Here is a 721,743-nt window from a genome sequence, read left to right as displayed (position 1 = left end):
ATTGTGAATTATGAATTATGAAATACTTTCATAACTCCTCAACTCTAGAATTTCTTCTTTTTTATTTAAGTGTTAAATAGTTGTCTCGGACAGACTCGAACTGTCGACCCCTACATTATCAGTGTAGTACTCTAACCAGCTGAGCTACGAGACACTCTTATTCTTAAATGGTATTATATAAATTAACAGCAAGAGTAATAAAATGTTGAAACTTGTTTCCAACTTGAACTTTCGTCTTCTTTCCCTAGCGTGTATTACTACTAACACTAAGGCTCTAGAAAGGAGGTGTTCCAGCCGCACCTTCCGGTACGGCTACCTTGTTACGACTTAGCCCTAGTTACCAGTTTTACCCTAGGCAGCTCCTTGCGGTCACCGACTTCAGGCACCCCCAGCTTCCATGGCTTGACGGGCGGTGTGTACAAGGCCCGGGAACGTATTCACCGGATCATGGCTGATATCCGATTACTAGCGATTCCAGCTTCACGGAGTCGAGTTGCAGACTCCGATCCGAACTGTGACCGGTTTTATAGATTCGCTCCTGGTCGCCCAGTGGCTGCTCTCTGTACCGGCCATTGTAGCACGTGTGTAGCCCAAGGCGTAAGGGCCGTGATGATTTGACGTCATCCCCACCTTCCTCACAGTTTGCACTGGCAGTCTTGTTAGAGTTCCCGACTTGACTCGCTGGCAACTAACAACAGGGGTTGCGCTCGTTATAGGACTTAACCTGACACCTCACGGCACGAGCTGACGACAACCATGCAGCACCTTGTAAATTGTCTTGCGAAAAGTCTGTTTCCAAACCGGTCAATCTACATTTAAGCCTTGGTAAGGTTCCTCGCGTATCATCGAATTAAACCACATGCTCCACCGCTTGTGCGGGCCCCCGTCAATTCCTTTGAGTTTCATTCTTGCGAACGTACTCCCCAGGTGGGATACTTATCACTTTCGCTTAGCCACTGAGATTGCTCCCAACAGCTAGTATCCATCGTTTACGGCGTGGACTACCAGGGTATCTAATCCTGTTCGCTACCCACGCTTTCGTCCATCAGCGTCAATCAATTAGTAGTAACCTGCCTTCGCAATTGGTATTCCATGTAATCTCTAAGCATTTCACCGCTACACTACATATTCTAGTTACTTCCTAATAATTCAAGTCAGACAGTATCAATGGCCGTTCCACCGTTGAGCGATGGGCTTTCACCACTGACTTATCTGACCGCCTACGGACCCTTTAAACCCAATGATTCCGGATAACGCTTGGATCCTCCGTATTACCGCGGCTGCTGGCACGGAGTTAGCCGATCCTTATTCTTACGATACCGTCAAGTCTCTACTCGTAGAGGTGTTTCTTCTCGTATAAAAGCAGTTTACAATCCATAGGACCGTCATCCTGCACGCGGCATGGCTGGATCAGGCTTGCGCCCATTGTCCAATATTCCTCACTGCTGCCTCCCGTAGGAGTCTGGTCCGTGTCTCAGTACCAGTGTGGGGGATCTCCCTCTCAGGACCCCTACCCATCGTTGCCTTGGTAAGCCGTTACCTTACCAACTAGCTAATGGGACGCATGCTCATCTTTCACCGTTGTGACTTTAATATCATGTTGATGCCAACTCGATATACTATGAGGTATTAATCCAAATTTCTCTGGGCTATCCCTCTGTGAAAGGTAGATTGCATACGCGTTACGCACCCGTGCGCCGGTCTCTAATTCCGAAGAACTATACCCCTCGACTTGCATGTGTTAAGCCTGCCGCTAGCGTTCATCCTGAGCCAGGATCAAACTCTTCATCGTATATTGTACGCTTGATTGCTCAAGCTATTGTTATTCGACTAAATTCTAGTGGTTTTTTCAAATCTCTCGATTCTATTACTCTTATTCTTGTGTCTTGTTCTTGCGAACGAGACGGCTGTCAATTCAATATGTCTAGGAACGTGTTCTTATCTTGTTTTTAACTCCTTTTAACACTTGTTATAGTGTTTCTCGAAGCGGGTGCAAAAGTACAACTTTCTTTTTAACTGGCAAGAAAAATTTGAAGTTTTTTTTAAGATAAATTTTATCTCGTTTGCTTCTCTTTTCTTATCAATCTATCAAGGAACTTTGCGCGTCTTGCGGGGTGCAAATGTAACATCCGTTTTCTAATCTCACAAGCCTTTTTAATCTTTTTTAGAAAATAAATTTTCTCTTTTGATTCACTTTACTTGCCAGTATTTGAAAGAACGTCTGCGTCATTGCGGGTGCAAAACTAACACCTTTATACCGTTATTCAAGCTTTTTTAAACCTTTTTTTTACCCTTTTTTTAACATTATCTTTAACTTGCTGAAAACATGCTTTTTGAAGCGTGAAGTTTTTTAAACAAAATAGCAATCTATTAGCCGATACACGCCATTTCAATCCAAAATTACCTATTTCAGTACCATTGCACGGCTATCGACTACCCTTCTTTATTTACTAAAGCTTTAGAAATTCAATCTTTGTTCATGCTTTAACAGCTCTTCACTAAACTCTAATCCTTCAAAACAGCCGACCTTGACAGTATTTGAACAAAAAAACTACTTTAGACCAATAAAATGACTTTATCCTATACCTTATATAATAACAAAAATCCCTTTTCCATTCGCTACTATATATATAAGGTTAGAAATAGGCCTAACCCGACCTAAAAAAAACGATACGTTATTAAAACGTTGATTGATGTAATAAACAATTGTTTCATTGCTAAACGAATAATTCTTTATTGCGTAGAAATAAAAATAATTAAAAAAGAGTCGTAAAAGCGAAACTTAAAATAATTGAAGAAGCAATAATTAATAGAACAATAATAACTACAGTTCATATTATGTCAAAATTACGGATGTAAATACGCTAAATAGATTGAGAAACTAGGTGATTGATAATTACGACAACAAATCTGAAGAAACTATTTGAGCTAGACTAGGCAGAAACAATATTATAAATCTAATAAAGCAATATTTACTAATATTTTAAAACTAAATAACGAAAAACACAACATTACTATTTTTCACTGAAAACTACTCCACAGTAATATACCTCAACTGCTGCAAATCTCCATTATAAATATTCACATCGACATTTCCTTTAATACCAGCGACGGTTGCTTTCTCTGTGAATTGCCAAAACAACCAGTCTTCGTCGATTTGCTCCCGATAAAAATTATAATTGGCAATCCAAAAAAGATAATCACCGAATTCTTCTTTCAAAAAATCATCATAATAACGCTCGCCAGTGTAAATAATTGGTTTAACACCATAATGAGATTCAACCGCTTGCAACCATCGCTTAAGTCCTAATTTAAGATTGGCAACAGACTGATTTTTCGGAAGTTTTTCTATATCCAAAACAGGTGGCAAATCGCCTTTTTCCAACGTCACCGTTTTAATAAAAAGTTCGGCTTGTTCCAATGAATTTTCGTTAGGTCGGTAATAATGATAGGCACCCCGAATCATTTTATTTTCTTTCGCGCCAAGCCAGTTCCGTTCAAATTTTCGATCTTTTCTGTCTTTTCCAACCGTAGCGCGGATAAAAACATAATGTAAAGGATATTTTTGTTCTAAAGTATCCACATACGACCAACTAATTTTTCCTTGATATTCTGAAACGTCAATACCAATACTTTTGCCCTCATGTTTTTCTAAAACCTTAAAATTCCGAACGCCCGAAATGCGCTTCGCTTCTCGATCAGCTCTTATGATTTTATCCGATTTAAAACCAAAATAATAAGACAAACCATTTCGATAATGAAAACCGACTCCAAGTAACACTACAATCAAAAAAGTGACAATCAAATAGCGCAATAGCTTCCCAGAGAAAAAAGTAACTTTCTTTTTGGGTTTACGAACTGTGTTTGACTTTCTTCGAACAGTTTGTTTTCTCATCCAAAAAACTACTTTTTAAGTACTTTATTATTCAGAACCGATAGTAAAACATAAAATAGTATCAATAATGGAATTCCTAAATAGCGAAAGAAGACCAATAACAAAAGTGAACAAGTCAAAAAGATAACTTGAAGTGTATTCTCTTTAAAACTAAACTTCTTGATTTTCAAAGAGAACAATGGAATTTCAGCATTCAGCATATATGCACTCAAAACCGTCAGCACCAAAAGAAACCAAGGATTAGTAAGGAGTTCGATAATAATTAATGAATCTGTGTATTTTAAAACCAAGGGCAGACTAAGAATAAACAGCGCATTGGCAGGTGTTGGCAAACCAATGAAAGAATCCGTTTGACGCGTATCAATATTAAAATTAGCCAAACGGTAACAAGACCCCAGCGCAATTATAAAACCCAAATACGGGAAGAACTGCAAATGACCGGCCGCTGCTGTTGAGGAATTGCTAATCATCATTTGAAACATTACCAAACCTGGAACCACGCCACTGGTTACCATATCTGCCAAAGAGTCCAATTGCAGCCCCAGCGGACTTGAAACGTTGAACAAGCGGGCAAAAAAACCATCAAAAAAATCCAGAAATATACCCAGACAAACAAAATAAAAGGCCATTTCAAAATCTTGATTGAAAGCAAATACCAATGCGATACAGCCGCAAAAAAGATTCAGAAGTGTAATTAAATTCGGGATATGTTTTTTAATAGTCATCATAATACAGTTTAAAGAATCAAAGTCGCAAATTTAGCATAATAAGTCAATGAACAGTTCGTTTTTTAGTAGAGATTTTTAACAGGATTAGCAATCCTTGTATCACAGCGAATTCGCAAGTTAATACCTTCCATTATAAGCAAGAAATTAGCAAATTAGCGGTAAAACCTAAACTCGAAAACTTTCAATTTTAAACAAATCAGTAAAAATACTTTACATCCGTAGCATCCGCGTTCCATTTTTTACTGAAGTAATACTCTGTTAAATCTAAACCACATGACCAACACACTAAATTAAACAGCAAAATGAAGTAACCTCAATTTAAAATTATATTTTTGATAAAAATTAAACAGACTTTCCGTTTGTAAAAATGACACCCTTGAAAAAAAGCTTTTTAATAGTAACACTTTTGATAAGTATACTGATGCACAGTCAGGCCGTTAGGAAATACTCGAATGAGTTTATGAATATCGGCGTGGATGCAGCAGCATTAGGTATGTCAAATACTGTAGTGGCTTCTACCAATGATGTCAATTCCGGATATTGGAATCCTGCGGGACTTATTCATATGGAAGACCACCAGGTATCTTTTATGCACGCCAGTTATTTTGCTAATATTGCCCAATACGATTATTTAGCCTATGCCAGTCCTATCGATGATCGCAGTGCTTGGGGAATTTCTCTAATCCGTTTTGGAGTTGATGACATTTTGAATACTACAGAACTAATCGACAGTCAAGGTAATATTGACTACAACCGAATCAGTTTGTTCTCAACTGCTGATTACGGATTTACTTTTTCCTATGCGCGAAAATTACCGGTTCCCGGATTTCAATATGGTGTAAACGCAAAAATCATCCGACGCATTATCGGTAAATTTGCGAATTCCTGGGGATTTGGTTTTGATGCCGGAATCCAATTCGAAAAAAATAACTGGCAATTTGGATTAATGCTCCGCGACATTACCACTACCTATAATGTTTGGAATATTGACGAGAACGAATATCAGAAAATTGCAAATGCGATACCCGGAGAAAATCAGGAATTGCCGGAAAGCACTGAGATTACGGCTCCAAAAGCACAACTGGGAATCGCTAAAAAGTTTATTATCCGTTATGATTATAGCATTCAGGCTGCAGCCAATGTCAACATGCGCTTTGCCAGAACCAATGATGTAATTACTACTGATTTTGTCGGCATCGATCCGGCTTTGGGACTGGAATTTGGTTATACTAATTTGGTTTTTGTTCGTGCCGGAGTAGGAAATTTTCAGAATGTACAGCAGTTGGATAGTACGGAAAAAGTAGGTTTTCAACCGAATATTGGTCTGGGATTCAAATACAAAGGCATTCAGATTGACTATGCATTGACCGATTTAGGGAATCAAAGCGCTGCTTTATATTCCAATATTTTTTCAGTAAAAGTAGATTTAGGAATGTTTAGAAATTAATTTCGAAGAATATTTAGAATCAAATTGCGCCATTCAATCTTCTATAGTTTTTCTAATTTCCTTCTAGGTTGCACAAACCCGTTTCAATAACAACCCTTTCTTTTACAGAAAAACTTTGTACGCCTTTTTCTTTCTTTGAGTATCTTTGTCAGACAAATTCAATCAATGAAATCGTAAATGAGTTTTTTTAAACAAAATTACATTTTGTACACTTTTAACAGCAAACGAATGCATACATCATTTTTCAAAAAAATAGCGCTACTCCTCTTCGTCTTATCAGCGGTACATTTTAGTTTCGGGCAAAATATTCTACTATCAAAAAATACGCACGTCAGCGTAATCACTTGTGGAACAGGCAATGAATCATATTCGCTTTTTGGACACACAGCCATTCGAGTGCAGGATACGACCAACGCCATTGATGTAGTATTTAATTATGGCGCATTTGACTTTAACACGCCAAATTTTGTGATGAAATTCATAAAAGGAGACTTGGAATACTTTGCTGTAGCACATTCCTACGCTGATTTTATCAGTCAATATCAGTATGAAAAAAGATCGGTTTATGAGCAAGAACTAAACATTCCGGTCGATTTAAAACAACAACTGTTTGACAACCTGAATACCTCTTTGGCTTCCGGTGAAAGTCATTATACCTATAAATTCATTGACAAAAATTGCACCTCGATGGTGGTTGACATCATCAATAAAACACTGGACACGATTGCAATTGTAAAAAATACAGATACTGATATCACCTATAGAACCATATTATACCCGTATTTTGACGGTCATTTTTATGAAAAATTAGGCACCAGCATTATCTTCGGTAAAAAAGTAGATCAATTTGGAACCAAAATATTTCTACCGTTTGAATTACAAAAAAGTCTCGAGAAAGTTTCCTTTCAAAATCGTCCCCTGGCACTGGGAAACAAAACTATAATCGAATTCAGAAATGAGGTTCCTATGTCTTGGTGGAATAATCCCTATACGTACTTCGTAGTGCTTAGTTTCATCGTTTTTATAAACAAGAAAAGCATCGATTTGTTTTACCTCAGCATCATGGCCATAATTGGAATATTCTTTGCGTTTGCAGGGTTTTATTCGTTACACCTGGAGTTAGGATATAACTACAATATATTATTATTCAATCCAACCTTAATAGGCCTACTCTATTTTTATTGGATGAAAAACAAAAAAATAATTTACAATCTGGCGCTATTAAATATCGCATTATTGGTGATTTATTTCTTTTTGATAATCAACAAAGTACATTTGGTGTTGGTAATGCCACTGGTAGTTTGCAGCGGAGTTGTTTTAGTGAGACTGGCCATGCAAAACATAAAACGAATTCCAATTATAATATAAGGAATTCTTCTATTAATTTACTTGAATTGTATATGACATCTAATCTTTTAGCCGCTAATGCGCTAATTTTTTAAAGATATAAATTAGTGTAATTCGTGTATTAAATAGTTATAGGTTAGTCGCTGCAGAAAGTCCTACATTAGAAAAAAAATACCTCTATAATTTATATAAATCTTTGAAATCTGTTTTAGAAAAAGATCGGTATAATGAATAAGAATAGCTACTGCCCCCTATAAAACAATACGGTCGTTATCGTTTTGAAAGCAATATTCAAATCAAGGTAAATACTGCGATGCTTGATGTAATACAAGTCATATTGGAGTTTGATTAAACTATCATCAATCGTTTCTCCGTAGGAATAATTGACTTGTGCCCAACCAGTAAGTCCCGGTTTAATTATGTGTCTAGTTTCATAAAAAGGCATTATTTCAGCAATTTCTTTTACAAAAACAGGGCGTTCCGGACGTGGACCGATAACGGCCATATCTCCTTTTAAAATATTAATAAACTGAGGAAATTCGTCCATTCTGGTTTTGCGCATAAACTTCCCAAAGACAGTTATTCGTGAATCATTCGTTGCAGTAAAAACCGCGCCGTTCGATTCGGCATTCTTCACCATCGTACGGAATTTCAAAATTTCAAAAACAACACCATCCTTACCAACCCGCTCCTGTGAATAAAACAAACGCCCCCTGTTACCTATTGCATTTCCAACCAATATAAGCGGAAAAAGAACCAAACCGACAACAAGACCAAATAAGGAAACTACAATTTCAAAAATACGGATGGTCAACAAGTATAATTTATTTTGATTGCTTCGGCTAAAAGGGAAAAAGCGATAAAAATCACGAGACATATACTGTACAGGAATACGCTGTGTTTTACTTTCATATACCTGCGTATATTCTCTTATAATATTTCCCGATTCTAATAAATGTAACAATTGTTGGTATAAATCAGCGGTGATTCCTTCTGTTTTTTGGGAAGCAATGACAATTTCAGAAATCCCATTTTCTTTGACAAAAGAAAACAAATCATCTCTTTTTATTAGTTTCACATAATGGTAATCCAAAACCGTATCTTCTGCAATATCAGTATTAACAAATCCAACTATTTTATAATGTGGATCAATGTTTTCTAATCCTAAAATCAGCTCTTGAACTTGCTCTTTATCACATATCAATATGGCTTTCTGAACAAATCGATTGGACGCTAAAAAGAGCACATAAAACATTCGCCATAAGAACAGCACAACAAACATTACTAAAAAAAACAATACAACTTGAAGTCTGTTAGCCGGTAACTCTGGCGAAAAAAAAGGGGTGAAAAGATAAACAAAAACAGTTGTCGAAACCGTGAGTAATATGTTTTGCAAAACTAAAAGCTGATTACTGGCGACTTGTAGGTTATACATTTCGAAAATCGATGCAAAAAAAATAAGATAAACAACTAGGAGAATGGTCCAGGAAGGTCTACTGGCAGCTACCGTCAAATATTCTTGATCAAAAAAAGTCCCAAAAAGATACAAACCCAAAAGAACAAAAAAAACATCAAAAAAACGAAGAATGATTTTTCGCTCAGAAATTTCAAAATGTATTTTCCTTTTAGTAGACATGCTTTGTTTTTGGTATTTTGGCAATTTAGCAATTTTGCCTTCAAATAAATAGAAAGATGCAAATTAATCCGATAAAACCCTTACTTATTCTATTCGTTCCTAAATTGATAAAGCTTCAAACTACGAAACGTTTAGTATAAAATACTATTCTAATCACGATCCTAATTTACTTCTTTTGAAGATTTTTCAAAACGAATAATTAGCAGCGATAAGGCATAAACAAATGCTGGCGCAGCCGTACGCATAGCGGCATGGTTAATTGTCAAAAACCAAAAGATAACAAAACACAATAAGAAAACATTAAACTTATATTCTAGATACAGAACAAAAGGGGTGACAATAAGAATCAATAATCCAATTACTCCCAACATCCCATGTTCTGCTAACATGCGGGTAATTTCGTTGTGGGACGCCGTAGTTTCTCCCGTTTCGGATTGCCTGATTTCGATTACTTTCCCAACACCGGCACCAAAAAAAGGATTGTCTAAAAAAATATCAATTTCTTCATCTGCTAAATTCTCCCTTCCAGTAAACTGACTCGTTTTTACTCGTCCAGAAGCATCTTGATTGGCATACCGCTTATTGATAAGCCCTCCAGTTTGAAAAGAAGTGTACATCCACACTCCTACAATTGCAAGAACAATAAGTATTAAACTATAATTTAATTTAACTCTTCCTGTTTCATTCGAATTAAAATACAGAAATGTTAAAAGAATAATAATCATCACGATACCTGTTATCATACCTCCTCTGGAAAAAGTAATAAAACCCCTGTAACTAATATTCAAGGCAAGGAATAAATTGAAAAAAACAATCAATTTTGTTTTGGATGCTAACAATACCCGTGAGAAAAAAATAAACATACCAAGCCCTAAAGCGGTTGATACTTGATTGGGTCCAAAACCTCCTGAAGTCTGAAAATTAGATTCTGTTCCTGTAATTACATCTTTTATAATGGGTGTATAAACAGTCAAATAGACCATGCAAGTAACAATAGGCAAACCCATATTGAGCAAGACACGATTCATCTGTTCTAAGGAAATACTTCGCCTAAAAGTGTATATGGAAGCAATCCCTAAACATAGCGGTCCCGAAATATTAAAGGCTATCCTAGTTCTAATATTGGTATCTAGATCTAAAGCAAAAGTAGCAATGACAAGGCCAGGGATTAATAAAAACAAAAACAGCCAGTACGAAATGGCTCCCCTTGAAAACCCACTGAAATACATTCCTAGGAGCAAAAAAAACAGCACTCCATATTTAGATATTTCATAAAGAGGATTTCCGCCAGTCATTCTCAAAAAAACCTCACTTCCTACTACATAAGCTGCAACAAGAAGGGCTTCATTATTTTTATTTCTGCTTTTAATGACAAAAATAGTCCCAAAAATAAAAATGGAATATCCGTATATCTTAGCGGTAAATGGCAATGCATACACCAAAAGTCCAATCAAAACATGAACAAGTAACAAACAGATATAGGAGATTTCCTCTTTTTTCATTTTAAATAGTTTCTAACCAATTTAAATAGTGTTTAATAATGATATTTTCTGAATTTCCCTCAACAACACTAGCATACAATGCATGACCAAAATTAACTTTAAGAGTATCATTTTGTACTAAAGTTAGCAGTGCGGTATAAAACAGGTCGACATTCTGGGCTGGAACTATAAAACCGTTTTTACCGTCGTGGACCAAAGCAGCTATTTCTCCGACGTTTGTAACGACTATTGGTTTCTTATGCCAGCCATATTCTAAAAGTGCAACGGGTAATCCTTCTGATTTTGAAGTTAGGACTGCAACTGTCGACTGATCCAAAATATTTTTTATATCATGTTTCGAGCCGTAAAGAAACACATTTTTTTCTAAATCAAACGCAACAATTAAATCCCTGATTCCCTTGGAATAATCATCTCCAAAATCCTTACCAATAAGATGAAAAGTCCAATTAGCATCATACCCTTTTAATTTCTTAGCAACTCTTAATAATGTGAAATGATCTTTCTGCTCTCTTAAATTAGCAACACAAACAATCCGTTTTCCTTCAATTCCCCTTAAAATTGTTTGCTCGAAAACAGTATTCTCTTCCGAAGGGAAGTTAGGCAGATAAATAGCATTCCTAATGTTGAGCCGCTCATCAGCCCAGTCTTTTAATTTTTGGTTCACGGCAATTATTCCACTAAAAAACGGAAGGATTATTCGTAAAATCCCTGATGGTCTTTTTGACAAAAACTCACTGTTTCCGTAATGGTCATGCCAAATTAACTTCAAAGAAGGCAACGTTAACTTTAGTAAAAAAGCAAGAAAAAAGGAAGAACTATGCGCATGAACAACCGTTACCTTATGCTGCAGCACATAATTTCTCAAGGCAAAAAGAGCTTTAAAATCAATTATTTTTTTCTTTTTGAGGTACAAATAGGATACTTTAGTATGAATCTGGGAACATAGCGCACCTTCTTTTCTAGTTACCACTAAACCTGAAAATGCTATATATTTACTCAAAGCGTTGGCATAATGTACTGCCATGCGCTCTGCACCTCCTGTCTCTAAACTATCTATTAATTGAATAATTCTCATGATTGAAGGAGTTTTTCAATTTCATTCTCAAATACATCTAAAGTATAGGTTCTGGACCAATCACTGCCCTTTTTAGACATCATTTGAAAACAACTTTCATCATCCAAAACCTTTTCCAATTGTCTGATATCATTTTCCAAATTCATTTCCAGCAGAATACCACTATTCCCATTATCCAACATAAACGGAACACAAGACACCGATGTTGCGACTGGCACACAACCCCAAAACATGCCTTCGGCAATTGCTTTGGCCGAACCTTCGCTTTCAGATGGCAAAACCACAAAATGACTGTTTTGATAGGCTTTTTTTATAATTTCCTGATTTTGATTGCCTTCCAATACAATTATTCCTTCTAATTTATGCTTCAAAATATAAGATTCCAATTGGGCTCGCTGAACCCCTTCTCCATAAATCCTTAACACAACATCGTATCCTTTTTGAAATAATTCTGCAACCAATTGAACTGCATACAACGGGTTTTTTCCTTGTACCAAAGTCCCAACAAAAACAAAAGTAATAGTGCCTTTTAATACTTTTGGCAGTAACGGCAATATATCGTGATTCGGATAAGTAGCCGTAAAAAAAGACTTTATATTTTTAGTCTGATTGGGCCATTCTCCATACACTAAAACCTGCATATTTCTGGTCAGGAAGGAATTACTTAAAATCCATTTCTGCAAACGATAACTCCAAGGCTGTTTTGATTTTGGATCCCAATTGCCGGCATATTTGGCGGTTTTCGGTGTACTCGGAAATAGCATTTGAATAAAACAACCCAATAAACCTATATTTCCTGGGCATCGCAAATGAATGTGATCTGCGGCTTTCATGGCTTTAAAAATTTGCCATAATACAAAAGGCGACTTAAGAACTGTCTTTATTACTCCTGACAAACCATTGATATTGAAACTGGAAACTTCTCGAAAATCAATTTTTTGTGTTACATAAGTTGAATCAATTGCGCTTAGTATTGAGTTATGTAATGGCGCTACAATTATTACCTCATCAACATATTTCAACCAAATATTCATTTCGCGCACATAGGGCGTATAAGCATAGTATTTCTGCTGTTCAAAAATGTGAGGAACATGTGTGATGATAACAAAAGTCATTGCTTTTTTATTTTGGGGCATTAAAAAATAAACTCCACCAACCTATTGTTCTACCAAAGGCTTCAGTAAAGGCTTCCTTCCGTTTTTTTGTTGTAAATATATTGCTAAATCGAATCAATGTCAAAAGTACCGTAATGGAATGCCACTTCATTTTAGCATCAAATGAAGGCTTCCTGTTTTTCATCCTCCAAACATACCAACCATTTCGTACCACCATTTTACCATATTGATATTGATTGGGTCTTCCTGATGGATCATGATAATGATTTAATTTTGCACTCGTGTTCAAATATAATTTACCCATTGTGGCTACTCGTATCGAAAAATCGGCGTCTTCATACAATCCATAACCCTCAAAATAGGTCGAAAACTGAAAGGACTCAAACACTTTTTTTCTAAAAGAGGAAACACCTCCCATCAATTGCTCCACTTGATAAACCTTTTCGCTTGGTGGCAAAAAGCCAACACTCCTTCCATGAGAAAACAAGGGAGAAAAACCAGGCAAACAATCACTGTCTAATCCTAATTTTTTTCTTAAAACAAATCGGCTACTGTCTTTTCTTTTCCATCCATCAAAATAAAACTCATTTATTTTAGGCTCATAATTCAGTCCGATATATTCCCATTTCGTCTCATTATGAATGTAACCGCCAACTCCTAACGCATTTGGATATACTTTGTAAGTATTGAATAATTGCTCAAAATAATCTTTTTCTAAAACGGTATCGTCATCTAAAAAACAGACTATTTCTATATCAGTCGCAACTCGCTCTATTCCATAATTTCTTTGCTTCGTCAATCCACGACATTCTTTTGGAACAAGGAAATAATTTAAATTTTTAAAAGTATTTTCTTCCAGAATAACTTCCGTTTCATCATTGGTAGAACCATCCACAATTAAAATTTCATCTGGATATAAAGTTTGACCCTGTACAGATTGCAATAACCGCAACAACGGATTTGGGCGCATATAAGTGCAAATGATTAGAGAAAACTTCATGGTTGCTTTTTTAATTTATTAGCCCAATATTCACTTTGTTCCCATTGCTTTCTATAATTTACAAAATATCGAAATGGATTTTTAATCCTTTGAAGTTGGTAAAATTTAAAAAATAAAGTCATTTTATAACCTAAAATTTGCTCTTTTGTTTGGTACAGCAACTTACATAATAAAACAGTTGGCGATGGTTTGGGCTGAATTAAATCATCCTGCCATTGCAACTTTGGTTTCGTACGAAAACCACCCATTGGGGCTTTAAAATGCAAAATTTCTGGAGAAGGCAAATACAGAATATCAATACCCTGATTACGGAGTTGCATTCCAAAATCAGCATCTTCTCCAAAACCAAATTCGTATTTTACATTGAATTTCATATTCTGAACTTCCCTTGCATTAATAATACTGCAACCCGAACCAAAAGTTGACCATTGAATTATTTTCTCGTAAACCTTTTTTTCATTTTCTTGTAAGCAACTAAAAGTAAACGCATTATTTTTATACTTAGAAATACCATCAAGCGCATTTCTAATAAAATAATTAGCAATACAAATATCATCATCAGCCATAAATACCCACTCACTTTCCACTTGGCTTAAAGCCAAATTCCTTGCATTACACGCCCCTGCCTGATGGATAAAACTATGCTTGATTATAAATGGCCATTTCTCGGTATGCAAATAATCTAATTCTGAAACACTACCTTCTTCTGGATTTTGCTCCACAATTATCACGTTTATAGGCAAATGCATCTGCTCAGACAAGTTTAATAATACGTCATACAAATACTTCTTTCTGCCAATCGTTGGAATAATAACATCAATTGTTGCCTTTTGCACCACATTCCGATTGGATTGAACGAGAATACTATCCAAAGAAATCAACAGTTTATTCCTGCTTTTAAAAAACAAAGCATAAATAAAAGCTACAACCGGAAATCGAAATTCATATACAACCAAGTTCAGTAACAGTAAAAACAACCAACGGGTTTTATAATGTTGTTTTACAAATTTAAAAAGATCAAAAACAGAAGCTTTTGAACTTTTTTCAATTGCTGTCTCAGTCAATAATTTGGGTTCTGAATAGCATAACAAGCCTAATGGCATACAAACCTTAGCAACCGAATTAAGATAGTAATCAAAATCATTGTCAGATTTGATTCTACCCTCTATTTTTAAAAGCAAAGAAGCATGGACCACTCCTACTAAACTACTCATTTGCCAGGTTGGATACGATACTTTTTTATTGATAGCAATGAATGGAGATTCTTCTATATAGCCAATTTTTCGTCCAAAATAAGCGCTGTCGCCCAGAGAATAAGATAGCATTATTTTATCATGATGAAAAAGGAATTCAATATGTTTTAAATTAATATACTCTTGACAAACCTCATCACACCAAACTATTTTTGATTTTGGAAATGCTGATGCCAGTTGTAATAGTCCGCTTGCAATAGCCCCACTCTTATCAAAAGATATCTTTTTATTCTCCGCAGAAACTACTTTAGAAATTCGATTATTTTTATGGTATACAACTATCAAAATTAAACTATTAGAGATTTATAAAATGCAATGTTTTCTATTGCTATTTTCTCAATATCAAATTTCGCCTTAATTCTTTCTCGGGCGTTTTTCCCTATTTGTATCATCAAATCTGTATTCTCAAAAACAGAATTTATTCTATTGGCAAACAACTGATGGTCTTTTGGATGAACCAAATAACCACTTTCACCATTAACAATCATTTCTTTTGCCCAGCCAATATTACTATTGACTACTGTTTTTTGCATCGCCATAGCTTCAATAGTGACCATCCCCAACGTTTCAGCAAAGGTGGGAAATACACAAACATGGGCTTTTTTTAGATGCTCAAGTACTGCTTGGTATGGAATTTTGCCTAAGTAAGAAACTTTTTCAAAATCATTGTCTTTGAATTCTTTATGCATTAATTCCCAAGTAGATTTAGACTGCGTTGCAATGTCAAACGAATCACTTCCAACTAAAACTAGAGAGGCTTCAGGATGTTTTTGCCTTACTAAATTAAAAATAGCGGGCAATTCGAGAACTCCTTTTTTCCGAATAATTGTCCCTATATAAAGAATTACCGTTTTGTCGAAGTTTTCAGGATTGGAGTTCTGGAAATAATGCAAATCCAATCCGTTATGGATGGTTTGTATGGTTTTATTTTTAATGTTAAATATTTTTTGGGAAAGCTGACCAGCAAAAGTAGTCGGGACTATAAATGCCTTCGCTTTTTGAATAGCTAATTTCTCAAACCAATAGTTTTTTAATTTCTGTTTTCTATTTTCTAGATGACAAAAATAAGCATCACTCCCGTGAAAACGAATCACCAACGGCACTTTCAGATTCATAAAAGCGGTAATTCCAGTCCAATCGGGTGCTTCAACCAAATCAATGTGCTCCGAAATAATTAATGCATTAAGATGATTTTGAATGTATTTTCGATGCAAATACCAACCCAATATTTTATATTTCTGTGCTTTTATCAAATGAAGTTTTACTCCTTCCTCTTCAAAATCAACAGTTTCATTTTGACCATAAACAAAAACGGATACCTTCACTCCTTTTTGAGTTAAAGCAATAGCCAAGTTTTTAATACTTGTACCAATACCGGCTGAATGAAGCACACGCAAAAGAGGGTATTCAGGAGTCAGAAAAGCAATGTGCATAATTATTTATTAAAAAAGTCTTTTATAATTCGGGCAGTAAACAATCGAGCGCCTGTGTCATTCATGTGTCCGCAAGACGAAAAATAGCGATCTTCTAACACCACGTTTTCATAATTGTGAATTTCAGGATACAGTTTTTTTACTTTATCAAAATAATCCAATCCTTTGGTATTGGTGCACATCGGTGTCATGATCGCAATAAAATTAATATTATTGGCTGCACAAATTTGCTTGATTTCTTGATAATACTTATTGGGTATGGGTTTCAAAGCGCGTATATCATTTTTCATATTCCCTTTTTTATTCCCTAAAGGATAATACCCTAGATTATCTAAATACTTAGTTGGTTGCTTTCTTGCTGTTTCATACATCTCCCTAAAACCTATTTTAGAGTCAAAAGCAACATAGCGGTAGAAAGGGATATAATACAATTGATTGAAATTTTTCTCCTTATAAAAATGCTCCCTAATAAGGTCAGATTGATGAATGTAAGGCAAAAATTTGGCCGCTATTCCATCTGCTTGATGCTCATTGGACAGATTCAAATCTGTTTCCAATATCAGGTTTTTTACAACATACTTCCGCTCTACCATCAGTTTCAGCATTAGCGAAGCTTCAAATAAATGGGAACCGCTCATGCCAAAATTAAAGGTTTTCAATCCTTTTTCCTCAAACATCGGAGCAACAAAATGATTGTTCGCTCTGGAGGAACCTAAAATCACCACATCATATTTTCTGGCTTTAGAATTATAAATGTAGTCTATTTTACCTCTGTTGGAAGAATTCAAATAAACAGCAGTGTATGTAAAGTCTAAGACAACAGCAATTAATACCGTTACTATTAGTGTTTTGAAAGCGAATACTATAAATTTTTTCATGCGTAACTTTATAATTATTGTTGTTTGTGAAATTGTAACAAAAGCATCATATTACAACTCCTACTGTCACTTCGTGCGCAGTAGAGACGATTTAACTTTTAAATGAGACTCAACTGCGCTTGATTAAACAATTCAAAACTGAAAATAAATAAATTCCTTATAATCGGAGTACGTTCCTAAAGCAACTACGGCCGCAATGCATAACGCTAATTTCAAACTACTGTATTTTCCTGAAATAGGCTCTACTTGTGTTCGGCTCTTCCATTCGACCAATACAAAGCCCAGAATCAAGAGAATTATTTCATAATTATAGCGTTCATTTTCTAGGTATTGAGACTGAAAACTTTGATTGGTAAAAATCCGGCCAATATAATCAAAAGCTTCCCCTATCGATTTTGCTCGGAAAAATATCCAAGCCAAACAGGTTAAAAGAAAAGTGCTGACCATGCTTAAAAAAACTTTGAACGAATCAAAATTCCAATACAATTGCACTGTTTCCATATTAGACCGATTCCTCTTTAAAAGCAATAGCGGTAAAAAATACAACGCATTGATAAACCCCCAAGCAATAAAAGTCCAGTTGGCCCCATGCCAAAATCCGCTCACTAGAAAAATGATAAAAGTATTGCGAATTTTCATACCCATACCTCCACTGCTTCCCCCTAGAGGAATATATAAATAATCCCGGAACCAGGACGAGAGTGAGATGTGCCAACGCCGCCAAAACTCAGCGATATCTCTGGAAAAATAAGGATAATTAAAATTACGCAGTAAATCAATTCCAAATAGCTTGGACATTCCCAAAGCCATGTCAGAATAACCCGAAAAATCACCATAAATCTGGAAAGCGAAATAGAAAGCACCCAACAGCAACGACAACGAATTCATCGATTCATAATTATCAAAAATCGCATTGGCATAGGTCGCACAAGTATCTGCAATTACCACTTTTTTGACCAATCCCCAAACAAACTGATACACCCCTTCTTTGGCTTTATCAAAATCAAACGTGCGTTTTACTTTTACCTGAGGCAATAAATGGGTCGCTCTTTCTATAGGTCCGGCAACCAGCAATGGAAAATAACTGACAAACAGAGAATAATCCACAAAGTTATATTCGGCTTTTATTCTTTTAAGATAAATATCAATCACATAGGACAATCCGTGAAACGTATAAAAGGAAATACCCACCGGCAGAATAACGTTAAGTAGTAAAGGACTTGTTTGTAATCCAAGGCCGTTCAATAACTCGGAAAAGGAATCCGCAAAAAAATTATAGTATTTAAAGACGCCTAAGAAACCTAAATTTATGGTAATAGTAAACCAAAACCATAATTTTCGACCCATTGCTGTCTTGGCTTTTTCAATGCGAATACCGGTATAATAATCTAAAAAAGTAGAGAAAACAAGCAAGAACAAAAAACGCCAATCCCAACAGGAATAAAAATAATAACTCGCGATAATAAGCACTGCATTTTGAGTGCTTTTGGTTTTATTAAAAACAAACCAATACAACACAAATACAATAGGCAGGAAAATGGCAAAGGAGAACGAATTAAAAAACATAATTGATTGTAAAAAATTGTAATCTATTTTATGCTGCAAAGAAAAGGATTATTCTTTATAAATAATGGTTTTAATCGACTTCCAGATTCGGGACGATGCTTCTTCCGGGGGATGTTGATTAATAATTTCGAACCATTGCTTTGCACTTTTAATGGACGATTGATCGCCCTTAATCACGTTTTCAATTATTCCAGCTATGGATTCAGGTTTATCAATCCAAAAAACAGCAGTTTCATTGGGCATTGAGCGAAAGTGGATGTAATTGTATATTTTTTCAACAGACCAATTTGGAAGTAGTGCGTTAGGAATATTATAATTAATAAAAGCACATGATTTATGATGAGCCACATAATCAAAAACCATGGAAGATCCTAAATTGATTACCATTTCAGTATGGGCGATAGTATTCATTTGCAAATCAATATCAGCTTGAGCAGGAAAAACAGTATTCCATTCCTTACCTACTTTTTCCCAAAGTGGTACAATAGCGGTGATCACGTCTTGATAATCATCTAATACTTTATCGAAACGGCTAGAAAAGTCAACAGGGCAACGTCGGAAAATAACGCCCAACAGATACCCTTTTTTATTCAATTCCCGTATGGTTATTGCAATATCTTCAAGGTATTTTGGGTCATTAGGACTTGTAGTAACATCATCCCCAGAATAACAAATGTATTTTTTATCTAAATCCAGTCTGTTTTGCTCAAAAAAAGCATCTCTGGAAAGCAATTTGCTTTGATCAAAATGAGATTCGAACTGTGGCGTTCCTGTAATAAAAATTTGTTCTTGCTTAAGATACGGATAATACAAAAGTAATTCCTGTTTCATGTGATCACTCCATACAAAGTAATAATCAGTTTCCACAACCATCGTCGCTTTGGGTATATTGTCCCATGAAAAAATGAATGTAGCCGTAGGAATCCCTAAATCCTGTGCTGCCAATAATGGTGCAATAGCAGTCATAGGGCGTTGATTCGTACAAAAAACAAATGCAGGTTGTTCCTTTTGCAAGGTTTCCATGCTTTGATGATAATACAAAGTCTTGCGTTCCTGGTTTTTTATTTGATTCCGAATGCGCTGCAAACCACTTTCGGTAGAATGGCTTACAACTAGGAATCGGGTAAATCCGCTTTTTAGTGCTTTCTTTATACCTTTATATTCAAACGGAAAGCGATACGAATCATATACAGAATCTTTCGTTCTAGTAATGCTTCTGTTTAACTCAATGTGCTTACGTGCATTTTTATATATTTCAGTAAGCGGATGTGATTTTGAATTTTGAATTTTTATTTCATCAAATCTCAAATCCTTTAAATCAAAAGGGGTAGCATTCCAATACTTAATAACAAAACCTGCATCAATGCCTAATTTATAAAAATCAGAGAAGGCAAAATTTTTCAATCCAATTCCATCTGGAAGCAATACAAAAATCTTTTTATTTGTCATTAAAATCTCTAAACTGTTTTTGGTGGTTCAGATTCCAAATATCGCTTTTTTTCAAAGAATCTAAAAACAAATGGGCACTATTTCCAATTCCAAAATCAGGATTCACATGTTTAATTTTATTTGTCTTGATAGAACGTAGCGCTTTAACGATGCTTTCTTTGTTATAATCTACATTGATTATAGCAGCATCAACGGTTCGATTAAGTTGACGCGTTCCAATATTAATAATAGGGATTCCATAATAAGGGGCTTCCCGAATTCCGGCACTGCTATTTCCTATTATAAATTGTGCATTCTTGAGTAACGTTAAAAAATATTCAAAGCGCAAAGAAGGAATGATTCGAAATCGAGAGCTCCCTTTTAACTGTTCATAGGCACTTAAAACCAATCGACTTCCTAAATCATTGTTGGGATAAACCACTACATAATTATGATTATCTTCTAATAATGCCGTTACAAATTGAATAGCATGCTGCTCCATCTGGTCTATTTCTGTAGTAACTGGATGAAACATAACAATAGCAAACACATCAAAATCTATTTGATAGTAACTTTTTGCCACAGCTAGTTCCGGTAATGTATCCGAGAACATAATATCAACATCTGGTGAACCAATAGTAAAAATAGATTCTTGAACCTCTCCCATTTGCAACAACCGTTTGGCCGCATCTGCATTAGAAACAAAATGTATATGACTCAGCTTACTCACACTATGCCGAATCAATTCATCTACCGTTCCGGAGAGTTCACCGCCTTCAATATGGGCAACCAAAATGTTATTTAAGGAACCCACAATAGCACCAGCCAAAGTTTCAACCCGGTCACCGTGAACCACAATCAAATCAGGGCTTACTTCTTTGCAATAGCTTGATAAGCCTTCAATGGTTTTAGCCAAGGTTAAATCCATCGTGGTTTCATGCGTATGATTCTCAAAAGTAGAAACATTCTTAAAATGACACCGTTCAATTTCTATCAGGGTGTATCCATAGGTTTCTTGCAAATGCATCCCGGTTACAAATACAAATACTTCAAAATCATCCTGATTTTCAAGAATGGTAATCAGTGATTTTATTTTACCAAAATCAGCTCGGGTTCCCGTCAGGAATACTATTTTTTTCATTATTATGCTGTCATGTCGAGCGCAGTCGAGATATTTTTAGTAATCCGTATTATTTATTAATGTGTATCCGTTGGGTGCAATTATCCAGAACTCAGTTCCAGTGTTTTTTTGTTTAGTAAAACGAAACAAAAAATGTATCGAGAACCACTTTTAATAGTAAGTACCCCCAATGGGTTAATGCGTTTTAATTTTTATTCAAATAAACTAGGACAAAGTCACCGTTACGCAAAATCGATCCAATCTAATTGTTCGTCATTAGCAATGGTTCGGGTAGCCACTTTACCGATTAAATCATTATAATGTTCTGCCAGAATCTTTCCGGTTCCAGGACGTTTAACCCAAATATTTTCTTTGGTAAGCTTGTCTCCTTTTTGTATTGGTTTAATCGCACAAACGGTAGCAAAAGCAAAATCTATAGTTACCTGTTCTTCTAAAGCGGGTTCCTTGACTCCACCGCGCATTTGCCACATTTCAGTGGAACTTAATAGTAAATCCTTTGTAGCTTGTTCATCCATACTGCATACAATATCTGGACCTGTCCGCTGCATGTGGTCTGTAAAATGGCGTTCCAGAATACTGGCACCCAAAGCTACTGCTCCCAAACAAGCATTGTTATTCAATGTATGATCCGATAAACCAAAAACTTTATCCGGAAAAGCGTGATGCATTTCCATCATGGCTCCAAATCGAACCAAATGAATTGGTGTGGGATATAAATTAGTAGTATGCAATAATGCAACAGGAATTTTATGTTTATCAAAAATAGCTATTGCTTTGCCAATACTTGCAATGGTGTTCATCCCGGTACTCAAAATAACCGGTTTACCAAATGATGCGATATGCTCTAATAATGGGTAGTTATTGCATTCGCCTGAGCCTATTTTATAAGCAGGAACATTAAATTTTTCCAATCTATTTGCTGCCGCTCGAGAAAAAGGAGTTGAAATAAAGATCATCCCTTTACTTTCCACATACTTTTTTAAGTCCAATTCGTCAGCTTCGTTCAACGAACAACGTTCCATAATTTCGTAAATAGAAACATCCGCATTACCCGGAATTACTTTTTTGGCAGCTCCAGACATTTCGTCTGCTACAATATGGGTTTGGTGCTTGACCACCTCAACACCCGCACTTTTTGCAGCATCAACCATTTCTTTGGCAACAGCCAATGAGCCCTCGTGATTAATTCCTATTTCAGCAATAACCAAGGGGGGATAATCAGGGCGTATTTTTCGTCCGGCAATTTCTATATAGGGGTTCATGAAATAAATTAGGAGTTAGGAGTTGTAAATTTTTGATAGAGATAGGCTGCATATTCCATATCTTCTTTCGTATCAATATCTACATGGGCAAAAATATGATTTACAAGATATGGAAATGCATTTTCAGTAATTATTTTATTTTCAATAATGGACTTTGCCTTTGTGATATACAGCAATCCGTTTTCAAAATAAAGCGGTTCTAAATCCTGGCTGCGTTGCCCAATTTCGTAATTAAATGGAACAAAGGTACCAGATGTAATTTTTCCGAATTTCTGATGGTTTTCAGTAACGGTAAACAAACTATCGACTTTTTCATTTTGGAATTTTTCAAGGCAATCTTTCAGCAAATTTGGCGGGCGCAACGGATTGGTGGGTTGCAACAATATCACATTTTCAACTTCAAAACCTATATTTCCTAGAACATGCTGAACAGCAGTAAGGGTAGGCTCTAGATCTCCCGAAAGATGATCCGGTCTATCAATGACTTTAGCCCCATAGGCCAATGCTATTTCTTTTATGGCGGGATCATCTGTAGAAACATAAACAGCATCAATAAAGGCATTATTCGCAACTGCATACTGTATCGAATGCACCAATAAAGGCAATCCTCCAAACAATTGAATGTTCTTTTCCGGGATCCGTTTTGATCCTCCACGGGCAGGAATGATGGCTATGTTTTTCATTTATTGCATCCTATTTTTTGCATTTTCAATAATTGTATTCATGCCTGAATTCCAGCTTTGAGTGGAATATAAAGTTTTTGGTATAACAATATCATTACCTTTTTTTTGATTTAAAAAATCTAAAATAGCCTCTTCCCATTCTTGTTGAAAATGAGGATTTTCAATCAACTTCCCTAACTTTCCGTGTTGCAAAACTTCTGGAATACCACCCAAGGCAGATGCAATACAATAACAGCCAGAATGTAATGCTTCGATTAAAGTTAAACCAAAACCTTCATGACATAAGGTGGGAAACAAATAACAATCTGCCATTTGATAATACTTCGGGAGTTCCTGGTTTTGAATTTTACCCAAAAAACGAACACCATCAATTGGGTTGCTGCGAGTTACTCCCACAACCAACAGAACTGTGTTTTGATCTGTTTTATGAATTTTTTTCCAAACATCTAAAATAAAATCTAATCCTTTTTTAGGAAAATCTTTAGAGCACCAAATAAATACTTTTTTATCTTTTAATTCTAATTCTTCTTTTAGAATTTGTTTTTGTTCGTTAGTTACTTTTTGAAATTTTGAAGTATCAATTCCATTATGCAATACAGAAAATCGTGTTGGCAAAACGGTATAATAATCTTTGTGCACCTTGTAACTATCATGGGTGAGTACTACCATTTCATCTATAGATTCAAAAAAACCTCTTCCTCTAAAATTTTCATGAAAAGGAGGAAATCCGTGATAAAAAAACTGAATTTGACAATTGTGTCGCAATCCGTTTTGCAGCAAAAATTTCTGTAATGGTTTTATAATCCCAAAATGATCAACAACTTGAATGATATACTTCTGATTCGTTTTTACGATTTTTTTTAAAGCGTCTAAATAGGCTAGGTACGGTTGTCTTAAAAATTTCTGCTTTATTTTTAAAATCTTACTATGCGAAAGAACCTCGTATTTTACGGTTTCAATACGTGATTCTGGCTCTTTGCAAATAATATAATCTATTTGATGATTTGCTTTCAAATAATTAAAGTACATCGTGGTCCAGCTTCCTGTATGAGCATACGGAAGAGGAAATTGTGATAAGAGAACTACTTTCGGCATTTGTTTTTTTGTAAAAATAGTATTTTCTAGACCGATTGCTTTTTTATTTTGAAAGAGATACTTTTTAAATCAGCACTAATTTTAAAAGTGTACGGCAATTGATGATAAAAAGAAATAATGTGCAACAACAGCATGTCATTTATTTCTTTTAAACTATAATAGTTTGGTACTTTTTTACCTATTGTTTTTTTTATTTTATACCTTATCGAATTTTGAAATGAATCTGCTACAAAACGAACTGATAAAATTCCGTTTTGAAATTGTGGTAATTCAACAAATAAAAAATGAGTTACACTTTCCTTTGTATTGTTTATAACAATGTGGTTATCGAAATCATTTAATTCATTAAAATCAGTTCCTGAAATGGTTTCTCCCCAGGTTTTAAAATTGGGTATTGTTACGCCCATATTTTGGTGGGTAATTAAATGTTGGTGGTTTAACTGAACAACCCCCTTCAATTGCAACTCCTTACTCAACACATCCGTTTCACCTTTTCGATAGCTTTTATGCCATTGGTGTAACAGTAAAATTTGATTATTGTAAAAGAGGCTTTCAATTCCAGTTCTAGTCAATCTGTTATGAATATCGATATCTTCGGCTCCCCAGAAATGAAAAAACTCATCAAATCCATGAATTCCCTTAACGGCTTGTAATGGAAATAATGAAAGTCCTTGAGCACCTATTTCACTAGAAAATGAAATTTGATATTCAGAAAACTTTTTTGTCACACTAGTTTCTGGTTCACTCAAAAAACCAACTTTAAAATAATAGCATCTAGCTGAATTGGCTAGATTGTTTAGAATAGCAATAAAATCATTTCTAAAAATAACATCAATATCTGCGACAAATACATACGGTGTTTGAACCCATTTCAAACCAATATTGATGGCTTTAGACCTAGACCAAGGTTGATGAAGAGTGTAACTATACTGATATGTTGCAAAACTATAACTCAAAACTAAGTTCTTAACCTCATCAGCAAACGGAATAGAAGAACCATAATCAACAAATAAAACTCTGAAATTTAGATTGTCTTGATGCACTAAGGAATCTAAAGATCGCTTAATTCTAGATAATTCTCTGTTGCGATAAGGGTAAACAATGGTTATCATTTCAAATAGTTTTTAGATTCTTCTTTGCTTAATCCTTTGCAGATTAAAAAATACGACATCATTTTTTTATTTAAAATAAATTTTCCAAAAAGTTTCGTTTTTAAATAATAAACCCACTTTGCATCAGGTTGATAAGGTACTAATTTAAAATCAAGAATCTGCTCTTGTTTTTCTAATTTTGAAACTTCATCATACATCCAATCTTCGATACTGTTCCCCATGTGGTACGTATAATTATCAAGAGTAGACAAACGCCAAAAACCTTTTTTTACCACAGGTAGATCTAAAATTTCGTCCTCACTATCCCCTCCCAATTTGTATTTTGAAAATCTACTTTCTAAATTATCGAAGACTTCCCCTCTGTAAGTGGCTATAAAATGTCCCGCTCCTACTACTGCTTTACTATCATTATGTGAAACCGTCAAATACTTTTGTAATTGAATCTCATTATAAAACGCTGCGTTCCCAACACTATCAGCAAACATTTTTAAGGCATCTCGATTTTCAACTTTAGAGAAATGTAGTCTTTTTGAAAAAAACAAATCCCAATATATATTTGCCGTATAGGTTCGTAAAGATCTTGAAGATGGTGTTGGACAAACAACACCTGTTTTAGGAAAAGCCTCAAAAACAGCATAAGTTGCTTTTTGCCAATCCTTTAAAAATAACACATCAGCATCTGTAACCGTAACCAAAGAAAAATCATGCCCCACAATTCCTTTTACAATTGCATTTAATTTGCCAATATTACTGGTATTGATAATTTCTTGAATTTCCCCATCTAAAAATAACTTGTTTAGATAAGCAATAACTACATCACAACTGCCATTATTTACAATAGTAATATATGTTTTTTTATGAATAGTTTTAAATAGTGAATCAATACATAATTTGAATATTTCAAAACTATCTTTAAAATAACCTTCTTCATTAGGTATATAAACAGGAACAACAACCTGATGAAAACAATCAGATTCTTGCTGAGGTTCGTCTTTATGTGGATTGAAGCCTACTCGCATCCTTAATTTACTATTTCCTCTCTAATATTCAAATTTCCTTTAAGTAAAGTATATCCTTTGCCTAAAAACAGGAGCAAAACAAAGCCAATACATAATCTCATTCTAGACATAATTTCGATTTTTTTTTGAAAAATTAAATCTAAAATATTTTTTTTATTTTGTTTTAGAATTTCAAATCTAGGATTGAATACACATAATTCATAAATAGTATCCGATATTCTAAAAGTCAAATATTCATTTATCAAATCTCTATCTTCGAAATATCTTTTATTATTAATTAATTTTCTGGCTTTAGAAAAAAAAATAATTTTTGAATCTAAACTTGATTTTTTATTTTGAAAATTTTGGGTAATGCTTTGATTTCCTCTTCTTACTGAAAAAAGAAAATCATCTGTATAAATGTATCTTGGATAATAAAGCAACATACGAAAATGAAAATCAGATTCGTGCGAATCTGCTAATGTCTCGTCAAACAAGTCTTTATTCAACAAATATTCTTTTCTCCATAAAGGAGCTCCTGTTAAAAAGTAATGATTTTTGACAAGATAACTTAATATTAAATTGCAACTCGGATTTCTATTAGCTTCATTTTTAGTAATTATTTCTAAATTTTCATAAAAAATCAAAGACTGGCAAACGCAAAAGTCCAATTTTATTTCTATTTTTAAAATTGTAACCTGTTTTTCTAAAAATTCAGGATGCATAATATCATCACTGTCAAACCATTTTATATACTCGCCTTTACTTAGTTCAAAACCATAATTTCTACAGGAATTAGCACCTTTGATTTTATCAATTGGTCTTTGATGGTATTGAAATCTATTATCTATTTTTATGTAATCAGTAATTATGGTAGCAGTATTATCATTGCTTCCATCATCAACAACGATACATTCCCAATTGGTGTAGGTTTGCGCTAAAACACTATCTAATGTTTCTCCAATTAAATATGCTCGATTGTAGGTTGGAATTATTATAGATACCAAAGGTTTATTCATTCTGTAAATATTTCACACCTAATTCCTTGTTCATATTTCTACTTTGGTTAATTAACCTTATTTTTTCCTTCAATACTTTTATTTGTTTTAAATACCCATAAGCATTAGTAAAGTTTAAACTTAATAAACTTTTAACAATCATTTTACTATTCTTTCTTATTTCTATTTTAATATTTTTCTGATCAAATTCTTTATTAATATCGGCATATTTAAAATATATACCTCTTAAATAATCAGAAAAATATCTTTCCGAGAACAATATAGGAATTGATTTTTTTGGTTTATGACTATCATGTCTAATATAAACAGAAGAAACAACTCCTATTTTAAAACCATGAAATTTAACCCTTTGACAATAATTATCATCTTCACCATAATGATAAAATAATGGATCAAACCCTCCCACTTTTTTTATTGTTTCAATAGGCAACAGCCAAGAAGCCGCTTGAACAAATGGAATTTCATAAATGTCTTTTTTAGCTACTTGAAGTAACAAATCCGTAACAAATTCTCTACTAAACCCTCCTATTAAAAATTTATAAAAATAATATTCTAATAACTTTCCTGAGTAATCTAACTGAATTGGGCTTAATATCGCGTAATCAGGATTTAGCTCAGAAACTTTTATCAATCCTTCTATTGTATCATAATCTAAAAAGGCATCTTGGTTTAATAAAAAAACATAATCAGCATTTTGCTCAAGAGCATAAGCCATCCCAATATTATTAGCTTTTCCAAATCCTAAATTCTCAGTTTGTTTAAACAATGTAATTTCGGGAAAATGTAGCTCAATGTATTCAACTGTCTCATCACTACTATTATTATCTATTATAACAATTTCTAAATTGGAAAGATTAGTTAAAACACTTTCTAAGCATTCATTTATCCATTTCATTCCATTGTAGGTAACAATTATTACAAAAACATTTTTCATTTCATTTTTACCTTTAAAAACCTAATAATATCACCTAACTCACTTACACTTTTAAATAATTTCCATTGCCTGTAAGGATGTAGTTGCCAAAATACATTTTTATACATAGATTTATATAAAATATTGATTTCATTTTCGAATTTAAATTGATTTATAAAAGTTGCTTGCTCTGAATGTAATCTAAAAGAAACTAAATCTTCTTCTATAAATCCAATTTTAAAATATTTCATTAGTCTATACCAATATTCAAAATCCAAAGTTTGTTTAAGTTCTTTATTAAAAAACCCAACTTTATCAAAACATTCTTTTTTTAATAATACAGCAGTTGGTTCTCCAATTTTATTTAATGGTTCCCGCATCAAATTATAATCTTTTAAGTATTCCTTCCCTTCAATTACAAATTTATTCACTTTTAACTTGTACCACTTATTATGCAAATTTTGATTTCTTGAAAGCCATTTCAAATGAACATCATTATTTGAGTCATAAATAATTTTTCTTTTGCAATAAACTAAACCAATGTTACTGTCTAAAACACTTAAATTAACCATTTTTTCGATACAGCCGCTTTCTAATACATCATCTTGAAAAAGAAATTTTATAAATTCACCATTCGCCTTTCTAACACAATTATTCCAATTTTCACCAATCCCTTGCGGTTTATGATTATAAATAATGTATGGAACATTAGTATCTGACATTAAAAATTTAATAATATCCAAAGTGTCATCTTTAGAGTTATCATCGGATATGATAATCTCAATATTTTTATACGTTTGAGATACAGCAGATACTATTGCCTCTTTAATATACTTACTACCATTGTAAGTTGGAATACATATTGAAACAAGTGGAAGGTTTTTAATCATTTGAATTATTATGTAATTTAAGTTTATTGCAGGCTTTTACCTTTAATATAATATGATCATCCATTAGTAGTACCTCAAAATTAGAATAGGTTTGATTAAAATGCTATGCAAACGTTGTACTAAATATTTCTCGTGGTTGTTACTGGGGACGATTACAGAAATTATAGGTTTAAAATTCATCTAGGTCATTTTTTAAATAAACGATTTAAAACTTGCATCAATTTATTTTTTTTTAATATTTCCAATAACTTATAACCTCTCGTATTTTTATATTTTAAAAATCTAGTTTCCATATTCGAGATTTGCATCGTCTTTTTAATAATTATACTTTTTAAAAGTAGTTGATAATCTTCCGTTGATAAAATATTCAAACCAATAAAATCTAAAGCTTTGACATAATTTTCCAACATAAACTCTTCGTCTCTAGTCATTCCGCTAGCATTCATTCTATAAAACACTAGAGCCTCATTAATAAATATAATTTGCGGATTGCATTTTAAAATACTAAGCCACATTATCCAATCTTCCTTTCCTTTTAATGTTTCTGGAAAAGCAAAATTTTCGAAATTTTGTTTGGAAAAAATGCCACAATGTATAGGAATAGTGAACTCAAAATCCCAATTATTTAAAACATTTGTAAAAGATATACTTGAAGAATCATAATAGTTTTTCAGCTCACAAAACTGTTTTACATCTTTTTCAAAGGTCTTAAAAGCGGTTACAATCAAAAAATTAGAATTTAACCGATCTTGTATTTTGATTTGTTGTATAGATTTTTGTAATTTTTCTTTATCTAAAACATCATCCGAATCTAAAAACTGTATACAATCACCTTTTGCAATATTTAAACCCGCATTCCTAGCACTACTCAGTCCACCGTTTTCTTTTTTTATATAAATAAATCGGGGATCTTTTGAAATCCATTTTTGGGCAACTTCTTCTGTGTTATCTGGGCTGCCATCATTGACAATAATACATTCCCAATTCGCATGAGTTTGCTCCAATACAGACTGCAAAGCCTCGTCCAAGTATTTCGCTTGGTTGTAACAGGGAACGATAATGGAAACTAATTCTTCCTGAATAACCATACTTGGTAAATTTCTAATTCTTCGCTATTGTTGGATTGTTGCATGCCGATCCGTTCCAATCCAATTGATTTAAAATTAGATTCTAAAAATAGATTTTCTAAATCATTTTCACTAATCCAATCTTCTATAGGTTGTCCTAGTTTTGAATTTTCTATCCATTTTAATTGTGCTTCTTTTCTAGGCGTAGTAATAATTACAAATCCGTTTTTAGTTAATAGTTTTGAAATATCCGCAACAAAATCTTTTTTTAATTCATCTATTATATGTTCTATTACTTCCGAAGAAACTATTAAATCAAATTCACCTTTACTAGCTTTTAATAAATCTTTAGATGTTCCTATAAAAAATTTGATGTTTGGAAAAATTTTTCTTGCATGTTCTATAACTTTTCCGACAGGTTCTATTCCTACTATTTCTCCAAATTGACTTAATAGATTGGTTAACCAACCTCTACCACAACCTAAATCTAATATTTTTGGGTTTTCAATTCCTTCAAAAACTTTATTGGTGCTAATTATTTTTTTAATGCTTTCCCATCTTTTATTTTCATCGTAATTTGGATTAACATTATTCCACTTTTCATTTTTCACAAAAAGATTTTCATAATATTCTTCTTCAGATAATTCCTCCTCTTTTGTAGGTTTGCTTTTATCGAATATATTTTTGATTATTCTTAAAAATTTAAAAACTAGTTTTGAATATTCCATTTTACTTTATTAAAAATTATTTTATTCATATTTTTATTTATTTTATAAAATTGTTGATTTGAGCTTTTTAAATCTACTTTGAAAAATATTTTTTCTTCTATTTTTTCTTTGTCAACATAGCCATCGCCTATAAATACATCTAATTTATAATCTCCAGGAAATAGATTAAAATTTTCTATTTCAACGGAAACAATACCTTTTTTAATCTCATCTTTATTAATTCTAGAATCTAAATAATGTTTATTATTTACCGCCATTATTGGAGTATTTTCTTTGTTATTAATTAAAAGGCCAACTACTAAGTCTTGAAAAGGAAATTCAGTGTCAAACTTTATAAAAACTTTAAAACTAGAATTCCATTCAATTTCAGTATTTGAAAAATATACTTCTTTAATAATTCCGTTTCCTTTGTAAAAAGGTTGCAAGTCTTCATTTAGGTCTATGTAATATAAATTTATAGCTGTTTCAATATCTCCAACATAGTTTACTTTCCCATGCTCAAGCACAATCCCCCTAGTACACAAACTCTTTACCGCCGCCATATTATGACTCACAAACAACACCGTTCTACCGCCTTGTCTTGAAATATCCTGCATTTTCCCCAAAGCTTTCTTCTGAAACTCAGCATCGCCCACAGCCAAAACCTCATCAATGATAAGAATTTCAGGTTCTAAAAATGCCGCTACGGCAAAAGCCAATCGCACTGTCATTCCGGAACTGTAGCGTTTTACCGGCGTGTCAATATAGCGTTCGCATCCCGAAAAATCAATGATTTCATCCAATTTTGCAGTAATCTCTTTCTTGGTCATTCCCAGAATGGCACCGTTCAAAAAAATATTTTCCCGTCCCGTCAACTCGGGATGAAAACCCGTTCCCACTTCAAGCAAAGAAGCAATCCTCCCTCTTGATTTAATACTTCCCGTGGTAGGCGCTGCCACTTTAGACAGAATTTTAAGCAAAGTCGATTTTCCAGCCCCGTTTTTCCCTATAATGCCAATGACCTCTCCGCGCTCCACTTCAAAGTTGATATCCTGCAAAGCCCAGACATAATCACTCTCCCCCTTGGTACTGCGGTCATTAGTATCGCCTATTTTAAGGTAAGGATCCTCCTTCCCTCTCAGTTTATGCCACCATCGGTTCAAATCATGACTGATGGTACCAGTACCTACCTGCCCCAAACGATATTGTTTGGAGATATTTTCAGCTTTTAAAATAATGTCTTTCATAATAGGTGAGTGGTGAATCGTAAGAAGTGAAAAGGTGTTAGCGAGATGAAATTCGTTAGCATTGAAATGATATTAGTTAGTAGTTTTTAGTGAGATGTAAAACGATAGTATTGAAAAACGGGATTTTGTTACCCAGTTCTATTCACTTTTTACTACTCATACTTCTCTTCTGACTTTTCACTCTTTTACTTTTCACTCTTTCTTTCTAAATAATTTCTAAATCCTAAAAGTAATTTTTTAACATCATTAATTTGATTCTCAATATTTTCCTCTTTACTAGTATAATTTATTCTCACAGCTATTGTATATTGTGTGTCTAACTCTGAAAGTGAGCCCAAGGCAATATGAAGGAAATGAATTAATTCCTTATCTCCTTTTCTTGCGGACCCTTCAGCAATATTAGATGGAATTGAAACTGCAGATCTTCGCATTTGACTCGTCAAACCAAATTTTTCCGAATCTGGAAATGTTTGAGTCAACTTATAAATAGTCTCCACCAAATCCATGCTTTTCTTCCAAACCTCCAAATCTTTATGATCCATATCTTTTTATATTTAATGAATTTTTTCGCAAACAGTCCGTATAAACTATCCATTCACTTCCTCACCCTTCACTTCTCACTTCCTTACTTTCTCACCTCCTCACCTCCTCACTTCCTCACCTTCTCACCCTTCACTTCTCACTTTCTCACCCTTCACTTCTCACTTCTCACTTCCTCACTTCTCACTTTCTCACTTCTAACTTCCTCACCTTCTCACCCTTCACTTCTCACTTCTCACTTCTCACTTTCTCACTTCCTTACTAAACCGTATCTATAAATGTTTTTTCTGTTTTATTAAAAATCAGCAATCCTATAAAAAAAACGGCTATGGTTACAACACCAACATATAGAAAAGAACCAACCGAAAAACTTCCGGTGTTCAACAACATATATCGGGATATTTCAATAACATACGCCATCGGATTATAGTCAATAATCCACGAATAATCAGGCATCTTTTCTTGTATCAATGCCAATGGGTAATTCACTGCCGAAATATACATCAGCAATTGTATCCCAAAAGTCACTAAATACGTCAAGTCCCTGTATTTAGTGACCATCGAAGAAATAATCATTCCAAGACCCAATCCCAACAAACCCATCAAGACTACTAAAACCGGAAAAAAAAGGAGCGTAAAATTGGGCGATAAGGACTCGCCCGATACTATAAAATAAATATAAAAGGCTATAAAAATAAGCAGCTGCAATCCAAACTTAATCAGGTTGGAGAGCACTATAGATAATGGCATGATAATTCTTGGAAAATAAACTTTTCCAAACAACCCGGCATTGGCTTTAAAAGTGTCTGAGGTAGCCAACAAACAGGAGGAAAAATAATTCCAAACAGTAATACTGGCCAAATTAAACAAAAATGGAGGAACACTACCAGTAGCTATACCTGCAACCGTGTTAAAAATAATCGTAAAAATAATGGATGTAAACAGCGGTTGGATAAAATACCAGAGCGGCCCTAAAACGGTTTGTTTGTAAACCGTTACAATATCTCTTTTAACAAAAAGTAGCAACAAGTCCCTATACTGCCATACCTCAGTAAGATTCAGGGAAAAGAATTTATTTTTAGGTGTTATTTCAAACAACCAAGGCGCAGCGCCATTTTTTGAATTATTCATTGTTTCAGGATGCTTATGTAGAAATAAAAATGTCGCAAGCCGACCCTAATTTTCTTTCTACAACGGTGGTATTATCAAACAAATATAGCAATTTGCTATAGAATTAAGCCATAGTATATAATTATTAAAATGTATAATAAAATGCATTTTAATAATAGGATAGAAAAGAAAACAGATCTAAATCCGTTACAACCATCAGGTCAATAAGAAAGTTATTCCAAAGTAAAAATACTGATTACAGATTACAGACTTGATGCTAATCCTTAAAAAATGAAATCTGTAAAAACAGTCCACCACTGAAATCGTAAAAATAACTTTTACTATTTTTTTTATTTATCTATCAAAACCGGAAAAACAACATAATCACATATAAAAACATCTTTAAAGCCTGTACACCATGCAATGACCCATTCTTCACAGCGTCCTTTTGCTTTCAACACAAAAAAAGTTTAATAACGGAGAGATGTGAATAAAAAAAATAATTTTAACAGCAAATTATCCCAGTTTAATAAGCAAACTTTTTACTTTTGCCTTTTAATTTAATTCATTAGTATCATGAAAGATTTATTAGCAAAAATTAACACCGAAATCGAAACGTTCAAAACAGAATCTGAATTACACGTCGAGAAAGGGAACAAAGCTGCTGGAACAAGAGCAAGAAAATCAACGTTAGACTTGGAAAAACTTTTAAAAGAATTTAGAAAAGTTTCTGTAGAAGAATCAAAAAAATAAATCTACAATCAATTATAAGCCCTTTGGAATTTCTAAAGGGCTTTTTTTTACTTATCCATTCAGCTACTTGTAAAACTAGACCTAGCCTATGTATAATTTAAGTTCAAAAACAAAGAATACTTCTATACTTTATTTTTTAATATCCTTTCCATAAGCAGCAAGAAAGACGTCTTGTGGCAGCTATTAAAAAAAAATCTGCCACAGATTACTATTTTTAAAAGATTTCTACCCTCCACCACGAATTAATCTGTGTGAATCTGTGAAATTCTACGAAAAAGGAGGAAGCGCTTTATTCAAATCTGACATTAAATTATAGCCCTTACTTAAATACAAAAAAGCCCATCAAACAAAACTGTTCCATGGGCCTCTGATATAATAACTGTATTAATCTGCTATTTATCCAGCACCTCAAATGTTGAGTTCATACTTTTAAACTCAGGTACTATTTTTTTCATTTTCGCAACAACAGCATCATTTTGATATTGATTAGCAATACTAATTAATTCATCGATATCAATATGAAAATTTTCAAACTCATCCTGAATTTCCTGCGCGATCATGATTTTTTCATGATGTGTGGCTAAGGTCTTAGAAGTATCATTCAGTAGTTCCTCAAATAACTTTTCTCCAGGTCGCAAACCTACAATTTGTATTTTAATGTCTTTTTCAGGAATAAATCCGGCAAGCTTAATCATTTTTCTGGCTAAATCGATAATTTTAACTGGTTTTCCCATATCAAAAATATAGATTTCGCCACCGTTACCCATGGCACCAGCTTCCAACACCAGTTGACAAGCCTCAGGTATTGTCATAAAGTACCTAATAATATCAGGATGTGTAATCGTTAATGGTCCTCCTTCTGCTATTTGTTTAGTAAATAAAGGAACTACTGATCCATTAGAACCCAAGACGTTTCCAAAACGGGTCGTGATAAATTTTGTGGCATTGGAATGACTTTCCTTTTGACTTCTTAAATGAAGGGATTGAACATATTTCTCGGCTATTCGTTTACTGGCTCCCATCACATTACTTGGATTAACCGCTTTATCGGTTGACACCATTACAAACTTCTTTACATTGTACTTACAAGATAAATCCGCTAAGTTTTTAGTCCCCTGAATATTGGTTAGAATGGCTTGAGAAGGATTTTCCTCCATCAGTGGAACGTGTTTGTAAGCAGCGGCATGAAAAACCACCTGTGGACTATAGGCACTGAAAAGATGTTCTAAAGCCTCTAGATTCCGTATGTCACCAATTACAGTTTTGATTTTTGAATTTGAAATTAAAGCTTGAGTTTCTAAGGATAAGTGATGCAGAGGAGTTTCTGCCTGGTCCAAAATAATAATTTTTTTCGGATGAAAACTTAATACCTGACGTACAATTTCACTGCCTATCGATCCTGCGGCTCCAGTAATAAGAACAGTCTTGTCTTTAAGCTGTTTCGTAATAGATTTATTGTCTAATACAATAGGCTGTCTTTCTAACAAATCCTCAATTTCAATGTTCTTTACTTTTTGAGAGATTTCTTTTTGATTTTCCCAGTTGGATATCAAAGGTACATTATATACCTTAAAATTGTATTCTAAACATTGGTCTACAATAATCGATTGCTCTTCTTTTGTCAAACTTTTGTCTGCTATAATTATACCCTCAGCACCCACAGAGCGCATTAAAGTAGGCATCTTTTTCTTTTGTACTAAAATAGGCAAATCCAGCATTCTTTTAGAAGCATTTTGATTATTCTTGTCAACAAATCCCACAATTTTAAAACGGGAAGGAGTTTCAAATTTTAATGCATTCGCTACAGATATCGCATTTGCATCTGTGCCATATATAATGGTTCTAATAAGCTTATTATTTCCTTTTTCCGAAAAATAGAGTTCAAAAGTCTGTTTCACTACTACACGATACAAAAACAAACCACAAAAAGAAAGCACTACATTTATAAACATAGCAGTATTCAAAAAGGCCTTCTCACCAACCAGCAATTCATAGGAAAAATTAAAAAAAAGAAATAACACCAAAACCGCCATTTGTGAAAACAAAAGTTTGACTGCATCTATATAGGAAGAGTGCCTGATGATTCCCGAGTACGTTCTAAAAATCCAAAAAAAGAAAAGATTAACCCCAAAATAAGAACTTATAAAAAGAAAATGATCTGGCGTAATAATATAGTCCAAACCAGTTCCTCTGAAAATCAGATAAGTAAAAAAGAAAGCAACAATCAGAACGGTAACATCCATCATCACAATAATCCAGCGCGGCAGATAACTAAGATTATGAATGTTAAATCGCAGATTAGCTCTCGAAAAATATTTTGAAACAAACCCATCTGGATTCTTATTATTATTTCTATTCAATTGATATAGATTTAAAATTATTCTTTAATACGTTAACAAAACTACAAATAATTGATGTTAAAGTAATACGTTTCGTCATTACATTTCGGTTTTTATACCGAATAAAATAAAAAGCAAGCGAGCTTTGGGTTCAGATGGGATTGTTTTAAGAACGCCGTTTCTTCAAATAAACAAGCTTCCTAGGTTAAACCTCAGCATGTTAATTGCAAGAAAACTCCTTTAATTTTGTTTAATGCTGCCGCGCTAAGATTTGAACCCGACGGCAAACAAAGTCCATGCTCAAATAAAGTTGCGGCTACTTCATGACCGTAATATGCATTTTCCTTAAAAAAAGGTTGCAAATGCATCGGTTTCCAAAGCGGACGTGATTCAATGTTTTCCTCTGAAAGTGCCTGCATCACTTGATCCCTTGTCAATTGATAAGGATTATTGGGGTCTATTAAGATTGTCGTCAACCAATAATTAGAAAAATAGCGGTCATCAGATACAGCATGCACTGTAATTCCGTCGATGCTTTCAAATAATACCGTATAAAATTGATGTACCCTCCTTCTTGATTCTATATGTTTTTGAAGCACTTCCATTTGTCCCCGACCGATACCGGCACATACATTACTCATTCTATAAGTATATCCGATCTGACTGTGCTGATAATGAATCGCATTCTCCCTAGATTGCGTGGCATAAAAAATAGCTTTCTTCTTTAAAGCCTCGGAATTTGTCACAATCGCACCTCCTCCAGAGGTAGTTATGATTTTACTACCATTAAAAGAGAATATTCCAATATCTCCAAAAGTACCACATTTACGTCCTTTGTAACTACTTCCTAGTGCCTCAGCGCTGTCTTCCAAAATTGGAATTCCATAAATATCAGCAAGCACACGAATAGCATCAATTTTATAAGGGATCCCATATAAATGAACGGCAATAATAGCTTTAGGCTTTTTCCCTTTTTTTATCTGGTCAATGATAGCTTCTTCAAGTGCAATAGGACATAGATTCCAGGTTTCGGCTTCACTGTCTATGAAAATAGGGATTGCCCCTTGATACAAAATAGGATTAGCTGAAGCTGAAAAGGTCATGCTCTGACAAAGTACGGTATCATCTGACTGAACCCCTAAAAGAATCAATCCCAAATGAATGGCCGCGGTACCCGAGTTCAATGCGGCAACATACCCTGAACCCAGAAAATGCTCCAAACTTTGTTCAAAAAAATCAATATTGGGTCCTATCGGAGCAATCCAGTTGGTATCAAAGGCCTCCTGAATATAGTGCTGTTCGTTTCCACCCATATGAGGAGGTGATAGCCAAATTTTGTTTTTTTCCATCTTCTAGAAATAAAATCCATAGGGGTTTATTCTGCTAAAGTAATAAAAAACACCTCCATGATTCTGATTGCAGTACTATATTCTTTTTAGTATTTGTTATGGTATTTTTTAAAAAAAGTAAACCAAACAGTCTTCAAAATAAGTAGCATATCCCCACTAAAACTTCGATTGTAATAATACGCTAGATTCATTCGTACTTTATCCGGAAAAATAACACTATCATTATAAACTAAAGGCAACTCCTGCTTCTGCAACATGAATTCCTCTTTATTATATTTTATGGAAGCTAAACTAGTTAATCCTGGCTTCAATTCTAGTATTTTACGATTTTCTCCTGTTAACAAATTATAATAACCCGGCACATCGGGTCTTGCCCCCACAATACTCATTTCTCCTTTGAGAACATTAAAAAACTGTGGCATCTCATCCAATTTAAAGCGTCTCAGGAACTGGCGTATTCTCGAAATGTACTTTTCACCGGTGTGAGATTCAGTCCGAATCGTCCGCAGTTTATATATTTTAAATGGCACACCAAATTGACCAATGCGTTCTTGGAGGAAGATGCCATTCGTATGTGTATCCATAGCAGCAAGCAACCATGACATCAATAGAACCCAAAAAAACAGGAGAAGTGTGAAGAGAGAGAAAACAATATCAAAAAGACGTTTTGTCATACCTTTCGAAGTATTTTATTCGGGATAAAAATACAAGCAAAAAACGGATTAAGAATTCCTGAGGACCATTTTACGAGTGACAAAATTTCGAACAAGTAAATAGATGAATGTCAGTAGCAGTAAAAATCCGCCCATAAAAAGCAGGGTCAAATCCCCATTGGCATCCAAATAAATAACCAATCCGTTTATACCCAATTGAAATCCTGCATAAATAAAAGCGACTAAAATATGGGAATAGCCCATTTCATTAGCCAGATATTGGTACAAATGAGAGCGGTGCGGCTGAAATATATTTTCTTTTTTAAGCAATCTACTGATGATGGTGATAATAGCATCAATTCCATATACCGAAAAGAAAAGAATATACCCGAGTTGCCCTGAATCAATAATGGTCTTTATCATAAAATAGCCCAAAAAGAGTGCCATACTAATACTACCAACATCTCCTGCAAAGGTTTTAGCTTTTTTTCGAACATTAAATATCCCAAAAGCCAAACAAGACAATCCCATTGTAATGAGTAATGGCAAGCTGGCTTGGTTGATTGGTAAAAAAGAAAAAGTAGCTATGGCCGCTAAAGCATACAAGACGGTGATCCCATTGATACCATCCATAAAATTAAAGGCGTTTACCCAACCTATAAGAAGTACAAACACAACAGGAAGCAACCACAAAGGTTCATAAAACAAATGCAACTCATAAAAAACCAAACCCACAGCTATGACATGTGAAATAAATCGAGGCAATTGAGACAGTGGTTTGATATCATCAATAAAACTTACTATAGCCACTAATACTACAGCAAGCGTAACAGCCCAAGAAACATAGCCCAGTAAAAAAGCGATACCTATGGCTATTGGAAAAATAATGCCACCACCTCTTAATGTAATAGAAGTATGGGATGATCTACTATTGGGTTTATCAATGATATTGTAGGTATCCGCTATTTTAAAATAAATAAGTTCAATACCAACCAATAAAATAATTAATGCAAAATATGTCATGTTTTAAACTATGTCTATGCTTTTAAATAAATAATAATAATAATAATAATAATAATAATAATAATAATAATAATGGTAAATAAGAACTAATCCCTGATCACTCCTCACTATTCACCTCTCACTTCTCACTTCTCACTTCTCACTATTCACTTCTCACTACTAACTTACAACTTATGCTTCAACAATCCCAAAAGATACTCCCCGTACCCAGACTTTTTTAAAGGTTCAGCCAGATCTTTCAATTGTTGGTCACTAATGAAACCTTGTCTCCATGCAATTTCTTCGATACAACCTACTTTAAGTCCCTGACGTTCCTCAATCACCTGAACAAATTGTCCTGCTTGCATCAAACTATTAAAAGTTCCGGTGTCCAACCAAGCGGTACCTCTGCTTAGAATACCTACTTTCAAAGCTCCTTTTTCCAAGTACACTTTATTCACATCGGTTATTTCATATTCTCCACGAGCACTTGGCTTGATATTTTTGGCAATTTCGACTACTGAATTATCATAAAAATACAATCCTGGTACTGCATAATTTGATTTGGGTTCCAAGGGTTTTTCTTCAATCGAAAGTGCTTTGAATGTGGCATCAAACTCCACCACACCATAGCGTTCCGGATCAGAAACATGATACGCAAAAACAACTCCGCCTTCAGGATTAGTGTTAGATTGCAATAATTCATGCATATTAGCACCAAAGAAAATATTATCCCCTAAAACCAATGCGACACTATCTTTTCCTATGAATTCTTCTCCAATAACAAAAGCTTGCGCCAGACCATTCGGAATAGCCTGTTCCGCATAACTGAATTGACAGCCTATCGAAGACCCATCGCCTAGTAATTTTTTAAAATGAGGTAAATCATGAGGCGTAGAAATAATCAATATTTCATGGATCCCAGCCATCATTAGAGTAGACAACGGATAATAAATCATCGGCTTATCATACACAGGCATCATTTGTTTGCTCATAGCAAGCGTTAACGGATGCAAACGGGTTCCGGATCCTCCGGCTAATATAATTCCTTTCATAAATTTTAAATTTATTTATTATTGGTCATTTATGGAATCGCTTTTTATTTTTTGGTGTTTGCTTAGGCAAAAATTTTTAATGGCGATTTCATAATTGTACTAATTTTACGAATTAATTCGAATTTTTTAAATTAATTATTTTTTTATAAGGTAAGTAAGGCCTGCCGAAATTAATCAACATACTCAAGTAATGACTTTAATCTAATGTCATAATTAATTAAAATATATTTTTTTTACCACAAATTTCACAAATTACCACTAATTAAATTAATTTATATTGTAACAAATCTTTTTAATACTTCTAATCTGAGACAAAAATGTCTTTAATAATTAAGACAATATATTTTTCATACTTCGTAATTAATAATAATATAAACGCTCTCACACCACTCCTCTCCCCGCCCTTAAATTAAAAACGTCAAAAAACAACGAAAAAACGAAGTGGCAGCAGTCCGCGAGTTGAGCCTGAAAGGCGAACGGCTCGGGCTGCGGAACGTAGTTTTGAGGTAGTTTTTAAGTTTTTAATTTTCAGGCTTGATCTTTTGTTTCTTTTGCATCAAGGCAAATCGAAGATTCAGACACCCGAGCGAAGCGAACAGGCGAAGCAAATACCAGTTAAAATAAAATTTTAGTGAGCTAAAAGAAAATTAATAAGCCATAATTTCTAACTTTAAACAAAATCTCATTGCTAGCATCCATTCCTGAAATTCGGATTAATTAGTTTTAATTCGAGTAAGAAAAGTTTTTGTTACTGTTGATTTCATATTTTTAGATTTTTCATCTTCCTACCTTACACTTTTTTGACTAATTCATCACTAAACGAAATACTGAAAACTTCTCATTCCTCACTATTCACTTCTCACTAACTATACTGTTTTTCGTAATAGGTTGCATACTCTCCAGAAGTAATATTATTCAACCAGGTTTGATTTTCCAAATACCAGTTAACGGTTTTTTCCAATCCTTGCTCAAAAGTAACGGATGGTTTCCAGCCTAATTCCTTATTAATCTTACTAGCATCAATGGCATAGCGCAAATCATGTCCTGGACGGTCTTTTACATAGGAAATCAGCTGTTCAGAGGTTCCCGCTGTTCTTCCCAATTTCTCATCCATTATTTTGCAAAGCAATTTAACCAAATCGATATTCTGCCATTCATTAAAACCGCCAATATTATAGGTATCGTGGTTTTTTCCCTCGTGGAAAACCAAATCAATCGCTACAGCATGATCTTCTACAAAAAGCCAGTCACGAGTATATTTTCCATCGCCATATACAGGTAACGGTTTGTTTTGAATGATATTATTGATAAACAATGGAATCAGTTTTTCAGGAAAATGAAAAGGACCGTAATTATTAGAACAGTTCGTCAATACATAAGGCAAACCGTATGTTTCTCCATACGCTCGAACAAAATGATCCGAACTCGCTTTAGAAGCAGAGTAAGGAGAGTTAGGATCGTAGGCCGTTGTTTCAGTAAACAATCCTTCGGCACCCAAACTTCCATAAACCTCATCTGTGCTAATGTGATAAAAACGTTTCCCTTCATAATTTCCGTTCCAAATTGTTTTGGCGGCATTCAATAAATTCATAGTTCCTATCACATTTGTTTTCACAAAAGATAACGGATCCGTTATGGAACGATCCACATGCGATTCAGCAGCTAAATGCAAAACCCCATCAAACTGATGCTCCGCAAATAATTGATCTATAAATGTAGCATCAACAATATCGCCCTTAATAAATGTGTAATTAGGTTCCTTTTCTATATCAACTATATTCTCCAGATTCCCTGCATACGTCAGCGCATCCAAATTAAAAATTTGATACTGTGGATACTTGTTTACAAACAGTCGCACTACATGAGACCCAATAAAACCGGCACCACCGGTGATAAGTATATTTTTCATTTTGTTTTTATATATTTTAATTAGTTGCAAAAAGTCCCTAACTATTTTTGTTTACTCTTTAATGGCAATAATAGAAAAACCCTCTATTTTCGGCTTCCTCTAGGTCTGAGGCGAAACGAAAATTGCAAGCCTCTTCTCACTATTCAATTCTCACCTCTCACTATTCACTCCTCATTCCTCACTTCTCACCTCTCACTATGCACTATTCACTTCTCAATACTCTTTGCCCCGCCCTTAAATAAAAAGCATAAAAAAACAACGAAAAAGTAAAGTGGCAGCAGTCCGCGAGTTGAGCATGAAAGACGAACGGCTCGGGCTGTGGAACGGCACTTTGAGGTAGTTTTTAAGCTTTTTATTTTCAGGTAGTGATTTTTTTGTTTCTTTTTTGATCAAGCAAAAAAGAAAATTAGTAACCCCTACTTTTTTACTTTCAATAAAAAGGTATTGGTAACATATTTCAAAACCTCTTTATAGTCTCGAAACAAAATCATGCTCTAAATATTCGACTCCCTTTATATCTATGGCAAAACGAAAATTGCAAACCACTTCTCACTCCTCACTATTCACCTCTCACTATTCATTTCCCAACAACTTCATGCACGCAATCAAACTTTCTTTATACTCCGGAACCTCAACTCCAAATGTATCTTTTATTTTAGTTTTATCCAATAAAGAATATTGCGGACGCTTTGCAGGTGTCGGATAATTAGAAGCTGGAATTCCACTGATTTCACAATCAAAATTGCCTAATTCTTTAATTGCCAAAGCAAACTCATACCAACTGATTTCTCCCTCATTAGAAAAATTATAAATACCTGCCTGCCAATGAGCATTTACCAATATTGTCATGATAGCCTGAGCCAAATCAGCGGCATAAGTTGGGCTTCCTATCTGATCATTTACAACATTTAAGCTGTCTCTTTCTTGCATTAATCGGGACATCGTTTTTACAAAATTATTTCCAAAACTAGAGTACACCCAAGAAGTCCTGATTATAATTGAATTTGGATTTTCTTGCAAACAAGCCTTTTCTCCTGCCAATTTAGTCATACCATAAACATTAATAGGATTCGTCGGAGCCGCTTCAGTCAATGCAGTAGCTGCAGTACCGTCAAAAACATAATCGGTAGAAATATGGATTAATTTTACGGAATGATCTTTAGCATATTGGGCAATAATACCTAGAGCCAAATCATTAATAATGTTTGCTAATTCCTGTTCGGTTTCAGCTTTGTCTACAGCAGTATAAGCACCACAGTTCAAAATTATATTTGGAGATAGTACTTCTAATTGTTTTTTTAAGACATCCAAATTATCCAAAGATACTTGCGTCCTATCGGCAAAAATCCATTCATATTGCGCATAATTCTCAGATAACACTTTCAGTTCTGAACCCAATTGTCCGGTGGCTCCTGTTACTACTATTTTTTGCATAATTATTTTTTATCAAACAAACTCTCAATCTTACCGACAACTTTAAACTTTAAACCTTAAACTTTTTTTAATCTTCTTTGCGAACTTTGCGGTTAAATTTTAAGACTCCCAGTCAAACAACTTTGAGTCCTTCGCGCCTCCTTTGCGAACTTTGCGGTTAAACCCAATTCTCATTCTCACCAGTGACAACTTTAAACCTTAAACTTTAAACTTTTTTTTCGCGAACTTTGCGGTTAAGTATTAAAACTCCCAATCTATTTCATTAAAACTAGGCAAAATCAGATCCTTTTCTGAAACAATAATCTCTTTAGAATCTAATTGCCAATCTATGGCAAGAGTCGGGTCATCATAACGAATTCCTCTCTCACTATCCTTATGGTAAAGTTGATCTACTTTATACAGTACTGAGGCAGTTTCACTCAAAACCGAAAAACCATGAGCAAAGCCATGAGGTACCATTAATTGTTTTTTATTATCCGCACTCAAAACCACACTAAAATGTTGCCCATAAGTAGGTGAATTTTTTCGTAAGTCTACAGCTACATCAAGGATTTCACCTTGTAGCACCCGTACTAATTTGGCCTGTGCAAAAGGATTGATTTGCAAATGCAATCCTCGAATCACCCCTCTTGTAGAGAAGGACTGATTGTCTTGAATAAATTGATATTTTATTCCATTTTCATGAAATTGAGCTTGGTTGTAGGCTTCAAAGAAATAGCCACGCGAATCTTCAAAAACCGTTGGGTTAATGATTACTAAATCTTTTATTGGTGTTTTTTCAATGGTCATTTTTGTGTATTTAACATTTTATATTTTATAACGCTGTGTTTTACAGCTTATTTAATCCAAGAAAATTGAATACTAATAATAACCCGATAGAAGTAATTAGTTTTTGATGATAATTTTTCGTCAGTTCATGTAATTTACTCCCGAAGCCTCGGGAAGAAATTTGTATCGAGAGCAAGAACAATTTCAATAAAAACGGTTCTGGTTACATTTTTTGTTCTGTTTTACTACATAAAAACAATCGAACTTACGTTTTAAATAATTACATCCACCGAGACAGTAATAATAACTTAGTTTTTTTCCTAAACGAAAAAACCTACTATCTCCCAAAATCATCCTGTACCCGTACAATATCATCTTCATCAGATGGGTTTTCTGCGTCGGTATGTTGCCAGATTTCAGCAACAACACCCCAAGCTTCAAGGCCTACTAAACGGTGACGTTCTCCTTGCTGTAAAGTAATCGTATCGCCTTTTTTTAATACTTCAAGTTCTCCTTGTACATCATCTTTACTGCGGATAACACCTGCTTCCCCATCGATGAGTCGCCATATCTCAGCCCTACGGTGATGGTATTGCCAAGATAATCGTTGATGAGGCGCTACTAACAATATTTTTGGACTAAGTTTTCCGGATATCTTCAGTGATGCTACATCCAATCCTTCAAAATAGTGGTTGGCAAATTGCTGTGCTTGATTTTCATCTATAACAAAAAAACCGCCCCAGGGGCGATGGTCATCATAGGATGCTATTGTAAATCCCTCTTGTTGTAAGGATTCATTTATTTGATTAAATATAGTAGTTTTCATTTACAGTATTATGTTATCAATTATCACCTTTTTTACTGAAAATCAACACCAAAATCTTCACTCATTTGTATCGATACTTGTTTGATTTCTTGTTCTTTGTCTTTAGGGTAAATTAGTAATACATTGGCATCATCAACAATAATGTAATTTTCAAGCCCGTCTATAACTACCCCTTTCCCTTTTGGCACTTGTATCAAGCAATTCGCAGTGTTGCTGAGGTGCTTTTGAGAAACGGTAACCGAGTTATTAAAAGCATCTTTCTCAGCTACTTCATGCAAAGAGGCCCAAGTGCCCAGATCGGACCAACCGATATCAGCAGGAATGGTATAAACATTGGTTGCCTTTTCTAAAATAGCATAATCTATAGAGATGTTAGGGCTTTTAGGATAGTTTTCCGCTATAAATGCTACTTCTGAATTGGTATTATAGACATCATTTCCTTGAATGAATAACTCATGTATTGCAGTTGCATGTTGTTTAAAAGCATTTTGAATACTTTGAGCACGCCAAATAAAAATTCCTGCATTCCACAAATATGCTTCGCTAGCGAGATATTCTTGTGCTTTTTTAAGAATAGGCTTTTCAAGAAAACAAGCTACTTTATGAACGCCATCAATACCCTCTTTCTGGAAATTGACATACCCATAACCCGTATCCGGTCGTGTTGGAGTAATTCCCAACGTAACCAATGCGTCGTTGGTTGCGGTATAATCTAGGGCTTGTGAAATTTTATCCAAAAATTCCATTTCCTTCAAAATCAAATGATCTGAAGGAGCCACTACTATATTGGCATCTGGATTCTGTTTAAGGATTTTATAAGAAGCATAAGCAATACAAGGAGCTGTGTTATTGCGGCTCGGCTCCAGTAGAATGTTAGCTATCAAAATACCTGCCAACTGTTCCTGGATTAAACCCAAATACTGTTCATTGCTCAGTATATAAATATTTTCTTTGGGACAAATTTTCTCAAATCGCTCATAAGTAAGTTGCAGTAATGATTTGCCTATACCCAAAAAATCAATAAACTGCTTGGGAAAGTGGTTGCGGCTCTTACGCCAAAACCGACTGCCCACGCCACCAGCCATGATTAAAACATAGTTGTTGTTTTTAGTTCCAGTCATTATATTTTTTTGTCTTTTATTTCTTAAAGGATTCAAAAGTCATCATCAGACCTTGCTCAGTAGAAACAGGCAATGTTTTCCCGATCGCCTTTATAATCTTTCTATTGCTAACCACATAATTCTCCGTTAGCTTTTGTAACCGTTCTGAATTTAAAGGTAAATGTAAATGATCTCCTAATTTAGCAATAGAGCTTATCATATTTTGTGATAAGTTGAGTATTCTGCTTTTTTTATCCAAACTCTTTCCAAGCAACTGAATTAATTGGTTTGTAGACAAAGGTTCGTCATCTGCTACTTGATAAACCCCCGACGGAATTGCTGTGTTTTCTAATAATTCTTTAATAACAAAACAAAGATTTTCGATACTCAGAAAAGAACGTTGGTTCTCAAAAGCGCCCAAAGGCCAAGGAAATCCTTTGGCAACCAATTGATACAATAAATTTAAATTGCCTTTATTTCCAGGACCGTGAATCATACAGGGACGCAAAATATACACTCTCTTTTCTTCTGGTAGTGATTGACTCAGAATATACTGTTCGGCCTGTTGTTTTGCAATACCATAATGGGTTTTAGGGCAAAGAAAGTCATTTTCTTTCAGTACGCCATTCACCTCATCGGTGGCAGCTTTTACCGTACTCATAAACACAAAAACTTTGGCATCTGAACGCAAAAAAGCATCAAACAATTGTTTGGTCAGCTCAAAATTAGCTTCATAATATTCTGATGGCTTAGACACTTTCATTAAATCGTGAGCTTTCCCTGCTAGATGAATTAGGACATCCGTTTTCAAATCAAATTTCTGATTTTTGATATAGCGAACACTCAAAGTTTCTATTTCGTGTGAAGTCTTCAAATAGCAGCGAAGATTCGTCCCTACAAATCCTGTGGCCCCGGTAATTACGATCGATTTTAACATTATAATTGATAGATTTCCTTGTATGCTTCCGCCATTTTTTCTCGTGAAAATATTTTTACTCTTTCTAACGAATTGGATGAATAGGACTCATACAAATCTTTATTATAAATTATTTTTTCAATTGCGGCTGTTAACGCATCAACATCGTTAGGTTCGACTGTAAGTCCTGAATAATCATTCAAAGACACAAAAGGAACACCTGATTCTAAATTGGTATTTACAACCGGTAGTCCATTAGCCATAGCTTCTAATTGGACAACTCCAAAAGCTTCTGCCTCATTAATTGAAGGCAGCACAAATAAATCAGCATTTCTGTAAAATACTGCTAACTGTTTATCATCAGCATCAGAAACAAAAGTTACCTTATGCCCAATATGTAGCTCTTCTACTAATGATTTTAGGTTTTGAAGTTCTTCCCCATTTCCAACTATTTTCAACTTAACCTCTAAATTTTTAACAGCTTTTATTAAATATTCTACCCCCTTATATTTTCTAAGTTTCCCTACAAAGAGTAATTCAAAGCATCTATCCGACGGATATTTTTTAGAAGTAATTGATAAATATTTAGGATCAAAACTTAAAGGTATTGTTTTGACTTTTTTACTATACTTTTGAAGTATAATTGAAGCCTCAAAAAGTTGTGGTGAAGTTACAATTATAGCATCTGCTCTATCGAGAAGTTTTTCAATCATTGGATTATAAATCCGTTCAATCCAACTCCATCTGGAATTTTTTATATTAGCATGCCATGTAATGATAAATTTTTTATTAGACATTTGTTTAAAATATCGTAGCAAAGCAAATTCCATCGTTGGAAAAGGATAATGATGATGGACAACATCATTATCTATTATTAACTTTTTTAATGATGGATATCTTAAATTTAGGGGTTGGCTCTTAAAATGGGCAGGTGTAATTTCTTTTATAATTCTTTCCCTGTTTTTCTCTTTAACAGACTTAACAAAATTTTGACTGTGATTATTAGAATAGACTGTAAAACTTATATCATCAGAGTAATCAATAACACCTTCAACTACATTCTTCACTACCGACTCCATACCTCCTTGGCAAGGATCGTAATATTTAACCAACTGTAGTATTTTCATATTTACAACTTAATATCTTTAATTAAATTATGGACTTTTTCTCCAGAATCCTTCCAATTGAAAAATTTTGAACGTAAACGTCCTTTTCTTTTTAATTCTTCTTTTAAAACTGAATCCCCAATTATTTTTAAAATCCCATTTTTAATAGTTTCAGTATCAAACGGATTAACATAAAGAGCTGCATCAGAACAAACTTCTTTTAGACTTGGAATCTCAGAAACAATAACTGCACAATCATTTTTCATAGCTTCTAAAGGAGGGATCCCAAAACCTTCGTACAATGACGGATATATAAAAAATTCACATTTTTTGTACAAGCTAGACAACTCAAAATCAGACACAAATCCAGTAAAAATTACATTTTTTGAGTCAGCGCTTAATTTTACATTAAAATGATTCGAAGTTTTTCCAACCAAAACAAGCATGTAATTTTCTAAATTCAATTCTAAAAAAGAATCTATTAAGCGTTGCAAATTTTTTCTCGGATCTATTGAAGATACAGCTAAAACATATTTATTATTCAAAATAGAGTTTACAATTGGACTAACTTCCGTATTACGAATACTGTTTTCACCTTCATCAGTAGCTGCATTGTAAATAACTTCTATTTTATTCTCATCAATCTTAAGGTATTTTATAATCTCAGTTTTAGAAAAATTACTAACTGTAAGAATTTTAAAGGCATTATTAGCTAAAATTGGAGTTGCTATACTATAAAAAAGAGTATACGATTTAGAAAACCATTTCTTGTTTTCATAAAACGACAAATCATGGATTGTAATAATTTGATTATTATAAAACAAAGGCCCTAATCCAGATAGATTTAGAAGCAATGGATTTCCATTAATTTTAAGAAATCTTAATAAGTCAATTTGTTCCCAAAAATGAGATTTTAAGCTGCCAAATCTAAGTATTTCAAAACTCTCTTCGTTTTCATATTCTAGCCATTTAGGAATTACAATCCTAAAATCTAATCCTAATCTTTTTAATTGTTTGCAAATCTCCAATGAAAATCTGCTGATACCGTCCATTTTATTACAAAGAAAACGACCGTTTATATATATAGTTTTATCAGTTTCCAAATTATTGTTATTGTATTTATAGAACACCTTGAACTAAAGATAAAAACGACTCTTTAATAATATTTGAGTGAAACTTATCTAAGTTAGGCAAATCCGAAAAATTATTATTTTCTAATATTTCTAAAACACCTGTCATAAATTCCTTTTGGTTATGCGAATCTATTATTATTTTTTGTTTTACTCCGTTTAAAACCTCAATAGCTCCTTTATTCATTATAGTTACTACTGGCACTTTTAATGCTAATGCCTCAACATAAACCAAAGGCATTGCTTCCGAAAAAGATGTATGAACCAATGCTTTAGCTCTTTTCATGATAGGCAATGGATTTGAAACTGCCCCTACCAGATGAACATGTTCTTGAACACCCAATTCCTTAATTTGGGTTTCTATATTCTTCCTTTCTGTTCCATCACCTAAAATCACCAAATCATAATTGAAATTTGGGATTTCAGATTTCATCTTTGCATATACATCTATTAAAAACGGATAATTTTTTACGATTTCCAATCGGCCTACAGCCACTAAAAAGTTTTTTGCTGAAATCTTGTTAAAAATAGATTCTTCTATTGAATCGTTCGATTTCTTAAAAAAAGAATCATTTATCACAGCGTTATAAATTACTCGTATCTTGCTGGGGTTGATACCATAATTAATCATCAAATCGGTTTTAACACCCTGAGAAACAGCCACAACTTTATCCGCGTGATTATAAGTCAGTTTAATAAGATATGGAGCTAATTTACCTACCAATCCTAAATTGTCCATCTCTACATCTTGATAACTATGCTGAGTAACAACGACTTTAAGTTTCCTAAATGCAACGAGATTACAAATAACGGCTATTATGTTTGGGTAAGTAGGCCCTGTTATTAATAAGTCGGCAGTTGATTTTTTTATATAACTATATACCTTAATAAAAGAACCACGCAATTTACTACATCCTAAATCAACAATATTAACATTACCATTTAACTCGTCTTTTAATATTCCTTCATTTAAGCTGACAATAAAATCTACTTTGTGTCCATCTTCCACAAAACTATTGGCAAGGGTAACAAATGCCCTCTCAACACCCCCCAAATTAAAACTTGAAACAAAAAAAGCAATATGCTTAGCCATAAAATATTATTTTAACAATTCTGCTATCCAATTAGAAATCTCTAATCTTTCGATGTTATTGTAATCTTCTTTAAACTCGAAAAAATCATTTTCCAAAACAATATTTTCTCTATCAATAACTTGAATCATTTTATCATTGTAAAATGGTTCTTGCTTTATATATGAATTTGTAGTTATTAATTTTTTCCCACTACCAATTGTTTCAATGGTTCTCATTGTCAAACCTGATTGCCATGGATGATTGATGTCAACTATACATTTTGATCTTTGATAATAATTAGTCATAACATCAAATGGAACCGTCTTAAAAATAAAAAAATCCGAGGGCAACAAAAACCTCTTAACATAAACCAGATAAAAATACATATAACGAGGATAGTAAACCTTGAAACAATATTTTAAATTATTTTTGTTTGCATATTCCGCAATCTTATCTAAAATTGTAATTCGATCACTATGCCAAATACCAATAAATAATAAGTCAATATCTTCTTCTGAAACCGAATTTGATTCTTTATTGTAAAACAATGGCAAATACGGTATTCCTAGTTCCTGTGCATCTGCACTGTCAAAAGTTTTAACCACATCAAAAAAAGGAATCATCCCTCTGAAATCAAAATTTTTGAAGGAATCCCATTGATACAAGATTTTTTTAAGATTAAAATTATTCTTTACATACTTCCAAAACTCAACATCTAACGTTTTTCCCCCAACAACAATCATTAAGTCATAATTACCATTCTGTAATTTTAACAAAACTTCATTTTGATACTTTGCTTTATATTTTTTTAGCAAATAATTTGACTTGGAAGAAAGTGTATACAAAAATCCCGAGTTTTTATCTTCCAAAAAATCTACCAAATAACCTTTTTTTTCCAGCGTTTTAATTATAAGATCATGGTAATTAAAGTAAACTGGAGCTATTAAAATAATATTGTTTTTCATCTAATAATTTAAATTTAATTGTTCTTGCTTTTTCCTTTCAACACCAAAAACAAAAAAAATCATTACTAATTTGAAATTTAATGCAGAACCTGGAAAAACATCATATTTTATTTGGACAACAAATAGTGTAATTGCAACAAAAAACAATAAATAATTAATTCCTTCACTTTTCTTGAATAATCTAGCGGTTCTGTTAAAAACAAAAATCCAAAAAACATAAACTGCTAAGCTACCTATTATTCCATAAACATATAAATTCCTCAAGTAACCCGAGTCTGTAAAAGTCCCCATGTAATGAACTCCATTTACAAACGTTCTATTGGGATCACCTATTAGGATTGTCTGCCAATCTGAGGGAATAACTGACAAATGGTTATTTAACAAATCATCTAAAGACTCACTTTTTGCAGAACCGTCATTACTCAAATTAATAAATATTTCGAATGCCCAATCAAAAGCCAAATCAATTTCATCCTTAATTTCAGAAAAAAATAAATTTATAATTATTGGTATTGAAAAAAAAATTACAAACATAATACTTAAAACATTTTTAGAATATTTTTTCAACCTTAAAGAGTTTTTGGGATAACGATTAATGAGTACAAAGAAAAAGATTAATCCAAATGACAACCCAACAAAAAAAGTACGTGCCGCTAAAATTCCACCACAAAATATTAACAAAAAAAATAAAACGTATTTAAAATATTTTACTTTGTTTCTTTCATTTAATATATATAGAAATATTAACATTATTGCAAATGAAAAGAATACAGACATTCCTAAAGTTCTATCGCTAGCTAAGGTTAGTCCTCTAAAAGAATCCTTTATTGTATCAGCCTTACTAAACAGTGCGAATTGTGGATTAGCTTCCATTACAGCAACAACAAAACTTTTCAAAGGCGGTATAAACAAAGACCCCACCATGATAAATGCTTGAATAATTGAGATAATAATAATATTTTTAATTAATTCATTTAATGAATACATTTTAAACAATACTATTATAAAATATGACCCCAACAAATACTCTATTACATAAAAAACTAAAACAGTTAAATAATAATCATCCTGAGTATTGTAAATTATTTTTAAAAGTATAAAAGTGATAATGTAAACAATAATAACTCCGAAGATATAATACAAATATTCTTTTGACAATTTTATCTTATCTACTTTTTTTAATAACAAAATTGTGATCAAATAAATTATTGCCGCAATAGAAATCAACTTACCTGATGAGAAAGGTATTTTAAAAAAATGCAATGGTATATTAAAAAAAAACAAAAATAAAACTAACTGAATACATAAAGTATTAATTAGATTACCCTTAATTCCTAAAAGAAATGATTTATTTTGCAATGTCTTTATTTTACATATTTTTATTTAAACAATCCTTTTTCTTTCATTTCAGCTATTGACTCTTCGTACCTACTTTCCTTTACTTCTTGAGTCAGTACCCAATCGGTAAATTCCTTAATTCCTGATTCAAAATTGTATTTTGGAGTAAAACCCAACAACGATCTAATTTTTGTCAAATCAGCATAATTGTGCCGTATATCTCCCAAACGATAATTCGCTGTAATGTTTACTTTGGTATTACTGCCGTAGTTTTTAATCAATTCATCGGCCACTGTAATCACATCAATCGCTTCTCCTGTCCCTACATTAAAAACTTCTCCATTGGCTTCTTCTTTTTCTAATCCCAAAATAGTGGCTGCAACAACATCTTCTATAAATACAAAATCACGGCTTTCTTTTCCATCTTCAAAAATATTGATCTCTTTTCCATTTTTGATTAAGGTTGAAAAAATTGACAATATTCCTGTATATGGATTTGACAACGATTGTCCAGGTCCATATACATTCTGATACCTAAACGCAACTGCTGCAATCCCAATAGTAGGGCAAACCGTCATAATCATTTGTTCCTGATTCTGTTTGGTAATGCCATAAACGGAAGATGGATGAATTTTTGATTCTTCATCGGTAGCAACCAATTGCAATGGTTTTGACAAACCAACATATTTAACATCAAAATCATTTAACGCCATATATTCATCGGTACGGTGCTTTGGATAAACCGCAGTATTCCACTCTTCCGACCAATATTTCCCTTCTCCATAAATAGATCGCGAGGATGCAACAACTACTTTTTTTATGTTATGATCATTATTAGCTAATAAATCTAGCATGATAGCTGTACCTCCAATGTTTACAGTAACATATTTTTCTATTTCATACATTGATTGACCTGTACCTGTTTCAGCAGCTAAGTGAACAATCACGTCTTGATTAAGAATCGCATTTTTCCAATCTTCTTTTGAAGTAACACAACCTTTAATAAATTTAACTTTATTTTTAATTTTTGAAAATAAAAAAGAATTTTCTTCAGGATTTTCGCCATGAATTTGTACTGATAAATTATCTAAAACAGTTATTTTATATCCTTTTTCAATAAGCTTTAGAGCCAAATTTGAGCCAATAAAACCGGCTCCTCCTGTTATTAATATATTTTTCATTATTGTTCTTTTATAAAATTTCCATTTTTATCTGTTTTTATCCATTTGTTATTTTCAAAACAGTAGCGTTTTATTATTTTGGCAGGAGTACCTACGGCTACGCAATAATCAGGAATATCTTTTGTTAACACAGAATTAGCTCCAATAACGCAATTCTTCCCAATTTTAGCACCAATCACACAGACATTTTCACCCAACCAAGATCCATCTCCTATAACCACAGTTCCAATTTGTTTTATTGGTTGGTGTATTATTGGTAAAGTTATATCTTCGTAACCATGCAGATTATCTGAAATATATACTTTATCAGCCGTTAATACATTTTTACCTATAACAATAGATTTTGTCGCATAAATATGATTAAAGTTCCCTATACAAGTACCCTCTCCAATTATTAATTCGCAATTTGGTTCCCCAGTATGGGGTACAGCTGCCAACCAAGTTTTATATGCTACATTAACACGGCTACCTATACTGATGTTTTCGATTCCGTTTAAATTTAATGGAAAAAGAACACTTGATTTATCCCCAAAATGTTTGAATTTAGACTTGTAAAACAATCTAAAAAAACGAATATATAATGATTTTAATAATCTTACCGAAAACATAATTTACAAATTAGAATGTTTCAATATAAAGGCATCTATGTTGTAAAATAAATTCAAATTTTCTTTTATTTTACTTTCTTCCCAATCCCACCATCTTATCTCCAAAAGTTTCTTTATTTGTTCTTCGGTGAAACGATAACGTATATGTCTTGCAGGCATCCCACCTACTATAGAATATGGTTTTACGTCTGAAGTAACTACAGAACCGGCTGCAACAACTGCTCCGTCCCCAATAACTATACCCCTCATAATAATCGCATTCATTCCAATCCAAACATCATTTCCTATTATGGGTATCGTTTTTTGAGGTTCACTAACATCATTTTCAACAAATCCATATTCTTTACTAGTAATAATTGGGCTAGTTGTAACCCATTCATAATTATGTCCAGAAACGCCTATAACCACTTGCCTAGCAATAGAACAAAACTTACCAATTATTGCTTCTTCTACATAACTCCTAGGTCCACTTATATATGAATAATCACCAAGACTTATGTTCCCTACTTCAGTTCCACTCCGAACCATTGTCTTTTTACCTAATTTAGTACTTGGTGACAAATTATAATTAAACACCTTCAAACCTTCAGTAAAATTCCTGTATTTCCAGTAGAAATAAAGCAATTTAATTTTAATAAAAGATTTCACATAACTAACAATATTTGTCATCATTATTTTTATTTTATTCTTATTTTAAAGTAAACAGATAGGAGGTAAAAAAATTTAAAAGAAAAATATATGTTAAAACATATCACAAAATTATTTAAGGAAAATGATTTGAATAAAAATATAAATGAAATAGATGCAATGTAAACGATTAAAGCTAAGATGTCACTCCAAAAAATCGGCTTCAATCGCACTATACTATTCAAATACAACGAAATAGGATCGCTTAACGTCCTGAAAATCAAACCAGGAAGAGCTAAAACTACCAAATGGACATAGGGAAGATGCTTTGGAAAGACCAGTCCTACGATTGGAGATGCCAAAATAATGATTATCATAGATACACTTAAACAATATCCTAAAGTTATTCTTGAATTCAATTTGATTACTTTATCAAAATTTGGTAAATCATTTTCAGAATAAAACTTAATTGCTTTAGGAAAAAACAAATTCAAAATAGAAGAAGGAACTAATACCCATAATGTTATTGTCAAAAAGACTAAGTACATCTTCCCTAAAGCTTCAGATCCCAAAAAAGCATTGACACTCCATCTTTCAATTTGCATATAAAGCAAAAAGAAAATCCCAGACAAAAAAGGAATGAATCCAAAACTCAGTATATATTTTATATATTTAATATCTAAATCAAATTTATTCGGAATTTCTTTATTGTCTGATGTAAAGACCACAAATACAAAAATTATTGGTTGTATAAGCAAACTTAACAATGCGCCATATAGTCCAAAATAATAGGCTAAAAGCAAACATAATAAACTCGCTAATGCACTAATACTGTTTGCAATGTTTAATCTTTTAAATTCACTTGCTCCAATCAAAGTATTTGTCAGCCAATTCGTTATCAGCATACAAACACCCATTATGTTTATTATTATAAGTAAAAACCAGTTTGTATAAAAACCTAAAAGGAATACAATTACAGAAAAGGCTGCTAACAAAATTGACAAAATCCCAAAGTAAGAAAATATAACGTTATTAACTTTCACATTTGAATCCGACTCTCGCAAAGCAATAATCCTATATCCACCATTAATCAACCCTATTTGAAACATTCCAATTAAAGATGCAGCAGTGCTAACTAAAGTAATAATCCCTAACTCATGAAAATCGAAGAATTTCATAAATGCAAAAGAACGCACAAAACCTAAAAAAGCAACGAAAATATTAATAGCTATAAAAACAAAAGATTGGTTGTTTTTAATATTTGCTTTAATATTCATTAATTTCTTTTTTACCATAAAAGACCTGTTCCTCTTTATTCATAAAATTTTCATATTTATTAAAAAACAAGGCAAGTCCTTTAGCCACATTTTCAGTATTCATTATCATATCTAATTCGATCTCATTTGCGACATTCCCATAAAAATCAGTAAACCCAACTTTATGCGAATCAAGGTAAGATAAAACAAACTTATTTAATTCATCGTCGTCCTCGTAATTAATACCTTTCAAATCATAAATCACAGTTCTAAAATCTTTAATATTACGAACATAGCTAACACGACTTGACACGTTATAAAATGCAGAGCCAAATGATATAATTTGTTTATTTAGTAATAAAGCTTCCAACCCAGCCGTCCCATTTAAGGTTATAACTCCTTTAGAATCATTTACGATTTTCTTTCCTGGCAAATGAGGTGCTAACAATTTTACGTTAGGAATATCTTGGATACGTTTATAGTCGGAAACATCCCTATATCCATACAGATGAGGATGATCTTTAACATACAACATTATGCCTGGTGGTAATTGTGAAGCAATATTCTCAATAAGTTTTACTTGATTTGAATAAATACCATCTGCCCAGTATAATACTACCGCTTCAGGTTCTAGGTGCAAAGGATAAAAATAAAAATCTGCATCAGACACGTATTCATCATATTTTATCTTTCTATATTCAATAAAATTTTTAATCCTTTTTGAATTTAGCCTACTATTATTTAAGAAATATTCAACATTATTTATAGCTCTGTCAATTTTTTTTCTCGAAATAAAACGCGACAATTGTTCTTTAATCGCAGATTTAAATATTTTAAAGTAAAAACTTAAACTTGGTTTTCCAGATCCTATAACATCAAAAAAAACATTATAATTAGACCTAAAATTTTCTAAAAACAACTGTATCCGTTCCTTATTCAACTCAATATCTTCATCCGTGATGCTATTGAATTTATTGATAAACTCAGTAGGGTATCCATTATCATGATCAACCATTATAAAATTATAATCAGCCTCTCCTTGAACCATTATATGGGTGGAATAAACCCCACCCTGCTGCTTACATAATACGGAAGCCATATGATTAAGCATTAACGATGTTGGTTCGTGTATAAAAAAATCTATTTTTAATTTTGAAAATATATTTTGCCATACTTTATGATAAATTGCAGTTATTTCTAATGCTTTATCATAATCCATGTTTAAGAAAGTTCTGTCACTTTGAATAGATCCATTGAGATTAAAACGACCATCCGTTTGATTAATAAAAAGACGGTCTATTTCTTCAATTAATGTATTACTCAGTTTAAACTTTTCTTTTTCAACTATGAATTCATTTTTTAAAATCCAAATGTTTGAAAGTCCGTAGTCATTAACTAGCACAGTTGCCTCCTCTTCCGAATAGGCGACATGTACAATATTATAATCAGTGATTAAATATTTATGAAGTTTTCCGTACAGATGAACTAATTCACATCTACTGAAAAATAAAATTGTTTTTTTTTGCATTTCAACTAGTTGATCTAAAATAATTTAGTTAGATATTAATCTTCTAAACCTTTACCCGCGACATTGTGTCTTAATTTCCAGTTTCCTTCTTCATCTTTACCCCATAAATGTGGAGATCTGAATTTATCACATAAATCATGAAACTCTTCAGCAGTCATACCTATATATTCCATAATATCATTAAAATATCGATCCGGAAACTCCCCATCAAATCGATTAACTAGCGCAACCCCTTCCTCTCTTGTCAAGTGCCTGTTTCTAATTTCCTGTGCAGCATCATAGGTAGCACGACCTATTCCAAATTTAATAAATGTGGTATAAAAATGTAAATCATCAATTTTGTCATCGATACCGCTATACTTACTGAAGGTGCCCTGAGTTCTATGAGGTCTTGCCTTGAAACCAGTGTTTTCAACAGCGTAGTAATATACCTCTTGTGGCGTCCACCTTAGATAATAACCCAAGTAATGCACTTCTATATTTGCTTTTTCTAGATCTTCTAGTTTTGGTGGTAGAAATGACATCAAATCACTTAATCGTACTTCATATTTTTCCATCAATTCTTTAATGGAAACACCTGCTAAATACACTTCGTCTAAATGCTCAAAACTAAAATAAGATTTATCACGTAATGAAGTGGTATTATCAGCTAAAGGGTTTCCGTATTCTGCCTCATTCTCTCCATAGAATATAAGATTGATCCCATGCTGAGCTGCAATCTTTGGAGCTAAATTCTTCTGCCCAAGAATAAATGTTTGAAATGGGTGCAACAAATTTTCAATAGACAATTTAGTCAACAACTTCATTACCTTACCATTACGATAAAAAGAAATATTATCAAAACCAGAATCTAACCAGTTTTTCCAGTTTTTCAGACCATAATCCGTATATAAAATAGGAGGCCGATGTAACTGTTAATGGATTCATATTGTACTTATATTTCAACACATGAGCCTGATATGCACTGTCTTTACCGCCACTTCCTGGAACAAGACAATCGTAAGAACCATCATTTTTTCTGTATTTATCAAGAAGAGCTACTAGCTCTTCTTCACGCATACCCCAATCGATATTATCCTTAATTTCGGCAGTTCTACAAGCATCGCAAACACCATGCTCATCAAAATTCATGGTAGTTTTTTTACTGTCTTTGGTGTGCTTAAATTCTACCGCCGATGTTGGACGCTGATTAGACATTACACATTTAGTACAAAACGTAACTTCTTCTGGCAATCCGTAATACGCCTCTAATTTTTTCTTTTCTGACATTACAATAAATTATTAATTAAAGCCCAATTTTTATAAATAGATATTCCTTTACTTGCACTTTTTTCTGGGTGAAATTGAGTGGCAAAAATATTGTTTTTAATAATGGACGAACAAAACTCGATTCCATCATAATTTGTTTTGGTTAAAATACAAGATTCATCAGAAGGCTTTACATAATAAGAATGTATAAAATACATAAAATCATTATTTTCTAATGCAGACAAAGCTGATTTGTCCCAATCTTGATTGGACTTATAGATAGTATTCCAAGCGATGTGGGGTACCTTAATTTTTCTATCCTCTAATTTTTCTGGAAATCTTTTAATTATCCCAGGAATTAAGTCCAAACCGTTTCCAGCACCAAACTCTTCACTTTCTGTAAAAAGCAATTGTTGACCCAAACAAATTCCAAATAAAGGAGTCCCATTATTTACTTTATCTTTAATTGCAGTATCTAATCCTAATTTTTTTAAATTATTCATAGCCTCAATAAAAGCACCTACTCCCGGTAAAATTAGAGCATCCGCTTTCAAGATATCTTCTCTTTCAGAACTAATTCTCGCATTTATTCCTACAGTATCACAGGCTTGCTTTACACTAAAAAGATTACCTAATTGATAATCGATAATAACTACATTTTTTTTTAAATTATCCATTATAATCTACATTCTATTTTATTATCAATCAACAACTTTTTTAAATCAGTTATAGTACACGGTTCAAAAGTATGAAAATTCCTTTTTTGGTTTAAAAATTCAACGTTCCCTTCCAATGAGGATGCTTTCGAATCATTTTCTTTTATAAAATGATAATGAAATAAGGAGGATATCATTACTGCATCCGCATTTCCTCCGTTCAGCAAATCTAACACCTGCTGCTGTTTTCCTGCTCCACCATGCGCTATTACGGGAATACTCACAAGGCTACTGATTTTAGAAATTAAATCCAAATCAAACCCTTGTCCTGTACCTTCATTATCAACAGAAGTAATAACTATTTCACCTGCACCTAATTCATCTACTTTTTGAGCCCATTCAAAAACATCAATACCTGTGTATTCACGACCATTATCTGTATAGGCAAAGTATTTACCATTACTTTCTTTGATTGCCTCAATAGCAACTACAATTGTAGAAGATCCAAACATTCTAGATGCATCTCTAATCAATTGAGGATTCTTAATAGCTGCTGTGTTTAAGCAAACTTTATCTGCGCCTACACGCAAGACTTCTTTTATATCCGAGATAGATCTTAAACCTCCACCAACCGTAATTGGAATAAATATTTTTTTAGCCGTTTCTGAAATAATATCATGAAGACTGTTGCGCTCGTACAACGAAGCTACAACATCCATAAACATCAATTCATCAGCGCCTTGTTCATAATAATATTTAGCAAAATCAGATGGCTTACCTAAAACTCGTAACCCTTCCAAATGGATACCTTTAACTAAGTTTGGCCCCTTAATATCTAACCTTGGTATAATTCTTACTGTTTTCATTGTTTATTTAAATAAAATTCTGCCAAAATCCAGTCAGCCATTGTATCTATATCAATACTCCTTTCTTCAGGCATTACTATTTTTTTTATTTTCTTAAATTCATTAATTGACCTATTCTTTAAAGCACTTACTTTTAACAAATACATAGAACCATTAAAAGCAAAAACATCAGGACAATCTTGTCGTCTTTGAAAATCTCCTTTTTTACTTTTATCTAAAAATCCAGATTCATTTTCTTCAAAAAGAGTAAAATAAGGGTTCTCTTTTGCTTTTTTAACACTAACCACCATTTCAACTTCATCATCATAACTTTGAATTAAAGTATCAAAATCATCTTGAGACCTAAAAGGAGATGTGGGTTGCAAAAGTAATACTAAGTCAAAACATTTGTTATTATCTTCATAATATTTAATTGCATGCATAATAACATCATAAGAATTGGCAGTATCAGAGGCTAACTCCTCTGGTCGAACGAATGGTACATCTATACGTAGACTTTTTGCTATATCTAAAACTTCTGCATCATTTGATGAAATACATAACTCATCCTCTTCTTTAATGTTTTTTAAAGCAAAATCAATAGTATGCGCAATCAACGGCTTATCTCCCAGAATTTTTACATTCTTACCTGGCAATCCTTTTGAACCTGCTCTTGCCGGTATTAAATAGAGTATTTTCATTACATTTTTATATGCTTAATATCAATTTGTGCTTTTTCAAAATCCTCGTGTTTGCCCACATCCAACCAATAACCCGAAAAAGGAAAAGAGATAACTTTCAGTTTATTCTTAATTAATTCTTCCATTAAATCAGTCGCATTGAAAAAAGTATCATGAGGAATATACCTCAACATTTCTTTTTTCATCAAGTAAATTCCGCCATTAGAATAATAGGTATAGGTTGGTTTTTCCTTAAAACTTCGTACTTCGCCGTTATTCGTTTCCAAAACGGCATAAGGAATATTCACTTGGTAGGGAATTGTCAACACTGCTAAATCAGCATCTTGATTAATAAACTCCAGGAAAAACTGTTCGTAATCGATATTGGTTAATAAATCGGAATTGGTTACCAATATATAATCGTGTTCAAAATTTTTAATTTGAGAAACTGCTCCAATAGTTCCTAGCGGTTCGTTTTCCCAAACATATTCTATTTTTACATTTTTTTCTATTCCTTGACCAAAGTGATTTTCAATTTGCTCACCTAAATATTTAACAGAAATCCAAAAATCATCTATCCCAAATAAAGCCAATCGGTCCAGATTATGCTCCATAATCGCCTTATTTCCTACTTTTAAAAGTGGCTTTGGAACAGTATCCGTCAAAGGCTGCAAACGTTGCCCTCTACCTCCTGCCATGATTACGGCATCGATAGGTAAATAAGACTTTATTTTTCTAAAATTGATAACATTGACAATGCTATGATTTTCATCAACTACAGGTACAATTCTGAAATCACCTTCGCGGTATTCAATAATTTTTTCCAGATTATTTTCTCCTTTGGTAATATATCGTGGATCATCCTGAATAATTTCATCAACAAAACTATCTATTGTAAAACCTTTAAGTAATCCCCGTCTTACATCTCCATCCGTTAATGCACCTATTAATTTAGCTTCTGCATCAACAACAAATAATATAGCGTCAGGAGCCAATTCATTAAATTGAAGTAATGCTTCTTTTATACTACTCCCTAAAAGAATTAAATGGTCTTTGTACATTCTCATAAAAATTCTTTTACAATTTTAATTATATTATCAACAACTCCAACTTTGAAATAAACATTTTTCCCATTGTATTTTTCAAAACTCATGGCTTTTGCAGCACCTGTAACCATAGCCGTTGCTTCAAATTCACAATTCAAAACATTATCACTTTGAACCCTTCCTTTTTGTCGATCTCCCACATTTACCACATACTTCCCAAATGAAGCCGCTTCCAAAATTCCGCTTGAGGTATTCCCAATCAAAATTTTGGCATAATGCATCGCTGAGAAATAATTAACTTTACCAAAGTTTTCAATCAACAAAAATCGCTTAGGAAATTCCTCCTTCAATTGTTCAATGACTTCTCTGTAAACCGACCCCTGTGTGTCAGCATTTGGCATTGTGATAATTACAAATATTTTTTTTGAAATCGATACCAAGGCATTTTTCATTTCTTGGGCATATCTACCATTATCCTGTAAAGACATTGTTTCTGGATGAAAAGTCGCTAAAGCAAATTCTTCATTGGGTATAGTAAACTTTTCGAAGAAAACAACTCGATCTATAGGGACAAAGGATTTAATATCATTTAAACTCAACGATCCAACATAATAAACACCTTCCGAAGAACCTAACAAATCGATTACTTTTTCTCTAAAAACTTCAGTAGCAGTAAAATGCAACTGTGCTGCTAAAGTAATTTGATGGCGGTAAACATTGTCTATTGCTCCCAATGTGGTTTCTCCTCCGTGTATATGAGCAAATTTTACTCCACAAGGAATTCCTGCCTGCACAGCAGCACTCATTTCAAAACGATCTCCCAAACAAAACACCAAATCATAGGTATGACTCGCCCAAAAGTCCGCAAACTTCAATACGGTCAAACCATAAGATGACGCAATAGATTGTTCATCATCATTTGAAATCAATGAAGAAATGGTATGAATACAAGTATATTTATCCTTCTCTATATCCTTTACCGTATATCCGTGGCTTTTTGACAAATGAGTCCCGAAAGCAATAATCTCCATTTCAAAAAAAGAATCACTTTTCATTTTTTGAAGCAATGGAAGATATATCCCATAATCGGCTCTTGAACTGGTTAATATTCCTATTCTCATATAAAATCTGATACTAATAATTTATCAAATTCGTTTTTGTCGACATTTAACTTTTTGCCTATAATATTTTCCCATTCCATTGGAGAAATTCCGTCTCCTGGTCGTAATGAAATAATATCATCATCGGTAATAGTATGTCCTTTTGATAAACTCTTATTAATATGAATACTTTTTCTGGCTATCGCTATGTTCTTTGTTTCACTTTCGCTTGGTTTTTTTTCACCATCACCACTCATTGCCAATTCTATGTTGCGTATTGCGGTAACCATCTCCTTTAATTCCGTCGGTTCTAATGAGGCCACATGATCTGGACCTGGTAAAGTTCTATCCAAAGTAAAATGTTTCTCAATTATTGTTGCTCCCAATGCAACTGCTGCAATAGGTACCTCGATACCAAGTGTGTGGTCTGAATATCCTATTTGTACCCCAAAAGTTTTTTGAATAGCCAACATTGCTTTCAAATTGACATCTTTCATAGGCGTTGGATACTCGGTATTGCAATGTAAAATGGAAATAGCCTCTTTTTTTAAACCAAATTTCACTAAAACATCTAGCGCCTGTTTGATTTCAATTTCAGAACACATCCCTGTTGACATAACAACTGGTTTACCGCATAAAGCAACCGCTTTCAAGTAGGGATAATTGGTTATTTCGCCACTTGGAATTTTAAAAAACGAAAGCCCCAAATCATTTAGATAATTCACCCCTTCGACATCAAATGCCGTAGAGAAAAATTGAATTTTTCTTTCTGCGCAATAAGACATTAACTCCAAATGATTTTCATGACTCAACTCCAAATTTTTCAACATAGCATATTGAGAGTCATCACCGTCATTGATATTAACAGTCTGATATTCCGCTTTTTTAGCCGATTTACTTACTAAACTATCTGCTTTAAAAGTCTGAAATTTAACATAATCTACGCCAGCATCTACCGCCACATCAATTAGCTTTTTAGCTACTTGAATGTCTCCGTTATGATTTACGCCAGCTTCGGCTATAATAATTACTTTGTTCATATTTAGATTATTCTACCTGGATTACCGACTACTATTTTACCATCAGGTATATTACTAATAATGACGGTTCCAGATCCTATTACAACATCTTTTCCAACAAAAATACCTTGTTTTATTACCGCATTAGCACCCACAAATGTTCTTTCTCCAATACTAACACTTCCTGCTAAAACTGCTCCTGGTGCGATATGAACCGCATCCGCTAAAACACATTCGTGCTCGATGATACAGCCGGTATTTAAGATTACATTTTTTCCAACTACTGCAAGAGCATTGACAACAACATTTTTATTAATAAAACTACCATTCCCAACAACAACACTCTTTGAAATGTTAGCCGTTTTATGAATAATCGTTTCGACTGTCTTTCCTTTGATTTCAATTAAATTGGCAATATTTTGTCTCAACGTATTATCCCCTATTCCAAGAACAAAAGAAACATCCTTCTGCCATCCAATAAAATCGTCATCTTTTTCAAATCCTAAATAAGTTAAATTATAAGGGTCTGCATCCGATTTCTCTTTATCAGAATAACCGATAATATCAAAGCCATTATCCAAAGCCGTTTCAGCAACCACATATGCATGCCCTGAATAACCGATAACAATTACTTCCCTATCTAACACTACTCGGTATATTTACAATTCGTTCTTCTAAGAATTCCGCATTTACATTCTTATCTCTCTGACAATGGGCATACATCGGCAAACGATACATCAACTGCCATATTGGTCGGGTCATCACTCCATTTGCATTAGTTGTTTCCAAAAACAAATCACGTTCAGACTTATTTTCCAACTCCACACACATTAACCAATAGTTTGCCTTGGTTTCAGGTGTTTCGGTTCTGAATTGTATGCCTTTTGTTGCAAAGAAAGATTGATACTCTTTGACTAATGTTCTTTTATTTTCTAAAAAACCATCCAACTGTTCCAATTGTGCACATGCCAAAGCGGCATTCAAATTGGGCATTCTAAAATTATATCCCATTTCATCATGAACATATTCATAAGGATGAGGAACTTTTGCTGTAGTTGTTAAATATTTACCCTTTTCTCCTATTGAAATATCATTGGTAACAATTGCACCACCACCACCACAAGTCACAATTTTATTTCCATTGAAAGAAAAAACCCCCACTTTTCCTAAACTGCCTGTTGGTTTTCCTTTATATTCGCTACCTAATGATTCTGCAGCGTCTTCTACAACTGGTATTTTCCAAGCATTACAAACGGTAAGCAGTTCATCTAAATGAACCGGAAAACCAAAAGTATGCATCGGAACACAGGCACTTATTTTTTTACCGGTTTTTTTATTATAACAACCGTCTTCCCGCAAATCACCATACTCTTCTAAAAATGTAGCAACTGCTCTTGGAGACAATCCCATGGTATCTAAATCAACATCTAAAAAAACAGGAGTCGCGTTTTGGTAAGCTATAGCATTGGCAGTAGCCACAAATGTTAACGCTTGCGTTATTACCTCATCACCCTGTTTTACCCCCACTAAACGCAAGGCCACTTGAATTCCAGCAGTGCCATTGACAACAGCAACAGCTTTTTGAGTTTCGGTAATGGTTTGCATCATCGACTCAAATTGATCTACATAAGCACCTACAGAGGATACAAAAGTAGAATCAATCGTTTCCATTAAATATTTTTTTTCGTTACCTCCAAAATGAGGAACGTGTAACGGTATAAAAATTTCGGTCTTATATTGATTCTTTATAAACGAAATAACTGAATTGAAATCTGCCATAATTACATTTTTGAATCTAAATATTTACCCGCTTCTCTATGTCCAAAATTAGGAATCATACCATGAAATAAAGAGACAATTCCCTCTTTACTCCATGTTTTATCTATTTTCATCTGAGCAATTTTGGAGGTGAAATTTTCTAATTTAGATGGGTCAAAATTAGCTTCGTTTTTAATAACACCTAAATTTTCAAATCGTTCCATATCCAAAACCTCACTATCGGTAAAAAACTCTTCAAAATCTTTTTCTCCTGTGGTGTCACTGGCTGTAAACAGACAAGGCCATTTTTTTTGTGCGATCAAATCATCAACACTATTTCTAGCTTCCTCTTCCGATTCACACAAATAGTATTCGTACCCAATTTCAGCAAGATATTTTACTGCAATATCGGCAAAGGAAATCAAATGCAAATTCTCACTCAACTTTGGAAAAAAAATATCCCTGTTTTCTCCAAAAATACAGGACATAAGACATAATTCACCTGATTCTTTTGGAGTTACAAAATAACGTTTAATATCATTGGGAGCCACTATAGGCTGTTTTTTCAAAATACGTTGATTGAATCCATGTAATAAAGAACCATCCGAAAAAGCTACATTGGCAAAACGGGCAGTGGAAATTTTTATTTGTTGGCTCTTACGCATCAAATACATTTCCATAATGCGTTTGGAAGCCCCCATCATATTTACAGGATTGGCTGCCTTATCTGTCGAAACACAGAAATACTTTTTGGTTCCATTTTCGATGGATTGCTGTAAAGTTTTCTCTGTATTGAAAACATTTACGTCTATCATTCGCATCAAAGTAAATGGATCTTTTTCGCTTCGTACATGCTTTAAAGCTGAAAGATTTAAAACATAATCGTATTTACCATCCGCTTTGATAAAAGCATCGTATTCAATAGATCCAATATCCAGGGCAAAGGTTTGAAAATCCCCATCAATATAACCATACGAACTTCTCAAATCACGAACCAATTCCACCATATTGTTTTCGCTGATATCGACAACATGCAACTTAGATGGGTTACGTTTGAATATTTCTCTAGTTACCGCTTGACCTATGGATCCCGCTCCACCAATTACCAAAAAGGAAGAACTACTAACAATTGCAGATAATTCATTTTCATAAGTTGAAATATCTTTTTCAAACATTTCTTCTTCTCTACCTATTAATTTGAGGATATTCATTTGTATTTACTTAAAGTATATTCACTATTTAAAAACATTATTGAGTTATCGATTTCAGCAACCTTCTCACTATCAATCCCAACACTACCAAAAAACCCGCTAAAACTCCTCCCATCACAATTCCTTTCGCCTTCCCAAACTTTTCTTTCTTCAAAGGTAAAATGGGTTGATCAATAACTTGAATTAAAGGCGTTTCTTTACGCAACGTTACTTTGGCTAATTCCGTTTGTTTGACCAATTCAGTCAATATCGCCGTATTCGCCTGCACATCCACCTGTCTTCGGGCAGATGGAGCACGACGTACATTCATAGCAGGATTCAATCCAAATGTATTGTCATTAGCCACGGCTACACCAGTAATGGCACCATTGAGTGCCCCACGAATAGAATCCGTTTGACGTTCCAAAATAGCCATATTCATTCGCGCTTTCTTACTTTTGGTATCAATATAAAAATCGGATACTTCTTTTACCAAAGATTCAGTAAAATATTTAGAGAACAATTCATTGGTAGAAGAAACATCAATTGTAATGATTGCTATTTTCTTATCTTTTTGACCGACGACTAAACCATTTGTAGACAAATTTTGATACATAACCCCTAAAATACTGTCATGGACTCGGGTGAAGTACTTTCTCTTGGTATCGGGCAAAAACTGGATAGCTTTGTATTTTGGTGTATCGTTCCATTGGTCTCTCCATCCATTATTCTGAATATACATTTCCGCCAAAGATATAGCCTTTCCATCAACTAAAACGGGACTCAACAACGTTTTCTCTACTATAGCACGGGATTTGAACAATTCCGTCAAATTAGAGCCGGTAAAAATACTTCCGCCGCCGCCGCCAAGATCTAAGCCAAGCGAACTAGCCAAACCAAGTGCGCCACCTAAACCACCACCTTTTTCATCTTCCAAAGCAAAAGACAAACTGGCCGTGTACACTGGTTTTTTACTAAAAGAATAGGCAAGACCCAATCCAGCGCCTACAATCCCCGCCAAAACAATAACCTTCCATTGCGAAAGCAAATAAGAAAACCATTCCTTTCCTTTTTCTATTAATTCCTTTAACGATATTTCGTCGTTAATATGTTGTTCGTTCATATATTTTTATTATTCGATGGTCGATTTCGGTTTGGTATTTTTCGATGTTCGTTATCACTTTTCTCTAGACGATAGATAGAGTACAATAGACGAAAACTCCTTCTTATTGAACCCTCACTGAAAACTGATTACTATCTCAATATCGCTATAATAACTCCAGCCAAACTGGCCAAAACTCCCGCTATACTTACAAATTCTCCCGTACTCATCTTTTTGGTCTCTGGTTTTTCAGGAACAATAATCTGCGACCCTGGAGTCACCTTTGGGTAATTTTTGAAAAACAAGAAAGAACTCGCTACATCCGCTTTTCCATTTGGATAAATAATATACGCTTTCTTCTTCCACCCTTTAGCATCAATACCACCGGCAGCATTGATATAGTAACGGAATCCTTTTTTCTGGTCATACGGAATCTCCGAAGTCAACAACACATTTCCAGTCACTTTAACTCCTTCATTGAAGGCAACCACTTCTATTTCATCTCCTGGAAACAAAGTGACATTAGTATGGGTTTTAGGATTTTTGATAATCGACTTCCAATCCACGGGAATAGTCGCATATTTCAAATCTTCTTTTAATTTTTTCTCTAATTTATTTTGAATGCTGTCCTTCTCACCTAGGTTTAGGTTTATATTTTCCAAGGCTTCAATTTGTTTCGCTTGAATGGGTCTTTTGATGCGGACTCCTTCTACATTAGCAACCGAAGTTAATCCGCCGGCTCTTTGAATCACATCATACACACGGTCTTTTTTACCGGCCAATACATATTTGCCAGCATAATGTACTGCTCCACTAACCACAACAATCTCAGGTTTTTCATATACCGCCATTTTTCGGATATTGACCACATCAAAAGGAAGCAACGCAAAATTTTTAGCCTGCTCATTATTGGTGGCTGAAATCTCGATATTAAACAATTCTACTTTATTCGGATTCGAATCATCGATCTCCTCTGATTGTATCATTCGGGCAATCTCCACCCTTTTAGAGGCCGAACCACTTAAACCGCCTGCTTGCACCAACAAATCATTTAAGGTCAAATTCTCATAATAATCATAAATACCCGGTTTTTTTATTTCTCCGTCAATGGTTATTTTAAACTCTTCCACAAAGTCCAATATAGAATAGACCGTTACTACATCTTCTTTTTTCAACGCTACATCTGCTTCCAAGTCTCCGGATAAGGCTTTCGCCAAATTAACGTTGACGATTTCAGTGGTAAGATCCGATTGCAAACGAATAATTCGGGCTCTGTTGTTGTAAGCATCTTCCTTTAAACCATCGGCTTTGCTGATTAGGTCAGAAATACGCATGCCCTCATAAAAGGAGTATGTATCCGGTCTAAACACGGCACCCTCAATTTTAATTCGGTTTTCAAAACGGCTTAAAATTTTAGAAACGCGAAACACATCGCCTGACAGCGGTTTATAGGTATTAAATTCAGAATCCTTAATATCTGTTACTTTGAATTCCTTATTCGTTTTTTGCAACACATTTACAGAGGCCGTGTAAGCAAATTCATTAAACCCGGAAGCGAAAGACACTAAAGTACTGAAAGTCTCGCCTTTCTTCATTTCAAAAATTCCAGGACGCTTGACCTGACCCTCTACTGTTACCCTTTGACTGTACGCTGGAATGCGAATGACATCATTATCCTTCAGACCTACATTGTCAGACTGGTCTCCATTAACCAAAAAACGATAAATATCTATATTTTTATATACCTTATTGTCTCGCAACAATTCAATATTTCTGTAACTACCGTTCTTTCCCGGACCTCCACCTAAAAACAAGGCATTGTAAACGGTTGCTAAAGAGGAAATAGAATAATTTCCCGGCTGCTTACTGCCTATTATCGTTACTCGGATTGTTCTAATTCTGCTAAGACTCACACCCACCTGTGACTGACCGGACGCAACTGTGCTATACACCCGCGCAATGGCACCTTTGATCTTTTGAGTAGCCGCTTCAATAGTCATTCCCGAAACGGAAATCTGACCTACATATTGAATAACAACTTTACCTTCTGTAGTAACCGGCACCGATGCATTAAATTCCTGAACACCATAAACGCTGATTTGCAATTCATCACCAGGTCCTAGGACATAATTCATTGGGGTCGCTAATTTCAAATTAGGCTCGAAATTTAGAGTAGGATTATCAAAAAGCTCTGAACCAAAGATTAACGCATTGACAGTATCTTTTACCTTCTTATTGACAATTTTTTCCTGTTTTCTGCTAAGCTCTTTGGTAGCTGCTTCATTCTCTGAATCATCACTTATTCCAGAAGTTGCTCCATTGGTTTGCTGCAAACGAATTTTCAATTTAGCAAATTCAGCTGCGGGCATTCCTTTTGCTAAAGACATAGGCTCAGCTTGCTCAATAGTCAAATTATTAGACTGCAACTGCATTTTTATTTTTGAAATATCACCATCGGATAAATTATCCACTTTAAGTGTACTTAAGTCAGCACTTTTTAATAAATCTTGAGCTACCACAGTAGTCGAGTAGAAAAAAGCGATAAAAAGGATAAGAACAGTAATTATTTTTTTCATAAAATGGTGTGTGTGTAAATTTATGCTGTGCAACTGTTGGCAATTAATACTAGGGAAGCAATGTGAGGTCCAGAATAAAAAAGAGAGTAAAAATGTACTAGAACGATACAATTACTTTTCTGGTTCTAATTTCTTCAAAAGCACTTAAAGCGAAATAATCATTGCTAGAAATTCCTAGTACGCATTTTTCATCTTTATATTGTTGTCAAAAATCACCACATGATATGGCTTCGCCATTGCAAGTCCCAATTAGGAATTTGCGCTAGACATAAAACGGCAAATTTATAGTAAATAATTAGACTATTATAAATTTTGTTTACAAAATTCACAGTTTTAATTAAAAAATACCACTTCATTTTAAAGTGATTTTTCTTGCATATTATTAAATAAAAGATATACTAAAAAAATTCAATTGATACGAATTCACTTATAAAGCTAACAAAAATAGTACTTCGCGATACATCGACCGTATTAGTAATTAATGATTTGTTGGATACAATTACTAAAAATTGAAAACAGCAATAAATTAAAAAAAACGAAACATAGTAGAGATACTAAAAAAAACTGAAGAGACCTGTTTTTGGGATGAAAAAGCCATTTTTTTTCTAAAATAAAAAAACTTTCCCTATTAATGAACCTATCCTTATCGCCTTCTGAACAGCGCATAGTCGATGTGGTCAAGCTATAAAATCTTATGAATACAAAGCGCTTGTAACTCATCTATACAAACGCAAAACATAGCAAGAAGCTTTTACAATTGTTTTTTTTCTACTTTAAGCACGCAGCCCAAAGATTCCAACACCAGCAGGTAATGGCTCTGCTTGACTTCTTGTACAATAGCCTCTTGGTCAATAAATGGTCCCGACTCCAAAACAATTTTATCCCCTTTGCGCCAAGTTTCTATAGCAATTTCAAATGTTTCCGGTACCGAAAGCCAATTCTGAATGGCTTCAATTTCAATATCTTTAACTTCTGCCGGTTTACCTAACCAAAACAAATAGCGAATAGCCCCAGGTATGTCAAAAACCTGACTCCGATCTTTATCCGCTATCTGAACAAAAATATAAGAATTAAACAAAGGCACCATGACCTTTTTTTACGGTCGGACCATTGACTAATTTTTGCAATCAAAGGACAATAGGCAACGACTCCCATTTCAGTCAATCGCTCCGCCACTTTTTTCTCCCATTTGGGTTTGGTGTATACAACGTACCAACTCATATTTTTCCAGTATTGGTTATTCTTTTATTATTTCAATGGAACTGCAGTCCAATGCCTTCAGTACAATTTTTAAACGCCCTAAAAAAATCAAAAACCACAAAAAACCACGGTGAGCAATTTTATAAAATAGCGACAGCGGCTTTATAAAAACGTATCGAGAACCATCTGTAATCAAAACTTCTCGAGAACCCACGACCGTCAGTTCGAGTGTTTTTATAAAATAGCGACAGCGGCTTTATAAAAACGTATCGAGAACCATCTGTAATCAAAACTTCTCGAGAACCCACGACCGTCAGTTCGAGTGTTTTTATAAAAGAGCGACAGCGGCTTTATAAAACGTATCGAGAACCCGTCAGTTCGAGTGTTTTTATAAAAGAGCGACAGCGGCTTTATAAAACGTATCGAGAACCCGTCAGTTCGAGTGTTTTTATAAAAGAGCGACAGCGGCTTTATAAAAATGTATCGAGAACAGCTGTGAATCCAAAACTTCTCGAGAACCCACGACCCGTCAGTTCGAGTGTTTTTATAAAATAGCGACAGCGGCTTTATAAAAATGTATCGAGAACAGCTGTACATCCAAAACTTCTCGAGAACCAACGACCCGTCAGTTCGAGTGTTTTTATAAAAGAGCGACAGCGGCTTTATAAAAATGTATCGAGAACCATCTGTAATCAAAACTTCTCGAGAACCAACGACCCGTCAGTTCGAGTGTTTTTATAAAATAGCGACAGCGGCTTTATAAAAATGTATCGAGAACAGCTGTGAATCCAAAACTTCTCGATACATTTTGGCTAATGTAACTATCCTATTCAAACAACTTCCTCCAGCCAAAACACTCGAAGTGACGTACGGGGTAGTAATTGAGAACCCACGACCGTCAGTTCGAGTGTTTTTATAAAATAGCGACAGCGGCTTTATAAAAACGTATCGAGAACCATCTGTAATCAAAACTTCTCGAGAACCCACGACCGTCAGTTCGAGTGTTTTTATAAAATAGCGACAGCGGCTTTATAAAACGTATCGAGAACCATCTGTAATCAAAACTTCTCGAGAACCCAAGACCCGTCAGTTCGAGTGTTTTTATAAAATAGCGACAGCGGCTTTATAAAAATGTATCGAGAACCATCTGTAATCAAAACTTCTCGAGAACCCACGATCGTCAGTTCGAGTGTTTTTATAAAATAGCGACAGCGGCTTTATAAAAATGTATCGAGAACAGCTGTAATCAAAACTTCTCGAGAACCCACGACCGTCAGTTCGAGTGTTTTTATAAAATAGCGACAGCGGCTTTATAAAAATGTATCGAGAACCATCTGTAATCAAAACTTCTCGAGAACCAACGACCCGTCAGTTCGCGTGTTTTTATAAAATAGCGAAAGCGGCTTTATAAAAATGTATCGAGAACAGCTGTGAATCCAAAACTTCTCGAGAAACCACGACCCGTCAGTTCGAGTGTTTTTATAAAATAGCGACAGCGGCTTTATAAAAATGTATCGAGAACAGCTGTGAATCCAAAACTTCTCGATACATTTTGGCTAACATACTATTTTATATAAACAACTTCCTCCAGCCAAAACACTCGAAGTGACGTACGGGGTAGTAATTGAGAACCCACGACCGTCAGTTCGAGTGTTTTTATAAAATAGCGACAGCGGCTTTATAAAAATGTATCGAGAACAGTTGTGCATCCAAAACTTCTCGAGAACCCACGACCGTCAGTTCGAGTGTTTTTGTAAAATAGCGACAGCGGCTTTATAAAAATGTATCGAGAACCAACTGTAATCAAAACTTCTCGAGAACCCACGACCCGTCAGTTCGAGTGTTTTTATAAAATAGCGAAAGCGGCTTTATAAAAATGTATCGAGAACAGTTGTGCATCCAAAACTTCTCGAGAACCCATGACCGTCAGTTCGAGTGTTTTTATAAAATAGCGACAGCGGCTTTATAAAAATGTATCGAGAACCATCTGTAATCAAAACTTCTCGAGAACCCACGACCGTCAGTTCGAGTGTTTTCATAAAATAGCGACAGCGGCTTTATAAAAATATATCGAGAACAGCTGTGAATCCAAAACTTCTCGATACATTTTGGCTAATGTAACTATCCTATTCAAACAACTTCCTCCAGCCAAAACACTCGAAGTGACGAACGGGGGTAGTAATTGAGAACCCATGACCGTCAGTTCGAGTGTTTTTATAAAATAGCGACAGCGGCTTTATAAAAATGTATCGAAAACCATCTGTAATCAAAACTTCTCGATACATTTTGGCTAATGTAACTATCCTATTCAAACAACTTCCTCCAGCCAAAACACTCGAAGTGACGAACGGGGTAGTAATTGAGAACCCAAGACCCGTCAGTTCGAGTGTTTTTATAAAATAGCGACAGCGGCTTTATAAAAATGTATCGAGAACAGCTGTACATCCAAAACTTCTCGATACATTTTGGCTAATGTAACTATCCTATTCAAACAACTTCCTCCAGCCAAAACACTCGAAGTGACGAATATACTACGATTGAGAATTCATCATTTATGAAATCTCTTTTTAGCTAAGTTAATTAATGACTCAAATTCACCATTAATTAAAGCTTCTTTCTTAATTTTCGACCACTTCTTGATTTGCTTTTCTTTTTCTATAGCTATGTTTATATCTGTAAACTCACAATAGAAAACTAATTCTAATGGTCTTCTATTAAAAGTATAGCAATCAGGATAGCATCCAGAATTATGTTTGTATAATCTACTAGATAAATTACTTGTAACACCTGTGTAATAACTACCACCTGAGCATTTTATAATGTACACATAGGACTGCTTCATTTTATTTTTTGTTAAGTACAAATTATAAAATTTTAACGTACAATCAGAGTTTCTCGAACCAAAAGTAACGTCAGTTCAACTATTTTTTCAAAACTGCAACAACACTTGTATAAAAAGACATTAAGAACAACCAACGGATTTAGGATTAAGAAACCTAATAATCGCTTTGATTTAATCCAATAAATTAGATTTCTTTCTTTCTAATTCGTTATAAACATTCTTGACTTCCTGTGAACTTTCTTTCTGCAAAATTAAATTAGCTGACTCGGTAGAAACAAAGATTGTATTCTTTAGCCCTACAAAAGCAGTATAAACAGCTGTCCCAATAACCATGTTTCCATGCGTATCTACAGCATGACCTTTTGATACTAAATAATCATAAACCGATTCAAAAGACCCCAAATCAGACCATTTGAATTCTGAAGAAACTACTTTTATCTTCTTACTTCGTTCCATCACAGCATAATCAACACTTATAGAAGGAATGGCAAGTGATAAGTCCAAATCCAATTTTCCATCTATATTAGCATCCCAAGCAATTTTCGATTTTTCATATACTTCGGCGTTTAACAACTGAAGTTCTTTTAAAAAAACGGATGCTTTAAAACAAAACATACCACTGTTCCACAAAAAATTACCTTTTTCAATAAAGTCTCTAGCTGATACTTTATTTGGTTTTTCTCTGAAAGAAATTACATCATCGCCCAATCTTTCGATATAACCGTAACCTGTTTCAGGCTTGGTAGGAACAATTCCAAAAGTAACAATATAACCTTGTTCTGCTTTTTCTATTGCTTCATTGATCGATTGTTCGTAGGCTTTAGTGCCATCAATAATATGATCAGAAGGTGTGACAATCAAAATTGTATCAGGATCTGAGGCGAAGGCCGCAAATGCTATTGCTGCAGCGGTATTTCTTGGAGTAGCTTCAATAATATCAACATAAGCAGCAGCTGATTTATCCATAGCCATCCTACTCAAATGGCAATTATCGGTATTGCCCACAACCATAACAGTATCCACCAAATTGCGATTTCTTTCAACAGTCATTTCAAACAAAGATTTGCCGTCAAACAAATCCAAATATTGTTTCGGTTGGCTTTTGCGTGATAAAGGCCACAACCTGCTTCCAACTCCTCCCGTAAGTATTACGTGTGTAACTGCATTTGTTTTTTTCATAATTACGCTTTATATAATTTGCAAACTTTTTTTTATTACTATAAAAGACCAAAACTTCTTAACCACAACTAAACGAATAAGCCTACTAAAATGGATCCGAACGGCAAGCATGGCGCTACAAACGTCCATCCGCTCGATCTCCTAAAATTCCTTTAACATCATACAACAAACTTTTTTCATGTTGCAATAATGAGAAATCCAAATCTAGAAATACAGTGTGAGACACCCCTAAAACAACCGCATCAAAAGATTCAATAGGAAGCGTTGTTGTGGTAATCAAATTGTACTCCCGTTGTACCTCAACTGGATTGGCCCAAGGATCATATATTGTAATTTGAATACCATAATCAGCCAAAGCTTTAATGACATCAACTATTTTAGTGTTGCGTACATCTGGACAATTTTCTTTAAAAGTGATACCCAGCATCAACAAACTGGCACCATTAACGATTACACCTTTTTTTATCATTAATTTCACTACTTGAGACGCTACATATTCTCCCATGCTATCATTCAAACGGCGTCCTGCAAGTATAATTTCAGGATGATATCCTTTTTCTTGGGCTTTTTGAGCCAAATAATAAGGATCAACACCAATACAATGGCCACCGACTAAACCCGGTTTAAAAGGGAGGAAATTCCATTTCGTTCCCGCAGCCTCCAAAACCGCATGGGTGTCAATTTCTAAAAGATTAAATATTTTTGCCAATTCATTCACAAAAGCAATATTAATGTCTCGTTGTGAATTCTCAATTACTTTGGCTGCTTCGGCTACTTTTATTGATGGGGCTAAGTACGTCCCGGCTGTAATTACCGATTGATACAGCTGATCTACTTTATGCCCTGTTTCCGGAGTGGATCCGGAAGTGACTTTCAAAATTTTCTCTACGGTATGTTCCTTGTCTCCCGGATTGATACGCTCTGGCGAATAGCCGGCATAAAAATCAACATTGAATTTTAATCCCGAATATCTTTCCAGAACAGGAACACATTCCTCTTCAGTAACACCAGGATAAACAGTAGATTCATAAATAACAATATCCCCTTTCTTTAAAACAGAAGCTACGCTTTCACTGGACTTAAACAAAGGAGTCAAATCTGGACGATTGTTCTTATCTACCGGCGTTGGAACTGTAACGATATAATAATTACAATCGGCAATGTCAGCTAAAGTAGCAGTGCAATAAAGCCCAACTTCATTACTTGGTGCAGGGCGTAAAACACGCTGCAAGGTTGCATCATCAATTTCAAGTGTGGTATCATTTCCAGCAGCAAGCGCTGCTATTCTCGACTGATTAACATCAAATCCTACTACAGCATACTTGGTCGCGAAAAGCCTTGCCAAAGGCAGACCTACGTAACCCAGCCCTATAACTGCTATTTTTATATTTGTTTTCAACTTTATAAATGGAATTGGTTAAAAATTACAAAACCTATTTGGCTTGTACCTATATTATTTAAAAATCACAAAAATCACCCCTTAATTTGACAAGCAAAGATACTTTAAATAGTGATATTTCTCTCTCCACTTTGCAGCGCATGAAACGAACAGCATAATCTACTGGAGTGGCAACAGCTAAAATACATACTCCAAATCAATAAGCAAAAAAAAGATTGAAAATTATCTTGATCAGGGCGACCTAATTACTTAAACTAGGAAAGTAACAATACCCTAAATGTCGCGAGCACTTCTTTTTCCTTGCTAAGATCCTATAGCATGATAAACAAAGCCAATTGTTTTCATTTTAGAGGCGTTTAAAACATTTCTACCATCAAAAACAAAGGCAGGTTTTTGCATGGAATCATATATTTTTTGCCAGTCATATGCAACAAACTCATCCCACTCAGTGAGTACTGCAATGGCATGTGAATCCCTGCAGGCAAGGTAAGGATCGTCATAGGAGGTTACTCCTGCTATATTTTCTTCGGAAGTTCTTGTCTCTAGATAATCCAAATCTGCCAGTACTTTTTTAGGACTCACTTTTGGATCAAAGACTGCGATCTTTGCCTGCTCATTAAGTAAATGATCAGCTACATAAATGGCAGCCGACTCTCTGGTATCGTTCGTGTCTTTTTTGAATGCCCATCCTAAAAATGTGATTTTTTTTCCCGCTACAGTATTGTATAACGTTTGTACAATACTATTTGAAAAACGTCTCTTTTGATGATCATTCATGATGATTACTTGCTCCCAATAATCAGCAACTTCATTCAGGCCATACGATTTAGCTATATATACTAAATTCAAAATGTCTTTTTGAAAACAAGACCCACCAAAACCAACGGAAGCTTTTAGAAACTTCGAACCTATCCGACTGTCCATTCCGATGGCTTTTGCAACTTCATTAACATCAGCTCCCGTTTTTTCACAAAGTTCGGACATCGCATTGATGGAAGAGATTCGTTGTGCCAAAAACGCATTGGCGGTAAGCTTAGACAATTCAGAAGACCAAACATTAGTCGTTAAAATTTTATTAGCAGGAACCCAATTTGCATATACGTCAACTAAAGCTTGTATGGCTTTTTGACCCTCTCCTGAAGAATCTCCTCCAATTAAAATACGATCGGGATGCAATAAATCTTGAACAGCAGTTCCTTCAGCAAGAAACTCCGGATTAGAAAGAATTTGAAATTGAACACCATTACCGGTATGATCCAAAATACTTTTAATTGCTTCTGCGGTGCGAACCGGAAGAGTTGATTTTTCAACAACAATTTTATTGCCTTTAGCAACTCTGGCAATTTGTCTGGCACAAAGTTCTATATACTTCAAATCAGCTGCCATTCCTTTGCCTTTACCATACGTTTTGGTAGGCGTATTTACTGATATAAAAATAATTTGTGCTTCATCAATCGCTTTTTCAACGTCTGTAGAAAAAAATAAATTTCTTCCTCTGGCCTCCGCTACAATTACATCAAGACCTGGTTCATAAATAGGAATATTCGCAACATCATCATCGTTCCAAGCTGCAATTCGATCTTCATTCACATCAACAACCGTTACTTGTAAAGCAGGACATTTCTGCGCAATAACCGCCATAGTTGGCCCTCCTACATATCCTGCCCCGATGCAACAAATTTTTGTAATTTTCATTCTTTACTTTTTTCTATTCGCTAATTTAACTTCTCACCTCTCACTTTTCCCTTCTCACCTCTCACTCACTCTTCACTTCTCACGCAAATTCTCCCAATACCATTCTACAGCTTCTTTTAATCCTTCTTGCATAGAATATTTAGGATTATATCCCAGTAAGGTTTTTGCTTTATCAATACTAGCCAATGAATGCGGAATGTCACCCGCTCTGTTCGCACCATATTCAACAGCAACATCAGCTATTTTTGGATCATATTTTGCTAAAAATTCTTTCAAATAATCCACTAAATTGTTCAACGTATTTCTATCGCCATACGCCGTATTAAAAACGGTATTAATAGCAGCTGGATTTTGTGTCAACATCGCCAACTCATTCATTTGAATGACATTATCGATATAAGTAAAATCACGGGAATAATTTCCATCCCCATTTATTTTTGGACTCTCGTGTTGCATGAACTGCATGACAAACTTAGGAATCACTGCAGCATAAGAGCCATTAGGATCTTGCTTTCTTCCAAAAACATTAAAATATCGCAACCCTATCGTCTCTAGACCATATGTTTTGCTGAAAATTTCAGCATACAATTCATTCACATATTTTGTAATTGCATACGGAGAAAGTGGTTTCCCAATCACATCTTCCACTTTTGGCAAAGCTTCTGAATTTCCATACGTAGAAGAACTCGCGGCATACACAAATCGTTTAACTTTAGCATCTCGAGAGGCTACCAGCATATTCAAAAATCCGGATACATTAACATCATTTGTGGTTATAGGATCATTTATAGAACGCGGCACAGAACCTAAAGCAGCTTGATGCAACACATAATCCACCCCTTGAACGGCACGCTGACAGTCGACTAAGTTTCGAATATCACCTTCTATTAATTGAAAATTAACATTATTAACAAGATCTTTAAGATTATGCCGATGTCCCGTAGCAAAATTATCCAAGCAAATTACTTTATACTTTTTGTCTAAAAAATATTCACAGAGATTAGACCCTATGAAACCGGCACCTCCGGTAATCAAAATCGTTTTTTCTTTCATTTTTATCGCTGCTTAACAGATTATAATCTGTTTTTTTTCTTTAATAATTTATGCGCTACTCTTTCATAAATGCTTTTTGGTTTTTCCTCATCATGATATCCATCAGAATAGGGCGCATTTCCGTAACCATATCCATATCCGTAACCTGTTCCATACTTAGCTTTATTTGCAAACCCATTCAAAATAATACTTGCATGATCTAATTCTCCTCTTTTCACTCTGTTGTTCAATAATGTAATCATATCCTTTTTAGTGAAATTTTGCCTTACAATATACAACGTTACATCACAAAATTGAGCTAACTCTAAAGCATCAGACACCAGACCAACAGGAGGTGTATCCAGAATAATATAATCGTATTTTTTCTTTAATTCTGTGATTAACTCCCCCATACTTTCACTCAAAATCATCTCTGATGGATTTGGCGGAATTGGTCCAGAAAGGATAACATCCAAAAAAGGAATTTGAGTATGATTTATTATTTCATCCACAGTTTTCTGCTTAATCAGATAATTCACAACACCCACTTCATTGGGCAAATTAAATTCATCAAATAATTTAGGCTTTCTTAAATCAAGTCCAATGATAACCGTCTTTTTTTCGCTGAGAGCAAATACTGTTGCAATGTTTATAGAACAAAATGTTTTTCCCTCACCACTCACTGAAGATGTAATCATTAGTGTTTTTGCTCCATCCACGTTTTGTTTCTTGTATAAAAATTGCAACGAGGAACGAATCGCCCTAAATGATTCTGATAATGCAGATTTTGGCTTCTCATATACTGCCAAACTTGATTCCTCTCTATTTATACCCACCACTCCAATGATTGGAATTTTAGTCAACCTACTAATATCCTCTACATTTTGAATAGAATTATTTATAAAGAAAATTCCAAAAACAAATAATAAGGGAATCAAAATTCCTAAAAATAAAGCCAACACATAATTAACTGAAGTTTTAGGCCCAATTAATCCTCCTCCAACATCCTTAGCTGGATCAATAAAATGAATATCTGATAAATTTGCAGCTTTAACAATATCGGCTTCACTACGTTTTTGAAGAAATGTGCTGTAAATATTATCACTTAAATCATATTTCCTTTTTATTTTAATAAGCTCTTGCTGATCTTCAGGCAACTTTTTTATTGCACTTTCAGTCTGATTGATTTTGCTGTTCACCATAGCGAGATCTTCTTGTAAAGAAGCTTTAGCCGATGCAATATTTTCTATTAAGACTTTTTTTACAGCCTCCATCTGATTGTCAAAATCTTTGAATATCTTATCACTTTTTACCGCATAAGCCATTTCCGATCTTTGTGTGGAAAGCGCAATCAATTTTGAAACATTAACCACTATATTAGGATCTTCGATTCCAGCAACCGTTGGAGCGGGAAGCTTAGAATAATCAACACTATTTTTCAAATAAGACTTCAAAGAGTTGTAATACGTTATTTTACGAATAACTTCATCTCTTTTAACATCAAATTCCAGAGCTTTGTCAGAAAATTTTGTCCCTCCTTCCTCTATATCAAAAATGTTTTTATCCTTCCTAAATGATTTTAATTCATCCCCAGTTTCTTTCAATTGAGATTCCATAGCCACAAGTGTACTATCTATAAATGCAATTGTATTGGTCGCAAATTGATTCTTACTATCTAGTTGTCTTTTGATAAGCATTTTAACAGTTGAATTCAAATACTCAACCATTCTTGCTTTATTGGTCCCTTGCATCCCAAGAGTAATGATAGAACCACCCTTATCATCTGACCTGACGCTTATTCCTTTGTAGCTGGATACAGTTTCATCAAAACCATTAAACTGTACAAAATATTCATTTCCTTTGTAAAAACCGGGATTATCTTTTATTTGTAATTTCCAGTTTAAAAAAGGTAAAGACACTTGTTCTCCAACCTTATATTTTTTTACAAAATCCCCAGTTTCAACATTTGTATTGCTATAAGAATTATTGGAATACGTTAGTAATGAAACACTTTGATTCTCAAATGGAACCCTGATTTCATATTCATTTTCGCTTAGAAACTTAATCCCTATCAGGTTTCCTGCCAATTGACCTTTAGATTTATCAATATTTACATAAAAGGGTACGGCGCCATAAGCATCTACAACATTATATTTCCCCTGAACTAAGTAATTAATATAATATTGCAATTTGTCTACTACTAGCTCATTATGAGATCTGGATTGTAACGTTGTTGAAATCGTTTGAACTTGATCTGAAGTACCTCCCCAATTAAAAACCAAGCTGGTGTTTGAAGTAAAAAGAGGATTACTTTCTTCTTTCACTGCTATTAACGTTTCCATTCCGTAAATTTTTTCTTTACGAATATTCACTTGGTAGGCAATAGTGAAAGAAATTAATAAACTAATTAGAAACCACCTCCAGTAACTTCCGATTTTAATTAAAAAATCTTTAAAGTCGAAACTGGTTTGATTTTCAAAAACCGAAAAATCTTTTATATCTAACATTTTTTGAAATCTATTTTATTTTTTTAAAAGTAAAAAAGTAGTTGTTGCCAATGACAATAGCGTAATAATTGTTCCCAAAGATTCGATTCCTGTCTTACCGGTTCCCCAGGATTTTTGTTTGAGTGGTTTTACATAGATATAATCATTCGGTTGCAAATAATAGTAGGGTGATTTCATCACATTCCTATCGGTAAGATCAAGGTCCTGCATTTGAACTCCTGTAGGTGACTGCCGAATAATTGTAACAGCTTTTCTATTACCGGTAATTGTAATGTCTCCGGCATTTGCAATTGCTTCCATTACATTTACATGTTGTTGAAAAAGTGTTTTCGTACCTGTACTACCTACTTCACCATTTATTGTATATCTAAACCCAGCTAATTTTACAATAACAAATATATTTGCCGCTTCGTTGAAATATTCGGATAATAATTGCTTTTCAATTTTGATTCGTACTTCTTCGAGAGTATAGCCAATTACGTTTATTTCCCCTAAAACTGGAAATCGTATTGCTCCGTGATCGTCTACTGTATACCCATCAAAATACAAACCGGATTCTGATTTATTTCCTATTTCAGATTGATTTGAAGTACTAAAAATTGAAACTAATTTTGGATCATTTGCATTAATAGTAATACTCAAAACATCATTAGTTTGCAATCGATACGGTTTTGACTCTATGGCAACTACAGTACTTTGAGCTTCATTTCCATCCTTTTTTTGCAAATAAACCAAATCTTGCGTAGGAATACAAGAAGAAAAAAACACGCTAATAATTAGTAACAAACAGAAAATGGACTTACTCATTTTTATATTTTTAATAACAAATATAGGCTTTTCATTTACCATATTAAAAAGCACCTTGATTCATTAAAATGAATTAATTATTTTTAAAAGATTTTTCGAATGGAACTCGATGTAAAATACTCCTTCCCAAGGTAACTTCATCCGCATATTCCAGCTCATCACCTACCGAGATTCCTCTGGCTATTGTTGAGATTATTATTTCACAATCGGCAATTTGTTTGTAGATGTAAAAATTAGTAGTATCCCCTTCCATTGTTGAACTTAAAGCAAAAATGATTTCGTTTACACTTCCTGATTTCACTTTTTCGACTAACGTAGTAATGTTTAATTGACTGGGACCAACACCATCAATGGGAGAAATTTTACCTCCCAAAACATGATAAATCCCTCTAAATTGACCTGTGTTTTCAATTGCCATCACATCACGAATATCCTCGACGATGCAAATAATCTGGTGATTCCTGCTTTGATTAGCACAAATTTCGCACATCATACTATCCGAAATATTATGACAACTTGCACAATACTTAATATCTTCACGCATAGCGACCAAGGCTTGTGATAAAAAACCAGTTTGTTCTTTGGGCTGTTTTAATAAATGAAGCACCAATCGCAGTGCGGTTCGTTTGCCAATTCCTGGCAGCTGAGACATTTCGTTAACTGCTTTTTCTATTAATTTCGAAGAAAATTCCATAACTGCAAATGTAGCTAATTTGTCCCAATCGTTCGGGATAGATATTTTGAAAATTTGAAGATTATTTATGTAATTTGGCCAAATACAATATTCACACAATATGACTCCATTCGCCATTCTATCACTAATTGTAATCTACTTCGGAATTCTTTTTTTGATTTCGCATTTTGTAAGCAGAAAAGACAGTGGCAATGATGCTTTTTTTAAAGCCAATAAAAATTCCAAATGGTATTTAGTAGCTTTTGGAATGATTGGAACGGCACTTTCCGGTGTGACTTTTATTTCTGTTCCGGGAGAAGTTGGTTCTCCAAATGGGGAGCAATTCAAATACTTTCAGTTTGTCCTGGGGAATGCTATTGGCTTCATCATAATTGCAAAAGTTTTGCTTCCGCTGTATTATCGGATGAATTTGACTTCGATTTACGGTTACATCGAACACCGATTAGGTGTGTATTCTTATAAAACTGCCGCAACTATTTTCCTGATTAGCAGAACTATTGGATCGGCATTCCGATTGTATCTTGTTGTGATAGTTTTGCAACGCTTTGTTTTTGACTTTTACGGAATCCCATTTGCGGTTACTGTTTTAATTTCACTGGCTTTGATATTTGCTTACACCTATCGAGGCGGATTGAAAACCATTATAATTACAGACACTTTACAAACTTTTTTCTTAGTAACGTCTGTTTTTATGACGATTTTCTTTATTTGCAGAAGTTTAAACTTGAATGCTTTTGAAGCCTTTGAAGCTGTAAAAAACAGCAATTATTCTAAAGTATTTTTCTTTGAGGATTTCGTGTCGAGTAAGTTTCATTTTGTAAAACAAATTCTGGGAGGAATCTTTGTAACTATTGCCATGGTAGGTTTGGATCAGGATTTAATGCAAAAAAACCTAAGTTGCAAAAACATTGGCGAAGCCCAAAAAAATATGTTTACGTTCACTGCAATATTTGTAGGTATTAATATCTTTTTCCTCAGCGTGGGTGCTTTACTGTACATCTATGCGACTAAAAACGGAATTGAAGTTCCCACCGATTTAGTTACAGGAAAACCAAGAACCGATTTACTGTTTCCCGAAATTGCATTTAACCATTTGACATTAATTCCTTCGGTTATTTTCTTGTTAGGATTAACAGCAGCTACCTTTGCTACGACGGATTCCGCTTTGACAGCGTTAACAACTTCGTTTTGTGTGGATTTTTTAGGAATGGATAAAACAGAAAATCTAAACAAGCCAAACGTAGTCCGAAACAGGCATCTTGTGCATATTGTCTTTTCGTTTTTAATGTTTCTGGTGATTATTTTCTTTAATGCTATTAATGACAGTTCTGTAGTGGGAATGATTTTTAGGGTTGCTTCCTACACGTATGGCCCGCTTTTGGGATTGTATTGTTTTGGTTTGTTTGTAAAATCAAAAGCGGTAAAAGACAAATTTGTTCCTTTCATTTGTTTATTATCTCCTGCTGTAACGTACTTGATCAGCGAAAATTCGAAGACTTTATTTTTTGGATACGTTTTCGATAACGAATTAATTATCGTAAACGGGCTAATCACTTTTCTAGGGTTGTTGTTGATTAGCAAAAATGCCACTTCTGAAACGCGATTCTAATTTTTAGCCCAGATAGCAGCGACATCCTTTTCTTGTTCCGTTTTTTTTTAACGGAACAAGAAAAGATATAGCGTATAGCTGGAAATAGCTCCTAAAAAATTTAATATTGATTGGTAGCTAACAAAACTAACGTACAAGCTACTTCTACTTTAATATCATTCAATTTCAACAACTGATAGAATTCTGGATTTTCAGTACCCGGATTAAAAATAACACGTTTTGGTTTTGCTTCGACGATATAATTGTAATAATCGCGTTGACGTGTGGGATTTAAATATAGGGTAACAGTATCGATATTTTTTAACGGAATGGCTTTGGTCTGGATTTTTACACCGGCCACTTCACCTGCATTTTGGCCTAATGCAAGAACGGAATGTCCTTTATCTACTAACATATTCACAGCTTTGAAGGCGTAGCGCTCTGGTTTAGTTGTTGCTCCCAGAACCAATGTTTTCTTATTCTTTATCATTTTCTTTAATTGTATTTGGCAAAAGTAATCAAAAAGGTTTACCTGTTTAATAATTTTAAGATTTACTTACAACTACAATAAAAAACATTCCCCTAACATTAAAAAACAAAAAAAGAGTATTTTTACACCCTTAAAAATAAAATATGGATCTGTTTATTTACTTGTTTGTTGCCCTGTTTTCAGTTTTAAACCCCATTGGTACCGTCCCTATTTTTGTGGGACTTACACAACATGATACTAAAAAAGAGCGTTCCAGAATTTCTTTATGGACGGCGATAAATGTATTTATCATTCTGATTGTCTCGTTTTTTATCGGGCAATATGTATTGCTTTTTTTTGGAATCAGTATTGATGCACTCCGAATTGCGGGTGGAATTATTATTGTAAGTTCTGGTTTTTCATTACTTTCTGGAAAATTCACTAAGAAACGAGGTATTAACAAAAAAGCAGAAACTGACGCACAACAAAGGAATGACATTGCTTTGACACCGCTTGCAATCCCAATGCTTGCCGGACCTGGTTCTATTTCTCTACTTATTGCTTTTTATCAGGAACATAATACGACTATGGAGATAATCATTTCTTCCATTGCTATTCTTGCCATTGCAGTAACCATTTTTCTTATTTTAAAGAGTGCTCATTATTTGGCCAAAATACTTGGAGCTTCAGGAATTGTAGCGATATCCAGAATTGTAGGTTTCATTGTAATTGCGATTGGAATTCAATATATCGTAAGTGCCATTATCAATATTATTAAAGGTAATCTTTCCTAAACTTAAATTACAAACATAAAAAAACCGGATATGATTTAGAATCGTATCCGGTTTACTTTTTTTAATTTCTTGGCAAGAAAATCTCTGCCATCATACATCTGGCGCTTCCTCCGCCACAAGCTTCAATCGTGTCCAGACTTGAACTCAAAATTTCAGCATGTTTTTCCAATTGCTCTATTTGTTTTGGAGTCAGGCTTTGATGAGCTGCAGCACTCATAACCAAATATCGTTTATCATTTGCTCCACGAATTTCAAGCATATTTCCAGCAAAATTGTTCATTTGGGCTTCGGTAATCAAAATGATTTCTTTTCCATTATCTTTCAAATTGTCCAAAACCATTTTGCGTTCTTTTTTATCATCGATACAATCCGCGCAAATTACTGCAAAGGTTTCTCCCAAACACATCATTACATTGGTATGATAGATTAGTTTTCGCTCCGAATCAACCGTTTGAAAAGCCTCAAAAATTATTGGTGCATAATCAAAATCCTCACAGAATTCGATGAATAATTCTTCATCTGCTCTTGGTGATAATGCGCAATACGCTTTAGCATTTGCTCTGTCCAAAAGTAAACTTCCTGTTCCTTCCAAGAAAAATCCATCTTCTTCAGCGGAAGTGTAATCTATAATATTATGAATCACGAAACCTTTTTCTTCGAGTAGATCTAAAATCTCTTCACGGCGTTCGTGTCGACGATTTTCAGCAAACATTGGATATAAAGCTACGTCACCATTCTCGTGAAAAGAAATCCAGTTGTTTGGAAAAATACTATCTGGAGTGTCTGGATTTAATGTATCATCAACTACTGTAACATCAACACCAACTGCTGTCAATTTTTCGACAAAAGCATCAAATTCTTGTTGCGCTTTGGCATTTACCGTTGCCGGCAAAAGTCCGTCTAAAACTTTTTGGTAATAATTATTTACTGCCGTTTGTTCGTTCATTCTAAACGCAACCGGGCGAATCATCAATATGGAATTTGTGGTTTGTTTCATGTAATTTTAGTTTAAAGTTTAATAGTTTAAAGTTTAATGTTGAGCATCATAAAACTTTAAACCTTAAACAAATATTTAATCTCTAATTAAAGGCAAGGTAGAACATCGCAATAATCCTTCTTGTTTTGCAATTTCTGAATATGGAATTTCTTCTACGATAAAACCGTTCGAACGCAACCAATTGTTAAGTCGGGTAAAATTCCTTTCTGAAACGACAACATTTGTATCAATAGAAAAAACATTGGAATTCATATTGTACATTTCGTCTCTGGTAATATGGAATAGGTTTTCTTTTCCAAAAAGATTTACCAAAAACAAATAATCTGCTTCTTCACGGAATCCGTTTTTGTAAATAATCCCTTTATCGTTTCCAACAGGTTGAAAACAACAATCCAGATGCAACGCATTGTCACGGGCTTCAATTTTAGATTTTACCAAATCAAATTCTTTGACTATTTTATTTGGAAATAAATCTTTTATGTATTGCACTCCTTGTACATTCGTTCTTGCCGTAATATAGTCTTTGTAGTCACTTCCTTTATAGGTTCCAATGAAAATATAATCGTTCCACAACATCACATCACCACCTTCTATGTGAACTTCCTCTGGAGGACGAACTACTTTTTCAGGATTAATTTGGTCAATTATATATTGGATTGCATCCAGTTCCCGTTCTCTATCCGGCAAGATATTCGATTTTACAAAAACATCATCAATCACGAAACCAATGTCTCTGGTGAATATCTGATTGTAATTTTCAATCATTTCGGGACGATAAACGGTCACATCATATTTTTTTAGTACAATATTAAATGCTTCCATTTCATTAACCATATCATGCTCCAGAGGATAAGTTCCTGCTAAAATATGTTCTAATGATTTAGGATCATACGCTTCTTCAACCTTCGGTGTGGGCCCATTATTAACTGCTGAACCCACAACTACAACTCGGAGTCTGGAAGTTTCATTCTTTATATTTAACTCTAACATGTATTTTTAGCTTTTGACAAATATAAAAAAAGCTTCACAAATTAGTGAAGCTTTTTAAACTGATTTTATCTTTTATCTGTTGGCACAAAATCCCTCAAAGGATGACCTGTATAGACTTGTCTTGGCCTTCCGATAGGCTCCTTGTTTTCACGCATTTCTTTCCATTGTGCGATCCAACCCGGCAAACGTCCTATGGCGAACATTACTGTAAACATGTCGGTAGGAATTCCTAAAGCTCTATAAATAATTCCAGAATAGAAATCTACATTAGGATATAAGTTTCTTGATTTGAAATATTCATCTTCCAAGGCTGCTTCCTCCAGTTTTTTAGCAATTGCAAGAATTGGATCTTCAAGTCCTAAAGTTGCTAAAACTTCATTGGCTGCTTTTTTGATGATTTTTGCTCTTGGATCAAAATTTTTGTAAACTCTATGACCAAATCCCATTAATCGGAAAGGATCATTTTTATCTTTGGCTTTAGCCATATATTTATCAGCATCTCCGCCATTTCTGTGGATTTCTTCTAACATTTCAAGAACGGCTTGATTTGCTCCTCCGTGTAATGGTCCCCAAAGTGCAGAAACTCCAGCAGATATTGAAGCAAATAATCCTGCGTGAGAAGAACCCACCATTCTCACAGTAGAAGTTGAACAGTTTTGCTCATGATCTCCGTGAAGAATAAACAATTTATCTAATGCATCGATAACTACAGGGTTTGCCGTGTAAGGTTCTGTAGGTAATTCAAACATTAAACGCATGAAGTTTTCTACATATCCTTTTGTATTATCGTAGTAATTCAAAGGATAACCCATGCTTTTTCTATACGTCCAAGTTGCAATAACCATGAATTTACCCATAGTTTTACACACCGCCTCGTACATTTCTTTTTCATTGTCAACATTCACTGATTTAGGGTTAAATGCTGTTAATGCACTTGTCAAAGCTGCTAAAACGCCCATTGGATGCGCTGTTTTAGGGAAACCATCAATGATGTTTTTCATTTCTTCATTGACCAAAGTGTATTTTCTAATATCCGTTTCAAATTGCGCTAACTGCTTAACAGTTGGCAATTCTCCAAAAATTAAAAGGTAAGATACTTCCAGAAAATCTGCTTTGTCCGCTAAATCTTCAATCGAATATCCTCTGTAACGAAGAATTCCTAATTCTCCATCTAAAAAAGTGATGTCACTTTTACAAGAACCTGAATTTTTATAACCAGGATCCAATGTTATTATACCGGATAAATCACGTAATTTGTTAATATCGATGGCAACTTCATTTTCACTTCCTACAATTATAGGCAGTTCAATTTTCTTCCCATCAATTTCTAATGTTGCTGTTTTTGACATAATATGTTTGAAAATAAACTTTTAAAATAATAATTTCTCAAATCTAAGGAATTAAACACTAATTAAAAAGAGAATAACACAATGAAATTGTTAAATATTATACAAAAAAGCCACTCACACAAGGTGAATGGCTTTAGATAAAAATATCGTAAGAATTTATTTTATTTTAAAAGCAGCCTTACCAGGGAAATACGCTGAATTCCCTAATTCCTCTTCAATTCTCAATAATTGATTGTATTTAGCCATACGATCAGAACGAGAAGCGGAACCCGTTTTAATTTGACCACAGTTTAACGCTACTGCTAAATCAGCAATCGTATTATCTTCTGTCTCTCCTGAACGGTGTGACATTACTGAAGTATACCCCGCATTTTTAGCCATATTAACTGCTGCAATAGTTTCAGTCAATGTTCCAATTTGGTTCACTTTGATAAGAATTGAATTTGCAATTCCTTTTTCAATACCAGTAGACAAACGTTCAACATTAGTCACGAATAAATCATCACCAACTAATTGAACTTTATCCCCAATTCTTTCTGTAAGCAATTTCCATCCGTCCCAATCATTTTCATCCATTCCATCTTCAATAGAAATAATAGGATATTTAGCTGCTAATTCTGCTAAATATTCTACTTGCTCTTCAGAAGATCTAATTTTACCTGTTTCTCCTTCAAATTTAGTATAATCGTATTTTCCGTTTACATAAAATTCTGCAGCAGCACAATCTAAAGCGATCATGATTTCGTCTCCAAAAGTATAACCAGCAGTTTCAACCGCTTTTTTGATTGTATCCAAAGCATCTTCCGTTCCTCCAGGTAGGTTTGGTGCAAAACCTCCTTCGTCACCTACAGCAGTAGAAAGTCCTCTGTCATGCAACACTTTTTTCAAACTGTGAAAAATTTCAGTTCCCATTTGCATTGCATGTGAAAACGAAGTTGCTTTCACCGGGAAAATCATAAATTCCTGAAACGCGATAGGCGCATCAGAATGCGAACCTCCGTTAATAATATTCATCATTGGTACCGGCAACGTATTTGCCGAAACACCACCTACGTATCTGTATAAAGGCAATCCTAATTCGTTTGCAGCCGCTTTGGCTACAGCCAATGAAACTCCTAAAATTGCATTGGCTCCTAAGTTTGATTTATTTGGGGTACCATCTAAATCGATCATCGTTTGGTCAATAAGATTTTGTTCGAAAACAGAAACTCCTACAAGTTCTTCAGAAATAATGGTATTCACATTTTTCACTGCATTCAAAACTCCTTTTCCAAGAAATGCTTTTCCACCATCACGTAATTCAACCGCTTCGTGCTCTCCAGTTGACGCACCTGATGGTACTGCCGCTCTCCCTAAAACTCCATTGTCTGTAATTACATCTACTTCTATTGTAGGATTTCCTCTTGAATCAAAAATTTGTCTTGCGTGAATTTTGATAATTATACTCATAATTTCTAATTTAAATTTTATAATACAAATATATTCTATCTTTTGTAATGAGTTTATGAAAATAATGAATGTTATTAACGAAAACGTTATAATTTTTTTACAAACAGAACATTTAAGCTTTTTAAGGAATTTATTTTTACACTATGTGTTATTTTTCTGTTTTTTTTTTAAGATAAAATCAAAAAAATTTACCGCACAGATGCTAAAATTAACCAAAGTGATTAAAATTAAATTTAACATTTCTAAAATACTGATTTTCAATTATTTAAACTAATTTTATATAATCCTCTAAAAAAGATATAGAACTTTTTCACACCCTGCTTTCTAAAGAATATTTAAAGTCTTAATTTTTAAATTAAAATCTGATGGAAACTTTCAAAACGACTAACAACAACATTAATTATGATGCGATTATATCATTATTAAAAAGAACTTCTTTACCTCTAGAAAACCCTACCGATTTAGATCCGTTAATGAATTACATTGGAGACGCAAAATATGTACTTTTAGGAGAAGCTTCACATGGAACACATGAATATTATACTTGGAGAGCAAAAATTTCACAACGTTTACTTCAAGAAAAAGGATTTTGTTTTATAGCTGTCGAAGGTGATTGGCCAGATTGCTATCGTTTAAATCGTTTAAATCGTTTTGCAAAAGGATATTTAGATTCTGGCAAAGATATATTAAACGTACTCACTGAATTTAAAAGATGGCCGACTTGGATGTGGGCAAATTGGGAAATTGCAGCATTTATTGACTGGCTCAAGATTTATAATGAAAGCTTTCCTGTTGATGAAAGAATAGGTTTTTATGGTCTGGATGTATACAGTTTTAGAGAATCCATGAATTCCATAATTCAATATTTAGAAAAAAATGATCCAAAAGCATTAGCAATAGCAAAAACTGCAATGAAATGTTTTGAACCTTACGACAAAGATGAAGGACAATCTTATGCAAGAGCTTCTTCTTTTATCCCAGAATTATGCGAGAAAGAAATCATACACATGCTTACCGAAATTCTCAGAAACGTTCCTAATTACAATCATGATTTAGAGAATGTTTTAAGCATAGAACAAAATGCTTTCGTGACCAGAAATGCGGAAAAATACTATCGGGCAATGATAAGAAGAGGCTCGGCTTCTTGGAATATTCGTGACGAACATATGGTTTCCACTATAGAAAGGCTAATGAAATCCCATGGAAAGGATACTAAAATTATCATTTGGGAACATAATACTCACATTGGTGATGCACGCGCTACAGATATGGCATCTGAAGGAATGGTGAATGTGGGACAATTGCTAAGGGAACAACATGCTACAGACGGTGTTGTTGCAGTAGGATTTGGATCATATAAAGGCAGTGTGATTGCAGGAAGAGAATGGGAAGATTCTATGCGAAAAATAAAAGTTCCAGAAGCAGTTGAAGGAAGCTGGGAACATGCTTTTCATATTGCAAACAATGGAAAAAATAGATTATTATTAATGAATAAAGTAAAGGATGAAAAATGTCTTTCCTCACTCATAGGACATCGTGCAATAGGTGTTGTTTATAATCCTGAACACGAAAGATTTGGAAATTATGTCCCTACAATACTTCCAAAAAGATATGATGCTTTTATATTTATTGATGAAACTAACGCTTTACATCCCATAAATATTGAAGTTAATGGAAATCAAATCCCTGAAACTTATCCTTTCGGTATGTAAACTATTAAATAAAAAAAAGGTTTGACTTATTTAAAAGTCAAACCCTTTTTTATACCTAATATTGGAAAAAATCCAAATATTAACCTTTTATGTTCTCAATGAATTGATCAAATAGGTAGGAAGAATCGTGAGGACCAGGACTTGCTTCTGGATGATATTGAACGGAAAAACAGTTTTTATTTTTCACGCGCATTCCTGCAACCGTACCATCATTTAGATGAAGATGAGTAATCTCTAAATCAGAATGATTATCTAATTCTTCTTTATTAACGGCAAAACCATGATTTTGAGAAGTGATTTCCCCTTTTCCGGTAATCAAATTTTTCACCGGGTGGTTGATTCCTCTGTGCCCGTTGAACATTTTATATGTAGAAATTCCATTGGCTAAACCAATCACTTGATGTCCCAAACAAATTCCAAATAAAGGCTTATCATTTTTAAGAATTTCTTTGGCTACTTGAATCGCTCCAGAAAGTGGCTCTGGATCACCAGGTCCATTGGATAAAAAATATCCATCCGGATTAAAAGCGGCTAAATCCTGATAAGAAGAATCAAAAGGAAATACTTTGATGTAACAATCTCTTTTAGCAAGATTACGAAGGATATTCATTTTAATTCCTAAATCAAGTGCTGCTATTTTATAGGTAGCATTTTCATCACCAAAAAAGTAAGGTTCTGTTGTTGAAACTTTAGAAGCTAACTCTAAACCTTTCATGTCTGGAACCTTTGATAATGCACTTTTAAGTTCTTCAATAGGAGTTTCATCGGTACAGATTACAGCATTCATAGCTCCGTTATCACGAATGTAACTTACAAGCGCACGTGTATCTACATCAGAAATACATATTAAGTTTTGTTTGATAAAATAATCTTCTAAACTCCCTGAAGCATCTTCACGAGAATAATTGAAGCTGAAATTTTTACAAACTAAGCCAGATATTTTAATGCTTTGTGATTCAACTTCTGAATCGTTTACCCCATAATTACCAATATGTGCATTAGTAGCTACCATTAGTTGACCAAAGTAAGAAGGATCTGTAAAGATTTCTTGGTAACCTGTCATTCCTGTATTAAAACAAACTTCTCCAAAAGTAGTACCGCTAATTCCAATAGATTTACCATGGAATATAGTTCCGTCACTTAATAGAAGAATTGCTTTTTGTCGTGTTGTGTATTTCATTTGTAGTTAAATATTTTGCAAATTTAAATTTTTAAAACAGTGAATACAATGTTTTTTAAAAAATTTATGTTTTTCAGGTTTTCCTAGTTGAAGGAAAAAGTTTTAAACTAGCCCCGAATACTTCACTTAGTTGTTATTTTTATAGTAGTTCAGTGAACTTTGTTTAAAGTGGAAATCCTCTTTCTATTTTTTTTTAAAAGAAAGATTACTTCACTTAATATTCATTTTAAGCAGAGTTCAGTGAACTTCGTTTGCAACTGAAAGCCGGAAAACTAGTTCTTAAAAATTTCAGATATCTTGCTCGTAAAAAATCAAAAAAAAAGGATAAACTATAAATAGCTTATCCTTATTTTTTATTGAATGATTATTTTCATAATTACTCTGCAGTCTCAGTAGTTGTTTCAGTTTCAGCAGCTGGAGCTTCAGTAGCTTCATCTTTCTTAGCTTTACCACCACGACGGCTTTTTGCTTTCTTAACTTCTTTTTTACCACCATTGTAAAGTTCATTGAAATCTACTAATTCGATCATTGCCATATCAGCATTATCTCCTAAACGATTTCCAACTTTAATGATACGAGTGTATCCACCTGGACGGTCTCCTACTTTAGCAGCTACGTCTCTGAACAAGTCAGTTACGGCATATTTGCTACGTAAGTAAGCAAAAACGATACGACGATTGTGAGTTGTATCAGCTTTAGATTTTGTTATTAAGGGCTCAACGAATTGTTTAAGCGCTTTTGCTTTAGCAACAGTAGTGTTAATACGTTTGTGCTCGATAAGAGAACAAGCCATATTAGCTAACATAGATTTTCTATGTGCAGTCTGTCTGCTTAAGTGATTGAATTTTTTTCCGTGTCTCATTGCTATGTAAATTTAAACCTTGCGGCTTAGATTATTCTTTATCTAGTTTGTATTTTGCTAAATCCATACCGAAATTCAAATTTTTAACTGCAACAAGTTCATCAAGTTCAGTTAAAGATTTTTTACCAAAATTACGGAATTTCATTAGGTCATTTTTATTAAACGATACTAAATCACCAAGTGTATCAACTTCAGCCGCTTTCAAACAATTTAATGCTCTAACAGAAAGATCCATATCAACAAGCTTAGTTTTAAGCAATTGTCTCATGTGTAATGATTCCTCATCATATGATTCTGTTTGTGCAATTTCGTCAGCCTCGAGTGTAATTCTTTCGTCAGAAAACAACATGAAATGGTGAATTAAAACTTTTGCAGCTTCAGTAAGTGCATCTTTTGGATTGATAGATCCATCAGTTTTTATTTCAAAAACTAATTTTTCATAATCTGTTTTTTGCTCTACACGGAAGTTTTCAATCGCATATTTTACATTTTTTACCGGAGTAAAAATTGAGTCTGTAAAAATAGTTCCAATTGCAGCATTCTGTTTTTTGTTCTCTTCAGCAGGAACATATCCTCTACCTTTTTCGATGCTTAAATCGAAATTAAGTTTGATTTTGCTGTCTAAATTACAGATCACTAGTTCTGGATTCAAAACTTGGAAACCTGAAATAAATTTTTGAAAATCACCTGCTGTTAACTGATCTTTACCTGAAACAGAAATAGTAACTGATTCATTATCTATATCTTCAATTTGACGTTTGAAACGCACTTGTTTAAGATTAAGGATAATTTCGGTAACGTCTTCAACAACTCCTGAAATAGTAGAAAACTCATGATCTACACCTTCAATACGAACAGATGTAATTGCATAACCTTCTAATGCTGAAAGCAAAACTCTTCTAAGTGCATTACCAACGGTCAATCCGTAACCAGGTTCTAAAGGTCTGAATTCAAATTTACCTTCAAAATCGGTTGAATCGATCATGATAACTTTATCGGGCTTCTGAAAATTAAATATTGCCATAAATTTCGACTAAGTCAATTATTATTTGTTGTACAACTCTACGATTAATTGTTCTTTAATGTTTTCTGGGATTTGAAGTCTCGCAGGTACAGAAACAAAAGTACCTTCTTTAACATCATTATTCCAAGTAATCCATTCATAAACATGACTTGAATTAGATAAAGAACGTTCGATAGCTTCTAAAGATTTAGATTTTTCACGAACTGCAACTTTATCACCAGGTTTAAGGTGGTAAGAAGCAATATTTACAACATCACCATTGACAGTGATATGTCTGTGAGAAACAAGCTGTCTGGCACCTCTTCTTGAAGGAGCTATACCCATTCTAAAAACAACGTTATCTAGTCTTGCTTCACATAATTGTAAAAGGATTTCACCTGTCACACCTTTGGAAGCTGCTGCTTTTTTAAATAAACCTCTAAATTGTTTTTCTAAAATTCCGTATGAATATTTAGCTTTTTGTTTCTCCATTAACTGGATAGCAAACTCAGATTTTTTACCTCTTTTTTTAGCCATCCCGTGTTGTCCAGGTGGATAATTTCTTTTTTCGAAAGCCTTATCGTCTCCGAAGATTGCCTCGCCGAATTTACGGGCGATTCTTGTACTTGGACCAGTATATCTTGCCATTTTAAATTGTTTAAGATTGAGGTTATGAATTCAGGTCTTATCCTTCAATAACCGATATTCAATCTAGGTTATACTATAAATATTTTTGAGTATTAAACTCTACGTCTTTTTGGAGGACGACATCCGTTGTGCGGCATTGGGGTAACATCGATAATCTCTGTAACCTCAATTCCACCATTATGCAGGGAACGGATAGCAGACTCACGTCCGTTTCCTGGTCCTTTCACATATACCTTTACTTTTTTAAGTCCAGCTTCAAGAGCTACTTTACTACAATCCTCTGCTGCCATTTGGGCTGCGTATGGAGTATTCTTTTTAGAACCTCTAAAACCCATTTTACCAGCTGAGGACCACGAAATAACTTCACCTTTTTTGTTAGTCAAAGAAATAATGATGTTATTGAAGGTAGCAGAAATATGAGCTTCTCCCGTTGATTCAACGATAACTTTACGTTTTTTTGCAGTTGCTTTAGCCATATTACTTATTATTTAGTTGCTTTTTTCTTGTTAGCAACAGTTTTTCTTTTACCTTTTCTTGTTCTAGAGTTGTTTTTAGTTCTTTGTCCTCTTAAAGGAAGACCAGATCTATGACGGATACCTCTATAACACCCAATATCCATTAAACGTTTGATGTTTAAAGAAACTTCAGAACGTAATTCTCCTTCAATTTTAAAAGTTGATACCGCCTCACGAATTGCTCCGATCTCGTCATCATTCCAATCTTGAACTTTTTTATCTTGGCTAACTTGAGCTTTTTCTAAAATCTCAACAGCTCTACTTTTTCCTAATCCAAAGATGTAGGTAAGTGCTATAACACCTCTCTTATTTTTTGGGATATCTACCCCTGCTATTCTTGCCATAATTATCCTTGTCTTTGTTTAAATCTAGGATTCTTTTTGTTTATTACGTACAATCTCCCTTTTCTTCGCACAATTTTGCACTCGGGACTTCTCTTTTTTACTGAAGCTCTAACTTTCATTTTGAATATCCTTTAATATCTATAAGTAATTCTTGCTTTTGACAAATCATAAGGGCTCATTTCTAGTTTCACTTTATCACCAGGTAATAACTTGATATAATGCATACGCATTTTTCCAGATATGTGTGCGATTACAATATGTCCATTTTCTAATTCTACACGGAACATCGCATTTGATAATGCTTCGATGATTGAACCGTCTTGTTCTATTGCTGATTGTTTTGCCATAAAATTAAGCTACTGCTTTCCTATTTTTACCACTTTTCATTAAACCGTCATAATGTTTATTCAACAAATATGAGTTGATTTGCTGCATTGTGTCTATGGCAACTCCAACCATAATTATTAATGAAGTACCTCCAAAAAACATTGCCCAAGATTGTTGAACATCCATAACGCTTACAATTATTGCCGGGAACACAGCGATTAGAGCAAGAAATAAAGACCCTGGAAAAGTTATTAAAGACATCACTTTGTCAAGATAATCAGAAGTTTCAACTCCCGGCCTAACACCTGGAATAAAACCGCCGCTTCTCTTTAAATCATCAGACATTTTGTTAGTAGGCACCGTAATGGCAGTATAAAAGAAAGTAAATACAATTATTAAAGTTGCAAATACTAAATTATACCAAAAACCGAACATATTACTAAAAGCGCCAACGATAGACTGTGATGCATCAGATTTAGACAAACCTGCTAAAGCAGCTGGAATAAACATAATTGCTTGTGCAAATATAATTGGCATAACCCCTGAAGCATTAAGCTTTAATGGAATCCACTGTCTATTTCCACTTAACATGTCTTGTTCAAAATCACCCGAAGTTGTCCGACGAGCATATTGAACAGGAATTCTTCTGACCGCCATAACTAAGAGTACACAACAAATAATAACTAATAGCCAAATGATGATTTCAATAACCAACAACATCGGACCACCATTATTATTGGTAACCCTAGTCGTAAACTCTTGTATAAAAGCTTGAGGAAATCTAGCCAATATACCAACCATTATCAACAATGAAATACCATTTCCTATTCCTTTATCAGTAATTTTTTCACCTAACCACATGGCAAATATTGTACCTGTAACTAGGATAACTACTGAAGAAAATAAGAACTCAAAAGAATTAAATCCCAATAAGAACGCATTACTAGGCAATGTTCTGTATAGATTGTAGATATAAGTTGGACCTTGAACTAAAGTAATACCTATTGTCAACCAACGAGTAATTTGATTAATCTTTTTTCTACCACTCTCTCCATCACTTTGAAGCTTTTGTAAATATGGAATCGCAATTCCCATCAACTGAACCACAATAGAGGCAGAAATATAAGGCATAATACCTAAGGCAAAAACGGAAGCTTGTGAAAAAGCGCCTCCAGTAAACATGTCGAGAATTGAACCAATCCCTTCTTTTGTTTGCCCAGCTAAATTACCTAATTGAGTAGCATCAATACCTGGCAGGGTCACTTGCGCCCCAAAACGATAAACCAAAAGTAAACCCAATGTTATTAGGATCCTATTTTTCAGTTCTTCGATTTTCCAAACATTACTTATTGATTCAATAAATTTCTTCATCTTAATTGAAAAATTACATTGTTACAGCTTCTCCACCAGCAGCTTCAATAGCAGCTTTTGCAGTAGCAGTAAATTTGTGAGCGGTTACTTTTAATTTTGCTTTCAATTCACCTCTACCTAAAATCTTAACGATTTCATTTTTAGTAGCTAAACGATTAGCAACATAAACTGTCATATCAACAGTATCTTTAATAACACCGTTATCAACTAAAAGTTGTAGTGTATCAAGATTTACACCTTCGTAATCTTTACGATTGATGTTTGTAAAACCAAACTTAGGCACACGTCTTTGAAGTGGCATTTGCCCACCTTCAAAACCAATCTTTTTAGAATAACCAGAACGAGATTTTGCTCCTTTGTGACCTCTTGCAGAAGTACCACCTTTTCCAGAACCTTCTCCTCTACCTAATCTTTTATTTTGATTGTGTGTAGAACCTTCAGCAGGTTGTAAGTTACTTAAATTCATAACAGTATTTGTTATTTAGCTTCTTCAACAGAAACTAAGTGTTTAACTTTATTTATCATCCCAAGGATTGTAGGGTTTGAATCATGCTCTACAACTTGTCCCATTTTACGTAGACCTAAAGCTTCTAATCCTCTCTTTTGAGTAAGAGGACAGTTGATTTTGCTTCTAACTTGTTTTACTAATAATTTAGCCATAATTTCCTTGAATTAACCTTTAAAAACTTTTTCTAAAGAAACACCTCTTTGTTTTGCAACAGTGTAAGCGCTTCTCATTTGTAATAAAGCATCAAAAGTCGCTTTTACTACGTTGTGAGGATTTGAAGATCCTTGAGATTTAGATAATACATCATGAATTCCAACTGATTCAAGAACTGAACGAACAGCTCCACCAGCAATAACTCCGGTACCATGAGAGGCAGGAATTAAGAATACACGTGCACCACCAAATTTACCTTTTTGTTCGTGAGGAACTGACTGACCATTCAAAGGAATTTTTACTAAATTTTTCTTAGCATCTTCTACTGCTTTCGCAATTGCTTCAGAAACATCTTTAGATTTTCCTAATCCGTGACCAACCACCCCGTTTTCATCACCTACAACTACAATAGCAGAAAAACCGAAAGCTCTACCACCTTTTGTAACCTTAGTAACACGATTAACACTTACCAAACGATCTTTTAATTCAAGACCACTTGGTTTTACTAACTCTACATTCTTGTATTTACTATTAGACATACTATATTAGAATTTAAGTCCAGCCGCTCTTGCGCCTTCCGCTAATGATTTAATACGTCCGTGATACAGATAACCTCCTCTATCGAAAGTTACTACTTCTATCCCAGCCTTTAAAGCTTTTTCAGCAACTAGTTTCCCAACCGCTGTAGCAACTTCAATGTTCGTACCGTTACCTATTTCTTTTTCTCTTGAAGAAGCCGCCAACAATGTAACTCCGTTTACGTCATCAATAAGTTGAGCGTAAATTTCTTTGTTACTTCTAAATACAGATAGCCTTGGATTAGTAGCAGTACCACTAATTGTTTTTCTAATTCTGAATCTAATTCGTTGTCTTCTTTCAGGTTTTGTTAATGACATAATCTTATTTTTTAAGCTGATTTACCTGCTTTTCTTCTTAATACTTCACCTACAAATTTAACACCTTTTCCTTTATACGGCTCAGGCTTACGGAAACCTCTGATTTTCGCAGCAACCTGACCTAAAAGTTGTTTGTCAAATGATGTTAATTTTACGATTGGGTTTTTACCTTTTTCAGATATAGTCTCTAAAGTTACTTCTGGAGCAATTTCTAAAACAATATTATGAGAGTAACCAAGTGCTAAATCTAACTTTTGTCCTTGGTTTGAAGCTCTATAACCAACTCCGACCAACTCTAATGACTTAGTAAAACCATCTGTTACACCTATAATCATGTTATTGATTAAAGATCTGTACAAACCGTGTTTTGCTCTTTGGTCTTTGTGATCAGATGATCTGTCTACTTGAACTTGACCATCTTCAACTGTAACAGTAACGTCCGAAAACTCCTGAGTTAGTTGACCATTTTTTCCTTTTACTGTAATAATACCATTTGCAACTTCAACAGTTACACCTGCTGGTATTGTTACTGGGCTTTTACCTATTCTTGACATCTTATATAGTCTTTAAATTAGTATACGTAACAAATTACTTCACCACCTACGTTCAATTGCTTCGCTTTTTTTCCTGTCATCAACCCTTTTGAAGTTGATACAATAGCGATGCCTAATCCGTTAAGGATTCTAGGAATATTTGAAGAACTTGAATATTTACGTAAACCTGGTTTACTAATTCTTTGGATATCTTTAATTACTGACTCTTTAGTATCTTTATCATACTTCAAAGCGATCTTGATTGAACCCTGAACGGCGTTGTCTTCAAATTTGTAACTCAAGATATAACCTTGATCAAATAAGATCTTAGTTATTTCTTTTTTTAGATTAGATGCAGGAATTTCGACAACTTTGTGGTTTGCAGCCACAGCATTACGAACTCTTGTCAAATAATCTGCAATAGGATCTGTATACATATGTATTAATTTGCGGTTTTGGTTTTCAACAAACGATTTGCCGAACCTGAAACCAATTTATAAATGTTTATGATACAGACAAAACTTACGTTAAGTCTGTATCAGGACGCAATAAATTACGTCTTACCAAGATGCCTTTTTAACACCAGGTATCAATCCATTATTTGCCATTTCACGAAATGTAACACGTGATAGACCGAATTGACGCATATAACCCCTTGGTCTACCCGTTAATTTACAACGATTGTGTAAACGAACTGGTGAAGCATTTTTTGGTAACTTTTGCAAACCTACGAAATCTCCAGCTTCTAACAAAGCTTTTCTTTTCTCAGCATACTTAGCTACTGTTTTTTCTCTCTTAACCTCGCGGGCTTTCATTGATTCTTTAGCCATGTCTTAATTCTTTTTAAAAGGTAATCCTAATTCTGTCAATAGAGACTTCGCTTCTTTATCAGTTTTTGCAGTAGTCACAAAAGTGATATCCATACCTGAAATTTTGTTTACTTTATCAATATCAATTTCCGGGAAAATGATTTGTTCCAAAACTCCAAGGTTGTAATTTCCTCTTCCGTCAAATCCAGTAGCTTTAATACCACTAAAATCTCTTACACGTGGCAAAGCTGAAGTAATAAGTCTATCTAAAAACTCATACATTCTTTCTCCGCGTAAAGTAACTTTTGCTCCAATAGGCATCCCTTTTCTCAATTTGAATGACGCAACGTCTTTCTTTGAAATGGTAGATACTGCTTTCTGTCCAGTGATCTTTGTTAACTCATCAACTGCATAGTCAATTAGTTTTTTATCAGATACAGCTGCACCAACTCCTTTACTTAAAACGATTTTGTCCAATTTTGGAACTTGCATTACGTTTACGTATCCGAATTCCTCTTTAAGAGCAGCAATTACTCTGCTCTTATATTCTTCTTTTAGTCTAGGTATATACGCCATTACTATAGTACTTGATTAGATTTTTTCGAAAATCTTACTTTCTTATCTCCTTCTACTCTAACACCAACTCTAGTTGTTTCCTTAGTTTTAGGATCAATTAGAGAAATATTAGATATTTGTATCGAAGCTTCTTTCTTTACGATACCACCTTGAGGGCTTTTTGCACTAGGTTTCGTATGTTTTGAAACCATGTTTACACCTTCAACAATCGCTTTGTTTTTCTCACGGTAAACACGTAATACTTTACCTTCAGCACCTTTATGGTCTCCAGCAATTACTCTTACAATGTCACCTGATTTTATTTTTAGCTTTATCATCTTAAAAACGAATTAAAGCACTTCTGGTGCTAATGATACAATTTTCATGAATTGTTTTTCACGAAGTTCTCTTGCTACCGGACCAAAAACACGAGTTCCTCTCATTTCACCAGCAGCATTCAATAACACACATGCGTTGTCATCAAATCTAATGTATGAACCATCGGCTCTTCTTACTTCTTTTTTGGTACGTACAACAACTGCAGTTGAAACAGCTCCTTTTTTAACGCTTCCGTTTGGAGCAGTATCTTTGATAGAAACTACAATCTTGTCACCAACAGAGGCATACCTTCTTTTGGTACCTCCTAAAACACGGATAGTTAAAACTTCCTTTGCTCCAGTGTTATCTGCTACTTTTAGTCTTGATTCTTGTTGTACCATAATTATTTAGCTCTTTCTAAGATTTCAACTAACCTCCAACATTTTGTTTTACTTAAAGGACGCGTTTCGCTAATCCTTACAGTATCTCCAACGTTACAGTCGTTCATTTCGTCGTGTGCGTGATACTTTTTAGTTTTCAACACGAACTTACCGTATAATGGGTGCTTTACCTTACGCACTTCAGCAACAACAATAGATTTATCCATTTTGTCAGAAGTAACAACACCAACTCTTTCTTTTCTTAAATTTCTTTTTTCTTCCATCTTTCAGCAGACTACAGTTATTGTCTTTTAGTAAGTTCGGTAGCCAATCTTGCAACTGTTCTTCTCACACTTCTAATTTGAAGAGGATTCTCAATTGGCGAAATAGCGTGAGCCATTTTTAGATCAGCATATGTTTTCTTAGTCTGGCTAAGCTTTTCTTGCAACTCCGCTGCAGAAAGATCTTTTATTTCTGATTGTTTCATAATATAATATAGATTATGCTTCGAAATCTCTAGCAACGACGAATTTAGTTTTTACTGGAAGCTTTTGAGCCGCAAGACGTAACGCCTCTTTTGCAACTGATAAAGGTACTCCTCCAACTTCAAACATAATTCTTCCGGGTTTAACAACGGCAGCCCAATACTCAACTGCTCCTTTACCTTTACCCATACGCACCTCAAGAGGCTTCTTGGTAATTGGTTTGTCTGGAAATATTTTGATCCATAATTGTCCTTCTCTCTTCATAAAACGAGTTGCAGCAATACGCGCAGCTTCAATTTGACGAGAGGTTAAGAACATTCCATCTTCATGTACAGATTTAATACCAAACATTCCATTAGAAAGTTCATGTCCTCTTTGAGAATTCCCTTTCATTTTACCTTTTTGTACCTTACGGTATTTTGTTCTTTTAGGCTGTAACATTTTTTTTTAGTTTAAAAATTTACTTTCGTTTACGAGCGTCTGGTTTACCACCTTTATTAAAAGGTTTTCTGTCTCCTCTTGGAGAATCACCACCTTTACCACCAGCACCAGATTGTTTTTTGTCCATTCCGGCAAGTGGTGAAAGATCTCTCTTTCCATAAACTTCGCCTTTCATGATCCATACTTTGATCCCCATTCTACCATAAGTAGTGTGAGCTTCAGCCAAAGCATAATCAATGTCAGCTCTGAAAGTTGATAGAGGAATTCTACCTTCTTTGAAACCCTCTGAACGAGCCATCTCTGCACCATTCAAACGACCAGAAATCAAAACTTTGATACCCTCTGCGTTCATACGCATAGATGCAGCAATAGCCATTTTGATTGCACGTCTGTAAGAAATTCTGCTTTCGATTTGACGACAGATGCTTGTAGCAACTAGATACGCGTCAAGCTCAGGTCTCTTGATTTCAAAGATGTTGATTTGAACCTCTTTATCAGTAATTTTCTTAAGTTCTTCTTTCAACTTGTCTACCTCTTGCCCGCCTTTTCCGATAATGATACCAGGTCTAGCAGTAGTGATAGTAACGGTTACAAGTTTCAAAGTTCTCTCGATGATTACTTTTGATACACTAGCTTTTGATAAACGAGCATGGATATACTTTCTGATTTTATAATCTTCGGCAAGCTTATCACCGTAATCATTTCCACCATACCAGTTTGAGTCCCATCCTCTGATGATACCAAGTCTATTTCCAATTGGATTTGTCTTTTGTCCCATCTTGTATTAAATTGCTTGTGTGTTATTAATAGATCCAAGCACGATTGTTACGTGATTAGAACGTTTTCTAATTCTGTGAGCACGACCTTGTGGAGCGGGACGAAGTCTTTTCAACATCATTCCACCGTCTACACGGATTTCCTTAACAAATAACCCAGCTTCTTCCATATTAGCGTCAGGGTTTTTTGCTTGCCAGTTGGCAATTACAGATAAAACCAATTTTTCTAATTTTCTTGAAGCTTCTTTAGAACTAAATCTTAAGATGTTAAGTGCTCTCTCTACCTTCTGACCTCTTACCAAGTCCGCTACTAAGCGCATTTTTCTAGGTGAAGTAGGGCAGTTATTCAATTTTGCGAAAGCTATAGACTTATTAGCCTCTTTTCTCGCATCTGCTGTTTCTCTTTTACGAACTCCCATTGCTTCTTATTTTTTACCTTTATTTTTTGCTCCAGCATGACCTCTAAAAGATCTAGTTGGTGAAAATTCTCCTAATTTGTGACCTACCATGTTTTCTGTTACGTAAACTGGTACAAATTGACGACCGTTATGAACTGCGATAGTTTGTCCAACAAAGTCTGGAGTAATCATAGAAGCTCTAGACCAAGTCTTTACAACTCCTTTGTTTCCACCTGCAATGTTTTCTTGAACTTTCTTGTCTAACTTATAATGAACAAAAGGTCCTTTTTTTAATGAACGTGCCATATCTTACTTATTTCTTTCTACGTTCTACGATATACTTGTTACTCGGGTTTTTCTTAGAACGAGTTCTATAACCTTTAGCTGGTATTCCATTTCTTGAACGTGGATGTCCACCAGAAGAACGTCCTTCACCACCACCCATTGGGTGATCGACAGGGTTCATTGCAACAGGTCTTGTTCTAGGTCTTCTTCCTAACCATCTTGTTCTACCTGCTTTACCAGATACAACTAATTGGTGGTCTGAATTAGAAACCGCTCCAATTGTAGCCGAACAAGTCAACAAGATTAATCTTGTTTCACCAGAAGGCATTTTAATTGTAGCATATTTTCCATCTCTTGCCATTAATTGAGCAAATGTTCCAGCAGAACGAGCAATTACAGCTCCTTGTCCTGGCCTCAATTCGATACAAGAAATTACAGTTCCAAGCGGAACTCTACTTAAAGGTAAAGTATTACCAATTTCAGGTTGCGATTCTGGACCAGAAACTAATTTCTGACCAACTTTCAATCCGTTTTGAGCAATAACATACGTTTTCTCTCCATCAGCATAAGCTAACAAAGCAATAAAAGCTGTACGATTTGGATCATATTCAATAGACTTAACCGTAGCAGGAATTCCTTCTTTTGTACGTTTAAAATCAATAATACGATATCTCTGCTTGTGACCACCACCCGTATAACGCATGGTCATCTTTCCTTGACTATTTCTACCACCAGAGTTTTTTATCGGCGCTATCAAAGAGCGTTCCGGCTTATCAGTCGTAATGGCGTCATAACCATTCACAACTCTAAATCGCTGACCTGGGGTAATAGGTTTTAATTTTCTTACTGACATTTTATCTTAGATATTGTTGTAAAAATCAATTGTTTCTCCTTCTTGTACTTGAACAATTGCTTTTTTAATTGCATTCGTCTTTCCACTGATTAAACCACTTTTAGTGTATTTTGTAGTTCTATCCGGCCTTACGTTCATCGTGTTAACACTCAAAATAGTTACTCCATAAGCAGCTTCAACAGCTTTCTTAATTTGTACTTTGTTTGCTTTTTTATCAACAACGAATCCGAAGCGATTTAAAACTTCACTTTCTTTGGTTACTTTTTCCGTTACTATAGGCTTAATAATGATGCTCATATCCTATTATTTACTTAAATTTTCTTCAATTATCTCCAAAGAACTCTCTAAAAGCACTAAATTATTAGCGTTTAATATAGCGTAAGTACTTAATTCTAAGCTACTTACTACGCTAGAACCCTTTAAATTGCGTGAGGACAAATATACATTTTTATTTACATCACCCAAAACAAACAAGGATTTTTTATTTTCTAACTCTAAAGCTTTCAAAACGTTAATGAAATTTTTAGTGCTTGGCGCCTCAAATTCAAAGTCTGCAAGAACGATAATATTCGATTCTTTAGCTTTAATTGAGAAAGCAGATTTTCTCGCCAAACGTTTCAAGCTTTTATTCAATTTGAATGAATAACTTCTTGGTCTTGGTCCAAAAACCGTTCCACCACCTTTAAACAATGGATTCTTTGCACTACCCGCACGAGCAGTACCAGTTCCTTTTTGTTTTTTAATCTTACGTGTACTTCCCGCTACTTCAGCTCTTTCTTTAGCTTTGTGCGTCCCTTGTCTTTGATTAGCAAGATATTGCTTAACATCAAGGTATACTGCATGATTGTTTGGTTCTATACCAAATACTGAATCAGAAAGTTGAACTTTTCTTCCAGTATCTTTTCCGTTGAAATCTAATACTTTTGCTTCCATTACTTCTGAATGATTACATAAGAGTTGTTATGACCAGGAACGCATCCTTTTATAACAAGTAGGTTCTTTTCAGCAACTACTTTTAAAACTCTAAGGTTTTGAACTTTTACATTGTCTCCTCCCATACGTCCAGCCATACGCATTCCTTTGAATACTCTAGATGGATAAGAAGAAGCTCCTACAGAACCCGGCGCTCTTAAACGGTTGTGTTGACCGTGAGTTGCTTGACCAACACCACCAAAACCGTGACGTTTTACAACCCCTTGAAAACCTTTACCTTTAGACACACCCTGTACATCTACAAATTCTCCTTCAGAAAAAATAGAAACATCAATAAGATCTCCTAATTTTTGCTCTGTTGCGAAATCTTGGAATTCAACGACTTTTTTCTTAGCTACAGTTCCTGCTTTTTTAAAGTGACCTAAAGCCGCTTTTGTGGAATGTTTCTCGTTTTTGTCATCGAAACCAAGTTGCAACGCTTCGTACCCGTCAACACCTTTGGTTCTGACTTGGGTAACAACACATGGTCCAGCTTCGATTACTGTACAAGGAATATTTTTCCCGTTCTCGTCGAAAATGCTAGTCATGCCGATTTTTCTACCAATTAACCCAGACATAAATATTAATTATTAATTATTAAATATAAATATAGAACGCAGCTTTTAACCGAATCCTATTTTTTAAGTGGGTGCAAATGTATAACTTATTTACACACAAACCAAAAAAATATTTTTCGCTTAAAAACAGCGTTCCTTTTTACTCTTAAACTATTTAAACTTTGATCTCTACTTCAACACCACTAGGTAATTCAAGTTTCATCAAAGCATCAATAGTTTTTGATGAAGATGAGTAAATGTCAATTAATCTCTTGTATGACATTACTTCAAATTGCTCTCTCGCTTTTTTGTTAACGTGCGGAGAACGAAGAACAGTGAAAAGTTTTTTGTGAGTTGGTAATGGAATTGGTCCCGTAACAACTGCACCGGTACTTTTTACCGTTTTTACAATCTTCTCAGCAGACTTGTCTACCAACATATGATCGTAAGATTTCAATTTTATTCTGATTTTTTGACTCATTTTCTTAAAGATTATGCGTTTCCTTTTGCTTTTTTGATAACTGCTTCTGAAATATTAGAAGGCGTTTCAGAGTAATGTGAAAATTCCATAGTAGATGTTGCTCTACCTGATGAAAGTGTTCTTAACGTAGTAACGTATCCAAACATTTCAGATAATGGCACATCTGCTTTAATAGTTTTTGCACCAGCTCTGTCACCCATATCATTCACCTGACCTCTACGACGGTTAATATCACCTACGATATCACCCATGTTTTCTTCTGGTGTAATCACTTCCATTTTCATGATCGGCTCTAATATAACAGCACCAGCCGCCTTAGCTACCTCTCTATAACCCATTCTTGCTGCAAGCTCAAAAGAAAGTGCATCAGAATCCACCGGGTGGAAAGATCCGTCTAATAAAGTTACCTTTAAACTATCTACTTGGTATCCTGCTAAAGGACCTGTTTTCATAGCTTCTCTGAAACCTTTTTCTACAGATGGGATATATTCTTTAGGAACGTTACCACCTTTAACAGCATTAACAAACTGTAATCCTACAGGAGCTTTACCATCAACTTCATCAGCAGGTTCTAGTCTAAATACGATATCACCGAATTTACCACGACCACCAGATTGTTTTTTGTAAGTTTCTCTGTGTTGTGCTTTCTTAGTAAATGCTTCTTTGTATTCGACTTGAGGTTCACCTTGGTTTACTTCAACTTTGAATTCACGTTTCATTCTATCAACTAAGATATCTAAGTGAAGCTCACCCATACCAGAAATAATAGTCTGACCTGAAGCTTCATCAGTTCTAACAGTAAACGTAGGATCTTCTTCAGCTAATTTAGCCAAAGCCATACCCATTTTATCTACGTCAGCCTTAGTCTTAGGCTCAATAGCAATACCAATAACTGGTGCCGGGAATTTCATACTTTCTAAGATGATTGGGTGTTTTTCATCACACAATGTATCTCCAGTTTTAATATCTTTAAACCCAACTGCCGCTCCAATATCACCTGCTTCGATATAATCGATTGGGTTTTGCTTGTTAGCATGCATTTGGTAGATACGAGAAATTCTTTCTTTGTTTCCTGAACGTGTGTTCAAAACATAAGAACCTGCATCCAAGCGTCCTGAATAAGCACGGAAAAAAGCTAAACGTCCTACGAATGGATCGGTAGCAATTTTAAATGCTAAAGCAGCGAAAGGCTCTTTAACATCTGGCTTACGCAATATCTTAGTTTGATCTTCTTCTAATAATTCAGCATCATCAGGATGAATACCTTCGATACCTTCTTTATCCATTGGAGATGGTAAATATTTACATACTGCATCTAACATGAATTGAACTCCTTTATTTTTAAAAGAAGAACCAGCAATCATAGGAATAATAGCCATATCCATTACAGCTGCTCTTAATGCAATGTTGATTTCTTCCTCTGTAATAGAGTTTTCATCTTCCATGAATTTTTCAAGCAAAGTCTCATCATAATCAGCAACTGCTTCAATAAGAATCGATCTATATTCTTTAACTTCTTCAAGCATATCCTCTGGAATTGGCACAATCTCGTAAGTTGCTCCCAAACCTTCTTCATGCCATACTATAGCTTGATTTTTAACCAAATCCACAACACCCTTGAAATCATTTTCTTCTCCAATCGGCAAAGTGATCGCAACCGCATTTGATTTTAACATATCTCTTACTTGTTGACAAACCATCAAAAAGTTAGAACCTTGTCTATCCATTTTATTAACGAAACCAATACGTGGTACTCTATATTGATCTGCTAATCTCCAGTTAGTTTCTGATTGTGGCTCAACACCATCAACAGCACTAAATAAGAAAACCAAACCATCAAGCACACGCAATGAACGGTTTACTTCAACTGTAAAGTCAACGTGTCCCGGTGTATCGATAATATTAAAGTGGTAAGGCAATGTTTCAGGTAAAACTTTACCTTGAGTAGTTGGAAAATTCCATTCGCAAGTTGTAGCGGCAGAAGTAATTGTAATACCTCTTTCTTGCTCTTGCGCCATCCAGTCCATTGTTGCAGCACCATCGTGCACTTCACCAATTTTATGTGATTTTCCCGTATAGAACAATATGCGCTCCGTTGTTGTTGTTTTACCAGCATCAATATGAGCAGCAATTCCTATGTTTCTTGTATATTTAAGTTCTCTAGCCATTTCTTAAGAATTAAAATCTAAAGTGAGAGAATGCTTTATTAGCTTCTGCCATTTTGTGAGTATCCATTCTTTTCTTTACAGCAGCTCCTTCTTCTTTAGCCGCAGCTAAACATTCTGAAGCTAACCTTTGAGCCATAGATTTTTCGTTTCTTCTTCTAGAATAAAGAATTAACCACTTCATCGCCATAGAAATTTTTCTATCCGGACGAATTTGCATTGGAATTTGAAATGTAGCTCCACCTACTCTACGACTACGTACTTCAACGTGAGGCATAACATTGGTTAACGCATCTTTCCAAATTTCTAATGATGGTTTCTCTGCATCTTGTTTTTTAGACTCAATGATGTCAATTGCATCATAAAATACTTTAAACGCTGTCGATTTTTTTCCATCCCACATTAGGTTGTTCACAAAACGTGTTACCAGTTGGTCATTAAACCTTGGATCTGGTAAAAGTGGTCTTTTCTTTGCCGCTCTTTTTCTCATGTCTTTTTTTTAATAAAATGTCATAATTATACAGTTGTAATGAATTACATCTCTACAAGAAATAACTTTTTAAATTACTTTTTTGCTTCTTTTGGGCGTTTAGCTCCGTACTTAGATCTTCTTTGCGTTCTTCCTGCTACTCCTGACGTATCAAGCGCACCACGAACGATGTGATATCTAACTCCTGGTAAATCCTTTACCCTTCCACCCCTAACTAATACTATCGAGTGCTCTTGTAAATTGTGTCCTTCACCAGGGATGTAAGCATTCACTTCATTACCATTTGTCAAACGTACACGCGCTACTTTACGCATTGCAGAGTTTGGTTTTTTTGGTGTTGTAGTGTAAACACGCGTACAAACCCCTCTTCTTTGAGGACAAGAATCTAAAGCAACCGATTTACTCTTCTTAGTTATCTGAGTTCTTCCTGTTCTTACTAATTGTTGAATTGTTGGCATAATTAATACTAAAAATTTCTTATTATATTAAATTCCCGCTTTTTACGGGGTTGCAAATGTAGAAAATATTTTTTACTCTACAAACGTTAATCTATTAATTTTCAATAAGATTATTTTATCATTTGATTTTTATCACAAACATTAGATATTTGCGTTACATTTATTTAAATAAATATTCCTTTGAAAACAGCTTTCCTTTTTCTTTTATTTTTGATTTTTGGATGCAATTCTTCTGCTCAAAATTTACACTTACAAATAACTGGAGGCTCTACATCCGAAACAAGAACAATCGACTCGATATCTTACCTTAGAAAACACAAAAAAACAAAATCGGTTCAGGACGAAATAAGTGAAATATCGCGCAAACTTTCGAAAATAGGATACATTGAGAACAGCCTTACTGATTTTCAAAAAGCAAACGACTCTAGTTACGTCACAAAACTAAATTTAGGCAAACAAATAAAATCTATACACATATATATAGGTAGCGACGAATTATTAAATAACACAATTACCTTAACCAAAAAAAACAACAACATTGAATTACCGTATTTTGATACAGATTCCTTTCTAAAAGAAACCATACAAAAATTAGAACAAAAAGGGTACGCTTTAGCCGTACTAAAACTAATAAATATAAAGAGAGACAAAAACACTCTTCATGCTGAATTAATATTAGAATCCAACAAAAAAAGAAAACTCAATTCTATTCTGATACAATATTCAGATAAAACGCAATCCAATAAATTTCCTAAGGGACATTTGACACAAATTAATAAAAAATACAATAATTACATTTTTAACCAAAAAACAGTAGAAGAAATTTATAGTGACTTCAATACATTTGGTTTTGTAAACCAAATCAAATACCCTGAAATCCTATTTACAAAAGACACAACAAAAGTCTACGTATATCTCGAAAAAAAGAATTCTAATACATTTGATGGTTTCTTTGGTTTTTCAAACGACAACAACAGCAAATTAACCCTAAATGGATATTTAGATGTGAAGCTAGAAAATATTTTAGCTGCCGGCGAACAACTGTCAGTATTTTGGAAAAGTGACGGCAACGATCAGAAAACTTTTAATGCCCAGATTGAAATTCCCTATTTACTGAAAACCCCCATAGGATTAAAGGCGCAAATTCAATTATTCAGACAAGACACAACTTTCCAAAATACAAAAACCGCCTTTGATTTGAGCTACTCTGCCACTTATAACACACGGATTTATTTGGGATACCAATCTACGGAATCAAGTGATATACAAAACTCAAACAACGCCTCGATTAGTGATTTTAACAATTCTTACATAACATCCAGTTTTGAATATACAAAACTAGACAACGACAAAACTATTTTTCCAATAAAATCAAAATTTTTCACATCCGTAGGAATAGGAAAGAGAGATCGTAACTTATTAATTGAAAATTCAAAAAACAAGCAATTTTTCGCAAATATTCAAGCTATGCATAACATCTACTTGAATAAAAAGAATTCAATAAACTTAAACAGCCAAAATTACTATCTGAGAAGCAACAATTACATTATTAATGAATTGTTTCGTTTTGGAGGATTCAAAAGCGTGAGAGGTTTTACTGAAAACAGCTTACAGGCTTATTTTACAACATCGATTCTTACAGAATACAGATATATTCTTTCCTCCAATTTATACATTCATTCCATTCTTGACTACTGCCTTTATAAAAATAAAACAGGTTTAGATATAAGTGATAAAACCCAAAACTTAATTGGCGCAGGCTTTGGAATAGGATTACAAACAAAAAATGGATTGCTAAAATTAGCTGTCGCAAATGGCAGTGCTAAAAATCAACAATTCAAAATTTCCAACTCAATTATTCATATTAGCTATAATGTTAAATTTTAATTTTAAAAAAGAAATAGACTTTTTTATATTAGGAAAGTTAACATATTATTAAGAAGTTTGCGAGACTAATTCAAAATATTAAAAAATGAAACTAAAGTTTAATGGATTCTTAGTACTATTAATAGTACTTGTGGCGCAAATTACCTTTGCGCAAGAAAGAGCTGTTTCAGGTGTCGTTTCTGACAATGCAGGAATGCCTTTACCAGGCGTGAGTGTATTAGTGAAAGGAACGCAAACTGGAACACAAACTGATTTTGATGGAAAATACTCTATCAGGGCAACTCCAAGTCAGGTCTTGGTATTTAGCTACATTGGGATGAAAACTCAAGAAATGTCAGCTGGGTCTTCAACTGTGAATATAAAATTAGCAGATGATGCAATGGAACTTGAAGGAGTTGTAGTTACAGCCTTAGGTATCAAAAGAGAGAAAAAAGCTTTAGGCTATGCGACACAACAAGTTGGTGGAGAAGAGGTTTCTAATGTAAAAAGCCAGAATTTTGTGAATTCACTTTCTGGAAAAGTGGCTGGTTTAAACATCAAAACATCAGGAAATTTTGGTGGTTCAACTCAAGTAGTAGTAAGAGGTAACAGTTCTATTACGGGTAATAACCAAGCATTATTTGTTGTTGACGGAGTTCCAATAGATAACGGCAACTCAAATCTTGGCACCCAGCAAGCTGGAGGAGGTGGTTATGACTACGGAAACGCAGCATCAGATATCAACCCAGATGACATTGAGTCTATCAACGTTCTTAAAGGAGCAGCTGCAACAGCACTTTACGGGTCTCGTGCTTCTAAAGGTGTTGTGATGATTGTTACTAAAAAAGGAAAAAAACGTAAGGGTCTTGGTGTTACTGTTTCTTCTAGTATGACTTTAGGAAATGCTGATAAAGAAACATTACCTAAATATCAAAACAAATATGGTGCTGGTTATGGTCCTTTTTATGGACCAAACGAAGACGCATATTTTAATCAAGCAGATATCAATGGAGATGGAATTCCTGATTTAACTACACCATTTACAGAAGATGCTTCATATGGAGCTGCATTTGATCCAAGTTTGTTGATTTACCAATGGAATTCCCTGTATCCGCAATTGACAGATACATACCAAAAAGCAACACCATGGGTAGCTGGAAAAAATAATCCAAATTCCGTTTGGGGAACAAGCAGCACAGCTGTCAACTCAGTTTCATTAGACGGAGGTACTGATAGCAGTACTTTCAGATTAGGTTTTACTAACTTGCTTTCAGAAGGAAACTTACCAAACAGTAACCTAAGAAGAAATACAATCACTTTTTCAGGATCCCAAGAACTTTCGGATAAATTAACAGTATCTACAAGTCTAAATTTTGTAAAAGCAGATGGTAAAGGAAGAAATGGTACTGGGTACTCTTCTGGGAACGTTATGCAACAATTTAGACAATGGAATCAAATGAATGTTGATTTCGGAGAACAAAAAGATGCTTACTTTGCAACAGGAGATAATATTTCTTGGAATCCAAATAGTGCTACAAATCTAAGACCTATCTATTCTGACAATCCATATTGGACTTTTTACGAGAATTATCAAAATGATACTAGATCAAGATACTTTGGTAACGTTGCTTTAGATCACAAAATAAATGACTGGTTGAGCGTAATGGGAAGATTCTCATTTGACACTTTCGGAGAGATCCAAGAAGAAAGAATCAATGTAGGAAGTGCTGATGTATCTAAATATACTAGACGAAATAGAAATGTTTCTGAATATAATTATGACGCAATGCTAAACTTCAATAAAGATTTAACTGAAAAATTAAATTTAGAAGGAAACATCGGTTTCAACTTAAGAAACAATACTATCAACAGTATATCTGCTGAAACAAACGGAGGTTTAAACCTAAGAGGTTTATATTCTCTTTCAAATAGTGTGAATCCTATTAATGCTCCTATTGAATATGCTTCAAGTAGCTTAGTTGATGGGGAATACATTAGAGCAAGTTTAGGGTACGATGGATATGCTTACTTAGAAGGTTCATTTAGATCTGACCGCTCTTCTACATTACCTAAAGAGAATAACAGATTTAATTATTATTCAGTATCAGGAAGTTTAATTTTCTCTGAGTTGATTAATGCGCCATGGTTATCATTTGGTAAAGTTCGTGCTAATTATGCAGAAGTTGGTAGTGACACCAATCCTTACAATGTATTTAATACATTTGGTATTGGAACTCCATTCAACGGAAATGGTATTGCATCAAATCCAGGAGCACAAGCTAACCTGAATTTATTACCTGAAAGACAAAATAGTTATGAACTTGGTTTAGAAATGTCATTTTTTAAAAAACGCGTTGGTTTTGACATATCCTATTACAACAACCAAAATATTAACCAAATAACACCTATTCCATTATCTACTTCAACTGGATACTCTCAAGCGCTATTGAACGCGGGAACCATCGAAAACAAAGGTATTGAAGTTCAATTGAATGCTACACCTTTTAAAACTGCTGATTTTAAATGGGATTTAAACCTAAACTGGTCTCAAAATAAAAGTTTAGTTGTTGAATTATTAAACGGAATTGAAAACCTACAAATTGCAAGTTTACAGGGTGGTATATCTATCAATGCTACGCCAGGTCAACCTTATGGGACTATTAGAGGTAGCGACTTTATTTATGCTGCAAATGGACAACCTATCGTTAACCAAACTGGGTCAGCAACAAGAATCGGTTCATACCAAAGAACTAGCACAAATAATAGTGTGATTGGTGATATCAATCCTGACTGGAAGGCTGGTCTTAATAACAGTTTTACTTACAAAAATGTAAATTTAAGTTTCTTAATTGACATGCAAAAAGGTGGAGATGTTTTCTCACTTGATACATGGTATGGTTATGCTACAGGTATGTATGATTTCTCTGCTGGAAACAACGATTTAGGCAATCCAGTAAGAGATGCAGTAGTAGGAACGCCTGGGAATTACGGCGCAAACTCTGGTGGTGTAATATTACCTGGTGTTGCTCCTGATGGCACACCTAACACAGTAAGAGCGAATGCTGATACTTATCAAAACCCATGGGGTTACGCAAGAGCTCCTAATAAATTACACGTTTACGATGCTGGTTATATCAAATTACGTGAAGCTAGTTTAACGTATATTTTCAGTGGTAAAACATTAGATAGATTACCTTTTACTAACGCTTCATTCTCAATCATTGGTAGAAACTTATGGATTATTGACAAAAATACTCCATATGCTGATCCTGAAGCTGGGTTAAGTTCTGGAAACGTTCAGGGTTACCAATCTGGTGCTTACCCTTCTATTAGAGAAATTGGAGTAAGTTTTAAATTACAGTTTTAAAAAATTAAATTATGAAAAAGATAATAATAACAGCATTATCTATTTTAGCTCTAGTATCGTGCCAATCTGATGATGCATATGAAGACTTAAATAGAGACCCAAAGAATCCGACTCAGGTTAACGCATCATTTTTATTCAATAGTGCAACTAAGAGTTTAGTGGATCAAATGACAAGTACAAATGTGAACACTAATATCTTTAGGATGTTAGGGCAACACTGGACTGAAACAACGTATGTAGATGAGGCCAATTACGACTTCAATACGCGTAATATTACTAATGCTCACTGGTCTGAAATGTACAGAGATGTTATTTTAGATTTAAATACAGCAAAAAATAATACTGAAGCAACTCCTATAAGCCCTACTTTTTCTCAACAAACTAAGGATTCAAGAAAAGCTCAAATTGAAATATTGAGTATTTATGCTTGGGCTAACTTAGTCGAGACTTTCGGAGACATACCTTATTCTCAATCATTAGATCCTGGTACATTTATTTTACCTAAATATGATGATGCAGCTACTATTTATGCAGACTTACTTACACGCTTAAATGTTGCAATTCCAAATTTAACTAATAGTGGATTTGCCGCTGTGGATCCAATTTATTCTGGAAACGTTGCTTCTTGGAAAAAATTCGGTAATTCTTTAAAGCTAAGAATGGGTATTCGTATTGCTGATGTTACTGCCTTATCAACAGTTGCTCAGACAGCAATCACAACTGCTATCAGCGGAGGTGTGTTTACTTCAAATGCGGATAATGCATCTTTACATTATGAAAGTTCTTCTCCAAATACAAATCCGGTGTGGGTTGATCTAGTTCAATCTGGAAGATCTGATTTCGTTGTAGCTAATACATTAGTAGATTTCATGAATAATCTTAATGACCCGAGAAGAGAAGTTTATTTTAAACAAAATTTAGGTGTAGGAGTTTATGAAGGTGGACCTTACGGCGCAAATAATAGTTTTTCGTCTTATACACAAATTGGTGACATAGTAGCAAATCCAACTAATCCAGCCTCTTTATTAGATTACTCAGAAGTAAGCTTTTATTTAGCTGATGCCGCTGAACGTTCTATTTCAGGAACTCCAACTCTAGCAGCAGGATTTTACAACAGAGGTATAACAGCTTCATTTGAACAATGGGGTGCATCAGGTATTACAAATTACTTACTTAACCCTAATGTAGCCTATGCAACTGCACCAGGATCATGGAGAGTAAAAATAGGTAATCAACTTTGGTTGGCTATGTACAACAGAGGCTTTGAAGCATGGACTGCTTGGAGAACTTATGACATTCCAGGTTTCAACATACCAGCAGTTTCTGAATTGCCAGTTCCTACGAGATATACATATCCTATCAGCGAACAAAATTTAAACAAAACTAACTACACTGCAGCTTCTGCAGCCATAGGAGGAGATGAACAAACTACAAAACTTTTTTGGGACGTAAACTAGAAATTACAGTTAAAGTAATTAAAGGCTGCCCTTAAATAGACTGCACCCAAAAGTTTAGACAAATTTATAATTAATTTTGATAATAATGAGCCCGATATTGTGTCGGGCTCATTCCGTTTAAATTCAGTTTTATTCTTTCATTATTGTAATATTTGATATACTCTTTAATTTCATTTTTCAAATGATTGATGTCTTTGAATTTCATAATATAAAACAGTTCTGATTTTAATATTCCAAAGAAGTTTTCAATAATTGCATTATCTAAACAGTTCCCTTTTCGAGACATACTTTGTATTAATCCTTTTTCTTTCAAAAGCATTTGATATTGTTTCATTTGATATTGCCAGCCTTGGTCTGAGTGCAATATTAGATTAGAATTATTAGGTATACATTTAAAAGACTTTTTAAGCATATTGCTTATTTGATTAAAATTGGGTCTTTCCGATAATTCATAACTTATTATTTCTCCGTTAAATAAATCAATAATAGGCGAGAGATACAATTTATTGCCAGAGATATTAAACTCCGTTATATCGGTTGCCCACTTTTGGTTGGGTGCTGTTGCCTTAAAATTTCGCTGTAATATATTAGGAGCTATCTTCCCTTGTTCTCCTTTATATGATTTATATTTTTTTAATCGTATTAAACTTTTTAATCCTAGAACCTTCATTAATCGCAATACCGTTTTGTGATTAATTACAATTCCTTTTTGTTTGATTGCCAAAGTAATACGACGGTAACCCAATCGGCCTTTATGGTGGTTGTAAATCTGCTTAATCAATTCTTTAATGTCTTTGTATTTGTCGATTAATTGACTTCTTTTTTCATGGTAATAATAACTACTTCTGACCATTTTCATGCAATTGAGAAGAACCTCTAAATTATATTTATGCCTTAATTCCATTATGGTTTGAGCCTTTTGTTTTGATTGGCTTGTTCGGCTTGAATTAAGGTATTGAACTTTTTTAAAATTTCGTTCTCTGCTCGCAAATATGCCAGTTCCTTTAAAAGTTCTTCTTCCCTGGTTAATGGTTTGTCTGTTTTTCGTTGTTTTCTCTTAAAATTCATAGATGCTGGTCTTCCTTTGAGTTTAGGTTTTAAACCTGCCGAACCTTCTTTTGCATATTCCCTTTGCCAACGTCTTATTATCGAACTTGTCGGAATATTAAGTATTAAACAGGCTTGACTCAAAGATAATGACTTGCTTTCAATACTTTGTAGAACTTTTAACTTAAAGCTTATAATATAATTTGCGTTTTTTTGGACAGGCAAAAGACCTTCGTTTCCAAATTTAAGATACCACCTAATCCAATCTTTAAGGCTGGTTGTGCCTATGTTATTCTCTTTAGTGATGACACTTAGTGATTGACGATTTTTTAAAACTTCATTTACACATCGAAGTTTAAAATCATAATTGTAACTGACTTTTCTTTCCATAAAAATACCCCCAGATAATGTCTAATTATTTGGGGGCAGTTCAATTAATACTACCTTTTTTTATCATTAGATTACTCAGAAAAAAAGGAACAATTAGCCACAAAACTAAAAAAAAATTGACTTAAAAATCTATTCAAATAATAGCACCTATAAAAATAAACAAGAGATACAGTTTAATTTTATCACTCAAACTAAATCTTTAAAACACTCCCATTTATTAGGATGGTTTTTTTTATATATTTGCACCATGGAAAAAGAACATCAAATATTTGGGATTAGAGCTATAATTGAAGCAATACAAGCAGGCGCGACAGTTGATAAAGTTTATATTCAAAAGGAAGCGAGCAGCGAACTAATGAAAGACTTAATGAAAGTAATGAAGCGCGGAAACATCAACTTCTCATATGTTCCTGTTGAAAAACTAAACAGACTGACCCCTAATAACCATCAAGGTGCTGTGGCTACTATCTCTCCTATTTCGTTTTTTGATTTAGAATCTTTGATAGAATCAGTAATTGAAAACGGAAAAAAACCTTTGTTTTTAATTTTGGATCAAATATCTGACGCGCGCAATTTTGGTGCTATCATCAGAACAGCAGAGTGTACAGGAGTAAATGGTATTATTGTTCAAAAAGCAGGTTCAGCACCAGTGAATGGCGATACGGTAAAAACATCTGCGGGAGCAGTTTTCAACATTCCTATTTGTAAAGTAGAGCATATTAAAGATGCTATTTTTCTTTTGCAAGCCAGTGGTATCAAAACTGTGGCTGCTACCGAGAAAACAGATCAAAATATATATGATATTTCTTTAAACGAACCTGTTGCTATCATTATGGGATCTGAAGATCGAGGTGTAAACCCGTCAGTTCTTAAGATTGTTGATGAGAAGGCTAAACTTCCTATGTTTGGAACTATCGGATCATTAAATGTATCTGTAGCGTGTGGTGCCTTTTTATACGAAGCAGTAAGACAACGATCTTAGATTGTTATACTTCTTAGATTATTAGAATCTAACTCTAAACTCTTCGATGAAAAAAATGAATCAAGACTGCGGTTTTGATTCATTTTTTTTATTTGTGACAATTTCATAATCTACAAGAAAATTGGAAGTATAATATGATAAAATTTTCTGCTTATCTTCATGTTCTTTGATTTCTGGCAGGTTGACAAAATTCCCATCGACATCGAAACGCTGCATAAATTTATCTTCAGAGGGATCAAAATCCGGAAGCTCCCAATCATATTTAATTACCTTTTTATACTCTGGAGTTTTATAAACCAATGAAAGAAAAAATCCTGTCAGTAATCCTCCCAAATGACCTTCCCAAGAAATAGATTTGTTTCCTGTTATTTCAGGACTTGGAAAAACATACCAAACCAAACCACCGTAAATGACTATTACCGCAAGCGACAAGGCTACTAATCGATTGTATCTAGTTTGTAATCCTTTAAAGAAAACAAAACTAAAGAGAACATAAATTAATCCACTTGCCCCTATGTGATAATTCTCTCTCCCAATAACCCAAGTAATACACCCCGAAACTAAAATACCACATCCAATAACTCTTATCGATTGCTCCGCATAAAAAAATCGTAAAGCCGCCAATAATACTAGTAATGGAATCGAATTATTATAAAGGTGTTCCATATCAGCATGAATGAATGGACTAAACAAAACCCCTTGTAAACCTGAAAATGTCCGAGGATAAATACCGTTTTGAACAAAGTCAAAGTCAAATCGGATTTCGAGCCAAAAGACAAACCATAGTACTACCACAAAAAAAAGAGGTAGTCCTATAACTGAATTGGTAAATTTAAAATCCTTTTCCATTAATTATTTAAAGTTTTACTCTCTGGTTATAATTCAAAAACTTATCCAAAAGTAATTTAATGCTATTTTGTCATATTTAAACTTCAACTGCATTTTTAGTGTACTTCCCTAGCCCAGATGGAAATAGCTCCAAAATACTAAATTTGCCAATCGCAAACGAGCTCAGATTAAAAAAAACAGTAATTTTGTAAAATGGAAGCACCACTTGCAGAACGTATACGGCCGCAAAAACTTGAAGAATATATTAGTCAGGCCCACTTGGTTGGACCTAATGGATCTTTAACACAACAAATTGCGAAAGGAATAATTCCTTCATTAATTTTTTGGGGACCACCAGGAACAGGAAAAACCACATTGGCACAAATTATCGCACAAGAATCAAAAAGACCATTCTATATCTTGAGTGCGATCAATTCAGGGGTTAAAGATATTCGAGAGGTTATTGAAAAAGCAAAGCAAAGTGGCGGTTTGTTTACCGCCAAAAATCCTATTTTGTTCATTGACGAGATTCATCGTTTCAGTAAGTCACAACAAGATTCCCTATTGGCTGCAGTCGAAAAAGGATGGATTACTCTAATAGGAGCCACCACAGAAAACCCAAGTTTTGAGGTTATCCCAGCATTACTATCCCGTTGTCAAGTTTATGTTTTAAACGCTTTTACAAAAAAAGATTTAGAGTCTCTACTTGAACGAGCGATGAAAACAGATACTTATTTGTCTACAAAAAATATTATTTTAGGAGAAACCGAGGCCTTGTTAAGACTTTCCGGTGGTGATGGACGCAAACTATTAAATATTTTTGAACTTGTTGTAAATGCGTCTAATGAAGACGAAATTTTTATCACAAATGATCTCGTTTTCTCTTTGGTACAACAAAATACCGTTTTGTATGACAAAACTGGTGAACAACATTATGACATTGTTTCTGCTTTTATAAAATCAATTCGAGGAAGTGATCCTAATGGCGCTGTATATTGGCTCGCCCGAATGATTGAAGGCGGTGAAGATGTTAAATTTATTGCACGCCGAATGCTAATACTTAGCAGTGAAGACATAGGAAATGCGAATCCGACTGCTTTTATTATGGCTAATAATACTTTTCAAGCTGTGGCTACCATTGGATATCCAGAAAGTAGAATTATTTTGAGTCAATGCGCTGTTTATTTAGCTACCTCCCCAAAAAGTAACGCTTCATACCTTGCTATTGGAACCGCTCAACAGCTTGTAAAACAAACCGGAGATTTACCCGTGCCTATTCATTTGCGTAATGCACCAACAAAATTAATGAAAGAATTAGGTTATGGTGAGGAATATAAATATTCGCACGATTACACCAATAATTTTGCTGACCAAGAATTTTTACCGCATGCTTTAAGCAAAACCCCAATCTATGTACCTGGAAACAATTCCAGAGAAAACAGTATCCGAGAATTTCTTAAAAACCGATGGAAGGACAAATACGGCTATTAGTTTCATAAACAGATTTTTTATGACTAAAACTTAACAGCTACTTTTTCAGACATTAAGCTATCGTTTTGATAGTATTCAAAATACCATTGATTGTCTTTTAAAATTAATGATCCCTGAACAGTGTCTTTTATAGCTATAAAAGAATTCGCCTGAGAAGTCTTATATAACTTCATAACTACTTTTGGCGTACTATCTATCAACTGAAATCCAGTAGGAGTAGCTTGCGCATAAAGCAAATTAGAATCTTTACCTTCAATATTTCCCTTCGCCCCGGCAACAATAGCTTTTTCCAATACTACTGGAGTTGAATGCGTTTGCACAACAATAGGTTCCGTTTTTGCAACGGCTCCACTATACTTATATTGCAAATTATAAACGGATTGAAATGCTTCATTAAGCGCTTCATTATAGGCCTTTTGATACTCTTTTTCTTTACTTTTACCAACAATGGACTGAAATACAATTTGGTCATTGCAATCCTTCATCATAATATAGAGTTTTGTAGTCAAAAAACCGCTTTCTTCAACCACATCTAAGTACAACAAATCACAGCGGTTACTGTATTCAACAGGAAAAGTTTCTCGATTATAAAAAGCAACAAAACCCGCTTTATTCAAATTAAATTTAGTCAATGTGTTCAAGCGATATTGGTTCTCACCTTTAAGGAAATCGTATTTTAAAGGAACAATAACTGCCTTGTAATCGTTTACGGACTGAGCATAAGAATAGCTAACGAAGAAGATTAGCAAAAACAGGAAGGATTTTTTCATCTTTATAAATATTTTTTAAGTTCTAATAAATGATTAATCTGTTTGATATTATCTTCAACAATCATTTTTCTTTCATTAAAATAAATGGCATCTAAACCAGCATTAAGTGCTCCTTGAACGTCTGCGTCTAAGCTATCTCCAATCATGATGCTATATTCTTTTTTGGCTTTGGCCAAATCTAAAGCATAATCAAAAATAATAGGGTTTGGTTTTTTTACTCCAGCCATTTCTGAATTAGTAATAGTCTGAAAATAAGAACCAATTTTTGAATTATTTAATTTCTTATATTGAACATCTGCAAAACCATTGGTTATAATATGCAAATTATATTTAGGTTTCAAATACTCCAAAAGTTCCATTGTCCCATCAAAAAGATGATTGTTCTCTGGCAAAAACTTGATATAATCATTTGCAATTGCATCAATTTGCTCATCCGAAACTGAGTAATTTAAAGCATCAAAAGAATGCTTGAGTCTATTGTAACGCAATTCTTCGTGCGTAATTTTATCATATTGATATAACTTCCAACATTCTTGATTTATTGGCACATACTTTTCAATAAATTCTTTAGTTATTACTGATGGATGATTTCTATTGAAAATCGTCTCAAAAGTAAGCTCTGAATTTTTGTCAAAGTCCCAAAGTGTATGATCTAAATCAAAAAAAACGTCCTTTATGTGTATTTGTTTCATTTTATATTTTTAAAATATTCCTTCATCTGCAAAGCTGTAATAACTGGTTTCAGTTACAATGAGATGATCCAATACTTTTATTTCTAAACTATCGCCTGCTAATTTTAATTTCCTTGTGATTTGCTTGTCTGCCTCACTTGGAATCAAAGTTCCCGAAGGATGATTGTGACACAATATCAACGCTGTAGCTCCCATTTCTAGCGCTGTTTTAAAAACAATTCGCACGTCAACCAAGGTTCCCGTGATTCCGCCTTTACTCAACTGAGACTTGGCAATTACTTTATTCGAATTATTCATGTAAATAATCCAAAACTCCTCGTGTGGCAATTCGCCAATAATGGGCTGCATGATTTCGAAAATGATTTTACTCGAAGTGATTTTCTTCAACTCCACTGCATCCTCTCCTCTTCGGCGTCTTCCTAATTCTAAAGCTGCAATGATAGAAATTGCTTTCGCCTCCCCTATTCCCCTGAATTGCATGAGCTGCGATAACGATAATTTCCCTAAGGCGTTCAAATTATTATCAACACCAGCCAAAATGCGTTTGCTTAAATCTACCGCTGACTCGCTTCTGCTTCCTGAACCAATCAAAATTGCAATTAATTCGGCATCACTCAAAACACTTTTGCCTTTAAGCATCAGTTTCTCACGTGGCTTATCGTCTTCGGACCAATTAGTAATAGGAAAAAAGGAATTTTCAGCCATTTATATAATGTTTAAATTTGTTTCTGCATGCAAATACTATTTTTTAAACCCACATAAGGTTCGTAATTATCAACTATGGTATATCCAGTTTTTTGATATAAAGCAATCGCTTCTTTTTGTTTGTATAAAGTTTCCAAAACAGAAAAAGAATATCCTAAATCACCTGCCCAACCCTCTAATTCAAGTAAAATAGTTTGTGCCAAACCCATTCCTCGAACTTGAGATGAAACAAACATACGTTTAATTTCTATTGCATCTTTATCGTATTTTTTGAAACAACCACAACCAACAGCTTTGTCTTCTACATACAGAATAATAACATTTGGATTTATTTCCAAAATATTATTTCCCCAATAATCAGATTTCAATTCCAGATAACGTTCCCATAAACTTTTATCCAAATCGGCAATTAAATTGACAAAATCTTGATTTTCACTGGTAGTTTTAACAATTCTAACTTTGTCTTTCATACTATTTTTACTTTACCAATTCCTTTACTTCATCAAAGTTTAATCCTCCATAATTACCAGAACTCATCAGCAGCAATGCAGAATTTTCAAGATTTAAGTTGAACAAATAGTCTTTGAAATCTTTTGGATTGGTATAAATAATCAAATCCTTTCTATTAAAAGCACTTGCTATTTGGTCATAAGTCACTTCCTCCAGCTGTTTGATTTTAACTGCATCTGGCGAATAAAAAACAACTGCTTTATCAGCATATTCCAGTGCGCCTTCGTATTCTTTTAGGAATTCAGCATTTAAACTACTGTAGGTATGTAATTCTAAACAAGCCACTAAAGTTCGGTTTGGATATTGTTCTTTCACCGCTTTTGTAGTTGCTGCCACTTTACTTGGTGAATGAGCAAAATCTTTATAGGCTACTTTTGTTTTGCTTTCGGCAATTTTTTCCAATCGTTTTGAAGCACCTTTAAAACTGGCAATGGCTTCATAAAAATCAGCTTCATCAACGCCCATATTTTGGCAAATCCATTTGGCTCCAGCCAAATTATTAAGATTATGCGCTCCAAAAACTTCAATTGGCATATCGCCTTCTGGAGTTTCGAGCAGTGTTACGCCATCATTTACAGCATATTGTGGGGTATGATATGCTAATTTTCGAATTGGGTTTGTTGCGGCCTCTGAAACACGTTTTACTTCAGCATCATCTTCATTGTAAACGAGAATCCCACCGTTTGTAATTTTGCCAATAAAAATTTCAAACTGTTCAACGTAATTCTCGTACGTAGGAAACACATTAATATGATCCCAAGCAATTCCTGAAATTAAAGCTATGTTAGGCTGATACAAATGAAATTTAGGTCTGCGATCAATTGGCGAAGACAAATATTCGTCTCCTTCCAAAACAATAAAATCATTCTCCTCCGTTAGATGCACCATCGTATCGAAACCTTCCAGTTGTGCACCCACCATGTAATCGACAGCAATATCATGGTAATGCATTACATGCAAAATCATTGAAGTAATTGTTGTTTTTCCATGGGAACCACCTATAACAACGCGCGTTTTATTTTTAGATTGTTCGAAAAGAAATTCCGGATAAGAGTATATTTTTAGTCCTAATTCCTGAGCTTTTAATAATTCAGGATTATCTGCTTTTGCATGCATACCAAGAATGACTGCTTCAATATCTGGCGTTATTTTCTCGGGAAACCAGCCTAATTCTGGAGGCAAAATCCCCTTTTTGTCTAATCTTGATTTTGATGGTTCAAAAATCGCATCGTCACTTCCGGTAACTAGATATCCTTTATTGTGTAATGCTAAAGCCAGATTGTGCATGGCACTTCCCCCGATAGCTATAAAATGTGTACGCATTCTAATTTTGGTTTATAGATTTTGGATTCAGGAGCAATTATAATCAATCCTGATTTTTTTTATTATACGTTTCTAATATTATTTTTGCCTTTTCAGGATCACGCATTTTGTTCTTGTACAAGCTGGCTAACTTTTGGTAACTTGTCTTGGAACCTCCTACAAGAATTGCTTTTTTATATTGTTGTTCTGCAACAGTATATCTTTTAAAATATTCGTCGATATGACCTCTTGACAAATAACCGTCAACGGGTGACAATCGCAATAATTCATTGGAATATTTTAATGCTTTAGATTCGCTTCCGCCAACAATTCCCGGTAATTGAATGTATATTTCTATCAAAGCCCATCGTGATTCAATGTGTTTTGGGTTCAAACTAATCGCTTTTTCAAAAGAAGCTTTCACTTCATCAATCATACCAAGGGCTTTAAACTTGTTTGAATCTTTGGCTTTCATTCCTAACGCACCACCATATTTATAGTGATAATTAGCTTCGGAAGGTTTGAGTTGCTTGAGTTTTTTATAGTACCCAATTGCTTTATCCCAAGATTTACCATGACCTGCAATATCTCCCAGATACTCAATCGTTTTTAAATCCGATGGATTGGATCTTAAAACAGAATCAAAAACTAACTCGGCTTGATCCATTTTATTCGCCTTATATAGCTTTTCCGCTTTATCAAAATCAGATTGAGCCCACATCATCATAGGTAGGAATACAAATAAATAAATAATATGTTTCATTCATCAAAAATAGGGAAATATGATACGTAAGATTTGATTTTAAGTAAAAATTAGTAATTTAGTAAGAAATATTTTCTAATATTAATTTCACTTAATTTAAGAATATTTCCACATTATTTTAAAATCAACCTATGAAAAATATTTTCTTAATCATTATTTTATTATCTACTTCAATTTTTGCACAAAATTATGACAAAAACTGGCTTAAAGTAATTGAATATGAAAATCTGGGAAAAATTAAATCTGCCAATGAAATAGTTTCTAGAATACATCAAAAAGCTTCTCGAGATAAAAACGAAGTACAAATAATCAAATGCTTTTTTTATGAATCGAAATATTTGCAAGTGCTGGATGAAGATGCACAAACCAAAATCATAAACAATTTAAAAACTGAAATCAGTAAAGCTTCAATTCCATCGAAAGCGATTTTGAATTTAGTATATGCGAAGTGTTTAAATGATTATCAAAAGAAAAACTACTATTTTCTGTTCAGCAGAACTAGTACTTTAAGTTTTGATGATCAATTTTTAACTTGGACTTCAAAAGACATTTCGGAACAGATCGATCGTGCTTTAGAAAAAACACTTCTTGAAGAGGCGATATTAAAGCAGACTTCCTTGAGTAATTACCTTTCTATTTTATATTATAATAATGAAGATATAACTAAAAAAGAAAATCTGTTTGACTATTTATTAAAAGAAAACATTGCGATACTTACTCCGCTGATTCCTCATTGGGAAGTTCAAAAAAAGGAATTTTTATCGTATGAAAAGGAACTTTTAGGAAATTCAGCATCTTTTTTACAACTTAATTTTGCTTTTGTAAAAAATAAAAAACTAAAAAAAGTGCTTGATTTGTATCAAAAACAAGAGAAAAATGATCCTGATTTAGAAAATCTCTTCGAAAGAATTCACTTTTGTAATCGCGTTTTGCTAGATTCTGATGAAACATTTATGAAGTCCTTAAATACAATTCAAAAAGAATCCAAAGACCTAATTCTGACTCAAAAAATTCAGTTAGAAAAAGCAACTATTCTCTACAATCTAGCTTCTAAAGAAATACATCCTGATTATAATATTCGAGCCGTTGCAACTCTTGACAGCATTATCAGCCTTAATAATCGTTCAAATGCTCACAAACTGGCGCTACAAAAGAAACAAAATATTAGTTCCAAATCATTGAAAATTGAACTTCAAAAATTCAGTTATACTGATGAAAACACAAGAGCTTTTGTTCGGTATAAAAACCTAAATCGTCTTTCGATTTCTTTCTTTAAAATCGACCAAAATACGAATAAAGACTTCCTAAACTCCCCTTATAAAAAAGACAGTTTAGTAGCTGCAATCATTAAAAACAAAAAAGCAATTGCATCTAAAAACTATGAACTTGAAAAAAAGAATAATTATTTCGAATACAGCACTGAAGTACTTTTACCGCCATTAAAAACAGGAAGTTATTTGGTTTATTTTGAAAGTGATTCTGACATCAAGAATACAAAAGCATTTGCTTACGAAACCATTACAATTTCAAACATTACAGTTTTCACTTCACAAAACGATAAGAAAGAAGTATATCAAGTATTAGACAGAAAAACTGGGAAACCTTTAGAAAATGTTTCGATAGCATTATTAAATCAAACTATTAAAACCGACAAAAACGGTATAGCAACGCACCTAAAAAAAATTAAAGAGCGTGATTATAGGCTTACAGAATTTACAACAGAAAACGATTCGCTGTTATTGAACAATTACACTCGATATAACAATGATTATGCAACCCATGAAAACGAGAAAGCAAAAGGCAAAGTTGAATTCTATTTGGACCGCGCCATTTATCGTCCGGGCCAAACGGTTTACTATAAAGGAGTTGCTTTTCGAAAAGAAAAAGACAAAACAACTATTGTTGGAAAAACAGCTTTCAAAATTACCATTCAAGACCCAAATCGTGCTGTTTTCAAAGAATTCAATGTGACTACAAATGAATACGGATCTTTCTCCGGAGAATTTATAGTGCCAAAAAATGGACTGACAGGAAATTTCCGAATGACAGCTAACAAGCCCGATACTAATAAAAATTTTGTTTTTGTTCAAACAAATGATCAACATCAGTTTTGGGATACTATAAATTTTGTAGATTCTGAAATATTTCTCAGAGTTGAAGAATACAAGCGCCCGAAATTTGAAGTTACTTTCGAGCCTTTTAAAAACACCTATCAAGTCAATCAAAAAGTAAGCGTAGAAGGACTTGCCAAAGCTTTTGCCGGAAGTAACATTTCCGATGCAAAAGTAACCTACAACGTCAAACTTATTCCGTATACCCTAAGTAACGGTTACTATTACAACCTAAATGGGAAGTCCGAAACTATTTTAGTTGGAGAAACTAAAACAGATGCTTCAGGAAAATTTGAAATAAATTTTATCGCCAAACCATTTGAAAATGCAACAAAAGAACAGTTACCCATTTTTGAATATTACATAACAGCATCTGTTACTGATAATAATGGAGAAACCCACCAAACCCAGACAACCGTAAGGGTTGGCTACCATTCTTTGACACTTGCTGCAACTATCCCAAACCGAATTGAAACCAAAAATAAAAATGAAATTGAACTAACGAGCACCAATCTCAATGGAGAATTTTTAGCTGCCAAAGGCGAAATCAGACTCTATTATGTAAGTCCATTTTCAAGCAAATTCAAACCCAGAGTTTTTCCGAAACCTGAAATTGAAACCATTTCGAAAGAAGATTTTGAACGATTATTTCCTTTTGAAAATAACGAAAACCAAAAAACTGTAAAACCAAACGAAACTTTAGTGTATTCAAAAAAAATAGACACTGAAAAAGACAAAAAATTAGCATTAGATTTTATTTCTAATTACAAATCTGGGAATTATAAAGTAGTTTTTTCGGCTAAAGATGCTTTTGAAAATCCAATTGAAACCAGTTCTAATTTCCAATTGATACAAAGCAAAGACAAAGTCGATTCAAGTAAATTATTTGTCGCTGAACAAATTAATACTGATGCTAAAAAAGATGGTTTTGTTTTAGTAAAATTAACGTCGGTTATTCCGGAACTGTATATTAACACCACCGGAAATTACCAAAGTTCCCTTTATTTTAAAAATACTTTTCACTTACAAAATAATGAAATCATTATAAAAATTCCACTAAAAAAGGAATTTGAAAGAAGCATCAAAATAGGTTTTCAAAGCGTCTTCGAAAATCAAAATTTTACCGACCAATTAGAAGTATTTCTCAAAGAAGAGATATCCAAATTAGAATTCACAGTTGAAAGTTTCAGAAACAAATTACAACCTGGAAGCATTGAAAATTGGTCGTTTCAACTGAAAACATTTAAAAGTCCAAAAGAAGCTGAAGTTTTGGCCTCAATGTATGACAGCTCGTTAGATCAGTTTGCTAAAAGTGACTGGAATGGTTTGAAATTTAATGACTATAACTACAACTCTGCTAACTTTAGAATGAGTTTAGGATTTGATAGGACATCGAGTTACATTCGGAATCTGAACCCTATTTTAAATCGCTTAGACCTGAATTACGAAACTACCAAACTAATGTGGTTTGGTTTTAACATCAACGATTCTTTCACAACACAGCAACTCAAAGAATATCAAAAACAGCTAAACAGTAAAAGTAAAAAACCCCTAAATGCAAAAATTATTTCAGGAATTGTTTCCGACGATCAAGGACCATTAGCGGGCGTAAATATTGTTATTAATGGGCTTCAACGAGGCACATCAACTGATTTTGATGGATTTTACGAAATAGAGGCCGCGACTGGCGAAGAACTAACGTTCTCTTACATTGGGTTCGAATCTCAAAAAATAAAAATTGACTCAAACATAATTGATGTTAAGTTAGAGGAATCCGGTAATAGTTTAGAAGAGTTAGTTGTTGTTGGTTACGGAATAAACAGAAGTAAAAAATCATTGGCTTATTCTCCTCAAGTAGTAGAAGAAGCAGACAATCAAATTTACAATAGTGCAGGAATCGAAATAAAATTAGAAGGAAAAGCTAGTGGAGTAACAATTATAGGAAACTCCAGTATTTCAGGTAACTACAAAAATGCCTTGTATATTGTTGATGGCGAACCAGCAACTGAAGAACAATTCAGATTAATTTCTCCAAGCGATATTATTTCTATTGATGTTTTAAAAGGAGAGAAAGCCGCTGCATTATACGGAAACAAAGGAGCTAACGGCGTTATTATTATCACTACCAAGAAAGCTTTGGAAGCCTTGACTCAAGTAAAAGCCCGAAAAAACCTCTCGGAAACTGCTTTCTTTTATCCGAATTTAAAAACAGATGCGAAAGGAAAAGTAAGTTTCAATTTTACTTCGCCTGAGGCTTTGACCGCTTGGAAACTCCGATTATTAGCACACAACAAAGAGGCTGTTTCTGGTTATTTAGAAAAAAGTGTCATAACTCAAAAAGAGTTAATGGTCACGCCAAATTTCCCTCGTTTTTTCAGAGAAAAAGACTCGATAGTCATCACGGCAAAGGTGGCAAACATTACTAATGAAGCCAAAACTGGAATTGCTCTATTGCAACTCTTTGATGCTACCACAATGCAGCCAATTGATGCTAAAATGGGAAACGCAAATACAGTAAAAAACTTCAAAATTGCTCCTTTTGGAAATACAACTGTGAGTTGGAAAATCTATATTCCAGCGGGCCTGCAAGGTGTTCAGTATAAAATTTTGGCGAAAGCAGGAAAATTTTCGGATGGCGAAGAAAACATACTTCCCGTTTTGACTAATAATATGCTGGTTACAGAAAGTATTCCTATTTGGGTTCGAGAGAATTCCAAGAAAGAATACACCTTCGAAAACCTAAAAAACAACAATTCGACCACTTTACGAAACCATCAATTTACGTTAGAATACACATCAAATCCATCTTGGATTGCCATTCAATCGTTGCCCTATTTGATGGAATACGAACACGAAAGCGCGGAGCAAACTTTTGCCCGATTTTATGCTAATGCTCTGGCTTCTGAAATTATTTCCAGCAATCCGAAAATCGCTAATCTGTTTGAAACTTGGAGAAAGAACGGAAAATTGAATTCAAAACTGGAAGAAAACGAAGAATCGAAAGCAATTATTATTGCTGAAACGCCATGGTTGAATGATTCCCAAAACGAGGAAGAGAAAAAGAAAAATCTTGCTTTACTTTTCGATTTAGAAAAAATGAAAAATGCACAAGAAACAACTTTTGATAAGCTGAAGCAAAAGCAAAATTCGTCTGGAGGTTTTGCATGGTTTGAAGGAAGCACCGAAAATGAATATATAACCAGACATATTTTGGCAGGTTTGGGACATCTTTCGAAACTAAGTAATAATGAAAATACCACTTCAAAAATCAAACAAATTGTCGCAACCGGAATTCCATTTTTGGACCAAAAGTTTTTGCAATACCATAAAGCCAGAACGGAAAAATTAAAAACAACGGAAAAATTGATTTGGTTGAATCCACATTCCGATTTACATTATTTATACACCCGAAGTTTCTACCTTGAAAATTATCCACTTTCGGATACTTTAAAAAAAGCGACTAAATTGTATCTCGAAACGGCTAAAAAAGATTGGTTGACTTATTCTTTATACGAAAAAGGATTGGCGGCCTTAACCTTAAATCGTTTTGGCGAAAAAGAAACTGCCAAAAAAATTCTAGAAAGTTTAAAAGAAACCGCTTCTAACAACGACGATTGGGGAATGTATTGGATTGCTAACAAATCAGGCTGGTATTGGTATCAGGCCCCGATAGAAACCCAAGCACTCTTAATTGAGGCTTTCACCGAAATTAGTAATGACACGAAATCGGTGGATGCCATGAAGGTTTGGTTATTAAAAAACAAACAAACTAAAAACTGGCCGACCACAAAATCCACTACCGAAGCAATCTATGCTTTATTGATGCAAGGATCGGATTGGTTGAGCATCAAAGACAACACAATTTTCAAAATTGGGACGGAAAAGATTCTAAGCAAAAAATTAGCTGAAAACGAAAAAGAAGCAGAAACAGGTTACGTAAAACTCAATTGGAAAGCAGAAGAAATCAAAAAAGATATTGCAACTATTTCCATCGACAACAAATCTAAAGTTCCGGGATTTGGAGGTATTTATTGGCAATACTTTGAAGAATTAGATAAAATAAAAACCAATTCTGCAACTGCGTTATCAGTTTCCAAAGAATTGTATGTAAAGAAAAATACTGAGAAAGGCGAAATATTGGAACCAATCAATTCAAATAATCCATTAAAAATCGGTGATTTAGTAACCGTGAGACTAGTAATTTATGCTAAAGAAGATATGGAATTTGTGCATTTAAAAGATATGCGTGCTTCTTGTTTTGAACCCGTAGATGTACTTTCGGCTTACCAATACAAAGGCGGATTAGGTTTCTATAAAAGCACAAAAGATGCTGCAACTCATTACTTTTTTGACCAAATAAACAAAGGAACTTATGTTTTAGAGTATGATATTCGTGTAAACAATAGTGGTGATTTCTCTAATGGAATTACAACTATTCAAAGTATGTATGCTCCTGAATTTAGCAGTCACACCACGGGAATCAGGATAAAAACTATTGAGAAATAGCAATAAAAAAACCGTCTCGCAATATATACGAGACGGTTTAGATTATATATATAAAATCAAGAATTAGTCATTCAACATTTTCCACAATTTATCTTTCAATTCTGTCAAACCTTGTTGCGCAACAGATGAAATAAACATATAAGGAACATCCTTGAAAGCAACATCTAATTCAGTTTTCAATTCTGCTTTTAACTCATCGTCCAGCATATCGCATTTAGAAATCACCAATAAACGCTCTTTATCAAGCATTTCAGGATTGTATTTCGTCAATTCGTTTACTAAAATATCGTATTCAGCTTTGATGTCCGGAGTATCCACTGGAACTAAAAATAGCAAAGTCGAATTACGCTCAATGTGACGCAAGAAATAATGCCCCAGCCCTTTTCCTTCGGCAGCACCTTCAATAATTCCAGGAATATCAGCAATTACAAAAGACTGAAAATCTCTGTACGCTACAATTCCAAGATTAGGTTTTAGAGTTGTAAACGGATAATCCGCAATTTTTGGTTTAGCGGATGTCAACACGGATAACAACGTTGATTTTCCTGCATTAGGAAAACCTACCAAACCTACATCAGCCAATACTTTTAGTTCTAGAATCACATCCATTTCAGCTCCGGGCAAACCAGGTTGTGAATATCTTGGAGTTTGATTTGTTGAACTTCTAAAATGCCAGTTACCTAAACCACCTTTTCCACCGCGAGATAGAATTTGCTTTTCACCATCATCGGTAATTTCAAATAATATTTCTCCTGTTTCTTTATCTTTTACAACGGTTCCTAATGGCACTTCAATAAATTTATCATCACCATCAGCACCAGTACTTCTGTCGCCACTTCCATCTCCACCGTTTCCAGCTTTGATATGTCTGGCAAATTTTAGGTGAAACAATGTCCAAAGACCTTTATTCCCCACTAAATATACATGCCCTCCGCGGCCACCATCACCACCGTCAGGACCACCTTTTTCAATAAATTTTTCTCTGTGCAAGTGCGTAGATCCTTTTCCTCCTTTACCGGATGAAACATATATTTTAACATAATCTACAAAATTCCCTTCTGTCATTTTTTTTAATTTCAGATTTCAGATTTCAGCTTGAACAAATTCAAACTTCTAACTTAAGTCTATTTTTATATTTTAATCGCTTTCACCATCACTTTATCAATCTTCACGCCGTCCATATCGATAACTTCTAACTCAAATTTCTGCCAAATTAATTTCTCTCCTTGTTTTGGAATATGAGAGAGTTCGGTCATGATTAATCCGCTAACGGTTGTCACTTCATAATCATTGATTAACTCATCTAATTCAAAATATGTCAAGAAATCGTGTAGCGAATAATGTCCGTCAACTAACCACGATCCGTCTTCTCTTTCAATCAACTGAAAATCATCTTTATAAAAATCAGAAGCATCACCAACAAGTGCTTCCAGAATGTCATTCAGTGTAATAATTCCTTGAAAAACTCCATATTCATCAGAGACAAAAGCATAATGAATTCCTGATTTTTTAAAATTTTCTAAAGCGACATAAGCCGTAGTTTGCTCCATCATGAAAGGAGCTTCGGTCATGATATCCGCCAAATTGAAATTTTCATTTTCAAAATGGGCAAAAATATTTTTTAGGTTTACAACCCCAACAATATCATCATAATTTTCACTGTAAACCGGATAAATAGAATGTAGTTCCTTGAGCATAAACTCCCTAACCTGTTCTTTATCAGAGTGCAAAGGTAAAAAAACCACTGATTTTCTGTGAGTCATTAAAGAGTTTATTTTTCTATCGCCAATATGAAAAACGCGCTCTACAATATCTTGTTCTATTTCCTGAACTTCACCACCTTCAGTTCCTTCTTTGATAATCGCTTTTATTTCTTCTTCGGTTACTTTACCGTCAGCGGTGGGTTTTATCTGTAAAATATCCAGTAAAAAATCAGTAGAATGCGTTAACAACCAAATAAATGGCGCCGTAACAATTGAAACTATTTTCATCGGAAGAGCCACTGCTTTTGCAATAGCCTCCGGATGATTTAGTCCAATTCTTTTTGGTAACAATTCACCTAAAACAAGAGAGAAAAAAGTCAAAGTAACAACTACTACACCTACAGCAACAGGATGCGCGTAAGGTACCAAAGCTTCAAATCCTTTTATAAAAGTTTCAACATCTTTCGTTATTTTGTCTCCACTATAAATACCGGTAAGAATTCCTATCAAGGTAATTCCTATTTGCACGGTTGATAAAAACTTATTAGGAGAATTTGCCAAATCTAAAGCGATTTTCGCACTTTTGTTTCCTTTTTTAGCTGCGGTTTCCAGTCTATTTTTTCGTGCTGAAATTAATGCGATTTCCGACATCGAGAAAACACCATTTAGCAGTATTAGAAAAAATATTATTAATATTTCCAATTTTTTTAATTGATTCGTTTATATCTTAAAATGTGATTCCTAAATTTTTGAAATCGGTTTTTTGTATGCGTAATAGTATAGCGTAGATGGCAGTGAAAAGCCCGGAGATAAAAAAACTAATTTTTCTTGTCAAAAAAGAGCGACCAAAGGAAGCTCCTTTTATGACTTAGAAAAATATTTTTTTTATCGAGGACTTGTAACGTACAGCTGGAATTGCTGCTATAAATTATCAATCACGTTACTTACTCTTTCCGTAATTTCAGCGATGGAACCAATTCCATTTACGGAATGAAATTTTCCTTGCTCCTCGTAATAATTCATCAAAGGCGCTGTTTTTTCGTTGTATTCCTGGTAGCGATTTCTGATTTTTTCTTCATCTTGATCGTCAATTCTACCGCTTGTTTTTCCTCTTTCTAACAATCGTTGCACTAAAATCTCATCATCGGCTTCAAGCGCAATTGTTGCAGCAACAGTCGAACCAATTGAAGTAAGAAATGCGTCTAAAGCTTCGGCTTGCGAGATTGTTCTTGGATATCCGTCAAACAAAATACCGTTTGTGTCCGGATGATTATTAACCTCATCAATCAACATTTTTGTAGTCAATTCATCCGGCACTAAATCTCCGGCATCCATATATACTCTTGCTTGTTTGCCTAATTCTGTGTCGTTTTTTAAATTAAAACGGAACACATCACCGGTCGAAATATGCGTTAATTTATATTTTTCTTTCAAAAACTCTGCCTGAGTTCCTTTACCAGCTCCTGGTTTTCCAAATAAAACAATGTTAGTCATGTTGATATGTAGTTATTCTTTTAGTTTATATACTTCGGGTAAATTTCTTCCTAATCCATTGTAATCTAAGCCAAAACCAACAATAAATTTGTTTGGAATTCGGATTCCAATGTAATCTATTTTGATATCTTTTGTATACGCTTCAGGTTTGAAAAAAAGCGTCGCTATCTTAAAATGCTTTACGTTTTGTTGTTTGAACAACTCTTTCAATTCCACCAAAGTATTTCCGGTATCTACAATATCCTCAATTATAACGACAGTGCGTCCCGTTAAATCCTGGTTCAATCCTATTAGCTGCTTCACTTGGTTTGTTGAAGAAGTTCCCTCGTACGAAGCCATTTTGATGAAAGACACTTCACACGGTTTTTTGTAAAGCTTCATAAAATCAGAAACTACCATAAAAGCACCGTTCAAAACACCTACAAATACTGGTATTTCATCAGCAAAATCATCTTCGATCTGCGCTACCATTTTTGTCAAGGCAAATTCTATTTCTTTGGCAGAAATAAACGGAACAAATTGTTTATCGTGAAGTTGTATCATTATTTTCGTATTTAAAATAATGCGCAAAGATACAGAATTCGGATTTGTGAATTGAGAAATGAACATTAATTTGTATTTTTAAGTAAATTTCATAAAAAAGCATCTTAAAATGTATTGAAAATAATAAAGGAAGGAGCAGAAATTCCGAAGAAAATAAAATAGCATTTTCCAATTCAATCATTATAAAGTATCTTTGCGTAAACATACAACTACACCATGAATTATTTTTCTTCTGATTTTAAATTGGGGATTCTCGGCGGCGGACAACTGGGCAAAATGCTGTTGTTTGACACCCGAAAATTTGATATTCAAACATATGTTCTGGATCCAAGCGATGAAGCGCCCTGCAAAATAGCCTGTGACCAATTCTTCAAAGGGGATTTAATGGACTTTGAAACGGTTTACAATTTTGGTAAAAAAGTAGACGTTTTGACTTTCGAAATTGAGCTGGTCAATCTGGAAGCTTTGGTAAAACTCGAAGAAGAAGGATTAAAAGTATACCCTTCGCCAAAAACGTTGAAACTGATTCAAAACAAAGGAATTCAGAAAGATTTCTACATCCAACATGCCATCCCAACAGCAAATTATAAACGTTTTAATAATATAAAAAGTCTTATTGTTGACATTCTAGATTCAAAAACAAAACTGCCGTTTGTATGGAAATGCACGGAATTTGGTTATGATGGAAATGGCGTAAAAGTGATTCGACATATTTCAGATTTGGATAATTTAGCCAATGTACAATGCATTGCCGAAGAAATAGTTCCGTTCAAAAATGAGTTGGCCGTTATCGTTTGTCGCAATCCATCTGGCGAAATAAAAACATATCCTGTCGTGGAAATGGAATTTCATCCTGAAGCCAACCAAGTAGAATACGTAATTTGTCCCGCTCGAATAGACAATAAAGTTGCCGAAAAAGCCAGAGCAATCGCACTAAATGTTTCCGAAAAATTCAATCACGTGGGATTATTGGCTGTAGAAATGTTTCAAACTGAAGATGATGAAATCCTTGTAAACGAAGTGGCTCCACGCCCGCACAATTCCGGTCACTATTCTATTGAAGCCAGTTATACGTCCCAATTTGAAAATCATTTGCGTGCTATTCTTGATTTGCCTTTAGGAAATACGGACAGTAAAGTAGCTGGAATTATGGTAAATCTAGTAGGTGCCGAAGGTTTTTCCGGAAATGTAGTCTATGAAAATATAGAAAAAATATTAGGCTGGAATGGTGTTACACCTCACATTTACGGAAAGAAACAAACGCGCCCATTTAGAAAAATGGGACATGTAACGATCGTAAATGAAGATATCATCGAAGCACGAAGAATTGCTGAAGAGGTGAAGAATACGATAAGAGTAATAAGTTAATTGAAAGATTGAAAAAATTAAAGATTGAAAAATTCAGAACGCCAACTAAATTAAATTTCTCAAAAATCTTTAAATACTTAAATCTTTAAATCTTTAAATAAAATACAATGAAAGTAGCCGTAATAATGGGAAGCATCTCCGATATGCCAATCATGCAAGAAGCCATAGATATCCTAAAAGCGTTTGAAATAGAAATTGAAGTCGATATAGTTTCGGCACACAGAACGCCGGAAAAATTGTTTGATTTTAGTCAAAATGCTCATACTCGTGGCATTTCGGTAGTGATTGCTGGTGCTGGCGGTGCTGCACATTTACCTGGAATGGTCGCTTCAATGTCGCCGCTTCCCGTAATTGGCGTTCCCATAAAATCAAGCAATTCAATTGATGGTTGGGATAGTGTTTTATCCATTCTTCAAATGCCAGGCGGAGTTCCCGTTGCAACCGTTGCCTTAAACGGAGCAAAAAATGCAGGAATCCTTGCCGCTCAAATCATAGGAAGTCACAATAAAAGTATACTAGAGAAAGTAATTAAATACAAAACCGGACTTAAAGAAGCCGTTATTATCGCTTCTGAAAGTTTACAAAAATAGAAAAAGCTCCTTGATGGAGCTTTTTTCATTTATTTAAACCTTGAAACAGTTATGCAGCATCAACCACGATTTCAAGAACTCCTTCAAATTCTGATGCAATGATATCGTCCTTGCTCAACCAATATTCAGAAGTCATAATCGTATAATTCATATTATCCGTAGTCTTAACATCCCATAATATATCTTCCGCTTCTAAGAAAGGCGCGTTTTGAGTCATTTGGCTGTCAAATAATCTTTTGATCAAATTACTTCCTGACAATCCGTTGTTTAATAATTTTAAAATATTTTCTTTAGTTAATTCGTTTTCATTTTCACCCTCTGCTGGCGCCAAACTACATTCTATAATCGTCGCTTTTGCATTAGGAAAAGTACCGTTATAGGCTTTAAAAAGCAATTGATTAATATGAAACAAAGTCGAATGCAATCCTATTTCCGGATATTCTTCACATACTTTATCCAAAAACATATCATTTGAAATTTGTTGAATTTGACCTTCATTCAAATCTTCTGACAATTTATATTCCAGAACAATTGCAGCAGCCTCTCTGGCTTCAAAATCAGAAATTGCCATAAACAACAATTCTCTCAAACTCGCAGGTTCCGCCTCAGCTGCATCCGGGTAATCAAACTTTTCCAAGAGTTTTATATAATCCTCATTTGTCCAATATTCTTCAACCTCATCAACAGTATTCGCTCTATTTATTGTAATTTGATAATTCATCTTTTCTTTTAGTTTATTATATTTTTTTTGATTCGTCTTTTATAAAACCAATCATTTTTTTACAATCTAAGGCTTTATTACCGCCAAACGAAATAAATAACATTTAAATAACACTATTGCTTCCGCTATTTTAGTCCAAATCAATTGCTTGGACAACCCCATTTTTTTTATTAAATCCGTACCTTTGATATCTTTAAACATGGAATTATTTTATCAAAAATACAAATGAGCATCTTAACCCACCATTTCAATACAAAATACAATACAGCACCTTTTTCGAAAATTAAAAACGAAGATTTTCTTCCAGCTTTCCAGAGAGGAATCGAATTGGCAAAAGCCGAAATCGATGCAATTGTACGAAATCCAATAAAACCTACTTTCGAAAATACGATTGAAGCTTTAGCATTCAGTGGAGATGTTTTGGATAGAATTTCAAGCATTTTTTTCAACTTGAATTCTGCAGAAACTAATGATGAAATTCAGAAAATAGCCCAGGAAGTTTCGCCTTTACTTTCTGAATTCGGAAACGATGTACGCCTTAATCCTGATTTATTCGCTAGAGTAAAAACGGTCTATGAGCAACGAGGAAAACTGAATCTTAATCCAGAGCAAACCACGCTTTTGGACAAAAAATACAAAAGCTTTTCCAGAAACGGAGCCAATTTATCGGAAGACAAAAAGAATCAACTACGGGAAATCGACAAAGAATTATCGAAATTGAGTTTGCAGTTTGGCGAAAATGTTTTGGCCGAGACCCAAGCCTATGAATTGCATATTACAAATGAATCCGATTTAGCTGGTTTACCCGAAGGAACCATAGAAGCCGCTCATTCTTTAGCTAAAAGCCTAGAAAAAGAAGGCTGGATTTTCACATTAGACTATCCTAGTTATGTTCCGTTTGTGACGTATGCTGATAATCGCGAATTACGCAAGAAAATGGCGATTGCTTTTGGCGCCAAAGGTTTTCAAAACAATGAATTTGACAACCAAGAAATCGTTCTAAAAATTGCAAAATTACGTTTTGACAGAGCGCAAGTTTTAGGTTACGCTACCCATGCTCATTTTGTGCTTGAAGAACGCATGGCCGAAAGCCCGGAGAAAGTAAAAACATTTTCGAATGATTTATTAGACAAAGCTAAACCGGCCGCTTTGAAAGAATTTGCACAACTGACTGCTTTCGCAAAAGAGCAACACGGAATTGACCAATTAGAGAAATGGGATGGTGCTTACTATTCCGAAAAATTGAAGCAGCAATTATTCAATTTAGATGATGAAATATTAAAACCGTATTTTCAATTAGAGAAAGTTCTGAACGGTGCTTTTGCAGTAGCGCAAAAATTATTCGGAATCACCTTCGAAGAAATTTTTGAAGTGGACAAATACCACGAAGAAGTAAAAACATACGCCGTAAAAGATGAAGATGACCAACTTGTTGCTGTTTTTTATGCTGATTTCTTTCCAAGAAAAGGCAAACGCAACGGTGCTTGGATGACGTCTTTTAAATCACAATACATCAAAAAAGGAAGTAATGAAAGACCGCATATTTCCATTGTGTGCAATTTTACGAAACCTACCGAGACCAAACCATCACTGTTAACTTTCAACGAAGTGACAACTTTGTTTCATGAATTTGGTCACGCCTTACATGGGATGTTAGCCAACACCACATATCCAAGTTTATCAGGAACTTCAGTATATTGGGACTTTGTGGAATTACCAAGCCAGATTTTAGAAAATTGGTGCTACGAACCGGAAGCATTGGCTTTGTTCGCTTATCATTATGAAACCGGGGAAATGATTCCGATGGAATTAGTGCATAAAATTAAAGAAAGCGCGAGTTTCCAAGAAGGAATGGCAACGATGCGCCAATTGAGTTTTGGATTATTAGATATGGGTTGGCATGCGCAAGATCCTTCCAATATCAAAGACATCAAAACTTTTGAAACCGAACAATTTGCAGCCACGCAATTATATCCTGATGTAAAGGAGAATGCAATGAGCACTTCGTTTTCACACATATTTCAAGGCGGTTATTCATCTGGATATTACAGCTACAAATGGGCCGAAGTGCTGGATGCAGATGCTTTTGAATATTTTCAGGAAAAAGGCATTTTCAATAAAGAAGTTGCAACCAAATTCAAAGAAAATGTGCTCTCTAAAGGTGGAACAGAACATCCAATGATTTTGTACAAACGTTTTAGAGGACAGGAACCAAAGCCAGAAGCTTTGTTACGAAGAGCAGGATTAGTTTAGAAACATAATTTTTGAAAACCCGAAGTAACAGACTTCGGGTTTTTTAATAGCATGACAACACACCCAAAAATTAAAACCAACAAAAGATGAGTTTTTTAAAAGCCGAATGGAACAATTTAGCAATGATTAATTATGTGGTCAATCCCGAAATTCTGCAAAGGTATGTTCCTGCAGGAACGGAAATAGATTTCTGGAACGGCAAATGTTATGTTAGTTTTATTGGATTCCTATTTGAAAATGTTCGCGTTTTGGGAATAAAAATACCATTTCATTCTGATTTTGAAGAGGTCAATCTTCGGTTTTACGTGAGACGATTTGAAAACGGAGTGTGGAAAAGAGGCGCGGTTTTCATCAGCGAAATTGTTCCGAAATATGCCATTTCGTTTGTTGCAAATACATTTTACAATGAGCATTACCGAACCTTGCCAATGAAACATACGTTGAAAGTAAATGAAAACTCCAGAGAATTTATATACCAATGGAAGGTAAATAATAATTGGAATAGTATTAATATAGAAACCGGTAGAAACCCTGTTGCAATTGAACCCGATTCTGAAGCTGAGTTTATCACGGAGCATTATTTTGGTTATACCAAAATCAATGAAAACGAAACTTTTGAATACCAAGTCACCCATCCGAGATGGCAACAATATGAAGTAACAAAAAACGAATCTGTTATTGATTTTGAAGGAGTTTACGGACAGGAATTTGCTTTTATTAAAGACTTAAAAGCCACTTCTGTATTTCTGGCCGTTGGCTCGAAAATTACAATTGAAGATAAACGAAAAATAAAACTTTAATGACCAGAATAAAAATTCGGACCAAAATAAATGCACCCATTCAAACTGTTTTTGACATTTCCAGAGATATTGACGTTCATCAAAAATCTGCCAGTCCCACAAAAGAAACCGCTATTGACGGAGTCACTTCAGGACTGATCAATTACAACGAAACGGTAACCTGGCGCGGGAAACATTTTGGTTTTTATCTAACACACAAAAGTCGAATAACCGCGATGAATCTCTACGATTATTTTGTAGATGAAATGGAGGAAGGAAAATTCAAATCTTTTCGGCATGAACATATTTTTTACGAAAAAAATGGATTAACCGTTATGAAAGACAAAATACATTACGAAGTACCCTATGGTTTTTTTGGAGAATTATTTGATTTCTTGTTTTTGAAAAATCACATGATTAATTTTATTCTCGAAAGAAATAAAACACTGAAAGCTTTATCAGAAAATGAGAAGCAATAACCACCAAAAAATCGGCACACTCTCTACCCAAAAAGAAGTGTAATATTTTGTCCGTTTTTCATTAGCAAAAAGGATAAAACACGAAATGACAATCACTAAAATCAAGTTGATTATTAACTGATTTTTATCCAAAACACTTTTGAAAAACTCCAGAAAATAAAATGGAATCAAAAGTAAAATCCCTAATATTTTGGTACGGTTTACTCCTATTTGCTGCGGAACGGTTTTAAGATGCGGATCATCATTTGCCAAATCAATGATTTCAAAAATAAGGACCAATACAAAAATCAATACAAAGCGTTGCATACATTTTAGATAGAAATCCAGGTTTATTGATATGCCCGCATCTAAAATTGGCAATCCCAACGTCACACCGACCCAACACAACGCCACGATATAAATTTTGACACCAGCCCAATTCCTTGCATTTTTTTTATTTGGAAAAAAGGGAAGTGTGTATAATAAGGTAATGCTCAAAAAAATCACTGCCGTTATTTGTGTTACGCGTTCCAACTGAAAAAAATAAAAGCCAACCAAAATAAACGAACAAAAACTGAATAAAATAATTACTTTAAGTTCCTTCCGCATTTGTATTTTTTTGGCTCGAGCCAAAGCATCGTATTTCACAAAATTATAGCCGACAATCGTTCCGAAAAAAGCAAACTGAGCAACTGCATCGCCTTCCGGAATGTGGAACATGTGTTGCGTCATTCTGACCAAGGCATAACACGAAAAAGCCACGTGAATACTACTATTTATATAAAAATTGAATATTTGTTTAAAAAACCTCATTAGACAAAATTAATCAAAGTGTTAACAACAACGGCTTTTAGTTGAAAAATTCACAGAAAATCAAGTTAAAAAAGGCAATTAATAGCATATTAATATTTAATTTTACAGCCTTTAAAACAAGAAACACACAACCCATTTTATATACAATGAAAACAGACGCTTTTGCATTAAGACACATTGGCCCAAGAGAAAATGATCTAGAACACATGTTGAAGACGATTGGGGCAGGAACACTGGAACAATTGATTCAAGAAACGATTCCAAGTGATATTCGTTTAAAATCTGATTTAGATTTAGAACCTGCAATGACCGAATATGAGTTTGCAAATCACATTCAGAAATTAGGGAATAAAAATAAAGTTTTTCAATCCTACATTGGTTTAGGTTACAATGCCGCCATTATTCCTGCGGTTATCCAAAGAAATGTTTTTGAAAACCCAGGCTGGTACACTGCTTACACACCTTATCAAGCCGAAATCGCGCAAGGTCGTCTGGAAGCAATTCTGAATTTCCAAACCATGGTTATCGAATTGACCGGAATGGAAATCGCTAATGCTTCGTTATTGGATGAAGGAACTGCCGCTGCAGAAGCAATGGCATTACTTTTTGACGTTCGTTCTCGTGATCAAAAGAAAGCCAACGTTTGTAAATTCTTTGTTTCAGAAGAAATATTACCTCAAACTTTATCCGTTTTACAGACACGTTCTACGCCAATCGGAGTTGAATTAGTAGTTGGAAATCATGAAACATTCGATTTTTCTTCGGAATATTATGGCGCAATTCTACAATATCCAGGGAAATTTGGACAAGTTCATGATTATGCCGCTTTTATAGCGAAAGCTGCTGAAAACGAAATAAAAGTAGCAGTTGCCGCCGATATTTTAAGTTTAGTAAAATTGACTCCTCCAGGAGAAATGGGCGCAGCAGTTGTACTGGGAACTACACAGCGTTTCGGAATTCCGTTGGGTTACGGCGGACCGCATGCCGCTTATTTTGCTACAAAAGAAGAATACAAAAGAAGTATGCCGGGAAGAATCATAGGCGTAACTGTTGATACTGATGGGAATCGGGCTTTGCGAATGGCGTTACAAACCCGCGAACAACACATTAAACGTGATAAGGCAACATCAAATATTTGTACGGCGCAGGTTTTATTGTCTGTTATGGCAGGAATGTATTCCGTATATCATGGTCCAAAAGGATTGCAATACATCGCAGATAAAGTACATGCATCTGCAGCTACATTAGCAAATACATTAGAAAAATTAGGCTATCAGCAAACCAATACTGCTTTCTTTGATACGATCGTTATAAAGGCTGATGCCAAAAAAGTAAAATTGATTGCTGAAGAAAACGAACTTAATTTCTATTATATCGATGACAACACGATTTCAATTTCATTAAATGAAACGACGAGTATTGCTGATTTAAATAAAATTGTTGGTGTTTTCGCTTCTGCAAATGGTACTCCGGTAAACACCATTGAAAGTTTATCCGAAACCAATCATTTTCCTGAAAATATAAATAGAACATCAACGTTTCTGCAACATGATGTTTTCAACAAATATCATTCAGAAACAGCTTTGATGCGTTACATCAAAATGCTGGAAAGAAAAGATTTAGCATTGAATCACTCGATGATTTCACTTGGTTCTTGTACCATGAAACTGAATGCTGCTTCAGAAATGTTGCCATTGAGTATGGCACAATGGAACAACATTCACCCATTCGCACCGCTGGATCAAGCACAAGGATACCAAGAAATGTTGACTAAATTAGAACAGCAGTTAAATGTGATTACTGGTTTTGCTGGAACAACATTGCAACCTAATTCAGGAGCACAAGGAGAATATGCGGGCTTAATGGTAATTCGTGCGTACCACCAATCCAGAGGAGATCACCACAGAAATATTGCTTTAATTCCATCATCTGCTCACGGAACAAATCCGGCTTCAGCAGCGATGGCAGGAATGAAAGTTGTGGTTACGAAAACATTGGAAAATGGAAATATAGACGTGGAAGATTTACGTGAAAAAGCACTTTTGCACAAGGACAATCTTTCTTGTTTGATGGTTACATATCCATCAACTCATGGTGTTTTTGAAAGTGCAATTAAAGAAATTACACAATTGATTCACGATAACGGTGGACAAGTTTACATGGATGGTGCAAATATGAATGCCCAAGTTGGATTAACAAATCCTGCAACAATTGGCGCTGACGTTTGTCACTTGAACTTACATAAAACATTCGCTATTCCTCACGGAGGTGGTGGACCTGGTGTAGGACCTATTTGTGTTGCACCACAATTAGTGCCTTTTTTACCCACTAATCCAATAATTCCAACAGGTGGAGAAAATGCTATTACGGCAATTTCTGCAGCGCCATGGGGTTCCGCGTTGGTTTGTTTAATATCATACGGATATATTTGTATGCTTGGTGCTGAAGGATTGAAACAATCTACTGAATATGCAATTTTAAACGCAAACTATATTAAAGAGAAATTAAACGGTCATTATGATACGTTGTATTCCGGAGAAATGGGTCGTGCAGCACACGAAATGATTTTAGAATGTCGCCCTTTCAAACAGAAAGGAATTGAAGTGACAGATATCGCTAAACGTTTGATGGATTATGGGTTCCATGCTCCAACAGTTTCATTCCCTGTTGCCGGAACTTTAATGATTGAGCCAACCGAAAGTGAAAATCTTGAAGAGTTAGACCGTTTTTGCGATGCTATGATTGCGATCCGAAAAGAAATTGAAGCCGCTACTTTAGAAAACCCAAATAATGTATTAAAAAATGCGCCACATACTCTAATGATGATTACTACTGATAACTGGAATTTCCCATACACTCGTGAAGCAGCAGCGTTTCCATTAGATTATATTGCCGAAAATAAATTCTGGCCGACCGTCCGTAGAGCAGATGAAGCATACGGCGATAGAAATTTAGTTTGTTCTTGTGCACCGATTGAAGCATACATGGAAAGCTAATTTTACATATTTAAAAAAACAAAAATGCCTCGACAAATTCGAGGCTTTTTTTTTATAAGAATATTCTAAATTTAGTATTTATATCCTAAACCCGTTTTTATTGCTTGTGTCCCACCAAATTGATTGGAATTTGCTCCAACAGTTGTCTTGTCAGAAGTCATTAATATAAATGGACAACCTAAAATAGCAGCTGCCATTTTAAGCTTTTTTTCTGCTTTTTTGTCACCAGTATTACCTGTTTGCAAGTTGATCATTCCTGTTTTACCTCTAACCTCACCTACTTTTTTCAAACCGGAAATATATGATTTCTCTTCAAGGATAACTACTTTTTCCCAATCAGCTTCTCCTGCAAGAACGATTTTTTCAGTAACATCTTCAACTCTACCACTTTTACCATAAACAATTTTTTCAATTGCATATTTCCCTATAGAGTTTTCAGCATCCTCACCATCGTATTTAAAAACAACAGTATACTCATCAACACGCATAACTTTCCCGTTTACAACCTCTCCGCTATGTTTTGAAATTACATCGGTTTGAGCTGCTACACATGTTGTAGCCAAAATCACAGAAAATAATAAAATAATTTTTTTCATTTTTTTTTAAATTAGGTTTTTTGTATTTCTCAAAAATATAAAAAACTTACAAAAAATAACTATACTTTAAGTAAAGAAATTAAATTCTTACCAAAGTTATAATAATAACACACAATCTTAAACTATAAATCAGCTACAAATGAAATCAATCTTTGAAAAGCTATTAAACAGCTTCCATAACAACTGCATTTTCACTTACGAGATTAAAGAAATAAAAATCACATCAAATCTTTCAATTTGTAATAAAATAATCAATATTTTTGCCAATAAATTATTATTTCACAATTATATGCATGCATAGTAAATTTTGTGAGTGTAATAATTTATTAATGATTAAATTAGCATCAAATTTGGAAAATTAACGCAATGAAAATAAAAATAGCTGGAATAGGAAGTTATATTCCTGAGAAAAAAGTAAGTAATACTGACTTTGGCGAACATGTTTTTTTGAATGAAGATGGAACCGCCTTTGGTTATCCTAATGAGGTAGTGATTAGAAAATTTAAGGGTATCACTGGAATTGAACATAGGCGATATGCTGAAGACCATTTAAATTCATCTGATTTGGCTTTCTTTGCTTCTCAAAAAGCCATAGAAAATGCTGGTATTGATCCCGAAACTATAGACTACATTATATTTGCACACAACTTTGGCGATGTAAAACACGGAGCAATTCAATCGGATATGCTTCCGAGTTTCGCAGCTCGCGTCAAAAATAAATTACAGATCAAAAATCCAAAATGTGTCGCTTACGACATTCTTTTTGGTTGTCCTGGTTGGATTGAAGGTGTACTTCAAGCCAATGCGTTCATCAAATCAGGAATGGCGAAACGCTGTTTGGTTATTGGTTCCGAAACGCTATCTAGAGTGGTAGATGCGCATGACAGAGATTCTATGATCTATTCTGATGGAGCTGGAGCTTCTATTATTGAGGCTTCCGATGATGAAACTGGAATGCTGTCTTATGAAAGTGCAACGTATGCTAACGACGAAGCTAATTATTTATATTTTGGAAATTCATACAATCCGGATTTAGACCCAGACACCCGTTACATCAAAATGTACGGACGTAAAATTTATGAATTTGCATTAAACAATGTTCCTACAGCAATGAAAAGTTGCTTAGACAAAAGCGGACTTGGAATTGACGATGTAAAAAAGATTCTCATTCATCAAGCCAACGAGAAGATGGATGAAGCAATAATTCAACGTTTTTACAAATTATACGACAGGCCTGTTCCTAAAGACATTATGCCTATGAGCATCCACGAGCTGGGAAACAGCAGTGTTGCAACAGTTCCTACGCTTTTTGATTTGCTAATTCGTGGTGAAATCGAAAACCAAGAAATCCATAAAGGCGATGTTATGATTTTTGCTTCTGTAGGAGCTGGAATGAACATCAACGCCTTTGTTTATCGATATTAATCCATTCAGGAATATGGCATTCAGGAGCTGATCCGGCTGTACACTAAAATTCCTCACTACAAAACTTGTTTTTCTAAGGTGCAAGAAAGCTTCTTTCAGTCGCTTTATGCACCTTGAAAAACTACATTTTCAAGCTCCGGGATTTTCATTTCCATCCGGGCTAAAAAACAATGCCCAAAAACACATTTATTACTATATTTGTGCCTTCGTGCCCCAGCGGCAAAATCAAAAAAACATGTACGAAAAAACGTTTCCCAATAAAAGATTCAAACATACTTTAGAATTTCTAAAAAAACACGTCTCAGCATCAGAGACCATATTAGATTTAGGAGTTGAAAACCCTTTTTCTAAAATAATGAAATCCAAAGGGTTTTCAGTTACAAATACAACAGGAGAAGACTTAGACAAAGACCAATCAGTATTTTCAAATGAAAAACAGGAAGTGACAACCGCTTTCGAAATCTTTGAGCATTTACTAAATCCTTACACGATATTAAGTGAAATAAAATCAGATAAACTTATTATTTCCATTCCATTACGATTGTGGTTTTCACCTGCTTATCGCAGCAAAACAGACATGTGGGACAGACATTACCATGAATTTGAAGATTGGCAACTCGATTGGCTTTTAGAAAAAACAGGTTGGAAAATAATCGACAGAGAAAAATGGACCAATCCTGTAAAGAAATTTGGTATTCGACCATTACTGCGCAAATTCACGCCTAGATATTACATCGTTTACGCCGAAAAAATAAAATAATGAACTATTACATCGTCATTCCGGCGCATAACGAAGAAGCATTTATTGCTCTGACTTTAGATTCATTGATTTCGCAAACCGTTTTACCAAAAAAAGTTGTAGTTGTCAATGACAATTCTACGGATAAAACTGCCGAAATAGTAACAGCGTTCGCTAATAATAATACTTTTATTACTTTAGTAAATAAAACCTCTGAAGCGATACATTTGCCAGGAAGCAAAGTGATTCAGGCTTTCCATAAAGGTTTTGAAACACTAGACGAAAATTATGAAGTGATTGTAAAACTAGATGCCGACTTGATTTTACCCAACAATTATTTTGAAACTATATTAAACATTTTCGAAAAAGATCCTTCGATAGGAATGGCAGGCGGATTCGCTTACATCGAAAAAAATGGCGAATGGATTTTGGAAAATCTTACTGATAAAGACCATATTCGTGGTGCATTCAAAGCGTACAGAAAACAATGTTTCCAACAAATAGGAAATTTAAAACCTGCTATGGGTTGGGACACGGTTGATGAATTGCTATCAAAATTCTATGGTTGGAAAGTGGTTACTGATGCTTCATTAATTGTAAAACATTTGAAGCCAACCGGCGCAAACTACAACAAAACAGCCCGATACAAACAAGGAGAAGCATTTTATACTTTAGGTTACGGGTTCCTTATCACTTCTATCGCTTCTGCAAAACTGGCGATGATGAAGAAAAAACCGCTATTGTTTATAGATTACATTAAAGGATTCTGGAAAGCTAAAGCGGCCAAAACGCCTTTGTTGGTAACAGAAGAACAAGCAAAATTCATTCGGAAATATCGTTTGAAAAAAATGAAAGAAAAGCTTTTTTAGCCAACAAAATCAAAAAACAGCTAAATCAAAAGGGATAACTCCTAACATTTTTTGTAATTTAGCCCATATTCGCAAAACTTATGATGCTCATTCGCTATATAACGCAAATCGGAAGATACTTCCTAATGCTAAAAGAAATTTTCAACAAACAGACGAAATGGTCTGTAATGAAAAATCTGATTTTTAAAGAAATTGATGATCTAGTTATCGGTTCATTAGGTATTGTTGCCTTCATTTCCTTCTTCGTTGGAGGGGTTGTTGCCATTCAAACGGCTTTGAATTTAACTAATCCTTTAATTCCAAAATACCTTATTGGTTTTGCTACGCGACAATCCGTAGTATTAGAGTTTGCTCCTACTTTTATCTCTGTGATTATGGCGGGAAAAATGGGATCATTTATCACTTCAAGTATTGGAACAATGCGGGTTACGGAACAAATCGATGCCTTGGAAGTGATGGGAGTAAATTCGTTAAACTACCTTGTATTCCCTAAAATAATAGCCTTGTTATTGTACCCGTTTCTGATAGGAATCGCAATGTTCCTGGGAGTTCTAGGAGGTTGGATGGCTGGTGTTTATGGCGGATTTATCTCTAGCGCAGAGTTTATCAATGGAACACAAATGGATTTTATTCCGTTTCATATTGTTTATGCTTTTATCAAAACATTAATTTTCGCGATGCTATTAGCAACTATCCCTTCTTTTCATGGCTATTATATGAAAGGTGGCGCACTCGAAGTAGGTAAAGCCAGTACTGTATCCTTTGTTTGGACATCAGTTTCAATAATACTTTTCAATTATATATTAACGCAATTGTTATTAGGATCATGATAGAAGTAAAAAACATAGAAAAATCATTTAACGGAAATAAAATTCTTAAAGGTATTTCGACGATTTTTGAAACCGGAAAAACGAATTTGATCATTGGACAAAGTGGATCCGGAAAAACGGTCTTACTTAAAAGTCTTTTGGGTATTCATACTCCAGAATCCGGGACTATTTCATTTGATGGCCGAATTTACTCCGAATTAAATCCAGATGAAAAACGAGAATTAAGAACTGAAATCGGAATGGTTTTTCAAGGAAGTGCTTTGTTTGATTCCATGACTGTGGCTGAAAATATTGGATTTCCGTTACGAATGTTCACCAAAGACAATAACAAAAAAATTCAGGAGCGTGTAGACTTTGTTTTAAAAAGGGTTGATCTAACAGAAGCGCACAAAAAATTACCTTCGGAAATTTCTGGCGGAATGCAAAAACGGGTGGCGATTGCTCGCGCAATTGTAAACAATCCAAAATACTTATTTTGTGATGAACCAAACTCTGGTTTAGATCCAAATACGGCTATTTTGATTGATAATCTTATCAAAGAAATTACGGAAGAGTACAACATTACAACGGTTATAAATACCCATGACATGAACTCTGTGATGGAAATTGGAGAGAAAATTCTATTCCTGAAAGATGGTTTAAAGGCCTGGGAAGGAAACAAAGAAGAAATTTTCAGAACCGATAATGAGGCTGTTGTCGCCTTTGTTTATTCTTCTAATTTATTCAAAAAAGTTAGAGAAGCATATTTGAAAGAGTAAAACTAACTGGACTTCAATAACTCTACCTCAGCATTTGGATTAAAAAGATAAGTCTTTCCAGAACTCATTTCGAGACATTCAAAACGCTTGGTTCTTATCGCTATTTTTTTGAAAATCTTTCCGTTTTGGATTCGAAAAACACTGCCGTACGGAATTTCAAACACATAATTCTTATCATTTTGTTGGTCAAATTGTTTCAATGCCAAAGCCAAAGTAGCATCAGTATCGCTGCTTGCTGTTGGATTTTTGAAATGACTCGCTAATAAAGGCAACAAATGATTCGGGAAAATCTCTGGCCGAATGTAAGGAATCATCAACCGCTGAAAAGAATATTTCCACTCATTTCCATGAGGTTTAATGTTTCTTCCAAATTTTTCAAACGCAACCAAATGTGAAATTTCATGAATCAGCGTAATCAAAAACTTGTATTTATTGAGATTTGAATTGACCGTGATTTCATGCTTTCCGTTCAAGCCTTTTCGATAATCCCCATGACGCGTCTGACGCTCGTTCACAATCTTAAGGTGCACTTGATTGGCAACAATAAGTTCGAAAACGGGTTTTACCGCATGCTCTGGAATGTATCTGGCTAAGGTTTCGCTCAAAACAGTTATAAGTTATAAATTATGAGTTATGAATTTTTCTTAGAGGTTATTATAATACTCCGTATTATTTTCAAAACTTCAATATTCTGTTGGTAAATCGATTCAAATTCTATCGCAGAAATATAATTGGTTTCTTTTAAAAGTTCTAGCCAATAAAGAGATTCATCACATTCTTTCTGGGCTATTGACAACTTATGAATAAAGTCAGGCTTGCTTTGGGCATTTACTGCTTCACGTACGTTTGCTCCAACAGAGGTAACTGAACGTAAAAATTGTTTGCTCATAATATATTCTTTCTTTTCAGCGACCAAGTACTTGTAAAAATTTACACCTCTAATTGCCAACTCAAAACTCTTTGTTTTTACAATACTTTCACTCATAATTCATAACTTAAAATTTATAACTCTAAGTTAAGGATTGGTAGAAGAAACTTGCAACACTTTACCATTGAAATATTTATTACCGTTCAAAGTAAAATCATAAATATAATTGGCCATTTCGCCCGCTGTTATTGGTGCTTGATAGCCTGGGAAAGCTTCAGCCAGCATTTCTGTTTGAACAGAACCCAAAGCTAATACATTGAAAGAAATTCCACGCTCTTTGTATTCTTCTGCCAGCAATTCTGATAATGTAATAACGGCTCCTTTACTGGAACTATACGCTGCTAATCCGGCAAATTTTAAACTTCCCTGAATTCCGCCCATAGAACTTATTGTTACTACGTGACTTCCTTTTTGTAGATAAGGAAGGCAAATTCGAGTCAGATTAGCTACTCCAAAAACATTGACCTTATAAATATTTTCAAAATCTTCCTGAGTAGTTTCTGAAAAGGGTTTCAACAATAAACTTCCAGCGTTATGTATGATTGCATCTATTTGTTTCCAAGACTTGGAAAGAAAATCAGTTACTTTCACTAATTCAGATTCATTGGATAAATCAACAGAAAGACAAGTGATGTTTTGGTTCCCTAATAAAGCTTCTGGAATTTTTCTGGAAATGGCTAATACTTGGTGTCCCGCATTAGCAAATTGCAATGCCAACTCAAATCCTATTCCCCTACTTGTTCCTGTGATGATAATATTTTTCATAGAGCAAAAATAAACAAAAACGGTAAAAAAAAGATGCTTTACGCAAAGGATTGTTACTGCAATAAAAATTAAAGATTCCTATAATTTTACTTATTTTTGACAAAGTAAATTAACACCTGAATTTTCATAAAATGATAGAAAGCATACAATTCGAAATTGCAACAATAACTGATATTGATGGCGTATTGGCACTACAGGAATTGTATCTTGTTGCTAATTTATCCGAAGATGAGAAAGCTTCCGGATTTGTTACCACGCCATTTACAATTGAGCAACTAACCGAAGTCATCACTGAAAACAACTTATTTGTTGCCAAAGACCAAAACAAAATCATTGCATATATTTTTGCTGGAAGCTGGGATTTTTTCAAACAATGGCCCATTTTTAATTACATGAGTTCGTTGTTTCCAAAACTTACCTTTTTAGATTTTGACATCACCACTACCAATAGTTTTCAATACGGCCCCATTTGCATTCACAAGGAATATAGAGGAAAAGGATTGATAACCCCACTTTTTGAGTTCATGAGAAAACACGTTGTCAAAAAATACCCATTGGCTTTGACATTTATCAACAAAATTAATATTCCGTCAATGAAAGCGCATACCGAAAAACTAAAATGGACTATTATTGGAGATTTTCAATTCAACAATAATGAATACTTCATTTTGGCGTATGATATGAAAAAGGCAGTTTCTTCAACTATTTGAGCATTATGATTTCTTGTGTCGGGGAGTTTGCCATTTGCGTTACAGCAGGTAATAATTCCTGAATAAATGAAGTCATGTGCGGAATATCCATAGCACTGAAATCATCAGAAACATGATGGTAAAATTCAAAATTCTCGAAATCAAACGTACTCACAGATTGGCAAGGCACTTTGAAAAGATCATAAAAAGAGTAGTTATCTGATCTGTAAAATAATTTATATTCGGCTTCTTTTGGAAGAAAACCAATTGTGTTTTTTCCAGTATATCCATTGATTTTACCCGCCATGTTCGACTTATCAAAACCAGTAATATAAGCTAGATAATCTCTTTTCATTGGCACACCAATCATTTCAATATTGAATTGAGCATACAATTTAAAATCTTGTGCTTTCAATTTTTTAGCTAAATGTTTAGAACCTAACAAGCCTTTTTCTTCTCCTGCAAAAAACACAAAAAGAATACTGCGTTTATTATTTTTGATAGTACTGAAATACTTTGCCATCTCAGCAACTGCAGTTGTTCCTGAAGCATCATCATTTGCACCGTTATTTATAAAATCGCCATTTACCCCATTTTTATCCAAACCAATATGATCGTAATGTGCGCTTAAAATTATAAATTCATTCTTTAGAACCGGATCATTTCCTTCTACAACACCCACAACATTAAAGGCCGCCTCCTTAAAAGTTGATAACGTATCACGATACGATTTAAAATAAGGCTTTACATTGTTATCCTTGAAAAACTGTTCTAAATAATCCGCAGCTTTTACCATTCCCGCTTTTCCGGTTTCTCTGCCTTCTAATTCATCCGAAGCTAAATATTTCAATGTTTTAGCGACATCATTTTCTTTTACTCTGTAAGCAATTGACAGCGGTTCACTTGTTGCGGCCTCAGTTACAACCGATGAAATTGGTTTGCAGCACAAGAAAAGAAATGGAAGTAACAGAAAAACTTTTTTCATAATTAAAGTGGATTTTTAGTTAGTAAAGATGATATGATTTAGCATTAACCTTTTTTGCTCAGACTCTTTCTCGATAATATTTTTTGTACACTTTAACTATTTGAAAAAAAGCTAAAACCACAAAAAATGATGGAATTACAATTGGAATTATATATTTAGAAAAGCTTGCTGTGTTTTGAGCTAAAATATTCAATATCAGAACCAAACTCAACATTCCCGCGAATGTACCTATTAAAGTCCCTGCAATATAATACAGTTTGAGTTTATTTACAATCGAAATATAATTCCCATTGATCAGATACAGATTCCAACCGGTCCAAAATGGTACCTGCAGAAAATTAATAGCACTCAAAAAAACACCTATCAAAAATGGAGAATACATTGCATATTTTTCTAAAACACCTTGCTGTTCCATCGTTTGATTCGCACTGGCATAAAAAGAATAGGCTATAATCAACAGGAAGAAAACGGCAAAAAAATCAATAAACTTCATTAATTTTTTATTGTTCACCAATTGCTTTGTAAAAATTAAAGTAAAATAAATCACAAACATTTCCACGAAAATTACTCCCAATAAAAAGAACACCAAGCTGTTCATTCCTAACCTTGAATAAATTTCAAAACCTATAACATTCAAATATCCTAATGGTATGGAACCAATAAAGCTCACTAAAAAACCAACAAAAATGTTTTTTAATAATTTCATGATATTAGAAATTTACAATTTTATTGCTTTGTTGCAAGTGCATCCTGTATTCCTTCATACCATGTTTATGCAGTAAATATGGAGCCCCATTTTTATGGTTTGCGACACTTATTTCATACATATACGTAATGTGTCGTGCAAGTTCTTTCCATGCAAAAAACAAAGAGTGCTTTGGATCATAAATGTGGGTGGGTTCACTTGCAGCTCCATTCAGTTCCACGACTGAAAAATTCAATCCTTGTTCTAATTCTTCAATTGTAGTATACATTACATCCAATCTACCAAAGTAGAAACCTGGAATTTGCAGACACATTTCGTTAATGGTTTGTGCCAATTTTGGTGTTATCCAATGACTTCCATCAATGAATTTCGCGCCTCGTGCATGATTCCCATAAGGCACCAAATTCAATTTGTCTCCTTTTGGAAGAATATCGAGTAGTTTTTTACCGTATTCCTGTTTCAAAACCTTTAATTGCAATTCGTATCGCGGATTCTCTTTGATTAATTCTTCTACATTGGAGAACCCGTTTCCGGTGACAATCAGAAATTCTTTGGAAACTATCCCTGTTATTCTGCCGGTTTTTTGATGAGGATAACGCACATAAAAAATCCCAACTTCGTTTTCGTAATGAATTAAATCTTGCACTACATAATCAAAATTTGCTTTTTCAGCATATTCTTTTAAATCTTTAACCGTATTAATTTTTTTGACACCAGATCCACGTAGACCAATATCCGGTTTTGCAATTAAAGGATATTTTATTTTCACTGCTTCAATCACATTTAAAACATCTTCAAGAGCAGTTCCTTCTTTTATTAATTCCGTTTTTGGATAATACTGTTGTGGAATCAAATTGTAGATTTCTTTTTTGGACTCCATCATAAAACCGCCATTTTTAATGGTAGGATTTGAAGCACTAAAGAAAAAAATCGATTTTGTCTTAATGGAATAGTAGGACCATAAAAAATAAATAGGAATATAAACAATCTGGAAAGGCCAGTATTCCCAATGCGTAATTTTATGAAGAAATAGTTTCACAGTATTTTTTTTAAACGGTGATAAATGAGGTCGAAAAATCCTGTTGCGGAATTAAATCGTAATGTAATATTGCTACTATATTTTTTTCAATAACCGCTTGTGTGATACTCAACGTTTTCATCTCGTCATTTCTATTGATGACCAAACCATTTTCTTCATTTTCTTCTTCGGTGTAGCGATGAAAATCGTGCATTTTTGATTCGGAAATTTCGGGATTTGTATCCATAAAAGTATGAAACCAGTCGGCACGTTTTTCACGAATCGATGAGGAATACAAAGTCGATGAAGACCAAATATGATTTTGATGAATATTCAAAGGAGTTGTTCGCTTTTCTCTTCCGTTCCAACGAAATTGAAAAAGAGCGTTGTTTTGGAATAAAACTAACGTAAAAGGTTCTATGTTGTTCAAATCAATTTCGTTCCAGAAATCCTTTGGCGATAAGCTGCTGATCATGTCTAAAACAATTAAACCACGGCTTTTTCGATATGGAAGTTCCACTTCATGTTTTTCATCGGCACCATTTAAAAGCACCAAAATTACTCCATCAGCATTAGCTACAAACCAAGTCCCTCCTGCTTTTGGATCCTTTGGAAAAATAAGATTTTTTCCGTTTACGGTGTAATTCCGTGGTGGTATTGCACTCGGTCTTGCTGTTTTTTCATCCCGATTCGATGTAATGATAATTTTATCATTTGTTGTTACAAAACTTACTGTGCACATCGATTTCTATATTCTATGGTAGATCGGGCAACACCAAAATTAGGATTTATTGTGACTGTTTCACATTGTAAAATAGCCACTTTAATTAGCGCCTGATGATGAATGCAATGTTCTAAATTATACAATAATTCTCTAAAATAGTTACTTTCAATTCGGATCTCTTCACCATCAATGATTTGTAACAACTCGATCTTCTTATTTTTTTTTTATGTAGATTTTGTTGAATCAATAATATATTTTCAATGGCAAAAGCAGTGTCTGTTTGAATACGAGTGTTTCGTTCTCTTTTATCATAATTCACAACACCTGAATCATATTGATTCTCCAAGCATTGAAACATCTCAATAATATGTCTGGTATGCTCGCCAATAGTAGCATTACTTAACTCTAAACAAGAATTTGAATATTCTTTTTGAGACAATTGATTCAGTAAATCAATTAATTCATTTAAACTATTATTAATGGAAGGTATAAGCATATTAAAGTTTTAATTCAACAGATTCATTAGTTTAGTTCTATCTTTAAAGACCAAAATAAGACAACAAAGAAAGGTAATTAGTGCCAAAATAAAAAGTGCGCCACCATCATTTTGCTGCAATACCAAGTATGAATATGTGAGCAAAAATCGCACCAACCAAAATGTCACTGAATAGATTAGTAACAAATAAAAAAGTTTTTGGAATAAAACCTAAGATTACTGCAGTTTCAGATTTCTTTTGATAACGACATTTCAATAAGAATATAAAAAAACAAAACCCTTTCTAACCGAAATTAGAAAGGGCTCAAACAACTATTTTTAGTTTATTTACTAAACCAATCCTCTAGAAATTACAATTCGTTGTATTTCAGAAGTACCTTCATAAATTTGAGTGATTTTAGAGTCGCGCATCATACGCTCCACATGATATTCCGCTACATAACCGTTTCCACCATGAATTTGCACTGCTTCATTAGCCACTTCTAAAGCAATTTCAGAAGCGTATAATTTTGCCATTGCTCCAGAATGCGCAATATCTTTACCTTCATCTTTTTCGCAAGCTGCTTTCATCACCAATAATTTTGCTGCAGTTACTTTCACATACATATCAGCCAGTTTGAATGCGATGGCTTGATGATTGAAAATTTCTTTTCCAAATGCTTTTCTCTCATGCGAATATTTCAAAGCAATTTCATAAGCACCAGTTGCTATTCCTAGCGCTTGTGATGCAATACCTATTCTTCCGCCGTTTAAAACATTCATTGCAAAAGCAAATCCAAATCCATCTTCGCCAATTCTATTTTCTTTAGGAACTTTTACATCGGTGAACATCAAGGAGTGCGTATCGCTTCCACGAATTCCCATTTTTCTTTCTTTTGGTCCAATATCAAATCCTGCCCAATCTTTCTCAACAATAAAAGCATTAATTCCTTTATGTCCTTTTTCAATATCAGTTTGAGCAATAACTAAATAAGTGGATGCAGTTGATCCGTTTGTAATCCAGTTTTTTGTACCGTTTAATAAATAATGGTCGCCTTTATCTATTGCTGTTGTTTTTTGCGAAGTAGCGTCACTTCCTGCTTCAGGCTCTGACAAACAAAAAGCACCAATCACTTCCCCTTTTGCAAGCGGAACTAAATATTTCATTTTTTGCTCTTCATTGCAATATTTCTCAAGACCAGCACAAACTAAAGAGTTGTTCACGGACATGATCACAGCCGCCGAAGCATCAACTTTAGCAATTTCTGTCATTGCCAAAACATAAGAGATGCTGTCCAAACCAGACCCACCATATTTAGGATCTACCATCATTCCCATAAAACCTAAATCGGCCATCATTTTCACCTGCTCAGTCGGGAATTTTGAATGTTCATCACGTTCAATAACACCCGGTAATAATTCTGCTATTGCAAAATCTTTAGCAGCTTGCTGAATCATCAAATGCTCTTCAGTTAGATTAAAATCCATATTTTTATTGTAAATTAAATGTTCTTAAATTTGTCCTCAAAAGTAATTATTAAATATCAGATTTCAAACGATTTCGTAAATTTAGCCTATGTTTAAAGAAAAAATGTAAAGTTGAATAAAAACACAACGAAAACATTCCCTTCGGAACACACTTATTATCTTAATTATTTATTGTAGTATGTAAATACAAAATCTTTCTGCAGTTTATTAAGGTCTTGAACATAATAGGTACACAACTAGTTTATACTACAGTTTGCATTTTTTTTCAGAAAAGATGACCGTCAGTTTCAAGATAACGATACTAAACAAAATAACTTATTTCTGTATTCTGTTCTACCTTTAATGCGCAAGGTGAAATTAACATGTTAAACAATATCAAAAGCATAAGAGAACTACTCCTACAAATTAATTTTACTCATAACTCTTTTATAATCAAAGCAATATTGTAATAAAAACAAAAACAGAATCAGACAATCTCTACTTAAATAAGTATTTTTTGACTTCTAAAAAAATAAATGATAGTTTTGCTGAAATATATATCAGTTATACTATGAAAAATCTATTATTACTTTTCTTGTTTGTACTATCTGTGCAGGTAAGTCACGTATCCGCACAAAAACAAATTGAAGTTGAGGGAGTTGTTTTGCCTAGAACTATTGAGTTCAAACAAAGACAGTTGATGCTAAACGGCGTTGGTATAAGATCTAAAATGTGGGTTGACGTATATGTTCAAGCGCTATACTTATCTGAACTTTCACAAGATGCAGAAAGAATTATTGAAAGTACTTCAGAGATGGCAATAAGATTACAAATTACATCTTCAATGGTTACTTCAGAAAAACTGTCAAAATCCCTTAACAAGGGTTTGATAAAATCAATTGGTGATGGTAACCTTGCAAACTTCAAATCTCAAATAGCAATGCTTGAATCACTTCTCAATAAGGAAAAAACGGTTAAGGACGATGCTTTTAACCTCATATATAATTCTGCAGATGAATCCCTTTGGGTGTTTAAAAACGACCGATATGAAGGAAAAATTCCTGGATTTGAATTCAAAAAATTATTTTTCGGGATTTGGCTTTCTAACAAACCAGTTGACGAAAAACTTAAAAATGACTTATTGGGTAAATCTTGATAGCTTTTTTTTGACTAAAACGCATCTGATAAATAATACCTAAAAAAATCAAATTCACATTATTCTATTTTTTATATTTGCCAAAATTAAACATATCGCAACAAATGAAAGATTTATTAAAGAAATTCGAAAATAAAGAACCTGAGATAGTTTTCCATTGGAAAGATGCTGAAACAGAAGCCGAAGGATGGACAGTCATCAATTCGTTACGTGGTGGTGCTGCCGGTGGTGGAACTCGTATGAGAAAAGGGTTGGATATGAATGAAGTTTTGTCTTTGGCAAAAACTATGGAAGTGAAATTTTCGGTTTCTGGACCTGCTATTGGCGGCGCTAAATCTGGAATTAATTTTGATCCAAATGATCCAAGAAAAAAAGGCGTTTTACAGCGTTGGTATAAAGCAGTTTCTCCATTATTGAAAAGTTACTACGGAACTGGCGGTGATTTGAATGTTGATGAAATTCACGAAGTGATTCCAATGACAGAGGAATGTGGTGTTTGGCATCCGCAAGAAGGAGTTTTTAACGGTCACTTCAAACCTACCGAAGCAGACAAGATCAACAGAATTGGACAACTTCGTCAAGGAGTGGTAAAAGTGATTGAAAATCCTAAATTCTCACCGGATGTCTCCAAAAAATATACAATTGCTGATATGATTACCGGTTACGGAGTTGCCGAAGCCGTTCGTAATTATTACACGATTTATGGTGGAGACGTAAAAGGAAAGAAAGCAATCGTACAAGGTTTTGGAAATGTAGGTTCTGCCGCAGCATTTTACTTAGCTGAAATGGGCGCTAAAGTTATTGGTATTATCGACAGAGACGGCGGATTAATCAATGAAGAAGGATTCTCTTTTGAAGAAATAAGAGCTTTATTTCTTGCCAAAGACGGAAACAAACTGGTTGCCGAAAACATGATTTCTTTTGAAGAAATCAATCAAAAAATATGGACCATCGGTGCTGAAATATTTACTCCCTGTGCTGCTTCACGATTGGTAACTCAATCTCAAATTGACAGTTTAATCACCAATGGTCTTGAAGTAATTTCATGCGGTGCGAATGTTCCTTTTGCTGACAAGGAAATCTTTTTTGGTCCAATTATGGAAGATGTAGACCACAAAGTAAGTTTGATTCCTGACTTTATTTCTAATTGTGGTATGGCAAGAGTTTTTGCTTACTTCATGGAAAAGAAAGTACAAATGACGGATGAAGCTATTTTCCATGACACATCAGAAATCATCAAAAAAGCTATTGAAAAAGCACATGCTTTAAATCCAAGTAAAACAAATATAAGTGCCACTGCTTTTGAAATTGCACTGAAGCAATTAACTTAAGATTCACTTGTTTGTAAAAAACAATTTTATTTTACAATTTTAATTCTAAAAGTCAGTTTGATGCATGATGTTCCTAACAAATGCATTAAACTGACTTTTTAAATGGTTTAAAAGTAACACCCTAAACAAAACCTTCCCATTCATATTTTAAACTAACAGAATAGCAATTTTTATAATATATTAGCGTTTTTATACCAAATAAAATTTTTATGAGTCTATTGTTACAAGCGGATAGCTTATCCGTCGCACAAGAAAGTGTAGTCGATGCAGTTCCTGTTGAAAAAACTTTATCAATTATTGAACTATTAACTAGCGGAGGATTAGCAGGTCAAATAATAATGATTTCATTATTTCTGATGTTTTTTATCGCTTTATATCTCTATTTCGAACGTTTAATGGCCATCAACGCAGCTTCAAAAGTTGACACGAACTTCATGGGGCAAATTAAAGATAACATCAAGAACGGCCGAATTGATAACGCAAAAATTATTTGTGCACACTATAAATCTCCAGTTGCACGACTAATCGAGAAAGGTATTTCACGAATAGGAAAACCACTTGATGACATTAATACTGCTATTGAAAATGCAGGAAAACTTGAAATTTACAAACTCGAAAAAAATGTAAGCATGCTTGCTACTATTTCGGGAGCAGGACCTATGACAGGTTTTCTTGGAACGGTCGTAGGAATGATTCAAGCGTTCCACAAAATGGCTAGTTCTGGCGGGCAAATTGAAGTAGGCGCACTTTCTGAAGGAATTTATACCGCTATGACAACAACCGTTGTTGGCTTGGTTGTTGGTATTATTGCATACGTGGGTTACAACCACCTGGTAGTAAAAACAGACAAGATAGTTCATCAAATGGAAGCCAATGCAGTTGACTTCTTAGACTTATTAAACGACCCAGCATAATCATGAATTTAAGAGGAAGAAATAAAGTTAGCGCAGAATTCAATATGTCATCCATGACGGATATTGTTTTTCTATTACTGATATTTTTTATGCTGACATCTACAATGGTGACAACCAATGCTCTGAATTTAGTTTTACCAAAAGCAAAAGGAAAAACAGACAGTAACAAAAATATTTCAGTAAGTATTAATAAGAAATTAGAATTTTTTATTGACAAGGAACACGTTTTAGAAACTGAATTAGAATCTAAATTACTATCTCTATTTACTGCTGACAAAGAAAAAGCTATTATTTTAAGAGCTGAAGAAGGAGTGCCAATTGAAAAAGCAGTGAATGTTTTAGACATTGCAAACCGAAACCAAATCAAGGTAGTCTTAGCAGTTAGACCCAAATAATTTTAGTCCGTATAAAGATTTATTCTAAATGAAATATATAGAAACAGCAGAAGAAAAAAAATCATTTGCAATCACATCAATTATTTTTGTGGTTCTATTTATTTTGTTCTTCTATTTAGGATTAACATCTTTAGACCCACCTCCCGAAAATGGTGTTACCATCAACTTTGGAACTACCGAATTTGGATCAGGAAACATACAACCTACCGAAGCCATAGAATCAGCTCCTAAAGCGACCGCAGAAGAAGAAACAGCTTCAAGCAACGACGATGTGTTATCACAAAATATTGAAGAGGCTGTGGTTATCAAAGAAACCAAAAAAATTCAATCTACAAAGGAAACCGCCAAAGAAATTGTCAAACCAAAGCCTAAAGAGAATCCAAAACCGTCACAAAGTACATCAGATGCTTTATCAAGTATTTTAAACGGTCCTAAATCGGAGGGAAAAGCTCAGGAGAGGCCAAGGAAATGACAATACAACAGGAGATAAAGGAAGCCCAAACGGCAATCCTTACGCAAACACGTACTACGGTTCAGGAAGTGGAAGTGGCAACGGAAGCGGCTGGGGTTTAAATGGCAGAAGCATCAGCTCAAGAGGAAAAGAAGTGCAAAAATGCAACGAATTTGGCACTGTAGTGGTTCAAATTACAGTAAATAGAAATGGAAACGTAATTGCCGCCAAATATACTAAAGGTACAACAAATACCAATCCTTGTTTAGTAGAACCAGCATTAGCAACAGCCCGCAAATACAAATGGCAAGCAGACCCAAAAGCACCCGAAACGCAAGTTGGTTTCATAACCGTTAATTTTAAAATAAGCGAATAATCCGCACGATAAACAATAAAAACTCAAGTACCTTTGAGTTTTTATTATTTATAGACCTCATGAATTATCAGGAAACCATAAATTGGATGTTTAATCAACTCCCGATGTACCAACTTCAGGGTGCCTCGGCGTACAAGAAAGATTTAACCAATACGCATTTACTTATATCTCATCTTGATAATCCACAAGAAAAAATAAAGTGCATTCATGTTGCGGGAACCAACGGAAAAGGATCTACTTCGCACATGTTGGCATCAATTCTTCAAGAAGCGGGTTACAAAGTTGGATTGTACACTTCTCCTCATTTAAAGGATTTCCGGGAACGTATAAAAATTGATGGAAAGGATATATCTGAAGAATTTGTTACTGATTTTATCAATAAACACAAAAGTTTTTTTGAGTCCAATGACATGAGTTTTTTCGAAATGACCGTAGGTTTAGCCTTTGATTATTTTGCCAAAGAAAAAGTAGATATTGCCGTTATTGAAGTGGGAATGGGAGGAAGATTGGACGCCACCAATATCATCACTCCATTAGTTTCGGTGATTACCAATATAGGATGGGATCATACACAATTTTTAGGCAACACAGTTGAAGCTATCGCTTCAGAGAAAGCAGGAATTATAAAGCCAAATATTCCCGTAATTATTGGCGAATACACTCCTGAAACAAAACCTGTTTTTTTGATTAAAGCCAAAGAATGCAATTCGGAAATCTATTTTGCTGCTGATTTGATTTCAGAAACCTATTCTTCTGACTTAATTGGTGATTATCAAATTCATAATAAAAAAACTGTTTTACAAACTGTCAAAGTTTTAAACAAACAGAACGAATTTATAATCACTACTGAGAATATAAAATCCGGCTTATTGAATGTAGTAAAAAATACCTTACTTCAAGGAAGATGGCAGCAATTAAGAGAATTTCCAAAAGTTATTTGCGACACGGCCCATAACAAAAACGGACTGGAAATTGTTTTGAATCAAATCCAAAAAGAAGATTTTGATACTTTACACATCGTTTTGGGAGTGGTAAATGATAAAGATTTAGATGAAATTTTACCTTTATTTCCTAAAAAAGCCATCTATTATTTCTGTAAACCAAATATTCCTCGCGGACTCGATGTTCTAATTTTAAAACAAAAAGCATTAACTTTCGAACTAAAAGGACAAGTATACGATTCTGTTTCAGAAGCTTATCAAAAAGCACTGAAAAATGCAGGCACCACTGACTTCATATTCATTGGCGGAAGTACATTTGTGGTCGCAGAAATTTTATAATTTTTTTATTTTTTTACTTGCAAATACCAATTCTAGTCGTATATTTGCACACGCAATAACGGAAACGAAAGTAACCAAATTGTTTAGGGCGATTAGCTCAGCTGGTTCAGAGCACCTCGTTTACACCGAGGGGGTCGGGGGTTCGAACCCCTCATCGCCCACAAAAAACTCCATTAGAAATAATGGGGTTTTTTCATGTCTAATTGACCCGTCTTTAAATATAATTAAGTTCAAAATTTGAAGCTGTACAAAAAGGATTAAATAACTTGAACTAAAAAACAAGACACAAAAAACTCCTTAATTCCTTAACGAGTTTTCTATGTTTATTGTTCAGATTACCATCCCTGAGTCAATCCATTCTTAACGACTTCCTCATATTTTTCTTTATCAAAACTATACAAATTTGGAGCTTTATGCGCGACATTACTTTTCTTCTCATCCAACTTTGTTAAAATCCCGATTGCCGTTATTTTACGTAAAAAATTTCTACGGTCAAGTTTCCTGCCTAGAATGGTTTCATATAATTTTTGTAATTCCGGAATAGTAAATTTTTCGGGAAGCAAATTATAGCCTACCGGCATTAAATTCAACTCCTTCCGAAGGGTTTCTAGTGCTTTGTCTAGAATTTCCTCATGATCTAAAACTAATTCTGGCACCGCATTGTGATCAATCCACTCTACAATTTCATTTTTGCCGTCAGGTTGCGGAACCGTTTGTAAAAAATCCACTAAAGCATAATAACCAACTGTTACAAAACGGCTTGCAAACCATTTCCCCTCGTCTAAAGGTATTTCGTAAAAATTCAGAACACCATTGCTCACTTCAACATCGCATCTATTTGCTGCTCCAAAAGTAGCAAACTGCCTCAGAAAAATTCCTTTTAATCCTGTTCTACCATGCAAAACCGTGACAGCTGCCTGATCAATACCCTCGTTTACCGGCACAAAACCGCCTGGCAAAGCCCATTTATCGCTGTATCTTGTTTTTATCAACAAAACTTTAAGCTGATTATCATGAAACCCGAAAATCACACAATCTATTGACAAACCCGGTTGATAATCTTCCTTGTTATCTAAAATGGTTTTTAACATGTGATTTATTCTACTTATTAATTTATATACTTTTTGAAAGGCGCAATTTAATTCATTTTTTATAAGAAAATAAGAGAACCCCTCATTTTGAAAACGAGCCAATCTTTACTTCTGGTTAAAATCAAAAAATAATGTGACAAAGAAACAAATCCATTTGACATGAAAACAGATTTGTACAAAAAAACACTTAAAAAAAACCGTAAACAAAAAAAATTTGTGAAATTTTAAATCGAATGCATTGCCAATCATAAATTTATGTACATTGCGTCAAAATAACACATATTATTATTTGTTAAAATAGTCACCAAAAAACAACCACAAATAACCATGAAAAAATTAATTTTAATACTTATCGGACTTATATTTACGTCCCAATCGAATGCGCAAGAAGTAGATTATCGTGCAAAAGCAAAAAAATTAGTTTCACAAATGACATTAGAAGAAAAAGCTTCTTTGTGTTCCGGTGAAACAGCTTGGTCTACAAAAGCCATAACCAGACTTGGTATTCCTTCAATTTTTATGACTGACGGACCGCATGGTTTGCGTAAAGCTGAAGGTTTCGACTTTACGAATAGCGTTCCTTCCACTTGTTTTCCAACAGCATCTGCACTTGCTTCGTCTTGGAATCCAGCATTGGCACAAAAAATGGGTGAAGCCTTAGGAATTGAAGCTCAAGCTAACGATGTTCAAATACTATTAGGACCTGGAGTAAATATGAAGCGTTCGCCTCTTGGCGGGAGAAACTTCGAATATTTTTCTGAAGATCCAGTTTTAGCTGGAAAAATGGCTATTGGTTACATCAATGGAGTTCAAAGTCAAGGAATAGGAACTTCCATGAAACACTTTGCAGCAAATAGTCAAGAAGCAGAACGAATGTCTAACAGTTCTAATGTTGACGAACGTACCCTGAACGAAATCTATTTCCCTGCCTTTGAAATCGCCGTAAAAGAAGCACAACCTTGGACAGTTATGTGTTCGTATAATAAACTTAACGGAACATATGCTTCTGAAAATTCTTATTTATTAAATCAAATGCTAAAAGAAAAATGGGGTTTACAAGGCTTTGTGGTTTCTGATTGGGGTGCAGTAAATGAAAGAGCGATAGGTGTTGGTGCCGGATTGCATTTAGAAATGCCCGCCAGCAATGGTATCAATGATAAAAAAATTATTGAAGCAGTAAAAAAAGGAACTTTGGTGGAAGCCAGATTAGATGAAATTGTAACAGATTTACTGGCCATTACCTTAAAAGCAAAAGACAATCACAAAAAAGGAATTGTTGTCGACAAAGTAAAACACAACGAATTAGCCAGACAAGTAAGTAGCGAATGTATTGTTTTATTAAAAAACGACAATGCGATATTACCGTTGCAATCAGTTTTAAAAAAGATAGCTATTATTGGTGATTTTGCAAAAAATCCACGTTATCAAGGAGCAGGAAGTTCACAAGTGAGACCTACCCAAATTCTAAATGCCCTTGATGAATTACAAAAAATGGCAAAAGGAACTCAATTTTCATTTTCAACTGGGTACAATACTGCAGGTGAAACGGATGATGCTAAAATTGCAGAAGCAGTTCAAAATGCAAAAAATTCAGAATTAGTTATTGTTTTCGCAGGTTTACCAGACAGTTATGAGTCTGAAGGTTTTGACAGAAACAATATGGATCTACCTGCCGGTCACAACAAATTGATTTCAGAAGTAGCAAAAGTGAACAAAAACATTGTGGTGGTATTGATGAATGGCGCTGCTGTTTCTATGCCATGGAAAAATGATGTTGCTGCAATCGTTGAAGCGTATCTTGGTGGTCAAGCCGGTGGTGGTGCAATTGCTGACGTGCTGACTGGAAAAGTAAATCCTTCAGGAAAATTATCTGAAACTTTTCCTGTTCGCTTGGAAGACACTCCGACTGCACTGGATTTCCCTTCCAGAGATGGAAATGCAAATTATGGTGAAGGCGTTTTTATAGGCTACCGTTATTATGACAAAAAGAAAATCGAACCTAACTTTCCTTTTGGTTACGGCTTGAGTTATACCTCTTTTTCGTATTCTGATATTAAAGCCAGTACTACATCCGCTAAAGATTCCGATGCAATCAACATATCTATAAAAGTAAAAAATACTGGCAAAATTGCAGGTAAAGAAGTAGTTCAATTGTATGTTCATGAACAAGAAAGCGAGGTCGCAAGACCTGAAAATGAACTGAAACATTTTGAAAAAGTAGCATTACAAGCCGGTGAAGAAAAAACAGTTGGTTTTCAAATGACTTCTCGTGACTTTGCTTATTTTAATTCAAAATCTCATGATTGGGCAATAAAATCTGGAAAATTTGACATCCTTATTGGAAGTTCCTCTCGTGATTTGCCTTTAAAACAAACCATAGCTATTGAATCGACAAAAGCTGCAAAAATAGTGCTGACACGTGAATCATTATTTAAGGAATTCAAAAATTCTCCAAACAGTCAGGCGATATACGAACAACTAGTTCAAAGTTTTACTGGTGCCAATAAAAAACCAGAAACAGAAGATGAGAAAAAAGCAGCTTCATTTTTAGAAGCAATGTTAGCCGATATGCCAATAAATAAATTCCTTTTATTATCTGGAGGGAAATTTACAGAAGAAAATCTGGATGGTATATTGAAAGCCGTAAACCAGAATTAAAGATTGTTATTAATTGTTGTTGGAAAAAGTATTGAAAAAGAATGTAATTGAAACATTTGTGAGCGTCTTCAGCTAATTCCCTCAATCCAATTTATTCTCCAAATAAACAGCATAACTTGTAGTTTATTAGAAACTAAATATTGAGTCAAAACTTTTTTATTTAAAAAAAACGCAGTCAAAAGTATACTTTAGCTACTGTCGATTGCGTTTTTTTAATGCTTACTAATCTTTGGTGCCAAACCACAAAAAAAGAAATTGATTATAAAGATCTTTGAGTTCGATCTATTTACTGGATTTTTTAAATTCTAAAAAGTTCAAATTAAAATTCCCTTTTTCAAAACGGACTTTGACTTTATTTGTTCCTTGTTTTAAAATCACATTTTTTAAAATCACCATTTTCCATTTATCATATCCTCCCGAAGATGGAATTGTTATGGTTTCAGAAATTATTCCATATTCATCTTCTAAATACAGTTTTCCGCCAGCAACACTACTCGCAAAACGAACAGCAATATCAAAACTAGTTTTGGTTTTTACCTCAACCGTATATTGCAGCCATTCACCATCTTCAATAAAGCCAACATGAAATCCGTTTGTCATTGTATCACTGCAAGACTCAATATCAACACCATCATTTCTCATCATTCCGCCTTTGTTCCATTTGGTAAACTTTGTCCCGTCAAAATTCGCGATATCTTTATCCAAATAAGCGTATCCGCTTTGTCCCAAATCATATTCGGTTGCGAATACTCTCCCGGGCAAAGCATGATTTTTAAATTTCTTGGTTTCCGTAGTTTGGATTTGTCTGAACATCGCATCAATCACATCATATCTGATGGTCAGATTTTCAATTTTGAAGTTTTCGGCAATTTGCATCAATGCTTTTTTTCCAAAATTAACCGAAGGTTTAGCTCCTTTGTTATTCCAATATTGCAACAATTGCTCGTATTCCGCAGTTTTTGTAACCGAAGTAACTGCCGCTAAATTCTCAATTTTTTTCATTGGCCAAAAAGCCCAACCAATGTTATTCGACTCCATCAAAGAAATAGCTTCCTTAAACCAAACATTAGAATTTTCTCCACTTTCTCCCAACCAAATTGGCACATTGTATTGCGTTCTGTAATCCAACATTTTTTGTATCGAACCGATATCGTTTTGATTCCAATATTTATGAAAACTCAACGCGATATTTTCATCCCAAAGCGGAAACATTCCGTTGTAATTATTCCCCCAACAGTTCCCTTCAATGAAAATTAAATGATTTTTATCTATGGCTCGAATGGCATTTGTGACTCTAACTTGCAAAGCTCGTAAAGGCGCATTGGAGGTTTCATCACAACCATTTTGGTTCGTTCCCGTAAAATTCCAATTGGGTTCATTGATGATATCATAACCTCCTATCCAAGGATTGTCCTTGTAACGTTCTGCTAATTTTTCCCAAAGAGCGACCATTTTATCTTGGTTGGCGGTACTTTCCCAAAGTGATGGTTTTGCAGGATTATAATCCGAGATATTGGCATCTTTTCCTTGTCCACCCGGTGCTGCATGCAAATCCAAAATCAAATATATTTTATTCGCAGCACACCATTTCAATAACTCATCGGTCATTTTGAAACCTTCCTCTAGCCACGTATTCTCACCAGAAACCGCTTCTTGTTCAAGAGGCAATGTGTATAAATTGTAATGCATTGGCAAACGAACAGAGTTGAAACCCCAAGCCGCTAATGAATCAATATCTCTCTTTGTTATTCCATTTGCTTTATAGGCATCATAAAATTCTTCGGTGTTTTTGGCACCAATTAAATTGGTTATTTTTTGCTTAATCTCATGTTGCGGACCTGCAAACGAACCGGTTTGAAGCATATATCCTTCTTGAACCATCCATCCACCCAATCCCAAACCGCGCAATACAATGTTTTTTCCATTTCCATCGACAATTTCTTGTCCATTTCTATGCAAAAAACCCTGTCCAAACGAGGCAATTGAAAAAGAAATAAAGGCTATTAAAACTATTTTTTTCATACAATTGGTTTTAAAATAAAACAGTTTTAAAATTAATACACTAATGTTTGAATCCCGTGAGGCGGAATTACGACAACCGTTTTATCTGTAGCAATTATTAAATTATACGTCACACTTTTGTCACTTTGATTCATCACTACCGTAACCATTTTCCCGTCTTTATTAAGGAATGATGTACTTATCAAACTGCTTCGGCTTACCGCTGTACTAACTCTTTTAGCATCTGGTCGAATGAATTTTGAGAAATGTCCAATATAATAATACGACGGCGTATAAATTAATTCTCCCGAATTAGTATCTGCATGAATGGGTGCAAAACAAAAATTCCCTACGTGATTCGGCCCGCCGTTTTGGTCCAAAAGAATGTTCCAATCTGTCCAACCCACAGTTCCATTATTAAAATCATTAATCATAGAAGTTCCATAGCGTTCTCCGTTTGCCCAGAATTGGTATTTTTTAGCATCGAATTTTTCGACACAACCTTCTGTAAACAATAAATTTTTAGACGGATAGGCTTCGTGTACTTTTCGAACATTATCAAACATTGGTGCTCCTCCTGCCCAAGTTTCGTACCAATGAAATCCCATTCCCCAAGCATATTTTGAAGCTTTCGGATCTGAGAAAATAACATTCGCTCTTTGGTTCATCAAATCACGATTGTGATCCCAAACTACAATTTTTTTGTCTCCTAAACCTTCTTTTTTCATTGTTGGGCCAAGGAAATTCTTCAAAAAATCTCTTTCGGCTTCCGCAGAATATACACAGGATTCCCAAGTTTGCGTTGCCATAGGTTCGTTTTGAACGGTTAATCCCCAAATTGGCATTCCCTCCTTCTCATACGCTTTGATAAATTTAGTGTAATAATTTGCCCAAGACTGGTAATATTCCGGAAGTAAAGTTCCTCCTTTTAGCATGCTACCGTTGCTTTTCATAAAAGCGGGAGGACTCCATGGCGAAACATAAAGCAATAATTTTCCACCTGCTGTTTTTATGGCCTCTTTAAGCATTGGAATGCGATATTGTCTGTCATGCTCAATGTTGAATGTATTTAAATCCTTATCTCCGTCTTTGATATACGTGTAACTCCCACTCGAAAAATCAGAACTGTGAATGGTGGTTCTCAATAAAGAATAGCCAATTCCTTTCTCTTTATCATAGTAGGCGTTTAAAAGTTCTTGCTGTTTCTCTTTGCTCAATTTTGCAAAAACCTCAGCACTCGCATCCGTGATTGCTCCGCCAATTCCCATAAAATTTTGGAATGTTTTAGTTGGTTCCACAAAAACAGAAATCTCTGTTTCCAAAGGTTGTTTTGAACTACTAAAACTTAATTTATCAGTTTGAGTCAATCGCAACTTCGTGTTTTCTGCTGTTGTGTAAACGGTAATCGTTTTATCTTTAGTAGAAAAAGAGCGTTGTTTCGTTTTATTTTTTTGCTGTGAAAAAGCCAAAAAAGTCACTGCCAGTAATGCAATTGTTGTTATTCTTTTCATGATGTAAGTATTATTATACTATTTTATATTACCAAATGTATGTTCCTACTGAACCTGCTTCCAGTGAAGTTGTTATCCATTTTCCATTCTGTTTAATATTAAAAATTTCGGAAGTATTCCCATCATTTTCAACAATTAAAACTTTTTTCCCGCCAGGTGTTTTAAAAGCCACAGAATTCAAATTACCGCTAATAGTACTTGAAATTCTCACCGAACCTGCAGGAACAAATTTAGAGGCGTGGGCAATGATATAATACCCTACATTTCTGGTAAAACTATCACTGCTGTTAATAGTCAATGCGCCTTTGCAAGTGGTACAACCGCCGGGAGTATTTGGTCCAAAAGAAGCGTTATTTGCTAGGTTCCATTCCAATGCTGTTTTGCTCCAATTTCGCATCGAACCGATGATTACATTTTTGACATGCCATTTTAAATCGCCATCAAAACTGCCCGTAGACGAGGTGTATTGCTCTGTAAAATAGATATTTTTATTTGGGAAGGCATTATGAACTGTAGACAACGCGCTGATATCACCTTCATACAAATGAAAAGCAGAACCGTCAACGTAAGGATTTGCTTCTGGATCATTTAGTACTTCAATAGGATATTCGGGTTTGTTGCAATTATGGTCGTATGCCACGATTTTGGTCGACAAATTTGCCGCTTTAAAAGCTGGACCTAAATGATTTTTTATAAACTCAGCCTGTTGCAATGCGAGCATCAACATACTTGGATTATTACCCGGATGAAGCGGTTCGTTTTGAGGCGTAACAGCATCAATGGTTATTCCTTCAGCTTTCATTGTTTGGATGTATTTCACAAAATATTTTGCGTAAACAGCATAATATTCCGGTTTCAAGCTTCCGCCAATAAAACTAGAATTATCTTTCATCCAAACCGGTGGGGACCATGGCGTTGCCATAATTTTAATATTTGGATTGATTGCCACAATTTCTTTTAGCATTGGAATCAAATCCGCTTTATCTGGTGCCAAACTGAAATTGTCCAGATTTACATCTATTTGTCCGCTTGGTAAATCGTCATATGTAAAAGGCGCAGCATTCAAATCTGATGCACCAATACTGATTCTTAAATAACTTATGGCAATAGAATTAGCATCAGAACCAAACAATTCTTTTAATAATTCTTGTCGCTTTTGCGAATTTAACTGATTGATAACCTGAGCGCTTCCTCCCGTTAAAGTATATCCGAAACCATCGATTGTTTGAAACGTTTTTGCATCATCAACCTCAATATTTGCGTAGTTATTTACCGTGGTTCCAAACGCTAAAACTGAAATTTGCTTTTGAAGCATCACACTTTGATTGCCTTTGGTCAACCAAAAATCCACTTCATTTGTAACTGCTGCTGGCGGATTGGGAGTTGGCGCTGGAGCCGGATCCACTGTATCTCCAGACGGAGAACATTTTGACATAAGCAACGTAAGGGTTAGTACAACTAAAAACTTCATAGTATTTTTTATAGTGTTCATAATTTATTTCAAGTTTATTTCAATATAAACCGGTAAATGATCTGATGGGTATTTCAAGTCTTTTGAATCGCTCAAAACGGCATATTTTTTAACTTTAAAAACACTATTTTTAGAAATAAAAATATAGTCAATCAATTTAGTTACGGGTTCGTTGTGTTTAAAATTGTTAAATGTTCCTGAAGGCCAAAAGGCTTTTCTATCGAAACTTCTCTGGTGTCATCCATTGCTTTTTTAAGCAGTAGTATTCTGTCTTCTTGAGGTTCTGAGTTTAAATCTCCCATCAGAATTACAGGATAATTTTTAGTGTTCACTTCCTTTATTTTCGAAAGAATTAATTCAATTCCTTTGGTTCTGGCTTGTTCACCAATGTGGTCCAAATGGGTATTAAAAAGCCAAAAGAGTTTTTTTGTTTTCAAATCCTTGAACAGTGCGTACGTACAAACTCTATTGTAGGCAGCGTCCCAACCTTTTGAAATTGTATTTGGCGTTGCAGAAAGCCAGAATGTATTGCTTTCTTTGACCGTAAATTTTTCTTTTTTATAAAAAATATTAGACGATTCTCCTTGTCCAATTCCGTCTCTTCCAACACCTACATTATTGTATTCTAAAAGTGCTTTTGAAATATCAATAACCTGATTGGGTTTTGCTTCTTGGACTCCAAAAATATCAGGATTGTAAAATTGAATTTGAGAAATGAAATAATCTTTCCTCAAAGGCCAAGCATTAGTTCCATCACTATCAACATCTAAGCGAATATTATAGGTTATCACTTTCAATGTTTGAGCATTGGAAAAAACTCCCATTAGCAGAAAAACTACTGAAACAATTATTTTTTTTACCTGATTCATAATGCTATTTTAAATTAATATTCTCCATCTGAGCTTCTATCCAACTTACAAACAGAAGCTCTCAATGAAGACCTAACTAAACAAAAACCATATTATTTAGAAACCCTAATATAATCTACCTCAAAAGTGGAAGACGTAAAATTAGGATCTATTGCTCCACCAAAATTTCCTCCCATTGCATTGTTTATGATCAAGAAAAAATTCTGATTAAAAGGAAGACTAGCCAAATTTATAAAGGTATAAAATAACTGACTGTCAACATAAAACTTAATGGATGTTGCTGACCAATCTATCGAATAAACATGAAACTCAGCTGAAGCATTAGGAACCATAACCGTACTTGTATCAGGCGTGTTTCCTGAACGTCCCGGAGAATGCAAGGAACCATGAACCCTGTTTTGGCTGTTGCCAACATGTTCCATAATATCTACTTCTCCACATGCAGGCCATCCAGCTGTACTTATGTTACTTCCTAACATCCATAAAGCAGACCAAGTTCCGGCACCCAAAGCCAGTTTTGCTCTAATTTCCACTCTTCCGTATTTAAACGAAAATTTATCTTTTGAAAGAATTCGAGCCGAAGTATAATTGCTTCCACTGAAACTTTCTTTTAGCGTTTTAATTTTTAATAAACCATCTTGAACAATTACGTTTTCCGGCCTGTTTGTGTAATATTGGGATTCGTTATTTCCCCAGCCACCTGCGCCTAAATCATAACCCCATTTTGAACTATCGGGAGCACCATTTATATTAAACTCATCTGACCAAACTAAAGCAGAACCTACGAAAACCGTTACTGAAATAGTGGAAGAAACAAATTGTCCTGAATTATATGCTGACACATATATAACATAGGTATTTGTACCCGCTGTCGTATAAGTGTAAGTAAAACTTCCATTTGTTAACTCTTTAGTTTCTCCATTACCAAGTGAAATTTTATAGGAAGTGGCATTAGTCGCACTGAGGTGAAAATTCACTGTTCCGCTTCCATAGCCGTTTGGATTTTGTGTTGTTACTCCAACTACTGTCGCTACAACCGAAAGATTTGAAGGTGCAGTTAGTGTTCCATCTTCACTATTATTGCTACCACTGCATGAAAACAACATGAAAAAATTAGCCAAAGCCAATAAAAACATATAATTCTTATTTTTCGAAAATTGAAGCACCCGATTATTCCTCATCTTTTAAAAGCTATTTATATTTAATGCTTAAAATAAAGCTCAGAACTTTTAATTATTCTGAGCTTTATTTTATGATTTATTATAGTGCCGGTTTCAATTTTAGATACCAAGCATTTCCAGTTTCAGTTCCTTGTACACGAACATATAGATAAGTTGGTGTTATGACCAAAATTTCATATTCTTTTTGAACTGCTCCATAACCAATGAAAGTATCAACACCAGACAGTAATATACTGGTTTGAGTCGAAGTCGAATTATTAGCATTAGCCATTACTACCGGTGCACCCGACGATGCTGGTATAAAACTAAAAGCAGAAGTTCCGCCGCCATAATTATAACATTCTTCACCTCCTGAACCCGGAATACCCGGAAGAGTTGTTAGTGAACCTGTTTTTGTAAATGCACCGTCCGGAGTAGCAACTTGCAAGGAGTATGTTCCCGAAGAAGCAACTTTAGCAAAAGTAAAAGTGGCCGTGTAAAAACAATTTGCAGAAGCTACTTTTTCATTAACACCTCCAGCCCACCATTCAGGTCTGATCGAAGCAACGTTCCAAGGACCTACGCCAATATGCCCTGCTACACTTTTATCTACTATCCACTTTTTTGAAGCATTATTAGTTAATGCAGTAGCAATTTCCGGAGCAACGGTAAAATCACTTCTTACGGTAACTTCTTTAGTAACATTGGTAGAAGATCCACCTTTGCCATAAGCTACAACAGTTATTCTATAGGCGTTTATACCAAGAGAAGTGTATTTTTTAGTGGTCATACCCATTGATAAATGCACCAAATCCAATGGAGTATTGGCGTCATAATCAATTTTATATGAAAGAACATTGTCTCCTGTTACTGAAATTTTTACGTTTCCTGACCCGTCACCATTTGGATGGGTTGCATCTACTCCGACAACCTCAGTATTTATTACAACATTTGCAGGTGCCGATAACTCCCCCAAACTATATTCTTCTTCGTTACAGCTTATAAATGTTAGTGCTACTATGAAAAGCCCTAAAATATATTTGATATTTGTTTTCATATTTTTTTTTAATTAGTTAATCTAATATTGTCTATATAAATTACTTCTCCTAATCCTTTTGATGAATCATTGTATCTAAATACAAGTTGAGTAAATTTGGCATTAGCCGGAATTGCTGCAATTGTACTGAAATCAAAGACTAATTCATGCCAAGAATTGGCTACAGTATTGGCTACTTTTAAAACCGCAACACCATTAGCGGGTTTTCCGCCTACAGCCCATTCTAATTCTAAATTTAGACTTTTACCAACTTCTGTTGTATACATCAATAATTTGATTTTTTTTCCTGTTGCAAAATCTATTGGAGATTCTAAAGGAGAATAGGTTCCGCTCCAGGTTTCTGCTCCGGTAGTTTTTGTGTACATCCAAACAGTTGCGCTAGTGTTTAATCCTGATGGAAAAGGATTTGCCACTACTGCTGTTGAAATTCCGCCAAAAGTTCCGCCAACTCCGTAATTTTGAGTCGCTAATTCATAGGTGATTGGCAACCCGTAAGCATTGTAAATAATTGTTGATGTCGTTTTTTCAGTTTTGGCTACGCCACCGCTTAATGCAACAACTTTTACATTATAAGTTCCGGCTACTGCATAATCATGAGAAACTTCTCCACCAGTAGCTAGTGGCGTACCTACTTCATTAGTAACATCCCCAAAATAAACTAAATACGATTTTGCATAATCTGCTTTGGCTTTTACTTTTAAATTGTGAACGCTTTTATTTAAAGTAACAACTAAGTTTTCAGGTGCTCTATATACAACACCTAACGGGAATGTTTGTTCAGTTGTCGCTCCAGAAATTGATGTCGCAGTGATTTTTACTGTATATTCCCCTTCTGGATAAACATGGGTTGTACTAGCGCCGGGTTTCACTGCAACTGACGATGCGGTTCCGTGACCATATTCTACTTTGAAAGAAACAGCACCATCAGCTGTTGGGGTTATTATTACTTTTCCTGAATTATCAGTGCTAACATCAAATATCTTATTGAGATTAGCAGATGATTCTGTTCCCAAAAGAGCCGTATCGTCGCTAATTCCCTCCACGTTACAACTTATAGCTACAAGCTGTACTAGTATAAAGCTGAAAATTAATTTTATCTTTTTCATAATTTTATCTTTTATTAATTATAGCCTAGGTTTTGTTTTAATTTGGTTCCTTGAAGTTCTCTTATTGGTATAGGGAAAATTTCATCTTTACCGGCAACAAAACCTCTGTTTGATAACTTTGTAGCTGCATCACCCCATCGAACAAGATCGAAAAATCGGTGCCCTTCACCAGCAAGTTCCATTCTTCTTTCATTTTTAATGGCTGCAAGTGTAACCGGAACAGAAGGCAAACCAACTCTTGATCTAACTGCGTCAAGTAATGCTTGAGCCCTTGCTCCTGAGCCTAATGCTTCTGCTTCCATCAAATACGTATCAGCTAATCTAATGATGTACGAATTTTGTCTGTAATTCAATTCTGCGGCTCCACCACCGGTTCTTACATCTTCTTTTCGAGGAAGAAATTTGTTTAAGAAATAACCAGTATCTTGATATCCGCCAATATAATTTGCTTTACCGGCAGCTTTCAGAGCTTTCAAATCTAATATTGTAGCTCCAAATCTTGGATCTAACTTAATCGCATCATATAAATCTTGTGTGATTATACCAAAACTCCATCCTGATGGTAAATCAGGCGCTGTAGAACCTGCTGGTCTTGAATAACTTCTTGGTCCTACCATAACGTTCAAGGAATTCCCTTCGTCTCTTCCAGAACCCCAGAAACCCCAATCCGAATTACCGGCACTGGTATGAGAAACTTCAATAAGTGACTCGGTATTAAACTTATTAGAAACTACCCATAAATCATTAAAATTGGTCAATAATTTATTACCATATTGATTTGTTACTCCCGGCGTACCATTTACTAAGGCTAGAATAGCAGCTGCTTCGACTTTTTTACCTTCTTGTAAATACACTTTTCCAAGCAAAGCTTGTGCAGCACCTTTTGTAAGACGTCCAGATTCCGTATCAGGAGGAACAGTTGTTGGTAAAGTGGCTATTGCATCAATCAAATCTTTCTCTATTTGAGCATAGACGGCTTCTGATGTCGCTTGTTCAACTTCATACATATTAGTAGCTGTCAAAGGATCCAATAACAATGGAACATTCTTAAACAACCTAACCAAGTTGAAATAATACATCGCTCTCAATGCTTTTGATTCTCCTGAAAATCGCGCTTTCACATTATCTGGCATTACAACACCCGGTAATTTCAACAACAAAGTGTTCGCTCTAAAAATACCTTGATAATAATCGTTCCAAAAACTTCCCGGGATAATGGTTGGCGTCAGTGTATGCGTTGAAAAACCTTGGATTCCAGCTCCATCAGTTGGACCACCGCCACCAGCAAAATGATCATCTGAACCAGAATTCATCATCGCAATCATGTTTTCAAAACCACTAGAATTTTTTCTGATTGGATCATAAACTCCCACAAGAGCGGCCGTAGCCTGATCTTGATTTGCATAATAATTTTCTGAAAGAAAAGAACCTTGTGGTTTTACTTCGACAAATTCTTCAGAACAAGAACCGAATGAAACCACAGCTGCTGCAATAAATAAATATTTGAATTGTATCGTTTTCATAATTGTTGATTGTATTAAAATTGTACGTTAGCTCCAAGCATAAATGTTCTTGCTTGTGGATAAATTCCTTTATCTATTCCGAATACACCGCCACCAATTTCAGGATCGTAACCCGTATATTTAGTTATAGTCAATAAGTTCTCGGCAGTTAAATAAAAGCGTACTTTATTTGCCCCAATTTTACTCACTACATTACTGGGCAATGAATATCCAAGTTGAACTAACTTCAATCTAAGGTAATCTCCATCCTCTAAATAAAAATTCGACATTTTTCCGAAATTACCATTGGCATCATCATTAGTAAGCCTAGGATAATCATTTGAAGTCCCTTCACCTGTCCATCTGCTTAAAGCAATTGTTTGATAGTTTGCATTTCCTACATCAAGTCTACGCAAACCTTGGAAAATTTTATTTCCTGCAGCTCCCTGAGCAAATGCCATCAAATCGAAGTTTTTATAATCTAAATTTAATGTCAAACCAAAAGTGTATTTTGGAATATTACTTCCTAAAAATTGTTTGTCATCATCTCCAATTGAACCATTACCATCTGTATCCACCCAACGGAAATCTCCTGGACGTGCACTTGGCTGAATTAACCCACCTGATGAATTTGTATAAGCATTAATTTCTGCTTGGTTTTGAAAAATACCAGCCGTTCTGAATCCGTAAAATGAATTATACGATTGTCCGACTTGCGTTCTTGTCACAGCTCCCATAGATTGAAAAGAAGCATCACCCACTAAATAATTAGAATCTGCTGCCACATAAGTAACTTTATTTTCTAAGTAAGCAACATTTCCATTTACAGAAAAATTAAAATCTCCAAAAGTTTTTTTATACCCTAATTCAACCTCGATTCCTCTATTATCCATATCAGCTACATTTCCAATTGGGCTTGAAGTAACACCAACATAACCTGGTATGTTTATAGGACGTAAAATCCCTTTAGTAGATTTTTTGTACAAGTCTACAGTAAGACTGATGTCATTAAAAAATTTCGATTCGAAACCAACATTTGCTTGAGAAGTTTCCTCCCATCTCAAATCTGGATTGTCAAGTGTAAGGTTAGCATAACCAGTAGTAATTGCTCCTGAGTTACCAAAAGAATAATTATAACCCCCTTCAACTAGAGAAAGATATCTAAAATCCGGTATGGCATCATTTCCAACAACTCCATATCCACCTCGTATTTTAAAGGTATTAAGTACTGTGCTTTCTTTCCAAAAATCTTCTTTGGTCAAAACCCAACCTAAATTAAACGATGGAAATACACCAAATTTATTATTTCCTCCAAAACGACTCGAACCATCGCGACGAATAATCCCTGTAAATAAATATTTTTCTTTGTAATCATAATTCACACGTGAGAATAAAGACGTCAATTTGTGCTCTGTAGCATCATAAGTATAACTACTTCTGTCAGATTGCGGAATATCAAAATTGAAAGATGCGTCGCGGTAATTAGTCACTGGTAAACCAAATAATGTAGCACCAAGACCTCCACCAATATTATCAACATAAGAACCTTGGCCTAATAAAACAGTAACATTATGATTCCCAAACTGGTTATTGTAAGTCAATATATTTTCAATATTCCATGCAAAACTCTTATTTTCATTTTTACTGTAGTTATTTTTAAGCACATTTGAAGTCGCACTCAAATAGAACACTGGCGTAAATCCCTGTCCACCCCAAGTAGACAATTTTGCTCCGAGAGTTGATCTTACTTTGATGTGTTTGGTAATAGCTGCTTCTAAATAAGTATTTCCTACGATATCATCTGCAGTGCTATAACTTCCTAATCTAGTTTTGGCATACGCCAAAGGATTCGTCATTTCTTGACCTACTAAACTCGAAATTCCATAAGGATTTCCATTTGAAGCACGAATGACAGGATTAGTACTGTAAGGTGCATTATTCGCTTTTACAGGGTCTGTTTCTATCAAAGGAGTAGTTGGATCTAAGTTAATTACTGAACTTAACGGCCCCCCAAATTCACTGTTTGTATTTCCAATACCAATTGTTTTTTGTCTAGAAAAACCCAAAGTTTGACCGAAAGTAAATATTTTAGATATTTTATGTGTGGAGTTCAAACGGAAATTCTTTTTAGTAAAGTTTGATATTTCTGTAGAAACAATCCCTTCTTGGTCTTGAAGTCCAAAAGAAGCGTAAAAATTAGAAACATCATTTCCTCCACTAATACTTAACTCATGAGAGTAACGAAAAGCACTATTGTTAAAAATCGCTTTTTGCCAGTCTGTACCAACACCTAAAGTAGATAAGTTAGGAAATATGGCTGGTCCGCCGGCAGCAACTGATTTTTCATTTAACAAAGCGCCATATTGTGTGGCATTCAATAAATTTAAAGTTTTTTCTGGTGCAGAAAAACCTGAAAACCCATTGTAGTTAACAGAAATTTTTCCTGATTTTCCTTTTTTGGTTGTCACCAAAATTACTCCTGTTGCAGCACGCGTACCATAAATTGCAGCAGAAGCAGCATCTTTAAGAACCTCAATCGACTCTATGTCTGATTGATTAAGGAATCCTATTCCACCGCCATCTACGACAACACCGTCAACAACCCAAAGTGGATTATTACCGCCATCGCCAAAAGTAGTTACCCCCCTCACGCGTATTGTAGATGCGGAACCTGGCTGACCTGAACTGGCAGCGATAGTAACACCAGAAACTCTTCCCTGTAAAGCTTGCTCGATACGACCATTTGGTACTTTCTCTAGATCTTTTGCTTTTACACTGGAAATTGCTCCAGTAACAACACTTTTCTTTTGAGTTCCGTAACCTACTACGACAACTTCTTGTAAGCTTTCAGTTGAACGTTTAAGTCTAACATCAACTCGGCTTCTTCCGTTAATAGCTTCTTTTGAGGTGATGTAGCCTAAATAGCTAAACTCTAAAGTACCTTTTGAATCAGCCTTAATTTGATAATTTCCATCAAAATCTGTTGCTACAGCTTTAGATGTTCCTTTAATTAAAATAGAGACTCCAGGGATTGGAAGTCCGTTTTCATCGTATACTTTTCCGTTTACCGTAACATCTTGTGCTTGTGCGTAAACTGAGAATAGAATAGATAAAAGACAAAAAACAAACAGTTTTGTAAATTTCATATTTCTAAAAATTTTGGTTAATTAATTAGTAATTTGAAGCAATAGTAGCACTATTTTTTCTATATTCATTTTAATTATTTACTACAAAAACACATCAAACACTTTTTTATTACTTAACAAAAACACATCAAATAAATTATAAACACTTGCTAATTAACAGTTTAAATATTTTTTATAATTGTTATTTAAATGTTAATTTAAATTAAAACCACTACATTTATAAAATAAATAAATATTGCACTTTATTTATAGAATTAATTAAAATACAACTCAATAGCTGTGCATTTATAAATACTACACATCATCCTTTTACAAACAATTATCAACGCAGTATATACAGGCTCCAATCATGAAATTTTCTAAACTTCACACCCTAATTTTTCTGATTCTATCTTCTTTTGCTACTTATGGCCAAATAAAAAATATTGGTTTACCAGAAATCAGAAATTACAAAAGGACAGATTACAAAGGAGGCACCCAAAACTGGAATATTGACCAAGACAAAAACGGCAATATGTACTTTGCAAATAATAATGGCTTGTTTCAATTTGACGGTTCTACTTGGCGAAAATATACTTTACCGAATTTTTCCGCTATTAGATGTTTAAAAATTGGTGACTCCGGGAAAATATTTGTTGGCGGTTACGATGAATTTGGTTACTTCGAATCCGATTCAAAAGGAAAACTAATTTATTTTTCCATTTCAAAATTGGTAAACCGTGAAAACATTAAAACAATTGACTTCATCTGGAAAATACACATTGAAGGCAATGAAGTTATTTTCCAATCTTTTGCAAGAGCCTATATTTTCAAAAAAAATAATCTCACATTACTTGAAGCACCTGATAGATTCCAATTTTCATTTCAAATTAAAAAACAACTTTATTTTCAGGATGTTTCTAAAGGCATAATGAAATATGAAAACGGACAATTACAACCTTTGAAAGGTTCAACAACATTAAACAATACCGAGATTTGGGGAATGTTTCCTTTGCCTGAAAATAAAATACTCATTACGACTTTAGATAAAGGATTGTATTTGTATGACGGAGAAAAAATGACATCATGGAATACGGAAGCTAATATTTTCATTAAAAAGAATAGTTCTCTGGGCGGAGTCACAATAAAGGATAAGTTCATCGTGCTGAATTCTGTTTTAGACGGTGTTATTATTTGCGATTTAAACGGTAAAATAATTCAACACATCAATCATCAAAAAGGACTTCAAAACAACACGGTTCTTACCTCTTTCATTGACAATAAGAACAATCTATGGCTGGGATTGGACAACGGAATTGCCTTTATAAATGAAAATTCTCCGTTTACCTATTTTGGGTTTAGTTTTGGTTTGAGCACCGTTTACGCCTCTGTTATTTACAAAGGAAATCTTTATGTGGCGACGAATCAGGGTCTTTTCTATCATTCTTGGAACAACACTATAAAAGAAAACAAATTCACACTTGTCGAAGGAACTACTGGACAAGCATGGAACATCCAAGTAATTGATGACCAATTAATATGCGCACACAATAGAGGTGCGTTACTAATACTGGGCGAAAAAGTGGTTAAAACCTTAAACAATAAAGGTCATTTTGGGTTTCAGTCAATCCCAAATCGTCCAAGTTACATAATTGGCTCTAGTTATAACGGTTTTACTGTATTTGAAAAAACGGCAAATAGCTTGGAATATAAAAACCAAATTGATGGTTTTGATAAATCAGCCAACACATTTGAAATAGATGAAAATAATTTATGGCTAAAAAAAGATGAATTAATCTACCAAATGAGAATTACAGAAGATTTAAAAAAAATTCAAATCAATTAAAACACATAAGAATTTATCAAATTCAGTTTCAGGAATTGGAAGTATCCAGCGCATAAAAAACACTATTTACTTTCAGACAAAAAATCGTTTTTATAAATACTCCCAAGAACAAGACTTGTTTTTTGAGGATAAAAAAATGAGCACATTATTTAAGGAAATTCCAAAAATCTATTCCTTATCAGAGGATAATTACGGTAATATTTGGTACCTGTTTAATGAATCATTGGGTGTATTAATGAAAAGCCCGAATGGAAGATATAAAAACAACTTGACTCCATTTTCAAATTTAACGGGTAATTTGGTTAATAATTACTTATCTATAAACACACTAGATCCCGAGAACATATTCATAGGTTTAAATGATGGTTTAGCGCACTATAACACTAAACTATCTAATTATCTAGTTACAAAACCCAAGGCGTTTATCCGGAGTTTTTCCTATCCTGGAGATACTATACTTTTAGGAAATGGAAAAATCAAGATTGAAAAACTTAAAATTCCATACGCTTCAAATCAAGTAAAATTCACATTCTCCTCCCCGACTTATGAAAATCTGGAAAATATAGAATTTTCCTATCAGCTGGAAGGATTTGATGACCGATGGAGCAATTGGTCCACAGCTGCCATAAAAGAATATACTAATCTTAAAGAAGGTGATTACACCATGAAATTGAAGGTTAGAAACAGTTACGGAATCCAATCTGAGGAAACTCTTGCCACTTTTACCGTTTCACCCCCCTTTTACCGGCATTTTTTAGCCTATTTATTTTACGTTTTGATTATTGTTGCTTCAATATTCTTCATTAGAAACAGAATAAAAATAAAAATTCGAAAAAATAAATACTACGAAACTATCGAACAACGAAGATTATACCTAGAAAAAGAATCCAAAATAAGACAAGAACAATATGAATTAGAGAAAGAAATTGAAAAATTAAAAAATGACAAATTGCAAATTAAGATTTTAGCAAAGGATAAAGAATTAGTCAATAACTCGTTGCAAGTAGTTAAGAAGAACAAAATCCTGAACGGAATAATTTATAAATTAAAAGATATCAATGTCGAATCCTTTGATGATTCCACTAAATTCCAATTTACAAAGTTGAACAAAAGCATCACGAAGGAGGTAAATGCAGACAAAAGCTGGAAAGACTTGGAAAAACACATAAAAAATGTCCATTTTGATTTCCTAAAAAGACTAAAAGAAAAGTATCCAACAATATCTCCACGAGAACTGGATTTATCAACTTATTTATTGATGAACATGTCTACTAAAGAAATTGCCGAAATCATGAATATTTCCAGTGGCGGAGTAGAGTTAGCCCGTTACCGATTAAGAAAAAAACTAGAATTAAACAAAAAAGAAAATCTTATAGGATTTCTAATGAGTATTTAATAGAACTAAAAATGCCATCAAAATAAATCGTGATGGCATTTTTTCTAGTTGAATTGTTTCTTAACTACTTTATAAATTCCAAGGTTCGCTCCAACGCCATTCCACGAGATCCTTTAATTAAAATAGTACTATTATCAAATTTCATTTCAGATAAATCATTTGAAAAACTTTCAAAAGTATTGTAAAACCAAAAATTATCCTTCTCAATTTTACTTTCATAAAATGCGGATCCAACAAAATAACACTTTACATTTTCATCCTTTGACAAAATGGCAACAATTGCCTTATGTTCTTGTAAACTTTCGTCACCAAGCTCAAACATGTCCCCTAAAATCATAACCTTATTAGCGTTGTCTAATTGTAGAAAATTCTCAATTGCTACTGACATACTGCTGGGGTTTGCATTATAAGCATCCAGAATAATCTGATTTGTACCTTTTTGCACTAATTGTGATCTGTTATTTTCAGGTATATAACTTTCCAAAGCATCTTTTATTTCACTGTCCGTGACTCCAAAATACTTCCCTATAGTCAGCGCTGCGTTGATGTTATTGGCATTATACAATCCAATTAAATGAGATTTAATGACCGAATCCGAATAGCCGATTGTCACAAACGGATTCGCTTTAATCGAAGTGATATTGACATCAGCATTTGTTTTGTTAATCCCGAAAGAATATGACTTTAGCAACTTTGACTTCTCAACTTGAATTGGGTCTTCCAAATTAATAAAGACAAGTTTATCATTTGCCGAAAGGTATTTATACATTTCGCTTTTGCCTTCAATCACACCCTCAACACCACCAAAACCTTCTAAATGAGCTTTCCCAAAATTAGTAATATACCCATAATCCGGCGTTGCCAATTCACATAGAAATTCAATTTCTTTTTTGTGATTCGCTCCCATTTCAACTATCCCTATTTCAGTTTCTGAAGTAAAAGAAAGCAATGTCAAAGGAACTCCGATATGGTTGTTTAGGTTGCCTACTGTTGCTTTTGTTTTAAATTTTCTTGAAAGCACAGCGTGAATAAGCTCTTTGGTAGTCGTTTTACCGTTGCTTCCCGTAAGCGCAATTATAGGCAATTTTAGATAATCCCGATGGAATTTTGCCAATTCCTGCAGTGCAATCAAACTATCTTCAACTAGTATTGTTCTTTGATCAATACAGTATAATTCATTATCAATTATAACATACGCAGCGCCTTTTTCTAATGCTTCTTTTGCAAAAGTATTAGCATCAAAACGTTCTCCCTTTATGGCTACAAATAAAGAGTTTGTCTCAATTTTACGGGTATCAATCGAAACTGAGCTACATTTTAAAAACAAACTATGAATGTACTTAATATCCATTTGAAATGATTTTAAAAAAAAAAGCCCTAATCAAAGGGCTTTTTTTGTATTATATCTTAAACATTTAATTTCTCGGCGATCTTTTCTTATCAGATTTTGGCCCTACTCTAGACATTGCACATCTAAAACCAATATAATCTGTAGCCATATCTTGTGGAAAATACCTTCTTTGTGCAGGGTCAAGCCAATAAGCTCTATCTCTCCATGAACCACCTTTGTAAACTCTAACCTGATCATTAATCAACGTTGACCTTTTATTTGAAGAATCATATTTACGAACCATTTTCCCTAAACTGTCTGTTGTAACATTATGTTTAGGAGAATTATACATGGACTTTTCATTTTTTGATTTTTCATCATCAGAGTCCGAACCTCCAAAATTATAATATTTACTAGACTGCTTGTCTCCATCCCTGTAATTGATGTTATTACTTTTATCGAAATTTTGTCTCAAATAAGTTTCTTGCTCATCTACTGGAACTTGTGCAATCTCTCCTGGTAAGTTCCTAGCAATGATTCTACCATTACTTAGAGTATCATACTTAATATTATCTTTAGTGACAATTTCAATTTTACCATCTGCACCAATTTTATTTTTAGTATAAAGATTCCCTCTAAAATAATTGAAATCATTTGCTTCATTGTCTACGATAGGTCTGTATACATCCGCAACCCACTCAGCAACGTTTCCAGCCATATCATACAATCCAAAATCATTTGCCGGATACTTTTTGACCTCATTGGTAATATCAGCTCCGTCATCAGACCAACCTGCAATTCCGCCATAATCACCATTTCCTTGCTTAAAATTCGCCAACTGATTCCCTTTATTTTGTCTTTTCCCTGAGCGAGTATAGCCACCAGACCAAGGGTATTTTTTTTGACCTTTATATGAATTATACTCTCTTTGACCTACATCTGCAGCGGCTGCATATTCCCATTCAGCCTCTGTTGGTAATCTATATTCTGGTAAAACTATCCCGGAAGATCTTTGTGCATATACATTTTTTTCTTCAGTAATATTGCCGTCTTTATCCGCTTTTGGAGATTTAGCTTTTTTAGAGCCTCTCCCACCTTTTAATACAATCTCCTCATTTCCTCCAAAAGTACTTGTAGGAGATTTTAAATACGTCTCTGTGCTAAAAGAGCTTTCTGCACTAACTTCTGTGTTTTTAGCATTCTTTTTGAGATACCCATTTTTTTCTAAAACTGCTTCGTTTACACGATCAGTTCTCCATTTACTAAATTCAACTGCTTGAATCCAATTCACACCTACAACAGGATATTCTGCATAAGAAGGATGTCTCAAGTAATTATTAGTCATAGTTTCATTATAACCTAACCTATTTCTCCAAACTAAAGTGTCAGGCGACGCACCTTCGTATATGTTTTTATAATTTTCTTCACTTGGCGGAAACACCATTTTCAACCAATCTAAATATTCTAAATACATAAAATTAGTTACTTCAGTTTCATCCATGTAAAACGACTGAACATGTTGCTGAGTTGGCGCATTATTCCAATCATGCATTACATCATCCTGCACTTTTCCCATTGTAAAAGTTCCACCTTCTACAAAAACCAAACCAGGCCCTGCTTCTTGCTTCTTATTACCCGAACCTGCTTTTTTACCATCAACGTTCCAACCTGTTGCTCTTGATGAATTTTTGGAGCTAGATTTTTTACTGCAACTAGCCAAACCGACAATCAATATAATTGATAAAATCAATCGTACGACCATAATTTTCTTTACTTTCATACTCTTTAGTAGGTAATAATTTTTGAAGCCGCAATATAATAATTATGATTTAATCTGCAACGTCCTTTTTTTAATAAATAATTATAACTCAATTCCATTTTATATTTGTATAAAACAAAACGCAAATTTATAATATTTATTATTTATAATAACGTTAAATGATTTATTTTTACTTAATAATTATTCCTTAAGTTGCACCGAGATTTACAAAACAATGAGAAAAACATTTCTGTTATATTGGACATTACTACCTTTTTTTTCATTTTCTCAAATAAAAGAGGATGTTGTAATTGAATGGTTGGGCACAAAAGAAATGTCATATGGTAATTTCACCATTAATATACCCAAATTTTCAGGTAATAGTTTTCATTATGATGCTTCCAAAAAAAACATCACTTACACCGCTATATTAAAAGATACGCCATATTTTGACGATAATAAAATTCAAATTACTAACGTAATTTTTGAAAATATTGCACTTTCGGATCTAGGCGATTTAGCCTCTGAAAATATCCCAGAAATTATTAATCCTTCGATAACCATTTCTACTTCAAGAGACATAAGAGAGGCTTTCGTCTCACTTTCGCCTATAATCAAGGATGATTTTGGATTCAAACGAATCAAATCTTTTTCATATGAAATTGGCAATAGCAATAATACCTCTAGAATCCAGCAATCTGGAAAAATTGTAAATACCTTTTCAAATTCTGTTTTAGCAACTGGCAATTGGTTTCAATTTTATATCGAAAAATCTGGAGTTTATAAAATATCTAAAAGCTTTCTACAACAACTGGGAATTGACGTAAATGTTATTGACCCTAGAAAAATAAAAATTTATGGAAATGGTGGTCGAATGCTACCATTGTCAAACAATATTTATTATCCGAATGACTTAATTGAAAATGCCATTCAAATCAACGGTGAAAGTGACGGCGTTTTTAACAATGAAGATTATATCCTCTTTTATGGCGAAGGAGTTGACACTTGGAATCAAGAAAGCAGAACGCATTTAAATTTGTATGACAAAAAATCCTATTACTATATTACTGTACAAGGCGCTGATGGAAAAAGAATTGCTCCTTTAGCACAGCCTGCAGGAAACAGCACTTTAACTATAACTTCTTTTGATGATTATCAATTCCACGAACAGGATCTTGTCAATATTGCCCGTTTGGGTCGTCAATGGTTTGGCGAATCATTTGACGTAAAGAATGAGCAGGAATTTGATTTTGTTTTCCCAAATCTAGACAGTTCAGTTCCTGTGAAAATTATGCTGACAGCTGCTTCAGCTGCATTTACGCCAACCTCTTTCAATGTAACAGCAAACGGAAATGCCGCAGGAACCATTTCATTCCCTGCATTAAGCAACAATTCTGGAACTGAGTTTATCGTTGGTTTTTTGCCAAACAATACTGCTTTCAACGGGACAGAAAACATCAAAATAAAATTAAAATACAACAACAATGGCGTTCCAGGCTCCAAAGGTTTTCTCGACAATATAAGGCTTACCGCCAAAAGAAAACTTTTAGGCTACGGAAAACAATTTCATTTTCAATACGATCAATCCGTTTCTAATCTTGCAATTGTAAATTATGAAATTTCAAATGCTACAGGAATTTCTCAAATTTGGGATGTTACCGATATTTATGCTATTAGCAAAATCGAAAATACGAGTCAAAGTTCCCTAAGTTTCAAAGCAAATTTGGGTGAACTGAGAAAATACATCGCATTAGATCCAGCTGATTATTACACCCCATTAAAAGACAGCAAATCAAAAATTGTGAATCAAAACCTAAAAGGCTCACTTTTTAAAAATAGCCAAGGTCAGTTTCAAGATATTGATTACGTAATTATTTCACCCTCGTTTCTAGTTTCACAAGCGGAAAAACTAGCCCGTTTTCATCGTACGTATTCTAATTTAAATGTAAAAGTTATTCCATTAGAATTGATCTACCAAGAATTTTCTTCTGGAAAACAAGATGTTGCCGCCATAAGAAACTGCATTAAATACATTTATGAAAATGCTTCGACACCGGATAAAAGACTAAAATTCATCAATCTTTTTGGAGATGCCTCCTACGATTTTAAAAACCGAATCATAAATAACACGAATGTTGTTCCTATTTACCATTCTTTAAACAGCAACACGATTGGAGAATCCTCTTTTGCATCTGATGATTTTTTTGGATTAATGGACCCATCGGAAGGAAATGTCACTTCTTTTTTTGGCGGAATCGACATTGCAGTAGGAAGAATGCTTGTCAATGACACTAAACAGGCTGATGAAATGGTAAATAAAGTTATTGAATATCATGATTTAAAATCTTACGGCAACTGGAGAAATAATTTCGTTCTTATTTCTGATGATTCTGACATCCCTGCAGATGCCAGTTTGCAAAACAGACAAAATAGCCTTGCGAATACAATAGCTTTAGAGAAACCTTTCTTGAATGTGAATAAAATTTTATTAGACTCTTATGCTCAAGAAGCCTCAGCGGGGGGTTCCAGATATCCAAAAGCGAGAACAGATTTTTTTAATGCTTTCGAAAAAGGGGCTTTAGTATTTAATTATTTGGGACATGGTGGTGAAGACGGTCTATCAGCAGAAAGGATTTGGGAAAAATCAGACGGACAAAACTTGAGTAATCAATTCAAATATCCTTTATTTATAACTATTACATGCGAATTCTCTAGGTTCGACAATCCGTTTAGACCTACGGCAGGAGAATATACCTATTGGAATCCAAAAGGCGGAGCAATTGCAATGATTACCACAATACGCTCTATTGGCCAGTTTAGCGCCGAAAACTTCAACGATGCTTTGACAAAAAACTTACTATCATTCGGTTCAAACCAATACACATCAATTGCAGAAGCCCTGAGAATTTCAAAAAACAGCAATCCAAATTCTGCAACCAATGTAGTTTTTTACATTGGCGACCCAGCCATAATGCTCGCAGTAGCCAAACCAAAAATCAGATTGACAAAAGTAAACGACATATCCGTCACCCAAACCATAGATGACTTCAAATCATTGGCAAAAATGAAACTTACAGGAGAAGTTACGGATGAAAACAACAATCCATTGACAAATTACAACGGAGAAGTTTCTACCACTATTTTTGACAAAACAGTCTCAAGAGTAACCTATAATAATGACGGAAATAGTCCACCTATTAATTTTAATGTTTTAGGAGAAACAATTTTCAGAGGAAATGCATCTGTTACTAATGGGCAATTTGAATTTAGTTTTGTTGTACCAAGAGACATCAGAATTCCATTGGCAAATGGAAGAATCAGTTTTTATGCTAAAAAAAATGAAGTATTACAAAATGAAACCGGATACGATTCGAATATAAAAATAGGCGGAATAAACGAAAACGCAATAACAGACAATATTAGTCCAAGAGTTAAGTTATATATGAACGATGAGACTTTTGTTTCCGGAGGTATAACAAATGAATCTCCCTTTCTGGTTGCACATCTCGAAGATGAAAACGGAATCAATACAGCCAGCGGAATAGGTCATGACATTGTTGCGATTTTAGATGGAGATGTGAGCAATCCTTTTGTTTTAAATGATTATTACCAAACAAATCTGGATGATTTTACAAGTGGAACACTTCGATTTCCGTTGCGCAATTTAGCACCTGGCTTGCACACTATAACATTCAAAGCATGGGATGTGTACAACAATCCTATAACAGCGGAAATACAATTTATTGTAGTGGGCGATGAAACAATAACATTGACACATGTGTTGAACTATCCTAATCCGTTCGTAAATTATACTGAGTTTTGGTTTACACACAACAGACCTTACGAGCCGCTCGAAGTTCAGGTTCAAGTTATGACAATAACTGGTAAAATAGTTTGGACAAAAAACCAAATCATAACAACGGAAGGCTTTTTATCTAAAGAAATAACTTGGGATGGTAAAGATGATTTTGGTGACCGAATAGGAAAAGGGGTTTATGTGTACAAGCTCACAGTAAAATCAAGCTTGACAAATAAGAAATCTGAAAAATTTGAAAAACTTGTAATACTTTAATATTATACTATATTTGTTTAATAAATATTTGCATCAAAATGAGAAAAATAATACCACTTTTTATCCTTTTAATTATAGCATCTTCTGCTAACGCACAAGATCGAGTTATAAATCCAGGAGTTCCTTTTTTATTAGTCACTGCTGATGCAAGAGCAGCAGGTATGGGTGACATTGGTGTTGCAACTTCTGCCGATGCTTTTTCTCAACAATGGAATCCAGCAAAATATGCTTTTGCAACTGATGCACAAGGATTTTCCATCAGCTACACGCCATACCTTACTGATTTAGTAAATGACATTTCATTAGGACAATTAACCTATTATAATCGAATTAATGAGAAAAGCGCCTTTGCTGGAAGTCTTCGCTATTTTGGTTTAGGTGAAATTGAATTACGCGAAAATGCAAATGATGAACCTAGATTAGTTTCTCCAAATGAATTTGCCATAGACGGATCATATTCGTTAAAATTGAGCGAAAAATTTTCGATGGCTGTTGCGGGACGTTTCATTAATTCCAATCTAAAAGTAGCATCAGACAATAACGATGCCTCATCAGCAAGTACATTTGCGGTTGATGTAGCCGGTTTTTACCAATCTGAAGAAATAGCGTATAACGAATTCAACGGAAGATGGAGAGCGGGGTTTAACATTCAAAATTTAGGTCCAAAAATTAGTTATGACAATGATGATTTTAACAATAATTTCATTCCTGCCAATTTAAAAATAGGAACAGGTTTTGATTTTATTTTAGACGACTACAATAAGGTTGCTGTTAATGTTGAATTTAATAAATTATTGGTTCCAACACCACAAGATCCAGATTTAAACGGCGACGGAACTGTAACCTCCGAAGAGCGCAATCAAAATAATGACAATTACCGTTCCATAGGCTGGACATCTGGTGTTTTTAAATCTTTTGGAGATGCTCCTGATGGTTTTGGTGAAGAGATAAAAGAAGTTACGTATGCTGTAGGTGCCGAATATTTGTATCAAGATTCCTTTGCAATGCGTCTGGGTTACTTTCACGAAAGTCCTATAAAAGGCGCTCGACAATTTTTCTCACTTGGAGCAGGTTTTAAATACAATGTAGTTAAAGTAGATGTTTCTTACTTATTCTCAGCATCTAAAGTAAAAAACCCGCTAGAGAACACCCTTCGCTTTTCACTCACCTTCAATTTTGGTGAGAAATATGACGAATATTAAACTTAAATTAATTCATAAATAACGATCCAAATTTCAATCCCGATACTTCGGAGATGAAATTTGGATTTTTTTTCCTAAAAAAAGCATGAAAGAAATAACAATTACCACACAATTTAAAGTATTCGAATCCCTTCAGGAATTGCCAAATGACATTCAGGATCTAATGACACAAGCCGTTGAAGTACGAAAAAACGCGTATGCACCTTATTCCAAATTCAGAGTTGGTGTTGCAATTTTTTTAGACAACGGCAAAATTGTACTTGGTTCCAACCAAGAAAATGCAGCTTATCCTTCCGGACTTTGTGCGGAACGTGTCTCTATTTTTTATGCCGGAGCAGTTTACCCGGAAGCTAAAATTTTAAAAATGGCAATTACAGCTGCTTCTGACTCTAATCAAACCACAGCTCCAATTCCCCCTTGTGGATCTTGCAGACAATCAATCGCAGAATATGAAATCAGACAAGAGACCCCAATAGAAATCTATTTCATGGGCGAAATTGGCGCAATTTATAAATCGGAATCACTGAAAAATTTACTTCCATTTATGTTCGATAAAAAATTCTTGTAAAAAATCCAAAAATTGCCTATTAAATTTTAGTTCTTACTTGGAATGTCTTATTTTTGCATTTCGCAAATTTGTGGGAGGAAACTATTTTGCGTTATAGGTACAGATTGATGATACAATAACACTTTAGCAAAAGAAAAATTCAGATGAAAGAAGTTACAAAAGAAGTATATTTAAAGTGGTATGAGGATATGCTGCTTTGGAGAAAGTTTGAGGACAAACTTGCGGCATTATACATCCAACAAAAAGTTAGAGGTTTTCTACATTTATACAATGGTCAAGAAGCAGTATTAGCTGGTGCATTGCACGCTATGGACTTGACAAAAGATAAAATGATTACTGCTTACAGAAATCACGTTCAGCCAATAGGTATGGGAGTTGATCCTAGACGTGTGATGGCAGAACTTTTAGGAAAAGTTACCGGAACTTCAAAAGGTATGGGTGGTTCCATGCATATCTTTTCAAAAGAGCACCGTTTTTATGGTGGTCACGGAATTGTAGGAGGGCAAATTCCTGTAGGTGCAGGATTAGCTTTTGCAGACAAATATTTTGAAACCGGTGGTGTTACTATGACCTATTTTGGTGATGGTGCTGCACGTCAAGGGTCTTTACACGAAGCTTTTAACATGGCTATGCTATGGAAACTTCCAGTTGTATTTATTGTTGAAAACAATGGATATGCCATGGGAACTTCTGTAGAAAGAACAGCCAATCATACCGATATCTGGAAATTAGGTTTAGGATACGAAATGCCTTGCGGACCTGTAGATGGAATGAACCCTGTAAAAGTTGCTGAAGCAATGACCGAAGCAATAGACAGAGCACGTCGTGGAGATGGGCCAACTTTCTTGGAAATGAAAACATACCGTTATAGAGGTCATTCTATGTCGGATGCACAATTATACCGTTCGAAAGATGAAGTAGAGGAATACAAAAAAATTGATCCAATTACTCAAGTTTTAGATGTAATTAAAGATCAAAAATATGCTACAGAAGAAGAAATCGAAGCAATTGATCAAAGAGTAAAAGATTTAGTGGAAGAATGTGTAACATTTGCTGAAGAATCTGAATACCCACCCATTCAACAACTGTATGACGTGGTCTACGAACAAGAAAACTATCCATTTATACCTCATAAACTATAAATCAATTATGGCAACAATAATTACAATGCCTCGTTTGAGCGATACGATGACGGAAGGAACGGTAGCGACTTGGCTAAAAAAAGTTGGTGATAAAGTAAGCGAAGGTGATATCCTTGCAGAAATTGAAACTGACAAAGCAACAATGGAATTTGAATCTTTTAACGAAGGGACGCTTTTGCATATAGGAATACCAGAAGGTGAAACTGCACCAGTAGATTCATTATTAGCAATTATAGGAAAAGAAGGCGAAGATATTTCAGCTTTAATAGCTGCAAAACCAACAGACGCAGCTCCAGTAAAAGAAGAAACAAAAGTTACTGAGGAAACAAAAGTTACTGAAAAAACAGCTTCTACTCCTGAAGCTACAAAATCCGCTGCACCTGCAGCAACTTCACTTCCAAAAGGAGTTGTAGTTATCACCATGCCTCGCTTGAGCGATACTATGACCGAAGGTACTGTAGCAACTTGGTTAAAAAAAGTAGGTGACACTGTTGCTGAAGGCGACATTCTTGCTGAAATTGAAACTGATAAAGCAACAATGGAATTCGAATCTTTCAATGAAGGAACTCTATTATTCATAGGAATCGAAGAAGGCAATACTGCACCTGTTGATAGCCTTTTGGCAATCATTGGACCAGCAGGAACTGACATTAGTGGAATTGCTGAAAACTATAAAACTGGCGGAGCGCCACAAGCAGCTCCTGCAATGGCAGAAGAAAAAGAAGTTGCTTCAACAGAAAAAGCTTCGGAGCCAATCGTTCAAGAACCATCAACGGACGGTCAAAGAATTTTAGCATCACCATTAGCAAAGAAAATTGCAAGTGACAAAGGAATTCAATTGACACAAGTAAAAGGTTCTGGTGAAAACGGACGTATTGTAAAAAGCGATATCGAAAACTTTACGCCACAAACTGCAGCTGCTACGGCACCGACAACTGAAACTGCAGCAACAGAAACTGTAGCTGCCGCAAAACCATTTATTCCAGCAGGAGAAGTTGTCACAGAAGAAATCAAGAATTCGCAAATGCGAAAAATCATAGCGAAGCGTTTAGCAGAATCTTTATTCACAGCTCCACATTACAATTTAGTAATTGAGGTAGCAATGGATGAGGCTATGAAATCTAGAACTATCATCAACAGCGTTCCTGACACAAAAGTATCGTTTAACGATATGGTGATAAAAGCGTGCGCAATGGCTTTGAAAAAACACCCAAAAGTGAATTCACAATGGAGAGAAGATTCGATTCTTATCAATCACCATGTGAACATAGGAGTTGCTGTAGCTGTTGAAGACGGATTAGTAGTTCCAGTATTACGTTTTACAGATGCTATGAGTTTATCTCAAATTGGCGGAAGTGTAAGAGATCTTGCAGGAAGAGCTAAAAACAAAAAATTATTACCTACCGAAATGGAAGGCAGTACTTTTACAGTTTCGAATCTTGGAATGTTTGGTATTACTGAATTCAATTCTATCATCAACCAACCAAATTCTGCTATCTTATCCGTAGGAGCTATTGTAGAAAAACCAGTGGTAAAAAATGGCCAAATTGTTGTAGGAAATACTATGATGTTATCTTTAGCTTGCGACCACAGAACAATTGATGGCGCAACAGGAGCTCAATTTTTACAAACATTAAAACAATTTATAGAAAACCCAGTTACGATGCTTGCGTAATAACTCGGTTTTTAAAATAGTAATCCCGTCTTGTTTCTAAAACTTGACGGGATTTTTTATTTATTTTTCTCCTCAATCCAGCGCGACATATATTTCGTGCTTTTTAAAGTATGGTGTTGTAACATGGAACCCATAAAATTATTCAATCGATGCTGCGGTAAATTAGAGCTTAAAAATTCTATTTTAGTTCTAAAGTCAGTTTCGAACAAACCTTTAGAATATCGTTGATTGATAATTTTCAATCCATTTTTCTGGGCTTTATGCCAAATTGTTTTGTCTTGATACAATTGTACTGCCGCATCGACAAAATCAGCTACATCATCCGTAATAAAACCATTCCAAGGCAAATCCCCGTGCATGGATTCTGAACCAATAGTAGTTGTTACGCTTGGTGTCCCACATTGCATCGCTTCTAATAACTTCCCTTTAATACCTGCACCAAAACGCAAAGGAGCTAAAACCACTCGCGCTTCCTGAACTACTTCTTTAGCATCGATAGCTCGTCCCATGATTAAAAAGGCTTCCTTCTTGTTATGTAATTGCATTACTTTTTGTGAAGGATAAGCGCCATAAACATTCAAAACAGCTTCAGGCAGACTTATTTTAATTAAAGGCCAAATTGTATCTTTCAAATATTGAACCGCATTCCAATTAGGCTCATGAAGAAAATTTCCGATAAAAACAAAATCTCTTCTTTCTTCAAAAACAGGTAATTCCTGAATTTCGGCAGCGTCAATTGGCTTTAATAAAAAAGGTAGATAATATAATATAGAAATATCTATTTTAAATGTAGATTCTAATAATTCCATCTCAAATTCGGAAATCATCAGAGACAAATCACAACGTAAAATACTGGCGATTTCCCGTTTGGAAACCTCTTCAACAAATAAATCGGTTGAAATAAAAGAATGGTTTTCTTTGAATGCTTTCTGACGAGCCAAACGCAAACAATGCAAATCTTCAGTATCTAACAATCGTAACGCATTCGGACAATTTTCGGAAACACGCCAACCAAATTGTTCCTCCATCATAAAACGGTCAAACAAAACCACATCCGGATTCAGTTCTTTTATAAAAACATCAAAACTGGAATTGTTCAGTTCAATTGATTTTTTATCCACTTCATATTCTTGCAAATCAACCATGAAATCACTGTCTTGCGCTGGACTAGCAAACGAAATACTAAAACCTTGCGCTTTGAAAAGTGAAATCAGTTGCATCATCCTACCTCCTGCTGCGGACGAATTTGGCTCCGGCCAAACAAAACCAATAATTAAAAGCTTTTGAACCTGATTCATATTATTATAAATTTCAATTGCAAAATAATGCTATTTTGTGTTCAATCCGGTCATTTGAACCAAAAATAGATTAGAAAACACTAATTTTGTAGCAAATAAATTTCATCATCATGTTAGGATTAAAATTAGCCACAGACCCGCGTTGGGTAAATATAGTTGAATCAAATATAGAAGAAATCCTGACGGATCACGCTTGGTGCGAGCAAAAGGCAGCTTCCAATGCGATAAGTTTAGTTACTTATAATTCCGAATTAGAAGAATTAGTAACCGAAATGCTGATTATTGCAAAAGAAGAATTAGATCATTTGCAATTGGTTCATAATTTAATAAAAAGCAAAGGACTAACTTTAGGCAGAGAAAGGAAAGATCATTATGTAAATGAACTTTTTAAATTCATGAAAAAAGATGGCAGCCGAAAAGATGCACTTTGTGACCGATTGTTGTTTTCGGCAATGATTGAAGCCAGAAGTTGTGAACGATTCAAAGTTTTATCAGAAAACATAAAAGATGTTGAACTGGCTACTTTTTACAGAGATCTGATGATTTCTGAGGCGGGCCATTACACCACTTTTTTGGGTTTCGCACGAAAATACGCTGACAATATTAACGTGGACAAACGCTGGAAAGAATGGATCGAATTTGAAACCTCGATTATCACAAACTATGGTAAACAAGAAACTATCCACGGTTAAGTAAAAGCAGGTATTATTTTATGTATTCCACAATAATCTATTTATAAAAACACTGATTTTTGTACCTAATTTTTGGATTTTCATAATTCTTAAAGGTTTATGTCAAGTCCTGAAAAAGTGATACAGGATTAATAATAAGTAAAAGCAAAGTTTTTGAACAGTAGTAAGCATCTATTTGATACTGTTTTTGCTTTATAGGTTCTCATTTTAATTTGATTTTTTTCATGCATTTTATTGGTAATAAGCATAATAATTTTAAATAATGTGGCCGTTGCGTATTTTGAATATCAATCGATTCGTTGATAATTTATTTCATAACTTGTAAATCATGATTGTATTTATCATTCATAAACTCTTGTTTTAATATACGTTTATTCTTTTCGAACGGCATTTTCAAAAGGTTCAGAATTTTGAGTCATACTAATAAGTATTCCGTTTTTATTTAAAATACTTTGAAAGTCATTAGCACAATACTGCAATCCAGTATCAGAGTGACATTTAATGGATTTTTTTTCTTAGTTTAATGCCATTTTAGAGCAACAATACTGCTTTCGACAATCATATTATCAGCAACATTATACCCCATAAGCTTTTTAGAATAGGTATCTGTTACAATACCAAGATAGCAAGCTTTTCTCTTTTCCAATATAAATTATGTCGGAGAACCAAACTTGCTCAGGCCTGTTACTATCTAATCTAATAATTTGATTTTGATGTTTTCTAAATCGTTGATAAAAATTAGGATTCATATGGTAAGACCGTTTTGGCTGAATTAATAAATGATTAGCTCTGAGAATATCGAATAACTTATCCCTTCCAATCTTCATCAATTGAAGTTCTTCCACTAAAATATGCTAACTTTTTTGAGTTCTAACCCTAGGCATCGATTTCTTTACATCAAGATCCGTAGAAATTACTTTGGTAGCTTTAGCTTGTTGACTGACTTTTCTTTTAATTTTTCGATAATAAACCTGTCTGTTTACCCCGAACAAATAACAGGCAAACATTAATGTTTGTTGTTCTTTTTGTCTAAAATGATTCCTTTTTTATCTGCAGCAAAAGCTTATTGTTCCAAAAATGACTTCTCCTTCTCAAGAGGTTTTCCCTTGGATCCAAGCTCCATTTTCTTTTGTTCTTGTGATTTCGGTACGGTAGAAGGGATTTGGTTTTCCCACTGAAGATACCAAATATCGTAACAGTTCTACAACACTTTTATACATTCAATACCAAACTTCTTAATAGCTTGAGTAGCTAAAAGCTGTACTATTTATATTTCCTGACCAATTGCAACTTAAAAGACATAAAGTAGTCCTTCTGAGTACGCTATACATATTTAATATTTTCTTCCATAACAATCTGTTTTGTGTATCGCTATTTCTAGACGAGAAATAATAAAACAAAAAAAATCCTCATCAAATGAATGATGAGGATTCTTCAAAGAAAGGCGACGACATACTCTCCCACATAACTGCAGTACCATCTGCGCAGGCGGGCTTAACTACTCTGTTCGGGATGGGAAGAGGTGAGCCCCGCCGCAATAACCACCTTAAGAGGTTATAATTGCTTTGGGCAATTACTTGCAAGTCGTAATTCGTAATTATGAATTCGTAATTGCAATAATATCTTAACATACTGAGATAAAGAAAAGTTTTTTTGTTAGAAAGTTTCTTCTCTCCCGATTTGCATCGGGAGGAAAAGCGTACATAAGCTTACGGGTTATTAGTACTACTCGACTATGACATTACTGCCTTTACATCTATAGCCTATCAACGTGGTCATCTCCCACGACCCTTAAAAGAAATCTCATCTTGTGGTGGGTTTCGCGCTTATATGCTTTCAGCGCTTATCCCTTCCAAACGTAGCTACTCTGCGATGCCACTGGCGTGACAACAGATACACTAGAGGTTTGTCCAATTCGGTCCTCTCGTACTAGAATCAGATCCACTCAAATTTCTTGCGCCCACAGTAGATAGAGACCGAACTGTCTCACGACGTTCTGAACCCAGCTCGCGTGCCACTTTAATGGGCGAACAGCCCAACCCTTGGGACCTTCTCCAGCCCCAGGATGTGACGAGCCGACATCGAGGTGCCAAACCCCCCCGTCGATATGAGCTCTTGGGGGAGATCAGCCTGTTATCCCCGGCGTACCTTTTATCCTTTGAGCGATGGCCCTTCCATGCGGAACCACCGGATCACTATGCTCTACTTTCGTACCTGATCGACCTGTATGTCTCTCAGTCAAGCTCCCTTATGCCATTGCACTCTACGCACGGTTACCAAGCGTACTGAGGGAACCTTTAGAAGCCTCCGTTACTCTTTTGGAGGCGACCACCCCAGTCAAACTACCCACCAAGCAATGTCCCCCGCATAACGGGGTTAGGCCTCAGATAAACAAAGGGTTGTATTTCAACAATGACTCCACAACGCCTAGCGACGCCACTTCACAGTCTCCAACCTATCCTACACATCATTTATCCAAGGTCAATACTAAGCTATAGTAAAGGTGCACAGGGTCTTTTCGTCCCACTGCGGGTAAGCGGCATCTTCACCGCTACTACAATTTCACCGAGCTCATGGCTGAGACAGTGTCCAGATCGTTACACCATTCGTGCAGGTCGGAACTTACCCGACAAGGAATTTCGCTACCTTAGGACCGTTATAGTTACGGCCGCCGTTTACTGGGGCTTCATTTCAATGCTTCTCCGAAGATAACATCTCCACTTAACCTTCCAGCACCGGGCAGGTGTCAGGCCCTATACTTCATCTTACGATTTTGCAGAGCCCTGTGTTTTTGATAAACAGTCGCCTGGACCTCTTCACTGCGGCCAGCATTGCTGCTGGCGACCCTTCTCCCGAAGTTACGGGTCTATTTTGCCTAATTCCTTAGCCATGAATCTCTCGAGCACCTTAGGATTCTCTCCTCGACTACCTGTGTCGGTTTGCGGTACGGGTACTTATTACCTGAAGTTTAGAGGTTTTTCTTGGAAGCCCTTAGGCGCACTATCTCTTTGTCCGAAGACTCCGAGTACTATCGTATTTCCCCAAAACCCGTGGATTTGCCTGCGGGTCTTATAGGTAGGTACTTCAACGAACTATTCCGTCAGTTCGCGGCGCTTTCATCACTCCGTCACCCCATCACAGTAATAACTAGTACGGGAATATTAACCCGTTGTCCATCGACTGTCCCTTTCGGGTTCGCCTTAGGTCCCGACTAACCCACAGCTGATTAGCATAGCTGTGGAAACCTTAGTCTTTCGGTGTGCGGGTTTCTCGCCCGCATTATCGTTACTTATGCCTACATTTTCTTTTCTAACCAGTCCAGCAGGCCTTACGACTCACCTTCAACCCTGTTAGAATGCTCCCCTACCACTTAGAGTAAACTCTAAATCCATAGCTTCGGTAATATACTTATGCCCGATTATTATCCATGCTCGTCCGCTCGACTAGTGAGCTGTTACGCACTCTTTAAATGAATGGCTGCTTCCAAGCCAACATCCTAGCTGTCTGGGCAGACAAACCTCGTTCTTTCAACTTAGTATATATTTGGGGACCTTAGCTGATGGTCTGGGTTCTTTCCCTCTCGGACTTGGACCTTAGCACCCAAGCCCTCACTGTTATGAAACATTATATAGCATTCGGAGTTTGTCAGGAATTGGTAGGCGGTGAAGCCCCCGCATCCAATCAGTAGCTCTACCTCTATATAACTTTACGCATAACGCTGCACCTAAATGCATTTCGGGGAGTACGAGCTATTTCCGAGTTTGATTGGCCTTTCACCCCTACCCACAGGTCATCCGAAGACTTTTCAACGTCAACCGGTTCGGTCCTCCACTGTGTGTTACCACAGCTTCAACCTGCCCATGGGTAGATCACACGGTTTCGCGTCTAACACTACTGACTAAAGCGCCCTATTCAGACTCGCTTTCGCTACGGATCCGTGGCTTAACCACTTATCCTTGCCAGCAACGTTAACTCGTAGGCTCATTATGCAAAAGGCACGCCGTCACCCCACGAAAGGGCTCCGACCGCTTGTAAGCGTATGGTTTCAGGATCTATTTCACTCCGTTATTCACGGTTCTTTTCACCTTTCCCTCACGGTACTGGTTCACTATCGGTCTCTCAGGAGTATTTAGCCTTAGCGGATGGTCCCGCCAAATTCAGACAGGATTTCTCGTGTCCCGCCCTACTCAGGATACCACTATCGTTATCTTCTTTTACTTATACAGGGCTATCACCTTCTTTGGCTCTACTTTCCAGTAGATTCTAATTCAATCCGCAACAAATAACGTGGTCCTACAACCCCAATATTGCCGTAACAACATTGGTTTGGGCTAATCCGCGTTCGCTCGCCACTACTTACGGAATCACTTTTGTTTTCTTCTCCTCCGCCTACTTAGATGTTTCAGTTCAGCGGGTTTGCCCACCTATCGGTGTACTATGTCTTCAACATAGTGGGTTGCCCCATTCGGGTATCTACGGATCAATTCGTGTGTGCCAATCCCCGTAGCTTTTCGCAGCTTATCACGCCCTTCATCGCCTCTGAGAGCCAAGGCATCCCCCATACGCCCTTATTTTGCTTATTGTACCAACCTTAAAATTAATTAAGACCGTTTCTTTTACTTGTCTAATGATAAACAAACAAAAAATGCTTTCTACTTTTTATTATTTTCTTATCTCAATATGTCAATGAACTTTTTCTTTTTGAATAAAGAACATAGAGAATAGATAATAGACTTAATCTATATTCTTTTTTCTATATTCTATCTTCTCGAAGATAGTGGAGAATAACGGAGTCGAACCGTTGACCTCCTGCGTGCAAGGCAGGCGCTCTAGCCAGCTGAGCTAATCCCCCAATCTTTTTTAATTATGAATTGTGAATTATGAATTATGAATTATTGTAATTCGTAATCTTTCAACCCTAGAATTTCCTTTCAATCTGTTTCTATGAACGTTTTTGTATAAATACTTAATAATAAGTACTTAATGCTTTTTTTGTTGTCTCGGACAGACTCGAACTGTCGACCCCTACATTATCAGTGTAGTACTCTAACCAGCTGAGCTACGAGACACTCTTTTTTTTGAGTAAAGAATAAAGACTTAAGATTATAGACTAAATCTATGCTCTATATTCTATTTTCTTTTCTCTCTTTTTTTTATAAATTAACAGCAAGAGTAATAAAATGTTGAAACTTGTTTCCAACTTGAACTTTCGTCTTCTTTCCCTAGCGTGTATTACTACTAACACTAAGGCTCTAGAAAGGAGGTGTTCCAGCCGCACCTTCCGGTACGGCTACCTTGTTACGACTTAGCCCTAGTTACCAGTTTTACCCTAGGCAGCTCCTTGCGGTCACCGACTTCAGGCACCCCCAGCTTCCATGGCTTGACGGGCGGTGTGTACAAGGCCCGGGAACGTATTCACCGGATCATGGCTGATATCCGATTACTAGCGATTCCAGCTTCACGGAGTCGAGTTGCAGACTCCGATCCGAACTGTGACCGGTTTTATAGATTCGCTCCTGGTCGCCCAGTGGCTGCTCTCTGTACCGGCCATTGTAGCACGTGTGTAGCCCAAGGCGTAAGGGCCGTGATGATTTGACGTCATCCCCACCTTCCTCACAGTTTGCACTGGCAGTCTTGTTAGAGTTCCCGACTTGACTCGCTGGCAACTAACAACAGGGGTTGCGCTCGTTATAGGACTTAACCTGACACCTCACGGCACGAGCTGACGACAACCATGCAGCACCTTGTAAATTGTCTTGCGAAAAGTCTGTTTCCAAACCGGTCAATCTACATTTAAGCCTTGGTAAGGTTCCTCGCGTATCATCGAATTAAACCACATGCTCCACCGCTTGTGCGGGCCCCCGTCAATTCCTTTGAGTTTCATTCTTGCGAACGTACTCCCCAGGTGGGATACTTATCACTTTCGCTTAGCCACTGAGATTGCTCCCAACAGCTAGTATCCATCGTTTACGGCGTGGACTACCAGGGTATCTAATCCTGTTCGCTACCCACGCTTTCGTCCATCAGCGTCAATCAATTAGTAGTAACCTGCCTTCGCAATTGGTATTCCATGTAATCTCTAAGCATTTCACCGCTACACTACATATTCTAGTTACTTCCTAATAATTCAAGTCAGACAGTATCAATGGCCGTTCCACCGTTGAGCGATGGGCTTTCACCACTGACTTATCTGACCGCCTACGGACCCTTTAAACCCAATGATTCCGGATAACGCTTGGATCCTCCGTATTACCGCGGCTGCTGGCACGGAGTTAGCCGATCCTTATTCTTACGATACCGTCAAGTCTCTACTCGTAGAGGTGTTTCTTCTCGTATAAAAGCAGTTTACAATCCATAGGACCGTCATCCTGCACGCGGCATGGCTGGATCAGGCTTGCGCCCATTGTCCAATATTCCTCACTGCTGCCTCCCGTAGGAGTCTGGTCCGTGTCTCAGTACCAGTGTGGGGGATCTCCCTCTCAGGACCCCTACCCATCGTTGCCTTGGTAAGCCGTTACCTTACCAACTAGCTAATGGGACGCATGCTCATCTTTCACCGTTGTGACTTTAATATCATGTTGATGCCAACTCGATATACTATGAGGTATTAATCCAAATTTCTCTGGGCTATCCCTCTGTGAAAGGTAGATTGCATACGCGTTACGCACCCGTGCGCCGGTCTCTAATTCCGAAGAACTATACCCCTCGACTTGCATGTGTTAAGCCTGCCGCTAGCGTTCATCCTGAGCCAGGATCAAACTCTTCATCGTATATTGTACGCTTGATTGCTCAAGCTATTGTTATTCGACTAAATTCTAGTGGTTTTTTCAAATCTCTCGATTCTATTACTCTTATTCTTGTGTCTTGTTCTTGCGAACGAGACGGCTGTCAATTCAATATGTCTAGGAACGTGTTCTTATCTTGTTTTTAACTCCTTTTAACACTTGTTATAGTGTTTCTCGAAGCGGGTGCAAAAGTACAACTTTCTTTTTAACTGGCAAGAAAAATTTGAAGTTTTTTTTAAGATAAATTTTATCTCGTTTGCTTCTCTTTTCTTATCAATCTATCAAGGAACTTTGCGCGTCTTGCGGGGTGCAAATGTAACATCCGTTTTCTAATCTCACAAGCCTTTTTAATCTTTTTTAGAAAATAAATTTTCTCTTTTGATTCACTTTACTTGCCAGTATTTGAAAGAACGTCTGCGTCATTGCGGGTGCAAAACTAACACCTTTATACCGTTATTCAAGCTTTTTTAAACCTTTTTTTTACCCTTTTTTTAACATTATCTTTAACTTGCTGAAAACATGCTTTTTGAAGCGTGAAGTTTTTTAAACAAAATAGCAATCTATTAGCCGATACACGCCATTTCAATCCAAAATTACCTATTTCAGTACCATTGCACGGCTATCGACTACCCTTCTTTATTTACTAAAGCTTTAGAAATTCAATCTTTGTTCATGCTTTAACAGCTCTTCACTAAACTCTAATCCTTCAAAACAGCCGACCTTGACAGTATTTGAACAAAAAAACTACTTTAGACCAATAAAATGACTTTATCCTATACCTTATATAATAACAAAAATCCCTTTTCCATTCGCTACTATATATATAAGGTGACCAGATTTATTGTATTAATATGAGTTCTTCTACTCTTAATTAAACTGGATATCTTAATTATTGCGGGCTTCGCGTTAGGGATAGCAGCGAATAGCCCACAGTCTCGTTGAGTCTCAAACTCAACGAGACGAGGACTTGCAGCGAATAGCCCGACCGTTTATAAAAAAGAGAGGCTATTACCTTTTTTTGATAATAGCCTCTCTTTTTTACAAACGGTAACGCCCAAATGAAAATCTAATCGAAACGGATGGCTTTGACAGGTGAAATTTTGGTTATGATATAGGAAGGAATTAGTAATACCAAGAAACAAACGGTCACGGTGAGCAGATTCAACAACAGTATGTATCCCCAATTCAAATATACTGGCGCTTGATTTACGTAATAATTCTCAGGTGGAAGTTGAATTATACCAAATTGTTGTTGTATTAATAATAACGAGACACCGATTAGGTTTCCCCAGAAGAGCCCTCTTATTATAAGATAGAAGGCATTGTACAGAAATATTTTTCGGACTGACCAATTATTGGCGCCTAACGCTTTTAGAATTCCTATCATTTGTGTTCGCTCAAGAATCAATACTAATAAAGCTACTACCATGTTGATTGTAGCGACAAGAATCATAACTACTAATATAACGATAATGTTGAAATCGAATAGTTGAAGCCATTCGAATATATAGCTGTATTTCTCGACTATAGTTTTCGTATCAAGTGTAGACGACGTTTGTGCATAGACTTGTTCACCTGTAGATTCGATAGTATTAAAGTCATCTACAAAAACCTCAAAAGCGCCTATTTGATCTGGAGACCATTTATTGATACGCTGCATGTGACGAATATCTCCTATTATATAAGTAGCGTCGAATTCTTGAAAGCCAGAATTGAAAATCCCTGTAATTTTAAATCTTCGAATATTAGGCAACTGATTTTGATCCTCTTTGATGAAGAATGTATTAAAAAGGTCACCTACTTTCAAATTCAATCTGTTTGCAAGGAATTGCGATATTAATACTTCTTGATTGACATTTTTTGAATAATCCGGTAATTTTCCAGAGACGAGATACTCCTTTATATTGTCCCACTTATAATCAGTCCCCACTCCTTTGAAGATAATTCCTTCGAAAGCGGTTTCGGTTCTAATGATTCCAGCTTTACTGGCGATGGCCTGAATATGATCCACTCCGGGAACTGATGTAAACTTTGGATAAAAATCCTGTTTTTTAGAAATTGGAATTAAGGTAACTTCGGATTGGTTGTTGTCATAATTCGATATAATGATATGTCCATTGAAAGCCGAAACTTTCTCCCGGATTTTTTGCTGCAGTCCAATTCCGGTTGCTACTGAAATAATCATCATAATCATACCAATGGCAATTGCCGAAATAGCAATTTTTATAATTGGCGCAGATATGCTACTTTTATAATCTTTTGCAGTAATGAGACGTTTGGCTATAAAATATTCTAAATTCAATTTATTTTTTTTTCTAATTTGGATTTGCTTCGCCAGTTTGCGTTGCTAAAGCCAAAAATACGGCTAAAACACGAATTACACTAATTGACTATAATTTTATTTGAATCTACATATGACTCCCTTTCTTAAAATACCGCTTCATTTTATATTTTTCACCATTATTTCAACATCCTGTTCTGCGAGGAAAACAGTTGTCATGGAAAATGTAAAATCAGTTTTAGAAAAAACTAATGATAATTTAAAAACAGAAATAAAAACTGGAGCTGATAATTATAGCAACTACTTACCATTATTACTAGATAAGAAAATTGGAATTGTAACCAATCAAACTGGTATTCTCTCTAATAAAATTCATCTAGTCGATTTTCTTTTAGAAAAAAACATGGCCATCCAGAAAATCTTTGCGCCTGAACACGGTTTTCGCGGCACGGCTGATGCGGGAGAACATGTCGTTGATGGAAAAGATTCTAAAACTGGGCTGTCTATTATTTCTCTTTATGGTGACAATAAAAAACCAAAATCAGAGCAACTCGAAGGGATCGACATTATGGTTTTTGACTTGCAAGATGTAGGCGCACGATTTTATACTTATATCTCTTCCTTACATTATATAATGGAAGCCTGTGCCGAAAATAAGATTCCACTTTTAATTCTTGACCGACCAAATCCTAACGGAAGTATTATCGACGGTCCAATTCTTGAACCAGCATTTAGTAGCTTTGTAGGAATGCATCCAATTCCTTTGCTTCATGGAATGACTATTGGAGAATATGCAAAAATGATTAATGGTGAGAAATGGCTAAAGAATAAAATTCAATGCAAATTGACCGTTATTCCCTGTCTTAATTACAATCGAAAAATGAATTATAGTTTATCGGTAAAGCCATCCCCAAATCTTCCAAACGATCAATCAGTGAATCTTTATGCGAGTCTATGCCTTTTTGAAGGTACGAATGTAAGTGTGGGGCGAGGAACTGAGAAACAATTTCAAATTTATGGCTCTCCTTATTTACCGAAAAGCGATTTTAGTTTTACACCTAAACCAAATCTTGGTGCACAAAATCCAGTTTATAATGGAGCACTTTGCTACGGCGAAGATTTATCAACATATTCAGGACTGAATCAACTCGAATTGAAATGGATAATTAAGGCGTACCAAACAACAACAGACAAATCAAAATTCTTCAATCCTTTTTTTACCAAACTTGCAGGAAACAAAAAATTGCAACAACAAATAGAAGCAGGAACTTCAGAAGAAAAAATCAGAGAAAGCTGGAAGAAAGAATTAATTGAGTTCCAGGAAATGAGAAAGAAGTATTTGATATATTAATCCCCACCCCTCCCGATCCCGAAGCGTCGGGACGGGACTCTCCAAAAGAGAGGGAGACGAGACCGAATATGATTCGTTTATTTTGATAAAAATATTTTTTAAAGAGGGAGTTTCTTCTTCATTTCCTCAACAATATTAAAAGCTGCAGGACAAATAGCTAGGTTTTTCAACGTTAAATCAGTGATTTGTTGAAATTTTTTTCTATCCGTATGGGGAAATTCTCTACATGCTTTTGGACGAACATCATAAATGATACACGCATTTTCATTATCCAGAAAAGTACATGGCACACTTTGTAACACATAATCTCTATCTTCATCGATACGGAGATATTGCTCAATAAATTGTTGTGGTTTTTGTCTAAGATATTTTGAAACACGCTCAATATCGGCATCTGTAAATAAAGGACCAGTAGTTTTACAGCAATTGGCACATTTTAAGCAATCCGTTTTCTTAAATTCAGCATCGTGCAAATCTTGCATCACATAATCCAAATTCTTAGGAGTCTTCTTTTTCAACTTATCGAAATACTTTTTATTTTCGATATGCTTATCTTTGGCTTCTTTAGGAAGATTGTTTATAATATGTTTCAAGTTTAAAGTTTAAAGTTGGAACCACAAAAGTAACAAACTTCAATACTGAAACCTTAAACTTTAAACAAAAAAGATGAAAGACCTTTTTGGCAAAGCCATATTTGATTTTCAAACCAATAATTCTCCAGAAGATTTAATTACTGAAACCTCCATTTCTGAAGAAGATGAAATGAGCGTTGAATATTTATTTCGCTCCTATGACGAAATGCCAAAACTAGAGCAGAAAGCTTTAGAACTTGCTAAAGGAAAAATTTTGGATGTAGGTTGTGGCGCAGGAAGCCATAGTTTGTATTTACAAAACGAAAGAAATCTTGATGTTTACTCTATCGATATTTCTCAAAATGCAATTGAAGCCTGTAAACTTCGTGGGTTGAAAAATGTTCAAGTTCAAAATATTCTTGAAATAGACTCTGACAATCCTGAAAATAAATTTGATACCATTTTATTATTAATGAATGGAACCGGTATTTTTGGAACACTAAAAGAAACGACTACATTTTTACAGAAACTAAGAAGCTTGCTAAATCCAAACGGGCAAATTCTCATTGATTCTTCGGATATCATTTATATGTTTGATAATGATGAAGACGGTGGAAAATGGATTCCGAGTAATGGTTACTATGGCGAATTGAGTTTTACTATCCGTTATAAAAATGAAAAAGAAGACGAATTCCCTTGGCTATACTTGGATTATAACACTTTACAGAATGCGGCTTTTGCCAATGGATTACAAAGCAAATTAATTCTTGAAGGAGAACATTATGATTATTTGGCGAAGCTTTCGATTTAACAGAACACATTTTAGCATGGAAAATACAGCATTAGAAAAATTACGCTATCCTATTGGGAAATTTATCACCCCCGAAATATATTCAAATGATTATCTCAATATTAAAATAACAGAAATCTCCAGTTTCCCTGAACGATTAAAAAAGGAAGTAGTTTCGCTAAGCGAAGAACAACTCGACACACCATACCGAGAAAATGGATGGACTATTCGTCAAGTAATTCATCATTGCGCCGATAGCCACATGAATTGTTTCATCAGAATCAAATGGGCACTGACCGAAAATAAACCAGTAATAAAATTCTATCACGAAGAACTTTGGTCAGAATTACATGATAATTTAACAATGCCAATTCAACCTACTCTTTCTTTCTTGGAAGGTTTACATTTTCGCTTGGCCTATTTAATGAATAGTCTATCAGAATCTGATTTAGAGAAATCCTTTATTCATCCTGAAAATAAAAGGGAATTTAAAATTAAAGAGGTAATAGGAACTTATGGCTGGCATGGAAACCATCACTTAGCACATATCACAGAATTGAAAAAACGAAAAGGTTGGTAATTGAGCTCACAAACAATCTTCTCTAAATGTAGAAAATGCCAAATACAGATCGTATTTGGCATTTTTTTAAGGAATATTCAAATATTTATGGGTTTGTAAAGAAACACGCCATTTAGGATTGTTCATGACATAATCAACAATTAGTGGTGTCATTTCTTCTTTTTTACTCCATTCTGGCTGAAGGAATAAAATAGCATTTGGATTTACTTTTTCAACTTGTTCTTCGGCAAAAATAAAATCATGCTTATTATAAATGATTACTTTCAACTCGTGCGCATTATCATAAACCGTTTGAGTTGGAAGCTTATTTTTCTTTGGAGACAGACAAATCCAATCCCAAATCCCTGTCAACGGATACGCTCCAGATGTTTCAATATGGATCTTTCTATTATTAGCCTTTAACTTTTGGGTAAGTAAAGACATATCCCACATTAATGGCTCACCGCCAGTAACCACAACTGTTTCTGAAAACTTACTAGCATTAGTAACAATTTGCTCAACACTGGTTGGTGGGTGCAATTCAGCATTCCAACTTTCTTTAACATCGCACCAGTGACAACCCACATCACATCCACCAATTCTTATGAAGTAAGCGGCAGTACCTGTATGAAATCCTTCTCCTTGAATGGTATAAAATTCTTCCATCAATGGAAGCATGGCGCCTTTATTAACTTCTAACTGTATTTCTTTTGATAACATTCTATATTTTTAAAGTGCAAAGATAGTTAATTTGAAAAGGAGATGAATTCAAAACAGTTACTAATGTGATAAACTTTGAATGAATCGAATTGCTTTGAATACGTTTCTGAGAAGGTTCAGAAGAAAATATATCAACGTAAACATTAAAAATTTTAAACAAAAAAAAACCGATAACCCTAAGGATATCGGTTTTTGATATTACAAAAAAATATTATTTTAAAATTTTCAAAGATTCTGTAGCATAACTATTTGATGGGTCTAATGCTAATGTTTTTTTGAAATACTCGATAGCTTTTGCCTTATCTGTATTTGCAAAACTTGCCGCCATATTGTTATACGATTCAATGAATTTAGTCTTAACTGCAGGCTTAGCTAATTCTTCAGCTCCTAATGCGGTAGTTCTTGAAACATAATCTTCATAGTTCTTAACCATTACATCATCTTTCTCAAGTAATCTATTAGTTCTTGCTTTGTATAAGTATGCCTCTAAATAAGTAGGAGATGCAACTAACACCTTGTCAAACGCAGCATCTGCTTTTTGTAAAGCTAAAGCGTCAACCTTTGCTTCTTTTTCTTTATTAATATTAGCATAATAATTTGCTAAACCATAATACACATTATCATCAAGAAAGCTTGTGGAATCCGGTGTATTTGCACCAAATTCAAAAATGGCAGCGGATTCGATGTATAATTTTTGAGTGAATAACTTCTTCCCGACTTCACTTAATTCCTGAACTGCCAAAGGCTCCATCTCAATTGCCTTTTTGACATCAACAAGACCGGAACTAAAAGCTGTTGGATCAATCGACGAACCATCAGCACTTGTTCCTTTTTTAATTTTAGTTAGACCAAGATACAAATAATCTAATGCTATTGCTTTGTTTCCTGGAGAGGTAATAAAAGTTTCTAATGACTTAATAGCAACATCTACATTACCATTTTTGTAAGCAGCATATCCTAAATAACGGTAAATTCTTGGATTAACTTTATCCAATTCAATCATTTTATTGGCTTCGGCTTCAAGAGCCACATAATCCTCTATTAGGATTAGGAAATCAGCACGACGCATTCTAGAGTTAATTGAATAATCCGTTAATGACATATATTTGTCATAATATCCTATTGCCGTTTTATAATTTTCTGCCGCTTGAGATGGCTTATTACGTGCTATTTTATAGTAGGTTTCAGCTAATTCTCTGTAGACAGGACCGTAATTAGGATTGATAGCAATTACTTCATTGTAAGCTTTTGAAGCTTCATCATACGATTTAGCACCTTTCAATAAAACACCTAGTTGCATTTTAGCCCTCAACAAAGAATTATCCAACTGAAAAGCACTTCTATAAGCTACATAAGCTTCATTTTGTTTCCCGTCACCATAATAGGCATCACCTAATGCTAGCTGCAATTGTGCATCTTGAGAATTATTTATTGCTGCACGAGTTAAAATTGCAATAGCTCCTTTATAATCTGGCTTGTTTGCATTCATAAATGCTCTAGCGATATAAACAAATTCTTGCACATCTTTCTTCTTCATGTCTTTTGACGCCAATGCAAACTTAGCTTGTGCTCCAGTTACATCGTTTTTATCTAAATCCATTTGACCTAAACCAATGTAATTCAGTTTAGCACCATCAGAAGCATTTAATCCTTGTTGGAAATAAATCGTAGCAGAATCTACTACACTTTGAGTAAGATAAACATTCCCTAAAGTGAAATAAGCAGCACCATTTGATGGTTTGGCTTTTATAATTGACTTTAAAATAGTTTTGGCACTTTCAAACTGTTCTGCATCGATTGCTTTTCTAGCTTGATTGATGTCTTGTGCTTGAGCTGTAAAAGCAGTAGCTAATATGGCCACGCTAAAAGTTGTTAGTTTAATCATTTTCATTGTAGTTAATTTATTTTTCATTATTTTTTGTCCCGGAAATAATAAATTTTCTTCCAGGAATACGTATTGGTAAAAGCCCTGATTTTAGTATTATTCGTTGTCCCACATCTCCAGCGACAAATGAAGCAAACCCCATTCCTAATCCTTGAAAACCTTGACAATTTACTATATACAAATCGCGTGCCAAAGGGTATTTTTTTTCGGCAATATCATTTTGAGAAGGAAGATAATAAGAGTCGCCTGTTAGTCCTTTGACATGCAAAACATTTAGATCTTTAACATATTTTTGCATATCCGGTGAAGCTTGAGAAAGCCAATTAACCCCTACAACGCCGATCAACCCATCATTTTTAGAAACATGTTTTATAACTTCCTCATTTGTTTTAAACGAAAAAATACTTTTATTACGAACTTCTGTAATGCCTGCCAAATCATTCAAATAACGTAATGTACTAGAATTTAAATTATCAAAAACAAGACCTTTTATTGATGGAACATCCTTGCCTTGCATGAAATCAACAACATCTTTCAAAGCTACCAACGTATCATTGTTTCTTTTATTAGATACAAAGGCTATAGCGTCAGTTGCGAAAGGAGTTATCTTAGGTGTAATCTTTCTTTTCTTAAAAACATTTAGTTCTTCATCAGTCAAATTTCTAGATAAAATAGCTACTCCTCCTTTATCATTAAAAAGTGAATTAATAGTCTCCGACTCTGATTTTGCTATCAGCGTAATTTCAGCATCATATTTACTTTCAAAAACTGCCACTTGGTCATCAATGATTGGTTTTAAAGTTTCATCTACGTAAATAGATATAGCTCCTTTTAAAATAGTTTCTTCTTCCTTGTTACCTTTCTTTTCTTTACAAGAAAAAAGTAGTAGTACTGAAATTAATATTAACAAAACTGGTAGTTTAAACGTAATTTTCATAATTTAATAATAATTATCATTGATAATTCTAAAGAATCGAAAGGATGCATAAACGATCAAAATGACCCCTAAAGCAACTCTATAGACCTGTCCCATTTCCAAGGGAAAATTCTTCATGAATATTATAAAAAGACCTAAAACGAAATATAATAAAAAAAAGAAAATTCCTAAAACAAGAAGAAATCGCTCTTTAAGCGATTTCTTCTTAATATTGTTAAGTACGTTTTTCAACATTACTCAGCAGATTGAATAGTAATTGGTAAAGAATAAAGAACCCTTACTGGTTTACCATTTTGAATACCAGGTGACCATTTTGGTGATTTTTTCAAAACTCGTATAGCTTCTTTTCCACTTCCGTAACCAATATCTCTAATTACTTTTATATCGGTCAGTGAACCATCTTTTTCAACTACAAAAGTAACATAAACTTTACCTTTAAGTCCTTCTTCTTCTGGTGTAACATAATTATTACCCACAAATTTGTAAAACTTATCAATACCACCTGGAAAATCAGGCTTCACCTCAATACCAGCGGTGTTGTAGATTTGGTTATCAGGAGCTTCTTCAATAACTGCTGCCTTTCCAGTCCCTACAGGCTCTACTGTCAAAATAGCGTCCGGATCTCCTTTTATAGTCTCAGCACCAACCTTTTTGTCTTTAATTTCAACAATTTTTGGTGGCTCTTCGGTCACTTCCTCTGCTTTGGCAACGACCGGCTTCACAAACTTAACTTGATCCACTTTTGGCGGTGGAGGTGGTGGTGGTGGAACATTCAATTTAGGCTTTTCTTCCTTTGGAGGTAATTTTATCGCAGTGATTTTAATATCTCTATCAATATCCTGCTCTTCACCTTCAGGCAATAAGTTTATGATAAGTGGAGTTGCTACAGCAAGACTAAAAAATACACCACCAATTATAAGTGCTTTAATAGTAGTTTTTCTGTTTGACTGTCTTAATTCATAAGCTCCATAAACCTTATTACGCCCCTCGAATACGATATCAAGCCATTGGTTTTTTAATATGTCTAATTTCATTTTTCTTAATTATTAGGTTATTAGGAAACAAGATTATTACTGCTTTCCTTCTAACAATTTTTGTTCTTCAGGAGAATATTCAGGAACGATGGCGTAATTACCAAAATCTCCTACCCCAACAATTGCCATTTCATCAAGTATGTCAACTAAATTCTTGTAATTAGATTTTTTACTAGGCTTGATGATTACAATTAAACCATTCTTAGGCTTTCCTAATGCTGCAGAATAAGCTAAAACTGATTTTTGCCTAGACAAAAGTTCTTTACGTATACCATCTTTCCCGAAAGCAATATCTTTCGGACCTGCAATTGGCGCATTTAACAATCCGACATAATAAACCAACTTATCATCTTTACCTAACATAATTGTCATAGTACGATTTTCGTCAACTTTCATGTCAACATTGTCCTTGTTTGGGTCTTTATCTGGCAACGCCAAACTCATCGATTGAGGTTTAGACAAAGTGGTAGTCAACATAAAAAATGTAATCAATAAAAAAGCTAAATCAACCATAGCAGTCAAATCTACCTTAGCATTTGATTTTTTACTTCTTACTTTCCCACCTTTTTTGCCTCCACCGTCACCGGTATTTAATTCAGCCATTTTAGTGTATTTTTTTTATTAAAAATCTTTTCCTCTCAAACCAGTAACCAAACTAAAGCTATTGATTTTTTGCTCTTGTAAAACATCCATCACTTTTTTAATAGCTGGATACTCTTCTTTTGCATCTCCTTTAATAGCGACTTGCAATTCCTTGTCATTGATTTCTATATTCGCTATACGCGCATTATAGATCCACTCTTTTAATTGATTGTCAAGCGAATCGATTGGAATACCAGGCTGACCTGCTTTACTTCTATCGGCTGCTTTCATATCAATGATTTGTTTCAAATTAAGAAGTGGCACACCAAAATCATCCATCATTGAAAAAGTTGCCTTATCACTATCTGAAAAATTCACATTGTATTTCTCACCCATTAACTCTAACGTTCTCATACGAACTTCTCTGCCTTTCAAATCAAAAAACACTTTTCCTTTACCTACAGTTAAAGTAGCTAAATCCGTTTCAGGTAATTTAGTCTGAACTGTTGATGTAGGTGTATCTACAGGAAGTGCTTCCGGTATCTTGGCTGTTGAAGTCATTACAAAGAAAGTAAGCAAAAGGAATGCGACATCACACATAGCGGTCATATCTGTAGAGCCCGGATTTTTATTTATTTTTATTTTAGCCATTCTTTTTGTTTTTTATTTGATAATAACATCAACAAGATTACTGCTTCAAACTCCCTCTAAATCTTCTGTAAGAGTTCACAATTGAAACCGCAGCCTCATCGATTGAGTATGTCAAATCATCTATTTTAGAAGTAAAGAAATTATAAGAGATAATTGCTACTGCTGAAGTTCCAATACCAGTTGCAGTATTAATCAATGCTTCAGAAATACCAGCTGCAAGTGCCGCTTGATCAGGAGTACCAGCAGCTGCTAATGCACCAAACGCTTTAATCATACCCGCTACTGTTCCTAATAATCCAACAAGAGTTCCTAAAGACACTAATGAAGAGATGATAGTCATGTTTTTTTGCAACATTGGCATTTCAAGTGATGTTGCCTCTTCAATTTCTTTGTGAATAGTCTCTGCCGCTTCCTCACTATTAAATCCTTCTTTTTTCACTGCTTGGTATTTTACCAATGCAGATTTAATTGCATTTGCAACAGATCCTTGTTGTTTGTCACATGAAACGATAGCTTCATCAATCTCTCCTGCTTTGATGCTCGCTTGTATCTTAGCCATAAATACGTCTAACTTAGTTTTTCCAGCTGCTTTAGATATTACAAAATATCTTTCAATTGAAAAAACAAGAACCATTAACAACATTCCTAGTAATACGGGGACAACTGCTCCACCATGATAAACTTGACCTAATGTGTTTATCGGAGTCCCTGTTTCAATGTTACCTCCCTCAAAGTTTGCAGGATTCCCCATCACGAATTTCCAAATCACCACACCAACACCAATACAGGCAGCAATAATCAATCCTGAAACCATTCCTCCTCCGTTTGCTGTTTTTTCTTTTTTAACGTTTGCCATTTTTTTTTAATTTTAATAGTTTTAAATAAATTATCTTAGTTATATTAAACTTGTAGTGGAGCAAATTTATATTTTTAGTTCAAATAAAAAAACTTTTTTTTATTTAATTATTATTAAATTAATTTTAAAAACATATTTATCATTTTTTAGTTTCCATTTATGTCAATAAACGTAAACAAATAGGCCTTCTTATATAAAATACCGTATTTTTTTAAGAATAATTAACACAATATTTCAACAACATGTCATTTAGCTGGAAAACTATTATTTTGTGATATTAACAATAAAAAAGCAGGAAAACTGTAGTATGCACTAAAATTGTTGATTTTAGAAAAATATAATATCTTGCATGACATTCAAATCTAACCGTATTATGAGCAAAAAAGAAGATTTCATTAAGCATATTTCTGAAGGATACAGTTCTAAAGGAGAAAGTATTATTCTGGGAGGTGCAATATTAGACGGAGAGGCTTTGTCAGATACCTTCATAAAAGTACCTTTAAAAACATTAAACCGTCATGGTTTGATCGCCGGAGCTACCGGAACCGGGAAAACAAAAACCATTCAAGTTCTTTCTGAACAATTATCAAGTTTTGGCATTCCAGTCTTAATGATGGATATTAAAGGTGATTTTAGCGGCATCGCAAAAGAAGGCGAGGAAAAACCATTTATAACGGAACGTCACGCTAAAATCAACATCCCTTACACAACAGCTGGTTTTCCAGTCGAAATCTTGACTTTGTCTGAACAAAATGGAGTCCGACTTCGTGCAACAATATCAGAGTTTGGACCCGTATTATTCTCCAGAATTCTCAATTTAAACGATACTCAATCCGGAGTAGTTTCTGTTATTTTTAAATATTGTGATGACAATAAAATGCCTTTGTTGGATTTAAAGGACATTAAAAAGGTAATCAATTATATTACTGAAGAAGGAAAAGACGAAATAGAAGAACATTATGGAAAAATTTCTACTTCGACAACTGGAACTATTCTCAGAAAAATAATTGAATTAGAGCAACAAGGAGCTGATTTATTTTTTGGAGAAATGTCTTTTGATGTAGAGGATTTAATGCGCATCGATGAGAACGGAAAAGGATACATTAACATCCTACGATTGACAGACATTCAAGACAAACCTAAGTTATTCTCGACCTTTATGTTGAGTTTATTAGCTGAAATTTACCAGCAGATGCCCGAAAAAGGAGATTCTGACCAACCAGAATTAGTCATTTTTATTGATGAAGCTCATTTAATATTCAACGAAGCAAGTAAAACCTTATTAGAACAAATTGAAACCATTGTAAAATTAATTCGCTCTAAAGGGATTGGTATTTATTTCATCACACAAAACCCGATGGATATTCCAAGTGGCGTATTGGCACAATTAGGTTTAAAAATACAACATGCTTTAAGAGCTTTTACAGCCAATGACCGAAAAGCCATTAAACAAACCGCTGATAATTACCCAACGTCCGATTATTACAAAACGGATGAAATCCTGACCAGCCTTGGAATTGGAGAAGCTCTCGTTACAGCATTGAACGAAAAAGGAATCCCAACACCACTTGCAGCAACAATGATGCGTGCCCCAATGAGTCGAATGGATATATTGACGGAAAGCGAAATTCAGGAAATTAATAACAAATCAAAACTCGTAAAAAAATACAGTGAACTGATTGATCGCGAAAGCGCTTACGAGATGCTAAATAAAAAAATCGCGGTTGTCGAAGAGGAAATAAACGAACAAGAGCAAAAACAGGAATCTCAAAAGCAACAAAACCAAGGACCAAGTACTGCTAGCGTAGTGGGGAAATCAGTTCTCAAAGTACTGACGAGCGCTACGTTTATCAGAGGCGCCTTTGGTGTATTATCAAAAATGTTTAAAAAATAAAATCAGTTATGAAAAAGTATTTTATTCAAAATAGTCCCTTCGTTGTTCCCACTACCGATGGTAAATTAATCGAAGAACATCACGGTAAGGCGTCTACAAATAATGCAGAAATTTCCATAGCGCACATGATAGCACCACCTAAATGGAGTGAACCATTTCAAACTCCTGAATTTGAAGAGTACACCTATATAATTAAAGGGAAAAAGCAATTTATCATTGACGATGAAATTATCGTACTGGAAGCGGGGCAATCAATAAAAATCGAGAAGAATACGCGTGTACAATACTCCAACCCTTTTGAAGAACCTTGTGAATACATTGCGATTTGCAAACCTGCCTTCGATTTTACTAAAGTACATCGCGAGGAATAAACAACAATACTCGGAAAACATTATTGATATATAAAGCCAGCAACTTCTGAAAGACTATCGCAGCAGCTCTAGAATTTTATTTTCAACAACTTCTGAATCCCATATTTCGTTAATGTTTTCCATTTTCAAAACTTCTTCCATTATGGCGTTTTGATAATCTCCTATGGCTAAGGCTTCCGCGTAAGGACGATCACTAAAAGTAACCCGACTGTACAATGGAATCCATTTTTCAGGATGCTTGTCCGAGAACGACTTTTCAATCTTCTTTTGCAAAAGGAAATTTTCATCAGCGGTTTTCGAACTCATCTCTAAAAAATTACGATACGAAAGTTCAGCAATCGCATCCGCGTTTGGTTTACGAGATTTTTGGTATTCCGAGAAAATCGATTTCCAATCGTCACCATACTTTTCCATCATTTCATTAAGAACTGAAATATCTTCAAAACCGGCATTCATTCCTTGTCCATAAAAAGGAACAATTGCGTGACTGGCATCTCCAATAAGTGCTATTTTATCTTCGTAAGTCCATGGATAACATTTCATCGTCACTAATGTACTGGTAGGATTCTTGAAGAAATCTTCTGCTAATTTTGGAATTACATCAATGGTATCCGGTAAGTTTTTTTCGAAAAAAGCCTCCACTAATTTTATATCTTTTAAGGATGCAAAAGAATTTTCTCCTTCAAAAGGCATAAACAAAGTACAGGTAAAACTTCCGTCTAAATTAGGCAAGGCAATTAGCATATATTCTCCGCGAGGCCAAATATGAAAAGAATTTTTATCTAATTTATGTGTTCCATCAGCATTTGCAGGAATGTTTAATTCCTTGTAACCTATTGGCAAAAATTCTTGTGAATAATCAAACATACTTTGGCGTTGCATGCGGTGACGAATCCTTGAAAAAGCACCGTCAGCACCAAAAACCATATCGTATTTTTTATCTTCCCAAGCGCCACGCTCCGTTTCACCAATATGAAGTGTTGCATCATCAAGGGTTACATCCCATATTTTATGCTCAAAAAAGAATTCCGCTCCTGCGGCTTCCGCCAAATCGATCATTTTCCTATTCAAAATCCCTCTTGAAATGGAATAAATCGACTCTCCTTCTTGACCGTAATTTTGGAAATTAAGTTTATCAACTAAGTGAATCGCTCGTTTTTCCATAGGAATGGCAATTTTACGAACCTCGTTTCCTATTTCTACTCCATCCAAAGCTTTCCAGCCGCGGTTTGACATCGCTAAATTGATGGAACGACCAGAAAATTCTATTTTTCGGATATCAGGACTTCTATCGTAAACGTGAACTGTATGACCTGCTTTACGAAGATAAATAGCTACTAAAGATCCTACTAATCCAGAACCTACAACCGCTATTTTTATGGGAGTTTGCATTATATTTTTATAAAAAGTTAGGCAAAATTAATGATTTATTATTTTAGGCCCTTTAAAAATAATCATTTTTTACGGGGAATAAAAACCAATTTTGTTGAAGTTCTAACAATCTCTTCCTTGTTCAGCATCATTCGCCTGAATTTCCCGGCATTATACAACTCTGCCTGATCGCTATAATGCGCGCTCAACGGATTCCCGGATTGTCCCGTTGGCAGGATACTCCAGCTGTTTTCAATATCGGAAAAATCAATAATTCTTCTGGTTGACGGACCTCCTTTTACAAGATAATTTCCATCATTCGTAAAATCAAAAAACAAATTATTAATAACTTCAGTAGAACCTGAAACTTCAAAAGGCCCTACATTAAAGATACTTCTTAAAGCAGCCACTTTTCCCAAAGGATGCTGATGTTCTAAAGTGTGTACTTTATTCCAAGTCCAGTCCGAAACTGTACTTCCCAATTGGTTTTCTAGAGCTGCAACGGATTCTTTGAATGATTTTGATACAATCTGACTTCTTGTTTCTTTTTCCTTTTTGGTGTTAACATTATCCCACCAAAGCGATTTTTCATTCGTGATTTGTCTTGCTATAATTTGCTTCATGATGTGCGTTCCTAAAAACATTTTAAAATTTTCAGGACCTAGTTCGTCTTCAAAAGTATTTTTTAAGTAATTAAAAATCCATTTGTTATAAATTGTAGGAGCCACATCGCTCAGATTATTAGTTCCTTTCCAATTTTTCAAGATGCTGAGAGCTTGTTTTTCATTTTCAGAAAGGGATTCCTGATCTATATTTGAAATTAAATCCTTCACGACTTTTGGAGCTACGGAAGAAGTGTTATCAAAAATCATTTTCCCAACAGAAACCATATCCCAATCTGATTTTGGGTTCAATAATTGTGTGATTCGTTTGGCTCGATCTTCAGGAAGATAATATCCCGGATACAAAAATCCATCAATTGCTTCTGGTTGATTGTTGGCAGAATATACATAATTCCATCTAGGATTAACCGCTGAAGGATTTTTGGAGAAATCCAAAAATTCTTTAATATCATCCTTGCCGCTGGATCCATCCAAAATAAAATTAGGATTCACTCCTTCATTATGCTTGTATAATTTTCCAGTTGCCCACCAAGCGACATTTCCTTTGGCATCGCCATACATGACATTGAGTCCTGGCGCTGCGATTAGCGATACTCCTTTCTGAAAATCTCCTTTGCTTTTAGCATGAGAAAGCGCATACACCGCATCAAGAATTTGAATCGGTTGCTGTATATAAATCCAAGACATCGCAACAGGTTTGTCTTGCTGTAAACCATCTATCAAATCGTTCATTACAGGACCGTGGCGAGTAGTTTTCACATTCAAAACAACGTTAGATGAATCTTTTACTTTGATTGTTTTTTCCCGAATTTCATACGCATTGAAACCAGTTGGAATCTTATATTCATTAGCATTAGCAGGGTTATTCTCTTCTTGGTACAAATCAATATCATCGTTTTCAAACATGGTCAAACCATACGCATATTCTCTGTTGTGTCCCAATAACGGATACGGAGTTCCCGCTAAATAACAGCCGTACAATTCGTAATCCGGAGTAACAATATGCGCTTCATACCAAGTTCCCGGTTGTGAAAATCCAATATGTGGATCATTTGCAAAAATAACTTTTCCGTTTTTAGTTTTCTTTGGAGCAATAACCCAACTGTTACTTCCTATAAAAGGCGAAATTGGCGATTGCTCTAAAAGCGATACTACAGATTTAGAAATAGCAGCGTATTCTTGAGGTCTGTCTTTAGCATTTTTAATTTTTGTAGTATTAAAGGAACCATCAATTCCAAAATCCTTCAAATATTCCATTCCATATTTGTTTCGAATATCAGTCAACAATGGATCTGATTTTTGAGCCATCGCAAAACTAAAAGACATATATCCAAAAATATTATAAACGTCTTTAATCGTAAATTTTTCTTTTTTAACACCTACTAAACTGAACTCTATTGGTGTAGTCCCTTCATCCATGAATTGATTAATACCTTCCAAATAAGCCATCGTCAATTGGTAACTGGGACTGTTTCTATCCAAACCTGCGATCGCTTTTGCAGAAGCTTCTTCGATTCCCAATCCAGCAAAGAATTTATCATTTTTCAATGCCACTGAACCAAAAATTTCCGATAATCTTCCTGGCGCAATACGACGCATCAATTCCATTTGCCACAATCTATCTTGCGCGTGAACATATCCCAAAGCCACCATGGCATCTTGAGAATTTGTCGCATAAATATGAGGAACACCAAATTCATCGAAATAAACGGTGGTTTCCTTCTTAATGTTTTTCAAGCGTAACTTGCCTTCGTATTTTGGTTTTAAGTAATAACCATAAACAAGCATCGTCACCGCTAAAATAATTACTAACGAAAGTAAAACGAGAAGGACTTTTCTAAGTATTTTCATCATTGGATAAATTGAAAAACAAATATATAGGATTTGTAAGTTATTTAAAAACTATTTGTTCCAATGTGTTTATTTGAAACCCAAACCTCAAAATCATTACTCAATTTAAAATATTTTGTTTAATTTATTTCTTATTTAATTAAACAAAAAGTATATTTGTTTCAAATATTACTAAACATGAAACACATTTCAAGAGATGATATTTCTCAAATGGAAAAAATCGAAAGATTAAACTTAATCAATTCCTGCACTGGCTATAAATCGGCTAATTTGCTCGCCACGAAATCCCTTGACGGAAAGTCAAATGTTGCTATTTTCAGTAGCGTAACGCATCTGGGAAGCAATCCTGCTATGATTGGATTCATAATGCGTCCTACAACTGTTCCAAGAGACACGTACAAAAACATCAAAGACATTGGATATTTTACAGTAAATCACATTACTGTTGATATGATTGAAGATGCGCACCATACGTCTGCAAACTACGAACTGGGAATTTCCGAATTTGATAAAACCAATCTAGAAGAAGAGTATAAAAATGACATTGAAATTCCATTTGTAAAAGGAAGTCCGGTGCAATTGTATTGCAAATACGTAAACGAATATTACATTAAGGAAAATGATACGATTCATGTAATTGCGTCAATCGAAAATTTATTTTTTGAGGAAGAATTAGAACATAAAGATGGCTGGTTACAAATTGACCGAGGTAATGTTGTGGCATTAAATGGTCTTGATGGGTATTGTTTACCCAAATTAGTGGATCGTTTTCAATATGCCCGAAAGGAAATTCCAACCACTTCCTTTTTTAAAAAATAACAAATGAAAAAACTGCGCTTAATCCTTGGTGATCAGCTCAATTCAAAGCATTCTTGGCTTCAGGAAAGTGATGACAACACAATGTATGTCTTGGCCGAAATGCGTCAGGAAACGGATTATGTCAAACATCACATCCAAAAAGTGGTGGCCTTTTTCTGTCGATGAGGAATTTTTACACAGCGATAAAAGAAAATGGACATCAAGCAGTCTATTTTCAAATTACCGATACTGAGAATCCACAGGACTTAGAAAAAATCATTGCCATTTGTATTGAAAAATATAACATAGAAAAATTTGAATATCAATTACCAGACGAATACCGACTGGACCAACAATTAAAAACGATTTGTTCCTATCTAAAAATCGAATCTGAAGCTTTTGACTCCGAACATTTCTATACCACGCGTACCGAACTTTCTGACTTTTTTGAGGGAAAGAAGTTGTTACTAATGGAGAATTTTTATCGGAACATGAGAAAAAAACATCATGTTTTGATGGATGGCGCAACACCTTTGGGCAACCAATGGAATTTTGATGCTGATAATCGCAAAAAATATAAAGGTGAAGTTCCGGTTCCTTCAGAAAAGAATTTTCATGCCAATGTTTCACAAGTCGCTGCACAAATAGTAGAAGCAGGAATTGTGACTTTTGGAAACATTAATCCAGATAATTTCAGTTGGCCTACTTCCCGTGAACAATCTTTAGAGGTTCTAGCATATTTCTGTAAAAATCTGTTGAAGCATTTTGGAGATTATGAAGATGCAATGCACACCGACGAAAAATTCCTTTTCCATTCTCGCTTGTCTTTTGCTATGAATAGTAAAATGCTTTCGCCAAAAGAGGTAATCGAGACTGTTATTTCTTTTTATCATGCTAATGAAACTGATATATCTATCTCACAAGTAGAAGGTTTTGTCCGACAGATTTTAGGTTGGCGCGAATACATCCGAGGAATATATTGGAAAGAAATGCCCAATTATGCTCAAATGAATGTTTTACAAAATACAAATAAGTTACCTGATTTTTTCTGGACGGGTAAAACCAAAATGAATTGTATGAGCCACGCCATTAATCAAAGTTTAGATGAAGCTTATGCCCATCATATTCAGCGTCTCATGGTGATAGGGAATTTTACATTATTAACGCAAATTCATCCTGATGAAGTAGATGCATGGTATTTGGGCGTATACATTGATGCCATTGAATGGGTCGAAATGCCCAACACACGAGGCATGTCACAATATGCAGATGGCGGAATAATTGCCACCAAGCCCTATGTTTCCTCTGGCAGTTATATCAACAAAATGAGTAATAATTGTGCCAAATGCCATTACAATGTGAAAGAAAAATTTGGTGATAAAGCCTGTCCTTTCAATACGCTTTATTGGAATTTCCTCGATGAGAAAAAAGAGTATTTCAAAGGAAATCAACGCATGGGAATGATGCTGAATTTACTAAAAAAAATAAATCCTGAAGAATTGTATAAAATCAAAGTAAAAGCAAATGAAATTATTGCCAATATGGATTCGTATTAAACCCAAATTTTCCCATAAAAAAAGAGTGTTTAAATTCTATTATGAACTTAAACACTCTTGTTTATTTACGGATAAATCTAATTTTTTTTGCTTCCGTCTATAATTGCTCCGGTTCCTGCACCTACTCCAGCACCAGCTACACCACCAATAATAGCACCTTGTACTTTTTTCTTACTGATAATAGCACCAGTTGCAGCACCTACACCAGCGCCTATTACAGCACCTTTTGCAGTACTACTCCAGCCTTTTCTTTGCGTGGTAGTATTTGTTGTAGTCGTTGTAGTCGAAGGTGATTGCTTGTTTACAACAACAACTTCTTTTTGCGTTTCAATTCTAGCAGCTTCAATTTTGACCATTTCTTGTTTCATAGAGTCAATTACTCTTTCCTTTTCTATTTCAACTTTCATGGAATCTACTGTTGCTACTTTAGCCTTTTCAATTTCCATTTTTCCTTGGTTCTGACAAGAAACAACAAGTAAAGCTACTAATATAAAATATAATGCTTTCATAATTTGATTTTTTTCAATTTGTAATACTACAAAGAAACGTTTAAACCTGTAAATCATACTTATGCAATTCAGGTTATTATTTATATAATTTAAAGATTCGCTTTGCCCAGAATACCTGCTTTCAGAATCTGACCAAACTCATACATGTCTTCAAAAGAAGTATACAATGGCACCGGCGCTAAACGGATAACGTTAGGTTCGCGCCAATCCGTTATGACGCCGTTTTTCATCAAATAATCGAATAAACTCCGCCCTTCCCCATGCAATAACACAGATAATTGAGACGCTCTTTCGGATGGATTCGAAGGTGTAATAATCTCAAAACTACTGTCAACTTCTTTGTCTATTTCATGTAGAATAAATTCTAAATAAGAAGTTATTAAATCTCTTTTGTGGATTAAAGCGTCCATTCCTATTTCGTCAAACATGTCGACTGATGCTAAATAAGGTGCCAAAGATAGTACCGGTAAATTGCTGATTTGCCAACCGTCAGCTCCATGAATAGGATCAAAAGTTTGTTCCATCTTGAAACGACGTTCTTTATTATGTCCCCACCAACCCGCGAATCTCGGTAACTCCGAATTATTATGATGCTTTTCATGAATAAAACATCCTGATGCATTTCCAGGTCCTGAATTCATGTATTTGTAACTGCACCAAGATGCGAAATCAACATTCCAATCATGCAATTCCAGTTTTACATTTCCTGCAGCATGCGCTAAATCCCAACCTACATAAGCTCCCGCTTTATGACCGGCTGCTGTTATGGTTTTCATGTCAAAAACTTGTCCGGTATAATAATTGACCCCACCAATTAAAACTAAAGCTAACTTGTCACCAACTTCTTCAATTTTTGCCAGAACATCTTCTAAGCGAATGTTGTGTTCGCCTTCGCGACGTTTGATTTCGACAATCGCATCTTCTGGTTTGTATCCATGAAAATGAACCTGACTTTGAAACATGTATTGATCAGACGGAAATGCTTTTTCCTCGCAAATAATTTTATATCTGGTCTTTGTTGGTCGGTAAAAAGAAACCATCAACAAATGCAGATTCACAGTCAAGGTATTCATCACGGTAACTTCGCTTGGAAGTGCACCCACAATTTTACTCAACGGATTTGCAAATCTTTCGTGGTAATCCCACCATGGTTTTTTACTGTAAAAATGTCCCTCAACAGCGAGGTTTGCCCAGTCATTCATCACCTCATCTACATATGCTCTAGTACGTTTAGGCTGTAATCCCAGTGAATTTCCTGTGAAATAAATCACCTTTTTTCCATTTACCTTTGGAAAAATAAACTCGTCTTGGTATTTATGTAATTGATCTTGTGAATCGAATTTTTTAGCAAATTCAAGGGTATTTTCGAATATCATGATTTGTATTTTGATTTGTAAAAGTAGTAAAAATGAACGAATGACAATATAGTTAACATTGATTGGAAAGCTATACAATAGTTAAATTTTCGAGTGAGAAAAAATAGTTCCCAATTCCTATACGGAATTAAGAAACTACTCGTTTTTAAATTATATTTGATTGAATTTAAAATTCTTAGATCTGCTTAAAAACAGTTTGAACGTTATTATTATTGCCGTTGCGGTGGTGATTTCTTCATATTTATTTTCGAATGCTTTTCAGAATCGAAATAAAAGTAACGATACCATAAGTGTTACCGGCTCGGGTAAGAAGGATTTCGTTTCGGATTTGATTGTTTGGAGCGGATTGTTTTCTAAAAAAAGTATGACTTTGAAGGATGCTTATGCCGCATTAGATGCTGACAGAGAAAAAATAAAAAGTTATTTATCAGGCAAAGGAATTGCACCGAATGAAATGGTTTTCTCAGCGGTGAATTTCAATAAGGATTTTGAAACTACTTACAACGAAAACGGAACCACAAGACAGCAAATTTTCACAGGATTTACGCTGACTCAAAGTGTAAGCATTCAATCTAAGGAAGTAAATAAAATTGAGGAATTATCAAGACAATCCAGTGAATTGATCAACTCAGGCGTAGAATTTTATTCGTCTCCACCAGAATATTATTACACAAAACTGGCCGAGTTAAAAATAAAAATGATTGCCGAAGCCACCAAAGACGCTAGTATCAGAGCTAAAAGTATCGCTGAAAACGCTGATGCGAGTTTAGGGAATTTAAAGAAATCGGATATGGGAGTTTTTCAAATTACGGGTCAAAACTCATCGGAAGATTTTTCGTATGGCGGTTCGTTTAATACGCAATCGAAAAACAAAACGGCTAATATCACGGATCGACTGGTGTATCAAGTGAATTAGGAATACAAATCTCTTTTATGCACAGAACGTCGTGTGAGGGATGGAAGCGGCATCCTTTATTTTCTTTCTTTAAGAAAATAAAGATACAGCGTAGAGCCCGACCCGCTTTTTCAGCGGGACACACCTTTATAAAACAAAAAAAATCTCGCCATTGCTGACGAGATTTTAGCCTCACCCCAACCCTCTCCAAAGGAAAGGGAGGAGAAAAAATGTTTTTTAAATGATCAGCATTGCATCACCGTAAGAATAGAATTTGTATCCTTCTTCGATTGCTTCTGCGTATGCTTTTTTCATTAAATCATGACCACAAAATGCGGAAACCATCATTAATAAAGTTGATTTTGGCGTGTGGAAATTAGTAATCATACACGTTGGAATCGTGAAATCATGAGGAGGAAAAACAAATTTATTTGTCCATCCATCAAAAGGATTCAAGGTGTTTTGTGACGACACTGAGCTTTCAACGGCACGCATAGAAGTAGTTCCTACGGTACAAATACGTTTCTTTTTAGCTTTGGCTTCGTTCACAATATCACAGGCTTCTTGAGTAATTTTTAATTCCTCAGAATCCATTTTGTGTTTTGATAAATCTTCAACCTCAACTGGGTTGAAAGTTCCCAAACCTACGTGAAGTGTAACTTCGGCAAATTTAATTCCTTTGATTTCGAGTTTTTTCAATAAATGTTTCGAGAAGTGCAATCCTGCAGTTGGTGCTGCAACAGCTCCTTCTTCTTTAGCATAAATAGTTTGGTAACGTTCCGCGTCTTCAGGAGTTACGTCTCTAGAAATGTATTTTGGGATTGGAGTTTCTCCAAGTTCTGTTAATTTATTTCTGAATTCTTCATAGGAACCGTCGTAAAGAAAACGTAATGTTCTTCCACGAGAGGTCGTATTATCGATAACCTCAGCTACTAACGAATCGTCATCTCCAAAATATAGTTTGTTACCAATTCTGATTTTACGTGCCGGATCAACTAAAACGTCCCAAAGTCTTTGCTCAGAATTTAATTCTCTAAGTAAAAAAACTTCGATTCTTGCTCCAGTTTTTTCTTTATTTCCATACAAACGTGCAGGAAAAACTTTAGTGTTATTCAGAATTAAAACATCTCCGTCATCAAAATAATCGATAACATCTTTGAACATTTTATGTTCTATAGTTCCTTTCTTACGATCAATAACCATCAGACGTGCTTCGTCTCTGTTTTCAGCTGGATATTCGGCAAGAAGTTCTTTTGGTAAATCGAATTGAAAATGTGATAATTTCATCTGATATATTTATGAGTTATGAATTATAAGTTACGTCCTTCGTCTGCGCTCAGGATGACAACTTTAATCCTAGTTTGCAAATATACGATTGTGAGATAGGCGTTGTCAAGTGTTTTGCTGTTTATTTTTCCTCACCCCAGCCCTCTCCGAAGGAGAGGGAGAAGAAAAACATCTTTTCGCCCAATGAATTGAGGGTGTGCTATGAAATTTCGAAACCTAAACTTTTTAAATCATTCCAAAAATCAGGGTATGATTTTGAAACGACTTCCGCGTTTTCGATGATAATTGGCACTTTTATAGCTAATGGTGCAAATGCCATCGCCATGCGGTGATCGTTATAAGTCGCAATTTTAACATTAGGATTGATTTGGTTCGAAGCCAGAAGCGTCAAACTATCATTGGTCACGGCTATATTCGCTCCCAATTTTGTTAACTCAATTCTAAGTGCTTCGAGTCGGTCCGTTTCTTTTATTTTTAAGGTATGAAGTCCTGTAAGATGGCAACCAATTCCTAATCCAAGACAAGTAACTACTATTGTTTGTGCGATATCTGGCGTATTATTTAGTTCTAAGTTTAAAGTTTCCGGTTTGAAATCAGACTGTTTTACCAGAGTCATTTTGTTCCCTTCAAAATGTGTTTCAACACCCATTTGTTTGTAGATTTCAACCAAAGCCGAATCGCCTTGCAAACTCGTTTCTGTATAACTCGTTAATGAAATAGTCGCATTTTCGGCCAAAGCAGCTAAACTAAAAAAGTACGAAGCAGAACTCCAATCGGATTCTACGGTCATTACTTTCGATGCTACTTCTTGTTTTGGATAAACGGTAATTACATTTCCTTCAAAACTGGTTTTGATGTCCAAATCATTTAACAAAGCCAAAGTCATTTTGATATAAGGAACCGAAGTGATTTCGCCAACCAAAGTGATTTCAATACCATTTTCCAATTTTGGCGCCACTAATAACAATGCCGATATGTATTGACTGCTTACATTGGCAGGAATATTCACTTTAGAAGCTGTGATTTTTTGTGCTTTGATTCGAATTGGCGGATATCCAATTTCTTTCTCGTAGGAGATTTTAGCCCCTAATTGCTCCAAGGCTTCCACCAAAACTTTTATGGGACGCTCCGTCATTCGTTGAGAGCCGGTCAACACTACTTCACGACCTTCGTTTACTGCAAAATATGCCGTTAAGAAACGCATCGCCGTTCCCGCATGATGAATATCAACTATTTCCTCGTTTCCTTTCAATGCTTTTTGCATTACTTCACTGTCATCAGAATTAGAAGTATTGGCTAAAGTAATATTAGGAAATAAAGCTTGTAGCAATAATAGTCTGTTAGTTTCGCTTTTTGAGCCGGTAATATTTAATTGTGAATTATCAATTGTGAATTGTGAATTCGTACTTAATTTTAAATTCATGTAGCTAATTATGAGTTTTGAATTATGAATTATGAGTGGTATAATTCAAGTTCGCAATTTACCACTCCGCGTTTATAATTCATAATTTATACTTCACAAATTATTTGAGTTTTTCATTGTTTTTGTGACGGTCTTTGTCTCGGATAGATTTCAAATCCATCTTTTTATCGAAAGCAGCCTGTAAATCGATTCCGGTTTGATTTGCCAAACACAATACGACAAAAACTACATCGGCTAATTCTTCGCCAAGGTCTTTGTTTTTATCGCTTTCTTTTTCGGATTGTTCACCGTAACGACGGGCAATGATTCGGGCTACTTCGCCTACTTCTTCGGTAAGTTGTGCCATATTAGTCAATTCGTTAAAGTAACGAACGCCGTGTTCTTTGATCCAAGTATCTACGTCTAGTTGGGAATTTTTTAGGTTCATTTTATTTTAGTTTTTTTATTTCTTTATCAAAATCAGAAATTATTTTCTGTGTTTTATTAAAAGTCTCATAGGCAGCGATTGCTTTTTTATCAGCTTGTATTTTAGAAATTTTTCCTTTACCGTCCAAAACCTTATAATCATTAAAGTTTAGAAATTTATTCACACTTTCAGCCAATTGACTCATCGTAAAAGTATTCTCCCGCTCTATCAATCCTTCTATGTAATCAAAATAACCCGTTACGGTACGCTCTAATTGTTTAATTTCTTTTTCTTGCAAATAATTTTTGGCAACAATCACATCCGATTTCAAAACCCTTCCACTTGGACTGTTTTTCCAAGTTGTCAAGCCCATATTTTCCTTTTTGGCGTCGGCAGTTTTAGCAATTATTTCAGCAGCAGTATTACCAGTAATAGCAAAATGAAATTTATTTTGAACTGTGGCATAGAAATTTTTAGTTATTTCGGCATGGCTGTCATAATCAATACTGCATTCGGCAAAAATATCAGTTACTTGTTGGTAAATTCTCCTTTCACTCGCTCGAATAGAACGAACTCTTTGTAGTAATTCTTTAAAGTAATCTTTACCAAAAATAGCCAGACCTTGTTTTAAACGATTGTCGTCTAGAACAAAACCTTTTATAATATATTCCTTTAAAGTTTGGGTTGCCCAAATACGAAATTGTGTTGCTTTAGTAGAGTTTACACGATATCCAATAGAAATTATAGCATCGAGATTATAAAATTTAGTTGGATAAATTTTACCGTCGTCGGCAGTATGTTCCAAAATGGAACTAACTGAATTTTCTTCGAGTTCACCAGCATCAAAAATATTGCCTAAATGTTTCGTTATTGCTGGTCTTTGCACGCCAAACAACTCAGCTATTGCTTTTTGAGTTAACCATACTGTTTCATTTTGTAACAAAACATCAACACGGATTTCTCCACTAGGTGTTTTATATAAAATAAACTTTTTTAAATCTTCATCCATAGCTACTCTATTTCAATTTTATCAATTTCCTTCATCAATCGATCCGTTTCAGTTAGAGCAACGATTATTTTTTGATAATGGGCAATATCGTCAAATTCCAGTTTACGTTCCTTGCGGTCTTTGAGCCATTTTTGTGCGGGTTGATAGCCGCCAATGTAGAAATTCCAAGCTACTTCAGGAACATTTTCGAAATATTGGATTTCGTTGATGAATACATTTCCATGCGTTTTCTCGACTGCGCTCGAAATGACAAAGCTTGGTTTTGTAACCACACAATCGCCGTCAATATTAAATTCAGTAATAAATTCTTCTACTGTTGCGCTTTCCAGCAAATGAATTTCTCGTATTTGCGAACCTAATGCAACCAATTTCCAGAAGGTTTTTGTGTCTTTTGGAAACGGGATTTTTGGAAAATCTATTTTCAGAAATTCTTTGTATTTCTCTCTGTACGTTGGTGAATGCAACACCGCATAAATATAATCGAGAATATCGATTGGCGCGAAATCCTCCCCAACCCCTATGGAGGAGGGGCTTTTCTCCGCAACAAAAGTCATTCCTAATTGTTTCGCGATTTGACTGATGATTTCAGCGTTAAGATTGGGGATTCTTTTTAAAATCTCGGTAGGTTTGTTCAACCCTGTCCGGGATTGTTGTTGCCTATTGGTAGGTTCGTGCAACCCTGTCAGGGTTTCGAACCCTGACAGGGATTGTTGTTGTCCGTTCGTTTCGGGATAGAGATATAATGGAAAAACAAAACCATTATCTAAAGTAGACACTACAGATTTATCAATAATTAGTTTAGTTATACCAACTTTACTTGTCAAATCATTTCTTACTCCTTTTAGACTAACTAAACCTAAATTATCTAAATCAATAAAATGCATCATTAATTTTTCACGTCCTCTATCAATTAATTTTAAATTATAGTTTACATATCGAATATCAAATAAGCGATAATTAACTTTTCTAATATTATTTAAAGGGAATCTATCTTCTAAATGATTAGGATTAAAATCAATTAATTCTTTATCGTTTCCAGTTGTAATTCCCATTCCATAAATCTTAAACAACATATCAATTTTAAATCCTTGTTCATAATCCTGTTGAGCATCAAAATTTTTATTTACAAAGAAATAATTTGGAGCAACATTTAATATTTTTTTGAAATCAATACTTTTCAAAGAATTCTCTGAAAGAAAATCATATTTAAAATCTCGTTTCCCGAATAAATCACAATGAAAAACTTGTCCCAATTCGTTTACTTTTTTCTTTCCTGTTTTTACAAAAATATTGATTGAAACGCCTTGCATTATATCAAATACATTGACATCAGCAGAACCATCAGAAGCCGTTTCTTTCTTCTTGCTATTTCCGTGCAAATCGATTGTGTAAATCTTGTCGTAGGTTTTCAATAAATTCCAACGCATTCCTCTGTAAGTGACATTATCCAAAAATCCGTGTGGGTTGATGAATGCCAAAACACCGCTACCATTTTTCTCAATATAATGCTGTCCGTAGCGCAGGAATTTCACATAATCATCATTTATTGCTTTTGGATTTCGTTCTTTCAGTTTTTCCTTTCCGCCTGGTTCTTTTTTGTAATCTTCCATCAATTTCATAATCCACTCGCCTTTGTTGTTGCTCTCGCCACTATACGGAGGATTTCCAATAATGCACATTACGGGAGTGTCGCGCTTGATGAAATTAGCTTCGTTGGCTTCGGAACTCAACCAATTGGCAAACAACGTTCCGGTGTCAGGATGACTTTTTTCGAGAGAATTGGTGAGATAAATTTTTAGACGTTGGTCTTTTGTAGGTTTATAGCCGGTTTCCGTCAGCAGTAAATCCATTTGTAAATGCGCCATCGCGTAACTTGCCATCAAAAGTTCGAAACCGTTTAATCTTGGTAGCAAATGCGTTTCTACATAATTGCTCCAAACGCCTTGTTGTCCTTTGAATTTTTTGTGAACGTGTTTGACTACTTCAGCCAAAAATGTTCCGGTTCCCGTTGCCGGATCCAGAATTTGAACACGATGCACTTCTTGTTCTACTTTTTTGCCTTGAAGGTCAATTTTTATTTTCGTTTTGCTATTATCTGCTAGACCTTGCGGCAAATCGAATTCTGTTTTCAAGATGTCGTCCACCGCACGAACAATAAAATTCACGACTGGTTTTGGCGTGTACCAAACGCCACGTGCTTTTCTAAGCTTTGGGTCGTATTCACTCAGGAACGTTTCATAAAAATGGATGATTGGATCTTCCATTTTGGTTGACTTTCCGTAATTTTTTAATATTTCAGCAACGTTACACGCCAAGAAAATATCAACCAAAGAATCCACAATCCATTTGATGCGATCGTCTAAATCAGGCCCGGCGATGTAACCAAATAATTTTCGTAGAAACGGATTGGATTTCGGAATTAATTCGGCTGCTTCTTGTCGGGAAAAAGTAGGCAAAGTTGGGTCGTGTAGTCGTGCAGCAAACATTCCGTAGGCAATGGTTTGTGCATAGACATCGGCAAAACCTTTGGGCGTTATATCGTGAATTAAGATTTCTTTGAAAGCGTTCATTTGGTCTTTCAACGTACTGTCATCGTTCTGCGTTTCATCACTGGTCAACGCTTGTTCAATCACATCGGATAACAATCTGGCTTTTCCCGCCATCATTTCGGCCAGTTTCTTAGAACTTTTTATAGACTGACTGATGTGAACACAAAAATCTTTAATAAGGTTTGTAAAAGTGGCGAAATTAGCAGGCAACGGTATAACTGCTCCGTTTTGTATCTCTGCAATGGCGATTTTTGTAATAAAAACGCCATCGATAAAAAGATGAAAATCTAAATAATCGGTAAAAATTAAGTTGTTGAGCGAGTTTTTATAACGGTCAAATTGTTCTTTGTTCCCCGTTTTCTTTACACCCGATAAATCTTTATCGCCAATATCTTTGGCTTCAATAAAACCAATGGGAATATCTTTCTTTGTGATAATATAATCCGGCGCTCCGCACTGTTGTCGCTTGGGTTCATTGGTTGCGGCAACATCAGGAACAATACTTTCGATAAGTTGCTTCAAATCGCCACGATAGGTGTGTTCTGTTGCATTGCCTCTTTTGTATGCGGAATTTATATTTTGAATGTATTGTTCTAAAGTCATCTGAATTGTATTTGAACAAATGTAAAGAATTGGAACATAAAAAAACACCTTGAGTGAGGTGTTTCTTATAATAATTTCCGGTATTTGCTTTTAAGGTTTGGAGAATTGCGCCAAAAATTACTCTTTATTTTTACTATCTATGATAATCGTTACGGGCCCATCATTCAACAAAAGCACTTTCATATCCGCACCAAAGATTCCCGTTTGTACTTTTTTACCAAACTCTATTTCCAGACGTTTTACAAAATTTTCATACAATGGAATGGCAACCTCAGGTTTTGAAGCTTTAATATAGGAAGGGCGATTGCCTTTTTTGGTTGCGGCATGCAATGTAAATTGACTTACCACAATTATATCGCCGTCGATATCTTTGACAGATAAATTCATCACTTCATTTTCATCCCCAAAAATGCGGATGTTGGTTATTTTTGAAGCTAACCAATTAATATCATCTTGATTATCTAAATCTTCAATACCAACTAAAACCAATAATCCTTTTTGGATATCGGCTACAATTTTATTGTCTATAGTTACGGAGGCGGAGGAAACCCTTTGAAGGACGATTTTCATTTTTGAAATTGAAATTGATTTTTGAAATTGCTATTGTTATTCCCGTGTTTTATCACTAATTATTCTATCCTCGTTATGAATATCCGTACGGTAATTTTCATCGTCGCCTTCCAGAATTTTAAGATAACTTCTGTAACGGGACCAAGCTATTTCATCTCTTTCTAATGCAGCTTTAATTGCACATTGCGGCTCGTCCTTATGCAAACAATTATTGAATTTACATTGCTCTTTCAATTTGAAAAATTCAGGAAAATAGCCACTGATTTCCTCTTTTTCCATGTCCACAATTCCAAAACCTTTGATACCTGGCGTGTCAATAATTTTAGCATCAAAAGACAAATCATACATCTCAGCAAATGTCGTAGTATGTTGTCCTTGTTTACTTGCTTCAGAAATTGTTTTTGTTTTTAAATGCAAAGAAGGCTCCATGGCATTTACCAAAGTGGATTTCCCAACACCTGAATGTCCGGAGAACATGCTCACTTTACCAATCATCATTGCTTTCAACTCCTCGATCCCTTTCATTTCAGTTGAAGAAACGCGCAAACATTTGTATCCTATTTCTTGATACACATGCTGCATATACAATTGCTCATCAAGTGTGGCGTCATCAAAAGTATCAATTTTATTAAAAACTAAAATGGTTTCGATTCCATATGCTTCGGCTGTAACCAGAAAACGATCAATAAAATTAAAAGTCGTTGGCGGATTATTAATGGTGACTAACAAGAAAACCCGATCAATATTAGACGCTATAATATGCATCTGATGTGATAAATTCACAGATTTCCGAACGATATAATTCTTTCTGTCGTGAATCTTGTGAATCGTTCCAGTAACAGTGTCAGATGATTCTTCGAGTTCATAATCCACAACATCGCCTACAGCAATAGGATTGGTACTTTTGATTCCTTTTAGCCGGAATTTCCCTTTCATACGGCATTCGATAAAATCACCTTGCTCGGATTTTACGGTGTACCAACTTCCTGTAGATTTGTATACGAGTCCTGTCATTGAGGATTATTTGATTGAAGATTAACGATTTTAGATTTCTGTTTTAAAATCTAAGACTTTGCAAAGATAATTCTTTGTTTTAGGTTTATCCCGAAGCTTCGGGATAAAGTTTGAAGTTTTTCACTTTGAACAACTTTATATACAATTAAAAATAAAAAATCCCCACAACTTTTTTTTTACAAAAGCGGTAGGAATTTTTTTAAAAATCTAAATTAATGGCTCACGAAATCAAAAATCAGAAATCGTTAATCCTCAATCTTAAATCTTAAATCATTTTATGCGTTCAACACTTTTTCTTGGTGACCAATACTTTCTTGGTGAATCGCTTTGAACATTTTCAGTACAAACTCTTCCGTCAATCCTTTTTTCTCACCATCCAAAATCATTTTTCCAAGGATTTCATTCCAACGATTGTTTTGCAATACAGCAACGTTAGCATCTTTTTTCACTTGACCTATTTCATCCGCTACTTTCATTCTTTTACCCAAAAGCTCTAACAACGTAGCATCTAAAACATCGATATTAGCTCTTAATTTAGCCATTTTTTGAGTAAATTCTTCCGATACATCATTTACTTTTCTTACTTTCAAATCTATAAAAATTTGTTTCAAAGCATCCGGCGTCACTTGTTGAGCAGCATCACTCCAGGCATTGTCCGGATCATAATGCGTTTCGATAATCATTCCGTCATAATTCAAATCTAAAGCTTGTTGAGTAACTTCAAGAATCATTTTTCGATCTCCTGTAATGTGAGACGGGTCAATGATTAAAGGCAAATCAGGGAATTTATTTTGCAGTTCAATAGGAATCTGCCATTCTGGAATGTTTCTGTATTTTGTTTTTTCGTATGTAGAGAAACCTCTGTGAATCACCCCTAATTTTTCAATTCCAGCATTGTACAAGCGCTCAACGCCGCCCAACCATAAAGACAAATCTGGATTCACCGGATTCTTAACCAATACGATTTTTTTAGTTCCTGCTAAAGCATCTGCTATTTCCTGCATTGCAAATGGATTTACTGTCGTTCTGGCTCCAATCCACAAAACATCAATATCATATTCCAAAGCTAATTTTACGTGTGCCGCATTTGCCACTTCCGTTCCCATTAGCAATCCGGTTTGTTCTTTTGCCTTTTTCAACCATTTCAACCCTATTTCTCCTACGCCTTCGAATCCTCCCGGACGTGTTCTAGGTTTCCAGATTCCTGCTCTAAAAACGCTTACGTCTGAATCTTTCAATTCATGTGCAATCTTTAATACTTGTTCTTCAGTTTCAGCACTACAAGGTCCTGCGATTACAAATGGATGAGTCAAATTAAATTCATTCAACCAATTTCTCATCTCTTTCTTATTTTCCATCTTTTCTAATTTTATTTTTTTTTAGTTTTTGTGTTGTTCTATTTAATTGTAAATTTCTCCTGAAGTTTGAGGATGAACACTGATTACTTTTTTACATTAATTCCGTTTAATATCTCTTTTATTTTATTGACACTTTGCATTTCATTGTAAATTGCATCGTAATCTTCATTTTCTAATAATTCTTTAAACTTTGATAAATTCGAAATGTATTCGTCCAGTGTTTTTACAACCTGTTTCCTGTTTTGTTTAAAAATCGGTGTCCACATTGCTGGGGAACTTTTGGCTAAACGGACGGTACTTTCAAAACCGGAACCTGCCATGTCGAAAATATCCTGTTCGTGTTTTTCTTTATTAATTACCGTTTTTCCCAGCATAAAGGCACTGATATGCGACAAATGCGACACGTAAGCAATGTGTTTATCGTGTGATTTCGGATCCATATAACGAATTCTCATTCCCATTGCCTTAAACAAATCCAACGCTTTTTCTTGTAATTTGAAAGTAGTTTTTTCCACCTCACAAATAATATTTGTCTTCCCTTGAAACAATCCTTTTATCGCCGCCGAAGGTCCTGAAAACTCCGTTCCTGCGATAGGATGCGTCGCTATAAAATTCCTCCTTTTAGAATGATTGGCAACCGCTTCACAAATAGGAATTTTGGTAGAACCCACTTCGAAAACGATACTATTATCGCCTATAACATCTAATACTTTTGGCAAAACAACCAGCGCTACATCAACAGGAACTGAAACGATTACAAAGTCGGCATCCACTAAATCATCAAATGTTGCACCAGCATCAACAACTCCTAAAGATATGGCTTCCGCCAAATGACTTTCGTTAGTATCAATTCCATAAATTTTGGCTTCTGGATGCAGTGTTTTAATGTCCAACACCATCGAACCGCCTATCAATCCTATTCCTATTACAAATACTTTCATTTTTTATTTTTTTGAGCTAATCCTGCTATTCGTTTCAATCTTTTACTTTTTAAAGAAAAAGTAAAAGGATTTCCACTGCTATCAGGGCTAGGGCACCTCGTTTTTTTAGAATGTTTATTTATTAGTTACACAGTTTTAAAAACCTTGCAGGAAAATCTGAAATCTAAAATCGTTAATCAGCAATCTAAAATCTATTTATCGCTTCCTGTACTTTTTCTTCTTTTACACAAAGTGCAAATCGTATGTAACCTTCTCCATTACTGCCAAAAATGGTTCCCGGCGTAATGAAAATAGATTTGTCATATAAAATGGCATCAATGAATTTCTCTGCCGATGTAATTCCGGCCGGTAATTTTGCCCAAACAAATAATCCAACACCTTCTTTATAAACTTTACAGCCTAATTTTTCGGCCAGTTGTTCGGTAAGAATTCTGCGTTTTCTATAAATCGCATTCATCGATTCAAACCAAGTCTTATCGCTTTTCAAAGCTTCAATCGCTCCTTTTTGAATGCCGTAAAACATTCCGCTGTCCATATTGCTTTTCACTTTTAGAACTGCATCAATACAAGCTGCATTTCCTAATAGCATTCCAACTCTCCAGCCTGCCATGTTAAAAGTTTTGCTCAAAGAATTCAATTCTAAAGCCACGTCTTTTGCACCTTCCACTTGCAACAAACTCATCGGATTGTCATTCAAAACAAAACTGTATGGATTGTCATTAACTAACAAAATAGTATGTTTTTTGGCGAAAGCCACTAATTTTTCGAACAACGCCAAACTTCCTATTGCTCCAGTTGGCATGTGCGGATAACCAATCCACATTATTTTCACTTTCGATAAATCTAATTTTTCCAAAGCTTCAAAATCCGGTTCCCAATTATTTACTTCTTTTAAGTCATAATAAACTGGAAATGCTCCTATTAGATTCGTCACCGAAGTGTACGTTGGATATCCTGGATTTGGAATCAGTACCTGATCGCTTTCATTCAAGAACGCCAGTGAAATATGCATAATTCCTTCCTTAGAACCCATCAAAGGCAATATTTCGTTAGCCGGATTCAACGCAACTCCGTAATTATTTTTGTAAAAATCAGCCATCCCTTGACGCAATTCCGGTAGTCCTTGATAACTCTGGTATTGATGCGCATTTTCGTCTTGCATGGCCAGAGCTACTGCGTCAATTACAGCTTGTGACGGCTGTAAATCCGGACTTCCAATTCCCATATTGATAATGGGTTTCCCCTCAGAAGCCAATTGTCTTACCTCTCTCAATTTTGAGGAGAAATAGTATTCTTCAATTATTTCGAGACGTTTCGCTGTAGTAATCATTTTTCTATTTTAGGATTCTTTTTACTTTGTAACTTTTAACTTTCAACTAATTATAATTTTGTGTTTTTATATTCTCCCAACACTTTGAAATACTCCGCCATAATGGTCAATAATGACTTTGCCTTTGCATAATCTTCGTATTTTTCGAAAGTAACATCCACAAAAAACGAATATTTCCAAGGTGTTTCTATTTTTGGTAATGACTGAATTTTGGTTAAATTCAATTTACAGTCGCTCATCACATTCAGTACTGCCGCTAAACTTCCGCGCTTGTGATCCAATTCGAATTTAATGGACGCTCTGTTGATTTCGTTTTCCGGGACAAATGAATTCTCCTTTTTGACAATTACAAAACGAGTCATATTATTTTTAATCGTTTGGATTTCCGGAGCCAAAATCTCTAAATCATACATTTCCGAAGCGGTTTTACTTGCGATTGCAGCAATTCCTTTCAACTGTTTTTCCTGAATTCTTCGTGCCGTTTCAGCAGTATCTTTATCTTCGACTAATTTTATGTTGGGGTATTTTTTCAGGAATTCCATACATTGTAAAATAGCCATAGGATGCGAATGTACTTCCAGAATATCTTCCATTTTTTGACCTTTTAAAGCCATTAGATTCTGATGAATTCTTAAATAATGTTCTCCTATTATGTGCAAATTATTTTTGTCAATCAATGCGTAATTTGGAATAATTGGGCCCGCAATAGAATTTTCTATCGCCATAATTGCCTGATCTGATTTGCCTGAAAGCAGGTTGTCTACTAATTCTTCAAAGGATAAACATTCATCAACAATAACTGCCTGATTAAAGTATTCCTGCGCCACCTGATGGTGAAAAGAACCCGTTATTCCTTGTATTCCAATTATTTCATTCATTTTACACCCTTTTAAGCAAAAAAAAATCCCGATTTTCATCGGGATTGTATATTTATAGTATCAATTTAATTTTATAATCAAATAACCATACAACAATCCCTTTCTACTTTCCAGAAGAAATAATAAGAGTTGCTAAAATAAAATCGGTTACTCAACATGTTGTTGTTTTTTTGCATTAATTACACTGCGAATGTATAAATAATTTCCAGCTAACCCTAAAAAAAAGACGGTTTTATTGAACAAAAAAAGGATTCGCTAAAAAACTGGTTATTAATTATGTAATAATTAAAAAAAGGCTTTTAAAATATTTTTTAGTCAGCGTGTCTTTATGATTTTCGGCAATTGAAATATTATTTTTCCTGAATTTTACCTTTAAAAATAAACCTAAATTACACCACTAATTTTTCAGTAAGCCATTTTTTCCCCTCCGAAATTCGAGTTACCATCATTGCCGATACTAAATCACCATTTGCATTCAGCAGCGTCGCCATTGGATCAACCAAGGTTCCCACAATCATTGCGGCTGGCAAAGCCTGCTCCATAGGAAATCCGTAAACGGTAATCGCCAATATTTCTCCTATGTAACCTCCGTTTGGAATTCCGCCTTCGACTACCGAAACAATTATCGTAATTCCCAAAGCCATTAATATAGTATTAGGATCCGTTAAATCTTTTCCAAACATGGCAAAAATAACTGCAATTTTTATAATTGACGACATACTCGAACCGTCTTTATGCAAAGGTGCGCCCAGTGGAATAACAACATTTCTGATATGAGCCGGAATATTCATTTTTTCGGCACCTTCGAGATTGGCAGGAATTGTTGCAATGCTGCTGCAGGTTCCCAATGCCGTTAATGAAGGCGTAATATTATTTTTCCAAAATACTGTAAATCCTAATTTTCCTCCAGCGATAAAAGCGTACAAACTAAAAAATACAATAAAGTAAAAAGAACAAACCGCATAATAAAGTGCCAAAGGTTTTGCATAAGCGCCAAATAATTGTGGTCCAAAAATCCCAACCTGATACGCAAAATAAGCACCTAAACCTATTGGAGCTGTTTTCATGATTATGTGCAGCAATTGTTTCATCACTTCATTTCCGGAATGTAAAAACCGCCTGAAATCTTTCCCTTTTTCACCAGATTGCAAACTAGCAAATCCTATTAAAAACGAAAATATGATGAGCGCTAACATACTTTTTCGAGAAAGTAGCTCATAAAAATCCCCAGCTGTGAGCAATTGAGTAATTTGTGAACCTGTAGTGCTTTCCTGAATAGTTTCTAATGGGATTTTAGAAATGATAATATCTTGCTGAATGGGAAATAACAACACACCAACTAGCATCAAAATAGCAGAAATAAGTACTGTACTTAAAAATACTCCAATGACAATGACAAACAATTTTCCTAGTTTCTCTGATTTTTCTAAATTGGCAATTGAAGATGCAATCGTAAAAAATATCAACGGGATAATTGCTGTAAATAGTAAATTTAGAAATATATCGCCCAGAGGTTTAATCACTTCTACTCCTTTTCCAAAAACTAAACCCAGTATACTTCCTGCCAGAATTCCGCCGAGTAGCAATAAAATACTTTTGTAGTTTTTCAAGAAACTGCCCGATTGTGTAGTCTTCAAATTCATATTTACATAGTTTCTCGTAAATATATAAATCTAAAATAGAATATCATCCCGCTATGTAAAACTTTGACTTAGGTCTTTTTAGCTATTGAGCTTCAAAAAACAATAAATCAATACTTTTTCTGTTTACTTTTGTACCAAATAAAATTCCATGTCAATAGAAGTTACTAATATATCCAAAAGTTACGGTGCGCAAAAAGCACTGGATAACATTTCATTTTCCATTAATAAAGGAGAAATTGTTGGTTTTTTAGGTCCAAATGGAGCCGGAAAATCGACTTTAATGAAAATATTGACTACCTACATTAATGCAGATGAAGGTACAGCAATCGTAAATGGAAATGATGTAAACACACAACAAAAAGCTGTTCAGCTCTCTATAGGTTATCTTCCGGAACACAATCCGTTGTACTTGGATTTGTATGTACGTGAATATTTAGCTTTTAATGCTGATGTCTATAAAGTAGCCAAATCCAGAATCGAAGAAGTTATTCAATTGACAGGTTTAACAACCGAAAGTCATAAAAAAATAGGGCAATTGTCCAAAGGATATCGTCAACGTGTAGGGCTTGCCAATGCTTTATTGCACAATCCAGATGTTTTGATTCTTGATGAACCCACTACCGGTTTAGACCCAAATCAATTGATGGAAATTCGTAATGTGATTAAAAATGTGGGAAAAGACAAAACTGTTTTCCTTTCCACACACATTATGCAGGAAGTTGAAGCGATTTGTGACCGCGTGATTATCATCAATAACGGCAAAATTGTTACCGATAAAAAACTGGACAACTTAATTTCCGAAGACAAGGAGCAAGTCATCGAAGTAGAATTTGACTTTAAAATAGAAGAACAAGTCATTGCTAAGATAGAAAACCTAGTTTCTTATAAAAATACGCATGATATGATTTGGGAATTAACTTTCAAAGCGGATAAAGATATGCGTCCAGCAGTTTTTGATTTTGCCAATGCCAATGGTTTGAAAACCTTGCAGCTGAATCAGAAAAATAAAAACTTGGAGGCAGTATTTAGAGAGATAACTAAATAGTTGGCAGTATTCTGTTATTAGTGTTCTGTTATGTTTTCGAATAAAAAACAAACTCTTTTAAAATACAAAACCCGGTTTTGTCATTCCGACGAAGGAGGAATCTCATCAATTGTGATTCCTCCTTCGTCGGAATGACAAGACAATTAAAAAAGCTTCCAGCCTTTAAAAGGCTGGAAGCTTTGGATATAATAGTTTTAAATTTCTAAAAAACCTTACTCGCTATTTGTCGGATATTTTCTGATTTTCCCATAGAATAATAATGTAAAACTGGAACTCCGGCTGCCTTCAATTCTAATGATTGTTGAATTGCCCATTCGATTCCTACTTGTCTGATATCTGCATTATTCTTACATTGATCCACGGCATGAATTAGATCTTCCGGCAAATCAATTCGAAAAATTTGTGGTAAAACCTGTAAGTGTCTTTGTACTGCGATTGGTTTAATTCCCGGAATAATAGGAACGGTAATTCCCATTTCTCTGGCTTTAGCAACAAATTCAAAATATTTTGTATTGTCAAAAAACATTTGTGTCACCACATAATCCGCACCTGCATCCACTTTTTCTTTCAGCCTTTTCAAATCTGAAATTAAAGATGGAGATTCCAAATGTTTCTCCGGATATCCCGCAACTCCAATACAAAAATTGGCTTTATTATCAACATCCATCACTTCATGCAAGTACTTTCCGCTATTCAATTGGTTAATTTGTTTGACCAAATCAACAGCAAAATCATTTCCTCCTTGTTTAGGAACAAAAGACTGCTCGTCCTTCATAGCATCACCACGCAAGGCCATCACATTATCGATTCCCAGATAATGACAATCAACCAATAAATATTCGGTTTCTTCTTTCGTAAAACCACCACAAAGCACGTGAGGAACTGTGTCTACATTGTATTTATGCTTAATTGAAGCACAAATTCCAAGTGTTCCCGGACGCATTCTGGTTAATTTTTTTTCCAATAAACCATTCCCCTTATCAACATAAATAAATTCTTCGCGAGAAGTGGTTACATCTATAAATGGCGGTTTGAACTCCATCAAAGGATCAATATTATCGTATAATTCCTGAATGCTTTTCCCTTTTTGAGGCGGAATAATTTCGAAGGAGAACAACGTTTCTCCGTTTGCACCTTCTATATGTTGTGTTACTTTCATTTTCTTTAGTTTGAAGTTTAAGGTTTAAGGTTTAAGGTTCTCTCGAACAACTTTAAACTTTAAACTTTAAACAAAATTTCAACTTTAAACTATTTCTAATCCGCAATATTCGGGTTCAACCATTTCGTAGCTACTTCTGTCGATACGCTTCTACGTTTGGCGTAATCAATAACTTGATCTTCTTTTATTTTTCCAAGTCCAAAATACTTGCTTTCCGGATTCCCAAAATAATATCCTGAAACCGATGAAGCCGGCCACATTGCCATACTTTCGGTCAAAGTCACTCCTATTTCTTGCTCTACATTTAGTAATTTCCAGATCGTAGGTTTTTCTAAATGATCAGGACATGCTGGATAACCCGGTGCAGGACGAATTCCTTTGTAAACCTCATCAATCATGGCTTCGGTTGTTAAATTTTCATCAGAAGAATAACCCCAAATTTCTTTACGGATTTTTTCATGTAAATACTCTGCAAAAGCTTCAGCAAAACGATCTGCCAATGCTTTCACCATAATCGAGTTGTAATCGTCTAAATCTCTTTCGAATTCTGCTGCCCATTCATCAACCCCAAAACCGGTCGTCACACAAAACGCACCCATATAATCGACTTTTCCACTGTCTTTCGGAGCAATAAAATCCGACAATGCAATATTTGGAGCACCTTTCGTTTTTTGTGATTGCTGACGCAACGTCAAGAATTTCTCTAATACTTTTCCACTTTCATCGCTTAATTCAATATCATCATCATTGATTTGATTGGCTGGAAAAATTCCGTAAATTCCTTTGGCCGTCAGTTTCTTTTCTGTCAAAATAACTTCTAACATTTCTTTGGCATCCGCAAAAAGAGATGTGGCTTGTTCGCCTACAATTTCATCTGTTAAAATAGCCGGATATTTTCCGAACAATTCCCATGTTCTAAAAAATGGTGTCCAGTCAATGTAGGGAACCAAAACATCCAAATCAACTTCGATAGTTTTTGTTCCAATAAAATTAGGTTTCATTGGATTGTAGTTTTCCCAATCTAATTTAAGTTTATTAACACGAGCTTGCTCAATTGTCAAGAAATTTTTGTCGCGTGAACGATTTAAAAATGTTTCTCTAAAAGCATCATATTCTGCTCTGATGTCACTTGCATAAATTTTCTTTTCACTATTCAATAAATTTCCAGCAACCGTTACGGCTCTTGAAGCATCATTTACGTGAATTACAGTCGATTTATATTGTGGCGCAATTTTCACGGCAGTGTGCGCTCGTGAAGTCGTTGCTCCACCAATCATCACCGGAATTTTTATATTTCTTTTATCTAATTCTTTAGCCAAATACACCATTTCATCCAATGATGGCGTTATTAATCCGCTCAAACCAATAATATCAACGTTGTGCTCTATTGCGGCAGCGATGATTTTCTCGGGAGCGACCATGACACCTAAATCGATGATTTCATAATTGTTACAAGCCAAAACAACTGAAACAATATTTTTTCCAATATCGTGTACGTCGCCTTTTACCGTTGCCATTAAGATGCGACCTGCAAAACTCGAAACACCATCTTTTTCGGCTTCAATAAACGGCAATAAATAAGCAACTGCTTTCTTCATTACACGAGCAGATTTTACCACCTGAGGCAAAAACATTTTTCCTGAACCAAATAAATCTCCTACGACATTCATTCCGGCCATTAAGTTGATTTCGATTACTTCGATAGGCTTTGTTGCTGACTGTCTGGCTTCTTCAACATCAATTTCTATGAATTCATCAACTCCTTTTACTAACGAATGCGTCAATCGTTCCTGAATAGTTCCCGAACGCCATTCCTGAATTGCTTTTTCGTTACTTTTTACATCTCCTTTTACATTCTCGGCAAAGTCCAATAATCGTTCCGTTGCATCATCGCGACGGTTTAGAATTACATCCTCAACACGTTCTAACAAATCTTTTGGAATTTCGTCGTAAATAGAAAGCATTTCCGGATTCACGATTCCCATAGTCATACCGTGCTGGATTGCATGATATAAAAACACCGAGTGCATCGCTTCCCGAACCGTGTCATTTCCTCTAAACGAAAACGAAACATTACTCACTCCACCGCTAATATGCGCATGAGGAAGATTTTCTCTAACCCACTTAGTTCCTCTAAAGAAATCCAATGCATTCAAGCGGTGTTCTTCCATTCCTGTTGCTACTGGAAAAACATTTAAATCGAAAATGATGTCTTGCGGAGGAAAATCAACTTTGTTTACCAAAATATCATACGAACGTTGGCAAATTTCAACTCTACGTTCGTAATTATCAGCTTGTCCAGTTTCATCAAATGCCATTATAATAGCAGCAGCTCCGTAGCGCTTAATCAATTTAGCATGATGAATAAATTGTTCTTCCCCTTCTTTCAAAGAAATAGAATTTACGACACTCTTTCCCTGAACTACTTTTAAACCCGCTTCAATTATATCCCATTTTGAACTGTCAATCATGATTGGCACTCTGGAAATATCCGGTTCAGCGGCAATCAAATTCAGGAATTTTGTCATAGCATATTCGCCATCGAGCATTCCTTCATCCATATTAATATCGATGATTTGTGCGCCACCTTCCACTTGTTCTTTAGCAATACTGAGTGCTTCTTCGTATTTTTCTTCCTTAATTAATCGAAGGAATTTTCTAGAACCTGTTACATTCGTACGTTCACCAATATTCACAAAAACGCTTTCCGGCGTAATGATCAAAGGCTCTAATCCTGATAATACAAGGTTTCTTCTATTTTCTGCTTGTGCCATTTCTTATTTTATTTGATCCTGCAGGGTTATTAAAAACTATGCTGGAATAACTTATTTTTCTTATTATTTGGGCGTGACCCAAAAGGGTCGGGCTATACGTTCCCGCTCTTTTTTTCGGCTAAAAAGCCATAAAAAAGGAGCTTCACTGCTATCCCTCACGCGGATTTTGTTCATTTTATGTCATTGCGAGGAATGAAAAAATCTCTTCCATTAGGTACTTAAACATCCTCGACATTTTTTGTCATTCCGACGAAGGAGGAATCTCAACAAACGTGAGCGACAAACAGAGATTCTTTCTTCGTCGGAATGATAAATAAACTTTTAACTTAATGACATTCTGCTCGTGCTAGCGGGAGAGCATTAGCCATCCTGCAAATCTTTAAACATTATATAAGTATCCACAAATCCTAAGCTTTTATGCCTAAATCCTTTTGGCGTTGTTCCGATAATCTTAAATCCATATTTCTTCCAAAGTTCTACCGCATTTGTATTTGTGCTTACAACAATATTAAACTGAATTCCTAAATACCCTTTGTTCTTTGCAAACTTTATTGAATGTTCGCATAAAATTTTACCTATTCCCTTGCCGTGATATTTAGGTTTTACCATATAACTGCAATTAGCGATATGGTCTCCTAAATCAATTTGATTAGGCTTAATAATATAAGTACCAAATATTTCGTCATTATTGTCTACTGCAACAAAAGTGTCCATATAATCTGCAAACCAATTTTTATGCAATGTGTCTTTAGGAGTATTGGGGTCAAAAACATAAGTATCACCTGTTGATATAACATTTGTGAAGATGTCCCAAACTTTGTCGTAATCTTTTTGCTCGTCACCTATTCTGATATTCATAAATGCAACTGTTTTGTTTTGTTGATGATCGGTCAAAATACCACCGTTATCTCATAAATATACACATTACTTAATAGTCAGCCGCGATAAATCGTGTCTCTATAATTACATTGTTGCCGTCGAAACCCTTGGTTTATAATCTTTGGCGATATCCGCAATCAACTTGATATGTTCTGGCGTTGTACCGCAACAACCGCCTATGATATTTACTAAATTATCGTCTAAATATTCTTTGATGAAAGCTTGCATTTGTTCTGGTGTTTCATCGTATTCTCCAAAAGCATTTGGTAATCCTGCATTAGGATGCGCCGACACGTTGAATGAAGTGTTTTGTGACAACGTTTGCAAATAAGGTTTCAGCAAATCAGCTCCCAAAGCGCAATTAAAACCTACGCTCAACAGCGGAATGTGTGAAACCGAAACTAAAAAAGCTTCTACAGTTTGACCGGAAAGTGTTCTTCCTGAAGCATCCGTAATCGTTCCGGAAACCATTATTGGAATATCGATATTACGTTCGTCTTTGACTTCCTCGATTGCGAAAAGCGCCGCTTTGGCATTTAAGGTGTCAAAAATAGTTTCTACTAAAAGCAAATCACTTCCTCCGTCAATCAAGGCTTCTACTTGTTGTTTGTAGGCAATTCGTAAATCATCAAAAGTTACGGCTCTATAACCCGGATCATTTACATCTGGTGACATGCTTGCCGTTCTGTTTGTTGGCCCTATTGAACCCGCAACAAAACGAGGTTTGTCCGGATTTTTGGCGGTGAATTCATCGGCTACTTCACGGGCAATTCTTGCTGATTCGTAGTTGAGTTCATACACCAAATCTTCCAAATGGTAATCTGCCATTCCTATTGTGGTTCCAGAAAAAGTATTGGTTTCAACAATATCAGCACCTGCTTCAAAATAGGCGGCGTGAACGGCACGAATCGCTTGTGGTTGCGTGAGTGACAATAAATCGTTGTTCCCTTTCAAGGAATGCGGAAAATCTTTGAAACGTTCGCCTCGAAAATCTTCTTCGGAAAAATTATAGCGTTGCAACATGGTTCCCATAGCTCCATCGAGTACGAGTATGTTTTTTTTAATGGCTTTTTGAATAGTTGACATCTTTTGTTTTATTCTCGCAAAATACTAAGTATTAAGCGCTTATTATTAATTACAAAAGTTCACTATTTAAGCTCTTTAGCCCCGATTACTTCACTTAATTTCTATTCTCATAGGAGTTCAGTGAACTTTGTTTGAAGTGAAAATCCTTTTACTTTTTTTGTTTAAAAAAGTAAAAGATTGCAACGGAAAGCGGGAACGGTATTGGCAAAAAAACGCCAATTGTTCGCTCCTGATACTGAAATTAATTCAGTGGGCTAAAAATAAATGTTGTCAAGAAAAGGTTTGAGAAATACTGAGTGAGTATTCGTGTGTTATCTATCTTAAATACTGAAACTGTTCAGTACAAAGTAGAATGTAGCACCTTCTTTAAAGATAAAGGGTTGCTAAGGTTTCATCGGGTCTTTCCCTCCGCCTTTCGTGATAACTTTCAATAAATATAGGAACAGTGCAAAGAAAAGACAAAGCGCTAATACTTGCAAGTATTAGCGCTTTAATTTTTAACTAGTTTGTGCTAAGTTGTTAAACTATGGCTTTTACTACGGCTTTTGGAGCTTCTTTGCGAGTTCCGTCAAATCCGTCAACACCGGAAACTGTAGTGTATTTCAATACATATCTCTTACCCGGATTGATGATTTGGTAAGCTGCCTGACACATTAATGTTGCTTCGTGGAATCCACAAAGAATTAATTTCAGTTTCCCAGGATAGGTATTTACGTCACCAATGGCAAAAATTCCTGGAATGTTCGTTTGGTAATCCAAAGCATTATTTACTTTGATGGCATTTTTTTCAATGTCTAATCCCCAGTCTCCGATAGGACCTAATTTTGGCGTTAATCCAAAAAGTGGAATAAAATAATCCGTTTCAATTGTTCGGTGTGCGCCATTTTCCTCGATTACAACTCCTTCTAAATGTTCAGCACCTTTCAAGCCAACAACTTCTCCTGGCGTAATCATTTTTATTTTACCGGAGTTTTTCAATTCCTGTACTTTTTCAACAGAATCTAAAGCACCTCTGAATTCGTTTCTACGGTGAATCAAAGTCACTTCAGAAGCTACATTCGACAAGAAAATACTCCAGTCTAAAGCTGAATCTCCTCCTCCAGCGATTACAACTTTTTTATCTCTGAATTTCTCTGGATTTTTGATAAAGTATTTAATTCCTTTATCCTCGTAAAATTCGATGTCTTCAATCAATGGTTTTCGTGGTTCAAAACTTCCCAATCCACCCGCAATTGCTACTACAGGAGCATGGAATTTTTTTCCTTTATTAGAAGTCACAATAAAAGTTCCGTCTTCTTGTTTTTCGATTGTTTCAGCACGTTCACCAAGAGTAAATCCCGGTTCAAACTGTTTGATTTGTTCCATTAAATTAGCAACTAAATCTCCGGCTAATACTTCCGGGAAACCTGGAATATCATAAATAGGTTTTTTAGGATATAATTCAGATAATTGTCCACCCGCTTGTGGCAAAGCATCTAAAATGTGGCATTTTAATTTTAATAATCCTGCTTCAAAAACGGCAAATAGACCTGTAGGTCCCGCTCCTATTATTAGTATGTCTGTTTTAATCATTTTTTTATTCTTTATGTAATGTAATTGTGCTAAACTATTTAATTGCAAATGAACAACTGATTTTTATGACTTTAAATGATAAATATCAGTCGGATTCTTTGTTCTTTATGCTATTCTCTTGAATCTTTATTCTTCAACGACTCGGTTATTTCGTTCATTTTTTGAACTTTTTCTTCGAAATTCCCTTTTAGCGTTTTGCGATATTCATTTAGATTTTCGACCATTTTGTTGATATCGTCCGGGATTATTTCTTCAAATAACTCCCGTAATCTTTTGGCAGTTGTTGGTGATTTTCCGTTGGTCGAAATCGCAATTTTCACGTTTCCTTTGGTTACAATTCCACCCAAATAATAATCACATAATGGCGGAGTATCCGCAATATTGCAAATTAAATATCTTTTTCTGGATAAATCATAAATCCTTTTATTGACTTTCAAATCATCCGTACAAGCAATAACCATATGGCGTTTGCGAAGCATCCATCGATTGAATTTTCTAAAAGTCAATTGTACCGAAGGATGTTTCGCAGCGAGGCTTTCCAGTTCTGGAAGAAACTTTGGTGCCACCACCTCAACATTAGCGTTTGGACTTGATTTCAAAAGAAATGACAACTTTTCTAAACCCACATTTCCGCCACCCACAATCAACACATTCAGGTTTTGTAGTTTTAAAAAAACAGGATATAATTCATTTCTTTCCATTCTTATCTTATTTCCGATACTATGAATTCTTCGTAAAATCCTTTCAATTTATTACTTTCTTTTACTACTTCTCCAATGACAATTATGGCAGGCGAACTTAATTTATGCTCCGTTACAACCTGTTGAATTGTATTGATTGTTCCAACACCAATTTTCTCCTGAGCAGTAGTTCCGTTTTGAATAATCGCAACGGGAGTTTCTCCTTTAGATTCTTTTTGGAACAAAGAAACAATTTGTGACAATTTGCTCATTCCCATCAAAATCACAACTGTTGCCGATGATTGCGCAGCTAAAACCACATCATTTGATAATTTTCTATCGGACGTTGTACCCGTAATTACCCAAAAACTTTCTGAAACACCTCTTTTGGTTAATGAAATCCCTTGATAAGCAGGAACAGCAATCGACGATGAAATTCCAGGTACAACAAATGTAGGTATCCCAAAACTTTCAACAAAGTCTATTTCCTCACCGCCACGACCGAAAATAAATGGATCACCACCTTTCAACCGAACCACATGTCCGTAAGTAAGCGCGTTATCTACAATTAATTGATTGATTTGGTCTTGCGTATATTCATGACAGCCTTTTCTCTTTCCAACGAATATTTTAATTGCTTTTTTAGGAGCATAGGTTAAAATTTCCTCGTTTGCCAAAGCGTCATATAAAACGACATTGGCCTCAGCCAGTGCCTTTGCCCCTTTGATTGTCAGTAAATCCGGATCACCTGGACCCGCACCCACTAGGGTTACTATTGGTTGTATCTTTTTAAGCATCGGCTAAGTCTTTTTCTCTATACGATTCAATTGCTTCAAAAAAGACAATTGCATCTTGAATGTAATTTTGTGCAAATTCAGCAGAAGGTTCATTCTGATTGATTTGGTAAACTAAATCTCTTAATGATGATTTCAATTGAATGATATTTGTTGCTACGAAAACTATATCAAACAAATCGATAATTCCAGCTTGGTGATTTGTTTTTTGGTTTTCAGCCAATAATAATGCTTTGGCACCATTTACGAAACCTGCATACGCTAAATAAATCGCATCTGCCCATTTTCGTTCTTCGAAAGCTTCTTGCGCGAAAGTTAATTTGTCTTTAGCTTCCAATAATAAGGTAGCCACTAAATCAATAACAACACCGGCGCATTCTCCAACTCCAACCGCTTTTACGTAGTTATCAGCATTTCCCCAATCTACAAAATCAGCTTCGGTAAGATTAGTCAAATCGGCTAATGGTTTCAAAAATTCGTAGAAATATTTTTCGCCTTTGGCATCATAATAATTCAAGAACGATTGTCCGTTTCCGTTTTCTTCAAAATCATTTAAGATGAAACGCAAAGCATCAGGTCCTCTTCGGCTTGGAATTTTGATTACTTTATCCGAAAACCTTCCGTTTCCGTTTCCTAAATTTCCTCCGCCTAATAACACTTGTAATGCTGGCGCCACTAATTTCCCTGAATTGATTGACATTCCCTGAAAACCAATTTCGGCCATATTGTGTTGTCCACAAGCATTCATACAACCACTGATTTTAATCGTGATTTCCTGATTGTTGCTGTATTGTGGATATTCTGCTTCTAAAACTCTTTCTAGTTCTACTGCGATTCCGGTACTGCTGGCAATTCCTAAATTACAGGTATCTGTTCCCGGACAAGCTGTAATATCTGAAATGGTATTGTAACCCAAAGCCACAAAATCTAATTTGGCTAATTCTTGGTAGAAAAAAGGTAAATTTTCTTCTTTTACGTGACGAATTAAAATGTCTTGTCTCAATGTAAAACGCAATTCATTAGCCGCATAATTTTTAATCAAATCCGCTAATAATCTTGCTTTATCGGTATAAAAATCTCCTAATAAAACTTTGATTCCAATCGCTACATAACCCGCTTGTTTTTGCGCAATTACATTTGATTTTTTCCAAGCTTCGAAAGCTGCTGCATCTTCGATAACTACTTTTGGCACTTCCAATAAAGGAGCTGGAATTTCACCATCAAAAGCTGTTGTATCTATTTCAACTGTTTCGTGAGACAACGCTTTTTTCTCTTCATCCACCAATTTTAAAAATTCATCTTTACCAATATCTTTGATTAGGAATTTCATACGCGCTTTCAAACGTTTCGCTCTTTCGCCATAGCGATCAAAAATTCTCAAAACGCCTTCTGTTGTTGGAATAATTTCATTTACAGGAATAAACTCTGACAATAATTCGGCGTGATGCGGCTGAGAACCTAATCCTCCACCTAACATTACTTTAAATCCTTTTTCGCCATTTACAATTCTTGGAATAAATCCTAAATCGTGTAAATAACTCAACGCCGTATCTTTATCCGAAGACGAAAATGAAATTTTGAATTTACGCCCCATTTCCTGACAAACCGGATTTCTTAAGAAAAACTGAAACATAGCATGCGCATAAGGCGACACATCAAAAAGTTCTTCATTATCAATTCCTGCTGTTTCGCTAGCCGTAATATTTCTTACGGTGTTTCCACAAGCTTCACGAAGTGTAACATCATCTTTTTCTAATTCAGCCCAAAGTTGTGGCGTTCTGTCCAAACTTACATAGTGAATTTGGATATCCTGACGCGTTGTAATATGCAAACGTCCGGTAGAATATTCATCTGAAACTTTGGTAATACGAGTCAGTTGTTCGCTGGTCACTTTACCAAAAGGCAATTTGATACGAATCATTTGTACGCCTTCCTGACGCTGACCATACACTCCTCTCGCTAAACGAAGGCTACGGAAACGCTCATCATCAATTTTTCCATCACGGAATAAAGCAATTTTTCTTTCTAAATCGATAATGTCTTTTTGGACAATCGGATCTTCTATTTCGGTTCTAAAACTTTCCATCTGTGTGTTGTTTATGGCAAAAGTTAGATTTAGTTTATAAATCCAACTCCCGCTGTGGTATTAGTAGCAACGTCTATTAGAATAAAAGCACCGTTTGATTTGTTGTCATTATAGGCATCAAAATACAAAGCTTTGCTTAATTTAATATTTACTTCGCCTATTTCATTTATAGCCAATTGAGTTGCTGGTGTAACTCCAGAATAATCTGTAGCGATTACGTTTTTCACGCTTTCTATTTTTGCCAAAACCCTGTTGGTATTGTGTTGTACCAAATATTTAGCCCCTGGAACTAACTTTTTGCTGTCCATCCAACAAATCGTTGTATTGATGTCTTTTTCAATTTTAGGCAACTCATTCGATTTTACAATCATGTCTCCTCTTGTCACATTGATATCATTTTCCAGTTCCAAAGTAATCGAAGAACCTGTAGTCGCTTCATCAAATTGCTGATCAAAAAAGTGAATATTAGTCACTTTAGACTCTGTCAATGAAGGAAGAACCGTTACTGCATCGCCAACTTTGATATTGTTCCCGTATAATTTTCCGGCATATCCTCTAAAATCATGATATTCTTCCGTTTTTGGTCGGATAACTGTTTGAACCGGGAAACGTGCTTTTCCTGTTTCAAAAACATCTTCTGGCTCTAACGCTTCTAAATGTTCCAAAACCGTTTGTCCAGTGTACCAAGGCATATTCTCTGATTTATCCGCAACGTTTCCTCCATTGATAGCACTCAAAGGAATGTAACTTACGTTTTGCTCTTTGAACGAACTTTTGCTGTTCAATGCCTGAAAATCAGCTTTGATTTTATTGTAGACTTCTTCCGAATAATCAACCAAATCCATTTTGTTTACTGCAACAATCACTTCTTTTACACGCAATAAATTATTGATGAAAAAGTGACGGTACGTTTGCTCAATAACGCCTTTACGAGCATCAATCAAAATAATTGAAACCTGCGAAGTTGAGGCTCCCGTAACCATGTTACGTGTATATTCTACGTGACCCGGAGTATCGGCAATAATGTAACTTTTCTTAGCTGTCGAAAAATAAATATGCGCCACATCAATCGTGATTCCCTGTTCTCTCTCAGCAACCAAACCATCAGTAGCCAGAGAAAAATCTAAATAATCGTATCCTTTTTGCTTGCTGCTTTTTTCTATTGCTTCAATCTTATCTGTAGTCAACGATTTTGTATCGTATAATAATCTCCCGATTAAAGTACTCTTTCCGTCATCTACACTTCCTGCTGTTGCTATTTTTAAAACTTCCATCAGAATTTTGTTTAAAGTTTAAAAGTTTAAGGTTTTCAAAAAGACCTACATAAACTTCTAAATTTGATTTTTTTATTTTAAATGTTGAATTTTAAATTTTAAATGTCTCAGAACAATTCATAATTTATAATTCATAAGTTATAATTATTTTCTAAAAGTATCCTTGTTGTTTTCTTTTCTCCATTGCAGCTTCAGAACGTTTGTCGTCAATTCTGGCTCCTCTTTCTGAAATAGTCGAAGATCTGATTTCGCCTATTACTTCTTGAATTGTTGCTGCGTAAGAATCAACAGCTGCTGTACAGCTCATATCTCCAACAGTTCTAAAACGAACAATTCGTTCTTCGATTTCTTCATCTTCTTCTTGGTACACAAATGGAGAATGTGACCAAATCATACCGTCTCTCAAGAATACTTTACGTTTGTGTGAAAAGTAAATCGATGGAATTTCTATTTGCTCTTGCTCAATATGACTCCAAACATCAAGCTCTGTCCAGTTTGAAATTGGAAAAACACGAACGTTTTGACCATTTTCGATTTTTCCGTTCAGAATATCAAATAATTCCGGACGCTGGTTTTTCTCATCCCATTGACCAAAATCATCACGAACAGAAAAAATACGTTCTTTAGCTCTTGCTTTCTCTTCATCACGACGCGCACCACCAATACAAGCATCAAATTTGAATTCTTCGATTGCATCCAAAAGTGTCGTCGTTTGCAAACTGTTTCTGCTGGAGTATTTCCCTGATTCTTCCACTACTTTACCTTCGTCAATAGCATCTTGCACATTACGGACGATTAATTCCAAACCTAATTCAGCAACCAATTTATCTCTGAAAGCAATAGTTTCCGGAAAGTTATGTCCCGTGTCTACATGCAACAATGGAAAAGGGATTTTTGCAGGAAAAAATGCTTTTTGTGCTAAACGCACTAATGTAATCGAATCTTTTCCTCCAGAAAAAAGTAAAACTGGCTTGTCAAATTGAGAAATTACTTCTCTAAAAATGTATATCGCTTCGCTTTCTAATGCGTTTGTTTTTAATATGGTACTCATTCTTTTAATTTAAAAGTTTAAAGTTTAAAGTTTAAGGTTGTTGAAACCTCATCTAAAATCTCTTAACTATTATTATTTTTTCTTTTCTCTTTATTCTAACCTCTGTTTTCTATTTCTGGTGTAAACCACATTCCTTGTGACTAGATTCCCACCACCATCTGCCTGCTCGGATATCTTCTCCAGGGACAATTGCTCTGGTACAAGGTGCGCAACCTATACTGACGAAACCTTGTTTGTGTAAGGCATTTTGTGGCACATTGTTACCGTCTAAATATTTTTGAACCTCTTCTAATGTCCATTTTAATAACGGATTGAATTTTATAATGTCGAATTTTTCATCGTATTCAAAAAGGTCTAAATCATTTCTATTTTCGGATTGCTCGGCTCTCAAACCGGTAATCCAAATCGAATTTCCTTTCAATGCTTTAGTCAAAGGCGCTACTTTTCGAATGAAACAACATTCTTTTCTATTCTCTACCGATTCGTAAAAGCTGTTTGGACCTTTTTGGTTTAACAACTCTTCAACCGCACTTGTTTCCGGAAAATAGGTTTTAATATCTATTTGATACTTCTTTAAAGTCTTATGAAAAACATCATACGTCTCTTGAAACAGTCTTCCGGTATCCAAAGTAAAAATGGTAATTGGCAAATTATTCTGACCAATCAAAGCCGTAATTACTTGATCTTCCTGCCCAAAAGAAGTAGAAAAAACTACTTTGCCTTTAAATTCATCCGCCAAAAAAGTAAGCGTTTCCTCGATAGATAAGCTTTTGTTTTTTCTAATAAAGTATTTGTTATCACTATGCTCATAATTTCGTTTCTCTTTTATAATAATTTAGACAGTGTTTTTAAACTCAAAACAATAATTAAAACACCTACCAAAATCATCATAGGCTTTCTCTTTATTTTGTTCACTAAAATAGCGGCAATTGGAGCAGCAATCACACCACCCAAAATCAACCCTATAATCACTTGCCACCCTTGTATTCCTCCAAAAAGCATGAAGGTTACACCACTTGCAAAAGCTACCGCAAACTCCGCTGCATTGACAGAACCAATGGTATATCGTGGATTTCTACCGCGCCCTAATAAGGTCGAAGTCACAATCGGTCCCCAGCCACCACCACAAACAGCATCCATGAAGCCTCCAAAAGAAGCTAAAATATTCAGTCGCTTGGTTTTCTTTTTAATAATGTTTTTCTGCATTGCTTTTCTGATGATTATAATTGCCAACCCTATCATGTATACCGCAATAAAAGGCTTTATCGCATCCCCATCAATCACATCCGACAATAAATAAGCACCCGCAATAGAACCTAAAACACCCGGAATCAATAGATGTCTCACTAATTTTTTATTGATGTTCCCAAAGCGATGATGAGAAATAGCCGAAGCTCCTGTTGTAAACATTTCAGCAACATGAACTCCTGTACTGCTTATCGCTGGCGGAATTCCATACGCCAATAAAAAAGAAGTAGAAGTTGCTCCATACCCCATTCCTAAAGTTCCATCTACTAATTGTGCAAAAACACCAATACAGAAAAAGATTAAAAATTCCTGATTAAAACCTGCTATTAGGCCACTCCAGGAAAATTCAGCATGATGATTGTAGACCAATGTAGAAATTAATCCTACCAATAAAACAACAGGGATAACAACCCATAAGCGTTCTTTAAAAGTCGTTTCCGATTTTTCATTTATCGCAATGGTTTTCAATTCTTTACTCATACTTTTTTAATTCAATTTTTTTAATGCTTAAATCCACTACCCTATCGGAATAGTAGATTATTATGCAAAAATAAAACTTTTAAGTTAACTACAAAATTTATTTTGTGATTTATTCTTTAAAAAGCAATGTCAGCCAAGGTGTTACTTTCTAGAATTTTCAGGGTATTATCGCGCACCTCAATCATCAGTTTTCGAACCGCGCACGTAACTTCATCCGAGCAGTCTACACAAGGCTCGTAAAAATTATGACTGGCGCAAGGAAGTAATGCGATTGGCCCTTCAAGAATGCGATACACATGGGCCATATTGATATCTTTGGGATTTTTTATCAAATAATAGCCCCCGCCTTTTCCTTTTTTGGCACCCAAAAAACCGGAATGGCGCAGTAATAATAAAATACTTTCTAAAAACTTGATTGAAATAGTCTCACTCTTGGCAATCTCCGCTATTTGAACAGGAGAATTGTCTTTTTGGCGCGCCAAAAAAGTAAGCGCTTTTATTCCGTATTTAGTTTTTTTAGACAGCATAATTGATGTTTGATTTTCTCTTTACTGATATCAAATCTACAATCTAAAATCGTTAATCCCAAATCAAAAATTATTAAGACAAAGCCTGCTCTAAATCAGCAATTACATCTTTTACAGTTTCCAATCCAACTGAGACACGCACTAAACCATCGGTAATGCTGACTGCCAAACGTTCATCAACTGATAACTTACTATGTGTAGTTGACGCTGGATGCGTAACAATAGTTCTGGTATCTCCTAAATTTGGCGAAAGCGAACATAATTTTATTTTGTCTAAAAACGTCCTTCCCGCCTCAAGACCACCTTTTATTTCAAAAGCTACAATGTTTCCGCCCAACTTCATTTGCTTTTGAGCAATTTCGTATTGTGGATGCGATTTCAAAAATGGATACTTTACCTTATTAACTTGAGGATGCTGCTCTAAAAACTCCGCTACTTTCAAGGCATTTTCACAATGTCTGTCTAAACGAATCGCTAATGTTTCTAAACTTTTAGACAATACCCAAGCATTAAATGGAGATAAGGAAGGCCCTGTAAGTCGGGAAAACAAATAGATTTTCTGAATCAATTCAGCATCACCAACTGTTATTCCTCCTAAAACTCTCCCTTGCCCGTCCATTAACTTTGTCGCGGAATGTACCACTAAATGCGCACCCCATTTTAAAGGTTGTTGTAAATAAGGCGTTGCAAAACAGTTATCAATGACCAAAATCAAATTGTGTTTTCTGGCAATTGTCCCTAAAAGTTCCAAATCGATAATATCAACAGCCGGATTGGTAGGTGATTCCGCAAAAAGAATCTTTGTATTTGGTGTGATGAAACTTTCAATGGTTTCCGGCTTGTTAATATCAAAATAAGAGGTTTCTATATTCCATTTTGGAAAATAATTAATGAATAACGAATGAGTGGCTCCAAAAACACTACTGGAAGAAACTATATGATCTCCAGATTTCAATAAAGCCGCCATGGTTGAATACACTGCTGCCATTCCGGATGCGAAGGCAAAACCTGCTGCAGCACCTTCCATAGCACAAACTTTATCAACAAATTCGTTGGTGTTTGGGTTACTATAACGACTATAAATATTCCTGTCTTTTTCTTCGGCAAAAGAAGCACGCATGTCTTCGGCATCTTCAAATACAAAACTGGAAGTTAAGTACAAAGGCACTGAGTGCTCTAAATATTGCGTTCTTTCTAGTTGGTTGCGAATGGCTTGGGTTTCAAAACCAAAATCTTGATCGTTCATTTTTTTATCGTTTAAGGTTTAAGGTTTAAAGTTGTTGGAATAATAAATCCAATCACTTTGCTTAAACTACAATGGTTTATTATTCAAAACTACTTTATAATGTATAGTTGCTGTTGGCTCCAATGTTTTAGAAACCGAACAGTATTTTTCGAAAGAAAGTTGTGCGGCTCTGGCTGCTTTTTCTTCGTTTATTGGCCCTTCCAGATAAAAAACAATGTGAATATCTTTGAATGGTTTTGCTTCTCCAACTTGTACGCGCTCTCCTTCTACCTCAGCTTTGAAAGAGGTGATTTCTTGACGTTGTTTTTTTAAAATTGAAATCATATCAATGGCGCTGCAACCTGCAACTCCCATCAATACTAATTCCATAGGACTTGCGCCCATATCGTTTCCGCCAAATTCTGGTCGGCTATCTACGTTTACTAAATGCCCTCTTTCATTTTTCAATTCAAAATGGAAATTGTCGTTTACTCTGTTTAATGTTATTTTCATATTATTCCCCTCCCCAACCCTCCCCGAAGGGAAGGGAGCCAAGACTGGAGGCAGTCCCTTTTTTATTAATTTATATTTTATTACACGCAGATAAAACGGATTTGCTAACGCAAAAATACACGGATTCTTGTTTTATATATCTGCAATCAAAAATCGTTAATCCGCAATCTTAAATCATTATCCTTTATCCGATAATCTCAAAATATCGCCAAAAACTCCTCTAGCCGTTACTGCTGATCCTGCGCCTGCGCCTTGAATCACAATTGGTCTGTCGCCATAAGATTCCGTGTAAATTTCGAAGAAAGAATCTGAACCTTTCAATCCACCCAGCGCCGTATCAGATGGTACAGAAACTAATTTCACTTCCAGATTTCCTTTGTCATTTTGCAAATCACCTGACAATTCTCCTATGTATCGCAATACGTGATTTGGCTTTTGGTCGGCTTTTATTTTAGCATAAATCGGGTCAAACTCCGTCAATTTATTTAAAAAATCAGAAACAACTCCTTCACGCAAATGTTCTGGAATTAAATTTTGAATCTCAATTTCTTCAAACTCATTTTGCAAGTCTAATTCTCTAGCCAAAATCAATAATTTTCTACCTACATCATTCCCGCACAAGTCCTCTCTTGGATCCGGCTCGGTATATCCATTATCAATTGCTTCTTTTAATATTTCGCTGAACGAAGCATCTTTAGCAGAAAAATTATTGAACAAATAACTCAATGTTCCTGAGAAAACACCTTTAATCTTCGTGATATTTTCGCCTGAAAGATGTAATAATTTAATGGTATCAATCAACGGTAATCCCGCTCCAACATTCGTTTCATAAAGATAACTCTTTTGATTATCTGCTAGCACTTTTCGTAATTTTTTATAAAAACTATAACTTAATGTATTCGCCACTTTATTAGACGATATCAAATCGAAACTGCTTTCTGCTAGAGGAATATAATTTTCAACAAATGTGGCACTTGCCGTGTTATCAATCGCAATCAAATTCTCCAAATGATGTTCATTTGCGTAGGCAATTACGTCATCGATAGTATAAGAGAACCCATTGTTTTGAATTTCATTTTTCCAATTTGGAGTAACGCCGTTTTTATTTAAAAGTACATTACTTGAATTGGCAATCGCAAAAACATTCAGTTTGATATCTTTTCTTTTTTCGATAGTCGCTGCTGATTCCAATATTTGGTTAATCAACGTTCCACCTACTAATCCATGTCCGAAAATAGCAATATTAACTTTCTTGGAAACTCCAAAAATCTCGCCGTGAATCACGTTTAAGGCTTTGTTCAATTGCGATTTTTTCACCACCAAACTCACGTTTTTACCCGTAATTGTATTATTGAAAAGAATCGGAACAATTTTATTTTTTATCAACGCCGTATAAGGCTTGTGAAAGGTACTCAAGTCTTGTCCAATAATAGAAATTACCGAAACATCATCCGTCACTGTGATTTTATTCACATCTTTCGAATAGAAATCATTCTCGAATTCTTTTTCCAATTCAATCATGGCTTTAGTTGCTTTATCAGCAGCTACGACCAAACCAATTCCTCTTTCTGAAGAACCTTGAGAAATGATGCTTACACTAATGTCGTTATCTCCCATCACTCTGAAAATACGGGCATCAACGCCAGTTTTTCCCAGTAATCCTCTTCCTTCCAGATTCACTAAAGACACATTTTCAAGTACCGAAAGCGTCTTAATCCCTTCTTTGTTAGAATTGGAAGTGATTAATGTTCCTTTATTTTCGTGGTTGAAAGTATTCAGAATACGAAGCGGAATATTTTTTTCTAATAATGGAATAATCGTTTTGGCATGAAGAATCGTCGCACCAAAATTTGCTATTTCATTGGCTTCGTTAAACGACAAATGGTCAATTTTTTTTGCATCAAGCACTAAGTCAGGATTTGCGGTATATATTCCGTCAACGTGAGTGTAATTTTGTAATTCGTCCGCATTTAAGTAATTCGCAATCAGCGAAGCCGTGTAATTACTGCCGTTTCTTCCTAAAGTGGTGGTGTCATTATTATTGTTCGAACCAATAAAACCTGTAATAATATTTACCGTTGTCCCGTTATTCTGCTTGAAATAATTGATGACATTTTTCTTCGAAATTTGTTCTAAAGGTTGTGCATCACCAAATTTCGAATCGGTTTTAATCAATTCTCTGGTATCTGCAAAACGGGCATTTATTCCGTTTTCAATCAAGATTGCCGTCAATAATTTTGCCGAAAGTAATTCTCCTTTAGATAAAACCTGGTCTTTAATTTTGTTGCTGTAATCACCAGTTAAACTAACGCCTTCAAATAATTTTTCCAAAACATTGAATTCTTCAGACAAATCCACGTTCTCATCTTCATCTTGTTGGTATTTCTTAAAATCCTCAAAAAGCGGTTTATAGTCTTTATTAGTAGCCGCAATATTTAATATCTCTTCCAATTCATCCGTAGCATTTCCTCTTGCCGAAACCACAATTGCAATTTCCTCTCCTTGATTTACTTTATCGGTAATAATTGCAACAACCTTATTTATTCCGTCGCCATTTGATAAAGATTTACCTCCAAATTTTAATATTTTCATTGTGTTGTGTTTTTTGGCTTAGAATATATCCTTAAGCAAATTGTGTAATTGTTTGTATTCTATCAAAAAAGCATCATGTCCATGAATGGAAACAATTTCCTGATAGCTGACATTATCTTTATATTTTTTCAATTCCTCATACGTTGCTTTATTTTCATTTGCCGTAAAAAACAAGTCTGAATTGATTCCGATAATATGAATATCAGCTTCAATTTTTGACGTTATTTCTTCAAACGAAGCACTATTTCTGGTAATATCTATCGTCTTCAAAAGTTGATTCATCATTTTATAAGACGAGATTTGAAAACGTTTTTGTAATTTTTCCCCATGATGCAACAACCAACTTTCCACATTGAAAATGGCTAATTCTTCATTAGTTGTTCGCTGAAATTTGGCAGTAAAAGATTCCGGAGTTCTATAGCAAAGCATAGCATGAGTTCGTGCATCTTCAATAGGTTTCGAAGAATTTTTCAAAATTTGTTCCTGCAAAAAGCAATTGGCAATTAACCAGTCTGTCGATTTCCAATCGGTTGCAATAGGAATTAAATGTTGCGTGATTTTTGGTTCCAATGCAACCATTTCCCAAGCAATTCCTCCACCAACAGAACCGCCAATAATAGAATATAGTTTTTTAATTTCAAGAGACCGAATCCCTTCAATAAAAATTCTGGCAATGTCTCTTGTATTAAAATCCGAATAATTCTCAATGACAAAACCATCAAATCCATTTCCGGGAACATTAAAAGCAAGTATCGTATATTTTGTAGTATCTATAGTTTTGTTGGTACCAATTAAATCATTCCACCAACCATTTTCTCCCACAACTTGTGAATTTCCGGTTAAAGCATGATTGACCAAAACGATTGGTGCGGTATGCAATTCAGGTCCGAAAACTTGAAAACTTAAGTTTAAGACAGCATAAAAAGCGCCACTTTCGGTGGTGAAATTTTGTAATATGATAGATGTTGGTTTATTTTCCAATTTCAAATCTTTTATGATTTTTGACTTGTGTTTGGAAATATTAGAAAGAAAGCTAGGAGTTATCTAGACAAATTCTTAGTGTTATCTTTCCACGATGAGCGTGGTAGAATGCAGCACCTTCTTCGATAAATCGAAGGGTTGCTAAGGCTTCATCGGGTCTAATCCCTCGTCCTTTCTTTATAACATTTCAATACGGTTGTGAACTTATAATTGCAAATTAAGGACTATTTTTTGTAACAACCAAATTTTTATGCGCAATCGATTTTTTTGTTTGGTTTAAATAAAAACCTGAAAACAATAAACATTAGATTGTTATTTTGACGAAGCATTACAAACCAATTATAGTTATTACCTCGTCAAAACAACAATTTTAAATACCTTTTTGAGAATCTCAAAACCGAAAATAAATTCGGATTTCTTAAATAAAAAGCGCTTCATTCTCTTGTGAATACATTAAAAAAAGCAAAGAATTAGGGACTACTTTCTGTGCCAAAGCGTCGTTTTTTGAAATTTCAAATCTAGGATGAATCAATTCATTTTTTGGATCGTTCTCCTTTTGTTTTTTATTCCTGTTGTTAATCCTTTCTAATAATTGGAATGTTTTTGGAAAATACTTAGTTGTGCTCATAATTTTTAGATGTTAGGTTTTAATTCGTTGTTGGTTTTATTCGCATTATGTTTTTTAAAATTAAAATATATTCTTAAAAAAAACCCTTTTAGATGTATATCCAAAAGGGTTTTAAGTTGTTTGTAAACTTATACTTTTGGAATCAACAGACGCAAATACACATAATGGCATTGGCAGCAATCATGGTATTGACAGTTGAATTATTTGTAAACTGGAATTTTAGGTTATTCATTTATATTTTATATTTCTGTACTATTATCTCCGTTGTATTCAAAAAAAAAGCTTCCCGTTATCTGGGAAGCTTTTGCTATATAATTTAATTTAAAATTATGCAATAAGCGACCCTCAGGAATTATCCTGCGCGACTTTAAACATATTACAAATATTAAATTTCATCTTTTACTTTTTATATACCCAAATTTGCAAATTATTTTTTAAAAATCCAAATAATTTTCAAAAATTTTCATCAAAATCCTATTGCTATTGTTTTTGGTAAGCAATAGAACCTGAAAAAACATTTATCCGCAAAAAAAAGTTAAGATTAATTTGCAATTCAAAATGGTTTCATACATTTGCACCCAAATACAAGAGGAAAAATTTGAACTGATTGCAACCTCTTCATAATGAAACAAATTCATTATGGATGCTGAAAATTTTTCAGTAGAAAAAATGCTAAAGCAGGAACTCTCCTTTAGTCCTTTTCAGCAATTATTTTTTCTCGCTTAATTTAAAAATAATAACTATTATGGCCTATTTATTTACGTCAGAATCTGTAAGCGAAGGACATCCAGACAAAATTGCAGATCAAATTTCGGACGCATTAATTGATAATTTTTTGGCATTTGATGCTGATTCAAAAGTAGCTTGTGAAACTTTAGTAACAACTGGTCAAGTAATTTTGGCTGGTGAAGTAAAATCAAATACATATTTAGATGTACAACATATCGCTCGTGAAGTAATCCGAAAAATTGGTTATACGAAAAGTGAATACATGTTTGAAGCCAATTCTTGTGGGATACTTTCTGCTATTCACGAACAATCTGCTGACATTAATCAAGGTGTTGACAGAGCAAATCCTGAAGAGCAAGGTGCAGGTGACCAAGGAATGATGTTTGGTTACGCTACTAATGAAACCGAAAATTATATGCCATTGGCACTTGATTTATCTCATAAATTATTGAAGGAATTAGCTGTTTTAAGACGTGAAAATAATGAAATTACGTATTTGCGTCCGGATGCTAAATCTCAAGTAACTTTAGAATATAGCGATGACAACAAGCCAACTCGTATTGATGCTATTGTAATCTCGACGCAACATGATGATTTTGACGAAGAAGCAACAATGCTTGCCAAAATCAAAAAAGATCTTGTTGAAATTTTGATTCCAAGGATTATTGCAAAAAATCCAGCGCATGCTCATTTGTTCAATGATGCAATTCAATACCATATTAATCCAACTGGGAAATTCGTAATTGGAGGACCGCATGGAGATACTGGATTGACAGGAAGAAAAATCATCGTAGATACTTACGGTGGAAAAGGTGCTCACGGTGGTGGTGCTTTCTCTGGAAAAGACCCAAGTAAAGTAGACCGAAGTGCGGCGTATGCTACACGTCATATTGCTAAAAACTTAGTTGCTGCGGGTGTTGCTGATGAGATTTTAGTTCAGGTTTCCTACGCGATTGGAGTTGCTAAACCAATGGGGATTTTTATTGATACCTACGGAACTTCAAAAGTGAATTTAACCAATGGCGAAATTGCTAAAAAAGTAGAAGCTATTTTTGATATGCGTCCTTACTTTATTGAGCAACGTTTGAAATTAAGAAATCCAATCTACAGCGAAACTGCCGCTTACGGGCACATGGGACGTACTCCTGAAACAGTTACTAAAACTTTTTCTGCTCCGGGTGGAAACGAAAAAACAGTTACTGTTGAATTGTTTACTTGGGAAAAATTAGATTTTGTTGATCAAGTTAAAGCTGCTTTTGGATTGTAAAAGGTATATATTCTATTGTAAAATGCCATTTCGATAAAATATCGAAATGGCATTTTACATCTTAAATTAACGAACTCTACCTTTAAACTCTAAGTTAATTTCCTCTATCGAATTACTGATAACAACTACTTTCCTTGATAGGTTTCCTTTTTTACTTGGTATACATTGAATATTAATCATTCTATTTTGACCAGGAAAATTTGACTTATTCAAAATAGTTCCTTTAAAGAGAACATCATAATCGCTTTTTAATTCCGATATCACAAAATGTTTCGTTGATAAGTTGATTAAATTATATTTTATTTTAATGGTATCACCTAATTGAATACTGCCAAAATCTATGAGTCTATTTTCCCTTTTAGTTTTTACATATTCACTATATGTAGTCTCTATTTCAACATGCATTCCTATATAAATAATCAAAATAAAAGCAAAAACAACAATCAAATAACGTTTCACTTTATTGTAAATCATCTTTGAATTTTTACTTTAATTTTAAAACTAACATCGCTTCCAATAGTATTATTTGTCAAATATCTTAATTTCTCATTAGACCACTCGTGAGAATACTTAGTGTTTTTAGACCATACTGGAATTTGAAAATTTGGAATTTTCTCAGAAAAAGTAAATAAATCAGTAACGGACTTATACAAATTTTTAATTTGCTTAGACTCGATTGTATTTTCAACAACATCTCTCTCTACAACAATCAAACTTACACAAAGACCACTTTTAGTAAATGGAATCTTGTACTTTTCAAAATTAAAATAAAATCTTGACAATTTGCCTTTAGTTTCACTGACCACATTCACAACTTCAATAAGATCACCAGGTGTACCAGTAGAAGCATTATATTCATAAAAATTAAAAATATAATGCGTTAGGACGGTTTGCTTATAACTATTGTGTTTCGACTTAAAAGTAACCGAAATATCTTTTAAAAAACCTTCTTCTCCCAAACTATTATTTATCAAAACACATTCACTATGTTTCAAAAGATTACGATTGAATGTAGCTGATTCTTGTGCTGGCAATGCTACAATTTTATAAAATTGTTTTTTATCATAAACAGTAACTGAATCTAGTTCTATTGATACTGGCAAAAGGGCAATATTTATTTCATATTGTTTGTTATCGTAGTATTTTGACATCTCAACCGTAACACTTTGATATCCTAAAGAAGAAACAACCATTTGATCTTTTAAATCAGTTACCTTACATTTAAAAAAACCTTGTTCATTACTCGAGAATCCAATTTTAGATTTAATCAAATTAAAATTTACGTCACTAATGGGCTTATTATTAAGAGAATCACGAACCACTCCAAAAATTGATTGTGAAAAACTAGTGCTACTAAAACAAATAAAAAATACTATTAATGGTAGAATTTTTATAATTTTCATTACTTTATTTAAAATACACGAGTCATATTTGACTCGTGTATAAATTATTATTTTTTTTATGATGTACAGGAAGCACCTGTTGCAATTGGATCAGATGTATAGATCTCTATTCCAAATATTTTCACATGTCTAGTCATATATAGCTCTCCTGCAAAACAATCGTAAGTTGGTTTAGCTTTTGCAGGAGTTGACAAAAAAATACCTGTACCTAAAAAGGCAACTACAGTCAATAATTTAATCTTTTTCATTTTTATTTGTTTTTTTAAAACCTACTCTTTCGTTTTTCGGTTAACACGATAAAACTGCAAACGGCCGTAAGAAATATTTTATATTGTAAAACTAAAAAAAAATGAATATAGCAAATTATATTTAAAATTGTAGGAAAAATTTTTAAAAATTAATAATTAATCCTAGAGATGACTTACGATAAAAAAACTTCTCTGCTCCAGGTGGAAACGAAAAAACAGTAACAGTAGATTTATTTACTTGGGAGAAACTTGATTTTGTTGACCAGGTTAAAACTGCTTTTGGATTGTAATCCATCTAAATACATTTAAAAATGCCCAAAAAGTTAATAACTTTTTGGGCATTTTTATTTGAAATAGCAGTAATCAATTTTTTAAAACACCTATTAAAAAATTACTTTCAAACACCAATACGACACTACCCAAATAGCTAGTACAAAACCCGTTCCCAATGGTCTAGCCTATCAGTCATTACTAATAGGTATTGTTCTTCATTTTTTCAAGCACGATTTTGAACTCCGCAGCAGTTTCAGAACCTAGTGCTCTAGTGGCAAAGTCCAACGCTTTCTCTTGGGTACTGATCGCCAATGCTTTTTGACCATTTAGATAATACAATTGTGCAAGTGTATCTAAGTAAAAATAATTGTCTTTCTCGATCATTAAACTAATCTCAGACCATTTGATTGCATCGGTTATTGATTTTTTATTATCCTTGTTTTCTTGCTCTACAACAAACCAAGCAGCCACATTACACTCATTAGCAAAATTATTTTTAAACTCTATCCAACCATAGTCATATATTTTGTTGAAACGTGAATCTAAAGATTCAATTAAATTTTTATCCTTTTGTACATAACTATCAAAATAGGCGCTAAAGGCAGCTAAATACGCCTCTTCGTGGTTGTTTAATTTTAGAACCTGCATTTTTTGTCTAAGCACTACATCGCTATCATCAGTTACTTGATATAATTTCTGGTAATAATCAATAACTTTATCCAAATTCTGAGAATTAGTATTTCGGCGCAACGCATCCAGTATAATTTCGCGCAGGTAATCCGCTTGGAATTGATATTCGTATTCCGTAGTTGTTAGTTTGGGTATTTCTTTATAGTAGCGCAAAACATAGTCAATAGCCAAGAAATCATTTGAATTAGGGGTATTAACTTTAGTACCAAAAACGATAAAATTAAAATTATCACTAGACGCTAAATGATTGATTACAATTTTTAAAAAATCTGTATTAACATTTATTTCTTTTATTTGTAATTCGAGCCTTTTTTTGAACCATTGATCATATTCCGAGGGAGTAGTCCTTAATTTATATACATTGTTTTTTTCACGCAATAAACTGTAACCTTCATAAGCTTCAATAGGCTCTGACAACGTATCTTTACTTACTACAAGTTCAACATACTGTCCACTAGGCGGTGCCATTACCGCTGGAGCTGTAACATCCGTAAGGTTATAATTTCTTTTGCCATATTTTTGCGCATACAACAAGCTTTTTTGCCAAGTAGCGGAAGGTGTATTTGCTTTACTGACCACATGATCAACTTGAGCTAAAGTATTGATTTCTCTTAACTCATTTAATATTGATGAGAGCGTGTAGTAATCCAATTGCTCAGTAATAGTACCTTTATAATGATACAACTTAGTTCCAAAAGTATTAAATACCGCCACTGTTTGTGATGCATCAACACCTATTTGATTCAGCATTGCTTTATCTTTTTGTGTTGCAAGATAAAAAACAGCCAAGTCATATTCGGCCCTATATTGATCAAACATGTATGATTGAACTGAATTTTGATACTTAATTATGGCCTCATCAAAAGTCTTTTTAGCTGTGGAATTAAGATCATAGAATACAACTAAAAACTTATCTGAATCTTTTTTTACAGCGTTCAAAGCTGCTTGTAAAGAGTTTTCAACTTTAGTTTTAAAAACAAAATCATTTTTAGAAACTGTTTCATTAACTGCTGTACTATCTGCAACGGCATCAAAACTATAGGATGGTGGCGCAGGAGCTTTACCGTTATAGCTCCAATTTTTTTCTCTTTTTACGTCAATAGGCTTTTCAATAACATTAGCCTTTGGAGGATTCTTACTAAACAAAATCGGTGTGGCACCTTCTGTAACAAACAATTCTTTAGTACCATTATCGTACACACCCTTTAATTTAAACTTATTAGGCTTTAATGGATTGTACATTAATTTCATTTGAGAAACACCAGCTGGCACTGCATACTTTTCAACATGTGATTCTGCATAGACATTTTCATCAATAAAATACACAAACGAAGCAGCGCCAATATCAAAAAACAATTTCTTCTTTTCATAGTCTAGCTCACTAAAACCTACCAAATAATCCTTTATTGGCTTGTATACCACCGCCGATTTATCGTCTTTTTGCAAACCAATATAAATCGAAGACCAGCTGTAAAAATAGGATTCACCGAGATCTACTTTAATACTATTGACAGGCGCATTATTTTTGATGAATTCTAATGAAAACCGAGGCACATCAGAGTATTCTGCATTAAAATAAACAGAATCGTTTACTTGTTCATAGGTCCCTGACATAAAAGACAAATGAAACTGTTTGTTATCTGTTAAAATAAATTTCAACACTTCAGTTCCGTTACCTATCGAGGTATACACGCCTGGCTCTAAATTAGCTTTTTGACCAAAAACAGGAATACTAATAACTGCTAGAAATAAAAAAAATGCTTTCATGGACTACAATTTATTAAAAATAATAAGCTAAAGATAAGTAATATAAAGTACTTACAAATCATAACTTGGTATTTTGTATCAAAATAGTAGGTTAAATCGATTATTCCATTTAAAAATTGTGTGAGAGCAATTTTTTTATCGTCCAGCCTCTATTATGAGATAGATATTTCATTCTCAAAACCTCTTAAAAAAAAAGAGCAAAGTACACACACACCTTGCTCTCAAATAATTAACAGTAGCCTAGTTTAAATATTGTATTTCACTATAAAAGTAACAAATCGAGGTAAGATGATATTTTCATTGGCATTAAAACCATTTACGCTAAAGGAGTTATTCAGTCTAGACCTTGTATTTAATAAATTGTTGGCCTGAATTCGGTATTCAAATTTGGCGTCTTTTTTAATATAATTCAAACTAGCCGTCATAATTTTAAAATTGTTGGCTAGACCAGTCGATTCATTTTTAAAACGGTTAAAAGCATAATCCCAATTGACATTCAACCCATTTAAGAAATAATAATTCAGTTTGACCGTAGGTGTTTGAGTAGTAAATCGATTGGCTGCTTGCTCCGAAAAATTAATGCGATAGCCTAAATCTATATTGGGATATTTTTTGAATTGTGTTGCAAAAGCCAAGTTGTACCCATGATTAACATTTTCGATACCTTGAATAAATTCCTGAGTATTTCCATTCACTAGGCGTCTATTTAGTACAAAATTCCGACTCCAATTAGCATTGATCCCCGCTGTTAATTTATAGTACTTCTGGAAGCTTTTCGAATAAAACACATTCCCATTTAGATTTTCATTTTCAGCATCTAAATTCAAACGATCCGATGTAGAGTAAATACTTTGGAAAGAAACTCCATTTACCACAGGGTTTTTTGTAGTTGTATACCCTATACCTCCAAAAATCGTAGTGAAATTGTACAAATTATATTTTGAGTAATTCAGTCTGTGACTGGTTACGAGGGAGTTTTCTAATTGTGAATTTCCACGAGCAATACTATTAAAATTTGTAAAAACATACCCTTCGACCAAGGCATTTACATCATTAAAACCGTTTCTTACATTGAAATTATACGTCAAATTTTCCGATTTTTTCAAATCCCAACGCGCAAACATATCCGGCAATAATCGGTTAAAATTGAGTCTAAAAGGATTACCGAATTGTTCATTGGTTGTATTGTATTGATGAACAGAGAAACCAGGATTAAAAGTAAACTTGCCTACAATAAATTTATAATGCAATCCCAAAAATACATCATTAAAACGGTATCTTACATCATTATTATATGCCGCTTGCTCAACAGGATTAACGGTTTGGTCTTGTAAGATTTGTAAAATACTGGAATTATACGACTGAAAAGCATTTGTATTTCCTGCAGTTACATTCAATATACTTTTGTTAGAAATTTGATAAAAATAATCGATTTTTGCATCTAACTTATTTGTTTTTACAAATCGTGATTGTTCAATATTCAACGAATTCTCATTAACAAAAACAGCACTAGGATCATTTGGGTTTTGAGAAGTAGCGTTTTGATATGGATTGACTGAAAGTTGTGGATTGTAAAATGGATCTTCGTCTTCGTATTGATGTTGCATTTCGAGCACCCACGTAGACTTTGGATTTTGTGTAAAAAACAAATTTAAACTCTGGTTGAATGAGGCTGGTGCTTGTTTTTGAAAAGCAATAACCGTATTGGAATTAGACACCATCGAACCATTGTTAATCGAGCTAAAATTAGTCTGGCTATTGTCTATATCTTGTTGGTCATTTTTTCTAAAGAACGCGTCATAATCCAATTGAAAATTATCATTGGCTTTGTACTTCGATCCAAATTTTGCAATAAACGCATTGTTTTTAGAATCTGAATTGTTTTTTCTGTTTTCTAAGGTCGCTATATTTGTGGTATTGGGTTCAAAAATCCCTCTTTCTGAGTTAGTAATAGACTGATTAAAGGTAGATGAATAAGCCGCAAAACCGGATAGTGTCCATTTTTTAGAAACTGAATGATTCACATTGAGTGTCCCAAATTTGTCACTTGCTTTAGCCACATTATCTCCGCCAGATAAACCAAAAAAGTTTCGATTTAGCGTAAGTGTTGTCCCATTACGACCAATTGTGTTTCTTGCTCCACCTGTGATTCTGAAAAAATCTGCAGAAGTCAAAGATACCTCACCAATATTGTTCAAATTAACGATAGAGTTAATACTGGTTTTTGGGGAGTAATAAAATATTTTTGGATTAACAATATAGCCTTCGTCATTTGCTAAACCAGCACTTACATCACCAAACCAAAATTTATCTTTTCCTTTTTTGAGTTTGATGTTAATCGCAATATCATCGTTGTTGTTTTCAAGGCCTTTCATCTGCGATACTTCGTTGAAATTCCGTAGCACTTGCACTTTATCAACAGCATCCGAAGGAATGTTTTTTGAGCCCAATTTGGTGTCTCCTTCCATAAAGGGCTTTCCATTTACAAATAGTTTTGCTACTTTCTTTCCCTCTACTTGCACCTGACCGTCAGCCATTACCTCAAACCCGGGCAGTTTTTTAAACACATCCTCCAACTTGCGCTCTTCACCTGTTTTAAACGAATCCGTATTGTATACAATAGTATCTCCTTTTATAGACACTGGCATTTCGCGAACAATTTCTACACCATCAAGCTCGATTCCACCGGATTCCATAAAAATATTTTGTTCCATATTTTCGGCTAGGGTTGTCACGGTGATTTCTTTATTTTGCATACCCAAATAACTAAGCTTAATGACATACGTAGTATTAGTTTTAAGGTTTAAGGTAAACTTGCCTTTATCAGTTGTTATAGCATAAGCATCCATGGCTTTAGTAGTTTGATTAACCGCCATGACATTGGCCATTTCTAAAGGTAGTTTTGCTTTGTCTTGAACCACTCCTTCCAAACGTATATTTTGGGCATAGGAAATAGAAACCACCACAAGGGCGATCAGAACTAGAATTTTTCTCATTTTAATTGGGTGTATAACTTTAGTGGTAGTTGCAAGTGTTAATTTCCAAAACGAATTTGCATGCCGCCTTCTCTGCCGCCACGTCCTTGATTCATTTCTCTGAATTCTTCCATTTTTTTCATTACGGCTTCGTCATATTCTTTTTGAGAAACTACTTTCCCTTTAGCAACAGCTTTAATTTCTACTTTATCCTTTGGATTCAGTACAACCTTAGAACATAAAATGGTTGTTCTACCATCATTCACTTCTAAAATTAATCCGGGTAAACCCCAATATCCTTCTGGACCTTGGCTCACTGGTATTTCTGGGGTATACCATGCAGTAATTACTATTTCTTTAGGCACTTCAACCGCATCTAAAAAATTTGTTTTTTTATCATCTGCTGGTTTTGAACCCTCTTTCTTATCCGCATCTTCTTTTCGTGGTCTCATGTTTCTAAAATCAGTTGCGCTAGGTTTTTTTACGGCCGTGGCTTTATAACAAGTATATCCTCCAATTACTCGTGTTTCGGCTTCCATTTTCCAGGTTAGGCTCGTAAGCGAATCTTTAATCAAGAATTCTTTCCCCATAAACTCTTTATCGTTACTGTATTGTTTGTCTTTTACATTTTTGTAATAGGTCCCTCCGCCACCAGCGAAGCTTGACATCATTCGGAATCCGCTACCAGCTTGTGCTGACGCTTCTAACTTTTCTTCTTCCTTATATATAGAGGCCGTTTTATTGAAGTTGAGGATAAATGTTTTTTCGAACATTTTCTTCATTCGTTCCTCGATCATTTTCTGCATGTCGGGAGTCATATTTTTGTTACCCTCCATTCGAGATTTAAAATCGGAAGTGCTTGTTTTTGATTCATAGACCGCCATACCTTGAAATTCCTGAGCTTGAAGTCCCATAAATGATGCAACTGCTAATACTAATGTGAAAATTACTTTATACATACTTTTGGATTTTAATAAATAAGAGTGAAAAATACTATTTTTGTTACAAGATTTCTGTTAAAATAATAATAAGACTATCATAATTATATAAGGTTTAATCGTAATTTCGCTTTCATGAAGAAAGTAATGCTATTGCTATTTATTGGTTCATTTTCAATTATGATTGCTCAAAACCTAAAGCAAAATGCTGTTAGAATTGATTCCATCCGTTTTGATGGTGATCAATTTCTGGGATATGATCCGTTTGGTTTTTATTACACTATAAAAAACAATGTCTTTTCTAAAGTTGGAAACCTAGATACAATAGAATACAAGAATATTTCTTTGGGTAAAATCACCAAAGTAGACCTGCAAAACCCGCTTAAAATCGTATTATTTTATGAAAATTTCAATACTGCTATCCTTTTGGACAATCAACTGAATGAAATCCAAAAAATCAATTTTTCAGAAAACACAATTCCTATTGTGGTTTCAGCAATTGGTATTGCGTCCCAAAATCAGCTGTGGATTTATAACAGTATGAATCAGCAGCTGGGATTATATGATTATCTGAACACTATTTACAAGACTATTTCAGTTCCTTCTACGGAAAATATTAAGAATTATTTTTCAGATTTTAATGCATTTTATTGGATTGACAACAAAAACAATTGGTACGCTTGTGACATTTTTGGAAGAATTACAAATAACGGAAAAGTTCCTGATTTTGAATCAATTGAAATTATAAATAAAAATCAGTTTATTTATTCAACAAACGGGAGTTTAATATTTCAGGATTTAGAAAAAGATCAAAAAACCGAAATTGAAATTTCAGAAAAAACGTTTAAAAAATTCTATTACAAGGACCAAATTTTATCTATTTTTACATCCACAGGAATTACAAATTATAAAATCACAATACCGTAATGCACATAGCAATAGCAGGAAACATAGGTTCCGGAAAGACTACTTTAACTCGATTACTAGCAAAACATTTCAAATGGGAACCGCATTATGAAGACGTTGTTGACAATCCTTACTTGGATGATTTTTACCATCAAATGGAACGCTGGTCGTTTAATTTACAAATTTATTTCTTGAATAGCCGTTTCCGTCAGGTAATGCAAATTCGTGAAAGCGGTAAAAAAATCATTCAGGACAGAACTATCTATGAAGATGCGCATATTTTTGCTCCTAATTTATATGCAATGGGTTTAATGACCAATCGTGATTTCCAAAATTATTCATCTCTTTTTGAATTAATGGAATCTACGGTTAAAGCACCGGATTTATTGATCTATTTAAGAAGTTCCATTCCGAATCTAGTTGGTCAAATACACAAACGTGGTCGTGAATACGAAAACTCCATTTCTATTGACTATTTGAGTCGCTTGAACGAAAGATATGAAGGTTGGATTCAAACCTACGACAAAGGAAAATTATTAATTATTGACGTAGACAACATAAATTTCGTTGACAATCCAGAAGATTTAGGAAATATTTTTAACCGTATCGATGCAGAATTGAACGGGTTATTTTAAAATCCTCTCCCCAACCCTCTCCGAAGGAAAGGGAGTAGAAACCTTAGATAATAACACATATAAATAATAAATGCCTCGCAATTGCGAGGCATTTATTATTTATAAGACTTTTAATTACTTCAAAGAATCAATCTTAGCCTGAACTTCTGCATCAGTTCCTTCAAAATTTTGAATATCTTCTTTTCCGTTTATGGTTGTTTTGATTGTCGCTTTAACTTTTCCATCCACATTCGTTTTTTCAATAGAAACTTCTTTAGAAACCATTGCAGTTGCAATTCCGGAAGCATTCTTAAATTCACACGTTTTACTATCACATCCCTTGGCAAGACATTCTTCTTTAGACATAGAAGCACACATTTCAGAAGTAGCACAGCACGCAGCGGTATCAGAAACTGTATAACTTCCGTTTCCTAATATTGGTGCAATTACAAGTCCAATTAAACAGGTTAATTTAATCAAAATATTCATCGATGGCCCGGAAGTATCTTTGAACGGATCTCCAACAGTATCTCCCGTAACCGCCGCTTTATGCGCATCAGAACCTTTATATGTCATTTCACCATTAATCAAAACCCCTGCTTCAAAAGATTTTTTAGCGTTGTCCCAAGCACCACCAGCATTGTTTTGGAAAACAGCCCAAAGCACACCAGAAACGGTAACTCCAGCCATATACCCTCCTAGCATTTCGGCTATTAATTGGTTATTATCTGAATATACTAATTTGCCTAAAAGAACAATCGCTATTGGGAAACCAATAGTAAGAATTCCCGGCAACATCATTTCGCGCAAAGCGGCTTTGGTCGAAATATCGACACATTTTGCATACTCCGGTTTTCCGGTTCCTTCCATAATTCCTGGAATTTCCCTGAACTGGCGGCGTACTTCATACACCATGTCCATCGCGGCTTTTCCAACAGAATTCATGGCTAAAGCCGAGAAAACTACCGGTATCATTCCACCCACAAAAAGCATTGCTAAAACGGGCGCCTTGAAAATATTGATTCCGTCAATTCCTGTAAACGTTACATAAGCAGCAAATAATGCCAGTGACGTTAATGCCGCCGAAGCAATAGCAAATCCTTTTCCTGTTGCTGCAGTTGTATTTCCTACGGCATCTAGGATATCCGTCCTGGTGCGTACTTCTTTTGGTAATTCGCTCATTTCAGCAATTCCTCCTGCGTTATCCGATATTGGTCCAAAAGCATCGATTGCTAATTGCATTGCCGTTGTTGCCATCATCGCTGAAGCGGCCAAAGCCACACCATAAAATCCTGCAAAAGCATAAGAACCCCAAATTGCCGCTGCAAATAAAAGTACAGTCGGAAACGTAGAAATCATTCCAGTAGCTAAACCTGCAATTACATTTGTTCCTGCGCCAGTTGACGATTTTTGTACAATCGCCATAACGGGTTTTGTCCCTAGTCCTGTGTAATATTCTGTAACAGACGAGATAACGGCTCCGACTACTAATCCAACAATTGCAGCATAAAAAACACGCATTGATGAAATTTCTCTAGTCCCTTCGCCAAAGAAATTCATTTGCATCGTTTCCGGCAACATATATTGTACTAAAAAATAACATGCAACAAAGGTTAATCCTATTGAAACCCAGTTTCCTATGTTTAAAGCTTTTTGAACTTGTGCTTCCTTGGCATTATCATCTGTAATTTTCACTAACATCGTTCCGATAATAGAAAATAAGATTCCGAAACCGGCAATTGCCATTGGTAATAAAATAGGTCCTATTCCGCCAAAAGCATCTTGAAGATTCCCGCCCATATCCTTGATAACATAATTACCAAGAACCATCGCTGCTAAAACGGTTGCAACATAAGAACCAAATAAATCGGCTCCCATTCCGGCAACATCACCAACATTATCACCCACATTATCCGCAATTGTAGCTGGATTACGAGGATCATCTTCAGGGATTCCAGCTTCTATTTTCCCCACTAAATCAGCACCTACATCGGCCGCTTTGGTGTAAATTCCACCACCAACTCTGGCAAACAAAGCGATAGATTCTGCTCCAAGAGAAAATCCGGCCAGTGTTTCCAATACAATGGTCATGTCTTCCGTAGAAGTCCAAACGCCATTCATAAAAAAGTGAAAGAAGAAAATAAAGAAAGTGGTCAACCCTAAAACGGCTAAACCAGCAACTCCTAATCCCATTACGGTTCCGCCGCCAAAAGAAACTTTTAAGGCTTGCGGCAAACTCGTACGTGCAGCCTGCGTGGTTCTAACATTTGTTTTTGTTGCTATTTTCATTCCCATGTTCCCAGCTAAAGCAGAGAAAAAAGCACCGAAAATAAAAGCAACCACTATTAATATGTGTGTTGTAGGAACAATAAATGAAATTCCGGCTAGAACAACACTTGCTCCAATGACAAAGAAAGTCAATAACCTATATTCTGCCTTCAGGAAAGCCAAGGCTCCTTCATATATGTAATCCGAAATCTCTTTCATTTTACCGTCACCCGGATCTTGTTTTAAAACCCAAGCTCGTTTTGTAAACATAAATGCCAGTCCAATAAATGCCATGGCTATTGGCAAATAAATCATTATTGTATTCATAATTTTGGTTTGGTTTTTGGTTAATATTAATAGTGTAACGAAACGAATTTAAACAAAAAAGCAATACTCTTAACAGAATATTGCTTTTTTTGTAAAAATTGGATATGAAATTATTTTATACTAAATAATCCTTCTGGTTTATTTTCAATTTGATTAAAACGCTCCGTACATTCTTTAATAATGGCATACGCTTCATTTACATCGCCCCATCCGCCTACATCAACTTTTTTATTTTCAAGATCTTTATACACTTGAAAGAAATGTTCGATTTCCTTTAGCAAATGTGGATTCATGTCTGACAAATCATTTAATGAATTCCAAATTGGATCTGAAACTGGTACACAAATTACTTTTTCATCTGGACCTTTATCGTCTGCCATGTGGAAAACACCAATAGGTTTTACCTCCATTACACATCCAGGAAAAGTTGGTTCGTTTACCAAAACCAAAACATCTAATGGGTCTCCATCTAATGCTAATGTTTCAGGAATAAATCCGTAATCAGCCGGATACATCATTGACGAAAATAACATTCTGTCAAAACGCATTCTTTTTATTTCGAAATCATATTCGTATTTATTTCTACTTCCTCTTGGTATTTCGATTAAGACATCGAAAGTTGTTAATTTGTCTGCAGTCATTTTAGTTTTTCTTTTCTATATTTATGGGTGCAAAAGTAAGGAAAGTATCCCTTTTTACAACAAAAAATGTGTGTTATATAATGATTAAATTTTAAGGGTGAGTACTTTAGTACACCACCTTCCTGTTTCGTTTGTTTAAATAATGGTGCCACAAAAGATAGGTTGCATAAGAACGATAAGGACTCCATTGTTTCGCATGAATTTCCATCGCGTCTTTATCGTGAATATCCAGCAATTCCTTGATGGTATTTACTACCGCAATATCTCCTAAGGGTAATAAATCCGGTGCTTGCAAACAAAACATCAAATAAATATCGATGGTCCAGTTTCCTATTCCTTTTATTTTAATGAGCTCTTCCCGCACTTGTTGAGCCGTTTTGTTTGGCAAAGTTTCTAAATCAAGCTCTTTATCCAATATGGCTTTTGCCAAAGCTTTGATATAGGATGTTTTTTGACGGCTTACGCCAAGATTTCTAAATTCGGCATCTGATACATCAAGAAGAATCTCGGGTGCTACCGTTTTTAAAGTAGTTTTTATTTTCAAAAAAGTAGCTTTCGCCGAATCAATAGAAACTTGTTGTTCCAAGATCAACAATACCAAAGTCTCAAAACCTTGCGGCCTTTTAGGAATAGTTGGCATTCCGTATTGTTCAATGATTGACTTGAAAACGGCATCTTTTTCTAAAAGATAATCGATGGCTTCTTGCATAATCTGATGTTTTAATTTCTTGAATTAACTTAAATTCAATTAATCCTTTTCATTTTTAAAGTAGAATAAAATTTCAATCCAAAACCACTTGCCAATACTATATTCGGATTTAAATATCTTTTAAATCTAAAGTTTGTCATTTCTTGCATGGCATCGAGATTAATCAATAAAAGTTTACCGTTATCTGTTTCACCAAAATCAAGCTTGACTGTAACTTTATTATAAGTCCAATTAGAAAAAAATTCTAATGATTGCTCCCCACCTTGATATCCGAAAATTTGATAGTCATAAGGTCTTGTATTCATAAAGGCAATACGTCTTAGATTATTATTTTTATTATTAAAAGAAAAATAACCTTTGTAATATTTATAAGATGTAAAACTGACTACTGTAATGTCATTGTCAACTGAAATATGATATTTAAAGTTAGATATATCATTAAAAAAGTCGAAATCTATTACTTTTAAACTATCGTAATAAACTGAAAAAGAAAACCAATGATCTTCAGTTACAAGGGGTTCAAAATTTTGAAATGGAGTTGTATCGCTGTCAAAAGAATTCAGCGGATCATCAATAAGCATCCAGCTAATGTTATCTTTACTTAATGCTTTAATATTTAAATCATTCTGAACGATTTTGTTTCTTAAAGTGTCTTTATCGTCTTTTGATACAAAATGTTTTATAATATAATTTACGCTTCCTTGGTTGTAATTTTCTTTTAAAGTACGCTTAATTTTTTTGATTATTTCTTCGATATCTTTTTTATTAGACGCTTTTTTTATCACAACAACTTCTTTTAGTCCAATCGTATCATTTAATGTTTTAGTTTTTTTCTGAGAAAAGCTAAATTGAACAATAAAAACTAACACAAGTAGCGCATATTTTTTTTTCATTTCTGTTTTTTTTTAAATATATGAAGAAAAAATTAACAAAATGTATACCGATAAGTTTATGCATAAACGCTTTGATAAGAATTCTTACAAATATAACCGGAATAGCTACTAAAAATTAAACCCGAACGATCCTTTTACTGTGAAACGATTCGTTTCCGGCACATTGAGATAATTGCCTCGCCAAGCAAAATCGATACGGAATACTTTGAAGATATTCCCAATTCCAGCGCTGTATTCCCAATACACTTTTTCGGGTGCATTGTACAACAATCCCGATGCATTAATCGCCCTGTTTTCATCAGAAATACTACCGTAAACCCCTCTGACAGCTACAATTTCTCTCCAATTGAGTTTGCGCATAAATGGAATTCTGGAAAAAAGACGACCATTAAAATTATGATTCCACTGCAAAGTAGCATATTGATCAGCTACAAATTCATAGAAATTTAGGTTGCTAAAGGTATTTTCAAGTATGAAAAAAGTTTGATTTCCCGGGATTACACTCATTAATCCCAAAGGAACAGTTCCGAAGGTTTTCCCCACTTCCATAATAATATTTGTTCTTCCTAAAGGCCCAATAATAATAGGCTGTTTGTAATACAACTGTAATTTATCATATTTGAAATCACTATTCAATAATCCTTTGAAACCATGACTGTAATTAACAAAAAAGCGACTGTACGGACTGTCTACATTTTCTCTTTCTACAGCAAATCCAATAGTTTTTCTCTTCGGAGTATATTCAACCTGAAAGTTAACTTCTGATTGTTTAACGTTACTTTTTGTAACAGCATTTGCTATATCTGTGTAATAATCCAGACTAAACGTTGGCGAAGCAGATTCAAGCGTACGATAGGAAATCCCGGTTTGGAAAATCAAATTTTTAACAGGTTCTATTTCAACCGCAACATTACTAAGGTTGATATTTGTTAATTTTCCATTATTCCCTGATGAAAACACAGAAGACGAAGCAAAACTTCGGCCAAAATATCGTATGTCGTGGTCAGACTCGCACCAATTTGTTCAATATCACGCCTGTTACCTCCAGACAAAATGACTCTTTTTTTCTTATCGACCATCCATTTTCCGGAAAATCCATATTTGAATTTGTCATCCTTAAAACCATACGCGGTGTACCCTTGAATACGCCAACTGTCGTTGGTGCCAAAATACGTTCTTCCACCCGCTCGCAGTCGCACACCTTCTACTTCATTATAACCAAATGTGGAAAAAATAGGTCCGTAATCAAAATTTCCAAACGGTAAAAAACCGCTCGCCAGAATTTGAACCGTGCTGTAAATTTGCTTAAATTTTTTCACCGTTTGCAACGTATCCAGCATTTTATAAACACCCAATTCGTCTTTAGTCAAATTCTCAAATCGGTTTTCGTCCCAATATTCATCTGATTTATTATAGACATCGGCATCCATATAATTGACCTCATCCTTGTAAAAAGCGACCGGTTTTTCAATATTAAATTTATGGTTTCTGTAATAAGTGGTTCGTTTTCCGTAAACACCTTTGGAATTTTCTTTTTTGTTTAAAGCAAAATCGGACATTAAATAATCCTTCGTTAATAAAAATACGGAATCACTGACCACGTCAAATTCCTGCTCTAAATAAATGTCTTTTACCCAATTGATATTAGCGCTTTTAGTCACCGCCATATTGATTTTCTTGATGGCGAACGTGGAATCATTGACCCAAAAATCTCCTTTGAAAGTCAATTCGTTTTTACGCCTTGGATAAAAAACAACGTTAAAACACCATTTATCATCAATATAAGCGCTGTCTTTCAGTACATAGTTATAGACATCAATCCCCGTTTTAGATAATGGACTGGTGAAACTTTTGTCAAAAAAAGTTAAGTAATTATTGTAAATATCGTAGTTGGAATATAAATCTTTTACAAAAGTCAAAATCTGTTGGTTCCCATTAAAACCAGAAGTTTTACTGGCTTTTATTTTCTCTTTTAATTTCTTCAATTTATTATCTCCGTAAACATCATTTAGTGTTTCGTTGACAAAAATGGGCAAATAAGTTTTACCGGTAATTTTTGAAGTATCCATTTGGTTAAAAATAAACTCCATCCCTTTGAAAAGTTTGCTTTTCATGAAAGCACTATCAATAGAATTCATGTCAAATTCTATTTTCTCATACTTCTCCATTTGGTATTGGTCAAACAAATACAAGCCGTTTTGACGCTTTCTTTCCCAAATTTTTCGAAGTATTTCTAACGCTGGATTATTTTTTTTAGACGTTTTTCCGGTAAAAATTACAACTTCGTTTAAACTCTCTGCTTCGTTTAGCTGAATTTTTAAATTGTAATTGACTACTTTTTCTAACATAATTTCTTTTTCAGAAAACCCAACAGATGAGACCAACAATACCGAATACGTTTTAGGAGATTCCAGATAAAATTTACCGTCTTCATTAGCAACAATTCCTTCACTTGAATTCTTGAAAACGACATTCGCAAAGGGAATAGGCTGATTCAAGTTATCCACCACAACACCACTCACTTTTGTTTGCGCAAAAACAGCAGTTGCTGATACCAACAACAAAAGCAGGGAAAACAAAAAAATCTTTTTCATAATCATTCAAAAAAAAACTTCATCAAATATTTAATTGATGAAGTTATGAAGTGTAGACTTCTTAGATTACTAGAATTTTTAGATTAAGATTTTACAATCTAAGAAGTCTAACGATCTAATTGATCTATTTTTTATACATTACTTTTTTAACTGCTTTCACAACATCACCTGCGTTTGGCAACCATTCTTTCAATAAAACTGGAGAATAAGGTGCTGGAGTATCCGCTGTCGTAATACGTTGAATTGGAGCATCAAGAAAATCAAAAGCGCGTTCTTGAACAATATACGTAATTTCTGAAGCGACACTTGCAAAAGGCCAAGCTTCCTCAAGAACCACTAATCTATTTGTTTTTCTAACAGAAGTTAAAATCGTTTCATAATCCATAGGACGAACCGTTCTCAAATCGACAATCTCACAAGAAATTCCTTCTTTGGCTAATTCGTCAGCAGCAATATGCGCTTCTTTGATAATTTTTCCAAAAGAAACAATCGTTACATCCGTACCTTCACGTTTGATATCCGCAACTCCAAGTGGAATCGTATATTCACCATCTGGAACTTCTCCTTTATCGCCATACATTTGTTCAGATTCCATGAAAATCACAGGATCATTGTCACGAATAGCCGCTTTCAACAAACCTTTAGCATCATAAACCGTAGATGGAACTACCACTTTTAGACCCGGAGTGTTCGCAAACCAGTTTTCTAATGCTTGTGAGTGTGTCGCTCCTAATTGTCCTGCCGAAGCTGTTGGACCACGAAAAACGATAGGCACATTGAATTGTCCTCCAGTCATCTGACGCATTTTGGCAGCGTTATTAATAATTTGATCAATCCCCACTAAACAGAAATTGAATGTCATGTATTCCACAATCGGTCTGCATCCGTTCATCGCTGATCCTACTGCAATACCAGTAAAACCAAGCTCTGCGATAGGAGTATCAATTACTCTTTTCTCGCCAAATTCAGCAAGCATACCTTTAGATGCTTTGTAGGCACCATTATATTCTGCAACTTCTTCACCCATTAAGTATATGGACTCATCGTGACGCATTTCTTCACTCATCGCTTCGCAAATGGCCTCTCTAAATTGTATCGTTCTCATATTATATGTTGTATGTGTCTATTTTTCGAACAGCAAAAATAAATATTTAATATCACTTAAAAGCATAAATTATCCTAAATTAATTCAGGATTTACAGTGTTAATTTTCAGGAGCTATTTCCGGCTATACGCTCTATCTTCCTGTGGCTAAAGGAGCCACAAGAAGGATGCCGCTGCTATCCGGGCTACGAAATCGAAATAGTAATGAAAAATATTATGCATGCATAGTATATTATTCGAATTAATATTTTAAATTTGTAAAAGAAATTACGAATAATTAAATATATAAGTATGAAAATATTAGTTTGCATCAGTCACGTTCCTGATACTACTTCAAAAATTAACTTTGTCAACGGCGATTCTGAATTTGACACTAATGGAGTACAATATGTAATCAATCCTAATGACGAATTTGGTTTAACGCGTGCTATTTGGTTCCAAGAACAACAAGGTGCAACGGTTACTGTTGTAAATGTTGGAGGACCAGAAACCGAACCTACTTTAAGAAAAGCATTAGCAATAGGCGCTAACGAAGCAATTCGTGTAAATGCTACTCCTACTGATGGATTTTTTGTTGCCAAACAACTTGCTGAAGTAATCAAAAACGGAGGTTACGATGTTATCATTGCCGGAAAAGAATCTTTAGACTATAATGGCGGAATGGTTCCTGGAATGATTGCTGGAATTTTAGGATATAATTTCCTTAATTCTTGCACCAGCCTTACAGTTGATGGAACTAATGTAAAAGCAGTTCGTGAAATTGATGGTGGAAAAGAAACTGTTGCTACTACTTTGCCGTTAATCATTGGTGGACAAAAAGGACTTGTGGAAGAAAAAGACTTGCGTATTCCAAACATGAGAGGAATTATGACTGCAAGAACGAAAGCATTGACAATTCTGGAGCCTGTTGACGCTACTGTAAATACAAAAGCAGTAAAATTTGAAAAACCAGCTGCTAAATCAGCCGTAAAATTAATCGCTGCTGATAATTTAGATGAATTAATCAATTTATTACACAACGAAGCGAAAGTAATATAATTTTTTGATTGCTGATTGAAGATTAACGATTTTTGATTGCTGATTGCAAAAAAAAATTGAGAATCATTAATCTAATTTCTAAAATCAAAATTCTAAAATCGTTAATCTAAAATCTAAAATTATTATGTCAATATTAATATATGCGGAATACGCAGAAGGTAAATTTAAAAAAGTAGCATTCGAACTGGCTTCGTATGCAAAAAAAGTAGCCGAAAGTTTAGGAACTACCGTTACAGCGGTAACAGTAAATGCTGGAGATGTTTCGGAATTATCGAAGTACGGAGTAGACAAAGTTTTAAAAGTAAATAACGATAAATTATCCGGATTTACTGCAAAAGCATACGCTGATGTGATCAAACAAGCGGCTCAAAAAGAAAACGTGAAATTAGTTTTACTCTCATCAACTACAGACAGTATTTATCTTTCCTCACTTGTTGCAGTAGCTTTAGAAGCTGGTTATGCATCAAATGTGGTTGGATTACCGGTTTCAACTTCGCCTTTTCAAGTAAAGAGAAATGCTTTTTCAAACAAAGCTTTTAATATTACTGAAATCGCTACAGATGTAAAAGTACTTGGACTTGCGAAAAATTCTTATGGGATTTTTGAAACGCCTTCAACACTAACTGAAGAAGATTTTAACCCAACTATTGGAGACAATGATTTTGGTGTAAAAGTAGAATCAGTTGAAAAAGTTTCCGGAAAAGTTTCCATAGCTGATGCTGACATTGTTGTTTCAGCTGGTCGTGGATTAAAAGGTCCTGAAAACTGGGCAATGGTAGAGGAATTGGCAACCGTTCTTGGAGCGGCAACCGCTTGTTCAAAACCTGTTTCTGATTTAGGATGGAGACCTCACGGAGAGCACGTAGGACAAACGGGAAAACCGGTTGCTACAAACCTTTATATTGCCATTGGAATTTCTGGTGCGATTCAACACATTGCGGGAATCAACTCTTCTAAGGTAAAAGTTGTAATCAACAGCGATCCCGAAGCACCATTTTTCAAAGTGGCTGATTACGGAATTGTAGGCGATGCGTTTGAAATTGTTCCACAATTGATTGAGAAATTTAAGGCTTTCAAAGCTCAGAATTCATAAATTATAGCATACCATTAATTTAAATGCTACTTAAAAACAAGATATTTGTATCTTTGCTTTTAAGTAGCATTTCTTTTTTTAAATTGCTACTTAATTTTTATCAAAAAAAGTACCTCGTACTTTCCCATAACAACAATTATGAGCTTAGTTAAATTATCCATAAAAGGAATTTCATACAGTCAAACTCAAAACGGAGCCTACGCTTTGATCTTGAATGAGGTTGACGGTGAAAGAAAATTACCCATTGTAATTGGTGCTTTTGAAGCCCAATCCATCGCCATTGCCTTGGAAAAAGAAATAAAACCACCACGTCCTTTGACGCATGATTTATTCAAAAATTTCGCAGAACGTTTTGATATTGTGGTCAAACAAGTCATTATTCATAAATTAGTTGATGGTGTTTTTTATTCAAGTATAATTTGCGAAAGAGATAAAATTGAAGAAATTATTGATGCCAGAACTTCAGATGCCATTGCTTTAGCATTGCGTTTCAATGCTCCCATTTTTACTTACAAGAATATCTTGGACAAAGCCGGAATTTATTTAAAGTCAAATCCTTTAGACCCTAATAAAGACTCACAGGAAATTGACGATGTGCTTTCTAATCCTGACACATTTGGACGCGAAGAAGAAGAAAGCAATCAATCTGGAGAAACCTATTCGAAACACAGTTTACAGGAATTGAATGAATTATTAGATCAAGCCGTTTCCCATGAAGATTATGAGAAAGCCGCAAAGATTAGAGATGAAATTTCGAAGAGAGAATCGTAAATTGACATTTCAGTTATTTGATAATTTGATTTCGAATAACCAATTAAAAAATCACCGAACTCACCAAAAATGAAGCAATATTTAGATTTAGTGCAACACGTTATGGAAAACGGTTGTCAAAAAGGAGATCGTACAGGAACAGGAACAAAAAGTGTCTTTGGATACCAAATGCGTTTTGACTTGAATGAAGGTTTCCCGATGGTTACTACCAAAAAACTGCACTTAAAATCTATTATTTATGAATTGCTTTGGTTTTTAAAAGGCGATACCAATATCAAATACCTTCAGGAAAACGGAGTTAAAATCTGGGATGCCTGGGCTGATGCCAATGGCGATTTAGGACCAGTTTACGGTCACCAATGGCGTAACTGGAATAGTGAAGAAATTGACCAAATCTCTGAATTGATTAAAGAATTAAAAACCAATCCTAACAGCCGCCGAATGTTAGTTTCGGCATGGAATCCTTCGGTGCTTCCAGACACTACAAAATCATTTGACGAGAATGTAGCCAACAATAAAGCCGCTTTGCCTCCTTGCCATGCTTTCTTTCAGTTTTATGTTTCTGATGGTAAACTATCTTGTCAATTGTACCAGCGAAGCGCTGATATTTTTTTAGGCGTACCTTTTAATATTGCTTCTTACGCATTACTCACGATGATGATCGCACAAGTTTGCGACTTACAGCCAGGAGAATTTATTCACACTTTTGGCGATGCACACATTTACAACAATCATTTTGAACAATTGGAATTGCAATTGTCCCGTGAACCAAAACCAATGCCAAAAATGATTTTGAATCCAAATATAAAAGACATCTTCGCATTCGATTTTGACGATTTTACGCTCGAGGGCTACGAACCGCATGCCTTAATAAAAGGAAATGTTGCGGTGTAATGCAATAAAAAACGGTGTTTTAGTTAGACTACTAAAACACCGTTTTCATTTCCTGCAAACTCGTTCCATTTGAAAGAATCTGCTTCTGGTTCATTGACAAATACTCCATCAATAACATATTTAAATTCGTAGGCCGCATCTTTGTTGACATCAAATACTCCTTTGAATGTGCCATTTTTTAATTTATTTAAAGCACCATCTTCAAGACTCCAATTATTGAAATCGCCAACAACTGAAGCTTGACTTGCCTCCTTTGCAACCACAGAAAAGGTAACCTTACAAACTGGTTTTGTTTTAACAAATTGTTTCTTAATTGCCATAACACATTCATTTATAGATTTATGAAACAAAGTAAACGAAACATATTGAAGTTTCAATAAGCATTATAAAGATTTAATAGAATACGATAAACAATGTTAATTTTTGATAAATTTAACATTTAAAACCGCTGAAAATTTACTATTCAAAAATCAGAAAACGTTTTCTCCCAAAATTATCCATACGCAAAACAACGACTTTGCGAAATAAATTTTACCTTTATAAACTAAAATTAGATCGATGGAAAAAGAATTACACGAACAATATGAGTACGCGAGAAGAAGAATAAAACAAAAGAAACGATTGTATTATCATTTTGTTCTTTTCGTTTTAGGAAGTTTACTGTTATTTGTCGCCCATAATTTCCTTGACAGAGCCGTAGTTACCGATTGGTATCTTTGGATTATTACAATATGGCTGTTTCTCTTTATTCTACATTTTATAAAAATTTTCATCACGGATCGATTTATGAATAAAGATTGGGAAAGAGAACAAATTGACAGACTTGTCACTTTGCAAAAAAAGAAAATGGAGCAATTGCAAACTCAAATAACTAACGATGAACTTAAACAATAGTAGACCATCATGATAATAATGATTGCGGCTGTTGCCGAGAATAATGCGCTAGGAAAAAACAATGAATTAGTTTGGCATTTACCTAATGATTTCAAAAGATTTAAAACACTGACTTCCGGTCATCACATTATAATGGGCAGAAAAACATTTGAAAGTTTTCCAAAGCCATTACCAAACAGAACTCATATTATAATCACCAGACAAAAAGAATATCAGGCTGAAGGTTGCATAATTGTGGACAGCATTGAAAAAGCGCTTGAAATTTGCCCAAAAAATGAGGATTCTTATATAATAGGCGGCGGAGAAATCTACAAATTGGGACTGTCTCTTGCGGATAAAATAGATATTACCCGAGTTCACCAAGAATTTGAAGCGGACGCCTATTTTCCTGAAATAGATCCTAAAGAATGGGAACTGATACGATCCGAATTTAATGAAAAAGACGAGAAACATCTTTATGATTATACTTTCCAAACGTTAGTTAGAAGATAAAACAAAAAAACATCCTTTTTACGGGATGTTTTTTTTTTAACCATTGATTAAGAGAAATGAACTACTCTTGAAAGAATATTTGATAACATAAAATAAAAATTACAAACACTAATAACACTCCAGAGATGGAGATTATAATATTTGATGTTTTTTGAGAATACATCTCAAAAAAGCCTTTAATACCAAATACCACGAAGGTACTAAAGACGAAAAAAATTAAAATTTCCAAAAACAAATTTAATCCTAAGAACGTATGTTGCGTTTTAACTACCGTATTACTCTGTAAAACAGTAGTTTCAAAACAGCTGACAAGAACAAATGAGATAACTAACGCAAAAAATATCCATTTGATTTGGTTCACTGACTCTCTTTTAATCATTTAATATGGTTATTTCTTGAATTACAAATTTGTACAATAAAATCAGGACATGCAATACCCACTTTTAGTGATATTTCAAAAAATATAAAATTTTTTAAAGCTCAGTAAATCAAATTCAAAATCCATTTTTAAAGCAAAATAAAACTTGATTCAATTTTTTGAAACTCATTTTAAGTTCATCAAGTTTGTCTTATATTTGTACAAATTAAAAAAATGTCAGAAAAGATAACTCCCTATAAAGATTCTGCCTTAGGCAAAAAAGAACAAGTTGCGCAAATGTTTGATACTATTTCTGGAAATTATGACAAGCTCAATCGCGTCATTTCTTTTGGTATTGATATAAAATGGCGTAAAAAAGTGCTGCAAATGGTCGCCAAATCCAATCCAAAAATCATTCTAGACATTGCAACAGGAACTGGAGATCTAGCTATTTTAATGGCGCAAACTAATGCTGAAAAAATCATTGGTTTAGATATTTCTGCCGGAATGCTGGAAGTAGGCGTTCAAAAAATTGCAGCTAAAAATCTTTCCAATACCATTGAAATGATTTTAGGAGATTCGGAAAACATGCCTTTTGAAGACAACTACTTTGATGCAATCACGGTTGCTTTTGGCGTTCGTAATTTTGAAACTTTAGAAAAAGGATTAGCTGAAATTTTAAGAGTTCTGAAGCCAAATGGCGTTTTTGTAATTTTAGAAACTTCCGTTCCAGATAAAACACCTTACAAACAAGGATATAATTTTTATAGCAAAAACATATTGCCTTTGATAGGGAAACTATTCTCTAAGGATGATGTTGCATACGGATATTTATCTGAATCAGCTGCGGCATTTCCTTATGGCGAAGCGTTAAACAATATTTTGAGAAAAACTGGGTTTATAGATGTTGTAGCGTTACCCCAAACTTTTGGAGTAGCTACCATTTATTCAGCTTCTAAAAAGTAACATGAAAAAAATAATTGTCTTTCTTTTATTTGCTTCTATTCTAAATGGATATGCACAAAAATCTAAAAACATATTTAGTAGAGACCCTATTATCAACTTGGAAAATTTTCAGAAGAAAAGAATCTATTATGGTTTTTATTTAGGTTTTAATTCTTACGATTTCAAGATTGATTACAAATCGGAAACTCCTGATATCCTCATTAAAAAAACTACCGGTTTCAATGTGGGGATTATTGGAGATTTAAAACTACAGAAATACATCAACTTGCGATTTGAACCCGGACTTTATATCACAAAAAGGGATTTGTATTATCCGAATTTTACCAACAGCAGCGATGCATTAAGAGAAGTAAATAGCACCTACATTCACTTTCCCTTATTATTAAAATTTTCTTCGTTAAGAACCGGAAATATTTGCCCTTATGGTCTAGGAGGAATATCATCTACATTGAACTTGGCGAGTAATTCTAAATTAAAGGATGACAATTTTCAACAACTTTTTCGAGTAAAATCGTGGACTACTAATTATGAATTGGGTTTTGGGATTGATCTTTTTTCAGAATATTTTATATTTTCACCATCAATACGAGGTGTTTTTGGAATTAATGATGAATTAATCCGAGACAACGACCCAAACAGTCCTTGGACAAGCAATATCGCTTCTATGAAAACAAGAGCTGTATTCATCAATTTTTCTTTCCACTAAAATAGTTTTCAGTCACAGTTTTCAATCCTCATAGCCAGCCTATGACTAAAAACTAACCGCGACAAAACTCGCTTAAAACAATGGCAGTTGCTGTGGCGACATTTAAACTCTCCGTTTTTTGAAGATTTCCAAAACGAGGAATTGTGAGTCGGCTTGCTACTAACTTTTCGAGTTCAATTGAAATTCCACTAGCTTCGTTCCCCATAATTATAACCCCTTGTTTTGGCAACTCCGATTTATAAATATTGGATCCATCCATAAAAGTGCCAAAAACCGGTAGTTTTGTCGTTGCCAAAAAAGCGTTCAAATCCATATAATTAACATTTACTCTGGCTATAGAACCCATTGTAGCCTGCACCACTTTTGGGTTATAAACATCAACTGTTTCCTTTGAACACAGCACTTGTTGTATACCAAACCAGTCACACAAGCGTAAAATAGTGCCTAAATTTCCGGGATCTCTGATTGAGTCAAGTGCTATAATTAGACCCGTTTCGATAATTTGTTTTTCAAGAGGCATTTTAAAGACGGCTAAACAGGAATTAGGCGTTGCCAATGCCGTGATTTTCTTCAAATCATTTTCTGATATAATAGTTTTCTTTTCTTTGAAAACTTCATCAAAATCATATTGTGTGGTATACAAATGCTCTAGTTTAAAATCAGAATCCAAGAGCTCCTGAATCCCTTTTACACCCTCGGCAAAAAATAATTTATTGGCTATTCTATATTTTTTTTGCTGCAAACTCGTTATAAGCTTTATTTGGTTTTTACTAACCATAAAATAATGTACTTTTGAATTAAATATTTTAGAACACTTGAAAAAAACTTCCGCAAAAATAACTGCATTTATTGTAATTGCAATACTAATTTCCGCATGTAACGCTGTAAAAAGAGTTCCAGACGGAAAACTACTGCTTACGAAAAACGAAATTACAATAAATGATAAAGTGATCAAGGATGAAAATGTGATTAATCAGCTGTATCAAAAACCAAACAGCACCTTACTAGGGTACCGATTGCGATTGAATCTTTACAATTTGGCAAACCTAAATCCTGATTCAACATACCAAGCCAAGTTTACCAATAATCCCGAAAAATTTAAACGTAAATCAAAATGGTTATCAGAAAAACAAGTAAACCGTCTAGGAAAATCCTTCTGGTACAATGGAATTCATGATTTTTTGAAAAGAACCGGTGAACCGCCAGTGATTATTGACAAAGACAGAGCCGATAAATCATTGTTGCGATTGAAATATTACTATTTCAATAATGGATTTTTTAATGTAAATGCTGCTTACAATATAGATACTTTGGCTATAAAAAAAGCCAAAATAAAATACGCAATAACTCCGGGAAAGGCTTACTTTCTTGATTCTTTGAGAACGACTATATTAACACCAGCTTTGGATTCATTATATGAAACCAACAAAATGAATACGTACATCAAGTCCGGAAATCAATATAAAACAGATGATTTTGAAAATGAAAAAAACCGGATTACCGCACACTTCAGAAACAATGGAGTTTATTATTTTCAATCCAATTATGTTACTTTTGACATCGACACTATTAAAAAAGTAAATCAAGCAAATATAAACTTGATGATTAATAATTATTCCTATCAAGAAGGAGATTCAACAAGAACGGAACCTTTCAAAATTTATAAAATAAGTGATGTTAATATTTACACTGATTATTCTCCAAGTAACAATACGCTAAACATTACAGACAGCACCACGTATAAAAATTTTAACCTGTACAGTCAGGAAAAATTAAAATACAAACCCAAAGCGATTACCAATGCTATTTTTATTACAAAAGGCGGCTTGTACGCAGACAACAAAGCCGTTTTGACGACCCGCTATTTGAATAATCTTAAGATTTTCAATTATCCGTCCATACAATATGAGGTTGATAAAAGAGATACAACCGCGCAGTCGTTGATTGCCAAAGTATATTTAACTCCAAGAAAAAAATATAGTTTTGGAACCACATTAGATGTGACCCATTCTAATATTCAGGATTTTGGTGTTGGCTTAAGTGTTTCCGAAACAATCCGAAACGTCTTCAATGGCGCAGAAACTCTAGAAATTGCGGCACGTGGAAACATTGGAGCATCGAAACAATTAGCAAACCCCAAAAATAATTTTTTCAACGTTTCAGAATATGGATTGGATTTAAAACTAAACATTCCGCGAATTTTGATGCCGTTTAATACGGACAAAATTATTGCTAAAAGCATGATTCCATCCACGCTAATTACTGTAGGTTTTGCAAAACAAAGAAATATAGGATTGGATAAGGAGAATTTTACAGGCGCACTTTCCTATAATTGGACTCCAAAAATAAATCATACAGCTAAGTTTGATCTTTTCAACACTCAATTTGTTCGCAATTTAAATCCTAAAAACTATTTTAATGTTTATGGTTCTTCTTACAATGCTCTAAATGCAATAAGTAAAGAGTACAATACAAATCCTTCCTTTTACAACAATGACACTGACAAAGACTTGCTTATTGAACAAGGAACAGCAGGTTTTACAAATGATGTCCTTACCGGTAATGCTAATTTTTTGAAGCCATTAGAAGATACTGATATCGAATCCGTTAAAAGTATTGAAGAGCGAAGACTGAGACTTACGGAAAATGATTTCATTTTAGCTACCAGTTTTACTTTTTCAAAAACAACTAAAAAAGATTTAACAGATAATAATTTCTATCTTTTTAGAACAAAAATAGAATCAGCAGGAACTATTTTGTCTGCTTTTGCAAAAACTTCAAATCAGAAGAAAAACATTAGTGGGAATTATGAAATATTCAATCTGGAATATTCTGAATACATAAAAACAGAATTCGATTACATCAAACATTGGGATTTATCCAAGGAAAAAATCTTTGCATTCAGAACCTTTTTTGGAATCGCAATCCCATTTGGAAACTCAAACTACATTCCTTTTTCAAGAAGTTACTTTTCCGGTGGTTCTAATGATAACAGAGCTTGGCAACCTTATAGTTTAGGTCCAGGAAGTAGCGGAGCTTTGGACGATTTTAATGAAGCTAACATGAAAATTGCCATTAGTGGAGAATTTCGATTCAAACTTTTAGGAAATCTTAAAGGTGCGATTTTTGCTGACGCCGGGAACATTTGGAATACATTGGATAATGTTGTGGATGAGAAATCAACATTTACAAGTTTGAGCGATTTAAAAGATATGGCATTGGGTACAGGATTTGGAATCAGGTATGACTTAAGTTTTTTCGTAATTCGTTTTGATTTAGGTTTTAAAACCTACAATCCAGCTAATGAAACTAACAGAAGATGGTTTAGAGAATACAACTTTGCGAACTCAGTTTTAAATTTTGGAATAAATTATCCGTTCTAATGCTAATTAATTCTTATTTTTGCAAAACTAAAAACTAAAAAAAATAACTAAAAAAAGTACAATGGCACACAACATAAAACCAGGCGTAGCTACAGGAGATCAGGTTCAGGAAATTTTTAATTATGCTAAAGAAAAAGGATTTGCACTTCCGGCAGTAAATGTTACGGGATCAAATACTATCAATAGCGTACTTGAAACTGCTGCAAAACTAAACGCTCCAGTTATCATTCAATTTTCTAACGGAGGAGCACAATTTAACGCTGGAAAAGGACTGTCGAATGCAGGTGAGAAAGCAGCTATCGCTGGTGGAATTGCTGGTGCATTACACATTCACACTTTAGCAGAAGCTTACGGAGCAACTGTTATATTACATACTGACCACTGTGCAAAAAAATTACTGCCTTGGATTGATGGTTTGTTAGATGCTTCAGAAGCGCATTTTGCAAAAACTGGAAAACCTTTATACTCGTCTCACATGATTGATTTATCTGAGGAGCCAATCGAAGAAAACATCGAAATTTGCAAAGGCTATTTAGAAAGAATGAGCAAAATGGGAATGACATTGGAAATCGAACTTGGAATTACAGGTGGTGAGGAAGACGGTGTTGACAACTCTGATGTTGATAGTTCAAAATTATATACACAACCAGAAGAAGTTGCTTACGCTTACGAAGAACTTTCTAAAGTGAGCCCAAGATTTACAATTGCTGCTGCTTTTGGAAACGTACACGGAGTTTACAAACCAGGAAATGTAAAATTGACTCCAAAAATCTTAAAAAATTCTCAAGATTTTGTTCAAAATAAATTCAACACAGGACACAATCCGGTTGATTTCGTTTTCCACGGTGGATCAGGTTCTACATTAGAAGAAATCAGAGAAGGTATCAGCTACGGTGTAATAAAAATGAATATTGATACGGATTTGCAATTTGCATTTACAGAAGGTATCCGTGATTACATGGTAAAAAACATCGACTATTTGAAAACTCAAATTGGAAACCCAGAAGGTGCTGATGCTCCAAACAAAAAATATTACGATCCAAGAAAATGGCTGCGTGAAAGCGAAGTTACTTTCAATGCAAGACTGGAGCAAGCATTTGCTGACCTGAACAACGTAAATACATTATAAAAAAAAGTTTAAAGTTTCAGGTTTCAGGTTTCAAAACTTTAAACTTTAAACCTGAAACAACAAAAACAATAAATATGGCTTGGTTTAAAAGAAAAGAAAAAGGGATTACTACTGCTACCGAAGACAAAATGGATATTCCAAAAGGACTTTGGTACAAATCTCCAACTGGAAAAATTATTGATGCCGATGAACTAGCTCGTAACTTATTTGTTAGTCCCGAAGATGGTTTTCACGTTAGAATTGGAAGTACAGAATATTTTCAAATTTTATTTGACAACAATGAATTTGTTGAATTAGATAAAAACATGACTTCTAAAGATCCTTTGCACTTTGTTGATACTAAAAAATATGCAGACCGTCTGAAAGACGTTATGGATAAAACCAAACTTAAGGATGCAGTGCGCACTGGAGTTGGAAAATCTAAAGGAAAAGATGTAGTTATTTGTTGTATGGACTTTGCCTTTATTGGTGGTTCTATGGGTGCTGTTGTAGGTGAAAAAATTGCGAGAGGAATTGATCACGCTATCAAAAACAACATGCCTTTTGTAATGATTTCTAAATCCGGTGGGGCTAGAATGATGGAAGCCGCTTATTCATTAATGCAATTAGCGAAAACATCTGTAAAACTGGCTCAACTTGCTGAAGCAAAATTACCTTACATTTCGTTGTGTACAGACCCAACAACTGGAGGCACAACAGCTTCTTACGCGATGCTGGGTGATATCAACATTTCTGAACCAGGCGCTTTAATTGGATTTGCAGGACCAAGAGTTGTAAGAGACACTACGGGAAAAGATTTACCGGAAGGTTTCCAGACTGCTGAGTTTCTTCTTGAACATGGCTTCTTAGACTTTATCACACCAAGAAAAGAATTGAAAGACAAGATTAATTTATACATCGATTTGATCCAAAATAACACTATCAGATAAATAGATATCCTGAGCAATCGGGATATTTTTTAAAGATTAATACAAACTAAAAGCAGCTTCCAAAAAATTTTGGAAGCTGCTTTTTTTTAACGAATTTATAAAATTATTAATACAGAAAGCAATTCAAATTCTAGTTAGATAGAATAATTACATCATTACATTCCTGTTCTAATTGCTTCAACAGGATCTAGTTTAGACGCTGAAATGGCCGGAAGAATTCCTGAAATCACACCTACAACAATTGACAGTCCCGAGCCAATCAAAATATTCCAAAAACTCAAAACGAATTCAAAATCCAACACACTAGTTAAAAGTATAGACAACAACCAAACTATCAATAAACCAATTGCTCCACCAATAACACATAGAATGATTGCTTCAAATAGAAATTGAAAAAGGATAAATCTATTTTTGGCCCCTAATGACTTTTGAATTCCAATCAAATTAGTGCGTTCTTTTACTGAAACAAACATGATATTAGCTACTCCAAATCCTCCAACTAAAAACGAAAAAACACTAATCAAAATTCCGCCACCACGCATGGCACTAATTATTCCATCTAATAAATCCGTAAACCCAGAAAGAACATTGATGAAAAAATTATCTATTTCATCTATTTTCATACCGCGATAATTTCTTAGTTTTTGAGCAAGCTCCGCTTTGAACGCATCCATGTCAACTCCTTTGTCAGGCTTTACAAGGATTACCGGCGTCAAGGCATCATTATTGTCACCATACAACCTTCTTAAAAAATTAACCGGAATATAAGCTGATGTATCATTACTATCACCAAACATTCCTGCACCTTGCTTTTTCAACATTCCAATAACGGTGAAACGCTGCCCGTAAAGACGAATGTTTTTTCCGATTGGTTCGCTTTCGCCAAAAAGACTCTTTGCAATATCATATCCTAAAACAATTACTGGAGCTCCAGAATTAGATTCCGCTTCATTATAAAACCTTCCTTTATCAAACTCAAGTCCTTGAATTTCTATAAATTCATGAGATACCGGCACAATATTCACATCGCTAACGGATTCCGATTCGAATTTCAGGCTTTCTCTACCCACAAAAAATTGATACGCCATCTGGTCTAAATCGTTCATAGAACTTTTCAGATACTCATACTCATCATATTTGACATCCGGAAACTGCTCCCTTTTCCATTGCGGAATTTCGGAAGGACCAAAAGAAAATCGCATTAAATAAATGGTGTTTTTATCCAAACTGCTCAAATCTTTTTTTATTTTTTTATCCAAAGAATCTACAGCGGCCAAAACAGCAATGATAGAAAAAATACCGATCGTCACTCCTAACAAAGAGAGCAAAGTTCGTAACTTATTGTTGCGCAATGCGTTCATTGCAAACCCAAAACTCTCTTTTAATAATCGAAGATAAACTAACATACAATCTATTTTGTGTTAAAGTAAAATTCTATAAATATTATTCAAAAACCTAATGAAAAATCATTTCGTTCCCGCGATGCGCCATTATTTTATGCCTGTTGTTGAAATAGCATTAAAAATTACAATTATCTCAATTTCAAATGGCTCAATTTAGACATTAAAAAACTATTTTTGCATTTTATAACTATAACTACACAATGAGCACAACTAAAACAATTCAATCTGCTTTAATCTCTGTCTTTTCGAAAGAAGGATTGGAACCGATAGTAAGACAACTAAACAGTCAAAATGTTACACTATATTCTACTGGTGGAACAGAGGATTTTATAAAAAACTTAGGGATTCCCGTAATTCCTGTTGAAGATGTGACCTCCTACCCTTCTATTTTGGGCGGAAGAGTCAAAACATTGCACCCAAAAGTTTTTGGAGGAATATTAAATCGTCAAGATAATGAAAGTGATGTGCAGCAAATGATTGAATTCAACATACCCCAAATTGATTTGGTAATTGTGGACTTATATCCATTTGAAAAAACAGTCGCATCAGGAGCAAGTGAGGCCGACATTATTGAAAAAATAGATATTGGTGGTATTTCTTTAATTCGTGCTGCCGCAAAAAACTTTAAGGATACTGTAATCGTTTCTTCGGTTGAGCAATACAGTTTACTTTTGGATTTAATTACAGAACAAAACGGTGCGACTACATTAGAAGACCGAAAGTTATTAGCTACAAAAGCATTTCATGTATCTTCCCATTATGACACTGCAATTTTCAACTATTTCAATACTGACGAAACTATTTACAAAGAAAGTATTGCAAATGGACAAGTTCTAAGATATGGTGAAAACCCACATCAGAAAGGATTTTTCTTTGGTGATTTTGACGCTATGTTCAAGAAAGTTCACGGAAAAGAGTTATCATACAACAATTTATTAGATGTAGATGCTGCCGTAAATTTGATTAATGAATTCAAAAATGACGGACCAACATTTGCCATATTAAAACACAACAACGCTTGTGGTTTAGCCACAAGAACTACAATTAATGAAGCATACTTAGCAGCATTAGCGTGTGATCCAACTTCAGCTTTTGGAGGTGTTTTGATTTCCAATACCAAAATTGATGTTGCAACTGCTGTCGAAATTAACAAATTATTTTGCGAAGTTGTTATTGCTCCGGAATTTGATGCTGAAGCCACCGCGATTTTACAAGAAAAGAAAAACCGAATAATATTAGTGCAAAATGAGGTTGCTTTACCACAAAAACAAGTAAGAACATGCTTAAACGGAATTTTAGTTCAAGAAAGAAACAACATCACAGATACTAAAGAAGCCTTAAGAACCGTTACTATAAATACACCGTCTGAACAAGAAATTCAAGATTTAATATTTGCTTCTAAAATTTGCAAAAACACAAAATCAAACACGATTGTTTTTGCAAAAAACGGTACACTTATTGCGTCAGGCACAGGGCAAACATCACGAGTTGATGCCTTGCTTCAAGCCATTGAAAAAGCAAGAAATTTCGGTTTTGATTTGCACGGAGCCTCGATGGCAAGTGATGCTTTTTTCCCTTTTCCAGATTGTGTGGAAATAGCCAAAAAAGCAGGAATAACAGCTGTAATTCAACCCGGCGGATCTATTAAAGACGAATTAAGTATCAATTATTGCAATGAAAATAAAGTTGCAATGGTATTTACGGGAACGCGTCATTTTAAACATTAATTTGTTTAACTTTGCTCGTTTCAAATTTATAACATTTTAACCCTTAAAAAACTTATGGGATTTTTTGATTTCATGACCGAGGATATTGCGATAGACCTTGGTACCGCTAATACCTTAATCATACATAATGATAAAGTAGTAATTGACAGCCCTTCAATAGTCGCCCGCGATAGAATATCGGGTAAAATCATTGCTGTAGGTAAAGAAGCCAGCATGATGCAGGGTAAGACACATGAAAACATTAAAACGATTAGACCTTTGAAGGATGGTGTAATTGCTGATTTTGATGCTTCCGAAAAAATGATAAGCTTGTTTATAAAAAGCATTCCAGCATTAAAGAAAAGAATGTTTACACCGGCATTAAGAATGGTAGTTTGTATTCCTTCCGGTATTACTGAGGTAGAAATGAGAGCGGTAAAAGAATCATGCGAAAGAGTTAATGGTAAGGAAGTTTATTTGATACACGAGCCTATGGCAGCAGCGATAGGTATTGGAATTGACATCATGCAACCTAAAGGAAATATGATTGTTGATATTGGTGGTGGAACAACAGAAATCGCAGTAATTGCATTAGGTGGGATTGTATGTGACAAGTCAGTAAAAATTGCTGGTGATGTATTTACAAATGACATCGTTTATTACATGCGTACCCAACACAATCTTTTTGTTGGGGAAACTACCGCTGAAAAAATAAAAATTCAAATTGGTGCCGCTATTGAAGATTTAGAAACTCCTCCTGAAGACATGTCTGTTCAAGGTAGAGATCTATTGACTGGTAAACCAAAACAAGTTGAAGTTTCATACAGAGAAATTGCAAAAGCATTAGACAAATCCATACAACGTATCGAAGATGCGGTTATGGAAACTCTATCTCAAACACCTCCGGAATTAGCAGCTGATATTTACAATACCGGTATTTATCTTGCTGGTGGAGGATCAATGTTAAGAGGTCTTGATAAAAGAATTTCACAAAAAACAGACTTGCCAGTTTATATTGCTGAAGATCCATTGAGAGCTGTTGTAAGAGGAACTGGTATGGCACTTAAAAATATCCCTAAATTTAAAAGTATATTAATAAAATAATAAAACTAGTAATTTTAGCAGCGACTGAAAATTTAAAAAAGTTGTGATAAAACAATAAAGTTGTAACTTAATTTGAAATAATAAAATACGAAATGCAGCAAATATTTAATTTTATTTTTAAAAACAGTAACAGAATACTGTTTTTGCTGCTTTTGGGTATATCGTTATCACTGACGATTCAATCCCATTCCTTCCACAGAAGCAAAATAATTAGTTCTGCAAACTTTTTAAGTGGCGGTGTTTACGAAAAGGTGAATAACCTTAATGAGTATTTGAATTTAAAAACTCAAAACGATGCACTTGCGCTGGAAAATGCAAAACTTAAAAGTCTCTTATTTAGTAAAAAAGACACTACTGCGGTTAAAAAATTAGACAGCCTAAAAGGTGTGAAACCGGATGACATAGTTGTTTCTAAGGTAATACATAACTCCTATAATGTGTATGAAAATTATCTGACATTAAATTCAGGGGAAATAGACGGTATAAAACCTGACATGGGAGTCATAAACGATTTAGGTATCGTCGGAATTATTGAAAACACTTCTCCAAAATATTCGACGGTAATCAGTATTTTGAATAAAAGAACTCAAATTAATGCGAAAATTAAAAAGTCAAACCATTTTGGTTCATTGAACTGGAACGGCAAAAGCACGGGTTTCGTTCAATTGACAGATCTACCACGATTAGCATTGATAAAGATTGGTGACACTATTGTCACAGGTGGACAGTCGGTTATTTTTCCAGAAAATATCAACATTGGAACTATCGCAAAAATCTACAGAGACAAGCAAACCAATTTTTATACTTTAGACATTAAACTCTTTAACGACATGACTAATTTAGGACATGTGTACATCATAAAAAGGAAAGATCGTGAAGAAATCATTAATTTAGAAAAAAGAAAAAAAGATGAATAGTACCTTGTTCGTCAATATTTCCCGATTTATTCTGCTATTGGCAATTCAGATTATCATATTCAATAATATGAATTTTTTGGGTTATATAAGCCCATTTCCATATATCTTATTTATTATCCTTTATCCGGTAAATGGTAACAAATCAGGCTTAGTAGCTGCTAGTTTTTTACTTGGGATCATCATGGATTTATTTAGTAATTCTGGAGGAACGCACGCTACAGCTTGTTTAGTTTTAGCCTATTTCAGACCTTCAATTTTTAAGTTTGCCTTTGGTCTGAGTTATGAATATCAAACCATAAAAATAAATGATGTTTTAACACCGCAACGATTTTCTTTTATATTATTATCTGTTGTAATTCACCACTTTACTTTATTTTTATTGGAGGCATTCCAATTGAGTTTCATATTAGACACTCTAATTACAACTTTACTAAGTACCGTATTTACAATCATTATTTGCATTATCATAATATATCTTATTAAGCCAAACAAAAGATGAGAAAAGTCTTGCTGCCTTCCTTAATTATTCTTGCTACTTTTTTACTCGTAATGCGGATATTTTATTTGCAGGTTGTTGATGATACTTTAAAGTTGAAATCTGAAAATAATGCCATCAAAAAAAAATACGAGTATCCTGAAAGAGGTTACATATATGATCGAAAAGGAAAGTTATTAGTAGCTAATCAGGCCTCTTATGACATTATGGTAGTACCTAGAGAAGTAAAAAAAACAGATACTTTAGAGTTTTGCCAATTATTAAATATCACGAAAGAAGATTTTATAAAAAAAATTGAAAAGGCTAAAGTTTACAGCCCAAGATTGCCCTCTGTTTTCTTGTCACAGTTAAACAAAAGTGAATTTGCTGCTTTCCAAGAAAAAATACGAAAATACGAAGGCTTTTATTTTCAAAAGCGTTCTCTTCGGGATTATGAAGTAACCTTTGGCGCTAATATTTTTGGATTTATCACTCAGGTCAATGAAAAATTAGTCGCCAAAAATCCATATTACAATAGTGGTGATTTAATCGGTCGACAAGGAGTTGAAGAGAGTTACGAAGATCTTCTGCGAGGAGTGAAAGGGGTGAAATATTTCCAAAAAGACAAATTCAATCGTGAAATTGGTTCATATAAAGACGGAAAATATGACACTATCGCCGTTCAAGGAGAAGACATAAACCTTACTATCGATGCCGAACTCCAAAAATATGGAGAAGAATTAATGATTAATAAAAGAGGTGGAATTGTTGCTATTGAACCCAGAACCGGCGAAATATTAGCACTTGTGACTGCTCCTTCTTATGACCCTGGAATATTGGTAGGAAGACAACGATCTAAAAATTATACTGAATTATACCGGGACTCCATTGCAAAACCACTATATGATAGAGGATTACTAGCCGAATATCCTCCAGGTTCACCTTTCAAAATCTTAACAGGTCTTGTTGCACTGCAAGAAGGTGTAATTGATGAAAATACAACTGTATTTTGTAATCGCGGTTTCAGTTATGCCAGAGGACGTTTTATGGGATGTCACTGTCATGGTGGTGCGCTTCAATTGCACAGAGGGATATTTGAGTCTTGTAATTCTTATTTCGCAACGGCTTACATGCAAACAATTAATAAATATGCTAAACCAGCTCAAGCGGTTGATGTGTGGAGTAATCATGTTAAAAGTTTTGGTCTTGGACAATTTATGGGATATGATTTACCAACTGGTAAAAGAGGAAACATACCCGACTCAAAAACATACAAACGAATTTATCCTAACGGTGGGTGGAGAAGCACTACAATTGTTTCAAACTCTATAGGGCAAGGAGAAGTTTTGATGACTCCGATTCAGCTGGCTAACGTGATGGCAACAGTTGCTAATGAAGGTTATTATTATACCCCTCACATCATCAAAAGAATCGAAGGCCATACGATAGATAAAAAATTCACCACTAAACATGTGACCACAATTGACAAAAGGCACTTTAAGCCTATGATCAGTGGCTTATTTGACGTATATAACTTAGGAACTGCGAGATCCCTAAAAGTGGAAGGAATTGACATATGTGGCAAGACCGGAACTGCTGAAAATTTCGCTAAAATTGGAGGAGTACGAGTAAAAATGGAAGATCACTCCATATTTGTAGCTTTTGCACCAAAAGACAATCCAAAAATTGCGATAGCTGTTATGGTAGAAAACGGAGGTTATGGAGCAACAATAGCAGGACCAATTGCCAGCTTGATGATCGAAAAATACCTTAGACAAAAAATCACAAGACTTGATTTAGAAAAAAGAATATTTGCAACAAGTTTACAAGGGCGATATGCAAAATTAGGAGGCCTTTCGGAAGCAGTAAAATTACAATTAAGAATTAGTGATTCTCTTTTAAAAAAGAAAACCGTAATTCCAGTTTTGAAAGTAAAAATTGATTCCACCAAAGAGAATAAACAAGCCATTTAATTCCGATGAAAAACCAAAGTGTATCAAACAACATTGACTGGATCAGCATAATCATTTATGCTCTACTGGTTATTTTGGGATGGCTAAACATCTACTCCTCCTCTTTGTCGTCTATGGAAGATACTTACGAAAAGCAGTTGATGTTCATCATACTAACCATTCCCTTAATTTTCATAGTACTCTCAGTGGATGGGAAATTTTACGAAAAATATGCAACTATCATTTTTGGGATTTCTTTATTATCATTGGCAGGTCTATTTCTGTTTGGAAAAACCATAGCGGGTCAACGTTGTTGGTATGCTATAGGAAGTTTTACCATTCAACCTTCTGAGTTTGCAAAAGCAGCAACAGCTTTAGCTTTGGCAAAATATCTAAGCGATACCCAAATAAATCTAAAAGAGGTGACCCGCCAATGGCAGGCACTAGCGATAATTATACTACCGGTATTGCTAATTTTACCACAGCCTGACCCGGGAAGTGCACTTATTTATAGTGTATTTATAATTGTTTTGTATCGTGAAGGACTTCCAGCATGGTATGTTTGGACTGGTTTTGTAACCATTCTTCTGTTTGTATTAACATTGGTATTAGAACCACAATATGTGATCCTCATCGGCTTATTGGTTCTTTTGATAATACACTTCAAATCTAGATTAGCCGACAGGAATATCGTTTTGAGTAGTATTCTTTTCGTGCTACTTTCAGGATTTGTTTTGTCTGTAGACTATGTCTTTGACAATGTATTTAAACAACATCACCGAGACCGTTTCAATATCCTTTTAGGAAAAACTGTTGATATGAAAGGCATTGGATACAATACCAATCAATCCGAAATTGCGATTGGCTCTGGAGGTTGGTTAGGAAAAGGTTTTCTGGAAGGAACACAAACGAAAGGTGGCTTTGTTCCAGAACAACATACGGACTATATTTTTACCACAGTGGGCGAAGAATGGGGATTTGCTGGTTCATTAGTGGTAATTGCGCTTTTTACTGGTTTGTTTCTTAGAATAATTTATTTAGCCGAAAGACAAAAAACAAAATTCAGCAGAGTCTACGGCTATTGCGTTGCGGGAATATTATTTACACACTTCTTTGTAAATATCGCCATGGTTGTCGGGATTTTCCCAACAATTGGTGTTCCGCTTCCCTTCTTTTCATACGGAGGATCTGGACTGTGGGGTTTTACAATATTGTTATTTATATTTATAAAAATGGATGCTAATAAGGTGAATGAATGGTAGAAGTCAATAACCATTGTTTACTGTTTCCTATAAAAATCTAAAGATTTGCACACAATATCACTGTAAAACTTTTTACACAACTACACATGCTTATTCAAAAAGCAAAGAATCAGCATACTTAAAAAAGCTTTCATTTCTTAGACATTAATTAAAGCTCCAGTTTTTGTAATCACTATTTTTTTCCAGTTGATGCTCGACATTATCTTTTAATTTTGGAAAAAAGTCTATACCTGTCATCTTTTCAACAAGATCTACCGAAACAACAAAACTATATAAAGGTCTATTACTTTTTTCGTTTGGGATTAAAAAAGCAATCATTTTAAAATCACCTTTATTATAGTCTAACAATATCTTATAAAAAAATTTTGGAACTAAAACATTTTCTTTGCCTATTGTTTGTGAATCCTTGTTTAGAACTCCTCCTGTAACCACATAAATCCCATCATATACATCTGCCCAATAGCGAACTTTTTGCTCCAACCTGTTCCAAACTCCATTATTAAAATCACGGGTCTGTGGCGCTATATTTGAAGTAAGAAACGTATCATTATACGCTTCTTCTGAAAATTCCATATCACCAGCCGGACACAAATGCCCTTTATCAAAACCAGACGTTTTATAATTCCTCCAGCTGGCTGAACCCGTTATAACTTTAGAGTCCTCAATAAAAAATGGTCTCCTAAAATTGCTATTCTTCAAAAATGATTTCTTTAGTTCATAAGCAACCCATTCCGCTTGTTCAAACTCCTCATGATAGGACAAAGTATAATACTTATGACTGACAACTTGATTTGTTGTGGAAGATGGCAAAAAATCAATTCCTTGTGCATTATCAGGTAAATTAAATCGACCCTTGTTTTCTTTCTCGTTGACAGAAATTGAATTGTTTATAAAAGTAGAATTTGACTTATCTACCTCCTGATTTTTTCTACAGGAAGAGCAAATACTAATTGTTAAAAATAAAACCAATGAGGAATATAAAAATCTATTTTTCATAAACTTGAGATAATTGAGTTAAACATTGCTAAAATAACGTCTTTTAATCCATAATAGCAAGACAACCAAAGTATACTAAGCATCACGAAAACCATACATTACAACTTAAAATAATAAACGCCTCAAAAAAATTTGAAGCGTTTATTTAAATACGATTTTTAATTAAAATAGTAATTTACGACTTTGAAGCCAACTTATCCTTTTTTATTTTAACTGGCAAATTTTGCTTTGAAACGGATTTTGATTGTAAATCATCTAATACATTAAGAGCTTCTTCCACATAAATATCTTTTGATAATGCCTCATGCCATCTCTCTCTTTTTTCTTTCAAAGTAATATCTTTACTCATGGCGTCCGCTTCATAAGGTAATGAAGTAAATATCAACGAATTTTTATAATCTAGAATTGGTTTATATTTTTTCGCTTTCTCTTCAATTTCAGCTTGAGCCATTTTAAACTTATCAATGTTTAAACTGTAAACATTCTCTTCACTTCTGCTATCAATCCACTTTGCATTTTCCTCAATCAATTGAAATTGAGTATTTTTACTAATTCTACTTTTACTGTTAGTGATTGCCTGATTAAAGTTAGTATTGTTATTCCATACTTGATAATCCGCTTGGTCAATTTTATCCCAAGCCATAGCATTATCAACATCACGCTCTCCCATTTTTAAATATGCGTAACGGTCTGGCATAACAATATCACTCTGCACACCTTCTAATTGTGTAGACCCTCCGTTAATTCTATAAAATTTCTGAGTTGTTGTCTTTATTGCTCCTAAATCTCCAACAGAACTACTGCGTACAAAAGTGTTCAAATCAATTACATTTTGAACAGTTCCTTTACCATAGGTTTGTTTACTTCCAATGATAATTCCTCTTTTATAATCTTGTATTGCTGCTGCCAAAATTTCAGAAGCTGAAGCAGAAAAACTATTCACCATTATTACCAACGGTCCATCCCATTCAATTTTTGAATCTCTGTCGTACAAGACTTCCTTTTTTTTACCTGCGGATTTAATCTGTACAATTGGCCCTTGTTCAATAAATAATCCTGCAATATCAACAACAGTCGATAGAGATCCACCACCATCATCACGAACATCCAAAACGATTCCGTTTACTCCTGCTTTCTTCAATCGATCGACTTCTATAGCAATATCTTTTCCAGCATCTCTACCGTCTGCATTTTCAAAATCGATATAGAATTTTGGCAAATAAATCACACCATATTTCAATCCGTTTCTGTCTACAATACTGGACTTTGCATAGGTTTCTTCAATTTCTACGATGTCTCTGATAATAGATATTATCTTAATGGTTCCGTCTACTTTTTTAACGGTAAGACGAACTTCTGAACCTTTAGGCCCTTTGATCTTCTTCACAACATCATCCAGACGCATTCCAACAATATCTACTGCTTCACTATTACCTTGGCCGACTTTCATAATTAAATCTCCAGCTTCCAGTTGTTTTCCTCTCCATGCCGGACCACCAGAGATTAGCTCTGAGATCTCAGTCAAATCGTTTTTCTTTTGTAAACGCGCACCTATTCCCTCCAATTTACCGCTAATACTTACATCAAAACGTTCTTTTTCTTCTGGAGCAAAATAGTTTGTGTGCGGATCAAAACGTGCCGTTATAGAATTTATATAAACAGAAAACCAATCATTCCTGTCTAAATCTTTTATAAATCCAAAATACTCATCCAAAGATTTTCGGGAGCTTTCTCTAGTTTCCTTTTCTAAAATATCAAAAGATTTGACAACATAATTAGCTTCATTTTTCTTCTTATCTTCTTCTAATTTTTGTTTATCTATTAATGAAGACAAAGCAGACAATTTGATTTGTTTACGCCATTTATCATTTAGTTCCGTAACATTTTTTGGATAAGGAGCTTTCTCATAATCAATATTGAAACTTTCATCAATAGAATAATCAAAAGGTTTACTTAAAACATCTTTGTAGATTTTAGTACTTTCATCCATTCTTTTCATCAAACGATTATAAGTCAAATTGAAAAAAGACAAATCTTTGTTCAATAACTGGTCGTCTAATTGCAATTCGAATTTTGAAAATTCATCAATATCCGATTGCAAAAAGAATCTTTTCGAAGGATCCAAAGCTTCAATATAATCTTTGAAAATGCCTTTCGAAAAAGTATCGTCGATTGTCGCTGGACTGTAATGCCCTTTTTCAATAACAAAAGTTAACAACTCCAAAAGTAACTTGTCTTTTTCAGGATCATTTGCTTTTGATGAATTCATTTTAAAAGCAAATAATGTTACCGAAAGAAATACGACAACAAGGATAATTTTATAATTTCTTTTCATAAAGTTAAGAATAGTATTCATGAATTTTTTATTCTAAGTTACGGTAAAAACTATGCCAACGTCAGCAGGGCTTCCATAAATTTTTGTTAAAGATATAAAAATGTTTTTTTTTATTAAGCTAAATGAATCAAGATAACATATTTTTATCTTTTGTTTACTTAATCCCATTCTGTGTCATTACATTTGCCATCAAAATCATAAAAACCAACCTTTTTTTGCCAAAATAATAATGAAAAAAACAAGACCTTTAATTTTAATAACGAATGATGATGGCGTTTCAGCGCCTGGAATTCGAGCATTAATATCTGTAATGGCTGAACTGGGAGAAATCGTAGTGGTCGCACCAGACACTCCACAAAGCGCAATGGGCCATGCTATTACTATAAACAGCACTTTATACCTCAATAAAATTTCAAAACACAACGATCTTTTTTTAGAATACAGCTGTTCAGGAACACCTGTAGATTGTGTAAAACTGGCCGTTAACGAAATTTTAAAAAGAAAACCTGACTTGTGTGTTTCCGGTGTCAATCACGGTTCAAATTCATCGATAAATGTAATTTATTCAGGTACAATGAGTGCCGCCGTTGAAGCAGGAATAGAAGGAATCCCCGCTATTGGTTTCTCGCTATTGGATTACGATTGGAATGCTGATTTCGACACCATAAAATCTTTTATCCGCAAAATTTCGGTTGAAGTTTTAGAAAACGGACTGCCTGAAGGCGTAGTTCTGAATGTTAATTTTCCAAAATTAAAAGAAGAAGATATAAAAGGAATTCGGATTTGTCGCCAAGCGAAAGCAATTTGGGTAGAGAAATTTGATAGAAGAAAAACACCACAGGGAAGAGACTATTACTGGCTTGCAGGGGAATTTGTAAACCAAGACAAAGGAGAAGATACGGATGAATGGGCTTTAGAAAATGGTTTTGTATCCGTAGTTCCAGTGCAATTTGACTTGACTGCGCATCACGCGATACAACAACTTAATACCTGGAAATGGAATGAATAAAAAAGACTTGTTACTTGGATTTTTAATTGGGTTTGCCACCACGCTGCTTGGATCGTATCTATTTATAACCTTTTTTACGGAGTTCAAATTTATCGCCGGAATTCAAATCATGAAATCTCAAGGTAATTTAGGCAAAATAATCACATTGGGATGCATTCTAACGCTGATAGCATTTGGAATTTTACTCAAAATGAATAAAGAAATGATGGCTCGTGGTGTTGTTTTGGCAGTCATCGCCCTGACGATTATCACTTTATTTATTTAAGTTTATCTTTGCAATAGAATAAAATGATTGCAGCGAAAATGATTTTTTCCATTTGATTTTAAAAATTCCAAATAAAAAAAACATGAAATATTATATAATTGCAGGAGAAGCATCTGGTGATTTGCATGGTTCCAATTTAATGAAAGAGCTGTACAAAAAAGATCCAACTGCCGATATCCGATTTTGGGGTGGTGATTTAATGAAAAATGTTGGCGGAACTTTAGTAAAACACTATTGTGAACTAGCATTCATGGGATTTATCGAAGTGATTTTTAATCTAAAAACGATTCTGAACAATATCAAAATATGTAAAAAAGACATTCTTGAATTTCAACCTGATGTAATTATCTTCATTGATTATCCTGGTTTTAATTTGCGAATCGCAAAATGGGCAAAAGAACTGGGAATGAAAACTCATTACTATATTTCTCCACAAATTTGGGCTTGGAAAGAAAGCAGGATAACAGATATCAAGCGTGATATTGATAAAATGTATGTAATTTTACCTTTCGAAAAAAAGTTTTACGAGGACAAACATCATTTTCCAGTGGAGTTTGTTGGTCACCCACTGATTGATGCTATTCATAACCAACCAGCAATTGATTCGGCTCTTTTTAGGAAAGAAAACCAATTAAACGATAGACCAATTATCGCTATTTTACCGGGCAGCCGAAAGCAGGAAATCACAAAAATGTTAGCCGTGATGCTAAGCGTTGTCGATGATTTTCCAGACTATCAATTTGTAATAGCGGGAGCTCCAAGTCAGGAATTTTCTTTCTATCAAAATTTTATCACTCAGGAAAACATAAAATTTATTTCTAATAAAACTTACGATTTATTGCGAAATGCCACTGCAGCGCTAGTCACTTCTGGAACTGCAACACTGGAAACAGCACTATTCAAAGTTCCTGAAGTAGTTTGTTATAAAGGCAGCTGGGCTTCGTACCAAATTGCGAAACGAATCATTACACTCAAATACATTTCATTAGTGAATTTGATTATGGATGAAGAAGTGGTAACCGAGTTAATTCAAGACGAATGCACTAAACAACGCATTCGGGAAGAACTCGGAAAAATACTAAAAACGGACCATCGCAATACGCTTTTAAAAAAATATGCGTTATTAGAACAGCAATTAGGCGGAACTGGAGCTAGTGAAAAAACGGCTGCTTTGATTGTAAATGACTTAAAATAATCTACAGTGAATTTCCGAACTTTAATATCAACTTAAAAAAACTCTTTTGAAACGTTTTGTATTCCTATTATTGCTAGTCCTCTTTTTTACGGCTTGTAAATCCACAGCACCCATTGTTACTTCGAAAAAAGGTGCATCAAAAGAGAAATTATCACGATCCGAAAAGAGGAAAACTAACCAATTAGCAGAACAATTAATTGACGCAGCTGCTGAAAATTTAGGCGTAAAATATAAATATGCAGGAACAACTAAAGCGGGTTATGATTGTTCAGGATTGATCTACACCATATTTAATTCAGAAAACATTACCCTCCCGCGCAACTCATTACAACAATCAAAAATAGGTATTGTTTTAAATCCAAAAAAAGATCAAGCTCAAAAAGGCGACTTAATATTTTTTAAAACTAACAAAAACAGAGAAATAAATCATGTTGGAATTATAATTGAAGCTACCGATGACGAAATAAAATTCATTCATTCTTCGACCTCAAAAGGAGTAATTATTTCCTCGACCAAAGAACCTTATTATCAAAAAACCTTTGTTCAGATTAACCGCGTACTTTAATTAGCACTCTTTTAGTCATGAATTTAGTTTTTTAATAAGAACAGCTAAAATAAATAAATTCGTTTATTACTAAAAATGTGTACTTTAGAGTCATGAAAGTACTACAATTCCCACTAGCCAGAATAACAATCGGGTTTATATTAGGCTTACTCTTCGCCTATTATATGCACCCTTCTATTTCGGCCGTTTTTATTGCACTGATCATATCCGTTAGTATTTTTGGCGCGCTCTATTTATTGTCAAAAAACAGGAACCAGCTCTCCCTTTATTTTGGTGTCGGAACTTATTTCTTGTCTTTTATCATCGGCGTTTCAACCCAAATTACACATACCGATTATTTCCAAAAAAGCAATTACATTCACAATACGAGTATTTTTGAACAACCTCATTTCATTTCTTTAACGATTCGAGAAAAAATGAAAAGTTCTCCGTTTAGCGATCGCTACCTCGCCATTGTGAATCATATCGATCAGAAAGAACAAACCGGCAGAATCATATTGAATATTCAAAACGACAGTTTACATCATACTCTTCAAGTTGGAAATTCGTTACTAATAAAAGGAACCTTAACAAAAAATAAACCTCCCAATAATCCCAATCAATTTGACTACAGCAAATACCTTGAAAACAAACAAATCTATGCGCAACTATATGCTGATGTTGACGAAATCAAAATTGGAATTGAAATAGAGAAAAACATTTGGTATTATTCATCCAAATTACGGACAAGGATTGTTCGAAATTTAGAAAAAAACAACCTCAACAAAACAGAATTAAATGTTGCCATTGCCTTAATAATGGGACAACAACAAGATATTTCACCTGATATTATTCGGGATTATCAATATGCGGGAGCTGTTCATATTTTATCCGTTTCTGGATTACATATTGGATTTATATTGCTTTTTGTAACCTTTATTCTAAAACCAATCCCAAACACAAAACGAGGTTCATTTATTAAATTGATCACAATCCTTATATCGTTATCAATGTTCGGGATAATTGCGGGATTAGCGCCCTCAGTAGTGCGTTCCGTAACGATGTTTTCCTTTGTCGCCATTGGAAATCACCTTCGCAGAAGTGTCAATATTTACCACACCCTGTTAGTTTCTGTGTTATTGATTCTGCTTTTTGAACCTTCTTTCCTATTTGATGTTGGTTTTCAATTAAGCTACATTGCGTTGTTTTTCATCATTTGGCTGCAGCCACTTCTATCCTCCATTTGGAAACCAAAATACAAAGTTTCAAAATATATTTGGGATATTCTAACCGTTTCTTTTGCAGCCCAAATAGGCACTTTGCCACTGAGTATTTACTATTTCCATCAGTTTCCGGGTTTGTTTTTTGTCACCAATCTGATAATTATTCCGCTACTGAGCATCATCATGATATTAGGCGTTTTGGTGATGCTTTTGGCTGCTTTCAATATGATTCCAGTATTCTTGTCGCAACTGTTGGAATGGAGTATTTATTATTTAAACAAAATCATCAATGCAATTGCCTCTTTGGAACAGTTCATTATTCAGGACATTCCGCTTCATTTTTATCTATTGATTAGCAGTTATTTACTACTGTTTACGATAATCATTTGGTTCAAAAAACCAAGTTTCAATAAATTGGCTTTGGTTTTGGTTGCTGTTCTCATTTCACAATTCTCCTATTTCAAAATACAGTGGAAAATTCAAACGGAAGAAGAATTAGTGGTTTTCAACAGCAAAAAAAGTACCTTGATTGCGGAAAGAAAAGGAGAAAAAATTTTAATTTATGCCAATGACAGCATTTTGAAAACCGCTCAAAAAAACAGTCTTTTAAAATCCTATCGCGTTGGAAACTATAGCACTTTGGAACAGAAAAAACGGCTACAAAATTTCATCTTCTTTAATGGGAAAAAGATTTTTGTATTAGACAGCTCCGGAATTTATCCAAAAAATATACATCCTGATATAATCGTATTAACACAATCCGCAAAAATAAATGCAGACCGTTTGTTACAAATAATGAAACCCAAATTAGTAATCGCAGATGCATCCAACTTTAAAAACATACAAAAACTATGGAAAGCCAGTTGTGAAAAACAGAAAATCCCTTTTCACACTACTAGTGAAAAGGGATTTTATAAATTGAATTAAGAATTTTTATTTTTTCAGAAAACCATTTGCTACAGCCAACCAAGCTGAAGGTCCACCGGCAACATAACCCGTGCTTCCTATGCCTTCAAAATTAACTTTACCCTCTTTTGTGGTAGCATTTGCCAAGATAATGGTTGGAAACCCTTGAATTCCAAAAGCCATTTGCAATTCATTATTTTGTTTTTTAATGTCATCTGTCTGTGGTGCTTTCCTTGGATAATCTAATTCTACTAAAACCACATTTTCCTTGGCCCAAGCCGCGAATTCAGGTGTTCTCAAAACTTCTTTTTGCAAACGGATACACCATCCGCACCAATCGCTTCCCGTGAAAAATAGCAATAGTGGTTTCTTGGTTTCAGTGGAAATTGCCATTGCCTTAGTGACATTGGTTTCCCAAACTAATTCTTGTGCTTCGGCGGCAAATGAGCCAGCAAACAATAACAAAGCAACTATGATTTTCTTCATATTTATAATTTTATTGATTCAAAATCAAAAATGATGCCTAAAATTTATCGAACACCGTGCATCAATTTTTTAATAACAGGAGTCATCGCAACAGAGAATAAAGCAACAACAATGGAAATAATTGTTAACATCCAAAAGAAGTAACTCAATCCGTGTTCATTGGCAATTTTATCAATATTTTCTCCAAACATACCTGCACCTTTCATTCCGATTGCTACCGCTAAGTACCAAACACCAAACATGAACGCAATCATACGAGCTGGAACTAATTTACTCACGTAAGACAATCCAACCGGAGAGATACATAATTCAGCCATGGTATGGAAAAGATACACTAGAATCAACCAAATCATACTTACTGAAGCCGTTTTTGCACCAGCTTCGATTCCAGTTGCGCCAAAAGCTACACAAGCCATACCAAGAGCTAACAATCCCATTCCGATTCCGTATTTCAAATTCGCAGAAGGGTTGTATTTACTTTCCCACCATTTAGAAAACAATGGTGCTAATGAAATAATAAACAATGAATTTAAGGTAGAAAACCAAGTTGCGGGAACTTCGGTTAATGCCGTGGTAACTTTGTCGATTTTCAATGCTTGCAAAGTTGAATCTGATAATGATAAATATCCAGCAGTATAATAATCTTTTGTCAACATCCAGATTGCTATGGCCCAGATAATGATAAAACTTACGCTTAGAATAACATTTGCAAACGCATAGAATTTAAAGGTCTGTTTGAATAATAAAATCAACACCCAAGTGATAATTACCAAAGGCAGAATGGTAATCAATGAATTCATCACTAAAAACACTACGCTCCAATTACCTGTTAAAACACGATCTGTATAATCACTGGCAAAAATCGTTAAACTGTTTGGAGACTGCTCAAAAATAGCCCAAAAGAAAATAGTCAGAAATGCAAAAAATGTAACCGCAATTAATTTTTCTTTTGTAATTTGAGAATACTGTGTAAATCTGTAAATCAACAAGATAATGAACACAACTAAAGCGGAAATAATTGCAATAGCGTTTCCATTAGGTCCAAGGAAAGAAAAAACATTCACTTTACCCCCTGAGATTTTAGAAGCAGGATCATTTACAAGCCATAATAAAGCTAAAATAGAAGAGAAAGCTATTGCTGCTAATTGTATTGGAGTAAATGGGTTTCTTTTATCCGTATCCAAAGCTTCCGCTTTGGCTTTGCTTTCTTTATTTGGTTTCAAACCAATATCTCCAAAAATATCCTGAGACAACCAAAACTGTAACATTCCGAAGAACATAAAGATTCCGGCTAAACCAAATCCATAGGTCCAACCTACTTTTTCTCCTAAATAACCACAAAGCAAAATCCCGAAGAACGCTCCGGCATTTACGCCCATATAAAACAAAGTATACGCACCATCTTTCTTTTCAGGACGGTCTTTGTACATTTCAGAAACGATTGAGGTCATGTTTGGTTTAAAGAAACCATTTCCAAAAACCAATAATACTAATCCTAAATAAATAGAAAATTCAGTTTCGACAGCCATAGAAGCGTGTCCTAAAGTCATTAAAGTAGCTCCAACAACCACAGCCCATCTAAAACCAATTACTTTATCGGCAAAATAACCACCTAACATGGTAGACAAATAAACCAACCCTACATAGGATCCAAATAAGGCAGAAGCATTTTCACGCGTCCATTCCCAACCACCATCTGTAAAGGAAGCTGTTAAAAATAATATCAATAAAGAACGCATTCCGTAGAAGGAGAAACGCTCCCACATCTCTGTGAAAAACAAAACGAATAATCCCGCAGGATGCCCTAAAACGGTACTTTTGAAAAATTGATCTGTAGTATTTTGACTCATATTATTAATTGTTTAATTCTTTATCTACTCCGTGCATTAATTTTTTTATTATTGGCGAAAGTACTAATAGTAGCAATCCAAAACCAAGTCCTGTGTAAAATAAATATTCAAAAAGCACTAAATAACTCTGCTTTGCTAAATTTAAATCCGGTGCTGTACCATTTGAAGTATCGACAGAAGCGATATTCGCTAAAATAGAAGCAATAAATTCAGAACTGGCTGTTGCCAAAAACCAAACGCCCATCATGAACCCAACAATTTTTGCCGGGGATAATTTAGTCACTGCAGAAAGTCCTACCGGTGACAAACTCAATTCACCACAGGTATGTAAAAAATAAGCTAATATTAGCCATATTGCTGCTACTTTACCTGCGCCAGAAAGATTGATACCCATCACTAACGCTCCAAAACCTAAACCAACTAAAGCCAGTGCTAAAGCAAATTTCACGGCTGTATTAGGATTGTATTTTCCTAGATTTGGCCAGATCCAAGCAAAAACCGGAGCTAGCAAAATTATAAATAAGGCATTAAAACTTAAGAATTGTCCAGCAGAAACTTCATAACCGAATATATTTCGATCCAAAATTCGGTCGGCAAATAAATTCATGGAAGTATAAGCTTGCTCAAACAATGCCCAAAACACAATCGTAAATACAATCAGAATGGTCAGGGCAATCAATTGGTCACGCGCTTTACCATCGAGCTGTGTCGCAGCATAATAAACAATATAAATAAAAGAAATTCCACCTGCAATTTTTAAAGCCCATGAAACGGCATCGTGATTTTGAACCATTTGCCAAAACAATAAGGTTGAAAAAACACTTCCTATATAAATCAACCATTCATTTTTAAGTCCAAACGATTTATTCTCTAAGAAAGAAGGATTGTTCGATTCCCCTTTTCCCATCAATAATTTTCTTCCGGAAATAAAAGTCATTAATCCAAAAAACATTCCGACTCCAGCTGCGCCAAAACCATAACTCCAACCATATTTTTCGCCTAACCAAACACATATCAGCGTAGCTAAAAAGGAACCTAAGTTAATTCCCATGTAAAATAAAGTAAATCCGGAATCTCTTCTTTTATCGCCGGTTTCATATAATTCTCCCACCAATGAAGAGATATTGGCTTTTAGAAAACCAACTCCGACAATTATCAAGGATAATGAAAAGTAAAATATTTGTAAGGCTGTTTCGTCCCGCGTAATTTCGCCAGTAATAGATTGTGTTGCGGCGTTCCCTTCATAAGCCATTCCTATATGTCCCAACACCAGCATTATACCCCCAAAAACAATTGCTTTTCTAAATCCCAAATACCTGTCGGCTATAAAACCACCTAAAACGGGCACTGCGTATACGAGTGCAGCATAGCTTCCAATCAATAAATTCCCTGAAGTATCCGAAAACAAATGGTACTTTGTCAGATAAAAAATCAGTAACGCTTTCATTCCATAAAAGGAGAAACGTTCCCACATTTCGGTAAAAAACAATATAAAAAGCGCTTTTGGATGTCCAAAAAATTCTTCCTTATTCAATGCGTCGTTTGTCATAAAGCGCTATTATAAATTTTCTTTAATAAAATTAGTCATTTTGGTGTACAATTGAATTCTGGTTTTTCCGCCGTAAATCCCGTGATTATTGTCTGGATAAATTTGGGAATCAAATTGTTTATTGGCCTGAATCAAAGCTTCCATCATTTGCATGGAATTTTGAACGTGTACATTATCATCTCCTGAACCATGAATCAAAAGGAATTTCCCTTTCAATTTATCTACATGATTTATTGGTGAATTATCATCGTATCCGCTTGCATTCTCTTGCGGTGTCGTCATGTAACGTTCCGTGTACACACTGTCATAAAAACGCCAGTTCGTCACCGGAGCTACAGCAATTGCCATTTTGAAAACATCATTCCCTTTCAAAATACAATTTGAAGACATAAATCCTCCATACGACCAGCCAAATATACCAATTCTAGCTTTATCCACAAATGGGTAATTTCCTATTACTTTAGCGGCATCAATCTGATCTTCCACTTCGTATTTCCCTAATTGTAATTGCGTCACTTTTTTGAAATCAGCTCCTTTAAAACCAGTTCCTCTTCCGTCAACGCAAGCTACAATGTATCCTTGTTGGGATAACATCATAAACCAATAATCATCGGTACCATTCCAGTCGTTGTTCACTTGTTGTGAACCTGGGCCAGAATATTGGTACATGAAAACCGGATATTTTTTAGCAGAATCAAAATCCTTTGGTTTAATAATCCACGCATTTAGTTCATTCCCTTTTGCCGTTTTCAATACAAAAAACTCTTTTGAAGGTAAATCATAGCTTTTTAGCTTTGCAGCCAATGATTCATTGCTTTGAATAACTTGAATTTGTTTTCCGGCTTTAGCTTCGTTTAATGTATAAGTTGTAGGTTGTGACGCACTAGAAAAAGTATTGATGTAGTATTGAAAATTCGGACTGAATGTCGCAGCATTCGTTCCTGTAAATTGTGACAAACGCACTTTGTTTTTTCCGTCAAGACTTATTTTGTAAACGTCTCTGTTGATAGATCCATTCTCCACTGATTGATAAAAAACCGTATTTGTTTTTTCGTCTAAACCATAATAATTCGTTACTTCCCATTTGCCTTTAGTCAGTTGGTTTTTTAATTTTCCATTTTTATCGTATAAATAAATATGATTGAAACCATCTTTTTCGCTGGTCCAAATAAAACTGTTGTCTTTCAAGAAAGTCAAGTTATCCGTAACATCAACATACGCTTTGTCTCTTTCGTTCAAAACTACTTTTGCAGCTCCTGAGTTTCCATCGATAAACAGCAAATCCAAATTATTTTGGTGGCGATTCAATACCTGCGCAGACAATGTATTTGCATCATTGGTCCATTTCATTCTGGCGATATAAAAATCATTGTAATTCCCCAGATTAATATCTTTCACTGCATTCGAATTAACATCATAAATGTGCAACGACACTACAGCATTCTTCTCCCCTGCTTTTGGATATTTAAATGTTTGCATCATTGGATACAACTCTTTTCCAAACATGGACATCGAAAATTCCGGGACTTGACTTTCGTCAAAACGAATGTAGGCTACTTTTTTGCTATCAGCACTCCAGTCAAAAGCTTTCACAAATGCGAATTCTTCTTCGTAAACCCAATCCGTAATACCGTTAATAATGCTGTTTTTCTTTCCGTCTGTAGTAATTGAAGTCGATTTATCAGAAGCTAAATCATATACATATACATTATTTTCTTTGGCGTAAGCAATCATTTTTCCATCAGGCGAAAAGGTAGGCTCTTGAACCTGAAAATCGAATAGTTTTCTTAATTTTTTATTCGCGATGTCATATAAATAATAATCCGCAGTGAAAGAGTGGCGAAAGATTTGATTGGTATTGCAAGCCAATAAAATCATTTTTTCTGAAGCGTCAAAAGTGTAACTGTCAATCCCGCCTGATAATTCTCTATGCGATTTTGTATCGATTAATGTAGACACTTTTTTTAGTGTAGCAAAATCATACAAATCAATTTGCAAGCTTCTGGACTGCCTGTCCGCATTCAAAACTGTGTATTGATTTGTATTTTTCATGGACTGTAATTCATCCATTCCCTGAGCCCGAAATGTACCGTTATAAAGTTCATCAATTGTGATTTTTTGTTGACCTACAACCGTAAAACACAAGAATAAAAATAATGCTATAATTTTTTTCGAATTCATACTATTTATTTAAAGATAAAAACCGTCAATTTTAGTGAAAAAATTACAATTATCGGTCATTTTATATGTTAAATGTAAAAAGCAATATAAAAAATAACCTTTCACTGAATATAATTTGATTGTAAATAAAACGGCTAAAACCGTATCTTTGCAACTAATTACACCATAATCAATTGAGAATGAACAAGGCTATTAGCGGATTTTCTAAATTATCCAAAGAAGAAAAAATTAAATGGATTGCCAATCAATATTTTTCAACACCTACAGAAGCCATCGCCTTGTTGAAAAACTATTGGAATTCTGATGAAAAAATACAGAAATTACACGATGAATTCATCGAAAACACAATAACCAATTTCTACATTCCGCTGGGAGTTGCTCCTAATTTCCTTATTAATGGAAAATACAGCACGATTCCCATGGCCATTGAAGAAAGCTCAGTGGTTGCCGCTGCCGCAAAAGCCGCTAAATTTTGGTCCACGCGTGGCGGATTTAAAGCAACCGTAATCAATACCGAAAAAATTGGGCAGGTTCATTTTATTTATAAAGGCGATGTGTCAAAACTGAACTTGTTTTTTGCACAAAACAAAAGCAAATTTTTCTCAGAAACAGAGTCGATTACCACAAATATGCAAAAACGCGGTGGCGGAATTTTAGACATTACTCTAAAAGACAAAACCGATTTGTTGCCCAATTATTTTCAGCTACATGCTACTTTTGAAACTAAAGACAGTATGGGTGCAAATTTCATCAATTCGTGTTTAGAACAGTTTTCCAAAACCTTAAAAGAAGAAGCGCTCAATTATGCTCTATTTACAGAAACAGAGAAAGACATTGAAGTCGTAATGAGCATTCTTTCGAATTACGTTCCAAATTGCATCGTAAGAGCCGAAGTCTCTTGCCCGATAGAAGAATTAGAAGAAAAACACATTCTACATCCACAGGAATTTGCCGAGAAATTTGTGCAAGCCGTTAAAATCGCTGAAGTCGAGCCATATCGTGCAGTAACGCACAACAAAGGAATCATGAACGGAGTGGATGCTGTAGTTTTAGCAACAGGAAATGATTTTCGCGCCGTCGAAGCCGGAATTCACGCCTATGCTTCCCGAAACGGAAAATATTCCAGTCTTTCACACGCCAAAATAGAAAATGGAATTTTTACTTTTTGGCTAGAAATCCCTTTAGCATTAGGAACTGTTGGAGGTTTGACTTCCTTGCATCCCTTAGTAAAATTATCATTGGAAATGCTGGAAAAACCATCTGCCAAAGAATTAATGCGGTTTGTAGCCGTAGCTGGTTTAGCCCAAAACTTTGCCGCTTTACGTTCCTTGACTACAACAGGAATTCAGGAAGGACACATGAAAATGCATTTGAATAACATCATCAACCAGTTTGAAGCTACTGATGAAGAACGTATTTTAATACAGAAATATTTCAAAAAGAATACCGTTTCGCATAGCGCCGTGGTCACTTTTATTGAAAAATTAAGAAAATAATTTTATCTTGAAGCAACAAAGAACAAAGTTGCTTCGTTCCTCGCAAAGACAATGAAAAAAACATTCTACAGCAATGGAAAACTTTTAATCACGGGAGAATACCTGGTTCTTGATGGTGCCAAAGCTTTTGCATTACCCACAAAAATGGGACAAAATCTCATCATAGAAGAAGGAGACAACAAAGAAATCAATTGGAAAAGTTATGATGCGGATGGAAGCATTTGGTTTGAAGACACCCTTTTATTTTCTGATATTTCTAAAGAAGTTAATCCTGAAAATGAATCGGTAAAAGCAACACTTACGACCATTTTACACGAAGCATTTAAACTCAATCCGGATTTCATTTTAAATTCAGGTGGTTACATAATCACAACAGAATTAGGATTTCCAAAAAGCTGGGGCTTGGGAACGTCATCTACTTTGATAAACAACATTGCCCAATGGTTACAAATCGATGCTTTCACATTGCTTAAAAACAGTTTTGGCGGCAGTGGTTATGATATTGCTTGTGCGCAAAACGACAGTCCAATTGTATATACATTGGAACAAGGAAATCCTACAGTTGAAAAAGTAACTTTTAATCCAGATTTTACGGACAACATATACTTTGTATATCTCAACAAAAAGCAAAGCAGCAAAAGCGCAATAGCTGCTTACAATATGAATAAAAAGAATAATCTGCCGAGGACAATAGATTTAAATGACCTGATAACTTCTGAAGTTTTGAATGCTACTTCGCTTCCCTCTTTTGCTACAGCAATACAAAAACATGAAATACAAATGAGTAATATTCTGGAAACACAAACCATAAAAGAAATTTTATTTCCTGATTTCAATGGCGTGATAAAAAGTCTGGGAGCTTGGGGAGGTGATTTTGTTATGGCAATTGCAGAGGATAATCCAACAGCTTATTTTACTTCTAAAGGATATAAAACTATAATTCCCTATCATGAAATGATATTGTCTTAATTACAATACTGAATCCTCTTCCTCAAAAAATTGAATAAAAGCAAAATCCCGATACATTCAACATGTATCGGGATTTTTTCTTGTAAATAATTACTTTTTATTAGTAATTAAAATCCTGTCTGTTATCTTCAATTTTAGCGTTAGCTTTCAATGCAGGAACAACTCTGTTCGAATCTGAAGCACTTTGCGCCTTCAATTTAGCAACGTATGGCGCATGGTTTTTCATTGCTGGCGCTTTTACTGTACTTGTATTTTTAACCACATATATACCAGTATTTCCTTCAATTGGAGCGGACATTTTATTTGCTGATAAAGCAAATGCATTACCAACTACTTTTGGTTCTGGGCCAACATTTGGCAACATTGTATTTTCCATCGTAAGACCAGTTGCTTGTTGCACGGTTCCACCTACTGCTTTTGCAATTGCTTCAAGTGAAGAACCATTCATTTTAGCTTTGATCAGTTCTGCTTTTTTCTTGTTTTTAAGTATCTGTTCTACATAAGGTCTTGCTACAGAAACGGCAACTAAACCAGATTTATCAATACTTTTCAATTTTGCAATAACGTGACCTACATTAGCTACTTCAAATCTTTTTACAGATCCTTCTTTAACACCGTCTTCAAAAGCCCATCTTACGATAGTTCTTTGATTTCCTAATGTTCCAAAGTTCTCATCCATTCCTTTTACAGAAACAGCCGGAGCAACTTTAAGTCCCATATCTTTTGCTACTTTGTTAAAATCTTTATCCGCTGCATCCATTTCTAATTTGGTTGCCTGTGTAAATATTTTATCTGAAGTTGCTTCAGAAGCTTCTACTTTTTGAGCTACAGTAGCCAAACGGATTCCGTCTTGTTTATCGGTAATTTTAATAATGTGAAAACCGAAATCAGTTTCAACTAAACCAACTTTTCCAATTCCATTGCTAAAAACAAAATCATTAAAAGGTTTTACCATTTGGTTTGGACCAAAATCACCTAAATCACCACCTTGTTGTGCAGAAGAATCATCAGATGCTGTAAAAGCCAACATCATGAAACTATCAGGATTTGCGGTTACTTGCGCCAAAATAGATTCGGCTTTCGCTTTTGCTTGCTCTTTTGTTCTTTTCTCCTTTTGATTAGGAACTTGTGTTCCTTCGTAACCAATTAAAATATGACTTGCTTTAGCATTTACACCTGGTTTCATTCCCATAGATTTAGAAATACAGTAGTAATTCCCAAACATATACGGACCATATACTTGACCTGGAGCAAGATTGAACAATTTATCAGCATCTACAGCCGGTAAGTCTTTTTTGGCAATATAAGTTGAATCGTAAGGAACATCTGAATTTGAATTTACAAAGTCAATTGTATTAGTAGTTGATCTAAATCCTGCTACAGTATCATTTTTACCTGAAGCTTGATTGTACACTACACTTCCTGATAATAGCGCGGTAATTTTCGATTTTACCTCAGCTTCATCCGCTGGAGATGCTTTGTCTTCAATCAAAACGTATTCTACTTCACGAGATTCGTCTGCTTTATATTTTTTTTCATTTTTCTTCATGAAACCTACAATTTCTGCATCAGAAATTTTTACTTCACTGTCTTTGATTGTAGAATATAAACCTGCAACGTATGAAAAGTTCACTTGGTTTGCTTCCATCTCATATTTCATTTTTCCTTCGCTTTCAGTTGTAAAAACTGCCGCTTTGATCAATGTATTGTAAATTTGATATTTAGCATTTAAATCTGCATCTTTCTCTCTATCTTTTAAAAATTGAGCTTGTTCCGGATTAGATTTAAAATATTGTTTGAACTTTGCAACATCAAAAACACCTGCAGAATTCAAAAACAATGGATTTCCACCAATATTTTGATCTGATTTTAAAACTTCCAATAAGTGTTTTTCACCTACTCTAAGTCCTAATTTTTCAAATTCAGAAGTCAACAAAGCGATAGAAACTTCTTGCTCCCAAACTCTGTTAGCTGCTTCAGTTGAACTTATTCCTTGACCACTTTTTTCAACATTACTAACTTTAACTCTAAAATCTTCGAATGCAATATCTTTTCCATCAATGCTTCCTACATCTTTTGATGTGCTGTTAAAACCACCACTGTTGAATATATCACCTATGATAAATGCTAATAAACAAAATCCGATAACGAGTATCAGAAGAAGTGAACGTTGTCTAATTTTTTGTAAAAGTGCCATTTTATTGTTGTTAATTTTTATATTCAGTTTGCGAAAATACAATTATCTAATTAATAATTATAGTAGTAGCGTTTTATTTTGCAAGAATTTTTATTTTCATAATAAAAATCAATCCTGCACGCTCATTTTTACTAATTCAATTTTCTTATTTGTAGCTTCTTCAATTACAAAATGATAGCTGTTTATGGTAATTGCAGCTCCTTTTTGAGGAATTTCTTTTGTAAAATCGACAATAAAACCGCCCAATGTTCCGTAAGAATCTCCTTCCGGAATTTGAAGTTTATAGGTTTGGTTCAAATATTCCACATCTAAACGAGCCGAAAATAAAAAAACACCTTCACCCAATTCTTTTTCAATCAACTCTTCATCAGAATCATGCTCATCTTCAATTTCACCAAAAAGCTCTTCTACAATGTCTTCAATAGTAATAATGCCTGATGTTCCGCCGTATTCATCCAAAACCACGGCTACACTTTTTCGCTTTTTGGTCAGCAAATTCATGGCATCTTTGATGAATATTGTTTCAGGAACAAATTCAACCGGAATCACAATTTCCTTGATGTTATTTGGTTTTTTAAACAAATCAAAAGAATGTACATAACCCACAATATCGTCAAGGGAATTCTGATAAACCACAATTTTAGAATAGCCCGTTTCTATAAATAATTGCTTCAGTTCTTCGATGGAATCAAAAACCTCAACAGCTATTATTTCGGTACGCGGACTCATCACATCTCTGGCTTTTACACCCGAAAACTCCAATGCATTTTGAAACATCAATATTTCAGAATCCACGGTTTCATTATCTTCCACACTGCTCATTTGTTCCGTAATGTAATTTCCTAGTTCAATTTTACTAAAATACAACTGAATCGTATCTCCTTCGGTTTTGAAGAATTTCCTCAAAATGAAATCAGAAATCGCAATAAAAAAAGTGGAGATGAAATAGAAAATCTTATAAAAAATGTACGCGGGTATTGCAAAAAATTTTATTAACGAGTTGGCATAAATCTGAAAGAAAACTTTTGGAAAAAACTCAGCGGTAACCAAAATAATCAGTGCCGAAATAAAGATTTGTAACAGCAGACTTAACCAATCTGAGAAATGGAATCCCACAGCAACGCACCATTGCAGCACTATATCACCCATAAAAAAACCGTAAACCACCATTGCTATGGTATTCCCAATAAGCATGGCTACAATAAAATTTGATGGTTTTTCAGTAAGTTTTGTAAGTATTTTTGATAGAAAATTATCTTGTTTCTTTTCGATTTCAAGATATATTTTATTGGAAGAGACAAAGGCTATCTCCATTCCTGAAAAAAAAGCACTTAATATTAGACACAATATTATAATACTAACTTCCATCAATTAGGAGTTTTTGTTGCGATCTTCAAATTTTTTAGCAAATTTTCTCCTGAAGAAAAACATGAATACCGCCAGTCCAGCAATCATGAAACTCAACCATGGAGTCCCTAATGCCGGGTCATTCAGTTTCGTGAAACCGTCATATATGAAATACGCACCAAAAATAAGATAAACGTATTGTGTATATTTTAAGTAATTCATTTTGTATTTATATTAATCGGCAGATTCTATTTCGCCTGTTATTTTTTGAGAGTTAATCACTTTAAAATCCCTACTGAAATCAATTCCCTGTCCATTAGAAACTCCTTTTGGATCAGTCAATTTAAACCTTCTTTCGGTAAAAAACCACTCGTTTTTTTGATCAAAATACAACTGTTCTGTTTCCAGAGTTTGTCCTTGTTCCGTAAAAATTCTCACTTTACCTTGCAAATCAATAATATTCGTTCCTTTATAAGAGATTGCATAATTCGATTTGATAAAAGTTTTTTTTGCCTTTTTATCGTACAAAGTCACATCGATTCCTTTAGGAAATTCTGTAAAAGGAAATTCAACACTGGCGTAATCCAGCATTTTTGTACTAACCAAAACAGCGGTAATACGTCCTGAATCCGTGTATTTTAAATTCACCATATCAGCATCACTACTTGGCACGAATTCAGAAAAATTGATTTTTTGTACTTCTTTAAAATTACTTTCGCACCCAAAAAACAGTGTCACAGCAAAAGCCATGACAAACCATTTAAAATAATATTTTTTGAATAAAGTCATACAATGAACTTACAAAGAAGTTGTAGCAAACAATCTATTACTAGTTGAATTTTCGTTTTTCAAACCATCTTTCATTTAGTGAAAAACTTACACTCACGTTAGCATAATTTTCTTCCACTAAGTTTGCAGCGGTAGTTCCTCTTTTACCAAATTCAAGACCAATATTTACGTTTGAAAACGTTCCAGTCAAAGGCATTCCTAATCCTACTGTTAACGCCATGTCCTCAATAGGCTCTGAATTAATTACTAAACCGGTATTTTCAAATCTGAAACCAGCTCTATAAACAAGTCTTTTAGCGTAACTTGAAAATGAATTATAATTTGGAATATAATATCCACCAATGCTGTATTTCGAATGTTTCTCGTAGGTTACATTATCAAGTGAATTGTAACTATTATCTAAAGAACCCGCTCCTTGAAACGTATACCCTACTCCAACTAACCATTTTCTGGCTTCACCAATACCTGCTTGCGCAGAGTATTTACTTGGGATTTTGAAATTCTTCTCGCTTTTTACATCATCTAAAACATCAACAATTGATAAATCAAAATTTGAATCATAAAGTGCCGTTGAAATGTTTCTGGTGTTTTCAGTTTTCAAAGTACTTTCTAATGAATAATTTACGCTACTAAAAAAAGAGGTCTTTTTGTTGATTTTAGTTTTGTACATCATCCCAAGGTTAAAATTTACCCCAGATAAATCCACCGTATTTAATTCTCTTGTACCAATAGAAATATCCGTGATGTATTCAAAATTATTGGTTTCAATTTTACCAAAATTATAACTTACATCAGCACCAATATTAAAATTAGGAGTAATCTTATATCCAACACCTAGAAAAGCTTTGTTCATACCACCAGAACCATTAAATCTTCTGTTATTTACTGCCGGATCATCTGAAACGGATGAAATTTTATATCCAACAGAAGAATATGGAATCAAACCGAAACCAACTCCCCATTTCCCCAAAGGCAAACCTACGGCTAGATAATCTAAGGTTGTTCTACGAGCATTTGCAGTTTCAGTGTCCGTTTTCAATTTTGTAGTAGCCTGAGTCCCGCCCAAAGTAAAGGTTGTCAACTTCAAATTTGCATAACTCGCCGGATTCTGTAAGTTCATGTGAATACTATCTTGTTCGATAGCGATTTCTCCCATAGAGCGGTTTTCCAATGTTCCTCTAAACCTCACATCTCCAATTCCGTAGAAAGAATAGGGCGAAGATGTTCCCTCTTGTCCAAAAGACACTAATGATAAAAGCAAACATGCGCTTATTATAATTTTTTTAATCATTTTTGATTTTATATTGAAATGTTTGGTACAAACTTTCCAGCAGAAAATTTGAATTGGCAAATATGGTATTTTTTAATCGTTTAGCCAAAAAATCTGTATCGCCACCCGTTAAAATTATTATAAAATTTGAATATCTTGCTTTATATTCATCTATGAAACCGTCAATCTCATAGACAAAACCATTAACAACTCCCGAATGAATAGATTCAGAAGTGGAGTTTCCAATCAAATCCTCCGGAGTTTGCGATGATAACAAAGGGAGTTTCGCGGTGTAGTTATGCAAAGCTTCGTAACGCAAGCGCAGTCCTGGAGCAATGGCTCCACCCAAATAATTATCATTTTCATCAATAAAATCATAAGTAATACAAGTCCCAGCATCTATCACCAATCGATTCTGATTCGGAAACTGTAGTGTCGCTCCTGCAGCAAGAACCATTCTGTCAATTCCTAATGTTTTAGGAGTCGCGTAACAGTTTCGGAACGGGAAAGAATCTTCATGTGAGATGAAATGCACTTTTAGCACTTTGTCAAAATCAAGAAAAGACTGTTTTTCGACATCACCAACAGACGAAATAACTAGATCAGTTATTTTTTCGAAATTTTTTAAAATATTTTGAATGTTTTTTTGAAGTTCTATTTTCATAAAAACAAAAATCTCAGAAAGGGTAGCATCCTCAAAAACAGCTGCTTTAATTCTGGTATTTCCAACATCGATAACTAAAATCATAATTTGGTTTTTGATATTGTAAAGGTACGAATTGATTTTTTTTAAAAAATGTTTTGGATAAACTAAAAATCATTCTATATTTGCACCCGCAACAGCGAGGTACCTTAGCTCAGATGGTAGAGCAATGGACTGAAAATCCATGTGTCCCTGGTTCGATCCCTGGAGGTACCACAAAACCCGAATAGAAATATTCGGGTTTTTTGTTTTTAAACCTTTTTTAAAATGCATTATCTTTATATTCTTTATTCAAAATCCACAACTAAATATTATGTTGGCGAAACACATAATATAGAAGAGAGATTAATAAAACACAATCAACACACATATTCTGGATCATTTACAAAAATCGCTAATGATTGGGATTTAACCCTACTTTTTAATTGTTCAAACAAAGAAGAGGCTATTTTTCTTGAAAGATATTCCCTGTCCAATGCACAAGAAAACATTTTCTCTTATCAATGGATCAAATTTGAATGGAGATGATTTAAAAATCGCCACTTATCCGGTAAAAATTCTTGAAAATGCGGTCTTCGGAGGCTTTTTGGAATAATTATGTATCTTTGATTTTTAACTTTTCAAATGACAACAACACCATTCCAGAACGCCAGCAAATGGATTGATGCGGAAAATGCACAAGATACAAATCACGAAATATACCTATCAATTTCTCATCCAAAAGAATTGTTATATTCGAATCGAATGTATGAAAGACTGATGGATTTTCATCCAAATGCATCCGAAGCCGTTCAAATTGCATCCAAGGCACAACATATTTGCCGATGGAAAGTAGCCAGAGAATCCTACCCAAAGGACCGCGTGGGTTATTTGAAATGGCGGGAAGATTTAAAAAAATTCCACGCTAAAACGACGGCTGTAATTTTAGAAAAAGCTGGATATTCAGAAGAATTTATTGCACGGGTTTCGTTTCTTATTGAAAAAAAATTACTCAAAAAAGACACCGAAACACAACTACTCGAAGATGTGATTTGCCTAGTATTTCTAGAATATTATTTAGACGGATTTGTTCACAAACATGACAGGGAAAAACTGAAAAATATCATTCTGAAAACTTGGAATAAAATGTCAGAAAAAGGACATCAGGAAGCCCTAAAAATAAACTTCAGCACTACAAATTTTCAATTGATAAAAGAGGCTCTAGGATTGCAATTCAATTTCTTTATGACAAAAAAGCTACAACATCCATAGACACCGTTTCATTCAAAAATTTAAAGCGACTATATTTATTCGCCTTATAGACGATTGCTATTACGGTACTATTGAGCCAGCTCTTGATACAATACAACCTGTACAGTCAGCGAAGCGATTCGCGGATAATCACTATTTCTGGAAAACAAAGAATGTTGAGTCAAAAATTGACAAAGGAGATTTTAATTTTGTGACGGATACTTCCAAAAGCGAGCAGGAAATCATCCGAATCAATGAAATAATCTCGCTTTGGAAATTCAAACACAATGCTTTGAAAAAAAGAAAGAGAATACCAAAGAAGCATTGCCACTTTTGGATCTATAGAAACTATTTTGAGTTTAAATCAGTATAATGTCAAGGTGGAGTTGCAGTAAATTCCACAGATTATAAAATATAAAAATGGGTAATTATTTCACAAAGCAAGATTGTAAAATAAGTACCCATTACTGCTATATAACCCGTTGGGTGTAATTCAATTTGTTTAATTTTTTAACCACATAGAAACATAGATATTTAAATTTTGTAGGGTGTTTCACTTTTTTAGAGAAACCCATAGCTATGTGAACCCAAGACCCGAGCGATAGCGAACAGGCGAAGCAATTGGGCTATCCGACTCTTTTTTCTATGTTTCTATGTGGTTCAATTTTTTTATTTAAGACTAATTGAAATTTTTATTAATTACACCCAACGGGTACTATATAGACTTTACTTATCAAGAAAGAAAGCCGAAGAACTTTACTAATTTCTACTCAAAGCACTGCTATCCACTCTTGACGGTGTATCTTTTCCGTTAACGATGCTAGAAGAACTGATGGCAATGGCTTTAATGATTTGTGTCATATTCACCATATCCAGCGTTTCTATTTCATCACTTACTTTGTGATAATTCGGTTCGCTATCCATTTTAGAAGTAGAAATCGTATGTGCAGGAACACCCAGTTTTGCCAGAGTCGCATTATCGGAACGATAGAATAATTGTTGTTCCGGATAAGGATCCGGGTAAAATTTAAAAGCTGAACCTTCCTAATTCTTCTGCAATATTTCTCCCATACTTGATTTTTCAAAACCAGTAATATATGCCGAATTTTTACCCCATTTCGATTCGGTTCCAATCATCTCCAAGTTAAACATAGCCATAACGTGATCCGGGTTTAATTGTTTCGAAAAATATTGAGAACCATAACCGCCTATTTCCTCCGCTACAAATGTGGTAAACAATATCGTACGCTCATTATTATTCAGTTTCTTGAAATACTTAGCTAACATGATTACTGCTGTAGTTCCCGCTGCATCATCATTGGCACCATTATAAATAGAATCCGTTGCATCATGTTGCTCTCCTTCTGCAGGCGAACCCACACCCAGATGGTCATAATGTTCTGAAAACACTACATATTCATTGGGTTTGCTTTTACCCTTCAATACGCCTACTACGTTATTCAATGCTTTTTTTGTAACGGTATTGGTACCTTCTATTGAAAACTGAGTCGCCTCAGCAGCACCAAAAACAAACACCACCGTATTTCCTCCAGGATTAGCACTCATTTGCGTAATGTGTCTCACATTTGGAATTCGGGCTTTAAAAGAAGCATCCACAAGAACCAAAAGGTTTTTAGCGCTCTGATAATATTCGTAAAATTTTGGCCAAATTTATCTCCGGCATTTATTTTCACCACCTGAACATCACTTTTTTCAGTCATTGCCATTTGCGGTTGGTAGGAAAACGAAACCACATCCGCTTTATCTATCGCTTTACCATCGATTAAAACATTTAAAGAAACATTTTTAGACTCGGTCATGGAAAATTCCTGCTTGAAATCTTTGGCACCGTTAAATGTTTGCATTCCTATTTTCTTAAATTGAAATTCAATATAAGAGGAAGCCTTATCGATACCCGGAGTAAACGCTCTGCGACCTTGCATATCATCCGCCGAAAGCACTTTCTCTATCTTGGTAACGTCTTTTATTTTGATGATTTTATTGATGTTCTGCGCCTGCAACATACAAGCCGAGCAAAGTACAACGGCACTTAAAACAATTTTTTTCATAAAGTATAGCGTTTAATGACAATAGATTCTACAGTAAGAGTGCAGTATTGAAATTGTGTTACAGTAAAACTACTAAAAAGGTTTGGACCTGTTTATAATTTGAAGCAGAATGATTACAGTTTTCAAGAACGAATCCTCCTGCTGTACGCTGTATCTTGCAATCCCGTCCCGATGTTTCGGGATCGGGACTACGAGGATGCCACTACCATCAGGGCTAGGAATCACGAACTTTTTTCATAATGACATTTCCACAATCTAGTCATTGCGAGGAACGAAGCAATCACACTTAAAAGGCCTCTCAAAAGTAAGAACTAACTACAAAATACTCTTTAACCTGAGTTCGATTATTATTTTACCACTAATGACTTTCATATCATTAATTTACCGTTAACTGGTTTTCCTGCAAGGTTTTTTTTGACCTTGTAGGTATATTAATCTAATAAAAATTATACCTACAAGGTTTTGGAAACCTTGCAGGATTATAAACGGTATTGAAAATGAATACTTTAATAATCGAACTCAGGTCTTTATGAAAAAGCTTATAATTGGTTCATGAACCGCGTTGCAAACGCTACGTTTTGCATATATAATTAAAGTAGGTTGAGTAAAACTTATAAAGTACAAACCCTCTAGATTATGACCCGAGACGATAGTCGAACAGACGAAGTAAATTTATAATTTCTACTCATAGTTACTGTTTTTAAGATTAATATAGAAAGTTTAGTTTTAATTTACACGAACCACACGAAAGGATTCGTGCGTTAGCGGGGCTTTGTTTAATGTTCAATTTGTTTTAATTCATTACCGACAAAATGTAAGCTATAATCAAAACCATAATACCATCTTTCAATTGTACCATCTTCAATTGTTGTTTTATCAGACCATATTGGAATTCCCCAAGATTTTTTGCACATCTCTTTAGACATACCAATTTTAACTTTACCTAGAGCAATTAATTCTCCATTTAAATTTCCGAACTTTTCGATACATTCTTTTTTTCTTTTCTCAAATGCAACTTTTTCTTTTAATATTGTTTCTTTGTTTTGCTTTTCTTTTTCTAATTTCAAATTTTGATTCGTAATTTTATCTTGTTTTTCTTTTTCTATAATATCTTTTTCTAATTTCCAATCTTTTAAATCTTCTAAGGCTACTGTCTCATCTTTATTATTCCTCAGGATATAACTTATATTTGAACCACCCTCTAGAATTGTTACGTCAATACAGTTCCAAATACCCGAAGGTCCAATTTTTACTGGTTTAGGGGTTGTAAATGATTTTCCATTTTCATCTTCAATTGTAATCATTTTTTTTAAATCGTCCCTTTCAGTTACAATGCCATCAGGTATAATATTTTGACCTACGTATTTTTCTTTTTGTTTAATAAAATATGAGACTAAAATCAATCGGTTTTTCCAATACTCATTTCCGTCTTCCATATAATATAAAGTTTCTCCGGTTACTTCATCTCTTAATTCAAAAGCAATTTTCGAATGCTTTAAAATAATATTCTTTGATACTGATTCATTTGAATTTGCAACTTTTTTTGATCTTTTATTATTGCTTTCAATATCCTGTAAACTGTAATAATATTTTGATGAGAAGTCCATTTCTTCTAATTTCTCTCCGTAAATTACATTTGTTATTAAATAATATTTGTTTCCAATTCTGCGATTAGTGAATCTAAAGTCTATTCCGTCTTCGTAACGATCGTAATTATCAAGATTACCATAATACAGAAATGGTTGGTAAATATTTGTTGAAACTGAATCGATTACTAAAATTTTGCGATATTCAGTACTAATATTTGAAGGACGAAACACAAATGTTTTAGATAAGAACTTTATTACATTTGAGGAATCTAATAAAATAACAGATTGTTCTTTTTTAAACAAAAAAGGATTTATAAATTGGTATTTATCATTTGGATTAACCACAGTTTGTTTTTTGGGTAAGTAAACTCTTTGTCCAATAAATTTTTTATAATCACTTAATTTAGGAAGTGATTGCCAATTTGATAGGCTGTCATACGGAACTGATTTTTCGACTATTTGTTCTTCTTCTTTTTCAAATTTTGAAATAGTAATTTGAGAAAAAACACAAAAAGAATTAAGTGTCAGAAAGAGAATTATAAAGGGTTTAAGTATTTTTAATTTAATTTTCATAGCTATAATGAATATAGATTTATTCTTTAGTTAATGTTGTTTCTTTAAGTTTTTCGTTAATCAGTGTAGCAACTTTCTCAATGTCTATTATATCACTAAACCTTCTTTTATACCCTATTATGTGAATTTTTTCATATTTAGTGTAGTAAACATTTCCGTTTGCGATAATTTGGCATTCTTTATTTTTTGAAAATCTATCGAATGCACTTTTGCCTTCACAAATAATTATTTCAGGCTGTACAATTGATACAATTTTATCAACCCAGTTTTTTGACTTATTATAAACTTTTAGATGCTTGAAATGACTTAACATTTTATATAATTCAGTTTCTTTGGTTGTTGCAAAAAAGAATTGATTAGTTTTTACCGAATTATCTAAATACTCTGTACAATTAGCTAATTGAAATAACATTCTTGTGTTTCTTGCTAATGCGTAATTAAAATCTTTGTATGAGTATTCTATTTTTTTTTGAATTCCTAACTTTTTGACCTTTAATCCATTGTTATGTTTATAATATCCAGCGCCCGGATTTATACCAATAAACATAAATTTTGGTTTGTAATGAAGACCCGAAAAAAGTATTTGTGTTCCTTTGTAGTATTTGTCTAATATTTTTGCTAATTGCTTATCATTTTCTAATTCATTTATAAAATTTTGAACTTCAGTTTCTATTTCTTTGTATATGCTTTTCATAGTTATTCTTCTGGTTTTTTAGCTTCCACAACTTTTACTGAAATAACTTTCTCTTTTTCATAAACTGTTATTGTTTCTTTATTTGTAGTATAATCAATTATATGATTTTCAATTTTATAGTTAAAAAAATTATTCTTGGCAAGTTTATCTCTCAACCTGTAATAATATTGATCATATTCACAACAGCCGTTATACTCAGCAATTATTATTTCTTTATTTTCTTTATCAAAAGTTGTGTTTCCATATGATAAAAAAGCCTCTCCATTAAGTTCGTCTAAAGTATTATTTCGAAAATCTGAATTTTCAATGACCTCAAAAATTCGATATACTTTTCTGTCAAAATCGAAAAGCCCAGTTTCTGAAATAATTAATTCTTTGCCGTTGTCAAAATTTACATCTTCAAAGAAAAATGGATCTTTTTCAATATTAAATTTTCGTTGAATATATATTGGTGTAAAGCTCTGAACAAATTCATTATTCATTTTTAAGTTTGGAATTGTAATGTCAATTGAAAAGTTTGTAAAATTTGCGTAAAATGTTTTTCCATCATTTTTTTTCAATTCTAAAATTGCTGGACCAACTATTTTTTCGTTTTCATTTGATGCTATTTTATTTGGAATCCATAATATTTTTACTTTATACCCATTAATTAAATTCAAATATTCAATTGTTATTTGTGGCGTTTCGTTTAAATTTTCGGTGTCAAGATTTTTGCTGTGACAACTTGTCGTAATAAGGAAAAATAATAGTAAGCTATATTTCATTGTTTTTTGGTTTAGTCGGTTCGATAGCATTGCAGGCAACTAGCTTATACGTCTGACAAAATTAGACTTAATATCCCACAAATTGGGTAGATATGTCTGACAAGCATCAGTATTTACTTATTTTCAAATATATAACTTAATACCGAAAATACTTATAAAAACTAATTAAGCTTAATGTCTTTTTCAAAAATACTACCTTCTTAATTGTAAACTTTACGTAAAACCACATTCTCTGTCTTTTTTGCACAAATGCACTAGCCCTAGTAGCAGTGGAAACCGGGTTGTAACGAATAACGGGAAAAGCTCCTAAAAAAAATTTTAGAAAATTAACCGACAATAGCAATCATGCTGCGGTTGTCTTGATGCAAAGCGGGATTGTTTACATCCTCGATAGTAGTCATTCCTGCGCGTACTTTCTTTTTGTTTTTAATGGAAAAAGCAATCAAGTCTTCTATCGCTTCGCCATTCCGGAAAGGCGTCAGTAGATCTGTTTCGGAGTTGGAGAACAAACAGTTTTTTATTTTGCCATTGGCTGTAAGGCGAATTCTGTTGCAATGCAAGAACAGCACTGATTTCAATAATTGCACTTGCAACTGAAGTATATTTATTTTCGAAAGCAAGGGCATAGATAGTATTTATGTCTGTTTTTGAAAACTCAAGCTTCTATTGTTCGTTATTGAGCATATTATAAACCAATCATTTCACATCACAACGTTATTACGACATCCAAAAGATACTATTGCAAACAAAACGATTTCAAAACATTTAAGATTCTAAGCATGGCTTTATTTCAAAAAGGATAAAATTTATCAAACACACACATTTTTTTCAATAAAAATGCACCTTTAATAAATTTAAAACGATTTTATTATACAATTCTCTTTTATATAGTTGCTAAATTACTATATTTATGCAAAATTTATATATATGGAACTTTTAACGTGTCCGAAATGCCAAAACGACCACATCATAAAAAGTGGTATAATTAACAGTAAACAAAGGTATTTATGTAAAAAATGTAATTACTTTTTTACGGTAAATAAAATTGGAAAAAAGATAGATGATTATTATGTTACCAAAGCTTTACAGCTCTATCTCGAAGGTTTGAGTTTTCGCGAAATTGAGCGCATTATTGGGGTTTCCCACGTGACCGTAAGTAATTGGGTAAAGACCTTCAACATAAAAAAACCCTCTCACGCCAACTACCATCCTACCTATAAGATTTTTAGCCACTTAGAACTGGTAGAATATTTAAAAAACAAACAATTACTTTCCGGTGCAGGTATGATAATAACGGAACTTGGAGACAAGTTTATGCTTATAAAATGGGAACGATTCAAAGATTAACTATAGTAGTTTACACATAAATATATCAAAATTTTTTTTCAGCATAAAATAATTCAATTTGGCACTTTATTAACCAACCATTTAGTAACCAATTCCTATTTATGAAAAAAATATTTTTCACAGCTTCGGTCCTCTTACTGACTCTGCAGGGTTTTTCTCAAGGCTCAACAGATTATGGTGCAGGACTAAAATTTAACCTGAACGAAGACGGCTCCAAGTTCATGCGAGTGATCGCGTGGAACCAAATCTGGTTTCGTTCTGCAGAAATGAATCCTGGAACCATGATTGGAGGAGAGCCAACATCAACTGCAACCGACATTGGTAATCGACGTTTGCGTTTTCTAGCTTATGCTCAAGTATCTAAAAGATACATGATCTTAACCCATTTTGGAATCAACAACCAAACTTTTATTAACGGTGGCGCAGCAGGAACCTCAGGTACTGGTGGCTACGGTGCCGGAAAAAAACCTGGTTTATTCTTTCATGATGCATGGAATGAATATGCTGTTGTATTGCCAGAAAAGGATAAGAAATTTAGTTTCACCCTCGGTGCTGGATTGCACTACTACATGGGATTGTCTAGACTAACGATGGCTTCAACGCTGAACTTCCTAACCATAGACGCACCAATTTTTAACTGGCCACTAATTGAAAACTCTGATCAGTTTGCCAGACAAGTGGGTTTATTTGCTAAAGGGAAATATGGCAAACTAGAATACCGCTTGAGTTACAACAAACCTTATGCTACCAACTTAACACCTACAAACACCACGACTGCATCGAATGCCGTAGCTGTAGATAACAGTGGTGCGACAAAATGGTCTAAGGCCGGTTATTTCGAATACCAGTTTTTAGATCAAGAAGCCAATGTATTGCCTTTTAAAGTAGGTAGCTATTTAGGAACTAAAAAAGTATTCAACGTTGGTGCTGGTTTTTACACTGCACCTGATGCTACAAAAACTTCTGTAAACAGCACTATCAACAAACATGACATCAAACTTTTCTCTGCCGATGTTTTTCTTGATATGCCTATTGGAAAAAAAGAAAACAAAATGGCCGTTACAGGTTACAGTGTACTATATGATTATGATTTTGGTCCTAATTATTTGCGTAATGTTGGAATTATGAATATTGGCTCAGTAGATCCAAATTTCACTGGGAGTAGAGCTATAGCGGGAGCTGGAAATGCACAGCCAACGATTGGCTCTGGAACTATATGGTATACGCAAGCGGGTATTTTATTGCCCAATAAAGAGGCAAAACCTAAAGTTAGAATCCAGCCCTTTGGTGCTGTTACTTACAAAAACTTTGATGCTTTAACACAGTCAAGTACACAATTTGATGTGGGATCAAACTTTTTTATTGACGGACACCATTCCAAAATAACGGCACAATATTCAACTAGACCCGTATACACCTCTCTAACAAACCGCTCCGGATCATTAGGAGACTTCGTAGTACAACTTCAAATTTATCTATAATCAATTTTAAAAATAACAATACATGAAAGAAAAATCAACAAAAGGAATTTGGAAAGTTATTTCCGCATCCTCAATGGGTACTATGATCGAATGGTATGACTTTTACATCTTTGGAAGTTTAGCCGTTGTAATTTCAACTAAATTTTTCCCTTCGGATAATCCAACAGCTGCTTTCCTGTCAACTTTGGCAACATTTGCAGCAGGGTTTGTAGTTAGACCATTTGGAGCTCTTTTCTTCGGAAGATTAGGAGATTTAATTGGAAGAAAATACACCTTCATGGTTACTTTACTTTTAATGGGTGGTGCTACATTCTTGATAGGTTGTATTCCGAGTTATGAAACCATTGGATTTATGGCTCCTTTATTAGTATTAATTCTTCGATTATTGCAAGGCCTTGCGCTGGGTGGTGAATATGGTGGAGCAGCGACTTACGTAGCCGAACATGCGCCAGTAGGACAAAGAGGATATTGGACTTCTTGGATTCAAACTACTGCAACGGTGGGTTTATTCATCTCTTTAATGGTAATTCTTGCTACAAGAAATGTCCTAACACCAGAACAATTTGATGAATGGGGATGGAGAGTTCCGTTTTGGTTATCTATAGTTATGGTTGGAGTTTCGTACTTGATTAGAAAAAACATGGATGAATCACCTGTTTTCGCCAAAGCGAAAAGCGAAGGAAAAACAAGTACAAATCCTTTGAAAGAAAGTTTTGGAAATCGGTACAATATGAAATTTGTATTATTGGCTTTATTTGGAGCTACAATGGGACAAGGTGTTGTTTGGTATACTGGTCAGTTTTATGCAATGAATTTCATGAAAACTGTAATGTCCATTGACTCCTCTCAAGTGGATACTTTATTAGGAGTTGCCTTAATTATTGGAACTCCATTTTTCGTGTTTTTTGGTTGGTTGAGTGATAAAGTAGGTAGAAAATACATTATGATGGGCGGAATGTTATTGGCTATCTTATTATACAGACCTATCTACAAACAAATGTACGAAACCACATCAGTAAAAAACAAAACTGAAATGGTCGAAAAAACTACTGTACTTGCTGAATTAAAGGAAACCAAAAAACAGACTATGGATTCAATCTACACTACCAGTAAAGAGTATGTGGATGGAACTACTTTTCAAGAAATAAAAACCGTACATTTAGAAAACGGTGTAGCAATCATGGTGGATGGTAAAGCGAAGGTTGACACTAAAACAACTGTAAAAATTAACTCCAGCGACAATTGGGCTTTGATATTTCTAGTATTTGTGCAAGTAATATTTGTGACTATGGTTTACGGTCCTATTGCCGCATTCTTAGTTGAAATGTTCCCTGTAAAAATCAGGTACACATCCATGTCATTGCCATACCACGTAGGGAATGGAATTTTTGGAGGATTACTTCCCGCTATTTCAACCTATTTTGTTACCAATGCGAAAGACCTAGGCCATCCGGAATATTATCTTGAAGGACTTTGGTATCCAATTGTTATTGCTGCAGTCAGTTTTGTAGTTGGAATGGTTTACATTAAAAATAAAGATAAAAACGCTCACGAATAAAAACACAGCAATGAAATGAGCATTACTGCAATTGGGTTGTAAACACCAATGATGATATGCAAATTACAAATAGCCTATAAAAACATTAAATATCAAATTATGAATCAAATAAAAAGAGTTTTAGGATTAGTTTGGATCGCTTGTGCTGCTGCTGCAGCGTATTTCTGCATCTTCACTTTTGGATTACCAAAACTTATATCCGGTAAACAAGAGGATCTAGTATTCGGGATTATCATCCTTTTTATACTTACACCATTAATTGTTTTAGGATTGGGAGCCTTTGGGTACTTCTCCTTAATGGGAGATTACGATGAAAAAGACAGTTAACCAAACCATTACCAAAATAGACAGTCTCTGCATTAATTTGCAGAGGTTGTTTATTTTTTTTAATCAAGCCTTAGATTCTAAAACAGAATCATAAAAAAAGGCGAAAGAACATACCGCTGTAAAGCAAACTGCATCTTCTTATGAAAAAGAGACATGAACAAAAGTTGGTTATCCTTTCAATGCTAATGCTATTAGCTTTGAACGTACCACTCTTGTTGTTATTTGACAGTTCAAAACCCCTTTTCGGATTCCCAATAATCTATATTTATATCTTCTCGGCATGGCTGTTTTCAATCGCCATATCGTACCTAATCATAAAAAGATATTATGAATAGCATTGGACTCTTATTAATATTGGTGCTTTATTTGTCGATTCTTTTTTACATTGCCTATTGGTCCGAAAAAAGAAGCCATTCTAAATGGACAAATAATCCCTACATCTATTCCTTTTCATTAGCCGTATATTGTACAGCCTGGACCTATTATGGAAGTATTGGTGTTGCTGCAGAATCCGGTATGAGTTATTTACCCATTTATTTAGGTCCCATATTAATTATCCCAACATGGATGATTATTCTCAAAAAAATCATCCGAATTTCGAGAGTAAATAAAATTTCCAGCATTGCAGATTTTATTTCTTTACGATACGGAAACAGTAGATTTCTGGGAGCTTTAGTAACTACGATTTGCATTGTTGGTATTTTACCCTATATATCTTTACAGTTAAAGTCAATTTCAGACACTTTTCATATTGTCACCAAAACGCAATCGAGTGACAATATTTTCACTGATACCACAACCTATGTTTGCATAGCACTGGCTTTATTTGCTTCATATTATGGTACCAAATATGTAGATGCTTCTGAAAAAAGACGCGGAATCGTCACCGCAGTGGCCATGGAATCTATCCTGAAGTTAGTTTTCTTTTTAATCGTGGGGATTTATGTTACCTATTTTGTTTTTGACGGCTTTGACGACATCTATCAAAAAGCGGCAGTCCTTAAAGATTTCGACAAGAAAAATACGATTGGCGGCATCACAAACGGAATCAACTGGTTCTTTCTTTGTATTTTATCAATGTTTGCTATTTTTCTTCTGCCAAGACAATTTCACACGGCGATTGTCGAAAACAATAAAGAATCCCACATCCGAACAGCGATTTGGCTTTTTCCGTTGTACCTGCTACTTTTCAACCTTTTTGTTTTTCCAATCGCCTGGGGAGGCAACATTCTTTTTGAAGGAAAAGGCCATAATTCAGATACATATTCCTTATTAATTCCACAGTTTTTCGACAATAATGTATTGACAGTGATGGTTTTTCTGGGCGGATTTTCGGCAGCTATTTCGATGATTATTGTTTCTTCAATTGCACTCGCTACCATGCTGAGCAACAACTTACTGATTCCGTATGGCTTCATTGGCTCACTAGAAAATTCATCTCAACAAAAAAACAGCAAACGTATTGTAAACAGTAGAAAAATAGGGATTTTTTCGCTTATAATTTTGGCATATGCCATCTATCGAATTTTCATCTTAGACTATTCATTGGTTTCCATTGGATTGGTTTCCTTTGTCGTTATAGCACAACTGGCTCCCTCCTTTTTTGGTGCATTATTCTGGAAAAGAGGTTCTAAATTTGGTGCGGTAACGGGGATTATTCTTGGGTTTTTAACCTGTTTTTACACCCTACTAATTCCGTATGCTATTGGAATCACAAAATCAACCAGCCTGTTTATTCAGGAAGGACCTTGGGGAATTGAATTACTAAAACCTTTTCAACTTTTTGGTTTGGATTATTTAGAACCTATTCCACATGCCGTTTTTTGGAGTCTATTAATTAATATTCTGAGTTATTCTGCGGTATCCGTGAGTTTCAAAGGCAATTACAGAGAACGCAATTACGCTGAAATGTTTGTCGATATTGATAAATACATTACCAATCACGAAAATGCTTTTGTATGGAAAGGAACGGCATATATTTCTGATATTCAAAAAGTGTTGCAGCGATTTTTGGGAGAAGAAAGAACAAAACGAGCTTTGACTATTTTTAATTTAAAATACAACATTGATAAAAATATTACGACCGCAGATGCCCGATTTATAAAGTTTGCCGAGAATTTATTGACGGGACATATTGGTACGGCTTCCGCCAAAATATTAATATCGAGTGTAATCAAAGAAGACAAAATCAGTTTACCGGAAGTCTTGCGAATTTTGGAAGAATCCAAAGAAAATATCATCATCAACAAGAAGTTGACGGATACTTCGAATGAATTAAAAAAAATATCCGAACAACTCAAAAATGCGAATCAGGAATTAGTCAACAAAGACATTCAAAAAGATGAATTTCTGGATACGGTTACTCATGAATTGAGAACTCCGATAACCGCCATTCGTGCCGCAAGCGAAATCCTTCACGACGATGATGACATTCCCGAAGAGTTGAGAAAGCAGTTTTTGCAAAACATCATTTCCGAGTCGGACCGATTGAACCGTTTGATTGACAAAATTTTGGATTTAGAAAAATTTGAAACCGGAAAACAAAAGATTTATTTGTCTAAAAATAACATCACAAAAACGATTAAAAACACGTTGGATTCCCTTCAACAATTAATAAAAAATAAAAAAATTAGTATTGAATTTGAGGATGTATCCAAAGAAATAAAAGCTTTTTATGACGAAGAGCGAATCGTTCAGGTCATCCATAATTTAGTTTCAAATGCTATAAAATTCTGTTCAGAAACAGACGGAAAAATAGTGATTTCCATTGCTGAAAATAAAGACAATATCGAAGTCAAAATTCACAACAATGGTAAGGGAATTAAAAAAGAGGATTTTGAAGCCATTTTTGATAAATTCTATCAATCTCGAAACCAAAACGTAAAAAAACCCATAGGAAGTGGACTGGGTTTAGCCATTTGTAAACAAATAATAGAACATCATAAAGGTAAAATTTGGGCTGAAGATAATGTAGCTGAAGGAGCCACCTTGATCTTTACATTACCAAATTATAATACAGCAGAAAATAGTTAAAAAATGAAAAAGATTTTAATTGTAGATGACGAACCAAACATTGTAATGTCACTGGAATACACTTTCAAAAAGAACAATTTTGAAGTTTTCATAGCGCGTGACGGCCAGGAAGCACTGGATATTTTAAAAAAACAACTTCCGGATGTCATTATTCTGGATGTCATGATGCCTATGGTGGATGGTTTTGCCACATTAGAACAAATAAAAAAAGACGAAAGGTTACAGCATTGCAAGGTTATTTTCCTTTCGGCAAAAAACAAAGAAAAAGACATTGAAAAAGGACTCTCATTAGGGGCAAATTTATATGTCGTGAAGCCTTTTTCAGTTAAAAAACTAGTCGATCAAGTTCATGAATTAATTCAATAAGAAAAAAATTCAATACAATGGAATACAAGGAAATTTATGAGGACAGCATTGCACATCCAGAAAAATTCTGGGCAGAACAAGCTGATGCAATTGAGTGGTACAATAAACCGGAGACAATTTTATCGAAAGACGAAAATGGATACCCGCTTTGGTACAAAGATGGCGAATTAAACATTTGTTATTTGGCGCTAGACAAGCACATTCAGGATGGCTGTGGCGATCAGGTCGCTTTTATTTATGATTCTCCGGTGACACAAACCGTAAAAAAATACACTTTTTCGGGAGTAAAAACCGAAGTCGCAAAACTCGCAGGAGGCATGCAATCACTGGGATTAAAAAAAGGCGACACCGCCATAATTTATATGCCCATGATTCCTCAAACTGCTTTTGCGATGTTGGCTTGCGCGAGAATTGGCGTGATTCATTCGGTCGTTTTTGGGGGTTTTGCGCCACATGAATTGGCCATCAGAATTGACGATTGCAAACCCAGAGCGATTATTACTGCCTCATCCGGGATTGAAGTGGACCGTTTGATTGCTTACAAACCTTTGGTAGATGAGGCCATTGCATTGGCAAGTCACCGACCAAAAAAAGTAATCGTTTTCAATAGAAAATTAGGCGCCCGAATTCCGTTTAAAAAATACGATGTAGATTACGACGCCTTGGTTTACGGCTCCGAAGAAGCACCTTGTGTTCCTGTAAATTCCAATCATCCGCTGTATATTTTGTACACTTCCGGAACTACAGGAAAACCAAAAGGAATTGTTAGAGATACTGGTGGATATGCCGTAGCATTGAAATTTTCGATGAAATACATTTACAATGTAAAGGAAGATGAGACTTTCTGGGCAGCATCGGATATGGGCTGGGCAGTTGGGCATAGCTACATTCTTTACGGACCGTTATTAAACCGAAATACAACTATAATTTTTGAAGGCAAACCAATCAAAACTCCAGATGCAAGTACGTTTTGGAGAATAATTTCAGAACATAAAGTAGGCACGATGTTTACGGCTCCAACCGCCATTAGAGCCATCAAAAAAGAAGATCCCGATGGAGAATTCATCAAACAATATGATTTGAGCGCTCTTAAAAACCAATTTTTGGCGGGAGAACGTTGTGATAATACCACATTAGAATGGTACCAACAACACATTCCTATTCCCGTAATTGATCATTGGTGGCAAACAGAATCCGGTTGGCCAATGATTGCCAATTCTCTTGGTATTGAAAAAATGCCCGTCAAATCCGGTTCTGCCACAAAAGCAGTTTGTGGGTATGACATTCGGATTTTTAATGAAAACGGCGACGAATTAAAAGCCAATGAAGAGGGCTTAGTGGTTGTAAAACTGCCATTGCCTCCTGGAAATATGTTGGGTATTTGGGAAAACGAAGCACGCTTCAAAGCCGGTTATTTCAGCAAATTTGACGGTTATTATTTGTCTGGCGATGGTGGTTATAAAGATGAAGACGGTTATATTTTCATCACCGGAAGAACGGATGATGTGATAAATGTAGCGGGACATCGATTGTCAACAGCGGAAATGGAAGAAGTTGTTGCCTCCCATCATTCCGTGGCTGAATGTGCCGTTATTGGAATTCACGATGAGTTGAAAGGACAAATTCCTCTGGCTTTGGTAGTAACCAAATCAGGAGATGAAATCGAACATTATCAATTGGAACAAGAAATCATTAAACTGGTTCGCCAGCAAATTGGAGCTGTTGCTTCATTGAGAAATGTAGTTATTGTACAACGATTACCAAAAACACGCTCGGGGAAAATCCTCCGAAAACTGATGCGCAGCATTACCGATGGCGAGGAATTCCAGATTCCGTCCACTATTGATGACGAATCCATTGTGGAGGAAATCAGTGCAACATTAAAAAAGTATAAAATAGGAGTTTATAATATTTAAAATTTACCAAAATCATGAGTTACTATAAAATCAATAATTTAGAAGAGTACTTTAAACATTACAAAAAATCAGTTCGCGAGCCTAGAAAATTTTGGGACAAAGTAGCTGCTGAAAATTTTACATGGTACCAGCAATGGGACAAAGTAGTCGATTTCAACATGGCTGAAGCCGAAATAAAATGGTTTACCAATGCCAAAGTAAACATTGTAAAAAACTGCATCGACAGGCATCTGGCTAAAAAAGGAGATAAAACAGCCATCATTTTTGAACCAAATGATCCAACTGAAGAAGCTTTGCATATTTCCTACAATGAGTTGTACGAACGTGTTTGCAAAATGGCGAACGTCCTAAAAGAACAAGGAATACAAAAAGGAGATCGTGTTTGTATTTACTTGCCAATGATTCCTGAATTAGCAATTACCACTTTGGCCTGCGCTAGAATTGGAGCCATTCACTCGGTTGTTTTTGCAGGATTTTCAGCTTCGGCAGTTGCAGCAAGAATCAATGACAGCGAATGTAAAATGGTCATCACCTCAGATGGAGGATATCGTGGGAACAAAACCATCGATTTAAAAAGTATCGTTGATGAAGCCTTATTGAATTGTCCTTGTGTGGAGAACGTTTTGGTTGCTAAAAGAATCAACTCCACTATCAACATGAAAGAAGGTCGTGACCAATGGTTGCAGCCTCTTTTAGACCAAGCTTCGGATAATAATGTGGCTGAAATCATGGATGCCGAAGATCCTTTATTCATCCTTTATACTTCCGGTTCAACAGGAAAACCAAAAGGAATGGTACATACTACGGCGGGTTATATGGTGTATTCAGCCTATACCTTTAAAAACGTTTTTAATTACGAAGACAATGATATTTTCTGGTGTACCGCTGATATTGGCTGGATTACCGGACACTCTTATATTCTTTACGGGCCGTTATTGAACGGAGCTACAACGGTAATTTTCGAAGGCGTTCCGTCTTATCCGGATTTCAGTCGTTTTTGGCAAACTATCGAAAAGCATAAAGTTACCCAGTTTTATACGGCACCAACAGCGATTAGAGCTTTGGCAAAAGAAAGCATTGAATACGTACAAAGGTACCAATTGACCTCTTTGAAAGTAATTGGATCCGTAGGAGAACCCATCAACGAGGAAGCTTGGCACTGGTACAACAACCACGTAGGTGATAAAAAATGTCCTGTGGTAGATACTTGGTGGCAAACAGAAACCGGAGGAATTATGATTTCACCAATTGCTTTTGTAACGCCAACAAAACCAACTTACGCTTCGTTACCGTTACCAGGAATCCAACCTGTTTTGATGGATGAAAGACGCAACGAAATTGAAGGCAATCAGGTTACCGGAAGTTTATGTATTAAATTTCCTTGGCCCGGAATTGCAAGAACCATTTGGGGCGATCACCAACGATATAAGGAAACCTATTTTTCAACCTTTCCAGGCAAATATTTCACTGGCGACGGTGCTTTACGTGACGAAGTTGGGTATTACAGAATCACTGGTCGTGTAGATGATGTGGTAATTGTTTCGGGACACAATCTGGGAACGGCTCCTATAGAAGATGCCATCAATGAGCATCCTGCGGTTGCAGAATCAGCCATTGTAGGTTTCCCGCATGATATTAAGGGAAATGCTTTGTATGGTTTTGTAATTCTAAAAGAAACCGGAGAATACCGCGATAGAGAAAACCTGAGTAAAGAGATTAACCAACACATATCCGATCACATTGGACCAATTGCAAAATTGGATAAAATCCAATTTGTTTCCGGTTTACCAAAAACCCGTTCCGGAAAAATCATGCGTAGAATTCTGCGTAAGATTGCTGAAGGTGATTATTCTAATTTTGGCGATACCTCAACGCTGTTGAACCCTGAAATTGTGGATGAAATCAAAGACGGTAAAATTTAATTTTTCTTAGTTGTAGTAATTTGTTGAAAACTGTTTCATTTATGGAGCAGTTTTTTTTATATAAAAAAGGCTGTCTTGTTAAAGACAGCCTTTTTTATATAAAAAAAACAAACCGTATTATTCCTTAATGAACTTCAATACCTGTCCTCCATTATTCTCATCATACGCTTTTACTATATAAAACCCTTGATTCAAATCACTAATTATATATTGATGTCCTTCAGATTGATTTGCATCAAACGTTTTTACCAATTGTCCTGTTATAGAAAAAATCTGCACTTTAGAAGTCGCCGTATTTAAAGTAAAATAATCAGACGCAGGGTTTGGATACAACGCAATTGTTGGTGATTTTTCGTAATCTGCTATTGCCAATGATGCTGTTTTATTACCGTAGATTCGGTAATCACCAGCCGGAATTGTTATTGGATCATTTACATTAACAACTGTGATTGTTGTATTATCCATCAAATTGTACCACTCACCAGTATAAGGAAATCCAGTTGCTACATTTTGTGTGGTTACATTAAAATTAGCCAAGATCAAAACATCTTTAAGTTGGCTTGAAGCCAAAGCACTATTGGTAATTCTGATATTTGGATATAACGAACTCGTGTTTGCTATGCTAGCAGTTCCTGAAAAAACAGGCTCTACAGTCTTCAGCGTAATCATTTTAGACCAATCGTTATAAATTTTAGTCCTATTGATATCTCCAAGCCAATTTCCAGTCCATTGTGGCTGCGGTTTTGTATCCAGTTTACAATCCCCAGACGTTCCATCAGAAGGTGTGTTTACAACGCCATTATTACAAGAAAATATAGATTTTTCCCAACCCAATTCACCAAATTGCCATATCATTTTTGGCCCAGGAACCAATAATGAAACAGCTCCCAAGGCAGACATTCTGGATAAAGCTACATTTAATGTTTTTACATTATGGGCAGCATTGGTATTATTCCCGAATTGTAAATTTTTATACATTAGTCGTTCCTCATCATGACTTTCGGCATAACCCATCAATCTATTGGTGGTAAATCCTCTGCTCGCACTATTCATACGAGAAATATTTCCAGAATATCCCATAGACAATTCATTGTATTGACTAGTCATTATTCCCCACATCATAATTCCTTTACTAATTCCATCAGACTCACCTGCAATTCTGTAATTAGCCCATTGTTGTTCCTCTGTATCCGAACCTAAATGTTCAAAAATGGTGTAATGTGTAGGGTCTAAGCTCCAAGAATAATCCGCATACTTTTTTAAAACATCAACACGGTCTTGTTGATAGTTATTGGTACATGTTTGATCTGCGTCCGTACAATTTTGTGTAAAACCTTTGGTTAAATCCCAACGGAAACCGTCAATTTTATATTCTTCAACCCATTGTTTAATGACACGTTGCACATAATTTTGTGTTCTTGGCTGTTGATGATTAAAATCCTCTCCAACATTATAACTGTGCATAGCTGCTGTGTTAAAATAAGGATTTTCCGTTGAAGGTGAACCCCAACCATCGCCATCAGGATCATTCATCCACATACGAAGCATTGGATTTCTGCCAAAAGCGTGATTCAATGCCACATCAAGAATAACGGCAATTCCGTTTTTATGGCATAAATCCACAAACTCTTTTAACTTATCAGAAGTACCGTAGAATTTATCCAAAGCCATGTGAAAAGAGGTGTTGTAACCCCAACTTTCGTTGCCTTCATATTCCATTACCGGCATTAACTCAATCGCATTTATTTTCAAATTTTTGAAATAATCAATTTTATTAATTAAGTCCTGATAGCTTCTGTTGGCGTCAAAATCACGCACTAACAATTCGTAAACCACTAAAATCTCCTTTGCAGGTTTGACAAAATTTGTGGTGGCACTACTCCAAGCATAAGGAGTTTTTCCCGTTTGCAATACTGTTACTTCTCTGTCTTGACCTACTGGATAAACTGGTAGATTTGGATAACTGGAAGCAGGAATAAAAGGATCATCATTAGGAGACAACACTAACGTCGAATACGGATCGGCAGTTTTCACTAAAGAAGGTGTTCCTGCGATAGGCGTTGCATCGACTACCCAATATTGGTACGTATAATTTGTACCCGAAACCAATCCTGTTAATTCTAACCAAAACTTGCCTGAAACTGGATCTTTTTTCATGGCAAAAGAACCTGTTGGTTGCCAATCGTTGAAACTTCCCGCTACGTAAATAAAATCTTTGAATGGTGCATCTAAAACCAAAGTTGCTTTTGTAACGTCGGCAGAATTATAATTGATTCCGTCTAATAAACCTGCGGGCATTACCTCACTTACTACATTTGGATTCACTATCGCACTGAACTTTTTAGTGATTACAGTTGTCCCTTGAGTAACCTGCAATTCGTAGTTTTGATTTCCTGTAATATTTGTGTGATTATAAGAATAACTGGAAGCTGCTGCATTTGTATTTAATGTAATACCGTTTGCTTTCAACACATAACTGGCATTTCCACTAGTATTAGAAGCTGAAATACTTAAACTCCCGCCTGAAGCAATAATTGTCGAACTATTTTCAGCCGGTGTTGATAATGTCACTTGGTACGCACCCACTTCAACAAAATTATCTTGGGATTTTTTGTCACCTGTTCCATCTTTAGCTTTCACAAGGAAACCTATTCTACCTATTCCATTTCTGTTATAGAAAACATTTGGAGTAAATGTTTTAGTGTAGGTATCTGTCGCTGAATTATAGGAAAATCTATTCGCTTCGTTAGATGAAGTCCATGTACCGTTAGTAGGACAATCCACACTGTTCGCATCATTGATATCAAAAGACCAAGTCCACATATAAATTGCATTTCCGGTAACTCCCCACGCCCCTTCATTTATGGCAGTCCCATTAATAGTGATTGTTATGGATGTTGTTTCTTCAAAGGTCGCCGGATTAATAGAATAAGCGACAGACTGTTGCTGCGCAGTGGCTACAATTGAAAGAAAAAACAATATAAAAAGTATAGTTTTTCTCATGGTTTTTTGGTTTTATAAAAAAAGGGCTATTAAAAAAATAGCCCTTTAGTTTATTGAAATAAATTATTCTTGATTAGGAATCATTAAATAACTACCATCTAAATCATTGAAATAGATTTTATATTTTGATTTAGCGACTGGTATATCTCCGGAGCTTGTTCCGTTATTTGGGAATGCTGAAAAAGCAGTGTTTCCACCCCAATTTACGTCCCATGCATTATTTGCTCTAAATTTAGCTTTACCATCATTTAATGGCAATAAATTTAATGACCAAACATGAGAATTAAATGTAGACTGAGTTAATGCTGTTGAACCATCCCATCCTAATGGTGTACTATCTCCAATAATACCTACTGTTGTAAAAGTTGCAGCAGCGGCTGCATTATAAGCCACTAAAGTATACTTTAGTGTTTCAGTATTCATTGTGAAAGTATAATATCCTTCAGTTGCGATTTCAAAAGATGCTGGATCTGGATCAGCTTCTGTAGATCGAGCTACAATAGCACCGTTATCTCCTTTACCATACATTGGAGCCCATTGTCCAGGTGTAGAAATTAATTTGAAAGCACCTGCTTTAAAGAATCCTGTGAATTGATATAAACTTGGATTTGTTCCACTTCTAAACAAAGGTTGATTATTGTTATTATTGTTCCATCCTGAAGCAGTTGCATCACCTACAAAATACCAATCTGTAAATGCATAAGGAATTAATCCAGTATACGCATTAACTAAAATAGTCAATGGAGTTTCGGACATCATTTTTTCAATTCCTGCCAAACTTGAAACAACTTTGATATCATAAGAACCTAATTCGTCAGGTGTACCACCCAATTCAATAACCGCTTGATTCAACGTTTTTACAGTTACTTCGACTTGAGTTGCTCCAGAAGTTCCTCCAAGTTCAACTGCTTTAGTAAAATCTCCACCTTTGACATCGATTAAAAGTTTGTACCCAATTTCAACATTACCAGCATAAGTTGCTTTAGTCCAAACAAAACGTTCTGCAACTTCTTCTGCATTTTCTTCTAACAATATGTATGATTTATCATTTTCCGGCGCAACTAATTCTGGAGTGTCAATCCCCTCAATTACTGGTCTATCTTCTACATCCTCTACGCTACAAGACAAGGCTAGTACCGCAAATAAAGCAATTACTGATTTCGTTATATTTTTCATTTTTTATTTATTTTTTAATAATTATTAATATCCAGGGTTTTGTTGTAATTTATTGTTTGAAGATAATGCAGTTGCAGGAATAGGAAATAAATTCCTAAAGGCTTGAGTTGGAGCTCCACCAGCTACATTTCCTTTCCATGGCCATAAATAACTACCACCTGAAAATTTACCAAAACGAATTAAATCTGTTCTTCTGTGTCCTTCCCAGTGTAGTTCTTTTGCTCTTTCGTCAAGGATCAAGTTTGCACCTGCAGCATCAGCAGTAAGTGAGCTTATCGTTGAAGCATTTGCTCTGGTTCTTAAAGCATTTACATATCCTCTCGCAGTACCAAGATCACCTACTTTACCAACAACTGCACATTCAGCGTACATTAAATACGCATCTGCTAAACGGAACATTGGAAAATCAGAGTCAGAGAAGTCTCCTGATTTATCTGAACCAGAAACACCATTAACATCTACATTTCTAAATTTTTGGATTGCATAACCATCAGTAAATGTGCCAATATCTACAATTTCTTTAGTTTGTCCATCGGTATAGAATTGACCTCTTGCATCGGTAGTATTTTCACTAAACTTGTTCACAAATGCTGATGTTGTTCTAATACCAGCCCAACCACCATTGATTCCAAATTCAGAAGCTTTCATAGTACCACCAACTGGTGCATGCGTTAAGAAAGTAGTCCCACCATAGGTTTGAGTTCTAAGACCGTCAAAAGCAATTGTGAAGATAAATTCGTTTTGTGCTCCGTTTCTATCATTGTCAGCAAAAAACAATTGGTTATAGTTATTATGCAAAGCATACCCTGATCCAATTACTTTATTGATTAATGGTAATGCTCCAGCATAATTATCAGTACCAATATAAACTTTAGCATTCATGTACAACTTAGCTTGTAACATCCAGGCTGCTGCTTGGTCTACACGATACGCCTCATTTGATTTTGGTGCTTTCAATTCTGGTGTAATAGCTGTTAATTCTTCATCAACAAACTTGTATAATTCTGCTCTTGAAGCATATTCAGGATAGTAAAAACTCGTTGGTGAATCTTCAGTTACCAATGATCCTCCACCATACATGTCAATTAAATGCCAATAAGTGAATGCTCTAATGAAACGTGCCTCAGCTCTGTATGTTTTGATTTCAGCTATTAAAGCAGCATCAAGACCTCTAGCAGCTAACTTTTCATCTGTAGTTTGTCTTAAAAACTCATTGCAGTTTACAATCTGAAAAGAAAAACGAGCAAATGTAGCCGTGATAAAACGGTCCAAAGAAGTCCATGTTTGAGAATGTAAATCTTTTATTGTTCCGTCATTCCAAGCAATAACCGCTTCATCAGTTGTCAGTTCCTGCATTAACCAGAAACCTCTAATATACTGGCTTTCCCCTTCATCAATACCGGAGATATCAGGAGAACCCGCTGCAGTTTGACCTGAAGTAGCAAATCCTGCGTATAATTTAGCCAAATATTGTTTGTATGATTCTGGCGTACTAAAAAACTCTTCTCCTGGAATTGCAACATTGCTGTCCGGGGCTTGATTCAAATCATCTGTACACGATGGGAATAATAGCACCAACAGTAACAAAGAAATACCCAATAATTTTATTTGTGTCTTTTTCATTTTTCTTGTTATTTGTATTAGAAATTAACGTTTAAACCTAACGTAAAAGTAATTGGTCGTGGGTATAAATTTCCATCTATACCTCCAGAAATTTCCGGATCTAATCCTTCATATTTAGTTAGTAACAATACGTTTTGCGCTGACAATGTCAATTTAACTAATGAATTTGAATTCTCTTTTTTATTAAAAGTATATCCAACACTTACGTTATCCAATCTAACAAAAGAAGCATCTTGAATGTAGTAGTCTGATTCGAAACGTTTGGTATCATTTGATCTGAAACCCGTTTCTAAAAGATTTTCAACACCATTAGATAAATCTGTGTTTCTGATCAAAATGTTATTGAAAGAACCTTTGCTTGAATCTACGTTGTTGTAATTGTAGTTACCCCAAGATCCTCTCCAGTTCATTCCCATATCAAAGTTTTTGTACGTTACGCTAGTATTAAATCCGTAAAAAACATCAGCTGCTGGTTTGTGAAAACGGTATTTATCCTGTTGTGTAATCAATCCATCTTGATTTCTGTCAATATAAACTCCATCTAAAGGTTTTCCATCTACACCATATGCTTGCTCATAAACATAAAATGAACTTGGCGCAAATCCTACTTGGTGGTTTTGAATCGTATTTCCTGTAGCTCCCTCATAACCTCCAATATTAATTCCCGGAGTATTAGGTTGTGTAGTAGTCAATTTTGTGATTTTAGAATCCTGGAATGTTACGTTACCGCCAATTCTCCATTCAAAATCATCTGTACGAACTGGAATTACTTCTCCAGCAATCTCAATACCCTTATTTTCAATTGTTCCTACGTTATAGTTGTCAAAATTTGAAAAACCGAAGAAAGATGGATTTTGTGTGTATAATAATAAATCTTCAGTAGTTCTTTTATACAAATCAACACTACCGTTAATTCTATTGTTTACAAATCCAAAATCTAAACCTGCATTTACAGTAGTCGTTTGTTCCCATTTCAAATTACTGTTATAAGGCTCTGGTCTATAAGTAGTATAAAAATCACTTCCAAACTGGTATTGAGCAGCTGTATTAGAAGCAAGATATAAAGGAATTGAAGGATAACTGATTCCAATATCCTGTTGTCCAGTAATACCCCAACCTCCACGAAGTTTTAAAGTAGAAATACTAGTAACGTCTTTCAAGAAGTTTTCCTCATTCAGTTTCCACGCTAAAGCAACCGCAGGGAAATTTGCCCAACGATTTGACTCTGTGAATCTTGAAGTACCATCACGTCTGTAAGACAAAGTCAATAAATACTTATCCGCAACACTGATATTTGTTCTTGCGAAAAAAGATTGCAAGTTGATGCGTGAAGGAAAATTAGGATCTACAGTAGTATTATTACTCTGGAAATTAAAATTCGAAGAATTAAAAGATTCTCTGAAATCTTGGTATGAATACCCTCCGGTTACATCAAATACAGTATTGATAGATTCAACTTTTTTGTTGTAATTTAAAAACAAATCCATCAATTTATTAAAACGAGATTGTGTTCTTTCATACGTGTTATTAAATCCAGAACCAGATAAACCATTTAAAAAATTAGCATCAGTGTTTCCAAAAGACCTACCAGTTAATTGATCGTAACCAAAGTTAGCAACCGCTTTCAATTCCGGTAAAAAATGCATTTTATATTCCGTTTGGATGTTTCCAATGCTTCTGTATGCAGTTCCAAAACTGTTTTGTTGTTCAATTTGAGACAATGGATTTCTACCTGCCAATTGGTTTATTTCAGTTGGAGAAGTATACCATTGGAAAAAAGTACCATCAGCATTTCTTACAGATTGTGTTGGATCAAAGCGAATTGCTGAACCAATAGCTCCACGGTCACTATAATTACTTTTAATAACAGAAGTGTTGTTGTTGAATTCAATTTTTAAATGATTGTCTAAGAAATTACCAGTAACCCCGGCAGATAAAGTAGTACGCTCCATATTATCTCTTTTCAAGATACCATTTAAATTCGCATATCCTACAGATGCTCTATATACTACATTGTCAGAACCACCGCTTAACGCAACATTATGATCTGTACCAATAGCTGTTCTGTAGATCTCCTCTTGCCAATCCGTATCAGCAGCACCCATTAACGCTATTTGTGCAGCATTTCCGTTAGCCGTTACAAAATCTCTGAATTGAGTACTAGACAAAGCATCAACTTTATTCGTAATTTCAGATACCTGAAAATTTCCGTTATAATTTACTTGCAAAGCGCCCGCTTTTCCTTTTTTGGTAGTAATGATAATTACCCCATTAGAAGCACGAGATCCGTAAATAGCAGTTGCCGAAGCATCTTTCAAAACCGAAATAGATTCGATATTATTTTGATTGATGGTAGTTAATGGATTTCTACTTCCTTCTACTCCTCCAGCAGCAACTGGCACACCATCAATTACATATAAAGGATCATTGTTGGCCGACAAAGAAGATCCGCTTCTGATTCTGATAGTTGCGCCTTCCCCCGGAGAACCACCTCCATTAATGATTTGCAAACCAGCTACTTTCCCTTGAATCATTTGATCCGCAGAGGTTACCGGTCCTTTATTAAAATCTTCCGCAGTCAAAACCGTTACGGCTCCTGTTGCATCTTTCTTCTTAACCGTACCGTAACCTACCTGAATTACGACTTCTTGCAATTGATTAGCATCTTCCTCTAAAGATACATTTAATGAATTTTGAGCAACAAAGTCCACAACAGTATTCTTGTATCCTATGTAAGAGAAAACTATTTTGTCGCCTCTTTTTACATTTGATAACTGATATTTACCATCAAAATCAGTAGAAACACCATTAGCGGCACCTTGTACATTTACGTTAACCCCTGGAATTGGCTGTCCTGATACTTTATCAAGAACCGTTCCGCCAACAGTATTCTGAGCCAGAACACTAAAAGGGATTAGCAGTACTAAAATTAACAACTTTTTATAAATTGTTTTCATACTTTTTGTTTAATTTAATTTAATTTTTTTTTGAGTTTTAACATTAACTTATACTTCGAATGTTAAATTTATGTAAATTTTGTCACGCCCGACAAAGGCAATTTTTTATTAAGTTACGAAAACGTAATAGTGTTGAAAACTTTCTGATTTATTGAAATTTTTACCACTTTAATTACCATTTGTAAAATTAAATTTTACCTTTAGTAAGAAATAATTTTTTACCACATCTTCAATATGAAAAGGAAAATAACGCTTAAACAAATTGCAAAAGAATTAGATGTATCCATTTCTACCGTTTCCAAGTCACTAAGGAACAGCCTCGAAATAGGCGAAGAAACCAGACTTAAAGTGCAGGCTTTCGCCAAATTCTATAATTATAAGCCTAATAACATTGCCCTCAGCTTAAAAAATAGAAAAACCAAAACAATTGGAATCATCATCCCTGAAATTGTACACCACTTCTTTTCAACAGTCATTAACGGAATCGAACAGGTTGCTAATGAATATGGATATAGTGTTATCATCTGCCTGTCAGACGACTCTTTTGACAAAGAAGTCCTTAATATGGAAATGCTTGCCAACGGAAGTATCGATGGTTTTATCATGTCGCTCTCCAAAGAAACCCAATTCAGAGGCGATTTTCATCATATTACAGAAGTCATCAATCAAGGAATGCCTGTTGTTATGTTTGATCGAGTTACAAATGAAATTCTTTGCGACAAAGTAATTATTGACGATAAATCCGCCGCTTATGAAGCCGTACAAAGCCTGATTGATAAGGGAAGAAAAAAAATTGCCCTCGTCACCACCGTTGATTATGTGAGCGTTGGCAAACTTCGTACCGACGGCTATATAAAAGCATTACTGGACAACGATATTCCTTTTAATGAGAATCTAATCATCAAGATAGAAGATGTAGATACCTGCGAAATCACTATTGGAAAACTATTAGAAGACAAAGCCATTGATGCCGTTTTTGCTGTAAATGAACTTTTTGCAGTAACCATCATCAAAACTGCGAATAAAATAGGGCTGAATGTACCTAATGACTTGGCCGTTATTGCTTTTACGGATGGTATTATTTCTAAATATTCTACACCTACCATTACAACTGTAAGTCAGAGTGGAATAAAAATGGGAAATAAAGCTGCAAAAATGCTTATTGACCGACTCGAATCCGAAGAAGATGAAGAGGATGAAAACTATAAAACCGAAGTAATTGAAACGCATTTGATTGAAAGAGAATCTACAAATTAGATTATTATTTGTTAAATTATTCATTACTACAACCTTGTAGTAGAAAAAGTTCTCCAAAATTTCTTTTGGTAAAACAAAAGTTTGAAATATATTTTTATATTTACCCCTCAAAACTTTAACTTTTACTTCGAAAATAAGATAAGTTTTGATAAGCATAGCGCTTATCGTATTAATATTTAAATTACGATAATGGAAAAGCGTAGATTAAGTTTCTGGGAAATTTGGAACATGAGTTTTGGATTTCTGGGAATTCAAATGGGTTTTGCGCTGCAAAATTCAAATGCGAGCAGAATCCTCCAAATTTTTGGCGCAGACGTTCATGAATTATCCTGGTTTTGGATCATAGCCCCGTTGATGGGACTTATTGTTCAACCAATCATAGGACATTACAGTGACAAAACATGGGGGAAATTCGGAAGACGAAAACCTTTCTTTTTAGTTGGTGCTTTATTAGCTTCAATTGGACTAATATTAATGCCTCAAGCCGAAATTTTCATCGCTTTTCTACCTGCCTTATGGGTTGGTGCCGGAATGCTGATGATTATGGATGCGTCCTTTAATATCGCCATGGAACCTTTCAGAGCTTTAGTGGGCGATAATTTAAGAACGGACCAAAGAACACTTGGGTTTAGTGTACAAACCGCATTAATTGGTTTTGGTGCTGTTATTGGTTCTTGGCTTCCTTATGTTTTAACGAATTGGTTTGGCGTTTCGAATAGAGATGAAAATGGCGGCGTTCCCCTGCACTTGATTCTATCTTTCGTCATTGGAGCTGCTATTCTGGTAGTTTCTATTTTAGTTTCCATTTTTTCTGCCAAAGAATATTCTCCAGAAGAGTTAGCACAATTTGAGGACGAAATGGCGCATAAGCAAACTACAGTAGCTGATACCAGTTCTAAAGAATCTAGTTTACTGGACATTTTTGATGATTTCAGAAAAATGCCTACCACGATGCGACAATTAAGCTGGGTACAATTTTTCTCTTGGTTTGGCCTTTTCGGAATGTGGGTTTTCACCACTCCTGCCATAGCCCACCATATTTATGGTTTACCTATTTCAGACAGCAAAAGTGAAGCGTATCAAAACGCTGGTGACTGGGTTGGAGTACTGTTTGGTATTTACAATTTAGTTTCTGCTTTCTATGCTTTTGCTTTGCCCTATATCGCAAAAAAATTCGGCAGAAAATTAACGCACTCCATCTCTTTAATTGTTGGTGGACTAGGATTAATATCTATCTATTTTGTTCCTAATGAAAATTGGTTGATTCTTTCTATGGTCGCTGTAGGTATTGCTTGGGCAAGTATTTTATCTATGCCGTATGCCATATTAGCCGGATCAATCTCTCCAATGAAAATGGGAGTTTACATGGGTATTTTTAACTTTTTTGTCGTTATTCCCCAAATTATCAATGCCTTAATTGGCGGACCATTAGTTAAATATGTATACAATGACAATGCCATATTTGCATTAGTGACTAGTGGCGTCAGCTTCTTGATTGCTGCAATTTTAGTGGTTAAAGTGAAAGATGTTGATGACGTAATAAAACAATAATAATGACTAAAAAAGCATTTATATTCGACCTGGACGGAGTGATTGTTGACACAGCTAAATACCATTATTTAGCGTGGCAAAAAATCGCAAATGAATTAAACATCGAATTTACACATGAACATAATGAATTATTAAAAGGAGTCAGCCGCGTGCGCTCTTTGGATATTATATTAGAATTAGGGAAAGTGGAAGCTTCGCAAGAAGACAAAGACCGCTGGTTAGTTCAAAAAAATGAAGACTATTTATCCTATTTAGTTGACATGGACGAGAGCGAGATTCTTCCAGGAGTTTTTCCTATTTTAAAATTTTTAAAAGAAAACAACCAACCTATCGCATTGGGTTCAGCCAGTAAAAATGCAAGACCTATTTTAGAAAAAACAGGATTGCTGTCTTATTTTGACGCTGTTGTAGACGGAAATGATGTGACGAATGCCAAACCGGATCCGGAAGTTTTCTTAATGGCTGCAAAATTACTGAACATAAAACCAGAGGACTCAATCGTTTTTGAAGATTCAGTGGCGGGAGTTCAAGCAGCAAATATTGGAAAAATGACCAGCATAGGAATAGGAGAAGCAAGTACTTTACATGAAGCGAAATTTATCTTTAAAGATTTTACAGCTATCGATACCCAATTCATAGAAGAATTAATTAGAAAATAAAAAGAAACAAGAAGAAAGAGGTTAGATAAGTTGTGATGAATCGCAAAACTTTTAATTTTTTAAACCTTAAACTTTTTAAACTTTAAACAAAAGTAAAAAATGAATCAAGATTATATAAAACCAGACAATTGGTCTATCATAGAAGAAGGATTTGATGCCGAGTGTGTAAAATCATCTGAAAGTCTGTTTAGCATTGGTAACGGTGCTATGGGACAACGCGCTAATTTTGAAGAAAATTACAGCGGCGAAACATTTCAGGGAAGTTACATTGCCGGAATCTATTATCCTGACAAAACCAAAGTGGGCTGGTGGAAAAACGGGTATCCAGAATATTTTGCCAAAGTCTTGAATGCGCCAAACTGGATTGGAATCGACATAGAAATCAATGATGAAAAACTGGATTTGAATACCTGTTCCGAAGTCAGAAACTTTCGTCGTGAACTCAATATGAAAGAAGGCTGGTACAATCGTTCTTTTGAAGCTACTTTGAAAAACGGAACTGAAATTTCCGTAAATGTGCGTCGTTTCCTTTCGTTGAACTTGGATGAAGTGGGTCTAATCAATTATGAAATCACGCCATTAAACAAAGATGCAAAAATAGTTTACAAGCCGTATATCGATGCTGGTGTAACGAATGAAGATGCGAACTGGGAAGAAAAATTCTGGGAACCGCTTGACGTGAAAAAGTCTGGAAATGAAGCTTTTGTAACGGCTCAAACGTTCAAAACACATTTCAAAGTGACCACTTTCATGCAAAACACCATTTTGACAAATGGTGAAAAAACAGGAATTTCTCCTTCCAATATTGACTCCACAACTGATAAAATTCAGTTTAGCTATGATGTAATTGCGGCTCAAGGCCAAAAATCATCTATCCAGAAAATTGGTGGATACACGGTTTCTTTAAACCATGAAAACACTATTACTGCTGCTGAAAAAGTGATTCAATCCGCATTAACATTAGGTTACAACCAAATGCTCCAGGACCAGATTGATGCTTGGGCAAAAATTTGGGAAATGTCAGATATTACCATTGATGGCGATGTAAAAGCGCAACAAGGCATTCGTTTCAATATTTTTCAGTTGAACCAAACCTATTTAGGTAAAGATTCTCGTTTGAATATTGGACCAAAAGGTTTCACCGGAGAAAAATACGGAGGTTCTACCTATTGGGACACCGAAGCCTATTGCATACCATTTTACATGGCGACCAAAGATCAGGAAGTGGCTCGAAATTTATTGACATACCGCTACAATCAATTGGATAAAGCCATTGAAAACGCTGCTAAATTAGGATTTACTAACGGCGCTGCTTTGTACCCAATGGTAACAATGAACGGTGAAGAATGCCATAACGAATGGGAAATTACTTTTGAAGAAATTCATAGAAACGGAGCCATAGCATTTGCCATTTATAACTTTTACAGATACACTGGAGATTACAGCTACATTCCTGAAAAAGGACTGGAAGTATTAATAGCAATTGCACGTTTCTGGCATCAAAGAGCGAATTTTTCGACTCATTTGAACCAATACGTGATTCTTGGCGTTACGGGTCCAAACGAATATGAGAACAACGTAAACAATAATTTCTATACCAATTATATTGCAAAATGGTGTTTAGAATATACGTACGAACAAATTCAGAAAGTGTCTCTGGAATATCCTGTTGACCACAAAAGAATTACGGAAAAAGTAAAAATCTCGGATTCCGAATTACAATCTTGGAAAAAAGTTTCGGATAATATGTACTTCCCTTTTTCGGAAGAACATAACGTGTATTTGCAACAAGACGGTTTCTTGGATAAAGAATTAGTTCGCGTAGCTGATTTGGATAAAAGCCAAAGACCAATCAATCAAAAATGGTCTTGGGACCGAATTTTGCGTTCGCCTTATATCAAACAAGCCGATGTTTTGCAGTGTTTCTATTTCTTCGAAGATCATTTTTCGAAAGAAGAACTGAAAAACAATTTTGAATTTTACGAATCCTTTACGGTTCATGAAAGTTCACTTTCGCCTTGCGTTCACTCGATTCAAGCGGCTTTATTAGATAAAATGGATATGGCGTACACATTCTATTTGAGAACTTCGCGTCTGGATCTTGATGATTACAACAAAGAAGTGGAAGAAGGTTGTCATATAACTTCAATGGCAGGAACTTGGATGAGTATCGTAGAAGGTTTTGGCGGAATGAGAATTAAAGAAGATACACTTCATTTCTCTCCAAAAATCCCAAAAGAATGGGAAGGATATTCGTTTAAAATTAATTTTAGAAACCAAATTTTGAAAGTAGCGATCGATCATAAAGAAACTACTTTTTCTATTGTTGGCGATAAAGAATTGGCAATCGTAGTAAACGGAAAATCCGTAATTGTGACACCGGAAAAGTTAGTTACCGTATAAGACAATTGCTGGAACTTGTAGTTAATTCTATCACTTGATTCGTGCCTTGACAGGCAAAAAAACAATCCCAATTTACATTGGGATTGTTTGTATAAGTCTAATTCACATTCGAATTATACCTTACATAATTCCCTGAAACAGCACTCTTTTTTTTATAATCCTCATTAAAATTTAATGTAATCAACGTATTTCACCATGAATAAAATTATTTCTTTACCTTTCCCGAATAGGAACTTTTTAAAAAAAATAACCTTATTCCTTTTTTTTATGTCTGTAACGTTACATGCTCAAATCGATAAAATGGAACCGCCGTTTTGGTATGCAGGAATGCAAAATCCGGAGTTGCAGATTCTGTTTTATGGAAAAGACATTTCTCAAAACCAAGTCACCGTTTCTAATGGGATAAAAATAACCAACGTTAAAAGAACGGAAAATCCCAACTACATTTTTGTAACCATTGATACCAAAAAAGTTGCGGCCTCTGATTTCGTTTTTACCTTTAAAAGCAAAAACAAAGAAACGTTCACACAAAAATATTCTTTAAATAAAAGAAGAGAAAATTCTGCGCAACGCAAAAGTTTTGATTCTTCAGATATGATGTATTTATTGATGCCGGATCGCTTTGCTAATGGAAACAGAAACAACGACAGTGAAAATTCGACACAAGAAAAATATAACAGAGAATTACCTGGCGGAAGACACGGTGGCGATATTGAGGGAATTATAAAAAACTTGGATTACATAGCAGAACTGGGCGCAACAACCATTTGGAGCACGCCGCTTTGTGAGGATAACGATGCTAAACATTCCTATCACACATACGGCCAATCTGATGTTTATAAAATTGACCCTCGTTTTGGAACTAATGCTGATTATGTTCGACTGGCTGCCGAAATGCACAAAAGAGACATGAAACTGGTTATGGATTACGTGACGAATCACTGGGGAATTGAACATTGGATGATAAAAGATTTACCTACAAAAGAATGGATCAATCATTTTGATACGTACACGCAAACCAATCATAAAAGAACGGTTATACACGACACTAACGCATCTGAAATTGATAAAAAAATTACGATAGATGGTTGGTTTGTTCCAACGATGCCCGATTTAAATTTGAAGAATCCTTTGACTTTAAAATATCTGATTCAAAATGCGATTTGGTGGATTGAATACGCCAATTTAGATGGTTTCAGAGTCGATACCTATAATTATTCCGACCCACTAGGAATCGCAAGGTGGACAAAATCGATCACCGATGAATACCCAAATTTTAATATTGTAGGGGAAGTTTGGATGCAAAGTCAGGCGCAAATGGCGTATTGGCAAAAAGAAAGTAAAATTGCTGAAATACAAAATTACAATTCATATTTACCAAGCGTCATGGATTTTACGTTTTATGAGGCAACAACCAAAGTTTTCAATGAAGACGAAGGTACTTGGGACAAAGGAATGGTGAAAATATATGACAATTTTACCAATGATTTTCTGTATCCAAATACCAACAATTTGTTGATTTTTGTCGAAAATCACGACACTAACCGTTTTAATCAGACTTACGGAAACGACATCAGAAAGTACAAAATGGCAATGACTTTGATGGCAACCGTTCGTGGAATTCCACAATTGTATTACGGAAGCGAAATAGGCATGGCCGGTAATAAAGAAAAAGGCGATGCGGATATTCGTCAAGATTTTCCAGGCGGTTGGGAAGGCGATCAGAACAATGCTTTTGTCAAAGAAGGAAGAACTGTGGGACAAAGTGCGTATTTTAATTTTACTTCAAAATTATTCAATTGGAGAAAAACAAAAGCGGCGATTCATTCTGGAAAAATGACACATTACATTCCTGAAAACAATGTCTACGTTTATTTTAGATACAATACAGATGAAACAATTATGGTTTTAATGAACAACAGCAACGAAACCAAAACTATAAAAACCGATCGTTTCACAGAAAATATCAAAAACTTTAAAACCGGAAAAGATGTAATTTCTGAACTTACATTTGACGTAACAAACGAAATAATAATGGAACCAAAATCGGTTTTGATTTTAGAATTAAAGTAATTAAAATTCTATCAGAAAAAGCATAAAACAAAAGCGCTTGACAGAAAATGTATCGCTATTATTTCAACTTATATGACTTATCTGTTTCAAAAAAAAACAATCATTTAACATTATAAAAATGAAAAAATATTCAATTCCACTTTTACTATTAACCATGACAATTCTAAGTAGTTGCTCCAGCACACAGACGGTTGCTGAGAGTAACAAAACACCTTTCGTTTGGGAAGGCGCTAATGTTTATTTTCTAATGACAGACCGTTTTAATAATGGTGACACTTCCAATGATATAAATTTCAAAAGAATCAAAACAACGGGAAAACTTCGTGGTTTTGAAGGTGGTGACATCAAAGGAATTTCTCAAAAAATTGACGAAGGTTATTTTGATAAATTAGGAATCAATGCCATTTGGTTTACTCCAGTAGTAGAACAAATTCACGATGCCGTTGACGAAGGAACCGGTTTGAGTTATGCCTTTCATGGCTATTGGACCAGAGACTGGACGTCTTTAGACCCTAACTTTGGAACCAAAGAAGATTTGGCTGCATTAGTTCAAAAAGCACATGCACGCGGAATCCGAATCATTCTTGATGGCGTTATCAATCATACTGGACCTGTAACTGCAGAAGACACGGTTTGGCCAAATGACTGGGTGCGAACAGGACCTACTTGCGATTACAAATCTTTTGAGAACACAACTGCCTGCACGCTGGTATCCAATCTTCCAGATATAAAAACAGAAAGCAATCAAGCGGTTGCTCTACCTCCTTTTTTAATCGAAAAATGGAAAAAAGAAGGGCGTTACGAAAAAGAAATCAAAGAATTGGACGCGTTTTTTGCCCGTACGGGATATCCAAGAGCACCAAAATATTACATCATCAAATGGCTGACGGATTATATTGCGGGTTACGGAATTGACGGTTATCGTGGCGACACCGTGAAACATACGGACGAAACGGTTTGGGAAGATTTCAAGACACAATGTGATTATGCTTTTACAACTTGGAAGAAAAATAATCCAACAAAAGTTTTAGACAATAATGCTTTTTACACGATTGGCGAAGTCTATAATTATGGTATTAGCGGCGGACAAGATTTTGATTTTGGAGATAAAAAAGTAAACTATTTTAAAAATGGTTTCAACAACATGATCAATTTCGAATTCAAATGGGATGCGCAAAAAGACTATGAATTTATATTCTCCAAATATTCAAATAAGCTGAACAATGACTTGAAAGGATATAGTGTTTTGAACTATTTATCTTCACATGATGATGGCGGACCTTTTGATGGTAATCGTTCCAAAACTATTGAAAGCGGAACAAAATTATTACTGAGTCCTGGACTTTCACAAGTATATTATGGTGATGAAAGTGCCCGTTCGTTAGTAATTGAAGGAACAAAAGGCGATGCTACGTTGCGTTCGTTCATGAATTGGGAAGCTATCAAATCAAATCCAGAAACTCAAAAAACACTGTTGCATTGGCAAAAATTAGGTCAATTCAGAAGAAATCATCCGTCAGTTGGAGCAGGAATTCACAAACAAATTTCGGCTCAACCGTATACTTTTTCCAGAACTTTCTCTAAAGGAGAATATTCGGATAATGTTGTGGTTGGATTGGATTTGTCAATTGGTACTAAAGAACTTTCAGTAGGTTCGATTTTCGCAAACGGCACCTTATTAAAAGATGCGTACTCCGGTAAAGAAGTACTTGTTGTGAATGGAAAAGTGACAATCGATTCAGAATTTGATATTGTTTTATTGGAATCCTCTCCCCAACCCTCTCCAAAGGAGAGGGAGACGAAACCAAAAAACTAGAGCACACTATTTATCCTGCACCATTTTAAAAATGGTGTAGGTATATTTATTAAGAGAAACGTAATAATCCAAACGCCTTTAGAAATGAAGGCGTTTTTTTTATGTTTACCTTTACCAAAAAAATAAAAGACAATGCTCAAAATTGGACATCGTGGCGCAAAAGGATATGAACCTGAAAATACCGTTGTTTCGTTCCAAAAAGCATTGAATATGCAAGTGGATGGCATTGAACTGGACGTTCATTTAAGTGCTGATGACGAAATAATCGTTATTCATGACGAAACGATTGACCGAACTACGAACGGAAAAGGTTTTGTAAATGCATTATCTTTGCACGAATTGAAGACTTTTCGAATAGACGGAAAATACGACCCGAGGCATTTAGCCGAACTGGCGCAGCAAATTCCAACGCTCAGTGAGGTTTTTGATTTGGTAAACCAAGATTGTTTTATCAATATTGAGATCAAAAGTTATGAAGCAACAGATAAAGTAATTTCGTTAATTGAAAGATACGTTACTAAAAAAGGCTGGAAATACGACCGATTTTTAGTTTCCAGTTTTGATTGGAATGCGTTGCAACAAGTGGCGTTTTTAAATGATAAAATTCCCATTGGCGTTTTAACGGAAACCGATTTAGACCTGGCTTTGGCTTTCGCCAAATTCATTCAGGCAAAATCCATTCACCCGAATTTTCATTTATTGACAAAAGAAAACACGGCAAAAATGCAGGAAAAAGGATTGCAGGTTTTTCCTTGGACAATCAATGACGTAGAAGACATTCAAAAAATAAAAACATTCAACGTAAACGGAATCATCACTGATTTCCCCGATAGAATATGAACCAAAATTTCGATATCATATTCTATTTTTAACAAAATATTTTTTTTTTAAACCATTAAGAAAATTAAGTCAATTAAGTAAAGAGGTAAATAGTTTATTTCACGACAAATACTTAAAAACTTTAACTTTCTTATTGGTAAAAAAAAATGAAGTTGAATTTTGATATCATTAGAGGAATTGTTCCAAACAAGATTTTATTTTTAAACAATTAAGCGATTTAAGTCAATAAAGTAACGAGGCCGATAGTTAATTTTACGACAAATACTTAAAAATCTTAACTTTCTTAATGGTTTAAAAAATGAAATAAAATTAGATATAAACATAATCGCTATTCCAAATAAGATTTTATTTTTAAACAATTAAGCGATTTAAGTCAATAAAGTAACGAGGCCGATAGTTAATTTTACGACAAATACTTAAAAATCTTAACTTTCTTAATGGTTTAAAAAATGAAGTTGAATTTTGATATCATCAGAGGCATTGTTCCAAATAATATTTTATTTGGAAACGATTACGCGATTTAAGTCAATTAAGTAACGAGTCAAATAATTCAGTTTATGACAAAAAAAGAGATAACGCAATTATCCTACGAAATTATTGGTTATGCCATAAAAGTTCATAGAAAACTAGGACCCGGTTTATTAGAAAAAATTTATGAAGAATGCTTGAAATATGAGTTAGAAAAAAATGGGTACAATGTGAAGCAACAATTTAATGTCGCATTAGATTACTATGATTTAGAACTTACCAATCCATTACGATTGGATTTATTAGTAAATGATTGTATTATTGTTGAGTTGAAAACGGTTGAAAAATTTCATCCTATTGATGAAGCTAAACTACTAACTTACATGAAACTATTAAGTGTCCCACAAGGATTGCTCATCAATTTTAATACTCTTAATATAACAAAATCATGCAAACCTTTAATTAACGAATATTTTTCTCGGCTTGCTGATGATTAAACTTAAAAATCTTAACTCTCTTAATGGTTAAAAAATGAATCAGAATTCTTAACCTTTACGTAAATTAAAAATCTTCATGAGCTCATAAATAAGCTTAAAAATCTTAACTCTCTTAACGGTTAAAAAATGAATCAGAATTCTTAACCATTACGTTAATTAAAAATCTTCATGAGCTCATAAATAAACTTAAAAATCTTAACTCTCTTAATGGTTAAAAAATGAATCAGAATTTCGATATAATAATAGTGGGCGGTGGCGCGGCAGGTTTTTTTACAGCGATTAATATTCTAGAGAAAAACCCAAAACTGAAAGTCGCAATTTTAGAACGCGGTGCAGAAGTATTGCAAAAAGTTCGGATTTCCGGCGGTGGAAGATGCAACGTGACGCACGCTTGTTTTGAACCGAACGAATTGGTAAAATTTTATCCGCGTGGCGAAAAAGAATTACGCGGTCCTTTTCATCAGTTTTGCTCCGGTGACACTATTGAATGGTTCGAGAAACATGGCGTAGAACTCAAAATTGAAGCAGACGGACGCATGTTCCCCGTTTCGAATTCTTCTCAAACGATTATTGACTGTTTCTTGAAAGCAACACAAAAGCTGGGAATTGCAATACTTACGGGACAAAGCGTGCAATCTATTTTCAATCCCGAAGTTTCGGGAGAGAACGTTTGGAAGATAGAAACCCAATCTGAAAATTATCTTACCGAAAAGCTGATTCTGGCTACTGGAAGCAATCCTAAAATTTGGGAAATGCTTCAAAATTTTGGTCACGTTGTTATCAGCCCTGTTCCTTCCCTATTCACTTTCAACATAAAAGATTCCAGAATAAAAGATTTACCCGGAGTTGCAGCACAAGTTACCGTAAAAGTAAAAGATACCAAACTCACATCAACAGGACCGTTGTTAATTACCCATTGGGGAATGAGCGGCCCGGCGATTTTGAAACTCTCCGCTTGGGGCGCCCGAATCTTGCATGACAAAAATTATCAGTTCACCATTTTTGTGAATTGGTTGAATGATGTAGACACAGAAGATGTCGAGAAAAAACTAAAAGAATTAAAACAGGAACACGCAAAAAAATCTGTTTCTAAGAAATCCCCATTCGAATTAACCAATAGATTATGGGAAAGTTTGGTGCTCGCTTCCGGAATTGAAGTGGAAACAAAATGGGCCGATTTGTCTAAAATACAATTGCAAAATCTAGCGAATCAATTGACGAATGCTACTTTTCAAGTGAATGGAAAAAGCACGTTTAAAGAAGAATTTGTAACTGCAGGTGGAATCGATTTAAAAGAAATTAACTTCAAAACCATGGAAAGTAAACTTCATGAAAACCTTTATTTTGCTGGAGAAATCGTAAATATTGACGCCATTACAGGCGGATTTAACTTTCAGAATGCTTGGACAAGCGGGTTTATTGTGGCAAATTCAATTTAAATTTAATTAACAAGAGTTTAAAACTTCAGTAAGTTTTATTTAAGAAGATTCTGATAACTTTACCATCGTATTATCAGATCTTTATGAAAACAAAATTACTCGTTTCTATTTGTATATTTATACTTTATCAAAGTGGTTTTGCACAAGCAAGCGAACGCATTCAAGGACAAGTGCACTTTGATAAAACCGCCGCAACCAAAGTTGAGGTAATCAATGCTACCACCAAAACCGTTACTTTGACCGATTCTGATGGAAATTTTACAATTAATATCGAAATCAATGATGTTTTGGTATTTGTCGCTAAAAATCATGAAATAAAAGAAATAAAAATTTCAGTCGCAGTCTTAAACCAAGGTGCTCTTAAAGTCACATTATCTTCTAAAATTGAAGAACTAAAAGAAGTAGTTGTGCAAAACATGCCGTCCATAAAGCTTAGTAAAGATGTGAATTGGGAACAAGCAAAATTGGATCAATACGCATTGGAGAAAAATGCAAAAAAATTGAAAAATCCAGGTGTTTACGATGGCACCATTGAAAACGGCATGGATTTAAAGAGAATTGGCGGAATGATTTTTAAATTATTTAAAAAAGAGAAAGAGATCGCTACTAGTAAAGGCCCACTTTTAGCTTTTACTGACGCTGCTAAAACGAGATGTAAAGCTGATTTTTTTACCGAAACCTTACAGCTAAAGCCAGGACAAATTGATAATTTTTTGGCTTTTTGTGCCAAAGACCCAAAAGCCGATAGTATAGCGAGCGAAAGAAATGACCTGACGTTAATGGAATTTATGAGTACAAAAATTTTACACTACAAACCCGATTAACCGTTACACCCAATTAATATGAAAAACTTTTGCCTGAAACTAAAACCTACCAACTACCTATTCAACCACCAAATACTTCCATTCAAAACCGCAGCAAAACTAACCCAAGCCAAATACGGTATAAATAAATAACCCGCAATTTTATTGATTTTGGAAAACTGAATGTACGTTTCAAAAATCATCAACCACAATACAATAATTTCTAATCCGGCTAACATTGGGTTTTGCAAGCCAAAAAATAAATAAGACCACAATGCATTTAGCCCTAATTGTATGGCAAAGAAAACCAATGCTTTCTTGACTAAATCCCGCTCTTCTTCTATTCGGTCCCAAACTAATCCGGCAGCAACACCCATCATCACATACAGCATACTCCAAACAGGTGCAAAAATCCAATTGGGCGGATTAAAACTTGGTTTTATTAAGGTTGGATACCAAGTGGTAATGGCAGAACGAGTAACCGTCCCAGAAAAATAGCCAATGGCAAGACACGTAACAACAACAGCTAATATTCGGGTGATTTTATTCATTTTTATATTTTTTAAATGTACTATTTTCTTGAAACATATAAGCCATTTAAGAAACAATAAGTGTCTTGACTATCTCGTAAACTTTATATTTCTCACAATTACGGAATTAAGCCCAATACTTAATAAAGCTTAATTCCTTAATGGTTACAAAATCCTTGATGGACTTCTATGATTATTTTAATTGTCCAAATTTACTTAAATCTTTCTAACGATTAACCATCTAAACGAATAAACAAATAACCCAAAAAAAGTATATTTGCGTAAATTTATACATTCATGATTTCAGCAAACGATTTTATTCCATCAAAATATACGCATTCAGTTGAAGAGGGAAATTTTCAATGGAGCGCGCCCAGCAACATTGCACTTGTAAAATACTGGGGGAAAAAAGAGAATCAGATTCCAGCTAATCCATCGGTGAGTTTTACGTTGAATAATTGCAAAACGATTACCAAATTGGCTTTCGCCAAAAAAGAAAACGATGGTACATTTTCCTTTGATTTACTTTTTGAAGGGCAACCAAAAGAAGATTTCAAACCGAAAATTCAAAAATTCCTCGAGCGAATAGAAATCTATTTGCCGTTTCTAAAAGACTATCATTTTACGATTGACACGGAAAACACATTCCCGCACAGTTCCGGAATTGCTTCATCGGCATCCGGAATGGCTGCTTTAGCGATGAACTTGATGAGTTTAGAAAAAGTGTTAAACCCTGAAATGACAGAGGAATATTTCTATCAAAAAGCCTCTTTATTAGCACGTTTGGGTTCCGGAAGTGCTTGCAGAAGTGTAAAGGGCCAAGTAGTGGTTTGGGGTAATCACGCTAATATCTCCGGAAGTTCTGATTTATTTGGAGTTGAATTTCCCAATGCAATTCATGACAATTTCAAGAATTTTCAAGATACCATTTTACTGGTTGACAAAGGTGAAAAACAAGTTTCAAGTACAGTGGGACATGATTTAATGCAAAACCATCCTTTTGCCGAAAGGCGATTTGCACAAGCGCATGAAAATTTGAATGCATTAATTTCAATTTTTGAAAGTGGGAATCTGGACGAATTTATCAAAATTGTAGAAAGTGAAGCCTTGACATTACATGCCATGATGATGACTTCCATGCCGTATTTTATACTGATGAAACCGAACACATTGGAGATTATAAATGCGATTTGGAAATTTAGAAATGAGACTAAAATTCCGGTTTGTTTCACGCTGGATGCCGGTGCAAATGTGCATGTTTTATATCCCCAAAATGTTGCCGAAAAAGTTTTACAATTTATTAAGAACGAATTAGTTGGCTATTGCCAAAATGGTCAGTACATTTGTGACGAAATTGGAAATGGCGCTGTGTTGATTTAATTGATTTATTTTTCCCTATCTTTATTTTTTAAAGAGCTGAAATTATGGATATTCAATCAGAGAAATTAGAATTGATAAAAATGCTGTTAGAAACTGACGATACGACTGTAATCGCGGCTGTAAAAAATATTTTCAAAGCACAAAAAAAAGACGTTTGGAAAGATTTATCTCCCGAACAACAAGAAGAAATTGATCTAGGAATCTTAGAAGCAAATCGCGGAGACCAAGTTGATTTATAAAAATTACTATCCAAATACCTAATTATCAACCCCAAATTGTTAATTTACAACACTATATGAAAGGACCTTTGTTTTACTCAAAAATACTACTCTTTGGAGAATACGGAATTATTCGTGACTCAAAAGGGCTTTCAATTCCCTACAATTTTTACAACGGAGCACTTAAAAAAGAAGAAAATCCATCTGATGAAGCGATCAAATCAAACGGTCACCTGAAACGATTTGTAACGTATTTAGAAACCCTACAAAACGAGCAACCTGCTTTAGTAACTTTCGATTTAGCAATATTAAAAAGCGATGTAGAAACCGGAATGTATTTTGATTCCAGTATTCCTCAAGGGTATGGTGTAGGTAGCAGTGGCGCACTTGTAGCCGCTATTTATGATAAATACGCACACAATAAAATCACGGTTCTGGAGAATTTGACTCGTGAAAAATTATTGCAGTTAAAAAATATATTTTCTCAAATGGAGAGTTTTTTCCACGGAAAAAGTTCTGGTTTGGATCCACTAAACAGTTATTTGAGTATTCCGATTCTGATTAATTCGAAAGACAATATTGAAGCAACCGGAATTCCTACACAAAGTTTTGACGGAAAAGGCGCAGTGTTTTTATTGGATTCAGGAATTGTGGGCGAAACAGCTCCGATGGTAAATATTTTCATGGAAAGCCTAAAAGACAAAGGTTTCCGTGCGATGTTGAAAAATCAATTTGTAAAATATACGGATGCTTGTGTAGAAAATTTCCTTGGCGGAGACATGAAATCGTTGTTCATGAATACCAAAAAATTATCTAAAGTAGTTTTGAATAACTTCAAACCAATGATTCCGGAACAATTTCACGGAATTTGGCAGCAAGGAATTGACAGCAATGATTATTATTTAAAATTGTGTGGATCTGGCGGAGGCGGATACATCTTAGGTTTTACCGAAGATTTAGAAAAAGCTAGAGCATCGTTGAAAGATTATAAACTAGAAGTGGTATATCAGTTTTAAACATCCTCTGCTCAACCCTCTCCAAAGAGAGGGAGAATTAATCCTAAATAGCATCCTTATTATTGGGAGCACATTCTTAAATAAATCTAAATGTTAAGCAGGCAGAACAAACTTCTCTTAATGAAAATTGCAAGTTTGTTCTCTGTAGTTAGAGGCTATAACATTCCAGTCATTATTTTGGCGCAATACCTTTCGGCTATATTTATTTTGGCTCCAGAAAAAAGAGCGCTTGATATTTTGCTTGATTTCAATTTATTTATTCTGGTTTTTGCATCTTCCCTTACGATTGCTTCCGGATATATCATCAACAACTTTTATGACAGTCAAAAGGATTTAATCAATCGGCCTAATAAATCGATGTTGGATCGATTAGTGAGTCAGAAGACAAAATTAAACGTCTATTTTACACTCAATTTTATTGTCGCCTTAATGGCGCTGTTTGTTTCCTGGCGTGTATTTTTATTCTTTTCAGGATATATATTTTTCATCTGGTTTTATTCCCACAAAATAAAAAAATACCCAATAATAGGAAACCTGATGGCTGCTTTACTAGCTGTTTTACCTTTTTTTGCGATACTGCTGTATTTTTATACTCGGATTCCGTATGAAGAAATTGAAAATTACAGAAGACAATTAGGCGTCATTTTTTCGCATGCCAGTTTTTTATTTTTGCTACTCTTGATTCGGGAAATGATAAAGGATTTAGAAAATCTAAAAGGGGATTTAGTCAATGATTACAAAACAATCCCTATTGTTTATGGCGAGGAAGTATCAAAAAAAACCATCACCGTATTAACCATTCTGACTGTTTTACCCGTTTACGCTTTGATTGATGTTTATGATGTGGGTTACATGGATATTTATTTTTACTCTTGCCTGATCGTTTTGATATTTTTCTTATTATACTTATGGAAATCTAATGCGAAACCACAGTTTTTGCTGCTTCACAACGTTTTGAAATTCCTTATTGTTGCCGGAGTATTTTGCATTGTTTTGATTAATCCAAGTGTTTTATGGCACGGAAAAAGATTGTTGATGGTTTAAATTTGCCTTTTTTCAAATTATAAAAAGGATAAAAAAACATTCCCGAAATTCTCCTATATTCCCCGATTAGCTTAGCCCCGATAGTAGCGGAAATCCTTTTATTTTTTTTCTTTAAAAAATAAAAGATTGAAACGATAGCGGGAAATAGCTCCAAAAAATCAAAAGAATCATTTTAATTAGCTTATTAACTAGACAGTTAGCGTTTTTATAATTGGTGGTTATTGATTGTCAAGTATATAAATAGTATCTTTGCACAAATTATTGGAATATTATGAATAACAAGGAAGGCAATAATAAGAAAAGTGGTCCAAGAGCACCTAGCTCAAGACCAAGTTCGAATAAGCCAAAACCTGCCATGCAGAAGCGCGCTCAAGGGCCGAAAAAAGTTAAAGTTACTACTAAAGTTGCCGATATCGCTACTGATAAAGTAGAGAAAAAACCAAATCAAGCACCAAAGAGACCGAAAGTAAAAGACGAAATTCGTTTGAATAAATACATTGCTAATTCTGGTGCGTGCTCGCGTCGTGATGCGGATATTTATATTCAATCCGGGACGGTGAAAGTAAACGGAGTTCCTGTTACCGAAATGGGATACATGGTAAAACCGGGTGATGTTGTGAATTTTGACGGGGCTACTTTGACTCCGGAGAAAAAAGTATACATCTTGCTGAACAAACCTAAAAACTTTACAACTGCGATGGACGAAGGTCAGGAATATCGTAATGTATTGGAATTGGTAAAAGGTTCTACGACTGCAAAAATTGGTGCAGTGGGAAGAATGGACAAGAATACAACTGGTTTGTTATTGTTCACGAATGACACGGATATGATTCGTAAATTCACGTTACCAAGTCAAAAATCATCTAAAATTTACCAAGTTTCATTGGATAAAAACTTGAAATTTGAGGATTTAGAAAAAATAAACAAAGGGTTGACTCTTGATGGACACCGCGTTTTTGTGGAAGATGTAAGTTATATTGACGGAGAAGCTAAAAGTGAAATTGGTTTGCAATTAAGATCCGCTAACGTGAAAGTGGTTCGTTCTATTTTTGAACACTTTAGTTATGACGTGTTACGTATTGACAGGGTAGCTTTTGCTGGTTTGACCAAAAAGAATTTGCCAAGAGGAAACTGGAGGTTGCTTACTGACCAAGAAATTATCAATTTGAAGAACGTTTAATATTTCTTTGAAATTATATAAATGAAAATCCCATCCGTTTACACGGAATGGGATTTTTTAATTAAAAATTCAATCCTAATAAGTATGACACCAGAAAAACTACAATCAATTGCTTTTAAATGGTTTGAAACTTTCAACAATAAAGAATTAGAAAAATTATTGTCTTTATATGACGAAGATGCTGTTCATTTTAGTCCAAAACTAAAAATGTACAAACCGGAGAGTAACGGTTTTGTTACCGGCAAAGAAGCCTTGCGAGAATGGTGGAAAGATGCTTTTGAGCGTTTACCAAGCTTGAATTACAAAGTAAAATCGCTTACCGCCAATGGCGACCGCGTTTTTATGGAATACATAAGAACAGTTATTGGCGAAGAAGATTTATTGGTAGCGGAAGTATTGGACATCAGAGAAGACAAAATAATTGCTTCACGAGTGTATCACGGTTAAGAACCGATTATGATTAGAAACAAAAAACCCTACAACATAAATAATTTGTTGTAGGGTTTTTATTTTAGAAGAAAATAAATTATCCTTTCAATTTTTTAAGCGGTTCTTCTTTTTTGTCCAGACCACGTTTTCTCAACAGCGGTTCGATACTTGGTTCAGCACCACGGAAACGTTTGTACAACACCATAGGATCTTCGGTTCCTCCTTTTTCCAAAACATTCTCACGGAATAATTTGGCTTTTTCTGGATTGAATAAAGTCGTTGTTTTGAACGCTTCAAAAGCATCCGTATCTAAAACTCCTGACCAGATGTAGCTGTAATATCCTGAAGAATAACCTCCTGAGAATATATGGCTGAAATATGTGCTGCGGTATCTTGGAATAATAGAAGAAATTAAACCAATTTTTGTCATTGCTGCTTTTTCGAATGCGTTTGCATCAACTGTAATATCTTTGGTTTGAGAATGGTATTCTAAATCCAGTAAAGAAGCTGCAAGATATTCTGTTGTAGTAAAACCTTGGTCAAAAGTACCTGCTTTCTTCAATTTATTCACTAGCGTTTCTGGAATGACTTCGCCAGTTTTATAATGTTTTGCATACATTTTTAAAACTTCTGGTTCAGCCGCCCAATTCTCCATAATTTGAGAAGGAAGTTCTACGAAATCTCTTGGAACACTTGTTCCTGCTAAACTTTTATACGTGACATTCGACAATAAGCCGTGTAAGGAATGTCCAAATTCATGAAAGAAAGTCGTCACTTCGTCAAAAGTTAAAAGTGCCGGAGCAGTTGCTGAAGGTTTTGTGAAATTACAAACGATAGAAACTACCGGAGCAACACGTTTGCCATCCACCGTTTTCTGACTTCTGTACGAGGTCATCCAAGCACCACCACGTTTCGATTCACGCGGATGAAAATCCATGTATAAAACCCCCATATGCGATCCATCTTTTTCTAAAATCTCCCACACGGTTGCGTCTTCGTGATATTTTGGAACATTAGATAACTCTTTGAATTGTATTCCGTATAATTTTTCGGTTACTTGAAAAACTCCTTTTCTAACATTATCTAAACTGAAATATGGTTTCAATTCTTCTTCGTCAAGATCAAAACGTTCTTTTCTGATTTTTTCCGTGTAATATCTCCAGTCATACGGTTGTACCGCGCCTTTAAATCCATCTTTAGCCATCATTTTCTGAATATCAGCGGCTTCTGTTTTGGCTATCTCCAAAGCTGGTTTCCACAAATCATTCAACAGCTTGTTTACATTCTCGGGAGTCTTAGCCATCGATTCTTCTAAAACATAATTGGAATGCGATTTATAGCCTAATAATCTCGCTTTTTGTCCACGTAGATTTGCTAATGCTACTGCATTCTTCTTATTATCAAATTCATTATCTTGATTGCCTCTCGTTTGGTAGGCATTCCAAATTTGCTTACGCAATTCTCGATTAGCACTGTATTGAAGGAACGGCATTACACTGGAATTAGAAAGGGTGAAAACCCATTTTCCCTCTTTGCCTTTTGCTTTAGCATCAACAGCTGCAGCGTCAATTAATCCTTGTGGCAATCCGGCTAAATCTTTTTTATTGTCAATAACTAACTCGTATGAATTGGTCTCCGCCAAAATATTTTGACCGTATTTTAAACTGGTCAGTGAAAGATCTCCGTTTATTTTACGCAATATTTCTTTGTCAGCATTGGATAAATTGGCTCCACTTCTAACGAAATCTTTGTAGGCATTATCTAAAATTTTAGCTTGTTCTAAATTTAGGCCTAATGTTTCTTTTTTGTCCCAAAGCGTTTTTACTTTTGCGAATAATTTCTCGTTCAAGTAGATATTATCTCTGTGAGCGGAAAGATTTGGCGCTGTTTCTTTGGCAATATTTTGAATGTCTTTATTAGTGTTCGCCGAATTTAGATTAGAAAAAACCGTGTTCACATCCGACAATAATTCGCCTGCATTTTCCATGGCAAGAATCGTGTTTTCGAAAGTGGCAGGTTGTGTATTATTTGCAATTGCATTAATCTCCGCTTGATGTTTACTGATACCTTCTAAAATAGCGGGTTTAAAATGTTCATTTTTAATTTTGTCGAAAGGCGGCACATTAAACGGCGTGTCGTAAGCTTGAAAAAATGGATTCATAGTCGTGTTTTCTTTTTTCTCTTGTGCTTCAATTGTTAGCATATTCCCAATGACTAACAAAATGAAAAAGGATTTTTTTCTCATTTAGGTGTGATTAATTAGAACAGTAAATTTAGCCGAAATCTATTTAAAACAAGAACTACAACGGCGCCTTAACTAAATTTTATGACAAACAAAAACACTTTTATAAACGAAAAATTATTCTGACATTATAAATTGAAAAAAAATCAATAAATTAGCTCAATCTATTACCAAACATTCATTATGAGAAAAATAACCACTCTTTTCCTTACACTAACCACGTCATTATTGCTGGTTAACTGTAAATCCGAAGATAAAAAACAAGACTTCAGCAGTCTGACAAAAAATTATTTTGACGACAAAAATGCCATGAGTCCATTGGATGCGACTCAAAGTGGTCAAAATCAATACAACGATCAGTTGCAGTTTGAAATGACAGACAGTTTCAGAAAATCGCAAGCAGCTTTCTTTGACAAATACCAATCTGCACTGCAAAATATCACTGTCGAAGATTTATCAGAAGAAGAAAAAAACAGTTACGAAATCATCAAATGGGAAGTTGAGATTGGTAAAGATTTACTACAACAACCTACAAATTTGCTTCCTGTTCATCAATTTTGGGGAACGCATCTGACTATGGGGCAGTTTGCGGGAGGAACCGGAGCACAACCATTTAAAACAGAACAAGATTACACCAATTTCCTAAAAAGAATGGACAAATATGCTGTTTGGATTGATTCAGCGATGGTATATATGAAAAAAGGAATGGCAAAGGGTGTTGTTTTGCCAAAATCATTAACCGTAAAACTGATTCCACAATTTGCAGAAATGGCTACACCAAATATAGAGGACAATCTATTTTACTCTTCTATAAAACTAATGCCTGCCTCTTTCCCTGACAGTATAAAAGAAGATTTAACAGCAAAATACACAGCGACAATCAATACCAAACTGATTCCGCAATACAAGAAAATGGCTGATTTCCTGAACAAAGAATATCTTCCTGCTTCCAGAGCAACCAGCGGAATAGGGAGTTTGCCTTTTGGAAAAGAGTTATATGCAGCCTATGTAAAACAATGGACTACGACCGAAATGACTCCCGAGCAAATTCATGAATTGGGATTAAAAGAAGTAGCACGATTGAATGCCGAAATGGAAAAGGTAAAAACCCAAGTAGGTTTTAAAGGCACATTATTAGAATTCTTTGAGGAGGTTCGAAATAAAAAGGAGTTAAAACCTTTCACCAAACCGGAAGAAGTGATTGCTAATTTTCAAAGCATTTACACCCGCATCAAACCAAATGTAGATAAATTATTCGCACTGCAACCTAGAACGAAATTTGAAATCAGACGAACGGAAGCTTTTAGAGAAAAAACAGCCAGTGCTGAGTATAATCAAGGAACTGCTGACGGCACGCGTCCCGGTATTTTCTATGTTCCCATTCCTGATGTAGCGAATTATAATATGTATGGTGATGAAGATTTGTTTTTGCATGAAGCCATTCCGGGTCATCATTTTCAAATCTCTTTACAACAAGAAAACGAAAGTCTTCCTGATTTCAGAAAATTCAATTGGTTTGGCGCTTACGGCGAAGGTTGGGCTTTGTACACAGAAAGCTTAGGAAAAGAGCTTGGATTGTATCAAGATCCATATCAGTATTTTGGAATGCTGGGCAATGAAATGCACCGTGCGGTTCGATTAGTTGTTGACACCGGATTACATTCCAAGGGCTGGACCAGAGAGCAAGCAATCAAATATTCATTAGCAAACGAAGCTGAAAGTGAAGCCAGCATTATTCCTGAAATAGAGCGTTATATGGCGATTCCAGGGCAAGCTTTATCATATAAGATTGGCCAGCTGAAGATTATGGAGCTACGCAAAAAAGCGGAAACTAAAATGGGCACTAAATTTGATATTAAAAAATTCCATGAAAAAGTATTAGAATCCGGAGTAATGCCATTAGCATTATTGGAAAAGAAAATTAATGCTTGGATAGAAAATAAATAATTTTCATTTATCGATAGGTATAAAAAAAGCTTCTCAATTGAGAAGCTTTTTTTATATAACATACTTAATATCAATAAATTGAAGTAACAAATAAAACGCTATTACTTTTATCCTAGAAAAAAACTATAAATATTTGATGCAAAATTTCTTTTACTTTTTTCTTGTACAATTTCGACAGTAGAAATACCAAGAAGAAGTCGAATTCCTTCCGGCATAGTGCTCATAATCATTCTCTTTTGTTCATTTATAAGTAATTGAAGACTTTTGAAATTTTGATTTTGATTTTTCAGATAGGAACAAACAAACATTACTGAAAAATTTAAGATAGCAGAAGCAGTTTCACTTTTAACACCAATTTCATTTGAAATCATTTCTGAAATCCTTTCTTTTTTATTTGAAAAAATTAAGTTTAATGGTTTAAAACCTTCTTTATTAAAGGAACTATTTATGACTACTATTTTTGTAGCTTCAATTTTAAAATCAAGATAAAACTCAGAATTGGCAATATATTCCATCAGTTCATCATAAAGATTTTTATCATCAAACTTATTATTCAATCCTATCAAGATAGTAGAAATACTTGTTTCTATAGATTTTTTCATCAGCACTTCACTCTCATTGTACTCCCTACTCAGTTTTGAAACTAGAAATGGTGAAATAAAACCTCTTAATTGATTATGTAAATATGCAACCATAGACAACCTTGTTTAATTAATTTAAAATACCGACTAAATGTTATTTTTCACCGTTCAAGTGTTAAATTTATAAAAAATAATATTGATTTTTAATAAAATTGGTATATATTTTACTAATAATAGATATTAAACAGAAACAAGTATAAGATAAATAGTTTTTATCTTACAATGGAAATTTTGGAGGATTTAAAATAAAACAGAAATGAACCCAATATGGTATTCGATAGATTTTGTCTTAAAACAAATTCAAAAAACGAGTTTGATCTCATTATCTCTAAAAAATAGAAAGCAATCAAACACAAAATTATTTAAGCCTGAATCACTTTATAACTAATTATTCCGAGAATTAATAATCTAAAACAAAAAACCCTTTAAACGTTAGAATAACGATTAAAGGGTTTTAAAGTGCGGATAATAGGACTCGAACCTACACGCCTTGCGGCACCAGATCCTAAGTCTGGCATGTCTACCAATTTCACCATATCCGCGCGCAATTGTGGGTGCAAAGATACACTTAACTTCCAATTTTCAAAACAATTTTGATAAAAAATATTCATACTCTTTTTTGTACTTTTGAAATATAAACAAAATTCAAATAATGGAAAATATTAAAGCATACGTTCAAGAACACAAAGACCGCTTTATCAACGAGTTAATCGAATTATTAAAAATCCCATCCGTAAGTGCTGACACTGCTTATTCTCACGATGTTTTTGAAACAGCTGATGCCGTAAAAGCCAGTTTAGAAAAAGCAGGCTGTGATTTTGTTGAAATTTGTGATACTCCAGGGTATCCAATCGTATATGGCGAAAAAATTATAGACCCAACATTACCCACCGTTTTAGTCTACGGACATTATGATGTTCAACCACCAGACCCAATCGAATTATGGACTTCTCCACCCTTTGAACCCGTAATCAAGAAAACCGAAATTCATCCCGAAGGCGCAATTTTTGCCCGTGGTTCTTGTGATGACAAAGGCCAAATGTACATGCACGTAAAAGCATTAGAATATATGGTGCAATCCAATACTTTACCTTGCAACGTAAAGTTCATGATTGAGGGTGAAGAGGAAATTGGCTCCAAAAGCTTGAGTTGGTTCGTAGAACGCAATCAGGAGAAACTAAAAAATGATGTGATTTTAATTTCAGATACAGGAATGATTTCTAATCAGCAGCCCTCAATTACAACAGGTTTACGTGGCTTAAGCTATGTAGAAGTAGAAGTTACAGGACCAAACCGCGACTTGCATTCTGGATTGTACGGAGGAGCTGTTGCCAATCCTATCAATGTTTTGTCTAAAATGATCGCTTCGCTTCATGACGAAAACAACCACATTACCATTCCCGGTTTCTATGACAATGTAGAAGAATTATCCTTAGAAGAAAGAGCTGAAATGGCCAAAGCACCTTTCAATTTAGACAATTACAAAAAAGCATTGGACTTAAATGACATTTATGGCGAAAAAGGCTATGTAACAAACGAAAGAAATTCCATCCGTCCTACATTGGATGTCAACGGAATCTGGGGTGGTTACACGGGAGAAGGTGCTAAAACGGTGATTGCAAGCAAAGCATTCGCTAAAATCTCGATGCGTTTGGTTCCCAATCAAGACTGGGAACAAATCACCGAATTGTTCACCAAACATTTCACCAGCCTTGCTCCTGCTGGCGTTACCGTAAAAGTAAAACCACATCATGGCGGACAAGGTTACGTAACCCCAATAGACAGCATTGGCTACAAAGCCGCAAACATGGCGTATACTGAAACCTTTGGCGTTCCCGCAATTCCGGTGCGTTCCGGAGGAAGTATTCCTATCGTAGCGTTATTCGAAAAAGAACTCAAAAGCAAGACTATTCTAATGGGATTTGGTCTGGACAGCGATGCCATTCACTCGCCAAACGAACATTTCGGGATCTTTAATTACCTCAAAGGAATTGAAACCATTCCGTTGTTTTACAAATATTTTGTGGAGTTGTCAAAATAATAGTTATCGATACCGTCAGTTCGAGTTTTTTTGTGAAGAGAAACGGAACAAAAAAGTATCGAGAACCACATCATCCGCTCTAAACAGGGCGGATTTTTTTTGGGCGTTTCCCGCTGAAAATAGCGGGTCAGGCTGTCCGTTCTCAATCTTTTTATTTTTTAAAATAAAAAAATAAAAAGGATTTACACTTCCATCCTTAACGCAAACCGCTGACTATCAAAATATTTTTTCTTTTAAATTTGTTTATTTGCATTTTTATTCTACATTTGTAGAGCAAACTCTATTTTCGTAGAACAAAATCATTTTATGCGACAAACTGTAATTATAATCGGCTTGGTGTTTTTGTTTCTTGGTTGCAAAACCAATCAAATAAAAAATAAACGTAGAGAAGGACTTTGGATTGAACAATACGCACAGGATAGTTCCCACTATAAATCAATTGGGAAATACCGAAAAGGTGATCCCATAAAAAAATGGAATTATTACTTAAATGGTAAAATCATTAAAAGAGAAAAATACAAAGACAACATTTGCAACACTACTTTTTATCATGAAAATGGAAAAATAAAATCCAAAGGAAAAACAAAAATGGAAACGAGCGACAAGTACGCACATTGGTTTTATTTTGGTGACTGGAACTTCTTTAATGAAGATGGAAAACTAATAACGATAAAGAAATACAATAACGGGGAATCATTTTCCGAAATAGAAATTAAATAACCATGCAACAACTCACGAACGCCGAAGAACAAGTAATGGAACACCTTTGGAAACTCGAGAAAGCCTTCATGAAAGACTTGCTTGAAGCCTATCCAAAACCAAAACCCGCAACCACAACCATTGCTACTTTATTAAAAAGAATGATCGACAAGCAATTTGTAGCCTATAATGAATTTGGGAACTCCAGGGAATATTATCCTTTGGTCAAGAAAACCGATTATTTCTCGAAACACGTCAACGGATTGATTAGTAATTTTTTCAACAATTCGGCATCGCAATTTGCTTCTTTCTTTACCAAAGAAACGAATTTGTCTCAAACGGAACTGGAAGATCTCAAGAAAATAATAGACAGTGAAATTTTAAAAAAGAAAAAATGAATGACTTTATAATCAAATCGACAATTACTTTATTCGTGCTACTGGCAGTGTATTATTTGTTTTTGGAAAAAGAAAAAATACACGTTTTCAATAGGTTTTACTTGTTGTTCAGTCTTGTTTTCTCGATGGTGATTCCATTTATAACTATTGAAGTGATTCAGGAAATAACACAACCTACAGTCAATCCGGGAAATATCCAAATACTGCAAGGAAACGCTGTAATACTGGAGGAAACAAACTATCTGGCAATAGGATTATGGAGTTTGTATGCTGTAATAACACTCGTTTTGGCGATACGTTTTTTCAGTAATATCATCAAGATATCTTCTAAAATGAAATCAAATACACCAATTGATTATAAGAATGCCAAATTGATTTTGGTTCCCGAAAAAACCTTGCCGCATACTTTCCTGAATACGATTTTCATCAACGAAACGGAATACAACAACCGTCAAATTGAAGCTGAATTGTACACACACGAACTCACGCATGTAACCCAAAAACACACTTTGGATATTTTATTCATCGAACTATTGAAAACCGTTTTTTGGTTCAACCCTATTTTTATTTTTTACAAAAAAGCCATACAACTCAACCACGAATTTCTTGCTGACGAGAAAGTAGTGACCTCCTATAACAATGTTCCGTTCTACCAATCTTTATTACTATCGAAAGCGAACGAGAACCCAACTTTTTACTTGGCCAGTAATTTGAATTATTTAATAACTAAAAAACGATTACTTATGATGACAAAAACCACATCAAAATCAAAATCAATTGCGAAGAAAATCATTTTGATTCCAGTTCTATCCGGACTATTTTTCCTATTTTGTTTCAAAACTATAGCTCAAGTAAAAAATACTGCACAAGTTACCACCAAAACTAAACTTACAGCAACCAACGATTCCCGAAAAGATGAATACTACGCTGGAGTAAGAGTGGTCATTCACGACCTTATAAAAAACAAGAAAATTGACACCAAATATGAAGACCTAAGTGAAGAGTACAAGAAAAAAGCTTTATTCTATGTTCCAACTGCTTGTGAAAAAAAATCACCAACAAACCAAGAATTAGAAAACTTCAAAGATGCTAAAAAATACGCCATTTGGATAGATGGGGTTCACCAAACCAATAAATCACTAAACAATTTTAAAACTAGTGAAATTGCTTTTTTTCAAGGTAGTAGTGTTTCAAAAAATGCAAGAAGCAAGAAATTCCCACAGCCTTACCAATATAATTTTTACACACATAATTATTTCGAAAAAAACTTAAAAAACTCGCACAAGAAATTCAGTGGAGAAAAATTAGAAATTACAATTTGTAAAGATAAAAATACAAGACCTATCAGAACTAAATAGTTGATGATAACAAAAACTAGTTTTTTGATTCCTTACTAAATAAACCTTTGTGCCTCTTTCTTTACCACCGAAACGAATTTTTCTCAAACGGAACTGGAAGATCTCAAGAAAATAATAGACAGTGAAATTTTAAAAAAGAAAAAATGAATGACTTTCTAATCAAATCGACAATTACTTTATTCGTGCTACTGGCAGTGTATTATTTGTTTTTGGAAAAAGAAAAAATACACGTTTTCAATAGGTTTTACTTGTTGTTCAGTCTTGTTTTCTCGATGGTGATTCCATTTATAACTATTGAAGTGATTCAGGAAATAACACAACCTACAGTCAATCCGGGAAATATCCAAATACTGCAAGGAAGCGCTGTAATACTAGAGGAAACTAACTATCTGGCAATAGGATTATGGAGTTTGTATGCTCTGGTAACACTCGTTTTGGCGATACGTTTTTTCAGTAATATCATCAAGATTTCGTCTAAAATGAAATCGAATACACCAATTGATTATAAGAATGCCAAATTGATTTTGGTTCCCGAAAAAACCTTGCCGCATACTTTCCTGAATACGATTTTCATCAACGAAACGGAATACAACAACCGTCAAATTGAAGCTGAATTGTACACACACGAACTCACGCATGTAACCCAAAAACACACTTTGGATATTTTATTCATCGAACTATTGAAAACCGTTTTCTGGTTCAACCCTATTTTTATTTTTTACAAAAAAGCCATACAACTCAATCACGAATTTCTTGCCGACGAGAAAGTAGTGACCTCCTATAACAATGTTCCGTTTTATCAATCTTTATTACTATCGAAAGCGAACGAGAACCAAACTTTTTACTTGGCCAGTAATTTGAATTATTTAATAACTAAAAAACGATTACTTATGATGACAAAAACCACATCAAAAACAGAAGCTTTATTAAAAAAAGCAATGCTAATTCCTGTAATAACTGCCTTATTGTTTTTATTGTGTACGAAAGTAGTTGCGCAAGAAACCAATGTGAAAAAAGAAACTACTGCTGTAAAACCAGGGAATTTACTTAAAACGTACTACGACAAAACTACTTTTAAAATCAAAGATGAAAAAGGAAAGATTGCCAGCGAAAAAAAATACAATGAACTAACTCCTATAGAAAAGAGAGCTATACCTTCTATCTTATCTAAGCAAAAAGAATTACCTACAAACGAGGAACTTCTGGGGATTTTAAGTAAAGGAGCTCCTGAAGTGATTGAAATTGATGCGTACGATTCTGAAAATCAGTTTGTCCAAAAAGGGGAAAATGAAGTCTATAATACTGCTGGAATAACCGAAAAACCAGATTTCCCGGGAGGAATTATGGAATTTTACAAATTTGTCGGCAATAATTTTAAAACTCCATCACAACCTAACTTAAAAGGAAAAGTATACATCACCTTTATAGTAGAAAAAGACGGCAGTTTAAGCGACATAAAAAACATACGCGATATTGGCTATGGAACGGGTGAAGAAGCCATCCGTGTTTTGAAAATATGCCCGAAATGGATTCCCGGAAAAATGAACGGCGTTCCTGTTAGAGTAATGTACAGCTTACCAATAACTATTCAATCTGGAAAGGTGTAATTGTAAAAAAAGAAATTCGCTTCTAAAAAGAAGCGGATTTCTTTTTTACTAATGTTTTATGGATTTTAGATGGTAGTGAATTCGTAAGCTTTTAGTTTTCGGCTTAACGAAATCTTGATACGAAACGATAATTCCACTAAATTCCAGCTAGCTCAAAATGGCTGTTGGTGGTTGCGTTTATTTTGTTTCTTGTTTGAGTTTATCAAAAATAGCTTTCATTAATTTATCTCCATTTTTGTTTGTCCAATACATTTTTTTTCCAATCCCAATTATTATACGATTATCTGTTTTATTTTCAGGTTGTAAATCATATTCAGCATTTACACCAAAGCTTGCTGATGTTCTGATTGTTTTATATGGCAATGTAGAATAGAAAATTTTACTTAGTCCTTTTTCTAATGCATTGGTACTATTGTTAATTTCAAGTTCTTTTAAGGCTTCATTAGTTTCCATAACTTTAATATTAACGTCATAATTTTGAAGAAATTCTTTCAAATTATTACTCTCAATTAATTTTGGAACACCTTCTTCTAAAGATTCTGAAACAGTTTCTGTGATTTCTTTTAAATAATTATTTTCTTCTTCTAATAAAAATCTAAAAGCATTGGAAAATTTTCTTGCTATTTCTTCTTCATTTTTTAACAAAATATGTCTTAATGTAGTTATTTCCGAAAGAATATCTTTTATTTCTCCTTTTGTTGGGTCAAATTGTTTTTTCAATAAATCGCCAAATATATGTGCTAGTTGTTTTTTAAGATTGTTTTTGGCTGATTGAACATTTGTAAATTGAATTAATCCATTATTTATTTTAGATTCACTAAATTCACGGATAAGTTGAAAAATCTTAGATGGATTCTCCATTCCTGGAAAAGTTAATTCTTCACTTTTTTCATTTACATCATATACTCTTTTGTAAGACATAACTTCTTCGCTAACGAGAAATATTACAGGAACTTTTCTTTCTCTTGAAGTTATAAATTCATTATGAGTAACACTTAAACCATTTTCAGATATACTACCATATCTTTTTCCAATAATAATAATTGATAAATGACAATCTCTTAAAGCCAGATAACAAGACTCTTCAGCGGAATTAGATGGTAAAAATCCAATTTCGCCATATTCACTCATTATTGGATTATAACCAATTTCAAAAATTAAATCTCGAATTGAATCTCGTAAGTGTCCTAAATCTTGGATTGTTGAACTTATGAATATATTTGGAATCATTTTGCCTTTTTAATTTCTGTTATTCTCCTTGTTTTTCCCACATTACCACCAACTTATATAAAACTAGAACAAACCTTCGTATACACACCCACACATGGGTAGATAAGCGAAGGTTTGTTTCGCTTTACGTTTACCAAATATATTAAAATTTTCTTACAATTTAATAAAATAAACGGCGCATCATTGGAATGCGTTGCGTGAGGGATGGTCCCGAAGTTTCGGGAAAAATCCTTTGTGTTTTTTCTTTAAAAACATAAAGATTGCAGCGAACAGCCCGACCCGAAGTTGCGAGGAGGAACGACGAAGCAATTTGCAGGGTCACGCCCAAAAAAAAGAGGACACTAAATCCTCTTAATATTCTCTCTCACAATTTTAGGAAGACTCTATAGTTCATACCAGTGACCGGTTCCGTTCAACACGGGTTTCATTGGTGGTGCTACGCACGCAACGAAACCCTGACTGTTAGCTGTTGTTCTTGTTAATTCAGTTTTCCAAATTCAATAAATTTGCTAGCTCTTCGAAACTATAGAAAATTATTGCTCCCTCATCCTTTAATTCTGTTTCATTGCTTTCATTTGCAAAACCATAAACTTTAAAACCTCCTTTTTTCGCGGAAATAACACCCGCTTTACTGTCTTCAATTACGATGCATTCATTTGTTGTAAATCCCATTTCTCTTGAAGCAAATAGAAATATTTCAGGTTCTGGCTTCCAACTATTAATTTGGTATGAACTGAATATTTTATTTTCAAATTTTTCAATTAAGCCTGTTATCGTTAAATTCAAATTAATTTTCTCTATTGGTCCACTTGAAGCAACACAATAAGAAATGGATAAGCTATCGATAAAATTTTTTACACCTTTAATTGGTTTTAATTCCGTTTTAAATGCTTCAAAAGTTTGTTTTCTATATTCACTTTCAAAGTTATCGGGTAATCTTTTATTCGTCAATTTTTCAATCTGCTGAAAACTATCTTTTAGACTTCTGCCGTTAAATTTTTTAATAGCATCTTCAATAGACATTTCAAGTCCAAATTCTTTTGCCATTGAAAGTAATATTTGATTTCCAATAATTTCACTGTCAACCAAAACTCCGTCACAGTCAAATATTATACATTTAATATTCTTCATTCTCTTATTTAGGTTTCGGTTTTTAGAATACAGCTAACTTATATTTAAGCGAAATAAACCTTCGTAAACACACCCACATAAGGTTAGATAAGCGAAGGTTTGTTTCGCTTTATGCTTTTCAAATATATTAAAATTTTCTTACAATTTAGTAAAAAACGGCGCGTCATTGGAATGCGTTGCGTCAGGGATGGTCCCGAAGTTTCGGGAAAAATCCTTTATGTTTTTTCTTTAAAAAAATAAAGATTGCAGCGAACAGCCCGACCCGAAGTTGCCAGGAGGAACGACGAAGCAATTTGCAGGGTCACGCGCAAAAAACAGTTCCCCAAAAAAAAGAGGACACTAAATCCTCTTAATATTCTCTCTCACAATTTTACGAAAATTTATAGTGTTGATCAACACAATCGGTTTTCCCACAAAAACGGACAGGCTATTCAATGAAGGTTTCATTGTCTGTAACGTGTAGACAATGAAAGTTTGGCTATTATTGTTAGTTTTAGTCAAATAATTCATTAGTAAATAGATTTTGCTCAAGAATTATTTTGTCTTCTAAACCTTTATCCACAAGCCATTCTAAAAATCTTGAGATTTTGTCTTGTTCCATCTTTCCACAGTTAAGTTCAGTACCAAAGTGAGGAATTGTGTAGGATAAGGATTTTTCTATATCGATGTTCTCTAACTCATACTTACTTAAGTTGCGTTGCAAAATACTTGTTGATTCTTTTATGTTATTTTTCACAAATAAGAAACCACTTTTTGTAGCTTTTATAAAACTCGAATAATGCTCTTTGTGTTTTATCAGATTCTCTCTTTTTGTCAAGACAATAGGCGAATAACAGTAAGGAATTTTAAATTTGTCCATTGCAAACTTGTTGAGTTGAATGTTCTTTCCATCTGCTTCAATACCTTCCCAGTTATCAAAAATCCAAGTCGCATCGGCTTGACCATTTAATAAGGTATTCCAAATACCAAGTTTGTCTGGATAAACTAATTTTAAATCTCCTTCCCCTCCATTATTCTTTATCATTTCTTTTACAATATAATCTTCATAACGTGCTTTATATGAAGCATACTTTTTACCGTCAAGAAATTTTGGCGATGTGATATTTGATTCTTTGAGTGTTACAATTGAGCTTAAATCTTCCTGTAAAATGGCAAAAATTGCTATTGCTTGAATCTGATTTGCTTTATTATTCAAACTTATTACAGTCTCAAAAGGAGCAATTGCAAAGTCAGCAATATCAAGTTCTAATTTTTTTCCTGGTGTTACCAAGTAATTATCATTTTTAGGATTTAAAATTTCAAGATCTATTCCTTGTTTACTGTAAAATCCCAATTCTTTCGCGATAAAAAACCCAACGTGATTTGTATTGGGTGTCCAGTCAAGTGCTAGTTTAAGATTAGTCATAATGGTACTTTTTTTATTATAATTATTGCCTGCTGCCATCTAGATAAAACAAAACTCCGTATTTACAGTTAAATCTGGGTAGATTGGTAAAAGTCTGTTTCGCTTTATGCTTTTCAAATATATTAAAATTTTCTTACAATTCATTAAAAAACGGCATGTCTTTGGAATCTGTTGCGTGAGGGATGGCAGCGAAAATCCTTTGTGTTTTTTCTTTAAAAACATAAAGATTGCAGCGAACAGCCCGACCCGAAGTTGCCAGGAGGAACGGCGAAGCAATTTGCAGGGTCACGCCCAAACACAATACTAAATGGAACTAAAAAAACAAATCCGCTTCAAGAGGAGCGGATTTATCAAACTAAAAATCTAAAAAAAACTACTAACTAAACTCTTTATCCGGATTGTATCCTAAATACGGCATGGATTGTTCCTTGAAAACAACGCCGTATTCCTCTAATTCTTTCAAAATAGGCTCATAAACTTCCTTACGAATAGGCAATTGCACTCCCGGAGTCGTGATTTTGCCATTCAAGATTAATAAGGTCGCCATTGCAACGGGTAAACCCACTGTTTTTGCCATGGCTGTGTAGGTTTGATCGTCACCAATGCAAACCATTTTGGAATCTATTTGTTCTTTTTTGCCATTATATTCGTATCCAAATTTGTGATACATGACAATCATATCTTTATCATCTTGCTGAAGTGTCCAACTATCCGTCAATATTTTTTCCAGAATTTGAGCCGGAGTGGCATTTTTCAAACCTACTTTCTTGTTTGGATTGAACAAATCGAGTTCCAATAATTTGTCCCACATGATATCGTCTTGGTCAATCTTGAGAATTAATCGGGTCTTGATTTCTACAGAATCTGTGGGATGATATGGCAGGAAAGAATTCACAAATTCTCTGTAACTCATGTTCTCCGAATCCTCCATAACGTAACTGTCATCCGTCATTCCTAATTGCACAAACATATTCCACGCTTTCGAGAATCCCACTCTACGAATCGTTCCTCTGTATAACGTAAGCACATTATCTAAACCATACACACTGCGGTATTTCAACGAATCGCGATTCGAATAACCTTCAAATCGACCATATCCTTCCACTTGCAAAAACTCGGTTCTGCGAAACAAATTACAGTACGGAATGTATTTATAAGTCCCTTCCTGAATAAACTTAGCAGCGCCACCCTGACCCGCAAGAACTACATTGCGTGGTGCCCAAGTAAATTTGTAATTCCAAAGATTCGTATCTGATTCCGGAGCTACAAGTCCGCCACAAAAAGATTCGAATAAAATCATCTCACCGCCTTTTTCCTTAATCTCATCAATCACTTTCATGGCACTCATGTGGTCAATGCCTGGATCAAGTCCGATTTCATTCATGAAAATCAGATTATTTTCCTTTGCGGCAGCGTCTAATTCCTGCATCGCATCACTCACGTAGGAGGCGGTAACTAAGTGTTTTTTGTAAATAATACAATCTTTGGCCACTTGAATATGCAAATGAGCCGGCAACATCGAGATAACAATATCAGCAATTTGCACCGCTTTTTTTCTTTGATCTTCATCAAAAATATCTAAGGCAATTGCCGTTGCATTGGGGTGATTGTTTGTCTTTTTTTGGGCTAAAGCCAAAGACAAATCACCAATAACAAGATGCAAATTCTCTTTTTCAGATTTATTTAAAAGATACTGAATCAAAGATGAAGCTGATCTTCCTGCCCCAATGATTAAAATTGTTCTCATTTTTATATATTTATAACACAAACATACAAAAATGTTGTATTTATAACAAACCGAAATGAAATATTTTGGAGAAAGAAAAAAGCATTCCTCCTATTTAACCTTAAGAAAATAAAAACAATAGTTGTAAATACTTTTAATTTCATTTGAGAAGAAATACTTTTGCAATAAAGACAAGCAAAATGAAAAAGAAGTTATTATCAACAGGAGCAATTTTAGGTATGATCGCTATAATTTTGGGTGCTTTTGGAGCACATGCCCTAAAAAAAGTACTCTCTGTGGAGCAATTAGTTACTTTTGAAACCGGTGTACGCTACCAAATGTACCATGCGTTGTTTTTACTATTAATTGGGATGCTGGACAACATCACTGAAAAAGCAAAAAAAACAATCTACTATTTGGTCGTTTTGGGTGTAATTTTATTCTCGGGATCCATTTATCTGTTAGCTACAAATGATCTTACTTCTTTTGATTTTAAAATTATCGGATTCGTAACTCCTATTGGCGGACTCCTATTAATACTGGCTTGGGGCGTTTTACTAGTTAATTTTTTAAAAAAAAGAATCTAATAATAACTAAAAGAGCTGCTATATAATGAACAGCTCTCCAATGTTTTCCAAAAATTTGTAATTTACTTTTTAGCTAAATCAATCCGTTTTTGAAAATCCTCCCAATTATAAAAATGAAAAGTCATTCCATTGCTCATTGCCACAAATAGACCTTTTTGAAATGGTCCACCTAGATTTAATGACGTAACATCGGCCCCGTCACACTCAATGGTTGAAGTTGGAATTTCAGCTACTAACGGATACTCATTAGGATTTTCATTTGCACCTTCTCTGGGATAAACCATAAAGGTATTTGCTTGTTGATTGGAAACCAAAATATAGCCTGTTGTTGTAGTTTTTTTGTAAATCGCAATTCCTTCATTATCAGATTTGAATTGGTTTTGACCAAAAAGAGCTAATTCATTATTATCATTCAAATCGGGATTGGCTTTGTATTTTCTAATTCCAAATTGTTCATCACAATAATAAACAACACCCAATTCGTTATCTACTGCGATGGCTTCAACTTCTTTTTTGCCACTATATTTTCCGAATTTTCGAACCACCTTCGCTCCCACTTTTCCATTGCCTGCATCAGTCAATTGGTATTGCCACAAATAAGTACCAGAAGGCCCATTTTTTCTGCCAACGATAGCGAAAACAGTATTGTCACTATTCCGTGTATACAAAGCAATACCCATTGGATCATGTTCTAGTTCCCCCTCAAAAACAAAAATTCCGCCATTATCGATTGGTTTTAAATCCGGTAAGCTAAAAATCCTGATTTTATTATTTTCCCGTTCAGTCGTAACGGCAACATCGATTTTTTTACCATCAATTAGTAAACCATAAGCAACATCTACATTGTTTGGTCTTTTCAGAACTTCAGATTTGGCAATAATTTTTCCATTCAAATCAAAAGCATATAAACCGCCGTCGGTGTCCTTATCTGTTCCAATAATAATACTTCTTGTAGCATCATTCGGATTAATCCAAATAGCAGGATCATCAGTATCATGAGGCAGAGCTTGCGTTACTATTGCAGGTTTGACAGCGTCTTTACGAATAGGAGCAAACTTATTGCCGCAGGAGGTCAGTAAGCATACTGAAAGCAGTAATCCAATTATACTATTCTTCATTGCTATTTTTTTAATTCTTGTGTATAAACAATTTTTCCTTGTGCGTTAACAAGCTGTACCAACAAAACGGTAGGTGTTACGCTAAAAGTCATAAATCCAGGTTCCGACAAAGCAAAAAGAGTCCCTTCTCTAATGCCAGTAGGTCGTACCTCGCATCCGGCTCCTGATAAAAACTGTGTGGTAAAACGACCATTTGGTTTAATTACCTGCAAATCGTGTTCATGACCACATAAATAGGCATCGACTTTGTATTGGTCAAAAATTGATGCAAAAGTTACTTCAATATCTTTTGTGTCCGGACTACCCTTGCGTTTACCTCCGGAATACATTGGATGATGCCCAACTACAATTTTCCATTTGATGGAAGGATCAGCCCGTTGCAGAGTTTCAACTAGCCATTTTTTTTGCGCAATAGTATCTTGTTTTTTAATATTATCTTCTATTTCTTTACCTTTAGAATAGTAGGTTTTAACGAATGGATTCGTATCGATAAATACCAACAAAGCTTTACTCCCATCTTTCAATTTAACCGTTTCTTTATAATAAGTACTCGGTAAGTTCCAACGCCTACTTATTTTAGAATAGTCCATCTGAGCCTGTATATTACCATAGTAATCATGATTGCCCAGTGCTACATACCAAGGCGTTTGCAAATGATAATTGAAATAGATATCTTCAAATGATGCTTTCCATTGAGGGTCTTGCGTGCTTTGCACTCCAATTGGATAAAAATTATCCCCAACAGAAATCACAAACTCCGAATCGATTGTTGCAGCAGCTTTTGACATTTGCACTGCTACGTCTTTTTGATGGTATTCGCCGTTTCTGCCCCAATCTCCAAGCACTAAAAAATTTACGCTTTCCTTTACTAACTTTAATTCGGGTATAAAACCTCCCTTATAACCTGATTTTTCCTCTTTTAAATAATCTTGCGCAAATAGGCATTGCACAAATAAAAAAAGAAGCAGAACGGATTGTTTTGTTTTCATTTAATCATTATTTTTATTAATAAATCCAACTGAACTTAACTAAACAGCGTTGGAGCTTTTTAAAAAATCTTGCTTTACTGGAACTTATGAAATAGATTCTTTATGATTTTAAAAATTAAAAAAAGTGTTTGACAGGGCTTAAAGACCCTATCAAACATTTAAAAAATAATTCAATATATTTTACAAATCAAATTTCAAACCAAAATTATACCTAGCTTGATAGTATTCCATTTGCATAGTACGAGAAGCTATTCCTTGGTAATAACGTAACGGTTGATTGGTTAAGTTATTTGCTTCGGCAAAAACTCTTAATCTTTTAGTAATTTTATAAGAAGCATTTGCGTCTAAGAACAACTGTTCGTCATAATATCTATCATCGAATGCTTCTCCTCCTAATTCGTCCAAATAATCTGCTGTATAATTTAGGGAAATACGAGCGGAAAATCTTTTGTTTTCCCAAGATAACGATCCATTGAACATGTGTGGGGCTGCTCCTGGCAAACCAACATCTGTTCTTTCCTCACCATCAGAATTTGTGATTCCTTTCGCATTAGACTCCGTAAATGTATAATTTAAATAAACCCCTAAACCTTTAAAGAATTTCCCCGGGATAAAATCCAATTGTCTTTGAACCGCAACCTCAAAACCGTATACACTTACGCTTTCGCCATTTCTTTGTTGAGTTAACCCCCAATTTCCTGGATTTGTTACAGGGATTGGATTAGGCTGACCTGGAAAATCTGCAGCAAATTCAGCATTAGTATACTGATTATCACGATAAGTATAAATAAAGTCATTTAAGTTTTTATAGAAAACACCACCTGATAATAAACCAACCGACTTGTAATATTTTTCGAGCATTAAGTCAAAATTATAAGAATACGTTGCTTTTAAATTTGGATTTCCAGCTATGATTTCAGAATCGTCGTCTGGAATAACACTGATAAAAGGTGATAAATCATAGTAATTTGGTCTTGCTAGAGAAGTAGTAAATGCCGTTCTGTAAACCCAATCCTTTTTACCATTATATTTAAATGCTATACTTGGCAACACATTGGTATAGGAATTTTTGTTTTTTACTTCGCCAACCAAATCTTCTTCATCTTCTACGTAATTTGCTGTGTAATTTATATTTGTGTTTTCGACACGCAAACCAACAATCAGAGATAAATTGGAATTAAAATCCTGATCCCAACGAATATAACTTGCATAAATATCTTCTTTTGCCTTGTAGTTCAAAGCTAAATATTCACTAGGAACATCCTCTTTGTCAAATAATTCAGCATTATTCAAATCTAAACCTCCTAAAAATGAGTTGCTTGCAAATGTGCCTGGAACATATTTCGACCCTGCTTGCCAATCTTCACCTCCATAGAAACTTGTTGGAGTTTCATTTAAATTTCCAAACGCAGTAATAGGCTCATACTCAAAAAAAGTATTGTCTCTAAATTTGTCTTTGATTCTAACACGTGCCCCAAAACGAATACGTCCTTTTTGACCTTCAATTACTGAAAATGGCACTCTAAAGTTTAATTTTGCACCTAATTCTGACTCTTCTGTATAATTATCATTTTCCGAGAGAGTTCTAAAAGTGAAGTCTTCTGCTATATCTCCATCGGGAGAAGTAAGTAAAGGAAATCGTGGGTCTGATAAATCTTGATTTATGTCCAAACCTCTATTTTGGTATTCAATATATCTTTCACCAGGTCTATCTTCACTGGCTACTGCATAATTTACTGACCAATCCATATCTAGTTTTGAACTTAAAAGGTGCTCACCACCAATAGCATAATTTTGTACTACTTGACGTTCGAGTCGGGCACTTTTATTATCATCTAAACCCCCTTTTGTTTGTCTTCTTACATCTCCTTCATAACCAATGATATCATCGTTTGCATTATAAATAGGATCAATTCCACGGTATCTTGCACGGTAACGATTTTCAAAATCATCTCTGAAATTATACATTGCATTTACATAAATAGAGTTACTTTCATTAAACCTATAATCAGTAGCCAATGCAAATGAATTGCGAATGCGTTGAACATCATATTTTCTAACATCATATTCCTCCATATAAGATTGATTTTTTTCTCCTTCAACCCAAGTGCCTTCCACATTATCTGAACCAAAATTATTGTTGTTATAGGAAGCACTAAAAACTACTCCTAATTTTTTGTCCAAAAATCGGTTTCCTAAAACAAAACCGGCTGTGTAATTACCCTTGTCTCGGATTGGGCTATATCCTCCCGCAAGTGTAGCGGAGACCCTCGGTCCGTTTGGCGTTGCACGTGTGATTAAATTAACAGAACCTCCTATAGCATCGGCATCCATATCGGATGTAAGCGTTTTGTTTACTTCAATAGTCGAAATCATATCGGCGGGAATCAAATCCATCTGTACATTTCTGTTGTCACCTTCAGCGGAAGGAATCCTATCTCCATTCAAAGTAACCGAGTTTAAATTTGGAGCTAAACCTCTGATAATGATATTTCTCGCTTCTCCTTGATCATTTTGCATTGTAATACCCGGAACTCTTTTTAAAGCATCTCCAATATTGGCATCTGGAAAACGACCCACTTGATCCGCAGAGATTACATTGCTAATGTTTTGATTACTTTTTTGCTTATTGATTGCCTTTGCTTGACCCCTTAAACGATCACCAATAATGACTACTTCAGCTAATTCATTATTAGCAGATCCTAAAACGAATTTAACAATTTCAGCCTTTTTAGAATCAACTGTTACAGTTTGTTTTTGGTTTTGATACCCGATATAAGTAATTTCAATTTCATATGTTCCAAACGGCACATTTAAAAATTCAAATTCACCGTTGTTATTTGTTGTGGCATATTTGTTTCCAACATTTAATTTGAGCGTAGCCCCAGGAAGCGAAAATCCTCCATCGCTTTCTGTAACCTTTCCTGAGATTATTCCTGACCCTTGTGCATGGACAATACTAGTTGAAAGCACAATAATTAGTAATAAAAATAATTTTTTCATAGTCGTCTAAAATTAATATTTACCGCAAAACTACTGGGAATATAAAAGATGTAAGTTAGCATAGCATTAACAAATCTTTAGCAAGTTGTTCCTGTAAAATTAAACAGAAGGTCGAATTTAAAAATCAGGGGAGCTGTTTACTTTATTTAATATTACGTGAGAATTAAGTTTAAGTCCATAAAATAATATTCTATTACAGTACATTTATTCTACGGTTGTATATACTTATTGGCAACCAACAATCTTACTTCTTTCGATTTTAGCATCATTGGATTCGTTACTCCTATTGGCGGACTCCTATTAATACTAGGCTGGGGCGTTTCATTATTGAATATTATGAATAAAAATTCACAAAATTAAAAGAATCAAAGGCTAACTGAAATATAATTTCTACTTTTGCAGTCTATAAAAAAGTAACTACAACAATAAATTTATGGACAATAACACGCTTTCCTCGCAATCGATTTCGTTAAAAGAATTAGGAATTGAAAATGCCAAAATTCATTACCAGTTATCTCCTGAAGAATTACACGATATAACTATAAAAACAGGTCAAGGAATTGAGACTTCTACTGGAGCATTAGCAGTAAATACAGGAGAGTACACCGGAAGATCGCCACAAGACCGATATATTGTTAAAGACAGTATTAGTGAAGATCAAGTTTGGTGGGGGAAAGTAAACATCCCTTTTGAACCAGCAGCATTTGACACATTATATAATAAGGTTACTGCTTATTTATCAGACAAAGAAATTTACGTTAGAGATTCTTATGTGTGTTCTGACCCAAACTACCGATTAAATGTTAGTGTAATTACAGAAACTCCTTGGGCAAATTTATTTTGCTACAATATGTTTTTGAGACCAGAAATGGAAGAATTAGCAAATTTCGACCCAGAATGGACTCTTTTATGTGTACCAAGTTTTATTGCAGATCCAGCGGTTGACAGTACACGTCAAAGCAATTTTGCCATTCTTGACTTTACAAGAAAAGTAGTTTTGATAGGTGGAACTGGTTATACCGGAGAAATGAAAAAAGGAATTTTTTCTGCTTTGAATTTCATTTTACCCGTTTTCAAAAATACGTTACCAATGCACTGTAGTGCTAATGTTGGAAAAGATGGTGATACTGCAATTTTCTTCGGATTATCAGGAACCGGAAAAACAACTTTATCAGCAGATCCAAACAGAAAATTAATTGGTGACGATGAACATGGCTGGACGAACGAAAACACAGTATTCAATTTTGAAGGAGGTTGTTATGCTAAAGTGATCAACCTTTCGGAAGAAAACGAACCGGACATTTTCAGAGCTATAAAAAAAGGAGCAATCCTTGAAAATGTAATCATCAATAAGGACACCAATGAAGTTGACTTTGAGGATATTTCCATCACTCAAAATACCCGCGTAAGTTATCCTATTTTTCATATCGACAACATTCAACCCGGTTCAATTGGTAAAAATCCGAAAAACATCTTTTTCTTAACTGCCGATTCATTCGGAATATTGCCTCCAATTTCGAAACTGACTCCAGGACAGGCTGCGTACCATTTTATTTCTGGTTATACTGCAAAAGTTGCTGGAACCGAAGCTGGAATTACAGAACCTCAGCCTAATTTTTCGGCTTGTTTTGGCGCACCTTTTATGCCATTACACCCAACAAAATATGCTGAAATGTTGAGTAAAAAAATGAAAGATGCCAATGTAAAAGTTTGGTTAATCAATACAGGCTGGACTGGCGGACCTTACGGAATAGGAAGCCGAATGAAATTAAAATACACGCGCGCCATGATTACCGCTGCCTTAAACGGAGAACTGGACGATGTGGGGTATGAAAATCACCAAGTTTTTGGAATTGCAAAACCGCAAACCTGTCCAAATGTACCTACTGAAATATTGAATCCTAGAAACACCTGGGAAGATCCAGAACTATACGATAAAAAAGCGATTGAATTAGCTCAAAAGTTCAAAGCTAATTTCGCCAAATTTGAAGAATTTGCTAATGCCGAGATTATGGCGGGAGCACCAATCGCATAAGTTAATTATAATTCAAAAAAGAAAGAGAGCTGTTCCTTGTGAGCAGCTCTCTTTTATTTGGTACAAACCGTAACAAAAAGCATTAAACAAATACCAATCAAGTATTTATACCAAAATTCATTTTTTGGCGTTAAATTTGTAATCATCATTCAAAAAATCATCAATCATGTTAAAACAATTTTTCATCCTTTGTTCCGGAGCCGATAAAGACTTACTTGAAGGCTGTTCCGAAGGCGAACAAACCAAATATGTAGGTATTGGCGCCACCGTTTTCTTTACCGCAATCATGGCTTTTATAGCCAGTTCGTATGCACTTTTTACCGTCTTTGACAGTATGTATCCCGCAGTTGCATTTGGTATTGTTTGGAGTTTACTTATTTTTAATCTCGACCGTTTTATTGTTTCCACCATTCGAAAAAGAGACAAAATAGGAAGTGAGTTTCTGCAGGCAACTCCCCGAATTATTTTAGCGGTAATTATTGCAATAGTAATTTCCAAGCCATTAGAAATTAAAATCTTCGAAAAAGAAATCAATACCGTATTGTTGAAAGAGAAAAATGCGATGGCTTTAAATAATAAAAAAGAAGTAGCGAATTATTTCAAATCGGATTTGGATAAAAATAAAGCCGAAATCGATAAATTAAAATCCGAAATCACAAACAAAGAAAAAGAAGTAAATACCCTTTACGAAACCTACATCACAGAAGCTGAAGGAACAGCAGGAACCAAAAAATTAGGCAAAGGTCCCGTTTTTAAAGAAAAAATTGCCAAACATGATTTGGCAAAACAAGAACTAGATACTCTACAAAAAACCAACTTGGCTAAAATTGCTGAAATGGAGAAAATTACTAAAACCCTCCAAACTGATTTAGACAAGAAAGTTAGCGAAACACAACCTATTATTGATGGATTTGACGGCTTAATGGCACGAATCAATGCATTGGACAAATTACCTTGGCTGCCTTCGTTTTTTATTATGTTGTTGTTTTTAGCTATTGAAACTTCTCCTATTATTGCCAAATTACTTTCTCCAAAAGGCGAATACGATTATAAATTGGAAGATCTGGAAACAGCGTTAAAAGCAACAATCGAACAAGACAAATACCAACGTACTTTATTGGTAAAAACTAGCGCAACGATGCACGATAAAGTCTACGGAGATATTGCTGATGATAAACAATTGTACGATTTACAACGAAAAAACGCTACTGATTTATTAGAATTACAATCCAATAATTTTGTAGAAAAGCAGAAAAGAACGCTTTAAGTCAAAGGTTGAAAGTCCTAAAAAAAACAACTGTCGACTGTAGCGCTTTATATTTAAATAAAATGCGTGAACATATATTAAATGGTAAGACCACAGAAATTTAATCTGTATATGTTAACAAAGGTATGGTGCAAGGATATCCAGAAAACTCCAATAAAAGAAAGCTACTTTTGTAACCTTAGTTAATTTTCTAAAACTCATAGGTGTAAATCCATAAAACTGTTTGAAGGCTGCCGAAAAATGAGATACATCTTTGTAACCACACGTGTAGGCTACTTCACCTACATTTGAAGCCATATTCTTTAATAAATCTTTGGCATATTCCATTCGGAGCTTAGTTATATAACCTTTTACTGTTGTTTCAAAACAAGATTTAAATCCTTTTTTTAGTTTAAATTCATTAAGCGATATTGCTCTGGAAAGTTCTGGAAGTGATGGAGCATTTGTAAAATTTGCTTCTAAAATCAATTTTGCTTGGAGAAGTTTTATGTAGTCTTCCTCATGTACAAGTACTTTTTCTAAAGGTTTTTCAATCAATGTATCCAGTTGTAATATTAAAAGCTCTTTAATTTTGGCTTCAATGTATATTTTCTGAATGGACCCCTCGAATTTGCTGTTTCTAATTTCATGAATAACCCATTGCATAACTGGGCTAAAGGGAACATATTTCAAAGTCAAATAACCCGCTTTTTTTTGGGAAATACTTTTTGAGAAATTTTGATGAAGTCCCCATTCATCATGAATCAAATAGCGGTAATAATCTAACGACAAGACAATTGAAAAGCTTGTAAAATCTATATTAGCTGGAATTTGCAACGTCCCATTTAAGTTGTTCGAGTATAAAATATTATGAGTGTTTTCGACACTCATTCCATTTTCATCTATTTGATTTGCTGTCACTTCTACATTATCAGAACCTATGAAATTCATTATTATAGATTCTCCAATTATGTCGTAATGTATTTTTTGCTGCGTTTTAAAATACATTTTAAAATCTAGTAGTACGATAGCTTTAGAAAACAAATTTGTAATCAATATTTGATCCGTATTTCCTTTTTGAAGACTAATTTTATTGTTATAAAAATGACTTTTTTGATTATCCAAATCATCAGTTTTAATCTCAATAAGTGGTTCCTCTTCTCCTTCAATCCGCAATTTAATTTCCATTATAATAATCCGTTTTTACAAAATAATAATCCGTTTTTACCTAACTCTATTATGGGTTTGAACAGTAAATTTGCAGCAAAGTTATTTATAATAAGTCTAATTAAGAATAGTTTTGAATAAAAAAAACATATTTCAATCAAAAATGAATTTAAAAATCTTTATCTCTATATTAATTTCTTCTCTCTGTATTTCTGCGCTGGCACAGGAAAAGAAAACGGCAGAGAATAAAACGGATGAACCGGAAATGTTACATAGCGTAGTTGTAAAAGGACGGTCTCAAAAGAAAAAAGTGGAAACCAGCGGTTTTGCGGTTGCAATTATAGACACTAAAGAGGCAGCGTTAAGAAACTTAACTACAAATGAATTACTTGACAGATCAGTAGGTGTGCGTGTAAGACAAAATGGAGGAATAGGTTCAAATGTCGAATATAATCTTAATGGAATGTCAGGGAGTGCCATAGGAATATTTATTGATGGAATTGAAGTTTCTACTTATGGATCTTCTTTCAACTTGAATAACATCCCTCCTGCTATGATTGAACGCATAGAAGTTTATAAAGGAGTATTGCCCTCTCATTTAACTGGCGATTATGTTGGAGGAGCCATCAATGTTGTATTAAAAAAAGATGTGTCTAAAAATACTGCCACTGCTGCCTTTTCTTATGGCTCGTTCAACACTTTTCAATCCGATTTGGGCGCAACCTATCGGGATAAAAGGACAGGAATTGCGTTTAGGGGGTCCGGCTTTTACACATATACGGACAATAATTTTGAAACTTGGGGCAGATCGACAACTTACGTAAATCATTTGCAACAAATTATTAGACCGTATCGAGCCAAACGATTCAATAACACCTACAAAGCTCTAGGAGGCCGTTTTGAAATAGGCGTTACCGATACCAAATGGGCAGATCAATTTTTTATAGGCTATAACGGATCCACTAATTATACCGAAATTCCACACGGAATAACTATGGCTGTACCTTATGTAGGCCGCTTTAACGAAACAGAATCGCATGCTTTTCTCTTTAATTACAACAAGAAGGATTTTTTGATCAAAGACCTAGCATTAACCGTAAATGCTGTACGAAGCGAACGCAATACTTATTTACAAGATACGGTAAGTTATGCTTACAATTGGGATGGAACCGTAAGAGAGATTATCGAATTTGGTGAAAGAGTTCCGCTTCGCACAAATGGGGCACAACAAGGTCCAAAAACAATAACAAACACTCAAAGAAAAATCACAAATGCGCGCTCCAATTTAGGCTATAGAATAGCTAATGGGCATTTACTTTCATTGAATCATAAATACGAAGCAACAGACCGAACGGATGAAGATTTATTAAATCCAGCTTCTAAAGATTTGGCTACAGAAAGTCTTATTTCAAAAAATATTATTTCTATGAATTATGAATCGGAAGCATATAACAAAAAATTAAAAATCAATTTACTTAGCAAATACACAACGAATCGTACCAATCAAACAAAATCAGAAATCCGCTCAACAGGAGGATTAAACACTATTATAAAAAAAGACACTAGTGCAGTTGATCACAATTTTGGTTATGGCGCCACCATGTCTTACAATGTAATTTCAAGCCTTTTTGTTATTACCTCCACCGAAAACTCGTATATAATGCCGACGGAATCACAACTATTTGGAGCATCTGAAATAAACATTTTACCAAATCTACAATTAGAACCAGAAAAAAACGTGAACTACAATGTTGGTTTTCGCTATGGAATCTTGGATTTAGGCGCGCACAAAGTTTCATTTTATGCAAATGCATTCTGGCGTAATGGCTTCGAAAAAATCACGCAACAAGCTGTAGATGTAACAGAAATCAAAGAGGAATCTGACGCAGATATACAAACAACTCGATATGTAAATCTTGGACGAACGCAAGCACGTGGTTTTGAAACAGAAATCACATACAGCTACAAGAGCAGATGGAATGCTTCTTTCAATTTTTCCCAATTCAACAACGTCTTTAAACAAGAAATTGACACTAACGGTAGTTCACATAGTTTTTATGGACAACAAGTCCCTAACGAGCCGTACTTAACGATGAATGCTAATTTTCAATATCGAATTGACAACATATTGCAAAAAAAAGTGAACCTCACTGTTTATTACAACACCGGATATGTTGGCAAATACTACACGGTCTGGGGCCAGCCAGACTGGTCAATAACTCCGAGTCAGTTTACACATGACCTAGGAGCAAGTTATCGATTTCCTTCCAAAAAATTAGTGGCGAGTATAGATGTAAAGAACCTGACAAACGCGGAATTATACGATAATTATAGAATTCAAAAACCTGGAAGAGGCATCTATTTCAAATTGAATTACACCTTTAGTAACTTTTTATAATCAAATCAATACAATCATGAAAAAAAATCTATTTAAAATAGTATTATTTAGCACTGCTCTATCTGCGCTGACATTAGGAAGCTGTAGCAATGACGAAAACGAATCAGGAACAACTCCAGTGGTGGAGACTACTCGTTGGATTACTTTAACAGGATCTTTTCCTGATGCCGAAGGAACTGCAGGTAACGGAGGAACACGTGCAATTACTATAACACCCGAAAATGCCGCTAACCCAAATTATGAAGTGGATCTTTTTAAATTGAATGGCGCTGAGTATGTTAATGGTTTTGCATTAAAATCTAGTAGAACCGCTCGTGTACAAGCATCTGCTGATGGAAAGTTTTTATATAATATTCAATACACAGGAACAGAAGGTGGTGTATTCAACAAATACAGTGTTACCAGTGCAGGCAACTATCAAGAAGTAGGTTTTGAGTTAAATACCGCAACTATATTGGGAACATCACCTAGATGGGTTAAAGCAGCAGAGGGAATTGGTGTAGGTGTGGCATTTGGTGAAGCATTAGATCCTTATACAGGAAGTGCTCCAAATTATGTGTACCGACACCCAAAAGGTAAAATCAAAATTGCCAACATAGACTTAAATAATACCGCTATTACAAATACAGGTATTATTGATGTCAATCTTGGAGCTGAATTAGAAAATCAAGGATACCATGTCTGGAGAGCAGATGTACCAGTATTGAACGAAGCTAAAACAAAACTGTATATTGGTCTAGGGATCAGAAGGCACAATATAAATGGTACCGTAACTACAAATGCAACCACCGGAGCGATTAATGGCTGGCAGACAACTACAACACGAGATTTAGGAACTGTAACGTATGTAGTTGATTATCCTTCTTTACGAAATGCTAAAATAATAACTTCCGAAAAAAGCAAAATAGACAATCTAGGGTACCGTACGATGACACAATACGTAGGAACTGACGGAAATCTTTACCAAGCAACTGCAACATCAGGCCCAGATATTTTGCGAATTAGTAAAACTAGCAATGAATACGACCAAAGTTATCATTTTAACTTAAATTCTGCTTTAGGCACAACCAATGCAAGTATTAAATCCTGGAGATATGTGAAGGATGGTATTGGAGTGGTGTTATATACTACTACAAGTATAGCTGGCGGTTACCTAGCAATAATAAATCTGAATGATAAAACAGCCACTAAATTAGTAACTGAAATTGAAACGGACGCCGCCTTGTCAACAACATTGGGCCAATTCCAAAACATTGGCGTTGTTGGAGATTATGCATATGTCCCGCTGACTCCTTCTGGAAAAGATGGTAATATTTATATTATTAACTACAAAACTAAAGAAATTACAAAAGGAGCTAAATTAAAAGCAGCTTCTGGCAGTTTCTACCTAGGCTCGTATTAAACAAGCTAAAATACGATCAAAAACAAACCCCCGACAATTTTAAAGCTTGTCGGGGGTTTGTGTTAAAAAAGGACTTTGTTTTCTACATAAAACTCAAAATTTCTTTTTTGAAAGCGTCGTATTCGCCTTGCAAAATCAATCCGTTATCCAATAATTTTTTATAATTCTGTAGTTTTTCAAAAAGTTCGTCTTGTGATAAATCACTCAAAGATTTATCTTTTGGACTTGTTGGAACGTCTTCGAATACTTGATTTTCAGCAATGAATTTGGGTTGTGAAACTGGCATTATTTCAGCAAAACTAGTCACTTCTTCCGTTTCCATTTCTTCAATAATATCGACTTCTTCTATTGGAGAAACTGGAACTTCATCCATGATGGTTGCATTCAATACAGACCCAACTTTCAAGATGTCCAATTGTTCTTTGGCGTACGTAAAAATCTTTCTCGCTTGAATTTTAGGAATATAATCGATAGAAACCTCCATATTCGTTCTGGTTGTAAAAGAAAACTCAGAACCCAGAATATTTTCTTTCACAAAAGTACCTTCGATCTCGTCCCAAGTATAATCAATGAAATTCATTGAAAGTCCCAGATTTTTAGGCTGACAAATAATAATTCTTTTATTGGTCAACACAATACTATCCGGCAAAACGGTAATCGCCGGTTTTTTCTGAACGGCTATGTAACCTATTTCTTCATTCTTCATCAATAAATCACTCAGTTTTGAAGCGATTTTTTCTATGGCTTTTGGGTCTTGTTCTTCGTTCAAAAACTTTTTAAATTGTTCTTTCATATGCTAGGCAGAATTTATTTCAGTACGCGTTTATGTTTTTTTAATCCAACTTTATTGGCAAAAGTAATGCCTAATTTTCTAATTCCTGAATTTCACTTTGCAATTTCTTTGTTAAACTTTTGAAAACCAAATGAAATCCATAAAAAAAAGAGACTATGCAAATTGCATAATCTCTTTGACCCGTATTTTTTTAAAGTAATTTTATTTATAATGAACTGCTATTTGACCTATTTGAAAAACAATTTTAAACGAATCTTTAAATGACAGTTTAGAACCATCCATATGAACCCATCTGTTCAATGGTTTTTCACAAACTAATTTTTTCGTTTCTTCGAGGCCATATATTTTTTTCATTCTCATGAATATTTCAACATCAAACAACCATTTAGTTAAGAACTTTTTCTGAAAAGTTTTTTCTATAACTTCTTTACTCATGATTTTAGCCCCACATTGTGTGTCTTTAAAATCCATTCCTAACGTTTTTCTGATTATAAAATTAATAGTCTTACTGATAATTGCTCTTGCTGATTCCTTAGCAATATCAGCTCCCATTCTGTTTATACGGGATCCGCTTACAATTTCATAATTTGAGTTTGAAATGGTTTGAACTAAATCAGCAAAGTCTTCAAAATTAGTTGATAAATCGGCATCCAAAAATCCGATATAATCAAATTGGGTTTGTTTTGCTAAATGTAACATTCCCAATCTTACTGCTTCTGCTTTCCCCCCATTTTTTTCACAATCAAAAATACTTATATAGTCTTCTTTTCCTTTCCGAAGTTCTTGTAAAACTTCAAGTGTTTTGTCTTTACTGCCATCATTTACAAAACACAAATGATATCCTAGATTTTTATGCACGAATTTTTTAAATTCATCACTTGACAATCTAGATTCTTCATTGTAACAAGGAATTACTACTCCTATGCAGTTATTCTGAATTAATCTATTGTCATTATTTATAGAACTTTCTTTGCTAACACCGATAAGTCTCTTGACTCTTGCTCCTATCTCATTAAGACTTAACGGTTTTTTCATATAATCAGAAACACCTAATTCGAAACCTTTTAATATTACATCCTCATCATTATTACCTGACAAAATCATAACGGGAATGTCATGTTTTTTGATTACTTTAATGTATTTGACAATTTCTAAACCTGCTGCTTTTGCATTATTATCGATAGTTTGATCTGCTTGAGTGGCACTATTAAATACAGGCATGTTGATATCTGCAATAACAAGATTGGGTAAGAATTCATCATACTTGGCAATTGCATCAAAAACATTGTTAGAACTTTTCACTTCATAGCCCAAATCCGTCAAGCATTTTTCTAAAGAAAGTAAAACTAACTCTTGATCATCTACAATAAGTATTTTCATGTATTTATGATTTTGGGTTCTTAATATGATGCAAATATATTTTGATTTCCCTTCTTGCTTGTGAATATTAGACCAATTACCCCAAATGTATAGATGAATGGATAAATCACTTAGACATGTAAAATTTAACTAATACATTGTTAATTTCTTATATTTACAACTTTGATAACAATAATCATTTAGTGAAAGAAAAATCTAATAAATATTTAATCGCAGCTCTTTTAATAGGGCTTGTCTTTCACTCTAGTGCAGTATTTTTTACATTAGAAAACACTTATGATGCTTTGATTCATTTGTTTTTTGCAAATCACTATGCTCACAGCTGGTTTGAACCTTGGAATTATAGCTGGTACACCGGTTTTACAGTAATGGGCTACCCGCCATTGGTCCATCAATCCATTGGAATATTATCATTAATTGGCGGATTAAAATTTGGATTATTCTCCGTTGCACTAATTGGGATTTTATTATTTATAACTGGAACCTATCGTTTTTCATTACTCATGACAGGCAACAGAACGGTTGCTGGTTACACCGCATTGTTAGGGGTTTTTTCATCTTCCTTTATAGAAACGCTTCATATTTTTGGACAATTACCCAGTATTATTGGAATATCGGTCTTGATGCATTCTATGCCAGAAATTTATCTTTGGATAAAAACGGGTAAATACAAATACTTTTTTTCTTCAATATCCCTATTAGCCGTAACGGTTTGCTCACATCATGTAACTCCTCTTTTTGGAATGATTTTTTTCATCTTTCCGCTGATAGGGATGGTTATTATGGACACTTCGAGAGAAAAAGTCACTAATTTCAAAGAAGTTAGTTTTAAAATTTTCTTTCAATCGTTCCTTTCCTTATTTAAAAGAATTATAGTATTTGGTGCCACCTCTGTATTTCTTATCGTTTTTTGCATTTTACCGTATTGGATTAATTCTAAGAAAAATCCTATCACGCAAGTTCCTATTCCACACGGAAGTCGGGATAATTTCCTCGAAGTAACCTCCTCTGGACTAATGTTTTTCCTAATTCCATGGGGAATATTATTGTTTTTCTTACCCTATATTATATACCGCTATTATAGCAAACGATACCTGTTTTTTGGCTTGTCGATCACTTTATTGATAATCTTGGGAACCGGCGGTACTACCTCTATTCCTTTGATAATTTTAGGGAAAAATGCATTTAACATCTTAACTTTAGATCGATTTACATTATGGGCTTCTATAATGAGCTTACCTATGTTTGGCGAATTTGTTTATCGTTTTGTTGAAGGTGATTTAAAGGAAGCAATACAAAATAGATTTGGCTCCGTGTATTATAAAATTTTAGGGGGACTAATGGCAGTAGCCTTTTTATTGATGGCCGTTTTCACCATTACAATGGGCTATTTCAGACCGTTTCAGCCCCAGAAAATAAATACATTACCCATCATAAATTTCCTTAATCAGGATCAGCACGACCAATGGCGTTATTTACCTCTGGGTTTTGGAGATCAAATGGCAACTTTATCGTATCAAACAAAGGCACTCACAGTAGATGGCAATTACCATTCTGCGAGAAGGCTTCCTGAATTGACTTCCAGAGCTATCGAGCGATTGGAAAATTCAAAATTTAGAGGGTTGGAAGGAATTGGATCTCTACAGCAATTCCTTACCGTTCCAGAAAAATACAACCTAAAATATGTTTTTTCAAATGATAAATTTTACGATCCTATTTTATATTTCTGTGGCTGGCATCGTTTAACACTGCTTGAAAATGGAATAATGGTGTGGGAGAAACTAAATATCCCGCCATTATCCAAAATTCTTCCCATCGAGGATGTTCCCGTTTATCAAAAATTAATGTGGGGAATTATTCCATTATTAACAGTCCTAATTGCGTTTGTACTGAACATTCAAATGATTTTGTACCAAGCTCTAAAATTAAAAACAACAGCTCCTCCCATCTTCTTCAATTTTAAAGTTCCGTATTTAGCTTTTTCAAGAAAATTAATTATACTGTTACATGTTTGGGCTATTATTTTACTGCTGATTATTATGAGTTTCGTTTATAAGCTTTACCTCAACAATGCAACACAAATCAGTCCGAAAAACGTTGTCAAATCTTACTATGACGCCATAGATTTCAAAGAATTCGAAAAAGCGTATTCATTTATGAATCCGCAAAGCAAATTATCAATTTCTCAATTTATGCTAGAAACATCCGTGGCTGACGGTATTTTAAATTCCTATGCTAAACTAGATGCTATTGACATTAATATTTTAGACCAAACGAAAGATAACGCCAAAATAGTAGCCAAAACAAAATGGGTCACCCCACTAGAAATAATAGCTAAGGAATATATCCATAATGTGACAAAAATAAATGGAAAGTGGTTTATTACTCCCATAAAACTTGACTTAGATATTCCACCGGATCAGTTTATGTCTAATAATGAAACCGGGTTTTTCAAGCATGGCCGAAGAATAATTTCTACCCAGCAGACCTATCATGATGATGTATTAAAACAACCCGTTCTTGAAATTCTCTCGGCTAAACTAATCAAGCTTGACAAAGAATACATTATTATTGGTGAAGTTCAAAACGTAGATAATGTTCCCGCGGATGTTACATTGAAAGCAACATTATATGACAAAAACAATAAAAAACTGGCGTCCCACAATGCTAAGTATGTTATCAAACACAAATTAATGCCAAAAGAAATTACGAGTTTCAAAGTTAACTTTGAAGATATTGCTTGGTTAAAAAACACAGATATACGACCCACTACGTTCAATCCGAATGAATTTACTCCATTAGAAATTGCTGAAATTCCAGTAACATTTGATATCCAATGTGCCGGCAATGTCGCCATAACAGATTTATATACACAAGTTGCTTTATCTGATTTAGAAATAACCGCCCAGTATTTAAAAGGAACCTTATTTAATTTTGGAATTCAGGAAGTAACCGTACCAGAGTTATTAGTTTCATATTTTGACCGTGATAAAAATTTAATTTATGTGGATCATTTCTTTGTGCGAGCAGGAGTACGGGTGCAACGCAAACAATATTTTGATTATTCATTAGTGGATTTATCCAAAATAAATCGTTTACACTCCTCCTTGAAAAACTGTTTTGTAAACGGAATGTCTAATGAATCAATTGCAAAAAACGTTGTCCCAAATAGAAATAATAACAGTGAAAAAGAACAATTGCAAAAAGTAAAAGGTAACGGTTATGATTTCATCAAAGTAGAAATAAACAATTATATTGGAAATCCACGATAATGAGAAAAACAAGTAACATCGTCTTTTTACTATCTGTCGTACTCCTTTTGGCGTTTGGAACTGCATTGGAAACAACTCAAAAAGAAGTTTTTATTCTAAATACAAAAACTAAATATTTTGTTGCAGGAAATGAGATAAAAATGCAATTTTCATCTGACTCTAAAACCACAAATCCCCAACTTTATATCATTCATTCCTATGGAAAAACTTTAGTTGAAGGCATTTCTAAAAATGGCAAACTGACTTTTAAGATTCCAGAACTATACGCTAAAAAAACTGGTACTGTATCCTGGTTTCTGATCGCTAATGAGAAAACAATTGCGCAAGGCATTTTTGAAATCATTCCCAATAAAAACACACAAACTCAAATTGAAAATTATTTGGGTCCAAGAAGTATTTTGGCAGGCGGAAAAGAATTCACGATGATGGTTGCTGTCCCCACTGATGGATTTGATAATCCGGTACTGGAAAACACTCCGGTTCTAATAAAAAATCAATTTTTAAACAATATTATAATTGACACCGAGAAAACCAAAGATTTCATTGCTTGGAAAAACATATTTTCCAGTAGACCATCCGGTAAAATTTTAGTATCAACAGAATGTAAAAACGTTGCCACAAAAGAAATAGAAACGGAAGTCTACCCCAATATAGCAACTAATTTCAGCATCAATTATACACGTAATCACGACTATGCCGATGGCAATCAAATCACAATTTTATCAACCTCAATCATTAAAGACCAATACAACAATGTCATTAGTGATGGGACCTTAGTCGCTTTTATTATTACAAATAAGAATAATATAATTCTAAAGACTTTTGGAACAACTTTAAAAGGAATCGCTACAGGTCAGTTATTACATCCGGATCATCCAGATTTTTACACTGTAAAAGGATATATTACCGGAATTGCAGAGAGTAACTCTTTGAACATCGCCTATAAACCTATCCTGTCCACATTCAATTATACTTTTTCAAATAGAAACAGAACACTAATTGTAGGTCCATTAAAAAGCTTTATGAACCAATTGGTTCCCGATGGAATAAAAGTTACCGTAAAAATCATCCATGAAAACAAAGTAGTAGCGACTTTACAAGAAGACACTTCAAATGGAATTGCAAAATTCCATATTGCAGCTGATTTTTATAAAGAAAAAAATTATCGTTTTGAAATCAATACTTTAGGCATTACTCAAAAATCAGAAACAAAATATTATGATCCTCATTAACAATAGAAATATAACCCGAGCAATTCTCATTTTATCATTCATTCTTATAAATGTATTGTTACTCTTGGGCATTAGTAAAGTACTCGATTATTTAAATTCTGGTGCTGACAGAACCTCTATGTTGCATTTAGAAAAAGAAACTATAAATACCTATTTACCAAAAGTAGTTTGGGAAAGCACTGACAATCCGGGAAGAGCTATGGAACCTAACACCTTAAAAACAATCGAAAAGGATTATCTTTTTTCTTGGTATGTTAAAAGCAAATCCCTGCAAGACAATTCAAGAGCAGGAATTGCCGATTATTACACTCAGAATACGCGTCAAAATTTATATAACACTATAAAAAATAATAGTAAAAATGAGATTACGATTGAGAGTACTACTTTAAACCACAATCCAAAATTAGATTTTTATAGTGCTGATGGTCAATTAGTAGTTTTCACTGATAAAAATGTAGTTGAATATCAAAAAGTATATCAAAAGAAAAAACTCATTGCAGCAATTCAGGACACAGCATCTTATAAAGTAATGATGCTACTAGAAGATGGTTTTTGGAGGGTGCGTCATTTACAAAAAATAGAAAGAACTGCCCTACCTATAGACACAGTAAAATCACATTCGGTGTTTAAAATAAAAGGAGATAAAATCACTAAAAACAATATTGATTTCACTGTCAAAGGAATTAATTACTACCCGAAAAATTCAGCTTGGGACACCTTTGGAGATGCTTTTAATCCAATTACCATCGGTAAAGATTTTGATATTATAAAAAATGCAAAGCTAAATACTATTCGGATTTTTATTCAATATGATGATTTTGGCAAAGCTGATGTCAAACAAGAAAAATTAGACAAACTCAAAAAAATATTAGATTTAGCCGCAACTAAAAACCTGTTTGTCATTGTTACCCTTTTTGATTTTTATAGTGACTATACGCTAGAAACCTGGACTTTGACGCACAGACACGCTGAAAAAATTGTTTCTACATTTAAGGACCATAAAGCCATTTTAGCGTGGGATTTAAAAAACGAACCCAATTTAGATTTTGAAAACAGAGACAAAAATAATGTCCTTAGTTGGCTGGAACACATCATAATTGTGGTTAAAGAAAGTGCTCCAAATCATTTAGTAACTATTGGATGGTCAAATTCTGCAGAAGCGATTCGTTTATCGAATCAAGTTGACTTTGTTTCTTATCATTTTTACAATGCAATCGAAGATTTGGAGAAAGAAACTAAAAATCTGGGGGAAATCACAAAAAAACCTATCGTAATTCAAGAATTTGGAGTCCCATCGTACAAAGGAATATGGAATTTGAGAGGTTCTAATGAAGAAGAACAGGCACAATATCATAAAAGAATGCAAGCCATTTTCAAAAAGAATGACTTTGCATTTATGTCGTGGACGTTATATGATTTCCCTCACGTACCGGATCAGGTTGCCGGCAAATGGCCATGGCAAAAGAAAAGACAAAAACGCTTTGGATTCATTGATATTAATGGAAACAAGAAGCCCTCTTTTCTTTTTATTAATCATTAGCCCATCTCAGTAATTTGTCATAATCGACTTGTCTAAAATTATCTATATACAGTTGAACTATCTTATCCATCGATAGTTCACAAGCTGCCTTATAGTTTGTCATGGCTAGTTTTCTGCGGTAATCGTCGTTATTTAAAATTGCTTCAATCGCTTTTGCAAGTGACTCTGTACTTTCAGGGTTAAAAAATTCGCCTTTATACCCTTCTTCCTTAACTAAGATACTTAAATCCCCTAAATCTGGCATTACAACTGCTTTACCATAACTTCCAGCCTGATGCAATACTCCAGAGCTTCCCGTCGTAGAAGTATATGGAAATACTACCATCGTACTTTCGTTAAAAATAGTAGCGACTTGATTTTCTTCTACATAACCAGTGAAACTAATTCCAGGAACATCAGCATATTTTTCTTTTACTCCTTGTAAATAGCCCGGAGTATTAGGACTATCTGTACCCGCAATTACGATTTCTATTGCTTCATTAGAAGATTTCCTAATTAACTCAACTGCATCAATTAAAATTTCCACTTTTTTATAAGTACCAAATTTACCAAATGCCATTACCTTTTTGGGACCTTGAGGTAAATCAAAATTGGGGTTTTTTGGTAGCTCGAAGGTCCCATGAGGAATTAATATAACATTATCTGCCTTGTATTTTTTATTTAAAACATCTACATATTTACTAATAGTTACTGCAACTTTATCCGATTTAAGAATACATCTAGTTAAACATGTCCCAATAAAATTATAGGTTTTTTGAGCCAATTTGTTACTGGTGAACCCAGCACTTTCAAGATCTACTTGTTCTAGTATGTTGTGCAATAAAACAATTGTATTACAACCTAAAAAACGTAAAATCATTGGTATTAATAATCCTAAAGCAGCAGGTACTTTTTTGTCTCCAAATTTTACAAACTGCAAATTGAACAAAACAGCATCTGGTTTTTCTTTTAAAATAGTTTTACAAATCTTGAATATGTTAGCGTAGCTGTTAAACTCCCAGCACTCTTTTACTGAAACTTTATCACTGTTTTCAAAGTCAAGTTGTTTTGGTTCCTTTGTTATATCAGTAATCAAAAGCAACTCCGACACTTCTGTTCTTTGTGCGAAATTTTTCACCAAATGATACCCATATTCATTTAAGGTTACTTTGCTCGGTGGGAATGATGTTACTACAGCTAATTTCATTGATTTTTCATTTTTATACCACAAATATCTTCATTCATTGATCTTCTTTTATTGCTTTTCGACGAATGGTTTATTAGTTAAGACGAACATTCTTTTTATTGTGATAAAAGAAAAACGACAATTGAAAAAACAACAATGCAATCATTGCAATTAGCTGCATTTCGACCACTTGTTGCAGTGAGTTATGGAACATCATAATTAATCCGATTTGGGTTAATCCTATTACTCCTGAGACAACAACCGGAATGTATTGATTTATTGATAAAAAATAGTAGGCAAAAATATTTGCAATAGCAAAAATAGAGGTAGCCAAAGCATATTTCCACAATAAAAAAGCTATTGACAAGTATGCTTTTCCAAACATCAAATGAACAACCATTTCAGGAAAAATGAACGTTACTAAAACTATGACCGTCGATAAAACAGCAATATAAGCCACGTACTTCATCAAAATTGGTTGTGTTTCCTGACCTTCTTTTTTTAGCTGAATTACTTTGGGTAACAAAAGCATCACAAACATCCAAGCCACAAAATAAACCACCCTACCTATTAATGCTAAGGACGCATACAATCCAGCTTGCTGATTATTAAAATAATGCTTCACTAAAATTATATCACTATTGTTTATGATAATTTGGGTCAGCTCATAAAAAGCAGTCAACATAAAAAAAGCAACAATTCCTTTTTTATCTATTAAATCGTCTTTAGACTCTAAACTCTTTGTGATTTGTACCGATGTTATAATTTTTTTTTGAAAAGGAATTAAGCCAAAGATAAATGACACCAATATTCCTATTGCAACAATTATTGAAGGAGAAACAGTAGGAAGTAATAAAACGGCAGAGATGGTAAGCAATAGCCGGCTGGCCATTTCCGTTTGATAGGTAAACGCTAATTTATTCATTACGTTTTTTCCCTGATACAAACCTCGATTGATACTCATCATAAAGTAAAATGGTATTCCAAGACCAAAAATAATAAACATTAAGGCAGTTTTTGTGTGAAATATATCTTGTAATTCCTGATTAAAAAACAAAATCGCCATTCCTGTCACGAGACCTGTTAAAAGGGCATATTTTGTAATCATCCTTGTGAAAATGGATAATTTTATTTCATCGAATAAAACGGCATATTTGGCAGATACTATCTGAAAAGTCATTCCTATAAATGACAAAATCAATAAAAATGTAATCAAAATTGCCGCATCTGAAAACGCAGCCGGTCCTAGTATGCGTCCCAGTAATAGATTATATAAATAATTACCTCCATTTACGAAAAGTATAGTAACCATAAATAACTGCTCAGGACTAAATTTTGTTGGTATGGAAGGAATAGTATAAGAGGCTATTTTCATAAGATGATGTTTAAAAAATTAAAGTAGAATGTCGTAATAATTCAATGCGCTAAATAGTTCTCTTACTTTCTGGTTTTCCTTTCCAATAATATAAAATAACGTATCGCTTTTCTCCGCTCTTCTATACAAATACGAAATAACATTCACTGAACTACTATCAATATCTACTACTTTATTCAATGAAAGAACCATGCCTTTAGAATGATTCATCAGCGCTTCAAAATGATTTTTTAAAGACTCTCCATTCTGTGTGTTTAAAAAGCCACTAATTTCATAAACTCCTCCGAAATATGTGATTTGAACTGACATAAGTTTTGAATTTTATTTGTTAATACTGATGCAAATATCAGCAGTATTAGTATGAAGCTTTATAATTCTTCGACGAATAGCCATTTGCTGTAGGTGAAATATCACGGCTTTATACTTAACTTGCATCAATATAAATCAAGAATTTAAGCGGATGAAATTATTAAAACAAACTATCTTTTTTCTATTCATCATTTTAAGTAATGTTGGACATGCGCAAGATATGAGCAAAGGATTCAGTAATTTGGAAAAAGGGGAATTTGACAAAGCCGAAGTGTTCTTCGAAAATGTTTTAAAAGACTATCCTAAAAACAAAACGGCACGTTTATGTTATGCCAGAGCAATCGGTCTCAATAAACAATCCGAAAAAGCATTGGATCTTTTTATAGATTTAAAAAAAGAATATCCCGGTGACTTAGAGATCGAATTGAATTACGCCGAATCATTACTTTGGAACAAAAAATTTGATGAAGCGAAAACATTCTACAGCGGACTTGTAGAGAGAAACCCTGATAATTTTGTGGGCCATCTTGGCTATGCCAATACCTTGTCTAATTTAAAAGAATATAAAGAAGCTCTTTTTCAAGTCAATAAAGCGTTAGAATTATCTCCTGGCAACCAAGGTCCTTTGATTTCCAGAAAATACATAAAATTAGGATATGCGAATCAAAAGGTAAATGAAAAAAACTATACCGAGGCTGAGACTTTTTATAATGAAATTTTAATTGACTTTCCTAATGACAAGGAAACGCTACTAAACAAAGCCAATCTATATTTAATAACTAAAAATATAGCTAAAGGCAAAGAAACCTATTCCCTTATTGCGAAAAACGACCCAATAATTGCTTTAAACGGGTTGTCTTTGATTGAGCATATCGACGGAAAAGATAAAAAAGCTTTAGCTTTAGCTGAAGAAGCAATCCAAAAGGCAAAAAGTAGCAACGATGAAAACATAATTAAACAAACACAGGAGCGTTATGTTCAGGCTTTGATTTGGAATAAAAAATACAAACTGGCAGCACTTAAAATAACTGAATTAAACACCAAATACGCCAATGAAAATTGGTTATTAGCGCTCTCCGCAACTTTAGCCATTTACCGCAGTGATTTTAAAGAAAGTATCCAATATTATTCTACTATTTTAGGAAATGATGCAAAATCATTTGATGGAAACCTTGGAATTGCAAATGCTTATTATGCATCAGGCGAAGTAATCAACTCATTGGGTGCCGTTTCAAAAACATTAGAAATTTTTAAAAATCAAAATGATGCCGAGAACTTCTTGAAGAAAATAAAAGGGGAATACACTCCTTATCTGGAAGAAAAATTAAGCTATTCTTTTGACAACGGAAACAATACGGCGATGTCTACAAGATCCCTTATTTCCATTCCATTATCAACAAAATGGACCATTAACACAACTTATCAATATCGGAAAACAGAAAATACCGTTTCAAACGTAAGCGCTAAAACCAATGATTTTTTATTAGGGATTGATTATAAGTTTCATCCTAAAATAAGTTACACCTTGGATGCGGGAGTTACCTCAGCAAATTCTAACACAACAAAATACAATCAGTTATTGATAAATACCTATTTCAAAGCAAAACCTTTCAAATTACAAGATTTAGAAATTGGATATAAAAGAGAAGTGCAAAATTTCAACTCAGATTTGATTGATAAACAAATTGCAACCAATAATTATTATTTAAATTATAACATGGGTACTAATTTTAATTTTGGATGGTTTACACAATACTTCTACACATCTCAAACAGATAATAATGCCAGAAACCTTTTGTTTACCTCTTTTTATTATAACTTCATGTCGAATCCTGTTTTAAAAGGCGGACTAAATTACCAATATATTGCTTTTAAAAATCAAGTCCCAACTGATTATTTTAGTCCGAAAAAATTTAATGCTGTCGAATTATTTTTAGAAATACTTAAAGACGAGAAAATTGTGGAAGCTAAATCTTGGTTTTATAACGCTAATGTGGCAACCGGTTTTCAATTCATTGAAGACAACACTAAACAGTGGACCTACAGAGTTCAGGCAAAATTCGGTTATAAATTCTCTGATCGTTTATTAGTGAATATTTATGGAACTCGAAGTAACATTGCATCGACCACAGCTGCTGGTTTTACTTTCAATGAAGCTGGATTGCGATTAAAATGGAATTTATTTGACAAGCCGATTTTCGATCTAAAATAACAGAAATTACCAAACCGATTTAAACCAAAAAGAGGGTGTCTCCATAACATCCTCTTTTATTAAATACAGTCTGTTTTAGCAAGTAAAATAGAAAAACTTACTCTACTGATATTTAAAATTCTATTTGTTTCAAAAACAAACTTAAATTACAAGTTGTAAATTAGTATCTTCAAAACCAACTATTTTTCTCACCTCTTCGGTATTAGGCAATACAGAACATTCTACTTCATCTATAATTACCTTAATGACAAAAGGAATTATTCTTGATTGATGGACCATTACTATTTTATCTTTTATCACTTTTTTCTCTGCATCAGGCTTACTTACAGGTCCAGCCCAATCCAAATTATAACAATAAGCAAAAGCTTCTTTTCGAACAAAAGTAATATATACTTCATTTATTAATGACCATTTTAAAGAAATCAAATAATATCCGTCACGATCTTCGAAACTATTTGTCGTTACAAATGATTGTGTATTGTGTAATTTTACCTTCATATTTTATACTTTAGTCTCTAAAACAAATTTATAAAATTATCGTTTAAAACGTAAATAAAATCGACATAAGACACTTTTTTGTTAAAATTATAAAATTTAAACTACAAATATTCCAACAATTACAAAAGTCGAAACAAAAGTAAGTTTCGCAATAAAAAAAAGACTGCCCGTGGTTGGCAGTCTTTTAAACACTATTTATTTTACTATTCTACGATAAATTTGGTTTGTAATTTTTCATTTTCTTTTGTTGTAACAATAAACAAATAAGCCCCTTTGCTTAAATTATCTAATGCTACTTGGATTTCATTATTAGATGGGATGGTGTTGTAGCTTTTTGCAATCAAAATTCTTCCGGATAGATCCATAACTTGTACGCTTGCACTTTCGGTTATTTTAGGTAAGACAAGTGTAGAGGAAATCTGGCATGGATTAGGATAAGAGAACAAACTCTTTGCAAATTCATCTGCAAAATCACTAGTCCCCAAAGAACCTGCTGTCTTAAAAGCTAATTGAGAAACATTAATCTCAAAAGGTTGGAAGGCGCTATAATTTCCTTGGACCGAAAAAACAATTCCTTTAATTTTTTCATTATTATATTTTCGTCCTTTTGGATTGCTAAATTTGTCTAAGAGAACATTGATCTCTGATAAAGTAGCATTTACGGGAAGTTGAAAACGCAATCTATCATTCCAGTCTGTCGTATTATCTGTTATCAGAACTACCTCAACAGGCAATGAATTTTGGATTTTAAAACCTATTGCAGTATATCCGTTTGCATCAAAAACTGATTCTCCCGGAAGAATATTTCTAAATAAATTCATAGTCCCAGAAACGCTGCCGCTAACAGTAGCATTGCGTTCTATTGCATACTGCTCGTTAGCACTACCAGTATTTACATTGTTATCTATAGTAAATGAATCCACTTTAGTATCTAATTTTGAATAATCCAATCCCCATGGACCATCAGCTAAATACAAGGCATCCATTTGCATTGATTTGTTTCCTAACACGGAGAAGCCAATGTCAAATATACCTCCTAAATTGCTTATTACATCTTGTTCGTAACTTCCTGACAAACTTATGTTTTGAGACACAAACTCTGTGGCAGATAATTCAGTTACTTTTTTATTTCCTTCGAAAATTATATTTGAGGCACCAGATTTATTGATTATAGAAAGATGCAATTGACCATTTTTATAGAATCCTTTTTTCACAAAAACAGTAGGAACTCTGTTGCTAACTACATCAGCAGTAATCTTTCCTTTTGCGGCAAATTTTTCTAAAATGCCATTTGCAATGCTACTAACCTGTCCCATCGAAGAGCCCCATATTTGAAAGTTAAGATAGTCTCCAGACGGATACTGCTCTAAATTCCAGTAGCTATGCAATTTATTTTCTGAAGCTAATTGCTGCATTGAAAAATTCAGAGCATACTCAATTAATCCATTAGCTCGTTTTAATTTCACCATTATGATTTCATAACCGTTCATTTCTATTGTTCTGATGTCTTCCAAAGCAGAACTATTTAAACGATCACAAATAGCCTTTGAATGACTGTAAATACCTCCAACGGTTTCAGTGGCTAAAACTGCTGCAACACGATTTGTTCCTTCATAATAATCTACTGAATATACTTGTTTTGCATTTGTAATTCCCAATAAATCAGTGGGACTTGAAACATATGTTGTTTCAGTTCCATACATTGCGGTAGTTGGAAGTAAACTTGCAAAATCATTTCCTACTGTTTTACCCGTCAAATTAGCAACAGCAAAAAACTTCTTTTGCAATTCTTTTTTGTCAGCAAAGCTGTTCGATTTTATTCTCTTAAAATTTCTTTTAGCAATAAGTGTCGCTAAATCTCCATTACTCTCTAAGCCTCCGTTATTTGCTGAGGAAACATTAGTGGCACTGCTTACATCCGCAACATTATATATTTTAAAAGCTTCAAATGGATTTGCTGACACATAAAAAACAGCATCATTGAAATCATTATCACAAGAAGAATTATCTCTTCTTATATCTTCGAAGCCTAGAATTATTCTTTGGTTTTCAGGGTCTTTTAGGAGTACATTGTGTTGTCTTAAAGTTGAAGATGACTCTGGATTAAAATTTGGGTTAGAAAACAATCTCCATAATCCATTGGTGACCTGAGTTCCATTCCATCCATTAGCCAAAAGAACCCATCCTATTCCTGTTCCTGCAGCAAAAGTTCCAATTTTCACCTTGTTTCCCGTCAATAAACTACCACCGCTTCCTTCGGCAGAGACATTAGGGAACACAATTGTAATATCGTTTGCACTTGGCGCAACTGTAGGTGGATTGTTAATATCGTAAGTATAAAATCCTAAAACATTTCGATATCCTGCCCCTTCAGAAACAAATGTTACCCATACGTCAGCGTCTTTTTCTAATAATAAATCCGTATCATATCCAGAAGAAAGGTATTGAGGATTATAAGTTGGGACAGGGTAATTTTCTGGCAAAGAATTCTTAATCAAGTTTATTGCTTCTGCGCTGACAATATCACTTGTTGCAAAATACTGTGGTGTGCCATCTGCTGTATAGTTACCTAGAAATTTAAAGTTTTGAGCAAAACACACAAAAGAAAAAAGCAACAAAAAAAAGAGTAAATATCTTTTCATAATTTTAGTTTTAAATTACGAATCAAAGATCACTGGCTTATTAAAGAATAAATAATATCTTAGATTAGTCAATACTTACTATAGTTGAAATACGATTTGGTAGGGACGAATAGCTTATAAAAGATTTAGTCTTTTCATTAATTCCGGTCTATTGGCGCGGCTTACTGGGATTACGTCTTTGGCAATCAAGACACTATTATCTTCAATATCAATAATTTTTTTAGTGTTGATAATGAAGGAGCGATGCACTTTTAAAAATAAATCTTTAGGTAATTTATCTTCTATTTTCTTAAGTGTAGAATGGACTACATAATTTTTACTTTCTGTTTTTATATGAATGTAATCTCCCTTGGCCTCTACAATATTTACAGATGCCATTTCAATTTTTACCAATCTGCGATCTATGTTTATGTAAAACTCATTTGCATTATCCTCAACAATTGGTTTAATTTCTGTTGCTTTGGAAGTGATTTTATAGGCATTTGCTTTTTGAATTGCTTTTTGAAATCGATCTTCAGTTATGGGCTTTACTAAATAATCTACTATGCACTCGTATTCGAAAGCTTCTATGGCGAAATTTTTATCGGAGGTTACTAAAATTATTTTTGGAGGACTTTTTAAACTTTGGATAAAATCAAATCCTGTAAAATCAGGCATATGTATGTCTAAAAAAATTAAATCTACTTCATTATTATTCAAGAATTTTATTGCCTGCATAGCATTAGGAAACTCCTGCATTAGGTTAAGTTCAGGATGTACAGTAATCATCTGGGTCATAATAGCTCTTGCCATCTCTTCGTCATCTATAATTATGCAATTCATACAGTAAGAGGTATTACAAACGGTTTACAAACTCTTGCATGATTTTCAAAATATTTTCAAAATCAGCATGTAGACCTGTTGAGTTATTGTTTAGATTAGCTTCAAATTTTTCAGCAATATAATAACTTTTTTCTAAACCAAGTATAGATATTTTATGTTTTAGTTTATGAACGGATTGAGCAGCCTCGGAATAAATAGTATTTGCCATTTGTTGTGAATAGCAATTAATTTCTTCGGGAAGTTCTTTTTTAAGAATACCAATTAATTTAGCTCTGAATTCAAGATTATCTCCCGAGAGGTCGTTGATGTAGGTTAGATTAGGCTGTTCCATTAGTTTTTGGGTATTGTAAAATAAAATGTTGAACCACTATTTTCCTCACTTTCGACCCAAATTTTTCCTCCTTTAGATTCAATAATTCGTTTTGCTATAGACAATCCTAAACCAACCGAATTAAAGTTATTGTGTAATTTCATAAACGAGTCAAAAATTTTGTTGGTGTATTCTTTTTTTATTCCTATTCCGTTATCTTTAATTTTAATAGTTTGAAATTCTTCGTTTTCAGTACAATCAATTTCGATTGATGGGGAATCACACTTATTATAATCAATCGCATTTTGAACTAGATTTTGAAAAACTTGCGTCATTCGTTGTTTGTTCCCATAAACATTTGGTAAAACATTTGAAACATTGATTTTAAAATTAGTAGGGATTTCTAATTTTTTTAAACAATCGTTCACAACTTCATTTAAATTAAAATTTGTTGCAACAGTATCTATTTTATCAATGGATGAATAATCTAAAATGGCAATAATAAGATGATCCATTTTTTCTAGATTTTGTAACATCTTATCAAATGACTCTAATGTTTGTTCATCAAATTTATTAAGATTATCTTCTTTTACCCAATTAATAAGTGCGTTGATATTTCGTAATGGAGCTTTTAAATCGTGAGAAACCGCATGAGTATAGTCGTTTAATTCTTTGTTTTGCTTTTCTAGATTTTGTAATAAAATTTCTTTTTTGTTTTCTTGTTCTTTAATTCGCTCTTCGTTTTCTTTTCGTTGCCTTACATTTACAAGCATGTTAGCAAAAACAAAGAGAATATTTTTTTCATTTTCTGAGTAATTAAATAATTTTTTCACTGAATCAAAACCAACAAAACCAATAAGTTCTCCAGCTTTAATCATTGGGATTGCTATTAAACTTTGTATTCCTTGAGGTTCTAAAATTGCTTTTAGCCCAAATTCTCCTTCGTCTGGCAACTTATTTACATCTTTAATGTAAAAAGCTTCATTTTCTTTATGTGCTTCTAGCCATTGAGGAATATATTCTATTGGGATATTTTGTAAGTTTTGTATTTCAGGCTCGATTCCTGATGCACACCATTCATGAGTATTGTTTGTAGTATTGTCGATTAAATTATAGGCAAAAATATAGCTTCTGTCTGCCTCAACAAATTCGCCCATTTTTTGCAATGAATTATTAATCAACCCATCAATATCATGTAAATCTGCATTGATATATTCTGTAGATATACTGATTAATAATTGTTGCAATCGTAATTGTTGATTTATAATTTGATCTTTATCAACTTGATTAGAATGACTCATAAACTATTGTTTAAAAGATGTTATTTTGGTAGTGTAAAATAAAAAGTTGTTCCAATATTTTCTTGGCTTTCCAGCCAGATGGTACCATTGTAAAAGTCAATAATCTTTTTCACAATAGAAAGTCCAATGCCTGAAGACGGGTCATTATTTTTTAATTTAGAGAAAATATCAAAAATTCTAGTCTGGTACTGTTCTGGAATACCAATTCCGTTGTCTTTTATATAAAAACTAATTTGCACATCACTTTCTGAATTTCCAATTTCGACTGTAATCTTTTCTTTATCATTGTACTTTATGGCGTTCTGTATTAAGTTTTGAAATAGCTGTTTATACCTAAAGTCATTTCCAAATACTTTGGGCAATTGATTCTTTATAGTAATTTCGACGTGTTCCGAAATATGTATAGTTCTTAAAGTTTCCTTAATCAAAATATTTAAATCAATTATTCTGTCTTGATTTTCTTTATTATCAATAGCAGTATAGTTTAGAATTCCTTTGATTAATAAATCCATTTTCTCCACATTAGAAAGAATTAAATTCAATGATTTCATGTTAGTTTCATTCATCATTGCCTGATTATCTTCAATAAACCAGTTTATCAATGTATCAATGCTTCGCAAGGGTGCTTTTAAATCATGGGAAACCATGTGAGCATATTCATTTAAAACCTGATTTTGTTTTTCAAGATTCAAAAGTAATTCCTCTCTTTGCTTATTGATTTTAACAATTTCTATTGATTGTTTCTTAATATAATCTGACGAATTAAAGGAATCAACATTTGATGTAATTGCTACATCCAGACTCATAGAATTAAGAATAAACTGCAAATTTTTATTGACTTCTTTTAAACTCCCCGCTTCATCTCTTAATTTTTGATTGGCTTCAAAAAGTTCGTCAGAACTAATTTTCATTGCTCTTTGTAATAAGCCTATCTGATTTTCAAAATTGTTATAGGAATCATTAATCGCCGCTAGAAAGATATCTAAATCGTTCAGTCCACCTTTGAGTTTTTTATCTACCTGTCTTTTTAGTAATGAGTTCATTATTCGCTAATTAGGGTTAAAGTCATTGTTTGATTGTGAAGTTCACAAGAACTGCTCCCATTAAAAGGCGCCATCTCTCCGTATGAGTAAAATCCAGTCATTGGAATTTTTTCTCCAATAGTCTCGCGAACATGCTCAACTTCTTCTTCTACTCTTTGGTTCATCACTAGTTTTCTGCCGATACAACTTACCAAGATGGCTAATTCCGGATTGCTTTTACGGTTTTTCATCGCAAATTCAGCTGCAATTTGTGCTCCAGATGCAATTCCGTCTACAGATGCCATCATTAACTGCACTCTTGAGTTCATAGGCACGTCACCCGCTAAAATCATGGACTGATCGTCATTATTAATATTCAAAATAGTTCGAACTACAGGTTCTTTTTTACCTTCAGGAGTTACATTCAAAGGATATAGCAAGGAAGCTTGAGGCAATTCACTAGCTTTTTCTCCCAAGTATTTTTTATATAAATCGAGAGCAGGTTGTCCATCAATTTCATAGAGGATATTTGCCTCTGATTTTGTAATAATTCTTTCTGGTCCAAATGGTATCCAACCTCCAAAACTTGCGTAAGATATCTCTAATGTATCTCCATAAAACCCAATCAAAATCACTTCTCCTTGTCTAGGATTTTCTTTGTACGAAGCAACTGTTTTTTCGAATCGTGCATCATCGCCGCACATTCCGCCAGTTATAGAAACTTCCAGATCAATATCATTTTCTAAACCTTTTATTAAAGAGCTTCCGTTAACAAAACTACCCTCAGACAAAACAAATAAGTGTTTTAAGTTCTGTTTAGGAATTTTATTATATAGCGTTTTGCCTAATGTTTTGGCATCTTTACCGTAGTCTAGAATATTTTGCCGTTCCACTACAAAAGAGCTTTTTTCAAACTCTATTGCTGTCACTGAAATAGAATTATCAAATACGCTACAGCAAAGAATTTCCCCCGCTGTTGAACCAAAAACTAAATGTTCATAGGGAAATTCTTTTCGGACGTTCTCTATTACAGCATCATCCTCCAGAAGGAATCTATTAGCGAATACTAAAACCAACGGATTTTTTAACGTTATTTTTTCTTGTAAATAATTCCAATCTTGACTTTCTACTTTTGAAGCCTGAATAATTTTCATAGTTATTTATTAAGTTTTACAAAAAAGGTTGACCCTTGTCCTAATTCACTTTCGATCCAAATTTTGCCATTGTAGGCTTCAATAATTTTCTTTACAATTGCCAGTCCAAGTCCTGTGGAATGCTCACTTTTAGTATAGGATTGAAAAGTATTAAATACTTTTTCCTGATGCTCTTTTGCTATACCTACACCATTATCTTTAATAGAGATTACATAATGATTATCGTATTCTTCTGAAGCTAGTTCTACATAACCAGGATCACGTTCTATATAATTTACAGCATTACCTATAATATTTTGGAATAATTGCTGAATTCTATAACGGTCTGCCGTGAGTATAGGTAATGTATTTTTTATAGAGATGGTCACATGTTTGGGAATGTGAATTATATCAATGATGCTTTGTATTATTTGATGTGTGTTTACACTTTGTAATATTAAATTTTCTTTGTCGATTTTAGAATATGTCAGTATTCCCTCGATTAAATGATCCATTTTTTCTACTTTATTTTCAATCATAGAAAAATATCCTAAAGTTAACTCACTAAATGCCTTGTCGCTATCTTCTTTTATCCATGAAATTAATGAATGAATACTTCTCAAAGGCGATTTTAAATCATGTGAAACTATTTGAGCATAATCTTCAAGTTCCTTATTTGTTTTTGCTAATCTTGCAACCAATTCTTCTCTCTGAGTTTCTAATAATTTCTTGTTAGATATATTTTCTTCAATAGCAAAATACCGGACTATTTCACCCTTTTTATTATATAAAGCTTGCCCTTGTATTTTTACCCAATATTTCTCGCCCGTTTTTGTATAATTTACAATTTCACAATTAAAGGGTTGACCTTTGCTAATTTGATTTTTTAAGTATCGAATAGTTTCAACATTTGTTTCTGGTCCCTGCAAGAGATGTCCAGGTTTAATTCCTACCACTTCTTCTTTAGTAAAGCCAGACATTCTCTCAAAACTGGAATTCACCCATTCTATTCTGCCTTCTACATCAGAAATTATAACAGCATTAATGTTTTTTTCAGCAATTAAGGATAGTAAATAAAGTTCCTCTTCCTGCTTTTTTTGATCTGTTACATCAAGGTGAATTCCTATGGAACCTGTTGCTTTTCCATTAATATCATAATTAGGCGCACCACTGATTAACCAATGTCTGTCCTCTCCTTTTTTATTTTTTACTTGAACTTCATAAGAATCAGTAATACCATAAGTCCGTAATTTATTTTTAGCGACAATAAGCTCCTTATTTTCTTGATTAAGAAACAAATTTGAAGCGTTTTTTCCAATAAGATCCTCTAAAGAATACCCACTAATTTCACTAAAACTATTATTTACAAAAGTGATGTTTTCGTTTTGATCAACCTCAACCAAGCCTAAATTCATATTGGCAATGATACTGCTATATTTCTCTTTTTCGTTTTGCAATAGTGTTTGATGGTTCTTTTTTAAAGTAATATCAACATAGGATCTAAGATTCCCTTTATAAACGCCATCTCTAAAAATAGGGATATAGCTTCTTTCGAAAAATCTGCCGTCTACAAGCTCTAATTCTTCATTATAAACAGGTTGCTTACTTTCGAATATGCTATTCAATCTTTCCACATATAAATCCGGATTTTTAAAAAAACGTTTTGAATCTTCTACAGAATTAGAGTAATCCATCCCGATTAAAAGATCCGGCTCTTCTTCAAAATCAAACATAGAACAGAATTTTTTATTTACTAATAAAATTCTTCTGTCTTCATCTTCTAAAACAACACCCGTTTGCAGATTCAGAATAAGAAATGAAAGCCTGTCTTCTGATTCAATTAATTTAAAATCAGCATTCTTTTTATCTGTTACATCTTCAATCATTGCAAAATATTGCATTACATTTCCTGCTAAATCCAGAATAGGTTGACCTTTAGTTTTAGTCCAAAAATAACTACCATCTTTTCGTCCATGAATTAATTCTACATTGAATTTTTCCCCTTTTAAAAAGGGAATTATCATCTTTTTTAATTCTTCTTGATTTGTGTAATCACATTTTCCAAGCTGAATAGGTGTATTTCCAAAAACTTCCTCTTTAGAAAAACCTGTCAATTTTAAATAGGCGTCGTTACACCAAAAAATTTCCCCGTCAGGTCTAGTAAAAACAACTCCATTTTCATTAGCACTAGCCACAAGAGAAAGCCTGTTTAATTCCTCCTGATCTCTTTTTAAATCTTTTTTTTGATTATTAATTCTATCCAGCAACTCTTTGAGTTCCTCAGTAGTAATTTCTTGTGTTTTCAGCACATGAAGTAGATCCAATAAAGGATCGTGAAAAGCAAAGTCGTGAAATGTTAATTTTTTTTCTCGAACTTGGTTCATAGAAACAAACCACGGAGAACCTACAAATAAAACAGAATTCTTATATTCTTGAAATTGACCTCTTAAATCAATTGAATCATCTGTTGTCCCTAAAACGACAAGCTGCTCAATAATTGCTTTTAATCCGTCAGTGGTGGAATTTTCAATAAAAGGTCTTTTTACTTCAAAAGCTGAAGCAAAATCATCATTTAATTTGATTGATGGACAAGTTTTAGACAAACTCCTACCCAACCCTTTTATTTTTAAATTAGAATCAATTAGAATATAAAAAGGAAAAAGCTTATTAAAGCTATTCTCATCAAATTGAAATTCTAAGTTTTTCATGCCTTTTTTTTACCAATTTACATAAAAAATTTCATGTGAACTACCCGCGTCTCGAGTTTGAATTAAACTTACCGTTACAGGCGTATGATACATTATTCCTAATCCTTGAATTATCCCTCTAACAAAATCTTGAAGACCTTCCCTTTTTGAAAAATAATGCAAATGAACACTGTTTTCAGTAACATCACTAACTTTGAATTCTGGCGGCGTCAGTTTTGGGTAAATTAGCATTACTCGATTATGAAATAGAGGCAGGTTTATTAAAAATTCTTTCAGATTATTTCCTCCTGCTTCCATCAAACCACCGTACTTCTCTTTTGTCGTTTTTACAACCCACCATTCCCCAAAAGCGATTAATACAGCACTTAATGTCATGTTCATTTCTTCAGAAACTGCCAAGGCTAATTTAAAAGTCAAGTCATCATCATACGGCTCACTACTTATAAAATAATCAACGTCTACTCCACTCCGAAGCTTTATCGCTTCCCATTTATCTTGGCCAAAATTGAAGACAACTAACTCCTCAATTGCCTTATTAACAATCCCGTACATAATCCTAGTTTGTTATTAATTCATTGGCACTCCAATATTCAACTAATTTTGTAATTCTCTTAACATACTCATCATATTTCAATGGTTTAATCAAATAACCAGCAATGCCAATTCTATAGCATTCTAAAACGTCTTTATGATTACCGGATGTTGTCAAAATAATGGCTGGTATATACTTCAAATAATCATCGGATTTTAAAATTCGTAAAAATTCAATTCCGTTAATTTTTGGCATATTTAAATCTAACACAATAATATCAGGAACAGTTTCTTTTTCCTTTAATATTTTAATTGCTTCTTCTCCATTATTAGCCTCTATAATTTTGTGCTTGAGATCTAGGGTGCTTAAAACTCTATTGAATTTCATAACCTCAATCGCATCATCTTCAATTAATAAAATATTTAGTGATTTATTCATCTGTTTTTTATAATGTAATTTTAAAAGTAATAAATTAGAGATGGAATACCCTAATTTTCGGTCAAATAGTAATTTACTATAGTCGAACAACTGATTTCAATCGACGAATGGTTTTCAAGCGCTATAAAGTTCTGATTGCATCTTCTTTGTTAAAGTTTTGAAAACCAACTCATAAGAATGATCAATCAGCTCTCTAATTAAATTATCTGAAACCAATTTATTTACAGCAATTGTATTCCAATGGGTTTTACTCATGTGAAAACCGGGTTGAATGTCATCATATCCCGCTCGTAATTCCTCAGCGCGCTCTGGATCACATTTTAAATTGACTGATGGTTGACCTTTCTCCCACTGACTTAAAGACGATAATGCAAACATTTTTCCGCCCACTTTAAAAACTAAAGTATCTTCATCAAAAGGAAAATGCGCTGTAACTCCTTTTTTGGAAAGACAATATTCGTAGTACGTTTCTAAATTCATTTTGTAAAATTATTTTGATTCCTCATTTACAATAGCATACAAAACAGGCTTGCTCGGACTCGCATCATTCTCAAAAGAGGCGATTTGCAAATTCAACAAATAAGTGCCGTCTTTCACTTCATCTGAAACAAAAATCATCTCGGTAATCGTGCAGTCTAATCGCGCATCATCATTCAAATTATTTACATCGGTAACATTCCAAAAGGCTTTGTGTGCCAATAATTTTCCATCATCTTTTTCTTTATCGACACTTGGCAAATCAATCAATAAATGCTTAGTACCGCTTTCGCGAATGAAACGCGCAGCCTCTTCAGAAAGATATGGCGGATTGGTATTTGAATATTTTAATGATTTTTTTATTTTAAAATTAGGAAGCGTTCTAATGATTAGAGCTTCTTTTGGAACGCCTAACTTTAATGTCACATCGAGCGCATTCAAGATGTTATCCAGTGTAATAACCAAGTCTTCCCCTTGCAATTCCGGCACAACCGAAATCAATTCAGCCAAAAAGAAAAACTGTTTTAACGATTGATTAATACTGTAAAATTCCCGTGTAATATGACCCAGACATTCTGTGTGCGTTCCGTGTCCATGTGGATTGAAGAAAATATTATTAAAGTTTGTCGAGGATTTCCCTTCCGAAACTTTGCCTACCCAATCCCCTAAAACTACGGGTTCTATTACTGGCTTGTCGATATACCAAGCAATTGGATTCTCATCAGTATTCGTCAATGGAATCGAAATATCAATGGGTTTTGATAGGTCGACTTTAATTGTTTGATTGTTATGTTGAACTGTTGCTAACACAAGTTGTTTTTTTATGCTACTCAGACGCTACGACACAAAATTCTTTTCAACTTTGCGTAAAACTTTGCGACTTTTGCGGTTACGTTACTCTTCCAAATTTAAGTAAAATAAGTCTGATGCAATTCCATCCGTCAAAAACTTTCCTTTTGGTGTTGGTTTCAAGATATTATTTTCGATAAAAACTAAATCATCATCAAGGAATTTTTGAGATTGTTTGTTCAAATATTCCAAATATTCACTTCCAAATTCGGTTTTAATTCTATCCAAAGAAACGCCCCAAATCGTTCGCAAACCGGTCATAACATATTCGTTGTAACGGTCCGCTGTCGAAAGGATTTCTATTTCATTGGGCAATTTATCCTCCTGAATGGATTTTATATACAGCGAATTATTCGACACATTCCAACTCCTCGAAATGCCATCATAACTGTGCGCAGAAGGACCAATACCAATGTATTTTTTCCCTAACCAATACGCCGAATTGTTCTTAGAAAAATAGTTTTCTTTGCCAAAATTCGATAATTCGTAATGAATAAAATTATTGGCTTCAAGCGTTTCTACCAAAATAGCAAAATGCTCTTGTGCGACTTCATCTTTAGGAGCTGCAATTTTCCCCGTTTGTATCAGTTTATTCAAAGCGGTTTTTGGTTCTACTGTTAAAGCATAACTAGAAATATGCGGAATCCCAAAAGACAGTGCTGTTTCAATATTTTGTTTCCATTTTTCGTTACTCATTCTGGGAATTCCGTATATCAAATCAAGGGAAATATTGTCGAAATACTTGGTGGCTTCTTCCAAACATTTTTTGGCTTCCGCCGAATTATGAGCTCTATTCATCAATTGCAAATCATCTTCAAAAAAAGATTGAATCCCGATACTTAATCGGTTGATTTTACTTTTAGACAATTTAACTATTCGTTCGCTTGATAAATCATCCGGATTAGCTTCCAATGTAATTTCAGGATTTTCTGAAACAGAATAATTTTTATAAACTTCTGCTATCAGAAAATTAATTTCTTCAGAAGATAAAACACTTGGCGTTCCTCCACCAAAATAAATAGTTTCAACTTGTTCCTTTTCAAACTCGCTTTTGCGCATTTGAATTTCTTTGGCAATAGCCAAAACCATCTCTTCTTTCTTCTTCATCGAAGTTGAAAAATGGAAATCGCAATAATGACACGCCTGCTTGCAAAAAGGGATATGGATGTAGATTCCGCTCATTTATTAGTGGTCAGTGGTCAGTTTTAGTAGTCAGTTCTGCAAACTGAAAACCGACTACTATTTTTTAATTCGTTCTTCATTTTGTTTTACAAAAGCATCCCAACCGGTATAACTTTTGGCACCAACCACTTTCCCAGAATTGAAAAAATGACAAACTGCGGCTGCCAATCCATCAGTTGAATCTAGGTTTTTAGGCAATTCTTTAAGTCCTAAAAGTTGCTGAAGCATTTTAGCAACTTGCTCTTTACTGGCGTTTCCGTTACCGGTAATCGCCATTTTTATTTTCTTGGGTTCATATTCCGTAATCGGAATGTCTCTAGAAAGTCCTGCCGCCATTGCTACACCTTGCGCGCGTCCCAACTTCAGCATTGATTGCACGTTTTTACCAAAGAAAGGTGCTTCGATTGCAATTTCATCAGGATTGTGCGTATCAATTAACTCAATTGTGCGTTCAAAAATGATTTTCAGTTTTTGATAATGATTGTCGTATTTTGACAATTGCAGTTCATTCAGTTGCAAAAACTCCATTTTTTTATTGACAATTTTTATCAATCCAAAACCCATAATCGTCGTTCCTGGGTCAATTCCTAATATGATGCGTTCGTTTGACAAAAGATTTGTTTAAAGTTTAAAGTTCGAAGTTCAAAGTTTTCGTTTCTTTGTAACAATGATTTCAATTCCACACAAAACTAAGCAATTCCTCGTACTTCTAATCAAAGTTTTGATTGTGGGCGGTGCGTTTTATTTTATTTACAATCAATTAGCCCATAACGACAAACTGGATTGGCAGAAATTCATTGTTTTATTCCAAAAAAATCAATCCATTGGCGGAATTGCGTTTATTTTGTTTTTAAGTGTTTTGAATCGGTTTTTTGAAATATTGAAATGGCAGAATTTAGTCGAATTTATCCATAAAATCTCTTTAGGAGAAGCAACTAAACAAGTTCTTGGCGCATTAACCGCGGGACTTTTCACGCCGAATGGAGTTGGCGAATATGCTGGAAAAGCATTATTTTTTGATAAATCAAACACTAAAAAAGTGATTTTCCTGAACTTGATTTGCAACGGAATCCAAATGATATTGACTGTTATTTTTGGAATTTTTGGGTTGTTGTATTTCAATGCGCAGTACAATGTGATTACCACAAAAACGGTAGCGCTGCTTTTTGGCATGCTCCTACTACTTTTCATTATTTTATTTTCAGTCAAAAAAATTACCATCAAAGGCTATTCCATCGAAAAACTGATTTATAAGATTAATGAAATTCCAAAATCCATCCATCAAAAAAATATCTTTTTAGGCATTTGCCGCTATCTGGTATTCTCGCACCAATACTTCTTTTTATTTCTGGCTTTTGATGTTGATTTACCCTATTTCACCTTGATTGCCACCATATCATCCGTTTATTTCTTGGCTTCTTCCTTGCCTACTTTTCAATTTTTGGACTTTGCCGTAAAAGGAAGTGTCGCCGTCTATTTCTTTGGGATTCTTGGCGTTAATGAATGGATTGTGATTTTCATTTCGACTTTAATGTGGTTTTTGAATGTTGTTTTACCTGTAATAATTGGCACTTATTATGTGTTGAATTTTAAAATTCTCTCCAAAGCAGAAGGAAATAAAACGCAATAAAAGATGATGATTACAATTGTTTTAAGCCTCATAATCCTCCTCTATTGCTTAGCGATAATTGCATTGATTTATGGTTTCACCAAAGTAAATTCAATTGAATATTCTGGCTTAAAGCCAAAAACAAAATTCTCCATTATTGTACCTTTCCGGAACGAAGCCGAAAATTTACCGATTCTATTAGAGAGTTTGTCCAAGCTGAATTATCCGATGGAATTGTTTGAATTGATTTTAGTCGATGATGAATCTGAGGAATCATTTAAAATTCCAAATTTAAAGTTTAAAGTTTCAGTCATAAATAACATTCGGGTTACTAATTCACCCAAAAAAAATGCAATAATAACTGCGATGCAAATTGTAACCACGGATTGGATTATCACCACCGATGCCGATTGTGTAATCAATACAAACTGGTTATTGACCTTAGACAATTACATTCAGCTTCACAAAGTTTCAATGATTGCAGGAGCGGTAACGTATGATTGCGGCAATTCATTTCTGCATCATTTCCAGCAGTTGGATTTGGCTAGTTTGCAGGGTGCAACCATTGGGAGTTTTGGTATTAACAAAGGATTTATGTGCAATGGTGCTAACTTTGCATATACCAAATCCTTTTTTCAGGAGCTGAATGGTTTCGAAGGAAACGATGGAATTGCCAGTGGGGATGATGTTTTCTTGTTGCAAAAAGCGATTGTAAAATCCCCTGAAAAAGTGCATTATCTAAAATCTAAGAATAATATTGTCACGACCAAACCAATGAACGATTGGAGATCATTATTTTACCAACGCGTTCGCTGGGCCTCAAAAACGAGTTCGTATCAAAGTAGTTTCGGAAAAGGATTGGGATTGTTAGTTTTTGCTGGGAATCTGAGTTGGCTCTTAATTCTTGGTTCTTGGTTTTTAGGCTTAACTGCTTTTCAAAATGTCTTTTTAGTATGTACCTTCAAGTTCACGGTTGATACCATTTTGATTTATAAAACCAATCAATTTTTAACCAAGGCCAAAGTAAAGTATTTGCTTTTAAGTAGTTTGTTTTATCCTTTTTTTAGCGTAACTGTGGCTTTGTATTCATTGTTTGGAAAATACGAATGGAAAGGGAGAAGCTTTACTAAATAGTTTTTTTATTTCTAAAAATCAATCCCGTCAGAGTAATTGCTAGTATCGTGGGAGAAATAATACTCACAATAGTATTTCCTATTTTCTCCAACTCTGTTCCAAAATAAAATCGGATAGCAATAAAAATTGCTGCAAAAACAATGGACAAAGACCAATAATTAAAATTAATTATTTTGGTAATTTCATTTTTTTCTGGTAGTTTAGAAATATAAAATAAAATCCACAACAAGCCAATTATTGAACTTACATGCTGTGCAATTTTATAAAACGGTATTGAAAAAAATTCTAGATTAAAAAATGGAATTTGTTGTACTATATAACCATCCCAATGCGTCATTGAATCCCATACTATATGTGAAACAGCTCCTAAAAAAAAGGATATCAGAACAGTGAATACAGCACTTTTAAAATAAGATACCCAATTGAACTCCATTAATTCCTGTAGCTTATTTTGAAGAAAAGGTGGCGAATTTTCTATGAGAGGACGTTTTATAATTTCATGAAAGGCAAACATAACTATAATACCCAAGGGAAAATCAATTAGAAATATCCCCAAAAGCGTATGACTAATTTCGCTTTGCATTTTCATTCGGAAAAAATATTCAAAATCAGGAGACATGGAGCCAACAATCAAAGCCGTAGCTGACAATTTTTTATTTTTTAAAAATGGCAAAAGTATGGCTGGATGTGAAAATGTAAATGGCATTACTTACTCTACTTTTAGAATAACCGGAAGAATAAATTGTGTTTTTACTAGAATTCCGCGTTTGATGGCTGGATTAATTTTTGGAAAATCAACCAAACGGGCTTTAAGAATACTGTCAATTTTGATTTTGTCATAGGCAACTGAATCTTTAGAAAATTGAGGCTCAAATTGCATCGTTGCATTAGGGAAGACAGTCACCTTAACTTCGATCGTATCCAGTTCCGGATAGAGAACCGAAAGTGTATCAACACTCAATTTCTCTTGAATCAGTTGCGTTAAAACTTCGAAAAAACATTGTTGACGTTGGGCTTTATTATCAATCTTTTCACAATCTACTACCGATGGGTATTCATCGACTTCTTTCCAGTTAATGGATTTCAATTCCTTTTGCAACAATTCTTTCTCCGAAGGAATCTGCTTGTCAAAGTATTGACAGGAACTAAAAAATAGAAATACTAAAAAGAGGTAATATTGCTTCAAGGCTTTATTTTTGAATTGGTCTAATAATTTATAAAAATACAATTATTTTTTTTGAGATGCTTTCAAAACTAAATAATCTTTGTAGTTTTCAGCAAACCATTTCTTTTTACTTTCGGCAGCAATTTCTTTTTGATCCGGATACAAAGCTGCCAATCGATCTGAGAAAACAGCAATTTGAATTGTGTATGTATAAAATTCCTCTTTTGTAAGTACAATATTTGGATTCGATTTTTTTTCAAAAAACTCAAAAAAAAGCGCATCAAAGTCTTTCAAAGAAAAATTCAATACTTTTATTCTGTTTTCGTTATAGATGGTCTCTTTCAAAAGCATATCATTTCCGCTTACTGTTATCTCTTGAGCATTTACCGACCAAAAAGAAAGAGTAAATAAGAGCGTTGCTGATAATAATTGTTTTAATTTAATTCTGTTCATTAGCTAAAAACATGTTGCTTTTGTGTTTTCAAAATTACTAAAAATAAATTTATGGATATCTTACTTTTAATTCTTGGTTTCGCATGCATTATTACGGGTTTATTTGGCAGTTTTTTACCTGTTGTACCAGGGCCAAGTGTGAGTTGGGTTGGATTAGCATTACTCTATTTCACGAAGGCGGTTCCGGCTAACTATTGGATTTTAGGAATTGCTTTATTGACTACAATTGTTATTTCCGTTTTAGATTACGTGATTCCAGCCAAGGGAACCAAGAGATTTGGCGGTAGCTCGTACGGGATTTGGGGAACAAATATCGGCTTAGTTGTCGGGATTCTTGCTCCAATATCATTTGGCTTCCTCATAGGACCGTTTGTTGGCGCGCTAATAGGTGAGCTTATCTATGACTTTAAAGACCACAATAGGGCTTTGAAGGCGGCTGCAGGTTCCGTTGTGGGGTTTCTGGTTTCTAGTTTCATGAAGTTTGTGATTTGCGTCATGTATTTGGGATTGTTTATGTGGATTGTATGGCAATATAAATCCGAGTTGTTTTAATTCATAAACATACTTAAACAAAAAAAGCTTTTCTTAACAGAAAAGCTTTTTTATTACTTGTCTCGTTTTTGGAACGAGAGGACTCGAACCTGTCTCGTCCCAAAAGACGAGATGACAGGGCATCTGTTCTATTCAACTTGAAAACTGCTTAATAATCTCTCTATCGAAGCAACATTGAGCTTTTTTAATCGTAATTCTTCTTTTAATGCTTCTGTTTTTGTTTCAAACTTTTTGAAATACACCAAAATCCATGGACTTTTTCCAGACGTGTATCGACTTAAATCATTATTGTGTTCAAAAATACGTTTATCAAGATTTTGAGTAAATCCTTTGTAAAATAATCCTTGATGATTTTTTATGATGTAAACAAAATACATATCGATTATTTTTTGAATTTTAAAAAAACAAAAAAAGCTTTTCTGTTAGGAAAAGCTTTTTTATTACTGGCGGTCTGGACGGGACTCGAACCCGCGACCCCATGCGTGACAGGCATGTATTCTAACCAACTGAACTACCAAACCAGTATTTTAATCTATAACATTCTAATCCTTAAACCCAGTTCTGGAATCGAACCCGTCTCGTCCCAAAAGACGAGATGACAGGCATGTATTCTAACCAACTGAACTACCAAACCAGTATTTTAATTGTAAAATTAGTTGATCGCTAAACCTAATTGCTATTTAAACCAACTAAAATCTTGCACCTTTTAAATCTGACGATCTAAAACCCTACCTTCTTTTTAAATCAAAAAAGCTATCCACAAAAGTGGAAAGCTTTTCATTGGTCTAACTACTAAACCCGCTACGAGTTACAAATTCGTAGCAAACAACACAACTAACGTTAAAAACCTTATGGGGCAAAAAAGCCTTTCTGTTACGAAAGGCTTTCCCCAATATTGCGGTCTGGACGGGACTCGAACCCGCGACCCCATGCGTGACAGGCATGTATTCTAACCAACTGAACTACCAAACCTCTGCGTTATTGCGGTGGCAAAGATACAATAGATTTCCGTTTACGCAAGCGTTTTTTGAAAAAATAATTGATAAATTTTCGCCTTATTATCCAAAGTTTTGTTTTTCAACCAAGTATGTCATTAAAATTTTTTCGAAACTTTCATCTACACTTACCGGAATGTACTTTATTCGGTTTTGTGCGCAGGTTAAAGCTAACTTCTTGAAGTAACTTTCCATCTCTTTTTCATATTCTTCCTTCACATTATCTGCAAAGACAGCTACTTCTTCTCCCGTTTCCACATCAATAAACTTCCTTGGAGCGTTGTCAAAATCAAAATTTAGCTCTGTTTTTTTATCGACAACGTGAAAAAGCACTACTTTATGCTTATTATGTTTCAAATGTTGTAGCGCATTAAACAGCGCTTCTTCTCCTGATGATTCTGGACCAGACTGAAACATATCCGTAAATAAAATAATCATCGAACGACGGTGGATTTTCTCGGCTATTTGATGCAAAAATGTAACTATGTCTGTCTTTTTTTTAACAGGAGGTTTCACAAGCAAGCCTTCGAGTGTGTTCAAAATCATCCGATGATGGCGATCACTGCCTTTTTCAGGCGCGTAGTACTCATATGTATCCGAAAATACACTTAGACCAACAGCATCGCGTTGTTTCTTCAACAGATTCATTAAAACTGCCGAAGCCAATACCGAAAACCCAATCTTATTCTCAAAAAAGTTCTGATTGTCTTTTAGTTTTGGATAATGCATCGATGAGGAATTATCGATAATAATATGACACCGCAAATTCGTCTCTTCCTCAAAGCGCTTGGTAAACAAACGATCCGTTTTGGCAAACAACTTCCAATCAATGTGCTTAGTGCTTTCGCCAACATTATACACTTTATGCTCAGCAAATTCAGCTGAAAATCCATGAAACGGACTTTTGTGCATTCCGGAAATAAAACCTTCTACAACCTGATTGGCCAGCAATTCCAAGTGCTGAAAACTAGAAATTTTCTGTATTTGCGATTCAATCTTCATCTACCAAATATATTAAAAGATTGAACGATTTAAAAATTAAAAGAGTAACGAAACAAAACTTAATCAAGAAGCTGAAATCAATTCAGCTTAGACCAAAAAAAAAGGCTTGACTTTCGCCAAACCTTCTCTTTGAATCCTTACAGATTCTATATAAATCATAATCTACCGATTACAACAAAGCGTCTAAACTATCAGCATAAGTTTGCTTCGGAGCAACTCCTACTTGTTTCCCTACTACTTCTCCATTATGAAAAACCAAAACTGTTGGGATATTTCTAACTCCGTATTTTGCAGCAAATTCTTGGTTCGCATCAACATCAACTTTACCTACAACAACTTTACCTTCGTATTCGTTGCTCAATTCATCAATGATTGGCCCAACCATTCTACAAGGTCCACACCATGCTGCCCAAAAATCTACCATTACCGGTTTGTCTGATTTCAAAACTACTTCCTCAAAAGTAGCATCTGTTATTGCTAATGCCATAATATTTTATTTAAAGTTTATCGTTCGAATATTTCATATTTTCAAACTAGATTACAAATTTAGAAATTAAAAACAAATCAAACACTATTCCCAAATTAGTTTTGACTATTAATCCATTATCAATTCCTATTCGCTGTAAAATTCACATTTTCTTTTCAGGAGCTATTTCCAGCTGTACACTGTATCTTTTCCAGCTTAAAAAAGCCTAAAAAGGTAATTGCGTTAGCAATTCGACCATCAGGGCTAAAAACCCGTGTTCCCAAAACCTATTTATTTTTTAAACAAAAAAAAGGGATGCTTTCTCAAACATCCCTTCACTTATAAAAAAATTATATTATAAGCTATATTTCAATCCAAAAGTTAAACCAAGACCACTAATTCCCACATACGAACTTAATTCATCCATTGGTTTAGTTGAATCCAATCCATTCGGATTTGTTGCAGCATTATTTGAACTCACATCCAAACGTTCTACATAATTCGAATGAATTTGAGCTTGAGTTCTGCCCGCCAAAGCATTTTGACCATTCATAGTAAATTCAGTAGTTTCTTTGGATTTACCATGAACTGTGAAATTACGGTATTCTAATTCTGCAAATGCCGAAATATTTTTCCCTAATTTATATGAAGTTCCTAATGCAGCCATAAAACCAACAGTAGGATTTGGCTTTACTTTATCCACACTATGAACGGCTACGGTTGCTGGACTAGCAACACCAGTTGGTACAATTGCATCTGTAGTAATTTCTAAATCCCCATGAACTGGCAAAAGAACCCCAACTTTCGTATACGGTTCAAAACCATTTTGCTCTCCTAAAAACAGAACTAAAGCCGGCGCTAAATCAAAAGCACTGATTTGTCCCACTGATTTAAAATTGTAAACAGGACGACCACCAGAAATAAAAATTGCATCTGTAGTTGTTTGAGCCATTGTTTTATCGTTACTAGAATAATAATTTATCCCCATCTCAACACCCAAACGCGTATTAAATCTATAACCAACCGTTGCTCCACTTCTAAAACCTTCCCCAAATGAACCTGTAACACTTTCTTCAGAAACTAATTTCCCGCCTACATATACTTTATCTAAAGCTGCATTACCTCCTACAGTAGGAAACTCAGTGGCAGCGATTTGAGTAAAATAAGATCCACCAACTTTAAAGTACCAACTTTCTTTTTTTTCTGTTTGCCCTACCATTGTCATCGAACAAATTGCAAATCCTAATAAAAATAACTGCTTTTTCATAATTTCGTTTAATATCATTTGTGCGAAAATAAACCATTTTCAATGAAAATTTAATAACAAACACGACGAATAATATATTAAATATGATTAATACATAATAATCAGTTGATTACGGAATTTTAAAATAGGAATAAAGAATACAATTCAATTTCACACCAGCATGAATTCATCAAAAGTTAAAAAATTATGATTACTCCATTATCATTTACAATCCGTAAACCCTTAATTCAACTTGAAGTTAATTTGCATTTTCTCAAGTTCTACCAGCAATTCATTTGAAATTTTGATTTTCAATTTTCTGCTCGGCATCGTTAGTTTGGTAACCACCTTAACTTCTTCTACTTCTTCCACTTTTGCAACAGCATTAGTGTCTGGAATTTCGAGAGTTTCCATTTCAGAATTATCATTTTCATCAACAAAAGCAACTTCTTCATTTTCTAATTCAACTGGAGCAACAGCAACGAGACGTTTTGTTTTTTCCAATTCCATAACCTCAAAAGAAACAGTGTTATCGCCTTTGTTTTCTTGAAAAAGGTGACTCAATTTATGGATAAATTCTGTTTCTAAATCCTTAATATTTAGCAGCACAATTAATTTTCTAGCGAAAGTTTCTAATACATCTTGCAATTGTTTGACCTCAACAAATTGTAGTCTAGGCTCTCCTTTTTTACCAGTATCTCGGTCCGTCCAACCCTCTTTTACCAGTACTTTCATGAAAGTGAAATTATTCTGAATAAAGAAATGACGAAACTTTAAATACTCTTCCCCAAAAATTCGGAACTCATAACTTTCATCATATCCTTCTAATGTAAACATGCCCCAACCTTTTCCATTTTTGGCCACACGATGCTGCACGTTATTGATTATTCCTCCAAACGCAAGGTTTTTACTCACATGCAATTCCATGTTTTTCAACGCTTCCAGTTTGGCATTACAAAAATATTTCATTTCAAATTTGTAATCGTCTAAAGGATGTCCCGAAATATAAATCCCTACGACTTCCTTCTCTTTAGCTAATTTTTCCATCGTGCTCCAATCCTCGCAAGGCGGCACGATAGGTTCTGCGATTTGAACATCACTGCTGTCACCAAACAAACTCACTTGCGATGAATTCTCATTTTCCTGAAATTTTGCACCATACCGAATCGCTTTTTCATAAAAAGTAATTCCATCACCATCATCGTGGAAATACTGCGCTCTCGTTGTTCCTAAAAATGAATCGAAACCTCCAGCCAAAACCAGATTCTCTAATGCTTTTTTATTCGCCGCACGCAAATCAATACGCTTGGTTAAATCAAAAATTGATTTATATCTTCCGTCTTTTCTATTCTCCACAATTGTCGCCACAGCTCCAGAACCCACACCTTTTACAGCTCCCATTCCAAAACGCACCGCATAATCATCGTTAACGGTGAATTTATAAAAAGACTCATTTACATCAGGTCCTAAAACCTGTAATCCCATGCGTTTGCACTCTTCCATAAAGAACGAAACCTGCTTAATATCACTCATATTATTCGAAAGAACCGCAGCCATATATTCGGCTGGATAATTGGCTTTTAAAAATGCTGTTTGGTATGCAATCCATGCATAACAAGTAGAGTGTGATTTATTAAAGGCGTATTCCGCAAAGGCTTCCCAGTCTTTCCAGATTTTCTCCAACTTATCCTCGGGATGCCCTTTGGCGGCCGCCTGACTGATAAATTTAGGTTTCATTTTATCCAAAACATCCTTTTGTTTTTTTCCCATCGCTTTACGCAAAACATCGGCATCACCTTTGGAGAAATCCGCCAGTTTTTGGGATAAAAGCATTACTTGTTCTTGGTAAACGGTAATTCCATAAGTATCTTTTAATAATTCTTCACAGGCATCAAGGTCATAAATAATTTCCTCTTCACCGTTTTTTCGCTTAACGAAACTCGGAATGTAAGCAATCGGCCCCGGACGATACAATGCATTCATCGCAATCAAATCGGGAAATACTGTTGGCTTTAATTCCTTCATGTATTTCTGCATTCCAGGACTCTCATATTGAAAAATCCCTACTGTTTCTCCCCGTTGAAAAAGTTCGTACGTCTTCAAATCATCAATTGGAAACGTGTCGGGATCAAGATCAATTCCGGTTCTGTATTTTACTAATTTAACGGTATCTTTTATCAGAGTCAGGGTTTTCAAACCCAAGAAGTCCATCTTCAGCAATCCGGCACTTTCAACCACCGAGTTATCAAACTGCGTTACATACAAATCAGAATCTTTGGCGGTAGCCACAGGAACAAAATCAGTAATATCACTTGGCGTAATAATCACTCCACAGGCATGAATACCCGTATTTCTTAAGTTTCCTTCTAAAACTTTGGCTTGCTGAATGGTTTCTCCGCCCAAATCATCTTCATTAGCAAGACCTATTAATTCTTTTATTTTATCGTATTCTTCCGGACGAACGGCTTTTTTAATGATATCTTCTTTTTCGTTTAAAAAACGAGCCAAATTCCATTTGGAAGGCATCATTCCCGGAATCAATTTTGCAATTTTATCAGCTTCGAATAACGGTAAATCCAAAACACGAGCGGTATCTCGAATCGCTGATTTGGTCGCCATTTTACCATAGGTGATAATTTGCGCCACTTGTTTCGAACCGTATTTTCGGATCACATAATCCATTACACTGCTTCGTCCTTCATCATCAAAATCGATATCAATATCGGGTAGTGACACACGATCCGGATTCAGGAAACGCTCAAAAAGTAGGTTATACATTAACGGGTCGATGTTGGTAATTTTCAAACAATACGCCACCACCGATCCTGCCGCAGATCCCCTTCCCGGCCCTACAGAAACTCCCATGCTTCTCGCCTCAGCAATTAAATCCTGTACAATCAGGAAATAACCCGGATACCCCGAATTGGAAATGGTCAATAATTCAAAATCCAATCGCTCCTGAATTTCTTCAGTAATTACGGGATAGCGTCTTCTTGCTCCTTCAAAAGTAAGATGCCTCAAATACGCATTTTCACCTCGAACTCCACCATCAACTGCATCTTCTGGATTATTAAATTCAACCGGGATTTCAAATTTTGGAAGCAAAACTTCACGCGCCAGATCGAAAATCTCGATTTTATCCACAATCTCTGAAATATTCGAAATTGCTTCTGGCAAATTTGCGAAAAGCTGTTTCATTTCGTCTCCCGACTTGAAATAGTATTCCTGATTCGGCAATCCGTAACGATAGCCACGACCACGACCAATTGGCGTAGTTTGTTTTTCACCGTCCCGCACACAAAGCAAAATATCGTGTGCATTCGAATTCTCCTTATCTATATAAAAGGTATTGTTTGTAGCAATAATTTTGACATCATGTTTCCGTGCCAATGAAATCAAAGACGCATTCACCCGATTTTCATCTTCTTGATTGTGACGCATCACCTCAATGTAAAAATCTTCCTTGAATTCGTTTTTCCACCAAATCAACGCTTCTTCGGCTTGGTTTTTACCAATATTTAAAATCTTATTTGGGATTTCACCATACAAGTTTCCCGACAAAACAATAATATCTTCTTTGAATTGCTGAATAACTTTTCGGTCGATTCTTGGCACATAATAAAATCCTTCCGTGTAAGCGATGGAAGACATTTTAGCCAAATTATGGTAGCCTTTTTTGGTCTTCGCCAAAAGCACTATTTGGTAACCATTGTCCTTAACCGACTTATTTTTATGATCTTCACAAACAAAAAATTCGCAACCCACGATTGGTTTCATCGGAACTTCGGTAGGTTCTTCACCATTTTCTATTGCCGCTTTATTCTTGGCTTCAGCCGCCTTATTATGGTATAAAATATCACGGACAAAATGAAAAGCACCCATCAAATTCGCATGATCCGTCATGGCAACAGCAGGCATTTTTTGTTGTGCCGCCGCTTTTACCAATGCCGCAATACTAATTGTAGACTGCAAAACTGAAAACTGGGTGTGATTGTGCAAATGAACGAACTGCGTATCAACAAGTACCTTTTTATTCTCAGAAAGTTCTGCTCTAGAAACCGCAGGAGCTTGTTTTTCGCCAAACTGCTGGCGAATTTTATCCGAAGCTTCCTTAAGATTTATATGTTTTAAACCAATGAGTTTAATCTCGCTTGGATTCTTACTTTGAAAATCTTGAAAATAACTGGCTGGAACATCGAGTTCCTCTTTTGTAAAAACATCACGACGAATTAACTCCAAAAAACAACGCGTGGTTGCCTCTACATCGGCAGTGGCGTTGTGCGCTTCGCCAAAAGGTTTATTAAAAAGATAAGAGTGCAGTTCCGTTAAAGTAGGCAGTTTGAATTTTCCTCCTCGACCTCCCGGTAATTTCAATAAGGAAGCGGTTACTTCGGTACAAGTGTCGAGAATGGGCATGGAACTCATTTGGCTTTCAACGCCCATTCTATAAAACTCACAACCCATAATATTGATGTCAAAACCTAGATTCTGACCAACGATGAATTTAGCTTTGCCTAAAGCAATATTGAATTTTTCCAAAACTTCCGCCAACGAAATTCCATCGACCTCAGCCAATTCTGTAGAAATACCGTGAATTCGTTCAGCGTCATAAGGAATATTAAAACCTTCGGGCTTGACCAAATAATCTTGATGCTCTACGAGTTTTCCCATATCGTCGTGCAACTGCCAAGCGATTTGAATACAACGCGGCCAGTTATCCGTATCTGAAATGGGAGCGCCCCAACGCTTTGGTAATCCTGTAGTTTCGGTATCGAATATTAAGTACATAACTGGAGTTGAAGTGTTTGTGATTTAAAAAAATCGCAAAAAATGAATTTCAAATTTAGGCTTTTTTTAATCTAAAGAAAAGGGAAGTTATGAACAAAAAAAAGGCCTTGATTTCTCAAGACCTAAATAATTATTCAAACCAAACTACTTATTTAAAATTCCAACCTAATGTTAATCCAAACGCTACAGGCTTGATTGTTGCCTCTTTATCTGTGCTATACAAACCATTTGCTTTTCTATCGGTAATCGATTTTTGACTATATCCAATGTAAGACTCATTTTGTTTTTGATCTAAAATGGAACCATAACCACTATCTAAAAACATAGCAGCATATAAGGCGTTCTTCTCTCCCATCTGAAAAGTAAAACCCAATTCAAAACTACTCATCAATATACCTTTTGTTTGGTATTCTCCTGATTGAGAATAAGCTGACTGTGTTCCAAAACCATATTCTGGCAAATTATCAATAGTTAAATTAACATCTGGATAATAACCAACTCCAGTAACAGCATTTGCAGAAGCTTCGACCTTATAATTTACAGGTGAAAAATACTTAACTCCAGCTCTAAAGTTGAAATCAACACCTACATTAATATTTCTTTTATACTGCACAAATAACGGAATTTGAATAGCTTGCAATGTTTGCTCCTCTCGATAATTAGCACTTGTTACGTTATAAATAAATGCAGATGTAGTCTCATCAACTTCAAAACTTGATTGCGTTGCATCGCTTTGAGTCAAAAATACTTTTTGTTTGTATTGCGCAAATTCGACACCAGATCCAATACCAATATGTTTTGTTATGTTATAAATGTATCCTGCTTTAACAGCGCCTCCTACTTCATGACTTGCTCTAACACCTTTGACATCGCTTTGAATATTAGCAATTCCTGACTGTACGCCAACGTAAAACTGGGCACTTGCTGCTGTAGAGAACAGCACGGCAACAATTCCTAGTATGTGTTTATTATTAAATTTCATATGTATGTTATTTTCATATGAATAATTCATCCTCTCTTTGTTTAAAAAAGAGGATTTCATATCCTTAAATTATTTAATTTCTTACCAAAAGATTTTTCGTGAACATCTTACCATTAGATAAAGTAAGTTTCACAATATAAATACCGTTTACACTTGGTGCAACCATCTCAATTGTGCTTTCATTAACAACTTTGTCTGTTATTAATGACCCAAGTATGTTGAATACCGTAACGCGAGCATTTTGGATTTTAGCAGCTTCTATATTGGTAATTAATTGGTAGCTTGAGTTACTTCGTACTGGATTTGGAGCAATATTCATGGTTTCTACTACTCCATTAGATGCTAAAACTAACGGACAAGTTCTTATTAGTGTTCCATCTCTTTTAGTTGCAACTGCATAGTAAGAACCATTTAAAGCGCCTGTTTCTTTGAAGTATTGCGCTGTTTGACCAGCAACTACTACTCCGTTTTTATACCATGTATAAGCCACAAATTCATTTGAACTATTGTCAAAAAAGATAACATCTTCAAATTGTTTTTTAATCAAATTTGGCTGGCTTTTTACAATAGGCAATACAATACTTAATGCTGCATTGTAATTATTATCTCCTACTTGAGAAGCTGTAAGCGTCGCTGAACCAGGATTTAAAAACACCAATTCGTTATTTACAATTGTTGCCACATTACTATTCGAAGTTGAAAAACTGATTCCTAAACCACTAGTAGAAGTCGCAGTCAACGCTATTGGTGCTGAGCTACCACAGTCTGAAACTAAGGTTTGATTCCAAGTAATTTCTTGGTTTGCTTTAGTAATGTTATAGTTGGCAGACACAAAATTAATTACATAATTAGCACCAGCACTTAAAGTGTTTTGCGCTATTGCATATGTCCCAACATTCTCACCTGTTGCTCTATTTAAAGCTCCAGTAAAGGAGTCTCCGCTAAGTAAACTAGGCGTAACAACATAATTTAGAGGAACCTCTGTTGTGCCATATACTTTAGTTTTTGCTGCTGCAGTTATGTTGATGGCTTTAGGAGTAATTGTAAAATCTGACGAAACAAACGTAATTGTATAATTCGAACCTGCACTTAAGTCATTTTGTCCAATTGTATAAGTACCCACATTCTCACCTGCAACTCTTGCCAAAGTTCCTGTGAAAGCATCTGTTCCTACCAGACTTGGCGAAACTGAATACGTTAAACTAGGATCTGTTGTTCCGTAAACTTTAGTTTGTCCAGCATCAGCTGTTACTGTGATTGGTTTTGCGGTAATAGCAAAATCTTTAGCTACATAAGTAACTGCATAATTAGATCCAGCACTTAATGTTCCTTGTTCAATCGCATACGTACCAGCGTTCTCTCCTACTACTCTTGATAATGTTCCTGTGAAAGCATCTGTTCCTACCAAACTTGGAGAAACTGAATACGTTAAACTAGGATCTGTTGCTCCATACACTTTAGTTTGTGAAGCATCAGCTGTTACTGTGATTGGTTTTGCAGTAATAGAAAAGTTAGCACCAGCGTAAGTAATTAAATATTTAGACCCAGCAGAAAGTGAACCTTGATTAATAGCATAATTACCAATATTTTTACCACTAACTCTTGTTAAAGATCCTGTAAATGAATCTCCAGAAAGCAAACTTGGTGACGCTGTATAAGTTAAAACAGGATCACTCTCCCCATATACTTTAGTTTGAGAAGGTGTTGCAGTTACGGTAATTGGGATTTGATTTAATTTCAGTACATAATCATAGGTACCACTACAACTATTAGCATCAGTAGCGGTAACCGTAAAATTACTATCAGCAATTTGAGTTGAAATACCTGTTATCTGTCCAGCTGTTGATAGCGAAAAACCAGAAGGCAAACTTCCCGCTGTGACTGCATACGTTTTAGATCCTGTTCCTCCTGAAGCTACTATAGTTTGACTATATCCAGTATTATAATCATAACCAGACAAAACTGTTGTTGTGAAATCAATTACCGTTGGTTGTGTAATGGTAACACTTGCTGTTGTTGTACAAGAATTAGCATCAGTGATTGTACAAGTATATGTTCCTGCGGCTAATCCAGAAGCCGTTGCAACTGTTCCACCACTTGGAGACCATGAATAAGTATAACCTGATGTTCCACCAGATACAGATACTGTTGCACTTCCAGTAGAACCACCGTTGCAAGACACATTGGTTTGCGTTGTAAGATTTGCCACTAAAGCTGTTGGTTCTGTAATGGTGACACTTGTTGTTGTTATACACGAACTAGCATCAGTGATTGTACATGTATATGTTCCTGCGGCTAATCCTGTTCTGTCTTCAGTTGTGATTCCTCCACCCCAGTTGAAAGTGTAGGGAGCAGTTCCTCCTGTTGGGGTTAAATTGATTGCCCCATTTGATCCTCCATTACAAGACACATCTGTTTGTGATGTAGTTGCTGTTGCAATAATTACCGCAACACTATCTGTAGCTGAACAACCATTAGCATTAGTTGCCGTAACCGTATAAGTACCTGAAGTTGCAGGTGTCATATTTGCTGTATTAGTAGCTCCTGTTATAGAACCTCCATTGGTAGCTACCCAAGAATAACTACCATCTGAATTGCTAATTACTAAATTACTAATTGTAACAGTTGCAGCTCCAAACTTATTATCTACTGTATGCATATTAAATGCAAATGTTTGACCAGCTGTTACATTGACTGTCATAGTACCTGATTGAGTTTCTGGGCCTGAAGTATTAATATTATATCCTTGCATTATTGTCGCAACTCCATTTACTATGACTTGAGGATAATCAAAAGCACCTCCTTCACCTGCACTATATGCCCAATTAAATGAAACAGTTGTATTGGGAGTAAAAGTAATAGAATAACTAGAATCCCCTGGGCTTCCACCAAGAAGATTATCCCCATTATTATTTCCACCAGTAATAGATATACTTGCCGGAGCATTAGTTGTGTTTACATTACCATCGGCATTTGCGTTAGCAAAAGCCCAGTTAGCTGGTGCATAAGCTCCTTGAAAATTCGTTGATATATTTGTAGCTGTAATTGGCGTAATAGCATTTGCACAATAGTTTACAGTTGTTGGCCCAGCATCTACAGTCATAACGTTTGGCTGGGTAATGGTAACACTTTGAGTTGTTGTACACGAATTTGCATCAGTGATTGTACAAGTATATGTTCCTGCAGCTAATCCAGATTTAGTTGCACTTGTGCCGCCACCTGTCCAGCTGTAAGTATAAGTTCCTGTGCCACCTGATACAGAAACTGTTGCACTTCCAGTCGAACCACCGTTGCAAGACACATTGGTTTGCGTTGTAAGATTTGCCACTAAAGCTGTTGGTTGAGTAATGGTAACACTTTGAGTTGTTGTACACGAATTTGCATCAGTGATTGTACAAGTATAAGTTCCTGCAGCTAATCCAGATTTGGTTGCACTTGTGCCGCCACCTGTCCAGCTGTAAGTATAAGTTCCTGTACCACCTGATACAGAAACTGTTGCACTGCCAGTAGAACCACCGTTGCAAGACACATTGGTTTGCGTTGTAAGATTTGCCACTAAAGCTGTTGGTTGTGTAATGGTAACACTTTGAGTTGTTGTACACGAATTTGCATCAGTGATTGTACAAGTATAAGTTCCTGCAGCTAATCCAGATTTAGTTGCACTTGTGCCGCCACCTGTCCAACTGTAAGTATAAGGTGCTGTGCCACCTGATGGAGTAACTGTTGCACTACCAGTAGAACCACCGTTGCAAGACACATTGGTTTGCGTTATAAGATTTGCCACTAAAGCTGTTGGTTGTGTAATGGTAACACTTTGAGTTGTTGTACACGAATTTGCATCAGTGATTGTACAAGTATAAGTTCCTGCAGCTAATCCAGATTTAGTTGCACTTGTGCCGCCACCTGTCCAGCTGTAAGTATAAGTTCCTGTGCCACCTGATACAGAAACTGTTGCACTGCCAGTAGAACCACCGTTGCAAGACACATTGGTTTGCGTTGTAAGATTTGCCACTAAAGCTGTTGGTTGTGTAATGGTAACACTTTGAGTTGTTGTACACGAATTTGCATCAGTGATTGTACAAGTATAAGTTCCTGCAGCTAATCCAGATTTAGTTGCACTTGTGCCGCCACCTGTCCAACTGTAAGTATAAGGTGCTGTGCCACCTGATGGAGTAACTGTTGCACTACCATTAGATCCACCAATACAAGACACATTGGTTTGAGCTGTTGTTGCTGATAATACTGTTGGTTGGGTAATGGTAATACTTATTGGTGTTGGTGGTGTACAATAATTTGCATCATCGATTGTAAATGTATAGGTTCCAGCTACCAATCCTGTTCTATCTTTACCTGTGGCTCCATCATACCAGACGATAAAGTATGGAGCAGTTCCTCCAGTTGGAGTTAAATTGATTGCCCCATTTGATCCTCCATTACAAGACACATTGGTTTGAGCCACTGTAAAAGATACATCACATAAATTATTAATAGTAACAGTAAACTGCTTTTCAAAAAACAAACCACCTTGATCTGTAGTTCTAATTCTAATTGCATACGAGCTTTTAGTCTCAAAATCTGGACTTGCTGTAATTCTTAAACTATTTCCGCTGATATTAAAAGAAGCATTGTCGGTACTTCCTGTTCCTGCAACTAAAGTATATGTGAATGTATTTGCTGTATTTGCATCTATAGAACTAAAAGTTCCAACAGTTGAATTGGCAGCTACGTTTTCATTAATAGCTAATGCAGAAAGTAAAATGTCTGTTGGAGCGCTATTTACAGGAGTTAAATTTCCATTTATTGGGTTAAAATTTGTCCAAACTGCTGCTGCATCATAAGCTGTTTCACTACCAATTGGTACATTTAAAGCGCACACTGACAGATTTACTAATTGAAAAGCATATGCATCTATAGCAATAGGGTTTAACACATAACAATTTACTGTTGTTAAATTAAAACAATAGCCAAAAGCATCAGATTCAATAGCAATCACCGAATTACCAATAGTTACAGACGTTAAATTAGAATTATTAAAAAAAGCAAAATATCCAATAAATGTCACCGAATTAGGAATAGTTACAGATGTTAAATTAAGACTATCCTCAAAAGCAAAATCTCCAATAGCAGTTACGGAATACGTATTATTATTATATGTTACCGTACTTGGTATATTTGCAATAGGACCATTAAAAGGATTAGAACCATAAGAAGAATTATCACCAACCTCAACAGTTGTTGGCGTTAATATCTTGTATAATATTCCACCAGCGGTAAAAGATTGTCCAAAGGAAAATGCACTCCAAAAAAGTGCCATAAAAAAGAGTAATTGTTTTTTCATAAATATTTTAATTAAGTTCATTGTGCATGCAAAAACCATTCAACGTACAAAGATATTAACTCCAAAAACATTCGAGCAGCCCATTCGGACAAATCGATAGCCCATTCGGACATTTTTTATATTTTTTTAAGAGAAAAAAAAACACACAAATCCTTGAATACAAAAGGATATGCCCAACGTAAAAATAAACAACAAAAAAAAGGATTCATGCAAAATGATACGTTGCATGAATCCTTTTAATGGGTGGCAATAATTTTTGAATCTAAAAAAGTAATTTTAATTGACCATACTTTCTGGACGTGATTCTGACGGAAGTTCGCCGAACCTTTTCTTAAACGCAGCACTAAATTTACTGTGATTATCATACCCAACTTCTAACGCAATATGTTTGACCTGCATATTAGTATTCAAAAGTAATTGCATGGCAAATTGCATTTTTTTATCGATATTATACTGCAGGATCGATGTTCCATACACCAACTTAAAATCCATTTTTAGTTTTGAAGGAGATACATTTAACTTTTGAGCTATAGCTTCAATTCCTAAAAAGGGTAACGCTAAGTCTCTTGAAATTAATCGCTCACATTGCGACATCTTTTTGTAATCTACAGTATCTTTTACTTTGTAATCTTCCTTTCTCAAATCGGCGAAAGCATTCTTGAAAAAAGTAGAAACCAAACTTAATGTTTGAGATTTTAAAAGCGTATCACTAAAAATATCTTTATTAAAATTTATAAAAGTTTGTTCAATTTCATGAGACAACTCTTCGGCATTTGGCACAATATCTTGGTAGGATATGAATCCTTTATCTGAATCTAAAAACTTTTTAAAAGGAAGGTTCTCCTCTAATTTATCAAAAGGAATGTTTTTTTTGATCCATTCTGGGTGAAAATGATAGATGTAAAACTCACATTTAGAACCTTTGTAAAAATGCGCACCTACTTCAGTTCCTGGTTTCTTAAAACCCCAAAATTTATTTTGAAAAGGGATGTCATCAATAAACCTATTTTGCAGTTTTACTTTGCTTTCATACATGGTAAAAGTAAGCGTATAATGTTCACTCGGAATAAGTTCATCATAAACCGTTTTTATCAAAGCGTTTTGTTTAAACTCAATGTTGGTTATCGTGAGCCAACAACCTTCATCAATTTTCCGATAACGAAAAGTCCCTTTTATAAAAGGATTATTCCTAACCACCAGCTGATCTTTTACATGATGCTTGCTCCCTGGAGTTTTTATAGTTGCTTCTATCATCAACTCTGGCGTATTTGCCAAAAAAGGAAATTCAAAAAAACCGGATTGATAAAATTTTAAATTGGGTTTGATAAATTGGTACCACTTTGTTAAATTCATATTTTTGATTTACATATTCTAGTAACAGAAACTTTAAAATAAGATTTCTAAGAATACAATTCTTTAAAAAAATCTAAAACCGTATAATACCAGAATAAATTCTAAGTAAATTAACAAAATTTATTTAATGCCAACAATACAACATGATTATTTTATATAAATCAATAGCCACTTAATTGTACATAACGTCTCCATTTTTAGAAATCACAGCTAATCACTTTTTTATTTGAGCCTAAAATCTATTTGTAATTAAAAAAAACAACGGCAATAATTTTCTTTTGGATGTCGTAAAATTAAATCTTAAAAAAAAAGAAAAATATCCACTTTTAAAAGCCTTTAATTTAAAAAATAGAAAAAAAACACCATCTAATAACCAAACACAAAACCTGCTAATTATTACTGATTTTATTAAAAAATCATGCTTTTGATGCTAAAAATCAGTTATTGTATCGCAATTGCATTAATTTGATAAATTATTAAAAACAATTGCCTTTAAAAATTGAAGCTTCTAAAGAAGAGAATTAAAACAGAAACAAAAGAAGACTTTCTATATAATAATTACAAAAATATTTTCGGATATCTGCATAAAGCGTTTTTGGGTATCGTATATAATCAAATATTCAAAAATATAGATTTGATTCTTTTTTTAGTTTTGCTTTCATTGTTATCATCTTAGTCAATTTGGCTGTAAAAAAATACATTAAAAAATATTAAAATGAGTACTACATTATTTGACAAAGTATGGGATTCGCACGTGGTGCGAAAAATTGAAGATGGACCGGACGTGTTTTTTATTGACCGTCATTTCATCCATGAAGTTACTAGTCCTGTAGCTTTTTTAGGTTTAAAAGAACGAGGAATTTCAGTATTATATCCAGAGCGCACTTTTGCTACTGCCGATCACAACACACCTACCATAAACCAACATTTACCGGTTCAAGATGCATTATCTGCTAACCAGCTAAAAGCTTTGGAAGACAACGCAGCAGAATATGGTATTTCTCACTGGGGATTAGGTCATAAAAAAAATGGAATTGTACACGTAGTAGGTCCTGAAAATGGAATCACTTTACCAGGTGCCACTATTGTTTGTGGAGACTCACACACTTCTACGCATGGTGCTTTTGGTGCCATTGCCTTTGGTATCGGAACTTCGGAGGTTGAAATGGTGATGGCTACACAATGTATCATGCAACCAAAACCAAAGAAAATGCGCATCAACGTAAATGGTAAATTGAGTAAAGGTGTTGGTCCAAAAGACGTTGCACTTTATATTATTTCTCAATTGACAACTTCTGGAGGTACCGGATATTTTGCAGAATATGCTGGAAATGTTTTTGAAGATATGTCGATGGAAGGTCGTATGACTGTTTGTAACTTGAGTATCGAAATGGGAGCTCGTGGTGGTATGATTGCACCTGACCAAAAAACATTCGATTTCTTAGAAGGAAGATTATACGCTCCAAAAGGCGAAGCTTGGACAAAAGCAGTTGAATATTGGAAAACTTTAAAAACTGATCCTGATGCAATATTTGATGCAGAATTAAATATTGACGCTGCAGATATCGAACCAATGATTACGTATGGTACAAATCCTGGAATGGGAATAGGTATCTCAAAAAATATCCCAAATGCTAACCAAGTAGAAGGTGGTGCGGAAACATACAAAAAATCGTTAGCCTATATGGGTTTTGAAGAAAATGACGTAATGATTGGTAAACCAATCGATTTTGTTTTCTTGGGAAGTTGTACCAATGGTAGAATCGAAGATTTCAGAGCTTTTACAGAAATTGTAAAAGGGCGACAAAAAGCAGATAATGTTACGGCTTGGTTAGTTCCAGGTTCTCATGTTGTAGAAGCACAAATCAAAGAAGAAGGGCTTTTGGATATTCTTACCGAAGCTGGTTTTGTATTGCGTCAACCAGGTTGTTCGGCTTGTTTAGCGATGAACGATGATAAAGTTCCTGCGGGTAAATATGCGGTAAGCACCTCAAACAGAAACTTCGAAGGTCGTCAAGGACCAGGTTCAAGAACTTTATTGGCAAGTCCCATTATGGCCGCTGCTGCTGCAGTAACGGGAGTATTGACAGATCCAAGAGATTTATTTTAGAAGATTTCAGATTGAAGATTAACGATTTCTAAATTCAGATTTCGCTAGTCCACAAATCACAGATTTCTTTAACAGCAATTATATTAGAATAGACAATTTACATTACACAAAATAATATTAGCGCTTAAGATTATATTTTCCTCACGGTAAATCAAAAATCATAAATCGTTAATCAAAAATCATAAATCACAATGGCATACGATAAATTTAATATCCTGACCAGTAGTGCAGTGCCACTACCAATAGAAAATGTAGATACCGATCAAATAATCCCTGCGCGTTTCTTAAAAGCAACTGAACGTGTTGGTTTTGGCGACAATCTTTTCCGTGACTGGAGATACAATGGAGATGGCACTCCAAAAGCAGATTTTGTGCTAAATAATGCAACGTATAGCGGGAAAATTTTAGTTGGTGGAAAAAACTTTGGTTCGGGTTCGTCAAGAGAACACGCAGCTTGGGCAGTTTACGATTATGGATTTCGTGCTGTTGTTTCTAGTTTCTTTGCAGATATCTTCAAAGGAAATTGCTTAAACATTGGTGTTTTACCAGTACAAGTGAGTCCTGAATTTGCCGAAACTATTTTCAAGGCTATTGAAGCTGATCCAAAAACAGAATTGGAAATCAATCTTCCGGAACAAACCATTACTTTATTAGCAACTGGTCAAAAAGAATCTTTCGCTATATCTGGTTATAAAAAGGACAATATGGTCAACGGTTTTGATGATATTGATTATTTGCAAAACATCAAAGAAGAAATTGTTGGATTTGCTGACAAACTTCCTTACTAAAAAACAAACAATAAAAAAGCAGTTATCTAAAGTTCAATAGTATAATTAAGCCAGAGAACTGCTTTTACCTTTTTATAAAAACACAAAAGCAAGACTTCAAATTACTGAAGAAAAACTGCTTTTAGCATCAAATTTATAATGGAAAAAAGAAAAATTGAAATAATGGATACGACACTCCGTGACGGTGAACAAACCTCGGGAGTATCATTTTCTGCTGCAGAAAAACTAACCATTGCGCAATTGTTGTTGGAAGAATTAAATATTGACAGAATCGAAATTGCTTCAGCACGTGTAAGCGAAGGAGAATTTCAGGGTGTAAAAGGGATTATGACTTGGGCTAACGAAAAAAATTACTCCAATAGAATTGAAGTTTTAACCTTTGTAGACGGTGGACTTTCAATTGAATGGATGAAAAAAACCGGAGCTAAGGTCCAGAATTTATTAACTAAAGGATCACTAAATCATTTAACGCATCAGTTAAAAAAAACACCCGAACAGCATTTTACCGAAATTGCTCAAGCCATAGCTTTGGCTCAGGAAAACGATATTGAGACGAATGTATATTTAGAAGATTGGAGCAACGGAATGCGCAATTCACCAGAATATGTATTTCAGTATCTAGATGTTTTGACCAAACAACCTATAAAAAGAGTCTTATTACCGGACACATTAGGCGTTTTGATTCCTTCTGAAACTTTCGAATTTATTTCGAAAATTATAGCAAAATATCCTGATACTCATTTTGATTTTCATGCACACAACGACTATGATTTAAGTATTGCTAATGTAATGGAAGCCGTAAAAGCTGGTATTCAAGGACTCCACGTGACCGTGAACGGAATGGGAGAACGTGCCGGAAATGCACCACTTGAAAGTACTGTTGCTGTGATCAATGACTTTTTTCCACAAATAGAAATCGGTGTAAAAGAATCATCATTATACTCTGTAAGTAAATTAGTGGAGACTTTTACCGGCTATAGAATTCCGGCAAACAAACCAATTGTTGGTGACAATGTATTTACACAAACAGCCGGTATCCACGCTGATGGCGACAATAAAAACAACTTATATTTTAATGATTTACTTCCGGAACGTTTCGGCCGAAAAAGAAAGTACGCTCTTGGAAAAACATCCGGAAAGGCCAATATCGAAAAAAACCTTCAGGAATTAGGCCTTCAATTAAACCCCGAGGATTTAAAGTTAGTTACCCAAAGGATTATTGAATTAGGCGACAAAAAAGAAACCGTTACCAAAGAAGATTTACCTTATATTATCTCTGATGTTTTAGACAGCCAAACCTATCAGGAAAAAATTATTGTTGAGTCCTATATATTATCTCATGCAAAAGGCATGCGTCCATCGACCACTTTATCTTTAAAAATAGACGGTGAAATCATTGAAGAGCATGCACAGGGTGATGGGCAATTTGATGCTTTCATGAATGCTCTGGCAAAAATATACAAAAGCAAAAATTTGGAATTACCTAAATTGATTGATTATGCCGTACGAATCCCGCCAGGAAGTAGTTCTGACGCCTTGTGCGAAACCATAATCACTTGGACGAATAATGAAAAAGAATTCAAAACCAGAGGACTGGATTCAGACCAAACAGTTGCCGCAATCATTGCAACCCAGAAAATGTTGAATGTTGTTGCTGCCCAATAATAAATAGAAATACATTAATATAAAATATACCTAATGAAATTTAACATAGCCCTTTTAGCCGGAGACGGAATTGGACCAGAAGTAATTAATGAAGCTGTAAAAGTTTCGGATGCCATTGCAAAAAAATTTAACCATAAAATCACTTGGACGCCTGCACTTACAGGAGCTTGTGCCATTGACGCCGTTGGAGTTCCTTATCCTGATGAAACACATGAAATTTGTATGGCCGCGGATGCTGTTTTATTCGGAGCCATTGGACACCCAAAATATGATAACGACCCAAGTGCACCTGTAAGACCTGAACAAGGTTTATTATTGATGCGTAAGAAATTAGGTTTGTTTGCCAATGTACGTCCAACTTTTACATTCCCGTCTTTGATTGATAATTCACCTTTAAAAAGAGAACGCATCGAAGGAACTGATTTGGTTTTCTTGAGAGAACTTACCGGAGGAATCTATTTTGGAGAAAAAGGTAGAAAAGACGATGGCGAAACGGCTTTCGACACCTGTACGTACACCAGACCTGAAGTAAAACGTTTAGCAAAAAAAGGCTTTGAATTGGCGATGACAAGAACTAAAAAATTATGTTGTGTAGATAAAGCCAATGTGATGGAAACTTCCCGATTGTGGAGAGAAACCGTACAAGCTATGGAAAAAGACTATCCTGAAGTAACGGTAAGTTATGAATTTGTTGATGCTGTTGCGATGCGTTTAGTACAATGGCCAAACTCTTATGATGTCTTGATTACTGAAAATTTATTTGGAGACATCTTAACAGATGAAGCATCTGTAATATCAGGTTCTATGGGATTGATGCCTTCTGCATCTGTTGGAGAACATACGTCATTGTACGAACCAATTCACGGGTCGTATCCACAAGCTACAGGATTAAATATCGCTAATCCATTAGCGACGGTTTTATCTGCTGCGATGATGTTTGAAGATGCATTTGGATTAAAAGAAGAAGCAGAGGCTATTAGAAAAGTAGTTAACAAATCTTTGGAACAAGGAATTGTAACCGAAGATTTAGCTTCTAAAGACTCAAAAGCATACAAAACTAGTGAAGTCGGTGACTGGTTAGTTGCTAATCTATAAATTTTAAAAGTTTCATTTGTTTAAAAATTGAGTAATAGCTAAGATTACAACCTGAAAAAACAACACTCCCTTTTAGCTTTTACTCAGCTTTAAACAAAATAATAAACAATAAAAAAGGTGTCAATTTTCATTGACACCTTTTTTTATAGCTAGAAAAAAATATTAATATCCTCCTCTGTTTCCACCACCACGGTTATCTCCACCACGGCTGTTTCCACCACCATAACCACCGCGTGATTCTCCACCACGACTGTTATTGTTAAAACTTCTTCTTTCACCTTCTGGTTTAGGCTCAGATTTGTTTACTACGATTGCACGTCCTTGAACAGTAGCTCCGTTCAATTCGTCAATTGCTTTTTGAGCTTCGTCATCATTTGGCATCTCAACAAAACCAAATCCTTTACTTCTTCCAGTAAATTTATCAGTAATAATTTTAACTGAATCAACTGCTCCGTAAGCCTCGAAAGACTCTCTTAAATCTGCTTCCTCAATACTGAATGGAAGACTTCCAACAAAAATATTCATATGTACTTATTTAAATAATACAACAAATGTACTGCATTTTTTTTCTAATCTACTATATATTAGCTTATTTATGTTTTTATTTTAAATCCTTAACTAAAAAGAATCTAACAAAACATCTGATTTTTGTAATTTAATACTCTAATTTATTATATTTTACGGAACTTGCTGACTTATTGGAATCTTATAAAAAACGCCCTGTTGAAAATTCAAAACATCACCAGCTAACGGATTGCCATCTGCATTTTCTGCGTTAAATTTAAATGTTCCTGATACGGTACTATTCACTTCATCATATTCGGTGATAACAATTTCACCGTCACCAATCCCAATTCCAGTTGTAAAGGAAATTTTATCCGCACCAACAGTCAATTCATAAACAGCTGCTTTAGAATTACTAGTGCCTAGAGGATATCTTTGGATAGCAGTAGAAGTGGTTCTTAAAGTTAAAACCTCGTTTCCAGTAAATCCTTCAATTGTTAAAGAACCGTCAGAAGCCAAGAATGCTTTAGAGTCAACTGCTCTCCAAAACACATTATCTTTCATACCTTGAAAAGAGGGATTGTTAAAACTCACGTTTTCCTCACAAGAAAATGCAGCAAAAACCACTACCAGAAACACCAAATATTTTTTCATAAAAACTCTTTTGAACTAACAAAAATAAGGCAATATAGCGTAAAAACTAGAACTTCATTAAAGAAAATCCAGTCAAAATCGACTTAACCCTTTACTATTCATTAAAATACACATCGAATTAGTATTTATCGATAAAAAATGTATCTTTGCACCCTTAATTAATCGAGGTCGAGTACCTCAAAATTTAATCATAAGATTATGTCAGTAAAAATTAGATTACAAAGACACGGTAAAAAAGGAAAACCTTTTTACTGGGTTGTAGCTGCAGATGCACGCTCAAAAAGAGATGGTAAATACCTAGAGAAAATTGGTACTTACAATCCAAACACAAACCCAGCAACTATCGACTTAAACCTTGATAGCGCAGTAAAATGGTTGCACAATGGTGCTCAACCAACTGATACTGCAAAAGCGATTCTTTCTTATAAAGGAGCTTTATTGAAACATCACCTTGATGGTGGTATCCGTAAAGGAGCTTTAACTCAAGAACAAGCTGATGCTAAATTAGCGGATTGGTTAGATGCAAAATCTGGAAAAGTTGATGCTAAAAAAGAAGGTTTAACTAAAGCTCAAGCTGATGTTAAAGCTAAAGCTTTCAAAGCAGAACAAGATGTTAACGCAAAACGTTTAGCTGCAGCTGCTCAAGCAGAAGCTGATGCTATCGCTGCTGCAACTCCAGCTGTTGAAGAAGAAGTTGCTGAAGAAGCTCCTGCTGCAGAAGAAAATAACGAAACAACTGAAGCATAATTTTAGAAGGCGAAGATGCGTAAAGAAGATTGTTTCTACTTAGGTAAAATCGCTAAAAAATTTAGTTTCAAAGGAGAAGTTCTTGCCTATTTAGACACGGACGAACCTGAGTTATACGAAAACTTGGAATCAGTGTTTGTTGAATGCAACAAACACTTGGTTCCTTTTTTTATTGAAAGCAGTTCACTGCATAAAAACGACTTTCTCCGTATTCGTTTTGAAGACATGAACACAGAAGAAGATGCTGATGCTATAATAGGCAACGCTATTTATCTTCCTTTAAATATGTTGCCAAAACTTACCGGCAACAAATTCTACTTCCATGAAGTAATTGGTTTTGAAGTGGAAGACAAACGCCTTGGTGTTGTCGGGAAAATTCAATCCGTGAATGACACTACTGCCCAACCTCTTTTTGAAGTTTTAAATGGCGATGTTGAAATTCTTATTCCCATGATTGACCATTTCCTTGTGAAAATTGACAGGGAAAACAAAAAAGTCATCATGGATTTACCAGAGGGATTGATTGAAATGTATCTTTAAAAGATTTTTAGATTCGCTGCGCTTTTAGATTATTAGAAACGCCTGCGGCTTTAGAAAAAATCTAAGTTGTCTAATATTCTAAAAAATCTAAGTTGTCTAAATTCCAATTTAAACAGTTCTCTCTTGAACAAGATCGTTGTGCCATGAAAATTGGAACCGACGGCGTTTTACTTGGTGCTTGGACACCCATTGAAAACAATCCTTTTAGCATTTTAGATATTGGAGCAGGAACAGGAATAATCGCATTGATGCTTGCACAAAGGAGCAATGCAGAACAAATTGATGCTTTGGAAATCGACGAAGAAGCTTATGAGCAATCCGTAGATAATTTTGAAAACTCCCCTTGGAGTGACCGCTTATTCTGTTTTCATGCCGGTTTAGACGAATTTGTAGAAGAGCCTGAAGACGAGTACGATTTAATTGTTTCCAATCCTCCTTTTTACACTGATGATTACAAATCTGATAACGAGCAGCGCGATTTAGCCCGTTTTGCTGACGCGATGCCTTTTGAAGATTTGATTGAGGCCGCAGATTTATTACTTTCAGAGAACGGAATATTTGCCGTAATCATTCCTTTCAAAGAAGAAGAAAATTTCTTGGCTTTAGCCAAAGATTATGAATTATATCCTCTGAAAATCACTCACGTGAAAGGAACTCCAACTACAGAAATTAAACGCAGTTTATTGGCTTTTAGCCGAAATGAAAATGTGAATTTTCCCATTGATGAATTAATAATTGAAACTTCAAGACATCAATACACTCCCGAATACACTGAATTGACTAAGGATTTTTACTTGAAAATGTAATTGAATATCACATCTAAAAACAACAGCACTAATACTCCAAACAAATTTCACACGAGAACTGATTATTTTATTGTAAATTAGTACATCGATTTTTAAATAAAACGAGCTTTAAAAAACTAACTTTTTATCTATAAAATCATTTACTTTTTAGTTTACACATAAAAATATAACATTTGTTAATGCTTTTGTTATATTTCTTTATGTAGATTTGCATTACACTAAAATTAACATCCATGAAACCAGACTTATTTCAATCTCCAGATTATTATTTACTAGATGACTTACTAACCGAAGAACACAAGTTAGTACGTGACTCCGCACGTGCGTGGGTAAAAAAAGAAGTTTCTCCTATCATTGAAGAATATGCTCAAAAAGCGGAATTTCCAAAACAAATCATAAAAGGTTTGGGCGAAATAGGCGGATTTGGTCCTTATATCCCTGAAGAATATGGTGGTGCTGGTTTAGACCAAATATCATACGGTTTAATCATGCAGGAAATTGAACGAGGAGATTCTGGCGTTCGTTCCACTTCATCTGTGCAATCCTCTTTGGTAATGTATCCAATTTGGAAATACGGAAATGAGGAACAACGAGTAAAATATTTACCAAAGTTAGCCACTGGAGAATACATGGGCTGTTTTGGATTAACAGAACCAAATTACGGTTCTGATCCAGGAAGTATGATTACCAACTTTAAAGATATGGGCGACCATTATTTATTGAATGGTGCCAAAATGTGGATTTCAAATGCACCGTTTGCTGATATAGCCATTGTTTGGGCAAAAAATGAAGAAGGAAGAATTCACGGTTTAATTGTAGAACGCGGAATGGAAGGTTTTACCACTCCGGAAACGCACAACAAATGGTCGCTTCGTGCGTCGTCTACTGGAGAATTAATTTTTGACAATGTTAAAGTTCCAAAAGAAAACTTACTACCAAACAAATCCGGATTAGGAGCACCACTTGGCTGTCTTGATTCAGCACGTTATGGAATTGCCTGGGGTGCAATTGGAGCAGCAATGGATTGTTATGATACCGCTTTGCGTTATGCCAAAGAGAGAATTCAGTTTGACAAACCTATTGCAGGAACACAATTACAACAAAAGAAATTAGCCGAAATGATTACTGAAATCACTAAAGCACAATTATTGACTTGGCGTTTAGGAGTTTTAAGAAATGAAGGAAAAGCAACAACGGCTCAAATCTCAATGGCCAAAAGAAACAATGTGGATATGGCGATTCATATTGCCCGTGAAGCCAGACAAATGTTGGGTGGAATGGGAATTACCGGAGAATATTCTATCATGCGACACATGATGAATTTAGAATCGGTGATTACGTACGAAGGAACACATGATATCCATTTGTTGATTACAGGTATGGATATTACCGGGATCCCAGCTTTTAAATAGTAGTAAACGATTATTAAAGTATTTATAAAATTGATAGTAAAAGCTTCTTGGAAACAGGAAGCTTTTTTATATTTACATAAAAAATACCATCTATGAATATTGAAACAATCAACAATAGCATTCAGCCCCAAAAAGAACTATTGTTACAACATTCTTTATACAAAAAAGTAAAAACCGTTGAGGATTTACAGTGTTTTCTTGAAAATCATGTTTATGCAGTTTGGGATTTTATGTCGTTATTAAAAGCATTACAATCTAAATTGACTTGCACTACAACACCGTGGTTTGCCACACAAAATCCCCAAACCAGATATTTGATAAATGAAATAGTACTTGCCGAAGAATCTGATTTGACTCTAGACGGAAACCGCTCCAGTCATTACGAAATGTACATTGAAGCGATGAAAGCTTGTGGAGCAAACACCGCTGGAATTGAAGATTTTTTATCTGAAGTAGATTCGCTTAAAAACATATTTGTTGCGATTAAAACCAGCAATTTACACCCTAACATCAAAGCTTTTTTAGACTTTACTTTTAGAGTTATTGAAGAGGGAAAATCTCATGAAATAGCGGCTGCTTTTACTTTTGGAAGAGAAGATTTAATTCCAAGTATGTTCACTGAAATCTTGAAAAATTTTCAAGCAAATTTCCCGCAAACCGATTTGAGTAAACTCATTTATTATTTTGAAAGACACATCGAACTGGATGCTGACGAACACGGACCGATGGCGATGAAAATGATTACAGAACTATGCGGAACGGATGCACAAAAATGGTCTGATGTTGAAGAAGTTTCGAAATTAGCCTTGGAAAAACGCATCGGTCTTTGGGATGCAATCGAAGAAACAATTACTATGAATGTTGCGTTGGCATAAATCCAACACATCCAAATAAACGTAACAATTATTTAGAAATGTATTATATCTAATTTCAAAATAATGAAAAACAACTTCTTAAAATAAGTACCGATGAAAAAAATAGCTTTATTAGCTATTTTTTTTATCTTTATTTTTTTAAAATAAACAAATGTCTTCCCAAGAACGATTAACAAAAGCCTACAAAGAAGCTAAAAGAATTCCTTTCGACAATCAATCCAAATTCATTCTTTTTAGTGATTGTCACAGAAGTGATAATAGTTTTGCCGATGACTTTGCAAGCAATCGAAACGTATACTTTCATGCAATGACTCAATATTACAATGATGGTTTTTCCTATTGTGAATTGGGTGACGGAGATGAATTATGGGAGAATATTTTTTCCAAACCATCTTTGAAGCACACAAAAACGTCTATCTTTTACTAAAGAAGTTCCATGATTCCAATAGATATCATAAAATTTGGGGGAATCATGAAATGACTTTTCAAGATAAAGATCATGTAGCAAAAACGCTTTCAACCTATACAAATACACAGAACGACAGAATTGAACCTTTATTTTCTGGAATAAAATGCCATGAAGCTATTGTTTTAGTTCATCAGGAAACTAAGCAGGAACTATTTTTGACTCATGGACATCAAGCTGATTTCATGAATTATGTGGGTTGGAAAATCAACAGATTTATGGTGCGTATATTATGGAAACCACTCCAGATTTGGGGAATATCCGATCCTACAAGTCCTGCTAAAAATTATGTGGAACGTATAAAAATCGAACTCCGAATAAAAAAATGGATTGAGAACAACAATCGCAAAATAACCATTGTTGGCCATACGCATCGTCCCAGTTTTTCGTATCCAAGTCAGAACAGCACGCCTTATTTTAATGACGGGAGCTGCGTACATCCAAGAAGCATTACCGGAATTGAGATCGTAAATGGAACAATCACACTGATAAAATGGTCTATTGAAACGAAGGAAAATGGAATTCTTCAAGTTGTTAGGGAAGTACTTGAAGGCCCAACAAATCTTAAGGATTATAAATAAAAAAGCGTTTGCTGAGGCAAACGCTTTTTCATTAATTTTCCGGAGCCAACTCCAGTTCTAATCCTTCGAGGCTTTCGGTGATTGGAATTTGACAGCCCAAACGGCTGTTTGATTTTACGTAAAATGCTTCTGAGAGCATTGCTTCTTCGTCATCGCCCATTTCAGGTAAAGGCACGTCATTTAGCACATAACACTGACAGGAAGCACACATAGCCATTCCGCCACAAGTTCCTTCTACAGGAAGTTCGTAGGCTTTGCATAATTCCATGATATTCATGGCCATATCTGTGGGAGCCTGCAAGTCATGGACTACTCCTTCTCTATCTTTAATTTTTATTAATACATCCATAAATCAGTAATGAGTTATACGTTATATGTTGTGGGTTTGCAAATTTGCGTGAGTGATAGCAGCTGGCTACCGAAGTAGCGCGGATAGCACGACCGTTTTAAGAAAAAGGCAGCTACCCAGTATATCGAGTAGCCTTTTTTCTTAAAAGGGTCACGCCCTCCTTCGACTGCGCTCAGGATGACAAATTTATAGAATGTTTACAACAGTTTCTATTTGGGGAGCAAACTTTTTAATGGTAGTTTCCACGCCGGCTCTCAGCGTCATTTGGTTTACACTGCAACTCGTGCATGCTCCTTCGAGACGCACTTTTACGTGTTTGCCATCTTCGATAGAAATCAGTGTAATATCACCGCCGTCAGAATTCAAAAAAGGTCTGATTTCTTCAAGTGCTTTTTGAACTTCTACGAATAATTCTTCTGTTGTCATTTTCTTTATTTAAAGATTGAAGGATTAGAAAATTGAAAGATTAAAAATCATTTCAAACATTCTAATTTCTATTTTTTTACTGCTGAACAACCGGCCATAGTTGTGATCTTAACAGCCTCAGTAGCAGGTAAACTTTCGTTTCTATTTACAGTTTCTTGCACTACATTTCTTGTGATTTGTTCGAAAACGGTTTCAATAACGGAACCGGTTTGCATTGCTGCCGGACGACCAAAATCTCCCGCTTCACGAATAGATTGTACGATAGGCACTTCGCCAAGGAATGGAACTTCTAAATCTTCTGCAAGATTTCTGGCTCCTTCTTTTCCAAAGATGTAATATTTATTTTCTGGTAATTCTTCTGGTGTGAAGTACGCCATGTTTTCAATAATTCCTAAAACAGGAACATTTATAGCTTCAGACATGAACATGGAAACTCCTTTTTTGGCATCGGCCAAAGCTACTGCTTGTGGCGTACTTACAATCACAACACCCGTAATTGGTAATGATTGTACAATAGAAAGGTGAATGTCTCCTGTTCCCGGAGGTAAATCGACTAACATGAAATCCAATTCACCCCAATCAGCATCAAAAATCATTTGGTTCAACGCTTTAGAAGCCATTGGTCCTCTCCAGATTACCGCTTGACTTGGTGCTGTAAAAAATCCTATTGAAAGAATTTTTACTTCGTAACTTTCAACAGGTTTCATTTTTGATTTCCCGTCAACCGTTACAGAAACTGGTTTTTCATTTTCTACATCAAACATGATTGGCATAGACGGTCCATAAATATCGGCATCAAGAATCCCTACTGAGAAACCCATTTTGGCCAATGATACCGCTAGATTTGCAGTCACAGTAGATTTCCCTACTCCTCCTTTACCAGAGGCAACTCCAATAATATTTTTTATTCCAGGTATTGATTTCCCTTTAATTTCTGGCTTGTCCGGAACCTCAACTTTACTGTTTATTTTGATTTTAGCATCGGCAGATACTAATTCAAGAATTGTTTTTTTGATATCGTCCTCAGCACGTTTCTTAATGTGCATTGCTGGCGTATGCAAAACTAAATCAACTACAACCTCATCGCCAAAAGTTATCACATTAGCTATTGCGCCACTCTCCACCATATTTTTTCCTTCTCCTGCTATAGTAATCGTTTCTAAAGCTTTAAGAATTTCTTTTCTGTCTAATTTCATTTTTAGTTTACTGTTTTCTATTGACATTTTAGCGCCAGAATATTATCTTTATTTAAACTGATTTCAGATTACAAAGATACTGTGAAAAGTTCTTATTATAAAGGATTTGTATTGCATTTATTGATGCGAAAATTGATGGCAATTATCAAAGAAATATCGTTTTTTAATCTCAAAAAATAACGTTCGGACTTTTAGGCGTTACTCGACCCTAACTTCCGGTTGCCAGAAATGTTTTTCGAAATCAACTATTTGGTTATCCACCACAACAATTCCTTCATTCTCCAATAATTGCTGCATCAGATTGGTTCCGTCAAAATGTAATTTACCGGTAAGCAAACCTTTTCTATTCACCACGCGATGCGCCGGAACATCTTCCAGATTATGAGAAGCATTCATTGCCCAGCCCACCATTCGAGCAGAACGAGCCGTTCCTAAAGCTTTAGCAATAGCGCCATACGAAGTTACTTTCCCATACGGAATTTGTCTGGCTATGAAATATACTCTCTCGAAAAAATTGTCGTTTGACATGATGCTGAATCTAATAAGAAGTCTATGTATTATTCTTGAGCGGTAAAAAATTATCGCAGATAATACCGTATAATATTGATTAAGGTGATCAAGGATATCAATCCAGTAATGCTTCCTATGATAGTATTCATATTGCGCATCAGATAATCCGTTTTGTCTTGAATTTTTTGAAAGAAAGTGATGTAGCAATAAAACACAAAAAAAGATCCTAAGACCACACCTGTTACAAAGGTAAAAACATTGGTCGTATCAAAATAAAACAAATTGTATGACGCTAATGTAACGCTTACAAAAACATAATAAGGGATAGGAAAAAAGTTAAGCGCAGAGAGCAACATCCCAAGAAAAAAACGAGTAGAAGTACTCTTTTTTTTATTTTATCTTTTTTCTTTTTTGGCTTTTTGGCAATCAATAAGAAATAAATCGTCAATATTACAAAGATCCCAAAACCAACTTCCCGCAGCAAAACAATAACATCCGGACGCTCTTTTATAAACTGAGCAAACAATATGGCAAGTGCCGCCTGAAAGAAAATTACGATTACTGCACCCAGAACGAACCAGTAAGCACTTCTTTTTCCTTCCTTGAGATTCACCTTAGCTGCTGTCATATTGATCAATCCCGGAGGCGTAATCCCTATAAAGGCAGTAACAAAACCCAAAAGTAAAGAAGTGATTAAATTCATAGGCAAAGTGCAAGATCAAAAAAAAATCTGTTTCAAATATAAAACTATTCTTTGATTTTGAATCGAATATATGTAATTGCTTTGTTAATTTCCAAATATTGTTTTTCATAGAACGTCTGAAAAGCAGTCACTTCCTCTGGGCTTCCTTCATTTACGTACACATTATGATTGGCATATAAAACCTCATGTCCTTCGCCATGCAACAATCCTAAAGTATACCCATGCATGAACTCACTGTCGGTTTTTAAGTTTACAATACCGTCTTTTTTAAGGATTTTTTTATACAATTGCAAAAACTCTGAATTCGTCATTCTGTGTTTCGTGCGTTTGTATTTTATTTGCGGATCCGGGAAAGTTATCCAGATTTCGTCCACTTCATTTTCAGCAAAAATATGGTTGATCAATTCGATTTGAGTTCTTATAAAAGCCACATTATACATTCCGGTTTCAACCGCTGTTTTAGCTCCACGCCAGAAACGGGCTCCTTTAATATCAATTCCAACAAAATTTTTATTTGGATATCGTTCAGCAAGACCAACAGAATATTCGCCTTTTCCACAGCCTAATTCCAGCACTAATGGATTTTCATTTTTAAAAAATTCTGTGTTCCATTTCCCTTTCAAAGGAAATAAATCGCCTACAACATCTTCTCTTGTTGGTTGAAAAACATTGGTAAATGTCTCGTTTTCCTTGAATCTTTTTAATTTATTTTTGCTTCCCACTTTTTCAAAATATTTCGGCAAAATTAAGGAAATATTTAAGACCGAATGGCGAACAAGTGAAAAAATGAAAAAACGTTTTCAAAATCGCTGTATGTAAGCTGATATTTTATCCAGTTCTTTAAAAAATAACAGCCAAAGTAATGACTTTTGTACTATTTCCATTCTTAACATTACTGTTAATGCGCTTTTAGCACTCAAAATATTACTGTACCTTTATATAAATAAACTTGCTATGAAAAACTTCGTTTTATCTATTGCGGTATTATTATTTAGCTTCTCATTGATTTACGCGCACCGCAACAAATCAAAAACGGGTATTGAATTGTCTTTTGCAAAAACACTTCCCACCAACGAATCTAACAACTCTTTTGTCAAGATTGACAGCACAATTATTTACAGATTTTTCAAAACACATCCAAAAGTAAAAAAATACAAATCAGATGTTGTTGCTTTATACAAAAAACGAAACTACAATGCTATTTGGCATGACCACGAAGGACTTATCGAGTTTGCCAATTTGCTGTACTCTAAAGTAAATTTACTTGAAGAAGAAGGCTTAAAATCACGCTTAGCTTATAAAGACAAGATTGACGTGATTTTTAATGACGCATCTGCCAATGATTTGACCCAAACTGACGCGGAACTACTTTTGTCCTCCATGTACGTGTTTTATGCTAAAAAAGTATATGACGGAATTGATTCCGAAAAAGTGAAGGAAATGGGATGGTTTTTACCTCGAAAAAAACTGTCGTACGAGAATCTATTGGATTCGTTATTAGTAGATCCTCAAATATTAGATAAAAATGAGGAACAGCTGTTTAGTCAATATTACAAATTACGCGATGTTTTAAAGAGATACCGCCAAATAGAAAAAAACGGAGACTGGAATCCAATAGCAATCGATTCTTTGGAAAAAACATACAAACCAAGTGATAGCGCATCAACCATTGGAAAAATCAGAAAGCGTCTTGCCATTACAGGAGATTTAAAAGTCGATTCAAAAAGCAATGTGTATGATGCGGAATTGATGGCTGGAATAGTGAATTACAAAAAAAGAAATGGCTTCAATATCGATTATCTGATTGCCTCTAAGCATATTCAACGCATGAATATTCCCATCGAAAAACACATCAAAACCATAATAGCCAACATGGAACGCTGTAGATGGATTGACCCAGCGTTGACAAAAACCGAAGAATACATCATTATAAACATCCCATCATATCGGTTTTTCTTTAAAAAAAATGGCCAAAACGAATTGGAATCCAAAGTTTTTGTAGGCAAAAACATGACTAAAACTGTTGTTCTTAGTAGCAGTATTAGCAAAATAGTATTCAGTCCCTACTGGAACATCCCAAAAAGCATCATTGAAAACGAAATAAAAGACGCGATGGCTCTGGATGAAAACTATCTGGCCAAACATAATATCGAATGGAACAAAGGCAATGCAAGACAAAAACCGGGACCAAAAAACTCTTTGGGACTGGTTAAATTTGTCTTTCCAAATTCAGAAGACATCTATTTACACGATACACCATCTAAAGATTTATTTCAATACGAGTACCGAGCATATAGCCACGGCTGCATCAATTTAGAGAAAGCAAAAGAATTGGCACTTTTGCTTTTAAAAGACGACCCGGATTGGCCTATCGAACGCATCAATGAAGCAATGAAAGGAGAAAAGGAAACGGTGTGCATCCTGAAAAAGAAAATTCCAATACACATTGGTTATTTTACGGCTTGGGTAAATGATTCCGGAGAAATAAGTTTTTATAACGATATCTATTTAAGAGACGACCGTCTTGCCGAACTACTATTCGCCGATGATATTAAATAACACTATTGTTTGAACTGTAACGTTTTGATCATCAAATCTTCCAGAGAAGCCTTAACTTTTATAACTTCATTCGAATTTTCATTTGGAATCGTCATCGATAGAACATAGTGTTGTATTTTCCATTGGTTGCCCACTTTTACCAAAACACCAGAACCACGACAAATCTTCATTTGAGTATCCAATAATTCGTCAAACCAAGCTATTTTTCCGGTTTTATCAAAAAAGACATGACGTTCCAAAGCACTAAAACTCCACGCTTTCCCTTTGTCGAAATGTGGTTTTGCATACGCTTGAAAGGCTGTCTTATTCCAATTCTCTGAAGCATCGGTACCAATGAAAACAGCATCATCTGTCATTAAACTGAAATAATCGTTATAGTTAGCTTGTGATGCGGCTTTATGCCACGCATCAAGTGTGGCGCTGACACTTGTTTTCGAAAGTGCCTGTTGCTCCATGCTGCTTTTGCAACCGAACAAACAAAAAATGATAAGAACTGGCAGTAGTTTTTTCATACAATTAAAGTTTTTCATGGTTTTTATTCCATCTGATTTTTATTTTTCCATCAACATCAACGGCCAATAAATGCAGTACGATTCCTTTCGTACGTTTTTCAGCTTTTTCCGCTTCATCGGTGATAAGTTCATCTTTTTTTGGATTTCTCAACGGAATAGTCATCGCTAAATTTGTACCTCTGTTGAACGAATAGACGCCATTTACATCTAAATTCAATACATTGGAACTCACTTTCAAATCATTTACATCAACTAAATCTCCATTGATTTTAAAATTTCCTGACAAATCACTAAAAACGATATGGTTCACATTTCTAAAAGGAAAAGCGAACTTTCCTATATTTGTGATGGGTTTAAAATCGATTAAAGCGCCTTGAACCACCTTAAATTTAGCCGCACCGGAAAGAGAGTTCGTTTTTAATTCTCCGCCAGAAAGTAGTTTTCCTTTAAGCGCTGCCGAAGCTGTTAAAAACCCCTCTATGTTTTTAGGTTCAAAAGATTGAATCCCAAAATTATTCAAGCCTGCAAGGAATCGGCCAATGTTGACCCGGTTGATTTTCGCATTGGACTCCAGCAGAAAATGATCTCCATCAGGTACTAATTGCCCATCAAAAGCAATACTTCCGCCAACACTTTGAACCCAGCAATTTTTGACAATTAATGTATTGTTGAGTAACAAAATCGTTGCTTTCGCATTCGTCGCCTCGAGTTTACTATACACCATTTTATCCGCTTTAACATTTAGCACCATTTGGCTTTTTTCAATCACGGAATACAATTCATCTGAAAAGTCATCTTTTTTGCTCTTGGTTTTTGGAGCTTTTTTACTAGTACTTGTAAAAACACCCACAAACTGTTTCACATCCAGAAAGGGAGCATAAATATCCCAGTTTACAACCATTTTTTCAGGATTTTCATAATACAACGTCAGGAAATTGTCAATTTTTCCTTCCATAAAAACCATATTCCTGCGGTCTTTAAAATTAATTTTCTTGATCAATAAGGCTTGCTCTGTAAAATCTAACTGAATGTCTGTTTTTACGAAAGTCAAATTCCTTGGACCATAATTTACCGTTGCATTTTTAACGGCTACACTTCCCGTGAACAAGGTTTTTTGTATTTTTAAGTGCACCACATCAAATTTGAAATCCAAATTCACTTTGGCCTGACCATCAGAAAAATGCATCAAATTCGCATTGACTATCTCATTTAGTCGCGAAACGGCAAAGTCCGATTTAAAACTACCTGACGCTGTGGTTTTCTCAAAATTAGAAATGATTCCGATTGGAATTGCAAACGGAATGGTTTTGTATTTTCCCGAAAAATCCGTTAAAGTAATCGTCGAATTAATGTCGTTACAACCGGCACCTTTTTTATATTGGTTGGTGAATGTGGCCCCAAAACTGCAGTCCGTAATGATTCCGTCCGGTATCGTGAGTTCGTTATTTTTAATTTTTGTCGTCACCACAATTTCCGGATCGCCAGTGACATTCATATCGCCAATAATCGTGCAACCTACATCAATCGGTTTTTTTAAATCAAACTGATTAATTTTAGTACTGATATTAGCACTCAATAAAGCGGAAGCATCGCGCCACAAAATCGTAGTTTTTATGGCAATATCAAAAGGAGACTTGTTTTTATCCAAACTAAAATGGGCGTTGATATCAAAGAACTCCTCTCCAATTCCGAAATTCTCTGTGGCGACACTAATTTGGTTTTTTGGTTCTGAAAAATCAACTTTCAAAACCCCTTCTACCATTCTATTTTGGATAAAACTTCCTCTTTTGGTATTGAAAGCCATACTTTTGGCAAGCGTTTTCAAATACAAATTCGTGTGCCAATTCTCGCTATCATGATCTATTTGGCTTCGCAATGCAACGATATTAAAATCAAATAATTTATGTCCCAATTGATTTTCGGAAATAAAATGCACTTGATCTAGAACGACTTCTTTTACTTTAGAATCTGTGGAGCTTTTTGACTTTTTGCTTTTTGGCTTAGGCCTAAAAATATTCGTGTTTACAATTCCGTTTTTTCCTTTAAACAAATGCAAAGTAGCCTGCTGGATTTCTATTTTGTCGATGTTAATCTCATTAGAAAGCAATCCCAAAACATTGACACGCACCTCAATTTGTTCCGCTTTGAGCAACGTTCGCTTGTGTAAAGACCACAAACTGTCCTTTAATTCTACTTGGCTTAACGCCAAAGTCATATTGGGGAAACCCTTTAAGAACTTGTAATCAATATCGCCAATATCGATTGTGCCGGTAATATTTTCGTTAATTTTCGCATTAATTTGCGTTACGATCTCCGCTTTATTATTCTTAAAATAAACCGATAAAACCGCGGAAGCTATCACCAAAAAAGCCACAATTCCCAGAAGTAAAAAACCAATTCTTTTGATTATTTTTCGAAAATTTATGGTTTGAAAATAAGATTTTATGCGCTGCAAATATTGATTCATACGTATTCCTTTACTATTTTAAATAAAGGTAGCTAAAAACATTCGGTTTAAGAATTAATAATCCAAAAACGGATTTCACACCCCCTTTGAGCGCCTGCTATGCCATTTTCATTTCTCGAATTTCAGACTGTTCAACCACATTTTAAAAATTAAATTCTGTGAAGTTCAATCTACTTTTTCATCTTGAAAAGTTCAATATTTTAAGATGTTCCATTGAGTGAAATCATATAAAAAGGAATAATTATTGGGTTTTATCGTTTGATGTTGCTTTTGTAAAAAAGGTAATATTATTCGGTTTTTTGTCTCTTTCGACAAAATGGAGTTGCAGGAACAATTTTACATCTTGCAGGACTATTTATTTCATAATTTTTGGTTTTCTAAAAACAAATTGAATCAAAAAAACCATCTCTAAAACAAAAATAAATTCATAACTAATTGATTTACAATTACTTAATTTTAATTCTAATTTCATACATATCCTTAAAGTAAAGATTGAGATGCGTTTTGTAAAAACTTATGCAGTCCAAGGCTGGTAGCACCTTACTGGATTTGATGTATTTTTGTAATGCCTTAAATTCATTCAAGGCGAATTAAAAGTTAATCTATGAAAAAGTTACATTCCCCCATCCTATTGGTTGTTTTTATACTGCTTTTTACTATTGTTTCCTGCAAAAAGAAAGATGGAAATACTGTGGCTGCCAATACTCAAACGAGTATAAATGCTATAGAATTTGCGTTTGACAGCACGCAAATCAAAACTTTCTTCGGGAAATATCCAAAACTGCAACCTTATCAAGGTGAAGTAGAACAATTGTACCGCAAGCATCAATTTCATTATATCTGGTTTGATAAGAATGGTCTTAATGAATTTGCCGGTTTGTTGTACAACAAGGTAAATAATTTGAGCAAGGAAGGAATAGAAACCGTGATTCCGTACAAAGAAAAATTAGACGATATCTATGACAATCCGGACAACAATCAAAAAGCAACTATTGACACGGAGTTATTGAGTTCTGCGCTATACTTTTTTTATGCGGATAAAGTGTACGATGGCATCGATGCTCAAAAATCGAAAGAGTTAGGTTGGTTTTTACCTCGAAAAAGACAATCGTATGTCAATTATTTAGATTCGTTGTTGATCGACCCTTCGTTAATTCACAAAGAAGAAAAAGGCGTTTTGAAACAGTATTACCTGCTTAGAGATGTATTGCAGGAATACCGCAAAATAGAAAAGAAAGGCGGCTGGAAAACCATTGCGCTGGATCCAAATGTAAAATCGTATAAACCTGGCGACAGTGCCACTGCCATTGCGCAAATCAGAACGCGTTTGTTTATCACCAATGACATTTCCCGAGATTCTAAAAGTGCCGTGTATGATGATGAATTAGCTACCGGAATTTTGAAATTCAAAAAAAGAAGTGGCAATTTGCTGAACAAAACGATTCTTCCGGAACACATCAATTATATGAACGTTTCCGTTGCGGATCGTATCAAAACTGTTATGGTCAATATGGAACGTTGCCGATGGATTTCGAATGACATCACCAAATCCAAGGAATTAATCGTGGTGAATATTCCAGCTTATGAACTGACTTTTTTCAGAGATGGAAAACCCGAATTACGCTCTAAAGTTGTTGTGGGAAAAGCGATGCATAAAACGGTAATTTTTAGTGCGCCAATGAAGTACATCGTATTCAGACCGTATTGGAATGTGCCGACCAGTATCCTTAAGAAAGAAATTCTTCCTGCTATTGAAAAGAATCCAAATTACTTAGCCGAACACAACATGGAATGGAAAGACAGCAACGTAAGACAAAGACCCGGACCGGAAAATTCATTGGGATTAGTGAAGTTTTTATTCCCCAATTCGAATGCGATTTATTTACACGATACACCATCCAAAAGTTTATTTGGCAAGGAATATCGCGCTTTTAGCCACGGTTGCATTCGTGTAGCCAAGCCAATAGAACTTGCTGCCATGATCATGAAAAACGATAAAAAATGGAATCCTGAAAAGATAGAAAGCGCGATGAACGGCGGAGAAGAATATTGGTACACGCTCAAAAACAAAATTCCGGTATACATTGGTTATTTCACTGCTTGGGTAGATGCGGACGGCGTGGTTCATTTCTATGAAGATGTTTACAAAAAAGACGAAGCATTAGCAACCTTATTGTTTGATAAATAAAAAGCAGCCTTCCTCGCCATAGAATAAACCAAAAAAAAAATGACACTATCTTCTAAAGACAGTGTCATTTTTTTATTTGCCAAAAGGCAACGATTTAATAGGTTTTCTTTTTTTCGAAAGTTGTTTCCAATACTTTTTTAATTTTATCCAAGGCACCGTGAAAGGCTTTTTCGGTAGTATCAGCATGATTGGTAACCGCTAAAGGCTGCATATTATTTGGTCTGGCTTCAATCAGGCATCGTTTGTCGTCAACGCCACCTTTATCACTGTTTTCATCACCAAGATGCACTTCTAAACGGGTTACTTTATCTTCAAAACGGGCCAAAGTCGTTGCTATTTCATCCGCAATATACGCTTTCAAACGTGCGTGTCCTTCTACATTATTGTCTGTGTTGATTTGTACTGTCATGTTTTTATATATTTAATGTTCTATTCTCAAATTTACCGATTGAAACACAAAAAACCGAACCAATTAATAAAACATTGGGAAAATAAAAGAGAGAATTTGTGGTGTTGAGGAAGGGAATGGGTTAACCATTTTCTAAATAATTATAAATGAAGTCATTCTCAGTTTCAAACTCTGAATCAAATTTCATTACAAATAGTGAAGTTAATTTATCAAGCCAATTTTCAATTTCTTGTTTTGAATTTAGATTATCCAATAAATAATTGATTTGAGAAAAGTGAATGAGGTGCAGAAACTAAATTAATATCGAATTTTAATGACGGTTCAATTCGAGAACTTGCGTTATGAATGCGAAAAGAGATTTGCCAACCTTCATTCAAAGTTACTAAAAGTGTTGTTTGAGAATTATCCTGATAAACAACTTCAATCAATCTATTAGGAAATTTTAATTTTTGAATTTTAGCTTTTGGTTTGATATTTTCAAAAGGTAAATTCAATGTGCCGTGTAAATTGTAGGCTTGTATTTCGACTTTGTTTTTCCCTTTAATCACTTTGTAAAAATCCTGATTACCAATTAAATACTCAACTAATTTCTCTGCTATGATTCCAGGGTTTTCTTTATCTAATCTCAATAATTCAGTTTTAAAAGCATCCAAAACGGGAACATAAACAGAAGTATGATAATCACCTAAAGTGTCCCACTTTTGTGTTGCTTTACTAGCTGTTCTTAGCTTTGCCAAATTACTAAAAACAGGATTGATTTCTTCAAAATAATTAACAGAGCAAGGAATTCCTAACCATTTTTGACCAAAATCAATATCATTTGACAAGCGCGAATGTTTAACTGCTCTATGATTATTTTTTGCTGAAATTCCAATCTCCCATTTTTGCAACGACCTAATAGCTAATACATCCCGAACATCTCCAGTTTGACCTGCTTTATCTGCAACAATTTCGAGTTGTAAAACATCATTTACGTGAATTCCATTTGCCAAACGTGGCTCTATATCAAGCAGAAAATTAACAGCAAAACTTGCAACTAATTTATAATGACTTTGTTCTTTTTCGTCAAAACTCACAAAACATTTAAGAGCAGTTTTAAATGGTTCATTTTCGATAACTGTAACAGAAGTTACGACTTTTAAACGTTCCAAAAATTCATTTAACAAAGCGTATTCAAAGGCTTTACCATTGATTGTTTGAGTAGATATTTTTGCCATTATATAGATATACTTTTAATTATTTCGTTCATTTTTTCAAGTACAATATTTCCATTTACTTCAGTTACAATACTTTTTGAAGTAACATTTTTAACAACCTTTATCTCTTCCAAATCAGAATATATTTTTTGAGCCAAAACCTTCCCCATTCTCACAGGAACAGCATTCCCAATCATTTTGTAACCAGCTACAACACTATTATATTCAAAAGAAAAAGTATCAGGAAAAGTTTGGATTCTTGCACATTCACGGACACTTAACCTTCTATATAAATCTTCCTTGCCCTTAACAAATTCCCGAATATTTTGTTCAATAAAATTCATCTTTGGTGCTTGTGGATGTAGTGGAGCGTGGCGCCCACCTGCTTGAATCGTGAAAGAAACCTCATCCCAAGAACGAACTCTATTTCTTGACATAAACATGGAAGAGAAACCGCCAATCATATATTCGTGATTCAATACTTTACAATCACTTCCGTTTGTATAATTTCCTAATTTTGCGGGTAATGCAGTATCTTTTAAATCTCCAATCGCTTTTTCAAGTGTGATTTTACTTTCAAGTGTAGTTGGTCTTGGAAAAGTAAATTTCATTCCTAAATCCTTTCTATACCCGATAAAGAAAACACGTTTTCTATCTTGTGGAACACCGTAATCAGAAACATTCAACAATTGGAATGTCAAATCGTAACCAATATCTGTAAACATTTGTTTTATATTTGCCAAAGCATCTTTATGAGCAGGCAATAACATTCCTGATACATTTTCAGCTAAAAAAAACTTTGGTTTTTTATCTGCTAAAATTCTCATAAATTCATAAAATAGTTGACCTCGTTTATCGGCAATTCCTCGTTTTGAACCTGCTTCCGACCAGCTTTGACAAGGTGGACCGCCAATTATACCGTCACAATCAGGAACTTCACTTGAAGGAATATCAACAATGCTTCTCCTGTCTAAAATCGTTTTTTTATGATTTTTTTCATACGTGGCCAAATTTCTTTGTCGTATTCATTTGCCCATATGACATCAAATCCAGCTTTTTCAAAACCAAGATCCAGACCACCAGCACCGGCAAAAAATGAAACTATTTTCATATTTAAATTTTAAATTTTTTATCGTTGAAGAACTCCATAAAATCAGTATCGAGAGCAAGGATGATTTTCTCAATAATTTCAATAGAAACATTTCTTTTTCCTTTCTCGATGTCTGAAATATAATTTCTATCAACATTCGATATATTAGCTAGTTGCTCAATAGAGAAACCTTTATTCTCTCTTAACTCTTTTACTTTATGACCGAATTTTTCTTTAATATCCATATTTGATAAAATTAGTTTTACGCCTACAATTGACCCGCCTACAATTGACCTCATTAATTTTTAGTTTTCAACTTGATTTGTTACGATAGAATTACTCTAAAACAAAAAAAACGCTACTCTTTCGAATAGCGTTTTTTGAAATTTGTGTGGTGATGGCTTTGTTCCTCTTGAAGACAATCGTCTGAGGAATCGAATGCCCTAGCCCTGATGGGAACGGCATCCTTTTTTTGAATTTTTTAGGCTGGAAGCTTTTTGAAGGCTTCCAGCCTAAAATTCAAAAAAAGATACAGTGTACAGCAGGATTAAGCTCCTAAAAAAGAATAACCACACCGTACCTCTGTTGCTGTTATTTACTTGCAGGGATGGTCATAATCCCCATATTGTATAACGTAAAGGCCTGAATATCGACATTTTCCTGAATGGTTGCTGCAACGGATTTTCCGGCACCGTGTCCTGCATTGATATCAATACGGATTAGGGTTGGGTTTGTTCCGGTTTGTTTTTCTTGTAATTCAGCAGCAAACTTGAAACTGTGCGCTGGCACTACTCTATCATCGTGATCGCCTGTTGTGACCATAGTAGCTGGGTACTGGGTTCCTGTTTTTACGTTGTGTACCGGTGAATATCCTTTGATGTAGTTGTACATTTCCTTGCTGTCCTGCGCCGTTCCGTAATCATACGCCCAACCTGCTCCTGCGGTAAAAGTGTGGTAGCGCAACATGTCCATAACGCCGACTGCCGGCAAGGCTACCTTCATTAAATCTGGGCGTTGTGTCATGGTAGCACCTACAAGCAATCCTCCGTTTGATCCACCACGAATGGCCAGATATTGTGAAGAGGTATATTTTTGAGCAATTAGATATTCTGCCGCTGCGATGAAATCATCAAATACATTTTGTTTTTGCATTTTGGTTCCCGCATCGTGCCATTTTTTCCCATATTCGCCACCGCCACGTAAATTTGGTACGGCATAAACGCCTCCATTTTCCATCCAAACTGCATTAGCAATACTGAAACTTGGTGTCAAGCTCACGTTAAATCCTCCGTAACCATATAACATGGTTTGATTTGTCCCGTCGAGTTTTAATCCTTTTTTGTGGGTGATAATCATCGGGATTTTGGTTCCGTCTTTGGAGGTATAAAACACTTGTTTGGACTCGTATTTCTCGCTGTCAAAATCTACTTTCGGTTTTTCATATACTGCAGAAGTTCCTGTTGCTGGTTCGAATGAAAATATTGAACCCGGCGTAATGTAATTTGTGAAAGAATAATACAATGTTTTCTCCTTTTTCTTTCCGCCAAAACCACCGGCAGTTCCTACGCCCGGCAATTGGATTTCACGTAGCAGTTTCCCGGAATAATCGTATTGTTTCACTACCGAAACGGCATCTTTCATGTAATTAGCGAAAAAGTATCCACCTCCAGTTGATGGCGACAACACATTCTCAGTTTCTGCAATAAAGTCTTTCCAGTTTTCCGGTTTTGGGTTTTTCACATCAACGGTAACAATGCGTTTGTTGGGTGCATTCCAGTCGGTTTCTATGAATAATTTTCCGCCTTCGTTTTCGATGATGTTGCTGTCGCTTTTGAAATTATCCACAATCGTCACTATAGGACTGTTGGACTTTGTCAAATCTTTGATGTACAACTCGTTTCCATAAGTAGAATTAGACGCTGTGATTACTAAATAACGGTCATCTTCGGTTACGCCACCACCTACATAACGGCGTTTTTGATCTGCACCAAAAATTACTTTATCATCCTTTTGTGTAGTTCCTAACTTGTGGAAATACAGTTTATGCTGGTCGGTTTTTGCAGATAATTCGCTTCCTTTTGGTTTGTCATAACTGGAATAGTAGAAACCTTCGTTCCCTTTCCAAGACACGCCGCTGAATTTCACATCGACAATAGTGTCTTCAATAATTTTTTGCGTAATGGCATCCATGATGATGACTTTTCTCCAGTCGCTTCCGCCTTCTGAAATGGCATAGGCTACTTTAGAACCATCTTTGGAAAAATCCAATCCGCCAAGCGAAGTAGTTCCGTCTTTAGAAAAAGTGTTTGGGTCCAAAAATATGGTTTCGGTTCCTTTTGAATCTTTTCGGTACAACACCGATTGGTTTTGCAAACCGTTATTTTTATAGTAATACGTAAAATTTCCTTCTTTGAAAGGCGCTCCTATTTTCTCGTAATTCCACAGTTTTTCCATTCTTGCTTTCAACACATTGCGAAACGGGATTTGAGCTAAATATCCGTAAGTTACTTCGTTTTGTGCTTTTACCCAAGCACCGGTTTCAGCAGATTTGTCGTCTTCTAGCCAGCGGTACGGATCAGGAAGCTTGGTATCGAAATACACATCAACAGTTTCCCCTTTGGTGGTTACGGGATAGGTTATAGGTTTTTGGTTTTGGCCAAAAGTCGCCATTGCAGAAGATACAGCCATTATTAAAAAAGTTTTTTTCATTAGTTAATTTTTTAGGTTGTTACAAAAATAGGGAAATAGTTAGTGTTGTAAAGTTGACAAAGTCTTAAATAAAACCAAAAAAGCTAGTGTTTAGAGAAATCTGATTTTATAAAATATTTTTTTTAAGTTCAAAACACTAATTAAGATTCTCTTTCATTTACTTAAATTACCCATTTCTTATTTAAGTTTTTTGTCAATTTACTTAAATAAAAGAAAAGTTATTTAAGTTTTTTGTCGATTTGCTTAAATAAGAATACATTTGTTTAAGTTTTTAAATCATCAAAATGGAAAAATTTACTTCTGGCAAATATATCAATCAAGGATATTACAAAAGCTTCCAACCCAATACCATTCACAGAGACTGGATATTAAATGATATGGAAGTTATTCAGTTACTAAGTAAAGCCGACAGGCATTTAGGTAGATTAGACATGTATTCTGAGTACGTAAACATCGACTTATTTATTAGGATGCATATTGCCAAAGAAGCAACTCAATCTTCAAAAATTGAGGGTACTCAAACCAATATGGAAGAAGCTTTTTTAAGCAAAGAAGAAATTGCTTATGAAAAAAGAGACGATTGGGAAGAGGTACAGAACTATATCAGTGCAATGAATGAAGCGGTTAAACTATTACACCAACTTCCTTTTTCGTCCCGACTCATAAAACAAACACATAAGATACTTTTGCAGGGTGTACGTGGCGAACACAAATTACCTGGAGAATATCGAACTAGCCAAAACTGGATTGGCGGAGCCAGTATTAGTGATGCAACCTTTATTCCTCCCATTCACTCAAGTATTAATGAGTTCATTTCGGATCTTGAAATATTTGCAAACGATGAAATATCACCACTGCCTGATTTAATAAAAATTGCAATTATACATTATCAATTCGAGACTATTCATCCTTTTTTAGATGGAAACGGTAGAGTTGGCAGATTACTTATAACCATATATTTAGTCAGCAAAGGAATCCTAAAACAACCCATTTTATATCTTTCTGATTTTTTTGAAAAAAACAGAATATTATATTATGATAATTTAATGCGAACCAGAACTCATAACGACATTAACCAATGGTTAAAATTTTTCTTAACCGGTATTATTGAAACTGCAAAAAAAGGGGTAACTACTTTTGATGGTATTTTGCAACTGCAAAAAAGTTTGGAAGAAAAATTAAAGTCATTGGGAAATCGCAATATGGACGCACGAAAAGTAGTAGATTACCTTTACACTCAGCCGATAATTGAAGTAACAAAAGTGGAAGAATTATTACAAAAGTCATCAGTTACTGCTTATAAACTTTTGGCAGATTTAGAGCGACTAGATATTATAAAAGAAATATCTGGAGCACAACGAAACAAGTTATATGTTTTCAAAGATTATTTAGATTTATTCAATCACGATTAACATTCATTTATTAAAAAATTAAAAATTAGTGCCTAGTATTTAACAACCAAAAAAACGCTACTCTTTCGAATAGCGTTTTCTAGAATTGCTAACATCAGAACGATGAACTTATTTTACTTGAACTGGATATGTAATTTCTGCATCTGTTGCACCACCAGCATTTGTAATATCGCCTGCTGCAACTCCAGCAGCACTTTTAGCTGGTTCGTGTCTCAACACAACCACTATGTTTCCAGTTGCTGCTACTGTTCCTGTTTTCAAAGTAAAAGCCAATCCAATAGGCTTCCCGTTAACATCGGCATCGGCATAAGTAAAAGCTCCTATTGCTGCTGCTGCCTGAAAAAACAGCTGATGCTCATCGCCTTCTTCTTTTATTTCCAATGTAATATCATCAACTGGCGTCACGGACTCGTTTAAGAAACGTACTGTTCCTGTGTAGGTAGTGTTTACCAATAAATCTCCTGCAACCGTTACTACAGGTGCATTTGGACCGTCTCCGTCAAGATCTCTTGAAGTCAAAGTCACAGTCTGGCTTCCAGCGGTCAGAGTTGTAGTCACCGTTGTGATTACTTCTTCCTCATTTACTGCAATTGGATCGTCATTGTTACAAGATGAAAAGCTTACTAAAGTGATTAATGCGATTGCTAAAATTTTTGAATTTTTCATTTTATTGTTTTTGTTTACTTTTTAATAATTGAATTTTAATTGAATTTGAAAGTTTCTACCCATTTCATCGGCAAAAAAACGTTGCCTGTTCAGATAGTCCCTGTAAGTAGTGTTTAAAATATTTTGAACAGAAAATGCGATCGTTGCATTGGTTTTACCGAAAGTCTTGAATTTCATTTCCGAATAAAAATGCAACAATTGATAAGCCGGTGGCGGTGTACTGATGTCTACCAGAACGGGCACCAACTCATTATTTACGACAATGTTTGTAGTGAAATTATTGTCAGGAAACTGATTTTGACGCAGCACCACTTCGCTCTTTAATTCGATTTTCAAATCATGCCATTCGTTCTTTGAAAACTGAACTTTATTGCTCAGATTCAGAGGCGGAATATCGATTAGAGCTTCCTTGTTAGTGAGGTCTTTCCCGTTGACATACCCTAAAGCGAAATCATGTTGCCATTGTTTACTTATTTTCCAATGGGTTTGCACATCAACTCCCGCCAATCTTGCATTGGTTTGTTGGTATTCCCAAACAGGGAAAGCACCACGAGTAGTGGTTTCAAAACCAACAGGACGCAAGAACATGAAATTACGGATGTTATTGATGAAAGGATTCACCTCAACCGAGAAAGTAGTCCATTTTTTCTGCAATGTTGTCGATAATTTGATTGCTTGTTCTTTGTCTAAAGCTAAATCGCCTAACTCGATAATCCCTGTGGAATGATGCAAACCGTCACTAAAGAACTCCGATGGATTTGGGTTTCTGGTAGCAAGACTGATATTAGAATACCAATTCAAACCTGCCTCAAATTCCTTGTGAAACCCTGCGCTGGCTGAAATATTATGAAATTTAAAACTAGGCTTTGCCAACCATTTAATGCCGTCTTCACCCACTATAAAATCAGCGAATTCAGTTGAATAGCCTCTTTCCTCCCATCTGGATTTCAAATAAAACTTAGCCGCATCCACTCGCGAAAAATCATAACGCATTCCGGCATCCACAGAAAAGCTATCGGACAAATTATAACTCGCTATTCCATAAGTTCCAAATTCGATTCGGTCAAAATTAGGAATCAGCGGATTTATTCCCGTAGCCGGGTTTGCAAAATTATTTTGTATCGAAGTATTGAATCCTGTTTTTAAAGTCCAGTCATGCAACGTTTTTTTGTAATCTACATTGATGGCATGGGTGGCTAACTCCAAGTCTAAAGCGGCTACATCTTTAAAATCTCCTCTGCGTACATCGAACTCCAATCTTTTGTTGAACTGAAAAGAGTACTGCACTGCCAATGAAGCCGTTTCATCAAAATAATAGTTGTAGTTCATCTTAGCCAAATGATGCTGCACCTTCTGCTTTGGATTTTTTATCGTGTACGTGAAATCATTTACAACCGAAGGGATTTTATTGGTAATGGAATTGTACAAATCGTTTACATTCCCGGTATGTGAAGCGCTCAAAATACCAATAGTCGTATTGTAAAAACTGTAGTACCCGGAAATATCATACTTTTTTCCAGTAAATTTTACATCTCCTGAAAAATTAGCTTCACGATTTCCTGAATTGGACAATACATAATCCGGTGCTTCTTTGTCGCCTGAATACTTAAAAGTTCCCAAAACGTTCCAACTCCATCCTTTGTCGTTTCCTTTGTGCAAACTAGAACTAACGGAACCGCCTCTGCCATTGGACGCCAAATTCAGAATGGTTTTACCAAACAACGTATCTCTTTTTACCGAAACCGGTTCAATAACCACCAAACCTCCTACGGCATCACCTCCATACTGCAGCCCGGAAGCGCCTTTGATCACTGTGATTTTTCCGGCAGCGTTTACATCAAAATTGGGTGCGTGTTCCGTTCCCCATTCTTGATCTTCTAATCGCACATTGTTATTGATCACTGGAACCCGACTTCCAAACAAACCATTAATAACTGGCTTCACCACGGAACTTCCCGTTTTCAAACTGGTAACACCTGCTACTTCTTTGAGCATATCACCAAGTGTCTGGTTGCTGAATTTTTCGATGGTTTCCGTTTTGATCTTTTGTTCCAATAGGGATTTGTTCAGCGTATTGGCTTTTTGCCTTACGACTACTTCCTGAAGTTGGTCCGTATTTTCTTTTAAACTAAAGTTCAAAACTTGGTCACCAGAAATATTTACCAGCGTATCAACAGATTTATAACCAACATACGAAACGAATACTTTAATATTTCCTACAGGCAGTTTTTTTATTATGTAGTTACCGGAAACATCCGAAGACACGGTTTTTGTTCCAATGTGTATGTGACTCCCGGAAAGAGGTATTCCTCCTTGGGTAGTGATTTTTCCACTAACAGTATTTTGCGCAAAACTTAGCGTGCAAAACAAATAGAAGCAGAAAACAATATAGATTTTTGTTTGCATTTTCCTTGTTCAAAATATATAAACATGTGAATCATTTCCAAAATTGAAAATAATGTATTAATGTGAAATATAATTTAAACCAATGGAGGAGCTCGAAGCGCAAAAAGGCTTCCTTTGAAGAATTGTGTGATTTCAAAAGACTTGAAACCTGTATTATTTAGGTATAATTCTACTAAATTTAAAGCAAAATGAAGTAAAACAGGAAATGTAAAACCACTTAATTTATAGTCACAAACACCACAAAAATCAAAATTGTGATGCTGATGCGTAATTTCTGCGGCAGAATTTTTGTTATGTACACATTGTATTTCAGAAAGTTGCTGTGCTATATGTTCGTATTTATGCAGCGATTGAAACAGCATCGAAAGTAATACTGTCATCGTTAGCAAGAAACTAAATATGGAAAATTTCCTTTTCATCTTTGGCAAATATAATGATACTGAGATACAAATCCATTTGTTTTAACAAAATATACATTTCGTAAAAACAAATGGATTTCAAAAATTTGAACCAAAAATCAAATTGCAACACTCTTTCTGCCTTTGAAAGATCTGCTGTATTTGGTCTATAAAGTATTATACCAATTTAGCTGCAATCAAATATTCAGCAATTTGGATTGTGTTTGTTGCTGCTCCTTTTCTCAAGTTGTCCGCAACAATCCACATATTCAAAGTGTTTTCCTGGCTTTCGTCACGACGAATTCTACCTACAAAAACGTCATCTTTTCCTTGTGCATACATTGGCATTGGGTACGTATAGGTGTCATTATTATCCTGAACCACTAAGCCATCGGTATGATGCAAAATGTTTCGCACTTCGTTTACGTCAAAATCATTCGAGAACTCCACGTTTACCGCTTCACTGTGTCCGCCAACAATTGGCACACGAACCGCAGTTGCTGTAACGGCAATTGTATTATCGCTTAAAATTTTTTTAGTTTCTCGAACCAGTTTCATCTCTTCCTTAGTGTATCCATTTTCTTCGAAAGAATCACATTGTGGAATCGCATTTCTGTGAATTGGATATTTATAAGCCATTTCGCCTTGAACGCCTGCATATTCATTTTCCAATTGTTGCACTGCTTTTACACCTGTTCCAGTAATGGATTGGTAGGTAGAAACAATCACACGCTTGATGTTGTATTTCCTGTGCAAAGGAGCCAATACCAGTACCATTTGTATCGTAGAACAGTTAGGATTCGCAATGATTTTATCCGCTGCAGTCAATTCAGCTGCATTGATTTCAGGAACGATTAATTTTTTGGTTGGGTCCATTCTCCACGCCGATGAATTATCGATAACTGTTGTTCCTGCTGCTGCAAATTTTGGAGCCCACTCCAATGACGTATCGCCACCCGCAGAGAACAAAGCAATATCTGCTTTCATATCTACTGCCGTTTGCATGCCTACTACTTTATATTTTTTACCCTTGTATTCAATTTCTTTACCCACTGATCGCTCAGATGCAACGAGAATTAATTCTGTTACAGGGAAATTTCTTTCTGCCAAAACTTTCAACATTACTTCGCCAACCATTCCGGTAGCGCCTACGACTGCTATTCTCATCTTATATTTTTATTACTGAATATTAAATTTGAAGTACAAAAGTAACTAATATTAAAACCAAAACAAGTGGCCTCACAAAAAACAACAAAATGTTAAATATATAACATCCGACTAAAAAAACAGGAAAATAAAAGTAAAATTGTTTCCAGTAATTGTTTCTTTTTGAATGGAAAAACTTGTGAAATAACGTTCTATATAATTTTTGAACCATTACGATATTAAGAAGATTAAGTTTTAAAGTGCTTTGTAATGTATCTTAATTTCTTAATGGTTCAAAAGCCGCTACCGTTTTAAACAAACTTTTAAAGAAAAACCGCTTCGGTTATGAAGCGGTTTAGTAAGAATATATAATGTAGCGGAAATTATTTTTTCAATAAATCTCTAATCTGAATCAATAATTCTTCTTGTGTTGGTCCAGCTGGAGCAGCAACAACAACCACTTCTTTTTTCTTAGCTTTTTCAGCAGCTCTTAGAACTACAAAAATAAAGAATGCGATTATGACAAAGTTAATTATAGCTTGCACTAAATTTCCATAAGTTATCACAGCAGCCCCAGCAGCTTTGGCAGCAGCTAAATCAGCATAACTATTACCATCAAGAGTTATGAATTTTTGGGTAAAATCAATCCCACCAGTAAGTAATCCGACAATTGGCATAATTACATCATCCACTGCTGAACCCACTATTTTACCAAAAGCACCACCAATTACAACTGCAGTAGCTAAACTCAATACATCTCCTTTCATTAAAGAAGCCTTAAAATCACCGAAAAATCCCATAATTTTTTTTTTAAATTGTTAAACATTAGAAAACGAAAATAATAAAATTTTAACATACTTTTAATATTTAACATAAAAAACCAAGTTTTATCGATAAAAGACCCGTTTTACACGTTGAGATACACTTGTAAGAATTTCGTACGGGATTGTGTTTAATTTTTCGGCGATAAAAGATACCGTTGGGTTTTCTCCAAAAATAAGTATTGAATCACCCTCTTTACATTCGATTCCCGTGACATCCACCATCAGCATATCCATGCAAATACTTCCAATTATATAGGCCTTTGAGTTTTTTATCATCACAAATCCTAAACCATTTCCCCAACCTCTGGAAATTCCATCAGCATATCCTATAGGAATGGTAGCAATTTTGGTTGGTTTTTCGGCTATAAACCGGCGTCCGTAACCCACACTTTCTCCAGGACCAATCGCTCTTATTTGCGAAATCACTGATTTCAGCGAACCTACATTTTCGAGTTGTTTTTGTTCTTCGGCATCATTTGAGACGCCGTATAATCCAATCCCCAAACGAACCATATCATACTGTGAATCTGGAAAATTGCTGATTCCCGATGTATTTAAGATGTGTCGCAACGGTTTTATTTGCAACTCAGACATCAATTTAGATGATAATTTTTCGAATAACGCTATTTGTGCATGAGCAAAATCCATATGTTCAAGATCATCACTGGTGGCCATGTGTGACAAAATACTCTTTATTTGAATAGTTGTATTTCCTTTCAGGGCGTCTATCAGTTCATCAATCGTGTTTTCCTCAAAACCAAGTCGATGCATACCCGTATCAAATTTAATATGAATCGGAAAGTGTTCTAAATTTTTCTGCTTCGCTATTTTCAAGAAAGCATACAGTCCTTTCAAGCAGTAAATTTCCGGTTCTAATTGATGTTGGATAATGGCTGAAAAACTCGTATTTTCCGGATTAAGAACCATTATTGGCACCTGAATCCCTCCATTTTTCAATGAAATACCTTCATCCGCAAAAGCCACTCCTAAATAATCAATCTTATGATATTCTAGTAATTTTGCTATCTCGAGCCCACCATTTCCATAACCAAATGCTTTAACCATCACCATAATTTTTACTTTTGGCTTCAACTTTGATTTAAAAAAATTCAAGTTGTAACTAATTGCATTCAGGTTAATTTCCAAAACCGTTTCATGTGTTTTTTCTTCTAATAAATAAACAATTTCTTCAAACTGGAAGGATCGGGCTCCTTTTATCAGAATGGTTTCATTTCCAAAGTCCAAATTTTCAAAATCAGCGACAAAGGCAGCAGTATTTTCGAAAGTGATACAATTGGTAAATTTATTTTTAAAAGCCGAAATGGTTTCTCCAATACCAATAACGCGGTCAATTCTATTGGAAATAATCAACTCAGAAACTTTAGCGTAAAGCGCCTCCGTAGCCAAACCACTTTGGAAAATATCAGACAAAATCACCGTTTTCTTCTTGTATTGCTTTTGACTTTCGAGAAAATCCAATGCAATTTTCAACGACTGAAAGTCCGAGCTGTAACTGTCATCAATAATACTGCAATTATTGATTCCGTTTTTGACTTTCAAGCGCATTTCTACCGGATACAACAATTCCATTCGGTTTTGAATGGTGGCTGCATCGTATTCAAAATACAGCAAAACCATCAAACAGGAGATGGCATTTTCGACCGAAGCCTCGTCTTGAAACGGTATTTTAATCTCAAAATGGTTCTGCCCGAATTCAATATTCAAAACAGTCATATCTAAAACGTTATTTTTGGAAACAAAAACAGATGCACTTTTATCATTGAAACTCCAGGAAAACAAATTGATTTCCGGATTGATAAGAGCATCTACACTTTTATTTTTATGATAAATTAAAACCTTAGCGCGCTCAAAAAGTTTAAATTTTTCGGTAATTTTTTCTTCTTTGCTTGCAAACCCTTCATCGTGTGCCGTTCCAATATTCGTAAGAATTCCAATAGTCGGCTTGATAATCTGCTCTAATTTATCCATTTCACAACGCGTGGAAATACCCGCTTCAAAAATCCCTAAATTATGTTTATCATTAATTGCAATCACGGAAAGCGGAACACCAATTTGTGAATTATAACTCTTCGGACTGCGAATAACGTTATAATCTGGACTCAATAAAAAATTGAGCCATTCCTTGACAATCGTTTTACCATTACTTCCAGTCAATCCAATAATAGGAAAATCAAAAAGACTGCGGAAATTGGCAGCGAATTGTTGTAGAGCGACCAGTGTATTTTCAACAACATAAAAATTCGCTTTCTCCTTACAATCATCCGGAATATGGGTTACAACGAAATTTTGAACACCATTTGCAATTAAATCTTTGATGTAAAGATGTGCATCACTATGAACGCCAACCAATGCAAAGAAAACAGTTTGAGGTCCGTTTTGCAATGAACGACTGTCTATGGAAACGCTGTCTAAATTTGGTCTTTCCGGGCTGCCAATATATTTTGCGGTGATTCTTTGAAGACTATTTAGGATTTTTTGACTCATGGAATTAAAAGAGAATGAGGTGAATTTCTTTTCTGGGAAATATATGTATTGCCGTTCTTTTTGCTCTAATACTTCTCCAAAAATACCACTTCTTTTCAAAACGAGAACCTCGATATACTATAATTATGATCATTCCCGTTTATAAATCATACAGAAACAACCAGATTATGCAGTACTGTTTTTCACAGATTGCTTATATTTGTTTTTGAAAAAAATAACTCTTGAAAAAAATTCTTCCCTTTTTCTCTTACGTTTTCCATCCGATTTTCATACCGGCGATGGCCACGTTATTCTATCTTTTTTTGAATGGAACTGCATTTGTGACGCAAGAGAAACTACTTGTTTTTTTTCAAGTTATAATTGTAACATTATTTATTCCTGTCCTGGCTTTCCTTCTTTTGCGAGCTATAGGAAATGTTGATTCGATTATGCTATCTAAAGTATCACAGCGAAAAATTCCTTTACTAGTACATTGCTTTTTAATTATCATGTTAGTGCGAAATAACATAACCCTTGATCGTTATCCAGAATTGCATTTTTTCTTGTTGGGTGGACTTTTGAGTAGCCTCATAGCGCTGATATTATTGTTTGGAAACATAAAAGCGAGCCTTCACATGATTGGTATGAGTTCCTTGACTGTCTTTACAATTGGCTTAAGCATGCACCTCCAAATTCAGAGTACTTTTACGATTGCAATGTTGATTCTCCTTAACGGAATTGTAGCTTCGTCCCGCCTCGAAATGAACGCGCACACTAATAAAGAACTGATTATTGGCTTTATGTTAGGCGCAATCCCTCAGTTACTTTTGTTGGTTTTATGGTTATAAAATATAGAATATAATTCCAAAATTCAGTGATTTCATATCAACGGATTCACCATCGACTTTCGCTGATTCAAACAGCGGGTTCAAACCATAATATGCATATAAATTGATTGTATTATATCCTGATGAAATGTACGCACCATACTGAAATTTATTCAAATCTTTGTTTCCGGTTAGTACTACTTTGCCGGTGCTACCCTCAAAAATAGATTTATCATACAACAAATAACTGAATTTTATTCCGGTGTAAATGCGCCAGAACTTGTGGCTTTGATAGGTAGAAGTTCTCCATCTGAATTCAAGCGGAACATCCACGGAGAGTAGCGAAAATTTATTTTTAGTATACTGGGTATCTGAATCAATAATGGTGTAAACCGGTGTTTCGGGAGTCGAAGAAATCGCCAGATTCTGATTGTAATTATTATAAGTAAAACCAACACCAGTGGCAATAGCAACTCTTCGGTTCTTGTTGATGGGCATATCTCTCAAAAAACCCGCCGAGAATCCTGAAGAAAATTTACTTTGCGAGAAACCTGCAGGCTTACTGGTAAGTGTGTTATACGTGACTGCAAAATAAAACTGATCTTCTCGATACAAAGAATCCACTTTAACGAAGACCGAGTCTTTAGTAGCTGTATTTTCTTGGGAAAAAACATTCAAAACCGATAAAAAAAGAAAACAACTAAGAAAAATTCGCATATTGTTTCAGGTTTATATTGTTCAATGATTGGTTAAAACACAATTCAGGTTTCATTACTCATTGTAACGTCACAAATATACCATTTTGGTGGTTTTTTGATACGTAATAACAACAAATAATCATTCTGAAAACCTACACATCTAAAAACTATGACAAACCACAGCTACTTAAACTTTTTTACTTCACGATTCATATTGGACTAGCACTGATGATTTCCAGAAACCTAATGTATTATTCTGCCATAGATGCACTGATTTTTAATCCCAAAAACTCAGGATAGACTGTGTTGATCCCAAAAAGGTCGTCTGACTAAGGAAGTAATGCTTGGCATTTCATGCCTGACACTTTTTTGTTTTATAGCTCCGACAAATAAAAAAGTTTGCCATGCTTTAAAGCAAAAAATGCTCCCCTTTGGAAAGCATTAGTTTTTTTGCAGAGAGGATGGGATTCGAACCCACGATGCAGTTACCCACATACTAGCTTTCCAGGCTAGCTCCTTCAACCACTCGGACACCTCTCTATTTCATTAGGCTGCAAAGAACATAAAAAAAAATGAGTTAGAAAAGTAAAATCTGACTATTATGCTATTTCACCGCGCAAAGAAATTTCAAAAATAGTTTTGAAGTCTTTTTGAGCTATTTTTTGGCCCAACAAATACATTAATTTAGTGATTGCAGCTTCAGTTGTGATATCCTTTCCGGAAATCACTCCAATTTCTTTCATGCCTGTACTGGTCTCGTATTGTCCCATACTCACACTTCCACCGGAGCATTGTGTTACGTTGACAATATGTAAACCTGCGGTAATTGCTTTTCTTAATAGGTTTAAAAACCAATCTTCTGTAGGAGCATTTCCCGCTCCGTACGTTTCTAAAACAATTCCTTTAAGATTTGGAATATCAAAAATCGCTGCCAAAACTGCTTCGCTAATCCCTGGAAACATTTTTATGATGGCCACATTATTGTCCAATTCTTTATGAACCTTGAATTCTATATTTTCACTTTTAGTTAGGAATAAATCTGGATTTAATTTCAAATGCACACCAGATTCTACCAATTCAGGATAATTTGGAGAGGTAAATGCTTTAAAATGTTCCGCATTGATCTTTGTGGTTCTATTTCCACGGTATAATTTATATTCAAAATAAAGACATACTTCGCTGATAACTGGCTCATCATTATTACGCAAAGACGCAATTTGAATGGCAGTAATTAAGTTTTCTTTGGCGTCTGTACGTAAATCTCCAATGGGTAATTGAGATCCGGTAAAAATTACGGGTTTAGATAAATTCTCAAGCATAAAACTCAACGCCGATGCGGAATACGACATCGTGTCTGAACCGTGAAGCACCACAAACCCATCAAAAGAATGGTAATTATCCTCAATGATAGTCGCCATTTTAGCCCATTCTTCAGGATTCATGTTCGACGAGTCAATTGGATTTTCGAATGAAATAGTTTCGATTTCACAATCTAATTGTTTCAATTCTGGAATGCGTTGCAACAATTTACTAAAATTGAAAGCTATGAGTGCTCCCGTCTCAAAATCTTTCCTCATACCGATTGTTCCTCCAGTATAGATTAAAAGTATTTTGGCTTTATACAACATCGTGGTATTTTAATTTATTGACAACCGGATTGGCATACATCGCCAGAAAACCGTCTAAGGCAACTGGATTATCGTGATCAATTCGCATTTCAAGTCTACGCTCGAATAATGATTTTTCATTTTCGGTGTATAAATGAGCAAAGCGATTGGTCTTGTTAACAATATCAAACGCAATGAAATTTGTTGGCCACAATTTATAATTACTCAATATGGCATCATCAATTACTTGTGCCAAAGCTACTATTTGCTTATTCGAACTGTCATTTTCAATTTTGATGGCTTCAATTTCTGTATCTAAAACTTTGCCTACATGAATGTGAATTCTTTTCTTTTGTCCCAAAGCACCACTAAGAATCGTCATGAAATCTTCATTTTTCTCTTTAATGTACACTTCATTATTGGCTTCAGCCATCAATTGCGGCATTTTCAAAGCATCAGTAGGATCGTATTCATAAGAAATAGAAACGGGTACGATTTTCACTTTTTTGAAATAATCCATCAAATTCTTTTCATCAGAACCCATTCCAAGCATTTTCAAAACACCAGGATTGGTCTCGTCATTACCGTCTTTTGTTCTTCCTTCACGCTGTGCAATCCAAACCGAACGATTTTCATGCAACAATAGATTCCCAATATATTCTGCCAATAACTTTGAACTTTGCAGCATTTCCCTTGGCGTCAAGCCACGTTGCACTAGAAAGTTCCGATTTAGTTTCGCTAGTGTATTCAAAAAAGCTTTTTTAACTAAATTATCGCCAATTGCTGAGGCGGTCATCACTAAACTATGTTCAAACAAAGCCGTATTCAACAACGTTGTATCTAAAAGAATATCGCGATGATTTGATATAAATAAATAAGAAGTATTAGGCTCTAAGTTTTCAAAACCGGAGGTTGTCAATCCTTCAGAACTTTTCTCTAACACTTTTTGGACTGATTTGTAAATGAAATTACACTGAAAATCACGAATAGAATGCGTTTTGCGAAGTTGTTCTTTCCAAACTTCATCCGCAGCATCCGGGAAAGTAAAATTCATCAATGCTTTCATCATGGGATGATTAACAACATTTTGAAGTGCTTCGTTTATTTCGGAATCATAAAATGGCCGAATAGCGTCAAATTTCTGCATTTTGGTTCTCAATTTTTGTGTGGGCAAATGAACAAAAAAAATATCAAAATAAGGTAAATTCTACTTTAAATCCCAAAAATACCTTTAGAATTTTCTGTGGTGATTGCCGCAATTTCATTTGCCGAAAGGCTATAAATTTGCGCTAACTTATCTACTACATTAACAATATAACTACTTTCATTTCTTTTTCCTCTAAAAGGAATCGGTGATAAATAAGGAGAATCGGTTTCCAGAACGATGTGTTTTAAATCAATTTGGTTCAGGAACTGGTCGATTTTTCCGTTTTTAAAAGTAACCACTCCGCCGATTCCCAACTTCATGTTATACGAAATCGCTTGTAAAGCCTGCTCATAAGTACCGGTAAAACAATGAAAAATACCAAACAATTCCGATGATTTTTCTTCCTCCAAAATGTCAAAAATTTCATCAAAAGCTTCTCGGCAATGAATCACAATGGGTAATTTGTATTGTTTTGCTAATTGAATTTGCTTTTTGAAAGCGATTTGTTGCTGTGGCAAATGGGTTTTATCCCAATACAAATCAATTCCAATTTCGCCAACCGCATAGAATTTTCTTTTTGCTAATTCATTTTCCACATGTTGCAATTCCTCCAGATAATTTTCTTTTACATACGTTGGGTGCAAACCCATCATCAAGAAAACATTTTCAGGATGATTTCTCTCCAAATCATACATCGCTTCCGTACAGCTAGAATCAATTGCGGGAATAAACAAACGCGAAACACCGGCATCAATGGCGCGTTGTATCATTTCATTTCGATCTTGATCAAATTCCTCTGAATATAAATGGGTATGTGTATCAGTTATAATTATGTTTGTTTCCAAGTGTAAAGTTTAAGGGTACAAAATTACAAGAATAAAACTTGTCGAAAAAATGGTTTTAAAAAGATTCGCATAGAAAAATAGATTCTTACAATTCCTTCAACAACTCCATGTATCTTTGTAAAACAGAAAAAATTACTGAAATAAATTCGGCATAAATGAAGAACCTCCACGATATACTTAAAAAAGAAAACTACAAAAAAGTAAAATTTAAAATTACTAAAACACAGCACCTTTTAATAAAAGCAAAAATAAATGGTGTGATAGGGAATTTTATTCTGGATACCGGAGCTTCAAACAGTTGTGTGGGATTTGAAAGTGTTGATTTATTTTTATTGGAAGCAAAAAAATCCAAAACGAAAGCCGCTGGTGCTGGAGCTACAGGAATGTTTACACAACTGGCTTTAAAAAATCAATTGCAACTTGGTTCTTGGAAAGATTCTGATTTTGAACTCGTTATTTTTGATTTATCTCATGTAAATGAAGCGTTAACACAACACAAGGCTAAGGCGGTTCATGGGATTATAGGTGCCGATATTTTAATGAAAGGAAAAGCAATTGTGGATTATTACAATCATTGTTTGTATTTGTTGAAATAAAAAATCCTGTTTAGAAAACTAAACAGGACCCTTGTATATTTCTAAAACCTTAAAACTATAGTTCTAAAGCTTTTTTAGGATTGTTATCCATCAATAATTCCATTGGATTTTCTAAAGCTTCTTTTACAGCCACCAAGAATCCTACAGACTCACGGCCATCAATAATTCTGTGGTCATAAGATAAAGCCACATACATCATTGGGTGAATTTCCACTTTTCCATTTACGGCAATTGGACGCTCAATAATGTTGTGCATTCCAAGGATTCCAGATTGTGGAGGATTGATAATTGGTGTACTCAACATACTTCCAAAAACACCACCGTTAGTAATCGTGAACGTTCCACCAGTCATATCATCAACTGTAATTTGACCATCACGCGCTTTGATTGCTAATCTTTTAATATCAGCTTCAACTCCACGGAAAGTCAAGTTCTCCGCATTACGAACTACAGGAACCATTAATCCTTTTGGTCCTGAAACTGCAATTGAAATATCGCAAAAATCGAAAGCAATCTTATGATCGCCATCCATCATTGAATTTACATCTGGGAATAATTTTAATGCTCTGGTTACAGCTTTAGTAAAGAAAGACATGTATCCTAAACCAATTCCGCCATGTTTTGCTTTGAACGCATCTTTGTATTCATTACGCAACGTGTTGATTGGCGTCATGTTTACTTCGTTGAAAGTAGTCAACATTGCTGTTTCGTTTTTAGCGGCAACTAATCTCTCAGCCACTTTACGACGCAACATCGATAACTTAGTACGCTCTGATCCACGAGAACCACCTGTAGGAGTTCCCATTGAAGGCACGGCATTTACGGCATCATCTTTAGTGATTCTTCCGTCTTTTCCAGTTCCTGTTATAGAAGCTGGCACTATATTTTTCTCGTCTAATATTTTTCTTGCTGCTGGAGATGGGGTTCCTGAAGCATAAGTCGCTGCTGGAGCTGCTGCTACCGGTGTCTCTTTTGGCGCTTCTGCTTTAGCTTCCGCTTTTGGTGCGGAAGTTTCGGGATCAACTGGTTTTGTAGCTTCAGCAACTGGCGCATCACCTGCTGGTTTTGCTCCGTCCGTATCAATATGACAAACTACTGCTCCTACTGCAACTGCGTCGCCTTCTTCTGCTTTTAAAGTAATGATTCCGCTAGCTTCTGCCGGCAATTCTAAAGTTGCTTTATCTGAATCAACTTCAGCAATTGCTTGGTCTTTCTCTACATAATCTCCGTCTTTTACCAACCAAGTTGCAATTTCAACTTCCTTTATAGATTCCCCTGGTGATGGGACTTTCATTTCTAAAATCATGTTTTTTTTGTTTAAGGTTTGAATTGTTTAAAGTTCAAAGTCACCTGAAAGCAACTTTAAACCTTAAACTTTAAACTATTTTTTTATCTGTATAAATTTTTATCAAAAACCATTCGTAAAGCATCAGCCTGACGGCGTTTTGCTCTTGTGTAGCTTCCTGCTGCCGGAGCCGCGTATGCTTTTAATGAAGCTAGTCTCCATTTTACTAAATTGAAATTCATCAACATAAAGCTGTACGCTCCCATGTTTTTTGGTTCTTCTTGTGCCCAAACATAATCATCAGCGTTTGGATATCTAGCAATAATTTCTTTTAATTGTTCCACTGGCAACGGGAATAATTGTTCGATTCTAACAACCGCAACATCATTTCTACCAAGATTTTCTCTTTCGGCAGTTATGTCATAATAGAATTTTCCGGTACAGAAAACTAATGTTTTCACCTCGTCTTTATTCACTGTTTCATCATCGAATGTTTCTTGGAAACTACCTGTCGCAAATTCTTCAACGGTAGAAACCACTCTTGGATCACGCAACAAACTCTTTGGTGTAAACACAATAAGCGGTTTACGGAAAGTCGTTTTCATTTGTCTTCTCAACAAGTGAAAGAAGTTGGCTGGCGTTGTACAATCAGCAACATACATATTGTGTCTGGCGCAAAGTTGTAAATAACGCTCCATTCTAGCCGAAGAATGCTCCGCTCCTTGTCCTTCATATCCGTGAGGCAATAACAAAACAATTCCGTTCTGGTTGTTCCATTTATCTTCTCCACAAGAGATGTATTGGTCAATCATAATTTGGGCTCCATTACTGAAATCTCCAAACTGTGCTTCCCAAATGGTTAGTGTATTTGGGTTTGCCAAAGCATATCCGTAATCAAATCCTAAAACTCCGTACTCAGATAAAAGTGAATTGTAAATATTGAATTTTCCGGTTGCTCCTTCTAAATTACTCAATAAAGTTACTTCTTCTTCCGAGTCTTCTACTTTTACAACGGCGTGACGGTGAGAGAATGTCCCGCGCTCCACATCTTGTCCAGAAATACGAACATCGTATCCTTCTTTTAAAAGTGAACCATACGCCAAATGTTCGGCCATAGCCCAATCCAGCTTATTCGTTTCGAAAAACATTGTTTTTCTATCGTTGATCAGTTTTTGTATTTTGCTGATAAATTTCTTGTCTGTTGGTAAATTACAAATCACGTTTGCAACTTCAGTAAGTCCTTCTTTAGGGAAAGTCGTATCTACTTTTTTAAGCATCTCAACATCAGAAACCTGCTCAAAACCTTTCCATTCATTTTTCATGAACGGAGTAATGATGGTCAAATCCTTTTTACGAGATTCTTCTAAGTTTATCTCCAGGTTTGATTTGTATTCTTGTTCTAATCCTTTTACAAAAGTATTGTCAATTACTCCGTCAGCAAGTAATTTCTCCATGTAAATATCTCTTGGATTCTTGTGCTTAGCTATAATTTTATACAGTACTGGCTGCGTAAAACGAGGCTCATCACCTTCGTTATGTCCATATTTTCTATATCCTAATAAATCTATAAATACATCGTTACCAAATTGCATTCTGAAATCCAATGCAAATGACATTGCATGAACTACAGCTTCTGCATCATCCGCATTTACGTGCAATACCGGCGAGAGTGTAACTTTAGCAACATCCGTACAGTACGTAGAAGAACGCGCATCAAGATAATTAGTCGTAAAACCTACTTGGTTATTAATTACAATATGGATTGTTCCTCCGGTTTTGTAACCGTCCAATTGTGCCATTTGTACAATTTCATACAAAATTCCCTGACCAGCAATTGCGGCATCTCCGTGAACGGCAATTGGCAATACTTTAGAGAAATCGTTAGGAAAATATTTGTCTTGTTTCGCTCTTGTAATTCCTTCAATTACTGCACCTACAGTTTCAAGGTGCGAAGGATTTGGAGCCAAATTGATATTGATTTTTTTACCAGTGCTAGTCACTTTATCAGCGGTAAGTCCTAAATGGTATTTTACGTCTCCGTCAAAATATTCCTGGTCGTAATCCTTACCATCAAACTCTCCAAAAATGTCTTGGGTTGATTTGCCAAAAATATTTGCCAAAACATTCAAACGGCCACGATGTGCCATTCCCATTACAAATTGCTCTACTCCTTTTTCGGCTGCTTTTTCAATTAAAGCATCCAAAGCCGGAATGATTGATTCTCCACCTTCTAGAGAAAAACGTTTTTGACCTACATATTTAGTATGCAAAAAGTTTTCGAAAGAAACAGCTTGATTTAATTTATTAAGAATCGATTTTTTTTCATCCAAAGAAAATTTAGGCTGATTGTCGTTGACACCCAATTTTTTCTGAATCCACTCCACTACCTCTGGTTTACGAATATACATATATTCGACCCCAATGTGCTGGCAATAAATGGTGTCAAGGTGTGTGATGATTTCCTGAAGCGTACAAGGCTGAATATTAATAACCTTTGCAGCATCAAAAACAGTGTTCAAATCTGCGGATGAAAGTCCGAAATTTGTGATTTCCAATGTTGGCGATGAAATACGTCTTTCTCGAACTGGATTTGTTTTAGTAAACAAATGACCGCGAGAACGATATCCATCTATTAATTTCAATACGTTGAATTCTTTTTGAAGCTTTTCAGAGATCAAACTTACATCCGTGTTATTAGAAGCAAAATTTGCTATTTGTTCTACCGGATTTTCCTCATTGTAAGTCGTCATCCCAAAATCGAAACCTTGAAAAAAACTTCTCCAACTTGGCTCTACGCTATCTGGATTCTCTAAATATTGATCGTATAATTGTGCGAAAAATTCTGTGTGTGCTGCGTTTAAAAATGAAAACCTATCCATAATATTTAGTGAATATACCTTTTTTGTTAAAATAGTTTGGCAAAAGTACGATAATACAATAAATTTATAATTTATTTTAAGATACTTTTACATTGAATATTGTTAAAAAACTAGAAACTTATGACAAAGAATCGCTTTTATAGTATTCCCGAATCATTTTTGGCATTACTAACGGTATTTATTTCAAGTTGTCTGTTTGCGCAACAAAATAATTCGGATCCAAAAATCCAAAATCAATTTTGGAAAAATGTACAATTTGGAGGTGGAATCGGATTAGGTTTTGGTTCCGGCTTTACGGATATTTCTTTGGCTCCAAGCGCCATATATAATTTCAATCAATATGTCGCTCTGGGCGTTGGTGCTCAATATAAATATTTAAAACAAAGAGATTTTTATGCTTCTCATTTGTATGGTGGAAGTGCGATAGGATTGTTTAATCCGATACCTGAAATCCAACTTTCGGCTGAACTGGAACAATTAAGAGTCAATGTAAATCTAGAAGGATCCAATACTAATTCACAGGACTATTGGAACACGGGATTGTTTATTGGCGCCGGTTACCGCTCCGGAAATGCTACAATTGGCGGACGCTATAATGTTTTGACAGACAAAAACAACATTTACGGCAGTGCCTTTATGCCATTCATCCGAGTATATTTTTAAAATTAATCATGAAAAAAACTTTTCAACTCCTATTTATTTTTTTTGCAACTTACAGTTTTGCGCAAAACAGCATTTTACAATCCGGGCCGATGGTGGGTTATTGCGAAATGACTGAAGCAGTGATTTGGCTACAAACCAACAAAAAAGCCTCCGTAAAAATAACTTATTTTGACATTGACAATCCTGCTAGAATATTGTATTCGGATGTTTATTCGTCTTCAAAAGAGGTTGGCTTCACGCATCATATTATTTTAGATCAATTAAGTCCCGGAAAAAAATATAAGTATGATGTTTTGATAAATGACAAAAAAGTCATCTTGCCTTATGAGACTTCTTTTTCATCAAAAAAACTTTGGGAATGGCGCGAAGATGCTCCTGATTTCACCGTCGCGGTTGGGAGTTGTTCTTATTTTAATGAGCCACCACTGGATCGGCCTGGCAAAGCGTATGGAAGCGAAAATGGAATCTTTGAAAGTATAGTCAAAAAGAATCCGGATATTATGATTTGGAGTGGTGACAATATCTATCTTCGAGAAGCCGATTGGGATAGTAAAACCGGAATTTATCACAGGTATACGCATTCCCGGTCCATAAAAGCAATCCAACCGTTACTCGCAAAAACTCAAAATTTTGCTATTTGGGATGACCATGATTTTGGTCCGGATGACAGCGATGGGAGTTTTTACAATAAATTTCTGACTCAAAAAGCGTTTAAAGATTTCTGGGCAAATAAAAGCTACGGCATGCATCCAGAACAAAATGAAGGCATTTATTCAACATTTAGCTGGGGTGATGCGCAATTCTTTCTATTGGATGACCGCTATTTCAAAACTCCAAACAACAGGATTACTGGTGAAAGAACAATATTAGGTAACACACAGTTAGAATGGCTGATTAACGCGTTAAGTTTTTCTAAAGCGAATTTTAAAATAATTGTAATTGGCGGGCAAGTATTAAATTCAGTTGCTGAAAAAGAGAATTATAGCAATTACCCGAAAGAGAAAGAAAAATTACTGCAAGAAATTCTAGATAATAAAATCAAAGGTGTGTTGTTTATAAGTGGCGACAGACATTTTACAGAGTTCTCTGAACTTCCGCGAGAGAACACTTATCCTTTGTATGACTGGACTGTATCACCACTAACTTCCGGTGTTGCTTCTGAAAATGTGTGGAAGGAAAACAATATTTACAGAACAAAAGGCAGCTTGATTACGCAACATAATTTTGGGACCATTTCATTTTTGGGTTCAAAAGAAGACCGCCAAATGAAACTTACTATTTTTGATGCTAAAGGAATTGAATTGTGGAATAAAACAATCTTAAAAAAGGACTTGGAATAATTAGTAGTTATTCCTAAACCAAACTTTTTGCCATTCTCTTTTTAGAATCAGAAAAGCGACTTGTTCCGCGAGAATTACTAAATCAGAACCATCGAGTTTTTTTATTTCTTCTTCGGAAACATCAATTATGTAAAGTAAATTGAGGTATTCAGCAAACTTATATTGAATAAGTCGATAGATTTTTTCATGCAGCTGTAACTTCAATTCATCGGGAGAAATACTTAAAGGGAAATCAACTGCTTCGTTAGCCAAATTGAAATCCTTATTCATTTGTTCGATTAATTTCAAATATAAGTTTTCACCTTCAGCTTCAGAAAGTAGTAGATCAGTATTTTTTGGAACTATAAACATTTCTTTAAAATTTCAATGGCAATATCAATAGCAATTTTCAATATTGTTGTTACGGTACAATTTACTTCTTGTTAATTTTAAAATCAACTTTCAAAATCAACGCTGTTATTGATTATTGAAATTAAAATTGAATTATACTTTTCTTCCCATTAAGTTCTCACCAAAAGCCTTTAGCATTTCTTTTTTATCGAAGCTGATATTCATTTTATCCAAGGTTTGAAAAGCCTTAAACGTAAAATTCTGGATTGCATCCTGAGTGGCCTTTGAAGCACCCGAACTATTGAACAGCGCCTTTACACGTTCTATTTTATCGGTATTATCTTCTGGTTGAATTGAAAATAACCTTTTCAATTCCTCCGCTTCTTCTTCATTTGAAAACGCGACCGCTTTAAGGTACAAATATGTCTTTTTGTTTTCAATAATATCGCCACCTACTTGTTTTCCAAAGGTTTCCGGATTACCAAAAGCATCCAGAAAATCATCCTGCAACTGGAAAGCTAATCCTAAATTAAGTCCGAAATCATAGATTAAATTGGCGTTTTCTACAGAAGTTTCCGCAATAATTGCGCCCATTTTCATAGCTGCAGCAACTAAAACTGCGGTCTTATATTGAATCATTTTCAAATATTCCGCAATGGTTACATCGGTACGCTCTTCAAAATCAACATCCCATTGTTGTCCTTCGCAAACTTCGAGTGCCGTTTTGCTAAACAACTTTGCTAAATCCCTAAATATAAGAGGCTCGTATTGTTCGAAATATTGGTACGCTAAAATTAACATAGCGTCCCCTGACAAAATTCCGGTGTTCAAATTCCACTTTTCATGAACTGTTTCGTGACCTCTTCGCAAAGGCGCATCATCCATAATATCATCATGTACCAGCGAAAAATTATGAAAAACTTCGACAGCCAGAGCAGCAGGAAGCGCTTTCTTGTAATCTGCATCAAAAACCTCCGCACTCATTAAAGTAAGTACAGGACGCATTCTTTTTCCACCAAGATCTAATATATAATGTATAGGTTCGTATAAATTCCTTGGTTCTTTGGTTTCATATTGTGATTGCAAATAATCCGAAAGAAACTCTTGATACTGAAAAATGGTATGCATAAAATAAATTTTCGGCTAATTTACAGTATTCAGTTTGCATTACAAACTCCGTTTCATTATCAAATGTTAAATAAAACAAAAATACAATGGAAACTATTTTGGTATTCAAAGTTTCCGTCTTACATTTGCACTCGAATTTAACAATTCAAATCCTTAGATACTTTTTTAAGTGATTGTTAGTTCAATTAAATTTTAATATACCCGAGAATTATGAAAACTAAATGGACAATTGACTCCAATCAATCTGATGTTCTGATTAAAATGAGACATTCAATAATTGCATATTTAGCGGGCACCATCAACAAATTCTACGGGCATATTGATATTCAAAATAATGAAATTGAGGACGCCTCGATCGAATTTTCATTGGATGTAAACAACAAGGATGGAAAACTGGAACAAATAGACACGCATTTAAAAATGAATGACCTCTTTGATGTCACTGAATATCCTATCATTAGTTTTAAGTCAACTTCATTCGAAAAAGTAAATAAGAACATCAATTTCTTGAAAGGGAATTTAACTATCAAAAACATTACAAAAGTGGTAGAATTAGATGCGGAATTCATTGGAATAAACGCTTACAATGGCGATCAGAAAGCAGCATTTGAAATAACAGGTAAAATTAACCGTAAAGACTTTGGACTGACCTTTAATTCTTTCAATCAAACCAGTGGCTTGGCTTTGGGACAAGATATCAAACTGATTGCTAATCTTGAATTTACGATTTAACCAACCAATTTAAACTAAACGTTAAATAATTACAAATTAAATGGAAACTATTTTAGTTTTCAAAGTTTCCTTCTTACATTTGCACTCGATTTGATTAATCCGCCTTTACAATAAAACTTAATTAAAACATACTAAATCTATTTCAGCATAATAAGATGAAAGAAAAAATTATAAATAAAGCAAAAGATATGTTTCTGAGACTTGGATTCAAAAGCATAACCATGGATGATATTGCCGGTGAAATGTGTATTTCAAAGAAAACAATTTATAAATATTTTGCCAATAAAGAATTGTTAATACAGGAAAGCACGCAATTGCTTCACAAGGAAGTTCACGAGATTATCACCGAAATTATCTCTCGAGATTACAACGCAATTGAAGAAAACTTCCAGATTAGAAAAATGTTTGCTGATATGTTTAAATCTACAGACACTTCTCCTATTTATCAGCTTAAAAAACATTATCCGGAAGTTTACGAAACAGTTTTAGAGTATCAAGTTCAAGAATGTGAAAGTTGTTTTAAACAAAACATAGAAAAAGGAATTGCTCAAGGTTTGTACAGAAAAGAAATCAATATTCACGTTTATGTTAAACTTTATTACGCTTTGATTTTCACCATTAATGAAAATACCCGCTCCGAAAGAGATGCTGCGGCCTTAGAAATGGAAGCACTAGAATACCATACACGAGCAATGGCTACAGAAAAGGGAATTGCCGAATTAGAAAAAAACTTACATAATCCAATTATATAAAAATGAAAAAAATAGTACTTTTAATAATTCTGACATTTGCGCTTGGCGCCAATGCACAACAAGTTAAATCGCTCACGCTGAAAGAAGCCATTAACTTCGCTTTAGAGAATAAAGCCGATGCCAAAAAAGCTAAACTACAAGTGGAAAACAGCGAATACCAAATTCAGGAAGTACGCTCCAGAGCTTTACCACAAATTTCAGCCAACGGAAATCTGACTTACAATCCTGTGATACAAACTACGGTTATTGATGGAGCTGGATTTGGACAACCAGGAACAACCATTCAAGCTGCTTTTGGTCAAAAATGGATTTCAACAGCTGGTGTTTCTTTGACTCAAGCAATTTTTGACCAAACGGTTTTTACCGGTTTGAAGGCAGCAAAATCTACTAGAGAGTTTTACCAAATCAACAACCAGTTGAGCGAAGAACAAGTAATTGAGCGCGTAGCCAATAATTATTATCAGGTGTATGTTCAAAGACAAAAACTAACGGTTATTGATAGTACCTATAAAAATACGAATAAAGTAAAAGACATTATCAAAGGACAATTTGACAACGGATTGGCTAAGAAAATTGATTTAGATAGAATTTTAGTAAAAATTTCAAACATCAATACGCAACGCCAACAAGTACTGAATGCGGTTCAAATTCAAGAAAATGCATTGAAATTTTACATGGGAATGCCTATAGAAACGCAAATTGAGATACCACAAACTGCATTTGAAGTAAGTCCACAATCGCTATCTGAAATTCCAAATACAGCAAACAGAACGGAATATTTACTTTTGAAAAAACAAGAACAACTTTTATTTTATCAAAAGAAGGCTGCTGAAGCTGCGTATTATCCAACATTATCATTGAACGCGGGGTACAATTACATTGGTCAAGGTCCTGTTATGCCTATTGGAGGAAAACCTGCTGATGGAGTTTATTGGTCTGATTTCTCATCAATTGGACTGAATTTGAAAGTACCAATTTTTACTGGATTTGGGACTCGTGCCAAAGTAAGACAATCTGATATTCAAATCAGAACGGTTCAAGAAGATTTGGTTGACACTAAATTATCGCTTGATCTGGCTTTCGCCAATGCAAAAACGCAAATTGATAATAGCTTAACCACTATTAACAATCAAAAAGAGAATGCGCAATTAGCTAAAGAAGTTTTAGACAATACCAGAAATAATTATATTCAAGGATTAGCTTCTTTAACTGACCTATTGGATGCTGAAAACTCTTTGACGGAAGCACAAAACAACTATACATCAGCCATACTGGAATACAAACTGGCAGAAATACAATTAATCAAATCAAAAGGAGAATTAAAATCACTTATAAATAATTAACAAAATGAAAAAAAGCATACTTACCATAGTACTAATTGTTGCCACTTTAGGGATTATTGCCTACGTTTTAATGAATAACAAAAAAGAAAACGAAGCAAAAACTGCTGTAGTAGCAGAAAAAAATGCTAGCATTTCAGTAAAAGTAGCAACGGTAAAAACTGAAGAAGTTTCCCTTGATTTTGTAGCCAATGGAAATTTTGCACCGCTGCAAGAATTAAGCTTTTCTGCTGAGAAGCCAGGAAGAGTAGTTCGTGTGTTAGTTGATGAAGGAAACAGAGTTCGAATTGGTCAAACCTTAGCAATTGTAAGAAGCGAACAAATTACAGCTGATTTACAAACTGCACAAGCATCCTATCAAAATGCTTTGACCGACTACAGTCGTTTTGAAAATGCCTTTAAAACAGGTGGTGTGACTAAACAACAATTAGATCAGGCAAAATTGAATCTGGTAACTTCAAAATCAAGATTACAACAAGCAAGAGTTAATATTGGTGATACTAACATCAAAGCGACAATCAACGGAATTGTAAATAAAAAATACATTGAGCCAGGATCTGTTCTTGGTGCGGGAACTCAATTGTTTGACATTGTTAATGTTTCTAAATTGAAACTAAAGGTCAATGTCAATGAAAATCAGGTTGCAGGTTTAAAAGTAGGAACTACACTATCTGTAAAAGCGAGTGTGTATCCAGATGCAACATTCTCAGGGAAAATCTCATTCATCGCCCCAAAATCGGACGCAAGTTTGAACTTTCCTGTAGAAATAGAAATTGGTAATAATGCTGCAAATGATTTGAAAGCAGGAATGTACGGAACTGCTAAATTTTCTGCAAATCAAGGAAAACAATCGTTGATGATTGTTCCTAGAAATGCTTTTGTAGGAAGTGTAAGCAGCAATGAAATATTTGTAATTGAAAACGGAACTGCTAAACTAAAAACGGTTACTGCCGGAAGAATTCTTGGTGATAAAGTAGAAATTTTAGGTGGGCTTTCAGAAGGTGAAACTGTAATTGTTACCGGTCAAATCAACCTTCAAGACGGATCTAAAGTGGATGTTATTAAATAAAGTAATTAGTGATTAGTGAACAGTTATTAGCCAAAAGCTTTTTACTATTTACTATTCACTTATCACTTATCACTCTTTTAAAATAAAAAAATGAAATTAGCAGAAATATCCATAAAACGTCCTTCATTAGTCATCGTTTTATTTACGATACTAACTTTAGGAGGACTGTTCAGTTACAGCCAATTAGGCTACGAATTGATTCCAAAATTTGAAACCAACGTGATTTCGATTGCAACGGTTTATCCCGGAGCATCACCTAGTGAGGTCGAAAATACCGTTACCAAAAAAATTGAAGACGCAATTTCATCTTTAGAAAACATAAAGAAGATCGACTCTAAGTCCTTTGAAAGTTTATCTTCGGTGTCTATAACACTGACATCTAATGCTGATGTTAATATTTCAATGAATGATGCACAGCGTAAAATAAACGCTATCATAAACGACTTACCGGATGATGCGGAAGCCCCTTCCCTAAACAAGTTTTCGTTGAGCGATTTACCAATTATGACTATTGGCGCCAATGGAAAAATGGATGAAGTTGCATTCTATGACTTAGTAGATAAAAAATTAGCGCCCGTATTATCTCGTGTACAAGGAGTCGCACAAGTAAACATTACCGGTGGACAAGAACGAGAAATTCAGGTCAATCTTGATGCAGTAAAAATGCAAGCCTACGGACTTTCGGTACCACAAGTGCAACAGAACATTCTATCCTCTAATTTGGATTTCCCTACAGGAAATATTCAAACCCGTGAGCAAAAAATATTAATCCGTTTAGCCGGAAAATATAAGAATGTTGAAGAGTTAAGAAACTTAATTGTTTCTTCAAGAGGCGGAATACAAGTTCGTTTAGGCGAAATCGCAGATGTGCAAGACACGCAAAAAATCACGGAGAAAGTGGCTCGTGTAAACCAGAAAAGTGCTATTATTTTGCAAATCATAAAACAGTCCGATGCTAATGCGGTTGCGGTGAGTGAAGAGTTGGTGAAAACAATTGCTAAACTAGAAGCGGAGTACAAAACGACTGAATTAAAACTAGAAATCGCAAAAGACAGTACTGTATTTACACTTGAAGCTGCTGATGCCGTGGTACATGATTTACTTATTGCAGTACTTTTAGTAGCATTTGTAATGTTGTTTTTCTTACACAGTATTCGAAACTCATTGATTGTAATGATTTCGATCCCTGCATCGTTAATTGCTACTTTTATCGGAATCTACTTAATGGGATACACCTTGAACTTAATGAGTTTATTGGGACTTTCACTTGTTGTAGGTATTCTTGTGGATGATGCTATTGTGGTTCTAGAAAATATTTACAGGCACATGGAAATGGGCAAAAACAAAGTTCGAGCTGCCTATGATGGTACGGCCGAAATTGGTGGAACTGTAGTATCGATTACACTTGTAATTGTAGTTGTATTTTTACCAATTGCATTGAGTTCTGGACTGGTTTCTAACATCATTACGCAATTTTGCGTTACGGTAATTATATCCACTTTATTGTCATTAGTGGCATCATTTACTATCATTCCTTGGTTATCATCCAGATACGGAAAACTAGAACATATTGAAGGTAAAAACTTTTTTGGAAGAATCATTCTTGGTTTTGAAAGTTATTTAACCCGTTTCATCAATTGGATTTCTGGATTATTGACTTGGAGTTTAGATCATTACAAAACGACACTTGCCATTGTTCTAATTTTATTCTTCAGCTCAATTGCATTGGTACCAGCAGGATTTATTGGTGGGGAGTTCTTTGCAGCATCAGATAGTGGTGAGTTTTTAGTTCAAATCGAAATGCCAAAAGATGCATCGTTAGAAAAAACCAACTTCATGACGCAAAAAGCAGAGGCCTTTTTAGACAACGAAGCTTTTGTCGAAAGCCAGTTTACTATTGTGGGTCAAACCAGTGGTGGCCTTGGAGCTTCGCAAGCAACTGCATACAAATCAGAAATTAACGTAAAAATGGTCCAATTAGACCAACGCGATGAACCTGCAAATGTGTATGCCGCTAAAACCAAACGTAAATTAGAAAAATTATTAGTGGGTGCCAAAGTAAAAACGGTTCCCGTAGGTATTTTAGGAACAGCTGAAGATGCTACTTTAGGACTTATTGTAACAGGTCCAGATGTAGAAAGCGCTATGAAATTTGCCATTGCTGCTGAAAAAGAATTGCGTACAATTCCTGGAGCTACTGAAATTGAATTATCAGTAGAGGACGGAAATCCTGAAGTAAGCGTAAAAGTAGACAGAGATAAAATGGCCGCACTTGGTTTGAGTTTACAAACGGTGGGTATAACCATGCAAACGGCTTTTAGCGGAAATACCGACGGACGTTTTAGAGCGGGCGAATACGAATATGACATCAATATTAAATACAATGCATTCGATAGAAAAAGTATTGCTGATGTAAGCAACTTGATTTTCATCAATGATATGGGTCAACAAATCAAGTTAAATCAATTTGCAACCGTTACGGAAGGTTCTGGTCCAAGCCAATTGGAACGTAGGGACAAAACGGCATCTGTGACAGTGAAAGGGCAAAACGTGGGAGTTGCTTCTGGAACAATTGTTGCGCAATGGCAAGAAAAAATAGATCAACTAAAAAAACCTACCGGTGTCAACTACATTTGGGGTGGTGATCAAGAAAACCAGTCAGAAGGTTTTGGAACATTAGGAATTGCTTTATTGGCTGCTATTATCTTGGTTTACCTTGTAATGGTTTCCTTATACGACAGTTTTGTGCATCCATTTGTAGTATTATTTGCTATTCCGCTTTCGTTCATTGGAGCATTACTAGCACTAGCATTAACGAATAACACCTTGAACATCTTTACGATTCTTGGAGTCATCATGCTTATTGGTCTGGTATGTAAGAATGCGATCATGCTTGTGGATTACACCAACCAACGTAGAGCCGCTGGTGAAACCATTAGAACCGCATTAATTCAAGCGAATCATGCGCGTCTTCGTCCAATTTTAATGACAACAATTGCAATGGTTTTTGGTATGTTCCCAATTGCATTAGCTGCTGGAGCTGGAGCCGAATGGAAAAACGGACTAGCTTGGGTAATTATTGGTGGATTGATAAGTTCCTTATTCCTAACCTTGATTGTCGTTCCAGTAATTTATGAAATCATGGAGAAATTGATTGCTAAATTCAGTAAAGGAGAAAAAGTTGATTACGAAGCGGAAATGGTTGCTGATTATGACCATATCGAACTAAGCGAAGATGGTTTTAATCCAAAACATACGGTATAAAACGTAATAATTTTAAAATACGAAACCTGTTCATTTGTTTGAACAGGTTTTTTTTGGGGCGTGTTGGGTACAATTAAAAATGTTTTCTTGTTCTAAAACCTGTTTTAGGAGTTATTATAGCGAAAATTTAATCTTAAACAACAATTGCCTTGGTCTTAACATAAAATTAGTTGCCACATAACTAAAATCACTGACATTAATGGTTTTGAAATTATTGGTACCAAAAACATTGTTCACTTGCATCTCAAAATCAATTTTTTTCTTTTGAATCGTGTATCGATAAATAAAATCTGCAAAAACATTTTCGTTTCTTTCATTGAACAAGGTAGTGTTTATATACTCTGACTTTAATCCTACATATTGTTTGCTTTTAAAATTAAAATTCAGATTCAAAACATGATTTTGTTGTTTTACTTGCGGTTGTTTTTGTTCCTCAATTTTATTGTTTGAAAACGTCCAACTAGCCGCGTATTCCAAATTAAACCAATCCGTTAAATCGGTATCTATTTTACTTCCAAAAATCAAATTTTGATTTGCAATGTCTACTAAATTACCATTAATAATTTGCTGAAATTCCTGCAAAGCAAAACTGCTATTAAGCGTTAGATTTGATTTAATTGCTGAAATATATTTCCCAATTCGAGTTGAAAAATTATGACTGTATCTCATATTTAATTGTTCAATCGCATCAATTGAAACTGCTCCATTTGCTAAAACTTCACTTTGATACAGTAAATTATTCTCACTTTGTACATTGCTGTAGCTAGTATTAAAAAAAAGTGCCTTTACAGGATTCCTAAACGAGACTCCCACATTATAATTTTGGATTGTGGATTGTGGCAAGGGAGAAATTATGCGCTTGATGCTTCGATAATTTTGTAAAATATAGCCGTAATGCAACTGGTTTATAGTACCAAATTGATTTGAAATTCCTGCCGAAGAATTAATTTTCCAATAAGAATTTACATCATAGTTCACCGTCAGTCGAGGTTCAAAAGTAGTTTGACTTACGTTTTCAGACTGTTGTAGCGGAGAATCTTTGATCCTGTACGAATGCAAATTAATTGGAGTTGACAATTCAATTCGCCAATTCGCTTTTTTAAATTGAGTATTCAAATCAAAATATACTTTAGAACGAAACCAATCTAGAGTATTCGAAAAATCAGGACTTAAAACGCTATTGGTTGATGTAACTATATCACTATTGAGTTTTTGATTTTCTAATTGCAAACCTACTTTTGACTCCAATGTAAAGTTCTTTATCGCTTTGATCATCGACAAGGAATTATTTGTGTAATAGGTAAGTAAAGCTACCTGTTGCTTAACCGAGTCATATGGTTCATTTTCGTTAAGTAAACCTTCAAACTGTCCGGGATTTACACGCAGTTCTTGTGGTGTTTTGTTTAAACCTAGGTATGAAAAAAGCACAACCTTTTGTTTTCCTAAAGAAAAAATTGATTTCAAATTATTTGAAAACCTAAAATATTCATTACTCAAATCTTGCTTTAAAACCTCGTTATTCAAAACGATATTCCCGCGCTGACTATCCCAAAAGCCCTGAAACTCCAGACTATTTTTGAAATAATTTTTGGTGGTGTTTTTTTGAAGTGTAAAGTTTGTTTGCAAAGAATTGTAATAGAATTGATTGTATTTTTCTTCTAACAAATCAATTGTACCCGAAGGCGTAAAAAACTGCGTATTGGTAAAACCTTTTTGCTGTTGATAATCATTTAAATACGAAACATTCACCCGCAATTCATAGTCTTTTTTTAACTTTTGCAAATAATTGCTCGACAATAAGTGAATGGAATTATCAAGCCATCTTTTTTCAGAAAATTTTGGATTGGCTAATTGTTGTACTGCAAGCCAATCTATTTTCTCTGAATTGTTTTCAAATTGATTCAGTAAATCTTCAATCGTTAATTTTTTAAGCTGCAACGCCACATTATCTCCCGTATTATTCGTTTGATAGGTAGTGAGCATTTGTCTTTTTTTAGAAAAAAGCATCGGAGTAATATTAGCATCCCAAAGTAGCGGGGTTAAACCACTTCCAAGCCTCGCTTGACCTGTAAAAGTATAGGTGTTTTTAAGTTTGATATTGAGCGCCGTTCGATCAGAAAACTGTAAACTATCCAGTGTTTTTATGGGCTGATGGTTCTCTAGAATTTGTACTTGAGAAACCTCTTGATAAGGCAAGTTATCATTAGCTAAATTGTATTTCCCTTCTAACAAATCTAGGCCTTCAATATAATATTTATTAATTGCTTTACCTTGATATAAAATTTTACCATCAGGAAGCACTTCAATTCCTGGCATTCTCTTTAACACATCACCAATGCTGCGGTCTTGCTCTTTTGAAAATGAATTTACCAAATAGCGCAGAGTATCGCCTTTTTGTAAAATAGGCGCTGCTTTAACGGAAACCTCCTTTAAGACAAATGACTTTTCAGAAAGAATGAAATTTTTAATTTGCGAAGTATTAGTAATTGCATTTACTACGGTTTCATATCCCATGCAGCGTACTTCCAAATCTAGTTCAGGATCGGGACTGACAAAGGTAAATGCAAACACCCCGTTATTATCTGTAATGGCATACGCTATAATAGTAGATGATGATTTTTTATAAATGGATACACTGGCGTAAGCAATTGCTTTAGCTCGAACGTTTTCAACTTGTCCTTTAATTATGGTTTGAGAAAACATGCAATTGCATAAAAATAACAGCAACCAAAAAACTTTTCTCATTAATCTGTAAGTTCCATAGGATTGTTTTCAAATTTCATCTTTTCTTTAGCTCTTTGATCGGCTAAATCGTTAAATTCCTTAGGAAAAGTCATTCCTCCTGCATTTACAATCGATGAAGGTTTTTCCCTGTATCTCTTTTTTAATAGCTGATATTCTTCTTTGGTTAATAAAATAGGCCTTTTCGCTACATCGGCGGTATTGCAAAAACTGGAACTGTTTTTTATACTTGCAACATTAAACTGATAGTGCTTATTGGTATCATAAATTGATAAAATTAAACCCGGTAAACCATGAAATTTGTAAGGACCGTCAGCGATGCTAATTTCTGTAGTGTACCAAGCAACATAGGTCCTACCTGCGAACTCGGTAGTTGCTTTTTTGCAGATATAACCTAAAATTTCCTTTTGTCCCTCTTGAATTTTCCATTCAAATTTATCAATGTTTTGATTAAAAGTATAAGTATCACCCCTAATCCAATCACTAAAAATCGTTTGATTCGAATTGTACTCTTTTACGATGGTATAATTTACCCTGGTTTTTGGGACGGCTTTTCTATCAGGAAGACCATCTGACTCTTTCCAATTTTTATCCAAATCCATTAACTTCATCTTATTCAAACTAGCGTAGAAAGAAAAATTTTTGGAAATTTTTAATACCATTTGCTCTTTTTGTTTGCTCAGAGTATCCTCTTTGTTCACCTGATAAGTAAAGTCATAAATAATTTCATATCGTAGAGTGTCTTTTGGGAATTTTTGAGCGTAAATTAAAACTCCTGAAAATTGGAAAATAATTATGAGTAAAAGTGATTTAATATTCATTTTTTTGTTTTTAAAAAAAAATATGGCTGATTTTCAGCCATATCAAATATTCAAAGAATTAACAACCTGTCTCTTCACAAATTATTGCTGACGCAGTTAGGAAAGCTGTGTATGGAGTATAATATGTACTGTCATAACTTACTATCCACTCATTCCCACAATCATCAAGGAATAAAAAAGATTTATCCAACTGTACAAACTTAACAATATTTAACGTCCCACTATTTACCATCTCTATAAAAGTGGCGTAATCAATTTTTTTAGAAGTTTTAAAATCTAAAAATTTTTCATTACCCAAACTTTCCAATTGTTTTTCATTAATTATGCTATTATTTGCAAAAGCAAATGATCCAATCATAGCAAATGCTAATGTAAACATTACTTTTTTTTTCATAATTTATAGTTTAATAGTTGCTCCATTAAGGACTTGAGCGGTTAGTTTTCGTCCTGGTAGGTAGTTTATCGTGATTCCTTATCACTATTTTATTTTTAATTTTCTTTGGTTATAAATAAACAAAACCCCGCAATTCGTAGCTACTGAATATTTTTCACACTAAGATTTATTGATTCTTATTGCAAGACAAATCTGAAAAAAAAAAACAGTTTTACTATTATTTAACAAATAATTAACAATATTATTCATGTTTTTTAAAAAGCAGATCCTTAACGCACAATAATTTAAAAAAATTAGCATCGGAATATTGAAAAGTCTATATTCTTTTCTAGTAAAGTACATGTAACGTACAACGGTGAAAAGATTCCTGATTACGACCACCGAGAATTAAATGTGGACGGAGTTACTCCAAAACACTAACGCTTTCTCATAACATAAAAACGACCTGCTCTTGATAGATGCAGGTCGTTTTTTATATCAATAAGTTAAAAGAGTATCGTAACTACAGCTTTTTAATCACATAAGTCACAATTCCCCAAATAATTAATTGGTTTTCTTCGGTGACTTTTATAGGAGCATAATCGGAGTTTTCGGGCATCAGATACAAACAGTCTTTCTCAACTTGCATGCGTTTCACCGTAAACTCACCATCGATAAAACAAATCGCAATTTTATTGTTTTGCGGTTCCAAGCTTCTATCCACAACAAGAACATCTTTGTCATTGATTCCCGCATCAATCATTGAATTCCCCTTGACTTTTATATAAAATGTGGCCAGTGGATTTTCACTCAATTGTTTGTTCAAATCAATGCTCATTTCCATAAAATCAGCTGCCGGCGATGGAAATCCTGCCGAAACACCTTCGCTGATGAAAGGAATGCGCAATTCACTTTCAAAATCAGGTAGAAAAAAAGTCAGTTTTTGATCTTTGTTTATAGACATTTGATTTCGAGTATATCTTTAAAATTAGTAGTGTACTTAGGTGACAAATGCCTTTGATTCATATTCCAAGTCAATCTTAAATTTTGGGTAGCCAACTTTACTTTTTTATCTCCAATTTTTTTATTCAGACCGTCCATTACTTTCATCAGTAACAAATGTTTTGGATTTTCCTCATCAAACAACTGCAACTGTTTTTTGTTTTCATCAATCAATTCAGTGACAATAACGCCCGCTTTTTTGAATTTTAAATGCTCATTTCCTTGGTGCAGTTTTTTCAGCATTGAGATCGCGGCATTCGAAATTGTCAGCGTAGAGTTTGACCCATACGGTAATGTAACCGCCATGTTAAAATAATATTGGGAGGTTTGCACTGTATGTTTATCCACTACAAGCATCACAATAATAGTATGACAGCAGGAATTTTGTTTTCGTAATTTTTCTGCGCAAACGGCTGCAAAAGTAGCTACACGTTCGCGCAGCAAATCAAAATCAGCAATTTGTTTGGGAAAACTTCTGGTTGTGGCGATACTTTTCTTTTGGTCTACAATGGGTTCTAAATCCAAGACTGATTTTCCTTCGAGTTCGTATTTTAAACGCATACCAATCACGCCCATTTCTTTTTTGATCCAAGCTTCGTGTTGCGGTGCAGTAAAATCTAAAGCAGTCACAATATTTTTGGCTTTCATCTTTTTATTCATTCGGTAACCAATGCCCCAAACATCTTCAATCTTTGTCCATTTCAAGGCTTTGATGCGCTTTTCTTCGCTATCAATAACGTAAACCCCTTTCGTTCTGTCTTGAAACTTTTTGGCAATTTTATTAGCTACTTTAGACAATGCTTTGGTTTCGGCAAAGCCAATGCAAACGGGAATTCCTACCCATTTTTGCACACGGGTTTTCATTTGGATTCCATAATCATGATAATCGGAAATCGTTAAACCATCAAAATTCAGGAACGCTTCGTCGATGCTGTAAATTTCTAGATTTGGTGTAAACTGACCTAAAATTACCATAACCCGATTGCTCAAATCACCATACAACGCATAATTAGAAGAAAATACTTGCACATTTTTCTCTTTTACCAATTCCTTAATCTGGAATGCTGGAGCACCCATAGGAATCCCAACCGCTTTCGCTTCATTACTTCTGGAAATAACACAGCCATCATTATTTGACAAAATCGCAACCGGTTTCCCGTTGAATTTCGGTTGAAAAACACGTTCGCAGGAGGCGTAAAAATTGTTACAATCGACTAATGCATACATGCTGCAAAATTACTTAATATCAACTGATACGAGTAAGTAACAAAAGTTAATTTTAAGCACTGTTGATAAGTAGTTTTCAAATTAAAAGTTTTTAAAAACAAGATAATTTCTCTTTTATTGGAATTATTTCGTTGTTAAAAACGCAAGAAAAAGTATAAACCGAATCATCAATTTTATTAAAAAAATCTTAATATATCGTATTTAATAAAATTATTTTTCAATCATAAAACATTGATTTTAAATTATTTAAATTCGTAAAAACAATATTCAATCTAAAAACACAAAACCTTTATTCCATTTTCTGGCACGCTACTTGGATATACCTAATCAAATAAAACAAAAAGCGAAAGCCGAAAAGCTTAAGAGTAGGCAAAATTCAAAATAACTGTATCATGAAAAAAATTACCCTTTTAGTTGCTAGTATCTTCGTTTTTGGAGGTAGTATAGCGAACGCAGCAGAGAAAATCGATTTTTCTGTAGAAAGAAGATCTCCAGTAGATTTTAGAGACGCCGACCCAATTGTATTCACAGAACGTGGAATTGAGTTCTTCGTATTCCCTGACGGACAATTAGATTTTAATACACGCCCTACAACAGGCCGCGATATGTATTACAAATCAAGCCGAAAAAATGGTATCAATAAAACCTTTGGTGCGCCAGGCAATATCCGAAACGGAAATTATGGTGTAAAAATGCAGCACGACAATATGGGTCGAGTACGACAAGTTGGGAATGTGTTCATCAATTATGATGTGAATGACAGAGTAAAAAGAATTGGCTCTGTTTACATGACCTACAACCGTTTTGCATTAGAAAGAGTTGGCGGATTAGAAATTATTTACAACCGTCGTGGTCAAATTGTCGATACTTTTGGTGCCGTAAAAGGAGGAAGAGCCTACCAATACGGCCAAAACAGTAACAGCAACAATGATTTTGGTAACAACCAAAACTCAAATGACGATGACCTTTACTATTACAGAACAAATGGCATAAAAGCCAAAGTTGAAAAAACTAAAGTAGTTGATAACGCTGTCATTGTATTAAATAGAAGATAATTATTTGGTTTGGAATAACTGGTTAGAAAAATCCCGCTGGTACTCGTATCAGCGGGATTTTGAATTTAAACAATTTTCTATCAATATAAATAATTATATTTTGGACCTAAAAAAATTAAAAATCGACCAATAGAATGGACTTTTTATACTTCCATATTCCGTTTTATTGTATAGATACTATAACAAACTCGCTTCGCCTGTTCGCTTCATGCTGCTCCTCTGAACAAGGCACATCATCAGCACAAGTATTCACTAATTGTGTTTCACCGTATCCTTTTCCAGTTAATCTATCGGATGATATTCCATTTTTAATCAACCATTCAACAGTTGCTTTAGCTCTTCTATCCGATAACTTTTCATTGTATTTATTGGTTTGTCTGCTATCCGTGTGCGAACGTACATCTATTTTCATCTTCGGATTTGCTTCCATAACTGATAGTATTTTCTCTAGTTCAAATGCAGCATCTTTTCTAATAGCCGACTTGTCTAAATCAAAGTAGATGATTGGTATATTCAGCGTTTTGGCTAAATCAGTACCAACGCCTATTTCTTTAATACGTTTTTCTAATTGTAATGACAACTCTGTTTTACCAGTTCTATTTCGTATTATAACCTTTGCTTCTGTAGTTTCATACGACATTTTATCTGCTCTTACATAATATGTTTTACCACACACTGCCTCAAAATTATATCTCCCTGTTTCATCGATTAAACTCTCTTTTACTAACTTAAATTCGTCATCGAACAAACTTACTTTTGCATCTGATAATTGTATCCCTGTCTCCTTATCTGTGATAATTCCCCACAACATTTGCTCGCAAGTCAGTTTTCGTAGTTCTGTAAATCTGTAAATATCATCATACCCATTGCCGCCTTCTCTATTCGATGTAAAAAAACCATTACGATTTTTACTATTGATTAAAAAAGCAAAATCATCTAGAGGCCCATTAATGGGTGACCCTACGTTTTGGACTTCTCCAAAAAGATTAGATTCCCCTATTTTTGAAACAAATATATCTAATCCTCCTAGTCCTGGGTGTCCATCACTTGCAAAGTACAATTCATTATCTTTGGTTATAAAAGGAAATGTTTCTCTACCTTCTGTATTAATTGATTTCCCTAAATTTTTTGGCGATCCATAACTACCATCTGAGTTTATCGTCACACTAAACAAATCGGATTGTCCTATTGTCCCTGGCATATCAGAAGCAAAGTACAAGATTTTCTCATCCAAACTCAAGGCAGGATGCGCTACACTATATTCATTACTATTGAAGGGCAATTCTATAACATTTTGCCACTTTCCAGCCTCGAACGTAGCCTTATACAATTTTAGTAAAACTATTCTTTCCGAACTTCTTTGCTTTTTACCATCTAAATAATTGTTTCTGGTGAAATACATTGTTTTCTCGTCTCGTGTAAACACCGGAGTTGACTCATGGAATTTAGAGTTGATACTTTTATCAAAACGAATTGCTTTTCCCATCTCTCCATCTGGCTTTATTTCCGAAAAATACAAATTGGTAAATGATTTATTATTCCATTTGAACACTTTCTTTGCAACTCCACCTGTATCTCTTGCTGATGCAAACACCAAATTATCTTTCAAAAAAGAACTCCCATAATCAGAATATTCGGAATTTATACCTGCATCTACTACTTCAAAACGACCCGAATTAGTTTTTATGTCCTCCAGATAATTTTTTTGTTCTGCATAAAGTTTTCCCCGCTGATCATTTTTCGATCGCTTATTAAATTCTTCTAACATCGTATCGGCTTTGGTATAATTACCCACAGCTTTTAATGTTTGCGAATAGCGGTAATAATATTCTGGCTCCTGTTCTTGATTCATAGCGAAAAGTTCAGTGTACCATTTCTCTGCTTTGACAAGATCTGCTATAAAATAGTAAGCATTACCCAATTTTTGAAACATTTTCTCATCCTTATATCCTTTTGAGGCTACATACTCATAGGTATAAATAGCATCTACGTACGAATAATTTTCATACTTTTTATCAGCTGAAGGTACCTTAGCTTTCTGACTATATCCTGACAATGTCAACAGCAGCAATACCGTACTGTAACTATAAAATATTTTTCTTATTTTCATAATGCTTTACGTTATTTAGAAGAATCTTGGAGAAATTATTTTGGTGTAGTTATTGAACAATTCATATCGCAAAAAGATTTCATGAGAACCTGAATTGTAATTGGCTAGTCGTGTGGTTTCTAAGTCGTATCCATATCCTATGAACCATGAATCAGTTACTTGAAAGCCTACCATAGCACTTACCGCGGCACTCCATCTGTACGCTACTCCCATAACAAACTTATCATTGAACATGAAGTTTGTTGATAAATCTACCTGCAAAGGAGCTCCCTGAACATACTTAGTTAATAATGATGGTTTGAATTTTACATTGTAACTTAAATCAAAAACATGCCCCGCTATTAAATACAAATTAATCTTTTCTTTGGCAACGTGACTATTAGCACCTGTTGCAGCATATCGATCAAAATGTTTCGTCTGCAGCAAATAGGGAGCAGACAAACCAACATAAGATTTATCCGAATGCAAATAAAAGCCAACCCCAATATTCGGGGAAAATTTATTGTCAATATTAGTCTGAAAAGCATAATCATTCTGATCGTACTGGCTCAATCTATTAAAATCTACATTCAACAAATTAGCCGATGCTTTTATTCCGAAAGACAATTTATAACGCTCCGAAGTATTGATGCTATATGATAAATCAATGGCAAGATTATTTTCATCAGACGGACCAATTCTGTCGTTTATTATCGATACGCCCACACCTAAATTACTACCATTGATAGGTGTATTAACTGAGGCTGTGTTAGTGATTGGAGCTCCTTCGAGTCCAACCCACTGCGTTCGATGAAGTGCAAAAATACTCATCGATTCACGAGAACCAGCATAACCTGGATTGATATTAACCGTATTGTACATGTACTGGGTAAACTGTGCATCTTGTTGTGCACTTAATGTACCTGTCAGCAGCAGCAGTATTACTATTAATTTTGTTTTCATATTCAATTTTTTAGCTTTAGAAGATATGTGCAAATTATTTGTTAATGTATAAATATCCTGCTTTCTTAAAAGTAGTTTCAGTGCTATCCTTATATCTCAAAATATAATAATAAACTCCCACAGGCAGTTCTTCAGATTGTTTGATAGTTACTCTACCTTCTGATATCCCTCTAAAAGCTCTATCATCATTATTATAACCACTTCTCTCAAATACCAAAACTCCCCAACGATTATATATTTCAACTGTATTATCGGCGTAGCACTCTAAACCTCTTATTCTAAATACATCATTATTTCCATCTCCATTTGGCGAAACAGCATTAAATACTTCTATTACGCATGCTTTAAACGATAATACCGTTGGCCTGTCGTCTGTACTAGTAGAATTGTCTGATAAATCTCTAGCGATAATACCCTGAGGAGTAGTCCCCGTTACTTCTGCTTGATTAGATACGGAGCCTAAATTAATATCATTTTGAGTTAACCTATAAATCCCTTGATAAGCAGTGTTATTTGTCTCTCCAATTTGCAATAAAAGTATAGGATCACCCGATAAAATCAAACCTGGTAATATATCAGTAACCGTAACGTTAGAAAGCGCAACATTACCCATATTTGTAATTGAAAAATTATAAGTAATCGTTTCACCCGCTACTGCAAATCCATCACCATTTTCATCATTAAAAACTGCTGTTTTAACAATAGCTATTTTTGGTACTTCATCGACAACTACAGTTGCTTGGCTTGTGGTACAAATCAACGGATTAGATCCTATTTCACATATTTGGTATGCAATAGTGTAGGTACCTGCAACTGTATTTGGCGCTACAGTTAAGTTCCCCTCAGCATCAATACTCAATGGGCCACTGCTTACTGGCGTTACATCAGTATTACTTGTTGTAGCTGGTGCTCCGTTAATAGTATCATTTGATAGTACGTTTCCGCCGGTGGCTGGAATTGTATCGCTATTGGCTACAAGTGAATTACTTACCACTACTGTTGCTATTGCTCGTCTACAATTCGATGGTATTGCCCCTACTTCACAAATTTCATACTCTATGCCGTAGGTACCACTTGGCGTGTTTGGCGTTACGGTCAAGATACCATTAGCATCTATACTCAATGGGCCACTGCTTACTGGCGTCACATCAGTGTTGAATGTAGTAGCTGGTGCTCCGTTGACAGTATCATTTGCAGTTACATTTCCGCCTGTAGCTGAGAATATAATGTTATTAGCTACAATTAGATTATTTACTACTACTGTTACTTTGGCTGAAATACAATTAGCAGGTATCATTCCTGGTTGACAAATTTCGTAAACTATCGTGTAGGTACCACTTGATGTATTTTGTGCTACAGTTAAATTTCCGTTGGCATCAATACTTAATGGGCCGCTAACTACTGGTGTAATTACAATATTTGTTGTTATCGCTGGCTTGTTATTAACGGTATCGTTCCCTAATACATTTCCTCCTGTTGATGGGAATGTGTCATTATTAGCTACTAGCGAATCAATTACTGCTGTAACTGTGATAGTCAAAGTAGCAGCATTTGATACTAATCCTAAGTTGTCTTTTACCGTGTAATTGATTGGCGTAGTTGTTCCGTTGTAGTTCAATATTGGCGTGAAGGTTACTTCTCCTGCATTGTTTACTGCATAGGTTCCCTCGCCCGCTACTGTGAAAATGGTTTGGATACCTGCTGTGGATGGGTCCAAATCTACTGTGGCAGGATCTATTGTTCCGTCAACATCCGTGTCGTTCGGCCGTGACATTGATTGTTATTGGGGTATCCTCATCTGTAGTTGCCGTATCATCATTTGCTACTGGCGCAACATCATTATCCACTATCGTTCCTGTAGCACTTACTGCTCCATTGTTGATTGTGAACGTTTCATCTGCTTCATCAATAGTATCTTGAGTCGTTGGTACACTTACTGTTCCTGTGGTTGCACCTGCTGGTACGGTTACCGTTACATCCGTTGTCGTGTAATCTAAATCACCCGCTGTTCCATTGGTCAACGTGAAAGTATACGTAGTTGCAACTGCACTTGGGTTGCTCAATGTAAATTCGAATACGATTGCATCGCCTTCTGTCGCGCTTGACGCTGTAATTTCGGTTACTGTTGGTGCATTATCATTATCCACTATCGTTCCTGTAGCACTTACTGCTCCATTGTTGATTGTGAAGGTCTCATCTGCTTCATCAATAGCATCTTGAGTCGTTGGTACACTTACTGTTCCTGTGGTTGCACCTGCTGGTACGGTTACCGTTACATCCGTTGTCGTGTAATCTAAATCACCCGCTGTTCCATTGATCAACGTGAAAGTATACGTAGTCGCTACCGCACTTGGGTTGCTCAACGTAAAGTCAAACACTACTGGGCTTCCTTCTATGGCACTTGCTGGTGCAATTCCGGTTACTGTCGGTGCATTGTCATTATCCACTATCGTTCCTGTAGCACTTACTGCTCCATTGTTGATGGTGAACGTTTCATCTGATTCATCAATAGCATCTTGAGTCGTTGGTACACTTACTGTTCCTGTGGTTGCACCTGCTGGTACAATCACTGTTACATCCGTTGTCGTGTAATCTAAATCACCCGCTGTTCCATTGGTCAACGTGAAAGTATAAGTAGTTGCTACCGCAGATGGGTTGCTCAACGTAAAGTCAAACACTACTGGGCTTCCTTCTGTGGCACTTGCTGGTGCGATTCCGATTACTGTTGGTGCATTATCATTATCCTCTATCGTTCCTGTAGCACTTACTGCTCCATTGTTGATTGTTAACGTTTCATCTGCTTCATCAATAGCATCTTGAGTCGTTGGTACACTTACTGTTCCTGTGGTTGCACCTGCTGGTACGGTTACCGTTACATTCGTTGTCGTGTAATCTAAATCACCCGCTGTTCCATTGGTCAACGTGAAAGTATACGTAGTTGCAACTGCACTTGGGTTGCTCAATGTAAATTCGAATACGATTGCATCGCCTTCTGTCGCGCTTGACGCTGTAATTTCGGTTACTGTTGGTGCATTATCATTATCCTCTATCGTTCCTGTAGCACTTACTGCTCCATTGTTGATTGTGAAAGTCTCATCTGCTTCGTCAATGGTATCTTGAGTCGTTGGTACACTTACTGTTCCTGTGGTTGCACCTGCTGGTACGGTTACCGTTACATCCGTTGTCGTGTAATCTAAATCACCCGCTGTTCCATTAGTCAACGTGAAAGTATAAGTAGTTGCTACCGCAGATGGGTTGCTCAACGTAAAGTCAAACACTACTGGGCTTCCTTCTGTGGCACTTGCTGGTGCAATTCCGGTTACTGTCGGTGCATTGTCATTATCCACTATCGTTCCTGTAGCACTTACTGCTCCATTGTTGATTGTGAAGGTCTCATCCAACTCGTCAATGGTATCTTGATTCGTTGGTACACTTACTGTTCCTGTGGTTGCACCTGCTGGTACAATCACTGTTACATCCGTTGTCGTGTAATCTAAATCACCCGCTGTTCCATTGGTCAACGTGAAAGTATACGTCGTATCTACTGCACTTGGGTTGCTCAATGTAAATTCGAATACGATTGCATCGCCTTCTGTCGCGCTTGACGCTGTAATTTCGGTTACTGTTGGTGCATTATCATTATCCTCTATCGTTCCTGTAGCACTTACTGCTCCATTGTTGATTGTGAACGTTTCATCTGCTTCATCAATGGTATCTTGAGTCGTTGGTACACTTACTGTTCCTGTGGTTGCACCTGCTGGTACGGTTACCGTTACATCCGTTGTCGTGTAATCTAAATCACCCGCTGTTCCATTAGTCAACGTGAAAGTATACGTCGTATCTACTGCACTTGGGTTGCTCAATACAAATTCGAATACGATTGCATCGCCTTCTGTGGCACTTGCTGGTGCTATTCCGGTTACTGTTGGTGCATTGTCATTATCCACTATCGTTCCTGTAGCACTTACTGCTCCATTGTTGATTGTGAACGTTTCATCTGCTTCATCAATAGCATCTTGAGTCGTTGGTACACTTACTGTTCCTGTGGTTGCCCCTGCTGGTACGGTTACCGTTACATCCGTTGTCGTGTAATCTAAATCACCCGCTGTTCCATTGGTCAACGTGAAGGTATAGGTCGTATCCACTGCACTTGGGTTGCTCAATACAAATTCGAATACGATTGCATCGCCTTCTGTCGCGCTTGACGCTGTGATTCCGGTCACTGTTGGTGCATCGTCATTATCCACTATCGTTCCTGTAGCAGTATCTGTTGTTGATCCAACTGGTCCTGTAGTACTGGCGATTGCTACAGTGAACGTTTCATCATTTTCATAAATTCCATCTTCTATTGTAGGTGCCGTTGCAGTAGCTGTTGTAGCTCCCGCTAAGAAGGTTACCGTTACAGGAGTTGTGGTATAGTCGCCGTTGACTGTCGTTACATTGGTAAACCCTAAAGTAACCGTAATATCCGTAGCTGCAGGATTGCTCAAGCTTACTACGAAGCTCAAGTTGCCTCCTTCTGCTATACTTGCATCTGCTATGGTTACATTTGGGGCTGGATAAACCGTTAGTGTTCTTTCATTCGAAACTAAATTTGAACATACAAAATTAGATTCCCCGATAATTACTCTATACTTATATCCACTAAATGTTGAAGGTGCAGAAGTTAAAGTTAAAACATTTGTTGAAACGTCGCTATAAACAGCATTGTTTGATATGTTGGTAAAACCAGAACCAGAATCAACTTGCCATTGGTATTGTGTAACACCAGAGCCACCCGTTGCTATTACACTAAAAGTAGTATTTGTACCAGCATTTATAATTCTATTAAAAGGTTGTGACGTAATTGAACTTGATGTTCCCACAGATGTTACATTACTATAAGACCCTGTATAAGTGGCTGCTGGTAAATTAACTATACCATTAGCTAAAACTGGTGCAATTGCTCCTCCGGTTTGACCAAATTGTTGACCTGAAGCTGCACTTGTAGCGTTGCTATAATACTCATTAGAATCTGAACAGCCATCATTATCTGAATCAAGATCTTGCTGATTTGGCAGACCGTCTCCATCTGTATCAACACAAGCGTTGATGCTTACACTCTGTATTAAAAAATCATCATCATTTACGTTGTTGTTAACATTTCCTGGTAAAGTTGCCAGTGCATCTAAGAAGAAGGATAGTTGTCCATTTGATGGTGCAGTATTTGGTACAATTAACTGAAGATTTTGGATTTGCTCCGCAGGCGCAGTTCTATTATCATGAGGTATGTTTGGACCTACATTTCCAGAAGCTCCATTCAAATACGTTATTGTAGCCGTTGCTGCTGCTGTAGCTGTGGTTTCTCTGACGGTTTCAATTCGTGCATAATCTACATTTGCATATCTTATAAAAACTTGAATAGCATCTGAATTAGCAATAGGCATTCCTGTTTTTGTAATAAAATTAACGTTAATTATTTTTTGACCATTAATATCCGTAAAAAAATTGGTGATGTTTTGTGAAAATGATTGTGTAGCATTATTGGAATTTAATTCAACCCCAGTTGGATCTACATAAACAGTCCCGTTTGAGATTGTCCAATTATTAACTATAGCTCTGTCTCCATCAGAACCACCTTCATCAGTTAAAATGCCATTTAAAACTCTTTCATTTGAGCTGCATTCATCGCTATCTAAAATACCATCATTATCATCATCTAAATCTGCTGAATCATATACACCATCACTGTCATTATCACTAACAATTACAGTTGCAGTTGCAGTTTTGCAATTGGCTGGAATAGCCGCTGTTTCACATATTGTATAATTAATCGAATATGTGCCTGCTGTAGTTCCTGCTAAAACAGTTAAGTTACCGTCTGAATCAATAGAAAGTTGAGGAGTTGAAACTGGTATCACATCAGTATTGGAAGTAGTTACTAATGTCCCATCGATAGTATCATTAGATAGGACTGAGCCGCCCACTTCTGAAAAATTATCATTAGTAGCAACTAAATTTCGTGAACCAATAATTGTAATAATTAAATTAGCATTAGCAGTATTACCAGAACCTGGAATATTATCACTAATTGAATACGGTATTGAATCTGTAAGAGTTTGACCAGACGTTAAAGCTAATATAGCTGGATTACTAGAGTTTAAAGTATAAGTATAACTACCATTAGCATAAATGATAAAAGTGCCATATGTTCCCGTAACAGGTACACCTACATTGGTTGTCAAACCATCAACTAGTAAAACCCCAGAAGCCTCATCGTCTTGCCAAACCAAATCAGTTAAACCTGCAATTTGCTGACCAGGATCGGGTGCAGTTACATTAGGACCATAGTTATAAGAAAATTCTAACTTGTCAATAGGGCTATTAAATGAAATCGTCACATTACCATGTGCATCATTAGCAGGAACAGATCCTGTACCATAAAATGTATCTGAACCTGTTTGTATTATTGAACCTGCGACTTGCTTGTTGTAATTAGCATTGGCTCCTGCCAAACTACCAAGGACTCTCATTTGATCTTGCCAAACATTAGTTTGACTAAAATCAATATCTGATAAGGCAAAAGATATATTAGCTACAGGCTTACTAAAATTAATTGTTAATTTATTATCTCCTTTTACTCCATTAAGAATTACATCTGAAGCAAATAAAAAATAACCAGTATGTCCTCCATTTGTTCCAAAATTAACAGTTTGATTTCCAGCTGCACCAACTCCAACAGGTGTATCTTGAACAAAAGAAACATTTACACCTCCTACAGTTCTTGTTGTTCCATTTACTGTAGCCCCACTTGTATATTGAGATTCCCATACAAACAAAGATGTATTTCTATCCAGCCTATCCGTCCCCAAACCACTATCATCAGAAATAACATTACCAGTAGCTACAGCACTGGTCCCTACAGTAACATTATTAGTATTATTTGTTGCCACAGGTGGTTCTGTTACCCCATTTATAGTTACAGTCAAATAACCAAAATCAAAGTTACCTACATTATCTGTAACCTGATAAGAAATAATATCAGAAATTGAGTTACCGTTTTTTAAACCTTTTACTGTAGCATTATCTACATCTACATTATATGAGTATGTACCATTACTTTGTACTGTAATAGTCCCGTAAGTACTAGTGTACCCAGCTCCCACAGAAGATGTGTATCCATGTACTTCAGTAATTGTTCTTGTATCTCCAACTGTTGCATCAGTATCATTCGTTAGTAGATTCCCCGTCACAGGTGTTGGTGAATTTGCTGCAACAGCGTTAGTATCATTAACAGCAACTGGATCACTACCTGTTGATAATCTTGCATAAGCTGATAAAGTAGTATCAGGATCTGTAACACTAATTACTGCGTATCGGCGTGTATCCCCTATTGCAGGGTTTGAATGATAATAGTACTGATTTCTTATCAATATTTCTAAATTATCAACCAGAATTGGTTGTCCAAAAACTTCTGTTATGTCAAACACATTAGCAGTAGCATGTGATATACGCAAAGTATTGGTGCCCACAACAATATCATAAGTCGTCGCAGAGGTAGTACTTATTTGATAAGTCCCTAATAGTGTTGTCCCCGCTGCATCATATGCGTATAACTGTTCATTAGCTGGGTTAGGCACTCCTGCGGGTACTCCATTAGTATTTGATGAAAATGTAATTCTTGCACTAGTGGCCGTACCAGTTGTGGTATTTATCTGGTTATTAAAAACGGCCATAGGATATAATAAGCTTGGTGAATTAACCAATACTTCATTATTAACACCTGGCATTGGACCATTTAAATCAATACTATTAACAGTAAATATTAAATCATTTTTATATCCCTTCTTACTCGAAAGACTCTTATTTTGATTTTTTTTAGATTTTACTTTGTCAAAATCTAAAAAATGTTCTGATGAAATATTATCAGCGGAAGACTCAATTTCATTTGCAAACACAAAAACGGTGGAGAAAAAGAAAAAGAGAAAAAAGACTTCTACAGCTAAATTTAATTAGCCAGTCAGAGCTAAAAAGATTCGGGGTAAGATTTATTTTCATAAAAAACGTTATTAATGGTGCAAAAAAAATCAAAAATCAAAAAAAAATTATTAGAAAAAATACTTTCATCTAGTACAGATAACACTTATGTTTTTTTTATTTTGAAAAATACTTGACTTGGTAAAGTTTATTGAACCTCTAAAAACAAAAAGCAATTCCATATTAAGCTATCTTATTAAGACCTTAAAAATCAAACTACTGTAAATGTTTTTTTTTCTTTCAAAAAAGGATAACTATAGGTTAAACCATGTTGAGAATTAATTATATATTTTTAGTTACGTTAAAATAATCTTTAAGGCTATAAAAAAATCAAATTATATATTGTAAAAATCCAGTCCAATTCCATTTTATAAAAACTAGTAAAGGCAATTTTATTGGCGAAAATATAATCAGTTCAAATAAAGCAACACGATACTTTTACAACTATCAAAGACAAAAAAAACATTCTAACAAAATGTGTAATAACTAAATAAATCGGACTATCGATACTATCTTTAGTATGAAATTCAAATAACTACAGGTTAAAATTAAACTTTGCATTAAAAAAGAATTTTTTTTTTCGGCGGAGAACATAAAAGTTTAGATGAGTGTCACTAAAAGATAGACAGTATGGTAAATTAACCGTGCAAAAACCAAAAAAAATTCATTTCATAAATCACTAAGAAACTATACTGTACAATATTAAACACCTTTATATATTATCACTTTATTCTAATAAAACTTTATACCAGCTGCACAAAAAAAGGCTGTCTTTATCAGACAGCCTCTTTTTGTTATATATAAATTGAAAACACTACATATTCCCGATAATCTGGTCCATAACCCAACTCGTATGTGCTCCCGTTAAACCTGTGGAGGGATGTGTACTATTCCCAAGTAGGTCTTCTCGCATTTGCTGCACATGATATAACTGAATATTTTCAGGATGTTCAATAAACAATTCCTTTTGTCCTTGTGCGTTAGAAAGCACTACTGGATCATTTTCAAATACAGAAAAGGTTATTTTTCCCTTGCTTCCATAAATGTCCACTTTATCTTCCCTTTCATAGCAACCAAAGTTCCAGCTTCCTGAACCGGTAATTCCAGACTCATGCAACCAACAAGCCGCAGCGGCATCTTTAGCTGAATAGAATCCCTGTTGATTGAGACTTAAACCGGAAACCTCTTTTATATTTCCCAAAAGATGCGTGAATAAATCCAGTCCATGACTTGCTAAATCATCAAAATAACCGCCTGTAGCAATAGCGGCATCAGTTCGCCAATTGTCTTCTCCAGATAAATCTTTAGCATTTGCCGATTTACTCAAATGCCATCTTATGTGCCTGATTTCGCCAATGCAACCCGTATCCAACCATGTTTTCACTTGTTTAAAACGAGGCAATGTACGCCTGTAATAGGCAACAAACAAAGGAATATTTTTTGTTTTAAAAGCAGTATAAATGTCGAGACTGTCTTGATAAGTTGGCGCCAAAGGTTTTTCGATGCAACAAATCTTACCGGCTACAGCGACCTTGAGTCCGAAAAATTTATGAACATCGGGAGGAGTAGCAATGTAAATGGCATCAATTTCAGGATCATTAATTAAATCATCAGCATTGGTGTAATACTTGCTTATTCCGTGTCTTTTAGCATAATCAGCAGCTTTATCCGTATCTCTTCGCATTACTGCGACCACTTCAAAACCATCTGTTTTCTGGTATGCAGGACCGCTTTTGAGTTCGGTAACATTTCCACATCCCAATATTCCCCAACGGATTACTTTTGTATGTTCACTCATAATTACTGATTTTTCATTGCTTCTGACAGTTGTGCAATAATGCAAATGTTCACATTATAATTAAACTATTCATAAATTGAGTTTCATTTAGATATAACACCTCATGTAACTTTGTTTCTGAATGGTTTGAAAATCTATTTTAATTCACAACCATCAATTCCGCAGCTGTCTCCATCTGTACCATTCAATACCGTTATTTTCGAATCAAATTTACCTTCTTCCCATGCTTTTTCAAGAGTTTTCACAAAAGTTTCAACATGTTGTGCACCCGAAACGGCATATTTATTATCGAAAACAAAGAACGGAACCCCTTGAACACCGATAGATTGTGCTTCATCAATATCTTGCTGCACTTCATTTGCGTAAGCATTCGAGTGCAATACTTCATCAATGGATTCAGCATTCAATCCTACTTCCAATCCCAATGCTTTCAAAGTATCTAAATCATTTATGTTCTTGCCCTCCGTCAAATAGGCTTTGAATAATAATTCTTCTAAGTGATTTGCCAAATTATATTTTTTTGCCAAATACAACAAGCGATGCGCATTCAATGAATTAGCCATAACTGCTTTTTCAAAATGAAAATCCAGTCCTGAATTTTTAGCATTTAGAGTCATACTATCAAGCATCTCTTGTGCCCAATAGGTATCTTTTCTATATTTTTCTGCCAAATGATCGACCATATTATCCTCCGGAGAAGCTATAAAACTTGGATCCAACTGAAAGCTTTTCCATTCGATTTCCACTGCATCTTTATGTTCGAAATTCTGTAATGCACCTTCTATTCTTCTTTTTCCGATATAACAAAACGGACACATAATATCCGACCAGATTTGTATTTTTAATGTATTTACCATCTATTTTATATAATTAAATTCAAATTTATTCTGTGATACAAAATTAATCAATTCAATTTTTACCTTTTTGTGTTTTAGTATTTTATTATAGATACTTGAATAGTATATATTTATTCCAATCCAGAAAACAAGTTTAAACCAAAAAAACCATCAAAATTGCTCTTGATGGTTTTCTGTATATTTTTAAAATTTTGGTTTATGCCAATAAATCCAATATTAAAGAAGGGAATAAACCTAAGGCGATATTCAAAACAATTGCTATAACAGCAACGGCATAAATGATAACCGGAGTTCCTTTTCGTTCTTCATTTGGTTCTTTCGTGTACATCGCCAAAATTAATTTGAAGTAGTATCCAACGCTAATAATAGAATTTACTACTGCTACGATTACTAAAGCCAAGTAACCTGCTTGAATCGTTTGATTGAACAAAACCAACTTAGCAAAGAATCCGGCAAAAATTGGAATACCAGCCATAGAAAGTAAAGCTGCCGTAAGAATGGCGGCTAACAATGGATTGGTTTTTCCTAATCCGTGGAAATTTACAATATCTTCGTTGTCTCTATTTTTACAAACGTATAAAATCACACTAAAAGCGGCGATTCCAGATAAAGAATATGCTGAGGCATAATACAGCAAACTTCCTGCTGATGTAGACAAACTCAACAAAGTCATCAACATAAAACCAGCATGAGAAACTCCTGAAAAAGCCAACATCCGTTTTACGTTCGTTTGTCTCAATGCCATTATATTACCAACGGTCATCGATGCCATAGAAATAATAACAACTACCATTTTGAATGACTCAGAAACATCAGCATTCATAACCGATAATAATTTGTACAAAGTCGCCATAGCAACTACTTTCGCCAATGTACTCATCAATGCGGTTGTCAATGCTGGAGAACCTTCATAAACGTCCGGTGCCCAGAAATGGAATGGAACTGCAGCCACTTTAAACAACATTCCAATTGTTACCAATACAATTCCGATTGGAAACCAAACCGGCAATTCGGCTGATTGTGATAATTCGCTGATTTCAGTAACATCAAAACTTCCCATGGCTCCGTAAATTAAACAGATACCAAACAAAATAATTCCTGAAGCAAAAGATCCCATTAAGAAATACTTCATCCCAGCTTCGTTACTTTTTAAATTCATACGATCACTTGCCGCAAGAATATAAAGAGCAATAGATAAGACTTCGATTCCTAAAAAGAACATCGCTAAGTTTCCAAAAGAAACCATCGCCACTGATCCTGCTAATAAAAATATTTTTATGGCAATGTAATCAGAGATTTTAGATTGATGATTTTCGTAAAAATTATGTCCTAAGGCAACCAAGAAAATAGTAAGAACAATAAACAAAGACGAAAAAGTACTTGAAAATTTACTAACAACAATCATGTTGTTATAGTAGCTTTCTGTTGAATTAAATTCAGATATCGTTAAACCCAAAACTCCCAATAATCCGATGATTGTTATTGGTACAATGGCTTTCCTTAAATTAAATATTTCAAATAAAAGGCATAAAACACCTAATCCTATTATAGCTATTAATGTATTCATTTTTTGATTTGACTTAGTTAATTCGGTTTATTTGAGTTAAAATTTCTTCCAGACTTGGCGTAATCAAATCGGTAATTGTCTTTGGATACATCCCAAAAAAGAATAAAACACCAATTATAAGCACCAAAGTTATTCCTTCATTGATCGTTACATCTGCAAATGGCTTTGAATTGGTTTCCCCTAACATTGCATGTTGAAACATTTTCAACATATAATACGCACCTAAAATAATGGTTGTTCCTCCTAAAATGGCAAACCAAATATTAATTTGTGAGAGACTGTATAAAATTGTGAATTCTCCAATAAAGTTAAAAGTTGTTGGCAAGGCAACCGATGCCAATACCAAAATCAAAAACATCGAAGTGAATTTTGGTGATTGCGTACGAATTCCGCCCATCTCAGCAATAGCTCTAGTTTCGTATCTTCTGAAAATAATTTCAGCTGCGTAAAATAATCCAACAACTACAAATCCGTGTGCAATCATTTGTAAAACTGCTCCACGCAATCCGTCTAATGTCAAAGTATAAGTTCCTGCTGCTATTAATCCAACGTGAGCCAAAGAAGAATACGCTAATAATTTCTTTAAATCTTTTTGTTTCAAGGCAACGATGGATCCGTAAATCACACCTGCAATTCCTAGTCCTATGAAAATGTACATATATTCTTTGGCTGCCAATGGTGCCAATGGCAATTGCCAACGAATAACGCTATACAATCCCATTTTTAGCATGATACCAGATAAAAGCATAGTACCAACAGTTGGTGCTTTTTGGTATACACCCGCTTGCCAAGTGTGGAAAGGAATTAATGGAATCTTAATCGCATACGCTAAGAAGAAAGCCAAGAATATCCATAATTGTTCGGTTGCTGACAGATTCAATTTATATAAATCTTCTAATAAAAGACTTCCGGCTTTTTGATACATATAAACAAAAGCCACCAACATAAATAAAGAACCTGCTAAGGTGTAGATAAAGAATTTAACTACTGCTTTTTTGCGTTCTTCTGCATCTCCGTTACCCCAAATTAAAGCAATGAAGTAAATTGGAATTAAAGATAATTCCCAGAAAATATAGTACAACAAACCGTCTGACGCCAAAAATGTTCCTGCCATTGCAAACGACATAAACAAGATTAACGCATAAAATGATTTTGAATTTTTATAGTCATTCCCAAAAGAAGAAAATATAATTATTGGAGTCAAAACCGTGGTCAATAAAAGCATCGCCATCGATAATCCGTCTGCTTTTAGAGCAAAAGAAATATTAGGTTGTGTGATCCACTGGTTGATGAAACTGATATTTTCACCTAAATTATAGTGATTTAATAATACAATAGAAGCGCCTGCTGCAGCTAATCCAAAGAACAAAGCCACTTTTGAAGCCAGTTTATCGCCTGCAAGAAAAGTTGCAAACGCACCAACCAAAAGTATAATTAATATTAGAGATACATTCATTTGTAATTTTTTATTGTTTTTTAAAGGTCAAATGTAATAGACTTTTAAAAGATAATTTATTTTAAAATTGAAATTTTGGTATTAAAAAGTCTATTTCATGATAGATTATTGTTGAGCTAAAAATAAATAAGAAACAATGGCACAAAGCCCTAATACGAAAACAAAAAGATAAAGACCAATGCTTCCATTTTGTATTTTCTTTCCTTGGTAACTTATTTCGCTGGTAACTTTTCCGAATCCAAAAACTAAAGCTGACAAACCTGTTTCTATAGTGTCTCTGAAAAAACGAGACAAGAAATTAATTGGTTTTACAAAAATAGCATCATAAAATTCATCAACATAATATTTATTGTAAAGCACTTTAGAAAATCCTGTGATAGCAGCATCTTCAGTTGGAACTGTATTTTGTTTGATGTATTTGGCGTAAGCGATACCAATTCCTACTAGTCCACCTACAACAGCAATGGCCATTAAGATATATTCAGTAGTTCCTAAATGGTGTTCTGTGGTTGCTAATTTTGGTAAAATAGGAGTCAAATATTCATTCAACCAACTGTTTCCAGGCAAACTAATCATACCACCTATAGTAGCCAAAATTGCTAAAACAATCAAAGGAATCGTAATCAAAGCAGGACTTTCGTGCAAATGGTGCTTTTGTTCTGATGTTCCTCTGAATTCTTGGAAGAATGTCAAGAACATTAAACGGAACATATAAAAAGCAGTCATTATAGAGGCAATCGAAGCCACAACCCATAACGGAATATTTTGATGGAAAGCCACTAATAAGATTTCGTCTTTCGAGAAAAATCCTGAAAACAATGGAACTCCGGAAATTGCTAAAGAAGCAATCAACATTGTCGCAAAAGTAATTGGCATTGCTTTTTTCAAACCGCCCATATTGCGCATGTCCTGTTCGCCGTGCAAAGCATGAATTACAGAACCTGAACCCAAGAACAAACAAGCTTTGAAGAAAGCGTGAGTGATTACGTGGAAAACAGCCACTTCATAAGCGCCCAATCCTAAAGCTAAAAACATTAATCCCAATTGAGAAACTGTAGAGTAAGCCAATACTTTCTTGATATCATTTTGAACCAATCCAATAGTTGCAGCAACCAAAGCAGTAACAGCTCCAACTACAGCAATTATAGATTGAACATCTGGAGTCAAATCAAACAAGAAATTTAATCTGGTAATCATAAAAATCCCGGCAGTTACCATCGTAGCCGCGTGAATTAATGCTGAAACCGGCGTTGGACCCGCCATAGCGTCCGGTAACCAAGTATACAATGGAATTTGTGCTGACTTACCACAAGCTCCAATGAATAAAGCGAAAGCAGCAACAGAAAGCCAATACATATCAAGATTTGTTGAAGTAGCAATAGCCGTTTTTAAAGTAGCGTAATCTAAGGTAGAAAATAAATTTCCAAGAATGAAAATTCCAATTAACAACCCTAAATCACCAATACGGTTCATGATAAATGCTTTCTTAGCAGCGTCATTATACTCTTGGTTTTTATGCCAAAATCCAATTAACAGATATGAACAAAGACCTACGCCTTCCCAACCGATGAACAATACTAATAAGTTACTCCCTATTACCAAAGTAATCATAAAGAATATAAACAGATTTAAATACGCAAAAAACTTGTGCATATTTTCATCATCGTGCATGTAGCTTATCGAATACAAATGAATCAAAGATCCGATTCCGGTCACGAAAAGCAACCACAAAATAGACAATTGGTCCAACTGAAAGCCAAAATCAACATTGAAATTACTGATTTGAATCCAGTCAAAAAGTGAAATACGAATTCCTTCCGGTTGTGCTGAAATTCCACCAAAGAAATAAGCAGTTGCAATAAAAGAAACCAAAACTGAAAGTGTTCCGATTATTCCTGAAAGCGATTTTCCAAGGCTTTTGCCAAAGAAAACATTGATTAAAAATCCTAAAAAAGGAGCGAGAACTAAAACTAAAGCTATATTGGTATTCATTTCCATTTATCCTTTTAAGTTTTTTAAATTATCGATAGTAATTGACCCTAAATTTCTAAAAATAGAAACCAAAATTGCCAATCCTACCGCAACTTCTGCCGCAGCAACTGCCATCGAAAAGAACACAAAAACTTGTCCTTGCGCATCTTGATGATAGGTTGAAAATGCTACAAACAATAAGTTTACTGCATTCAGCATAATTTCAATTGACATAAATACGATAATGGCATTTCGTCTGTACAACACCCCAAAAACGCCAATACAAAAAAGTATTACGCTTAGGAATATATAATTTTCAATACCAATGTGGTTTAAAATATTGTTCATCTTATTTTTGCAATTTTTCTTTTTTAGACAATAACACAGTTCCAATCATAGCAACCAAAAGTAATATGGATACAAATTCAAAAGGAACCATATATTCATTCAACAGTATTTTACCCAATACTTTTATAGATTGGTAATCTTCGCCGGTAGTGACATATTCTCCAACAATAGGTTTTGAATTGATAAAAATGGCTATTAGAATTAAGCAAATCAAGCAAAAAGAAACAATAGCTCCTACTCTTGTAATTCTAGGACGGTGCACTTCTCTTTCCTCATTTAAATTCATCAACATGATGGTAAATAAAAACAAAATCATAATTGCTCCAGAATACACAATAACGTGAACTATCGCCAGGAATTGAGCATTCAATAATAAGTAATGACCTGCGATAGAAAAGAAACAAATAACTAAATAAATAGCACTGTGAATCGGATTTCTGCTAAAAATTGTTAAAAATGCGGTTGCTAATGTAATAGCAGCCAATACACAAAAAATAATAAGTACTGTAGACATTAGTTAGCGTTTTTAAGTTGAGCATTTTGAATTGCGATATCTAAAGGCATGACTAATTTATCTTTTCCAAAAATAAAATCTTCTCTTTCATAACTGGAAGGAACCAAAACTTTAGAAGTCGTAAGGTAGATAGCGTCTTTAGGACAAGCCTCTTCACACAAACCACAAAAAATACAACGCAACATATTGATTTCATATATCGACGCATACTTTTCTTCTCTGTACAAATGTTTTTCATCTGCTCTGCGTTCTTCAGCCTTCATCGTAATTGCTTCAGCAGGACATGATAAGGCACACAAACCACAAGCCGTACAGTTTTCACGACCTTGCTCATCACGTTTCAATTGGTGTTGACCGCGATACACCGGACTCATTTCACGCACTTGCTCCGGATACTGAATCGTTACTTTTCTGGTGAACAAATGCTGAATTGTAATTATCAAACCTTTGACAATCGCAATTAGATACATTCTTTCCCAAAAAGTCATCTCCTTGTTGGAGACTAGCTTTTTTCTTCCCGATAAGGATATACTTTCTATTGACATTTTTTATTTTTATTTGAAGCTTAATCCTGCTATTCGTTTCAATCTTTATTGTTTTTTAAAGAAAAAACAATAAAGGATTTACACTGCTATCAGGGCTAGGGCTTTTTGGTACTTATTAAAATCCTAAATATGCAGCAATATCTGCTCGCAAAATTACAATTCCAGTAATTATAATATTAATAATCGCTAACGGGATTAGAATTCTCCATCCCAAATGCATCAGTTGATCGTATCTGAATCTTGGAATAGTCCAACGAACCCACATGAAGAAAAATATGAATCCACATAATTTGATAAACAAAGCACCAAATCCTAAAACATTGGCAATATTTACACCCCAATTTTCAACAGCCCAGCTCATTCCAGGATAATTATAACCTCCAAAAAACAAAACCGCTAAAATAGTGGAAGAAATAAACATATTCGCATATTCAGCAAATAAATAAAATCCCATTTTCATCGATGAATATTCGGTGTGATATCCTCCAATTAGTTCAGTTTCACATTCCGCTAAATCAAAAGGAGTCCTATTTGCTTCTGCAAAAGCACAGATTAGAAAAATAATAAAAGATAGAGGCTGATAAAAAACATTCCAATTCATTCCAGCTTGTTGCTCAGATATTTCTCTTAAACTCAATGTTCCGGTCATCATCAGTAATGCAATTATGGACAATCCCATAGCAATTTCATAAGATACCATTTGCGAAGCAGCACGAACAGCACTGATCAAAGAGAACTTATTATTTGAAGCCCAACCACCAATCATGATTCCGTAAACACCGACTGACACAACCCCAAAAAAGTATAACAATCCGATGTTTAGATCAGTAGCCTGCAATAAAATATCTCTTCCAAATAAATGCAGCCTGTCTCCCCAAGGAATTACAGCACTCGTCATTAAAGCGGTGCTCATAGCAATTGCCGGCCCTACAAAAAACAAAAATCTGTTTGGTGTATTCGGTTCAAATTCTTCTTTCGAGAATAATTTTAAACCATCAGCAAGCGGTTGAAACAATCCAAAAGGACCCGCCCTGTTTGGACCAACACGATCCTGAAGCCATGCGGCAACTTTTCGTTCAGCCCATGTGGAATACATTGCCATCAACATTGTCAGAGCAAAAACTGCAACAATAATGACACTTTTTTCTATGATAATAGTACTATCCATTATTACCCAAGCTTTTTTGATTAATAATGTCTTCTTCAGTCAATGGAATTTCGACCATGCTTATTTTCTTACGGTCTTCTTCTCTACCTAAAAGAATATGATCTTCAGTAGCGATTTCCACTTTTTGTAATTTTCTGTTGTATTTATTTTGGTTAATAACCGAATCTTTTTCGAATGCTCTTGGTCCTTCAATAGCCCAGTCTTTTATTTCTTTATGATCAAAACGACATCCGTTACAAATAAATTCATCTACTTCATGGTACTCATCTTTTCTTCCGGTAACACGTTGAATTTCGTCACCAAACATCCAAACAGTGGTTTTTCCGGAGCAAGTAGGACAATTTCTGTGTGCATTGTAAGGCTTGCTGAACCATACTCTAGATTTAAATCTAAATGTTTTGTCAGTCAATGCTCCTACAGGACAAACATCGATCATGTTTCCTGAGAACTCATTATCAACTGCTTTAGAAATACAAGTCGATATATTAGAATGATCTCCTCTATCCATTACTCCGTGAACACGATCATCGGTTAACTGATCTGCAACCATTACACAACGGTAACAAAGAATACAACGATTCATGTGCAACTGAATATTTGGACCAATATTTTCTGGCTCAAAAGTTCTTTTTTCTTCGATAAAACGAGTTTCTGATTTCCCGTGCTCAAAGCTCAAATTTTGCAAATCACATTCTCCTGCCTGATCACAAACCGGGCAATCTAACGGGTGATTGATCAATAAAAACTCCGTTACTGATTTTCTGGCTTCTTGAACTCTTGGTGAAGATTTACTGTTCACTTCCATTCCGTCCATACAACCTGTTACGCAAGATGCCATTAATTTAGGCATTGGTCTTGGATCAGCTTCACTTCCTTTTGCAACTTCCACTAAACAGCAACGGCATTTTCCACCGCTTCCTTTTAGTTTAGAATAATAGCACATTGCTGGCGGAACTACTTCCCCACCTATCATACGCGCCGCCTGCAGGATTGTTGTTCCTGGTTCTACTTCTATGCTTTGACCGTCTATGGTTACTTTCATTTTCTGAAATTCTTGACTTTATACGATTACTTTAGAAACTAAATGCTTAACTTTTTCAAAAGGTTCAGCGACAAAATGATCTCTATTCTTTATTTTTTCCGGAAAACGGATATGGTATTCAAACTCTTCTCTAAAATGACGAATTGCTGCTGCTACTGGCCACGCTGCTGCGTCACCTAACGGACATATTGTATTTCCTTCAATTTTACTCTGAATACTCAACAGTAAATCGATATCTTCTTCACGACCGTGACCGTTCTCTATTCTATGCAAAACTTTTTCCATCCAACCAGTACCTTCACGACATGGGGAACATTGCCCACAGCTTTCATGATGGTAAAAACGAGAGAAATTCCAAGTATTACGAACGATACAAGATGTATCATTGTAAACGATGAATCCACCTGATCCTAGCATGGAACCTGTTGCAAATCCACCGTCGCTTAAAGATTCGTATGACATCAAACGATCTTCACCGTTTGCCGTTTTATAAATTAAATGAGCTGGTAAAACGGGAACAGAACTTCCTCCTGGTACAAATGCTTTCAAAGGCCTGTCAGAACTCATTCCGCCTAAATATTCATCAGAATTCATGAATTCATAAACACTTAAACCCATTTCGATTTCGTAAACACCAGGATTTTTAATATGTCCTGACGCCGAAATTAATTTGGTCCCTGTAGAACGTCCAATACCGATTTTAGCATATTCCGCACCTGAATTATTAACAATCCATGGCACAGCGGCAATAGTTTCTACGTTATTTACAACCGTAGGATTTGCCCAAAGTCCTGAAATTGCAGGAAATGGTGGCTTGATACGAGGATTTCCTCTTTTTCCTTCCAAAGATTCTATTAATGCAGTTTCTTCACCACAAATGTAAGCTCCGGCACCACAATGAACATAAAGTTCTAAATCATACCCTGAACCCAATATGTTTTTACCCAAAAATCCAGCAGCTTTTGCTTCGTTAATGGCTCTTTCTAATATTTTATAAACCCACATGTATTCTCCACGAATGTAGATATAGGAAAGGTTTGCTCCCAATGCATAACTGGACGTAATCATTCCCTCGATCAATAAATGAGGAATAAATTCCATCAAATAACGATCCTTGAAAGTTCCTGGCTCTGATTCATCCGCATTACAAACTAAATGTCTTGGTTTTCCTGATTTTTTATCAATGAAACTCCATTTCATTCCTGCAGGAAATCCTGCTCCGCCACGACCACGCAATCCTGAAGTTTTCACTTCTTCAACCACTTCGTCCGGTGTTAATGTTTTTAGGGCTTTTTCTACTGAAGCATAACCACCGTTTTGACGATATACTTCGTAGGTTTTAATTCCGGGAATATTTATTTTGTCTAATAATATTTTTTGTGACATATTATTTATCGTGTAATATTATTGTATCATTTTTACAATCTTCTATTAACTGGTCGATTTTTGCTGCAGTCAAATGTTCTTTATAAAAATCGCCTAATTGCATCATTGGAGCGTAACCACAAGCTCCTAAACATTCAACTCCTCTAACTTCAAACAGACCGTCTGGCGTAGGTTCACCCACTTTTACACCTAATTTTTCACAGGTATAATCCATTAGATCTTCCACTCCATTCAAACAACAAGGGGAAGTTTGACAAAATTCAAACATGTATTTTCCAATTGGTCTTTGGTTGTACATCGTATAAAACGAAACTACTTCGTAAACTTCAATTGGTTTAATCAAAAGGATTTCGGCTACTTTATTCATCAATTCAATACTCAACCAATTCTCATGAGCATCTTGAACTTCATGTAAAACAGGCAATAATGCCGATTTTCTTTTGTCTTCAGGATAATGACTGATCAATTCATTGATGCGAGTCATCAATGCTTCAGTCATATTTATTTCTTGTTTGTGATACGTTCTTTCCATTTTAATTATTTTAAATTCTGAATTCTAATTTTCAAATGTTTTTGACTTTCATTCAAAATTCATAATTCATCATTTATAATTTTACTAAGCGTCTAATTCTCCAGCAATAACATTTAAACTTGACAAAATAACAATTGCATCCGACAGCAAAGCCCCTTTTATCATTTCAGGATACGCTTGATAGTAAATAAAACAAGGTCTGCGGAAATGCAATCTATAAGGAGTTCGACTTCCGTCAGTAACCAAGTAAAAACCTAGCTCTCCGTTGCCTCCTTCTACAGGATGGTATATTTCAGCAACTGGAACGGGAACTTCTCCCATAACGATTTTGAAATGGTAAATCAACGATTCCATACTTGTGTAAACATCTTCTTTTGGAGGAAGGTAATAATCCGGAACATCAGAATGAAAGTCATTCCCTTCCGGCATTTTTGCTAATGCTTGACGAATAATACTTAAACTTTCCCAAACTTCGGCGTTACGAACACAAAAACGATCATACGTATCACCCGATTTTCCAACTGGAACTATAAAATCAAAATCTTCGTAAGAAGAATACGGTTGTGCTACACGAACATCATAATCGACACCCGCAGCACGCAAATTTGGACCTGTAAATCCGTAAGCCATCGCTTGCTCAGCTGTTATAGCTCCAACATTTACAGTTCTGTCAATAAAGATTCTATTTCTTTCAAATAAATTTTCAAATTCTTTCCAAGCTGCTGGAAAGTCTTGTAAAAACACATCTAATTTTCTAAAAGCTTCTGGTGACCAATCTCTTTCGAAACCACCAATTCTTCCCATATTAGTTGTTAAACGCGCGCCACAAATTTCTTCGTAGATTTCGTAAACTTTTTCTCTAAATTGGAACACATATAAAAATCCGGTATACGCTCCGGTATCTACTCCAAGAATTGAATTACAAATAATATGATCCGTGATTCTTGCCAATTCCATTACGATAACTCTTAAATATTGCGCTCTTTTGGGAACTTCAATATCCAACAATTTTTCTAATGTCATCCACCAACCCATGTTATTTATAGGTGATGAACAATAGTTCATTCTATCCGTAAGAGGGGTAATTTGGTAAAATGGACGGTTTTCAGCAATTTTTTCGAAAGCTCTATGAATGTAACCAATAGTAGGTTCCGCTTCCAGAATTCTTTCTCCATCCATCAATAGGATATTTTGAAAAATACCGTGTGTAGCCGGGTGAGTTGCGCCAAATTAAGAATAGTAAGCTCGCTTCCATCTTCATTTAATTGGGCTGCAATTCTATTAGCATAGCGATGCTCTGGTGGTAATAATAGTTCTGACATTTATTTAATGTGAAAAATTATAATAGTGTGTGTTTTTAATAATTGTCGGTTGTTCTTCCAAAGAAACGGTCGTCTTTATCAGTTCTTCCGCCATCTTCCAATGGAAATTCTTTACGCATTGGAAAAGAAATCATTTCATCCATATTCAAAATACGTTTTAATTGAGGATGACCAATGAAGTTAATTCCATAAAAATCATACGTTTCTCTTTCCATCCAGTTAGAACTTAAGAAAATGTTTGATATCGTTTTTATTTCTGGATTTTCACCGTTGATAAACGCCTTGATTTTAATTCTTTTGTTTTCATACCAATTGTGTAGATGATATACCACTGCAAATTGATGGTCCACATCATTGTCAGGATAGTGAATCCCACATAAATCAGTTAAAAAATGAAAACGTAATATCGGGTCGTTTTTCAAAAAAAGAATCACCGCTGTAATTTTATCGGCAGCGACTTCAAATGAAAATATATCTTTTTCCTGGATGAATTCAAAAACATCTGAATCAAATGTTTCAACTAATTTTTCTTGGATTTGTATCGTTTCTAGCGCCATTATTTATTTGATGTTATAAGAAGCCAATAATTCTTGATATTCTGGAGAACTTCTTCTTCTTACCGATTCCGTTCTAACCAATTCTTGCAATTTCATAACTCCATCAACGATCTGCTCTGGTCTTGGCGGACAACCCGGAACATAAACATCAACCGGAATTACTTTATCAATCCCTTGCAAAACAGAATAAGTATCAAAAATTCCACCAGATGAGGCACAAGCTCCAACAGCAATTACCCAACGAGGTTCCGACATTTGTTCATATACCTGACGTAAAATTGGCGCCATTTTTTTCGAAATAGTCCCCATTACCATTAACATATCGGCCTGACGCGGAGAAAAACTAACCCGTTCAGAACCAAATCGAGCTAAATCATAGTGTGACGCCATTGTCGCCATAAACTCTATACCACAACAAGATGTTGCAAAAGGCAAAGGCCACAATGAATTTGCACGAGCCAATCCCACAACATCATTTAGTTTTGTAGCGAAGAAACCTTCACCAACAACACCTTCTGGAGGGGCAACCATATTTATTTTAGAATCACTCATTTTTTATTTTTTTGAATTACAAATTTTGAATTACAAATTAAAATGAAACCATTTATATTTTAAAATTCAGCATTTAAAACAAATTTTTACTCCCACTCTAACGCTTTCTTTTTGATAATATAGAAAAAACCCACCAAAAGCAAAAGCATAAAAATTACCATCTTAACCATTCCTTCCATGCCGAGCTCTTTGAAATTAACAGCCCAAGGATACAAGAAAATCACCTCAACATCAAACAAAACAAATAAGATGGCAACAAGAAAATATTTTACTGAAAAAGGGATTCTTGCGTTTCCAACAGATTCAATACCACATTCGAAGTTTTTATCTTTAGCTTCAGAGGAACGCTTAGGCCCTAATTTACCTGAAACCAATATTGTACCAACTACAAAACCTACAGCCAAAATGAACTGCATGACAATTGGAATATAATTTAATTGATCGGATTGCATATTGTGTGTTTTTTTATTAAGAGTAAGTGGCAAAGATAACTTTCAAAATATTAAATAACAATTAAAACTTAAAAATACATCTCTACTACAACGATGTAAATTTACAGTTTTTATTTATTATAAATAACGAAAGACTGTTTTCTTAAGATCTGTTTAACGTTTTTTTATTTAACAATTTTAAAGACCAAGCTTATTTTTTCAGATGTCATAGGTACAAAAAAAAACGCTTCGATAAAATCGGAACGCTTTAAACATTCGTAGGCAAAAAAAATATTTTTTTATGCTTAGATCACTGCTACTTTCGCAGCAACTTTTCCTTTTCTTCCTTCTTCTTCTTCATAGCTAACTCTGTCACCTTCGCGTAATTCTTCCGCGTTGATTCCTGATGCATGAACAAAAATGTCTTTTCCTGTTTCTTCGTCTGTAATGAATCCGTAACCTTTAGACTCATTGAAAAATTTAACTGTACCTGTACGCATTGTAATTGTAATAATAATTTATAATGAAGCAAATGTAATATTTAATATAATACGAAATGCTATCTTCTGTTTTTATTTTGTAAAAATATTGATATTCAACGTTTTCTAACAAATAATTCCGACCAACTGCAACTAAGCTAATTTTATATGCAACTCTTTTAGCTGTAATTCGTCGATTACAGATGGCGCATCGATCATAACATCCCTTCCAGAATTGTTTTTTGGAAAAGCAATAAAGTCACGAATCGTTTCTTGACCTCCAAGAATAGCAACCAATCTATCCAATCCAAAAGCCAAACCTCCATGAGGTGGCGCACCGAATTGAAATGCATCCATTAAGAATCCGAATTGAGCCTTCGCTTCTTCTTCCGTGAAACCTAAATATTTAAACATCAATTGTTGTGTCGCTTTATCGTGAATACGAATAGATCCACCGCCAATTTCATTTCCATTCAAAACCATATCATACGCATTGGCACGAACTTTCCCCGGATCAGTTTCCAATAAATGCATGTCTTCTGGCTTAGGAGATGTAAAAGGATGGTGCATGGCATGGTAACGACCACTTTCTTCATCAAATTCCAATAAAGGAAAATCAACCACCCAAAGAGGAGCAAATTCGGCTGGATTTCTCAATCCTAAACGAGTTGCCAATTCCATTCTTAATGCGCTTAACTGTGTTCTTGTTTTATCAGTAGGACCAGAAAGCACAAAAATCATATCTCCTGGTTTTGCACCAGTGATTTTGGCCCATTGTGCTAAATCATCTTGATCGTAAAATTTATCTACTGATGATTTATAAGTTCCGTCTTCATTGCATTTTACATAAACCATTCCGGATGCACCCACTTGTGGACGCTTCACCCAGTCAATCAATCCATCAATTTCTTTACGAGTATAGTTTCCAACTCCCGGAACTGCAATTCCCACGATTAATTCCGCAGCATTGAAAACTGGGAATTCTTTGTGCTGTGCTACTTCATTCAACTCACCAAATTCCATTCCGAAACGAATGTCCGGTTTATCATTACCGTAGGTTTTCATCGCATATTCATAGGTAATCCTTGGGAATTTATCCACGTCAATACCTTTTATTTCTTTTAATAAATGTCTAGTCAAACCTTCAAATACATTCAAAATGTCTTCTTGTTCCACAAAGGCCATCTCACAATCAATTTGTGTAAATTCCGGTTGTCTGTCTGCACGTAAATCTTCATCTCGGAAACATTTCACGATTTGGAAATATTTATCCATTCCCCCAACCATCAATAATTGCTTAAAAGTTTGTGGTGATTGCGGCAAAGCGTAAAACTGTCCTTCATTCATTCGAGAAGGCACCACAAAATCTCTGGCTCCTTCTGGAGTTGATTTAATCAAATAAGGCGTTTCTACTTCACAGAAATCCAAATCCGAAAGATATTTACGGACTTCCATTGCTACTTTATGGCGAAAAAGCAAACTGTTTTTTACAGGATTTCTTCGAATATCAAGGTAACGGTATTTCATTCGGATATCTTCACCACCATCTGTTTCATCTTCAATGGTAAACGGAGGCGTAAGCGAAGCGTTTAGAATGGTAAGTTCTGTGACTAAAATTTCTATATCACCGGTAGCCATGTTTTTATTTTTGGCTTCACGCTCAATCACAGTTCCTTTTATCTGAATTACAAATTCACGACCAAGTGTTTTTGCCAACTCAAAAACGGACTTTTCAGAACGACTTTCGTCAAAAATTAATTGTGTAATTCCATAACGGTCACGTAAATCGACCCAATTCATAAAACCTTTATCGCGTGATTTTTGAACCCATCCCGCAAGTGTAACTTCAGTGTTGATATGTGAGGCGTTTAATTCGCCACAGTTATGACTTCTATACATGTTCTAAATTTTAGATTATTTTGCCCTTCGGACACAGCTGCAAATTTAGGACTAATTATGAATAATGAATTGAGAAATAAGAAATTTTAGTGATTGGTTTTATAGCAAACTTTATTTTCAATGTTAAGCTTTACTTCAATGTTACGAAATTGTTAACTAAAAGTTTTTTTATTGTAAAATGTTTTATACATTTGTTAAGCTAATATGAATTAAAAAACACATACGACATGAAAAAATATATAATATTAACCGCATTACTTTTTTCAGGAATAGCATTTGCACAAGAAAGCAATCCAAAATTAGAAGCTGTAGGTGAGTTAGTTAAAACCACTTACTACTTTGAAAACGGAAAAGTACAACAAGAAGGTTTCTTTAAAAATGGAAAACTGGAAGGAGTTTGGATTTCATTTGACGTCAATGGAAACAAATTATCTGTCGCTAATTATGAAAATGGAGAAAAAACTGGAAAATGGTTATTTTGGAATGGTAACAAATTGAACGAAGTAGAATATTCTAATAGCAGAATAGCTTCTGTAAAAACTTGGAAACAAGATGCTTTGGTTAACAACTAAAAAATAAATTAAAATACCACTAAAGCTTTCGTTATTCGAAGGCTTTTTTTGTGCCTTATATTTTTTTGGCCTAGCTACATTTAAAAGATTGTTGCTTCCAAAAAAAAGAATTCAAATTAAAGATAAGCTGCGAATCGAAAGTTATTCTTAGAAGAATTTACAGTAGTCCCTGCCAAAAAAAGTGTAGTACTTGTAACTCAAAAACAAACTTTCACGATTAAGAAACACACAAGTGTATTATAAAATTATTCTAGCTTTACAAAACCTTCGTAGTGTAATCTAATGACTAAATTATTTGATAAAAAAAAGTGAAACTAAACGAATTTAGTTTCACTTTTTTTTATTGCTCTACATTCGTTTATTTCCAGAAAACTGCATAAACTACAACCAATATAATCATTAATGCAAATGAACAGATATTGAAAAGAGGACTAGTTTTGAATAATTCTTTAGTTAATGGAATTCCTTTAGCATCATTATTGCCTTTATTCTGAATTAAACTAATCGCAATAATTAACAACATGGTTAAAATAGCGGTATAACCCATTTGGTCCATCCATGGCAATGTTGGAAAAACAGATTCTAAACCACTTCCCGTTGCCCATGATTTTGGCCCCACTTTAAAAAACATAGCAATTGGTATAGAAGCTAATGCACCCCAAATAGCTGCTTTATTAGTTGTTTTTTTCCAAAATAATCCCAGTATAAATACGGCTAAAATACCAGGGCTTACCACGCCAGTATATTCTTGTATAAACTGAAATGCTTGGTCAATTCCACCTAAAAGTGGCGCCATGATTACTGCTATTAATAATGCAATCGCTCCAGAAATTCGACCTACATTAACTGTCTTTTTATCGTTGGCATTTTTATCAATATACTGTTTGTAAATATCCATTGTGAAAATGGTCGAAGTTGAGTTTAACATCGATGCCAAAGAAGATACAATAGCAGCAGCCAAGGCAGCAAAAGCCAAACCTTTGAAACCTGCCGGTAAAAAATGCAACAACCAAGGGTAGGCTTTATCAGCAGCGCCAAGACCAGGTATGTTATTCGCCGCTGCAGCTCCTAATCGAGCCATTATTGCAGGGTCATTTACCATTACATAAGCTGCAATTCCAGGAATTACAACAATAAAAGGAATAAGCATCTTTAAAAATGCAGCTAATAATATCCCTTTTTGAGCTTCGCCTAATGACTTAGCCGCTAATGTTCTTTGAATAATATACTGATTGAATCCCCAGTAGTAAATATTAGCGACCCAAAGTCCACCAACCAAAACTCCAATACCTGGCAGGTTCATATATTCTGGGTTAGATTCATCTAAAATCATCACAAAACGATCGGGTGCAGCATTATAAACCGTTTTGATTCCTTCCCAAACTCCAGCACCATCAGAAACCGTATTTAAAGCGATGTACGTTGTTACCAATCCACCTAACACCAAGAATATAACTTGGATAACATCTGTCCAAGCCACGGCAGAAAGCCCTCCGTATAAGGAATAAGCTGCAGCAAAAAGTGCCAATCCTACAATTGCATACATCATGTCAATGCCTAATATGGCCTGTATTGCTAGTCCTCCCAAATACAACACTGTAGTAAGATTAACAAAAACATATAAAGCAATCCAAAAAACAGCTAAAATAGTTTTAAGATTAGTTGAAAATCGTTTCTCTACAAATTCAGGAATGGTATAAATCCCTTTTTCAATGAAAATAGGTAAAAAATATTTCCCTACGATAATTAACGTAAAAGCAGCCATCCACTCATAAGAGGCAATCGCTAATCCTAATGCAAATCCAGAACCGGACATTCCGATAAATTGTTCTGCGGAAATGTTGGCTGCAATTAATGAAGAGCCAATGGCCCACCAAGGCAATGATTTACTGGCAAGAAAATAATCTTCAGCATTTTTTTGATGCCCGTCTTTTTCACGAGAAACCCACAATCCAACACCTAAAATAAGTACTGCGTAAGCAGCAAAAACTAAATAATCTATAAACCCAAATTCTGTTGTCATTGTATCGTATTAATGTTAATTAAATATTTCAAATTAATAATCAGGTTAATCCCTTACCTTCTGCTCCCATTTCCAAGCAATCGCAATCGCTTATTCAAGTTTGGATTTTATTTTCCATCCAAGATACGTATCTGCTTTGTCCATATTGGCATAAGCCGAAACAATATCACCTTCTCTTCGCTCAACAATGTTGTAGGCCAATTTTTCTCCACTTACTTTTTCAAAAGCATAAATCACCTCTCGTGACTAGTACTTGTATGACTTATTTTTATAATGCGTAATTGACAGTTTCCTTAAAATTTCAGCACTTTTCTCTGGCGTGATATCTCTTTGTGATTCTCCCATCAATTCGTAACCCACCATAAATTTTTTCACGGTTGCTGAGCGCAACAATGGCGGGTAAAAATGCATTTGAAAATGCCATTCCGGATGCAACTCTCCGTCTGTTGGCGACTGATGAATCCCCGATGAATAAGGAAAAGAAGTTTCAAAAAGATTGTCGTATTTGGTTGTCAATTGTTTTAAAATAATAGCAAAATCAGCCACTTCCGCTTCCGTAAAATCAGTTATTTTATTCACATTTCGCTTGCTGACAATCATGGTTTCATACGGCCAAATCGCCCAAAAAGGGACTATTACTACAAAATGATCATTCTCAATCACAATGCGTTCGTCTAACTTCAGCTCTTCTTTTACATAATCCTCTAAAAGCGTTTTGTTGTGTTTATCAAAATACGCTTTGAGATTACTTTGCGTTTTCTCGACTTCTGTGGGCAATGAGGATTGTGCCCAAATTTGTCCGTGCGGATGCGGATTGCTGCAGCCCATCACACTTCCTTTGTTTTCAAAAATCTGAACATGATTAATGTAATCTACATTACCCAAATCCGTATATTCTTTTTGCCAGGTATGAATGATATTTTCAATCGCTTTTACTGGCATTTCAGGCAATGTCAAATTGTGTTTTGGCGAAAAACAAACTACTCGAGAAATTCCTCTTTCTGGTTTTGCTTTAAAAAAAGTTTCATTTTTGTTTTCTTCAAAAACAATTTCTTCTTGCTTTAAAGCCGCAAAATCATTTTCAAAAACAAAAGAACTTTCATAGTTCGGATTTACCATTCCATTTGCTCGAACATTTCCCGGACACAAATAACAAGTCGGATCATATTCGGGCAATGCGTCCGAAGTTACTATTTCATTTTGCCCTTGCCACGGACGTTTCGAACGGTGTGGCGATACCAGAACCCATTCGTTTATTAACGGATTATAGCGTCTGTGCGGATCTTCGTTGATGTCAAAATTTTTCATTTATTTCGCAATATAAAGTGATGTTCCATTCCCAATTTTAACATCGTAAATTTTTAATTCTATTCCGAAAGTATCTAAATAAAGTGCAGAAAGTTGCTTTTTAATTCGCTCTTCATGCCCTTTTTTAATCAAATTGATGGTGCAACCTCCAAAACCACCACCCATTAATCGGGAACCTACCACGGCATCTTCCTTTTTAAGCGTGTCTACAATCATGTCTAATTCGGCACAACTTACTTCATAATCAACCGATAACCCTTGATGCGTTTCGAACATTAATTTGCCTAAGGTTTCGATATCGCCTTTGTCCAAAGCGTCACAAGCCTGAGTTACTCGTTTAATTTCTTTCACCACAAAAAGACATCTTTTGAAAACATTGGCACTCATTACATCGTGCAATTCTAAAACATGTTGTTCGTTACAATCTCTAAAACTAGTTATCTGCGGAAAATTACTTTTTATAATCGCTATACCTTCTTCACACTGTTGTCTTCTTTCATTATAAGCCGATGTCATTAAGGAATGTTTCACGTTCGAATCGAATAAAACTAAGGAATAATCATTAAAATTAGCGTCATGATATTCGAATTCCAATGTCTGACAATCAATTTTTATAACTTTATTTTGTAAACCCATCACACTCGAAAACTGATCCATTATCCCACAATTGATTCCCACCCAATGTTCTGCTTTTTGTCCCATAAGCGCAATATCAATTGGTTTGATTTTCAAATTAAACAGTTCATTTAAACCAAATAAAAACCCACATTCCAGTGCTGCCGAAGAAGACAAACCGGAACCCACAGGAATATTACTGCTAAAGACACAATTGAAACCCTCCACAGAATAACCGTTCATTTTCAACTGATTCAGAACACCACGCAGGTAATTTGTCCAAACGCTATCTGTCTGCTTATGATCGTCATTTATACCAACTTCGAACTCATCATTCAAATCTATTGCCACAATTTTAGCTGTATCCAAATTGTTTTTTTCGAAAGCAAAACAAATGATTTTATCGATGGCTGCCGGTAAAACATAGCCGTCATTGTAATCAATATGTTCCCCTATAATATTAATTCTACCGGGAGAAAGGACAATTTTTTGAGGTTCGGTTCCAAAGCTATCTTCAAAGAAAGCTGTCGTTTTTTTAATTAATAATTCATTCATGTTTTCTAGTAATAGTGTGTTGTTTTCTAAATTTTCTGTTGTAGCATTTGGCTTTATAGCTGTTTTTATGTTTTTTGTTTTCAAAAGTATAGTTGCACTATTTCCCTTTTTTATTTATTTGGCTGCCGCCAAGATCAATTTTCCGCTCTTAAGCCCTGCTCCATTCACTTCAAGTTTTATATCTCCTTCAGTTATTTTCGATTTTACAAGCACTACCAATTTTCCGCTAAAAAGTTTCATAGTATCTTTATGAAACATTTCGAGTGAAGTGGCATCGCCGTTGCAAGCCGCTCTGTAAGTACCCGCTCCAGTAACCTTAAATTTCATTTGGTTCGTCGCTGTAGGACAAGGAATTCCATTTTTATCTACTACAGACACAGTTACAAAGGATATATCCTCTCCATCGGCACTGATTGTTTTTCTGTCTGCTTCTAAAACAATTTGGTACGGTTTCCCTGCAGTTTTGACTTCTTCTTCAGCAACAGCTTTACCATTGTCATCAAAAGCCACAACTTTTACTGTTCCAGGCTCATATTTCACATCCATCCACATCAGGCGATAGCGATTCTGGGGTGTGTTTTTATTTTTTGTCTGCACACCCATGCTCTTGCCGTTGATAAAAAGTTCGGCACTGTTATAACTCGTGTATACAAAAACAGGGGTTATTTCTCCTTCACGGCCTTCCCAGTTCCAATGTGGTAAAATATGTAATGTAGATTCCTTTGTATTCCAACGGCTTCTGTACAAATAATAGCGGTCTTTAGGTAAACCTGCTAAATCGTTAATTCCAAAATAAGAACTTCGGGACGGCCAGCTTTCATCATAAGGCGTAGGTTCACCCAAATAATCAAAACCAGTCCAGACAAACTCGCCAATCACCCAAGGTTTATCATCTTGAAGCACAAAATCTTCATCCGGCACATTCGACCAGCTGCAGGCTTCCAAATCATACGAAGAAGACTGAAAATCTGGATATTGTTTCATTTTTTCTTGAACTACCGGGAATTTATAAATCCCTCTCGAGCTAACCGTTGAAGCGGTTTCTGAACCTAAAATAAACCCTTGCGGAAATTTTTTATAGGCTTCATCATATAAATGTACCCGATAATTCAGTCCCGGAATGTCCAGCAAAGCGCCAAAACCAGATTCAATAGTTGCTTTTACTTGATCCATACCAACCGTTACAGGACGAGTTGGGTCTTCCCGATGAAAGATTTCCTGCAACCATTTTGCGCGTTTCACTCCTTCTTCACCCCATTGATCCGGCACCTCGTTTCCAGAACTCCACATCACAATCGAAGGATGATTTCGTGTGGCTTGTACCAAATTGACGATGTCTTTTTCAGCATATTCCTCAAAAAAACGATGATACCCATTTTCTACTTTTGGCTTTGCCCATTCATCAAAACTCTCTGCTAAAAACAGAAAACCCATTTCATCCGCCAACTCTAATTGCTCGAAAGAAGGCATATTATGCGAACTGCGAATCGCATTGCAACCCATATCTTTTAAAATCTGCATTTGTCTGCGCAACGCGGCTTTATTTACGGCGACTCCAAGTGGACCCAAATCGTGGTGAAGACAAACTCCCTTGAATTTGGTTATCTTTCCATTAAGACTAAAGCCTTTATTAGCCTCATATTTTATTTCCCGAATTCCAAAAACAGTTGTGTTCTCGTCTTGCAGTTCTTTTCCAACATACAATTGGGAAACCGCTTTGTATAAATATGGAGTTTCGGGACTCCATAATTTTGGCCTTTCTACTTTTATATTTTGATCAAACTCATTTCCGAATTGTGTAGTCGACTCCTCTGAATTGAGTTTGTGTCCTTCGGCATCAAAAATAGTGGTGACTAAACGGGTATTTTCTCCAGAAGCTTTGGTCTTAATGTTAACTTTAGCAACTTCCTCACTGATAAAAGGTGTCGTTACAAACTGACCCCATTGGTCAATATTTTCGTTGTTTTTTATAATAATACTTACATTTCGATACAATCCTGCACCAGGATACCAGCGGGACGCAAATTCTTTATTGGTTAGTTTTACTGATAATGTGTTGGCTCCTTCTTGTATAAACTTGGAAACATCAAAATAAAAATAACTGTAGCCATACGCCCATTCTCCTACTTTTTTTCCGTTTAAATACACTTGAGGCTCACTCATTGCACCTTCAAAAAGCAAAATTATTTTTTTACCTTTTGCATCTTTAGGCAAGTTGAATGTATTGCGGTACCAAGCAGTTCCAATATGGGGTAACGCGCCTGTTCGTCCTGTTTTTTCGGTAGCTACGGTTTCTCCGTTTTGAACAATAGCCACCTTTTGAATATCGACATTTTTGTCAAAAGGGCCGTAAATGGCCCAATCATGCGGAACGGTTACGGATTCCCATTTCGAATCATTAAAATTTACTTTGTACGCCGCTTCAAAATCGCCTTTTTGAAATTTCCAATTGGTATTTAGCACCTTAACTTCTCGTGATTGAGACAAGGCAACTTGTGTACATACTGAAATCACAACAAGAAAACATATCAATTTCTTCATTTTTATAACAAATTTTAATTTTTTTGAACCATATAAGTCATGTAAGTTTTAAAAAGTTAGTTTGTCAATTAACTACTTAAAGTGAATATGAGTTAAAATATTCTTTACATAATTATTAATGACTTTACTTAAATGAATTCTGAGTTTTCAATTGATTTTATTCAAATTAAAAGCTTCTATGACTTATATGTTTCAACAATTTTTTCGACAAAACGCTGTCATTTATAGAATTAAGTTCAATTTTTAATTCCGCTAATTAAAACTATTCCTTAAACGCATCTAAAGCCATTGATGGTTTCCCGTCAGATTGCCAAGCGCTCAGGGAATAACCGCTCCAACTTTTTTCTCCCTGCGGCTCCCAATATATCACGCCAAGTCCTTTATTATTAGGCACTGCTTCGACCGCTTTGATTGTTGCCGCTAGCATTTCGTAGGTGTTTTGTACTTTATCATATTCCCCACCTACTTCCACAACCATCACTTCTTTGTTGTATCTGGCAACCATATCGTTTAGATTATACGCTAAATCCGAAATAGTTTCCGTGTAATCTTTCTTGATCCAAAAAGGGTAATAGGACAATCCAATCACATCGTACTTTACATTATTTGCTGTAGCATTTTCAAAAAACCAGCGGAATTTTTCATTATTATTTCCTTCGTCAAGATGAACAATTACTTTGATTTTCGAGTCAATAGTTTTTGTTGCTTCATATCCTTTGTTGAGTAATTGTGCCAATTGATTCCAATTCTTAGTGCTCCCTTCCGGCCACATCATACCGCCTGGAATTTCATTCCCAACTTGAACCCATTCCGGAGTAACTCCTGCTGATTTCAATGCGCTCAAAACATCAAAAGTATGGTCGTACACATCCGTCATTAACTCCGGAAAAGTATGATTTTCCCATGCTTTTGGCTTAAATTGTTTAGCAGGATCTGCCCACGAATCGCTGTAATGAAAATTGATCATGATACGCATTCCCATTTTTTGGGCACGCAAAGCCATCACAACAGTTTCTTCTTTACTGCAGTGTCCGCTGGCTTTGTCATCATTTGGATTTACCCAAACACGCAGGCGAATGGTATTCATCCCTCTGTCCTTCAGTAATTGCAAACAGTCTTTTTCAGCGCCATCGGTATCGTAAAATTTATATCCAGTGGCTTCCATCTGCGGCAACCATCCCACATCAGCTCCTTTTGCAAAAGAATTTTTGGATGTTGATTGAACATTTTTGGATGTACTGCAAGAAAAAAGTACTGAAACCATTAAAGACATCAAAACGAATCGCAAATGTATTTGTGAATTTTTCATATTTTCTTATTTATTAAACGCCTGCAAAACAGGTAATGCTCTATTATTAAAATCATAAAAAGCCTGGTTTTCAAAAGTAGAGCCATTAGCGGCCTGATTTCCTTTGAAAGAAATCCATTCTCCACCCCAATATGCAAATCCCAAACCGTATTCTGACTCTTTAACGAGTGTTTTTATTGCCAACACAAAGTTTTTTTGACCATCAGGAGTAGCAGGGTAACCGGAAACGAGTTGCGAATCTAAACCCACTATATTATTCGTCCAATCATTGTATCCTAACGTAAAAGGATAAGCGGTTTCAGCAATAATAACTTTTTTATTGTACGTTTTTCCTAATGTATTGATAGCGGTTTTGACAACTTCTAAATCTTTTCCGTGCCAAATTGGATAATACGATAACCCAATGTAATCGTAATCTACACTTTTAATTTTGTTAAAAAACCAATTCGTATCTGCAGCTTTCACGCCTGCATAATGAATCATGATTTTAGTGTTTGGCGCTTTGGCACGAATAGTCGCGCTGGCAGTTGCCAATAAAGAAATACTTTGTACTTCCTGATTGATTAAATTTCCTTGTGGCCAAAGCAATCCGCTGTTAATTTCGTTCCCAATCTGGATAATATCTGGATTAATTTCAGTGAGGATTGTCGAAGTATAATTGGCGACAGCCGTTTTCAAATCGGTAAATGATAAATTTTTCCATTCCGCTGGCGTAGTTTGTACCGCTGGATCAGCCCAAGTATCCGAATAATGCACTGTCAACCAAACTTTCATTCCGGCTTGTTTTACGCGTTTTGACAGCGCTTTAACCTCTGTCATTCCGGAACGTCCATTTGCTAAATTTTTCCAAAGACGAATTCGAACCGTATTACAACCTGCATTTTTCAGAGTTGTAATCATATCTTCCGCTTGGTTGCTGCTGTTATACAAAACCGCACCCGATGTTTCTATTTCCGGTAAAAAAGAAATGTCGGCAGCTCTAATAAAAGAATCAACGGCAACTGGCGGAGTTTCCGCTGTATCATTACTATCAGAACAAGAAAAAAGAAGGACAAAAAGGGTTAAGAACCCTAAAATTCGAATATTTTTTTTCATCTTAAAAAGATTGAAATTTATAAATAGTTTTATGATAATATAATTCTCCTTTTCTCAAAACAGAAGAAGGAAAATGTTCGTGATTAGGCGCATCAGGGAAATTCTGGGTTTCAAAACAAATGCCGCTTGTGGGATGATAATTAGTGTTTTCTTTCCCTTTTATTGCATTAAAGCAATTTCCGCCAACATAGATATGAACCGCGGGCTGATTCGTGTAAACAGACATTTTCAAAGTTTTATCACTATTATAAAGAGACGCTGCGTATTCTTTTTCCTTATTTAAAACAAAAGTGGTGTCAATTTTTGACGGACAGGTTCTCGCCGCGGTGAAATCAAAGGGACAATTAGCAACATTTAGAAACCGTCCGGTAGGAATTCCCGAAGTTGTAGTTTCTAATATTTGTTGAGAATTTACACGCATTTCCTGATTTGCAACACTAGCTTGGTGACCGTCCAGATTGAAATAACTGTGATGCGTTAAATTTACAATTGTATCTTCAGTTGTGCTGGCGATATATTCTATAATTAATTCATTCTCGTCAGAGAGCATATAAGTCAAATCAACCGACAGTTCACCCGGAAAATGCTCCTCATTATCCGCACTGACGCTTTTAAAAGTCACAGAAGGATTCTTGCCTTCAGTATGTTTTTTTATTTTCCAATTTTTCTGGCTAAAACCAATAGTACCGCCATGCAACGTATTCCCGTTGTTGTTTTTGTTGAGACAAATTGTTTTTCCGTTCAGTTTAAATTCTCCTTCATTTATTCTTCCGGCAAATCGTCCTACGGTTGCTCCAAGATAAGGCGCACTTTCTAAATTAAAGGACTGTAAATAGGCCTCCAAAGTATCAAAACCTAAAACCACATCTACCAATGCTCCATTTTTTAATGGAACTTTTAAAGAGGTAAGCGCAGCTCCATAACCCATCACTTTCATTTGCATGCCATTCTTATTTAAAAGTTCACAAACAGAAACCTCTTTCCCATCAGGCACTACACCAAATGATTCTATTACAGAATTAGTTTTAAAATGTGATATGTGTTTAATTCTCATGGTTTAATTATGAAATGTGAAAAACCAAAAGTAAAATAATTGTTATCATCAACATACCAGTCCCTACCAGTTTTTGTACATTGCCAAGAAATTCACTGCTGCATGAAAATAATTTCGATTCAAAACAACCTCGGAATTCCTAAATACCGACAAATAATTAATTCGATAGAGAAAGCAATAGAAGACATAAATCTGAAAAAAGGCGACAAACTTCCGTCGGTAAACAAAGTCTGTTTGGAATTCTCCTTGTCCCGCGATACGGTTTTACAGGCCTATGAAGAATTAAAAAAAAGAGGAATTATGTACGCCATTCCGGGCAAAGGCTATTATGTAAAAAGCGTTGAAGTCACCATAAAACAAAAGATATTTTTACTTTTTGACGAGTTGAATATTTTTAAGGAAGACTTGTACAATTCGTTTCTGGAAAACATTGGTACTAATGCTCAGGTAGACATTTTCTTTCATCATTTTAATGTTCCCGTTTTTCAAAAACTGATTAATGACAGCTACGGCAATTACACTAAATACATCATTATGCCGACAAATTTAGCCGAGGCCGCCGCAGCGATAAAAACCCTACCAGTTAACGACGTTTATATTTTAGATCAAACCAATCCTGAACTAAAATCCTTTCCTGCTGTATACCAGAATTTCGTAAAAGATATTTATGAAGGCTTACTGCAAGGAAAATCTAAATTGAACAAATACAAAAAACTGATTATGATTTTCCCGGGATTCCGAGAACCCATAGGTATGAAAATAGGTTTCGAGAATTTCTGTAAAGATTTCACATTCGATTATGAAATCATCACTGAATTCAGGAATCGGGAAATAAATAAAGGCGAAGTGTATATTATTCCGAGTGACAGGGATTTAGTGAGTGTTATTGAAAAAGCAAAACTTCAGAAGCTGCAATTGGGCAGTGATTACGGCATCATTTCGTACAATGAAACCCCGCTTAAAAAAGTAGTCGAAAACGGCATCACAACGATTTCAACGAATTTTGAAGTCATGGGAAAGGTATTGGCACAAATGATTCTAAAAGGCAAAAAAGAACAAATCGAGAATAAGTGTGATTTGATTATCAGGAATTCATTGTGATATAAAACCAAAAAAACCGCTTCTTTCGAAGCGGTTTTTGTACCCGTTACAGTTGAGTTGTCGAATCTTTTTATTGAAGATTTGAAGAAACTATCCTTTGCTTATATTAAATTACAAGCTTATCGTACCTGAGAGGATAACCTTAAAAATCTGACGAATTTCTATAAAATTTCTATAAAATAGTTTCTGTTAGTGAATATTTATCCCTTCACTTAATTAAAAATAAATTATTGAACCATATCAATTTTAAACAACCTTTTTTTAATTACAATTTGATTCTCCCAGCAAAATACCATATACATTGTCGCTATTTTCATCATTAATAGAATTAGCTTTCACAACTTTAACCCAAGAACTACTTGCTTTGTGTTCTTTTAAAATCTCACATAAATATTGAGCATATCCATCACGATTTGTCTTATCATCTTCCACAGTGACATAAAGTACGTTTGCATCAGTTATTATCGCTTCCTTAATTTTAGGTTCTTTCTTAATTTCTTCAAGTGCAATTTTATTATTTGGGTCGTCTGATGGTTTTACAGCTTCACCACAGCTATAAGTTAAATAAAGTAATTGAGCTAATAACAATTTAACAGTTAGGTTTTTAAAGTGTCTAATTTTCATAAAAATATTTTAATATGGTTATATAAATGCTTGTTGTATTTAAGATTTTGTTCCGTATATTATTAGAATTATAATTGATAGCAAAAAGGAGAAATAAAACAGATATTTTATTACTGGAATATGCCATTTTTCTTTTATTCTCGAGATATAAATTTTTTCTAAATTACCGCTTAATCTGTTGTTAAAACTATCTGTTTGGAATTTTAGTTGTTTATTTAATAAAATAATCTGACAAAAAATATATAAAATACCTGTAATTACATTTAGTCCCAATAAGACTAAAACACAAATAAACAAAATATAGTTTTCGTTGTCAGAATCTAAAGAGGGTTTGAAAGTAACCAAAATGGTTAGCATCCCAAAAGAAATAGTGGTAGTGTGTTTTATTAAATCAGTCAGTTTTCCAGAAATATCTTTCTGTATATTATTAATATTGTCTATTTGACTTTGGTAATAATCATTTAAATTTTTATCTGTCATTTTTTACTCAGTAATATTAATTAAAATTTGGTTAAAAAGTAATAATTAATAAAACCACTATTAGAAAAACAAACGTAAGGATTACCGTTTTAAAACAACCTTTTGTTTCTTTTTTTAAATTATCATCACTTATAATGGCTTTACTACTTTCTTTTTCATTTTTAGTATATTCCATATAGACAACTTCACCTTTGTCGTCTAACTCAATATTTAATGCGTTTTTTTTGTACGAATTAATTAAATGTCTAAAGAAGGATTCGTCAGTTTTGTACCAATAAACATCTTTTGCATTTTCAACAGAACTTAATGATTCATAGTAGTAATGCTTTCCAGTTTTTCCGATAGTTCTTTTTACTAAGTAAATATGTTTAAGATTATCTATTTCAACTGTTTTAGACTTAATCTCTTTTTTTTGCCTTTCCCTTTTCTCTTGAGAGTTCTCGTTTTTATATTTTAATAAAATAATATTTCCGTCTAAGTCTTTTAAAACTTCAGTGGCGATAGCTAAATTGTTTTTTACACAATACTCATAATTTAGTTTTGGAATTTTTGTCCAAGAATCAGCATAGTGCATCTTTTCATAGTGAAATTGTTTTTCAGTTTTCCCAACAGACATTTTAACTTGATTAATTTTCAACTTCTCCTCTTCCATGTAACTATGTTGTTTATATCTATTTTATACTTAGGACTACAACTTCTTAATGCAATTAAGCCTCAACATCTAATCAATTATTATCCATTCCGCTTCAGGTATATTTTCTAAAAGTTCTGGGATTACTAATGCTTCTTGATTACTTTTTGAGTTGAGGATTTTTATTTGATATAAATTTTCAACATCTAAATTCCCGTCTTTTATAAAGTAATTGTTCGCTGGAATCACTGCTGTAATTGAACACATTGTTCCATCAACTAGCGCAACTCTCGAATTAAAATCTTTAAGTATACTAGACATTTTTTTAGAGGCACCCTCTTTGATTCTATATTTATAAAATTCTTTCTTTTTCAAATCTTAGTAATAATTTCGAACTTTTATTATTCTTATAATAATATTAATTCATCAATTTTCGGGTTGGTTGTCGTGGTAAATAGTTTTTTTTTTAAAAACAAATATATGTATAATGCGACCGAGAAACAATTGTAAAAATTATATTACTATAAAATTATTCATGTCGCTATCCTTGAGGAAACATTTTTAAATTAATTATAAATTTGCGTTGATCGCCGGAGGCGATAAACACAAATTAAATTATTAAGTTTTAATATTTGTTCTAATACCATGTTCTAAAATGATTCGATTCATAGTTTTTGCTACCAAATCAAAATCTTTAGAATCACATAAAAGAGCATCATACACGTATAAGACAAAAATACCTTTATCGTTGAGGTACCTTATAACATCAGTCATAATAGCTACCTCAACCCCAAACATTTTTTGAGAGGTAATCTTATGACCATGTTCGTTTTTATCGTGATAAATCCTTGCTAACATATCAGAATCATATCTTGAATAGTAGTCAAAAAGTGGAGATTTTATCATATCATTCCATTTCATATTGAAAAAACTCAAATGCTCAATCTTAACATTATCAACGTGAATTCCTGTACGTTCAGCAATAATTTGATGTGTGAGATAAGTTAATGAACCATCGTACAAATTGATAGCAATATTTGGATGCAGTGCACTGTAATCACACTCTATCAACTTCTTTCCTTCAATGGTAATCTGTTCCCGAATCCATGAAGGCATAAGAGTAAAACTGTCCACAACACGACCACCGCTGTGAAAATCTCCCGCACTGGGAATCATAAACCCACGACCAGTTAGAAACTCAAACAGTTCAATATTATCCTCGACAAAGCTTCTGTTTTTTACATCTAACCAATAGTGGTCTTTATGTTTGTTTCGCATAGTCAATATCTTTCCTTTTTTGGTGGTTCTTCCTTCTTTGGCTAATAGTTTGCCAATAGACAGTAGTTCTTCACTAGTTGGTAAGTCAATTTTTGGATACATCGCAATCAAATTGGAACATATCGGATTTGCCATGGCTTCGCATAATTGCTGGTAGTAAATCTTATTTCGAGTACGGATGATTCCAACATCATTAATGATGTATTCAACAAGTCCCGCTTTTAAGTAAGTATCCGTTAATCGAAACTTCTTGGACTGCATGCCGACTTGATAGCTGCTGTCAACTTCAATAAATGCACCTGTACTTGTTCCAGTGGTAAGAACATCAATTATCTTGGTATATATATAGGTATTGTCAGCATTTCGGCTCTGCTGGTGCAGTATCTTAGAGCTAAGCGATTTCCATTTGTCATCCGTGTAGTAAGTGCTAGCTAGGTTATACAAGAACACTAGGCACTTTTCAACAGCTATATCAATATTAATATCAATGGTTCTAAGCATCGGTTTAGAAACATGTTTACGTAGGTTATACTGGGCTTTCTTTGGAATTAGTATAGAATTTACGTTTGGGAAACGTAGTGCTGATTCAGACAGCTTGTAATCGTTTTGGACCAGGTCAAAATCTCCTGTATCGCCAGTAAAGGCGATGTAATCTTCATTTTTAAAGTTCATTCTTGTATTCTCTTATTCTCGTTCCATCAATGAGGATGGATTATTGTATTCTCTAATTGTTTAACTTGGTAAGAGAAGCTGGAAGACATGACCCCTCCAGCAACCAAGGATTTTAATGAGTTTTACTCTCAGTTATTGTTTAACCTTAATATACGAAAATGAGCTGGCTAAGTCAAGTCTTTTGGTCAACTATTTTTCAAACCACTTCAAATTAATTTTAACAACCATGTTTTTGAATAGCGCAAACTGAGCATACACCTATTTGAGTTAACATTCTCTAAAGCATTGATATTACTAGGGTTTCAACCCTACTAATCAGTAGTATATTAAGTAACATATATGATAGAAGATTGAAGAGAGAGATTTAAACCTCAGCAACTATTTAAACACTAATTGTGTTCCGATTAAGCTACAGATGCTCCTGTAAACGCTAGCAAGCCTTTCAAAAGAGATTATCTCTTCCAATATTACACCCTCCCTCCCGTAACCCTTGTAAACACAAGCTTAGTTACCTCCTTCGATAATCTGAAAAGTACACTTTCCTATCTATAGCGATGGATATGTTCGTTCACTGCGCTATCCAAATTGAGAAAAAAATTTCTGAGAAAAAATTTAGATTTAAATTTTAGACCATATTTATAGTAAAAGTAACCATGAGATTATTAATAAGACTATCCCAACTTAAACAAGTGCTCAAATCCCAAGATGTGAGGTATCCGCTAACGATAAAAGCGGGAAACTTCACGGATAAAGAACTTGAAGTGTTTTCAAAATTGATTCAATCCAAAGAACGAGGCTAATTACCTCGTTTTTTTATGAGCTAAAGTGACCAAAAAAGCCGTGAGCCCAGGAAAACCAGGATTTCTCTTGTTTAATCCAAAATAGACCTGGACATTTGACGTGTAATAAATCACAAACGGACGTTTAAGATTTAAATCAACATCAAAATGAAAAAATTTGTAGCATATTATAGAGTCAGTAGAAAAGAGCAAGGAATATCGGGTTTAGGATTGTCAGCTCAAAAAAGTTCAGTTGAAAAATATGTAACCTCGCAGGATGGAACTATTGTTAAGAGTTTTACTGAGATTGAGACTGGTACTAATAAACGTGAACGCATCGAAATCCATAAAGCAATTCAACTGGCAAAAAACGAAGGAGCAATCCTAATTATTGCAAAATTAGACAGATTAGCTCGCAATGTGAGCTTTGTAAGTTCTTTGATGGATGCAGGTATTGAGTTTTTGGCGGTAGATATGCCCTCAGCCAACAATTTCACCATTCATATATTCTCGGCACTTGCGGAGCAGGAAGCCAAACTTATCAGCTCAAGAACCAAGCTTGCGCTGGCGGAACTTAAGAAAAAAGGAGTAAAATTAGGTAATCCGCAAAATCTAACCAGTGAGGCTAGAGCCAAGGGAGTTGATAAAATCAAAGAAAATGCCATGAACAATGACAGAAATCGACAAGCTCAATCAATAATCCTCAATTGCAAAGAGAAAGAAATGAGCTACAGACAAATTGCAGATTATCTTAATCAGCTCAATTTCAAGACCAGATATGGTAATAAATTTTATGCTCCGACTGTACTTCAATTGTATAATAGAACTAACTTATTGGCTACATAAATAAATTGAGTTATCTAGAAAATTAAAAAAATTATAATTAAGAAATAGCGTACTAATTATTTGTTAATTGTAATTTTTTTTTATTATTTTTTTTTACTTTAACTTATTGAAATAAAATAATTTATATCTTTTTAATACGATTTATCTTATTATATATAAGTTGATTAAGTTACCTAAAAAAGAATATCAAAAACATGTCCTACCTTTGTAAAGAAAAATAAAAGAAGAGATTATTGCAAGAATCTTTTCTGCATTCTGACAGCTAAAGAATGCAAAAAGAGCAGGTTGTAAAGCTGAACAACCATGTTCTAAAAATCAAATTATATTTTAAATTATCAATTCGGTGCAATACCCGAAGCGGGAAAGGCATGCCTCAAGTAATGTTAATTCATTAAATAATTCGAATTGATGATGTATGCATCCAATTTCTGAATCAGACTGATTTAGGAGAGGTCGCTTTGTGACCTACAATAAAAAGAATTCCACCGTCAAAGTAAAGAATTGGAAAATGACGACAGAGTACCAACTTGTTAAGTATAACACACTGTAAAACAACATTAAATAAAAAAGGAATAAAATACTCGGATGAAGAAATTGAATTAATCCGAAATGTGCTGTATAAATTGGCAGAAGTATGCCAGTCAAATAAAATAATTTAAAATAAAAAAATATGACAATACAAAGATTGAAAATAAGATTTAGAATGACAATACATGAGCTAATAGAAATGATGAAATTAAAAGGCATTGTGTGTGAATTTGGAATTATTAGTTTACTCAATGATAATTATGCAGAATGGGCATTGATTTTATTCGAAGATGAATATTACGTGACTCATTCAGTTTTAGATAACTATGAGGACATATGTTATTTTGAAGATATAGAGGATTATGAAAATGAATTTCAAGCAAGAGTTTGTTGCTTGAATTTAGCAACCACTTTAAATGGAACAATTTATGAATAATACAAATGTAATATTGTACTCTAGAGTTAGTACTGACGAGCAAGCACAAAAAGGATTTAGTCTAGATTATCAAGAACAAACATTAATAAACCATTGCGAAAGAATGGGTTATAATCTCGTTAAGTCATATAGAGAAGACCACTCAGCAAAAAATTTCAAGCGTCCTGAATGGTCTAGTTTGAAAACGTTCGCAAAAGCTAATAAAAAACTAATCCACAAGGTATTGTTTGTTAAGTGGGACAGATTCTCAAGAAATACAGAGCAAGCTTTAACAGTCTTGCGAGAGTTTGATTCAATGGGGATTGAATTGAACGCTACAGAGCAATATTTAGAGATGTCTAATTCAGATAACAAAATGGTTCTTTCAATTTACCTAACAGCTGGAGAGGTCGAAAGAGATAAAATTTCGAGCCGAACAATTAGCGGAACTTATCAAGCAAAAAAGGAAGGATATTTCACAGGAAAAGCCCCTTACGGCTATGATAATTTTCGAGATGAATTCAAAAAATCAACATTGAAGCCAAACCAATTTTCTTTTTTCGTAAAAAAAGCGTTTGCTGAGGTCGCTATGAATATCGAATCAATTGAAACGATTCGCAAGAAGCTAAAACAAGAAGGAATGAAGCTTGAAAAAAGTGCATTTAGCGAATTGCTTAAAAACGTGATATATATAGGTAAGATTAAAGTTCCTGAATTTAAGAAAGAATCTGCCATGGTGGTAAATGGGAAACATGAGGCATTGGTTAGTATAGAAACATTCAACAAAGTTCAGGATGTGTTTAAAGGAAAAAGATGGTACGGAACGAAACCCGCTCAGAAAAACCTAGAGTTTCCTATGCGAGATTTTCTAACTTGTGAGCTTTGTGGAGGACAGATTACAGGTAGTATTTCAAAAGGAAGAACTAAGAAATATGCGTATTATCATTGCAGAAATAAATGCAAAACAAGAGTGTCGGTTGATGATGCTCATAATAAAATCGGAAGCCTTCTCTTTAATTTACAGATTAACGAAAATATAAAGGAGTTGTTCTCGGAGATTTTAAAGGATTCTGATTCTCAAATTAATGGCAATAGAGTTACTCAACTTAAAAGTAAAACAGAGCTCCAAAAGAGTCTAAAGTCTAAGATGGAAGATGCTGAAGACTTGCTATTAAGTAAAGATATCAACAAAGAAAGATTCAATAGTATAATCGAACGTATCAACGGACAACTTAATGAAGTCAATAATGAAATTGAAATACTTAGTGCAAGCAAAGATTCAATCAAAAACTATGTTGATTCAGGTTTAATGCTATTATCGAACTTAAATATCATGTTTGACAATAGTGACTATGACTCCAAGAGAATCATAGCGGGTTCAATATTCACTGAAAAGTTATTATTTGGAAATGACAATTGTCGAACCACTAAAGTGAATGAGGTTGTTGAGGTTTTGACTAGGAATAGCAAGGGTTCAGAAAGGCTTAAAACAAAAAAAGCTGTCAAAAATGACAGCTTTTCCGTTAATGTACCCGGAGCCGGAGTCGAACCGGCACGGTTTCCCACAGGTGTTTGAGACCAGCGCGTCTACCAATTCCGCCATCCGGGCTTAGCAGACATGAAATAACGACAGTTATTTCAACGCAATAAAAGATGTGATTGTGTTTAAATCAACCATCAATTCCTTTAACACGGTGCAAATGTAAAAAATAATATTAAATGTTCAACTAAAAATACTTAATTTTTTCCTTTCAGAGTTGAATAAATTTTATAAATTTGCACCTCGTTAAAAACACAACACACAACTAACTACACCCGAGGTAAATACAAACTTACGGCTTTCTTCAAATGACAAAGCCAACAGTATGAAACGCAGCGGAATAAAACAACAAATTAAATGTCAACCTTAGAACCTGAAGCTAAAATTTTTGCTTGTTCACAAAGTGTTTATCTCGCTGAGAAAATAGCAGAAGAATACGGAATCCCATTAGGAAAAATCACCATGTCAAAATACAGCGACGGTGAATTTCAACCTTCTTACGAAGAGTCTATCAGAGGATTACGCGTATTTATCGTATGTTCAACGTTTCCTACGGCGGATAATTTGATGGAAATGTTACTGATGATTGATGCTGCAAAACGTGCTTCGGCAAGACACATTACAGCAGTAATTCCTTACTTTGGTTGGGCAAGACAAGATAGAAAAGATAAGCCAAGAGTTCCGATAGGAGCTAAACTAGTAGCTAATTTATTAGATGCAGCAGGCGCGACAAGAGTAATGACCATGGATTTGCACGCTGATCAAATTCAAGGGTTCTTTGAAAAACCGGTAGATCATCTTTTTGCATCAACCATCTTTTTGCCTTACGTAAAAAGTTTAGGTTTAGACAATCTGACTATCGCTTCTCCGGATATGGGAGGTTCAAAACGAGCATATGCCTATTCTAAATTTTTAGAATCGGATGTGGTAATTTGTTACAAACAAAGAAAAGAAGCCAACATTATCGATACCATGGAATTAATTGGTGAAGTAAGAGGTAGAAATGTAATCTTAGTAGATGACATGATTGATACCGGAGGCACTTTGGCGAAAGCCGCAGATTTAATGATCGAAAAAGGAGCATTGAGCGTAAGAGCAATTTGTACCCACGCGATTTTATCTGGTGATGCTTACGAAAAAATAGAGAATTCTAAATTATTAGAGTTAATAGTGACCGATTCGATTCCGTTAAAGAAAGAATCAAACAAAATAAGAGTGTTGAGTTGTGCCCCGCTTTTTGCTGAAGTTATGCACATGGTACATCATAACAACTCCATTAGTGGAAAGTTCATAATGTAACCCCAAACAAGTAATATTATTTAATAACTATATTTTTTTTACAATGAAATCGATTACAATTAAAGGATCAGAAAGAGAAAGCGTGGGTAAAGTTGCGACTAAAGCCCTACGTAATGCTGGATTGGTTCCTTGCGTATTATACGGAGGAAATCAGGCAGTTCATTTCTCAGCAGAAGTTATGGCTTTCAAAAACTTGGTTTACACTCCAAACGCTCACACAGTTGAGATCGATCTTGGAAAAGGAAAATCATTTAACGCTATTTTACAAGACATTCAGGTTCACCCAGTGTCTGACAAGATTTTACACATTGACTTCTTTCAATTATTTGATGACAAAGAAATCACTATGGAAGTTCCTGTAAAAGTAGTTGGAACATCTAAAGGAGTTCTTGCTGGTGGTGTTTTACGTTTGAATACTCGTAAACTTAAAGTAAAAGCTTTACCAAAAAATCTTCCGGATTTTATTGAAGCTGACATTACTCCACTTGAAATGGGGAACAAATTGTACGTTACTAAATTAGCTAACGACAACTACAAATTGATTCACCCAGACAACACTGTTGTTGCTCAAGTAAGAATCTCTCGTGCGGCTATGAAAGCAGCTCAAGAAGCAGCAAAAGCAGCGAAAGCTCCTGCAAAAGGAAAGAAAAAATAATATTTTTTCAATCATTCAAGAAAGCATCAGTTGTAAAACTGGTGCTTTTTTTATGCTTTTTATTCTGTTATTTCGAGAAACAAACAATCTCATCATCCTGTTTTAAATTATTAGGAGCACCTCTTTCGCTTTTCATAACAACTCTGCTCCTGCTGTCCGTTATATCTTTCATGCCGAAAACCGGCATAAAAGGATGCCACTTCCATCAGGGCTATTCAGAACTAATTTGCCCTCAATAACGATTTTCTAAAAATCTAATAGTCCAATATTCTAATTAAGTCTATTTTTGCAGTATGATAAAATGGATTTCAAATTTATTCTCGTCAACAAAAACAGAGAACAATACAGATTATACGAAACCAGAGGTTCACGAACACCAAAAAAACAATACAGAAAGCGTGAGTAATAAATTTTTAATAGTAGGACTCGGCAATATTGGCGCCGAATATGTAAACACAAGACACAACATCGGTTTTAAGATCGTAGATTTCCTCGCCCGCAAAGAAGGAGTTTCTTTCGAAACCGTAAAACTGGGCGCATTGGCCCAATATAAGTTCAAAGGAAGAACTTTTCTGCTTTTGAAACCCAACACTTTTATGAATTTGAGCGGGAAAGCCGTTCAGTATTGGATGGATAAGGAAAATATTCCGCTTGAAAACATTCTGGTTATTACAGATGATTTGAATCTGCCGTTTGGAACCATCCGCATCCGGCAAAAGGGAAGCGACGGCGGACACAACGGACTTAAAAACATCAATCTCGTGCTGAATACACAAAACTACGCGCGATTCCGTTTTGGCATCAGCGATGAATTCAAAAAAGGAAAACAAGTCGATTACGTTCTTGGCGACTGGGATGATACTGAAAAAACTGCGCTCCCAGAACGACTGGAAGTAGGATCTGAGATTATAAAATCTTTTGGGACCGCAGGACTGGAAAACACCATGACCTCCTTTAACGGGAAATAAAAAAAGGGAAACGTTTCAAATAACGCTTCCCTTTTTTAATAATTCTATTTTGATTATTCAATCACAATCTTTCTGACCTCTTTTCGTTCTCCATCACTCACCGTCAATAAATAAACTCCGGCATAGACATTTTTCAATTGGATATTTTCATTAAAATTTGACTTGTTTTTAAAGTCATTTTCAAAAAGCTTTCTTCCTAATAAATCATAAACCATCACTTTTACTTCTGCATCGGATTTAGTGGTAAATTGAACATTAAAATTCCCTTTATTTGGATTAGGAAACATAACAAAATCATTGATTTCAAAGTCCGGAGTTGCTAAAGTGTATGTTTTTGTACAAATTGTTATTGATGCAGAATCTATTGTACCAAAGTCACCTGTATCTAAATCACGAACACGCAAAGTCCAATTTCCTTGCGGACTCAGCCCATTAAAGTTAGACAATAATTCAAAAGGCGCTACGGTTTGGGCAGCTTTCGCTGTGCAATCAAGGGAAACTCCCAGGTCATCATAATTCAACACTAAACTATTGCTTGTAGACCCACAACTTCTTTCAAATAACTTTACAACAGTCCCTTGTGGATTTACTACTTCTATTTGCACATCACTCAAATAAGTATGTGTAAAAGCAATTGCAAAATTCACATCAGAAATCACTTCCGCTGTAGCTGGAACGGTCGCTGCACTAGTCCGATACGTTGTAGATTCCGGTATAGAAAACGGTGTTGCAAAAGCATACGTATTACAAGATGAAACAACGGAATACCCAATTGCAAAAGATTTACTGTTTACTGCATAATAAATATTTGCTATTGGCTCAATCAAAATTCGGCAATCTTTAGCCGTTACATTTGGCACCGTGATTGTTTCCGAACCATCATTAGGAGTATTTGAAGCTAAAATTGTATTGAAATTTAATCCTCCGTCAGTTGAAAGTTTGATATTCACATTCGCAGAACCGACTAGAGTGTTAGAATTATTTACGTTCCAAGTAACTGTTTGAGTCGATCCCTGCAACCAATCTGAATTTTCAGTGCTTTGTGATGTTACTTCAAATGGACCAGCTGCCCCACTTACGTTTACCATCATCACATCTGTATTTGTTTGCGCTGTTCCAAGAGCCGCATTGTCCCTGCCTGTTAAAGTGAACGAAAGTGTCCTTTCAATGGTAGAAACGGATTCCCAAGTAGTTGTTAATTCATTGGCCAAGACCGAACTCAAAGCTGGCATGTAGCGAATTGGTGAACTACTAGGATAAAATGATCTAAAGTTAGGGCCATGTACTTTTGTAGGTGACGCAAAGCTAAAATTACCTTCTTCGCTAACCGCAGGATTTACAGTATTGATAGCGGTATCATTTTGCTCCCAACAATAGGTAATCACATCATCATTCAAATCAGAACCAGAACCTTTTAAGATAAAGGCTGTCCCCTTGGGTATAGTATAATCTAGGCCTGCGCTGATTGTTGGAGGACTATTAGTAACAATTGTACTTACAGGACACGTTTTAGAAAAAAGATTCTCTTGTATTTGCTTTATACTTGCATAAGCAAAGTAATCATCTGAATTATTTTGAACATTATAACCCGAAGTAATTCCTGCATAGGCCATTATAGTAGAACCGCTGCCTGGTTCCACATTTACGCCAGTATCTTCAATCTCGAAAGAAAACGTATGATTTGCGCCTAATTGATGTCCCATTTCATGTGCTACAAAATCAATATCAAAAGTATCTCCTTGAGGTATGGCATCGCTTGGCGAAGTAAAACCACTTCCTTTTGCTGCAGGCTCAATATCATTGGGATTTACACACACACAACCTATACAACCTGCGTTTCCTCCACCACCATCTGCGCCAAATAAATGACCAATATCATATCCGTCATCCGTTATTGTAGCGCTTAAATTTTCTTGTAATTCCAGATTCCAAGCACCCGCTGCTCCCTCTGTGGAGTCTGAATACGGATCTGTAAAGGCATCGGTATATATTATAAGACTGTTATTCGTGATAATACTCAGTTTAATCGCTAAATCTTTATTAAAAACTCCATTAACCCTTGTCATAGTAGCATTCATCGCGGCTAAGGCATCTTCAATGGTCCCACCGTGAAACGCTGTATACTCGCCGGTGCAGGACAACGCTAATCTAAAAGTTTTAAAAACTTTATTATTTGCAGCTATTTTACCAGCCTTGTTTAAAAGTTCTTTATTCAAAACGACATCTTCTGTTTTGCAAGTGAAAGGCAAACTTCCTCGGACTCTGCTTTTAGAATCAAAAAGAACATAAACAGTATGATCTTTAGAGTAAGGTTCAATAAATTCAGAGCCACTTTCTCCTCTAAGAATCATAGTCTGAATTCCTTTTGGAGAAAAACTAAAATACAAAGAAGCTTTTCGATCTGTAATTCCAATACCATTGTAGGCTCTTATATCAGGATTTTGTGCTTGCAATTCCGCTTCAAAATTTGAAGATTCCCAAACTGAAAATTTCTCTAAAGCACCATTCATGTTGGGTATTGTAATTTCAATTCTGCTCAGCTTTGACGTTTTATTTTGAAGTACTTCCAAAGATTTTTTTATTGCAACTTCATTTAAATTAAACAACAACTGATTTTCAGTAATCGGTTTAACATTGATTCTATCATAAACTGTAACTTTATCCTGAACAATTCTTTTCCATAAAGAGCCATCTTGGGCATGGATAGCAGAATTGGAAAAAATAATTATAAAAAATAGTATGATTCTATTCATAATATCATGATTTAACCATCAAAAATAAAGTATTTACAGTAATCCTTACTTCAATTATTTAATATTTTAAATCAAATTATGAAAAACTCAGCTGTTTTCTGTTTTTAAACCCCTTTTTTCATATTTTAATAAAAAATTATATTGAAATTCAGTGAGGCATACCGCTACTTTTAAATAAGATACCTTAAATTTGCATTTTTATAAAACACTTGCTTTGAAGATTTTTCATTCTATAAACGATTTCGCTTCCACAAAAAAAACAATTCTCACGTTGGGTACCTTTGATGGAGTTCACATTGGTCACAAAAAAATCCTGAACAAACTAACCCAATCCCGAAGCGTCGGGACGGAGAATGAGAAATATGAAAGTCTGGTACTTACATTTTTTCCCCATCCCAGGATGGTTTTACAGGAACATTCTGATATAAAATTGCTTAACACCATAGGTGAAAAAATAGATTTGTTGGAAAAAATCGGCATTGAAAATTTAGTGATTCATCCTTTTGATGAAACGTTTTCGAGATTGACTGCCGAAGAATTCGTAAGTACTATTCTTGTAGATCGATTTCATATTCACAAGATAATCATTGGGCATGACCACCGCTTTGGACGAAATCGAACGGCTGATATTGATGATCTTATCGCTTTTGGAAAACAATATGATTTTGAAGTAGAACAAATATCCGTTCAGGAAATCAATGACATTTCGGTAAGTTCTACCAAAATTAGAAATGCATTATTGGAAGGAGACATGAATTTGTCCAACGAATATTTAGGGTATGATTATTTTCTGACTGGTACTGTTATTCAAGGAAAACAACTGGGAAGAACCATCAATTTCCCAACGGCAAACTTAAAAATTGCAGAAAATTACAAGCTGATTCCAAAAAACGGAGTCTATATTGTGCAAAGTATTCTCAATGAAAAAACTGTTTTTGGAATGATGAATATTGGGTTCAATCCTACTGTTGACGGACAAAATCAGTCAATCGAGATCCATTATTTTGATTTCAATGCTGATTTATATAATCAAGAAATTCGAGTTTCAATACTCAAAAGAATCCGTTCCGAACAAAAATTTGAATCGGTTGATTTGCTGAAAGAACAACTTGAAAAAGACAAAAAAACTGCACTCTTGTACTTGAATAAATTTTGATTTTTTAATAAAATATTACTATTTTTTCTGTAAATTTGAAAGTAATATACTGTTTGTCATAACGATATGCTTTCTAACTTTTAAAACTAGTTATATGAAACTTCCAAAAGAAATAGTAAACGGAGTCATTATTTTTATGGGAATTGGCTTTTATTTCCTACTAATGGAACTTTTAGGCCTAGCAGATATTTACTTATTACGTTTATTTAATGTCCTATTTGTATTTTTCGGAACCTATAAAACGTTAAAATCTAATTTCGCCGAAGGCAAAAAAATATTAGTTTCTAATGCTGTTTCTGCATTACTAACTTCCCTCACGGGCATATTTCTGAGCATTGTAGGTTTAATTATTTATAGCTACGCCAAAGGTGGAGATGCGTATGTTGGCTCATTATCAAAAACTTTTTTATTTGGTGGTGATCCATCCGTAATGACCTATTCTATTTCTCTGTTATTTGAAGGAATTGTTTCAGCGGTAATCGTTACCTTCATGTTGCTGTTATACTGGGACACCCGCTATTCCTCAGATAAGCATGGAGCAGAATCTTAATTTTTTATCCTTACTTAATTCCAATACCACTCCCCAAACGAGCATCTCATATTGTTTTTACGGCGTTTATTTTTTTATATTTTATAAATTATATATTCCTTCTGTTTAGTAAATACCCTCGGATAAATCAATTGAATAACACTTTATAAAATTCTGAAACACCCGCATACAACAGCCTAACTTTAACCAAAAATTGTTTTACGAAAGGCTTTTCAATAGCATTGCATTGGTTCTTTAGAACAATTTAACTACTTTTGAAGCATCAAAAAACCAGTATCGATGAGCATTACAAAACACAATTGGACTAAAGACGAAATTATCGCAATATATAACAAACCCTTAATGGACTTGCTTTACGAAGCAGCATCTATTCATAGGGAACATCATGATCCTAACGTGGTTCAGGTTTCAACTTTACTTTCTATAAAAACAGGTGGATGTCCAGAAGATTGTGGCTATTGCCCGCAAGCTGCACGATATCATACTGAAATTGAAGGAAATGATTTAATGTCTGTTAGCCAAGTAAAAGCACAAGCTCTACGTGCAAAATCTAGCGGATCGTCTCGTGTATGTATGGGAGCAGCTTGGAGAAATGTAAAAGATGGCCCTGAATTTGACCAAGTTCTTGAAATGGTTCGTACCATAAATAAACTGGACATGGAAGTGTGTTGTACCTTAGGGATGATCACTGAAAATCAAGCCCATCGTTTAGCAGAAGCTGGTTTATATGCCTACAACCACAATTTAGATACTTCTGAAGAATATTACAAAGAAGTAATTTCGACCCGTGGATTTGAAGACCGTTTACAAACCATAGAAAATGTTCGTAAAACCAATGTTACTGTTTGTAGCGGCGGAATAATCGGGATGGGAGAAAGTATCGAAGACCGAGCGGGAATGCTTGTAGCACTTTCTACGTTAAATCCGCAGCCAGAATCAGTACCAATAAATGCTTTGGTTGCTGTTGAAGGAACACCACTGGAAGAAGAAAAACCGGTAGAAATCTGGGAAATGATCCGAATGGTAGCAACAACCAGAATCATCATGCCGGAAACCCAAGTACGTCTTTCTGCAGGAAGAATGAATATGAGCCGTGAAGGTCAAGCCATGTGCTTTTTTGCTGGTGCCAATTCTATTTTTGCAGGAGATAAATTATTGACAACTCCAAATCCTGACGTAAATGAAGACATGAAAATGTTTGAGATGCTAGGATTGAATCCACAAAAACCATTTACAAAAGTTTCTCAACCACAAACTGTTGAGGCGCAAGATTCTCAATTTGCTCCGTTGGGCGAAAAACCAAAATGGTCAAGACCCGGTCATACAATTGAGAAAAATCTTGAAGCATCGGGTAAAGAAAAATAAGCTTTATTTTGAATAAATATACAAAACCATCTTGGCTCACAAGATGGTTTTTTTATGCTATTTTCTTTAATACATTATTTTCTTGGTAACTGATTGACCATTCTGCAAAAGTATTTTCACCAGCAAGACTTGATGTCCAACAAGCAGATTAAAAACTGAAAAATCAATATCATTTATCTCATTTTTTTGATATATTTTTCTTCCAGCTAAATTGTATATTGTAACCTCATTTATCGATTCTTTGGTTGAGTATATTTGTAACTGTTTGTTTTTACTCAATACAGAAATTGACTCTTCCGGATTGGCAAAATCGACAACGGACAAGCTTTTATCTCCGTAGCGCAATATAAAACGATCATCAAATGTTCCGACGGTTGTATGAAAAGCATAACTCTCATTTGTTATATCAACAATACTATTAGTCAATTTGTCCTCAATAAAAACATTTTGATTTGCTAGAAGACCATCCACATGATCAATTTTAATCCTGAAATCTCCTGCTATCTTAACTTTGAAACCTAATTTGATTTCATCGGTTTCATTAAATGGCAATGACCTTCCTTGAATTACTAAATTCTTATTTTGATTAATACTATAAAAATCTAAATAATCATTCCCATCAAAACTCTCTCCATCAAAGGAACTATCAAAATCATTAGTCGCTCCAGATGCATATCCTATCAAAACTTGTTTGAAAGTACCTTCGTTATTGTACAAATTCAACCAAATACGGTGTTTGTCAATCACATTTTTTTTCAATTTTTTAGTTGTACTTGATTTAAAAAAACTTGCATTTTGCCCAACTACACGCATACTGTTGTTAAAAAAGGCTGTCCCACCACCATTCACACTCGTTACAAAGAAAGCTTGACCAGCCGCTATTTTACCATCAGGAATTGTATTATTAACACCCAAATTTGTAGCTTTTGTTCCTGCTCCACCTAATAAATTATAAGAAGCATAATCATTTGATGCATATTCATTATTTGTAATTGGTGTATTATGTGTCCAAAAATATAGTGTCCCATCGATGATTTTTTCATTTAATTTCAAAAAGAGGTTCGCATCAATGGCAGATGGGTAAGGATTCCCTATGAGATTTGAAGTATCTGTTATACTTATAGGAACTGAGACAATCCCATTATTAGGAATTCCTGAAAAAACCCCTCCGTAAATAGCTGGAACTGTTGTTGAAAAACTTTGAGGACCTCTTATGATATATCCTTTACCGGACTCCATTACGGTTGTTGGTGATTCATTGCTCCATGAATCAGAAGCTGCATTAAAAGAAAAAAACTTATCTGATAATGTATCAGGAGAGACATCAACCAATCTTTGGCCAGAAACTGGGGAAGACCAATAGGTATAATCAAATTTGACTATCGGAGTTGTTTCGCGTTTATAGACAACTAGCCCTGTATTTGTTATTTGATCCTCAGATTGAAAAAGTGAGGCATTATTTTCCAAAATTAATGTTCCTAAACCAGAATAATCAAAAACTAAACCCAACGTATTTCCATTTGGAATACCAACACTAATTCCTGAACTGATAGAACATGAACAAGCATTCACAGAATTTAAAACAGGATAATTACCATTGAAAATAATTCTTTTTTCTGAAGAAGGCAAACCATTATTCCAAATTAAACCATCCCAAACGGTAGTATCCAAACACAAAAGCAACCGAGCAACCCGGTGTTTTGTCACACCCGAAACAGAGTTGAAATTGCCTCCTATCATCACTTTATTGTCTGGAGTAAAACACATACTGTACAGCGGACTATTTAAATCAGCCGAGAAAGAAACATCAAAAGCACCAGCAGGCAAAAGTCGAATCATTCGCTTTACAGACGTTCCGTTATAAGTTCCAGAGAAAGTTCCACCTACCAAAATCCGTTTGTCAGGCTGAATTAAAATAGCTCTCACATCTCCATTACTAAAGCCCGATCCAGTAGCAAAAACCGTATCTAAACTTCCATCAGAATTCAATCTCAGCAGTCGTTTTGCCACAGTTCCATTATAATTTAAAAAAGAACCTCCTATTACTAACTTTCCGTCTGATTGCTTCTCTATACAATACACATTTTTATCAAAACCCAATCCTGTAAAAAACCCTGTATCAACACTACCGTCGCTATTTAATCGCACGATACGATTGTGGACAATCCCATTAAAAGTTAAGAAACGACCACCTAACACTATTTTTCCATCGGGCTGAACAATGACGGACTCGACAATTTCATCAGCCCCTAAACCACTAGTAAAGCTCGCATCAAGAGTTCCATCTGAAAACAAACGCGCTATCCTATTTACAGACACTCCGTTATACTTTGTAAAATTACCTCCAACGATGATTTTACCATCTGCTTGTAAGGCTACTCCATAAATTTGACTATTAAAACCCAAACCCGTATTAAAAGAAACATCAATAGAACCATCTGATAAAATTCTGGCAATCCTATTTACTAAAACCCCATTATAATTCAAAAAATTACCCGCTATTATAATTTTATTGTCTGGCTGGACAATCGCATTTTTGATTAATCCATCAGCGCCAGACCCGGAAATATTAAAGGTAGGATCAAGTGAACCGTCATTTAATAAACGTGCTATTTTTGGAGCGCCAAACCCATTAAATTTAGAAAAATTACCAACTACAATCGTTTTAGTATCGGATAAAGAAATGACCTTATAAACGGAGTTGTCAAAACCAACACCAGCAGTTAAATACCCAATATCTAAAGCGCCAAAAGCATCAATTTTTGCTAGCCTGCCTTGATTTTGGGAATCAAAAATAGAAAAAGAACCTCCTACATACCAAGAACCACTTAATTCTGGAGCTATAGCGAGAACAGTTCCCGAAAATGGCCCCGAGTCAGTATCAAATGTTAGATTTATAACACCATTGGGCTCTAAAAGCGCCAATCGTTTTACCGCTATTCCATCATAGGTATCTGTAAAAGAACCACCTAACATAATTGAACCAATAGTACTGATATTGATAACTGAAACACCTCCATTACTAAAACCTAATCCGGCAATGAAACTAACATCAATAGAACCGTCATCATTTAAACGAAGTATTCTGTTATTTGTTAAATCATTATATACTGTAAAATCCCCTCCAATCAAAATTCTTCCATCCGTCTGAACCGCCAGAGATTTAACATCATCATCAAAACCAGTTCCGGTAACAAAAGCTACATCATTACTACCGTCCGTATTTAATCTAATTATTTTATTTGAAAGGATTCCATTGAACAAAGTAAATGATCCGCCAAGAATTATTTTGCCATTAGATTGAATTTGTATGGCATAAATAATACCATTGGCACCAGTTCCGGTTACAAAGGTGGAATCCAAATTTCCGTTGGGTAATATTCGAGCGATTCGATTTACAGTATTCCCATTATAATTAGTAAAACTGCCGCCTATAATTATACTCCCGTCAGAATGCAGCGCAAGACTATAGATTACCCCTGAACTAGAAGCAATAGTGGTATTAAAAGTCACATCAAGAGATCCATCTGAATTCAACCTAAGTAATCGCTTAGTAGTTTGACTATTAAAGAGTGTAAATGACCCGCCAAGTAGAATTTTCCCATCTGGCTGAATCAAAGAACAATAAACTTTTCCATTAATTCCTGTGCCTAAACTAAAGCTAGGATCTTTAGTGCCGTCTGGTAGCAATCTACATAAGTAAGGAGTGGCAGCACCATTAAAATTTAAGAAATCACCTCCTACAATTAATTTCCCATCAGATTGGATCGAGACGGTTCTTACGGTATTATCAAAACCATCTCCTAATACCCCATCATCATAGGTGTTAAAAGTGGCATCAACTCGCCCTTCTTGACTAGAAGCTGGATTAAAAATGGAAAGACTAAACACAACAACGAAGCAAAGAAGTTTTGTTTTCAAATTTACGATGGATTTAAGATTTTTATCAATTATACTAACACACACTACCACAAGTGTTTATTAATTAAATATAAAAATATAGATAATCCAAATTATACGCAATACCCACATTTAGTGATATTTAGCCTAAATCATAAAAATATTTATTTTTTTAACTCCATTTAAAAAAAATCCCATTCTGTTTTCATCAGAATGGGATTTAATAAAAATTTTAAAATACTATTTATAGCTAATAACTAACTTTTTTAGCTACTACCTGGCCATTAGTTAAGACAACTTTTACGATTACAATTTGATTCTTCAATGTAATATTTGAAGTACGGAATTCATTTACATCTTTAAGTGTTTCTTCAAATACTTTTTTACCCAATAAATCAAATATAGTAACCCGTTTCATCGTTTCAAATTCGGATTTAATTTTTAATTCGTTCTTCTCTTTAAAAACTACAATTGTTTTATCTTCACTTTCAAAATCACCCGTTCCAAGTATTTTATCAGTGTAACGCAACACAAAACGCTCATTAAAAACTCCTTTCTCAGTTGTAAAATTATATGACGCTTCTTTTAAATTATGGATTACACCCAGCATTTTATCTTCAAGAAATACATTTTGAGCTGTCAAGAATCCATCTGTTTGAAAAATTGTTATAGTGAAGTTTCCTTTAATAGTTGTTTTATAACCCAACGGCACCTCATCACTTTGCAGAAATGGTAGCGCTCTTCCTTGAATTACAAAGTTTTTATCCTCGAGTATACTATAGAAATCAACAAATGTATTCCCATCAAAACTTATTCCGTCAAATGTTCTCTCATACTCATTTGTTGCTCCCGTTATGTAGCCTATGAGTGTTTGTTTAAATGCACCTTCTGTATTTGAAAAATTCAACCACAGCCTGTTTTTATCAAAACTCGCATTCTTTTTGGATTTTGAGTTAGACCTAAAGAATTGGGAATTAGCAATTCCTCCCAATCGCATCGTATTAGTATAATTAACCGTTCCAGGTGCAATACTAGTTGCAAAAAAACCTTGACCAGAAGCTATTTCTCCTGTAGGAATTGTAGGCATTGGATTAACATCACTATCTGCAGGAATACCATTACCGGTACCAACTCCTCCTGTTAAATTATATGATGCATAATCATCTGAATCATAAATATAATGAGAACCGCTTGGAGCAATATCCGTATTATGAGTCCAAAAATATAGCGTTCCGTCTAATACGTCTTTATTATTAAACAAAAACAAGTCTGCATCCAGCGCTGATGGATAAGGATTTCCAAGAAGATAAGACGCTTCGCCTGTTGCCAATATTTCAACTGGAATAGTTCCATTGTGTGGCACACCAATAAAATTCGCACGATATGTCCCTATAGGATTTGGAGCATAATTATTTTGTGGTCCACGAATAATGTATCCAATCCCTGGCTCCATTACTTTTGTTAACGAATTTTCTTGTATCCAATTATTGTTAACAGCATCAAAAGAAAAATATTTATCCGCTAAAGTATTTGGTGATGTGTTGTATAAAGTTTGTCCAGAAACAGGTGAAGTCCAATAGGTAAAATCAAATTTATCCACTGGCGTTACTGTTTCCCTTTGATAGGTTATAGCTCCCGAGTTTATAGTTGGGTCTTCATTTATTTGAACTAAGTTAGCGTTGTTCTCGAAGGTTAATGTACCACCAGAAACTTTTAATTCATTAGTCAAGGTCAAGGTCTTATCAGACCTAACAATTACATTTCCCAAAGTTACCTCACATGAACATGCAACTAAATCTGTAGTCTGGCTATAATTTGAATTAAAAATAAGCTTTTTATCACTATTTGGTAATCCATTTGACCAAGCACCATTCCAAACAGTTTCTTGTAAAGAAGCAATTTCTACTGCTTCCAGATTAGAAGAAGAGCAACCACCAATTGATACCGAAAAATTATATGTGCCTGGTGCAAGCCCAGAAATAGTGGCTGAACTACCTGTACCCGTAATTGTTGCTGTAGAAGTTCCACTTTGCGTCAAAGTCCAAGTCCCCACTGACGGCAAGTTATTTAAAATTACACTAGCTAAAGAAACATTACAAGTTATCGGCGTAATTGTTCCTTGTGTTGGTGCAGCTATAATTGATGAACCAATGTTTATTGGAGAACTTTCCGAACATCCTATTGCATCTGCATAATTCAAAATATATGTAGCCGAATCTAAACCGGTTCTATTTAAAGTAGTTGCACTATCTGCCCAAGATAAATCTAATATATTTACCTCAATATAATGAGGTCCATTAATATTCTCCCAAAGATTTACAGTTCTAGAATATACTAAATTATTTGCACCATCGAAGAGTTCTAGTAACATGTTTTGACCTCTATTTTGACAACAATCCGATCTATTATAGATACGCAGATAATCAATATTTTTTCCTGATTGAAGATCTACTTGTACCCATTCATTAATATTAGTTGAATTACTATGCCAAAAACTATATCCTACAGTATCTCCATCATTCACTTTTGCGGGTCCAAAAGTTCCTGGATCATTATTGTAAATAGAACTCGAAGTTGCAATAGCTCCGGTAGAGGAAAGCGCAACATTTGAACCTGTAAAAACTTCAAGTGCCTGAATTTCTTGCACTTGTTGCCAAGCATCAGCATTGACAAATTTCTGAGTTAATTTGATGTAACGTACATTTGTTAATCCTCCGAAAAGTGTCGGTGAAATTGAACCATCATTGGTTGTGGCGCAGGTTTCGTCAACCTTATTTGGAGTGATTGTTGGAGCGCTATTTACCGTTATTGTTGTAACCGCTGAATTCCCAACCGCACAACTTCCACTTTGAACTACTGCTCTAAATTGCGTTGTTGCGCTCAATGAACCCGTTGTATAGGTTGCAGCCGTATTTGCTATATCTGTCCAAGTTGAAAATGGACTTACAGCTGATTGCCATTTTGTAATTGTTCCTATGTGTCCTGCCAATGTTAAAACCGTACTATTTGTGCCTGAACAAACAGTTGTGCCTCCTGAAACAGTTCCTCCAACACTCGGTGGATTTACTGTTACCGTAGCCGATGATGAATTTACTACCGAACAAGAACCACTTTGCAAAACAGCTCTATAAGAAGTAGTAGCGCTTAAATTTGCTACTGTTAATGTTGTGCTTGTATTAGCAATGGTACTTCCTGCTGTAGCAAAATTATCTAATGATGATTCCCATCTCACAACTATTCCCGTATGTCCTTCTAATGTTAAAACCGTACTATTTGTCCCTGAACAAACAGCGGTGCCTCCTGAAACTGTTCCTCCAACACTAGGTGGATTTACCGTTACAGTTGCATTGCCAGTAATGCTTGTTGAACAATTAGCAAAACCTACCCCGTTTGAAACACTTACTAAGTTGTATGTAAATGTCCCTGCGGAAACAGTAGGAGCTGTAATGTAATTAATAGATGAACTTGGACCTACATAAACAACATTATTTGCACCTCCATTTATGTTATAAATAACATTCACACCATACGATTGTGGATTTGTTATTACAATTGCTTGCGCTGGCGCCCCGACACATACAGCTGTAGATCCAGATATCGTAGCATTTGTAGGCAAACCTCCTACCTGAATATTAACAGATGAATTGCTAAAACTTTGCCCACATCCATTAGAGGCGAAAACTGTAAGATTTCCCGATGTGGCTGTTGCACTGAATGCAATTGAAACAGATAATCCATTAGCTGATGGCGTTATTGTCCAACCGGTGCCAGTTGTACCCCAAGAATAACCTGTCGCATTCAGGACTGCAGCAATATTATAACTTGCGGAAGTAGTCCGACATTGTGTTGTATTACCTGAAATAGCTCCTGGACCATTGGGTCTGGCTCCACTTGTGGTTACGGTAACCACATTTGAAAAAAACTCACATGTTCCAGCAGTTAATGTAGACGGTTTGAAAACCCTTCTAAAATAGCGAATGTTGTTGGGAGAACCAGCTGCAACCCCTAAGGCAGGAGCTGTATAATCCCGTGCTGTACCTCCAGTGGTGATGTTTGTAAAAGTAATGTTGTCTAATGACGATTGCCACTGGTACACAGTATTCGTATTTACATTACAGCTGATAAGATTTGACGCTGTTATGGTAGATGCGGTATTTGAGCAAACCCTAACATCCGTTGAACTTGTTATTGCATTCCCAGATCCATCAAAGGGAGTTAAACTAAAACCTAAAACATTCTCGCCCACATTTTCATAATAATCTAAAACAATAACACTATTCCCTGTTAGGTTTATCAAATTATTACAATAAGAAGTATTAGATTGATCTACCCAACGATCTAAAACAAGTGCACCGTCAACATAAACGCGCACGCCATCATCACCATTAACATTCAAAATGTAGCAACCAGCTGGTCTTGTTGATCTCATACGATATCTAACTGCAAATCTATCCGCAAACATATTAACCCTGTTTACACCGCTACTTAATAACGGAAAACATGCCGTATTTCCACCAAAAGTCTCATTAATAGTTTCTGTTGCCACATTATAATAACCCACATAATTTGCATCAATAAAAGGACTCGTAGTTGTTGATAAAGGATTTGGAGATGGAAAACCACCTGGATTGTTACCCCCAGCATAATTATAAACATGCCCCACCCAATTACCTGTGCCAAATGCAGTTTGACTATCAAGAGTATTACTACCGCCTAAAAGCTGTAAAGTTAGCGCTCCACCAGCAGTATTATCATTCACACATGCTCCTCTTGATAAGAGCACTTTAATTTGACCTGAAAATGTAGAAGTCCAATTTGTTATTGTAGCGCCACTTCCTCCAGATGCAAATCCTGCTACCCCTACAGGAGAATCATCTGCTGCATTGAGTATTGTTAAATTTTCATTTCCAAAAAACCAAAAAGCATCTCCTACTGAAAAACGGTATCTAAAACCTCGCACAACGTTTACTAATGCAAATTGACCTGCTCTTACACTTGGAGTTGTTATCGTATTGCCATTATCAATACAAAAAGTATACGTACCCACAGATGTAAGTGGTGTTCCTGTATATGCACATTGTGAATAACTCGATAAAAAAAACATTAAACCGGTTATTAAAAAAAGTAATTTTTTATTCATGTGGTATTATCGTTATATATCTTAACACTAAATTCAACAACTTCTTTCTTATTTTTTTATCAAAAAAATAAAGAAATTATCTAACATTGCAATATCGGTCCGTATTTTAAATAAAGCCCAATTTAATCGACCAAATACAAAATAACCTGTCAAAATACACTTTTTCAGCCTAGCAAAATCTTTTGAAACTCACCTTAAAAACAAATTATTTCTTAGCCTGAACTTCCTCTACGACAACCTTTTTTGCTGAAAATTTAATTTCCTTTTTTATGATAAAAAACAGCAAAAAATAAATTCATGTTTACCACTTGGATCACAATGGATTTAAAGCCTTATTTTTGAAATTAAATTCCATATCTATTTTTCAAATTGATGCACAGAGAATCATTTTAAAATCAAAAAAATGAACCCAGTATATTCCATAAAAGAAGCCATACAAAAAATAGAGCATTATTGTGCCTATCAGGAGCGCTGCCACGAAGTAGTAGTTCAGAAATTAAGGAGTATGAAAATGGATTCTGATGAAATTGACACTATTTTAGTACATCTGATCAAAGATAATTTCCTGAATGAAAGTCGTTTTGCCTGCAGTTTCGCACGAGGGAAACACCGCATCAAGTTTTGGGGGAAAATTAGAATTGTAAACGAATTAAAATTTCGAAAAATTACACAGTATAATATCAATTTGGCACTCAAAGAAATCAGTAGTGAAGAATATTTAGCCACTTTTCATACCGTGGCAGAAAGAAACTGGGAGTCCATTTATGAAAAAAATATGCTGAAAAAACGCAAAAAATTCTGTGATTACCTTTTGCGCAAAGGCTTCGAAAGCAATATAATTTATGAAAAGGTAAAAGAGTTGGAAAATTTAAAAGAAGAATAAAAAATCACAAACTCAAAAGCAAGCTCACCGCGTTTCCACCAAAACCTACTGCATTAATCAGTACTTTCTTTATTGGTTTCGTTTGAATTTGTGCTTCTGCAAAAGGAACTCCGATAAATCTATTGTGTTGCATCATAAGTATAGCAAGTTCCATACTCAAAATTCCCGATGCGCCAAAAGTGTGTCCAATTTTCCATTTATTGGTCGTCAATAAAGGCAGGTTTTCGCCAAATACTTTCTTAATAGCTCTATACTCGGTTAAGTCACCCTTTATAGTTCCCGGAGCATGCATCACAATGACATCAACTTTGGACAAATTAGTATTTTGCAACGCCATTTTCATTGATTTTTGGAAACAAGTCGCTTCCGCCGAAATGGAAATATTATGCTCTAATATCTCTGTAGCATAACCAATTCCTTCAATGTAAGCTAATGCGTTTTCTTTTTTCCCTATTTCGAGACAACACACACCGGCACCTTCGCCAAGAATCATGGTGCTTTGTTTCTTTTCTAAATCAAGGGCCCGATTCGGGTATTGTTCGGTGTTATTCGAATAAATTTTTAAAGCGCGCATTTGGGCAATCGTAAAATCAGTCAACGGCGCTTCACTACCACCTACCAGAAATTTATCAGCCATTCCTGCTCTGAGCCACGCCACACCATTTAATACCGCGTGCAAAGCAGTAGAACAAGTTATAGAATGTGAGATTTCGGGACCGGAACTTTGTAAATCATGGGCAACCCAAGAAGAAATATTTCCCAAAGTCGTCGTTGGAGAAGCCAAAGTTTGTGCTTTTCCAGTTTTTAAATACTCCTGATAATGTTTTTCGAATAAATCTGTTGCGCCGCGAGAGGAACCAAAATTGATCCCAAAAATATCGTTTTTTGTCCATCCTGCTTTTTGAATCGCTTTTCGCGAAGCTGCCATCGCATACAAAACGGACTTATCTAACGACTTATATTTGATGTCTGACACTCGCAAGTCAGCAACTACATCTTCAGAATCTGTATCCAACTTAGCAACGAAAGTTTGCTTATCGTCTAAAACATGTTCCGTAAAACAATGATTGTAATTCAGATAATTTTCCCAAATTATTTTTGAGTCAGTACCCAAAGGTGAAATGGAGGCTATAGCGGTTATGGAGATTATTGTTGACAAGATAGTACTATTATTTTGCGGCAAAGGTCGCAAAGTTTTTCGAAAAATTGGCACACAATAGCACCTATGCTACTGACAAAAAAAGATTTTTATTTTTTCAATCTGTGGAAATCCGTTTAATCCGTTCAATCTGCGGCTAAAAAAACTAGAAATCAATTGTAGCTATCTATCTGCCAGTTTAATGGCAAAAAAATAGCACACGGATAACACGGATTTAGCTGATAAAAACGGATTTTTTAATCTTGGAGAATCCTTTTAATTTGTGGCTAAAAATCAAACTATTTCCAACGCCTTTTCAACCACATGATATACTTTTTGCAATTGCTCATCGGTAATAACGTAAGGAGGTAAAATGTATACAATATTACCAACAGGACGCAGAATCACTCCGTTTTCGATAAAAAAATCATAGAGCTTATTGCGCAAACTTCCATAATAACTGGCAGCACTTTCGGTTTTTATTTCTAAAGCAAAAATTACTCCCAACACTCGTGTTGTAGTTACCTTTGGATGATTTTTGATTCGTTCCTGAAAATTCAGATGATTTTGATTGACACGAACTATATTCGCTTGCATTTCATCGGTTTGCAACAATTCTATACTGGCCAAAGCCGCCGCACAACCTGTAGGATTTGCTGTAAAGGTGTGCCCATGAAACAAAGCCTTATTTATATCGTCATCATAAAAAGCATCAAATAAGTCCTGAGTAAAAGTCGTAATCGCCATAGGAATAGTTCCACCAGTCAAGGCTTTTGACAAGCACATCATATCTGGTTTTTCCACCAAGTAATCGGTTGCAAACGTTTTTCCGGTTTTGCCAAAGCCTGTCATCACTTCATCGGCAATGGTTAGTACATTATTTTCTTGACAAATTCGCATCAATTTATCTAACGATTCCGGCTCATAAATCACCATCCCTGCCGCTCCTTGAACTAAGGGTTCAAAGATAAAACCCGCACAATTGTTATGTTTTATAACCGATTGTAACGCATCAAAACTTTCTTGCTCCATTCCTTTAACCGGAACTGGAATGCGTATGACTTGAATCAAAGAATCCTTGAATGCTTCAACAAAAAAAGAGATTCCACTTGCTGCCATAGCGCCAAATGTGTCCCCGTGAAATGCATTTTCGAAAGCAATTATTGCCGTTCTCTTTTCACCTTTGTTGAAAAAATACTGTAACGCCACTTTAATCGCCACTTCAACGGCTGTAGATCCGTTATCAGAAAAAAATATTTTTTGTTGGTTTTTAGGTAAAATTTCCATCAACTTCTCCCCTACTAAAATAGCGGGTTCATGTGTAAATCCACCAAAAAGAACGTGTTCTAATGTTGTGAGTTGTTTGTATATCGCATCGGCTATAAACGTATTGGAATGACCATAAGGATTCACCCACCATGAAGCGATTGCATCAATATATTCTTTGTCGTTTTCGTCCCAAAGCAATGCACCTTTCCCTTTTTTTATGGCAATTGGTAACGCTGCAGTTTTGTGTTGGGTATACGGATGCCAAAGATATTGGCGGTCTCTTTCAGTTAAAGTCATTTGATTTTTAATTTTGTAATTGCCATTGAAATTACTATTGAAGTTTCAGCAAATTTTCTCGAAATAAATCCGCGTATTCTTTGTTGACATTTTTATCAAAATACGGCTCTTGTTCTATTCGCCCAATGAATTTTACGCCTGTTTTAGACAAAATAATAGATTCAGTTGCTTTGTTTTCATCTCCAGAAAAAACAATTCCAGCAATTACTATTTTTCTATTTTGTAAGGCTTCAACAGTCAATAAAGTATGATTGATACTTCCTAAATAATGTCTTGAAACCACAATTACTTTATAATCTTTTTGGATTAAATCGATCACACAATCAGTATCATTTAACGGTACGAAAACACCTCCCGCTCCTTCAACAACCAAATGATTTTCTGTTTTGGGTTCGGTAATTTTATTCAATTCAATTACAATCCCATCAACCTCTGCGGCATAGTGCGGACTTGCAGGCGTATTAAGTGCATAGCTGTTGGGATGGAATTTTGATTTAGAGTTAGTGACATACTCTTTGACCTTGTGAGTGTCTGAGTTTTCAAGATCCCCCGCTTGTATGGGTTTCCAATAATCAGCTTCTAAAGCTTCTGTTATGATGGCAGACGCGATGGTTTTACCTACATCGGTTCCAATTCCTGTTATAAATAGTTTCATATAAATAGCACACGGATTACACAGATTTAACTGATTATCACGGATTTTTTAAAAATTTATTTTAGTTTTTTTCTATCGTTGGTATAAATAGACCTTTTAAATTCTGGAGTTGTTCCAAAGTTCAATAACAAGCCAATTTCTACATCAGTTGCCTTAAGATAATTCAAAAGTTGGGCTTTATGCTCGTCTAACAAACATCCACAGGCCTTAAGTTCAAGAATAATAGCATCTTCAATCAATAAGTCCGCAAAATAATCACCTACCAATTGACTTTTGCAATACACTTTAATTTGTTTTTGAGCTTCTACTTTATACCCTTGGGATTTTAATTCCAAATACATTGCGTTTTGATACACTTTTTCAAGAAACCCATATCCAAGTTCGCTGTAAACTTCAAAATAGATTTTCAAAATAGTGTCGCTCAAATTTTTATGCAATAAATCACCCATTGTATGTGTTTTAAATATAAAATCCGTGTTAATCATTTAAATCCGTATTATCCGCGTTCCATAAAAACAAAAGTACTCAACAATCGCAACACTTCCGAGATTTCTTCTTGTGAATTATAACTATGAAAACAAAAACGCAGTCTTTCCTGTCCTTCTGGAACTGTTGGCGAAAGTATCGCTTTCACATCAAATCCTTTTTCCTGCAGTTGCTTGGCGATCGTTTTTACTTTTTCATTTCCCGGAATAATAGCAGATTGTATCGCCGATTTGCTTCGAACAAAAAGTGGTTTTAAACTCAACAGATTTTTCTGCTGATTAAAGAAAACAATGTTTTCTCTTAATTTTAAAATGGAATCCGAACCTTTTTTTAAATGCTGATATGCAATCAAAATCGTAGCAACGGAATGTGGCGAAAGCCCAGTGGTATAAATAAAACTTCGGGCAAAATTTATTAAATATTCCCTCAATTCAACCGAACCTAAAATTGCGGCTCCATGACATCCCAATCCTTTCCCGAAAGTCATAATTCGAGCAAAAACGTGATCTTGCATGTCCAGCATTTGAACGAATCCTTCTCCTGATGAACCAAAAACTCCCAAAGCATGCGCTTCATCAACAACAAGAAAACAATTGTGTTTATTTGAAACCAAAATTAATTCTTCCAGATTTGGGCAATCTCCATCCATCGAAAAAACAGATTCCGTTACAATATAAATAATGGTGTTTTGATTCCGTAAAATCAACTTTTCTAAATCTTCAAAATCATTATGATTGAACTTGTACGCTTTCGCATGCGAAAGTTGAATTCCGTCCCGAATGGAAGCATGACACAATTCATCGTATAAAATTACATCTCCTCTTTGTGGAACCGAGCCAAAGAATCCAACATTAGCATCGTAACCTGAATTGAAAATTAAAGCCGATTCAGATTTGTGAAACTTTGCAATAAAATCTTCAGTTTCTTGATATAGTTTATGGTTTCCAGATAATAATCTGGAACCCGTTGCTCCGTTTTGAATGATTCCATTAGTAATTAAATACTCGTGCGTCTCCCTAAAAATAATTTCTGATTGTGAGAAACCCAAGTAATCATTAGAAGAAAAATCAATGGTATTACTTGATAAAGATAATTTTCGCAATGCATTATGCTGCTTTCGAATTTCAAGTTTAGCGTATAGATTTTCTGGAAAATGTTTCATAGTTCGCAAAATTAAGCATCTTTTTTGGTTTATGGATTTTGCGAACTATTTGTTAGTTTTTCTATCAAATTTTAAAAATAAATAAAACTCATTTCTTCAAAACGATATTCAACTTGCTCACCAAAAAAAACAATTCTATTACAAATTAACATTCGAATTAAAGCAATTAAAAAAAAACTTATAATTTTTTCCGAAAACGGTTTCGATTTATATCTCTCTTAAATTTATGTTAAAAAAAACTTAAAAATAATATTAAAAATATCAACCAATGAAATAGTTTTCTACTTTCGGCAGATATGAAACGAATTGCATCACTTTTTCTAATAGTAACGTTGTTCTACAACGTGATGGGATACTATCTGATGTTTGCTTATCAAGAAGAGCAAGCATGGGTAGCTTCTATGGAAAAAAGACACGATTCAGAGTTTCAAGTAATCCAATTAAATGCAACTTTATACTCCTTTATCGAGGACACTGATTTTGAATATGTGAATGAAGATGTGGTTATCAACAACAAGAGTTATCACATTTTCAAGAAAAGAATTCAAAACAACATACTAAGTCTATATTACCTGCGCAATTCACATCAAGATGCAATAAGTCAGGATTTAAAAGATATTGTTGACAATCAATTATTCAACGGATCCTCATCAAAAGAGTCTCCTGTAAAAAAACTACTAAAATCTTTCCTAAAAGATTATGTAGCAAACAGTGCTGTTTGCGTAGATTTTTCTCCAAAAACAACTGTACTTTCAACTGAATCTATCATTACACCAAACCAAGCGATAGATTCCGGATACCTTTCTTTATCGTATTCACCACCAGATTTCGTTTAAATCTTCTTTCATTTTAGTGGAATCATTCGCTTTTATCTGGCATTTGTAAAGTCAAGATAATTCACGATTATTTTTTAGCTAAATCTGTACATTTATTACACTCTTTTAGTAGAAATTATGCCCGTTAAAAATGCAAAATAGACTTTTGTATTTTCTGAATTCATTTATTTTTCATGTTTTCAAAGGCTTATTTTATTTCTATTTTGGTTTGTTTTATACAATTAGCTTTCAGTATCGTGATTTAAATGGATTGGAAAATTCAAATTTGGATTTATGAACAGCATTCTTTATTTCAAAGAAAAGCTTTCACCCATCAACTTTGCCTTGTAAAATCACACGTAAATCTTTGGCGAAAGCCAACAGAAAATCTTGTTTTAAAGCGACACTATCTATCAATCAATCTAAATTTTTAACAATTACATCAATCTGGAAGAAGTTGTCATAGGCCTATTTTAAATCATTAACCATTCAAAAAACCAAAAACTTGAAAATTTTATCCACTTTACAATCCGTTTGTAGTTTTATCCTGTTCGTAACAATTGCATTTAACTCCCAAAAAATAGCTGCGCAAGGCTGTGTCGCTATCAAAGGTAACGCGACAAGTTGTATGTCGATTCATGCAGACAGCACCAATGTTTCTGGATGGCAATTTGCCAGCAGCGGACGCTATTTTAGATCATTCAGACACTTTTCTGGAACAGAGGAAAACAAAGACAGGCTAGTGCAAAAAACAGAAGTCATCAATTACACCTCTGTTTTCAATCTTTCATTGACCAGAATATTAAACAACCGCTGGTCCGTTATGGTTGATGTGCCCATTTCAAATAATGTTCGTTCTTCATTGTACGAACATGGCTTGGTAAACGGGACTTATGTAAAAAGAGAACGAAATTCAACAAGTTCATTTGGTATTGGCGACATAAGATTCGCCGCTTACAGATGGATGTTAGACCCTGCAAAAAGCACCAATGGAAACATACAACTAGGATTAGGTATAAAATTACCAACTGGTGATTACAACTACAAAGATTACTTTTATAATGTAGGTCCAAACGGAACAAAAGAATTGCGCCCAGTAGATCAATCCATCCAGTTAGGAGACGGCGGAACGGGATTTACATTTGAAGTAAACACCTTTTACAACTTCATAGAAAACTTTGGAGTTTACGGTAATTTCTATTACTTAATAAATCCACGTGAACAAAACGGAACTCGTTCATATAGAGAAACATTAGCATCACGACTTGCTAACGAAGCTATTATGAGTGTTCCGGATCAATATATGTTTAGAGCGGGTTTCAATTATTCAGTGAATCAAATAAAAGGATTGTCTGTAGCTGCAGGCGCACGATTAGAAGGCATCCCTGTAAATGATCTTGTGGGCGGAAGTGGCGATTTCCGTCGTCCGGGATATATTTGGTCTGTAGAACCTTCCGTAAACTATGAGTATAAAAAAGTTGTCCTGTTTGCTTCCGTACCATTTGCGGTCGTTCGTAATCGTACGCAAAGTGTAACCGACAAAGAAAATTCTGTAAAAACAGGCACTCATGTTCAGGGAGATGCAGCATTTGCTGACTATACTATTAACATTGGTATATCTACCAGATTTTAAAATTAATAGCAGTAGCAAAATAAAAACAACACATTTTTAAACAGTAAAACACCAAACCATTAACCAAAAACCATTTTTTTGATGAAAAAATTTTATCTGAGTTGCCTGCTGTTGACACCTTTATTCATGAACGCTCAAACAGAGATTGATGGCATTATGATGAGCAAGAATAATTTTTGTTTTGGAGCTGTATACCAACATAACAGCTGGGACGAATATTGGGAAGGAACATTTAAAAGAGAAAATCTTAATCTGGGTACTGTTTCTACAGAATCAGTTACCTTAAATGGAAACTATGGTGTTTCTGATAAATTAAATATCATTTTCAGTCTTCCTTATGTAGAAACAAAAGCTTCTGCAGGAACAATGGGTGGTCAAAAAGGATTGCAAGATTTATTGTTAACAATAAAATACATGCCATTAGAAAAAACAATTGGAAAAGCAACCTACTCTGTATATGCTTTGGGAGGACTTTCGGCTCCGATTTCTGATTATTCAGCTGATTATTTACCTTTAAGTCTTGGTCTAAAAAGCAAGACTGCATCTTTACGATTGATGGGTGATTATCAGAGAGGTCATTTTTTCACCACGCTATCTGGAGCGTATTTAAAAAGAGCCACTATAACCATTGATCGAAATTCCTATTATACTAACGAAATGCATTATACCAATGAAGTGGATATGCCAGATGCTATTTCAATAAATTACAGAATAGGCTATCGTTCCAATAGATTAATTGCCGAAGCAGTGCTTGATAACTGGGTTACGCAATCTGGAGGATTTGACATTACAAAAAACAACATGCCCTTTCCAAGCAATACTATGAATGCATTAAAAGTAGGAGTAAATACTAAATATACACTCAGAAAAACACCCGCATTATCTATTATTGGAGGATGCAATTTTGTTACGCAAGGCCGAAATGTTGGACAATCAAACACCTTTTATGGTGGTATATTTTACATCCTTAATTTAAAAAAAGCAACACAAGAAAATGAAAAATAAAATACAAAAAATAGCCTACAACAGTCTTTTGGTTTTGTTTCTTACGTTGAACTATTCTTGTAGTGACGAGTTAACAGAACGCAACGAACAATTTCCTCAATTAAATCCGGCTAATACAGACGAATTAGCCGGAACTTGGAAAACATTTCTATTGAACACCCCGGATGAATTCTCATTGGATGCGCCAATAACCACTACCGCAGCTGCATTTACAAGAGAAATTAACGAAATAAAAAGCTATCAGGCAAGCATAACGCCAGAGCACAAAAAAATAATAAAATACTGGAGTGCCGGAGGTGTTTTACGTTGGAATGAAATCATGCGAACATTAGTGGCAAGACACAATCGTCCGCCGTATCAAAATGAAGACGGAACTTATCCTGCACCATCTGCGGCAAATCCATTTGCGAATCCTGAATTTCCTTTTTCAAATCCTCCATACGCAGCCAGAGCATATGCTTATGTGAGTGCCGCGCAATACGATGCGATGATTGCGACTTGGCATTATAAAAAACTGTACAATAGAGCTGCACCTTTTATGGTTGATGCTACTTTACCGGTTTTAATTCCCAAAAGTACCTTACCTTCTTATCCGTCTGAAGATGCTGTTTTAGCAGGAGTTACGGTTGAACTATTAAAATTATTATTCCCAACAGAAATCGCCTACATACAAGAAAAGGCAGAAGAACAAAAATTATATCGCATTATTAGTGGTGCCAATGTCCGAAGTGATGTTGATGCCGGAATTATTTTAGGCAGAAAAATTGCAGGCAAATTTATCGCCAGAGCAGCTTCTGATGGAACCGGAGCAGCTATTGGGAATCAAGCGCTTTGGACTCAACTGGAAACTCAAACTGCAACCACTGGAGAAACTCCTTGGAAATCATTAGATGTCCCTACAAGACCTCCAATGTTACCATTATTTGGAAAAGTAAAATCATTTTTAATGACTCCAGAAATGGTTGTTGCCAGTCGCCCGGTTCCACCGCCATCTACAAAATCAGAACAATTTGCAAAAGAATTAGCTGAAGTAAAAAGATATGGACAAAATGCCACTAGAAAGAACTTGCAAACCGTTACTTTTTGGGCTGACGGTGTAGGAACTTATACGCCACCCGGACACTGGAATGCAATTGCCTCAGAGTCATTTGTAACACTAAATTATAGTGAAGTACGATGGGCAAGAAATCTTGCATTATTAAACATCGCAATGATGGATGCGGCTATCAGCTGTTGGGATGCAAAATATACCTATTTTAACCCACGACCATCTCAAGTAGATCCTTCAATAAAAACATTAACGGGAACGCCAAATTTTCCTTCGTATGTGTCAGGACATTCCACATTCAGCGGAGCGGCTAGTGTTGTTTTATCTCATATAGTTCCAGTAAAAGCACAAAGTTTTGTAGCTATGGCAAAAGAAGCTTCGGATTCTAGAATGTTTGGATGCATCCACTATAGAAGCGATTGTGAAAAAGGACTTGAACTAGGCGAAAAAGTAGGTGGTTTTGCTGTAGCAAGAGCTCTTATCGATGGTGCCGAATAATATAAAATAATTAAGTTGATAATTTGTTTAAATGGTTTGTTTAAAAATTCTTTATCAACTCAAGCCTAACAGATGTTGGAAACCTGTTAGGCTTTTTTATAAAAGACGGAAACTACTATACTATGAAAACACTATTTGAAGACTTCTATTTTAGATTTAGTCACAAAATGGAGAAACACAGCATCAATATCATGCGCATTGCTCTCGGTGTTGTTTACATTTGGTTTGGTGGATTAAAAATTTTCGGGATGAGCCCGGCCGACGAATTAGTAGAACAAACCGTTCATTGGTTTCAACCGCAAATATTCATTCCAATCCTTGGTGTTTGCGAAGTATTTATAGGTCTTGGTTTACTTATAAAACGGCTCATTCCTTATACCATTGTATTGTTGTTAATGCATATGGCAGCTACATTTTTTCCTGTTTTAATTCTAAAAACAATCTGTTTTGATGCTTTTCCTTACTGTCCTACTTTAGCGGGACAATACATTATCAAAAATCTGATTCTGATTTCTGGAGCTCTTGTGATTGCATCAAAATATAATGAAAAGTATTATGCCAAAATGAATTTGAAATTAAGAAAAAAATAAAATCTAAATGCATTTCAATCAATCAAAGATTTCCTAATTTTATAGGTCAGTTAGTGCTATACCGTTTATTAATCCGTGATTAATATAATCATATGAAAACTATACATTATAAAAGAGCGTCCACTATAAACGAACTGAAACAAATCAGAACACTACAATTACAAAATAGCTCTGAGAATATAAGTTCTGAAGAAAAACTTCAAGAGGGATTTGTTACTGTACAACACTCCGTTACCTTATTAGAACAAATAAATTCGGTTTGCGCACATATTATCGCCAAAGACAATGATATTTTAGTAGGTTTTGCATTAGTAATGCTTTCAAGCTTTAGAAACGAAATTGAAGTTCTAATTCCAATGTTTGAAAGAATAGATGCATTAGTACCTAAAGATAAAACCTATGTTGTAATGGGGCAAATTTGCGTAGATAAAAACTACAGAAAACAGGGAATATTCCGCAATCTCTATCAGTTTTATAAAGAAGAATTACAACTTAAATATGATTATCTCGTAACCGAAATTGCAACTACAAATCCTCGTTCCATGAAGGCTCATGAATCCATTGGCTTTAAAGTCATCTGTATATATGTGGAAGATGGAATCGAGTGGAATATCATCCTTTGGGACTGGACATAAAAAAACCCCGCAAATTGCGAGGCTTTCATTTATATATCGGAAATCATCTTAGTCAACTAAAACAATAACTTTGTTGTCTTTCATTTCAATTGTTCCTGAATTGATAGCAAGTGTGTAATTTTGGGCATCCAGCTTGGTGAATTTACCTGCTACTTCTTTTGCAAAAGCCCAGTTTGATGCTGTAATTTTGACTACTCCTTTTTCTAAAATAGAAACAATTGGTGCGTGGTTGTTCAAAATCTGAAAGCTTCCATCAACTCCGGGCAGTGTTACCGAAGTAACTTCTGCTGAAAACAATTTTGCTTCTGGTGAAACTATTTCTAAAATCATAATTCTTTTTAGTTTAAAGTTTAAAGTTTAAAAGTTTAAAGTTACGAGTGAACCTTAAACTTTAAACTTTTAAACTAATTTTATGCTTCCGCTAACATTTTTTCTCCAGCTTCGATAGCTTCTTCAATGGTACCTTTAAGGTTAAAAGCAGATTCTGGCAAGTGATCTAATTCACCGTCAATAATCATATTAAATCCTTTGATAGTATCTTTGATATCAACTAAAACTCCTTTTAATCCTGTGAATTGCTCAGCAACGTGGAAAGGTTGTGATAAGAAACGTTGTACACGACGCGCTCTTGAAACGGCTAATTTATCTTCTTCCGATAATTCTTCCATACCAAGGATCGCAATGATATCTTGTAATTGCTTGTATTTTTGTAAAATTTCTTTTACTCTTTGAGCACAATCATAATGCTCATCACCTAAAATTTGAGGTGTAAGGATTCTAGAAGTTGAATCTAATGGATCAACCGCAGGATAAATTCCTAACTCAGCAATTTTACGAGACAATACTGTTGTTGCATCTAAGTGAGCAAAAGTTGTAGCCGGAGCCGGATCCGTTAAATCATCTGCAGGTACGTAAACCGCTTGTACAGATGTAATAGAACCTTTGTTTGTGGAGGTAATACGTTCTTGCATAGCTCCCATTTCAGTTGCTAATGTTGGTTGGTATCCTACCGCAGATGGCATACGACCTAAAAGCGCCGAAACCTCAGAACCTGCCTGTGTAAAACGGAAGATATTATCCACGAAGAACAATACATCTTTACCTTGATCAGTTCCTGCTCCATCACGGAAATATTCAGCGATAGACAATCCAGAAAGTGCTACACGAGCACGAGCTCCAGGAGGCTCATTCATTTGACCGAAAACGAAAGTAGCTTTAGACTCTCTCATTCCTGGTAAATCTACTTTAGATAAATCCCATCCTCCATTTTCCATAGAGTGCATGAATTCATCCCCGTATTTAATAATTCCTGACTCTAACATCTCACGAAGTAAGTCATTCCCTTCACGTGTTCTTTCTCCTACTCCTGCGAATACAGAAAGTCCACCGTGACCTTTTGCAATATTGTTGATCAACTCCTGAATCAAAACTGTTTTACCAACTCCAGCACCACCAAACAATCCAATTTTACCCCCTTTTGAGTAAGGCTCAATTAAATCGATTACTTTAATACCTGTGAATAAAACTTCAGAAGAAGTAGATAAATCTTCAAATTTTGGAGCTGCTCTGTGAATTGACATTCCGTTTTCACCAGTTTTTGGCAATTCCGGTAAACCATCAATGGCATCTCCAATTACGTTGAATAAACGACCGTAAACATCGGCACCAATTGGCATTTGGATAGGATTTCCTGTTCCAACTACTTCATAACCTCTACTCAAACCATCGGTTGAGTCCATCGAAATGGTACGAACTGTGTTTTCACCAATGTGAGATTGTACTTCAAGTACTAACAAAGTACCATCTTTTTTTGTGATTTCTAATGAATCATAAATTTTTGGAAGTTCAACATCTTTACCGTTGAAAACTACATCAACTACTGGTCCAATGATCTGGGCAACTTTTCCTATTACTTTCGACATTACTTATGTATTTATTAAATAGCTATTTAGGTTTATGAATGAGTAGTAATCGAAACTTTACGATTACATGCTTTTTTCAGTTTGCAAAGATAATTTTTTAAAGTAAAAAATCAACATCTTTTATTATAAAAAAAATGAAATATTAAATGATCGGAAAAATATCAACGAATCAAATAATATTACCATTTTGCTTAAATAAAAAAAACCACCACGTGATAGAAAAAGGGTGGTTGATTTAATAGTTTGTTTTGAATTTTTACAATGATTCAGGATACAATATACGATACTGACCAACATTTACATTTTTAAAGTTGGAACCAAATTTCACATTGATAGCATCAGTAAACAGGTTGGCAATAATTGCGTACCCTCTTGGGCTAGGATGCACTCCATCTAGAGAGAACATACCACCGGTAACAAAGGTAGATGTTGTAGTAAATCCATTGTAAACAATTCCAGCAGGAGATGCTAATTGATCTGTAACACCTTTTAACTCTACAAATGCTAACCCTTTCGCATCAGCAATAGATTTAATAGTAGCATTGTACGCATCTGTAGCTATTTTAACTTCTGCAACTTCAGCTTTAGTTAACACATGTATGTCCTGCATAGGATAGGTAACTCCAAAAACATTTAATGGTGCAGGAATACCTGCTGGCGCAGATGCAATTACTGTTTGAGCAGTAAGAACCACTAGATCTTCTCTAGTAGCTTGTCTGGCTTGACCAAAAACTTGACCGTAGAAGGTAGCGGTTTGTAATCCCAAAGTAGGTGTAAATGCAGCCGTTAATTGAGCCGAAAGGTTTGGCAAACTCTCATCAACTATTAATAACGGGTTTGCAGTAGTAGTTGACAACAACTCTATACGAGATCCTGCACCAAAAGCAGTCAATGCTTGCTTAAGAGGTTGGTATAATCTCACATTTAAATCTTGGATTGTAGCTGTTCCTATAGCCACATTTCCACGACCTAAAACAGATGCAGTAAGAGGATTAAATGGTACCGTAGTAAAAAAAGGTAAAGCTGTTACATATGGTAAATTTGCTACAACACCTTTCGCTCCTTTGGCGGTCATAGTGGTAACTATAGAATTATATACGCTTGCAAACACCGTTGGATCGGTAATATCATTGCTTGCATAAGTAGCGGGATTCATATTTCCTGTTTGGTTTCTTCCTGAACCTCCTGATGTTGCATACCCAAGTACATCATTGCCACCTATCCACAAAGAGAAAAAAGTAGGATCTTGAGCAACCGCATCAGCTACCACAGATGTTGTTGCCGATGTAGCGAATCTTGCAAAATAAGGATTGGCTAAACCTGCTTGTACTCCAGCAAGATTGCCATATCCTGGTGCTATTAAATGGTAACTTTTTGCACCTGGCACACCAAGGTTACTAAAAGGACCTGTAAGTTTTGTAGTAACTTCAGTTGATGGTCTTCCTGCAACTGATAATGGAGCTGGAGATGTTAAAGGAGGAGGCGGTGTTAAATCAAAAAACAATCGCACTCCTAATATAGGATTTCCACCTAACAAAAGTCCTCCCAAATTATCAGCCATGAAAGGCGTCTTGAATTCTCCTCCACCGGCTAATGCAAATTGTTGTCCAATAATATTAGCATATGAACCTTTTTGACCTTCAATAAATAAAGCATTATCGCTAAAACCAGCTGCATAGGAATCTCCTAACGCAATATACTTTGTTACCACCGCTGTGCCAGCAGTTAAAGTTTTACCATCGGACGAAGTTGTATCAATTAGAACTTCATCCTCATTATTACATGCTACAAATGCTAAAGAAGCAAATAGCAACCATTTGAAATTTTTTATCATTGTTTTTTGATTTTAGTTTTAATGAATTACGGATTGATTGTCCAAGATGCAAAATACTGCTGACCTATAAGTCCCGCTCCTAATACTTGAGCATATTCTCTACCTCCAATGTTTGAAGCACCAATTTTAAAAGTGGACTTAAGAGAAGGAAATTCATAATTGATTTGCATGTCAATTACCGTTGCCGCTTCAATAATTCCATCAGCAAAAGAAGCTTGCCATAAGTACTCGCTGTTCCATCTTCCGCTTATATTAAATCCGAAATTTGGAAATAATTTTTCATTACCTATAGATGCTTTCACACGGTGTTTAGGCGTGTTAAATCCAGCTTCAAAACTAGGGTCTTTAGATTCATCAAAACTAAACTCAGCGAAGTTATAATTGGCTCCTATTTCGAAATCTTTGTATATTTTTCTTGATAATCCTACACCAAAACCAATTGATTCGATTTCAAGTGGCGTATTTGTATACAATTGAAATGTTCTTGTATTTCCTGTTCGCAAAGCATGTACCGTTTGACCACCCTGATCAGTAGGGAAAACTGCCAAATCAGCACCCGCAGGAGTAGGCGCATCCTGAGCCGTACCATATAATGGAGCTACAACATTTAAGTTTCCAATAAAGTTATTGTAGATGTTGTAATATCCGTTGATATCAATAGATGTTTTATTGATGAAAGAACGGTATCCAAGTTCAAAAGCTTTAACCTCTTCTGGCTTTACCAAACCTGCAGTTGTTTTTCTTAGCAATGCAGAATTACCGGAAGCACTAAAAGCGGCTGCAGATGTAGCTGTGTAAGAATTATTATAAGCAGTAAGACCATTGATGTTTACTGTACCTCCCACTGTAGGCACTGCTGCACCTGAAATTGCTAATGTTTCTCTAAAACGAGTCAAATTGTCTGGTGCTGAACCTAATAAAACAGCATTACCCACATTGAAACCTATATATTGATCTTGTGTCGTTGGGTTTCTAAAACCTGTTTGGAACGAACCTCTAAAATTATGTCTTCTGCTTTCGCCTCCTGAATAAACCAAAGATAGCCGCGGGGAAAAATTTCCATCAAAATTTTGCGCTTTATCATATCGAATAGATCCTGTAAATTTTAAGCGATCATCAAGTATTTTTTTCATTACTTGTGTATATGCACCATACTCATCGTAACGAATAGGACCATCAGCATCAGTGTAAATACGTCCAAAAGAATTTAACACATATTGTCTATAAGACCCCCCTACTTGCACTTCAGCAAATTTTATTTGATCTTTAAAATTATAATTGGCATCGGCGTGATTAATCGTTGAATTATCAACTAATTGTGCCCCTGATAAAACATCTGGATTACTAATAACCGAATTAAACGCGCTTTTGAAAGCTGCAGTTCCAGGTATTAACCTTCCAGTATCAGCGGCAGCTCTAGCGCGTGCATGTGCATCGGCAGGTAAAGCTCCAAGTAAAGTAGATTGAGCAAAAGCACCGGCGTATTGACCAAACCATGTTCTATCATCTTTCCACTTTCTGTTTGTGTTAATACCAGCAAACACCATATCATACGATTGTCCACCATCTTCAGTAGTGGTATATCCTCTTACAAAGAAGTTTTTCCCTTTGAATTCGATTTTATGTTGTTGCATAAAAAAGTTATTCAAATAGTAGCGATTAGCTCCTTGATATACTGTATTTCCATATCCAAATTTACTTTGCCAAATCACCTCTAATTTCTCGTCACCAAAAGGCCGAAAGTGTAAAGCGAAATCAATTTTTGTATTCGACACTTTATTATCAGTTAAATCCACCTCATTGTACCCTGTTCTACTAACAACAGTGTTAGGTAATAAACTTACAAAAGAAGCTGGTATTATAGCTTGAGCTGCTAATGCTGAACCCACGCTTTTGATATTTGTAGCAACTTCATCACCAAAAACATTAATACCATCATAATTGGTTGTATTTCTATCTACTCCTTGGCGAGTTTTATCATCGGTATTTACTGCATGCCATTCTGTACCTCTCATGTAAGTGAAGTTAGCTTTGGCTGCAAAATAATTGTTGAATTTTTTAGCCATACGTATACCGTAATCAACATAGTCATTTGTACCGGCAGCTTTTTGAGAAGTTTGTCCAAATTTAGCGTAAGCTTGAATTCCCTCGCTTACAAACGGACTTTTACTTGTCATGAATAATATTCCATTAAATGCATTTGCGCCATATAAAGCCGAAGAAGCTCCTGGCAATAATTCAACGCTTTGTACGTCGATTTCTGAAATACCAATTAAATTTCCTAATGGAAAGTTTAATAAAGGAGAAGCATTATCCATCCCGTCTACTAACTGCATAAAACGTGTGTTGGCAACTGATGCAAAACCACGTGTGTTGATTGATTTAAACGACATACTAGATGTATTCATTTGAACTTCTTTAAGATTTTCTAAACCATCATAAAAAGAAGGTGATGCCGTTTTTTTAATTTCAGCTATTCCCATTCTTTCAATAGTAACTGGCGACTCTAATACGCGTTCTGGCGTTCTTGAAGCAGAAACTACGATTTCATCTAGCTTATTCTCTTCATCCAATAACTTTACTGAAATTTTTTGACTAGCCGAAGAAACTGAAATTTTTTGAGATGTAAACCCTACACTTGAAACCTCAATAACAAAAGGTGGCTTTTTAGAAGATTGTAACGTAAATGAACCGTCTAAATCAGAAATCGTACCCGAAGAGTCCCCAACAATTTTTATGTTGGCTCCAGGAATAGGTTGGTTGTTACTATCTGTAACAATACCTGAAATTGAGTTTTGAGCAAAAGTTAAGCTACAAAAAAACAATGACAAAAAAAGTAAATACACTCTCATTGGGTTATAATTTGTTGGTTTATGAAGCCAAAGTACAAATATTTTTGATATTAATAAAAAAGGACCGAAAAAATTTCATATTCATCAGTTAATTTGCCCCATTTGCGCTTATTCCGTATTTATAATTAATTATTTAATGTTAAAATTTGTGCTAAAAAAACAGAATATCATTATGCATGCATATAAAAAATACATATATCACAAAATAATTATTAATTTTTAGATATTTGATAAAAGTGATAAAAACCCCCAAATTTATAGTTTTTTTCACTTTTGGAGACTTTAAAGGCATCTGACAAAAATGAAAATTTGACGCACAAAAAAAGCCTCGAAAGAAAACTTCCGAGGCTTGGTATTTATAAAGCAGTTAACTACGAATTATTCTACCGTAACTGATTTTGCAAGATTACGAGGCTGATCTACATTGCATCCGCGCATAACAGCAATATGATATGACAACAGTTGCAATGGAATAGTAGTAATCAACGGTGATAATGCATCCGAAGTTTCCGGAATTTCAATAACATAATCCGCCAATTCACGCACTTGTGTATCCCCTTTAGTAACTACTGCTATAATTTTTCCACTTCTGGATTTGATTTCTTGAATATTACTTACAATTTTATCGTAATGCCCTTGTTTTGGTGCAATTACAACCACTGGCATGTGCTCATCAATTAAAGCAATAGGCCCGTGTTTCATTTCTGCCGCAGGATATCCTTCAGCATGAATATAGGAAATCTCTTTTAATTTCAAAGCACCTTCAAGAGCTACTGGAAAATTATATCCTCTTCCCAGATACAAACAATTAGGAGCGTCTTTGAAAACTGCAGCTATCTCTTTTGCTCTATCATTTGTTTCTAAAGCTTCTTTTACTTTTTCAGGAATGATTTCTAATTCTTGCAAATAGGTATGAAAAACTGAATTTGACAATGTTCCTTTGGCTTTAGCCAAACGCAACGCAATCATTGTCAAAACAGTTATTTGAGTTGTAAATGCTTTTGTTGATGCAACTCCTATTTCAGGTCCAGCATGAGTGTAAGCACCTGCATGAGTTTCTCTTGAAATAGAAGAACCTACTACGTTACAAACTCCAAAAACAAATGCGCCACTTTCTTTAGCCAATTTTATCGCAGCCATTGTATCAGCTGTTTCTCCTGATTGAGAAATTGCAATAACAATATCTTTACTGTTTATAATTGGATTTCTATATCTAAATTCAGAAGCATATTCTACTTCGACAGGGATTCTTGCAAATTCCTCAAAAATATATTCAGCTACTAGACCTGCATGCCATGAGGTACCACAAGCAACAATTATAATTCTTTCCGCATTTAAGAACTTTTCTAAATTATCCTCAACACCTGCCATTTGGATTAAACCTTCATTTGCATGAAGTCTTCCACGATAAGTGTCTTTGATTACGCTTGGTTGCTCATAAATTTCTTTCAACATAAAGTGATCGTAACCTCCTTTTTCAATTTGCTCCAAATTCATTTGAAGTTCTTGAATAGTTGGATTAACTAAAGAATCATCTTTAATTTTACGAACTTTCATTTGTTTATGCAATCTAATATTTGCCATTTCTCCATCTTCCAGATAAATAGCATTAGAGGTATATTCAATAAATGGAGATGCATCTGAAGCTATAAAAAATTCCCCTTCGCCAACACCAATTGCTAATGGACTTCCTAAACGGGCTGCAACAATTTCATTTGGAGTTTTTTTGTCAAAAACAGCAATTGCATAAGCTCCTACTACTTGATTCAAAGCCACCTGAACAGCTTTACCTAATTTTAGGTTATCCTTTTTCTGTACTTCTTCAATAAGATTAATCAATACTTCGGTATCTGTATCTGAATGAAAAACATATCCTCTCTTGATCAACTCCGCTTTTAAAGGCGCATAATTTTCAATAATTCCGTTGTGAACTATTGCTAAGTCGCCTGAATTAGAAATATGTGGATGGGAGTTCACATCATTTGGAACACCATGCGTAGCCCAACGTGTATGACCAATCCCAATAGTTCCATTAGTAGTTATCTCTTTTGAAGCTCTTTCCTCAAGATCTGAAACTTTTCCTTTAGTTTTTGAAATCTTTAGATTTTCACCATCATATAACATGACACCAGCACTGTCATAGCCTCTATATTCGAGTCTTTTTAAGCCTTTAATTACAATAGGATACGCTTCTCTGTATCCAATATATCCAACGATTCCACACATAGTCTTGGTTTAATTAGGTTTTGTATAAAAAATTTCTAGTTTTAATCTTTTAGCCTCGGCTACTGTAGATTTTCCGCTGTGTAAAACAGTTCCTAACGGGTTCATAACCGAAGCTTTAGGCGCTTGACTAATATTCGCATTTGGAGTTTTTACTTTGTAAGATGCAATTACCCCAATATCTTCTGTAACCACAAGACCTAATTTAACATTAGTTGAATCTTTATTATTGATCAGATTTCGGATATGATTGGTGATTCTGATTTTATAAGTCAATCCCTTTTTACTAGTGGCGTCTTTTTTTATCATACCGTCAAAAAATCCTTTTGATTTCTTTGCATCAACACTACTTGATGTTACATCTAGGTAATAATCTGCTATAGGTCGGCTGTTCTTAAAATCATACAAATAAATTCTTTGCGGTTCAAAACTATTAGCCATTGCAGTAGCATCAATATGAAAAACCAAATTGGCTTCATTCACCAATAGTTTTTTACCATCAGCAGGATTTCTTAAATCATCCAACTCATCTGAAATCCCATTAGGACTAGTTAAAACACCATTAGCATCATACCCTTTCAAATCTTTTTTATCGAAAAGATCCAAAACCGCTATAGAACCTTCACCACCTTTTAGGAATAATTTATCATCCCCCTCGGTTTGGTTTCCGGTATTTGCCAAGGCATCATAAGCACTTCCATTAACACTGTAATCATTTTTCAACAAACTAACAGTATTACCTGTCATATTAAGAACTATTGTCTTTTTAACTCTCGTTGTAGCGCCACCCGTTGTTGAGGCTAAATCCTCCTTATATGTGATGGTTATTTTACCAGCTTTAAAATTCAACATTGCTAAATTTCCTGCGCTGCTTCCTGATTTCTCCATTTTAAAATAAAGTCCTCTGAAGTAATTTCTAAAAACATCATTTGAAGCTAATTTACCTGAATTAACTGCGTCAAGGATTCTTGTTTTAAAATAATCTTTATTCAAATTCAATTGCATTCCCGGCGCTGTATACGTTGTCGTTTTAACACCTGTTACTGTATCCGTAGCGACTACAGGATGCTCAGCCGAATCAAAGAAAAATTCATCATTTTCAGCTGTGTTCGAACTATTATTCAAACGTTCTCCAACCTTCAAATTATTGAAATCAGCATCTTGATCAGTGAAATATTTTTGAGCTTGTTGAAATCCTCCAACAGGATCTGCGTCTCTCATAAAATAGCCAGATTCATAGATACTTAATTTCATTTTAGCTTTTTCCGGTCCGTAGATAGAATCTAAAACATATACGCGAGTTCCATCAGCATTAACTTTTAATTGTGTTACATCCGTATAATATGGAACTGTAAGAACAACACTTTCCACAAATAAATTTGTACTTACTGAGGTAATTAACGCAGATAAAGTTAACTGTGTATTAAAATTAGCCGTTGTTTCACCAAAATTTGTACTGCTGTAAATCCCCAATGGATTTACTTCAAGATTATTGGATTGTATGGGTCCTGTTTTTTGGTTATAACCCAATACACTATAAGTCTGCTTATTAAGATCAAAATTATTTTCACCAATTAAATCTCCACCAATTTCATTATAGTCTTTATCACAAGCATATATAAAAACAACACTTGCTACCAAAAGAATTTTCTTAAAAAAAGAATTATTGTACATATTTATTAAAAAAGTTTGATTTAAAGAACTTCGTTACTGTAGAAATTAGTATACGCCTCAGCGAATGCATCTTTCGGTGTGAAAGGTAAAAAAGGTTTTCCTGAAGATTCTATAAATTTTGTTAAACTTGGAGAGAGGTTTTCTGAAGCAACAATCACTGCATCAGAATGTTTGATAGTTGCTTTGATGATATTTTCGTAGTTTGGAATCTCAAGGTCTGCTATTGCATCATCTGGAACACCATCAAATTTTACTTTATTTATCATTTCTTCATTCAAAGTCCCTTCAAAAGACTGGCTGTAGACTGAAGTAACAATTTTTGTTTCCGAAAACAATGCTTCATTTTTATAAAAATGCTTCATATAAATGGGTAGCATTGCGGCCATCCATCCATGAACATGAATAATATCCGGTACCCAGTTGAGTTTCTTAACCGTCTCCACAACTCCTTTTGCAAAGAAAATAGCACGTTCATCATTATCAGGATACATCACGCCTTCCTCATCAGCAAAAGTTGCTTTTCTTTTAAAATACTCGTCATTATCAATAAAGTAAACCTGTATTCTTTCTTTTGGAATAGAAGCCACTTTAATAATTAACGGCATATCCAAGTCATTTACTACCAAATTCATCCCCGAAAGTCTTATTACCTCGTGCAATTGGTGTCTTCTCTCGTTAATATTTCCATACCTTGGCATAAAAATTCTTATCTGTCCGCCTTGATCATTAATCATTTTTGGAACGTCATAAGACATTAAAGAGACCTCGTTTTCAGCGAGGTACGGCACCACTTCAGATGATACATATAATATCCTCTTATCTTTCATATTGTAATTTACTTAATTTATTGGCAATAAAAACCATGCAAAATTACAAAAATTTATGCAGTTATTAACTAAAATAGTAAGTTTGCATTTAATTTTAATAATACTGCCATGCATATTTTCTACGGAAAAGCATCTTTAATGGACTATTTGAAATCTATAAAAACCATCCATTCCTCTATTGGATTTGTTCCTACTATGGGTGCTTTACATCAAGGTCATTTAGCTTTAATGCAGAAATCACTGCTGGAAAATGACACTACAGTTGTCAGTATTTTTGTAAATCCTACACAATTCAATAATCCGGAAGACTTGGCAAAATACCCAAGAACACTAGAGGAGGATGTAAAGAAACTCACCAATCTAAATCCAAACATTATCCTATATGCACCTACGGTTGAAGATATTTATGACGGAAAACCAGTCTCAGAACCATTTGATTTTGATGGATTGGAAAACCAAATGGAAGGCAAATTCAGACCCGGACATTTTAACGGTGTAGGCACTATTGTAAAGCGACTTTTTGAAATTGTTGATCCAACTAACGCTTATTTTGGCGAGAAAGATTTTCAACAATTACAAATTGTAAAAAAGATGGTCGCTAAAAATTACTTAAAAGTAAACGTAATTGGCTGTCCTATTTATAGAGAAGCTAATGATCTTGCCATGAGCTCCAGAAACGAGCGTTTATCAGAGCAGGAAAGAGACGAAGCATCTATTATCTACAAAATTCTTAGCTCCGTAAAAGAGCAATTTTCGAAAAATAGCACCGCTAAAATTTCAGAATGGGTTCAAAAATCATTCGACAACAACCCTCATTTTACTTTAGAATATTTCACCATTGCGGATGAAGCAACGCTTATATCTTGTACTCGAAAAAATAAAAATAAAAAATACCGCGCTTTTATTGCCGTATTAGTCAACAATATTCGTTTGATTGACACCATTTCATTAAATTAATTTACTTTTGTAGCATGCAAATTCAAGTATTAAAATCAAAAATTCACCGCGTTAAGGTAACCGGCGCCGATTTAAATTACATCGGATCCATCACTATTGACGAGTCATTACTAAAAGCTTCCAATATTATTGAAGGCGAAAAAGTCTCTATTGTAAACATCAACAATGGAGAACGTTTTGAAACTTATGCCATAAAAGGCGAAAAAAATTCAGGAACCATTACACTCAACGGTCCTGCAGCAAGAAAAGTTCAAAAAGACGATATCATCATCATCATTTCCTACGCAAGCATGGATTTTGAGGAAGCTAAAACTTTCAAACCGTGGGTTATTTTTCCAAATGAAAACGACAATTCGTTGACTTAACTTCTGTTCGAATTAAACCAACAAACATTTTCTAGCTACTGATTCTCTGATTTTGCATTTTAAAATCACAGAATCAGTGGCTACTTTTTTAAACGCTGATTCCTCCCTTGATATCAAAGCGCAATCTTAACATTTTCCGGTATCCATTTTCAAATAAAAGTAATAATGTTTATATTGCTTGCTCTTATATGGAGTATTCTATACTTTCTAAAACAAACCAAAACATGAAAAAAATAATACTCTTATTACTCTTTTCTATTTCCGTATTTTCACAAAAAACTACGATTGCTTTCGATTCTCAAGTGCTTGGCGAAAGCAGAGAAATTACCATTGGACTACCGCCTTCTTTTGAAAAAAATCCAAATAAAAAATACCCAATTCTCGTTTTATTGGATGGAGATTATCTGTTTGAACCTTTCTACGGCGCTTTAAATTATGGTGCGTATTGGGATGATTTACCGGAAACCATCATCGTTGGCATCAGCCAAAACAAAAACAACGAACGATTTGACGACTGCAATTATGACGAAGCTAATGGCGTTCCTTCTGGAAAAGGTGCGAAATTTTTCGAATTCATCGGTGCGGAGTTATTGCCCTATATCGAAAAGAAATATCCTGTTGCTCCTTTCCGAATTATTGCCGGTCATGACACGACTGCTGGTTTTTTGAACTTTTTTCTATACAAAGACAATCCTATTTTTAATGCCTATATTTCATTGAGTCCAGAACTGGCGCCTGATATGGAAAACCGCATTCCGGAGCAACTTTCAAAACTCAAACAACCTATTTTTTATTATCAGTCAAATGGTGATGGCGATGTAAAGAAACTTCAAACATCAATCAAGCAATTAGACACCAATATAAAACAAGTTACCAATCCGTTACTGAATTACAAGTTTGATAACTTCAAAGGCGCATCTCATTATTCGCTGGTTCTGTATTCGATTCCAAATGCTTTATACCAATTTTTCGATATTTACAAACCCATTTCTTCAACTGAATATTCGGAGAAAATTGTCAGTCTTCAATCCGGATATGTGGATTACCTAACTGACAAATACGAGGTTTTATCTAAAAATTTAGGTCTAAAAATTCCCATTCGCGTCAATGATTTCAAAGCTATTGAAGCTGCAATTCTTAAAAACAAAGCGTATTCAGAATTGGATAAATTAGCTGAAATTGCTACTAAAAATTATCCAAAATCAATGCTTGCCGATTATGAATTGGGTTTAATGTATGAAAAAACGGGTGACATGAAAAAAGCAGCAAAGCGATACCAAACTGCATCCCAACTAGAAGAAATTGGCGACCTTACAAAAAACATGATGATGGAGAAATATGATGATATGATCAGTCAAACACCAAAAAAATAATGTCAAAAGTAAAAACAACTTTTTTTTGCCAAAACTGTGGAGCACAATATGCCAAATGGCAAGGACAATGCAATTCTTGTAAAGAATGGAACACCATTGCAGAGGAAATCATCCAAAAACAAGAAAAAGTAGCTTGGAAGAGCGAACCAACTTCCAGTAATAAAGCACCAAAACCGTTACGAATAAACGAAATTGATTCGGCACAAGAAATCCGGATGGACACGACTGACGCGGAGCTTAATCGCGTGTTGGGTGGCGGAATCGTTCCCGGCTCCTTGATTCTTTTGGGCGGTGAACCCGGCATTGGAAAAAGCACGCTTTTACTCCAAATCTCTTTAAAATTACCGTACAAAACCTTATATGTTTCGGGCGAAGAAAGTCAGAAGCAAATAAAAATGCGTGCCGAAAGAATCACGCCAAGCGGCGACAATTGCTATATTCTTACCGAAACCAAAACACAAAATATCTTCAAGCAAATTGAAGCCATCGAACCTGAAATCGTGATTATCGATTCGATTCAAACCTTGCATACGGATTATATTGAATCCACTCCCGGAAGTATTTCTCAAATTCGAGAAACCACCGCTGAACTGATCAAGTTTGCCAAAGAAACCAATATTCCCGTGATTCTTATTGGTCATATTACCAAAGACGGAAACATAGCGGGACCAAAAATCCTGGAACACATGGTTGATACCGTTCTACAATTTGAAGGAGATAGAAATCATGTGTATCGTATTTTACGATCCTTAAAAAACCGTTTTGGTTCCACTGCCGAAATTGGCATTTATGAAATGCTCGGCAATGGTTTGCGAGAAGTTTCTAATCCATCAGAAATATTGATTTCACATAAAGATGAAGAATTATCAGGAACTGCAATTGCCTCAACATTAGAAGGCATGCGCCCGTTGATGATTGAAATCCAAGCCTTGGTAAGCACCGCAGTTTATGGAACACCGCAACGCAGCACCACGGGTTACAATGCTAAAAGACTCAATATGATTCTGGCCGTTTTGGAGAAAAGAGCTGGTTTTAGGCTTGGCGCCAAAGATGTTTTCCTAAACATAACCGGAGGAATTTCAGTAGATGACCCTGCGATAGATTTGGCTGTTGTTGCCGCTATTTTATCCTCGAATGAAGACATTGCGGTCAATAAAGATTTTTGTTTTGCCGGTGAAGTTGGACTTTCAGGCGAAATACGTCCGGTAAACCGCGTGGACCAACGCATTCAAGAAGCGGAGAAATTAGGTTTTTCGACCATTTTTGTATCCAAATACAACAAAATTGCGTTGAAAAATACCGGAATCAAAATCCGATTGGTAGCGAAAATTGAAGATGTGGCGAGTGAGTTGTTTGGATGATTCAAGCAGGAATAACCAAAAATATTTTAGCCTTTCTGTAAATCTACTGTCACTAAAGATTAGGCTAGTAGGCGCATAAAACAGCAATTATAGTTTGGATTATTGCTTTTTTTATTAGTAGGAATACAATCGATGGACACGGTAAATTTTATTATCACTGGCTTTAAAAATTTATAGCTGACTTGCAATGACACAATAAATTATACCCAAAGGACCTGAAAAAAATATCAAAAAAAAAGCGTTGCATACCAAATTGCTGAATCGGAAAAAGACTAAACTTCAAGAAGAAAAAAAAGAAAAAGCAGCACGTTTGAAAACTTTGGTTTCAAAAATGAACTAGAAAAAATAGGAACGAATCTGATAGTATATAAATTGAATTGTATTTCATTTCTGTTTTTATTTACCCGAAATTTGCAGCACATATTCAAACACAAAACTTATGGAATTCGGTAGAATAATTATTTCAGAAACAGCAATGAACAGTGAGAACCTTCAAGATGTGATTCACTCTAATATTTCGGTAATCAACCTAATGCGCGAGGAAGGCGTAAACGATGATTTGATTCACGAAGATGCTATAATGAGTTATTATTTAGATTATTATACCTCACAATATACCGAAGGAAATTTTGCTCAATTTGTGTACAACTCCGGTTGGGACAAAGAACTAAACGAATTAATCGAAGAAGGTTTGGCTTTGATTGGAGCCGAAAAGCATTTAGAATTGTTCCAACAACAATCCAAAAAAATAAAATTAATGAGCAGTGTAAAGTTAAATAAATTTTTGAAAGGAAAGCTAGAAGGCGTTAATCCTATCAGAGATTTGCTTAACAACGACACTTTTTTCGAAATTGAAGAAAACCTAGTTACGTTAAATGCGACTTTTTTAAAAACTCACCCGGATTTTGAAGTCCTTACAGTAGACGACATGTTTGCTGCATTAGAGGAATTTGTGGGTCATGAGATTAAAAGAGAATAGCTAATTATTAGGTGAAATTCATTTTGCATTATTTTTAACCACATAGAAGCATAGATTTTATATATTTTGAAAGTCGTTTCACTTTATTAGAGAAAATTATAGCTATATGAATCCAAGACCCGAGCGATAGCGAACAGGCGAAGCAATTGGGGCTATCCAACTCTTTTTTTCTATGTTTCTATGTGGTTAAAATTTGTAATCCGAAGTAAAAAAAAGGGCTATAAGCTGTATCAAAAAGGCTTACTGGTTTTCATCAAAACTTTCCCCCATTTCTAGCAAACATTTCCTTAAATTTGCTTCCATTATTATAAAAGTTAGCGTTAAAAAAATCAAGCTATGTTACAAATTGCATTTATTAGAGAGAATCAGGAAAAAGTAATCACCGCTTTGGCAAAAAGAAATATCGATGCCAAAAGTGTTGTTGAAGAAGTGGTACAACTGGATGAAAAACGTCGCGCTACGCAGGTAGAGTTAGACAGCATTTTATCCGAATCTAATAAATTATCCAAAGACATTGGCGAATTAATGAAAGCGGGTGAGAAATCTAAAGCCGCAATTTTAAAAGAAAAAACTGTTTTAAACAAAGAGAAAAGTAAAGCTTTAGCGGAAACGGCTGATGCGCTTGCCTCTGAACTTTTAGAGAAATTATATACATTACCTAATCTTCCTGCTGATATTGTCCCTGTTGGGAAAACACCGGAGGAAAACCTAAACGTTTTTGAAGAAGGGGAGATTCCAGTTTTGCACGAAGGTGCTCAACCGCATTGGGAATTGGTAAAAAAATACGACATCATTGATTTTGAATTAGGTGTCAAAATTACGGGTGCAGGATTTCCGGTGTATAAAGGAAAGGGAGCACGATTACAACGTGCCTTAATCAATTATTTCTTGGACAAAAATACCGCTGCAGGGTATAATGAAGTTCAGGTTCCGCACATGGTAAACGAAGCTTCGGCTTATGGAACGGGACAATTGCCGGATAAAGAAGGGCAAATGTACCATGATAAAACCGATGATTTATACTTGATTCCAACGGCTGAAGTTCCGGTAACGAATTTGTTCCGTGATGTAATCTTAAACGAAAATGAATTGCCAGTTTTGACTACGGCTTATACGCCATGTTTCCGTCGTGAAGCAGGTTCTTACGGAGCGCATGTACGTGGATTGAACCGTTTGCATCAATTTGACAAAGTGGAAATCGTTCGTGTAGAACATCCGGATAAATCATACGAAGCGTTGGAGGGAATGGTAGAACATGTGAAAAGTATTTTACAAGAATTGAAATTACCATACAGAATATTACGTCTTTGCGGCGGTGATATGGGATTCACATCGGCTTTAACGTATGATTTCGAAGTGTTTTCTACCGCGCAAGATCGTTGGTTGGAAATCAGTTCAGTTTCTAACTTTGAGACTTTTCAAGCCAATCGTTTGAAATTGCGTTTCAAAGACAAAGACGGAAAAAACCAGTTGGCGCACACCTTAAACGGAAGTGCATTGGCTTTGCCAAGAGTTTTGGCTGGAATTTTAGAAAATTACCAAACTCCGGAAGGAATCGTAATCCCTGAGGTTTTACGTCCGTATTGCGGATTTGATATTATAGACTAAAAATTTTAACATATAAGTCATGTCAGTTTTTGCAAAGTTTTAAATTTAGAGCAATGCAATTCTTATATGACTTATATGTTTAAAAAAAATTGATGTTTGACAAAACAAATTGCATGTAACAATGAAAAAACTCTTTCTACATATCGCCCTGTTTTTTTCATTGGTTTGTTTTTCGCAAAACGAACAATTAGCGCAGTATTATTATGACAAAGGCGATTTTGAAAAAGCAAAAATCAGCTATGAAGAATTGCTGAAAGAGATTCCGTTGAACTCCCAATATTTTTTAAGAATAATAGATTGTTCTCAGCAATTGCGTCAGTTTGAAAGTGCTGAAAAAGCCATTCAAGAACGACTTGAAAAACACAATCAAGGAAATCTTTTGGTGGAATTGGGCTATAATTTTCAGTTGCAAAAAAATGACGACAAAGCCAAGATGTACTACGAACAGGCTTTGCACCGAATCAAAAAAAATCCAAATGAAGTTTATGGGATATCAAATTCTTTTGAGCGAAAAGTGCTGCTCGATTACGCATTGAAATCCTACCAAACCGCCACACAATTAGAGCCTAATTTCAATTTCAATTACCAAATAGGATTGCTTTACGGACAATTGTCTAATATGGAAATGATGATTTCCACTTTCTTGGATGAAGCGTTTGCTAATCCTCAAAACTCTATCAGAATACAGAATCAACTGGTTCGTTTTATGGTTGATGAAGGCGATGCAAATTTCAATGAACTGTTGCGGAAAGCATTAATAATAAGAACCCAAAAAAACCAAGATCTTTTTTGGAACCATTATTTGAGTTGGTTTTATGTACAACAAAAAGAATTCGCGAAAGCATTTATTCAGGAAAAAGCCATTTACAAACGCAATCCGGAATCGCTTGCTAATATCGTGAATTTAGGACAACTCGCCATTGATGAAGATAATGCTGAAGCAGCTAAAGAAATTTTGGGATTTGTATTGGAAAACACACAGGATTTAGAATTGCTGATTCAGGCAAATTCCTATTTGATAACCATGAAAATTGAAAAAGCATCCGAAAATGATTTTGCAGCCATCAGCACAGAATTAGACGCTTTGTTGAAACAATTTGAAATAAGTCCTTTTACCTTATCTTTGCAGCTGATTCAGGCCCATTTTACGGCTTTTATTTTAAAAAAACCAGAAGAAGGAAAGGCAATTGTCAAGAGAGCGTTGGAATTGCAATTGAATGATTATCAGGCTGGCCAATGCCAAAATGGAACTGGCAGATATTTTACTGTACGAAGAAAAATTTAATCAGGCCTTGATCTATTATTCCCAGATAGAATTGGATTTGAAGAATGATGTAATGGCGCATGAAGCGAGTTTGAAAGCGGCTAAAACGAGTTATTTCAAAACTGATTTTGCGTGGGCATTGAAACAATTTAAGGAATTGAAATCAGCCAATACGCAGTTAATTGCCAATGATGCTTTGGAATATTTTCTGTTAATTAATGACAACACTGCAGCTGATTCGACACAAACAGCTTTGAAACAGTTTGCCAAAGGAGATTATCTGTTGTATCAAAACAGGAATCAGGAAGCTATTGCGCAGTTTCAGTCTATTTTAAAAAATAGTAAAGGACAGGGCTCGAGAGCTATGCTCGAACAGGCGAAGCAAATAGAGGCTGTGACCTTATTGCGATTAGGGAAAATATACGAAAAGAAAGGCGATTTTACTTTGGCTTTAAGCCAATACCAAATGATCATCGACGAACACAGCGACGGAATTTACATAGACGAGGCGTTGTATTTTTCGGCAGAAATTTATAACAAGCAGTTGTTGCCTGAAAAAGCGAAACCATTGTATGAAAAGGTATTGTTCAATCATCAGGACAGTATTTATTTTGTGGAAGCCAGAAAGAAATTCAGGCAATTGCGAGGCGATACTAATTTATAAAAACTGATTACTTAGATTCTTGGATTTTTTGAAAAGTCTAATAATCTAATAATCTAACAATCAAAAAAAATGATACTATACAACGTTACCACAAACATACATGAAAGCGTTCACGATCAATGGATGATTTGGATGCAACACAAGCATATTCCTGAAATTTTAGCTACAGGGAAATTCTCTTCGGCAAGAATGGTGCGTGTTTTAATTGAGGAGGAAATGGGTGGAGTTACCTATTCCGTTCAATATGCGACGGACAGTAAAGAAACTTTGGAGAAATATTATCAGGAAGATGCGCCTGGTTTTCGCGAAGAAGGACCAAAATTATTTGGAGACAAAATGTTAGCGTTTAGAACGGAATTAGAACTAATTGCAGATTATAAATAGCCATGGAACTCCATTTTCAAACCAAAGAAGAAAGCAATAGAAAACAACTGGAGAATTTTTTGAAATTGTCCAAAGCAGAACGTTTTTATCAATTTTTGCGTTTGATGGAAAAGGTGAATCAGTTTCCAATGAAGCATAAAAACGACATTAATTCGAATTTTATTATTCAAATAAAAGCAAGCTGATATGATTCAAAAATGGGAAGAAAATATCAATCAATTCATTTCTATTGCCAATAAACATAACGTAAGAATGTTGATGGTTGGCGGAGGAGCGGTAAATTTTCATGGATACCAGCGCCATTCTGCGGATGTCGATTTTTGGATAGAGACTACGGATGAAAACTTTAAAAAATTAGTAGCCGTTTTTAATGAAATGGGATATGAAATTGATGATTTCCCCGAAAATGTAAAAAAACAAGAACAAAATATTTCCGTTAAATTCTCTCCTGTAGACTTAGATTTAGAATTAATTACAAAATTTTCTGTAAATAAAACTTTTTCTGAAGCGTTTGAAAGCAGCGAAGAAGTACAAGTGAATGACAATCTTTTTTTGAAATGGAATGTACTGTCACTAGAGGATTTAATAACAAGTAAAATAAAAGCAAACAGACCTAAGGATTTATTGGATATTCAGCAATTGCGAGAAATAAACAAAAACCCATAAAATTAGGGAAATAAAAAATACTGAAAATATTCAGCATAAACATGGAAAAAGTAACAGCCAAAAAACACCTCGGACAACACTTCTTGAAAGACGAAAGCATTGCAAAAGACATTGCTGACACGTTGAACTTAGAAGGATATGATGATGTATTAGAGATAGGTCCGGGAATGGGAGTTTTGACAAAATATTTGTTGGATAAACCAATCAATACGTATGTTATTGAAATCGATACGGAATCAGTGACGTATTTGGACCAGAATTATCCAAAATTAAAAGACAGAATCATTTCAAAAGATTTTTTGAAGTATGATATTAATGAAACTTTTGAAGGGAAACAATTTGCTATAATTGGGAATTTCCCGTATAATATTTCGACACAGATCGTGTTTAGAACTTTGGAATACCGCGATCAGATTCCGGAATTTGCAGGGATGTTCCAGAAAGAAGTAGCGCAACGTATTTGTGAAAAAAAAGGCACAAAAGCGTATGGAATTCTGTCCGTTTTAGTTCAGGCTTTTTATGATGCCGAATATTTATTCACGGTTGATGAAAATGTATTTATTCCGCCACCAAAAGTGAAATCAGGAGTTTTACGTTTGCGCAGGAAGAAAGATTACAGCTTGCCTTGCGGCGAAAAATTGTTTTTTACCGTAGTGAAAACGGCTTTTCAGCAACGACGCAAAACGTTACGAAACAGCTTGAAAACCTTAAATTTGTCGGATAGTTTGAGAGAAGATGAGATTTTCAATCTTCGACCAGAACAATTAAATGTAGAACAGTTCATAGAACTCACCCAAAAAATAGAAGCCGATGGAGTTTAAAATCAGCAAAGAATTAATTCAGGAATTAGAGCAACTCATTCAAAATAAAAACGACCAACAACTGGAAGTTTTATTGAATGATATGCACCATGCTGATATTGCCGAAATTCTGGATGAGCTTGATTTTAATGAGGCAACTTACATTTTTAAAGTATTAGACAGTGAAAAAACCGCTGAGATTCTTCTGGAATTGGAAGATGATTTGCGGGAGAATATATTAAGCAGACTTTCGGCAAAAGAGATTGCGGAAGAATTAGATGAGCTGGAAACCAATGATGCAGCCGATATTATTGCGGAGCTTTCACAAGATTTGAAAGCTGAGGTAATATCAGAACTTCAGGATGTGGAGCACGCCAAAGATATCGTTGACTTATTGCGTTATGACGAAGATACTGCTGGTGGAATCATGCATAAGGAATTGGTTAAAGTCAATGAAAATTGGAATGTACTTACTTGTGTAAAAGAAATGCGGATTCAGGCCGAAAATATTTCCAGGGTCCATTCGATTTATGTGGTGGATGATGAAGACCGATTGAAAGGGCGTTTGTCTCTGAAGGATTTGTTGACCACTTCTTCAAGAACACCTATTAATGATGTTTACATCCGAAAATTAAACTCGGTTAAAGTAGATACTGAAGATGTTGAGGTGGCCAGAATCATGCAAAAATACGATTTAGAAGCCATTCCTGTTGTGGATGAAATGGGACGATTAGTAGGTCGAATCACTATTGATGACATTGTGGATGTAATCAAGGATGAAGCCGATGAGGATTACCAGTTGGCGGCAGGTATCTCGCAGGACGTTGAAGCAGATGACAGTATATTTGAGCATACAAAAGCAAGATTACCTTGGCTAGTTTTAGCTCTTTTGGGTGGTTTTATATCCGTAAAAGTGCTCGGATTATTTGAAGGAGCGATGCTTCTGCATGGAAACTTATTCTTTTTCACACCACTTATTGCCGCCATGGCAGGAAATGTTGGGGTGCAATCTTCGGCAATTATAGTGCAGGGTTTGGCTAATAATACGTTGAGCGGATCATTATTTAATAGATTGGTCAAAGAAGTATCTCTAAGCTTATTAAACGGACTTATTTTAGCTACAATATTATTTTTAGGAAGTCATTTTTTATTGAATGTCGAATTGATCATTGGGGTTATTGTTACCGTAGCATTGATGTCGGTAATTATTATTGCTTCATTAATAGGAACTTTTGTACCGTTGTTGCTGGATAAATTTGGTGTTGACCCCGCTTTAGCCACAGGGCCGTTCATCACAACGAGCAATGATATTTGCGGAATTCTGATTTATTTTTCGATTGCAAAAATGATTTTAGGGTTTTAAGCGAGAGAATAGAACAAAGAGATGAGAATAAAGAGAAGAGAATAAAGAGAAGAGAATAAAGAGAAGAGAATAAAGAGATGAGAATAAAGAGAATTGTATAAAGAGAATTGTATAAAGAGAATTGAATAAAGAGAATTGAATAAAGAGAAGAGAATAAAGAGAAGAGAATAAAGAGAATATAATAAAGAAGAAAGATAATAGAATATTGAGAGGGAATTCAACGACAAACTAATACAACTATAACTACACAACCAACACTTTTCCCTTACAGCTCCTTCTCTTTTGGAGAGGTCCAGAAGCTTCGGGAGGGGAGAGGAAAAACTACAACCAGCATGAAAGTACACATCATTGGCGGCGGAAACTTAGGTGTTTCTATCGCATTAGGATTATCAAAATTTTCACCAGAGAATCAAGTAACTATAACTCGAAGAAACACATCAAGTATTCTGTATCTTGAAAAATTAGGCGCTACGGTTACTGCGAATAATATCCATCAGATTCAGGAAGCCGATGTTATTATTTTAACCATAAAACCGTATCAAGTAGATACCGTCTTAGCCGAAATCCTTCCTGTTATTTCGAATAAAATCATCGTTTCGGCAGTGAGTGGATTATCGATAGAAAGTTTACAAAACAAAATCGGTACTGCCAATAGTGCGATCCGAATCATGCCCAATATAGCCGCACAATTTGGCGCCTCAGCTACTTGTATTGCATTTCATGAAAAAGACAAAGAGAAAGCACAAGACGTAGTTTCCCTTTTTCAGAGTTTGGGAACCGCTCCTATTATTGACGAAAAACTAATGGATGCTGCAACGGTTCTTGCGGCGAGCGGAACTGCTTTTGCATTGCGATACATTCGCGCCTCAATGCAAGCCGGAATCGAAATAGGATTTGACTGGCAAACTGCTTTGGCCATCTCGGCACAAACCGTAAAAGGTGCTGCCGAAATGCTACTAGAAGAAAAAGTACACCCGGAACAATTAATAGATCGCGTGACCACACCACAAGGCTGTACGATAGCGGGATTAAACGAAATGGAAATGCACGGATTTAGTTCGTCTTTGATACGCGGAATTAAAACCTCGCTGAAACAAATCAAGGGGTAAGTCTCCACCTCCGTTAAATATTCGTGCTATAAACTGCTTAAATGTCTATGACTCTGCGCAAATTTTATTCTTAAGCTTTGCAAATATTGATATTTCACATTTGCATAAACACTCAAATAAATCTTATATTTGAAAAAAACTTTCATGAAAAAGCTACTCTTATTAACGCTTATTTTAATTTCAAGTTATACCGTAAATGCTCAAAAAGACAAGCAACAATCAGTGCTCAGGCATGTGGTGATGTTTGGTTGGAAACCTGGAACAGATACCGTAGCAATTGACAAAGTGGTAACTGCTTTTGGAAATTTAGAACATAAAATCAAATTGATCAAAGCGTATGAATGGGGAATTAACAACAGTCCTGAAAACTTGAATAATGGTTTGACGCATTGTTTTACCCTAACATTCAAGAATGAAGCGGATAGAGATGCATATTTGATTCATCCGGATCATAAAGCTTTTGTGGCTGTTTTGAGTCCGGCACCGGATAAAGTTACTGCAGTTGATTATTGGGCTAGGAAGTAAACAGAAAGACACAATCCATATAATGGATTTAGTTTTTAAATAAAATTTGAACTAACTTAAAAAAGCTTCGTTTAAGAGATTAAACGAAGCTTTTTTATGAAATAGATTGAAGCTAAACTTTCTTGGATTGTTTTTTTGATTTAGCGGGTTTCAAATTAAATTTTAACCATAAGAAACCGATAGTTCCCGCTATAAAAGAAGCAACCAAAATCGCAATTTTCGAATACGTGATTACTTCTTCTCCATCGTTTTTGAAGGCAAGCAATGTGATAAAAATAGACATTGTAAATCCTATTCCACCCAGCATTCCAGCGCCCAGAATACTGCTCCATTTTAAATCTCTTGGTAGCGTACATATACCTAAACTTACTGCAAGGAATGAAAACAACCAAATTCCTAAGGGTTTCCCTACCACAAGACCTAACATAATACCAATCGTGTTAGGATGATTCAGTCCTTCATGCCAATCGGAGTTTATAGCAATACCAGTATTGGCGATGGCAAACAATGGAAGGATAAAAAACGCAACCGGATAGTGTAAAAAATGCTGTAAACGATAGGAAGATGTCTTCTTGCCTCCGTCACCAAATGGAATTACAAAGGCTAATAATACTCCGGTTACAGTAGCGTGAACTCCAGAATTTAGCATGAAATACCACATCGCTGCGCCACCAATCAAATAAGGAATAAGACTGTGTACTTTTCTTCGGTTCAGGATAAACAAACCACCCATAATAACAAAAGCAATGAATAAATTCATGTAAGCAATCGTCTCTGTGTAAAATATAGCAATCACCATAATAGCGCCTAAATCATCGATTACGGCAAGCGCAGTCAAAAATACTTTAAGCGATGTAGGAACACGGTTTCCTAAAAGAGACAGAATACCTATTGCAAAAGCGATATCAGTAGCCATCGGGATTCCGGCTCCGTTTTGTGTGATGGTTCCAAAATTTAATAATAAAAAGATTCCTGCCGGAACAATCATTCCACCAAAGGCACCAAAAATAGGTAATGCCGCGTTTTTTATGCTGGATAATTCTCCTTGATACATTTCTCGTTCCAATTCTAAACCAATGAGCAGAAAGAAAATAGACATTAAGCCATCATTAATCCAGTGAGTAATGGAATGGTTTCCGATTTCAGTTCCCCAAAAAGCAATATATTCGGTTTGAAAAGATGAATTAGCCAATAGCATGGAAACTATGGTAACGAATAATAATAGGAGTCCGCCTGATTTTTCGCTTTCGAAAAAAGCTTTGAAGGTTTTTGTCAATTTCATTTTTTTGCTTTCCTTTATTACAAAACATAAGATTTATAATAAAAATTTATTAATCGCTAATTTACGATTTTACGACTTAATTTCCTCCTATAAATCAATAAACCGTAATTTTTTTGTTAATTTGAAGTATCAAAAACTGAACAATTATGGACATCAAAATCCTTCACATAGACAGCAATCATCCCGTACTTTGGGATCAATTACAGCATTCTGGATTTATAAATCACAGTGATTTTTCCTCTTCTAAAGAAGAAATCGAAGCCAAAATTCAAGATTACCAAGGAATTGTGATTCGAAGCCGCTTCAAGATTGACAAAGAATTTTTGGACAAAGCCACGAATTTGCAATTCATTGCGCGTGTTGGAGCCGGATTAGAAAGTATTGATTGCGATTATGCCGCATCCAAAAACATTATGCTCATAGCTGCTCCAGAAGGAAATAGAAATGCAGTTGCCGAACATACTTTAGGGATGATTTTATCCCTTTTTAATAAATTGAACGAAGCTGATAGCGAGATACGAGCGGGCCACTGGAATCGTGAAAGCAACCGCGGTCATGAACTAGACGGAAAAACGATAGGGATCATTGGTTATGGAAACATGGGGAAATCATTTGCCAAAAAATTGCGTGGCTTTGATGTAGAAGTGCTTTGTTATGATGTTCAGGAAAATGTGGGTGACGCCAATGCAAAACAGGTTTCTTTACAAAAATTTCAGCAAAAAGTAGATGTAGTAAGTTTGCATATTCCATGGTCTCCGGATACTGATAAAATGGTTGACAGTGATTTTATCAATAGATTTTCCAAACCTTTTTGGATTATAAATACGTCTCGGGGCAAGAATATTGTCACTGCCGATTTGGTTACGGCAATGCAATCCGATAAAATTCTTGGAGCAGGTTTGGATGTTTTGGAATATGAAAAATTATCCTTTGAAACGCTGTTTAAAGATAAACATACACCAGAAGCTTTTCAATATTTATTGAAAGCCAAGAATGTGATTTTGACACCGCATATTGCCGGTTGGACTTTCGAAAGCCATGAACGATTAGCGCAAGTAATTGTCGATAAAATAAAGGCAAAATATTTTGGTCAAGCCAAAGTGGAAGTGCCGGAGCAACGCGTTACGGGAATTGGGGGTTTCTTTTTTAAATCAAAAAACCCTAAAGAATTGGTGGATTGGTACGGAAAACATTTGGGTTTAAAAACCGATCAATATGGTTCTACTTTTTGGTGGAAAGACAAAGAAGGAAATGACTGTTCGACCCAGTGGTCGCCATTTTCGGAGGACACTACTTATTTTGCGCCAAGCGAAAAACAGTTTATGCAAAATTTCCGAGTACATGATTTACAAGATTTGTTAAAAAAATTATCGGAGGAAGGTGTAACAATTGTGGGTGATGTGCAGACTTATGAGTATGGAAAATTTGGATGGATTCTGGATAACGAAGGAAATAAAATAGAACTTTGGGAGCCAATCGATAAAGCATTTCAATAATTTTTTTAGTAACTTAAAAACAAACCAATAACAATCAACCAATGGAAAATTTAAAACACGAAGAATGGAACAATCCGAGGCCTGTTCAACCAGATAATAAAAAAATTGCAGCAGGATTACTTGCTATTCTTTTAGGAGCTCTAGGAATTCATAAATTCCTGTTGGGTTATACAACAGAAGGGATAATATGGTTGGTAATTAGCCTTTTTACATGTGGAGTAGTAACAAGTATATTGGGACTTATTGAGGGTATAATATATTTAACAAAATCTGACGAAGAGTTTTACCAAACGTATCAAGTTGGTAAAAAAGCTTGGTTCTAAAACATAAAAAATCCCGATTGTATCGGGATTTTTTATTCTATCTATTTTTTTTCCAAGACTGTCACGAAATAGTTTTGTGCAAATTTGTAAAATCCGAGGTGACTATTTCAAATAATTTAGAAATTAATCTTCTTTATCTGCTAATTTTCGTTCCAATTCTTTCTGAAACTCTTCCATTACCGGTTTCATCGTGCTCTCTGGAATATCTGCAATTCTGATGTACATCAATCCGTCAACGGCATTGTTAAAAAGTGGATCTACATTAAAGGCAACCACTTTTGCATTTTGTTTAATGTATTTTTTAATCAAAACCGGCAAACGCAAACTTCCCGGTTCCAGTTCATCGATAATTTTATCAAACTTATTCAAATCCGATTCAGTTTCGTTAAAAATGAAATCTTTGTCGGCATCTTTTAGTTTTACTTTATACGCTTTCTTAGGGTGAATGTATTGTGCAATATACGGATCGTAATAATTTGATTTCATGAATTCAATCATCAGTGATTTCGAAAAATCTGAAAATTGATTGCTTATACTCACACCACCCAATAAAAATTTATGTTCCGGGTAACGCAATGTTGTGTGCATAATCCCTTTCCAAAGCAGGAAAAGAGGCATTGGTTTCTGTTGGTATTCTTTGATGATAAAGGCGCGACCCATTTCAATGGATTTATGCATCATATCATGTAATTCCGGTTCAAATCGGAAAAGATCGTTGAGGTAGAAGCCATTTATTCCATATTTAGGATAAATTTCTGAACCCAATCCCATTCGGTAGGCACCAGCAATTTTATTCGCTTCATTATCCCATAAAAACAAGTGATGGTAATACTGATCGTGTTTGTCTAAATCAATGGATTCATTAGTTCCTTCGCCTACTTCACGAAAAGTTATTTCTCGAAGACGTCCTATTTCATGCAGGATATTGGGGATTTTTTTTGCTTCTGCGAGAAACACTTCGTAATTCTTACTTTGTAAAAGGCGACAATCCGTACTTCGCAATGCATCTACTTCCTTGGTCATTTTGTCTTGACTGGCTGCAGTGACAATAGTTTTTGGGCTTTTAGCAATTTTTAAAGTAGGCGTTGGCAAAAAAGGAATTTCTTTCTCGAAAGGATTGGCCAACATGTACGTTTTTTTCCTTAGAAACTCAGAGTACTCCTCTAAAGTGTTGTGCTCGTTTTGTTCGCTAACTGAAATTGGTTTTCCAATGCGCACTTTGATCACGCGACGTTTCTGACTAAATACTTCCGACGGTAATTTTGCAGTTCTAAAAGTCCCGCTAATTTTAGAAAGCAAATAAAACAACCGACTGTTTTTAGCATGAAAATAAATGGGAACAACAGGAACTTGAGCTTTTCGGATTACTTTGATAGCGCCTTCTTCCCAAGGTTTATCTACCATTAATTTTCCGTCTTTGTAGGTCGAAACTTCCCCGGCAGGAAACATTCCTAAAGGTTTACCGTCACTTAAATGGCGCAGTGTTTCTTTAATTCCTACTACGCTTGATTTGGCGTCCTTATGATTTTCAAAAGGATTTACCGGCATAATGTATTTCTTGAGCGGCTCAATACGGTGCAAAAGAAAATTGGCGATGATCTTGAAATTTGGTTCTCTCTCCAGCATCAATTTCAATAATAAAACCCCATCAATTCCTCCCAACGGATGATTTGAAATGGTGATATAAGCGCCTTCTTTTGGTAAACGTTTTAAATCCTCTTCTGGAATTTCGAATTTTATTTGTAAATCATCAAGTATACCATTCAGGAAATCAACTTCTGTTAAATGTTTATTTCTATCGTATACTTTGTTTAACGTCGAGATTTTTAGCACCTTCATCAGCATCCAGCCGGAAAAAGTACCTAAAACTCCGTACTTATCAGCATTTATTGCTTTTGCAACTTCTTTCGCGGTTACTAAACCCATGTATTTTTTGTTTTTTTAGAGCAAGAAACAAAGATAGCAAAAAACTCCATTTTCTCTATTTTTCTGAATCAAACTTCTACTTTTTTGTTACATTTGAAACCCACATTCAAACAATATAATTTTTTCCGAGAAAATAAAAAAGTGGGTTCCTGACAATCGCAGGCAAAAATAATTTTCCGGAAGAAATTCATAATAATTTTTCATGAGAATTATTTCATACAACGTAAACGGAATTAGAGCCGCCATTTCAAAAGGATTTATAGATTGGTTGCAACACGCAAATCCAGATATTATTTGTCTGCAGGAAATAAAAGCAACTGAAGACCAAATACCAGTCGAGGATATCGCAAAAGCCGGCTATCCATACCAATATTATTATTCAGCAACCAAAAAAGGGTACAGCGGTGTAGCTATACTTTCGAAAATCAAACCCAATAATGTCGTTCACGGTACCGGAATTCACCATATGGATTTCGAAGGAAGAAATCTTCGTGCCGATTTTGATGGATTTTCAGTGATGAGTTTGTACCTGCCATCAGGCACAAATATTGATCGTTTAGACCATAAATTCACGTTCATGGACGATTTTCAGAATTATATTGACGAACTCAAAAAAGAAACGCCAAACCTGATTATCTGCGGGGATTACAACATTTGCCACGAGGCAATCGACATTCATGATCCCATCCGAAACAAAAATGTCTCCGGTTTTTTACCACAGGAAAGAACTTGGCTTGACGGATTTATGAAGTCCGGATTTGTGGATAGTTTTCGCCATTTCAACAATGAACCGCACCAATATACATGGTGGAGCTACCGCGCCGGAGCAAGAGGTAACAACAAGGGTTGGCGAATCGATTACAATTTAGTCAGCGATTCTTTAAAACATAAATTGAAAAGAGCCGTTATTTTATCAGATGCCGTCCATTCAGATCATTGCCCAATTTTAGTGGAAATAGAGTAACGTTTTCAGGAGCAATTTCCCGTCTCATCCTAAAGACGAGATTACATTTTTTTCTCTCGTTAAACAAAATTAGAAAAGGATTTTTCCTTTTATCGGTGCTAGAGTATTTGACTACAATTTAAATTTTTGGGTTCAAAACAACATTAGAAACAACATAAATACCAACAAAATGATTAAAAGAGTTTCCATCGGATTATTAGTATTGGCGCTTTCAACTTCTTGTGTATCCAAGAAAATATACAATGATTTAGAAAGTAAATATGCCGATTCCAAAAAAGAAAACCGAAGTTTAGCAGATGAAAATGCTGATTTGCTAAAAGCTAAAAACCAATTAGAATTAGACCGCGACGGTTTGAAAAATGATTTGAGTAAATCCAAAGCGGAATTGGATAAATTGAAAGCAGATTACGCCGCAGCGCAAAATAAATTTAAAGTCTTGCAGGATTCGTACGCCGCTTTGGAAAAAAACAGTGGAGACGCTTTGCAAACTAACATGAAGAAAAATCGTGATTTACTCGAGCAATTGGACGAAAAAGGAAAAGCATTGGCAATAGAACAAGAGCGGTTAAGCAAGAGCGCACAACGTTTGCAAGAAATGGAAGATTTGATTGCTGCCAAAGAAGCTAGTATGAAAAAACTAAAAGAAACCTTGTCTAAAGCCTTGAACAGTTTTGAAGGAAAAGGATTAACCGTTCAGCAAAAAAACGGGAAAGTATATGTTTCTATGGAGAACAAATTACTTTTCAATTCCGGAAGTTGGGCCGTAGGTTCCGAAGGTAAAAAAGCAGTTGTAGAATTAGGTAAAGTTTTGGGTGACAACCCGGATATTTCCGTTCTTATAGAAGGTCATACGGATGATGATGCTTTCACGGCTTCAGGTCCTATTGCGGATAACTGGGATTTATCAACCAAAAGAGCGACAGCAATTGTTGCAATTTTGAGCGAAAACAAAAAAATCAATAAGGAAAATCTTACTGCGGCAGGAAGAGGAGAATTTTCGCCATTAACTAGCAATTCAACTGCAGATGGGAAAGCTAAAAACCGTAGAATCGAAATCATATTAACGCCAAGATTGGATGAAATTGCCGAAATGCTGAATGAGATAAATTAAAAAATAATTAAAGTTTCAGATCGAGAAAGGTTCAGAGTGTATGCTTTGGACCTTTTTTTATTGTTTCCAATAGTCACTATAAAAATTCTCGGTTTCCATCAATTCCGAATGATTCCCTGAAGTTGAGATGGTTTTGTTTTCTAGTATATAAATCATATCGGCTATATTTTTGAGCATGCTTAAGCGATGGGAGATAAAAAACACAGCGCAATCTTTTTTTATTTTTTGTAAAAGGTCGGTAGTAAACCGCTCAGTTGTTCTATCCATTGCAGCGGTGGCTTCATCAAGGATTAAAAACTGAGGTTTTTTATATAAAGCTCTAGCCAAAGCAATCAGTTGTTTTTGCCCGCCTGACAAGTTAATTCCTTCTTCTCCTAAAATAGTCGCTAATCCTTGCGGCAATTGACTAAAATAGGAATCAAAACCATATTCTTGAATAAATTGCATCAAATGTTCAGGTGTTTCTGCTGCGCCAAGCAAAATGTTATCCACCACATTTCCGTTGAAAATGGTGATTTCTTGAGGAATTACCCCGATTAAATCCCGATAATTTTTTAACTCGATTTCAGAAAGGGGATATTGATTATTCACAATGATTTCTCCATTTTCGAAGGGATAAAAGCGTTGCAAAATTTGACCTAAGGTGCTTTTGCCGCTACCACTTTCGCCTACAATGGCAGTAAGTTTCCCTTTTGCGATTTCAATATTTACGTTTGAAAACAATTCGCTTCTTCCTGCAAATCGGAAAGATAGATTATTGATTCTGATGTTTTCTAATGTTGTAATTGTTGCCCCGTCTTCATTCTCTTTTTCGATGGAAGCAAATTCAAACATACGGTTAAATGCAATTTTGGCTTCGTTTATTGGTATTGAAATCAACGCTAAATTGGCTATCGATGGCAACAAAGAACCCGAAATACCGAGAACCGCCATCAGTTCTCCCAATTTCATTTCTTTGTTGAAAACCGCTATTGAAGTGTAAATCAAAATTCCAATCAAAAAAACGACGCTCGACAAACCCGATTGCCACGACAACTGAATGTTTATCTTACCCAAATTGAATATTTTTTCCTGGAAATTCCCAAAAATGACCCCATGGGTTTTTTCGAAAATAGCTTGACGATTGTTGTTTTTTATCGTTGCAATGCCTTGCATGGAAGCAATGTAATTACTTTCGTTTAAAGCATAGGATTGCATGACATCTTTTTGGGAAGCAATGATTATCTTATTGCTACGATAGATGATATAAAAATAAATTGGTAAACTAATTACCGCAATTACCGCCACTTTCCAAGAATAGGTAAATAAAAAAACAATGGAAACCACCGAAATCAAAATGTCTATCGCCAAGCTGCTGGCTAGTGTTTTGATGACACGCTGCACCCTTTGTGTGTCATTCAAACGGGCCACTAATTCACCGATTTTTCGAGTGTCAAAAAAAGGCTTGGGCAAATGCAATAGCGAACTGTAAAATTGATTGTTGATTCTGTTATTGAAATCCTGGGATTGTTTCAAAAGAAAAAATTCACGTAGCATCGAAAAGCCGACTCTTGCCAGAAGCAATACTGTTAGCAACACAACACCAGTAATTAATTTCGTGATATTATGCGAAGGTAAAATATCATCGATTAGTTTCTGAGAAAAAACGGACATCGCCATTCCCAATCCTGCCATAAAGACGCCAATAATAACGCTAAACCACAATAGTTTATAATCAGCTTCCAGCAACTCCAGAAAATACTGTTTTTGCGTTTTTGACGTCGCTTTGGCGGTAACAAAATTTTCGTTTGGCGAAAGCGTCAGACACGTTTTTGAAACCCAAATTTTTTCTAATTCTGTTTCGGTTAGAGAATGAATTCCTTTGGCTGGATCACCAACTAAAAAACCTTTTAGTTCATCATATTCGTAACAAACAACATAATGTTGCAACTGCTCTTCAATAACAACATGTAATATGACAGGTTTGCCGTGGTCTTTGAGTGCTTGAATGTCCGCCTCGCAACCCTCGGAAGTAAAACCCAGTTGGTTTGCCGCTTGGTGCAACCCCAACATTGTTATGCCTTGTTTGGTTGTCCCGCTTAGTTCACGAAGTTTTTCAAGTGAATGATTGCCCCCATTCAATTTGATGATGGATAACAAACAAGCCACACCACAATCCGATTGGTCGAGTTGTAGTGTATGTGTTTTCTGGATATGTTTTGGGTTCATTGGTTTTCAGTTCTGCAATCAAAAATCGTTAATCTTCAATCTAATTTCTTAATCTACAATTTCTCTTCGCTTCGCAAGTTCGTATTGGTTTGTGTGGTGATTAAGGGGAGAGTTTTTTTATAATCGTTTCCACCTTTGCTTGTCCTTTTATTTTCTCGATAAGGTATTTGTTTTTGTCATACAAAACTAGGCAAGGAACTGACTTAACATCGAATGTAGTAGCGAAAGTAACTTTTGAGTCGCATATAAAATGAACGTTATCATAATTTAGGAGTTTATATTGGGTTGCAAATGATTTTATTTTAGCTGGTTTTTCAAACGAAATAAAGACGAGTTGAAAAGGTTTGAATTTTTCGATACTTTCTTTTATCATATGAGTTTCGGCTTGGCAATGCTCACATTCGCTATTAAAATATAGAAAAACAGTAGCCTCATTTGGCTTCAGGTTTTTATTGGTAAAAACAGTGCCATTTAGGTCTTGGTATCGAAAAGGCGGAATGGTTTTGATGTTTTCGGCAACTTCCTTTTTGTGGTTGATTTTTGAGATTACTTCGTTACCCATAAAAGCAAGGATTCCAATGACTGCAATCGGGATTATTATTTTCAAATATTTTTTCATAAGGATTTAAACGCAAAGTGCGCAAGGGATTACGTTAAGGACATAAAGAATAAAATATAAAGATTTGCGTTCCTTGCGGTTATTTTTTAGGAATAGTTGAGTGTAACAAACATGATGCCCACCACCCACAATAGCAAGGCCGGACCGTAACTATAAGCCGCTATTTTTAAACCTTTGTCCATGTTAGTCCCCGAAAATTTGCCAATAAAGTAGGCGAGAACAAGCCAATATGCCAACTCAAACAAATTGAGTGTCTGGAAGAGGTAAATGAACCAAGGATCTACATTTTTATAGTTCAACAAATTTAATATTGAACCAGCATAAAAGTACTTGATATCTGAAATCGTATGATTTACATAAACAAACTTAAAATAAATAATCTCATATAAAATAGGCAATATAAAAATGTATTCGGACTTTATGGTAGCATCTAGGAGAGTTTTGAATTTGATTTTTAAGTCAAAAACAAAAGCACCAAAATAAAGAAGCGATGCAATCAAAATCGTTTTGCAAAATATTTTAAACACATCAATCATAATGAGGAAATGAATATTGGGAACCGACAAACTGACTCCTGCATTTAATTCCTTCTGCGATAAAGTTTTAGAAAATTCATCGAGTTGTAACGCTCTTAGATTTAAGGTATTTTGATGGAGAAACCCTAAACTGATGGTTAAAAAACATAAAAGTATAAAACTCAAAATGATACTTCTCATAATTTATTCATTAGTGACTTTTATCCCGAAAGAAGGTAGCGTCATTTTTTTTGATTTATACGGTTTTTTGTACAAGACAGATAATTCACTGTAGTTTCTGTCGTTGTCATTATACCAAGGTTTCAATTGGAACCTGTTTCTGGAAAAACAAAATGAATCTGTCCCATTTTGTGTATATTCAAAACTTAGTAACGCATTGGGAAGATCACTATACTCAAAGGGAATGCCCGTTTTGTCGTCTATCACATCGACCACATCAAATCCTATGAAAGCACCGTCAATAGGCAACAGCAATGCATGTTTTGAGACATCCACTTCAACCAAACCTTCAGTATTACTGTTTAATTCGGCAATAATGTCATTAGATTCCATTCTTAGGCCTGGCTCGAATGTTTGGATTGCTTTTTTATAAAAACAAACTCTTATGACTGTCTTATGTTTTATTTTTTTTACTTTAAACAAAAAAGACACGATTGGCACTGCTTTGTTGTTGGTATTCTTTACATAGACAACTTGCTCAATGTGTTTCCCCATCCCTAGGTAGTTATTTTTTCTAAAATCACTATATCCCAATAAAGAGGTATTGTTTGTGCTTCTTTTAGAAATCACTACCTCATCAAGTTCGATAGCCTCATTACTTAAAAAAACACTGTCTAGCCCCTTAGTTATTTTGTCTATCGATGCACTCTTGTAACCCATACAGGAAAGAGCTATTTTGTCATAATTGAGGGTCGTGTTGGTTTTTAAATACCCATTGCCATCGCAATAATCGCCTCCAATGATTTTTTCTTTGGCCATATAGTGAACTGTTGCATACGGGATGCTTCTTTTGGAGTTTTTGTCAAATACAGCTATGTTTTGGGAAACCATACTGCCAAATTTGATGAAGAATATGATGATGAAAAAAAACGGCCTCATGATTTATTTAGTTTTAATGTTGTATTTTAACAGTTTATAAAAAAGGATGCCCGCAAAGGGCATCACTTTTATTATTATTGCACATCACATCCGTAAGAGTAAGTTTACTCATAATCGCTACAGATCCAAAAATAACACGTTCTTTCGCGCATTATAGCCACTCCATTAACACAAGGGCCAGCAGATTCCTGTGTGCCCCAAAATCTTCCACCTTCCAGACCTTCCATCTGGTTTAATTCTAATTTTTTCATAAAAATACTATTTATTTGATTATACAATAAAATTATTGTGAGGCAAATATTGCAAAAATATATTTTGTGCGCTATTCAAAAAGCAATAATAGTCATTCGAAAAGCAATAAAAAATATAATTATTTTTTTACAAAAAAACAAAACAAAAAAGTATTTTTGTTATCTATGATAATCGATTAAGCCAAACAAACCATAAACGTAGGTTTTGAAATCAAGAAATTGAGAGAGCAAAGAAGAATGTCTCAACCCCAACTGGCTGAACTTTTGAGCATATCCCAAACGGCACTTTCCAATATAGAAAACGGGGTAACCATAAAACTAGATTTCAAACTTATGGATAAAATATGCAAGGAGTTCGAGGTGGGTTTTGACTATTTTATAGATGACAAACACGTGAATAAAGTAAAGGAAAACGAGGGTGGCGTTGTTGGTACAAACAATGGCACAAACAATAACTTTCCCGAAAACCTTGTTGACCAACTCAAGCTGCTTATAGACGACATCAAGCAAAAAGAGGCACGGATTAAAGAACTGGAATCAAACCAAAAATAAGATTGTTTTCCTTTTGCCTGCTGCCAGATTAGACGAAATTGCCGAAATGCTGAATGAGATTAATTAAAAAATAATTAAAGTTTCAAATCGAGAAAGGTTCAGAGTGTATGCTTTGGACCTTTTTTCTTTTACCGCAAATTCGCTGATTTTATCTTTTGCTTGAGGGGTTTTTAATTGGCGAATTCGCGGTTTATTTTTTTAAATATTCGGTTTAGTTGTAAATAAACGTTTCTCAATTTTCTGTTAACAGCAAATGCTAACGACAAACTAATTTTATCTTTGTTTACTAAAAATACAATGCAACTTTCTTAATTATGAAATACACAACTTTACCCAATACTGATGTAAAAGTCAGCAAGATTTGCCTTGGAACGATGACTTTTGGAGAGCAAAACACCGAAGCTGATGGTCATGCCCAAATGGATTATGCTTTAGAAAATGGGGTTAATTTCTTTGATACTGCCGAAATGTATTCGGTTCCCGGACGCGAGGAAACCTATGGGAGTACCGAGAAAATCCTTGGAACTTGGTTTAAAAAAACTGGAAAGAGAGAAGAAATAGTTTTGGCTTCTAAAATTGCTGGACCAAATCCAAATTTTGGATACATGAGAGAAAAATTAGACTTTTCAACAGCTAGTATCAAGTTTGCATTGGATCAAAGTTTACGACGTCTGCAAACGGATTATATTGATGTGTACCAATTGCATTGGCCGGAACGCAAAACCAATTGTTTTGGACAACGCGGTTTCAAAGTGCAGGATGATGCCTGGGAAGATAATATTCACAATGTATTGGAAACATTAGACGGTTTTGTTAACGAAGGAAAAATCAAACACATCGGACTTTCAAACGAAAATCCTTGGGGAATCATGCGTTTTCTGGAAGAAAGTAAATACAACAATCTGCCAAGAGTAAAAACGATTCAAAATCCATATTCGTTATTAAACCGACTTTTTGAAAACGGTTCAGCTGAAATTTGTCTGCGAGAAAATGTTGGTTTATTGGCGTATTCGCCTATGGCTTTTGGGGTTTTGTCCGGTAAATTCCTTACAGGCGAAAATCATCCAAACGCCAGAATCAAGTTGTTTCCGCAGTATTCCAGATACAACAGCGCACAAAGTAGCGAAGCCACTCGATTGTATCAGGAAATCGCAAAGAAAAATGGACTTACGCTGACGGAATTGTCTTTGGCGTTTGTACAGCAGCAACCATTTGTAACCAGCACGATTATTGGCGCAACCACATTGGAACAATTAAAAGAAAATATCGATACGATTCAAGTGTCACTTTCGGATGAAATTCTAAAAGCTATTGATGACGTGCAGGCGGTAATTCCTGATCCGGCTCCATAATTGCTTTGCTGTTTTTTTGTTATTGCTTCACCAGTTCGAGAAAATCCCTCATGTATGACGAAGGAGGAATCTCACACTATGAGATTACTCCTTCGTCGGAATGACAGTTTCTAATAATTAAAGTTTAAATTCATCGCTTTTGAGAAGGTTCTTTAGGCATATTTCTGTCTGATTGCTATTAAATTAGCTTTTTGGTTCAGGTTCTTTGTACTCAAAAGGGTTATAAAATCTGCGTACTTTTTCCACAATCTGGTTTAAGGTCATTTTGTCTGCGGTTTCTACCGCTTTTAGTTTTCCGGGTTCAATTAAATGATCAGTCATTAATTTTTGTTCCAGTTTCGTTTTAGTTTGCGCCGGACCAAAAACAATAAGTTCATCCGATTTTTTCACATAAGACAAAACGGATTTTATAAAGTAATTAAGTTGTTCTTCTTTTCGTGCATCAAATTGTGATTCGTTTGTGCTATGATGACCGCCACTGGAGAAAGTGCCTTTGTTGCCTTCCCTATTGTGATAAACGTCATTTTCAACCTCAGAATCGATTTCAGTAATTTTCTCAGTATCGCCATCAAGAGCAACAATTATTGCTTTTGAGGAATCTATCCAAATGCCAGTTTGTCTTTTCATGTCTTTGATTTTTAAGTTAAAGTAGATTGTTATAAAACAGCTTTATTTTGATTTTCATTTAATTCGTTGGGTGTAATTCAATATGTTTAATTTTTTTAACACATAGAAACATAGATTTTAAAATTCTGGAAGTCGTTTCGCTTTTTTATAGAATTGGTAGTTATGTGAGCCCAATAATTGGGCTATCTGACTCTTTTTTCTATGTTTCTATGTGGTTCAATTTTTTATTATTTAAACCAATGGATATTCATTTAATTTTCATCCATTCAAAATAAATGTCAGTTCGCTTATTAGAAGGTGTTCTGATTTGTTTTTTCCTGAAAATGAAGAAGCGATAGCGTTTGCAGTTTTTAGAATTAAGGCATTAATTTCTGGGGTGAATACGTGTTGGTGTTCTGCTCTGAAAATTTTAAAGTCGGGCATGACTTGTTCCGATTCCCATGCATTGGCGACTAGCCAATCAAAAACAATTTCGATTTGATAAGCGGTGTCATCGCCAAATTCATTGAAACTGTTTTCCAGCGGAAGCCATTCCGTCCTAATGATTTGTTTGAGTTTCTCGATTTCTTCTTCACGAATAGTATTGTCTACGGCCGCAATACAATAAAACACTTTGCCTAAGTGTTCATACAGATGCGTCAAGGTTTGGTGTGAAGGTTTCATTTTTATTTTCGTAAAGCATTGTTAAACATAAAGTTACAAAAAAATAGTGAATCCTTTTCCTGAATTGTTGTTTTTATTTTTAAATAAGAAATAAATAAGGGAATCTTGGAAACAAGAAAAGTGCTATTTTATTTTTGCTTCCAGAAAAGACAGCAGACTGTCAGTTTCCAGTTTTTGATTGGCGTATTTTAATTGAAGCTCCGAACCTTCGCCCATTCTATTGTAATACTCCAACGCTTTTTTTGCAAAGAAGCGCTTGTTAAAATCAGGAAGTTCAGGAATTTTAGGAAATTTTTTATGAAAAAGCATTTCGTAATACGCTTACCAGTCTCTTTCATTTTTATCTTCAATCAGGTCCTCTTTCGTTTTTTGACTCATGTGAATCATTTCATGCATCAGCAGATTGAGCATTAAGTGTAGCGGATATTCGAAAGTGTTTTCAGGAATGCGGATAATTTGGGGTTCGCCCAAAACGCCTTCAGTGGTCATCAGGATAAACTCCGGCTTGGCCTTTTCCCGTAATTCGAAACCCTTGAAATTGGGGTTTTCTAAATCATATTATTGTATTAAAAACTGTGCAGCAGCAATGGTCTCACCAAGTTCATGAAACGTATTGACGATTTGTAAGTGTTCTGGATACGATTTCATTTTAGGTTATAATTATTTATGTTATCTGCGGACTATTATGGAAATGGATTACAAGTTCGTCTTTGCTTCATATTTGCAACAAATTACAAATAAATTAATATAGAATCAAAATGTTTTTTTTAGACACAGTTTCCTCTGCCAGAGCAGATGTATTGCTCCTAGCGTTTAACTGATATCCGATTCGTTACTACTCTTTTTTCTGATTCATTTTTGTAACCAAAGCTTTCAAACGTGCTGCTTTTTCTTTTTTTTCTTCTTGAAGTTTAGTCTTTTTCCGATTCAGCAATTTGGTATGCAACGCCTTATTTTTGGTGTTTTTTTCGGGTCCTTTTGCCATGGTTTATACGCTACTTTAATTACGCTTACAAATATAAAAAAAGCCACATTAAAAACGCGGCTTTGCTACCATGAAGCACTCTGTTGATTTTTTGTTACATATTTTTACGGCGTTATTCTAATTCTTCAAGTATTCTTCAATATTCCCATTAACATTTTCTACTTGAATACTTGAAATTTTTCTAACTTTCCTAATAAATTGAACTCGAAGTAAAGTGTCTTCAACTTTAAATAAATCATTGCCAAGCGGAATTAAAATTGCTTTACGCATTAATGAATAAGGATATAAAAGTTGTCCGTTTTCTACTGTTACAGTTTTGGTTCCAAAAGCCCCTTGATATTCCTTTAATTGCTTATCCGTTAATGTTAAAGAATTTTGTTTCAATTTATGCTCACTTAATAACCAAGAATAAATACTATTAGGATTTATTGAATCTTTTACTGAGAGATTTTCTAATATTTTTTGTTGTGCAACGCTTAAGGCTTCTATCGCTGGCACTTTAATATCTGGTTGCACACCTGTTTCTTCCCAATTGGTATTAGTAATAGGATTGATAGCTCTGCCAAAAGGAATAAAAATCACAAATCGGTCATTAATAATTTGATCTCCACCAGGATTAGCACCTCCACCAGTTACTTCACCTATGATTGTAGCGCGTTTTAAACTCTTTAAATTATATGCAAATTCTTCAGCTGCAGAAAATGTAGTATTACTTGTCAGCACATAGACCGGAACATCAACACTTCTTTTTCCACTTATATATGGAAGTGTCCAGGTTTGCATAATTTCATTTCTCGGACGGAAATAAAAATCATTTAAATGTACTGGATTAGCACCAAATAAATAGCTTGTAATAAGCTGAATCATTTGGGGGGATCCCCCACCATTTTTACGCAAGTCAAATATGATTGCATTGCTATTACTGACGAAATTCATAGCGGCAACAGCTGTTTCTGCTGCAAATTCAGGACGCGAAAAATTGCGCAAATCAATATATCCTATATTACCTTCCAGTATTTTAACTTCTTTGAATCCGTAATTATTCATTTTCCAAGTTTCAAGAAGTGAAATTGGGAAATCATCTTTATTATTCTGTTGTGAATTTAACGCATTCACCTCTTTTATGTATTTTGGATTGAGTTGTACTTTTATATGCTTGTCTTTACTTATAGATTGCAAATCTATAGTAAGCCTTTCAGAAAAAAGAATAGGATCTGTAATCAAATTATATTCTCCTTTATTTAAGTTATCAGAAAGGGAATTAGTCATAGTTTTCGCTACATTCGGAAATACATAATTACTATTTAAGAGACTATCTATTACTTTTACTACTAACTTTTGTTCTTCTATATTAACTTTTAATTGGTTTGATTGAGCATTAGCAAAAGATATTGCTAATAAGAAAGAACACAATGTAATATAAATATTTCTCATCTTATAAATGATTCGGTAAAATGGTACTTAAAAAAAAGTAAATATAGTCCTGTTTTATTTAATTGCATTCTTTTATTTACAAATTTGATTGTAAATATTGTCCGTACCTTCGACGCTTTATGAATATATCGTCAAATGTGGACGGATTAAAATCCATCCCTACAATATATCCCGAGCCTACGGCTCTTATAGGTGCATAAAAGTTCCATAGGAACGATTCATAATGTAGCAACAGATTTTAATCCGTTGACAGGTACCAATAACAAGGAATAAAGTTCCGTAGGAACAACACATATTAAATTATTGCAAAAATTCATCGAAAACCCAAATTCCTTAGCCCCGATAGCAGTGGAAATCCTTTCTATTTTTTCTTTGAAAATAGAAAGATTGTAACGGATAGCGGGAAATAGCTCCTGATTGCCACGTTCCTCGCAATGACAATAATAATTTGCTTATTTTTGCACTCAATAAAATTGAATCATGATACAGAATCCAAAAAGATATACAATTACAGCGGCATTGCCGTATACCAACGGACCGATTCACATTGGCCATTTGGCGGGTGTTTACGTGCCTTCGGACATATATTCCAGATATTTAAGATTACAGGGAAGAGACGTTTTGTTTGTTTGCGGAAGTGACGAGCACGGCGTGGCGATTTCGATGAAAGCCAAAAAAGAAGGCATTACGCCACAGGAAGTAATCGATAAATATGATGGAATCATTCGTAAATCGTTCTCCGATTTTGGAATTTCGTTTGATAACTATTCCAGAACTTCGGCTAAAATTCATCATGATACGGCTTCGGAATTTTTCAGAAAACTGTATGAACAAGGAGATTTTATCGAAGAAGTGACCGAACAATTATATGATGCAAAAGCAGACCAATTCTTGGCAGACCGTTTTGTGGTTGGGACTTGCCCAAAATGTGGCAACGAAGAAGCGTACGGCGATCAATGTGAAAAATGTGGTTCAACGCTGAATGCTACGGATTTAATTAATCCAAAATCGACAATTACTGGAGAAACTCCTATTATGAAATCAACGAAACACTGGTTTTTGCCTTTGGACCGTTATGAAGATTTCTTGAAAGAATGGATTCTCGTTGGACATAAAAATGACTGGAAACCGAATGTTTACGGACAAGTAAAATCTTGGATTGACGGCGGATTAGAGCCTCGTGCGGTAACTCGTGACTTGGATTGGGGAATTGATGTTCCTGTTGAAGGTGCCGAAGGAAAAAAATTATACGTGTGGTTTGATGCGCCAATTGGCTATATTTCATCTACTAAAGAATGGGCGTTGCGCGAGGGAAAAGATTGGGAACCGTACTGGAAAGACAAGGATACAAAACTGGTTCACTTTATTGGGAAAGACAATATTGTTTTTCATTGTATCATTTTCCCAGCGATGTTGAAAGCTGAAGGAAGTTATATTTTGCCGGACAATGTACCAGCAAATGAATTCTTGAATTTGGAAGGAAACAAACTTTCGACTTCTAAAAACTGGGCAGTTTGGCTGCACGAATATTTAGAAGAATTTCCGAATCAGCAAGATGTTTTGCGTTACGCTTTGACATCAAATGCGCCGGAAACTAAGGATAATGATTTTACCTGGAAAGATTTTCAAGCGAGAAACAATAATGAATTAGTAGCGATTTACGGGAATTTCATAAATCGTGTCGTGGTTTTAACCAATAAATATTACAACGGAATTATTCCTGAACCAAGCCCCCTAACCCCCGAAGGGGGGACTCCAAACTTCACGGATTATGACAATGAAGTTTTAACGGAATTAAAGGCCTATCCGGCTGTGATCTCAAGTTCTCTGGAGCGTTACAGATTCCGTGAAGCATTGAGCGAATTAATGAATGTGGCACGTTTAGGAAATAAATATTTGGCTGATGAAGAGCCATGGAAAGTCATCAAAGACAATCCGGAACGCGTGCAAACACAAATGTATGTGGCGTTGCAAATTGCCGCTGCGTTGAGTTCACTTTGCGAACCTTTCTTACCCTTTACTGCTAAAAAATTATCAAGAATTCTTAAAATAGAAAGTCCGTTGAACTGGAATACTATTGCTCAAAATTCTGATTTGATTCCGGCGGGTCACCAAATTGGAGAGGCGGAGCTATTGTTTGCTAAAATTGAAGACGAGGAAATCCAAAAACAAATAGACAAACTGGAAGCGACAAAAACTGCTAATAAGGAAGAGATTGCTTCGTCCCTCGCAATGACAGAACCACAGAAAGAAGCGATTCAATTTGAGGATTTTGCCAAAATGGATATTCGTGTAGGAACAATATTGGAAGCCGAAAAAATGCCAAAAGCAAACAAGCTTCTGATTTTGAAAGTAGACACCGGAATTGATGTTCGCACGATAGTTTCAGGAATTGCCGAGAGTTTCAAACCAGAAGATATTATAGGGAAAAGAGTTACTGTTTTAGTGAATTTGGCTCCAAGAAACCTTCGTGGAGTAGAAAGTCAAGGAATGATTTTGATGACTACCAATGCGGAAGGGAAATTGGTTTTTGTAAATCCGGATACCGATGGAGTTGCCAATGGAGAGACAATCAATTAAGGAAATTATAAAATGAAAATAAAAAAGCCGCAATTAGCTTTGATTGTTGGGATACTCTGCATTTCGATTTTTCCAATATTAATAAAACTTCGGCTAACTCCCGGCCTAATTTCGGCTTTTTATAGAATGGCAATTGCAGTAACCTTGCTATTGCCGTATGTCATTATTACAAAAAAATTCAAGCTTCCAACTTTAAAAGTATTGATTCCTGCTATAATTTGCGGAATTTTATTTGCCTCAGATGTTGCTGTTTGGAATATTGCTATCCAAGAATCCAGCGCTACTCAGGCTTCACTGCTTACTAATTTATCACCGCTGTGGGTGGGCATTGGTTCGTTTTTATTTTTAAAAACAAAACCCGCCACTAATTTTTGGATTGGAACTCTAATCTCATTATTCGGAATGATTATGCTGGTTGGTTTTCAGTTTTTTATTGAACTTAATTTTGACACCGCTTTCCTGTTAGCCGTATTATCGGGTATTTTATACGCTATTTACTTATTGATCAGCAAAAAAGTACTTTCTAAAGTAGACGTGCTTTCGTTTATGACCATCAGCCTAATTTCTTCAAGTATATATTTAGGAATTCTCTGTTTAATACTAGAAGAACCTTTTTCTGGATTTTCTGATGCTGGTTGGCTGGTCTTGTTAATCCAGGCAGTAGTTTGCCAACTTTTAGCATGGTTATCGCTCAGTTATGCCACACAACACATGCGAGCTACAAGAGTGTCTTTGAGTTTGCTCGGTCAAGCCGTTTTGACTGCTATTTTAGCTTGGTTATTTTTAGATGAAATAATCACACTGCAAATGATAATCGGTGGAATTATTTTACTTTTGGGAATCCGAATTACCTTTTATTCGAAAACAATTTCAATAAAGAAAGTCTTTTCAAAAACAGTAAAAAGTTAAAATAAAAACCTCAATTATTATCAAAATAAAATAAAAATGGAACTTAAAGTAATTGCTTTCGACGCCGATGATACCTTATGGATCAACGAAACGTATTTTGATGAAACCGAGAAAAAATTCTGTGGTTTGATGGAAGATTATTTGTCGCATCAAGGAATTTCTAAGGAGTTATTCAAAGTCGAAATCGATAATTTAAAATTATACGGCTACGGAATCAAAGGCTACATTCTATCGATGATCGAAGCGGCTATGAATATTTCAAACAATACTATTCCTATTGAAATCATTGAAAAAATCATTCAATATGGTAAAGAATTATTGGAGAAACCCATTGTTTTATTGGAAGGTGTCGAAGAAACTTTAGCAGCTTTACACGGAAAATATAAATTAGTGGTTGCCACCAAAGGCGATTTATTAGACCAACGAAGAAAATTACACAATTCAGGTTTAGGTCATTATTTTCATCATATCGAAGTGATGTCAGATAAGCAGGAAATTGATTATTCTGATTTGATAAAACGATTGGAAATACAACCTAAAGAATTCTTCATGATTGGAAATTCATTAAAATCGGATATTTTACCAGTTTTAGCTATTGGCGGACACGCCGTACACATTCCGTTTCATACAACTTGGGCACACGAAAAGATTGACCACAAAGTAGAGCACGAAAACTTCAGCGCTTTTGAAAAAATCACCGAGGTGCTACAAAAACTGAAATATTAAAGCCTATTTCTAACCTCTTTAACCAATATAGCAAGTACTAACAATGAAATAACCACAATTTTAAAGTTAATATTTTTATACAATCTATAAAATAAATTGCGAAATATTGCCAATAGCATTGATTCGCAGCTAATTTATAGAATTAAAACTAATTCTTACATAATTAACGGTTTAAGTTTTCATATCCTTGATTATGTTGTACTTTTGCATAAAATTTTAAAAAAAATAATGATGAAAAAAATCATACTTACGTTAGTTTTTGCTTCTGCAATGACAACTTTAAGTGCTCAAACTGAGACTACAAAAACTACAGAGAATGACTATAACAAATGGTCTGTTGAATTAGCAGGTGGTGTTAATAAACCACAACAACCAATGACTGCTGGTTACTTTACCTCTACACCAAGTCCTTTCGTTGCTGATCTTGGAGTTAGATATATGTTTAACAACAAATTTGGTTTGAAAGCTGATTTTGGAATGAACAGCTTTGAAGGAAAAAACAATTCTATTGATTTTGACACTAAATATTACAGAGCAGACTTACAAGCTGTTGCTAACTTAGGAAGAATCATGAATTTTGAAACTTGGACTAATACACTTGGTTTAATTGGTCATGCTGGTTTTGGTTTAGCACAATTAGAAGATCAAAATTCTGCGTTGAAAGACAGAATGGGTAACTTCATTGCTGGTGTAACAGGACAAATTAAACTATCAAACAGAATTGCTTTGACGGGAGATTTTACAACAATCTTTAATGTTACTCAAGATGCTGCTTTTGATGGTGCAAGTATTCCTGGTTCAAGAGGCTTTTCTGGAATTCTTTTTAATGGAACTGTAGGTTTAACAGTTTACTTAGGTAAAAACGAAAAACATGCTGACTGGGTAATTGACAATGGAAACGAAATCGATGCGATGAAAAAACAAATCGCTGATATCGAAACTTCAATGTTAGATACTGATAAAGATGGTGTTGCTGATTATTTAGATCAAGAACCAAACACTATTTCTGGTGTAATGGTTGATACTAAAGGAAAATCAATTGATTTAAACAACAATAATGTTCCAGACGAATTAGAAAGTTATTTATTGAAAACTTACGGAAGTAATACTGATAAATCTGCAATCTTAAGTAACAATGAATTGATTAGAAACTTAATCAACGGTGGTTATGTTGCAGTTTATTTTGACTACAATAAATCAACTCCAACAAATGTTTCTACTGAAGGTACTGATTTTATCTTAACTTATTTGAGAAACAATCCTACTGCTTCAGTTGACATTATTGGTCACGCTGATGAATTAGGAAGATCAGAATACAATGATAAATTATCTGCTGCTAGAGCAAATAATGTAAAAAATGTATTAGTGAAAGCTAATGTTGATGCATCAAGATTGAATGTAGTTGCTGCTGGTGAAGACACTTCAGTTGATAAAGATTCAGACGCTGCAAGAAAATTAGTTAGAAGAGTTACTTTCAGAGTAAAATAATTCTTTCTCAATATTCTCTAAAAACCCTAAAGGAAATTTCTTTTAGGGTTTTTTTATGCCTTCTTATCCCGTCGAAAAACATTTTTCAGAAATCAATAAAAATAAAAGTTCCTCAAGAATGAATTTCTGATTAAAAAGATTAGCAGTACTTTTGATTAATAAATAAAAATATCCCATTTTGAAAACCCTTTTAGATATAGAAAATTGGCCTAGAAAAGAACATTTCCATTTTTTCAGACAATTTGAAGAACCATTCTTTGGTGCGACCGTAGATATTGATTGTACCAAAGCTTACGCGAATGCAAAAACAGTGAACGTTTCTTTTTTTAGTTATTACTTACATAAAACATTGGTAGCAGTGAATACGATTGAATCGTTTCGCTATCGAATTTCTGATGACCAAATATATATTTGTGACCAAGTAAATGCCTCGGCAACTATTGGTCGGGAAGATGGTACGTTTGGTTTTTCTTTGATTGAATACAATTCTGATTTTTCAGTTTTTGCAAAAAATACTTCACAAGAAATTGACCGTATTCAGTCCACAACCGGACTTTTCACCCGAACATTTAATGATGATAATGTAATTCACTTTTCGGCGATTCCATGGCTCGATTTCACTTCATTATCACACGCCAGGAGTTATAGTTTTCCAGATAGTTGTCCTAAAATTTCGTTTGGAAAAATGAAAATTGCCGATAATGGAAAAAGAACTATTGCAATGTCCGTACACGTGCATCATGGATTAATGGATGGTCTTCATCTCGGACAATTTGTGGATTGTTTCCAAGAATTGATGAACCAATAAAGGCATCCAATTTTTGTTTTAAAAAAAAGTCCCGGTTTGCAGTTTAATTATACTGCAAACCGGGACTTAACAATTAGAAACTATTTTTACTTTCCTAAAAGCATTATTTCGTTTACCACTACTTCCGTGATATACCGCTTTTCTCCGTTTTTATCATCATAACTTCTATGTGTCAGTTTTCCTTCAATTGCAACTTCCTTTCCTTTGGTAACATATTTTTCTATAATTTCAGCAGTTTTCCCCCAAGCCACTAATTTGTGCCATTGAGTTTCTTCTATTTTTTCTCCTTTGTCGTTTTTGTAGCTTTCATTTGTTGCTAATGTAAAATTGGCCAACTTTTTTCCTCCGTCAAATGATTTGATTTCCGGATCATTCCCAACGTGTCCAATTAACTGTACTTTGTTTCTTAATGTGTTCATGGCGTATAATATTTAAATGTTAGTATATGTTTTGTTGAATTGCTATTTCAAATCAACATTGCAAAGATGCGATGACTGTCAAAAAGTATTCGGTTGCTAACTATTTACTTTCGGTTGTAACTATTTGTAAGCGTTTGTAAATGGGAAAATTTAGTTATATTTGATAAAAATAAATTTTTTATGCAAGCCAAAATAAACAAAGTAGAGTTACGAAATCTGAAGATTGATGACTACAAAGAATTGAAAAACTCCATGGTAGAATCGTATCCGGAAATGGTAGGTTCCTACTGGAGAGAACATCATATTGAAAAATTATTAAGTATTTTTCCCGAAGGTCAATTGGTGATTTTAGTAGATGGAAAAGTAGTTGGGTCTGCTTTGTCTCTAATTATTGACGAAAGTTTAGTAGATAAAAACCACAATTACTCTGACATAACTGGGAAATACACCTTCTCTACCCATAACCCAAAAGGAGATGTTTTATACGGAATAGATGTTTTTATTCATCCTAGTTATAGAGGACTGCGCCTTGGCAGACGATTATACGACGCTCGAAAAGAATTGTGTGAACAATTAAATTTGAAAGCCATTGTTTTTGCTGGCAGAATTCCTAATTATGGACAACATGCGAAAACACTCACTCCAAAAAATTATATTGAAAAAGTAAAAAGAAAAGAATTGCACGACCCAGTTCTTTCTTTTCAGTTAAGTAATGATTTCCACGTGATTCGTGTAATGAAAAACTACTTAGAAGGCGACTCAGATTCCAAAGAATTTGCCGTTTTACTGGAATGGAATAATATTTATTACGACGAAAGTCCAAAACTGATAAACCTCAAGAAAAGTGTCATTCGTTTGGGGCTTGTTCAATGGCAAATGCGTCAACTAAACAATCTGGAAGCTTTATACGAACAATGTGAGTTTTTTGTTGATGTAGTTTCGGGTTACGGAAGTGATTTTGCCTTGTTTCCGGAACTGTTTACTGCTCCTTTAATGGCAGATTACAACCATTTATCTGAGGCCGAAGCCATACGAGAGTTAGCCAAACATACGAAACCTATTCACAAACGTTTCCAGGAATTAGCTATTTCTTACAATATCAATATCATTACAGGAAGCATGCCGTACTTAGAAAACGGCACATTATATAATGTTGGCTTTCTTTGCAAAAGAGACGGAACTTCTGAAATGTATGCTAAAATTCATGTTACTCCAAACGAAGTTCAGCACTGGGGAATGACAGGCGGGTCACAAATTAAGACTTTTGATACGGATTGTGGCAAAATAGGAATTATGATTTGTTATGATGTTGAATTTCCAGAACTATCCAGATTACTGGCAGATGAAGGAATGAACATTTTATTTGTTCCGTTTTTGACTGATACTCAAAATGCCTACACCAGAGTCAAGCACTGCGCACAAGCTAGAGCGATAGAAAACGAGTGCTACGTAGCCATAGCCGGTTGTGTAGGTAATCTTCCAAAGGTAAATAACATGGATATTCAATATGCGCAATCCGCTGTATTTACACCTTCTGATTTTGCTTTTCCAAGTAATGGAATCAAAGCCGAAGCGACTCCAAATACGGAAATGACACTGATTGTCGATGTAGATTTAGATTTACTGAAAGAACTTCACGAGCATGGAAGTGTTCGAATTCTGAAAGATCGTAGAACTGACTTATACGACATCAAAAAAATCAATCCATGAACAAAACCTGCTTAGAATGTGGAGAAAAAATTGTAGGCCGGGAAGACAAAAAGTTTTGTAGTGACGGTTGTCGTAACGCTTTCAACAATAAAATAAACAAGGACAGTACTAATTTCATGCGCAACATCAACAACAAGTTGCGCAAAAATTACCGCATTCTCTCTGAGCTCAACACCGAAGGAAAATCAAAAACCACAAGGGCAAAATTGTTAAGTAAAGGTTTTGATTTTGATTTTTTCACCAATATCCTACATACTAAAACTGGAAATACCTACTATTTCTTGTACGACCAAGGCTATATGGTTTTAGAAAATGATTTTTATATGTTGGTCAAAAAAGACATTTAATACCGCAAATCCCCAAATCTACCTAACCTATCATGAAAAAACACTATTTTTCTATTTTTGCCAGCTCATTCCTCGTAGCAATTCTGGGGCTAATTTATATTACGATGATGCCTCAATGGACTTCGGATGATGAAGGTTCTCTTTCTGATTTTTCGACAAAAAGAGCTTTGACCCAAGTAGAAGCAATCTCGAAAAAACCTCATTTTGTAGGTTCCGCAAATCATGAAGTAGTCGCAAATTATCTCGTAAAAGAGCTAAACAAGTTAGGACTTGAGACTTCAATTCAGGAAGAATATACGCTTAGCGATTGGGGAAATCTGGTACAATCAAAAAATATCTTGGCCCGAATCAAAGGTTCCAATAATTCCAAAGCATTGTTATTGCTTTCTCATTATGACAGCGCGCCTCACTCCTATTCTCCTGGCGCCAGCGATGCAGGGTCTGGTGTAGCAACGATCCTGGAAAGTGTTCGTGCTTTTTTATACAACAAAACGCCGCATAAAAACGACATTATTATTCTGTTTTCAGATGCTGAGGAATTAGGACTGAATGGTGCTGCACTTTTTGTAACCCAACATCAGTGGGCTAAAGAAGTTGGCTTAGTTTTAAATTTTGAAGCACGCGGCTCATCCGGTCCAAGTTATATGTTGATGGAAACCAACAAAGGAAATGCAGGATTAGTGAAGGAATTCGCTTCCGCAAAAGCGACTTTTCCAGTTTCAAATTCATTGATGTACAGCATTTATAAAATGTTACCCAATGATACTGATTTGACCGTTTTCAGGGAACAAGGCAATATTCAAGGCTATAATTTTGCTTTCATTGATGACCATTTCAACTATCATACTGCTCAGGATGACATCCATCATTTGAATAAAAATACGTTAGCGCATCAAGGTTCTTATTTGATGCCGTTGCTAAAATATTTCTCAAACACAGATTTAAACACAACACAAGCCGGTGAAGATTACGTCTATTTTACCATTCCCTACACCTTTATAAGTTATCCTTTCAATTGGGTTTTGCCTATGGTAATAATTGCATTGGCACTGTTTATTTTCCTGCTGTTTTTAGGAAAAGCTAAACGCATTCTGTCGTTTAGGGAAATCGGTAAAGGATTTATACCACTATCGGGTTCTTTATTTGCAGCTGGATTAATTACTTTTTTTGGTTGGAAAGCATTGCTAAAACTGTATCCGCAATACAATGATTTACTTAACGGATTTACGTACAACGGACACGCTTACATTGCCGCTTTCGTATTATTATCCTTAGCGATAAGTATGGTTTTTTATCATTTATTATCTGAGCGAAAAGTAACTATCAATCATTATGCAGCGCCATTATTTTTATGGATTATCATCAACGGAATTCTAGCTTTTGTTTTACCAGGAGCAGGATTTTTAATTATTCCGGTGTACTTTGGGCTATTGATTTTTGGGCTTTTTATCGTGACTCAAAAATCGAACAAAACATTAAATCTCCTATTAAGCCTTCCCGCTTTGATGATCATAGCACCTTTTATCCAAATGTTCCCAATAGGTTTAGGATTGAAAGTGCTTTTTGGAAGTGCTATACTTACGGTACTGACTTTTGGCCTATTATTGCCGGTTTTTGGGGCTTTCGCCAAAAAGGGAATCTGGACTTTAGTATTTTTTGTGCTTTCCATCGGCTTTTTTGCGAAAGCACATTCTGAATCCGGTTACGAAGCTGGCAAAGCCAAATCAAACAGTTTATTGTATATCTATAATGCCGATACAGACCAGGCGAGTTGGGCTACGTACGACACCAATCTTGATTCTTGGACCAAAGGCTATTTGGGTGAAAACCCGAAAAACGCAACCAATTTGAACGAAATTCCTTTGTTCAGCAAATACAATTCTGGTTTTACATATGCGGCTAATGCGCCTAAAAAAGACCTTCAGAAACCAAGTATAGAATTTTTGGAAGACAGAATCGTAGGTAATCAAAGGTTTTTGAAAATAAAAATTTCCCCGAATCGGAACGTTAATCGCTATGATATTTTTGCCAATGAAAAAATGGCACTTCACAATTTTAAAGCTAATGGCGTGACAACATTAGGCCAAAAAAATTTACTTTATCAGCGAAAAGGAAAAAAGATATTGAGTTATTATGTGATAGGAAATACACCTTTAGAAATGCAGTTCAGCATTAATATTTCAACGGTTTTAGATATGGAATTGTTAGAAAGTTCATTTGATTTATTGTCAAACCCATTATTTAAAATAATAAAAAGAGAAAACTGGATGATGCCAACGCCTTTTGTTTTGAATGATGCTGTGGTCATTAGACAAAAGATAAAAGCGAGTCCGATTGTTGTGAATACTTTGGATGCTGCTTTAACTACTCCTGTTGTTAAAGATAGTTTAACAGTTGGAAAAGACAGTTTGAAAGTCAATTAATTTTTCAAAAAATGACAAAAATTAGTATTCTAGGTTGCGGTTGGTTGGGTTTGCCTTTGGCGAAAGCCTTACTTTCATATGGGTTTTCCGTGAAAGGTTCGACAACTTCTGATGAGAAATTAACAGTATTAAAAAATGCGGGAATAGTTCCTTTTTTAATTGCGCTTTCAGAAAATAAAGCCACTGGAAACATAGCCGATTTTCTGGAAAATTCTGAAATTCTGATTATCGATGTTCCGCCGAAACTTCGCGGCTCGGGGACCGAAAATTTTGTTTCCAAAATTAGAAATGTAATTCCGTTTATAGAAAAATCATCTGTCGAAAAAGTACTTTTCATCAGCTCAACATCGGTTTATAATGACGAAGAGATTTTTGTCACTGAAGAAACTATTGCAAAACCGGATACTGAAAGTGGCAAACAATTACTGGAAACAGAACAGCTTTTGCAAAACAACCGCAATTTCAAAACAACGGTATTGCGTTTTGGCGGCTTAATTGGTGAAGACCGTCATCCTGTAAAATTCTTGGCTGGCCGTGAGAATTTGGACAATCCTGATGCACCCGTTAACTTAATTCATCAGGACGATTGTATTGGAATAATTCTAAAAATTATTGAAACTGCGTCCTGGAATGAAACCTTCAATGCGGTTGCTCCATCACATCCTTCGCGAGAACAGTACTATACACAAAAAGCAAAGGATTTGAATTTGGCATTTCCAAAGTTTAATTCTGAACGAAATTCTGGTGGAAAAATAATTTTGAGTGCTCGCATTGAAACGGTTTTAAAGTATACTTTTGCGAAACCAAATTTGTAACGTGAGAACTAAAATTAAAAATGCTATTTCGTCGAAAGTTAATGCCATTGGATTACCTATTTTGGCATTGTGCTGGGTCAGTTTTTTTTGGGGAACCACTTGGATCGCTTCAAAAGAAGGCGTAAAACACATGCCTGCCTTGCAACTTGTCTCTATCAGACAATTTCTGGGAGGATTCATTTACATTTCCTATTTTTTGTTTAAAAAAACGCCTTGGCCGAAGGGGAAACAATGGAAAACAATTGTCATTCTAAGCATTCTTAACTTTGTTTTAAGCAACGGATTAAGCACTTGGGGCGTCAAGTATATCAGTAGTGGTTTAGGCGCAATAATTGGCGCGTGCGTCCCTTTATGGATTGTAATCATTACTTTTTTCAGAGGCGAACGCTTGTCCAGATTATCAGTTATGGGTTTGATTATCAGTTTTAGTGGCGTTTGCGTTATTTTTTACGACCATTTAAGTGATTTTTTGATTCCAGATTTCAGATTCGGAATAATTATTTCCGTAATTTCAACATTGACATGGGCTTTTGGAACGTTGTACACAAAGAAAAAAGCAGCAACTTTCAATCCTTATTTTAGCTTAGGAATACAAATGTTTTTGTCGAGTATTTTAGTTTTTGCGTATACCGGCGCAACTGGAATATCGGTAAGTTTAAGCGAAATTCCCGCGATTTCCTGGTGGTCTATCGGGTATTTAGTTGTTTTTGGCTCCATCCTTACTTTCATTGCCTTTATCTATGCACTTCAAAATCTTCCTGCTGAAATCAGCAGTGTTTATTCCTATATTAATCCTATTATTGCTGTGCTTCTGGGTGCATTTATCTTTGGCGAAACACTTAACACCGCAATAGCAATAGGTGGAAGCGTTACATTGTTTGGATTGTATCTGGTGAATTATTCATTGAGGAAATACCGGAAAATAAATTCGTGATAAATCAAAAAAGTCCCATCTGAAAGATTCAAATGGGACTTTTTTTATGCTTGAATATATTCTTACCAGATTCTAACTCTCTTTTCAGGTGCAATATACATGCCGTCATTTGCTTGAATATCGAATGCTTTATAGAAGGTATCTATATTTTGCAAAGGAACATAAGCACGGTACATTCCAGGAGAATGCGGGTCTGTTTTTACTTGGTTTTTCAACGCTTCATCACGCATCTTTGAACGCCAGATAGTCGACCAAGAAATGAAGAAACGTTGTTCCGGAGTATATCCGTCGATTAATCCTGGATTTCCGTTTTCTTTCAAGTACAATTGTAAACCATCGTAAGCGGCATTTACACCACCCAAATCTCCAATGTTTTCTCCCAATGTAAATTTACCATCTACAAAAGTTCCTGGCAATGGCTCCAAAGCGCTGTATTGAGCGGCCAATGCTCCTGTTAAAGCGGAGAATTGTTTCAAATCTTCAGCCGTCCACCAGTCTACTAAGTTTCCGTCAGCATTGTATCGGGAACCTGAATCGTCAAAACCATGTGAGATTTCATGACCAATAACTCCACCAATTCCGCCATAATTAACCGCTTCATCGGCTTGGTAATTGTAAAAAGGCGGTTGTAAAATCGCTGCCGGGAATACGATTTCGTTATTTGATGGGTTGTAGTAAGCGTTTACCGTTTGTGGTGACATTCCCCATTTTTCTTTATCCACAGGCTTGTTCAGCTCGGCTAAGTTTTCTTCAAAACGCCATTGAGACATATTTTTAGCGTTTTCAAAATAAGTTCCGCCTTCTTCCGGACTTTTAATCGTCAAGGCTGAATAATCTTTCCATTTGTCAGGATAACCAATTTTAATTCTTGATTTATGCAATTTAGCAAGCGCGCTCACCTTTGTTTCTGCTGACATCCAAGACAAATTATTGATTCTGTTTTCGAAAGCTAAGAAGATGTTTTTGATCATTTTTTCTGCTTTAGCTTTGGCCTCAGCAGGAAATTTTTTCTCAACATATAATTTTCCTAAAGCTTCACCTACAGCACCATTGATCGTTTGAAGTGCTCTTTCGTCACGTGGTCTTTGACTTACTGCACCCGTTAACGTTTTTCCGTAAAACTCAAAGTTGGCATTTTCAATTTCAGTTGACAATTGGCTTGAAGCCCTGTTCAACAAACTCCAACGCATGTAGGCTTTCCACTCGTCAACTTTGTTTTCTTTCAACATAGTTTCAAGCGCCACCATGTATTTAGGTTGTGATACAATAACGGTATCTACTTTTGTCAACCCTATTTTTGTAAAGTAATTATTCCAATTGATAGAAGGAGTTAATTTACTCAATTCAGCCAATGTCATTGGGTTGTAGGACTTACGACGGTCTCTGCGTTCTACTCTGTCTAATCTTGGTTTAGACATAGCAATTTCAAGAGCCAGGATTTTTTCAGCATTCATTTTAGCCACTGCTGGTTTATCCCCAAGGTATTGCAACATTTTAGCAACGTGTAAAACATATTTCGCACGCTTTTCTTTAGAATCGGCATCTTCAGAAACGTAATAATCTCTGTCTGGCAAACCTACGCCACCGGGACCTAAATTAATCACGTTTCTACTGCTGTTCTTTGCATCAGTTCCTACGCCAGCACCCATAAATCCGATGCCACCGATAGGTTCCATTTCAATCATTAATGTTTCTAAATCTTTGGCGTTTTTAACGGCATTAATTTTCTTCAAATACGGTTTCAACGGAGCAATTCCTAACTTGTTTCTTCCTATAGTGTCAAGAATAGATTTATATAAATTAATTGCTTTTCCTTGATCTGTATTCGATTTGTAACTTGGATTTGTTGCAGCTTCTTTTAGAATTGCCAAGGCATCCGCGTCAGTTCGTTGACGCAATTCGTCAAAACTACCCCAACGGGTTCTATCAGCAGGAATGGCAGTATTGTCTAACCAAGTTCCGTTTACGTAACGAAAGAAATCATTACTTGGTTTTACATTTTTATCCATATAATTCACATTGATTCCCGGTTCCTGAGCTGCAGGAGTGGTTTGCGCTTGACTCACCGCAAAGCCCATAATTGCGGGAATCACAAAAAGCAGTTGCTTATTGCTGTTTTTCTTCATTTTTTTTAATTATTAGTTAGTTTAACAAAGCTATTAATAAATTATTTGATATTTAGTTAAAATCAAATAATTACAAAAACATCTTTATTTGACTTCAATTTTTCTAAAAGGTTTAATCAGAAAAAATAATTTTATGTGCTTTATTTGGAAGGAATCTGCTTAAAATAAAACTCTGTTAATTTGAATTAAAAACAAATCCTGTTTTTGTATTTTTGCATCAAAATAGCACTATGTTAGAGTTTTTAAAAAAATACCGTCTCTTTTTTGTAGTTTTCTTTGTTCTTTCGGCAATTATTTTATCCTTATTTTATTCGGCTTTAAAGCCAAAAAAAACACTTCCCATTTTCAATCCCGCTGATGTAAATCCGGAATTAGTGGACAGCACCGTTCAGTACAAAAGCAAATATCACACGATTGCTGATTTTTCATTCATTAATCAAAATGGAAAAACCATTACCCAAAAAGATTACGAAGGCAAAATATATGTCGCTGATTTCTTCTTTACCACTTGCGGCTCCATTTGTCCAAAAATGACCACTAATTTATCCGATATTCAAAAAGCTTTTGCCAATAATCAAAAAGTGAAATTGTTGTCCTATACCGTTTTTCCAGAGACTGACAGTGTCCCCGTTTTGAAGGCTTACGCCAAAAAACACAATGTTGACGACAACAAATGGAACTTAGTGACAGGAGATAAAAAAGAGATTTACACGATGGCCAGAAAATCCTATTTAGCCGTGAAACTGGGAAAGCCAAGTGAACTTTACGATATGGTTCACACCGAAAATTTTGTTTTAGTAGATACTAAAAAAAGAGTTCGCGGCTTTTATGACGGAACCAACAAAGAGGACATGAAACGATTAATTGAAGACATCACTTTTTTGAGTAACGAATAAGAAGCATTTAAACGAATCCCAATTTTATAAAGATATTCGCTGTATTATCTGTTGGATTGATTTGTTATAATTGCAGTATAAATGTGATAATTATCATTTGTGTTTATATTTAAATGTGTATTTTTGCAATCTTAATTCAATCTAAATAAGTTTTGCAAACAACGATACATTCTCTCAAAAAAGGCGAACAAGCCATTATAAAAGACTTTGACATCGATACCGTTCCATTAAAATTATTGGAAATGGGTTGCTTACCCGGCAATCTGGTAGAATTACTTCAAATTGCTCCTTTTGGAGATCCTTTATATTTGAATATTAATGGTTCGCATGTAGCAATTCGGGTGGAGACTGCAAAAGAAATTGAGGTTGATATTATAAAAACCAACTTATGGTAAGCAAACAAAACATCAATGTTGCTTTAATCGGGAATCCGAATGTGGGCAAAACTTCCGTTTTTAATCAGCTAACCGGCCTGAATCAGCAAGTGGGGAATTATCCAGGAATCACCGTTGAAAAAAAGATAGGTTTTTGCAAATTACCCAATAATATTAAGGCTAATATTCTGGATTTACCCGGGACCTACAGCCTAAATGCCAGTTCGATTGATGAAAATGTGGTGATTGAATTATTACTGAACAAAAACGACAAATTATATCCTGATGTGGCTTTAGTAGTCACTGATGTGGAAAATTTAAAACGAAACTTACTCCTTTTTACCCAAATAAAAGACCTTGAAATTCCAACAATATTAGTCATCAACATGGCTGACAGAATGAAATTCAAAGGGATTACGCTGGATATACCCTATCTCGAGGAACACCTAAAAACTAAAATTGCTTTAATCAGTTCCAGAAAAGGATATGGAATTGATGAGTTGAAAAATTTGATTGTCAGCTATCGAACCATTTCAAGCGAACCTTGCCTGAATGCCTCTGTAATTGATCCGGATTATTTCAACAGTTTGCGCAAAGCATTCCCAAATCAATTGCTCTATAAATTATGGCTGGTGATTACACAAGACGTTAATTTCCTGAATTTAGAACGAAATGAAATCCGAAGTTCGTTTACAAAATCACACTCTGATTTAAAACGCCTTCAGCAAAAAGAAACCATAAAACGCTATCAGTTTATCAATGATGTACTGAAAGTAGGCTTAAAAATTGACTCCTCAGTTGCACGAGATTACCGTAGCAAACTCGACCGCGTGCTGACCCATAAAGTTTGGGGATACGTCATTTTCTTTTTGATTTTGTTTGTTATTTTCCAATCTATTTTCGAATGGTCTAAAATTCCAATGGATTTCATCGATGCTTCTTTTGCTTCGTTGAGTACGCTTGCTGCGGAAGAATTACCAGCCGGAGTTTTAACGAATTTAATTTCGCAGGGAATCATCCCGGGAATTGGAGGTATTTTGATATTTATTCCACAAATTGCATTTTTGTTTATGTTTATTTCCATTTTGGAAGAAAGCGGTTATATGAGCCGCGTGGTTTTCCTGATGGACAAAATCATGCGAAAATTTGGTTTATCGGGCAAAAGTGTGGTGCCGTTAATTTCTGGAACAGCTTGTGCAATTCCTGCAATTATGGCCTCCCGAAATATCGAAAACTGGAAAGAAAGATTAATTACGATTTTGGTAACGCCTTTTACAACTTGTTCCGCCAGATTACCTGTTTACGCTATCATTATTGCATTGGTAATTCCGGACAATCGTGTTTTCGGTTTTCTGAACATGCAGGGAATGACCTTGATGTTGTTGTATCTTTTGGGCTTTGGAATGGCTATTTTCTCCGCTTACATTTTGAACAAAATCCTAAAAATCAAAGGAAAGACATACTTTGTTGTCGAAATGCCCAATTATAAATTACCACTTTTCAAGAACGTGGGAATCAATGTAATTGAAAAAACAAAGGCTTTTATTTATGGCGCCGGAAAAATCATTTTGGCCATTTCCATCGTATTGTGGTTTTTAGCTTCTTACGGACCCGGAGAAAAATTCAATAATGCCGAAAAAATTGTCACTGAAAATACTATAAATAATCCGTTACCTACAGCCGAATTTGAAAATGCTGTCGCTTCGCAAAAATTGGAAAATTCCTATATTGGAATTATGGGAAAAGCCATTGAACCTGCCATTTCGCCTTTGGGTTACGACTGGAAAATAGGAATTGCGATTATCAGTTCCTTTGCTGCCAGAGAGGTTTTCGTGGGAACATTAGCCACGATTTACAGCGTTGGCGGGAGCGATAATGAAGTTACAATCAAAAACAAAATGGCTGCCGAAATCAATCCCGTTACCGGAGAAAAGATTTTCAACTTTGCATCCGGAATATCATTACTATTGTTTTATGCTTTTGCGATGCAATGCGCCAGTACCCTAGCAGTTACTAAAAAAGAAACCAACTCCTGGAAATGGCCAGCAGGTCAATTAATTTTTATGTCTGGATTTGCTTATGTAGTAGCATTGCTCGCATATCAAATTTTGAAGTAAAACATTCGACAAATGTTAAATTTTTAATTTTTGTTATTTTTAATTTGTCTAAATAACATTTCAGATTTATCTTTGCACCGTAGATTTAATCTAAATAAAGATAATATGAAAAATGCCTTTTCAATAGGACTATGTTTGCTTACTACAAGCTTATTTGCACAGGAAATAAATCCAACATTAAATGATACTGTTAAAACTTTGTTGCCTGTGATTGTAACTGGTAAAATTCAAAGTCCAGAGAGAATGCCAGAGGTAAAAGAAAACGTTTTGTTTTCAGGAAAGAAAAATGAGATATTAAAACTTTCTAACATCAACGGGAACTTTGCAACAAATAATACACGTGAAGTTTTTTCTAGAGTACCCGGTGTAAACATTTGGGAAAACGAGGGATCTGGAATACAAATCAATGTAGGTGTAAGAGGATTAAGCCCTAATAGAAGCTGGGAATTAAATACTAGACAAAACGGTTATGACATTTCATCGGATGTTTTTGGATATCCAGAAGCCTATTATAACCCGCCTCTTGAAGCAGTAGAAACCATTGAATTGATTAGAGGTGGCGCTTCATTGCAATTTGGACCACAGTTTGGCGGAATGCTAAACTATGTTTTAAAAAGAGAAACAAAGAAAAAATTTACTTTTGAAACACAAAATAGTGTGGGAAGTTACGGTTTAATGAGTTCCTACAACGCTATTGGTGGGACCTTAAAAAACTTTTCGTACTACGTATACAACCACTCTAGAAGTGCTGATGGATGGAGACAAAACGGAGAATATACCGTACGCAATACACACGCTTTCCTAGAGTACCGTTTTACCCCAAACACAAAAATCTCTGCAGAGTATACCAATATGGATTACGAGATGAAACAATCAGGAGGTTTAACTGATGCGCAATATGAACAAGACCCACAGCAATCCTCGCGCAATCGAAATTGGTTTGGAACACCTTGGAACGTTTTCTCGATTCAATTAGACACCAAGATCAATGAAAATTTAACATCCAACACCAAATTATTTGGTCTTATTGGAGAGCGCAATAGCGTTGGGTTTACTGCCACTCCAAACGTTCCAGACGCCATAAACCCAACAACGGATAACTATGCAAACCGACGAGTAGATCGAGATTTTTACGAAAACTTTGGGGCAGAAAATAGAAATATTTTTAAGTATAAACTAGGTTCAACCTCACATAACTTGGCTTTTGGAGCACGTGTATACCAAGCAACAACTATTCGTAAACAAAGCGGAAATGGTACCACAGGAAGTGATTTTGACTTATCTGTAAGTAATGATTACCCTAGAAACATAAAATTCAAAACCGAAAACATTGCTTTTTTTGCTGAAAATCAGTTTAGAATTACGGAAAAATTTAGTGCAACACCAGGTGTGCGTTTTGAACATATAACCTCAAGAGGTGCAGGCTTATTTGCAGTAAACAATGGAGTTACTGTAAATTTTGACGCCGATCCTATCGTACGAAATAAAGCTTTATTTGGATTAGGTTTAGAATATAAATTTGCAAGCACAAATGTGTATGCTAATGTATCTCAGGCCTACAGGCCGATACTTTTCTCTGATTTGACACCACCTGCAGTTACTGATGTGATTGATCCAAACTTAAAGGATGCAAGCGGATATAATGCTGATTTAGGATATAGAGGAAATATAAACAATTACATCAATTTTGACATTGGTTTATTTTACCTTGAATACAACAATCGTATTGGTGGAGTGAGACAGTTTACAAATAATGATCCATCCCAAGGTACTTTTTTATACAGAACTAATTTAGGAACAACAGTCAACAAAGGTATCGAGAGCTTTTTTAACATCAATATTACACGTTTTCTAGAAGTTGATAAGCAAATAGGGAATGTAGACTTTTTTGCATCGATGAGTTTTATTGATAGTCGCTACACCGATTTTGAGACTTTTACAACAGCAGGATCTACCCCAAATACAGTTATTACAAGCTCAAACCTTGACGGAAAAAGAGTAGAAAATGCTCCGCGTTACATTCATAACTTTGGTCTTTCATGGGGAAAAAACAACATATCAACTACCCTGCAATACCGCTTAACAGGAAAAATATTTACAGATGCGAACAATACTACAGCACCTTCTGCCAATGGAGTTACAGGATTGCTAGATAAATACAATGTATTTGACTTTTCATCAGAATATAAATTCTTAGAAAACTACAACATTAGAGCAGGAATTAATAATGTTTTTGACGAAGCTTACGCAACTAGAAGAGCTGGAGGTTATCCTGGTCCAGGAATTTTACCAGGAGAAGGAAGAACATTTTACATTTCTGTAGGAGCAAAATTCTAATTGATTATAAAATTACAGTAACATAATCTGAAGTAAAACTTTGGAATTAACTTTGGAATAATGGCGCAGTTGTAAAACATTGTCATTAGTTTAACGCAAAAAAGCAACCTTTTCGGGTTGCTTTTTCTTATTTTTACAATATGGATATTCAAGAAATTTTAGCTTTTGTAGCGCTCGGAATAGCACTGGCTTTTTTGATTAAAAAATTCTTCTTCAAAAAGAAAAAATCGGATAAAGATTGTGGCAGCGGCGATTGTGGCTGTAGCTAAAATTACTTTAGATAACCAATTTTCAGGTAATACTCTTCCGAATCAATCTTGCTTCCTTCTTTTGAATACGGCACCACACCAATACTTTTTATCTTCTTTTGTTTTTCAGGCAGATATTTAGAGAACCACTTTCTATTGTCTTCTTCGTTTGTCATCGAAAAAACAAAAATCGTATCTTCAATCAATTTTGAATCTTTGTACACCGAAACAACAGCACTTACTTCTCCCGCCCAAATACAAGTCACACCTTCAGGACAACGAGAATCAGAAACAACTGCTTTCAAAACCAGTTGAAATCCTCTTTGATTAGGAAATACTTTTTGCTTTATAGTTACGTATTTCACTTTTTGGGATTCTGTGCTTTGCGCCAAAGCTAAACTGCTAATCATCATAAAAAGGAATAGAACTGACTTTTTCACACGTTATGATTAAGGATTATTATATTCTTTTACAACCGCTAAATTACTATCCCAAAGCAACATCCAAAACCATCATCACAATAAATCCTCCAACGAATCCAAGCGTGGCAATATCGGTATTTTTATCCTGTTGTGTTTCCGGAATTACTTCTTCCACTACTACAAAAATCATTGCGCCTGCGGCAAAAGCCAAAGCATAAGGCAAAATTGGAGTAAAAAATGTCACTGCAAAAGCCCCTAAAACTGCGGCAACCGGCTCCACTAATGCTGAAGATTGGCCGTAAATAAAACTTTTCCATCGGCTCATTCCCATTCTGCGCAACGGCATGGCAACAGCAATTCCTTCCGGAAAATTCTGAATTCCAATACCAATTGCTAACGTAACAGCGCCCGCGATGGAAGCTTCCGGAATCCCGGCGGCTACTCCCCCAAAAAGAACTCCCACGGCCAATCCTTCCGGAATATTGTGCAGTGTAATTGCCGAAACCAGCAAAGTCGTGCGTTGCCAAGGCGATTTGATTCCTTCAGTAACTTTAAAATTGATGTGAAGATGCGGCAATACTTTATCGATTCCGAAAATGAAAAGCGCTCCCAAGAAAAAACCAAAAGCTGCTGGAATGACTTTTGCAAATCCTTCACCACCCGTCATTTCTATCGCTGGAGCCAATAAACTCCAAAAACTGGCCGCAACCATGACACCTCCGGTGAACCCGAGCATTCCGTCAAGAACCGTCCGATTCATTGTTTTAAACATAAAAACGAAAGAAGCTCCTAACGCGGTTAGAAACCAAGTGAACAAACTCGCATACAAAGCGGCTAATATTGGGTCGATACTTGTAAAGTAATCTACTATAGATTGAAACATAATTATTTGATATAAATATTACTGGCTATTTTATTTGAAACCGTTAATTCTTTGATCCCAACCCGAATTCGGAAAGAGGAATCAAAACTTTCCTTCTCTATAATTTCAATTTGGGAACCCAAAGCGATTTCCTGTTTGTCTAAATATTTTAAAAAATCAGAAGAAGTATCCTTGACACCCACACAAATCCCGATTTGGTTTTTTTCAAATTCCGAAAGCAATTGTTTTTCTACTTTTATAATTCTTCCATGTGCATCAGGAATAGGGTCTCCATGCGGATCTTCAGTAGGATTACCTAAAAAATCATCCAATTTATTGATGAGTTTTTCGGATTTGATGTGTTCCAATTGCTCCGCAATATCGTGTACCTCATCCCAGGAAAACTCTAATTTCTCCACGAGAAAACATTCCCAAAGACGGTGTTTTCTAACAATCATTTTCGCCGCTAATTTCCCTTTATCAGTAAGCGAAACGCCTTGGTATTTTACATAGTTGACTAAGTCTTTTTCGGAGAGTTTCTTGAGCATATCGGTAACGGATGATGCTTTGGTTTCCATTTTTTCAGCAATGGAATTGGTGCTGATATCAGCATCCGAAACCCAAGTAAGGTGGTAAATGGTCTTGAGATAATTTTCTTCTGAAAAGGTCATTTTCTGTTTTTTTGAATGTTTTTTCCACATAAGATATCATGTAGAAAAGAGTGATTGGAAACCAATTACAACAACAAATATAAACAAAAAAGTACACCAAAAATATATTTTTAGCCAAGTCTAAAATAAATCAATAAACTATAAACAGTTCGGACACAATCCGGAAAGCGTAAAATTAACGTCTTTCACCAAGTAGTTCGACGGTAATTTGAAGGTTGGTTCTACATTTTCTAGGCAAGTTACCAAGTGGCATTTCTCGCAACTAAAATGAATATGATTATGGGTGTGTACAACACCATCATGCAGGTGATGGCAACTCGCATACTTGATTGTTCCGTCTAAATTTACTGTTTTATGAATCACATCCTCAGCAACCAAGCGATCTAAAACCCTATAAATGGTAACGCGATCACAAATATTTTGGCTTAAAGCCTGAATTTCAGTATGCGATAAAGCAACTTTAGAATTTTTTATAATTTCTAAAATGGTCGTTTTGGCGGTTGTATTTCGAGTTGTTTTCATAATCCAATAAAAATTAAACGCAACATTGTTGCGTTATAAAATATATTTCTATATTTGCAACACAATTGCATTAAGCAAATATACAAGAAAATGAAGAAAACTACATCATTAAAAATGGATATTTTAGGGATTTCGAGTGCCGGATTATGCTTGCTCCATTGTTTAATTTTCCCTTTACTGTCTATACTTCCACTAGGGTTGTCGCACAATCCGTATGTCGATTTAGCTTTTGCTTCTATTGGGTTATGGGCGGTTTTAAACATTATAAAGAAAGCAAGTTTACTAGTTGCATTATTGCTTTTAACCTCAATTACCTAATACTATTGAGTGTGTTAATTGATATTTTTTTGGATTATCACACTAATTTATTAATTATTGGTGGCATAGGAATGATCCTAGGGCATTTGATAAACTACAGCAATCATAAAAACACGCACTAATGAAAAAATTACCCGTAACCGTTTTATCCGGTTTCCTAGGAGCCGGAAAAACTACTTTGCTAAATCATATCCTGCACAATAAAGAAGGTTTAAAAGTAGCTGTCATTGTCAATGATATGAGCGAGGTTAACATTGATGCCAATTTGGTAAAAGCAGAAAACACATTATCTCGCACAGAAGAACGACTAGTCGAAATGAGTAATGGTTGTATTTGTTGTACGTTGCGAGAAGATTTAATGGTCGAAGTCGAGAAATTAGCCAAAGAAAATCGCTTCGATTACTTGCTGATTGAAAGCTCCGGAATCAGCGAACCCATTCCTGTAGCTCAAACGTTTTCATTTATAAATGAAGAAGAAAACATTGATTTATCTCAATTTAGTTTTATTGATACGATGGTCACCGTGGTCGATGCCTTTAATTTCTTTAAAGATTTTGGCTCAGCCCAAACCCTTCAAGACCGAAAAGCATCCGATATTGAAAACGATAATCGTACAATTGTGAACCTTCTGGTCGATCAAGTGGAATTTGCCAACGTTGTTATTCTGAATAAAACTGATTTGGTTACCCAAAAAGAATTGGAAATCCTGAAAGCTTCGATCCAGAAACTGAATCCTGTGGCAACAATAATCACTTCGGTTCTAGGAAAAGTACCACCAAGCGCCATTTTAAACACTGGATTATTTAACTACGAAGAAGCCGAATCATCAGCTGGCTGGATGCAGGAACTCGAAGGAATTCATACGCCTGAAACCGAAGAATATGGAATTTCATCTTTTGTTTTTCGAGACGAACGCCCCTTGCACCCACAACGTTTTTGGCAATTCCTGACAAAGTATTTTCCCCAAAACATCATCAGAAGTAAAGGACTTTGCTGGATTGCTTCCAGACCGGAGCAAGCCATCAACTGGAGTCAGGCCGGAGGATCTATGAAGGCTGAAGGCGCAGGTGTATGGTGGGCCAGCATGTCGCTGGGAGAACGCATGACTTTTAACAATTTTGTCCAAAACCAAGACATTATTGAGGAACGATGGACCGCTAATTTTGGCGACCGCTTAAACGAAATCGTATTCATAGGCCTGCAAATGGAGGAAAATTTGATTCGGAAACAACTAGAAAATTGCCTTTGCACCGCCGATGAAATTATGGATTTGCAAGATGGTTTTTTCTCCAGCAAAGATGCTTTTCCTATTGCTAGAGCATATCAAAACGACAAAGAAATGGCCGTCTTAAATGAAATATAATGTTATAAATCCTGATCGTTTTGGTTAATTTTTGGGTAATCAAGCGGTTCATTGTCATGATGAACCGTTTTTTTTTACTCATAAATTAAAATTATTTTACATAAATCAAATATAATTTTTAGCTTTGTCTAAATTTAATTTAAGAACCGTGAAAAAGTTATATTATATATCTATTATTTTGATGTTTCACTTTGGCTACAGCCAAGAAAAAACAAGTCTTTCGGGCTTTGTTTCATCAGGAAAAAAAAGAGTTTCGGAAGCTCGTGTTTTTTTAATTGGAACAAAATACGCTACCCAAACCGATAGCTTAGGAAAGTACAGCATCGATACAATTGCTGAAGGAAGTTACAAATTACAAATTGTTGCAGAAGGTTTTCAAACTTTAAAAAAGAATATAACCGTCAAAAGTAATGAAAATAATATTCTGGATTTTGCACTTTCAAGTACCGAAAACCAACTTAACGAAGTCGTGGTTTCGGGAACATTGAAGGCGGTAAAAAGATTAGAAAGCGCCGTTCCGGTAGAAGTTTATTCTCCAATATTTTTCAAGAAAAATCCAACAGCCAGTATTTATGAAGCATTACAGAATGTAAATGGCGTACGGCCGCAGCTTAATTGTGGCGTTTGCAACACGGGCGATATTCATATTAATGGGCTTGAAGGTCCTTACACTTTGGTTCTAATCGACGGAATGCCAATTGTGAGTAGTTTATCCACGGTATATGGATTATCAGGAATTCCAAACTCACTGGTGGAACGAATTGAAATTGTAAAAGGCCCCGCTTCCTCCTTGTATGGTAGTGAAGCCGTGGGCGGTTTGATTAATATCATTACTAAAAATCCAACTAACGCTCCCCTATTTTCGGCAGATGTTTTTTCCACTTCTTGGTTGGAAACCAATGTTGATTTAGGAGTAAAACTTAATGTTGGCAAGAAAGCAACGGCACTTTTAGGTTTAAATTATTTCAGATACGATCAAAAAATAGACAACGATAACGATAATTTTACCGATGTTACCCTTTCGGATCGAATTTCCCTTTTTCAAAAATGGACTTTTGAAAGAAAAGAAAATCGATTGTTTACCATTGCCGCGCGGGGAGTTTATGAAGACCGTTTTGGCGGAGATGTGCGTTGGGAGAAAAAACACCGTGGCGGTGACGAAATCTATGGCGAAAGTATTTATACCAAACGAGCAGAATTGATTGGAAGTTATCAACTGCCGTTTCAGGAAAAACTGATGCTGTCTTTTTCAGGAAACGTACATTTTCAAGACAGTCGGTACGGCACGACGAGCTATATTGCGAATCAAAAAATTGGATTTCTACAATTGACTTGGGATAAAAAAATAGAAAATCATGATTTGCTTACCGGAATTGCCACGCGATACAATTATTACGATGACAATACGCCGGCAACTTCACAATTGGAAAACAATAACCCGGAAAAAACGTGGCTGCCGGGAATTTTTGTTCAAGACGAAATTACGTTTACTGAAAAACACAAGCTATTGCTGGGAATGCGTTACGATTACAACTCGTTTCACGGAAGCATCTTGACTCCACGAATCGCCTACAAATGGAAATTGAACGACAATAACATTGTTCGTTTGAATGCCGGAACAGGTTTTAGAGTGGTGAATTTATTTACCGAAGATCATGCTGCTTTGACTGGCGCCCGTGAAATTATAATTGCCAATAACCTAAAACCTGAACAATCCATCAATGCCAATTTAAACTATATCAAAAAAATAAATTTCGAAAACGGAACCTTTATTGGAATTGAAACTTCGTTTTTTCATACGCGATTCAGCAATAAGATAGTATCGGATTATGATACTAATCCCAACCAAATCATTTATGACAACATCAATGGCTATGCGATAAGCCAAGGAATCAGTACGAATATCGATTTCAATTTTCCAAATGGATTAAAGATTATTACTGGCGCTTCTTTGCTTGACAATAAAAACGTTGAAAATGGCCAAAAAGAAACTCCTTTTCTAACTGAAAAATTTACGGCAACCTGGAGTGTTTCGTATAAATTTCAAGCTATAGATCTGAATGTAGATTATACCGGAAATGTGTACAGCCCGATGCAATTGCCTCTTTTAAGTGCTCTAGATCCGCGTGCTCCGGAATCGCCTTGGTACAGTTTGCAAAACATTCAATTCACGTATTCCGGATTAAAAAAATTTGAATTCTATGCTGGAATTAAAAACCTATTGAACTTTTTACCCAAACAAAACAATCCATTTTTGATTGGAATGGCCAATGATCCTTTTGATAAAAATGTGACCTACGATACTAATGGTCAAGTGCTGGCAACACCTGAAAACCCTTATGGATTGACTTTTGATACGACTTATGTTTATGGACCTAACCAAGGAATCAGAAGCTTTTTCGGACTTCGTTATACCTTAAGATAATGAAAAAAAATCTTTATTTACTATTGTTATTATGCTGCGCAATTCCTGCTGGATTTGCACAGCTGCATTCGGTTTCATTCGAAGAAATAGACAGTTTACAAACAATCGAAAAGAGAAAAACGATTGTTTTCATTCAAACCGATTGGTGCCAATTTTGTCATGCGATGAAAAACACCACTTTCAAAAACGAGGAAATCATCAAGGAGCTCAACAAAACTGTTTATTTTGTTGATTTCAATGCCGAAGAAAAAAGAATGGTAATCTTCAACAAAACCACTTTTCAATTCAAACCCACAGGAAACAACTTCGGAACACATGAACTGGCAATCGCATTAGGAACAATAAATAAGCAACTGAATTTTCCTGTTTTATGTGTTTTGAATAGTGAAAACGAGATTGTTTTTCAGCACAACGGCTACTTAAAACCAAAAGAATTAAAGCTGATTTTAGCCAAACTAAAAGAATAAAATTGTCTATTTTTGGGGCAAATGTCAAATTTCCAAATGAAACACTACGATTATATTTTTACCGGCGCTGGATTATCGGCTTTGATGACCGTGTATAAAATGGTGCAATCTGGAAAATTTAAGAATAAAAGTATTTTGTTATTGGATGAAAACACTAAAAAAACCAACGACAGAACGTGGTGTTTTTGGAAAACCAGTGATTCGGTTTGGGAACAATCTATTTCCAAGAAATGGGATTCGGCTTTATTTGCCAATGAAGATTTTCGCAGGGATTTAGACTTGCAACCGTACGACTACAATATGGTCAAAGGGCTGGATTTTTACACGCAGGTATTTGAGTTGCTTTCGAAACAAGAAAACATCACCTTCGTGAACCAGAAAGTCTTAGAAATCGAAGAATCCGAAACTATAATTCTGGTAAAAACCGAAAGTGAATCTTTTTCGTGCTCGAAATTATTTAACAGCATTTACAACAAACACAAAGCGGAAAGTCAGACTAAATACCCCCTTTTACAACAGCATTTTATTGGTTGGTTTATCAAAAGCGAACAGCCCGTTTTCAATCCGGAGCAAGCAACTTTCATGGATTTTTCGGTGGAACAAAAAGGAAATACCCGTTTTATGTACGTGTTACCAACATCTAAAACTGAAGCATTACTGGAATACACCTTGTTTTCGCACCAGCATTTGAAAAAAGAAGAATATGAAAACGAAATCCAGCAATACATCAAAAAATTGGGGATAACGAATTATGAAATCGTCGAAAAAGAGCAAGGCAGTATTCCTATGACGTGTTATCCTTTTTGGAAAGCAAATACTAAAAACGTACTCAATATAGGAACTTCCGGCGGTTGGACAAAAGCGAGTACGGGTTACACTTTCAAAAATTCTGATAAAAAATCAAGTGAATTGGTTACCTTTCTGCAAAGGGAAACCGACTTCACAAAATTTCATAGAAAGACCAAATTCTGGTTTTACGATTTGCTTTTGTTAGACATTTTAGACCGAAAAAACGAGTTGGGTTCCAACATCTTTTCTTCAATGTTTAAAAAAGGAAATCCAACATTAATTTTTAAATTTCTGGACGAGGAAACTACTTTATACGAAGACATTCAAGTGATTTTAAAATGTCCAAAAATGCTATTTATAAAAGCTATTTTTCATGTGGCTTTCAAGGCAATAAAATAACAATCAAACTATAACAAAACTTTATAATTCAACTCCTGTTCTTGATTGTAAACTTTGTAACTTTGCAACTCAAAATTAATATTGATTTAAAATAAAAAGATATGTATCCAGAAGAAATGGTAAAACCAATGCAAGCGGAATTAACAACTGCAGGTTTTCAAGATTTACATAGTGCTGAAGCAGTAGAAAACGCAATGAAATTAGAAGGAACAACGCTTGTAGTTGTAAATTCGGTTTGTGGTTGTGCTGCTAGAAACGCACGTCCAGGAGCAAAAATGAGTTTAGATGGCGCTAAAAAACCAGACCATTTAATCACTGTTTTTGCAGGAGTTGACAAAGATGCAGTTGATGCTGCAAGACAACACATGTTCCCTTTTCCTCCATCATCGCCAAGTATGGCTTTGTTCAAAAACGGAGAATTAGTGCACATGTTAGAGCGTCACCACATTGAAGGTCGCCCAGCAGAATTGATTGCTGAAAACTTAAAAGACGCTTTCAACGAGTATTGTTAAGATTTACATTGCAGCATAAATTAACCCTTTCAGAGTATTACACTTTGAAAGGGTTTTTTATTTATAAACTTTAGATGATTGTTTTTTTGAGCTTTTTCCAGCTATTCGTTTCAATCTTTTTCCCCTCTAAAAAAGCGGATAAAAAAGGATTTCTCCCGAAGCTTCGGGACTATCTGGGCTAGAAGATGTTTTGTGCTAGAAAGAGGTGTATATTTGATGACAGTAAATAGTTAGGAGAATGTTAATCAAAAGCAATAAAACGAGAAAAAATAAATTATGAAGTATTACAAACAACTATTCTCAATTTCCATTACTCTCTTATTTTTGTCAAATAATGCATTTTCTCAAACAAGAAAAATAGTTCAAATTGACTCTGTAATGAAATGGTCAAACCAAATTGGAGTTTTTAACGGAAATGTACTTGTTTCAAAAAACAATAAAATATTATACAGCGCTTCATTCGGATTTACTGATGCAACAAAAACGAATAAATTAACTACCAATTATAAATTCAATATTGGCTCTATTACAAAAGAATTTAGTGCGGTTGCTTTATTGCAATTACAAGAACAAGGCAAATTAAAATTGACCGATAAGATTTCTAAATTTATTCCGGAATTACCAAAATGGGCAAATGAGGTTTCAATTATAGATTTATTGCAATATACAAGTGGGATACCTAATGTCAATTGGGGGGAAATTAAAAATGATAAAGATCTTTTTGATGGTTTAAAATCAATCAACTCACTTGATTTTAAACCAAGAACAAATTACGATTATAACAACAATAATATTTTTTTAAGACACTTTATTGTTGAACGATTAACTGGAATGTCTTATAAAAGTTACGTAGAAAAATTCATATTCAAACCTTGTAAAATGAATTCGTCTGTTATGACACCTTTTGAAAATGTAGAAAACATAGCTAAAGGATTTAATAATAATTTAGTTCCGGACAAATCCGACTTACCAATAACTGGTGGCACTTACTTAACAACCTTTGATTTACTGAAATTTGCAAATTGTCTTCATTCAAAAAAAATAATCAATAAAAAATCACTTTACGAAATAGGTCAACAATTTGATTTGTATGAAACTCAATCCGCTTTGGGACAAGCAAAATTTAAAGACGGAAATTTAATTGAGCATTTACATGATGGAAGATCTGGAAATTATGAAGCAATTTTAGTTTCTGATGTTGATGAAAAATTTACAATAATTCTATTAAACAACAACTTTAACGGAAAAGTTTTTGAAATATCATATGCGATTATAGCAATATTGAAAGACCAAAAATATAGCCTTCCAAAAAATTAATTGAAAAATAATCGATTCCCCCTACCTAGGGAATCCTTTCGTGTGGCTAGAAGCGATAATTACAATTTTAAAAAACTAAACCTTCTAAATTCCACAACTACCCTAGCCCAGATTACAGCGGCATCCTCTTGTTATAGCGACAGCGGAAACAAGAGATATAGCGGAAAGCTGGAAATAGCTCCAAGAAAATGAAACCATTAAGGGATTAAGGAAAATTAAGCGTCTATTGTAATGATTACGAACCTTACTTCCTTCAAAACTTTGCTCCTCTGAACCTTTTTCCATACTTTTGCAAAAAATATATTTCTCAACTTAAAACTGTTTATAGCATGCAACTGTATAACATATTAAGCGCAGAGGAAAGAGCCATCATGATTGATGATGCCGGAAAACAACGTCTTACGCTGTCTTTCTATGCTTATGCGCAAATCTCAAATCCAACACAATTTCGTAACGAATTATTTCTGGCGTGGAACTCTCTTGAAGTTCTGGGTCGAATTTATGTAGCCAGTGAGGGAATCAATGCCCAATTATCACTGCCTGCCGATAATTTCTATGCGTTCAAAGATTCGATTGAAGTCTATGATTTCATGAAAGGAATCCGATTGAATATAGCCGTAGAGCAAGACGATCACTCGTTTTTGAAACTGACGGTAAAAGTCCGTGACAAGATTGTGGCTGATGGTTTGGTAGATGAAACTTTTGATGTGACGAATATAGGAATTCATTTAAAAGCAAAGGAATTCAATGAACTTCTAGAAGATCCAAATACGATTGTGGTCGATATGCGAAATCATTACGAATCAGAAATTGGACATTTTACCAAAGCTATAAAACCTGATGTTGATACTTTTCGTGAAAGTTTACCAATCATAGAAGAACAACTTGCTGAACACAAACAAGACAAAAAAGTATTGATGTATTGCACCGGGGGAATCCGTTGCGAGAAAGCCAGTGCTTATTTCAAACACAAAGGTTTTGAAAATGTATACCAGCTTGAAGGTGGAATTATCGAATACACGCGCCAGGTAAAAGCCGAAGGATTAGAAAGTAAATTCATTGGAAAAAACTTCGTGTTTGATCACCGCTTGGGCGAAAGAATCACTGACGATATTGTTTCGCAATGCCATCAATGTGGCGCACCTTGCGATGTACATACCAATTGCGTGAACGAAGGTTGTCATTTGCTTTTTATCCAATGTGAATCTTGCAAAGAAAAAATGGAAGGTTGCTGTTCTGCTGAATGTGTGAGTGTGATTCATTTGCCGGAAGAAGAGCAAAAAGCCATTCGAAGAGGGATTAAAAACGGAAATAAGATTTTCAAAAAAGGAAAATCAGATGTTTTGACTTTCAAAAACAACGAAGAAACGCATGGTGTTTTTGTTGCTGAGAAACCATCCCGAAGTGTCGGGACTGCCGTTAAAAAAGAACCAAAAATTAAGAAAGTTTATATTGGAAAAGGAACGCATTTTTTTCCAAAACCAAGTATCGGTCAATTTTTAATTGAAGAAAACGAAATAAAAATTGGCGATACGATTTTAATCAAAGGTTCCACAACCGGAGAACAAAAAGTAGTAATCGAAGAAATGCTGGTGAACGATTTAGCTCAAGAAAAAGCAGTTTCTGGAGATACTTGCACGTTCAAATTACCATTCCGAATTCGACTATCTGATAAATTATATAAAGTTTTAGACTAATTTATCATGATATCGAATAACAAAATAGAACTTATGGCTCCCGCCGGGAACTTTGAGTCGCTTCAAGCCGGATTAGATAATGGTGCGGATTCTATTTACTTTGGCGTAGAGCAATTGAACATGCGCGCTAGAGCCACCGTGAATTTCACCATGGACGATTTGCCGGAAATAGCAAAACGCTGCGAAGCGAAGAATGTTCGAAGTTACTTGACCTTAAACACTATAATTTACGACCACGATTTATCCGTCGTAAAGACCCTACTGAACAAAGCCAAAGAAGCGAATATCACTGCAGTTATCGCTTCTGATCAAGCGGTCATCGCTATAGCAAGAGGCATTGGGATGGAAATTCATATTTCGACTCAACTGAATGTGACCAACATTGAAACCATAAAATTCTACAGTTTATTTGCAGACACGATGGTTTTAAGTCGGGAATTGAGTTTACGTCAAGTAAAAAGCATCACCGCTCAAATCGAAAAAGAACAAATTAAAGGTCCAAACGGAAACTTGGTGGAGATTGAAATTTTTGGTCATGGCGCTTTGTGTATGGCAGTTTCAGGAAAATGCTACTTGAGTTTACATTCTAATAATTCCTCGGCAAATCGTGGTGCGTGCAAACAAAATTGCCGCAAAAAATACACGGTAATTGACCAGGAAACTGGTTTTGAAATCGAAGTCGATAACGAATATTTAATGTCTCCAAAAGATTTATGCACTTTAGATTTTCTGGACCAAGTCATTGATTCCGGTATTAAGGTGTTGAAAATTGAAGGCCGTCGCCGTGCTCCTGAATATGTCGCCACCGTGATCAAAACCTATCGGGAGGCGATTGACAGTTATTATGAAGGTTCGTTTTCTAAAGAAAAAGTAGTGGATTGGATGGAAGCGTTAAACACCGTTTACAATCGCGGTTTTTGGTCCGGTTATTATCTCGGACAAGAATTGGGAGAATGGAGTGATGTTTCCGGATCGATGGCTACACAGAAAAAAGTCTATGTGGGAAAAGGAACCCATTATTTCCCGAAAGCCAACATTGGTCAATTCAAAATTGAAGCGTACGACATCAAAATTGGAGATAAAATTCTGGTAACAGGACCAAGCACCGGAGCGCAGGAAATGATTATCGACGAAATGTTTGTCAATGATATTACGGCTGACAAAGCCACCAAAGGCGATGATTGTACTTTAAAATTACCTTTCAGAATTAGAATGTCGGACAAATTATATAAAATTGTGGAAGCCTAATGGTTATTGTTACTTTACAAAGAGACAAATGTATTGGCTGTAATTATTGCGTTGAAATGGCGCCGGTTCAATTTCAAATGTCTAAGAAAGACGGAAAATCAGTTTTGATTCATTCGCAAAATGCCAAAGGCTTTTTTACTTTAAAATCGCACGACCACTCCATTGTTGAAAGTTGCGAATTGGCAGCAAAAGCATGTCCGGTGAAAATAATTTCGGTGAAAGAAACTTAAGCTTTTAATTAAAGATAGATTTATATTTAACCCATTACAATTTTATTTGTAGTGGGTTTTTTTATTAAAAATTTATGATTTATTGGTTCTTTTATGCGTTGTGCCGTAAAATTAAAAAATACTATCTTTACACATTAAACGTTTTAAGAACTTAAGTTGTGCTCGTCGCAACACTACATATAAGATTATGGCATGTACAAGTTGTTCAACTTCTGATGGTGGCGCACCTAAAGGTTGTAAAAATAATGGGACTTGCGGCACCGATAGCTGCAACAAATTAACGGTTTTCGATTGGCTTTCTAATATGAGTTTACCCAATGGCGACGCCCCTTTTGACTGTGTAGAAGTACGTTTCAAAAACGGAAGAAAAGAATTTTACCGCAATACCGAGAAATTAACGTTAAGCATGGGCGACATTGTTGCTACTGTTGCTTCTCCGGGTCATGATATAGGAATTGTTACTTTGACGGGAGAATTAGTTAAAATTCAAATGAAGAAAAAAGGAGCCAATCCTGCAAGCAATGAAATTCCGAAAATATATAGAAAAGCATCTCAAAAAGATATTGATATTTGGTCCGCAGCAAGAGATCGTGAAGAGCCAATGAAGGTACGCGCACGAGAACTGGCAATTGCTCAAAAACTGGAAATGAAAATTTCAGATATTGAATTTCAAGGTGATGGATCTAAAGCTACGTTTTATTACACAGCAAATGACCGTATTGACTTTCGAGCATTAATTAAAGATTTTGCTAAAGAATTCAGCACTCGTATCGAGATGAAACAAGTTGGTTTCCGTCAGGAAGCAGCTCGTTTAGGCGGAATTGGTTCTTGCGGAAGAGAACTTTGTTGTTCTACTTGGTTGACGGATTTTAGAAGTGTAAATACTTCTGCGGCACGTTACCAACAACTGTCTTTGAATCCACAAAAACTGGCAGGACAATGCGGAAAATTAAAATGCTGCTTGAACTATGAGTTGGATACCTACATGGATGCGTTGAAAGATTTTCCGGATTTCGAAACAAAATTGGTAACCGAAAAAGGAGATGCCATTTGCCAAAAACAAGATATTTTTAAGGGTTTGATGTGGTTTGCTTATACTAATAATTTCGCCAACTGGCATGTTCTAAAAATTGATCAGGTCAAAGAAATTGTTGCTGAAAACAAATTAAAAAACAAAGTTTCATCGTTAGAAGATTATGCTATCGAGCTGATTGTTGAGCCGGAGAAAAACTTCAATAATGCAATGGGTCAGGAAAGTTTAACTCGTTTTGATCAACCCAAAGCAAAGAAAAAACCAAACAAAAAACGCAAACCTGCGGGAGAAAATGTAATTGTGGCTAACAATAATAAGCCTGCAAATAACAATAAACTTGCAAACAATAACAATAACAACAATAAACCTGCAACCAATAACCGTCACGCTCCCGCAGAAAAAAAACCTGCAGAGCCAAGAAAACCAATAATTATTACTAAAAATGTGGATAAAAAATAGCGCTTTACTTCTTTTGGTTGTGATTCTCTTTTCTTCATGTGATAAAAAAAGAGTTTTTGATGAATATAAATCTGTTGGTAATGCTTGGCACAAAGACAGTATTGTAACGTTTAACTTACCAGAATTAGATTCCACAAAACGATACAATCTATTTGTGAATTTGCGAGCCAATAACAATTATCAATTCAATAATCTGTTTTTAATTGTGGCATTAGAATTACCAACTGGTTTTACAAAAGTGGACACCCTTGAATACCAAATGGCCGATACGGACGGAACACTTTTAGGAAATGGTTTCTCAGATTTAAAAGAAAGCAAGCTCTTTTACAAAGAAAATGTAAGATTCAAATCAAAATACAAAGTCCACATCAAACAGGCCGTTAGAGAAAACGGCAAAGTTCCTGGCGTAACAGCTTTAAATGGAATTACAGAGGTAGGTTTTAGAATAGAAAAAAAAGAATAAAATAGTATTATGGCTATCAAAAAAAATAATAATCAAGCAAAAGGTACTGTCAAAGATGTTGCACATTATCAAAGGAAATTTTGGAAAATCTTCTTTATAGGCTTGGGAGGCATCGGTTTGTTTTTCCTATTTGCTTCATGGGGAATCTTTGGTTCGATGCCTTCATTTGAAGATTTAGAAAATCCTGATTCTAATTTAGCTACCGAAATCATATCGGCTGACGGAGTAGTTTTAGGAAAGTATTTTGAAAAAAACAGGTCTCAATTGCACTATTCTGATTTACCAAAAAATTTAATTGATGCATTAATCGCTACGGAAGACGCTCGCTTTTATGAGCATTCTGGCATTGATGGCAGAGGAACTTTGAGAGCCATTTTCAGTTTAGGAACTAGCGGTGGAGCGAGTACATTGACTCAGCAATTTGCCAAACAATTGCTACACGGAGAAGGTTCTAAATTCCTACCTTTTAGAATCATACAAAAAGCACAAGAATGGATAGTCGCCATCCGTCTGGAAAGACAATACACTAAAAATGAAATTATTGCGATGTATTGCAACGTGTATGATTTTGGAAATAATTCTGTTGGAGTAAGTTCTGCGGCAAAAACCTATTTTTCGAAAGAGCCAAAAGATTTAACCATCAGTGAATCGGCAATATTGGTTGGAATGTTCAAAAACTCTGGTTTATACAATCCTATCAGAAACCCACAAGGAGTGAAAAACCGCAGAAATGTGGTGCTTTCGCAAATGGAAAAAGGGAAAATCATTTCAAAAGAAGAGAAAGAAAGATTGCAAAGTTTACCAATTAAATTAAATTTCAAATTAGAAACCCATAAAGAAGGAACGGCTACCTATTTTAGAGAATACCTGCGTGATTACATGAAAAAATGGGCTGAAGAAAATAAAAAGCCGGATGGTTCTGATTACGACATATATAAGGACGGTCTGAAAATTTACACCACTATTGATTCCAGAATGCAATTGCATGCTGAAGAAGCGGTTACGGCGCACATGGCAAACCTTCAAGAAGAGTTTTTCAATCAATCTAAAGGAAATAAAAATGCTCCTTTTGTCAATATTTCTTCTGTAGAAACACAACGCATTCTGAATCAGGCCATGAAATCATCCAACCGCTGGGCTGTGATGAAATCAATGGATAAAAGTGACGAAGAAATTATAAAATCATTTAGCGAAAAAACAGAAATGACCGTCTTTTCTTGGAAAGGAGAAAAAGATACTATCATGACACCGCTGGATTCTATTCGATATTACAAACATTTTTTACAATCTGGATTGATGGCCATGGAACCGCAAACCGGTAATGTAAAAGCTTGGGTTGGTGGTATCAATTATAAATATTTCCAGTACGATCACGTAGGACAAGGTGCCAGACAAGTAGGTTCGACTTTCAAACCGTTTGTTTACGCAACCGCCATCGAACAATTGAATATGTCTCCTTGTGACTCGATTATTGACGGACCATTCGTAATCAGAAAAGGACGCCATCATGTTACCGAAGATTGGGAACCTAGAAATTCAGACAACAAATACCGCGGAATGGTTACTTTGAAAAGAGGTTTGGCAAATTCCATAAATACGATATCAGCAAAATTAATTGATAAAGTTGGACCGGAAGCCGTAATCGATTTAACCCATAAATTAGGCGTAAAATCCGAAATTGTAAACCAACCTTCCATTGCGTTGGGAGCTGTTGAAATAACTGTTGAAGACATGGTTGCTGCTTACAGCACTTTTGCCAATCAAGGCGTTTATATGAAACCACAATTTATATCTAAAATTGAAGATAAAAGTGGTGTGATAATCTACGAGCCAATTCCTGAGTCTCATGATGTTTTAAATAAAGATATCGCTTATGCGGTTGTCAAATTACTAGAAGGTGTGACCGAGGGTGGATCTGGAGATCGTTTGCGTACCACTGGCGGCGGAAGCGGAGACAACCGTTGGACCGGTTATCCGTATCAATTTAAAAACCCAATTGCGGGAAAAACAGGAACTACACAAAACCAGTCTGATGGTTGGTTTATGGGAATGGTTCCTAATCTTGTAACCGGTGTTTGGGTCGGTTGCGAGGATCGTTCAGCACGTTTCAAAAGCCTTACTTACGGTCAGGGAGCCACAGCAGCACTACCGGTTTGGGGTTATTTCATGAAGCTGTGTTATGCTGATCCGGCCCTCAAAGTTTCTAAGGAAAGCTTTGAAAGACCCGCAAATCTTTCTATAAAAGTAGACTGTTACGTACCTAGAAAAGTAGTAGACACAACTGCCGTAGAACAAGATACCGAAGAATTTGAATTGTAAAAGTTTCATCTGGAGCTAATCCAGCTAACCGCTATATCTTTCTGATCCTGAAAAAATCAGGACCAGAAAGGATGTCGCTTTTATCTGGGCTAGGGCTTTGGTTCTAAAATTCAAATTCTGTTGTTCTTAGTATTACAAACAGACTTACTTCTTCTTTAAATAATATTCGACAAACAGCAAATCACTTATATGATTAACAAAAAAGTAAATAACGTTCAGGACGCCCTTCAAGGAATTGAAAATGGGATGACTATCATGCTTGGCGGTTTCGGATTATGTGGTATTCCAGAAAATTCCATAGCCGAATTAGTAAAAAAAGCAACTAAGGATTTAACCTGTATTTCAAACAATGCGGGTGTCGATGATTTTGGTCTTGGACTGCTTTTACAAAAGCGTCAAGTCAAGAAAATGATTTCATCATACGTGGGCGAAAATGCCGAATTTGAACGCCAAATGCTTTCTGGAGAACTAGAAGTAGATCTTATTCCTCAAGGAACTTTAGCAGAACGTTGTCGTGCGGCACAAGCAGGAATTCCTGCTTTTTTCACACCAGCCGGTTATGGAACTGAAGTAGCCGAGGGTAAAGAAGTCCGTGAATTCAATGGTAAAATGCATGTCATGGAACATGCTTTCAATGCTGATTATGCGATCGTAAAAGCATGGAAAGGTGATGAAGCCGGAAACTTAATATTCAAAGGAACTGCAAGAAATTTCAATCCTTGTATGGCCGGAGCAGCAAAAATTACTATCGCCGAAGTAGAAGAATTACTGCCTGCAGGAAGTTTAGATCCAAACGAAATTCATATTCCTGGGATATTCGTACAACGCATCTTTCAAGGAGAGCAATACGAAAAGAGAATCGAGCAACGTACCGTTAGAGAACGAAAATAGATAATAGACGAATAGAGATAACTCTTTATTTATTAAACTTAATGAACCTTAATTTCTTAATGGTTTAAAAAATCTAAACAGTTTTATTTATGTTAGACAAAATAGGAATAGCAAAACGAATTGCACAAGAATTGAAAGACCGTTATTACGTGAATCTCGGAATCGGAATTCCTACACTTGTCGCTAATTATATTCCGGAAGGAATTGACGTTGAATTTCAAAGTGAAAACGGAATTCTTGGCATGGGTCCTTTTCCTTTTGAAGGCGATGAAGACGCGGATTTAATCAACGCAGGGAAACAAACCATCACTACTTTGCCCGGAGCAAGTTTCTTTGATTCTGCTTTCAGTTTTGGAATGATCCGTGGACAACATGTTGATTTAACAATTCTTGGAGCGATGGAAGTGGCCGAAAATGGTGATATTGCTAACTGGAAAATTCCAGGAAAAATGGTCAAAGGAATGGGAGGCGCAATGGATTTAGTGGCTTCGGCTGAGAATATTATTGTTGCCATGATGCACGTTAACAAAGCCGGAGAATCAAAAATTCTTAAAAAATGCTCTTTGCCATTAACGGGTGTAGGCTGCGTTAAAAAAGTAGTAACAGAGCTTGCAGTACTAGAAGTTACTCCAGCAGGTTTTAAGCTTTTAGAGCGTGCGCCAGGCGTTACAGTTGAACACATCATCGCTTCCACCGAAGCAACACTAATCATTGATGGAGAAATTCCAGAAATGGCAATAGATTAATAGTAATTAACGAAAATATTTTACAACAAAATGCATCCCTAATCAGGATGCATTTTTTATTTTCAATCTAATTACTACACTTTATTACAACGAAAAACCATATCACAAAAGAATTAGCCTGACAAACGTGAGTTTTCTTAAAATTCGCACCAACTGAAAATAAAGCAGTAAATAAAACTCAAAATACAAGCGAAGCTATTGCAGCTACCCGAAATTCCGGGAAACAATCCATCAGAACTACTTTAAGCGGAGCTATCTGCATATTAACGGAGGATGCACACGGATGCGAAATAATGACTTACTACATAAAAAAAAGGAACAAATTATTCTACTACTATCAACTTTGTAGATACAGAAAATAATTGTACTGCTGCAGAATTCAAAAATGTTAACAAAGAAAATGGAGCATTAGACGCACATTGAGGAGCAGAAAAAAACGCTGAAAAAAAACCACAGACACACAAATAATAAATATTTGAATATCTGTGGTTAAAATTTGATAAGTCTAATGTTATCCCATCTTTTACAGTTACAAATTGAAGAACAGGCCAAATTGATGGCTGTTTCCAAAAATGGCACTGACTTTGTCTTGCTGAACATAACCGAAATTGTAACCAACTCCAAGCCCTTTTATATTCAATCCAAAGCCCATATTAATCTGGCCATTATCTACATAACCAACCTGTAGCCAACCTCTTTTTTGGTAATTCAAATTCAAACTATTGGTTAGTTCATATCGATTACTTTGTGTTTGTGCATACAAAATCGACGGAACAAGATCAAGCTCTTTACCTACTTTAAACTTGTACTCTGTGTAGGCTGTGACTTCATTGTTGTACGGTTTTTCTTTACCTAAAGAAGGAAGCGCTACTGAGAATTGGAAGTTTTTAAACTTGTAGACAAAACCAAGTTCTAAGCCCAGTTTGTTTTCATAGAAATTCTCTCCAGACAAATAAGGATCATTTAAATCCACAAAACTATTTGGCGTAAAGCCAGTTTTGAAATCGATATTTTGCTGATTAAAACTCAGTCCAAAACCAACGGATAACGTTTGGTTTTCGGATAAATCCACCCGATAAGCGAAGGCTTGTTTAACTTGCATTTGCGAAAAACTACCCGCAGTTATTTTAGTAAAAACCGTTGCTGTTGATAACTTACTGCCCAGTGGCAAATCAAGGGTTAGTTGCTGCCATTTGAATGCATTAGCATCTTCGACTTTGTTTGGAGTTGATCCTACTACGAGTGACATGCGCATTTTATCGAGCTCACCAGCATAGGCAACATTGACACCTAACTTATTTTGCTGAATCAAGCGATTGTTTAATTGGTACTGCGCCTTACCCGAAGAGATAATGAACAAGACAAGAACTACACTGTACACTATATTTTTTCCTAAATATTTCATTTATTTTTTAATTATTGATCATTTACAAAGTTTAACTTATGGTAATTTGAAGTTGTTACACTAATTGTAAACCAGCCTAACAAGCTCTTTGTAAACACGTTCTTTGTTGCTTGGGTCCTTTCCTGTAAAATATAAATAATACTCTCCTTCTGCTAAGCCATTACCCGTCCAGTCATTTTTATAATTGCTCGTACTGAGAACCATTTGACCTTTAGAATTATAAATAGCCAAAACATAATTACTGTACAACTGTATATTATTAATGAGTAATCGATCATTGAGACCATCTCCATTTGGCGAAACCAAATTGTTGTACATCAAAGTATCATTAACTGTAAACTCAATAGTTACGTTTACAGTAACGGTATCAGACAGTTTAGGAGATCCATTATCTGTTACTTTAACGGTAAAACTATAGCTCGTTTTGTTGTTAGGATCAATTGTACCATCAAAGCTTAAAATTCCGTCTTTAGTAATGACAAAAGGAACTTGCTGACCCGGGCTTATTTCCCAACTTAGGACGCTATTTGCATCCACATCTGTTGCTTCTACTTTGCCAATATCAGTAGCATTATTAGACAAACCTGCTAACACAAAGTCTACTGCATTTGATCCAACATTTTTAGTGATTACTGGATTTTCGTTTACGTCTAGGGCGTAAATAGTAATTTTCTCCTTTACTTCACCACCTCTTTGATCATTACTAATAAGCTCAAATTGAAAAACGTTTTGCTTTTCGAAATCCAAACTTTTCTTTAACACCAGCTGATCACCTACAAGATCAAAGTTCAAATAATCAGAACCGCTTATAGAAAAGCCATATAAACTAGTATCCTTATCCTGATCTTTAGTCCTTAATGTTCCTATGACAGTACCCGCAGGTAGATTTTCATTGATTTTATCATTACTTATTGTGATTAAAACAGGGGTGTCATTGATGTCATTGATAGTAATTACATAGTTAGCAAACAGTACTTCGCCCAAGGTATTTTGTGCCTTAATACGAATTTTGTAACTGTTTTTAGTTTCAAAGTCAAACATTTCTTTAGACTTCAAGCTATTTCCTGTGATTTCGAATGAGGCATTATCCTCTCCGCCTACACCATCAACTAATGTTAAGGCAAATACAGTGCGATTTTCCTTAATCACCGTAAAATCACCCACTACAGAAGCAACAACTTGGTTCTCGTCAATGTTCACTTTGGACAAACTAAAAATAGTTGGTAATTTATCATCTAGTACTGTGATCGTAAAAGATTGCTCTAAAACATCTCCACGACTACTTGCCGCTTGAACACGAATTTTGTAAGTACTTTTTGATTCGAAGTCAAAAATACTTTTCACCTTCAGGCTATTGCCAATAATTTCAAAAGAAGCATTATCATCTGCACCCACACCTTCGATAAAAGTTAATACAAATGCATTTCTATCTTCCCTAACAACCGTAAAGTCTCCAACCACAGTTGCAACAGGTTGATTTTCGTCAATGGTTAATTTAGATAAAGTAAAAACCGTTGGTAATTTATCGTCTAATACTGTTAACGTGAAAGCTTGCTCTAAAACATCTCCACGACTGCTTGCTGCTTGCACACGAATTTTGTAAATATTTTTAGTTTCGAAGTCAAAAATGCTCTTCACCTTCAAACTATTTCCTGCGATTTCGAATGAAGAATTATCCTCACCGCCTATTCCGTCAACTAATGATAAGGTAAATGCAGTTCTATCTTCTTTAGCGACTGTAAAATCACCTACAACAGTTCCAATAGCTTGGTTCTCCTCGATAGTTGATTTTGATAAAGTAAAAACCGTTGGTAATTTATCGTCTAGAACCGTTATTTCAAAAATTTTCTCGACAACTTCTTTACGAATACTTATCCCTTGAACACGAATTTTATAAATACTTTTCGTTTCAAAATCGAAGATGCTTTTCACTAATAGTTTATTTCCTATAATTTCAAATGAAGAATTATCAAAACCTCCGTCACCAGCAACAAGCGAAAGATCCGAAACGACTCTATCTTCTATCAGTACATTAAAATCGCCTACTACAGTTCCCACAGCTTGGTTTTCGTTTATCGTTAATTTTGACAAAGTAAAAACAGTCGGTAAAGTAACAGGATAGGCAGGCATTTGCACCGCAACAGTCCATTCCTTCACAACATTTAGATCTTCAGAATAGACTTTGAAAACAACCGGATTGCTAAAATCCAAACTATTTGAACCCGAAGTTTGTTGCACATTTCCAATATACACGGTAGCCCCAGGGCTACTTGTAAAAGTATTATTTAATGCTTTTACCGTTTGTCCTGGATTAAGAAACACTGTTACTTTATTACCTACAATGGTTATGTCATTGCGAGTCACGCCAACAAAACCAACATCTAAAAGATCTGCACCTTGACGTAAAGCATTGTTTGAAAAAATATACGTTTGAGACAGATTCCCAAAATTGGCATTGGATGTAAAACTTGCTGTTTTAAAAACATCTTTAACAACGTTTTTTGTCGAATCATACATTTTAAAACTTATCGTTTCATTATTTGTATTCGCAAAAACAGTCAGATAAGCATAGTACTTGTTTTCGGTAGCCACATAGATCAAATTAGTTACACCGCGACATTCTCCATTTACAAATGCAGCTACTTTATCATTAACATTAGCTAATCGAACTCCATCAATATTTAAAGATCCAACAAAAGTCATTGTGTATTGAAAATCATTTTCCTTCAAAGTCCAAGACGGAGACTGACCAAAAGTGCTAAAACTCACTAGAAACAGTACAATAGTGCTGTATATAAAATTTTTCATAGTTTAAATTTTAAATTGATTTAAATTGCCAAAACACCTAAAATGGTGTCTTGGCATCTAAATTCATTTAATACTAGTTCTTCATCACTTTATGAGTGATGATTCCTCCATTTATATTAATTTGAAGTACATAAACACCAGATGCAACGCTTGGTTGGATTTTTAATACATTTTCCCCCTTGACAACATTTTGTTTAACATCTAGTACTACTTTACCAGATAATGAATACAGTGTGATACTAATATTTTGATCCTTAACTGCATTTGCTTTAATAGTTATTTCATTATTAAATGGACTAGGATAAATACTCACCCCCTCTGTCATCTCATCTAGTAAGATAGGTTTCGAAATTGTCCCTAGTACATCGTTTCCTTTGAAAGTAAATTTCTTCGATGTTTTCTTAGTACTTATTCCGTTACCAATGTAAAACGCTAGCTCTTCAGTAGTATCGCCGTAAACCGTTATAAAACTCAGTTTACTATCATTTACAGATTGATTAGTCGCTGACCCTTTTAAGACACCTTGAGCATCATAAACAAACAATTCATTGTATCCTGTAGGTAATAAAACCACCGCATTCATGTTATCAGGATATTGCTTAAACTCAGCTCTAATAGGTTCTTGACTAACATCATTTGCATTATCCGACTTTTTAGCCGTTTTGATTTTACTCGTACTTGCTAAATAACTTGGATATTTAAACGTTTGTGCTTTAGAAGATTTCACCATGTATCCTTTACCAGATTCTAAGTAATTAAGGGTACCATTCCATCCAATAAGCGGATCGTAAATTGCAAACAAGTTTTGTGATTTAATCACATCCCCATCTGCTGCTTCAAAATAGGCTAGAGCTTCATTTGTAAGTTGGTTTCTTCCTAAAGTATACGGAAGCCAGTTCCATTTCTCTTGCATTGGGAAACTCCAATTACTAACATCAATAGCATTTCCTTTAATAGTCAACGATTGCTCATGCGTTAAGTACACTTTGACCATTTTAGAATTAGTTAAACCACCATTAGCCGAAATAGTTCCAGACCAACCACTATTTGCCGGTATCGCTTCATTCTTAAAGTAGGTTTCCAAACGCGCTGGCGAATTGGTCAACATACGATCAGAAGTTTCTAATTTCAATCCACTAGTTAATGTGTTAAGATTAGCAAAATTAGGATCGTTTACATTTGTCGACAACCATGTCCAACCCGAATTAAGAGCTAGTTTTTGCTCAACAACTAAAGAGTTTTCAAAACTAACAGGTAAACTAAGCTTTCCTAGGACTTGATTTTCTTCAAACGGAATCGTTGATTTGGTATCTGCATTTGCTAACAATACAAGCCCGCTAGAGGCATCCCAAATTTTAAAATTTAATTGTTCAGTAGTGTTTATGTCATTACTGTAAATGGTAAAATAAGTTATCCATTTATCAACACTAGTTATTTTTTTTAATGAAGAAACACCTCTCAATTCATTTCCTACAAAAGCTGCAACCATGTCATACTTATCGTCTGATAGTATTCCATCTACTTTGATCTGACCAACAATGTTCATACTATAAATAAATTTAGTAGGGTCAATAGTCCAATCTGGGGTTTTTGCAAGAACACGTAAGTTTAATTGCAATAACTTATCAAAACCAAAATCTGTTTTTAGATGCAAGTTTTCAAAATAGCTACCGGTAGCAACTAAATCAGATATAGTTGCCTTGATTACAAGTGTACTATTTGGATTCAAGACACCCGATGTTTTACTTAACGTTAACCAGTTTGGTATGTTTGTTATTTCATAAGGCTGACTTTTTCCTCCTCTATTTACAAGAGTAATATTAAAATCGCTAGTTTCATCTTGGGGTTTTACAATATCCAAGACACCGTCATTTGCCTTATCAGCAAACCATGAAACATCATTTTTATTGATCAAAGCTGTCCAAGTAATAGGAGAATTTTGCTCATTTCCTAATGCATCATACATGCGATGGACCGTAATATCCAAAACTTGTCCTTCTAAAGACGCCCAATTGGTCACGTCTGGTTCTAAAATCATTTCATCCTGATTGACCACATGATTTACCTTGAACTTAATAAGAGGACGTTGTGGAATTAAAGCAGGCGTTTCGCTACTATAACTTAGTGTTCCACCAAGGTTTAAGCTAGCCGTTGTATCTTCTACATTGTTACCAGCAATTAATCTTGTATACGTAGGCGCTATTGCGTTATTACTACCATCTGTTGCTTTATTGAAACGGGAATAAAACACCAATCCTAATTGCTCTCTATCAATTTCTGAGTATTGATCACGCAAAAATTGCTCTTGTGTTCTGGCAGAATTCCAAAATGTAAACTCATCCAATAATCCTGTGTAATGATCACTAAATGTTTCGGAACCCGTTTGATCTATAAAAGCACGTGCACCAAACCATATTTTATTTCCAGAAAACCCACCGATTCCTTTTGGCGACAGCGCCGTTACTTTTTCTCCATCTAGATACGTGTTTAATGACCCCAAACGGTTTAATACCACTACTACATGATGCCAAGCATCATTATTAACAGCTTTTTCAGTAAGGTTAAATTTATTTCCTTCGCTCAAAAACTGTAATTTTCCTGTACTTGAATCTACAGTAATAGCCCACTTACCGTCTCCGCCATTGGCTTGATTCAAATCAGTACCATCCCCTTTACCGTTAGAGAATAGGGTTCCTGAATTTCCAGCATTGGCTTTCATCCAAAAACTTATCGTGGCATCCATTTCTTTGTTTAATACGACAAAACCTGATTTATCCATTGCCAAGTAATTTTGACCCGTAAATGCATATGATTCGCCTTTAGGTTTAATATCCCAACTAGCGGTAATTTTTGCATGTTTAAAACGTGCCGCATCTTTGGCTACAATCCCTTTTCCTTCTTGCATAGACCAAAAACCTAACAAGTTAGCTTCGTTTCCAAGTGTTTGTGAACGCATGTTGGCTGCAGCATCTACACTTGAGATGTATTTGTTCCAATAACGTAAACTATGTATATTTCCTTGAAATGCACTATTACCCACAATTAGGCTTTCATTAGAATCAAATTTTAAATTAGCAAATTGGTTTTCTACCAAGATCGCATCATCTTTATAGATACCCATATAACCATCACTAACACGATACGTAACCGCATAATGATGAAATAAATCACTTGTATTTAGATCCGTTTCTATACGTTTACCTGCAAGTTCAAAATAAATTTTATTTGTTGCCGTTAGACCTACTTGAAAATTATTTGTTTGTTTCAAAATAGTAGCTCCTGTGTTAATAGGAGTTTTGTTAAGCATCCACCATTCAAAAGTGATGTTACCTGAACTAACATTTGGTTTTTCAATAACTGCAGAACTAGTTGCGCCACTAAATTGTAGGGAAACATTATTGTCTATTAGCAATTGGTTCGTACTTCCAGAAATTTCAATTTGACTGATAGCTGAGTTGTAAAAAATAGGTTCGTTAAAACTTACTTTTATATCATCCCCTGCATTCAAAATACCATTGGTTGGTTCTGGGGAAGCAAAACGTCTTGGGCTGGTAAAATCTACTTTTCCGGCTATTGTAGGAGATACATATTGTGTATTATTACTACAATAACTTATCGCTCTAATTTCGTAAGCACCATCTTGTAACGGAATGTCTCCGTCTTTTTTCCCTGCCACATACCACTCAAAAGGTACTTGGTTATTTTTTTCATCAATACTTATCAAACTTAACGTAGTTACATCAGCTCCATTTGTAACCGCAAGATCTAAATCTGTTTGATTCTTATAATAGGTATGTAAATTACTCCACGTAGTCGAAGTGGCTAGTCGGTATTGCAATTGCATACGACTAAAGTTTGTATAGTTTTTATTATAAGCACCTAGCTTAATAGACAAAGGATCTCGTGCAGATGCCCCTGAGAATTTAGAAACCGTTCTATTGAATACCCAGTTCTCTTTAGGTTCTTCTACATTTACAATAGAACACGCTGGTACAAAATGAGCTGTTACGGGTACTTCGGCACTAATATCTGCACCATCGCATAAAGATTGCAAACGAATTATAATGTCTTTATAGTCAAATACATTGGCACTCGATTTTTGCATGGTTAAACGATAAGGTACTTTTTTGCCATAAGGAACACTTACTACTGTTCCGTTTTGTTCTATATTAAAAATAGCGTTGTTTGGATTAGAGATGTTATCAACCACCAAAAGATAGTTGGCATCTATACCCTCTGCTGCGCCGTTGTTTTCTAGTATAAGTTCAAACTCAGCTTTATCACTTTCTTGGACATCAAATACTTCAGCTACTTTTACCGAAATAATTGGTTTTTCTACCGCTTGTGTGGCGTAGCTTAGTCTTTCACGTTTAACTTCTGCTAATAAAGGTATATCCGCAGCGGCTGCATCGTAATCTGATTTATTGTAGAAATTAGACAATTCTGGTCCTTCATATGGGCAAGAAGAACGTCCACCCTGAGTACTAAACACAGGGCCATTTCCATCAAAAGCATTAATTATATCTACACTAAAAAAGTTGCTAGGATCGTTGTCTTTTAATGTATAAGAAATAGCAGTTGTTTTGACATTTTCACTTTCACTACCATCACTTCTTCCTTGGTTAAGTGTTAAATAAGGACTAACTACAACACCAACAGATTCATTGGCAATAAATCCTACTTCAGCTTTTACCGATTCTTCAAAATCAAATGCAACCTCAAAACTTTCTTGACTTACTGTGATTGTTTCTGTTTTTTGTGTATATTCTCCTACTCCTGCGTCAAACGATACATTGTCATAGTATTTTTCCTCGATCAATTTTTCGATGTCTTTGTAAAAATCAAAAGTCCCTACTTTTTCATCAAAATCACCTAAGGATTTTAGCGCCTGATCTTTTATAGCTTTTTTGTCATTTAAAGCCGTGTATTTTGTTTTTTCATTTTGCTGAATAACTTTTTTCCAAATGTTTCTTTGATTTACATAGCTACTCCTTTTTTGCACTCCTGGACTAGTTTCCAAAACAATACCATCGTCTATATTTTGAATAATAAGATCTAGTTCTGGTATTAAGGTGTTTAAAATATGGTGCTGTGAATATATAAAAAATGTTTTAGACGGTTGTTTATCAAAAAACATCGCTTTTTGTTTACTTATATAAAAAGACTTATCGTCAGTGGTTTTAATTTCTAAATTATCAGTTCCTGCTTTTGCTTCCGCATACGCTCCTAAATCATCATAGGAACCATAATAAACATTTTGCGAATTCCCAATATACAAATCGCCATCTGCCCCTACAAAATCAGGACTATCACTAGTGCTGATGGTCTTATTAAAGTCGTAGGTTGTAGTATTCGATTTTCCATAATCTGTAGTCACCGTTACGCCAAGCCCCATCTCCACATTTGCTCTAGATTCAGCTGAAATGACAGGACCTGTTATTGATCCTCCTGTTTCAAGTTTCGCCCCTGTTAAAACTTTCACATTTAGGCCTACATTGTTTGAGGTACTAATCGTTGTGCTATTGGTTATACTAATACTTTCTCCTTTTTCTATAGAGGCAAAACTATTAGAACCTGGTGGATCACGTAGTATAATGTCTGGACGTTCGGGAGCATTAGTCACAAAGGTTTGACTACCATCAGATAATGCTCCTAATACTATTCCTTTGTTTACATAAGCCGTTGCTGGATAAGATATCTCGTTGATCACTAAACTAATGGATAGTGTTTTTGTAAAAGGAGACGAAATAGTAGGATAACCTCCACGAAAAGTATAAATATAAACACTTGCGTCTTTAGGATCTTTGCTAAAAGTCTCGAAATTAGGTAAAGCCAAATTATTGGTTACGCTTAATTCACCATCCGTAATGGGAACCAAATCTTCTATAGGACTAGTATCTACATCTTGATTTACATAACGCTCCAAAGACTTTAATTTTATGGTATACGGTTTTGTTTGCGTGTAAATATAAACCGGTTCATCACTCACTTTAATCCCATTGGTATTAAAGGTTTTGTCCCCAATAGTTACAGTTTCATCATTTGTTTGCTGTATCGTGGTGAGTTCAGGCTTAGAACGATATATAAAGTTTTTTACATATTGGTACGGCTCTCCTTTTACAATTGTAGCGTTAGTATCTGGCATTGTAAACTCAGGCATAATCAGAGCTTTAATTTCTTCTAAATTTAATTGTTCACTTCCTGTCAATAGTTTGATCTTAGTATCGTTAACTTTTACATCATTTTCCGATAGCTTATATTCCAAAGGCAACACACGTACACGGTATTCACCCGTTTTTGTATCTGTTGAAAAGGTAAAAGTCGTTTTTGGCGTAATATTACCCGATGGTGGTTCGTAGCCCAATGCAATAGAAGCTACTCCAATATTGTTTTTAGCACTAATACGTACTTTACTTTCTACGGTTGAACCTTCTTCAAAATAGGCTACTTCTCGAATTTTATTTACTTCACCAAAACCAATAGTTTTCGCAGCTTCTACTGATCCTCCTACTACTTTACCAACTAGGGTTACACGGGAGTTGTCAATAAACGTTACAACATCGTCACGGTTTTCTACAAATTCCTGTTCACCTGTAGCGGGGTAATTCCCTTGGTGTTCCAGAGTGTGCCCATTTTTGGCTACTGTAATAATGTGCTTACCAATAGGTACCGAAATACTAAATCCCCCTTCGGCATTTGTTTCAACCGGCATGTTTTTACTGTCTAAAACTATCTGTCCGTCAATATAAATATTGGCTCCTTTAAGACCTATTTTTGGGTATAATTTAATTTCTCTTGTAGTTCCAGTCCCACTTATAGTTTCTTCATACCAATATTCTCCTTTTTCAAAAGTCTTATCCCCAACAATATAGCTGTTATAGCCTTCTAATGGCGCACTCCCTAGTGAAACAGCTGGAGAATTATCATCATTTATATCATTAAAGACACCACGTGTATCATACCGTACCACCCCATTAAAATTGAAAGAAGATTTATCTACAAAGTCTATTTTATTGACTACTTCAGATCCTTTTCCTAAATACACACTTTGTTGATTAGGATCAAATAAATGCTGTCCATACAAAGGGGTAATGCGAAAACTTTCACCTGCTCCTGAATACGGAATAGCCGTAATAGTATAGTACCCTTGACCATCAGTAACCCCTACAATTCCAAATTGTTGAGAAGAAGGAACGGCTGTCACACCCTTTTCCCATTGAATTGCTGTATTAAGATTGGAGTTGTTTTTATGATAGATAGATCCTGTACGTGATAAATCATATAAATAATTTCCAGCTCCTTCGTCCATGCGGTAGTAAGCCATTAAGTTTTTATGATTTCCGTCAATATAGCGTAAATAATCTTTTTGAATTGTAGCATCGGTTAAACTAGCATTCCACAAACGAAATTCATCTACATAAAACGCATCCGTACTACCACCAACCTCAAGCGCGTTTATACTATTTGTTAATGTAATACTTCCGGTTGGGAGGCTTGCTGTAAAATAGCTTGCATCATTTTTATATTGTTTTGTTACCTCATCAATATAGGTTGTTGTAATTGCTCGTCCATTGATATATAGCACTGGCGTGCTGTTATTTTGCAGACCAATAGTGAAGTGTGTGTATTGGGTGTTTACTGCTGTAATATCATAAAATTGCTCGATACCTTTGTCATTCACTTCTCCTGTTGGAAAACGTTTTCCGAGTACAAATGTTTGTCCCGCAATGTTAACTGTTAATGTATTATTTTCAGTATTTACAATTACTGTTTTTGCTCCACCCACATTATCTTTAACCGTAAAAAGTGTGATGTTTTGTCCATTCGCATTGGTTGGTTTCACCCAAGCTTGCAGCATTAGCGTCTCGTTGATTGGTGAGCTAATTGGATCAAAAAAAGTTGACAATTGCTTGCCATTACTTAACAAAACCGAAGATCCTAAACTAGTAACTGCCCCCTCAGGGTTGGCGTTTACTTTTACATTGGCCACAGGGCCACCACCGCTGTAGGTAACTCTACCAGAAACAATAGCCGTTGGGTTGCGATACCCGATACCTGTAATAGTGTTTCCTAAATTAATTTCTTTATCCTTATCTACCACACCAACGGCAAGCAATTTGTACTCATACAATTGCCCACCATTAACCAAAAGATCCTCATAACTGGTGGATGAAGCCGATAGATTTGCTATTTGTTCATACACTTGAGAACCCAGTAATTTTCTAAATACTTTAAAAGACCGAATTACGTTATAATTATTTGTAACCTCCCATTGTAAATTAATTTTATCACCATAGTATCCCTTCGACACTTCTAGTTGACTACTAAAAGTGGCGTTCAAGTACAGTATCTCCCAAGGAAATCGAATACTATAATTACCTTGTGTTTGTGCTTGTGGAACCAAATAAGGTACACCGACTTGCAAAGTGTAGCCATAACTTTTGCTGCTAGCACTTCCCGATACAGTGCTTTGCACTTGGGCATGCAAGCTGGGTATAGCCCAAAGCCACAGCAGGCAAAAAAAGCCTATTTTTTTTATTAATTTCATAATTTATGTTTTTAGTGCTGTTTTAGAAGTAAAGCAATACTCTACATATTTCGTGATTACTTAATTGCTTTACTTAAGAAAAAAACAAGTGCTTATAGCTTTATTATGTAGTTCACACCGAAGTTAATAGGACGAGATTCTGTCGCATTCCCATCAAGATCTGTTGTAAAGGGATGGGTATGATCTCCTGTAGTATCTGTACGACCTGACGTATTAAGACCTAGCCAATTGCCCCCTCCATCAAAACCTCCACCATTTGTATCTTTATCAAAATATCGATATTGATGACTATGATTACCTGCAGCATTAGTTGTACCTGTATGCTTATGTGATTTATTCTCTGATGTTTGTATACCTTTTAATGTGTTTGGTTCTATTTCAGCGGCATTAGCTGCATTTTCTCCAGCACCTCTTAAAAACATTCCTCGTAAATCTGGAGCATAATCCCCAACAAGTGTTATTAATGCAGCTGCTGAACCATCTGTAGCTAATCTAGCTCCGTCACACAAAGCCCAACCAAAAGGTGCTGTTGTCCCTATGTATGGCATAATAGAACCCGTAGGTACTCCGTTATTTGCCATTATAGCATAAGGCACTTGAGTAAATGCTTGGTCTGAGATTGTTACATCTTGGTTACTAGTATTCTTCCCACTAATCTTTAAAAAAGTTTGATTTGCAGCTAGAGTTGGGTATTTATTTTTATCAATATCTAAAAAAGTCGAGAACACGCCAAAAGCATCGGTAGTTACATTGCTTACTGTTTGGGTAGAAATAGTCGTGTTTGTACCATTAATTTTGTAATACAATTGCAGCGTAAGCGGAATTTGTGTGTTTGCACGGGCATTTCCATTGTCATCTCTCGCAATTCCTTGTATCGCTACACTAGAGGATGTAGATGTTATTTGACCGTAATTGATTGCTACAGTAAGCAACATTAAAAATGAAAGTAATTTTGTTCTCATAACGAATTGATTTTAAGTTTATTATTATTGGTTGTATTGCGTTTTATTGCCCCTTTGTGAAGGTGAAAAATTAAATTAAGGCGCGAAAATAATTGCTTTTGATTGAATACGACTAGCCCATTCGGACAAATCGATAGTCCATTCGGACATTTTTTAACAAAAATTTCTGTTAAAACTAGTTTTTAAATTTATATTGACAGATATTTCTTCTTTTTAAACTAGGTGTTTCCATTTGTAAAAAATAAAGCCCAATTGATGGCCACACACTAACTATTGGTCTTTAGCATGAAAAGAAAAATAAAAAAAGAGAGTAGTTAATTTGATCTATTTAGGACAAAGACCCAATACAAATTCTTTGTTTTCATTTTTTAATTATTGATTGCGATTCCTTCTAACAAACTTTTTGGTTATATTTTATAATAGAAAAATCGTATTGCTAATTCTAGACCGCTGCCAGTCCTGATAATAGTGGAAAGCCATTGCGAATTGAAAATCCGTTTTTCTTGCACTGGCAGAGCGACCAAAGGAAGCTCCTGCCAGAGCTTAGAAAAATAGGTTTGAAATAGCAATGCTTGTAACGTATAGCGGGAGTTAACTCCAAAAATAAACCGCTGTTTCACAAATTGAATTTGCAAAACAGCGGTTTATATAATTGTATGCTAAGTATCTCAGAGCCTTGGCAACTAAGTACCTTTAATTATAAATTTTCAAAGAAATCATTTCCTTTATCGTCTGTAATAATAAAAGCAGGGAAGTTTTTCACTGTAATTTTACGTACCGCTTCCATACCTAATTCTTCAAAGTCTACTACTTCTACTTTTAAGATGTTGTCTCGAGCCAAAATAGCCGCTGGACCACCTATAGATCCTAGGTAGAAACCACCGTAGGTTTTACAAGCATCCATTACTTGTTTGGTTCTATTTCCTTTGGCAAGCATAATCATACTTCCTCCGGCTTTTTGAAATTCTTCTACATACACATCCATTCTTCCAGCCGTGGTTGGACCAAAACTTCCCGATGGCATTCCCTCTGGGGTTTTAGCTGGACCAGCATAATACACAGGGTGATTTTTAAAATACTCTGGCATAGGTTTACCTGCATCCAATAATTCTTTGATCTTAGCATGTGCAATATCGCGCGCTACAATTAAAGTTCCGTTCAGTTTCAAACGTGTTTTTATAGGATATTGTGATAACTTTTTAAGTATATCAGCCATAGGTTGGTTCAAGTCAATCTCAACGGCAGGTTCTAAATGTGGTGGAGTAGCAGGCAATAAACGTCCTGGATTAACCTCAAGCTGCTCTACAAAAATACCATCCTTAGTAATTTTTCCTTTTATATTTCTATCAGCAGAACAAGAAACTCCTAAACCTACTGGGCAAGAAGCGGCATGACGCGGCAAACGAATCACACGTACATCATGCGTAAAATATTTACCTCCAAATTGTGCTCCAATAGCGCTTTCTTGACAAATCAGCTGTACTCTTTTTTCCCATTCTAAATCGCGGAATGCTTGACCAGCCATGTTTCCTGTAGTAGGCAAGTGATCAAAATATCCAGCAGAAGCTTTTTTTACTGCTGCCAAATTAGCCTCAGCCGAAGTACCACCAATTACAAATGCCAAGTGATAGGGAGGACAAGCAGAAGTTCCTAAATCCATAATTTTTGCACGTACAAAAGCGTCCATAGACTTTTCGTTTAAAAGCGATTTTGTTTGTTGGTACAAATATGTTTTATTAGCTGAACCTCCACCTTTTGCTAAAAACAAAAACTCGTACGTACTTCCTTTTTTGGCATAAATATCAATTTGTGCTGGAAGATTGGAACCAGAATTCTTTTCCTCGAACATACTTATTGGAACAATTTGGGAGTAACGCAGGTTTTTCTCTTGATAGGTGTTGAAAATCCCTTTTGAAAGCCACTCGGCATCATCGACACCTGTATATACATTTTCTCCTTTTTTAGCCATTACAATCGCTGTTCCTGTGTCTTGACAAGATGGCAATTGTCCTTCAATAGCTACTGCGGCATTTTGCAATAAATTATACGCCACAAAACGGTCGTTATCGGTTGCTTCTGGATCATCCAAAATAGCACGTAATTTTTCTAAATGTGACGTACGAAGCATAAAAGAAACGTCTTTCATGGCTTCTTGCGAAAGCAACTCCAAACCTTTGGGATCAACGGTTAAGATTTCTCTGTCAACTAATTGCTCTACTTTTACGAAATCAGATGTAATTTTTCGATACTGTGTATCATCTTTTAAAATTGGATAAGGATCCTGGTATATAAAGTCCATTGTTTTGTTGTTTTTACAAAGATAAAAAATATTTGCTGGAGCTAGTACTTAAACGGATTTGGTTTAAATAACAAACACTTCTTAACTTCCGTTTCATGGCTATAAAAAATACCATGAAAAGGATTCTTAAAAAGTGTTTCTTTTGTTGTAAAAGTATTTTATGTTAGCAAGCTTGTTACTAAAAATAAAATCACTAATCCTATCGCGATGTACTTGGAATACTTTGACATATTTGATGAATTTAAGGGTTGTTTTAAATCGTTTTTTGAGCTTTTCAAATGAATGAAAAATTGATTAAAAATCCTAGGATTTAATTTAATTAACAGATTAAATTCCGTTCCTGCAAAATAAACCGTTCCTACGGAAATTATACAAATATTTCACAGAGAGATAGGCTCGATACAATATTTTAAAAAAACCAAGTCGCCACAAAAATAGCTGTTATCACACATATCACGTCTACCAGCAACATTGTTCCTAATGCGTAACGCGTATTTTTAATATTTACAGAACCAAAATAAACGGCTATCACATAAAAAGTACTCTCAGCACTACATTGAAAAATGCTACTCAATCTTGCCGTCAAGGAATCGGCACCAAAAGTATTCATCGAATCAATCAAAAACCCTCTTGATCCTGCAGAACTGAACGGACGAAGTAAAGCGACTGGTAAAGCATCTGTAATTTCTTTGCTTACTCCCATATTAGAAAAAATGAAAGCGATCCAATTACTGATAATTTCAAATAACCCACTATTTCTGAACAAAGAAATTGCTACTAACATCCCCAAAACATAAGGAAAAATAGTTACTCCGGTTTTCACACCATTATTGGCTCCTACTACAAAACTTTCAAAAACGGTTGTAGATGCCTCCGTAAATTTTTTCTCATGAATAAAAGAAAAAATCAACGTAAAAGCAATGATTCCAATTAATATTAAAGCCGAAAGATTAGAGGTAAAATAGTTTTTTCCAATTAAATCCAAATGGTTTACATACATCAACAAACCAACAATTGCAGCTATTAGGGTAATCAATACGATAACCAAAGAAGCACTTTTGAAATTGATTCTTTGTTTAATTCCAACAATTAGAAAGGCTGCAATAGTACCAATAAAAGAAGTAATAATACAAGGCAACATCACATCCGCTGGATTGCTAGCATTAGCAGCAGCGCGATAACCTATGATAGACGTAGCAATTAAAGTAAGACCTGAAGCATGCAAACACATAAACATAATTTGTGCATCACTAGCCTTATCTTTATCTGGATTTATCTCTTGTAAACTCTCCATAGCTTTTAGACCAAAAGGAGTTGCAGCAGAATCTAATCCTAAAAAATTGGCAGCAAAATTTAAAGTCATGTATGAAATAGACGGGTGGTTTTCAGGAATGCTCGGAAATACTTTTACAAAAACTGGACTCAATGCTTTCGCCAATTTTCCAGAAGCTCCCGAAATGATTAGAAGCTCCATCAATCCACAGAAAAAAGCCAAATAAGCCATCAGCGGAAGGACTAAATCTAACAAGGTACTTTTACAGGTTGGCAATAAACCATCTGATTTTTGAACACCACTGTAGATTTTTACCGTTTTGTTTTTAAAAACATAAGTTGTATCCGCATTTAGCGTGTCGCGATTGATAATCATGGTTTGTTCTGGCGCTTTTTTGATGCTGTCTTTTATAAAAGCAGGAAGTTCTTCGGCAAATTTCTCCGAAACCAGAATTGGATCATCTTTCTTTCCGTTCAAAACGTGATCAATGGTATAACTATCTCCAGAAAACAAACTATACACTACAAATACAATTGCTGAAATAAAAATGACCAACCAGAATCTACTCAATACCATAACTTATAATTTTTGTAAATGTAATAAATCAATAACAATAGCAATAACAATGATATAATGCTTACACATGAATAATCTCGTCCTCAATTAACAATTCTTCCCTGCGTAATCTCAGGAAAATTTGTGCCACGGCTATGGTATCTTTCTCGCAATAGGTTACTATTTTATCAATATCCTTGTCTACATAAAAAACATGTCCTACTTGACTGCCGTCGATATCACCTTTAGGCGAAGGGATTCCAAGTACTTTACACATCAATTTTAAAGAAGTAAAATGTTTATAATCGCCGAATTTCCATAATTCCAAAGTATCCAAATGCGGAATTTCCCATGGTTTTTTTCCAAATAAATTCAGCTTGTCAGGAATGGCAATTTGGTTAATAATCATACGTCGAGCAAGAAAAGGAATATCAAATTCCTTAGCATTGTGACCACACAAAACATGTTGTGGCTGATTGAAATGACTGTTCAATAAATTGTTAAAATCCATCAATATTTTCTTTTCTTCTCCAAAGAAAGAAGTCACTCTAAAATTCCGAATATCACCTTTGATGGTAAAATAACCCACCGAAATACAAACGATTTTACCAAACTCGGCCCAAATTCCCGCTCGATCGTAAAAATCCTCGGCTGTGTATTCGTCTTTGCGCTGGTATTGGGTTTTATGTTCCCAAAGATCTTTCATTTCATCATCTAATACATTGAAATCTTCAGCTTCCGGAACGGTTTCAATGTCGAGAAACAGAATATTATTGAGGTTTATTTTTTCTATCATCAGCTAGGTTGGTTAGATTTTATGACTTCTTGGATTTTTAGATTAAATACAAAAAACTAATTTAGTAAACTTGATTGATTTTTTATAATCTGAGACAATCTAAATTTCTAACAATCAAAGAAATCTAAGAAGTCTGTTTTTAAAAAAGACTTTGTTGCGTAGTTGGATTCTCGTGTTCTAATAACCATTTTTTACGCCATAAACCTCCTGCATATCCAGTCAATGAACCATCTGTTCCGATGACTCTGTGACAAGGAACAACAATCCAAAGCGGATTTTTACCATTAGCAGAAGCCACAGCTCGAATGGCTTTGACATCACCCAGTTTTTTGGATAAATCCATATAACTGCAGGTTTTGCCATATGGAATTTCGAGCAATCCTTTCCAGACTTTTTGTTGGAATTCAGTTCCTTTTGGATTCAGTGGAAAGTCAAAATCGGTTCGTTTTCCTTCAAAATAATCATTGAGTTGCAAGACCGCTTCTTTTAAAACAGCAGGAATTGCAGTTGAAATTTCTCCTTCATCCGAAACTGAAATTACCGATACTCCGTTTTCATCTCCGATTATTGTGGCAATTCCTAAAGGTGTTTTGATGCATACTGTTTCCATATTTTAAAGATAAAAAAATTAACCACATTGTTCCTAAAGAAGCAACAAAGTTCAGAAAGAAATAAAAATCAGAACGTTTTAAACATAAAAAAACCACTCGCAAAGACGAATGGTTCTTCTATTTTAGCCCCGATAGCAGCGACATCTCCCGATTTAGAAAAACAAGGCTTTTTAGCCGTAGTTTTTATTTATCGGGAATACAGCGAATAGCGGGATTAGCTCCTGAAAAATATCAGGATTATTTCAAATGTGAGTAAACGTAAGCTTCTAATGCTTTTAATTCATCATCAGACATCGCTTTAGTAACCGCGAAGTTTGTTTTCATAACTTCGTATTGGCTTGGATCAACAATAGGCTCGCCTTCACCTTTTAAAAACGTGACGATATCCGCATTTTTATCTTTGTAAATCTTCGCAATATCCTGCAAGCTTGGCCCTATCACTTTCTTGTCTACTTGATGACAGGCAACACAATTCCCTTTACCTTTGAAAATTTCCTCTCCTAATTCCTCTGGAGTTTGGGCAACTTCTTCGGTAGTGGTTGGGTATAAAGGTTCTTTTTTGACTTCTTCTTTTTTACAAGAAGCAAAGGCTAAAACAGCAAATAAAAACAACGTCTTTCTCATAATATTTTTTTTAATTTTAAGTATCTAAATCACTAAAAATTACCATCCTATATACTTGGGTGGTTGAATTTGATTCAAATTCAAATATACTAAAATTTGTGCTCTGTGATGGGTAACATGATCTTGCATCAAATTAAGTATCTGTAATTTTGATTTTGGACCAGCAAAAAAATCTACTTTTTGGGAGAATTCAGCATCATTGGTTTTTTGTACAAATGCTTTTGCTTTATCAAAAGAGGATTTTATTTCTTGGATTATTTGCGCTTTCGAAAGTCCTTTTACAGCTTCTTTTTTCATATATTTCTCTTCCGAAAAATGCGTTGTACTCAACCAATTCATATTCTCTTGTATGTGAAATAACTGTTCTCTAAATGACATTTCACGGGCAGTAGGTTTGTAATCATACTTCTCTTCCGGCATAGCTTCTGCAACGGCTACCAAATAATCTTTTGAATTATCCCACTTCTCGATGAAAGTAGCAACTACCTCAACTTGTGCAAAAATGCTATTGGAAAGCAATAAAACCGCTATTATTAAACATTTTTTCATGTTTATTTGTTTAAAAGGATCGCGGCTTCTTTGGCAAAATAAGTCGAAATCAAACTGGCTCCGGCACGCTTGATACACATTAATTGTTCCATCATAATTTTATCGTGATCCAGCCAACCCCTTTCGGCAGCGGCTTTGATCATGGCATATTCACCCGAAACGTGGTATACCGTTACCGGAACATTTACCGCGTTTTTAACTTCACGAACAATGTCTAAATACGCAATTCCAGGTTTTACCATAACCATATCAGCGCCTTCTTCCACGTCCCACAAAGCTTCTTTGATGGCTTCGATGCGATTGGCGTAATCCATTTGATAGGTTTTCTTGTCTAATGGTATTTCAGCTGCGTCTACAGGAGCGCTGTCTAACGCATCACGGAACGGCCCGTAAAATGCAGAAGCGTATTTAGCCGAATAACTCATGATACCTACGTGTTGAAAACCGGCAGCGTCCAGACCTTCGCGTAAGCGCAATACGCGTCCGTCCATCATATCGCTTGGCGCAACGAAATCAGCACCAGCTTGAGCATGAGATACGGCCATTTTTACTAAAGCACCAACAGTTGAATCGTTTTCTATATCGCCGTTTGCAATAATTCCGTCATGACCATAAATGGAATAAGGATCCAAAGCCACATCAGGCATTACAATCATTTCCGGACAAGCGGCTTTGATCGCGCGAATGGCGTTTTGCATTAATCCGTTTGAATTCCATGCTTCCAGTCCCGTATTGTCTTTTAGATTTTCACTGACTTTTACATAAAGATTCACCGCACGAATTCCCAAGGCAAATAATTCATGGATTTCTTTTACGGTTAAATCAACAGAGCGACGAAATATCCCTGGCATGGAAGCAATTTCCACTTGTACATTTTCGCCTTCCGCAATAAACATAGGAAACATAAAATCCGCTGGACTCAAACTGGTTTCACGAACTAAACTTCTTATGGATTCGTTTGTTCTTAATCTTCTGCCTCGTTGTAATGGGAACATATATTTTTGTTTAAAGTTTCAGGCTTAAAAGTTTAAAGTTAAACCCATTTAAAATTTAAAATTCTGAATTTAAAATAAATCTAAATCCAATTTTTAGGATTCTCTAATACGTTTACTAATTTTTCTTCTTCGCTTCCGGCTTCTGCATGATGGTCGTAAACCCACTGCACATTAGGCGGTAAACTCATTAGAATACTTTCGATTCTTCCGTTGGTTTTTAGTCCAAATAAGGTGCCTTTGTCGTGTACCAAATTAAACTCTACATAACGACCGCGACGAATCTCCTGCCAAGTTCGGTTTTCTGCCGTATAAGGTAAATCTTTTCTTTTTTCTACAATTGGAACGTACGCTTCGAGGAAGCTATTACCGACTTCTGAAACGAAATTAAACCAGTTATCCATTGTCATTGCATCCGTTGCTTTGCAATAATCGAAAAACAGTCCGCCAATTCCACGAGCTTCATTTCGGTGAGCGTTCCAAAAATAGGCATCGCATTGTTTCTTATATTTTGGATAAAATTCTGGATTGTGTTTATCGCAAGCTGTTTTACAAGTTTGATGAAAATGAGTTGCATCTTCTTCAAACAGATAATAAGGCGTTAAATCTTGTCCGCCACCAAACCATTGCTGAATCACATTTCCGTTGTCATCGTACATTTCGAAATAACGCCAGTTAGCATGAACGGTTGGTGTCATTGGATTTTTCGGATGTAATACCAAACTCAATCCACAGGCAAAAAAATCAGCTTCGCCTACATTGAACATTTTTTGCATGGCTTCGGGTAATTTCCCGTGAACGGCCGAAATATTAACTCCGCCTTTTTCGAAAACTTTTCCGTTTTCTATCACGCGTGTTCTTCCGCCACCACCTTCCGGACGTTCCCAAAGGTCTTCACGGAATTTAGCTTCACCTTCAACTGATTCCAATCCTTTACAGATTTGGTCTTGAAGGTTTTGTATATATTGGTAAAATTGTTCTTTCATTATAAATTTGCTTTGCAGCAACTAACTTATTAAATATTTCAAACGTAAACATCTTGATTTCCTGCAAGGTTTCCAAAACCTTGTAGGTATAACTAATGATGATATTCCTAATCTAACTTAGCTGTAAGGTTAAAAAACCTTACAAGGTTGCAACAATATTACTCAAATGTGTGTTTTTCAGTTAAAAAATCATTTTTTTGATTGTGACAAAAAACGAAATTTTCTACACCTCCAAACAGCTTCAACACTTCTTCTTTCTCTATTTTTGTTTCTTTATTTGAAATAAAAGCTTGATAGGAAGAATACTTATAATCCTGAAATTTTAAATCTAAATGATGCTTCGGATTCAAATGCACATATAGTATCAATTGTTTCAAATAATTTTCATCGTTTAGCTTTATCCTCTTAAAATGTTTTTCAAATAAGCTTCCGGTTCTGTCTATATGTTTATTAAAAGCTTTAGCATAAGAATTAAAAAAATTAGAAAATGCCTGTGTCACTATTTTCTCATCTTCATTTAATCGGATAATTAAATGAAAATGATTATCCATTAAGCAATATCCAAATATTGAGATTTTACCCAATAAATATTTTGAAAGTTGTTTTAAAAAGAAAATTTTGTTTTCATCATTTTCGAAAATAGGAGCACCATTAATTCCTTTATTGTAAATATGATAATAGCAATCTTTTTCTAAAACTTCTAATTTCATATTATACATTTTAAGTTGATCCTGCAAGGTTTTTTAACCTTGTAGGTATAAACCATGTCAGCAAAATTTTAAAAAACACCTACAAGGTTCAAAAAAAACCTTGCAGGAAATACAGTAAAATAAATATTACTGATTATATTCCTTCACCGCATCAATAAACGCTTTCGCGTGATCCACAGGAATATTTGGTAAAATTCCGTGACCTAAATTCACGATGTATTTGTCTTTTCCGAATTCGTCAATCATTTCGTGTACCATCTTCTTGATAACTGGAATTGGAGACAACAATCTAGATGGATCAAAATTTCCTTGCAAAGTGATGTTTCCACCAGACAGGTATCTTGCATTTCTTGGAGAACAAGTCCAATCCACTCCAAGTGCAGAAGCTCTACTGTTCCCCATTTCGCCCAACGCAAACCAACATCCTTTTCCGAAAACAATAACCGGTGCGTCATCTGCTAAAGCTTCAATGATTTGGTTAATGTATTTCCAAGAAAATTCCTGATAATCAACTGGAGAAAGCATTCCACCCCAAGAGTCAAAAATTTGAACGGCGTTTACTCCCGCTTTTACTTTTTCTTTTAGGTATAAAATGGTGGTATCGGTAATTTTTTGCAATAAAACATGCGCTGCTTCCGGATATTGGAAACAAAATCCTTTGGCCATATCAAAGCTTTTAGAACCTTTCCCTTCCACTGCATAGCACATAATTGTCCAAGGAGAACCCGCAAAACCAATTAACGGCACCTCATCATTCAACATTTCTTTTGTCAATTTGATAGCGTCAAAAACGTAACCTAATGTTTCGTGAACGTCTGGAACAATTACCTTTTCCACATCTTGAATCGTACGAATTGGATTTGGTAAATACGGACCAAAATTAGGTTTCATCTCTACATCAATTCCCATTGCTTGTGGAATTACCAAGATATCCGAAAATAAAATCGCAGCATCTGGAGCAATTCTTCGTATCGGCTGAACTGTAATTTCTGCAGCTAATTCCGGAGTTTGACAACGGGTGAAAAAATCATATTTATCACGCAAAGCGATGAATTCCGGCAAATATCTTCCGGCTTGACGCATCATCCAAACTGGTGGACGTTGTACTGTTTCTCCTTTTAGTGCTCTTAAAAATAGGTCGTTCTTAAGCATGTATTTAAATTTTAGCAGATTGCTAGATGCTTTCCGTTGTATAATATTCAATAACCTCCTCTATCACCTCTTCGATAGTTGGCGTTTCGGCAATTACTATGTTTTTAATTTTCTTTGATTCTAATGCTGATGCTGTAGTAGTGCCTATGCAAAAACAAACTTCATTCTTGATTTTATTATTTGTCAAATAACTTTCAACGGCAGATGGGCTAAAAAACAGAATCCCGTCAAAATTTTCTTGGTCTGATATTTTAAAAGGCGCAAGTGTTGTTTGATACACTTCGATTTCGTTAAAAGTTATTCCTGCGCTTTTTAATGCTTCAGGCAACGTTTCTTTTCGCAAATTTCCGCTCAAAAAAGTATAGCTTTCCTTATTGTAAATTAAAGTGATTATTTCCGACAATTCAGAGGCGTAATCCATATAGACATCGACTGTAAAACCATGTAATTCAAGTAAATCCTTGGTTTTAATACCTACACAAAAAACAGGTTTAGTCTTTAAAACTTCCCAACCGTTTTGCTCTATCAAACTTAAAACAGCATTTTGACTGCTAAAAATTAAGTTGTTATTGATCGTATTGATATCAAAAAGGTTGTTTTTAATTTCGATGAAATCTTGTTCTAAAAGATCAAAATTAGCGTCTAGAAATGCTTGTCTTTGTTCATCTGACAATGTTTTAGTAGATAAAATGCTTGTTTGGCTCATTATTTCTTCAAATTAATTTTAATTGCTGTCATCAATTCTGCTCCGCCATTTTCTAAAATTTCTTTGGCACAATAAAATCCTAATTTCTTCCATTCCTGCATCGGAACGGTTTTTTCAATTTCGATTTTTTGCTTTCCATCGATAGAAAACAAAACACCTTTAAACAAAATATCATCTTCTACAAAAACTGCTAAAGCGCCAATTGGTGCCGTACAACCGCCTTCCAGTGTTTTTAGGAACTGTCTTTCGATATGTGTACATACTTCGGTATCAATATCGTTGAGTTCGTTTAGCGCTTGTCTGCAAAATTCATCATTTGCCATTGCAACAACAACCATAGCACCTTGAGCCGGCGCTGGAATCATCCAATCCAAATCGATATAATTAGAAGGTTTTAAGTTGATTCTTTCTAATCCTGCTGCCGCGAAAATGGCTCCGTTCCAATCGCTTTCCTGCAATTTCTGCATTCTCGTATTTACGTTTCCACGCAAATCTACTACTTTATGATTGGGATATTTGTTCAACCATTGTGCCTGACGACGCAAACTTCCTGTGGCAATTGTGCCTTCTCCGTTAAGAAAATCGAGGTTCCCTTTGTGTACTAAAATATCCAACGTGCTCGCTCTTTCAAGAACAGCCGCCTGAACAATTCCTATTGGCAAAGCCGTTGGAACATCTTTCATGGAATGCACAGCAATATCGACTTGGCCATTTATCATAGCGATATCGAGTGTTTTAGTGAAAATTCCTGTGATTCCTAATTCGTAAAGTGGTTTGTCAAGGATGATATCTCCTTGTGATTTTACTGCTGTAATTTCGGTTTTATAGCCTAAATCATTTAGCTTTTTTTCGACGGTGTTGGCTTGCCAAAGTGCTAGTTCACTATCGCGGGTTCCTATGCGTATCGTTTTGCTCATTATTTTATAGTCGCTCCTATTTTGAAAACTTTCTCAATCCATTCAATACTTTCATCCACCATCGTGTCATCATCTTTTAAATGATTGGCGAAATGAGTTGTAATTTTTTGAATAATTCTGTTGCTGATTATTTCGGCTTGCTCTTCATTGAAATTTGAAATTTTCCTGCTTTGGAAATCCAGTTCAGATGTTTTTATTGCATTCAATTTTGCTTTCAAAGCATTAATTGTAGGAGCAAATTTTCTGCCTTTGGTCCAAGTAATAAATTCTTCTTTAATTTCTTCAATGATCGCCTCAGCAGCAGGAATGTGTTTTTTTCTATTTTCTAAAGTTTCGTCTGTTAGTTGTGACAAATAATCCATGTGAATCAACGTAACGCCTTCAATTTCTTCCACGTTTTCATTCACATTTTTTGGAATCGATAAATCCAAAATCAACAGTGGTTTTTTCAAATTCAGAATCGCTTTGTCAATCGTTGGATTTTGCGCGCCGGTTGCTACTACAACAACATCTGCTTTTTGTAGTTCTAAATGCAATTCCGAATAATCTTTTACGATTAAATTCAACTTTCCGGCTAATTTTTCTGCTTTTTCTTTGGTCCTATTGATTAAGGTAATATGTTCATTTTTAGTATGCTTTACTAAATTTTCACACGTATTTCTACCAATTTTTCCGGTACCAAACAAGAGGATGTTTTTGTTTCCAATGTCTTGCACATTGTTGATAATATAACGAACTGCGGCAAAAGAAACCGAAGTAGCGCCAGAACTAATTTCTGTATCGGTTTTTATTTTTTTACTGGCTTGAATAACGGCATTCACCAATCGTTCCATAAAAGTATTGGCTAGACCTAATGTTTTTGATTGCGAAAAACTTGATTTTATTTGTGCTATAATTTCAAAATCACCTAATATTTGACTGTCTAAACCAGTTCCTACACGAAACATGTGGCTAATGGCTTCTTGGTTTTTATAGACAAAACCAACTTTTTGAAATGATTCAACGGATCCTTGACTATTCTCGCAAATTAATTTGATTAGCTGAAATGGGTGTTCCGCGAAACCGTAAATTTCGGTACGGTTACAGGTAGAAGTGACTATTAAACTCTCTATTCCTTCATTCTTGGCTTGTTCCAGCAAACGCATTTTTGCAGCAGCATCTAAACTAAATTTCCCTCTAATCTCAGCATCTGCTTTTTTGTAGCTTAATCCAACGGAGTAAAAATACTGATGCTTTGATGTGTTATTGTTTTCCATATTTGCACTTTTCCAAAAAGTGAAACAAAATTAGAACTATAGTATCTATAAAAGTAACGCTAGAAGTTCTTTTTGTATCGCTTAATGATTTTTTAATTCTAATGGCTTATTTTACGGTAAAAAAATCTATTTTTGTAATGAAATCAAGTCGTTTGAATTAAACTATTTAGAGTTGTTCTAAATAAATAGACTTGATAATTATCATTTTCATATTAAAAAAATATCGCTATGGGTTCTCAAGAAATCATAAAAATTGAAGATGACTTTACGCTCATTCGCTTTCAGAATGACAGCCCCGAAACCTTTCAAGCCCAACGCGAAGTAAGCAGCGGATTGATTCAGTTTCATTTTGGATTAAAAGGAAATGCGAAATTTATCTTTAATCAAGGTAATTATGCTTTAGAAATGAAAGAGGAAAAATCACTGCTTTTATATAATCCACAAAAAGAATTGCCATTAAATCTGGAATTAGCCCCAAATTCCTGGGTGATATCTGTGATTATATCTATTAAGAAATTTCATGCTTTGTTTTCGACAGAAGCGGATTACATCACATTTTTAAGTACCGATAATAAAGACAAAAAATATTATGACGAGGGAAATATAAGTCCATCGATGGCAATTGTTTTATCGCAACTATTCCATTACAGCTTGCATCCGTCAATAAAAAACCTGTATTATAAAGGAAAAGGTTACGAATTACTGAGCCTATACTTCAATAGAACCGAAGATCCAAACGCAGAACAATGTCCGTTTTTGATAGACGAAGACAATGTAATGAAAATTAGAAAAGCCAAAGAAATAATCATTGCTAATATGGCTGAACCGCCAGGATTGCAAGAGTTAGCTGATGAAATAGGCTTGAATTTAAAGAAACTTAAAATGGGTTTTAAACAAATTTATGGCGATACCGTTTACGGATTTTTATTTGATTATAAAATGGATTTCGCTCGAAAACTTCTAGACAGCGGGTCTTATAATGTAAACGAGGTAGGATTAAAAATTGGGTACAGCACCGGAAGTCATTTCATAGCAGCTTTCAAAAAGAAATTTGCTACTACGCCCAAAAAATATTTGATGTCAATCAACCCAAATATGCCGTAAACAATTGATTTCTTATATTAAACAATAAATAAATAATAGTTAATCGCAAATTATAAAAAAGTAAGTTTAATTACTTTTGTACCAACAAAAAAAGACAACATGAAAGGTGTATTATTAGTTAATTTAGGTTCTCCGGAAAGTCCAACTGCTAAAGATGTTAAGCCATATTTAGATGAATTTTTAATGGATAAATACGTAATAGATGTTCCGTTTTTATTACGTGCATTATTAGTGCGCGGGATCATATTACAAACAAGACCTAAAAAATCAGCAGCAGCCTACGCTAGAATTTGGTGGGACGAAGGTTCTCCATTAGTTGTTATATCAAAAAGAATGCACGAAAAAGTGCAAAAATTGGTAGACATTCCTGTATCCTTAGCGATGCGTTACGGAAATCCATCTTTATTGTCTGGTTTACAAGAACTACATGACAAAGGCGTGAACGAAGTAATGCTTTTCCCGTTGTACCCTCAACATGCGATGGCATCCACAACTACAATACTAGAATTGGCTGAAGAACACCGTAAAAAATATTTTCCGGAAATGAAATTTACAATTGTTCCTGCTTTTTATAACAAACCCGATTATTTACAAAATCTGGCCGATTCTATCAAAGGGCATTTAGAAGGTTTTGATTACGATCATTTATTATTCTCTTACCATGGGATTCCGGAACGTCACATTCGCAAGACAGATATTACCAAATCACATTGTAAAATTGATGGTTCTTGCTGCAACACGCCTTCACCGGCACACGAATTTTGCTATCGTCACCAATGTTACGAAACTACGAAACAAGTTGTAAAATTACTGGGGATTCCAGAAGGTAAATACAGTCAGACTTTTCAATCACGCTTGGCTGGGGACAAATGGTTAACACCTTACACGGATGTAGAGGTAAACAAAATGCCTGAAAAAGGAATTAAAAACCTAGCCGTTGTAACGCCAGCTTTTGTTTCAGATTGTTTAGAGACATTGGAAGAAATTGCTATGGAAGCTAATCATGAATTTAAAGTTCACGGAGGAGAAAACTTCAAAGCAATTCCATGTTTGAATGACAGTGATGATTGGTGTAAAACCGTGAGTAACTGGATTTCAAATTGGTCTAACACCTCTTCCACCATCTCAAAAGAAATTAATTCTGAAAAAACAACCGCCTAAATGGCTGTTACTGCCGATGAGTTAGGAACTCAAGACATCAAAAAACTCTTGATAAAACAAGCAGTTCCCTCCTCTATTGGGATTTTATTCATGTCGGTTAATATTTTAATTGATACCATTTTTGTTGGACAATGGATTGGTTCTTTGGCTATTGCGGCAGTAACTGTAGTTTTGCCCATAACCTTTTTGATTTCTTCTTTGGGAATGGCGATTGGTGTGGGCGGAGGTTCTGTACTTTCCAGAGCATTAGGAGCAAATAAAAAGGAAAAAGCATTGCATACTTTTGGTAATCAAATCATGATGACATTTCTGTTGGCATCAGTTTTTGTGGTATTTGGTCTTTTCTTTAGCGACGAAATGCTGACGCTTTTTGGTGCAAAAGGTGCTATCATAAAACCTGCAAAAGAATTTTTTATTCCAATTATCATTAGCGTTCCGTTTTTGGCACTCTGCATGATGGGAAACAATGTTATCCGCGCTGAAGGAAAGGCGAAGTTCGCGATGGTTGCGATGATTATTCCCGCGTTTGTCAATATCGCATTAGATATTCTTTTTATCAAATACTTAGCTTTAGGAATGTTTGGGGCTGCTCTAGCAACCGCCATATCCTATTTTACTTGCTTTTTGTTTGTGCTTTGGTTTTTTGTTTTTAAAAGTGAGTTGCGATTAAAAATGAAGCATTTTAAATTTAGAATGCCCATAGTAAAAGAAATTACGGAATTAAGCTTCGTGACTTTTTCTAGACAAGGAGTTGTGAGCATTTTATCCATCATTCTAAATCATACCTTGTACACGTATGGAGGCGAGCATTCTGTAGCTATTTATGGAATTATAAGCCGAATGTTAATGTTCGCCTTGTTCCCTATCCTAGGAATTACACAAGGATTTCTGCCAATTGCAGGTTATAATTACGGTGCTGGAAATTATGGGAGAGTGAAAGAAAGTGTGCAACTTTCCATACTATATGCCGCGATTTTAGCCTCATTGATTTTTGTGGTAATCTTAATTTTTGCAAAACCTATCGTTGCTATTTTTACAACTGACCCACTAGTGAATGACCAAACACCTGAAGCCTTGCGCTGGGTTTTTGCGGCTTCACCAGTTATTGCCGTTCAACTTATTGGCGCAGCATATTTTCAAGCGGCGGGAAAGGCAAAAAAAGCTTTGCTTTTGACGCTAAGCAAACAAGGATTTTTCCTAATTCCGTTAGTGCTGATACTACCAAATTTTTTAGGTATTTTTGGAGTGTGGATTGCATTTCCAATTGCTGATGTTTTATCAACACTATTGACTGGCTATTTTTTAAAAAAAGAAATGGACACAAAACTGATTCAAACTAACGATGGAATACTATAATTACCTTAAATCCTTACACCTCATCTTTGTCATCACGTGGTTTGCGGGACTGTTTTACATTGTGCGATTGTTCGTTTACCAAATTGAAGCAGCAGATAAGCCTTCACCAGAAAAAGAAATCCTTCAAAAACAATACAAAATAATGACCTATCGTTTGTGGTATATTATCACTTGGCCATCGGCAGTTTTGGCCAGTATTTTTGCTTTTTGGATGTTGTTTTTTACTGATTTAGGCCAAGCGTGGTTGAAAATGCCTTGGATGCATGTAAAACTTGGCTTCGTATTTGCACTGTATTTATACCATGCAAAATGCCAACAAATATTCAGTCAATTGCAAAATGACGAGGTAAAATACACAACAACTTTCATGCGATTGTGGAATGAAGGCGCAACTATTATCCTTTTTGCTGTCGTATTTTTAGTTATTCTAAAAAATGCCGTCAACTGGATTTATGGCGTAATTGGGATTTTCTTATTTTCCATTTTAATAATGCTAGGCTTTAAATTTTACAAAAAAATCAGAGAAAGAAAATAGTGTTTAGTCGCAGTTTCCAATTGTAACTGAAAACCGGAACTGAAAATATAAACTAAAAAAAATGTTCAAAAGTTTCAAAATAGCAATGCTTTCGTTACGAATCAGGATTTTCCTTTCGATGATTGTATTGATATTAATGGCTTCTGTAATATTAGCTTCCATTTCAATCATCCAATTTAAAAATGAAGCCAAAGAATACCATCAAGAGCGGTTGGAACGCAATGAAAATGCAGTAAAACAACACATTAACTTCATTCTCTCAACAACGACTTATCCGCTAACCTCAGGAAATTTGGACTTGATTTTTAAGGATAAAATTCACGAATTAGCCCATATTCACAACATCGAAATCAATATTTACAGCTTAGACGGAAAGTTGTTGAAATCTTCCAAGGAATCCTTTTCTGTTGATAAAGTGGC

The 721,743-nt window shown here is 34.9% G+C and carries 596 protein-coding genes, 10 tRNA genes, 4 rRNA genes, 13 pseudogenes and 2 riboswitches (1 of these 625 running past the window's edge); of the genes and pseudogenes, 224 read left to right on the top strand and 399 right to left on the bottom strand.

Annotated elements, in window-relative coordinates; all coding sequences use genetic code 11:
- Nucleotides 1–80: 80 nt before the first annotated feature.
- From AC0J6S_RS07985 to AC0J6S_RS07970, 4 genes are all read right to left on the bottom strand, one after another.
- A tRNA-Ile gene (locus tag AC0J6S_RS07985) sits at nucleotides 81–154 on the bottom strand.
- 124 nt (nucleotides 155–278) lie between these two features.
- A 16S ribosomal RNA gene (locus AC0J6S_RS07980) occupies nucleotides 279–1,792 on the bottom strand.
- A gap of 1,239 nt (nucleotides 1,793–3,031) precedes the next feature.
- Nucleotides 3,032–3,895, bottom strand: a complete 864-nt coding sequence (locus AC0J6S_RS07975; protein WP_474956209.1) for a glycoside hydrolase family 25 protein — start codon at nucleotides 3,893–3,895, stop codon at nucleotides 3,032–3,034.
- 8 nt (nucleotides 3,896–3,903) lie between these two features.
- A complete protein-coding gene (locus AC0J6S_RS07970) occupies nucleotides 3,904–4,620 on the bottom strand; it encodes a CDP-alcohol phosphatidyltransferase family protein (protein ID WP_474956340.1) in 717 nt (238 codons plus the stop codon).
- 379 nt (nucleotides 4,621–4,999) lie between these two features.
- Here AC0J6S_RS07970 and AC0J6S_RS07965 point away from each other — a divergent pair, with 379 nt between their 5' ends.
- The gene (locus AC0J6S_RS07965) at nucleotides 5,000–6,070 is read left to right on the top strand and encodes a putative type IX sorting system protein PorV2 (RefSeq protein ID WP_474956208.1); all 1,071 of its coding nucleotides are present in this window, start codon (nucleotides 5,000–5,002) and stop codon (nucleotides 6,068–6,070) included.
- Nucleotides 6,071–6,298: 228 nt separating this feature from the next.
- Nucleotides 6,299–7,438 carry a lipoprotein N-acyltransferase Lnb domain-containing protein gene (locus AC0J6S_RS07960; RefSeq protein WP_474956207.1) on the top strand — a complete coding sequence of 380 codons (1,140 nt, stop codon included), beginning with the start codon at nucleotides 6,299–6,301 and terminating at the stop codon, nucleotides 7,436–7,438.
- A gap of 220 nt (nucleotides 7,439–7,658) precedes the next feature.
- On the opposite strand, the gene AC0J6S_RS07955 is transcribed toward AC0J6S_RS07960, so the two are convergent.
- The 24 genes from AC0J6S_RS07955 to AC0J6S_RS07840 form a co-directional block, all read right to left on the bottom strand.
- Complete coding sequence (locus AC0J6S_RS07955) at nucleotides 7,659–9,053, bottom strand: sugar transferase (RefSeq protein WP_474956206.1); 1,395 nt, start codon at nucleotides 9,051–9,053, stop codon at nucleotides 7,659–7,661.
- 161 nt (nucleotides 9,054–9,214) lie between these two features.
- Nucleotides 9,215–10,555, bottom strand: coding sequence for an O-antigen ligase family protein (locus AC0J6S_RS07950; RefSeq protein ID WP_474956205.1), 1,341 nt, complete (start codon nucleotides 10,553–10,555; stop codon nucleotides 9,215–9,217).
- 1 nt (nucleotide 10,556) lies between these two features.
- Nucleotides 10,557–11,630 (bottom strand): glycosyltransferase, encoded by a 1,074-nt coding sequence (locus AC0J6S_RS07945; protein WP_474956204.1) that lies wholly within the window; start codon nucleotides 11,628–11,630, stop codon nucleotides 10,557–10,559.
- Nucleotides 11,627–12,745, bottom strand: a complete 1,119-nt coding sequence (locus AC0J6S_RS07940; RefSeq protein WP_474956203.1) for a glycosyltransferase family 4 protein — start codon at nucleotides 12,743–12,745, stop codon at nucleotides 11,627–11,629. The genes AC0J6S_RS07945 and AC0J6S_RS07940 overlap by 4 nt, the downstream gene beginning before the upstream one ends.
- Before the next feature lie 7 nt (nucleotides 12,746–12,752).
- The gene (locus AC0J6S_RS07935; RefSeq protein WP_474956202.1) at nucleotides 12,753–13,745 is read right to left on the bottom strand and encodes a glycosyltransferase family 2 protein; all 993 of its coding nucleotides are present in this window, start codon (nucleotides 13,743–13,745) and stop codon (nucleotides 12,753–12,755) included.
- Nucleotides 13,742–15,283: a glycosyltransferase family 2 protein gene (locus tag AC0J6S_RS07930; protein WP_474956201.1), complete on the bottom strand. Its 1,542-nt coding sequence runs from the start codon at nucleotides 15,281–15,283 to the stop codon at nucleotides 13,742–13,744. Before AC0J6S_RS07930 ends, AC0J6S_RS07935 begins: the two co-directional genes overlap by 4 nt.
- Nucleotides 15,284–15,285: 2 nt before the next feature.
- Nucleotides 15,286–16,431, bottom strand: coding sequence for a glycosyltransferase family 4 protein (locus AC0J6S_RS07925; protein ID WP_474956200.1), 1,146 nt, complete (start codon nucleotides 16,429–16,431; stop codon nucleotides 15,286–15,288).
- Between the two features lie 2 nt (nucleotides 16,432–16,433).
- A complete protein-coding gene (locus tag AC0J6S_RS07920; RefSeq protein WP_474956199.1) occupies nucleotides 16,434–17,309 on the bottom strand; it encodes a hypothetical protein in 876 nt (291 codons plus the stop codon).
- Between the two features lie 132 nt (nucleotides 17,310–17,441).
- Complete coding sequence (locus AC0J6S_RS07915) at nucleotides 17,442–18,875, bottom strand: MBOAT family O-acyltransferase (RefSeq protein WP_474956198.1); 1,434 nt, start codon at nucleotides 18,873–18,875, stop codon at nucleotides 17,442–17,444.
- Nucleotides 18,876–18,923: 48 nt separating this feature from the next.
- On the bottom strand, nucleotides 18,924–20,324 hold the full coding sequence (locus AC0J6S_RS07910) for a glycosyltransferase family protein (RefSeq protein WP_474956197.1): 1,401 nt from the start codon (nucleotides 20,322–20,324) through the stop codon (nucleotides 18,924–18,926).
- On the bottom strand, nucleotides 20,314–21,444 hold the full coding sequence (gene neuC / locus AC0J6S_RS07905) for a UDP-N-acetylglucosamine 2-epimerase (protein ID WP_474956196.1): 1,131 nt from the start codon (nucleotides 21,442–21,444) through the stop codon (nucleotides 20,314–20,316). Before neuC (AC0J6S_RS07905) ends, AC0J6S_RS07910 begins: the two co-directional genes overlap by 11 nt.
- Nucleotides 21,445–21,665: 221 nt before the next feature.
- Nucleotides 21,666–22,706, bottom strand: a complete 1,041-nt coding sequence (locus tag AC0J6S_RS07900) for an N-acetylneuraminate synthase family protein (protein ID WP_474956195.1) — start codon at nucleotides 22,704–22,706, stop codon at nucleotides 21,666–21,668.
- Nucleotides 22,707–22,714: 8 nt separating this feature from the next.
- Complete coding sequence (locus AC0J6S_RS07895; protein WP_474956194.1) at nucleotides 22,715–23,389, bottom strand: acylneuraminate cytidylyltransferase family protein; 675 nt, start codon at nucleotides 23,387–23,389, stop codon at nucleotides 22,715–22,717.
- The gene (locus AC0J6S_RS07890) at nucleotides 23,390–24,484 is read right to left on the bottom strand and encodes a glycosyltransferase family 4 protein (protein ID WP_474956193.1); all 1,095 of its coding nucleotides are present in this window, start codon (nucleotides 24,482–24,484) and stop codon (nucleotides 23,390–23,392) included.
- A 26-nt stretch (nucleotides 24,485–24,510) separates the two neighbouring features.
- Nucleotides 24,511–25,596, bottom strand: a complete 1,086-nt coding sequence (locus tag AC0J6S_RS07885; protein WP_474956192.1) for a glycosyltransferase family 2 protein — start codon at nucleotides 25,594–25,596, stop codon at nucleotides 24,511–24,513.
- Complete coding sequence (locus tag AC0J6S_RS07880; RefSeq protein ID WP_474956191.1) at nucleotides 25,593–26,615, bottom strand: glycosyltransferase family A protein; 1,023 nt, start codon at nucleotides 26,613–26,615, stop codon at nucleotides 25,593–25,595. Before AC0J6S_RS07880 ends, AC0J6S_RS07885 begins: the two co-directional genes overlap by 4 nt.
- 2 nt (nucleotides 26,616–26,617) lie before the next feature.
- Complete coding sequence (locus AC0J6S_RS07875; protein ID WP_474956190.1) at nucleotides 26,618–27,613, bottom strand: glycosyltransferase family 2 protein; 996 nt, start codon at nucleotides 27,611–27,613, stop codon at nucleotides 26,618–26,620.
- The gene (locus AC0J6S_RS07870; protein WP_474956189.1) at nucleotides 27,606–28,547 is read right to left on the bottom strand and encodes a glycosyltransferase family 2 protein; all 942 of its coding nucleotides are present in this window, start codon (nucleotides 28,545–28,547) and stop codon (nucleotides 27,606–27,608) included. Before AC0J6S_RS07870 ends, AC0J6S_RS07875 begins: the two co-directional genes overlap by 8 nt.
- Nucleotides 28,544–29,416, bottom strand: a complete 873-nt coding sequence (locus AC0J6S_RS07865; protein ID WP_474956188.1) for a glycosyltransferase family 2 protein — start codon at nucleotides 29,414–29,416, stop codon at nucleotides 28,544–28,546. The genes AC0J6S_RS07870 and AC0J6S_RS07865 overlap by 4 nt, the downstream gene beginning before the upstream one ends.
- Before the next feature lie 185 nt (nucleotides 29,417–29,601).
- A complete protein-coding gene (locus AC0J6S_RS07860) occupies nucleotides 29,602–30,504 on the bottom strand; it encodes a glycosyltransferase family 2 protein (protein ID WP_474956187.1) in 903 nt (300 codons plus the stop codon).
- Nucleotides 30,483–31,211, bottom strand: a complete 729-nt coding sequence (locus AC0J6S_RS07855; RefSeq protein WP_474956186.1) for a class I SAM-dependent methyltransferase — start codon at nucleotides 31,209–31,211, stop codon at nucleotides 30,483–30,485. Before AC0J6S_RS07855 ends, AC0J6S_RS07860 begins: the two co-directional genes overlap by 22 nt.
- A complete protein-coding gene (locus AC0J6S_RS07850) occupies nucleotides 31,193–32,437 on the bottom strand; it encodes an ABC transporter ATP-binding protein (RefSeq protein WP_474956185.1) in 1,245 nt (414 codons plus the stop codon). The genes AC0J6S_RS07855 and AC0J6S_RS07850 overlap by 19 nt, the downstream gene beginning before the upstream one ends.
- A gap of 185 nt (nucleotides 32,438–32,622) precedes the next feature.
- A complete protein-coding gene (locus AC0J6S_RS07845; RefSeq protein ID WP_474956184.1) occupies nucleotides 32,623–32,979 on the bottom strand; it encodes a four helix bundle protein in 357 nt (118 codons plus the stop codon).
- A 259-nt stretch (nucleotides 32,980–33,238) separates the two neighbouring features.
- Nucleotides 33,239–34,108, bottom strand: coding sequence for an ABC transporter permease (locus AC0J6S_RS07840; RefSeq protein ID WP_474956183.1), 870 nt, complete (start codon nucleotides 34,106–34,108; stop codon nucleotides 33,239–33,241).
- Nucleotides 34,109–34,663: 555 nt separating this feature from the next.
- Between AC0J6S_RS07840 and AC0J6S_RS07835 the strand changes: the two genes are divergently transcribed.
- Nucleotides 34,664–34,840 carry a histone H1 gene (locus AC0J6S_RS07835; protein WP_113667012.1) on the top strand — a complete coding sequence of 59 codons (177 nt, stop codon included), beginning with the start codon at nucleotides 34,664–34,666 and terminating at the stop codon, nucleotides 34,838–34,840.
- Between the two features lie 392 nt (nucleotides 34,841–35,232).
- Here AC0J6S_RS07835 and AC0J6S_RS07830 read toward each other — a convergent pair whose 3' ends face one another.
- The 37 genes from AC0J6S_RS07830 to AC0J6S_RS07650 all read right to left on the bottom strand — a co-directional run bounded on the left by AC0J6S_RS07830 (nucleotide 35,233) and on the right by AC0J6S_RS07650 (nucleotide 74,410).
- Nucleotides 35,233–37,200 (bottom strand): polysaccharide biosynthesis protein, encoded by a 1,968-nt coding sequence (locus tag AC0J6S_RS07830; RefSeq protein WP_474956182.1) that lies wholly within the window; start codon nucleotides 37,198–37,200, stop codon nucleotides 35,233–35,235.
- A gap of 191 nt (nucleotides 37,201–37,391) precedes the next feature.
- Nucleotides 37,392–38,528 (bottom strand): DegT/DnrJ/EryC1/StrS family aminotransferase, encoded by a 1,137-nt coding sequence (locus AC0J6S_RS07825; protein ID WP_474956181.1) that lies wholly within the window; start codon nucleotides 38,526–38,528, stop codon nucleotides 37,392–37,394.
- A gap of 86 nt (nucleotides 38,529–38,614) precedes the next feature.
- Nucleotides 38,615–39,202 carry a sugar transferase gene (locus tag AC0J6S_RS07820; protein WP_474956180.1) on the bottom strand — a complete coding sequence of 196 codons (588 nt, stop codon included), beginning with the start codon at nucleotides 39,200–39,202 and terminating at the stop codon, nucleotides 38,615–38,617.
- Nucleotides 39,203–39,250: 48 nt separating this feature from the next.
- Nucleotides 39,251–40,204, bottom strand: coding sequence for an MraY family glycosyltransferase (locus tag AC0J6S_RS07815; protein WP_474956179.1), 954 nt, complete (start codon nucleotides 40,202–40,204; stop codon nucleotides 39,251–39,253).
- A 164-nt stretch (nucleotides 40,205–40,368) separates the two neighbouring features.
- Complete coding sequence (gene rfbA, locus AC0J6S_RS07810) at nucleotides 40,369–41,238, bottom strand: glucose-1-phosphate thymidylyltransferase RfbA (RefSeq protein ID WP_474956178.1); 870 nt, start codon at nucleotides 41,236–41,238, stop codon at nucleotides 40,369–40,371.
- 862 nt (nucleotides 41,239–42,100) lie between these two features.
- Complete coding sequence (rfbB, locus tag AC0J6S_RS07805; RefSeq protein ID WP_474956177.1) at nucleotides 42,101–43,147, bottom strand: dTDP-glucose 4,6-dehydratase; 1,047 nt, start codon at nucleotides 43,145–43,147, stop codon at nucleotides 42,101–42,103.
- 573 nt (nucleotides 43,148–43,720) lie between these two features.
- Nucleotides 43,721–44,581 carry a dTDP-4-dehydrorhamnose reductase gene (gene rfbD / locus AC0J6S_RS07800; protein ID WP_474956176.1) on the bottom strand — a complete coding sequence of 287 codons (861 nt, stop codon included), beginning with the start codon at nucleotides 44,579–44,581 and terminating at the stop codon, nucleotides 43,721–43,723.
- 240 nt (nucleotides 44,582–44,821) lie between these two features.
- On the bottom strand, nucleotides 44,822–45,370 hold the full coding sequence (gene rfbC / locus AC0J6S_RS07795; protein ID WP_474956175.1) for a dTDP-4-dehydrorhamnose 3,5-epimerase: 549 nt from the start codon (nucleotides 45,368–45,370) through the stop codon (nucleotides 44,822–44,824).
- Between the two features lie 316 nt (nucleotides 45,371–45,686).
- Nucleotides 45,687–46,175: a cupin domain-containing protein gene (locus AC0J6S_RS07790; protein ID WP_474956174.1), complete on the bottom strand. Its 489-nt coding sequence runs from the start codon at nucleotides 46,173–46,175 to the stop codon at nucleotides 45,687–45,689.
- Between the two features lie 32 nt (nucleotides 46,176–46,207).
- A complete protein-coding gene (locus AC0J6S_RS07785; RefSeq protein ID WP_474956173.1) occupies nucleotides 46,208–47,296 on the bottom strand; it encodes a mannose-1-phosphate guanylyltransferase in 1,089 nt (362 codons plus the stop codon).
- A 16-nt stretch (nucleotides 47,297–47,312) separates the two neighbouring features.
- Complete coding sequence (locus AC0J6S_RS07780; protein WP_474956172.1) at nucleotides 47,313–48,212, bottom strand: NAD-dependent epimerase/dehydratase family protein; 900 nt, start codon at nucleotides 48,210–48,212, stop codon at nucleotides 47,313–47,315.
- Nucleotides 48,212–49,318 carry a glycosyltransferase gene (locus AC0J6S_RS07775; protein WP_474956171.1) on the bottom strand — a complete coding sequence of 369 codons (1,107 nt, stop codon included), beginning with the start codon at nucleotides 49,316–49,318 and terminating at the stop codon, nucleotides 48,212–48,214. Before AC0J6S_RS07775 ends, AC0J6S_RS07780 begins: the two co-directional genes overlap by 1 nt.
- A gap of 2 nt (nucleotides 49,319–49,320) precedes the next feature.
- Nucleotides 49,321–50,400: a glycosyltransferase family 4 protein gene (locus tag AC0J6S_RS07770; RefSeq protein ID WP_474956170.1), complete on the bottom strand. Its 1,080-nt coding sequence runs from the start codon at nucleotides 50,398–50,400 to the stop codon at nucleotides 49,321–49,323.
- A 16-nt stretch (nucleotides 50,401–50,416) separates the two neighbouring features.
- Complete coding sequence (locus tag AC0J6S_RS07765) at nucleotides 50,417–51,520, bottom strand: glycosyltransferase (RefSeq protein ID WP_474956169.1); 1,104 nt, start codon at nucleotides 51,518–51,520, stop codon at nucleotides 50,417–50,419.
- Between the two features lie 6 nt (nucleotides 51,521–51,526).
- Complete coding sequence (locus AC0J6S_RS07760) at nucleotides 51,527–52,465, bottom strand: WaaS/CpsH family glycosyltransferase (protein ID WP_474956168.1); 939 nt, start codon at nucleotides 52,463–52,465, stop codon at nucleotides 51,527–51,529.
- Complete coding sequence (locus AC0J6S_RS07755; RefSeq protein WP_474956167.1) at nucleotides 52,466–53,824, bottom strand: hypothetical protein; 1,359 nt, start codon at nucleotides 53,822–53,824, stop codon at nucleotides 52,466–52,468.
- A 20-nt stretch (nucleotides 53,825–53,844) separates the two neighbouring features.
- Nucleotides 53,845–54,984, bottom strand: a complete 1,140-nt coding sequence (locus AC0J6S_RS07750) for an NAD-dependent epimerase/dehydratase family protein (RefSeq protein ID WP_474956166.1) — start codon at nucleotides 54,982–54,984, stop codon at nucleotides 53,845–53,847.
- On the bottom strand, nucleotides 54,984–55,592 hold the full coding sequence (locus tag AC0J6S_RS07745) for an acyltransferase (RefSeq protein WP_474956165.1): 609 nt from the start codon (nucleotides 55,590–55,592) through the stop codon (nucleotides 54,984–54,986). Before AC0J6S_RS07745 ends, AC0J6S_RS07750 begins: the two co-directional genes overlap by 1 nt.
- Before the next feature lie 3 nt (nucleotides 55,593–55,595).
- Nucleotides 55,596–56,264: a CatB-related O-acetyltransferase gene (locus AC0J6S_RS07740; protein ID WP_474956164.1), complete on the bottom strand. Its 669-nt coding sequence runs from the start codon at nucleotides 56,262–56,264 to the stop codon at nucleotides 55,596–55,598.
- A 5-nt stretch (nucleotides 56,265–56,269) separates the two neighbouring features.
- Nucleotides 56,270–57,496, bottom strand: coding sequence for an MATE family efflux transporter (locus AC0J6S_RS07735; RefSeq protein ID WP_474956163.1), 1,227 nt, complete (start codon nucleotides 57,494–57,496; stop codon nucleotides 56,270–56,272).
- Nucleotides 57,486–59,003 carry a capsular polysaccharide export protein, LipB/KpsS family gene (locus AC0J6S_RS07730; protein WP_474956162.1) on the bottom strand — a complete coding sequence of 506 codons (1,518 nt, stop codon included), beginning with the start codon at nucleotides 59,001–59,003 and terminating at the stop codon, nucleotides 57,486–57,488. Before AC0J6S_RS07730 ends, AC0J6S_RS07735 begins: the two co-directional genes overlap by 11 nt.
- A gap of 35 nt (nucleotides 59,004–59,038) precedes the next feature.
- Nucleotides 59,039–59,878, bottom strand: a complete 840-nt coding sequence (locus AC0J6S_RS07725; RefSeq protein WP_474956339.1) for an adenine nucleotide alpha hydrolase family protein — start codon at nucleotides 59,876–59,878, stop codon at nucleotides 59,039–59,041.
- The gene (locus tag AC0J6S_RS07720; RefSeq protein WP_474956161.1) at nucleotides 59,841–60,272 is read right to left on the bottom strand and encodes a hypothetical protein; all 432 of its coding nucleotides are present in this window, start codon (nucleotides 60,270–60,272) and stop codon (nucleotides 59,841–59,843) included. The genes AC0J6S_RS07725 and AC0J6S_RS07720 overlap by 38 nt, the downstream gene beginning before the upstream one ends.
- Complete coding sequence (gene hisH / locus AC0J6S_RS07715; protein ID WP_474956160.1) at nucleotides 60,272–60,928, bottom strand: imidazole glycerol phosphate synthase subunit HisH; 657 nt, start codon at nucleotides 60,926–60,928, stop codon at nucleotides 60,272–60,274. Before hisH ends, AC0J6S_RS07720 begins: the two co-directional genes overlap by 1 nt.
- On the bottom strand, nucleotides 60,928–61,773 hold the full coding sequence (hisF, locus tag AC0J6S_RS07710) for an imidazole glycerol phosphate synthase subunit HisF (RefSeq protein ID WP_474956159.1): 846 nt from the start codon (nucleotides 61,771–61,773) through the stop codon (nucleotides 60,928–60,930). Before hisF ends, hisH begins: the two co-directional genes overlap by 1 nt.
- Entirely contained in the window at nucleotides 61,770–62,453 is a 684-nt protein-coding gene (locus AC0J6S_RS07705) for an acylneuraminate cytidylyltransferase family protein (RefSeq protein WP_474956158.1), read from the bottom strand. The genes hisF and AC0J6S_RS07705 overlap by 4 nt, the downstream gene beginning before the upstream one ends.
- The gene (locus AC0J6S_RS07700; protein WP_474956157.1) at nucleotides 62,453–63,499 is read right to left on the bottom strand and encodes a nucleotidyltransferase family protein; all 1,047 of its coding nucleotides are present in this window, start codon (nucleotides 63,497–63,499) and stop codon (nucleotides 62,453–62,455) included. The genes AC0J6S_RS07705 and AC0J6S_RS07700 overlap by 1 nt, the downstream gene beginning before the upstream one ends.
- The gene (gene neuC, locus AC0J6S_RS07695) at nucleotides 63,496–64,599 is read right to left on the bottom strand and encodes a UDP-N-acetylglucosamine 2-epimerase (protein WP_474956156.1); all 1,104 of its coding nucleotides are present in this window, start codon (nucleotides 64,597–64,599) and stop codon (nucleotides 63,496–63,498) included. The genes AC0J6S_RS07700 and neuC (AC0J6S_RS07695) overlap by 4 nt, the downstream gene beginning before the upstream one ends.
- On the bottom strand, nucleotides 64,596–65,618 hold the full coding sequence (neuB, locus tag AC0J6S_RS07690) for an N-acetylneuraminate synthase (protein ID WP_474956155.1): 1,023 nt from the start codon (nucleotides 65,616–65,618) through the stop codon (nucleotides 64,596–64,598). The genes neuC (AC0J6S_RS07695) and neuB overlap by 4 nt, the downstream gene beginning before the upstream one ends.
- Nucleotides 65,619–65,620: 2 nt before the next feature.
- The gene (locus AC0J6S_RS07685; RefSeq protein WP_474956154.1) at nucleotides 65,621–66,244 is read right to left on the bottom strand and encodes a NeuD/PglB/VioB family sugar acetyltransferase; all 624 of its coding nucleotides are present in this window, start codon (nucleotides 66,242–66,244) and stop codon (nucleotides 65,621–65,623) included.
- A complete protein-coding gene (locus AC0J6S_RS07680; RefSeq protein WP_474956153.1) occupies nucleotides 66,234–67,376 on the bottom strand; it encodes a LegC family aminotransferase in 1,143 nt (380 codons plus the stop codon). Before AC0J6S_RS07680 ends, AC0J6S_RS07685 begins: the two co-directional genes overlap by 11 nt.
- Nucleotides 67,377–67,378: 2 nt before the next feature.
- Nucleotides 67,379–68,566: a UDP-N-acetylglucosamine 4,6-dehydratase gene (locus AC0J6S_RS07675; RefSeq protein ID WP_474956152.1), complete on the bottom strand. Its 1,188-nt coding sequence runs from the start codon at nucleotides 68,564–68,566 to the stop codon at nucleotides 67,379–67,381.
- 37 nt (nucleotides 68,567–68,603) lie between these two features.
- Complete coding sequence (locus AC0J6S_RS07670) at nucleotides 68,604–69,668, bottom strand: Wzz/FepE/Etk N-terminal domain-containing protein (RefSeq protein WP_474956151.1); 1,065 nt, start codon at nucleotides 69,666–69,668, stop codon at nucleotides 68,604–68,606.
- Nucleotides 69,669–69,799: 131 nt separating this feature from the next.
- Nucleotides 69,800–72,223: an SLBB domain-containing protein gene (locus AC0J6S_RS07665; protein WP_474956150.1), complete on the bottom strand. Its 2,424-nt coding sequence runs from the start codon at nucleotides 72,221–72,223 to the stop codon at nucleotides 69,800–69,802.
- Nucleotides 72,224–72,974: 751 nt separating this feature from the next.
- Nucleotides 72,975–73,310, bottom strand: coding sequence for a UpxY family transcription antiterminator (locus tag AC0J6S_RS07660; protein WP_474956149.1), 336 nt, complete (start codon nucleotides 73,308–73,310; stop codon nucleotides 72,975–72,977).
- Nucleotides 73,271–73,444: a transcription termination/antitermination NusG family protein gene (locus AC0J6S_RS07655; protein ID WP_474956148.1), complete on the bottom strand. Its 174-nt coding sequence runs from the start codon at nucleotides 73,442–73,444 to the stop codon at nucleotides 73,271–73,273. The genes AC0J6S_RS07660 and AC0J6S_RS07655 overlap by 40 nt, the downstream gene beginning before the upstream one ends.
- A gap of 714 nt (nucleotides 73,445–74,158) precedes the next feature.
- Nucleotides 74,159–74,410, bottom strand: coding sequence for a hypothetical protein (locus AC0J6S_RS07650; RefSeq protein ID WP_474956147.1), 252 nt, complete (start codon nucleotides 74,408–74,410; stop codon nucleotides 74,159–74,161).
- 1,257 nt (nucleotides 74,411–75,667) lie between these two features.
- On the opposite strand from AC0J6S_RS07650, the gene AC0J6S_RS07645 reads away from it, so the two are divergent.
- A complete protein-coding gene (locus AC0J6S_RS07645) occupies nucleotides 75,668–75,826 on the top strand; it encodes a hypothetical protein (RefSeq protein ID WP_474956146.1) in 159 nt (52 codons plus the stop codon).
- Between the two features lie 145 nt (nucleotides 75,827–75,971).
- Here the strand turns inward: AC0J6S_RS07645 and AC0J6S_RS07640 are convergent, their stop codons facing one another.
- The 8 genes from AC0J6S_RS07640 to recR all read right to left on the bottom strand — a co-directional run bounded on the left by AC0J6S_RS07640 (nucleotide 75,972) and on the right by recR (nucleotide 85,578).
- The gene (locus AC0J6S_RS07640; protein ID WP_474956338.1) at nucleotides 75,972–76,265 is read right to left on the bottom strand and encodes a GIY-YIG nuclease family protein; all 294 of its coding nucleotides are present in this window, start codon (nucleotides 76,263–76,265) and stop codon (nucleotides 75,972–75,974) included.
- Between the two features lie 171 nt (nucleotides 76,266–76,436).
- The gene (locus AC0J6S_RS07635) at nucleotides 76,437–77,444 is read right to left on the bottom strand and encodes a mannose-1-phosphate guanylyltransferase (protein ID WP_474956145.1); all 1,008 of its coding nucleotides are present in this window, start codon (nucleotides 77,442–77,444) and stop codon (nucleotides 76,437–76,439) included.
- Between the two features lie 115 nt (nucleotides 77,445–77,559).
- Nucleotides 77,560–78,843, bottom strand: coding sequence for a nucleotide sugar dehydrogenase (locus tag AC0J6S_RS07630; protein ID WP_474956144.1), 1,284 nt, complete (start codon nucleotides 78,841–78,843; stop codon nucleotides 77,560–77,562).
- Nucleotides 78,844–79,146: 303 nt separating this feature from the next.
- Nucleotides 79,147–80,538, bottom strand: coding sequence for a UDP-glucose 6-dehydrogenase (locus AC0J6S_RS07625; RefSeq protein ID WP_474956143.1), 1,392 nt, complete (start codon nucleotides 80,536–80,538; stop codon nucleotides 79,147–79,149).
- Nucleotides 80,539–80,610: 72 nt separating this feature from the next.
- On the bottom strand, nucleotides 80,611–81,591 hold the full coding sequence (locus AC0J6S_RS07620; RefSeq protein WP_474956142.1) for an SDR family oxidoreductase: 981 nt from the start codon (nucleotides 81,589–81,591) through the stop codon (nucleotides 80,611–80,613).
- Nucleotides 81,592–81,611: 20 nt separating this feature from the next.
- Nucleotides 81,612–84,077: a polysaccharide biosynthesis tyrosine autokinase gene (locus AC0J6S_RS07615; RefSeq protein ID WP_474956141.1), complete on the bottom strand. Its 2,466-nt coding sequence runs from the start codon at nucleotides 84,075–84,077 to the stop codon at nucleotides 81,612–81,614.
- A gap of 15 nt (nucleotides 84,078–84,092) precedes the next feature.
- The gene (locus AC0J6S_RS07610) at nucleotides 84,093–84,884 is read right to left on the bottom strand and encodes a polysaccharide biosynthesis/export family protein (RefSeq protein ID WP_474956140.1); all 792 of its coding nucleotides are present in this window, start codon (nucleotides 84,882–84,884) and stop codon (nucleotides 84,093–84,095) included.
- Between the two features lie 73 nt (nucleotides 84,885–84,957).
- Entirely contained in the window at nucleotides 84,958–85,578 is a 621-nt protein-coding gene (gene recR / locus AC0J6S_RS07605) for a recombination mediator RecR (RefSeq protein WP_474956139.1), read from the bottom strand.
- Between the two features lie 100 nt (nucleotides 85,579–85,678).
- On the opposite strand from recR, the gene AC0J6S_RS07600 reads away from it, so the two are divergent.
- Entirely contained in the window at nucleotides 85,679–87,187 is a 1,509-nt protein-coding gene (locus AC0J6S_RS07600; protein ID WP_474956138.1) for a sodium:solute symporter, read from the top strand.
- Between the two features lie 100 nt (nucleotides 87,188–87,287).
- On the opposite strand, the gene AC0J6S_RS07595 is transcribed toward AC0J6S_RS07600, so the two are convergent.
- A complete protein-coding gene (locus tag AC0J6S_RS07595) occupies nucleotides 87,288–87,653 on the bottom strand; it encodes a CoA-binding protein (protein ID WP_131909832.1) in 366 nt (121 codons plus the stop codon).
- A 146-nt stretch (nucleotides 87,654–87,799) separates the two neighbouring features.
- Between AC0J6S_RS07595 and AC0J6S_RS07590 the strand changes: the two genes are divergently transcribed.
- Nucleotides 87,800–88,429: a MarC family NAAT transporter gene (locus AC0J6S_RS07590; RefSeq protein WP_131909668.1), complete on the top strand. Its 630-nt coding sequence runs from the start codon at nucleotides 87,800–87,802 to the stop codon at nucleotides 88,427–88,429.
- A gap of 61 nt (nucleotides 88,430–88,490) precedes the next feature.
- On the opposite strand, the gene ctlX is transcribed toward AC0J6S_RS07590, so the two are convergent.
- The 4 genes from ctlX to eno all read right to left on the bottom strand — a co-directional run bounded on the left by ctlX (nucleotide 88,491) and on the right by eno (nucleotide 93,214).
- A complete protein-coding gene (gene ctlX / locus AC0J6S_RS07585) occupies nucleotides 88,491–89,426 on the bottom strand; it encodes a citrulline utilization hydrolase CtlX (RefSeq protein WP_474956137.1) in 936 nt (311 codons plus the stop codon).
- Between the two features lie 75 nt (nucleotides 89,427–89,501).
- Complete coding sequence (locus tag AC0J6S_RS07580) at nucleotides 89,502–90,416, bottom strand: dimethylarginine dimethylaminohydrolase family protein (RefSeq protein WP_474956136.1); 915 nt, start codon at nucleotides 90,414–90,416, stop codon at nucleotides 89,502–89,504.
- 65 nt (nucleotides 90,417–90,481) lie between these two features.
- Nucleotides 90,482–91,765 carry a citrate synthase gene (locus AC0J6S_RS07575; protein WP_474956135.1) on the bottom strand — a complete coding sequence of 428 codons (1,284 nt, stop codon included), beginning with the start codon at nucleotides 91,763–91,765 and terminating at the stop codon, nucleotides 90,482–90,484.
- A gap of 156 nt (nucleotides 91,766–91,921) precedes the next feature.
- A complete protein-coding gene (gene eno, locus AC0J6S_RS07570; RefSeq protein ID WP_474956134.1) occupies nucleotides 91,922–93,214 on the bottom strand; it encodes a phosphopyruvate hydratase in 1,293 nt (430 codons plus the stop codon).
- 365 nt (nucleotides 93,215–93,579) lie between these two features.
- Here eno and AC0J6S_RS07565 point away from each other — a divergent pair, with 365 nt between their 5' ends.
- Complete coding sequence (locus AC0J6S_RS07565) at nucleotides 93,580–94,926, top strand: erythromycin esterase family protein (RefSeq protein ID WP_474956133.1); 1,347 nt, start codon at nucleotides 93,580–93,582, stop codon at nucleotides 94,924–94,926.
- A 79-nt stretch (nucleotides 94,927–95,005) separates the two neighbouring features.
- Here AC0J6S_RS07565 and carA read toward each other — a convergent pair whose 3' ends face one another.
- The 33 genes from carA to rpsL form a co-directional block, all read right to left on the bottom strand.
- Nucleotides 95,006–96,106, bottom strand: a complete 1,101-nt coding sequence (carA, locus tag AC0J6S_RS07560) for a glutamine-hydrolyzing carbamoyl-phosphate synthase small subunit (protein ID WP_474956132.1) — start codon at nucleotides 96,104–96,106, stop codon at nucleotides 95,006–95,008.
- Nucleotides 96,107–96,482: 376 nt separating this feature from the next.
- Complete coding sequence (gene rplQ / locus AC0J6S_RS07555) at nucleotides 96,483–96,968, bottom strand: 50S ribosomal protein L17 (RefSeq protein WP_131909663.1); 486 nt, start codon at nucleotides 96,966–96,968, stop codon at nucleotides 96,483–96,485.
- A gap of 31 nt (nucleotides 96,969–96,999) precedes the next feature.
- Nucleotides 97,000–97,992: a DNA-directed RNA polymerase subunit alpha gene (locus AC0J6S_RS07550; protein ID WP_474956131.1), complete on the bottom strand. Its 993-nt coding sequence runs from the start codon at nucleotides 97,990–97,992 to the stop codon at nucleotides 97,000–97,002.
- Nucleotides 97,993–98,013: 21 nt separating this feature from the next.
- On the bottom strand, nucleotides 98,014–98,619 hold the full coding sequence (gene rpsD / locus AC0J6S_RS07545) for a 30S ribosomal protein S4 (RefSeq protein WP_474956130.1): 606 nt from the start codon (nucleotides 98,617–98,619) through the stop codon (nucleotides 98,014–98,016).
- A gap of 92 nt (nucleotides 98,620–98,711) precedes the next feature.
- Nucleotides 98,712–99,095, bottom strand: coding sequence for a 30S ribosomal protein S11 (gene rpsK / locus AC0J6S_RS07540; RefSeq protein WP_024981527.1), 384 nt, complete (start codon nucleotides 99,093–99,095; stop codon nucleotides 98,712–98,714).
- Nucleotides 99,096–99,103: 8 nt separating this feature from the next.
- On the bottom strand, nucleotides 99,104–99,478 hold the full coding sequence (gene rpsM, locus AC0J6S_RS07535) for a 30S ribosomal protein S13 (protein ID WP_066081001.1): 375 nt from the start codon (nucleotides 99,476–99,478) through the stop codon (nucleotides 99,104–99,106).
- Nucleotides 99,479–99,480: 2 nt separating this feature from the next.
- The gene (gene ykgO / locus AC0J6S_RS07530; RefSeq protein ID WP_008992256.1) at nucleotides 99,481–99,597 is read right to left on the bottom strand and encodes a type B 50S ribosomal protein L36; all 117 of its coding nucleotides are present in this window, start codon (nucleotides 99,595–99,597) and stop codon (nucleotides 99,481–99,483) included.
- Nucleotides 99,598–99,609: 12 nt separating this feature from the next.
- A complete protein-coding gene (gene infA, locus AC0J6S_RS07525; protein ID WP_007136545.1) occupies nucleotides 99,610–99,825 on the bottom strand; it encodes a translation initiation factor IF-1 in 216 nt (71 codons plus the stop codon).
- Between the two features lie 4 nt (nucleotides 99,826–99,829).
- Nucleotides 99,830–101,176: a preprotein translocase subunit SecY gene (gene secY / locus AC0J6S_RS07520; RefSeq protein ID WP_474956129.1), complete on the bottom strand. Its 1,347-nt coding sequence runs from the start codon at nucleotides 101,174–101,176 to the stop codon at nucleotides 99,830–99,832.
- Between the two features lie 13 nt (nucleotides 101,177–101,189).
- On the bottom strand, nucleotides 101,190–101,642 hold the full coding sequence (gene rplO / locus AC0J6S_RS07515; protein ID WP_072992279.1) for a 50S ribosomal protein L15: 453 nt from the start codon (nucleotides 101,640–101,642) through the stop codon (nucleotides 101,190–101,192).
- 11 nt (nucleotides 101,643–101,653) lie between these two features.
- Nucleotides 101,654–101,836, bottom strand: a complete 183-nt coding sequence (gene rpmD, locus AC0J6S_RS07510; protein WP_027310825.1) for a 50S ribosomal protein L30 — start codon at nucleotides 101,834–101,836, stop codon at nucleotides 101,654–101,656.
- 12 nt (nucleotides 101,837–101,848) lie between these two features.
- Nucleotides 101,849–102,376 carry a 30S ribosomal protein S5 gene (gene rpsE / locus AC0J6S_RS07505; RefSeq protein WP_035668102.1) on the bottom strand — a complete coding sequence of 176 codons (528 nt, stop codon included), beginning with the start codon at nucleotides 102,374–102,376 and terminating at the stop codon, nucleotides 101,849–101,851.
- Between the two features lie 6 nt (nucleotides 102,377–102,382).
- The gene (gene rplR, locus AC0J6S_RS07500) at nucleotides 102,383–102,733 is read right to left on the bottom strand and encodes a 50S ribosomal protein L18 (protein ID WP_121925772.1); all 351 of its coding nucleotides are present in this window, start codon (nucleotides 102,731–102,733) and stop codon (nucleotides 102,383–102,385) included.
- Nucleotides 102,734–102,744: 11 nt separating this feature from the next.
- A complete protein-coding gene (gene rplF, locus AC0J6S_RS07495) occupies nucleotides 102,745–103,287 on the bottom strand; it encodes a 50S ribosomal protein L6 (RefSeq protein WP_474956128.1) in 543 nt (180 codons plus the stop codon).
- Nucleotides 103,288–103,304: 17 nt separating this feature from the next.
- Nucleotides 103,305–103,703, bottom strand: a complete 399-nt coding sequence (gene rpsH / locus AC0J6S_RS07490) for a 30S ribosomal protein S8 (RefSeq protein WP_131909658.1) — start codon at nucleotides 103,701–103,703, stop codon at nucleotides 103,305–103,307.
- Between the two features lie 123 nt (nucleotides 103,704–103,826).
- Nucleotides 103,827–104,096 (bottom strand): 30S ribosomal protein S14, encoded by a 270-nt coding sequence (rpsN, locus tag AC0J6S_RS07485; RefSeq protein ID WP_007136553.1) that lies wholly within the window; start codon nucleotides 104,094–104,096, stop codon nucleotides 103,827–103,829.
- Between the two features lie 3 nt (nucleotides 104,097–104,099).
- Nucleotides 104,100–104,651 (bottom strand): 50S ribosomal protein L5, encoded by a 552-nt coding sequence (gene rplE, locus AC0J6S_RS07480; protein ID WP_086452757.1) that lies wholly within the window; start codon nucleotides 104,649–104,651, stop codon nucleotides 104,100–104,102.
- Between the two features lie 2 nt (nucleotides 104,652–104,653).
- The gene (gene rplX, locus AC0J6S_RS07475) at nucleotides 104,654–104,968 is read right to left on the bottom strand and encodes a 50S ribosomal protein L24 (protein ID WP_474956127.1); all 315 of its coding nucleotides are present in this window, start codon (nucleotides 104,966–104,968) and stop codon (nucleotides 104,654–104,656) included.
- 12 nt (nucleotides 104,969–104,980) lie between these two features.
- Nucleotides 104,981–105,349 carry a 50S ribosomal protein L14 gene (rplN, locus tag AC0J6S_RS07470; protein WP_026717863.1) on the bottom strand — a complete coding sequence of 123 codons (369 nt, stop codon included), beginning with the start codon at nucleotides 105,347–105,349 and terminating at the stop codon, nucleotides 104,981–104,983.
- Nucleotides 105,350–105,351: 2 nt separating this feature from the next.
- Nucleotides 105,352–105,612, bottom strand: a complete 261-nt coding sequence (gene rpsQ, locus AC0J6S_RS07465) for a 30S ribosomal protein S17 (protein ID WP_091173701.1) — start codon at nucleotides 105,610–105,612, stop codon at nucleotides 105,352–105,354.
- Between the two features lie 17 nt (nucleotides 105,613–105,629).
- Nucleotides 105,630–105,815 (bottom strand): 50S ribosomal protein L29, encoded by a 186-nt coding sequence (rpmC, locus tag AC0J6S_RS07460; protein ID WP_091203666.1) that lies wholly within the window; start codon nucleotides 105,813–105,815, stop codon nucleotides 105,630–105,632.
- Nucleotides 105,816–105,828: 13 nt separating this feature from the next.
- Nucleotides 105,829–106,254, bottom strand: coding sequence for a 50S ribosomal protein L16 (rplP, locus tag AC0J6S_RS07455; protein WP_007803637.1), 426 nt, complete (start codon nucleotides 106,252–106,254; stop codon nucleotides 105,829–105,831).
- 19 nt (nucleotides 106,255–106,273) lie between these two features.
- Complete coding sequence (gene rpsC, locus AC0J6S_RS07450; protein ID WP_066081035.1) at nucleotides 106,274–107,032, bottom strand: 30S ribosomal protein S3; 759 nt, start codon at nucleotides 107,030–107,032, stop codon at nucleotides 106,274–106,276.
- Nucleotides 107,033–107,038: 6 nt separating this feature from the next.
- Nucleotides 107,039–107,449 carry a 50S ribosomal protein L22 gene (gene rplV, locus AC0J6S_RS07445; RefSeq protein WP_173852650.1) on the bottom strand — a complete coding sequence of 137 codons (411 nt, stop codon included), beginning with the start codon at nucleotides 107,447–107,449 and terminating at the stop codon, nucleotides 107,039–107,041.
- Between the two features lie 6 nt (nucleotides 107,450–107,455).
- On the bottom strand, nucleotides 107,456–107,734 hold the full coding sequence (rpsS, locus tag AC0J6S_RS07440) for a 30S ribosomal protein S19 (RefSeq protein ID WP_007136562.1): 279 nt from the start codon (nucleotides 107,732–107,734) through the stop codon (nucleotides 107,456–107,458).
- A gap of 7 nt (nucleotides 107,735–107,741) precedes the next feature.
- Nucleotides 107,742–108,566, bottom strand: a complete 825-nt coding sequence (gene rplB, locus AC0J6S_RS07435; protein WP_035668122.1) for a 50S ribosomal protein L2 — start codon at nucleotides 108,564–108,566, stop codon at nucleotides 107,742–107,744.
- 6 nt (nucleotides 108,567–108,572) lie between these two features.
- Nucleotides 108,573–108,863 (bottom strand): 50S ribosomal protein L23, encoded by a 291-nt coding sequence (rplW, locus tag AC0J6S_RS07430; protein ID WP_035668124.1) that lies wholly within the window; start codon nucleotides 108,861–108,863, stop codon nucleotides 108,573–108,575.
- 6 nt (nucleotides 108,864–108,869) lie between these two features.
- On the bottom strand, nucleotides 108,870–109,499 hold the full coding sequence (gene rplD / locus AC0J6S_RS07425; RefSeq protein ID WP_474956126.1) for a 50S ribosomal protein L4: 630 nt from the start codon (nucleotides 109,497–109,499) through the stop codon (nucleotides 108,870–108,872).
- The gene (gene rplC / locus AC0J6S_RS07420) at nucleotides 109,499–110,116 is read right to left on the bottom strand and encodes a 50S ribosomal protein L3 (protein ID WP_035619642.1); all 618 of its coding nucleotides are present in this window, start codon (nucleotides 110,114–110,116) and stop codon (nucleotides 109,499–109,501) included. Before rplC ends, rplD begins: the two co-directional genes overlap by 1 nt.
- 154 nt (nucleotides 110,117–110,270) lie before the next feature.
- Complete coding sequence (gene rpsJ, locus AC0J6S_RS07415) at nucleotides 110,271–110,576, bottom strand: 30S ribosomal protein S10 (protein WP_011963470.1); 306 nt, start codon at nucleotides 110,574–110,576, stop codon at nucleotides 110,271–110,273.
- 11 nt (nucleotides 110,577–110,587) lie between these two features.
- Nucleotides 110,588–112,744 carry an elongation factor G gene (gene fusA, locus AC0J6S_RS07410; RefSeq protein ID WP_474956125.1) on the bottom strand — a complete coding sequence of 719 codons (2,157 nt, stop codon included), beginning with the start codon at nucleotides 112,742–112,744 and terminating at the stop codon, nucleotides 110,588–110,590.
- Nucleotides 112,745–112,754: 10 nt separating this feature from the next.
- Nucleotides 112,755–113,231, bottom strand: a complete 477-nt coding sequence (rpsG, locus tag AC0J6S_RS07405) for a 30S ribosomal protein S7 (protein ID WP_035668130.1) — start codon at nucleotides 113,229–113,231, stop codon at nucleotides 112,755–112,757.
- Nucleotides 113,232–113,305: 74 nt separating this feature from the next.
- Nucleotides 113,306–113,689, bottom strand: coding sequence for a 30S ribosomal protein S12 (gene rpsL, locus AC0J6S_RS07400; protein ID WP_007136570.1), 384 nt, complete (start codon nucleotides 113,687–113,689; stop codon nucleotides 113,306–113,308).
- Nucleotides 113,690–113,869: 180 nt separating this feature from the next.
- On the opposite strand from rpsL, the gene AC0J6S_RS07395 reads away from it, so the two are divergent.
- From AC0J6S_RS07395 to AC0J6S_RS07385, 3 genes are all read left to right on the top strand, one after another.
- Nucleotides 113,870–115,576 (top strand): BamA/TamA family outer membrane protein, encoded by a 1,707-nt coding sequence (locus AC0J6S_RS07395; RefSeq protein ID WP_474956124.1) that lies wholly within the window; start codon nucleotides 113,870–113,872, stop codon nucleotides 115,574–115,576.
- An 85-nt stretch (nucleotides 115,577–115,661) separates the two neighbouring features.
- A complete protein-coding gene (locus AC0J6S_RS07390) occupies nucleotides 115,662–118,922 on the top strand; it encodes a SusC/RagA family TonB-linked outer membrane protein (protein WP_474956123.1) in 3,261 nt (1,086 codons plus the stop codon).
- Nucleotides 118,923–118,933: 11 nt separating this feature from the next.
- Nucleotides 118,934–120,379, top strand: coding sequence for a SusD/RagB family nutrient-binding outer membrane lipoprotein (locus AC0J6S_RS07385; protein WP_474956122.1), 1,446 nt, complete (start codon nucleotides 118,934–118,936; stop codon nucleotides 120,377–120,379).
- Between the two features lie 70 nt (nucleotides 120,380–120,449).
- On the opposite strand, the gene AC0J6S_RS07380 is transcribed toward AC0J6S_RS07385, so the two are convergent.
- Nucleotides 120,450–121,283, bottom strand: coding sequence for an IS3 family transposase (locus AC0J6S_RS07380; protein ID WP_474956121.1), 834 nt, complete (start codon nucleotides 121,281–121,283; stop codon nucleotides 120,450–120,452).
- Entirely contained in the window at nucleotides 121,283–121,816 is a 534-nt protein-coding gene (locus tag AC0J6S_RS07375) for a helix-turn-helix domain-containing protein (protein ID WP_474956120.1), read from the bottom strand. Before AC0J6S_RS07375 ends, AC0J6S_RS07380 begins: the two co-directional genes overlap by 1 nt.
- Nucleotides 121,817–122,063: 247 nt before the next feature.
- On the opposite strand from AC0J6S_RS07375, the gene rlmB reads away from it, so the two are divergent.
- On the top strand, nucleotides 122,064–122,798 hold the full coding sequence (gene rlmB / locus AC0J6S_RS07370; RefSeq protein WP_035668140.1) for a 23S rRNA (guanosine(2251)-2'-O)-methyltransferase RlmB: 735 nt from the start codon (nucleotides 122,064–122,066) through the stop codon (nucleotides 122,796–122,798).
- A 60-nt stretch (nucleotides 122,799–122,858) separates the two neighbouring features.
- On the opposite strand, the gene AC0J6S_RS07365 is transcribed toward rlmB, so the two are convergent.
- Complete coding sequence (locus AC0J6S_RS07365) at nucleotides 122,859–123,647, bottom strand: rhomboid family intramembrane serine protease (RefSeq protein ID WP_474956119.1); 789 nt, start codon at nucleotides 123,645–123,647, stop codon at nucleotides 122,859–122,861.
- A gap of 192 nt (nucleotides 123,648–123,839) precedes the next feature.
- Between AC0J6S_RS07365 and AC0J6S_RS07360 the strand changes: the two genes are divergently transcribed.
- On the top strand, nucleotides 123,840–125,117 hold the full coding sequence (locus AC0J6S_RS07360) for a replication-associated recombination protein A (RefSeq protein WP_474956118.1): 1,278 nt from the start codon (nucleotides 123,840–123,842) through the stop codon (nucleotides 125,115–125,117).
- Nucleotides 125,118–125,140: 23 nt separating this feature from the next.
- On the opposite strand, the gene AC0J6S_RS07355 is transcribed toward AC0J6S_RS07360, so the two are convergent.
- Genes AC0J6S_RS07355 through AC0J6S_RS07330 form a run of 6 tightly spaced genes read right to left on the bottom strand, consistent with a single transcriptional unit; the run spans nucleotide 125,141 to nucleotide 129,859 of the window.
- Nucleotides 125,141–125,887, bottom strand: coding sequence for a hypothetical protein (locus AC0J6S_RS07355; protein WP_474956117.1), 747 nt, complete (start codon nucleotides 125,885–125,887; stop codon nucleotides 125,141–125,143).
- Between the two features lie 2 nt (nucleotides 125,888–125,889).
- On the bottom strand, nucleotides 125,890–126,579 hold the full coding sequence (locus AC0J6S_RS07350) for a YjjG family noncanonical pyrimidine nucleotidase (RefSeq protein WP_474956116.1): 690 nt from the start codon (nucleotides 126,577–126,579) through the stop codon (nucleotides 125,890–125,892).
- A 9-nt stretch (nucleotides 126,580–126,588) separates the two neighbouring features.
- The gene (gene radC / locus AC0J6S_RS07345; protein ID WP_474956115.1) at nucleotides 126,589–127,284 is read right to left on the bottom strand and encodes a RadC family protein; all 696 of its coding nucleotides are present in this window, start codon (nucleotides 127,282–127,284) and stop codon (nucleotides 126,589–126,591) included.
- An 11-nt stretch (nucleotides 127,285–127,295) separates the two neighbouring features.
- A complete protein-coding gene (locus AC0J6S_RS07340; RefSeq protein ID WP_474956114.1) occupies nucleotides 127,296–127,754 on the bottom strand; it encodes a GNAT family N-acetyltransferase in 459 nt (152 codons plus the stop codon).
- 7 nt (nucleotides 127,755–127,761) lie between these two features.
- Nucleotides 127,762–129,117: a UDP-N-acetylmuramate--L-alanine ligase gene (locus AC0J6S_RS07335; RefSeq protein WP_474956113.1), complete on the bottom strand. Its 1,356-nt coding sequence runs from the start codon at nucleotides 129,115–129,117 to the stop codon at nucleotides 127,762–127,764.
- Nucleotides 129,118–129,160: 43 nt separating this feature from the next.
- Entirely contained in the window at nucleotides 129,161–129,859 is a 699-nt protein-coding gene (locus AC0J6S_RS07330) for a tetratricopeptide repeat protein (RefSeq protein ID WP_474956112.1), read from the bottom strand.
- Nucleotides 129,860–129,990: 131 nt separating this feature from the next.
- On the opposite strand from AC0J6S_RS07330, the gene AC0J6S_RS07325 reads away from it, so the two are divergent.
- On the top strand, nucleotides 129,991–136,476 hold the full coding sequence (locus tag AC0J6S_RS07325) for an alpha-2-macroglobulin family protein (RefSeq protein ID WP_474956111.1): 6,486 nt from the start codon (nucleotides 129,991–129,993) through the stop codon (nucleotides 136,474–136,476).
- Between the two features lie 63 nt (nucleotides 136,477–136,539).
- Here AC0J6S_RS07325 and obgE read toward each other — a convergent pair whose 3' ends face one another.
- The 4 genes from obgE to hpt form a co-directional block, all read right to left on the bottom strand.
- Nucleotides 136,540–137,541 (bottom strand): GTPase ObgE, encoded by a 1,002-nt coding sequence (gene obgE / locus AC0J6S_RS07320; protein ID WP_165152605.1) that lies wholly within the window; start codon nucleotides 137,539–137,541, stop codon nucleotides 136,540–136,542.
- 65 nt (nucleotides 137,542–137,606) lie between these two features.
- On the bottom strand, nucleotides 137,607–138,881 hold the full coding sequence (locus AC0J6S_RS07315) for a hemolysin family protein (RefSeq protein WP_474956110.1): 1,275 nt from the start codon (nucleotides 138,879–138,881) through the stop codon (nucleotides 137,607–137,609).
- Nucleotides 138,882–139,100: 219 nt separating this feature from the next.
- Entirely contained in the window at nucleotides 139,101–139,673 is a 573-nt protein-coding gene (locus AC0J6S_RS07310) for an adenylate kinase (RefSeq protein ID WP_474956109.1), read from the bottom strand.
- A gap of 12 nt (nucleotides 139,674–139,685) precedes the next feature.
- Nucleotides 139,686–140,216: a hypoxanthine phosphoribosyltransferase gene (hpt, locus tag AC0J6S_RS07305; RefSeq protein ID WP_474956108.1), complete on the bottom strand. Its 531-nt coding sequence runs from the start codon at nucleotides 140,214–140,216 to the stop codon at nucleotides 139,686–139,688.
- A gap of 216 nt (nucleotides 140,217–140,432) precedes the next feature.
- Here hpt and AC0J6S_RS07300 point away from each other — a divergent pair, with 216 nt between their 5' ends.
- Complete coding sequence (locus AC0J6S_RS07300) at nucleotides 140,433–141,584, top strand: 5-(carboxyamino)imidazole ribonucleotide synthase (protein WP_474956107.1); 1,152 nt, start codon at nucleotides 140,433–140,435, stop codon at nucleotides 141,582–141,584.
- A 107-nt stretch (nucleotides 141,585–141,691) separates the two neighbouring features.
- The gene (gene purE / locus AC0J6S_RS07295; protein WP_165152598.1) at nucleotides 141,692–142,174 is read left to right on the top strand and encodes a 5-(carboxyamino)imidazole ribonucleotide mutase; all 483 of its coding nucleotides are present in this window, start codon (nucleotides 141,692–141,694) and stop codon (nucleotides 142,172–142,174) included.
- A 49-nt stretch (nucleotides 142,175–142,223) separates the two neighbouring features.
- Here the strand turns inward: purE and AC0J6S_RS07290 are convergent, their stop codons facing one another.
- Entirely contained in the window at nucleotides 142,224–142,895 is a 672-nt protein-coding gene (locus tag AC0J6S_RS07290; RefSeq protein ID WP_474956106.1) for a hypothetical protein, read from the bottom strand.
- 225 nt (nucleotides 142,896–143,120) lie between these two features.
- On the opposite strand from AC0J6S_RS07290, the gene AC0J6S_RS07285 reads away from it, so the two are divergent.
- The 3 genes from AC0J6S_RS07285 (at nucleotide 143,121) to AC0J6S_RS07275 (ending at nucleotide 146,406) form a co-directional block, all read left to right on the top strand.
- Nucleotides 143,121–145,148, top strand: a complete 2,028-nt coding sequence (locus tag AC0J6S_RS07285) for a M3 family metallopeptidase (protein ID WP_474956105.1) — start codon at nucleotides 143,121–143,123, stop codon at nucleotides 145,146–145,148.
- A gap of 86 nt (nucleotides 145,149–145,234) precedes the next feature.
- Complete coding sequence (locus AC0J6S_RS07280) at nucleotides 145,235–145,948, top strand: YqjF family protein (protein WP_474956104.1); 714 nt, start codon at nucleotides 145,235–145,237, stop codon at nucleotides 145,946–145,948.
- Nucleotides 145,948–146,406, top strand: coding sequence for an SRPBCC family protein (locus tag AC0J6S_RS07275; protein ID WP_474956103.1), 459 nt, complete (start codon nucleotides 145,948–145,950; stop codon nucleotides 146,404–146,406). The genes AC0J6S_RS07280 and AC0J6S_RS07275 overlap by 1 nt, the downstream gene beginning before the upstream one ends.
- Here AC0J6S_RS07275 and AC0J6S_RS07270 read toward each other — a convergent pair.
- Entirely contained in the window at nucleotides 146,386–147,198 is an 813-nt protein-coding gene (locus tag AC0J6S_RS07270) for a UbiA prenyltransferase family protein (RefSeq protein ID WP_474956102.1), read from the bottom strand. The two genes, AC0J6S_RS07275 and AC0J6S_RS07270, sit on opposite strands and share 21 nt — an antisense overlap.
- Nucleotides 147,199–147,344: 146 nt before the next feature.
- On the opposite strand from AC0J6S_RS07270, the gene gcvP reads away from it, so the two are divergent.
- On the top strand, nucleotides 147,345–150,194 hold the full coding sequence (gene gcvP / locus AC0J6S_RS07265; protein ID WP_474956101.1) for an aminomethyl-transferring glycine dehydrogenase: 2,850 nt from the start codon (nucleotides 147,345–147,347) through the stop codon (nucleotides 150,192–150,194).
- 71 nt (nucleotides 150,195–150,265) lie between these two features.
- Here gcvP and AC0J6S_RS07260 read toward each other — a convergent pair whose 3' ends face one another.
- Nucleotides 150,266–150,790 (bottom strand): hypothetical protein, encoded by a 525-nt coding sequence (locus AC0J6S_RS07260; RefSeq protein WP_474956100.1) that lies wholly within the window; start codon nucleotides 150,788–150,790, stop codon nucleotides 150,266–150,268.
- 366 nt (nucleotides 150,791–151,156) lie between these two features.
- Here AC0J6S_RS07260 and AC0J6S_RS07255 point away from each other — a divergent pair, with 366 nt between their 5' ends.
- The 5 genes from AC0J6S_RS07255 (at nucleotide 151,157) to AC0J6S_RS07235 (ending at nucleotide 155,411) form a co-directional block, all read left to right on the top strand.
- Nucleotides 151,157–152,215, top strand: a complete 1,059-nt coding sequence (locus tag AC0J6S_RS07255; RefSeq protein WP_474956099.1) for a 3-oxoacyl-ACP synthase III family protein — start codon at nucleotides 151,157–151,159, stop codon at nucleotides 152,213–152,215.
- A 235-nt stretch (nucleotides 152,216–152,450) separates the two neighbouring features.
- On the top strand, nucleotides 152,451–152,975 hold the full coding sequence (locus AC0J6S_RS07250) for a methyltransferase (RefSeq protein ID WP_474956098.1): 525 nt from the start codon (nucleotides 152,451–152,453) through the stop codon (nucleotides 152,973–152,975).
- Nucleotides 152,975–153,823: a glycosyltransferase family 2 protein gene (locus tag AC0J6S_RS07245; RefSeq protein WP_474956097.1), complete on the top strand. Its 849-nt coding sequence runs from the start codon at nucleotides 152,975–152,977 to the stop codon at nucleotides 153,821–153,823. Before AC0J6S_RS07250 ends, AC0J6S_RS07245 begins: the two co-directional genes overlap by 1 nt.
- An 80-nt stretch (nucleotides 153,824–153,903) precedes the next feature.
- Nucleotides 153,904–154,653, top strand: a complete 750-nt coding sequence (locus AC0J6S_RS07240; protein ID WP_114753139.1) for an MlaE family ABC transporter permease — start codon at nucleotides 153,904–153,906, stop codon at nucleotides 154,651–154,653.
- On the top strand, nucleotides 154,650–155,411 hold the full coding sequence (locus AC0J6S_RS07235) for an ABC transporter ATP-binding protein (protein ID WP_474956096.1): 762 nt from the start codon (nucleotides 154,650–154,652) through the stop codon (nucleotides 155,409–155,411). The genes AC0J6S_RS07240 and AC0J6S_RS07235 overlap by 4 nt, the downstream gene beginning before the upstream one ends.
- A gap of 2 nt (nucleotides 155,412–155,413) precedes the next feature.
- Here AC0J6S_RS07235 and AC0J6S_RS07230 read toward each other — a convergent pair whose 3' ends face one another.
- From AC0J6S_RS07230 to AC0J6S_RS07220, 3 genes are read right to left on the bottom strand one after another with little or no spacing between them, the layout of a single operon-like run.
- Nucleotides 155,414–156,016 (bottom strand): SprT-like domain-containing protein, encoded by a 603-nt coding sequence (locus AC0J6S_RS07230; RefSeq protein WP_474956095.1) that lies wholly within the window; start codon nucleotides 156,014–156,016, stop codon nucleotides 155,414–155,416.
- A gap of 26 nt (nucleotides 156,017–156,042) precedes the next feature.
- Entirely contained in the window at nucleotides 156,043–156,396 is a 354-nt protein-coding gene (locus tag AC0J6S_RS07225; protein ID WP_474956094.1) for a four helix bundle protein, read from the bottom strand.
- 30 nt (nucleotides 156,397–156,426) lie between these two features.
- On the bottom strand, nucleotides 156,427–157,104 hold the full coding sequence (locus AC0J6S_RS07220; RefSeq protein WP_474956093.1) for an SDR family NAD(P)-dependent oxidoreductase: 678 nt from the start codon (nucleotides 157,102–157,104) through the stop codon (nucleotides 156,427–156,429).
- Between the two features lie 131 nt (nucleotides 157,105–157,235).
- Here AC0J6S_RS07220 and AC0J6S_RS07215 point away from each other — a divergent pair, with 131 nt between their 5' ends.
- Nucleotides 157,236–157,814, top strand: coding sequence for an N-acetyltransferase family protein (locus AC0J6S_RS07215; protein ID WP_474956092.1), 579 nt, complete (start codon nucleotides 157,236–157,238; stop codon nucleotides 157,812–157,814).
- On the opposite strand, the gene AC0J6S_RS07210 is transcribed toward AC0J6S_RS07215, so the two are convergent.
- From AC0J6S_RS07210 to AC0J6S_RS07185, 6 genes are all read right to left on the bottom strand, one after another.
- A complete protein-coding gene (locus AC0J6S_RS07210; RefSeq protein ID WP_474956091.1) occupies nucleotides 157,807–158,778 on the bottom strand; it encodes a M28 family peptidase in 972 nt (323 codons plus the stop codon). The genes AC0J6S_RS07215 and AC0J6S_RS07210 overlap by 8 nt on opposite strands.
- 58 nt (nucleotides 158,779–158,836) lie before the next feature.
- The gene (locus AC0J6S_RS07205) at nucleotides 158,837–159,484 is read right to left on the bottom strand and encodes a hypothetical protein (protein ID WP_474956090.1); all 648 of its coding nucleotides are present in this window, start codon (nucleotides 159,482–159,484) and stop codon (nucleotides 158,837–158,839) included.
- Nucleotides 159,485–159,488: 4 nt separating this feature from the next.
- Entirely contained in the window at nucleotides 159,489–160,523 is a 1,035-nt protein-coding gene (locus tag AC0J6S_RS07200) for a D-alanine--D-alanine ligase (RefSeq protein WP_474956089.1), read from the bottom strand.
- Between the two features lie 10 nt (nucleotides 160,524–160,533).
- Entirely contained in the window at nucleotides 160,534–161,244 is a 711-nt protein-coding gene (locus tag AC0J6S_RS07195) for an NRDE family protein (RefSeq protein ID WP_474956088.1), read from the bottom strand.
- A gap of 112 nt (nucleotides 161,245–161,356) precedes the next feature.
- Nucleotides 161,357–161,722 carry a hypothetical protein gene (locus AC0J6S_RS07190; RefSeq protein ID WP_474956087.1) on the bottom strand — a complete coding sequence of 122 codons (366 nt, stop codon included), beginning with the start codon at nucleotides 161,720–161,722 and terminating at the stop codon, nucleotides 161,357–161,359.
- 330 nt (nucleotides 161,723–162,052) lie between these two features.
- On the bottom strand, nucleotides 162,053–163,189 hold the full coding sequence (locus tag AC0J6S_RS07185) for an acyl-CoA dehydrogenase family protein (protein WP_474956086.1): 1,137 nt from the start codon (nucleotides 163,187–163,189) through the stop codon (nucleotides 162,053–162,055).
- Nucleotides 163,190–163,685: 496 nt separating this feature from the next.
- Here AC0J6S_RS07185 and AC0J6S_RS07180 point away from each other — a divergent pair, with 496 nt between their 5' ends.
- The 8 genes from AC0J6S_RS07180 to AC0J6S_RS07145 all read left to right on the top strand — a co-directional run bounded on the left by AC0J6S_RS07180 (nucleotide 163,686) and on the right by AC0J6S_RS07145 (nucleotide 169,232).
- Nucleotides 163,686–164,324, top strand: coding sequence for a chalcone isomerase family protein (locus tag AC0J6S_RS07180; RefSeq protein ID WP_474956085.1), 639 nt, complete (start codon nucleotides 163,686–163,688; stop codon nucleotides 164,322–164,324).
- Nucleotides 164,325–164,428: 104 nt separating this feature from the next.
- Complete coding sequence (locus tag AC0J6S_RS07175) at nucleotides 164,429–165,655, top strand: Glu/Leu/Phe/Val dehydrogenase dimerization domain-containing protein (protein WP_474956084.1); 1,227 nt, start codon at nucleotides 164,429–164,431, stop codon at nucleotides 165,653–165,655.
- A gap of 209 nt (nucleotides 165,656–165,864) precedes the next feature.
- Entirely contained in the window at nucleotides 165,865–166,569 is a 705-nt protein-coding gene (locus tag AC0J6S_RS07170; RefSeq protein ID WP_474956083.1) for a MotA/TolQ/ExbB proton channel family protein, read from the top strand.
- 2 nt (nucleotides 166,570–166,571) lie between these two features.
- A complete protein-coding gene (locus AC0J6S_RS07165) occupies nucleotides 166,572–166,964 on the top strand; it encodes an ExbD/TolR family protein (RefSeq protein ID WP_474956082.1) in 393 nt (130 codons plus the stop codon).
- 28 nt (nucleotides 166,965–166,992) lie between these two features.
- Nucleotides 166,993–167,436 carry a hypothetical protein gene (locus AC0J6S_RS07160; RefSeq protein ID WP_474956081.1) on the top strand — a complete coding sequence of 148 codons (444 nt, stop codon included), beginning with the start codon at nucleotides 166,993–166,995 and terminating at the stop codon, nucleotides 167,434–167,436.
- A gap of 133 nt (nucleotides 167,437–167,569) precedes the next feature.
- Nucleotides 167,570–167,791 (top strand): energy transducer TonB family protein, encoded by a 222-nt coding sequence (locus AC0J6S_RS07155; RefSeq protein WP_474956080.1) that lies wholly within the window; start codon nucleotides 167,570–167,572, stop codon nucleotides 167,789–167,791.
- 59 nt (nucleotides 167,792–167,850) lie between these two features.
- Entirely contained in the window at nucleotides 167,851–169,071 is a 1,221-nt protein-coding gene (locus AC0J6S_RS07150) for a bifunctional folylpolyglutamate synthase/dihydrofolate synthase (protein WP_474956079.1), read from the top strand.
- An 86-nt stretch (nucleotides 169,072–169,157) separates the two neighbouring features.
- Nucleotides 169,158–169,232: transfer RNA gene (locus tag AC0J6S_RS07145), tRNA-Val, on the top strand.
- 174 nt (nucleotides 169,233–169,406) lie between these two features.
- Here the strand turns inward: AC0J6S_RS07145 and AC0J6S_RS07140 are convergent.
- Complete coding sequence (locus AC0J6S_RS07140; RefSeq protein ID WP_474956078.1) at nucleotides 169,407–170,162, bottom strand: NUDIX hydrolase; 756 nt, start codon at nucleotides 170,160–170,162, stop codon at nucleotides 169,407–169,409.
- Between the two features lie 327 nt (nucleotides 170,163–170,489).
- Between AC0J6S_RS07140 and AC0J6S_RS07135 the strand changes: the two genes are divergently transcribed.
- Complete coding sequence (locus tag AC0J6S_RS07135; protein ID WP_474956077.1) at nucleotides 170,490–172,820, top strand: glycoside hydrolase family 3 C-terminal domain-containing protein; 2,331 nt, start codon at nucleotides 170,490–170,492, stop codon at nucleotides 172,818–172,820.
- A gap of 282 nt (nucleotides 172,821–173,102) precedes the next feature.
- Here the strand turns inward: AC0J6S_RS07135 and AC0J6S_RS07130 are convergent, their stop codons facing one another.
- The 9 genes from AC0J6S_RS07130 to AC0J6S_RS07090 form a co-directional block, all read right to left on the bottom strand.
- On the bottom strand, nucleotides 173,103–174,842 hold the full coding sequence (locus tag AC0J6S_RS07130) for a cellulase family glycosylhydrolase (protein WP_474956076.1): 1,740 nt from the start codon (nucleotides 174,840–174,842) through the stop codon (nucleotides 173,103–173,105).
- Nucleotides 174,843–174,874: 32 nt separating this feature from the next.
- On the bottom strand, nucleotides 174,875–176,332 hold the full coding sequence (locus tag AC0J6S_RS07125; RefSeq protein WP_474956075.1) for a glycoside hydrolase family 30 protein: 1,458 nt from the start codon (nucleotides 176,330–176,332) through the stop codon (nucleotides 174,875–174,877).
- 28 nt (nucleotides 176,333–176,360) lie between these two features.
- Nucleotides 176,361–177,824: a glycoside hydrolase family 30 protein gene (locus AC0J6S_RS07120; protein ID WP_474956074.1), complete on the bottom strand. Its 1,464-nt coding sequence runs from the start codon at nucleotides 177,822–177,824 to the stop codon at nucleotides 176,361–176,363.
- 140 nt (nucleotides 177,825–177,964) lie between these two features.
- A complete protein-coding gene (locus tag AC0J6S_RS07115; RefSeq protein ID WP_474956073.1) occupies nucleotides 177,965–178,672 on the bottom strand; it encodes an endonuclease/exonuclease/phosphatase family protein in 708 nt (235 codons plus the stop codon).
- A 92-nt stretch (nucleotides 178,673–178,764) separates the two neighbouring features.
- Nucleotides 178,765–179,853: a family 16 glycosylhydrolase gene (locus tag AC0J6S_RS07110; RefSeq protein WP_474956072.1), complete on the bottom strand. Its 1,089-nt coding sequence runs from the start codon at nucleotides 179,851–179,853 to the stop codon at nucleotides 178,765–178,767.
- Nucleotides 179,854–179,932: 79 nt separating this feature from the next.
- Nucleotides 179,933–180,889 (bottom strand): hypothetical protein, encoded by a 957-nt coding sequence (locus AC0J6S_RS07105; protein WP_474956071.1) that lies wholly within the window; start codon nucleotides 180,887–180,889, stop codon nucleotides 179,933–179,935.
- Between the two features lie 8 nt (nucleotides 180,890–180,897).
- Entirely contained in the window at nucleotides 180,898–181,995 is a 1,098-nt protein-coding gene (locus tag AC0J6S_RS07100) for a hypothetical protein (protein WP_474956070.1), read from the bottom strand.
- 14 nt (nucleotides 181,996–182,009) lie between these two features.
- Nucleotides 182,010–183,518, bottom strand: a complete 1,509-nt coding sequence (locus AC0J6S_RS07095) for a RagB/SusD family nutrient uptake outer membrane protein (RefSeq protein WP_474956069.1) — start codon at nucleotides 183,516–183,518, stop codon at nucleotides 182,010–182,012.
- A gap of 14 nt (nucleotides 183,519–183,532) precedes the next feature.
- Complete coding sequence (locus AC0J6S_RS07090) at nucleotides 183,533–186,643, bottom strand: SusC/RagA family TonB-linked outer membrane protein (protein ID WP_474956068.1); 3,111 nt, start codon at nucleotides 186,641–186,643, stop codon at nucleotides 183,533–183,535.
- A 349-nt stretch (nucleotides 186,644–186,992) separates the two neighbouring features.
- Here AC0J6S_RS07090 and AC0J6S_RS07085 point away from each other — a divergent pair, with 349 nt between their 5' ends.
- Both AC0J6S_RS07085 and AC0J6S_RS07080 read left to right on the top strand, forming a co-directional pair.
- Nucleotides 186,993–188,468, top strand: coding sequence for a ligand-binding sensor domain-containing protein (locus AC0J6S_RS07085; protein ID WP_474956067.1), 1,476 nt, complete (start codon nucleotides 186,993–186,995; stop codon nucleotides 188,466–188,468).
- Nucleotides 188,469–188,604: 136 nt separating this feature from the next.
- Nucleotides 188,605–189,864, top strand: coding sequence for a triple tyrosine motif-containing protein (locus tag AC0J6S_RS07080; protein ID WP_474956066.1), 1,260 nt, complete (start codon nucleotides 188,605–188,607; stop codon nucleotides 189,862–189,864).
- A 64-nt stretch (nucleotides 189,865–189,928) separates the two neighbouring features.
- Here the strand turns inward: AC0J6S_RS07080 and AC0J6S_RS07075 are convergent, their stop codons facing one another.
- Both AC0J6S_RS07075 and gldJ read right to left on the bottom strand, forming a co-directional pair.
- Nucleotides 189,929–191,215, bottom strand: a complete 1,287-nt coding sequence (locus tag AC0J6S_RS07075) for a UDP-N-acetylmuramoyl-tripeptide--D-alanyl-D-alanine ligase (protein WP_474956065.1) — start codon at nucleotides 191,213–191,215, stop codon at nucleotides 189,929–189,931.
- A 64-nt stretch (nucleotides 191,216–191,279) separates the two neighbouring features.
- Entirely contained in the window at nucleotides 191,280–192,974 is a 1,695-nt protein-coding gene (gldJ, locus tag AC0J6S_RS07070) for a gliding motility lipoprotein GldJ (RefSeq protein WP_474956064.1), read from the bottom strand.
- Between the two features lie 214 nt (nucleotides 192,975–193,188).
- Here gldJ and porU point away from each other — a divergent pair, with 214 nt between their 5' ends.
- From porU to AC0J6S_RS07045, 5 genes are all read left to right on the top strand, one after another.
- The gene (gene porU, locus AC0J6S_RS07065; protein ID WP_474956063.1) at nucleotides 193,189–197,025 is read left to right on the top strand and encodes a type IX secretion system sortase PorU; all 3,837 of its coding nucleotides are present in this window, start codon (nucleotides 193,189–193,191) and stop codon (nucleotides 197,023–197,025) included.
- 38 nt (nucleotides 197,026–197,063) lie between these two features.
- On the top strand, nucleotides 197,064–198,227 hold the full coding sequence (porV, locus tag AC0J6S_RS07060; RefSeq protein ID WP_474956062.1) for a type IX secretion system outer membrane channel protein PorV: 1,164 nt from the start codon (nucleotides 197,064–197,066) through the stop codon (nucleotides 198,225–198,227).
- 85 nt (nucleotides 198,228–198,312) lie between these two features.
- Nucleotides 198,313–198,795 (top strand): cytidine deaminase, encoded by a 483-nt coding sequence (locus tag AC0J6S_RS07055; RefSeq protein ID WP_474956061.1) that lies wholly within the window; start codon nucleotides 198,313–198,315, stop codon nucleotides 198,793–198,795.
- Nucleotides 198,796–198,938: 143 nt separating this feature from the next.
- Nucleotides 198,939–199,937 carry a pyruvate dehydrogenase (acetyl-transferring) E1 component subunit alpha gene (pdhA, locus tag AC0J6S_RS07050; RefSeq protein ID WP_474956060.1) on the top strand — a complete coding sequence of 333 codons (999 nt, stop codon included), beginning with the start codon at nucleotides 198,939–198,941 and terminating at the stop codon, nucleotides 199,935–199,937.
- Between the two features lie 7 nt (nucleotides 199,938–199,944).
- Nucleotides 199,945–201,612: a dihydrolipoamide acetyltransferase family protein gene (locus AC0J6S_RS07045; protein ID WP_474956059.1), complete on the top strand. Its 1,668-nt coding sequence runs from the start codon at nucleotides 199,945–199,947 to the stop codon at nucleotides 201,610–201,612.
- Between the two features lie 56 nt (nucleotides 201,613–201,668).
- On the opposite strand, the gene AC0J6S_RS07040 is transcribed toward AC0J6S_RS07045, so the two are convergent.
- Entirely contained in the window at nucleotides 201,669–202,910 is a 1,242-nt protein-coding gene (locus AC0J6S_RS07040) for a glycosyltransferase (protein WP_474956058.1), read from the bottom strand.
- 110 nt (nucleotides 202,911–203,020) lie between these two features.
- Between AC0J6S_RS07040 and AC0J6S_RS07035 the strand changes: the two genes are divergently transcribed.
- On the top strand, nucleotides 203,021–203,602 hold the full coding sequence (locus tag AC0J6S_RS07035) for a MiaE family protein (RefSeq protein ID WP_091203735.1): 582 nt from the start codon (nucleotides 203,021–203,023) through the stop codon (nucleotides 203,600–203,602).
- A 1,439-nt stretch (nucleotides 203,603–205,041) separates the two neighbouring features.
- Here AC0J6S_RS07035 and rrf read toward each other — a convergent pair.
- From rrf to AC0J6S_RS07005, 6 genes are all read right to left on the bottom strand, one after another.
- Nucleotides 205,042–205,151 (bottom strand): 5S ribosomal RNA (rrf, locus tag AC0J6S_RS07030).
- Nucleotides 205,152–205,301: 150 nt separating this feature from the next.
- A 23S ribosomal RNA gene (locus AC0J6S_RS07025) occupies nucleotides 205,302–208,185 on the bottom strand.
- A 195-nt stretch (nucleotides 208,186–208,380) separates the two neighbouring features.
- Nucleotides 208,381–208,454 (bottom strand) — tRNA-Ala (locus AC0J6S_RS07020).
- Nucleotides 208,455–208,597: 143 nt separating this feature from the next.
- Nucleotides 208,598–208,671, bottom strand: a tRNA-Ile gene (locus tag AC0J6S_RS07015).
- Nucleotides 208,672–208,858: 187 nt separating this feature from the next.
- Nucleotides 208,859–210,372: ribosomal RNA gene (locus tag AC0J6S_RS07010) — 16S ribosomal RNA — on the bottom strand.
- The 16S, 23S and 5S rRNA genes sit together here with 2 tRNA genes alongside, the layout of an rRNA operon.
- Nucleotides 210,373–211,453: 1,081 nt before the next feature.
- Entirely contained in the window at nucleotides 211,454–212,689 is a 1,236-nt protein-coding gene (locus AC0J6S_RS07005; protein WP_474956057.1) for an ABC transporter permease, read from the bottom strand.
- Nucleotides 212,690–212,885: 196 nt separating this feature from the next.
- Between AC0J6S_RS07005 and AC0J6S_RS07000 the strand changes: the two genes are divergently transcribed.
- Nucleotides 212,886–214,019: an exo-beta-N-acetylmuramidase NamZ family protein gene (locus tag AC0J6S_RS07000; RefSeq protein WP_474956056.1), complete on the top strand. Its 1,134-nt coding sequence runs from the start codon at nucleotides 212,886–212,888 to the stop codon at nucleotides 214,017–214,019.
- A gap of 98 nt (nucleotides 214,020–214,117) precedes the next feature.
- Here the strand turns inward: AC0J6S_RS07000 and AC0J6S_RS06995 are convergent, their stop codons facing one another.
- Nucleotides 214,118–214,612, bottom strand: coding sequence for a YkgJ family cysteine cluster protein (locus AC0J6S_RS06995; protein ID WP_474956055.1), 495 nt, complete (start codon nucleotides 214,610–214,612; stop codon nucleotides 214,118–214,120).
- A 73-nt stretch (nucleotides 214,613–214,685) separates the two neighbouring features.
- Between AC0J6S_RS06995 and AC0J6S_RS06990 the strand changes: the two genes are divergently transcribed.
- Both AC0J6S_RS06990 and AC0J6S_RS06985 read left to right on the top strand, forming a co-directional pair.
- Nucleotides 214,686–215,402 (top strand): class I SAM-dependent methyltransferase, encoded by a 717-nt coding sequence (locus AC0J6S_RS06990; protein ID WP_474956054.1) that lies wholly within the window; start codon nucleotides 214,686–214,688, stop codon nucleotides 215,400–215,402.
- 16 nt (nucleotides 215,403–215,418) lie between these two features.
- A complete protein-coding gene (locus tag AC0J6S_RS06985) occupies nucleotides 215,419–215,961 on the top strand; it encodes a YfiT family bacillithiol transferase (RefSeq protein ID WP_474956053.1) in 543 nt (180 codons plus the stop codon).
- A gap of 66 nt (nucleotides 215,962–216,027) precedes the next feature.
- On the opposite strand, the gene AC0J6S_RS06980 is transcribed toward AC0J6S_RS06985, so the two are convergent.
- From AC0J6S_RS06980 to AC0J6S_RS06950, 7 genes are all read right to left on the bottom strand, one after another.
- The gene (locus AC0J6S_RS06980; RefSeq protein ID WP_474956052.1) at nucleotides 216,028–216,660 is read right to left on the bottom strand and encodes a 7-carboxy-7-deazaguanine synthase QueE; all 633 of its coding nucleotides are present in this window, start codon (nucleotides 216,658–216,660) and stop codon (nucleotides 216,028–216,030) included.
- 211 nt (nucleotides 216,661–216,871) lie between these two features.
- The gene (locus AC0J6S_RS06975; protein ID WP_474956051.1) at nucleotides 216,872–218,572 is read right to left on the bottom strand and encodes a tetratricopeptide repeat protein; all 1,701 of its coding nucleotides are present in this window, start codon (nucleotides 218,570–218,572) and stop codon (nucleotides 216,872–216,874) included.
- Nucleotides 218,562–219,482 (bottom strand): PstS family phosphate ABC transporter substrate-binding protein, encoded by a 921-nt coding sequence (locus AC0J6S_RS06970; RefSeq protein WP_474956050.1) that lies wholly within the window; start codon nucleotides 219,480–219,482, stop codon nucleotides 218,562–218,564. The genes AC0J6S_RS06975 and AC0J6S_RS06970 overlap by 11 nt, the downstream gene beginning before the upstream one ends.
- A gap of 233 nt (nucleotides 219,483–219,715) precedes the next feature.
- Entirely contained in the window at nucleotides 219,716–220,516 is an 801-nt protein-coding gene (locus tag AC0J6S_RS06965; protein WP_474956049.1) for an energy transducer TonB, read from the bottom strand.
- A gap of 36 nt (nucleotides 220,517–220,552) precedes the next feature.
- On the bottom strand, nucleotides 220,553–221,119 hold the full coding sequence (locus AC0J6S_RS06960) for an ExbD/TolR family protein (RefSeq protein ID WP_131909383.1): 567 nt from the start codon (nucleotides 221,117–221,119) through the stop codon (nucleotides 220,553–220,555).
- Between the two features lie 18 nt (nucleotides 221,120–221,137).
- Nucleotides 221,138–221,749 (bottom strand): ExbD/TolR family protein, encoded by a 612-nt coding sequence (locus tag AC0J6S_RS06955; protein ID WP_131909384.1) that lies wholly within the window; start codon nucleotides 221,747–221,749, stop codon nucleotides 221,138–221,140.
- A gap of 37 nt (nucleotides 221,750–221,786) precedes the next feature.
- Nucleotides 221,787–222,605 (bottom strand): MotA/TolQ/ExbB proton channel family protein, encoded by an 819-nt coding sequence (locus AC0J6S_RS06950; RefSeq protein WP_131909385.1) that lies wholly within the window; start codon nucleotides 222,603–222,605, stop codon nucleotides 221,787–221,789.
- A 373-nt stretch (nucleotides 222,606–222,978) separates the two neighbouring features.
- Between AC0J6S_RS06950 and AC0J6S_RS06945 the strand changes: the two genes are divergently transcribed.
- Both AC0J6S_RS06945 and AC0J6S_RS06940 read left to right on the top strand, forming a co-directional pair.
- Entirely contained in the window at nucleotides 222,979–224,499 is a 1,521-nt protein-coding gene (locus AC0J6S_RS06945) for a helicase HerA-like domain-containing protein (RefSeq protein ID WP_474956048.1), read from the top strand.
- Nucleotides 224,500–224,507: 8 nt separating this feature from the next.
- Nucleotides 224,508–224,870: a cupin domain-containing protein gene (locus AC0J6S_RS06940; protein ID WP_474956047.1), complete on the top strand. Its 363-nt coding sequence runs from the start codon at nucleotides 224,508–224,510 to the stop codon at nucleotides 224,868–224,870.
- Nucleotides 224,871–224,924: 54 nt separating this feature from the next.
- Here AC0J6S_RS06940 and AC0J6S_RS06935 read toward each other — a convergent pair whose 3' ends face one another.
- Both AC0J6S_RS06935 and AC0J6S_RS06930 read right to left on the bottom strand, forming a co-directional pair.
- Nucleotides 224,925–226,262 (bottom strand): FAD-dependent oxidoreductase, encoded by a 1,338-nt coding sequence (locus AC0J6S_RS06935; RefSeq protein WP_474956046.1) that lies wholly within the window; start codon nucleotides 226,260–226,262, stop codon nucleotides 224,925–224,927.
- 62 nt (nucleotides 226,263–226,324) lie between these two features.
- Nucleotides 226,325–228,715, bottom strand: a complete 2,391-nt coding sequence (locus AC0J6S_RS06930) for a penicillin acylase family protein (RefSeq protein WP_474956337.1) — start codon at nucleotides 228,713–228,715, stop codon at nucleotides 226,325–226,327.
- Between the two features lie 177 nt (nucleotides 228,716–228,892).
- On the opposite strand from AC0J6S_RS06930, the gene AC0J6S_RS06925 reads away from it, so the two are divergent.
- Together AC0J6S_RS06925 and AC0J6S_RS06920 are read left to right on the top strand one after the other, a co-directional pair.
- Complete coding sequence (locus tag AC0J6S_RS06925) at nucleotides 228,893–229,534, top strand: flavin reductase family protein (protein ID WP_474956045.1); 642 nt, start codon at nucleotides 228,893–228,895, stop codon at nucleotides 229,532–229,534.
- 3 nt (nucleotides 229,535–229,537) lie between these two features.
- Nucleotides 229,538–231,069 (top strand): annotated as a pseudogene (locus AC0J6S_RS06920) (cryptochrome/photolyase family protein).
- Between the two features lie 77 nt (nucleotides 231,070–231,146).
- Here the strand turns inward: AC0J6S_RS06920 and AC0J6S_RS06915 are convergent.
- Together AC0J6S_RS06915 and kynU are read right to left on the bottom strand one after the other, a co-directional pair.
- Complete coding sequence (locus AC0J6S_RS06915; RefSeq protein WP_474956044.1) at nucleotides 231,147–231,578, bottom strand: YMGG-like glycine zipper-containing protein; 432 nt, start codon at nucleotides 231,576–231,578, stop codon at nucleotides 231,147–231,149.
- Nucleotides 231,579–231,667: 89 nt separating this feature from the next.
- Nucleotides 231,668–232,954 (bottom strand): kynureninase, encoded by a 1,287-nt coding sequence (kynU, locus tag AC0J6S_RS06910; RefSeq protein WP_474956043.1) that lies wholly within the window; start codon nucleotides 232,952–232,954, stop codon nucleotides 231,668–231,670.
- Between the two features lie 160 nt (nucleotides 232,955–233,114).
- Here kynU and AC0J6S_RS06905 point away from each other — a divergent pair, with 160 nt between their 5' ends.
- The gene (locus AC0J6S_RS06905) at nucleotides 233,115–233,870 is read left to right on the top strand and encodes an SIMPL domain-containing protein (RefSeq protein ID WP_474956042.1); all 756 of its coding nucleotides are present in this window, start codon (nucleotides 233,115–233,117) and stop codon (nucleotides 233,868–233,870) included.
- A gap of 216 nt (nucleotides 233,871–234,086) precedes the next feature.
- Here the strand turns inward: AC0J6S_RS06905 and queA are convergent, their stop codons facing one another.
- From queA to AC0J6S_RS06845, 12 genes are all read right to left on the bottom strand, one after another.
- Entirely contained in the window at nucleotides 234,087–235,136 is a 1,050-nt protein-coding gene (gene queA / locus AC0J6S_RS06900; protein WP_474956041.1) for a tRNA preQ1(34) S-adenosylmethionine ribosyltransferase-isomerase QueA, read from the bottom strand.
- Between the two features lie 199 nt (nucleotides 235,137–235,335).
- Nucleotides 235,336–236,559: a 3-phosphoshikimate 1-carboxyvinyltransferase gene (aroA, locus tag AC0J6S_RS06895; RefSeq protein WP_474956040.1), complete on the bottom strand. Its 1,224-nt coding sequence runs from the start codon at nucleotides 236,557–236,559 to the stop codon at nucleotides 235,336–235,338.
- A gap of 100 nt (nucleotides 236,560–236,659) precedes the next feature.
- Complete coding sequence (locus AC0J6S_RS06890) at nucleotides 236,660–236,986, bottom strand: nucleotide pyrophosphohydrolase (protein ID WP_035668323.1); 327 nt, start codon at nucleotides 236,984–236,986, stop codon at nucleotides 236,660–236,662.
- A 1-nt stretch (nucleotide 236,987) separates the two neighbouring features.
- Nucleotides 236,988–237,974, bottom strand: coding sequence for a virulence RhuM family protein (locus tag AC0J6S_RS06885; protein ID WP_474956039.1), 987 nt, complete (start codon nucleotides 237,972–237,974; stop codon nucleotides 236,988–236,990).
- 2 nt (nucleotides 237,975–237,976) lie between these two features.
- Nucleotides 237,977–241,126, bottom strand: coding sequence for a type ISP restriction/modification enzyme (locus tag AC0J6S_RS06880; protein ID WP_474956038.1), 3,150 nt, complete (start codon nucleotides 241,124–241,126; stop codon nucleotides 237,977–237,979).
- A gap of 117 nt (nucleotides 241,127–241,243) precedes the next feature.
- Nucleotides 241,244–241,696 (bottom strand): D-aminoacyl-tRNA deacylase, encoded by a 453-nt coding sequence (dtd, locus tag AC0J6S_RS06875; protein WP_474956037.1) that lies wholly within the window; start codon nucleotides 241,694–241,696, stop codon nucleotides 241,244–241,246.
- A gap of 36 nt (nucleotides 241,697–241,732) precedes the next feature.
- Nucleotides 241,733–242,710, bottom strand: coding sequence for a ribosome small subunit-dependent GTPase A (rsgA, locus tag AC0J6S_RS06870; protein WP_474956036.1), 978 nt, complete (start codon nucleotides 242,708–242,710; stop codon nucleotides 241,733–241,735).
- A gap of 275 nt (nucleotides 242,711–242,985) precedes the next feature.
- A complete protein-coding gene (locus tag AC0J6S_RS06865) occupies nucleotides 242,986–244,068 on the bottom strand; it encodes a chorismate mutase (protein WP_474956035.1) in 1,083 nt (360 codons plus the stop codon).
- Between the two features lie 83 nt (nucleotides 244,069–244,151).
- Entirely contained in the window at nucleotides 244,152–245,009 is an 858-nt protein-coding gene (locus AC0J6S_RS06860; RefSeq protein WP_474956034.1) for a prephenate dehydrogenase, read from the bottom strand.
- Between the two features lie 184 nt (nucleotides 245,010–245,193).
- Nucleotides 245,194–246,339 carry an aminotransferase class I/II-fold pyridoxal phosphate-dependent enzyme gene (locus tag AC0J6S_RS06855; protein WP_474956033.1) on the bottom strand — a complete coding sequence of 382 codons (1,146 nt, stop codon included), beginning with the start codon at nucleotides 246,337–246,339 and terminating at the stop codon, nucleotides 245,194–245,196.
- Between the two features lie 50 nt (nucleotides 246,340–246,389).
- The gene (locus AC0J6S_RS06850; protein ID WP_474956032.1) at nucleotides 246,390–247,217 is read right to left on the bottom strand and encodes a prephenate dehydratase; all 828 of its coding nucleotides are present in this window, start codon (nucleotides 247,215–247,217) and stop codon (nucleotides 246,390–246,392) included.
- Nucleotides 247,218–247,606: 389 nt separating this feature from the next.
- Nucleotides 247,607–248,860, bottom strand: coding sequence for a dicarboxylate/amino acid:cation symporter (locus AC0J6S_RS06845; RefSeq protein ID WP_474956031.1), 1,254 nt, complete (start codon nucleotides 248,858–248,860; stop codon nucleotides 247,607–247,609).
- A 148-nt stretch (nucleotides 248,861–249,008) separates the two neighbouring features.
- Between AC0J6S_RS06845 and gldA the strand changes: the two genes are divergently transcribed.
- On the top strand, nucleotides 249,009–249,905 hold the full coding sequence (gldA, locus tag AC0J6S_RS06840; RefSeq protein WP_474956030.1) for a gliding motility-associated ABC transporter ATP-binding subunit GldA: 897 nt from the start codon (nucleotides 249,009–249,011) through the stop codon (nucleotides 249,903–249,905).
- A gap of 202 nt (nucleotides 249,906–250,107) precedes the next feature.
- Here gldA and metF read toward each other — a convergent pair whose 3' ends face one another.
- From metF to AC0J6S_RS06750, 18 genes are all read right to left on the bottom strand, one after another.
- Complete coding sequence (gene metF, locus AC0J6S_RS06835) at nucleotides 250,108–251,064, bottom strand: methylenetetrahydrofolate reductase [NAD(P)H] (RefSeq protein WP_474956029.1); 957 nt, start codon at nucleotides 251,062–251,064, stop codon at nucleotides 250,108–250,110.
- Nucleotides 251,065–251,159: 95 nt separating this feature from the next.
- Nucleotides 251,160–253,838 (bottom strand): methionine synthase, encoded by a 2,679-nt coding sequence (gene metH, locus AC0J6S_RS06830; RefSeq protein WP_474956028.1) that lies wholly within the window; start codon nucleotides 253,836–253,838, stop codon nucleotides 251,160–251,162.
- A 360-nt stretch (nucleotides 253,839–254,198) separates the two neighbouring features.
- Complete coding sequence (locus AC0J6S_RS06825) at nucleotides 254,199–254,696, bottom strand: N-acetyltransferase family protein (protein WP_474956027.1); 498 nt, start codon at nucleotides 254,694–254,696, stop codon at nucleotides 254,199–254,201.
- Between the two features lie 105 nt (nucleotides 254,697–254,801).
- Nucleotides 254,802–255,803 (bottom strand): homocysteine S-methyltransferase family protein, encoded by a 1,002-nt coding sequence (locus AC0J6S_RS06820; RefSeq protein WP_474956026.1) that lies wholly within the window; start codon nucleotides 255,801–255,803, stop codon nucleotides 254,802–254,804.
- A gap of 308 nt (nucleotides 255,804–256,111) precedes the next feature.
- Nucleotides 256,112–256,230, bottom strand: a riboswitch (SAM riboswitch).
- Nucleotides 256,231–256,322: 92 nt separating this feature from the next.
- Nucleotides 256,323–257,375 carry an NAD(P)/FAD-dependent oxidoreductase gene (locus tag AC0J6S_RS06815; protein ID WP_474956025.1) on the bottom strand — a complete coding sequence of 351 codons (1,053 nt, stop codon included), beginning with the start codon at nucleotides 257,373–257,375 and terminating at the stop codon, nucleotides 256,323–256,325.
- A gap of 110 nt (nucleotides 257,376–257,485) precedes the next feature.
- A complete protein-coding gene (locus AC0J6S_RS06810) occupies nucleotides 257,486–258,076 on the bottom strand; it encodes a precorrin-2 dehydrogenase/sirohydrochlorin ferrochelatase family protein (protein ID WP_474956024.1) in 591 nt (196 codons plus the stop codon).
- Nucleotides 258,077–258,078: 2 nt separating this feature from the next.
- The gene (cobA, locus tag AC0J6S_RS06805; RefSeq protein ID WP_474956023.1) at nucleotides 258,079–258,852 is read right to left on the bottom strand and encodes a uroporphyrinogen-III C-methyltransferase; all 774 of its coding nucleotides are present in this window, start codon (nucleotides 258,850–258,852) and stop codon (nucleotides 258,079–258,081) included.
- Nucleotides 258,845–260,935, bottom strand: coding sequence for a nitrite reductase (locus AC0J6S_RS06800; RefSeq protein ID WP_474956022.1), 2,091 nt, complete (start codon nucleotides 260,933–260,935; stop codon nucleotides 258,845–258,847). Before AC0J6S_RS06800 ends, cobA begins: the two co-directional genes overlap by 8 nt.
- Nucleotides 260,936–260,964: 29 nt before the next feature.
- Nucleotides 260,965–262,209: a sulfate adenylyltransferase subunit 1 gene (locus AC0J6S_RS06795; protein ID WP_474956021.1), complete on the bottom strand. Its 1,245-nt coding sequence runs from the start codon at nucleotides 262,207–262,209 to the stop codon at nucleotides 260,965–260,967.
- Between the two features lie 151 nt (nucleotides 262,210–262,360).
- Complete coding sequence (gene cysD, locus AC0J6S_RS06790) at nucleotides 262,361–263,260, bottom strand: sulfate adenylyltransferase subunit CysD (protein ID WP_474956020.1); 900 nt, start codon at nucleotides 263,258–263,260, stop codon at nucleotides 262,361–262,363.
- Nucleotides 263,261–263,369: 109 nt separating this feature from the next.
- A complete protein-coding gene (locus AC0J6S_RS06785; RefSeq protein WP_474956019.1) occupies nucleotides 263,370–263,999 on the bottom strand; it encodes a phosphoadenylyl-sulfate reductase in 630 nt (209 codons plus the stop codon).
- Nucleotides 264,000–264,085: 86 nt separating this feature from the next.
- Nucleotides 264,086–264,988, bottom strand: coding sequence for a sulfite exporter TauE/SafE family protein (locus AC0J6S_RS06780; protein ID WP_474956018.1), 903 nt, complete (start codon nucleotides 264,986–264,988; stop codon nucleotides 264,086–264,088).
- A 116-nt stretch (nucleotides 264,989–265,104) separates the two neighbouring features.
- Nucleotides 265,105–265,515: an RrF2 family transcriptional regulator gene (locus AC0J6S_RS06775; protein ID WP_474956017.1), complete on the bottom strand. Its 411-nt coding sequence runs from the start codon at nucleotides 265,513–265,515 to the stop codon at nucleotides 265,105–265,107.
- A gap of 73 nt (nucleotides 265,516–265,588) precedes the next feature.
- Nucleotides 265,589–266,761, bottom strand: a complete 1,173-nt coding sequence (locus tag AC0J6S_RS06770) for a trans-sulfuration enzyme family protein (protein ID WP_474956016.1) — start codon at nucleotides 266,759–266,761, stop codon at nucleotides 265,589–265,591.
- A 66-nt stretch (nucleotides 266,762–266,827) separates the two neighbouring features.
- Entirely contained in the window at nucleotides 266,828–267,253 is a 426-nt protein-coding gene (locus tag AC0J6S_RS06765; protein WP_474956015.1) for an OsmC family protein, read from the bottom strand.
- A 177-nt stretch (nucleotides 267,254–267,430) separates the two neighbouring features.
- Nucleotides 267,431–269,845, bottom strand: coding sequence for a bifunctional aspartate kinase/homoserine dehydrogenase I (thrA, locus tag AC0J6S_RS06760; RefSeq protein WP_474956014.1), 2,415 nt, complete (start codon nucleotides 269,843–269,845; stop codon nucleotides 267,431–267,433).
- An 18-nt stretch (nucleotides 269,846–269,863) separates the two neighbouring features.
- Nucleotides 269,864–270,826 (bottom strand): alpha/beta fold hydrolase, encoded by a 963-nt coding sequence (locus AC0J6S_RS06755; protein ID WP_474956013.1) that lies wholly within the window; start codon nucleotides 270,824–270,826, stop codon nucleotides 269,864–269,866.
- A 78-nt stretch (nucleotides 270,827–270,904) separates the two neighbouring features.
- Nucleotides 270,905–271,012, bottom strand: a riboswitch (SAM riboswitch).
- A gap of 232 nt (nucleotides 271,013–271,244) precedes the next feature.
- Nucleotides 271,245–271,454: a hypothetical protein gene (locus AC0J6S_RS06750; protein ID WP_474956012.1), complete on the bottom strand. Its 210-nt coding sequence runs from the start codon at nucleotides 271,452–271,454 to the stop codon at nucleotides 271,245–271,247.
- A 745-nt stretch (nucleotides 271,455–272,199) separates the two neighbouring features.
- On the opposite strand from AC0J6S_RS06750, the gene metK reads away from it, so the two are divergent.
- On the top strand, nucleotides 272,200–273,450 hold the full coding sequence (gene metK / locus AC0J6S_RS06745; RefSeq protein ID WP_474956011.1) for a methionine adenosyltransferase: 1,251 nt from the start codon (nucleotides 272,200–272,202) through the stop codon (nucleotides 273,448–273,450).
- 66 nt (nucleotides 273,451–273,516) lie between these two features.
- Here the strand turns inward: metK and AC0J6S_RS06740 are convergent, their stop codons facing one another.
- From AC0J6S_RS06740 to AC0J6S_RS06715, 6 genes are all read right to left on the bottom strand, one after another.
- Nucleotides 273,517–273,924, bottom strand: a complete 408-nt coding sequence (locus AC0J6S_RS06740; protein WP_474956010.1) for a DUF1573 domain-containing protein — start codon at nucleotides 273,922–273,924, stop codon at nucleotides 273,517–273,519.
- Complete coding sequence (locus tag AC0J6S_RS06735; protein ID WP_474956009.1) at nucleotides 273,921–274,853, bottom strand: carboxypeptidase-like regulatory domain-containing protein; 933 nt, start codon at nucleotides 274,851–274,853, stop codon at nucleotides 273,921–273,923. The genes AC0J6S_RS06740 and AC0J6S_RS06735 overlap by 4 nt, the downstream gene beginning before the upstream one ends.
- 56 nt (nucleotides 274,854–274,909) lie before the next feature.
- Nucleotides 274,910–275,101, bottom strand: a complete 192-nt coding sequence (locus AC0J6S_RS06730) for a hypothetical protein (RefSeq protein WP_474956008.1) — start codon at nucleotides 275,099–275,101, stop codon at nucleotides 274,910–274,912.
- Between the two features lie 471 nt (nucleotides 275,102–275,572).
- Nucleotides 275,573–277,831, bottom strand: coding sequence for a hypothetical protein (locus tag AC0J6S_RS06725; protein ID WP_474956007.1), 2,259 nt, complete (start codon nucleotides 277,829–277,831; stop codon nucleotides 275,573–275,575).
- 245 nt (nucleotides 277,832–278,076) lie between these two features.
- Complete coding sequence (locus tag AC0J6S_RS06720; RefSeq protein ID WP_474956006.1) at nucleotides 278,077–280,827, bottom strand: carboxypeptidase regulatory-like domain-containing protein; 2,751 nt, start codon at nucleotides 280,825–280,827, stop codon at nucleotides 278,077–278,079.
- A gap of 38 nt (nucleotides 280,828–280,865) precedes the next feature.
- Nucleotides 280,866–281,765: a GLPGLI family protein gene (locus AC0J6S_RS06715; protein WP_474956005.1), complete on the bottom strand. Its 900-nt coding sequence runs from the start codon at nucleotides 281,763–281,765 to the stop codon at nucleotides 280,866–280,868.
- Nucleotides 281,766–281,879: 114 nt separating this feature from the next.
- On the opposite strand from AC0J6S_RS06715, the gene AC0J6S_RS06710 reads away from it, so the two are divergent.
- Together AC0J6S_RS06710 and AC0J6S_RS06705 are read left to right on the top strand one after the other, a co-directional pair.
- The gene (locus AC0J6S_RS06710) at nucleotides 281,880–282,671 is read left to right on the top strand and encodes a hypothetical protein (protein WP_474956004.1); all 792 of its coding nucleotides are present in this window, start codon (nucleotides 281,880–281,882) and stop codon (nucleotides 282,669–282,671) included.
- Nucleotides 282,671–283,285, top strand: coding sequence for a deoxynucleoside kinase (locus AC0J6S_RS06705; protein WP_113664383.1), 615 nt, complete (start codon nucleotides 282,671–282,673; stop codon nucleotides 283,283–283,285). The genes AC0J6S_RS06710 and AC0J6S_RS06705 overlap by 1 nt, the downstream gene beginning before the upstream one ends.
- Before the next feature lie 114 nt (nucleotides 283,286–283,399).
- Here the strand turns inward: AC0J6S_RS06705 and AC0J6S_RS06700 are convergent, their stop codons facing one another.
- The 6 genes and pseudogenes from AC0J6S_RS06700 to AC0J6S_RS06675 form a co-directional block, all read right to left on the bottom strand.
- Complete coding sequence (locus AC0J6S_RS06700) at nucleotides 283,400–285,859, bottom strand: sodium-translocating pyrophosphatase (protein ID WP_474956003.1); 2,460 nt, start codon at nucleotides 285,857–285,859, stop codon at nucleotides 283,400–283,402.
- 110 nt (nucleotides 285,860–285,969) lie between these two features.
- The gene (locus tag AC0J6S_RS06695; protein WP_131909433.1) at nucleotides 285,970–286,500 is read right to left on the bottom strand and encodes an inorganic diphosphatase; all 531 of its coding nucleotides are present in this window, start codon (nucleotides 286,498–286,500) and stop codon (nucleotides 285,970–285,972) included.
- A gap of 106 nt (nucleotides 286,501–286,606) precedes the next feature.
- Nucleotides 286,607–287,209, bottom strand: coding sequence for a DNA-3-methyladenine glycosylase family protein (locus AC0J6S_RS06690; protein WP_474956002.1), 603 nt, complete (start codon nucleotides 287,207–287,209; stop codon nucleotides 286,607–286,609).
- A gap of 35 nt (nucleotides 287,210–287,244) precedes the next feature.
- Nucleotides 287,245–288,102 carry a hypothetical protein gene (locus AC0J6S_RS06685; RefSeq protein ID WP_474956001.1) on the bottom strand — a complete coding sequence of 286 codons (858 nt, stop codon included), beginning with the start codon at nucleotides 288,100–288,102 and terminating at the stop codon, nucleotides 287,245–287,247.
- A 108-nt stretch (nucleotides 288,103–288,210) separates the two neighbouring features.
- A pseudogene (locus AC0J6S_RS06680) lies at nucleotides 288,211–290,696 on the bottom strand (DUF5686 and carboxypeptidase-like regulatory domain-containing protein).
- Nucleotides 290,697–290,820: 124 nt separating this feature from the next.
- Nucleotides 290,821–291,801 carry a pyruvate dehydrogenase complex E1 component subunit beta gene (locus tag AC0J6S_RS06675; RefSeq protein ID WP_417946200.1) on the bottom strand — a complete coding sequence of 327 codons (981 nt, stop codon included), beginning with the start codon at nucleotides 291,799–291,801 and terminating at the stop codon, nucleotides 290,821–290,823.
- A gap of 290 nt (nucleotides 291,802–292,091) precedes the next feature.
- Between AC0J6S_RS06675 and AC0J6S_RS06670 the strand changes: the two genes are divergently transcribed.
- The 4 genes from AC0J6S_RS06670 (at nucleotide 292,092) to AC0J6S_RS06655 (ending at nucleotide 295,596) form a co-directional block, all read left to right on the top strand.
- Entirely contained in the window at nucleotides 292,092–292,838 is a 747-nt protein-coding gene (locus AC0J6S_RS06670; RefSeq protein ID WP_474956000.1) for an electron transfer flavoprotein subunit beta/FixA family protein, read from the top strand.
- 124 nt (nucleotides 292,839–292,962) lie between these two features.
- Nucleotides 292,963–293,931, top strand: a complete 969-nt coding sequence (locus AC0J6S_RS06665) for an electron transfer flavoprotein subunit alpha/FixB family protein (RefSeq protein ID WP_474955999.1) — start codon at nucleotides 292,963–292,965, stop codon at nucleotides 293,929–293,931.
- Between the two features lie 138 nt (nucleotides 293,932–294,069).
- Complete coding sequence (locus AC0J6S_RS06660; protein WP_474955998.1) at nucleotides 294,070–294,702, top strand: bifunctional nuclease family protein; 633 nt, start codon at nucleotides 294,070–294,072, stop codon at nucleotides 294,700–294,702.
- 69 nt (nucleotides 294,703–294,771) lie between these two features.
- On the top strand, nucleotides 294,772–295,596 hold the full coding sequence (locus AC0J6S_RS06655) for a thymidylate synthase (protein ID WP_474955997.1): 825 nt from the start codon (nucleotides 294,772–294,774) through the stop codon (nucleotides 295,594–295,596).
- Nucleotides 295,597–295,619: 23 nt separating this feature from the next.
- Here AC0J6S_RS06655 and AC0J6S_RS06650 read toward each other — a convergent pair whose 3' ends face one another.
- Entirely contained in the window at nucleotides 295,620–295,916 is a 297-nt protein-coding gene (locus AC0J6S_RS06650) for an isoamylase early set domain-containing protein (protein ID WP_474955996.1), read from the bottom strand.
- A 238-nt stretch (nucleotides 295,917–296,154) separates the two neighbouring features.
- On the opposite strand from AC0J6S_RS06650, the gene AC0J6S_RS06645 reads away from it, so the two are divergent.
- From AC0J6S_RS06645 to porT, 4 genes are all read left to right on the top strand, one after another.
- Nucleotides 296,155–296,490, top strand: coding sequence for a 2TM domain-containing protein (locus tag AC0J6S_RS06645; RefSeq protein WP_474955995.1), 336 nt, complete (start codon nucleotides 296,155–296,157; stop codon nucleotides 296,488–296,490).
- Between the two features lie 9 nt (nucleotides 296,491–296,499).
- On the top strand, nucleotides 296,500–296,982 hold the full coding sequence (locus AC0J6S_RS06640) for a dihydrofolate reductase (protein ID WP_474955994.1): 483 nt from the start codon (nucleotides 296,500–296,502) through the stop codon (nucleotides 296,980–296,982).
- 592 nt (nucleotides 296,983–297,574) lie between these two features.
- The gene (gene ubiE, locus AC0J6S_RS06635) at nucleotides 297,575–298,306 is read left to right on the top strand and encodes a bifunctional demethylmenaquinone methyltransferase/2-methoxy-6-polyprenyl-1,4-benzoquinol methylase UbiE (RefSeq protein ID WP_474955993.1); all 732 of its coding nucleotides are present in this window, start codon (nucleotides 297,575–297,577) and stop codon (nucleotides 298,304–298,306) included.
- A 1-nt stretch (nucleotide 298,307) separates the two neighbouring features.
- Nucleotides 298,308–299,012, top strand: a complete 705-nt coding sequence (gene porT, locus AC0J6S_RS06630) for a type IX secretion/gliding motility protein PorT/SprT (protein ID WP_474955992.1) — start codon at nucleotides 298,308–298,310, stop codon at nucleotides 299,010–299,012.
- Between the two features lie 52 nt (nucleotides 299,013–299,064).
- Here porT and AC0J6S_RS06625 read toward each other — a convergent pair whose 3' ends face one another.
- The gene (locus AC0J6S_RS06625) at nucleotides 299,065–299,790 is read right to left on the bottom strand and encodes a TrmH family RNA methyltransferase (protein WP_474955991.1); all 726 of its coding nucleotides are present in this window, start codon (nucleotides 299,788–299,790) and stop codon (nucleotides 299,065–299,067) included.
- A 37-nt stretch (nucleotides 299,791–299,827) separates the two neighbouring features.
- Between AC0J6S_RS06625 and tamL the strand changes: the two genes are divergently transcribed.
- The 3 genes from tamL (at nucleotide 299,828) to accD (ending at nucleotide 304,453) form a co-directional block, all read left to right on the top strand.
- On the top strand, nucleotides 299,828–302,395 hold the full coding sequence (gene tamL, locus AC0J6S_RS06620) for a translocation and assembly module lipoprotein TamL (RefSeq protein ID WP_474955990.1): 2,568 nt from the start codon (nucleotides 299,828–299,830) through the stop codon (nucleotides 302,393–302,395).
- Between the two features lie 61 nt (nucleotides 302,396–302,456).
- On the top strand, nucleotides 302,457–303,524 hold the full coding sequence (fbaA, locus tag AC0J6S_RS06615) for a class II fructose-bisphosphate aldolase (RefSeq protein WP_474955989.1): 1,068 nt from the start codon (nucleotides 302,457–302,459) through the stop codon (nucleotides 303,522–303,524).
- Nucleotides 303,525–303,598: 74 nt separating this feature from the next.
- On the top strand, nucleotides 303,599–304,453 hold the full coding sequence (gene accD / locus AC0J6S_RS06610) for an acetyl-CoA carboxylase, carboxyltransferase subunit beta (RefSeq protein ID WP_474955988.1): 855 nt from the start codon (nucleotides 303,599–303,601) through the stop codon (nucleotides 304,451–304,453).
- Nucleotides 304,454–304,608: 155 nt separating this feature from the next.
- On the opposite strand, the gene AC0J6S_RS06605 is transcribed toward accD, so the two are convergent.
- Complete coding sequence (locus tag AC0J6S_RS06605) at nucleotides 304,609–305,859, bottom strand: ABC transporter permease (protein WP_474955987.1); 1,251 nt, start codon at nucleotides 305,857–305,859, stop codon at nucleotides 304,609–304,611.
- 197 nt (nucleotides 305,860–306,056) lie between these two features.
- On the opposite strand from AC0J6S_RS06605, the gene purH reads away from it, so the two are divergent.
- The 6 genes from purH to rodA all read left to right on the top strand — a co-directional run bounded on the left by purH (nucleotide 306,057) and on the right by rodA (nucleotide 313,272).
- Entirely contained in the window at nucleotides 306,057–307,583 is a 1,527-nt protein-coding gene (gene purH / locus AC0J6S_RS06600; RefSeq protein ID WP_474955986.1) for a bifunctional phosphoribosylaminoimidazolecarboxamide formyltransferase/IMP cyclohydrolase, read from the top strand.
- A 54-nt stretch (nucleotides 307,584–307,637) separates the two neighbouring features.
- Nucleotides 307,638–308,666, top strand: a complete 1,029-nt coding sequence (locus tag AC0J6S_RS06595) for a rod shape-determining protein (protein WP_113664402.1) — start codon at nucleotides 307,638–307,640, stop codon at nucleotides 308,664–308,666.
- Between the two features lie 92 nt (nucleotides 308,667–308,758).
- Nucleotides 308,759–309,583 (top strand): rod shape-determining protein MreC, encoded by an 825-nt coding sequence (gene mreC / locus AC0J6S_RS06590; RefSeq protein WP_474955985.1) that lies wholly within the window; start codon nucleotides 308,759–308,761, stop codon nucleotides 309,581–309,583.
- Entirely contained in the window at nucleotides 309,576–310,082 is a 507-nt protein-coding gene (mreD, locus tag AC0J6S_RS06585; protein ID WP_474955984.1) for a rod shape-determining protein MreD, read from the top strand. The genes mreC and mreD overlap by 8 nt, the downstream gene beginning before the upstream one ends.
- Complete coding sequence (mrdA, locus tag AC0J6S_RS06580; protein ID WP_474955983.1) at nucleotides 310,079–312,031, top strand: penicillin-binding protein 2; 1,953 nt, start codon at nucleotides 310,079–310,081, stop codon at nucleotides 312,029–312,031. Before mreD ends, mrdA begins: the two co-directional genes overlap by 4 nt.
- 5 nt (nucleotides 312,032–312,036) lie before the next feature.
- Nucleotides 312,037–313,272, top strand: coding sequence for a rod shape-determining protein RodA (gene rodA, locus AC0J6S_RS06575; RefSeq protein WP_474955982.1), 1,236 nt, complete (start codon nucleotides 312,037–312,039; stop codon nucleotides 313,270–313,272).
- 144 nt (nucleotides 313,273–313,416) lie between these two features.
- On the opposite strand, the gene AC0J6S_RS06570 is transcribed toward rodA, so the two are convergent.
- On the bottom strand, nucleotides 313,417–314,268 hold the full coding sequence (locus tag AC0J6S_RS06570; protein ID WP_474955981.1) for a DNA/RNA non-specific endonuclease: 852 nt from the start codon (nucleotides 314,266–314,268) through the stop codon (nucleotides 313,417–313,419).
- A gap of 175 nt (nucleotides 314,269–314,443) precedes the next feature.
- Nucleotides 314,444–316,624 (bottom strand): carboxy terminal-processing peptidase, encoded by a 2,181-nt coding sequence (locus tag AC0J6S_RS06565; RefSeq protein ID WP_474955980.1) that lies wholly within the window; start codon nucleotides 316,622–316,624, stop codon nucleotides 314,444–314,446.
- A 208-nt stretch (nucleotides 316,625–316,832) separates the two neighbouring features.
- Between AC0J6S_RS06565 and surE the strand changes: the two genes are divergently transcribed.
- From surE to AC0J6S_RS06540, 5 genes are all read left to right on the top strand, one after another.
- The gene (gene surE, locus AC0J6S_RS06560; RefSeq protein ID WP_474955979.1) at nucleotides 316,833–317,612 is read left to right on the top strand and encodes a 5'/3'-nucleotidase SurE; all 780 of its coding nucleotides are present in this window, start codon (nucleotides 316,833–316,835) and stop codon (nucleotides 317,610–317,612) included.
- Nucleotides 317,605–317,877, top strand: a complete 273-nt coding sequence (locus AC0J6S_RS06555) for a hypothetical protein (RefSeq protein ID WP_474955978.1) — start codon at nucleotides 317,605–317,607, stop codon at nucleotides 317,875–317,877. Before surE ends, AC0J6S_RS06555 begins: the two co-directional genes overlap by 8 nt.
- A gap of 82 nt (nucleotides 317,878–317,959) precedes the next feature.
- Entirely contained in the window at nucleotides 317,960–319,072 is a 1,113-nt protein-coding gene (gene lpxB / locus AC0J6S_RS06550; RefSeq protein WP_474955977.1) for a lipid-A-disaccharide synthase, read from the top strand.
- Nucleotides 319,073–319,118: 46 nt separating this feature from the next.
- Nucleotides 319,119–319,637, top strand: a complete 519-nt coding sequence (locus tag AC0J6S_RS06545; protein ID WP_474955976.1) for a C40 family peptidase — start codon at nucleotides 319,119–319,121, stop codon at nucleotides 319,635–319,637.
- 92 nt (nucleotides 319,638–319,729) lie between these two features.
- Nucleotides 319,730–321,766, top strand: a complete 2,037-nt coding sequence (locus AC0J6S_RS06540; RefSeq protein WP_474955975.1) for a ComEC/Rec2 family competence protein — start codon at nucleotides 319,730–319,732, stop codon at nucleotides 321,764–321,766.
- A 6-nt stretch (nucleotides 321,767–321,772) separates the two neighbouring features.
- Here AC0J6S_RS06540 and AC0J6S_RS06535 read toward each other — a convergent pair whose 3' ends face one another.
- Genes AC0J6S_RS06535 through AC0J6S_RS06520 form a run of 4 tightly spaced genes read right to left on the bottom strand, consistent with a single transcriptional unit; the run spans nucleotide 321,773 to nucleotide 327,811 of the window.
- Nucleotides 321,773–322,231 (bottom strand): thioredoxin family protein, encoded by a 459-nt coding sequence (locus AC0J6S_RS06535; protein ID WP_474955974.1) that lies wholly within the window; start codon nucleotides 322,229–322,231, stop codon nucleotides 321,773–321,775.
- Between the two features lie 44 nt (nucleotides 322,232–322,275).
- Nucleotides 322,276–324,081, bottom strand: coding sequence for a peptide MFS transporter (locus AC0J6S_RS06530; RefSeq protein WP_474955973.1), 1,806 nt, complete (start codon nucleotides 324,079–324,081; stop codon nucleotides 322,276–322,278).
- 4 nt (nucleotides 324,082–324,085) lie between these two features.
- Nucleotides 324,086–325,630, bottom strand: coding sequence for a peptide MFS transporter (locus tag AC0J6S_RS06525; protein ID WP_474955972.1), 1,545 nt, complete (start codon nucleotides 325,628–325,630; stop codon nucleotides 324,086–324,088).
- Nucleotides 325,631–325,639: 9 nt separating this feature from the next.
- Nucleotides 325,640–327,811: a S9 family peptidase gene (locus AC0J6S_RS06520; protein WP_474955971.1), complete on the bottom strand. Its 2,172-nt coding sequence runs from the start codon at nucleotides 327,809–327,811 to the stop codon at nucleotides 325,640–325,642.
- 179 nt (nucleotides 327,812–327,990) lie between these two features.
- Here AC0J6S_RS06520 and AC0J6S_RS06515 point away from each other — a divergent pair, with 179 nt between their 5' ends.
- Both AC0J6S_RS06515 and AC0J6S_RS06510 read left to right on the top strand, forming a co-directional pair.
- Nucleotides 327,991–329,307, top strand: a complete 1,317-nt coding sequence (locus AC0J6S_RS06515) for a hydroxymethylglutaryl-CoA reductase, degradative (RefSeq protein ID WP_474955970.1) — start codon at nucleotides 327,991–327,993, stop codon at nucleotides 329,305–329,307.
- A gap of 51 nt (nucleotides 329,308–329,358) precedes the next feature.
- Entirely contained in the window at nucleotides 329,359–330,276 is a 918-nt protein-coding gene (locus AC0J6S_RS06510) for a GYDIA family GHMP kinase (protein ID WP_474955969.1), read from the top strand.
- Between the two features lie 100 nt (nucleotides 330,277–330,376).
- Here AC0J6S_RS06510 and AC0J6S_RS06505 read toward each other — a convergent pair whose 3' ends face one another.
- The 6 genes from AC0J6S_RS06505 to AC0J6S_RS06480 all read right to left on the bottom strand — a co-directional run bounded on the left by AC0J6S_RS06505 (nucleotide 330,377) and on the right by AC0J6S_RS06480 (nucleotide 336,627).
- A complete protein-coding gene (locus tag AC0J6S_RS06505) occupies nucleotides 330,377–332,473 on the bottom strand; it encodes a peptidylprolyl isomerase (protein ID WP_474955968.1) in 2,097 nt (698 codons plus the stop codon).
- A 108-nt stretch (nucleotides 332,474–332,581) separates the two neighbouring features.
- Complete coding sequence (locus AC0J6S_RS06500; protein WP_474955967.1) at nucleotides 332,582–333,841, bottom strand: hemolysin family protein; 1,260 nt, start codon at nucleotides 333,839–333,841, stop codon at nucleotides 332,582–332,584.
- A gap of 3 nt (nucleotides 333,842–333,844) precedes the next feature.
- Nucleotides 333,845–334,042 carry a hypothetical protein gene (locus AC0J6S_RS06495; RefSeq protein WP_474955966.1) on the bottom strand — a complete coding sequence of 66 codons (198 nt, stop codon included), beginning with the start codon at nucleotides 334,040–334,042 and terminating at the stop codon, nucleotides 333,845–333,847.
- Nucleotides 334,043–334,054: 12 nt separating this feature from the next.
- Nucleotides 334,055–334,609, bottom strand: coding sequence for an LPS export ABC transporter periplasmic protein LptC (gene lptC, locus AC0J6S_RS06490; RefSeq protein WP_474955965.1), 555 nt, complete (start codon nucleotides 334,607–334,609; stop codon nucleotides 334,055–334,057).
- A gap of 40 nt (nucleotides 334,610–334,649) precedes the next feature.
- Nucleotides 334,650–335,900 (bottom strand): BamG family beta-barrel-assembly machinery protein, encoded by a 1,251-nt coding sequence (bamG, locus tag AC0J6S_RS06485; RefSeq protein WP_474955964.1) that lies wholly within the window; start codon nucleotides 335,898–335,900, stop codon nucleotides 334,650–334,652.
- Complete coding sequence (locus AC0J6S_RS06480; RefSeq protein ID WP_474955963.1) at nucleotides 335,893–336,627, bottom strand: type III pantothenate kinase; 735 nt, start codon at nucleotides 336,625–336,627, stop codon at nucleotides 335,893–335,895. The genes bamG and AC0J6S_RS06480 overlap by 8 nt, the downstream gene beginning before the upstream one ends.
- Before the next feature lie 98 nt (nucleotides 336,628–336,725).
- Between AC0J6S_RS06480 and AC0J6S_RS06475 the strand changes: the two genes are divergently transcribed.
- The 5 genes and pseudogenes from AC0J6S_RS06475 (at nucleotide 336,726) to AC0J6S_RS06455 (ending at nucleotide 338,027) form a co-directional block, all read left to right on the top strand.
- A tRNA-Phe gene (locus AC0J6S_RS06475) sits at nucleotides 336,726–336,798 on the top strand.
- Between the two features lie 51 nt (nucleotides 336,799–336,849).
- A pseudogene (locus tag AC0J6S_RS06470) lies at nucleotides 336,850–336,999 on the top strand (GIY-YIG nuclease family protein); the annotation flags it as partial.
- A gap of 46 nt (nucleotides 337,000–337,045) precedes the next feature.
- Nucleotides 337,046–337,177 (top strand): annotated as a pseudogene (locus AC0J6S_RS06465) (nitrite reductase small subunit NirD); the annotation flags it as partial.
- Nucleotides 337,178–337,206: 29 nt separating this feature from the next.
- Nucleotides 337,207–337,833 (top strand): DUF4202 domain-containing protein, encoded by a 627-nt coding sequence (locus tag AC0J6S_RS06460; RefSeq protein ID WP_474955962.1) that lies wholly within the window; start codon nucleotides 337,207–337,209, stop codon nucleotides 337,831–337,833.
- A 71-nt stretch (nucleotides 337,834–337,904) separates the two neighbouring features.
- Nucleotides 337,905–338,027 (top strand): type IV pili methyl-accepting chemotaxis transducer N-terminal domain-containing protein, encoded by a 123-nt coding sequence (locus tag AC0J6S_RS06455; RefSeq protein ID WP_474955961.1) that lies wholly within the window; start codon nucleotides 337,905–337,907, stop codon nucleotides 338,025–338,027.
- A 544-nt stretch (nucleotides 338,028–338,571) separates the two neighbouring features.
- On the opposite strand, the pseudogene AC0J6S_RS06450 reads toward AC0J6S_RS06455, so the two are convergent.
- From AC0J6S_RS06450 to AC0J6S_RS06425, 6 genes and pseudogenes are all read right to left on the bottom strand, one after another.
- Nucleotides 338,572–339,378: pseudogene (locus AC0J6S_RS06450) on the bottom strand (M20/M25/M40 family metallo-hydrolase).
- 14 nt (nucleotides 339,379–339,392) lie between these two features.
- Complete coding sequence (locus tag AC0J6S_RS06445; RefSeq protein WP_474955960.1) at nucleotides 339,393–339,881, bottom strand: hypothetical protein; 489 nt, start codon at nucleotides 339,879–339,881, stop codon at nucleotides 339,393–339,395.
- A gap of 776 nt (nucleotides 339,882–340,657) precedes the next feature.
- Nucleotides 340,658–342,043, bottom strand: coding sequence for a hypothetical protein (locus tag AC0J6S_RS06440; RefSeq protein WP_474955959.1), 1,386 nt, complete (start codon nucleotides 342,041–342,043; stop codon nucleotides 340,658–340,660).
- Between the two features lie 19 nt (nucleotides 342,044–342,062).
- Complete coding sequence (locus AC0J6S_RS06435) at nucleotides 342,063–342,737, bottom strand: hypothetical protein (protein WP_474955958.1); 675 nt, start codon at nucleotides 342,735–342,737, stop codon at nucleotides 342,063–342,065.
- Nucleotides 342,738–342,739: 2 nt separating this feature from the next.
- Nucleotides 342,740–343,396, bottom strand: coding sequence for a hypothetical protein (locus AC0J6S_RS06430; RefSeq protein ID WP_474955957.1), 657 nt, complete (start codon nucleotides 343,394–343,396; stop codon nucleotides 342,740–342,742).
- Between the two features lie 431 nt (nucleotides 343,397–343,827).
- Nucleotides 343,828–344,055: pseudogene (locus AC0J6S_RS06425) on the bottom strand (cyclic pyranopterin phosphate synthase MoaA); the annotation flags it as partial.
- A gap of 373 nt (nucleotides 344,056–344,428) precedes the next feature.
- Between AC0J6S_RS06425 and AC0J6S_RS06420 the strand changes: the two are divergent.
- The 8 genes from AC0J6S_RS06420 (at nucleotide 344,429) to acs (ending at nucleotide 355,451) form a co-directional block, all read left to right on the top strand.
- Nucleotides 344,429–344,848 (top strand): IS1/IS1595 family N-terminal zinc-binding domain-containing protein, encoded by a 420-nt coding sequence (locus AC0J6S_RS06420; RefSeq protein WP_474955956.1) that lies wholly within the window; start codon nucleotides 344,429–344,431, stop codon nucleotides 344,846–344,848.
- A gap of 101 nt (nucleotides 344,849–344,949) precedes the next feature.
- Complete coding sequence (locus AC0J6S_RS06415) at nucleotides 344,950–346,329, top strand: porin (RefSeq protein ID WP_474955955.1); 1,380 nt, start codon at nucleotides 344,950–344,952, stop codon at nucleotides 346,327–346,329.
- Nucleotides 346,330–346,351: 22 nt separating this feature from the next.
- Nucleotides 346,352–347,887, top strand: coding sequence for an MFS transporter (locus tag AC0J6S_RS06410; RefSeq protein ID WP_474955954.1), 1,536 nt, complete (start codon nucleotides 346,352–346,354; stop codon nucleotides 347,885–347,887).
- Nucleotides 347,888–347,986: 99 nt separating this feature from the next.
- A complete protein-coding gene (locus AC0J6S_RS06405; RefSeq protein ID WP_474955953.1) occupies nucleotides 347,987–348,214 on the top strand; it encodes a DUF6814 family protein in 228 nt (75 codons plus the stop codon).
- Between the two features lie 327 nt (nucleotides 348,215–348,541).
- On the top strand, nucleotides 348,542–351,247 hold the full coding sequence (locus AC0J6S_RS06400) for an ATP-binding protein (RefSeq protein WP_474955952.1): 2,706 nt from the start codon (nucleotides 348,542–348,544) through the stop codon (nucleotides 351,245–351,247).
- A 3-nt stretch (nucleotides 351,248–351,250) separates the two neighbouring features.
- Nucleotides 351,251–351,613, top strand: a complete 363-nt coding sequence (locus AC0J6S_RS06395; RefSeq protein WP_474955951.1) for a response regulator transcription factor — start codon at nucleotides 351,251–351,253, stop codon at nucleotides 351,611–351,613.
- A gap of 17 nt (nucleotides 351,614–351,630) precedes the next feature.
- A complete protein-coding gene (locus tag AC0J6S_RS06390; RefSeq protein ID WP_474955950.1) occupies nucleotides 351,631–353,529 on the top strand; it encodes an acetate--CoA ligase in 1,899 nt (632 codons plus the stop codon).
- Nucleotides 353,530–353,543: 14 nt separating this feature from the next.
- Entirely contained in the window at nucleotides 353,544–355,451 is a 1,908-nt protein-coding gene (gene acs, locus AC0J6S_RS06385; RefSeq protein WP_474955949.1) for an acetate--CoA ligase, read from the top strand.
- A 117-nt stretch (nucleotides 355,452–355,568) separates the two neighbouring features.
- On the opposite strand, the gene AC0J6S_RS06380 is transcribed toward acs, so the two are convergent.
- From AC0J6S_RS06380 to AC0J6S_RS06365, 4 genes are all read right to left on the bottom strand, one after another.
- Entirely contained in the window at nucleotides 355,569–358,454 is a 2,886-nt protein-coding gene (locus tag AC0J6S_RS06380; protein WP_474955948.1) for an alpha-amylase family glycosyl hydrolase, read from the bottom strand.
- A gap of 63 nt (nucleotides 358,455–358,517) precedes the next feature.
- Nucleotides 358,518–359,630: a SusE domain-containing protein gene (locus AC0J6S_RS06375; RefSeq protein WP_474955947.1), complete on the bottom strand. Its 1,113-nt coding sequence runs from the start codon at nucleotides 359,628–359,630 to the stop codon at nucleotides 358,518–358,520.
- Nucleotides 359,631–359,654: 24 nt separating this feature from the next.
- Nucleotides 359,655–361,253 (bottom strand): RagB/SusD family nutrient uptake outer membrane protein, encoded by a 1,599-nt coding sequence (locus AC0J6S_RS06370; RefSeq protein ID WP_474955946.1) that lies wholly within the window; start codon nucleotides 361,251–361,253, stop codon nucleotides 359,655–359,657.
- A 17-nt stretch (nucleotides 361,254–361,270) separates the two neighbouring features.
- A complete protein-coding gene (locus AC0J6S_RS06365; protein WP_474955945.1) occupies nucleotides 361,271–364,210 on the bottom strand; it encodes a SusC/RagA family TonB-linked outer membrane protein in 2,940 nt (979 codons plus the stop codon).
- 234 nt (nucleotides 364,211–364,444) lie between these two features.
- Between AC0J6S_RS06365 and AC0J6S_RS06360 the strand changes: the two genes are divergently transcribed.
- From AC0J6S_RS06360 to AC0J6S_RS06315, 10 genes are all read left to right on the top strand, one after another.
- Complete coding sequence (locus AC0J6S_RS06360; RefSeq protein ID WP_474955944.1) at nucleotides 364,445–365,467, top strand: LacI family DNA-binding transcriptional regulator; 1,023 nt, start codon at nucleotides 364,445–364,447, stop codon at nucleotides 365,465–365,467.
- A 189-nt stretch (nucleotides 365,468–365,656) separates the two neighbouring features.
- Nucleotides 365,657–367,018 (top strand): MFS transporter, encoded by a 1,362-nt coding sequence (locus AC0J6S_RS06355; protein ID WP_474955943.1) that lies wholly within the window; start codon nucleotides 365,657–365,659, stop codon nucleotides 367,016–367,018.
- Nucleotides 367,019–367,020: 2 nt separating this feature from the next.
- The gene (pgmB, locus tag AC0J6S_RS06350) at nucleotides 367,021–367,677 is read left to right on the top strand and encodes a beta-phosphoglucomutase (RefSeq protein WP_474955942.1); all 657 of its coding nucleotides are present in this window, start codon (nucleotides 367,021–367,023) and stop codon (nucleotides 367,675–367,677) included.
- Nucleotides 367,678–367,776: 99 nt separating this feature from the next.
- Nucleotides 367,777–370,080 carry a glycoside hydrolase family 65 protein gene (locus AC0J6S_RS06345; protein ID WP_474955941.1) on the top strand — a complete coding sequence of 768 codons (2,304 nt, stop codon included), beginning with the start codon at nucleotides 367,777–367,779 and terminating at the stop codon, nucleotides 370,078–370,080.
- 267 nt (nucleotides 370,081–370,347) lie between these two features.
- Complete coding sequence (locus AC0J6S_RS06340) at nucleotides 370,348–372,153, top strand: glycoside hydrolase family 13 protein (protein ID WP_474955940.1); 1,806 nt, start codon at nucleotides 370,348–370,350, stop codon at nucleotides 372,151–372,153.
- Between the two features lie 118 nt (nucleotides 372,154–372,271).
- Nucleotides 372,272–373,969, top strand: a complete 1,698-nt coding sequence (locus AC0J6S_RS06335) for an alpha-amylase family glycosyl hydrolase (RefSeq protein WP_474955939.1) — start codon at nucleotides 372,272–372,274, stop codon at nucleotides 373,967–373,969.
- A 132-nt stretch (nucleotides 373,970–374,101) separates the two neighbouring features.
- On the top strand, nucleotides 374,102–374,809 hold the full coding sequence (locus AC0J6S_RS06330; protein WP_474955938.1) for a glycerophosphodiester phosphodiesterase: 708 nt from the start codon (nucleotides 374,102–374,104) through the stop codon (nucleotides 374,807–374,809).
- Nucleotides 374,810–375,366: 557 nt separating this feature from the next.
- Nucleotides 375,367–375,774, top strand: a complete 408-nt coding sequence (locus AC0J6S_RS06325; RefSeq protein WP_474955937.1) for a GxxExxY protein — start codon at nucleotides 375,367–375,369, stop codon at nucleotides 375,772–375,774.
- Nucleotides 375,775–375,992: 218 nt separating this feature from the next.
- On the top strand, nucleotides 375,993–377,213 hold the full coding sequence (locus tag AC0J6S_RS06320) for a BaiN/RdsA family NAD(P)/FAD-dependent oxidoreductase (protein WP_474955936.1): 1,221 nt from the start codon (nucleotides 375,993–375,995) through the stop codon (nucleotides 377,211–377,213).
- A gap of 83 nt (nucleotides 377,214–377,296) precedes the next feature.
- The gene (locus AC0J6S_RS06315) at nucleotides 377,297–378,037 is read left to right on the top strand and encodes a hypothetical protein (protein ID WP_474955935.1); all 741 of its coding nucleotides are present in this window, start codon (nucleotides 377,297–377,299) and stop codon (nucleotides 378,035–378,037) included.
- Nucleotides 378,038–378,090: 53 nt separating this feature from the next.
- Here the strand turns inward: AC0J6S_RS06315 and AC0J6S_RS06310 are convergent, their stop codons facing one another.
- Nucleotides 378,091–378,567 (bottom strand): TspO/MBR family protein, encoded by a 477-nt coding sequence (locus tag AC0J6S_RS06310; protein ID WP_474955934.1) that lies wholly within the window; start codon nucleotides 378,565–378,567, stop codon nucleotides 378,091–378,093.
- A gap of 276 nt (nucleotides 378,568–378,843) precedes the next feature.
- Here AC0J6S_RS06310 and AC0J6S_RS06305 point away from each other — a divergent pair, with 276 nt between their 5' ends.
- The 6 genes from AC0J6S_RS06305 (at nucleotide 378,844) to AC0J6S_RS06280 (ending at nucleotide 383,831) form a co-directional block, all read left to right on the top strand.
- Nucleotides 378,844–379,926 carry a diphosphomevalonate decarboxylase gene (locus AC0J6S_RS06305; protein WP_474955933.1) on the top strand — a complete coding sequence of 361 codons (1,083 nt, stop codon included), beginning with the start codon at nucleotides 378,844–378,846 and terminating at the stop codon, nucleotides 379,924–379,926.
- Between the two features lie 44 nt (nucleotides 379,927–379,970).
- Nucleotides 379,971–380,165, top strand: coding sequence for a hypothetical protein (locus AC0J6S_RS06300; protein ID WP_474955932.1), 195 nt, complete (start codon nucleotides 379,971–379,973; stop codon nucleotides 380,163–380,165).
- A gap of 56 nt (nucleotides 380,166–380,221) precedes the next feature.
- Nucleotides 380,222–381,160: a mevalonate kinase family protein gene (locus AC0J6S_RS06295; protein ID WP_474955931.1), complete on the top strand. Its 939-nt coding sequence runs from the start codon at nucleotides 380,222–380,224 to the stop codon at nucleotides 381,158–381,160.
- Nucleotides 381,161–381,250: 90 nt separating this feature from the next.
- Nucleotides 381,251–382,204 (top strand): geranylgeranylglycerol-phosphate geranylgeranyltransferase, encoded by a 954-nt coding sequence (locus tag AC0J6S_RS06290; RefSeq protein WP_474955930.1) that lies wholly within the window; start codon nucleotides 381,251–381,253, stop codon nucleotides 382,202–382,204.
- Nucleotides 382,205–382,475: 271 nt separating this feature from the next.
- A complete protein-coding gene (locus AC0J6S_RS06285) occupies nucleotides 382,476–383,384 on the top strand; it encodes a pseudouridine synthase (RefSeq protein ID WP_474955929.1) in 909 nt (302 codons plus the stop codon).
- Nucleotides 383,385–383,405: 21 nt separating this feature from the next.
- Complete coding sequence (locus AC0J6S_RS06280; protein ID WP_474955928.1) at nucleotides 383,406–383,831, top strand: nuclear transport factor 2 family protein; 426 nt, start codon at nucleotides 383,406–383,408, stop codon at nucleotides 383,829–383,831.
- A gap of 79 nt (nucleotides 383,832–383,910) precedes the next feature.
- On the opposite strand, the gene AC0J6S_RS06275 is transcribed toward AC0J6S_RS06280, so the two are convergent.
- Nucleotides 383,911–386,058, bottom strand: a complete 2,148-nt coding sequence (locus tag AC0J6S_RS06275; RefSeq protein WP_474955927.1) for a M3 family metallopeptidase — start codon at nucleotides 386,056–386,058, stop codon at nucleotides 383,911–383,913.
- 180 nt (nucleotides 386,059–386,238) lie between these two features.
- Here AC0J6S_RS06275 and AC0J6S_RS06270 point away from each other — a divergent pair, with 180 nt between their 5' ends.
- Nucleotides 386,239–388,002 carry a DUF885 domain-containing protein gene (locus AC0J6S_RS06270; RefSeq protein WP_474955926.1) on the top strand — a complete coding sequence of 588 codons (1,764 nt, stop codon included), beginning with the start codon at nucleotides 386,239–386,241 and terminating at the stop codon, nucleotides 388,000–388,002.
- Nucleotides 388,003–388,109: 107 nt separating this feature from the next.
- On the opposite strand, the gene AC0J6S_RS06265 is transcribed toward AC0J6S_RS06270, so the two are convergent.
- Nucleotides 388,110–388,697, bottom strand: coding sequence for a DUF937 domain-containing protein (locus tag AC0J6S_RS06265; protein ID WP_474955925.1), 588 nt, complete (start codon nucleotides 388,695–388,697; stop codon nucleotides 388,110–388,112).
- A gap of 406 nt (nucleotides 388,698–389,103) precedes the next feature.
- Nucleotides 389,104–389,185, bottom strand: a tRNA-Leu gene (locus AC0J6S_RS06260).
- A gap of 110 nt (nucleotides 389,186–389,295) precedes the next feature.
- On the opposite strand from AC0J6S_RS06260, the gene AC0J6S_RS06255 reads away from it, so the two are divergent.
- From AC0J6S_RS06255 to AC0J6S_RS06230, 6 genes and pseudogenes are all read left to right on the top strand, one after another.
- Nucleotides 389,296–390,684: a dipeptidase gene (locus tag AC0J6S_RS06255; protein ID WP_474955924.1), complete on the top strand. Its 1,389-nt coding sequence runs from the start codon at nucleotides 389,296–389,298 to the stop codon at nucleotides 390,682–390,684.
- A gap of 306 nt (nucleotides 390,685–390,990) precedes the next feature.
- Complete coding sequence (locus AC0J6S_RS06250) at nucleotides 390,991–391,404, top strand: toxin-antitoxin system YwqK family antitoxin (protein WP_474955923.1); 414 nt, start codon at nucleotides 390,991–390,993, stop codon at nucleotides 391,402–391,404.
- Between the two features lie 2 nt (nucleotides 391,405–391,406).
- On the top strand, nucleotides 391,407–391,781 hold the full coding sequence (locus AC0J6S_RS06245; RefSeq protein WP_417951148.1) for a BlaI/MecI/CopY family transcriptional regulator: 375 nt from the start codon (nucleotides 391,407–391,409) through the stop codon (nucleotides 391,779–391,781).
- Nucleotides 391,778–393,139, top strand: a complete 1,362-nt coding sequence (locus tag AC0J6S_RS06240) for a M56 family metallopeptidase (RefSeq protein ID WP_474955922.1) — start codon at nucleotides 391,778–391,780, stop codon at nucleotides 393,137–393,139. The genes AC0J6S_RS06245 and AC0J6S_RS06240 overlap by 4 nt, the downstream gene beginning before the upstream one ends.
- 51 nt (nucleotides 393,140–393,190) lie before the next feature.
- A pseudogene (locus AC0J6S_RS06235) lies at nucleotides 393,191–393,286 on the top strand (BlaI/MecI/CopY family transcriptional regulator); the annotation flags it as partial.
- On the top strand, nucleotides 393,283–394,746 hold the full coding sequence (locus tag AC0J6S_RS06230) for an energy transducer TonB (RefSeq protein WP_474955921.1): 1,464 nt from the start codon (nucleotides 393,283–393,285) through the stop codon (nucleotides 394,744–394,746). The pseudogene AC0J6S_RS06235 and the gene AC0J6S_RS06230, both read left to right, overlap by 4 nt.
- 177 nt (nucleotides 394,747–394,923) lie before the next feature.
- On the opposite strand, the gene AC0J6S_RS06225 is transcribed toward AC0J6S_RS06230, so the two are convergent.
- The 4 genes from AC0J6S_RS06225 to AC0J6S_RS06210 form a co-directional block, all read right to left on the bottom strand.
- A complete protein-coding gene (locus AC0J6S_RS06225) occupies nucleotides 394,924–395,976 on the bottom strand; it encodes a DUF4062 domain-containing protein (RefSeq protein WP_474955920.1) in 1,053 nt (350 codons plus the stop codon).
- Between the two features lie 483 nt (nucleotides 395,977–396,459).
- Entirely contained in the window at nucleotides 396,460–397,107 is a 648-nt protein-coding gene (locus tag AC0J6S_RS06220; RefSeq protein ID WP_165152448.1) for an HAD family hydrolase, read from the bottom strand.
- Between the two features lie 493 nt (nucleotides 397,108–397,600).
- Nucleotides 397,601–398,512: an ABC transporter substrate-binding protein gene (locus AC0J6S_RS06215; RefSeq protein WP_474955919.1), complete on the bottom strand. Its 912-nt coding sequence runs from the start codon at nucleotides 398,510–398,512 to the stop codon at nucleotides 397,601–397,603.
- 376 nt (nucleotides 398,513–398,888) lie between these two features.
- Entirely contained in the window at nucleotides 398,889–400,259 is a 1,371-nt protein-coding gene (locus AC0J6S_RS06210; RefSeq protein ID WP_113636590.1) for a saccharopine dehydrogenase family protein, read from the bottom strand.
- A 179-nt stretch (nucleotides 400,260–400,438) separates the two neighbouring features.
- On the opposite strand from AC0J6S_RS06210, the gene AC0J6S_RS06205 reads away from it, so the two are divergent.
- On the top strand, nucleotides 400,439–400,825 hold the full coding sequence (locus tag AC0J6S_RS06205; RefSeq protein WP_474955918.1) for a DUF423 domain-containing protein: 387 nt from the start codon (nucleotides 400,439–400,441) through the stop codon (nucleotides 400,823–400,825).
- A 62-nt stretch (nucleotides 400,826–400,887) separates the two neighbouring features.
- Here AC0J6S_RS06205 and AC0J6S_RS06200 read toward each other — a convergent pair whose 3' ends face one another.
- The 3 genes from AC0J6S_RS06200 to AC0J6S_RS06190 all read right to left on the bottom strand — a co-directional run bounded on the left by AC0J6S_RS06200 (nucleotide 400,888) and on the right by AC0J6S_RS06190 (nucleotide 405,935).
- Nucleotides 400,888–401,943 carry a phytase gene (locus AC0J6S_RS06200; protein WP_474955917.1) on the bottom strand — a complete coding sequence of 352 codons (1,056 nt, stop codon included), beginning with the start codon at nucleotides 401,941–401,943 and terminating at the stop codon, nucleotides 400,888–400,890.
- 2 nt (nucleotides 401,944–401,945) lie between these two features.
- Nucleotides 401,946–402,932, bottom strand: a complete 987-nt coding sequence (locus tag AC0J6S_RS06195) for a purple acid phosphatase family protein (RefSeq protein WP_474955916.1) — start codon at nucleotides 402,930–402,932, stop codon at nucleotides 401,946–401,948.
- A gap of 180 nt (nucleotides 402,933–403,112) precedes the next feature.
- Nucleotides 403,113–405,935: a TonB-dependent receptor gene (locus AC0J6S_RS06190; RefSeq protein ID WP_474955915.1), complete on the bottom strand. Its 2,823-nt coding sequence runs from the start codon at nucleotides 405,933–405,935 to the stop codon at nucleotides 403,113–403,115.
- Nucleotides 405,936–406,368: 433 nt separating this feature from the next.
- On the opposite strand from AC0J6S_RS06190, the gene pckA reads away from it, so the two are divergent.
- On the top strand, nucleotides 406,369–407,970 hold the full coding sequence (gene pckA, locus AC0J6S_RS06185) for a phosphoenolpyruvate carboxykinase (ATP) (RefSeq protein WP_474955914.1): 1,602 nt from the start codon (nucleotides 406,369–406,371) through the stop codon (nucleotides 407,968–407,970).
- 166 nt (nucleotides 407,971–408,136) lie between these two features.
- Nucleotides 408,137–409,237, top strand: coding sequence for a DUF4407 domain-containing protein (locus AC0J6S_RS06180; protein ID WP_474955913.1), 1,101 nt, complete (start codon nucleotides 408,137–408,139; stop codon nucleotides 409,235–409,237).
- Nucleotides 409,238–409,351: 114 nt separating this feature from the next.
- Here the strand turns inward: AC0J6S_RS06180 and AC0J6S_RS06175 are convergent, their stop codons facing one another.
- Complete coding sequence (locus tag AC0J6S_RS06175; RefSeq protein ID WP_474955912.1) at nucleotides 409,352–410,404, bottom strand: helix-turn-helix domain-containing protein; 1,053 nt, start codon at nucleotides 410,402–410,404, stop codon at nucleotides 409,352–409,354.
- 142 nt (nucleotides 410,405–410,546) lie between these two features.
- On the opposite strand from AC0J6S_RS06175, the gene AC0J6S_RS06170 reads away from it, so the two are divergent.
- A complete protein-coding gene (locus tag AC0J6S_RS06170; protein ID WP_474955911.1) occupies nucleotides 410,547–412,781 on the top strand; it encodes a TonB-dependent receptor in 2,235 nt (744 codons plus the stop codon).
- Between the two features lie 16 nt (nucleotides 412,782–412,797).
- Nucleotides 412,798–414,183 carry a hypothetical protein gene (locus AC0J6S_RS06165; protein WP_474955910.1) on the top strand — a complete coding sequence of 462 codons (1,386 nt, stop codon included), beginning with the start codon at nucleotides 412,798–412,800 and terminating at the stop codon, nucleotides 414,181–414,183.
- Between the two features lie 82 nt (nucleotides 414,184–414,265).
- On the opposite strand, the gene AC0J6S_RS06160 is transcribed toward AC0J6S_RS06165, so the two are convergent.
- Nucleotides 414,266–414,976, bottom strand: coding sequence for a PH domain-containing protein (locus AC0J6S_RS06160; RefSeq protein WP_474955909.1), 711 nt, complete (start codon nucleotides 414,974–414,976; stop codon nucleotides 414,266–414,268).
- Between the two features lie 201 nt (nucleotides 414,977–415,177).
- Nucleotides 415,178–416,356: a glycosyltransferase gene (locus AC0J6S_RS06155; RefSeq protein WP_474955908.1), complete on the bottom strand. Its 1,179-nt coding sequence runs from the start codon at nucleotides 416,354–416,356 to the stop codon at nucleotides 415,178–415,180.
- A gap of 182 nt (nucleotides 416,357–416,538) precedes the next feature.
- Here AC0J6S_RS06155 and AC0J6S_RS06150 point away from each other — a divergent pair, with 182 nt between their 5' ends.
- From AC0J6S_RS06150 to AC0J6S_RS06140, 3 genes are read left to right on the top strand one after another with little or no spacing between them, the layout of a single operon-like run.
- Complete coding sequence (locus tag AC0J6S_RS06150) at nucleotides 416,539–419,628, top strand: hypothetical protein (RefSeq protein WP_474955907.1); 3,090 nt, start codon at nucleotides 416,539–416,541, stop codon at nucleotides 419,626–419,628.
- Entirely contained in the window at nucleotides 419,628–420,860 is a 1,233-nt protein-coding gene (locus AC0J6S_RS06145) for a hypothetical protein (protein ID WP_474955906.1), read from the top strand. The genes AC0J6S_RS06150 and AC0J6S_RS06145 overlap by 1 nt, the downstream gene beginning before the upstream one ends.
- Nucleotides 420,847–422,400, top strand: coding sequence for a glycoside hydrolase family 2 TIM barrel-domain containing protein (locus tag AC0J6S_RS06140; RefSeq protein WP_474955905.1), 1,554 nt, complete (start codon nucleotides 420,847–420,849; stop codon nucleotides 422,398–422,400). The genes AC0J6S_RS06145 and AC0J6S_RS06140 overlap by 14 nt, the downstream gene beginning before the upstream one ends.
- On the opposite strand, the gene AC0J6S_RS06135 is transcribed toward AC0J6S_RS06140, so the two are convergent.
- From AC0J6S_RS06135 to AC0J6S_RS06125, 3 genes are all read right to left on the bottom strand, one after another.
- Nucleotides 422,390–423,586 (bottom strand): glycosyltransferase, encoded by a 1,197-nt coding sequence (locus tag AC0J6S_RS06135; RefSeq protein ID WP_474955904.1) that lies wholly within the window; start codon nucleotides 423,584–423,586, stop codon nucleotides 422,390–422,392. The genes AC0J6S_RS06140 and AC0J6S_RS06135 overlap by 11 nt on opposite strands.
- Nucleotides 423,587–423,659: 73 nt before the next feature.
- Nucleotides 423,660–424,940 carry an oligosaccharide flippase family protein gene (locus tag AC0J6S_RS06130; protein ID WP_474955903.1) on the bottom strand — a complete coding sequence of 427 codons (1,281 nt, stop codon included), beginning with the start codon at nucleotides 424,938–424,940 and terminating at the stop codon, nucleotides 423,660–423,662.
- 18 nt (nucleotides 424,941–424,958) lie between these two features.
- The gene (locus AC0J6S_RS06125; protein WP_474955902.1) at nucleotides 424,959–425,249 is read right to left on the bottom strand and encodes an STAS domain-containing protein; all 291 of its coding nucleotides are present in this window, start codon (nucleotides 425,247–425,249) and stop codon (nucleotides 424,959–424,961) included.
- Between the two features lie 151 nt (nucleotides 425,250–425,400).
- Between AC0J6S_RS06125 and AC0J6S_RS06120 the strand changes: the two genes are divergently transcribed.
- Nucleotides 425,401–427,461 (top strand): tetratricopeptide repeat protein, encoded by a 2,061-nt coding sequence (locus AC0J6S_RS06120; RefSeq protein ID WP_474955901.1) that lies wholly within the window; start codon nucleotides 425,401–425,403, stop codon nucleotides 427,459–427,461.
- A 141-nt stretch (nucleotides 427,462–427,602) separates the two neighbouring features.
- Here the strand turns inward: AC0J6S_RS06120 and AC0J6S_RS06115 are convergent, their stop codons facing one another.
- The 14 genes from AC0J6S_RS06115 to ruvC all read right to left on the bottom strand — a co-directional run bounded on the left by AC0J6S_RS06115 (nucleotide 427,603) and on the right by ruvC (nucleotide 441,987).
- Nucleotides 427,603–427,959: a hypothetical protein gene (locus tag AC0J6S_RS06115; RefSeq protein WP_474955900.1), complete on the bottom strand. Its 357-nt coding sequence runs from the start codon at nucleotides 427,957–427,959 to the stop codon at nucleotides 427,603–427,605.
- A 203-nt stretch (nucleotides 427,960–428,162) separates the two neighbouring features.
- Nucleotides 428,163–430,601, bottom strand: a complete 2,439-nt coding sequence (locus AC0J6S_RS06110) for a DUF4114 domain-containing protein (RefSeq protein WP_474955899.1) — start codon at nucleotides 430,599–430,601, stop codon at nucleotides 428,163–428,165.
- A gap of 114 nt (nucleotides 430,602–430,715) precedes the next feature.
- Nucleotides 430,716–431,423 carry a LytR/AlgR family response regulator transcription factor gene (locus AC0J6S_RS06105; protein WP_474955898.1) on the bottom strand — a complete coding sequence of 236 codons (708 nt, stop codon included), beginning with the start codon at nucleotides 431,421–431,423 and terminating at the stop codon, nucleotides 430,716–430,718.
- A 13-nt stretch (nucleotides 431,424–431,436) separates the two neighbouring features.
- Nucleotides 431,437–431,754: an Hpt domain-containing protein gene (locus tag AC0J6S_RS06100; protein ID WP_474955897.1), complete on the bottom strand. Its 318-nt coding sequence runs from the start codon at nucleotides 431,752–431,754 to the stop codon at nucleotides 431,437–431,439.
- The gene (locus AC0J6S_RS06095) at nucleotides 431,754–432,980 is read right to left on the bottom strand and encodes a GAF domain-containing sensor histidine kinase (RefSeq protein ID WP_474955896.1); all 1,227 of its coding nucleotides are present in this window, start codon (nucleotides 432,978–432,980) and stop codon (nucleotides 431,754–431,756) included. Before AC0J6S_RS06095 ends, AC0J6S_RS06100 begins: the two co-directional genes overlap by 1 nt.
- 74 nt (nucleotides 432,981–433,054) lie before the next feature.
- Nucleotides 433,055–434,077, bottom strand: coding sequence for a sensor histidine kinase (locus tag AC0J6S_RS06090; protein ID WP_474955895.1), 1,023 nt, complete (start codon nucleotides 434,075–434,077; stop codon nucleotides 433,055–433,057).
- The gene (locus AC0J6S_RS06085; RefSeq protein ID WP_474955894.1) at nucleotides 434,077–435,210 is read right to left on the bottom strand and encodes an FIST signal transduction protein; all 1,134 of its coding nucleotides are present in this window, start codon (nucleotides 435,208–435,210) and stop codon (nucleotides 434,077–434,079) included. The genes AC0J6S_RS06090 and AC0J6S_RS06085 overlap by 1 nt, the downstream gene beginning before the upstream one ends.
- A gap of 2 nt (nucleotides 435,211–435,212) precedes the next feature.
- Nucleotides 435,213–437,897, bottom strand: a complete 2,685-nt coding sequence (locus AC0J6S_RS06080; protein ID WP_474955893.1) for a PAS domain S-box protein — start codon at nucleotides 437,895–437,897, stop codon at nucleotides 435,213–435,215.
- Between the two features lie 9 nt (nucleotides 437,898–437,906).
- Nucleotides 437,907–438,449, bottom strand: coding sequence for a heme NO-binding domain-containing protein (locus AC0J6S_RS06075; RefSeq protein ID WP_474955892.1), 543 nt, complete (start codon nucleotides 438,447–438,449; stop codon nucleotides 437,907–437,909).
- 4 nt (nucleotides 438,450–438,453) lie between these two features.
- On the bottom strand, nucleotides 438,454–438,867 hold the full coding sequence (locus tag AC0J6S_RS06070) for a response regulator (protein WP_474955891.1): 414 nt from the start codon (nucleotides 438,865–438,867) through the stop codon (nucleotides 438,454–438,456).
- A gap of 114 nt (nucleotides 438,868–438,981) precedes the next feature.
- Nucleotides 438,982–439,347 (bottom strand): MmcQ/YjbR family DNA-binding protein, encoded by a 366-nt coding sequence (locus AC0J6S_RS06065; protein WP_474955890.1) that lies wholly within the window; start codon nucleotides 439,345–439,347, stop codon nucleotides 438,982–438,984.
- Nucleotides 439,348–439,356: 9 nt separating this feature from the next.
- Nucleotides 439,357–440,154 carry a cyclase family protein gene (locus tag AC0J6S_RS06060; protein ID WP_474955889.1) on the bottom strand — a complete coding sequence of 266 codons (798 nt, stop codon included), beginning with the start codon at nucleotides 440,152–440,154 and terminating at the stop codon, nucleotides 439,357–439,359.
- An 84-nt stretch (nucleotides 440,155–440,238) separates the two neighbouring features.
- A complete protein-coding gene (gene hemW / locus AC0J6S_RS06055) occupies nucleotides 440,239–441,375 on the bottom strand; it encodes a radical SAM family heme chaperone HemW (protein ID WP_474955888.1) in 1,137 nt (378 codons plus the stop codon).
- 57 nt (nucleotides 441,376–441,432) lie between these two features.
- Complete coding sequence (gene ruvC / locus AC0J6S_RS06050) at nucleotides 441,433–441,987, bottom strand: crossover junction endodeoxyribonuclease RuvC (protein WP_417994087.1); 555 nt, start codon at nucleotides 441,985–441,987, stop codon at nucleotides 441,433–441,435.
- A 55-nt stretch (nucleotides 441,988–442,042) separates the two neighbouring features.
- Between ruvC and AC0J6S_RS06045 the strand changes: the two genes are divergently transcribed.
- Complete coding sequence (locus AC0J6S_RS06045) at nucleotides 442,043–443,005, top strand: hypothetical protein (protein WP_474955887.1); 963 nt, start codon at nucleotides 442,043–442,045, stop codon at nucleotides 443,003–443,005.
- 6 nt (nucleotides 443,006–443,011) lie between these two features.
- The gene (locus tag AC0J6S_RS06040) at nucleotides 443,012–444,118 is read left to right on the top strand and encodes a glycosyltransferase family 2 protein (RefSeq protein WP_474956336.1); all 1,107 of its coding nucleotides are present in this window, start codon (nucleotides 443,012–443,014) and stop codon (nucleotides 444,116–444,118) included.
- On the opposite strand, the gene AC0J6S_RS06035 is transcribed toward AC0J6S_RS06040, so the two are convergent.
- Genes AC0J6S_RS06035 through AC0J6S_RS06025 form a run of 3 tightly spaced genes read right to left on the bottom strand, consistent with a single transcriptional unit; the run spans nucleotide 444,111 to nucleotide 445,736 of the window.
- A complete protein-coding gene (locus tag AC0J6S_RS06035) occupies nucleotides 444,111–444,824 on the bottom strand; it encodes a DUF4184 family protein (RefSeq protein WP_474955886.1) in 714 nt (237 codons plus the stop codon). The genes AC0J6S_RS06040 and AC0J6S_RS06035 overlap by 8 nt on opposite strands.
- 3 nt (nucleotides 444,825–444,827) lie before the next feature.
- A complete protein-coding gene (locus AC0J6S_RS06030; protein WP_474955885.1) occupies nucleotides 444,828–445,304 on the bottom strand; it encodes a hypothetical protein in 477 nt (158 codons plus the stop codon).
- Between the two features lie 42 nt (nucleotides 445,305–445,346).
- A complete protein-coding gene (locus AC0J6S_RS06025) occupies nucleotides 445,347–445,736 on the bottom strand; it encodes a hypothetical protein (RefSeq protein WP_474955884.1) in 390 nt (129 codons plus the stop codon).
- A gap of 51 nt (nucleotides 445,737–445,787) precedes the next feature.
- Between AC0J6S_RS06025 and AC0J6S_RS06020 the strand changes: the two genes are divergently transcribed.
- On the top strand, nucleotides 445,788–446,288 hold the full coding sequence (locus AC0J6S_RS06020; protein WP_474955883.1) for a DUF456 domain-containing protein: 501 nt from the start codon (nucleotides 445,788–445,790) through the stop codon (nucleotides 446,286–446,288).
- A 128-nt stretch (nucleotides 446,289–446,416) separates the two neighbouring features.
- Here the strand turns inward: AC0J6S_RS06020 and AC0J6S_RS06015 are convergent, their stop codons facing one another.
- From AC0J6S_RS06015 to AC0J6S_RS05970, 10 genes are all read right to left on the bottom strand, one after another.
- Entirely contained in the window at nucleotides 446,417–446,665 is a 249-nt protein-coding gene (locus AC0J6S_RS06015; protein ID WP_474955882.1) for a GIY-YIG nuclease family protein, read from the bottom strand.
- Between the two features lie 67 nt (nucleotides 446,666–446,732).
- Nucleotides 446,733–446,809, bottom strand: a tRNA-Asp gene (locus tag AC0J6S_RS06010).
- Nucleotides 446,810–447,186: 377 nt separating this feature from the next.
- Nucleotides 447,187–447,260 (bottom strand) — tRNA-Asp (locus tag AC0J6S_RS06005).
- Between the two features lie 86 nt (nucleotides 447,261–447,346).
- The gene (locus tag AC0J6S_RS06000) at nucleotides 447,347–448,285 is read right to left on the bottom strand and encodes a DUF58 domain-containing protein (protein WP_474955881.1); all 939 of its coding nucleotides are present in this window, start codon (nucleotides 448,283–448,285) and stop codon (nucleotides 447,347–447,349) included.
- A gap of 169 nt (nucleotides 448,286–448,454) precedes the next feature.
- The gene (gene trxA, locus AC0J6S_RS05995; RefSeq protein ID WP_024980008.1) at nucleotides 448,455–448,772 is read right to left on the bottom strand and encodes a thioredoxin; all 318 of its coding nucleotides are present in this window, start codon (nucleotides 448,770–448,772) and stop codon (nucleotides 448,455–448,457) included.
- 334 nt (nucleotides 448,773–449,106) lie between these two features.
- On the bottom strand, nucleotides 449,107–450,018 hold the full coding sequence (locus AC0J6S_RS05990) for an outer membrane beta-barrel protein (RefSeq protein WP_474955880.1): 912 nt from the start codon (nucleotides 450,016–450,018) through the stop codon (nucleotides 449,107–449,109).
- Nucleotides 450,019–450,240: 222 nt separating this feature from the next.
- On the bottom strand, nucleotides 450,241–454,785 hold the full coding sequence (dnaE, locus tag AC0J6S_RS05985; protein ID WP_474955879.1) for a DNA polymerase III subunit alpha: 4,545 nt from the start codon (nucleotides 454,783–454,785) through the stop codon (nucleotides 450,241–450,243).
- Between the two features lie 148 nt (nucleotides 454,786–454,933).
- A complete protein-coding gene (locus AC0J6S_RS05980) occupies nucleotides 454,934–455,767 on the bottom strand; it encodes a hypothetical protein (protein WP_474955878.1) in 834 nt (277 codons plus the stop codon).
- Nucleotides 455,768–455,840: 73 nt separating this feature from the next.
- Complete coding sequence (locus tag AC0J6S_RS05975) at nucleotides 455,841–461,105, bottom strand: MBG domain-containing protein (protein ID WP_474955877.1); 5,265 nt, start codon at nucleotides 461,103–461,105, stop codon at nucleotides 455,841–455,843.
- Nucleotides 461,106–461,381: 276 nt separating this feature from the next.
- Nucleotides 461,382–462,458, bottom strand: coding sequence for an AraC family transcriptional regulator (locus AC0J6S_RS05970; protein WP_474955876.1), 1,077 nt, complete (start codon nucleotides 462,456–462,458; stop codon nucleotides 461,382–461,384).
- Nucleotides 462,459–463,173: 715 nt separating this feature from the next.
- Between AC0J6S_RS05970 and leuC the strand changes: the two genes are divergently transcribed.
- The 4 genes from leuC to leuB all read left to right on the top strand — a co-directional run bounded on the left by leuC (nucleotide 463,174) and on the right by leuB (nucleotide 468,116).
- Nucleotides 463,174–464,568, top strand: coding sequence for a 3-isopropylmalate dehydratase large subunit (gene leuC / locus AC0J6S_RS05965; RefSeq protein WP_474955875.1), 1,395 nt, complete (start codon nucleotides 463,174–463,176; stop codon nucleotides 464,566–464,568).
- A gap of 191 nt (nucleotides 464,569–464,759) precedes the next feature.
- The gene (gene leuD, locus AC0J6S_RS05960) at nucleotides 464,760–465,356 is read left to right on the top strand and encodes a 3-isopropylmalate dehydratase small subunit (RefSeq protein ID WP_474955874.1); all 597 of its coding nucleotides are present in this window, start codon (nucleotides 464,760–464,762) and stop codon (nucleotides 465,354–465,356) included.
- Between the two features lie 138 nt (nucleotides 465,357–465,494).
- Nucleotides 465,495–467,021, top strand: coding sequence for an alpha-isopropylmalate synthase regulatory domain-containing protein (locus tag AC0J6S_RS05955; RefSeq protein WP_474955873.1), 1,527 nt, complete (start codon nucleotides 465,495–465,497; stop codon nucleotides 467,019–467,021).
- A 33-nt stretch (nucleotides 467,022–467,054) separates the two neighbouring features.
- Entirely contained in the window at nucleotides 467,055–468,116 is a 1,062-nt protein-coding gene (leuB, locus tag AC0J6S_RS05950) for a 3-isopropylmalate dehydrogenase (RefSeq protein ID WP_474955872.1), read from the top strand.
- 162 nt (nucleotides 468,117–468,278) lie between these two features.
- On the opposite strand, the gene AC0J6S_RS05945 is transcribed toward leuB, so the two are convergent.
- Together AC0J6S_RS05945 and AC0J6S_RS05940 are read right to left on the bottom strand one after the other, a co-directional pair.
- Nucleotides 468,279–468,641 carry an RNA recognition motif domain-containing protein gene (locus tag AC0J6S_RS05945; RefSeq protein ID WP_417958827.1) on the bottom strand — a complete coding sequence of 121 codons (363 nt, stop codon included), beginning with the start codon at nucleotides 468,639–468,641 and terminating at the stop codon, nucleotides 468,279–468,281.
- 153 nt (nucleotides 468,642–468,794) lie between these two features.
- Nucleotides 468,795–469,274 carry a DUF6252 domain-containing protein gene (locus AC0J6S_RS05940; protein ID WP_474955871.1) on the bottom strand — a complete coding sequence of 160 codons (480 nt, stop codon included), beginning with the start codon at nucleotides 469,272–469,274 and terminating at the stop codon, nucleotides 468,795–468,797.
- Nucleotides 469,275–469,472: 198 nt separating this feature from the next.
- Between AC0J6S_RS05940 and AC0J6S_RS05935 the strand changes: the two genes are divergently transcribed.
- The 6 genes and pseudogenes from AC0J6S_RS05935 (at nucleotide 469,473) to AC0J6S_RS05910 (ending at nucleotide 474,701) form a co-directional block, all read left to right on the top strand.
- Nucleotides 469,473–470,021, top strand: a complete 549-nt coding sequence (locus AC0J6S_RS05935) for a 30S ribosomal protein S16 (RefSeq protein WP_474955870.1) — start codon at nucleotides 469,473–469,475, stop codon at nucleotides 470,019–470,021.
- Nucleotides 470,022–470,036: 15 nt separating this feature from the next.
- Nucleotides 470,037–470,561, top strand: a complete 525-nt coding sequence (gene rimM, locus AC0J6S_RS05930) for a ribosome maturation factor RimM (protein WP_474955869.1) — start codon at nucleotides 470,037–470,039, stop codon at nucleotides 470,559–470,561.
- Nucleotides 470,562–470,704: 143 nt separating this feature from the next.
- On the top strand, nucleotides 470,705–471,367 hold the full coding sequence (locus AC0J6S_RS05925) for a tRNA1(Val) (adenine(37)-N6)-methyltransferase (RefSeq protein WP_474956335.1): 663 nt from the start codon (nucleotides 470,705–470,707) through the stop codon (nucleotides 471,365–471,367).
- A gap of 233 nt (nucleotides 471,368–471,600) precedes the next feature.
- Nucleotides 471,601–472,779 carry an acyl-CoA dehydrogenase family protein gene (locus AC0J6S_RS05920; RefSeq protein WP_113636539.1) on the top strand — a complete coding sequence of 393 codons (1,179 nt, stop codon included), beginning with the start codon at nucleotides 471,601–471,603 and terminating at the stop codon, nucleotides 472,777–472,779.
- Nucleotides 472,780–472,871: 92 nt separating this feature from the next.
- Complete coding sequence (locus tag AC0J6S_RS05915) at nucleotides 472,872–473,654, top strand: DUF3050 domain-containing protein (RefSeq protein ID WP_474955868.1); 783 nt, start codon at nucleotides 472,872–472,874, stop codon at nucleotides 473,652–473,654.
- A 151-nt stretch (nucleotides 473,655–473,805) separates the two neighbouring features.
- Nucleotides 473,806–474,701, top strand: a pseudogene (locus AC0J6S_RS05910) (serine/threonine protein phosphatase).
- A gap of 31 nt (nucleotides 474,702–474,732) precedes the next feature.
- On the opposite strand, the gene AC0J6S_RS05905 reads toward AC0J6S_RS05910, so the two are convergent.
- The 6 genes from AC0J6S_RS05905 to trmB form a co-directional block, all read right to left on the bottom strand.
- Nucleotides 474,733–475,050 (bottom strand): 2Fe-2S iron-sulfur cluster-binding family protein, encoded by a 318-nt coding sequence (locus tag AC0J6S_RS05905; protein WP_474955867.1) that lies wholly within the window; start codon nucleotides 475,048–475,050, stop codon nucleotides 474,733–474,735.
- A gap of 186 nt (nucleotides 475,051–475,236) precedes the next feature.
- Nucleotides 475,237–475,476 (bottom strand): NifU family protein, encoded by a 240-nt coding sequence (locus AC0J6S_RS05900; protein WP_474955866.1) that lies wholly within the window; start codon nucleotides 475,474–475,476, stop codon nucleotides 475,237–475,239.
- Between the two features lie 68 nt (nucleotides 475,477–475,544).
- Complete coding sequence (locus AC0J6S_RS05895) at nucleotides 475,545–476,672, bottom strand: Mrp/NBP35 family ATP-binding protein (protein ID WP_474955865.1); 1,128 nt, start codon at nucleotides 476,670–476,672, stop codon at nucleotides 475,545–475,547.
- 198 nt (nucleotides 476,673–476,870) lie between these two features.
- Nucleotides 476,871–477,200, bottom strand: a complete 330-nt coding sequence (locus tag AC0J6S_RS05890; protein WP_165152408.1) for an MGMT family protein — start codon at nucleotides 477,198–477,200, stop codon at nucleotides 476,871–476,873.
- Nucleotides 477,201–477,486: 286 nt separating this feature from the next.
- A complete protein-coding gene (locus AC0J6S_RS05885) occupies nucleotides 477,487–477,885 on the bottom strand; it encodes a hypothetical protein (RefSeq protein ID WP_474955864.1) in 399 nt (132 codons plus the stop codon).
- 44 nt (nucleotides 477,886–477,929) lie between these two features.
- Complete coding sequence (trmB, locus tag AC0J6S_RS05880) at nucleotides 477,930–478,607, bottom strand: tRNA (guanosine(46)-N7)-methyltransferase TrmB (protein ID WP_474956334.1); 678 nt, start codon at nucleotides 478,605–478,607, stop codon at nucleotides 477,930–477,932.
- 232 nt (nucleotides 478,608–478,839) lie between these two features.
- On the opposite strand from trmB, the gene AC0J6S_RS05875 reads away from it, so the two are divergent.
- Nucleotides 478,840–480,444, top strand: coding sequence for a L,D-transpeptidase family protein (locus tag AC0J6S_RS05875; protein WP_474955863.1), 1,605 nt, complete (start codon nucleotides 478,840–478,842; stop codon nucleotides 480,442–480,444).
- 2 nt (nucleotides 480,445–480,446) lie between these two features.
- Here the strand turns inward: AC0J6S_RS05875 and AC0J6S_RS05870 are convergent, their stop codons facing one another.
- Together AC0J6S_RS05870 and AC0J6S_RS05865 are read right to left on the bottom strand one after the other, a co-directional pair.
- Nucleotides 480,447–480,956: a nuclear transport factor 2 family protein gene (locus AC0J6S_RS05870; protein ID WP_474955862.1), complete on the bottom strand. Its 510-nt coding sequence runs from the start codon at nucleotides 480,954–480,956 to the stop codon at nucleotides 480,447–480,449.
- A gap of 4 nt (nucleotides 480,957–480,960) precedes the next feature.
- Nucleotides 480,961–483,423, bottom strand: a complete 2,463-nt coding sequence (locus AC0J6S_RS05865) for an AsmA family protein (protein WP_474955861.1) — start codon at nucleotides 483,421–483,423, stop codon at nucleotides 480,961–480,963.
- Nucleotides 483,424–484,027: 604 nt separating this feature from the next.
- Between AC0J6S_RS05865 and AC0J6S_RS05860 the strand changes: the two genes are divergently transcribed.
- A complete protein-coding gene (locus tag AC0J6S_RS05860) occupies nucleotides 484,028–485,611 on the top strand; it encodes a L,D-transpeptidase family protein (RefSeq protein WP_474955860.1) in 1,584 nt (527 codons plus the stop codon).
- A 94-nt stretch (nucleotides 485,612–485,705) separates the two neighbouring features.
- Here AC0J6S_RS05860 and AC0J6S_RS05855 read toward each other — a convergent pair whose 3' ends face one another.
- The 5 genes and pseudogenes from AC0J6S_RS05855 to AC0J6S_RS05835 all read right to left on the bottom strand — a co-directional run bounded on the left by AC0J6S_RS05855 (nucleotide 485,706) and on the right by AC0J6S_RS05835 (nucleotide 490,994).
- Entirely contained in the window at nucleotides 485,706–486,020 is a 315-nt protein-coding gene (locus AC0J6S_RS05855; protein WP_474955859.1) for an HPF/RaiA family ribosome-associated protein, read from the bottom strand.
- Nucleotides 486,021–486,265: 245 nt separating this feature from the next.
- Nucleotides 486,266–487,237, bottom strand: a complete 972-nt coding sequence (locus tag AC0J6S_RS05850) for a HaeIII family restriction endonuclease (RefSeq protein ID WP_474955858.1) — start codon at nucleotides 487,235–487,237, stop codon at nucleotides 486,266–486,268.
- Nucleotides 487,237–488,327: pseudogene (locus AC0J6S_RS05845) on the bottom strand (DNA cytosine methyltransferase). The gene AC0J6S_RS05850 and the pseudogene AC0J6S_RS05845 overlap by 1 nt, the downstream one beginning before the upstream one ends.
- Nucleotides 488,328–488,329: 2 nt before the next feature.
- Nucleotides 488,330–488,605 carry a helix-turn-helix domain-containing protein gene (locus AC0J6S_RS05840; RefSeq protein WP_474955857.1) on the bottom strand — a complete coding sequence of 92 codons (276 nt, stop codon included), beginning with the start codon at nucleotides 488,603–488,605 and terminating at the stop codon, nucleotides 488,330–488,332.
- A 292-nt stretch (nucleotides 488,606–488,897) separates the two neighbouring features.
- Entirely contained in the window at nucleotides 488,898–490,994 is a 2,097-nt protein-coding gene (locus AC0J6S_RS05835; RefSeq protein ID WP_474956333.1) for a prolyl oligopeptidase family serine peptidase, read from the bottom strand.
- 305 nt (nucleotides 490,995–491,299) lie between these two features.
- On the opposite strand from AC0J6S_RS05835, the gene AC0J6S_RS05830 reads away from it, so the two are divergent.
- Nucleotides 491,300–492,427 carry a Fic family protein gene (locus AC0J6S_RS05830; RefSeq protein ID WP_474955856.1) on the top strand — a complete coding sequence of 376 codons (1,128 nt, stop codon included), beginning with the start codon at nucleotides 491,300–491,302 and terminating at the stop codon, nucleotides 492,425–492,427.
- A 108-nt stretch (nucleotides 492,428–492,535) separates the two neighbouring features.
- On the opposite strand, the gene AC0J6S_RS05825 is transcribed toward AC0J6S_RS05830, so the two are convergent.
- From AC0J6S_RS05825 to AC0J6S_RS05800, 6 genes are all read right to left on the bottom strand, one after another.
- Nucleotides 492,536–493,093: a type 1 periplasmic binding fold superfamily protein gene (locus AC0J6S_RS05825; RefSeq protein WP_474955855.1), complete on the bottom strand. Its 558-nt coding sequence runs from the start codon at nucleotides 493,091–493,093 to the stop codon at nucleotides 492,536–492,538.
- Between the two features lie 21 nt (nucleotides 493,094–493,114).
- A complete protein-coding gene (locus tag AC0J6S_RS05820; protein ID WP_474955854.1) occupies nucleotides 493,115–495,499 on the bottom strand; it encodes a TonB-dependent receptor in 2,385 nt (794 codons plus the stop codon).
- 74 nt (nucleotides 495,500–495,573) lie between these two features.
- Entirely contained in the window at nucleotides 495,574–495,918 is a 345-nt protein-coding gene (locus tag AC0J6S_RS05815; RefSeq protein ID WP_474955853.1) for a hypothetical protein, read from the bottom strand.
- Nucleotides 495,919–496,074: 156 nt separating this feature from the next.
- Nucleotides 496,075–497,064 (bottom strand): aspartate-semialdehyde dehydrogenase, encoded by a 990-nt coding sequence (locus AC0J6S_RS05810; RefSeq protein ID WP_474955852.1) that lies wholly within the window; start codon nucleotides 497,062–497,064, stop codon nucleotides 496,075–496,077.
- A gap of 362 nt (nucleotides 497,065–497,426) precedes the next feature.
- A complete protein-coding gene (gene mscL / locus AC0J6S_RS05805; RefSeq protein ID WP_474955851.1) occupies nucleotides 497,427–497,843 on the bottom strand; it encodes a large conductance mechanosensitive channel protein MscL in 417 nt (138 codons plus the stop codon).
- Between the two features lie 87 nt (nucleotides 497,844–497,930).
- Nucleotides 497,931–500,372: a bifunctional UDP-N-acetylmuramoyl-tripeptide:D-alanyl-D-alanine ligase/alanine racemase gene (locus AC0J6S_RS05800; protein WP_474955850.1), complete on the bottom strand. Its 2,442-nt coding sequence runs from the start codon at nucleotides 500,370–500,372 to the stop codon at nucleotides 497,931–497,933.
- A gap of 278 nt (nucleotides 500,373–500,650) precedes the next feature.
- Here AC0J6S_RS05800 and AC0J6S_RS05795 point away from each other — a divergent pair, with 278 nt between their 5' ends.
- Nucleotides 500,651–501,199, top strand: a complete 549-nt coding sequence (locus AC0J6S_RS05795; RefSeq protein WP_474955849.1) for a hypothetical protein — start codon at nucleotides 500,651–500,653, stop codon at nucleotides 501,197–501,199.
- Here AC0J6S_RS05795 and AC0J6S_RS05790 read toward each other — a convergent pair.
- The 5 genes from AC0J6S_RS05790 to AC0J6S_RS05770 form a co-directional block, all read right to left on the bottom strand.
- The gene (locus tag AC0J6S_RS05790; RefSeq protein WP_474955848.1) at nucleotides 501,194–501,895 is read right to left on the bottom strand and encodes a porin family protein; all 702 of its coding nucleotides are present in this window, start codon (nucleotides 501,893–501,895) and stop codon (nucleotides 501,194–501,196) included. The two genes, AC0J6S_RS05795 and AC0J6S_RS05790, sit on opposite strands and share 6 nt — an antisense overlap.
- 434 nt (nucleotides 501,896–502,329) lie before the next feature.
- Nucleotides 502,330–502,416, bottom strand: a tRNA-Ser gene (locus AC0J6S_RS05785).
- Nucleotides 502,417–502,475: 59 nt separating this feature from the next.
- Nucleotides 502,476–503,504, bottom strand: coding sequence for an asparaginase (locus tag AC0J6S_RS05780; protein ID WP_474955847.1), 1,029 nt, complete (start codon nucleotides 503,502–503,504; stop codon nucleotides 502,476–502,478).
- On the bottom strand, nucleotides 503,494–504,630 hold the full coding sequence (locus AC0J6S_RS05775) for a 1-acyl-sn-glycerol-3-phosphate acyltransferase (protein WP_474955846.1): 1,137 nt from the start codon (nucleotides 504,628–504,630) through the stop codon (nucleotides 503,494–503,496). Before AC0J6S_RS05775 ends, AC0J6S_RS05780 begins: the two co-directional genes overlap by 11 nt.
- Nucleotides 504,631–504,695: 65 nt before the next feature.
- On the bottom strand, nucleotides 504,696–505,463 hold the full coding sequence (locus tag AC0J6S_RS05770; RefSeq protein WP_474956332.1) for a TatD family hydrolase: 768 nt from the start codon (nucleotides 505,461–505,463) through the stop codon (nucleotides 504,696–504,698).
- Nucleotides 505,464–505,630: 167 nt separating this feature from the next.
- On the opposite strand from AC0J6S_RS05770, the gene AC0J6S_RS05765 reads away from it, so the two are divergent.
- Nucleotides 505,631–506,071 carry a retropepsin-like aspartic protease gene (locus AC0J6S_RS05765; protein WP_474955845.1) on the top strand — a complete coding sequence of 147 codons (441 nt, stop codon included), beginning with the start codon at nucleotides 505,631–505,633 and terminating at the stop codon, nucleotides 506,069–506,071.
- 55 nt (nucleotides 506,072–506,126) lie between these two features.
- On the opposite strand, the gene odhB is transcribed toward AC0J6S_RS05765, so the two are convergent.
- On the bottom strand, nucleotides 506,127–507,377 hold the full coding sequence (gene odhB / locus AC0J6S_RS05760; RefSeq protein WP_474955844.1) for a 2-oxoglutarate dehydrogenase complex dihydrolipoyllysine-residue succinyltransferase: 1,251 nt from the start codon (nucleotides 507,375–507,377) through the stop codon (nucleotides 506,127–506,129).
- Nucleotides 507,378–507,460: 83 nt separating this feature from the next.
- Complete coding sequence (locus AC0J6S_RS05755) at nucleotides 507,461–510,235, bottom strand: 2-oxoglutarate dehydrogenase E1 component (RefSeq protein ID WP_474955843.1); 2,775 nt, start codon at nucleotides 510,233–510,235, stop codon at nucleotides 507,461–507,463.
- Between the two features lie 120 nt (nucleotides 510,236–510,355).
- Here AC0J6S_RS05755 and AC0J6S_RS05750 point away from each other — a divergent pair, with 120 nt between their 5' ends.
- The gene (locus tag AC0J6S_RS05750; protein WP_474955842.1) at nucleotides 510,356–510,898 is read left to right on the top strand and encodes a hypothetical protein; all 543 of its coding nucleotides are present in this window, start codon (nucleotides 510,356–510,358) and stop codon (nucleotides 510,896–510,898) included.
- 8 nt (nucleotides 510,899–510,906) lie between these two features.
- Entirely contained in the window at nucleotides 510,907–512,238 is a 1,332-nt protein-coding gene (locus AC0J6S_RS05745) for an alkaline phosphatase D family protein (RefSeq protein WP_474955841.1), read from the top strand.
- Here the strand turns inward: AC0J6S_RS05745 and AC0J6S_RS05740 are convergent, their stop codons facing one another.
- Both AC0J6S_RS05740 and AC0J6S_RS05735 read right to left on the bottom strand, forming a co-directional pair.
- On the bottom strand, nucleotides 512,239–512,589 hold the full coding sequence (locus tag AC0J6S_RS05740) for a hypothetical protein (protein WP_474955840.1): 351 nt from the start codon (nucleotides 512,587–512,589) through the stop codon (nucleotides 512,239–512,241).
- Between the two features lie 132 nt (nucleotides 512,590–512,721).
- Nucleotides 512,722–513,696, bottom strand: a complete 975-nt coding sequence (locus AC0J6S_RS05735; RefSeq protein ID WP_474955839.1) for a polyprenyl synthetase family protein — start codon at nucleotides 513,694–513,696, stop codon at nucleotides 512,722–512,724.
- A 210-nt stretch (nucleotides 513,697–513,906) separates the two neighbouring features.
- Between AC0J6S_RS05735 and AC0J6S_RS05730 the strand changes: the two genes are divergently transcribed.
- The 5 genes from AC0J6S_RS05730 (at nucleotide 513,907) to AC0J6S_RS05710 (ending at nucleotide 520,853) form a co-directional block, all read left to right on the top strand.
- Nucleotides 513,907–514,428 carry a YceI family protein gene (locus tag AC0J6S_RS05730; protein ID WP_474955838.1) on the top strand — a complete coding sequence of 174 codons (522 nt, stop codon included), beginning with the start codon at nucleotides 513,907–513,909 and terminating at the stop codon, nucleotides 514,426–514,428.
- A gap of 155 nt (nucleotides 514,429–514,583) precedes the next feature.
- On the top strand, nucleotides 514,584–515,180 hold the full coding sequence (locus AC0J6S_RS05725) for a TetR/AcrR family transcriptional regulator (RefSeq protein WP_474955837.1): 597 nt from the start codon (nucleotides 514,584–514,586) through the stop codon (nucleotides 515,178–515,180).
- A gap of 2 nt (nucleotides 515,181–515,182) precedes the next feature.
- A complete protein-coding gene (locus AC0J6S_RS05720) occupies nucleotides 515,183–516,523 on the top strand; it encodes a TolC family protein (protein WP_474955836.1) in 1,341 nt (446 codons plus the stop codon).
- 4 nt (nucleotides 516,524–516,527) lie between these two features.
- Nucleotides 516,528–517,589 carry an efflux RND transporter periplasmic adaptor subunit gene (locus tag AC0J6S_RS05715; protein ID WP_474955835.1) on the top strand — a complete coding sequence of 354 codons (1,062 nt, stop codon included), beginning with the start codon at nucleotides 516,528–516,530 and terminating at the stop codon, nucleotides 517,587–517,589.
- Between the two features lie 90 nt (nucleotides 517,590–517,679).
- A complete protein-coding gene (locus AC0J6S_RS05710; protein WP_474955834.1) occupies nucleotides 517,680–520,853 on the top strand; it encodes an efflux RND transporter permease subunit in 3,174 nt (1,057 codons plus the stop codon).
- A 114-nt stretch (nucleotides 520,854–520,967) separates the two neighbouring features.
- On the opposite strand, the gene AC0J6S_RS05705 is transcribed toward AC0J6S_RS05710, so the two are convergent.
- The 5 genes from AC0J6S_RS05705 to AC0J6S_RS05685 form a co-directional block, all read right to left on the bottom strand.
- Complete coding sequence (locus tag AC0J6S_RS05705) at nucleotides 520,968–523,598, bottom strand: hypothetical protein (protein ID WP_474955833.1); 2,631 nt, start codon at nucleotides 523,596–523,598, stop codon at nucleotides 520,968–520,970.
- A complete protein-coding gene (locus tag AC0J6S_RS05700) occupies nucleotides 523,598–524,416 on the bottom strand; it encodes a GLPGLI family protein (RefSeq protein ID WP_474955832.1) in 819 nt (272 codons plus the stop codon). Before AC0J6S_RS05700 ends, AC0J6S_RS05705 begins: the two co-directional genes overlap by 1 nt.
- Nucleotides 524,417–524,474: 58 nt before the next feature.
- Complete coding sequence (locus AC0J6S_RS05695) at nucleotides 524,475–524,810, bottom strand: hypothetical protein (protein WP_474955831.1); 336 nt, start codon at nucleotides 524,808–524,810, stop codon at nucleotides 524,475–524,477.
- 502 nt (nucleotides 524,811–525,312) lie between these two features.
- Nucleotides 525,313–525,753, bottom strand: a complete 441-nt coding sequence (locus AC0J6S_RS05690; RefSeq protein ID WP_474955830.1) for a LexA family protein — start codon at nucleotides 525,751–525,753, stop codon at nucleotides 525,313–525,315.
- Nucleotides 525,744–527,018 (bottom strand): Y-family DNA polymerase, encoded by a 1,275-nt coding sequence (locus AC0J6S_RS05685; RefSeq protein ID WP_474955829.1) that lies wholly within the window; start codon nucleotides 527,016–527,018, stop codon nucleotides 525,744–525,746. Before AC0J6S_RS05685 ends, AC0J6S_RS05690 begins: the two co-directional genes overlap by 10 nt.
- A gap of 392 nt (nucleotides 527,019–527,410) precedes the next feature.
- Between AC0J6S_RS05685 and AC0J6S_RS05680 the strand changes: the two genes are divergently transcribed.
- Entirely contained in the window at nucleotides 527,411–528,073 is a 663-nt protein-coding gene (locus AC0J6S_RS05680) for a hypothetical protein (protein ID WP_474955828.1), read from the top strand.
- A 163-nt stretch (nucleotides 528,074–528,236) separates the two neighbouring features.
- Here the strand turns inward: AC0J6S_RS05680 and AC0J6S_RS05675 are convergent, their stop codons facing one another.
- The 22 genes and pseudogenes from AC0J6S_RS05675 to aspS all read right to left on the bottom strand — a co-directional run bounded on the left by AC0J6S_RS05675 (nucleotide 528,237) and on the right by aspS (nucleotide 557,565).
- On the bottom strand, nucleotides 528,237–530,183 hold the full coding sequence (locus AC0J6S_RS05675; RefSeq protein ID WP_474955827.1) for an OmpA family protein: 1,947 nt from the start codon (nucleotides 530,181–530,183) through the stop codon (nucleotides 528,237–528,239).
- A 15-nt stretch (nucleotides 530,184–530,198) separates the two neighbouring features.
- Complete coding sequence (locus tag AC0J6S_RS05670; protein WP_474955826.1) at nucleotides 530,199–531,125, bottom strand: PorP/SprF family type IX secretion system membrane protein; 927 nt, start codon at nucleotides 531,123–531,125, stop codon at nucleotides 530,199–530,201.
- A 34-nt stretch (nucleotides 531,126–531,159) separates the two neighbouring features.
- Entirely contained in the window at nucleotides 531,160–532,899 is a 1,740-nt protein-coding gene (locus AC0J6S_RS05665; RefSeq protein WP_474955825.1) for a T9SS type B sorting domain-containing protein, read from the bottom strand.
- Nucleotides 532,871–539,062 carry a beta strand repeat-containing protein gene (locus AC0J6S_RS05660; protein ID WP_474955824.1) on the bottom strand — a complete coding sequence of 2,064 codons (6,192 nt, stop codon included), beginning with the start codon at nucleotides 539,060–539,062 and terminating at the stop codon, nucleotides 532,871–532,873. The genes AC0J6S_RS05665 and AC0J6S_RS05660 overlap by 29 nt, the downstream gene beginning before the upstream one ends.
- A gap of 893 nt (nucleotides 539,063–539,955) precedes the next feature.
- Nucleotides 539,956–540,939 (bottom strand): Gfo/Idh/MocA family protein, encoded by a 984-nt coding sequence (locus tag AC0J6S_RS05655; RefSeq protein ID WP_474955823.1) that lies wholly within the window; start codon nucleotides 540,937–540,939, stop codon nucleotides 539,956–539,958.
- A 134-nt stretch (nucleotides 540,940–541,073) separates the two neighbouring features.
- Complete coding sequence (locus AC0J6S_RS05650; RefSeq protein ID WP_474955822.1) at nucleotides 541,074–541,796, bottom strand: DsbA family oxidoreductase; 723 nt, start codon at nucleotides 541,794–541,796, stop codon at nucleotides 541,074–541,076.
- Between the two features lie 196 nt (nucleotides 541,797–541,992).
- Nucleotides 541,993–543,363 (bottom strand): NADH-quinone oxidoreductase subunit N, encoded by a 1,371-nt coding sequence (locus AC0J6S_RS05645; RefSeq protein WP_474955821.1) that lies wholly within the window; start codon nucleotides 543,361–543,363, stop codon nucleotides 541,993–541,995.
- Nucleotides 543,364–543,376: 13 nt separating this feature from the next.
- Complete coding sequence (locus AC0J6S_RS05640; RefSeq protein WP_474955820.1) at nucleotides 543,377–544,819, bottom strand: complex I subunit 4 family protein; 1,443 nt, start codon at nucleotides 544,817–544,819, stop codon at nucleotides 543,377–543,379.
- A 105-nt stretch (nucleotides 544,820–544,924) separates the two neighbouring features.
- Nucleotides 544,925–546,811: an NADH-quinone oxidoreductase subunit L gene (nuoL, locus tag AC0J6S_RS05635; RefSeq protein WP_474955819.1), complete on the bottom strand. Its 1,887-nt coding sequence runs from the start codon at nucleotides 546,809–546,811 to the stop codon at nucleotides 544,925–544,927.
- Nucleotides 546,812–546,817: 6 nt separating this feature from the next.
- The gene (gene nuoK, locus AC0J6S_RS05630) at nucleotides 546,818–547,138 is read right to left on the bottom strand and encodes an NADH-quinone oxidoreductase subunit NuoK (RefSeq protein WP_066079401.1); all 321 of its coding nucleotides are present in this window, start codon (nucleotides 547,136–547,138) and stop codon (nucleotides 546,818–546,820) included.
- A 1-nt stretch (nucleotide 547,139) separates the two neighbouring features.
- Nucleotides 547,140–547,652 carry an NADH-quinone oxidoreductase subunit J family protein gene (locus AC0J6S_RS05625; protein WP_474955818.1) on the bottom strand — a complete coding sequence of 171 codons (513 nt, stop codon included), beginning with the start codon at nucleotides 547,650–547,652 and terminating at the stop codon, nucleotides 547,140–547,142.
- Nucleotides 547,652–548,197 carry a NuoI/complex I 23 kDa subunit family protein gene (locus AC0J6S_RS05620; protein WP_474955817.1) on the bottom strand — a complete coding sequence of 182 codons (546 nt, stop codon included), beginning with the start codon at nucleotides 548,195–548,197 and terminating at the stop codon, nucleotides 547,652–547,654. The genes AC0J6S_RS05625 and AC0J6S_RS05620 overlap by 1 nt, the downstream gene beginning before the upstream one ends.
- Before the next feature lie 115 nt (nucleotides 548,198–548,312).
- Nucleotides 548,313–549,365, bottom strand: a complete 1,053-nt coding sequence (nuoH, locus tag AC0J6S_RS05615; protein ID WP_474955816.1) for an NADH-quinone oxidoreductase subunit NuoH — start codon at nucleotides 549,363–549,365, stop codon at nucleotides 548,313–548,315.
- Nucleotides 549,358–550,407, bottom strand: a complete 1,050-nt coding sequence (locus AC0J6S_RS05610; protein ID WP_474955815.1) for an NADH-quinone oxidoreductase subunit G — start codon at nucleotides 550,405–550,407, stop codon at nucleotides 549,358–549,360. The genes nuoH and AC0J6S_RS05610 overlap by 8 nt, the downstream gene beginning before the upstream one ends.
- 18 nt (nucleotides 550,408–550,425) lie before the next feature.
- Nucleotides 550,426–551,793, bottom strand: a complete 1,368-nt coding sequence (nuoF, locus tag AC0J6S_RS05605) for an NADH-quinone oxidoreductase subunit NuoF (RefSeq protein ID WP_474955814.1) — start codon at nucleotides 551,791–551,793, stop codon at nucleotides 550,426–550,428.
- A 1-nt stretch (nucleotide 551,794) separates the two neighbouring features.
- Nucleotides 551,795–552,325 (bottom strand): complex I 24 kDa subunit family protein, encoded by a 531-nt coding sequence (locus AC0J6S_RS05600; RefSeq protein WP_282713898.1) that lies wholly within the window; start codon nucleotides 552,323–552,325, stop codon nucleotides 551,795–551,797.
- Between the two features lie 84 nt (nucleotides 552,326–552,409).
- Nucleotides 552,410–553,647 (bottom strand): annotated as a pseudogene (locus AC0J6S_RS05595) (NADH-quinone oxidoreductase subunit D).
- Nucleotides 553,648–553,682: 35 nt separating this feature from the next.
- Entirely contained in the window at nucleotides 553,683–554,204 is a 522-nt protein-coding gene (locus tag AC0J6S_RS05590) for an NADH-quinone oxidoreductase subunit C (RefSeq protein WP_474955813.1), read from the bottom strand.
- A 3-nt stretch (nucleotides 554,205–554,207) separates the two neighbouring features.
- Nucleotides 554,208–554,756, bottom strand: a complete 549-nt coding sequence (locus AC0J6S_RS05585) for an NADH-quinone oxidoreductase subunit B (RefSeq protein ID WP_474955812.1) — start codon at nucleotides 554,754–554,756, stop codon at nucleotides 554,208–554,210.
- 86 nt (nucleotides 554,757–554,842) lie between these two features.
- The gene (locus tag AC0J6S_RS05580) at nucleotides 554,843–555,208 is read right to left on the bottom strand and encodes an NADH-quinone oxidoreductase subunit A (protein WP_113664546.1); all 366 of its coding nucleotides are present in this window, start codon (nucleotides 555,206–555,208) and stop codon (nucleotides 554,843–554,845) included.
- 284 nt (nucleotides 555,209–555,492) lie between these two features.
- Nucleotides 555,493–555,687, bottom strand: a complete 195-nt coding sequence (locus AC0J6S_RS05575) for a cold-shock protein (RefSeq protein WP_007137066.1) — start codon at nucleotides 555,685–555,687, stop codon at nucleotides 555,493–555,495.
- A 132-nt stretch (nucleotides 555,688–555,819) separates the two neighbouring features.
- The gene (gene aspS / locus AC0J6S_RS05570; protein WP_474955811.1) at nucleotides 555,820–557,565 is read right to left on the bottom strand and encodes an aspartate--tRNA ligase; all 1,746 of its coding nucleotides are present in this window, start codon (nucleotides 557,563–557,565) and stop codon (nucleotides 555,820–555,822) included.
- Nucleotides 557,566–557,792: 227 nt separating this feature from the next.
- Between aspS and AC0J6S_RS05565 the strand changes: the two genes are divergently transcribed.
- A complete protein-coding gene (locus AC0J6S_RS05565) occupies nucleotides 557,793–558,137 on the top strand; it encodes a toxin-antitoxin system YwqK family antitoxin (protein WP_474955810.1) in 345 nt (114 codons plus the stop codon).
- A gap of 358 nt (nucleotides 558,138–558,495) precedes the next feature.
- Here AC0J6S_RS05565 and AC0J6S_RS05560 read toward each other — a convergent pair whose 3' ends face one another.
- The 8 genes and pseudogenes from AC0J6S_RS05560 to AC0J6S_RS05525 all read right to left on the bottom strand — a co-directional run bounded on the left by AC0J6S_RS05560 (nucleotide 558,496) and on the right by AC0J6S_RS05525 (nucleotide 568,637).
- Nucleotides 558,496–560,160 (bottom strand): sodium/sugar symporter, encoded by a 1,665-nt coding sequence (locus AC0J6S_RS05560; RefSeq protein ID WP_474955809.1) that lies wholly within the window; start codon nucleotides 560,158–560,160, stop codon nucleotides 558,496–558,498.
- A 90-nt stretch (nucleotides 560,161–560,250) separates the two neighbouring features.
- A pseudogene (locus AC0J6S_RS05555) lies at nucleotides 560,251–560,400 on the bottom strand (UDP-glucose 4-epimerase GalE); the annotation flags it as partial.
- A gap of 6 nt (nucleotides 560,401–560,406) precedes the next feature.
- Nucleotides 560,407–561,468 (bottom strand): UDP-glucose--hexose-1-phosphate uridylyltransferase, encoded by a 1,062-nt coding sequence (locus AC0J6S_RS05550; RefSeq protein WP_474955808.1) that lies wholly within the window; start codon nucleotides 561,466–561,468, stop codon nucleotides 560,407–560,409.
- Complete coding sequence (galK, locus tag AC0J6S_RS05545) at nucleotides 561,469–562,638, bottom strand: galactokinase (RefSeq protein ID WP_474956331.1); 1,170 nt, start codon at nucleotides 562,636–562,638, stop codon at nucleotides 561,469–561,471.
- A 114-nt stretch (nucleotides 562,639–562,752) separates the two neighbouring features.
- Complete coding sequence (locus AC0J6S_RS05540) at nucleotides 562,753–565,179, bottom strand: glycoside hydrolase family 2 TIM barrel-domain containing protein (protein WP_474955807.1); 2,427 nt, start codon at nucleotides 565,177–565,179, stop codon at nucleotides 562,753–562,755.
- A gap of 262 nt (nucleotides 565,180–565,441) precedes the next feature.
- On the bottom strand, nucleotides 565,442–566,488 hold the full coding sequence (locus tag AC0J6S_RS05535) for a glycoside hydrolase family 53 protein (RefSeq protein WP_474955806.1): 1,047 nt from the start codon (nucleotides 566,486–566,488) through the stop codon (nucleotides 565,442–565,444).
- A 6-nt stretch (nucleotides 566,489–566,494) separates the two neighbouring features.
- Nucleotides 566,495–567,583 carry a glycoside hydrolase family 53 protein gene (locus tag AC0J6S_RS05530; RefSeq protein WP_474955805.1) on the bottom strand — a complete coding sequence of 363 codons (1,089 nt, stop codon included), beginning with the start codon at nucleotides 567,581–567,583 and terminating at the stop codon, nucleotides 566,495–566,497.
- A gap of 1 nt (nucleotide 567,584) precedes the next feature.
- Nucleotides 567,585–568,637, bottom strand: a complete 1,053-nt coding sequence (locus AC0J6S_RS05525) for an aldose epimerase family protein (protein WP_474955804.1) — start codon at nucleotides 568,635–568,637, stop codon at nucleotides 567,585–567,587.
- Nucleotides 568,638–568,739: 102 nt separating this feature from the next.
- On the opposite strand from AC0J6S_RS05525, the gene AC0J6S_RS05520 reads away from it, so the two are divergent.
- On the top strand, nucleotides 568,740–569,738 hold the full coding sequence (locus tag AC0J6S_RS05520) for a GntR family transcriptional regulator (RefSeq protein ID WP_474955803.1): 999 nt from the start codon (nucleotides 568,740–568,742) through the stop codon (nucleotides 569,736–569,738).
- Nucleotides 569,739–569,999: 261 nt separating this feature from the next.
- On the opposite strand, the gene AC0J6S_RS05515 is transcribed toward AC0J6S_RS05520, so the two are convergent.
- The 5 genes from AC0J6S_RS05515 to AC0J6S_RS05495 form a co-directional block, all read right to left on the bottom strand.
- Entirely contained in the window at nucleotides 570,000–570,362 is a 363-nt protein-coding gene (locus tag AC0J6S_RS05515) for a hypothetical protein (protein WP_113664555.1), read from the bottom strand.
- A gap of 39 nt (nucleotides 570,363–570,401) precedes the next feature.
- Entirely contained in the window at nucleotides 570,402–570,842 is a 441-nt protein-coding gene (locus AC0J6S_RS05510) for a hypothetical protein (protein WP_474955802.1), read from the bottom strand.
- 31 nt (nucleotides 570,843–570,873) lie between these two features.
- Entirely contained in the window at nucleotides 570,874–571,479 is a 606-nt protein-coding gene (locus tag AC0J6S_RS05505; protein ID WP_474955801.1) for a hypothetical protein, read from the bottom strand.
- A gap of 84 nt (nucleotides 571,480–571,563) precedes the next feature.
- Nucleotides 571,564–571,794, bottom strand: a complete 231-nt coding sequence (locus AC0J6S_RS05500) for a hypothetical protein (protein ID WP_474955800.1) — start codon at nucleotides 571,792–571,794, stop codon at nucleotides 571,564–571,566.
- A 297-nt stretch (nucleotides 571,795–572,091) separates the two neighbouring features.
- On the bottom strand, nucleotides 572,092–573,423 hold the full coding sequence (locus tag AC0J6S_RS05495; protein ID WP_474955799.1) for a hypothetical protein: 1,332 nt from the start codon (nucleotides 573,421–573,423) through the stop codon (nucleotides 572,092–572,094).
- Between the two features lie 653 nt (nucleotides 573,424–574,076).
- On the opposite strand from AC0J6S_RS05495, the gene AC0J6S_RS05490 reads away from it, so the two are divergent.
- The 4 genes from AC0J6S_RS05490 (at nucleotide 574,077) to AC0J6S_RS05475 (ending at nucleotide 577,567) form a co-directional block, all read left to right on the top strand.
- Nucleotides 574,077–574,223 (top strand): hypothetical protein, encoded by a 147-nt coding sequence (locus AC0J6S_RS05490; RefSeq protein ID WP_165355307.1) that lies wholly within the window; start codon nucleotides 574,077–574,079, stop codon nucleotides 574,221–574,223.
- Between the two features lie 147 nt (nucleotides 574,224–574,370).
- Nucleotides 574,371–575,048 carry a recombinase family protein gene (locus AC0J6S_RS05485; RefSeq protein ID WP_113664560.1) on the top strand — a complete coding sequence of 226 codons (678 nt, stop codon included), beginning with the start codon at nucleotides 574,371–574,373 and terminating at the stop codon, nucleotides 575,046–575,048.
- A 670-nt stretch (nucleotides 575,049–575,718) separates the two neighbouring features.
- Nucleotides 575,719–576,012, top strand: a complete 294-nt coding sequence (locus tag AC0J6S_RS05480; protein WP_129752525.1) for a hypothetical protein — start codon at nucleotides 575,719–575,721, stop codon at nucleotides 576,010–576,012.
- Nucleotides 575,993–577,567, top strand: a complete 1,575-nt coding sequence (locus AC0J6S_RS05475; RefSeq protein WP_474956330.1) for a recombinase family protein — start codon at nucleotides 575,993–575,995, stop codon at nucleotides 577,565–577,567. The genes AC0J6S_RS05480 and AC0J6S_RS05475 overlap by 20 nt, the downstream gene beginning before the upstream one ends.
- Here AC0J6S_RS05475 and AC0J6S_RS05470 read toward each other — a convergent pair.
- Nucleotides 577,521–577,600: transfer RNA gene (locus AC0J6S_RS05470), tRNA-Leu, on the bottom strand. The two genes, AC0J6S_RS05475 and AC0J6S_RS05470, sit on opposite strands and share 47 nt — an antisense overlap.
- A gap of 288 nt (nucleotides 577,601–577,888) precedes the next feature.
- On the opposite strand from AC0J6S_RS05470, the gene AC0J6S_RS05465 reads away from it, so the two are divergent.
- From AC0J6S_RS05465 to pth, 3 genes are all read left to right on the top strand, one after another.
- A complete protein-coding gene (locus AC0J6S_RS05465; protein WP_474955798.1) occupies nucleotides 577,889–578,830 on the top strand; it encodes a ribose-phosphate pyrophosphokinase in 942 nt (313 codons plus the stop codon).
- A gap of 43 nt (nucleotides 578,831–578,873) precedes the next feature.
- Nucleotides 578,874–579,485 (top strand): 50S ribosomal protein L25/general stress protein Ctc, encoded by a 612-nt coding sequence (locus AC0J6S_RS05460; RefSeq protein WP_474955797.1) that lies wholly within the window; start codon nucleotides 578,874–578,876, stop codon nucleotides 579,483–579,485.
- 293 nt (nucleotides 579,486–579,778) lie between these two features.
- Complete coding sequence (gene pth / locus AC0J6S_RS05455; RefSeq protein ID WP_474955796.1) at nucleotides 579,779–580,453, top strand: aminoacyl-tRNA hydrolase; 675 nt, start codon at nucleotides 579,779–579,781, stop codon at nucleotides 580,451–580,453.
- Between the two features lie 53 nt (nucleotides 580,454–580,506).
- Here pth and AC0J6S_RS05450 read toward each other — a convergent pair whose 3' ends face one another.
- Nucleotides 580,507–583,206: a zinc-dependent metalloprotease gene (locus AC0J6S_RS05450; RefSeq protein WP_474955795.1), complete on the bottom strand. Its 2,700-nt coding sequence runs from the start codon at nucleotides 583,204–583,206 to the stop codon at nucleotides 580,507–580,509.
- 214 nt (nucleotides 583,207–583,420) lie between these two features.
- Here AC0J6S_RS05450 and AC0J6S_RS05445 point away from each other — a divergent pair, with 214 nt between their 5' ends.
- The 3 genes from AC0J6S_RS05445 (at nucleotide 583,421) to bioB (ending at nucleotide 586,277) form a co-directional block, all read left to right on the top strand.
- A complete protein-coding gene (locus tag AC0J6S_RS05445; RefSeq protein WP_474955794.1) occupies nucleotides 583,421–584,362 on the top strand; it encodes a bifunctional riboflavin kinase/FAD synthetase in 942 nt (313 codons plus the stop codon).
- 94 nt (nucleotides 584,363–584,456) lie between these two features.
- Nucleotides 584,457–584,912, top strand: coding sequence for a hypothetical protein (locus AC0J6S_RS05440; RefSeq protein ID WP_474955793.1), 456 nt, complete (start codon nucleotides 584,457–584,459; stop codon nucleotides 584,910–584,912).
- Nucleotides 584,913–585,191: 279 nt separating this feature from the next.
- Nucleotides 585,192–586,277, top strand: coding sequence for a biotin synthase BioB (bioB, locus tag AC0J6S_RS05435; protein ID WP_474955792.1), 1,086 nt, complete (start codon nucleotides 585,192–585,194; stop codon nucleotides 586,275–586,277).
- Between the two features lie 66 nt (nucleotides 586,278–586,343).
- Here bioB and AC0J6S_RS05430 read toward each other — a convergent pair whose 3' ends face one another.
- Nucleotides 586,344–590,198: a T9SS sorting signal type C domain-containing protein gene (locus AC0J6S_RS05430; RefSeq protein ID WP_474955791.1), complete on the bottom strand. Its 3,855-nt coding sequence runs from the start codon at nucleotides 590,196–590,198 to the stop codon at nucleotides 586,344–586,346.
- Nucleotides 590,199–590,427: 229 nt separating this feature from the next.
- Complete coding sequence (locus AC0J6S_RS05425; protein ID WP_474955790.1) at nucleotides 590,428–595,317, bottom strand: T9SS sorting signal type C domain-containing protein; 4,890 nt, start codon at nucleotides 595,315–595,317, stop codon at nucleotides 590,428–590,430.
- Nucleotides 595,318–595,720: 403 nt separating this feature from the next.
- Here AC0J6S_RS05425 and AC0J6S_RS05420 point away from each other — a divergent pair, with 403 nt between their 5' ends.
- A complete protein-coding gene (locus tag AC0J6S_RS05420; protein ID WP_474955789.1) occupies nucleotides 595,721–596,200 on the top strand; it encodes a regulatory protein RecX in 480 nt (159 codons plus the stop codon).
- A gap of 4 nt (nucleotides 596,201–596,204) precedes the next feature.
- Here the strand turns inward: AC0J6S_RS05420 and AC0J6S_RS05415 are convergent, their stop codons facing one another.
- The 5 genes from AC0J6S_RS05415 to AC0J6S_RS05395 form a co-directional block, all read right to left on the bottom strand.
- The gene (locus AC0J6S_RS05415; RefSeq protein WP_474955788.1) at nucleotides 596,205–597,359 is read right to left on the bottom strand and encodes a beta-ketoacyl synthase N-terminal-like domain-containing protein; all 1,155 of its coding nucleotides are present in this window, start codon (nucleotides 597,357–597,359) and stop codon (nucleotides 596,205–596,207) included.
- A 273-nt stretch (nucleotides 597,360–597,632) separates the two neighbouring features.
- Entirely contained in the window at nucleotides 597,633–598,904 is a 1,272-nt protein-coding gene (gene bioA, locus AC0J6S_RS05410; RefSeq protein ID WP_474955787.1) for an adenosylmethionine--8-amino-7-oxononanoate transaminase, read from the bottom strand.
- Nucleotides 598,905–598,938: 34 nt separating this feature from the next.
- The gene (gene bioD / locus AC0J6S_RS05405; protein ID WP_474955786.1) at nucleotides 598,939–599,559 is read right to left on the bottom strand and encodes a dethiobiotin synthase; all 621 of its coding nucleotides are present in this window, start codon (nucleotides 599,557–599,559) and stop codon (nucleotides 598,939–598,941) included.
- A 56-nt stretch (nucleotides 599,560–599,615) separates the two neighbouring features.
- Nucleotides 599,616–600,008 carry a GxxExxY protein gene (locus AC0J6S_RS05400; protein ID WP_474955785.1) on the bottom strand — a complete coding sequence of 131 codons (393 nt, stop codon included), beginning with the start codon at nucleotides 600,006–600,008 and terminating at the stop codon, nucleotides 599,616–599,618.
- A 47-nt stretch (nucleotides 600,009–600,055) separates the two neighbouring features.
- Nucleotides 600,056–601,207, bottom strand: a complete 1,152-nt coding sequence (locus AC0J6S_RS05395) for an aminotransferase class I/II-fold pyridoxal phosphate-dependent enzyme (protein WP_474955784.1) — start codon at nucleotides 601,205–601,207, stop codon at nucleotides 600,056–600,058.
- Nucleotides 601,208–601,503: 296 nt separating this feature from the next.
- Here AC0J6S_RS05395 and AC0J6S_RS05390 point away from each other — a divergent pair, with 296 nt between their 5' ends.
- The 6 genes from AC0J6S_RS05390 to AC0J6S_RS05365 all read left to right on the top strand — a co-directional run bounded on the left by AC0J6S_RS05390 (nucleotide 601,504) and on the right by AC0J6S_RS05365 (nucleotide 607,431).
- A complete protein-coding gene (locus AC0J6S_RS05390) occupies nucleotides 601,504–602,043 on the top strand; it encodes a hypothetical protein (RefSeq protein WP_474955783.1) in 540 nt (179 codons plus the stop codon).
- Between the two features lie 484 nt (nucleotides 602,044–602,527).
- Nucleotides 602,528–603,655 carry a hypothetical protein gene (locus tag AC0J6S_RS05385; protein ID WP_474955782.1) on the top strand — a complete coding sequence of 376 codons (1,128 nt, stop codon included), beginning with the start codon at nucleotides 602,528–602,530 and terminating at the stop codon, nucleotides 603,653–603,655.
- An 81-nt stretch (nucleotides 603,656–603,736) separates the two neighbouring features.
- Nucleotides 603,737–604,660 carry a hypothetical protein gene (locus AC0J6S_RS05380; RefSeq protein ID WP_474955781.1) on the top strand — a complete coding sequence of 308 codons (924 nt, stop codon included), beginning with the start codon at nucleotides 603,737–603,739 and terminating at the stop codon, nucleotides 604,658–604,660.
- Nucleotides 604,650–606,206 (top strand): vanadium-dependent haloperoxidase, encoded by a 1,557-nt coding sequence (locus AC0J6S_RS05375; protein WP_474955780.1) that lies wholly within the window; start codon nucleotides 604,650–604,652, stop codon nucleotides 606,204–606,206. Before AC0J6S_RS05380 ends, AC0J6S_RS05375 begins: the two co-directional genes overlap by 11 nt.
- 122 nt (nucleotides 606,207–606,328) lie before the next feature.
- Nucleotides 606,329–606,796, top strand: a complete 468-nt coding sequence (locus tag AC0J6S_RS05370; RefSeq protein ID WP_474955779.1) for a DoxX family membrane protein — start codon at nucleotides 606,329–606,331, stop codon at nucleotides 606,794–606,796.
- Between the two features lie 92 nt (nucleotides 606,797–606,888).
- On the top strand, nucleotides 606,889–607,431 hold the full coding sequence (locus AC0J6S_RS05365) for an N-acetyltransferase family protein (protein ID WP_474955778.1): 543 nt from the start codon (nucleotides 606,889–606,891) through the stop codon (nucleotides 607,429–607,431).
- Between the two features lie 48 nt (nucleotides 607,432–607,479).
- Here the strand turns inward: AC0J6S_RS05365 and AC0J6S_RS05360 are convergent, their stop codons facing one another.
- From AC0J6S_RS05360 to AC0J6S_RS05330, 7 genes are all read right to left on the bottom strand, one after another.
- Complete coding sequence (locus AC0J6S_RS05360) at nucleotides 607,480–607,761, bottom strand: FoF1 ATP synthase subunit delta/epsilon (protein ID WP_474955777.1); 282 nt, start codon at nucleotides 607,759–607,761, stop codon at nucleotides 607,480–607,482.
- 80 nt (nucleotides 607,762–607,841) lie between these two features.
- Nucleotides 607,842–609,353, bottom strand: coding sequence for a F0F1 ATP synthase subunit beta (gene atpD, locus AC0J6S_RS05355; protein WP_474955776.1), 1,512 nt, complete (start codon nucleotides 609,351–609,353; stop codon nucleotides 607,842–607,844).
- A gap of 256 nt (nucleotides 609,354–609,609) precedes the next feature.
- Nucleotides 609,610–611,187, bottom strand: coding sequence for a G-D-S-L family lipolytic protein (locus AC0J6S_RS05350; RefSeq protein ID WP_474955775.1), 1,578 nt, complete (start codon nucleotides 611,185–611,187; stop codon nucleotides 609,610–609,612).
- A 26-nt stretch (nucleotides 611,188–611,213) separates the two neighbouring features.
- Nucleotides 611,214–614,039 (bottom strand): TonB-dependent receptor domain-containing protein, encoded by a 2,826-nt coding sequence (locus AC0J6S_RS05345; RefSeq protein WP_474955774.1) that lies wholly within the window; start codon nucleotides 614,037–614,039, stop codon nucleotides 611,214–611,216.
- Nucleotides 614,040–614,417: 378 nt separating this feature from the next.
- Nucleotides 614,418–616,265, bottom strand: a complete 1,848-nt coding sequence (gene glmS / locus AC0J6S_RS05340) for a glutamine--fructose-6-phosphate transaminase (isomerizing) (RefSeq protein WP_474955773.1) — start codon at nucleotides 616,263–616,265, stop codon at nucleotides 614,418–614,420.
- Between the two features lie 9 nt (nucleotides 616,266–616,274).
- Nucleotides 616,275–617,936 carry a DUF4270 domain-containing protein gene (locus tag AC0J6S_RS05335; RefSeq protein ID WP_474955772.1) on the bottom strand — a complete coding sequence of 554 codons (1,662 nt, stop codon included), beginning with the start codon at nucleotides 617,934–617,936 and terminating at the stop codon, nucleotides 616,275–616,277.
- Between the two features lie 20 nt (nucleotides 617,937–617,956).
- On the bottom strand, nucleotides 617,957–618,763 hold the full coding sequence (locus AC0J6S_RS05330) for a glycogen/starch synthase (protein WP_474955771.1): 807 nt from the start codon (nucleotides 618,761–618,763) through the stop codon (nucleotides 617,957–617,959).
- Between the two features lie 108 nt (nucleotides 618,764–618,871).
- On the opposite strand from AC0J6S_RS05330, the gene panC reads away from it, so the two are divergent.
- From panC to AC0J6S_RS05260, 14 genes and pseudogenes are all read left to right on the top strand, one after another.
- Entirely contained in the window at nucleotides 618,872–619,720 is an 849-nt protein-coding gene (gene panC / locus AC0J6S_RS05325) for a pantoate--beta-alanine ligase (RefSeq protein ID WP_474955770.1), read from the top strand.
- Nucleotides 619,721–619,734: 14 nt separating this feature from the next.
- Entirely contained in the window at nucleotides 619,735–620,085 is a 351-nt protein-coding gene (gene panD / locus AC0J6S_RS05320) for an aspartate 1-decarboxylase (RefSeq protein ID WP_474955769.1), read from the top strand.
- A gap of 224 nt (nucleotides 620,086–620,309) precedes the next feature.
- On the top strand, nucleotides 620,310–621,458 hold the full coding sequence (locus tag AC0J6S_RS05315; RefSeq protein ID WP_474955768.1) for an alpha/beta hydrolase: 1,149 nt from the start codon (nucleotides 620,310–620,312) through the stop codon (nucleotides 621,456–621,458).
- Complete coding sequence (gene radA / locus AC0J6S_RS05310) at nucleotides 621,458–622,819, top strand: DNA repair protein RadA (protein ID WP_474955767.1); 1,362 nt, start codon at nucleotides 621,458–621,460, stop codon at nucleotides 622,817–622,819. Before AC0J6S_RS05315 ends, radA begins: the two co-directional genes overlap by 1 nt.
- 439 nt (nucleotides 622,820–623,258) lie before the next feature.
- Complete coding sequence (locus AC0J6S_RS05305; RefSeq protein WP_474955766.1) at nucleotides 623,259–623,798, top strand: DMP19 family protein; 540 nt, start codon at nucleotides 623,259–623,261, stop codon at nucleotides 623,796–623,798.
- A 336-nt stretch (nucleotides 623,799–624,134) separates the two neighbouring features.
- A complete protein-coding gene (gene serS / locus AC0J6S_RS05300) occupies nucleotides 624,135–625,406 on the top strand; it encodes a serine--tRNA ligase (protein ID WP_474955765.1) in 1,272 nt (423 codons plus the stop codon).
- Between the two features lie 121 nt (nucleotides 625,407–625,527).
- Nucleotides 625,528–627,334 (top strand): annotated as a pseudogene (locus tag AC0J6S_RS05295) (tetratricopeptide repeat protein).
- Between the two features lie 69 nt (nucleotides 627,335–627,403).
- Nucleotides 627,404–627,718: a DUF4286 family protein gene (locus tag AC0J6S_RS05290; RefSeq protein WP_474955764.1), complete on the top strand. Its 315-nt coding sequence runs from the start codon at nucleotides 627,404–627,406 to the stop codon at nucleotides 627,716–627,718.
- A gap of 2 nt (nucleotides 627,719–627,720) precedes the next feature.
- Nucleotides 627,721–627,903: a hypothetical protein gene (locus AC0J6S_RS05285; protein WP_474955763.1), complete on the top strand. Its 183-nt coding sequence runs from the start codon at nucleotides 627,721–627,723 to the stop codon at nucleotides 627,901–627,903.
- Between the two features lies 1 nt (nucleotide 627,904).
- A complete protein-coding gene (locus AC0J6S_RS05280) occupies nucleotides 627,905–628,384 on the top strand; it encodes a nucleotidyl transferase AbiEii/AbiGii toxin family protein (RefSeq protein WP_474955762.1) in 480 nt (159 codons plus the stop codon).
- 41 nt (nucleotides 628,385–628,425) lie between these two features.
- Nucleotides 628,426–629,205, top strand: a complete 780-nt coding sequence (gene rsmA / locus AC0J6S_RS05275; RefSeq protein WP_474955761.1) for a 16S rRNA (adenine(1518)-N(6)/adenine(1519)-N(6))-dimethyltransferase RsmA — start codon at nucleotides 628,426–628,428, stop codon at nucleotides 629,203–629,205.
- A complete protein-coding gene (mgtE, locus tag AC0J6S_RS05270) occupies nucleotides 629,195–630,547 on the top strand; it encodes a magnesium transporter (protein WP_474955760.1) in 1,353 nt (450 codons plus the stop codon). Before rsmA ends, mgtE begins: the two co-directional genes overlap by 11 nt.
- A 332-nt stretch (nucleotides 630,548–630,879) precedes the next feature.
- Entirely contained in the window at nucleotides 630,880–631,656 is a 777-nt protein-coding gene (gene proC, locus AC0J6S_RS05265) for a pyrroline-5-carboxylate reductase (protein ID WP_474955759.1), read from the top strand.
- 144 nt (nucleotides 631,657–631,800) lie between these two features.
- On the top strand, nucleotides 631,801–632,181 hold the full coding sequence (locus AC0J6S_RS05260) for a Dabb family protein (RefSeq protein WP_474955758.1): 381 nt from the start codon (nucleotides 631,801–631,803) through the stop codon (nucleotides 632,179–632,181).
- 112 nt (nucleotides 632,182–632,293) lie between these two features.
- On the opposite strand, the gene nhaA is transcribed toward AC0J6S_RS05260, so the two are convergent.
- Nucleotides 632,294–633,463 (bottom strand): Na+/H+ antiporter NhaA, encoded by a 1,170-nt coding sequence (gene nhaA / locus AC0J6S_RS05255; protein WP_474955757.1) that lies wholly within the window; start codon nucleotides 633,461–633,463, stop codon nucleotides 632,294–632,296.
- Nucleotides 633,464–633,609: 146 nt separating this feature from the next.
- Between nhaA and AC0J6S_RS05250 the strand changes: the two are divergent.
- From AC0J6S_RS05250 to AC0J6S_RS05240, 3 genes and pseudogenes are all read left to right on the top strand, one after another.
- A pseudogene (locus tag AC0J6S_RS05250) lies at nucleotides 633,610–634,548 on the top strand (2-hydroxyacid dehydrogenase); the annotation flags it as partial.
- Nucleotides 634,549–634,563: 15 nt separating this feature from the next.
- Nucleotides 634,564–634,959 (top strand): VOC family protein, encoded by a 396-nt coding sequence (locus AC0J6S_RS05245; protein ID WP_474956329.1) that lies wholly within the window; start codon nucleotides 634,564–634,566, stop codon nucleotides 634,957–634,959.
- A 41-nt stretch (nucleotides 634,960–635,000) separates the two neighbouring features.
- Nucleotides 635,001–635,282 (top strand): TM2 domain-containing protein, encoded by a 282-nt coding sequence (locus AC0J6S_RS05240; RefSeq protein ID WP_113664598.1) that lies wholly within the window; start codon nucleotides 635,001–635,003, stop codon nucleotides 635,280–635,282.
- 123 nt (nucleotides 635,283–635,405) lie between these two features.
- On the opposite strand, the gene AC0J6S_RS05235 is transcribed toward AC0J6S_RS05240, so the two are convergent.
- The gene (locus AC0J6S_RS05235) at nucleotides 635,406–637,208 is read right to left on the bottom strand and encodes a GNAT family N-acyltransferase (protein ID WP_474955756.1); all 1,803 of its coding nucleotides are present in this window, start codon (nucleotides 637,206–637,208) and stop codon (nucleotides 635,406–635,408) included.
- Nucleotides 637,209–637,410: 202 nt separating this feature from the next.
- Here AC0J6S_RS05235 and AC0J6S_RS05230 point away from each other — a divergent pair, with 202 nt between their 5' ends.
- Together AC0J6S_RS05230 and AC0J6S_RS05225 are read left to right on the top strand one after the other, a co-directional pair.
- Nucleotides 637,411–638,172 (top strand): exodeoxyribonuclease III, encoded by a 762-nt coding sequence (locus AC0J6S_RS05230; RefSeq protein ID WP_474955755.1) that lies wholly within the window; start codon nucleotides 637,411–637,413, stop codon nucleotides 638,170–638,172.
- Between the two features lie 169 nt (nucleotides 638,173–638,341).
- Complete coding sequence (locus AC0J6S_RS05225) at nucleotides 638,342–639,283, top strand: OmpA family protein (protein ID WP_474955754.1); 942 nt, start codon at nucleotides 638,342–638,344, stop codon at nucleotides 639,281–639,283.
- Nucleotides 639,284–639,340: 57 nt separating this feature from the next.
- On the opposite strand, the gene AC0J6S_RS05220 is transcribed toward AC0J6S_RS05225, so the two are convergent.
- From AC0J6S_RS05220 to AC0J6S_RS05205, 4 genes are all read right to left on the bottom strand, one after another.
- On the bottom strand, nucleotides 639,341–641,491 hold the full coding sequence (locus AC0J6S_RS05220; RefSeq protein ID WP_474955753.1) for a peptidase domain-containing ABC transporter: 2,151 nt from the start codon (nucleotides 641,489–641,491) through the stop codon (nucleotides 639,341–639,343).
- Nucleotides 641,492–641,591: 100 nt separating this feature from the next.
- Nucleotides 641,592–642,110 carry a TlpA family protein disulfide reductase gene (locus tag AC0J6S_RS05215; protein WP_474955752.1) on the bottom strand — a complete coding sequence of 173 codons (519 nt, stop codon included), beginning with the start codon at nucleotides 642,108–642,110 and terminating at the stop codon, nucleotides 641,592–641,594.
- 86 nt (nucleotides 642,111–642,196) lie between these two features.
- Nucleotides 642,197–642,826 carry a hypothetical protein gene (locus tag AC0J6S_RS05210; protein WP_474955751.1) on the bottom strand — a complete coding sequence of 210 codons (630 nt, stop codon included), beginning with the start codon at nucleotides 642,824–642,826 and terminating at the stop codon, nucleotides 642,197–642,199.
- A gap of 3 nt (nucleotides 642,827–642,829) precedes the next feature.
- Nucleotides 642,830–643,744, bottom strand: a complete 915-nt coding sequence (locus AC0J6S_RS05205; RefSeq protein WP_474955750.1) for a peptidase associated/transthyretin-like domain-containing protein — start codon at nucleotides 643,742–643,744, stop codon at nucleotides 642,830–642,832.
- Nucleotides 643,745–644,187: 443 nt separating this feature from the next.
- Between AC0J6S_RS05205 and AC0J6S_RS05200 the strand changes: the two genes are divergently transcribed.
- Both AC0J6S_RS05200 and AC0J6S_RS05195 read left to right on the top strand, forming a co-directional pair.
- Nucleotides 644,188–644,547, top strand: coding sequence for a helix-turn-helix domain-containing protein (locus AC0J6S_RS05200; RefSeq protein WP_474956328.1), 360 nt, complete (start codon nucleotides 644,188–644,190; stop codon nucleotides 644,545–644,547).
- Between the two features lie 314 nt (nucleotides 644,548–644,861).
- A complete protein-coding gene (locus AC0J6S_RS05195; protein WP_474955749.1) occupies nucleotides 644,862–645,899 on the top strand; it encodes an aldo/keto reductase in 1,038 nt (345 codons plus the stop codon).
- Nucleotides 645,900–646,082: 183 nt separating this feature from the next.
- On the opposite strand, the gene AC0J6S_RS05190 is transcribed toward AC0J6S_RS05195, so the two are convergent.
- The 6 genes from AC0J6S_RS05190 to AC0J6S_RS05165 form a co-directional block, all read right to left on the bottom strand.
- Complete coding sequence (locus AC0J6S_RS05190) at nucleotides 646,083–646,526, bottom strand: hypothetical protein (protein ID WP_474955748.1); 444 nt, start codon at nucleotides 646,524–646,526, stop codon at nucleotides 646,083–646,085.
- 258 nt (nucleotides 646,527–646,784) lie between these two features.
- Complete coding sequence (locus tag AC0J6S_RS05185) at nucleotides 646,785–647,189, bottom strand: hypothetical protein (RefSeq protein ID WP_474955747.1); 405 nt, start codon at nucleotides 647,187–647,189, stop codon at nucleotides 646,785–646,787.
- Nucleotides 647,190–647,312: 123 nt separating this feature from the next.
- A complete protein-coding gene (locus AC0J6S_RS05180) occupies nucleotides 647,313–647,498 on the bottom strand; it encodes a hypothetical protein (protein ID WP_474955746.1) in 186 nt (61 codons plus the stop codon).
- A gap of 12 nt (nucleotides 647,499–647,510) precedes the next feature.
- Nucleotides 647,511–647,678 carry a hypothetical protein gene (locus AC0J6S_RS05175; RefSeq protein ID WP_474955745.1) on the bottom strand — a complete coding sequence of 56 codons (168 nt, stop codon included), beginning with the start codon at nucleotides 647,676–647,678 and terminating at the stop codon, nucleotides 647,511–647,513.
- Between the two features lie 346 nt (nucleotides 647,679–648,024).
- Nucleotides 648,025–648,174, bottom strand: a complete 150-nt coding sequence (locus tag AC0J6S_RS05170) for a hypothetical protein (protein WP_474955744.1) — start codon at nucleotides 648,172–648,174, stop codon at nucleotides 648,025–648,027.
- A gap of 117 nt (nucleotides 648,175–648,291) precedes the next feature.
- A complete protein-coding gene (locus tag AC0J6S_RS05165) occupies nucleotides 648,292–649,608 on the bottom strand; it encodes a S41 family peptidase (RefSeq protein WP_474955743.1) in 1,317 nt (438 codons plus the stop codon).
- 480 nt (nucleotides 649,609–650,088) lie between these two features.
- On the opposite strand from AC0J6S_RS05165, the gene metG reads away from it, so the two are divergent.
- From metG to AC0J6S_RS05140, 5 genes are all read left to right on the top strand, one after another.
- The gene (gene metG / locus AC0J6S_RS05160) at nucleotides 650,089–652,188 is read left to right on the top strand and encodes a methionine--tRNA ligase (protein WP_474955742.1); all 2,100 of its coding nucleotides are present in this window, start codon (nucleotides 650,089–650,091) and stop codon (nucleotides 652,186–652,188) included.
- A gap of 12 nt (nucleotides 652,189–652,200) precedes the next feature.
- On the top strand, nucleotides 652,201–653,097 hold the full coding sequence (locus AC0J6S_RS05155) for a DMT family transporter (RefSeq protein ID WP_474955741.1): 897 nt from the start codon (nucleotides 652,201–652,203) through the stop codon (nucleotides 653,095–653,097).
- 36 nt (nucleotides 653,098–653,133) lie between these two features.
- On the top strand, nucleotides 653,134–653,823 hold the full coding sequence (locus tag AC0J6S_RS05150) for an HAD family hydrolase (protein ID WP_474955740.1): 690 nt from the start codon (nucleotides 653,134–653,136) through the stop codon (nucleotides 653,821–653,823).
- Nucleotides 653,824–654,054: 231 nt separating this feature from the next.
- Nucleotides 654,055–655,311 (top strand): OmpA family protein, encoded by a 1,257-nt coding sequence (locus AC0J6S_RS05145; RefSeq protein WP_474955739.1) that lies wholly within the window; start codon nucleotides 654,055–654,057, stop codon nucleotides 655,309–655,311.
- A gap of 178 nt (nucleotides 655,312–655,489) precedes the next feature.
- Nucleotides 655,490–656,119, top strand: a complete 630-nt coding sequence (locus AC0J6S_RS05140; RefSeq protein ID WP_474955738.1) for a CatA-like O-acetyltransferase — start codon at nucleotides 655,490–655,492, stop codon at nucleotides 656,117–656,119.
- Between the two features lie 86 nt (nucleotides 656,120–656,205).
- Here the strand turns inward: AC0J6S_RS05140 and AC0J6S_RS05135 are convergent, their stop codons facing one another.
- On the bottom strand, nucleotides 656,206–656,538 hold the full coding sequence (locus AC0J6S_RS05135; protein ID WP_474955737.1) for a single-stranded DNA-binding protein: 333 nt from the start codon (nucleotides 656,536–656,538) through the stop codon (nucleotides 656,206–656,208).
- Between the two features lie 180 nt (nucleotides 656,539–656,718).
- Here AC0J6S_RS05135 and AC0J6S_RS05130 point away from each other — a divergent pair, with 180 nt between their 5' ends.
- From AC0J6S_RS05130 to AC0J6S_RS05110, 5 genes are all read left to right on the top strand, one after another.
- A complete protein-coding gene (locus AC0J6S_RS05130) occupies nucleotides 656,719–658,248 on the top strand; it encodes a GNAT family N-acetyltransferase (protein WP_474955736.1) in 1,530 nt (509 codons plus the stop codon).
- Nucleotides 658,245–658,595 carry a hypothetical protein gene (locus tag AC0J6S_RS05125; protein ID WP_474955735.1) on the top strand — a complete coding sequence of 117 codons (351 nt, stop codon included), beginning with the start codon at nucleotides 658,245–658,247 and terminating at the stop codon, nucleotides 658,593–658,595. Before AC0J6S_RS05130 ends, AC0J6S_RS05125 begins: the two co-directional genes overlap by 4 nt.
- A gap of 104 nt (nucleotides 658,596–658,699) precedes the next feature.
- On the top strand, nucleotides 658,700–661,018 hold the full coding sequence (locus tag AC0J6S_RS05120) for a M28 family peptidase (protein ID WP_474956327.1): 2,319 nt from the start codon (nucleotides 658,700–658,702) through the stop codon (nucleotides 661,016–661,018).
- 11 nt (nucleotides 661,019–661,029) lie between these two features.
- Nucleotides 661,030–661,833: an SDR family oxidoreductase gene (locus tag AC0J6S_RS05115; protein WP_474955734.1), complete on the top strand. Its 804-nt coding sequence runs from the start codon at nucleotides 661,030–661,032 to the stop codon at nucleotides 661,831–661,833.
- A gap of 1 nt (nucleotide 661,834) precedes the next feature.
- Nucleotides 661,835–662,767: a DMT family transporter gene (locus AC0J6S_RS05110; protein ID WP_474955733.1), complete on the top strand. Its 933-nt coding sequence runs from the start codon at nucleotides 661,835–661,837 to the stop codon at nucleotides 662,765–662,767.
- A gap of 62 nt (nucleotides 662,768–662,829) precedes the next feature.
- On the opposite strand, the gene AC0J6S_RS05105 is transcribed toward AC0J6S_RS05110, so the two are convergent.
- Nucleotides 662,830–664,893 (bottom strand): M13 family metallopeptidase, encoded by a 2,064-nt coding sequence (locus AC0J6S_RS05105; protein WP_474955732.1) that lies wholly within the window; start codon nucleotides 664,891–664,893, stop codon nucleotides 662,830–662,832.
- Nucleotides 664,894–665,123: 230 nt separating this feature from the next.
- On the opposite strand from AC0J6S_RS05105, the gene AC0J6S_RS05100 reads away from it, so the two are divergent.
- The 5 genes from AC0J6S_RS05100 to AC0J6S_RS05080 all read left to right on the top strand — a co-directional run bounded on the left by AC0J6S_RS05100 (nucleotide 665,124) and on the right by AC0J6S_RS05080 (nucleotide 670,886).
- Nucleotides 665,124–665,789 (top strand): SCO family protein, encoded by a 666-nt coding sequence (locus tag AC0J6S_RS05100; RefSeq protein WP_474955731.1) that lies wholly within the window; start codon nucleotides 665,124–665,126, stop codon nucleotides 665,787–665,789.
- Nucleotides 665,790–665,941: 152 nt separating this feature from the next.
- Nucleotides 665,942–666,184 carry a FeoA family protein gene (locus AC0J6S_RS05095; RefSeq protein WP_131907889.1) on the top strand — a complete coding sequence of 81 codons (243 nt, stop codon included), beginning with the start codon at nucleotides 665,942–665,944 and terminating at the stop codon, nucleotides 666,182–666,184.
- The gene (gene feoB, locus AC0J6S_RS05090; RefSeq protein WP_474955730.1) at nucleotides 666,178–668,280 is read left to right on the top strand and encodes a ferrous iron transport protein B; all 2,103 of its coding nucleotides are present in this window, start codon (nucleotides 666,178–666,180) and stop codon (nucleotides 668,278–668,280) included. The genes AC0J6S_RS05095 and feoB overlap by 7 nt, the downstream gene beginning before the upstream one ends.
- Nucleotides 668,281–668,385: 105 nt before the next feature.
- Complete coding sequence (locus tag AC0J6S_RS05085; protein ID WP_474955729.1) at nucleotides 668,386–670,617, top strand: TonB-dependent receptor family protein; 2,232 nt, start codon at nucleotides 668,386–668,388, stop codon at nucleotides 670,615–670,617.
- Nucleotides 670,618–670,757: 140 nt separating this feature from the next.
- Nucleotides 670,758–670,886, top strand: coding sequence for a FeoB-associated Cys-rich membrane protein (locus AC0J6S_RS05080; protein ID WP_474955728.1), 129 nt, complete (start codon nucleotides 670,758–670,760; stop codon nucleotides 670,884–670,886).
- A gap of 2 nt (nucleotides 670,887–670,888) precedes the next feature.
- On the opposite strand, the gene AC0J6S_RS05075 is transcribed toward AC0J6S_RS05080, so the two are convergent.
- The 4 genes from AC0J6S_RS05075 to AC0J6S_RS05060 all read right to left on the bottom strand — a co-directional run bounded on the left by AC0J6S_RS05075 (nucleotide 670,889) and on the right by AC0J6S_RS05060 (nucleotide 673,342).
- Nucleotides 670,889–671,305: a hypothetical protein gene (locus tag AC0J6S_RS05075; protein WP_474955727.1), complete on the bottom strand. Its 417-nt coding sequence runs from the start codon at nucleotides 671,303–671,305 to the stop codon at nucleotides 670,889–670,891.
- Nucleotides 671,306–671,351: 46 nt separating this feature from the next.
- Complete coding sequence (locus AC0J6S_RS05070) at nucleotides 671,352–672,170, bottom strand: ZIP family metal transporter (protein WP_474955726.1); 819 nt, start codon at nucleotides 672,168–672,170, stop codon at nucleotides 671,352–671,354.
- A 2-nt stretch (nucleotides 672,171–672,172) separates the two neighbouring features.
- A complete protein-coding gene (locus AC0J6S_RS05065) occupies nucleotides 672,173–672,820 on the bottom strand; it encodes a metal-dependent transcriptional regulator (RefSeq protein WP_474955725.1) in 648 nt (215 codons plus the stop codon).
- A gap of 138 nt (nucleotides 672,821–672,958) precedes the next feature.
- Nucleotides 672,959–673,342 carry a Fur family transcriptional regulator gene (locus tag AC0J6S_RS05060; RefSeq protein WP_474955724.1) on the bottom strand — a complete coding sequence of 128 codons (384 nt, stop codon included), beginning with the start codon at nucleotides 673,340–673,342 and terminating at the stop codon, nucleotides 672,959–672,961.
- A 90-nt stretch (nucleotides 673,343–673,432) separates the two neighbouring features.
- On the opposite strand from AC0J6S_RS05060, the gene AC0J6S_RS05055 reads away from it, so the two are divergent.
- The 15 genes from AC0J6S_RS05055 to AC0J6S_RS04985 all read left to right on the top strand — a co-directional run bounded on the left by AC0J6S_RS05055 (nucleotide 673,433) and on the right by AC0J6S_RS04985 (nucleotide 690,018).
- Nucleotides 673,433–673,660 (top strand): hypothetical protein, encoded by a 228-nt coding sequence (locus AC0J6S_RS05055; RefSeq protein ID WP_474955723.1) that lies wholly within the window; start codon nucleotides 673,433–673,435, stop codon nucleotides 673,658–673,660.
- A 121-nt stretch (nucleotides 673,661–673,781) separates the two neighbouring features.
- Nucleotides 673,782–675,023, top strand: a complete 1,242-nt coding sequence (locus tag AC0J6S_RS05050) for a GTP-binding protein (protein WP_474955722.1) — start codon at nucleotides 673,782–673,784, stop codon at nucleotides 675,021–675,023.
- 181 nt (nucleotides 675,024–675,204) lie between these two features.
- Entirely contained in the window at nucleotides 675,205–677,448 is a 2,244-nt protein-coding gene (locus tag AC0J6S_RS05045; RefSeq protein ID WP_474956326.1) for a TonB-dependent receptor, read from the top strand.
- The gene (locus AC0J6S_RS05040; protein ID WP_474955721.1) at nucleotides 677,448–677,915 is read left to right on the top strand and encodes a thioredoxin family protein; all 468 of its coding nucleotides are present in this window, start codon (nucleotides 677,448–677,450) and stop codon (nucleotides 677,913–677,915) included. Before AC0J6S_RS05045 ends, AC0J6S_RS05040 begins: the two co-directional genes overlap by 1 nt.
- Nucleotides 677,916–677,951: 36 nt before the next feature.
- Nucleotides 677,952–679,103 carry a lycopene cyclase family protein gene (locus AC0J6S_RS05035; protein ID WP_474955720.1) on the top strand — a complete coding sequence of 384 codons (1,152 nt, stop codon included), beginning with the start codon at nucleotides 677,952–677,954 and terminating at the stop codon, nucleotides 679,101–679,103.
- A 101-nt stretch (nucleotides 679,104–679,204) separates the two neighbouring features.
- The gene (locus AC0J6S_RS05030; RefSeq protein ID WP_131907898.1) at nucleotides 679,205–679,615 is read left to right on the top strand and encodes a BrxA/BrxB family bacilliredoxin; all 411 of its coding nucleotides are present in this window, start codon (nucleotides 679,205–679,207) and stop codon (nucleotides 679,613–679,615) included.
- Nucleotides 679,616–679,993: 378 nt separating this feature from the next.
- Nucleotides 679,994–680,932 carry a serine hydrolase domain-containing protein gene (locus tag AC0J6S_RS05025; protein WP_474955719.1) on the top strand — a complete coding sequence of 313 codons (939 nt, stop codon included), beginning with the start codon at nucleotides 679,994–679,996 and terminating at the stop codon, nucleotides 680,930–680,932.
- 329 nt (nucleotides 680,933–681,261) lie between these two features.
- Nucleotides 681,262–682,629: an oxygen-dependent tRNA uridine(34) hydroxylase TrhO gene (gene trhO, locus AC0J6S_RS05020; protein ID WP_474955718.1), complete on the top strand. Its 1,368-nt coding sequence runs from the start codon at nucleotides 681,262–681,264 to the stop codon at nucleotides 682,627–682,629.
- Between the two features lie 6 nt (nucleotides 682,630–682,635).
- The gene (locus AC0J6S_RS05015; protein WP_474955717.1) at nucleotides 682,636–683,877 is read left to right on the top strand and encodes a peptidase U32 family protein; all 1,242 of its coding nucleotides are present in this window, start codon (nucleotides 682,636–682,638) and stop codon (nucleotides 683,875–683,877) included.
- Nucleotides 683,877–684,107: a ferredoxin gene (locus tag AC0J6S_RS05010; protein WP_113664630.1), complete on the top strand. Its 231-nt coding sequence runs from the start codon at nucleotides 683,877–683,879 to the stop codon at nucleotides 684,105–684,107. The genes AC0J6S_RS05015 and AC0J6S_RS05010 overlap by 1 nt, the downstream gene beginning before the upstream one ends.
- 187 nt (nucleotides 684,108–684,294) lie before the next feature.
- Nucleotides 684,295–685,599, top strand: coding sequence for a PSP1 domain-containing protein (locus AC0J6S_RS05005; RefSeq protein WP_474955716.1), 1,305 nt, complete (start codon nucleotides 684,295–684,297; stop codon nucleotides 685,597–685,599).
- A complete protein-coding gene (locus AC0J6S_RS05000; RefSeq protein ID WP_474955715.1) occupies nucleotides 685,583–686,062 on the top strand; it encodes a gliding motility lipoprotein GldH in 480 nt (159 codons plus the stop codon). Before AC0J6S_RS05005 ends, AC0J6S_RS05000 begins: the two co-directional genes overlap by 17 nt.
- A gap of 9 nt (nucleotides 686,063–686,071) precedes the next feature.
- Nucleotides 686,072–688,381 carry a penicillin-binding protein 1A gene (locus AC0J6S_RS04995; protein WP_474955714.1) on the top strand — a complete coding sequence of 770 codons (2,310 nt, stop codon included), beginning with the start codon at nucleotides 686,072–686,074 and terminating at the stop codon, nucleotides 688,379–688,381.
- Nucleotides 688,382–688,570: 189 nt separating this feature from the next.
- Nucleotides 688,571–689,272, top strand: a complete 702-nt coding sequence (locus AC0J6S_RS04990; protein WP_474955713.1) for a CoA transferase subunit A — start codon at nucleotides 688,571–688,573, stop codon at nucleotides 689,270–689,272.
- 89 nt (nucleotides 689,273–689,361) lie between these two features.
- Nucleotides 689,362–690,018 carry a CoA transferase subunit B gene (locus AC0J6S_RS04985; RefSeq protein ID WP_474955712.1) on the top strand — a complete coding sequence of 219 codons (657 nt, stop codon included), beginning with the start codon at nucleotides 689,362–689,364 and terminating at the stop codon, nucleotides 690,016–690,018.
- Between the two features lie 529 nt (nucleotides 690,019–690,547).
- Here AC0J6S_RS04985 and AC0J6S_RS04980 read toward each other — a convergent pair.
- The 17 genes from AC0J6S_RS04980 to hemA all read right to left on the bottom strand — a co-directional run bounded on the left by AC0J6S_RS04980 (nucleotide 690,548) and on the right by hemA (nucleotide 717,167).
- Complete coding sequence (locus AC0J6S_RS04980; protein WP_474955711.1) at nucleotides 690,548–691,423, bottom strand: PorP/SprF family type IX secretion system membrane protein; 876 nt, start codon at nucleotides 691,421–691,423, stop codon at nucleotides 690,548–690,550.
- Nucleotides 691,424–691,483: 60 nt separating this feature from the next.
- On the bottom strand, nucleotides 691,484–694,231 hold the full coding sequence (locus AC0J6S_RS04975; RefSeq protein ID WP_474955710.1) for a cadherin domain-containing protein: 2,748 nt from the start codon (nucleotides 694,229–694,231) through the stop codon (nucleotides 691,484–691,486).
- A 73-nt stretch (nucleotides 694,232–694,304) separates the two neighbouring features.
- Nucleotides 694,305–702,779 carry a LamG-like jellyroll fold domain-containing protein gene (locus tag AC0J6S_RS04970; RefSeq protein ID WP_474955709.1) on the bottom strand — a complete coding sequence of 2,825 codons (8,475 nt, stop codon included), beginning with the start codon at nucleotides 702,777–702,779 and terminating at the stop codon, nucleotides 694,305–694,307.
- 92 nt (nucleotides 702,780–702,871) lie between these two features.
- Entirely contained in the window at nucleotides 702,872–703,741 is an 870-nt protein-coding gene (locus AC0J6S_RS04965) for a phage tail protein (protein WP_474955708.1), read from the bottom strand.
- A 697-nt stretch (nucleotides 703,742–704,438) separates the two neighbouring features.
- Complete coding sequence (locus AC0J6S_RS04960) at nucleotides 704,439–706,040, bottom strand: fumarate hydratase (protein ID WP_474955707.1); 1,602 nt, start codon at nucleotides 706,038–706,040, stop codon at nucleotides 704,439–704,441.
- A gap of 409 nt (nucleotides 706,041–706,449) precedes the next feature.
- Nucleotides 706,450–707,889 carry a nucleoside recognition domain-containing protein gene (locus tag AC0J6S_RS04955; RefSeq protein ID WP_474955706.1) on the bottom strand — a complete coding sequence of 480 codons (1,440 nt, stop codon included), beginning with the start codon at nucleotides 707,887–707,889 and terminating at the stop codon, nucleotides 706,450–706,452.
- 61 nt (nucleotides 707,890–707,950) lie between these two features.
- Nucleotides 707,951–708,664, bottom strand: coding sequence for a 3'-5' exonuclease (locus AC0J6S_RS04950; protein WP_474955705.1), 714 nt, complete (start codon nucleotides 708,662–708,664; stop codon nucleotides 707,951–707,953).
- Nucleotides 708,665–708,803: 139 nt separating this feature from the next.
- Complete coding sequence (locus tag AC0J6S_RS04945) at nucleotides 708,804–709,274, bottom strand: methylated-DNA--[protein]-cysteine S-methyltransferase (RefSeq protein ID WP_474955704.1); 471 nt, start codon at nucleotides 709,272–709,274, stop codon at nucleotides 708,804–708,806.
- 238 nt (nucleotides 709,275–709,512) lie between these two features.
- A complete protein-coding gene (locus tag AC0J6S_RS04940; protein ID WP_113635853.1) occupies nucleotides 709,513–709,899 on the bottom strand; it encodes a c-type cytochrome in 387 nt (128 codons plus the stop codon).
- A 39-nt stretch (nucleotides 709,900–709,938) separates the two neighbouring features.
- The gene (locus tag AC0J6S_RS04935; RefSeq protein WP_474955703.1) at nucleotides 709,939–710,448 is read right to left on the bottom strand and encodes a DinB family protein; all 510 of its coding nucleotides are present in this window, start codon (nucleotides 710,446–710,448) and stop codon (nucleotides 709,939–709,941) included.
- Between the two features lie 2 nt (nucleotides 710,449–710,450).
- Complete coding sequence (hemB, locus tag AC0J6S_RS04930; RefSeq protein WP_474955702.1) at nucleotides 710,451–711,443, bottom strand: porphobilinogen synthase; 993 nt, start codon at nucleotides 711,441–711,443, stop codon at nucleotides 710,451–710,453.
- 80 nt (nucleotides 711,444–711,523) lie between these two features.
- The gene (gene hemF, locus AC0J6S_RS04925) at nucleotides 711,524–712,426 is read right to left on the bottom strand and encodes an oxygen-dependent coproporphyrinogen oxidase (protein ID WP_474955701.1); all 903 of its coding nucleotides are present in this window, start codon (nucleotides 712,424–712,426) and stop codon (nucleotides 711,524–711,526) included.
- A 158-nt stretch (nucleotides 712,427–712,584) separates the two neighbouring features.
- Nucleotides 712,585–713,136, bottom strand: coding sequence for a transposase (locus AC0J6S_RS04920; protein WP_474955700.1), 552 nt, complete (start codon nucleotides 713,134–713,136; stop codon nucleotides 712,585–712,587).
- Between the two features lie 126 nt (nucleotides 713,137–713,262).
- On the bottom strand, nucleotides 713,263–714,288 hold the full coding sequence (hemE, locus tag AC0J6S_RS04915) for a uroporphyrinogen decarboxylase (protein ID WP_474955699.1): 1,026 nt from the start codon (nucleotides 714,286–714,288) through the stop codon (nucleotides 713,263–713,265).
- A 22-nt stretch (nucleotides 714,289–714,310) separates the two neighbouring features.
- Nucleotides 714,311–714,994, bottom strand: a complete 684-nt coding sequence (locus tag AC0J6S_RS04910; protein ID WP_474955698.1) for a uroporphyrinogen-III synthase — start codon at nucleotides 714,992–714,994, stop codon at nucleotides 714,311–714,313.
- On the bottom strand, nucleotides 714,994–715,914 hold the full coding sequence (gene hemC / locus AC0J6S_RS04905) for a hydroxymethylbilane synthase (protein WP_474956325.1): 921 nt from the start codon (nucleotides 715,912–715,914) through the stop codon (nucleotides 714,994–714,996). Before hemC ends, AC0J6S_RS04910 begins: the two co-directional genes overlap by 1 nt.
- A complete protein-coding gene (gene hemA, locus AC0J6S_RS04900; RefSeq protein WP_474955697.1) occupies nucleotides 715,911–717,167 on the bottom strand; it encodes a glutamyl-tRNA reductase in 1,257 nt (418 codons plus the stop codon). The genes hemC and hemA overlap by 4 nt, the downstream gene beginning before the upstream one ends.
- Before the next feature lie 228 nt (nucleotides 717,168–717,395).
- Between hemA and AC0J6S_RS04895 the strand changes: the two genes are divergently transcribed.
- From AC0J6S_RS04895 to AC0J6S_RS04875, 5 genes are all read left to right on the top strand, one after another.
- The gene (locus tag AC0J6S_RS04895) at nucleotides 717,396–718,271 is read left to right on the top strand and encodes a helix-turn-helix domain-containing protein (RefSeq protein ID WP_474955696.1); all 876 of its coding nucleotides are present in this window, start codon (nucleotides 717,396–717,398) and stop codon (nucleotides 718,269–718,271) included.
- Nucleotides 718,272–718,370: 99 nt separating this feature from the next.
- Nucleotides 718,371–719,432, top strand: a complete 1,062-nt coding sequence (hemH, locus tag AC0J6S_RS04890; protein ID WP_474955695.1) for a ferrochelatase — start codon at nucleotides 718,371–718,373, stop codon at nucleotides 719,430–719,432.
- Nucleotides 719,433–720,788, top strand: coding sequence for an MATE family efflux transporter (locus AC0J6S_RS04885; RefSeq protein ID WP_474955694.1), 1,356 nt, complete (start codon nucleotides 719,433–719,435; stop codon nucleotides 720,786–720,788). It abuts the gene before it with no gap.
- A complete protein-coding gene (locus AC0J6S_RS04880) occupies nucleotides 720,775–721,323 on the top strand; it encodes a CopD family protein (protein ID WP_474955693.1) in 549 nt (182 codons plus the stop codon). Before AC0J6S_RS04885 ends, AC0J6S_RS04880 begins: the two co-directional genes overlap by 14 nt.
- Before the next feature lie 61 nt (nucleotides 721,324–721,384).
- Nucleotides 721,385–721,743 carry the 5' portion of an ATP-binding protein gene (locus tag AC0J6S_RS04875; protein ID WP_474955692.1) on the top strand. The gene runs 1,114 nt beyond the window's last position, so 359 of the gene's 1,473 nt are visible here — the first part of the coding sequence; its start codon is at nucleotides 721,385–721,387; its stop codon lies off the right edge, out of view.

Source organism: Flavobacterium sp. TS_SC_5 (assembly GCF_056156265.1).
This window is presented reverse-complemented; position numbering and strand designations above follow the sequence as displayed.

Excerpts from the sequence above, each read along its gene's own strand:
- AC0J6S_RS07975 (WP_474956209.1), bottom strand. The coding sequence starts at position 3,895 with ATGAGAAAACAAACTGTTCGAAGAAAGTCAAACACAGTTCGTAAACCC.
- AC0J6S_RS07970 (WP_474956340.1), bottom strand. The coding sequence starts at position 4,620 with ATGACTATTAAAAAACATATCCCGAATTTAATTACACTTCTGAATCTT.
- AC0J6S_RS07960 (WP_474956207.1), top strand. The coding sequence starts at position 6,299 with ATGCATACATCATTTTTCAAAAAAATAGCGCTACTCCTCTTCGTCTTA.
- AC0J6S_RS07955 (WP_474956206.1), bottom strand. The coding sequence starts at position 9,053 with ATGTCTACTAAAAGGAAAATACATTTTGAAATTTCTGAGCGAAAAATC.
- AC0J6S_RS07950 (WP_474956205.1), bottom strand. The coding sequence starts at position 10,555 with ATGAAAAAAGAGGAAATCTCCTATATCTGTTTGTTACTTGTTCATGTT.
- AC0J6S_RS07945 (WP_474956204.1), bottom strand. The coding sequence starts at position 11,630 with ATGAGAATTATTCAATTAATAGATAGTTTAGAGACAGGAGGTGCAGAG.
- AC0J6S_RS07940 (WP_474956203.1), bottom strand. The coding sequence starts at position 12,745 with ATGACTTTTGTTATCATCACACATGTTCCTCACATTTTTGAACAGCAG.
- AC0J6S_RS07935 (WP_474956202.1), bottom strand. The coding sequence starts at position 13,745 with ATGAAGTTTTCTCTAATCATTTGCACTTATATGCGCCCAAATCCGTTG.
- AC0J6S_RS07925 (WP_474956200.1), bottom strand. The coding sequence starts at position 16,431 with ATGCACATTGCTTTTCTGACTCCTGAATACCCTCTTTTGCGTGTGCTT.
- AC0J6S_RS07920 (WP_474956199.1), bottom strand. The coding sequence starts at position 17,309 with ATGAAAAAATTTATAGTATTCGCTTTCAAAACACTAATAGTAACGGTA.
- AC0J6S_RS07915 (WP_474956198.1), bottom strand. The coding sequence starts at position 18,875 with ATGTTTTTTAATTCGTTCTCCTTTGCCATTTTCCTGCCTATTGTATTT.
- AC0J6S_RS07910 (WP_474956197.1), bottom strand. The coding sequence starts at position 20,324 with ATGACAAATAAAAAGATTTTTGTATTGCTTCCAGATGGAATTGGATTG.
- neuC (WP_474956196.1), bottom strand. The coding sequence starts at position 21,444 with ATGAAAAAAATAGTATTCCTGACGGGAACCCGAGCTGATTTTGGTAAA.
- AC0J6S_RS07900 (WP_474956195.1), bottom strand. The coding sequence starts at position 22,706 with ATGAACCCCTATATAGAAATTGCCGGACGAAAAATACGCCCTGATTAT.
- AC0J6S_RS07895 (WP_474956194.1), bottom strand. The coding sequence starts at position 23,389 with ATGAAAAACATAGCCATCATTCCTGCCCGTGGAGGATCAAAACGGATC.
- AC0J6S_RS07890 (WP_474956193.1), bottom strand. The coding sequence starts at position 24,484 with ATGCCGAAAGTAGTTCTCTTATCACAATTTCCTCTTCCGTATGCTCAT.
- AC0J6S_RS07885 (WP_474956192.1), bottom strand. The coding sequence starts at position 25,596 with ATGATAACCATTGTTTACCCTTATCGCAACAGAGAATTATCTAGAATT.
- AC0J6S_RS07880 (WP_474956191.1), bottom strand. The coding sequence starts at position 26,615 with ATGCGAGTAGGCTTCAATCCACATAAAGACGAACCTCAGCAAGAATCT.
- AC0J6S_RS07875 (WP_474956190.1), bottom strand. The coding sequence starts at position 27,613 with ATGAATAAACCTTTGGTATCTATAATAATTCCAACCTACAATCGAGCA.
- AC0J6S_RS07870 (WP_474956189.1), bottom strand. The coding sequence starts at position 28,547 with ATGAAAAATGTTTTTGTAATAATTGTTACCTACAATGGAATGAAATGG.
- AC0J6S_RS07865 (WP_474956188.1), bottom strand. The coding sequence starts at position 29,416 with ATGATTAAAAACCTTCCACTTGTTTCAATATGTATTCCAACTTACAAT.
- AC0J6S_RS07860 (WP_474956187.1), bottom strand. The coding sequence starts at position 30,504 with ATGGTTATTCAGGAAGAATTAGTTTCCATTATCGTTCCCTGTTACAAC.
- AC0J6S_RS07855 (WP_474956186.1), bottom strand. The coding sequence starts at position 31,211 with ATGGAATATTCAAAACTAGTTTTTAAATTTTTAAGAATAATCAAAAAT.
- AC0J6S_RS07850 (WP_474956185.1), bottom strand. The coding sequence starts at position 32,437 with ATGAAAGACATTATTTTAAAAGCTGAAAATATCTCCAAACAATATCGT.
- AC0J6S_RS07845 (WP_474956184.1), bottom strand. The coding sequence starts at position 32,979 with ATGGATCATAAAGATTTGGAGGTTTGGAAGAAAAGCATGGATTTGGTG.
- AC0J6S_RS07840 (WP_474956183.1), bottom strand. The coding sequence starts at position 34,108 with ATGAATAATTCAAAAAATGGCGCTGCGCCTTGGTTGTTTGAAATAACA.
- AC0J6S_RS07835 (WP_113667012.1), top strand. The coding sequence starts at position 34,664 with ATGAAAGATTTATTAGCAAAAATTAACACCGAAATCGAAACGTTCAAA.
- AC0J6S_RS07825 (WP_474956181.1), bottom strand. The coding sequence starts at position 38,528 with ATGGAAAAAAACAAAATTTGGCTATCACCTCCTCATATGGGTGGAAAC.
- AC0J6S_RS07820 (WP_474956180.1), bottom strand. The coding sequence starts at position 39,202 with ATGACAAAACGTCTTTTTGATATTGTTTTCTCTCTCTTCACACTTCTC.
- AC0J6S_RS07815 (WP_474956179.1), bottom strand. The coding sequence starts at position 40,204 with ATGACATATTTTGCATTAATTATTTTATTGGTTGGTATTGAACTTATT.
- rfbA (WP_474956178.1), bottom strand. The coding sequence starts at position 41,238 with ATGAAAGGAATTATATTAGCCGGAGGATCCGGAACCCGTTTGCATCCG.
- rfbB (WP_474956177.1), bottom strand. The coding sequence starts at position 43,147 with ATGAAAAATATACTTATCACCGGTGGTGCCGGTTTTATTGGGTCTCAT.
- rfbD (WP_474956176.1), bottom strand. The coding sequence starts at position 44,581 with ATGCAAAAAATAGTAGTAACAGGAGCCACCGGACAATTGGGTTCAGAA.
- rfbC (WP_474956175.1), bottom strand. The coding sequence starts at position 45,370 with ATGACCATTGAAAAAACACCAATAAAAGATTTAGTAATCATTAACCCA.
- AC0J6S_RS07790 (WP_474956174.1), bottom strand. The coding sequence starts at position 46,175 with ATGAAAACTACTATATTTAATCAAATAAATGAATCCTTACAACAAGAG.
- AC0J6S_RS07785 (WP_474956173.1), bottom strand. The coding sequence starts at position 47,296 with ATGACTGGAACTAAAAACAACAACTATGTTTTAATCATGGCTGGTGGC.
- AC0J6S_RS07780 (WP_474956172.1), bottom strand. The coding sequence starts at position 48,212 with ATGTTAAAATCGATCGTAATTACCGGGGCCACAGGATTTGTAGGGACG.
- AC0J6S_RS07775 (WP_474956171.1), bottom strand. The coding sequence starts at position 49,318 with ATGAAAATACTACAGTTGGTTAAATATTACGATCCTTGCCAAGGAGGT.
- AC0J6S_RS07765 (WP_474956169.1), bottom strand. The coding sequence starts at position 51,520 with ATGGCTAAGCATATTGCTTTTTTTGTTTCAAGTTTTAATTTGGGGGGT.
- AC0J6S_RS07760 (WP_474956168.1), bottom strand. The coding sequence starts at position 52,465 with ATGAAAAACAATATTATTTTAATAGCTCCAGTTTACTTTAATTACCAT.
- AC0J6S_RS07750 (WP_474956166.1), bottom strand. The coding sequence starts at position 54,984 with ATGAAAAATATATTAATAACAGGAGGAGCCGGTTTTATTGGCTCAAAT.
- AC0J6S_RS07745 (WP_474956165.1), bottom strand. The coding sequence starts at position 55,592 with ATGTTTTCGGTAAGATTATTAAAATCATTATATATTCGTTTTTTTAGA.
- AC0J6S_RS07740 (WP_474956164.1), bottom strand. The coding sequence starts at position 56,264 with ATGATGACAAATATTGTTAGTTATGTGAAATCTTTTATTAAAATTAAA.
- AC0J6S_RS07735 (WP_474956163.1), bottom strand. The coding sequence starts at position 57,496 with ATGAATATTAAAGCAAATATTAAAAACAACCAATCTTTTGTTTTTATA.
- AC0J6S_RS07730 (WP_474956162.1), bottom strand. The coding sequence starts at position 59,003 with ATGCAAAAAAAAACAATTTTATTTTTCAGTAGATGTGAATTAGTTCAT.
- AC0J6S_RS07720 (WP_474956161.1), bottom strand. The coding sequence starts at position 60,272 with ATGTCAGAAAAGAAAAAATTAGAGGCGTATTACGGATTGCCAGAAGAA.
- hisH (WP_474956160.1), bottom strand. The coding sequence starts at position 60,928 with ATGGATAATTTAAAAAAAAATGTAGTTATTATCGATTATCAATTAGGT.
- hisF (WP_474956159.1), bottom strand. The coding sequence starts at position 61,773 with ATGAAAACAGTAAGAATTATACCAAGGTTAGATATTAAGGGGCCAAAC.
- AC0J6S_RS07705 (WP_474956158.1), bottom strand. The coding sequence starts at position 62,453 with ATGAAAATACTCTATTTAATACCGGCAAGAGCAGGTTCAAAAGGATTG.
- AC0J6S_RS07700 (WP_474956157.1), bottom strand. The coding sequence starts at position 63,499 with ATGAGAATGTACAAAGACCATTTAATTCTTTTAGGGAGTAGTATAAAA.
- neuC (WP_474956156.1), bottom strand. The coding sequence starts at position 64,599 with ATGAGAATAGGAATATTAACCAGTTCAAGAGCCGATTATGGGATATAT.
- neuB (WP_474956155.1), bottom strand. The coding sequence starts at position 65,618 with ATGAACAAAGTAATTATTATAGCCGAAGCTGGCGTAAATCATAACGGA.
- AC0J6S_RS07680 (WP_474956153.1), bottom strand. The coding sequence starts at position 67,376 with ATGGCAGATTTCAATTCAGTTATTTCGTTTATAAAGAATCAATATAAG.
- AC0J6S_RS07675 (WP_474956152.1), bottom strand. The coding sequence starts at position 68,566 with ATGAATATCCTCAAATTAATAGGTAGAGAAGAAGAAATGTTTGAAAAA.
- AC0J6S_RS07670 (WP_474956151.1), bottom strand. The coding sequence starts at position 69,668 with ATGAACGAACAACATATTAACGACGAAATATCGTTAAAGGAATTAATA.
- AC0J6S_RS07665 (WP_474956150.1), bottom strand. The coding sequence starts at position 72,223 with ATGAAAAAAATAATTACTGTTCTTATCCTTTTTATCGCTTTTTTCTAC.
- AC0J6S_RS07660 (WP_474956149.1), bottom strand. The coding sequence starts at position 73,310 with ATGGTGCCTTTGTTTAATTCTTATATTTTTGTTCAGATAGCGGATAAA.
- AC0J6S_RS07655 (WP_474956148.1), bottom strand. The coding sequence starts at position 73,444 with ATGAGTTGGTACGTTGTATACACCAAACCCAAATGGGAGAAAAAAGTG.
- AC0J6S_RS07645 (WP_474956146.1), top strand. The coding sequence starts at position 75,668 with ATGTATCGAAAACCATCTGTAATCAAAACTTCTCGATACATTTTGGCT.
- AC0J6S_RS07640 (WP_474956338.1), bottom strand. The coding sequence starts at position 76,265 with ATGAAGCAGTCCTATGTGTACATTATAAAATGCTCAGGTGGTAGTTAT.
- AC0J6S_RS07635 (WP_474956145.1), bottom strand. The coding sequence starts at position 77,444 with ATGAAAAAAACAAATGCAGTTACACACGTAATACTTACGGGAGGAGTT.
- AC0J6S_RS07625 (WP_474956143.1), bottom strand. The coding sequence starts at position 80,538 with ATGAAAATTACAAAAATTTGTTGCATCGGGGCAGGATATGTAGGAGGG.
- AC0J6S_RS07620 (WP_474956142.1), bottom strand. The coding sequence starts at position 81,591 with ATGAAAGAAAAAACGATTTTGATTACCGGAGGTGCCGGTTTCATAGGG.
- AC0J6S_RS07615 (WP_474956141.1), bottom strand. The coding sequence starts at position 84,077 with ATGTTAGATATAAAAGATTTTTCGGTTTTTGAAAATCAAACCAGTTTC.
- AC0J6S_RS07610 (WP_474956140.1), bottom strand. The coding sequence starts at position 84,884 with ATGAGTAAGTCCATTTTCTGTTTGTTACTAATTATTAGCGTGTTTTTT.
- recR (WP_474956139.1), bottom strand. The coding sequence starts at position 85,578 with ATGGAATTTTCTTCGAAATTAATAGAAAAAGCAGTTAACGAAATGTCT.
- AC0J6S_RS07600 (WP_474956138.1), top strand. The coding sequence starts at position 85,679 with ATGACTCCATTCGCCATTCTATCACTAATTGTAATCTACTTCGGAATT.
- AC0J6S_RS07590 (WP_131909668.1), top strand. The coding sequence starts at position 87,800 with ATGGATCTGTTTATTTACTTGTTTGTTGCCCTGTTTTCAGTTTTAAAC.
- ctlX (WP_474956137.1), bottom strand. The coding sequence starts at position 89,426 with ATGAAACAAACCACAAATTCCATATTGATGATTCGCCCGGTTGCGTTT.
- AC0J6S_RS07580 (WP_474956136.1), bottom strand. The coding sequence starts at position 90,416 with ATGTTAGAGTTAAATATAAAGAATGAAACTTCCAGACTCCGAGTTGTA.
- AC0J6S_RS07575 (WP_474956135.1), bottom strand. The coding sequence starts at position 91,765 with ATGTCAAAAACAGCAACATTAGAAATTGATGGGAAGAAAATTGAACTG.
- eno (WP_474956134.1), bottom strand. The coding sequence starts at position 93,214 with ATGAGTATAATTATCAAAATTCACGCAAGACAAATTTTTGATTCAAGA.
- AC0J6S_RS07565 (WP_474956133.1), top strand. The coding sequence starts at position 93,580 with ATGGAAACTTTCAAAACGACTAACAACAACATTAATTATGATGCGATT.
- carA (WP_474956132.1), bottom strand. The coding sequence starts at position 96,106 with ATGAAATACACAACACGACAAAAAGCAATTCTTCTATTAAGTGACGGA.
- rplQ (WP_131909663.1), bottom strand. The coding sequence starts at position 96,968 with ATGAGACACGGAAAAAAATTCAATCACTTAAGCAGACAGACTGCACAT.
- AC0J6S_RS07550 (WP_474956131.1), bottom strand. The coding sequence starts at position 97,992 with ATGGCAATATTTAATTTTCAGAAGCCCGATAAAGTTATCATGATCGAT.
- rpsD (WP_474956130.1), bottom strand. The coding sequence starts at position 98,619 with ATGGCAAGATATACTGGTCCAAGTACAAGAATCGCCCGTAAATTCGGC.
- rpsK (WP_024981527.1), bottom strand. The coding sequence starts at position 99,095 with ATGGCTAAAGCAACTGCAAAAAAACGTAAAGTTATCGTTGAATCAACG.
- rpsM (WP_066081001.1), bottom strand. The coding sequence starts at position 99,478 with ATGGCAAGAATAGCAGGGGTAGATATCCCAAAAAATAAGAGAGGTGTT.
- ykgO (WP_008992256.1), bottom strand. The coding sequence starts at position 99,597 with ATGAAAGTTAGAGCTTCAGTAAAAAAGAGAAGTCCCGAGTGCAAAATT.
- infA (WP_007136545.1), bottom strand. The coding sequence starts at position 99,825 with ATGGCAAAACAATCAGCAATAGAACAAGACGGTTCAATCATCGAAGCA.
- secY (WP_474956129.1), bottom strand. The coding sequence starts at position 101,176 with ATGAAGAAATTTATTGAATCAATAAGTAATGTTTGGAAAATCGAAGAA.
- rplO (WP_072992279.1), bottom strand. The coding sequence starts at position 101,642 with ATGAATTTAAGTAACTTACAACCTGCTGAAGGTTCTACACACAATCAA.
- rpmD (WP_027310825.1), bottom strand. The coding sequence starts at position 101,836 with ATGGCTAAATTATTAGTAAAACAAGTTAGAAGCAAAATCAACTGTCCT.
- rpsE (WP_035668102.1), bottom strand. The coding sequence starts at position 102,376 with ATGTCTAATAGTAAATACAAGAATGTAGAGTTAGTAAAACCAAGTGGT.
- rplR (WP_121925772.1), bottom strand. The coding sequence starts at position 102,733 with ATGTCATTAACAAAACCTGAAAGAAGACAACGAATTAGATTCAGAATT.
- rplF (WP_474956128.1), bottom strand. The coding sequence starts at position 103,287 with ATGTCAAGAATAGGTAAAAGCCCAGTAACAATACCAGCAGGTGTAACT.
- rpsH (WP_131909658.1), bottom strand. The coding sequence starts at position 103,703 with ATGTATACAGATCCTATTGCAGATTATTTGACAAGAGTTCGTAATGCT.
- rpsN (WP_007136553.1), bottom strand. The coding sequence starts at position 104,096 with ATGGCTAAAGAATCAATGAAAGCCCGCGAGGTTAAGAGAGAAAAAACA.
- rplE (WP_086452757.1), bottom strand. The coding sequence starts at position 104,651 with ATGGCGTATATACCTAGACTAAAAGAAGAATATAAGAGCAGAGTAATT.
- rplX (WP_474956127.1), bottom strand. The coding sequence starts at position 104,968 with ATGATAAAGCTAAAAATAAAATCAGGTGACATTGTAAGAGTAATTGCT.
- rplN (WP_026717863.1), bottom strand. The coding sequence starts at position 105,349 with ATGGTACAACAAGAATCAAGACTAAAAGTAGCAGATAACACTGGAGCA.
- rpsQ (WP_091173701.1), bottom strand. The coding sequence starts at position 105,612 with ATGGAAGAAAAAAGAAATTTAAGAAAAGAAAGAGTTGGTGTTGTTACT.
- rpmC (WP_091203666.1), bottom strand. The coding sequence starts at position 105,815 with ATGAAACAATCAGAAATAAAAGATCTTTCTGCAGCGGAGTTGCAAGAA.
- rplP (WP_007803637.1), bottom strand. The coding sequence starts at position 106,254 with ATGTTACAGCCTAAAAGAACAAAATACCGTAAGGTACAAAAAGGTAAA.
- rpsC (WP_066081035.1), bottom strand. The coding sequence starts at position 107,032 with ATGGGACAAAAGACAAATCCAATTGGAAATAGACTTGGTATCATCAGA.
- rplV (WP_173852650.1), bottom strand. The coding sequence starts at position 107,449 with ATGGGAGTTCGTAAAAGAGAAACAGCAGATGCGAGAAAAGAGGCTAAT.
- rpsS (WP_007136562.1), bottom strand. The coding sequence starts at position 107,734 with ATGGCACGTTCATTAAAAAAAGGACCTTTTGTTCATTATAAGTTAGAC.
- rplB (WP_035668122.1), bottom strand. The coding sequence starts at position 108,566 with ATGTCAGTAAGAAAATTAAAACCTATTACCCCAGGTCAGCGATTTAGA.
- rplW (WP_035668124.1), bottom strand. The coding sequence starts at position 108,863 with ATGAGCATCATTATTAAGCCTATAGTAACGGAAAAAGTAACCAAAGAA.
- rplD (WP_474956126.1), bottom strand. The coding sequence starts at position 109,499 with ATGGAAGCAAAAGTATTAGATTTCAACGGAAAAGATACTGGAAGAAAA.
- rplC (WP_035619642.1), bottom strand. The coding sequence starts at position 110,116 with ATGTCTGGGTTAATTGGTAGAAAAATCGGCATGACTAGCATTTTCGAC.
- rpsJ (WP_011963470.1), bottom strand. The coding sequence starts at position 110,576 with ATGAGTCAAAAAATCAGAATAAAATTGAAATCTTACGATCATATGTTG.
- fusA (WP_474956125.1), bottom strand. The coding sequence starts at position 112,744 with ATGGCTAGAGAACTTAAATATACAAGAAACATAGGAATTGCTGCTCAT.
- rpsG (WP_035668130.1), bottom strand. The coding sequence starts at position 113,231 with ATGAGAAAAAGAGCGGCAAAGAAAAGACCACTTTTACCAGATCCAAGG.
- rpsL (WP_007136570.1), bottom strand. The coding sequence starts at position 113,689 with ATGCCAACAATTCAACAATTAGTAAGAACAGGAAGAACTCAGATAACT.
- AC0J6S_RS07390 (WP_474956123.1), top strand. The coding sequence starts at position 115,662 with ATGAAACTAAAGTTTAATGGATTCTTAGTACTATTAATAGTACTTGTG.
- AC0J6S_RS07385 (WP_474956122.1), top strand. The coding sequence starts at position 118,934 with ATGAAAAAGATAATAATAACAGCATTATCTATTTTAGCTCTAGTATCG.
- AC0J6S_RS07380 (WP_474956121.1), bottom strand. The coding sequence starts at position 121,283 with ATGGAATTAAGGCATAAATATAATTTAGAGGTTCTTCTCAATTGCATG.
- AC0J6S_RS07375 (WP_474956120.1), bottom strand. The coding sequence starts at position 121,816 with ATGGAAAGAAAAGTCAGTTACAATTATGATTTTAAACTTCGATGTGTA.
- rlmB (WP_035668140.1), top strand. The coding sequence starts at position 122,064 with ATGGAAAAAGAACATCAAATATTTGGGATTAGAGCTATAATTGAAGCA.
- AC0J6S_RS07365 (WP_474956119.1), bottom strand. The coding sequence starts at position 123,647 with ATGGAAAAGGATTTTAAATTTACCAATTCAGTTATAGGACTACCTCTT.
- AC0J6S_RS07360 (WP_474956118.1), top strand. The coding sequence starts at position 123,840 with ATGGAAGCACCACTTGCAGAACGTATACGGCCGCAAAAACTTGAAGAA.
- AC0J6S_RS07355 (WP_474956117.1), bottom strand. The coding sequence starts at position 125,887 with ATGAAAAAATCCTTCCTGTTTTTGCTAATCTTCTTCGTTAGCTATTCT.
- AC0J6S_RS07350 (WP_474956116.1), bottom strand. The coding sequence starts at position 126,579 with ATGAAACAAATACACATAAAGGACGTTTTTTTTGATTTAGATCATACA.
- radC (WP_474956115.1), bottom strand. The coding sequence starts at position 127,284 with ATGGCTGAAAATTCCTTTTTTCCTATTACTAATTGGTCCGAAGACGAT.
- AC0J6S_RS07340 (WP_474956114.1), bottom strand. The coding sequence starts at position 127,754 with ATGAAAGACAAAGTTAGAATTGTTAAAACTACCAGTGAAAATCAAGAT.
- AC0J6S_RS07335 (WP_474956113.1), bottom strand. The coding sequence starts at position 129,117 with ATGCGTACACATTTTATAGCTATCGGGGGAAGTGCCATGCACAATCTG.
- AC0J6S_RS07330 (WP_474956112.1), bottom strand. The coding sequence starts at position 129,859 with ATGAAACATATTATTTATTTATTTGTATTCCTACCTATGATGATGTGG.
- AC0J6S_RS07325 (WP_474956111.1), top strand. The coding sequence starts at position 129,991 with ATGAAAAATATTTTCTTAATCATTATTTTATTATCTACTTCAATTTTT.
- obgE (WP_165152605.1), bottom strand. The coding sequence starts at position 137,541 with ATGACAGAAGGGAATTTTGTAGATTATGTTAAAATATATGTTTCATCC.
- AC0J6S_RS07310 (WP_474956109.1), bottom strand. The coding sequence starts at position 139,673 with ATGACTAACATTGTTTTATTTGGAAAACCAGGAGCTGGTAAAGGAACT.
- hpt (WP_474956108.1), bottom strand. The coding sequence starts at position 140,216 with ATGATACAACTTCACGATAAACAATTTGTTCCGTTTATTTCTGCCAAA.
- AC0J6S_RS07300 (WP_474956107.1), top strand. The coding sequence starts at position 140,433 with ATGAATTATTTTTCTTCTGATTTTAAATTGGGGATTCTCGGCGGCGGA.
- purE (WP_165152598.1), top strand. The coding sequence starts at position 141,692 with ATGAAAGTAGCCGTAATAATGGGAAGCATCTCCGATATGCCAATCATG.
- AC0J6S_RS07290 (WP_474956106.1), bottom strand. The coding sequence starts at position 142,895 with ATGAATTATCAAATTACAATAAATAGAGCGAATACTGTTGATGAGGTT.
- AC0J6S_RS07285 (WP_474956105.1), top strand. The coding sequence starts at position 143,121 with ATGAGCATCTTAACCCACCATTTCAATACAAAATACAATACAGCACCT.
- AC0J6S_RS07280 (WP_474956104.1), top strand. The coding sequence starts at position 145,235 with ATGAGTTTTTTAAAAGCCGAATGGAACAATTTAGCAATGATTAATTAT.
- AC0J6S_RS07275 (WP_474956103.1), top strand. The coding sequence starts at position 145,948 with ATGACCAGAATAAAAATTCGGACCAAAATAAATGCACCCATTCAAACT.
- AC0J6S_RS07270 (WP_474956102.1), bottom strand. The coding sequence starts at position 147,198 with ATGAGGTTTTTTAAACAAATATTCAATTTTTATATAAATAGTAGTATT.
- gcvP (WP_474956101.1), top strand. The coding sequence starts at position 147,345 with ATGAAAACAGACGCTTTTGCATTAAGACACATTGGCCCAAGAGAAAAT.
- AC0J6S_RS07260 (WP_474956100.1), bottom strand. The coding sequence starts at position 150,790 with ATGAAAAAAATTATTTTATTATTTTCTGTGATTTTGGCTACAACATGT.
- AC0J6S_RS07255 (WP_474956099.1), top strand. The coding sequence starts at position 151,157 with ATGAAAATAAAAATAGCTGGAATAGGAAGTTATATTCCTGAGAAAAAA.
- AC0J6S_RS07250 (WP_474956098.1), top strand. The coding sequence starts at position 152,451 with ATGTACGAAAAAACGTTTCCCAATAAAAGATTCAAACATACTTTAGAA.
- AC0J6S_RS07245 (WP_474956097.1), top strand. The coding sequence starts at position 152,975 with ATGAACTATTACATCGTCATTCCGGCGCATAACGAAGAAGCATTTATT.
- AC0J6S_RS07240 (WP_114753139.1), top strand. The coding sequence starts at position 153,904 with ATGATGCTCATTCGCTATATAACGCAAATCGGAAGATACTTCCTAATG.
- AC0J6S_RS07235 (WP_474956096.1), top strand. The coding sequence starts at position 154,650 with ATGATAGAAGTAAAAAACATAGAAAAATCATTTAACGGAAATAAAATT.
- AC0J6S_RS07225 (WP_474956094.1), bottom strand. The coding sequence starts at position 156,396 with ATGAGTGAAAGTATTGTAAAAACAAAGAGTTTTGAGTTGGCAATTAGA.
- AC0J6S_RS07220 (WP_474956093.1), bottom strand. The coding sequence starts at position 157,104 with ATGAAAAATATTATCATCACAGGAACAAGTAGGGGAATAGGATTTGAG.
- AC0J6S_RS07215 (WP_474956092.1), top strand. The coding sequence starts at position 157,236 with ATGATAGAAAGCATACAATTCGAAATTGCAACAATAACTGATATTGAT.
- AC0J6S_RS07210 (WP_474956091.1), bottom strand. The coding sequence starts at position 158,778 with ATGAAAAAAGTTTTTCTGTTACTTCCATTTCTTTTCTTGTGCTGCAAA.
- AC0J6S_RS07205 (WP_474956090.1), bottom strand. The coding sequence starts at position 159,484 with ATGAAATTATTAAAAAACATTTTTGTTGGTTTTTTAGTGAGCTTTATT.
- AC0J6S_RS07195 (WP_474956088.1), bottom strand. The coding sequence starts at position 161,244 with ATGTGCACAGTAAGTTTTGTAACAACAAATGATAAAATTATCATTACA.
- AC0J6S_RS07190 (WP_474956087.1), bottom strand. The coding sequence starts at position 161,722 with ATGCTTATACCTTCCATTAATAATAGTTTAAATGAATTAATTGATTTA.
- AC0J6S_RS07185 (WP_474956086.1), bottom strand. The coding sequence starts at position 163,189 with ATGGATTTTAATCTAACTGAAGAGCATTTGATGATTCAGCAAGCTGCT.
- AC0J6S_RS07175 (WP_474956084.1), top strand. The coding sequence starts at position 164,429 with ATGAAAGATTTATTAAAGAAATTCGAAAATAAAGAACCTGAGATAGTT.
- AC0J6S_RS07170 (WP_474956083.1), top strand. The coding sequence starts at position 165,865 with ATGAGTCTATTGTTACAAGCGGATAGCTTATCCGTCGCACAAGAAAGT.
- AC0J6S_RS07165 (WP_474956082.1), top strand. The coding sequence starts at position 166,572 with ATGAATTTAAGAGGAAGAAATAAAGTTAGCGCAGAATTCAATATGTCA.
- AC0J6S_RS07160 (WP_474956081.1), top strand. The coding sequence starts at position 166,993 with ATGAAATATATAGAAACAGCAGAAGAAAAAAAATCATTTGCAATCACA.
- AC0J6S_RS07150 (WP_474956079.1), top strand. The coding sequence starts at position 167,851 with ATGAATTATCAGGAAACCATAAATTGGATGTTTAATCAACTCCCGATG.
- AC0J6S_RS07140 (WP_474956078.1), bottom strand. The coding sequence starts at position 170,162 with ATGTTAAAAACCATTTTAGATAACAAGGAAGATTATCAACCGGGTTTG.
- AC0J6S_RS07135 (WP_474956077.1), top strand. The coding sequence starts at position 170,490 with ATGAAAAAATTAATTTTAATACTTATCGGACTTATATTTACGTCCCAA.
- AC0J6S_RS07130 (WP_474956076.1), bottom strand. The coding sequence starts at position 174,842 with ATGAAAAAAATAGTTTTAATAGCCTTTATTTCTTTTTCAATTGCCTCG.
- AC0J6S_RS07125 (WP_474956075.1), bottom strand. The coding sequence starts at position 176,332 with ATGAAAAGAATAACAACAATTGCATTACTGGCAGTGACTTTTTTGGCT.
- AC0J6S_RS07120 (WP_474956074.1), bottom strand. The coding sequence starts at position 177,824 with ATGAACACTATAAAAAATACTATGAAGTTTTTAGTTGTACTAACCCTT.
- AC0J6S_RS07115 (WP_474956073.1), bottom strand. The coding sequence starts at position 178,672 with ATGAATCAGGTAAAAAAAATAATTGTTTCAGTAGTTTTTCTGCTAATG.
- AC0J6S_RS07110 (WP_474956072.1), bottom strand. The coding sequence starts at position 179,853 with ATGAGGAATAATCGGGTGCTTCAATTTTCGAAAAATAAGAATTATATG.
- AC0J6S_RS07105 (WP_474956071.1), bottom strand. The coding sequence starts at position 180,889 with ATGAAAACAAATATCAAATATATTTTAGGGCTTTTCATAGTAGCACTA.
- AC0J6S_RS07100 (WP_474956070.1), bottom strand. The coding sequence starts at position 181,995 with ATGAAAAAGATAAAATTAATTTTCAGCTTTATACTAGTACAGCTTGTA.
- AC0J6S_RS07095 (WP_474956069.1), bottom strand. The coding sequence starts at position 183,518 with ATGAAAACGATACAATTCAAATATTTATTTATTGCAGCAGCTGTGGTT.
- AC0J6S_RS07090 (WP_474956068.1), bottom strand. The coding sequence starts at position 186,643 with ATGAAATTTACAAAACTGTTTGTTTTTTGTCTTTTATCTATTCTATTC.
- AC0J6S_RS07085 (WP_474956067.1), top strand. The coding sequence starts at position 186,993 with ATGAAATTTTCTAAACTTCACACCCTAATTTTTCTGATTCTATCTTCT.
- AC0J6S_RS07080 (WP_474956066.1), top strand. The coding sequence starts at position 188,605 with ATGAGCACATTATTTAAGGAAATTCCAAAAATCTATTCCTTATCAGAG.
- AC0J6S_RS07075 (WP_474956065.1), bottom strand. The coding sequence starts at position 191,215 with ATGGATATTAAGTACATTCATAGTTTGTTTTTAAAATGTAGCTCAGTT.
- gldJ (WP_474956064.1), bottom strand. The coding sequence starts at position 192,974 with ATGAAAGTAAAGAAAATTATGGTCGTACGATTGATTTTATCAATTATA.
- porU (WP_474956063.1), top strand. The coding sequence starts at position 193,189 with ATGAGAAAAACATTTCTGTTATATTGGACATTACTACCTTTTTTTTCA.
- porV (WP_474956062.1), top strand. The coding sequence starts at position 197,064 with ATGAGAAAAATAATACCACTTTTTATCCTTTTAATTATAGCATCTTCT.
- AC0J6S_RS07055 (WP_474956061.1), top strand. The coding sequence starts at position 198,313 with ATGAAAGAAATAACAATTACCACACAATTTAAAGTATTCGAATCCCTT.
- pdhA (WP_474956060.1), top strand. The coding sequence starts at position 198,939 with ATGAAAGAAGTTACAAAAGAAGTATATTTAAAGTGGTATGAGGATATG.
- AC0J6S_RS07045 (WP_474956059.1), top strand. The coding sequence starts at position 199,945 with ATGGCAACAATAATTACAATGCCTCGTTTGAGCGATACGATGACGGAA.
- AC0J6S_RS07040 (WP_474956058.1), bottom strand. The coding sequence starts at position 202,910 with ATGAATCAGGTTCAAAAGCTTTTAATTATTGGTTTTGTTTGGCCGGAG.
- AC0J6S_RS07035 (WP_091203735.1), top strand. The coding sequence starts at position 203,021 with ATGTTAGGATTAAAATTAGCCACAGACCCGCGTTGGGTAAATATAGTT.
- AC0J6S_RS07000 (WP_474956056.1), top strand. The coding sequence starts at position 212,886 with ATGGAAAATGTAAAATCAGTTTTAGAAAAAACTAATGATAATTTAAAA.
- AC0J6S_RS06990 (WP_474956054.1), top strand. The coding sequence starts at position 214,686 with ATGAAAGACCTTTTTGGCAAAGCCATATTTGATTTTCAAACCAATAAT.
- AC0J6S_RS06985 (WP_474956053.1), top strand. The coding sequence starts at position 215,419 with ATGGAAAATACAGCATTAGAAAAATTACGCTATCCTATTGGGAAATTT.
- AC0J6S_RS06980 (WP_474956052.1), bottom strand. The coding sequence starts at position 216,660 with ATGTTATCAAAAGAAATACAGTTAGAAGTTAATAAAGGCGCCATGCTT.
- AC0J6S_RS06975 (WP_474956051.1), bottom strand. The coding sequence starts at position 218,572 with ATGAAAAATAAATTAACTACAATGAAAATGATTAAACTAACAACTTTT.
- AC0J6S_RS06970 (WP_474956050.1), bottom strand. The coding sequence starts at position 219,482 with ATGAAAATTACGTTTAAACTACCAGTTTTGTTAATATTAATTTCAGTA.
- AC0J6S_RS06965 (WP_474956049.1), bottom strand. The coding sequence starts at position 220,516 with ATGAAATTAGACATATTAAAAAACCAATGGCTTGATATCGTATTCGAG.
- AC0J6S_RS06960 (WP_131909383.1), bottom strand. The coding sequence starts at position 221,119 with ATGGCTGAATTAAATACCGGTGACGGTGGAGGCAAAAAAGGTGGGAAA.
- AC0J6S_RS06955 (WP_131909384.1), bottom strand. The coding sequence starts at position 221,749 with ATGGCTAAAATAAAAATAAATAAAAATCCGGGCTCTACAGATATGACC.
- AC0J6S_RS06950 (WP_131909385.1), bottom strand. The coding sequence starts at position 222,605 with ATGGCAAACGTTAAAAAAGAAAAAACAGCAAACGGAGGAGGAATGGTT.
- AC0J6S_RS06945 (WP_474956048.1), top strand. The coding sequence starts at position 222,979 with ATGAGCAAAAAAGAAGATTTCATTAAGCATATTTCTGAAGGATACAGT.
- AC0J6S_RS06940 (WP_474956047.1), top strand. The coding sequence starts at position 224,508 with ATGAAAAAGTATTTTATTCAAAATAGTCCCTTCGTTGTTCCCACTACC.
- AC0J6S_RS06935 (WP_474956046.1), bottom strand. The coding sequence starts at position 226,262 with ATGCAAACTCCCATAAAAATAGCGGTTGTAGGTTCTGGATTAGTAGGA.
- AC0J6S_RS06930 (WP_474956337.1), bottom strand. The coding sequence starts at position 228,715 with ATGAAAATACTTAGAAAAGTCCTTCTCGTTTTACTTTCGTTAGTAATT.
- AC0J6S_RS06925 (WP_474956045.1), top strand. The coding sequence starts at position 228,893 with ATGAAACACATTTCAAGAGATGATATTTCTCAAATGGAAAAAATCGAA.
- AC0J6S_RS06915 (WP_474956044.1), bottom strand. The coding sequence starts at position 231,578 with ATGAAAGCATTATATTTTATATTAGTAGCTTTACTTGTTGTTTCTTGT.
- kynU (WP_474956043.1), bottom strand. The coding sequence starts at position 232,954 with ATGATATTCGAAAATACCCTTGAATTTGCTAAAAAATTCGATTCACAA.
- queA (WP_474956041.1), bottom strand. The coding sequence starts at position 235,136 with ATGAAATTATCACATTTTCAATTCGATTTACCAAAAGAACTTCTTGCC.
- aroA (WP_474956040.1), bottom strand. The coding sequence starts at position 236,559 with ATGAATTTAAAATTAAGTACGAATTCACAATTCACAATTGATAATTCA.
- AC0J6S_RS06890 (WP_035668323.1), bottom strand. The coding sequence starts at position 236,986 with ATGAACCTAAAAAATTCCCAACTAGACGTAGATACTTGGATCAAAGAA.
- AC0J6S_RS06885 (WP_474956039.1), bottom strand. The coding sequence starts at position 237,974 with ATGGATGAAGATTTAAAAAAGTTTATTTTATATAAAACACCTAGTGGA.
- AC0J6S_RS06880 (WP_474956038.1), bottom strand. The coding sequence starts at position 241,126 with ATGACTTTAGAACAATACATTCAAAATATAAATTCCGCATACAAAAGA.
- dtd (WP_474956037.1), bottom strand. The coding sequence starts at position 241,696 with ATGAAAATCGTCCTTCAAAGGGTTTCCTCCGCCTCCGTAACTATAGAC.
- rsgA (WP_474956036.1), bottom strand. The coding sequence starts at position 242,710 with ATGACAGGACTCGTATACAAATCTACAGGAAGTTGGTACACCGTAAAA.
- AC0J6S_RS06865 (WP_474956035.1), bottom strand. The coding sequence starts at position 244,068 with ATGGAAAATAAGAAAGAGATGAGAAATTGGTTGAATGAATTTAATTTG.
- AC0J6S_RS06860 (WP_474956034.1), bottom strand. The coding sequence starts at position 245,009 with ATGAAAGTATTTGTAATAGGAATAGGATTGATAGGCGGTTCGATGGTG.
- AC0J6S_RS06855 (WP_474956033.1), bottom strand. The coding sequence starts at position 246,339 with ATGATTACTACAGCGAAACGTCTCGAAATAATTGAAGAATACTATTTC.
- AC0J6S_RS06850 (WP_474956032.1), bottom strand. The coding sequence starts at position 247,217 with ATGAATGAAATAATTGGAATACAAGGAATAACGGGTTCTTTTCACCAT.
- AC0J6S_RS06845 (WP_474956031.1), bottom strand. The coding sequence starts at position 248,860 with ATGAATTTGAAGACTACACAATCGGGCAGTTTCTTGAAAAACTACAAA.
- gldA (WP_474956030.1), top strand. The coding sequence starts at position 249,009 with ATGTCAATAGAAGTTACTAATATATCCAAAAGTTACGGTGCGCAAAAA.
- metF (WP_474956029.1), bottom strand. The coding sequence starts at position 251,064 with ATGAAAGTAACACAACATATAGAAGGTGCAAACGGAGAAACGTTGTTC.
- metH (WP_474956028.1), bottom strand. The coding sequence starts at position 253,838 with ATGGCACAAGCAGAAAATAGAAGAAACCTTGTATTATCAGGATTAGAG.
- AC0J6S_RS06825 (WP_474956027.1), bottom strand. The coding sequence starts at position 254,696 with ATGAATATCAGAATAGGTGACGAGCAAAAAGATTACGACAAAGTTTGG.
- AC0J6S_RS06820 (WP_474956026.1), bottom strand. The coding sequence starts at position 255,803 with ATGTCAACTATTCAAAAAGCCATTAAAAAAAACATACTCGTACTCGAT.
- AC0J6S_RS06815 (WP_474956025.1), bottom strand. The coding sequence starts at position 257,375 with ATGATTAAAACAGACATACTAATAATAGGAGCGGGACCTACAGGTCTA.
- AC0J6S_RS06810 (WP_474956024.1), bottom strand. The coding sequence starts at position 258,076 with ATGGAAAGAAATGAATTATATCCTGTTTTTTTAAAACTACAAAACCTG.
- cobA (WP_474956023.1), bottom strand. The coding sequence starts at position 258,852 with ATGCTTAAAAAGATACAACCAATAGTAACCCTAGTGGGTGCGGGTCCA.
- AC0J6S_RS06800 (WP_474956022.1), bottom strand. The coding sequence starts at position 260,935 with ATGGAAAGTTTTAGAACCGAAATAGAAGATCCGATTGTCCAAAAAGAC.
- AC0J6S_RS06795 (WP_474956021.1), bottom strand. The coding sequence starts at position 262,209 with ATGGAAGTTTTAAAAATAGCAACAGCAGGAAGTGTAGATGACGGAAAG.
- cysD (WP_474956020.1), bottom strand. The coding sequence starts at position 263,260 with ATGAGTACCATATTAAAAACAAACGCATTAGAAAGCGAAGCGATATAC.
- AC0J6S_RS06780 (WP_474956018.1), bottom strand. The coding sequence starts at position 264,988 with ATGAGTAAAGAATTGAAAACCATTGCGATAAATGAAAAATCGGAAACG.
- AC0J6S_RS06775 (WP_474956017.1), bottom strand. The coding sequence starts at position 265,515 with ATGCTGTCTAAAAAAACTAAATACGGAATAAAAGCGCTTACTTTTTTG.
- AC0J6S_RS06770 (WP_474956016.1), bottom strand. The coding sequence starts at position 266,761 with ATGAACGATCAAGATTTTGGTTTTGAAACCCAAGCCATTCGCAACCAA.
- AC0J6S_RS06765 (WP_474956015.1), bottom strand. The coding sequence starts at position 267,253 with ATGAAAATAACATTAAACAGAGTAAACGACAATTTCCATTTTGAATTG.
- thrA (WP_474956014.1), bottom strand. The coding sequence starts at position 269,845 with ATGAAAATATTAAAATTTGGAGGTAAATCTTTATCAAATGGCGACGGA.
- AC0J6S_RS06750 (WP_474956012.1), bottom strand. The coding sequence starts at position 271,454 with ATGAGCACAACTAAGTATTTTCCAAAAACATTCCAATTATTAGAAAGG.
- metK (WP_474956011.1), top strand. The coding sequence starts at position 272,200 with ATGGCCTATTTATTTACGTCAGAATCTGTAAGCGAAGGACATCCAGAC.
- AC0J6S_RS06740 (WP_474956010.1), bottom strand. The coding sequence starts at position 273,924 with ATGATTTACAATAAAGTGAAACGTTATTTGATTGTTGTTTTTGCTTTT.
- AC0J6S_RS06735 (WP_474956009.1), bottom strand. The coding sequence starts at position 274,853 with ATGAAAATTATAAAAATTCTACCATTAATAGTATTTTTTATTTGTTTT.
- AC0J6S_RS06730 (WP_474956008.1), bottom strand. The coding sequence starts at position 275,101 with ATGAAAAAGATTAAATTATTGACTGTAGTTGCCTTTTTAGGTACAGGT.
- AC0J6S_RS06725 (WP_474956007.1), bottom strand. The coding sequence starts at position 277,831 with ATGAAAGCATTTTTTTTATTTCTAGCAGTTATTAGTATTCCTGTTTTT.
- AC0J6S_RS06720 (WP_474956006.1), bottom strand. The coding sequence starts at position 280,827 with ATGAGAAAAATTCTAGTTCTGATCGCCCTTGTGGTGGTTTCTATTTCC.
- AC0J6S_RS06715 (WP_474956005.1), bottom strand. The coding sequence starts at position 281,765 with ATGTATAAAGTAATTTTCACATTAGTATTAGCAGTTGCATCATTTATG.
- AC0J6S_RS06710 (WP_474956004.1), top strand. The coding sequence starts at position 281,880 with ATGAAGAAAGTAATGCTATTGCTATTTATTGGTTCATTTTCAATTATG.
- AC0J6S_RS06705 (WP_113664383.1), top strand. The coding sequence starts at position 282,671 with ATGCACATAGCAATAGCAGGAAACATAGGTTCCGGAAAGACTACTTTA.
- AC0J6S_RS06700 (WP_474956003.1), bottom strand. The coding sequence starts at position 285,859 with ATGAATACAATAATGATTTATTTGCCAATAGCCATGGCATTTATTGGA.
- AC0J6S_RS06695 (WP_131909433.1), bottom strand. The coding sequence starts at position 286,500 with ATGACTGCAGACAAATTAACAACTTTCGATGTCTTAATCGAAATACCA.
- AC0J6S_RS06690 (WP_474956002.1), bottom strand. The coding sequence starts at position 287,209 with ATGCAAGAAGCCATCGATTATCTTTTAGAAAAAGATGCCGTTTTCAAG.
- AC0J6S_RS06685 (WP_474956001.1), bottom strand. The coding sequence starts at position 288,102 with ATGAAAAAAAAATATGCGCTACTTGTGTTAGTTTTTATTGTTCAATTT.
- AC0J6S_RS06675 (WP_417946200.1), bottom strand. The coding sequence starts at position 291,801 with ATGAGAACGATACAATTTAGAGAGGCCATTTGCGAAGCGATGAGTGAA.
- AC0J6S_RS06670 (WP_474956000.1), top strand. The coding sequence starts at position 292,092 with ATGAAAATATTAGTTTGCATCAGTCACGTTCCTGATACTACTTCAAAA.
- AC0J6S_RS06665 (WP_474955999.1), top strand. The coding sequence starts at position 292,963 with ATGTCAATATTAATATATGCGGAATACGCAGAAGGTAAATTTAAAAAA.
- AC0J6S_RS06660 (WP_474955998.1), top strand. The coding sequence starts at position 294,070 with ATGAGCTTAGTTAAATTATCCATAAAAGGAATTTCATACAGTCAAACT.
- AC0J6S_RS06655 (WP_474955997.1), top strand. The coding sequence starts at position 294,772 with ATGAAGCAATATTTAGATTTAGTGCAACACGTTATGGAAAACGGTTGT.
- AC0J6S_RS06650 (WP_474955996.1), bottom strand. The coding sequence starts at position 295,916 with ATGGCAATTAAGAAACAATTTGTTAAAACAAAACCAGTTTGTAAGGTT.
- AC0J6S_RS06645 (WP_474955995.1), top strand. The coding sequence starts at position 296,155 with ATGGAAAAAGAATTACACGAACAATATGAGTACGCGAGAAGAAGAATA.
- AC0J6S_RS06640 (WP_474955994.1), top strand. The coding sequence starts at position 296,500 with ATGATAATAATGATTGCGGCTGTTGCCGAGAATAATGCGCTAGGAAAA.
- ubiE (WP_474955993.1), top strand. The coding sequence starts at position 297,575 with ATGTCAGAAAAGATAACTCCCTATAAAGATTCTGCCTTAGGCAAAAAA.
- porT (WP_474955992.1), top strand. The coding sequence starts at position 298,308 with ATGAAAAAAATAATTGTCTTTCTTTTATTTGCTTCTATTCTAAATGGA.
- AC0J6S_RS06625 (WP_474955991.1), bottom strand. The coding sequence starts at position 299,790 with ATGGTTAGTAAAAACCAAATAAAGCTTATAACGAGTTTGCAGCAAAAA.
- fbaA (WP_474955989.1), top strand. The coding sequence starts at position 302,457 with ATGGCACACAACATAAAACCAGGCGTAGCTACAGGAGATCAGGTTCAG.
- accD (WP_474955988.1), top strand. The coding sequence starts at position 303,599 with ATGGCTTGGTTTAAAAGAAAAGAAAAAGGGATTACTACTGCTACCGAA.
- AC0J6S_RS06605 (WP_474955987.1), bottom strand. The coding sequence starts at position 305,859 with ATGTTAGTTTATCTTCGATTATTAAAAGAGAGTTTTGGGTTTGCAATG.
- purH (WP_474955986.1), top strand. The coding sequence starts at position 306,057 with ATGAGCACAACTAAAACAATTCAATCTGCTTTAATCTCTGTCTTTTCG.
- AC0J6S_RS06595 (WP_113664402.1), top strand. The coding sequence starts at position 307,638 with ATGGGATTTTTTGATTTCATGACCGAGGATATTGCGATAGACCTTGGT.
- mreC (WP_474955985.1), top strand. The coding sequence starts at position 308,759 with ATGCAGCAAATATTTAATTTTATTTTTAAAAACAGTAACAGAATACTG.
- mreD (WP_474955984.1), top strand. The coding sequence starts at position 309,576 with ATGAATAGTACCTTGTTCGTCAATATTTCCCGATTTATTCTGCTATTG.
- mrdA (WP_474955983.1), top strand. The coding sequence starts at position 310,079 with ATGAGAAAAGTCTTGCTGCCTTCCTTAATTATTCTTGCTACTTTTTTA.
- rodA (WP_474955982.1), top strand. The coding sequence starts at position 312,037 with ATGAAAAACCAAAGTGTATCAAACAACATTGACTGGATCAGCATAATC.
- AC0J6S_RS06570 (WP_474955981.1), bottom strand. The coding sequence starts at position 314,268 with ATGAAAAATAGATTTTTATATTCCTCATTGGTTTTATTTTTAACAATT.
- AC0J6S_RS06565 (WP_474955980.1), bottom strand. The coding sequence starts at position 316,624 with ATGAATACTATTCTTAACTTTATGAAAAGAAATTATAAAATTATCCTT.
- surE (WP_474955979.1), top strand. The coding sequence starts at position 316,833 with ATGAAAAAAACAAGACCTTTAATTTTAATAACGAATGATGATGGCGTT.
- AC0J6S_RS06555 (WP_474955978.1), top strand. The coding sequence starts at position 317,605 with ATGAATAAAAAAGACTTGTTACTTGGATTTTTAATTGGGTTTGCCACC.
- lpxB (WP_474955977.1), top strand. The coding sequence starts at position 317,960 with ATGAAATATTATATAATTGCAGGAGAAGCATCTGGTGATTTGCATGGT.
- AC0J6S_RS06540 (WP_474955975.1), top strand. The coding sequence starts at position 319,730 with ATGAAAGTACTACAATTCCCACTAGCCAGAATAACAATCGGGTTTATA.
- AC0J6S_RS06535 (WP_474955974.1), bottom strand. The coding sequence starts at position 322,231 with ATGAAGAAAATCATAGTTGCTTTGTTATTGTTTGCTGGCTCATTTGCC.
- AC0J6S_RS06530 (WP_474955973.1), bottom strand. The coding sequence starts at position 324,081 with ATGAGTCAAAATACTACAGATCAATTTTTCAAAAGTACCGTTTTAGGG.
- AC0J6S_RS06525 (WP_474955972.1), bottom strand. The coding sequence starts at position 325,630 with ATGACAAACGACGCATTGAATAAGGAAGAATTTTTTGGACATCCAAAA.
- AC0J6S_RS06520 (WP_474955971.1), bottom strand. The coding sequence starts at position 327,811 with ATGAATTCGAAAAAAATTATAGCATTATTTTTATTCTTGTGTTTTACG.
- AC0J6S_RS06515 (WP_474955970.1), top strand. The coding sequence starts at position 327,991 with ATGAACAAGGCTATTAGCGGATTTTCTAAATTATCCAAAGAAGAAAAA.
- AC0J6S_RS06510 (WP_474955969.1), top strand. The coding sequence starts at position 329,359 with ATGAAAAAAACATTCTACAGCAATGGAAAACTTTTAATCACGGGAGAA.
- AC0J6S_RS06505 (WP_474955968.1), bottom strand. The coding sequence starts at position 332,473 with ATGGCACTTTTACAAAAAATTAGACAACGTTCACTTCTTCTGATACTC.
- AC0J6S_RS06500 (WP_474955967.1), bottom strand. The coding sequence starts at position 333,841 with ATGGAAGTTAGTATTATAATATTGTGTCTAATATTAAGTGCTTTTTTT.
- AC0J6S_RS06495 (WP_474955966.1), bottom strand. The coding sequence starts at position 334,042 with ATGAATTACTTAAAATATACACAATACGTTTATCTTATTTTTGGTGCG.
- lptC (WP_474955965.1), bottom strand. The coding sequence starts at position 334,609 with ATGACTTTATTCAAAAAATATTATTTTAAATGGTTTGTCATGGCTTTT.
- bamG (WP_474955964.1), bottom strand. The coding sequence starts at position 335,900 with ATGATTAAAAAAATTATAATAAGCGCATGTTTGCTTTTATCATTAGTG.
- AC0J6S_RS06480 (WP_474955963.1), bottom strand. The coding sequence starts at position 336,627 with ATGATTTTAGTTATCGATGTTGGAAATACCAGAATTAAAGCAGCTGTT.
- AC0J6S_RS06460 (WP_474955962.1), top strand. The coding sequence starts at position 337,207 with ATGACAACAACACCATTCCAGAACGCCAGCAAATGGATTGATGCGGAA.
- AC0J6S_RS06445 (WP_474955960.1), bottom strand. The coding sequence starts at position 339,881 with ATGAAAAAAATTGTTTTAAGTGCCGTTGTACTTTGCTCGGCTTGTATG.
- AC0J6S_RS06440 (WP_474955959.1), bottom strand. The coding sequence starts at position 342,043 with ATGAAAATTAAATTAAAAATACTTAAACCCTTTATAATTCTCTTTCTG.
- AC0J6S_RS06435 (WP_474955958.1), bottom strand. The coding sequence starts at position 342,737 with ATGAAAAGCATATACAAAGAAATAGAAACTGAAGTTCAAAATTTTATA.
- AC0J6S_RS06420 (WP_474955956.1), top strand. The coding sequence starts at position 344,429 with ATGGAACTTTTAACGTGTCCGAAATGCCAAAACGACCACATCATAAAA.
- AC0J6S_RS06415 (WP_474955955.1), top strand. The coding sequence starts at position 344,950 with ATGAAAAAAATATTTTTCACAGCTTCGGTCCTCTTACTGACTCTGCAG.
- AC0J6S_RS06410 (WP_474955954.1), top strand. The coding sequence starts at position 346,352 with ATGAAAGAAAAATCAACAAAAGGAATTTGGAAAGTTATTTCCGCATCC.
- AC0J6S_RS06405 (WP_474955953.1), top strand. The coding sequence starts at position 347,987 with ATGAATCAAATAAAAAGAGTTTTAGGATTAGTTTGGATCGCTTGTGCT.
- AC0J6S_RS06400 (WP_474955952.1), top strand. The coding sequence starts at position 348,542 with ATGAATAGCATTGGACTCTTATTAATATTGGTGCTTTATTTGTCGATT.
- AC0J6S_RS06395 (WP_474955951.1), top strand. The coding sequence starts at position 351,251 with ATGAAAAAGATTTTAATTGTAGATGACGAACCAAACATTGTAATGTCA.
- AC0J6S_RS06390 (WP_474955950.1), top strand. The coding sequence starts at position 351,631 with ATGGAATACAAGGAAATTTATGAGGACAGCATTGCACATCCAGAAAAA.
- acs (WP_474955949.1), top strand. The coding sequence starts at position 353,544 with ATGAGTTACTATAAAATCAATAATTTAGAAGAGTACTTTAAACATTAC.
- AC0J6S_RS06380 (WP_474955948.1), bottom strand. The coding sequence starts at position 358,454 with ATGAGAAAAACTATACTTTTTATATTGTTTTTTCTTTCAATTGTAGCC.
- AC0J6S_RS06375 (WP_474955947.1), bottom strand. The coding sequence starts at position 359,630 with ATGAAAAATATAACGAAATCAGTAATTGCTTTATTTGCGGTACTAGCC.
- AC0J6S_RS06370 (WP_474955946.1), bottom strand. The coding sequence starts at position 361,253 with ATGAAAAAGACACAAATAAAATTATTGGGTATTTCTTTGTTACTGTTG.
- AC0J6S_RS06365 (WP_474955945.1), bottom strand. The coding sequence starts at position 364,210 with ATGAAAACAATTTATAAAAAGTTGTTAATTTTAGTACTGCTAATCCCT.
- AC0J6S_RS06360 (WP_474955944.1), top strand. The coding sequence starts at position 364,445 with ATGAAAAGGAAAATAACGCTTAAACAAATTGCAAAAGAATTAGATGTA.
- AC0J6S_RS06355 (WP_474955943.1), top strand. The coding sequence starts at position 365,657 with ATGGAAAAGCGTAGATTAAGTTTCTGGGAAATTTGGAACATGAGTTTT.
- pgmB (WP_474955942.1), top strand. The coding sequence starts at position 367,021 with ATGACTAAAAAAGCATTTATATTCGACCTGGACGGAGTGATTGTTGAC.
- AC0J6S_RS06345 (WP_474955941.1), top strand. The coding sequence starts at position 367,777 with ATGAATCAAGATTATATAAAACCAGACAATTGGTCTATCATAGAAGAA.
- AC0J6S_RS06340 (WP_474955940.1), top strand. The coding sequence starts at position 370,348 with ATGTCTGTAACGTTACATGCTCAAATCGATAAAATGGAACCGCCGTTT.
- AC0J6S_RS06335 (WP_474955939.1), top strand. The coding sequence starts at position 372,272 with ATGAAAAAATATTCAATTCCACTTTTACTATTAACCATGACAATTCTA.
- AC0J6S_RS06330 (WP_474955938.1), top strand. The coding sequence starts at position 374,102 with ATGCTCAAAATTGGACATCGTGGCGCAAAAGGATATGAACCTGAAAAT.
- AC0J6S_RS06325 (WP_474955937.1), top strand. The coding sequence starts at position 375,367 with ATGACAAAAAAAGAGATAACGCAATTATCCTACGAAATTATTGGTTAT.
- AC0J6S_RS06320 (WP_474955936.1), top strand. The coding sequence starts at position 375,993 with ATGAATCAGAATTTCGATATAATAATAGTGGGCGGTGGCGCGGCAGGT.
- AC0J6S_RS06315 (WP_474955935.1), top strand. The coding sequence starts at position 377,297 with ATGAAAACAAAATTACTCGTTTCTATTTGTATATTTATACTTTATCAA.
- AC0J6S_RS06310 (WP_474955934.1), bottom strand. The coding sequence starts at position 378,567 with ATGAATAAAATCACCCGAATATTAGCTGTTGTTGTTACGTGTCTTGCC.
- AC0J6S_RS06305 (WP_474955933.1), top strand. The coding sequence starts at position 378,844 with ATGATTTCAGCAAACGATTTTATTCCATCAAAATATACGCATTCAGTT.
- AC0J6S_RS06300 (WP_474955932.1), top strand. The coding sequence starts at position 379,971 with ATGGATATTCAATCAGAGAAATTAGAATTGATAAAAATGCTGTTAGAA.
- AC0J6S_RS06295 (WP_474955931.1), top strand. The coding sequence starts at position 380,222 with ATGAAAGGACCTTTGTTTTACTCAAAAATACTACTCTTTGGAGAATAC.
- AC0J6S_RS06290 (WP_474955930.1), top strand. The coding sequence starts at position 381,251 with ATGTTAAGCAGGCAGAACAAACTTCTCTTAATGAAAATTGCAAGTTTG.
- AC0J6S_RS06285 (WP_474955929.1), top strand. The coding sequence starts at position 382,476 with ATGAATAACAAGGAAGGCAATAATAAGAAAAGTGGTCCAAGAGCACCT.
- AC0J6S_RS06280 (WP_474955928.1), top strand. The coding sequence starts at position 383,406 with ATGAAAATCCCATCCGTTTACACGGAATGGGATTTTTTAATTAAAAAT.
- AC0J6S_RS06275 (WP_474955927.1), bottom strand. The coding sequence starts at position 386,058 with ATGAGAAAAAAATCCTTTTTCATTTTGTTAGTCATTGGGAATATGCTA.
- AC0J6S_RS06270 (WP_474955926.1), top strand. The coding sequence starts at position 386,239 with ATGAGAAAAATAACCACTCTTTTCCTTACACTAACCACGTCATTATTG.
- AC0J6S_RS06265 (WP_474955925.1), bottom strand. The coding sequence starts at position 388,697 with ATGGTTGCATATTTACATAATCAATTAAGAGGTTTTATTTCACCATTT.
- AC0J6S_RS06255 (WP_474955924.1), top strand. The coding sequence starts at position 389,296 with ATGGAAAATATTAAAGCATACGTTCAAGAACACAAAGACCGCTTTATC.
- AC0J6S_RS06250 (WP_474955923.1), top strand. The coding sequence starts at position 390,991 with ATGCGACAAACTGTAATTATAATCGGCTTGGTGTTTTTGTTTCTTGGT.
- AC0J6S_RS06245 (WP_417951148.1), top strand. The coding sequence starts at position 391,407 with ATGCAACAACTCACGAACGCCGAAGAACAAGTAATGGAACACCTTTGG.
- AC0J6S_RS06240 (WP_474955922.1), top strand. The coding sequence starts at position 391,778 with ATGAATGACTTTATAATCAAATCGACAATTACTTTATTCGTGCTACTG.
- AC0J6S_RS06230 (WP_474955921.1), top strand. The coding sequence starts at position 393,283 with ATGAATGACTTTCTAATCAAATCGACAATTACTTTATTCGTGCTACTG.
- AC0J6S_RS06225 (WP_474955920.1), bottom strand. The coding sequence starts at position 395,976 with ATGATTCCAAATATATTCATAAGTTCAACAATCCAAGATTTAGGACAC.
- AC0J6S_RS06220 (WP_165152448.1), bottom strand. The coding sequence starts at position 397,107 with ATGAAGAATATTAAATGTATAATATTTGACTGTGACGGAGTTTTGGTT.
- AC0J6S_RS06215 (WP_474955919.1), bottom strand. The coding sequence starts at position 398,512 with ATGACTAATCTTAAACTAGCACTTGACTGGACACCCAATACAAATCAC.
- AC0J6S_RS06210 (WP_113636590.1), bottom strand. The coding sequence starts at position 400,259 with ATGAGAACAATTTTAATCATTGGGGCAGGAAGATCAGCTTCATCTTTG.
- AC0J6S_RS06205 (WP_474955918.1), top strand. The coding sequence starts at position 400,439 with ATGAAAAAGAAGTTATTATCAACAGGAGCAATTTTAGGTATGATCGCT.
- AC0J6S_RS06200 (WP_474955917.1), bottom strand. The coding sequence starts at position 401,943 with ATGAAGAATAGTATAATTGGATTACTGCTTTCAGTATGCTTACTGACC.
- AC0J6S_RS06195 (WP_474955916.1), bottom strand. The coding sequence starts at position 402,932 with ATGAAAACAAAACAATCCGTTCTGCTTCTTTTTTTATTTGTGCAATGC.
- AC0J6S_RS06190 (WP_474955915.1), bottom strand. The coding sequence starts at position 405,935 with ATGAAAAAATTATTTTTATTACTAATTATTGTGCTTTCAACTAGTATT.
- pckA (WP_474955914.1), top strand. The coding sequence starts at position 406,369 with ATGGACAATAACACGCTTTCCTCGCAATCGATTTCGTTAAAAGAATTA.
- AC0J6S_RS06180 (WP_474955913.1), top strand. The coding sequence starts at position 408,137 with ATGTTAAAACAATTTTTCATCCTTTGTTCCGGAGCCGATAAAGACTTA.
- AC0J6S_RS06175 (WP_474955912.1), bottom strand. The coding sequence starts at position 410,404 with ATGGAAATTAAATTGCGGATTGAAGGAGAAGAGGAACCACTTATTGAG.
- AC0J6S_RS06170 (WP_474955911.1), top strand. The coding sequence starts at position 410,547 with ATGAATTTAAAAATCTTTATCTCTATATTAATTTCTTCTCTCTGTATT.
- AC0J6S_RS06165 (WP_474955910.1), top strand. The coding sequence starts at position 412,798 with ATGAAAAAAAATCTATTTAAAATAGTATTATTTAGCACTGCTCTATCT.
- AC0J6S_RS06160 (WP_474955909.1), bottom strand. The coding sequence starts at position 414,976 with ATGAAAGAACAATTTAAAAAGTTTTTGAACGAAGAACAAGACCCAAAA.
- AC0J6S_RS06155 (WP_474955908.1), bottom strand. The coding sequence starts at position 416,356 with ATGAAAATACTTATTGTAGATGATCAAGAGTTAGTTTTACTTTCTTTA.
- AC0J6S_RS06145 (WP_474955906.1), top strand. The coding sequence starts at position 419,628 with ATGAGAAAAACAAGTAACATCGTCTTTTTACTATCTGTCGTACTCCTT.
- AC0J6S_RS06140 (WP_474955905.1), top strand. The coding sequence starts at position 420,847 with ATGATCCTCATTAACAATAGAAATATAACCCGAGCAATTCTCATTTTA.
- AC0J6S_RS06135 (WP_474955904.1), bottom strand. The coding sequence starts at position 423,586 with ATGAAATTAGCTGTAGTAACATCATTCCCACCGAGCAAAGTAACCTTA.
- AC0J6S_RS06130 (WP_474955903.1), bottom strand. The coding sequence starts at position 424,940 with ATGAAAATAGCCTCTTATACTATTCCTTCCATACCAACAAAATTTAGT.
- AC0J6S_RS06125 (WP_474955902.1), bottom strand. The coding sequence starts at position 425,249 with ATGTCAGTTCAAATCACATATTTCGGAGGAGTTTATGAAATTAGTGGC.
- AC0J6S_RS06120 (WP_474955901.1), top strand. The coding sequence starts at position 425,401 with ATGAAATTATTAAAACAAACTATCTTTTTTCTATTCATCATTTTAAGT.
- AC0J6S_RS06115 (WP_474955900.1), bottom strand. The coding sequence starts at position 427,959 with ATGAAGGTAAAATTACACAATACACAATCATTTGTAACGACAAATAGT.
- AC0J6S_RS06110 (WP_474955899.1), bottom strand. The coding sequence starts at position 430,601 with ATGAAAAGATATTTACTCTTTTTTTTGTTGCTTTTTTCTTTTGTGTGT.
- AC0J6S_RS06105 (WP_474955898.1), bottom strand. The coding sequence starts at position 431,423 with ATGAATTGCATAATTATAGATGACGAAGAGATGGCAAGAGCTATTATG.
- AC0J6S_RS06100 (WP_474955897.1), bottom strand. The coding sequence starts at position 431,754 with ATGGAACAGCCTAATCTAACCTACATCAACGACCTCTCGGGAGATAAT.
- AC0J6S_RS06090 (WP_474955895.1), bottom strand. The coding sequence starts at position 434,077 with ATGAACTCATTACTAAAAAGACAGGTAGATAAAAAACTCAAAGGTGGA.
- AC0J6S_RS06085 (WP_474955894.1), bottom strand. The coding sequence starts at position 435,210 with ATGAAAATTATTCAGGCTTCAAAAGTAGAAAGTCAAGATTGGAATTAT.
- AC0J6S_RS06080 (WP_474955893.1), bottom strand. The coding sequence starts at position 437,897 with ATGAAAAACTTAGAATTTCAATTTGATGAGAATAGCTTTAATAAGCTT.
- AC0J6S_RS06075 (WP_474955892.1), bottom strand. The coding sequence starts at position 438,449 with ATGTACGGGATTGTTAATAAGGCAATTGAGGAGTTAGTTGTCTTCAAT.
- AC0J6S_RS06070 (WP_474955891.1), bottom strand. The coding sequence starts at position 438,867 with ATGAATAAATCACTAAATATTTTATTAATTGAAGATGATGCGATTGAG.
- AC0J6S_RS06065 (WP_474955890.1), bottom strand. The coding sequence starts at position 439,347 with ATGAATTTAGAAACGTACTACGAATATTGTCTTTCCAAAAAAGGAGTT.
- hemW (WP_474955888.1), bottom strand. The coding sequence starts at position 441,375 with ATGAGCGGAATCTACATCCATATCCCTTTTTGCAAGCAGGCGTGTCAT.
- AC0J6S_RS06045 (WP_474955887.1), top strand. The coding sequence starts at position 442,043 with ATGATTTCAATTCCACACAAAACTAAGCAATTCCTCGTACTTCTAATC.
- AC0J6S_RS06040 (WP_474956336.1), top strand. The coding sequence starts at position 443,012 with ATGATTACAATTGTTTTAAGCCTCATAATCCTCCTCTATTGCTTAGCG.
- AC0J6S_RS06035 (WP_474955886.1), bottom strand. The coding sequence starts at position 444,824 with ATGCCATTTACATTTTCACATCCAGCCATACTTTTGCCATTTTTAAAA.
- AC0J6S_RS06025 (WP_474955884.1), bottom strand. The coding sequence starts at position 445,736 with ATGAACAGAATTAAATTAAAACAATTATTATCAGCAACGCTCTTATTT.
- AC0J6S_RS06020 (WP_474955883.1), top strand. The coding sequence starts at position 445,788 with ATGGATATCTTACTTTTAATTCTTGGTTTCGCATGCATTATTACGGGT.
- AC0J6S_RS06015 (WP_474955882.1), bottom strand. The coding sequence starts at position 446,665 with ATGTATTTTGTTTACATCATAAAAAATCATCAAGGATTATTTTACAAA.
- AC0J6S_RS06000 (WP_474955881.1), bottom strand. The coding sequence starts at position 448,285 with ATGAAGATTGAATCGCAAATACAGAAAATTTCTAGTTTTCAGCACTTG.
- trxA (WP_024980008.1), bottom strand. The coding sequence starts at position 448,772 with ATGGCATTAGCAATAACAGATGCTACTTTTGAGGAAGTAGTTTTGAAA.
- AC0J6S_RS05990 (WP_474955880.1), bottom strand. The coding sequence starts at position 450,018 with ATGAAAAAGCAGTTATTTTTATTAGGATTTGCAATTTGTTCGATGACA.
- dnaE (WP_474955879.1), bottom strand. The coding sequence starts at position 454,785 with ATGTACTTAATATTCGATACCGAAACTACAGGATTACCAAAGCGTTGG.
- AC0J6S_RS05980 (WP_474955878.1), bottom strand. The coding sequence starts at position 455,767 with ATGAAATTTAATAATAAACACATACTAGGAATTGTTGCCGTGCTGTTC.
- AC0J6S_RS05975 (WP_474955877.1), bottom strand. The coding sequence starts at position 461,105 with ATGAAAAAACAATTACTCTTTTTTATGGCACTTTTTTGGAGTGCATTT.
- AC0J6S_RS05970 (WP_474955876.1), bottom strand. The coding sequence starts at position 462,458 with ATGAATTTAACAAAGTGGTACCAATTTATCAAACCCAATTTAAAATTT.
- leuC (WP_474955875.1), top strand. The coding sequence starts at position 463,174 with ATGAGTACTACATTATTTGACAAAGTATGGGATTCGCACGTGGTGCGA.
- leuD (WP_474955874.1), top strand. The coding sequence starts at position 464,760 with ATGGCATACGATAAATTTAATATCCTGACCAGTAGTGCAGTGCCACTA.
- AC0J6S_RS05955 (WP_474955873.1), top strand. The coding sequence starts at position 465,495 with ATGGAAAAAAGAAAAATTGAAATAATGGATACGACACTCCGTGACGGT.
- leuB (WP_474955872.1), top strand. The coding sequence starts at position 467,055 with ATGAAATTTAACATAGCCCTTTTAGCCGGAGACGGAATTGGACCAGAA.
- AC0J6S_RS05945 (WP_417958827.1), bottom strand. The coding sequence starts at position 468,641 with ATGAATATTTTTGTTGGAAGTCTTCCATTCAGTATTGAGGAAGCAGAT.
- AC0J6S_RS05940 (WP_474955871.1), bottom strand. The coding sequence starts at position 469,274 with ATGAAAAAATATTTGGTGTTTCTGGTAGTGGTTTTTGCTGCATTTTCT.
- AC0J6S_RS05935 (WP_474955870.1), top strand. The coding sequence starts at position 469,473 with ATGTCAGTAAAAATTAGATTACAAAGACACGGTAAAAAAGGAAAACCT.
- rimM (WP_474955869.1), top strand. The coding sequence starts at position 470,037 with ATGCGTAAAGAAGATTGTTTCTACTTAGGTAAAATCGCTAAAAAATTT.
- AC0J6S_RS05925 (WP_474956335.1), top strand. The coding sequence starts at position 470,705 with ATGAAAATTGGAACCGACGGCGTTTTACTTGGTGCTTGGACACCCATT.
- AC0J6S_RS05920 (WP_113636539.1), top strand. The coding sequence starts at position 471,601 with ATGAAACCAGACTTATTTCAATCTCCAGATTATTATTTACTAGATGAC.
- AC0J6S_RS05915 (WP_474955868.1), top strand. The coding sequence starts at position 472,872 with ATGAATATTGAAACAATCAACAATAGCATTCAGCCCCAAAAAGAACTA.
- AC0J6S_RS05905 (WP_474955867.1), bottom strand. The coding sequence starts at position 475,050 with ATGGATGTATTAATAAAAATTAAAGATAGAGAAGGAGTAGTCCATGAC.
- AC0J6S_RS05900 (WP_474955866.1), bottom strand. The coding sequence starts at position 475,476 with ATGACAACAGAAGAATTATTCGTAGAAGTTCAAAAAGCACTTGAAGAA.
- AC0J6S_RS05895 (WP_474955865.1), bottom strand. The coding sequence starts at position 476,672 with ATGAAATTAGACAGAAAAGAAATTCTTAAAGCTTTAGAAACGATTACT.
- AC0J6S_RS05890 (WP_165152408.1), bottom strand. The coding sequence starts at position 477,200 with ATGTCAAACGACAATTTTTTCGAGAGAGTATATTTCATAGCCAGACAA.
- AC0J6S_RS05885 (WP_474955864.1), bottom strand. The coding sequence starts at position 477,885 with ATGAATTTAATCACTTCTTTACTTTTGGGTTTTGTTACTGCCTTTATA.
- AC0J6S_RS05875 (WP_474955863.1), top strand. The coding sequence starts at position 478,840 with ATGAAAAACTTCGTTTTATCTATTGCGGTATTATTATTTAGCTTCTCA.
- AC0J6S_RS05870 (WP_474955862.1), bottom strand. The coding sequence starts at position 480,956 with ATGAAAAAACTACTGCCAGTTCTTATCATTTTTTGTTTGTTCGGTTGC.
- AC0J6S_RS05865 (WP_474955861.1), bottom strand. The coding sequence starts at position 483,423 with ATGAATCAATATTTGCAGCGCATAAAATCTTATTTTCAAACCATAAAT.
- AC0J6S_RS05860 (WP_474955860.1), top strand. The coding sequence starts at position 484,028 with ATGAAAAAGTTACATTCCCCCATCCTATTGGTTGTTTTTATACTGCTT.
- AC0J6S_RS05855 (WP_474955859.1), bottom strand. The coding sequence starts at position 486,020 with ATGACAGTACAAATCAACACAGACAATAATGTAGAAGGACACGCACGT.
- AC0J6S_RS05850 (WP_474955858.1), bottom strand. The coding sequence starts at position 487,237 with ATGGCAAAAATATCTACTCAAACAATCAATGGTAAAGCCTTTGAATAC.
- AC0J6S_RS05840 (WP_474955857.1), bottom strand. The coding sequence starts at position 488,605 with ATGAGGTCAATTGTAGGCGGGTCAATTGTAGGCGTAAAACTAATTTTA.
- AC0J6S_RS05835 (WP_474956333.1), bottom strand. The coding sequence starts at position 490,994 with ATGGCTGTATCTTCTGCAATGGCGACTTTTGGCCAAAACCAAAAACCT.
- AC0J6S_RS05830 (WP_474955856.1), top strand. The coding sequence starts at position 491,300 with ATGGAAAAATTTACTTCTGGCAAATATATCAATCAAGGATATTACAAA.
- AC0J6S_RS05825 (WP_474955855.1), bottom strand. The coding sequence starts at position 493,093 with ATGAAAAATTCAAAAATTTTAGCAATCGCATTAATCACTTTAGTAAGC.
- AC0J6S_RS05820 (WP_474955854.1), bottom strand. The coding sequence starts at position 495,499 with ATGCAAACAAAAATCTATATTGTTTTCTGCTTCTATTTGTTTTGCACG.
- AC0J6S_RS05815 (WP_474955853.1), bottom strand. The coding sequence starts at position 495,918 with ATGAAAAGGAAATTTTCCATATTTAGTTTCTTGCTAACGATGACAGTA.
- AC0J6S_RS05810 (WP_474955852.1), bottom strand. The coding sequence starts at position 497,064 with ATGAGAATAGCAGTCGTAGGCGCTACCGGAATGGTTGGCGAAGTAATG.
- mscL (WP_474955851.1), bottom strand. The coding sequence starts at position 497,843 with ATGGGATTTTTCGGTGATTTTAAGGCTTCTTTAATGAAAGGAGATGTA.
- AC0J6S_RS05800 (WP_474955850.1), bottom strand. The coding sequence starts at position 500,372 with ATGAGTCAAAAAATCCTAAATAGTCTTCAAAGAATCACCGCAAAATAT.
- AC0J6S_RS05795 (WP_474955849.1), top strand. The coding sequence starts at position 500,651 with ATGGCCACGTTATTCTATCTTTTTTTGAATGGAACTGCATTTGTGACG.
- AC0J6S_RS05790 (WP_474955848.1), bottom strand. The coding sequence starts at position 501,895 with ATGCGAATTTTTCTTAGTTGTTTTCTTTTTTTATCGGTTTTGAATGTT.
- AC0J6S_RS05780 (WP_474955847.1), bottom strand. The coding sequence starts at position 503,504 with ATGTTGTATAAAGCCAAAATACTTTTAATCTATACTGGAGGAACAATC.
- AC0J6S_RS05775 (WP_474955846.1), bottom strand. The coding sequence starts at position 504,630 with ATGCAGAAATTTGACGCTATTCGGCCATTTTATGATTCCGAAATAAAC.
- AC0J6S_RS05765 (WP_474955845.1), top strand. The coding sequence starts at position 505,631 with ATGAAGAACCTCCACGATATACTTAAAAAAGAAAACTACAAAAAAGTA.
- odhB (WP_474955844.1), bottom strand. The coding sequence starts at position 507,377 with ATGATTTTAGAAATGAAAGTCCCATCACCAGGGGAATCTATAAAGGAA.
- AC0J6S_RS05755 (WP_474955843.1), bottom strand. The coding sequence starts at position 510,235 with ATGGATAGGTTTTCATTTTTAAACGCAGCACACACAGAATTTTTCGCA.
- AC0J6S_RS05750 (WP_474955842.1), top strand. The coding sequence starts at position 510,356 with ATGACAAAGAATCGCTTTTATAGTATTCCCGAATCATTTTTGGCATTA.
- AC0J6S_RS05745 (WP_474955841.1), top strand. The coding sequence starts at position 510,907 with ATGAAAAAAACTTTTCAACTCCTATTTATTTTTTTTGCAACTTACAGT.
- AC0J6S_RS05740 (WP_474955840.1), bottom strand. The coding sequence starts at position 512,589 with ATGTTTATAGTTCCAAAAAATACTGATCTACTACTTTCTGAAGCTGAA.
- AC0J6S_RS05735 (WP_474955839.1), bottom strand. The coding sequence starts at position 513,696 with ATGCATACCATTTTTCAGTATCAAGAGTTTCTTTCGGATTATTTGCAA.
- AC0J6S_RS05730 (WP_474955838.1), top strand. The coding sequence starts at position 513,907 with ATGAAAACTAAATGGACAATTGACTCCAATCAATCTGATGTTCTGATT.
- AC0J6S_RS05725 (WP_474955837.1), top strand. The coding sequence starts at position 514,584 with ATGAAAGAAAAAATTATAAATAAAGCAAAAGATATGTTTCTGAGACTT.
- AC0J6S_RS05720 (WP_474955836.1), top strand. The coding sequence starts at position 515,183 with ATGAAAAAAATAGTACTTTTAATAATTCTGACATTTGCGCTTGGCGCC.
- AC0J6S_RS05715 (WP_474955835.1), top strand. The coding sequence starts at position 516,528 with ATGAAAAAAAGCATACTTACCATAGTACTAATTGTTGCCACTTTAGGG.
- AC0J6S_RS05710 (WP_474955834.1), top strand. The coding sequence starts at position 517,680 with ATGAAATTAGCAGAAATATCCATAAAACGTCCTTCATTAGTCATCGTT.
- AC0J6S_RS05705 (WP_474955833.1), bottom strand. The coding sequence starts at position 523,598 with ATGAGAAAAGTTTTTTGGTTGCTGTTATTTTTATGCAATTGCATGTTT.
- AC0J6S_RS05700 (WP_474955832.1), bottom strand. The coding sequence starts at position 524,416 with ATGAATATTAAATCACTTTTACTCATAATTATTTTCCAATTTTCAGGA.
- AC0J6S_RS05695 (WP_474955831.1), bottom strand. The coding sequence starts at position 524,810 with ATGAAAAAAAAAGTAATGTTTACATTAGCATTTGCTATGATTGGATCA.
- AC0J6S_RS05690 (WP_474955830.1), bottom strand. The coding sequence starts at position 525,753 with ATGTCTATAAACAAAGATCAAAAACTGACTTTTTTTCTACCTGATTTT.
- AC0J6S_RS05685 (WP_474955829.1), bottom strand. The coding sequence starts at position 527,018 with ATGTATGCATTAGTCGATTGTAACAATTTTTACGCCTCCTGCGAACGT.
- AC0J6S_RS05680 (WP_474955828.1), top strand. The coding sequence starts at position 527,411 with ATGAAAAAAATTACCCTTTTAGTTGCTAGTATCTTCGTTTTTGGAGGT.
- AC0J6S_RS05675 (WP_474955827.1), bottom strand. The coding sequence starts at position 530,183 with ATGAAAATAAGAAAAATATTTTATAGTTACAGTACGGTATTGCTGCTG.
- AC0J6S_RS05670 (WP_474955826.1), bottom strand. The coding sequence starts at position 531,125 with ATGAAAACAAAATTAATAGTAATACTGCTGCTGCTGACAGGTACATTA.
- AC0J6S_RS05665 (WP_474955825.1), bottom strand. The coding sequence starts at position 532,899 with ATGTCACGGCCGAACGACACGGATGTTGACGGAACAATAGATCCTGCC.
- AC0J6S_RS05655 (WP_474955823.1), bottom strand. The coding sequence starts at position 540,939 with ATGAGTGAACATACAAAAGTAATCCGTTGGGGAATATTGGGATGTGGA.
- AC0J6S_RS05650 (WP_474955822.1), bottom strand. The coding sequence starts at position 541,796 with ATGGTAAATACATTAAAAATACAAATCTGGTCGGATATTATGTGTCCG.
- AC0J6S_RS05645 (WP_474955821.1), bottom strand. The coding sequence starts at position 543,363 with ATGAATACATTAATAGCTATAATAGGATTAGGTGTTTTATGCCTTTTA.
- AC0J6S_RS05640 (WP_474955820.1), bottom strand. The coding sequence starts at position 544,819 with ATGAATGTATCTCTAATATTAATTATACTTTTGGTTGGTGCGTTTGCA.
- nuoL (WP_474955819.1), bottom strand. The coding sequence starts at position 546,811 with ATGAATACCAATATAGCTTTAGTTTTAGTTCTCGCTCCTTTTTTAGGA.
- nuoK (WP_066079401.1), bottom strand. The coding sequence starts at position 547,138 with ATGAACAATATTTTAAACCACATTGGTATTGAAAATTATATATTCCTA.
- AC0J6S_RS05625 (WP_474955818.1), bottom strand. The coding sequence starts at position 547,652 with ATGTCTACAGTACTTATTATTTTTTGTGTATTGGCTGCTATTACATTA.
- AC0J6S_RS05620 (WP_474955817.1), bottom strand. The coding sequence starts at position 548,197 with ATGTCAATAGAAAGTATATCCTTATCGGGAAGAAAAAAGCTAGTCTCC.
- nuoH (WP_474955816.1), bottom strand. The coding sequence starts at position 549,365 with ATGGATAGTACTATTATCATAGAAAAAAGTGTCATTATTGTTGCAGTT.
- AC0J6S_RS05610 (WP_474955815.1), bottom strand. The coding sequence starts at position 550,407 with ATGAAAGTAACCATAGACGGTCAAAGCATAGAAGTAGAACCAGGAACA.
- nuoF (WP_474955814.1), bottom strand. The coding sequence starts at position 551,793 with ATGTCACAAAAAATATTATTAGACAAAATAAATATTCCCGGAATTAAA.
- AC0J6S_RS05600 (WP_282713898.1), bottom strand. The coding sequence starts at position 552,325 with ATGGAAAGAACGTATCACAAACAAGAAATAAATATGACTGAAGCATTG.
- AC0J6S_RS05590 (WP_474955813.1), bottom strand. The coding sequence starts at position 554,204 with ATGGCGCTAGAAACGATACAAATCCAAGAAAAATTAGTTGAAACATTT.
- AC0J6S_RS05585 (WP_474955812.1), bottom strand. The coding sequence starts at position 554,756 with ATGAGTGATTCTAAAATAAATATGGTTGCCCCTCCAGAAGGTGTTGTT.
- AC0J6S_RS05580 (WP_113664546.1), bottom strand. The coding sequence starts at position 555,208 with ATGCAATCCGATCAATTAAATTATATTCCAATTGTCATGCAGTTCATT.
- AC0J6S_RS05575 (WP_007137066.1), bottom strand. The coding sequence starts at position 555,687 with ATGCGTACAGGTACAGTTAAATTTTTCAATGAGTCTAAAGGTTACGGA.
- aspS (WP_474955811.1), bottom strand. The coding sequence starts at position 557,565 with ATGTATAGAAGTCATAACTGTGGCGAATTAAACGCCTCACATATCAAC.
- AC0J6S_RS05565 (WP_474955810.1), top strand. The coding sequence starts at position 557,793 with ATGAAAAAATATATAATATTAACCGCATTACTTTTTTCAGGAATAGCA.
- AC0J6S_RS05560 (WP_474955809.1), bottom strand. The coding sequence starts at position 560,160 with ATGACAACAGAATTTGGGTTTATAGATTATTTAGTTTTTGCTGCTTAC.
- AC0J6S_RS05550 (WP_474955808.1), bottom strand. The coding sequence starts at position 561,468 with ATGAAAAATTTTGACATCAACGAAGATCCGCACAGACGCTATAATCCG.
- galK (WP_474956331.1), bottom strand. The coding sequence starts at position 562,638 with ATGAATGAATTATTAATTAAAAAAACGACAGCTTTCTTTGAAGATAGC.
- AC0J6S_RS05540 (WP_474955807.1), bottom strand. The coding sequence starts at position 565,179 with ATGAAGAAATTGATATGTTTTCTTGTTGTGATTTCAGTATGTACACAA.
- AC0J6S_RS05535 (WP_474955806.1), bottom strand. The coding sequence starts at position 566,488 with ATGAAAAATTCACAAATACATTTGCGATTCGTTTTGATGTCTTTAATG.
- AC0J6S_RS05530 (WP_474955805.1), bottom strand. The coding sequence starts at position 567,583 with ATGAAAAAAAATATTCGAATTTTAGGGTTCTTAACCCTTTTTGTCCTT.
- AC0J6S_RS05525 (WP_474955804.1), bottom strand. The coding sequence starts at position 568,637 with ATGAGAATTAAACACATATCACATTTTAAAACTAATTCTGTAATAGAA.
- AC0J6S_RS05520 (WP_474955803.1), top strand. The coding sequence starts at position 568,740 with ATGAAAATAATTTCGATTCAAAACAACCTCGGAATTCCTAAATACCGA.
- AC0J6S_RS05515 (WP_113664555.1), bottom strand. The coding sequence starts at position 570,362 with ATGAAAATTAGACACTTTAAAAACCTAACTGTTAAATTGTTATTAGCT.
- AC0J6S_RS05510 (WP_474955802.1), bottom strand. The coding sequence starts at position 570,842 with ATGACAGATAAAAATTTAAATGATTATTACCAAAGTCAAATAGACAAT.
- AC0J6S_RS05500 (WP_474955800.1), bottom strand. The coding sequence starts at position 571,794 with ATGTCTAGTATACTTAAAGATTTTAATTCGAGAGTTGCGCTAGTTGAT.
- AC0J6S_RS05495 (WP_474955799.1), bottom strand. The coding sequence starts at position 573,423 with ATGAACTTTAAAAATGAAGATTACATCGCCTTTACTGGCGATACAGGA.
- AC0J6S_RS05490 (WP_165355307.1), top strand. The coding sequence starts at position 574,077 with ATGAGATTATTAATAAGACTATCCCAACTTAAACAAGTGCTCAAATCC.
- AC0J6S_RS05485 (WP_113664560.1), top strand. The coding sequence starts at position 574,371 with ATGAAAAAATTTGTAGCATATTATAGAGTCAGTAGAAAAGAGCAAGGA.
- AC0J6S_RS05480 (WP_129752525.1), top strand. The coding sequence starts at position 575,719 with ATGACAATACAAAGATTGAAAATAAGATTTAGAATGACAATACATGAG.
- AC0J6S_RS05475 (WP_474956330.1), top strand. The coding sequence starts at position 575,993 with ATGGAACAATTTATGAATAATACAAATGTAATATTGTACTCTAGAGTT.
- AC0J6S_RS05465 (WP_474955798.1), top strand. The coding sequence starts at position 577,889 with ATGTCAACCTTAGAACCTGAAGCTAAAATTTTTGCTTGTTCACAAAGT.
- AC0J6S_RS05460 (WP_474955797.1), top strand. The coding sequence starts at position 578,874 with ATGAAATCGATTACAATTAAAGGATCAGAAAGAGAAAGCGTGGGTAAA.
- pth (WP_474955796.1), top strand. The coding sequence starts at position 579,779 with ATGATAAAATGGATTTCAAATTTATTCTCGTCAACAAAAACAGAGAAC.
- AC0J6S_RS05450 (WP_474955795.1), bottom strand. The coding sequence starts at position 583,206 with ATGAATAGAATCATACTATTTTTTATAATTATTTTTTCCAATTCTGCT.
- AC0J6S_RS05440 (WP_474955793.1), top strand. The coding sequence starts at position 584,457 with ATGAAACTTCCAAAAGAAATAGTAAACGGAGTCATTATTTTTATGGGA.
- bioB (WP_474955792.1), top strand. The coding sequence starts at position 585,192 with ATGAGCATTACAAAACACAATTGGACTAAAGACGAAATTATCGCAATA.
- AC0J6S_RS05425 (WP_474955790.1), bottom strand. The coding sequence starts at position 595,317 with ATGAATAAAAAATTACTTTTTTTAATAACCGGTTTAATGTTTTTTTTA.
- AC0J6S_RS05420 (WP_474955789.1), top strand. The coding sequence starts at position 595,721 with ATGAACCCAGTATATTCCATAAAAGAAGCCATACAAAAAATAGAGCAT.
- bioA (WP_474955787.1), bottom strand. The coding sequence starts at position 598,904 with ATGACTTTAACTGAAAGAGACCGCCAATATCTTTGGCATCCGTATACC.
- bioD (WP_474955786.1), bottom strand. The coding sequence starts at position 599,559 with ATGAAACTATTTATAACAGGAATTGGAACCGATGTAGGTAAAACCATC.
- AC0J6S_RS05400 (WP_474955785.1), bottom strand. The coding sequence starts at position 600,008 with ATGGGTGATTTATTGCATAAAAATTTGAGCGACACTATTTTGAAAATC.
- AC0J6S_RS05395 (WP_474955784.1), bottom strand. The coding sequence starts at position 601,207 with ATGAAACATTTTCCAGAAAATCTATACGCTAAACTTGAAATTCGAAAG.
- AC0J6S_RS05390 (WP_474955783.1), top strand. The coding sequence starts at position 601,504 with ATGAAACGAATTGCATCACTTTTTCTAATAGTAACGTTGTTCTACAAC.
- AC0J6S_RS05380 (WP_474955781.1), top strand. The coding sequence starts at position 603,737 with ATGAAAAAATTTTATCTGAGTTGCCTGCTGTTGACACCTTTATTCATG.
- AC0J6S_RS05375 (WP_474955780.1), top strand. The coding sequence starts at position 604,650 with ATGAAAAATAAAATACAAAAAATAGCCTACAACAGTCTTTTGGTTTTG.
- AC0J6S_RS05370 (WP_474955779.1), top strand. The coding sequence starts at position 606,329 with ATGAAAACACTATTTGAAGACTTCTATTTTAGATTTAGTCACAAAATG.
- AC0J6S_RS05365 (WP_474955778.1), top strand. The coding sequence starts at position 606,889 with ATGAAAACTATACATTATAAAAGAGCGTCCACTATAAACGAACTGAAA.
- AC0J6S_RS05360 (WP_474955777.1), bottom strand. The coding sequence starts at position 607,761 with ATGATTTTAGAAATAGTTTCACCAGAAGCAAAATTGTTTTCAGCAGAA.
- atpD (WP_474955776.1), bottom strand. The coding sequence starts at position 609,353 with ATGTCGAAAGTAATAGGAAAAGTTGCCCAGATCATTGGACCAGTAGTT.
- AC0J6S_RS05350 (WP_474955775.1), bottom strand. The coding sequence starts at position 611,187 with ATGATAAAAAATTTCAAATGGTTGCTATTTGCTTCTTTAGCATTTGTA.
- AC0J6S_RS05345 (WP_474955774.1), bottom strand. The coding sequence starts at position 614,039 with ATGAGAGTGTATTTACTTTTTTTGTCATTGTTTTTTTGTAGCTTAACT.
- glmS (WP_474955773.1), bottom strand. The coding sequence starts at position 616,265 with ATGTGTGGAATCGTTGGATATATTGGATACAGAGAAGCGTATCCTATT.
- AC0J6S_RS05335 (WP_474955772.1), bottom strand. The coding sequence starts at position 617,936 with ATGTACAATAATTCTTTTTTTAAGAAAATTCTTTTGGTAGCAAGTGTT.
- AC0J6S_RS05330 (WP_474955771.1), bottom strand. The coding sequence starts at position 618,763 with ATGAAAGATAAGAGGATATTATATGTATCATCTGAAGTGGTGCCGTAC.
- panC (WP_474955770.1), top strand. The coding sequence starts at position 618,872 with ATGCATATTTTCTACGGAAAAGCATCTTTAATGGACTATTTGAAATCT.
- panD (WP_474955769.1), top strand. The coding sequence starts at position 619,735 with ATGCAAATTCAAGTATTAAAATCAAAAATTCACCGCGTTAAGGTAACC.
- AC0J6S_RS05315 (WP_474955768.1), top strand. The coding sequence starts at position 620,310 with ATGAAAAAAATAATACTCTTATTACTCTTTTCTATTTCCGTATTTTCA.
- radA (WP_474955767.1), top strand. The coding sequence starts at position 621,458 with ATGTCAAAAGTAAAAACAACTTTTTTTTGCCAAAACTGTGGAGCACAA.
- AC0J6S_RS05305 (WP_474955766.1), top strand. The coding sequence starts at position 623,259 with ATGGAATTCGGTAGAATAATTATTTCAGAAACAGCAATGAACAGTGAG.
- serS (WP_474955765.1), top strand. The coding sequence starts at position 624,135 with ATGTTACAAATTGCATTTATTAGAGAGAATCAGGAAAAAGTAATCACC.
- AC0J6S_RS05290 (WP_474955764.1), top strand. The coding sequence starts at position 627,404 with ATGATACTATACAACGTTACCACAAACATACATGAAAGCGTTCACGAT.
- AC0J6S_RS05285 (WP_474955763.1), top strand. The coding sequence starts at position 627,721 with ATGGAACTCCATTTTCAAACCAAAGAAGAAAGCAATAGAAAACAACTG.
- AC0J6S_RS05280 (WP_474955762.1), top strand. The coding sequence starts at position 627,905 with ATGATTCAAAAATGGGAAGAAAATATCAATCAATTCATTTCTATTGCC.
- rsmA (WP_474955761.1), top strand. The coding sequence starts at position 628,426 with ATGGAAAAAGTAACAGCCAAAAAACACCTCGGACAACACTTCTTGAAA.
- mgtE (WP_474955760.1), top strand. The coding sequence starts at position 629,195 with ATGGAGTTTAAAATCAGCAAAGAATTAATTCAGGAATTAGAGCAACTC.
- proC (WP_474955759.1), top strand. The coding sequence starts at position 630,880 with ATGAAAGTACACATCATTGGCGGCGGAAACTTAGGTGTTTCTATCGCA.
- AC0J6S_RS05260 (WP_474955758.1), top strand. The coding sequence starts at position 631,801 with ATGAAAAAGCTACTCTTATTAACGCTTATTTTAATTTCAAGTTATACC.
- nhaA (WP_474955757.1), bottom strand. The coding sequence starts at position 633,463 with ATGAAATTGACAAAAACCTTCAAAGCTTTTTTCGAAAGCGAAAAATCA.
- AC0J6S_RS05240 (WP_113664598.1), top strand. The coding sequence starts at position 635,001 with ATGGAAAATTTAAAACACGAAGAATGGAACAATCCGAGGCCTGTTCAA.
- AC0J6S_RS05235 (WP_474955756.1), bottom strand. The coding sequence starts at position 637,208 with ATGGGTTTAGTAACCGCGAAAGAAGTTGCAAAAGCAATAAATGCTGAT.
- AC0J6S_RS05230 (WP_474955755.1), top strand. The coding sequence starts at position 637,411 with ATGAGAATTATTTCATACAACGTAAACGGAATTAGAGCCGCCATTTCA.
- AC0J6S_RS05225 (WP_474955754.1), top strand. The coding sequence starts at position 638,342 with ATGATTAAAAGAGTTTCCATCGGATTATTAGTATTGGCGCTTTCAACT.
- AC0J6S_RS05220 (WP_474955753.1), bottom strand. The coding sequence starts at position 641,491 with ATGAACCCAAAACATATCCAGAAAACACATACACTACAACTCGACCAA.
- AC0J6S_RS05215 (WP_474955752.1), bottom strand. The coding sequence starts at position 642,110 with ATGAAAAAATATTTGAAAATAATAATCCCGATTGCAGTCATTGGAATC.
- AC0J6S_RS05210 (WP_474955751.1), bottom strand. The coding sequence starts at position 642,826 with ATGAGAAGTATCATTTTGAGTTTTATACTTTTATGTTTTTTAACCATC.
- AC0J6S_RS05205 (WP_474955750.1), bottom strand. The coding sequence starts at position 643,744 with ATGAGGCCGTTTTTTTTCATCATCATATTCTTCATCAAATTTGGCAGT.
- AC0J6S_RS05195 (WP_474955749.1), top strand. The coding sequence starts at position 644,862 with ATGAAATACACAACTTTACCCAATACTGATGTAAAAGTCAGCAAGATT.
- AC0J6S_RS05190 (WP_474955748.1), bottom strand. The coding sequence starts at position 646,526 with ATGAAAAGACAAACTGGCATTTGGATAGATTCCTCAAAAGCAATAATT.
- AC0J6S_RS05185 (WP_474955747.1), bottom strand. The coding sequence starts at position 647,189 with ATGAAACCTTCACACCAAACCTTGACGCATCTGTATGAACACTTAGGC.
- AC0J6S_RS05180 (WP_474955746.1), bottom strand. The coding sequence starts at position 647,498 with ATGCTTTTTCATAAAAAATTTCCTAAAATTCCTGAACTTCCTGATTTT.
- AC0J6S_RS05175 (WP_474955745.1), bottom strand. The coding sequence starts at position 647,678 with ATGACCACTGAAGGCGTTTTGGGCGAACCCCAAATTATCCGCATTCCT.
- AC0J6S_RS05170 (WP_474955744.1), bottom strand. The coding sequence starts at position 648,174 with ATGGCAAAAGGACCCGAAAAAAACACCAAAAATAAGGCGTTGCATACC.
- AC0J6S_RS05165 (WP_474955743.1), bottom strand. The coding sequence starts at position 649,608 with ATGAGAAATATTTATATTACATTGTGTTCTTTCTTATTAGCAATATCT.
- metG (WP_474955742.1), top strand. The coding sequence starts at position 650,089 with ATGATACAGAATCCAAAAAGATATACAATTACAGCGGCATTGCCGTAT.
- AC0J6S_RS05155 (WP_474955741.1), top strand. The coding sequence starts at position 652,201 with ATGAAAATAAAAAAGCCGCAATTAGCTTTGATTGTTGGGATACTCTGC.
- AC0J6S_RS05150 (WP_474955740.1), top strand. The coding sequence starts at position 653,134 with ATGGAACTTAAAGTAATTGCTTTCGACGCCGATGATACCTTATGGATC.
- AC0J6S_RS05145 (WP_474955739.1), top strand. The coding sequence starts at position 654,055 with ATGAAAAAAATCATACTTACGTTAGTTTTTGCTTCTGCAATGACAACT.
- AC0J6S_RS05135 (WP_474955737.1), bottom strand. The coding sequence starts at position 656,538 with ATGAACACATTAAGAAACAAAGTACAGTTAATTGGACACGTTGGGAAT.
- AC0J6S_RS05130 (WP_474955736.1), top strand. The coding sequence starts at position 656,719 with ATGCAAGCCAAAATAAACAAAGTAGAGTTACGAAATCTGAAGATTGAT.
- AC0J6S_RS05125 (WP_474955735.1), top strand. The coding sequence starts at position 658,245 with ATGAACAAAACCTGCTTAGAATGTGGAGAAAAAATTGTAGGCCGGGAA.
- AC0J6S_RS05120 (WP_474956327.1), top strand. The coding sequence starts at position 658,700 with ATGATGCCTCAATGGACTTCGGATGATGAAGGTTCTCTTTCTGATTTT.
- AC0J6S_RS05115 (WP_474955734.1), top strand. The coding sequence starts at position 661,030 with ATGACAAAAATTAGTATTCTAGGTTGCGGTTGGTTGGGTTTGCCTTTG.
- AC0J6S_RS05105 (WP_474955732.1), bottom strand. The coding sequence starts at position 664,893 with ATGAAGAAAAACAGCAATAAGCAACTGCTTTTTGTGATTCCCGCAATT.
- AC0J6S_RS05100 (WP_474955731.1), top strand. The coding sequence starts at position 665,124 with ATGTTAGAGTTTTTAAAAAAATACCGTCTCTTTTTTGTAGTTTTCTTT.
- feoB (WP_474955730.1), top strand. The coding sequence starts at position 666,178 with ATGGTAAGCAAACAAAACATCAATGTTGCTTTAATCGGGAATCCGAAT.
- AC0J6S_RS05085 (WP_474955729.1), top strand. The coding sequence starts at position 668,386 with ATGAAAAATGCCTTTTCAATAGGACTATGTTTGCTTACTACAAGCTTA.
- AC0J6S_RS05080 (WP_474955728.1), top strand. The coding sequence starts at position 670,758 with ATGGATATTCAAGAAATTTTAGCTTTTGTAGCGCTCGGAATAGCACTG.
- AC0J6S_RS05070 (WP_474955726.1), bottom strand. The coding sequence starts at position 672,170 with ATGTTTCAATCTATAGTAGATTACTTTACAAGTATCGACCCAATATTA.
- AC0J6S_RS05065 (WP_474955725.1), bottom strand. The coding sequence starts at position 672,820 with ATGACCTTTTCAGAAGAAAATTATCTCAAGACCATTTACCACCTTACT.
- AC0J6S_RS05060 (WP_474955724.1), bottom strand. The coding sequence starts at position 673,342 with ATGAAAACAACTCGAAATACAACCGCCAAAACGACCATTTTAGAAATT.
- AC0J6S_RS05055 (WP_474955723.1), top strand. The coding sequence starts at position 673,433 with ATGAAGAAAACTACATCATTAAAAATGGATATTTTAGGGATTTCGAGT.
- AC0J6S_RS05050 (WP_474955722.1), top strand. The coding sequence starts at position 673,782 with ATGAAAAAATTACCCGTAACCGTTTTATCCGGTTTCCTAGGAGCCGGA.
- AC0J6S_RS05045 (WP_474956326.1), top strand. The coding sequence starts at position 675,205 with ATGTTTCACTTTGGCTACAGCCAAGAAAAAACAAGTCTTTCGGGCTTT.
- AC0J6S_RS05040 (WP_474955721.1), top strand. The coding sequence starts at position 677,448 with ATGAAAAAAAATCTTTATTTACTATTGTTATTATGCTGCGCAATTCCT.
- AC0J6S_RS05035 (WP_474955720.1), top strand. The coding sequence starts at position 677,952 with ATGAAACACTACGATTATATTTTTACCGGCGCTGGATTATCGGCTTTG.
- AC0J6S_RS05030 (WP_131907898.1), top strand. The coding sequence starts at position 679,205 with ATGTATCCAGAAGAAATGGTAAAACCAATGCAAGCGGAATTAACAACT.
- AC0J6S_RS05025 (WP_474955719.1), top strand. The coding sequence starts at position 679,994 with ATGAAATGGTCAAACCAAATTGGAGTTTTTAACGGAAATGTACTTGTT.
- trhO (WP_474955718.1), top strand. The coding sequence starts at position 681,262 with ATGCAACTGTATAACATATTAAGCGCAGAGGAAAGAGCCATCATGATT.
- AC0J6S_RS05015 (WP_474955717.1), top strand. The coding sequence starts at position 682,636 with ATGATATCGAATAACAAAATAGAACTTATGGCTCCCGCCGGGAACTTT.
- AC0J6S_RS05010 (WP_113664630.1), top strand. The coding sequence starts at position 683,877 with ATGGTTATTGTTACTTTACAAAGAGACAAATGTATTGGCTGTAATTAT.
- AC0J6S_RS05005 (WP_474955716.1), top strand. The coding sequence starts at position 684,295 with ATGGCATGTACAAGTTGTTCAACTTCTGATGGTGGCGCACCTAAAGGT.
- AC0J6S_RS05000 (WP_474955715.1), top strand. The coding sequence starts at position 685,583 with ATGTGGATAAAAAATAGCGCTTTACTTCTTTTGGTTGTGATTCTCTTT.
- AC0J6S_RS04995 (WP_474955714.1), top strand. The coding sequence starts at position 686,072 with ATGGCTATCAAAAAAAATAATAATCAAGCAAAAGGTACTGTCAAAGAT.
- AC0J6S_RS04990 (WP_474955713.1), top strand. The coding sequence starts at position 688,571 with ATGATTAACAAAAAAGTAAATAACGTTCAGGACGCCCTTCAAGGAATT.
- AC0J6S_RS04985 (WP_474955712.1), top strand. The coding sequence starts at position 689,362 with ATGTTAGACAAAATAGGAATAGCAAAACGAATTGCACAAGAATTGAAA.
- AC0J6S_RS04980 (WP_474955711.1), bottom strand. The coding sequence starts at position 691,423 with ATGAAATATTTAGGAAAAAATATAGTGTACAGTGTAGTTCTTGTCTTG.
- AC0J6S_RS04975 (WP_474955710.1), bottom strand. The coding sequence starts at position 694,231 with ATGAAAAATTTTATATACAGCACTATTGTACTGTTTCTAGTGAGTTTT.
- AC0J6S_RS04970 (WP_474955709.1), bottom strand. The coding sequence starts at position 702,779 with ATGAAATTAATAAAAAAAATAGGCTTTTTTTGCCTGCTGTGGCTTTGG.
- AC0J6S_RS04965 (WP_474955708.1), bottom strand. The coding sequence starts at position 703,741 with ATGAGAACAAAATTACTTTCATTTTTAATGTTGCTTACTGTAGCAATC.
- AC0J6S_RS04960 (WP_474955707.1), bottom strand. The coding sequence starts at position 706,040 with ATGGACTTTATATACCAGGATCCTTATCCAATTTTAAAAGATGATACA.
- AC0J6S_RS04955 (WP_474955706.1), bottom strand. The coding sequence starts at position 707,889 with ATGGTATTGAGTAGATTCTGGTTGGTCATTTTTATTTCAGCAATTGTA.
- AC0J6S_RS04950 (WP_474955705.1), bottom strand. The coding sequence starts at position 708,664 with ATGATAGAAAAAATAAACCTCAATAATATTCTGTTTCTCGACATTGAA.
- AC0J6S_RS04945 (WP_474955704.1), bottom strand. The coding sequence starts at position 709,274 with ATGGAAACAGTATGCATCAAAACACCTTTAGGAATTGCCACAATAATC.
- AC0J6S_RS04940 (WP_113635853.1), bottom strand. The coding sequence starts at position 709,899 with ATGAGAAAGACGTTGTTTTTATTTGCTGTTTTAGCCTTTGCTTCTTGT.
- AC0J6S_RS04935 (WP_474955703.1), bottom strand. The coding sequence starts at position 710,448 with ATGAAAAAATGTTTAATAATAGCGGTTTTATTGCTTTCCAATAGCATT.
- hemB (WP_474955702.1), bottom strand. The coding sequence starts at position 711,443 with ATGTTCCCATTACAACGAGGCAGAAGATTAAGAACAAACGAATCCATA.
- hemF (WP_474955701.1), bottom strand. The coding sequence starts at position 712,426 with ATGAAAGAACAATTTTACCAATATATACAAAACCTTCAAGACCAAATC.
- AC0J6S_RS04920 (WP_474955700.1), bottom strand. The coding sequence starts at position 713,136 with ATGAAATTAGAAGTTTTAGAAAAAGATTGCTATTATCATATTTACAAT.
- hemE (WP_474955699.1), bottom strand. The coding sequence starts at position 714,288 with ATGCTTAAGAACGACCTATTTTTAAGAGCACTAAAAGGAGAAACAGTA.
- AC0J6S_RS04910 (WP_474955698.1), bottom strand. The coding sequence starts at position 714,994 with ATGAGCCAAACAAGCATTTTATCTACTAAAACATTGTCAGATGAACAA.
- hemA (WP_474955697.1), bottom strand. The coding sequence starts at position 717,167 with ATGGAAAACAATAACACATCAAAGCATCAGTATTTTTACTCCGTTGGA.
- AC0J6S_RS04895 (WP_474955696.1), top strand. The coding sequence starts at position 717,396 with ATGGGTTCTCAAGAAATCATAAAAATTGAAGATGACTTTACGCTCATT.
- hemH (WP_474955695.1), top strand. The coding sequence starts at position 718,371 with ATGAAAGGTGTATTATTAGTTAATTTAGGTTCTCCGGAAAGTCCAACT.
- AC0J6S_RS04885 (WP_474955694.1), top strand. The coding sequence starts at position 719,433 with ATGGCTGTTACTGCCGATGAGTTAGGAACTCAAGACATCAAAAAACTC.
- AC0J6S_RS04880 (WP_474955693.1), top strand. The coding sequence starts at position 720,775 with ATGGAATACTATAATTACCTTAAATCCTTACACCTCATCTTTGTCATC.